Source organism: Mesorhizobium huakuii (assembly GCF_014189455.1).
Taxonomy (GTDB): Bacteria; Pseudomonadota; Alphaproteobacteria; order Rhizobiales; family Rhizobiaceae; genus Mesorhizobium; species Mesorhizobium huakuii_A.
On the sequence record NZ_CP050296.1, the window covers coordinates 3,558,455 to 4,481,200 of the forward strand.

Below are 922,746 nucleotides of genomic sequence, written 5' to 3' on the forward strand. Positions count from 1 at the left end.
GACGAGGTCTGATCGACCCGGGACGCCAACGTTTGCAGGCTTTCTCGGCCTGTGAACAAAAAGCCGATATTCAAGGCTTGATATCTTGGAAAGGCGGGGTTAGAAGCCGCCTGCACTAACGGCGCGGTGTTCCAACCCGCGCTGATCTCTTCGCCGGAAACGGCGCCGGCTGACTGCCGGGAGTGGGGCCATAGCTCAGTTGGGAGAGCGCTTGAATGGCATTCAAGAGGTCGTCGGTTCGATTCCGATTGGCTCCACCAAACAAATTCAATCACTTACGTGATATGGCCGGTTCCCAGAGGATCGGCCTTTTTGCTTCGAGGGTAACGACAAGGGTAACGCCGTTAAAATGATGGTGGATGAATCCGCCACCGTCGGGTTTTAAGACCGGCAAATTTGCCGGTCTTCTCTGGAATTCCCCAAAGTCATGCGATTTCAAACTGTTACAGCATCCGTTCCCCGTGAAACGCCGCTCCTGGCCCGCTCGACTTTCGCAATGCGGGCGATGTCTCTTGCGAGGGCGTCCACCAACTGGTCCTCTTCGAAGCAGTTTTTGCGATGGACGCGCATCTTCACCTGGACCTCGGCAACAGAACGCGCCGGATAGCGCAGCACGCGGTCGGCAGCCTCGTCGTTCCGTTTCAACTGTTGGCGAAAGGCCCTGAATGGCTCCTCAAATTCCGGTCGGCCCTTAACTGCTTCGCATTCCGCCTCCCACTGATCGAGCCGCGTCTTGTTCATCTCCTGATACTCATCCAGGGCTGCATAGATCGGGTTGCCAGTGTTCATCTGATCCATTCTCAGTGTGCGAAACCGCTCATAGAGTTCGGCAGGGGCCTCAACGTGATCTGGCTTTGGCGGTTTTGCCACAAACAAGGCTTCCTCTGCGGCCGTGTGCGCCGCCTCGAGTTGCTCGTACCTCCTCCACTCGGCGTTGAAGGCGGCTTCCAACTTCCGGAGCTTCGGATCGACTGCCGGGCGGCCCTTCGCGTTCGCTGTGGGCTCGGCGTGTGCCTTAGCGATCGCTCCAAGGGCTGCCATTCCCGCAATGCCGGCGGCGGCCGATGCCGCGACGATCGCGCGGCGGTTTACGTGCTGGTTCATGAAACTCAACTTTCCTGTTCGCATCGTGGCCTCCTCCGCTCGCCCAGCAAAGGGCATCAGCAGGCGCTCGACGAGGCCAGGGCGTTGTGGATTGTGGGGAAACGCGTCAACGGGTCCTTGTATGGTTTCCGACATGTGAATTTGCCTCCGCAACGGTGATATTTACACCATTAACGGTAATGCCATACCCTATTTGATGTCAACGATAATTGGTGATAAAAACACCACATGAAGCCAGTTCAATGCCGAATGGGGCGCGCAGCCCTCAATTGGAGCACACTCGACCTCGCCAAGGCGGCCGATGTCGGAGGCAATACCGTCAATCGTTTTGAGGCCGGCCAGGATGCTCGCGTCAGCAGTGTCGACAAGATGCGGGGCGCCCTCGAGGCGGCCGGCGTCATCTTCGTTGACGAGAACGGCGAAGGGCCTGGAGTACGGCTGAGAAAATCGCAGTGATCGAAAGCGGCAAAATTTGCCGCGTCGGCGAGTTTACCATTAAGGCGCGGCAGCTCGCGCCATGCGCGCGGGCAAATCGGCTTGCGCGCGAATGGCCGTTATGCTCTTGCTGAGAAATGAACAGCTCAGCCGGCGGAAACTTTTGGCCAAATCTAAGCGGCGTCGCACAAGTTGTTGAGCGCGTAGCCACTCACAATGTTCTGGCTCCGACCCACTGGCAAAGCTTTATCGAGCTGTTTTTCTTGGTGCCCGGAGCGATCTGGACGCACGGAATTCCACAAGCCGTCTTTGTAGCTCTCATTTGTGCGGTGGTAGGCAAATCCGTGTTCCTCAACCTTTGGTTTGCAATCAAAGACCCTGATCGGCTCCAACGTGAAGAGCACTTGATCGAAAAACGCAGAATCGATTTGCTACTAGACGACAGGCATCGGCCAGGATCAATCGCCACAATCGATGCGACTCCGACCGCAAACACCCACATCGCCTCTGAGGGAGGCCGCGATGGCTGAAGATCAGACGATTAAAGTCTACATTGTCAACTTTGATGCGACGGAAATAACTCAACCGCAGTTGTATTTTAGACTTGGATCAATGAACCAATTCTGCGTTGGTGACCCAGATGTAATTGCGTACTGGAACTATATTCCACTGTTGTATATGTTGAAATCTCGCCAGAGCGCGGCAACCCTCGCGCGAAAACTTGTGCCAATTCTTGGGGACAGGTTTCTAATTGCTGCCATTGACCCCTTCAATATCGACGGGCAAATGTTGCCTGCTGCTTGGGACTGGCTTTACTTCGATCATGAGGCGGCGGCAAAAAGCAAGCTGCTGGGCGGCATGCTCCCGGCCAGTTGATCGTCGCCACCTCGTTGCAGCGCGCCGGCGGCGGCGTTCGACCTAACGGCAGCCGACACTCGCGGGCCAATAAACCTCTGATTCAACACATGGGAATAGAGCCGGATCTTACGCTCAAGCGCTGTTTCAGTGCTGGCCACGTGAAACACCTAACGCTTGAACGTTGGTTTCCAGTCGCGATTCCTCTCCCGATTTTGGCCTTCATAGTCCGGGATGCAGGTGAAGAACACCGGCCGGCGATCGCGGCCCTCGGCCTTGCATTTCAAGCAGCCGAACAGCCCGACCAAGTCCTGATGCATTGAGCCGTGATCTGGCCCGAGCTTATCGATCAGCGCCTGGACGTCGAGCTTTGTCGATCGGCAGCACATCGGGTGGCTGCAATTCACGTACAGCGTTTCGCGGGCGGCCAGGGTGTCGGCGAGGGTGTTGGACATGGTGGCGATCTCCATCGAAGGGGTCGCCGCAACGGGAGGATTATATTCCTCATATTAGGAGCGCTGCAAGCACCTTGCGCATAGCTGCGCGCTGCGCGATGCTGACGGCGGGGAAAAGGGAGGGCCGAGCTGTGCTAAAGTTTGTTATTGTTTCAATATTGTTCGGCGTCGCCTTCCTAAGGCCAGCGGCGGCCGGCGAATCTGAAGATAGTGTCAAAAACGCCTTTTTACTTTGCGCGATGATCGACAACACGGGGATTGCCAGCGCACCTTGCGAAGTGTCGGGCTGGAGCAGTTCCGTAACTGCTGTCTTCGACATGAGCAGCGGCCAAGCTCGCGATCTCTGCGACCAGGTTGCCCAGATGATGCGCGACAAGGGAGCGCGTTTTGGGCAGGGCTGGACGCTACAAATCAAGTCGCCATATAGCGGCGATAACACGATCGCGTTTTGTCATTTGTAGGAGCTTCTTCCGTTTTAGGGCTAAGACCTCGGGAAAGCCGCCGTTCCCGGTCATCACGTCGTCGGACACGACGGCCAAATGTTACTCTTGGTCCTTCTTTCCGCCCGATAAGACGGTCAGGTACGGCCTGGCCTTGTCGGGGATCTCGACGCCGATCGAGCCACTTTTCAGGTGTTCCAAGATCGGCCGGATCTTCTCCAAAACGTCTGCCATCACCTGCTGCTCGCCGTCGCCACGCCGGCCCGCATCGGCCATGGCGCAGACCATGAAGCCGAAGAAATGCGCCACCGCAGCATGAGCATAATCCCACTCCGGAGCGGACAGCAGCGGCATGGTCACGGTCTGCGTAAATCCGGTTGCCGCGTGCCAGCACCACTTTTCATTTTCGCCTTCAAACGGTCCTAGACCTGTATTGGGGAAGGTCATGAGCGTTTGGGCTTCCGGCCGGTCGACAACAGCCCTGCCTTGACGGCTGCATGCGTCATCCGCGACGCCACGAAGTCCGAGGTGAATGCCTCGAAAATCTCGCCGGTGCCGGGGAAGCTGAAGTGCAAGGTCGTCGTCGCCGAATCGCGAGCTGTGGCGCCGCCGGTCGCCGGTCGAGGCGCCAGGCCGCCTGTGGCCATGCGCGGGATCGCCAGTTGCGACATCGAGCGGTTGAAGCCATCAACGAATCCACCGAGCGAAAATCCCTCCAGCGACGGCAAGAAACCCTGGTTGAGGGCATTGAGGAAGCCGACGCCGAAGCGCCTTACCGCTGCCGCCTGCATGACGAATTCGCCATTGGACAGCCAGGCCAGGATCGAGTCGCTCGTCGGGCCGCCGGCACCGACGACATGGCCGCCGCCAGCGAAACCGCCATGGGAGCCGCCCGAATCCGACGACGACGAGCTGGCCGCCTGCGACCTGAGCGAAGCCGCCGCCGCTGCGGCCTGCTGCAACGCCGAGATGATCGACGCGATCTGCGCGTTGATCTGCGAGGCGAGGCTGCTGACGATCGACGACAGGCTGGCGAAGCCGCCCTGGATCAGGCCCTGCAGGCCGGACATGATCGCGCCGATCTTGGACGGCAGGCTTTCGAACGGCGTCACCAATGCCGTTGCCGCCTGGTCGGCCGAGCTGGCGTCGATCGAGCCTAGCGCGTCGTTGACGCCGCTGGCGGCATCCTGCGCGGCTGGCGCGATCTTGTTGACGTCGGTGACGATGCCGTCGACGGCGGACGCAGCTGCGTCCGGCTTGATGGCATTGGGCACCGCGGCGATGCTGTTGGTGACGTCGTTCGACACGGTCTTCAGGTTGTCGGCAGCCGACTTGCCGCTGGCCGCGACACCGTCGAGAGACTGCTTGGCCTGGTCGGCACGGTGGGCGACACCGTCGATGACGTCGAATGTCTCTTTCGATAATTGGCCGCCCGGTCCGCCGCCGCGAAAAACGGTAATCTGATGATCGAGGTTTTCGACCTTGGCGGCCGAGGTGTCGGCCGCGGTGCCGAGTTGCGTTACGCCGGTTGCGGCCTGTGCCGTCCCCTGACGAAGATCCTCGATGTTGCCGACGACCTTTCCGTCGAGCGTCTTCTGGACGTCGTCGAGTTCGCGCGTCCGCTTGGCGAGGTTGATGTTCGCCCGCAGCAGGGCTTCGGTCTGCGTGTCGATGTCGGCGCCGAGCGGTGCGGCGAACTCACCGCCCTGCTTCATGGCGTCGACGATCTGCTGCTGTTGCGCGACCTGCGCCTTAGCGTCCTCCAGCGCCGCCCGCGCGGAATCGAGATGCGCCTGCGCCAGGCGCTTGAGGTTTTCCTCGGCGCCGGGCACGCCAGCCTTCACGGCGTCGATAGCCGCCTTCAGTTCATCGAGCGCGGCCTTATGCGCGTTGGTGGAACTGATCCAGCCCTGTCGCTTGGCCCGCTCGCGCTCCCAGACGGCGATGACCACTTCCAGGGCCGCCGCAATAGCCAGGATGATGCGTCCGGCGGGAGTGGCGGTCAGCGCGGTGCTGAGAAACGCAATCGCCTCAACGACAAGCAGGATGGCAGACCGCAGCAGTCCGAAACCACCGATCAACTTGAAGATCGTGGCGCCGATCAGCACCTCGCCCGAGGTGATGTTGGTGCCGAAAATGCCGTTGATGGCCGTAATAGTCAGATCGGCGGCGGCCCGCAATTTCGTCATGGCCGGGATGATCACGCCGGTCGCGACGTGCTCGAAATCCTGCCCGAAGCCGACGATGTTGTCGCGCCAGGTGATGAGCCATTTGTTTGACGTGACGTCGGCGTCCCTGCCGGACAGCGTGGCGAAGAAATCCTTGATGAAGACCGTCGCCGTCTGGACGCCGTTCCTGACGAAATCGAGGATGGCGACGCGGTTGCGCACGATGATGTCGCGGAAAGCATTTGCCGCGGCGGCGAAGGCCGGGGCGAAGATAAGACCGACCTGGCGCGACAGCCCGGCCGTGGTCTTTTTGAGTTCCGACAACGAATTGTTGAACGCTTCGGCCGCCTTGATCTGATCGTCGGAGAAGATGATTCCCAGCCGCGCCGCCTCGTCTTCAAGCCCCTGGATGCCTTTGGCCCCCTGGTTCAGGAACGGGATAAGCTTGGTGCCTTCGATGCCGAACAGCTTGACCGCGATCGCCGACTTGTTGGCGCCGTCCGGCAGTTTCTGGAAGGCGTCGGCGACCTGCTTCAGCAGGGTTTCATTGTCCTTCAGCTTGCCGCCGGCATCCTTGACCTTGATGCCGAGCATGTCGAAACCGGTCGATGCCGCCCTGGTCGTCGCCTTGAGTTTGTCCGCCTTGCCGCCGAAGCGGACGACCTCGACGCCGATGTCGGCGAAGGCCTGCGTGGTGTAGCCGATGCCCTGCTTGATGTCGGCGCCGGTCTGATTCAGCGAACTGCCGATCTTGCCGGCGCCCTTGGCGGTCTCGTCGGCGGTCTTGACGATCTGCTTGTTGAAGCTCGCCATCGCCGTGTTGAACTGGCCCTGGCTGACGTCGGCCTCACCGGCGGCGAAAGCCAGCTTCTGATAGGAAGCCGCCTGCAGGCCGGCCGCCTGCGCCGCGTCGCCGGCCTGCTGGGCGGCCTCGGCGCCGGACTTGGCCAGACTGAGGATGAAGGGAGCCGCCGCCGAAACGGCGACGCTGATCACACCAATTCCAGCGGCAACGCGCTCGAAGGTGGAAACGATGTCGCTGCCGAAATTGTGCAGGGCGCCGCCGAGAGTGGCCAGCGACACGCCCTTGGCGGCATCGTCGATCTTCTTGATCGCCGTCTCGCCGGTCGTGCCAAGCGTCTTCAGCTCGGCCGTCATCTCGGCGCCGCCGAGCAGCTTGATCAGGACGTTGATCGCGTTGCGGGTTGCCATTTTGCTAATTTCCTTCTTTCGATTCGGAATTCGTGACCGCGCGCGGTCTCCGCGTAGCGTGGTGCGCCCTGGCCGATCGACGCGCCCTCTCGGCGCGGCAGGCTTGGCCGCACACGCTGGCGGGCTTCCGGCGGCCCTGCACGACGGCAAGGAACGGCGCGCCGCAGATCTCACAGATCAGCCGATGCTCGACGTGCGTGGCCATCACAGCACCGTCACGGCGAGCACGACGGCGCAAGAAGTAGCGAAGGCGAGCCAGGCGAGCATCAGGCCTTGCCCCCGCACAATACGGCCAGCTTCGGCTGAAGTCTGCCGGTCCTCCAATTGCGCACCAAGGGTCCTGCCTGCATCGCAAAGGCGAAGGCCTCGGGGTATTGTTTCTCCATGCTGTTCATCACCAGGTTGATACATTCCTGATCGACGAAATGATCTGGCTCCCTGCCGATGCAAAACGTGCGCAGGAACTGGATCGCGTGGTGTTCCTCGATCGTCCTATTTTGCATCGGTAGCTACGCTCCGAACTTCTTGTTGACCTTGTCGATGACCTTGTCCCAGCCGGCCGCGACCGCATGATGATCCCGTGGCTTGTAGTGGGGATCCTCGGACATCGGGAAGTGGTTGCTGATTTCAACCGAATCGGCCGCGACCTTTTCGGCCTGGAGCCGGGAATACACGACACGTTGCGTGCAGCCCTCGGCGATGAAGGCGGCCACGCGCCCAGGCTTGCCCATGAGATGGCATGTCGCGGCCATGTCTGCCATTTCGCGCCGGATGGTCTCGGCCTGGGCGGCCCATGCCGGCTCGATCGTCGCGAACTGATGTTGGCTCGGAGCCCAGTCCGCCGGCGTTTCGCCTGTCTGCGCGGCGTTCCATACCTCGGAAAACGCCAAGTTCGACGCCGCCGACTGGCGGCCATTGAACTCGGCGTCGAATGACGATGCGAGCGCCTCGACGGCCTTGCCGTGGCCCTTGATAAACTCCCAGAACTTGGCGGTGGCGTTTGCCGGCGTCTTCTGGGCCGGTGGCGTCCAGTCGCCTGCCAGCATCGCCGCGAGCGCGACCATGCGCTCTGGCGCCTTTGTGTACAAACGGTAGTCGAACGCCGCGGCACGCATCGACGCTTCGGCCTCGACTCCGGTTGCATATTTTTTCGCCACCGCTTCCTCGCCCGTCATCCAGGTTTCGGCGGTCATCTCGGCGAGGATCTCGGCGCTCGGGCGGCCAGTGCGCGCAGCGTAGATCTCGGCCATGGCGGTGTCGGTGGCAGTCAGACCCGCGATCTGCTTTTCATGATCGCCGACGTTGCCCACCGTGTACGCCGCCGCTCGGTGGATCATCATCAGGCTGCCGGTTTTCATCGTGATGGTGTCGCCTGCCATGGCAATCACGGATCCGGCGGATGCCGCGACGCCTTCGATGGCGACATGGACCTTGCCGGCGTGCGCCTTCAGCAGATTGAAAATAGCGACACCCTGGTCAGCCAAGCCGCCGCCCGAGTTGATGCGCACCTTCACATCGCGTTTGCCGATTTTTGCGAGGGCGGTGGCGACATCGCTGTCGCTGAAGAACGAAACGTCAGGCAAAAATTGCGCGCCAACGGTGCCGAAAAGCAGGATCTCGCCTTTGGTGAGAACGTCCATGTTGTGTTTTCTCCTTGTTCAAAAATGCGACCTTGTCAGCCTTGACCCTCGAAGGAAATTTCGCGGCAGGGAGGCCGACTTGCCGTTGTCGGACTGGGTCGCGGTAGCCCTCACATCATCCGCCGCGTGTGGTTCATAAGGACGGCAACGAATCGTCCGAAGCGAGCACCGCGCGCGGATCGGCGTCAGCGCGGCGAAGGATCTCGATGCCGGCGGCTTCCGCGTTGCGCACGAGCGCCTCCTCGGCGAGCTCGAGCTCGAAGATGTCGGCATCGAGCTTCGTCACTATCTGCCGATGCGCTTCGGTCGAAGGGCCGTCGCCGGTCCCGTAGCTCTCGCTGATCAGCGCGGCGACACGCTCGCGCAGCAGCGGCGCCGCGAAGCCGAGAGCGACCTCACCCATATTGCTCGGCAGTATGGCCGGCGGACGATAATCCTCGCGCTGCGTGAACACCTGCGCATAGAAAAAGCGCTCCGCACGCTCGCCGAGCTGGGCGAGGAAGGCGTCAAGCCGCTTCAGCGCTTCCTGCTTCGGCACTGGAGTGCTTTCGACCTGGTTGCGCTTGGCCTTCAGGTCGGAGATCTCGGCGCGCAGCGCGTCCAGGCCTTCCGTGACTTCCACCGAGGCGGACTTCGCCGCTTTCAGCATACCGGCAAGTTTCACGGCCAAGGTCATGCCAACCTCCCCCGGTTGTCGACCATGCGCTGGCAGCTGCTGTGCAGGTTCCCTGCGGCGGCCGAGCGCTGGCTGGCGTCCGCTTCAGCGGCGCGCGCCGAAATCAGGTCGGCTTCCACCTTGGCAAGATCGGCTCTTGCCCGGGCGATGCTCTGTCTGACCTGGTCGGGATCCGAAGAAGTCTTCAGATAGCCCTCCAGCTTCGCGATGAGGGCCATGGCTGCGCTCCGTTGCCGGCACAACTCGTTGCAACGGTCGTTCAGATTGGCGACCGCGCCCAACATCCGGCCTCGGATCTGGTTGAGATGCGTCAATCGCGAGGGGTCTATTTTCACCATGATAGAGAAATCCTATTGTTTAGAGCTCTTTAGGCTGCTGTTTAGTTGTCAAGTTGAGTTGTAAAGGCTTTGAAAAACGCGTCTGACTGGGCAAGGCTCGGGCGCGCCTGTCCCGCATACGTTTTTTGGCGCGGGAGGACCCGCAGGTGCGGCGGGCGCTGTACTTTTTGCGGCGCATCAGCGCTTGACCCCACTTGCAAAGCCGCGCGCCGTCTCGTTCAGCTTGGCCTCGGCATGTGATCGCAGGAACTCTTCATGCGCGGCCTTGACCCGTGCCTTTGACTCCTCGCTTCGTTCGATAGGGAGCGGCGCAAAGGCTGCCGCCTCTTCGGCAATCGCCTTGCGTCGACGTTCGGCCGCGCCGACTTCCAATCGCTCGACCCGCTTGGCATCGCAGTGCATCCGCAGTTCAGCGGGTGAAGGATGATAGCCATGCCCGAGCGCGCCCTGGACGATGGCTCGCACCGCCGCCATGAGGTCGGCGTAAGCAACCACGATTATGCCTAGTTGCTTGCCTTCCAGTCCTGTGCGGAAGGCTGCGAACTCGAGTTCTGGATTGATGCTTGCTCGCCTCGGCAGCGGGTTGAGCGCCGCCAGAGCGACAAGCACGTCGCGCTCGGTAGCGGTGCGCACGACCTCAGTGCTGATGGTCGACGACATTCTCGCCTCCCATGTCTCTCAGACGATCGAGCGACCAGTCACCAAGGGTACGCGGCGCCGTTGCAGCCGGCTGGTCTAGCCACCTCTCCTGGTTCAACCATGTAGTGGGATGGCACCATGCCCGATCTGCAGGCTTGCTGGCTTTGTAGCGCTCAACGCCAGCCACCAGCACATCGAGGCTGGTCTTGCGCTGCGCCTGGTCGAATGCTTTGCGCGCCGCTCCCTTGCCGACTTTCTCAGGATACCGCGACCACCATGCTTCGAAGGCCGCATCCTTGTTCCCGTCTGGAACGAGGTCGAGCGCGCGCGCTTCTCCGTTAGGAGAAAAGGGTCGTTCTATAAAAGGGTCGTTTCCTTGTTGTGACGTAGCTGCGTCACAGGGGGTGTGATCAAGCTGCGTCACAGGGGGTGTGACGGTGGCGTCACATACCCCCTGTGATCGTGGCGTCACATGGGGGGCATCATCGCGAGCCAAATTGACAGGCTCGCGGTCCATCAAAACTTGGTACTGGCTGACCAAGCGCCGGCCATCATCACCGGCTCGCCCGCGCTTGCGCAAATAGCCGAATTCGACCAGATCCCGGAGTATCCGGTTGACCGTTTCGCGCGCGCATCTCACACGCTTTGCGAACGTCGACTGGCTCACGATAAACCATCCGTTGTTGTCCGCGTAGGTGCCGGCCACCGCCAGCACGCGAAGATGCCGGTCGCCGATGCGAGTGTCGTCGAGCGCGTCACTCTGGAAGATGCTGTAGCGCGGACCGGTGGCCATAAGTGTCAGGCCGCGTGCTTTACGGCCGTCGACTGCCTGGCGTGCGCACTTTCCCACGCGACGATCTCGGAGGCTTTCCAGTAGCGCTGATGATTGATGCGCAGCGGCTGCGGAAAGCCGAGGCGTTCGTCCTTGAGCCAGCGATAAAGGGTCATTGGGGTGATCGAGCCGTAGCGAGCGCAGAGCTGCGCGGCGGTCATCATCACTTCGTCTAGAGCGGCGGCATCGGTCATTGCGATCAATCTCCTTCAACGCAAATCAGAAGCGTTGAAACAGATGATGTCCGATCAGGTCCGACGTTTATATTGTGGTGATGAGCCCGACTTTACCTCTAAAGTCGTGGGGCAAAACGGGCGACTTTACCCCTAAAGTCGCGTTGCCAATGAGGTCCTAGGTTGCCTACCCGTCACTGGATCGTCCGCCACCCGCGAGAGTGCCTATAGCCAAATTTCACTTTGTATTCGATGCCAAATTTGCCAAGGCCATGCTGTAAATCTACCAGAAGCATCAAAGCATCATCGGGGAATTGATAGTTATCGTTGTCTTTTTTTGTCCCAACAAGAATGCCAACCTGACTAGGTGGCGCTTCGTCTCATCTTTATTAAATTCCTGAGAGAGTTTTACCAGCGTACCAATCGCAATGCCAGTTTCTTTCTGGACCTTCTCCCTTGCCTTGCCGATGCCGATGCCTTGACCATGCAAGAATTCGACGTGCTGGACAGCCCTTAAGCGCATACGATCCCACGTCCATGCATCGTGTCTGCCGTCGCTTTTCGGCATGACCAATTGGTGCACCTCTCCCTGATCAAGCGCTTCGAGCGAATCGCGCAGCGTGTTCATGAGAGGCACAGGAAGCATCAAAGGAACGGACAATGTTGCCTGATGTTCGATCGGCGAGAATCCTTCGGCCAGCTCTATGAGGCTCAAGAGCAGCGTTCGCGGATGCCCCCAAGCCTCGTTGTCATGCGCAGATGGCAAATAGGGAGCGTCGAGCGACCATCCCAAAATTTCGTCCATCAGAACGCGAGCAACGAACCTCGAATTCGCCAGCGCGACGACTTGCACCTTTCGGTCGTCCTTTTGGACGCCTTCGCGATATATGGCGCTATGGATATCGATCGCCTTGAGAGCCATGCGATGCCTACCCGCCGCCGATTTCGGAAGCGCCAAGCCGGCCCGATCGGCAATCAGTTTCCAGGTCAAATCGCTTAACTTCTTGGCGTCGCCACTCATTGTTTTCGCGACCTCAACGGCACAACATTTGGCTTCGTCGGTTTCATCAGATCGTCGACAAAGTTGCCCCAGGCCGCCATCGCCGCGCGCTTTTCTGCCGAAAACTCATGCCGCTGGTAGACACCGACGATGCCGGAAAATGTACCCGACACATGGTTGAGTAGCTTCTCGATCACCGGCAGGTTGATATTGAGCCTGGCCATGCCGCTGGCGGCCGTCCGGCGCAGGTCGTGGAGCGTCCAGTGCGGAACCGGCTTCACCTTTGCCGGATCGCCGCCGCGATCCTCGGCGTCTTCCCTGGCGATGGCAAGCATTCCAGCGTCCAGCCTGTCCTTTGCGCGGGAGAAGCCCGACACAGGCGTCTCGCCGGTCGTCGTGAACAAGAGCCCCGCCTTGCCGGCCTTACGCCGCACGGTCTTGATTTGGGCGATGGCTTGCTTCGACAAAGGCACCGAGTGAGGATTGCCGTTCTTGGTGCGGGATGCCGGCAGTTGCCAAGTGGGTTCGGCGCCGTCGAGCTGCAGCTCACGCCAAGTCATCGCGCCAACCTCCTCACGACGCTGGCCGGTCAACAACAGCAGTCGAAAGAGGGTGCCGAACGGCTCGCCGAGTTCTGCCGTTGCGCGCCAGAACAGACGCACCTCGCCGTCGTTTAGGATCCTATCGCGCGGGGTCTCGGCCGACGGCGCGTTGACGCCGGCACAGGGTGTTTCCCTAAGCACGTCGCGCTCGATCAGCCAGGAGAAGAATTTGCGAACCGTCGCAAAGACCCTGTTCGCCGTTACCGGGGAGCCTCGATCGACGATGCGGTCGAGAAGGTCGAGGACATCACGGCGCGATATCTCCTGCGCGCGCCTGTCGCCCCAATGCGGATTTATCTCGGCCTTGAACTGGCGCTCGATTTCCTTCCACGACTTGTTGCGCGGCTTGCAATAGCGCTCGACGAACGACTCGCCCAGCTTGCGCACAAGATCGCGTTCAGGGTCGACGGGGGACGGCGGCGCGGCCTTTGCCGCCTTCTTCTCGGCAGATGGGTCTCGCCCTTCGGAAAGCGACTGCATGGCCCCGCGCGCAGCGGTGCGCGCCTCCGGCAACGTCATGGCCTGGCCGATCGTCGGGGGAGTTGGCAGTTCCTCTTCGCGGCGGAGAAGGACAGGCCCGATCGTCAGCTTGCGAGGCGCGCCGGCGAAGCGATACCGCAGCGCCCAGGACTTGGCACCGCTGGTCTGCACGACGAGGTAGAGGCCAGGCAATTGCCCGTCTGGAATTTCGCGCCGGCTTGTGGTGGCCTGCGCGGTCTCGATCGCTTTCGCGGTCAGCACTTTTGCCATGGGAAAAACGCTTTCAGGGGTAACACGGGGTAGCAAAACTGCCGTGTTACGGGGTGTTACCCCATGTTGATAACACCTTATAACAATCTCGCGCAATTGCCCGGAATTCCGGCATCCACAGGCTTTCCGATGTTATGATATGAGCGACCTTGATGGGCTATGACAAATGTATGGCATTCAAGAGGTCGTCGGTTCGATTCCGATTGGCTCCACCAAACAGTCTCTTCGGGTCTGCCAACGACAAGCGTCAGCGGGCCTGCCCTGCGCCAAATCCTCGAAGAAACGCCGCCAGTGACAGCCCAGGCCTCGGCGAGGGGTAACCGCCCTCCTGGACGATCAGGGTGGTGGGTCGCGACAAGATACCCTGTCCCGGACACATGAAGACGCGCATCGCAGTCCTCCGCTCCTGGATCGTCATCGGGCCGCGATCGAACGCAGTGCTGCGGATTTGCCTGGAACAATCGTGATGTCGTCACCCGCGCCACGCCGGCTTCGGCCATGAAAGAAAGCGATCCACGATGCGGCCGGGTCGATCTCTGGTACGTGCCCGCTCGACGACTTCGGCGTGGACGATCAGGCCGCCTGCCTGCGGCTCCTGAGTAGGCCTGAGCGTGATCGGCATGACGCCTTCAAGTCCGAGCCTGCCCGGCTTCAGCATCTCGCGGTTCGCGGCCTGGTCAGGACCACCCTGTCGCGCTACCGCGCTATCGCCCCGGAACACTGGCGCTTTGACGCCAACCGGCACGGCCGCCCCTTCATCGACGATAGGCTGGGCGTCAGTGGCCTCCACTTCAGCCTGTCCCACACGCATGGCCTGGTGGCTTGCGCGATTGCCACTTTCGCGGAGTTCGGCGTCGACGCCGAGCCGCGCGACCGCGATGTCGGTCTCGCCGAACTGGCCCCGGCGGTCCTTTCACCCCGGGAACGCGCGCGCTTCGAGACCATGAGCGGGCAGGCGAGACAGGATTTCTTCTTCACGCTGTGGACGCTCAAGGAAGCCTATGTGAAAGCGCGCGGCATTGGCCTCTCCTTGCCGGTGAAGAAGCTTGAACTGGACCTGGAGGTTTCTCCGCCCATTGCCCATTTCGGCGACGAGATCGATGACGATGCCTCGCGTTGGGCGTTCCGCAGCCTGCGTCTGACGGACCGGCACATTGTCGGCATCGCGGCCGCCGTGCCCGATGGCGAGCTCGAGATCGTGCCGAGGCGGACACGCGCCATCAATCCGCCTTTGCATGTCTGATCGGATCCAGTGCGGCCGGCTTCAGCCGAGCAGCTCGGCGGCGACTTCGAGCGTGTTGCGGAACGACGTTTCGATGTGGTGCTCCATCGCCTGCGCGGCGCCTTCGGCGTCGTGGCGCTTCAGTGCGTCGAGAATGGCGCCGTGCTGTTCGATCGTCTGTTCGCCATAGCCGGGCTTCGGGATGACGAGGTAGCGGCCCCGATCCATCTGCGCCTTGGAGATGTCGACGGCGCGCCAGATTTTCGGCAGGCCGCAGATTTCGGCGATGGTGCGGTGAAAGACGTCGTCGAGCTGGATCGCGGTGGCATATCTGCCGCGCGATATGGCAAGCCGGTGCGCCGCCATATTGTCCTCCAGAAGTTCGCCGGCCGATGGCGTGAATTTGACGGCCGCGCGCCTGGCGCTCTCCATCTCCAGGGCGCGGCGGATGACATAGGCTTCTTCCAGGTCGACGCGGTTGATCGGCGCGACATAGGTACCGGTCTGCGCCAGGATGGTGACGAGACCCTCGTCACTGATGCGCTTGACCGCTTCGCGCACCGGTGTGCGCGAGACGCCAAGGGCTTCAGCGATGGCCACCTCGTTGATGACTTCCCCCGGCTTCATCTGGCCGATGACAATCAGATTGCGGATCTTGTGATAGATCTGATCGCGCAGCGGAAACGCCCGATTGAGCGTCGAAGGATCCAGGTCCATGGCAAATCCACGTCTTCGTTCACCAGAATGATCAGATTATATTGGAATGCCTGATGTTCGATAGACCGGCTCAACGAGGTGGAAGCGCACTTGATCTGGCCGCGTTGCGACCCGGGCCCTCGGAATCTCCCGACGTGACTGTGGGGGACCGCTGCGGCGATCCTGCGGAGAGAATTTCCAATTTCACCGGAGGAATTGGAATAAACTAACTCTACAGAGTTTATAGAATAAGCAAAGTGTGCGAGCGATCTGGTTTTCCCGGACAGGACTCCGCCATGCCCGCCCCTCTGCCCCCGCTTTCAACCCTGTCAGGCCGCCGCCGCTGATTGCGGGAGGCCGGCCGTGACCAAGGACGTTCCCGACCTCATCAAGGTTCTGTGGTTTCTGCCGACGCATGGCGACAGCCGTTATCTCGGCACCGCCGAGGGCGGCAGATCGGTCGATCTGCCCTATCTGACGCAAGTGGCGAAGGCGGCCGACACGCTGGGTTATTATGGCGTGCTGCTGCCGACCGGCCGGTCGTGCGAGGATTCCTGGGTGATTGCCTCGGCGCTGGTGCCGCAGACCGAGCGGCTGCGCTTCCTGGTCGCCGTGCGGCCTGGCCTGCAGTCGCCGACGCTCGCCGCGCGCATGACCGCCACGCTCGACCGCATCTCCAACGGGCGCCTGCTCATTAATGTCGTCACCGGCGGCGATCCGCTGGAGAACAAGGGCGACGGCATTTTCCTCTCGCATGCCGAGCGCTACGAGGTGACGCAGGAATTCCTGCGAATCTACAAGCGCGTGCTGAGCGGCGAGACGGTCGAGCACGAGGGCAAGCATTTCCACATCGAGGACGGCAGGCTGCTGTTCCCGCCGGTGCAGACGCCCTATCCGCCGCTCTATTTCGGCGGCTCGTCCGATGCCGGGTCGACAGTGGCGGCGCAGGAGATCGACAAATATCTGACCTGGGGCGAACCGCCCACCGATGTCGAGCGCAAGCTCGATACCGTGCGCGAACTGGCCGAAAAGGCCGGCCGCAAACTCTCCTTCGGCATTCGCCTGCATGTCATCGCACGGGAAACCACCGAGGAGGCCTGGGCCGCCGCCGACAGGCTGATCAGCCGGCTCGACGACGCGACCATCGCATCGGCCCAGAAAGTCTTTGCCCGCATGGATTCGGTTGGTCAGGCGCGCATGAGCGCGCTGCATGGCGGCGACCGCGCCAAACTCGAGATCGCGCCCAATCTTTGGGCCGGTGTCGGCCTGGTGCGCGGCGGCGCGGGGACGGCCTTGGTTGGCGACCCCGACACCATTGCCGAGCGGATCGACGAATACCGGCGCCTCGGCATCGACACCTTCATCCTGTCCGGCTACCCGCATCTGGAGGAAGCCTATCGTTTCGGCGAACTCGTACTGCCGAAGCTGCCGACAGATCATCCGGTCAAAGCCGCCGGCTCGTCGGTCAACACCGGCCCGTTCGGCGAGACCATCGCCGGCGACCACCGGCCGAAGTCGCTCGCCAGCGCCTCGTGAACGCGCTGCCTCCGGCCCGCCGCTTCCGCGTCGCCATCATCGGCGGCGGCTTTTCCGGCGCGGCTGTGGCCTGGCATCTGGCGCGGGCGCCGGAGCGCTCGTCGATCTCGGTGATCGAGCCACGCCCGGCGCTCGGCGGCGGCCTGGCCTATTCCAGCGAAGAGCCATCGCACCGGGTCAATGTTCCGGCTGTCAGAATGAGCATGGCTCCCGACGACCAGCAGCATTTTGCGCGCTGGTTGGCTAGCAGTGGCGAACTTGAGCACGACGCGGATGCGCTCTGGAAGAGCGGCGACGCCTATCCCCGCCGGCGTGTGTTCGGCCGCTACGTTACCGAGCACCTCGCGCCGTATTTGGCTTCAGGCGCGGTCCGCCACGTCGAAGGTCAGGCCACGCAGGTAATACGCGATGGTGCCGGCTGGACCGTCCAGACCTCCGCCGGACCTGTCGCCGCCGACATCGTCATCCTCGCCGCAACACATCCTGCGCCCGCAATCCCGGCAGCGCTTGCCTCGCTGGCCGAAGCGCCGGGCTTCATCGCCGATCCCTACGCCGCGTCGGCACTTGCCGGGATCGGTCCGGAAGCCTCGGTGCTGATCGTCGGCTCCGGGCTGACTTCGGCCGACATGGTCGCCGAGCTTGATCGCCGTGGCCATCGCGGCCGCATCCTGGCGCTGTCGCGCCGCGGGCTGCGCTCGCGCGGTCATCCCGATGTCCGGGGCGAACCCTTTGGGGACTTCGCATCATCGCCGGCCACATCGGCGCTTGGCTTGCTGAAGAGCATCCGCGCGACGCTGGTGTCGGCGCGCGAGGCCAATGTCAACTGGCAGTCCGTCTTCGACCAGCTGCGCCTGCAGGGGCCGGTGCTGTGGGCCGCCCTTGCTCCGCCGGAACGGGCAAGGCTGGTCGGCCAGTTGCGTGTGTTCTGGGATGTCCATCGCTTCAGGATCGCCCCGCAAATTGCTTCCGTGCTCGACCGCCGCCAGGCCGCCGGCACCTTCGACACCATCGCCGCCAGGCTTGTCGCGTCGAACGATGAGGGCGAGAGCCTCGCGGTCAGCTTTCAGCGGCGCGGCCAGACGCGGATCGAGACGGTGCGCTTCGATGCCGTCATCAACACGACAGGGCCGGCTCATGGTCAGGCGCTACGGCTCAATCCGGCGCTGCGCTCCCTGGCCGAGGCCGGGCTGATCAAGGTTGACGCCTATGGGCTCGGCATCGCGACCACACTTGATAGCCGTGCCATCGGTCGGGACGACAGGTCGGTCGCCGGGCTTTTCGTCGCCGGTCCGCTGGCGCGAGGCACCTTTGGCGAACTCATGGGCCTGCCGGAGGTCGCCCGCCACGCCCAAATGGTCGCGGGAGAGATTGCAAGGCTGGTCGACAGGCTTCCGTCAGTCGAGGCGGTTGGCGCCAATGCCGGGGACGTTGCAGCCGCGCGCTGACAAGCCGAAGCCGGCCTGGCAGGGAAAAATTGGTATTTCCGTCCCAAGCGGGCGCCAAAAACGGAAAATCCTACTTTGTATATATAATCAGTAGACATAATAAATGTTGGCGAAATCCGGCCACGCCGGACCGATCAACGACACGGCCTGAATGGGAGACAGTTCATGACACACGCAGGAACCGACGCGGTCAAGTTCGCCTACTGGGTGCCCAATGTTTCGGGCGGCCTGGTGATTTCCAACATCGAGCAGCGCACCAACCATTCGGCTGAATACAACCGCAAGCTGGCGCAGATCGCCGAGAAAGCCGGCTTCGACTACGCGCTGAGCCAGATCCGTTTCACCGCCGGCTACGGCGCCGACGAACAGCATGAATCGGTGGCCTTCAGCCACGACCTGCTGGCGGCCACCACGACGCTCAAGGTCATCGCGGCGATCCTGCCCGGTCCCTGGAATCCGGCGCTGGCGGCCAAGCAGCTCGCCACCATCAGCTATCTGACCAATGGCCGTGTCGCCATCAACCTCGTCTCCGGCTGGTTCCGCGGTGAGTTCCATGCCATTGGCGAGCATTGGCTCGACCATGACGAGCGCTACCGCCGCTCGGAGGAATTCATCCGTGCGTTGCGTGGAATATGGACGGAAGACAGCTTCACCTTCCGCGGCGATTTCTACCGCTTCAACGAGTACTCTTTGAAGCCGAAACCGCCGCAACTGCCCGAAATCTTCCAGGGCGGTTCCTCGCGCGCCGCACGTGACATGGCATCACGCGTTTCGGACTGGTACTTCACCAACGGCAACACGCCGGCCGAGATCGCCAAGCAGGTCGACGACATCAGGGCCAAGGCGAAGGCCAACAACCATTCCGTCAAGGTCGGCGTCAACGCCTTCGCCATCGTCCGCGAGACCGAGGACGAGGCCAAGGCGGTGCTCGCCGAAATCATCGCCAAGGCCAATCCCGAAGCCGTCAACGCTTTCGGCCACGAGGTCAAGAATGCCGGCAAGGCCTCACCGGAAGGCGAGGGCAATTGGGCGAAATCCTCCTTTGACGATCTGGTTCAGTACAATGACGGCTTCCGCTCGAACCTGATCGGCACGCCACGGCAGGTCGCCGAGCGCATCGTCGATCTCAAGCGCGCCGGCGCCGATCTCATCCTGCTCGGCTTCCTGCACTTCCAGGAAGAGGTCGAATATTTCGGCGAGCACGTCATCCCGCTCGTGCGCGAGCTGGAGGACGCCGAGCAGGCGGCATCACTGGCAGCGGAATAGCCCTTTTTCAAAAGGCAGGCTGGGCAGTCCGGTCTGCACACCAATGAAGGTTCCCAGGCGCGCTCGATCCATCGAGCGTCAACGAGGCTTTGCGCCTGCTGAAGCAATCGAGGACGATTGGAATGCCGTTGGCCAGTTATGCCCTTGGAATGATGGAGGCCTCGGTCTATGCGCCGGAAGTCTTCGCGCGCGGCCTGCCGTCGGCAGTCCGTCCCGCGCGGCCGTCCGAAGGCAGCGCCGAGCCGACGGGGGCTGTCACGGCCGCCGCTGCTCCGCTGCTCTCGCTTCAGGGCATCGGCCTGTCGTTCGGTGGCGTCGTCGCACTGGCCGATATCGACCTGTCGGTTCTATCAGGCGAAATCCGCGCCATCATCGGCCCGAACGGCGCCGGCAAGAGCTCGCTGATCAACGTCATCAGCGGTGTCTACCGGCCGGACCGTGGCCATGTCCTGCTCGACGGCATCAGCTATGCCCAGGTGCCGACGCAACGGCTGGCGCATCTCGGCGTAGCCAGGACCTTTCAGAACCTTGCTCTGTTCAAGGGCCTCAGCGTCCTCGACAATGTCGCGTCCGGCCTCGCCTACAAGGTCCGTTCCAATTTCGCCGGCCAGGTGCTGGGCATCGGCCGCTCGCGTGGCGAGCGGCGCGACTCCTTGAGCCGCGCCAACCAGATCCTCGAATTCCTCGATCTCACGGGGGTTCGCGATCGTCTCGCCGGCACGCTGCCTTACGGGCTGCAGAAGCGCGTCGAACTGGCCCGCGCTTTGGTCGCGCAACCGCGCCTGCTTCTGCTCGACGAACCGATGGCCGGCATGACCGCCAGCGAGAAAAGCGAGATGGCGGGTTTCGTGCGCGCTGCGCGCGACCGCTTCGCCACCACCGTGGTGCTGATCGAGCACGATGTCGGCGTCGTCATGGGCCTCTCCGACCGCATCGCCGTTCTCGACTACGGCCGCAAGATCGCCGACGCCACGCCGGATGAAGTCCGCAACGACCAGCGCGTCATCGATGCCTATCTCGGAGTCGCCTCCGACAATGAGGACGGGGCAGGCATATGATCGCCGATTTCGACTACCAGTTCTTCATCGAGGTGCTCGTCGGCGGCCTGCTCTCCGGCGTCATGTACTCGCTGGTCGCGATCGGCTTCGTGCTGATCTACAAGACATCAGGCGTGCTCAATTTCGCGCAAGGCGCGCTGCTCCTGTTCGCGGCACTCACCTTCGTCAGCCTCGTCGAACGCGGTGTGCCGTTCGCTCTGGCCTTGGTTGCCACCTTCGCCGTCATGGTGGCGATCGGCATCGCCATCGAGCGCACGGTGCTGAGGCCGCTCACCAACAAGCCGCCGATCACGCTGTTCATGGCAACACTCGGCCTCTCCTACATCATCGAGGGCGCCGCCCAGCTGATCTGGGGCACGCAGGTCCATGGCCTCGACCTCGGCATCGAGGACGTGCCGCTCGAAGTCGGCGGCGTGCTGATCAGCCAGTTCGACATTTTCGCGGCGGTGGTCGCCGCCGGCATGGTTCTCTTGCTGTCGCTGTTCTTCCGCTACACCCGCATCGGTCTCTCCTTCCGCGCCGTCGCGGACGACCAGTTCGCCGCCCTTGCGGTTGGCCTGCGGCTGCCGCTGATCTGGGCCACCGTCTGGGCTGCCGCCGGTCTCGTCGCCTTGGTGGCGGGACTGCTCTGGGGCGCCCGCCTCGGCGTACAGTTCTCATTGTCGCTGGTGGTGCTCAAGGCGCTGCCGGTGCTGGTGCTCGGCGGCTTCGATTCCATTCTCGGCGCCATCGTCGGCGGGCTCTTGATCGGCGCCAGCGAGAAGCTCGCCGAGGTCTATATCGGCGACTATTTTGGCGGCGGCATCGAGAGCTGGTTCGCCTATGTCGTAGCGCTCGTCTTCCTCCTGATCCGTCCCTCCGGCCTGTTCGGCCAGAAGCTCGTGGAGAGGGTCTGAGCCATGACCGCGATCACAAGCGATTTCTCCTCCGCGCCCGTCCTGCCGAAATGGATCGTGCCCGTGCTGCTGCTCGCCTTCGCCTATGGCGTCGTGCCGCTGATCGGCTCGAGCTATCTGTTCGAGGCCATCCTGCTGCCGTTCCTGGCGCTCAGCCTTGCCGGGGTGGGTTTGAACATCCTCACTGGCTATGCCGGCCAGGTTTCGCTGGGCAGCGCCGCCTTCATGGCGGCAGGCGCCTTCGCCGCCTATAATTTCAACCTGCGGGTCGAAGGCCTGCCGCTGATCGGCAGCATCTTTCTCGCCGGCATCGTCGCCGCCGCGATCGGCATCGTCTTCGGCCTGCCCAGCCTTCGGCTGAAGGGTTTTTATCTCGCCGTTTCGACGCTTGCCGCGCAGTTCTTCGTGCAATGGGCGCTGACCAAGTTCAGCTGGTTTTCCAACGACTCGGCGTCCGGTGTCATCGACGCGCCGAAGCTGTCGATTTCAGGCTTCGCGTTCGACGGTGCCGTCGGCCGCTATCTCTTTGCGCTGACCATCGTCAGCATCCTCACCTTCCTCGCCTATCGGCTGGTGTCGTCGCAGACCGGGCGCAATTTCATCGCCATTCGCGACAACGAGACCGCCGCCCGCATCATCGGCATACCGGTGCTGAAGACCAAGCTTCTGGCCTTCGCCATCTCGTCCTTCATTATCGGCGTCGCCGGCGTCATCTGGGCCTTCGCTTATCTGCGGACCGTGGAGCCGGCCGGCTTCGATCTCGACCGCTCGTTCCAGATACTGTTCATCATCATCATTGGCGGCCTCGCTTCGATCCGTGGCGCCTTCTTCGGCGCCGCCCTCATCGTCGTCTTTCCGCTTGGCTTGTCCCGTCTCGGCGGCTTCCTGCTCGGCGATGTCTTTGACTCGGGCGTGCTCGACATGAGCCAGCGGATCGTGCTTGGCGCCCTCATCATCCTGTTTCTGATCCTTGAACCGGACGGGCTGGCGGCCCTGTGGGACAGGGTCCGAAGACGGCTCCTGTTCGCCTGGCAATCGACCTGAGCCCCGCATTCGCATCTGAAAATGAACCAGAGGCCGAACCAAGACGGCCCATACCGGGAGTATCCTGACAATGACCTTCCTCAGCACAATCAAGGCGGCGGCGCTGTCCGCGGCGATGATCGTGTCGGTGGCCTTGCCCGCCGCCCACGCCGACGAACAATATTTCCCGCTGCAGAGCTATCGCGTCGGACCCTATGCGGCCGGCGGCACCGGCTTCTTCGGCGGCTTCATCGACTATCTCAACCTCATCAACATCCGCGACGGCGGCGTCAATGGCGTCAAGCTGACCTGGGACGAATGCGAGACCCAGTATGAGGTCGAGCGCGGCGTCGAATGCTACGAGCGGCAGAAGAGCCATGCCGGCGCTGCCGCCTGGAACCCGCTCTCGGTCGGCATCGCCTATGCCATGATCGACCGCATCACCGCCGACAAGGTGCCGCTGATCACGGTCAATCACGGCCGCACCGACTCCACCGACGGACGTGTTTTCCCTTACGTCTTCCCGCTGCTGCTCAATCCCTACAGCGAGACATCAGGCATCGTGAACTACATCGCCTCCAAGGAAGGCGGCATCGACAAGCTCAAGGGCAAGAAGATCGTCGTGCTCTATCACGGCTCGCCCTACGGCAAGGAGACCATTCCGATCTATGAATTGCTGGCGCAGAAATACGGCTTCACGGTGCAGCAGATCGAAGTGCCGCATCCCGGCAACGAGCAGCAGTCGCAATGGCTGACCATCCGCCGCGCCAAGCCGGACTTCGTCGTCCTGCGCGGCTGGGGCGTGATGAATCCGGTGGCGCTGAAGACGGCGGTCAAGGTCGGCTATCCAGTCGACCATATCGTCGGCAATGTCTGGTCGAATTCCGAAGAGGACGTCATCCCGGCCGGTGACGCCGCCAAGGGCTACACCGCCATCACCACCCAGGCCTCCGGCAATTCCTATCCGGTGGTGCAGGAGATCGTGAAGACGGTCTACGGCGCCGGTAAGGGCAACCTCGAAGACAAGTCGCGCATCGGCTCGGTCTACCACAATCTCGGCATCGTCAACGGCATCCTCAATGTCGAGGCGATCCGCGTCGCGCAGGAGAAGTTTGGCCACCGCACACTGACCGGCGACGAAGTCCGCTGGGGCTTCGAACACCTCAAGCTCGATCCGGCCAAGGTCGAAGCGCTCGGCGCCAAGGACCTGTTCCACTCGATCAATGTCAGCTGGGACAATCACGAGGGCGAAGGCTACGTGACCTTCCAGCAGTGGGACGGCAAGAAGTGGAATGTCGTCTCTGACTGGATCGCACCGGACTGGGCGCTGCTGCGGCCGATCATCGAGAAGTCCGCCGAGGCCTATGCCGCCGAGAAGGGCATCAAGCTGCGCACCGCCGATGATGCCAACGCCGTGACCACCAACTGATCAGCCAATGCCGGGCGCCACGGAGAACTTTCCGCGGCGCCCGGCCCTTTACGGTTCCTCGAACCGCGGAAGAAGAGCCCATGCCGGACAATGACGTCATCCTTGCGGTGGATACGGTCCATGCCACATATAACCACGCCATCACGGCGCTGCATGGTGTCTCCTTCGAGATCCGGCGCGGCGAGATCCTGGCGCTGCTCGGCGCCAATGGCGCCGGCAAGACCACCACGCTGAAGGCCGTCTCCAACCTGCTGCCGGCCGAGCGCGGCCAGGTCAACGCCGGTACCATCCGCTATGAAGGCGCCGATGTCTCGCGCCGCAAGCCCGGCGATCTCGTGCGCGCCGGCCTGGTTCCGGTGCTCGAGGGCCGTCACTGCTTCAAGAGCCTCACCGTCGAGGAAAACCTGGTCGCCGGTGGCATCGGCCGCAGCGGCCGCCGTACCGAGATCAATCAGGATCTTGAGCGGATCTACGGTTATTTCCCCCGGCTGAAGGAGAAGCGCCGGACATTGTCCGGCCTGACCTCTGGCGGCGAGCAGCAGATGACGGCGATCGGCCGGGCGCTGATGTCGCGGCCGCGCCTGCTGGTTCTCGACGAACCGTCAATGGGGCTCGCCCCGCTCATCGTCCAGGACATCTTTCAGACGCTGAGGAAACTGAACCGCGAGACCGGCCTGTCGATCCTCGTCGCTGAGCAGAACTCCGCTGTCGCGCTGCGATATGCCGACCATGCCACGGTGCTCGAAAACGGCGTCTCCGTTCTCTCCGGCGCGGCCGCCGATCTTCGCCAGCGCGAGGACGTGCGCGCCTTCTATCTCGGTCAATCGACCACCGGCCAACAGCCATCGCCGGCTGCCAAACCAGCCCATCTCCATGCCGTTGCCTGAAATCAGATATCAAGGAGCAATGAAATGACCGTCTCGACCGTCAAGACAGACCACGCCTCCGCCGCCGTGCCGCCGGTCGCAAGGCCGTCGGCGCCGGCCCACATCATCAAGGACGATGCCGAGGCGATCGCGGTCGCCCATGCGCTCGCCGCCGAATTCGTCAAGGATTCGTCCAGGCGTGATCGCGAGCGCATCTGGCCGGTCGCCGAACTCGACGCCTTCTCGCAAAGCGGCCTGTGGTCGATCAATGTGCCCAAGGCCTTCGGCGGGCCGGAAGTCTCCTACGTGACGCTGGCCAAGGTGATCGAGATCATTTCGGCGGCGGATTCCTCCATCGGCCAGATCGCCCAGAACCATCTCGGCGTCATCGCTGCCATCCGCACCGTCTCCGACGCGGAACAGCAGAAACTGCTGTTTGCCGAAGCGCTGAAGGGCACGCGGTTCGGCAATGCCTTTTCCGAGTTCGGCTCCAAGCGCGCCGCCGATTTCGAGACCCGTTTCACCGATGCCGGCGACCATGTCGTCGTCAACGGCCGCAAATTCTATTCGTCCGGCGCTTTGCTCGCCCATCTGGTGCCGATCGTGGCGCTCGATGACGAGGGCCGCGCCTGGTATGCGATCGCCGACCGTGGCGCGCCGGGCCTGACCGTCATCGACGACTGGTCGAGCTTCGGCCAGCGCACGACACTGTCCGGCACCGTCATCATCGACAACGTCAAGGTGCCGAAGACGCATCTGGTGCCCGGCTACAAGGGCTATGACAAACCGACCGCTGATGGTGCCATCTTCCAGATTATCCAGGTGGCGGTGGACACCGGCATCGCCCAGGCGGCCATCGACGAAACGGTTCACTTCGTCAGGACCAGAAGCCGCGCCTGGATCGACAGCGGCGTCGACAATGCCTGGGACGATCCCTACACCATCCAGGCGGTCGGCGACCTGACGCTGCGCCTGCACGCCGCGCAGGCGCTGCTGGAGAAGGCCGGCCTGGCGATCGACAAGGCGGTGGCCCAGCCGACCGCCGAGACGGTGGCGCATGCGCAGATCGTCACCGCGGAAGCAAAAATCCTGTCGACCGAGATAGCCATTGCCGCGACCAACAAGCTGTTCGAATTGGCCGGCACGCGCTCGACGCTGGCCGAGCACAATCTCGACAGGCATTGGCGCAATGCCCGCACCCACACGCTGCACGATCCGGTACGCTGGAAGTACTCGATCCTCGGCAAATATTTCCTAAACGGCGAAAATCCGCCGCTGCACGCCTGGAGCTGATTTCCCCGTCGGCGGGCCGGGTGGCCCGCCACTTCAAACTTCGACATCCAAGAGGCCCACTGCCATGTCAAACCCCACAGTCGTCGGTTTTTCCGGCAACATCACCCGGCCGTCAAAGACGCGCGCCTTCGTCGATCTCGTTACCAGGGACATCGCCGCGCGCCATGGCCTGTCGGCCAGCACCTACGACATCGAGGATGTCGGCCAGTCGCTGGGCACGGCACGGTGGGCGCGCGACCTCGACAGCCAGGCGCAATCGATCCTGGCGCACATCCTCGCGGCTGATGTGCTGGTGGTCGGCTCGCCGACCTACAAGGGCAGCTACACCGGTCTGTTCAAGCACTTCTTCGACCTGATCGATCCGGCCGCGTTGCGGGGAAAGCCCATCGTGCTGACCGCGACCGGCGGCGGCGAACGCCACGCCTTGATCGTCGAACATCAGTTGCGGCCGCTGTTCGGCTTCTTCGAGGCTTTTGCCCTGCCGACCGCCGTCTACGCCACCGACAAGGATTTCACCGACGGCGTACTGCGCTCCGAGGCGATCCTGAAGCGCGCGGCGCAGGCGGTGGACGAGGTTGGCTTCGTGCTGGCCAACCGCGCGGCAGGCCGGATCGCCGCCGAATAGCAACCGATCGAAATCCGCACCGGCGGCACCCTCGCTTACGTGCAATTTACGACCGCCCGCTACAAAGTTCCTGTCTGATTCGTCCGGGACAGGAACACCATGAGTAAAGCCCTCACGACCTTCGCACTCGTCGCCGTCCTGACCGCCTTGCTCATGGCGCTGAGCCTGGCGGTGGCGAGGCACGGCTACCCCTATGGCGCGATCGGCGTCAGGCGCCTCGACGGCATCGCCGATGCCGGAACCTTCATTCCGCTGGCCGCCGTCTTTTTCTTCAGCGCGCTGTTGATGATGATCCTGCCGATCAGGGCGGCCAGCATCATCCTCACCCATTGCGCCGACGCGATTTTCTGGACGGTGATCGTGCTGTTCGCCACCATCGTCGGCGGCCTCCTCGCCCGATGGGCCTTCGGCCAGGGTAGTGCGATGCTCGCGTTGCTGAACTGGCGGTTCCTGTTTGCCGTGGCGGTCGTCGGCTGCCACTTCGTCATGAACGAATTGCGGCGCAACGTGCTGTTGCGCAGCCTGTTCTTCGTGATCTTCGCCGCCGCGACGCTCGCCTGCCTGTTCTGGTCGTTCACACTCTAAAAGCGGAATAGTCGTCCGCCCGCACTCTCTGTTGGCGAGGTGACGGAAGGCTGCACGGCTTGTTGTTGCGCATCCCGCATGCCTCAAACGGGGCGGGAGGATGAGACCTGTCGGGCGCTCGCTCCGGCTGGATGAATTGCGCAAATTTACAATCTGCGCGGCCGCCGTTCCAATAGTCTGGCTCCATCGAAAAAGAACAAGGAGCTACGAGAATGCACCGCCGCGAATTTGCCAAAAGCCTCATCGCGGCAGCTCTTCTCGGCGGTCTCACCGATCGCAGCGCCGTCTCACAGGAGAATACGACCATGGCCAAGCCGATGCCGTTCAAAATCGCCATTTCCGATGACCAGCTCGCCGATCTCAAGGCGCGCCTGCGCCACACCCGCTGGCCGGATGAACCCGCCGGAGCAGGATGGATGACTGGCACGAACCTCGACTACATGAAGAAGCTGACCGACTACTGGCTCCATGACTATGATTGGCGAAAGGCCGAAGCCAGCCTGAACGCATTGCCGAACTACAAGGTTGATATCGAGGGGATCGACCTGCATTTCGTCCATCAGCCGTCGAGAAAGAAGGACGCCACGGCAATCCTTCTGCTGCATGGGTGGCCGGACAGTTTCTATCGCTACCACAAGGTCGTGGATGCGCTGGCGGAGGAATTTCACGTCGTCGTGCCGTCCATTCCAGGGACCGGCTTCTCCGGCAGGACGGCGCTCCCCGCCGACAAGGTGGCCGACATTTTTGCCCACCTGATGAATGACGTGCTGGGTTACTCCAGCTTCATCGTGGCTGGCGGTGATCTGGGGTCGGTGATCGCCATGTCGCTGGCGCAGCGCCATCCGGACAAGCTTATCGGCTCCCACCTGACCGATGTGGGCTACCCGGACCAGACCACGGATTTTGGCGCCCTCAGCGGGCCGGAGCAGGGTTACGCCGGGGCGATCCAGCAATGGTTCTTCATGCATGGCGCCTTCAACCTGGTCCAGGCGACAAAGCCGCAAAGCCTCGCCTTCGCCATGAACGACTCGCCCGTCGGCCTAGCCGCATGGATCATGAGCTTCATGGCCGGGATGGGGGTCGGCGACGAGGCCGATGCCAGATTTGGTCGCGACGCGCTCTTGACCAACATCATGATCTACTGGCTGACGGAAACGGCGGCCTCGTCTTTCCGCATTTACAATCAAAACGCGATGCAGCCGCCGACCATCAAGGGAAAGAACACGGGGGTGCCGGTGGCGGTGGCGACTGAGGTGCCGATCCCGGGCGGCGTTCGCTTGCCGTGTGAATGGGCGGACCGCCAGACCTCGGGAAATGTCGTGCAATTTCACGATATGGAAAAGGCGGGCCATTTCGCCGCCTGGGAAGATCCCGCGTTCTATGTCGAAGACATCAAGCAATTCGCGGCGCTTGTCGCGAAATAGCGCAGCCATGAACCTCCGATGCCGAGCGAACCTCGCCCGGCATCAGATCTTGTGAACAGCATCGAGGTTTGAGGGCAGGGAACCCATGATCTTCTTTATGGATTTGATCATGTGCGGTTGATCCGTATAGCCAAGATCGAAAGCCACGGCTGCGGCGCTATCGCCTGCTTTCAGGCGCCGAACCGCCTCCTGCGCGCGGCGGATCAACTGGAAATCCTTCTGCGTAATACCGATGGTGTTTTTGAAATGCTGTCGCACCGAGCGTTTGGAGGCGGCCTTGGGCCTCTCGGTGAAGGCCCTCGCCACGACGTCGTCGGACGCAAGCAGCCCCGCCGCGATCATCTCATCGACAAGAGCTTCGGCGTTCAGGAATGTCGGCAAAGGCAGCTTCACGCCGCCCAATGAAAACTCGTCTTCCTCCACATCCAGAAAACGGACCGCCGCGCCGGTCCGCACCTCCTTGTCACGCGCAAGATAGACATGGGCGGCAAATGAGATGACGACCGAGTGCTCGCCCTCGACATATGGCACGTCGACAGGCTCGGTTGCCTGACCGCTCAAGAACACCACGGATCTTCCGTCCGGCGCGACGCTGCGGAGCAGATCCCACGAGCCGTCCGGGGTGGCTTTGTAAATCCCGTCGCTCAAACATACGGTTTGCCAGACGGTGTCGATCCAGGGATGGAGGGATGACCGGCTCGTGTGCTTTTGGACCATGATCGGCAATTGCTCCGGCAAAACTGCGACGTCGATTCATGAATGGAGATTACACAGTCGAACCCTTGCGCGACGGCGTCCAGCCCTTGCGAGCGACTTGCGCAAGAGAAGCTCTCTGAGACCGGGGGCGGTAGTCCGCCGGGGATGTCGGCGCTGTCGTGGCCGGCTAATCCTGCGATCCGGCGGCGATGTTGGCGGCGGCCGTTTCCATCCATGTCCAGAGATAGGTGGCGAGGCCACGGTCGAGATGGATGCGCAAGCTGCCCTGATAGCGGTACACGATGGCGCTGATACCGGCGAAGGACAGTGCCGCGCTGGCGCTCGCCTGATTTGGATCGAGCGTTGTCCCGCGTGCGATGAAGGCCCCAAGCGCCGGCCCTTCTACCTCGAACACCTGCAATCCGGCGCTGATCTCCGTCACGGCGAATCCCTCGGGGAACCACCCCGTGGCCATGCCGATGGGCGTGGTGGACACGGCGAGCAGGCGGTCGCGCGCGATGCGGACCGAATAGCGTATGCCTTCCGCCAGGCCGAATGCGCCAACGGCCGTTCCATCGAAGCCGGATGCCTCGGCCCATGCCGCCAGGTCGCCGCTGACCAGACGCTGGTGCAGCCCGGTAACCGCGCCTATCTTGAGTCCCGGTACTTCGATCGTGGCGTTCCGCCAGTCCGGTGCGACGGACCATTTTTCCGCGAGGTCACGCATGGAGCCGCTCCCCTGCCGGGTCGAAGGCGCAAGGGGCGGCAATCGTTGCCGTGCGGACCTTGCCGAGATGCTGGATTTCGATCGTCTCGCCGTGGCGTGCCGCGCCACGCTCGATCAGGCCGAGCGCGATCGGTCGGCCAAGCGTCGGGCTCTGATAGCTCGACGTGACAAAACCCTGGCTGTGCAGCTTGCCATCGACCCGTCGGATGCCATGCGCGCCAGTCGGCAGCGGCGCTCCGCCTTGCGGCACCGTCAGCCCGACAAGCTGCAGGCGGTCCCCACGCGACGCCTCCTCGGTGAACAACGAGCGGCGGCCGACATATTCGGTCTGGCGTTTGGCGCGCGGGCCCTCGCTACCAAGGTCGTGTGGCAGCGTGGTGCCGTCCGTGTCCTTGCCGATGACGATGAAGCCTTTCTCGGCGCGCAGGATCATCAGCGCTTCGAGGCCAATGATGACGGCATCGAATGCCTGCCCGGCCTGACGCAGATGCGCCCACAAGGGCTCGGCGCGATCGGCGCGGATGGACACCTCATAGCTCCTGTCGCCGGTGAAGCTGACGCGCGCGACGCGGACCGCGTCGCCGCCATAGCTGCCGTGGCCGACCGCCATATGCGGCAGCTCGGCATCGTCGAGCGAGAGGCCAAGATCGACTGTTTCCAGCAGCTTCCGGGCGTTCGGTCCAGAAACGGTCAGCGTCGCCATGTCCGCTGTGGCGTTGTGGATATAGACGGCGTCACGGCCGAAACGGTCCTGGCGCCATTCCTCCAGCCGGGCGTGCACGGCAGCAACATGCGAGGACGAGCACGACACGACGAAGCGATGCTCGTCCAGCCGCACCAGCACGCCGTCATCGAAGACCACGCCGTTCTCCGACAGCATGAAACCGTAGCGGCAACGGCCCGGCTTCAGCGTCGACATGGTGTTGTAGTAGAGGAAATCGACGAATTCGGCCGCCTTGGGCCCGATCACCTCGATCTTGCCCAGCGTCGAACCGTCGAACAGCGCGACCGACCGGCGCGCGCGCAACGCTTCGTCGTGGATGGCGCGCTCCGCATCGGCTTCACGGCCGCCATAGTGGGCCGGGCGCAGCCAGCCGCCATATTCCTGGAACACGGCGCCACTGGTGCGGTGCACGCTTTCGAGCGGCAGCCGGCGCACCGGCGCCATCAGTTCGCCAACGCGCGCGCCGGCAAAGCTTGCCAGCGGCACCGGCGTGAAGGGCGGACGGTAGGTGGTGGTGCCGACCTCCGGCACCGTGCGGCCGGTAATCCCGGCCATCAGCGCCAGGCCGGGCAGGTTGGAGGTCTTGCCCTGGTCGGTCGCCATGCCGAGCGTCGTGTAGCGCTTGAGGTGCTCGACCGAGACAAAGTTTTCGCGTGCCGCGAGTTCGACGTCCTTCACCGTCACGTCGTTCTGGTAGTCGATCCAGATGCGCCCCTTCGAACCGGGCACCGGCCACGCAGCCGCTATGCCGCTCGTCGCTTCAGGTCCGGTGCTGCGCGGCGCTGCTGCCTTCGCCTGGCCAAGCGGTGCAACAGCCTTCTCGGAACTGGCGAACACCTCTGACAACGAGACCGAACCCGCCGCCGCGCCAGCCACGGAAATGCCGTCGACCGGATCGCCCGGCAGGAAAGCGGCGCGTGTCTCGCTCCAGGCGAGCTTGCCCTTGGCCTGGCCGAAGAGATGAATGGTCGGCGTCCAGCCGCCCGAGACCAACGCGCAATCGGCATCGAGCTTGGTGCCGTCGTCCAGCGTCACGCCCTCGACACGCAGCTTGCCGCTGGCGGAAGCAAGCGCACGCCCTTTGATCAGCCGCACCTTGGCCGGCGAGTCGGGCATGCCGTCACGCCTGATGTCGACAAGCGTGACGTCGGCACCGGCCTCGGCGACCGCCTCCGCCACTTCATAGGCGCTGTCATTGTTGGTCGCGACGACGATGCGGCGGCCGACCAGCACCGCATGGCGCCTGAGATAGGCGAGCGCCGCATCCGCCGACAGGATGCCCGGCAGGTCGTTGTTGGCGAAGGGCAGCGGCCGTTCGATGGCGCCGGTCGCCAGCACGGTCTGGCGTGGCCGGACACGCAACAGCGTGTCACGCCGGCCATCGAAATGACGCTGGTTCAGCCCGACCAGATTGTGGTCGTAGATGCCGAAGGCGGTGGTCGCAGGCAGGATCAGGTGGCCGCCGGCGACGACTTCGGCAACCGTCTCGTCGATCCACACGGCCGCCGGCTTGCCATCGATCTCGCCGGCGCGGTGGCCGAGCGATCCACCCGGCTTTTGCTGGTCATCGACCAACGTGACGGAAAGGCCTGCGCCGGCCGCCAGTTTTGCTGCCGCCAGCCCGGCCGGGCCAGCGCCCACCACCAGTACATCGCAATGGTGGTTGATCTGGTCCGCCGTGCCCGACGAGGTCCATTCGGTGTCGACCTTGCCCAGCCCGGCCATGGCGCGGATGCGCGGCTCGAACATGTGCCAGTCCGGCCACATGAAGGTCTTGTAGTAGAACGCCGCCGGAATGAAGCGCGAGAAGCGGTCGAGGAAGGCGTTGCGGTCGGCTTGCGCATTGGGCGTCGCATTGACGCTTTTCGCCATCAGCCCGTCACGGGCCGGTTCCGTGGTGGCGCGGGTGTTCGGCGTCGCCTGTGGGCCACCGACATCGACCAGCGCGTTCGGCTCCTCGACGCCGGCGCCCCAGATGCCGCGCGGCCGGTGGTATTTGAAGCTGCGGCCGACGACCGCGACATCATTGGCCAGCAGCGCCGAAGCGATGGTATCACCGGCGAAGCCGTCGACGGTTGCGCCGTCGAAGCTGAAGCGGATCGGCCGCGAGCGGTCGATGGCGCTGCCGCCAGTGGCGAGACGCGAGGCGGTCATGCCGCGTGCTCCCCGCCAAGCGCGGTCGACGACAGCACCATGTGCGTGACGGTGTCGCGCTCCATGACGAAGAACTCGCCGCAGCTCATGTGAACCCAGATCTCGCGTGCCGTGCCCTTCGGATTGCCGCGCCGATAGAGATATCCGGCCCAGCGATCGGTCGGCACGTCTGCCCCATCCGGCCTGGCATTGCCGGCATCGCCGCCATAATGGAATTCGGTCTCGTCGCGCGGGCCGCAGAACGGGCAAGGAAAGAGCTGCATCAAGAAACCTCTAATGCGCGATGCCGGAGCCGGCCGCTTCGTCGATCAGCCGCCCGGCGGCGAAGCGGTCGAGATCGAAGGGGCGGCTGATGTCGTTGTGCTTCCCGGTCGCCAGCAGGTTTGCCAGCAGCGTGCCGCCGGCGGGAATGGCCTTGAAACCGCCCGTGCCCCAGCCGCAATTGAGGAACAGATTGGGCAGCGGCGAGGGACCGATGATCGGGGAAGAATCCGGCACGACATCGACGATGCCGGCCCATTGCCGCATCAGCTTCAGCTGACCAAATATCGGGAACATCTCCAGCAGCCCTGCGATCACGCTTTCCAGCGTCGGCAGATTGCCGCGCTGCGCATAGGAGGGGATGCGGTCCAGCCCGCCGCCGATGACGATCTCGCCCTTGTCCGACTGGCTGACATAGACGCCGCAGCCGGGCGATAGCACCACCGTATCGAGGATCGGCTTGACCGGCTCGGAGACGCAGGCCTGCAGCGCGTAGGAGTTGATCGGCAGCCGGAAGCCGGCCTTGGCGGCCAGCACCGAGGAATGCCCGGCCACCGCCAGGCCGATGCGGTCGGCGCGGATCGCGCCGCGCGTCGTCTGGACACCGCGGCAGCGGCCGCCTTCGGTGATGAAATCGGTGATCTCGCAATTCTGGATGATGTCGACGCCGAGCCGACTCGCCGCCCGCGCGTAACCCCAGGCGACCGCGTCATGACGCGCCGTGCCGGCCCGGCCTTGCCAGATGCCGCCGAAGACGGGGAAACGCGCATCCGGGGAGAAATTGTAGACCGGCGCCACGCGGCGCACATCTTCCGGAGAAAACAACTCGGCATCGATGCCGTTGATCTGCATGGCGTTGACGGTGCGCGCGCCGATCTCCATCTCGGCCGTCGAATGGCAGAGATTGACCATGCCGCGCTGCGACAGCATGACGTTGTAGTTCAGATCTTTCGACAGGCCTTCATAGAGCCGGTGCGCCAGCCCGTAGAGTTCGACGCTTTCCGGATAATAATAGTTGGAGCGCACCACGGTGGTGTTGCGGCCCGTATTGCCGCCGCCGATCCAGCCCTTTTCCAGCACGGCAACTCTGGTGATCCCATGGTTCTTGGCCAGGTAATAGGCCGTCGCCAGCCCATGGCCGCCGCCGCCGATGATGATCGCGTCATAGGACAGCTTCGGCTCGGGCGAGCGCCATGCCTGCTTCCAGCCGGTCTGGCCGGCCAGGCCCTCCTTGAACAGCGACAGAGCGGAATAGCGTCGGGTCATGGCATGTCTTCCGCAGGGGAGGCAGCGCTTCTTTCGGTCATGCCCGCATCGCCTTGCCCGTTGGATCGTAAGGCGACGAAGCGATGACGCGCGCATTTCTTTCGACGCCGACGATATGGGTTGTCAACTCGGTATCAATACCGGCCGCATCGCGATCGACAAGCGCCATGGCAAGGCTCTTGCCGACCGTATGGCCATAGCCGCCCGAGGTGACGAAGCCGGCAAGCTTGCCTCTGCTCCAGATAGGCTCGTAGCCGCTGGCATCGGCATCCACGGCGTCGATTTCCAGCGTCACCAGAGTTCGCCTTGATCCAGCCTTCTGCTCTTTCCGCGCGGCCTCGCGTCCGATGAAGTCGCCCTTGTCGAAAGCAATCCAGCGGTCCATGCCGGTTTCACCAGGCGTGTAGTCCTGCGTGAACTCGCGCGACCAGATGCCAAAACTCTTTTCGAGCCGCAGCGAATTGACCGCGCCAAAGCCGTATTCGGTGACGCCGAGGTCGCTTCCTGCCGAAAGCAGCGCGCGGCGCAACCCGGCGTGCTCGTTGGCCTGGCAATGGATCTCGTAGCCGAGTTCGCCGATGACCGACAGCCGCCCGACTTTGGCCCGAACCAGGCCGACATCGAGCGTCTTGCAGGCGAGGAAGCCGAAGGCTTCATGCGAAACATCCTGGTGCGTCAGCCGTTCCAGCAGACGGCGCGCATTGGGGCCGGCGAGCGAAAAGCCGACGACCGCGTCCGAAATGTCGCGCACATTGACGCCGTCGGCGAGATGCTGCTCGAACCAACGCATATGCCATTGGCGAAGATAATAGGACCCCATGATCCACCAGGAGCCATCGCCCCAGTTGAAGACCGTGAGGTCGCCCTTGAGCTTGCCGTTTTCGCCCAGCATCGGCGCGAGTTTCGCGCGGCCGGGCCTGGGCAGAGCGCAGGCGAGCAGCCGGTCGAGCCAGGCTTCCGCCTGCGGCCCGGAGACCTCGTAGCGCGAGAAGGCGGTGATATCGAGCAGGCCGACGCCTTCGCGCACCTTGCGGCATTCCTGGCCGACGATGTCGAAGGCGTTGGAGCGCTTCAGCGTCGGTGTCTCGACGAACCCCAGCGGCGCGAAATAGAGCGGCACTTCCATGCCCCAGGAACTGCCCCAGTGGGCGCCGGCCGCCTCCATGGCGTCATGCGCGCCGGCCGTCTTTAGGGGCCGCCCTGCCGGCAGTTGCTCGTTGGGATAGCTCATGACGAAGCGCCGCGAATAGAACTGCCCGGTCGTCTGCTTGATGTATTCGCGATTGGAGGCGAAATCGCCGTAGCGGGCGATGTCCATGCCGTAGACATCGGCTGCCGGCTCGCCATGGATCATCCATTCGGCGAGCGACTTGCCGACGCCGCCGCCTTGCAGGAAGCCGGCCATGACGCCGCAGGCCACCCAGTAGTTGGGAACGCCGCGCACCGGGCCGACCAGCGGATTGCCATCCGGCGAGAAGGTGAAGGCGCCGTTGACCCAGCGCTTGATGCCGGCCGTCTCCAGGCAGGGATAGCGGCTGAAACCGAGCGCCAGCTCGTTGGCGATGCGGTCGGTGTCCTCCTGGATCAGCTCGATGCCGTAATTCCACGGCGCGCCGTCCATGTTCCAGTGCTTGTGGTTGATCTCGTAGATACCGAGCAGCAGGCCCTTCTGCTCCTGGCGCATATAGGTGAAGCCTTCGAGGTCGACGATCAGCGGCAATTCCCGGTCGAGCGCCTGGATCTCGGGCAGCGCCTCGGTGACGAGGTAGTGATGTTCCATCGGGGAAACCGGCAGGTCGATGCCGGCCATCCGGCCGACCTGCTTGGCCCACAGGCCGCCGGCATTGACGACGTGCTCGGCAATGACAGTGCCTTTCTCGGTGACCACGTCCCAGCTGCCATCGGCGCGGCGGTTGAGCTCCAGCACACGGTTGTGTTCGATGATCTCTGCGCCGCGTTTCCTTGCCGCCTTGGCATAGGCGTGGACGACGCCCGAGGGGTCGATATGGCCTTCGCGCGCGGCGTAGAGGCCGCCCAGCATGCCGTCGGTGTTGAGGATCGGGCAGCGCTGCCTGATCTCATCGACGCCAACCAGATGGACATCGTCTATGCCCATAGTCTGGAAGATGCGGTAGGAGGCTTTCAACCATTCCCAGCGCTCCGGTGCGGAGGCGACCGAGATGCCGCCGGTCATGTGCATGCCGATATTCTGGCCCGATTCCTTCTCGACCTCCGACAGAAGGTCGATCGTGTAGGCCTGCAGGGCGGCGATGTTGGGGTCGGCGTTCAACGCATGGAAGCCGCCGGCCGCATGCCAGCTCGACCCAGCGGTCAGCACCTCGCGTTCGATCAGTGCGACATCGCTCCAGCCGAATTTCGCCAGGTGATAGAGCACCGAGGCCCCAACCACGCCGCCGCCGATAACGACCGCCCTGTATTGCGATTTCATCCTGTCGCACTCCGTCAGGTTCTGACGGCGCACCTTATCGCCATTGTACACATGTGTCTAGTAAGCTGCGAAGCTGATCCGGAGCAAGCTGGCTATGGGATTTAAGAAAAGCGGTATGGCCGAGGCGGCCGCTGCCTGCGTCTACCGTTTGCCGGAAAGCGTCTTCTCGACATAGCGCGCGAAGTCCTCGACATCTTCCGCCGGAGGCTCCTGGCCGGTGAAGCTGCGCAGATACGAGGCGACCTGGGCCAGGCGGGTGCTCATCGGTTCATTGAGCTCGAGCGAGTAATAGCCGATCTGCATGAAATAGAGCACGCGGGCGCGCACGAACGCATCTTCGTCCTCATAGCCATGGCGCTTGAACATGTCGCGTATGGCATTGACGCGCTCTTCGTCGGCCTCGTCGAGTGCGCGCCGGATGGCGGGCGAGCGGCGGGCCCAGGCCCTGATCGCGAAATCCAGCCGCGGATCGAACAGCTTCTCGTCGACCCAGCATTCGAAAATACTCATCACGCCGCGGATGACGGTCGCGGAAGGCCGGCTGGCGCGCTCGACGATGAATTTTGTGTTTGTCTGCCGCCAGTGATCCAGCAACTGGTCGAGCAGATCCTGGCGGCTCTTGAAATACCAGTAGAAGCTGGAGCGCGAGACGTCGAGTTGCTGGCCAAGCGTCAGCACGCGGACGCGTTCGACGCCGTCCGAGATCAGCGTTTCAAGCGCCAGCTTCAGCCAGTCTTCGCGCGTGGCCTTGATGTTGCCGGTGGCGCCGGCGCGCTGGGTCGTCGTTTCGAGATCTGCCATCGGCACGACGCATGACACGCCGTATCGGGCAAATCAAGGCTATGGACACTAGTGTACAAGGCAATTCGCCTGGGCCTGCGAGACGCTCTGCGGATATTAGCCGGGTTGGCTGCCGATGGGGCTCTGCCGCATCGTCCTGTTGGTGTAACGGCTCGCCTGGGGATTTTTGTCGCGGCTGTTCGGCCAGTGCGTGCTTTCCCGCAAGGCATTTGTCTGGCAAATACCAATTCAGACAGATGCCGCCGCGCGGCCAACCAGCAGGAAAGACCAGGACATGGCGCAGTTTCGAAAGAACCTCATCGATGGCGAATGGGTTGGCGATGCCGGCTCCCGCAACATCAACCCTTCGGACACCGGCGATGTCGTCGGCGAATATGCCTCGGCAGGTGTCGAACAGGCCAAGCAGGCCATCGCGGCCGCCAAGGCAGCATTTCCCGCGTGGTCGCGCTCCGGTCCATTGGCGCGCCATGCGGTGCTGAAGAAGGCGTCCGACGAGATCATGGCGCGCAAGGACGAGATCGGTCGCAATCTGGCGCGCGAGGAAGGCAAGACGCTGGCCGAGGGCATCGGCGAGACCATTCGCGCCGCCCAGATATTCGATTTCTTCGCCGGCGAAACATTGCGGCTGTCGGGAGAAGTCGTGCCAAGCGTGCGGCCGGGCGTGGGAGTCGAGATCACCCGTGAAGCGGTCGGCGTGGTCGGCATCATCACGCCGTGGAATTTCCCCATTGCCATTCCGGCCTGGAAAATCGCGCCGGCGCTGGCCCACGGCAACACCATCGTCTTCAAGCCGGCGGAGCTCGTTCCCGAGAGCGCGTGGTCGATCGTCGACATCCTGCACCGCGCCGGCCTGCCTAAGGGCGTGCTCAACCTCGTCATGGGCAAGGGCTCGGTGGTCGGCCAGGCGATGCTCGACAGCCCCGATGTCAACGCCATCACCTTCACCGGCTCGGTCGGCACGGGAAAGCGCGTCGCCGCGGCAAGTGTCGAGCATATGCGCAAGTTCCAGCTCGAAATGGGCGGCAAGAACCCGCTGGTCGTGCTTGACGACGCCGATCTTGCGGTCGCCGTCGATTGTGCGCTCAATGGTGCCTTCTTCTCGACCGGCCAGCGTTGCACAGCCTCGTCCAGGCTGATCGTCACCGACGGCATCCACGACCGTTTCGTCGATGCGCTCAAGGACCGCATGGGCAAGCTGGTGATCGGCGATGCGCTCGACGCGCAGACCCAGATCGGCCCGGTCGTCGACGCCACCCAGCTGAAGCAGGATGAGGATTATATCGCCATCGGCGTCAGGGAAGGCGCCACGCTCGCCTTCGGCGGCGAGCGGCTCGACCGCAAGACACCGGGCTTTTACCTCAGCCCGGCGCTGTTGACCGAGGCCACCAACGCCATGCGCAGCTCGCGCGAGGAGATCTTTGGGCCTGTCGCCAGCGTCATCCGCGTCAAGGACTACGATGAGGCGCTTTCCGTCGCCAACGACACGCCCTTCGGGTTGACCTCGGGCATCTGCACCTCGAGCCTCAAGCATGCCACCCACTTCAAGCGCAATTCGGAGGCCGGCATGGTGATGGTCAACCTGCCAACGGCGGGTGTCGACTTCCATGTTCCCTTCGGCGGCCGCAAGGGCTCGAGCTACGGCCCGCGCGAACAGGGTCGTTACGCCGCCGAGTTCTACACCACGGTGAAGACCGCCTATACATTCGCAGGCTGATCGGACGCCGGCTTATCGGGCCGGCGAGCCGTCGTTACGGAACCGGCCCGAGGCAATGACATTGCAGGATCTAACCTGGCTCAACCCGCCGCCGCATCACGCCATAAACGGCGATGCGGTGCGCATGCGCACCGGCAAGGAGACCGATTTCTGGCGCGAGACCTTCTACGGCTTCTGGCGCGACAACGGCCACTTCCTGCATCGATCGGTCGAGGGCGATTTCACCGCCGAAGTCACCGTCAAGGGCGACTACAAGGTGCTCTATGACCAGGCCGGGCTGATGGTCCGGCTGAGCGAGACCCATTGGATCAAGGCTGGGATCGAATACACCGACGGCCTTGCCTATTTCTCCGTCGTCGTCACCAACGACACATCGGACTGGTCGCTGGTGGCCATACATGCCGATCCGAACGGCGTGAAGATCCGCCTGACCCGTCATGGCGAGGCGATCCGCGTCCAGTACCTCGATGCTTCGGACGGCCACTGGAAGCCGGTGCGGCTCGCCTATTTCCCGGTCTCGACGACGGTCGATGTCGGCATGATGTGCTGTTCGCCGCAGCGCGAGGGTTTCGAGGTCACATTCTCCGGATTTTCGGTCGGTCCGCCGATTTCACGCGAGTTGCACGACTGACGCCTGGCGACGTCTGCGGCCCAGGCAAGAACTTCGGCTGGCTGCCCCTTCACCAGGGCACGTGTAGTATCTCCAGCTTCGGCAAACCAACCGGCCGGATGCCGAGATCGTTGGCGAGCACGCCGAAAGCTTCGGTCTCGATCAGGTCGCGGTAGGGAATTTCGGGGAAGCGAAGGCCGCCGCGATGCAAGGCGGCATCCACCAGAAGCATGGTCCCACCGACCGCATCGAGGCCGATGATGTCGAGATGCCTGACATCACTGAGATGATAGCGATATGGCGTCAGGATGGGAGGCTGGTGCAGACCGCCGCGTATCTCGCGATAATAGCGATAATCCCTGGTCTGCCGTCGGATAACGAAGCTGTTGAGGTCGAAGCTGCTGCCGCCGGCGATCTTCACACAGTTGGGCACCGCGATGCGATGCCGCGTGGCAATCAGCCGGTTCAGCGCATCGCCGGGAAAGCGCCAGACGTCGATATCGATCCACAACGCCCAGTCGTCGTCTTCCTTTAGCCCGTGCTCGATCAGGTGATTTCGCACCTTGGCAATCGCGCCGCGCCGGGCTCGTTGCATCCTCGGCTTTGCCCGTTTCGCCCTGTCGAACCTGATGCCGACCTGTTTTTGTAGCAGCACAATGTCACGATATTTGCCGGCTAATTGTGCGATTGCGGCCTGCAAGCGCTCCCAGCTTCCATCCAGACTGTCGCCTTCGCAGAAGACCAGCTTGATCCTGTCCTTGGGGTAGTCGAGCCCGTCCAGCGTATCGAGGAATGGTTGGATGAGGTCGGCGGCATCGCGAAGCGGGACCAGGATGGCAATGTTGCCGCCTGAAGGCGGCGGCGCCGACAGGACGGCCTTGTCGACGACGGCTTTCGCCACCGCCTCATCCAGATAGGCGCCGCGCGTCAGGAGATAGCGGAGTCGGTAGGCCCGGTTGCGGAGCTTGGTCGTCCATTTCGGCGGCGCCTCCGGGATCCACCATGTGCCGGCCCAGTGATGGATCGAAAGTGCTGCCGTATCGTCGCCGGCCTCACGCTCCGTGCTGCCGTCCGACGTCACCGGCGTGAACAGGCCGGAGGGGTGAATGGCAAAGGTCGCCTGATCGCTGTAGGCGAGTTGCGCCGAGGTCAACAGGCAAGGACCGGTCGCGTCGAGCACGTCCTTGGCGCCGGCGAGCCCAGGCATCATGGACAGGAGATGCAACCAGAACGGATGTCTGGGCGGGCTCGCCATTGTCCCATTGAAGAGGAGGTAGGGCAGGCCACGAAAATCCGCCTGGAGGGCCGCATGCGAAGCCGGCTCTTTGCACAGCACGACACGGGTCTCGTCCATGATCGGATCGAAGGGGGCGACGCATTCGCAGTCGATGTCGGCGTAGACGCCACCAAAATGATGCAGCAGCATGTAGCGGGCAGCATCTGACCGCTTCACGCCATTCGTATAGTTGCAGAACATCGGCAGGAAATCAGGGTAGTGCCCGGCCACGAATTCGAGCAGCATCCGGTCGCTCCAGAACATTACGGTCCAGTGCGGATTGTGCCGTTTCCAGCTGTCGGCATAGGCCTGGAAACGCGCGGGAATGGTGTCGCTCTTCCATGTCTGGTGCAGGATTGCTGGAATCATACGGCGGCACCGTTTGGTCCAAGCCCGTCACGAACGGCGTCGTGGATCGCTTGCGGGCCGAACCTGGCCCATACCGCCTGATGCGCGCGAAGGCGCTGCCGCGCCCTGCGTTGGGGGGTCGAGACAGAGTCCGATGGCCATCTCGGCCAGCGTTTCGTCAGTGTCAGACAGCAGCACCTCGTCGTTTTCGACCAGGTCCAGGCCTTCGGCCGCGATCGGCGTGGCGATCACCGGCACGCCCGAGGCCATTGCTTCCAGGATCTTGATGCGTGTGCCGCCGCCCGCCGTCAGCGGGACGATGGTGAGATGCGCGCTGGACAAGAGCGGCGCGACATCAGCGGGATCTTCAATGAGCTCCACACCAGGCAATCTGGCCAATGCCTGCACCTCCGGTTTCGGTGTGCGTCCAGCCAGGACAAGCCTGGCATCCGGCAGGGCGTTTCGGATACGGGGCAATATGACACTGGCCAATCGCTGCGCGGCATCGACGTTCGGCGGATAGGCGAGATGGCCGATGAACGCGATCACCGGAAAGCCGTTGCTAGTCGACGGCTCGGCAGGCAGCTGCCCGGAACCCTCGACGGCTTGCGGAATTCCGTTCGGAACGATGTCGATCGGGATCTTGTGCCGGGAAAGCATCATCAGCTTCTGGCGATCCAGGTTCGAGCAGACCCATACCTTGTCGACAAGGGACAGCGCTTTTCTTTCAAGGTACCGGACGCTGAATGCCGCGGCGGATCGCTTGGCACTGAGACGCCTGATCTGTCCGGCCAGGTCGGACTCGACATTGTGCATGTCGAGAATAAGCTGCTCGGCCAGCGGCCGCAGGGGCCGCAGCAGCTTGAACAGGCCGACGCCCTCGACAATGATGGTGTCCGGGCGGAATTCACGGGCCAGCGTCTCAAGCCGCGTCAGGGCGGAACGCGGTATGCGACTCTCCGCCCTTGAGCGCCACCAGCCGATCGAAGCCGTGCGGGGCTCTCCCTCGATCGACAGGCCCTCGACGCGGATTAGCGGACCGGGAGCCTTCTTGGCTATCTTCGGCCGCACCGAAACCAGGCAGACCGGTCCGAACCTGGCGGCCGCTTCGGCGTTGCGGTAGTTTCTCAGATCCGAACCTGATGCTGCGGGAAAGGCCGGGTCGTGCGACACGATCAGCGTACGTTTCTGGGCCTGCACGGGGACAGCCGGTTGCGTGCCTGCGCCGTTCGATGCGGACGCCGGGGGCGTTGCGTCAGGCAGGGGGTCCGATTCAGATGGCATGATAACGATTCCGTGACCACAAACAGCGGAGCCACCTTGTTTAGCTGAACAAGGCTTTCGTCAAGCAGTGCCTGCTTTTGAATATTTCCGTCCCGAGCTCTTGGCGGGCGGCAAGGCTCATCGTCTGGACCAGGCCAGCCAGCGCGCCGCCAAACGCCTGCGCAAGGAGGTGAAACGGGTTCGCCTGTAGGCGTCACCCGCCATCTTGATGCCTTGTGCCTGTGTCGGGAAGGGATGGATAACATCGGCCAGGGCATGCAATCCCATGCCCGACCGGATGGCGAGCGTCACCGCATTGATCATCTCGCCGGCATGGCTGGCGACGACCGTCGCCCCCAGTATGCGGTCGGATCCCTCCCGGACATGGATCTTGACGAACCCTTCCTCCTCGCCGTCCATCACGGCGCGGGCAACATCATGCATCAGCACCGTATAGGTCTTGACCGGAATGCCGTTGCGGCGTGCCTCGATCGGATAGAGCCCGACATGGGCGATCTCCGGATCGGTATAAGTGCACCAGGGCACGACGAGTTCACTGAGCCTTTCGCGCCCGCGAAACAGGGCATTGCGCACGACAATGCGCGCCGTCGCTTCGGCGGTATGAGTGAACTTGTATTCCAGGCACACATCGCCCGCCGCGTAGATGTGCGGATTTGTGGTTCTCAGGTGATCGTCTACCTTGATGCCCTTGGCGTCATACGCCACGCCGGCCTCCTCGAGGCCGAGACCCCTGACATTCGGCGAACGGCCGACGCCGGTGATGATCTCGTCGACGGAGATCGTCGTCGTGTCGCCGTCCCGCACAAGGTCGGCGAGCTTCTTGCCGCCCTCTCTGCGCACCGCCACAACTTCGGTGTTTAGGCGCACCTCGACCCCCTCGCGCGCCAGCGCGTCCGAAAGGATCTGCGCGGCGTCGCGTTCCTCGCCGGGCAGGAACATCGGATCGCTCTGCGCCAGGATGACCTTCGCGCCGAGCAGGCAGAAGGCCTGCGCCGTTTCGCAGCCAAGCGGCCCGCCGCCGATGACCAGGAGCCGCTCAGGGCATTTTGTGAGGTTGAACATGCTCTCATTGTCGAGATAGCCGGCCTCGGCAAGTCCGGGGATCGCCGGCCCGCTCGGATGCGCACCCGTCGCGACCAAGGCCTTCTTGAAACGCAGCGTCTTGCCGGCGGCCACCACCGTGTCGGGTCCGCCAAAGCGCGCTTCGCCGAAATAGAGGTCGATGCCTTCGGCCGCGATGGCCGAGGCAGAATCGATGCGGCTGAGCCGCTGCCGGATCTGCCGCATCCGCATCATGGCCCGCTCGAAGTCGACGTGAAGACGCTCCGGCGTGTCGCCGCCGAAATTCTCGGCATCGCGCATGTCGGCATAGAGCCTGGCCGTGCGGATGATTGCCTTCGACGGGACGCCGCCGACATTGACGCAGGCGCCGCCGATCAGCCCGCGCTCAATCAGCGCGACCTTCGCGCCAAGACTCGCGGCGTCACGCGCCGCGGTCAACCCGGCCGGTCCGGCGCCGATGACGACAAGATTGTACTGGCCGTCGGGGGCCGGGTTCTTCCAGTGCGGCGGATGCGCGGCCCGGACCAGGTCGACGTCGTTGCGGTCGACAGGGAAGGTGGCGGCCTTTGTCCGTTCACGCGACATCGCCGTCCCCTGTCGCCTGGGACAGCCAGCCGCCGGTGAAGCCGGCCTTGCCCAGGCCGCGGCGGATGTGGGGATTGGAGCGCATCAGCTCCCAGATCAGGCGCGAGCGGTGGTTCTCGATCATCATCACCACGATGCCCTGGTCCAGCCCGTAATGGCCTTCCGACACCCAGCCGTTGCGGCCGAATTTTCGCCGGTTGGCCAAGGTCGGATTGAAGCCGCTCGGCAGGCGGAAATTGTCGATCACTTCGGGGTAGCGGTCGCCGAGATGGCGCATGGCAGCCAGGCAGATGTCAGGTGCGAAGGGCAGCGAAGCCGGATAGGACCATGGCGCGATCGTCCCGTCATCCGGCCCGAACGGTGCGCCGCGCGCGGCATAGCCGGAAAACCGGTGCCTCCGTCGTTCCACGCTGGCGCGGAAGCCGCCCGGCCCATCGCCGGCGGAGAGCCCCCAAAGGTTCTCGCCATAGCCGTCAAAGCCATAGGGGTTATGGCGGGCATAGTCGCGCTGCAGGTAGGTCGAGCGGCGGCTGTTTTCGAAATAGTCGGAATTCTTCTCGCGCATGAAGGCGTCGCGGATGCCGGCGAAATCGATCCAGGCATGCGAGAACTGATGCATGAACAGCGGCCCGCCATAGAGCACGTCATGGCCGTAGATGTTTTCCCACTGGTAAGTCGCCGTCCAGGCCTCATAGCTGTCGTTGGAGGTCGGGCTGTCGGGCGAGGCCATCGACAGTACGTAGAGGATGGTCGCCTCGTTGTACCCCTCCCAGCCATAGTGGAGGAAGCCGCTCTTCGGCTTCCAGCCTTGCCGCAAGGTCGGAGTGCTGCCTTGCGCCCAGCGCCAGTCGACGCGCCGATAGAGCGCTTCGGCCAGTTGCCGGATTTCGGCTTCCTGTTCATTCTCGCCTGAGAAATAGGCGCCGGCCACCAGCATGCCTGATATCAGCAAGGCGGTATCGACCATCGACAGCTCGCAGCGCCAGACGCGCAGCCCGGTCCGCATGTCGAGGAAGTGGTAGTAGAAACCCTTGTGGCCGGTGACGTCGTCGCCGCCGCCTTGCGGGCTGGCCGAGAAAAAACGCAGCGCCGCAAGCGTCAGCTCCACCGCCGCCGCGCGCGTCATCCAGCCGCGCTCGACGCCGATCGGATAGCAGGACAGGGCAAAACCGACGACGGCGATGCTGGCTGGCGAGTTCGGCCGCGACGTGTCGGCGACCAGGCCGTTGTCGGGGTTCACATTTTCCAGGAAATAGCCGAAGGCGGCGCGCTGGTAGCGGTCCAGAAGCTCGTCATCGGACAGTGCGGCGGGATCTGCTTCAGGCAAGCGATGCAAACTCCAGCCGGATGGTCGCGGCTCCTGTCGATCGCGAGGCCCCGGTACGGCGGCCATGGGGCATCACCAAACTGTCTCGTCGTGTCATGGCTTTCCCGCAAACCCTGTTGTGTCACCGCCCATTCAGACGTCAGCGACTTACGCCTGTCCAGTTCCGATCGTTGCATCGTCACGCGGAATTGTAGTTGCACGGGCCAATGTGGGGATGTTCCGGCCCGGGTCAATACGTGGCGCGGCCGCCGGAAACGTCGAAGACGGCGGCCGTCGTGAACGAACATTCCTCCGAGACGATCCAGCAGATCAGCGCCGCGACCTCTTCGACCTCGCCGAAGCGAGCCATCGGTATCTTGGACAGCATGAAGTCGATGTGCTCCTGGCTCATCTGCTTGAAGATCGCCGTGCGCACGGCCGCCGGCGTCACGCAGTTCACCGTCACCTTGGTCTTGGCCAGTTCCTTGCCGAGCGACTTGGTCAGCCCGATCACCGCGGCTTTTGACGTGCTGTAGGCGGAGGCGTTGGGATTGCCTTCCTTGCCGGCGATCGAGGCGATGTTGACGATGCGGCCATAGTTGCGCTCGAGCATGTGCGGCACCAGCGCCTTGTTGCAGTAGAAGACGCCGTTGATGTTGATGTCGATAACCCTTTGCCAATCCTCGACCGAATAGGCCCAGGTCGTCATGTTCGGCCCGGTGATGGCAGCGCTGGTGACCAGGATGTCGACGCCGCCAAGGGTTTCGATGGTCGACCGGGCAGCGCTTTCGACGGTTGCTGCGTCGGCAACGTCCACCATCACCCCATGCAGCCCGGGAACAACGGCTTTCGCCTGTTCGATCTGGGCCGGATCGCGATCCCAGACGCTGACGCGTCCGCCTTCCTCGACAATCCTTTGCGCAACCGCCAGGCCGATGCCGGAGGCCCCGCCGGTGATGACCGCCGACCTGCCGGCAAAGCGTCCCGCGAAGTTCGGCATGTGGTCTTCCTCCCAATCGGCGGCGAATGTGAAGTCAACGGCAACCAAGTTCAAGGCGGCATCGCAGTCGCCGAACGGGATATTGGTAGGCCAGCAGAGGGAGGCCGCTACCGGTGCTGGAAAAACTGCAAAAAAAGCTCCCGTTCGGTGGTTATGTCGAGCTTTTCATAGATGCGCCGGCGGTGGTTCTTGACAGTGCCGACGGTGATGCCGAGCCGCTCGGCGATGTTCGCTGTCGGATGTCCAGCGAGGATCAACTGGACGAGTTCCCGCTCGCGCAGCGACAGTTCCGGCCACAGGCTCACCGGGATGGTCGGCTCCTGGCGCGGCGAAGCGCCGGGACCGGTCGGCGCCGAGGTGCGGAAGAACTCGCGTCCGCGCGCCTTGATATCGAGTGCGTGCAGCGCCTCGAACACCGGCAGGCGCTCGTCCAGGAGAGCGATCTCGCTGTCCTTGAACGAACTGGTCGAGCGGTCGAGGAAGATACCCAGGCACCAGTCGCCGCCATCGGCCAGCATGATGCCGACCTCGTCGCAGATTTCCGACTGCGCCAGGAAGCCGGCTATGTACTGGCCGCGCTTGGCTTCTTCGTCCGCCAGTCCCTTGAGTGGCAGGATGCCAAGACGGCGCTCGCGTCGCCACGAGGCGTAGAACGGGTCGAAGACGTAGTAATTGTCGAGATAGCGCCGCACCATCTCGTCCGAGAAACGCCGGTGCTTGACGAATTCCGGCGTCTTGGTCGCCGAGTAGCGGGTGACCGTAACCAAATCATGCGCAATGTCGGCGCCGATCAGGTCGATCAGGCAGTCGACATGCCGGTCGGTGCCGGTGGCCGCGATCGCCTTGGCCAGCGGCGCCCAGATATTGCCCATGCGCATGTCCTTTTCTCGGCGAACCGCGCCTGCCCGTCATTGTGTCTTTTGGCATATGGCGCGATCCGACCCCGAGAATCTAGCCTGCGGTCATTCTCGAAGAGGGAAAGCGACCCGTGGACCAGATCACTACAAACCCCATTGTCATCGGCATCGACGCCGGCGGCACCATGACCGATACGATCCTTGTCGATCAGGACGGCCACTTCAAGATCGGCAAGTCGGCAACCACGCCGAAGAACGAAGCCGAGGGCTTCCTGGCATCGGCCGAGGACGCGGCGGATGCCTGGGGTATCTCGCTGGAATCGCTGTTTTCCGGCGTCAATGTCGTGCTCTATTCCGGCACCGGCATGCTCAACACGCTGCTGTCGCGCACCGGCCGTCGCCTCGGCCTGATCACCACCAAGGGCCTGGAAGACATGATCCTGATGGGCCGCGGCCTGCAGGCCTGGGCCGACTATTCCTATGCCGATCGCCTGCATGCGGTGACCCATCACCATCCCGATCCGCTGGTGCCGCGCCGCCGCACCCATGGCGTCACCGAGCGTATCGACCAGTTCGGCGACATCGTGCTGCCGCTCTATGAGCATGAGGTCGCGGCTGCGGCCAAAAAGCTGATCGCCGACAAGGTCGAGGGCATCTGCATCATGACGATCTTCTCGCACGTCAATCCGGTGCACGAGAAACGCATCGCCGAGATCTGCCGCGAGGAGATCGACAAGGTCGGCGCCGAGATCACTGTCTACACCAGCCACGAGGTCCGCCCGGTCATCCGCGAGCAGTCGCGGCTGAACTCGGTGCTGATCGAGGCCTACGCCACCTCGCGCGGCCGCAAGCAGCTTAGGGGTATCGAGGACATCTCGAAGAAATACGGCTTCAAATATGGCGTGCAGACGCTGCTCTCCTTCGGCGGCCTGACCTCGATCAATCACCCGCGCCTGCACGAAACCATGATCTCCGGCCCGATCGGCGGCATCCTGGGTGCGGCCTATGTCGGCAAGCTGATCGGCAACGACTCGCTGATCTGCTCGGATATGGGCGGCACCTCCTTCGACATGGGTGTCATCTCGCGCGGCCAGACCCGGATCGAGAACGAGCCGCTGATGGACCGCTTCAAGCTCAACGTGCCGACGCTGCATCTCGATACGATCGGCGCCGGCGCCGGCATGATCCTCAAGGTCGACCCGCTGACCAAGAAGGTCTCGCTCGGGCCGGAAAGTGCAGGCTCCGATCCCGGCCCGATCTGCTTCGCCAAGGGCGGCACCGAACCCACCATCGCCGACTGCGACGCCATCCTCGGCCGCCTCAACCCGTATTATTTCCTCGGCGGCAAGGTCGTGCTGCAAGTCGAAAAGGCGCGCAAGGCATTCGAGGAAAAGTGCTCCAGCATCCTTGGCGTTGGGGTCGAGGAGGCCGCCGAAGGCATGATCGACATGCTTGAGGCCGACGCCAACAACGCATTGCGCCGCGTCATCTCCGGCCAGGGCATCCACCCTTCGGAATTCACGCTGCTCTCTTATGGCGGCTCCGGTCCGCTGCATCTGGCCGGCTGCTCCAGGGGCATCGGCTTCAAGGACATCATCACCTTCCAGTTCGCCGCCGCCTTCTCGGCCTTCGGCTGCACCACCGCCGATTTCATGCACCGCCATTCCGTGTCGACGCAGCACGACATCGGTGCACGCGCCAGCGACGACGAGCTGGTCGCCTTCGGCAAGAAGGTCACCAATGTCTGGGACGATCTCACCAGGGCGGCGGTCGACGAAATGATCGTGGACGGTCATGCGCGCGACAAGATCAAGACCGTGCCGTTCCTGATGATGCGCTACACCGGCCAGCTTGAGGACGTCGAGGTGATGGCGCCGCTGTCGGCCATTCAATCGGCCGACGACATGCGCAGGGTTATCGACGAGTTCGAAGCGGTCTACGCCAAGGTCAACCATCGCGTCTCGCGCTATGGCGAAGCCGGCTTCTCGATCACCGAGCTGGGCTTGATCGCCACCGCCGACAAGGTCAAGCCGGTGCTCTTGAAGCGCCCGCTCGGCAAGGCGGACCCGTCCGCCGCGCACAAGGGTGTGCGCGAGGCCTATATCGGCGGGCGCTGGCACAAGGCCAATCTCTACGAGATGGATCGACTGCAGCCCGGACACGAGGTCATCGGCCCGGCCATCATCGAACATCCCGCCACCACGCTCGTCGTTCATCCGCAGGACCGTGTCCATGTCGATGAATGGACGCTGCTGCACTACACCCACGCTTGAGAAGGGCGAACGCCATGCTGGACAAACCCGCCTCCGCGCTCCGCATCCGCGAAAGGCTGATCGAATCTGAACGGCTCATGGAGGAGACCGGCTGCTATGACGGCATCACCGAACTCACGCTGCGCAACCAGGATCCGCTGAAGTTCGAAACGCTGCACACCAAGCTGCGCGCCTATTGCGTCTCGGCGCGCGAAATGGCCCGCCGCATCTCGGCTTCGCCCGGCGTGCGTGAAGTCGGCGAAATGGTCGTCGCCATCTACACGCCGGAAGGCGACGCCATCGCGCTCTCCAACGGCATCATGGTGCATGTGCACACGATGAGCCGCTTCATCAAATGGATGATCCGCAACGGCTACGAGGAAAACCCCTGCATCCGCGACGGCGACATCTTCGCCAACAACGATGCCTTCATCGGCACCGTGCAGGTGCCCGATGTGATGGACGTGGTGCCGATCTTCCATGAAGGCAAGCTGGTCGGCTGGGCGGGCGCGGTCTGTCACGAACTTGAGGCCGGCGGCATCACCCCCGGCGGCGACGTGGCCCTTGCCCAGGAGCGCTTCACCGAAGGCCTGTTCGTCTGCGCCGAAAAGGTCGGCGAGAACGACGAGATCCGTCGCGACTATGTCATCCGCTGCGAGCGCAATCTGCGCATGCCGATCTACTGGGTGCTCGACGAGAAGGCCAAGGTCGCCTCCTGCATCGACATGCGCGAAAGCGTTAAGGCGCTGATCGACGAGATCGGCCTCGACTACTGGATGAAAGTGTCGAAGGAATTCATCGAGGAAGGCCGCCGCGCGCAGCTCGCTCGCACGCGCCAGCTCACCGTGCCCGGCATCTATCGCGGCCACACTTTTTACGGCCACGTCACCGCTGGCAAGCCAGGCTATCAGCCGCTCGGCGATCCCGACTGGCTCTACAACATGCCGATCGAGATGGAGATCACCACCGACGGCAAGATCATCATGGATTTCGAGGGCACGCAGCCCTGGGGCTACCATTCGATGAACTGCACCCCGGCCGGCATGGATGGCGGCATGTTCGTCACCCTGACCCAGCACATGAACTTCGAAGGCCTGGTCAATGACGGCGCCTGGATGGCGACCGAGCTGAAACTGCCGCACGGCACCTGGACCAACCCCGACAACGAGATGGTGGCGACCGCCACCTCATGGGCCTTGCTGCTGCCGGCCTATGGCGTGTTCCAGCGGCTGTTGTCACGCTCCTTCATCGGACGCGGCTTCGTCGAGGAAGCCTTCGTCGGCCAGGTCAACAGCCCGATGATCGAGATGGGCGGCACCAGCCAGTACGGCAAGCTGTTCGGCATGGCGCATTTCGAATGCGCTGCCGCCGGCTCCGGCGCGCTGGCGATCAAGGACGGGCTCGATACCGCCTATGTCGGCTGGAACCCGGAATCCGACATGGGCAATATCGAGGTATGGGAACAGAACATGCCGATGCTCTATATCGGCCGCTCGATCGTTCCCAATTCCGGCGGCGCCGGCAAATATCGCGGCGGCTGCTCCTTCGTCTCGACCTGGCTGGTCTCGAAGACCGACCATCTGCGGCTGGTTACATCGGAACATTCCTCCCGCGTGTTCGACAATGGCGGCATGTGCGGCGGCTATCCGGCGCCGACCTGCCAGAAGCACCGCGCGGTGCGCAACTCCAACATCTTCGAACTCGCCGAAAAACGAGCGCCGCTGGCGCACCACACTGGCACCAACCCGCATCGCTCCGAACTCGAACTGCGGCTGCAGGGCGAGCATGTGACGATGGAAGGGCCCTACATCACCGCCCCGCACAAGACCGGCGACGTCTTCACCCATTCCTACAATGGCGGCGGCGGTTATGGCGACGTGCTGGAGCGCGATCCGCTCAAGACGGCTTTGGATGTCGAGAACGGCTATCTGACCAAGGAAGCGGCCGAGGGCATCTTCGGCATCATGCTGGATGAGGACGAGGACGGCTATCCCGTCGCCAACATCGAGGCCACCAAGCGCCACCGCACCGAGATGCGCGCCAGGCGGCTTGCGCAGGCAAAGCCGGTCTCCGAGTGGATCGCCACCGAGCGCAGCCGTGTCGAAAAGGCCGACTTCGCCCCCGAGGTGAAGAAAATGTATGCCAGCGCGATCAAGCTGTCGTCGCGCTTCACCACGGAATTCAGCGATTTCTGGAGTGTCGACGCCAGATCGATCTTCATGCCGGGAGCAAAGCCATGACCTCGTACAGCAAGGAAGTCATCGCCGATCTGGTCGCGGGCACGCTGCCCTGGCCGCAGACGCGCCGCGTCATGAGCGCCTACAAGGATGACGACCGCTTCTTCAAATATGTCGCCGTGCTGCAGGACCGCGTCGGTTGGAAGGATCCGATCCTGCTGCCGGTCTCGGATCACCTGTTCATCTGCCAGAGCGGCGATGAGCGGGTGACACGCTGCGAGTGCGGCCATTCCTTCGGCGACTATCGCAAGAACTGGAAGCTCAAGGCTTCGATCATCGTGCGCAACACCGAGGAATCGCTGCGCGAAATCTATCCCAACAGCGATATACCCGATCCGCAGTGGATGGAGATCCGCGAATTCATCTGCCCTCAGTGCGGCACCATGCATGAGGTCGAAGCGGCAGCACCCGGCTATCCCATCGTGCATGATTTCCAGCCGGATCTCGAAGGCTTCTATCGCGAATGGCTGGGCAAGCCGCTCTAGGAGAAGGTGAACCGCGTCGACAAATACTCCGGAACCTGATTGCCTGCCCCAACCATTGGAGAAGCACGCGATGACAAACCTTGCTGGGCGCGGTGCAATCGTCACCGGCGGCTTTTCGGGCATGGGCTTCGCCATTGCCACCGCCTTGGCTGAAGCCGGCGCCAATGTCGCCGTCGGCTCCTACATCGCGCCTGCCGGCGCCGACAGATCCGATGCCGCCTATTATCCCGGCGTCGACGAAATCGGCCGCGTGCGCGCGGCCCTGTCGGCCCATGGCACCAGGGTGCACGCTGCTCACCTCGATGTCCGTGACAGCGAGGTCACCAACCGTTTCGTGGCGGAAGCCGAAGCCGCCATCGGTCCTGCCGATATCCTGGTCAACGCGGCCGGCACCACCGCCGAGCAACCGGTCTGCGGACATTCCGACGCGCTGTGGGACAAGATCGTCGACACCAACCTGACCGGCGCCTTCCGCGCCACCCGTGCCGTGCTTTCCGGCATGATCGAACGCGGCTGGGGCCGCATCGTCAACATCGGCTCGACCGCCGCCTCCGTCGGCTGGAAGGACAATCCGGCCTATTGCGCTTCCAAGGCGGGGCTCCTTGGCCTGACCCGTTGCGTGGCTCTGGAAGGGGCTGCCCACGGCGTTACCTGCGTCATGATCAGCCCGACCTGGGTCGAGACCGAACTCATGCGCCGCAATGTGGCGCAGGTCGTCGAGCGCGAGGGCAAGGGGCGCACCGCGGAGGAAGCAATGGCCGAGATCGCCAAGGGCAACCCGCAGCAGCGCATGCTGCAGCCGCAGGAGATCGCCGCGCTGGCCGTGTTCCTGTGCTCGGACCTGGCTAAGGGCATCACCATGGAAAACATCCAGATCACCGGCGGAGCGTTGTGGTAGCGTTCTCGTCGTTGACCCAGGCGGCCGTGGCGGGGCGGGCCACCGGCTGATCTCTCCCCGTTCGCGTTCCTGTAAGACAAGGTGACCGGATTTGCCATTGAGCATGCGGTGCGATAGGTTATATTGCACTGCACAATGGAGATGCCGTTTATTGCACGCCCCTGTTTGCGGATATGCCGGCCGGCTTGTGGCCTGCCGGGCCTGGGTTGCGTCGGCGGGACTCTGAGATGAAAATTCCAAAGTCCCTGCTGGTCGATCCCGAGAAGAACTCGGTCTATGGCGCCTTCGCCGTGGCCGTCTCGATCTGGGCGTTCTCCTATTCGGTCATTTTCGGCCAGGTGCTGATCCTGGCCTACTACGCCGTCTGGCTGCCGCTCATCCTGGTCGATTACCGGCGCTTCCTGCGGCAGCTGTCCAGCGCCTGGCTGCCGCTGCTGTTCGCGGCCTATATCTGTTTTTCCATCTTCTGGTCGCAGGCGCCCGGCGTTACCGCCAGAACGGCGGTCCAGTACCTGTCCCACATCGCCTGTGCCTATGTCGCGGCGCGCACCGTCAGCGTGCGCACCCTGACGCTCGGCGCCCTGATCGGGATCTTCTTCGTCATGCTCTATTCGCTCAAGGTTGGGGCCTATTCCGAGGACGTCCTTGACGGCACCTACAATTTCGTCGGCGCCTTCGCCTCCAAGAACCAGATCGGCTTTGTCGGCTCGCTCGGCATCTATTTCTCCGTGGTGTTCCTTGTTTTTCTGCGGCGTGGCCGGCTGAGCTTCATGTTGACGGTGCCCGTCGTGCTGTTGTCGGCCTATGTGCTGGCCGTCTCGCATTCTGCCACGTCGATGGCCTCGATACCGGCGGTTCTGGCGTTGATTACGCTTCTTGCCATGAGCAAGCTTTTGTCACGGCGTTACCGCCGGGTGATCTTCCTGGTCGGCGCCGGCCTGATCGTCGTGGTGGCCGTTGTTGCGCTCAATCTCGGGCTCATGGACTTCGTGCTTGGCATTTTCGGCAAGGATTCGACGCTGACCGGGCGGACCTATCTGTGGGAGCAGGGCTGGAACGCCGCACAGCGTTCGCCGATCCTCGGCGTCGGCTATGCCGCCTATTGGGTGCAGGGTTTTGCCGAGGCCGAGCGGCTGTGGAACGAATTCTACATCACCACCCGCACCGGCTTCCATTTCCACAACACCTATGTCGAGGCGCTTGTCGAGCTCGGCTTCACCGGGGCGGTGATGATCTCGTTGATCATGCTGCGCACGCTTTACGGCCATGTCTCGACGGTGATCTTCAAGGCATGGCAGGCCGAATCGGTGGTGCTCTTCGGCGTGATGGTGCTGCTGCTCATCCGCTCCTTCGTCGAGGTCGAGGTCCTCAACCCCTACATCATGGGCTCCTTCCTGATGTATTTCAGCTACTTCAAGCTGGCGCGGCTGCCGGTCGCCCGCACGCGCTGGTCGCCAGCCTTCGACCCGGCGAATGCGGCAAGGGGCGAGCCAGCCTGGCCCCGGCATGCCGGCCGCCCGGCGGCTGCCGACCCGACATGAGCCCAGACAAAGTCGCCCAAAAACGTATAGGCCCTCTGGGTAATGACATTCTCCTGAACTCCTTCGAAGGCGCCGCGCTTTATCGTTTCGCGGCCTGAAATCGCACATAGCAAAACCTCCGCCAGGCGGGCCTGGCGGAGGTTGAAATTCTCTGCGCTATGGATCGAAATGCTGGATCGCGCCGAAGTCCGGGCCTTACTGGCTGGCCAATGGCGCCAGCTTGACCTTGATCACGTCGCCGGGCAGCACCGGTGTGTCTTCCTTGGCGGCGATTTCGCTGGTCTTGCCGTCGACATTGCGCACCAGCGAATAGAGCAGGGTAGGCTGCTGGTCGCTGGTGATGGCGGCCGTCGTCGCGGGATCGCTGGCCTGGGCGATCAGGCCTTTCTGCATATTCACCTTCAGCGCGGCCTCGTTCAAATCGGCCTCGGTTTGCTGCCGGTCGGCGGCGAGGGTCGAGCTCAATGTGTTCTGGGCATCGATGGCGTCCTGTGTCGCCTTGCTGATCGCCTGCTTGGCGGTGAGGATGGCTGTCTCATAGTCGAGGATCTTGCCCTGCAGGTCGGTGACGGATTGCTGCGAATCCAGAAGCCTGGCATTGGCGACCAGACCCTTCTGCGCCAGCGGACCGATGCTGGCGAGCTGCTGCTGCGCCAGGTCGACCTGCTTTTGCTGGTTGACGATCTTCTTCTGCAGCGATTCGATTTCGGACTGCAGGACACCCTTGAGATCGTCGAGCGCCTCGAGCTTCAGCTTCAGCGCCTTCTGGTCTGCCGTCAGGATCGTCATCTCGTCGGCGACGATGGTCGGCAGTCGCGGATCGCCCTCGACCTCCTTCGGCGCTTCGAAGCTCGCCTTGCCGGCCAGATCGGCATCGATGCGGGCACGCCTGACGAGCAGCCGGATGCGCTGATCGTCGGAGATATCGAAATTACCCTTGGCGGTGACTAGGTCCTTGCCGAGCTGGGGGCCGTAATCGGTGCTGCGCCTCATGCCGCCGGCGACACTGATCGCTTTCAGCACCGTCAGATCGGGCACATAGGGAAACTGGCCGGGGTTCTGCACTTCGCCTGAAATGTAGAAAGGCCGGAACTGCGCCATCTCGACCGAAGCTTCGGGCTTGTCCGACAGAGCGAGCTTGCGCTGCAGCGCCTCGCCGATCGCCGCCGCGACTTCCGCCGTGGTCTTGCCGGCCGCCGGCAGCTCGCCGACGAACGGCACCGACAGCGTTCCGCCCGGGCCGACCGTGTATTCGCCGTTCACGGCCGACCAGTCGCGGAACGTGCCCTCGACGGTCTGCCATTCGGCGATGCGGATGGTCAGCTTGTCCTGCGAGCCGAGATGGTATTCACCTGATATGGCGACCTGGGGAAGAAAAGCGAGGGACACCGCGAGGCAGGTGGCCATAAGCCGAGAGCGGCCGGAAAAGCGGCCGCTGCCAAAGGCTTCGAACATATCTGTTTTCAACTGAACGTTCCGATCCGTTTTAGCCCCATCGCCCGATGAGCTTGCCGCCGGATGCCTGGTGCCGGCGGCCGGTCAGTAAGAGCCGCGTGACATCCAGACGGCCGGCACGGTCTTGATGATGATTCGCACGTCGCCGAACAGCGACCAGTTTTCGACATAATGGCGGTCGAAGGCGACGCGGCTGTCGTAAGAGACGTCGTTGCGGCCACTGACCTGCCACAGGCCGGTCAGGCCGGGCCGCGACTTCAGATAGTAGACGGCGGCGCTGCCGTAGATTTCCAGCTCGTCGCGCACCACCGGACGGGGTCCGACAAGGCTCATATCGCCCTGCAGGATGTTGATGATCTGCGGCAGTTCATCGAGGCTGAGCTTGCGCAGCACCGCGCCGACACGAGTTACGCGCGGATCGTTCTTCAGCTTGCGGGTCGCAATCCATTCCGCATTGGCGTCCGGATTGGTGGCGAGGTAGGCGGCCAGCACCTTGTCGCCGTCCGGAACCATGGTGCGGAACTTCAGGCACGGAAAAATCCGTCCGCCGCGACCGATTCGCCGATGACCGTAGAAAATCGATCCACCGTCGGAAAATTTGACCAGCAGCGCTATCATGATGAACAGCGGGCTAAGAGCGATCAGACCAACCAGTGAGCCGGCAATATCGAAGCTGCGCTTGATGAGGCCGCCGATCGGCGGCGGAAAATCGGTGTCAGCCTGCGAAAAGCCCGCCGTGGCCGACTTGGCAATATCCCTCATGCGGAAACTCCATGCGTTGAACGAATGGTTCACCACACGATACCAAAAAAATGCTGCAGCGCAACACACAATTTCCCGGGCAGTTGAAATAGTCGCGTCATGGATTGACTAAATAATAAGCTAGCAATGCACATTTTTCAGGATGCTTAGCACATTTGTGACAAGAAATGGGCAAGCGGAAAAAAAATGCGGACCTTTTTGGGGCGATTTTTGGGCAAGGCGTTCTCGATGGCCGGGAACGGTACATATTAGTGCTTTAGGAAGGGGCGAAGTTCGCGACTATTAACATAAAATACTACATAATATTGTGAGTTGTACTGAAAAGGGCCGGTGGCTGTAGGTTGAGTGAATTGCGGTGGTGTGCGTTGCAGCATGACAGAGTCGATCGCGCAAGCTCAATCAAAAATATGTGCGGTTGCCCTTGCCGCCTCCTGCTCGCCTTAATAGAATTGCAAATTATACCTGTCAGAGTGGCGACAGGTTGAAAGGCCGGAAGCAACCGGTCGATAGCGGGCACCTTTACAAGCCCGCAGAACAAGGGACGGCGCTCGGGTGGGGCTATCGTTTGATATAACCCGGGCCGGTTTATGGGCTGTTGGGTATGTCGCTTCCAAAATTCATCGTTGGGATGATTTTCGCTCTCGCAATCGTTGTTGCCTGGTCCTGGCTCGGCGGCGCTTCGCTGGGCACGACACTGTTGCGTGTCATCATTTGCGCCGTGATCATCCAGGCCGGCTATTTCGTGCTCGTCTATACCATGATCGCCAGAAGTGCGCCGACGCCGGCTGACAGGCTGCGTGAAGCCGAGAGAAAGCTGAACTCGCCTGACGTGGCCGAAGGCGAGAAGCTGGGCAGCGCCCGGCGCAGCCTGCATTAGGTCTTCGTCGGAAAGGATCGGATCTCAGGCCACATTGGCAGGTTCGGTTTCCGACTGTTCTCCCGACAGCATCCTGGACAGCCGGCTCGCCGGCTTTGCCTTCAGCCGCTGATACTGTCCGACTTCCACGACACGGCCGTCTTCCATCGCCACAACCCAGTCGGCGAAAGCGATCATCGAGGGCCGGTGCGCGATGGTCAGGATGGTCATCGTGCCGCGCAATCCGTCGATCGACCTGGCGATCAGCGACTGGTTCTGCCAGTCGAGCGCGCTGGTCGCCTCGTCGAGGATGAGCAGCGACGGCTTGCGCAGCAGCGCACGCGCCAACGCGATGCGCTGACGCTCGCCGCCTGAGAGGCGCACGCCGCGGTCGCCGACGATCGTGTCGAGCCGCTGGTCGAGCCTTTCGACGAATTCGCCGGCATGCGCGGCGCGCAGCGCGGTCCACAGATCGTCGTCGCTGGCCTTCGGCGCGGCCAGACGCAGGTTCGCCGCGATCGTGTCATGCAGCAGGAACACGTCCTGCGGCACATAGGCCACCTGATCGCGCCAGCGCCGGCGATTGCTGGCATCGATCTCGACGCCGTCGACGAGGATCTTGCCGGCAGTCGGTTCGAGCAGACCGAGCAGCATGTCGGCGATCGTGCTTTTGCCCGATCCCGAGGGGCCGATCAGGGCGGTCACCTTGCCGGCTGGCAGGCCGAAGGTGATGTCGCTCACCACCGTCTTGCCGGTGCCGTCGTCATAGCCGAAGGAGACACCGCGAATGTTCAGCCCGGTATCGAGCGACAGTTTGTCGGCATTCCCAGCGTCGGCATGGCCCGGCTCGCGCTCGGCGTCGAAACGGGCCTGCAGACCGCGCATGGCCGTATAGGCGGGCAGGTTGATCAGCACCTGCTGGGCCTGCGTCTGCATGTCCATGAAGCGCGGTGCGATGCGCATGAAGACCAGCAGCAGCACGACAATTTCAGCCAGCGACAGGTTGAAGCGGACCAGCGCCACATAGATGAACAAGCTGAGGCCCACGACGCTCGCCACCTGGAACACAGCGGTGCCGATGGAGCTGTTGCTGACATAGTCGATGTTGTCGGCCTTCATCTTTTCCAGCGTCGCCTGCAGCTGCGCGAAATAGCTGGCCTCGACATTCAGGCTCTTGGCCACCTTGATGCCGCCGAGGAATTCCGAGACCGTCCGGTACTGATCCTGGCGATTGCTGGTCAGGACCCGGCCAAAGGCGGTGGCGCGTGCCCGAAACGGCTGCAGCACCACGAACATCACGATGCCGATGACGATGGCAAACGCCGTCATGACCGGTGAGATGAACATCGAGATCACGAGATAGCCCACCAAAAGCACTGATATCTGCACCAGCATCAGCAGCGAGAAGGCGGCGCCCTGGACGCGATCGATATCGCCGGTCAGGGCGTGGTCGAGATCCGAGCTGCGCATGCGCGAGAACACGCCCCAGCGCGCCTTGCCGATGCTCTCGAACAGGTTCATGCGCAAGCGGTTGATGAAATCGAAGAGCAGCCTCGCCATGTAGACCGACTTGAAGCGGTTGAACGCGGCCTGCACGGCAACGAGCCCGACCAGCGCGCACAGAACCGTGGTCAGCTGCAGCGTTCCGTCCGGCACCAGCCAGCGCACGAAATCATTGTTCGGCAAGCGCACCGCGAAATCCTGGTCGGCGCGCCCGACCAGGTGCAGCAGCGGCACAAGCAGCAGGATCGAGATGCCTTCCGTCAGGCTGCCGAGGATCAGGAACAGCAGCGCTGTCCAGGTCCGCCGCCCGCCGATCTGGGCGATGACGGCGCCGAACGCGGCGACATCGCGAAACAGCGACAGGCGAAGGATTGAGGACTTCGACATGATTGTGCTCACCGCGGCCGGCGGTTGGCCGCCAGTTTCTTGCCCGCCAGATCCCCGGCCGCCAGATCGGCGTCGATTAAGTCCACCGCCTCGCCAATCCTGTCGAGGCCGGTTGGAACTTCCAGCCGGAACACGCCGACATGGTTAGCGATTGCTGAACATTGGCGAAAATGCAGCGCTGCGAAATCGCCGGACAGCGCCGCACGGCCGAACCGCGTCACATAGGAGAATTTGATGATCGCCGGCAGGGCGGCGATGCCGGGCAAGGCCGTGATCCCAGCCCTTTGGCCGCGCTCGAGGACATAGATCCTGGTCGCCGGCACCGTGTCGCCGGAGAAGGCGCCGTGCAGGCGATGTTGCATCTTCTCGATCTGCGGATGCACTTGCGGCCGCACCTCTGCCTGGCCAAGCGAAATCGCGGCCGCGGCATCGGCGGCAAGCTTGATCTGGGGAAAGCCCGCAACGATCATCGGCGCGTCCGGTTTGGCAAGATCCAGCGCCACGACATCGTCGGTAAGCAGATCATGACCGGCCCGGATCAGCGCGCTCGCCGTCGTCGATTTGCCGGCGCCCTTGTCACCCATGAAGATAGCGCCCCTGCCGGCCACCGCAATGGCGCTGGCATGCAGGACGAGCAGGCCACGCCGGTGCAGCAGCAGCGCCATCACCGGCCCGAGCAGCGGGAAGGCAAGCAACGCGTCGTTGACGCCGGGCGCGGGCTCGATGTCGATGCGGCTGAAATCGCTGATCAGGAAGGCGCCGACGGCATGCCATGCCAGATATTGCCGGTCGGGCTCGAAGCGGAAGATTGTCGCGGTCTCGGGCGAAGGCTTCGGCATGTCGATCATGCCGATCGCGATCAGTATATCCGCCGCCGCCGGCTCCGCCGACTCCAGTTCGGGCAGCGCCACGTCGGACGCGATGGTCAGGCCATAGGCCCGGTAGTAACGTCGCTCCCGCATCCCGCCATGAGGAGCAGGATCACCAGGATATGCGGCGAGCGGCTGGGTGCGGGGCATTATGCGGGGCTCCCGGCGTGCTGGACCTGCCGCAACCACAGCGACAGCGAAGCCGAACGCCAGACATACTGGACATCGAGGGGGGCCGCCTGATCGGGTTGGCTGAGCAGCCGCGCATAGGCGGCGTTCACTTGTGGCAGGTTGACATAGGGCGCGATGCGGCCGGCATCTGAAACGAGCAGCTGTTCCAGCAGGTCGCGGTGGTTGCGCACCATGCCATTGACCAGATTGGCGGTGAAATCGATCTTGGTGCGTCGCCATTGCACCGCCGCCGGCAGGATGCCCTCCATGGCGCGGCGCAGCACGTAGCGGCCAAAGCCATGGCTGAGTTTTTCCTCGCCCGGCAGCGCCAGGCAGAATTCGACCAGCGGCTTGTCCCAGAAGGGATAGCGCGGCTCGACGCCGAAATTGGCGGCCGCCTTGTCGAGCACCTCGAAAGAGTGCGGCACATAACCGTTGGACAGGATCCAGCGATGGCTGAGCGCGTCGCTGGCCTGGACGCCAGGCGGCATGTAGCCGGCCCGGTGGAAACGCTCGATGAGCTCGGTACGCCTGGCCAGATCCGGATTGATCAGGTCGCGCCAGCTGCGGCCGCGCTGCGTGGGCTTGCGTATCCTGTTCAACACACGGTTCGCCAGCTGTCTCGCCTTGGCGATCCGCCAGGCCGGTCCGTAAAGGGTGAGGAACTGGAAATAGAGGCCGAGCGTGCTGTCGCCATAGGTGTTGGAGGCGCTGCGGATCTCGCGCCAAAGCTCCAGCCACCGGCCGCCATTGGCAAGCTCGTGCAGATGGCCATGGCCCTGTGAAACGACCTCGTCGCCGCCATGGCCGTCGAGCAGCACCTTGATGCCCTTGGCGCCCGCCGTCCGGTAGATGCCGCGGGTCAGCGTCAGCCCCGGTGCCAGGAAGGTGCCTTCCTGCTCCTCCAGCACCCGTTCGAACTCGGCGAAGGGCGCATAATTGCCGACAGGGATCAGTGTCGGGTCGGTCTTCTGCTGATCGAGCACCGCATCGATGAAGGCGCGCTCGTCCATCGGCGAGCCTTTCTCGAAAATCAGCGAAAAGGTCGGCAGCTTCGGTTTCCGCTCGGCGGCATTCTGCAGGCTGGCGACGCAGGCGATCGACGAGGAATCAAGGCCGCCGCTCAGCATCGCACCGATCGACGGGCTTCCGCGCATGCGATTGCGCACCGATTGCGAAAACAGATGGGCGAACTCCTCCGCCGCATCCGACCGCAGCGGCCGCACCGACGGCTCGATCTGCCAATATCGGCGCAGCACCACCTGTTGCGTGGTGACAGTCAAGCTGTGACGCGCCGGCAGGCTGAAGATATCGCTGTAAGGGGTGGATTGTGGGTCGTCGGGAAGTCCAGCCAGGAATCCCGAAATGCGGTGCTCGCTGATGCGCCCACCGATCCCGTCAAGGCCAAGCATCGGCCCGATCTCGGAGGCAAAGGCAAAACGCCGGTCCGCCGCGTGGTAGTAGAAAGGCTTGACCCCGAAATGGTCGCGCGCGCAGAACAACAGCTGCCGCTCGGCGTCCCAGATGGCAAAGGCGAAATCACCCTGCAGATGCACGGGACAGGATTCGCCCCAGCGCAGATAGGCCCGCATCACCAAAGTCGCGTCCGCGACCGACTTGTCCCTGATGCCGAGCCTTGCCATCAACTCGTCGCGATTGTCCAGCCGGCAATCGGCGGTGATGGCGAGCTTGCCGCCGGCCATGGTCAGCGGGCCGGGGCCGGCTTCATCCGTGGTGTTGAGCCATGCGTGGCCAAGCGCGATGCCATTGTCCAGCCACCACGAATTCCCGTCGGGGCCGCGATGGCGCATGCGTGCCAGCATCTGCTGGATGTCGCTCGCCCCGTCCGCCGCCGGCGGTCCCTGTCGCAGCAGGATGCCGGCCACGCCGCTCATCGGCTGCCGTGGTCGACCAGATGCGCGAACCCATCGACGGAGCCGCCAAGCACGACATGGTTGTCGCTGATCAGCCAGGCATGCGCCTTCAACTGCTCGCCCGTGCCGCGTTCGATGCCGAAGCGGATGTTGGAGGCATTGCCCTGGCGCGCGAGAATGTATTGGCCCGAAAGCGCCTGGGTAAGGCAGGTGGCGCGCGGCACGAACCGCGCGGCTGCGGCAACCCCCAGGCAACGAGCCGCAGTTCGCCCATGCTGGCGCACTGGCGCGCATTGAGCCGGGTCACCATGCCGCGAACACGGTTGTAGGAGAACAATGTCAGTCCCAGCCGGACGGTCGCGACCACCAGCAGGCAATGGCAGAGGAAAAGTACTTCCGAGCCGCTCAGGGACAGAACCCTGGCCAGGTTCCGGCTGGGCCGGCGTTTCGCAGGCCTCGGTCTTTGGTCCATCGCAGGTCTTTGCCGCGAGATCATGGCCTTTTGCGGAGCCTGCCTAGACAAGTGCCTCATGCTGCAGCCTCACAAGTCCATTTTCGGCCAGGCCTTTCAGCAGCGCGTCGACGTCGGCCTTGCAGCGCTCGGCGTCGACATTGTAGCGCTCAAGCACGGCGCCGCGGATATCGGCGACAGACTTCGGCTCCTGGATCAGCTCCCAGATGAACGCGCCGACGCCGTTGAGGCTGTAATAGATATTGGATTTCAGGTTGAGCAGCGCGAGGCCATCGCCAAATTCGCAAGCCACGGCATCCCCAGTGGCAGTTACGCAATCGCGCTCGGATGGGTTCCAGTTCATGCCAAAACCTCGTTTACACACACGATCTACGCGTCGTCAGTTAAAAAGGGAAAGTCGGGGATTTTCATCCCCGGCTCCATTTATGTTATTGAATCCCGGAGGCCCAACGTCACTCCTCCAGGATCAGGCTAGTCTCAGGAGAACGTCAGGTCGCCAATTGGTGTGTGCGCGGGAAACGACGCGTCGATTGCCGTGCTGCCACCGCCGCCCTGGGTGATGGTCTCAATGGAACCATGTACCGTCAGGCTTGGCGTTTCGTACTCGTGCTTTTCAACATTCTGTTCCATTTTACTCTCCAATGAGGACTGGAAACGGCCTGTCGAGTGCCGTCAGCACTTTCATGCTGCGGTGCAATAGCTGCATGGCAGCATTTATGAGTCAAGCCTCATTTACCCCCGGTTAATCAATTACGGGTTGCGGACGTCACCATGCGTGTGCAACTGCTCAAAATTCCACCTTCTTGCTCCTGAAAACAAGTGCGATCAGGCATTGCGGCTGCTGATTCTTTAAGCAATTGATTTTGCTTGCATAAAAAGTTTATATTGGTGACGCTTTTTTAGGCATCGCTAAAAAGATGGATTTTTGTTAGTCGACCCGTAGATATGGCCAGCCAAGACGCCTCGATGGAGCCGGAATTCCAGTCGTATATTGCATGGTCTTCGGAAAGGTCGGCAAACGCTCTGGTTGCAAAATTTCGCACTGCGAAAGGAAAGGCTTTACGGCGCCGAGGTTTTTGAGGATGCTTTGCTTCGCACTTGCAGCATACGCGTCGCGCAAACCGCATTTTGGAGATCATGCGCTTAATGGCCTTGCCGGAAAGTTCCTATGAACGACTGCGCGCCGCCGACTGCGCCGACGAGATTGCCTATGTGCAGGCCTGCCTGCGGTTGTATTTCTCTGGCGCGGCGGCCTCGGCCGTCGATGTGTCGACGCCGGACCTTTCCGCCACCGCCGTCGCCGACATCGCCAGGCTGAACAAGGTTGCCGTCTTCGTTCTGAAGGCGTTGTCGCGCGCCCCGGCGGGCGAAAGGCCGGTAGAGCTTTTCCAGTGGCTCGATACCTATCGCCGGCGGACGGTTTCGATGAATGCCGCCTGCCTCATGGATTCGATGGCCATCCACCAGGCGCTGCGCGACAGGCAGATCGATTTCGTCTTTCTGAAAGGTCCGTTCCAGCAGCATCTGCTCTACGACGACCATTTCATGAAGCCTTCGGGCGATGTCGACATACTGGTTTCCCCGGCCGGGTTCGCGAGAGCGCGCGATGCGCTGCGCTCGATCGGCTACGAGGTTGCTGGCAAGTCACGTTCCGTCTGGTGGGTCCGTTTTCTTGGCGAACAGCACATGATCCGCGGCAACGGGCCGTCCACGGTCGATCTTCACTATCGGCTCCAGCAGCCCGGCTCGCCCAGTCCGCGCGATGCCGACGGCTTCCTGCGGCGCAAACGGCTGGTCGAGATCACCGGGACCGAAGTGCCGTTCACCTCGGTCGCCGACACGCTGATGCTGTCCTGCATCAGCGTCGCCAAGGCACTCTTCAACCGCGAACCCTGCGCCGGCTATGTCTGCGATATCAGGGCCAGCGCCAACCGTCTCGACGAGGCCGATCAGCAGCGTGTGCTCGATGCGGCGGTGAGCCAGGGGCTGGACGATACGCTGCTGCTCGGCCTGCGCGCCGCCGATGTGCTGCTGGGCGGCACCGGCACGCTTTTGTCGGAGCGGGCCAAGCCGATCCTGTCGCGCATCGGCAATGAGGACCTGCTCAACATGGTCATCGCGCCATGGTTGTCGTCCTTGCGATGGCCGCAGCGGCGCACGGTGTTGTGGGAATTGTGCGGCAGGGCTCCCGTCCGCTACCTGGCCGAAGCCGGCTGGGCAGCGTCGGCGGACATCAGCCGCCGTATCTTCGAGCGGCCGGCCAGTCCGTGATGGCTGTCGCGTCGCAATACGTACAGGGCGAGGGCATATCGGAACCTGTGCAAGAGGCAAAACCCATGTCGATGACGAAATCCGAGGTCTGCGTGATCATCGCGGCCAAAAATGCGGGGCGCACGATCGCGGTCGCCATCGCATCCGCGTTGCGCGAGCCTGAGGTGGCGGAGGTCGTCGTCGTCGACGACGGCTCGACCGACAATACGGCCGAGATCGCCCGTTCCGCCGACGACGGCAGCGGCCGGCTTAAGGTCATGCGCCTTGACGTCAATCGCGGCCCCTCCTTCGCCCGCAATGCCGCGATCGCCGGGTCGAAAGCGCCTTTCATCAGCATTCTGGACGCCGACGACTTCTTCCTCGAGGGCCGGTTCCGCAACCTGTTTGCCGCCTCCGATTGGGATTTCGCGGCCGACAACATCATGCTCATCAGGGATGATGCGACGAGCGACGCAACCAAGATCGTCGCCCCCGATTTTGCCGCCGATCCGGAATTCCTCGACTTCGAGCGCTTCGTCGAAGGCAACATCTCCAGGCGCCGCGTGCAGAGAGGCGAGCTTGGCTTCCTGAAGCCGGTGATCAGCCGCGCCTTCCTCGACCGGCACCGATTGCGCTACGACGAGAGCCTGCGGCTGGGCGAGGATTATGAGCTCTACGCCCGCGCGGTCGCCTTGGGAGCCCGGTTCAAGGTCATCCGCTCCTGCGGCTACGGCGCCATTGTGCGCGCCGATTCGCTCAGCGGTCGCCACAAGACGCAGGACCTGAAACGGCTGGCCGACGCCGATCTGGCGCTGCTGGCGATCGACAGCCTGCCGGAAGGCTCCAAGGCGGTGCTGCGGCGGCACGAGCGGCATGTCCGCAACAAATACCGGCTGCGCAATTTCCTCGACGTGAAGGCCGAGCGTGGGCTGGCTTCGGCGGCGGCCTATGCCTTCGCCAGCCAATCCAACCTGGTTCCCATCGTCCACGGCGTGGCTTCCGACAAGCTCGAGGCGCTGTTTCGCCGTGTTGGCCTTGTCTCCGGGCACAAGCATGTGCCGCCGCTGCGTTTCCTGATGGCCGGGACCAGCGCGGGCAAGGAGCGGTAAGGGACTGGGAATGCCCGGTTCACCCGCCAACGGCACACTCACCGCGCAAAGCATTTCCACCGGATTTATGAGTTTACGAATTGGGTGGTTGCCTCTCGGCTCCAGGGATGGCAGTCTATGTTGCGGTGCAGCAAAACGAACGACCAACCGAACTGGCCCCCGATCGGATTGGTCCGAAGTCTCTCCCATCGGTGGAGTTGGACGATGCGGTACACGTTTTTCAGCCCCGGTTGCGGGGATCGGCCAGTAGCCCGGCATGCAAGCCGGCGATGACAGGAATTTAAGCCATGGCCTCGATATTCGGCTTCAGATCAAGGGATCCGGCCCGCGACCGGCAGGCCGACATTGCGCGCCTCGACCGGCTGGCGAAGCTGTTCGAGCAGATTGCAGCCGAGATCGAGGCCGAGAAGACCGGCCTGGAGAGCCGCTATCGAAAGACGGCGACCAACGCCGCCTTTCTCGTCGAAGCCATGGAGAACGGCTCCGCTTCCGACAGGCGCTCATCCGAGGTTAGCGCGCTGACGCAGTCGATCCTGAATTGCGAGCGCCGCATCGCGGCGCTGTCGCGCCAGAACGGCATGATGAAGGAACTCCGCCATTCGCTGGATTTGGTCTTCGACGAGGATGGGGCGTCCGATTCGGCTACCACGGTCGATTTCGCAAGGCCCGCGGGCGCCGGTCGGGCGTGACGATGAGGGCGTGGGGGCTACTTCAAAGGCATGATGCAAGCTTCAAAGGTATGATGCAGACAGGAGAGGGAATTCGGGAGGGTCAAAGAGAAGGCCAAGGTTGGCCCGTTTGGAAGCGGTTCAAACGTCGACTTTGGGTTGGGGACGCACAGCACAAAGGTAAGTTTGGTATGAATTCGGATCCGAAAACCACGTCCACGACAGCAATTGACGCAACGTCCTTCTCGCATGAGACCCGGCAAGCCGACCTGAGGCGGTTGGGCTTGATCGGCGGGCTGTTGCTGACTGCTCTCGGCAGCCTCTTTGCGGCTCCCGCCCATGCGCAGGATATCCAGTCCGCCCCCTCTTTCGTCGATGATTTCAAAAGCTTCGATCGCTCGCGCTGGTATGTTTCCGACGGCTGGAACAACGGCAGCCATCAGAATTGCACGTGGTCGAAGGGACTTGTCGCACTTTCCGACGGCGTGCTGTCGCTTGGCTTCGAAAAGCAGAAGCTGAAGGATCGCGAGTTCGCCTGCGGCGAGATCCAGACCAAGCAGCGCTTCGGCTACGGCACCTACGAGGCGCGGCTGAAGACCGACACCGGTCCCGGCCTCAACGCGGCTTTCTTTTCCTATATCGGCCCGTCCGATAAGCAGCCCTGGGACGAAATCGACTTCGAGATCCTGACCAAGGACACCTCCAAGGTGCAGGGCAACGCCTATATCGCCGGCAAGGGCAAGAACGAGAAGCTGATCGAGGTGCCGGGTGGCACCGACAAGGCCTTCAACGACTACGCCTTCGTCTGGCAGAAGGACAGTTTGCGCTGGTACGTCAATGGCGAGCTGGTGAACACCATCACCGATCCGGCGAAGCTGCCCAGCCATGCGCAGAAGATCTTCTTCAGCCTTTGGGGCAGCGACACCATGAAAGGCTGGATGGGCGCGTTCGCTGATCCGGGCCGCAAGCTTTCGCTGCAGGTCGAACGCGTCGCCTTCACCGCGCTCGGCGATCCATGCCAGTTTCCGGAATCGCTCGTATGCAGCGTAAAAGAGTTGGGGAAGACGAATTGAACCGGCCGGAGCAAAAACGGTTCGCGGCCATGAACAGGAATGAAACCGAATGAACTTGACGGTGTTTGGAATTGGCTATGTCGGCCTCGTGCAGGCGGCAGTGCTTGCCGAGGTCGGTCACCAGGTTGTTTGCGTCGATATCGACGAAAACAAGGTGGAGCGGCTTAACCAGGGCTTCGTCCCGATCTTCGAGCCAGGCCTCGAAAGCATCGTCAGGGAAAATCACGCCGCCGGCCGCATCAAATTCACCACCGATGCGGCCGCCGCCGTCCGGCATGGTGAAATCCAGATGATCGCGGTCGGCACGCCGCCCGGCGAGGACGGTTCGGCCGACCTCAAATACGTGCTGGCGGTCGCCGAGACCATCGGCCGCGAAATGGACAGCGCCAAGATCGTCGTCGGCAAGTCGACCGTGCCGGTCGGCACCTGCGAAAAGGTGAAGGCCAGGATCGCCGAGACGTTGAAGAAGAGAGGGCGCGAGGACCTCAGCTTCGACGTCGCCTCCAACCCGGAATTCCTCAAGGAAGGCTCGGCCGTCGCCGATTGCATGAAGCCGGACCGCATCATCGTCGGCACCTCGAGCGAGGAGACCGAGGCGGTGATGCGCGAGCTCTATGCGCCCTTCAACCGCAACCACGAAAAGATGATCGTGATGGACGTGCGCAGCGCCGAATTCACGAAATATGCCGCCAACTGCATGCTGGCGACCAAGATCAGCTTCATGAACGAGATGGCCAATCTGGCCGAGCAGCTCGGCGCCGACATCGAGGAAGTGCGCAAGGGCATCGGCAGCGACCCGCGCATCGGCTACCACTTCATCTATCCGGGTCTCGGCTATGGCGGCTCGTGCTTTCCCAAGGACGTCCGCGCCTTGATCAAGACCGCCGAGGGCGTCAAGTTCGACGCCAAGCTGCTGCGCGCCGTCGAGGAGCGCAACAACGACCAGAAATCCGTGCTGTTCGACAAGGTGAACCGCTACTTCAAGGGCAGTCTCAAGGGCAAGACCTTCGCGCTTTGGGGCCTGGCCTTCAAGCCCAACACCGACGACATGCGCGAGGCGCCGGCGCGTGTCCTGATGGAAGCGCTGTGGAAGGCCGGTGCGACCGTGCAGGCCTATGATCCCGAGGCGATGCAGGAATGCCAGGCCATCTACGGCCTGCGCGACGATCTGATGCTGTGCGGCACCAAGGAAGCGGCCCTGCGCGGCGCCGATGCGCTGCTCATCGCCACCGAATGGAAGAGTTTTCGAGCCCCGTCCTTCGATGCGCTGAAGGATGCGTTGACCACGCCGGTCATCTTCGACGGCCGCAACCTCTACGACCCCAAGGTCGTGGCGCGCCACGGCATCGAATATCACTCGATCGGCAGAATGGCGGCATGAGACCAGTTGCGGAGAGCCGGAGGCTCAATCTTGCGGGCGCCAATCTTGCGGGCGCGCCCGGCGCGGAAAGGAGTTGTGGCTGATGGTGCTGGACGTAAAGCCCGAGCAAATCACCAGGGATCATTTCGATGTTGTCGCGATCGGTTCCGGCTTTGGCTCGGCCTTCTTCCTGCACGAGTTCGCCAAGCGGCGTAAGGCGCGCATCCTGGTCCTGGAATGGGGCCGGCACAACACGCATGAATGGCAGCTCGGCCAGAACGCCAATACCGACATCGATGACGAGACGACCTACAAGACCGACAATGCAGACAAGCCGTGGAATTACACGATCGGGCTGGGTGGCGGCACCAACTGCTGGTTCGCGCAGACGCCTCGGTTCCACCCCAACGACTTCAGGCTGAAAAGCACCTACGGCATCGGCAATGACTGGCCGATCAGCTATGACGATGTCGAGCCGTTCTACTGCGACGCCGAAGAGATCATGTCGATCTCGGGTGATCCCGACATGGCGGCGATGCTGCCGCGCTCGAAACCGTTTCCGCAACCGCCGCATCGCATGTCGACGCCGGACAAGATGATGAAGGCGGCCCAGCCCGACCAGCATTTCGTCATGCCGACCGCCCGCGCTCGCGTGGCGACAGCACAGCGCAGCTCGTGCTGTGCCAATCTGCGCTGCTGGCTGTGTCCGGCTGACGCCAAATTCACCGTCAACAACGGCTTGATGCATGTCTTCGAGCATCCCGACGTCTCAGTCTGCCTCGGTGCGGAAGTGCGCAGGCTCGACCATGTCGGCGGCACGGTCCGTTCGGTCACCTTCGTCCATGACGGCAACGAATATCAGGTCAGCGGCGATCTCTTCATCCTCGGCGCCAATGCCATCCAGAGCGCCGCGATCATGCTGCGATCCGGCCTGGGAGACGAATTCGTCGGGCGCGGCCTTCACGAATCCTATGGCTGGAATTTCGAGGTCTATCTCGACGGCGTCGACAATTTCGACGGCAGCACCATCACCACCGGCCTGAATTTCGGCCTCTATGACGGTCCGCACCGGTCCGAGCATGCGGCGGCACTGGTCTATTTCGAAAACCGCTGGCAGCACGGGATGCGCGCCGAGAAGGGGCGGTTGCGCCAGACGCTGCCGCTCGTCGTGGTCACTGAAAACCTGCTCGATCATGAGAATTTCGTCACCCTCGACGAGGACGACAATGCGTTTGTTTCCTTCAAGGCACCGTCGGACTACGCGGTCAAGGGCATGGCCCGGGCGCTGGATAAATTGCCTGGGCTGCTTGCCCCGCTGCCGGTCGAACGGCTCTTCGACCGCGGCATCCGGCCAACGGAATCGCATGTCCAGGGCACGCTGAGGATGGGCACCGGCCCCGCCGATTCGGTCATCGACAGCAACATGATCCATCACAGGTTGAGAAACCTGGTTGTCGTCGGCACCAGCACCTATCCGAGCTGCTCCTGCGCCAACCCAAGCCTGACCGCGGCGGCTTTGTCGCTTCGGGCGGCGAGCCGGATCGCGTGAGGGGAGCGGGCCGATGATCGAAGTCACACGGCGCTCGGCATTGGCCATCCTGGCAGGTGGTGTCGCCTCGACCGGCGTAGCCTATGCCGCCGTCTCCTCGTTTTCGGACGAGGATCTGGTCCGCGTCACGCTGGAAAAATATTTCGGCAGGCTGAACATGCGCATCGAGCATCTGCAGCAGTTCGTGCTGGAGTTCCGCAACCGGAATCCGTGGGTCTTTCCAAGCGAGAAATTGAGCGATGCCGTCACTCTGGTGGAGGAGCTCAAATTGGGCGCGGCGCGTCGCCTCCTGCCCCAGCAGAAGCGGGAAGATCTCTTACAGTTCGACCGCTGGGTCGTCGCCGAGTTCCATATGCTGACGGATTACGCCTGGCGCGGTTCGCCTGACGATCCGATCCGGTTCACCGGATGGCACTCCTGCACCAACCCGTTCGCGACGCTTGACCCGCCACAGAGCGCGTGAGGCGCAAATGGCCCCTGATCAGACGAACCAGAATATCAGAATGCGACAAGGATCCGGTTCATGAAAGTCCTCTTTGCCAGCGGCAACGGCTATCCGCCCGAGTTCGGCGGCGGCGTCCAGTCCAGCACGCATCATCTGGCGCAGCAGCTGATCGAACATGGCCATGAAGCGTCGGTGCTCGCCGCTCTGTTCGGCGACGGCATGTTCGGCCTCAAGGCGCGCGCCAAGATGAAACTCTTGCGGCAACCCGCGGTCGTCGACAGCGTTCCCGGTTATCCGGTGATCAGGACATGGTTTCCCTGGGAAGCAGCAGGGTTTGCAGTCAGGAGACAGAAGCCTGACGTCGCGGTGGTCCAGTGCCACAAGTCGGTTCCGCTCGGCAAAGCGCTGGAGGCCGAGGGTGTGCCACTGGTCGTCTATCTCAGAAATGTCGAGTTCCATGAGCTGGGCGGCGATCTGCGCGAATTGCGCTCCGCGCTCTACATTGCCAATTCCGAATTCACCGCACGCACCTACAGCAGGGAATTCGGTATCGAGGCGACGGTGATCCCGCCGACCATCAACCCGACGCAGTACAGCACGCCGACCACGGGCCAGTTCGTCACCCTGATCAACCCCTATGAGGAAAAGGGTTTTGAGCTGGCGGTGCGCATTGCCGGCGCTTGCCCGGAAATCCCGTTCCTGTTCGTCGAAAGCTGGAAGCTGGAGGACGACCATCGCGCGCGCATCGAAGAGACGATCAGGCCACTCGGCAATGTCACGCTGGAGAGCCGCACCAACGACATGAAGACAGTCTATGGCCGCACCAGGATCCTGCTTGCGCCCTCGAAATGGGAGGAGGCCTGGGGCCGTGTGGCGTCAGAGGCCCATTGCAGCGGCATTCCGGTCGTCGGCTCGCGGCGCGGCGGCCTGCCTGAAGCGATCGGCCCTGGCGGCGCGGTGCTCGACTACGACGCGCCGCTCATCGACTGGGTCGCGGCCGTCAGGCAGCTATGGAACGACAACAAGGAATACGAGCGGGTTTCAAGCCTCGCACGCGGCTTTGCGGGGCGCCCGGAGCTCGATCCCGACCGCCAGTTCGTCACCTTCTTCTCGATACTGGACAGGGCGGTGCAGCAACGCGCGCGCCAGGCGGCCTGAAGGGCACGCCGCCGCGCACGTAAATGGCGATGCCGATCAGGCCGGGCGCTTGACCCGGCTTTTCAGCGTCTCGTAGCCGCGGGCACCGAGCAGGGCGCGGGCAAGGGCCTTGGCGGCGCTCTTGCGGCCTGCCTGCGAGTTGACCTGCCGCAGCCTGGCCGGCAGGTTGCGCGCCGCCTGGCCGAGCGCCGGCAGCGACAGCGCATCGGGAAAGCTGACGATGTGCGTTTCGACGCACAGCACCGGCTTGCCCGACAGCTCCGTGATCTTCAGCGCCTGCGCATGCTCGCTTTCGATGAACAGGATGGCGTTGGATTTGCGGTAGAAATCGGCCTTGAAGCTGCCATGCGCGCCAAGCCGCTGGCGCTCCGCCTTGCTCGGCAGGTCGAGCATGATCAGTTGGTCGTATTTGATCTCGTGCTTGGCCAGCCACGCCTCGGTCAGCGCGCGATATTTCTCCAGCCGGCTGGTGACCAGCCAGCCGATCCTGTGGGTCGGGGCATGAAGCGGCCGCGCTTCGCTGAGGAATTTCTCATAGGCCGGACCGTCGTCGTTTTCCGCTTCGGTCGGATCCAGGCACAGCACGCCATCGATGTCGACGCAGCATTGCGCCAGGAATTTGTGGTGCATGAAATTCCACTGGAACATGCGCGGATGCAGGACCACTTCGAAGACGAGGTCGGTTTCCGGGTGCTTCGGCTCCAGGCCGAACACCGCGGCATAGGTGAAATCGCCCTCGATGCCGGCAGCCTCGATACGGGCACGGGCATCGCGCATGGCATTGCCGCCGGCGATGCTGTCGTCGATGACCAGCACCTTGCGCATGTCCGAGACCCTGCGGTCGAGCGCGGCGCGGCGCTTGGTGATGCCTGACGTATAGACCCGGCCTTCCAGGAAGGAGTCCAGGTCGGTCATCGGAATGTTCGCCGCAAGGCTGACCAGCGTCGCCGCCAGCACGCCGCTTCTGGGAACGCCGACCACCAGGTCGATATCGCGCGGCAGCCGGTGAAGGTTGCCGACGATCGTGTCGTTCATGTCGGAGATCGATCGGTAGTGCATGAATCAGACCTGATGTTCGTGTGGATGTGGATGGCTCAAAAAGGCGCCGAAATTATTGTGCCTCGCGCGGCGTTGCCGCCGGCTGTCTTGCCGGCAGCATTTTCAGGGCCTCGCGCAAGGCCTCGCGGCCGGATGCGAAGGCCAGCGCGATGACAATGGTGATGAGATAGGCAAGAATGGCGCCGCTGGCCAGGGCGATGACATGCTGCTGCGGCAGCATCGGCTTGATCAGCCAGACCGCCGCCAGCGCCAGATGCGCACCGAGCACGAACGGCGTTGCGGCGCGCAGCACGTGGCTGGCCTGCAGCGGTCCGCTTTTGCCGACATAGAGCCACAGGAACGGCGTGCGCAGATATTCGCTGACCGCATAGGCGATCGCCACGCCGAGCGCGCCATAGGGCAGGCCAATCGCGAAAGCGAGCACCGAGGTTACGGCGGTGATGATGCCCCAGCGCATGAAGTCGCCGGAGCGGCCCTGGCTGACGAAAAGCCAGCCCGCCGGGTTGTTGAGCGGTTGCAGCAGCCCGGCAAAGCCGAGCGCCAGGAAGATCGCGGCGCTTGCGCGCCACTGCTCGCCGAGCACGAAGGGGATCAGCACATCCGACATGGCGGTGGCGAAGGCGACACCGGGCAGCGCCACCAAAAGGATCAGCGGCATGACACGCAGATAGGCGCTGCGGTAGCGGTCCGGCTCGTCCTTCAGCCTGGACAGCGCCGGCACCATGACCTTCGACAGCGGATTGGTGATCTGGCTGAGCGGGAACAGAAGCAGCTTGTAGGCACGGTCGTAAAGGCCGAGTTGCTGCTCGCCCCAATATTTGCCGATCAGCACATTGTCGAGGTTGCGGGCAAAGAAATTGGCGAAGTTGAAGCCGGTGATGCCGGCGCCGAAATTGATCAGCTCGCCGATGCCCGCGACCTTGCGCGGCAGGCCGGGACGCCAGCGCGAGCTTGCCCAGTAGCACAGCGTCGGCAGCACCGCGCCGGTCAGCGTGCCGGCAAACAGCGCCCAGTAGGAACGGTCGATGAAAGTCCAGGCGATCGACACAGTCAGCCCGGCGATGGCGCTGGCGACATCGATGATCGCCAGGCGGCCGAACTGCATGCGCCGCGTCAAAAGCGCCAGATGCTGGGCGCCGAGCCCATAGGCCATGATCTGCAGCCCGAACGCGGCGACCAGCCCGGCCACGCGCGGCTCGCCATAGAAGGCGGCGACCAGCGGTGCCGCACCTGCAAGCACGCAGGCCAGGATGGCGCTGACGGCGACATTGATCCAGAAGAGGTAGTTCACCTCCTCATGCCGGATGCCCGATTTCTGGATCGTCGCCTGGGTCAGGCCGAAATCCTGGAACAGCGCGATGAAGGCCAGCACCGGCGCGCACATCGCCACCACACCGAAATCCTGCGGCGACAAGAGCCGCGACAGCACGATGACGGATATGATCTGTGTCGCGACCCGCACCGATTGCGACATGGCGGTCACCACCGCGCCGCGCCCGACCGATTTGCGCAGCGAGCCTTCTGGCGGATCGAATGGGTTGGCTTCCAAATTCAGGATTCCTGATTTTTGCGCGGATTTCCGACACTCTGAAAATCCACGACCGCCGCCAACCCCAAACTACGGCAATAATTTTGCAGTGCAACAGAAAATGTCCATATCTGCGCCAAAAATGTTGCGATGCAGCAAGAGCTGTACTAGCATCCCTTTGGGTGGGGTCAAACAGCGGTCGAGTTTTCATGCTGCATGTCTTGTACCTGGTGCACGATGTTTCCGATCCGGCGGTTCGCCGACGGATCACAATGCTCAGGACAGGCGGCGCCCGGGTTACCCTGGCGGGCTTCCGCCGCACCGCGACGCCGATTGCCGATATAGAAGGATTGCAGCCGATCGACCTTGGCGCGACGCGTGATGGCCGATTCGCCCAGCGCCTGACGGCGGTGGCGAAAGCGGCGGTTTCGATAGGCTCGAAGCTGAGGGGCATGCCGCGGCCCGACCTCATCATCGCGCGCAATCTGGAAATGCTGGCGCTTGCTCGTCGCGCCAGGTCGACTTTCGGCGCCACGGTGCCGATCGTCTATGAATGCCTCGACATCCACCGTCTGGTGCTCCGCGACGATGTCCTGGGCAAGGCACTGCGCGCCACGGAGCGCCATCTGGCGCGAGACGTGAAGCTGCTGGTGACCAGTTCGCCCGCTTTTATCGCCAATTATTTCAAACCCTTCCGCCAGGTCGCCGCCCCTGTCGAGCTGGTCGAGAACAAATATTTCGAGGCGGCGGCGATCTTGCCCGGCGAGCGTGAGGCGGTGGCAGCGCCTGTCGCCCCGCCATGGCGGATCGGCTGGTTCGGCGCGCTGCGCTGCCGCCGCTCGCTCAAACTGCTGGCCGATTTCACGCGCCACATGGATGGACGTTTCGAAGTCGTGCTGCGCGGTCGTCCGGCGCTCTCCGAATTCCCGGATTTCCATGCCTTCGTCGATGCCGAGCCCTTTCTGTCGTTTCGCGGACCCTACCGTAACCCGGAGGACATGGCGGCGATCTACCAGGACGTCCATTTCTCCTGGGCGATCGATTTCTTCGAAGAGGGACAGAATTCGGAATGGCTGCTGCCCAACCGCCTCTATGAAGGCTGCCGCTTCGGCGCGGTGCCGATCTCGATGGGCCATACGGAAACGGGACGGTTCCTCAGCCAGCAGGACATCGGCATCCTGTTACCCAAGGCGACGCCTGACGCGATCGAATCAGCACTCGGCAAGATGGAGGAGCACCGCTTCGGCAAGCTGAAAGCGCGCGTGCTTGCACACAATCCGAGGACGTGGAGCTACGATCGCAGCGACTGCAGCGCACTGGTCGAAAAACTGCGCCGCCTGACGACCGTGCGCGAACCCCTGGCGACTGGGGCCCTGGCATAGGATGGACATCGCCCGATGACACAAGCGCTTCCCTCCAGCCTGATCGTGATCCCCTGCCTGAACGAGGCAGCCCATATCGGTGCGCTGCTCGGCCAGCTCTGCCCGGCGGCTGAAAGGCTCGGTGCCCGGATCGTCGTCGCCGATGGCGGCAGCACCGACGGCACGCTGGCCATTGTCGAGCAGGTCGCCGCCAAGGATCCGCGCGTTATCTTGCTTCACAACAAGCGGCGCATCCAGAGCGCGGCGATCAATCTCGCCGTCGGCACGTTCGGTGAAGGCGCGGAGTATCTGATCCGCATCGACGCGCATGGCGGCTATCCCGACGACTACTGCGACCGGCTGCTTGAGGAAGCGCTAGCCACGGGTGCCGATTCGGTGGTGGTTTCGATGCTGACCAGCGGCAGCGGCGCCGTGCAGAAATCGGTTGCGGCGGCGCAGAATTCGAAACTCGGCACCGGAGGCTCCAAGCATCGCCACCTCTCCGCCGGAGAGTGGGTCGACCACGGCCATCACGCGCTGATGCGGATATCGGCCTTCGGCGCAGTCGGTGGCTATGACGAAACCTTCAGCCACAATGAGGATGCCGAGCTCGACTACCGGCTGCGGCAGGCCGGCTACAGGATCTGGATGAGCGGCAAGACGCAGATGGTCTATTACCCGCGCGCCTCGCTCAAAGGTCTCTATTTCCAGTATCTCGGCTATGGCCGCGGCCGCGCCAAGAATGTGCTGAAGCACCGCGTCATCCCGAAGGTCCGGCAGATGGTGCCGCTGGCGGTCTTCCCGGTGGTTCTGCTGGCGGCCTTCTCCTTCGTGCACTGGATCGCGGCGGTGCCGCTGCTGATCTGGGCTGCGGTGTGCCTGGGCTACGGCCTGGTGGCGGCCATTCGCCAGCGCAATGCCGATATCGCACTGGCCGGTGTCTCTGCCATGGTCATGCATTTCGGCTGGTCTGTCGGCTTCTGGCTGCAGCTTCTTGGCCTCGGCGCGCGACGTGGGGTGGCGTGATGGCGGTTCAGGCCAGGAACCGCAGCATCGACATCGGCGTGTGCACGTTCCGCCGGACGGAACTGGCCGACACGCTGCGCTCGCTCGCCGCCATGGAGATGCCTGAAGGCTTCGATATCAGCGTCATTGTCGCCGACAATGACGACACGCCGAGCGCGCAGGCGCTGGTGACGGCACTGTCGCAGGAGTTGAAATTGCCGGTCCGCTATCGGCATGCGCCCGCGCGCAACATCTCGGTCGCCCGCAACGCTTGCCTCGATGCCAGCGAGGCGGATTTCCTCGCCTTCATCGACGACGACGAGACTGCCTCCGCCCGTTGGCTGGCCGAACTGGTGGCGACGGCCGAGGAAATCGGTGCAGCAGCCGTGCTCGGCCCGGTGCGGGCGCTTTATCGCCCGGATGCGCCCGAATGGATGCGGCGCGGCGATTTTCACTCGACCTTGCCGGTCTGGGTGCGCGGCGAGATTCGCACCGGCTACACCTGCAACGTCCTGCTGCGCATGGGATCGGACAGCCTGCGCGGCCGTCGCTTCAGCCTGGCGCGCGGTCAGACCGGCGGCGAGGACACCGAATTCTTCGATCAGATGGTCAAGGCCGGGGGCCGCATCGCCTTCGCTCAAGACGCCTGGGTGGAGGAAGTTGTGCCGCGCTCGAGGGCCGCGTTCGACTGGCTCGGCCGCCGCCGTTTTCGCGTCGGCCAGACGCATGGTCACCTCCTGGGCAGCAATACGCGAGGCATCGGGCTGATCAAGCATGTTGGCCTCGCCTCCGCAAAGGCAGCCTTTTGTTTCGCCGCCGCACTTCCCGTCGTCGCCAGCCCGGTGCGCAGGAACCGCAGCGTGCTGCGCGGCATCATGCATATCGGCGTCGTCAGCGGCCTTGTCGGCGTCCGCGAAATCCGCCTCTACGGCCAATCCTCACCTGGGGAAGGAGGCAAGCGTGCAGCCTGACGTCTCCTTCGTTCCCGACGTTTCCGTTGTGATCGCGGCCTACAATGCAGAGGCGACGCTCGACCGGGCGATTGCCAGCGCCATTGCGCAGAAGGGTGTCAGCGTCGAGATCATCGTTGTCGACGATCAGTCGCGCGACGCCACGCTCGATGTGGCTCGGGCCTATCCCGGGGACATCGTGCGCGTCGTCGCCCTAGCCAACAATCGCGGTCCCGGCGGCGCTCGAAATGCCGGGCTCGACGTCGCCCGCGGCAGGTGGATCGCGGTTCTCGATTCCGACGACGCCGTCTTTCCCGGCCGTCTCGCCGCCATGATCGACCGCGCCGAAAAGGCCGATGCCCAGATCGCCGTCGACAATCTCCAGGTCGTCCGCGAGGACGGTGTGGTCGAGGATGCGATGTTCCCGCGGCAGTATCTGGAAGGCCTGCGCGAGATTTCGCTGGCCACCTACATCGCCGGCAACATCGTCTTCGAATCGAAGTTCAACCTCGGCTACCTCAAGCCGATCTTCCAGCGCCGATTCCTGGACGAGAACCGGCTTCGCTATGACGAGAAACTGAGGATCGGCGAGGACTACATCCTGTTTGCCGAAGCCCTGGCCAAGGGCGGCAGATGCGTGGTCGAGCCGGAAATCGGCTACGCCTATCATATTCGCAGCGGCTCCATCTCGCGTGTGCTCGAGCTTCACCATGTCGAAGCGATGCGCAAGGCGGATGCCGTATTCGCTCAAACCCATCGGATGGACGAGGCAGCCCAGGCGGCCTTTGCCCGGCGCGGCCGCAGCCTGCGCAAGGCAGCCTCCTTCCTGGCGATGGTTCAGCACATCAAGGCGCGGTCCCCGCTCAAGGCGATCCGGACGGCGCTCAGCGACCCGGCGGCGGTCAGGCATATGGGGATGCCGATCGCCGTGCGGTTGCGACGAGTAGCGGCACAGTTTGCCGTGGGGGCGGGGAGGTGAAGATGCAGGCACATGGAGGGATTTTTCGTGGCCTGTGAAGGAACTGCAGTCGATCTCCTCAGAAGGAATTTGCGATGAAGAAAATCAGGAAGGCCGTGATACCGGTGGCGGGGCTTGGAACACGGTTCCTGCCGGCGACCAAGTCGATGCCGAAGGAAATGCTTCCCGTCGTCGACAGGCCTGTCGTGCAATATGCGGTGGACGAGGCCTTCGAAGCCGGCATCGAGCACATCGTGTTCGTGACCGGCCGCAACAAGGCGGTCATCGAGGACTATTTCGACCTGCATCCGGAATTGATCGGAACCCTGGAGCAGACCGGCAAGAAGACCCAGCTGGAGGCGCTCGAAAGCATGCTGCCGGTGGCCGGCGCCACCTCCTTCATCCGCCAGCAGTCGCCGCAGGGCCTCGGCCACGCCGTCTGGTGCGCCCGCGAGGTCATCGGCAACGAGCCCTTCGCCCTGCTTTTGCCTGATATGGTCTCCTTCGGCGGGCGCGGATGTCTCGCCGAAACCGTCGACCTTTATGAGCGCACCGGCGGCAACGTCATCGCTGTCGAACGTTGCGATCCGAGCGAGACCAACAAATACGGCATCGTCGGCGCGGCGCCGACATTGGCGGTGGTTTCGAGGTCACGGCCATGGTTGAAAAGCCTGCCCCGGCCAATGCGCCGTCGAATTTCTACATCAACGGCCGCTATATCCTGCAGCCCGAGATCTTCGCGCTGCTGGGCAATCAGCAGCGGGGCGCCGGCAACGAGATCCAGCTGACGGATGCCATGGTCCGCCTGTCGAAGGACCAGCCATTCTTCGCCCAGCCTTTCCTGGGCCGCATGTTCGATTGCGGGTCCAAGGAAGGCTTCATCCAGGCCAACATCGCCTTCGCGCTGGCGCGCAACGACATGAAGGGCCCGGTTTTCGAGATGCTTCAGGAGTTCGTCCGGTCGCATGAACGCCAGGAAGAAGCCGCATAATGCCCATCTTTCGGGAGTATTGCCGGATGGCTGGCGGCGAGGGGCCGACAGGCCCCCGCCGTCTGGCATGAAGCTTGCGTTGCTTCTTGGCAATGCTCCCGACCGTTGAGGCGCGCCTGCAAGCCAAAGCATGATCCCGGAAGTTTCGGAAAAGATCATGCCCAAACAAAGAGATAGAGCCTCAACCCGATGATCGGGAACGCAACAGGCTCTGGGATTGGACCGACGATGAATTATGCCAATTTTCCTCTCGACAAGAGGATGCCACTGCCGAATTCGGACGCAGCAAATGGCGACGACTTCATCGATATCGAGCGGCTGCTCGGCATGGCTGCGCGGCAGGTCAAGGTTGTTGCCGTATGCGCCGCCATCGGTCTTTTCCTGGGCATGCTCTATCTGCAGACAACGCCGCCCAAATATGTGTCAGTCTCAAGCGTGCTGATCGACGAGGGCCTGAACAAGATCGTCGACGATATTTCGGCGGCGTCGACGACCATGCAGACCGATTCCGCCATTCTGAGCCAGATCGAGATCCTGACCTCGACGCGGCTTGCCGCGGTGGTCGTCGACAAGCTCAAACTCGACCAGAACGAAGCGTTCATGAATCCGCCGCAGTCGGCGCTTGCCCGGGGCGTCGGCCTGATCCGCGGCCTGATCCAGTATGTCCACCCCAGCGCGCCCATGCCGGGCATGGGTGACTTCAGCAAGCTCGACCCCGCAACGCGCGATGCGATGATTGCCGCGGCGGGCCGCGACTACGCCATCCTCAAGCTGCAGAACGAGATCCGGGCGGATCGCGTCGGACGAAGCTACGTCATCGCGCTTGGCTATCAGGCGACGGACCCGGGACTGGCGAAAGCCATCACCAAGGCCTATGCCGACGCCTATCTTGCCGATCAGCTCGATGCCAGCTTCGACGCCACCGAGCGTGCGGCGGTCTGGCTGCAGGGCCGGCTGACGGAACTGCGCGAAAGCTCGCAGCAGGCATCGCTAGCAGTCGAGAAATTCAGGGCCGAACACGGCCTGTCCGCCAACAGCGATGGCCAGTTGATGAGCGACAAACAGCTTGCCGACCTCAACGCCCAGCTCATCGTGGCGCAAGCCGACACGGCGCGCGCCAGCGCCCGCTATCAGCAATACAAGTCGATTGTCGAAGGTGGCTCGGACAACGCCTTCAAGGATGCTGCCATATCGGCCGACCAGCCGAGCAGCTCGGTCATTTCGGCGCTCAAGACCCGCTACCTCACCGTCGCCAAGCGGCAGCAGGATGTCGAGGCGAATTTCGGTCCCGATCATCCTCAAGCCGTGGCGCTTGCCAAGGAAAAGGCCGACATATCGGCGCAGATTTTCGGCGAGCTGAAGCAGCTCACCGAAAGCTATCGCAACGAGTATGAGGTGGCGCAGGCCCGCGAGACCGCGCTCAGGGCCAATGTCGCCGCAGCACAGGGCAAGAGTTCCATCGACAACCAGTCGCAGGTCCAGTTGCGCGATCTCGACCAGAAGGCGACAGCGCTCACCACGCTCTATCAGACGTTCCTCGGCCGCTACGAGGAGGCCGCGCAGCAGCAATCCTTCCCGGTCGGCAAGATCCGCATCATCTCGGATGCCTCGACGCCGCTCTCCGCCTCGAGCCCGCGCACCATCATCGTGCTCGGACTGTCGCTCGTGCTCGGCGTGCTGATGGGCGCCGGCTTCGGCGGCCTCAACGAATTCAACGAGCGGTTCTTCCGGACCGGCGAGGAGGTCCGCGACCGCGTCGGCCTCAAATTCCTCGGATACCTGCCGACCGTCGGCAGCAGACCCGCCAAGGAGGACAAGCCGGCCGAGGCTCAGCCGGATGCCAAGGCAGCCAGGTCGCCGGCCGCCATCGAAAGGCGCGCGCGCATGCGGGTCAGCATCGACGCTCCGGCATCGATGTTCGCCGAAACGCTGCGCAGCGCCAAGATCGCCTTCGATGTCGTGATGGAAGGGCAAGGCAGCCGAGTCGTCGGCGTCATCTCGGTGCTTCCCGGCGAAGGCAAGTCGACGGTCGCGGCCAATCTCGCCGGGCTGCTTGCCGCCAATGGCGCCAGGACGCTGCTCATCGACGGTGACTTGCGCAATCCGGGCCTCAGCCGCAGCCTCGGCATGGAGGCCGAGCAGGGCCTGATGGAGGCCGTGGTCAACGGCCAGACCTGGCAATCGGTCGGCAAGATCGACCGGCAGACCAAGCTCGCCATCATCCCCGCCGTGCTGCGCGGCAACTTTTCGCACACCAGCGAGCTCTTGTCCTCAGCCGGAATGCGGCGCTTCATCGAGAACGCCAAGGAGACCTTCGAATACATCGTCGTCGATCTGCCGCCGCTCGGGCCGGTGGTCGACGCCAAGGCCTTCGCCCCGTTGGTCGATGGCTTCGTGCTGGTCACCGAATGGGGCCGCACGCCACGCGCCATGGTGCGGTCGATGCTGGAATCCGAACCCTACGTCGCCAACAAGATCGTCGGCGCGGTACTGAACAAGGTCGACCTGAAGAAGCTCGCCAGATACGGATCGTTCGGCGCTTCGGAGAAATTCTTCGACAAATATTCGACCTACTATCTCGACAAGTCCGAAGTGCGCAGCAAGGCAACGGTCTAGGCAGCGGCTACCTGGATTTCCGCCTTGACGGAATTGGCGATGAAGCACCGTTCATGCGCCAATGTTGGAATCCCGGCGACCTGCCGCGCGTCAGTCGCGCGATAGGGACAGTCCCGCGAGAAGCGGCGCGTACGCGGCGAGCCTGCGGGATACGAACTCGGTGAAGAGCCGCACGCGCTTTGTCTTGCGTGTCTCACCCTGTGTGAGAAGCCAAACCGTTCCGTATATGTGCAGGTCGGTACCCGGCACCCTCACCAGCAGGGGGTCGGCATCGCCGATGAAGCACGGCAGTGTCGTCATCCCGAGCCCTTGCCGTACAGCAACGATCTGCGCCTCGCCGTCCGTGACCCTGAACGGAACTTCGGCGGTGCGAACCTCACCCTCACTGGCCCATTGCGGGATTCCATGAATGCTTATGACGATCCAGCGGATGGGGTCAGGCGCGCCCGCACGCCATGCGGCCAGTCGATCCCGGGACATGTAGACGCCGCCGAACAGCTCCGGCCCCTTCAGGCCGTGAAGATTGAGCGGCAGGGTTTTGCGGTCGTAGACGACGCGGATCGCCACGTCGGCCTCTCGGTTGGTCAGATTTGCCAGCTCGCCGGACGACAGGATTTCTATCTCGATATCCGGATGCAGACGCGCGAAATCGGCGAAGTCCGGCATGAGCAGGTTTGTCGCGAGGGTCGGTGCCAGCGTCACGCGCAGAAGCCCGCGCACGCTCTGGTCGCGACCGAAGACGCGCGTCTCCAGCTGGAGCGACGACGCTTCCATCTGGTCCGCGAGCTCGAGGACCTCCTCGCCCGCAGCCGTCAGGCGGTAGCCCGAAGGCAGCTTTTCGAACATGTGCGCCCCGAGGCGTTCCTCGAGCTGGGCGATGCGTCGCAGCACGGTTGAATGATTCACCCCGAGGCGCGTGGCGGCAGCCCGCACCGAGCCTCCGCGCGCGACGGCGAGAAAGTAGCGAACGTCATCCCAGTCGATCATGGTGCAATCCCGCACCGCGCGGTGCGCCTTCCAAAGCCCGTGTCCAACACATCGAACAGCATCTCGTATGTGGGTGGCGCGGGGCGGTTATCATAGCCCATGCCAACAAGCGCGGCCTAATCCTAAATGGCGGAACCTTATCGTCGCGGCTGCCGTTAATAGCCGTACCGGATCGATTTCGCACCACCGATGTGCGCGCTTCCTCACTCAACGCCTGACCTCAGCAGACCCATCTTCAAGGTCTCGGGGCTTTCCCGAATGACCAAGGCGGAAGCCTGGAAGGATGCACGTCATGACCAGATTGAATGGAAAGACCGCCGTCATCACCGGCGGCGCCACCGGCATCGGCCGCGCCGCGCGCAAAGCGATTCATCGAGGAGGGCGCCTTCGTCTTCATCTTCGGCCGCCGACAGGAAGCGCTCGACGCCGCTGTGGCGGACCTCGGGCCCAATGCCCGCGCAGTGAAAGGCTCGGTCTCGGATGAGGCCGACCTCGACCGGCTGTACGCGGCGGTGAAGGCCGAGCGCGGAAGCCTCGACATCGTCTTCGCCAATGCCGGGGCCGGAGGCCGCTTCCGCTCGGCCGGATCACCGCCGAGCACATTGACGAAACCTTCGACACCAATGTGAAGGGTACGATTTTCACGGTCCAGAAGGCGTTGCCGCTGATGGGCCCGGGCGCTTCGATCATCCTGACCGGATCGAGCGCCGGCACCACGGGCGCCCCGGGTTTCACTGCCTACAGCGCGAGCAAGGCGGCAGTGCGCAATCTTGCGCGGACCTGGGCGGAGGACCTGAAGGGCACCGGCATCCGGGTCAACGTGTTGTCGCCCGGGGCGACGGCGACCGAACTCGCCAAGGAAGCGCTGGGCGAGGAGGGCCAGAAGGCCTACGGCGCGATGACTCCGCTCCAGCGCATGGCCGATCCCGCGGAGATCGCGGCGGTGGCGGCCTTTCTCGCATCGTCGGACAGCAGCTTCATGACCGCCAGTGAGGTCGCCGTCGACGGCGGCCTGGCACAACTCTGACCCCGGCGAGGGCCACGCTTCTCAAACTTTACGAAAACCAAAACACACGACCAAAGGCGAAAGATTATGAAAAAACTCGAAGGTAAGGTTGCCGTCATCACAGGCGGAAGCAGCGGGATTGGCTTGGCGACGGCCAAGCGCTTTGTAGAAGAAGGTGCACACGTCGTAATCACTGGGCGACGAGAGAAAGAGCTGAAGGAGGCCGCAGCCTTCATCACGAGAAACGTTACGACGGTCGTCGGCGACGTGTCGCGCTTGGAAGATCTGGACCGGCTCTATGCCATCGTGAAAGAGAAACATGGCCACATCGACGTTCTCTTCGCGAACGCCGGCGCAGGGACAATCGCACCGCTCGCAGCAGCTACTGAGGCCCACTTCGATCAGACCTTCGACGTGAACGTGAAGGGGCTGTTCTTCACGGTGCAGAAGGCCCTTCCCCTCTTCAAAGACGGCGGTTCGATTATTCTGAATTCTTCGGTTTCGAACGTGTTGGGGTTGCCGGGGTTTAGCACATACGCCGCGAGTAAGGCGGCAGTGCGCAACTTCTCGCGCGCTTGGACTCTAGAGCTGAAAGACCGAAAAATCCGAGTGAATACGATGAGCCCCGGAGCCATCGAGACCCCCGCCTTGGAGACAACGACGGGCCTTACCCCTGAGCAAGCCGAGCAAGCGGTCGCCCAGTTTGCTGCACAGATCCCAATGGGTCGCAGGGGCAAACCAGAGGAAATCGCGGCTGCTGTCACGTTCCTCGCCTCCGATGATAGTTCTTACATCACCGGTGTGGATCTCGCCGTCGACGGAGGCATGGCGCAGGTCTGAGCCCGGCGCGGTCCCGTGGCTGGCCCTTCAACCCCGCCAGTAGTGATCCCGCTTCTCAAACTTTAGCTCCAACACAAGATTAGGAGAAACATTGTGAGCTACGCAATTATCGGCTTCGGCAATATCGGCAAGGCCCTGGCCAAGGCGTTCGCACGCAAGGGCATCGACGTGTCCGTTGCAACCACGCGCGACCCGGAAAGCTTTGCAGCCGATGCCGCCGCGTTCGGGCCCACGATCATTCCCAAAAAGCTGGCGGATGCGGTCAAGGCGGACATCATCTTTTTGGCTGTTCGTTTCGAGTCGCACCCTGATGTCGCGAAGGCGCTCGCCACCTGGCAGGGGAAGACCATCGTCGATGTGACCAATGCCTACGGCGTGCCTCCTGAAAAATTGGGGGGGACAGCCGTCTTCCAAGTTCGTCGCACAGGCATTTTCTGGTGCAAAACTGGTCAAGGGCTTCAACCATCTGGTCGCTGCCGTCCTTGATCAGGATCCGGCCCTACATAGTGGCAGAAGAGTCGTATTTCTGGCGAGCGACGATGACGCTGCCGCAGCGGAGATTGCTGCGCTCGCGGAAAAGCTCGGTTTCTCGCCGATCAAACTTGGCGGGCTTTCGGAAGGTGGGCTGCTGGTCCATGCGCGCGGAAATAGCTGGGGTCAGTTGATCTTTAAGGACCTGGTCAAGTTCGACGGATGAGCACGACGTGCCAACAGGCAGGCCCACGATACACGGATCGGGTCGAGCAATATCCGACCCAGGCGAAATGGAGAAATTCCCATGAGTATCGAGAAGAACATCCAGACCGTGAAGGACTTCTTCGCCGCGATCGGCAGCGGCGACAAGGAGGCTCTGTTGGCGCTGGTCGCCGAAGACATCGAGTGGATCATCCCGGGCGAGGACTGGCCGCTGGCCGGAACGCGCCACGGACACGCCGGGCTGGCGGATTTGCTTGAGACGGCATCCAAGTCGATAGAAACGTCCACCGAACCCCGGGAATTCGTAGCGCAGGGGGACCGGGTGCTGGTCGTCGGCTCCGCTAGGGGGAAGATCAAAGCCACGAACAAGACGTTCGAGGACGACTGGATCTTCGCCATCACAGTCCGGCACGGCAGGCTGACCACCATCCGGGAATACGTCGATACACAAGCACTGGCGCGCGCCGCGCGGATGGACGCGCCCGGGCGCTCGTCTAATGCCCAACCGTAAAGGAGATTCCGATGTACGACCAATCCAAGCTATCCGAGTTGATCCGGTTCGCACGTGTAGATGCGGGCTCCACAGTCATTGACGTCTACCCAGGCGACGGCGATTGGACGCGCCTGTTCTCCGACATCGTGGGCCCCGGAGGTCGGGTCTACAGCTTCGTGCCGGCCGAAGTTGCCGACTTCAAGAACGATCCGGTTGGCCGCATGCGGACGCTCGCGAAGGAGCCGGGCCGAGAGAATGTCGAAGCCGTCTCGGCGGACCTCGTCGCGATGCCGGAGGTCACGCAGCCAGCGGATGTCCTGTGGCTGCACCTGTTCTACCACGACCTCCACACCGTGCTGATTCAGAAGAAGGGTGCGACGGCGGCCGACTTCAATCGAGCTGTCTACAAGCGGCTGAAGCCCGGTGGGTCCTACGTCATCGTCGACCACGCCGCCGCCGCTGGGTCGGGCACGAGCGACACCCAGGCGCTGCATCGGATCGACCCTGCCTCCGTTCGCGAGGAGGTGGAGGCGGCCGGCTTCGTACTGGACGCGGAAAGCACAGCGCTCGCGAACAAGGACGATCCGCGCTCGATCAAGGTCTTCGATCCCTCGATCAAGGGCGAGACCGATCGCTTCGCGTATCGGTTCGTGAAGCCCTGACACGTTCCGGCGCCGAATTCATGTCGACCTCCATGATGGCAGCGTCAATGGATCTTTCCGTGCAGAGCTGGAGGTCGTCTACCAGACAGCAGGCGTGGCGGCGCCATCGCCTGATCAGGTTTTGCACGGCCTGGAGGCCGACGCCCCGGACCTGATGCCGGCAGGAACGAACACGAATTTCCTCAACCGGACGATGGCGTCTAAGCGGCCTTGAGCCGGTAGCGGAAGACGGTGTGGTCGAGCAGCAGCCGGATGCGCGGTTCGGCCTCGGTCGCGACCAGCCAGCTTGCCGCGATCATGGTCGCGGCGACGACTGCCATCGACAGGAGATAAGGCACTCCGGCACGGACCATCGGCCCAAGCATTGCCGCGCCGACGACGTCGTGGATCAGGTAGAGCGGATAGGTCATCAGGCCGATCCGGCGCCAGCCGCTCCAGCTGAGGTCGAGCCGCAGCGACCATGCCATCAAGGCAATCGCGACGAGGAAGATCAGGATTGGCGGTGCATAGGGCATCACCGCATTGACCTTGACGCTGTGGAGGTCGACGGAACTGGCGATCTGCAGCACGCCACCCCCGAGGAACAGCAGGCAGAAGCCAAGGCGAGGGACCGTTAGCGCCTTGAACCGCATCAGCCACAGCAGCACGCCAACGGCGAAGAAGCAGCCATGATGCACCAGGGTGAGCTGCAGCCAGCGCGTCTCGGCAAAGTCGGCCAAGCCAAGCGGATAGTAGAGGCACCAGAACAGCGTGCTGACCAGGCCGATGGCGATAGCAACGGCCTCCATCAGATGGAAGCGGCCAAGCTGCAGCAGGACCCAGACGATGGCATAGAAGGCGATCTCGATGCCGAGTGTCCAATAGACGCTGTCCACCCAGGGACCGTAGGGCGCGAACAGGCCGGTGCGGACCAGCCTGACCGCCGCGTCGGTCGGCCAGCTCAGGCCGATCAGCAGCAACAGCACGGCGGTGATGGGCGCGCAGATCCAGACCGCCGGCGCCAGCCGTTTGACCCTGGCCTCGAAAAACCGCAGCGGCGTCGATTTTTCGGCGCTGAAAGCGATGACAAAGCCGCTGATGACGAAGAAGATCTCGACGCCAACCCAGCCTGACCCGACCCAGGCGCCTATACCAGGCTGCGGGGGAACACCACCCGTGGCCTGCGCCGAGATGCCATCGGGATAAGCCCACACCCAGAAGCCATAATGGTAGACCATCACAAGCACGGCGGCGAGAAACCGCAATATGTCGACGCCGCCAAACGTAATTTTCTGCTGAGCCATACCGCACCGTCGGATGGCCCCCCGCCCTCACTGTAGGGTGGCTTGCTGCATTGCACAATAAAAGTATTGCTTGCCGGTCAGGATTGGCCAACCGGCAAGGGAAGGTTGCGCGGAACCACTTGCCGCACTGACCTCAAACGCCGATCCCGCGCGCCCTCATCGCCGCGGTGATCTCGTCGAGGATGGCCGGGTCGTCGATGGTCGCCGGCATCGTCCACGCTTCCTTGTCGGCGATCTTCTGCATGGTGCCGCGCAGGATCTTTCCCGAGCGCGTCTTGGGCAGGCGCTTGATCGTCACCACGGTCTTGAAAGCGGCGACCGGGCCGATGCGCTCGCGCACCAGCGCGACGACCTCCTTCTCGATGGCGCCGCCGTCGCGCGCGACACCGGCGTTCAGCACCACGAAGCCCAATGGAATTTGCCCCTTCATAGCATCGGCGATGCCGACGACGGCGCATTCGGCGACATCAGGATGGGCGGCCAGCACCTCTTCCATGGCGCCGGTCGACAGCCGGTGGCCGGCGACGTTGATGATGTCGTCGGTGCGGGCCATGACATAGAGATAGCCGTCCTCGTCGAGCATGCCGGCATCGGCCGTCTTGTAGAAGCCGGGGAACTCCTCGAGATAGGCTTGGCGGAAGCGCTGGTCGGCGTTCCACAGCGTCGGCAGGCAGCCGGCCGGCAGCGGCAGCTTGACCACGACATTGCCCAGCGTCCCGCGCGGCACCTCGTGGCCGGCATCGTCGAGCACGCGGATGTCGTAGCCGGGCATTGGCACGCCGGGCGAGCCGTATTTCACCGGCAGCAGGCCAAGCCCGGCGGGGTTGATGGTCATCGGCGAACCGGTCTCGGTCTGCCACCAATGATCGACCACCGGTACGTTCAGCTTCTGCTCCGCCCATTTGATGGTTTCGGGGTCGGCGCGCTCGCCGGCGAGGAACAGGGTGCGGAATTTCGACAGATCGTATCTGGGAACGAACTCGCCCTTGGGATCCTGCCCCTTGATGGCGCGGAAGGCAGTCGGCGCGGTGAACAGCGCGACGACGCCATGGTCCGAGATCACCCGCCAATAGGTGCCGGCGTCGGGCGTGCCGATCGGCTTGCCTTCGAACAGGATGCTGGTGCAGCCATGCAGCAGCGGTCCGTAGACGATGTAGGAATGGCCGACCACCCAGCCGACATCGGACGCCGCCCAGAACACTTCGCCCGGCTTGACGCCGAACTCGTTTTCCATCGTCCATTTCAGCGCGACCATGTGGCCGCCATTGTCGCGCACGATGCCCTTGGGCTGGCCGGTCGTGCCTGACGTGTAGATGATGTAGAGCGGGTCGGTGGCGAGCACCGGCTCGCAATCGACATTGGCGCCGGCCGCCCGCTCGCGCGCGACGGCATCGGCATAGTCGATGTCGAAATGCTCCTTCAAATCGCAGCGCATCTGGTCACGCTGCAGGATCAGGCAGGCATCCGGCTTGTGACGGGACATCTCGATCGCTTTGTCGAGCAACGGCTTGTAGGCAACGATCCGGCCCGGCTCCAGGCCGCAGGAGGCCGAGATGATCAGCTTCGGCTTGGCGTCGTCGATGCGGGTGGCCAATTCATGTGAGGCAAAGCCGCCGAAGACGACCGAATGCACGGTGCCGATGCGGGCGCAGGCGAGCATGGCTATGGCCGCCTCCGCCACCATCGGCATGTAGATGATGACGCGGTCGCCCTTTGCGACACCCCGGTTCTTCAGCACCGAGGTCAGCGCCACCACTTCGCGCTTCAGCTCGGCATAGGTGAATTTTTTCACCGTTCCGGTGATGGCGCTGTCATGGATCAGCGCGATCTGGTCGGCGCGCCCGCCGGCGACATGCCGGTCGATGGCGTTGTAGCAGGTGTTGCAGGTCGCGCCGGTGAACCAGCGGCCATAGACGCCCGCTGTGGCATCGAACACCTTGTCCCAGGGCGAATACCAGTCGATGGCGCCGGCCGCGTCCGCCCAGAATTGTTCCGGGTCGCGTTTCCAGCCGTCATAGACCTCGTGGTAGCGTGAAGCCATCCGTAACCTCCCCAGGAACCGTTTGCCGTCTTTGCCAACAGCCTATGCTGTTTTTTCCGGCGCTGTCTTCCCTGATTTTCGTCTGAGCCGGTCCCGGCTTGACCCCTGACGTCCCGTATCGTGAAGTGACGTCGTCTCGGCGGAGGATATGAACAATGCGCCATCCAGCGCCAATCATGGCAAAACCGGTGTTTGCGCTGACGATCGGCGCGGCGCTCGCCATCTCAACCGCAACTGCTCTGGCCGGAGACGCCGCGGCAAGGCGCATCATCGGCTTTTCGCCCGATGGCAGCTATTTCGCCTTCGAGCAATATGGTGAGCTTGATGGCGGCGCCTCGGCTTCCGGTTATTCCGAGATCGATATCATCGACACCCGCAGCGATGAATTCGTCGGCGGCAAGCCAATCCTGATCGTCGACGAATCCGAGGACGCGACGCTGACCCTCGAACAGGCGAGGGCGCAAGCGGCTGCCAAAGCGGCACCAATCTTGGCCAAATACGCTATCGCAGCGCGCGGCAAGCAGACTGCCTCCGACAAATTCACTTTTCCCGGCGAGATCGTCGGCTACAACGACATTTCGCGCCTCGAGCAGGTGTCGCAGAAATGGCTTTCGCCGCTCTACGACGAGACGGATGTTTCGACGATCCAGCTGGACGAGATCTCTGGCCAACAGCACGGTCGATTGTTCAGGGAGTTTCGACGACACCCAGCAGGGCGACCAGGCACCTCAAGGCAACAAGACGCTTCAAGGGGATAAGACTGGCAAGGCGCTCGGCTTCCGGCTGACGCTGCAGGGCCAGGACGGCAAGCCGTTCAAGACCTTGCATGAGGACAAGGCCGTGCCGGGATCGAGAAACTGCCCGACTTCCTACAGCCTGTCGGAATCCTATGAGTACACACCTCCCGGCAAACCGGCAGTGATCGCCGTGCTGGTTCAGCGCTTCAGTCAGGGCTTTGAAGGACGCGACCGCCGCTTCATCGCCGTGACCGGGCAACCTCACTGACCAACCGATAGCCGTCTAACGAACGGTATTCATTGGACAAAATGTCGACTGCACTAGATCGGCAGGGCCACAAGCATGAGGCCTACGCCGCCGAAGATCAAAATGGCTGCCGCCAGGGTTTTCCGATGACGTTCGAAAGTCGTCGGAGCCCGCTCCCAGTTGTAACGCATACGCTATCTCCCCAAAACCCCGGGAGTCCTTACCTTACTTAGGGGAAGGAACGCAACTGTCCGGCCCGTCAACACACTTGCCTGGGGCGTCATCGCGACGACTATTTCTGGGACGGTTTTCGGCCGGGAGCAGTTGAGGCCGCATTCTGCGATCGGCAGGACTCCGTCGCAAAGGCAAAGCAACGTGGGCCATCTCCCCCGGCCGGCCGATAGACAGCGCCCCACCACCGCGCTATCTCATTTCGGGGTTCTTGCAGGCTTGTCGGGGTTGGCGATGGAAATTGTCTCTGGAACGATTTTGCGGCTGGCGGACGATGCCTCGGTTCAGCATGTCGGCGACGGTGCGGTCGTGCTTCTGGCGCGCAGCGGCCAGCTCTATACCTGCAACGGCACGACCGAAGCCTTCCTCGACAAGGTCGATGGCGCGCGCAGCCTCGATCAGATCGTCGGCCTGCTTTGCCAGGAGTTCGAGGTCGACAAGGATACGCTCGACGAGGATATGGCGGCATTGGCCGCCGATCTGGTCTCGGAAGGTATTCTTGCCGCCCCAGGCGCTTGATGGCTGACAATCCGCTCCTGCGTGCCCTGTTTCGCTGCCATCTCTGGGCAAGCGCCCGGCTGATGCCGGCCTTGATCGCCAGGCGCAGCTTTGAGGACGTGCTGAAATGGGCGCCGCTTGCCTCCTCGACGCCCTATCGCGGGCTGCCCGCCGCCTACATCGTCGCCCGCGTCAACCGCACTGTGCGCCATCCCTGGTTGATGCGCGACCGCAGATGCCTGCGCGAAGGCCTGCTCGGCCATCGTTTCCTGCGCCTCGCCGGCTTCGATCCGGAGCTGCGTTTTGGCGTCGATCCGAAGTCGCTGCAGACGCCACGCGTCTCGGCGCATTGCTGGGTCTGCCTAGACGGCAGGCCGGTGGTCAGTGACAGCCTTCCGGGCATGGTTGAGATCTATCGCCACCACGCCGATGCCTCGAAGGCGCGCCCCGCTTGACCAGGCCTTCAGCGTGTTACGGTCTCAACGGTCAAATCCTCGGCATATCGGCCGAACGCCCCGAACTGTGGCAGGATTTCGACAGGATGCTGGGCATCCTGCGCATCGAAGGTGCTGTCGAGCCGGGCTTTCGCCTCGATATCACCGAGGCGGATGTTCTGGACGAGGCACCCGGAGGATCGCTCGTCTTCGACGGCGACATACCCGAAGACGGCTACTGCCGGATGATCACCGAGGGCGGCATCACCCATCTCGTCTTTCCCGGGCGCCAGACCGTTGCCATCAATGATGAGGGACGGTGGGCTGAACTCCGGGTTCGCCCTGGTGCGAAAGCCGCCTGGACGCCGTCGATGCTGGTGCTGGATGCCGCGCTCGACGCCGGCGGCCAGCATATGCTGCACACCGCCGGGCTGACACTGCCGGGGCACGATGCCGTCGTGCTGATCCACGCGCCGAGTGGCACCGGCAAGACGACGACGTCGCTGGCGCTGGCAACGCAAGGCTTTGGCCTTTGCTCCGACGATGCCATGATCCTGAACGTCGCTTCGGGCAAGCCCCTGGCCTGGGGCCTGCCGCGCCACGTCAAGATCCACCAGAAGACCGCCGAAATGATCCCGCAGGTTGCGCCCTGCCTCGGCCCTGTATGGGACAGGAATGGCGAACAGGCCGTCTCGCTGGAGCGGTTGAGCGAAATTGTCCGCATCGAAAGCCCGGTCGCCAGGCCGGTGGCGGCCCTGCTGCATCTGGCGCGGTCCGCAGACAGTGAGACCCGGCTCGTGCCCATGGCCCGGACCGACGCGATGGTGGCGCTGGCGATGGACAATGTCCGCACCGGCTTGACCGGCCTCTTGCCGCTGCAGAAGCGCCGGCTGGCGACGATCGGCAGACTGGTGTCCTCGGTGCCGACATTCACGCTGGAAGTGGGCGCGCACCCGGCCGATGCGGCGGCGCTGATAGGCGCCACATTGGCCAGGCAGGACTGAACCGGAGGTTCAGGCGGCGTACGGCCTGGCCTTGGCCAGACGCTGTATCCAGCGGAAGGCATCGCGGCGCAGGCGCGAGCCGATCTTCTCGCGGGAATTGACCCGGAGCAGCGTGGTTGTCGTGATCAACCGCTTGGCGAGCCGTATCGAAAGGTCTGGTTTGATCCGGCCGGCGAGCTCGAGCGCGTGGGCCTCGCCGAACAGCTCGCCGGTCACGTTGAGCACGATCGCCAATTCGAGCTCGATGCCTGTCACGCGGGCGGCGTCGAGCAGGCGGGTTTCTGATTCCGACGATTGTAGCGCCCGCACCCCTTGCAGCACGTCGACGCAAAGCTGCAGGCGATGGAACTTGTGGCCGCCGGCGGCGTGCACGATGGCGATCGTCAGAAGCGCCGCCGGCGTGTCCGTCGCTTCGCCGTCGATGATGCCCAGTTTGCGGAACCCCAGCGACAGGCGCCGCCGCATCCCGGTGTCATGCACTAGGTCGCCATGCAGTTCGACCAGCAGGCTGGAATTCTCCTTTTCCAGCCATTTGAATTCCTGCAGCTGGTAGGATTCGGCCTCGTCGCTACCGAGCACGAAGCCGCATGCCGCGATCACCTGGTTTGCCCGTGCAAGGTTGGCGGGCTCGACCAGGATGTCGATGTCGGTGAACGGCCGGTCGGAAACGTTGCGGTAGAGCTTTCGCGCGAAGACCGGTCCCTTGACGATCCGCGCCGGAATGCCTTGCGCCGCTATCCCCTTCATGATGCGGTCGCCATGATATTGCAGCAGCATCGACTGGCCGGTGGCGATCGTCGCCTTGTCGCGCAGATCGTCCAGTCTCTCCCGCAAACCGGCGTCCGACGGCAGATGCGCGTCGCCACGCTCCTGCAATTTGCGCAGCATGATCGGCAGGACGCCGTGGAATTCGGCATTGTCCAGCAGCGCTGATAGAGCCTTTGCCGACAATTCTTCGCCGACTGCCGCAGCCTCCGGATCGGCGAAACGCAGCAGCAGTCTTTCTTCGGCGCAGGTGAGGGACGGCAGCATCAACCAGGACAAATGTTATCGCTAAATGAATTGTCCGGGATGGTCGCAGAAAAGCGCGGCCGAAGCCAGCGTCACATGCCCCAGCGCAAGGTCGCCGTGTGGACAGGCGCGTCCCACCAACCGGTCATTTCGTCATCGAGCATGGTCAGCGTGATAGAGCAGCCGGCCATGTCGAGCGAGGTGACATAGCTGCCGACCAGCGAGCGGGTTACCGTCACGCCGCGCTTGTCGAAAATTTTGCGCGCGCTGTTGTACATCAAATAGAGCTCCATCAGCGGCGTGCCGCCGAAGCCGTTGACGAACAGCAGCGCCGGGCCTTTCGCTCTGTCGCCGAGATCGCCCAGGATGGCGGTACATATCTCTTCCGCGATCGCATCGGCACTCTTCAACGTGTCGCGGCGGCGGCCGGGCTCGCCATGGATGCCGACACCGAATTCCATCTCGCCGTCGCCGATGTCGAAGGTCGGTTTGCCGGCGGCAGGCACGGTGCCACTGGTCAGTGCCACACCCATCGAGCGGGTCGCGGCGTTGGCGCGTTCGCCCAGCGTCTTCAGCACCGGCAGTGCCAGGCCATGCTCAGCCGCCGCGCCGACGATCTTTTCCACCACCAGCGTGCCGGCGACGCCGCGCCGGCCGGTCGTATAGGACGAATTCTCGACGGCGACATCGTCATTGGTCACCACCTGCAGGACGCCATCGGACATTTCCGCCGCCATGTCGAAATTCATCACATCGCCCTCGTAATTCTTGACGATGAACAGGCAGCCGGCGCCGGTGTCGACGGCCTGCGCCGCCGCCAGCATCTGGTCCGGCGTCGGTGAGGTGAACACCTGGCCGGGGCAGGCGGCATCCAGCATGCCGTGGCCGACAAAGCCGCCATGCAGCGGCTCGTGGCCGGAGCCGCCACCCGAGATCAGCGCCACCTTGCCCGGTCGCAAGGTCCTGCGGCGGACGAATTTGTGCTCCTCGCCAAGCACGAGGATATCGGCATGGGCGGCGACAAAACCGTCAAGGCTCTCGGTCAGCACCGTGTCCACCGCGTTCATAAATTTCTTCATGGCGTCCTCCCAAACAGCCCGGCAACAAGTGGTCAGCCGCCACCCTTGCCGGCGATGCTGGTGATCTTCTGGATGAATTCGTTGATCGCCCGGTCGAGCGCCGCGTTCTGCTTGTCGTCGCCGAAATCGGGCACGACGAGCGACACATGCCGCGTCTTGCGCATGCCTGCCGCGATCGACATTTTTCCCGGATGCGCCTGATGGTAGGCGGCGAGGAACTGATCCCGCTCGGCCGGGCTGAAATGGCAGACGGAAAAGATCGACGGCAAATGCTTCGACGGAATCGGAATCGTATAGGCCGGGCTTGAAATCTGCGTCACGAAGCTGCGGTGCTTGCCAAGCGCGTCGGCAAGGCGCTGGCGCATGCCGGACGGCCGCTGGTCGATGACGCGCGACAGGATCGTCTTGTAGGCGCGGATCGCCTCCTCGGAGCCGGGTTCGGGTTTGATGTCAACCATGCCGGCCGCGCCTAGACCGAAACATCTGAAATGGCCGCCTTGGCCATGGCGAGTTGCGCCGGCGCGACGGAAAGATCGCGCAAGCCGGCTTCGAGCAGCGACGGGATCGACGCGGGATCACCGCCGGCATCACCGCACAGGCTGACGGGAATGCCGTTTTCCCGTCCAAAAGCCGTGACCGAGCCGATCAGCCGCAGCACCGCCGGATGGCGGACCGAATTGAGATGCGCGACCGCGGCATTGTCGCGCGCCGCAGCCATCACATATTGCGTCAGGTCGTTGGAGCCGATCGAGAAGAAGGCGACGCCGGCGAATGCCTCCGGCGCGATGGCCACTGAAGGCACCTCGACCATGATGCCCAGCGGCGGCATCTTGTGGGCAACACCGCGCGCGGCAAGAACTGCCTGTTCCTCGGCGAACAAAGCGGCTGCGCGTTCATACTCCTCGGCCACGGCGATCATCGGAAACATGACCCTGAGATTGCCGTGTGGCGCGGCGCGCAGCAACGCCCTGATCTGGACGCGAAAAATGTCGAGCCGCGCCAGCGACAGCCTGATCCCGCGCAGCCCGAGGAACGGATTGCCTTCCTCGACGGTGAAGCCCGGCACCGGCTTGTCGCCGCCGGCATCGACGGTGCGGATCGTCACCGGCTTGTCGCCGGCCCATTCCAGCACCTTGCGATAGGCGCGATATTGCGTCTCCTCATCCGGCAAAGTCTTGCCGAACAGGAATTCGGTGCGCATCAGGCCGACACCGTCGCACATCGCGATGTCGATGGCGTCGACATCGGAGGGGTCGGCGATGTTGACCTGCACGCGCACCGCAGTGCCGGCCTTGGTCACCGCCGGCCGCGCCAGAAAACGCTGCGCCATGCCTTGGCGGGCCGCGAAGGAAGAGGATGACTGCCGGAACGCCCCGATCTCTGCCGGCGAGGGTGCCAGAACGATGCTGCCGTGCTCGGCGTCGAGCAGCGCCATGCCCGCAAGACTGGCAGGCGGTTCGCGCAGACCGACGACCATCGGCACGCCACGCGAGCGCGCCAACATGGCGACGTGGCTGGCCGTGCTGCCCGCCTTTAGTGCGATGCCGCCGCCATGCCTCCAGTCGGTTTCGAGAAAGCGCGTCGGCGCCATGTCCTCGCCACACAGGATTGCACCGGACGGCGCTGTGCTGCCACCGTCCTCGGTCAGGGCGCGCAGCACCTGGTCCCTGATATCGCGCAAATCCGTGGCGCGGGCGCGGAAATAGTCCTGGTCGGAGGCCTCATAGCCGCCGATCTCGGCATCGAGCGCCTGCCGCCAGGCCACGTCGGCGGTCCGCCCGGAAGCGATGGATGCGAAGGCCGGGCCGCTCAGCGCGTCGTCCTCCAGCATGGCGATGTGGAATTCGAGTATGCCGGCGGCGTCGCTGTCGGCGGCTTCCACCATTGCGGTAAGCCGGCTCACCGCCTTGCCGATCGCGGCTTCCAGCGCCGTCTTCTCTTCAGCAGCTGTGGCCTTGCCTGCGTAGACGGCCGGCGGGCGGTCGAGGTCGAACAGCGGCCCCTCGGCATAGCCGGCCGAGGCCGGAACACCCTCAATCCGCATGGCCCGCATTCCTTGCCGGGCGGCGAAACCGCGCGCCAGCGTCACGCCGAGCGGACATGACCGGCGTCCTCGTCGAAATCGCGCTGCACCAGGTCGATCAGCGCGCGCACGGCGTCATCGGCGCCGTTGCCGCTGGCCCTGATGTGCAGCACCGTACCCTTCGGCGCCTTGGCCGCCATCACCTTGACGATGCTCTTGGCGTCGAACCAAGGCCCGTTGGCGGCAAGCGCGATTTCCACGTCGGCGGCAAACGTCTTGGCCAGCTTGGTGAACTTCACCGACGGACGCGCATGCAGGCCCACATCGTGGGTGATCAGGACGGTCGCTTCGGCGGCTGCGGACATTTTCAGAAATCCCGTTCACTCACGACGGCGACAATTCGTGCGCCGTCGCCACCACTTCCTTCAGCGAGGCGCCGCCGGAGGATTCGGTCGCGGCCATCACCGCGCCCTCGACGATCGGCGCGTTGCAGACGATGATCTTCTGCGCACGCGGCTCGCCGATCATCTCCACCGCCATTTCCGAGTTGGTCTCGGCGCCGCCAAGATCGACAAGAATGGCGACACCGGCTTCCGACCAGGCCTTGTCGATGGCGCCCATGATCGCCTCGACACTGGTGCCGAGCCCGCCATGGCCGTTTCCGCCGCACCATGCAAGCGGCACTTCGTTGCCCACCATCTGGCGTACCATGTCGGCCGTGCCCTCCGCGACCAGCGGCGAATGCGACACGATCACGATCCCGACATTGCTCATGCGCTTTCCCCGATCGCTTGTCCCACCGAGCGCACCAGCAGCGCGGTCGAGCGCGCGCCGGCATCCATATGGCCGATAGAGCGGTCACCAAGGAACGAGGCGCGGCCGCGCAGCGCCTTCATCGGCACGGTCGCCTCGGCGGCAGCATCGGCGATATCGGCGATCTCCGCCGTCGTCTTGCCGCCAGCCAAGGCGTCATGCACCGGCTGCAGCACATCGAGCATTGTCTTTTGTCCAACTTGCGACTTGCCGCGCGCGGCCACTGCTTCGATCGCCTTGCCGAAGGCAGCCGTCAGGCTGGCGCGATCGGGGTCTGCCGCAATCTCCTTGCCGAGCGCCATGAACAATGTGCCGAAGAGCGGGCCGGAAGCGCCGCCCACCGTCATCACCAGCTTGGTGCCGATCGCCTTCAGGGCGTCGGGCAAAGGTTTGGCGGCGAACGCGCCGGCCTCGGCCCGCACGGCCTCGAAGCCGCGCTTCATGTTCAACCCATGGTCGCCGTCGCCGATCGCCTGGTCGAGCGCCGTCAATTCCTCGGCGTGAGCGGCAATCGTATCGGCGGCCACCGCGATCAGCCTGGCAAGGTTCAACGGCGCCATGTCGCCCAAAATCCCGGTTTCCAGTCTGCCGGCAGTAGCGAAAGAACGGTCATTCGACAACTGGTGCATGCGTCAGGCCGAGACAAGCAGCGTGGCGGCGGCCGCGAACACCTCGGCCACCGCATGGGCGCCGGGGTCGACCACGCCCTGCAATTTGGTGCCGACATAGGCGGACCGTCCGGCCTTCGCCTTCTCCATCGCGGCTGTGGCTTCAGCGCCGTGCCGGGCGGCTGTTGCGGCCTCCTCCAGGCCATTGGCGTCGAGCGCTTTCAGCGCGGGCTCCAGCGCATCGACCATGGTGCGATCACCTGGTTTGGCGCCGCCGTAGAAAGTCATCCGCTCAAGCCCGGCAAGCAGTGCCTTGGACAAGCTGGCCCCGCCGCCGAGGGCCTGTGCCGCCGCAGTGAAGAAGATCGACAGCAGCACGCCGCTTGAGCCGCCCATCGACGTGCTCAATATGTCGCCTATCGCGCCAAGGGTGGCCGCCGGGCTGGCCAGTGGCAGCGTATCGAGCCGCTCGAGGATGCTGCGCGCGCCGGTCGCCACTGTCGAGCCGGTGTCGCCGTCGCCCGCCTTGGCGTCCAGCCCGTTCAAGGAAGCTTCAAGTGAAATCAGTTTTTCGCAGACCGTGACGATCAGGCGCCTGGTGCCGGCATCCTGGCTGGCCTTGTGCGCAGCACTTTGTCCGGCTGCTTTCGCCATCGGCACGATGACAGGTGCCGCGACCGGCTTGGCCGGCATCCAGGCATGCGGGCCGACCGGCGCCAGCAGGGCTGCCTCGCGCGCCGCGTCGAGCCGCATCAGCGACAGCGAGAAGCCGTTCATGTTGAGCGCCGTCATCAGCGGCCCGGGGCCGATCGCCAGCCTGACGGTCCCGGCCAGCGGCGAGGCGAGCACCGCATTGGCAATCAATGACATTTCGAGCGGCGGCACCGAACCGAGGTTGTTGATCAGCAAGGCGTGGCTGGCCTTCGGGTCAAGCCGCGCCGCCAGGCGCTCCGCCATGATCGCCACCAGGCGGTCGGCGCTCTGCACAGCGATGCGTTCGACGCCGGGCTCGCCATGGATGCCGAGGCCAAGCTCGCCATCATTTTCACCGAACCTCTCCTCATGCGGCTGGCCGGGGATGGAACACGACGACAGCGACATGCCGAGCGAAACAATATCCTTCGCCGCCGCCCGCGCCGCCGCCGCGATATCAGCCAGGTCGTGGCCCGCCTCCGACAGATGGCCCGATATCTTGTGCACGAACAGGGTGCCGGCAACGCCGCGCGGCTGGGCAATGTCGGGCAGCGCGATATCGTCGGCGACGATGACCATCTCGACGCGAAACCCCTCGGCGCGGGCCTTCTCGGCCGCCAAGCCGAAATTGAGCCGGTCGCCCGTATAATTCTTGACGATCAGCAGGCAGCCGGCCGGGCCGGTGACCGCGCGGATGGCCGCCAGCACCGCTTCGACGCTTGGCGAGGCGAAGATTTCGCCGGAGACCGCCGCCGTCAGCATGCCCTTGCCGACAAAGCCCGCATGCGAAGGCTCATGCCCGGCGCCACCGCCGGAAACGACGCTGACCTTCGACTTGTCCCAGTCGGCGCGCAGCACGACCTTGATCTCGGGATAGCCGTCGAGGCGCGCGAGATCGCCCGAGCCGATGGTGCGCAACAGGCCGTCCAGAGCCTCGGTGACGATCGTTTCCCTGCGGTTGAAAAAGTGCTTCATCGAATTCGTCCCGTATTCGCGATCGTCAATCAGAAGCGGCGCTGCCCCCTTGGCGGGCAAACACCGGAACCGTTCACATCAATCTTTGTCCATCGGCGCCGAAATAGAGTGGCGAACGGTAGCGGATCACCACTTTGTCGCCCTGCGCCAGATCGGTGTCGGGGTCGGTCAGCGTCACCAGTTTCTTCGGCCCTACCGTCACATGCAGATGGTTCTGGTCGCCGAGATGCTCGACCCAGTCGACGACACCGTCGGCATGGCCGTTCATCGCTTTCTCGATCGTCAGATGTTCGGTGCGCGCGCCGATCGTCCTGGTGCCGGCCGGCGCGCCGCCATCGGGCAGCAGGCCGGTCGGCAGAAGATTGATCGCCGGCTGGCCGAGCCTTGCCGCGACATGCAGGTTTGCCGGCTCCGAATAGATGGTTCGCGGTGAGCCGATCTGCACCAGCACGCCGTCGGCCAGGATGCCGATGCGGTCGGCCATAGTCATCGCCTCGATCTGATCATGCGTGACATAGAGCATGGTGGCGCCGAGTTCGGACTGGATGCGCTTCAATTCGAGCCGCAAGTCCGCCCGCAGCTTGGCGTCGAGCGACGACAGCGGCTCGTCCATCAGATAGATGGCCGGCTTGCGCACCAGCGCCCGGCCGATGGCGACGCGCTGCATTTCGCCGCCGGAAAGCTTGGTCGAGCGGTTGGCGAGCTTGTGATGGATGCGCACCATCTTCGCCACTTCCTCGACCCGTCGGCGGATCTGGTCCTCCGGTATTTTCCGGGCCGGCGAGCGCAGCGGGAAGGCAAGATTGTCGTAGACCGACAGATGCGGATAGAGCGAGTATTGCTGGAAGACGAAGGCGGTGTCGCGCTCGGCCGGCGACAGCGTCGTCGCATTATGGCCGCCGATCTCGATCGTGCCGCTGTCCGGCCGTTCCAGCCCTGCGATCAGCCGCAGCGTCGTTGTCTTGCCGGCGCCGGTCGGCCCGAGCAGCACGACGAACTCGCCGTCTGATATGTGCAGGTCGAGACCGTTGACGGCGACATGCTCGCCAAAGCTCTTGGTCACGTTCTTGATGTGCACGTCAGCCATGCTGCGCTCTCCCCAGAGAGGCGGTGTCGTGAACCGCGGTTCTCACCGCGCGGCCCGATCCCTTGTCGAACAGCGACAGCCGCGCGCTGTTCAGGGCCAGGCCGACATGGTCCCCGGCATTGAGCCGGATTTCGGCCGGCACGCGCGCCTTGATGATACCGTCCGCGGTTTCCACCGCGACGATCTGCGTGGTGCCGAGATATTCCGTTCCATAGATGGCGCCGCGCAGCTTCGAGGCATCGTCGAAGCGGATGTGTTCGGGCCTTATGCCAAGCGCCATGTCGCTGGGCGCGATATCCTCGCGCACCTCCGGCACCGCGACCTTCGCGCCCTGGACGACGATCTCCTTCGCGCCCTTGGCGAGCCCGCCGCCGAAGCCCAGAAAGTTCATCGGCGGCGAGCCGATGAAGTCGGCGACGAACATGGTCGCCGGGCGGTCGTAGATTTCGCGTGGGCTTCCGAACTGCTCGATGACGCCGTGGTTCATGACCGCGATCTTGTCGGCCATCGACATAGCTTCCATCTGGTCGTGCGTGACATAGACCGTGGTGGCGTGGATGCGGTTGTGCAGCTCGCGCAGTTCATGGACCATGAGGTCACGGAATTCGGTGTCCAAGGTGCCGAGCGGCTCGTCCATCAAAAAACATTTCGGCCGCCGCACGATGGCGCGGCCGAGCGCCACGCGCTGGCGGTCGCCGCCGGCAAGGCCCGAGACGGATTTGTTGAGCAGGTGGTCGATGCGCAGGAGTTTCGCCGTCTCCTCGACGCGGGTGCGGATTTCGGCCGACGGCATGCCTTGTGCCAAGAGCGGAAAGCCGATGTTCTTGCGCACATTCATGTGCGGATAGAGCGCGAACAGCTGGAACACGAAAGCGATGTCGCGCTCGCGTGCCCGCAGCATGGTGACGTCCTCGCCGCCGAGCAGGATCTCGCCGCCGGTGGGCAGTTCGAGCCCGGCGATCATCCGCAAGGTCGTCGTCTTGCCACAGCCCGACGGCCCGAGCATGACGAAGAACTCGCCATCCTCGACGACGAAGTTGGAATCCTGCACGGCGACGAAATCGCCGAAGGCCTTTCTCAGGTGCTGAACACGGATCTCGGCCATGATTATTCCGGGAATTTCGAGACGATGATGAACATCACGGTGCCGGCGAGCATGGTGATGAAGGAATAGGTGTAGAGCGACAGCGCGAAGGGCTGGAACAGCATCAGGAAGCCGATGGCGATCAGCGCCGTCGCGATGTTTTCCATCAGGCCGCGCCTTGCCCAACGGGGCCATGATGATTTCCTGGAGATGGCGGGGCGCGTCATGCGTAGCTCCCTTCCTTCTCCCCGTTTAAGGGGAGAGATAGTTGCCAGGTGGTTCCCCCACTCCGTCGCTGCTTCGCAGCGCCACCTCTCCCCTCCGGAGGGAGAGGAAGGGAGCCTGGCTGAATGAAGTTCGCGCCCTTCCTCTACCCCGTCGATCGGGGAGAGGTGTCGAGCGAAGCTCGACGGAGTGGGGGTCGACTTATTCCGACACCAATCATTTGCGCACCGCACCGAAGGTGATGCCGCGCAGCAATTGCTTGCGAAGCAGGATGGTGAAGACCAGGATCGGCACCAGGAAGATCGTCGTGCCGGCCGCCACCGCCGGCCAGTCCTGGCCGCCTTCGCCGATGATGGTCGGGATGAAAGGCGGTGCGGTCTGTGCGGAGCCTGACGTCAGCAGCGCGGCGAAGGCATATTCGTTCCAGGCGAAGATCAGGCAGAAGATGGCGGTCGCGGCAATGCCGGTGGTCGCCTGCGGCAGCACGGTGCGCCAGAAGGCCTGCAGCCTGGTATAGCCGTCGATCATCGCCGCTTCCTCATATTCGCGCGGGATCTCGTCGATGAAGCCTTTGAGCAGCCACACCGCCAGCGACACGTTGACCGCCGTGTAGAGCAGGATCATGCCAAGTGCCGTGTCCGACAGGCCAAGCTCGCGGTACATCAGGTAGATGGGAATCGCGACCGCGATCGGCGGCATGAAGCGCGTCGACAGGATGAAGAACAGAAGGTCGTCGGCGAGCGGCACCTTGAAGCGCGAGAAGCCATAGGCCGACAGCGTGCCGAGAAAGACCGCGCAGAAGGTCGAGCCGAAGGCGATGATCAGCGAGTTGACGAAGCGCGGCAGGAAGTTGGACGGACCGGCGATCACCATGTTGCGCTTGCGCACGGTCTCGTCGCAGAAGCCGGTCGCCGGCCCCAGCGAGTTGATGTATTCCGGCGTCTGCCGTGTCCGCGTCGTGAACAGATTGCAATAGCCTTCGATGCTCGGCTGGAACACGATTTTTGGCGGATAGGCGATCGAATCCGGTGGCGTCTTGAAGCTGGTGGCGAAGATCCACAGCAGCGGCACGATCGAGATCAGCGCGTAGGCGATGATGATCGCACCGGCGATGCGCTTCGAATTGGCCGAAGGGGCGACGACCGAATGGGCTGTGGTCAGGCTCATCTCTGCTTCACCTTGTTGAGCGCCTTGACGTAGATGTTGGCCAGACCGAACACCGCTACGAACAGGATGATGGCGAAGGCCGAGGAATAGCCGGTGCGCCAGCTCTCGAAGGCCTGCCGCTTCAGCGTGATGGACGCTACTTCGGTGGTCGAGCCCGGCCCCCCGCCGGTCAGCAGGTTGACCATGTCGAACATCTTGAAGTTCTCGATGCCGCGAAACAGCACTGCCAGCATGATGAAGGGCAGCGCCATCGGCAGGGTGATCGACCAGAACTGCCGCCAGTTGGAGGCGCGGTCGACCTCGGCCGCCTCATAGATGTATTCGGGGATGGAGCGCAGTCCGGCGAGGCAGATCAGCATCACGTAGGGCGTCCACATCCAGGTATCGACGATGATGATCGACCACGGCGCCATCGACACGTTGGAAAGCATCTGGATGCTTGTCGGCGGAATGCCGCTGACGAACGAGATGACATAAGAGAACAGGCCGATCTGCGGCTCATAGAGGAAGCGCCAGAAATTGCCGACCACCGCCGGCGACAGCATCATCGGCACCAGGATCAGCGTCGTCCAGAATGCGTGGCCGCGGAATTTCCGGTCGATCAGCCAGGCCAGCGTGAAGCCGATCAGCGTCTGCAACAGGATGGTCCAGAACACGAAATGCGCTGTCGTCTGCATGGCGATCCAGATGTCCTGGTCGCCGAGGATGCGCTGGTAGTTGGCAAAGCCGAGATTCTTCACCACTTCGTTCGGCCGGTTGGCCCGGTAATTGGTGAACGACAGATAGATCGCCCAGAACAGCGGGAAGATGTTGATGGCGAGCAGCAACAGGATCGTCGGCGAGATGAACAGCCAGGCGAGGCCCTTGTCGCTGATGCCCCGGACCTTGCGGGCCAACGGTTCCGGGGTCGCCCGGGCAACGTTCTCCGCAGTCCGATTGAGCATGGTAAGTCCTGCTTCGGTCACTTGGGTCGTCTCTGTGATGGAATTTATCTGAACTGCGTCCCGTGCCAAGGGCGGCACGGGACGCTTGCGCCTAGCTCGGGAGGAGCCGGTTACATCTTGCCATCGTCCTGGAAGACCTGGGTCCAGTCCTTGACCAGGCCGTCGAGCGCATCCTTGGCCGAACCCTGACCGGCGACGACATAGTCATGGAAGCGCTTCTGCGAGGCCTGCAGCAGCGGCGCGTAGCTCGGCTCGGCCCAGAAGTCCTTCACGATGGCCATCGAGTCGAGGAAGGCCTGGGCGTAGGGCTGGCTGGCGGGGAATTTCGGATCGTTCACCACGGCGTTCAGGCAGGAATAGCCGCCAAGCGACCACCACTTGGCCTGCACGTCCTTGTTGGCGAACCACTTGATGTATTTCAGCGCCGCTTCGTGCTTGTCGGAATAGGACACCACCGAGATGCCCTGGCCGCCGAGCTGGGCGAACTGGGCGCCGCCGGGACCCTTGGGATTGACGAAGTAGCCGATCTTGTCGCCGCCGACATTCTCGTCCTTCTGCAGGCCTGGCCAGGTGAAGGCGAAGTTCATGTGCATCGCCACCTGTCCGGATTTGAAGGCATCGACGCCTTCACCCATGTAGCTGTTCGATGCGCCCGGAGGGGTGCAGCAATCATAGAGCGCCTTGTAGAATTCCAGGCCTTTGACCGCGTCGGCCGAATTGACGAAACCTTCCATCTCGTAGGGCTTCTTCGGGTTCTCATACTGGAAGCCGTAGCTGTAGAGCACGTCCATGGCGCCCATGGTGATGCCTTCCGAGCCGCGCTCGGTGTAGATCGAGGCGCCATAGACGGTCTTGCCGTCGATCTGCCGCTTCTGGAAGAATTCGGCGATCTGCTTCAGCTGGTCGAAGGTCGCCGGCGGGCCGAGATCCCAGCCATACTTTTCCTTGAATTCCTTCTGCAATTCAGGCTTGGAGAACCAGTCCTTGCGGTAGGTCCAGCCGACGACGTCGCCCATGGCCGGCAGCGCCCAGTAGTTCGGCGTGTTCTTCGGCCATTCCGAATAGCCGACCACGGTCGCCGGCACAAAGTCGTCCATGCTGATCTTCTCCTTGTCGAAGAAGTCGTTCAGCTTGACGTAGTGGCCGTTCTCCGCGGCGCCGCCGATCCACTGGCTGTCGCCGATGATCAGATCGCACAATTTGCCGTGCGAGTTCAGCTCGTTGAGGAAACGGTCGGCATAGTTGGTCCACGGCACGAATTCGAATTTCATGCCGATGCCGGTTTCCTTGGTAAAATCCTTGGACAGTTCGACAAGTGCGTTGGCCGGGTCCCAGGCGGCCCAGCAAAGCGTCAGGTCTTCAGCGTGCGCGGCGTTCGAGACGGCTGTCGACGCTGCAATCGCCGAGGCTAGTCCCAACGCCATTTTCAAGCTCGATTTCATGCCTTCCTCCCATTTGCGAAACGCGCCCGGATGACGGTTTCAAGAGCCCTCAACCTCTCTCCTCAGAGGCCCAAACATGGCGGCGCCGGAGCGCGGCAGATGTTTAGTAATTTGTTTAGTGATGCAATTTTTACTAAACAACGCAAGCGAATTCGTCGCTGCGCCGCAGCATGACGAAACGGGTGATTGAAATCGTTGGGAAATGAGCGCCGGATGGTTTCTCCGGCAGCCGCTCAGTCGGCCTCGCCGATGACGTTGGTCTGTGGCGTCACCGGCCGGACCGGCGGCGCGGGCGGCAGCAAGGCACGTATGTCGGCGAAGGGAAATGTCGGCTCGAAACGAAAAGCCTCGGCCAATGACCCTGGGACGGCGTTGCATTGACCGGCGCGAAATTCATTCTGGATACGCGCTCGGTCGACATATTGCTCCGGCCGCTGTGACCGGTGCATGCGGATCGCCTGAGTCTTGATATCCCGGTAGGCGGAAATATCGACATAGCGCGTCGGCGAGAATCCGGTGCCGCCCATCGTATCGGCATGCAGCACCGGAACCGCGAACGAGGCCGCGATGCGCACGCCGTCCGACAGCGCGCGATGGTCGGCGTGATAGTCGTTGGGCGCATGCGTGATCACCAGCTCCGGCCCGGTCTCGCGGATCAGCGTTTTCAGCGCGCCGATCAGTGCGGCATCGGCCACCAATTCGCCATCGGGAAAGTCGAGGAAGCGTGGCGCAGCACCTAGCAGTGCTGCCCGCGGCGCGCGGCTTCCTCGCGGCGGACACGGGCGAGAACGGCGGGATCACTTTTGCCGCCCCTGGCGCCATCCGTGGCCACGGCAAAAGTGAGTTCTGCGCCTTGCGCCGCATAGGCGGCCAGCGTACCGAACATGAAGATCTCGATGTCGTCCGGATGCGCACCGAGCGCCAGTATTTTCAACGACTCTCTCCCCGGAAATGGAAAAACGTGCCGAACGGAATCCTGCTCGCCCTGATCGCCTATGCAAGCTATTCGGGCAGCGATGCCGTTATCAAGAGCCTGGGCGGACAGTTCACCGTCTTCGAGATCGGCTTCTTCGCCACTTTGTTTGCCGGCTTTTTCCTGTTCTTCACCCGCCCGGTGGGCGAGCGCTGGCGCGATTTCTTACGCATGAAGCGGCCATGGGCCGTGCAGGCCCGCGCCTGGGCCGGCATCGCTTCCGGTGTGCTCAGTGTCTATGCCTTCACCCACATTCCGCTGGCCGAAGTCTACGCGCTGATCTTCCTGGCGCCTTTGCTGGTCACCATCCTGTCCACCGTCATCCTGAAGGAAAAGGTCGGCCCCTGGCGGTGGCTGGCCGTGTTCGCGGGCTTTGCCGGGGTGATGCTGGTGGTGCGGCCGGGGTTCCGCGAATTGAACCTCGGCCATTTGGCCGCCTTCGTGAACGCCTTCCTCGCCGCGACCAGCGTCATTCTCCTGCGGTCACTTGCCCAGCAGGAGAAGCGCACGTCGATGCTCGGCGTGCTTGTCGGCTATGGCCTGCTGTTCAACGGGGTCGGCGCCGCCGCCACCTCCTTCGCCTTGCCGAATGCCATGCAGCTCGTCTGGCTGGCGATGGCGGGCGCCTTCACCGCGGGCGGACAATTCATGCAACTGCTCGCCGCCAAATACGCGCCCGCCAACCGGATCGCGCCGACGCATTATTCGCAGATCGTCTGGGCGGTCATCCTCGGCGCGCTGTTCTTCCAGGAATATCCGGACTGGTTGTCGTTGGTCGGTCTGGCGGTGGTCGGTGGGGCCGGCCTGCTGACCATGGTGCGCGAGGAGGTGCGGCTCGGCACGGTGCGCTGGAACCCGTTTGCGCGCACCCGGCTTTGAGCCGGCGCCGGTTGCACGGCGACCGTTACCGCTGATATTCGGACGCGATGACGACAAGATCCCTGCCGGAGCTTCCGGTCACAGCCGTGCTGCCGGCGCTGAGCGAGGCGCTCGGCGCCGGCAACAGCGCGGTGCTGGTGGCGCCGCCCGGCGCCGGCAAGACGACGCTGGTGCCGCTGGCGCTGCTCGATGCGCCGTGGCTGGGTGCGGGCAAGATCGTGCTACTCGAACCGCGCCGGCTCGCCGCCCGCGCCGCCGCCCGCCGCATGGCGCAATTGCTTGATGAGGAGCCGGGCGCGACCGTCGGCTATGCCATGCGCATGGAAAACCGCACCTCGGCAAAGACCAGAATACTGGTCGTCACCGAAGGCGTACTTGCGCGCATGATCCTCGACGATCCCGAACTGCCTGGCGTCTCGGCGGTGATCTTCGACGAATTCCACGAGCGCTCGCTCGACGGCGATTTCGGCCTGGCGCTGGCGCTCGACGTGCAAGGTGCGTTGCGGCCTGACCTCAGACTGCTAGTGATGTCGGCGACGCTGGATGGGGCTCGAGTGGCGAAGCTCTTGTCAGGTGCGCCGGTGATCGAAAGCGAGGGCCGCGCCTTCCCTGTCGACATAAGCTATGACGAACGGCCGGCCGGCGTCCCGATCGAGGATGCGATGGCCAAGGCGATCCGCGCCGCCCTTGCCGAAGAGAGCGGCAGCGTGCTTGCCTTCCTGCCCGGCCAGCGCGAGATCGAGCGCACCGCCGAACGGCTGGCCGGCAAGGTCGGCGCCGACACCGACATCGTGCCGCTCTACGGCCAGCTCGACGGCAAGGCGCAGGACGCCGCGATCAAGCCGGCGCCGGCTGGTCGCCGCAAGGTGGTGCTGGCGACCTCGATTGCCGAGACGTCGATCACCATCGACGGCGTGCGCGTCGTCATCGATTCCGGCCTGTCGCGGCTGCCGCGCTATGAGCCGGCCAGCGGCCTGACGCGGCTGGAGACGGTACGCGTCAGCAAGGCGTCCGCCGACCAGCGCGCCGGCCGCGCCGGGCGCACGCAAGCCGGCGTCGCCATAAGGCTGTGGCGCGCCGAGCAGACGGCGGCACTTCCCGCCTTCACGCCGCCGGAAATCCTCGAAGCGGACCTTTCGGGCCTGCTGCTCGACTGTGCCGCCTTCGGTGTTGTGGATCCTACAGCGCTCGCCTTCCTCGATCCGCCGCCGGCGCCGGCGCTCAACGAGGCAGGGGCGCTGCTGCGCGCGCTCCATGCCATCGACGAGGCGGGGCGTTTGACGGAAGCGGGCGCTTCGATGCGCAAGCTCGCTCTGCCGGTGCGGCTGGCGCATATGGTCGCCGAGGCGGCAAAGAGCGGTTATGCGGGCGAGGCGGCCATGCTGGCGGTGCTGCTTACCGAACGCGGCCTTGGCGGCGATGGCGCCGATCTCGAACGGCGGCTGATGCGCTTTCGCGGCGAAAGATCACCGCGCGCCACCGCCGCGCGGCAACTGGCTGAGCGGCTGGCCAAGCAGGTGGGCGGGGTGAAAAACAGCGAGGCCGCACCTGCGGGTTCTCTTCTCATCAACGCCTGGCCGGACCGCGTCGCCGCGGCGCGCGGCGAGCGCGGGCGCTTCGTGCTGGCCAATGGCTCCGGCGCCATGCTCGATGCCGCCGACCCGCTGGCGGGCGAGCCGTTTCTGGTCGTCGCCGACCTGCAGGGCAAGGCGCAGAACGCCCGCATCACGGCTGCCGCTGCAACAAGCGAGGACGACATCCGCGCCGTGCTGGCCGATCGGATCGAAACGCGCCGGCAAGTGAGCTTCGACCGCGAGCGCCGCGCCGTGAGGGTGCGCGAAACCGTTCGCCTCGGCGCCATCACGCTTGCCGAACGCATGCTGCCGGCTCCGACAGGTGCCGAGGCCGACCGCGCCATCCTTGATGCCTTGCGCGAGCACGGCCTGTCGCTGCTGGGCTGGAGCAAGGAGGCCGAGACGCTGCGCCAGCGGCTCTCCTGGCTGCATCGTGGCCTCGGCGCACCCTGGCCCGATATGTCGGACGAAGCGCTGATCCAGCGCCTCGACGACTGGCTGCTGCCCTTCCTGTCCGGCGCCGCATCCTTGGCCGCCATCGATCCTGGGGTCGTCTCGGCCGGCCTGGCTTCGCTCGTGCCGCACGAGCTGCAGCGCAAGGTCGATGCGCTGGCGCCGACGCATTTCGACGCGCCGTCGGGCAGCCATGTGCCGATCCGCTATGACGGTGAATGGCCGGTGCTGGCGGTACGCGTGCAGGAGCTGTTCGGCCTCGACCGCCACCCTTCGATCGCCAACGGCACCGTGCCGCTGACGCTCGAACTGTTGTCGCCGGCGCACCGGCCGATCCAGACCACGCGCGACCTGCCCGGCTTCTGGCGCGGCTCCTGGGCCGACGTGCGCGCCGACATGCGCGGCCGCTATCCCAAGCATGTCTGGCCGGAGAACCCGCTGCTCGCCGCCGCCACCGCCCGCGCGAAACCGCGTGGGACCTAGCGCTTGCCCTTCTGCGGCTGTAATCCATGGCCATGATCAACATCCTGAACGCGCCCGATTTTCAGCAGAGCCAGCGGCTGCGCCTCAACACGCTGATCCGGCTGCGCTGGCTGGCCATTGTCGGCCAGAGCGTGGCGGTGCTCGTCGTCGCCTATGGTTTGAAATTCCCGCTGCCGGTCAGCCTATGCTTCGCGCTGATCGCCTGTTCGGCGTGGATGAATCTTTTCCTGGCCTTCCGCTTTCCGGCGGCGCACCGGCTCACCCCGTTCGCCGCCTTCGGCATCCTGATCTTCGACAGCCTGCAGCTTGCCGGCCTGCTCTACATGACCGGCGGCCTGACCAATCCGTTCTCGCTGCTGATGACCGTGCCTGTGGTTATTTCGGCGACGTCGCTGCCTCTGCGCCTCACCGCCATCCTCGGCGGGCTGGTGATGCTGGCGGCCACCTTGCTGGTGTTCTTCCATCTGCCCTTGCCCTGGTATGAGGGTGCGCCGCTGGCCATGCCCTTCATCTATGTCGCCGGCATGTGGATGGCGGTGCTGTCCTCGATCGCCTTCACCGCCATCTATGCCTTTCGGGTGGCCGCCGAAGCGCGGCTTCTGGCCAATGCGCTTGCCGCCACCGAACTGGTGCTGCAGCGCGAACAGCACCTTTCGGCGCTCGATGGCCTGGCTGCGGCGGCGGCGCATGAGCTTGGCACGCCGCTCGCCACCATCACGCTCGTCGCCAAGGAAATGGAAAAGGCCCTCGGCAGCGACCCGAAATATGGTGATGACGTGAAACTGTTGCGTTCGCAGAGCGAGCGCTGCCGCGAAATCCTCAAGCGGCTGACCAGCCTGTCGTCCGAGGGCGAGGCGCATCTGTCCCGTTTGCCGCTGACCTCGCTAGTCGAGGAGGTCACCGCGCCGCATCGCGATTTCGGCATCTCGATCAAGCTTCGTCCGGGCGACCGGACCGGGCCGGAGCCGGTCGGGCGCCGCAATCCGGGCGTCATCTACGGCCTCGGCAATCTGGTCGAGAACGCCGTCGATTTCGCCCGCAAGAGCGTCACCGTGCGCTGGAGCTGGGACGAGGCCGCCGTCACCTTCTCGATCATCGACGACGGCCCCGGCTTCCCACCTGAGATCATCGACCGCATCGGCGAGCCCTATATGTCGACGCGCCAGGGCACCGAGGCCGGCGGTGGCCTGGGGCTCGGCCTGTTCATTGCCAAGACGCTGCTCGAACGCTCGGGTGCCACGCTCGATTTCCGCAATTCGAGCGGCCTGGGCGAGGGCGCCGTGGTGCAGATTTCGTGGCCGCGCAGTGTCTTTCTGAACCCGGAAACCGCCCCGGCCACCATGTTTGACACTGCGTAAATTGGACAATAGCGACGCAAAACTATATCTGCGTAAAATTAAGGCAGCAGGAATTCTTACGACGATGACAGGCGATGAAAATATTGGCGCAATGGTTGAAGGCGAGGACACCTCGCTTCTGATCGTCGATGACGACAAGCCGTTCCTCACGCGTCTCGCCCGCGCTATGGAAACCAGGGGTTTTGTGGTCGAGACCGCCGAGAGCGTCGAGGAGGCCGTGGGCAAGGCCCGCGCCAATCCGCCGGCCTACGCCGTGGTCGACATGCGGCTCGGCGACGGCAATGGCCTCGACGTCGTCGCCGCCATCCGCGAGAAGCGCGAGGATTCCCGCACCATCATCCTGACCGGCTACGGCAACATCGCCACTGCGGTGACGGCCGTGAAGCTTGGCGCCGTCGACTATCTGTCGAAGCCGGCCGATGCCGACGACATCTTCGCTGCCCTCACCCGCACTTCGGGCGAGCGCGCCGCACCGCCGGAAAACCCGATGTCGGCCGACCGCGTGCGCTGGGAGCATATTCAGCGCGTCTATGAAATGTGCGAGCGCAACGTCTCCGAGACCGCGCGCCGGCTCAACATGCACCGCCGCACGCTGCAGCGGATCCTGGCCAAGCGGGCGCCGCGCTGAGACTGTTTGGAAATTCTACTCCGGCGGCCATCTGATGGCGTTTTCTGCGCTTCCGGTGCTCACGGACCCAAATGTCCGCTCCGCTCCGGTTCTCGAAACCACCACCATATGACTCGCCGGAGCGAATTTCGAAACAGTCTCTGAGGCGCTGAAACACGGTCCGATTACTTGCCCGGAGGCCGGAGTTTGAGCATCATCGAGAATGACGCGGCATGACGGAGGCGACATGCAGGATTTGAAGCAGCGGCCAGTATCCGTCTTCCGCGAATTCCTCGACAGCGAGGCGGCCGGCGGCATCATCCTGATGGTGGCGGCGGCCCTTGCGTTGATCGTCGCCAATTCACCGCTCGCCGAAACCTATTTCTCCGTCCTCCATGCCTATCTCGGCCCGCTCAGCGTCTCGCACTGGGTCAATGACGGGCTGATGGCGGTGTTCTTCCTGCTCGTCGGGCTGGAGATCAAGCGCGAGATGATGGACGGCCAGCTGTCGACCTGGCCGCGCCGGGTCCTGCCCGGCATTGCCGCGGCCGGCGGCATGGTGGTTCCGGCACTGGTCTATGTCTTGATCAATCGCAACAACGGGCCGGCACTCTCCGGCTGGGCGATCCCGACCGCCACCGACATCGCCTTTGCGCTCGGCGTTCTGTCGCTGCTCGGCAGCCGCGTGCCGGCCTCGCTGAAAGTCTTCCTGACCGCGCTCGCCATCATCGATGATCTTGGCGCCGTCATCATCATCGCCATCTTCTACACCAGCGGCCTGTCGCTCGCCTATCTCGGTGCCGCCTTCGCCGTCATTGCGGTGCTTGTCGTGCTCAACCGCATGCGGGTGATGACGCTGGTGCCCTATCTCGTGCTCGGCGCCATCCTGTGGGTCTTGGTGCTGAAATCGGGCGTCCACGCCACGCTGGCCGGCGTCGCGCTGGCGCTGACCATTCCGCTCGAACGCTCCGCCGGGATCGGCCATGATCTCGACCATTCGCCGCTGCACCGGCTCGAGCACGGCCTGCACAAAATCGTGCCCTTCTTCGTCATCCCGATCTTCGGTTTCGCCAATGCCGGCGTTTCGCTTGCCGGCCTGAGTTTTGGCGCGCTGATCGAGCCGTTGACGCTGGGCGTCGCCGCCGGCCTCGTGGTCGGCAAGCTGGTCGGCGTGTTCGGCTCCTCGGCACTTGCCATAAGGCTTGGCCTGGCCGATCTTCCCGCCCATGCCGGCTGGTCGCATATGATCGGCATCTCGCTGCTCTGCGGCATCGGCTTCACCATGAGCCTGTTCATCGGCCTGCTCGCCTTCGCCAGCGATGTCGCCCTGCAGGACGCGGTCAAGGTCGGCATCCTCGCCGGCTCCTTCATCGCCGCCATACTCGGCGCCGCGGTGCTGCTGATGGCGCCGGCGGCTGGCGGGGTGGAAGAAGAGACGGAGTAGGGGCGCGGTTCGTAGTACTGCGAGCTACTCGCTCTCCCCCTCGAGCGCCGGCACCGACACCCCGGCCAGTTCCGCCGCCAGCAGCCGCGCCGCACCGGCACGGGCGATGCGCAGCATCAGCGCCTTGCGCGTTGCCGCTGCCATGCGATGCTCCGGCGCATCGCGCAGGATTTCGGCGCCGTAGCCGTCGGAAAGGATGAAGCCGCACTCTTCGGGGAAGATGTCCGCCGGCACGCCAGGATGGGTGGCGAAGAAGAAGCGGTCGGAGTGCAGCCGGTAGTCAGGCCATTTGCGGTCGACCTTGAAATCCTCGATCGAGGATTTGATCTCGATGATCCAGATGTCGCCCTGCCGGGTCAGCGCCACGAGGTCGGCGCGGCGGCCCGTGGCCAGCGACAATTCAGGCAGCACATGCGCGCCCATTTCCATGAGCAGCCGCTGCACCCCGCGTCGCACCAGCATGGCGCGTTCGGACTGTCGGCCGTCGATGAGGGGATTGATTGCGATAGGGGAAATGATCGGCATGGCAGGCACCATGCCAGATTTTGTTCACGGTTTGAACCCTTTTTACGATCGAGATTATCTGGTTGACAAACCCAAAGTGAAATAGGAATATAATCCTTAAGGCCGATACTGATTTGACTCGCTAACCGATTGTCGGAAGCGTACAGTCCGTGTGTCGCCCGCCTCCAACGGCAAACGGGCGCTTGAAAGAGTCGATCACGCTTTCGCCCAATCGGGAGTATGCGAGATGACCATTCGCGGAACGGCTGACGAAATACAGTTGGCAACACTTACCAGGATTTTGGACGACTATTGCGAGCAAGCAGGCATTGAGGGCTCGCACCCGGCGCGTGAGCATTTGGCACGCCGCTTGATCGCTCTATTCAGCGGCGGCATCGATAGACCGGACGATATCCGGATGGCTCTCGACAGTGCATCGAATGGTTGGCAGACCAATCATATCTGAGGGCTACCCAGCCTAATCCGAATTGCCCAGGTTCACCGGCTGCTGATTTAGCAGCGTAGACAGCGCTGTAATGATCTGAGGCAGGAAGAACGGCTTGGTGATCATCACGCTTTCTGGAACGCCCTCGGCACCCCAATGGATAGCGCTGTCCCCGCTCATGTAGACCACCGGAATGGTTGGAATGGCTTGCCGCAAATGCTTGGCCACCTCCCACCCGGATTGTCCGTTGCCCAACCGTATGTCCGTGATCAGGCCCTTGAACTTACCAGGCTCAGCGTCGAAAGCGGCCAACGCCTGCACCGCATCTGTGACAGCAACGACTTCGAAGCCGGCTTCATGTAGCGCCGTCTCGACATCGAGCAGGATTAGTGGCTCGTCTTCAACGACCAGAACCATCCCGACCATCATTTGTTAAATACCCCGCAAGTTGCGCATCACTACGCGCACAACCCGGTATTGGTTCCGTCTCATTGATTGTCGGAAACGTACGACGCTACCCAGCCGCAGGAGGCCGCACCTGTCCTGTGATATTCCACCGGATGAACGACGCATCCTTCCCGGGACACCCACCGGCTCTCACTGGCGCAAGGAAAGTAGAAACATCTGAGGCGATTGGCATTTCATAACCCTACAGCCGAATGGAGGCCCGTGGGGAACCAGTAGGAGGGAAGTCGAGTTCATCCGGTGGAACGCCACAGGATCGGTGTGCCCCTACGGCTGGGGATCAGTTCGACTCACGCTGGAGAACTCTTTGTCTTTCGAGGAACCGCTTGACGTGTTCCCCCCACTCCGCAGCCGTTGTTTTGTGCTCTTGAGCGTATGTTTCGAAAGCCCTGCGCAGAGCGTCCAGGTCCAAAGCCCAAAACTGCTTGTCTTTATCGTCGTTCAACATAGCGTCACCCAGCCCATTGTGCCGACGGTATGCCCTTCAAATCAAGCCTTCAAGAACCGATCCTGACTTCTTTTGGGTGTATCGGCTCTGTCAAATATTCATCCCGTGGAACAGCACAGGGCAGGTGCTGCCCTTACAACTGAGCAGTCTGTGGACGGGACTTCAGTCTTAATTGAGCTATTTCTAATATGAATATAGTTTGGGCAGTGCGGAGACGATCCCAAAAGCCTGACCCGCAACGACCCGGCACGACCCCACGTCCCCCCGACTGCGAGCGTGCCGGGTCGTTCCTACTGGGTGCGTGGCAAGCGGATTGGCGGACCTGTCGGCACCGTACCTCAGTGGAAACCAGCATGCACTGTCCGACGCGCGCGGCGGACGAACTGGGGGCTTGATCCCTTGCACGGCGACCCTATGTCGGGGCGAACGACTTTCACTCTTCTTTGGAAGACGGCAGGATTTATTTGGAAAGTTGCGGGACTAAAGTCTTGCGTGCAGATGCACAAAGGTCTGAGAGGACTGGTTAGGTTCCGTTAATGTCCATTGGACGTTCCGTTACTTTAGTTAGTAGGCATATAAGGATTGACGCTCGGGAATGTGCCCGCGGAATGGCCGGCGCAGTTTGCGCTTTGGTCTATAGGGGCTGCACCGGCCATTGCGGGTGTGGGCTTTTGGGTAGAGTTGTCCCCGCGTCGATCAATCTATATGTATATTAGCAATCACGCAAATAAGACTGAAGTCCCTTGTTCCTCCGGATATGGCTGCATCGAGCAGGCAGTTCAACGGGTCGATTGTCTGCAGTCTCTGGCTTTTCGGGGCGATCCTATGTTTGACAGATATGGTCTAGATCAATGGGCACTGGTCCTGGACAACAGGTTTAGAACCAGCACGCCAGCCAGGATCAGGCCCATGCCAATGAGGCCCGCAGCATCCGGCCTTTGCCCATAGACAATCCAGCCGACCAGCGCGACAAGGACGATGCCGCCGCCCGCCCACACAGCGTAGGCGATGCCGATCGGTATCCGGTCCAAAACCTGCGCGAGGAAGAAGAACGCTGCCGCGTAACCGAGCAGCACCACGATCGACGGGCCAAGCCTGGTGAAGCCCTCCGAGGCTTTCATCGCGCTCGTTGCGATGACTTCGGCGACAATGGCCAGGGCAAGAATGGCATAAGCAGGCACGGCGAACCTCCATCGATTGGGAGGTATCTAATGATCAGAGGCCAATGGCGCCGTCACGTTCACTTTCTCGTGATCTCTATCTGGGCATGGCCCTCAGGCGGACTGTGCAGCGGCCTCATCGCCAGGCGCCGCAGCCCCCGCCATGTCATCCAGGATCGGGCAGTCCGGCCTGTTGTCGCCATGGCAGGCATGGATCAGTTTCTGCAGGGTCGAGCGCATCGACTGCAGCTCGCGCACCTTCTCCTCGATCGCCGTGACATGGGCGGCGGCGATCTCGCGCACGTCGGCACTGGCGCGGCCGCGATCCTGGTAGAGCGCCATCAGCTGGCGGCAATCGTCGATGGAAAAGCCGAGGTTGCGCGCGCGGCGCAGGAAGGCCAGCCGGTGGATGTCGTCGCCGGAGTAATCGCGGTAGCCGTTGGCGGCGCGCGCCGGCGCGATCAGGCCGATCTCCTCATAGTAGCGGATGGTCTTGGCCGGCAGGCCGGACCGCTGGGCTGCATCACCGACGTTCATGACTGATCCTCGATTCCAGGTAACCGTTTGATGTCGCCTCCATTGAATTTCCTACACAATCCGGTGAGGGCTGTTGCTGAAATGCCATAGTGAGACGCTTACCAGCATGTAGGGCCACGCATATAGGCATCGTGCGCTTGGCAAGCAAAGCAAATGCCAGCATGAATGATGATCAAGAAAGCGGTCGACTCGTGCCGCTGACATTTGGGCGGGGCTCCGGATCACCACATGCGCATGAAGTCGCTTGCAATAATTGCCGCGTTGGCGCTGTCCACGGCCATCGCCGGTTGCAGCACCATTGGCGGGCAGATCTTCTCCAACGACTACGGCGCCGTGACCGATGCTGGTTACCAACTGCCGCGCATCCCGATTGAAAAAGTGCCGAGGCAGTTCCACCGGCAGGAAGTCAATTACGATACCAAGGAAAAGCCCGGCACCATCATCGTCGATACGCAGAACAAGTTCCTCTACTTCGTCGAGGGCGACGGCTTGGCCATCCGCTACGGCATCGGTGTCGGCCGCGAGGGCTTCGAATGGCATGGTACCGCCCATATCGCGCTGAAGCGCGAATGGCCGACCTGGACGCCGCCGCGTGAAATGATCAGGCGGCAGCCGGAGCTGGCCAAGTTCGCCGATGGCATGGAGCCGGGCCTGAAGAACCCGCTCGGCGCGCGCGCCATGTACCTGTTCAACAAGGGCGGCGACATGGGCTACCGCCTGCACGGCAGCCCGGAATGGAATTCGATCGGCAAGGCGATGTCGTCCGGCTGTATCCGGCTGATGAACCAGGACATCATCGATCTCTACGACCGCACCTCGGTCGGCGCCAAGGTCATCGTGATGTAAGGGCCACGATCCCTCGCGGGATCATGGTCAACGAGAAGACAAGTTTCGTACGCGGACCGTCTAGGCAACAACGGACGTCCCAAACAGAAAACCGGGCAATTCGGCCCGGTTTTTTGTTGTTTGCTCGATGCGACGCCTGCTCGGCGGTCAGGACACCGCCGAGAACGAAGTGGGAACCAAGATTTGGTTGGTGATTGTCTCGGTGATCTGGCCATCACGCTCGGAATCTTCCCGCGCCTGCGTCCATGCGGGGTCCTTCACGAACGCCGTCCAGCGCTCTTCGCGTTCGGCCAGCGATTCCCATGCCAGCATGTAGGTCAGTTCGTTGTTCGAAGCACCGATCAGCGTGGTAAAGAAACCCGCTTGGCGGATACCGTGCTTTTCCCATAATTTGAGGGTGATCTTGTCGAAGCGATCAAGAAGCGCCGGCAAGCGTCCGGGCAAAGCCCGGTAAACCCGAAGTTCGTAGATCATTTTGGAGTTCCTTCGGATCGATGCGCCGGAAGCGAAGAAAATCGGACCAGATGGTCAGCAGGGTAGAATTATCAAAGGGGCGTCAGGAGACCTGCTCGACCTGCTGTACCTCCGGCACGAAGTGACGCAGGAGGTTCTGGATGCCGTGCTTCAGCGTCGCCGTCGACGACGGGCAACCGGCGCAGGCGCCCTTCATGTGCAGGAACACCGTGCCGTTCTCGAAGCCGCGGAAGGTGATGTCGCCGCCATCCTGGGCCACCGCCGGGCGCACCCTGGTGTCGAGCAGTTCCTTGATGGTGATGACGAGTTCCTCGTCCGCCTTGTCGTAGAATTCGCCGGTCTGGCTGGTCTCGGCGGCCGGGCCGGCCTTGGCCATGACAGGCGCGCCGGACATGAAATGCTCCATGATGGCGCCCAGGATCGCCGGCTTCAGGTGCTGCCAGTCAGGACCGTCCTTGGTCACGGTGATGAAGTCGTAGCCGAAGAAGACGCCGGTGACGCCGGGAATCTCGAACAGCCGGCCGGCCAGCGGCGAGGCCGTTGCCGCACTGTCGGCATCGCGGAAGTCGGCGGTGCCTTCCAGCAGCACTTCCTTGCCGGGCAGGAATTTCAGCGTCGCCGGATTGGGCGTCGATTCGGTCTGGATGAACATGGCCGTCTCCGTGCCCGTTTCGGGCAACTAGTTTGGAATAGTTCTAAATAGGCTCTATCGGCTGGACATTCAAGCGAAACGCGTCGCTGGAAAGGCTAGCTGGCGGAATGTTTTTGCTGGCTGGGGCAGAGAATCCCGGGCGGGCTTCAGGCGAGGCTGTCGATCTCCTCGTCGGACAGATTCTGCGGCACCACTGTGACAGGAATGGGGAAGGCCGCGCCCTTGCCGGCCACTGCGCCGACCAGCGGTCCCGGGCCTTCCTTGCCGGCGCCGGCCGCCAGCACCAGGATGGCGATGTCCTGGTCTTCCTCGATCAGTTTGTGGATCTCTTCCGTCGGCTTGCCTTCGCGCACCACCATTTCCGGCTCGATGCCAAGCTTCTGGCGCACCTTGTTGGCGTGGCCGTCGAGAGCCGCGCGCGCCGTGGCGTTGGCTTCCTCGCGCATGATCTTCTCGACGCCCAGCCAGTGCTGGAAATCGTCCGGCACGATGACATAGAGCAGCACCAGCGTGCCGCTGGTGCTCTGCGCCCGCTTCGAGGCGTAGGCGACGGCGCGCTCGCACTCGGGCGTGTCGTCGATGATCGTCAGGAACTTCCTGCGATGGCCGGCTTCACGGCTGAGGCGTTTGGAGACCATGTCTATCTACTCGATGCGTTTTCGGCCGCAATCTGCCACCCGCGCCAGCCGGCCGCAAGCGGCCGGCCTTGTGCCAGTATGGTGCGGTGCACTGGCGATGCAGATCAGCCCTGCAGCAGGCCGATGATGTCGCGCACGGTTTTCATGGTGGTCTCGGCCAGCACGCCGGCGCGTTCGCCGCCGTCCTTGAGCACCGCGTCGACATAGGCGCGGTCGCCTTCGATGCGCCGCATCTCGCTGGCGATCGGCGCCAGCTTCTCCACCGCGAGGTCGGCCAGCGCCGGCTTGAACACCGAAAACTGCTGGCCACCGAATTCCTTCAGCACGTCGGCCTTCGACATCTCGGCGAGGCCAGCATAGATGCCGACCAGGTTTTCCGCTTCCGGCCGGCTTTCCAGCCCGTCGACCTCGCTCGGCAAGGCTTCCGGATCGGTCTTGGCCTTGCGGATCTTCTTTGAGATAGTGTCGGCATCGTCGGTCAGATTGATGCGCGACAGGTCCGACGGGTCCGATTTCGACATCTTCTTCGACCCGTCGCGCAAGCTCATGATGCGCGCCGCCGGGCCGCCGATGACCGGTTCGGTGATCGGGAAGAAGCCGTTCACCGTCTCCTCCCCGACCTGCATCTCGATGCCGACGCCAAGGCTGGCGATGCGGCCCGAAAAATCATTGTTGAATTTTTGGGCGATGTCGCGGGTCAGCTCCAGATGCTGCTTCTGGTCCTCGCCCACCGGCACATGGGTGGCGCGGTAGAGCAGGATGTCGGCAGCCATCAGCGAGGGATAGGCGAGCAGGCCCAGCGAGGCATTTTCGCGGTCCTTGCCAGCCTTGTCCTTGAACTGCGTCATCTTGTTCATCCAGCCGATGCGCGCGACGCAGTTGAAAATCCAGGCAAGCTCGGCATGCTGCATCACCCGCGACTGGTTGAAGACGATGTGCTCCTTCGGGTCGATGCCGGAGGCGAGGAAGGCGGCGGTGATCGAGCGCGTCTGGTCGGCAAGGTCCTCATGGACCAACTGCGCGGTCAGCGAATGCAGGTCGACGACGCAATAGATGCAGTCGGACGTGTCCTGCAGCGCGACGAATTTCTTGATGGCGCCGAGATAGTTGCCGAGATGCAGATTGCCGGTCGGCTGGACGCCGGAGAAGACGAGTGGCTTGAAGGCGGACATGGGTTTCCTCATGGCTTGTGGAGGGCCGTATAAGCATGATTCCAAAAAGTTGCAGACTTTTTGGAGCCAATCATGCGGCTGGAAACCGCGCGCGGCGAAAGTCTTTCGACGGCGCGCTTATGAACGAACACGACGCTACGATCAAGACCGCTGTTGCAGTCGGCTTGCCTGGTCTATTCGTCCAGTTCGGCCTCTGCGACCGGTGGTGCTGCTTTGCCCGATCCCCGCTTGACGTTGCGCCGGATCATGCCGAAATCGGCGCCACCGGTGGCAAAGGCGGTGATGAAGTAGAGCAGTGCGCCGCCGGCCACCAGCGCCAGCACCGTCGTCGCCTTGACGACCAGTGGTGAGCCCGGCCCGAGCCTTGCCGCGAAATAATGCTCGGCGAAATACAGCGCCACAGCCATCACAACTGCCGACAGCACCAGCCGGGGAATGCGCTTCAAAAGCGGCGCATCGCGGCCCCAATGGCCGCGCCGGATCAAGACGGCAAGCAGCATCAGCGCGTTGACCCAGCCGGCCACGGCCGAGGCGACCGCAATGCCTGGCGCTCCCATCCTGGGAAACAGCGTCAGCGCGGTGGCGACGTTCACCGCCACGGAGATGGCGGCGAAGATCATCGGCGTGCGTGTATCCTCGCGGGCGAAATAGCCGGGGGTGAAGGCCTTGATCAGCACGAAGGCTGGCAGGCCGAGGCCGAAGATCGCCAGGATCGCCGCCACAACAGGCGTCGAATGGTTGGCGGCGAACGCACCGCGCTCATAGACCAGCCGCACGATGGGCTCCGCCATCACCCAGAGCGCCGCCGCCGCCGGCAAGGTCATGAACAGAGTGAACTCGACGGAGCGGTTCTGCAGATTGGCCGCCTCGATGAGATTGCCTGACTTCAGCGCCCGTGACAGTTCCGGCAACAGCACGATCGCCACCGCCACACCGACGACACCGAGCGGCAGCTGATAGACGCGGTCGGCATAGGCGAGCGAGGAGACGGCGCTGTCCTGCGCCGACGCGATCGCCGTGCCGATCAGCTGGTTGATCTGGGTGATGCCGCCGGTGATCGCCGCCGGCAACGCCAGGATCAGCAGGCGCTTGACGTTCGGCGTCATCTTCGGCCGGCGGAAACCGATCGCGATGCCGGCGTTGCGGACCGCCATCCAGACGATGGCGAGTTGCACGAGCCCCGCCGCCAGCACGCCCCAGGACAGGCTGAAGCCGACGGCATGGGCATCCAGCCCGTGATACCAGGCATAGCCAAGCACACTGATCAGGATGATGTTGAGGAACGCCGGCGCGATGGCCGCAGCGAAATAGCGGCGCAGCGAATTCAGCATGCCCGCCATCATGGCGGCGAGCGACATGCAGATGAGGTACGGGAACATGATCGTCGCCAACAGGACGGTCGTCTCGAACTTGCCCGGCGTGTCGGCGAAACCCGGCGCCACCAAGTAGCGCACGATCAGCGGCATCGCCAGTTCCATGGCGATGGTCAGCGCCAAAAGCGCCGAGAACAGCACGCCGAACACTTCCTCCGAAAAGCGCTTGGCGCCGTCGGTGCCGTGCGTTTCGATCTCCTTGGCAAACAGCGGCACGAAGGCGGCGTTGAAGGCGCCTTCGGCGAACAGCCGGCGAAAGGTGTTGGGGAACTGGAAGGCGGCGTTGAAGGCGTCGGCGACCGGTCCGGTGCCGAGTGCTGCCGCCATCAGCATCTCTCGGCCGAAGCCGAGTGCGCGGCTCATCAGCGTGCCGGAAGCGACGGTGGCGAATTTCTTGACGAGGCTCATGCGTTTGGAAACTGCCTGCGGGATTGGAACAGAGGAATGATGGCCGTCACTCGGCGGCGGCCTTGGTCTTACCATTGCGCTCGGGCGTGATGCCTTCGAGCGTCGCCATCAGCCGGTTGCGGATGGTGGCGATACGAGCCGGGTTGTCGATCTTCTGGCCGGTGAGGTCGGTGACATAGAAGGTGTCGATGACCTTTTCGCCGAAAGTGGTGATGTGTGCCGATGCGATGTCGAGTGACAGGTCGGACAGCGTGCCGGTGATCTCCGACAGCAGGCCCGGGCGGTCCAGCCCTTCGACCTCGATGACCGAAAACCGGTTCGACAGCGTGTTGCGGATCTCGGCGCGTGGCGGGATCTTGAACACCTTGGACCCGCGCCTTGGCTTGGTCCGCTTCTCGATCATCTCCGGCAGCCAGCTCTTGCCCGACAGCACGTCTTCGATCAGCCGGCCGACGCGCTCGGCACGCCGGCGCTCGTCCTCGTCACGGTCGAATTCCCGCGAGATCAGGATCGTGTCCAGGGCGCGGCCATCCGACGTGGTGAAGATCTGCGCGTCGACGATGTTGCCGCCGGCGCCGGCGCAGGCCCCGGCAATGACCGAGAGAAGACGGGGATGGTCCTGCGCCAAAACGGTGATCTCGGTCACCGCCTCGAACTGGTGGGTCTTGACCATGGTGGCAAGCTTGTTGCCGGCCGCGTCCGCCTCGCGGATGAATTCGGCGTGGCGAATCTGGTCCGGCAGGTCGACGGCCAGCAGATAGTTCTCATAGTGCAGACCGACATAGCGTTTGCGGGCCTTGTCGGGCCAGTCAGCGAGCGCCTCGGCCAGGCGTTCGCGCGCCGCCGCCGTGCGCTGCGCACGCGACACTTCCGAGAAGCCGCCGGTCAGAAGCAGTTCGGTCTCGTAATAGAGCGTGCGCAGCAGCTGGCCTTTCCAGCCGTTCCAGACACCTGGTCCGACACCCCTGATATCGCATACGGTGAGGATCAAAAGCATCTTCAGCCGCTCGACCGACTGCACGATCGCGGCGAAATCCTCGATCGTCTTGCGGTCGTTGAGATCGCGCGTCTGCGCCGTCATCGACATGACGAGGTGGTTCTCGACCAGCCAGGCGACCGTTTCGGTGTCGGCCGCCGACAGCCCCATATGCGGACAGATGCGCCGTGCGATGCGGGCGCCGGCCTCGGAATGATCTTCCGGCCTGCCCTTGGCGATATCGTGCAGCAAGACGGCGACATAGAGCGCCTCGCGGCTCTTCTTCAGGCCCGGCATCAGCGAATGCGACAACGGATGAACCTTCTCGCCGTCGCCGCGTTCGATTTCTGCCAGCACGCCGATGCAGCGGATCAGGTGCTCGTCGACCGTATAGTGGTGGTACATCGAGAACTGCATCATGGCGACGATCTTGCCGAAATCGGGGATCAGCCGCCCCAGCAGCCCGGCCTCGTTCATGCGCCGCAGATTGAGCTCGGCATTGCGGTCCGAGGTCAATATGTCGAGGAACAGCCGGTTGGCTTCCTCGTCGCGCCGCAGCGACTTGTTGACCAGGCCGAGCGAGCGGGTGAGCAGCTTCAGCGCATCGGGATGGAATTCCAGCCCGTGCTTGTCGGCGAACCAGAACAGTCTCAAAAGATTGACGGGATCGCGTTCGAACACCTGGTCGTCGGCGATGTTGATGCGATGGTTGTCGACGATGAAATCGGAAGTGCCGGCGAGCTTGCGCTTACGGCGCTGGAAGGTGAGGAAGATGCGGTTGAAGCCGGGCACGTGCTTGGCCTGCTCCTCCTCGAGCGCAGCGCAGAAGATGCGGGTCAGGTCGCCGACATCCTTGGCGACGAGGAAGTAGTGCTTCATGAAGCGCTCGACCGCCGACAGGCCGGGATGGGTGGTATAGCCGAGCCGCTCGGCGATCTCGCGCTGGATGTCGAAATGCAGCCGCTCCTCGGCCTTGCCGGTGAGGAAATGCATGTGGCAGCGCACCGCCCACAGGAAGTCCTCGGCTTTCTGGAACTCACGGTACTCGGCCTCGGTGAAGACGCCTTTTTCGACCAGTTCCTCGCCGGTACGCACCCGGTAGAAATACTTGCCGATCCAGAACAGCGTCTGCAGGTCGCGCAGGCCGCCCTTGCCGTCCTTGACGTTGGGCTCGACCAGATAGCGGCTTTCGCCGGCCTTGGCGTGGCGCTCGTCGCGCTCGGCGAGCTTGGCCTGGACATATTCCGGGCCGGTCGTGCGCACCACCTCGTGGTCGAAACGCAGCATCAGCTCGTCATAGAGCTTGCGTTCGCCCCACAGGAAGCGGGCTTCCAGGATCGAGGTGCGGATGGTGATGTCGGTGCGCGACAGCCGCAGGCACTCATCGATGTTGCGGGTGGCGTGGCCGACCTTTAAGCCCAGATCCCACAGCATGTAGAGCATGTATTCGACGGTCTGCTCGCCCCATGGCGTCTGCTTGTAGGGCAGCAGGAACAACAGGTCGATGTCGGATCCCGGCGCCAGCGTGCCGCGGCCATAGCCGCCGACCGCGACGACGGCCATGCGTTCGGCCGACGAACGGTTCTTCACCCGGTAGACATGCGTCGCCGCGAAATCGTAGAGCGCCCGGATCAGCTCGTCCATGAGATGCGACAGCCGCTCGGCACAGGCGTTGCCGCCGCCATCTTCCCTCAGCATGGCTTCGGCGATCTTTCGGCCTTCGGCAAGCCGGGCCTTGAGAAGCTGAAGCACACCGGCGCGGGCCGCCGCTCCCGAACCGTCGCCCGCCGTGGCCGTCGTCAGCGCGGTCATCTCGCGGCGCAAGGCTTCGCCGTCGATCAGTTCATCGAGCTTCAGGGAGATTTTCGCCATAGGTATCAGTCGGCCTTGCCATTTGGGCGGCGTCTATAGCGTGTTTTCGCGGCGCTGGGTATGGGGCCTGCTGGTGGCCCGGGAAGCGGTCTAGTCCGATGCCTCGATCGGATCGAGGGGAACGACGATCCGTTGCCGGAATCTGCAGAAATCGGCGATCCACCGTGCGGTTCGCCCGGCTTCTCTGCTGATTCTCACGGCCATCGGCTTCCTCTGCCTCGCCATAACCCCGCTCGCGGTTCGCGCGGCATCGCGTTCCTGGTCAAGCAGGCTTGGCAGCTTTCCGCCGACGAACTGATCCTGTGCGCAGAGAGCCGGAACAAGTTGGTAGATGGTCTTGCCGGCCGACATGATGGGGTTGAAGATGAGATCATCGGTAGCAATGTTGACCTGCGCCGTTGCCTCCAGAAAGTCGCGCGCCGTTCGCCGCGAAAGCAGATATCCCCCGGCCCCCGGATGGCCCTTGCGGAGCCGGACCATGGAAAAGCCATGTCCGGCAGAGGTCCCTCTCCTCTGGATCACGGTTGTGGAGAAGAACGTCTCGAGCTTCACGACATCGGCGTCCGCCGGCACCCAGCTCGTATCGCCCAACAACGCCCCGGCCTTGCTGGAGAAGACCATGTCGTCCTCGAACACGGCGCCGTATGGGGCCTCGTCCTGCGCAATGATCGTCCAGCAGGCTCGATGACTGTGCAGGCAGGCGATTTCACTGCCGGAGAGCGGCCGGATGGCATGTATTGCGTGCTGCGGCTGCAGCATCAGGTCGGGATGTTCCTTGCCATCGATCCCCGCGACGCGTTCGAACCCAATGCCGATGCGGGCGAATTCCTTCGACATGTGGGCAAGCCGCTCGGGAGATCGATCGAGGTTGATGACCAGACGCTTCATTTCACGAGCTATTTGTTCGAAACCCTTGCTTCCACGAAACCGGCGGGAGCCGCCGAGCACCGCGGGAGCCTTCTAGCACAGGCGACGCTATGGTTTGTTGATCTTTCTGACGTGGATATCATGCCGCAATGGGAGAGCCAACAGAGAGCCAGGCTTTAAAAGCCAGCGTGACTTCCCAGGATTGCCGTGACATTGCGCCCGATGTCGGGAACGCCGGATTGAAGACGAGATCATCGGCCACCGCGCTGGCCTGCGCGGTCGCGTAGAGGATGTCGCGCGCCATTTGCCGCGACATGATGTGGCCGCCAGTTGCAGGGCGAGCGGCCAATACCGGGCTAGAAACGAAAAAATCGGAACAGCCCTTGACCTTCCAGTTACTGGAAGCACTACCTCCGCACCAGACAGAGGCACAGAGGCACAGAGGCACAGAGGCATTTTGGCATGACGCATCCGGACCATGATCACCACGGCGACCACCATGCGCATGGCGCGCATGGCAGCTGTTGCGCGCCGAAAGGTGTGGATGCGGCGGCCGTTCTGCGCGATCCGGTCTGCGGCATGACCGTGGATCCGGCCGCTGGCAAGCCGACATCGGAGCATGGCGGCCGCCTCTATCATTTCTGCAGTGAAGGTTGCCGCACGAAATTCCAGGCCGAGCCGGAAAAATACATGACGGCCGCCGACCCCGTTTGCGGCATGAGTGTCGACCGTGCCACGGCCAGGCACTTCGTCCGGCATGAAGGCCAGGGCTTCTATTTCTGTTCCGCCGGCTGCAAGGCGAAATTCGAGGCGGCACCGCAAACCTATCTCGGTGACAGGCCGGCGCCGGTGCCGGCGCCCAAGGGCACGCAATACACCTGCCCGATGCATCCAGAAATCGTCCGCGATAAGCCCGGCTCCTGCCCGATCTGTGGCATGGCGCTGGAGCCGATGGGCGTACCATCAGGCGATGAAGGGCCAAATCCCGAGCTGGTCGACTTCACCAGGCGGCTCTGGGGCAGCGCGATCCTGTCGATCCCGCTTCTGATCATCGCCATGGCGCCGATGGTCGGCCTGAGCTTCGAAAATCTGGTCAGCGACCGGACAAAAACTTGGGCGGAGTTGGCGTTGGCAAGCCCGGTGGTGCTCTGGGCTGCCTTTCCTTTCTTTCATCGTGGCTGGGAGTCGGTCCTCAACCGCAGCCCTAACATGTGGACGCTGATTTCGCTCGGCGTCGGTGCGGCCTATCTCTACAGCGTCGTCGCCACACTCTTCCCCGACATCTTCCCGCATCAGTTCCGCAGCCATGGCGGCGCGGTGCCGGTCTATTTCGAGGCCGCCGCCGTCATCGTCGCGCTGGTCTTCCTTGGTCAGGTGCTGGAATTGCGCGCCCGCGAAAAGACCGGATCGGCGATCCGCGCCTTGCTCGATCTGGCGCCGAAGACCGCGCGGCGCATCGGCGAAGACGGTTCCGAGACCGACGTGCCGCTGGACAGCGTCAAGGCCGGTGATCGCCTGCGCATTCGGCCCGGCGATGCCGTGCCGGTCGACGGCACCGTGCTCGAAGGCCGCTCCTCCATCGACGAATCCATGATCACGGGTGAGCCGCTGCCGGTTGAAAAGGCCGAAGGCGACGCCCTGACCGGCGGCACGCTCAACAAAAACGGCTCGCTGATCATGCGCGCCGAACGCATCGGCGCCGAGACCACGCTTGCGCGCATCGTCGAACTCGTCGCCAAGGCACAGCGCTCGCGCGCGCCGATCCAGGGTTTGGCCGACCGCGTTTCCTTCTACTTCGTCCCGGCCGTCGTCCTTGTCGCCATCGTGGCGTTCATTGCCTGGGCTATCTTCGGCCCCGAACCCAGCCTGATCTTCGCCATCGTCTCGGCGGTCTCGGTGCTGATCATCGCCTGTCCCTGTGCGCTCGGCCTCGCCACGCCGATGTCGATCATGACCGCCACCGGGCGCGGCGCGCATGCCGGCGTGCTGATCAAGGAAGCCGCCGCGCTCGAACGCTTCGCCTCCGTCGACACGCTGATCGTCGACAAGACCGGGACCTTGACCGAGGGCCGGCCTAAACTGACGGATGTTGTTGTGGCAAACGGCTTTTCCGAAGACGAATTGCTGGGGCTCGCCGCCAGCCTGGAGAAGGGCTCGGAGCATCCACTGGCCGAGGCTGTCGTCGAAGGCGCTGCTGCGCGCGGTGTAACCGTCACTGACGCCAGCGATTTCGAGGCCGTCACCGGCAAGGGCGTTTCCGGTACGGTGTCGGGCAAGACTGTCGCGCTCGGCAACGCCGCGATGATGCGCGACCTCGGCATCGACGTTTCCGCCGCCTCAGTCAGCGCCGAAGCGCTGCAGGGCGATGGCAAGACGGCAATGTTTGTCGCTGTCCGCGGCAGACTGGCCGGCATCGTCGCCGTCGCCGATCCGGTCAAGGCGACCACCGCCGAGGCGATCAAGGCGCTGCATGACAGCGGCCTCAGGATCATCATGGCGACCGGCGACAATGAGCGCACCGCCAACGCGATCGCCAAAAGCCTCGGCATCGACGAGGTTCGCGCCGGTCTGCTGCCGGAACAGAAGGCGGCCCTGGTCGAGGAACTGCGCGGCAGGGGCGCCGGTGTCGCCATGGCTGGCGACGGCGTCAACGATGCGCCGGCCCTGGCCAGCGCCGATGTCGGCATCGCGATGGGCACCGGCGCCGATGTGGCGGTCGAGAGCGCCGGCATCACCCTGGTCAAGGGCGACCTCAACGGCATCGTGCGGGCTCGAACGCTGGCCCAGGCAACGATCGGCAACATCCGCCAGAACCTGTTCTTCGCCTTCCTCTACAACGTGCTTGGCGTGCCCGTCGCCGCCGGCGTGCTCTATCCGCTCACCGGCATGCTTTTGTCGCCGATGCTGGCGGCGGCGGCGATGAGCCTGTCCTCGGTCTCGGTCATCGCAAACGCATTGCGGCTGCGGACGTTGAAACTCTGATCCAAACCCCCAAATACGAAACCCAATCAACAGGAGACCATGAATGACCTTGGCCAAGAAACTCGTGCTTTTGCTGATGGCGGCCGGAATGCTGCTCGCCGTCTTCCTCGAAAGCGTTCCGGCGCAGAGCGAAGAGATGAAACATGACATGGCCGGCATGGCGATGGGTGCGCAAAGCCCTGCCACCGCTGGCTACAAGAAGGCGATGGACAAGATGCACAAGGACATGATGGTCAAATACACCGGCAATGCCGATGTCGACTTCGTCCGCGGCATGATTCCGCACCATCAGGGCGCCATCGACATGGCCAAGGTCGAGCTTGCCAATGGCAAGGACCCGGAAATCCGCAAGCTTGCCGAAGGCGTCATCGCCGCGCAGGAAGCCGAGATCAAGCAGATGCAGGACTGGCTTGCTGCTCATCCGGTGAAGTGAGCCCTTTCGCGATGGGGAGATTTGGGTGAGAACGCCTCTGGATTTCTCGCCCGCCCTGTGATGCGATCCGGCCTCAAAACGGAGCCTGCCATGCCATCTGCCATCAGAACCACTACGCTGCCCTCTGGCGAAGCCGTTCAGGTGCTCGGCCAGGGCACCTGGAAGATGGGCGAGGATTCGCGCCGACGTGCCGATGAGGTGAACGCTCTCAAACTCGGCCTCGACCTTGGCATCACGCTGATCGACACCGCCGAAATGTATGCCAGCGGCGGCGCCGAGGAGGTGGTGGCCGAAGCCATTGCCGGCCGCCGCGCCGAGGTCTTCGTGGTCTCAAAAGTGCTGCCCTCAAACGCGTCGCGCGCGGGTGTGCAGCGCGCCTGCGAGAACAGCCTGAAGCGCCTGCGCACCGACCGGATCGACCTCTATCTCCTGCATTGGCCGGGCAGCGTGCCTTTGGCCGAGACGGTCGAGGCCTTCGAGGCCTTGAAGAAAGCCGGCAAGATCCGCCATTGGGGCGTCAGCAATTTCGACACCGAGGACATGGAGGATCTGGCCCGCTTGCCCGATGGCGGCAACGTCCAGACCAATCAGGTGCTCTACAATCTGGTCCGGCGCGGCCCCGAGTTCGATCTCGCGCCCTGGAGTCGCAAGCGAGGCATCCCGCTGATGGCCTATTCGCCGGTCGAGCAGGGCGCGTTGGCGCGCAACGGCAGACTTGAAGCCGTGGCCGCCCGCCACAATGCCACCGCGGCACAGATCGCTTTGGCCTGGGTGATGCACCAGGAGGGCGTCATCGCCATTCCGAAAGCCAGCAGCCAGGAGCATGTCCGACAGAATGTCGCCGCACTCGACATCAAGCTTACGCCGCAGGACATCGCCGATCTCGACCGTGGTTTTCCGCCGCCGACACGCAAGCGCGGCCTGGAGATGATCTGATCAGCGATGAAGCTGCCAATCTCCCCCACGAGGGGGAGATTGGCGGTTTCGGCGCCGCCGCCCGGATGGCAAAACTATTTTCCTGCCAGTCCCTTCAACCGGTAGAGCGCTTCCAGCGCCTCCCTTGGCGTCATCTCGTCGGGATTGATCTCGCCGAGGGCGGCGCCGAGCGCGTCGCTCTTCACCGGCTTCGGCGCTTCCCGCTTCACCGCCACGGAAAACAGCGGCAGGTCGTCGACCAGCCGGTTGGTCTTGCCGGAAACCTCGCCTTCCTCCAACTGGTGCAGCACCTGCTTGGCCCGGTCGACCACAGCTTCCGGCAGGCCGGCGAGCCGCGCCACCTGGACGCCGTAGGAGCGGTCGGCGGCACCCTTGCCGACCTCATGCAGGAAGACGACGTCGCCTTCCCATTCCTTGACCCGCATGGTGACGTTGTGGAGCCGCGCCAGCTTGCCGGCGAGGGACGTCATTTCGTGGAAATGGGTGGCGAAGATCGCCCGGCAGCGGTTCTTCTCGTGCAGATATTCCACTGCCGCCCAGGCGATCGACAGGCCGTCGAAGGTGGCGGTGCCGCGGCCGATCTCGTCGAGGATCACCAGCGCCCGTTCGCCGGCCTGGTTGAGGATCGCCGCCGTCTCGACCATCTCGACCATGAAGGTCGAGCGGCCGCGCGCCAGATCGTCCGAGGCGCCGACCCGCGAGAACAGCCGGTCGACGACGCCGATATGGGCGCTCTGCGCCGGCACGAAGGAGCCGGTCTGGGCCAGGATCGCGATCAGCGCGTTCTGCCGCAGGAACGTCGACTTACCGCCCATGTTCGGGCCGGTCAGCAGCCAGATCGCACCGTTCTTGGCGCTGCCCTCGGGTGAGAGGTCGCAGTCATTGGCAACGAACGGGCCTTCGCCGGAGCGGCGCAAGGCCTGCTCGACCACCGGATGCCGGCCGCCGGAAATCTCGAAGGCGAGGCTCGAATCCACCACCGGCCGGCACCACGCCTCGCTTTCCGAGAGCAGCGCCAGCGCCGCCGACACGTCGATCACGGCGAGCGCATCGGCGCCGGCACGGATCTTTTTCCGCCTCGCCGACGGCTTCCACCGTCAGCGCATCGAAGGCCGCCAGTTCGATGCTGAGTGCCCGGTCGGCGGCATTGGCGATCTTGGTCTCGAGCTCGGCAAGCTCGGTCGTGGTGAAGCGCATGGCATTGGCCATGGTCTGGCGATGGATGAAGCGCGCCTTGGCGCCATCGCTGCCGGTCATCACCGCATGGTGGTTGGCGGTCACCTCGATATAGTAACCCAGCACATTGTTGTGCCGGATTTTCAGCGATCGGATACCGGTCTCCTCGATCAGCGAGCGCTCCAGCCCGGCGATGACCTTTCTCGATTCATCACGCAACGCCCGCATCTCGTCGAGTTCCGGGTGGTATCCGCCACGGACGAAGCCACCGTCGCGTTTGAGCAGCGGCAGTTCCTCGCCCAGCGCCTGCGTCAGATGCCGGGCAAGCGCTTGGGGCAGCGCTTGAATGGCGGCCATTGCGCCGGCCAATTCCTGGGGCAGGGCAGTGGCGGCGAAGATGTCGGCGATCGCGCCGGCTGCCTCGAAGCCGGCACGCAACGCGCCGAGGTCGCGCGGACCGCCGCGGTTGAGCGCCAGTCTCGACAAGGCCCGCGGCATGTCGGCGACGCTCTTCAGGCTCGTTCGCACCGCCTGGCACAGCCGGGTTTCGGAACGGAAGAACGAGACCGAGTCGAGGCGCGCGCCGATCGCTGACGGATCGGTCAGTGGCGCCATCAGCCGGTCTGCGAGCAGCCTGGCGCCGCCGCCGGTCACGGTGCGGTCGATCGCCTTGAACAGCGAGCCTTCGCGACTACCGGACAATGTGCGCAAGAGTTCGAGATTGCCGCGCGTCGCCGGATCGATGAACAGCGTCGAGCCCTGCTCCTCGCGCTCGGGCCGCGACAAAGGCGGCCGCTCGGCCCTCTGCGTCTTCTCGACATAGGCGATGGCGCCCGAGATCGCCGACAGTTCGGCGCGCGAAAACGCGCCAAAACTGTCCGGCGTCGCAACCTCGAAGAAGCGGGCGATGCGTCCGGTGGCCGAGGCCGAATCGAACAGCGACGGCGGCTGCGGGTTGGCGACGCGGCCGAGCACGTCGAATACCGGCCTCAGTTCGGGATCATGGAACACCGGTTCGGCGACGATCAGCTCGCGCGGATCGACACGGAAGATGTCGGCGAGCAGCCGGTCGGCGGTCGTCTCGGCAACGCGGAAAGCGCCGGTCGAGATGTCGATCCAGGCAATTGCGAAGGAATGGTCCGCCCCGCCCTTCACCCGCCCCAGCGCCATCAGGAAACTCGATTCCGACGGCGCCAGCAATTTGTCCTCGGTGATGGTGCCCGGCGTCACCAGCCGCACCACGTCGCGGCGCACCACGGATTTCCCGCCGCGTTTCTTGGCCTCGGCCGGATCCTCGATCTGCTCGCAGACGGCGACGCGAAAACCCTGGCCGATCAGTTTCTGCAGATAGTCGTCGGCCGCATGCACCGGCACGCCGCACATCGGGATGTCGTGGCCCTGGTGCTTGCCGCGCTTGGTGAGCACAATGCCCAGCGCCCGGCTCGCCTTTTCGGCGTCGTCGAAGAACAGCTCGTAGAAATCGCCCATGCGGTAGAACAGCAGCGAATCCGGGTTCGCCGCCTTGATCTCGATGAACTGCTCCATCATCGGCGTCACGGCGGCCGTGCCGGGCTGCGGCGGCGTGATCACCTCGGGGGCGTCGGGCTCGTTCGGGCTGTGCATGTTCATGACCGGGCACGCTAGCAGATGTGATGGCCGGGTTTAATGCCGGGGCTTCGAAAAGCAGGGGACGACGGAGGCGACCGGCTACCCGCAATTTCCCGTCCGATCCGCGATTCCGGCGTGCCGGCGGTTTACACGCGGCGGTGTGTGGTCTTAATTCGGACCGAAACAAAGCACCCGCTTCAAGGAGGTGCTGCACCCACCGGCGAGGAAATCAAAAGCATCATGGCCAGGAAAACCGAGAACAGCGGCCCGTCCGTCAGCGCGCAGGAAGCGCTCGAATTCCACGCGATGGGCCGGCCCGGCAAGCTGGAGGTCGTCGCCACCAAGCCGATGGCCACCCAACGCGATCTGAGCCTTGCCTATTCGCCGGGCGTCGCGGTGCCTGTCCTGGCCATCGCCGAGGACCCCAGCCGCGCCTTCGACTACACGACGCGCGGCAACATGGTCGCCGTCATCTCCAACGGCACTGCCATCCTTGGTCTCGGCAATCTCGGTGCGCTGGCCTCCAAGCCGGTGATGGAAGGCAAGGCAGTGCTGTTTAAGCGCTTCGCCGATGTCGATTCCATCGATCTCGAGGTCGACACCGAGGACGCCGACGAATTCATCAATTGCGTGCGCTTCCTCGGCCCCTCCTTCGGCGGCATCAACCTGGAGGACATCAAGGCGCCGGAATGCTTCATCATCGAGCAGCGGCTGCGCGAATTGATGGACATCCCCGTCTTCCACGACGACCAGCACGGCACCGCAATCATCTCGGCCGCCGGCCTGATCAACGCGCTGGAAATCACCGGCCGCGACATGAAGACCACGAAAATGGTCTGCAACGGCGCCGGTGCTGCCGGCATCGCCTGCATCGAGCTGATGAAGGCGATGGGCTTCGCGCCCGAAAACATCATCCTGTGCGACACCAAGGGCGTGGTCTACCAGGGCCGCACCGAAGGCATGAACCAGTGGAAGTCGGCGCATGCGGTCAAGACCGACACGCGCAGCCTCGCCGAGGCGCTCGACGGCGCCGATGTCTTCCTCGGCCTCTCGGCCAAGGGCGCGCTGACCACCGCCATGGTGCAGTCGATGGCCAAGAACCCGATCATCTTCGCCATGGCCAATCCGGATCCCGAAATCACGCCGGAGGAAGTGGCCGAGATCCGCACCGACGCCATCATGGCGACCGGGCGTTCGGACTATCCGAACCAGGTCAACAACGTGCTCGGCTTCCCCTACATTTTTCGCGGCGCGCTTGATGTGCGGGCAACCACCATCAATGACGACATGAAGATCGCTGCAGCCCGTGCGCTCGCCGAACTGGCGCGCAAGGACGTGCCCGATGATGTCGCGGCCGCCTATCAGGGCAACCGGCCGAAATTCGGCCCCAACTACATCATTCCGGTGCCGTTCGACCCGCGCCTGATCTCGGCCATTCCGCTGGCGGTGGCCAAGGCGGCGATGGAGTCCGGCGTCGCCCGCAAGCCGATCCTCGATCTCGACCGCTATGCGCAGGAACTGTCCGCCCGCCGCGACCCGATCGCCTCCACCCTCCAGCGCATCTACGACCGCGTGCGCCGCCAGCCCAAGCGCATCGTCTTCGCCGAGGGCGAGGAGGAGCAGGTCATGCGCGCCGCCGTTTCCTATGTGAACCAGCGGCTCGGCACCGCCATCCTGCTTGGCCGCGACGACGTCATCAAGGAAAACGCCAAGCACGCCGGCATCGACCTCAACAAACAGGGCATCGAGATCATCAATGCGAGGCTGTCGCGCCGCAACGGCATCTACACCGACTATCTCTACGAACGCATGCAGCGCAAAGGCTTCCTGTTCCGCGACTGCCAGCGCCTGATCAACAATGACCGCAACCATTTTGCCGCCTGCATGGTGGCGCTGGGCGACGCCGACGGCATCGTCACCGGCGTGACCCGCAACTATTCCACCGCGCTCGACGACATCCGCCGTGTCATCGACGCCAAGCCCGGCCACCGCGTCATCGGCGTCTCGATCGTGCTCGCGCGAGGCAAGACCGTGCTGGTCGCCGACACCGCCGTGCACGACATGCCGAACGCCGAGCAGATCGCCGACATCGCCGAGGAGGCGGCCGGCTTTGCCCGCCGCATGGGCTATGAGCCGAGGCTCGCCATGCTTGCCTATTCCACCTTCGGCCATCCGCAGGGCGAACGCTCCGAGCGCGTCCAGGAAGCGGTGCGCATCCTCGACAAGCGCCGCGTCGATTTCGAATATGACGGCGAAATGGCCGCCGACGTCGCGCTCAACGCCCGCGCCATGGCGCAGTACCCCTTCATTCGCCTCACCGGCCCCGCCAATGTGCTGATCATGCCGGCATTCCACTCGGCCTCGATCTCGACCAAGATGCTACAGGAACTCGGCGGCTCGACGGTCATCGGCCCGCTGCTGGTCGGACTGAACAAGCCGGTGCAGATTGTTTCGCTGAATGCCAAGGACAGCGACATTGTCAACATGGCGGCGATCGCAGCCTATACGGCGGGGACGTAACGACAGTTCGCGCAAGGAACGAAAAGCCGACGATCTGGGTCTTCGAAAGGCGGTGGCGCTCAAAACGCCGTCGCACCTCACACCCATAAGACATTGATAAGATTCAGCTGATATAGGGAAGCTCTTGCCGACATGCCGTAACGGCATCCACGGCGCGCTCAGACCGCTAAATGGGGGTGCGGCCATGAAGCATGACGGAGTTTCTGTATCCGTGGTTGGCCAGGGGGTCTACCACGACGAGCGGCTGGACGCCTTGCTCAGCATCACCGGCCGCATGGACGGTTATCTCTACCGCTGCCGCAACGACGTGTCCTACACCATGCTCTATATCAGCGACGGTATTTTCACCGTCAGCGGCTATCGGCCGAGCGATTTCATTCACAACGCGGTGCGCGACTATGTCTCGGCCATCCACCCGGATGATTTGCCGTCGGTCTATGCCGCCGTCGACGCCGCGCTCGAGGCGCGCTGCAACTGGAACGTCGACTACCGCATCGTGCCGCGGGCCGGCGAACCGCTCTGGGTCCGCGAGATCGGCGGCGGTGTCTGGGACGAAGCCGGCGAACTCGAATTTCTGGAGGGCTTCGTCGTCGACATCAGCGACCGCAAGGTTGTCGAGGACCTCAACGCCCAGCTGGTCCTCGATCTCAAGACCGCCAACGAGGAACTGTCGGCGCAAAAACGCGAGATCGAGGTGGCGAAGCAGCAGAGCGACCATTCGGCCAACCACGATGCCTTGACCGACCTGCCCAACCGGCGTGCTTTCCACAATGAGCTCAAATCGGTGGTCGCCCGCTGTGGCGCCACCGGCGAGGCGGCCGGGCTTCTGTTCATCGACCTCGACCGGTTCAAGGAAGTCAACGACACGCTTGGCCACGAAGCCGGCGATGCGCTGCTGCAGCGCGTCTCGAGCCAGCTTCGCTCGATCCTGCGCAGCGCCGATTTCGTCGCCCGGCTTGGCGGCGACGAGTTCGCCTTCCTGTTCTCGGCCGACACCGATCTGGCACAGCAGAAGGCCGTGCGGGTCGCCGAACGCATCCTGGAAAGGTTGCGGATCAAGGTTCCGACGCCCAATGGCGCCATCCAGGTCGGCTGCACCGTTGGCGTCGCCATGTATCCAGCGGAGGCCGCCGATTCCGAAGCGCTGATCGCGCTCGCCGACCGGCTGATGTATGTCGGAAAGAAGAGTGGCCGAAACCGGCTGGTCACCGCCACGGAAATGGCGCCGCAACAGCCATCGTCCGGGCCTCACCTTCGCAAGTCCGCGTAGCGCTATCGGCGCGAACTTATGTCGACTCCGAAATCCGAGGGTTGACCGCGCCGGCTTCAGCCCGGCGCGAACACCCGCGCCGCTTCGACCACTTCATCGATCTGGTCCTGCCGCAGCAGGTCGATCGGAATGCGGCCGTCGAGTTGCGCCGACGGCCGCGTCAGCCACAGCCAGGTCAGTCTCGGATTGCCGATCAGCGACTGCACGTCGCTTAGGCCCGCGACCGGCCTGCCGTCGACGAATTGCGCCAGCGGGAAGACGTGTTTGCGGCCGCCCTTGCGCAAGGCGATGACGTCGCCGCGCCTTTGCCAGCGGTGCAGGGTCGAGCGGGCGATGCGCAGGTTTTCTTCCAGATAGGTCGAGCCGGCGACACGGCCCGCCCAGTCCTCGATCAGCATCGATTCGAGGTCGTCGGACTGCGGCGGAGGAAGCGGCTCATCGGCCAGCAAAGCCGTCGACGGATTTGTGGTCCCGGCTGTGCCGGCTTCGCTGCGGCGCGCGGCTTCGGCCGCCAGCGCGCGCACGAATTTCGAGGCAAGGCCGGGAAGGTCGGCATGGATGGCGTCGATCGCGCGCTGGTGCTTTGGCGACAGCAAGGTGACGGCGGACGCTATGCTGCCGGCGATCTTGCCGACCGAGACCACGGTGGACTGGTTTATGGCCTCGTCATAATGGGCAAGCGCGCGCTCGACGTCCTCCGCGACCATCTCCGCGAAGTCGTCCTGTCCAAGACCGGTTGTCTGAAATCTGCTCATGAATCTGTCTTCCGGCCGCGCGCGCTCCTCCCTCAGCCGCGGCCGATTGCTGAATTTCTAGTGCGGAAAACGGAAATCATGGCGGCAACGGATCGCGCCGCCCGACAGCTTGCTGTCTTGCATTCTTCAACACCCCATCTGACTGCGAGTGCCCCGAAATGTCAGTCACGGGACGCTCTCGATTTCGTGTAGGAGCGATATGTGACAGTCACGCGACGGTGAGAAGCGAGGCGCTCTTCCTTCTCCCCTGTGGGGCCCGAAGGGCGGGCGAGGCCCGTGACTCGCCCAGGGTGGTGGATCGGCGCGCAGCGCCGAGACGGTTGAGGGGTGCGTGACGGAATGCCGTCATTGCCAAGCTGGAACACCCCTCCTCCGACCTCGCTTCGCGAGGCCACCTTCTCCCACAAGGGGAGAAGGGAAAGGCGCCCTACAGCAACCCAGCCAGTTCCGCCTCGCGGCGCAAATTCTGCCTTGGCCTCGGGCCGAGCTGCTGGATCACCAGGCCGGCGGCCAGTGAGCCGAGGTCGCCGCAGGTCTTGAGGTCGCGGCCTTGCGTGTAGCCGTGCAGGAAACCGGCGGCGTAGAGATCGCCGGCGCCCGTCGTGTCGACCAGTTCCCGGATCGCGGTGGCCTGGATGACCACGGTCTCGTCGCCGCGCACGATGACCGAGCCCTTTTCCGAGCGGGTCACGGCAGCGATCTTGCAGTCCTTGCGGATTTGCGCCAGCGCCTCGTCGAAGGACGATGTCTGGTAGAGCGATTTGATCTCGTGGCTGTTGGCAAAGACGATGTCGACCGTGCCCGAGCGCATCAGCTCGAGGAACTCGTCGCGATAGCGGTCGACGCAGAACGAATCCGACAATGTCATCGACACTTCGCGGCCTGCCGCGTGCGCCAGCCTGGCCGTCTGCCGGATTGCTTCCTTGGCGCGCGGCGGGTCCCACAGATAGCCTTCGAAATAGGTGACCTTGGCGCCCGATGCCTTGTCGGCTTCGACATCCTCGGGCCCAAGCTCGACGCAGGCGCCGAGATAGGTGTTCATCGAGCGCTCGCCATCGGGCGTGACGAAGATCATCGACCGCGCCGTCGGCGGCTCGCCCGCGAGCGGTTTGGTGTCGAAGGCGACGCCTTGCGCATGGATGTCGTGCGCGTAGATTTCGCCCAGCGCATCATTGGAGACCTTGCCGAAGAAGGCGGCGCGTCCGCCGAAGGAGGCGACGCCGGCCGCCGTGTTGCCGGCGCTGCCGCCGGAAGCCTCGATCGCCGGACCCATGCGGCTGTAGAGCAGTTCGGCGCGCCGGGTATCGATGAGGTTCATCGCGCCCTTGATGATGCCGTTGGTTTCGAGGAATTCCTCCTCGCACTGGGCGATGATGTCGACAATGGCATTGCCGATGCAAAGCACGTCATAATCCGGCATCAATGTCTCCGCCAAAAACCCGAGCCGGCTTCTTGCCACGCTGGCCGGGCGCGGGTTTAGCGATTCGCGACGGCTTTGCCTAGGGTATGTTGATATTCAGCTGATGCCGGCCTGGCCCGGACCCTGGAGCGCGACACGTCAGGCGCTACGACAATTCGACCGTGGACGAAGCATTTCTTCGCGGCGTTGCCTAGAAGTCAGGCTTGATCGACCGCATCCGAAGACGGCAGGCCCATGACCGCAAAGAACGACACGACAACCGACCTGGCCTTGCTCGGCGTGCTGGCGGTGCTGTGGGGCGCCTCCTACACCTTCATCAAGATCGGCGTCGAAACGATCCCGCCGGTGACTTTCATCGCCGCCCGCACCTTGATTGCCGGCGGCATCCTGTTCGCCATCATCCGCTGGCGCGGGCTCGCCATGCCGCACGATGCGGTCACCTGGCGCCGCTTCGCCTTCCAGGCCTGCCTCAACAGCGTCATACCGTTTACGCTGATCGCGGCGGCCGAGCGCTCGGTCGATGCCGGCCTCGCCACCATCCTCAATTCCACATCGCCGATTTTCACCTTCCTGCTGACGGCGCTCATCACCCGCCATGAGCCGGTCACGGTGCGCAAGCTCATCGGTGTCGGCGCCGGCATAGCCGGCATCTGCCTCATCGTCGGCACCGAGGCGCTGGGTGGTCTCGGTCACGAGTTGTGGGCGCAGGTCGCCATCGTCGTGGCAACGATCTGCTATGCCGGCGCCGCCATCTTCGGCCGTGGCTTCAAGGGTCTCGATCCGATGCTGCCGGCGGCCGGTTCGATGCTCTGCGGCGCGGTCATACTGGTGCCGGTCAGCCTGGTTGTCGACCAGCCCTGGACGCTCACGCCGTCGACGGCGTCGATCCTGGCCCTGCTCGGCCTCTCGGTGTTTTCGACGGCGCTCGCCTTCGTCATATATTTCCGCCTCATCCACACGCTGGGTTCCGTCGGCACGACGTCGCAGGCCTATCTGCGCGTGCCGATCGGCGTCGGCATCGGCGCTGTCTTCCTCGGTGAAAGCCTGGGGCCGACGGCGTGGCTGGGCATGGCCTTTGTCGTGGTCGGTGTCGCGGCCATGACCATCCCGGTCCGCAAACCGGCCTTCGCGCGGTAGCGATCCGCGCTTGTGCTCGCGACCCGCGCTGCCTATCTCGGGGGCGTCCCGCCTTTCGGCGGTGTCCGCTGACCTGGGGGTTGAAGCACGGTGATTTTCGACGCTGCCCGCACCGCGCCCTCGAGCTGCTCTCGCCGCCGTTTCGTGCCGTGTTCGTCAAGACGCTGGGCCTGACCGTGCTGGCGCTGGTCGCCTTGTGGTTCGGCCTGACCAGCCTTGTCGAGTGGCTGGCTCTGCCATGGCTGCAGGCCTTGTTGCCCGGCATACCGTCCTGGGCCGGCTGGCTGGGCGGCATCGTCGCGGCCATAGCCCTTGCCTTCGGCATGGCCCTGCTCGTCGCACCGGTCACGGCGGTGATCGCCGGCCTGTTCCTCGACGATGTCGCCGAAGTGGTCGAGCGCACCGACTATCCCCGCGAGCCGATCGGGCGCGCCATGCCGGCGCTGCGCTCGCTGGTGCTGGCGATAAAATTCTTCGGCGTCGTCATCCTCGGCAACATCGTGGCGCTTCTGCTGCTGCTGGTGCCGGGCATCAACATCGCCGCTTTCTTCATCGTCAACGGCTATCTGCTCGGCCGCGAATTCTTCGAATTCGCCGCCATGCGCTTTCGCCTGGAGGAAGAAGCCAGGGCCTTGCGCAAGCAGTATGCCGGTACGGTTTTCCTAGCCGGGCTGGTCATCGCCGCCTTCCTGGCCGTGCCGCTGCTCAATCTGCTGACGCCGCTCTTCGCCGCCGCCATGATGGTGCATCTGCACAAAGCGATCTCGGCGCGCGAAAGCCGCCGGTAACCGCAAGTGTCGCAATCGGCCCTTTAGGCTGAGGATTTGCCGTACAACGCCTGCAATTTGCCGAACGGCATGGCGGCGCGGGTGAAGCCGAACGTGCCGTCCTGCTGGATTTCGCGCGCCGCCGTCTCCAGCATGCCGTAGGCGAAATTGGTCAGCCACGGTCCGAGCGAAATGCGCTTGACGCCGGCCATTGCGAGATCGGCGATGGTGAAGCCCGGTTTCGCCATGACGTTGACCGGCTTGCCGACCGCCGAGCAGAGCGTGCGCACCATCTCGACGTCGCCGATGCCCGGCGCATAGAGCACGTCGGCGCCGGCCTTCTCGAAGGCCTGCAGCCGCTTGATGGTGTCGTCGAGATCGGACTTGCCCCAGAGAAAATTCTCGGCGCGCGCGGTGAAGACGAAATCGCGTTTCAGGGCCCGCGCCGCTTCCACCGCCGCCGCCACGCGCTCGACCGCGTGCGAGAAATCATAGATCGGCTTGTCCGGGTCACCGGTGTGGTCCTCGATCGAGCAGCCGGCAAGGCCGGCCGCTTCCGCCGCGAAGATGGTTTCGGCGGCCCGCTCGGCGCTGTCGCCCTTGCCTTTCTCGAGATCGGCCGAGACCGGCAGGTCGGTTGCCGCCGTCACCTCGCGGCAATGATGGATCATTTGCTCGAAGGTCACCGCGCCGTCCGGCAGGCCACGCGAAAAGGCAAAGCCGGCGCTGGTCGTCGCCAGCGCCTTGAAACCGAAGGAACCGAGCAGCTTGGTCGTGCCCGGATCCCAGGGATTGGGCATGACGAAGGTCGAGGCATGCAGGTCGCGAAAAATCTTGCCCTTGTCCATGAATGCTCCCCATGACGAGTGTCGGGTGGATGCTATCGCGCCGTCTGCGGCCGGGCAAATAAATGCGCTTGGTTCAGAAGCGTTTCTCGTTCTCTGCTGACAATTTGGCGAGTGCGTCGGAATCCGCGACGTAGCGCGATGTCTTCTTGTCCCAGTGGTATGTGACCGAGATGTCGCGCGACGACGCCTCGGGCGGCGCGTCGTCGCAGCTTTCATCGCTGGGTACAGTGCTGTCGGTCACCGTCACCTTGACGGCGGCATAAGGCCGGCCGTCGGCGATGGACTGGAACGCCACATCCTGCTTGCGGCTGTAGGCGCAGAGCCTTTCGTCGAACGTGTAGATCATGTCGATCAGCTCGAACCTGTCGTCGCGGACCATGATCAGCGGCGTGATCACATAGCCCTGGCTCGAATTGAAATGCGTGCTCATGGTGATGAGCATGTCGTCGCCGGCGCCGATCGAAAGCTTGTTCGGTTCGCGGAAATAGGTGCTGCGGTCGACCGCGACATTGGCCGCATCGAGCAGCTTCGGCTTGGCCGTGACGTCGTAGAGCGCCAGTATTGCATAGCCCTCGGCGCTGTCGGGAGAATCGCCGAGGTCGAACAACATCGCCAGCCGGTCCTTGCCGCCGGCCTTGATGGGCAGCACGGCGGCGTTGGGGAAACTGGATGTCTCGGGCGGCGAACCACCGCTATCCGGTCCCGCGATGTGGCGCATCTCGATCGGCAGCCCGCCCTTGTAGAAGCCCTGCCCGTCCGAGGCGAGGTCCGGGATGACCGTTTTGGCCAGGTCGAGGTAAGTCACATCGGTGCGGCCAGGCAAGGTGCTGCTGAGTTCGGGAAAGCTCACAGTCTGCGCGCCGGCCCCGGTCCATAGGAGCGGCAGCAGCATCAAAGCAAGGATGAAGCGGAAAAGGTTCGTCGGCATGAGGCCCCCAGGATCAGGCCACTCACGCTATCACGGGTTTCCGGTTCCGTGCAGCCGTGCCGAGATCAGTGGATCGGCACCAGCCCGGCCAGTTCGCGCATGTCGTCGAACAGGATGCCGCCGGCCTCGGTCAGGCCGTCGCGGTCCGAATAGGGGTCGCCGTGATAGGAAAACACCCGCATGCCGGCGGCAATGCCGGCCTGGGTGCCGGCGACGCTGTCCTCGATGACGATGCAGTCGGCGGGCGCGAAGCCCATGGTCTTGGCTGCGTGCAGGAACAGGTCGGGAAACGGTTTGCCGCGCCCGACCATGGTCGAGGAAAACATCGCATGTTCGAACAGCGGCAACAGCCCGGTCTGGCCAAGCGTGATGTGCATCTTCGAAATCCTGGCCGAGGTGGCGACGCAATAGGGGATGCCGGCCGCGCGGACCGCCTCGATGAACTCTCGGACGTAAGGGATTGCCTCGACGCCATGGGAAAACAGGTCCGGCAGGCCGGCATTCCAGCGATCGACGAAATCGGCGCCGAGGCGGACCTCGGTCTGCGCCTCGATCTCCTTCTGCACCGAGGCCATGCTGCGGCCGGAGAAATTCTTGCGGCAATATTCGAAGCTTGTCGGATAGCCGGCAGCCGTCAGCCATTCGGCGAGGCGTCGATTGGCCAGATTCTCAGTATCGACCAGAATGCCATCGCAGTCGAAGATGACTAACTTCGGAACCTGCATCAGGCGGTGCCGGTCGATCCGAACCCGCCCGAACCACGCGCCGTGCCGCCGGCCAGCGAACGCTCTTCGACGGCCACTTGCGTCACCGCCGCGAACACGATCTGGGCGATGCGCATGCCGCGCGTTACGGCAAAATCCTCGTCGCCGTGATTGATCAGCAGCACCTTCACCTCGCCGCGATAGTCGCTGTCGACCGTTCCCGGCGAATTGAGGACGGTCAGGCCATGCTTGAAAGCAAGGCCGGAGCGTGGCCGCACTTGGCCTTCCATGCCTTCGGGGATTTCCAGGATCAGCCCGGTCGGCACCAAAGCGCGCTTTCCCGGCAGTATCAGCAGTGGCCGGTCGTCGGGCACCGCCGCTCGAAGATCCATGCCGGCCGCGCCGGTGCTTTCATAGGCGGGGAGGGGTAGTCCTTCAGCATGCGGCAATCTGACGAAGCCGACAGTCGGACCGATGACGGAGGAGTTTTGGAGGGCTGCGCGCATAAAATCGATCCTATCGGCGCGATTGCCGATTCGGTCAATTCGCACGCACCGCTATCAACGGCTTTCTTTCAGGCATCACTATGACCTCGCCATCGGAACCACCGTCGTCTCCTTGATCTCTTCCATGACGAAGGAGGCCGAAACATCGGACAGCGCCACCTTGGCGATCAGCCGCTGGTAAAGTCGGTCATAGGCCTTCACGTCGGCGACGCGGGCGCGCAGGACATAGTCGAGGTCGCCGGACATGCGGTAGACGCCGGTGATCTCGGGAAAACCGGTCACCGCCGCCCGGAATCTCTGCAGCCAGTCCGGGTCATGGTTGGACGTGCGGATCAGGATGAACACCGAAAGGCCGAGTCCCAGCTTGTCGGCATCGACCAGCGCCACGCGGCCGGTGATGACGCCATCCTCCTCCAGCCGCTTGACGCGCCGCCAGCAGGCATTGCGCGACAGGGCCACCCGTTCCGACAGCTGATCGACCGACAGCGTGCCGTCGCGTTGCAATTCGGCAAGCAGTTTGCGGTCTATTTCATCGATATCCAGCGCCATGTTGGGATGTTTGTCCCATAAAACGGCAAGATACAAGGACATTTTGAGACCGATGAACCGGCGAAGCGTGTCAGGATACTCATATTGGAACGCAAGCGCTGAAGGGGAACAACATGTCGCTCGCAAGCATCTTCACATCTCATCCGGCCAAGGTCGGCGAAACCTATTTCGGCCACATGGCGTTTGCCGCCTGGTTCTCCTCGCGCCTGCTGATGGCGGCCGGCGCCGCGCTCGTTCACGCTTTCTTGCCATTTCTCTTCGAGACTACCGCCAGCCGAATCGTCCGCGAGCTGTACGAGCGGACGCACAACAGAGGCACACACGCGACCAAGGGGCCTGCGGCTCTTCCGGATCGCGCCTAAAGGACGACAGAAGCGATGTGCCGGTGGGCGGCCTATCTCGGTGAAGCGGTCTTTCTCGAAGACATTCTGACCGCGCCCTGTCACTCGCTGATTGCCCAGAGCCATTGTGCCCAGGAAGCCAAGTCGCCGACCAATGGCGACGGTTTCGGCCTTGCCTGGTATGGCGACCGGCCGGAACCCGGCCTCTATCGCGATATCCTGCCGGCCTGGTCCGATCCCAATCTGAAAAGCCTGTGCCGGCAGATCAAATCCGGCCTTTTCCTCGCCCATGTGCGGGCCTCCACCGGCGGCGCCACCAGCCGCATGAATTGCCATCCCTTCATCTCCGGTCCCTGGTCGTTCATGCATAACGGCCAGATCGGCGGCTTCGAGAAGATCCGCCGCGCGCTGGAGAATTCGCTGTCCGACGCCGTCTTCGACCAGCGCGAAGGCACCACTGATTCAGAACTCTTTTTCCTGCTGATGATCGACGAGGGATTGGCCGGCGATCCGCAAGGTGCCGTGTCGCGCGCCACCAGCCGCGTGCTGGAAGCCTCACGCCGCGCCGGCCTCGAACCGGTACTGAAGCTCACCGCCGCCTTTTCGGACGGGCAGGCGCTGCACGCGGTGCGCTACGCCACCGATGCCCACGCGCCGACGCTCTACACCTCCTCCTTGCGCAAAGGTGGCGGCCGCTGCATCGTCTCCGAACCATTCGATCGCGAGGGTGGCGACTGGCAAGCGATCCCGCCATCGAGCTTCGTCACCATGACTGGGGATGGCATGGCCATTCGTCCTTTCGCGCCCGCATCGGCTAGGCTGGCACTGGCGGTCTAGTTTCAAATTGCGGCAACGCCGCGGGCCAGCGCCCCCCTCTGTCCTGCCGGACGTTCGTCGTTCGGAAAGCCAAGCAATTGGCTTTCCGTCCGCTACGCGGACCACTCCTCAACCCCCACGAGGGGGAGATTGGATGTCACAACGGCCTTCGCCAATCGCCGACCTTGCAGGACTGAGCGAGGCGCCGAAATTGCCAATCTCCTCACTTGTGGGGGAGATGTCCGGCAGGACAGAGGGGGCGCCGTAGAGTGCCGACCTCAACGGTCGGCACAATTCTGATCAAACGCAGCCAATCTCCCAATGCTCAACTCCGCTTGAAGTCGTGCCGCTGTCCGCCATTTTCCAGGCGAGCGCGGTCAAGCCGGAGCATTTGCCATGGACATCGCTTTCTCCTCGACAACCGAACTTGCTGCCGCGATTCGCAATCGCAAAATCTCCGCCGTCGAAGCACTCGACGCCCATCTGGCGCAGATCGATCGGCACAACGCGGCGATCAACGCCGTCATCTCGCTCGACAGGGAAGGCGCGTACAGCCAAGCCAAAAAAGCCGACGCTGCACTCGCGCGCCGCGCCACGCCCGGACCGCTGCACGGCGTTCCCTTCACGCTGAAGGACACGCACGAAACCGCAGGCATGAAAACCACCGTCGGCTTTCCGCCCTTCGCCGACTATGTCGCCAGCCACGACAGCCCGGTCGTCGCCCGGCTCAAGTGGGCAGGCGGCGTGCTGATGGCCAAGACCAATGTCGCGACCATGCTGTCCGACTGGCAGTCGAACAATCCGCTGTTCGGCCGCACCAGCAATCCCTGGAACCCTGAGCGCACGGCGGGCGGCTCTAGCGGCGGCGCCGCTGCGGCGGTGGCGGCGGGGATGACGCCCTTCGATGTCGGCACTGACATGCAGGCTTCAATCCGCCTGCCCGCCGCCTTCAGCGGTGTCTATGGCTTGAAAGCAACGGAACACCGCGTCACTCTGGCCGGCGCCTTCCCCAACCCGGGCGGGGCAGCGCGCAGCGTGCGGTTGATGTCCTGCCTCGGACCGCTGGCGCGCAGCGTGGACGATTTGTCCCTGATCTATCAAATCATCGCCGGGCCGGACGGGCGCGACACCGATCTGGCGCCGGTGCCGGTCGAGACCGTGCCGAAGCTCGACCTCAAGCCATTGCGCTTAGCCTTCGCGCCGTCCTTCCCCGGCTTGCCGGTGGCCGGCGACATCAGTGCCGCGGTTGAAAATCTCGCAAAGCAGCTGCAATCGGCCGGCGCGATCGTCGAGGAAGCGAGACTGCCGAAGCTCGATCTGCACGACAATCTCGCGCAAGGCGGCGCGCTGATCGGCATGATGATGGAGGCCGCGCAACCCCAGCCGCCGGAGCAGCCGACACCGGTGTCGCGCTGGTTCGAGGCGCTCGCCCGCCGCGACAAATCCGTTCTCGCCTGGGACCGGTTCTTCGACGACTGGGATGCGCTGCTCTGCCCGGTCGCCATGACCACCGCCTTCCCGCATTGCGAGCCGGGCACGCCAATCAAGGTCGACGGCAAGGAGCAAAGCTATTGGATGCTGCCGGCCTATGGCGCCGTCTTCAACTACAGCGGTCACCCGGCACTTGCGATGCCGTGCGGAGAAGATCGCGACGGCCTGCCGATCGGCTTGCAATTGGTCGGCAAGCGCTGGTCGGAGGCGCGACTGCTTGGTGTCGCGGCGGCGATCGAGCCGCTCACCGGCGGCTTTCGCCGTCCGCCGGCTTATTGAGCAAAGCGCGACAACCCATAGGGCGCCAGCAGCGGATCGCGCTCGCCGTCAAGAATTTCCCTTGTGGCGAACAGGCCGACGGCCGGCGCCAGCGTGATGCCGGAATGCATGACCGCGATATAGAGCCCATCCATGCCTTCGGCGCGGCCGATGATCGGAAAGCCGTCGACTGGATTGGGGCGGTAGCCGATGGTGTGGAAATCGAGTTCCAGACCCTCGGCGCCGCGCAATGCTGCCTTCGTGACCGCGAACAGATCGCGCGCCGTCGCCTCAGAGTTCTCGCCGGGATCGCCGCCGGCAAAATCCGAGCCGGCGATGATGCGGCCCTCGGCCGTCTGGCGCATGTGCAGCCTCTCGGCGTGCACCAGCCCATTGAGCAGCTTTTTGTATGGTCGCGAATGGACGATCAGGCCCGGCGGCGTCTCAATCGGCAAGTTGATGCCGGCCGTCGCGGCAATGGCCGGGGCACCGACACCGGCGGCGATCACCACCTCATCGGCGGCAATCAGCCCATGCGATGTATCCACGCCGGTCATCCTGCCGTTTGTGACCGCCAGCGCCGAGACCGTGCTGGAAATGGCCCGCGCACCATGCCGTTCGGCATCCGCCAGCAACACCTTGGCCGTCGCAACCGGCTCGGCCACGCCTTCCTCCGCGACATAAACGGCGAATTCAGGAGGCTCGACGAGGTTGGGCTCGATGTGCGCCGCCCGCTCGCGGCCAACGCGTTCGATGCCGTAGCCCCATGAAGAATGTTCGGCCGCGTAGGCTTCGAGCCGGTCGGCTGGCAGATCCCAGCACAGCCCGCCGCACCAGGCGAGCGGCAGCCCGGGCAGCTCGTTTGCCAGCCGTTTCCATTCGTCCATCGCGCGGGTGCGCAGCCGGAAATAGATTTCCGGGTTGCCCCAGCTGGCGTTGATCCAGGCAAAGGAATTGGGCGTTGCGACACCGCCCGCGCCGCTTTCGGAAACGACCGTCACCCGCGCGCCTGCCCTGGTCAGATGCCAGGCGATGGAGGCGCCGATGATGCCGGCGCCGACGACGATCACTTGTTTCGTTGCAGCCATGCTTGCTCCTCTGCCTCGATCCCCAAGGCATTCCTCCAAGTGCCATCCCGTTCATCACTTGCCAACATCGGACACGGCAAAAAACTTCTCGACGCCGGTTTCCAGACCCTCTGGAACTCGGGCTATGCCGCCGCCGGCGTGCGCGACATCGTTGCCGCCGCCGATGCCCGGCCGGGCTCCTTCACCAATCATTTTGCCTCCAAGGAGGCGTTCGCCGGCGAGGTGCTGGACCGCTACTTCGCCTATGTCAGCGGACTGGTCGAAGCGGCCCTCGCACAGGATGGCACGCCACCCATCGGCAGGCTGCGCCGCTACCTCGACGTCATCACCTCGAAGCTCGAGGCGCATGACTGGGCACGCGGCTGCATGATCGGCAATCTCAGCCTCGAGACAGCCGTGCACAGCGAGCCGCTGCGCCTGCAACTCGTCGCCATTTTCGAGCGCTGGCGCCAGCCCTTCGCCGCCTGCATCGCCGAAGGCCAGGCGACCGGTGACATCACCCGAGCGTTCGAGGCGGAAGACCTCGCCGATTTCCTGCTGTCTTCCTGGCAGGGCGCCATGCTGCGCATGAAGGTCGAACGCAGCCCTGCGCCACTCGAACGGTTCAAGAAAATCATCTTCAGCACAGTGTTCGCCAAGGAGACGACCCCATGAGTTCGAAGACCGACCCGTCTCAAGCCAGCGTTGCCACAGCGAGACGTTCGCAGATAGCCGTACTCGATTCGACCATGTCCTATATCGAGGTCGGCACATCCGGCCCGACCGTGCTGTTCCTGCACGGCAACCCGACCTCATCCCATATCTGGCGCAACATCATTCCGCATATCGCGCCGTTCGGCCGCTGCATCGCGCCTGACCTGATCGGCTATGGCCAGTCCGGCAAGCCCGACATCGACTATCGCTTCTTCGACCATGTCCGCTATCTCGATGCCTTCCTCGACGCGCTCGATATCAGCGATGTGGTGCTGGTGGCGCAGGATTGGGGCACCGCGCTTGCGTTTCATCTCGCGGCACGGCGGCCGCGGCGCATCCTCGGCCTCGCCTTCATGGAATTCATCCGGCCCTTCGAGCGCTGGGAGGATTTTCACCAGCGCCCGCAAGCCCGCGAAATGTTCAAGGCGCTCCGCACGCCGGGTGTCGGCGAAAAGCTGGTCCTGGAAGACAATGTCTTCGTCGAAAAGGTGCTTCCGGCCTCGGTGCTGCGTACGATGAGCAACGAGGAGATGGCAGCCTACCGGGCGCCGTTCCCAACGCCAGAGTCGCGTAAGCCAGTGCTGCGCCTGCCCCGAGAATTGCCGATCGAAGGGCAGCCCGCCGACGTTGCCGCCATCAGCGAGCACGATCATCGCGCGCTGCGGCTGTCCACCTATCCGAAACTGCTGTTCGCCGGCGATCCCGGCGCGTTGATTTCGCCGCAGGCGGCAAAGGAGTTCGCGGCCGGGCTGAAGAACTGCCGCTTCATCAATCTCGGGCCCGGCGCGCACTATCTGCAGGAGGATCATGCCGACGCGATAGGAAGCGCCATTGCCGGCTGGCTTCCGGAGGTCGTTTTGGCGAACCGGATGGGCGAGTTGGCCTGAGGCAAGCCATGCCGTCCGGCGGCACCTGCGCCGCCGGAGCGGTCGACAGCCCGGCGCTGCGCTGCTAGAAGCCCGGCCTGTCACACGGAAATCCCAGAAGAATGCCTGAAACAATACCAGAGGAAGTGGCGCGCCGCCGCACCTTCGCGATCATCGCGCACCCGGACGCCGGCAAGACCACGCTCACCGAAAAGCTGCTGCTGTTCGGTGGCGCCATTCAGCTTGCCGGCGAGGTCAAGGCCAAGAAGGACAAGATCCAGACCCGTTCCGACTGGATGAAGATCGAGCGCGAGCGCGGCATTTCGGTCGTCACCTCGGTGATGACCTTCGAGTACGAGGACAATGTCTTCAACCTGCTCGACACGCCCGGCCACGAGGACTTCGCCGACGACACCTACCGCACGCTGTCGGCGGTCGACTCGGCCGTTATGGTCATCGACGCCGCCAAGGGCATCGAGCCGCGCACGCTGAAACTGTTCGAGGTCTGTCGGCTGCGCGACATTCCGATCATCACCTTCGTCAACAAGATGGACCGCGAAAGCCGCGATCCGTTCGAGATTTTGGACGAGATCGAGCAGAAGCTGGCGCTGGACACCGCCCCCATCACTTGGCCGATCGGCCGCGGCAGGACATTTTCCGGCACCTATCATTTGGCGCTCAACGCGGTGCGCAAGGGCGACGACGAGAAGGAGCGCACGCCGGTCAACGGTCCCGATTCCAACCGCGTCGCCGGGCTGCTGCCGGAAAACGAGCGCGAGGCCTTCATCGAGGAACTGGAACTCGCGCGCGAAGCCTGCCGACCTCTTGACATTGATGCCTTCCGCGAGGGCCACCTGACGCCGGTCTATTTCGGCTCGGCGCTGCGCAATTACGGCGTGCGCGACCTGATCGAGGCGCTCGGCGCCTTCGGCCCGCCGCCGCGCGCGCAGGATGCCGACACCCGCAAGGTCGAGGCGACCGAGGACAAGATGACCTCCTTCGTCTTCAAGATCCAGGCCAACATGGACCCCAACCACCGCGACCGCATCGCTTTCGTGCGCGTCTGCTCGGGCAAGCTCGAGCGCGGCATGAAGGCCAAACTGGTGCGCACGGGCAAGCCGATGAGCCTGTCGGCGCCGCAATTCTTCTTCGCCCGCACCCGCGTCACGGCGGACGAAGCCTTCGCTGGCGACGTCGTCGGCATCCCCAATCACGGCACGCTGCGCATCGGCGACACGCTGACCGAGGGTGAGGAAATCCTGTTCCGCGGCGTGCCGAATTTCGCCCCGGAAATCCTGCGCCGCGTCCGCCTTGGCGACGCGATGAAGGCGAAAAAACTCAAGGAAGCGCTGCACCAGATGGCCGAGGAAGGCGTCGTGCAGCTGTTCTCGCCCGAGGACGGCTCACCGGCAATCGTCGGCGTCGTCGGCGCCCTGCAGCTCGACGTGCTGAAGGAGCGGCTGAACTTCGAATACACGCTGCCGGTCGAATTCGAAATGTCGCGCTTTTCCGTCTGCCGCTGGATTTCGGCTGACGACAAAGCCGAGACGCTTCGCTTTATCGAAGCGCATCGCGGCGACATCGCCAGGGACCTCGACAATGACCCGGTGTTTTTGGCGCAGCACGCCTTCTCGCTGAACTACGAGGCCGAACGCTGGAAAGCCATCCGCTTCGCCACGATCAAGGACTACCAGGTCCGCGACAGGGCGGCGTAGGCACTGCTTTCCCTTCTCCCCTTGTGGGAGAAGGTGTCGCCGAAGGCGACGGATGAGGGGTGTTCCAGGGAATGCCAACGCCTCACTCCGCTGGAACACCCCTCAACCGTCTCGGCGCTGCGCGCCGATCCACCTTCTCCCACAGGGGGGAAGGGAAGATCGCGCAACTCTCACCCCTTCGCCGCCTCTTCGATCTTGGCGATGTCGATCTTGCTCATCTGCATCATCGCCGCCATCACCCGGCCGGCCTTGGCCCGATCCGGATCCAGAAGCAGGCGCGGCAATTGCTCCGGCACGACCTGCCAGGAGACGCCGAACCTGTCCTTCAGCCAGCTGCATTGCGACGGTTCGCCGCCACCTTCGATGAGCCTGTCCCAGAAATAATCCACCTCTTCCTGCGTCTTGCAGTCGATCGACTGTGATATCGCCTCGCTGAACTTGAATTGCGGTCCGCCGTTGAGCGCCTGGAACTGCACGCCGTCGAGCTCGAACGTGGTCACCAGCGCCTTGCCTTCATCGGCGTGACCTTCGGGCCAACGCATCACGCTCAACACCTTCGAGTTCTTGAAGATGGAGACGTAGAAATTCATCGCCTCTTCGGCCTTGTCGTCGAACCACAGGCAGGTGGTGATCTTTTGCATGTCGTGCTCCTCGGGTTGCTCTTTGCTGTTACAGGGAAACGGCTGACTCCGAGAACGGTGCCATTCCTTGCCGTCTGTCCAAGGACGGTCGTGCGGCACGCGATCCGACAGCGGCATGCGATTTTTTCGGGGGCTCTCGTTTTGTGAGAGAATCTGGCGCATTGCAAAAATGTGGCCAGACCATACTTGCGAGTCTATAAAGCCAGCGATCCGAATTCAGCTCCGCCGCGCCATTCCTCGGCTGCGGCCAGCCACCAAGGAAAAAACATGCCTGCCTATCGCTCCCGCACCACCACCCATGGCCGCAACATGGCCGGCGCCCGCGGCCTGTGGCGCGCTACCGGCATGAAGGATTCCGATTTCGGCAAGCCGATCATCGCAGTGGTCAACTCCTTCACCCAGTTCGTGCCGGGCCATGTCCATTTGAAGGACCTCGGCCAGCTGGTCGCGCGCGAGATCGAAAAAGCCGGCGGCGTCGCCAAGGAATTCAACACCATCGCCGTCGATGACGGCATCGCTATGGGCCACGACGGCATGCTCTATTCGCTGCCGTCGCGCGAGCTGATCGCCGATTCCGTCGAATACATGGTCAATGCCCATTGCGCCGATGCCATGGTTTGCATCTCCAATTGCGACAAGATCACGCCGGGCATGCTGATGGCCTCGCTGCGCCTCAACATCCCGACCGTTTTCGTCTCCGGCGGACCGATGGAAGCCGGCAAGGTGGTGTTGGCCGGCAAGACGCAGGCCCTCGACCTGGTCGACGCCATGGTCGCGGCCGCTGACGACAAGATCTCCGACGAGGACGTCAAGGTCATCGAACGCTCGGCCTGCCCGACCTGCGGCTCCTGCTCGGGCATGTTCACCGCCAATTCCATGAACTGCCTGACCGAGGCGCTTGGCCTGTCGCTGCCCGGCAACGGCTCGACGCTGGCGACGCATGCCGACCGCAAGCGGCTGTTCGTCGAGGCCGGCCATCTCATCGTCGATCTCGCCCAGCGCTATTACGAACAGGATGACGAGACGGCGCTGCCGCGCAGCATCGCCTCGAAAGGCGCCTTCGAGAACGCCATGACGCTCGACATCGCCATGGGCGGCTCGACCAACACGGTGCTGCACATCCTGGCCGCGGCGCATGAGGGCGAGGTCGACTTCACCATGGAGGACATAGACCGGCTGTCGCGGCGGGTTCCGGTGCTCTGCAAGGTGGCTCCGGCCAAGTCCGACGTCCACATGGAAGACGTTCACCGTGCCGGCGGCATCATGGCGATCCTCGGCCAACTCGACAATGCCGGGCTGATCAATCGCGATCTGCCGACCGTGCATACATCAAGCCTGGGCGAAGCGCTCGACCATTGGGACATTTCGCGCACCTCCAGCCAGAATGTCCGCGACTTCTTCCTCGCCGCTCCCGGCGGCGTGCCGACACAGGTCGCCTTCAGCCAGGACCGCCGCTGGGACGATCTCGACCTCGACCGCGAGAAAGGCGTCATCCGCTCGGCCGAGACGCCGTTCTCGAAGGACGGCGGCCTTGCCGTTTTGAAAGGCAATCTGGCGCTCGACGGCTGCATCGTGAAGACGGCCGGCGTCGATGAGTCGATCCTGAAGTTCACCGGCCCGGCGCGGGTGTTCGAAAGCCAGGACGCCTCAGTCAAGGCGATCCTGTCCAACGAGATCAAGGCCGGCGACGTCGTCGTCATCCGCTATGAGGGACCGCGTGGCGGCCCCGGCATGCAGGAAATGCTCTATCCGACCAGCTATCTGAAGTCGAAGGGCCTGGGCAAGGCCTGCGCGCTGGTCACCGATGGCCGCTTCTCCGGCGGCACGTCGGGCCTGTCGATCGGCCATGCGTCGCCGGAAGCCGCCGAAGGCGGCACGATCGGGCTGGTCCAGGAGGGCGACACGATCGAGATCGACATCCCCAACCGCACCATCCGCCTCGCTGTCAGCGACGCCGAACTTGAAGCACGCCGGGCGGCGATGGTGGCCAAGGGCGCCATGGCCTGGAAGCCCGAGGAAAAGCGCAAGCGCAAGGTGACGACTGCGCTGCGCGCCTACGCCGCCTTCGCCACCAGCGCCGACAAGGGCGCGGTGCGGCACGTGCCGGAGTGATCTGCTGAAGCTAGTGGTACTGGCCGTACCAAGGCCATTCCGCATCGGGAAGGTAGGGCCAATCCGCTCGGGTTGGTAGCGATCGCTTTGCGTCCTCCGCCTGTGACGGTGTCAAGAAGATGCCGAAAAGATCATTTCCGCCGTTAAGCGCATAGAACCGCACGTCCGAACTGGCGAGTTGGTCGTTGATGATCTTGAAGAACACGTAGGTGGCTGTGCCCCAGCTTTTGTCTTCGCTACCCGAAATGTCCGGGCCGTATATTACAAGCTCCTGGCCAGCTGCGTGAACCGCATATCGTGTCGCGTACGCGTCGACGCTTTGGTGGATGGCGATCGGGTTTTTCACATACTGCCGAAGCTCAGGTAAAACGTCGTTGTACGCCTTTGCTATCCCTTGCTCAGCGAGGTTTTCTGCGTCGAGATGATGCGCGTTGTCATAATCGATTGCCATGGCTGGAGACTGCACGGCAAAAGCTGCCGAGCAAGACGCATCGTAGAAAGGACACGAGTCGAGCACCGCGCATAATCGAGCTCTGTTATGGCATCAGCTGATATTCATAAAGCTTCTGGTAGAGCCCGCCCTGCTTGAGCAACGCACGATGCGGCCCGCTCTCCACCACCTTGCCGCCCTCGAGCACCACGATCGTATCAGCCTGGTGCACGGTCGACAGGCGGTGGGCGATGACGATCGTCGTGCGGCCTTCGGTCAGCTGCTGCAGCGCCTCACGGAACAGCGCTTCGGATTCGGCGTCGAGCGCGCTGGTCGCCTCGTCCAATAGCAGGATTTCGGCGTTGCGCAGCATGGCGCGCGCGATCGAGATGCGCTGGCGCTGGCCGCCCGACAGCAGGCCGCCATTCTCGCCGACATCCGTCTCATAGGCTTTCGCTTGCGCCATGATGAAGTCATGCGCGTTGGCGGCCTTGGCGGCGGCAATCACCTCTTGGTCGGTCGCGCCCTCTCGCCCGAGCCGGATGTTGTGCATGATGGTGCCGGCAAACAGGAACGTGTCCTGGCTGACATAGGCGATCTTTTCCCTGAGCGAGGCGAGCGTTGCATGGGAAATGTCCTGGCCGTCAAGCAGCACCTTGCCGCTCTTCGGGTCATACATGCGCATGATCAGGTTCAGGATCGTCGACTTGCCGCCGCCGGACGGCCCGACCAGCGCCGTCATCTTGCCGGACGCAAGGGTGAGGTCGAACCGGTCTAGAACTGGCGGGCCGTTCTGATAGGCAAAGCTGACGGCGTCGAACCGGATCTCACCCGGTCCGGCCCGAAGCGGCCTCGCGTCCGGCTCCTCGGCCAGCGTCAGCGGCTCGTCGGCGAGCTGGAACATCATGCGTACACCGACGATGCCGCTTTCCAACGATATGCGCACGCGCGCGAGGCGCTTGGCCGGCTCATAGGCTAGCAGCAGCGCCGCGATGAAGGCCATGATGTTGCCAGGCATCTGGCCGCCCTGCAGAACCAGGAAGCCGCTGACCATGACGGCGCCGGCTATCGCCAGCCCGGCCAGCGTCTCCATCACCGGGCTGGTCACCGCTTCGAGGGCAGCGATATTGTTGGCCCGATCCTCGACGTCGGACACTGCCTTGTACATGCGTTTGCGCATCAAGCCTTCGAGGTTGAAGGATTTGACGACGCGCACGCCGATCGCGGTTTCCTGCATCACCTGAATGATCTGGCCGACCGAGCGGAACTCCATTGCGGCGAATTTGCGCACACGCTTCAGGATGCGGTTGACGCCATAGATGGCCAACGGGCCGACGACGAAGCAGATCAGCGACAGCGCCGGCTGCTGCCAAACCATGACCCCAATCAACGCAAGCAGGGTCACCAGATCGCGCACATAGGAGGTCACGATCAGGTCGAGCACGTTGCGTGCCGCCTGGGCATTGTTGGTCATGCGGGTGATCAGGTCGGATGACGAGGTCGAATGGTAGAATTCGATGCCTTGCGCCAGGATTCGGTCGTAGATCTTGCGCTGCCGGTCGGCAATGATGGCATTGCCGACGCGGCTCATGAAATAGGCCTGGACGAAATTGGCGAGGCCCTTGAGGATGAAAATCCCGGCGACCGCGCCGGCAATCATGTTGACGCGGTCGATCCGCTTGTCGATCACGAATTCATTGGTGATTTCGCGCAGGATCCAGGCGCTGGCGGCCGTCATGCCGGCCACCACCAGCATCGACACAATGGCCGCGCCATATCCGAACATATGCTGCCGGAAGGACTCTTTGACCAGCCTCACAATAAGGCGCTGGTTCTCCGCCGAGCGTTCGTCGCGTTTCAGGAACGGCAAGTTCAAGTTCACACGGGACTTCCATGGTTTGCGACTATGGCCTTGGGTCCGAAGCCGATCGCTGCGTGGACGAAAGGCGGCTTATAGAGCGAGTTACCGCCAGAGGGAACCTTTCGCGGTCGCCTAAAGAAACGGCTGCGGCAGGCTGTCTTTTGCGCCACCATGGCTGGGTGATTCTGGAAATGGGATGGCGACAGATGGATTTCGACCTTGTTGTTCGTGGCGGCACGCTGCCGGATGGCCGGATTGCCGATATTGGCATCAGTGGCGAGACGATCGCGGCGATCGAGCCGACGCTACAGGGTTCCGCGCGGACCGAGGTCGACGCTCGCGGCAATCTGGTCTCGCCGCCCTTCATCGATCCGCATTTCCATATGGATGCGACACTGTCCTATGGCATTCCGCGCATCAATGCCTCGGGCACGCTGCTGGAAGGCATTGCGCTATGGGGTGAGCTGAAGCCGCTTTTGACGCACGAAGCGGTGCGCGACCGGGCGCTCGCCTATTGCGACTGGGCGGTGTCGATGGGCCTGCTTGCCATCCGAACCCATGTCGATGTCTGCGATGACCGGCTGCTGGCGGTCGAGGCCCTGCTCGACGTCAAGAAAACGATCGCGCCCTATATCGACCTGCAACTCGTGGCCTTTCCGCAGGACGGCTTCTACCGCTCGCCGAAGGCACGTGAAAACACCATTCGGGCGCTGGACATGGGCGTCGACATCGTTGGCGGCATTCCGCATTTCGAGCGCACCATGGCCGATGGCACGCGCTCGGTGACCGAGCTTTGCGAGATCGCGGCCAAACGCGGCCTGATGGTCGACCTGCATTGCGACGAGACCGACGACCCGCTGTCGCGCCACATCGAGCAACTGGCCTATGAAACGCAGCGCCTCGGCCTGCAGGGCAGGGCTGCCGGCTCGCATCTCACCTCGATGCATTCCATGGACAATTACTATGTCTCGAAGCTGCTGCCGCTGATTGCCGAGGCCGGCGTTTCGGCCATCCCCAATCCGCTGATCAACATCATGTTGCAGGGCCGTCACGATACCTTCCCGAAGCGCCGCGGCCTGACCCGGGTCAAGGAGATGCAGGCACTGGGCATCCGCGTCGGCTGGGGTCAGGATTGCGTGCTCGATCCCTGGTATTCGCTGGGCACTGCCGACATGCTGGACGTCGCCTTCATGGGCCTGCACGTCGCCCAGATGTCGCGCCCGGCCGACATGGCGCGCTGCTTCGACATGGTCACCAACGTCAACGCCGCCATCATGGGTCTCGATCACCTCGGCCTGGCGGTCGGTAAGCGCGCCAGCCTTGTCATCCTCGACGCCGGCAATCCGATCGAGGCCCTGCGCCTGCGCGCCGAGCGCATTTGCGTCATCGCCAGGGGCAAGGTGGTGGCTGAGCGGACGAGGCAGGATACCAGGCTTTCCCTGCCTGGCAGGCCGGCACAGGTCAACCGCAGGCACAGAACCACCTAGATACAGCCGATTCCCCATGCTGGTCTTACCGATTTCCTGATTTCGCCTCGTCAAAGCAGCCGCTTCGGTCTACGACGCGGCGTACGCGAGGGAGGAATCGGGATCGGCATGACGCAACCCGTGGCGCAGAATTCCACGATCAGGAACGTGCTTCTGGCCGGCATTCTGCTGATGCTGGCCGGCGACTTCCTGTTTGCGTTGAACGACGCGATGGGCAAGTGGCTGGTCGCCAGCTTCTCCGTCGGCCAGGTGGTGCTGATCCGCTCCATCGGCGCCTTTATCGTGCTTGGCCCGATGATCGCCAATCAGGGCGCCGGCAGACTGTTCCGGATGGAGCGGCCCGGGCTGCAGATCCTGCGCGTGTTGGCGACCACGCTGGACACCGCGCTGTTCTATGCGGCGGTCGTCTATCTGCCGCTTGCCGATGTCATGAGCTTCTACATGGCCGGGCCGATCTATGTGGCGGCGCTGTCGCATTTCCTGCTTGGTGAAAAGGTCGGCTGGCGCCGCTGGGTGGCAATCCTGCTCGGCTTCTGCGGCGTGGTGATCATGCTGAAGCCATCCTCGGCCGCGCTCTCGCTGTCGTCGAGCTTCGCGCTGGTCGGCAGCATAGCCTTTGCCTTCGCCATCATCCTCAACCGACGGCTGCGCGGCACCAGCGATACCAATCTGGTGACATGGCAGACGATTGGCACGCTGCTGGTCGGCGGCGTGCTGACCATCGGCGCCTGGCAGACGCCGTCGGCACTCGATTTCGGTGCCATGCTGCTGCTCGGCATCGTCTCCTGCAGCGCCCATCTGATGATCACGCGGGCGCTCAAACTCGCCCCGGCCTCGACGCTGGCGCCGCTGCACTACACGCTGCTGCTATGGGCGGTGGTGTTCGGGCTGGTGTTCTTCGGCGACGTTCCCAGTACGCGCATCCTGATCGGCTCCGGCATCATCGTTCTGGCCGGCCTGTTCATTTTCCACCGTCAGAAAGTGGTCGAGACGACGGTGCCGCCCGAAAACGTGCCGAAGGGCGTGAACTAAAGCGGTTACAGGAAAGTGTGAAACGGCTTTCCGTCCGCGATTGCAGCCAAACAAAGCATACAGCACGTCACATCGCGCCGTTTCGAAGCGACGCGTTTGGCAGCCGAAGGCTATCATCCGGAGTTGTTTGAGTTTCCGGTCAGAAAGTCCGGTATTTACATAGATACTTTGCTGTGTACGCTGCCGTCCGGGCGCAATACGGGATTGATTCTTGGCCGGAAGAGGCAAGATCAATATCTCAAGAGAATTGCGATAGAGGGGGATAATGGGTAGTTTCTCTATATGGCATTGGCTGATCGTTTTGGTCCTGATCGGCCTGCCATTGGTGTTTGTTCTAAGAGCAGCGCCGGCTGGCGCCAATCGATTCGGAGAAATGCCGCCTCCGATGAGCTTTAGTGAAGCTGTTTCAAGTTTCTTTCGAAACTATGTGAATTTTTCCGGCAGGGCGAGCCGCTCGGAGTTCTGGTATTCATACCTCTTCATTATTATTGTTGGCGTCGTTTCCGTCATAGCTGACGCCATTGTGCAGAATGAAATTATCTCATCCATTTGGAATCTTGCCGCCCTTCTGCCGACACTGGCCATGACCACCCGCCGGCTGCATGACATCAACAGAAGCGGTTGGCATCAACTCCTAGCGTGGTTCATCCCCATCGGGAGCATTGCGCTGATCATTTGGTATTGCAAAAAGTCTGACGATACGGCGACTTTGAGTGAACTGGAGAGGGTTTTCAAATAGGCGCGCGACAAGAGAGCAATTTATTGAAGCGCTTTTAGAACTTAAGTGTTGATTGGATCGCTGGGCTCCGGAACTGCTCTCACATCGAACTGCTCTAGCCCATGCGCACAGCCGCCAGGTGCCGGGAAAATTCCGCCGTCTCCATCAGCGCCTTGCAGCGGGCGAAGCGGCCGTCGGCATAGGCGCGGAAGTCGTCGACCGGGTTGTTGTTGGCGAGCTGGATCAATCCCCATAGAGTCCACAACAGGTCGCACATTGCCTTGTAGATGACGACCCGGCCGCGCTCGGCCGGCTTCGCCTCGCCGCCGAAATAGGCACGCATCAGCTCTTCGTCCTGCTCCGCATCGAATTTGCCTTCCACGCTGAGGTCGCCGAGATCCCAGAGCGGGTCGTTCATCCCCGAATATTCCCAGTCGACGATCCACATCCGCTCGCCCGTATCGAGGAAGTTTTCGCACAGCGGATCGCAATGGCAGGCGACGATGGGGAGCGGATGGGCGGCCAGCGCCGAGCGCACGCCGTCGGCCTCGCGCACCACGTCATGATAGCCGGCGGGCAGGGCGACGTCCTTGCTCGACAGCACCTTGAGATAGTCGTCGATCATCGAAAACAGTTCGAAGCGGAAGGGAAACACCGCACCGGATTTGTGCAGCTTGCGAAAGGCCTCCCCGGCGCGGACCGGGCTGCCTGGCCGGCTTTTGAATTTTTCCGGTGACATCGTCTCGGCACCGGCGATGAAGCGCGTCACCATCACGCCGGTATCGGCATCGGCATGCAGGACGTCGGGACTGACTCCCGCCTTCGCCGCTTCGCGCGCGGCCACCGCTTCGTTGGCGCGGTTGATGTATTCTTCGGTACCTTTGCCCGGAATGCGCAGGCAGAGATCGCCGGCCCTGAAGACGAGGTTGGTGAGTCCGCCAAGCCGCTCCAGCGGCCCGGTATAGCCGGCCAGAACCGGAATGGCGGCCAGTTTTGCCCGCGCCTCGTCCGTCGCCATGCCGCGCCCCCACGCTGTTATTTCTCACCGCGACGGTTCCACAATTTTCGCCGTTTGGCTATCATTGGATCGAAGGCAACTCGATCAGGCGACAAAGCAGAGATGACGGACGGTAAACACCTGGGCGCGCTCAGCGCTGCCTACGCGGCAAAGCGTCCAGAAGAGGTGGCCGCCCTCTATGACCGCTGGTCGCAGACTTATGACGCCGACATGTCGGCCGCCGGTTATCGTCATCCGACGATCTGCCTGGCGCTGCTGACCCGCCATCTGCCGCGTGGCGCGGCACCGTTGCTCGATGCCGGCGCGGGCACCGGGCTCATCGGCGAATGGCTGGCCATCACTGGCTACCCCAAGGTCGAGGCTCTCGATATTTCGCAAGGCATGCTGGACAAGGCGGCCGCTAAGGGCGTGTATACCGCGCTCCACTGCTTGGCGATGGGCGGGCCATTGCCCTTCGCTGACGGCGCCTATGCCGGGATCATTTCGGCCGGCGTCTTCACCTCGGGCCATGTCGGCACCGAAGGATTGGACGAGCTGATCCGCATCTGCCGGCCTGGCGGGGTGATCGTGCTGACGGTCAAGAACACGCTGTGGGATCAGGGTTTTGGCGCCCGCATCGCCGCGCTCGAAGCGCAAGGCGTCGTCACCCGCGTCGAAGAAACGCGCCCTTACGTCTCGATGCCGGGCGAGGCCGACACCGTGCCCAGCCGCGGCCTTGCCTTGCGGGTGAATTAGGCTTTCACCCGCTCCGCTGCCGGATCGTACATCGGCTCCATATGGATTTTGGCCGGCGTCCGCTCCATCGCGACCACCAGTTCGTAGTCGCCCGAGATGAGGAAATCGTCGCTCACCCCATCGCCGTTGCGCACATAGCCGTAGCCGATGTTCTTGGCCAGCGTGTAGCCGTAACCGCCGCTGGTGAGATAGCCGACCGGCTCGCCATTGCGCAGGATGGTCTCGCGGCCAAGCAGCACGATTTCGGGATTGTCGACCGTGAAGCCGGCAAAGCGTTTCTTCAGAGGTGCTCCGCCGATCGTCTCCAGCGCGCGTCGTCCGACGAAATCGGTGTTTTTCCTGAGCTTGACCGCCCAGCCGAGCCCGGCTTCCTGCGGCGTGTCGTTGGGCGTGATGTCGGAGCCCCAGGCGCGATAGCCTTTTTCCAGCCGCAACGATTCCAGCGCCCGGTAGCCGACCGGGCGGATGCCATGCTTCTCGCCCGCCGCCATCAGCGCGTCGAAGACCTCGCCTGTGGCCGCGATCGGCACGTGCAACTCCCAGCCAAGCTCGCCGACATAGGTGACGCGCAGCGCCCGGATTGTGTGGCCGGCGATGGCGATTTCGCGGACATGGCCGAACGGGAAGCCGGCATTCGACACATCGGCGTCGGTCACCGCAGCGAGCACGTCGCGCGCCCGAGGACCCATCAGTGACAGCGTGCCGAAATCCTCGGTGACGTCGGTCAGCATGGCATCGAGGTCCTCGCCGATATGGTCGCTGATCCACGAGGCATCATGCGTGCGGAAGCCGGTGCCGGTGACGATGTAGAATTTTTCCTCGGCCAGCCGCGCCACGGTCAGGTCGGCCTCGATGCCGCCGCGGGTGTTGAGAAGTTGGGTGTAGGTCAGCCTTCCGACCGGCTTGCTGACATCGTTGGCGCAGATCCAATCCAGTGCCTTGGCCGCATCTGGGCCGCTCAGCTCGTATTTGGCGAAGGATGATTGATCAAAGATGCCGACATGCTCGCGCACATGCCGGTGCTCGTCGCCGACCGCCGAAAACCAGTTCTGCCGGCCCATCGAATAGACGTCCAGCGGCTCGACGCCTTCGGGTGCAAACCAGTTCGGCCGCTCCCAGCCGAGCTTGGAGCCGAACACAGCGCGCTGCTGTTGCAGCCTGTTGTAGAGCGGCGAGACGATGCGTGGCCTGCCTGAGGCATATTCCTCGTGCGGGAAGCCGATCGTGTAATGCTTGCCATAGGCTTCCAGGGTACGCTCGCGCACCCATTGCCGGTCGCGGTGCAGGTTGGAAAAGCGCCTGATGTCGACCACCCACAGGTCGAGGGGCGCCTCGCCATCGACCACCCACTGCGCCAGCACCCAGCCGGCGCCGCCGCCGGACGCAATGCCGAAGGCGTTGAAGCCGGCGCCGACGAACATGTTGGCGCATTCGGGCGCTGTGCCGAGAATGAAATTGCCGTCCGGCGTAAAACTTTCCGGCCCGTTGATCATCTGCTTGACGCCGACGGTTTCCAGCGCCGGCACGCGCGCGATCGCCTGTGCCATATGCTGCTCGAAATGGTCGTAGTCGTCGTCGAACAGCCGGAATTCCCAATCGTTGGGCACGTCGCCGCCGGGGAGATCCGTCGCCCATGCCTGCGGGTTCGGCTCATAGCCGCCCATCACCAGCCCGCCGACCTCTTCCTTGAAATAGGTGCGGCGGTCGGGGTCGCGCAGCGTCGGCGCGTCAGTCGCCAGGCCATCGATCTTCTCGGTGATGATGTATTGGTGCTTGACCGGCTGCAGCGGCACGTTGATGCCGGCCATGGCGCCGATCTGGCGCGCCCATTGTCCCCCGCAGTTCACCACCTTGTCGCAGGCAATGTCGCCTTGATCGGTCTTTACCGCCGTGATGCGGCCATTCCTCATCTCGAAGCCGGTGACGCGGACATTCTCGAACAGTTTGGCGCCATGCATGCGCGCGCCCTTGGCCAGCGACTGCGTGATGTCGGAAGGGCTCGCCTGGCCGTCGGTCGGCAGCCAGGAAGCGCCGACGAGATCGCCGGTCTCCATCAGCGGCCACATCGCCTTGACCTCGGCCGGGGACAAAAGATGCATGTCCATGCCGAAGCTTTTCGCCGTTGTCGCCAGCCTTTTGTACTCGGTCCAGCGGTCGGCATTGGTGGCGAGCCGCAGGCAGCCGGTCATCTTCCAGCCGGTGGCAAGGCCGGTTTCGGCCTCCAGCCCCTTGTAGAGGTCGACCGAGTATTTGAGCACCCGGGTGATCGAGGCCGACGAGCGCAATTGCCCGACCAGGCCGGCGGCGTGCCAGGTCGAGCCCGAGGTCAGCTTGCCCTGTTCGAGCAGTACCACGTCGGCCTTGTGGTCGCGCGCCAGATGATAGGCTGTCGAACAGCCGATGATGCCGCCGCCGATGACGACGATCGCGGCCTGGCTGGGCAAAGTCATGATTTCAGGATCCCGTATTTTGTCCGGTAGTTTTCCAGCGCCGCGTCGAGCCGCACCAGGTTTTCCTCGGTGTAGGCGACGTAGTCGATGCCGGGTGCGTCGAGATAGAGTTCCGACACCATGCTCCACATCGCCTCGCGCAGCAGCGAGGCGCATTGCATGGCGGCGTGCGAGCGGCGGATCGCCTCGTCCGGCTCCTTCATGAAATAGGCGGTCAGGAAGGCGAAGGATTCCGCGTCGCTCATGCCCGCATTCGAGGCGACGCCGGCGAGGTCGAACATTGCCGTGTTGAAGCCGGCATATTCGAAATCGATCAGCCACAGCCTGCTGCCGTCGTCGAGAATATTTGCCGGCAAAAGATCATTGTGGCCGAAGACGATCGGCAGCAGTTTCTGCGCCCGCTCCAGTTCGTCAGCCAGCGTCAAAAGGCGGGGTAAGTCGCTGCGCTTGCGGCTGTTGCCTTCCTCGAGCGTGCGCGCATAGTCGCGAATGACGTGGAACACCCAGAACATGAAGCCGGCGCCGGAGATATGGTTGGGCATCTCCCGGTGGAAGCCGCGCATCAGGGCGGCGACGCGGCCAAGATTGGCGCGCACGTCCTCGGCCAGATACGTCCTGGCGCCAAGGAACGCCGTCACCATGATGCCCGGTTCGGCATAATGCACCGCCGGCGCGAAACCGGCGGCATGGGCGGCCCGCGCGGTCATCACTTCGCGCTCGCGGAAGACATGGTGGAACGGATAGTCCTGGCCGAAGCGCACGACATGCCGTCCGGCGGCGTCGCTGACCACATAGTTGGCATTGCTAAGGCCGCCGGGCAGCGGGGCGATCTCGATGGCGCCGGTCCAGCAGGGCAGGGCGCGGATGCGATCTTCGGCAATCACGGAATCATCCCCGGTTTGCTGGGCTTCGACTAAAGCGCGTCGCGTTGAAACGGATCCATGCGCCGCGCTTTAGGTTCTTGTTTTTATGCATGTCGCTCTCCCAAAACCGAGGTCACTTTTTGGCGACATGCATTGGGCGCCATGGACAGCGCAACGACGGCGGGGAGAAACGCAAATAATCTCGTCGGTGCGGGACGCCAGGATTGGTATCCCGCACCGCACCGACGAGCCCCTTGGCCAGGTTTCTGATCCCGGCATCCGCCCCCGCGGATCTGAAAATTCCTTGCGCCAGACACGTTCAAGACGGCCTGGTCAGTGAGTTGCGGCCCTGCCATCACCCTCCCGTCTGCAGCTCCGAACCCTGTTGATGCCTGGATTTCACGCCAGGGTTGCCCGGTTGTCAACAAAAACATGTGACTTTTTTTGGGTGTTTTGCCCGAAAGCAAGGGTAATCCCTTTAAAAGCACTCGAATTACCTTAGAACCGGTCAAAAGGCTAAGTCCGGAAAGACCAAATGGCTCATTCCAAACGCCACGGCGAGATCTTGCGGCTGCTGCAGGAAGAGGGAACCGTCACCATCGCCAGCCTGGCCGACCGGCTGGGTGTTTCGCTCGAAACCGTGCGCCGCGACGTCAAGCCGCTCACCAGTGATGGTTCGGTTCTGAAGATGCATGGCGCCATCGGCCTGCCGTCGATGGTCGGCGAAGCGCCGTTCGAACGGCGCATGCGCGAGAATGCCGATGCCAAGCGCATCATTGCCCGCATGGTCGCCGCCACCATCCGTGACGGCGAATCGGTCATGCTCGACACCGGCACCACCACCTCGTTCCTGGCCAGGGAACTGCTCGGCCACCGGCGGCTGACGGTCGTCACCAACTCGTCCGACATCGCCCGCACGCTGGCCACCATCAATGGCAACAAAGTCTACATGGCCGGGGGCGAACTGCGCAGCGATTCCGGCGCTGCCTTCGGCACTTCGGCCATCGAGTTCGTCAGCCGTTTCTCGGTCAGCCACGCCATCATCTCCACCGGCGCCGTCGATGCGGTGACGGGTGTCATGGACTACGATCTGGAAGAGGCCGAATTCGCCCGCATGGTGCTGTCGCGCGGCCAGCGTTCGCTCGTCATCACCGACCACACCAAATTCGGCCGCCATGGCCTGGTCCAGGTCTGCGGCTTCGATGGCTTTTCCGAACTCGCCACCGACCGCTCGCCGCCGCACGACATAGTCGCCGCGCTGGCACAGGCGGGCGCGCGGCTCAGCATCGCCGGCGGCGAAGCCGGGTTCTGAGCCGATCACCAGCGCCTGGTGGGCGAAGGCGATGTTGTGCATCGATCGCCGCCTGCGGCCATGCCTACGCGGGCACGGCGCGAAAACTCATCCTGAAGCAGGCGCCGCTCGGCTTGCCGTCGAAAATCTCGATTCGTCCGCCATGCAACTGCATGATTTCCTGCACCAGGTTGAGCCCGAGCCCGGCGCCGTGATCCTGCGGGCGCAGCCGGTAGAAGGGCTCGAAGATGCGCTCCCGCTCGGCTGGCGGCACGCCGTCACCCTCGTCCCGCACCTCGATGACAGCGGGAGCGGTGACACTGACGGTGATCTTGCCCGCGCGGCCGCCATGCTCGATGGCGTTCTGGACGATATTGGTCACCGCGCGTTCGATCGCGGTGCGGTCGCCGCTGGCGAAAACCGTTTCCCGTTCCGGCTCGAACGACATTTCATACCCGGCCGAAAACGCCATCGGCGCGAGGTCGACGATGACGCCGCGTGCGATGGCCACGAGATCGACTTTCTCGAAAGGCGAGGTCTGCCGGTCGAGGCGTTGCAGGTCGAGCAGCTGGTCGGTCAGCGTCGAAAGCCGTGCCGCGTCCTGCAGCAGCCGGGCCCGCTCGGGTGTTGCCGGCAGAGAGGCTAGGCGTGTGTTGAGGATGGCCACCGGTGTCCTCAGCTCATGGGCGGCATCAGTCAGGAAGCGCTTGTGGCGCTCATAGCCCTTGTCCAGGCGCGCAAGGGCGGCGTTCACCGCCTTGACCAGCGGCGTCACCTCCATCGGCACGTCCTTCAGCGGCAGCTGCACGCCGCGCTGGTCGATGTCGATGCGTTCGGCCTCGGCGGCCGCATGGCCAAGCCCCGACAGCGCGCCGCGCACCACCCAGGGCGTCGCGAACAGCGTCGCCAGCGCCATCAGTCCCGCCAGCGGCAATATGCCTTGCAGGAAGAATTGCGGCGCCTGTCCAAGCAGGCGCAGCAGCGAAAGCCCACCCTTGGTGCCGGTGAAGATCTGGACATTGCCGGCTGCGGTGTCGGTCCAGCGGATCTTTGCATCCGGCGGCGCGCTCTCGCCGATGGAATTGTCGATACGCGCGTCGCTGATGGTGTCCAGCAGTCCGGCGAAAGGCTGGAAGAGGGCCGGCACCGTGCCTTCCTGCAGCCGCTGCCCCTGCTTGTCGCGGATGATGAACCAGAGGTCGGGGACATCGGATCGCAGCTTCGACAGATCCGAGGTCTCGCGCAGCACAAGCTTGCCGCCCGCGTCGCGCGCCACGGCATCCGCCAGCACGTCCATCGTGCCGTCCTCATAGTCGTGCGGAATGAGGCCGGTGGCGAGCAACGCGCCGAGAATGCCGACTATGATCAGCGTCAGCATCGCGCATTGCAGCAAGGCGATGCGCAGCACCAGGCTCCATTTGAGCGAACGTGGGCGTTTGAGGCTCATCGATTGAGGCTCACGTCGTTTCGCGCAGGAGATAGCCGACGCCGCGAATGCCGTTGATCGTCACGCCGCTGTCCGCATCGGCCAGCTTGCGGCGCAGGCGCGAGACATGGGTGTCGAGCGCATTGGACTGGATCTCGTCGTCGAGGCCGAACACCGCTTCCATCAGCGCCTCACGCTGCACCATGCGGCCGGTGCGCCGCATCAGCGCCTCCAGCACCAGGAGTTCGCGCCGCGGCAGGCTGAGGAGTTCGCCGCGGATCGCAGCCTCGCGATGCCCGACGTCGAGCACCAGATGGCCGGCGCGGATGAATTGCGACTGCAGCGGCGCCGGCCGCCTGAGCAGCGCGCGCAAGCGGGCCAGCAATTCCTCGAAGGCGAATGGCTTTGCCAGATAGTCGTCCGCACCCATGTCCAGCCCGTCGACCTTGTCAGACGTGTCGCCCTTCGCCGTCAGCACCAGCACGGGCGTGGTGTTCTTCGCCGCGCGCAGTCTCGGCACCAGCGACAGCCCGTCGCCATCCGGCAACTGGCGGTCGAGCAGTATGGCGTCGTAACCGTCGACGGCAACGAAACCCTCCGCCTCCAGCAATGTGCCGGCATGATCGACCACCATGTCGTGGCGCTTCAGCGCTGCACGCAGCGCCGAGACCATTTCAGGCTCGTCTTCGACCAGCAAGATACGCATCCACACTCCCCGGCAACCAACACTGCATCGGGCGCTACCGCGCCAACATTGCGCAAACATGGCAAAGCCGAATGGCCCGCGGCCGGCAAGGTCTTTCTTTGCGTCCGCCATGTTGCGCAATGTCTATGCAATCCAGTCACGGCAAACAGCGCCGGTCGGCAGGAACCGCCCATGCCGGCGTCAAGGCGTCGGGCCTGAATATGCAGCAACAGGTTCGGGTCCGACGCCGAAACGAAATCAAGCGCCACACCAAACCGGTTGGCGTGCTGTCGTCCGGAATTGAGGTTGGTTATGTCTGCACATGATGCTCTGTCTTTTCTCATGGCGTGGGCCGTTGCGCCGTTCAGGGTCGGCTCCGTCACGCCGTCCAGTTCCAGCCTGGCGGCCTTGATGACGCGCGACATCGGCCCCGAGACAGGCCCTGTGCTGGAGCTCGGTCCAGGAACCGGCCCTTTCACGCGGGCGCTGCTGTCACGCGGGGTGCGGGAGGAGGATCTGACGCTGATCGAATCCGATCCGGATTTCGCGGCACTTCTCAAGCGGCGCTTCCCCACGGCCCGGATCTTCGAAATGGATGCCGCCGGTCTGCGCCATCTGTCGCTATTCCACGGGCCGGTGGTTGGCGCTGCCGTCAGCGGTTTGCCGTTCCGCCTGATTTCGCCGCGCAAGACGCTTGCCATTCTGGAAGGCGTTTTCGCAAACCTTCGCCCCGGCGGGGCGCTCTATCAATTCACGCTCGGCCGCCGCTGCCCGTTCGACCAGTCGCTGCTCGACCGGCTCGATCTCGAGGTCACGCGGGTCGGTCATACCTTTCGCAATTTCCCGCCGGCGACGGTCTATCGCGTCGCCAGGATCAAGACGCTGGGGATTTATGATTGGCGCTTCGCATGACCGGGCCGCTATCGGCCATTCTCGGCTTCGGCCTGTTCGGCGTTTTCTGCCTCGCCTTCACCGAGAAGATCCTGCCGATCCCGCCCTCGCATGTGCTGCTGCTGTTCCTCGGCATGACGGCGGCGCCGGATGTGTCCACACTGGCAATCCTGCTGGCGGTGACGACGCTTGCCTCCTTCACCGGCTGCCTCGTCTGGTATGGGGTTGGTCGCCGGATCGGATTTGATCGTGCCGACAGGCTGATCGAACGGGTCGGCAGATATGTCTTCCTGCGCCCGGCAACCTACCGCAAGCTCGGCCAGGCCTATCGCCGCAATCATGTGCGGGTGTCGCTGCTGGCGCAGTTCATCCCGACGGTGCGCAACTACCTGCCGATCGCGGCCGGCGCGCTTTGTCTGCCGGCTCTGCCCTTCGCGATCGCTACGCTGCTCGGCGCTACGCTGTGGAACTTCGGCTTTCTCGTAACCGGCTATCTCTTGCGCGGCAGCGGCCAGAACTCCTTCACTGTGGGCTTCCGTATCATTGTCATCGTGGTGGCGCTGGAGACGGCCTTCATGCTGGCGCTGCGCTATGGTCCCGCATGGCGGCGGCGCATCAGGCTGATGCTCGGCTGAGCGCACAGGACCAGTCATGGGATAAGCTCCGCCATCGGCTTTCCTTCGCTCGGCCGGCGGTGTTTAGTCCGGCCATGGCTTTCACCATCCGCCAGTTGCAGTTCTTCATCGCCGTCGCCGAGCAGGGCACGGTGTCGGGCGCGGCACAAAACCTCTCCATCTCGCAATCGTCCGTCACCGAAGCGATCAAGGAACTCGAAAGCGATCTCGGCGTCGAACTGTTCGAGCGTCATCCGCGCGGCCTCAACATCACCCACAAAGGCCACCAGTTCCTGCGTCACGCGACCAAGATCCTCGCCGACGTCTCCGACGCCCGCCGTTCTTTTTCTGGCGAACAGGCTGTGGCGGGTGGCCGGCTGCAACTCGGCGTCACCTCGCTGGTCGCCGGCTATGTGTTGTCGGATCTGCTCTCCCGCTACCGTCGCGCCTATCCGGGCGTCGAGGTCTCGGCCATCGAGGACAATGGCGACTATCTCGAACATCTCCTGATCGGCGGCAAGCTCGACATCGCCGTCATGGTCACCTCCAATTTGCGCGACCGTACCGCGCTGCAATCGGAAATCCTCGAAGTCTCGGCCTACCGCCTGTGGCTGCCGCTCGGCCATCCGCTCGCCAGTGCCGACATCATCAGCATTGGCGATATCGCTGGCGAGCCGCTGATCATGCTGACTGTTGACGAAATCGAGGAGAACACGGGAAAACTGCTGACGGCGATCGGCGCCAAGCCGCATGTCGCCTTCCGCACCCGTTCCGTGGAGGCAGTGCGCAGCCTGGTCGCCACCGGCGCCGGCGTGGCGCTGCTCCCCGACCTCGTCTACCGGCCATGGTCGCTGGAAGGCGACCGCATCGAATCGCGCGATATTTCCGGCTCCTTGCCGGTGGTGCAAGTCGGCATGGTCTGGCGGCGCGGCTCCGGCCTGCCGCAGGCGGCGCGCGACTTCATCGGCCTTGCCCAGTCGCAGCGGACGGTCCGTCGCTAGAGCGGGATGAATTTAGGTTGGTACATACCCGGCCTCGGTGAAGTAATTTCTGCATTCGGTTGAAGTGACGGTGCCGAGGATCTGACCGATGGCTTCGCAGACGGTCTCGACTGTTCGTCTGGCAGCCTTGCGCAGCCAATGCTTGAGCTTGGCGAAGAGCTTCTCGATGGGGTTCAGATCGGGCGAGTATTTGGGCAGCAAGAACAACCTGGCGCCGGCCGCGCGGATGGCGCGGCGCACGGCCTTGCCTTTATGTGAGCCGAGATTGTCCATGATGACGATGTCGCCGGGCTTGAGGACTGGGACGAGAACCTTGTCGACATAGAGCTGAAAACGCTCGCCGTTGATCGGTCCGTCGATGAGCCATGGTGCATCGACGCAGTCATGACGCAGCGCCGCCAGGAAGGTCATTGTCTTCCAATGGCCGTGCGGCACCTTGGCCTTGATCCTCTCGCCGCGCGGCGCCCATCCCCTGAGCGGTGCCATGTTGGTTTTGGTCCATGTCTCGTCGATGAACACCAGACGGGAAGGATCGATGCGGTCCTGATACTTTGCCCACTGTGTCCGCCTGCGCGCCACATCCGGGCGATCCTGCTCAGCCGCGATCAGCGTCTTTTTTGTGACTGAGCTTCTCGGCGTGGACGAACTCCCACACCGAGCGGTAGTCGACCGCAAGGCCGCGCTCGGCCAGCTCGATCACAAGACCGCGCAGCGTAAAATCCGTGGCCCGGCAGCGCACCAGAAGCCAGTCCCGATGCTCACCGGCAATCTTCTTCGGCCGGTGCCCACCCATCTTGCCGGGTGCAAGGCTGCTCGTTTCGCGCAAGCGGCGCACCCACCTGATGACGGTGCTGATACCAACTCCATAGCGCACCGAGGCCTGCCGTCGCGACAGCCCCTCCCGCTCAACCGACGCAACAACCCGTTCGCGAAGATCCATCGAATAAGGCTTGCCCATCCTTACCAACCTCCTTGCCTAGCAAGAAGGTTGAATCAGATTTGCCACCCTAGGGGAATCCCTTCGATTCAGCCTCAATTCATCCCGCTCTAGTGTGGCTGCTCCAGGCTGGCGTGGCCAGTCCTGCGCTTGCGCCTCTTGACGGAAACCGCCTCCGCCTTGAACGGCCCTATCGGAGCAACCTCGAAGCGGCCGGCGCCGGCAAGCCTGACGGCGCGGCGGAATGCCGGGCACTCCATCGGCCGGGAGGCCGGACATTGGGCGGCGTGACGCAAAGCCTCTCGGATCGTCGTCAGGCGCTGGATGATTTGGTCCAGTTCATTCGCCTTGGCATCCAGGCGCCCTCGATCCATTTTCGGCAGGCCGTCGGGCGTCAGTATCGAGGAAATCTCGTCCAGTGCGAATCCACCGGCGCGTCCGAGCGCGATCAAGGCGAGCCGGTCCAGGACGGCAGGGTCGAACAGGCGGCGCTGGCCGCGACGGCCGATCGAGGCGACGAGGCCCTTGTCCTCGTAGTAGCGAAGTGTCGAGGCGGGCACGCCGGTGCGGCGCGACACTTCGGCAATGTCCATATCTTTCATGCTTGACCTCAAGTCGGCTTGAACTCGTAGAGTGCTTGCGACGATCGGTGAGAGCAACACGAAAGCGAGGTCCGTTATGCCGCAATCCGCGCCGCCAAACACACGCCAAGCCGCGCTCTGGAACGATGCCAGCGGAAAGGCCTGGGTCGAGATGCAGCCGATCCTCGACGAGATACTGGCGCCGTTCGAGCGGCTGGTAGTCGATGCCGGCTATCCCAGGGAAGGGAGCAATGTCCTGGACATCGGCTGCGGCGCCGGCGCCACGACTCTGGCGATGGCGCGCCGCGTGGGTAACGACGGAAATTGTGTGGGGCTCGACATCTCGCAGCCGCTTGTCGCCCTGGCGACGGAGCGCAGGAGGGTGGAAGACGTAGCAAACGCAAGTTTTGACGTGGGCGATGCCCAGGCATATGCGTTCGAATCCGGGCACTTCGACGCTGTTATCTCGCGCTTCGGTGTCATGTTCTTCGACGATCCCGTGGCCGCGTTCACCAACATAAGAAACGCCGCGAGGCGCGGTGGCAAACTCGCCTTTGTTGCCTGGCGCACTCCGCTCGAGAATGATTTCATGACGACCGCCGTGCGAGCGGCTGCGCCTTTTCTGCCGCCCGCACCAGCGCCAGACCCCGATGCGCCGGGTCAGTTTGCCTTTGCCGACGGCGCCAAGGTGAAGCGGATCCTGGAAGCAAGCGGCTGGGCTTCAATCGAAGTCGAACAGGCAGACGTCCCGTGTCGGATCGCTCAACGCGATCTGATGACGTTTGTCACCCGGCTAGGGCCGCTCGGCGCCGCGCTGCGCGAGGTTGACCGGGCAACGGCCGAAAAAATCACCGCGGTGTTGCCGGCTGCGTTCGCGCCTTTCGTTGAGGGCGGTGAGGCTCGCTTCAATGCCGCCTGCTGGCTGGTGACGGCGCTTGCTTAAAGTGGCGTCAAGTGGCGTCTAACTATCGGAAAAACCGATATCGCCTTTCTGATAAATGAATTTGCGAAACCGGAATTTTCCAAGCACCTTCCGTTTCAGGGACCAAGCCGCCATCAGAGCGACATCAAGTCCACAGGACGAACGGATAAGTTTTTCAGTCCGCGCGTGATCTGGCGAAAACCGGAGCGGTTTCGGGGGTCATCCGCCAAAATGGGAGATCGATGATGAATTCATTCCTGAAGTCCTGCACGGCGCTGACGGTCGCGCTGACCTTCTCCGGTCAGGCCATCGCCCAGGTCAAGGAACTCGGCAAGGGCGAAGGCCAGGTCAACATCGTTGCCTGGCCGGGCTATATCGAGCGCGGCGAGACCGATAAGGGCTATGACTGGGTCACCGCCTTCGAGAAGGAGAGCGGCTGCAAGGTCAACGTCAAGACCGCCAACACGTCGGACGAGATGGTCTCGCTGATGAACGAGGGTGGCTTCGATCTCGTCACCGCTTCGGGCGATGCCTCGCTGCGCCTGGTCGCCGGCAAGCGCGTGCAGCCGATCAACACCGATCTCATTCCGAGCTGGAAGGCGGTCGACGACCGGCTCAAGGACGCGCCCTGGTTCACCGTCGACAAAGTTCACTACGGCGTCCCCTATCAGTGGGGCCCCAACATCCTGATGTACAACACCGAGGTGTTCAAGGACGCGCCGAAGAGCTGGAACGTCGTCTTCGAGGAGATGAAGCTGCCGGACGGCAAGTCCAACAAGGGCCGCGTCCAGGCCTATGACGGGCCGATCCACATCGCCGACGCCGCCAACTATCTCATGTTCCACAAGCCGGAACTCGGCATCAAGGACCCCTACGAGTTGAACGAGGACCAGTACAAGGCAGCACTCGACCTGCTGCGCGTCCAGCGCACGCTGGTCGGCCGCTACTGGCATGACGCTGCCATCCAGGTCGACGATTTCCAGAACGAAGGCGTCGTCGCCTCCGGTTCGTGGCCGTATCAGGTCAACACGCTGGTTGCCGCCAAGAAGCCGGTTGCCTCGACCGTGCCGGAAGAAGGCGTCACCGGGTGGGCCGACACCACCATGATGGAAGCCGACGCGGCGCACCCGAACTGCGCCTATATGTGGCTCGAGCATTCGCTATCGCCGAAGGTGCAGGGCGATGTCTCGGCCTGGTTCGGATCGCTCCCCGTCGTGCCCGCCGCCTGCAAGGGCAACGAGCTCTTGACCGACGAAGGCTGCAAGACCAACGGCTACGACAATTTCGACAAGATCAAATTCTGGAAGACGCCGGTCTCGAAATGCGTCACCCAGAACGACCAGTGCGTGCCCTATTACCGCTGGGTGTCGGACTATATCGGCGTCATCGGCGGACGGTGATTTTCCTCGCCCTCCCCCTTGTGGGGGAGGGTCGACGCGCAGCGTCGGGGTGGGGGGCTGTCCGACATGTCGGCGCCATCACCCCCCACCCGCGGCTTCGCCGCGACCTCCCCCATCGAGGGGGAGATGGAGCGGCGCGCGAATTTCGCGATCCTAGCCAGATTTGTAGCTGAGGATGATTTTGATAAACCGGCAACAGACTGACAGCCCATGACCTCTGCCGTCTCATTCCAGAAAGTCTCGCGCCATTTCGGCAGCGTTCGCGCCGTCGATGCGGTCGATCTCGACATTGCGCCGGGCGAGTTCTTCGCCATGCTCGGGCCGTCCGGCTCGGGCAAGACAACATGCCTGCGCCTCATCGCCGGTTTCGAGCAGCCGACGGCGGGTTCCATCTCGATCTTTGGCGAGCGCGCGGAGGGGGTGCCGCCCTACCGCCGCAACGTCAACACCGTGTTCCAGGACTATGCGCTGTTCCCGCATCTCAATGTGCTCGACAACGTCGCCTATGGGCTGATGGTCAAGGGCGTCGGCAAGGCCGAGCGGCACAAGGCGGCCGAGGAAGCGCTGTCGCTAGTCAGGCTGCCTGGCTATGGCGGCCGCCGGCCCGGTCAGCTCTCCGGCGGCCAGCGCCAACGCGTCGCGCTGGCCCGCGCGCTGGTCAACCAGCCCAAGGTGCTGCTGCTCGACGAGCCGCTCGGCGCGCTCGACCTCAAACTGCGCGAGAACATGCAGGAAGAGCTGAAATCGCTGCAGAAGGCGCTCGGCATCACTTTCGTCTTCGTTACCCATGATCAGGGCGAAGCGCTGTCGATGGCCGACCGCGTCGCTGTCTTCAATGACGGCAGGATCATGCAGATCGGCACGCCGGAGGACATCTACCAGCGGCCGAAGACGCGCTTCGTTGCCGATTTCGTTGGCTCCTCCAACGTGCTGCCGCCGGACTTCGTCCAGCGCTATTCCGGCCAGCATCGCTGGGGCAGCCTCCGCCCTGAATCCATTCGGGTCGGCCGCGCCGCCAGCGGCGAAGGCGTCGCCGCCCGCCTCGTCTCGACCAACTATCTCGGCGCCACCACCAGGCTGGCGCTCGATGCCGACGGATTGAAGCTGCACGCCGTGGTGCCGGCCGGCACGGTCCTGCCTGCGGAAGGCGAGGCGGTCATGCTCACCTTCAATCGCGAGCACCTGCACCTGATGGATGAGCCGGCATGAGCGTCGACGTCACCATGCCACGCGCCACCGCCCCCGCCATCCTGCCCGGCAGCGGCGGCATGCGCGGCGCGCTCTCCGATCTGTTCTGGCGCCGGCCGCAATTGCTTCTGCTGATCATGCTTTTGCCGCCGGTGCTGTGGCTCGGCATCGTCTATATCGGCTCGCTGTTCGCGCTCTTAGCACAGAGTTTTTTCTCCATCGACGAGTTCTCCGGCCTCATCAACCGCCAGTTCACACTGAAGACCTATGGTGACCTTTTGCAGGCCGCCAATCTCGACATCATCCTGCGAACGGTCACCATGGCGGCACTGGTCACGCTGGCCTCGGCCATCGTCGCCTTTCCGATCGCCTATTATGCCGCGCGCTATGCGCGTGGCCGCTGGAAGGCGCTGTTCTATCTCGGTGTCATGCTGCCGCTATGGTCGAGCTACCTGGTCAAGATCTATGCCTGGAAGCTGATCCTGGCCAAGGAAGGCATTTTGACCTGGCTGCTCGCCAAATTGCATTTGCTGTGGCTGCTCGATGCCTGGCTGTCGCTGCCGGTTGTCGGCGGCAACTCGCTGTCGGTCTCGTTCACCGGCACCTTCATCGTCTTCGTCTATGTCTGGCTGCCCTTCATGATCCTGCCGGTACAGGCGGCCCTTGAGCGCGTGCCCGGCAATCTGGTCGAGGCTTCCTCCGATCTCGGCGCTTCGCCCGGGCAGACGTTACGCAACGTGCTGTTCCCGCTGGCACTGCCCGGCATCGTCGCCGGCTCGATCTTCACCTTCTCGCTGACGCTTGGCGACTACATCATCCCGCAGATCATCGGCACGTCGCGTCTGTTCATCGGCCAGGCCGTCTATTCGCAGCAAGGCACCGCCGGCAACATCCCGCTCGCCGCCACCTTCACCGTGGTGCCCATCGTCATCATGGGCTTCTACCTCTGGGGCGCCAAGCGCATGGGGGCTTTCGATGCGCTCTGATCGTGGCCAGTCCGCACCTCTTTCGCTGAAGATCGCCGCCGCTTGCGGCCTGCTGTTCCTGCATCTGCCGATCCTGCTGATCTTCGTCTATGCCTTCACCACCGAGGAGAAGAGCTTCGTCTGGCCGCCGCCCGGCCTGACCACGCAGTGGTTCGCCGTCACCTGGAACCGGCCGGACGTCTGGGAGGCGCTGTCGCTGTCGGTGCGCGTCGCAGCCATCTCGACGGCGATCGCGCTGGTGCTCGGCACGCTCTGCGCCGCCGCGGTGTCGCGGACAAAATTCTTTGGCCGCGAGACCATCTCGTTGCTGGTCATCCTGCCGATCGCGCTGCCCGGCATCATCACCGGCATCGCGCTGCGCTCGGCCTTTTCGCTCGCCGACATCCCGTTCTCGTTCTGGACGATCGTGCTCGGCCACGCCACCTTCTGCGTGGTCGTCGTTTACAACAATGCCGTCGCCCGTTTCCGCCGCACCTCAGGCTCGATGATCGAAGCCTCGATGGATCTCGGCGCCGACGGCTTCCAGACTTTCCGACATGTCGTGCTGCCCAACATAGCCACGGCACTGCTTGCCGGCGGCATGCTGGCTTTTGCCTTGTCCTTCGATGAGGTCATCGTCACCACCTTCACCGCCGGCCAGCAGCAGACGGTGCCGATCTGGATGCTGGAGGAACTGATCCGTCCGCGTCAGCGCCCGGTCACCAATGTCGTGGCCATGGTCGTCGTGCTGGTGACGCTGCTGCCCATCCTGTTTGCCTATTACCTGACCCGCGACGGCGACCAGATTGCCGGCAGTGGAAAATGAAAACAGCGAATAGGGAGTAGCCAATAGCGAATAGGGGACATCGACCGTCAACCTTACTCGCTATTCGCTATTCGCTACTCGCTCCTGATCAAGGAGGAAACCCAATGGACACCCAGATGCTGATCGGCTCGAAATTCGAAAACGGCGCCGAGACCGAGGAGCCGATCCTCAATCCGAAGACCGGGGCGACCATTCTCAACCTTCCCGAAGCCAGCCAGGCGCAGATCGAGGCAGCGGTTGCGGCCGCTGAAAAGGCGTTCGTCTTGTGGTCGCGCACCACGCCGGCGCAGCGCTCCGGCTATCTCTTGAAGATCGCCGACCGCATCGAGGCCGAGGCCGGGGAATTCGCCGCTCTCGAGGCGTTGAACTGCGGCAAGCCGATCAATGCCGTGCTCAATGACGAGATCCCGGCCATCGTCGACTGCTATCGCTTTTTCGCCGGCGCGGTGCGTTCGATGCCAGGCGTTGTCGCCGGCGAATATCTGCCTGGTCACACCTCGATGGTCCGGCGCGACCCAATCGGCATCGTCGCCTCGATTGCGCCTTGGAACTACCCTCTGATGATGATGGCCTGGAAGCTGGCCCCGGCGATCGGCGGCGGCAACACCGTCGTCTTCAAGCCGTCGGAACAGACGCCGCTGACGGCGCTGAAGCTGGCGAAAATCCTCGCCGAAATCCTGCCCGAAGGCGTGGTCAATGTCGTGCTTGGGCGTGGCGACAGCGTCGGCAACACGTTGATCAACCACCCCAAGGTCAACATGATCTCGATCACCGGCGACGTCGCCACCGGCAAGAAGGTGCTGCAGGCGGCCGCCAAGTCGGTCAAGCGCACGCATCTTGAGCTTGGCGGCAAGGCGCCGGTCATCGTCTTCGACGACGCCGACCTTGGTGCGGTGGTCAGCGGCCTGCGCGCCTTCGGCTATTACAATGCCGGCCAGGACTGCACCGCCGCCTGCCGCATCTATGCCGGCAAGAAGATCTATGACAAGCTCGTCGCCGATCTCTCCTCGGCGGTCTCGACCATCAAGTACAATCGTTCCGACGACACCGAGAACGAGATCGGCCCGCTGATCTCGCGCCGCCAGCGCGACCGCGTGTCGAGCTTCGTCGAACGCGCCTCGGAGCTGAAACACATCGAGATCACCACCGGCGGCAAGCCGGGCGAGGGCACCGGCTTCTACTATCAGCCGACCGTCGTCGCCGGCGCCTTGCAGGAGGACGAGATCGTGCGCCGCGAAGTCTTCGGCCCGGTCGTCTCGATCACCCGTTTCACGGAAGTCGACGAGGCGGTCAACTGGGCCAATGACAGTGACTACGGTCTGGCGTCATCGGTGTGGACCAAGGACGTCTCGCGCGCCATGGCGACGGCGGCTCGCCTGCAATATGGCTGCACCTGGATCAACACCCATTTCATGCTGACCAACGAGATGCCGCATGGCGGGCTAAAACAGTCCGGCTACGGCAAGGACATGTCGCTCTACGCGCTGGAAGACTATACCGCCGTGCGGCATGTGATGGTGGCGCACGGGTAGCATTTTCCCTTCTCCCCTTGTGGGAGAAGGTGGATCGGCGCTTAGCGCCGAGCCGGATGAGGGGTGTTCCAGCTTGGCGCCAGCTTACCCCTCACCCGGATTGCCAGCCGATTTGTGAAGGACAAATCGGGGCAATCCGACCTCTCCCACAAGGGGAGAGGTAAGACCGCTGCGCAGCCGCTATTCGACGATGCGATAGATAGTCCAAAGACTGGAGCCCGACACGACATAGGGCTCCATCTCCTTACCCCATTTGGCGTGGGCGTCGATCTTGCCGATCTTGGCGAACATCGCCTCCAACTGGGCCAGGCTCTCGACCTGGTGATGCGACTCGACCGTCGCTTCCCGCGCGCCGATCGATCCGGTCATGACCTGGAACTTCAGCTCGGCGATGCCGACCTGCGAGCCGATCTCGCGTTCCCATTTCTTCAACAGGTCAAGCACGGTCTGCTTGTGCCCGAACTTGGCGTCGATCTGCCATCTGGCGCTGAACATGTCATTCCTCCCAAGGTTGAGTTAGCGGCTGTTTGCCTATTCGTCCCAGGCCTGCACGACGGTCTGCCGCGCGATCTGCCCGTTCTTCAGTTCCAGCATCGCGGCGGCGAACACCTTGGTGCCGTCCGGGTAGGCGCAGGCCTGGGTGAAGGCCAGGCTGTTGCCGTCGGCGATCGTGGTGTCGACCTTGTGGGTCATCGCCCGGCTGCAGATGTCGTCCCAGAAGGTGGTGATCGCCGCGCGCCCGCGGATTTCGCGCGGCTTGCTCGGCGGGTTGTTGCGGTCGATCACGCGCACCAGCGCGTCATCGGTATAGAAGCTCGACAGCGTCTTGCCGTCGCGGGTCTCGATCGCCTTCTTGATGGCCGCGCCATCCACGGTTTGGGTCTTGGTCAGCATTTCATCCTCCATGGCCCGTCTTCGGGCGGTTGATGTGCGGAAAATCTGCCCGCCGCTTATCGGCGGGCAGTGTCTTTCACTGCGACTTCGCCTTGACGGCCGCGAAGACGTCGTCGGTCTGCTTCTTGAAAGTCGCGAGATCGACCTGGCTGCCGTTGAGCATCGTCGACCAATGGCGCACAATCGCCGCCATCGCGATCGTCTCCTTGATCTCCTCGTCGCTGGCGCCGTTGAGCTTGGCCGCCTCGGTGTGGAAATAGATGCAGTACTGGCAGGGGATCTGCGCGGCGACCGCAAGGCCTATCAGCTCCTTGGTCTTGCCGTCGAGCGCGGTCTTGGGGTTGAGCTGCACCCCCTTGATCTCGGCCCAGGCGCCGGCGATGGCGACGTCAGGCAGTGTCTTGAACATGTCCGGCACTGAGCCGAGCGTCGCCTGGATGTCTTTGTAGGCGGCTGTCGCCGATGCATCCTCGGCCTTTGCGGGAGAGATCGTGAACAGCGCGCCAATGCCTGCCGCGATCACGAATGATCTGACATTCAGTTTTGACTTGAGCATTTCATCCTCCGTTCGCAGCGCCTTCCGGCGGTATCCGCCTGGCCTGCATGGGGGAAATTGATAGCGCTTACATCGGCGCGCCCGCTTCGCCCGAAAGCGCCATGGCTCTCATGGCCCGTCCGGGCCAGCGTGCCTGGCCGAAAATGCCGCTGCTGCCGCTCGCGATGGCAGGTCGAGCTTGAGCAGTATGTTGGCGACGTGGCGCTTGACCGTGTGCTCGCTCAGCCTGAGTTCGGCGGCGATCGCGGCATTGCTTTTGCCATCGGCGATCAGGTTCACCACCTCGCTTTCCCGTGCCGTCAACACGGCGGGTTCCGCTGGCTTGGACTTCGAACGGCAGGCCGGTTCCAGATGCTGCTCCGACGTCGCATGCACCACCGGCAATGGCTCGTCCAGTTCGCCGAGGCTGACGCGGCCAGCGTCGACGAAATGCAGGCCAGACCCCACCGCCAGATCGGCAACCAGCCGAGAGGCCAGAATGTCGCCACGCCCGGCATGGTTCGCCAACTGCATGGCCACGCGCGCCGTCAGTCCGACCGGCGGGCCGCGCGCTTCGATCTCGCCGACATGGACCCCTTGCGCACTCGCCACCCCGATCTGCTGCGCCGCCTCGCGCAACGTCGCCGCGCAGCGTACGGCGCGCGCCGGCCCGTCGAAGCGCGAGATCATCAATTCGCCATGCGTGCCGACCGCCCGCCCGCCATGGCGCCCGACCAGCAGCCGCCAGCTCTCCTGAAAGCGCTGACTGCGCTCGAGCCACATGCGGTCGCCAAGCTTGGCCGTGTCGGAGATGCGCGTCACCAGCAATGCGGCAAGCACACGCTCCGTGTCCGCCACCGCTGGCTGGCCGGTAAGAAACTCCTCGATCAGATCGGCAACGCGGTCGACATCGCCGGTCCAGACCGGATGGTCGCGCCCTGCGATCTCGACCAGCCGTGCATTCGGGATCTTCTTCGCCAGGAAGCGGCTGGCCTCGGGATCGACACGAACATCGTTGCGGCGATGGATCAGCAGTGTCGGCGCGCTGATCGCGCCAAGGATGTCTCGCACGTCGATCCCGGCATTCATGCGGGCAAGTGCGGCTGCCGCGGTCGGGCTTGCCGACAGGCGCTCGAAACGTGCCCACCAGGTTGAAAAGTGGGTATCGTCCACTCGGCCCGGTGCAAAATTCGGCAAGGTGGCGCCGGTACCCCAGGCCGTTTCGGCCGTAGCGATGAAGGCATCGAGGCGTTCCGGCGACATCACCCATTTGTGGAAATGCGCATAGCCGCCATAGAGCGCCAGCGACCGCGTCCGCTCCGGATAGGTGGCGGCGAACAGCATCGCCAACGGCGCGCCCTCGGAAGCGCCGAGCAACGCGGCCCGGCCACTGCCGGCCGCATCCATCACCGCGCGCACATCGTCCATGCGGGTTTCGAGGCTCGGCAGATGATGGGCATCGACACGGTCGGAGAGACCGGTTCCGCGCTTGTCGAACAGGATCAGCCGTGAGAATGCCGACAGCCGCCTCAAGAGCCTGGTATAGCCCTCGTCTTCCCAATGCAGGTCGAGATTGGAAATGAAGCCCGGGACGAAGACGAGATCAAGCGACCCCTGGCCGACCACCTGATAGGCGATCCGCACCTCGCCACTGCGGGCATATCGGGTCTCGATCGGCCTCACGAGGTTTCTTCCGCCCGGCCTGACGATTTCTGATCATCGACCATAGCAGAGCCGCGTCGATAGCGGCAGCTCAAACTTTAGCGGAAAGGAATGTAAGTCCGCGTGGCCGGCTTGCGGCTACTTTTGCGACGCGGCGACGTCGGCCGGGGAGGGCTTGAGTCCGAGCTTGAGATCGGCCTCGGCTGGTGTGATCGGCCGCTTGATCCTGGCCGATGCAGCCACGACGAGTTCGTCGAAGCCTTCGCCGCTGTCCAGCAGTTCGAAGAACTGCCGTCGCATCCTCGGCTCCCAGAACTTGTTGATGTGCTCGGCGACGCCGGCAACCCCTTCCTCGCGCGACTTGGAATGGAAGAAGGCCGCGATCTGGTTGGCCATGCGCACGAGCTTTTCCTTGGTGCTCGTGATGTGATCTTCGTCATGCGACATGCTGGGCAACTCCCAAGACCACCCGATCGGGGTGGGTGAAAACATCGAAATCATCGCCGCGCACCAGCGCCACCAGCGTCATGCCGGCCTCATCGGCCGTGCGGATGGCAAGCGCGGTCGGCGCCGAGACGGCAATGATGAAGGCGGATCCAATCGCCGCCGTCTTCTGCACCATCTCGACCGAAACGCGCGACGTCACCACGACGGCGCCCGATGCGCCGTCGATGCCCGCCTTGGCCAGCGCGCCGGCGAGCTTGTCCAGCGCATTGTGGCGGCCGACATCCTCGCGCGCCATGATCACGCCCTTGCCGGGGATATAGAAGCCGGCGGCATGCACGGCTCCGGTTTGCTGATGCAGCGGCTGCACCTTCGACAGCAGCTTGACGGAATGGACGATGTCGTCGGCATCAAGCGTAAGCTTTGACGCACCAACGACATCGACGGAGCGCATCGCTTCCTCGATGGATTCAATGCCGCAGAGCCCGCAGCCGACCGGTCCGGCAAGCCTGCGCCGCCGCGCCTCGAAGCGTGTATTGGCCTGGTCCTTCAGCCGGATCTGGATATCGATGCCGGCGCCATGATCCTCGACCTCGATCGCCTCGATCTCTTCAGGGGAAGCGATGATGCCTTCGGTCAACGAGAAGCCGAGCGCGAAATCCTCGAAGTCGGCCGGGCTCGCCATCATCACCGCATGCGTGGTTCCCGCGAAGGAAAACGCCACCGGCGTCTCCTCCGGCACCATGCGGTTGGCAACAGCCGTCGCGCTGGCGCGGTGCGCCAGCCGCGATATCTCGGTCGTTGCTTTGCGGCGCGCGGCCAAGACTACTCCGCTGCCTGCAGCGCGGCGATACGGCGGCTGTTCCTGGCCTGCTCATCGTACTCGCGCTGCCAGTCCGACGGGCCATTGGAGGCGCCGACCTGCACTGCTGTCACCTTGTACTCCGGACAGTTGGTCGCCCAGTCGGAGAAGTCGGTGGTGATGACGTTGGCCTGCGTGTCCGGGTGATGGAAGGTGGTGTAGACCACGCCCGGCGACACCCGGTCGGTGATCAGCGCCCGCAGCGTCGTCTCGCCGGAGCGGCTGGTCAGCCGCACCCAGTCGCCATCGCGCAGGCCGCGGTTCTCGGCATCGTGCGGATGGATCTCCAGCCGGTCTTCCGAGTGCCACATGACGTTGTCGGTGCGCCGCGTCTGCGCGCCGACATTGTACTGGCTGAGGATACGGCCGGTGGTCAAAAGCAGCGGGAAGCGGGGTCCGGTCCTCTCGTCCGTTGCCACATATTCGGTGCGGATGAACTTGCCCTTGCCGCGCACGAAACTGTCAATGTGCATGATCGGCGTGCCGAGCGGGGCCTTCTCGTTGCAGGGCCACTGCACCGATCCCACCCGGTCGAGCAGATCGAAGGAGACATTGGCGAAGCTCGGCGTCGTCTTGGCGATCTCGTCCATGATCTGCGACGGATGCGTGTAGTTCCAGTCGAGCCCGATGGCGCGGGCAAGCTCCTGCGTCGCCTCCCAGTCGGCATAGCGCGCCTTCGGTTCCAGCACCTTGCGCACCATGTTGATGCGGCGCTCGGCATTGGTGAAGGTGCCGTCCTTTTCCAGGAAGGTCGAACCCGGCAGGAAGACATGCGCGTAGTTCGCCGTTTCGTTGAGGAAGAGATCGTGCACGACGACGCATTCCATGGCGGCGAGACCGCCGGCGACATGCTTGGTGTCGGGATCGGACTGCAGGATGTCCTCGCCCTGGATGTAGATGCCCTTGAAGGAGCCATCGACGGCGGCGTCGAGCATGTTGGGGATGCGCAGGCCGGGTTCGTCGTCCAGCTTCACGCCCCAAAGGCTCTCATAGATGTCGCGCACGGCTTCGCCCGAGATGTGGCGATAGCCGGGCAGTTCGTGCGGGAAGGAGCCCATGTCGCACGAGCCCTGCACGTTGTTCTGGCCGCGCAGCGGGTTCACGCCGACGCCCGGCCGGCCGATATTGCCGGTGGCCATTGCGAGGTTGGCGATCGCCATCACCGTGGTCGAGCCCTGGCTGTGTTCGGTGACGCCAAGGCCGTAATAGATCGCGCCATTGCCGCCCTTGGCGTAGAGCCGCGCGGCACCCCGGATCAGTTCCGGGTCGACGCCGGAAAGCTTGCCGACAGTCTCGGGGCTGTTCTCCGGCAAAGCGACGAAGGAGGCCCAGTCCTGGAACTCCGTCCAGTCGCAGCGTTCGCGGATGAAGGCTTCGTCGAAAAGCCCTTCGGTGACGATGACATGCGCCAGCGACGTCAGCACCGCCACGTTGGTGCCGGGCTTCAGCGGCAGGTGATAATCGGCCTCGACATGCGCCGACTTGACCATCTCCGTACGCCGCGGATCGAGCACGATCAGCTTGGCGCCCTGGCGCAGCCGCTTCTTCAGCCGCGAGGCGAACACCGGATGGGCGGAAACCGGATTGGCGCCGATAACGACGGCGACATCAGTGAATTCGACCGAGTCGAAATCCTGTGTGCCGGCCGAGGTGCCGTAGGTCTGGCCGAGGCCGTAGCCGGTCGGCGAGTGGCAGACGCGGGCGCAGGTGTCGACATTGTTGTTGCGGAAACCCTGCCGCACCAGCTTCTGGACGAGATAGGTCTCCTCATTCGTGCAGCGCGAGGAGGTGATGCCGCCGATCGAGGTGCGGCCGTACTGGTACTGGATCCGGCGGAATTCCTTGGCCGTGTGGGCGATCGCCTCTTCCCAGCTCACCTCGCGCCACGGGTCGGAAATCTTCTCGCGGATCATCGGCGACAGGATGCGGTCCTTGTGGGTGGCGTAGCCATAGGCGAAACGGCCCTTGACGCAGCTGTGGCCGTGGTTCGCCTTGCCGTCCTTGTAGGGCATCATGCGGATGACTTCGTCATCCTTCACCTCGGCCTTGAACGAGCAGCCGACGCCGCAATAGGCGCAGGTGGTGACGGCCGAGCGTTCCGGCATGCCCTTTTCGAGCACCGTCTTCTCGCGCAGCGCGTCGGTCGGGCAGGCCTGCACGCAGGCGCCGCAGGACACGCACTCGGAAGCGATGAAATCCTCATGCATGCCGGCGACCATGCGCGATTCGAAACCGCGGCCCTCGATGGTCAGCGCGAAGGTGCCCTGCACCTCCTCGCATGCCCGCACGCAACGCGAGCAGACGATGCACTGCGCCGGATCATAGGTGAAATAGGGATTGGATTCGTCGCGGGCGATATAGTCGACCGCCAGCGAGCCATGGCCGGGCGCGACGCCGTCTTCCTGCTTGACGTGGTTGCGGCCCTCGACGCCGTAGCGGTTCTCGGTCAGGCCGACGGACTTCGCCACCGTGTCGAATTCGCTGGCGCCGGTGCCGGCCTTCTCGTTCCAGCCGGTCGGATGGTCGGAGACGTAAAGTTCCATGACGCCGCGGCGGATCGCGTCGAGCCGGTCGGACTGCGTGCGCACCACCATGCCTTCGCCGACCGGCGTCGTGCAGGAGGCCGGCGTGCCGCCGCGGCCTTCGATCTCGACCAGGCAGACGCGGCACGAGCCGAAGGAGTCCAGCATGTCGGTGGCGCAGAGCTTCGGGATCTCGACACCGCCTTCCATCGCGGCGCGCATGATCGAGGTGCCTTCCGGCACTGTGATGCTGCGGCCGTCGACGCTCAGCGTGACCTGCTTTTGCGCCAGCGACTCCGGGGTTCCGTAGTCGATCTCTTCGACCAGTGATGGGAAGTCGGCCTTGATGTTCATCTGCCAGCTCCTATTCAGCAGCGACGCGCGCCGGCGCCGGCTTGAAATCTTCGGGGAAATGCGTGATCGAACTCATCACCGGGTAGGGCGTGAAGCCGCCCAGCGCGCACAGCGAACCGAACTTCATCGTGTTGCAGAGGTCGGTGACCAGAGCGAGGTTCTTTTCCGGCTCGATGCCGGCGGCAAGCCTGTCGATGGTCTCGACGCCGCGCGTCGAGCCGATGCGGCAGGGCGTGCACTTGCCGCAGCTTTCGATGGCACAGAATTCCATGGCGAAGCGCGCCTGCTTCAGCATGTCGGCGGTGTCGTCGAACACGGTGATGCCGGCATGGCCGATCAGGCCATCACGCTTGGCGAATTCTTCGTAGTCGAACGGCGTGTCGAACAGTCCGCGGGGAAAATAGGCGCCCAAGGGACCGCCGACCTGCACCGCCTTGACCGGACGTCCCGTCGCCGTACCGCCGCCAATGTCGTCGACGATCTCGCCCAACGTCAGGCCGAAGGCGGTTTCGAACAGGCCGCCATTCCTGACATTGCCGGCGATCTGGATCGGGATCGTGCCGCGCGAGCGGCCCATGCCGAAATCCTTGTAGAAGGCGGCGCCCTTGTCCATGATGATCGGCACCGAGGCCAGGCTGATGACGTTGTTGATCACCGTCGGCTTGCCGAACAGGCCCTGGATGGCCGGCAGCGGCGGCTTGGCGCGCACCACACCGCGCTTGCCTTCCAGGCTGTTCAGCAGCGAGGTTTCCTCGCCGCAGACATAGGCGCCGGCGCCGACGCGGATTTCCATGTCGAAGGCGTTGGGCGAACCCAGCACATTGACGCCGAGCACACCGGCCTTGCGGGCGATTTCGACGGCCTTGTTCATTGTTGCCACCGCATGCGGATATTCCGAGCGGATATAGACGAAGCCCTTGGTCGCGCCGGTGGCGATACCGGCGATCGTCATGCCTTCGATCAGCACGAAGGGGTCACCCTCCATGATCATGCGGTCGGCGAAAGTCGCGCTGTCGCCCTCGTCGGCGTTGCAGACGATGTATTTGCGGTCGGACGTCGTATCCAGCACCGTCTTCCACTTGATGCCGGTCGGGAAGCCGGCGCCGCCACGGCCACGCAGGCCTGAGTCCGTCACCTGCTTGACGATGTCGGCTGGCGCCATGGCGACGGCGTTCTGCAGGCCCTTCAGCCCGCCGAGCGATTTATAGGCGTCGAGCGACAGCGGATCGTTGATGCCGCAGCGGGCGAAGGTCAGCCGGGTCTGCTTGGCCAGGAACGGGATTTTGTCGGGCGCGCCGAGCCAGCGCTTGTGATGGCCGCCGGTGAGGAAACCGCTGTCGAACAGGCTCTTGACGTCGGAAGGCTTGACCGGTCCGTAGGCGACGCGGCCGTTGGCGGTCGCCACTTCGACCATCGGTTCGAGGAAATAGGCGCCGCGCGATCCGTTGCGCACGATCTTGGCCTCGATGCCGCGTTCGGCGAGCTCACTTGCAATCGCCTTGGCGACCTTTTCGGCACCAAGCGCCAGCGCGCCGGAATCGCCGGGAATGTAGATGCGGGGGATCATGAGCGCACCTCGGCAAGGATCTCGTCGATCTTGTCGTCATCGAGCCGCCCGATCACCTCGCCGTCGAGCATCGCCGACGGCGAACAGGCGCAAAGCCCGAGGCAATAGACCGGTTCGAGTGTAACCGATCCGTCGCGGGTGGTCTCGTGGAAACCGATGCCCAGCAACTGCTTGATCTTGGCGGCGACGGCGTCCGAACCCATCGACTGGCAGGCCTCTGCCTGGCAAAGCTTGAGGACATGCCGCCCGGCCGGCCGGGCGCGGAAATCATGATAGAAGGTGACGACGCCGTGCACCTCGGCCCTGGAGAGGTTCAGCCCATCGGCGATGACCGGCAGTGCTGCCTGCGGCACATGGCCGAATTCTTCCTGGATCTCGTGCAGGATCGGCAGCAACGGGCCTTCGAGGCCTTTCAGCTCTTGGATAATCGCCGCCGTGCGCGATGCGATCTCGGTACTTGCAGGCTGCATTGTCATGCAGCGCCCTCCCTGGTCGGTAGCGTTCTAGCGCTAAGTCGTTACAAAAACAGAGGAAACCCGCGAAATCAATAAAGCTGATCCGTTGCTTGATAGAAATCTTCTATCAAGCGCGGTCAGCCGCCTTTCTCTACCCTAGCGATGGCTACGGAAATCGTCTGCCAGCGCCATTGCCTCGTCCAGCAGCGCCTGCACCAGCGGCGTGTGCGGCTCGCGCGGCGCGGCCACCAGGCCGACCGTGTGGCTGGCGTCGGGCTCGACGATCGGAATGGCCCGGATCGGCTCCGAAAAGCCGAATGTTTCCGCGAGGTTGAGCGGCATGATCGACGACCATTTGCCGGTACGGATGTGCGAGAACAGCACGATCATCGAGTTGGATTCGAGTGTCGGCCGCACCTGCACGCCGGCCTCAGCCAGATGCTGGTCGATGATACGGCGGTTCTGCATGTCCGGCGTCAAAAGGCAGAGCGGCAACTGGCTGATCTCGGCCCATGTCACTTTGTCGCGGTCGGAATAGGGGTTTCCGTCCGCCGTGATCAGCTGATAGCGCTCGTCGTAGAGCGGCACGCTGGTCACCCGCCCGAGCGGCTCGTTGTCGAGATAGGTGATGCCGGCATCGATGTCGAAATTACCGAGCAGCGACAAGACTTCGATCGAGGTGCGCGACAGCACCGAGAAGGTGACGCCCGGGTGCTTTTCACGAAACGGCGTCGTCAGCCGCGCGACCATGGCGAGTGCCGTTGGAATGGCAGCAATGCGGATGCGGCCGGAAAGGCCGTGGCGCGCGGCGCGCATCTCCTCGCGCATGGTCCTTGAATCGCCCACGATGCGGCGCGCCCAGACCAGCACCTGCTTGCCTTCCGGCGTCAGCCCCTGGAAACGCGACCCGCGATTGACAAGCATGACGCCGAGCTGCCCCTCCAGCTGCTTGATGCCGGCCGACAGGGTCGGCTGGGTGACGCCGCACGCCTCCGCCGCCCGGCCGAAATGCTCTTCCTTGGCCAGCGCGATGAAGAATTCGAGTTTGTCGATCATGCCGCGAGCCCTTTCCGCGTGCCTGCAACGTCGCGCCGCTCAGTCACTCGTTAATCATCGTGGATGAGGCGGCCGGTGGTGGCAACAGCCAATAACCAATTGATAATATTTGGCTTGCCATGATGGCCGATGCGGGTATCGCGGCAGGGGGCGCCGAAGATAGGTGGTTCGTATGCTCCAGGAGCATCCGCCGGAAATGCAAGCAGTTTCCGCTGGCGATTTGCGCGAGGCCGCGCGGCTCAGGGCCGTCGAGCGCTTCGATGTTCTGGACACGCCACGCGAAGCGGCGTTCGATCGCATCACGCGATTGATCAAGACGGTCTTCGATGTCCCGATCGCCATCATCTCGGTCATCGACGGGCACCGCCAATGGTACAAGGCCTGCGAGGGCCTGGCGGTTAATGAAGTCGAACGCAAGGCGACATTCTGCCAGTACACGATCCCTAGGGAAGAGCCGCTGATCGTCGCGGATGCGACGAAGGATCCCCGTTTCGCCAACAATCCCATGGTGAGCAGCGATCCCCATATCCGCTTCTATGCGGGCGTGCCTTTGCGAACCCGTGACGGCCACAACATCGGCAGTGTCTGCGCGATCGGCTACACCCCAAGGGAATTCAGCGACCGCGACATCGCAATCCTCCAGGATTTTGCCGATCTTGCCATGGATGAGTTGGAACTGCGCCAGCATGCCTCCAGCGATGCGCTGACCGGCGTGCTGTCGCGGCGGGCGTTCATCGATCAGGGCGGCAAGGCATTTGCGCTTGCCCAGCGCCAGCGCTTCGACTTCTCCTGCATTGTCTTCGATGTCGACCATTTCAAATCGGTCAACGACCATTTCGGGCATGCAGCGGGTGATAAGGTTCTGTCTGGTGTGGCCCGGCAATGCAGCGCCACCTTGCGGGACGTCGACATATTCGGGCGCGTCGGTGGGGAGGAATTCGCTGTGCTTCTCTATACCGGACGCAGCGGCGCGCTTGAATCTGCCGAGCGGCTGCGCGCCACCATAGAGACCATGCGGCTCGCGCACGGCACACAGGAAATGCAGGTCACGGCGAGCTTCGGTGTTGCCTCGTTCGACCCCGGGACCAGCAGCCTGCAGGAGCTGATCGAACGCGCCGACGCGGCCATGTATCACTCCAAACACGCCGGCCGCAATCGGACCACGGCCTGGAATTCGTCTCAGGGCGATCAGGTACGGCCGCGGCGCCGGGTGCTGAAGGCCGGACAGATCGTCTTCAACGCCCGCATGTCGACCATCGACTGCACGGTTCGCAGCCTCGGCGAGGATGGCGCCACCATCGATGTTTCGAACACCGCCGGTATTCCCGGCCAGTTTCTGCTGGCCATCCGGGCGGATCGATTCGAGGCGAAATGCCGGGTCGTCGGCCAGGCCGAAAGACGTCTCTAACTCGCCTTCGAGTGATCGGAGCCGCAGCGGTCCCGCTGACGCGAAGCGCCGAAGCCTATTTGTCGACGAGATTCAGGATATTGCCGTCGGGATCCTTGAACCAGGCGACCTTCATACCGTGACCGAGATGGATGTCGCCCTCGAGCGTCAGGCCGGGCATCTCATAATGTTCGAACGCCACGCCCTTCGATTTCAGCGATTTGACGACATCGCCGATCCGGTCGCCGACTGTCCAGGTCAGTGCCGTCGCTTTGTTGGTACCGGCAAATTGCGACCGGTAGACATTGATGAGCGTATCGCCGCTTTTGTAGACGATGAGTTCGCCTCCTATGTCGTCGACCTGCTTGAGGCCTAGCGTGCCTTCATAGAAGGCTTTTGCCCTCGCCAGGTCCTTGACGGCGAGATTGGCCGTTGCGTTGCTGTTTTGGAGCATGACCGTCTCCTTCCCGGATTGTCGTGTCCTCGCTCAGGCACCGAATTAGGGCACGCGATCCATTTGACCATCGGCAATCGGCCGACAGGAAGCGTCATCCGACGAAATCCGACAGCATCGGTCGTTTTCCACGGCACGCCGAGCAAGCCTTTGCGTCACGGCTTGGTTCTCGCCGGAAACTGCACTATCTGCATGCCAAACGCCGAGGAAAGATCATGTCCGTCACCAAGGAAATCGTCACCGAGCGCCTGAAGACGGTCAACGGGCCGGACTTCACCGGCAACATCGTCGACCTCGGCATGGTTTCCGAGATTTTCATCGCCGATTCGAAAGTGTTCTTCTCGATCACCGTTCCCGCCGCCAGGGCGCAGGAGATGGAGCCGCTGCGTGCCGCCGCCGAGCGCGTCGTCAAGGCAATTCCAGGGGTTGCCGGTGCCGTGGTGGCGCTGACGGCGGAGAAAAAGGGCGGCGGCATGGAGGCGCCTGTTCCGGCGCGCCCCGCACCGAGGCCGGCGCCGCCGGCTCCGCCCGCCGCCGCGCGCCCCGCTCCGCATGCTCCCGCATCGCACAGCTCGGGCAAGCGCGGCGTGCCCGGCATCGAGGCGATCATCGCGGTTGCTTCCGGCAAGGGCGGCGTCGGCAAGTCGACCACCGCCGTCAACCTGGCGCTTGGCCTCGCCGCCAATGGCTTGCGGGTCGGCGTGCTTGACGCCGACATCTACGGACCTTCCATGCCGAAGCTGCTCAACATCCACGGCCGGCCGCAGACGGTTGACGGCAAAATCCTGAAACCGATGGAGAATTACGGCCTCAAAGTGATGTCGATGGGGTTCCTCGTCGATGAGGAGACGCCGATGATCTGGCGCGGGCCGATGGTGATGTCGGCGCTGACGCAGATGCTACGCGAGGTCGAATGGGGCCGGCTCGACGTGCTCGTCGTCGACATGCCGCCCGGCACTGGCGACGCGCAATTGACCATGGCGCAGCAGGTGCCGCTGGCCGGCGCCGTCATCGTCTCGACGCCGCAGGACCTGGCGCTGATCGATGCCCGCAAGGGCCTCAACATGTTCAAGAAGGTCGACGTGCCGCTGCTCGGCATTGTCGAGAACATGAGCTATTTCATCGCCCCTGACACCGGCAAGCGCTACGACATTTTCGGCCATGGCGGCGCGCGCCGTGAGGCTGAACGCCTCGGCGTCACCTTCCTTGGCGAGGTGCCGCTGGAAATGGGCATCCGCGAAAGCTCGGATGCCGGTGAGCCGGTTGTTGTCTCGAAGCCCGACAGCGCCACGGCGAAAACCTATCGCGACATCGCCGCCAAGGTCTGGGACCGGGTCAATGAGGAACGCGGCGCGGCCGAAGCGGCGGTGCCGAGCATCGTCTTCGAGTGACGCCTTATTTGTTTTTGACGCAATTCCGGACGGAAAACCGCTTCGCACTTTTCCTGGAATTGCTCTAGCGGGACGGTCAGCCGCCGACCTTCTCGCCGAAGCTCGAAAAGAACTGCCCGGCCAGTTTCTTCGACGTCGACTCGATCAGCCGGCTGCCAAGCTGGGCGATCTTGCCGCCGACTTCGGCCTTGGCCGCATATTTGAGCACCGTGGCATCCGCCCCATCCTCGGTCAGCGTCACGTCGGCGCCGCCCTTGGCGAAGCCGGCGATGCCGCCCTTGCCTTCGCCCTGGATGGTGTAGGAGTGCGGCGGCTTCAGATTTTTCAGCGTCACTTCGCCGTTGAAGGTCGCCTTGATCGGTCCGATCTTCACCACCACCGTCGCGGTCATTTCGGTCGGTGACTGCATCTCGAGGCTCTGGCAACCGGGAATGGTCGCCTTCAAAACCTCCGGGTCGTTCAGCGCTTCCCAGACTTTTTGCAGGGGTGCGGCAATGCGTTCCTCGCCTTCGATCACCAAAGCCATCAAGAACCTCCCGGAAAGAATGGTTTGAAGCCCTAGCGCAGGGGCGCTGTTGTGTCTATCGCACCAAAGTGCGGGTTAGGAACGCGCGTGCCCCTTGCTTGCAGTGACGCGTTGTCATATCGATTTGTCATACAAATACGGAGACCGTGATGGCCGGCGCCCCCACCAAGAAGAAAAAATTCCGCTCGCAGGAGTGGTTCGACAACCCCGACAATCCGGGAATGACCGCGCTCTATCTGGAGCGTTACCTGAATTACGGGCTGACCCGTGCCGAGCTGATGTCGGGCAAGCCGTTGATCGGCATCGCCCAGACCGGCTCGGATCTGTCGCCTTGCAACCGGCACCATATCGAGCTCGCCAAGCGCGTGCGCGAGGGCATCGTCTCGATGGGCGGCATTCCCTTCGAATTCCCTTGCCATCCGATCCAGGAGACCGGCAAGCGTCCGACCGCCGCACTTGACCGCAACCTTGCCTATCTTGGCCTCGTCGAAGTGCTCTATGGCTATCCGCTCGACGGCGTCGTGCTGACCATCGGATGCGACAAGACGACGCCGGCGCTGCTTATGGCCGCAGCCACCGTCAACATTCCGGCCATCGCGCTGTCGGTTGGTCCGATGCTCAATGGCTGGCACAAAGGCAAGCGCACCGGCTCCGGCACCATCGTCTGGGAATCGCGCCAGCGCCTGTCGGCCGGCGAGATCGACTATGACGAGTTCATGGACATCGTCGCTTCCTCGGCGCCCTCCACCGGCTATTGCAACACGATGGGCACCGCCACCACGATGAATTCGCTGGCCGAGGCGCTCGGCATGCAGTTGCCCGGCTCGGCCGCCATCCCGGCGCCTTACCGCGAGCGCGGCCAGATCGCCTACGAGACGGGAAAGCGCATCGTCGACATGGTGCATGAGGACCTGAAGCCGTCCGACATCATGACGCGCAAGGCCTTCGAGAACGCCATCGTCGTCAATTCGGCGATCGGCGGTTCCACCAACGCACCGATCCATCTCAACGCCATTGCCCGCCATCTCGGCGTGCCGCTCGACAATGACGACTGGCAGAAGATCGGCCTCAAAGTGCCGCTCATCGTCAATCTGCAGCCGACGGGCGAATATCTCGGCGAGGACTACCATCACGCCGGCGGCGTGCCGGCCGTGGTGGCCGAACTGATGAAGGGCGGACTGTTGCCGCATCCCGATGCGCTGACCGCCAATGGCAAGTCGATCGGCGACAATTGCAAGGCGGCGGTCGTCGAAAACGCCGACGTCATCCGCAGCGTCGACAAGCCGCTGAAGGTCAATGCCGGCTTCATCAACCTCAGCGGCAATCTGTTCGATTCGGCGATCATGAAGACCAGCGGCATCTCGCCGGAATTCCGCGAGCGCTATCTGTCCAACCCGAAGGATCCGGAAGCGTTCGAAGGCAACGCCATGGTCTTCGACGGGCCGGAGGATTACCACGCCCGCATCGACGATCCGGCGCAAGGCATCGACGAGCACACGATCCTGTTCATGCGCGGCGCCGGCCCGGTCGGCTATCCCGGCGGTGCCGAGGTCGTCAACATGCAGCCGCCCGCCTATCTCATCAAGAAGGGCATCCATGCTCTGGCCTGCATCGGCGATGGCCGCCAGTCGGGTACGTCGGGCTCGCCGTCGATCCTCAACGCCTCGCCGGAAGCTGCGATTGGCGGCGGACTGGCGCTGCTCAAGACAGGCGACCGCGTGCGCATTGACCTGAACAAGGGCACCGCCAACATCCTGGTCAGCGACGACGAGATCGCCAAGCGGCGCGCGGCGCTGCAGGGCAATGGCGGCTACCACTATCCGCAGCACCAGACGCCATGGCAGGAAATCCAGCGCGGCATGGTCGACCAGTTCGACCAGGGAATGGTGCTGAAGCCGGCGGTGAAATACCAGGATGTCGCGCACACCAGAGGCGTGCCCAGGGACAATCACTGATTGCTCCGGGAGGCAATCGCTGATTGCTCCGGAGACAATCGCTGATTACTCCGGGAATAATCATTGATTATTCCAAGGGATAGTCATCGATTATTCCTGGCGGCAATCACCGATATTGGATCGACCGGCTGACGGCCCTGTGCAATTGGGCCGCCAGCCGTTTTTCGTTTTGAGGTGGCGCGTTCCGGTCACGATCCTTGACAAGCGCGCCCAACAAATCCACGATCATGGCAAGGGGTGCATCGCGACGACCCCGTGAGGCGTCAGCCCAACGTTCGCGTCCAAGCTTCTCTATCAGGAGGTGGACGCTATGCCGTCAACAACCGCTATCACCGTATCGCAACTGTCCCGTCTCGTCGGTCTGCCGGGTGCGCCTGTCATCATCGATGTCCGCATCGATGATGATTTCGACGCCGATCCGCGCTTGCTGCCGGCCTCATGCCGACGCAATTTCAAAACCGTTTCGACCTGGGCCACCGAATTTGCCGGCAGGCAAGTCTCGGTCGTCTGTCAGAAAGGTCAAAAACTCTCGCAAGGCGTGGCCGCATGGCTGCGGCACGAGGGAATTTCCGCTGAATCCCTCGAAGGCGGCTTTGAAGCCTGGCGCGACGCAAATGGGCTTTTGGTCCGCACCGAAAAGCTACCGCCGCGTGACGAAAAGGGCCGCACCGTCTGGGTGACACGGTCCCGCCCGAAGGTCGACCGCATCGCCTGCCCCTGGCTGATCCGGCGATTCGTCGATCCTCACGCGGTCTTCCTGTTTGTCGACGCGGCCGAAGTGCCCGCTGTCGCCGACCGCTTTCAGGCCGTGCCATTCGACATCGACAATGTGTTCTGGAGCCATCGCGGCGAACGCTGCACCTTCGATACGATGATCGAGGAATTCGGGTTGGAATCCACCGCGCTCGATCGCCTCGCCGCGATCGTCCGCGCGGCCGACACCGCAAACCTCGACCTTGTTCCCCAGGCCGCCGGCTTTCTGGCTGCCTCGCTTGGCTTGTCGCGGATGTTTCGCGACGATCTGCAGCAACTGGAAGCAGGCATGCTGCTCTACGATGCGTTCTTCCGCTGGTGCCGTGACGCCACCGAGGAAACGCACAACTGGCCCAGCGCGGGTAAACCGTCATGAGCGCTGTTGCGCCTGCACGTGAGGCGGGGAACCTCGATGCGCCGGCTGCGCCGACCTTCGCCGAGGCTGTGAAGGTCTGGGCGAAGATCGGACTGCTCAGCTTCGGCGGGCCCGCCGGGCAGATCGCCTTGATGCACAGGGAATTGGTCGAGGAGCGGCGCTGGATCGGCGAACAGCGTTTCCTGCACGCGCTGAACTACTGCATGCTGCTGCCTGGCCCAGAGGCCCAGCAACTCGCCATCTATATCGGCTGGCTGCTGCACCGGACGGTCGGTGGCCTTGTCGCCGGCATCCTGTTCGTCGTGCCCGGCGCGCTCGTCATGCTCGTCTTGAGCAGCCTCTATATGCTCTATGGCGACATGCCGCTCGTCGAGGCGCTTTTCCTCGGGGTGAAGGCGGCGGTGCTTGCCATCGTCATCGAGGCGGTGATCCGCATCGGACGGCGCGCTCTGAAAAACCCAGCCATGGTGCTGATCGCGGTCGCGGCATTCGTCGCCATCTATGCGTTGAATGTGCCGTTTCCGCTCATCATCCTGCTCGCCGGCCTGACGGGATGGCTGGGAGACCGCATGGTCCCCGGCCTGTTTTCCGGCTCCGCGCATGGCAAGGGCGATGTTGCCGACATCAAGGGAGCGGTCGACCTGATGTTCGAGCGCGGCGAGCTGACACATGTCAAACCGACCAGATGGCATGCGCCGCGCACTATCGCGATCTGGCTGCCGATCTGGCTCGGACCGGTTCTCGTCATCTGGTGGTTCACCGGCGCCAGTGTGTGGACGGAGATAGGCCGGTTCTTCAGCCTGATGGCGGTCGTCACCTTCGGCGGCGCCTATGCGGTGCTGGCCTATGTCGCGCAGGCAGCCGTGCAGTCCTTCGGCTGGCTCGCACCTGGTGAAATGGTCGATGGACTTGGGCTTGCCGAAACCACGCCTGGTCCGCTCATCCTGGTGTTGCAGTTTGTCGGCTTCATCGCCGCGTTCCGCCACGCCGGCTCACTGAACCCGTTGCTTGCCGGATCGCTTGGGGCGCTGCTGACCTTGTGGGTGACGTTCACGCCGTGCTTTTTCTGGATATTCCTCGGCGCGCCTTATATCGAGGCCCTGCGCGGCAACAGGGCCTTGTCGGCAGCGCTCGGTGCGATCACCGCCGCTGTCGTCGGCGTCATCATGAATCTCGCTCTGTGGTTTGCCTTGCACGTGGTTTTCCGCGAGGTGCACGCATTGAGCCTCGGCATGAATGTGCCGGTGGTTTCGTCGATCGACTGGCGTGCCGCGCTGCTTTCCCTGGCCGCTATGATCGCCATCCTGAAGCTGAAGATCGGCATGCTGCCGACGCTCGCCGGGTCGGCCTTGGCTGGTGTCTTATTGTTGGCGGTAAGCGGCTAGATGTCCGCCTGCCTTTGTATTCCGCTTTCCGACCACCTAAGTGGTTGGAAACGGATTGGAACATCATGGCGCAACGACGCTCTTCCCTCGGTTTCCTCGGCATGTTCGGCCGCTCGGGCGATCTGAGGCAGCTCGACACCGCCTTGCGCGGCGCCGACCTGCATCCCGCCCTGGTGCCGGAGGGCGTGAAACTCACCATCGTCAATCTGATGAAGGATCGCTGGCCCGACGAACCGCCGCTACAGGCCTATCCCGATGTGGCGCGGCTGTTCAGCTATTGCATTGCCGGACCGGAAACCTTCGAAAGCGCGCATGGCTTGCAGCAGCGGCAGGACGTGGAACGCCGGATCGAGGACGCGGTGGAAGCCGGCGACAGTTTCGATGCCCAGATCGTGCTGATGGCCCTGCACGCCAAGCTGATCAATGCCGAAGTCGTCGAGCGCTATGGGCTCGGCACGGACTGACCGGAAACGGGCTTATCCGCCCATATTGGCGCGCGGCAGCTTGATCATGTCGCCGAAGCGGGCGCGCAGTTTGTCGTCGAGCAGTTTTGCGACATGGCGCGGGAAGCGTTCGGCAAGGATGCGCTTCTTCTCGATGATCGCGCGCTGCAATATGTCGGGCCGGCCTTTCTCGTTCCATTCCTTCGGCGAAAACCGGTCGCCGACGGCCGGATAGAAATACTCGGTCTGCATCAGCCGCAGCGTCTGCTCGTTGCCGAGATAGTGGCCGGGACCTCTCAGACAGACATCAGCGATGGTGTCGATCGACAGCGCCTCATCGGTCACCTCGATGCCGCGCACGCAGCGCAGGCAGTGGCCGAGCATGTCATTGTCGATGATCAGGCTTTCCAGGCAGAAGCCGAGCAGCGAGGCATGCATGCCGGCCGATTCATAGACGAGGTTGAGCCCGGCCAAGCCGGCCATCACGTCGGTGATGCCTTTTTCGTAGCCGGACTGGATGTCGGGCAGTTTCGAATCCGTCATGCCGGCGGCCGAACCGCCCGGCAGATCGTAGAATTGCGCCATCTGCGCGCAGGCAGCGGTCAGCACCGCCTGCTCGGCCGAGCCGCCCGACATGGCGCCGGTCCGCAGATCCGACACGAACGGCCAGGTACCGAAGATCGCCGGATGTCCCGGCTTGATGGCGTTGACATAGACCAGACCGGCAAGCACTTCGGCCACCGCTTGCACGACCGCACCGGCAATCGCCGCCGGAGCGGTGGCGCCGGCCTGTCCGGCCGACAAAAGCAGGATCGGGATGCCGCCGTCGACGCAGGCCTCGAGCACGCCGCAGGCGTCCTCGGCGAATTTCATCGGCGGCACGACAAAGCAGTTGGAGTTCGACACGAACGGCCGGGCGCGGAAATTCTCCTCGCCGCCGGCAATGGCATAGAGCATTTCCAGCGCCGGCTGCACGTTCTCGCGCACCGTGAACGAGGTGCCGACATGCTTGGACGTGCCCATCACGCAGGCATAGAGCGTGTTGAAGTCCATTTCGAGCGGATCGGGAATGTCGCGCGGCACCATCGGCCGCTGGAAGAAATGGATGTTGTCGAGCCCGTCGACGATGCGGGCGGCGTCATAGATGTCCTGCAGCAGCGATTCGCGGTATTCGCGCTTCTCGACATCGACCAGATGGACGGCGGCACCCGCCGTGCCGTAGTGCACGCGCTTGCCCTGGATCACCATGTCGTGTTTCGGATCCTGGCCGTGCAAGGTGAAATTCCGCGCTGCCTTCTTGATCGTGTCGAGCACCAGCGCGCGCGGGAAACGGATGCGGCCGTCATCGCCATAGGTGGCGCCGGCCTTGGTCAGCGCCTCGATGCAGGAGGGGATGGCATTGGCGAAGCCGACGGTTTCCAGCAGCGTCAGCACCGCCTCGTGGATGCGCTCCTGGTCGTTGCCGCGCAACGGTCCGTAGCTGCCGCCCTCGAGGCCGGCGCGCACCGGCCTGATGTCGTCGGCCAGCGGCGCTGCCCGCATGGCACGGCGCGCTTCGCGTCCACCGGAGCGGCGCGAGCGCTGATCCACTGCTGCTTCCTGCTTTTCAAGAACCACTGACATGGAGGCACTCCACCTTTTCTCGGAAACAGGGCGGCGGTTGGTCCACCATCGGCTGTTTCTTCCCCTTTATGCCACGACTATGCCGCCGGCATTGGCACAGACTATGAGCCAGCCGGTCTGGTTGCATATGCCAGAGTTAAAGGAGTCGGAGCCGCACGTGTGCGGCTCCGGTCAAGGGATAGAGCGAGTGGATCAGGCCGCTGCCGGTCTGCGTCCGGCGGCCGTGGCCAGTTCCCGGATGCCGGGCTCGATATGCTGCAGCGCGATCGAGGAAATGCCCAACCGCATGAAACGCGAAGGCTTTTCGGTGCGGTCGAAGAAGCGGTCTCCCGGCTCGATGATGACGCTGCGCGAGGCGGCGGCCTCGGCCAAACCGCGGGAATCGGTACCGCGTGGCCCTTCGAGCCAGAGCGACGTGCCGCCGGCCGAATCGGTCGAACGCCATTCCGGCAGGAAAGCGGAAATCGCATGGACCAGGCGCTTGCGACGCTCGTCGAAAGCGCTCGACAGACGCCGCACCAGGGCCTCGTGATGGCCGAGCGACAGGAAGAGCGCGACGGCGCGCTGGTTGTTGGCCGGCGGATGGCGCAGCATGAAACGGCGCAGCGCCCTGAGCTCCGAGATCAGTCCAGCGGAGGCGACGATGTAGCCAAGCCGCAGGCCGGGAGCGAGCGTCTTCGACATCGAGCCGACATAGACGACGCGACCGGAGCGATCGAGGCTCTTCAGCGCCTGCTGCGGCGCCTCGTCGAGAAGCTGGCTGTCATAGCCGTCCTCGATGATGATCTGGTTGTGCCGGTTGGCGCGCGCCAGAAGATCCTGCCGCCGCTCGGCCGACAAAGGCACCATGGTCGGGCAATGATGGCTGGGCGTAACGAAGACGAAGCCGGAATCATTGGGGATGGAAGAGGTTACGATGCCGGACTGATCGACCGGAACCGGCTGGATCTCGGCGCCCGCAAGCCGGAAGATCGAGCGCGCGTCGGGATAGCCAGGGTCTTCCATCGCCACCTTCGAGCCCTTGGTCATCAGCAGCGAAGCCAGCATGTAGAGCGCGTTCTGGGCGCCCAGCGTGACGATGATCTCGTCGGGATTGGCGAAGATGCCGCGCCGGGGCAAGAGCCGCGCCTGGATCTGTTCGATCAGCAGCGGATCGTCGCGATCGACCATGTCGGACGCCCAGTTGCGGATCTCGAGCACGGCCAGCGCCATGCGGTTGCACTCGCGCCATTCGGCGGTCGGGAACAGCGCCGGGTCGAACTGGCCATAGACGAAGGGGTAGGACGACTTGATCCAGTTCTCGTGCTTGGCCGGCGGCGGCATGTCGCTGGCGGCGATCTGCCGGCGCGCCTTCCAGTCGATCTCATTGGCCTGGTCGGGCGCCTTCTGGTGCGGCTTGGCCGGCGTCGCCAGCACGTCGGGATTGACGAAATGGCCGCGCCGCTCGCGCGCCACCAGGAACCCCTGGTCGACGAGCTGCTGGAAGGCCAGCACTACCGTCCCGCGTGCGACGCCGAGTTTTTCGGCCAGGATGCGGCAGGAGGGAAGCGGCATCGAAGCGGCGATCTGGCGGTCGAGAATGGCGGCCACGATGGCCTGGCGGATCTGCGCCTGCAGGGTTTGGCCGGATTCGGCCGAAATCCGGAACAGGCCGGACCATATGGCCGTGTCGTTGCGCTGTGGCATGGGAAATCTTCCTCGGATGGCCAGCCATTTTCATTTGGCTGGACCAGTCGAGTGTATGGGTGGCACAAGGGGTTGCGCCAATCAATTTTTCTGATCGTTGGGATTTATGCCAGTGATCCTTCAGCCAAAATCGGGCTCCGTGGCCGCCCGCAGTGACACATTGTGTCATCGCATCGTGATGCGATGCGGCATCGCCGCGTATTGACCGCACGGAATTCGGCTCAATAGGTTTGTCGCGACGACACGCGCCGGAAACATCCGGTCTGATAAAGTACGTCGAAAAACGCCAGGAGCCCCCCGCCAGTGGATAAGTCAGCCTTCCAGAAACAGCTTGCCGCCTTGCGCGATCATCGCGCTGCGGCACCTGCCAGCATGCGCCAGGCCTTCGCCGCCGATCCGCAGCGGTTCAAGACATTCTCCGCCAGCGACGGCGACCTTTTGCTCGACTGGTCGAAATGCGCCGTCGACGCCGTCACCATGGACTTGCTGGAAAAGCTGGCCGATGCCGCCGATCTCGAAGGCCGCCGCGCCGCCATGTTCGCCGGCAAGAAGATCAACATCACCGAAGACCGCGCCGTGCTGCACACGGCGCTGCGCAACCTCAGCGGCAAGGGCGTCACGGTCGACGGCCAGGACGTCAAGGCGGATGTCCTTTCCGTGCTTGACGCGATGGGCGCCTTCGCCGATGCCATCCGCTCCGGCAAAGCGGCCGGTGCCACAGGCAAGAAGATCACCGACATCGTCAACATCGGCATTGGCGGCTCCGACCTCGGCCCGGCCATGGCGACGCTGGCGCTCGCCCCCTATCATGACGGGCCGCGCGCGCACTATGTCTCCAACATCGACGGCGCCCATATCCATGACACGCTGAAGGGCCTGTCGGCCGAAACCACGCTGTTCATCATCGCCTCCAAGACCTTCACCACGGTCGAGACGATGACCAATGCGCAGACGGCGCGCGACTGGGTGCAGAAGGCACTCGGCAAGCAGGCGGTCGGCAAGCATTTCGCCGCCGTCTCGACGGCGCTCGACCTGGTGGCCAAGTTCGGCATCGAATCCGATCGCGTCTTCGGCTTCTGGGACTGGGTCGGCGGCCGCTATTCGGTCTGGGGCGCCATCGGCCTTCCCGTCATGATTGCCGTCGGTCCGCGGAATTTCCGCGCCTTCCTCGACGGCGCCCACGAGATGGACGAGCATTTCCGCACCGCGCCGCTCGCCGGGAACCTGCCGGCGTTGCTCGGGCTGGTCGGCTGGTGGCATCGGGTGATCTGCTTCTATCCGGCCCGCGCGGTGATCCCCTATGATCAGCGCCTGTCCCGGCTGCCGGCCTATCTGCAGCAGCTCGATATGGAATCGAACGGCAAGGGCGTCACTCTGGACGGCACGCCGGTGGCGACGCCGACCGGGCCGCTGGTCTGGGGCGAGCCGGGCACCAATGGCCAGCACGCCTTCTTCCAGCTTCTGCACCAGGGCACCGACTTCATCCCGGTCGAATTCCTGGCAGCGGCGGTCGGCCACGAGCCTGAGCTCAAGCACCAGCATGACCTGCTGCTCTCCAATTGCCTGGCGCAATCGGAAGCTCTGATGAAGGGCCGCACGCTGGACGAGGCGCGCGCGCAGATGCTGGCCAAGGGCATGAAGCCGGCCGACGTCGACAAGATAGCGCCGCATCGTGTCTTCTCCGGCAACCGGCCTTCGATGACCATCCTCTATCGCAAGCTCGATCCCCGCACCTTCGGCCGGCTGATCGCGCTCTACGAGCATCGCGTCTTCGTCGAGGGCACGCTGTTCAACATCAATTCCTTCGACCAGTGGGGCGTCGAACTCGGTAAGGAACTGGCGACCGGCCTGCTGCCTGTCGTGGAAGGCAAGGAAAGCGCCGCAAACCGGGACGCCTCGACTAGGGGCCTTGTGGAACGCATCCACCAATTGCGTGGTTCGGAGTGACTGATTTGGCAGACATCAAGGGCATATTGTTCGACAAGGACGGGACACTTGTCGACTTCAACGCGACCTGGCTCGGCATCGCCGACTTCATGGCCATGGACGCATCCGATGGCGACCGCTGGAAGGCCGACAGGCTGCTCGCGGCCGCCGGCTTCGATTTCGCCAACCGGCGCTTCAAGCCCGATTCGATCTTTGCCTCGGGCACCAACATGGACGTCGTCGAGCTATGGTTCCCGCGTCTGTCCGACGAAGACCAGATGCTGGCCGTCGCCCGCTTCAACGAGATCACCTCGGTACAGGGTTCATCGATGGCGGTGGCGCTGCCGGGCATCGTCGACACGCTGGCAACACTGCACAAAAGGTCCTACCGGCTTGGCGTCGCCACCAACGATTCCACCAGCGGTGCGGAAAAAACCTTGGTTACGCTCGGCGTCGCACAACTGTTCGACGCCGCCTATGGCTACGACGCGGTGGCCAATCCGAAACCGGCGCCCGACACCATCCAGGCCTTTTGCGATCTCACCGGCCTGAAGCCGTCGGAGATCGCCATGGTCGGCGACAACCGCCACGATCTCGAAATGGCGCGCGCCGGCGGCTGCGGCCTGGCGGTGGGCGTGCTCTCCGGCACCGGCACGCGCGAATCGCTGGCCGAGATTGCCGACGTCATCCTGGATTCGGTTGCCGACCTGCCGGATTTCCTTTCGGCACGAGTCAGGAGACGGTCTAACCGTCAGGTTCGGCCTCGAAACGAAAGATGCCGCTCGGCCTTGCGGCGGCGTCTTTCGCGTCGCCGAAATCCGGCACCTGATATTCGGCAAGCAGGCGCAATCGCGAGCGCGGCAGATAGGCCCGGCCCGGATCGCCGACCAGCACCTCAATTCCGGCGGCAAGGCAGCGGTCGAAAAAGGCATGACGCGCTCAGCGACGTCCCGCCCGTAGAACACATCGCCGGCAAGCACGAGATCGACCAAGGGCGGCGAGCCCCCGGTGATATCGCCATCGACAATGGTAATTTTGACGCCGTTCGCCGCCGCGTTGAGGCCGAGCGCGGCGACGCCGTTGCGGTCGATTTCGGCGGCGATCACCTCACGCGCGCCGGCTTTCGCCGCGGCGATGCCGACAATGCCGGAGCCGGCGCCGAGGTCCAGCACGCGGCGGCCCGCCACGCTCATTGGACGGTCAAGGATGTAGCGTGCCAGCACCGTACCGCCGGCCCACGCATAGGCCCAGTAGGGCGGCTGTGGTTCCGGCGCGTCGTCGTCCGCGTCACCATCGTCTTCGGGATCGACGAGGCGCCTCAACCCACTGCCCGGATGGGCGGTGTAGAAACGGATTTCGGGAAGCGCTGGCACCGGGACGAGGCGCATGTTGGCCTTGATGAATTCCGCCGGGCCGAGGCGCGGGCGCCGGTCCAGCGAATCCTTGTCCGGCGAACCGTTGCCCGCCGCCTCGTCGCGGACAGAATCTTCCCTCACTAGGCGCGCAGCGCTCGCCGCAGGATCTTGCCGACCGGCGTCTTCGGCAATTCGGTCCTGAACTCGATGTATTTGGGCCGCTTGTAACCGGTCAGGTTCTCGCGGCAAAAAGCGGTGATGGCTTCAGCGGTCAGGGCTGGATCCTTCTTGACGATGAACAGCTTCGGCACTTCGCCGGAGTGCTCGTCCGGCACGCCGATCGCCGCCACTTCGAGCACGCCTGGATGCATCGCCACGACCTCTTCGAGCTCGTTCGGATAGACGTTGAAGCCCGAGACCAGGATCATATCCTTCTTGCGGTCGACGATCTTGGTGTAGCCGCGCTCGTCCATGAAGCCCATATCGCCTGACTTGAAGTAGCCGTCCTTGGTCATCACCTTGGCGGTCTCGTCAGGCCGGTTCCAGTAGCCCGCCATCACCTGCGGTCCCCGGATGCAGATTTCGCCGACCTCGCCGAGCGGCAAATTGTTGCCGTCGTCGTCGCGGATGGCGATTTCCGTCGAGGGCAGCGGCAGGCCGATCGTGCCGGTGAAGTCGCCGGAACTGAACTTGTTGGCCGTCGCCACCGGCGAGGTTTCCGAGAGGCCGTAGCCTTCAGTGACAGGGCAGCCGGTCAACGCCTTCCAGCGTTCGGCGACGCCTTTTGCACCGCCATGCCGCCGCCCAGTGTCAGCACCAGCGGCTTGAAGTCGAGTTTGCGGAAATCCTCATTGTTGAGCAGCGCATTGAACAATGTGTTGAGGCCGGGAAAGATGTGGGCCGGATACTTTGCCAGTTCCTTGACGAAGCCCGGAATGTCGCGCGGGTTGGGAATGAGCACGTTGCGAGCGCCTTGCTGCATGCCCATCAGCGCGTTCACGGTCAGCGCGAAGATATGGTAGAGCGGCAGCGCGCAGATGAAGTTCGGGTGCGCGGGTTTCGGTTTGATCGTATAGGCGTCTTCCATCCACTGCGCGTTCTGCACGACATTGGAGAGCACATTGCTGTGCAGCAGCGTGGCGCCCTTGGAGACGCCCGTGGTGCCGCCCGTATATTGCAAGAAGGCGACATCGTCGGCTGCAACCTTGGCTGGCTTGAAGCCGAGGCCGGCGCCGGCCTTCATCGCCACGTTGAACTTGACATGTCCAGGCAGCGACCATGCCGGCACCATCTTCTTCACGCGGCGCACGACGAAGTTGACGATCGTGCCCTTGAGGCCGCCGAGCATGTCGCCCATGGCCGCCACCACGACATGCTTGACCGCGGTCCTGGCGATTACCGCCTGCAAGGTGTTGGCGAAGTTTTCCAGGATGACGATGGCTTGTGCGCCGGAATCCTTGAGCTGGTGTTCCAGCTCGCGCGGCGTGTAAAGCGGATTGATGTTCACCACGACATAGCCGGCGCGCAGGATGCCCATCATCGCCACCGGATATTGCAGGACGTTGGGCATCATCAGGGCGACGCGCGCACCCTTTTGCAGCCCCTTCGATTGCAGATAGGCACCGAAGGCCGCCGACAACTGCTCGACATCGGCGTAGCTGATGGATTTGTCCATGCAGGTGAAGGCCGGCTGGGAGGAAAATTGCTTGCAGGCAGCGACCAGGAAATCGCCGATCGAACTGTAGGGCAACGCACCGATCTCGGCCGGCACATTTTTCGGATAGCTCTTGAGCCACGGCTTTTCGGGCAGGCCGGCAGCAAGTTCTGTCAGCGCCTTCGGCAGCCGCTTGGTGGCAGCCGTCGCCGGTTTCGATGCCGGCACTGCCTTCGCTGGCGCCCCGGCTTTCATTGCCCCAGTCTTTGCCGGAGAAGTCTTTGCCGGAGTCTTCGTCGGAGAAGTCTTCGTCGCGGAGATCTTTGCCGGGGCGGCTTTCGTTGCCGGCTTCGCAGCGGCCTTGGCGGTGGTGGCAGCCTTTGCCGCCGGTGCTGTCTTGGCAGGCTTTGCCTCGGCTTTGGCGGTCGCGGCCTTGGCGGCAGCTTTGCCTTGCCCGTCGGCGGCAGCTGGTTTCGAGACTGCCTTGGCCGACGCTTTCACCGGCGTCTTCGATGCTTTTGCCACCCGTTCCTCCCTAGCAATTCTTGTTCGCCCGTTTGGTCGCCTGTGCCGCGCCCGCCTCCGAATTGACAGAGACGTCCTCCGCTGCCGCCAGCATATCCATCTATGTATTGCCTCTATCGGCGGCGGTGCAAGTCTTGCCCCTGCGGCAAGGCGCCGAAAGATTTGCCGCCGAAAATCTTCCCGTCGGCGACACTTGCAACCGGTATCTTTCCACATCGACGATCGGATGAAGGCGGACGCGGCGTTGATGTCGCCAGATGCCGGATCAATAAAAAAATGCGGTCGTTAACAATCTCGTGAGTGGAAAAAACTGCTAATTTTTTCTGCCGTTTAGCAAAATGGCGGATTTTTTTCCTGCTTCCCGCGGGGTAAGCAAACGGGGTGTTCCAAAGCCGGAAAAACGGTGCTTATATGCGCGCTTCGCGAGCCTGATAGAGGGGCTTGGAAGAACATCAGGGAGTGCTCAATGAAAAAGAAACTCGCTTTTGCGGCCGCGTTGCTGGCTGCAAGCGTCCTGAGCGGCATGGCCAATGCGAAGACGCTTGTCTATTGCTCGGAAGCGTCGCCGGCCAATTTCGATCCGGGTACGACGACCGGCGGCAACGATTTCGATGCCTCGTCGCGTACCGTCTATTCGCGTCTGGTCGAATTCAAGCATGGCGGCACCGAGGTCGAGCCCGGCCTCGCCGACAAGTGGGAAATCTCGGACGACGGCCTGGTATATACGTTCCACCTGCATCCGGGCGTGAAGTTCCAGACCACCGACTATTTCAAGCCGACGCGTGACCTCAACGCCGACGACGTCGTCTTCTCCTTCGATCGCCAGTTCAACAAGGCGAACCCCTGGAATGGCGACAAGTATCTGCCCAACCTGACCTGGGACTACTACACCGGCATGGACATGCCGAAATACGTCGCCAAGTGGGAAAAGGTCGATGACCTGACCGTCAAGCTGACGCTGACCGAGCCGAACGCGCCGATGCTGGCCAATCTCGGCATGGACTTCGCCTCCATCGTGTCGAAGGAATATGCCGACCAGTTGGCGAAGGACGGCAAGATGGCCGATTTCTCGACCAAGCCGATCGGCACCGGTCCGTTCCAGTTTGTCGACTACCAGCTGGATTCGGTCATCCGCTACGCGGCCCACCCGGATTATTTCAAGGGTAAGGAGAAGATCGACGATCTCGTCTTCGCCATCACGCCTGATGCGACCGCCCGCATCCAGAAGGTGCTTGCCGGCGAATGCGACATCGCTCCCTATCCGAATCCTGCCGACATCGGCACGATCAAGGCCAACAACGACGTGACCCTGATGGATCAGGCCGGCCTGAACATCGGTTATATGAGCTACAACACCACCATCCCGCCGCTCGACAAGCCTGAGGTGCGCCACGCGCTCAACCAGGCGATCGACCGGGAAGCGCTGATCAAGTCGCTGTTCCAGGATGCCGGCGCCACGCCTGCCGAAAACCTGATCCCGCCGACCATGTGGTCGTGGAACAAGGATGTGAAGGCCGACGCCTATAATCCGGATGCGGCCAAGAAGGTGCTTGAGGCTGCCGGGTTGAAGGAAATCCAGCTCTGGGCTTCCGATCGCGTTCGTCCCTACAACCCGAACTTCCAGCGCGCCGCCGAACTGATCCAGGCTGACTGGGCCAAGGTCGGCGTCAAGGCGGAGATCGTCAACTACGAGTGGACCAAGTATCGCTCGGAAGGCAAGAAGAAGGACCGTCCCGGTGCGTTCCAGATCGGCTGGACCGGTGACAATGGCGATCCGGACAACTTCTTCGCCACCCTGTTCGCTTGCTCCGCCATCGGCGTCTCGAACTACTCCAGCTGGTGCGACAAGGACTTCGAAGACCTGATCCAGAAGGCCAAGAAGACCAGCGACCAGGCCGAGCGTGCCAAGCTCTATGGCGAGGCGCAGGTCGTCTTCCAGAAGCAGGCTCCGGCCTTCCTGCTGGCGCATAGCCAAGTCTACGCGGTCGTGCGCAAGAATGTCAGCGGTTTCATGATGGACCCGCTCGGCATTCACCGCTTCGACGGCGTCGACAAAGCCGAATAAGACATTGAGTGGGGCGGCGCTCTAGAGCGCCGCCCCCTTCGCCATGCTCAAATATATTCTTCACAGAATTGCACTTTTGATCCCGACGCTAGTCGGCATCACTATCTGTGCCTTCGCCTTCGTCAGGCTGCTGCCCGGCGATCCCATTCTTGCCATGGCCGGCGAACACGGCGTGGCGCCCGCGCGTTACGAGGAACTCAAGGAACAGTTCGGCTACAATCTGCCGATCTGGGAGCAGTATGCTCGCTATGTCGGTGCAGTCGCCACCGGCGATTTCGGCGTTTCCATTTCGTCCAAGCGCCCGGTGCTTGAAGAGTTCAAGACGCTGTTCCCGGCGACGCTGGAACTGTCGTTCTTCGCCATGATTTTCGCCATGGTGCTCGGCATCCCGGCCGGCATCTTCGCGGCCGTCAAGCGCGGCTCGTGGTTCGACCAGTCGCTGATGGGCACCGCGCTCGTCGGCTACTCCATGCCGATCTTCTGGTGGGGCCTGCTGCTGATCATCTTTTTCTCCGGTTATCTCGGCTGGACACCGGTTAACGGCCGCATCGACCTGCAGTACTTCTTCAAGCCGATCACCGGCTTCATGACCATCGACACCTTGCTCTACGGCAAATGGGATGCATTTCGCTCGGTATTGCGCCATTTGGTGCTACCGACAATCGTGCTCGGCACCATTCCGCTGGCTGTGATAGCGCGCCAGACGCGCTCCGCCATGCTCGAGGTGCTGGGCGAGGACTACGTGCGGACGGCCCGAGCCAAAGGGCTTTCGTCGGCCCGAGTCATCGGGGTGCATGCTCTGCGCAACGCACTCATCCCGGTGGTCACCACCATCGGCCTGCAGGTTAGTACGCTGCTCGCCGGCGCCATCCTTACCGAAACAATTTTCTCGTGGCCCGGCATCGGCAGATGGATGGTCGAATCCATATCCAAGCGCGACTATGTTGTCGTGCAGTCTGGCCTGCTGTTGATTGCCCTTATCGTCATGGCCGTGAATCTGATCGTCGACGTGCTCTATGCCGTCATCAACCCACGCATAAGGGCGGCGTGATGAGCCAGTCGACCGAAATCGCCCCGATGGCCTCCGGCAACCCGGATCGTCTCACCGGCCTCAGGACCTTCTGGTATTATTTCTCGGTGAACCGGGGCGCCGTCATCGGCCTGTTCGTCTTCATCCTCTTGGTGCTGGCGGCGCTGTTTGCGCCGTTGCTCGCGCCCTATGCGCCCGACATTCAGGACAAGACCGCCTTCCTGCGGCCTCCGGCCTGGCAGGCCGGCGGCAGCTCGCAATATCTGCTGGGCACTGATCCCGTCGGCCGCGACATCCTTTCGCGCCTGCTCTATGGCGCGCGCTTCTCGCTGCTCATCGGCGCGGTCGTGGTCACGCTGGCGCTCGCCGGAGGCATCACGCTCGGCCTGCTGGCCGGCTATTTCCGTGGCTGGGTCGACGTGGCGATCATGCGCGTCATGGACCTGATCCTGGCCTTCCCGTCGCTGTTGCTGGCGCTGGTGATGGTCACCATCCTCGGTCCCGGCCTGTTCAACGCGATGCTGGCCATCGCGCTCGTGCTGCAGCCGCATTTCGCGCGCCTTGTGCGCGCCGCGGTGATGGCGGAGAAGAGCCGCGAATATGTCGTGGCGGCGAAGGTCGCCGGCGCCGGGCATCTCAGGCTGATGCTCCGCACCATCCTGCCCAACTGCCTGGGGCCGTTGATCGTCCAGGGCACGCTGTCCTTCTCCAATGCCATCCTGGAAGCCGCCGCTCTTGGCTTCCTTGGCCTTGGCGCGCAGCCGCCGACCCCGGAATGGGGCACCATGCTTGCTTCGGCGCGCGAATTCATCCTGCGTGCCTGGTGGGTGGTGACCTTCCCCGGCCTTGCCATCCTGATCACCGTGCTTGCCATCAATCTGATCGGCGACGGCCTGCGCGACGCGCTCGACCCGAAACTGAGGAGGTCATGATGGCGCTGCTCGACATTCAAAATCTCGTCGTCGAATTCCAGACCGCGTCCGGTTCCTTCCGCGCCGTCGATGGCGTGTCGCTGCACGTCGACGAGCGCGAAGTGCTGGCGATCGTCGGCGAATCCGGTTCCGGCAAGTCGGTCTCGATGTTGGCGGTGATGGGCCTTTTGCCGTGGACAGCCAAAGTCACGGCCGACCGCATGAGTTTCAATGGCCGCGACCTCCTGAAGCTGAGCCCTGCCGAACGGCGCAAGATCGTCGGCAAGGACATGTCGATGATCTTCCAGGAGCCGATGGCCAGCCTCAATCCCTGCTTCACCGTCGGTTTCCAGATCGAAGAGGTGCTGCGTTTCCACATGGGCATGGACGGTGCGAAGCGCCGGGAGCGCGCCATCGAACTGCTGACGCAGGTTGGCATTGCCGAGCCGGCGGAACGGCTGAACTCGTTCCCGCACCAGATGTCGGGCGGCCAGTGCCAGCGCGTCATGATCGCCATCGCCATTGCCTGCAATCCTAAGCTTTTGATCGCCGACGAGCCGACCACCGCGCTCGACGTCACCATCCAGAAGCAGATCCTCGATCTCCTGGTCTCGCTGCAGGCCAAATACGGTATGGGCCTGATCATGATCACCCACAATATGGGCGTGGTGGCAGAGACCGCCGACCGCGTCATCGTCCAGTACAAGGGCCGCAAGATGGAAGAGGCCGACGTGCTGTCGCTGTTTGAATCGCCAAAAAGCAATTACACCCGCGCGCTCCTGTCGGCGCTGCCGGATGACGCCGTCGGCGACCGGCTGCCGACCGTCTCAGACATGCTGTTCGAACCGGCCGCCGGAGTCGCCTGATGAGCATCAAGGTCGTTGAAGGCAAGGACATCAAGCGCGATTATCACGTCGGCGGCGGCCTGTTTCGCGGTTCGCGCACCGTGCATGCGGTCAAGGGCGTCTCGTTCAGCGTCGACAAGGGCAAGACGCTGGCCATCGTCGGCGAAAGCGGCTGCGGCAAGTCCACGCTGGCGCGCATCATCACGCTGATCGATCCGGCGACTTCGGGCGAACTGTTCATCGACGGCAACAAGGTCGACATCGCCAAGGACGGGTTGAGCAAGGAGATGCGCCGCAAGGTGCAGATCGTGTTCCAGAATCCATACGGCTCGCTCAATCCGCGCCAGAAGATCGGCGACGTGCTGGGTGAACCGCTGCTCATCAACACCGGCAAGCCGGCCGAGGAGCGGCGCGACCTCGCCATGAAGATGCTGAAGAAGGTCGGCCTCGGCCCCGAGCACTATAATCGCTATCCGCATATGTTCTCGGGCGGCCAGCGCCAGCGCATCGCCATTGCCCGCGCGCTGATGTTGAACCCGAGCCTCTTGGTTCTGGACGAGCCGGTCTCGGCGCTCGACCTGTCGGTGCAGGCGCAGGTGCTGAACCTGCTCGCCGACCTGCAGGACGAGTTCCAGCTGACCTATGTCTTCATCAGCCACGATCTGTCCGTGGTGCGCTACATCGCCGACGATGTGATGGTGATGTATTTCGGCGAGGCGGTCGAATATGGCTCGCGCGACGAGGTCTTTTCAGACCCCAAGCACAGCTATACCAAAACGCTGTTCGCAGCGACGCCGCGCGCCGACGTGGCGAGCATCAAGGCGAGGCTGGCGAAGAAGAAGGCGGCGGCCTGACTGCGGACGTCGCTGCCTTCTGGCGAGGGCAAGCTAGACTGGTGCCTCAGGCATCAGCGTCTTTGCGAGCAGGACATTGGCGTGGCCGCGCGGAAAGTCCTCGAGTTGCACCAGCCGCTGAAATCCATGCCTTTCATAGAAGTCCGGCGCCTGGAAGGTGAAGGACGCGAGATGGATGACATGGCATCCGCGCAGCCGAGCCTCCCGTTCTGCGGCTGCAAGGAGGCGCGAGCCGAGGCCTTTGCCGCGCTCGCTGTCGGCGATCCATAGCGTCTTGATTTCGCACACGCCCGCCCAACTGTGCCCGTGGAGACCGGCATAGATCGTCCCGTCGTCCCTCTTCAAGAATATCGACAGATAGCGGCCGTCATCGATGCCAGTCGCGGCGACGTTGAATCCGTAGAGCTGATCCTCGAGCGCGACGATATCGTCCGGCGCGGGTTCACTGAGGACAACAAGAGCCGTCGCCCCGTTCGCGCTCGCATCGTCGGGCCCGATCATCTCACGACAACTTCGCAATAATCGCGCGCAGCGCCTCGCCGAAGCGATGCACTTCCCCGACCGTGTTGTAATGCACCAGCGAGGCGCGGATGGCGCCGCTGTCCATCGACAGGTTGAGGCGCTTCATCAGCTGCGGCGCGTACATGTGGCCGTCGCGGATGCCGATCTGTATCTCGGCCATCTCCTCGACGATCCGTTGCGGCGACAGCTTGCCGATATTGAAGCAGAAGGTCGGCACCCGCTCGTTGATGCGGGCCTCGTCGGCGACGCCGTAGATGGTCGCCCCGCAGCCCTTGAGCACGTCAAGCATCTCGCGCGCCAAAAGCAGCTCATAGTCGCGGATGGCGCCCATTCCGGCGACGATGTTTTCGCGCCGCGAGCGGTTGTTGGACGGCGCCAGGTTGCGGCCGACCAGCTCCAGATACTGCACGGCGGCATCCATGCCCGAGACATTCTCGTAGATGAAGGTACCGGCTTCGACCTTGTAGGGAGGTTCGTCCGGAATGAAATCCTCGCGAAAGGTCGGCAGCCGCTTCAGCGTGTCGAAACGACCCCAGAGAAAACCCATATGCGGCGAGAAATTCTTGTAGCCGGAGCAGACGAGGTAATCGCAGTCCCAGGCCTGGACGTCGATCAGCCCGTGCGGCCCATAGTGCACGCAGTCGAGGAACACTTCGGCACCGGCCGCATGCGCGATCTCAGCCACCGAGGCGACATCGACGATCGAGCCGATCGAATGCGCCGTCACCGTGCAGGCGACAAGGCGGGTGCGGTCGGAAACCAGTGGCCGCAGATCGTCGACATGCAGATTGCCGTCGTCACGCATGCGCCACCACTTGAACTTGGCGCCGGCGGATTCCAGCGCCAGCCAGGTCGCGATGTTGGCGTCGTGGTCCATGTCGGTGATGACGATCTCGTCGCGTTCCCCCTCTGAATCTCTGGCGAGCATCTGGCCGATGCCGAGGCTGACCAGGCGGATGAACGAGGTGGCGTTCATGCCGAAGCAGATTTCCGCCGGGCTGGTGGCGTTGATCAGCAGTGCCACGCTTGTCCGGGCATCGGCGACCGACTGGTCGACGGTGACGCTGCGGCCATAGCGGCCGCCGCGCTGCACATTGTGCGAAACCAGATGGTTGGTCACCGCGTCGAGCACGCTCTGCGGGATCTGCGCACCGGCAGCATTGTCCATGAAGATGAAATCGCCGGCCCGCTGCAGAGCGGGAAACATGGCGCGGATGGTGGCAACCGGGAAGTCGCTGGCGGCGGTCTGGGGATTGCTCAAGGGCGGTCTCCTGCGAAGTTGTTTTTTGCTGGCGGGGTCAGCGCGTCTTTTCTGTCTTGAAGCGGTCTTCAAGCAGGCTGACGAGGCGAACCATCGGCCAGAGGAAGATGAGATAGACAAGCGCTGCGCCGATCAGCGGCGAGGGGTTGGCGTAGAGCGACTGCGCGTTGGTCGCCTCCTTCAACAGTTCCGGCAGCGCCACGGTCGAGGCGAGCGATGTGTCCTTGAACATCGAGACGCAGTTGCTGGTCATCGGCGGGATGACCACGCGGATCGCCTGCGGCAGCACCACCTTGCGCAAGGTCAAAAGGAACGGCAGGCCAAGCGCCTGCGACGCCTCGAACTGGCCTTTCGGAATGCTCTCTATGCCGGAGCGGAACACTTCCGCCGAATAGGCCGACATGATGATGGCGAACGCCGTCACGGCGGAGGCCCAGGACGACAGGCGGATGCCGAGGAAGGGCAGCGCGTAGTAGATCAGGATCAGCACCACCAGCACCGGCAGCGCGCGAAAGATGTCGGTGTAGCCGACCGCCAGCCAGCGCAGCGGCTTGGGCGCATAGAGCCGCAGCAGGCTGATCACTAGGCCGATAGGGATGCCGATGCCGATGCTCAGGATGCCGAGCAGCAGCGTGTTCAGGAAGCCGCGCAGCAGCGCCGGCAGGCTGGACGCAATGACATCGGGATTGAAGAAGGTGTCGATCAGCGACATGGGAGCGTTCCCGCACCCCAGAGCAAAGGGTGCTCAAGTTAAAACCAATCGACTGCGCCTACGGTGAGGCGGTCTATGCGGCAGCCTGCGCCAAAGCGTGAAATGAATCGTGCCGGCCTGGAAAAGCCGGCACGATTTCAGTGCATCGCCGCTCAGGCCTTCGGCAGCGGCATTTCCTTGACGGTCGAGGAGTCCGCCGGCGCGTCGCTGCCGAACCACTTCTTGTGGATCGCGGCCAGCGTGCCGTCCTTCTTCATCGCCGTCAGCGCGTCGTTGAGCTTGCCGAGCAACGGATGGTCCTTGGTCATCATCAGGCCGTACTGTTCGCCGGTCTTGATGCGCTGCTTGACCTTCAAATCCTTCATCTTGGTGAAGGAGTACTCCATGCCCGGAATGTCGCTGACGGCGGCGTCGACGCGGCCGGCGCTGAGGTCGAGCAGCAGGTTCTGCTGCGTGTCATAGCCCTTCACGTCACTGAAGCCGTCGGCTTCCTGATGCGCCTTGACCCAGGTCTCGCCGGTCGAGCCGGACAGCACGCCGACGATCTTGCCCTTGAGGTCGGCCTCGGTGTTAACAGCGCTGTCGGTCTTGGTGGCGATGCCCATATCGGAATCATAATAGGGCTGGGTGAAAGACTGAGACTTCAGCCGCTCCGCCGTGATGGTGATCGAGGAGATGGCGACGTCGATGCGCTTCGAGGTGGTGGCCGCGAACAGCGCCTGGAAGCCGAGATCGGCGATGTCGGTGGTCATGCCGATGCGCTTGGCCGCCTCATTGACGATGTCGACTTCAAAGCCCTCGAAGGTGCCGCTCTCGTTCTTGTATTCGAAGGGCGGATTGGTCGGGTAGGCGCCGACATTGAGCACATCGGCCGCATAGGCGGTCGCAGGGCCGGCGGCGATGCCGATGGCGGCGGCGAGAAGGATGATATTGCGACGGTTGAGCTTCATTGGTGGTCCCTCTGGGGTGTCCCCTCTGGTTGTTGATCGGGCGGGGCTCACCCCGCACGGTTTCTTGCCGTCCCACCTCCCAGCGGGGCGTCAATTCATGGCAGCGACCATGCGGTCGAGCGCGGTCGCTATCTGGTCACGGTCACGGCAGACACACATCCGCAGAAAGGCCGTTGCCGAACTTCCGAAGAGGTGGCCGGGCGCCAGCCCGACGCGTGCCGTCTCCAGAATCTTGGCGCAGGCCTCGCGGGCATCGCTTTCACCTTCCATGGCGAAGAAGGCATACATGCCGCCACGTGGTTTCGTTGGCAGGATGATGCCGGGAATTTGCGCCAGCCTGTCATAGGCGAGATCGAGGCCGGTCCTGATCCGCTGCCGGATTTCTTCGACCAGCGGCTCGCCCTGGCGAATGGCCGCGACGGCGCCGGCCTGGATGGGAGCAGCGGTGCCGCTGTTGACATACTGGGTCATGGCGCCGAGTTGGTCGGCCACTCCTGATGGATGCGTCAGCCAGCCGATACGCCAGCCGGTCATCGCCCAGGCTTTTGAGAAGCTGTTGACCGACAGCACCCGGTCGCCGTCCTCGGCGATTTGCAGGATGGAGGGCGCGACATCGCCATCGAAATAGAGGCGGCCATAGACCTCGTCGGAAATGATCCAGATGCCGGTGCGGCGGCTGAAGTCGAGCAGCGCCTGCATCTCCTCGCGCGACGCGGTCCAGCCGGTCGGGTTGGATGGCGTCGACAGGAAGATGGCGCGGGTGCGCGCATCGCAGGTGGCGAACAGCCGGTCGAGGTCGAGGCGCCAGTCACCCCTGAAGTCGAGCGAAAACGGCCGCGGCTCGCCGCCGATCAGATGGATGGCGTTGTGAATGTTGGGCCATTGCGGCGCGACATAGACGACATTGGTGCCGGTATCGACCAGCAGCTCAAGGGCCAGATACAGCGCCTGCATGCCGCCCGGCGTGACGGTGCTGCGTGTTATCGGAATCGGCCGGCCATGGACGCGCGTCTGGTAATCCGACAGCGCTTCGTTCAGCGGGCCGTGGCCGCGCATGTTGGGAACATAGAAGGTCAGCCCTTCATCGAACGCGGCCTTTGCCGCATCGCGGATGAAGGCGGGCGTCACCATGTCGCCTTCGCCGTACCAGAGTGCGATCACGTCACCCAGCTCGCGCGCACGCACGGCAAGGTTGGCGATGTTCTCGGTGTGCAGATCGCGGATCTGGGCGCGCACGCCATCGAACGCATAGCGCGCGCTGGACGATGACTGGGGCAGTATGAACGACAAGGACTGAACCCCTCCCACCCGGAGCACCACGATGGACTGCCCGAAAAGCCCCTCCGGCGCGGCAGTCACCATCGACTTCGGATGCTATCCAAAGTGCCGCGCTTTTCAAGGCAAAAGTTTTAAGCTTAAAAGCTTGGCCCGGCTGTTGCGCCGCCGATACGCCCTTGTTGCCGGGCTGCGCCCGTCTCATGCCAGTTCATCGCGCGCCGCGGCGCAATTTGGCGCGGCGCCGGCTCCAAGAAACATCGTGTCGCTGGCCAGGATGAAGAAGCTGGCGCCGAAGGCGGCCCATTGGCCGACAGGCTGCGGGCTGGCGCAAAATATGCCGGCGACCTTCTTGTGTGCGATCGTCGCGCCGATGATCCTGCGGATCGCCGCATTGAGCTTGTCGGCGCCTTGCGGTCCGATCGCGTCGATCGACACCGAAAGGTCGCCGGGGCCGACGAAGATCACATCGACGCCGTCGACGGCCGCGATCGCATCGATGTTGGCGAGCCCCTCTGCTGTCTCGACCTGGACCGCGACGACGATCCTGTCATTGGCGCCGGCCAGATATTCGGGAATGCGATAGCCATAGCCGGCCGCCCGACCGGGTCCGACGCCGCGCTCGCCGAGCGGCGGATAGCGACATGCCTTCACCGCTGCCTCCACCTGGGCAGCGGTCGAGGCGCGCGGCACCAGCACGCCTTGCGCGCCGCTGTCGAGCGCCGCCTGGATGGCTTCCGGCGCATGGCCGGGAACGCGCACCATCGCCGGCACGCGGTGGACGTCGGCCGCGCGCACCATGGTCTCGATCATGTCGCGCGAGATCTGCGCATGCTCCCAGTCGATGCAGAGGAAATCGAGCCCGGCCTGCGCCATCACTTCAACCGCGACGGGATGAGGAATGGAGGCGAAGGAGCCGACAAGGTTTGCCTTGCCGATGCATTTCTGGCGGAAGTCGCTCATGCCGATCCCCTGTTTCGTGTGACGCAGATTCATAGCCGCAATCGGCAGCAAGGCGAAGCTATTTCAGGCTTGAAATATTTTTGTGCGGGCCTAGCGTGTGGCCTCCCGCCGAGAGTTCCCAAGATGATCAAAGCGCATCCCCTGCACGGCTCCAACAAACTGAAGCTCGGCGTCTTTTCGACCAACGCCGATGGCGGCCTCGCCATCACCGATGTACCGGAACGCTGGACGGCAAGCTGGCAGGACAATCTGACGGCCGCGCAAATCGCCGACCGCGCCGGGCTGGAGTTCATGCTGCCGATCGCCCGCTGGCGCGGTTTTGGCGGCCGCAACAAGGTGCGCGAATGGTCGTTCGAGACCTTCACCTGGGCGGCAGCGCTGGCGGTGGCCACCCAACAGATCGGCCTGTTCATGACCGTGCATGTACCGCTGGTGCATCCTCTCTACGCCGCCAAGGCGCTGGCGACTGTCGATCACATCAGCCAGGGCCGCGCCGGCTTGAACATCGTCTGCGGCTGGAACCCGAAGGAATTCGGCATGTTCGGCACGCCGCTGGTCGAGAAGGGTTACGACCAGGCAGCCGAGTGGATCGAGATTCTTGAGAAGCTCTATGCGTCGGCCGAGCCGCTCGACTACGAAGGCGCCTATTATCGCCTGAAGGAAGCTGTCAGCCGGCCGTCCAGCCTGCAGGTTCCGCGCCCGGTGACCATGAATGCCGCGTTCGGCGGACCGGGCCGCGATTTCGCCGCCGCACGCTGCGATTATCTGTTCACGACCTTTTCCGAGATGAGCGATGCCGGCAAGCATGTCGCCGATATAAGCGAGCGGGCAGACAAGGTCGGCCGCGATGTCGGCGTCTACACCGTGGCGCATGTCGTCTGCCGTCCGACGATGGAAGAGGCGCAGGCCTATTACACGCGCTATGCGGTGACGATGGCCGACCACGACGCGGTCGACGCACACATGGCCGGCAAGAAGGAATTCTCGCAGTCGCACGACCCGCACGCCTATGACCGCTACCGCCAGCGCTTCGCCGGCGGCGCCGGCACCTATCCGCTGATCGGAACCCCGGAAACGATCGCCGCCGACATGGCCGCCATTGCCGGGCACGGCTATCAGGGCATTGCGCTGTCCTTCGTCAACTACACGCAGGAGCTGCCCTATTTCTGCGACCACGTGCTGCCGATTTTGCGGAAGGCGGGACTTCGCGGATAGGGTTGATCGTTTAGCCTATTGGCTGGGGCCTTCCCAACTTAGTCATCCCTGGGCGGAGCAGCCGCGCAGTGGCGTCACGGAGACCCTGGGATCCATGCCGCGACCTTAGCCGTGGAGTGCAGCGGAGCAGAATTCTGAACCGTGGCGGCGCTTCCGAGTCCCGGCATGGATCCTGGGGTCTGCGCCGCGTCGCTGCGCTCCTTGCTTCGCCCCAGGATGACGAAGCGATGGGTGTTTATTCCGGGATAACAGCGGTGGCCTGGATCTCCACCTTGGCGCGGTCCTCGACAAGCGCCATCACCTGCATGGCGGCCATCGCCGGAAAATGCCGGCCGATCACTTCGCGATAGGCTTCGCCGATACCCCTGAGATTGGCGAGGTACTCGGCCTTGTCGGTGAAATACCAGGTCATCGAGGTGATATGCCGCGGCTCCGCACCGGCCTCGGCCAGCACCGCGACGATGTTTTGCAGCGTCTGCCGGACCTGACCAACAAAATCGTCGGTTTCGAACTGGCACTGGCCGTTCCAGCCAACCTGTCCACCGACGAAGACGAGCCGCCCGCGCGCCGCGACGCCATTGGCGTAGCCGACCGGTTTGGCCCAGCCTTCCGGCTGCAAAATCTCGTGCATTTCAAGCCTCCCGGTATTCCTAAAACCAAATTCTCAAAATCGAATGCCTGTCAATTTCCTGCCGTCAGGCCGCGCCCATCACTTGCCTGGCGATGACCACTTTCTGCACGTCGGAAGCGCCCTCATAGATGCGCAGCGCGCGGATCTCGCGATACAGGCTCTCGATGATATGGCCTTTGCGGACGCCGTCGCCGCCATGCAGTTGCACCGCTCTGTCGATCACCTCTTGTGCCTTGTCGGTGGCAAACAGCTTGGCCATCGCCGCTTCGCGCGTCACCCGCGCCGCGCCCATGTCCTTGGTCCAGGCGGCGCGGTAGACGAGAAGCGCCGCCGCATCGACGTCGAGCGCCATGTCGGCGATGTGGCCCTGCACCATCTGCAACTCGGCCATAGGCGCGCCGAACAGCTTGCGCTCGGCCGCTCTGCGGATGCTTTCATCGAGCGCGCGGCGGGCAAAGCCGAGCGCTGCCGCGCCGACCGTCGAGCGGAACACGTCGAGCACCGACATGGCGATACGAAAACCGTCGCCGGGCTTGCCGATCAGTGCGGCGGCAGGCAGGCGGACCTGGTCGAAGGACAACCGCGCCAGCGGATGCGGCGCGATCACTTCGAGGCGCTCGGCGATGCCGAGGCCCTTGGCGTCACCCGGCACGATAAAGGCGGAAAGCCCCTTGGCGCCCGGCGCTTCGCCGGTGCGGGCAAAGACGATATAGAAATCGGCAATGCCGCCATTGGAGATCCATGTCTTTTCGCCGGTGAGAACATAGCTGTCGCCGTCGCGGGTCGCCGTCATCTCTGTGTTGGCGACGTCCGAGCCGGAACGCGGTTCCGACAGGGCAAAGGCCGAGATCGCCTTGCCGGCGCGTGTCTTTGCCAGCCATTGCTGCTGCTCTGGCGTGCCGAACAGGCTGAGCGCGCCGGTGCCTAGCCCCTGCATAGCGAAAGCGAAATCGGCGAGCCCGTCGTGACGTGCCAGCGTCTCGCGCGTGATGCACAGCGTGCGGACATCGAGGGGGCCAGGATTGTCGGTGTCGACAGCTGTTGGTTTCAGCCAGCCATCGCGGCCGAGTTTTTGCACCAGTTCGCGGCAGGCGGCATCGACGTCGTGATGATCGACGGGGAGGTTTTTGGCGCACCATGCTTCCAGGCTTTCGGCCATCTCGCGATGACGGTTCTCGAAGAAGGGCCAGGAGAGGAAACTCTTGTCAGCCATCAATTCCCCTCGAACACCGGCTTTTCCTTGGCCACGAACGCCTTGTAGGCGCGCTCGAAATCGCGCGCCTGCATGCAGATCGCTTGCGCCTGGGCTTCCGCCTCGATGGCCTGGTCGAGACCCATAGACCATTCCTGGTTGAGCTGCGTCTTGGTGATGCCATGCGCGAAGGTCGGGCCGGAGACGATGCGCGCCGCCATGTCGAGGGCATCCGCCTCGAGGGAGGCCGCATCGACCAGCCTGTTGTAGAACCCCCAGCGCTCGCCTTCCGCTGCCGTCATGGTGCGGCCGGTGTAGAGCAGTTCGGCGGCGCGGCCCTGGCCGATGATGCGCGGCAGGATCGCGCAGGCGCCCATGTCGCAGCCGGCCAGCCCGACGCGGGTGAACAGGAAGGCGGTCTTGGCCTCCGGCGTGGCGATGCGGATGTCGGAGCTCATGGCGATGATGGCGCCGGCGCCGACCGCGACACCGTCGACCGCGGCGATGATCGGCTTGCCGCAGTTGAGCATCGCCTTGACGAAATCGCCGGTCATGCGGGTGAAGGCCAGAAGCTGCTTCATGTCCATCTTGACCAGCGGGCCGATAATGTCGTGGACATCGCCGCCGGAGCAGAAATTGCCGCCATTGGGCAGGAACACCACGGCGTCGACGTCGTCGGCATAGACGAGGTCACGAAACGTGTCGCGCAACTCGGCATAGCTGTCGAAAGTCAGCGGGTTCTTGCGCTCCGGCCGGTCGAGCCGGACCTTGGCGATCTTGCCCTCGACTTCCCAAAGGAAATGCTTCGGCTTGAGGCCGGCCATCCCAGTCATTCGCGTCCCTCCCAGTTGCTGCGGAACGAGGTCAGCATGCCGGTCAGCCGGCGGGCATCCTCCTCGCTGACCTTGCCCAGCAATTCGCCGATCCAGCCTTCATGCGCGGCGGCGATGGTGGCGAAGGATTTGGTACCTTCCTCGGTCAGCCGCACCATTGAGGTGCGGCGGTCGCCATTGCGGCGCGCGCGCGCAACCAGCCCTTCCGAAACCAGCCGGTCGACAATGCCGGTGACATTGCCGTTGGAGACCAGCAGGAAGCGCGACAGGTCGCTCATCAGCATGCCCTCCGGCACGCGGTAGAGTGCGGCCATCACGTCGAAGCGCGGCAGCGTCGTATCGAATTCCTTCTTCAGGCGCTCGCGCAGTTCGGCCTCGATCGTGCGCGAGGCACGCAGCAGCCTGATCCACAGGCGCAGCCGGTCCTTGCCGGGTCCCGACGGTGCGGGCAGGGGGCCGGCTACCATGTTTCGCCTCCTGAGATGGAAATTGCCTGTCCAGTGATCGATGCCGCCGCGTCGCCGCACAACCACAGCACGGCGGCAGCAACTTCCTGTGGCTGGATGAACCGGCCTTGCGGATTGGTCGAAGCAAGACTCGCTCGCGCCTCTCCAGCCGAGCGGCCGGTCTTTTTCAACAATGCGCTGGATGGACTCCTCCAGCATGTCGGTCTCGACAAAGCCCGGGCAGACGGCGTTGACGGTGACGCCTGATTTCGCCGTCTCCGCGGCCAGTGCCCGCATCAGACCGACGACGCCATGCTTGGCCGCCACGTAAGGTGCGACATAGGCGTAGCCCTTCAACCCGGCCGTTGAGGCGATGAACACGATTCGTCCCGATTTCCGCGCGGCCATGCCGGTTAGTGCTGGCTTCACCGTCAGGAAGGCGCCGGTCAAATTGACGTCGAGCGTCCGCTGCCAGTCGGCAAGCGTGGTCTTGTGCGCCGGCGTGCTGCCGGCCATGCCGGCATTGGCGACGACGATGTCGAAGGCCCCGCGCTGCGCTTCCGCCGTCTGGTAGAGCGAGGCCATGGACACCTCATCGGTGACATCGGCGGCGATGCCGAAGATGCGGTCGCTTTCGCTGGCCACTTTGACAAGCTCCGCTTCGCGCCGGCCGCAGATGGTGACATCGATGCCAGCACCGGCCAGCACCAGCGCGATGGCCCGGCCAACGCCGGAGCCGCCGCCGGTGACCAGCGCGTGCTTGCCTGAAATCGCTGGTGCCGCCGTCATACTTTCAGCCCCGCGGCGGCATCGCGCTCGGCCAGCCGGTAGATCTGGTCGCGTCCGGGCAGATAGGGATCCGGCCATTTGACGCCGCGGTCGCCGAGCGTCACCGCCGCATGCAGCGTCCAGTACGGGTCGGCCAGATGCGGCCGCGCCAGCGCGACGAGATCGGCGCGGCCGGCCATCAGGATCGAGTTGACATGGTCGGGCTCATAGATGTTGCCGACCGCCATCGTCGCCATGCCGACTTCGTTGCGGATGCGGTCGGAAAACGGCGTCTGGAACATGCGGCCATAGACCGGCTTCGCCAGTGCGGACGTCTGGCCGGCCGAGACGTCGCATATGTCGACACCGGCCTCATGCAGCAGCCGCGCGATCTCGACCGCGTCGGCGGGTGTGACACCTTCGATGCCGACCCAGTCATTGGCCGAGATGCGCATCGAGATCGGCTTTCCTGCCGGCCAGGCGACGCGCACCGCGCGGAAGATCTCGAGGGGATAGCGCATGCGGTTTTCCAGCGAACCGCCATACTCATCGGTGCGCCGGTTGGTGACGGGCGTGATGAAGGACGACAGGAGATAGCCATGCGCGGCGTGGATCTCGAGCATGTCGAAGCCGCAGCGGTCAGCCATTTCAGCCGAGGCCACGAACTGGTCGCGCACCAAATCCATGTCGGTGCGGTCCATCGCCTTCGGCACCTGGTTTTCGGGCGACCACGCGACAGCCGATGCCGCCATGATCGGCCAGTTGCCGGAGGCGAGCGGCACGTCGGTGCCTTCCCAGCCGAGCCGGGTCGAGCCCTTGGCGCCGGAATGGCCGATCTGGGCGCAGATCTTGGCCTCGGTCTCGGTGTGGACGAAGTCGACCAGCCGCTTCCACGCCACCTCATGTTCCGGCGCGTAGAAACCGGGACAGCCCGGCGTGATGCGGCCTTCCGGGCTGACGCAGGTCATCTCGATATAAATGAGCCCGGCGCCGCCCTTGGCGCGCTCGGCATAGTGAGAAAAATGCCAGTCGGTCGGGCAGCCGTCGACGGCCTTGTACTGTGCCATCGGCGAGACGACGACGCGGTTGTTGAGCCTGAGGTCGCGCAGCTTGAATGGCGCGAACATCGGCGCGCGGCGCAGCCTGTTGCCGCCGGCACCCGCCTGGCGCTGGAACCATTCTTCCGCGCCGCCCAGCCATTCGGCATCGCGCAGCCGCAAATTCTCATGGCTGATGCGCTGCGAGCGGGTCAGCAGCGAATAGTTGAACTGCACCGGATCGAGCCCGAGATAGCGCTCGACCTCTTCGAACCATTCCAGCGAATTGCGCGCCGCCGATTGCAGCTTCAGCACCTCGGTGCGGCGGGCGTCCTCATATTTGCGGAAGGCTGCTTCGAGGTCCGGTTCCGTCTCGACATACTCGGCCAGCGCCACCGCACTTTCCAGGGCCAGCTTGGTGCCGGAGCCGATCGAGAAATGCGCCGATGCCGCCGCATCGCCCATCAGCGCCAGATTCTTGTAAGACCAGCGTTCGCACAGCACGCGCGGGAAGTTGATCCAGGCCGAACCACGGATATGGTTGGCATTGGTCATCAGCGCATGGCCGCCGAGATGCTTGGCGAAGATGCGCTCGCACACTGCGATCGATTCCTGCTGCGACATCGCGCCGAAGCCGAAGGCAGCCCAGGTCTGCTCGCTGCATTCGACGATGAAGGTCGCGGTCTCGCTGTCGAACTGGTAGGCGTGCGCCCACACCCAGCCATGCTCGGTCTTCTCGAAGATGAAGGTGAAGGCGTCGTCGAATTTCTGGTTGGTGCCAAGCCAGACGAACTTGCATTTGCGGGTGTCGATGTCGGGCTTGAAGATGTCGACGAAGCTGTTGCGCGCCCTGGAATTCAGCCCGTCGGCGGCGACGACAAGGTCATGCGTCTCCATATAGGGGCGGGGATCGGCGATGTCGGTCTCGAACATCAGCTTGACGCCGAGTTCGCGGGCGCGGCGCTGCAGCAGGATCAGCAGCCGCTTGCGCCCGATGCCGCAAAAGCCATGGCCCGACGAAACCGTGCGCACGCCGTCATGGATGACGGCGATGTCGTCCCAATAGGCGAAATGCTTCTTGATCCAGACGGCGCTGACCGGATCGTTCTTCGCGAGATTCTCGAGTGTTTCGGCCGACAGCACCACGCCCCAGCCGAACGTGTCGTCGGCGCGGTTGCGCTCGAACACCGTCACGTCGTGGGAGGCGTCCCGCAGCTTCATCGAAATGGCAAAGTAGAGGCCGGCTGGTCCGCCGCCGAGAAGCGCAACCTTCATCCGTGCGATCTCCTCTTCGCTTGCTGTCTGGTGAGTATCGCGCCGGCGACAAGATATTTCAAGCTTAAAGTTTTATATCGAAAGCGACTTCCATTATAAGGCAGGAGCGGTCATGAAACCGTCCGAAGCACGCTTCTCGGCATGCGTATGCACTCATGTCGGGGCCTTGGCGGCGGCAGGAATGTCCAGCCAGCCGGCGTCGATTTCGGGCAGCGGAATGGCTGCGATGAGATCGCGCGTGTAGGCCTCTCTGGGGTTGTCGAACAAAGCGTCGGTGGCGCTGGCTTCGACGATCACGCCTTCGCGCATGACGATGACTTGCCGGCACAGCCGCCGGATCACCGACAGATCGTGGCTGATAAAGGCGACCGTCAGGCCCATCTCGGCTGCAAGCTTCTCCAGCAAAGTGAGGATCTGCGCCTGCGTCGACACGTCGAGCCCGGAGACGATCTCGTCGGCCAGCACGAATTTCGGCGACAGCGCCAGCGCGCGCGCAATGCCGATGCGCTGGCGCTGGCCGCCCGACAGTTCATGGCGGTAGCGCGTGGCGAAGCTCTGCGGCAGGCCGACCCGCTGCAGCGCTTCGGCGACGCGTTCCTTGAGCCGGTCGCCAAGCCCGTTCTGCTTCAGTGGCGCCGCGATGATGCTGGCAATGGTGCGGCGCGGGTTGAGCGACGACATCGGATCCTGAAAGATCATCTGCAGATTGCGGCGCAACGGCCGCAGCTCAGCCTCCGACAGATGGGTGATATTACGGCCATCGAAAGTGACGCTGCCAGCGCTGGGTTCCAGCAGCCGCACCAGCGCGCGGCCAAGTGTCGACTTGCCGGATCCGGATTCGCCGACAATGCCGGTTACCGAGCCTCTCGGCAGATCGAAGTCGAGCCCTTTCAAAATCTCGGCCATCGGCGCGCGGCCGATCAGCGGCTTGCGCGTCATGTCGGGCAGCGCCACCTTCAGCCCGCGCACAGAAAACAGCGGCTCAACCATGCGGCCGCCTCCACGCCTGATCGGCCGACGCGATCTCGGCGGCAAGTCCGGCCAGCACCGCCTCGTCAACAGGCTTCAACGAAGCGAACGGGTCAGTGTAGCGTGGCGTCGCCGCCATCAGCGCGCGTGTGTAGGGGTGTTGAGGCGCGGCGAAGAGCGCCGCCGTGTCAGCCTCTTCCACCACCTTGCCGGCATAGAGCACCGACACTTTCTGGCTGATCTTGGCGACGACACCGAGATCATGGGTGACGAACAGGATCGCCGTGCCATGTTCGCGCTGTAAGGCAGCGATCAGCCGCAGGATCTGCTTCTGCACGGTGACGTCGAGCGCCGTCGTAGGCTCGTCGGCGACGATCAGCCGTGGCTCGGCGGCGAAGGCGGCCGCGATCAGCACGCGCTGGCGCATGCCGCCGGAGAGTTCATGCGGATAGCTCTTCAGCACGCGATCGGGGTCGCGGATCTGCACCTCGTCCAGCAATTGCCGAATGCGGGTGTCGGCCCTCTCGCCACTCCAGCCGAGAATGCGCACCAGCCGGTCGGTCATCTGCGGGCCGATGCGGCGCGACGGATTGAGCGCGGTCAGCGGATCCTGTGGGATCAGCGCGGTGCGCGCACCGATCAGCGTCCGCCGTGCCTTGGGGTTCAGCTTGCCGAGGTCTTCGCCTTCGAGCCTCATATCGCCTTCGACGATGCGCACGCTCGACGGCAGGACACCAAGCACCGCCTTGCCGATCATCGTCTTGCCGGCGCCGCTCTCGCCGACCAGTGCGCGGACCTCGCCAGGCTGCACGGAGAGCGACACCGAGCGCAGCACGCGGGCGCCGTTCGGCAGCACGGCGCTGAGATTGGCGATGTCGAGGCAGGCGCTCATCGCAGCACCGGATCGAAACGCGCCTTCAGCGCCTCGCCGAACTGGCTGAACGACAGCACGGTGAGGATCAGCGTGATCAGCGGAAACACCAGCACCCACCAGGCCTGGTGGATCGACAGCCGGCCCTCGGCGATGATGCTGCCCCAGGTCGGATCGTCGGTCGAGATCGACAGATTGACGAAGGACAGGATCGCCTCGACGATGACGGCGATGCCCATCTCCAGGGACAGCAGCGCCACGATCGACGGCACCACATTGGGCAGCACTTCGCGCAGCATGATGCCGATGCGGCCGTAGCCGGCAATGCGGGCATTCTCGACATAGTCCATGCGCGACTGGCCCATCGCCTCGGCGCGGATCACCCGGCAGAAACGCGTCCAGTCGATGATGGCAATCGCAAGGATGACGGAGCTCAAGCCGGTGCCGAGAACGGCCACCAGGAGAATGGCGAACAGCACCGGCGGGAACGCCATCCAGATATCGACGATGCGCGAGATGACGCGATCGGCCCAGCCGCCGAAATAGCCCGCGATCAAGCCCAGCGTCGAGCCGACCAGGCAGGCGGCGATCGCCGCGGCAAAGGCGACGATGAAGGCGATGCGGCCGCCGAAGATCAGCCGGGAGAGCAGATCGCGGCCGAGACTGTCGGTGCCAAGCCAATAGCCGGGCTCGGCGCCATCAAGCCAGAACGGCGGCAGCCGCTCCAGCATCAAATCCTGCGCCAGCGGATCCTGCGGCGCGACCAGCGGCGCGAAGATCGCCGCCAGCAGCGCCAGCAGCAGCCAGCCGCCGGCGAGCCATAGCCGGGGGCTCAATCCACGTCTTGAGGCTCTATCCATGGCGCAGCCTCGGATTGAGCAGCGCATACATCATGTCGACGGTAAGGTTGATCAGTACGAACAGCAGCGCGAAGACCAGCACGATGCCCTGGATCAGCGGCAGGTCGCGGTTGATGACGGCGTCGATCGCCATATTGCCGAGGCCCTCATAGGAAAACAGCCTTTCGACGATGACGGTGCCGCCGATGAGGAAGGTGAACTGCACGCCGACCAGGGTCAGCGTCGGAAGTGCCGCGTTCTTCAGCGCCTCGCGCAGGATGACCTGCGTCTCGGAAAAACCCTTCACCCGCGCCAGCACGACATAGTCGAGGTCGAGCACTTCCTTCAGCGACTGTTTCAGCAGTTGCGAGATGATCGCAGCCAAGGGCAGCGCCAGCGCCACCGCCGGCATCAGCATGTGTTTCAGCAGGTCCCAGGTCAGGTCGAAGCGCAACCGCAGCAGGCTCTCGAAGAAATAGAACTGGGTGACGAAGGGCAGGTCGAGCTGCGGCGACACGCGGCCGGAAATGTCGAAGATCGGCACCAGCACGCCGAACAGCAGGATCAGCACCAGGCCCCACAGGAAATCGGGAATGGAGAGCGCCGCACCGCTGGCGATGTCGATGCCGGCTTCCACCGCCGTGCCGCGTTCGCGCGCGCCGAGCATCGCTGTCGTGCCGCCAAGCAGCACCGCCATGATCAGCGCGATGATGGCGAGTTCCAGCGTTGCCGGCAGCCGGTTGAAGACGAGGCCGAGCACGTCCTGCCTGAGCGAAATCGAGGTGCCGAAATCGCCCCTGACGACGCCGGACAGCCAGATGAAGAATTGCTGCACAATGGTCTTGTCGAGCCCGTAGAGTGCGCGCAGACGGGCAATGTCGTCATCCGTAGCACCAGGCGGCAGCATCATGGCGATCGGATCGCCGGGCGCGACGCGGATCACGACGAAGACGACGACGGCCACGCCGAACAGCGTGATCAGCATCGTCAGGAGACGGATCAGGAATCGTTGCAGGAGCATGCCGGCGTAACCACTCTGGGGAACTCCCCTCATCCGGCCCTTCGGGCCACCTTCTCCCCGAGGGGAGAAGAGGTCGCAGACGGCCGAGCCAGTCTCTTCTCCCCACCGGGGAGAAGGTGGCCGCGAAGCGGCCGGATGAGGGGTCTGCCGGGCGAAGACCGGCAGGTGCAAGGCCGATATCAGGCCGGGGTCATCAAAGCCGGCAGCAGAGCGCCGGAAATGTGCTGCACGACATTGACCTTCTTCGAGTGCACGATCGGCTGCGCGTACTGGATCAGCGGCAGCACATAGGCCTCTTCGGCAATGTACTTGTCGACCGCTTTCCAGCCGGCGATGCGCTTGGCCTCGTCCTTCTCGCCCCAGAGCGGGCCGATCTTGGCATCGAGATCGTCGGTCTTCCACGACGAGTGCGGCGAGGGGCCGAACATGGCGAAACCGGTCGAAGTGGTCGGGTCGCCGATGGAATTGCCCCAGTTGTAGAAGGCCGCCGGCGCCAGCTTGTGCGCGGCGCGCAGTTCATAGTGCTTGGCGATCTCGTAGACCTCGATCTCGGCCTCGATACCGACCTTGCGCCACATGCCGACGATCGCCTGCACCATCTCGTAGTCCTTGGGCTTGAAGCCTTTGGTCGTCTGGATGGTGAACTTTGCCGGCTTCTTGGTCGAATAGCCGGAGGCGGCAAGCAGTTCCTTGGCTTTTTCCGGATTGTGCTCGACCTTGATCGACGGATCGTAGGCCGCGTATTCCGGCGTCTCCAGCGTGTCGATCGGCTGGCCGTAGCCGCGCAGCAGCCGCTTGACCAGCAGCTCCTTGTCCACCGCCATCACGGCCGCCTGGCGGACATTCTTGTCCAGCATGGCGTCCTTGTTGTTGAAGAAGATCATGCCGATGTCGGAGACGTTCTTGATTGAGCCGGCAAGCCCGTCCTTGGCGATCAGGCGATCATATTCCTCGTAGGGGATTTCGAGCGTCACCTGCGATGAGCCGGACTCGATTTCAGCGACACGGCTCGCCGCATCGGTGACGAACTTGATCGTCACATTCTCGAAAGCCGGCTTGGTGCCCCAATAGTTCGGATTGGCCTTCAGTCGCAGGAAGGCGTTGCGCTCGAATTTTTCGACCATGTAGGGGCCGGTGCCGATCGGCGCCTTCTCGAAACCTTCCGCACCCACCTTCTCGTAATAGGCCTTCGGCAGGATGTAGCCGGTCAGGAACGACATCCACTTGAAATAGACCGGGTCGAACTGCACCACGTCGCCGGTGATCTTGTTGCCGTCGATCTTGAAGTTGTTGACGTTCTTCCAGACGAACTGGATCGGATTGCCGGTCTTCTCGTCGCCCGCGCGCTGCAGCGACCAGACGACGTCCTCCGGCGTGAAGGGCGAGCCGTCATGCCATTTCACGCCTTCGCGCACCGTCATCATCACCTTGGTGCGGTCGTCGTTCCAGCCCCATTCGGTCAGCAGGCCGGGCGCGAAGGACAGGTCGGGCTTTTGCGGGATGATCTGGTCGAAAACCGACTGGTAGAGGCCCTGGATAGTCGGATTGACGGCCGAGGGTCCGGTTGTCGGGTCCCAGGATGGCAGGTTGACATTGTAGGCGATGGTCAGTTCGCCGGCAGCGGCCCTGGCTATTTTCGGCAGGCCAATGGCGGTCACGCCAAGTGCGGCGGCACTGTATCCCAGCAATTCGCGTCTGTTGATTTTCATGGTCGTTCCCCTTGTTGGTTATTGTCTTTGCGCGGCACTATCCGTTCATGGGTTCAGGCTTCGTGGGCAGCAGCGCCTTGCCTCTCGTCGCCTCGATAAAATCGTTGGAGCCTACCTCCCGCCAAGCTGTTGCGCGAGCATGAAACCCGAGGCCGCACCGGTGCCGGCGCCCGGCCATGTCGCGGCTCCGGTGAGATGCAGATTGGCCAGCGGCGTGTTCCAGCCGGCATAGCCGCGCGCCGGGCGGAACAAAAAATTCTGCGCCAGATGGTGGCTGCCGCAGACCTGGTCGCCGCCGACGAGGTTCGGGTTCTCACGCTCGAGATCGATCGGTGAGAACACCGAACGGCTGAGGATTTTGCTCCGCAGCCCGGGCGCATAGGTCTCGATGATATCAATGACGCGCTCGGCGTAGGCCTCCTTGACCTGATCCCAATGCCCGGGCGCGATCTTGGCCGATGCATCACCGAGGATCTCGGCCGGCAGCATGCGCACCTGCACCCACAGCACATGCTTGCCCTGAGGCGCGCGCGACGGATCGATCGCTGAGGGCTGGCCGACGACCAGCACCGGCTCGTCCGGCAGCATGCCGGCCATCGCCTGCTGATAGGTGCGCGACATCGCATCGAGCGACGGCGACAGATGCACATAGGCGAACTGCCGCAACTCGGCGCCAGCGCGCCAGTCCGGTAAATCGTCCAGCGCCAGATGGATCATCATCGTGCCCGGCGCGTAGCGGAATTTCTGCATCGACGTGTCGAAGCCGGCATTGCCGGAACCGCTGGGCAGGAGCTTGCCGGTCAGCGCCTTGGGCGCGACGCCGGCGATGACAGCCTTGGTCGCAGTATGCGTCTCGCCGGAAGCGAGACGAACACCGGTCGCCTTGCCGGCGGAAACCGTGATCTCGACCACCTCGGCGCTGGTGAATATCTTGCCGCCGGCCGCCGTCACCATGCCGGCCAGCGCCCGGATGATGGTGTCGGCGCCGCCCTTGCCAAGCACCATGCCGAAACTCTGGTTGGCCATCGATTCCAGATAGGGGAACACCGCACCACCCGCGATGTCGGGCGCGAAATCGAGATGCATGCCCCAGCTGGCGAGCGTCGCCCGCACATGCGGCGACTCGAAGTTTTCTTCCAGCCAGGCGCGCGGTGAGGACAACAGCAGTCGGCCGGTGTCGAGCGCGCCGGACATGCCCTTCTTGCGCCACAGGTTCCACGCCGTGCCGGCCAGCGCTCGCGCCCTCATCGGCGATCCCAGCAGCCGGAACAGATGTTCGGCCTCCGCCGGGAAGGCAGCAACGAGTCTGCGCCATGTCGCGGCATCGGCCGCGGAGAAGGCAGCCATGCGCGCAGCGGTCTTTTCCAGATCGTTGCTGACGCCGAACCAGCGTCCGTCCGGGAAGGCGCTGACAAAACAATCGGCGACGGGCGCGAATTCCAAGCCCTGCGCTTTCAATTCATTTGCATATTTCCGGTGGAAGGCGGAGCCCGCAAACAGGCTCAGATTCATCGCGCCGAAATCGTGACGGAAGCCGGGAAGGGTGAATTCGCGGGTCTGGACGGCGCCGCCGATTGTTGCACTGCGCTCGAAAATCCCGGTTTTCCAGCCTTTGAGCGCCAGATGCGCGGCGCATGCCAGACTGTTGTGGCCCGCCCCGACAAAGATGGCGTCGAACTCGCTCACGCCCCGTTCCCATTTCCTTTATGCTTAAAGATAATTGCAGATGCATATGTTTTCGTCTAGTAGGATATTAAGGGCCGAGACGAGCCTTGATCATCACTATCAAAGAGGGAACAGAGACCATGGACACCCAAAAACTCCTCGGCGAAGTCGCCGGCCAGTTGCTGTCAGGCGCCATCAAGGTGGTTGACCTCTCGGCGCAACTCGGGCCCGACACACCGCTGATCAAGCTGCCGCCGGAGCTTGCCGTCGACACGCCGAAGGTCGAGATCCATTCGATCTCCCGCTATGACAAGAACGGTCCGTGGTGGGCGTGGAACTGGCTGAAGCTCGGCGAGCATTCCGGCACGCATTTCGATGCGCCGCAGCATTGGATCACCGGCAAGGATTATCCGGACGGTGCCACCGACACCATTCCGGCGCAGAATTTCGTCGGCCCGGTCAATGTCATCGACTGCTCCAAGGAAGCCGCCGCCGACCACGATTTCCTGCTCACCGTCGATCACATCAAGGCGTGGGAGGCCAAGCATGGCGCGATCAATGCCGGCGAATGGGTGGTGATGCGCACCGACTGGTACAAGCGCAACGGCTCGGAAGCCGAATTCCTCAACGCCAACGAGACCGGCCCGCACACGCCTGGCCCGACGGCGGAAGCCATCCAGTACCTGATCAGCAAGGACATCAAGGGCTGGGGCTCGGAGACGATCGGCACCGATGCCGGCAAGGCCGGCGGCATGGAGCCGCCATTCCCGGCGCACACGCTGATGCACAAGGCCAACCGCTACGGTCTCGCCAGCCTCTGCAACCTCGACCAGCTGCCGCCGAAGGGTGCGATCCTGATCGCGGCACCGCTCAAGATCGAGCACGGCACCGGCAGCCCGATCCGCGCGCTGGCACTGGTGTCGGGGCAGTAAGGAGATCTTCGGGAGAAGATCATGCAGGTTGGCGAGGCGATAGGGAGGCAGGTTGGCGGCGCTCGCGCTTTACGGCGTAGAGCGCTGACCTCGCCGGCCTACCCGCTGCCCCCCAGGAAACCCCCAATGAAAGCCCCCGATCACATCATCGTCGGCAGCGGCATCAACGCGCTGGTCTGCGCGGCGATGCTTGGCGGCAAGGGTGCGAAGGTGCTCGTGCTGGAGCGCAACGACCGCATCGGCGGCTGCATGCGCACCGAGGAGATCACCGCGCCCGGCTTCATCCATGATGTGATGGCGACGACCTTCGTGCTGTTCATCACCTCGCCGGCCTTTGCCGCATTGGGCGGCGATCTTGCACGACATGGGCTGGAGTTCTGCCACACCGGCACGCCGACCGGCGTGCTGCGGCCGGACGGCAGCCATGCCGTGCTCAGCACCGACCGCGCCGCCAATGTCGCCGCCCTCAATGCGATCGCTGCCGGCGACGGCAGCCGGCACGCGGAAGATGTCGGTGGCATCGAGCGTAATGCCGGCCTACTGTTCGGCCTGCTCGGCGGTGCACTGTGGTCCTACCCGACGGCCAAGCTGCTGGCCGGTGACGCCTGGCGGCGTGGCCCGCGTGGCCTTGCTGCCTTCCTCGGCGAAGCGCTGGTGCCGGCGCGCAGCTGGCTTGAAAGCACCTATCAGTCCGAAACCATCCGCGCCCTGTGGGCACCCTGGGTGCTGCATGCCGGGCTGGGGCCAGAAGATGCCTTCTCCGGCCAGATCGCTAGGGTGATCGCCTTCGCGCTCGAAGCCGCCGGCGCCCCGATCGTCAAGGGTGGGGCGAAGAACCTGCTGTCGGCCTTCGACGCATTGATCACCGAGCGCGGCGGCGTCATCTCCACCGAAGCCGATGTTGCCTCCATCATCTTGGCTGGAGGCCGCGCCACTGGCGTGCGGCTGGCCTCGGGCGAAATGGTGCATGCCAGGAAGAGCGTTATCTGTTCGGTCACGCCGACGCAGCTCTATGGCCGGCTGCTCGGCAGCGAGGCGCCCAAGGCCGATGTCGAGGCAACGCGGAAATATCGCTACGGCAAGGGCAATTTCCAGATCCACTATGCCCTCGACAAGCCGCCGTCCTGGCGCGGCGAAGGACTGGACAAGGTCGCGCTGCTGCATCTGACATCTGGGCTCGATGGCGTGTCGAAGGCCTGCAACGAAGCGGCACGCGGCCTGCTGCCGGAAGTGCCGACCATCTGCGTCGGCCAGCCGCATGCGCTCGACCCGTCGCGCTGCCCGCAGGGCAAGGCGATCCTGTGGCTGCAACTGCCCGAGGCGCCGCGCCACATCAAGGGCGATGCCGCCGGCAAACTGCAGGCGCCGGCCGACGGGCAATGGACCGACGCATTGCGCGAGGTCTATGCCGATCGTGTCGAAGCCATCCTCGCCAGCCATATCGACGGCTTCAAGGACAGCGTGATTGCGCGCCGCGCCTATTCGCCGGCCGACCTCGAGGCGATGAACATCAATCTGGTCGGCGGCGATCCCTATGGCGGCTCGTCCACCATCGACCAGGCCTTCCTGTGGCGGCCGTTCAAGACCAGCCGCAACCACCAGACCGGCATCAAAAACCTTTACCATATCGGCGCCTCGACCCATCCTGGCGCCGGTCTCGGCGGCGGCTCCGGCTTTCTCCTGGCGGGGAGGCTGTGATGGAACAGAAGGTCGCGGAAAAGCGCCAGCGCATTTCGACGCTCGGCCAGATCGGCCTGCAGCAATTCGCGCCCTATCTGATGAACCGCATCATGGGCCGCTACAACGCCACCTTGCGCGACGATTTCCGCAAGCAGGGGCTGACCATTCCGCAGGTGCGCACGCTGGCGGTCCTGTCGGTCGCTGACGGCGTCACCGTCAACGATCTCTCGGTCTACACGGTCATCGAGCAGTCGACCTTGAGCCGCACGCTCGACACGCTGGAGGGGCAAGGCTTCGTGCGGCGCGAGCAGGGTGTCACCGACAGCCGCATTCGCCATGTGTTCCTGACCGATGACGGCCGCGCCGAGTTCACCCGTGCCTGGCCAGCTATGCATGACGCATTCGAGGCGATGTTCGACGATATCGACGACGCCGAATATGCGGCACTGATCGCCACACTTTTGAAGATGCTGAAGAACATTCGCAAGCACGACATCTAGACCTACGCGCCGCCAATGCCCGGCGGTAACGGAAGGAGCAGAAAAATGGCCGAACGGTCTTTTGCCAAGGAAGTCGAAAAGCTGCGGCTCGGCGCCGGCGAGGAATTTGCCGGTGAAGGTATCCTCGCCATCACCAAGGCGCTGCTGCAATGCGGCGTCGGCTATGTCGGCGGCTATCAGGGCGCGCCGATCAGCCATCTGATGGATGTGCTGGCCGATGCGCAGGACATTCTGGGCGAGCTCGGCGTGCATTTCGAGGCGAGCGCCTCGGAAGCCACCGCCACCGCCATGCTCGCCGCTTCGGTGCATTATCCTATCCGCGGTGCGGCGACCTTCAAGTCGACCGTCGGCACCAATGTCGCCTCCGACGCGCTTGCCAACCTTGCGTCCGGCGGCGTCACTGGTGGCGCGCTGATCATCGTCGGCGAGGATTATGGCGAGGGCTCCTCGATCATGCAGGAGCGCAGCCATGCCTTTGCCATGAAGAGCCAGGTCTGGCTGCTCGACCCGCGCCCGAACCTGCCGTCGATCGTCAAGGCGGTGGAAGATGGCTTCGAACTGTCCGAGATCTCCAACACGCCGGTCATGCTGCAGGTGCGCATCCGCTGCTGCCATGTCCATGGCCATTTCATCGCCAAGGACAACAAGCGCCCGCCGATGACGGTGGCCGACGCGCTCGAAGCCCCGCGCCGCGACACTGGCCGCATCGTGCTGCCGCCCGCCTCCTTCCTGCACGAGAAGGAGAAAGTGCAGAAACGCTGGCCGGCGGCGGTGGATTTCATCCGCAAGAACAAGATCAACGAACTCTTCGGCTCGGATCACGGCTCCGTCGGCATCGTCATGCAGGGCGGCATGTACAATGCGGTCATCCGCGCGCTGCAGCGTCTCGGCCTTGCTGACACTTACGGCGAGACGGATGTGCCGCTTTATGTGCTCAACGCCGTTTATCCGCTGATCGATGACGAATTCCTGTCCTTCTGCGAAGGCAAGCAGGCGGTGCTCGTCGTCGAGGAAGGCCAGCCCAATTACATCGAACAGGCATTCGCCGCGATGCTGCACAAGGCCGGGCGCGGCACCCGATTGGTCGGCAAGGAATATCTGCCGATGGCCGGCGAATATACCGGCCAGGTCATGCTCGACGGCATTGGTACGTTCCTGCGCGCCGAGGCACCGCATCTCCTGCCGGGCGAGGTGCGCGCGCCCAACAAGGTCGGCGATGGCGTCGACACCGCGGACCTGATCAATGTGGTGCCGGGCCGCCCGCCGGGCTTCTGTATCGGCTGCCCGGAACGGCCGATCTTTGCCGCGACGAAACTGGTCGAACAGGAACTCGGCAACCACCACATCGCTTCCGACATAGGCTGCCATCTGTTCTCGATCATGCCACCTTTCGAACTCGGCGCCACCACCATGGGCTACGGATTGGGGCCGGCCTCGGCCTCAGCCTTCAATTCGCCCGACGCGAAACGCCGCTCGATCTCCTTCGTCGGCGACGGCGGCTTCTGGCACAACGGCCTGACCTCCTCGATCGGCAATGCGGTGTTCAACAAGAACGACGGCGTCATCGTCATCGTCGACAATTTTTACTCCGCCGCAACGGGCGGACAGGACATCCTGTCGTCCCGCGCGGGCAACAAGACCAAGTCGACCAAACATCCCATCACCGAGGCCGTGAAAGGCATGGGCGTCAAATGGCTGCGCCATGTCGACCGCACCTATGACGTGACCAAGATGCAGGACACGCTGCGCGAGGCGCTGACGACGGACGAGAAAGGGCCGAAGGTCATCGTCGCCTCGTCCGAATGCATGCTGAACCGCCAGCGCCGCGAAAAGCCGCTGGTCGACAAGGCGATCAAGGGCGGCGAGCGGGTGGTGAAACCGAAATTCGGCGTCGACGAGGACATCTGCACCGGCGACCATGCCTGTATGCGGCTCTCCGGCTGCCCGTCGCTGTCGGTGAAGTCGCTCGACGATCCGTTGCGCGACGATCCGGTGGCATCGATCGACCAGAGCTGCGTCGGCTGCGGCAATTGCGGCGAGGTCGCGGATGCGGCGGTGCTCTGCCCCTCCTTCTACCGCGCCGACGTCGTGCACAATCCGAGCCGCTGGGACCGCTTTCTGGAAAGCGCGCGCCGCGCCACCATCAGCCTGCTGCAGCGCCGCCGCGAAAGCCGGCGCCTGACCTTCGCCGATGCTTGACGCTGTCCCGCCCTTTCGCGCCAAGGCCGGCGCCCAGGATGATGAGCGGGTCATCAAGCTCGCCGTACTCGCCGTCGGCGGCCAGGGCGGCGGCGTCCTGGCGGACTGGATCACTGACGTCGCCGAGCGCAATGGCTACGTCGCGCAGTCGACATCGGTCGCCGGCGTCGCGCAGCGCACGGGCGCCACGATCTACTATGTCGAGATGGCCCGCGACACCGGCCGGCTGCCGGTCTTCGCGCTGTCGCCCTCGCAGGGCGACGTCGACGTACTGATCGCGGCCGAATTGATGGAAGCCGGCCGCGCCATCATCCGTGGTTTCGTCACGCCCGAGCGCACCACGCTGATCGCCTCGTCACACCGCATCGCCGCTGTGTCGGAAAAGATCGAACCGGGCGACGGCCGGGCGTCATCTTCCAAAGTGCATGCGACGGCGGAAGCCGCGTCCAAACGCTTCATCGCCTTCGACATGGAAAAGATCGCCGCCGACAACGGTTCGATGATTTCGGCCAGCCTGCTCGGCGCGCTGGCGGGGTCCGACGCGCTGCCGTTCACCCGCGAAAGCTATGAGCAGGCGATCGGTGCTGGCGGTCGTGGCGTCAAGGCCAGCCTTGCCGCCTTTGGCACTGCGTTTGACCGCGCGCGCGGCACGGCCGCACCTGTGCCAAAGCCGGCCGAGCCGGCGATCGTCGAACCCGCCCTGGGGGCAGGGCGCGTAACCGGCCCGCAAAACCTGCTGCAGGGCTGGCAGGCGCTCGCCGCCCGCATCGACCTGATGCCCGTGGCCGTGCGCGACATGGCGCTGCGGGGCCTCAGAAAGGTCGTCGACTATCAGGATATCGCCTATGGCCGTGACTATCTCGACCGGCTGGACAAGGCCGTCGCGCTGGACGGCGCCGACCATGCCCATGCGCTGTCCATTGCTGCCGCCAAGCATCTCGCCAACGCGCTCTGCTACGACGACATGATCCGCGTCGCCGACCTGAAGACGCGCTCGACACGCGACAGGCGCGTGCGCAAGGAGGTCGGCGTCAAGGATGGCTCGATCCTGCAGGTGACCGAGTATTTTCATCCGCGCATCGAGGAATTCTGCGGCACGCTGCCGGCGGGGCTCGGCAGCTACATCGAGAACCGCCCGAAACTCGCCGCCTTCCTCGATCGTCGCATCAACCATGGCCGCCGCATCCGCACCGACAGCTTCGCCGGCTTCGCGGCGCTTTGGTTCATCGGAGGCCTGCGCCGCTGGCGCCGCAGCCTGCTGCGCCACAAGGTCGAGATGACCCATCTCGATCGCTGGTATGCATTGGCGCTTGGCCACGTCCCCCAGGACTACGCGCTGGCCGTCGAAATCCTCAATTGCCGCCGGCTGATCAAGGGCTATAGCGACACCCATGTCCGCGCCCAGTCGAAATTCGACCGCGTGCTGTCGGCGCTTGCCATGCTCGAGGGTCGAGCCGATGCCTCCGACTGGATCCGCCGCCTGCGCGAGGCGGCGCTGAAGGACGAGAAGGGCGACATGCTCGATGGCGCGCTGAAGACAGTGGCGACGCTCAGACCAGGTTCGGCAACTGAGGCGCCCTAATCCCTGACAGACGTCACCGGGCCGCTATCTCCGTTTTCGGCAGCGGTGAACGCTGTTCATTTTCTGCTTGAACAATGTTCAAGGTGTGATAGAGTGCGTTTATGAACGATGTTCATTTCTGACGAGCCGAAAGCCGGGGATGGACATCAGGCACAGTAAGGAAGTTTAACCAGCTCAAGACTATCACTGAGATTGAAACAGCGCCTGCAACCCGCAGGGCCCATCGGCATACCGTCGTAGGGTTCCGCCAAATGGAAATCGCCATGAACACGCATCTGATGTTGTCCCGGCGCTTTGCGCCTCTGTTCTGGACGCAGTTCCTGTCCGCCTTCAATGACAATTTCCTCAAGAACACACTGGTGTTCCTGATCCTCTTCACGCTCGCCGCCGGCCAGGCGGCGTCACTGGTCACGCTCGCCGGGGCCGTCTTCATGGCCCCCTTTCTGCTGTTGTCCGCGCTTGGCGGCGAGATCGCCGATCGTTTCGACAAGGCGCTGATCGCGCGCCGGCTCAAATTCGCCGAGATCGCCGCCGCGGCAGTCTCTGTCGCCGGCATCGCGCTGTCGTCGATCCCGGTGCTGATGGCGGCGTTGCTGATGTTCGGCATCATCTCGGCCCTGTTCGGGCCGATCAAATACGGCATCCTGCCCGATCACCTCGAGCGCAAGGAACTGCCCAAGGCCAATGCCTGGATCGAGTCGGCCACGTTTGCCGCCATCCTCGGCGGCACCATCGCCGGCGGCGTCGTCTCGGCCGATGGCATCGGCGTCACCGTGTTCGGGCCGATCATGATGGCCTTGGCCGTCAGCTGCTGGTTCGTCAGCCGCTACATTCCGCCAACGGGTTCGGCAGCGCCTGACCTCGTCATCGACAAGAACATCTTCCGCTCGACCTGGCGTCAGGTCAGCGAGTTGCGCACCGACATGCGCATCTGGCGCGCCGGCCTGATGACCTCGTGGTTCTGGCTGATTGGCGCCATCGTGCTGTCGATCCTGCCGACGCTGATCAAGGATTCGCTCGGCGGCAACGAGATCGCCGTCACCGTCTATCTGGCGGTGTTTGCCGTCTCGATCGCCATCGGCTCGGCCATTGCCGCATGGATGTCGCAGGGCCGCATCGTGCTTCTACCCGCACCGGTCGGCACGGCGCTGCTGGCTCTATTCGGCCTGCATCTGGCCTGGACCATCTGGAGCATGCAGCCTTCGCCGAAGGCAGAAACCCTTGCCCTGTTCTTTGCCGGGCCAAACACGATCCGTGTCGCCATCGATCTCGCCGGCATGGCCATCGCCAGCGCCTTCCTCGTGGTGCCGACCTTCGCCGCGGTGCAGGCCTGGTCGCCTGAAGCGCGCCGCGCCCGGGTCGTCGCCGCGGTCAGCATCGTCAATGCCGGCTTCATGACGGTCGGCGGCATTCTCGTCGCCGCGATCCAGACGAAAGTCTCCACCGGCGGCATCCTGTTCGGCCTCGCCGCGGCCAACGCCGTCGCCGCCTGGCTGATGCTGAAATTCCTGCCGACCAACGCGTTCCGCGACTTCGTCTCCATCCTGTTCCGCGCCTTCCTGCGCCTGGAGGTCGAGGGCATGGAGAACCTCAAGGCGGCCGGCAAGGCGCCGATCCTGGCGCTGAACCATGTCAGCTTCCTCGACGGTCCGCTCGCCTTGACGCTGACCGATGAGGAGCCGGTCTTCGCCATCGACTACACCATTGCCCAGGCCTGGTGGATGAAGCCGTTCATGAAGCTCGCCCGCGCTTTGCCGCTCAACCCGGCCAAGCCGATGTCGACCCGCACGCTGATCAAGATCGTGCAGGGCGGCGATCCGCTGGTCATCTTCCCCGAAGGCCGCATCACCGTCACCGGCGGGCTGATGAAGGTCTATGACGGCGCCGCCATGGTAGCGGACAAGACCGGCTCGATGGTCGTACCGATCCGCATCGACGGGCTGGAGAAAAGTCCGTTCTCGCGGTTGACGTCTCAGCATGTGCGCCGCCGCCTGTTCCCGAAGGTCAAGGTGACCATTCTGGAGCCGGTCAAGCTCGAAGTGCCGCAGGAACTGAAGGGCCGCAAGCGCCGCGCCGCGGCGGGTGCCGCGCTTTATCAGGTCATGTCGGATCTCGTCTTCCGCACCCAGGACATCGACAAGACGGTGCTGGAAAAGATCATCCTGACGGCGAATGAACGCGGCATGAAACGGCTCGCCGTGCAGGATCCGGTCACCGGCTCGCTGAGCTATGGCAAGCTGCTGACGGCGGCCGCCGTACTCGGCGAGAAATTCCAGAACCTTTACGCCGATCAGCAGACACTCGGCATCATGCTGCCCAATGCCAACGGCTCGTGCGCCACGCTGCTTGGCGTCATGTCGGCGGGTAAGGTGCCGGCGATGATCAACTTCACAGCTGGTGCCGCCAACATCCTCTCCGCCTGCAAGGCCGCCGAAGTGAAGACCGTGCTCACCTCACGCGCCTTTGTCGAGCAGGCAAAGCTCGGCGCGGTGGTCGAGGAGATCGGCCGGTCCGTCGACATTGTCTGGCTCGACGATCTGCGCAAAACCATCGGGCTCAAGGACAAGCTGCTCGGCCTGCTGCGCAAGTCGACGCCGCGCGCGCCGCGCAAGCCCAACGACCCGGCGGTGATCCTGTTCACCTCGGGCTCGGAAGGCACGCCGAAGGGCGTGGTGCTCACCCATCGCAACATCCTGGCCAACGCCGCGCAGGCGGCCTCGCGCATCGACTTCCATTCGGGCGACAAGGTGTTCAACGTATTGCCGATCTTCCATTCCTTCGGCATGACGGCCGGCACGGTGCTGCCGCTGATCTCGGGCGTGCCGGTGTTTTTTCTACCCGTCGCCGCTGCACTACCGCATCGTGCCGGAGCTGATCTATGCGTCCAACGCGACGATCATCTTCGGCACCGATACGTTCCTCAGCGGCTATGCGCGGACCGCGCACCCCTACGACTTCCGCTCGATACGGTATTGCTTTGCCGGCGCAGAACCGGTCAAGGCGTCGACGCGCATGACCTATATGGAAAAGTTCGGCGTGCGCATCCTGGAAGGTTATGGCGTCACCGAGACCGCGCCGGTGATCTCCATCAACACGCCGATGTACAACCGTTCCGGCACCGTCGGCAAAATCATGCCCGGCATGGAATACCGTCTCGATCCGGTTCCAGGCGTCGACGAGGGCGGCCGGCTGCATGTCCGCGGGCCTAACGTGATGGCCGGCTATCTCAGGGCCGAAAAGCCGGGCGTGCTCGAACCGCTGCCGGATGGCTGGCATGACACAGGCGATGTCGTCTCGATCGACGAGGGCGGCTTCATCGCCATTCGCGGCCGGGCCAAGCGTTTCGCCAAGATCGGTGGCGAGATGATCTCACTCGCCGCCGTCGAGGCGCTGGCGGGTGAATTGTGGAAAGGCTCGTTGTCGGCAGTCGCTTCCGTGCCGGATGCGCGCAAGGGTGAGAAGCTCATTCTCGTCACCGAGGCTCCCGGCGCCACACGCGCCGAGTTCCTGGCCTTCGCCAAGGCGAATGGCGCCATGGACCTGATGGTGCCTGCCGAAGTGCGCGTCGTCCAGAAGGTGCCGGTGCTCGGCTCCGGCAAGCTCGACTTTGCCGGTGTGACCAAACTGGTGCGTGGAGAGGACGCGCCGGTCGCCAAGGTCGAGGCCGCCTGATCAAGGTGACGACGAAACGACGCCGCTGAAGACCGTGGCGTCGCTTGGCGAGCGCTTTAACCTAACGAATATGTGATCGGACCACTCACCCGGCATTCAGCCGGGTGAGTGGTATGGTGTTCCCAGGAATGTCAACCATGGAGGACACAATCATGCTCACCAGATACATTCTACCGATTGCTATCGCCGCAGGCACATTGATGCTGTCGAGCGTCGGCTCGCAGGCCTTGCCCATGGCAAAGCCCAGCGCCGGTTCGTTGCCAATCGAAAGCGTCGGCTGGAGATGCGGCCCTGGCTGGCACGTGAACCGGTGGGGAAATTGCGTGCCCAACCGTCGTCGCGTGATAATAGTCCGGCCGGGACATTGGCGGTACCATCACCACCACCGCTGGCACCACCGTTGGTGATCACGCAGCGGATTGACGCGGCACTCGCTCCGACGTGACGTGGTTGTTTCCGCCAAAGATGGCGTCCCCTGTGACGCCATCTTTGTTCCTCATATGACAAGATCCCACATCGGCTTCACCGCTGCGGATTCCGGAAACACCTTGTCGCCGAGCACGGCGGCCGAGAGGCCGAACTGGTCGGCGAGCAGTCCTTTCAGCACCGCCCTGACATCGCTGGTCGGTGCGAGGTCGCGCTGTTCGTAGAGTTGGGCCGGCTTCAAGCCCGGCCAGTCGGCGATGACGCGGCCGCCCTTGATCGCGCCGCCGGCGAGCAACACCACCGTGCCGGTGCCGTGATCGGTGCCGACCGTGCCGTTGATCTGCGCCGTGCGCCCGAACTCGGTGATGGCGACGATCGCCGTGTCCTTCCAGCGCTCGCCGAGACCCTTCTCGAATTCCTCGAAGGCGCCGTCGAGGCCGCCGAGCAGCGTGGCGAGACGGCCGGTCACGCCGCCTTCGTTGACATGCGTGTCCCAGCCGTCGAAGGCGAGTGCGGCAACGCGCGGCCCGTCATCGGCCGCGATCAGCTTGGCCGCACCTTGCGCGGCCTGCCGCATCCCGGCGGCGCTGTCGAGGCCGCCCTTCGGCTTCATAGCCTTGGCGCCCATCTGGTCGTCGAGCGCCATGCGGTCGGCGTCGAGACCTTTTTGCAGGGCCACCGCCAGCACCGGATCGCGATGCTGGTAGAGGTCGAGAACCCGCGCCGCGAGGTCACCGGCCGGCGCCGGCAGGGATTGTGGCGCCCAACCGAGCACGGGGGCGGCACCTCGGATCACCAGTGGCGTCGAGGGGCCGACGGCCAGTCCGCCAAGCGTCGCCACGCGGTCGCCTGCCGGCAGGTTTTCCAAGGCCCGGTTGAGCCAGCCGGTGGCGACATGGCCGGGGCCGGCAAAACCGCTTTCCAGTACGTCCTGGCCGTCGAAATGCGAGCGTTCGCGATAGCCTGTCGCGGCCGCATGCACGACAGCGGCCTGCTTGTCCTTGAACAGGCGCGCAAACACCGGCATCGCCGGATTGACCGCGAAGAAATCGTCGAGCGGCAGTGCGGCGTGCGGGCCGGTGAGCGAGAGAGCGATGTCACCATGCAGGCCGGCATAGTCGGGATCGCCGACCGGACCGACCGCCGACAGGCCGTCGAGCGCGCCGCGCAGGACGATGACGATCAGGCGCGGATCGCGATTGTCGGCGGCGCGGGCGAAGCGCGGCAGATAGGCCCAGGCAAACAGCGAGCCGCCGGTCATCAGTACGGCGCGGCGGGAAGGATGAGGAGTTTCACACAGCAGGCTCATGACTTGATCTCCATGGGAGTTGTCGGCGCCGGGCCTGTCGATCGCGCTATCGTCTCTGGAATTCGGGCGCCATCAGCAACAGCGCCAGGCCTTGCTGCTTGGACTCGGCGCGGGCCACCGCTTGCCGCGTCTCCGGCGAGGCGGATGGACCGATGACGGCGTCGAGCATGTCGTTGGGATTGCCGATATCCTTGACCTGGCGGGCCGCCTGCCAGGCGATGTCGAGGCGGATCTTCATGCCTTCGGCCGACGCCCAGCTGGCCGCCTGGTCGGAAAAGCCGTTCGGCCCCGGCGGCTGCCAGAGCGGCTCGCCGAGCGCATTGAGCCAGTTGAGCGACTGGCCGGGATCGTTCGCCGGACCCGGGCCGGCCGCCCTGCGGATGGCGGCGATGTAGTCGAAGGGCGAGCGCATCTTGGCGAGGGGCGTCGACCAGGCCTCCGGCATGTCGATGATGGTCGCCGCCAATGCCCGGAGATTGCCGTCGCTCTTGGCGAAAACCTTGGCCAGGCGCGCCACCGCCGCGGGCGGCGGGTCGTCCGCGATGAAATGACGGGCGAGTTCGGTGGCGATGTGCTGCGCCGTCGCCGGATGGCTGGCGATGTCGTTGAGCGCCGCCTCGGCCTGGCCCAAACCGCCGGCCGGATAGGTCTTGCCGAGCAGCACCGCGTCGCCCGGCTCATGGGCATTGGCGTTGAAGACGGAACTGCCGGGTTCGCCCAGCCGTCCTTCGCGCCCGGCCATCGTCCAGCCGGTCAGGATGCGGGCGAAGCTGGTGACATCGGCCTGGCTATAGCCGCTGCCGACGCCGAGCGTGTGCAGTTCCATGATCTCGCGGGCGAGGTTCTCGTTGAGGCCGCGCTGGCGGTTCCTGCCGGCGCGGGAGTCCGGGCCGATCGACTGCTGGTTGTCGAGATAGAACAGCATCGCCGGATGCCGTTCGACCGCCATCAGCATGTCGGCGAAACGGCCGAGCACGAAGGGCCGGATGGCTTCCCGCTCGAAGGCACCGGCGCTCGCCCGCACGATGTTGTCCTTCGCCACGGAGACGCAGAAATGGTTCGACCAGAAATAGACCAGACGTTCGACAAAGCCGGCGTCGGCCCGAAAAGCCTTGTCGAAGCGCGCCTGGGCTTCGGCGCGGAACAGTGTGGCCTCGATTGGCGGCGCGGGTTTGGCCGGAGCTGCGGGCGCTGGTCCAGGTTGTGCAGGCGCAATTGGGGCCGATGTGGCCTGGGCCGTCATGGTCTGGGCGCTCGCCATTGCCGGCTGTGCCGCGGTGGCCATACGCTCGCGGTCGAGCTTGCGCTGGAAATTTGCCGCCATGCTGGCCTGGATGGCCGGTGTGCTGCCCAGCAGCCCGGCATAGGCCGGGTCGTCAAGCGGGATCATGGCGATATCGGGTTGCCGCAGTTCCGCCTTCAGATAACCGCGCGGATCGCGGGCGACCCTGTCGCGGTCGCCGGGCCTTGCGCCGAGCCCGAAGCGGTTGAAAGCGACGAGAGCCGGATCTGGGGCTGGCTGGGAATTGGACGCAAGGGTAGCCAAGTCAGCTCTCCGTCGCTTGGGCTTCCCGCGCGGCGCGTGAAGCCCGTTCGAGCCGTTTCGTGCCTGTTCAACTGGGGTCGTGGGGCCGGCGCGGCCGGCCCCCGTGGCCCTTACCAGTGATGCCAGCGATGCCAGTGGTGGTGCGGATGCCAGACGTAGAAGGCGGGGCCAGGCCCGTAGTAATAGCGGGGGTAGACCACCACACGGTTGGGGACGCAGCGGCCCCAGGGATTGGGATGCCAGCCAGGCCCGCAACCCCAGGCGACGTGCTCGACCAGCGCCGGGGCGGCAAGCGGGGCCAGCGGCATCGCCGAGGATGCCGCAACCGTCGCGGCCGTTCCGGTCACCGCAAGAGCGGTGGTGATCGCGTATTTTGTCAGATAGTTCATGACCATGCTCCGAAGTTGTCCGAGATTGGAAACCTGTCGGCACCAGATGGTCCGGCAGGTCCTGCCCTTCATTTCGTTAAACGGGCGCCGTCGGCATTTTCCGTCGGTCGTCACGGCGATTTTTTTGGCGCTGTCGACGGCTGCGTCCCGCTGCGTCTCGCGAGCCCCTCCGCCAGCACGCTGCGATCCTCGGCGGAACCCGTCGCCGCGAACTCGACGATGCGCTGCTCCAGCCGCGTGCGTACGGTGACGTCGGCATTGCGGGCCCGCTCCAGAGCGGCCGACAAAGCTGTCGTGTCGAGGACAGGTTGCCGCAGCAAATCCGCCGCCTCGCGCCTGGCCTGCTGGCCGTCGAGGATGATGTCGCGGGATTCGCGCCTGACCTCGCGCAGCGCCTTGCGGAACAGCGTGCGCTGCTGGTCGGGAAGCCGGCCGCCGGCCGCCTCCAGCGAAGTGCCCTGGCCCTGCTTGCCGCTTTTTATCCAGACGGCCCCGCCGGCCAGCGCGCCGGCCAGGAAGACATTCAGCACCACCGAGGCGATGAGGAGGTTACGGGCTGCGCTCATAGGTCTTCCTCGATCGTCTCGGGTCCGGCATCGCCGAACGCCGTCGCATTGGCATCGAGCACGTAGTGGTCTGGCGGAACCTCCGGTGTAACGACGGTCACCAGGGCCAATCCGGCGATGGCGCCGGCGAGCCCGATGCCGGCAAGCCCTAGCCCCAGCCACCAGAAGCGCTGACGCCGCTGCCGGACGATGTGCCGGTCGGCGACCCGCAGGATGCTGTCGTGCAGCGCCCTGCCGGGGTGCGGGACGCTGTAGCTGTCGAGCAGGGCGTCAAGCGTGCCGGCCTTTCGCGAAATGGCCTGGCCCGTCTCGCTTGAAGCAAAGGCGGTGGCTGCTTGGCGCTCCGCTTGCGGCCAGCGCCGCAAATCGCCGCCATAGGCTTCGGCGAGCGCCGCGAAACGCCTTACGTCCATTGCCGGATCGTTCTCGATGTCTTCAGCCATCTGTCTTCCCCTTGCCCCTTGGTGCCGCGTGCCCACGCGGGTTGGAAACGAGGCAGCCCCGCCGGACGCCCTCGATGCTCGGTGACTGTGCGCCATTCATGGCCGCGCTCTTCTCAGTCATGGACGCCATCCCTGGCCAGGATCATGTGCAAAGCCCGGCGGCCGCGCGAAAGCAGGCTCTCCAGCGCATCGACGCTGATCTCGAGTGTCGCGGCCGCCTCTATGTTGGACATCTCCTGATAATAGACCAGGATGATCGCCTCGCGCTGGCGTGGCGCGATTGCCTGCAAGGCCTGCTCGATCCTCCGCGGCTCTTCGCGAGCATCGGGAAGCGGCGCAGGGTCGACCATATCCGGCAAATCGTCGGTCACCAACTCGCGGCGCCTGCGCAGCCGGTCGTAGCAAAGGTTGAGCGTCACCCGGTGGATCCAGCTGTCGAAGCGTGCGTTGCCGCGACGCCAGCTCGAGGCATGGCGCCAGATGCGCACGAAGGTTTCCTGCGCGACGTCCTCGGCCTCCGCCGCGTCGCCCAGCATGCGCACGGCAAGCGAAAGGATGCGCGGCAATTTGCGCGCGACGAGCGTCTGCACCGCCGCGGGATCGCCAGCGCCGACCCGACGAACCAGCTCCTCGTCCGGATCGGCGCTCATCGGTTGGCGCACTCCCGATATCCATCACGCGTCATGGCCTCTTGGTCATTGCTCCGGCTTGGGAGCGGATTTGTGGCCTGGCATCTCGTCGGCCGTAAGAATGCCGTCGCCATTCTTGTCCAGTCTGGCAAAGCGTTTGGCGAAGAACGCATCGAGTTCGGCGCGATCGATGAAGCCGTCATGGTTAGAATCGATGCGCGCGAAGGATTTGGCGGCGTCGCCCTTGACGTTGCGCTTGGCCTGAAAGGCCTCCCACTCCAGGAGGCTGATCTTGCCGTCACCATCCGTGTCGGCGGCCATGATCGCCTTCTCCCGCCGCTTCTGGAACTTGGCCAGCGTGAGTTCCGACCTGGCTTTTGGCGTCGCGGGGGCGGCGGCCGGCGGCGTGGCGCCAGGAGACGTGGCAGCAGTGGGCTGCGTCGCCGTCTGGGCGAGAGCCGCAACGGTCAGCAGGCTCAAGGCAGCGGCAAGGATCGAACGGCGTATCATGCTTCGGCGTCTCCGGTTGGCGTGTCGGCCACGGCCCATGCCGTGGTCACGCTTCAACCGTTAAACGCCGCGACGACGGAAATCCGTCGGTCGCCTGTGCCGATACTTTCAATGGTCGGCGATGCCGACCCGGATATTGGTATCGAGAACGACACAACCTCATCCGGCGTCATCCGAATTCACGCCGGTCGGCCACCGCCCTTGGCAAAAGGGCAGGGGCTACGCCGATGGGTCGGCGGCCACCAGTTGGTCCGGTTTGAAGCCCGCATGCTGCGGGATCCACACATCGCCTTCGCGGTTGAACCAGTGGCAGAGATACATGCCGGAAGCGGCACCGTCGCTGACCGTCATCTTCGGCCCTCCCGACTTCAGCTTGACGACGTCTCCGGTCTTGAAAGTGTTGGGCATTTTCGACCTCCCATGCTGAGGCTCACGACTTTCCCACCAAAGCTGAGTCTCGACAATGGCGGATATGGATCGCCACGGCGCGATCCACAGCACCCCGCTCCTAGGCCCTTCGTCATTGTCGTCGTATTGCTCTCAGCTGAGTTCCTGGGCGAGGCCGATGAGAAGGCCTCCGGGCCCGCGGATGTAGCAGAGCCGATAGACGTTTTTATACTGGACGACTTCGCCTGCGAGCCGCGCGCCGCGCTTGCGGAGCCTTTCAAGCGCATCGTCGATGTCGTCCACGGCGAACATGACGCGGAGGTAGCCCAGAGCGTTGACCGGGGCGTTGCGGTGATCAGCGACCACAGGCGGCGTGAGGAAGCGGGACAGTTCGAGCCGGCTGTGGCCGTCCGGCGTGCGCATCATGGCAATCTCGACGCGCTGATCGCCCAGCCCGGTGACACGTCCGGCCCATTCTCCCTCGATTGTGGCCCTTCCTTCGAACTCAAGGCCGAGCTCGCGAAAGAAATCAATCGTCTCTTCGAGGTCATCGACGACGATTCCGACATTGTCCATCCGTTTGAGCGCCATGTGTCCAATCTCCAAGGCGCCCGTCCAGGCCGCGTACGTTCTGCACTCGCTTTGACCTTCGCCGAGGCCATGGCGGCGTAATTCCTTGGCCTCGACCCACCGTGATCCTTCGTTCGTTATAGAGCCTCTTTGGCGAAGCGCGGACGCCGTCGCATCCTGAGCGTGCTCAAAATGACAGAGTTGATAGCGGAGCCGATACCAAACCTTCCGCTATCGACTTTCTGAGCCACGATTTGGTGCCCGACATGGAGAACTTTAATTTCCTTGCGTCTGGAAGCCACGAAAACATTGATGGCTTCTTCCGGCCTCGTTTCGATCGGTTGTTGCCGTTCCCAAGCGTAATCGTCCCAGATAATGGTCCCGCCATTCTTGAGTAGAGGCCACGCCAGAAGGGAATCGACGTGAACCGCGTCCCGGTCGTGCGCACCATCGATATAGATCAGGTCGTAAGATCTTTTTTGGTCCTGCAGGTCGATCAATGCCTTGCTGGAAATCGACTTCAGCTTTGTGACGCGTCCGCCATACGAGGCCGTGTTGGCATCGAAGCGCCGTTCTACTTGGGCAAATCCGCCGGCCAAAGTTACGTATTCGTTCTGCCCTCCAGCGAACGGATCGATGCACGTAATCCGCGACAGATGGCAGTACTCAAGAAAAAAGATCGCGGAACGTCCTTCCCAAGATCCGATTTCCAAGATGTTGAGAGGTCGATCCCGCATACTTGCAAGGCAAGCGCTCCAGACACGGAAATTATTAGACGTCCAATCGGAGGAAAATTCTTTCCCCTCGTACCACTTAGCAAAATCGACCACTGCTAACTCCTCTATTCCGGGATTGTCTAGCGCCACTCTCCGCTTCAATGCAACCACGCAAGTGGGACCTACAATTGATCGTCATGCTATCGGGCTGCACGAACGTACGCTTCCCAGCTTTATCAGCAGATCGGCGCGCTAAACCCCGATGCGAGGCGATCTCACACCAAGAACAAAAGGGCAAAAAGCGCCGCCAGGAAGTGCTGCCAGAGTGCTACGACGGCGTTTTTCGCTCTACGCCTCGGGAACCCGCAAACCCTTGGGAAATATTGGTGCCGCTTAGGTGACTCGAACACCTGACCCCATCATTACGAATGATGTGCTCTACCAACTGAGCTAAAGCGGCCCGGGAGGCCAAGGCCTCCAAGATGGGCTGGGTGATAGACTCAACCGGCGGCGAATTCAAGATGCGAGTTGCCAAATCATGCACAAGCGCCGCCGCGATCGAAACCAGGGGTTCGCGCCGCCCGGCGTGCGAGAATCGGCGGCATGTTGCGATTTTATTTGCCGGAATACCGCCAAGATGGACTTTGGACGGCCCGTCGAGGCAGAATGCGGCTGCCCGCCCGTTGATTGATTGGTCGCCTACCGCTAACCATCAGGGAAGATTGGGGCAATTTGCAGAGGGATCTCGCTTGGACGCGATCGAGAAAGCGATCCGGAACGCCTTGGAAAAGGGCAATGCCGAGGACCGCGCGTTCCGCGAGAGGGTCTATCGGTCGGCCTTTGCCGCGCTCGACCGTGCGCTCCAGGCCAATCCCAGCGTGACCGTGGAAGTCGCCATCAAGCGCCGCAAGGCGATCCAGGCGACGATCACCGAAATCGAATCCGAATTCCTGCCGGCGGTGCCGGATGTGGGCCTGGAGGTCGACGCACCGGCGGCCGAGCCCGCGGCCACTGCGGCGCCCGCGATCGAGATCGGCGACAAGACGCCATCGCCCGCCATCACCGTCGACGGGCCCGCAGAGCCCGTGTCCGATGCGCCGCGCTCGCGCGTGCTGCCGGTCGTTCCCGACATCATGCCGGACGCGACGCTTCCCGGCGTGCCGGCCATCGATATGTCCGCTCCCGCCGCGCCCGGTGCCGCCACGGAAGTGGCGCCCGATCGCGATGAGCGGCGCATTCGTGGACGCCGCCTGCCGCTGACCGCCATTTTCTTCACCGTCACCCTGCTTGCGGCGGTCGGCATCGGCGTGTTCTTTGCCATACAGACCGGTGTGTTCAAGACGGCGGCGCAGCTCGACACGGCGCCGCCGGAGGCGCCACCAACCGTCGAAGGCGACGATTTCACCCCGGCCGACGGTGCCAACGCGCCGGCAAAGCCTGGTGCCGCGGACCAGTCGCGCAACTGGATCAATGTGTTCTCGCCGGCAGACCCGACGCATGTCGCCGCTCCGTCGGACGCCAAGGCCTCGGTGATGAAGGACGACACCGGTCCGTTCCTGCGCATCCAGTCCGGCCCTTCCGGTTCGGCGATCGCCTTCGACGTCGGGCAGGGCGTGCTGGAGAAGCTCGCCGGCAAGCACGCCGTGTTCGATATCATCGCCCGCGCCGAGGACGGCAAGGACACGCAGATCTCCGTCGACTGCAATTTCGGCGAGCTCGGCGATTGCGGCCGCAAGCGCTACGCGGTCGGCCAGCAGCGCAACGAATATCTGTTCGACGTGCAGTTCCCCGCCAAGCATCCGGGCTCGGCCGGAACCATCGCCGTCAATTCCGATTTCGACAAGCAGGGCAAGGCGGTCAACATCTACGAGATCCGCGTCTCGATCGAGCCGTAATATCGGCGGCATTTAGCGGTCAAGCAGCGCCTGCAGCGTCTCGATGCGGTCGGCCTCGTTGGCCGGTTTGTCCCAGCGCAGCCGTGAAATGCGGGGGAAGCGCATGGCGACGCCGGATTTATGCCGGGTCGAACGGTTGAGCCCTTCGAAGGCGACTTCCAGCACCAGGCCATTGTCGCGATCCGCCCGCACCGAACGCACAGGCCCGAAACGCTCGACCGTGTTGTCCCGGACATATTTGTCGATCTGCTTCAGCTCCTCGTCGGTGAAGCCGAAATAGGCCTTGCCGACCGGCACCAGCTCCTCCTCGCCCTCAGGCCCGGACCAGACGCCGAACGTATAGTCGGAGTAAAAACTCGAGCGCTTGCCATGGCCGCGCTGGGCATACATCAGCACCGCGTCCACCGTGTGCGGATCGCGCTTCCACTTGAACCACGGGCCTTTCGGCCGGCCAGCGACATAGGGTGAATCCCAGCGCTTCAGCATCACGCCTTCGATGATCGGATGCGGCGGCGCCCGGCGCAGGTCCTCCAGCGCCTGCCAATCCGTGAAGGCGACGAAGGGCGACAGGTCGAAACGGCTGGGATCGAGCGTTTTGACGAAGGCTTCGAGGCGGCCACGTCGTTCCCGGAACGACAATGCGCGAAGGTCTTCATCGCCGAGCTGGAGCAGGTCGTAGCAGCGCATGAAGGCCGGGTATTGCTGCTGCATTTTCGGCGTCACCGTCTTGCGGTTCAGCCGCTGCTGCAGGTCCGAGAATGTCCCCGTCGCCTCGCGCGGGTCGCCAACCAGCAGCTCGCCATCCAGCGTCGCGGAAAGATGCATGGCGTCGGCGAGGTCGGGAAAGGCGCCGGAGACATCGTCGCCGGTGCGCGAATAGAGCCGGCGGATGCCGCCTTCGGCCACCGCCTGGACACGGATGCCGTCCCATTTCCATTCGGCCGCGTAGTCCGCGGGGTCGAGCTTTTCGAGGTCGCCGTCGCCGACGGGGTTCGACAGCATCACCGGGCGGAACAATGCCATTGCCGTGTTTTTCGGCTTTTCGGCCTTGCCTTCTAGCCACGCGAACAGCGCCGTATAAGGCGGCGACAGCCCGTGCCAGAGCTCCTCGATCTCGGCGACGTCGACCTTGCCGAAATCCGCCAGCGCCTGTTTGGCCAACCGCGCCGACACGCCGATGCGCAGGCCGCCGGTGACCAGCTTGATGATGGCAAAGCGCGCCGAGATGCCGGCGCTGTCGAGCAAGCTGGCCAGCACCTTTGGCCCGTCGGAGCGGCTTGCCGCCTGCAATTTGGCCACGACCTCGCCAAGCGTCGGCTCGCGGTTGGGGAACTTGCCTGATGTCTGCGGCCAGACCAGCGACACCGTCTCGGCGAGATCGCCGACATAGTCGTAGGAATAGCCGAACAGCACGGGGTCGATGCGTTCGGTGACCAGCATGCGCAGCATCGCCGGCTTGACGGCGGCGATGCTCAGATCGCCAGTGATGGCGGCCAGCGCCAGCCCACGATCGGGGTCCTCGACGGTGCGGAAATAGTCGACCAGCAGCGTCAGCTTGCCGTTGCGCGACGGCGTCAGCACCAGGCGATCGAGGAGTTCGGCGAAGCGGTTCATGCCATCAATCGCCCTCGTCCTCATAGCCCACCAGATGCAGTGGCCTCGCCGCAATGCCTTCCAGCTCGCACCAGCGCACCAGCGCTTCCTCGCGGCCATGCGTCACCCAGATTTCCTCGGCGCCGGTCTCCTTGATGGTGGCGGTGAGTTCGTCCCAGTCGGCATGGTCGGAGATGATCAGCGGCAGTTCGACGCCGCCCTGCTTGGCGCGCTGGCGGATACGCATCCAGCCCGATGCGAAGCACGAGATCGGGTCTGGGAAGCGCCGCGCCCAGCGGTCGGCGAAGGCCGATGGCGGGCCGACGACAATGGCGCCGGCAAAGTCCCCCTTGCCGCCTTCCACCGTCGCCGGTTCCAGCGTTCCCAGGTCAATGCCCTGGCTCTGGTAATACTCGCTGAGCCTCGCCAGCGCGCCATGGATGTAGAGCGGCCTGTCATAGCCGGCGTCGCGCAACAGCCGCATCACCCGCTGCGCCTTGCCCAATGCGTAGGCGCCGACCAGATGCGAGCGTTCGGGAAACTGCGCCGCCGACTTCAGCAGGCGGGCGATCTCTTCCGTGTCGGGCGGATGGCGAAACACCGGCAGGCCGAAGGTCGCCTCTGTGATGAACACGTCGCAGCGGATCGGCTCGAACGGCGCGCAGGTCGCGTCCTTGCGCCTTTTGTAGTCGCCGGAGGCGACGATGCGCATGCCCTGGTGCTCGACCGATATCTGCGCCGAGCCGAGCACATGGCCGGCCGGATGGAAGCTGACGCTGACGTCGTCGAGGGCGATCGTCTCGCCGAGCCGTGCGGCTTGGGTCGTTCCGGCAAAGTCCTCGCCGTAGCGCAGGCCCATAATGTCGAGTGTCTGCTGCGTCGCCAGCACCGAGCGGTGGCCGGAACGCGCATGGTCGGAATGGCCGTGCGTGATCAGCGCCCGGTCCACCGGCCGCACCGGGTCGACGAAGAAGTCGCCCGGCGGGCAGTAGAGGCCCTCGGGCCGGGGATGAAGCAGGTCGCTGGCGCGCATGGTCCCCAAGATAGGATATAATTCCGCTGCGGGAAGCCTGTCGTCGGAGACTGCTGACTCTCCTGGCAAAGGACGCTCAATTCGGTTCAGCTCCCGCTTCCTTTGCTTTACAGAGATGGCGGCCCGGCTGCCTCCGCCGGTGGAACCATCATCATGAAGCCGCTCCAGACCTCATCGGGCGATCTGAACGCCGACCGCCGTGCCGACTATGCCGAGATGCTCTTTGCCTCCGGCGATCACACGGCCGCGGCAGAGCTGCTGCTCGGTGCGCTGGAGCTGGCGCCGCAATGGGCCATGGGCTGGTTTCGCCTCGGCGAGATGCAGGAGGCATCAGGCGGGCTCGACCTGGCGGCGCAGGCCTGGGCGATGTCGCTGAAACTGGATCCAGCCGATCGCCAGGGCGCGGCCCTCAAATTGCAGCTGATTGGCAAGGGTCCGGTTGCCACCGCGCCGCCCAGCGCCTTTGTCGAAACGCTGTTCGACCACTATGCCGAGACATTCGAGGAGATGCTGGTCGGCAAGCTCGACTACCGGTTTCCCGAATTCCTCGAGCACATGATTCGCAAGGCAGAGCCGGGCCGCTTCCGCCTGGCGCTCGACCTTGGCTGCGGCACCGGGCTGATGGGCGAGAGGCTGCGGCCGATCGTCGACCGGCTGGAAGGCGTCGACATCTCCGCCAGGATGCTGAAGAAGGCGCGGGCGAAAGGCATCTATGACGCACTGACAAAAGCGGATCTGCAGGGGTTCTCGCATTCAGGCGACAAGCCCGATCTGGTGACGTCAGCCGACGTCCTGATCTACATCGGCGCACTCGATGGTCTGGTGGGCACGGTGGCTGGCCTGCTCGCCGACGGCGGCTTGTTTGCCTTCTCCGTCGAAAGCCTGGCAGGCGACGGCGATTTCGCGCTGCAGCCCTCACGGCGCTACGCCCATTCGGATGGCTATGTCAGGCGCCTGCTCGAGGCCAGCGGGCTTTCGATCCTGGCGCTGGAGCCAACGACCATCCGGCAGGATCGCCGCGAGCCCGTCAAAGGCTTGGCCGTTGTGGCACGGAAGACTCACGCCGCTTGAAGTTGCAGGATCATCGTGCGGTGGCGCCGCCACGACTCAGTGCTGCTGCGAAAAAGTCCAATTTGCGTGCGCGACTGATATTTGCGATCTGGTCGCATCAGGGCGGGATATCAGGAGGATACCGGATGCGCTGGAACATGATGATCTTGGCCTCTTGCCTGGCAACAGCCGGCTGCGTCGGCAATTCGATGTCCGAACGCCAGGACGCCAACATCGAGTCCTCCCTGCAGTATGACACTGTGCCATGCGATCAGTTGCTGGTGCAGCGCGATGGCCTGGCGCAGCAAAACAACCTTCCGGTGACCGCGAAGCCGACCTTCTACAATCCCGCGATGGGTTTCGGCCCGTTCACGCCCGACATGCGCTCCAAGGCCCAGCGCGACAGCGACAAGGCGGCAGGCGAGATCGATGCCATGAACCGGTCCATGGAGCGCCGCGACTGCGGCAAGCCGGACAATCAGAAGAAGAAGTTCGCTCTGCCGAGTTAAGGATACGGCACAGCTACTGGTCGAAAATTGGTCGCAGGCAGCGGGCTATGTCCTCGCGAGGGCGCTATCGGATGAAACTCTCGGACCTTGGCGACCGCATCTGCATCCTGGGGCCATCCAACAGCGGCAAGTCGACCCTGGCCGACGCGATTGCCCGCAAGCGTGGCCTGGAGCCCGTTCACCTCGATCTGCTTCATCATCTGCCCAACACCGACTGGGAGCCGCGTCCAAAGGGCGAATTCATCGCCTTGCACGACGCCGCAATCGCTGGCGATCGCTGGATCATGGACGGAAATTACTCGATCTGCATGCCGCAACGCTTTCAGCGGGCGACGGGATTGATCCTGCTGGATATCTCCACGCCGGCAAGTCTGTTGCGCTATTTCAGGCGAAGCTGGTTTGAGACGAACAGGCGCGGTGCCTTGGAGGGCGGGCGCGACAGCGTCAAATGGGACATGATCCGCCATATTGCCGTGACCACGCCGAAAAACCGCCAGAGATACCAGGCGATGTTCGAAGAGCTCGACCTGCCAAAACTGCAGCTATCGTCCGTGAGAGCGATCAAAGAATGCTTCAGGCAATGGGATCTGGCCAGGTAAGGGTCCTGGCAAGAGTCTATTTGTTTTGACGCAATTCCGGACGGAAAACCGCTTCACACTTTTCCTGGAATTGCTCTAATATCCCGCCTTGCGGTCTACCAGATTCTCGAGCTTTTCGCCGCGCTCGAAGGCGTCCATCTGGCGCAGCATGATCGGCGCCAGATGCATGGGATCGGAGGTCGCCGCGGCGTGCGGCGTCACGAACACCTTTGGATGGTTCCATAACGGGCTGGTCTTGGGCAGCGGTTCGACCTCAAACACATCGAGGCTCGCCTCCTTCAGCGTGCCGTCATCCAGCGCCCGCACGATGTCGGCGTCCTTCTGCAGGCGGCCGCGTCCGGCGTTGATCAGCACCGAGCCGCCGAGGCCGTTGCGCTTACGCAATTCCTTCAGCACACCGTAGTTGATGATGCCTTGCGTGTCCGGCGTCAGCGGCAACAGCACGACGAGAATATCGGTCGCCTTGAGGAAGGGGATCAAACCGGCCTCGCCGGAATAGGTCGCCACCCCTTGCATCGGCCGGTCGTTGCGCGACCAGCCATTGACCGCGAAGCCGAGCGACAGCAGCACCGAGGCGCGGCGCGGCCGAGATTGCCGAGCCCCATAATGCCGACGGAAATGTCGCCGGCCGGTCGCTGCGGCGGCTCGTGCCAGATCTTCTTTTGCTGCTGCTGCCGAAAGAGCAGGCCCTGGCGATGATGATCGAGCACCCGCCAGACGACATATTCGGTCATGTATTGGGTGAGATTGTCGGCGACGACCTTGACGATTGGCACGTCAGGCAGGCCGGGATCGGCGAAGATATGGTCGACGCCGGCGCCGATTGAGAAGATGGCGCGCAGATTGGGCAGCGACGACAACAGGTTGGGCTTCTGCTTCCACACCACCGCATAGGTGATCGACGGATCCTTGGCGCCGTCCGGCTCCAGCACCACCTCGCGCTCGGCCGACAACAGCTCGCGCCAACGCTGCGGATGAAAGCCGGTGACGGCAAGCAGGATGCGGCCTTTTTCCATCGCGGTATTCTAGTCCTTCTTTACGCAAATTACTCGCTGACGATGCCGACCGGCGCCGTCTCTATCTTGAAGGCGGCCGAGATCAGTGCCCGAGTATAGTCGGTTTGCGGATTTTCAAAAATCTGCTGGGAAGGACCGGCTTCGACGATCTGGCCATTGCGCATGACGATAACGTCGTTGGCAAGCGCCCGGATGACCTTGAGGTCATGGCTGATGAAGAGATAGGCGAGGTCGTGCTTGGCCTGCAGATTGCGCAAGAGGTCGACGACCTGCGCCTGCACGCTCATGTCGAGCGCCGATGTCGGCTCGTCCAGCATGACGAAGCGCGGGTTGAGCACCATGGCGCGCGCGATGGCGACACGCTGGCGCTGGCCGCCGGAAAACTCGTGCGGATAGCGGTTGCGGGTCGCCGGATCGAGGCCGACCTCCTTCAGCACGGCGGCCACCTTGTCGTCGCGTTCATCTGGCGACAGCTTCGGCTCATGGATCTTGAGGCCTTCCTCGATGATCTCGGCGATCGACATGCGCGGGCTGAGCGAACCGAACGGATCCTGGAACACGATCTGCAATTCGCGCCTGAGCGGCCGCATGGCGTTGAAGGTGAGCTGGTTGATGTCGCGGCCGTTGAACTGGATGGTTCCGGTCGACGAGATCATGCGCGCCAGTGCCAGGCCGAGCGTCGTCTTGCCCGAACCGGATTCGCCGACCACGCCCAGCGTCTGGCCGGCGCGCACGGTGACATCGATGCCGTCGACCGCCTTCACATGGTCGACGGTGCGCCGGAAGAAGCCCTGCTTGATCGGAAACCAGACTTTTATGTCGTTGCCGGTCATCACCGGCTTGGCATTGGCATTGGCGGCCGGCGGCTTGCCTTTCGGCTCGGCGGCCAGCAAATGCTTGGTATAGGCGTGCTGCGGGTTGGCGAAGATGTCCTTGGTCGGCCCGGTCTCGACGATCTTGCCCTTGGTCATCACGCAGACCCGGTCGGCGATCTTCCTGACGATACCGAGATCATGGGTGATGAACAGCATCGACATGCCCTTGCGGCTTTTGAGGCCCGCCAGCAGTTCGAGGATCTGCGCCTGCACGGTGACGTCGAGCGCCGTTGTCGGCTCGTCGGCGATCAGCAGTTCCGGTTCGTTGGCCAGCGCCATGGCGATCATGACGCGCTGCCGCTGGCCGCCGGACAGCTGGTGCGGATAGGCGTCGAGCCGCTTCTGCGGGTCGCGGATGCCGACCTCGTTGAGCAAAGCCAGGGTGCGCGCCTTGGCCGGCCGGTCGGCCATGCCCTGATGCAGCTTCAGGATTTCGACGATCTGCTGCTCGATCGTGTGCAGCGGATTGAGCGAGGTCATCGGCTCCTGGAAGATCATGGTGATCTTGTTGCCGCGAACCTGCCGCAACTGTTTCTCGTTCATCGCCAGCAGGTCGGCGCCCTGGAACAGGATCTTTCCCGAGGGGTGGTTGGCTGTCGGATAGGGCAGCAGTTTCAGCACCGACAGCGCCGAGACCGATTTGCCGGAGCCGGATTCGCCGACCAGCGCCACTGTCTCACCCTTGGCGATGTCGAAGGAGATGTGGTCGACGGCGACAGACTGGCCGCCGCCCTGGCTGAAGGCGACGCTGAGGTCCTGTACGCTGAGCAGAGGCGCTTCGCTCATTTGAACGTCTTGCGCGGATCGAAGGCGTCGCGCGTCGCCTCGCCGACAAACACCAGCAGCGACAGCATCAGCGAGATGACGACGAAGCCGGAAATGCCGAGCCACGGCGCGTTGAGATTGCGCTGCGCCTGCTTCAGCAACTCGCCGAGCGAGGCCGAGCCGGGCGGCAGGCCGAAGCCGAGATAGTCGAGCGAGGTCAGGGTCGAGATCGAGCCCGAAAGCAGGAACGGCAGGAAGGTCAATGTCGCCACCATGGCGTTGGGCAACAAATGCCGGAACATTATGGTGCGGTTGGGCACGCCGAGCGCGCGCGCCGCGTTGACATATTCGAAGTTGCGGGCGCGCAGGAATTCGGCTCGCACCACGCCGACCAGCGCCACCCAGGAGAACAACAGCATCAGGCCGAGCAGGATGAAGAAGCCCGGCGGCAGGATGGCGGCGACGATGAGCAGGAGATAGAGCACCGGGATCGCCGACCAGATTTCGATGAAGCGCTGGAACAGCAGATCCGTCCAGCCGCCGAAATAGCCCTGCAGGGCGCCGGCGCCGACGCCGATCAGGGCCGAGCCGGCGGTCAGGATCAGGCCGAACAGCACCGAAATGCGGAAGCCGTAGATGACGCGCGCCAGCACGTCACGCGCCTGGTCGTCGGTGCCGAGCCAGTTCCAGTTGCCGACGATGCATGCCGGGTCGGCAGCCCCTTGCGGATACTGGTTGCAGCGCTTCGTGGCGTCATACTGCCAGGACGGCTTGGCGGGTGCCGCTTCCGGGATGGCGTTGTTGACGGTCTGGTAGGAATAGCGGATCGGCGGCCAGATCATCCAGCCATTGGCGTTGATCTCGTCCTGGATCACCGGATCGCGATAATCGGTGACCGCATAGAAGCCGCCGAACTTTTCCTCGGGGTAGGCGACCAGAACCGGAAACAGGATTTCGCCCTTGTAGGAGGCAATGATCGGCTTGTCGTTGGCGATGAATTCGGCAAACAGCGACAGCACGAACAGGACGAGGAAGAACCACAACGACCAGTAGCCACGCTTATTGGCCTTGAAGTTCTGCAGGCGGCGCTTGTTGAGCGGCGACAGGAACGGCCGTGGCATCCGCTCCGGCACCACGCCGGCAGTAACGCTTGCCTCCGACATCAGATATCTCTCCGCTCGAAATCGATGCGCGGATCGACCCAGGTGTAGATGAGGTCGGACAGCAATCCGACGAACAGGCCGAGAAGCGAGAAGATGTAGAGGTTGGCGAAGACGACGGGATAGTCGCGCTCGACCACCGAGCGGAAGCCGAGCAGGCCGAGGCCGTCGAGGGAAAAGATGTTCTCGATCAGCAGCGAACCGGTGAAGAAGGCCGAGATGAAGGCGCCGGGGAAGCCGGCGATGACGATCAGCATGGCATTGCGGAAGACGTGGCCGTAAAGCACCTGCCGCTCCGAGAGACCCTTGGCGCGCGCCGTCACCACATACTGCTTGCGGATCTCCTCCAGGAACGAGTTCTTGGTGAGCAGCGTCGTCGTGGCGAAGGCCGACAGCACCAGCGCCGTCAGCGGCAGGGTCATGTGCCAGAAATAGTCGACGATCTTGCCTGGCCAGGACAGTTGGTCCCAATTGTCCGAGACGATGCCGCGCAACGGAAACCAGTCCCAGAAGGATCCGCCGGCGAACAGCACCATCAGCATGATGCCGAACAGGAAGCCCGGAATGGCATAGCCGACGATGACGACGCCGCTCGTCCAGATGTCGAAGGGGGTGCCGTCCTTGACCGCCTTGCGGATGCCGAGCGGAATGGAAATCAGATAGGACAAGAGCGTGATCCAAAGCCCGATCGAAATCGACACCGGCATTTTTTCCAGGATCAGGTCGAGCACCGAGATATCGCGGAAATAGCTGTTGCCGAAATCAAAGCGGGCGTAGTTCCACAGCATCATGCCGAAGCGCTCGAGCGGCGGCTTGTCAAAGCCGAACTGCTTCTCCAGCTTCTTGATGAATTCCGGGTCGAGCCCCTGCGCGCCGCGGTATTTCGAGCTGACGTCGCCGGCGGCATCGAAATTGGAACCACCGCCCGCATCGCCGCCGCCACCGCCGAGGCGGTCGCTGCCGCCCTGGTTGGTCAGCTTGGCGATGACCTGCTCGACCGGGCCGCCCGGCGCGAACTGGATGACGGCGAAGGAGATCGCCATGATGCCGAACAGCGTCGGGATCATCAAAAGGATGCGGCGCAGTATATAGGCGCCCATCAGGCTTCCTGCCCTCTGCGGACCGACATTTCACCCTTTGCCAATTTTTGCCGCCTTGCCCTTATCGAACCACCACAGCGTCTCGACCGGAAAGCCGAAATCGGGCTTTTGCTCGACAAAGCCGAACATGTCCCAATAGGCGACGCGGTGATTCGCCAGATAGTATGTTGGAATCCAGTCTAGCCGCGCGCGCAAGACCCGGTCGAGCGCTCTAAGCGCGGTGACGAGTTCTGTTCGGCTCTGCGCCTTGCCGGCCGCTACGATCAGTGCGTCGATGGCCTTGCTTTGCGTGCCTGGATAGTTGCGCTGTCCCGGCGTTTCCGCCATTCGGGAATCATAGAGCATCTCCAGGCTGTCGGCCGTGGGCGTTGCCCCAATCGACCAATGGAGGACGTTGAGGTCGAAATCGAAATCACTCTGCCGCTGTTCATATTGCGCTGAATCGACCTGCCGGATCGAAGCATCGATCCCGATCGCCTTCATGTTCTCGGACCACGGGGTGAAAATGCGAACGATGCCATCGTCCTCCGCCAGCATTTCCACCTTCAGCCGTTCGCCCTTGTCGTTGACGACAAAACTGCCCGCGCGCTTCCAGCCGGCTTCGGCGAGCAGTTTCGAAGCCGCGCTCAGCAGCTTACGGTCATGACCTGAACCGTCCGAGAGAGGCAGCGTGACCGCTTCACCAAAGACTTCTGGCGGCAACTCGGCCCGGAACGGCTCCAGCAGGGCCAATTCCCCTGATGAGGGCAGGCCCTCGGCCTTGTAGTCCGACCGTTCGAAGTTCGATTGCGAGCGCTCGTAAGAGCCGTAAAACAGAGCGCGCTTCATCCATTCGAAATCGAAGCAGTTGGCGATCGCCCGTCGCACCCGCTCATCGCGAAATTGCGGACGGCGCTGGTTCAGCGCGACGCCCTGCATGTCCGGCGTCTTCTCGCCGGGAAATTCCCGTTTGACGACCTTGCCATCGTTCAACGCCGGAAAGTCGTATCCGGTCGCCCATACCCGTGAGGTGAATTCCTCGCGAAAATGCGTGTCGCCTTTCTTGAAGGCCTCGAATGCGGCCTGCCGGTCGAGATAGAAGTCGATGCGGATACGGTCGAAATTGTACAGGCCGCGGTTCACCGCGAGATCGCGGCCCCAATAGTCGGCTACGCGGTCATATTCGACAGTCTGTCCGGCTGATACGCGCCCTATCTTGTAGGGGCCAGAGCCAAGCGGCGGTGTCATGGTCGAGGCATCGAATTCATTGGCCGTATAAAAGGCCTTGGACACGATGGGCATCCCCACCACCACAAGGATGTTTTGCGCGGACTGTTCGCCGTTGAAGGTGAGATCGACGGTGACGGGATCGACGGCGACGGCATCCGTCATATACCGCAACGCCTTGGAAAGGCTCGGATGGCCCTGATCCTTGTAAAGCTTCAGTGCGAAGGCAACGTCTTGTGCGGTTAGTGGCGAGCCGTCATTGAAACGCGCTTGCGGCCTGAGGCTGAAACGGAAGCCGTTGCGATCTGGCGACAAGGTAACGGACTCGGCAAGCAGGCCATAGACCGCATCCGGTTCATCGAGCGCGCTTGCCATCAGCGAATCGAAGCAGAGTTCGGTGCGCGGCGGCGCGTCTCCTTTCAGGACCAGGGAATTCAACGTGTTGAAGGTCAGGAAGCTTTGATTGAAGGTGGCGTTCGGCGGCGCGAAATTCATCTGGCCGCCCTTGGGGGCGTCCGGATTGACGTAGTCGAAATGGGTGAAATCCGGCCTGTATTTGAGGTCGCCAAAGGCCGACAGGCCGTGCAGTTTGGTGCCGGTCGGGGTGGTGGCGAAGGCTTTGCCCGGCAGCAAGGCCGCGGCAGCGGCGGCACCGCCCAATGCCAGGAAATCGCGGCGGGGCAGCACTGCCATCGATCGCCGCCCCATCAATTGCCGCCCTTGTATTTGGCCGCCAGCGCCTTTTCCTTGTCGAGGTCGATCCACCAGGAGTCGGGATCATAGCCGGCATAGGCGGGTTGCTTGTCTGGGATGCCGAATTTATCCCAGTAGGCCAGCCAGATCGCCGAGCGGTAATATTGCGGCACGACGTAGAAGTTCCACAGCAATACGCGGTCGAGTGCGTGGGTGGCGGCGACGAGATCCTCGCGGTCAGTGGCGAAGATGACACGGTCGACCAGCGCGTCGACGGTCAGATCCTTGATGCCCATGAGATTGCGCGAGCCCGGCGTATCGGCGGCCTTCGAGCCCCAGAAATCCCGCTGCTCGTTGCCGGCCGAGTCCGACTGGCCGAACAGACCCGTGACGACGTCGAAATCGAAATGGGTGACACGGTTGATGTACTGCGTCTGGTCGATGATGCGCAGGGAAGCGTCGACCCCGATCTTGCGCAGATTGGCGATGTAGGGACTGGCGATCACCTGGTCGGTGTCGTTCCAGCCGAGGATCTCGAACTTGAACGGTTCGCCGGTCTTGGCATTGACCATCTTGCCGCCCTTGATCACCCAGCCGGCCTTGGCGAAGAGGTCGACGGCCTGTTTCAGGTACTTCCGTTCCGCTTGCGGCGAATCGTAGACCGGCAGCTTGAACTCCTGCGTGAAGAGCTCTGGCGGCAGCTTGTCACGATACTTTTCCAGGATGTCCAGTTCCTTGCCTTGCGGCAGTCCGCTCGACGCCAGGTCCGTGCCCTGGAAATAGCTCGACGTGCGGGTGTTGAAGCCGAAAAACAAGGTGCGGTTCATCGACTCGAAATCGAACGGAATGGTCAGCGCCTCACGCACCAGCCGGTCCTGGAACTGTGGCCGCCGCTGGTTGAGGACAAAGCCCTGCATCGGCTGCGGCGAGTGGCTCTCGAAACTCTTCTTGATGACGTCGCCAGCCTTGATGGCCGGGAAAGTATAGGCCGTCGCCCATTTGCGCGAGCTGTATTCGCGGTTGAGATCTTCCAGTCCGCCCTTGGTGAAAGCCAGCCATGCAGCATTGTCGTCGAGGATATAGGTGAAACGCTGCGTGTCGAAATTCTCGCGGCCGATCTTCACCGGCAGCTTGGCCGCCCAATAGTCCGGCACGCGCTGCCAGACGATTTCCGAGCCCGGCTTGAAGCTGCCGATCTTGTAGGCGGCTGAACCCAGCGGGATTTCCAGCGTCGGCTTGGTGACGTCGCGCTTCTTGCCGCTGGCGTCGATGCCTTCCCACCAGTGTTTTGGCAGCACGGCGAGGTCGCCGATGATCTTCGGCAGTTCGCGGTTGCCTTTCTGATTGAAATGGAACTCGACTTCGCGGTCGGAGATGGCGACCGCGTCGGTGACGTTCTCGAAATAGCGGCTATATTGCGGGCTGTTGGCCTTCAGCACCTGGAATGACCAGATCACGTCGTCGACGGTGATCGGCTGGCCGTCATGCCACTTCGCGCGCGGATCGAGCCGGTAGGTCGCCGAGGAATAATCAGCCGGATATTTATAGGCATCGGCAATGAGCGGGTGGCTGGTGCTGCCCTCGTCCGTCGCCTGCTCCATCAGCGTGTCGTAGAGCAGGCCGCCACCGAAGCCGACGAGGCCTGCCGCCGGCGATCCCTGCACGATATAGGGGTTGAAGCTGTCATAGGTGCCGAGCAGCACCGAATTCAACGTGCCGCCCTTGGGCGCGTTCGGGTTGACGTAGTCGTAGTGCTGAAAATTGTCGCCGTATTTGGACTCGCCGATCAGCGATGAGGTGGTCCGCCACTCGTCGGCCCGGCTCGTCTGCAATCCCGCCGCCAGCAGGCTCGCCGCCAGCAGCGACTTGAGAAGCGTTCGGCCAACCGTCATGCACTATCCTCTTCGCGATGCGTGCCAGATCATCCAGAAGGGCAATCTAGATGATTTGCCGCGCGTGAAAACCGCCATGCGCGGCTTTGTCGCCGCATATGCGTTTTTCCTAACGAAAAAGCCGGGCAGAACCCGGCTTTTCTATGAACGCTTCGATGACAATTCGGTTATTTGGCCGGCGCGGCCGGTGCTGGTGCCGCGGGAGCGGCCGGTGCGGCAGGCTTGGCCGGTGCCGCGCCGTCAGCCGGCTTGGCGGGCGCGCTGGCGTCAGCGGCGGCACCAGGCGCAGGCAGCGGCTTCGGGCTGTCCGACAGCGTGCGCAGATAGGCGATGACGTTGGCGCGGTCCTCGTCCTTGGGCAGGCCGGCGAAGCCCATGGCCGTGCCCTTCACGAACTTCTTCGGCGAGGTGATGAAGTGGTTGATGTTGTCGTAGGTCCACTTCTCGGAGCCGCCCTTGGAGAATTCCTTCATGCCGGCCGAATAGGCAAAACCTTCATGTTCGGCGACCGGGCGGTCGACGAGATCCCACAGATCAGGGCCGACCTTGTTGGGGCCGCCCTTTTCGCCGGAATGGCAGGCTTGGCATTTCTTGAACACGGCGGCGCCCGCCTCGACATTGGCGGTCTGCAGCAGATCGGCGATCGGCTTGGCTTCGGCGGCGGGTGCTGCCGGGCCGCCTTCGGCGGGCTCCGTCACTTCGATGGCGAAGCCGGGCTTTTCAGGAGCCGGCGAGGCAAACAGCGCGTCCGACACCAGGCCAACCGAGAAAACGACGAATACGGTTCCGAGCAATCCGGCGAGCAGTTTGTTGACTTCGTTGGAATCCATACGCCCCTTGCTCCCTTTTCCGGCGGACCGAACCGTCCACTCCGTCCGTCGGTATCGAGACCTGCCCTCCAGAGCCGGTCAAATCGGGCGGAAACTAGGTCTTTTGCTCGGGCGTTGCAACACCTATAAGGGCGCTGCCAGTGAGACCTTTTGCCACTTTTCCCCTCCTCTTTTCGAACGCCTTGCCATCGCGATGTCCACCTTGATCCTGATACCAGCCCGCATGGCCTCCACCCGCCTGCCGGGCAAGCCGCTGGCCGACATTGCCGGCGCTCCGATGATCGTCCATGTCGCCCGCCGCGCGGCCGAAGCCGGCCTCGGCCGCGTGGTGGTGGCGACCGACACGCAAAGCGTCGCCGAAGCGGTGCGCGCGCATGGTTTCGAGGCGGTAATGACGCGCGTCGACCACGAATCCGGCTCCGATCGTATCCACGAGGCGCTGCTCGCGCTCGATCCCGGGCACAAGGTCGAAACCATCGTCAATGTGCAGGGTGACCTCCCGACCATCGATCCCGGCATCATTGCCGCTTCGCTGAGGCCGTTCGAAGACGCGGCGGTGGACATCGCCACGCTCGGCGTCGAGATCGTCCGCGAGGAGGAGAAGACCAATTCCAACGTCGTCAAGATCGTCGGTTCGCCGCAGTCCGCCACGCGGCTGAGGGCGCTCTATTTCACCCGCGCCACAGCACCCTGGGGCGAGGGGCCGCTCTATCACCATGTCGGCCTCTACGCCTATCGCCGTGCGGCACTCGAGCGCTTCGTCGCGCTGAAGCCATCGCCGCTGGAGCGCCGCGAGCGGCTGGAGCAGTTGCGGGCGCTGGAAGCCGGCATGCGCATCGACGCCGAGATCGTTCAGTCGCTGCCGCTCGGCGTCGACACGCCGGAAGACCTTGAGCGCGCCAGGATGATCCTTTCAAACTGAGAAATTCCTTCGAACCCGAGCCACCGTGAATCGAGACCTGGCCATGCCTGAAAAGACCAACAGAATATCCTTCCAGGGCGAGCCGGGCGCCAATTCCGACACCGCCTGCCGCAACGTCTATCCCTCGATGGAGCCATTGCCCTGCCCGACCTTCGAGGATGCCTTCAACGCAGTCGAGACCGGCAAGGCCGATCTCGCCATGATCCCGATCGAAAACACCATCGCCGGACGCGTCGCCGACATCCACCATCTGCTGCCCGAATCGCGGATGCATATCGTCGGCGAATATTTCCTGCCGATCCATTTCCAGCTGATGGTGCTGCCCGGCGTCAAGCGCGACGAGATCAAGACCGTGCACAGTCACATCCACGCGCTTGGCCAGTGCCGCAAATACATCCGCAAGAACGGCTGGAAGGCGGTCGTCGCCGGCGATACGGCCGGTGCCGCCAAGATGATCTCCGAGGTCAACGACCGCACCATGGCGGCGCTGTCGCCGGCGCTGGCGGCGACGCTCTACGGGCTCGATATTATCGAGGAAAATGTCGAGGACACCGATTCCAACGTCACCCGTTTCGTCGTCCTGACCAAGAGCAAGCAATGGGCGGAACGCCCGTCAGCCGACGTCAAGATGATGACCACCTTCATCTTCCGCGTCCGCAACGTGCCGGCGGCGCTCTACAAGGCCATGGGCGGCTTCGCCACCAACGGCATCAACATGACCAAGCTGGAGAGCTACCAGCTGGGCGCCTTCACCGCGACGTTGTTTTACGCCGACATCGAGGGCCATCCGGAAGATCCGCTGGTCAAGCTGGCGCTGGACGAACTCCGCTTTTTCTCCCGCGAGGTGCGGATTCTGGGCGTCTATCCGGCCAGCGAGTCGCGCGAGCAGTGGAAGGTGGCGGATTAGTGCATGGCGCCTGTTGGGGGCATGCATGAAACGATGACTTAAAAGCCTACGCCTGGATGTCCCACGGATTTACCAGTGTTACCCCCGTTCCCTCAAAATCGCCAATGTTGCGCGTCACCAGCGTCATCCGCCGGGTGAAGGCCGTGGCCGCGATATAGGCGTCATTGATCGGTTTGGGATTGGGCACATGCCATTGTGCCGCCTGGACGGCCGCCGCGTCGTCCAGCGGCAAGATTCGACCGGAAAATGTTGTGAGAACCGCATTCTCCAACCAATTGCGCAGCACTTTGCCAGCAACGGCATCATGGTGTTCCACCAGTCTTACGCCAATCTCCAGCTCGTGCAGGACTACGGACGAAATGAAGGTCTCGGCAGGATCGACGGTTTCGTTCCAGAGCACGACATTGGGATGCGCCCTGCCGCTCGATACCTTTCGCAATTCGGACACGACATTGGTATCGAGCAGCAGCATTAGAGTATGATCCCGAAAAGTGGGAACCGGTTTTCGGAAAAGATCATGCTCCAACAAAGAGCTAGATCAGGATGATGATTCAACGAAACGTCATCCTGATCTAGGACAGGTCTACTGGTTGGGCATGTTCCGTGCGGGGCGGCAGCGGCAAGTCAACGTCACCCGCCTCCGGTGCAGCCAGCATGTCACCGAGCGACCGCGTTTTACCGGTGAGCCGTTTGTATTCATCGAACGACAAGAGGACATGCACTGGCCGCCCTCTGTCGGTGATGATCACGGGGCCGTCCTTGGCAGCGCGTTTTGCGCGGCCAAGATCCTGATTGAGTTCGCGACCCGAAAGCGTGGTGATCATATCAATTTCGCAAAATGTGGTTACGTAACCACATTTAGTCTGCTTGAGCAGGAATTGCAAGGTTTAGCGCCCGAATGGCAACCCATCGCAAGTCCACGATAGGGTTGCATCGCCTTGCTGGGAGCGCCATGGCGCTTGCTGTTGTTCGACGAACGGCTTGCGCTTAAATCACCGCGCCCAGCGGCACATAGTCAATCTCGAGAAATTTCTCGACCTCCGGCACCCAGCGATCGCGCACGAAAGCGAGATGGTCTGGATGGTCGTTGTATCTGGTGTAGGCGGCCTGATCGGCGAACTCCATCGAGAAGCCGAACCGATACTCGTTCTTGGGGCTGATCTGCCGCAACTGTTCGAAATGCGTGACGCCCCGGATCGCCGAGAGGATTTTCTTGGCGTCGACGAGGAACCGCTTTTCCTCGAGCGAGTGCGGTGCATGCTTCAGCGTGAAGACGACGGTGTGACGGATCATTTGTCTCTCCTGCAATGACTTCCAGTATTGGCTATTCGCTGTCGACCCAGGCACGGATAAGGTGATGCGCGATCGCCCCTTTCGGCGGTGTGACCAGATTGTCGGCATGCTCCCTGGCCAGCATAAGGCGCACCTCGTCGCGGCCGAACCAGCGGCAGTCCTCCAACTCGTTGAGGTCGGCCTGGATGTCTTCGTTGAGCGGCTCGCCGAAGCAGCCGATCATCAGCGAGTAAGGAAACGGCCAGGGCTGGCTGGCGTGGTAGACGACGCGGCCGAGCCGGATACCGGCCTCCTCCAGCGTTTCGCGGCGCACCGCCGCCTCGATCGTCTCGCCCGGCTCGATGAAGCCGGCGAGCGCCGAATACATGCCCGGCGCGAAGTGCCGGCCGCGCCCGAGCAGGCATTTTTCCCGCGTCGCTGTCAGCATGATCGCCACCGGGTCGGTGCGCGGAAAATGCTCGGTACCGCAATTCGGGCAATGGCGCTTGTAGCCGCCGGCCCGCATCTGCGATTGCGTGCCGCATTTGCTGCAGAAACGATGGCTGGCGTGCCAGGCGAGCAGGGCAGCCCCTTGCGCCATCGCGCCGGCCGCCGCTTCGTCGATCAGCCCTTGCATATAGACCGAGCGGTAGTCGATCGCCTTGACGGTCTCGGGCAACTGCTCGGCCTCGATTGCGACCGGCATCGCCAATACCGGCCCCTGTTGGGAAAAGCCGAGCAGGACAGCCCCGGCAAAGGAAGGCTGGAAGGGCTCGCTCTCGGCGGCGCCGAACCATGGGTCCAGGCGGTCGCCCTGGCCGAGCTTCAAGTGGAGCCGGCCGCCGTTCATCAAAAGCAGCCGCGTCGTCGGATTCGCCAGCGCCTTGTCGACCGAATCGTCGGCTCGATTCTCGGATTGCCGGTCGATTGTGTTGCCGGCAAAGCCGACGAACTGGCTCGGCTCGCGCAGGGGCGCGTCAAACAGGCGGAAGCTCATACGGACTCTGGTGCTCTGGGATGACATGTTTTGGACGGATGTGTTTTGGAATGAACACAGCGAAAGGCTTATAGCGCTGCCCTTATCGTTTCGGCAAACCGGCGCAGGTCGGAACCCTGATAGGGCTCGCGCAGGCCGTGCCCCCACACCGGGCCGGGCCAGCCGGGATCGCCTTCGGACCGTGCGACGATATGGATATGCAATTGGCGCACGATATTGCCGAGCGCGCCGGTGTTGATCTTGGTGCAGCCGGTCACTTTCTTCAGCGCCTGCGCCACCATATTGGTCTCGAAGGTCAGCATCGCCTGGTCGAGCGGCGTCATGTCGTGGATTTCTTCCGCGCCTGGCCGCTGCGGCACCAAAAGCAGCCAAGGCCAGCGGCGATCGTTCATCACCCGCAATTCGCACAGCCCAAGCCACATCAACTGCTCGCTGTCCGCCTCCAGCCGGGCATCCAGCGTGAATCCGGCCTTCAGGCCCGGCAGCATCGGCGTTTCCTTGCTTTTCTTGGTTTCCTTAACCCATGAACGCTAGAGCGGTGGCACGGGGGCTGCAAGCGAATCTCTTGTGTGATGACGCCAAATCGCCTGCGCACTTGCATTTCGTCGCGCAATTGCCGATATGGACGGCGGGAGGTTGGTGGTGGACGATCCACTCGCCAACCGGGTCAGGTCCGGAAGGAAGCAGCCCTAACGAGCCCGGAACGGGTCATTGTTCCAGCCTCCCACCTCTTCGGCCCTCCTCGCCACATTGACGACGCATTGCAGCGCGGGCGAGATTATGCGCAGGAATCGGCGCCTTTGGGCGCGGCCTTTTGGAGCTTAACGGGCGAATGAGCGAAGCCGGAAATTCGGGTACGGAAAAGGCTGCTGCCTACCGCGTGCTGGCGCGCAAATACCGTCCGTCGAATTTTTCCGAGCTGGTCGGCCAGGAGCCGATGGTGCGCACCCTCACCAACGCCTTTGCCACCGGCCGCATTGCCCAGGCCTGGATGCTGACCGGCGTGCGCGGTGTCGGCAAGACCACCACCGCGCGTATCCTGGCGCGGGCGCTGAACTACAAGACATCAACCGTTGACCAGCCCTCGGTCGACCTCGCCGTGCTCGGCGAGCATTGCCAGGCGATCATGGAAGGCCGCCATGTCGACGTCATCGAGATGGACGCGGCCTCGCACACCGGCATCGACGACATCAGGGATATCATCGAGCGCGTGCGCTACGCGCCGGTGTCGGCCCGCTACAAGGTCTACATCATCGACGAAGTGCACATGCTGTCGACGCAGGCCTTCAACGGCCTGCTGAAAACGCTGGAAGAGCCGCCGCCGCACGTCAAATTCATCTTCGCCACCACCGAAATCCGCAAAGTGCCGATCACCGTCCTGTCGCGCTGCCAGCGCTTTGACCTCAGACGCATCGATGCCGGCGCGCTGGTCGCGCATCTCTCTTCGATCGCCGGGAAGGAAGGCATTTCGGTCGACGACGACGCGCTGGCGATGATCGCGCGCGCCGCGGAAGGCTCCGCTCGCGATTCGCTCTCCATCCTCGACCAGGCGATTGCCCATGGCGCCGGCTCCGTCAGCGCCGAGGCGGTACGGGCCATGCTGGGCCTGGCCGACCGCGCACGCATCGTCGATCTGTTCGAACATGTGATGAAGGGCGACGTGGCGGCGGCACTCGCCGAATTCCGCACGCAATACGACACCGGCGCCGATCCGGCCGCCGTGCTGACCGATCTTGCCGAGTTCAACCACCTCGTCACCCGGCTGCGTTTCGTGCCGACCGCCATGGACGACGCATCGCTGTCGCAGGACGAGCGCCAGCGCGGCGCCGATTTCGCCAGGGCGTTGTCGGTCAGGGTGCTGTCGCGGACCTGGCAGATGCTGCTCAAGGGCATTCCCGAGGTGCAGTCCTCCAACCGGCCGGTAAGTGCCGCCGAAATGGTGCTGATCCGGCTGGCGCATGCCGCCGACCTGCCGACGCTGGACGAGGCGTTGCGATCGCTTGAGGGCTCAGCGCCGGTCCAGAATGGCGCGCCGCGCTCGAACGGGGCACCGACTGGCCCCGGCAATGGCGGTGGTGCCAGTGCGGTGGCGGCGCAGACGCGCATGCCATCCGGGTCCGGTGGTGCGCAGACCATGCGGCTGGTCGAGGCCACGCCCGCGCCGGCCGCCTTCGTCGCGCCGCCCGCGCCTGTGTCCGAGCCGCAGCAGGTGCCGGTCAGGTCGCTGGCCGACATTGTCGCCCTTGCCGACGCGCAGCGCGACATCGCCTTTAAGGTGCTGGTCAAGCGCTGCATCCGTCCCGTGCGCTTCGAGCCCGGCCGCATCGATGTCAGCCTGACCGACGATGCGCCGAAGCTGCTGCTCAACGATTTGACGACGAAACTGCGCGCCTGGACCGGCCGCAACTGGCTGGTGTCGCTGTCGAAGGAAGAGGGCGGCCAGACGCTGGCCGAAATGGAATCGACCAAGCGCGAAAACGCCTTCCTCGATGCCAAGAGCGATCCGACGGTTGCCGCCATCCTGGCGCGCTTTCCCGGCGCCAAGATCATCGACGTGCGCATTCCCGACGCGCCGGAGGCAGACACGACCGAGGCCGAAGTGCCGGTCGAGCCGCCGGCGGATGACGACGAGACCTGATAAACCAAGACAAGGATCGGACCATGAAAGATCTTCTCGGCCTGATGGGCAAGGCGAAGGAAATGCAGGCCAAGTTCCAGGCCATGCAGGATGAGATCGCCACGGTCGAATCCGTCGGCCAGGCCGGCGGTGGCCTGGTCAGCGTGACGCTGAGTGGCAAGTTCGAGATGAAGGTGCTGAAAATCGATCCGTCTCTGTTCAAGGAGGACGATGTCGAGGTCCTCGAAGACCTGATTCTTGCCGCCCATAATGACGCCAAGGCCAAGGTCGAGCAGATCATGCAGGAAAAGACCAAGGCGCTGACCGCCGGCCTGCCGATCCCGCCCGGAATGAAACTGCCGTTCTGATGCATGTCGCCCAAAGTGTGCAGCGGTTTTGGGTAAACGACATGTATGAAAGTTGAACTCAGCGGCGATGCGCCATGACCGAAGAGCCGTCCGAAAGACTGATCGAGCAGCGTATCCGCAACAGGATCTACGAGATTCTGGAAATCCTTGCCGATAGCGACGCCGGTGTCGATCTCGTCGGCATCAAGGGTTACTTCCACCTGTTCGAGGATTTCGTGCACCGCCCGTCGATCGAGGCCGGCACGTCGGCGCTTTCGAAGGACGAGCGCTCGGTCGTGCTGGAGATCGCCGAATTCCTCGAGGCGGCCTCCGAAACAAATCCCGACTTCACCAAGGCCGAATTCATCGACAGCGACTGGCCGGGAAGGATCGCGCCGGCGGCCAGGAACGCGCGGGCACTGTTCCTCAGGCGCGGCCTGTTTTCGGAGAAAGCCGAGGAGCTTGAGCCTGGTCAGCCGGCCGCGATTGCGGCAGGGCGGTAGCGATTCCCGGAAAAACGTGGCGCGATTTTTCCTTCGGCAATTGCGGCGAAACCAAGAGACAGCGGTCATCGCTTTTGTGAAATGACGGCTCGATCTATCTGGAAAGCCTCGAAATTGTGCCTTTTCGGCAACAGTGCGTTGTTAATAACGTTTTGGCCATCATTTTGCCTGAAAGTGTCTCATTCTTGCCGCAGCCTGGGGGCGGGCATCGAAGTGAGAGGGTAACCTGTTGATCGTCACGCGATGGAAGGCGCCGCTGCTGCTCGGCGTCATCACGTCTCCCCTGTTTCTGGCCGCCTGCAGCCAGACCACCTCGCACGGCATGTCTGTTGCAAGCCTGACCGATGCCATCACGCCGAGTTTCCTGACGTCGCGCGCTTCCAGCCACACGCCGAAGGACAGGGAATGCCTGGAACGGGCGATGTTCTTCGAATCCAACCGGTCGAGCCGCGACGGCATGATTGCGGTCGGCACCGTGGTGATGAACCGGCTGCGCTCCGGCAACCACGGCAGCACCATCTGTGACGTGGTGGGAGAGCCCGGCCAGTTCGCGCCTGGCGTCATGACAAGGCCGATGAATTCGCGCGCAATGCCGGATGTCGAGGAAGCCGCCGATGCCGTGCTCAAGGGCGAGCGCAAGGCCAAGCTCAAGAACACGATGTATTTCCACACCGCCGGCCTGCGCTTCCCCTACAAGAACATGCACTACACCATGGTCGCCGGCGGCAATGCCTTCTACGAAAAGCGCGGCCGCAACTGGCAGCCGTTGCCGGATGAGCCAATGGTTGCCTCGGTGGCGCCGCAAGTGGTGAAGCCCGCCGCGCCGGTGACGATGGTCGCCTCGGCCGAGCCGGTGAGCACGGCCAAAACGTCCCGCACCGCTCCGGCGCAACAGGTCTTCATGACCGCCTCGGTGGAGCCGACGCGTCCGGCCAAAACCGCTGTTCGCACCGCTCCGTCGCAGCAGGTCTTTATGACTGCTGCTGCGGAACCGACACGTCAGCCCAAGACCAAGACCGCTCCGGTCCAAGAGACTTATGTGACCGCGGCTGCGGCGCCCACGGCAAAGTCGGCGCGCGTAACCGTGAAGCAGACAATGGTCGCGATGCAGGAGCCGATGGAAGAACCGGATGCCGCCCGTTTCGGCGGAACCTTGAACACCCGCGTCATCTCTTCGGTTCAGGGTGCGCCGCAAGAGGCGGCGATGGGGTTCCAGTCGACGCCCGAGAACACCGACGCCATCGGTGCGATGATCGCCAGCCAGAGCCGACCGCTCGAGGTCAACTGAAGGCCTAGCCAGGGTCCGCCATGGCAGCATAGTGACCGCTCTCCAATGCGGGATGTTCCAAAGCGCTCTGAAAAATCCTAGATCAGAGCGATGTCCAAGCGAATCGCCGGTCCCGAGATCGAACGCCTGATCCAGCTCCTGGCCAAGGTGCCGGGGCTCGGGCCCCGTTCGGCCAGACGCGCCGCCCTTCATCTGATCAAGAAGAAGGAGCAGCTGCTGTCGCCGCTCGCCGCCGCCATGGGCGAAGCCGCCGACAAGGTGCGCATCTGTTCCACCTGCGGCAATGTCGATACATCTGACCCCTGCATGATCTGCACCGATCCGCGCCGCGACGCCGCCACGCTGATCGTCGTCGAGGATGTTTCCGACCTGTGGGCGCTCGAACGCGCTGCGGCGATGAACGTGCGCTACCATGTGCTTGGCGGCACGCTGTCGCCGCTCGACGGCATTGGCCCCGACCAGCTCAACATCCGCTCATTGATCGACCGCGTCGCTGGCGGCGAGGTCAAGGAGATCATCATCGCCGTCAACGCCACGGTCGAGGGCCAGACCACCGCGCACTACCTCACCGACCAGCTGTCCGGCTTCGACATCAAGGTGACAAGGCTGGCGCATGGCGTGCCGGTTGGCGGTGAGCTCGACTATCTCGATGAAGGCACGCTCGCCGCTGCGCTGCGCTCACGGACGGCGTTTTGACGCAATTGGCGGGGATGTTTGCCGAGATGACTGCATTCCTTCGCACAACCATCTTCGCCTTTGTCGCGATGCTTCTCGCCGCCTTTCTCGCCACCCCTGCCTCCGCCGCCAAGATCGATGAGCAGTTCCGCGCCTGGCTGCAGAACGACCTCTGGCCTGAGGCCAAGGCCAAAGGCATCTCCAAGCAGACTTTCGATGCCGCCTTCGACGGCATAAAACCCAATCTGAAGCTGCCTGACCTCGTCATGCCTGGCGAGAAGCCGAAGACGCCGCAGAAGCAGCATCAGGCCGAGTTCGGTTCGCCCGGCGCCTATTTCGCCGAGAAGACGGTTCGTGCGGTGACATCAGGCGGACGCGTGCGCGAAGCCGCCAACGCCAAGACGCTTGCCGCGATCGAAAAACGCTACGGCGTGCCCGGCGAGATACTTCTGGCGATATGGGGCCGAGAGACCGGGTTCGGCGCGGCGAAGATGCCTTACGACGCTTTCGAGGTGCTGGGCACCAAGGCGTTCATGTCGACCAAGAAGGATTTCTTCCGCACCGAGCTGCTGGCCGCGCTGGAAATCGTCCAACGTGGCCTCGCCCCGGTCGGCGCGATGAAATCGTCCTGGGCCGGTGCGCTCGGCCAACCGCAATTCATGCCGACTTCGTTCCTGAAGCATGCCGTGGATTTCGACGGCGACGGCCGCGTCGACATCTGGAACTCGACGCCTGACGTGCTCGCTTCGATCGCCAATTATCTCGTCCATTATGGCTGGGTGAGGGGGCGCGGCTGGGGTTTCGAGGTGACCGTGCCCGAGAGCGTCTCCTGCTCGCTGGAAGGTCCCGATCAAGGCAAGAAGATTTCCGAGTGGGCTAGTATGGGCATCAAGCGCGTTGGCGGAAAGCCATTTCCGGCGAGCGAGCTTAAGGCGGAGGGCTTCCTGCTGATGCCGGCCGGCCGCAGCGGTCCGGCTTTCATCGCCACCCCCAATTTCTACGTGCTGAAGGAATACAACACCAGCGACCTCTATGCGCTGTTCATCGGCCACGGTGCGGACCGCATTGCACATGGCGACCAGATTTTTTCCGGCAACTGGGGACCGGTCGGCGATCTCCACCGTTCCGACATTGCCGGCTTGCAACGGGCGCTGGAAGCCAAGGGCTACGATGTCGGCAGCGCCGACGGCCTGCCCGGCTTCAAGACCCGCCGTTCGATCGGCAAGTGGCAGGCCAAGAACAGCCAGGCGGCGACTTGCTTTCCGGATGCCAGCCTCGTTGCCGCGCTGAAATAACTCAAAAATTAGCAGATTTTTCTCGTTCGGGGGCCTCGATTGATCGGCCTGTGCGTCGACGCGTCAGCCGCCATTCTGCTCAAATTGGCCCTCGTATAAATGCTCGTTGCCGGCCACGAGGCCGCCGGATATGCTGTTGACCAATTGGACAAAAACCACGACGGTAAGGGGCTAGAGGGCCGTCGTTTGGCCTCGACAAGAATTCTGCAACCCTGAGCCGGGAACTCAGGTCAACAACCAACAAAACAGGGAACAATCACCATGATGATGGAAAAGTTTGCTCTTCGCTCGCGTGCCTTGCTTGCGGGCGCGGCGATGTCCGCGCTGCTCATTGGCGCAGCCCCCGCCTTCGCGGTTACGCCTGCCGACACGCTGGTCGAAGGCTTCGCGATCGACGACATCATCACCATGGATCCGGGCGAGGCGTTCGAACTGTCGACCGCCGAAGTCACCGGTAACACCTATGACCTGCTGGTTCGCCTCGACCTCAGCGACACCTCCAAGGTCAAGCCCGATCTCGCCGAAAGCTGGACCGTCTCGGACGATGGCCTGACCTACACGTTCAAGCTCAAGCCCGGCCTCAAATTCGCCTCGGGCAATCCGATCACCGCGGCCGATGTCGCCTATTCGTTCGAGCGCGCCGTCAAGCTGGACAAGAGCCCGGCCTTCATCATCGAACAGTTCGGCATCAGCGGCGACAACGTTGCCGACAAGGCCAAGGCCGTCGACGATACCACCTTCCAGTTTACCGTCGACAAGGCCTATGCGCCAAGCTTCGTCTTGAACTGTCTGTCGGCAACGGTCGCCTCGGTCGTCGACAGCAAGCTGGTCAAGGAACACGTCGTCAAGGCGGCGCCCACCGCCGACTACAAATGGGACAACGACTTCGGCAATGCCTGGCTGAAGACCGGCTATGCCGGCTCCGGTGCCTACAAGCTGCGTGAATGGCGCGCCAACGAAGCCGTCGTCATGGAGCGCAACGACAATTATCACGGTGAGAAGGCCAAGCTTGCCCGCGTCATCTATCGCAACATGAAGGAAAGCTCGGCCCAGCGCCTGGCGCTCGAGGCCGGCGACATCGACGTTGCCCGCAACCTCGAGCCGAACGACCTCGACGCCATCGCCAAAAACGCCGACCTCACCTCGACCAGCGCGCCGAAGGGCACAGTCTACTACATCAGCCTCAACCAGAAGAATCCGAACCTCGCCAAGCCCGAGGTGCGCCAGGCGTTCAAATACCTGGTCGACTATGATGCGCTGAGCTCGACCATCCTCAAGGGCATTGGCGAAATCCACCAATCCTTCCTGCCCAAGGGTGATCTTGGCGCCGTGGACGACAACCCGTTCAAGCTCGATGTCGCCAAGGCCAAGGAACTGCTGGCCAAGGCCGGCCTGCCGGATGGCTTCAGCGTGACCATGGACGTGCGCACTGGCCAGCCGACCACCGGCATGGCGGAATCGATCCAGCAGACACTGGGTCAGGCCGGCATCAAGCTGGAGATCATCCCCGGCGACGGCAAGCAGACGCTGACCAAGTACCGCGCCCGCAACCACGACATCTATATCGGCAATTGGGGCCAGGACTATTTCGATCCGAACTCCAACGCCCAGACCTTTGCCTCGAACCCGGACAATTCGGATGCCGGCAAGTCCCACACGCTTGCCTGGCGCAATTCCTGGGACATTCCGGACCTGACCAAGGAAACGGAAGCGGCGCTGCTGGAGAAGGATGCCGGCAAGCGTGCCGACATGTACAAGGATCTGCAGAAGAAGATCCTCGACACCAGCCCCTTCGTCATCATCCATCAGCAGTTGGAAGTGGCCGGCCTGCGCAAGAACCTCAAGGGCTTCGCGCTCGGCCCGAGCTTCGACTCTAACTTCGTCGGGCCGGTCTCCAAGGAATAGTGCGCGCCGCATGAGCGCGGTTGAAAACGAAAGCGGGCGCGGCAGCGCCCGCGCCGTCGCCCTTGCATCATCGATCGGCCGCTTTCTGGTCATCGCGGTCACGACCTATCTTGGTCTGCTCGCGGTGACCTTCTTCATCGGCCGTGTGATCCCGATCGACCCGGTTTTGGCGGTGCTCGGTGATCGGGCGCCTCTCAATGTCGTCGAGCGCACGCGCCGCGAAATGGGTCTCGACCTGCCGCTGGTCGAGCAGTTCTACATCTATGTGAAAAATGCCCTGAGCGGTGATTTCGGCACTTCGGTGCTGACCACCAATCCGGTCATGACCGACATTCGCCGCGCGCTTCCGGCAACGACGGAACTGGCGACGCTGGGGACGCTGATCGGGGCGCTGTTCGGCGTGCCGCTGGGCGTGCTGGCTGCCGTCAAGCGCGGCAGCATCATCGACCAGATCGTACGCGTCATCGGCCTGATCGGCTATTCCGTGCCGATCTTCTGGCTCGGCCTGCTTGGGCTCGTCCTGTTCTACGCCAAATTGCAATGGGTGGCTTTCCCGGCCCGGCTCGACGTCGTCTACGAATACACCTTCACGCCGATCACCGGCTTCTACCTTCTCGACTCGGCGATGCAGGGTCAGTGGGATGTCTTCTGGGACGCCTTCCGCCACATCATCCTGCCGGCCTCGCTGCTCGGCTATTTCTCGCTCGCCTATATCAGCCGCATGACGCGCTCGTTCATGCTCAACGAGCTCGCCCAGGAATACATCGTCGCCGCGCGCGCCAAGGGCCTGTCGGAAACCCGCATCATCTGGGGCCACGCCCTGCGCAACGCAGCGGTGCCGATGGTCACGGTGATCGCGCTCTCCTATGCCGGCCTGCTCGAAGGTTCGGTGCTGACCGAGACCGTCTTCTCCTGGCCGGGCATCGGCCTCTACATCACCAACTCGCTGCAGAATGCCGACATGAACGCCGTGCTCGGTGGCACCATCGTCATCGGCTCGGTGTTCATAGGCATCAATCTCTTGTCCGATCTTCTCTACCGCGTGCTCGATCCGAGGACGAAGACAGGATGAGCACAGACACCATCCAGAGTCGGCGCGACTGGCTGCTCAGCGAGCGGCCGGCCTCGCGCATGCAGGCAAGGCTCGGCCGCGCCTATGTCGCGTGGCGGCGGTTCTCCGCCAACCGGCTGGCTTTTGTCGGCCTGCTCATCATCATCGCTTTGCTGGTCATCGCCGCCCTTGCTGGCGTGCTGGCGCCCTATTCGCCGACCTTCGGCGATCTCAAGAATTCCCGGCTGCTGGCGCCGAGCGCCGAGCATTGGTTCGGCACAGACGACCTCGGCCGCGATATCCTATCGCGAATCCTCTATGGTTCGCGCTGGACGCTCTATGTCGTTATCCTGGTCGCCATTATCGCAGCGCCCATCGGTCTGCTGGTCGGCACCGTCGCCGGTTACGCCGGCGGCTGGACCGATGCCGTCCTGATGCGCATCACCGACATCTTCCTCGCCTTCCCGAAGCTGGTTCTGGCGTTGGCCTTCGTCGCGGCGCTCGGCCCCGGCATCGAAAACGCGGTGCTGGCGATAGCCATCACCTCCTGGCCGCCCTATGCCCGCATCGCGCGCGCCGAAACGCTGACGGTGCGCAATTCCGATTACATCAAGGCAGTGCAACTGATGGGCGCTTCGCCTTTCCGCATCGTGCTGCGCCATATCATGCCGCTCTGCATCTCCTCGCTGATCGTGCGCGTGACGCTCGATATGGCCGGCATCATCCTGACCGCAGCCGGCCTCGGCTTCCTCGGTCTCGGCGCGCAGCCGCCGCTGCCCGAATGGGGCACCATGATCGCGTCCGGCCGCCGCTTCATCCTCGACCAGTGGTGGGTGGCCGGTGCGCCTGGCTTCGCCATCCTCATCGTCAGCCTCGGCTTCAATCTGCTCGGCGATGGCCTGCGCGACGCGCTCGATCCCCGGAGTGGCGACCAATGAGCACGCTTCTCGACGTGGACGATCTGCGCGTCACCTTCCCAACCCGCACCGGGCTGATCGAGGCGGTGCGCGGCGTCTCCTTCTCGCTTGGCCGCGAACGGCTCGGCATTGTCGGCGAGTCCGGCTCGGGCAAGTCACAGACCGGCCGCGCCATCATGGGTCTAACGCCGCCACAGGCCCGGATATCGGCCAGGAAACTGGCCTTCGACGGCATCGACCTGCTCAGCATCTCGCCACGCCAGCGCCGGGCGTTGCGAGGCAACCGCATCGCCATGATCCTGCAGGATCCGAAATACTCGCTCGACCCGGTGATGAGCATCGGCCGGCAGATCGTCGAGACACTGCGCACCCATGAAAAAGTCAGCAAGGCCGAGGCGCGGGAGCGGGCGCTGGCCATGCTGGAAGCGGTACAGATCCGCGATCCCAAACGCGTCTTCGACCTGCACCCGCATGAAGTGTCCGGCGGCATGGGCCAGCGCGCCATGATCGCCATGATGCTGATCGCCGGACCGGAAATGATGATCGCCGACGAGCCGACCTCGGCGCTCGACGTCACGGTGCAACTCGATGTGCTCGGCATCCTCGACCGGCTGGTCAGCGAGCGCGGCATGGGGCTGATCTTCATCTCGCATGATCTGCGCCTGGTCTCGTCCTTCTGCGACCGCGTCATCGTCATGTATGCCGGCAAGGTGGTCGAGCAGCTCAAGGCCTCCGAACTCGGCGAGGCCCAGCACCCTTACACGCGCGGCCTGCTCAACTGCATGCCCAGGATCGGCTTCGAACGCCACCCGCTGCCGGTACTCGACCGCAAGCCGGAGTGGGCGGCATGACAGCAGCGATTGCCATCGACGGGCTGGAGGTGATCTACGACCGTTTTCGCGCGCTGAAAGGCGTCAGCCTCGAAGTCAGGTCAGGCGAATCCTTCGGCCTTGTCGGCGAATCCGGTTCCGGCAAATCGACGCTGCTCAGGGCGATCGCCGGCCTCGCGCCGGTCGCCTCGGGCAGCATCGCCGTCAATGGCAAGAGGCTTGGGGCGCGCCGCGACAAGGCCTTTTACCGCGAGGTGCAGATGGTCTTCCAGGACCCGTATGGCTCGCTGCACCCACGCCAGACCGTCGACCGCCTGCTGCAGGAGCCGCTTGCCATCCACGGCTTTGCCGATGGCGAAAAGCGCATCGAACGCGCGCTCGACGAAGTTGGCCTCGGCAACGGTTTTCGCTTCCGCTATGCGCACCAACTCTCGGGCGGCCAGCGCCAGCGCGTGGCGATCGCGCGTGCGCTGATCCTCGAGCCGTCCATCCTGCTGCTCGACGAGCCGACCTCGGCGCTGGATGCCTCGGTGCAGGCGGAAGTGCTGAACCTGTTGGAAGAAGTCCGCCGGCGGCGCAAGCTGACCTTCCTGATGGTCAGCCACGACCTCGCCATCATCACCCATATGTGCGAGCGGCTGATGGTGATGCAAAGCGGCGAGGCGGTGGAGAACCTCACCGCCGCCCAACTTGTTGCGCACCGCGTGACCGAGGATTATACGCGCAATCTGCTCAGGGCCAGCGACGGGTTCGTCCGCACGGGTTAAGGGATTTCAGACTGCCCCACCTTCCGGCACCGTTTTCCCGTGTGCGCCTTCGCTATCTGGTTTTCGGCTCCTTGATCCGGAACCACGTCACATAAAGCGCCGGTAGGAACAGCAGGGTGATCGCGGTGCCGGCGATGATACCGCCCATCATCGCGTAGGCCATCGGCCCCCAGAACACTTCGCGGGCGATCGGGATCAGCGCGAGGCTGGCGGCGGCCGCCGTCAGCGCGATCGGCCGCATGCGGTGTTCGGTTGCCTCGATGACGGCCGCCCAGCGGTCCTTGCCCTCCCGGACAAGATCCTCGATCTGCACGATCAGGATGACCGAGTTGCGGATCAGGATGCCGATCAGTGCCAGCACACCGAGGATGGCGACGAAGCCGAGTGGTGCGCCGCTCGGCACCAGTGCCGCCACCACGCCGATCAGCCCGAGCGGCGCCACCGCCACCACCAGGAACAGGCGCTGGAAGCTCTGCAACTGGATCATCAGGATGGTCGCCATGACAAACAGCATCAACGGCACCACGGCCGCGATCGGTCCCTGGCTTTTGGCGCTTTCCTCGACCGAGCCCGCAGTCTGGACGGAATAGCCGGGCGGCAGCTTGGCGATGAAGGCGTCGACCGATGGCTTCAACTCGTTGACGACGGTGGCCGCCAGCACATCGCCAACCAGCCCGGCGCGTACGGTGATGGTCGGAATGCGGTTGCGCCGCCACACAGTCGGCTGTTCGAGGTCGTAGCGGAAGTTGGCGACCGCCGCGAGCGGGATCGCCTCGCCGGTGCTGGTCGGCAGCTGCAAGTTCTGCAGCGTGTCGATCGAACCGCGTTCGGCATCGCGTGAACGCGCCACGACATTGATCAGATAGGTGGCGTCGCGCACCTGGGTGATGGTGGCACCGCCGACCGTGCTGTTCAACGCGCTGGCGATGTCGGAGGAGGTGATGCCGAGTTGCCGTGCCTTGTCCTGCAGCACGTCGACCCTCAGCACGCGCTGCGGCTCGTTCCAGTCGAAAGTCGGCGCCGCCAGTTTTGGATTGGCCGAGATCAGGCCGGCGACTTGCTGCGCCAGCTCCCGCACCGTCTGAATGTCGGGGCCGCCGACACGGTACTGCACGGGACGGCCGACCGGCGGCCCGAGTTCGAGCGGCTTGACGTAGGCGTCGGTGCCGACGAACTCCTCGCGCAACAATTTCTCCAGCACCGGCTTGATCCGGTTACGGGCCTCGATGCTCTTGGTGACGATCACCGTCTGGCCGAAATAGGGATTGGCAGGCTGCACGTCGAAGGCGAGCAGGAAGCGCACCGCGCCCTGGCCGATATAGGACGAGAAATGGTCGATGTCGGGGTTGCCGGCCAGCGCCCGCCCTTCGAAACGCTCGATCTGGTCGCGCGTCTCGGTGATCGACGAGTTCTGCGGCAGGTTCCAGTCGACGATCAGCTCCGGCCGGTCGGAAGGCGGAAAGAACTGCTGCTGGACGAGGCCGAAGCCGGCTATCGAGGCGGCAAACAACAGCACGGTGGCGATGATGGTCAGCCAGTGATGTCGCACGGAGCCCAGGAGCACGCGCCGAAACAGGCTGGTGAAGCGGCCGGGTTTGTCGTGCTGCTGCTGCTTCATCGTGGCCGGCAGGATGGTGACGCCGAGCAGTGGCGCAAACAGCACCGCCACGATCCATGACACCAAAAGCGAGACCGCGATGACGACGAACAGCGTGAAGGTGTATTCGCCGGCGGCGCTGTTGTTGAGGCCGATTGGGATGAAGCCGGCGACCGTCACCAGCGTGCCGGTCAGCATCGGGAAGGCGGTCGAGGTGTAGACGTACGTCGCCGCCTTGCGCAGATTGTCGCCGACCTCCAGCCGCGCCACCATCATCTCGACCGCGATCATCGCGTCGTCGACCAGCAGGCCGAGCGCGATGATCAGCGCACCCAGCGAAATACGCTGCAGCGAGATGCCGAGATAGGCCATGACCGTGAAGGTGATGGCCAGAACCAGCGGGATCGACAGCGCCACGACGAAGCCGGCGCGCATGCCAAGGCTGATGAAGGACACCGCAAGCACGATGGCGACCGCCTCGGCCAGCGCCCGGGTGAAGCCCGAAACCGCTTCCTCGACGATGACAGGCTGGTCGGCGACCAGATGCACGCCGACGCCGACCGGCAGGTCGCTCAGCACCTCTTTCATTTCCTTTTCCAGCGCCGCGCCAAATTCGAGCAGATTGGCGTTGGGCTTCATGCCGATGGCCAGCCCGATCGCATCCTGGCCGTTGAAGCGGAACAGCGACGTCGGCGGATCGGCATAGCCGCGCCGGATCGTCGCCACGTCGCTCAGCCGGAAGAAGCGATCGTTGACGCGCAGATTGATGCCGCGCAGGCTGTCCTCCGAGGTGAACTGGCCGCCGACGCGGACGCTGACACGCTCGGGCCCGGATTCGACGACACCCGACGGCGTGATGGCGTTCTGTGCCTGCAGGCTCGCCACGATCGCCTGCTGGTTGAGGCCGAGGGCGGCGATCTGACGGGTCGAGAATTCGAGATAGATGGCTTCGTCCTGCGCGCCGACCAGATCGACCTTGCCGGCGTTGGGCACGGCCAGGATCCTGGTTCTGACATCCTCGACATAGTCGCGCAGCTGGCGCGGCGTCAGCCCGTCCGAGGTGAAGGCGTAGATGTTGCCGTAGACGTCGCCGAAGCGGTCGTTGAAGAACGGCCCCTGCACGCCTTGCGGAAACTGCGCCTTGATATCGTTGACCATGTTGCGCACCTGAATCCAGTTCGGCACGACATCGCGCGCCTTGGTGGTGTCCTTCAGGTTGACGAAGATGACGGTCTGCCCAGCGGTGGTGACGGACTTGGTATAGTCGAGGCTGTCGAGCTCCTCGAGTTTCTTCTCGATGCGGTCAGTCACCTGCTGCAGGGTTTCCTTGACCGAGGCGCCCGGCCAGTTGGCCTGGATGATCATCGTCTTGATGGTGAAGTTGGGATCTTCCTCACGACCGAGATTGAGGTAGGAGAAGATGCCGGCCACCACGAAGACCAGCATGAAATACCAGACCATGGAACGGTGGCTGAGCGCCCAGTCGGAGAGATTGAAGCCCTTCATCAGACGCCGCCCTCCGGCACTTTGACCTTCTGGCCTTCGCTCAGGCTATGGACGCCCGCGGTGACCACGCGCATGCCGGCTTCAAGCCCCTCGGCGACGGTGAAAGTCTCGCCATTCTTCGAGGCGACCTTGATGTCGTGCGCGCTCACGCTCGATGTCTGCGGATCGACGATCCACACTTTCTCGGAACCGTTCTTTTCCAGCAGCGCCGAGATGGGCAGTTCGATCGTCGGCGCCACCTTGGTCATGCGGGTCGCCGTCACCGTCGAGCCGAGCCGGAAGGCCTGCGGCGGGTCGGTGAGCGCGAGCTTGACGCGCCGGGTGCGTGTCGAGCCCTCGGCCTGCGGCGCGATCTCGCGCAGCTTGGCCTGGGTCTCGATCGTCGGCAGCGATTGCAGGATGACCTGGAACGGCGTGCCGGCCGTGAGATCGCCGGTCAGCTGATCGGGAATATCGACCACGGCCTCGCGCAGATCCGAGCGCGCCACGGTGACGACCGTCTGGCCGGCCGAGACCGTCTGCCCGACTTCGGCGCCGACCGCGGTGACGACGCCATCGAAATCCGAGAACAGCCTGGCATAGCCAAGCTGCTCCTGCGATTTCGCCAGCGCAGCCTTGGCCCGTTCGACATTGGCTTCCGCTGCTTTGCGTGCCTGCTGCGCGGCATCGAAGACGGCCTGCGTGGTGTTGGCCGCGGCGAGCAGCTGGCGCTGACGCTCCTCGCTGGCGGCGGCATTGGCGAACTGTGCTTCGGCATTGGAGAGCTCGGCCGTGGCTGCTTGCACCGCCAGCTCCAGCGCGGTCGGGTCGAGCGCGGCGATCGTCGTGCCTTTGCTGACGATGTCGCCGACCTTGACGTCGCGCGAGACGACCCGGCCGAGCAGGCGGAAGGCGAGGTCGGCGCTGATCTGCGGCTCGATCGAGCCGGCAAAGCCGAAGGTCTGCGAGGTCTGCGGCTCGACCACGACCGACAGCACCGGCCGTATGATCTCCGGCGGCTTCTCGTCCGATTTCGAGCAGGCGGCGAGCGCGCCAACCGCGAACAGGCCAAGCATGATGCGCGGCAACCGGTTCATTGGCCCGCCCCCGATATCTCGACAGTCTGGCCGGGACTGAGCAACTGCCCGCCTGCGGTCACGACGTTTTGGCCTTCGTTCAGCCCGCTGGCGATGACGACCGTGCCCGAATTGAAGGCCAGCACCTCGACCGGCGTCACCGCCACTGCCTTGGTCGAGGGATCGACGATCCAGACCGCCGGTTTGCCGGCGCTGGACGTCAGCGCCTGCCACGGCAACAGGATCGCCTTCGCCGGCTTGGCGCTGACCGAGCCGATGACGGCCGCCCCCAGCGGCATGCCGGCCGGTGTATCGGGAATGCCGATCTTGACCCGGATCGAACCGGAGGCCTGGTCGACCGCCGGCGAGATTTCGCGCACCTTGCCTGTTGCCCGGACCTGCGGGTCGGACAACAGCGTGATCGTCACCGCCGGCGAGGCCGGCGTCCTGGCGACCAGCGTCTCCTGCACGTTGAACACCGCGTCGCGGTCGCCGTCCTCGGCGACGGTGAAGACGGTTTGCGCTGCTTGCACCACCTGGCCGGTTTCGACCTGGCGGGCGGTGATGACGCCGGGGGCGCCGGCCTTGAGCTCGGTGAAGGACAGGTTTTGCTGGGCATTGGCGAATGCGCTCTGCGCGGCGTCGACACTGCCTTGCGCCACCTTCAGCGCCTGGTCGGCGGCGTCGTAGTCGCGCCTGGTGGTGAAGCCCTGGGCAAGCAGCGTCTTCTGCCGTTCGAAGGCGGCGGCTGACTGGGTCAGTTGCGCTTGTGCCGCGTCAAGATCGGCCTGTGCCGATCGCAGATCGGATTGCTGCTCCTGCGGATCGATGCGGGCAAGCACCGCGCCCTGGTCGACATGCTGGCCGACATCGACAAGCCGCTCGGCGACGCGGCCGCCGACGCGGAACGACAGATTGTTCAGCGTGCGCGCCGCGATCACCCCGGTCAGCGAGGTTCTCGGCGCATAGTCGGCGATCGCCACCGTTTCGGTGCGCACCATGATCGGCAGTTTCTTGTCCGCCGCCTCCTGCTTCTGGCAGCCGGCCAGCAGCAATGCGGCTGTGCAGACGCACACTGCCGACACGGTTGGAAAAGACAAAAGGCTGGAGGTTCTGAAGGATGGTACTGGGACGGACGATGTCACGTTCCTGCTCATGGACTCCCCCAACCGCGGGTCGCTCGCTGATCGCGATGCCTCGCGGATATCTGAAGGATAATCGATCTCCAAAAAAAGGAAACCGGTCTCGTACGCGTATCGGGCGACAGGTTAAGGAGGCACCGAGGCCAGGCCCAATCGCCTGCCGTTGGTGCCGACTTGAGGAAAACGTGAAATAAGGTCAGAAGACATCTGATCAACGAGCACGGGCGCCGGCCCGATGAGGGATATCATGAAGAATTCAGCCATTTCCGAACGCAAGAACCAGTCGATCTCGCGCGGCGTCGGCATGACCACGCAGATTTATGCCGACCGGGCTGAAAATTCGGAAATCTGGGATGTCGAAGGCCACCGCTACATCGACTTCTCCTCCGGCATCGCCGTCGTCAACACCGGCCATCGCCATCCCAGGGTGATTGAGGCGGTCAAGGCACAGCTCGACCGTTTCACCCACACCTGCCACCAGGTGGTGCCCTATGAGAGCTATGTCAGGTTGGCCGAACGGCTGAACGCCATGCTGCCCGGCAAGTTCGAGAAGAAGACGATCTTCGTCACCACCGGCGCCGAGGCGGTCGAGAATGCCATCAAGATCGCCCGCAACGCCACGGGCCGCCAGGCCGTCATCGCCTTCGCCGGCGGCTTCCATGGCCGCACCTTCATGGGCATGGCGCTGACCGGCAAGGTCGTGCCCTACAAGGTCGGCTTCGGCGCCATGCCGGGCGACGTCTACCACGCGCCGTTCCCGGTGCCGCTGCACGGCGTGTCGGTTGCCGATTCGCTGGCAGCACTCGACCGGCTGTTCAAGGCCGATGTCGATCCGGCCCGCGTCGCCGCCATCATCGTCGAGCCGGTTCAGGGCGAGGGCGGCTTCTACGAGGCGCCGCGCGAATTCCTGACCGCGTTGCGCAAGCTCTGCGACCAGCACGGCATGCTTTTGATCGCCGACGAGGTGCAGACCGGCTTTGCCCGCACCGGTAAGATGTTCGCCATGGATCACCACGACGTCGCGGCCGACATCACCACCATGGCCAAGAGCCTGGCCGGCGGCTTCCCGCTGGCGGCGGTCACCGGCCGCGCCGAGATCATGGATGCGCCTGGCCCCGGCGGTCTCGGCGGCACCTATGGCGGCAGCCCGATCGGCGTTGCCGCCGCGCACGCGGTGCTCGATGTGATCGAGGATGAAAAGCTCTGCGACCGCGCCAACACGCTGGGTGCAAGGCTGAAGCAGCGCCTGCAGTCGATCCGTGACGACGTGCCCGAGATCGTCGACATCAGGGGCCTCGGCTTCATGAACGCGGTCGAGTTCAACGACGTCAAGAAGGGTCTGCCGTCGGCCGAGATCGCCAACGCCATCCGGCTGAAGGCGCTCGACAAGGGGCTGATCCTGCTGACCTGCGGCGTCTACGGCAACGTCATCCGCTTCCTGGCGCCGATCACCATCCAGGACGAGGTGATGAACGAAGCGCTCGATATCCTTGAAACCTCGATCCGCGAAGTCTGCGCTGCCTAGCGTTCTACCTCCCCCTCGTGGGGAGGTCGGACCGAAGGTCCGGGTGGGGGGGCTTGGCGCCGACCCCCACCCCGCTGCTTCGCAGCGACCCTCCCCACAAGGGGGAGGGTAATCGTATATGGCGGCGCCCGCCCCCCTCTCCGTCCGCTGCGCGGCCACCTCTCCCCCATTTCATGGGAGCAAGGAAACGCTAATCACGGATGTCGCGCCCTCCGAAAGCTTGGGTTCCTCGCCCCCACAAAGTGGCTACGGCATGCACACATTTCCAAGCCGCGCTGGTCTTTGGCGATAGCGTGCATGGCGGCTTGGCGCATGCATTGTCTTATGCGGCGCTGGTCGACCCCCACTCCGTCTCGGCTTCGCCGAGCCACCTCTCCCCGATCGACGGGGTAGAGGAAAGGCGCCAAGCTCTTTGCCGTCAACGTTCGTCCAGCAAAGCTCCCTTCCTTTCCCTCTGGAGGGGGGAAAGGTGGCACTGCGAAGCAGCGACGGATTGGGGGAACCACGTGGCAATCAAGCCTCGGGCCGATCAGTCACGCCAATCACAGAAGATGCGTGCATTCCGTAACGCAAAGCGGGGGAGTTGAGGCCACGAATTTATTGGCCCTGCGCTCGTTTTTGCAGTGCTGCGAAATAGCCATCATCAACCGGAGCGCCCGGCTCGGATGACGCGCCCTCAAGGAGGAGACGTCGAAGCAGTTGGCGGTCTTGATCGCGGCGGATCAATTCACGGAAATATTCGCTGCTCACGACATAGCTCCGATTGGTGATTGCTCGAACAAAATCTTTCAAAACTAGCCGACAGCCTTCGCCGGCTCGACGGTTTGAAACGCAGCCAGCGCCGCCTTCAGCCCATCCGATCCCGCTGCTACCGTTTCCTGCGTCGGTGAGAAACCCGCACCGAGCATCTTGCGGCCGAGCATGTGATCACCAGGGCGGTTGACGGATTCGATGCCGAGCAGCCGGTCGCCGGCATAGTGGTAGATCGAGAATTTGTTGTCGGTCAGGTCGCCCAGCACGACATGGCTGTCGCCGCCGGCGGTCAGCCCGACCATCTGCAGCTTCATGTCGCCAATATCGGACCAGAACCACGGCACCGCCGAATAAGCGTCGGCATGGCCGGTAGTGGTGCGCGCAGCGAGTCGCGCCTGATCGGTGGCGTTCTGCACCGATTCCAGCCGCACGTCGCCGCCGGTGAACCAGTGCCGGTAGGAGGCGGCGTCGCCGATGGCTAGGATTTGCGGCACCGAACTGCGCATCTGGAGGTCGACACGGATGCCGTTGGCGATGGTGAGGCCGGCGGCCTGCGCCAGTTCGACATTCGGCACGGCGCCAATGCCGACAATGACCATTCGCGCCGGCAGCCTTTCGCCCGACGAGGTGATGGCGGCGACGACATGGCCGTTTTCGCCTTCGAGTTTTGCAATCGAGGTGCCGGTCAGGATGCGCACGCCGGCCGCTTCGAGCCTTTGCCGGACATGGCTCGCCACCACCGGCGCCACGGCACGGCCGAGCAGCCGGTCGACCGCTTCCACCACCGTCACCGTGCGGCCGGCCGTGCGCAGCGTCGCGGCGATCTCCAGCCCGATAAAGCCGCCGCCGAGGATGACGACGTCTTCGCTCTGAGCGCTGAGGTCGCGGATCAGCCGCGCATCCGCCAGCGAGCGCAGCGACAAAACGCCGGACAGGTCCGCGCCAGGCAGCGGCAAGGTGCGCGGTCGCGACCCGGTCGCCAGGATCAGATGGTCGAAGGCAAGCGCGCCGCCGCCGGCAATGTCCAGGCTGCGGCGGCCGGTATCGATACGGTCGATCCGGATGCCCGGCCGGTAGTCGATGGCGTTGCCGGTATAAAAAGCCTCGCCACGCAAGGGTTGCGGTTTGGCCTCGGCGTCCTTGATGAAGGTCTTAGACAGCGGCGGCTTGTGGTAGGGCAGCTCGTTCTCGTCGCCGACCAGGATCACCGGTCCGCCATAGCCGTCCTCGCGCAGACTGGCGGCCGCTTGCACGCCCGCATGACCCGCACCGACAATGACCACGCCGTTCTTCATCGCATTCCAATCCCGCTTCGATTCTAGGACGTCTCGCCAGGTGGCAATTGTCTGGGGCCGCCGCAAGACGGCGTTTGCGGGTCGCACCCGGAATGGCGGCTGTCAATCGTACAGTTCCGCAGCGAGGTCGGTGCAGCAAGGGTATAAAGTTGAGCTTTGCAGTTTAGAATAATTCTAAACTGTTGTTTCGATTGGCTTTTCCCGTCGATTTTCATTGACTTCCATCGGCGTCGCAGCTTTATGGAAGCCTGCGCGTTGGCGCATCCCTTTGATGTCTGGGCCTTGAACCCGTTCGATTGGAGGCATTTTGGTGTCTTTCTTCCCTGGACCGCGCGATGGCGCGGCAAGCCTTGGCGCTTTTGGCATCGACATGGCCTGGCGCCGGCCGCCGCGCGCGGCTTTTATAAAATTTCCGAGAAACTGGAGAGCGATAATGACAGCACGGTACGGCGGTAGGCTTGCGGCGATTGGTGCCACGGCGCTGTTGACGGCGGCGGTGTTTGTGCTGCCTGCCAAGGCGGAAACCGACGCAAAGGCCGTTATCAAGACCTATGCCGACATCGGGCTCGCCAAATACGAGGATTCGCTGACCACGGCGCAGGCTCTCGACAAGGCGGTCGACGCGCTGCTCGCCAAGCCCTCAGCGGACACGCTCAAGGCCGCCCGCGACGCCTGGAAGGCCGCGCGCGTGCCCTACCAGCAGACCGAGGTCTACCGCTTCGGCAACAAGGTCGTCGACGATTGGGAAGGCGAGGTGAATTCCTGGCCGCTGGACGAAGGCCTGATCGACTATGTCGCCAAGAGCTACGGCACGGAATCGGACACGAATTCGCTCTATACGGCCAATGTGATCGCCAACAAGGAAATCGAGATCAACGGCAAGAAGGTCGACGCCTCGAAGCTTTCGCCTGAATTTCTGTCCGGCACGTTGCAGCAAGCCGGCGGTATCGAGGCCAATGTCGCCACCGGCTATCACGCCATCGAATTCCTGCTCTGGGGCCAGGATCTGCATGGCACCGGACCGGGCGCCGGCGAGCGTCCTTACACCGACTACGACCTCAAGAACTGCACCGGCGGCAATTGCGACCGCCGTGCCGAATATCTGAAGTCCGCCACCACCCTGCTGGTTTCGGACCTGCAGAAGATGGTCAACGACTGGAAGGAAGACGGCGCCGCACGCAAGAACCTCGTCGATGGCGAGCCGAACACGGCGATCTCGATCATCTTCACCGGCATGGGCTCGCTGTCCTACGGCGAGCTCGCCGGCGAGCGCATGAAACTCGGCCTCCTGCTGCACGATCCGGAGGAGGAGCAAGACTGCTTCTCCGACAACACCTACAATTCGCATTTCTACGACGCCATCGGCATCCGCGCTGCCTACCTCGCCAGCTACACGCGCCTCGACGGCACCGTCGTTTCTGGACCTTCGGTGCACGACATGGTCAAGGCGGCCGATCCGGCGATCGACAAGGAGTTGTCCGGCAAGCTCGACGTCAGCGTCGCCAAGATGGAGGCGATCAAGGCCCGGGCCGAAGCCGGCGAGGCCTATGACCAGCAGATCGCTGAAGGCAACACGGCAGGCAACGCCACTGTGCAGGCGGCGATCGACGCGCTGATCGACCAGACCAAGTCGATCGAACGTGCCGTCGGCTCGCTGAAACTCAACGCCATCGCCTTCGAGGGATCCGACAGCCTCGACGCACCTGACAAGGTGTTCAAGTAAGACCTGGAACCTGATCCGGAGCCGGGCGACCGGCTTCGGAATGGGCTTCGGGACCAGAACAAGCCACACGGCGCGGGAGGCGCCGTCAGCCATCCGAGCACTGTAAATGCTGATCTGCCATTGCAACATCATCACCGAGAAGGAGATCGAGCAGACGATCATCGGGCTGCTGGACCAGGATCCCTGGCAACTTATCGTGCCGGCCAAGGTCTACCACTCGATGCAAAAGCGTGGCCGCTGTTGCGGCTGCTTCCCAAATGTGGTCGAAACGATCATCCGGGTCACCGAAAATTACCACGCCCGCTCGGAGGCGAGCGGCGTGGATATCGTTTCACATCTGGATCGCGTCAGAGGCCTGCGCGTCCAATACGGGAGCAGAACCCATGAAAGGCGAAATTCAGATCATCGAGCGGCTTAACGAGGCTCTTTTCCTGGAGCTTGGAGCCGTCAATCAATATTGGGTGCATTTCCGTCTGCTCGAGGACTGGGGCTACACCAAGCTGGCCAAGAAGGAGCGGGCCGAATCGATCGAGGAGATGCACCACGCCGACAAGCTCATCGCCCGTATCATCTTCCTTGAAGGCCATCCGAACCTGCAGTCCGTGGCGCCGCTGCGCATCGGGCAGAACGTCAAGGAGGTGCTCGAATCCGACCTTGCCGGCGAATATGACGCGCGCACGGCCTACAAGCGTTCGCGCGAAATCTGCCACGAGATTGGTGATTACGTGACGATGAAACTGTTCGAGGATCTGCTGGCTGACGAGGAAGGTCACATCGACTTCCTAGAGACGCAGCTCGACCTGCTCGCCTCGATCGGCGAGGAGAAGTACGGCCAGCTCAACGCCGACGCGGCCAACGAGGCGGAGTAAAGGCATGCGGGAATGCGGCGCCTGCTAGAATTCCTGCGCCGCTCGCGGCGGGCCGCCGGCTCGCCGCTTCTCCTGAAAAGACCAGCCGGATCGGCTCGTCGGCGCTGCACCATTCTTATGTTGGCGCTGACATCATCCGCGATTGCCGGCGAGCTTCAGCCAGCCGGGCTCGCCACCACGCGCAGCGACCTCAATCCAAAAGATCAGGCGCGCGTCATCGCCGTCACCAGGCCGACCACGGATTTCTCCAAACCCGAGCCGTTCGAGCTGATGCAAGGTGGCGCCGGCACGTCGCAGAAGGACGTCAGTCGCGATGCCTTCTCGCAATCCTCGGCCAATATCAGCTTCGAGGAAGAGGGCACTTTCAAGCTCGGCGACGCGTTGTTTCGCAGGAACTGGGTGTCGTCGCCATCCTCGACACAGGCGTCGGACGGGCTTGGGCCGCTGTTCAATGAACGTGCCTGCCAGAATTGCCATCTCAGGGACGGCCGCGGCCGTCCGCCGCAAGGCGATACCGGCACCACCTCGATGTTCCTGCGGCTGGCGCGCGACGCCGGCAACGCCGAGGAAAAGGCAGCCCTTGCCGACCGCCAGATGCTCAACTTCCCCGACCCGGTCTATGGCTCGCAGTTGCAGGAACTCGCCGTGCCCGGCCTGCGCGGTGAAGGCCGGATGCGCGTCGCCTACCAGGAACGCCAGGTGACGCTGACGGACGGTACCGTGGTTTCTCTGCGCCAACCCAGCTACTCCGTCACCGATCTCGCCTATGGGCCGCTCGATCCGCACACCACGCTGTCGCCGCGCCTGACTCCGCCGATGATCGGCCTCGGCCTGATCGAGCAGATCGCGCCCGCAGACATTCTGGCCCGTGCCGATCCGGAGGACGCGCACGGCGACGGCATTTCCGGCAAGCCTAACATCGTGCGCGATGGTCTCGGCGGGGAACTGACGCTTGGCCGTTTCGGCTGGAAGGCGCAGACCGCGACGATCCGCCAGCAGGCGGCGGATGCCTTCGCCGGCGACATCGGCATCTCGACGCCGGAAGAACCAAAACACTGGGGCGACTGCACTGCCGCGCAGGCAAAATGCCTCGCCATGCCGAATGGCGTGCAGGCGCGCCTCGGCCCGGTCGAGGCGCCGCCGCCGGTGATGGACCTCGTCACCTTCTATTCGCAAAACCTCGCCGTGCCGGCGCGCCGCGATCTCGCTGCGCCTGACGTGCTCGCCGGCAAGAAGGTCTTCTATGAGATCGGCTGCGTTTCCTGCCACACGCCGAAATTCGTCACCCGCCGCGACGCGCCCAACAAGGCGCAAGCCTTTCAGCTGATCTGGCCCTATTCCGACTTCCTGCTGCACGACATGGGGCCGGATCTGGCCGACGGCCAGGCTGTGGGCGATGCGACGGGAAGCGAATGGCGCACCCCGCCGCTGTGGGGTATTGGCCTCACCGAGACCGTCAACGGCAATTCCTTCTTTCTGCACGATGGCCGCGCGCGCAGCCTGACCGAGGCGATCCTGTGGCATGGTGGCGAGGCGCAGAAGGCGCGCGACCGCTTTGCCACCGCCAACGCGACTGAGCGCGACGCGATGATCAAATTCCTGGAGTCACTGTGATGCTGAAGCGCTCTGCCCTGGTTCTCGTTCTGCCGCTGGCTCTGCTCAGTGTTTTCCCGGCCGCGGCGGCGGTGAAAGCCTCCGATATCATCCAGCGGGCGATCGACGGCTTTGTCCGCCCGGTCTATGCCGACCTGCACCAGCATGCCGAAACCCTGACGAAGGCGATGCACAAGCTCTGCGAAGCGCCCTCGCAAGGGGAACTCGATGTGGCGCGGGCCGAGTTTTCGGCTACGGTCTATGCCTGGTCGTCGGCCGAGATCATCGGTTTCGGGCCGATCAAGGAGAACAACCGGCTGGAGCGCACGCTCTACTGGCCGGATCGCAAGGGCCTCGGCTTGAAACAGGTGCAGGCGGTATTGTCCGCCAAGGACCCGAATGCCATCAATCCGGCACAGCTGGCAGACAAGAGCATTGCCATGCAGGGGCTCGGCGCGCTGGAATTCGTGCTTTTCGGCGATGGCGCCGATGCGCTGACCGGCAAAGGCGATCCGTATCGCTGTGCCTATGGCGCGGCCGTTGCCGACAACATCGAAACCATGGCCGGCGATGTCGCCGATGCTTGGAACAAGCCGGACGGCTTTGCCGCGCTCTGGGCCAATCCGGGACCGCAGAACGCGCTCTACCGCGACGGCAACGAGGCGGTGACCGAACTGGTCGGCGTCTTGATCAACGAGCTGGAGATGGTGAGGGATGTCCGTCTGAAGGGCTTCCTTGGGGCCAAGCCGGATGCGGACAAGCCGAAGCAGGCGATCTATTGGCGGTCGCAAAACACCGCCAATGCGCTGGCCGGAAATCTCGCCGGCATCGACGCGCTGTTCCAGGCCTCCAAACTTGGCGATGCGTTGCCGCCCGATGCGCGCTGGATGGCGGAATCGATCCATATCCAGCTGGTCAACGGCGTCGCCACCGCGAAGTCGATTCAGGGTCCTATCGACAAGACGCTCGCCGACCCGGCGCTGCGCGAAAAACTCGAGCATTTCGCGCTGATCACCTCCAGCCTGTCGACCCTGATCGGCACCCGGCTGACCGACGAATTCGGCCTGACCGCTGGATTCTCGTCGCTGGATGGGGATTGAGCATGCGTACGCCGCTCATCGATCGTCGCGATTTCCTGAGGGCCGCGGGCATCGGCTTTGCTGCCGCGATCGCGCCATCGGCCTGGGCAAAAACGCTTGCTGCCGACGCCGTTTTCGCCACCGCCTTCGTCAAGCGTGACGGCAGTTTTGGCGCCGCCGTCCTGTCCGAGGCTGGCAAGGTGCTGCATGCGATCGACCTGCCCGATCGCGGCCATGACGTCACCTTCGATCCCGTATCGAAACGCTCGGTGGTCTTCGCCCGCCAGCCCGGCACCTTCGCCGTGGTGTTCGACCACACCGGGCGCGATGCCCCGCAGACCATCGCCAGCATCACCGGCCGGCATTTCTTCGGCCATGGCGTGTTCTCTCCTGATGGCACCCTGCTCTATGCGACCGAGAACGATTTCGACAACGCCGCCGGCGTCGTCGGCGTCTACGACGCGCGAGCGAAATTCAGTCGCATCGGCGAATTTTCGACCTATGGCATGGGGCCGCATGAACTGCTGATGCTGGGCGACGGCAGGACGATCGCGGTCGCCAATGGCGGCATCGAGACCCATCCCGACTATGGCCGCGCCGAGCTCAACATCGCCACCATGAAGCCGTCCTATGTGCTGATCGACCGCGTCTCCGGCGCCCTCATCGAAAAGCACGAATTGCCGGCTTCCCTGCACCAGCTGTCGATCCGCCACATGGACACCGACCCATCCGGCACCGTCTGGTTTGGCTGCCAGTACAGGGGGCCGGGCACCGATCGTCCGCTGCTGGTCGGCCGCGCCGCACGCGGCAAGGAGTTGCAACTGCTCGACATGCCGCAGGATGTATTGTCCGGCTTCCGCAACTATATAGGTTCGGTCGCCGCCAATCCTTTGGCCGGCACCGTCGCCGTCTCGTCACCGGAAGGCAATTCGCTTGTGGTGATCGATGCCGCCAGCGGCCGGGTCGTCTCGTCCAGCGCGCTGGTCGAGGTTTGCGGCCTGGCGCCGGACGGATCGGGCTTCATCGCCACCACGGGCGCCGGCGAGATCATCGAAGGCAGCGGCACGACACGGTTAGAGCCGGACTATGTCTGGGACAACCACATGCTGCGCATCGAACAGGTCTGACAGCGCGCTGGCGGAACCGAAGCCGCTTAACAAATTATGCTTGCGGTGGCGCGCCTTGGCGGGCACAGGGAAGTGTTTCTCGGAACCGGTTGTTTCATGAAAGTGCTTGCCATCGACTGTGCCGCCAGCCTCTGCGCCGCCTGCGTCTACGACGCGGCGGCTGGGCGGGAGCTTGGCCGCGCGGTGCTCGATCTCGGCAAGGGCCATGCCGAGCACCTGATGGCCGTCATCGCCGAGGCGCTGATGGCGGCCGAAACCGACTATCCCGGTCTCGGCGCCATTGCCGTTTCTGTCGGTCCCGGTTCGTTCACCGGCCTGCGCGTCGGCGTGTCGACCGCGCGTGGCCTGGCGCTGGCGTTGAAAATTCCGGCGATCGGCGTGACGACGCTCGAAGCGCTGGCCGCCGAGGCCGCAGCGGCATTTCCCGGCCGCGCCGTGCTGGCCGCACTCGATGCCGGCCGGGAGGAAATCCATGCCGTGCTGTACGACAAAGCGTTAGTTTTAACTTACGGTCCAGCCGGCGCCACACTGCCTGAAGCCACTGCCTTGGCGATGGACAACTCTGCGGTGCTGGCCGGTACCGCGGCGGCACAGATCGCGGCCTCGGCCGGGCGTGGTTTCGATATTGGCCCTCAGACGGGCACTGCTGATATTCAAACCTACGCCCGTCTGGCCGCGGCAAAGGGGCAAGGCGAAAGGCCGAAACCGCTTTATCTGCGCGGCGCTGATGCCAAGCCGCAGGCGGGTTTCATTTTATCAAGGCAACAAAATTAATGCGCATACCTTTTCTCCAGCCGCGCCGCCGGGACTATGCTCTCGAGCCGCTCAGGATCACAGATAGCCCCGCGGTGTCGTTGCTGCACCGTGAAGATTTCGTCCGCCCGTGGACCGATGGCGAGTTCGCCGCCCTGCTCGAGCAGGACACCGTGTTCGGTTACGCCGCGCGCGAGACCGGGCAGGGCTCCAAACCGCCTGTCGGCTTCGTGCTGGCACGGCTCGCGGCCGGCGAGGGCGAGATACTGACCGTCGCGGTGGCGCGATCGCATCGCCGCCAGGGACTGGGCTGGCAGTTGATGGATGCGGTGCTGCGCGAACTGCACGCGCAGCGCGCCGAAGCGCTGTTCCTCGAGGTCGACGAGACCAATGTCGCCGCGATCGCTCTCTACCGTCGGCTGGGCTTCCGCGAAGTTGGCAAGCGCCCCGACTACTACAAGTCGCCCGATCGCGGGCCGACCGGTGCGCTTGTCATGCGCCGCGATCTTCGCTAGCCAGAGATCGGGTAGGCGCAGGACAGTATGATCGGAAAAATCAGGATTTTCCTGGCCCTGGGCCTTGTCGTCGCCGGTTCGCTGGTCCTGGTGCCATTGCAGATCCTGTCGATGAAGACCGGCTGGTGGCCGGAAACCGTCATTCTCAAGATCTGGCACAGGCTGATCCTCAGGGCGCTTGGCATGCACGTCCATGTCAAGGGGACGCTGTCCGACAAGCGGCCCTTGCTGGTTGCCGCAAACCACATCTCCTGGACCGACATCATGGTGCTGGGCTCTTTTGCCGATGTGAAATTCATCGCCAGGGCCGATATGGAAGGCTGGCCGCTGATCGGCATGCTGTCGAAACTGCAGCGCACCGTCTTCATCGAACGCGAGCGCAAGCGCTCCTCAGGCGACCAGGCAAGCGAGATCGCCAGCCGCATGGCCAAGGGCGACGCCATGGTGCTGTTCGCCGAAGGTTCGACCGGTGACGGCAACGCCGTCCTGCCCTTCAAAAGCACGCTGTTCGGCGCCGCCTCGATGGCGATTTCGGAGGGTGCGGCCGAGCAGGTGTTCATCCAGCCGGTGGCGATCGCCTATACGCGCCTGCACGGCGTGCCGCTCGGCCGTCGCCACCGGCCGATCTCGGCTTGGATCGGCGACGAGGATTTGATGCCGCATCTCAAGGTGCTGATGGCGGAAGGCGCGCTCGACGTCGAGGTGCATTTCGGCGAGCCGATCGCCTTTGCCAAGGGCTCGAACCGCAAGGAAACGGCAAGGCTGATGGAAAGCCAGGTGCGCGAGATGATGCAGGGGGCGCTCGCCGATCCGCGCCCGAGCCGCTAGTGCAGGCCAAGTGTCTACCGGGCGCATGACCGCCGTAGCGGAGAATCGTCTGTTTTTTGTCACGGAAAGGCGTTAGAAGCCGCCGGATGGACTTGAACACGATTGAAAGCGACGACATCGGCAGTGTGGCCGGGCAGCCGGCAGTGCGCCCCACGGCAGCGAAGAAGGTCTTCATCAAGACCTATGGCTGCCAGATGAACGTCTATGATTCACAGCGCATGGGCGATGCGCTGGCCGCCGACGGCTATACCGCGACCGATGCCATCGACGAGGCCGACCTTGTGCTGCTCAACACCTGCCACATCAGGGAGAAAGCGGCGGAAAAGGTCTATTCCGAGCTCGGCCGCATCCGCGATATGAAGGCGGAACGCGCTAGTGCCGGCCGGGAAATGCTGATCGGTGTCGCCGGCTGCGTGGCGCAGGCCGAGGGTGCGGAGATCATCAGGCGCTCGCCCGCCGTCGACCTGGTCATCGGGCCGCAGACCTATCACCGTCTGCCCGACGTGCTGGCGCGAGTGCGCGGCGGCGAGAAGATCGTCGAGACCGACTACGCCATCGAAGACAAATTCGACCATCTGCCGCAGCCTAAGCGCGCCGAGGTGATCAAGCGCGGCGTCACAGCCTTCCTCACCGTGCAGGAAGGCTGCGATAAGTTCTGCACCTTCTGCGTCGTGCCCTATACCAGGGGTTCGGAAGTGTCGCGGCCAGTGGCGCAGATCGTCGCTGAAGCCGAGCGCCTGGCTGAAGCCGGCGTGCGCGAGGTGACGCTGCTTGGCCAGAACGTCAATGCCTGGCACGGCCACGGCGAGACCAAAGGGGGCAAGACCGAGGAATGGGGCCTTGGCCGCCTGTTGTTCCGGCTGGCCGAAATCCCCGGACTGGCGCGGCTGCGCTACACCACCAGCCACCCGCGCGACATGGACGATGAGCTGATCGCTGCCCATCGCGACCTGCCGTCGCTGATGCCATATCTGCATCTGCCGGTGCAATCCGGTTCCGACCGCATCCTCAAGGCGATGAACCGCAGGCATACGGCTAGCGATTATCTGGCGCTGCTCGACCGCATCCGAGCGGCACGACCAGATATCGCGCTGTCCGGCGATTTCATCGTCGGCTTCCCCGGCGAGACCGAAGCCGATTTCGAAGCGACCATGGAATTGGTGCGCCAGGTGAACTATGCCTCGGCCTTTTCGTTCAAATATTCGCCGCGCCCCGGCACGCCGGGCGCCGAGATGGCCGATCACGTGCCGGAAACGGTCAAGGACGAGCGCTTGCAGCGCCTGCAGGCGCTGCTGTTGAAACAGCAGCAGGATTTCGGCTTGAGCCTGGTCGGCAGCACCATCGACACGCTGATCGAGAAGCCCGGCCGGCAGGCCGGCCAGAAGGTCGGCCGCTCACCTTGGCTGCAGCCGGTTATTGTTGATGAAAAGGCCGGCGAAATCGGTGACATTATCCAGGTGCGAATCACGAAGACGGGCTACAATAGCCTGTTCGCCGAATTGGCCTGATGGTCTCGGCAGATGAGGAGAGACGGTTGAGCGCAGCAGAGCTGAAGAACCTGCCCCCGGTACCGGCATCTGGGGCTTCTGACATGGCGCACATCGTTCTGACTTTCGACAACAACAAGCTTGCCAGCGCCCTTTACGGTCAGTTCGACGAGAACCTCGCCCGGCTCGAGCAGAAGCTCGGCGTCGACATCCGCTCGCGCGGCAACCAGCTGACCATCAAGGGGTCGGCTTCTGCCGCCGAACAGGCGCGCCGCGCCTTGGACAATCTCTACGGGATTCTGCAGAAGGGCGTCGATATCGGCCAGTCCGATGTCGATGGTGCCGTGCGCATGGCGGTCGCTGCCGACGATCAGCTGACGCTGCCGACGCTGGAGCGCAAGGGCAAGGTCTCGGCCGCCCAGATCGCCACCCGCAAGAAGACGATCTATGCCCGTTCGCTGAACCAGGATGCCTATATGCGGGCGCTGGAGCGGTCGGAGCTGGTGTTCGGCATCGGCCCGGCCGGTACCGGCAAGACCTATCTGGCGGTGGCGCATGCGGCGATGCTGCTCGAGCGCGGCATGGTCGAGCGCATCATCCTGTCTCGGCCGGCCGTCGAGGCCGGCGAGCGACTGGGCTTCCTGCCTGGCGACATGAAGGAGAAGGTCGATCCCTATCTGCGGCCGCTCTACGACGCGCTCTACGACATGATGCCCGCCGACAAGGTCGAGCGCGCCATTGCCGCCGAAGTGATCGAAATCGCGCCGCTCGCCTTCATGCGCGGCCGCACGCTGGCGCATGCCGCGGTCATCCTCGACGAGGCGCAGAACACCACGCCGATGCAGATGAAGATGTTCCTGACGCGTCTTGGTGAGAACTCGCGCATGATCGTCACCGGCGATCCGACGCAGATCGACCTGCCTCCGAGCACCAAATCGGGCCTGGTCGAAGCCTTGCGTGTCCTCGACGGCGTGGCCGGCGCGGTCACCGTGCGCTTCAACGATATCGACGTCGTTCGCCATCCGCTGGTGGCGGAAATCGTCAGGGCCTATGACCGTGACGCCAAGCTGGCGCGCGGCCTGGGTGCCGAAAATTGATCTCGGCGATGCGGCTTCATGCCTGAGGACAAAATATCCGGCGACGGGGATCCTCCCGTCGACATCGATATATCGATCGAAGCGGGCGATTGGCCAGATGAGGCAAGCCTGACGCGGCTGGTCGATCGCGCGGTTGACGCTGCTTTTGCCGGGACCGGCGTGACGGGCCGTTCCGAACTCAGCGTCGTTTTTTCCGACGATGCCCATATCCGGACCCTCAACGCCAGCTGGCGCGGCAAGGACAAACCCACCAACGTCTTGTCTTTCCCGGCTTTTCCGTTTGTGGAAGGCGGCCCGCTGCCGCCCATGCTGGGCGATATCGTGCTCGCCGCCGAGACGGTTTCACGCGAAGCGGCACTGGAAGACAAGCCCGTGCAGAACCATATCACCCATCTCGTCATCCACGGCCTGCTGCATTTGCTGGGCTATGATCACGAGACCGATACCGAGGCCGAGGAGATGGAGGCCATCGAACGCGCAGCGCTCGCAAGGCTTGCCATTCCCGATCCCTACGCGTAACTACATCTGACAATTGACCGGACGACGATGAACGACAAACCAGAGACTGCCGCCCGCCCCGACGCCGGCAGTGCGCCCAAGGCTTCCGACACGTCGGAAGAGGGATCAAGTCCGAGTACTGGTACCGGCAGCGTTGCCAGCGAGCCTTCGCCTGCCGGACCTTCCCTGTTCGACCGTGTTTTGGGCCTGTTTCGGCAACGCAACGGCACCAGCCTGCGTGAGGAAATCGCCGGCGCGCTGGCCGAGACGGCGAGCGACGCCGGCGCCTTCTCGCCTGGCGAGCGGGCCATGCTCAACAACATATTGCGGCTGCGCGAGGTGCGCGTCGAGGACGTCATGGTGCCGCGCGCCGATATCGAGGCGGTCGAGATCACCACGACGCTCGGCGACCTCCTGGGTACCTTCGAACAGTCCGGCCATTCCCGCATGCCGGTCTATTCCGAGACGCTCGACGACCCGCGCGGCATGGTCCATATCCGTGACGTGCTGGCCCACATCACCAAGCTTGCGCGCGTCAAGAAGGGCCGCACGACCAGGAAAACCCCTGCCGCCACGCAACTCGATCTCGCCCAGGTCGACCTTGCACGCACCATCGGCGAGCTCAATCTGATCCGCCAGGTGCTGTTCGTGCCGCCCTCGATGCTTGCTTCCGACCTGATGGGCCGCATGCAGACGACGCGTACGCAGATGGCGCTGGTCATCGACGAGTATGGCGGCACGGACGGGCTTGTCTCGCTCGAGGACATTGTCGAAATGGTCGTCGGCGATATCGAGGACGAGCATGACGACGACGAGCCGATGATCACCCAAGCCGGTGACGGCGTCTTCATCGTCGACGGCAAGGCCGAGATCGACGAGGTCGCCAAGATGATCGGCGAGGATTTCGCCGCCGGCGAACATGGCGAATATGTCGACACTATCGGCGGCATGATCTTCAACACGCTTGGCCGCGTGCCGGCGCGGGGCGAGGTGGTGCAGGCCATTCCGGGCTTCGAGTTCCATGTGCTCGATGCCGATCCGCGCCGCGTCAAGCGCGTGCGCATCGTGCAGAGCCAGAAGGGCGAGCGCCGCCGGCGTGCCACGGCCCGCACCGAACAGGCGTGAGTTTTCAGCTCGCCCGATGACGATCGACGATCCGTTCCAGCACGCGAGCCTGGGGTCCGGTGTCTTCTACAGGGACCCTCGTGCCGCGCTGGCTTGGCTCGAAGCGGCTTTCGGCTTCGAGCGCAGCATGGTGGTGAGCGACGCCGACGGAAAGCTCGTCCACGCCGAGATGCGCTTCGGCGATTGCTATATCATCGTCGATTCCGAATGGAGAGACTATGTCGCGAGCCCGGCGTCGGTCTCAGGCAAGAACACGCAGTCGGTCTATGTCAGGCTGAAGGACGGCCTGGACGCGCATTGCGAGCAGGCGCGGGCGGCCGGCGCTGAGATAATCCAGGAACCTGCAGACCAGTTCTACGGCGAACGCCAGTATCGGGCTGGCGATCCCGAGGGTCATGTCTGGACCTTCGCGCAGCCCATCCGTTCTGTGTCCCGCGAAGAGGCTGAGCGGTTGAGCGGTCTGCGCATTGACGGCTGGCACCGGTAGCGCGCGACGGGTCATCGACGCTAACAGCCCGGCGTTTGGAGCGCGGGCGCGGCCTGATAAATCTTGCGTCCTGATTCGCGCGACTCGGAAGTATGCATGGAGCGCCTGGCCGGCCGGATAATTCTGCTTTGGGGTTGGCGGCGGGCGCTCGTGGCCTTTCTGGCCGGGGCGCTGGCGGTCCTTGGCCAGGCACCCTACGATTTCTTCGCTGCCTGCTTCATCTCGTTTCCGCTGCTGGTCTGGCTGCTCGACGGCGCGACCGGCGAAGCCTCCGGCAGCCTGCTCCGGCGCTTGCGGCCGGCCTTCGCCGTCGGCTGGTGGTTCGGCTTCGGCTATTTTCTCGCCGGTCTCTGGTGGATCGGCTCGGCGTTGCTGGTCGAGGCCGATGACTTTGCCTGGGCGCTGCCCTTCGCCGTGGTCGGCATTCCCTTCGCGCTCGCCTTTTTCTACGGCTTCGCAACGATGGTCGCCCGGCTCCTGTGGAGCAGCGATATCGGCCGCATCGCCGCCCTTGCCTTCGGCTTCGGGCTGACGGAGTGGCTGCGCGGCTCCCTGTTCACCGGTTTTCCCTGGAATGCCATCGGCTATGCGGCAATGCCGGTGCCTCTTCTCATGCAGAGCGTCTCGGTGACCGGCATGATCGGCATGAACGTGCTTGCGGTGTTCGTTTTTTCGCTGCCGGCGCTGCTGGCGGCGCGCCGGCATCTTCGCCTGGGCGCCGCATTGTTCGTCCTGCTCGCATCTGTCCATGTCGGTTTCGGCTATGTCAGGCTTGCCGCGCCTGAAAAGCCGGCGGAGCGCAGCCTGGATGTCCGCATCGTCCAGCCGGCCGTCGACCTCAGCGAAAAATGGGACGCTTCGGTGCGCGACCGCATCTTCGCCACCTTGCTCGGCCTGTCCGCCAAGGCGCCGGACCCCGGTCACGGCAAGCCGCAACTCATTCTCTGGCCGGAAACCTCGGTACCCTTCCTTTTCACCGAGCGCCCGGACGCGTTGACGGCGCTGGGCGACATGCTGGCCGATGGCCAGATGCTGATCGCCGGCGTCGTTCGCGAGGAAGGCGGCTCGGCGGCCAGCACCGACAGCCGCTATTACAATTCCGTGGTGGCGATCAACGACAAGGGCGAAATCGCCGACGCCGTCGACAAGGTCCATCTGGTGCCGTTCGGCGAATATCTGCCTTTCGCCGACCTGTTCAACCGTTTCGGCATAGCACAGCTTGTCGCCGGGCCGGTGACGTTCGCCGCCGGCAACGAGCGCCACGCGATCACGCTGCCGGGCGGCATCCGTGCCCTGCCATTTATCTGTTACGAGGTGATCTTTCCCGATCTTGTGGCAGTTGACGCTACGTCAGCACAGCTTATTGTGAACGTTACCAATGATGCGTGGTTCGGGGACACGCCGGGACCGTACCAGCATTTCAGGCAGGCCCAGATTCGCGCGGTGGAGAACGGATTGCCCTTGCTGCGTGCTGCCAACAACGGCATCTCGGCCGTCGTCGATCCACATGGACGCATCGTCGATGCGTTGGCGATCGACGCGCGCGGAGCCATCGATGTGAAGGTGCCGATTTCCGAACAGGCGGTCGTTTCCTCGGGCCAGCGGCGCATTAACGGAATGCTGATCATGTTGCTGTTTGCGCTGGTGGGAGCGCTGTTGAACGTAAGGCAACGGCTACGGGTGAATTGACAGTCGACACATTAGAAACTCATACTGTATCGCCTGAAATTTCTCGAAGCCGGTGGATCGTTCTGTTGGGGCAGTTGCCCCCGGCTTTTTTTGGGCGGGAAAAAATCACAAAGCCGAAAAAAATTCGGCGAGGAAAAAATGACAGAAGAAAACAAGAAGAAACCGAATCCCATCGACATCCACGTTGGAAGCCGCGTTCGGCTTCGCCGCAACATGCTCGGAATGAGCCAGGAAAAGCTGGGCGAGAATCTCGGCATCACATTTCAACAAATCCAGAAATATGAAAAGGGCACCAACCGCGTCGGCGCCAGCCGGCTGCAGGCGATTGCCTCCATACTCGGCGTGCCCGTCGCCTTCTTCTTCGAGGATGCGCCGGGCCAGGAAGCGGTGGCCGGTCGTGGCTTTTCCGAAGATGCGTCGATGGCTTTCGCCGTCGAATTCTGCGGCAGTCCCGAAGGCCTTCAGCTCAACCGGGCCTTCGTCAAGATCGCCGACGTCAAGGTACGCCGCAGGATCATCGACCTGGTGAAGTCGCTCGCCGCGGACGATCTCGACTGACCCTCGATGCGCCTCGAACCGGCGGCAGTCGCCGCCGGTGGCACAAGATATCGACATCGACAGTCGTGCCAGAATGGCGGCAACGCTTGACGAGCGCCGCTTTGCCCCGCTAACACGTGGCGCGCCAAAATCGGCAGCCTGCCGATCGTTTTTCAAGAGGGGACACCCGTGACGCGGCAGAACTACTTCTTTACCTCGGAATCCGTTGCCGAGGGCCATCCCGACAAAGTCTGTGACCGGATCTCCGACGAGATTGTCGATCTGGTCTACCGTGAAGCCAAGAAGACCGGCATGGACCCATGGAAAGTCCGTGTCGCCTGCGAGACGCTGGCGACCACCAACCGCGTCGTCATCGCCGGCGAAGTGCGCGTCCCCGAGACGCTGCTGAAAAAGGACAAGGCCGGCAATATTCTCAAGGATGCCGCCGGCCACCCTGTCGTAAACCCGGCGAAGTTCAAATCCGTCGCCCGCAAGGCGATCCGCGAGATCGGCTACGAGCAGGCCGGCTTCCACTGGAAGACGGCCAAGATAGAGGTTCTCCTGCACGGCCAGTCGCCAGACATCGGCCAGGGCGTCGACAACGCCGCCGACCGCCAGGGCGAGGAAGGGGCCGGCGACCAGGGCATCATGTTCGGCTATGCCTGCCGCGAGACGCCGGACCTGATGCCGGCGCCGATCTACTACAGCCACAAGATCCTTGAACTTCTGGCCGCCGCCCGTCACGAAAACAACGGCGAGGCCGGCAAGCTCGGCCCGGACGCCAAGAGCCAGGTTACTGTGCGCTACATCGACGGCAAGGCCGCCGAGGCAACGCAGATCGTGCTGTCGACCCAGCATCTCGACGCGACCTGGGACTCCAAGAAGGTCCGCAAGGTCGTGGAACCCTACATCCGCGAGGCGCTTGGTGATCTCAAGATCGCCGACGATTGCATCTGGTACATCAACCCGACCGGCAAGTTCGTCATCGGCGGCCCGGACGGTGACGCCGGCCTCACCGGCCGCAAGATCATCGTCGACACCTATGGTGGCGCGGCACCGCATGGTGGCGGCGCCTTCTCCGGCAAGGACACCACCAAGGTCGACCGTTCAGCCGCCTACGCGGCGCGCTACCTTGCCAAGAACGTCGTGGCGGCGAAGCTTGCCGACCGCTGCACCATCCAGCTTTCCTACGCCATCGGCGTTGCACAGCCCCTGTCGGTCTATGTCGACCTGCACGGCACCGGCAAGGTCGACGAGGCCAAGCTCGAGGACGCGCTGCGCACCGTGATGGACCTGTCGCCGTCGGGCATCCGCCGTCATCTCGACCTCAACAAGCCGATCTACGCCAAGACGTCGTCTTACGGCCATTTCGGCCGCAAGGCCGGCCGTGACGGGTCTTTCTCCTGGGAAAAGACCGATCTCGCCAAGGCGCTCAAGGATGCTGTCGCGGCCTGAGCCGCGACAGACCTGCAACCAGATGAGCCCGCAAGACAGGCCAAGCCGTGCGACCGAAGCTTTCTTCGGTCGTCGGCGCGGCAAGCCGGTTCGCCCGCAGCAGGCGGCGGCCCTGGAAAGCGGGCTTGACGCCTATCGGCTTGATCTGACTGCTGAGGCGCCGTCGGATTTGCGCACTTTGTTTAAGGCTGAGGTTTCGACTGTCCGGCTCGAGATCGGCTTTGGCGGCGGCGAGCATCTTTTGCACCGCGCCATCGAGGCGCCGACGACCGGCTTCATCGGCGTCGAGCCCTTCGTCAACGGCATGGCCAAGATGATGATGGCGGTGCAGGCAAGGCCGCTGGCCAATCTCAGGGTCCATGACGACGACGCCACCCGGCTGCTCGACTGGCTGCCGCCGGCCTCGCTCGACGGCATCGATCTTCTCTATCCCGACCCCTGGCCGAAGAAGAAGCACTGGAAGCGGCGCTTCGTCAGTCCGGTCAATCTCGAGCGTTTCGCGCGCGTCCTGAAGCCGGGTTCAAAATTCCGCTTCGCGTCCGATATCGACACCTATGTGAACTGGACCTTGCTGCATTGCCGGGCGCATGGCGCTTTTGCATGGCAGGCAGCCGAAGCTGCCGACTGGCACCGTCCCTATGAGGGCTGGCCGGGCACGCGTTACGAGGCCAAGGCCATTCGCGAGGGCCGGCGGCCTGCCTATCTGACCTTTGTCAGGAAATAGGCGGCCTCACGGCGACCCTCGCGAAATTTTCAGAAACGGCCGATCCTGTTGAAGATGGCCGGGTCCATGCCAAGCTTTTGCAAATCGTCAGCGCGCGGCTTGCGGCCGGCTTCCACGGCGCGCGACGCGGCGACGGCGCTGCCAAATGTGGTGAAGAGATCGCCCAGGGCGGAAAATAGTCTGCGGTTGCTCATGATTTTGTCCTTTCGCGCGCCACCGCGCGCTGCTTCTGTTCGTGTCGTGGCTAACAAATAAGAGCGCCCTGCCGGCTCTCACAGGGGGATTGCCGCATGGGGGCCATGCGCCTGGAGCAATGCTGAAGCTGTCAGGGCTTTTGCCGGCTCGCCACGGCGGGCTGTCGGTAGCTAATCAAGTTGTCCGGTTTGGTAGCACATTGTTTGTCCGCTTCTGTTTTGCGTCGAAGCGGTTCACGCGGCTTGCCTGATGCGGCAAGTTTCTTCGATTACGGTGCCGTCCGGCGTGTATCGAGCAATGCGGCGCGGCCCATGGAAGACCGCAAGCGTCCCATCCGGATAGTGCCTGATCTTGACCGTGGCTTTGACGAAGTGATGTCGGATCGGGCTGTGCGGCAGCTGCAATCGCAGTCGCGCGAAGGCGACCGTGTTGTCGCGGGCAACGACGCGCTCCTCCTCGATGCACAGGATCTGGGACAGTTGCTGCGGGTCGACGGCAACAAAGGCGCTGTCTTCAACCGCGGCCGGCCTGGCGAAGCGGGCATTGTGAGCCGGCAGATAGGTCTGTGCGATGAAGCGGTTGGCGACCTGGATATCCGCAATGCCGGCCAGGGCCAGTTCCTTGGGCAACCGATCCTGCAAGGTCGCGAACATCCGCTCGGAGCGCCCCCTGGCTTCGGGCGAATAGGCCGGGATATGCTCGATGCCCAGATGCCGCAGCGCCCGTCCGACTTGGGTCAGCCGGCTCTTGTCGACCGCCTCGCCGGCCTTGAGCGTGACGAAATAATGGCTGCCACGATCGGTGTAGAGGCTTGACGGCAATCCCTTGGCGACAAAGGTCTCCAGAAGTCCCTGAAAGCTCGACGCCGTGCCTTCCTCCCAATCAGGAAGGCCGAATAGATCGTGCTCGTCGCGTCGTCCATCGTCACGATCAGGTCGAGCATAGGCTGGCTGTCCAACCAGGCATGCCGGCTGCCATCCTGATGCAGCATCATCCCCTCGCACGGCTTCCTTTCGCGCTTGCGCCGGTGAGCACCGCGCCGCTTGGCCCGTTCAACCAAGCCTGCCGCGTGAAGCTGCGTCTTGATGAAGGTATAGCCCCAGCTGAAGTTGTGATCGCGCAGCAGGTGCTCGTGGAAATGCTTCACATTCCAGCCAAGGTAGCGATGACGATAAAGCTCCAGCATCTCCTCGATCGCTTCCGCAGGCACCCGACGGGTCGAAAGCTTGCCTAACCGTCGATCGAGCAACCCAGCTTCCCCAGCCTCTTCATAGCGGTCGCGGTAACGCCGGAATTGCCGCTCCGACATCCCCAACAACTCACCAGCCTCCAGCATCGAAAGATCGCCGCCATTCCAACGGCTCAAAACGTCCCGAAACTTCTGCATTCTCCGGCCCTGTAGCCATGCCGTCCGTCTCATCCTCAGCCTCCAGCGGGCTGACAATAAAACCGGACAACTCATGTGCTACCTAATCCGGACAACTCATCTGCTTACGACAGCTCGCCACGGCGGGCTTGAAACACCGGCCATGTTCGTTTATATCAGCCTCAAATTCTTGGTCGGTATGACGAAGAGTGGGTCCACCCGGTCCCGCTCTTTTTTATTACCTGCCGATAGGGTCGAAACGAACGACAGGCAATTGATGACTGCAACGGCAAGCGAAGGTGACGACCGCATCATCCGCGAAAGCGGTATCGATGCGCGCATTGCGCTGATCGTCCAGCCGGTGCTGCGCGGCATCGGCTTTCGCCTCGTGCGCGTGCATCTGTCCGGCCAGAACGGGCTGACGCTGCAGATCATGGCCGAGCGCGAGGACGGCACCATGACCGTCGAGGATTGCGAAGAGGTCAGCCGCGCGGTGTCGCCGGCGCTCGATGTCGATGATCCGATCGAAAAGGCGTATCATCTCGAAGTCTCTTCGCCCGGCATCGACCGGCCGTTGGTGCGCAAATCGGATTTCGTGACCTGGACCGGTCATCTGGTGAAGATGGAAACATCAGTCATCGTCGCCGATCGCAAGCGCTTCAAGGGCAAGATCGCCGAAGCCGGTGAGAACGATGTGCTGATCGAGCGCGACAAGGCGGCCTATGGCGAGGAGCCGACGGTGCGCGTGCCCTACGACGCGATTGCCGAAACCCGGCTGATCCTGACCGACGACCTCATCCGCGATGCGTTGTCGAAGGACAACAGGGCGCGCAAGGAAGCCAAGAAACGTCGCGGCGAGCCGGATGACGACGTGCCCGAGGGTGCGGAAGCGGACGCCACGGAAGAACACGAACAGGAAATTTGATTGAGCTGCCGGGCGCAAAGGTCCGGCAAACAGGCTCGGGAGAAAAATCATGGTTGTAAGCGCCAACAGACTTGAACTGCTGCAGATTGCCGACGCGGTCGCGCGTGAAAAGTCCATCGACAAGTCGATCGTCATCGCCGCCATGGCCGATGCGATCCAGAAGGCGGCGCGCTCGCGTTATGGCCAGGAAACCAACATCCGCGCCGACATCAACCCCAACACCGGCGAGATGAAGCTGCAGCGGCTGATGGAAGTGGTCGAAAAAGTCGACGACTATGCCACGCAGATCGCCATTTCCTCGGCCCGCGAGCGCAATCCCGACGCCCAGCTCGGCGACTTTATCGCCGAACAGCTGCCGCCGATGGATTTCGGCCGCATCGCCGCCCAGTCGGCCAAGCAGGTCATCGTGCAGAAGGTGCGCGAGGCCGAACGTGACCGTCAGTATGACGAATACAAGGACCGCATCGGCGAGATCGTCAACGGCACCGTCAAGCGCGTCGAATATGGCAATGTCATCGTCGATCTCGGCCGTGGCGAGGCCATTATCCGCCGCGACGAGCTGATCCCGCGCGAGAACTACAAGTATGGCGACCGCGTCCGCGCCTATGTCTACGACGTGCGCCGCGAGCAGCGCGGCCCGCAGATCTTCCTGTCGCGCACCCATCCGCAGTTCATGGCCAAACTCTTCACCATGGAAGTGCCGGAGATCTATGACGGCATCATCGAGATCAAGTCGGTCGCCCGCGACCCGGGTTCGCGCGCCAAGATCGCCGTCATCTCGCGTGATTCCTCGATCGATCCGGTCGGAGCCTGCGTCGGTATGCGCGGCAGCCGCGTCCAGGCCGTCGTCGGCGAATTGCAGGGCGAGAAGATCGACATCATTCCGTGGTCGCCCTCGGCCGCCTCCTTCATCGTCAATGCGCTGCAGCCGGCGGAAGTCGCCAAGGTCGTGCTCGACGAAGACGCCGAGCGCATCGAAGTGGTGGTTCCCGACGATCAGCTGTCGCTGGCCATCGGCCGCCGCGGCCAGAATGTGCGTCTCGCCTCGCAGCTCACCGGCTGGGATATCGACATCCTGACCGAGGCCGAGGAATCCGAGCGCCGCCAGAAGGAATTCGTCGAGCGCTCGGCGCTGTTCATGGAAGCCCTCGACGTCGACGAGATGGTCGGCCAGGTGCTGGCCTCCGAAGGCTTCACCAGCGTCGAGGAAGTCGCCTATGTCGACGCCGGCGAGATCGCCTCGATCGACGGCTTTGACGAAGACACCGCTTCCGAAATCCAGACCCGTGCCCGCGAATATCTCGAAAAGATCGAGGCCGAGCACGACGACAAGCGCAAGGCGCTGGGCGTCAAGGACGAACTGCGCGAAATCCCCGGCATCACCACCGCCATGATGGTGACGCTCGGCGAGGACGGCGTGAAGACGATCGAGGATTTCGCCGGCTACGCCGCCGACGACCTGACCGGCTGGAAGGAACGCAAGGACGGCGAGACCAAGGTCTATCCGGGCGTGCTGGCCAATCATGGTGTTTCGCGCGCCGACGCCGAACAGATGGTGCTCAACGCCCGTCTCAAGGCCGGCTGGATTTCCGAGGACGAGCTTGCGGCCGAAGAAGTATCGGCTGACGAAGCCGTTGGTGCGTGAGGTGAAACCGCATCGCACACAACCCGCCCTTGGACGAGATGAACGATCGCACCTGCATCGTTACCCGCAAGCAGGCCGAACCGGATGAACTGATCCGGTTCGTCGTCGGCCCGGATTCGGCCGTCGTTCCCGATCTCAAGAGAAATCTGCCCGGCCGCGGTTGCTGGGTGAGTGCCGATCGCCTACATATCGACAAGGCGGCGGCCAAGAACCTTTTTGCCCGCGCCTTCAAGGCACAGGTGGTCGTGCCGCCGGATCTTGGCGGCATGGTCGACGGGCTGCTCTCCAGATCCGCTCTGGGCATGCTGGGTCTCGCTCGCAAGGCAGGCGCAATTTCTCTTGGTGCCACCAAGGTTGAGAGTGCCGTGCGCAGCGGGCTGGCGCTTTTCGTGCTTCACGCGGCCGAAGCGTCGGACGATGGCGTGCGCAAGATCAGCCAGGCGCGGCGGGCGACCGTCCATATTGGCGGCCCTTCCATCCTTGCCTACAAACTTTTCTCCGAGGCCGAGTTGAGCTTGGCATTGGGGGGCACAAATGTGATACATGCTGCCGTCCTCGCGGGAGACGCGGGTAAGGCGGTCCAGAAGCGCATGGTTGCGCTCGACCGATATCGGGGCGGTACCCCGGACGATCTGGCAATGCTTGCGGCCGTTGCTGACGAAGATGAGCCCGCAGAGGATATGGAATGAGCGATACGAAATCGGGCGACGACAAGACGTTGAGTGTTACACCGAAGAAGACCTTGACGCTGAAGCGCCCCGGCATGGAACAGGGCACCGTGCGCCAGAACTTCTCGCATGGCCGTACCAAGTCGGTCGTGGTCGAGACCAAGAAGCGCAAATTCTCCCTGCCCGGCGACAAGCCGGAGCCGGTGGCCGCTACCCCTGTGCCCGTCTTCACGCCGAAGCCGCCGGTTGCCGCGGCACCTGTCGTGCAGGAAGCGCCCAAGGCGCCGCCTCCGCCTCCCCCGCCGGCTCCGGTCGAGCGCAGCGGCATGGTGCTGAACGAGCTGTCGCGCAGCGAAATGGAAGCCCGCCGCAGGGCGCTCGAGGGCTCGAAGGTCCGCGAGGTCGAAGACCGTCAGCGCGCCGCCGAAGAGGCCAAGCGCCGGGCCGAGGACGAAGAGCGCCGCAAGCGTGAGCGCGAAGAATCCGCGCGCCGCCAGGCCGAGGAAGAGGCACGGTTGCAGGCCGAGGCCGAATCGCGCCGTCGCGCCGAGGAAGAGGCACGCCGTCGTGCGCCGCTGGCCGCCGAGCTGGCAACCGCGGACGAAGAAGAAGAGGTCAAGCCGAAGCGGACCGGCGCCGGTGCACCGGTGCGCCGCCTGGTCACGCCCGAAGTGGCGCGTCCGGCCAAGCCGACCAAGGGCGAAGAAGACCGCCGCCGTGGCAAGCTGACGCTGAATTCCGCGCTTTCCGACGAGGATGCGCGGGCCCGTTCGCTGTCGTCGATGCGTCGCCGCCAGGAGAAGTTCAAGCGCGCTATGCACAATGAGCCGCGCGAGAAAGTCATGCGCGAAGTGATCCTGCCCGAGACCATCACCATCCAGGAACTGGCGCAGCGCATGTCCGAACGTGCGGTCGATGTGGTCAAGTTCTTCATGAAGCAGGGCCAGATCCTGAAGCCGGGCGACGTCATCGACGCCGACACGGCCGAGCTGGTCGCCACGGAATTCGGCCACACGGTCCGCCGCGTCGCCGAGTCCGACATCGAGGAAGGCCTGTTCAACATCGCCGACAATGCCGAGGACCTGGTGTCGCGTCCGCCGGTCGTCACCATCATGGGCCACGTCGACCACGGCAAGACCTCGCTGCTCGATGCCATCCGCAATGCCAATGTCGTCTCCGGCGAGGCCGGCGGCATCACCCAGCATATCGGTGCCTATCAGGTCGAGAAAAACGGCCAGAAGATCACCTTCATCGACACGCCCGGCCACGCCGCCTTCACGGCGATGCGCGCCCGCGGCGCCCAAGCCACCGACATCGCCATTCTGGTGGTGGCGGCCGATGACAGCGTCATGCCGCAGACGATCGAATCGATCAGCCACGCCAAGGCGGCCGGCGTTCCGATCATCGTGGCGATCAACAAGATCGACAAGCATGATGCCGATCCGCAGAAGGTGCGCTCCGAACTGCTGCGCCATGAGGTCTTCGTCGAATCGATGGGCGGTGAAGTGCTGGACGTCGAAGTGTCGGCGACCAAGGGCACCAATCTCGACAAGCTGCTCGAGGCTATCCTGCTGCAGGCCGAAATCCTCGACCTGAAGGCCAATCCGGACCGTACCGCCGAAGGCGTCGTCATCGAGGCGCAGCTCGACAAGGGCCGCGGTCCCGTCGCAACCGTGCTGGTGCAGACCGGCACGCTGATGCCGGGCGACATTCTTGTCGCCGGCAACGAATGGGGTCGGGTGCGCGCGCTGGTCAACGATCGCGGCGAGCAGATCAAGGAAGCGCCGCCGGCAATGCCGGTCGAGGTGCTCGGCCTTCAGGGAACCCCGCAGGCTGGCGACCGTTTCGCCGTGGTCAACAACGAGGCCCGCGCCCGCGAGATCACCGAATACCGCCAGCGTCTGGCGCGCGAGAAGGCGGTGGCCAAGCATGCCGGCCAGCGTGGCTCGCTCGAACAGATGATGTCGCAGTTGCAGACGAGCGGGTTGAAGGAATTCCCGCTGGTCATCAAGGGCGACGTGCAGGGTTCGATCGAGGCGATCAACGCCGCACTCGACAAGCTCGGCACCGACGAGGTGCGTGCGCGCATCGTTCACGCCGGCGCCGGCGCCATCACCGAAAGCGACGTCTCGCTGGCGGAAACGTCTGGTGCGGCGATCATCGGCTTCAACGTCCGTGCCAACGTGCAGGCACGTGCCGCGGCTGCGGCCGCGGGCATCGAGATCCGCTATTACTCGATCATCTATAACCTCGTGGATGATGTGAAAGCGGCTCTGTCGGGCCTGCTGTCGCCGGAGCGTCGCGAGACCTTCATCGGCAACGCCGAGATCCTCGAGATATTCGACATCACCAAGGTCGGCAAGATCGCCGGCTGCCGTGTCACCGAAGGCAAGGTCGAGCGTGGTGCAGGCGTGCGCCTGATCCGCGACAACGTCGTCATCCACGAAGGCACGCTGAAGACGCTGAAGCGCTTCAAGGACGAGGTTTCGGAAGTCCCCGGCGGCCAGGAGTGCGGCATGGCCTTCCAGAACTACGAGGACATGCGCGTCGGCGACATCATCGAGTGCTTCCGCGTCGAGATGGTGACCCGGACACTCTGAGTTCGCGTGACCTGTCCATGCCAGGCGGTGGTCGAAAGACCGCCGCCTGGAGTTTATTGTGAAATTACGCATCGTGCTTTCGAAACCGAATTCGATTTCGGGCCGATGCGTTGACATGTGAGACATGCGGCACGGTCCCATCCCGCGCCTCACGCTTTCAGGATTGAGAACAATGCCCCGTCCAACCACATCCAGCCCGTCCCAGCGTATGCTGCGCGTTGCCGAACAGGTGCGCCACGCGCTCTCCGAAACCTTGCAGCGCGGCGAGATCATCGATCCGCTGATCGAAAATACTGTTGTGTCGGTCTCGGAAGTACGCATGTCGCCCGACCTGAGGGTTGCCACCGCTTTCGTCTCGCCGCTGGGCGCCAAGGACACCGACGCGGTTGTCGAGGCGTTGAACAAGCATGCGAAATTCGTCCGTGGCCGCGTCTCTGGCGCTCTGCGGCAGATGAAGTTCATGCCGGAGTTCCGCTTCAAGCTCGACACCTCCTTCGACAATTTCGCCAGGATCAACGATCTGCTGAAGTCGCCCGAAGTGGCACGCGATCTCGATGCGGACGACGACAAGGCCGTAGACGACAGGGCCAAAGACGACAAGGACAGCGAATAATGGGACGCCGCGGCAAGAAGAAGGGCCGGCCGGTTTCCGGCTGGGTGGTGCTGGACAAGCCGGTCGGCATGGGCTCGACCGAGGCCGTGTCCAAGATCAAATGGCTGTTCCAGGCGGAAAAGGCCGGCCATGCCGGCACGCTCGATCCGCTGGCTTCCGGCATGCTGCCGATCGCGCTCGGTGAAGCCACCAAGACCGTTCCCTATGTGCAGGATGGCGCCAAGATCTATCGCTTCACCGTTGCCTGGGGGCAGGAGCGCTCCACCGACGATCTTGAAGGGCCGGTGACCAAGAGCTCCGACCTCCGCCCGGCGGAAGCCGAGGTCAAGGCGCTGCTGCCGAAATACACCGGCGTCATCATGCAGACGCCGCCGCAATTCTCGGCCATCAAGATTGCGGGCGAACGCGCCTACGACCTCGCCCGCGAAGGCGAGACGGTCGACATTCCCGCGCGCGAGATCGAGATCGGGCGCTTGGATGTCATCGAGCACCACGCCGACCACACCATTTTCGAGATCGAATGCGGCAAGGGCACCTATGTGCGCTCGCTGGCCCGCGACATGGGCCGCGACCTCGGCTGCTTCGGTCATATCAGCGAATTGCGCCGGGTCGAGGTCGAGCCGTTCACGCCTGAGGATTTCGTCACCATCGCCGAACTCGAGGCGGCACGCTTCGGCACGCAAGATGAGGCCAAGCCGGAGCCTGCCGACGACGCCGATGCGATTGACGTGCCGGTAGACTTTGGCGCGATCGACGCGCTTCTGGTCGATACCTCGGCGGCTCTCGACTGCCTGCCGCAGATCGCCATCAGCGATGATGCGGCTACAAAGATCCGCCTCGGCAATCCGGTCATCATTCGTGGCCGCGATGCGCCTGTCGAGGCGGAAGAAGCCTGTGCCACGGCCCGCGGCAAGCTGGTAGCCATCGGTGCGATCGAACAAGGCATGTTCAAGCCCAAGCGGGTCTTTGCCGGGTGACGGCTCTCGCCTAATTTCAGCTGGACGTTACACTCGAGGGGCACATGGCAAAGGCCGAGGCGGTGAAAAAGCGGACGCCGGTGAAGACGCGGCGGCCACCGGTCGGCGCCTCGCCGGGCACGCTGATCGCCGACCCGGCGGCGCGGCGCAGCGAGCTCAGGCTGACGCTGATTTCGCCCGAAAAATTCAAGACCATCGACAATGCCAGCATCGACGATCTCAATACCCATTGCGACAAATGGCCGGTCGTCTGGCTGGACTGCACCGGGCTCGCCAACATCCAGCTGATCGAGGAGATCGGCCGGATCTTCAACCTGCATCCGCTGGCCCTGGAAGATGTCGTCAACACCGGCCAGCGGCCCAAGGTCGATTTCTTCGAGGATCACGCCTTCGTCGTCGTGCGCATGATCGACGACATTACAGCCCATCGCTACGAGCAGATCGCCATGTTCTTCGGCAAGAATTTCGTCGTCACTTTCCAGGAGCGCGAGGGCGATCCCTTCGACCCGGTGCGTAAACGCATCGAGAGTTCCGCGCCCAACCGGTTGCGGGCCCGCGGCGCCGACTATCTCGCCTACGCGCTGATCGATGCCATCGTCGACAGCTATTTTCCGCCGATCGAAGCGGCAGGCGACCTGGTCGACGGTATCGAGGACGAGATGCTGCATTCAACGCACAAGCATCAGATGCGGCAACTGCACGAATTGCGGCGCGACGCCAATGTGCTGAAGGGCGTGCTGTGGCCGATGCGCGATGCCGTGGCGACGCTGATCCGCAACGATGTGCCCTATGTAAAGGCCGAGACCAAAATCTTCCTCAACGACACGCTCGACCACACGCTGCGGCTGATCGAACTGGTCGAGACCCAGCGCGACATGCTGACCGGCCTGATCGAGATGCATCTGTCGCTGAGCCAGGCGCGAACCAACGACGTCATCAGCTATCTCACCATCGTCTCGGTCATCTTCATGCCGCTCACCTTCCTGGTCGGTGTCTGGGGCATGAATTTCAGTCCCGACGCCTCGCCATGGAACATGCCGGAGCTGCGGGCCTACTACGGTTATCCCGCATCGCTCCTGTTCATGGCTGTTGTCGCGATCGGCTTGATTGCCTTCTTCAAATGGAAGAAATGGCTCTAACGCCGGTAAAACTGGCCATTTCGGGCTGAAAAGCCGGCTTTGTGAATTGGGCTGGTGTTTTCCCGGGAATTGCACTATATGCGCCGCAGCATAGCGCCACGACGCTTTGCTTGCACCGGCCCCTGCTGGACGACATCCCGGCTGAGGGCGACCCGTTTCCTCAAACAGATAAGGAAAAACACGATGTCGATTACTGCTGAGCGCAAAAAGGAATTGATGGGTGAATTCGCAACCGCCAAGGGCGATACCGGGTCTCCGGAAGTCCAGGTGGCCATCCTTTCCGAGCGCATCAAGAACCTGACCGACCATTTCAAGGACCACAAGAAGGATAACCATTCCCGCCGTGGTCTGCTCGTCTCTCGTGTCCCAGCGCCGCAGCCTGCTTGATTATCTCAAGCGCAAGGACGACGCGCGCTATCAGACACTGATCGAGAAGCTCGGTCTGCGCCGTTGACGAATTGACCGGCGGGCTCTCTTAAGGAGTCCGCCGGTCGCGCATTTGAGCCCCGGACCAATCCGATCTCGAATGCAGGAGTGGAGCGCCGCGCACCCATCCGGATGCCGGACGGACGCTCCAAAAAGTGAATTTGCGTATGACGCGTTCCGCAAGCCGTGGGTTTCGGTGTCATGCGCAGGCCGATCGATCGATTGGCCATATCCGGCTTAGAGCGTGCAGAGGGCCACTCGAAGCCACCCATGGACGGTCATGGGGCAGGATTGCAGGACGCTCGTATGGCCACCGTGCCGATGAAACCCGAGCCTCCCGTTGTCTTGCCCGTGGCTGCCCGAGAAAGGAAGCCAGAGGAAAGGGCACCCGCGCACGCTGAAACGGCGCGGCCCTTCCTCATATAAAGGACAAGACATGTTCAATCAGCACAAAGTGGAAATCGAATGGGGCGGCCGCCCGCTCATCCTCGAAACCGGCAAGATCGCGCGTCAGGCTGACGGCGCGGTGCTCGCCACCTACGGCGAGACCAAGGTTCTGGCCACCGTCGTTTCGATGAAGGAGCCCAAGCCCGGCCTCGATTTCTTTCCGCTGACCGTCAACTACCAGGAAAAGACCTATGCCGCCGGCAAGATCCCGGGCGGCTACTTCAAGCGGGAAGGCCGTCCGAGCGAAAAGGAAACGCTGGTTTCGCGCCTCATCGACCGCCCGATCCGTCCGCTCTTCGCCGACGGCTACAAGAACGACACCCAGATCGTCGTCACCGTTGTCCAGCATGACCTTGAGAATGATCCGGACATCCTGTCGATCGTCGCCACCTCCGCCGCGCTGACGCTGTCGGGCGTTCCGTTCATGGGTCCGGTCGGCGGCGCGCGCGTCGGCTACATCAACGGCGAATACGTTCTCAACCCGCACATCGACGAGATGCAGGAGTCCAAGCTCGACCTCGTCGTCGCCGGCACCGCCGACGCCGTGCTGATGGTTGAGTCGGAAGCCAAGGAACTTGGCGAAGAGCTGATGCTCGGTGCTGTCATGTTCGGACACAGGGGCTTCCAGCCGGTCATCGACGCCATCATCAAGCTGGCCGAAGTTGCCGCCAAGGAGCCACGCGACTTCACCGCGCCGGACTATTCCGCGCTTGAAGCAGAGATGCTGAAGATCGTCGGCGACGAGCTTCGTGAAGCCTACAAGATCACCGACAAGCAGAAGCGCTATGCCGCCGTCGACGCCGTCAAGGCGAAGGTCAAGGCAGCCTATGCTCCGGCCGAAGGCGAAGACGCCAAGTACACCTCCGAGCAGATCGGTTCGGTGTTCAAGGAACTGCAGGCCAAGGTCGTGCGCTGGAACATCCTCGACACCGGCTCGCGCATCGATGGCCGCGACCTGAAGACGGTTCGCAAGATCGTCTCGGAAGTCGGCGTCCTGCCGCGCACCCATGGTTCGGCGCTGTTCACCCGCGGCGAGACCCAGGCGCTGGTCGTTGCCACGCTCGGCACCGGCGAAGACGAGCAGTATGTCGATTCGCTGACCGGCATGTACAAGGAGAAGTTCCTCCTTCACTACAACTTCCCTCCCTACTCCGTCGGTGAGACCGGCCGCATGGGTTCGCCGGGTCGCCGCGAAATCGGCCACGGCAAGCTCGCCTGGCGCGCCATCCGTCCGATGCTGCCGAGCGCTGACCAGTTCCCCTACACGCTGCGTGTCGTCTCGGAGATCACCGAGTCCAACGGTTCGTCCTCGATGGCCACTGTCTGCGGCACCTCGCTGGCGCTGATGGATGCCGGCGTGCCGCTGGCCAAGCCCGTTGCCGGTATCGCCATGGGCCTGATCAAGGAAGGCGAGCGCTTCGCGGTTCTGTCCGACATCCTGGGTGACGAAGATCACCTCGGCGACATGGACTTCAAGGTTGCCGGCACCGCCAACGGCATCACCTCGCTGCAGATGGACATCAAGATCGAGGGCATCACCGAGGAGATCATGAAGATCGCGCTGGACCAGGCTAAGGATGGCCGCCAGCATATCCTCGGCGAAATGGCGCATGCCCTGACCGGCGCCCGCCCCGAACTCGGCGAGTTCGCGCCGCGCATCGAGGTCATGCACATTCCGACCGACAAGATCCGCGACGTCATCGGTTCGGGCGGCAAGGTCATCCGCGAGATCGTCGAGAAGACCGGCGCCAAGATCAACATCGAGGACGACGGCACGGTCAAGATCGCTTCCTCGAACGCCAAGGAGATCGAGGCGGCGAAGAAGTGGATCCACACCATCGTCGCCGAGCCGGAAGTCGGCGAGATCTACGAAGGCACGGTCGTCAAGACCGCCGACTTCGGCGCTTTCGTCAACTTCTTCGGCCCGCGTGACGGTCTCGTCCACATCTCGCAGCTCGCCAATGAGCGCGTTGCCAAGACCTCCGACGTCGTCAAGGAAGGCGACAAGGTCTGGGTCAAGCTGATGGGCTTCGACGAACGCGGCAAGGTTCGCCTGTCGATGAAGGTCGTCGACCAGGCCACCGGCAAGGAAATCGTCCGCGACAAGAAGGCCGAAGGCGAAGAAGACGCCGCCTGAGTGGTCTGACACGGAAGTCGAAACGGGCGCGGCTGATGTCGCGCCCGTTTTCGTTTGGAAGGTAGAGGGAATGTCCGCTGAAGCGCTGAAGACGCTTTTCCACCCGTTCGAGGCCGAGGCGCTTGCCTTGCCGCGCAAGAGTGAGCGCATTCTCTTTCTCGGGGCCGAGCCAGGCCTGCGCCCGCCGCACGGTTTCGAGGCCGGGCTAAATCTCGTACAAGGCTTCCGGCCGCATTTCCGCGCTTTGCAGGCGGCGGGCTTCACGGTCACGCCGACAACCGAGGGCGACGGTTTTGATGCCGCGCTGGTGCTCGCCGGCCGTCATCGCGGCCAGAACGAACTGCGTATCGCCGAGGCCCTCGAGCGCGTGGCACCGGGCGGACTGGTCGTCATTGCCGGCGGCAAGGACGATGGCATTGCCAGCCTGCGCAAGCGCATCGACGAGCTTGTGCCCCTCGACGGTCACATGCCGAAACATCACGGCATCGCCTTCTGGCTGCGCCGCCCGGCGGATATGCAGGCCGCCACGGCACTTCGTGCCGCCAACCCGGCGCAATTGGTCGAGGGCCGGTTCCACACCGAACCCGGCATGTTCTCCTTCGATCGCGTCGATGCCGGTTCGAAGCTTCTGGTCGACAATCTGCCCGGTGATCTGCGCGGCAGTGCGGCCGATTTCTGCGCCGGCTGGGGCTATGTGGCGGCTGAGATGGCTGCCCGTTCGTCAGGCCTGTCGGCCCTTGATCTCTACGAGGCCGATTTCGATGCGCTGGAGGCAGCCAAGGGCAACCTCGGCAACACCGTGGCGCAAGGCTTCTTCTGGACGGATCTGCTCGCCGAGCCTGTCGAGCGGCGCTACGACGTCATCGCCATGAACCCGCCCTTTCACCGCAGCCGTGCAGCGGAGCCGGAGATCGGTGCCGGCATGATCCGCGCGGCGGCCAAGGCGTTGAAGCCCGGTGGCAGGCTGTTCATGGTCGCCAACCGCCAGCTTCCCTATGAGTCCGTGCTGTCGGCCGCCTTTGCCAGCCACGCGGAACTCGCCCGCGACGGCATGTTCAAGGTGTTTTCCGCTCGGCGCTGAAGCGATGCGTATCGCCGTTCAGTGCAGGTTGGCGACGCGCCTGACCTCGTCTGTGGCATGCGCGTCGCCGAGCCTGAACTTGAGCGGCGCCGGCCGGCCGAACAGGTAGCCCTGCACCACCTCGCAGCCGGCGGCCCGCAGCAGCGTCGCCTGGCTTTCGGTCTCGACGCCTTCGGCAATGATGCTGACGCCGAGTGCGCGCGAAAGTCCGACAATGGTCGAGACGACGGCGCCGGAGCTGGAATCCGTATCGATGCGGCTGACGAAGGAACGGTCGATCTTCAGCTTGCCGAACGAGAAATCGATCAGATAGCTGAGGTTCGAATAGCCGGTGCCGAAATCATCGACGGCAACCGAGATGCCCATCTCGGCAAGCTCTTTCAGGATGGCGGCCGCGCGGTCGCGGTCCTGCATCATCGCCGTTTCGGTGACTTCCAGCTCCAGCCGCGACGGCTTGATGCCGGTGGCCCGCATCGTGTCGCGCACGATGCCGACGAAGTCCTTGGTCATGAACTGGACCGGCGAGATGTTGACGGCGACGAAGCAGTCGTCCGGCAAATGGCGGGCGTCGCTGCAGGCCTTGCGCAGAACCCATTCGCCGATCGGGTTGATCATCCCGGTTTCCTCGGCGATCTGGATGAACTCCATCGGCGGGATCATGCCGCGTTCGGGATGGTTCCAGCGGATCAGCGCTTCATAGCCGATGATACGGCCGGTCGGCAGGTCGAGCTGCGGCTGATAGTGGAGGTCGAAATCTCCGCGTTCGAAGGCGGTGTGCAGTTCGGATTCGACCCATTGGCGATGATCGGCGACACGCCCCATCTCGCTGTCGAACACCGACCAGTTGCCGACGCCGCTGGCGCGCGCATGCTGCAGCGCCAGATTGGAGCGGCGCAGGATAAGGACCGGATCGACGCCATCCTTGGGCATGGCCACGATACCCACCGACAGGCTCACCGACTGCTGATGGCTGCTGAGTTCATAGGGCTCCATCAACTCGTCGATGAGCCTTTCGACCATGCTTTCCATCGTTCCCTGGATCTGATGATCCGGAAGCAGCACCGCGAACTCGCCGGCGCCGATGCGCCTGATCAGGGCGCGTGCGGGCACACTCTCTTGCAGCCGCTTGGTGAAGGCGCGGATCAGCTCGTCGCCCTGGCTATAGCCGATCGCGTCGTTGATCTGCTTGAACCGGTCGATGTCGATGTCGATCAGGAACACCGGTTCCCCGGTTCGGCTTGTCGCGCATGCCGCCTCGGCGATCTTGCCGACCATCGCAGGGCGCGCCAAGAGTCCTGTCAGCTTGTCGAAATGGGTCTCGTTGAAGACGAAATCCGCCGATTCATCGATACCGGCGAAGAAGGACATTGCCGCCACCGAAGCCGCCAGCGCGCAAAGCGCGGCCATGATCGCGACCATCATATCAACCGATATGCCGGCAAACCCGTCGCCGAGACCGTGCTTCAGGCCCCAGATGCCGAGCACGAAACTGCCAATGCCCGAACTTGCTATCGTGAGCAGTCGGAACACCGGTGTTCGCTTCGGGTTGCTAACGGCAGACATTCAAAGGTCCCCAGATTGCGGGACTCTATAGCGGAAATCTTCTTAAAATGAGTTTCCGCGAATGCGTCCAATTTTACTGGAGAAGATTTATTTCGTTACTGGAAAAGCGCCATTTCTCCGAAACGGTTGCCCAAAGCGTGTCGCCTTGATCCGTTTTAGGGCTGGTTAGCCATCCGTCTGCTTCAATTCATCGAGCGTCGGCATCGAGACGATGTGATAGCCGGAATCGACATAGTGGATTTCACCGGTGACGCCGGAGGCGAGGTCGGACAGCAAATAAAGCGCCGAGCCGCCGACCTCGTCGATGGTCACGGTGCGACGCAGCGGCGAGTTGCGCTGCTGGTAGGAAAACATGTGGCGGGCGTCCGAAATGCCGGCGCCGGCGAGCGTGCGCACCGGTCCTGCCGAGATGCCGTTCACCCGGATGCCGCGCGGACCGTAGTCGTTGGCAAGGTAGCGCACGCTGGCCTCGAGGCCGGCCTTGGCGACGCCCATGACATTGTAGTTCGGCATGACGCGGACCGAGCCGGCATAGGTCAGCGTGATCATCGAGCCGCCTTCCGTCATCAGCGGCGCGGCGTTGCGGGCCACTTCGGTGAAGGAGTAGCAGGAGATCACCATGGTGCGGACGAAATTGTCCCGGCTGGTGTCGGCGTAAAGGCCCTTCAACTCATTCTTGTCGGAAAAGCCGATGGCATGGACGACGAAGTCCAGCCCGCCCCATTCCTTGCCAAGCGTCTCGAAGGTGGCGGCGACCGAAGCGCTGTCCTCGACATCGCAGGGAACGACCAGCGAGGCGCCCAGTCTGTCGGCGAGCGGCTTGACCCGCCGGCCGAAGGCCTCGCCCTGGTAGGTGAAGGCGAGCTCCGCGCCATGTTGGGACAATTTCTGCGCGATGCCCCAGGCGATCGAATGATCGTTGGCGACACCCATGACAAGCCCGCGCTTGCCCTTCATCAATCCGTCCATGGCTGGCAATCCTTTTAGAAAAAACGCTGGCCTTATGCGGAGTAGCGCTGGAAAACGAGCGTCGCGTTGGTGCCACCGAAACCGAACGAATTAGACAAAACGGTGTCGATCTTGGCGTTGTCTATGCGCTTGCGCACGATTGGCATGCCCTCGAATTCAGGGTCGAGTGTCTCGATATGCGCGCTTTCGCCGATGAAGCCGCCTTGCATCATCAGGATCGAATAGATCGATTCCTGCACGCCGGCCGCGCCCAGCGAATGGCCGGTCAGCGATTTCGTCGAGGTGATGAACGGCATCTTCTCGCCGAACACCTCGCGGATGGCGCCCATTTCCTTGGAATCCCCGACTGGCGTCGAGGTGCCGTGGGTGTTGATGTAGTCGACCGGCGTGGTCACAGTCGCCAGCGCCTGGCGCATGCAGCGGACCGCGCCTTCGCCGGAGGGTGCCACCATGTCGTAGCCATCCGAGGTCGCGCCGTAGCCGACGATCTCGGCGTAGATCTTGGCGCCGCGCGCCTTGGCATGCTCCAGCTCTTCCAGCACCAGAACGCCGGCGCCGCCGGCGATGACGAAGCCGTCGCGATTGACGTCATAGGCGCGCGAAGCGGCGGAAGCCCGGTCATTGTACTTCGACGACATGGCGCCCATAGCGTCGAACAGGTCCGACATCGTCCAGTCGAGATCCTCGTGGCCGCCGGCAAAGACGATATCCTGCTTGCCCCACTGGATCAGCTCGTAGCCATTGCCGATGCAATGCGCCGAGGTCGAGCAGGCCGACGAAATCGAGTAGTTGACGCCGTGGATCTTGAACCATGTGGCCAACGTCGCCGAGGCCGTCGACGACATTGCCTTTGGCACCGCAAAGGGGCCGATGCGCTTGGGGCTGCCGTTCTTCAGCGTGGTTTCGGCCGCCTCGACGATGGTGCGGGTCGAGGGGCCGCCCGAGCCCATGACGATGCCGGTGCGCTCATTGGTGATGTCGCTTTCGCCGAGGCCGGCATCGGCGATCGCCTGATCCATGGCGACGTGGTTCCAGGCAGCGCCTTGGCTCAGGAAGCGCATCGCACGGCGATCTATCATGGCCGATGGGTCGAGCGTCGGTGCGCCCCAGACCTGGCAACGGAAGCCATGCTCGGCGAAGGAATCGGAAAAGCTGATGCCGGATCTGGCGTCATGCAGCGAGGTCTGCACCTCGTTGGCATTGTTGCCGATCGACGACACGATGCCGAGGCCTGTGACTACGACACGTCTCATTCGCAACTCCTTCCAGGGATGCTGGCCAGTGGGCAGGCCAAGGCTGCGGTCAAGCGACCGCCGACTGCTTGGACAGACCGACCTTCAGGTCCGTCGCCGCATATATGGGCTCGCCATCCGCCTTCATCCAGCCATCGGCGATGCCCAGAACCAACCGGCCGCGCATCACGCGCTTGAAATCCACGCCATACTCGACCTTCTTGACCGATGGTGTGACCATGCCCTTGAACTTGACCTCGCCGGTCGACAGCGCCATTCCCTTGCCGGGCTCGCCGAGCCAGCCAAGGTAGAAGCCGGTCAACTGCCACAAGGCGTCGAGGCCGAGGCATCCTGGCATGATCGGATTGCCGATGAAATGGCAGGCAAAGAACCACAGGTCCGGCTTGATGTCGAACTCCGCACGGATGAAGCCCTTGTCGAAAGCGCCGCCGGTCTCGCTGATCTCGGTGATACGGTCGAACATCAGCATGGGCGGGTAGGGCAGCTGGGCGTTGCCCTCTCCGAACAGCTCGCCGCGGGCGCAGGCCAGCAATTCTTCGTAGTCGTAGCTGGATTTACCCGCCATCAATCTCGTCCCCATATCGTCCGGGCGGTAGCGCGCCCTTGTCGTTGGTGTCCTAACACAATCTGTTTCAGGCCGGAAACCGGCGTTTGCGCTTAACCCGCAAGTCTGCCCGGGTCAATGCGCGCTATTGATCGCTTTCGGACGACAGAATATATGTCAACAGGGGTCCGGTTTCGGCAGACGTTCATTTTTTTGCCATTCTGGGCGTGTCTTGAAGCGGGACTGCGAGCTTGGAAGACCAGATGGACCGGGGCTGCCGGAAGGAAAATGTCGCTGTGGACAAGCGGGTACGCGAAGCCGGCCTGAGGCCGACGCGGCAGCGCATCGCGCTGGCCGACCTGCTTTTCGCCAAGGGCGATCGCCATCTCTCGGCCGAGGAATTGCATGAGGAGGCGCTTGCCGCCGGCGTGCCGGTGTCGCTGGCCACCGTCTACAACGCGCTCCACCAGTTCACCCAGGCGGGACTGCTGCGCATCCTCGCCGTCGAGGGCGCCAAGACCTATTTCGACACCAACACCTCCGACCACCACCATTTCTACATTGAAGGCGAAAACCGGATTTTCGATATCGAAAGCGGCCCGGTGACCGTCTCCAACCTGCCGCCGCCTCCGGAAGGCATGGAGATCGCCAATGTCGACATCGTGGTGAGGCTGCGCCCCAAGCGTCAGGAAGGGCCGGCGAGGCCGGAACAATCGGCCGGGCCAGAATAATCTGTCGGGCCAAAATAATCTGTCGGGGATGAAGCCTCTCGACCTGATCATCCGGCTCGAGTGGGCTGCCGTGGCCGCGGTCGCTGTCGTCTTCTACGCTTCGTCAGGCGTTTCCTGGTGGCTCTTCGCGGTGCTGATCCTGGCGCCGGACCTGTCGATGTTCGGTTGTCTCGCAGGGCCGCGCATCGGCGCCATCGCCTACAACGCCCTGCACATCCTCATCGTACCGGTGCTGCTGCTGCTCGTCGGCTACCTGTCCGGTCATACGGTCGCCATCGCGGTCGCACTGATCTGGATCGCCCACATCGCCATCGACCGTGCGCTGGGCTATGGCCTGAAACTGTCAACCGGCTTTCAGGACACCCACCTCGGCCGTATCGGGCGCAAGCGCAACGACCTCAGTCCTTGACCCGCTCGCCGGGATAGGCGCCCCAGACCGCTGCCTGGGCAAGCCAGCCGGTGTGGCCGTCAAGCGTCATTTCGCACCACTGGCCGTCGCAGGACTTGATCGTGCCCATGACGCCAGGCTCGACGATCGCCACCACACGGGCATCCTTGTCGGGACTTTTCATAAGATTGATCTGGGCACCCTTGCCGCGCTGCCAGGGCGCGATGATTGCGGTGCGCCGGCCCGACAGCAGCGACTGGTTGATCCAGCCTTCCGAGCCGTCGGCATCGCGCACGCGGCGCCAGGTATCGAATTCCTGGATGATCTCCATGGGCAGGCCGGCCTTCATATACATCCAGTCGACCGAGTAGTTGGCGCCGGGGCCGACGCGCGAGTTGACGCGGCCGGATTTCAGGCTGACGAATCGCGGCAATGGCAGACCGCTCGGCCCGAGCGTGACGGCGCTCTGGGCGGGTGCGGCCGCGCTCTGTGCCGCGGCAAGCGGGGAATAGAGGAGAGCGCCGAGCAATGCTGCGCTGAGGGTCAGGCGAAGCGACGCGAAACCAGACACTTTCGTTCCTTTCGGCGCTTGCCTCTCGGCCTCGGCGCCCCTTTTTCTTTGTCTTCGGCGGCACCGCTTGTTACATGGGTAAATCGGCTACCGCGACCGGCTTTCAGTTTCGCCGGTCTTGGTTAAAGAGGTCTCAACGAGGGAAACAATGGCAGGCAAAAAGAAGCCTCTCGTGGTCATCACGCGAAAGCTGCCCGACCCGGTCGAGACCCGCATGCGCGAGCTGTTCGACGCCAGGCTGAATGTCGAGGACCGGCCGATGACGCAGCCGGAACTGGTTGCGGCGGTCAAGGAAGCCGACGTGCTGGTGCCGACAGTGACCGATCACATCGACGCGGCGCTGATCGCCCAGGCCGGCGACAACCTCAAGCTGATCGCCAATTTCGGCAACGGTGTCGACAAGATCGATGTGGCGGCGGCGGCCAAGAAGGGCATCACCGTCACCAACACGCCCAATGTGCTGACCGAAGACACCGCCGACATGACCATGGCGCTGATGCTGGCGGTGCCGCGCCGGCTGGCGGAAGGCGCCAACGTGCTCACCGGCGACAAGAAATGGGCCGGCTGGTCGCCGACCTGGATGCTCGGCCGGCGCATCTGGGGCAAGCGGCTCGGCATTGTCGGCATGGGCCGCATCGGCACCGCCGTTGCCAGGCGGGCCAAGGCCTTCGGCCTTTCCATCCACTACCACAACCGCCACCGCGTATTGCCGGCGGTCGAGGACGAGCTGGAGGCGACCTATTGGGAGAGCCTTGACCAGATGCTGGCCCGCATGGACATCATCTCGGTCAATTGTCCTTCGACGCCGGCGACCTTTCATCTCTTGTCGGCGCGGCGGTTGGCGCTGCTGCAGCCCACGGCCTATATCGTCAACACCGCGCGCGGCGACATCATCGACGAGGATGCGCTGGTCAAGCTGATCCAGGACGGCAAGCTCGCCGGCGCCGGCCTCGACGTCTACGAGCATGAGCCGGCGCTCAATGCCAAGCTGCTCAAGCTCGCCGCCAGGCACAAGGTCGTGCTTTTGCCGCATATGGGCTCGGCGACGCTCGAAGGCCGCATCGACATGGGCGAGAAGGTGATCATCAACATCCGGGCATTTGTTGACGGCCACCGCCCGCCCGACCGCGTACTGCCGCTCAGAATCTGACGCCCCGCCGTCATTCAGATGGAAGAAGAAGCTTACGAAAGAGCCTTGCGCATGGTGATCGAGGTCGGCCTGGCGTAGCCTTCATGCGCGGTCCGCTCGGTCTCGTGAAAGCCGAGGCGGGCAAAGGCGGCGTGATTGCCGGTGAGCTCGATCCGGGTCTGCAGCTCCAGCGCCGCCTTGCCGTGGTCGAGCGCGAGAATTTCGACTGCCCGAATCAGCCGTCGGCCAATACCTTGCCCCTGGCAGTCCGGGGCGACGGCGAGCTTGCCGACATAAAGGTCGTCGGCCCTCTCGAGAGCAAAGACGCAGCCGACGATCCTGTCGCCGTCGAGGGCCACGAAACCGGTCTCCCGCCCGGCCTTGTCGCGCAGTGTGTCGACGGTGAGCAGGTGGGCCGAGGATGGCGGGTCGATGATCCCGTCCATGAAGGCGAAGGCACGCATGATCAGCGCAAGCACCTCGTCCCAGCGGCCGAAATCGGCCGGAATGCGGTCGATGGAGAGAGGTACGGTCCGCTCCAAGGTCAGCGCCTGGCGTAGCGGATCGTTTCGAAGCGCGCGGCGAGCGCATCGTAGAGCAGCAGACGGCCGATGAGCGGCTCGCCGATGCCGGTGATCAGCTTGATCGCCTCCATCGCCTGCAGCGTGCCGACGACGCCGGTCAGCGCGCCAAGCACCCCGGCCTCGGCGCAGGACGGCACCAGGCCCGGCGGCGGGGCTTCGGGAAAGAGGTCGCGATAGCCAGGATTCGGCTTGCCATCCTTGCCGTCCTCGAAAGGCTTCAGCACCGTCACCGAGCCGTCGAAGCGGCCGACGGCGGCATGCACCAGGGGTTTGTGCGCGCTTGCACAGGCATCGGCCACCGTATAACGGGTCTCGAAATTGTCGGACCCGTCGACGGTGATGTCATAGCGGGCGACGAGGGCAGGGGCGTTATCCGCGCTCAGCCGGAATGTGTGCGTCTCCACTGCGGTGTTGGGATTGATGCGGGCGATTGCCGCCCTGGCGCTGTCGGTTTTCAGCATGCCGATCGTATCGGTGCCGTGGATGACCTGGCGCTGCAGATTGGAGAGCGACACGGTGTCGTCATCGACGATGCCGAGCGTGCCGACGCCCGCCGCCGCAAGATATTCGAGCACCGGCGCGCCCAGCCCGCCAGCGCCGATCACCAGGACCCGGGCTTGCTTGAGCCTCTGCTGGCCCGCGCCGCCGACCTCGGGCAGCACGATGTGGCGGGCATAGCGTTCGATCTCGTCGGTGGTGAGCGTGGTGGTCATATCAGGACCATATAGCGGCCGAAAAACCTTGTCAGGCGTCTTCGGTTGGCCCAACCGTGCCGTGGTCGACCGTCAGGAACTGTGCACGCCCCTTGAGGCTGGAAAACAGCGCCGCATCGGTCCCCGTCATGAACGCCTGACAGTTCAATTCCTCCAGGATCGAAAACAGCGCTGCCCGCCGCCCGCTGTCGAGATGGGCGGCAATTTCGTCGAGCAGCAGGATCGGCGTCATGCCCGACATCTCGCCGGTCAGCCGGGCATGCGACAGGACGATGCCGACCAGCAGCGCCTTCTGCTCGCCGGTCGAGCAGAGCTCGGCCGGCATCGCCTTGGGCCTGTGCCTGACCAGGAGATCGGAACGGTGCGGGCCTTCGAGCGTGCGTCCCGCGGCACGATCACGATCACGGCCACCGGCAAGCGCCCGGCGAAACCGCTCCTCTACATCGACCGCCGGCGCGGTGGAAACCTCGGCCTCCAGATCGCCCGAAAGGCTGATGTCGGCCTGCGGGAACGGTCCCGTGTCGGGCAGCCTGTCGATCATGGCGGCGAGCAGGCGCACCAGTTCGGCGCGCGCCGCTGCAATGGCGACGCCGGTTTCGGCCATCTGCGTCTCGATCGCCTCGAACCAGCTGATATCCCGCGAGCCCTCGGTAAGCAGACGATTACGGCCGCGCATCGCCTTTTCGTAGTCGAGAGCACGCTGGCCGTGGCCCGGATCGATCGCCAGCACCAGCCGGTCGAGAAAGCGCCGGCGGTCCGCGGCCGGTCCGGTGAACAGCGCATCCATGGCCGGCGTCAGCCACACCACGCGCAGCCATTCCAGCATCTCCTCGGCCGAGCGGGCAGTCGCGCCATTGATGCGAACCCGCCGCCCGCCTTCGCCCTCGCCAACCGAAATCCCCGTGCCGATCTCGATCTGGCCGTCGGGTCCGTCGAGCCGGGCGTGCAATGCAAAGCCGCCGTCGCCGCCCTCGCGCGCGACATCGGCATAAGGGGCACGGCGCAGCCCGCGCCCGGGCGTCAGCAAGGAAATCGCTTCGAGGAGGTTGGTTTTGCCGGCGCCATTGTCGCCGGAAAACACCACGGCGCCCGGGGCGAGATCGATCGCCAGCGCCGCATAATTGCGGAAATTAGTAAGTGTTAGCTTACTTATATGGATTTGTCCCGGCAACCGCTATCCGCCTGTAGAAGTCGCCGCAACCATTGTGCCTGCCGCCGGTCCCGTCGCAGAGCCGGATCGATGATGCAGCGCCGGCTACACCCGCATCGGCATCAGCACGTAAAGCGCGGTCTCATCGGCCATGTCGTGGATCAGCGTCGGCGAACCGGCATCGGCCAGCATGAATTTGGCTTCCGTTCCGGTCAACTGAGCGGCCACGTCAAGCAGATATTTGGCGTTGAAGCCGATCTCGATCGGGTCGGACGAATAGTCGGCCGCCAGTTCCTCGGTGGCGCTGCCGGAATCCGGATTGTTGACCGCAAGCGTCACCTGGCCTTCGCTGATCGAAAGCTTCACTGCACGGCCGCGTTCGGAAGAGATGGTCGAGACGCGATCCACCGCCGCGCAAAGCTCTGGCGGTCGAGGATCAGCTTCTTGTCGTTGCCGGTCGGAATGACCCGCTGATAATCCGGGAAGGTGCCGTCGATCAGCTTCGAGGTCAGGACCACGCTGCCGATGGTGAAGCGGATCTTGGTGTCGGACAGCTCGGTGGTCACGGCGACATCCGGATCGTCGACCAGCTTCTGCAGCTCGCTCACCGTCTTGCGCGGAATGATGATGCCCGGCATGCCCTCGGAACCCGCCGGCGCGTCGATTTCGGCGCGCGCCAGGCGGTGGCCGTCGGTGGCCACCGAGCGCAGCTTCAGCTTGCCGCCGACCTCATGCGTGTGCAGGTAGATGCCGTTGAGATAGTAGCGCGTTTCCTCGGTGGAAATGGCGAACTGCGTCTTCTCGATCAGACCCTTCAGGGCAACCGAGTCGAGCCGGAAGATATGCGAGAAGGATCCGGCCGAAAGCTCGGGGAAGTCGGATTGCGGCAGGCACTGCAGCCGGAAGCTCGAGCGCCCCGACGTCACCGTCATGGCGTTGCCGTCCTCGTCCGTCTTCAGCATCACCTCGGCGCCGTCCGCGAGCTTGCGCACGATGTCGTAGAGCAGATGCGCCGGAACCGTCGTCGCCCCGCCACGCTCGACCTTGGCGGGCGTCGCTTCCGTCACCTCCAGATCGAGGTCGGTTGCCTTCATTTCGAGGCTGGCGCCCTCGGCGCTGAGCAGCACGTTGGACAGGATCGGTATCGTGTTGCGCCGTTCGACCACACGGTGGACGTGGTTGAGCGACTTCAGGAGATTTGACCGTTCCAGGATAACACGCATGACGAAACAGGCTCGCTTGAAAGGATGAGCGGGTCTCCGGCTGGCGGCGCCCCGCGAAAGGTCTGAACAGGCTCAGAATCTGCGTAAACTGACAGGAAAAAGCCAGCAAACGCAAGCCCGCGCCACCGGTTCCGGCCGGCTGCGCGGGCTTTCTGGGGATAAAGGCCGCGAAGACCGCCAGCCTATGCGCTGAATCCGGAATCCAGATCGTGGCCAGGCTTTGTTTTGACACAATTCCGGACGGAAAACCGTCTCACACTTTTCCTGGAATTGCTCTACGCCGCGAGCCCATTTCGGGCTCACGGTCGGGCATGCAAGCCATTGAATTCCAGTGCGGTTCCGGCTTGCCTTGTCTCGGATCGGTCAGGCCTGGTCGTTGATCAGCCGCCGCAGCAACTCAAGTTCCTGTGCCAGCGTGTTGTCGTTGCCGGACAGGTCCTCGATCTTGCGCACGGCGTGCAGCACCGTGGTGTGGTCGCGGCCGCCGAAGCGCCGTCCGATTTCGGGCAGGGAGCGCGGTGTCATCACCTTCGACAGGTACATGGCGACCTGCCGCGGCTTGACGATGGTACGCGTGCGCCGGTTGGACAGCAATTCGGTCTTCGACACGTTGTAATGGCGCGCCACGATGCGCTGGATATCCTCGATGCGGACCCGCTTCGGCTCGCCCGTGCGATAGATGTGTCCGAGGATCTCGTCGATGCGGTCGATGGTGATCTGCGGCTCGAACGATTGCCGGAACAGCAGCTGATTGAACGCGCCCTCCAATTCGCGTCCGCTGCCGGTCACGGTGCGGGCGACGTGATTGAGGATCTCGTCGGAAATATCCAGCGACGCGTCGTCGACCCTGGCCGTGGCCAGGCGCAGTTTGAGCATGCCGAGGCGCATGGCGAAATCCGGCGCCGACATTTCGAGCGCGACGCCGCCATTGAGGCGCGAGCGGACGCGCGGCTCGAGCGATTCCAGCTCGGACGGCGGCCGGTCTGCGGCGACGACGACCTGCTTGGCGCTGTCGAGCAGCATGTTGATCAGATGGCAGAATTCATGCTGGATCGACTTGCCCTGCAGGAACTGCATGTCGTCGATGATCAGAAGGTCGATGTCGCGCAACTGCTCCTTGAGCGTCAGCGCGTTGTTGTCGCGGATCGCGGTGGCGAAGCGCCACATGAAATATTCCGCGGTGAGATAGACGACGCGGGATTTCGGGTTCTGCTTCAGCGATTCCGCCGCGATGGCCTGCAGCAGGTGGGTTTTGCCGAGCCCGACGGTCGCGTGCAGGAAAAGCGGGTTGAAGCGCACCGCGCTCGACTGCGATTCCGCCACGGCCTTGGCGGCGGCGAAGGCCACCCGGTTCGACGGGCCTTCGATGAAGGAGCCGAACGTGTAGCGAGGATCAAGCGGGGATCCCAGCACGTTGTGGCGGAACTCGGTCTCGACCGCACCACCCGGGCGCGGCACGGGAGGCCGTTCCACCCTGCCGGGGCTCACAGTGCCGGCAGCCAGCGCCGTCTGCGTCTGTCGTGTCATTTTGCGCGCCGGCGCCAGTTCCGGTTCGACATGGCTGCGCCCCTGGCGGGTGGCCGTGCGCACGACGATCTCGATCTTGAGGAGATCGGCATCCTCCTGCTTCCACAGCTCGGAGATGAGGTCGAGATAGTGGCCGTTGATCCACGAGCGCAGGAACGCGGTGGGCACCGAGATGCGGACAATGCCCTTGGACGCCTCCGCGACCTTCATGCGGCCGAACCAGCTCGAATAGACTTCAGCCCCCAGACGCGCCTTCAACTGGGTCTTGACCCGGTCGAACTTCTGCTCCGCGTCGCTGGAGACCGCCATCTCGTTTGCTCCGATCAAAGTTCCAGGAAATGGGAGGTCGCCCGTAAGCTCCCTTTCGATGCCGCTCTGCATGATCGAGTTCCTTGCTTTTCTGTACCTGTTTTCCGCCGGGGATGCGCCTCCTGCATCCTTTTTCCAGCGACTGTGTCTTCGCCACGATGCCCGTTGCCGCCGCCGGCAATGAACGTCGCCCACTATTCGGAGGGAACCGGTGCCGGCCCATGGAAGCCAGTCCGCGTTGGGTATGTCAGGGCAATACAACACCGTCCGGCGAAAGAGCGCCGGCGCGCCGTCTACCTGCCATGTCTATTTACGCCAGTCCCCTACCGTATCGAAAAAGAGCAAACCATACCCGTTCGCGGACTTGATCCGCGTCGCAAATCCCGCCAATTTAAGCTGGCTGCGTCAGGCTGGGTTAGGGGCCACAGGCCCGTCCCTTTCGATAGATCGACATTACCGAAATCGCTGTGGATAGGGCAAGGCCACGTCTAACGGATTTTTAAGGAATCTGGTTACCTCGGGCGCCTTGGGGCGCCATGCCGTAGCGGCATATTTTGACAAAGCCATTGTGATTCAAACCCTTTTCCGGCGAATATGAAAAAGCCGGCCCGCTTCGAAATATTCTGAAATAATTCGCTTGACAGCCAGTTGTCCTCCCGTCCCTTCGGGGTGCTGTGGACAAGCTGTGGACGACCATGGGTAACTATCTGAAAAATATCGCTTATTTCTGATAGTTAAGAGTTTTTGAGCCGCCACTTTTCAAGCATGTCAGCCATCAGCAGGCATGCATGTGCCGGCAAAGCATTTAGGAGTCTGGAATCTGCTTTGGGCGCCGTTTCCAAGCATTCTTTTTAAGTACTTGCCGGCAAACGAAAAAAACCCGGCACGATCGGCCGGGTTTTAAGGAAGCTTAGTCTGTAAAGGCGATATCAGGCCGACAGCACCTTGAGGCGCGCGGCCAGACGCGACACCTTGCGGGACGCGGTGTTCTTGTGGATCACGCCCTTGGTCGCGGCACGCATCAATTCCGGCTCGGCGGCCTTGAAAGCGGCCTGAGCGGCAGCCTTGTCACCGGAGGCGAGAGCCTCCTCGACCTGGCGTACATAGGTGCGCACGCGCGAGCGGCGGTTCTTGTTGATCGCTGCGCGGCGGACGATCTTGCGCGTTGCCTTTTTGGCCGAGGATGTGTTGGCCATGATGCCTCTCTTCTGATCTGGTCGGCGCACGCGGCATGCCGCAGGGCGCAAAAAACAAACGGGCAGCCACAGGGCCGCCTCGGTTGGTGCGGCTTATAGTTCAGCTTTTCCGGCGCGTCAACGCTGCCTGGCGTTCTTTTTGGCCGATGCCACAGGGTTTCGATCGCCGGCCGGCAACACTCTACCGATTGGTGAAATTCGGCTTCCGCTTTTCGGCGAAGGCCGCCATGCCTTCCTTCTGGTCTTCGAGCGCGAAAAGCGAGTGGAACAGACGGCGCTCGAACCGCAATCCCTCGGCCAACGTCGTCTCATAGGAACGGTTGACCGCTTCCTTCGCCATCATCACCGACGGCAGCGAGAAATCGGCGATCTTGGCCGCCGCCTTGACCGCCTCTTCGACGAGTTCGGCGGCGGGCACGACCCGCGACACCAGGCCTGAGCGCTCGGCTTCCGCGGCATCCATCATCCGCCCGGTCAGGCACATATCCATCGCCTTCGATTTGCCGACGAACCGGGTCAGGCGTTGCGACCCGCCCATGCCGGGAATGACGCCGAGCGTGATTTCGGGCTGGCCGAATTTGGCCGTGTCGGCGGCAATGATGAAGTCGCACATCATGGCCAGCTCGCATCCGCCGCCCAGCGCATAGCCAGCCACTGCCGCAATGATCGGCTTTCGCGTGCGCGTGAACTCTTCCCAACCCGCGAAGAAGTCCTGGCTATAGGCGTCCACATAGGAGATCGCCTGCATCTCCTTGATGTCGGCACCAGCGGCGAAGGCCTTGTCGGAACCGGTAAGAACCATGGCGCCGATGCCAGGATCGGCGCCGAAACCGTTCACGGCTGCGACGAGTTCAGCAAGGATCTGGGAATTCAGAGCATTAAGCGCCTTTGGCCGGTCCAGCGTGATCAGTCCGACCTTGCCGCGCGTCTCGGTGATGATCGTTTCATAGGCCATGCTGCTTCTCCTCACTCGACCCGGTCTAACTCAGCTCTGACACGTCCGGCAATAGAAGGTCGAGCGTCCGCTCTGCACGATACGCTCGATGTGGCCGCCGCAGCCGGGCTTCGGGCAGGGTTCGCCCTCGCGGTCGTAGACGGCGAAGGAATGCTGGAAATAGCCCAGCGATCCGTCGGTATGCACGTAGTCGCGCAGCGACGACCCGCCTGCGGCGATGGCATCTGATATGACCGAGCGGATCGCCTCGGCCAGGCGTTCGCTCTGCTCCCTGGCCTTCTTGCCCGGCTTGGCGATGGTGCCCGCCGCACGCAAGGGCGACAGGCCGGCGCGCCAGAGCGCCTCCGACACGTAAATATTGCCAAGCCCCGCGATCAGCTTCTGGTCAAGAAGTGCTGCCTTCAGCGGCGATCCGCGGCCTTTCAGCAAAGAGGCGAGCAGCACGCCGTCCAGCGCGTTGCCCGTCGGCTCGACGCCGAGTCCGGCCAGCATCGGATGCGTCTCCGGCGATCCTTCCGCGAACAGCATGAAACCGAAGCGGCGCGGGTCGTTGAAGATCACGCGGGAACGGGCGCCGTCGGCGGCGACGACATCGAACACGACATGGTCGTGCGTCGTGCTTTTCGAGCGTTCGTGGTGGAACACGCCAGGTGTCTCGCCGTCATCGTCGGTCTCGATGCGAAACGAGCCCGACATGCCAAGATGGCAGATCAGCACCGGGCCGTCCTGCACATGCATGGTCAGATATTTGGCCCGGCGGCCAAGTGCCGTGATCGTCTTGCCGGTCAGCCGTTCCGAAAACCGTTCGGGGAAGGGAAAGCGCAGATCTGGCCGCCGCGCCTCGACCTTGGTCAGACGGGCACCTTCCAGGACCGGCTGCAGACCACGCCGCACCGTTTCGACTTCGGGCAATTCAGGCATGGCCGCCAATCATCGCATGGAAAGAAGTGCCGTGGCGGCCGGGCGCCAGGCCGAGATGTTCGGCGACGGTCTCGCCGATATCGGCGAATGTCGTTCTCAGTCCGATGTCGCCACCTGTCAAACCCGGTCCCATGCCGATCACCGGGATACGTTCACGCGTATGATCGGTCCCTCGCCAGGTCGGATCATTGCCATGGTCGGCCGTCAGGATGAGGATGTCGCCCTGCCGCAGTTTTGCAAATGCTTCCGGCAGCCGCCGGTCGAAGGCCTCGAGCGCGGCGGCATAGCCGGCGACATCGCGGCGATGGCCGAATTCGGTGTCGAAATCGACGAAATTGGCGAAAACGAGATCGCCGTCGCCAGCATCATCCATCGCACCGAGCGCCTTGTCGAACATGGCCATGTTGCCGGCGGCCTTGCGCACTTCCGAAACCCCGCGATGGGCGAAGATGTCGCCGATCTTGCCGACGGCTATAACGCGGCTTCCCCGTGCCGTCAGCCGGTCGAGCAAGGTCGGCTCCGGCGGCGGCACGGCATAGTCATGGCGATTGTAGGTCCGCTGGAAGGTGCCGGCGGTCTCGCCGACGAACGGCCGTGCGATCACGCGTCCGATCCTCAGCGGATCAACCAGCCGGCGTACCACCTGACAGAATTCATAAAGCCGCTCCAACCCGAAATGGACTTCATGCGCGGCGATCTGCAGGACCGAGTCGACGGAGGTGTAACAGATCGGCTTGCCGGTGCGGATGTGTTCCTCGCCGAAGCGTTCGATGATCTCGGTACCTGGCGCATGGCAGTTTCCGAGAATGCCTGAAACCTCGCCCTCGCGGATCATCGCCGCGGTCAGATCAGCCGGAAAGGCGGGAACCGTATCCGGGAAATAACCCCAGTCGAAGCGAACCGGCAGGCCTGCGATCTCCCAGTGACCGGAAGGGGTGTCCTTGCCGCTCGAAACTTCCTGCGCCGCGCCATGGAAGGCATTGGCGGCCAGATCCGTTCCGAAATGGGAAAAAGCCAATCCTGTCGCCGTCTCGGATGCCTTGCCGAGCCCGAGCGATGCCATGTGCGGGACAAACAGCGGCCCCTGACGAAGCCGCTCGCGATCCGCACGCCCTTCGGCGCAAGCTTCGGCGATGTGCGCAAGCGTGTTGGCGCCGGCGTCGCCATAGCGTTCAGCATCGGCCGCGCCGCCGACGCCGAAGGAATCCAGGACAAAGAGGAAAGCACGCGCCATCGGGTCATTGTTGCCAGTTTGGACGCCCAGACATAGGGTTCCACGGCGGTATTGGCAATTCGGAAACCAAACGGCAATGGCTGGCGTGGATAGTCCAGTGCATGTCGCCCAAAAGTGCGCAGCGGTTTTGGGGGAACGACATGCACAAGCTAAGAGTGCATGTAACCCAAAATGCCTGGCGGTTTCTGGGACAACGACATGGACAAACTAATAGTCCATGTCGCCCAAAAGTGTCTGGCGGTTTTGGGGCAACGACGACAGACGTAATCCAAGATAAAAAGTATTGCGGCGCACCGGGCATGGGCATGGATCGAAGAAAACCCAAGGACGGTCTCTTTATGAACGCCGCGCTGAAGGCATGTGCTGGCCTTGTGGTCGTGCACGGCGCGCTCTGGTGTGGTCCGGCGCGGGCCGACTGGCGCGATGATATCGGCACATTTCGCATCGGCATCGTCGCCGAGCCTGGCGCCGGCAACACCGTTCCGGGGCTGGCGCTGTTGACGCAATCCTTTACCAATGCGCTTGGCATGAAGGTGGAGTTCGTCGTCGCGCGCGACTATGCGGCATTGATCGAGGCGCAGGCCAACGCCCGGATCGAGTACGCCATCTATTCGGCAACGGCCTACGCCACGGCGCTGCAGCGTTGCGGATGCATCGAGCCGCTTGTGGCGCCGGTTGATTCCGACGGTGCGGCCGGCATCCGCTCCGTGCTGCTGACCAGGGACGGCAAGCTGTCTGGCCTGGGGGCGATGCAGGCGCACCGGATCGCCATGCCGCCGCCGGACAGTGTCGGGGGCTCGCTTCTGCCGCTGGCGGAGCTGGCCGCCGAGCACGTCAAGATCGCCGAAGACGCCCCCTTTCTGATCCATACGGATTCAGCGTCGGCAGCGGAAAAAATGCTCGTCGACGGCCAGGCCGACGCCTCGTTCGGCTGGGTGAGGGCCGCGGCCGACGGCCAGCCGTTGCTGTCTGGTGGAACGCAGGCAAGGCTCGAAGCGGCCGGCCTTTCGGCGTCGGCTCTCCAGGTCGTGTGGATGTCGGGCCTGCTGAGATATGGTCCCCATGCAGTGCGCAGCGATCTCGACCCGGAAGCCAAGCGCCGGCTGACCGTGTTCCTCACCAACCTCAAATCGACGACGCCGGATGTCTACGATCTCCTGGAATCGAAACACTCTGGCGGCTTTTTGACCGCAGCCCCAAAGGATTATGCGGCGGCGGAAGCCATCGTGCGCCTGGTGTCGGCCGACGGTGGGCAGCGGTAAAAGTCTTCAGCAGTCGCTGCAGGGGATGGTCAGGCTTCTGCGCGGGCGCAGATAGTAGGTCTCGCCCATCGGAATCGTCGTGGTGAGGGATTGGGTCAATCCAAGCTTTTGCTGGGTATTCGCCGTCCAGCCGATAATCGGCGCATAGCTAAGATTGCTGTCAACGCGGATGAGGAAGGTACCGGCAACCTTGAGCGTTGCCGGAACCGTGGTGGCCGTGCCTGCGGTGGCCCCGACACTGTAGACGCCGCTGGCGACCTTGCGCGACCACACCACCAGGACCCTGGGCGTCGGATCGGTCGTGACCTGTATTGCGGTGATGGTGATGTTGGGTGTCGAACGGTTGTAGGGTTGAATGGTCGATGTGCCGATTTTCATGATGGCGTCGAGATCCGCCTTGACGATGGTCGGCTGCTGCGTGATGAGATCCGCGACCATGCTGCCGATGCGGCTGACCTTCTTGCTCGTCTCGATGGCCTGCGACGCCTCCATGGTCATGAAGTACATGATCAGCAGGATAGGCACGATAAGAGCGAACTCGACCGCCGCCACACCACGGCGATTGGAGCAGAACCCGACCGCCTTGCTCCAGAGTCCCGCAATTCCCGGATGTGCCCCCGCACGCATCATGCCATTGCCTTTTTCTTGTTGGTGGTTCCGAACTCAATTGTCGAACGGCTCGTTCTGCCAGGTCGCCGACGCAAAATGCAGTGTCCTGCCGCCGCTCAGATTGGCCATCGACCTCGCCATCAGATCGGTCACCACAGGCCATTTGTAGAAGACCCGCAGCATGTTCTTCGATTCCGCCAGGCCAGGCGTGTTTGCAAAAGTCTGTGAGTTCGTGCCTTGCATCAGCACGACATCGCCGTTCTGGATCGTGAAGCTTGCCGAGGCCGCGTCGGCGAAAGTCGGATATTCGCGAAGATCGACGAGCAGCTGTTGCGGGCAATCCGTCGAGACGATGATCTGCAGCTTGCTGCAGATCAGGGTCGTCAATTTGGTCCCCGCCACATCGGCCGGCCTCAACTGGCCCGTGCGCAACTGGCGCGCAATATCGTCGGTGATGTTGGCCATCACCTCCTGGCCGGCAAATGAGATGCAGCTTTCAAGGATGCCAAAGACAAGAAGCGCGAACGGCAATGCCAGGATTGCGAATTCGATGGCCGTACTGCCACGGCGGTTGCGAACGAAGCGCTTCAAAAACCCGGCGCGCTCCACCTTGTGCTGACCTGTCGAGCCGAATTCGTTGCCCATGCCCTGTTCCTGCCACCCCTGGACGGTTCCGGCAGGTGTATTAGCGCAAACCAATTGAGGTCCGGTGTGAATGATCGTTAAAGTTGGCGCAAACGTCTTAACCAGCCAGTAACCTGGGCGGCGGCTAAGGGGCGTGCAGCCTATTTGCTCGCGCTCATCTCGGCTTCGGAGGATTTTTCGGCCTCGCTCTTGTAGGAGCTTTCGCAATAGGGCGTGCACGACATGGTCTGGACCTCGGCACGCCGGTAAATGCGAACCGTCGAGGCTGCCTGCCGCACGACGGTAACCTGCGCGTCGACGATCGGGCTGCCCTCCTGGTCGAGAACGACGAGATTGGTGACGCCGAATCCCTTGCCGGTGAGCACGACCGTCGAGGCGTCCTGGACGGAGGCATCGGCGATGGCCGGGTTGCCGATGACGATCGTGTCGGCGGGGCGTGACAATTTCACGATCTTGGCCTGATTCATCGTGACCTGGATATCGGCGCCGGCCCTAGCTGGCGTGATCAAGCTCGTGGCGGCAAGAAGCACGGCAACCAGGATTGAGGATCTCAGCACGGCCATCGGGGCGCTCCACGCAAGCAAACTGTTCAACGGAACATGAACGAGATTGGTGAACCAACGGTTAAGTCGGCTTGCCGGCGCCGGATGTAGCGGCCGGCATGGCTGTTCGCATGGCCGGATCCGTGGCCGGGTCGCAAGCTTCCTTAAGCCCTTGCCTTTTGCGGCGTTGGCCTGGGAAACGGCACTTTGGCCCGCGCTTAGCATGGAGTTAACCACGCACTCCGTTGGAGCCGGGAAAGGAATCGGTAAGGCTGTTTATTAAGCCGATCGAAAGAGCTTCTCCCTAGATTGGCAGCATCCGATCAACCATTACAGAAGTTGACGGAAGTGCTGTAACACGTGGAGTAGGAGCTCTCGAATGTCTAACCTTTTGCACGTTTCGTGAAGGACGAATCCGGCGCGACCGCTATCGAATATGGTCTGATCGCCGCCCTCATCGCGCTCGCCATCATCACCGGCGCCGGCGCCCTTGGCAATGCGATCAACGCCAAGTTCACCTCGATCGGTTCCACGCTGAACTCCAGCGGCAGCTAATCCGCTGTACTGCTGACGATCAGCTTGTTGCTTACAGCAAGGGCCGCCCACTGGCGGCCCTTGCTTCGTTTTTACACGGTTCACAGTCAGTTCTGGTTCCGATTTTTAGAGAACCGCCTCATCAATCGTTAATCGAAAATACCTAGGCTTGGCTCACTGGAATTGAACCTTAGGCGCGACACCGATGCTTGAAGCCCTGATCTTCGTCGTCTTTCCGTTCTGCATGCTGTTTGCCGCGATCTCCGACATGCTGTCGATGACAATTGCCAACCGCGTCTCGGTGCTGCTTGTCGTCGTCTTCGCGCTGGTTGCGCCGCTGACGGGTATGGAATGGGCAGCCTATGGCTGGCATTTCGCCGCCGGCGCCCTGGTCCTTACCGTGACGTTCGGCCTGTTCGCGATGGGTGGCATGGGTGGAGGCGACGCCAAGCTGCTGGCCGCTACGGCCGTGTGGATGGGGTTGAACATCCATCTCGTCGAATACCTCGTTGTCTCGACAATGATCGGCGGCCTGCTGACGCTTGCCATCCTGCTCTACCGGAAGTCGCCGCTGGCGGCTTTTACCGGACGCAATCCATTCCTGCGTCATTTCGCGGACGACACGACCGGGGTTCCCTACGGGATCGCGCTCGGCCTGGGCGGACTGCTGACCTATCCGGACTCGCCTTTGATGGTGTGGGCGCTAGCAAAGCTTGCGGGTTGAGCACGATCTGATTTCCGTTCCCTTGACTGCGTTGCCCGACCCCTTTGAAAGAGCCGTGGTCGGGCTCTTCGCGTCCGTCACGGCGGGATCCAGCTAATTTATGTAAACCTTAAATTAATCACGATCGTAAGCATTGCATTAACCTTGTTTTGACGATTGCCGCTGCAAAGTCCGGCTTGGCTACGTGGTTTGCCAAGGGCGAGGGTTCGGACAGATGCCAGCATCCCGACTTATTATTCTGAGCGTGGCGGTGGCGCGGCGGGTGGCGCTGGCTATGTCGCAAAAAACATGGTCGCCGCCCCGCCGCCGCAGATCGTTGTCGATTCCGGCCCCCAGGCTCCCGCCGTACCCCTGCAGGACGTGCTTGTGCTCTCGGGCGATGTCGCGATGGGCAACGCGCTCCAGAACAACATCTCCTGGCAATCCTGGCCGGCCGACGGCGTCAATGCGAATTTCATCACCAAGGTCAACGCTCCCGACGCACTGGAGAAATTGAAAGGGTCGATTGCCCGTGTGCCGATGTATGCGGGCGAGCCGGTGCGGCGTTCCAAGCTGATCGGCGAGGGGCAGAGCTTCATGTCGTCCATCCTGCCTTCCGGGATGCGCGCGGTCGCCACAACCATATCGGCCGACACTTCGGCCGGCGGCTTCATCCTTCCAAACGACTTCGTCGACGTCATCATGACGCGAAGGGCCGATGCCAGCAGCGGCGGCACCGGTTTCAACACCGAAACCATCCTCAAGAACATCCGCGTCCTGGCAATCGACCAGACGATCCAGGAGGACGAGGAGGGCAAGAAGACCAGGGTGGGCCAGACCGCCACGCTGGAGCTCACGCCCAAACAGGCGGAGATCATCACCGTCGCCCAGCAGATGGCCGATCGCCTGACCCTGGCGCTGCGGGCGATCACGGACACCCAGGAAAAGAATGTGGACGAGGCCGACTATCTCGTTTCCGGCAATGGCCGCAAGGGAACGGTGAGACTGATCAAGTCGGGTGAAGTTTCCGAAGTAGGGGCAAGGAAATGAGGCTAAGCGGTAAACTGCCGGCAATCATAGCCGCGGCATTCGGCTTGCTGCTCGTCGGAACGAATGTGCAGGGCGTTGTCGAGGCGAAGAGCACGCAGGTGACGGCCACGACCGCCAACCAGCGCGTCAAGCTTGGCCTCAACAAATCGGTGGTCATAGACTTGCCGAGCGATGCCTACGACATTCTTGTCGCCAACCCGACCGTTGCCGATGCGGTGACCCGCACCGCAAGGCGTATCTACCTGTTCGGCAAGGCGGTCGGCGAGACCAACATCTTCGTCTTCGGTCCGAACGGCGAGCAGATCGCCAGCCTGGATCTGGCCGTCGAACGCGACGTCGCCGGCCTGGAGGACTACATCAAGCGCTTCCTTCCGACCTCGGCCGTCAAGGTGGAACTGCTGAACGACAACGTCGTCTTGACCGGGACGGTCGATACGCCGCTGGACGCCAAACGAGCGGTTGACCTGGCGACGATCTTCGTCTCGGGCGGTGAAGCGACGACGGGTCAGTATTCGCAGACCGCTGCCGGCGGCTCGGCCTCGAACGGCGTCGACATCAACAACCCCGATCAGGAACGACGCGTCTCGAAGATCGTCAATCTCCTGCAGATCATCGGTGACGACCAGGTCACGCTGAAAGTGACGGTCGCCGAAGTCAGCCGCTCCGTGATGAAGCAGCTCGGCGTCAACATGATCGGCAACGGCGGCAGCAACGGTATCAGCTATGGTGCGATCGGCGACAATTTCGCGGGATTGGGCAAGCAGCTGTCGAATTCGGGCTTCAGCATCGGCAACTCGGCACTGAAGGCCTATATCAACGCCATGGAGGAGTCCGGGGTCATGAAGACGCTGGCTGAGCCGACCTTGACCGCCGTATCCGGCGAGAAGGCGACGTTCAAGGTCGGTGGCGAATACAACATGGTGACCGGCGTCTCCCAGAACGTATCCACCGACAACCAGACCGGCCTGACGACGTATTCCATCGACAAGATCGAGTACGGCATCGGCCTGGAATTCCAGCCGGTCGTGCTGTCTCCCGGCCGCATCAGTCTGAAGGTCAGAACCTCGGTCTCCGAGCCGACAACCGAAGGATCCGTGGCGCTTTCCAATGGCGTGACGAGCCCCGGCGCGAATCTCCTGTCGCTGCGCAAACGCCTTGCCGATACGACGGTCGAACTGCCCTCGGGCGGTTCCATGATGATCGCCGGCCTGGTTCGCGACGATGTCAGGCAGGCCGTCAACGGCTTGCCGGGGCTGACGAAGATTCCTGTTCTTGGTGCTCTCTTCCGCAGCAGGGACTTCGTGCGCAACGAAAGTGAGCTCGTCATCATCATCACGCCCTATCTGACGAAGCCGGTGGCACGCAACGATCTCGCCAAGCCGGACGACAATTTCAATCCTCCGAGCGACGGCGCCGGCATGTTCCTGGGCAAGGTTAATCGGGTCTACGGCACCATGCAGACCGACAGGCCCAACGGCCGGTACCACGGCGTCGTCGGCTACATCTACAAGTGAATGGGGAAGCGGACATGTCTCAGTCAGCGTTGAAGACAAGGACCATCGCCTCGACGATGCGCACCGGCCGTTCGCGGGCCGGCCTGCGGGCGCTGCCGCTCCTGGCGGTGGCGGTGACGGCCTTGCTGGCCGGCTGCGCCCAGCGCGACAGCATCACCGTTGGCGCCATTCCGGACGACTATCGCACCAACCATCCGATCGTCATCGCCGAGAAGAACCAGAAGATCGACCTGCCTGTCGGCGCCGGCGACCGCGGCATGACCGGTTCACAGCGCGACACGCTGCTCGGTTTCCTCGACGGTTATGACAAGAGTGCCGCGCCGACACTGACGATCCAGATTCCGAGCGGATCGGCCAATGAGGTCGCGGCGTCGGCGGCCGGCCGTGATTTCGCCAGGCTCGCGGTCGCCAGCGGCATCAAGCGCAACCGCATCGTCGTGGTCTCCTATCAGGCTGGATCGAGCGAGACATCCGCGCCGGTTCGCGTCTCCTTTATCGCCGTGAGAGCCCAGACCGACAAATGCGGCCGCTGGCCGGACGATCTCACCGAGACCTCCGAAAACAAGCACTATGCCGACTTCGGCTGCTCCTATCAGAACAATCTCGCCGCCCAGGTTGCGAACCCGTCCGACCTGCTCGGGCCGCGCAAGCAGACCACCATCGATGCGGAAAATCGCGGCGCGGTGATCGATATCTACCGCAGCCGGGGTATTTCGGGTGAATTCCTCGGCAATTCGGAAGTGACGTACTGAGCCGAGCCCTCGAGGAAAGAGAAGCCACGGAAAGAGCATGACCATGAGCAACCTTGCCTATGACGCCACCGTGGACGGCGGTGATACATCGCCGCAGGACATCGCCGCGATGCAGGCGTTGCGCCCGGTTCCGCGCATCTCGATCCAGGCGTTCTGCGAGACCGAGGGCGTCGCCAATCCGGTCGAGCGCGCCGGCGAGGACCGCCGCATGACCAAGGCGCATCTCAAGGTCCACATGGGCGGCGTTCCCACGGCAATCGAGTTCTATCAGTCGGCGCCGACGCCGAACCTGATCCTGCTGGAGTCGCGCAGCGAACCCAAGCAATTGCTGGAACAGCTCGCCCAGCTCTCGGAATACTGCGATCCATCCTCGAAAGTGGTGGTGATCGGCCACTACAATGACGTCGGTCTCTATCGCGAGCTTATCCGCTCCGGCATCTCGGAATATGTCATCGCGCCGGTGTCGATGGCCGACATCGTCAGTGTCGTGTCGTCGATTTTCGTCGATCCGGAAGCCGAACCGCTCGGCCGTTCGGTCGCCTTTATCGGCGCCAAGGGCGGCGTCGGCTCTTCCACCATCGCCCACAATGTCGCCTGGGCAATGTCCTCCCTGTTCAAGTCCGAGGTCGTTGTTGCCGACCTTGACCTCGCTTTCGGCACGGCCAACATCAATTTCGACCAGGACCCGGCACAGGGTATCGCTGAAGCGGTGTTCTCGCCTGAACGCGTCGATGAAGTCTATCTCGACCGGCTGCTGACCCAGTGCGCCGAGCACCTGTCGTTGCTCGCAGCGCCCTCGACGCTGGAACGCGTCTACGACTTCGATCCCGAAGCCTTTGCGCAACTTGTCGATACCGCGCAGCGCAGCGTGCCGCTTCTGGTGCTGGACGTTCCCCATGTCTGGACGGGCTGGGCCAAGAACACGCTGGTCAAGGCCGACGAGATCGTCATCACGGCGACGCCGGAACTGGCCAATCTGCGCAACACCAAGAACCTCGTCGACATGTTCAAGCGGCTTCGTCCTAACGACCCGCCGCCGAAGCTGATCATCAACCAGGCCGGCGTCCCCAAGCGGCCCGAAATTTCGCCGTCCGATTTCGCCGAGCCGCTCGGCCTGACGCCGATATCGGTCATTGGCTTTGATCCGTTGCTGTTCGGCAATGCCGCCAACAATGGGCGTATGCTCGGCGAGATGGATGCCAAGAACCCGGTTGTGGCCATGATCAATGAGATTGCTCATGTACTGACCGGGCGAAGCGAAATCCGGACGAAAAAGAAGGCTGGCCTGGGCAGCCTGCTCGGCAAGCTCTCGCGCAACAAGAAGTGACGCTTTGGAACCGGTAGTCGATCATGTTCGGTAAAAGAGGCAACGACGACGGCAACCGGTTCACGCCGGAATTCCGCCAGCCAGCACCGGCGCCGGCCGCCCCGCCGCCCGCGGGTTCGGCGGATACGACGGTTCTTGCCCGGCCCGCGGCACCGCCACCGCCAAGCGCACCCGTCGCGCCGCCAGCCCGCCGCGCGGTCGAGGCGCCGCCAATTGCGCCGGAGGCGAAGCGGGGCCGCGAAAAAAGCGAAACCTACTATGACACCAAGAGCCAGGTTTTCTCCGCGCTCATCGACACGATAGACCTGTCGCAGCTCGCCAAGCTCGACCCCGAAACCGCGCGCGAGGAAATTCGCGACATCGTCAACGACATCATCGCGATCAAGAATTTCGCGATGTCCATCGCCGAGCAGGAGGAACTGCTCGAGGATATCTGCAACGACGTGCTTGGCTACGGACCGCTCGAGCCATTGCTCGCCCGCGACGACATCGCCGACATCATGGTCAACGGCTCCAAGAACGTCTACATCGAAGTCAACGGCAAGGTCGAGCAGACCAGCATCCGCTTTCGTGACAACCAGCAGCTGCTCAACATCTGCCAGCGCATCGTCAGCCAGGTCGGCCGCCGTGTCGATGAATCCAGCCCGATCTGCGACGCCCGCCTTCCCGACGGCTCCCGCGTCAACGTCATCGCACCGCCGCTCGCCATCGACGGCACCGCGCTCACCATCCGCAAATTCAAGAAGGACAAGCTGACGCTCGATCAACTGGTCAAGTTCGGCGCCATCTCGCCGCAGGGCGCCGAAGTGCTCAAGATCATCGGCCGTGTCCGCTGCAACATCGTCATTTCGGGCGGCACCGGCTCGGGCAAGACGACACTGCTCAACTGCCTGACCAACTACATCGACCGCGACGAGCGCGTCATCACCTGCGAGGACTCGGCCGAACTGCAACTGCAGCAGCCGCATGTCGTGCGTCTGGAAACCCGCCCGCCCAACCTCGAAGGCGAAGGCGAAGTGACGATGCGCGACCTGGTCAAGAACTGCCTGCGCATGCGGCCCGAGCGCATCATCGTCGGCGAAGTGCGCGGACCCGAAGTGTTCGATCTTCTGCAGGCGATGAACACCGGCCATGACGGCTCGATGGGAACGATCCACTCGAACAGTCCGCGCGAATGCCTGAACCGTATCGAATCCATGATCGCCATGGGTGGTTATTCGCTGCCGCAGAAAACCGTGCGCGAAATCGTCGTCGGCTCCATCGACGTGATCATCCAGGCGGCGCGTCTGCGCGACGGATCGCGCCGCATCACCCACATCACCGAGGTCATCGGGATGGAAGGCGACGTCATCATCACCCAGGATATCGTCCTCTACAACATCAAGGGCGAGGACGCCAACGGCAGGCTGCTGGGCGAGCACGTCTCGACCGGCATCGGCCGCCCGCATTTCTGGGATCGGGCTCGTTACTATGGCGAGGAACAGCGCCTCGCCACCGCGCTCGAGGCGATGGAGAAACGTGCTGACTGAGGTATCCGCAGGTGTGAAGGTTCTGGTCGATGTTTGGAATTGACGGCACCGTATTGGCGTTTGTCGTGCTCGCCGGTTTCAGCGCCGGCGCGGTCGCCTATGCATTCTTGGCCAAGCAGATCAGCAATGAGAAACAGGCCGGCAAGCGGCTTGAGACGATCAAGGCCGCCGAGACGGATCGCTCCATCGTCAAGGCCACGCGCGACCGCGCGGCGGACGCGGCCAAGCGCCGCAAATCGGTGCAGGATTCGCTGAAGGAACTCGACGAGAAGCAGAAAACCAAGGACAACGCCGTCAAGAAGCCGCCGCTGAAGGCCCAGCTTCGCCAGGCCGGCATGAAGGTTTCGGTCGAACGTTTCTACATCTACTCGGCCATATGCGGCCTCGCGCTGGTGGTGGTCGCCTTCATGGCCGGCGCGCCGATGCTTGTTTTGCCCGGTGTGCTGTTGGCTGGCGCACTCGGCCTGCCGCGCTGGTTCGTCTCGTTTCGCCGCGCGCGCCGGGTCAAGGCATTCCTCAACGAATTTCCAAACGCCCTCGACATTATCGTGCGCGCGGTCAAGTCCGGCCTGCCGCTGAACGACGCCATACGCCTGATTGCCAACGAATCCCCCGAGCCGGTGAAGGCCGAGTTCCGACGCATCGTCGATTCGCAGCAGATGGGACTGTCGATCCCCGATGCGACCTTGCGCATGCCCGAAACCATGCCGTGCACCGAGGCAAGTTTCTTCGGCATCGTCATCCAGATCCAGTCGCAGGCCGGCGGCAATCTGTCCGAGGCGCTGGGCAATCTTTCGCGCGTGCTTCGTGACCGTAAGAAGATGAAAGCCAAGGTTCAGGCGCTGTCCATGGAGGCGAAGGCGTCGGCCGCCATCATCGGCGCGCTGCCCTTCATCGTCGCCTTCCTGGTCTACCTTTCGAGCCCGCTCTACCTGATGCCGCTGTTCAACACCAGTGTCGGCAATCTGATCCTCGGCGTTTCCGCCATCTGGATGTCGATTGGCATCTTCGTGATGCGCAAGATGATGAACTTTGATGTCTAGGGCCGTGACATGAGCGAACAAGTCATCAAGTCACTGACGGATCCCAGCCTCCTGATCGCGCTGTTGGTGGCCATCGCCGTGTTCGCGACCGTCTTCACGCTGCTGCCGGCGCTTGGCGGCAACCAGCTCAAGGCTCGCATGAAGTCGGTCGCGCTGGAGCGCGATGAGCTTCGCGCCAAGCAGCGCGCGCGGCTGGCCAGCGAGGCCGATCGCCGCCGCAAGGGCCTGCGCGAGCAACAGTCGGAAGGCATGCGCAACATCGTCGACCGGCTCGACCTGCGGCGCGCGCTGGCCGACGAGAACACCTTGCAGAAGCTCAAGGTGGCCGGCTTCCGGGGACAGAACCCGCTGACGCGTTTTCTCTTCTTCCGCCTCGTGCTGCCTTTTGTCGGCTTCGCGCTGGCTCTGGTCTACATGTTCGTGCTCGGAGGATTGCCGGACAAACCATTGGTGGTCCGGCTGTTCGTCTGCGTCCTCGTTGCCTATGGCGGATTCTACACGCCGGTCCTCTATGTCAACAACCGCGCCACCAAGCGCAAGCAGTCGATCCAGATGGCCTGGCCGGATGCCCTCGACCTGATGCTGATCTGCGTGGAATCAGGCATGTCGGTGGAGGCGGCGCTGCGCAAGGTCGCCGATGAGATCGGCGCGCAGTCGGTAGCTCTGGCGGAAGAATTCATCCTGACCAATGCCGAGCTCTCCTATCTGCAGGAGCGCAAGCAAGCCTATGAGAATCTAGCGAGCCGTACCGGCCTGGAATCGGTCAAATCGGTGTCGCAGGCGCTCGTCCAGGCCGAGCGCTACGGTACGCCGGTGGCGCACGCGCTACGCGTGCTTGCCGCCGAAAGCCGTGACATGCGCATGAACGCCGCCGAGAAGAAGGCCGCCGCCTTGCCGCCCAAGCTCACCGTGCCGATGATCCTGTTCTTCCTGCCGGTGCTTTTCGCCATCATCCTCGGCCCCGCCGGCATCCAGGTCAGCCAGCGCGGCATCTTCGGCGATCATTCCGGGGCGGCAGCGTCAGCCACCCAGTAAAGGCACGGCAATCCTTGCGCAAATACGAAAGCCGCGCTGCATGCAGCGCGGCTTTCAACGTCTGGGTTTTGTCTTGGCGCAATTCCGGACGGAAAACCGTTACACACTTTTCCTGGAATTGCTCTGTTGGCGAAATCGCTGCGTCAGTTGGTTGCCGGCTTCGACTTGTCCTGATCCTTGAGCTGGCTCCAGGCATTCTGCTGGGCCAGCATCTGCCTGAGATAGGCGACATTGGCCTGTGCCTGTTCGGGCGAGAGTTCCTGCGAGGCGATCTTCTCGGCCTCGTCGAAGCGGCCCTGCAGGCCGACGACCAGCGCCAGATTCTGGCGTACACGGCTGTCGGCGCCGGGCTGCTGCGCGGCCAAACGCATATAGGTTTCGGCGGTGCGCAGATCCCCTTCCAGCACATAGGACATGCCCAGATTGGAGAGAACCGAAGGTTCATTCGGCTTGAGTTCGAGGGCCTTGCGGTAGAGCTGGCGCGCCTCGTCCTTCTGGCCGATCTGATCAAGGATGGCGGCTTCCGCCGACACCAGCTTCCAGTCGGGATATTCCGGCGTCTGGGCGCGGCGTACGGCATCGAGCGCGGCCTCGAACTGGCCATTGGCGGCCAGCGCCTTGCCATAGGCGGCGAGCACGTCACGGTCCTTGGGGTAGGCGATCGCCAGCTTGCGCATCACGGCAAGCGACTGGTCGGCATCGCCGTCCATCTGCAGCGCGGCCGCGAAGTTGGTCGCTATACGCTTGTCGTTGGGGTTCTTGGCGTAGGACTGGCCAAGGGCGGCGGTGGCATTGTGCACTTCTCCCGCCGACATCGTCTCCAGCGGCTTGCCGCCGCTGCGGCCGATCGAGCCCGTGGTCATCCTGCTGGTTCCGCACCCGCCGACACCCGCCGCGAGCGCCAGCATGAGGGCCGTGGTGACGAGCCGTTTTCCCCTGGCATTCACTGTGCGGTTGGTCGGCATGACACCCTAGGCCTCCATTCATACGCGCGGCCATTGCGTGGCCATCTTCCCTCCCGCAGAAATATTCTGTTAACCCTAACGGAGAGTTAAGAAACGCCGACTCGGGGCCCGGGTCGGCAGGAGAACATCGAATGCCTGTCGAACTCGTCGAGACGAAATTGCAAGGTGCACTGCCGGTGCATCTGGTGCCCCGTGACGGACTGGAGGCCGCCGGCCTTGCGCCATCGACCATCGCATGGGCCAAGGCCAACGGGTTTTCCGGCGAGGCAGGCAGGACGCTGGCCGTGCCCGGCGAAAGCGGCGCGCTTGCTGGCGCACTGTTCGGTCTTGGCGACGGTGAGGGCGCGCTCGCGCTCGGCGCACTGTCGAAAGCCCTGCCGGAAGGCGACTGGCATTTCGCCTCGACGCCGGCCGAGCCGGAACTCGCGGCAATCGCGATTGCGCTCGGCGCCTATATCTTTACCCGTTACGGCAAGAAGTCAGGCAAGGCGCTGCGCTTTGACCTGCCGGCCGGTGTCGACGCGTCGCGCGTTCGCCGCGTCGCCGAGGGCGTCTTCCTGGCCCGTGATCTGGTCAACACACCGACCAGCGATATGGGACCGGATGATCTGGAGAAGGCGGTGCGCACCCTGGCCGCGGCGCACAGGGCCGAAGTCTCCGTCATCAAGGGCGACGAGCTGCTGACGCGGAATTTCCCGATGATCCACGCCGTCGGCCGGGCATCTGTCGGCGCGCCGCGGCTGATCGATATGATTTGGGGGCGAGAGGACGCGCCGAAGGTGACGCTGGTCGGCAAGGGCGTCTGCTTCGACACCGGCGGTCTCGACATCAAGCCCTCATCCGGCATGCTGTTGATGAAGAAGGACATGGGCGGCGCGGCCAATGTGCTTGGCTTGGCCTCGATGATCATGGCTGCCGGGCTGAACGTGCGGTTGCGCGTGCTGATCCCCGCGGTCGAGAATTCGATCGCCGGCAATGCTTTTCGGCCCGGTGACGTGCTGACAAGCCGCAAGGGCATCACGGTCGAGATCGGCAACACGGACGCCGAAGGCAGGCTCGTGCTCGGCGATGCGCTGGCGCTGGCCGACGACGAGGAGCCGCAGCTGCTGGTCGACATGGCGACGCTGACCGGAGCCGCCCGTGTCGCGCTTGGCCCCGATCTGCCGCCGTTCTACACCGGTGACGAGGCGCTGGCTTCTGAGCTGGCGGCGTCATCGCTGGCGGTCGAGGATCCACTGTGGCGCATGCCGCTTTGGCGGCCTTACGATGCGAAACTGTCGTCAAAGATCGCCGATATCAACAATGTCACCACGGACGGTTTCGCCGGTTCGATCACCGCGGCGCTGTTCCTCAAGCGCTTTGTCGAGAAGACGACGGGCTGGGCGCATTTCGACATCTTCGCCTGGAACCCCGCCGATCGTCCGCACGGCCCCGCTGGCGGCGAGGCGCAAGGGATTCGGGCTCTGGAACGGATCATTTCCAGGCGTTTCGGCTGAAGTCGGTCAACAGAGCCGGCAAATTGCTGAGACTGAAACGGAACCGAAACAATTTGCCGTCATTCTGGCGCGATGTCGATTGCGATGCGCCCGAGCCAGGCCTTGCGACTGTGGCAGCAAGTGATGCTGTCGCAGGTGCGCGACGACGCGCCCGACCTGACGATGCGCCAGACGGCGATCCTGTTCACCATCTATCTCGATCCGCCGCCGCACACCGTGCGCGGGCTCGCCGCCCGCCTCAACGTCACCAAGCCGGTCATCACCCGCGCGCTCGACACGATGGGCGCACTGAAACTGGTGTCGCGCCATCGCGACGAACTCGACAAGCGCAATGTGCTGATCAAGCGCACGGTCGAGGGCGCGCTCTTTGTCGAGCGCTTCGGCGATGGTATCATCGCCAGGGCCCATGAACTACCCATCTGACCACTAGCATTTGACCGGATTACTGATTTGACCGCCAGGGATGCACGCCTCCACGCCTTCCGTTCCGACCTTGCCGACGCGAGGCTGAAAGGCGAAGTTACCGCCGACCGCTTTGTCAGCGGCCGTCCGGCGCGGATCACCGCTCCCTTGGCCGATGTGCGTAAGGGACCGCGGCCTGACGCCGGCGTCAACACGCAGCTCCTGTTCGGCGATGATGTCCTCGTTTTCGAGGTCGCCGAAGGCTGGGCCTGGATCCAAGCCGAACGCGACGGCTATGTCGGCTATGTCGCCGACACCATGCTGGGCGGACGCGACCATGCGCCCACCCATATCGTCTCCGTCCCCCGCACCTTCCTCTATCCCGGACCCGACCTGCGCTTTCCGATCGCGGCACAGCTGTCGATGGGATCGGCCGTGACGGTGACGGGCGCCGCCGAGACACGCGGCACGCATTATGCCGTCCTGCCCTCCGGCGAGGCGATCATAGCGGGCCACCTCAGGCTCATAGGGGAAGTTGCCGCCGACTATGTGGCGGTTGCCGAGACGTTTCTTGGCACACCCTATCTGTGGGGCGGCACGTCCGGCTTCGGCATCGACTGTTCCGGCCTGGTGCAACTGGCGATGCGCATGGCGGGCAGGGACGTGCTGCGCGATTCCGACATGCAGGCGGCAAGCATCGGCGAACCGCTGGAGCCGGGTCCTGATTTCTCGGGGCTGCGGCGCGGTGATCTGGTGTTCTGGAAAGGCCATGTCGCGGTCATGACCGACGCCGAGACCATGATCCACGCCAACGGCCACACCATGCTGGTCTCGCGCGAAGGGCTGAAGGACGCCATCGCCCGGATAGGTTATCTCTATGGCGGGCCGACAGGGGTTAGAAGGCCCTAGTGCAGTTCTTCCTTCTCCCCTTGTGGGAGAAGGTGTCGCCGAAGGTGACGGATGAGGGGTGTTCCAGGGAACGCCAGCGTCTCACTCCGAAGGAACACCCCTCAACCGTCTCGGCGCTGCGCGCCGATCCACCTTCTCCCACAACGGGAGAAGGGAAGAAGGCGTTACGATCCCCTTTTGTTCCGATTTTGCTTGGCGTTCGCGTGTACCCGCGCTACCTCTGGCGGGTGACAGTTGAGCCGCGCCTTGCCGAGCAGAATGCCGCCATTGCCCTGCCCGAGCCATTCCTCAGATGGTTCGGGGAAAAGGGCTGGTCGCCGCGCGCCCATCAGATCGAATTGCTGGCGAAGGCTCAAAGCGGGCAATCGGTATTGCTGATCGCGCCGACCGGAGCCGGCAAGACGCTGGCCGGCTTCCTGCCCTCACTGACCGAACTAGCCGTCAGGCCAAGGCGCAAACCCGGCCAGGCGCATCGTGGCATCCACACGCTCTACATCTCGCCGCTCAAGGCGCTGGCCGTCGACATCGAGCGCAATCTCGGCAAGCCGGTGGAGGAGATCGGACTGCCCGTCACCATCGAGACGCGCACCGGCGACACGCCTTCCCACAAGCGCCAGCGGCAGAAACTGGTTCCGCCCGACATCCTGCTCACCACGCCTGAGCAACTGGCGCTGCTGATCGCCGCCCCCGACGCCAGGCGCTTCTTCGAGGATCTGCGCTATGTCGTGCTCGACGAACTGCATTCGCTGGTGACGTCGAAACGCGGCCATCTCTTGGCGCTCGGCCTGGCGCGGCTGCGCAACTACGTGCCCGGCCTGCAGACGATCGGCCTGTCGGCGACGGTGGCCGAGCCGGACGAGTTGCGGCGCTGGCTGGTCAGCCAGAATCCGGCAGGCGGAATGGCTGGGCTGATCACTGTGGCGGGCGGGGCGAAACCGGACATTTCGATCCTGGACTCGCGCGAACGCGTCCCGTGGTCCGGCCATTCCGCCCGCTACGCCATTCCCGAAATTTACGAGGCGATCAAACGCCATCGCACCACGCTTCTGTTCGTCAACACCCGCAGCCAGGCCGAACTGCTGTTCCAGGAATTGTGGCGGGCCAACGAGGATTCGCTGCCGATTGCCTTGCATCACGGCTCGCTCGATGTCGGCCAGCGCCGGCGGGTTGAAAAGGCGATGGGTGAGAATGCGCTGCGGGCCATTGTCGCGACCTCGACGCTCGATCTCGGCATCGACTGGGGCGATGTCGACCTGGTCGTGCATGTCGGCGCGCCGAAGGGCGCCAGCCGGCTGGCGCAGCGCATCGGCCGGGCCAACCACCGCATGGATGAGCCGTCCAAGGCGATCCTCATCCCGGCCAACCGTTTCGAGGTGCTGGAATGCCGGGCAGCGCTCGATGCCAACTATCTCGGCGCGCAGGACACGCCGCCTTTGATCACCGGCGCTCTCGACGTGCTGTCGCAGCATGTGCTCGGCGTCGCCTGCGGCGCACCCTTCGACGCCGACCATCTGTTCGAAGAGGTGCGCGGTGCCGCCCCTATGCCGCGCTGGCGCGCGAGACGTTCGACCGCGTCGTAGATTTCGTCGCCACCGGTGGCTATGCGCTGAAGAACTACGAGCGTTACGCGCGTATCCGCAAGACCAAGGACGGCCTGTGGCGCGTCTCAAATCCGCGCATCGCGCAGCAATACCGCCTGAACGTCGGCACCATCGTCGAGATGCCGGAGCTCAATGTCCGCTATGTCAGGCAGGGCCGCGGCATGGCCGGGCGCGGCGGGCCGGTGCTGGGCAAGATCGAGGAGTATTTCGCCGAAACGCTGCGCCCCGGCGACAATTTCCTGTTCGCCGGCAAGGTGCTGCGCTTCGAAGGCATCCGCGAGAACGAATGCGTCGTCTCCAACGGTGCCGGCGCCAACATCATCGTGCCGTCCTATGCCGGCGGCAAGTTTCCGCTCTCGACCTATCTGGCCGACCAGGTGCGCGGCATGCTGGCCGAAAGCGACCGCTGGCAGGCGTTGCCCGAACAGGTCGCCGACTGGCTGCGGCTGCAGAAGGAAAAGTCGGTGCTGCCCAAGCGCGGCGACCTTCTGGTCGAGACCTTTCCGCGCGGCAACCGCCACTATATGGTCGCTTATCCCTTTGAAGGCAGGCTGGCGCACCAGACGCTCGGCATGCTGTTAACGCGGCGGCTGGAGCGGGCGAACGCCCGGCCGCTCGGCTTTGTCGCCACCGACTATTCGCTGGCCATCTGGGCGCTGGACGACATGGCCGCTCTGTTCAAGGCCAGGAAGCCGTCGCTGGCCGCCCTGTTCGACGAGGACATGCTGGGCGACGATCTCGAGGCCTGGCTGAATGACAGCTGGATGCTGAAGCGCACCTTCCGCACCTGCGCTGTCATCGCCGGGCTGATCGAGAAGCGCTTTCCGGGCCAGGAGAAGAGCGGCAGGCAGGTGACGGTCTCGGCCGACCTGATCTATGATGTGCTGCGCAGCCACGAACCGGATCACATCCTGCTGCAGGCGACGCGCACTGATGCGTCGGCCGGGCTGCTCGATGTCAGCAGACTTGCCGAGATGCTTTCGCGTGTCCGCGGTCGAATCATGCATAAGCATCTCGAGCAGATTTCGCCGCTGGCTGTGCCGATCATGCTGGAGATCGGCAAGGAATCGGTGAATGGCGGCGCCAATGAATCCCTGCTCATGGAAGCCGCCGACCTGGTCGAAGAGGCCATGGGCCGAGGTGAGGAACGAAGGTAGAGGATGAATTTCTCGCTGACACGCGCATCGCTGATTGCCGAGGCCGATTTGGTCGGTATCGCCGGCGAGCGCGCGGTCTGCGATCCGCGCGGCGTGCTCTTTTTCCTGAGCTCAGGCTGTTGGCGGTCTCCGATCTGCATCTGGAAAAAGGGTCGTCGCTGGCGCGGCGCGGCACGCTGATCCCGCCCTACGACACCGGCGCGACGTTGCTCAGACTGCAGGCCGTCATATCGGACTACCAGCCGTCGATCGTCATCAGCCTTGGCGACTCTTTTCATGATGGCGGCGGCGCAGAGCGCATGCACGCGAGTTTTCGCGAGCGGCTGGAAGCGCTGATGGCGGGCCGCGACTGGTTCTGGGTCGCCGGCAATCATGATCCGGAAGCGCCGGCGGATCTGCCCGGGGAAACCGTGCGGGAATTGGCCATCGGCCCACTGCTATTCCGGCATGAGCCGTCGAAAGTGCGTGTCGAGGGCGAGATATCGGGCCATCTGCATCCCTGCGCGCGCATTGTGCAGCGCGGCCGTTCGGTGCGCCGGCGTTGCTTCGCGGGCGATGGCGGGCGGATGATTATGCCGGCCTTCGGCGCCTATACCGGTTCGCTCAACGTCCTCGATCGCGCCTATGCCGGGCTGTTCCGGCTGGAAACGTTGATGGCCTACATGCTTGGCGCCGACCGCATCTTCGCCATCTCCCGCTCGATGCTGCGGCCGGGCTGACCTCAACGTCCGTAGTACAGGGTCACCGTGTGCTTCGCCTCGGCGAAGAACAGCCAGCGTTCGACCAGCATCCCGGCGAACTGGACGATCGCGGCAAGCACCGACGGCACCATCGAATAAGGCCAGGGCAGGGCAAAGGTGGCAGCGAGCAGCAGGACGGGCAGGGCGAAGGCCAATCCCTGTGTGAGCATGCGCAGCTTGGCACTGTGCTTGCGCGCGATGCGAAAGCCCATTTCCTTGAGCAGGTAGTTTTCCTCGGTATGCGGCCACTCCAGCGACCGCACAGTGCCGCCGGCCAGCCCCGTCGCGGTGTTGGCAGTGGTCGGAATCTCGAGCCGGTCATTGTAGCGCCAGGTCGCGAGCTTCCAGCCCCAGCCGGCAAGGGTGGCGAGCAGCGAGAACGCCAATACGGCCATCGAGGCGACACCAAAACCTTGCAGCAGCGCGTTCAACAGAACACTGCCGGTCATGGTCGCGAAAATAAGATAAGCCGGCAAAGTATAGCGGCTGTGCCACTGGGCGATCGGCTTCAGCGAGGCGTAGATCATGCCGGTGGTGCAGACCGTGACGATCGCACCGATGGCGGCCAGCAATCCGGCAATGGCCACCCAGCTGCCATTGCGGCCAAAGAACACCCAGCCGATGCCGAACAGCCCGGCCGGGATGAAGGTGATGACCGAGGCCAAGCCTTCGCGCGACAGCCATGAACTGCGCCACTGCGAGAACGCCCGCCAGGCGCGCTCCGGCCTGCCGAGATGGCCGGTCGAGGACAACAATCCCGCTGCGATCAAACCGAGCGCCAGCCCCAGGCCGACGATACCCAGCCAGAAGTCGGCGGGGATGATCTGGAAACCACCGAAAATGCCAAGCAGCGCCAGCGAGGCCATAGCCTGCACCCGTGGCGGTGGTGAAGAAGACGACGGAGAAGGCTGGATGCATGGGCTAGTTCGAAAGCATGCGATCGACCCAGCCGAGGAAGCCGCCTTCGGCCCGCACCGGCTCCAGCGCCTTTGCTGGCACCGATGCGGCGCGTTGCGTGTGGGCGCGCGGCGGTAGGTATTTGTTGGTCGGGTGATAGCCGAGTTCTGGCATCAGGTCGACGCCGCCGCGCTCCGCCACCAGTTGCGAGACGGCCGACTGGGGATCGCCGAGATCGCCGAAATGCCGGGCGCTGGTCGGGCAGGCGGCGACGCAGGCCGGCACCCGGTCTTCCTCGGCCAGATTATCGTTGTAGATGCGGTCGACGCATAGCGTGCATTTCTTCATCACGCCGACATCGGTGTCGAATTCGCGCGCGCCATAGGGGCAGGCCCAGCTGCACAATTTGCAGCCGATGCACTTGTCCTCGTCGATCAGCACGATGCCGTCCGAGGCCCGCTTGTAGGACGCGCCGGTCGGGCAGACGGTGACGCAGGCCGGCGTGTCGCAATGCAGACAGGAGCGCGGGAAGTTCACCGTGCGCCCGCCCATCTCGGTGGTGTGTTCGTAGCTGTGCACGCGGTTGAACCAGACGCCGTCGACATGGCCGCCATAGGGGTCGATGTCGGTCAGCGGCGCCATGTGGCCGCCGGTGTTCCATTCCTTGCAGGCGGTGACGCAGGCCTGGCAGCCAACGCAGGTGTCGAGATCGATGACGAGACCAAGTTTCTTGTCGGTATGGGCGGGAAGGCAGGTCATTCGGCGGCTTCCCTGTTCATGCGGAATTCGGCGCCGAAGCGAAGGATGTCGGGCGCGGGTTCGAAGTGCGGCAACTGCTGAAAACGCTCGAATTGCGGCTCGGCGAAGCCGGCTTCCTCATCAGCGCATTTGACGATGCGCACGCGCAGGTCGAACCACGCCGCTTGTCCCGTGACCGGGTCGGAATTCGAATAGCGCTTGCCCTGCGCATCGGCCGAGGTCTGGTCGCCGATGATGTGGTTGAGCAGGAAGCCGCGATTGCTCTCGGCGGCATCGTCCTTCAGCCCCCAGCTGCCGCGTCTCTTGCCGATCGCGTTCCAGGTCCAGACCGTGCTTTCGTTCACCCCGTCGACCAGGTTGATCTGCCCCTTCACCCGGCCATTGATGCTTTCGATCCACACCCAGTCGTCATCGACGAGACCGAGGCTGATCCCGGTGCGGTGATGCACGAACAGCCTGTTCTGGCTGGTAATCTGCCGCAGCCACGCATTCTGCGAACCCCAGGAATGATACATGTGCATCGGCCGCTGCGTCAGCGCGTGCAGCGGGTATTTATGCAGGTCGACAGCCGCTTCCTCGAAGGGCACGTACCAGAACGGCAGTGGGTCCATGTAGGTATCGATGCGCTGGCGCTCGCTCTCGGGTGGTACCACCCGGCCATGGCCGCGCGCGGCGAGCCGAAAGCGTTGCAACGGCTCGGAGTAGAGCTGGAAGACGATCGGCTCGGCTTTCGGGATAAAGCCCATCTGCACCGCGAAATCGAGATAGGAGCGGTTGGCCATCTTGTAGTAGCGCTGGTCCTCGGCGAAATCGTGATGCCAGAAGCCGCCATTGTCGATGTAGCGCTGCAACTGATCCGGGTTGGCCTCGCCCTTGCCAATCGACGTCCCGTCCTTGCCGCGCCAACCGGCCAGCGGGCCGATGCCTGATGTGCGCTCGTGATTGACGATGTAGTCGGCATAGTCGGTATACTTGGCCGATCCGTCATCATTCACAAAGCCGGGCAGGCCGAGCCGCGCACCGAGTTCGATCAGCACCGACTGGAACGGCCTGACGTCGCGATCGGGCTCGACCACGGGATGGCGGATGGCATCGCCCGGCCCGTCGGCATGGCTGATCGGCCGGTCGAGCAGGCTGATGCAATCGTGCCGTTCGAGATAGGTGGTGTCGGGCAGCACAAGGTCGGCGAACGGTACTGTCTCGGAATAATAGGCGTCGGAATAGACGATGAAGGGGATTTTGTAATTGCCCGCCTCGTCGCTGTCGGTCAGCATGGCAATGGTCTCGACGGTGTTCATCGAGGAATTCCAGGCCATGTTCGACATGTACATCATCAGCGTGTCGATCTTGTAGGGATCGCCCGCAGAGGCATTGCGGATGACAGTGTGCATCAGGCCATGCGCGGCGAGCGGCGCGTCCCAGGAATAGGCCTTGTCTATGCGGGTTGGCGTGCCGTCTTCATCGACCAGCAGATCGTCCGGCCCACAGACAAAGCCGAGCGGGATGCCGTCCAGCGGCGTCATTGGCTTGACCGTCTTGCCCCCGGGTTTCGGGCCCGGCGGCGCCGACCGGGGATAGGGCGGCTTGAAACGGAAGCCGCCCGGGGCATCCACCGTGCCCAGAAGCACCTGCAGCAGGTGGATGGCGCGGCAAGTGTGAAAACCGTTCGAGTGGGCGGAGATGCCGCGCATGGCATGCATCGAAACCGGCCGACCCTTGATGGTCTCGTGCCGGCGCCCGGCCCAATCGGTCCATGCGATAGGCAATTCGATCGTCTGTTCGAAGGCGACATGGGCAAGTTCTGCGGCAATCCGGCGGATCGTATCGGCTGGAATGCCGCAGCGCTCCGCGACCGCAGCCGGCGCATAGCTGTCATCGAGGTAGCGGTCGGCGATTAGCTGGAACACCGGCGTGCAACGGCGGCCGGCGACTTCAAAGCTGCCGGTCAGCGCCGGCTTCGCCTCCGGGTCGATTGCCTTGGTGGACGTCTTCGCCACCCTGTCCCAGGCCAGCGGATTGCCGTCGCCATCGCGCACGAACAGCCCGTCGTCTGATGCGCCGGGCTCCTGCACGACGAGGACATGGGCGTTGGTGTAGCGGAGCAAATAGTCGAGATCGACGCGTCCGGCTTTCAGCAATTCGTGAATGAGCGCGAAGACGAACAGGCCGTCGGTACCGGGCCGGATGCCGATCCAGTCGTCGGCAATCGCATTGTAGCCGGTGCGGCACGGATTGATCGACACCACCTTGGCGCCGCGTGCCTTGAGTTTTCCCAGCCCGATCTTGATCGGGTTGGAATCATGGTCCTCGGCAACGCCGAACAGCATGAAATATCTCGTGTTGTCCCAGTCGGGCTCGCCGAACTCCCAGAACGAGCCGCCGATCGTGTAAAGCCCTCCGGCCGCCATGTTGACCGAACAGAAGCCGCCATGGGCGGCGAAGTTCGGCGTACCGAACTGGCTCGCCCACCAGCCAGTGAGAGATTGCGACTGGTCGCGCCCAGTAAAGAAGGCGAGTTTCTTGGGATCGGTCCGGCGGATGGCAGATAACCGTTCGGTGGCGATCGAGAATGCTTCTTCCCACTCGATCTCATGGAATTCGCCCGAGCCGCGCGGGCCGCTGCGCAGCAATGGCTTCTTCAGCCGGGCCGGGCTGTAGTGCTGCATGATGCCGGAACTGCCCTTGCCGCAGATCACGCCGCGGTTGACCGGATGGTCCTTGTTGCCGTTGATGTAGCGGACCTTGCCATCCTTGATGTGCACGTCGATGCCGCAGCGGCAGGCGCACATGTAGCAGGTCGTCTTGGCGATGCTGTCCGAAACGCTTGGCGATGTGTCGACGCCGTCGCCTTCATCGGGCGCGCGCGTGTCGGCAAGCGGGCGTTGCGATGGTGCCGAATTCGCGCCGCGCGGTGGGTGGATCATGGGCCGGTGGTGCCGGCGCGGCCGGCGGACTTGGCGCGTGTCTTCGGCCCGGGGCCGCGCATGTAATGCTCTTCAGGGTGATAGCGATCGCCGGCCAGCCGCCGCCTTATGCCACGGGCCCAATGGGCAAGCATGGATCTGAACCGCCCGATCATTTTATACGCTGCGACCTGATGGCCAATTTTTTCTAACTTCACCTGAAAAAGTAGAATAAAGCTATCGATCCGTCTAATCAGTTGTTCTTGTAAATTCGATCGATAATGGTTCTTAATGCGCCATGACCCTGGATCAGTTGCGCATTTTCGTCGCCGTCGCCGAGCGCGGCCACATGACCAAGGCGGCGGAGCTTTTGGGCATTTCCCAATCGGCGGCATCGGCCGCCATCCGCGCGCTTGAGGAGCAGCATGGCGTCCATCTGTTCAACCGCGTCGGCCGCAACATCGAGCTTGCCCAGACGGGCCACCGGTTCCTGCCGGAGGCCAAGGCCGTGCTGGAGCGAGCCGCCGCCGCCCGCAATGTGCTGGAACATGTCTCGCAGACGGTCGCCGGCAGTCTCTCCATCGCCGCCAGCCTGACCATCGCCAGCTACTGGCTGCCGCGCCGGCTGGCGTCCTTCCACGAGGCCTACCCGCGGTGCGGCTGAGCGTCAGCATCGGCAACACAAGGCAGGTCGAGGCCAGCGTGCTGGATGGAACCGCCGATCTCGGCCTGGTCGAGGGGCGCACCGAATCCGACATATTGCGCCGCGCCAAGGTCGACACCGACCGGCTGATGCTGGTCGTTGCCAGTTCCCATCCCGAGATCGTCGAAACCGCGCCGGGTTGTCCCGACATCAGGGGCCTGCGCTGGATCATCCGCGAAGGCGGTTCGGGCACGCGCGAGGTGCTTGAGGATCTGGCGCGGCGTGAGGGGATTTCGCTTGCCGATCTGCAAGTATTCCTGGTGCTGCCCAGCAACGAGGCGGTTCGCCAGGCGGTCGAGGCGGGTGCCGGCGCCACCATCATTTCGGAACTCGTCGTCGGACGCGCCGTCGCCGAAGGCACCCTGCGCTCCGTGCCACTCGAACTGCCGAAACGCGACTTCGCCATGATCACGCACCGCGATCGCCAGGCAAGCCTCGCCCAGATGGCGCTCAAGGCACATCTGGGTGCGTCAGCAGATCATGGATAAGGGAGCGCGGTCGGATTAGCCGAACTTGCGCTGGGCGTCCAGCGCCAGGCCAAGGCCGACCGAGCCGAACATGTCGCCGTCGATGACAGATGCCTGCGGCACCAGCGACAGGATTTCCCGTCTGGCCAGCGGTATAGCGGTCGAGCCGCCGGTCAGGAACACCGAGGTGATGTCGGATGGCTTGCCCCCGGCGTCGCGGATGGTCTCAGCCACCGTAGCGGTGACCCGTTCGATGTCCCTGGCGATGGTGGCGTCCAGCCCGTCGCGCGTGATCCCGGCGGCGAACTCCACGTCGGATAGCCTCACCGCGACTTCGGCCGATGATAGGTCGGTCAGCTCGATCTTGGCCTTTTCGACCAATGCCGCCAGCGCGTGCCCATAGCGATGCTCGACAATGTGGATGAAGCGGTCGACAAGATCGGCGCGCCCGGCCTCGTAGCGGATCTGGCGCAGATGCGTCATCGCCTTGGCGGTGTAGACCAGATTGATGCGCTGCCATGTGGCAAGATCGATGAAATAGCTTGCCGGCAAATTGCGCTTGCCGTCCTTGGTCGGGGTCAAATAGCCGAGCTGCGGCATGACATGGGCGATGCTGAGCAGCCGGTCGAAATCCGTACCGCCGATATGCACACCCCGGCTGGCCAGGATATCGTCCTTGCGGTCGAGGGATCGGACACGCTCCGGCGAGACGCGCACCACCGAAAAGTCAGACGTGCCGCCGCCCATGTCGATGATCAGCGCCAGCTCCTCGCGCGTCACCCTCTGCTCGTAGTCGAGCGCTGCGGCGATCGGCTCGAACTGGAAGGCAATGTGCTTGAAGCCCTGGGCGTGCGCCGCCTTTTCCAGGTCGCTCTGGGCATTGGCGTCGGCTTGCGCATCGTCGTCGACGAACTGTACCGGGCGGCCGAGCACCACGGTCTCGACCAGATCGCCGCCGTCTTCCTCCAGCTTCTTCCTGAGATGCCCGAGGAACAGGCCGATGATTTCCATGAAGCCGATCGAACGCGCCTTGATGCGCGTCTTTTCATGCGCCAGCGAGCTGCCGAGCACGCTCTTGAGCGAGCGCATCAGCCGGCCTTCCACACTGTCCGTGTAGTTTGCGATGGCCCGGCGGCCAAAACAGATGCGGCCATCCTCGAAATTGAAGAACACCGCACTGGGCAGTGTGACCTGGTTGTCTTCGAGCGCGACGAGGTGGGGCTGTCCGTTGCGGACCACGCCGACCGTGGAGTTCGAAGTGCCGAAGTCGATACCGGCGAATGCTGGTCGCAAAGCAGCCTCCTGTCATTGGCGGCAGGCAGCGGATCGGCGCTCGCGCGAGAAGCGTGCGCTGTGGTTCCGGGCGACCGGACCGCTCTGCCGAATTGAATTGTGCGTGCTTGCCCGTTGGGCGGGGAGGTGCGGTCTATAGCATGATGCGGAAAAGGGAAACCCCTTTTGGACGCTCAATCCTTGCGGAAGACCAGCCTGCCGAGCCAGCCCGTCAGCATGGCCAGCGATATGGCGAAGACGCCATAGAGGAAGGAGTAGTTGTGGGCGACACGGAAGATCGACTGTTCGAAGCCGGATTTGCGGATTTCCAACTGGGCCGAACTCTCCTTGATGAACAGGCCGCTCTTGAACAGGAAGGCACGTGCCTTGTGGGTCCCAACTGGCACATTGGGCGCCAACCGCACGGTGGCGCGGAACAGGTTCTGCGACAGGAACTGCACGCCGCCGACATTCTCGCTGTAGAGGCCGGTCGCCGACTTGCGCTCGCGCAAAGCCGTGGTGAATTCTTCGATCGTCGCCGGGCTGTCGCCGGCGTCGGCGGGCTGCATGTAGAGATTGGAGGCGCCGAGCGAGAGCTGCTTGTAGCTGTTCGGTTCGGTGATGTCCTGCAGCGGCCGCGTCGTCGCCACCGAATAGGACATCGGCACATTCTCGAAGGTTTCGGAGTCCAGATTGACCCACACGCCGAGCACCCGGTCCTTGCGGCGCACCACCACCGGGCGTGGCGGACCCTCGAGCACGACGATGACGTCGTAGCGCCCCTGGCGGGCGACCAGCGGGTCGGGATTTTCCAGCGAGCCGAAGATGGTCAGGTCGGCGCCGGAAAAGCCGGCGGTGATCGAGACATTGTCGGTGGAGAGACCGATCTGGATGCCTTCCGTCAGCGGCGTCTGTGCCTTCGCCGGCGCGGCGGCTGCAAGCAGTGACAGGACGATGGCGGCTGCGAACGCTTTCGGGCCCGTCATCAGTTGAGGCCCGCGCTGGACAGCGAATAGAGATTTGGCGGGGTGACGAAAAGATCGATGGCGAGCCGGATCGCCACAGCCAGCACCAGCAAGGCCAGCAACGCCCTGAGCTGCTCGCCGCGCAGTCTTTGGCCGGCCTTGGCGCCATATTGCGCGCCGGCCACGCCACCCGCCATCAGGATGAAGGCCAGCACGACATCGACTGTCTGGTTGGTGGTGGCGTGGACCAGCGTCGTATAGGCGGACGTGAAGATGATCTGGAACAGCGAGGTGCCGATAACGACATTGGTCGGCACCTTGAGCAGATAGATCAGTGCCGGCACCATGATGAAGCCGCCGCCGACGCCCATGATCGACGACAGGAAGCCGATGCCGGCGCCAAGGCCAAGCACCGGGATGACGCTGACGAACAGTTTTGACGCCCTGAACCGCATCTTCAGCGGCAGCCGGTGGATCCAGTTGTGCTGGCCGGATTTCTTCAGTACCGGGGCGGCACCACTGCGTGTGGCACGCAGCGCATTGATGCTTTCGACCAGCATCAGCCCGCCGACGGTGCCGAGCAGCACGACATAAAGCAGCGAGATGAACAGGTCGAGCTGGCCGAGCCGGCGCAGGAAGGCGAAAACATAGATGCCGGCGGTGGAGCCGATGATGCCGCCGGCGAGAAGCACGCCGCCGAGCTTGAAGTCGAGCGTGCCTCGCTTCATGTGCGAAAGCACGCCGGAGACGGAAGAGGCGATGACCTGGTTGGCGCCGGTGGCAACGGCGATCGCTGGGGGAATGTTGTAGAAGATCAGGAGCGGCGTGATGAGGAACCCGCCGCCGACGCCGAACATGCCCGATAGGAAGCCCACCGCCGCACCCATGGCCAGCAGCACGAAGACGTTGACGGAAATTTCCGCAATCGGGAGATAGATGCCCACCCGTCAGTCTCGATCAGTTTGCCTGTCGGCGAATACAGCCGTTATCGGCAGTCTCGCACCGAAAAGCCAATTTTTTCCTTGCGCCGACGCGGCGGCGGGGTCAAACCCCGTCGCCGCGCCGAAACAAAAAATATCTCAATCAGTTAACAGGCAAATGTGTGGCAGGAGCGTCGTGGAAACGACGCTTCTTCTTGTTATTTGCGCGCCAGCAGCGCCCGCACCAGTTTTTCATCGACGGCGCCGGTCGCCGGCAGCTTGTTGTCGGTCTGGAAAGCGATGATCGCGTTCTTGGTCTTCTCGCCCATGACGCCGTCGGCGCCGCCGGCATCGTAGCCGTTCTTGTTGAGGATGAGCTGGATGTTCTTGACCGCCTTCTTCATGTCGATGCCGGCGGTCGTCTGCGGTGTGCCTTCCTGCCAGGATTCGGGAATGTCGGCCGAATTGGTCGCCGCATTGAGCGGCTTGGCCTTCCACAATTCGGTCGCGGCGCGCGCCCGCTCGAGCTGCTCGGGCCGCAGCGCATTGGCGATCTCGTCGCGCTTGGCGGCCGCATCCTTGTCGCCGGTCTTGGCGACGAGCGCGAACCATTTGTAGGATTCCTCGAGGTTCTGCTTCATGCCGACGCCCTTGGCGGCGAGGATGCCAAGATTGAACTGGCTGTCCTTGACGCCGAGGTCGGCGGCTTCCTGGAACCAGTGCGCGGCCGATTCATTGTCGGACACGCCATCCGCGGCCATGGCGAACAGCACCGCCAGATTGTGCATGGCGCTGGCGTTGCCCTGTTCGGCGGCGAGCTGGTACCAGGTCTTCGACTTCTTGATGTCGCGGGCGACACCGATGCCCTTCTCGTAGAAATTGCCGATGCGGTATTCGGCGGGCGCGAAGCCGAGTTCCGCCGATTTCTCGTACCATTTGGCCGCTGCCGCCATGTCTTCCTTGACGCCGCGCGACTCGGCGTAGCGCGAGCCGATCTCGAACAGTGCCTTGGCGTCGCCACCGGCGGCGGCATCGCGCAGCGCGGCCGGGCCGGCATCGGCCGGAATGTCGAACTTGGCCGCAGCTGCCGTCGTGGGGGCATCCGCTGACGCAACCGCACCGGTGGTGTCCTTGGCGGTGGCCTCGTTGGCCGCCGTTGGCGCGGCCACGACCGGCTGGGTATCGGTATCCGTCGCCTGCGCACCACCGGTGACAGCCGGCTCTGAAGCCGTCGTATCCATCGGGGTCGTGGCAATGGGCGCGGCTGGCGCCGGAGCGGCCGAAGCCATCGGGCCGGAAGAGGCGGCTGGCGCGGGCTCCGCGACCGGTGCTGTATTCGCCATCGCGTCCGTGTCCGACGGCATCGCCAGGGCGGTCTGCGCCACCATGTCGTCTTTGCTTGCGGGCACGGATGGTTCGGCCTGCCTGACGGCGCGGGCCGGCGCGTTGTCGGTCGCTGCCGGCTGGGCTTCCGTCTTCGGCTGGCTCGCCGTGTCGACGGATGCCGTTTGCACCGGTTGCGCGGCGACGATCGGTGCGGCGTCGTTGTTTGCCACCTGGGCGGGATCCGAGAGAAACGCCTTGCCGAGCTGCAGTCCGGCAAGCGCCAGCATGATCGCCGCCGCCGCCATCAGGATCGGCTTGCGCCGCGCCTTGAGCAGGTCGCCGATCCTGAGCGCCTTCACTGGCCCCTTCACCGTCGACTGGCGCTTCAAGGCGTCGGCCTCCGCGGCGGCAGCCTGGGCGGCGCGCCGTGCGGCTGCGATGAAATCCGATTTCGCGGCGTCGCTTTCGCTAGGCTTTGCCGGCTGGCCGCGCTCGTCGCGCACGCGCTTCATGATGGCATTGAGGTCGGGCGCGCCGGAGCCGGGCTCAAGCGGGCGGTTGGCCACTTTCGGGTCGAGCGGCTCGTCGAGATCGACACTCGGTATATCGGCGCTGGGCGCCGAGCCGGCCAGCGGCGGAACGTCCGCCGCCTTCTTGCCCTTGAAGGCGCGGGCCAGCCCGCCGAACATCGATTTGCGGCCTGCCGGCTGGTCTTTCTCGGCGATGGTGTCGGACCCGAGGGCGGCCATGGCGGCGGCAGCGGCGGCTTCCGCCGGCGAGCGCGTGCCCAGGTCGCTGCGTGCACCCAGGTCGCTACGCGTACCCTGTTCGTTGCGCATTATGGCGGCGGCGCGGCCATCGAGATCGGCCATGTCGCCGGTCAGTGGCATCGGCTCGTCGATATCCAGGGACGGCGCCTCGACAGCCATCTTGGCGGTCCGTGCGCGGCGCTTGCCGACGGCCTCTTCCTGGCGCGTATCCAGCAGCTCGCTCACCGCCTCGGACGGTTCGCTGGTCTCCAGCGAACCCAGCCTGTCGACGATCTTGAGCAATGTGTCGTGGATGGCCTCGAAAGTTCTCGAATTGCGCTCGTCGGAACGCCGCGTCAGCGTTTCCAGCGTCTTTAGATCCTGGGCGAGGCCGGAAACGGCCGTCGCGTTGGCGTTCGACCCGGCCAGCGAACGCACCGCGTTCTCGGCGGCTTCGCGTGCCGCGCCGAGGATCGAATCGCGGGTGCCGGCCAGCGTCTTCTCGATTTCGTTGAGGCGCGGGCTGATGTCCTCGAATTCCGGCAGTGGGGTGCTCGGCCTGGAAAGATGGGCGGACAGGCCGGCGACCTGTGCTTCCAGGCTGCGGATCAGCGCCGGATCGATGCCGGCCACCTGGGCCGCCGATGCGTCGAGCCGGCTGGAAATATCCTCGAGCCGGCTTTCCAGCCCACGGATCGCCGCTTCGCCGGCGGGATCGGGAGCGCGCGTCTCCATGCGCGTGGCGAGTGCGGTGAAGCGGGCGTCGATGGCTTCCATGATGCCGGCGCTGTCGATCTGCGGTGTCATGCGCTGGTCGAGCCGGTCGGCAACCTCGTCCAGACGGCGCTCGAGATCGCGGAACAGCATATTGCCCTGTTCGATGGCGTCGCCCTGGCGGCGTTCCATCATGCCGGACAGCACGTCGAAGCGCTGCTCAAGCCCGTGGAAGATATAGTCGGCGTCGGGCATGACGGGCGCCTGGTCGATCTTGTCGGCGATGAGGGTGATCTGCTTGGCCAGCCGTTCCATTGCCTGTTCGGGCAGATTGGCGCGGCCGGCGAGTTCGTCGACCCGGCTCGACAGCGTGCTCAGGCGATCCATGACCGCATTGCCGGGGTGGTCCTGCGCCACTTCCTCGATCTGCCGGGCGAGCGAATCGATCCGCTTCTCGATGCGTTCAAAGGCTTCGTGGTCGACCGAATTGGCCTGTGCCGCGACGGTCGAGGCAACGATGGCGCGGGAAATCTCGTCGAGCCGTTCGTCGATCATGGCAAGCGTGTCGCTGCCGCGATTGTCCTGCTGGCCCGCGAAATGTTCGACGGCGCCGGCGAGCGTACGCACCTTTTCCTCAAGCGAGCGCAGCGACAGCGATTCCGGCAGGTTGTTGACGGCGTTGCTGATCTGCTCCAGCCGGTCGGTCAGGGCCGCAAGGGCGGGATCGTCGGAACGTTTGCGCTGGTCGGCGTCGACGCGGTCCTCGAAAGCCGTCCAGCGGCGGTCGAATTCGTCCCAGCGGCGGTCGACCTTCTGCACGCTCTCCTCGCGCGCCAGCGTGTCGAGCGCGGTCTTGACCTGCTCGAGCTCCAGCCGCAGCAGATTGACGCTTCTGTCGTCGCTCTTCTCCGAAAGCGTTTTGATGGCGCCGGAAAGCCGTTCGAATTCGACGCCGAGTTCGGCGCTGCCCTTGCCTGAAGCGCCCGGCTTGGCGTTCGCCTGGAAGGCGCGGTCGATATCCTTGCGCAGCGCATCGAATTCGCGCTGCAGGCCTGCTGTCATCTGGTGGCGCAGCTCCTCGCGCATGCCGCGCAGTTCGCCGGCGATCTTGCCGACCATGGCGACGCTGTCTTCCTGGCCACGCACGCGGTCGATGTCGCGGGCAATGGCCTGGTAGTTCTGGTCGAAGCTGGGGGCCGGGGCCGGGCTCTGCGGGCGCGGTGCCGGCTGCGGATCCTCGTACCAGCGCTGCTGCCCGGTTGGCTGGGCGGCGGGAGCGCGCGGATCGGTGGCGGGGTAACGCGGGTCGGTGGCGGGATAGCGCGGGTCGGCACCGTATTGGCGCGGAGCCGGACGTGCCGTCACCTCCTCGCGGGTCTGCCCCAGTCGCTGCTCCAGCGTCTCCAGCGAGCGGTTCAGTTGCTCGAGCGTGGTCTGCGGCCTGCGCTGCCTGCCGGCGTTGAGTGTATCGAGATAGGACCGCTTGCTGTTCATCGGTGCGTCCGTCTTTCAGATTGGCCGGCTTGCGACCAGCTCCCCAAGTCCCTGCCGGAACGAAGGCGACCGCGCTGCCACGGTGGAAGACAAGCTTCCCGGGGGTTCACCCGCGCTCCGAAAAACCGTGAAAAATTCGATACAGGATAAACACGGGTAGCCGACGCGCCCACATTTCCCCCAACGTGGTAAACAACGCGTTAACCAAGCTTAAGAAGTTGCAAGGACGTTGGCTGTCGCCGTCCGCGGTGCGGCATAAAGCACCTTCACAGAACGCCCCTTGCGTCATGAGGCGGCTATCGGTATAGAATTGACGTAAACGTAAAAGGCGCATTTGAGTGTGCTGTTTGCGATTTTGTTTGTCGAAACCACGGCCGGAAGCACGCCCCCGCTTCCAGTCAGGCGACGCATGGTCCAGGACCGCGACGCCACCAGACGGGGAAAGCCAGTGACCATGAAGCTTATCTCGGCCGGCGAGACCGCGGCCAATACCAATAATGTATCTGTCGAAGCCGGTGAGGATCTCGCTCGCATCGGCGAAATGGCCAAGAAATACGGCGTGACGCTGCGCACGCTGCGTTTCTACGAAGACAAGGGCCTGCTCAACCCGCAGCGCGACGGCTCAACCCGTCTCTACACACGCCGCGACAAGGCCCGGCTGAAGCTGATCCTGCTCGGCCGCAAGGTCGGGTTCTCGCTGCGCGACGTCAAGCAGATGATGGATCTCTACGATCCGACCGGTTCCAACACCAAGCAGCTGCGGCTGGCGCTGGACAAGTCGGAGAAGCAGCTTGCCCGCCTGCAGAAGCAGCGGGCGCTGATCGACGACGCCATCAACGAGCTCTCCGGCTCGATGTCGGCGGTGCGTCAGATGTTGGCCGAGCGCACGGCGCAGGCGAGCGTCGCGAGTTAAACAAGTCTGCTGAATTTGTAACGATCAAAGCCGCGTGGCCATGGCCGCGCGGCTTTTTCTGTGGATCAGGCCAGCGCGGCCGCTCCCGTTTCAGGATACCTGCGTCTGAGAGGTGCTGATCCGCAAGCCAGCTGTGCCCGCGGCCTCAAGAAGTGCGAGCAAACTCCAGAATGCGTCGGGAGAAGCCGTTCCGAAGTCCACGCTCAGCGCCTTGGGCCGGATGGAAAGGGAATGGATGATGTTGCCGAACTCGGCGCCCTCCACGTAACGCTCATCATCGGGGTCGAACCAGTGCTGGAACCAGGCACCGATCTGGTCGAGCGGAGACGCCGCGAGCGTGTGATGGATCACGACGTCATTCCATTGCAACTGTTCGATCAGGAGTTCGGCGCGACCAAGCCGACCCGATATAGGCTCGAACGTGACGAAATCCGGCTGAAGCTCCGCAGGTTCGACCTGTCCGTCATTCTTGATAAAGTCGACGCAACAAAGCCCGCCAAAGAGCCCGCTCTCCTCACCGATCTGGAATTTTACCTCCGGTGACCCTTGGACGCAGCTCCGCCGCTGCTCTTCGACGAACATCCGGAACTGATCTAGATAGTGGCTCTGGATGCTGATTATGAATGCGGCAGGGTTCATTCAGCGAAATTGCCTCGCTGCGAACGGATGGACAAGCGGCCTTTTCGAAATCCCGATCGGCCAGAGGTTGTCGAAATTTCTTTCGACACAATAAATTGACGTTTACGCAAACGTCAATATTTGCTATTGCGGCTTCGACATTGGCCCGCTTGCCGCGCACGGCTTGATTTCGGGGCCTAATCCGCATGGTGGAGGAAAAGCATGCCGATCTACAGGGCCCCGGTCCAGGACACGCTGTTCGTGCTCAACGAGGTGCTGGGCTATCAGCGCTATTCGAACCTTCCCGGATTTGCCGACGCCACGCCCGACGTGCTGGAGGCGATCCTCGCCGAGGGCGCCAAGCTCGCCGAGAACGTCATGCATCCGCTCAACCGCGTCGGCGATATGGAAGGCTGTGTGCGTCACGACGACGGCTCGGTGACGACGCCGAAAGGCTTCAAGGAAGCCTTCGACCAGTATCGCGAGGGCGGTTGGATGGGGCTGGCGGCGCCGGTCGAGTTCGGCGGCCAGGGGCTGCCCTACATGGTGCACCAGGCGGTCTCCGAATACATGGTCTCGGCCAACATGGCGCTGATGATGTATCCGGGCCTGACCCAGGGCGCGATCGCGGCGATCATCACCCACGGCACCGACGACCAGAAGGCGACCTGGCTTCCGAAGCTGGTCGAAGGCGCCTGGACCGGCACCATGAACCTGACCGAGCCGCATTGCGGCACCGATCTCGGCCTGCTGCGCACCAAGGCGGTGCCGAACGGCAATGGCACCTACAAAATCTCAGGTCAGAAGATCTTCATCTCGGCCGGCGAGCACGACATGTCGGACAACATCGTGCATCTGGTGCTGGCCCGCATCGAGGGCGCGCCGGAAGGCGTCAAGGGCATTTCGCTGTTCATCGTGCCGAAGCTCAAGCTCGATGCATCGGGCAATCCCGGCGAGCGCAACACGCTTTCCTGCGGCTCGATCGAGGAGAAGATGGGCATCCACGGCAATTCGACCTGCGTCATGAACTATGACGAGGCCGAAGGCACGCTGCTCGGTGAGGAGAATGGCGGCCTAAAGGCAATGTTCACGATGATGAACGAGGCGAGGCTCGGTGTCGCCTTGCAAGGGCTGTCGATCTCCGAAATTGCCTACCAGAATGCCGTTTCCTACGCCAAGGACCGCTTGCAGGGCCGTTCCCTGTCGGGGCCGAAGGCGCCGGACAAGAAGGCTGACCCGATCATCGTCCATCCCGACATCCGCCGCTCGCTGATGACCATGAAGGCGTTCAACGAGGCCGGCCGCGCGCTGGCGTTGTGGACGGCGATCAAGTCCGACATCGCGCATCGTTCCCCCGACGACAAGGATCGCCAGGCCGCCGAGGACTACACCGGCCTGATGACCCCGGTGGTCAAGGGCGTGTTCACCGACAAGGGCTTCGACCACGCCGTCATGGCCCAGCAGGTGTTCGGCGGCCACGGCTATATCGAAGAGCACGGCATGAGCCAGTTCGTGCGCGATGCCCGCATCGCCATGATCTATGAAGGCGCCAACGGCATCCAGGCGCTCGACCTCGTCGGCCGCAAGCTCGGCCTGAACGGCGGCCGCGCCATCCAGGCTTTCTTCAAGGAGGTCGGCGAGTTCTGCGAGGAAAACCGCGCCGACGAGAAGATGGCGCCCTTCACCAAGGGGCTGAAGAAGGGCCTCAACGATCTGCAGGCGGCGACCATGTGGCTGGTGCAGAACGGCATGGCCAAGCCCGACAACGCCGGCGCGGCCTCGACCGACTACATGCATCTCTTTGGCCTTGTCGCGCTGGGCTACATGTGGGCGCAGATGGCCAAGGCGGCGCAGGGCAAGACCGGCGCCAACGGCACCCAGTCCTTCTACGACAACAAGGTGGTGACGGCGCGCTTCTTCATGGAGCGGATCATGCCGGAGACGTCGGCCCATCTCGCCCGTATCTCGAGTGGCGCGGACACGCTGATGGCCCTGCCCGCGGAAGCGTTCTAAAGATGGTTGCCCTCCCCCTCGAGGGGAGGGGCGGTTGAGGCCCGCGTGACGTGCGCCGGCCTCAACTCTGACGATGCGCTCTGGGAGGAGTATCATATCCACATGACCAGCCCCGCCGAAATACTTGGCCTTCCCAAGCCCGCCTGGGCGGCGGACGAGGTCGGCATGCTCTACGACATGGCAACCCGCTTCATGTCGGAGGAGATCGCGCCGCGCTACGACGAGTTCGAGAAGAATGAGATGGTCGACCGCGAGAGCTGGCTTAAGGCCGGTGCTGCCGGCCTGCTCTGTGCCTCGATGCCGGAGGAATATGGCGGTTCCGGCGGCACCTTCGCGCATGAGAGCGCCATCATAGAGGCCATCGGCCATGTCGGCGTCGACGGTTTTGGCATCGGCCTGCACAATTCGATCGTCGCGCCCTACATCCTTCACTACGGCTCCGAGGAGCAGAAGAAGAAGTGGCTGCCGAAGCTCGCCACCGGCGAGCTGATCGGCGCCATCGCCATGACCGAACCGGGCGCCGGCTCCGACCTGCAGGGCGTCAAGACGCGGGCTGAGAAGGATGGTAACCAGTACAAGATCAATGGTTCGAAGACCTTCATCACCAACGGCCAGCTCGCCAATTTCATCATCGTCGTCACCAAGACCGACCCGGAAAAGGGCGCCAAGGGCACGTCGCTGATCGTCGTCGAGACCGACGAGGTCGACGGCTTCCAGCGCGGCCGCAACCTCGACAAGATCGGCCTGAAGGCCAACGACACGTCGGAACTGTTCTTCAACGACGTGCGCGTCCCGACCTCCAATTTGCTCGGCCACGAGGAAGGCCAGGGCTTCATCCAGCTGATGCAGCAGCTGCCGCAGGAGCGGCTGCAGATCGGCACCGGCGCCATCGCCATGATCGAGCGGGCGCTGGCGCTGACCATCGACTACGTCAAGGAGCGCAAGGCCTTCGGCAAGGCGATCATCGACTTCCAGAACACCCAGTTCAAGCTGGCCGAGCTGAAGACCGAGGCGACGATCGGCCGCGTCTTCTACAATGATTGCGTCACCCGCCACATCAATGGCGGCCTCGATCCGGTGACGGCCTCGATGGCGAAGTACTGGCTCTCCGACCTGCAGGGAAAAGTCGTCGACGAATGCCTTCAATTGCATGGCGGCTATGGCTACATGAATGAATATCCGATCGCCCGCATGTTCCGCGACGCTCGCGTCCAGCGCATCTACGGCGGCACCAACGAGATCATGAAATTGCTGATCGGACGCTCGCTCTGAAAGCGGCGATCGGCAAACCCAAGGAGCACGAAAATGGCTGACGCTTATGTCTACGACGCCGTGCGCACGCCGCGCGGCAAGGGCAAAAAGGACGGATCGCTGCACGAGGTTCCGGCGGTGCGGCTTGCCGCCAAGACGCTGGAAGCGCTGCGCGACCGCAATGGGCTGGATACCGGCACTGTCGACGACATCATCTTCGGCTGTGTCGATCCGGTCGGCGAGGCGGGTTCGGTCATTCCGCGCGCCGCCGCCTTCGAGGCCGGCTACGACACCAAGGCGCCCGGCATGCAGATCTCGCGCTTCTGCGCCTCCGGTCTAGACGCCATCAATCTCGGCGCCGCCAAGATCGCGCAGGGCGCCGACGAGATCGTCATCGCCGGTGGCGTCGAATCCATGTCGCGCGTCGGCATGGGCGCCTCCGGCGGCGCCTGGTTCATGGACCCTTCGGTCGGATTGCCCGGCTGGTTCGTGCCGCAAGGTATCTCGGCCGACCTGATCGCCACCAAATACGGTTTTTCCCGCGACGATGTCGACGCCTATGCGGTCGAGAGCCAGAAGCGCGCCGCCAAATCCTGGGCTGACGGCCGCTTCAAGAATTCGGTGATCCCGATCAAGGACCAGAACGGCCTCACCATCCTTGACCATGACGAACACATGCGACCTTCGACCGACATGCAGTCGCTGGCCTCGCTCAACCCGTCCTTCATCATGCCCGGCGAAATGGGCGGCTTCGATGCGGTCGCGGTGCAGAAGCATCCGGAGGTGGAAGAGGTCAACCACGTCCATCACGCCGGCAATTCATCCGGCATCGTCGATGGCGCGGCGGCCGTGCTGCTCGGCTCGAAGAAGGCCGGCAAGGCGATGGGGCTGAAGCCTCGCGCGCGCATCCGCACCTTCGCCAATATCGGTTCCGAGCCGGTGCTGATGCTGACCGGCCCGGTCGATGTCACCGAGAAGCTGCTGAAGCGCGCCAAGATGAAGCTGTCGGACATCGACCTGTTTGAGCTCAACGAGGCCTTCGCCTCGGTGGTGCTGCGCTACATGCAGGCTTTCGACATCGATCACGACAAGATCAACGTCAATGGCGGCGCCATTGCCATGGGCCATCCGCTCGGCGCCACCGGCGCGATGATCTTCGGCACTGTGCTGGACGAACTCGAGCGCCGTGACCTCAATACCGCGCTGGTCACGCTCTGCATCGGCGCCGGCATGGGCACCGCAACGATCATCGAACGCGTCTGACGGGGAGAGAAATCATGAGCTATACCAATTTCACCCTCGACACCGACGCCGACGGCATTGCGCTGGTCACCTGGAACATGCCGGACCGCTCGATGAACGTCTTCACCGAAGAGGTGATGAACGAACTCGACAAGATCATCGACCAGGTGATGGCCGACGCCGGCATCAAGGGCGCGGTGATCACATCGGGCAAGGACAGCTTCTCCGGTGGCGCTGATCTGGCCATGCTGCAGAAGATGCTTGCCGTGTTCGCCAGGGAAAAGACCAAGGATCCGGAGAAGGCGGCAAAGCTGCTGTTCGACAATGCCGGCCGCATGGGCGGCCTGTGGCGCAAGCTCGAAACATCGGGCAAGCCTTGGGTTTCGGCGATCAACGGCACCTGCATGGGCGGCGCCTTCGAATTGTCGCTGGCCTGCCACGGTCGCGTCGCCGCGGATTCAGACAAGGTCAAGATGGCCTTGCCGGAAGTCAAGGTCGGCATCTTCCCCGGCGCCGGCGGCACCCAGCGCGTACCGCGGCTGACCGATCAGCAGCAGGCGCTGCAGATGCTGACCTCCGGCCAGAATCTGTCGCCGCAGAAGGCGAAGGCCATGGGCCTGATCCACGAGATCGCCGAGCCGGCCAAGCTGGTCGAGACTGCAAAGGCCATGATCAGGAACGGCCTGAAGGCTGTCCAGCCCTGGGACGAAAAGGGCTTCAAGCTGCCCGGTGGCCAGATCTATTCGCCGGCCGGCTTCAATCTGTGGCCGCCGGCCATCGCCATCCTGCGTCGAGAGACCTACGGCAACTATCCGGCCGCTGCCGCGATTCTGAAATGCGTCTATGAAGGCCTGCTGGTGCCGTTCGACACCGCGCTCAGGATTGAGCAGCGCTATTTCACCGAGATCATGCAGACCAAGGAAGCGGCGGCGATGATCCGCTCGCTGTTCGTCTCGCTGCAGGAGCTGAACAAGGGCGCCCGCCGCCCGGCCGGTGTGCCGGAAACCAAGTTTAAGAAGATCGGCATTCTCGGCGCCGGCTTCATGGGGGCCGGCATCGCCTATGTCACGGCCAAGGCCGGTATCCCGGTGGTTCTGCTCGACCGCGATATCGAGTCCGCCACCAAGGGCAAGGCGCATTCCGACAGCCTGGTCTCGGATCAGGTCAAGAAGGGCCGCGCCAAGCCCGAGGAGCGGGACAAGCTGCTGTCGCTGATCACGCCGACATCAGACTATGCCGACCTTGCCGGCTGCGACCTCGTGGTCGAGGCGGTGTTCGAGGATTCGGCCGTCAAGAAGGCCGCCACCGAACAGGCGGAGGCCGTGCTGAAGTCATCGGCGATCTTCGCCTCGAACACCTCGACCATTCCGATCACCTCGCTGGCGAAGAATTCGGCGCGGCCGAAGAATTTCGTCGGCATCCACTTCTTCTCGCCGGTCGACAAGATGATGCTGGTCGAGATCATCCTGGGCAAGAAGACCGGTGACAAGGCCCTGGCGACCGCCATCGACTTCGTTCGCGCCATCAAGAAGACGCCGATCGTCGTCAACGACACGCGGGGCTTCTACGTCAACCGCTGCGTGCTGCGCTACATGTCGGAAGCCTACAAGATGCTGATCGAAGGCGTGCCCGCGCCGATGATCGAGAATGCGGCCAAGGCCGCCGGCATGCCGGTCGGTCCGCTGGCGCTGACCGACGAGACGGCGATCGACCTTGCGCAGAAGATCATGAAGCAGACCATCAGGGACCTCGGCGACAAGGCGGTCGACCCCAAGCAGATGGCACTGATCAACACCATGGTCGACGACCATGGCCGCTTCGGCCGCAAGAACGGCAAGGGCTTTTATGACTATCCGGCCAAGCCCGCCAAGAAGAAGCTGTGGCCCGGCCTCAAGGACCTCTATCCGCAGCTTGCGGCAGAGAAGGTCGATTATGAGGAACTGCAGCAGCGGCTGCTGGTCACCATCGCGCTGGAAGCGGCGCGGGTGATGGAAGAGGGCATCGTCACCGATCCACGCGAGGCCGATGTCGGCTCGATCCTGGCCTTCGGCTTTGCCCCCTACACCGGCGGCGCGCTGTCCTATATCGACGGCATCGGCGCCAAGCGCTTTGTGAAGATCGCCAAGGGACTGCAGAAGAAGTATGGCGCCGAATTCAAGGCGCCCAAGCTTCTCATCGATATGGCCGAAAAGGGCGAAACCTTCTACGAACGTTTCGACCCCTACGCCAAGGGCGACGTGAAGCAGGCCGCCTGACGCATGGGTAGAGTCGAAACTGTTACAGCGTCCTTTGCGCGTCCAACAGGACGCGCGGCGCCGTAATGTATGTCTGGGCGCGCATGGCGCGCATGCTGGCCACGGCGCGCAGCCGTGGCCCCTATATGATGGGCGGTGAGAGCCGGCTGGCCTTCCGCTGCCTGCCGACCGACATCGATTTCAACATCCATCTCAACAATGCGCGCTACATGATGCTGGCCGACCTCGGCCGCATCGACCTGTTCGTCCGCGCCGGCCTGATCGCGCTGGCGCGCAAGAATGGCTGGGCGCCGATGATGGGCGGGCTGCAGGCGGTCTACGCGCGCGAGATCAAGCTGTGGCGCCGCTTCGAAGTGGTGTCGGCCATCGAAACCTGGGAAGGCAGCCAAGTCATCGGCAAACACCGTTTCGTCCTCGACAATGGCGAGACGGCCGCTTTGATCCTGACGACGGCCGGCGTCTACGACCGCAAGGCGCGCCGCTTCCTCGATATCGACGAGGTTGTCGCAGCGCTTGGTCGCTCGGGGAACCCGCGTTCGCCGACAGAGGCGGAACGGATATTCATGACGTCGCATCAGGGGCTGCGCGGCCTGGCCAAAGGGACCGGCTGATCAGCGGAGATCATCATTTCCGCGGCCTTCACGAAGGTGTGCCGTTGGAGCGCGTCCGGTGGACAAACCGGAGTGCAGAGATTAGAAGGAAAAGGCATTTTTCCTGTCTGGAAGGAGAGCACGACATGCTCTCGCACGACCGCGTCTGGGCCGCCATCGATGCTCTTGCCGAGCGTTATTCGCTTTCGGCGTCAGGTCTGGCAAGGCGCGCGGGGCTCGATTCGACCGCTTTCAACAAATCGAAACGTCTGTCGTCGGACGGTCGGCCGCGCTGGCCTTCGACCGAATCGCTGGCCAAGATCATCGAGGCGACCGGGGCGTCACTCGACGAATTCACCGGGCTGATCGAAGGCCGCATGGGCACCGCGCCCGCTCCCAGACGAGCCGTGCCTTTGCTTGGCTTTGCCCAGGCCGGCGCCGGCGGTTTCTTCGACGATGCCGGCTTTCCGGCGGGGCAGGGCTGGGATCTGGTCGAACTGCCGGCGCAATCGACCGAAAGCTCCTATGCGCTGCAGGTGCAAGGCGATTCCATGCTGCCGCTTTACCGCAATGGCGACGTCCTCATCGTCGAGCCGGGCGCGGTCACCCGCAAGGGCGATCGCGTCGTCGTCAAGACCACATCAGGCGAGGTGATGGCCAAGGTGCTCGAACGCCAGACCGTCAAGTCGATCGCGCTGGTCTCGCTCAATCCCGATCATCCCGACCGCGACATCCCCATGCGTGAGGTCGAATGGGTGGCGCGGATTGTCTGGGCAAGCCAGTAGGCCGGGCTGGTGCGGCTTCCCTATCTTGCCCTTGCGGTTGTGATGGTCCCGGTGATGGCCGCCCTGGTCGTCGCCGGCGGCCGCACGCTGAAAGGAAGCCAAAGCACTGTTGCGATCGATCAGATCGATCCCGGCGCTGACACGATCTCGCAAGCAGGCACCGATGCCGGATCTGAAGAGCCGGCCACGTCGGCCATTCCCGCGCCCGCTCCGCCGACGCCAAAGCCTGCGGTGCATTCGCGGGCGATCGATCCGGATGTCGTCGCGCCGCCGGAACTGCCCGCAGGCGAGCTCGAGCGAGTCGAGCCGCGCGAACCATTGAGCAAGCTGGCGCTCGCCATGCCGCCCAAGCCTAAGATGCCCGACGACTGGAATGGTACAAAGCTGTTCCAGCCGGTCGCGACGGCCGCCGGCCTGATCGAGGCGAAAGGCTATTCGGTCGCGATTTCCGGCATCGATGTCGTGCCTCAGGACGAGACCTGCACCACGGACGGCAAGTCCTGGCCGTGCGGCATTCGTGCGCGCACGGCGTTCCGTGCCTTCCTGCGCGGCCGCGCCGTGGTCTGCACCGTGCCGCCCGAAGGCGGACGCGACCGGATCGCGGCGCAATGCCGGATCGGCAAGCAGGATGTCGGTCAATGGCTGGTCGAAAACGGCTGGGCGCGTGCCGCCAAAGGCGGCCCCTATGTCGAGGCCGGCGAAAAGGCACAGAGCGCGAAGAAGGGCATTTTCGGATCGGCGCCGAACCTGGCCGGCATGCCGGCGGAGCCCGCCGCGCCCGCCCAGGCGCCTGAGGCGCCGGGCTCGATCCTGGAAGAGGTCGACGGCACCCTCAAACCAGCTGACCAGCCAGCGCCTGCTGAATGAGCGCACGGGTTTCGACGACGCCGTAGAGCGCGGCGAACGAGCCGAAGCGCGGGCCGCGTTCCTGGCCGATGAGCACCTGGTAGATCATCTGGAAGAACGCGCCCGAAACGCCCGGGCCGCCTTCCGGGCTCTGTTTGGAATGATCCTGATAGCGTTCGATCTTGCGCGCCACGTTGAGCGAAGCGTTCTGAATCGCCTCGCCGCTGGCATCCGCCGGCAATTCGCCGAGCGCCTTGTCGAGGGCCTGCAGTGCTTCACGCTCGATCTCGTCGGCCGGCCGGAAGGTTTTCGTCGGCCGCACGAAATCGTCGAAATAACGGATCGCATGGCCGACCAACTGGTCGAGCTCCGGGTGCGTCTTCGGCGTCACATTGGTGGCGTGACGCGAGATGAAGCCCCACAGCACATCCTTGTTCTGCGCATTGGAGGCGCTGACCAGGTTGAGCAGCAGCGAGAACGGCACCGGCATGTCGATATCAGGCGGATTGCCGTCATGCATGTGCCAGACCGGATTGCCCAGCCGTTCCTTCCAGTCCTGCCTGGGGTAGGCGGCGAGGAAGGTGTAATATTCGTCCACCGCCCTCGGAATGACGTCGAAATAGAGCTTCTTCGCCTGCCGCGGCCGCTGGTACATGTAGAGCCCGAGGCTCTCGGTCGGCGCATAGGTCAGCCATTCGTCGATGGTCAGGCCGTTGCCCTTCGACTTCGAGATCTTCTGGCCGTTTTCGTCGAGGAACAGTTCGTAGACGAAATGCTCCGGCGCGCGCCCGCCCAATATGTTGCAGATGCGGTCGTAGACCACGGCATTGGTCTGGTGGTCCTTGCCGAACATCTCGAAATCGACGCCGAGCGCCGCCCAGCGCATGCCGAAATCCGGCTTCCACTGCAGCTTCACCCGGCCGCCGGTGATCGACAGCGTGGTCTCGGTGCCTTCATCGTCGAAGGTGATGGTGCCGGCCTTGGCGTCGACATGCTTCATCGGCACGTAAAGCACGCGGCCGCTCTTCGGCGAAATCGGCAGGAACGGGCTGTAGGTCGCCTGCCGCTCCGGCCCGAGCGTCGGCAGCATCACCGCCATGATCTTGTCGTAGCGTTCGGCGGCGCGCAGCAGCATCGCGTCGAAACGGCCGGACTTGTAGTACTGCGTCGCACTGGCGAATTCGTAGTCGAAGCCGAACGTGTCGAGGAAGCGGCAGAGCATCGCATTGTTATGGTCGGCGAAGCTCGCATAGTCGCCGCCGAACGGATTGGGCACCGAAGACAGCGGCTTGTGCAGATGCGGCTCGAGCGCGGCGCGATCCGGCACGCTGTCGGGGATCTTGCGCATGCCGTCCATGTCGTCGGAAAAGCACAAGAGCTTGGTCGCGACCTTGTCTTGTGTCAGCACGCGGAAGGCATGGCGCACCATCGAGGTGCGCGCCACCTCGCCGAACGTGCCGATATGCGGCAGGCCGGACGGACCATAGCCGGTCTCGAACAGGATCGTCTCGGGAAAGTCGCTGCCCTTGTAGCGCTCGATGATTTTTTTGGCTTCCTCGAACGGCCACGCCTTGCTCTCGGTCGCGGCCGCCAGCAGTTCGGGGTTGAGATCGAGGATGTTTGATCCCGCCATGGTCCTGTTTTCCAAATTATTCGCCGGCCAGATTGTTCGCTGGTGTGGCCGCAGTGTCGATTTTCAACCGGTCCTCTAGGCGCGCATGGCCGGAGCGTCAACGCGTGGGGCGCTTTTTCCTTGCGACGCTGCTGGCGCCTACCTACCTTCGAAGCCCGTCCAAGGAGCAGAGAATGCCGTCGCCGACCCCGCATGAAGCCCTGATCTATCTGATGGTCATCACCTCGGCCTCCGATCGCGACATGACCGATGTCGAACTGGCCAGGATCGGCGAGGTTGTCCGTTCGTGGCCGGTGTTCGAGGATTTCAAGCAGGACCGGCTGGTTTCCGTCGCCCAGGCTTGTCAGAGGCTGTTGCATGAAAAGGATGGCCTGGAGGGTGTGCTGGCCCAAATTGGCGAAGCCCTGCCGGAGCGTTTGCGCGACACCGCCTATGCCGCGGCCTTCGAAGTGGCCGCCGTCGATCTCGAAATGCGCATGGAGGAAGTTCGGGTGCTGCAGCTGATCCGCCGCCAGCTCGATCTCGACACGCTGACCGTTGCCGCCATCGGCCGCGCGGCCAAGGCGCGGCTTCGCACGCTGACCTGAATATCGACAGCCCCTAGAAAAAGCTGACCGGAAAGTAGCGCAGATAGAATTCGGCGAAGGTGCCTTTCATCGAAATCTCCTGCAGCGCGTAGTCGATCGCGGCGGCAAGCGCCGGGTTGTCCGCCCGTGTGGCGATGGCCATGCCGGTGCCGAGATATTCCGGCGCCAGATAGGGGCCGCCGGCAAAGCGGCAGCAGCCGGCCGCATCCGAGCCGCCCAGCCAGAAGGCGAAGCGCATGCCGTCACCGAAGGCCGCATCGATCTTGCCCGCCTTGAGATCGCTGTAGAGGGCTTCCGGTCCGTCGAAGGAAACGATTTGGACCATGTTGAAGTAGTCGCGCAGCATGCGCTCATGCGCCGAGCCGGCGAGCACGCCGACGCGCTTGCTGCGGAGCTTGTCGAAAATCGGTTCCGCAAACGCCTTGGTCTTCGGCATGATGAAGCGCGCCGGAAACTGCAGATAGGAGCGCGAGAAAGCGTATGTCTGGCGCGATTGCGGCGTCGCGGCGATGCCGGCAATGATGGCTTCGCCTTCGCCTTTCTCGAGCGCGCCTTCGAGCTCGCCCCAGGGCAATGCCTGGATCTGGCATTTGTCGACAATGCCGAGTTCAGCGCAGATGGCGCGTGCCAGGTCGATGTGGAAACCGGACAGCTTTCCCGCGCCATCGAGGAAATTGAAGGGTGGAAAATCCGTGGTCGTCAGGAATCGCAGCCGTGGCAACGCCGAAAGGTCGGGCTTCGGCAGCCGTTCCTTGGCGTCCCACAACACCGGCACCTGCGGCTCAGCCGCGCGCACCCCAGAAGCCAATGGCAGCGCCGCGATCAGCGACGCCAGCACCAGGGACCTCCATTGGAACGCCACGATAGAACTCCGCCACACTCGTATTCGCACAGGTTTTGGTACGAAAATGGTACAGGCACAATGGTTTTTGATTTCAACGCGCCGATTTCAGGGTATGCTTTAGCGCGTTTGCAAACAGCGGTGGCTGCCCTGGTTGGGGGACCAGGGTCGAGAACCACAACCGGAAATGAGCGCGTTGCAATCCGCGGTCGGTGGCAAAGTGCGGACAATGCATGGACCATTGATCTCAATGCATAAGGCAACATGGGGTTGATGTTGCGATGGGTCAGTTCGATCGCACGCTGGAATACATAGACCAACTGCAGCACGCCGGAACGGCGGCGGCGGTCTGCGAGAAGCTGTTGGGCATAACGTCGGATTTCGGTCTGACGGCGCTGATGGCCGGAACCGTTCCGCAGCCGGGCACGCCGACCGGGCAGCAAAAGCAGCATGTGCTGCTTTGCGATTGGCCCGTCGAATGGCTGGAGCGCTACGTGGCGCGCAACTATGTCGACCACGATCCGGTGGTCAGCCATATGAAGCAGTTGCAGGCGCCGTTCCAGTGGCGCGAAGCCGCCCAGGGCATTCGCATCGACAAGAGCAGCGGCGAAGTGATGGGCGATGCCGGCGCTTTCAAGCTGCGCGACGGGCTGGCCTTCCCGCTGATCACGCTCGATGGCCAGATTGTCATGGTGTCGCTGGGTGGCGAGGCCGTGCAGTTGTCGGCGGCCGAGTTCGGCCTGGTGTCGCTGGTCTCGACCTATGCCGTTGGCCGCGCCATGCAACTCCACACCATGGCCGGCAAGACCATCGACCATATCGAACTGACGCCGCGCGAGCGTGAATGCCTGCAATGGGCCGCCGTTGGCAAGTCGGAATGGGAGATTTCGCAAATCCTCGGCATCTCCGAACACACGTCGGAGAAACATCTTCTTAACGCCAAAAGCAAACTCGGTGCCGTCAACCGGGTCCAGGCCGTCGCAGAAGCGATAAGGCGCGGCTACATTAGCTAGATCGGCCGTGCCGATCTAGAATTCTTGCCTACGTGATCACGCAATTTTCTCGTTGAAGCACGGCCGTATCTTCCTCTTAAACCCAGGAGACGACGGCATGCTTTTTTGTCTTACAACTCAAGAATTGATGGAACGCCCCGACCTTTGGGAGGCCGTCCATCGCCTGCGCTACCAGATATTTGTCGAGGAGATGGGGTGGGAGGACCTGCGGCGCCCGGACGGATTCGAGGTCGACCAGTTCGACCATGACGAGGCAGTGCATCAGATCGTCATCAGAGGCAACGAAGTCGCGGGCTATCAAAGGATGTTGCCGACCACGCGGCCCCATCTGCTGACCGATGTTTTGGCCGACCTTTCCGAAGGAACGCCGCCATCGGGTCCTAACATCTGGGAATTGACCCGCTATGCGGTGGCTGCCGGTTTCCGCGATGGCCGTCGCGGCGTTTCGACCGTTGGCACCGAATTGATCGCCGGCTTCGTCGAGTGGGGGCTGAAGCGCGGCGTCGACAAGGTGATCATTGAGTTCGAGCCGATGTGGGTGTTGCGCGCCTTGCAGCTGCATTTCCTGGCGACGCCGCTGGGCTATCAGCGCACCTACGGCAATCAGCAGGTCGTGGCGACGCTGCTCTCCTTCAACGAGCACACGCTGGATGTGGTGCGTTCGCGTCGCAATCATCATGCTCCGGTTCTGGCCAGGGGATACCCCGACATGTTCGGTCAAAGGAGGGCGTCATGAGGTTGGAAACGGCGGTGAATCCGCACCCGCAGCCGGAACTGCGCAACCACACGCTGATCGTCACCGTGTCGTCGAATGACGGCCGGCCGGTGCTCGACAGAAGGGCCTATGAAAGCCTTGCCAGGACGTTCCATGAAGCCGCTGACAATGACGAAGTGCGTGTCGTCGTGCTGCGTGGCCTGGCAGGCTGTTTCTGCCTTGGCGGCGACTTTTCCGAATTCCTCGACGCCACCAAGCATCAGAAGCTGATCGCAGCCGTCACCGACATGTTCCGCACGCTGGCGACGTTCCCCAAGCCCATCCTCGCCTGCGTCGATGGCGATGCCGTTGGCGTCGGCTGCACCATCCTGTTCCACTGCGACATGGTGATCGCCTCGAATGAAAGCACGTTCCGGGTGCCGTTCGTCGATTTCGGCCTTGTGCCGGATGCGGCGACCAGCATCCTGGCGCCGCAGAAGCTCGGCTATGCCGGCGCCTTCCGCTTCTTCTGCCTCGGCGACACGCTTCGCGCCGAGGACGCCAGGGCGCTCGGCCTCGTCGCCGAGATCGTGCATGACGGCGTCGAGGAGGCGACGCTCGGCCGCGCCAGGCAGCTCGCCAAGAAGCCGGTTGCCGCCCTGCTGCAGACCCGTGGCCTGCTCAAGGGAAACACCGGCGCGCTGTGCGACCGCATCGACCAGGAGATATCGCTGTTCCAGCAGGCGCTGCAGGACGACACCACGCTGCGGCGATTGCAGCGGATTGCCAGGCTGGCAGCCTGAACGATCCGGAAGAATCTGCGCCGCGCAGGCCGGTGGCCGCGCGGCGCAGTAAACGTTAGCCTTGCTTGCCGAGGAATGACGGTCCTTCGCCGATGATCTTCTTGTCTTCCTTGCCGACGATATCGAGATCGCGGCCGTCATAGGGCAGCGACAGCAGGATGCGCCGCATCACCGCCAGCCGCGCGCGGCGCTTGTCATTGGCCCGCACGATGATCCATGGCGCGAACTCCTTGTGGGTGCGCTCGAACATGGTGTCGCGCGCCTTGGTGTAATCGTCCCATTTGGTGATGCCGGCGACATCGATCGGCGAGAACTTCCAGGCCTTCAGCGGGCTGTAGCGGCGATCGTGAAAGCGCTCGAGCTGCGTCTCCTGGCCGATGTTCAGCCAGAATTTGAAGAAGTGGATGTCGTCGTTGACGATCATCCGTTCGAAATGCGGCGTCTCGTCGAGAAATTTCTCATGCTGCTCGGGCGTGCAGAAACCCATCACCGGCTCGACGCCCGCGCGGTTGTACCAGGAGCGGTCGAAGGTGACGAATTCGCCCGATGTCGGGAAATGGTCGACATAGCGCTGATAGTACCATTGCGCCTGTTCGGTCGGGGTCGGCTTGGTCAGCGCCACGTTGCGCGCCGTGCGCGGATTGAGGTACTGGCGCAGCACGAAGATCGTGCCGCCCTTGCCGGCGGCGTCGCGGCCCTCGAACAACGCCATCACCCGCTTGCCGCTCGCCTGCAGCCACGCCTGCGCCTTGACCAGCTCGATCTGCAATTTCTCAAGCGTCTCATCATACTCGTCGGTCTTCATTTTCTTGTCGTAGGGGTAGTCGCCTGCGGTCAGCTTGTTGTCCTCGACCCAGTCGGGAAGCTCGGGATTCTCGATGTCGAACTCCCGTTCCTTGCCGTCGATTTTGATCTTCAGCGGACCTGATGTCGGTGTTGCGGGATTTTCCTTGGCTTTTTTCATCGAGACGAACCCTTTCCAGCTTACGGACTCATGCTATTGGGAGCCTCCATGCCGGTCTAGCAGGAAGTTGCCATACGGCCGGACAGCGCTAGAGAGGGCTATAGGACGCGCCGATGGCTGAGCAAAGCGCAGAGCAGGCAAGCGTGGCGCAAGCCATGGCCATCCGGCTGTGGAACAGTCGCTGGCTGCTCGTCGCTGGCGTTGTCGGTATCCTGATCACCTTTGCCTTCGCGGGTATTTCCGCTTACGCGCTGGTGTCGGCGCTGCTCCTGTTGTTTGCAGCGGCGCTGCTTCCGGCCGCCGGCCTGCGCCAATCCGCCGAGGGCGCTTCTGCGATCGAGGCGATCGGCCTGCAGCGCCTGTCGGGTGAATATCTGGCAGCGGCCGTCGCCGACCCGCTGATCATTTTCGACCGCTCCGCCACCATCGTCCATGCCAACGCCGCCGCCTTTGCCGCTTTCGGCGGCATCGCACCGGGCCTGTCGCTGCCGCTGAAATTCCGGGCGCCGGAAATGCAGACCCTGCTTGACAGCGTGCTGTCGGGCACGATCGCCTCGGATGTCGTCGACTATACCGAGAAGCTGCCGGTCGAGCGGGCCTACCGGGTCAGCGCGTCCTCGGTCGGGCATGGTACCGACCTCTATGTGCTGGTGTTCAAGGACCAGAGCGAGGCGCGCCGCATCGACCGCATGCGCGCCGACTTCATCGCCAATGCCAGCCACGAATTGCGCACTCCGCTCGCTTCGATCGCCGGTTTCATCGAAACGCTGCGCGGACCGGCCCGCAACGATCCGGCGGCGCGCGAGCAATTCCTGCAGATCATGCAGAACCAGACCGGCCGCATGGCGCGCCTGATCGATGATCTCCTGTCGCTGTCTCGGCTCGAGATGAAGCCCTATCTGAAGCCCGGAACCCAGGTCGATCTGCGCCAGACCGTCGACAGCGTCATCGACTCGCTGGCCCCGCTTGCCCGCGAAAACAGCGTTACCATCGAGCGGGATTTCGCCAAAGGGCCCCTTAATGTGCCGGGCGATCGCGACGAGCTGTTCCAGGTTTTCGAGAATCTGCTGGAAAACGCCTGCAAATACGGCCAGCCGGGCGGCCGCGTTCTAGTGACGATCGCGCACGGCGAGGACGGTTCCGAACCCGGCATCGATGTGACGATCAGAGATTTCGGCCCCGGCATTCCCGAAGAGCACATTCCGCGCATCACCGAGCGCTTCTATCGCATAGATGTCGAGACCAGCCGGACCCAGAAGGGTACCGGCCTCGGCCTGTCGATCGTCAAGCACATACTGACGCGTCACAATGCCAGGCTGACGATCTGGTCCGAGGTCGGCAAGGGTGCCGCCTTCTCGGTTCATTTGCCGACGCACTGATAACGCCCTAGTTTTCCCCGGGACCGTTTCTTTTTTCTGTCATCCGGCTAGCGTATCAGCGGGGATTCGAGGAAACGACTCAAGATCAAGAACCCGTGGGAAGGCATTTCGTCCATGCAGTCCGTGCACATCATGAGCGCCTTTGACGAGGAGCTGAAGTATCTGTCGAAGCGCATCGCCGCGATGGGCGGCCATGCCGAGCGTATGGTCGAGCAGGCGGTCGCCGCTCTCGTCAATGCCGATCCGGGACTGGCAGAGAAAGTCATCCGCGACGACGCTGTGCTCGACGAAGGGCAGCGCGAGATCGACGACAAGGCGATCATCATCATCGCCAAGCGCCAGCCGATGGCGACGGACCTGCGCGAGATCGTCGGCGCCATCCGCATTTCCGCCGACCTCGAACGGGTCGGCGACCTCGGCAAGAACGTCGCCAAGCGCGTGGTCGCCGTCACCGACGGCCGCCAGTCGACCAGCCTGTTTCGTGGCCTCGAGGCCCTGGCCAATCTGGCGCTGACCCAGCTCAAGGAAGTGCTCGACGTCTATGCGTCGCGCTCGGTCGACAGAATAGGCTTCGTGCGCGACCGCGACGACCAGATCGATGCCATGTACACCTCGCTGTTTCGCGAATTGCTGGCCTACATGATGGAAGATCCGCGCAACATCACGCCCTGCACGCATCTGCTGTTCTGCGCCAAAAACATCGAGCGCATCGGCGATCATGCCACCAACATCGCCGAGACCATCTATTACATCGTCACCGGCGACCAGATGCCGGCCGAGCGGCCGAAAGGCGACAAGACGGACAAGATCAGCGTGTCGGCGACGCTCCCGGCGAAATAACGTTCGTCCTCTCGAACGCTAGATCATATTGCGCTAAACTATCCCGGCGTTAAGCTTCTCAGGCCTTAAAGGTCCTGCTTTCAGGAGGCTGCGATGGAATATGTTCGAGAGTTCAAGCCCGCGGCGCCGACATCAGGCATCATCGCCTCCAGTGTCTACACGGCCGGGCGGCGTATTGCCGACATTCCGATCGAGGAAGCCGGCGAATGGGCCAAGAAATCGGGTCACGTCGTCTGGATCGGGCTGCTGGAACCTGACCGTGACCTCCTGCTGCGCGTCAAGGCGCAGTTCCATTTGCATGAGCTGGCGATCGAGGATGCCGAGCATCCGCACCAGCGGCCGAAGATCGAGCAATATGGCGACGCGCTGTTCATCGTCGCCCGCACCGCGCAACTGATCGAGGGCCGCGTCACTTTCGGCGAGACGCATCTGTTCGTCGGCTCGGGCTACATCGTCAGCGTCAGGCATGGCCCCTCGACCTCCTACGCCGCCGTGCGTCAGCACTGGGAAAGCTGCCCGCATTCGCTGGCCAAGGGCGAGGATTTCGTCCTCTATGCCATTCTCGATTTCATCGTCGACAACTACATGCCCGTGCTCGAGCAGATCGAGGACGAGGTCGAGGCGATCGAGGACAGGGTGCTTTTGAAGCCGATGACCGGTCCCGACATCGAGCGACTCTACATGCTGCGCCGCGATCTCCTGCGTCTGCGCAATGCGGCGCTTCCGTTGGTGGAAGTCTGCCGCCGGCTGACCAGCGCCGAGCTGCCGCAGATCCATTCAGCCATGCATCCGCTGTTTCGCGATGTGACCGACCACATCCGCACCGTCCAGGAAAAGATCGACAGTCTGCGCGAGGTGCTGGCGTTCGCGTTCGAGGCCAGCCTGCTGGTCGGTCAGAGCCAGGAAACGGCGATCTCGAAGAAACTCGCCTCCTGGGCGGCCATTCTGGCCGTGCCGACGGCATTCGCCGGCATCTACGGCATGAACTTCACCGACATGCCGGACCTGAAGATGGAATATGGCTACCCGATTGTGCTGACCACCATCGCAACGATCTGCGCGTTTCTTTACTGGCGGTTCCGCAAGAATGGGTGGCTATGAAAAGAAAGCGAATAGGGAGTAGCCAATAGCAACAAAAAACGGCTTGCTCCCAGTCACAGAAGCCAAGCCGTTCCTATTCGCTATTCGCTATTCGCTATTCGCTATTCGCTATTCGCTATTCGCTATTCAGCGATTGCGCCTCCGCTCCGCCGCCGGCTGGAACGCCACGCGGGCGTGATACTTGCAGTAAGGACCGGTCTCGGCGGCTTCGTTGCCGCAGAAGTTGAAGTCTTCCGACAGCGGATCGCCGTTCGGCCATTTGCAGGTCCGCTCGGTCAGCTCGACGAGCTGCAGATGCCTCGAAATCGGCACCACGACGTTCTCGACCGGGCGGATGTAATGATGGCGTGTCACCGGTTCGGCGTCGAACTGCGTCTGAAGAGCCGTCGCACCGATCGATGTCGTGACGTGGCGTGCCGTGCTTGCGGCGCGCGCCACCGATTTCTGAACGGTCGATCCCTGTGCCGTCTTCTTCTGGCGTGCAGGCGTTGCCGTTGCGCGGCCGCGCCCGACAGCTTCAGCCGGTGCACCTTGCCGATGACGGCATTGCGGCTCACCCCTCCAAGCTGGGCAGCAATCTGGCTTGCGCTCAGACCCTCCGACCACAGTTTCCTGAGAAGTTCGACCCGCTCGTCAGTCCAGTTCATGAGACCGCGCTCCTGCTAAGCGTGCGCAATCGGAATCCCTTCCCGACCCAGCAACCTTGCTGGGGCAGACACCACATATATCTGGTGATTAGGTCCGCCGCACGAAATCTAGTTATTTCTCGACTACAATTACCTTATGCGCTGACTCGGTGACAAGAGTCCCAAGTGCAACACGAATCGGTTTTTTCGGTTTTCCCCAACTTGCCCGGTCGCTCATGAGCCGGCGTCGAGTTAGGGGGCTTATCGCGTGCCACTACGCGACGTTTTCGTTGACTTCATGGCCGAAAAACACGATAAGCCGCACAAGGCCGCCGCTTTGGCGGCTTTTTTGATTTTCCGGTACCGGAGACGCATATAATGAGCGGTTCGGCGCTTTACGAGACCTTTGCTCGCGCTCCCCTGGCTTTCGACCACGGGGAAGGAACTTGGCTGGTTACCGACAAAGGCGAGCGATATCTCGATTTTGCCGGCGGTATCGCGGTCAACTCGCTCGGCCACAGCCATCCGCATCTGGTCGCGGCTCTCACCGAGCAGGCGGCAAAACTCTGGCACGTCTCCAATCTCTACGAGATTCCGGGGCAGAGCCGGCTTGGCGAGCGCCTGGCCGATGCCACCTTCGCCGACAAGGTGTTCTTCACCAATTCCGGCGCCGAGGCGCTGGAATGCGCGATCAAGACGGCGCGGCGCTACCATTTCGTCAAGGGTCATCCCGGGCGCTTCCGCGTCATCACCTTCGAAGGCGCCTTCCACGGCCGCACGCTGGCCACCATCGCGGCCGGCGGGCAGTACAAATACCTCGAAGGCTTCGGCCCCAAGGTCGAAGGCTTCGACCAGGTAGGCTTCGACGACATCGATGCCGCCGAGAAGGCGATCACGCAGGAAACCGCCGCGATCCTGATCGAGCCGGTGCAGGGTGAGGGCGGTATCCGCCCGGTCCCGACGCAGTCGTTGAAGCGGCTGCGGCAGCTTTGCGACCAGCACGGTCTGTTGTTGATCTACGACGAGGTCCAGTGCGGCATCGGCCGCACCGGCAAATTGTTCGCGCATGAATGGTCAGGCGTGGCGCCCGACATCATGGCGATCGCCAAGGGCATTGGTGGTGGCTTCCCCATGGGCGCGTGCCTGGCCACCGACGAGGCCGTGGTCGGTATGACGTCGGGCGTGCACGGCACCACCTTCGGCGGCAACCCGCTGGCCATGGCGGTCGGCAACGCCGTGCTCGATGTGGTGCTGGAAGACGGCTTCCTCGAAGACGTCCAGCGCAAGGCATTGCTGATGAAGCAAGGCTTGGCGTCGATCGCCGACGAGTTTCCCGATGTCGTCGAAGACATCAGGGGCACCGGGCTGATGCTTGGCCTCAAATGCGCCATGCCCAACACCAAGGTGAACATGGCACTGCGCGACCAGCATTTGCTGGCGGTTCCGGCCGGCGACAATGTCATCCGCCTGCTGCCGCCGCTCACCGTGACCGACGCCGAGATCCACGAGGCGCTCAACCGCATCCGCGCTGGTGCCAAGGGCCTGGCGGACGCCATCGCCGCGGCCGCCGCGAAGTAATTCCGGAATATTGCTGATGTCAGTTCGCCATTTCACCGATCTGTCCACTGTTTCCGAGGGCGACCTGCGCTTCATGCTGGACGACGCGGTGGTGCGAAAGGCGCGCCTCAAGGCCGGTGAGCGCACCAGGCCGCTCGAAGGCAAGGTGCTGGCGATGATCTTCGACAAGCCGTCGACGCGCACACGCGTCTCCTTCGACGTCGGCATGCGCCAGCTCGGCGGCGAGACCATCATGCTGACCGGCACCGAAATGCAGCTCGGCCGCTCGGAAACCATTGCCGACACCGCCAAGGTGCTGTCGCGCTATGTCGACGCGATCATGATCCGCACCACCTCGCATGAGCGGTTGCTGGAGCTGACCGAGAATGCCACGGTGCCGGTGATCAACGGGCTGACGGACGATACCCATCCGTGCCAGCTGATGGCCGACATCATGACCTTCGAGGAGCATCGCGGTCCGGTAGCCGGCAAGACCATCGCCTGGACCGGCGATGGCAACAATGTGCTGCATTCGCTGCTCGAAGCCTCGGCGCGGTTCCGCTTCAACCTCAACGTCGCCGTGCCCGAAGGCAGCGAGCCGGCGCAGAAGCACATCGACTGGTCCAAGGCGCATGGCGGCAAGCTGCACTTCACCCGCTCGCCCGAGGAAGCCGTCGACCAGGCCGACTGCATCGTCACCGACTGCTGGGTGTCGATGGGTCAGGAGCACCGCGCCCGCGGCCACAATGTGTTCTCGCCCTATCAGGTCAATGCCAAGCTGATGGCGCATGCCAAGCCGGACGCGCTGTTCATGCATTGCCTGCCGGCGCATCGCGGCGAGGAAGTGACCGACGAGGTCATTGACGGCCCGCATTCGGTGGTGTTCGACGAAGCCGAGAACCGGCTCCATGCCCAGAAGGCGGTGCTTGCCTGGTGTCTTGGGGCTTGAAGTGTCCGGGCGCTTGATCTGCGGGGGCGCGATGCCTATCTGCGCCGCATCACGCAAATCAAGCGCGTTTGGACGCATGCACCCCAGGGGGCGGCATGGCCGCGCCCTGGAGCTTTGTCATGTTGGAAACGCATCAAGTGACTGAACATCACCCCAAACTCGGCGAGTTCGGCTATGCCGGCGACGATCATGTTGTGCCGTTCGAGGTCGGCCCGCTCGACGTGCGCGGCCGCACGGTCCAGCTCGGGCCGATGCTCGACGCCATCCTCAGCCGCCACGACTATCCCGAGCCGGTCGCCCGCCTGCTGGCGGAGGCCTGTGTGCTGACGGTGTTGCTTGGCACTTCGCTCAAGTTCGAAGGCAAGTTCATCCTGCAGACCCGCACCGACGGGCCGGTCGACATGCTGGTGGCGGATTTTTCGACGCCGTCGGCGCTGCGCGCCTATGCGCGCTTCGATGCCGATAGGCTCGAGGCTTTGGTTGCTGCGGGCGAGACATCCCAGCAGACGCTGCTCGGTAGCGGCGTGCTGGCGCTGACCATCGACCAGGGCGCCCACACCCAGCGCTATCAGGGCATCGTCCAGCTTGACGGCGAAACGCTGGAGGACGCTGCGCGCACTTATTTCCGCCAGTCGGAACAGATCCCGACGGATATCAGGCTCTCGGTGGCCAAGCTTTTGACGCCCGGCGTTGGCGGCGCGCGTGAGCAGTGGCGCGCGGGCGGCATTCTGGCGCAGTTCCTGCCGCAGTCACCCGAGCGCATGCGCGTGCCCGACATTTCGGGCGGCGACGGCGATCCGCGCGACGTGACGCATGAACCGGCCGACAATTCCTGGCAGGAACTGGTGGCGCTGCTCGGTACCATCGAGCCGACCGAACTGATCGACCCGACTATCGGCGCCGAACGGCTGCTCTACCGCCTGTTCCACGAGCATGGCGTGCGCGTCTTCGGCGGCGCCCCCGTCGCCGACCAGTGCTCATGCTCCAGGGACAAGATCCGCGGCATCCTCGAGGGTTTTTCCGCGCAAGAGATCAAGGACAGCACCGAGGATGGCGGCATCCACGTCGCCTGCGAATTCTGCTCGACGCAGTACGACTTCGACCCGGCGGAATTCGCGGCACAGTAAAGTCCTTCCTTCTCCCCGTTTCACGGGGAGAAGGTGCCCGAAGGGCGGATGAGGGGCGGCGCTAACTTCGGCGAATAGCCGTGCGCAAACCCCGTCCTCGACGATATCTCAGGAAGGCTCGACGCCGCCCCTCATTGCCCTGCCGGGCATTTCTCCCCGTATAGTGACGGGGAGAAAGACGCTAATTCACCGTCCGCCTTGTCCCCGGCAGATCCAGCGAGAACGCCGGGATGGCGATATCAAAAGTCTCGCCGCGTTTGTTGCGCATCGTGTAGTGCCCGACCATGATGCCCGACGGGGTCGAGAGTGGGCAGCCGGACGTATATTGGTAGCTGTCGCCGGGATTGAGCTCGGGCTGGTCGCCGACCACGCCCGGGCCGCGCACTTCCTCGACCCGGCCGGCGCCGTCGGTGATGTGCCAATAGCGCGACAGAAGCTGCACGAATTCGTCCGACTGGTTGTCGATCGTTATCTGATAGCCCCAGACATAGCGGTTCTCGGAAGGATCCGAGCGGTCCTCGAGGTAGAACGGCCTGACCTGCACTTCGATGTTGCGCGTGACGGCGCGGTACATAAGCGGCTCCAAAACAATCCGATACCTTTCGGCGCTCCCGGCGAGCAGGTCAACGTGCGCGTCTTGTCGCGCCTGACTTTGAAACGCAGGTGCCGGCAAAGAATGTCATTTAAGTGACACACGACAATGATGGTGTGCACGAACCGGGCGACTCGGCGCTCTGTCGAACTGTTGAAAACGGCCACGATGCGGGCCGTCTTTTCTGGAGTGACCAGATCTCGATGGAACTCACTCTCATAGCCGCATCGCTTTCGACTGCTCTTATCCTTTCAAACGCTGCCAGCATCCTGCTCGCCGCCTCACAGCTGAAACGGCGCACGATCATCGCACGGCCAGCCGGCAAATCGCCGCCGGTGTCGATTGTCGTGCCGTCGCGCGGCGTCGAACCGTTCACGCAGGAGACGCTGGAGCGCGCCTTCTCGCTCGACTGGCCGCGCTACGAGCTGATCTTCTGCGTCGCCCATGCCGACGATCCGGTGGTCAGGTTGATCCGCGCCGCCATTGGCCGCTTTCCAAAAGTGCCGGCCCGGCTGTTGATCGGTGACGACCGCGTCAGCGCCAATCCCAAGCTCAACAATTGCGTCAAGGGCTGGGAAGCCGCACGGCACAACTGGGTCGTCCTGGCCGATTCCAACGTGCTGATGCCGAGAGACTACATCCAGCATCTGATGGCGGCGTGGCGGGCGGATACCGGCCTTGTCTGCTCGACGCCGATCGGTTCGCGGCCGCAGGGCTTCTGGGCCGAGGTCGAATGCGCCTTCCTCAACACGCTGCAGGCGCGCTGGCAGTACGCCGGCGAGGCGCTTGGTCTTGGTTTTGCCCAGGGCAAGAGCATGTTGTGGAACAAGCCGATGCTGGATGCCAATGGCGGCATTCGCGCGCTGGCCGCCGAAATCGCCGAAGACGCGGCCGCGACCAAGCTGGTCAATGGCCTCGGCCTGCGCGTCAATCTCGTCGCCGCGCCCTTCGAGCAGCCGCTCGGCCGGCGCAGGCTTGGCGAGATCTGGTCGCGTCAGGCCCGCTGGGCGCGCCTGCGCCGCGTCACCTTCCCGCTGTTCTTCGCGCCCGAGATCCTGACTGGCGCGGTGGTGCCGCTGACGCTTGCGCTGGTTGCGGCTGCCGGCGCCGGCTTCAGCCTGCCGCTGACGGCCATCGGCGTGCTGGCGGCCTTCTACCTTCCGGAGTGTGCCCTGGCCTGGTCCAAGGGTTGGCACCTGTCGCCACGCTCGGTCGCGGCAATCATGGCGCGCGACCTGATCTTGCCGGCGATGTGGGCACGCGGCTGGCTCGGCGGCGCCGTCGACTGGCGCGGCAATGCGATGACCATCGGCACCAAGGCGGCGGAACTGGAAGAGACGCCGTCGCGCGCCTGATCTCGACGGCTCAGCTTGATTCTAGGAGAAGTTATCGTATATACAAAAATTATTGGATTAGGCGCTATTTTTGTGTATACATAATTTATGAAACGCACCGATGGCGATGCTGTTCGAGTGGGATGAAAACAAGGCAAGGACGAACAAGGCCAAGCATGGCGTGGATTTTGCGATCGCTCCATCCTTCGATTTCGCCAATGGACTATGTCGAAAACCTCTAAGACAATCGTCCACCGCGAGGCTAGCCCGCCAAAGCAGTCACGTGCTGATGCTTTGGCGCTTGCCAGCAAGGCGCTCGCCGCGATGACCGATGAAGAAGATGCTACGATCATCGCTGCCGCCGAGGCCGATCCAGATGCACAACCGACCGATGTCGTTTCGCGCCGCAAGGTTGGCCGGCCACCACTTGCGCGCCCCAAGCGTGCCATACAGTTGCGGCTAGATGCCGATGTTCTCGACCGCTTCAAGGCTGATGGTGACGGCTGGCAGACGCGCATGAACGAAGCGCTGCGCAAGGCGGTGGGTCTGTAACCCTCGGCCTGCCGCTTGCCGCTATCCGGCCTTCAGCGCCTGCGCGATATCTTCCAGCAGATCGTCGGTATCCTCCAGGCCGATCGACAGCCTGAGCGTACCAGGCCCGATGCCGAGTTCGGCGCGCGCCTCGTCGCTCAAATTCTTGTGCGTCGTCGTCGCCGGATGGGTGATCAGGCTCTTGGCATCGCCAAGGTTGTTCGAGATCAGCACGATTTCGAGCGCGTTCTGCAGCGCGAAGGCCGCCTGCTTGCCGTCCTTGACGTCGAGGCAGATCAGCGTCGAGCCGCCCGACATCTGCTTCTTGACGATCTCGGCCTGCGGATGGTCGGCACGGCCGGGATAGATAACGCGGGCAATCTGCGGCTGATCTGCGAGGAAATCGGCGATCTTGCCGGCGCTCTCCGTCTGCTGGCGCACGCGCAGCGGCAGCGTCTCCAGGCCCTTTAGCAGCGTCCAGGCGTTGAAGGGCGACAGGCTGGGGCCGGTGTGGCGGAAATAGTCGTGCAAATTCTCGTCGATCCACTTCTTGTCCGACAAGATGACGCCGCCAAGACAACGGCCCTGGCCATCAATGTGCTTGGTCGCCGAATAGACGACGATATGGGCACCAAGCTGCAAAGGCTTCTGCTGCAAAGGCGTGGCAAAGACATTGTCGACGACAAGCCGTGCGCCGATCGAGTTGGCGAGCGAAGCGACGGCGGCGATGTCGACCACTTCCAATGTCGGATTGGTCGGGCTTTCCAGGAAGAACAGTTTTGTGTTTGGCCTGACCGCCTTTTCCCAGTTGGCGATGTCGGTGCCGTCGACCAGCGTCGCCTCGATGCCGTAGCGCGGCGCCAACGTTTCGACCACCCAGCGGCAGGAGCCGAACAAAGCGCGCGCCGCCACGATATGGTCACCGGCCTTGACGCTGCACAGAAGGGCCGCCGTCACCGCCGCCATGCCCGATGCCGTGGCGCGTGCGTCCTCGGCACCTTCCAGCGCGCACATGCGCTTTTCGAACATGTCGACGGTCGGATTGGCGTAGCGCGAATAGATGAAACCGGGTTCCTCGCCCTTGAAACGGGCTTCGGCGGCCTGGGCCGTTTGATAGACATAGCCCTGGGTCAGGTACATCGCCTCGGAGGTCTCGCCGAAGCCGGAACGCAAGGTTCCGCTGTGCACGAGGGCTGTCTGAGGCTTCCAGTTGCGCTTCTTGCTGCTCATCGCTCTTGTTCCAGACACAAAAAAACCGGCCGCGAAAGTCGCAACCGGTCCATACGGCCTCGCGGCCAACGGTCCTTTAGCGACTTGTTTAACGTGGCTGCAAGCCGACCGGCCAAATCACCACGGGATAACGACCCTTTAGACCCGTACCACGCTTGCGTCAATTGCCGGCTTCATTAAGAGGTTTGTACCAAGCAGGTTTCGCCAAAAGCCTGCCCTCTAGGAGCGTAGCCTTGCGGCAGACAGGCATTCTTCCCGATCAGGACATTGCGGCGCTGTTCCAGTCCGGTGCGCTGAAGTCGCCGCGCGCGCTCGATACCGACCAGATCCAGCCGGCCAGCCTCGATCTCAGGCTCGGCGACAAGGCCTGGCGGGTGCGCGCCTCCTTCCTGCCGGGTCCCAACCACAAGGTTTCGGAAAAGCTCGACAGGCTGAAGCTGCACGAGATCAATCTGGCCGAAGGCGCGGTGCTGGAGACGGGCTGTGTCTACATCGTGCCGCTGCTCGAAAGCCTGGCATTGCCGGCGGAGATTTCCGCCTCCGCCAATCCGAAGAGCTCGACCGGACGGCTCGACATCTTCACCCGTGTAATGACCGACCGTGGCCATGAGTTCGACAAGATCGCCGCCGGCTATAACGGTCCGCTCTACCTGGAAGTCAGCCCGCGCACCTTCCCGATCGTCGTGCGCACCGGCTCGCGCCTGTCGCAGATCCGCTTCCGCACCGGCAACGCGCTGCTCTCGGAAGCCGAACTCAATGAATTGCACCGCGCGCAGATGCTGGTCGCCACCGAACCGCCGAATATTTCGGGCGGCGGCATCGCGCTGTCGATCGATCTCAACGGCGACAGTGACGGGCTGGTCGGCTATCGCGGCAAGCATCACACCGGCCTCGTCGATGTCGACAAGCGCGCGGCGCAGGATGTCGTCGATTTCTGGGAGCCGATCCACAAGAGCGGCGCCGGCGAACTGGTGCTCGACCCGGATGAATTCTACATCCTGGTCAGCCAGGAAGCGGTACATGTACCGCCGCTCTACGCCGCCGAGATGACGCCCTTCGATCCGCTGGTCGGCGAATTCCGCGTCCACTATGCCGGCTTCTTCGACCCGGGCTTCGGCCATTCGGCATCAGGCGGCACCGGCAGCCGGGCGGTGCTTGAAGTGCGCAGCCACGAAGTGCCGTTCATCCTCGACCATGGCCAGATCGTCGGCCGGCTGGTCTACGAGCACATGCTGAAGCGGCCGCAGGCGCTCTACGGCACCGATCTCGGCTCCAACTACCAGGCGCAGGGCCTGAAACTCTCCAAGCATTTCCGCGCCGCGCGCTGAGCCTCGACTGCCGCCAGGCAAAATACTTGCCTGTGCCGGCACATCATGCTTGGCTGACTTGTCGGTCGCAGCGATGCGGCGCTCAAGGGGAACAAGAAAATGCAGATTTCAAAATGGATCCTGTCGGCGGCAGGCGCTGCCATGTTGGCGATGGCCGCCGGCTCTCTGTCGGCGCAGGCCGCCGAGAAATTGAAAATCGGTACCGAGGGCGCCTATCCGCCGTTCAACACCATCACCTCGGACGGCAAGGTTGTCGGTTTCGATATCGACATCGCCAATGCGCTGTGCGCGCAGATGAAGGTCGAGTGCGAGATCGTCACCCAGGACTGGGACGGCATCATTCCCGCCCTGCAGGCCAAGAAATTCGATGCCATCATCGCCTCGATGAGCATCACCGAAGAGCGCAAGAAGCAGGTTGCCTTCACCAACAAATACTACACCACGCCGCTCGCTCTGGTGGCGCCAAAGGACAGCGAGCTGACCTCGACCGACCCGGCGGCACTTGCCGGCAAGACGGTCGGTGCCCAGGCTTCGACCACGCAGGCCGACTATGCCCAGAACACCTATGGCAAGGCGGGTGCGGAGGCAAAGCTCTACCCGACCCAGGAAGAGGCGATCACCGACCTCACCAACGGCCGGCTTGATGCCGTGATTTCGGACAAGTTCGTGCTGGTGGACTGGCTGAAGAAGGCAAGTGACGGCTGCTGCAAGCTGATCGGCGACGTCAAGGGTACCGAGACGCAAGCCGGCATCGCTGTTCGCCTCGACGACACCGCCCTGCGCGACAAGCTCAACGCGGCCATTGATGCGATCGTCGCTGACGGCACCTACAAGAAAATCCAGGCCAAGTATTTCGACTTCGATATTTATTGAGGTTGAAGCCTGCCTCGCTTCTTCCTTCTCCCCTTGCGGGCCTGTTGCGCAGTTACTGGGAGGAACGGCGGGGGAACAGGATCAGCGGGCTATTGCTGGTTCTTAGGGGTTGAGGTCTGGTTTCGATGTTTGAGGTGGCGGTTCGGCCTTGGCTGGCCGGATTGTGGACGCACCTATCCCGTGATGGCGGCCCATCGGCGCATGTTGAAAGCGATGGCCGCCATTGTCACCTGACCAGCAGCCTTGGCCAGCCCGATGTAGCGGATCGTGGTCAGCTTCATGCGGTTCTTGAGCGTGGCGAAGGTGGTCTCCACCGCTGCTCGCCGTCTGGCGATCAGGCGATTGTAGTGCTTGAGCCGCGGCGGCAGCGCATGATGCTTGTTGGGGCGCCGTGCAATGCGCACCTTCTTGCCGGCCGCCCTGAGCCGAGCACGGCGGGCATGGGTGTCATAGGCTGCGTCTGCCCATACCGTCTTCTCATCACCGCAGATCAAGTGATCAGCCACGACCGTGTCGTTGACGTTGGCCGGTGTCGTGATCACCGTGCGGATCAGGCCAGAGCCTTCATCCACCCCGACATGAGCCTTGTAGCCGAAGGTAAGGCCGCTCTTGCCCTTGCGTGCTGTGACGCGGGCGTCCGTATCCTGCGACGGCCGCTCGGGTGTCGGCGGCGTCGAGACCGCATCCAATCAGCGTGGCATCCAGCATCGTACCGCGCTTCAGGATCACGCCGGCCTTCTCCAACTGCCGGTCCAGTTCGCCAAACAGCTTCTCCATCAGCCCTTCGCTGACAAGCAGATTGCGAAAACGCGACAGCACCGTGTGGTCGGGGATTGTATCGTCCAGCCCCAGCCCAGCAAAGCGCCGGAACGACAGCCGATCGCCCAGCGCTTCCTCTAACTCGCGATCCGACAGTCCGTAGAGCGATTGCAGCAACAGTGCCTTGAACAACACCAGCGGCGGCCAGGCAGCTCGACCCGGTCCACCATCGCGCAGCGCATTAAGCAGCTTTTCGAACCGGTACCACTTCACCAGACCCGACAGACGGTCGAGTGGCGAAGAACCCCCCGTCAGCTTGTGGCCCAGAAAAGCCTCCGCCAAGCTCAACTGTCCAGTCTGCTTCACCGCCATCGCGATTCCTCCGAGCTCCCTCTCAGAGAATCACAACCAGCGAATTACGCAACAGGCCCACAAGGGGAGAAGGTGGCCGAGCGAAGCTCGGTCGGATGAGGGGTGTTCCAGCTTGGCAAGGACGGCACTCCGTCACCCACCCCTCAACCGTCTCGGCGCTGCGCGCCGATCCACCTTCTCCCACAGGGGGAGAAGGGGAAGCTGGCGCTACAGCGCCTTCACCGCCACCTTCACCGGCTGTTCGATCTCGAGCGGGTTGCGCAGCGGCAGGCCGAAATCCCCGGCTTCGATCTCGAACACATCGCCGGCCTCGGTCTTGACGCCGTCGGCGAAGGACAGCGTCGCCGTGCCGAACATATGCACATGCACGTCGCCCGGCTGGCGGAACGCCGAATATTTGAAGTGATGGTGTTCGAGATTGGCGATGGTGTGCGACATGTTCGCTTCGCCCGACAGGAACGGCTTTTCCCACAGCGTGTTGCCGTCGCGCACGATGCGCGACGTGCCACGGATGTCGGAAGGCAGGTCGCCGATCAGGATCTCCGGCCCGAACGAGGCGTTGCGCAGCTTGGAATGGGCGAGAAAGAGATAGTTCACGCGCTCGGTCACATGGTCGGAAAATTCGTTCGACAGGGTGAAGCCGACGCGGAACGGCGCGCCGTCGTCGCCGATGACGTAGATGCCGGCGATTTCGGGTTCCTCACCGGCGTCCTTGGCGAAGGCCGGTGACAGCAGCGCGGCACCCGGCGCGACGGCCATCGTGCCGTTGCCCTTGTAGAACCATTCCGGCTGTACGCCGACCTGGCCCTTGGCGGGTTTGCCGCCCTCCAGCCCCATGCGGAACATTTTCATGGAATCGGTGAGCTGTTCCTCGCCATCGGTGCTGAGCTTCTTGTGCATGGAATCGCGTGTCGCCGCCGAGCCGAGATGGGTCAGTCCGGTGCCGGTCAGGTGCAGGTGAGCAGGATCGGGGTGATTGATCGGCGACAACAGCCGCCCCTTCTTGTAGGCGGCATCGAGATCGATCGCCTCACCGAGCCCCTTGCGTTCGATCAGGGTGGCGAGGCCGACGCCGGTGCGGGCAGCCTCCATCGCCAGAGAGTAGACGCTGCGGGCGCCGTTGATGATCCGGGTCTTGCCGCCATTGCGGGCAACGACACGGATGGTCTCGGCGTCGTCGAGAATCTGCGAGATCAGCATGATCAGTCCTCTCTCATGTGTGGTTGCCTCTTGGCAAACCTTGACCTGCGCGGCTCGGACCTAGCCGCGCCACGGGTGAAATTCTTCGTCCGGATTGCGCTCGCGGGCCTGATCCCCCGGGGGGGACTTCTTGATGCCGACAACTCGCCGGCAGCGCCGCGATCGTATGCCTCCTACTTGCCTCGCCTAAGCCTGTCAGGCCTTGTTCTTGTTGTAGACGTCGAAGATCACGGCGCCGAGCAGCACCAGGCCTTTGACCACCTGCTGCCAGTCGACGTTGACGCCCATGATCGACATGCCGTTGTTCATCACGCCCATGATGAAGCCGCCGACCACGGCGCCGATGACCTGGCCGACGCCGCCCATTGCCGAGGCGCCGCCGATGAACACGGCGGCAATGACGTCGAGCTCTGAGCCCAGACCCGCAGCCGGCACGGCCTGGCCGAGACGCGCCGCGATGATCAGGCCGCCCAGCGCCGACAGCACGCCCATATTGATGAACACCCACAGCGTCAGCCGCTCGGTGTTGATGCCCGACAACTGCGCCGCCTTGGGGTTGCCGCCCATCGCATAGATGCGGCGGCCGATGGTCATGCGCTTGGTGACGAAGACGAACAGCGAGATCAGCACGCCCATGACGAGCAGCACCACCGGCAGGCCCCTGTAACTGGCAAACTCATAGACCAGGAACAGTGCCAGGGCGCTGGCGACCAGCGTCTTGACGACGAACAAGGGGAAGGGCTCGGCCTCATAGCCATGGCGCTCGCGCTTGCGCCGGGTGCGAAGCCCGAAATAGGCATAGGCCACCACGGCGATCACGCCGAGCACCACCGTCGTCATGTGCAGCGTCAGGCCGCTGCCCAAGATGGTCTTGCCGGCGGCATTCACCGTCGGCGGGATCAGCGTCAGCGGCCCGATCACGTCCGGGATGAAGCCGGAGCTCAGCGCCTTGAAGTCGTCCGGAAGGGGGCCCACCGAGGATCCGCCGCCCAGCAGCGCCTGACAGATGCCGCGGAAGATCAGCATTCCGGCCAGCGTGACGATGAAGCTCGGTATTCGGTGATAGGCGATCCAGTAGCCTTGTGCCGCGCCGATCAAGCCGCCCACGATCAGGCAGAGGATCGAAACCACCAACGGATTGCTGAGCGGTCCGAGCTGCCAGATGACCATCATGTTTGCCGCCAGCGCGCCGATGAAACCGGCGACCGATCCGACGCTGAGGTCGATATAGCCGGAAACGATGACCAGCAGCATGCCCAGCGCCATCACGATGATGAACGAGTTCTGCTGCACCAGATTGCTGAGGTTGACCGGCTTGAACAGCGTCCCCGACGTGGTGAACTGGAAGAACAGCATGATGACGATCAGCGCGATAATCAGACCGTATTCGCGCAGGTTCGTCGTCAGTGCCGAGACGGCGATGCGTGGACGCTGTTCTTCGGCGACGTTGCCCTGCGGGGCGGGGGGCGATTTCGGTGCTCATGCTGCTTTTCCTTCTCCGCGAACGATGGCGCGCATTATTTTTTCCTGGCTTGCGTCCGCCGCCGGCATTTCGCCGACGATGCGCCCTTCGTTCATGACGTAGATGCGGTCGGTGATGCCGAGCAATTCCGGCATTTCCGACGAGATGACCACGATCGCCTTACCCTCCGAGGCAAGACGCGCGATGATCGTGTAGATTTCGTACTTGGCGCCGACATCGATGCCGCGTGTCGGCTCGTCGAGGATCAGGACTTCCGGGTCGGCGAACAGCCATTTCGACAGCACCACCTTCTGCTGGTTGCCGCCGGAAAGATTGCCGGTCATCTGATAGACGCTCGAAGCGCGGATATTGGTCTTCTTGCGATAGTCGTTGGCAACGGCAAGCTCGCGCAAATCGTCGATCACGCTATGACGCGACACGCCGCCGAGATTGGCGAGCGTTATGTTGTGCTTGATATGGTCGATGAGGTTGAGACCGTAGGTCTTGCGGTCCTCGGTCACGTACGCGATGCCGTGTTCGACCGCCTTGCTCACCGACGAGACATCGATCGGCTTGCCCTTGAGCAGCACCTCGCCGGTGATGCGGCGGCCATAGGAGCGGCCGAACAGGCTCATGGCGAATTCGGTGCGGCCGGCACCCATCAGCCCGGCTATGCCGACCACCTCGCCCTTGCGCACGTTGATGTCGATCCCCTTGATCACCTGCCGCTCGGCATGGATCGGGTGATAGACTGACCAATTCTTCACTTCGAACACGACCTCGCCGATCTTTGGCTCGCGCGGCGGGTAGCGGTCGTCGAGCGAGCGACCGACCATCGAGGTGATGATGCGGTCCTCCGAAATGTCCTTCCTGGCCAGCGTCTCGATGGTGCGCCCGTCACGGATGACGGTAACCTTGTCGGCGACCCGGTTCACCTCGTTGAGCTTGTGCGAGATCAGGATCGAGGTCATGCCTTGCCGCTTGAATTCGAGCAAAAGGTCGAGCAGCGCCTGGCTGTCCTTTTCGCTGAGCGATGCGGTCGGCTCGTCGAGGATCAGGAGCTTGACTTCCTTGCTCAGCGCCTTCGCGATCTCGACCAGCTGCTGCTTGCCGACGCCGATATTGGTGATCAGCGTCTTGGGGTCCTCCTTGAGGCCCACCTTCTTCAACAGCGCGCTGGTGCGCGCCTCGTTGGCGTTCCAGTCGATCACGCCGTATCTGGCGTGTTCGTTGCCGAGGAAGATGTTTTCGGCAATCGACAGCATCGGCACCAGGGCAAGCTCCTGGTGGATGATGACGATGCCCTTGTGTTCGCTGTCATGGATGCCTTTGAACTGGCACTCCTGGCCTTGAAAAATGATCTGGCCGTCATAGGTGCCCGCGGGATAGACGCCGGACAGGACTTTCATCAGCGTCGACTTGCCGGCGCCGTTCTCGCCGACCACGGCGTGGATCTCGCCTTCCTCGACACTGAGATTGACGTTGGACAGCGCCTTCACGCCGGGGAACGTCTTGGTGATGTCGCGCATCTCCAAAATCGTCGAGGTCATCAGGTCAAGCTCCCAGACTTTCTTGTTTTTACGCAATTCCCAAGGGAAAGCGTTACGCTTTTTCCCGGGAAAACCGCTACGCACTTTTCCTGGAATTGCTCTAGGCCGGCAGAAACAATACCGGGGTCGCTTGTGAACGAAAAGGGGCCCTGCGTTGCGCAGGACCCCTGATTTTACAACCGAGATTACTTCAGGTCTTCGGCCTTGATGTAGCCGGAGTCGACGACCAGCTTCTGGTAGTTCGACTTGTCGACTTCATGCGGCGTCAACAGGATCGAGGGAACGACCTTGACGTCGTTGTTGTAGGTCTTTTCATCGAGGCCGTCGGGCTTGCCGCCCGAGAGCACCTTGTCGACCAGCTGGACAGTGGCCTTGGCGAGGTCGCGAGTGTCCTTGAACACGGTCGAGTACTGTTCGCCCGTGATGATCAGCTTGACCGAGGCGGTCTCGGCGTCCTGACCGGTGACGATCGGCCAAGGCTGTGCGTCCGTGCCGTAACCGACGGCGCGCAGCGAGGCGGTGATGCCGCGCGACAGGCCGTCATAGGGCGACAGAACGCCATCGACACGGCTGCCGTCCGAGTAGTTGGCCGAGAGCAGATTGTCCATGCGCGCCTGGGCGGTGGCCGCCAGCCAGCGCAGCGTGCCGACCTTGTCCATGCCGGTCTGGCCCGACTTGATCTTGATCGAGCCGTCGTCGATCAGCGGCTGCAGGACGGAAATCGCGCCATTGTAGAAGAAGAAGGCGTTGTTGTCGTCGGGCGAGCCGCCGAACAGTTCGACGTTCCACGGCTTGGTGTTCGGGAAGCGCTCCTTGAGGCCCTTGACCAGCGAATTCGCCTGGATCACGCCGACGCCGAAATTGTCGAACGTGGTGTAGTAGTCGACATTCTTGGTCTTCTTGATCAGGCGGTCATAGGCGACGACGACGACGCCCGCGTCAGCGGCCTTCTGCAGCGCGTCCGACAAAGTGGTGCCGTCGATCGAGGCGATGATCAGCGCCTTCGGGCCCTTGGTGATTTCGTTTTCCAGCTGGCTGAGCTGGTTGGGGATGTCGTCCTGCGCATACTGCAGGTCGACGGTGTAGCCGAGAGCCTCGAGCTGGGACTTGACGGCGTCGCCGTCATTGATCCAGCGCTGCGAAGTCTTGGTCGGCATCAGCACGCCGACAAGACCCTTGTCGGCTGCGTGCGCCGAGTAGGTCATGGCAGCGATGCCAAGCGCCGCGACTGCGGCCAGTGTCTTGATGATTTTCACGTAACTCTCCCTGGTTGATGGACGCAGCACCCCGGGGGTCGCGGGCCGCGCAATCGTGCAGAAGCGCCAAGGCACTACTGCCGTCATATCGATCTCCGGTATCCTCCCATGGCCCCGAGCCGCTGATTTCAATCGATACGATTTTTATCGTCGGCGACCGTTGCGTCTCGGAACGCGCTGACGTTGTGACCCTTTTGCCATAACTGTCAAATGCGATCTTTGATGGTTGCTATACCGACAGTGGTATATGTTATGGGGCGTGACAGATTGCTGGCAAATGCCAGAGGGTCGCGAGCGGAGGCTGGGAAGACAATGGCGGCGTTACGGAATCCGTCTTCAGTTTCAAATGGTTACAACGAAACTCCGGGCGATGGCGAAACCCTTCTGCGCAGTGGTCTCAGCCTGCGTCACATGCGCATGATCGTCGCGCTCGACGACCACGGCCGGGTGAGCGCGGCGGCGCAGGTCATGAACATTTCACAGCCGGCGGCATCGCGCATGATCGCCGAGATGGAAGCCGTGCTCGAGGTCAAGCTGTGCGAGAGGCTGCCGCGTGGCATCACGCTGACGCCCTACGGCAAGGCGCTGGCCAGGCGTGCGCGTTCGATCCTGCTGGAAATGCGCGAGGTCGATCGCGAAATTTCAGAGCTCAAGGCGGGCAAGGGTGGCTCCGTGTTTCTCGGTGCCGTGACGGCGCCTGCGATCGAGCTGGCGGTGCCGGCGATCCGCGAAATCCGCCGCATCTATCCACGCATCGAGATCACCATGCAGGTCGAGACCTCCAATGTCTTGGCGCGCGAACTGATCGCCACGCGCCATGACTTCATCATCGCGCGCATCCCTGACGACCTCAATCCGCGGCTGTTCGAATCGCGTGTCATCGGCGTCGAGAAAGCCTGCTTGATCGTACGCAGTGGCCACCCGCTCACCAGGGGCAGCGTGGTGCGGCTGGAAGACACCGCCGCCTATGACTGGGTCTTCCAGTCGGGTGGTTCGCCCCTGCGCCAGGCGATGGAGAGCAATTTCCTCAACCGCAACATCGCGCTGCCGGACCGGATCCTCAATACCAGTTCGCTGCTGCTGACGCTGGTCATGGTCGCACAGTCCGACGCCATTGCGCCGGTTTCGGTGCAGGTGGCGAAATTCATCCAGAACCCCGACGGGCTCGCTGGCGCCATCGACATCGTCCAGACCGAGTTCGACATCGAGGTCAGGCCCTACAGCCTGATCACGGTCCGGAATCGCGTACTGTCGCCGGCCGCCAAGATGCTGCACGATTTCATCCTGCGCGAAGTGGGCTGATGGAACAACAAGTGCACTCGCGCGTTCACGCCCAATCGGCATTCTCGCTGGAGCCCGTTTTGGGCGAGGGAACGAGGTGTCGATGTCAACAACTCGGGAGGTTTTGATGGAACGTCGGTTGTTTCTCACTGGAATGCTGGGCGTTGCGGGGGCCGTGGCGTTTGCGGGCGTAGTCGGACCCGGCCGCGCAGTTGCCGGTATTCCTCAGGGCAACGGAATTCTCGATGAACTGGACAAGCCGGATCCGGCTGTCTTCGAAGGGGATGACGGGGTCGAGGTGGAGCAGGTCTCCCATCGTCACTGGCATCGCTGGCATCGCCGCTATCACGGAGGAAGACGGCGCTACGGCTGGAGACGAGTTTGCCGTCGGTACTGGCGCCACGGGCGCCGCCATGTCCGTTGCTGGCGCGAGCGGGTTTGGCACGGCGTCTGGCTGTGACGAACCGTTGACGAAAGGCCGGCCACCGCAGCGTGGCCGGTGTCGTCACTGCGTAGACATTCAGGGTCCAAAGCTTGCGTCTTGCAATCGGTGCCGGGGCTGGCACCGACCACCCAACCGTGACGGAATGGGCCACCCACTTAGCCTTGGATCGCATCTCCCTAAGAAGGTGGCGCCGCGAAACATCAACAACCTCGCCCGGTTCCTCCACAAGAGGCAGATGCGCGTTGGCCAGGCTTAGACATGCCTGACCTATCCCGTGCCGATCCTGCTATCCGGACAGGTTGCCAGCAGCGATCAATTCAGCAGCAAAATCTCCGGCCACAGCTGGAGCGGGTAGCGCGTTCAAATGGAGCGGGTGAAGGGCGTCCTCAAAAGCGAGGCGCCGGCGCATCGTGGCCTCGCTCATGCCGAGCTGTCTCGCGACCATCGGCCCGGTTCAGTCATCGGCTACCATCTCGATGCAGGGGGCATGCACCACACGTCACATGGGTGCGGCGCCGATTTGTTGCAGTAACCCCAACAAGTCCGGCTGCCCACGTTCGCCGACGATCTGTCCATTCGACCAGTGATAGAAATTCATCGCCTGGACGGCGATTTTCTTTCCCGTGGGTGGAACGCCGAAGAAGCTCCCTTGATGTGTGCCTCTCATGGTAAAGCGCGCGGCAACGTTGCCTCCCTCGGTGATCGTCTCCTCGAGAGTCCACTTGATGTCAGGAAAGCCGCCGCGCATCATTCCGATGATCTCGAGATAGCCGGCCGGTCCAGTCACCGGCTCGGGACGGCCGGGAACGTGGAACATTGCTTTCGGAGAGATGAGTTCCTCGGCGAGCTTTTCGCTCGCCGTGTTGATAAACTCGACGAACCGCTCCATGAGGCGCTTGCTGTCTTTCATGTCTGTTCTCCTGGGTAAGCGAGTGGCGTGAAGTTAGGAAATGTTGAACACTTGAGCGGCGTTTGTCGTGCCGACCTTCACAAGATGGTTGTGGTAAAGGTCGGCCGGTCGTCGGTTTGAATTTCACGGAACGATGGCGGGTCCCGGCTCACCAAATTTGCATTTTGCACAACCTGCTCCATTCCGTTTGCCTGCTAGGTAAACCTTGACGCGACCAGGCGGGCCGAAGGGTTGATCCTTCCCGAACGCAATATCGGGCAAGTCGCTCATTGACGGAATGGGTGCCTTTGACCGAATAATACGGACGAAATGTCCGCAATTAGCAGTCTCGAATCAATGAGCGGCTTGGTGGCGTTTGTCGCTTCGGTCGAGACCGGCGGCTTCGCACCGGCGGGGCGGCGTCTTGGTGTATCTGCTTCAGCGGTCGGTAAGGCCGTTGCTCGCCTGGAGGCCCGGCTTGGTGTCAGGCTTCTCCACCGTACGACTCGCTCCATCGCGTTGACCGGTGAAGGCAATCTTCTGTTTGAACGCGCGATGCGCATCATCGAAGATGTTCAGGAAGCCGAGAATGCGATCGCCGAGACACGCACCTTCCCGCGTGGGTTATTGAAGGTGAGTATACCGGCGGCCATGGGACGCCGCATTATCGTTCCAGCGCTCGATCAATTCATCGCGGCCTATCCCAAGGTCGTTCTCGACGTCAGTCTGGACGATCGGATGGTGGATATCGTGGAAGGGGGTTTTGACCTAGTCCTGCGCACAGGTGGCCTTGACGACTCTCGGTTGATTGCGCGCAAGCTCGCGCCACATCGGTTCGTCACTTGCGGATCTCCCGCCTATCTGGAACGACGGGGGGCACCCGAGACGCCCGATGACGTACCCGCCCATACCTGTCTGCGTCTCCGGTTCCCCACGACAGGCCGGCTGGAATATTGGGCCTTCAAAGGATGGAAGCCACCCGGACGTCCAGCAAATGGGCCTGTGTTCAACGACATCGAAGCCGTGGCGCTGGCCGCTATAGCCGGCCTCGGCCTTGCCCAACTGCCCCACTATCTCGCGGCGCGTGCCATCGCGGATGGGCGTCTTCGCACGGTGCTCGCCGACTATGCAGTCAGTCGGGGCGACATTTGGCTCATACGACCTCCCGCGAGTTCAGAAAGTCCACGCGTCCGCGTGTTCGCGACGTTTTTGACCAAGTTGATTGAATCGGTCTGAAGTCGTCTCATCGAGATGCCAGTTCGACGGATACATTTCATCCGCAAGATTCCGGCAAAACCCTGATTACGAGAAATTCCGGGAGTCTGGAGCGGGTAGCGGGAATCGAACCCGCGCGTTCAGCTTGGGAAGCTGACAGGCTACCATTACATCATACCCGCGCGTGCCCTCGTTACCATGAGGTTCGGCCTTCGGGCAATCGCAAAGCGATCCCGCGAACAAACGCTTTCGCGCTTCCCTCGGCGCTGGCCGCGATTCCTATTTTGCCTTGGCGACTTTGTTGCTGGCGGCGAAGCTTGGCCAGTATTTCGAGATGGCGAGCGTCGCGCCGGCGGACGAGAAATGACCGTAGTCGAAGTAAAGGAACTGCTTGGTTCCCGCGTCGGCATAGGAGCAGCCGGCCGCGTCGCACAGATAGGCCAGCGGGTCGATGAAAGTTGCCCCTTTGACGAATGGCAGCACCTGCTTGTTGATGTCCGGATCCATGGCCATCGGCCAGGATGTGTTCGCGACGTGCTCGCGTCTTGCGAAGAAAGCGATTTTCTGGACGTCGGCGATGAACTCCGGAGACTGGCCGATGACATAGACCTTCACGCCCATGTCGCGCAGCCGGTCGACCGTCTTCTGCAGGCCGTCGAAGCCCCTTGCCTGGTAGTCGGTCCATCGGCCGCTCAGGATCACGGCCTGAATGTTGGCCTCGCGGATGATCGACAGCGCCCGTTCGTTGAAGCGCGTGCAGGCCGGCCGGGCATAGGAGAAGTAGCTCAGGTTGGGTGGGCAGCCGGCATAGGTGTACTGGATGACGTTGGCCTGGATTTTCTCGGCATTGGCTTCCAGCCCTGACACGTAGTGCGCGGCGAAGGAATCGCCCCACAGCAGCACATTGGTGGCAAAGCCATGTGTGCGGGTGCAGTCGGCGAGGTTCCAGTCCTCGATCCGGTTCGCGCCCTCGTTGAAGCAGACGCCGTTGCGCCAGTCACCCACCAGGACCCGTTCTGTCGAGAAGTCCGGGAACCGTTGCGGAAAACCCTTGCCCAGCGTACCGGCCACGCCGGCGGCGCACAGCAAGGCGATCGCCGTCGCCGAGAAGGCGAAGATTGGCAGCGGGGCGGTGAAGGCCCGCTTCTGGCGGAAAGGCTGCTCGACATACTTCCACGAGAATGTCGCCAGGGCGACGCTCGCCACCGTCATCGCCATGATCGTCGGCACGCCGATGGCTTTCAGCGAGAGATAGTGGACGAACGAATTGATCGGCCAGTGAACGAGGTAGAGCGAGTAGGAGATGAGGCCGACCCAGACCAGCGGGGTGAGCTGAAGCACGCGCGTGGCGACCGGCATCGGTCGGTCGGCATGGGGCTGGCCCGCATAGATGAGCAGCGCCGTTCCGATGCAGGGAAACAAGGCATTGTAGCCCGGAAACGGGTCGCTCTCCGAAATCGTCAGAAAGCCAAAGGCGATCAGGCCAAAACCGGCCAGCCCGATCAGTTCCGTCAGCGGACGGCTGGCAAGCGCCGGCGGCTTTCTCAGCATCAGCATGGCGCCCAGCGCCAGTTCCCAGATGCGCGTCGGCAGCAGGTAGAAGCCGGCGGTCGGCGCCAGCGTGGTTGCCATGACCGCCAGGGCAAAACTGCCGATGGCGATCGGCAGCAATATCGTCAGCCAGCGCTTCGCGGCGTATCGGTAGATCAGATACACGAGGATCGGCGCGAAGATATAGTATTGCTCCTCGACCGAAAGCGACCATGTGTGCAGCAGCGGCCGCAATTCCGCGTCGATGGAAAAATAATTGGTCGTTTTCCAGAAATAGATGTTCGACCAGAAGGTCGAGGCCGCGATCACGCTCTGACTGTATTCGTGGAGGTCGGACGGCAGCAGGATGAACCAGGCGGCGATGCTCGCAAGCAGGATGACAAAGGTCAGCGCCGGCAGGATGCGCCGCGCGCGGCGCCAGTAGAAGCGGCCGATGGAGAACTGGCCGCGCTCGAGATCGTCGAGCAGGCTGCCGCTGATCAGATAGCCCGATATGACGAAGAAGATGTCGACGCCGGTGAAGCCGCCGGGAATGGCGGACACGCCGAAGTGGAAGAGCACCACGGGCAGCACCGCAACAGCGCGCAGGCCATCGATGTCGCGCCTGTAGTTCATTCGGCCGGTCCGTGTGGTGCGGTCGGCGGTATTGGTGCGGCGCAACTTGCTGTGCTGCTCATGCGGCGGCGTCCTGATACTGTGAAAAATGCCTGTTCGTTGGTCGCACAGGCCCATCCTCTGTTGCGCAACTTTGCTGCACTGCAACATGAGTGTCAAGGCGGGAAAACCGATGGTTCGATTGGAGAAGCCGGCCAGCGCGGACGTCGAAAAATCAGGCGCCGGGCACGTAGATCACGGCATCGTCGTCCGCATAGGCCCGTTTCCAGCCCAACTCCGTGAAAAAGGGGATGCGGGTGTCGTCGGCCGTAAGCAATGCCCAGCCGATGGCGTATTTCTTCAACTGGGCCTCGAGCAGCGGCTTTCCGTCGCTGTGCCCCGTCGCGTCGTCGGCTTTCGTGAACCCGCCCAGGAACAACTGGTCCGTCCTGCCGTCGATATAGGTCTTGATGCCGTGGAAAATCAGCGTGCCGCCGAAATTGTAGGAGTTCAGCACGTTGCCTGTGAGCTGGTGATCCCTGGCAAATGCGAGGGCGCCGCTGGCGGATGTCTTCGGGCTCGGCGCCACCTGATAGGCACTGCCGAGGATCAAGACCGAGCCGACCAGCAAGACAGCCACCGCGCCGCATATCGCGTAGAACCGGCTGGCGAAGAGTTTTTCCAGCCCGTCACGTTTGTCCGTCAGCCAGGTCGTGGTCGAGAGCGAAGGGTATTGCTGTGCGACCTCGACCGCGATCACCAAGGGGATCAACAGGAAGGGCAGATACACAAATCGCAGATGGGCGAGATAGACATGCAAGGCGAAAACGATGAACAACGCTTTGGCCCAGCCGATCCGCGGCCTCGATACCAACAGCCCGAACAGCGCCAACAGCATCGCCGCTTCCTGGAAGAGCTGTTCCTGGGCATTGAACGGCCGCCACTCCAGGATGAGTGGCACCGCCTCGTTGCCATAGGCCACGGTGAACGTGGCCAGGATGGCTTTCACGCCATAGGGATGCAGCAGGCTGACCAGTGGGCAGAGCAGGCCCAAAGCGACCCATTTCGCCAGGAGGGCGGGCTTCGACAGGCCCGAGCGCGTCAGGAGAGCGAGCCCGGCAAAGGCGGCAATGACGAAGCTCAGGGTGAACGTGGCGTGCAGGTTGGCCCACAAGACGACAAGTAGCAGCAGCCACAGGGGTGGGGCCTTCTCTTCCTGCGCGGCACGAAACAGCATCGCCGTCCAGACAACGATGATCGGCAAGGTGAAGACGTGGGGGCGCGCCGTATAGATCGGAGCGACCAGGAAGGCCGCTGCAAAGGCCAGCGCTATCGCCAGTATCGGCTTCAGCCACGCGCTGAGGAACCATGCCATCAGGAAGACGGTGAGGCCGACGGTGGCGATGATCAGCGTGACGACGCCATTCCAGCCGCCCGCGCTGTAGGCAAGGGCCAGAAAGACCTGCCCCAGCCATTCCTTGGCGATCCAGGGTTGGCCGGCGAACGTATAGGAATAGGGGTCGAGGGCCGGAAACGTCCGGTTTTGCAGGAAGTCCAGTCCGACCTTCACCTGCCACCAATTGTCGGGATCCTGCAGGATCGCGCCGGCAAAGGCGGCGAGCACAGAGGCCACGACGCAGGCGCAGAGAAGGCAGAAGACCAGCCTGATGCGTTGTGCGTCCCCGAGCGAAGGCGTTGCTATCGCGATGGCTGCGGCCTGGTTCATGTCGCAACTCCGGGCAATTTCGCGTTCGTCGCGGCCGGGGCATCCGCGCGGCCGACGAAAACGAAACGGGCCGAGCCGAGATAGAAGATGACCGAGTAAAGGCAGTTTCCCGCCAAATGGACAAACGGGTTCTCGATGAGGCCGGCGGACATGGCGGCGATCACGACGCTGAGATTGGCGCCATAGGCGACGACAAAGGTTATGGCGTATCGTGCTACGGCACCGGGGCGAAAGCCGCCGGCACGTCCGAATGTCCATTGGCGATTGAGGAAGAAGCCAAGGGTGAGGCCCGCGGCATAGCCTGCCGCATTGGAAACGATATCGCCGAGGCCCAGCGCAAGCCCGGCGAGGATCAGCGAGTATCCAAGCGCCGTGTTGAGAAGCCCGACGGCGCCGAAGCGCAGCATCCGCCAGACATCAAACGGAAGTGCCGACCGCATCCTGCCCATGCCGTTCCCGTTGCATCCGGTCGACCTTCGCCTCAGCCACGCGCCGCTCTTTTCGCCATCTCCTGCAGGCGATGGACGGGCAGGTCGTTGTCCTTGGCGGGCCGGTCGCGTGAAACGATTTCGCTGACGAAATAGAGCGGCCGCCGCTTCGTCTCCATATACATGCGGCCGAGATATTCGCCGAAGATGCCGAGCACCAGAAGCTGGACGCTGCCCAGGATCAGCATGATCGCGGCAAGGCTCGTCCAGCCGGGTACCACGTTACCCCTCGACCATTCGAGCAGTGTGTAGCCGAGCACGACCAGGCCGAGCAGACCGAACATCATGCCCAGCATCGAGGCAAACCGCAAAGGCACGATCGAAAAGCTGGTCATCGCATCGACCGCCAGCAGAACCATCTTCTTCAGCGGATAGTGTGTGGTGCCGGCAAAGCGCCGGTGCCGCTCGTAAGGGAAGGCGACCTGCTTGAGCCCGATCCAACTCACCATGCCGCGAATGAACCTGTAGCGTTCGGGCATCGCGTTCAGATGGTCAAGCGCCCGGCGGCTCATCAGCCGGAAGTCTCCGGAGTCCGGCGCGATCTCGACATCGACCATCCGGCCGAGCAAGCGGTAGAACATCGAGGCGGAAGCCCGCTTGAACCAGCTTTCGCCGTCGCGCTTCACCCTCTGGCCATAGACGACATCGAAGCCTTCATCCATCTTCGCCATCATCGCGCCAAGCAGTTCGGGCGGATCCTGGAGGTCGGCGTCGAGAATGAGGATGCGCTCGCCGCGGCAGAACTCCAGCCCCGCGCTCAAGGCGATCTGGTGGCCGTAATTGCGGGCAAGGTCGATGGCGACCACATGGTCGTCCTTTTCGGCCAGTTCGAAAATGGCCTCCCGGGTGCCGTCGGTCGCCCCGTCGATGACAAGCACGATCTCATAGGAAGGGCTTTGCTCGAGGCATACGGCGCTGACGCGTCGGTGAAGCTCGGCCACGCCGTCACGCTCATTGTAGCATGGCACGACGACCGACAGCGTGATTGCGCGGTGCGCGCCGATTTTTCCCGTTCCCACCAAAGCCTGGCTCCCGCTCTTGGAATGGCAATAGCGGCAATTGGTTAGAAAACAGATAAGCCAGGGGTCGACATCGTGGCATCGGTCGGCTGACACGATGGACATGGCACCGTCACGAACGCACCGGCAACTCCATGCGGATGCGGGCGCCGCGCCACGAGCCCGTCAGTATCCGGATCGTGCCGTCATGCAGCAGCGCAATCTGCCGGGCGAGGTTCAGGCCCAGCCCCGCCCCGCGCGACTGCGGCTGCAAGCGGTAGAAGGGTTCGAAGACATTCTCGCGCTCTTCTAAGGGAATGCCCGGGCCCTCGTCGCGTACTTCGATGCCGCCGGTCCCGTCGATGGCGATCGTGATCGTGCCGCTGCCGCCGCCATGCTCGATTGCATTGCGCACCAGATTGGCGAGCGCGCGTTCGATTTGCAGGACATTGACCTCCACCTCGGCCTTGCCGGGCGGAGGCTCGAAGGCAAGGTCGTAGCCGGCCTCGATGGCCAACGGAGCGAAGTCGGCGGCGACCCGGCTGACGAGGTCGCGGAGATCCACGATCTGGCGCTGGTCCGACGGGCGGTCGAGTAACTGATGGTCGAGCAGTTGCTGGGCAAGGTGTGACAGGCGCTCGATGTCATGCAGCAGGCGCGCGCTCTGCGGCTCCTGCTTCAAGAGTTCGGCGCGTGTGCGCAGGATGGCAATCGGCGTACGCAGTTCATGTGCCGCGTCGGTGAGGAAGCGGTTGTGGCGGTCGTAGCCTTGGGCGAGGCGGGCGAGCGCCTCGTTGAAGGCATGCACCAGCGGCGCGATCTCCTGTGGCACCTGCTTGACCGGCAGTTGCATGGCACGGGTGCCGATATCGATACGCGCGGCCTGGCGGACCGTTTCGACAAGGCCGGCGAAGGAGCGGCGCACCACGGCTGGCGTCGTCACCAGCGTTGTCGTGCCCATGACGAGGATGATGGGCAAAAGCAGGATCGCGATGACTAGCGCGAGTGCCGGCAGGGCGCGCTCCCAGTTCCTGCTGCCGTCCGGATTGCGGGCGACTTCGACGGTGGCCGAAATGTTGACTTCGAGGCCGTCGGTCTGCTGGCGCGACGACTGCGTCGCGGCGATGATCTGCACCGTGCCGGCTCTGGTCGAAGCGTTTTCGATATAGGCTTCCGGCCGCATGTCCTTGTCGGAGAATCCGATCGTGGCGTGATCGGCCTCGCCAAGCAGGTCGCCGAAGCTCCTGGTGTAGATGTCGGGTATGTTGCCGGAGCGGACGCTCTCGCCGCTGCCATCGCGAACGATGTACCAGACATTGGGGAAGCCCTCGCGAAACGCGATGAGTTCTTCCGTATCGCGCACGATCAGCCTGCCATCCTTGTCTCGGTCGACGGCATCCTTGACCGCGGCGACGGCAGCTTCGTTGTCGATCAGCAGGCGCGGATTGGCAATCCAAAGTGCTGCCGCGCAAAGCACGATGAAGATCAGCAGCGTCGCCGCCTGCAGCAGGATCAGCCGCCGAACCAGGATCCATTGCAGCGAGCCTGTGCGGACCTTCTTCACGAGGCCGCCCGCAAGAGATAGCCGAGGTTGCGGATCGCCCGGATCTCGATGCCGGCGGCGACATCGTCGAGCTTGCGGCGCAGCCGCGAAATGTGCGCATCGAGCGCATTGGAGCCGATCTCATCGTCCAGCGCGTAGACGGCCTCCTCCAGCGCGCTGCGCATGATGGTCCGCCCCGGCCGGCGGATGAGCGTTTCGAGCACCAGCCTTTCGCGCCGCGGCAGATCGAGCGCCTGATCCTCGACCAGCGCCTCGCGGTGGCGGAAATCATAGGTGAGGCGGCCGACCATGGTCTGGTTGGCGCGCGAGGTGAACGAGCGCCGGTGCAGGGCATGCAACCGCGCGACCAGTTCCACCGTGGCGAAGGGCTTGACCATGTAGTCGTCGGCGCCGGCATCGAGCCCGGTGACCCGGTCCTCCAACCCGCTCATCGCCGTCAGCGCGATGACGGGCACATCCAGATGCAAGGCACGCAGGCGCGGTATGAGGCTGAGGCCGTCGCCATCCGGCAGCCGGCGGTCCAGCACCACCGCGTCGTGATAGCCCAGCCGCGCCATCGCCTCAGCATCGGCCAATGTCGCGGCATGGTCGACGATGATGTCCAGGCGCTCGAGAGCGGCCTTCAGCACGGAGGCCATTTCCGGTTCGTCCTCGATCAACAGGACCCGCATAAATATTCTCCTTTATCCGCGGCCGGTCGGGGGCCGCGGCAATTCATTCGCATTCCAGCTTGGGCTGGCGGAAATTGGTGATGAACCAGCGGCCGCCGGAAGCGCGGGCGTAGAATGTGTAGAAGCATTCCTGACGCTCGATATAGCCGGGCGTCTCGGTTTCTTCATAGACGGTTCCGTGTTTTGTCTCGCGAACCTCGCCGCTCGATGTCCCGGAAACCGCCGACGTCGACACCTTGCGCCACTGATAGGCGCGTTCCCCCTGGCCGAGATCGACGATCGCCGTCGGAGGACCATAATCCAGGACGACCGATTCGACCGGCTGTCCGACATAATTCTTCATGATATCGGAGGCACAGCCCGCCAGCGCGAGCGCGATAGCGATGAAGACGATCTTCGGAGCCCGTATCAGGAGGCCGGCGCCACGCGTGGACATATCGGAACAGATTCCCATCATGAAGATTACGCGCGGGACCTAGATCGCGAAGATTGCATCGACATTGCAGCGAGGTGCGGAAACGGATCCATTGTCGAAAAAGCCGGCCATCCGGGGTACCGGCGCGCATCGAAACACAGGATTGCGCGATGCCCCAGCAGGCACCGCGCAAGCCAATTCGCCCCGTTCTAGAACCGGTAATTGATGCCGGCCTTCAGTTCATGGCTGCCGATCGTTGTCTTGGACGTGCCAAGGGCCGATGTCGTTTCGACGCCGGGGGTGCGGACATAGTCGTACTCGACCTTGGCGGACAGCCCGCCGGCAAAGCCCTGCTCGATGCCGGCGCCGAGGAGATAACCGACCTTCCATCCGTCGGCGCTGCTGACATTGTCGCCCTTGTCGAATTTGGTCAGGGCAACGCCGCCGGTTCCAAACAGCAGCGTCTGGTCGAAGCTCACGCCTGCCTTGGCCTTGGCGGCGCCGCGCCATTTCTCCTTGATCTTGCCGCCCTGGACGTCGTGTTCGGCGCCGCCGAGATAGGAGCCCTCGATCTCGGCGCCGAGAACGGCGGGACCCATCTGCTGGTTGTAGCCGGCCTGAACGCCGCCAGCGAAGCCATTTCGATCGGCGAACGGATTGGGCATCCTTGTGAAGGCCGTGCCGCCATGGACGCCGACATAGGCGCCGCTCCACTGGAAGGCGGGGGGGATCATTGTAGGTCGGTGAAAGGTCGGCGGCCATCGCCGGCCCGAGAAGGCAGATGCCAAGGACACCGGCCATCAGGACGATCTTTGCTTGAGAGGACACGAGCATTACTCCAACACAAACGCGCATCCGGCAAATCGGTACGCAGGTTAACTCCCGGGGAGCCTGACCGTTGGGGCGGTCGGGCTCCGATTTGGTGTCTTTCAGGGATGGCTGCACGGTCCTCAAACTGGCGTTCGCCAGCAGGGGTAGGGGTCAGAGCGCCGCGCAACCAGTCACCTGAAAGACGCCGACTGTCTCGCAGGTGAAAATTGCACGCACATTGCGCAAAATTCGAAAATGACGATTTTGTGCTTTATTTTCAATAAATTAAAATGATCCTGTTTACCGATATTTAAGAATTTCAGGCCGTCTGAAGCTCGGAGTCTCCATCACCTGTTCCGGGCTTGCCCGGGCACAGACCGGGCTGGCTTGATGGATGGCCGCCAAGCACGTATCTCTGGGCCGTGCCCATGAGTCCGGGCATCTCAATCGGGAGACGGCCTTGTCCGCATTGACGCGCTTTCTCGGCGACTCGCCGCTCAGGGTGATCCTGAAGCTGCTGGTGGTGTCGTTCCTCGTCGGCCTTGTCATGAATGCCTTCGGCTGGTCGCCCATGGATGTGTTCTACAGCATACAGAGGTTCTTCATCGACCTCTGGAACCTGGGCTTCCACGCCATCGACCGCTTCCTCGGCTACATCCTGCTCGGTGCCGCGATCGTCGTGCCGGCCTTCATCCTGCTCAGGATCGCCAATTACCGGAAGTAGCTTCCTAGGCGTAGTCCGACGCGACCTCGAACAGGATGGCGTGCCGCGCGGCAAGGGCAGGCACATCGGTGGAATAGCCGCCGCCGATGACGCCGCAGACGGGAATGCCGAGCGGACGAAAGTGGCCGATGACCATCTCGTCGCGGCCGCGCAGGCCGTTGTTGGAAAGCGCCAGCCTGCCGAGCCGGTCCTGCGCATGGACGTCGACGCCGGCATTGTAGAAAACCATGTCCCAACGCGCCCGCGCCGACAGCTCCGGCAGGATCGTGGCCAGCCTCTCCAGATAGGCGGCATCGCCCATACCGTCGGGCAGCGCGATATCGAGGTCGGAGGCGATCTTGCGCACGGGGTAGTTGCGATCGCCGTGCATCGAGAAGGTGAACACGCGCGGCTCATCGCGCAGAATATCCGCGGTGCCATCGCCCTGATGCACGTCGAGATCGACGACCAGGATGTTTTGTGCGGCATTCTCGGCGAGCAGCGCCAGCGAGGCGACAGCGACATCATTGAAGGTGCAGAAGCCGGCACCTTGCGCGCGCCGAGCATGATGGCTGCCGCCGGCGGTGTTGCAGGCGATGCCGTGGCGCAACGCAAGCCGCGCCGCCAGCACCGTGCCGCCGGTGGCAAGCTGCGCGCGCAGCGAAACGCGGGGGCCGACCGGAAAGCCGATCTCACGCTCGATTTTTTCCGGCACCGAACAGCTGACGACTTGGTCGACATAGTCCGCCGCATGGGCAAGCTTCAGCCATGACGCCGGTGCGGGTTCCGCGGTGTTGAGCGCCCCGGGACCGGCCAGGCCGCGTGCCCGCAAGGCCTCCATAAGCAGCGGATACTTGCTCATCGGGAAGCGGTGGTTGGTGGCGAAGCCGGCATCGTAGTCGGGGTGGTGGACGATCTGCAGAGGCATGAACGGGATCCGGCGGCTTCGCGCCAGACCGGGATTTCGGTTGGCCGTCGCGGGAAGAATGATTGCGCGGTGGCCGGAAAATGGGGCACATCGGCGCTTCAATCAAGCAGCAATCAGCAAGGCGCGATCCCTTGGACAAGGATGCAACCCCAGCCGACGTCAGATCTTTTGTCGTCACCAACCGTTCCGTGCTCGCCATAGCGGTGCCGATGACGCTCGCCTATCTGACCACGCCGATGCTCGGCCTGGTCGACACGGCTGTTGTCGGCCAGTTTGGTGACGCGGCCCTACTCGGTGGCCTTGCGGCTGGCGCTCTGGTGTTCGACGTCGTCTTCACCAGCTTCAATTTCCTGCGTTCGGGCACCACCGGCCTCGTCGCCCAGGCTTTCGGGCGTGGCGACGCGCTGGAGGAGCAGGCGGTGTTCTGGCGCGCCGTGCTGATCGCGGTCGTTGCCGGCATTGTCCTGGCGGCGCTTTCGCCGCTGATCGCCATCGGCGGCCAGTGGTTCATGGGCGCCGAACCGCGCGTCAGCGAGGCGATGGGGGTCTACATCAGGATCAGGCTGCTGGCCGCACCCTTCTCGCTGATCAACTATGCCATCCTCGGCTATGTGCTGGGCCGCGGCGAGGGCGGGCTCGGCCTTGTGCTGCAACTGGTGCTCAACGGCATCAACATCGCGCTCTGCTTCCTGCTTGGCCTGAAGCTGGGCTGGGGCGTTGCCGGTGTCGCCTGGGCGACCGTCACGGGTGAGTTCCTGGCCATGCTGCTTGGTCTTGCCATCGTGGTCCGCCGCTTCCGCGCGACCCCGCCCTTGCCGCGCCATCGGCTGCTCGATATGGCCGCCTTCCTGCGCATGCTGTCGCTCAACCGCGATATCATGATCCGCTCGTTCTCGCTGCTTGCCGCCTTCGCGCTGTTCACCCGCCAGGGCGCGCAGTTCGGCACGGTGACGCTGGCCGCCAATGCGGTGTTGATGAACTTCTTCCTCGTCGCCGGCTATTTCCTCGACGGTTTTGCCACCGCCGCCGAACAGCTCGCCGGCCGTGCCGTCGGCGCGCGGGCAGAACAGCCCTTCCGGCAGGCGGTGCGGCTGACCTTGTTCTGGGGCTTTGGGCTGGCCGGTGCCGCGACGCTGGTGCTGCTTTCGGCCGGCGCCAATCTGGTCGCCATCGTCACGACGTCGCAGGAGGTCCGCTCGGTCGCCGACATCTATTTGCCCTGGGCGGCGTTCACCGCGCTGAGCGGCGTGCTGGCGTTCCAGATGGACGGCGTCTTCATCGGCGCCACCTGGTCGCGCGACATGCGCAACATGATGTTGCTGTCCTTCCTCGTCTTTGCCGTTGCGCTACTAACGCTCGCGCCTGCCTTCGGCAATCACGGCCTGTGGGCGGCGCTGCACGTGTTCCTGCTGGCGCGCGGCTTCAGCCTGCTTGCGATCTTGCAGCTAAGGGTGCGGACAGCGTTCTAGGTCACCTCTCTGTCCGATTTTTCAGCAAGGTGGAAAATGGGCCTAGACTGTTTTATCCTTCCTGATTGAGGGCGCTAACATATCGGGGAAGCAATGGGAGACGTGGTCGAACCAATCGAGCCAAGGATCATAAGAGGATCACGAGGTAAGACATTCCTGTTGCTTCTAGCATGCCCGATTTTCATTTTGGCCGGAATTGGAATGGTGCAGAGCCCAGCCGGTGGGCACCTGGTTGGGTGGATCGGAATATTTCTCGCAGGGTCGAGTGTGCCATTCCTGATCCGGTCGCTTATCCGCCCTCACACTTTGACCTTGGACGATAGCGGCTTCATGATAGATGCTGGTCCGAAGAAAGTTGCATGGCAAGATATAAAGGGTTTCCACGTCTGGAGGCCGCCGCGTAGCCGCGGCAAGGTGGTCGGTTACAGCTTCGAACCCGGCGCCAGGAAGGACACCTCGCTCATGCGAATTAACAGAGGTCTTGGAGCCGAGGGCTGCCTTCCTGGTGGATGGCAATTTTCAACCGACAAGATGGTAGAGATTCTGAATGCCTATCGGGTGCAAGCCTTGGCACGACAAGCCGAACCCGCTCGGTTGAGGGGACTCGGATAATTGGCCGGAACGCGGAGTTGCGAGTCTCGGGAAAGTCGCGTGCCAGCGGATTTCAAACAGGACTGGTCACTTTTCGAGCAATTCTTTAGAGCGGCTTCGACGCCCATAGATCGAGATGGCTGTCGCGCAATTCGCGAATCGACTTGAGCCGCGCCATCTCGGCGAAGCGTGCCATCCCTGCAACAATGCGTCCCGGCAGTGCCGGTCCGGCATAGATCATGCTGGTGTAGAGTTGGACGAGATCGGCACCCGCACGGATCTTCTCCAGCGCCGTCTCGGCGGAATCGACGCCGCCCACCCCGACGATGGCGATGCCCGGGCCAAGCAGCTTGCGCATCTTTGCCAGCACGGTGGTCGAGCGTTCGAATAGCGGTTTTCCCGAAAGGCCACCGGTCTCGCCGGCGGTGTCCGTGCTGTGCAATGCCGGCCGCGAAATGGTGGTGTTGGAGACGATGATGCCGTCGATCCGTTTTTCAACGACCTCGGCGGCGATATCCTCCAGCTCGGCCTCGACCAGATCCGGCGCAATCTTGAGAAAAATGGGCGGCTGGGCTGCGGCTGACGCACGCGCGGCCATGACACGCGACAAAAGTCCGCCGAGCTGCTCGCGCGCCTGCATGTTGCGCAGGCCGGGCGTGTTCGGCGAGGAGATGTTGACCGTGAGGTAGCGGGCATAGGAGGCAAAGCGCGCGACGCCGCGCGCATAGTCACTGACGCGGTCGGCGCTGTCTTTGTTGGCACCGATGTTGACGCCGACAATGCCGGGACGTCCCTTGCGCGCGGCAAGGCGTTTCTCGGCCGCCGCATGACCTTCATTGTTGAAGCCCAGCCGGTTGATCACCGCCTCGTCCGCCGTCAGCCGGAAGATGCGCGGCTTCGGGTTGCCCGCCTGCGGCAGCGGCGTGACCGTGCCGACCTCGGCAAAGCCGAAACCGAGGCCAAGCAGCGCGTCGGGTACCTCGGCATTCTTGTCGTAGCCGGCCGCCATGCCGAGCGGGTTGGGGAAATCGAGACCGCAGAGGCTGACCTTCAGCCTGCTGTCGTGCACCGTCCGCGCGCCGACCGGCAATCCGCAACGCAGTGCCGCGATGGACATCCCATGCGCGGTTTCCGGATCGAAGGTGAACAGCAGTTTTTGGCCAAGCCGGTCGAACAGACTCATTCGGCCTCCAACGGCGGGAACTGGTGCGCGCCATCGGCGCCAAGCAGCAGCGGCTTGACCCACTTGACGGTGTTCACCTCCAGCACGCCGTAAAGATGCGGAAACAGCGCGCCGCCGCGCGAAACCTCGTATTTCAAGGCATCGCCCAGGCTGGCGGCGTCGATGGCGACCAGCAGTAGGTCTACCTGGCCGGAAAAATGCTTTGCCGCGGTTTCCCGGACCTGCGCTGCCGTGGAGAAATGGATGAAGCCGTCGGCGACGTCGATCAGCGCGCCGGTGAAGCGGCCACTGGCTTCGGCCTCGCGCCAAGCCGCTTGCGGGGTTATCTTGTAGATAAACTGAGACATGGTTGCGCTATAGTCCGAACCAGTCGTGCGGGGAAGGCCACGCCAAGGGTCTTCCCCATTTCCGGCGCAAACATGCGATATTTCAGGCCTTGGCCATGGAGGACAACATGCGTCTGCAACACATCTTGATCCCCGCCGCGCTGATTTCGCTGGTCGCGGCCTCCGCCTCTTCGGAAGAAACCGACCGCTACCGGCTGGAAAAATCCGCCAACGGCTATGTCCGCATGGACACGCAGACCGGTGCGATGTCGATTTGCGAGGAACGTTCGGGCCAACTCGTCTGCAAGGTGGCGGCCGACGAACGCGCCGCCTTCCAGGACGAAATCGACCGCCTGCAAACCTCGATGAAGGCGATGGACGAGCGCGTCACCAAGCTCGAGAATTCGCTGTCCGCCCGCCTCGAATCGAAACTGCCGAGCGAGGAGGATTTCAACAAGACGATGAGCTATATGGAGCGCTTCCTGAAGGGCTTCATGGGCATCGTCAAGGAGATGGACAAGGACAACGGTGGCGGCGCTCAGCTCAATTCGCAAAAGACCTGAGCTTCCTACAGCGCCGCGCGTCCTTTTGGATGCGCAAAGGACGCTGTAGTACTTTGATCTTGCGAAGTAGGGAAAATGCCGCGCGCTGGTTTTGCCGCTTGAAAACAGCGCGCTGCCCCTCATAATCGTCCGACTGGTCCCGAAAAGCTTAAAAATCATCGACGGGATTCGGGGAGGAACATTTGCCGTCAGGCTATTCTTTCGTCATCGCCGACGATCACCCGTTGTTTCGCGGTGCGTTGCGCGAAGCGCTTGCCGGCATCGGCAATGTCGCCGCCATTCACGAGGCCGGCGATTTCGAAAGTGCCAAGGCATTGGTCGTGGCCAATGAGGATGTCGATCTGGTGCTGCTCGATTTGTCGATGCCGGGCGCCAGCGGCCTCTCCGGCCTGATTTCGCTGCGCGGCATCCATCCGGCGGTGCCGCTGATCGTGGTTTCGGCGCATGACGATCCGGCGACCATCAGGCGCGCGCTCGATCTTGGCGCATCCGGCTTCATCTCCAAATCGGCCAGCATGGAAGAGATCCGCAACGCCGTGCAATCGGTGCTCGCCGGTGACATCGCGGCGCCCGTCGGCGTCGATCTCGGCGTCGAGCGCGACCCCGAAATATCGGACCTGATCAAGCGGCTGCAGGCGCTGACACCGCAGCAGACCCGCGTGCTCGGCATGCTGGCCGAAGGCTTGCTCAACAAGCAGATCGCCTATGAGCTCGGCGTCTCCGAGGCGACCATCAAGGCGCATGTCTCGGCCATTCTGCAAAAGCTCGGCGTCGACAGTCGCACCCAGGCGGTGATCCTTTTGTCCAAGATCGGCAGTGACCCGTTGCAGCCAGCGCATTGAGCGCCGAATGCCGAGGCTCACGGCTGTTCCGTTGCCGGTTTTGGCGACCAAGCCATGGGTGGCTCCGTTGTGTCGACCGCTTCCGGTCCCGAGCTCCGATCTGATCCGGATTCGCATGAGGGGCGTCGCGCTCGGCCGATTGTCGCGCCAAGGCCGAGCGATGCGATCGCCACCAGCGGAATGCCGGCGATCCAGGGCAGGCGCGGCGCCAGCGCGTAAAGCGCCGTGCCGATCGATGGCCCCAGCGAGTCCTTGAGGTCGACCGCCACCGACGAAGCCCCCATGTAGGAGGCGCGCCGTGCGGGCGGCGCCAGTGCATTGACGGCGGTCGGCACCAGCGGTCCGACCAGCATCTGTGCGATCGAGCACAGGCTGACGGCTCCGATCAGCGTCAGTATTGCGGGCGAGGCGGCGAGCAGCGCAAAGGCCAGTATCGTCGCGAGGCCGGCACCGACCGTCAGCCAGAGAGCGGACCGTGCCTCGACCATGCGGCTGACCAGCATCTGCAAGCCGACCGTCAGGGCGGCGGCATAGGCGAACAGCGCGCCGACGCCGGATGGCGTCAGCGTCCCGGCATCATGCGCATAGAGCGGGATCACCGCCTCGATCCAGTTGCCGGCTACCTCGAACAGCACGACCCAGAGCAGTAGCTTGGCCAGCCGGCCGTCGCGGAATGCCGGCAGCAACGCGGACAGGCCTTCCTCTTCCTCGTCCTCACCGTCATGGCGATCGTCGCCGGTGGCGTGGCCGACGCCGATCGTCTCGTTGAGCGCGAAGAGCATCACGATCCCGCCCAGCACAAGCATCGCACCACCGGCGAGAAACACGCTGCGCAGCGACATGAGCGTAAGCAGCGCGCCGCAGGCTGGTCCCAGGATCTGCCCGGCGCTAGAGCGGTTCGCGTTTTGTCTGAATCGGGATTCCCAAGACTGAGCAAATCAGATTCGATGTTCTGACCGTTGGAGGTCGGGACAGATGGCCAAGCCTTATTCGATGGATTTGCGGGAACGGGCGTTGGCTCGCCTTGAAGAAGGCGAGACGAGCCGAGAGGTGGCCGCGGCACTGAAGGTGGCAGTTTCGAGCGTGATCAAGTGGGCGGCGCGCAAGCGTCGGCTGGGCAGTGCGGCACCCGGCAAGATGGGCGGTCATCGACCCTATCTGATTGACGGGGAGCATCGTGCCTTCGTCCTGAGCGAGGTCGAGCGGGATGCCAACATAACGCTTCATGAATTGACGGCCGCACTGGCTGACCGGGGTCTCATCATCCACCCTGCCAGCGTCGGTCGCTTCCTGCATCGCGAGGGCAAGAGTTTTAAAAAAACCGTTCTGCCGGCTGAGCAACTCAAGCCAAAGCTGATGCGTCGGCGGACGCAATGGATGCGCTATCAGACCCGCATTGACCCAACGCGCCTGGTCTTCCTGGATGAAACGTGGGTCAAGACCAACATGGCGCCGTTGCGCGGCTGGGGTGTGCGCGGCAAGCGGCTGATGGCTCACGCGCCATATGGTCATTGGAAGACGATGACCTTCATCGCCGCACTGCGGCATGATCGGGTAGAGGCGCCTTGGGTCATTGACGGACCCATCAATGCGCAGGCCTTCCGTGTCTATGTCGAAACCGAACTCATCAAGACCCTGAAGCCGGGTGACATCGTCATTCTCGACAATCTCGGATCTCACAAGGGCCAAGCCGTCCGCGACATCGTCAGGGCCGCCGGTGCGTGGCTCTTCTTCCTGCCGCCTTACAGTCCAGATCTCAATCCAATCGAGAAGCTCTTCGCCAAGCTCAAGCACTGCATGCGACGTGCCGCCAAGCGAAGCATCCAGGCCGTACACAGCGCCATCGCCAGCACCCTCGACGTCGTCACCTCAAATGAATGTAACAACTACATCGAAAGCGCCGGATACAAGTCAACCTAAATGCGAACCGCTCTAGAACTCACGCGCGCCAGGCTGAACCAGCGGGGATGGGTGGATGGCGCGGTCACGTCGGCGATCACGGTCAGGATCGTCGGATGAAGCACGGACTCGCACATGCCGGTCAGAAGCAGAACAATCGCGGTAACGGCGACGCCATGCACGAAGAACAGGGCCAGGAAGCCGGCGCCGACGCCGAGCGACGAGGCAATCAGCACCGGCCGCCGGCCGATCCGGTCGGCGATGCCGCCGATCAGTGGTGCGGCCAGAAGCTCGCCGCCGGCATAGCAGCCGAACAGCAGGCCGATCATGCCGACAGGAATGCCGGCCTCGCCGCTCGCCCAGAGCGGAAAGAAAGGCACGAGCGCGCCGTCGGCGAAACCCGCGCAGAAGAACAGCAGAAGCCCCAACAGGGCTGGGCGCGGGGCTGCGCGCCAGGAGGAAAGAAGCATGTTGTTCATGACGTCACCTGCGCCTGGAGGCCCGACCGTCGTCGAAGGCCCGGGGTTTGCGCGTTGGTTGACGTAAACGCCTACGGCCGCCCTGGAGCGACATGGAGATTTGAGCCGCAGGGTTGAATCCCATGCGGCGATGGGACCGGCTTCAGCCGAGCCGCACGGACAGTTCGACATCCTCGCCGAAGGGCGTGGACATGTAGCCCGATGCCGGCGAGCGCACCCGCTCCAGATATTCAGGCGAGAAATCGGCATTGTCGGCGATGACCAGCGCGCCGGGTCGCAAGCGGCTCTCGGACCAGGCTGAGGATCTCTGGGTAGATCGCCTTGGCGCCGTCGAGCAGCAACAGGTCGATCGTCTCGGGGAGGTCGGCGCTCAGCGTTTCAAGCGCGTCTCCCTCGCGGATCTCCACCAGGTCGATAAGGCCGCCCTCGGTCAGATTGGCCTTGGCCCGCATCACCTTGGACGGCTCGAATTCGGTGGTGATCAGGCGGCCGCCGCCATTGTCGCGCAGCGCCGCGGCGAGATAGAGCGTCGAGATGCCGAACGAGGTGCCGAACTCGATGATGATGCGCGCGCCGCTGCTGCGTGCCAGCATGTAGAGCAGCGTGCCGGTTTCCGGCGAGATCGCCAGCCAGAGATCCTTCAGCCGTCCGTAGAAATCGACATATTCGGTCTTGCTGTTGAGCAGGCGCGCCCGCTCGTCCTGAGAGAGCCCGGCCGCAGCGGGGCTCGTAGCCGCTTCGGCCTCCTTGAACAGGCGTGCAAGCAGCGGTGCCAGCGGGGCGTTGGTCAGCGTCGTCATGAAAAGTCTCCGGTCGAAAATGACTGCGTTCTTGTGTCGGGAGGAAAATACGAATAATCCTTCAGGTTTCCAATTCGCATTGCCGGACCGAAACATGACCGGACGCCCAAGTCATTCGATTTCCTCGCGAAAACAGCCCAAACAGGCGCGCGCCACGGACCTTGTCGCGGCGATTTTGCAGGCTGCCGTTCAGGTTTTGGCGAGCGAAGGCGCGCAGCGTTTCACCACCACGCGCGTGGCGGAAAAGGCAGGCGTCAGCGTCGGCTCGCTCTACCAATATTTCCCCAACAAGGCCGCACTGTTGTTCCGGCTGCAGAGCGATGAATGGCGCCAGACCGGTGGCCTGCTGCGCACCATACTCGAAGACGGCCAACGACCTCCGCTCGAACGGCTGCGTGCACTTGTCCACGCCTTCATCCGCTCGGAGTGCGAAGAGGCCGAGGTGCGCGTGGCGCTCAATGACGCCGCACCTCTCTATCGCGACGCACCGGAGGCGCACGAAGCCAGAGCCTCGGGGGAACGAACCGTCCAGACCTTTCTGCGGGAGGCATTGCCCGAGGCCCCGGAGGCCGTCCGCGTCCTGGCCGGCGACCTGATCAAAACGACACTCAGCGCGGTGGGGAAGGATTTTTCGGAAAGCCCGCGAACAACGGCCGAGATCGAAACCTATGCCGATGCGATGGCCGATATGTTCTGCGCTTACTTGGGAAGCCTGGGCCATAGGGGCTGATGTCGCCGGTTCCGTCCGGCCCGCCTTTTGGCTTACTCTGCCGCTGATGCCAGCGGCCTGACCCTGGCCATCATCGAGCGCAGCACTGCCGGTTTCAGCGGCTTGTTGATCACCGCAATCTCCAGCCCGCCGGCCGCCGCCCGCACCTCGTTGGAGCGGTCCGCGGTGACCAGCACGGCCGGCAGGTCGTTGCCATGGGTCGCACGCAGCCGGGCGATGATGTCGAGACCGGTTTCGCCGTCGAGATGGTAATCGGCAAGCACGATGTCCGGGCGGTGTGGCGCGGCGTTCTCCAGATCGCGTGAGCCGGACACCGTGTCGACCTTGCATCCCCAGCCTTCGAGCAACAGCCGCATGCCTTCGAGGATGCGGGCGTCATTGTCGATACAGAGCACATGCAGCCCGGCCAGCGAAGCCGCGGCACGAGCGGGAGCCTTGGTTTCGACCTCGCGTCGCGGCTGCTGCACCGCCGCGACGGGCAGGATGACGGAAAAGCGCGTGCCCTTGCCCGGATTGGAGAAAATACGGATTTCAAGCCTAAGCACCCGGGCGATGCGGTCGACGATGGAGAGGCCAAGACCGAGGCCTTCGGCTTCGCGCGCGCCTTCGTCCAACCGGGTGAACTCATGGAAGACGGTGTTCAGCTTATCGCCGGCGATGCCTATACCGGTGTCGATGACCTGGATCTCGGCCAGCTCGCCGCGCCGCCGCACCCCGACCAGGATGCGGCCCCTGCGTGTGTATTTAATCGCGTTGGAGACGAGGTTCTGGATCAGGCGGCGCAGCAGATTGCGGTCGGTCACCACCGTCAGCGACGACGGCATGATCGTCAGGCCGAGCTTTTTCTCCGCCGCCATTGGCCGAAAATCATTGCCGATCTGGCGCAGCAATCCATCGAGGTTGAAGGCGGTATCGTCTGGCTTCATCGCGCCGGCATCGAGGCGCGAAATGTCGAGCACGGCGCCGAGAATAGTTTCGACCGATTCCAGCGAGGATTCGATATTGACCGCCGCCTTGCCGGCCGGACCTTTGCCGGCCTTCTCGATCAGCGACGAGCAGTAGAGCCGGGCGGCATTCAACGGCTGCAGAATGTCGTGGCCGGCGGCGGCGAGGAAGCGTGTCTTGCCGAGATTGGCCTCCTCGGCCAGCATCTGCGCCTGCGCCAACTCCTCGTTGACCCGGGTCAACTCGATGGTGCGGGTCTTGACCCTCTGCTCCAGCGATTCATTGGCGCGCTTCAACGCCAGATCCTGCTCGACGCGTCCGGAAATGTCGGCATAGGTGGCGACGATGCCGCCATCCGGCATCGGATTGGAGCGCAGCTCCAGGATGCGGCCGCTGGTCTTCAACTCCATCTGCCAGGGGCTGACGAAGCTGGTCAGCCGGTTGAGCATCGTCACGCGCTGGTCGGCGGGGATGTCGCCGCGCTCGGCGAGATGGCGCAGGATCTGGTCGAGCGAAACGCCGACCTGGCCCATCTCGTCGGGCAGGTCGAACAGCGTCCTGTACTGGCGGTTCCAGCAGATCAGGCGGAAATCCCGGTCGAAGACAGTGATACCTTGCTCCATCTGGTCGAGCGCGATCTGCAGCAGGTCGCGATTGTGCTGCAGCGCCTCGGTGGCGTCGTCGAGCAGGCGGAAGGCATCCCGGGATTCGCGGTCATGGCGCCGAAACAGCAGCGACAGGATCAGCCGCGCCGAGGAGGAGCCGACGGCGCTGGCCAGAAGCTGCTCGGAGAAGCGGATGACGTCCATGCTCGCCTGCTCCTTGCCGAGCAGCGTGGTGCCGTTGGTCTTCTCGAACGACTGGAACGAGCGCTCGGTGCGCTCGACGCCGAGATAGCGTGCGATCGTGTCCTTGAGGTCGTTGACGGTGATGGCGGTGCGGAAGCGGCGCAGGCTGGGCATCGGGCCGGCATCCCTTGGCACGAAGATCGACGCCTGGATGCGCTCCAGCGGCACCGATGCGCGCGACAGCGAGCCAAGGACGAAAAACAGCGTGTTGATCGACAGGCTCCACAACACGCCATGGTTCAGCGGTTCGGCGACCGTGCCGAACAGCGCCTGCGGCCGCAGCGCCTCGAAGCCGAACAGCCCGTGCACGATGATATCGGTATCGGGCGCGACAAACGACGGCAGCAGCAGCGTGTAGCCCCACACGAGAATGCCGGCGACCATGCCGAGGGCCGCACCCCTGCCATTGGCGCCGCGCCAGATCAGCCCGCCGATCAGCGCCGGCGCGAACTGCGCGATGGCCGCGAACGACATCAGGCCGATCGACGACAGCCGTGCGCTGTTGGTGCTCTCGCGATAGTAGAGGAAAGCGATGAACAACAGGATGAAGATCGCCCCGCGCCGCACATTGAGGATCAGCGTCGACCAGTCCTCGTTTTCGGAGGTCGAGGTCTTGAGCAGGCGGCGCACGAACAGCGGAATGACGAGGTCGTTGGAGATCATGATCGACAGCGCCACGCTTTCGACGATCACCATGGCGGTTGCTGCCGACAGCCCGCCGATGAAGGCCGCCATGGCGAGCACGTCGTGGCCGCTGAACAGCGGCAATGACAGCACGTAGAGATCGCTGCTGGTGCCGGTACCGACCAGCGACAGGCCGGCAAAGGCGATCGGCAGCACGAACAGGTTGATCGCCACGAGGTAGAGCGGAAACACCCAGGTCGCGGTGCGCAATTCTGCCTCGCCGCGGTTCTCGACGATGGTGACGTAGAACTGCCGCGGCAGCATGATGATGGCAAAGCCGCTCAAGCCCGTCAGCACCAGCCAGGTGGCGAGCGAGGTGTTGTAGCCCATCGCCTGCCGCACCTGTGCATTCTCGGCAAGCTTGGCGAACATGTCGCCCGGGCCGCCGAAGATCAGGAAGGTGACCATCAGGCCGATCGCCAGAAAGGCGGCGAGCTTGACCACGGTTTCGACCGCCACCGCCAGCACCAGCCCGTCCTGATGTTCGGTGGCGTCGGCATGACGGGTGCCGAACAGCACGGCAAACAAGGCCAGCAGCATGGCGACGACCAGCGAAATGTCGCTGACGAAAGGATCGAAGGAAGGGGGCGATCCCGTATAGTGCTCGACCATCAGGCTGACCGAACCGGAGATTGCCTTCAACTGCAGCGCAATATAGGGCACCGCGCCGATGGTGGCGATCAGCGTGGCGATCGCCGCGACGGTAAAACTCTTGCCGTAGCGCGCGCCGAGGAAGTCGGCGATCGAGGTGATCTTCTCGGTTTTGGCCAGCCGCACGATGCGGTTGAGCAGCGGAAAACCGAACACGAACACCAGCACCGGACCGGTATAGATGCCGAGGAATTCGAGGCCGCGTTCGGAGGAGAGGCCGACCGAGCCGAAGAAGGTCCATGAGGTGCAGTATATGGCCAGGCTGAGCGCGTAGATGAAAGGCCGCGCTCGGCTCGACCCGGATGTCGCCGAGCGGCGGTCGCCCAGGCTGGCGATGACGAACAGCAGCGTCACATAGGCGATCGCGATGATGACGATGAACAAGCCCTGCACGCCTGGAATTTCCTCCTTTGCCGTCTTTTTATCCGGCTTGTCCGAACGCAATCACAGCTTGAGCCCCATGTCCATCGCGGCTTTGGCAGCATGGTCTTGGTCACGCGATTCAGGCGCAAAGCCCGGGTGCGGCCAAGGTGCCGTGACGGAAAGAGAAAGCGGTTGCTTTCTCCTTTTTGCCCATGTTGCAACCGCAGGTTTTTGTTATGTTGCCGCCGGGTCGATGCCGCAAGGACGGAACGGCAGCGCGGCCGGTCATGACAAGGAGGGTCGAATGCTGAAAGAATTCCAGGAATTCGTTTCCAAGGGCAATGTGATGGACTTGGCCGTCGGCGTCATCATCGGCGCTGCGTTCGGCAAGATCGTCACTTCGCTGGTCGACGATGTCATCATGCCTTTCATTGGCGCGCTCGGAGGGGTCGATTTCAACAACTACTTCATTGGCCTGTCGCACAATGTAACTGCCACCAACCTTGAAGATGCGCGCAAGCAAGGCGCGGTCTTTGCCTACGGCAGCTTCATCACCGTGGCGCTGAACTTCCTGATCATAGCCTTTGTCATTTTCCTGATGGTCAAAGGGGTGAACAATCTGCGCCGGCGGCTCGAGCGCGAGAAGCCTGCTGCCCCGGCCGCACCGCCCCCCGCCGATGTCGCACTGCTCACCGAAATCCGCGATCTGCTCGCGAAGCGATAATTCAGCCGGCCTTGCTGGACCAAAACCCCGGTCGCTCACGGCCGGGGTTTTCTGTTTTCGTATCTGGTAAAGAGCGGCAAGCCTAGAGCAATTCCAGGAAAAGTGTGAAACGGTTTTCCGTCCGGAATTGCGTTAAAACAAAGAGTTAGAGCGGTCTGCCGTTTCCGTGAAACGGTGAACTGCTCTAAGGAAAACGGATTTGTCATGAGCCTGATCGACAGCTTTCGCGCCGAAGCCCGCGCCGCGCCGGAAAGCGGCATTGTCGCCGTGGTCAACTACGGCCGCCTGCGCGAGGGTCTGATCCCGCTCTGGGCCGGCGAGGGCGATCTGCCGACGCCCGCCTTCATCACCGATGCCGCGTCGAAGGCGCTGGCCGGCGGCGAGACATTCTACACCTGGCAGAGGGGCATCCCTGACCTCAGGCAAGCGCTGGCCCGCTACTACACCAGGCATTTCGGCAAGACGTTTCCGGAGGAGCAATTCATCGTCACCGGGTCCGGCATGCATGCCATCCAGCTGGCGCTGACGGCTCTCGCCGGCGCCGGTGACGAGGCGATCTATCTGTCGCCGGCCTGGCCGAATTTCGACGCTGCGGCGGCACTGTCGGGAGCTGTTCCGGTCGCGGTCACGCTCGATCATTCCGGCAATGGCTGGTCCTGCGACGTCGAGAAGATCGCCGCGGCAATCACCCCGCGCACCAAGGCGCTGTTCATCAACACGCCGTCGAACCCGACCGGCTGGACCGCCGATCACGAGACCTTGCAGGCGATCCTCGATCTTGCTCGCGCCAAGAACCTCTGGATCATCGCCGACGAGATCTATTCGCTGTTCCACTACGGCCACGGCCGCGCGCCGTCCTTCCTCGACATCGCCGCGGCGGAAGACCGCATCCTGTTCGTCAACTCCTTTTCCAAGAACTGGGCGATGACCGGCTGGCGCGTCGGCTGGATCAAGACGCATCCGAGCCTGCAGCAGGTGTTCGAGAACCTGATCCAGTATTCAAACTCGGGCGTTGCCCAGTTCATGCAACGTGGCGCGGTCGCCGCGCTCGACGCGGGCGATGGTTTCGTCGTCGAACAGGTGGAGCGGGCAAGGAAAGCGCGCGACCTGGTCTGCGGCATTCTCGGCGCCACCGGCCGCGCCCGGTTTACCGTGCCGCAGGGCGCGTTCTATCTGTTCTTCACCGTCGACGGCATCACCGATTCCCGCACGGCAGCGTTCGACATCGTCGACAAGGCCAATGTCGGCCTGGCGCCCGGCACCGCCTTCGGGCCCGGCGGCGAAGCCTTCCTGCGGCTATGCTTCCACCGCCGCCTCGACCAGGTCGAGGAAGCCGCGCACCGGCTGGCGAAGTGGATGAAGACCGTCTGATGCTCTGAAGCCGGTTTGAAAGCTGCTCCGGTGAGTCAGCTGGCGCGGTTTTCGAGAACCGGAGTGCAGCGGACATTTGGGTCCGTGAGCACCGGAAGCGCAGAAAACCGTGTCAGATGGCGGCCGGAGTAGAGTTTCAAACGGCTTTAGCCGCCGGACTTGGGCACCAGCAGCGGAACGATCCGATCGCTCTTGGCCACGGCGGGCCGGCCGGCGGAGCCGTAGGGAATGCCGAGCGCATCCCAGGTCTCGACCAGCGCGTCCTGCAGTCCCGCGATCAGCGCGTCGGAATGGAACGGCGTCGGCGTGATGCGCAGCCGCTCGGTGCCGCGCGGCACGGTCGGGTAGTTGATCGGCTGGATGTAGATGCCGTGCACGCCAAGCAGGCGGTCGCTGGCCATCTTGCAGAGTTCCGGATCACCAACCAGCACCGGCACGATATGGGTCGGAGACTCCATCACCGGCAGGCCGGCCGCCGAAAGGATCTGCTTGGTTCGGCTCGCTTGCTGTTGCTGGGCGTCGCGCTCGGCCTGCGAGCGCTTGAGATGGCGGATCGACGTCGTCGCCGCGGCCGCGATCGCCGGCGGCAGCGCCGTGGTGAAGATGAAGCCCGGTGCATAGGAGCGCACCGCGTCGATCACCGCACTGGTGCCGGTGATGTAGCCGCCCAGCGTGCCGAACGCCTTTGCCAGCGTGCCTTCGATGATGTCGATGCGGTCGGCCAGGCCCTCGCGCTCGGTGATGCCGCCGCCGCGCGGCCCGTACATGCCGACGGCATGGACCTCGTCAATATAGGTCATGGCGTTGTAGCGCTCGGCGAGTTCGACGATCTCTCTGATCGGTGCGATGTCGCCGTCCATCGAATAGACGCTTTCGAAGACGATCAGCTTGGCGCGCTCGCGCCCCGCCGCCTGCAACAGGCTTTCCAGATGCGCGACGTCATTGTGGCGGAGGATCTTCTTCTCGGCGCCGGAGCGCCGCACGCCTTCGATCATCGAAGCGTGGTTCAGCTCGTCCGAGATGATCAGGCAATTGGGCAAAAGCCGCGCAATGGTAGAGATCGACGCTTCGTTGGAGACGAAGCCGGAGGTGAAGACCAGTGCCGCGTCCTTGCCGTGCAGGTCGGCAAGCTCGTGCTCAAGCTCGACCAGCGGGTTGGAGGTGCCGGAAATGTTGCGGGTGCCGCCGGCGCCCGAACCCATCTTGCCGGCCGCATCCTGGAACGCGGCGATGACGTCGGGGTGCTGGCCCATGCCGAGATAGTCGTTGGAGCACCAGACGGTGATTTCCTCGGCGCGGCCGTTGGAACGCCATATGGCGCGCGGAAACTTGCCCGCGATACGCTCAAGGTCGGCGAAGACACGATAGCGACGCTCCGCGTGGAGCTGGTCGATCGCTTCTTCGAAGAACCGCTGGTAGTTCATGTCGGCTTCCCAATTTTGCGCCGGGATCATAATCATTGGCCTATTGGTCGTCCACCGGGCCGTTTTGGTCAAAATGCCACGCCCCGCACCTGTTCCCTAACGATGGCGGATCGTGGCCTATTCCCACTCCACGATACGCTCTGTGGATCACGTTTGTTTCAGCACGATGCCACATTTGGTGAACGCCGGTTACCGAGGGTTCTAATGGCCATGTCGCAGGCTTTCCAGTAAGGCGGTGTTTGAGACAGTTTCCGATAAATCTTGAGATGCGAGGATGCGGATGACGGTTTTGGTGACAGGCGGTGCCGGCTATATCGGCAGCCACATGGTCTGGGAATTGCTGGATGCCGGCGAAAGCGTGGTCGTGCTCGACCGTCTTTCCACTGGCTTCGAATGGGCGGTCGCGCCGGAGGCAAAGCTGGTGGTCGGCGATGTCGCCGACAAGGAATTGGTCGGTTCGATCATCAGGGACAATCATGTCGATGCGATCATCCATTTCGCCGGTTCGATCGTGGTGCCGGAATCGGTCGCCGACCCGCTCGCCTATTACGAGAACAACACCTCGAAGACCCGCACGCTGATCGAAACCGCGGTGCGCGAGGGCGTGCCCAATTTCATCTTTTCCTCCACCGCCGCCGTCTATGGCGGCGCCGGGCTGGAGCCGGTGCGCGAGGATGCCCGCCTGGCGCCGGAATCGCCCTATGGCCTGTCCAAGCTGATGAGCGAGTGGATGTTGCGCGATGCCGGCCTCGCGCACGATATCCGCTACACGGCGCTGCGCTATTTCAACGTCGCCGGCGCCGACCCGAAGGGCCGCACCGGCCAGTCGACGCCGGGCGCCACCCATCTGATCAAGGTCGCCTGCGAGACCGCGCTCGGCAAACGGCCGTTCATGCAGGTGTTCGGCACCGACTATCCGACGCCGGACGGCACCTGCATGCGTGACTATATCCATGTCAGCGATCTGGCCGCGGCGCATCGCCTGGCCTTGCAGCGGCTGCGCGCAGGGGGCACGAGCCTCGTCGCCAATTGCGGCTACAGCCACGGCTATTCGGTGCTCGAGGTCATTGAGAGCGTTCGGCGTGCCTTTGGCCGCGATTTCGAGGTGAAGATGGGCGACCGGCGCCCCGGCGACGCCGCCGCTGTTGTCGCCAATTCGGACCTTGCCCGGGCCGAGCTAGGCTGGGCGCCGCAACGCGACGACCTCGACCAGATCGTTGCCGATGCGCTCGCCTGGGAGCGCATCCTGACCAGCAAGAACTCCGCGCGCGGCTGAGCCAGGTCCCCCAGGGCTCGCAAGCCACGCGGTGACGCGCTATGGAAGCAGTCGCGACACAGCGTGGAGGCGCCGTGCCGCGAAGAGCTTTGGGGGATCGCATGAAGATAGTGGTGCTCGGAGCCGGCGTCGTCGGTACGGCGGCCGCCTATTACCTGGCCGCCGACGGTCACGAGGTCACCGTGATCGAGCGGCATCCAGCGCCGGCGCGCGGCACCAGCCAGTCCAATGCCGGGCTGGTCTCGCCAGGTGACGCTACCGCCTGGGCCTCTCCGGCGGCGCTGAAGACGTTCCTGCGCGCGCTCTACAACCATGATCTCGGCATCAAGGTCAGGCTGCGCTTCGATCCCTATTTCCTTGCCTGGAGCCTGCGCTTCCTGCGCCAGTGCACGGTGGCCCGCCTGCGCGCCAACAGTGAGGTCAAGCTGCGCCTGGCGCTCTATTCGCGCGACTGCATCAACGCCATCTCGGCCGGCACCGGCATCCACTACGACGAGCGCAAGAAAGGTATCCTCTATTTCTTCCGCTCGCAGCACAGCCTCGACACCGGCACCGACAATTACCGCTATCTGGCCGAGCATGGCCTGCCGATCGAGATTGTCGGCCGCGACCGGCTGGTCGAGCTGGAACCCGGTTTGGCCGGGGTGAAGGAAAAGATTGCCGGCGGCGTCTATTCGCCGATCGACCAGACCGGCGATTCCAGAATGTTCGTCGACAATCTCGCCGCCTATATCAGCGAAAAGCTTGGCGTCAAATTCCTGTTCGGCACCACGGTCGAAGGCCTCGATATCGACGGCGACCGCGTGCGCGCGGTGATGACCTCGGCTGGTCCGATTGCAGGCGACGCCGTGGTCATCTCGATGGGGCCGGAGAGTGGCCTGCTCGGCCGCCGCTATGGCATCGACCTGCCGGTCTACCCGGTGAAGGGTTATACGGCGACCATTCCGCTGGAGGACGAGAGCAAGGGCCCGACCATGGGCGGTGCCGACGAGGACCAGTTGATGGCCTATTCGCGCCTTGGCAATCGGTTGCGGCTGGCTTCGACCGCCGAATTTACCGGCTTCGACCGCACCCACAAGCCCAGCGATTTCGCCACCATGTTCAAGACTGGAAAGGACCTGTTCCCCGGCGCCTTCGACGAGAAGAAAGCCGTACTCTGGGCGGGGCTCAGGCCGATGATGCCGAACTCCGTGCCGGTCATCGGCCAGGCGCGATACAAAAACCTCTATCTCGACACCGGCCATGGTCATGTCGGCTGGACCATGGCCTGCGGCTCGGGAAAGTTCCTTGCCGACCTCGTTGCCGGGCGAAAGCCTGAGATCGACCCACAAGGATTGGTCTACAGGGGATAAGAATGTCGGGACCGCAAGTCGCCATCGACCTTGGCCGTATCGAGCGCAACGCCCGCACCATCGTCGACCGCTGCGCTTTGTCTGGCATCAAGGTGTTCGGCGTCACTAAGGGCACCTGCGGCATGCCGCAAGTGGCGCGTGCCATGCTGCGCGGTGGCGTTGCCGGTATTGCCGAATCGCGTTTCGAAAACATCCGCCGGTTGCGCGACAGCGGCATCAACGCCCCGATCATGCTGCTGCGCAGCCCGCCCATGGCGCGCATCGAGGAGGTGGTGCGCACCGTCGATATCAGCCTGCAATCGGAACTCGCCACCATCCGCGAGATCTCGCGCATCGCCGAGCGCATGGGCCGCGTGCACGACATCATGCTGATGATCGACCTTGGCGATCTCCGCGAAGGCATCTGGCCGAGCGACCTGATCCCCACTGTTGAGCGGATCCTTGAGTTCAAGGGCGTGCGCATCGCCGGCATCGGCACCAATCTCGGCTGCTTCGGCGCCATAATGCCGACGCCGGAGAATCTCGGCCAGCTCGTCGCCCACGCCTACAAGACCGAGCGCCTGTCCGGCAAAAGCCTCGACTGGATCTCCGGCGGCGCCTCGTCATCTCTCACGCTGCTGCTCGAAGGCAAGCTCCCGGCCGGCATCAACAATCTCAGGGTCGGCGAGGCGATCCTGCAAGGCGGCGTCGAGACCTTCCGCGATGTGCCGTGGCCGCAACTCGAACCCGATGCCTGCCGCCTGACCAGCGACATCATCGAGGTCAAGCTCAAGCCGTCGCGGCCGATCGGCGAGTCCGGCTACGACGCTTTCGGCAACCAGCCCGTCTTCCCCGACGAGGGCGACCGGCTGCGTGCCATCGCCAACATCGGCCGCGAGGATGTGCTGGTCGAAGGCCTGACGCCCATCGCAAAAGGGATACGAGTGCTCGGCGCCTCCAGCGACCATCTGCTGCTCGATGTGCAGGACGCCGATCCGCGGCCCACTGTCGGCGACCGCGTCGCCTTCCGCATGAGCTACGGCGCCATGCTGCTGGCGATGACCTCGGAATATGTCGAGAAGGCGCCGATGCATGACGTCGCCGACTTTTCCGGCCGCAAGATGGTGTCGATCTCCGCGGAACAGGAAGCCGCCGGCATCCTCGCTCGCGAGGGAACCGGCGCGCGGCTGGAGGCGATGAATTTCGACGTCGTCGAACTTGCCGACATCGAGCGGCCGCCCTCGGGCTTGATCCGGCTCGCGGCCGGCGCCGACCGCCGCGTTGCGCACAAGGCGCTGACCGCAACGGCGCGTGCGACGCATTCGTTCGGCCTGATCTGGATCGATTCCATCGCCGCCCTGATGCCGGAAGACGAAGAGGGCATAGACCTGCCGGAAGCGTCGGTGCTGGCGCGTACCCTTGGTCTCGACCATAAGGCCGGCGCGCTGCAGCCGCAGCTGTCGCCGGAAAATGTCGTCATCGTCGGCCTGCGCCATGCCGATCCGGCCGAGGCGCGGGTGCTGAAGGATTCGCGTGTCTCGGCCTTCACCATGACCGATATCGACGCCATGGGCATGCGCGACCTGATGCATGAGGCGATCCGCATCGCCACCTCGGGCACGCAAGGTTTCCATGTCAGCTATTCGCTGACAGCGACCGAATTCGCTGGCTGGGCGGCTGGCTCCGGCGGGCTGACCGTGCGCGAAACGCATCATGCAATGGAGGCGATCGCACTCTCCGGCGGTCTGCTGTCGATGGATGTTTCGGGGCTGACCGCCGATCTGGAGCCGAGGATCGCCACCGATGCCGTCAGCTTCGTCATGTCGGCCTTCGGCAAGCGGATTATCTAGCTATATTGACTTGCGATCGGAGCGGAACGTAACCTCAATTCACAAATTTTGACGTCAGTTGGGTGCCTGGATGACGCTAGATTGGAACGTCGATAGATTTCATTCCATCTTGTTCGCGGCAACGGCGTTTTTAGTAGGAATTTTTGCTTGCATTGTAGATAAAGCTAATAATTGCGGTAATTATGTCGGGATGGGAATAACTTATGGCGACGGCGGATCGGAATGTGAGTCGTATTTGTCTGTTAAGTATGGTATAAATTTATTTTCGAACTCTAGCGATTCTCAATTTGATTTTTTAATTATTCCGCTAGTTCTATACGCGACTGTGGTGTTTTTTATTTATTTAACGTGGTTGGTATCCCGGAAATTTAATTTTCCGATCCGGAATTATCTTTCCGTCAGTAATATTGGAATTTTATATTCTTCGTACTTTTTATCATTGGTCATGCTCTGATATTCGCATCCCGCGCTTCGACCGCCGCGCGCCACGCGCTGACATAGGCCGCCCAGATCGGGTCTGTCTGCGGTTGTATCCTCTCGCCCTTGCCGTGCACCGGCGTCTCTTCGGATGCCAAAAGCGCCGCGCCGATGCTGGTCCCGGTTGCGGCCTCTGATGCGATGACGCCACGTGCAGTCGCTGCCGCTAGCATGCCGACAAACAGCCGGTTGCGGGCAAAGGGTCCTTCGACCGTGGTCGGGCCAGCGGCGCCGATCAGGTCGAGGCAGGTCGCCGTCATCAGCGCCAGATAGAACGAGACGGCGGCAAAACGCTGGCCGTTGCTGATGCCATCGGCATTGAGCCATGTTGCGGCCTGGTGTGGGAACGGCCCTGACCCTTGCTGGGTCGAAGGCAGCAGCAAAGTCTTTCGCCCCAGCACGGCACCGATACCGTCTTCGGTCCAGTTCTTCGGCTGGCCTTCCGTCAGCACGGAAAATTCGCGGCCACCCATGAAGCGGGCCGAGGGGACGGGATCGCCCAGCGCATTGACATTGACCAGCGTATCGCGTGCCGGATCGAGTTTGACCGGCCTGCCTCCCACGGCCATCGACACCACCCAGGTGCCGGTCGAGACGACCGAGAAGGGTGGCGCGTCTGACAGGAGATGCGGCAGCAGCGAGGCGTTGGAATCGTGCAGGCCGCAGAACACTGGGGTTTGCGGATCAAGGCCGGTGCGCGCGGCAAGCACGGGCAGGATTGGCCCGAGACGATCCCTGGCCAGCCGCACCGGCGCCATCAGCCGGCGCCATTTCAGGCCGTCGACCAATGATGAAAAATCCGCGGTCCACGGGTTCCACAGATCGGTGTGGCAACCAAGCGAAGTCACCTCATTGGCGGTGACGCCGGTCAGACGCAAAGCCCAATATTGCGGGTACATCAGAATCGCGGCCGCACGCGCGAACTCGGCCGGGAAGTTTTTCTGTTGCCAGAAGAATTGCGCGCCAAGATTGAGGCCGAGTGGCAGCCGCGGCGTGCCGGTTTCAGTGAAGAGTGGGCGGATCGCGTCATACTCCGCAGCCAGCCTGTCGGGGCCGTCGAACTCATAGTCGAGGACAGGCAAAATGAGTTCACCCGCAGCATCGACCAGCGCGCCTGTCGCGCCGTGGGTGGTGATCGAAATGGCGTCGATATGCTGTTCGCGGTTGAGACTGGCCAGGCTGTCGAGGATGAACGTCCACAGCGCCTCGACATCGTGATGCGGGTAGGGCGCCTGCCGCAGCGGTGCATTAGCCATTCGGCGCAGCGCCACCTCGCTCAATGTGGCGAGATCGACCAGCGCCACCTTGGCGTTGGTCTTGCCGATATCGATGACGGCGATGTGGCGCGGAGCACTCATGCCATATGGAACATTGTTTCCAGCGGCACGGCCACCGGCTCGTCGTCCGGCCTGGTCTCCATGATGTCGGCCATATGGCCCCACCAGCGTTGCATCACCGGATGCCCGGGCAATTCGGCCATGCCGTGGTCGTCCCGACGCCACAGCACGCCGAACAATATGTTGGTCTCTTCATCCAGATGGATCGAGTAATCGGACACGCCGGCTTGCTTCAAGAGCGCGACCAGCGATGGCCAGATCTCGTCATGGCGCTTCTTGTATTCGGCCTTCATGCCCGGTTTGAGCTTCATCTTGAACGCGTACTTTTCCGGCATCAGCGACCCCCGCGCAGCCGCCGCCAGACGATCGGCAGCGCGATGACGATGATCAGCAGCAGGCCGATGAATATCGACATGACGATGCCGGGCACGTTGAGCAGGCCAAGGCCAAAGGTCACCAGCCCCATGATGAAGGCGGCCAGCACGACGCCGACTATGCTGCCGGCGCCGCCCAGGATGCTGACGCCGCCGAGCACCACCATTGTGATGACTTCGAGCTCATAGCCCTGCGCGATCGACGGCCTTGTCGAGCCGAGGCGCGAGGTGATGAGCACCGAGGCTATGCCCGACATCAGCCCGGTCAGGCAGAACAGGATGAATTTGATGCGGCCGACGCGCACGCCCGAAAACTGTGCCGCGACCGGGTTGTTGCCGATGGCAAAGACGCGGCGGCCGAAGCTCGTGCGGTGCAGGAGGAACCAGTAGGCAACAGCCGCGATGAGGAAGAGCACCAGTTCGAACGACACCACCCACCAGACGTAGCCCTGGCCAAAGAAGGCGAAGCTTTCGGGATAGCCCTTGTAAGCCTGGTCGCCGAGGATGATGAAGGCGATGCCGCGGAACAGGCTCATCGTGCCGATGGTGACGACGATGGAGGGAAGGCCGAGCCTTGTCACCAGCAACCCGTTGAAAGCACCGCAGCCAAGCCCGACGACAATGCCGATCAGCACCAGCACCGGCGTGCCTGCACCCGCCTGCACCGCCATGCCCATCATGGTCGAGGCGAGCGCGATGATGGCGGCGACCGACAGGTCGATCTCGCCCGAAATGATCAGCAGCGCCATGGCGAAGGCGATCAGGCCCTTCTCGGTGAAGTTGAAGGTCAGGTCCGACAGCGAATAGGGGTCGAGGAAATAGGGCGAGGCGAAGCTGTTGATGGCGAAGATGGCGACGGCCACCACGACCAGCAGCGCTTCCCAGGAAAAGATCGCTGAAGAGAGCGGCTTGTCGAGCCGGTCGGGAATATGGCGCGGGGCAGGGACGTCGGTCATGCCGCCTCCACTTTTCGCAGGATGATGCGGCCTTGCTGGCGTTCGCCGCGCGCGTTGAGCACGACGGCGAGAATGATGGCGCTGCCCGAAATCGCCATCTGCCAGAAGGGCGAGATGTTGATGACCGGCAGCGCATTGGAGATGATGCCGAGGAACAGCGCGCCAAGCACCGCGCCGCCGACCGAGCCGATGCCGCCGGCGATCGAGATGCCGCCGATGACGCAGGCGGCGATGATGTTGAGCTCATAGCCATTGGCGACCTCGACCGAGGCAATCACATAGCGCGAGATCCAGAGGTAGCCGGCAAGCCCGCCGATCATGCCGGAGATGCAGAAGACGATGAATTTCGTGCGGCCGACATCGATGCCGGCATAGACCGATGCCGTCGGGTTGACGCCGATGGCATAGATCGAGCGTCCGAGTGCGGTGCGCGTCATCAGGATGAAGAACAGCGCGATGACCAGGATGGCGATCAAGGACAGCACCGGAATGCCGAGGAAAGCCGCGCGCTGGAAGCCGATGAACTCAGGGCTCATCTTGTCGGCGTTGACCCAGGCGCCGCCGGACAGGACGAAAGTGGCGCCGCGATAGATGGTGAGCGTGCCCAACGTCACCACGATCGAGGGGATGTTCAGCCGCCAGACCAGCAGGCCGTTGATGGCGCCCAGTACCAGCCCGACTACCAGTGCGATAATGATCAGCAGCGGGATCGGGATCGCCGGGTGTGCTGCGTTCAGCATCGCCACCACCATGCCGGTGAAGCACAGGTTCGAGGCCATCGAGAGGTCGATCGAGCGCGTCAGGATGATCACCATCTGGCCAAGCGCCAGGATCATCAGGATCGAGGTGTCGTTGAACACCTGGCGCAGATTGGCGGGATCGGCGAAGGCCGGGAAACGGGTCGAGATCAGCCCGATCAGCACGATGATCGCCGCAGCCAGCCAGACCTCGCGGTATTTCAGGAAAGCCATCATGCCGCGATCCCCGCTGCCGTCCGGACCAGCGTCTCGGCGTCCAGTCCCTTGTTGTCATAAACCGCCGCGACAAGGCCCTCGCGCATGACGACGACGCGGTCGGACATGCCGAGAATTTCGGGCAATTCCGATGACACCATGATCACCGACAGTCCCTGCGCCACGAGCTCGGCCATGAAGCCGTGCACAGCCGCCTTGGAGCCGATATCGATGCCCTTGGTCGGTTCGTCCAGGATGATCACCTTGGGCGCGGTCGCCAGCCATTTGGCGATGACGATCTTCTGCTGGTTGCCGCCCGACAACGTGCCGACATCCTGGCTGAGCGACGAGGCCCTCAGATCAAGCCGCTCGGTGTAGGAGCGGGCAAGCGAAAACTCTTCCGCCAGCCGCAGCAGGCCTGACTTGGATGTGCGCTTGAGTGACGGCAGCGAGACGTTCTGGAATATCGGCAGGCCGATCACCACGCCCTGCTTGCCGCGCTCTTCCGGCACATAGACGATGCCGGCTTCGATCGAATCCGCCGCCGATTTGGGCGCGATCACCTTGCCGTCCAGCGTGATCGTACCACCCGATGTGCGGGTGATGCCTGATATCGCCTGCATCACCTCGCTGCGTCCTGCGCCGACGAGACCATAGAAGCCGAGGATTTCGCCCTTGTGCAGCTCGAAGCCGATATCCCTGAACTCGGTCGGGTGCGACAGGCCGGCGACGGACAGCACCGGCGCGCCGATCTCGGCCTTGCGCTGCGGAAAGATGTGGTCGACCGCGCGGCCAACCATCATGCGCACGATCTGGCTCTGGCCGGCATCCCTGATCAGCCCTTCGCCGACCATCTCGCCATCGCGGAATACGGTGTAGCGGTCGGCGATCCGATAAATCTCGTCGAACTTGTGGCTGATGAACAGGATCGCCTTGCCCTCGCTCTTGAGGAATTCGATGAGCAGGAAAAGCTCCTCGATCTCCTTCATCGACAGCGCCGCCGTCGGCTCGTCCATGATGACGATCTGCGCGTCGATCGACATGGCGCGGGCAACCGCGACCAGATGCTTGTTGGCGATGCCGAGGTCCTTCAGCCGCGCATCGGCGTCGATATGGCCGGCATGCATGGTGTCGAGCACTTCGCGCGCATTTTTGCGCATCATACGCCAGTCGATGGTGCCGAAGCGCGAGCGGGGCGCATGGCCGAGAAAGATGTTTTCGGCGACCGAAAGATCGTCGAACAGCACGGTTTCCTGATGGATGGCGGTGACGCCATGGCCGAAGGCGGCGTGCGCGCTTGGCAGGGTGACGGCCTGGCCGTCGATGCTGATCGTGCCGGCATCTGGCTGGTAGATACCGGTCATGATCTTGACCAGCGTCGACTTGCCGGCGCCGTTCTCGCCGATCAGTGCTGTTACCTGGCCGGGATAGAGCGACAGGCTGACATCGTGCAGCGCCCGCACGCCGGGAAAGCTCTTTGAGATGCCGGACAGTGTCAGGCGTGGCGCCGCTTCACCCCTCCCCCTTGTGGGGAGGGTCGCGAACAACGTGAGCAGGGTGGGGGGTTGTCTAGCATATCAAGGTCCTGGTGCGTGGAGATGTCGCCACCCCCGCCCCGTCTCGCCGGTTTTGCTTCGCAAGACCGCCTCGCCGACCCCTCCCCACAAGGGGGAGGGTGCAAGTGCTCCAGATCAATAGATCTTGGAGAACTTCTCGATGTTGGTCTTGTCGAACTGGAAGGGCGGAGCCATCGCAGCCGAGTTCGAGTCGTCGAGCGTGACCTTGCCGACGCGGCCGATCGACAGCGTCGCACCGGGCTTGGCCTCTTCCTTCTTCACCGCCAGATCATGGGCGAGGTAGACGGCGGAGTAGCCGAGGTCGATCGGGTTCCAGAGAGCCACGGCCTGTGAAGCACCGTTGTCGATGAACTTTTTGAACTCGGACGGCAGCGCGAGACCCGTGACGTTGACCTTGCCGATCAGGTTCTCGTCGGTGACGACCTGGGCGGCGGCAACGACGCCGACGGTGGTCGGCGCGATGATCGCCTTGAGGTTCGGGTACGACTTCAGCAGGCCCTTGGCTTCGTCGGTGCTCTTGGCCGAGTCGTCGTCGCCATAGACGGTGGCGACGAGTTTGATCTTCGGAAACTTCTCCGGCAGGATTTTCTTGGCCGCGTCGATCCAGGCGTTCTGGTTGGTCGCGGTCGAGGAGGCCGACAGGATGGCGACGTCGCCGCCCTCCGGCAGGTAGTCGGCGGCGAGCTTGATGATGGTCTCGCCGATTAGGCCGGTGTCGGACGGGTTGAGGTGAAGCTGACGGCCTTCCTTGGCGACGCCCGAATCCCAGGAGATGACGGTGATGCCGCGCTCCATGGCCTTCTTCAGCACTGGCACAAGTGCGTCGGCGTCATTGGCCGAAATCGCGATGGCGTTGACCTTCTGGGCGATCAGCGAGTTGACCACTTCGATCTGCGCTTCGGCGGTCGCCTTGGTCGGGCCGGTGTAGATGATATCAACATCGCCGAGTTCCTTGGCCGCCTCTTCGGCGCCCTTGTTGGCGGCGTCGAAGAAGCCGTTGCCGAGCGACTTCACCACCAGCGCGATCTTGACGTTTTCCGCATAGGCGGCATTCACGAACATGGCGGCTGAAAAGGCCGCCGTAACCATCAATTTCTTCAAGAAGCTCATCGAATATCCTCCCTTGAGCGTTGCATTCCATCACCGCTGCGGGCGTGAGGGTGTCTCAGGCCTGCAGTGAAGATTCTTCCTTTGCCGTCTTGCGGGCGACGATCAGCGTTACGCCCGCGGTCTCCAACATCTTGGCTTCGCGATCCTCGATGCCGTCATCGGTGATGACGGTGGCGATGCGCGACAGGCCGCACAGGATCAGGCTGGAGCGCTTGCGGAATTTCGAGGAGTCGACCAGCACCACCAGCTCGTCGGCCTGGTCGATCAATTTCTGCTCGGCCTGGATCAGCAGCGGGTCGCCTTCCATCAGGCCGAGCGGCCCCAGCCCTTGAGCGCCCATGAACATGCGGCGCGCATAAAAATTGCGCGTCACATCATTGTCGAAGGGCGACAGGATGATGTTCTGCTCGCGATAGATGGTGCCGCCCGACAGCATCACCGTGTTCTTGGAGTGCTTGAGCAGATGCTCGGCGATCGGGAATGAATTGGTGAAGATCGGCATGCGGCGGCCGGTCAGGAAATGCACCATCTGGAAGGTGGTGGTGCCGCCATTGATGATGATCGGTTCGCCATCCCCGCACAATTCGACCGCTTCTCGCGCAATCGCCCGCTTCTGCGAAGCGTTGATCGTTTCGTTGACGGAAAACGGCCGGCCGGCCAGGCCGATGAACTGCGGCGGCGCGATCGCCTCGGCGCCACCGCGCACCCGGCGCAGGCGCTTTTGCACATGAAGAGCCGCGATGTCGCGCCGGATCGTCGCCTCGGACGACTCCGTCAGGTCGACCATTTCCTGCACCGTCACCACAGGTTTTTCCTGGACGGCGGACAGAATGATCCTGTGGCGCTCTTTTTCGTGCATGGTTCCTCCCTGCCTGGCCATCTAGGCACTCAAAACGAGCAGTGTCAATCATTTCCGATCATATAATTTCATTGTGCAGTGCAATATGATTGATGTTGATCGTTTGTGATTGACAAGCGGCCGGCTTGCGTAGACATTCCCGGCAAAATGGACTGCGGTTTTTTGCGTCCCAGGGAGGATACCTATGCTCGACAAGCGCTCCGGCTCGCGCCTTGCCAATCTGTGGGATGATGCGAAAGCCCAGGGGATGAGCGATCCCGAGCTTCTGGTCTATCGCTCGAACACGCTCGGTTCCGACAAGCGCGTCACCAACTATGGCGGCGGCAACACCTCCTCCAAAATCTGGCAGAAGGATCCGCTGAGCGGCGAGACCGTCGAAGTGCTGTGGGTCAAGGGCTCCGGCGGCGACAGCGCCTCGATCAAGCTCGACGGCTTCGCCACGCTCTACATGGACAAATTGCGGGCGCTGAAGGGCCTTTATCGCGGCGTCGAGCATGAGGACGAGATGGTGGGATATCTGCCCCACTGCACCTTCAACCTCAATCCGCGCGCGGCGTCGATCGACACGCCGCTGCACGCCTATGTGCCGAAGCCTTTCGTCGACCACATGCATCCCGATGCCATCATCGCGATTGCCGCGGCGAAGGATTCCAGGGCACTGACCAAGGAAATCTTCGGCGATGCCATCGGCTGGCTGCCATGGAAACGCCCCGGCTTCGAACTTGGCCTGTGGCTGGAGAAATTCTGCCTCGAACACCCCACCGCCAAGGGGGTCATCCTCGAAAGCCACGGCCTGTTCACCTGGGGCGACACGCCCAAGGAATGCTATGAGACGACAATCTCGGTGATCAACCAGGCGATCGAGTGGTTCGAGCGCCGCTCCGAGGGCCTTGCCATTTTCAGCGGCGAAGTGGTCAAGTCGCTCGATGCCACTGAACGCCGCGCCATCGCGGCGAAACTGATGCCGAAAATCCGCGGCTTGATCTCGGAAAAGAGCCACAAGCTCGGCCATTTCGACGATTCCGCCGCCGTGCTCGAATTCGTCAACTCTAGGGATCTGCGCCCGCTGGCGGCACTCGGCACCTCATGCCCGGACCATTTCCTGCGCACCAAGATCCGCCCGCTGGTCATCGAGTTCGATCCGGCAAAGCCTGATGTCGAGGCGGTGATCGCGCGCCTCGCCGACGACATCGCCGAATACCGCGTCGGCTACCAGGCCTATTACGACAGCTGCAAACATCCGGACTCGCCCGCCATTCGGGACCCCAACGCCGTGGTCTATCTGATGCCCGGCGTCGGCATGTTCACCTTCGCCGGCGACAAGGCGACGGCGCGCATCTCCGGCGAATTCTACGTCAACGCCATCAACGTCATGCGCGGCGCCTCGACCGTCTCGTCCTATGTCGGCCTGCCGGCCCAGGAAGCCTTCGACATCGAATACTGGCTGCTCGAGGATCTCAAATTGCAGCGCATGCCGAAGCCGAAGTCGCTCGCCGGCCAGATCGCGCTGGTCACCGGTGGCGCCGGCGGCATCGGCCGCGCGACCGCCAATCGCTTGCTGCGCGAAGGCGCCTGCGTGGTGCTGGCCGATATCGATGAGGCTGCACTTGCCAGCGCCAATGAGGAACTGGCCAAGGCCTATGGCAAGGATTTTGTCCGCCCCGTGGTCATCAACGTCACCTCGGAAGACCAGGTTGTTGCCGGCTTTGCCGAGACGGCGGTCGAGTTCGGTGGCATCGACATTCTGGTCTCCAACGCAGGTCTCGCCTCCTCGGCGCCAATCGAGGAGACGACGCTGGCGCTGTGGAACAAGAACATGGACATCCTGTCCACGGGCTATTTCCTGGTCTCGCGGGAAGCGTTCCGGCTGTTCAGGGTTCAAAAAATCGGTGGCAATGTCGTCTTCGTCGCCTCCAAGAACGGTCTTGCCGCATCACCCAACGCCGCCGCCTATTGCACCGCCAAGGCCGCCGAAATCCATCTCGCGCGCTGCCTGGCACTGGAAGGCGCGGAAGCGCAGATCAGGGTCAATGTCGTCAACCCGGACGCGGTGCTGCGCGGCTCGAAGATCTGGACCGGCGAATGGAAGGAACAGCGCGCCGCCGCCTACAAGATGTCCACCGACGACCTCGAAGAGCACTACCGGTCGCGCTCGATGCTGAAACGCTCGGTGTTTCCGGAGGACATCGCCGAAGCGATCTATTTCTTCGCCTCCGACATGTCGGCCAAGTCGACCGGCAACATCATCAACGTCGACGCCGGCAACGCGCAAAGCTTTACGCGCTAGGCCTTCTTCCTTCTCCCCGTTTCACGGGGAGAAGGTGGCCCGAAGGGCCGGATGAGGGGCAGCGCTCATGGAACGCATTTGGGAGGAATAGCAGTTTGTCCGAAACCATCATCTCGGCCGACCTCGTCGCCAGCCACAACACCGCGCGTAAGCCCGACCTCGAGCGCGACTACGCCTCGCTCGGCGAGCGCCTCGACCGTCGCGGCATCGCCATCGACGCCATCCGCGACAAGGTCGAAAAATTCGCCGTTGCCATCCCCTCCTGGGGCGTCGGCACAGGCGGCACCCGCTTTGCCCGCTTTCCCGGCGCCGGCGAACCGCGCGACATCTTTGACAAGATCGAGGATTGCGCCGTCATCAGCCAGTTGACGCAGGCGACGCCGACCGTTTCCTTGCACATTCCATGGGACAAGGCCGATCCGAATCGGCTGAAACAGGCCGCCTCGCGCTTCGGCCTCGGCTTCGATGCCATGAACTCCAACACCTTTTCCGACGCGAAGGACCACACGCTCTCCTACAAATTCGGCTCGCTGTCGCACGCCGATGCCGGCACCCGCCGGCAGGCGGTCGAGCACAATCTCGAATGCATCGAGATCGGCAAGACGCTCGGCTCCAAGGCGCTGACGGTGTGGATCGGCGACGGCTCGAATTTTCCCGGCCAGGTCAATTTCGCCAAGGCGTTCGAGCGCTATCTCGACGCCATGAAAGAGGTTTATGCAGGGCTGCCCGCAGACTGGAAGCTGTTCACCGAACACAAGATGTACGAGCCGGCCTTCTACTCCACCGTCGTGCAGGACTGGGGCACCAACTACCTCATATCAAAGGAATTGGGCGACAAGGCCTTTTGCCTGGTCGACCTCGGCCACCATGCGCCCAACGTCAACATCGAGATGATCGTGTCGCGGCTGATCCAGTTCAAGAAACTCGGCGGCTTCCACTTCAACGATTCGAAATATGGCGACGATGATCTCGACGCCGGTTCGATCGATCCCTACCGGCTGTTCCTGGTCTTCAACGAACTGGTCGATGCCGAACTGTCCGGCGCCGAAGGTTTCGATCCCGCCCACATGCTCGACCAGAGCCACAACGTCACCGACCCGATCGAAAGCCTGATGTTGTCGGCGGTCGAGGTGCAGCGCGCCTATGCACAGGCGCTGCTGGTCGACCGCAGGGCGCTCGAAGGGTTTCAGGACGGCAATGATGCGCTCATGGCGACGCAGACGCTGAAGGCTGCCTACCGCACTGATGTCGAGCCGATTCTCGCCATGGCCCGGCTGAAGACCGGCGGCGCCATCGATCCGGTCGCCGCCTACCGCGCAGCGGGCTACCGCGCCAAGGTTGCGGCCGAACGCCCGGCGGTTGCCGGCGGTTCGGGCGGAATTGTCTAACGCCGAGCCAGCCTCCTCATCCGGCCGCTTCGCGGCCACCTTCTCCCCGTTGGGGAGAAGAGGCTGGCGTCGCCCCGAATTGCCCTTCGCAATCCGGGTGAGGGGGGGGCTCTTTCTCCCGCTCCTCCAATTGTTAGTGGACTCGATCACTCCAACACGGTCTTCTAGGCGTCCCCCGCCCGGAGAACCCGCCATGCATCTCACCCGTCGGACACTGATCGCCGCCAGTCTTTCCATCACCTTCGCGCTCGTGCCTTTGACCAGCGTCTTCGCCGCTTCGCCGGCGCCGGCCAAGGGCGAGCATGGCATGGTGGTGACGGCCCAGCATCTGGCCTCGGAAGTCGGCGTCGAGGTGCTGAAGAAGGGCGGCAATGCCGTCGATGCGGCGGTCGCCGTCGGTTATGCGCTGGCCGTCGTCTACCCCAATGCCGGCAATATCGGCGGCGGCGGCTTCATGACCATCCGTTTCGCCGATGGCAAATCGACTTTTCTCGACTTTCGCGAGCGCGCGCCGCTGGCGGCCACCAAGACGATGTATCTCGACAAGGATGGCAAGCCAGTGAAAGGCGCCAGCTTGGATGGCTATCTCGCCGTCGGCGTGCCGGGCTCGGTCGCCGGTTTGGAAATGGCGCGCGAGAAATATGGTACGCTTTCAAGACAGGATCTGATGGCGCCGGCAATCGCCTACGCCAGGGATGGCTTCGTCCTCAATCAGGGCGATGCCGCCTCATTCGCCGGCAGCGCTGACCGGTTGGCGAAGGACCCGGCGGCGGCTGCCGCCTTCCTGAAATCCGATGGCAAGCCCTATGGGATCGGCGATCGGCTCACCCAGCCTGATCTGGCCGCGTCGCTCACGGCGATTTCCGAGAAAGGCCCCGATGCCTTCTACAAAGGCGCCATCGCGGATGAGATCGTCAAGGCGAGCGGCGCCAAGGGCGGCATCCTGGCCAAACAGGATTTCGAGCAATATGCGGTCCGCGAACTCAAGCCCGTGACCTGCTCCTATCGCGGTTACGAGATCACCTCCTCACCGCCGCCGAGCTCAGGCGGTGTCATCATCTGCGAAATCCTCAACGTGCTTGAAGGCTATCCGCTGTCCTATCTTGGCGCCGGCTCGGCCGAGACGGTGCATGTCATGGTCGAGGCCATGCGCCATGCCTATGTCGACCGCAATTCCGCGCTCGGCGATCCCGATTTCATCGACAATCCGGTCTCGAAGCTGCTCGACAAGGCCTACGCCAAGGACATCCGCGACAAGATCGATCCGTTCCGCGCGGGCGTCTCGCAGGATCTGATGCCGAAGGGTTTTGGCGAGTCGAAAGAGACCACGCACTATTCGATAATCGACAAGGACGGCAACGCGGTCGCGGTCACCTATACGCTGAACGGCTCCTTCGGTGCCGGCGTCGTCGCCGACGGCACCGGCATCCTGCTCAACAACGAAATGGACGATTTCACCCAAAAACCGGGCGTGCCCAACCTGTATGGTCTGGTCCAGGGCGAGGCCAATGCCATCCAGCCGAAGAAGACGCCGCTGTCATCGATGAGCCCGACCATCGTCGCCAAGGACGGCAAGCCGTTCATGGTCATCGGGAGCCCGGGCGGCTCGCGAATCATCACCATCACGCTGGAAGCGATCGTCAACGTCATCGACCACGGCATGAACATCCAGGAAGCGATCGACGCGCCGCGCATCCATCATCAATGGCTGCCCGATACGGTCTATGTCGAGCCGTTCGGCCTGTCGCCGGACACCGAAAGACTGCTGGCCGGCATGGGTTACCACCTTGATCTCGGCGGGCAGACCTGGGGGCAGGCGGCCGGCATCTTGGTCGGCGGCAAGAGCCTGGCGGAAATCGAGAAGGGCGGCGGCGCGCGCTACAATGGCGCCATCGACAGCCGGGCAGCCTCGGGCGAGGCGCTCGGATATTGATTTACCCGGGTGAATTCTTGGCGCGCGCCGGCTCACGGCCGGGCCGGGGCCGTCAGGTAACCAGCGTGATGGTCGATGCGATCAGCATCAGGGCGGCGATGCCGACGAACAGCGCGTAGATACGCGGCCGGTCGAGCAGAAGCGCGTTTCCGGAGATCCAGGCCGACGTGGCGCCGCCGAGCGCGAAGAGGAACCCGTTGCGATGGCCGAAGGTCATTGACGCGGCCATCAGTCCGCCAATGATCAGGGCGCCGAACACGATGATCACGGCAACCGCATACTTCTCGAAATCGTTGCCGCCACCCATGGCTGGCCCGATCGCATTCAGATTCGGCAGGTCGTCCGGATCGAAGGGGTTCGCCGACCCGTATTCGTCTTGACCGATCGATTCTCGCATCACTCATTCTCCGCTGACCGGCAACAAACCATCAACACTTGCCGAGTGCAACCCGATCGCACGCCCCTCTCCGTGTTGGCCGTCATCTTCAGCACGTTCCGGCGGCGCTTGTCACCGCTTTTTCGGGGCACCTGGCTCGAATGCAACACGCGCCCGCGCTCGGATGGCACGCCGTGATCTCCTTTCGATATAAGCCCCGTTCGCGGGGAAAAGATGATGCCGCCGATCAATTCGGCGTCGTCATGCGCCACGCGGCTGCGGCGGGGAGTCGCAGCATCCAGGCATGCGACAGCCAGATTGTTGATGCCCGGCTGCATCTTCAATGTTGACTATGAAAATCATGTTTTATAGTCAACCGACATGGGCCGCTCGAGGCCGTCGTCCGCTGACAGGCACGCCACATTGGAAACAGACCAGAAAGCCCGGCCCGGAGGGACAGCCAAACCCGCGCGCGGCTGCATGACCCGGCGCGGCGCTTTGGCGCTGTTCGCGTTGCCCTTGGCCGCTTTCATGCCACGGGCGGCCGCGGCGAAGCCATTGCGCATCGTTTGCGTGGATGACGGGCTAGCGGAGACCTTGCTGATGCTCGGCGTTACACCAATAGCCGTCGCCGACCATGAAGTCTGGGAGAAGTGGGTGGTCGAGCCGCCACTGCCGCCTGAAGTTGCAGATATCGGCACGATCCTGGAGCCCAATCTCGAATTCCTGCAGCAGCTTCGCCCCGACATCATCCTTTCCACTCCCTATCTCGACGGCATCAAGCCGCTGCTCGAACGCGTCGCGCCGGTGACGACGATCGGCATCTACACGCCGGACGGCCAGCCCTATCGACGCGCCATCGAGGCGACCCGGCAACTCGCGGCACTGGTCGGCAAGGAAAGCGAAGGAGAAGCGCTGATCGCGGCGACGGAAGCCTGTTTCGCTGATGTCAGGCAGAGGCTGGAGCTGCTTTCGGCGCGGCCGATCTACGCCGTCAGCTTTCTCGATCCGCGCAATGTGCGCGTCTATGGCGAGAAAAGCCTGTTTCAGGCGGTGTTCGATCGCATCGGCATCCGCAACGCCTGGACTGGCGAGACAAATTACTGGGGATTTGCCACCGTCGGCATCGACGGCCTGGCGACGTCAAGTGACGCGCGCCTTGCCTATCTCGAGCCCCTGCCGGAAGGGGTGGGCGGCACGCTGACCGAAAGCCCGGTCTGGAACGCCATGCCTTTCGTGCGCAACCGCTCGATCATGCGCCTTGCCCCAGCGCTGATGTTCGGCGCGCTGCCTTCGGCGAGCCGCTTTGCCCGGCTGCTGGCCGCGGCGCTGACGGCGGAGCACGCCGATGGCTGAGCAGCAAGCAATCTTGTCCGGCGACGCCAGCCTCGTCTCCGGTCGTGGTCGACGGCTCGACTATCAGACAGATATCCCGTAGGCGCGATCCTGCTTTGCGTCGTGCTTCTTAGCGCTGCAGCCGCAGCGACCCTCTCCAACCTCGTCGTGCAATTGCCACCAGCGCTCTGGCTCGATGCGCTCGCAAGCCCCGATATCGACGACATGCGGCAGGTGCTCGTCCACTATGCCTTCCTGCCCAGGCTCGCCGTCAGCCTTCTCTGCGGCGCGTCCCTCGGTCTTGCTGGAACGGTGCTGCAACAGGTCCTGCGCAACCCGCTCGCCTCGCCCGAAACCGTCGGCGTCTCGGCCGGCGCCCATCTGGCGCTGGCGCTGGCGACGCTTCTTGCGCCGTCCCTGCTTGCCTACGGCCGCCAATGGGTGGCGCTTGCCGGCGCCTTCACGGCTGTTGCCGCGGTCTTCGCGCTGTCCTGGCACAAGGGCCTGTCGCCGCTTTCGGTGGTGCTCGCCGGGCTGGTCGTCAGCCTCTATGCTGGCGCCATTGGAGCGGCCCTGGTGGTGCTGCGGCATGAATGGTTGGCCAGCCTGTTCATCTGGGGCGCCGGTTCGCTCGGCCAGCAGGACTGGTCGACGACGCTGTGGCTCCTGCCGCGCCTGGGCGGTGCCGCGCTGCTGATCGGGCTGATGGTGCGGCCGTTGACCTTGCTTGGCCTCGACGATGAAGGCGCGCGCAGCCTGGGCGTCCCGCTTGGCGCCTATCGTTTCGCCGGACTGGCGGCGGCGGTCGCGCTGATCGCCTTCGTCGTCGCCGCCGTCGGTGTCATCGGTTTCGTCGGCCTTGCCGCCGCGGCCCTTGCCCGCATCGGCGGCGCCCGGCGGCTTAGCCAGCAGCTGGTGATGGCCCCGTTCATCGGCGGCGCTTTGCTGTGGGCCGCCGATCAGGGTGTGCAGATCGCAACCGGCCCGCAAGGCGACCTGCTGCCGACCGGCGCGATGACAGCGCTTCTCGGTGCGCCGCTGCTGCTCTGGCTGCTGCCGCGCCTGGCGCTCGGGCTGGAGACGCCGGCGCTCGGTTCGGAGCGCCTGCCGCGCGCTCGCCACTCCGCCCTCGTGCTGGTGGCGATCGGCGGCTTGCTGCTTCTGCTGCTCGGGCTGGCCCTGCTTTATGCGCCGGGGCCGCATGGCTGGGCATTCGCGTTTGGCGACCAGTTGCAACCCTTGTTGTCCTGGCGGCTGCCCCCGGTCTCCGCTGCGCTGTCGGCCGGCGCCATGCTGGCGTTGGCCGGGCTGATGATGCAGCGGCTGACCGGCAATCCGATGGCCAGCCCCGAAGTGCTCGGCATCAGCGCCGGTGCCGCGCTCGGCATGATGGTGGCGTTGTTTTCGCTGTCCGATGCCGGCCGTGCCGTCCAGACCGTGGCCGCCACCATCGGCGCCTTCATCGCTTTGCTGGTGACGCTGGCGATCGGCCGTCGCGCCGCCTATGCGCCGGAGCGGCTGCTGCTTGCCGGCGTCGCCCTGACCGCCCTGTTCGACGCGCTGATCCTGGTGCTCACCGCCACCGGTGACCCTCGCGCCATGCTTCTGCTCAACTGGCTCACCGGCTCGACCTATGGCGTCGACGCGAACTCGGCGCTTTTGACCTTGACGATCGCCTTTTGCCTGTTCCTGGCAGCGCCGCTCTTCATGCGTTGGCTGGACATGCTTCCGCTCGGATCGGCCGCAGTGCAAAGTCTTGGCGTCAACCTCAGGGCAACGCGGCTTCTGGTGCTTCTGATGGTTGCAGCCCTCACCGCCGCGTCGACGCTGGTCGTCGGGCCGCTGACCTTCATCGGCCTGATGGCGCCGCACCTTGCCCGCCGTCTCGGCCTGTCGCGCGCGCTGCCGCAAACCATGGGCGCGGTGCTTGCCGGCGCGCTGATCATGGTCTGCGCCGACTGGATCGGCCGCACCGCCATCTTTCCGCGCCAGATCCCGGCCGGCCTCGTCGCCACGCTGCTCGGTGGCCCGCTGCTGATGTGGCTCTTGCGCCGCCGCTGATTTGTCCCCGGAGATCGCCATGACCGTCTCGCCAAAGGCGTCACCCGCCCTGATCGCCGACACCACTGTCCACGATCTTGTCCCCAGAGCAGGCGGCGACCCCTGGCGGATCTTCATCCATGTGCCGCTCGGGCCGGCGCCCGAGGCCGGCTGGCCGGTGCTCTACATGACCGACGGAAACGCCGTCATCGGTACGGCGGTCGATGCCATGCGCGCACAGGCCTTCTATCCCCTGGGCACCAATGTCGGCTGGGGCGTCATCGTCGCCGTCGGCTATCCCGTCGCGGGCGCCTATGACCCGCTGCGCCGCTCCTGGGACCTCGGCCCGCCGCCGGGCAAGACCTATCCGCCCTTCTATGAGGGCACGCCGGAAGTCAGGACCGGCGGGGCAGGGGATTTTCTGGCCTTCATCGAGGAGGAGTTGAAGCCATGGGTCGCCAGCCGGACCAGGATCGATGAGAAGCGCCAGGCGCTTTACGGCCATTCCTTCGGTGGCCTGTTCGCGCTCTACGCCTTGTTCACCCGCCCGCGCGCGTTCCGGACCTTCATCGCCGCCAGCCCCGCCATCTATTGGGAAGACCGCGCCATCGATCGCTTCCTCGAGGCTTTCGAGGCGGCTGTTCCCGCAGACCTGACGGCGGATGTGATCCTGTCGGCCGGCGAGTACGAGACCGAGAAGCTGGCACCATTTCAGATCGGCGCGGAGGATGAGGAAAAACGCCTGCAGCAGAAGAAGCTGACATGCACCGACGAATTCGCGCGGGCGATGGCCGAGCGCCTCGACGCCCTGCCTGGGATCCGCGCGAGCTTCGAGCTGCATGCCGGCGAAAACCACATGTCGATCCTGCCGGTGACGGTCAACCGCGCCATGCAGGCGGCGTTCGCGGTGAAGGAAAGGAATACCGCCCTTGAACACCTGCCTCGGTAAGACGGTAGGCACCGCGCGCCGTCATTCCTGTGAAGGGGAGGCGCTCAATCGACGATAGGGGACGCCATCGAAGCTTGCCGTCACAAAATCCGTGACGGACATCTTGCGCTTGCGTCCGTCGCTGCAGGCGTAAACCGGCCAACCGGCATCGCTGCATTCGCTGGCAGCGCAGATACGCGCCAGGCAGTTACCGATAGTCAATCGGAAGCCGCCCTTGCCGACGAAGCCTTGCAACAAGCTGCCGTCCGCCGAGCGCCATGTCCGCGCACGGAATTCCGCCCGCAAAAGCGATGGTTCGAGAGAGACCGCAAGATTGGTTTCGCCGGGACGCCCTGTGAGCTGCAGACGGAAGCGCGCCATTGCAGTCGCGTATGCGGTCACAAGATCTGGTTCGCGAAAATAGGCGATCGGCAGGTTGGAGCGGTCAAGCAGATGAGACATGCGCTCGCTTGCCTCTACCGGCGTCAGCAAGACAACAAAGGTAAGAAAGGCGAAGCAAGCTCGCGACATTTTCCAGCAGCCATATCGATCTCGGCCTGCCGGTTTGGCCCCGGTTGCCCGTCCAGTAACATCCCGCCAATCGTCGCCCTGCGCAAGCGGCTTGCTGAGGCAGTCCATAAGGTGGCCGAGTTGCGGACGGCGTTCGCGGTGAAAGGCCGCTAGGCGCCCGGCGCCTTGATCCTCGAAATCATGTCTTCCTGTTTTGCGGCCATGTCCGCGTCCATCGCGCCGAAGCGAAGGGTGCAGCGGAACATCCCTTCCGGAGCGACGCGAATGAGGCGGCCTCTTTCCTCCGCCGCGCGATAGCCATCGGGTTCGGCAGTTGCCGGCAGCACAAGGCCGAGCGCGTCCTGGTCGCGGCCGCGCGTGATCCAGCGCACCGCATAATTGAGTTCATCAGGGCGAAAGCTGACGAAATCCGCTGTCTGGTCAGGGTGGATCTGCAATGCGTGCGCCCAGCCTTCGGCATCCGCCCTTGCCTTCATTGTCAACACGAGTTCGGGGTCGATCGGCTCACCCTTGGTCAGCAGACGATGCCGCGAGGGATCGGCGACTATGGCATCGCGGTAGGCAAGGTAGCTTTCGCTCGGCGTGAAAAAAGGGGGAAGCACCTGGCGCACGACAATGTCGGCGCGGTCATCGACCACGCTGTCGACCAGACGACCGTCATCCGCCGGTCTGAAGTTGATGTGCGCCAGATACATCAAATTCATAGGCGAGCGCTTCAGGTTGGTGATAGCGATGTCTACGGCAACGCCGCTGGCGTCGCGCTGCAGCCGCACGGTCGGTTGCGTCACATAGTCGTGGCTGAAGGCGACAGTCTGGCGACAGCGCCCAGTCAGGGCCATGAATGGCCCTTCGGCATTGTCCCCGATGATCAGCTGGACATCCCCATAGGGTGCATTGGGCAGGTCGCCATGCAACGGATGGCGGTCGTCCGGACCCGGATTCCCCATCGCAGTGGCGCCACAGTGAATGAAGAACGCGCCGTAGTTGGAGAGATAGTCCCGGGTCGCAACCGGCTCGTCGAACATCGAGCGCATGGTCAGCGAGCGGTTGAGGAACGTTGCGTCCCAAATCTGCTGGCCCTGGAACGGCAGGATGACGATTTCGCCCTTCGCATTGCTGATGCGAAGGCCGGCAACGCCGGATCGATAGCGGAAGGCGGTGGCGACAAGCCCGCAATATCGCGCCACGGTGGTGTCCAGCGGACCAAACTGTTCGGGCACGAGGTCGACGAAGACATGATCGGAATTTTCGTAATGCATTGTTTCGACCTTCATCTGCCGCAAGCGCGCATGCCGATAGTCGCAGGAAGCGCCTGGAAATCAACGGCAGTGCGCCTCGTATGCTCCGCCAAGCCGGCTGACGTTCTCGACAGGGCGGACCGGCAGTTTGAAGATCGCGCCGGGTGTTGGTCCGAGCTTGACGAATTTCACCGGACAATGGTCCTAAATGTCGGTCGGTACCCGTCAAAGTCGGTAGACTTCTCCCGGTTCGCCAGCTAGGCAGATCGATATCAAAAGAGGGCAGACTCGGGGACCATCCAAAGTGAAAATCAGATACGTCGCTGGCATAAGCTGGCCACGCAGTGGGCATCACCTGATGCATCGGCTCGCCCTGAGCTATTTCGGCAACGATTTCAATTATTGCCTGTTTTATCCCACTGATAATCCTGATTGTTGCCGCACCTTCCGTGCGTCCGGCGGGGGTCAAATTCTCGAAGAACCATGATTTCGATCTATCCGGGCGGATCCTGCCGGATGTTCCTTATCTGGTCCAGCATCGCTCGTTCATGCCTGGAACCGTATCGGACTTTGAACTGTATCTCCTCGATGGCGGCGCGGACACCAAGGAAAGCTTTAAAGAATTCGCACTCATCCGAACCGATGGATGGGCTGCCTTCATGGCAAAGTGGGTGGACAGCCGGATTAAGTTCGACCGCCTGCTGGTGGGCTACGAAGATTTTGTGTCCGACCCGCAAGGGACCATGAAGAGGGTGATCCCGTTCTTTGCGCCAGGAGAGAAACCTGATGAAGAACGCCTGGCGCGCATTGTGAAGAACGAAACCCACGTCGCCGTCACCAAGCAAGGCGGCGAGGAGTGGACGGCCAATGCCGGTGTCAAGGCGTTCCGGAAAGTCGAGGCCTTTCGGTTCTATGACGCTGGATTGTTCCGGGAACTGGAACTCATTGCGCAGGAGAAGCGCCGCGTGATTGCCAAAGAAGCCTCGCCACGCCCCTCGAGTGGCCGCTTCAGGCTACCGCTGATGAAAGCCATCTTCGGACGCTAGGTGGCGCCCGCAAAACCGGGGCGGCTCCTCGACGCCTCCGCGACAGCTTCAAAACCAAATGCGGGCGCAGACCGACAGGTCACCCGCGGTTCTATGCAGCGCGGGCCGACGGCAGTTCGAACAAATTGGCGCCGTTTTCCTGGCCGCGCTCGACATAGCCGATAATGCCGAACCATCTGGCGACGTCAGGCCCCTGCAGCCAGCTGCGCGAATGGATGGGCAGATTGCCGGCGAGCGCCTGGATGTGCCTGATATGCCGCTTGCAAAAGCGCACGGTGGAGGCGCGGAAGAAATCCTCCTGCGCGGCAAACAGCGTATCGGCGGCGTCGCTGTTCTCGTGCCAGGCGATGATCGCCACGGCCTTCTCGCCCTCGACCAGCGCGTGCGCCCGGCCTTCCTTCAAATTCATCATCAGATTGTCGTAGGCGATCTTGCTGTCCTTGCCGGCCGCCGCGTATTCGTCCGACATCCGCTTGGACAGGCCATGGAAGACATCCTCGAGATCCCCGAGCGTCGCTGCACGTGCTCTCATTTCACCTCCTGCAGCCCCACGGGAAGTTTGCCCTAGGGATGAGGGGGCGCCAAGCAAATTGAATCCGGATGCCGGCCTATCCGAGCAAAGCGATTTCGGCCGGGTTGCGCGGACGTGCCGATCATCCCGGGAAACGTCCTAAAATGAACGGCAGGGCGTCTCGTTGCCGCTGCATGCATGCGTTCGGGAATCTTGGTCAGGCAGATCGGCTGCAATCACCGCAATTCGTCAAGAAACGCCAATCGATCCCTCCTTGCCCGTTGGCAAAACAGAGATCGCTCTATTAGGATATTACGAATTGCTGAATTGCCTTATACTTGCACCGCGGCATGGAGGCTGGGGGTCTCTGGCATGATCGATTCAGACGTATTCGACTTTGTCGAACGCTGCAGGAGGCATACCGCAACCGGGCCGTTGCTGGGCGATTTGCTTGAGACTGTCAGGAATCTTGGCTTCGAGCACCTTATCCTGAGCGGCGTTCCCCTTGGCGGCCAAAAGCTGGCGCCGATGGTTGAATTGAACGGCTGGCCGGCGGGTTGGTTCGAGCGCTATGTCGCCGCCGAGCATGCCGCTGTCGACGGCGTTTGCATTTACTCTGCCAAGACGCTGAAGCCTTTTTTCTGGGCCGATGTTCCAGCGAAATGGTCTGATACGGAAGGCTCCAGACGCGTTGCGGGCGAAGCGACGGAATTCGGCATCTTGAGTGGTTTTGCGGTGCCGATGCTCAGCGTCCACCATTGGCAGTCCGTCCTGTCCTTCGCCTCCTCGCACAAGAGCTGCAGCTTGTCGCCACGCCAGCAGGTGCAACTGGTCACAATGGCGGTCTATGCCGGCATGTCGATCCAGGCCCTGTCGAACAACGATGACGGCGACGAAGGCCCGCTGAGCGATAGGGAGAAGGAAGTGCTGTTGTGGGCCGCGGCGGGCAAAACGTCATCGGAAACGTCCCAGATCCTCGGCCTGGCCGAGCGCACGGTCAAATGGCATTCGACAAGGGCGCGCGAGGCGTTTGGCGTCGCGACCACCATGCAGGCTGTCGTTGAAGCCGTGCGCAGGCGACTGATCCACCCTTAATGCATGTCGCCCAAAAGTGACCTCGATTTTGGGAGAACGACATGCATAAAAACAAAGACCTAAAGCGCGTCGCATGAATCCGTTTCAACGCGACGCGCTTTAGCCACGTCAACTGTCCGATCGGACAGGTGACGTACTTTAGAACGGCTGCAACTATTCCTCCGAGATCGATCGGGGGATCGCGCAATGATAAAAGTCCATGTCGTCAATGCGCTGAACAAGCATCTCTACGAAAACGAATTCGACGAGTTTCTGCGCCGCCGGCACGACTTTTTCGTGCATCAAAAACACTGGCGCCCTCCAAGTCCAGACGGTCGCGAGCTGGACCAGTTCGATACGGATACGGCGACGTATCTGCTCGGTATCGAGGACGGTCGCGTGGTGACCTCGGCTCGACTAATCCCAACGAGCGAGCCGCACATGGTCTCGGAGGTTTTTTCTCACATGTGCGAAAAATCGGGCGTGCCCAGACGTCCTGACTGGGCTGAATGGACGCGCACATTCGTCGTTCCCGACAAACGTTCGACCGGGCTGCGGGGCACACTGACGCAGCTGTGCTGCGCGGTGATGGAATACGCGCTCGACGAGGGCCTTGCCGCGGTGGGGGGCGTCCAGGAAACCTATTTCATGCCGCATCACGGCGCGCTCAAGTGGCAGGCCGAACCCATGGGCATGGCCAGGGAGCAAAACGGCGAGTGGTACATCGTCGCATACATTCATGTGAATGAGGCCGCCCTGGCGAGCGTTCGTAAAATACTCGGCGTGGATCACTCACTGCTGGTGCGGCGCGGCATCCAAACGCCCTTCAACAACAAGACCCTGCATTCCGTGTCTGCGTAGAAGACAATCGATCCCAAGGAGGAAAGCGTGAAAAACGCCGTCGTGGTCATCTCTGTAGCTATGTTGCTTGGATTTGCATCTGGTGCCCAAGCGAAGAAAGTCACCGTCTCCGGATGCGCGGAAGCTGGTGTTGAAAAGAGCTGCGTCGTGCTGAAGAGCGGAAAAAAGCTCTACAACATCACGCACGCCACCCCAGCGCCGACGGTGGGAACGTACGGCACGGTGACTGGAACGGTGAGCCGCGACGTGGATCCCTGCCAGCAGGGGACCATTCTCAAGCCGGCGAAATGGAAGCCTGATCCGAAAAAGGTCTGCGCCAACAACAAGTAGGAAAATTTCGAGGATCTCGAGATCGCACCGGTAGTCGGCAGCGACTCATCCATACGGCGGATCACTATCGGGACCTCGGCGAGGACAAATGCAATGGCCGACAAACTTGTTCGCGTTTATCGCCCAGACGGAAGCCTGCAATGCGGACTCGGTCGAGCCAGAACGCTGAGAGAAGACCAGGAGGTCCTTTCAGGACTGGGCGGGCACGCCATAAGCGCCGAAAAGCGGACCATCCCGGTCTTTATCCCTCAAATCTGCGGAGCGCCAACGGGACGCGCAAATACCTATGTGATCAAATCCGCCGAATGGGAACTAATCCTGAAAAGCTTCGTCGGACCGGCTGGCTTCGCTGAATGGCCCTACGACACGGCTACAAGCAAAATCTATAAGTATGATGGCACGTTGCAATGCGGACCTGGCCAACAAATACCTTTGGCAGAGATGGCCCAAGAGTTGCTCGATGCCGGCATACCAGTTATCTCAAGTCAGCAATCGTCTGACGGCCTGTTGCATATTGCCTTGTGCGGCGCCTTGACCGGTCAGATCAATGTCTACGAGATTGCTACGGCGGACTTGCTCAAGGCATTGCAGCTTGGTTTTGCTCCCTTGGCAAGTATTCCGGCCAGCAACCCCAAAACTGTAGCCGTCCGCGACGGACTACCGGTGCCTTGGCCATTTCCTTGGTAGCAGTGCACCTTGCAGATTTTTCAGCCGAGCCAACATCCTGGCTGGGGTAGTGGTGCCCAGAGGCGGATTCGAACCACCGACACGCGGATTTTCAGTCCGCTGCTCTACCAACTGAGCTATCTGGGCCTGTTCCGGCAAACGAAACCTCGCGCACCGGATTTCATCAAGGCGCCGTGGGGCGCCCCTTGAAAGCGCGTGGGTTATAGCACGGGAATTTAGCCTGTCCAGCGCTTAGGTGGCGATTTCCGGCAGGAAAAGAGAGGCTGTGGAAAGGGTGGCTTCATCAGGCGCATTCATCTCCGCAATGGCGCGCGGGTTGCCCCTTTCGGCCGTTGGGCATCGCGTGCACGTGCCGCCATGGCGCGCGGCAACTGCCGGGATCCGTCCTTAGCCGACGATCATGATGCCGCAGTGCCAACGGCAAGCGGCGACGGGCTGCCGCACTACCTGGCGCCGGCCACGCTTCTGCGAAAATCAGACGGCGTCATGCCGGCCAGCTTGCGGAACGATTTGTTGAAGGCGCTGAGCGAGCCGAAACCGGAGTCCATGGCGACACGCAGCACATTGGCGTCCTGGTGCATCAAAAGCGCCTGCGCGTAGCTCAGCCGCAACAGGTTGACATACTCGTTGAGCGTCATGCCGGTCGATTTCTTGAACAGGCTCATGGCATATTTGGGATGGATGTCGGCGGCGGCCGCGATGTTCATGCAATCGATGTCGTAGAGGAAATTCTCGGCGATGAAATCGCACATGCGCCCGACATTGCGCGACGATTGCTGGTCGAAGGCACTGCCGGCTTCCTGTCCGGCCGCCGTTTCGGGCACCAGCCGGTAAGGCTCGAACCGCACCCGCTCCAGCCGCAGCAGAAGCTCGTTGACGGCGTGCTCGGCCTTGGCCGGGTCGCCCGAGCGGGCGTAGCGGTTCCAGCGGGCGAAATTGTCGTTGTCGGATTGATCGGTGGCGGCGGTCACCAGCGTGGCACCCGTCATCAGTCGGTGGCGCACATCCGCCGGCAGATGCAGCCGGAAGAAATGCACCAAGGGCAGATGCGCACCGGCATAGATGGCGTCGTCGCTGAGATCGTCCATCTGGTGCGGCAGGCCGCCCCAGAAGAAGCACATCTCGCCGGCCGAAAGCGAAATCTCGTGCTCGTTCATGCGGTAGTGCACGCTGCCGCGCACGATGAAATTCACCTCGACCTGGGCATGCCAGTGCGGCTTCAGCATCACCAGCGGAGCGGTGTGAAACATCTGCAGGAGCAGCGGCAGGCCTTCCACGCTGCTGGCGCCTGGTTGGTAAAACGGCCGTTCCGGCATCTTACTTTCCGCCAATTCCGTATTCCCTTTGTCGGCGACAAGCCTTCCGCACTGCATAGTCTAGCCCGGCTCGCAGAGAGAGCAAATGAAATGGGAGGATTTCAATGCGCATCACACTGACCTGCGCCGCGCTCGCGCTTGCCCTGGGCTCAGCCCCGGCCTTTGCGCAGTCCGGCGAAATCACCATCTGGAGCTGGAATGTCGCCGCTTCTTCGCTGAAGGCGACAGTTGCCGGCTTCAACAAGCTGCATCCCGACATCAAGGTCACGGTCCAGGATCTCGGCAACCAGCCGACCTACGACAAGTCGATCGCCGGATGTGCCGCCGGCGGCGTCGGCCTGCCCGACATCGTCACCATCGAGAATGGCGAGGCCGAGAATTACTGGAGCCAGTTCCCCGACTGCTTCGTCGACCTGCACACGCTGGGCTACACGGCGGAAGACCAGAAGAAATTCCCCGATTTCAAACGCACCGAGCTCGAGGTCGGCGACAAGGCCTATGCCATGCCGTGGGATTCAGGCCCGGTCGCCGCCTTCTATCGCCGCGACTTCTACGAGAAGGCCGGCGTCGATCCGGCATCGATCAAGACCTGGGACGATTTCATCGCTGCCGGCAAGAAGATCCAGGCCGCCAATCCGGGCGTCTCGATGACCAACGCCGATTTCAACGGCGACAGCGAATTCTTCCGCATGATCTCCAACGAGCAGGGCTGCGCCTATTTCTCCGAGGACGGCCAGTCGATCACGGTCAACCAGCCCAAATGCGTCGACGCCATGACCAAGGTCAAGGAGATGAAGGACGCCGGCATCGTCTCGTCGGCCGACTGGGGCACCAAGATCACCAACAACACGGCCGGCGCCGTCGCCACCCAAATCTATGGCGGCTGGTATGAAGGCACGATCCGCACCGAATCGGCCGGTGAAAACGGCAAATGGGGCGTCTATCTGATGCCGAGCCTGACCGCCGACGGCCCGCGTGCCGCCAATCTCGGCGGCTCGTCGCTGGCCATCACCTCGGCCTCGAAAAACAAGGAAGCGGCCTACGAGTATCTGAAATACACGCTCGGAACCAATGAAGGCCAGATCACCATGCTGAAGGAGTTCGGCCTCGTCCCCTCGCTGGTCTCGGCGCTTGACGATCCCTACGTCAGCCAAGGCCTGCCCTATTGGGGTGGCCAGGCGGTGTGGAAGGATATTCTGGGCACCTTGCCCAAGGTCGTCCCCAGCCGCGGCACGCAGTTCCAGAGCGATGCCGAAATCATCGTTCGCGCGGTGCAGACCAAATATCTGGGCGGCGGCTATCCCGACGCCAAGGCAGCACTCGACGACGCCGCAAAACAGATCGCCGCGGCGACCGGATTGCCGGTCAAATCATAACCTCCCAGGGCCGAGGGTCCGGGACGGCTCTTGCTGCCCGGACCCTGCGCCTGCGAGCTTGTCTGAAACACCGGATATGAGGGAGGAGGAAGATGCGCAACCGCAACGCCACGGCCTATCGTTTCCTGGCGCCCTATCTGCTGATCTTCTCCGTCTTCTGGGTGTGGCCGATCATCTCTTCGTTCATGATCTCGTTCCAGGCGACACGCACCGTGCCCTGGCGCTTTGCGCCGGGCTTCAACTGGGGCCGGCTGATCGGCGATCCGGCCTTTTTCAACGCGCTGAAGAACACGCTGCTCATCCTCGTCATCCAGGTGCCGGTGATGATCGCGCTGGCCATGGTGATGGCCGTGCTTTTGAATTCGCCGCTGTTGAAGGCGAGGGGGCTCTACCGCTTCGCCTTCTTCGCTCCGGTCGTTGTCGGCGAGGTCGCCTATTCGGCGGTGTTCCGGCTGATGTTCAGCCTCGATTTCGGCATCGTCAACAAGCTCCTGAACAGTGTCGGGCTGCCCAAGATCGACTGGTTCTCCAATGTCACGCCGGCCATGGCGCTGATCATGATCGCGGTCACCTGGCGCTGGGCCGGCTACAACGCCATCATCCTTCTGGCCGGCATGCAATCCATCCCCGAGGATGTCTACGAGGCGGCGACGCTCGACCGCGTCAGCAAGCTCAAACAGTTCTTCCACATCACCTTGCCGCTCTTGAAGCCGGTCATCGTGTTCTGCCTGGTGCTGTCGATCATCGGCACCATGCAGCTGTTCACCGAGCCCTTCCTGATCACCGAGCGCGGCGGGCCGGGCGGCGGCACCGAGACGCTCGGCCTGCTGCTCTACCGCCAGGGGTTCCGGTCGCTCAATTTCGGCTATGCCTCGGCCGTCGCCTACACCATGGCGGCGCTGGCGATCGCCATCACGCTGGTGCAACTGTGGCTGACGAGGGAAAAGCAATGAGTTCGCTCTCTTCCGCCCGCCTGCGGCGCAGCATTGCGCTGCATCTTTTCCTCACCCCGCTGGCGCTGGTCTGGCTGTTCCCGCTGTGGATGATGGTGGTGTTCTCGACCATGCCCGACAACGGCATCTTCAGCCCGGGCATCGAGCTTTTGCCGCACGGCAATTTCATCGACAATTTCAACAATCTGCAGCGCGACACCAACTTCGTCGGCGCCATCGGCATCTCCGTTTCCGTGGCGGTGACCTACACCTTCCTGTCGGTGCTGTTGACGTCGATGGCCGGCTGGGCGCTGGCGCGCTACCAGTTCTTCGGCAAGGGGGTGGTCGTCGGCATCATCTTCGGCACCATCACGCTGCCCTATGCGGTGGTGCTGATCCCGCAATTCATCATGGTGGCGCGCGACTTCCAGCTCGCCAACACCTGGGTGGCGCTGATCGTGCCGCCGCTGTTCAATTCGCTCGGCGTGCTGTTCATGCGCCAGAGCTTTTCGATGATGCCGGACGATTTGTTCGATGCAGCCCGCGTCGAAGGCGTGAAGGAATGGCGCATCTTCCTCTTCGTCGCGCTGCCGCTGGCGCGGCCGATGCTGGCCGCGCTCGCCATCATCCTGTTCCTTGCCTCCTGGAACAATTATCTCTGGCCGCTTTTGATCAACAGCCAGCCGGGCTCGATGACGGCGCCGGTGGCCCTCGGCACGCTGATCGGCCTCACCAAAGTGTCGTGGGGCGGCATCATGGCCGGCGCCGTGATGCTGACCGTGCCGATGCTCATCGTCTTCGTGCTCCTGCAGCGCCATTTCATCGCCGGCATCGCCGCCGGCGCAGTCAAGTAAGAGGCAGCATGGCAACCGTTACGCTGAGCAATGTGGTCAAGCGCTTCGGCGCCTTCGAGGTCGTCCATGGCGCCAACATCGACATCAAGGACGGCGAGTTCGTCGTCTTCGTCGGCCCCTCCGGCTGCGGCAAGTCCACCTTGCTCAGGATGATCGCCGGGCTCGAGGACATCAGCGGCGGCGAGATCGCCATCGGCGGCAAGCTGGTCAACGATGTCGAGCCGGCCGATCGCGGCATCGCCATGGTGTTCCAGTCCTACGCGCTCTATCCGCATATGAGCGTCGAGCAGAATCTCTCTTTCGGGCTGCGCATGACCGGCAATCCGAAGGCCGACACCGAGCGGCGGGTGAAGCGCGCAGCGGAAATCCTGCGCATCAGCGAATTGATGGACCGGCGCCCGAAGAAACTCTCCGGCGGCCAGCGCCAACGCGTCGCCATCGGCCGCGCCATCGTGCGCGAGCCGCAGGTCTTCCTGTTCGACGAGCCGCTCTCCAATCTCGACGCCGAACTGCGTGTCCAGATGCGGGTCGAGATATCGCGCCTGCACAAGGAACTTGGCGCCACGATGGTCTATGTCACGCACGATCAGACCGAGGCGATGACGCTCGCCGACCGGATCGTCGTGCTGCGCGCCGGCCACATCGAGCAGATCGGCCGGCCGCTCGATCTCTATGACGATCCCGACAATCTGTTCGTGGCCGGCTTCGTCGGCTCGCCGAAGATGAATTTCATCAACGCGCAAATCGTCGGGCACGACGCGCGTGGTGTCGTGGTCGAGCTGGCGGGCCAGGAGAAGACCCGTATCACCCAGCCGCTGACCGGCGCTGCGCCGGAAGCGGGCAGCAAGGTGATCGTCGGTGTGCGGCCCGAGCATTTCGGCGATGCCGGAGAAGGCGACACCGACCTCGTCGTCGCCATCGACGTGGTCGAGCATCTGGGCGGCACGAGCTTTCTCTACGCCCGAACAGCCCATGGCGAAGACGTGGTGATCCAGCGCGACGCGGTGAAGGTTCCCACCACCTCCGAGGTCACCGTTTCCATCCGCAAATCCTATCTGTTCGACGAAAACGGGCTGCGGCTGCGCTGACCCGCCGCCCCGTCCAGCCTTCAAGGAGTATGACAATGACCGCAACCACGCCTATTCGCTGGGGCATTCTCGGCCCGGGCAGCATCGCCCAGGCCTTCGCCGGCGGCGTGGCCGCTTCGCGCACCGGAACACTGGTCGCCATCGGCGCGCGCAATCCCGGCAAGCCGGGCCTCGCCGAGGCCTTCCCCGGTGCCCGCATCGTCGACGGTTATGAAGCGCTGCTTGCCGATCCCGACATCGATGCCATCTACATCGCGATACCGCATCCCGGCCACGCGCAATGGGCGATCAGGGCGGCGGAAGCGGGCAAGCATGTGCTGTGCGAAAAGCCGCTGGCGCTGACCGCCTTCGAGGCAGACGCCATGATCCATGCCGCGCGCAAGGCCGGTACCTTTCTCGGTGAAGCCTTCATGTACCGGCTGCATCCGCAGACACTGAAATTAGTGGAACTGATCAAGTCGGGCGTCATTGGTGAGATCAGGATGATCAAGTCGAGCTTCGGCTTTGCCATGCCGCGCTTCATGCCGGAGCACCGGCTTTATGCCAACGAGTCTGCCGGCGGCGGCATCCTGGACGTCGGCGGCTATACCGTCTCGATGGCGCGGCTGATTGCCGGGGCGGCATCGGGACAACCTTTTGCCGAGCCCGACAAGGTCGTTGGCACGGCTCATCTTGGCCAATCCGGCGTTGATGAATGGGCCTCGGCACTGCTGCATTTTCCCGGCGGCATCGTCGCCGAGGTCTCCTGCAGCATCTCGCTCAACCAGGACAATGTGCTGCGCATCTTCGGCACCAAGGGCCGCATCGAGGTGCCGGACTTCTGGTTCGCCGGGGGAAATCGCGATGTCGGCCTCGGCCGCATCGACGTGATCGGCGCTGACGGTGCGCGCCAGACGATCAGCGTCGACGAAAAGCGCCATGTCTATTCCTTCGAGGTCGACGGCGCCGGCGAGGCGATCCTTGCCGGACGGCAGGAATTCGCCTGGCCGGGCATGGATTGGGCCGACAGTCTCGGCACCTTGCGCGTGCTCGACAGATGGCGCGCCGCCGTCGGGCTGGAATACGAGATCGAAAAGGCCCCGTTGCGCACCAACACCATCTCCGGCCGGCCCTTGCGCTCCGGCGGCACCGCGATCGGCAAGCGCGCCATTCCGGGCCTGGCGAAGCCGGCATCGGTGGTGGCGCTCGGCTTCGAGGATTTCCGGACCTTCTCCTCGGGCTCGATCCTGCTCGATGCCTTCTTCGAGGCCGGCGGCAATCTGTTCGACACCGGTTTTGTCTACGGCGCTGGCTACACCGAAAAGCTGCTTGGCGAATGGCTGAAAAACCGCGGCGTGCGCGAGCAATCGGTGATCATCGCCAAGGGCGCGCATTCGCCGCTTTGCTATCCCGACGTGATCGGCAAGCAGCTCGCCCAGTCGCTCGACCGCCTGCAGACCGACCATGTCGATATCTATTTCATGCATCGCGACAATCCGGACGTGCCGGTCGGCGAGTTCGTCGACGCCATGGACCGTGAGGTCAAGGCCGGCCGCATCCGTGGCCCGTTCGGTGGCTCGAACTGGACGATGCAGCGCATGGACGAGGCGATTGCCTATGCCGAGCGCACCGGCAAGCAGAAGCCCGGCGCGCTCTCCAACAATTTTTCGCTGGCCGAAATGCTGGAGCCGATCTGGGCGGGTTGCGTCACCTCGTCCACCGACGACTGGAAGGCCTGGCTGACATCCAGGCAGATGCCGAATTTCGCCTGGTCGAGCCAGGGCCGCGGCTTCTTCACCGAGCGCGCCGGGCGCGACCGGCGCGACAGCGAGGAATTGGTGCGGGTCTGGTATTCGGAGCGCAATTTCGGCCGTCGCGACCGCGCCATCGAGCTCGCCACCAGGCTGCGCAAGAGCCCGATCCATGTTGCGCTGGCCTATGTGCTCAACCAGCCTTTCCCGTCGGTTCCGCTGATCGGGCCGCGCACGCTGGGCGAGCTGGAAGACAGCCTGCGGGCGCTGGATATCGCGCTTTCGCCGGCTGATCTTGAGTGGCTGGACGGCGGCAGCCTGCACGCCGCCTGATAGGGCAAGCCTCAAAGCGGCGTCAGGTCTCGTCGTCCGACAGCCTGACGCCGCGCCTGGCCGGCGTTCGCAGATTGGCATACATGCCGGTGGTGCGGAACTGGCTGGGCGTGGTGCCGTAGAGGCGGCGGAAGACCTTCGAAAAATAGTTCGCGTCCTCGAAGCCGCATAGGATGGCGACTTCCTTGACCGGCAGGAAGTCCGCCTTAGTCAATAGCTTCGCCGCCCGCTGCAGGCGCTGCTGCAGTACGAACTCGGCCGGCGGCAGGCGCTTCGCTCTCGGCGAAGCAGCGCGAGAAATGGGCACGGCTGAGGCCGCTGATCTGGACGAGCTCCGCCACCGGCAGCGGCTTGTCGAGATTGGCGTTGATGTGGTCGATGACAGGCTGCATGGCGCTCTGCTTCTCGGCAAAGGCATGCGAGCCGAAGACATCGTCATAGAGCGCCATCGCCGCCTCGTAGGCGATAGCGGACGCGGCACCCGGTGAGGCCGCCCCCTTGATGAGGCGCAGGCTGCAATCGGCAAGGTGGTCGACGGTCGCCGGCTTAAGCCGGAACACCGGGCCGGAGACGCTGAGGATCGACTTGTGGATGCGCAGCGCCTCCTCACCGTTCATCGAGATCCAGAAATATTCCCAGCGCTCGTCGCTCGCCAGCCAGTAGCGGTGGTTGTGCGGCACCAGCACCAGCAGCGTGTCATTCTCTTGCAGGCGGTAGTTGCGGTTCTCGTAGCGCAGCTGGCCGGTTCCGCTGATCGTGTGCTGGAGCACGGTAAACGGGGTCTGGCCGCGTTTGCGCCCGTCCCAGTCGTAAGTCTCGTCCTCGCGCACCTCGTAGCCGGTGCTGGTCGGCATGGCATGCAGGCGCTGGCGGCCGCGCGGCAGCGAGATCGTGCGCATCGACTGTCCGTTGGTGATCAAATCCCGCAGCACAAAATTACCCTTGAAAGCATAATCCTTCTCTGGTCGCGCTCGTGAATAAGGGCATAATCCCCTTCGAAAAGCGAGAGAGATCCGCAGGCGAGGAGCGGGCAGGGAGGTTGGCAGGCCGGAATCCGGCTTGTCGCGCACACATGCCACGGCATGTGGCTGCGACCCACCCCTGTCGTTCCCGGTCTGTTATTAGACTAGGGTGAGGTGCGGCTGATGAGTTTCAAAATCGCTATCATTGGTGCCGGCAGCGTCGGATTCACCAAGAAACTGTTCACCGACATCCTCTGCGTGCCCGAATTCAGGGATATCGAATTCGCGCTGACCGACCTCAGCGAGCACAATCTCGGGATGATCAAGGCGATCCTCGACAGGATCGTCGAGGCGAACGGATTGCCGACAAAAGTGTCGGCGACAACCGATCGCCGCAAGGCGCTGGAAGGCGCGCGCTATGTCATCAGCTGCGTGCGGGTCGGCGGTCTCGAAGCCTATGCCGACGATATCCGCATTCCGCTGAAATATGGCATCGACCAGTGCGTCGGCGACACGATCTGCGCTGGCGGCATCCTCTATGGCCAGCGCAACATCCCGGTGATCCTCGACTTCTGCAAGGACATACGCGAGGTCGCCGCGACGGGCGCCAAATTCCTCAACTATGCCAACCCGATGGCGATGAACACCTGGGCGGCGATCGAGTACGGCAAGGTCGACACGGTCGGCCTCTGCCACGGTGTCCAGCATGGCGCCGAGCAGATCGCCACGGTGCTGGGCGCGAAGTCCAGGCAGGAACTCGACTATGTCTGCTCTGGCATCAATCACCAGACCTGGTTCATCGATCTGCGGTTGAACGGTCGCAAGGTCGGCAAGGACGAGCTGGTTGCCGCCTTCGAGGCGCATCCGGTCTATTCGCAGCAGGAAAAGCTGCGCATCGATGTGTTGAAGCGCTTTGGCATCTATTCGACCGAAAGCAACGGACATCTCTCCGAATATCTGCCCTGGTACCGCAAGCGGCCCGACGAGATCACGCGCTGGATCGACATGTCCGACTGGATCCACGGCGAGACCGGCGGCTATCTGCGCTACTCGACCGAAACCCGCAACTGGTTCGAGACGGAATATCCGCAATTCCTCGAAGCAGCATCGAAGCCGATCGATCCGACAAAACGCTCCAACGAGCATGCCAGCCACATCCTCGAGGCGCTGGAGACCAACCGTGTCTATCGCGGCCATTTCAACGTCAAGAACAATGGCGTGATCACCAATTTGCCGCAGGACGCCATCATCGAATCGCCCGGCTTCGTCGACCGCTTCGGCATCAACATGGCCGCCGGCATCACGCTGCCGGAAGCCTGTGCGGCCACCTGCATATCGTCGATCAATGTCCAGCGCATGTCGGTCCATGCCGCCATATCAGGCGACATCGATCTCTTGAAGCTCGCCGTGCTGCACGACCCGCTGGTCGGCGCGGTGTCGACGCCGGAGGAGGTCTGGCAGATGGTCGATGAGATGGTCGTCGCCCAGGCCGCCTGGCTGCCGCAATATGCGCATGCGGTTCCGGCCGCCAAGGAACGGCTATCGAAATCGCAGGTGAAGACCCGCGAATGGGACGGCGCCGCACGGCGAAACGTGCGCTCGATCGAGGAATTGCGCGCCGAGAAAGCCGCGCTCAAACAGGCCGGCTGAAATCTTGGGCGCAGCGACGGACCTTGGGAGGCAGGTCCGCCGCAGTCAGCGTCCGGGCAGAAGACGCGCAGCAGCAAACGTCTGAACACGAGGGAGGAGATCGATAATGAGGAATCTACGCAGCATTGGCATTGCCGCCGGACTGGCGCTGAGCGTCTCCGTTCCGGCGCTCAACGCCTTCGCATCAGAGCCGACAGTCCCGCCGGTGCCGGCGACCTTTCCGGCCGAGGGCAAGATCAAGTATGTCGCGCGCGACTCCATCCTGGAGTTCAAGGCGCTGCCGGAATATCACGAGCCGGACTGGGTGACCGAGAAATACGTCAAGACCGGCAAGCTGCCGCCGGTCAAGGACCGGCTGCCGAAGGAGCCGCTGGTCTTCAAGACACCCAACATGCCGGATGGCATCGGTGTCTATGGCGATACGATGCGCCATGTCATCGGCGGTCGGCCGGAGGGCTGGAACTATGGCGCCGGCCAGACGCAAGGCTGGGGCGGCATCGATATCGGCCTCTCCGAATGCCTGACGCGCACCGCGCCGCTGTTCCAGGTCGAAGCCAAGGACACCGAGCCGCTGCCGAACCTCGCCAAGAGCTGGGAGTGGTCGAAGGATGGCCACAAGCTGACCATGCATCTGATTGAGGGCGCCAAATGGTCCGATGGCGTCGCCTTCAACGCCGACGATGTCATGTTCTACTGGGATGACGAGGTGGTCGACCCGAACGTCTCGCCGCTCAATGGCGCGACGCCGGAAACCTTCGGTGTCGGCACGACGCTGAAGAAGATCGACGACTACACCGTCGAGTGGACGTTCAAGGACGCCTTCCCGAAACAGTACCTCTACGCCATGGCCTACGGTACCTTCTGCCCCGGCCCCGCGCACATCTTGAAGCCGCAGCATCCGAAATATTCGAAGAACACCTACGACCAGTTCAAGAATGCCTTTCCGCCGGAATATATGAACATGCCGGTGATGGGCGCCTGGGTGCCGGTCGAATACCGGCCGGACGACATCATCGTCATGCGCCGCAACCCCTATTACTGGAAGGTCGACGAAAAGGGCAACCAGCTGCCTTACCTCAACGAGCTGCAGTACAAGCTGTCGACCTGGGCCGACCGCGACGTCCAGGCGGTCGCCGGCTCGGCCGATTTCTCCAATCTCGAGCAGCCGGAGAATTTCGTCGCCTCACTGAAGCGCGCGGCGGAGGCGAATGCGCCGGCGCGGTTGGCCTTCGGCCCGCGCCTCATCGGCTACAATCTGCGCCTGAACTATTCCGCCAATGGCTGGGGCAACCCGGACGAACGCAGCCAGGCGGTCCGCGAGTTGAACCGCAATGAGGACTTCCGCAAGGCCGTCACCATGGCGCTCGACCGCAAGGCGCTGGGCGACTCCCTCGTCAAGGGGCCGTTCACGGCGATCTACCCGGGAGGCTTCTCCTCGGGCACCAGCTTCTATGACCGCAAGTCCACCGTCTACTATCCCTTCGATCTCGCGGGCGCCAAGGCGGAACTCGCCAAGGCCGGCCTCAAGGATACCGACGGCGATGGTTTCGTGAACTTCCCGGCCGGCACCGCCGGCGGCAAGAATGTCGAGATCGTGATGCTGGTCAACAACGACTACGGCACCGACAAAAGCCTCGCCGAAGGCGTCGTCGCCCAGATGGAAAAGCTTGGCCTTAGGGTTGTGCTCAACGGTCTCAACGGCACCCAGCGCGATGCGTCGCAATATTCCGGCCGCTTCGACTGGCTGATCCGGCGCAACGACCAGGAACTGACCTCGGTCGTGCAGAACACCGAGCAGCTCGCACCCGTCGGTCCGAAGACCAGCTGGAACCACCGCGCGCCGGAAAGCGGCGAAGTCGACCTGATGCCTTTCGAAAAAGACCTTGTCGACATCGTCAACAAGTTCGTCGCGTCAGAGGACAATGACAAACGCGCCAGTCTGATGAGGGAGTTCCAGAAGATCTCGACCGAACATGTCTACAATGTCGGCCTGACGGAATATCCCGGCGCGCTGATCGTCAACAAGCGCTTCTCGAACATTCCGCAGGGCACGCCGATCTTCATGTTCAACTGGGCCGAGGATTCGATCGTCCGCGAACGGGTCTTCGTCAAGGCCGACAAGCAGGCGAAATACGAATTGTTCCCGCAAGAGCTTCCCGGCAAGCCTGGAGACAAAGGCCCGATGTAAGTTTACCTCCCCTGACCAAGAGACCCGGCCGCGCTGCTGGCGCGGCCGGGAGAACCAACCCTCCGAACGGCCCTCAACGGGAGCGTCCGGCGAATGAGGAAGCAGACCGACCATGTTGCGATTCTTGGCTATGCGCATAGCGTCGGCAATTCCGGTCCTCGCCATACTGAGCCTCGTCACCTTCGCCATCATCCAGGCGCCGCCTGGCGACTATGCCGACTACATCCGCTCGCAGCTGATCAACCAGGGCGGCGCGTCCTTCGCCGAGGCCGATGCGCAGGCGCAGGCCTACCGTGTCGAACACGGCCTCGATAAGCCACTGCCCGTCCAGTATCTCAACTGGATCGGCGGCATCATCACGCGCGGCGATTTCGGCTACAGCCTCTACTACAACAAGCCGGTGGCCGATGTGGTCGGCGAGCGGCTGCCGCGCACGCTGCTTCTGGCGCTGGTCTGCCATCTGCTCGCCTCGGTGCTGGGCATTACCTTCGGCATATGGGCGGCGACAAGGCAATACACCTGGATCGACTCGACACTGTCAGCCATCTCCTTCCTCGGCATGACGGTGCCGCGCTTCCTGATGGCGCTGATCATCGTCTACTTGCTGGTCTTCCAGTTCAACGTCTCGGAGATCGGCTCGTTCTTCTCGCCGCAATATGGCGGCGCGCCATGGTCATGGGCAAAGTTCGTCGACCTCGTCAAGCATGTCTGGCCGGTGGTGGCGATCGCCACTTTCGGCGGCCTCGCCTACAATATGCGCGTCATGCGCGGCAATTTGCTGGATACGCTCAACGCCCAATATGTCGAAACGGCGAGAGCCAAGGGCCTGACCGGCAGCGCGGTCGTCATGCGCCACGCCGTGCCCAATGCGCTGCATCCGCTCGTCATGTATCAGGGCGTGGTGCTGCCCTACATGCTCACCGGCGAGATCGAGACGGCGATCATCTTCGCGCTGCCGACCGTCGGCCCGGCGGTTGTCGGCTCGATGGCGGTCGGCGACGTCTATGTCACCGCCACCTTCATGATGGTGCTGGCGGCGACGCTGATCGTCGGCAACATCTTCGCCGACATGCTGCTCGTCCTGCTCGACCCGCGCATCCGCCAATACGGAGAGAGCTAGATGCTGGCCCGCGATCCATCGCCCCCGCCGCTGCCGGCCGAAGGACCCATCGTCGCCAGACCGGCGCGCGGCAATGAGAGCTATATCGCGCTCGTCTGGCGCCGGCTGAAGCGCTCCTGGACCGGCATGGCCGGGCTTTGGCTCGTCGTGCTGCTGCTGGTGATGGCCGTCTTCGCCGAATTCCTGGCGCCGATGGATCCGAAGGCGACCGATGTCGGCTTCGCGCCGCCGCAGCTGCCTTCCTTCCACGACAAGGACGGCAATTTCGTCATGCGGCCGCGGGTCTATGCGCTGGCCGATTCGGCCGACCTCGATCCGGTCACCTTCCAGCCCGTCGTCGGCCCCGACTACGACCATCCAAGGCTGCTTGGCTTCTTTGTCGAGGGCGCGCCTTACAAGCTCTTCGGACTGATCCCGGCGGACCGGCATTTCTTCGCTTCGACGGACGGCCAGCCGGTGCATTTCCTCGGCACAGACAAGTTCGGCCGCGATGTGCTGTCGCGCGCCATACATGGCTCACGGGTCTCGCTGATGATCGCGCTGACGGTCGTCTTCATCATTACCGTCATCGGCACCACCGTTGGCATGGTTTCGGGCTATTTCGGCGGCCGGTTCGATATCTGGACGCAGCGCTTCGTCGAGCTGGTGCTCGCCTTCCCGCAGCTGCCGCTCTATCTGGCGCTGACGACGCTGATCCCCGTCACCGCGCCGACCAATGTCTTCCTTGCCTTTGTCATCATCGTCATGTCGGCATTGGGCTGGGCGCAGATGTCGCGCGAGGTGCGCGGCAAGACGCTGGCGCTGGCGCGCATCGAATATGTGCGCGCCGCCATGGCGGTCGGCGCCACCGACCGGCGCATCATCCTGCAGCACATCTTGCCTAATGTGATGAGCCACGTGATCGTCGCGGTCACCTTGGCGATCCCGACCGTGGTGCTGCTCGAATGCTTCCTCGGGTTCCTCGGCTTTGCGGTCAAGCCGCCGCTGATCTCCTGGGGCTTGATGCTGCAGGACACCGCAACCTATTCCGTCATAGGCACCTATCCCTGGATCCTGTCGCCGGTCGGTTTCGTGCTCGCCACCGTTTTTGCTTTCAACGCGCTGGGCGACGGCCTGCGCGACGCCGTCGATCCGTACTGAGGTGGCTGGGATGACCGTCGTACTCGCCGAGTCCTTCGCACCCATCGTTCGTCATGACCATGACGGGCGCCAGGATCAGCCCATCATCGACGCCCGCAATATCGAGGTGGCCTTCAAGGTCGAGCACGGTGTCGTCGAAGCGGTGAAGGACATCTCGTTCCAGCTCTATCGCGGCGAGACGATCGCCATCGTCGGTGAGTCCGGTTCCGGCAAGTCGGTGACGGCGCGCGCCGTCATGGGGCTGCTGTCCAGACGGGCCACCATGTCGCCGAGATCGAGCATCTGTTACGACGGCCAGAACGTCTTGAAATTCCCGGAGAGCGAGCGGCGCAAGCTGCGTGGCAACCGCATCTCGATGATCTTCCAGGAACCGATGAGCTCGCTCAACCCGATCTATACGGTCGGCAGCCAGATCGTCGAGGCGATCCGGGTGCATCGCAAGGTGGGCCGCCGGCAAGCATGGGCACGGGCGCTTGAACTGCTGCGGCATGTGCAGATTCCCGAGCCGGAAGCGCGGCTCAAACAGTACCCGCACCAGCTCTCGGGCGGTCAGCGCCAGCGCGTAATGATCGCCATGGCGCTGGCCAACAATCCCGACGTTTTGATCGCCGACGAGCCGACCACCGCGCTCGACGTCACCGTCCAGGCGCAGATCCTCAACCTGATCCGCAACCTGCAGAAAGAGCTGCGGATGGCGGTGATCCTGATCACCCACGACCTCACCGTGGTGCGCAAATTCTCCGACTACGTTTATGTCATGCAGCATGGCGCGATGTGCGAGCACAACGTCACCGAGCGGCTGTTCGCGGACCCACAGCACCCCTACACGCAGCGGCTGCTCGCCTCGGAGCCGCGCGGGCGTCCGCAACCGCTTCCTGAGGGCAGCGGCGCCATCCTCGAGGCGAATGATGTGCGCGTCTGCTTCATGCTGCGCCATGGAAGTTTCCTGAAACCGGACTGGCGCGAACTGGTCGCCGTCGACGATCTCGGCCTCAAGCTTTGCCGCCACGAGACGCTGGGGCTGGTCGGCGAATCCGGCTCCGGCAAGACCACCTTCGGCCAGGCGCTGCTGAGATTGACCGACGCCAAGCGCGGCGAAATCCGCTTCGACGGCCAGCCGATCCACGGCCTGTCACGCAACGAGATGCGGCCGTTTCGCTCGCGTATGCAGATCGTCTTCCAGGATCCGTTCTCCTCGCTCAACCCGCGCATGACGATCGGCCAGATCATCGAGGAAGGGCTGATCGTCAACAGCATCGGCGCGACGCGGGCCGAGCGGCTCGACCGGGTGCGCGAGGCGCTGGTCAGCGCCGGCATGCCCGGCGATATCCTGTCGCGCTTTCCCCACGAATTCTCCGGCGGCCAGCGGCAACGCGTCGCCATCGCCCGCGCCATCGCGTTGGAGCCCGAATTCATCCTACTCGACGAGCCGACATCCGCGCTCGACCTGTCCGTGCAGGCGCAGATCATCGATCTGCTGCGCAAGCTGCAGGACGAGCGCGGTCTGAGCTACCTTTTCATCTCGCATGACCTCAAAGTGGTGCGCGCGCTGTGCCACCGCGTTATCGTCATGCAGAACGGCAAGATCGTCGAGCAAGGCCCTGTCGACGAAGTCCTCACCAATCCCAAGACCGCCTACACCGAACGGCTCGTCAGGGCCGCATTCGACGTGGCGTAGCAAAGTGCCGGAGGTTTAAAGTGGCAAGAAATCCCAGGATCACATTCATCGGCGCCGGCTCGACGGTGTTCATGAAGAACATCGTCGGCGACGTGCTGCAGCGCCCAGCACTCTCGGGCGCGACGATCGCGCTCATGGACATCAATCCGCAGCGGCTGGAAGAGAGCGCTATCGTCGTCAACAAGCTGATCGCGACGCTCGGCGTGAAGGCAAAGGCCGAGACCTATTCCGACCAGCGCAAGGCGCTTGCCGGCGCCGATTTCGTCGTCGTCGCCTTCCAGATCGGCGGCTATGAGCCCTGCACCGTCACCGATTTCGAAGTGCCGAAGAAATACGGCCTGCGCCAGACGATCGCCGACACGCTCGGCGTCGGCGGCATCATGCGCGGCCTGAGGACAGTGCCGCATCTGTGGAAGATCTGCGAGGACATGCTCGCCGTCTGCCCCGAAGCGATCATGCTGCAATACGTCAATCCGATGGCGATCAACACCTGGGCGATTTCGGAGAAATACCCCGACATCAAGCAGGTCGGGCTCTGTCACTCGGTGCAAGGCACGGCGATGGAACTCGCTCACGACCTCTCCCTGCCTTATGACGAGATCCGCTACCGGTCGGCCGGCATCAACCACATGGCCTTCTACCTGAAATTCGAGCACCGCCAGCCCGACGGCTCCTACCGCGACCTCTATCCGGATCTTGTGCGCGCCTATCGCGAGGGCCGCGCGCCCAAGCCGGGCTGGAATCCGCGCTGCCCCAACAAGGTGCGCTACGAGATGCTGACCAGACTCGGCTATTTCGTCACCGAAAGCTCGGAGCATTTCGCCGAATACACGCCCTATTTCATCAAGGAGGGCCGCCCCGATCTGATCGAGAAATACGGCATTCCGCTCGACGAATACCCGAAACGCTGCATCGAGCAGATCGAGCGCTGGAAAGACCAGGCGCAGGCCTACCGTTCCGCCCAGCGCATCGAGGTCGAGGAGTCCAGGGAGTATGCCTCCTCGATCATGAACTCGGTTTGGACCGGCGAGCCGTCGGTGATCTACGGCAATGTCCGCAACAATGGCTGCATCACCTCGCTGCCCCGCGACTGCGCCGCCGAGGTTCCCTGCCTGGTCGATGCCTCCGGCATCCAGCCGACCTATATAGGCGGCCTGCCGCCGCAGCTGACGGCGCTGATCCGCACCAACATCAACGTCCAGGAACTGACGGTGCGGGCGCTGATGAGCGAGAACCGCGAGCACATCTACCATGCGGCGATGATGGATCCGCACACGGCGGCCGAGCTCGACCTCGACCAGATCTGGTCACTGGTCGATGACCTTCTCGCAGCTCACGGTGACTGGCTGCCGGCCTGGGCGCGCACGAGCCGCAAGACCGAGGCGGCCTGACCGGCGGGCGTCGGCCTTACTTGGGCTCGTCGGCGTCGGGTTCTTCCTCGTCGTCGCGGGCCTTGATGACATAGGCGCCCTTCAGCCAGCGGTTGAGGTCGATGTCCTTGCAGCGCGTCGAGCAGAACGGAAAGCTGTCGCGCGCCGACGGCTTGCCGCATTCGGGGCAGGGGCGCTTTGGCCGCAGCGGCGTGACTTTGGAGTCAGAATTCATGGCCGCGCTGACAGCCAGCTCTGATGGGTTTTAAAGCCTTCGCCAGACAGCAAGGCCACCGTCTCATAAAGGGGCAGGCCGACGATGTTGGTGTAGGAGCCGACGAGCTTGACGACGAAGGCGCCGGCGAGGCCCTGGACGGCATAGCCGCCGGCCTTGCCGCGCCATTCGCCCGAGGCGACATAGGCGTCGATCTCCTCGCGCGGCAGCCGCTTGAAACGTACCCGCGTCTCGACCAGCCGCTGGCGCAGCTTGCCGCCCGGCGTGATCAGGCAGATGCCGGAATAGACGCGGTGCGAACGGCCGGACAACAGCCCGAGGCAGTTGGCGGCATCGTCCAGCGTCTCGGCCTTGGGCAGGATGCGTCGGCCGACCGCCACCACCGTGTCGGCGGCCAGCACGAAGCTCGGTGCATAATCCGTCTCGGTCTTCAGCGACGCGAACGCCTTCTCGGCCTTGTCCTTCGACAGTCGCTTGGCCAGCGAACGCGGATGCTCGGCACGCAACGGCGTTTCGTCGATATCGGCTGGCAGGATACGGTCCGGCTCGATGCCGGCCTGCTGCAACAGTTCGATGCGGCGCGGCGAACCCGAGGCAAGCACCAGCTTCTGCAAAATGCTCATCGCGGACCAGTCGGGCTTGATCTTACTTGAAGCGGTAGGTGATGCGGCCCTTGGTCAGGTCGTATGGCGTCATCTCGACCAGAACCTTGTCGCCGGTCAGCACGCGGATGCGGTTCTTGCGCATGCGGCCGGCCGTATGGGCGATGATCTCGTGTTCGTTTTCGAGCTTCACCCGGAACATCGCGTTGGGCAACAATTCCGTCACGACACCCGGAAACTCGAGGACTTCTTCCTTCGGCATTCGATACCTTTGCTTGGATGGCAGTTCCAGCGCCCCGGCTGGAATTTCGGCGGAACCTATATGATAATCGTCCGCTTGTGAACACGCTTAATCCGCCGCGTTTTTTGCTTCTGGAGGCAAAAAACGTCGGCTTATGCGCAACTTCAGCCGCTCGCGCACATCGCGGTAGGCCGCCATGATCTGCTCGCGCGTGCCGCTCGCACCGGTCGGGTCCTGTGTCGGCCAGTATTCAACCTCGACAGCGAGCGAGCGGGTGAGCTCCAGCGCGGCATGGTGCGCCTCCGGCGCCAGCGTGACGATCAGGTCGAAATAGTCGTCCTCGAGGTCGTCCAGCGTCCTGGGATGACGTTCGCCAAGCGTGAGACCGTCTTCGGCCAGCACCGCATCGACGAACGGGTCGCGTTCACCGGCGCGCACACCGGCCGAGGCGACGAAGATGGTGGCGGGCAGCATCCGGCGCGCCAGTTGCTCGGCCATCGGCGAGCGCACGGCGTTCATGCCGCACAGGAACAGGATCGAGCGGGGCAGGGCGCCGGGTACCAGGGCTAGCCCCGCCAGTGCAGCACGCAGACCAGCGTGAACAGCCGGCGCGCCGTGTCGAAGTCGATGTCGATCTTGCCGGAGAGCCGGTCCATCAGCGTCTGCGAACCTTCATTGTGCAAACCGCGCCGGCCCATGTCGATCGCCTCGATATGGCTCGGTGTCGAGGAGCGGATGGCATCGTAATAGCTTTCGCAGATCATATAGTAATCCTTGACGATGCGCCTGAGCGGCGTCAGCGACAGGATGTGGGTGACCACTGCGGCCCCGTCCTCGCGCGCCACGGCGAAGACCAGGCGCTGCTCGGCCAGTGACAGTTTCAACCGGTAGGGGCCAGCGCCACCATCATTAACGGGTTGAAAACTGTTCTCCTCGATCAGGTCGAAGATCGCCACCGCCCGTTCGTGCTCGACATCGGGCGTCGAACGGCCGATCGATTCGTCGAGTTCGACATCGATCAGCCTTGCGCGGGTTCGATCGTAGTCCGACATAGTGGCCTACATGTTCAGCCGTATGGCGACGGAGCGGCCATGTGCGTCGAGCCCTTCCGCCTTGGCAAGCGCGATCGCCGCCGGCGCCAGCACGCGCAGCTGCTCCGGCCCGAGCTTGAGGATCGAGGTGCGCTTGACGAAGTCGAGCACAGACAGACCGGACGAGAAGCGCGCCGAGCGCGCCGTCGGCAACACGTGGTTGGAGCCGCCGACATAGTCGCCGATGACTTCCGGCGTATGCCGGCCGAGAAAGACGGCGCCGGCATTGCGCATTTTCGCCAGGAAGCCCTCGGCGTCATCGATGGCCAGCTCGACATGTTCGGCCGCGATGCGGTCGACCAGCGGCAGCGACTTTTCGATTGCCGGCACCAGGATCACCGCGCCGAAATCGCGCCAGCTTGCGGCAGCCGTCTCGGCGCGCGGCAGGCTCTGCAACTGACGTTCGACGGCGGCTTCGACCGCCTTGCCGAAGGCCTGATCGTCGGTGATCAGGATCGACTGTGACGAGACGTCATGCTCGGCCTGCGCCAAAAGATCGGCGGCGATCCAATCCGGGTCATTGCTGCCGTCGGCGACGACAAGCACTTCCGAAGGGCCGGCGATCATGTCGATGCCGACGGTGCCGAACACCTGGCGCTTGGCCGCCGCGACATAGGCATTGCCGGGGCCGACGATCTTGGCGACCGGCTTTATCGTCTCCGTGCCGTAAGCAAGTGCTGCGATCGCTTGCGCGCCGCCGACGCGGTAGATCTCCGAGACGCCGGCGATATCGGCTGCCACCAGCACCAGCGGATTGATAATGCCTTGCTGCGCCGGCACCACGATGACGATGCGCTCGACGCCGGCGACCTTGGCCGGCACGGCGTTCATCAACACCGAGCTGGGGTAGCTCGCCGTGCCGCCCGGCACGTAGAGCCCGACCGCCTCGATCGCCGTCCAGCGCCAGCCGAGTTCGACGCCGGCGGCATCCGTGTAACGATCATCCCTGGGCTTCTGCCGCTCGTGATGCGAGCGAATACGGTCGCGCGCGAAATGCAACGCTTCGACTGTCCGCGGATCGGCCTCGGTGTAGGCTCTGGCAATGTCGTCCCTGGAGACGGCGATGCCCAGCGTGCCGAGGTCGCCGCCGCCAAATTTCTGCGTGTAGTCGATCAATGCCTTGTCGCCCTCGGCGCGGACGCGCGCGATAATGTCGCGCACCACGGCGTCGACATCGGCCGACACTTCCCGCTTGGTCGTGAGGAAGGCGGCAAAACGTTGCTCGAAATCGGCGTCAGACTGGCGAAGCGTGATGGCCATCGACGGTCAAGCCTTGTGGACAGGACGTGACGTGGCTTCCCACGCGCCGCCTATGTCGGCAAGGCGGGCCTCGATGCACTCGACATCGAGCATGATGGTGCCGCCGCCCGAAAAGATCAGCTCGACGATGCCGGCCGGCTTGCTGATCTCGATGAAGCTGATCGCCAGCAGGGACAGCACCTCGGCCGGCTTGTTACGGGCGATGCCATTGGTCTTGGCGCCCAGCACCCGGTCGAAATGCAGCACGGCCTGCCGCCGCTCATTGTGCTGCCGAAACAGGCCTGACTTCGCCTCCCAGACGAAACGGTTCATGGTCAGCACGAAACGTTTGGCCGCAGGCAGGTATTCGAGGTCGCTGACTTTCAAGACGGCGTCCTGGACATGAGCCGAAACGATGCTCAGGTCCTGGTCGTCGAGCGCGATAAGCTTGAGGGCCATGCGGAATTTGCACCTAAGGTTGGTTTCAGCCTTCTGTTAGGCGGTCTTTCCGGCCGGCGCAACCGCGACACGACCGCCGCCCGAAGCAATCGCCTCGGGTTTTGCGGTATTGGCAGGGGGTTGAAGGCGGTACGGGCAGTCTCCGTCTGACGCGGCTGCCGTCCGATCGTCAGGCGGAAATCCGCTCGATCACCGCGCCGCAATTGGACAGTTTTTCCTCCAGCCGCTCGAAGCCACGGTCGAGATGGTAGACGCGGTTGACCGTGGTCTCGCCTTCGGCGGCGAGGCCGGCGATGACCAGCGAGACGGAAGCGCGCAGATCGGTGGCCATGACCGGCGCGCCTTTCAGCTTCGCCACGCCGTCGACGATCGCCGTCTGGCCTGAAAGCGTGATGTGGGCGCCGAGCCGGGCGAGTTCCTGCACATGCATGAAGCGGTTTTCGAAGATCGTCTCGGTGATGCGCGACTTGCCCTTTGCCATGGTCATCAGGCCCATGAACTGCGCCTGCAGATCGGTCGGGAAGGCCGGGAACGGCGCGGTCGTCACGTCGACCGGCGAAATGCCGGCGCCGTTGCGCTTCACGCGGATGCCGGAATTGGTCTGGGTGATCTCGGCACCCGTCTGCGAAATCACGTCGAGCGCGGTCTGCAACAGCTCCGGCCGCGCACCTTCGAGCACGACGTCGCCGCCGGTCATGGCGACCGCCATGGCATAGGTGCCGGTCTCGATGCGGTCGGGGATGACGCGCACGCGCGCACCCGACAGCGATTCGACGCCATCGATGGTGATGGTCGGGGTGCCGGCACCGGAAATCCTGGCGCCCATGGCGTTGAGGCATTCGGCGAGGTTGACGATTTCGGGCTCGCAGGCGGCGTTTTCCAGCACCGTCTCGCCCTTGGCCAGCGAGGCCGCCATCATCAGCACATGGGTGGCACCGACCGAGACTTTCGGGAACACAAAGCGGTTGCCGACCAGGCGGCCATTCTTGGTCTTGGCGATGACATAGCCGGTGTCGACGTCGAGATCGGCGCCAAGCGCCTGCAGGCCCTCGAGGAACAGGTCGACCGGGCGCGTGCCGATGGCGCAGCCGCCGGGCAGCGACACCTTGGCCTCGCCCATGCGGGCCAGCAGCGGCCCGATCACCCAGAATGACGCCCGCATCTTCGACACCAGCTCGTAAGGCGCCGTCGTGTCGACGATGTTGCGGGCGGAGAAGTTGATGGTGCGCGAATAGCCTTCATTCTGCTTCTCGCGGCGGCCATTGACCGAGTAATCGACGCCGTGATTGCCGAGGATGCGGATCAGCTGCTCGACATCGGCCAGATGCGGCACGTTTTCCAGCGTCAGCGTGTCGTCTGTCAAAAGCGAGGCGATCATCAAGGGCAAAGCGGCATTTTTCGCGCCCGAAATCGGAATGCTTCCGGAGAGCTTGTTGCCTCCGACAATTCTGATGCGATCCATTGGAGAACGTCCCTCTCGGCCAAAAAGGCCGCTTCAATCGTTTGAGTATCGGCCCGTCTAGACCATTGGCCGGTCCGGTTCAAGAAATAGGATTTCCAAGCATCCGGGCCAAGAGTGGCCGATTTGAGTTAATCTTTCTGTATTTCCTTGGCCGAACCGAGCCCGTCCGGCCTTTGGTCGGCTTCACCCGTACGGCGCGAGCGCGATTGCGCCTTGCGCTTCTGCAGATTGGCGCGCAACTGCTCGGCGAGCCGGTCCTTGCGGTCCGTGCCGCCCTTTTTCGGTGATATCGTCTTGTCGCTCATCGTCCCGTCCCGGCCGGCGACCGGCCAAACCTGCCGTTCAGGGATAGCCAACATTGTGGCGCCGCCATGTCATTGAAAGCTATCCGGCAAAGGCTTTCACAGAAGCGTTGTTCTTGGCCTTGCGCTTGCCGGTTCGATATGGCAGAAGCCCCGCCATCAGCGGCTGCGGTAGCTCAGTGGTAGAGCACTCCCTTGGTAAGGGAGAGGTCGAGAGTTCAATCCTCTCTCGCAGCACCAGTCTATCCCATTGAAATCATTGGATCCCTTGACATACAAGGGTTTACGTCCATTCTGATGTTACAAATGCCGTAACAAATCGGATGGAATTGATGACAGGCCGTGTTCGAAATCTCCTGAATCGCGACGGCCGTTATTTCGCGCGGCTTGTCGTTCCGAAAGAGCTCCGGCCATACATCGGGAAGGCCGAGTTGCGAAAAGCGCTCGGTCCCGACTACCGGACAGCCCTGAAGATGTTGCCAGGCGCTGTCGCTGTCCTGCAGCACGAGATCGCACTTGGCGAGCGCCGCGCCGTTGCGGCAGGCGAACAATTCATCATTGTGGGCCGCTACCCGCTTCTTCCACCACAAATAGCCAGCCGAGACTATCAAAATGCGCCTTGGGGCGTCACAGGGGTCATTTTGCGGGGCGTCACATCGTTACAACGTCGTCATAAACAGTTGATTTTATTACAGAAAGACAGAGTTCAATCCTCTTGCCGATCCGAACGGATGGACAGGCAACAAGCGACCAACCATTCTGAAGGCGGTCTCCTCCCAAGAGCTACACGGGTCTCGCTGAACCTCGCCTAGGCGAGGTCCCGAATCTCACGCGACGGCTAGGTCGGAATACTCAAGCACATGCCCGCTATCCATCGCGACGATCGCCAAAGCTTGACCAGACCCACTGCCGTCCGCGTCATAGTAAAGAACGTCATTGGCAGTGTTAAACCAGAAAACTTGGTTTGTATTAGTCGATCCCGTATCGTTTGCAACGAAATGAGATGCGTCTAATATTCCAATGTCAGCGCCCCCGCTCGCAAGACCTCCGCCGTATTTAGCGTGATCGAATTGGAAAATGTCGCCCGACGTAAAGCCGGATACGTGATTCAATCCGGTATCTGGTGATCCCACCCGAATGGCTGTATTGGCGCCAAGCAGATTGACGGTGTTGTCAGCCCCAGAAAGAAGGATGTTATCACTGTTGCCCGACACGTCCACGGTGTTCTGCGGCCCGACGAGCGAGATGGTATCGCCGGAGCCGGTGACCGTGAGATGGTTGCTACCGGACGGGTTGCCCGGGTTGGGGTCTGTAATGAAGTTCAGCGTGAGACCGTTTCCGCTGACGCCGATCTGGTCGTTGTAGGCATAGAGGGTCTGCGTCGTGTTGCTTGAAGAGACCGAGACCGTGTGTCCGTAGCCATAGAGCCTTGAGGTGCCATCGGTGCCGAAGATGTTGACGGTGTTGTAGAAGCCGCTCACCAGCAGCTGGTCAGTGGCGCCTTCCATGCTGATGGTGTTGTTGAATCCGCCCTCAAATACCAGGCTGTCGTTGCTGCCGCTGACGTGAACCTCGTTGGCGTCGGCATTGTCATAGTAGGTGCCTACCGTGACGGCGTCATTGTTGCCTGTCACGTTGACATGGTCGTGGGTGCCGGCGACGGTGACAGTATCGTTGGAACCGGTGCCGGGGAGAGGACCTGCCCCGATGGTGATGACGCTGTTACTGGCGGCCAGCGTTGCGCCGGTGTTGTCGGACACAAGGTGGATCGGTGAGCTGCCGTTGACGGTAACGGAATCGTTGGTTCCAGAGACGATCACGCCCCACGGATCGGAGAACTGTCCGGTGACGGTCACGTTGTCGTGGGCGCCGGCGACGGTGACGGTTGCGCCTGTCACACTGCCGGTGGAGGAAACCGACAAGGTTTGATTGTCGCCCTCCAGGGTGACACCCGTCCAGTTCGCCAGCGCGACGTTGTCGCCGCTGCCATTCAGATACATCGTGCTGTTGATGGCGCCGGCCATGCTGATGGTGTCGTTGTCGCCGGACAATATGATCGAGTGACCGCTGCCGCTGATGTTCACATTCGTGCTGCTGGCGGTGACCGTCAGATCGCTGTCGCTCTTGAGGCCGCTTGAGGAGCCGGCGCCGGAGAAGTTGATCGTATCGCTGCTGCCGGTGACCGCGACGACATCGTGCGCGCCCGAAAGGTTCAGCGTGTCGCTGTTGCCCGAGACGTTGATCGTATCGCTGCTACCCGCAAGCGTGATAGTCACTCCATTGTCGCCTGCTCCTAGCGTCACGATATTGCCGCTGCCTGCATTGACGGCCAGGTTCTGCCCATTCCTCGAGGCAAGGCTTTCGCCTGTGCCGGTGAGATTGAAGTTTTCGAATCCGCTGAAAGCCGCAAGGCTGTTGAGGTCGAACGATCCCGACCCGGAGATGCTGAGAGTGTCGATACCGCCGCCGCCGGTGAGGCGATCCCCGGCGTTTAGTGTCTGCGGTGTAGCGAACAACGTATTGCTTCCACTCGCGAAGCTGACGGTCGCATTGCCAGGCCCAAGTGTGACGCTATTATTGTTTGATCCTGCTCCGAATGATACTACGTGATTATTGCCATACGAGATGTTCACCGAACTGTTAGATCCAGTGATGTTGACCGCGTCGTCGCTTTGACAATCAATTTGAACGACCGCATTGTTTCCGGAAATATTGACAGAGTTTAAAGAGGCATAATAGCCAAATAAAACAGATGAATTGTCTCCTACTATGGAAACAGTCGCGAGATGGCTGGAGCCAAAATCAAGATTAGTATTGTCGCCGGTAACGGTTATCGTGTCGGAGTTGTTTCCAATGCTGAGGTTGTTTCCATCTCCCGTAATGCTAACTACATTGCCGCTTCCCAGATGTAATGTCCGAAACAAGGCGTTGTCAGCGTTAAGATGGAAGGTTGTCCCCGAGGACAAGAAGGTGACAACGTTTCCTGTGCCCGTAAGAGTGAGGCTGTCATTCGCTCCTGAGACGGTCACGGTCTCATGATCGCCTGCCACTGTTACTGTATCGCTGGTGCCGCCAACGGTGACCGCGTTGCCGCTACCGGACACCGAGACCGCAACACCATCATTGCCGGTCGCCAGCGTCACCGAGTTGCCGCTTCCTGCGTTGACGGCGAGATGCTGACCATTCCTTAGGGTCAGGCTTTCGCCTGTGCCGGTGAGATTGACGTTTTCGAAGCCACTAAAGGCCGCGAGACTGTTGAGGTCGAATGATCCCGACCCGGAAAGCACCAGCGTGTCGATGCCGCTGCCGCCGGTGAGTTGATCACCTGAATTGAGCGTCAGCGCGTTGCCAAAAACCGTCGTATCGGCTGAGGATACAGGTATGACATCGTTTGCCGGCGTCAGATTTATGTATCGGCCGGTGCCGTCGACGAGGATCTCTATCGACCCTTGGGCGAGGATTGCGTCACGCTGGGCGGCCGTGAAGTCGAAGCCATTGGCTGCGATCGTGTCTTGACCAAGACCGCCGTTAATCTGGAAGGCGGTTGCAGCGCTCGACACCGTAAAGGTGGTGCCGGTGGCATTGGTGCTGGTGAAGTGGACGTCAGTGGCGACGGTCTTGCCGGAAAGATCCACGCTGGTCCCCGAGGCTTGCACCTCACCTGATCCAATGAATTCATTGAATTGAGATATGGCGCCTTCCGCGGCAACAACCGCGCCATTCAGAAGATATAGATCTGGAACGCCACTGATCGTGGTCCCCGAAAGATCGTAGACACCATTTCCGCCATAAACCTGGACGCTGCCACTCGAATTCCCGCTGCCCTGGATGATATCTCCCGCGTGGAATTGTGAAGGATCAACGGCGACATAGGCGCTGTTGGCATTATTGGAACTATAGATTTGATACGTGCCGGTCGAAAGGAAGAAGTTGTCAGTGCCTTGGTCGTAGATCGTGGCCGACCCGCTCGAAAGATAGTAAAGGCCGATATGACCAAGCCCACTTTGGTCGTCGTAAATTGTGGTCGAGCCCGAGCCCAGATAAACATGGTTGAAGGATCCGGCCCCGATGTGAGCCGCAACAGTGCCCGCATTGAACGTCAGCGTCTCATTGCCGAAGCCGGTGGTGTGGAGCGTCCCGCTGAACGCACCGGAAAGGGTAAGCGAGGTTGCTCCATTGCTCGCCAGGTCAATCTCTTCGAAGCCGCTGAAGTGCGCCAGGCTGTTGAGGTCTACGGTGCCAGACCCGGAGATGCTGAGCGTGTCGGTGCCGCTGCCGCCGGTGAGGCTGTCGCTGCTGTCGAAGGAGGAGGGCGTAGCGAATACCGTGTTGGTTCCACTCGTGAAGCTGACCGTCCCGCTACCACCTCCAAACGTTACGCTGTTGTCCGAACCAGCTCCGAACGACACCACGTGATCATGGCCATATCCGAGGGTGACCGAACTATTGGATCCCGTGATGTTGACTGTGTCGCTGGCCTGGCACTCCACGTTAACGGTCGTGTTGTTGCCGGTGATGTTCACGGTGTCATATGTCGAATAAAAACCAAATCCGATAGAACTGTTGTCACCAACTACGGATACAGTTGCAACATGGCCATCGCCAAAATCAACGGCCGTTCCATTTCCAGCAATTGTCCAATTGTCAAAATTATTGTGTAGCGTAAGGCTGTTGCTATTTCCTGTGATATTCCCTACCTCGGCGCCACCAGGATAGGTCGATGTCTCCACGGTGTTGTTGTTGCCTATGATCGATACCGTATCATTGGAGCCGTGGATGTTGATCGCATCCCCGCTGCCGGACACAGAGACGGTAACGGCGTCGTCGCCTGCTGCCAGCGTCACCGTGTTGCCGCTGCCAGCGTTGACCGTGAGGTTCTGACCATTCCTCAGGGTCAGGCTTTCGCCGGTGCCTGTGAGATTGATGTTTTCGAAGCCGCTGAAGGCCGCAAGGGTGTTGAGGTCGAACGATCCCGCCGCGGAGAGCACCAGCGTCTCGGCACCGCTGCCGCCCGCCAGACTGTCCCCGCCGTTCAGCGTCGCGCCAGCGCCGATCGTCGCGTTGACGGTGTTCGTGCCGCCGGCGAAGCTCACGGTGTCCACGCCCGTGCCAAGCGTCACGGCATTGTTGTTAGATCCTGCACCAGAAAATGATACAAAACCCTCGTTACCGGTCATTACAACCGTATTATTCGATCCTGAGATGTTTACGGTATCGTTGGTCCCGCCCAGCGTGACGCTGTCGTTGTTCCCCAACAGGGTCAGGGTGGTGTTGTCGCTTGTCGTGACGCCATCGTTGCTTGCGGTGAGGCTTAGTCCAGCTTGGCTTCTCGCGTAGCTGACTGGCCCACTACCTTGCACGAGAACGTTGCCGTTTCCGGCAAGGCCGGTGCCTGAGTAGCCGCTCACCACTACAAGGTTGTCCGTTCCGTTTACAGACACACTTCCATAGCTGCCGGTCACGGTCACGAAGTCACTGCTGCCATTGACGCCAACCGAGCTGTAATCGCCGTTGACGGTGACGGTATCGTTGGCCCCATTGACCTGCACGATGTTTCCACTGTCGCCTCCGGGTTGGGCAACCACGACGGTGTTGTTGTCACCTATGACGTTCACCCTCTCGTTGTGGGTGGCCAGGGTCACACTGTCGTTGCTGCCCAGGAGATCGATCGAATTGTTGACCTGATAGGCATTCAGGCCATTGCTGGCGGTCAGCGTCAGGCTTGTATTGCTGGCGGTGAAGGCGACGGCATTGTTGTCACCCGCAATCGTCACCACGTCGTCACCGCCAGTCAGCTGAATGGTGTTGTTGGTGGACGTCACGCCCAGGTTCGCGCTGTTCGATCCGAAGACCAGCTTGTCGTTGGTCCCGCCCAGCGTGACGCTGTCGTTCGTCCCGAACAGGCTCAGCGTGTCGTTGTTGCCCGAGAGGTTCACCGTGTTGCTGCTACCCGTCAAAGTGACGGTGTCGTTGGAGCCCGTCCCGGGGAGGGGGCCTGTTCCAATGGTGATGACGCTGCTGCTGGCGGCCAGCGTTGCGCTGGTGTTGTCGGAGACGAGGTGGATCGGTGAGCTGCCGTTGATGGTAACCGAATCGTCGGTCCCTGAGACGATCACGCCCCACGGGTCGGAGAATTGTCCGGTGACGGTCACGTTGTCGTGGGCACCGGCCACTGTGACGGTCGCGCCGGTGACACTGCCATTGGAGGAGACCGACAGGGTTTGATTGTCGCCCTCCAGGGTGACACCCGTCCAGTTCGCCAGCGCGACGTTGTCGCCGGTGCCATTCAGATACAATGTGCTGAAGGAGGCGCCCGCCATGCTGACGGTGTCGTTGTTGCCCGCCATGACGATCGAGTGACCGCTGCCGCTGATGTTCACATTCGTGCTGCTGGCAGTGATTGTGAGGTCGCTGTCACTCTTGAGGCCGCTCGACGAGCCGGTGCCCGAGAAGTTGAGCGTATCGCTGCTGCCGGTGACCGCGATAACGTCGTGCGCGCCCAACAGGTTCAATGTGTCGCTGCCGCCAGAGACGTTCACGGTGTCGTTGTTGCCGGTTACGTTCGCAACGTCACCGTCGGCCTGCAGGTTCACCACGTCGCTGTTGCCGGTGACGTTTGCAGTGTTGGATGAGCCGTCTACGGTAAGGCTGCCATTGTCGCCGACCAAGGTGGCGGTGTTGAAGTGAGAGTAGATGTCAAGGGAGATGCTTCCATAGTTGCCGGTGAGTGTCACGGACCCATAGTTGGTGTCCGTGGAAATGTGGTTGTGGTCTCCGGTGACGCTCGCGGTCTCGTAGTTGCCGCCGACCAACACCGAATTATTGCTGCCCGTTACGCTGACAACGTCGCCCCAACCGGAGATTGTGGTTGAGTTGTTGTCGCCAGTGACGCTCATCGTCTGGCTGGCTCCCTGGTAGCCGTCGGCATAGAGGGTGGCGTTGGTCGCCGTCACTGCCAGGTTGGTGTTGTAAGTCGTGAAGTGCAACACATCACCGATGCCCGTCATCGACACCGTATCGTTGCTGCCAGAGACGTTCACCGTCTCATTGTCACCTGAGACCGACACCGTATCGTTGGCGCCGCCAACGTTGACCGCGCCGCTGCCGCCAGACACCGAGACCGTAGCTCCATTGTCGCCGGTTCCCAGCGTCACCGTGTTGCCGCTGCCGGCGTTGACAGCTAGGTTCTGCCCGTTCTTCAGGGTCAGGCTTTCACCCGTGCCGGTGAGATTGACGTTTTCGAAGCCACTAAAGGCCGCGAGACTGTTGAGGTCGAATGATCCCGACCCGGAAAGCACCAGCGTGTCAATGCCGCTGCCGCCGGTGAGTTGATCACCTGAATTGAGCGTCAGCGCGTTGCCAAAAACCGTCGTATCGGCTGAGGATACAGGTATGACATCGTTTGCCGGCGTCAGATTTATGTATCGGCCGGTGCCGTCGACGAGGATCTCTATCGACCCTTGGGCGAGGATTGCGTCACGCTGGGCGGCCGTGAAGTCGAAGCCATTGGCTGCGATCGTGTCTTGACCAAGACCGCCGTTAATCTGGAAGGCGGTTGCAGCGCTCGACACCGTAAAGGTGGTGCCGGTGGCATTGGTGCTGGTGAAGTGGACGTCAGTGGCGACGGTCTTGCCGGAAAGATCCACGCTGGTCCCCGAGGCTTGCACCTCACCTGATCCAATGAATTCATTGAATTGAGATATGGCGCCTTCCGCGGCAACAACCGCGCCATTCAGAAGATATAGATCTGGAACGCCACTGATCGTGGTCCCCGAAAGATCGTAGACACCATTTCCGCCATAAACCTGGACGCTGCCACTCGAATTCCCGCTGCCCTGGATGATATCTCCCGCGTGGAATTGTGAAGGATCAACGGCGACATAGGCGCTGTTGGCATTATTGGAACTATAGATTTGATACGTGCCGGTCGAAAGGAAGAAGTTGTCAGTGCCTTGGTCGTAGATCGTGGCCGACCCGCTCGAAAGATAGTAAAGGCCGATATGACCAAGCCCACTTTGGTCGTCGTAAATTGTGGTCGAGCCCGAGCCCAGATAAACATGGTTGAAGGATCCGGCCCCGATGTGAGCCGCAACAGTGCCCGCATTGAACGTCAGCGTCTCATTGCCGAAGCCGGTGGTGTGGAGCGTCCCGCTGAACGCACCGGAAAGGGTAAGCGAGGTTGCTCCATTGGTCGCCAGGTCAATATCGTCGAAGCCGCTGAAGTGGGCCAAAGTGCTCAGGTCAAAGCTACCGGCACCTCCCAGAGTCAGCGTGTCAATGCCGCTGCCTCCGGTCAGACTGTCGCCGCTGTTCAAAGTCGACGCCGTCGCGAACACCGTGTTGGTGCCGCTCAAGAAACTGACCGTCGCGCTGCCCGCTCCGAGTGTGACGCTGTTATCCGAGCCCGCACCGAACGCCACCACGTGGCCGTTGCCGTATGCGAGCGTCACCGAACTATTGGATCCGGTGATATTGATCGTGTCGCTGGCCTGGCAGTCCACATTCACGATCGAGTTGTTGCCGTTAATGTTGGCAGTGTCATACGTCGAATAGAAGCCAAATCCGACCGAGCTGTTGTCGCCCACTATCGATACGGTGGTGCCATGGCTATCGCCAAAATCAACGGACGTTCCGTTTCCGGAGACCGCCAAAGTATCGTTGTTATTGTGCAGGGAGAGAGTGTTACCGTTCCCCGCAATGCTCACCGTATCGCCGCCGCCTGGATAATAGGTCTGCACAAAGGTGTTATCAGCAGTGAGATGGAAAGTTGTGCCGGCGGCAATCAGGTTTACGCTGTCGGCCGTGCCCAAAATCGTCAGGCTTGCATTGGTGCCCGCGACGTTGATCGTGTCGTGGGCCCCAGTGACGGTCACCACATGATCGCCGCCCGACAGGTTCAATGTGTCGTTATTCCCCGAGAGGTTTACCGTGTCGCTGCTGCCCGTCAAAGCAACGGTGTCGTTGGAACCGGTGCCGGGGAGAGGACCTGTTCCAATGGTGATGACGCTGTTGGTGGCGGCCAGCGTTGCGCCGGTGTTGTCGGAGACAAGGTGGATCGGTGAGCTGCCGTTGATGGTAACGGAATCGTTCGTTCCAGAGACGATCACGCCCCACGGATCGGAGAACTGCCCGGTGACGGTCACGTTGTCGTGGGCACCGGCCACGGTGACGGTTGCGCCGGTGACACTGCCAGTGGAGGAGACAGAAAGGGTTTGATTGTCGCCCTCCAAGGTGACACCGGTCGAGTTCGCCAGCGTGACGTTGTCGCCGGTGCCATTCAGATACATCGTGCTGTTGACGGCGCCAGCCATGCTGATGGTGTCGTTGTCGCCGGACAATATGATCGAGTGACCGCTGCCGCTGATGTTCACATTCGTGCTGCTGGCCGTGACCGTCAGATCGCTGTCGCTCTTGAGGCCGCTTGAGGAGCCGGCGCCGGAGAAGTTGATCGTATCGCTGGTGCCAGTGACCGCGACGACGTCGTGTGCGCCCGACAGGTTCAACGTGTCGCTGTTGCCGGAGACGTTGATCGTATCGCTGCTACCCGCAAGCGTGATAGTCACTCCGTTGTCGCCTGCTGCCAGCGTCACCGTATTGCCGTTGCCGGCGGCGACCGTCAGGTTCTGACCGTCCTTCAGGGTGAGGCTCTCGCCGGTGCCAGTGAGATTGATGTTTTCGAAGCCGGTAAAGGTTGCCAGGCTGTTGAGATCGATAGAACCTGCGCCGGAAATCACCAGCGTGTCGGTAGCGCTGCCGCCGGTGAGGCGATCACCGCTGTTGAGCGTGGCACCCGCGCCGATCGTCGCGTTCACCGCGTTCGAGCCGCTGGTGAAAGTGACGGTATCGTTACCGGTCCCGAGCGTCACGGCGTTACCACTGCCGCCACTCACGGTGAGGTTCTGACCATTCTTCAGGGTCAGGCTCTCGCTGGTGCCGGTGAGATTGATGTTCTCGAAGCCGGTGAATGTCGCCAGGCTGTTGAGGTTAAATGATCCCGATCCGGAGATGCTGAGCGTGTCGGCGCCGCTGCCGCCGGCGAGGGCATCACCAATATTCAGGGTCGCGCCCGCCCCGATTGCCGCGTTTATCGTGTTCGAGCCGCCCGTGAAAGTCACCGTGTCATTGCCGGTCCCGAGGGTAACCGTATTGCCGCTGCCGGCGGCGACCGTCAGGTTCTGACCGTTCTTCAGGGTCAGGCTTTTGCCGCTGCCGGTCAGAAGTATGGTCTCGAAGCCGGTGAAGCTAGCCAGGGTGTTCAGGTCAAATGACCCCGACCCCGAGATGTTGAGCAAGTCGGAGTTGATGCCACCCGAGAGGCTATCTCCACTGTTCAACGTCGCGCTTGCGCCGATCGTCGCGTTCACCGTGTTGGTGGCAGAAACGAAAGCGACCGTGTCGTTCCCAGTCCCAAGCGTCACGGTATTTCCGATACCCGCGTTGACCGTCAGGTTTTGCCCATTCTTCAGTATAAGACTTTCGCCTGTGCCGGTGAGATTGACATTTTCGAAGCCGGAAAAGGTCGTCAGACTGTTGAGGTCGACCGAACCTGCACCGGAGATGCTGAGCGTGTCGGTGCCGATGCCGCCGGTGAGGCGATCACCGCTGTTGAGTGTGGCACCCGCGCCGATCGTCGCGTTGACCGTGTTCGAGCCGCTGGTGAAAGTGACGGTATCGTTACCGGTCCCGAGCGTCACGGCGTTACCACTGCCGCCACTCACGGTGAGGTTCTGACCATTCTTCAGGGTCAGGCTCTCGCCGGTGCCGGTGAGATTGATGTTTTCGAAGCCGGTGAATGTCGCCAGGCTGTTGAGGTTAAATGATCCCGATCCGGAGATGATAAGCGTGTCGGCGCCGCTGCCGCCGGTGAGGCGATCACCGCTGTTGAGTGTGGCACCCGCGCCGATCGTCGCGTTGACCGTGTTCGTGCCGCCGGCGAAGGCGACCGTGTCATTGCCGGTCCCCAGGGTAACCGTATTGCCGCTGCCGGCGGCGACCGTCAGGTTCTGACCGTTCTTCAGCGTCAGGCTCTCGCCGCTGCCGGAGAGATTGATGTTTTCGAAGCCGGTGAAGGTAGCCAGGCTATTGAGGTCGAACGAGCCAGACCCGGAAATATTGAGGCTATCGGTGGCACTGCCGCCGGTGAGGCGATCCCCACCGTTCAGCGTCGCGCCAGCGCCGATCGTCGCGTTGACCGTGTTCGTGCCGCCGGTGAAGGCGATCGTGTCATTGCCGGTCCCCAGGGTCACCGTATTGCCGCTGCCGGCGGCGACCGTCAGGTTCTGACCGTTCTTCAGGGTGAGGCTCTCGCCGGTGCCAGTGAGATTGATGTTTTCGAAGCCGGTAAAGGTTGCCAGGCTGTTGAGATCGATAGAACCTGCGCCGGAAATCACCAGCGTGTCGGTAGCGCTGCCGCCGGTGAGGCGATCACCGCTGTTGAGTGTGGCACCCGCGCCGATCGTCGCGTTCACCGTGTTCGAGCCGCTGGTGAAAGCGACGGTGTCGTTACCGGTCCCGAGCGTCACGGCGTTACCAATGCCGCCACTCACGGTGAGGTTCTGACCATTCTTCAGGGTCAGGCTCTCGCTGGTGCCGGTGAGATTGATGTTTTCGAAGCCGGTGAATGTCGCCAGGCTGTTGAGGTTAAATGATCCCGATCCGGAGATGCTAAGCGTGTCGGCGCCGCTGCCGCCGGTGAGGCGATCACCGCTGTTGAGTGTGGCACCCGCGCCGATCGTCGCGTTCACCGTGTTCGAGCCGCCCGTGAAAGTCACCGTGTCATTGCCGGTCCCGAGGGTAACCGTATTGCCGCTGCCTGCATTCACTGTGAGGTTCTGACCATTCTTCAGGGTCAGGCTCTCCCCGGTGCCGGTGAGATTGACGTTTTCAAAGCCGGTGAAGGTTGCCAAGCTGTTGAGATCGAACGATCCCGACCCAGAGATGCTAAGCGTGTCAATGCCGGTGCCGCCGGTGAGGCGATCGCCGCTATTCAGCGTCGCGCCCGCGCCGATCGTCCCAAAAACCGTGTTCGAGCTCGATCCGTTGAAGGTAACAGTATCGTTGGCGGTCGTAAGAGTTTTTGATGGCATGGCGTCCTCCCGTTTTTTGCTTGAAATCGGCAGCTGTAAGGCAGCTGAAATCCAAGCTAGGAGCCGCTCAAGACCTCCGCGAGATTTATGCCGTTAGATATTTGCCAGTTGGGAGGGCGCCCTAAACTTTTATCGGCGGGCCGGCCGCGATGTCCGTAGGGGCCTGCGGCCCGGGCAAAAGCAACTGCCTCGAGCAGAATACGCAAATCGTTGCATATCGAGCGCATTGCAATGTATGTCCCATCGGAGTTAATTAAGAAAGCACTAATATTGCGAAGAGTCGAGAGGAGAACACGAGCTTGCGCCATTTTCTCGAACACTGGACTCGAGAGTCGCCCACAGCTGCGAACGTGCGAGTCATAGGAACGGCCGCACTGGCTGCCTTGGACATGCCGAGCGACTCCATGAGCTGTGCTAAGCAAACGATGACGAAGCTCCAGTCGTGAGCGTCAGGCTCTAGGGGAGACAGGCGGCTTCCATCGCTTTCTACGGAGTCAAGTCGATGGAGCAAAAGCTTCCGGCGACATAGTGACCTTCGAGGCAGCTTTAGGGGGAAGCAAATTTGGATAAGCCACGCAATAAAAATACAAACGTGATGTCCAAGAGCGTGATTGAGATGGGCCTGTTCTCGGCAGTCATCAACGCGTTACTCCTAGTTATCCCGTTATACATGGTTCAAATCTATGACAGGGTTCTACCTGCGGCTAATATAAATACGTTAATATATCTAAGTATAATTGCGGTGTCGTCCATTCTATTGTTTGCAGTTCTTGAGGTCCTGCGGGGTATGTATGCGAGCCGACTCGCTGCGAGGCTCGATGTGAGGTTGGGCTCGACATCCTTTCTCGCAGCGATGAATGGACCGCGGGCGGGGCTTGGCGATGTCCAATCTTTGCGCGACCTGGCCACCGTGCGAGGTATAATCGCCTCGCGGACCATCTTTTTCCTCTTTGACTTACCGTTTGGGCTAATCTTCGTGGGGCTACTCTACTTCATTCATCCTTTGCTGTTCCTGGTGACCGCAGCCGGAGCGATTCTTATGGTTGCCATCGCGGTGCTCAACCAAGCCGCGAGTTCAAATCCGAGTAGAGGGGCGGCAGAGAACCTTGCCGCCGCAATGAATTCGGCTCAGGCCTTTTCACGAAACTTCGAGACAATCCGCGCGCTTGGCATGGTGTCTAATGCAATCGAATTCTGGGGAACCGGTTTCTCCGGTTTCCTGCACGCCTCGGATCGGGTTGCTCGTATCAATGCGTTGTATAGCGGTATCTCCAGAGCGACGCGAACGGGCCTGCAAATCGCTATATTGGGTGTCGGCGCCTATTTGGTTCTGCACAACGAAATTACAGCGGGTATGATATTTGCGTCCTCGATGGTTGCAGCCCGTGCGTTGCAGCCTCTTGACCAGATAATTGGAAGCTGGCGGCAAATTGTCGAAGCAAATCTGGCATGGAAGAGACTTTCGATCGCGGCTAGCAATGCCCCCAATCGGGATCAAGTGGCACTCCCGCCCGCTAAAGGGACGTTGACCGTTGACCAGGTTGTGTATCAGGTTCCCGGCTCGGTCGACGGCTCGTTACCCCTAATAAAGCGGGTGAGCTTTGAGGCCGCAGCCGGTGAAGCAATTGCTATTGTCGGGCCTTCCCAAGCTGGAAAATCGACGCTGGCACGCCTCATAGTCGGTGCCATTGAGCCTCGCTCGGGTTCGATCCGGATCGACGGTGGCGAAGTTCGAAACTGGGATCCAGAGGAACTTGGTCGGCACATCGGCTATCTTCCGCAAGACGTGGAACTGTTCCCAGGCACAATCGGCCAGAACATTGCCCGTTTCGACCCGGTTGCCTCGAATGAAAGCATCGTTGAGGCGGCACAGCGAGCGCAGGTGCATGATCTCATCCTCGGTCAAAGACACGGATACTCGACTGTGATCGGCCCCACTGGCGTTCGCCTCTCTGGTGGCGAGCGTCAACGCATTGGGCTCGCGCGCGCCTTCTACGGCGATCCCAAGGTCCTGGTTCTTGACGAGCCAAATGCAAATCTTGACGCCCTCGGCGAGGCCGCACTTGAGCGTGCGATCATGCAAGCTCGATCGCAGAAGAGAACAGTGCTTGTCATAACCCACCGGCCGTCTCTCGCTGGGAAATGCGATCGCATACTCATGCTGCGCAATGGCCAAGTAGAGATTTTCGGATTCAGCAAGGAAGTGCTCGACGAACTTGCCCAACGGCAGAGCCCAGTGCAGCCGCCGGAAGCGTCGCAAACCCTTCCGCCTCGCCCTCTTCACGTTGATGAGGATAGGCGCCAATGACGGGTCCTAGCCAAGGCATGCAGATAATGCCGCGAACATATCGCTGGCAGGACCATGTCAACACGCGCACAGACCGGATTGCGTTGGTGGCATACGGGGTCATGGCTGTGTTTTTGCTAGGATTCGGATTGTGGGCCGGCACTGCGCCTATCGCGGGAGCAATGATTGCCCCGGGCCTGATAGTGGCTGCCGGACAGAACGTTCTGATCCAGCATCTCGAAGGAGGCGTAGTCCGCAGCATCAGGGTCCGGGAGGGAGACAGGGTCTCACGGGGTCAAGCCCTTCTCGTGCTCGATCCGACACTGGCCGAAGCGCAACTGAACCGAGTGCTGAAACAATGGGTTGCTCAGAAGGCTGAGATCGCCCGCCTTGAGGCGGAGCGCGATGGACTGAACGATATCGCATTTTCCGGCGACCTGGCCGACTATTCCAATGGTTCCGAGTTCGGTGATGTCTTCCGGGAACAAGCCAAGGAATTTCGGGCTCGGCTGGCTCGTTACACCGCCGAAGGTGAGATTCTCAAGCAACGGGTGACGGCCCTTCAGGAGGCTGTTGTTGGGCTAAGGGCTCAAAAAAAGGGAATGGAAAATCAACTTACGGTCGTCAACGAGGAGACGGAGCGGAAGAAGAACCTGTTGGAGAAAGGGCTTACAAACCGTTCCGAATATACAGATCTTCTTCGCAGCAGCGCTGAATTGGTTGGCCAGGCGGGATCGCTGGAGGCGCAAATCGCCAGTTCGGCAACCCAGATCGTAGAGGCTAAAGAGCAAATCGAGCGGCTTACGACCAGTCGAGTTGAAGACGCAGACTCGGAGCTTAATAAGGTCCGCGCCGAAGTTGCAGATGTCGAGGAGCAGATCAAAGCCGCTCGTTCGGTGCTTGATCGCACGACCATTCGGGCCCCGGCCGATGGGATCATTGTTAGGTCGCTCTACAATTCAGAAGGCAGTGTCATCCGAGCTGGTGAGGCGGTGATGGAGCTTCTGCCGACCACGAACGAATTGATCGTCGAGGCCAAAATAAAGCCCGAAGACATCGACGCTGTCCGGGTAGGACAAGATGCGAACATGATGTTCACGGCAATGAATGCGAGGACGACCCCGAAGGTCCCAGGAAAGGTATTCTACGTGTCTGCAGACCGGCTGGTAATGCCCAGCACCGGACAATCTTACTACACTGTGCGTCTGCGTATGGCCGACCCACTGCCACCGCAAATCAAACGCGACCAGATCTATCCGGGTATGCCGGTGGAGACTTTCATATCAACCGGGGAACGAACGTTCTTGGCTTATTTGACCAAGCCGCTGATGGACTCGTTCCAGCGCGCTTTCCGGGAGCGGTAGACGATTGCATTGATTCCATGCGTCTAGCGGCGGCGATGATGTCGCCTGCATGGGCCTTCCATGCGAGGGGCTGGGGCTTGTGATTGTGCTGCTAGATGACCGTCCGTCTAACCGCCACCGGCTCGGCGGCGGACTGCGTCGCGCCCCGCTTAATCCGCGTCGAACGTCGAAAGGCCGAGTTCCCTCGACCAAGGCGCACTTCTCGTGTGGGTTTTGACGAACGCGTGACCCCGACCGCTTCACACCGTTGACGTGACTGGCGGCGGCCGTAGTTCCACGACCAGCCGCTGGATGTCAGCGAAGAGGTTCTAGGACTTGCAACCTCGGCGAGTTCCGCCGGCCTACCGGGTTCGCCGGCCGAGAGGCAGCGCAAACTCCAGATTGCTATTTCGGATGGCAAGTTGGACCAGGAGATCGCCAGACTACTCGGCATCATTGGCTGCGCTGTGCGCGAGCACATAAGGCCGGATCTCCACCAAAACTGAATATCGGGCGGCGATCGGCAATTCGCCCTTGCATACCGGCCGGCCGGATTTTCGCCAAGACTATGGCCTGATAGGGCTCCGGGGTGTAGTCCAATCCGGTGTGGTGTAGTTCAACGCACGCAATAGGTTATGGTCCATTTTGACGTCCGTCACAATGTTACAAACAGCTATGTAAGTCATTGAAATTATTAAAGATATCTAGAGTTCAATCCTCTCTCGCAGCACCAGTCTTTTCCGCGCGAGCGCGGCTGACCTTCAAACTCCTCACCGCGGCGTGATCTATCCGATGTGTGATGAGGTTCCAGCGGCCTTGATCAATTCGTCCTCGCTCCTCACCCCATGTCGGTATGCGGCAACGATTTCCTCCGCTATGATTTCCGCCTCCAACGAATGGTCGTCTACCAGGCGTTGACGACATGCCGTGTCGAACGCACGACTCAATAGAGCCAACTCCTTGGCACTTAGGATGCCGTATTTTAGTGCTTGGTCGGTAACGGACATCGCCCAGGTCCTCCGCAACCTTGGTTGAGGACGGCCCCCTGTCCTCAAGGCCCGGCTCGGAGGGCCAGTAGGAGGAGCGTCGCGGAGGGGGAGGCGACGGATAGGCCTGCACTGGGGGGCGGTAGGCCTACTCCTCCTACCTGTTGCCGAGCCTGAGCTAAACAACGGCTGATTATACCCCTGAATGGCGGTAGCGCCAGTATTGTTTCATGGTGTTATAATTGTTGAACGCAGAGAGAGGGCTCATGCGGCGGGGGGCTCGATGTCCGCCCGCTCACAATACCACTTTATTAGGGGATGGCCTCAGGCGACGGACGAGTTCACCGCGCTGTGTGGCAGCGAGAGCGCTTACTTGGTGCCACGAAGAAATATCGCCTCAAGGCTGCCCGTGGAGGATCAAACTCAGCACCCCGTAGTGCCGATCCACAGCGGGATGGCCGCCGACGCCAGCAGGGCGTGGATGGGCGGGATCATGAAATCGAGCAGCCGCCCCCAAAGCGCCCCAGCGGGTTGTCAGCTGTGGAGATGCGTCAGTTCGAACCCGGCTTCATCCTGCGCGTCGGACAGGTGCTGTTCGGCGGACCGGAACATGTCCGAGAACTCCATCTCGTTTTCCAGCATCACGCCGCCGACCTTGATGGCGAGGACATCCTCGGTGCCTTTTGGCGCGAAATAGACTTGCGCGACACGCGTGCGGATACGCTCGCCGATCTCCTTGGCCTCCGCTTCGGTCGCGCCAGAGAGGAAAACCCCGAACATCGAGGCGCCGATGCGTCCGATCAGATCCTCCTCGCGCACCGACGACTGGATGGTCGAGACGATGAGCCGCAAGGCCTCGTCGCCCCATTCAAGGCCAAAGCGCATGTTGATGGAGCGAAGGTGTTCGGGATGAATGATCAGGAAGGCGCCCGAGCGTGGTCCTGGCCCTGATCGCCTGGCTGCGCGTCGTTCAACCATCGACGTGAAGACCGGCCCGTTCAGGCAGCCCGTCAAACTGTCATACGTTCCGGACCTGTTGAGTTCCTGCCGGTAGCGGCGGATTTCGATCCGATTCCAGCCGATCAGCGCGAAAAGCGGCAGACCGATGATCACCGGCAGCAGTCCCGCGGTGATCATGCTGCGGGCGAATGGCGTCAGCGCGTCGCTGAACAGCAGCAGGTAGTTGAGGCCAAGGGAAAGGCCGAGGCTCCCGGCGGTTCCCAGGAATGCCAGCCATGCAACGTGCTTCCAGGGCTGGGCAGTGGTGGTCGCCATTGATCTGGTCATTGGCCAATCTCCTGTCGGTAGGCTGGTATAAGGCCTGTCTGCCGTAATTTCGGTTTCGCCGAATCGTACAATTTGACGGAAAAAGGCCGAATGGCGTCTTCGCCATGCCCAGAGCAAAGCCGGTTTGCCGGCTCCAGCCTATCGCGGCGGCCCGAAGACACCCATCTCTGCATTCCGGGCAATTGCTTCCGCCTTGCCATAAATGCCGCCCGGCCGCGCCATCGCCCAGCCATTGGCGACGAGCCAGGCTCCGACATCCTGCTTGCCGAGCCGGCACGGTGCGGCGATGGCAAAACGCTCGGGTTCCGGCGGCAGGAAACAATTCAGCGCGCGCCCCCGCAGCCAGGCATTGAAGGCCGCGCGCGCCCGCTGGCCGCAGGGCCAGGCCTCGTCGCGAAACGAACAGGTCTGGTCGACGCCGATATGCTGGGCCCCGCTGATGACCACTTTCCACCCCATCGCTTCGAACGTCGCCGACGACGTTGCAATCGGATGGTAGAGCAGGGTTTCGCGCCAGTCCTGCGGCATGGGTGTTTTGGGGCGGACGGCGAGGCCGAGTTCTCCAAGCGGCGGCCGGGCCCCGACCCGCTCGGTTTCCGATGCGTCAACCGGCGGCGGAGCGATAAGGCTCTCGGCGATCCGTCGTGCGGGTCCCCGCGATTGTCCGTCGGGATTGGCCGCGGCCGCCTGATTTGCTTGCTTGCCGGCAATTTGCAGGGATGGCGCAGGGACCGACCGGTCGAGAGAAAGCAAGGTTCCGGCCCGCATGATCAGGGCGATTCCGAGCACGAGCTCGAGGCCCCCGATCGCGATCACCATGCGGGCATGCCAGCTCATCAGGCCACCGCAGCGTTCGCGCAAGGTCGGGCCGGCGGCCGGTCAGAAACCCGACGTCGATTTGGCAACCAGTTTGAGCGCACCCTTTTCTATCCGGTAGAATGGCATCGACCTTTGGCTCGATCCGTCAGCGCGAAAACGGAACAAACCCGTCGATCCGCGAAACCCGTTCGGGTTTTCGAGGGTCTGTTTGCTGAAGCCGTCGGGTCCGACCGCGCTGGCAATCCCTGCCGTCAGGGCAACCATATCATAGGCATAGGCCACATTGACGTCGGCAGGGTAGTTGTATGTCGTCCGGAAGCGGTCGGCGATCGGTCCGGTTTCGCCTGGATCGAGCGTGGCGATGTATGCCCCCTCGAACAGCGGATCCATGGGGTGTTCCAGCCAACGGTCCGTTCCGACGACCGAGATTGCTTTTCCCGGAATGCCCTTTGATCTAAGGGCGGCAAGCACCGGCGCGGGGCTGCCATCGCCGCTGGCAATGATGACCGCGTCGGGAGCGTCCACGAGTGAGCCCATCTGGTCGACCGCCTTCGCGCCACCGTCGCCGGCCGAATAGGGCACGGTGACCGCGAGCGTCGCGCCATAGATGCTAAGGCCGTTCGCCACCCGCTTCTCCACAGCACTGGCGTTCGAGCCTTCCGCGACAAGCAATACGAACTTCTTGCCGCCTTTCGCAGCGAGCCCCGCGGCGCCCGCCGCGGCGCTGTCGGCTTCGCTGAGGCGCACGGCATAAACCCCGGCGCCGCCCGCGAAATTGTCGGCAAGCGCCAGAACCGGTGGCCGCTTCGATCCCGACAGCGTGGCAATATGCCGGGCCGATGGCAGTTCGGTCGGGCCGATGACGACCTTGGATCCCGTCGTGATGGCTTGCACCGCCAATTTGCTGGCCTGGGCACTGTCGCCTTTCGTGTCCTCTATCGTCAGCGTCAGCAATCCATTGCCGATATCCGTCATCGCCAGCTTGGCGCCGTCGAGCATCTTCCGGCCGGTCTCCCCTGACGTTCCGGGAGCGGACAAGGGCAGCAGCATCGTGACTTTGGCGGAACCGGTGCCGAGCGACTGGCTCGCCTGGGCCGAACCGGCGCCGGCATTCTGTCCCGCAGGCGCGGCGACCGCCGCCGGATCGAGCACTTCGGAAACGCCGCCTTTCGACTGGCAGCCCGACAAGGGCATGGCGAGCGCCAGGGCGAGTGCCCAAATCTGCGGACTGCGGCCCTGCCGGACAGCTTCCATGATGCTCCACCCCGTCTGCCGCCGGATATTTCCCGGTCTGGTCCTCAATTCATGTTACGGCGGACTTGCGGTGCCGTCTTGCTGTTCTTTCATGCGGCGCACGCAATCGGCAAAGGCCCAGCCGGTTGGCGCCGGCCAGCGTGGCAAACAGACCAAGGCTGAGCCAGGCGATCGTTGCGGCGATCGCCCATAAAATTGATCCGTCTGATGTCATGATGGCCAACAGGCGTGGCCCATGCGGTCAGTGCATGTACTCGACCATGCGGTCGTGGAAACACTCGCATTTGTTGAGCGTGTCTTCGTCCTTGTAGTTCGTCTTCAGATAGCCATAGGCCATGCCGCAGGCGACCTTGGCCTCCGATGCCCAGACGAAGGCAGGCCGGGATGAGTTGATCCATTCGGGGCTGTTGGCGACGGCAACCGATTCATCCATCAGCTTCACCACCTGCTCCTTGAGATCGACGATGTTGTCGTTCAACACCAGGTTGGACGTCCCCACGACGCGGCAATAGTCGCCCGTCGGACCTTCGATGATGTCGGCGGCTTCCAGCCCCGTCGCAACAATCGACAGCAGCCCGGCCCCGAAAGCCACACGCAAAATTCTGTTCATGCTCGTCACCTCGTCCCTTTCGCCCCTTAGGCCACGTCCGTCTTGGTGCCGTGGCTGTCATCGTAAAGTATTTTCACCGCTTCGGCAGCGCTGTGGAACGTATAGTTCTCCAGCACGGCGACCGTATGGTAGTTGTCGCCACCGCCATTCGTGTCGACCTTGACTTCGGCATTCGCCGCATTGGCCAAGGACTGCGAGATCTCCACAAAGCCGCCGGCTTCGAGATCGGTTACGCCGGCCAGACCTTTCAGCAGCGCGGAGAGATCGATCTTGTCGCCGTTGGCGCCATCGTGGAAGTCGGCGATCAGATCGGCGACTTCCAGCGAGCCGATGGCGAATGTCCTGGTACCATCGGAGGCGACAGACGGCTGCGCCGGGGCAACCAGCGATGTGTCGAGTTCCACCTCGATGTAGTTGCCGCTCGTGCCGTCGGCCATCTGGAACGTGCCGTTGCCGGTCACGGTCTGCCCGTCGATTTCGCCGACAGCGGGGTGCGCTGCCGTGTTGATGGAGGCAACACCGTTGTCGGCGAGGCTCGACAGTTCCCCGGCGTCGCTGGTGCCATTAGCATTGGCGTCCTTCCAGATCAGCAGGCTGCTGAACGCCGCGTCGTTGTGATCGATGACGCCGTCATGGTTGCTGTCGAGCGATGCCAGTGCGGCCGCGCCGCTGGCGAAATGGCCACCATCGAAGTTCGGCGTGAACAGCTCGGTGCCGTCATCGATCTTGCCGTCATGGTTGAGGTCGACCGCCAGCATGCCGTCGTTCGAGGTGTTCCAGGCCAGTTGCTCCTTGGTGCCGTCGCCGTTCATGTCGAACTGAGCACCGTGGCTGACGTCGGAGAATGTAAAGCCATTGTGGTTCAGGTCGAGGATAACGGGATCGACCGATCCCCCGATCAACGTGTTCAGATTCGCCACGGTGACGCCCTGCAGATCGACCAGCGCTCCAACGCCGGCGCTGGCGGTTGTCTGGGTATAGACGTAGGTGTGATTCACCCCGGAGATCGTTGCCGTGAATGCGAGCGTCGCCCCGGCATTGCCGATGTCCGTGCCCATAAGATACTGGACCGCTGCGGCCACGCCTGACGTTGTGGTGATCGCCAGGGGCGAGGTGCCGGCATCGGTCCCGAAGAAACTGGCGATGCCGTTCGTGACCGAATGGGACTCAACCGTGTCTCCGCCGATCGTCAGGACGGAATCTCCTGCTCCGTCGACGAGGCCGGCAGTCGCAGCCACCAGCGTCCCGGGCAGGGTCAATTTGTCGGTCCCGGCGACGAAGTCGGTGATGACGTCATAGCCGGAGATCGTCCCGGCATTGCCGGATCCGCCTATGACGGGGATGGAATCTCCTGTACCGATTACGAAGGTGTCAGCGCCAGCTCCACCTGTGAGAAAATCATTACCGCCTCGCCCAACAATGACATCGTTTCCACCTCCACCGGACAGATGATCGACACCCGACGTTCCATAGATCTGGTCGGCCAATGTGGCGTCGCCATTCACCGTGATGCCGGGATCGCCCGGGTCATGCGAGAAGAATGAGAAGCTGACTTGGCGTGCCTGGTAATTACCGCCATTGTTGTCGAAGTAAGACAGCGTCCATGAGTCGCCGGCTGTCGGTGGGTGGTCGATCAGATAGCTGGCAAGCGTTGTGGTCGTGGCGTTGCCGCCGGCATCGAGCAAGAAAACATGGTCATAGTTGACCGTCGCCTTCATCAGGCCGGTAGCGGCATCAAAGAACCAGCTCTGCTCGAATGTTCCGGCAGTCAGGTCGTCTTCGACAACCGCGAAATGGTTGGTGCCTATGATGATCTCGACCTGGACCTCTTGCTCGCGATGCGATCCTGCACTGCTGTCTCCGAACACGCCGGGATTCTGCTCCGATACAGGGATAGGCGTGTCGAAAGGGCTCTCTTGGAAGTCGGTATAGACCACTACCGTCGCGCCGTGAGGATCAGCCGTTATGGCGTTTACCGTGGCTGCAGAAAGGGTCAGCGTCGTGACCTGGTCATTTCCCGACGTAAGCGGGCTCTTGCCAGTGCCGATCTGTGATGTGTCGCTGGGCAGACTGGTCGGCGGCACTTCATGAATGCCAACCGTCTGCGTGACGTGGGCAGTGCCGTCATAGACGTCCAGCGACAGGTTGTTGTTGACCGTATCGGTTACCGTCGTGGTCGGTCTGTACACCAGGTCATCCAGCAGGTTGATGCTGGCGGACGGATTGTAGAGCACGGTGCCAGTGGTCAGGGCGACATAGCTCACGCCGTTGAAATAGAACGTGCCGGTGGGGATCGTTCCCGTCGCGGTGACAATGAGATTGTCGCCATCCGCATCCGTGGGGATTGTGACCAGAAGGGGATATCCATTGGGGTAGGTTGGCGTGCCCAATGCTTGCTGCCCTGGGTCGCTCGACATCCAGTTCTGGGTGTTGGCGACAACTGGTGCATCGTTGATGTCGGTCAGGTTGATGGTGAGGGTTGTCGTCGACAGGTCGCCGTCGCCGTCCTTGATGGTGTAGACGAACACGTCCGTGGTGTTGGAGTTGATGCCGTGGGCCGTAGACTGGTAGGTGTAGGAGCCGTCGGCGTTGAGATGCAGTGTGCCGTGTAGACCGGCGATGTCGCTGCCCGCTCCCGTAGTCACCGCCGTCGTGGTGTCGCCACCACGCGGCGCGGGCACCCACAACCCCGCCGCCGGCAGCAAAGCCGTCGGCGCCGGCAACGTCATTGGCCAGCACGCCGGCGCGGCCGTCACGGTCAGCAGGGCACCTTCGTTGACGTTGCCCGAGTTGGCGTTTGCCGTGGGCACATCGTCGACGATGTTGACGGTGATGGTTCCGGTGCTGGTGTTGCCGTTGGCGTCGGTGACCTTATAGGTAAAGTTCTCTGCACTCTCGATGTTGGTGCCATTGTTGGCGTCCGGCGAGGTGTCGAACGGCTTGGTCAGCGTATAGACATAAGTGCCGTCGTCATTGACCTGTATGGTGCCGTAGGTGCCAGCGGTTGCGGCGTTGCCGCCGCTGACCAACTGGTAGTGAAGCGTGCCGACGCCGCCTGTCGCATTGAGTTGGTTGGTCGCGTCGGTCTCGGTCGTCAGGGCCGGCAGCGAGCCGGTTACGGTACCGGCCGCCAGATCGGCACCGGCCTTCACCAGGTCCAGTGCGGCTTCATTGACCGTCACGTCGCTGTCGGCCGGTGCTGTGATGGTTACATCGGTCAGGTTGATGGTCAGCGTCGTCGTCGACAGATCGCCGTCACCGTCCTTGAGCGTGTAGACGAACACGTCGGTGGTGTTGGCGGCGATGTTGTTGGCCGTCGACTGGTAGGTGTAGGAGCCGTCGGCGTTGAGATGCAGTGTGCCGTGCAGGCCGGCAATGTCGGTGCCGACACCGCCCGATACGGGCGTCGTGGTGTTGCCGCCGGCGGCGCGCACGCCGTCGATGGTGGCGCCGTCGGCGCCGGCCACGTCATTGACCAGCACGCCGGCCGCGCCGTCACGGTCAGCAGGGCGCCTTCATTGACGTTGCCGATGTCGGCGGTTGCTGTCGGCACATCGTCGATGACGGCGATGTTGATGGTGCCGGTGGTGGAGTTGCCGTTGGCGTCGGTGACTTGATAGGTGAAGCTCTCGGCCGCATTGACGGTGTCGGTTCCGGCGGTTGCCGGGCCATGCACCGGTGAGGTCAGCGTGTAGACATAGCTGCCGTCGGTGTGGACCTGGATGGTGCCGTAGATGCCGGCTGTCGCGGCATTGCCGCCGGAGACCAGCTGATAGGTCAGCGGTGTGAAGTTGCCGGTCGCATTGAGCTGGTTTGTGGCATCGGTCTCGGCCGTCGATCCTGGCAGCGAGCCGATCACCGTGCCGTGCGCGAGGTCGGCGCCTGATGTCGTGGTGTCGAGTGCGGCTTCGTTGACGGTGACGTCATTGTCGGCGGGTGCGACGAGGCCGGCATCGGTCAGATTGATGGTCAGCGTCGTCGTCGACAGGTCGCCGTCGCCATCCTTGAGCGTGTAGACGAACACGTCGGTGGTGTTGGCGGCGATGTTGTTGGCCGTCGACTGGTAGGTGTAGGAGCCGTCGGCGTTGAGATGCAGTGTGCCGTGCAGGCCGGCAATGTCGGTGCCGACACCGCCCGATACCGGCGTCGTGGTGTTGCCGCCGGCGGCGCGCACGCCGTCGATGGTGGCGCCGTCGGCGCCGGCAACGTCATTGACCAGCACGCCGGCCGCGGCCGTCACGGTCAGCAGGGCGCCTTCATTGACGTTGCCGATGTCGGCGGTGGCCGTCGGCACATCGTCGATGACGGCGATGTTGATGGTGCCGGTGGTGGAGTTGCCGTTGGCGTCGGTGACTTGATAGGTGAAGCTCTCGGCCGCATTGACGGTGTCGGTTCCGGCGGTTGCCGGTCCATGCACCGGTGAGGTCAGCGTGTAGACATAGCTGCCGTCGGTGTGGACCTGGATGGTGCCGTAGATGCCGGCTGTCGCGGCATTGCCGCCGGAGACCAGCTGATAGGTCAGCGGTGTGAAGTTGCCGGTCGCATTGAGCTGGTTTGTGGCATCGGTCTCGGCCGTCGATCCTGGCAGCGAGCCGATCACCGTGCCGTGCGCGAGGTCGGCGCCTGATGTCGTGGTGTCGAGTGCGGCTTCGTTGACGGTGACGTCATTGTCGGCGGGTGCGACGAGGCCGGCATCGGTCAGATTGATGGTCAGCGTCGTCGTCGACAGATCGCCGTCGCCATCCTTGAGCGTGTAGACGAACACGTCGGTGGTGTTGGCGGCGATGTTGTTGGCCGTCGACTGGTAGGTGTAGGAGCCGTCGGCGTTGAGATGCAGTGTGCCGTGCAGGCCGGCAATGTCGGTGCCGACACCGCCCGATACGGGCGTCGTGGTGTTGCCGCCGGCGGCGCGCACGCCGTCGATGGTGGCGCCGTCGGCGCCGGCAACGTCATTGACCAGCACGCCGGCCGCGGCCGTCACGGTCAGCAGGGCGCCTTCATTGACGTTGCCGATGTCGGCGGTTGCTGTCGGCACATCGTCGATGACGGCGATGTTGATGGTGCCGGTGGTGGAGTTGCCGTTGGCGTCGGTGACTTGATAGGTGAAGCTCTCGGCCGCATTGACGGTGTCGGTTCCGGCGGTTGCCGGGCCATGCACCGGTGAGGTCAGCGTGTAGACATAGCTGCCGTCGGTGTGGACCTGGATGGTGCCGTAGATGCCGGCTGTCGCGGCATTGCCGCCGGAGACCAGCTGATAGGTCAGCGGTGTGAAGTTGCCGGTCGCATTGAGCTGGTTTGTGGCATCGGTCTCGGCCGTCGATCCTGGCAGCGAGCCGATCACCGTGCCGTGCGCGAGGTCGGCGCCTGATGTCGTGGTGTCGAGTGCGGCTTCGTTGACGGTGACGTCATTGTCGGCGGGTGCGACGAGGCCGGCATCGGTCAGATTGATGGTCAGCGTCGTCGTCGACAGGTCGCCGTCGCCATCCTTGAGCGTGTAGACGAACACGTCGGTGGTGTTGGCGGCGATGTTGTTGGCCGTCGACTGGTAGGTGTAGGAGCCGTCGGCGTTGAGATGCAGTGTGCCGTGCAGGCCGGCAATGTCGGTGCCGACACCGCCCGATACCGGCGTCGTGGTGTTGCCGCCGGCGGCGCGCACGCCGTCGATGGTGGCGCCGTCGGCGCCGGCAACGTCATTGACCAGCACGCCGGCCGCGGCCGTCACGGTCAGCAGGGCGCCTTCATTGACGTTGCCGATGTCGGCGGTGGCCGTCGGCACATCGTCGATGACGGCGATGTTGATGGTGCCGGTGGTGGTGTTGCCGTTGGCGTCGGTGACTTGATAGGTGAAGCTCTCGGCCGCATTGACGGTGTCGGTTCCGGCGGTTGCCGGTCCATGCACCGGTGAGGTCAGCGTGTAGACATAGCTGCCGTCGGTGTGAACCTGGATGGTGCCGTAGGTGCCGGCGGTCGCGGCATTGCCGCCGGAGACCAGCTGATAGGTCAGCGGTGTGAAGTTGCCGGTCGCATTGAGCTGGTTTGAGGCATCGGTCTCGGCCGTCGATCCTGGCAGCGAGCCGATCACCGTGCCGTGCGCAAGGTCGGCGCCGCTGGTGGTGGTGTCGAGTGCGGCTTCGTTGACGGTGACGTCATTGTCGGCGGGAGCAACGAGGCCGGCATCGGTGAGGTTGATGGTCAGCGTCGTCGTCGACAGATCGCCGTCACCGTCCTTGAGCGTGTAGACGAACACGTCGGTGGTGTTGGCGGCGATGTTGTTGGCCGTCGACTGGTAGGTGTAGGAGCCGTCGGCGTTGAGATGCAGTGTGCCGTGCAGGCCGGCAATGTCGGTGCCGACACCGCCCGATACGGGCGTCGTGGTGTTGCCGCCGGCGGCGCGCACGCCGTCGATGGTGGCGCCGTCGGCGCCGGCCACGTCATTGACCAGCACGCCGGCCGCGCCGTCACGGTCAGCAGGGCGCCTTCATTGACGTTGCCGATGTCGGCGGTTGCTGTCGGCACATCGTCGATGACGGCGATGTTGATGGTGCCGGTGGTGGAGTTGCCGTTGGCGTCGGTGACTTGATAGGTGAAGCTCTCGGCCGCATTGACGGTGTCGGTTCCGGCGGTTGCCGGTCCATGCACCGGTGAGGTCAGCGTGTAGACATAGCTGCCGTCGGTGTGGACCTGGATGGTGCCGTAGATGCCGGCTGTCGCGGCATTGCCGCCGGAGACCAGCTGATAGGTCAGCGGTGTGAAGTTGCCGGTCGCATTGAGCTGGTTTGTGGCATCGGTCTCGGCCGTCGATCCTGGCAGCGAGCCGATCACCGTGCCGTGCGCGAGGTCGGCGCCTGATGTCGTGGTGTCGAGTGCGGCTTCGTTGACGGTGACGTCATTGTCGGCGGGTGCGACGAGGCCGGCATCGGTCAGATTGATGGTCAGCGTCGTCGTCGACAGATCGCCGTCGCCATCCTTGAGCGTGTAGACGAACACGTCGGTGGTGTTGGCGGCGATGTTGTTGGCCGTCGACTGGTAGGTGTAGGAGCCGTCGGCGTTGAGATGCAGTGTGCCGTGCAGGCCGGCAATGTCGGTGCCGACACCGCCCGATACGGGCGTCGTGGTGTTGCCGCCGGCGGCGCGCACGCCGTCGATGGTGGCGCCGTCGGCGCCGGCCACGTCATTGACCAGCACGCCGGCGCGCGCCGTCACGGTCAGCAGGGCGCCTTCATTGACGTTGCCGATGTCGGCGGTTGCTGTCGGCACATCGTCGATGACGGCGATGTTGATGGTGCCGGTGGTGGAGTTGCCGTTGGCGTCGGTGACTTGATAGGTGAAGCTCTCGGCCGCATTGACGGTGTCGGTTCCGGCGGTTGCCGGTCCATGCACCGGTGAGGTCAGCGTGTAGACATAGCTGCCGTCGGTGTGGACCTGGATGGTGCCGTAGATGCCGGCTGTCGCGGCATTGCCGCCGGAGACCAGCTGATAGGTCAGCGGTGTGAAGTTGCCGGTCGCATTGAGCTGGTTTGAGGCATCGGTCTCGGCCGTCGATCCTGGCAGCGAGCCGATCACCGTGCCGTGCGCAAGGTCGGCGCCGCTGGTGGTGGTGTCGAGTGCGGCTTCGTTGACGGTGACGTCATTGTCGGCGGGAGCAACGAGGCCGGCATCGGTGAGGTTGATGGTCAGCGTCGTCGTCGACAGATCGCCGTCACCGTCCTTGAGCGTGTAGACGAACACGTCGGTGGTGTTGGCGGCGATGTTGTTGGCCGTCGACTGGTAGGTGTAGGAGCCGTCGGCGTTGAGATGCAGTGTGCCGTGCAGGCCGGCAATGTCGGTGCCGACACCGCCCGATACGGGCGTCGTGGTGTTGCCGCCGGCGGCGCGCACGCCGTCGATGGTGGCGCCGTCGGCGCCGGCAACGTCATTGACCAGCACGCCGGCCGCGGCCGTCACGGTCAGCAGGGCGCCTTCATTGACGTTGCCGATGTCGGCGGTTGCCGTCGGCACGTCGTCGATGACATGCACGACGAGATTGTCGCTGGCGGTGGTGCCGCCGACGCCGTTGACGGTGAGCGCGACGCTGTCGTTGAAGCCCGAACCGTCGACGCTGTCGCCGGGAGCCGGCACCTTGCTGTCATTGTCGATGGTCGCGGTCAGCGTGTAGCTGTAGGCGACGGTGCCCGAATGAGCATCGCCGGTGTAGCCGGTGAGCGTCAGCACGCCTTCGCCGGTGTTGACGGTTTGCGTGCCGTTGAAGCCCTGGATCTGGGCCATGGTGAAGGTGGTGCCACCGATGACGATGTTTTGGATGCCATCGCTGGCCGAGATGGTGAAGGAACCGGTATCGGTCTCGCTGTTGGCGGCGGCGTTCGAGCCGTCCGGGTTGAGGCCGGCCTCAAAGACGGTGTTGTCGGGCCCTTGAGCCTGTGCGGTCGTCACCGTTGCGCTGTCGTCGGTGCCGGCGATGGTGATGGTGAGCGTTGCCGGCGAGGTGTCGCCGTCGGCGTCCGTCATCGTGTAATGCAGGTCGTAGCTGAGATGGCTGCCCGAGGTCAGCGCCTGGGTTGCCGCCTTGCTGTTGTCGAGCACATAGCTCCAGGTGCCGTCGCTGTTCTGCGTCAGCGAGCCATAGGTGTTGAGCGCGGTGATCGTCGCCGCATCGCCGCCCGACCAGGCGACGAAGGCCATGGGTGTGTCGGCGCCCGAGACGTCATTGGCAAGCACATCGCCCGAGACAATGCTGGCGCCGTCCTCGACGACCGCATAGGGACCGTCATTGTGGGCCGTCGGCACGTCGTCGACGACATGCACGACGAGATTGTCGCTGGCGGTGGTGCCGCCGACGCCGTTGACGGTGAGCGCGACGTTGTCGTTGAAGCCCGAACCGTCGACGCTGTCGCCGGGAGCCGGCACCTTGCTGTCATTGTCGATGGTTGCGGTCAGCGTGTAGCTGTAGGCGACGGTGCCCGAATGGGCGTCACCGGTATAGCCGGTCAGCGTCAGCACGCCTTCGCCGGTGTTGACGGTTTGCGTGCCGTTGAAGCCCTGCACCTGGGCCATGGAGAAGGTGGTGCCACCGATGACGATCTCCTTGATGCCGTCGGTCGCCGAGATGGTGAAGGAACCGGTGCTCGTCTCGCTGTTGGCGGCGGCGTTCGAGCCGTCCGGGTTGAGACCGGCCTCAAAGACCGTGTTGTCGGCGCCCTGTCCGGCGGCGGCGGTCACCACGGTGGCGCTGTCGTCGGTGCCGGCGATGGTGATGGTGAGCGTTGCCGGCGAGGTGTCGCCGTCGGCGTCCGTCATCGTGTAATGCAGGTCGTAGCTGAGATGGCTGCCCGAGGTCAGCGCCTGGGTTGCCGCCTTGCTGTTGTCGAGCACATAGCTCCAGGTGCCATCGTTGTTCTGCGTCAGCAAGCCATAGGTGTTGAGCGCGGTGATCGCCGCCGCATCGCCGCCCGACCAGGCGACGAAGGCCATGGGTGTGTCGGCGCCCGAGGCGTCATTGGCAAGCACATCGCCCGAGACAATGCTGGCGCCGTCCTCGACGACCGCATAGGGACCGTCATTGTGGGCCGTCGGCACGTCGTCGACGACATGCACGACGAGATTGTCGCTGGCGGTGGTGCCGCCGACGCCGTTGACGGTGAGCGCGACGTTGTCGTTGAAGCCCGAACCGTCGACGCTGTCGCCGGGAGCCGGCAACTTGCTGTCATTGTCGATGGTTGCGGTCAGCGTGTAGCTGTAGGCGACGGTGCCCGAATGGGCGTCACCGGTATAGCCGGTGAGCGTCAGCACGCCTTCGCCGGTGTTGACGGTTTGCGTGCCGTTGAAGCCCTGCACCTGGGCCATGGAGAAGGTGGTGCCACCGATGACGATCTCCTTGATGCCGTCGGTCGCCGAGATGGTGAAGGAACCGGTGCTCGTCTCGCTGTTGGCGGCGGCGTTCGAGCCGTCCGGGTTGAGACCGGCCTCAAAGACCGTGTTGTCGGCGCCCTGTCCGGCGGCGGCGGTCACCACGGTGGCGCTGTCGTCGGTGCCGGCGATGGTGATGGTCAGCGTTGCCGGCGAGGTGTCGCCGTCGGCGTCGGTCATGGTGTAATGCAGGTCGTAGCTCAGATGGCTGGCCGAGGTCAGCGCTTGCGTTGCCGCCTTGCTGTTGTCGAGCACATAGCTCCAGGTGCCATCGTTGTTCTGCGTCAGCGCGCCATAGGTGTTGAGCGCGGTGATCGCCGCCGCGTCGCCACCCGACCAGGCGACGAAGGCCATGGGTGTGTCGGCGCCCGAGGCGTCATTGGCAAGCACATTACCCGAGACAATGCTGGCACCGTCCTCGACGACCGCATACGGACCGTCATTATGGGCCGTCGGCACGTCGTCGACGATCTGGACGGACAGCGTACCGGGCGGCGAGATGTCGCCATCGGTGTCGGTCACCGTCACTGTCATGTTGTCGAAGATGGAATCGGTGCCCGCGCCGGGGTGAGCCACGCCATGGACGAGCGTGTAGCTATAGCTCACCTGACCGGTGCTGGCGTCGTAACCGCTGATGGTCAGCGTGCTGCCGAGCGGCGTGGTGATGTTGACCGGAGTCGATGCGCTGTTGGCAAGCGCGGCACCCGATATCACCTGACCGGCGATCGTCAGCGAGCCGACTCCGTCGGGGGAGGAGATGGTGAAGGTGCCGGTGTTGGTCTCACTGGTGTCGGGAGCCGAGGTCAGGCCCTTTTCGTACACGATAGTGTCACCGCCGCCGACCTCAGGCGTCAGGTCGCCGATCGACGGCGTGGAATTGGGCCTGAGAAGAGACGGGAACAGTTCGCGGTTCTCCGGCTGGCCGAACGCCAGATCCGTCGGCGGCAACAGCGCCGACAGGCCGAACCCGTCGCCGATGCCGCCGGGGGGAACCGAGAAGTCTCCGCCCGCGCTCGAGGTTGAGCCACCGGGGCCTGCCGATATCGACCCGTCGGCGCCGAAGGCGACATCGACATGGCTTGCTTCCAACGCCGCGATCAAGGCAACGCGCGGCACTTCGACGTCGCCGATGATGAAGGTCGGCACGTTGAGAGCGCCATCCTTGATGACAATTACCGAACCGTCCGCCTGCTCGAGGACGAGGTTGTGGCCGTCGACCTTGATGTTGTCGATCGAGACATTGGCTGGAAGCTTCACCACATTGCTGGCGTCGGCCACATATTCGTGCGGCGCGGCTGCCGCCGGGGCCTTGGCCTCCGCGGGTGCTTCCGGTTTGACGGGCGTACCGCTGCCGACATCGACGGGAACCGGCTCAGTGGCCGGGGCGGCCTTTTGCGCCGGGCTGGCTTCCGCGACCTGGATCTGCGCCTGCGATGGCAGGCCGTTGTGTTCGGAGTGCTCGTCCCAAGAATGAGAGACGGTGTCCAATTCGTTACTGGTGGTCATAGCCAAACCCCTCCGGCATTTCCCGGAAACAGACAGTGACCACTTCTACTTTGCAACTATGCCGCAATCCGTTTCATATATTCGGATATGCTGGCTTCAGCATTTTTTACGCGTGGTAAACTCGAACCATATAACCCGATATACATGGGACGGCATGCTGTCTGTCTGATGGGGGTTGGCTCCGGTCGCTTGGTAAACAGAAGTATAAACTTGTATAAAACTTTACACAAAATAAAAGAGGTGAAGTACAGGAAACTTATCCACCTTCATTTCCAATAATTTGAGGCAGGATTGATAGCGTCCACAGTCAAAGGTGGGCGTTATGACAAAAGAAAAATCTGCTCTGGGGGCAACCGGGGTCAAAGTGCTGCTGCTGGCGATCGGCATCATGAGCCTGCCGCAGCCATCGTCCGCGAGCGCTTTACCGGCACGCATCGATCCGGCCGGTTCGCTGTTGGCGAAGGTCGAAACGCCTTCCGCTCTCGGCGGTATTTCGCTGCTGCGGCCACAGCCCTGGCAGCCTGCCTCGACCTACAGGATCGGCATGGTTTTCGGCAGCTACGGTCCGGCTCGCATCGATCAGGAAACCGGCTCCTCGACGGCGCAGGACAATGCCGGGATCGATCCCATTCAGACGGCGGCGATCATTCCCGGCGTGTTCGGATCCGTTGCACTGTCGATGCACAATTTTCCGGTTTCCGCCCGTTGGGCGCCGGTTTACAAGGCAATCGTCGACTGTTCCGCCGGCAGTGGGTGTGACGGCAAGAACAGCATCTTCACCGCGATCGTCAATGCCGCCAAGGACAAGCGGTTTGTCGACAAGCTGTCCTTCATCAACTCAAGCATAAACCACGCGATCGCCTACAAGAAGGACAGCGTGGTTTACGGCAAGCTCGACTACTGGGCGAAGCCTTCGGAAATTCTCGAGCGGCGGGCGGGCGACTGCGAGGATTTCGCCATTCTCAAGATGGCGGCGCTGCTGCGTGCCGGCATTCCGGCGCAGAGCATGTCGCTCGTCGTTCTGCAGGATCGCAAGCGTGGTTTCTTTCATGCCGTGCTGTCCGTCAGCACCGGCAGCGGCGTCTTCATTCTGGACAGCCTGAGCAACGTGGTCTCGCGCGACAGCGATCTTCCCGACTACGTGCCATTGTATTCGTTCAGCACCGACCGCGCGTGGATCCACGGCACCAGGCCCGGTGCGGCCCAGGTCGCCGACATCAAAGGCGGTCTTGCCACGGTCGCCCCTGGCGAAGGCCTCCAGCCGTAGCGGTTCCAAGACAAGTCGAAGCACCCGGGACGACTTCGTTCTAAAATACGTCGCGTCGAAGCGGATTCATGCGATGCGCTTCAACCGCCGAAAACGAAGGCCATCAGCAGCTCCGGTTCGAGCACCGGCGCCCGCACCACGTTCAATTGCCCCCGGTAGCGACGATCGCCCGCGCCGATGACGAAACCGGTGGCGACCGGCGTTTCGCCATTGGCGTCGAGCCGGGTGAATATGTCAGCGACATTGAGGTCCAGCGCGAGCTTCAGGTCGTGGCGCGCATCTTCGCTTGGCGCCACCGGCAATTGCCGCCTGACCAGTTGCTGGAACGGCGCGTTGAAGGTCAGGATCCTCTTCGACGATGAGAGCGCAAAGGCCGGTGACGGGCAGGCGACCAGAATGGCGTTGATCGTCTTGATTGACGCAAACCTTCGCAAGGTCTGGTTTTCGTCGGCCAGTCCGCGCATGCAGGCCACCCGGATTGCCGATGTCAGGTTTCCTGTGTTGGCATGGCTCTCGGCGATCTCGTCGATCAGCATGCCGATCGTGCATTTGCGGCTTTCGGCCATCTGCTTGAGCGAGGTCCAGAACGCCCGCTCCAGACGAATGCCACGTCGCGTGCCGCCACGCGCCACGACGCGGAACTCCAGCCCGAAATCCTCTGTCGCCATGGGTGGGAGCAGCCGCTCGCGATCGGCGGCAGGAGAGGTGATGCTATCGTTCACTCATTGCCTCCTCGCGTGCCTTGTTGATCGGCTTCAGCAGATAGGTGAGGATGGTTTTGTGTCCGGTCTTGATGTCGACCGAACAGATCATGCCGGGAATGATCGAATAGGTCTTGCCATCGCGCGTCAGCGTCGACCTCTCGGTTGCGACGCGCACCTGGTAGTAGGGCTCGCCCGTCTTCTGGTCGACGAGGCTATCGGCGGTGATGTTGGAGACCTTGCCTTCGATGCCGCCGAAGATCGAGAAATCATAGGCGGTTATCTTGATCAGCGCGTCCTGGTCCGGCCGGATGAAGGCAACATCGCGTGGTGAAACCCGCGCTTCGACCAGCAGCGTCTCGGAAGTCGGCACGATGCCGGCCACGACCGCGCCGGGCTGCACGAAAGCGCCAACCGTGTTGATATCAAGCGTGTTGACGATCCCGTCGACAGGCGAGCGGATGTCCGTGCGCGCCACCTTGTCGGTGGCGCCGCGGATGGTCTCGTCGACCACCGAAAGATCGGCCAGCGCCTGCGTCAGGTCGCTCAGCGCCTCCTGCTGCAGCTGCAGGCCGAGTTCGTTGACTTGAAGCTTGGCTTCGGCGATGGCCGCCTTGGCTTTCTTGATGGTTTCACCGGCGAGGTTCAGCTGCCCATGCAGTTCGGTCTGCTCCCGCTCGACGCGGATCTGCTCGGTCTTGGCCATCAGCCCCTTCTTGACCATGGATTCGACCAGCGCCGTTTCCCGGTCGCTGACTTCGAGATTCTTGGTGAGGCGATCGAGGTTGGCGTTGGCTTCGTCCAATTCGTTCTGGCGCTGATCGAGACGCGATTTGAGGACCGACAGCTTGACCTGGAAGTTGTCGCGGCGCGCGACGAGCAGCTTCTGCTCGTTGTCGCAGATTTCCGGGGCGACCTTCTGGATTTCGGGCGGACACGGAAATGGACCCTCGATATTGCCGCCCTGTTCGAATTTCAGCCGCGCAATGCGCGTCTGAAGCGCCCGTGCCTTGGCCTGCTGCTCGCCGAGGCTGGATGTGTTCATCGTGTTGTCGAGGCGGATGATGAGATCGTTCTTCTTGACGACCTGCCCGATCGTCACGGCAATTTCCTGGACCACGCCTGGCTCGCTGGACTGGATGATCTGGGTTTTGGAAGCCGGTATCACCTTGCCGTCGCCGCGCGCGATTTCGTCGACCTCGGCAAAGGACGCCCAGGCGACGGAAGACACAAAGAGTGCCCCTATGATGAACAAGGACGCCGACGCGAAAAGCGGCGGCCGGTCTTCCCTTGCAAGCATATCCTACACCCCAACGCATTGAATGCGTTCAATAAGTCTGTTTCTCAGGCGCTTGTTTTCTGCAGCGCCTGTATCACTTGATCCTTTGGTCCATCGGCAACGATCCTGCCTTGCTCGATGACGATAAGACGGTCGGCCAGCTCGAGCATGCTGAAGCGGTGCGTTGAAACGATCAGCGTCGTGTTCCGGTCGAAAGCCACTTTGAGCTGCTTGATCAACTGCCGCTCGGAAGCCAGGTCCATCGATCCCGACGGTTCGTCCAGGAAGACGATTTTCGGTTTGGTCAGCAACAGCCGGGCAATCGCCATCGTCTGCCGCTGGCCGCCCGAGAGATTGGTGCCGCGCTCGCCGACATTCATGTCGTAGCCACGCGGGTGGCGTGAGACGAAATCGTCGACGCCGGCTGCCTTGGCCGCTTCGACGATCTGCTCATCGGTCGCCTCCGGACATGCCATCAGGAGGTTCTCCTTGATGGTGCCCGAAAACAGATCATTGGCCTGTGCGACGATCCCGACCGCGGCGCGAACCTCCGAGGGGTGGTATTGGCGGATGTCGATCCCGTCCAGCAGCAACTCGCCTGATGTCGGCAGGAAGAGCCTGCCGATCAGCCGGCCCATGGTTGTCTTTCCCGAGCCGATACGGCCGATGATGCCGATCCGCTCTCCCGGCTTCACCGAGAAATTCAGACCGGTAAGAACCTCGTTCTCGGAGCCCGGATAGACAAAGCCGACATTCCTGAACATCATCGCGCCATTGCGGATCGGTCGGTTGACGAAACCCACCGTATCCGGGCGATCCTCCGGTTGCGCCATGATCGAGTTCACCATGCGCAAGGAAAGCATGGCCTGGCGAAGCCTGGACAGGGTGATGGCGATCTGGCCGAGCGGAGACACCGCCCGGCTGGCCAGCATGACGGTGCCGATGATGGCTCCGGTGGAGACGTGTCCTTCCGAGAAGGCGTAGGCGCCGGCCACGATCAGGGCGACCGTGACCAACTGCTGGATGGCCTGCGTTATGTTGCCGGCGGCCGCCGAGAGCTGCTTGATCTTCTCGGACGTGTTCGACGCGTTCTTGGAATGCTCCCCCCATTTTCGCAACAGATACGCCTCGGCCCGCAGCGATTTGATCGTCTCCAGCGTGGAGATGGATTCGACCAGCAGGGCTTGCCGTTGCGAGGCTTCGTTCATCGAGGCCGCGACACGCTTGCCGATACGCCGCTGCGTGATCAGTCCGACGATCACGGACGCCACGAAGGCCAGCGCAGGGATGATGACCAGCCAGCCGCCTATCGCATAGATGACCAGGAGAAAAATGAAGACGAAGGCTGTATCGATGAACACGCCGATGGTGTTCGAGGTGAAGAATTCGCGCACGAATTCATACTGCGTCACCCGATTTGCATATTCGCCCGTTGAACCTGGTCGTGCCGACAGGGACGAATTCAGCACTTTCTCGAACAGCAAGTATGAAATGCGCAGATCCGCCTTGCGCCCGGCGTAGTCGATGAGGGATGCCCTGGCGGTCTTCAAAAGCAGGTCGAACAGGATGACCGCGCCGATGCCGATCGACAGCACCCAGAGCGTCGATATCGCCTTGTTCGGCAAGATCCTGTCGTAGACGTTCATGGTGAAGATCGGCGAGGCGATGGCCAGCATGTTGATGAATACTGCAGCCAGGATGACCTTCGAATAGGTGCGCCAGAACGGCCCCATCGTTCCCGTCAGCCAATGTCGCCGCTCGATCTTCGGCGCCGAACCGACGTTCATCCCCTCGGCGGCGTTGGCATAGGTTATCGAGAAGGAGACGCCGCCACTGATGTAGCTGGCGGCCAGCTCGGATCTCGTGATGACTATACGACCGTCTTCCTGGGGAGCGGTGGTGAATGCGCCGTCCTCGGTTTCGGCCAGCAGGGCAACCGGCAATTGGCTGACGCGAAACACAATAGCGGGGAGGTCGACGCGCCCCCGAAGAAAGTCACGATGGCTGAACTCGGCGATTTCAAGGCCGATGCGCTCGGCAATATGGCGGATGGCGTCGATGTCGATACGCGTGTCCGACAGCGGCACGCCGGCGAACAGCACCGTTTGCGCGCTCGGCCTGCCGAGATATCCGGCAATGGCCGAGAAGCAGGCCTTGAACGCCTCCTTGGGGGAGAGGATGTTGGGTTGCTGGTTCACGATCCGCCCATAGGGACTTTCGATCGACCCTTACATCCGCTTACTTTTTCCTGACCGGTGCCAGGATATCGAACGGCAGGTCATTTTTCTGTTCCGAAGGCGTCCGCGCATAGGTTTCGGTGTCGGCCGTTTCCGGTGCCGCGAACTCGGTTCGCGCGTAGGCCGCGGCCTGCTTTGGCGGATGGATATCCATGGTTTTCAGCAATTGCCCGGTCGCCGCCAGAAGCCGATATTGGGCAAACAGTGAGGCGTAGGATGCGGTGTCCGCCAGGGTCGCCGTGTTGAACCGCGTATTCTGCGCATCCAGCACATCGAGCAGTGAGCGCTGACCGACCTTGAATTGCTCGCGATAGGACGCGACCAGCTTCTCGTTGGAAGCGGCTTGCAGCTTCAGGGTCTTTGCCAGGTCGGCTTGCCGGAAGCGGCGATCCCACGACGTGCGAACGGCCTCTTCGATTTCCCGCAGCACCTGATGCATCGCAAGCCGCTGCTCACTCGTGCGACGGATCTGCTCCTGTTCATTGGCCTTGTCGATGCCGCCCCGGTACAGGTTCCACCGCAGCACCAGGCGTGCCTGCAGGTCGGATGTGTCTCCATTGTCGCCGTCGATGTCGTACCCAGCCCGAGCGACGCCTTCAGCGACGATCGAGGGGCCGTATTTTGCCCGGGCCGCGTCCACCAGCGAGGCCGCCGCGGCGATATCGCTGTTGGCCATATGGACGCGCGGATTGCTCTCCCGCGCAAGGCCAATCGCATCGTCCAGCGACCTTGGCAGCGCGCCGGAAACATCGGCCGGCCTCGATGCATTGGTCAGCGGCTTCCCGACGGTCTTGAAGAACCGTATCCTCGAGGCCTCCAGCTCCTCCGAGGCTTCCTGCATGCGGGCCTTGGCGGCAAACAGCCGCTCCTCGGCTTGTTGCCGGTCGGCTTCGTTCAACCCGCCGCCAGCAATGCCTTCCTGGATGTCGTGGAGAATTGCTTGATGGAAGCCCAGGTTCTTCTTTGCCTCGGCCACGATCGAAGCTTGAAGCATGTATTCAAGGTAGTCCTGGACGACCGAGAGCCCGATGAATTCCGACCGCTCCAGCACACGAAACGACGCGCCGTCGACGCGCGAGGCCTGACGGTTCAGCTCGGCTCTTCTCGCGCCGCTGTCATATACGGTCTGTGAAACCGTCAGATCGGTTTCTGCCGGATATAGGTTGTCATCGTCGAGGGAAAGCGCCCGTCGTGAGGAATTGTCGAGACGGCGAGCGCCAGCCGACGCTTCCAGGTCGACGCTGGGAAGATAGAGCCCCTTGGCCTGCCGCAATTCGAACTCGATTGCTTCGCGATTTTCTATGGCCTGGCCGATTTCGGGATTGGATTCGACGGCAACCGCCACTGCTTCCTTGAGCGTAAGTGCGCTTGCACTTGCGCAGGTCAGCATTGTTGCCGCCATCAAAAGACCAAGGCGCCTGCCCACAGCCGAGATGCTTGTCGTATTCATTTAACCCGCCCCAACGTTTCCCCCCGCACCCTTTTCGGGCGCTGAACCAGGCTTGAGCCCGTCCAGGGGATTATCCAACAATTTCAAGAAATATGTGAGCGATTATTAATTTAGAGGCAACTAAATTAGGAATTTTGGCCACAAGGTTAGGAAATGTAGCAAAAATGGCACAAAATTGGGGTCGCCGAGGCTTCAGCCAAACGCCGCCCGGTGTGGAAAAGTCCAGACGCACAAACCGCTCAAAGCCAGCGGAACCGCATGAAGCCGGCATGAGCCGAAACGCGGCCATGGAAAATTGATGACGCTCTGGCCAAGATCATGCCGCGTCGGCACGAAGGACCGATGCTGAATTGCAGGCTGCCCGGATGAACTCCCAAGCACGGTCGTAATGACGCACTTCCGTTAAGCCTCGCGCAATCTCTGCAATCTATGCTGATGCCAGATTGTCGAGGATAAAATGAAGCGCAGGCCGATATTACTCTTCGCTTTTCCAGCTTTCATCCTGATGATTTTGGCGGGCGAGCGACTAGCGACCCTGCTGCTCGGAGCCTATCCCGCCAGCCCTGCCATGTGGAGGATCTGGCTTGAACTGCGCCCCTCGTCGGCGATGTTCTGGCAACAGGTCGATCTGTATCTCGGCGGTTCGATGGTCCTGGATGCCGTCATCCTGGCTGCCGCGGCAATGGTGTGCTGGAGCGCTTGCCGCATGAGACGGGCGGCCGCGTTCTTCCTGGCTAATCACGTTGCGCTGCTTTTCGCCGGGCTGATGATCGCCTCCAGCAGTCATTCGCAGACGGCGAGCACGGTTGCGGCATTTCCGATGTCCAACGGCCTCCAATTCGCACTGAGGGTCGACTTTACCTGGCAGAACAGCCTCGTGCTCGTTCTGGGCTTTGCGGCCTGCGCGTATTGTCATGTCGCGTTCCTTCGCGAAACGCGACTGCGCGCAGAGACTCTGGCCTTGCGTCTTATGACTTTGAGTCGGGATATTTAGAGCAATTTCCAGGAAAACCGTGTAGCGCTTTCCCTTGGGAATTGCGTCAAAACAAAGAGATAGAGCAGTTCACCGTTTCCGTGAAACGGTGAACTGCTCTAGTCCGCCGCACTGGGTTTCACCATCGCTCCGACACCCCTCAATTGATTTTGCGATAATAGACCTTGCCGTCCGGCGTTTCCGTTCGCTGGTAAGAGGGGTCGGGGGCAGGGGGCGCGGCGCTCTTGCGCTTGAGTGGTCGTGGCGTATCGACAGCGGCGGGTTCGGCCGCGACATCGCTGTTGTTGGAAGATGCATCCGCCACGGTGCTGGTGGTAGCGACGGGTTCCGCCGTGCTCGTGCTGCTATCGTCGCGCGCCGAAGAAGGGTTCTGTTCCAACCGGGCTATGCTGCCGTTGATTTCGTTGAAACTGCCCTGCAATTGGCTGTCCAGCTTTTCAAATCGGCTTTGAAAACCGTTGTTGACCGTGTCGAGCCGGGCAACGATCCGCTGCTCGAACGTGCCGAGTTCCTCGAGACGTCCCTCCACGGTGCGCAGGTCGCTAATGCCTCGATAGAGATAGATGGCGGCGGTCGCGTTCAGCACGGCAAACAGGGTCAACCCGACGCCGACCACGACGGCCAGCCGCGACCGGCTCACATCCCTGTCGAGCAGTTGCGGTTCAATGGGCTCGGCGGAGACAGCCGGCACATGCGGGTCGCTGATCGTCGTCATTGAACCACCACCTTTGTGCCTACAGGCACGCGCTTGAAAAGATCGATCACGTCCGTGTTGGTCAGGCGAAAACAGCCCGATGTGCCGTCGAATCCCACGCCCGAGGGATCGTTGGTGCCATGGATACGATAGAGCGTGTCGTGTCCGTCCTGAAGCAAATACAGCGCCCGCGCGCCCAAAGGATTATAGGGACCCGAAGGCACCAGCTCCGGCAGTTCCGGCTGGCGGGCGCGCATTTCCCGGGGCGGACGCCATTGCGGCCACTCCGTCTTGGCCCCGACCTTGACGACCCCGGTCCAGCCAAATCCGTCGCGCCCGACGCTGATCTGGTAGCGCAGTGCCTGGCCCTGGCGGGTCACCAGGTAAAGCGCTTTCTCGCTCTTGCGGATGACGATCGTTCCCGGCTGCTCCGTGGTTGTGAAGGCAACCACCTTGCGCAGGCTGGGGCCCATTGCCGGCAGCGGCGGCCGGTCCGACAGCCTCGACCGTGCCTGCGCGAAGTCCTGGACCGACAGCGCCAGCGCCAGGCTGAGCACGCAGGCCCCGGCCAGCCTGGGAACGATTCCATCTCTACCGGGCAGCGTCATCGAGCCGCTCTTTGAACATCCGCTTCAGATCCTTGTTGAAGCGCGCCCGCCCGTCCACTTCGGAAGGCAGGATCGCCCGGTTCAAGGCGTCGGTCAGAAGGGCGTTGTCCAGCGCAACCGATTTGATGTGCGGCGCCTTGAAGATCTTCTCGAGTTCACTGCGCGAAAAATGGTTCCCAAACCATTTGCGCTTGTGCTTGTTGGCGACGAGCGTGACGCTGACCGCATTGCCGCGCAACTCGCGGATTTTTGTATAGAGCCGCTTGCCTTGCCGCAGCGACGCGACGTTGAGTTCGAAGACGATGAAGATCTCGTCGCTGGTCGAGAGCACCGAATTGTACCAGGGCGTTTCGATATTGGGCAGGTCGATGACGATGTCGTCGAAGCGGTAGGCGACAAGGTCGAGAAGCCGGAAGACGAAATCGCCGCCTTGCGGCTCGAACGGCAGTTGCGGCCTCTCGAACGCATAGAGGGTGAGACCGGATGGACGCGAAAGCTTGATGACATCCATCAGCTCGACATCGAGCCGTTCCGGCTGGCCGATGATGCCTGCCAGGTCGAACTGGTTGAACAGGTTGAGGTAGGCGCCACAATTGGCGCTCTGGAAATCGAGATCGACCAGACAGGTTGACGCCGCGCGTTCGGCCGATTTCGTCGCCAGGAATTCGGCGGCCGACAAAGCGAGCGTCGTGGCGCCCGCGCCACCGCTGGCACTGATGAAGGTGATGATGCGGCTTTTCGTGCCCTGGCTGCCGGTATCGTGGAAGGTCACCGCGTTGAGCAGTTCCTTGCCGTCGAGCGGCTTGTGCAGCCAGTCCGAGGCGTTCATGCGCACCAGCACGCGCGTCTGTTCCGACGACAGTTCGTTGGAGACCGCGATCAGCGGCACCGATGCCCACAGCGCGCGCGCCTCGACGATGCCGGGCCTGCCGAGCAGTTCGCCATTGCCGAGATCGAGAATGACGATACCCGGGCGTGTATCCGCGGGAGGGCCTTTGAGAAAGTCATCCGTCTCGGAGATCCTGACGTCATAGATCGCCAGCGCATCGAGCCGTGTCGCCACCTCACGTTTGAAATTCGCATCCGATGAAAACAGCGCCACCTGCTTACGCTTGGTCGGCAGAACCTTGGTGTTGATGGCATTCATGGCCAGGTGCTCTTGATGTCTTCGCCCGTAACCGTGCTCAGCATGGAGGGCATGTTGATGTTGGCGAAACCCATCAGTCCCTGGAGGAAGAAGAACTGGAAGGTCCGGTTCTGCAGGCTGACGGTGATTGTCGGCACCGGCCCGCTAAGCCGGGTCTGATAGCCTAGGCCGGTGGCCGTGTAAGTGATGACGACGTTGCTGCGCAGCAGGCCCGGGAAGAAGTGGCACATGCCCGGCCGCTGGTTTGCCGCCAGCGCAGGGCAGACATCGTCATTGGTGTTTGCGGTGTCGCCACGAAAGATGCGGCTGAAATTGGCGGCGCTGAAGCCGCCGCTGTTGCTGCAGCCGCCCGTGCCGGCGGTGTAGGTGCAGACGAAGGGACCATAGGCGCCGGCGGCAACCGGGGCGCCGGGAGACGAGATCGGGGGCGCGGTCGCGAGGTTGGTTGCCACCGCATCCGATATCGAAGCCAGCCGCGCGCCGATCTGCACCGCCTTGGTAGCCGCGTTCCATTGATAGAACGCATAGCCGAAATCGACGAAGCCCAGGACAAGCGAGAACAGCAGCGTCGATACGATGGTCATTTCCACCATCGCTGCCCCGTCTTCCGATTTTGCGAAACGCTGGATCATGGTCAGAACCGGATCAACCGTTCGTCGTGGGAGCCCTGCAGCGTTATCGGACTGATGCCGATGAACGACAGCATCCCGACACCGGTGTATGGGTAGGTACCGGACGCGCGCACGGTGCAGACTTGTGCGGTGGTGGAGCGATATTGGGTAACGCCGCCCACCACGGTGTCCTGGCAGGAGTTGTTCGTCGTCACGGTGACATTCGATGTCTGCCAGCCGCTGACGCGCGGAGTATCGGTCACTACGCCATTGACAACGGTTACAGATGGCTTGCCGTAGACGGCGATGTTCGCGGCAATGGTGGCACAGTTGATCGCCGCCAGCCCGGAGTCGGTATACAACTGACTGTTGCAGCGCGCGGCAAAGCGAGCGGCGTCTGTAAGCCCGGCCTCCATCAGCAGCTTGTCATGGATCAGATTGCCGAATTCGAACACCCCGGCCGACAAGACCAGCATCAGCGGCGTGATCAGTGTCATCTCGACAATCACCGCGCCGCGCTGGTCGTGTCGAAATCGATCAAGATATCGGGACAGCATCTTGAACATCGCGGTCACCGGTAGAGCTGCGCTTCGTCGCGCAGGTAGTTGTCGAGCGTTCCGTTGCCGCCTTTGCCGGTGATGTCGACCAACTCGACGTAGATATTCTTACCGTCCTTGATCGGCTCGGTGATGAAGAAGCTGCCGAATCTCCTTACCGGAATGCCCGTCTGGCGGCCGTTGAAATTCGTGCCTGAAGCCTGAAGCGCATTGCAGTCCAGGATTGCGCCGTAAAGCAACCGGCGGTCTGGGATCGAGATCGGGGTGCCTGCCGCCGCAGGCGGGATACCCGTTTCGCCACCGACTGCAGCGTCCTGATAGATATTGTTGTCGATCTCGTAGCGATAGACCTCATAACGCGTCGGGAGATTGGCGCCGGTTCCCGATAGAGCCGCTGGCACGGCACGTGTGGGATGATTGGCGGCCCAGTAGCGCGCGAAATTCCAGTCACCAGCGCCCATGCGGCCGCCCATCATGGTGCAGTTGCCGGCGATCTGGCACGAATCGCGCTCAAGCCCGACACCCTTTGTCGGGTCTGTTTCATAGTCGACCTTGTTACTCTTGACGAACTGGCTGCCGTTTTTGGCGCCCTTGCGCACATTGACCGCAGGTCCGTCCGAGTAGCTTGACGAATCGATGCCGAAGCGCGAGTTGATGCCGTTCTCGACAGGGCCAGCGTTCTGTCCCGGCTCGGTGTCGACGCCGTCGCGCGAATAACAATTCTGCGGCTTGGAGTCGGCGAGCATCTTTTCGAGCTGGTTGGCGCCGTTGCCAAACGGAGAAGCCAGGAAAGCGAAGTTGCCGGGAAAGTAGGATCCGTCTCCGCGCAGCAGGATCTGGCGGCGACGGTATTGCCTGGTTTGTGCAGCCTGTTCCAGCGTAACGCCGCCGGTGATGGTTGTGTCCTCATACGGGTTGCACATGAAAACGGGCGTGTAATCGCAGACGCCCGACGTGAATCCGGCGACCGCCGTGGCCGCAACGTTGAAGCCGTTACTGGCCGAATTGCCCGTCAGAAACGACGCTGGGAATATCGCGGCGAAACCGGTCGGCGTGACCTTCACTTCAATGAAGGCGGTTTCATCTTCGCCGATAGATTGCGTTGCGTTGGCATAGTTTGCGCTGGTGACCAGAGTTCCGTCCGACGCGGGTATGGTCTTTAGGAAACACCACGAAATGTTGCCGGCGCTGTTGCATCGTGCGGTGCCGCCTGGTTGCCCGGAAGTCAAAGTGAACCGGCCATTAGTGCCAACGGTTGAGAAAGCGGCATTGTTGGCAACCAGTGTCGCCATGGCGCGTTCGGCTCTGGCCCATGAGCCGGGCAAGCCATCAAGCTCGGCGGCTCCCGCCAACGCGAAGGCATCGGCGCCCTTCTGCAGGTCGTTTTGCAAATTGTTGACCCGGCTCATGTCGATCGCCAGTAGCGAAAAGCCGATGAGCGCCGGCAGTGTAACGCTGACGAGGATCAGCGCTATTCCCCTTTGATCGTGCCAGAACGCGCGAATGGTTCGCAGCATGGCCTTACTCTTTGCTCCCTGACGCCAGGTTTCCTCGTTTGGCCTGGCGCGCTGAAACCGCATCCTTCTGTTTCAGTTTACTGCGTCGTCGTCGTCACAGCCGACCCCGCCCCGCCGACATTGACCGTGATGGCAGGTGGTGGCGGCGGCGGTGGTGGAAATTTGTAGTTTTGAGCCACAGTAGCGGCGCGCTGGCCGTCACCTTCTATGTGCGTGTTCCTCGAGGCCGGATTGAGCGGGTCGACTGTCTGCAGCAGCGAATTAAACTTCTGCGAGTCGCCGGCGGCCAAAGTCACCGAATCGTAATGATTCAGATAGTCCGCGGCGCAACCCGCCAGCAGGCCGGTGCACAGAATGAGGACGAAGGCGCTATTTCTTGACATAGAGCATCTTGTCCTTCGATTTGAAGTTCAGCATGTGGCCATAGGGGCCGGTGACGCCGTCGCCGGTTTCATATTTCCGGATCATGTCCTTGTTCACCTCGAGCTGACCGAGCACGAAGAATTCCGGATCATTGGCGGGCCGTGTCTTGTCGAAGGGTGTCGCCAACTGCTCGCCTGGCTTCACCGGCCGCACGATATGCGGCGTGACGATGACGACCAGTTCGGTCTCCTCCTTCTGGTTGCTCGAATTGCGGAACAGCGTGCCGATGACCGGCACCTGGCCGAGCCATGGCACCTGGTTCTGCAGCTTGGTGGTCCTGCTGGACAGCAGCCCGCCAACTGCGAAACTCTGGCCGTCACGCAATTCGACGACGGTGGACAGTTTGCGGTTGGTGAAGATCGGGTCGCCAGCGGTGGTGAAGCCGTTCAGGTCGCTGACTTCCGGCGCCAGGTTCATGTGGATCTTGCCGTCGTCAAGTACCACCGGCGTGAACAGGAGATTGACGCCGAATTGCTTGTAGACAATGCTTATCTCGCCATTCTTGTCGAGAGTTCGGATCGGGACTTCACCACCCGCGTTGAAGCTTGCCTGCTCGCCGGAGAGCGTGGTGAGATTGGGATTGGCAAGCGTGCGCACCGCGCCCTTGGCCTCAAGCGCCTCGATGATCAGATCGACCTTGATGTTGTTGTCGATGACGCGGGTGATCAGTGCTGCAAACGGGTTGCTGGTTGAGAGCAGGCCGGAGAGCAGATCGCCCGGTCCGAGAACCACATTGTCACGGTCGACAGCCGCAACGCCCGTCCCGGTTCGGGTCGTCCCCCTGCTGTTCGTGCTCCTGATCGAGACACCAAGGTCGCGGCCGGCGTTGCGCTTGGCTTCCAGCACGCGCACTTCCAGATTGACCTGCTGGCTGTCGTCGACCGTGACGGAATTGATGATGTCGTCGGGGCCATATTGCTTCACCACTTCCAGGATGGCTGCCAGCGTGGCGCCGTCCTTGACATGACCGCCGAGCCTGACCCTGCCGTTGATCGAGCCGATTTCGATGCGTGACTTCGGCGCCACCTGACGGATCGCCTGCGCCATGTCGCTGACGTCGACGCCGACCTCGATCTGGATGACGCCGAGCGAGCGCTTGTCGGGCGAGAAGAGATTGACGGTGGTGGTGCCGGCGCTCTTGCCGATGACATAGAGGGTGCGGTCGGTCATCGGCTGGGCATCAGCGATCTTTTGGTCGCCGACGACGATATCGCCGAGATTGGCACTCACCTGGATCGTCACCGATTGCGACGTGGGCAGGAAAATACGGTGGACACTCGGATTGGACACGTCGATGAAGCGGTCGGCTGCATCGGCCGCCAGACTCCACGTCAACAGAGTCGCCATACAGGATAGCGCGGCACCGACCAATCTCACCCAAACCCCCCGCATCCCCATCTCCCTACTTCCGCCACCGGCAGCCTTGCTTCCGCCAACGGCAGCCATGCTTCGCGACATTCTAGCTTATTATTTTTGTCGCGGCACTTCATAAGATTCGAGCGTTATCCCCCGATAGACGCCGACAGTTGCCCGCGCCGGCGGCTCCGGCTGGACGTATTTGACCACTTCCTTCGTGACCTCCGGCGCCGGGGCTGATACCACGATCGGAGCCGGCGGCTTGACCTTGCTCAGCTCATCGAGCTTGTTTCCCACGCGGTCCACGGCCTGGGCCAGTCCCGCGATCTTTTCGTCCGCGCGCTTACGAGCGTCTTCCGCGCTCTGACGTTCGGCTGCGGCTGCAGCATCGGCTGCTGCCTGCCTGGCGAGTTCCGCTTGCCTTTTGGCGACGTCAGCCGGCATTTCGCCGGTGAGGTCGGAAAGCGTCACGCGCTCGGTCGCTTCGCCCTTGCTGGCGGCGGCCTGGCGAAGCGCCAGCGACAACTGGCCGGCGCCCGCCGCCAGGGTCAGCTTCTGCGCGTCCTTGGTGCTGGCCTCGAGCGTTACCGATTTGACGACGGTCGGGCTGTCCTTGCTTTCGTCGGCCACCTGGTCGACGGCGAGCACCCTCATGCCCTGCAAAAGCACGTCGACAAAACTCTGATCCGCGCCATCGTTGCTTCGCACCGTCCGCGTCAGCAGCACATCCACCCGGTCTCCCGGGAAGACGAAGCCGGCGACGCCCAGCACGTCATTGACGCGGATGGACACGGCCTTCATGCCGTCGCCGAGCACCGCCGAAAGCGTGGCGCGCTGGCCCGGGCCGGTGATCTTGGTGGTGAGCACGGGTTCATTGACGCCGATCGCCTGCAATGCCTGCTTGGGGCTCCGCCGGGGGAACGTCTTTCGTCAAGAGTTCTTCCGTTGTCTTGAAGGCACCGGCCGGAACCGCGCCCGCCGGCCATGCGACTTCGCGCAACTTGTCGGCGGACAGCGTGTCGCCGAACTTCAGCGCCACCGCGCCACCACGACCGTATCGCGCTGGACATCATTCGTCTGCGCAATCGCGCTGCGCTGGTTGGCCAGCCAGATATTGGCGAGCACCACCGCCAGGACGCCGAACACGCCGGCGAGAACAATCATGATAACGGTATTAGCGCGCATAACCCCAACCCACTCGCTCGACTACGTGCCCCCCAAGGGTCGCCTGTCTCTGGTTGAAAAGAGGCGGGCCCAAGTGTTTTTGCTCAGGCCTGCCAGAATATCGCTAAGCGGCCGCGGTAAGATTCGAGTTAAGTGTGGTCCATTGACCGCTGACCCATGCGCCGACCAAAATTACGGTTGCTATTACCGCCACCGTTATGATGCCGAGCAAGACTGTATATTCGACCATGGCAGCGCCGGTGTCATCGTCGCGGAACTGCCGGGCCATCGTCATGAAATTTTTCATGCCCATTACTCCATTTGGAGGTTTGAACCCGACGAGGTCATTCGACCTTCCGGTGAGAGCGGCGGGCCCAGGCCTTTCGGCTCGGGCCCGCCAGTGAATTACGCTGCTGCCGCAAGGGCCGTATTCAGCGCGGTCCATCTGCCGGCGACCCAGGTGCCGACCAAAATCACGGTGGCGATCACCGCTACCGTGATGATGCCGAGCAGTACCGTGTACTCGACCATGGCAGCGCCGTTTTCGTCATCGCGGAACTGCCGGGTCATCGTCATGAGCTTCTTCATGTCAATTTCTCCCTTTGGAGTTTGAACCCGACGAGACAGAGCCAAGGATGTACCCCATACCCAGCATCCCCCGTCACCTCGATCCTAGGTCCCGAGAAATTGCGGAGTCAAACGGGATTAATGGTTCCTTAACTTTCCAATACATGAACTTTCGAGTTCAGCGTGCCGTTAAAATTCAGCAAGAGCTTGATTCGTCTAATTTTTCAAGCGTTCTTAACCATTCATTCACAATTGTGATGCGCTGCTAATTTAGCGGCCCCTATTTTAGTGACGTAGCATATTCCTTTATATCTAAGGGTTTATAGCCAATTATGGAGCGGGTTTCCGATATCGGGGGCACGCAAGGCGCAGGGCGCTACATAGCTTAGTGCGCCACCCACGTCCGGCAGCGGGAGCGAACCGAAATAAAAACGATATTTTTTCGCGCCGCTTCTTAACTATGTTGAAAGTATTGCCCGGGCGTGAGGCGTCCTGGCGCTTGTGCGGCGCTTGGTTAACGTTTAGTTTCCGCTAATGTGCGCTGGAGGGGTATAAGGGATTATGCTGGGGCGATTCATCAAGGGTGGCGAGGCGCGGGTCGAGCCGAGGGTGGAGCCGATCGCGGTCCTCCCGGTTGCCAACGGCACCCTGCCTGTCGCCGATTTCGAACCACATGGCGACGAGTTCCTGGCGCTGAAAGTCGATCTGCATCGACATCTCATTGATCGGTTCAACCTCGCGTCGCTCGAAACCGCGTCGAAGGACGAGATCCTGAACGAAATCCGTCCCATCGTGCGCGAGTTCGTGCGCGGTCGCAACGTTCCGCTGAACGCGCGCGAACTCGACCAGCTGACCAGTGACACCGCTGACGAGATGCTCGGCCTGGGGCCGATCGAGCCGTTGCTCAAGGATGATTCCATCGCCGACATTCTGATTAATACGCACAAGAGGGTCTTCATCGAGCGATATGGCGTGATCGAGGAGACCGCGATCCGCTTCCGCGACGAGGCGCACCTGCTGCGCGTCATCAACAAGATCGTCTCGGCGATCGGCCGGCGCGTCGACGAATCGGCGCCGATGGTCGATGCCCGGCTCGCGGACGGCTCACGCGTCAACATTGCTGTCCGGCCGATCTCGGTCGACGGCCCGCTGGTTTCGATCCGCAAATTCTCGAAGAATCCTTATTCGCTCGAACGCCTGATGGCGTTCAACTCGATCCGACAGCCGATGGTCGATCTGCTGCGCATCGCCGTGCAGTCGCGCAAATCGATCCTGGTTTCCGGCGGCACCGGCAGCGGCAAGACGACCTTGCTCAACGCGTTGTCGAGCTACATCCCCTCGAAAGAGCGTCTGATCACCATCGAGGATGCGGCCGAACTGCAATTGCAGCAGCCGCATGTCGGCCGGCTGGAGACGCGTCCGCCCAATGTCGAGGGCAAGGGCGAGGTCCGCCAGCGCGAATTGCTGAAGAACGCACTGCGCATGCGGCCGGACCGCATCATCGTCGGCGAGGTTCGCGGCGAGGAAGCCTTCGACATGCTGCAGGCCATGAACACCGGCCATGAAGGCTCGATGACCACCATCCACGCCAACACGCCGCGCGATGCGATCTCGCGGCTCGAGCAGATGGTCGGCATGGCCGGCATGCCGATGACCAATGATTCCATTCGCGCGCAGATCGCCTCGGCCATCGACATCATCGTGCAGACCCAGCGTCTCTCGGACGGCGGCCGGCGAGTCACCTCCATATCGGAGCTGACCGGCATGGAAGGTAATGTCGTCCAGCTTCAGGAAATCTATCACTTCGTCCGCCGCGATGTCCGCGCCGATGGTGCCATAGTCGGTGATTTTCGCGCCACCGGTGTTCGGCCGCGCTTTGCCACCGAAGCCGCGGCGATGGGGCACCATTTCGCAAAAGACGCTTTCAACCCGCAGGTCCCGCTCTGATGCCGACCGGTCAGACCCTCCTCTACTTCATCTATGTGCTGGCGGCGGCGTCGGTCATTCTCGCCGCTGAGTCCTTCTTTCTTTCAATCGCCGGGCGCCGAGCGCGGGCAGGCATCATAAATCGACGCTTGCTGCGGCTGGGAGAAGAAAAGCCAGCCGAGCAGAGTTTGCAGGGACTGCTGCAGGAACGCGGGCTGACGGCGTCGGGCGACTTCATTTTCGGCGCAATCGCGCTCAACCGGCTCTACACGCAATCCGGCATCACCGGCAATCCACTCGCTTTCCTGGCTGTATTCCTGCTCGCCGGCCTCGTGCTGGCGCTCCTCTTGGCATTGCTTCTGCACCTGTCCGTCATTGTCGCCATCATCGCCTTCTTGATTGTCGGATTTGCTCTGCCGGTTCTCGTTTTGCGAAGGGCTCGGAACAAGCGCATCAATAAATTCGCGCTCCAGCTTCCCGATGCACTCGATATGATCGTACGTTCTCTGCGCGCCGGTCACCCAACCACCGTTGCGATAGGGCTTGTCGCGCGTGAAATGCCCGATCCGCTCGGCACTGAATTCGGCATCGTTTCCGACGAAATCAGTTTTGGCCTCAGTCTGGAGCAGGCTGTTCGAAAACTGTCGGAGCGGGTCGGTTTCGAAGGCCTGCATCTGCTTTCGGTATCGCTCTCCATCCAGGCCAAGACCGGCGGCAATCTCACCGAAATACTCTCAAACCTGTCGTCGGTATTGCGCGAGCGCCGGAAATTGCGAATGAAGATCAAGGCGCTTTCCGCTGAAGGCCGCATGTCCGCCTGGATAATCTCGCTATTTCCACTTGTGATGCTTGGGGTGCTGTCAGTCCTCGCGCCGAATTTTTACGGTGACGTCTGGGGTAGTCCGATCATCATGCCGGTGTTCGTGATCTTTGGGTCGTGGGCACTGCTGGGCGACTTCATAATGTACCGAATGGTCAACTTCGATTTCTAGTGGCGGGCATGGACGTGTTTACCAATCTAGGCAATTCGGCCACGCTGCTCTCTCTCTCCGTTTTCCTGGCGGCAGTGGCGCTTTTCTTGTTGGCCGCCTTTGTCCTTATCCCGGTGTTCCAGACGAGAAAGCTGGTTGCGCAAACGCTTTTATCCGAGGGAATCACCAGTCGCCGATCGCTCTATGCCCAGCAGGAACTCAATAGGATTTCCGCGCAGCGGCCTGTCGACGCCTATTTCCGCAGCCTGGAAAAAGAACGCGGTGAGCCAAATGCCCTGGAAGCGAAACTGTTCCGGGCGGGCTTCTATCAATCGAGCGCGCCGGTCATTTACACGCTCTCTCGCCTCGGCGCCGTCTGTGTCGGCTTCCTGGCCTGTTACGCAGTTCTATCGCGCGTGTTGCCGCCGCAATTGCCGGGGTTCGTGGCGTTTGCAGGTTCAGCCTTGATCGGACTTGGCTGCCTTGTCATTCCCAGCATTGCTCTTGACCGCTTCGAGAGCGGGCAAAAGCAGGTCTATCGGCGCGGCTTTCCCGATTTCATGGACATGATGATCACCTGCGCTGACGCGGGCATGAGTCTCGAGGCGGCCGTGGAGCGCGTGGGCGCCGAATTGGCCGGTACCCACAAATGGCTGGGCATTCAGCTGTCGATCGTGACCCTGCAATTGCGTGCGGGCAAACCGTTGCGCGAGGCACTGCGCGAGCTTGCCGACCGCATCGGGCTTGACGAGGCGCGCGCCTTGGCCGTCCTGTTTCGCCAATCGGAAGAGCTGGGCACCAGTCTTACCGACGCCCTGCGCATTTACAGCGACGAAATGCGCAACCAGAGAATTATGAACGCCGAAGAACGCGCCAACGCCTTGCCGGTCAAGATGATGATCCCGCTGGGCCTCTGCATCTTTCCGGTCGTGATGATGGTCGTCATGTTGCCTGTGCTCATCCGTATGAAAGGCGTTTTCTTCTAAATGTTTATATGCTTTGGTTCTAAAACGGAGTCGGAGGGCTCTTGGGAGACAAAATGACAGGGCCAATGCGCCTCGCGACTGTAGCCGCAACCAGTCTGTTGATGGCGCTTGCCGGTTGCCAAACGAATGGTGCGGACGCCACCGACGGTGTCGTGCGCACCAATGAGCCGTCGAAAGGCGACGTGACGGCCTTTGGCGATGCCTTCGACGGGCTGAAAACGGTCGGTAACGTCGAATATTACGCCTCGGATCAGGCTGTGGCCGAAGCCACGAACCAGTTCCGGGCGGAAAATTACGGCAATGCCGGCGCCTTGTTCTTTAAGGCGACGCAACTGGCGCCCAATGATGGCGGCGCTTGGATGGGGCTGGCCGCTTCGTGCGATCGCATCCACCGCTTCGACCTTGCCGACCGGGCCTATAGCAGGGCCTTCAAGCTGGTTGGCGCATCGCCCGAATATTACAACAATATCGGCTACTCCTATTTGCTGCGCGGCAAGCTGCAGGACGCACGCGGCAGTTTCCTCAAGGCCTATGAGCTGGCGCCCAACGATCCGACCGTGGCCAACAATCTGAAACTACTGTCATCCAGCGTGCAGAACATCGAGCGCTAGCATGTTGCTTGTCGAAGTGCTGCTGCTGAAAGCACTCGCCATACCCTTGCTCGCAAGGATTGCGTGGCTGGATTTCACGACACAGAAGATAGCCAATCGCGACGCATTGCTGCTGCTCTGCCTGGGGGCAGGGTCGCTACTGCTTTTGTCGCTCCAGTCCGGATCGTGGTGGGATATGGGTTTGAGCGCCATCGCCGCGCTTGTGCTGTTCGTGGCGCTCTTTCCGTTTTGGGTGCTGCGAAAGGTCGGCGCCGGAGATGTCAAGCTGATGGCAGTCGTGCCGTTTCTGGTCGGCGGAAATGATCTCGTCGGGTTTTCCATCTTGCTGCTGGTTTTCGCCCTCGTCACGGCCATGATCGTGAAAAATCCACTGTTACTGCCGCAAGGCGCCTTCCGCCTCTACGTTCAACACCTTGACCGCAAAGGTGTTGTTCCGTTTGGCGTACCGATTGCGGTGGCATCGATCTGCATGATCGCCTTGCAGGTCGCATACGGCTTTGTGGTGCCTGGCTCTCTATTGATGTGATAACCGACGGGCGCTGGGCTGCCGATGCGCTACTTCGCCTGGCTTATCTCTCGGTTGCCGGCTTTGCGATGGTATCCGCCGTATCCCGGCGTTGTTGAGTGCCACGCACGAACGGGTAGCCGTGCTGGCCGATATAGTCCGTCGGGATCGGTTCATCGACTCCATATTTCACGGGCATTTTGGAGTCTGGAACATGAAACGTGCCGAACAGCGCATCGATGATGGCTAAGTGACTGGCGAAGTTCTTGTCATAGGCATCGCGTTGATCCGCATGATGCCAATGGTGGAATTGCGGCGTTGCGATCAGCCATTTGAGCGGCCCGAAGTTCATCCTGACGTTGGCGTGCAGAAGCAGCGCATGCCCCGTAGCGATGACAAAGTATACGGCGATGGCTGCCGACGAAAATCCCAGAAAGAATATGGGCACAAGCGAGACCGCCTTGGTGATGATCTGGTCCACCGGGTGCGCCCGGAAAGCAACCATCCAGTCCAACTCCTCGATGCCGTGATGGATCGCGTGGAATCTCCAGAGCGCCGGGATAGCATGAAACGCCCGATGCGAGGCGTAGACGCCGAGATCGGCCAAGATGACGATCTCTACGACCTGGAGCCAAGTTGCCTGACCGCCCACTGTCGTTGTTACCCTCTCCGGCACCAAAGACGCCGAGGCCCTCATTGCCGCCGCTGCCATAAGGCTAATGCAGATCTTGAGGAACGCACCATTGACGACTGCGTAGATCACATCGGTGCCGATACCCTTGCGGAATATCTTTTGTTGCGTCCGCAGGGCGAGGATGTGCTCCAGCGGTACGAAGATCAGGGCACAAATGAGCAACGATTGCAGACCAAAGAGGTCCATCGGCTCCATCTCCCAATGTCATTTACCAGAGGAGGAGTGAACCACTTCGCGGTCCGTCACACAAGGTAATGGTTTCCAAACAGTTAACCGGTGCGCCATGACCTTCCAGCCGAGAGACTTTGATAACTTTGGTCACTCATCTCGACCAACGGCCAGTTGGCCGTTAACGCTTTGGAAAGCATTTACTTGTCGGCGCGACCAAGGGATGCTTCAGTGCCGCTTTGCAGGGTTGGCAAAATGCTGAATGAAGATTTTCTCGGCCGTATCGCGATCGTCTGTATCATGACGGTCCTGGCGGTTCTCAGCGCGATTCCGCTGTTTTCCTATTTCCATCAAAACGTGTCGGCAAATTCGCTGGCCATCGTCAACCAAGTCTTGGCTACCGTATCATCAACCCTGCAGGTTTCCCTGACGGTCGGCCGTCTCCCGCCAAAAGGAACCGCGCAGGGAATCGGACCAAGGGTCACCTCTGTAGCCGGAACGTTCATGATCATCGTTGCAATGTTTCTGACCCCGGCATTGGAAAACGGGACCGTGCAGATGGTGGCGCTCGGCTTGATTTTCATCGGCATGGCCAGCTCGGTGTTTTGCCTCTACTGGCTCGGCCGCTCTTTCTCCATCATGGCTACGGCCCGGCAGCTGGTTACCTCTGGCCCATATTCCATTGTTCGCCATCCCCTTTACATTTGCGAGGCGACATTCATTCTCGGAATGATCCTTTCGCATTTTTCAGTGCTGATGGTGGCGTTAGGCGCGGTCCAATTTCTTCTGCAGTACCGGCGCGCCAGGAACGAGGAAGGTATCCTTCGAGAGACGTTCCCTGAATATGACGAATATGCTCGGCGCGTTCCCATGCTTCTGCCGCGGTTCTTTCGTACGGGGGCAGCGGTTTCCGGGCAGTCATAGATCAAGCGGCTATTTGCGCGCCCCAAGGGCGCCGATGTTCGACCGCCAGCATTGCATAGACGACGACCGGGGTCATCATCATGGTGGTCTTCTCGGTGAGGGCTGGCGCGATCAGCTTCGGATCGTGATCCTTTGAGCCAATTCTTGCTGGTCTGCACTAGAGAACATGGTGACGCTGACGATGGCTATGACCGCGACTACACCTCCACCGATGACGTCCACTAGGTAGTGGCCGCCTTCCGGCACTGTCGAGACAATCATAATCGCATTAACCAGGGCAATTGGGATCAGCAAGGGCGTCCTTCGCATGGCATAGGCGATGATGATCCCAAGAGTGGTGTGGAATGAGGGAAAGCACGTGATCCCAACTGTGTTGGAGATCAGGAAGTCGAAAGGCGCCCCGGAGCGCAGCGCATCGACCGTTGCAGCATGGGACAGGCCGGCATTCGTGAAATGGTTGAATAGCGAAGGCGCCGGGTGGAAATAGAGGTAGGGGCCGTCCACCGGGACGGCGGCCATGATGATCGCGGTCAACACCGACGATGCAAACAGGATCGCGGTGAACTCCAGCAGCCGGTGCCGCTGGTTTGTGACGGCATGCCAGAGCACCACCACCGGCAACTGATAGGTGAGCGCCGCGTAGCAGAACACCAGAACTGCTGCGACCTTCGGGTACGAATTGGCGTAGCCGAGCGTCGAGAGCCATTCGAAGCCAAGTGCCTTGTCTCCGGCGACGAGCAGCCAATCGAGCCGAGGTCTGGTTGTCGATGCGGCAAGGTACATGAACAGGCAACTGACAATCGACATCGGGATGAATACCGCCATGAAGATGGCGATGTTTTCGAAGGTAGCTCCAGCCCTCCTCCACATTCGGGAAAGTCGAGACTGGCTTCGGTTTGCCATTAGGGCAGAAAATTTTCCCGCACCCCAGTAAGCGCCGGCGATCGAACAAGCGATGATCAGTTCGACACCATTATAGGCATCGATCGTGATGTTGCTGACTGATAGGCAGAGAAAATCGGCCAGAACAAACGCCGAGATCGACAGGCCGATAATTCGCGCGTAGCGACGTACCACCGGAGCTTCGAAAGCCAGCATCCCCTACCTCTCTTGGGGCAGACAATATTCGAAATTTCAGCGAACTGCAAAACCGGCCCGCAAGCGAAGTAGTTCTTAAATGAACTGACGGCGGAAGAGGCTGGCCACCGCATCGTGCGGCACCCACTCTATGCCTGCGAAGCGATCGTTCTGCTCGGCCTTGTTCTGCGTAATCCGACATGGATCACAGTTGCGATCGGCGCGACTGCACTCGCCTTCCAATATCGGCGACTGATCAACGAGGAGAAGGTCCTGCAAGCGGCTTTCCCCGAATACGACGCCTACCGGCAGGCAACCCCGATGCTCGTGCCTTCCATATTCCGATAATAACGATGCTGGCGCGATCAGCTTCGGGCCGTGACGACTGGATCTGTGACCACGAAGCGATTGAACATCGCCAGAAGCGGCTTCTCAAATCTGATGTGGATGCGCCAGCCGAAAAGCACGCAGGCCGCCGTGGTGACCAGGATGATGAGATCCGGCTCAATCGGGTAGGCCATCCACAGCGGCAGCATCGCCGAGGCGATCAGCGTGTGTGTGAGGTAGAGCGAGTAGGATGCGTCGCCTTGCTCGGTCCAGATGCCCGGCTTCGCCTTGATCTGCATCGTTCCATAGACGATCAGCGCCGCGGGTAGGCCATAGACGAGTACGCGCCGGAAGCCGTCGGTCCCAATGAGGAAATCGAGCGTGCCGCCGCCGGGCGCTATTCCGAGCGGACCGGCCATGACGAGCGCGACGGCGCCGAGCGGGATGCCCAAGAGGCCAACCCACCGCATCGGCGCATTGGCGATGGCGACGCCCATCAGAAATTCGAGGATGATGGGGTTGCCAAGGAACTGGAACACCGGGCCTAAGGGGCGGAGCAGCATTGCCGCACCATAGAGGCCGATCAGCACGTAAATCGATCGGCGATTCCAGAGGACCAGGGTCGCGGCTGCATAGAACAGCATCTCGAAACACAGCGTCCACGCGACCGGCAAAAGCGGCTCGGTCATGACGTCGGTTGCCGGCCAAAAAAGGAACGTGGCGACGACGCTGCGCCAGCCGAAGCCCGTCTTCGCCGCGATCAGCAGCGTAGGGATACAGACCAGGAAGTAGATCGGCACGATGCGCCGCCAACGCCGCCAGGCGAACCCGCGCCAGCTCAAACCTGCCGCTATCCGCGTGATAATGACGCCCGAGATGACGAAGAAGATGTCGACGCCGGCGCGGCCGACAAGCTGCACATCTTGCGGCAGCAGTCCGTTCGATCCTGTCGCGACGGCCGCGATCTCGGCCGAATGGACGTAGACCACCAGCAGCGCCGCGACGAAGCGAAGGATCTGCAGCGACCAGATCATAGCAGCAACCGCGCCACTCGAACCGGCCAGATTAGGCCGTCGATCAGACAATCGGTGAATGTCCTCAGGATCTGCCTCAAGGAATGCCCTTTCAGCCCGCGCTAATGAACCATCACTTCGGCCGCCGTGCAAGGCGATGGTTTCCAAGCGGTTAATGCTTGCGACCGCCTTCTGGGGGACCGCGCCCATCATGCGACCGGTCGTCGAGGCTTATTGGCCCCGCCAGAGGCATGGCGCCAGAGGAAGTTGGCGCCGCCTTCCTGATCATAATTCAGTTGGCTGTGGTCCATCCGGCTTGGCATTACGGGATTGATGGATATGCTTTGGTGCTGGGGACCCGATCATAGGGGCCGTGCCGGATGCGTGGTGAAACGCTCGCCGCAGGCCAACCGAAAGCCCATTCTGTCGTCACGAGTTGCGTAAGACCTCATTCAGTAGAGCGTCGATGGCTAGATAAACGATCACAGGGGAAGGTAATATGGCACTTCACCTTTCGGCAGATGCCCCGGCCTCGGTCGCGGCCGCTCCGCAAAAATATCTCTTTGGCCCGTTCATCGATTTTTTCATGCTTGGCGGAAGCGCTCTTGTCATCCTGCCGGTCCTGTATTTTGTGCCTCTGAGATACGAAGCTGCCCTGACGCTGACGATGTTCTTGCTCTCACATCTCATAAACCAGCCGCATTTCGGTCATTCCTACCAGATCTTCTATCGCAATTTCGCGCGCAAGGTGCGCGGCGAGGGGTACAGCCGCAGCCTCCAGATCCGCTATATCTTGGCGGGCATTGTCGTCCCGTTGGCCATGATTGCCTTCTTTGCCTATGGCGCGCTGACGGGGAACGCCCGCCTGCTGGGTAACGCAACCAACGCGATGGGCTTTTTCGTGGGCTGGCACTACGTCAAGCAAGGCTACGGCATGCTGATGGTGGACGCCGTGCTGAAGCGCAAATTCTTCAGCGATCAGGACAAGAAGGTGTTGCTGTTCAACGGCTATGCAGTTTGGCTGTTCGCCTGGCTTCAGACCAATGTGGTGATCACGCAAAGGCAGTTCTGGGGTTTGGACTACTACACCTTCGCGGTCCCGCCATGGCTTATCACCATCGCCATGTCGATCGCGGCCGCCTCCTCGGCGGCCACCGCCGTGATGTTCATCAACCGCTGGCGCAAGCATGGTGGCGCGCTGCCCTATAACGGCGTCGTCGCCTACGTCGTGTCGCTTTACGCCTGGATCCTGTTCGTGACGCTGAACCCGCTCTGGCTGCTCGTGGTGCCGGCGATGCATTCGTTGCAGTATCTGGCCGTGGTCTGGCGCTACCAGACCAATGTCGAGCGCGATCGAGCCGATGCCGTCGAGCGGTTGGGACCGAAGGTCCTGTCCACGCTTGGACCGGTGTACAGGCTGCGCGTGCTGGCGTTTGTCGTCTTCGGCGGAATTCTCGGAGCGCTCGGTTTCTGGCTGGTGCCGATGGCGCTGACGGCCATGGTTCCCTACGACAAGGCCGTGCTCGGCTCGTCGCTTTTCCTCTTCATCGCCTGGATCTTCATCAACGTGCACCACTACTTCCTGGACAATGTGATGTGGCGGCGCGGCAATCCGGAAGTCTCGAAATATCTGTTCCGCTGAAGCGATCGGTTGAACGCATTTCGGGCAGGGAAGGCCCATTTCCCACGCGAAAACGATTCGTTAACCAAGATGCTGTTCATCGACAGGACGAGTTTGTCGGACGGATGCCCGTCTGCCTGGAACAGCCTGCTTGTCCAGTCGAGCGCTCGGAAAAGAAAGCTCCGCAGCCGGCGACGACGTCAAATCGTCCGAAACAGAAACAATGTGCAAGGCATGAATGTGATCGAAAGCGAACAGAACGCGCCCGGCGCTTCCCATCGTTGGACATGGTTGCCGGCCATTGTCGTCGCGTTTTTCTGCCTGTGCGTCACGAGTGCGTCCGCCGAGACGCGCGCCTTGAAGATCCAGCATCTGCATACGGGCGAGAAGGCCGAGATCGTTTTCAAGCGCAACGGCCGCTACGATCAGGCGGGACTGAAAAAGATCAATTTCATGCTGCGCGACTGGCGCCGCAACGAGCCGACCAGGATGGATCCGCGCCTGCTCGACCTCGTCTGGCAGGCCTATCGCGCCAGCGGCTCGAACGCCTATATCCATGTCGTTAGCGCCTATCGTTCACCGGCGACAAACGCCATGTTGCGCAGCCGCTCGAAGGGCGTGGCCCGGGAAAGCCAGCACATGGTTGGCCGCGCCATGGATTTCTTCCTGCCGGACGTGCCGCTGAAGAAGCTGCGCGATATCGGCCTCAAGATGCAGGGCGGCGGCGTCGGCTATTACCCGACCTCCGGTTCGCCTTTCATTCACATGGATGTCGGCAATGTGCGGCACTGGCCGGGCATTAGCCGCCAGGAACTCGCCAAGGTTTTCCCGAACGGCAACACACTGCATGTGCCGAGCGACGGCAGACCGCTGCCAGGCTATGATCAGGCGCTTGCCGCCTACAAATCGCGCAAGGCCGCCGGCACGCCCAATATCGAGCTGGCAAGCGCCGATGGCGGCCAACGCAAGTCGCGTGGCCTGCTGGCGACGCTTTTGGGTGGCGGCTCGGACGAGTCGGATGATGTCGCGGCGCCGGCGCCGAGCAAACCGGCCAAGTCCATCGAACCCAAGCCGGCCGCGCAGGGCATAGCGATCGTGCCGCCGCAGGATGCCCAGCGCGCGGACATCCAGGTGGCTTCCGCTGGTACGGCTGAAGAACCGCTCGCCGAGCAAAAGAGCAAGACGCCCGAAGCGATCGTCATGGCGATGGCGCCTGACACGGTGCCGTTGCCGGCCTTCGCCCCGCGCGCCGTCACCACGGCCAGCATCCCGACCCCGCAAACAGCACCGTTCGCGATCGCCAGCGCATCCACGGCGCAGGCCGAACTCTCCGCGACCAAGCCGGTGGCTGCCAATGCCGAAATCCCCTTGGGCAAAGCGGATGCCGCTACCGCGAGCGCTGCGCCGGACATGGTGGCACTCAACATCCCCTTGCCGACATGGCGGCCGCAAGGCCAGACAAGCCCGGCGCGTCAGCCGGAATCAGCCAAGTCTGGCGACGCCGTCGCTGCCTTGCTGGCCATGCATCACCCCGATGACGGCCTCGATGATTCCGCCGCTCAGCGGATTGCAGTCCCTGCATCAAAACCCGAAGATCGTGTCAGGACCAGCCCCAAGGCCGATCGTGTCCAGCCACGTCTCGATCCCGAAGCCACCGCCATGATTGTGCTCGTGACGTCACCTGGCCGGTTGCTTGAGACAGGTCGCGGCATTGCCGGCGCAATCGGGTCGGCAGCGGCGCCTGTCATAGCCACCAATTTCATCCGTACAGCGCCGGAGCAGGTCTATCTCGATGGATTCCGGCCGCGAGGACAGACGTCCGATCACCGCCGCTTCACCGGCTCCGCGGTGAAATTCCTGCCCATCGCCAGCTTCAAATAGGGGCGCGAACGCCTGCATTCGATCCAGTGCAGAAATGTGTTGTATGATAAGGATGGCTAGAGTTGTGCTCCTGTTGCGCAACCCACGCTGAAACCTTCCATACAGCTCTGTAAAGCATTTTCCAAATTTGACAATCGTGCATGAAATTGTAAGATAATCGTCTTTCCGTCAGCGAGAGGCGATGACTATGTCGATCCGCGAAGAACTGGCCAACACCACCTTGGCGTTCACCTCGGCGGAAGAAAAGATCGTTCAGGTTCTGCTTGCCGATTATCCGATGTCGGGGCTGGGTACAGCGACTCGGCTGGCGCGCCGCGCCGGGGTCAGCGATCCGAGCGTGACAAGGCTGATGACCAAGCTCGGCTATGTCGGCTTCGCCGATTTCCAGGCGCGCCTGCTCACCGAGGTCGAATCCAGGCTGCACTCGCCGCTTTTGATGATGGAGGCCAAGCGTCCGGGCGGCTCCAGCGAAGGCACGGCACTCGCCTATTTCCATTCGGTTTCCGACAGTCTGGAGCGCACGCGCACGGCGGTGCCGCTGCAAGCCTATACGCGCGCAGTCAATTTGCTGCTCGAGACCAAGGGCCAGGTCGTGCTGCTGGGTGGCCGTTTCAGCCGGCATATCGCCTCCATGCTTGCTGGTTACCTCCTGCAGTTCCGCTCCGGCGTGCGCGACATCGGTTCGCTGAGCCCCGCCGATTTCGACCTGCTGATCGACCTCGGCAAACGCGACCTTCTCGTCGTCTTCGACTACCGGCGCTACCAGTCGGATGTTGTGCGCTTTGCCCAACAGGCGCATGAACGCGGCGTCTCCATCCTGTTGTTCACCGACGTGTGGCTGTCGCCGATATCAGAGGTCGCCGACCTGACCATGGTCGCGGCGATCGACGCCAATTCGCCCTTCGACACGCTGGCGACCGCCGTCGCCCAGATGGAAACCGTCTTTGCTCATGCGCTGGAGGGCCATGGCGCCGGGGTGCGCAAGCGCATCGAGGACATCGAGAAGATCCGCAGCACCAATGCCGTCACGCTCGATGCCGCCCTGTCGCCAGCCGACAACGAAACCGCCAAACCCAAAACCCCAAGGAAATAGCGTCGATACGCCCGATGCGGCGATGCGAGGAAGGAACAATCATGCCTGATACCCAGACCATCATCGACGCCGTGCAGGCCGGGATCGAGGCCGACCGCGACTGGCTGATCGGGCTGACCCGCGACATGGTCCGCATCCCCTCGGTCAATCCCAAATTCGAGTCCAATCCGGCGATCAATCGCGAGGCGGATGTCCAGGCGCTGCTCGAACCGGTCCTCAAGCAGGACGGCTTCCGCACCGAACAGTGGGATGCCTTGCCCGGCCGGCCCAATCTGGTCGGCGAATGGGCCGGAAACGAGGACCGCAGCCTGATCTTGTGTGGACATATCGATGTCGTGCCGGTCGGCGAGATGAGGGACTGGTCCGTCGATCCGTTCGGCGGCGAGATCACCAATGGCCGGCTCTATGGCGCGGTGCGGTCGACATGAAGGGCGGCGTCGCGGCTTGCGTTGCCGCCGCGCGTGCGATCAAAAAGGCCGGCATCACGCTGCAGGGCCGGCTGGCCATCCACTCCGTCGTCGACGAGGAGGCGGGCGGTTTCGGCGCCATAGATGCGGTCAAGAAGGGCAAGCTCGCCAAGGCGGTCCTTGTCGCCGAGCCGACCTGGGGCGATGTCCTGCCGGTCGAGGGCGGGCTTGAATGGGCGCGGGTGACGATCCGTGGCCGCAACGCGCATTCGGCGCTGCGCTACAACGAGATCTATCCGCAGCGCCACGACAAGGACCGGCTGAAGCCGGGCGTCAACGCGATCGAGATCGCGGCGCGCTTCATTGCCGCCGTCCGTCAGTACGAGCTGGACCGGACCCGGGCGAAGTCCCATCCGCTGCTGCCGCTCGGCATGAACACCATCAATATCGGCGTCGTGCATGGCGGCACCGGTCTTGGCGAGCACGGCCTGCCGACGGTGATGACCAACCCGGCCATCATCCCCGATGTCGCCGTGCTCGACCTCGACATGAAATTCCTGCCGGATGAGAACTCGGCCGACTATCGCCGCGACTTCGAGGCGTTCGTCCATCATTTCGCGCAGACCGACGCCTGGCTGCGTGACAACCCGCCGACCATCCAGTGGGAGCTCGGCGGGCTGCATTTCCCGCCGATGAACACGTCCGTCGACCACCCGCTGGTGACGTCGCTGATGAAGCGCAAGGCCGCGATCGGCAAGGCGCCTGAGGCACGCGGCTTCGTCGCCGTCTGCGACGCCGCCCACTATGCCGGTGCGGGCGTCGACGGTGTCATCTTCGGCCCATCGGGCGACGGGTTCCATGGCGCCAACGAATATGTCGAGGTCGAGTCTGTCGTCGAGACCGCCAAGGTCATCGCGGCATCCGTCATCGACTGGTGCGGCGTCCGCTAAGGCGGAGTTGCGTTTCGAAAACGGTCAGGCCGGGCGTTTGATCCGCCCGGCGACAACGCCCCATGCAGCCTTGATCATGCCGGCCAGCCCGCTCGGATAGGCCAGCATCACGCCGATGATCAGCACCGCCGTGATCATCGGGCGCCATGCGCCGAAATCGGCCATCCACTCGGCAAAGATCGTCAGCACGAAAGAGGCGATGATGGCGCCGTAGATCGTGCTGGTGCCGCCTAGCAGTACCATCGACAGGATGATGGTGGCGAGGCTCATGCCGAAGACGTCGATCGAGGCATTGCGCTGGTAGGCGGCGTAGAAGGCGCCGGCAACGCCGGTGAAGAAGGCGCTGGCCGCCAGCGTCAGCATGCGTTGGCGCACGATCGAGACGCCACGGCTGATGGCGTACTCCTCATTGTCGCGCAACGCCACGATGCTGGCGCCGGCGCGCGAGCGTACGAACACGCGCAGGAACAGCGTGCTTGCCACCAGCAGCGCCAGCGCGATGTAGAAATAGGCGAACTTGGCGTCGCGGACCATGTTGTGATCGAGCCAGTAGAGGCCGGGGATGCGCACGATGCCTTGCGTGCCGCCGGTGATGTCGGACTGGCTGAGGATCACCTGCATCACCAGCTGCGCGAAGCCGAACGTCACCAGGATGATGTAGATGCCTTTCAGCCGCAGGATCGGGATGGTCACCAGGATCGCCGCAAGCGTCGCGACGATGCCGCTGGCGAACAGTGCGATCCAGGGGTCGAGGCCGGCCAGCTTGGTCAGCAGGCTGTAGGCATAGACGCCGATGCCGAACAGCGCCAGATGACCGAAATTGAAGACGCCGCCATAGCCGAGGCTGAGGTCCCAGTTCGAGGCGACGATGGCGTAGATGAAGGCCATGATCAGGATGTGGCGGGCATAGGTGTCGCCGAAGACCAGCGGCAGCAGCGCCAGCACGGCGAAGCCGAGCACGAAGCCGACGGCCTCATGCTTCCACGGCGTGCGGCCGGGCGCGATCGGAATTGCCGCCGCTGTGCGGATTGGTGCCATCGTCGAGGTCGTGTCGGTCATGCGAGGCCTCGTGAGCGGCTGGCGAAAATGCCCTCGGGGCGTACCATCAGGGTCAGGATCAGCACGCCGAACAGCAATGCCGGCGTCCAGTAGAGGCCGAAATAGTAGCTGCAGGCGGCCTCGAAGAAGCCGATCAGATAGGCGGCGAAGATCGGTCCCGATATGCTCGATATGCCGCCGAAGACCACGACGATCAGCGCCTTGAGCAGCGGGTCGCTGCCCATGACCGGCGACATGAAACGATAGCCGCCCATGAAGATGCCGGCGAGCCCCGCCAGTGAAGCGGCGATGGCGAAGGCCAGCCCATAGAGCGCGGTGACGTTGAGGCCGACCAGATGGCTGGCATCCTCGTTTTGCGCCACGGCGCGCAGCGCCAGCCCAAGCCGAGTGCGGTTGAGGAACATCCACAGTGCCGCCAGGATCAGCGGCGTGATGACGATGATGGCGATCTGGTGCAGCGAGACGCCGACGCCGCCGATGATGGCGTTGCCGTCGATCAGCGCCGGGATCTGCTTCGAGCGCGGCCCCCAGATGGTCAGGGCGCCGTTCTCGATCAGCGATCCGGCGGCAAGCGTGGTGATGACGACGACCAGAACGATGTTGGGCCGGCCGATCAGCGGCCGCACGACGCTCGCCTGCAGGATCCAGCCGACGCCGGCCATGACGACGACGGCGACCGGAAAGGCAACGGCCGCCGGCAGGCCGAGTTCGACCAGCTGCCAGGCGATGTAGGCTCCCAGCATCATGAACACGCCATGGCTGAAATTGAACACGCCGATCGTCGTCCAGACCAGGGCCAGCCCGACTGCCATCATGGCGTAGAGCGAACCCTGGAACAGGCCGCCGAACAGGATTTCCGCCAATGCGCTCATTCTCGGATCCTCGAGCATTTTGCAGCCAAGCGGCATCGCTTGGCGTCGCAGAAATGCGGCTGAAACAAATCGCTAGAGCGGGATGCCAGTTTCAATTCAAATGCATCCCGCTCTAGTGACCAAAATACATCGACATGATCTCGCCGTGGTCGAGGCTTTCGCCCGGCTTGATCTCGGTCGCCACCGCGCCGTGGTTGACGAGGTAGAGTTGCTGCGTCAGCTCGAGCAGGAATTCGATATCCTGCTCGACGACGATGAGCGGCACGCCGCCGCGCGAAATGTCCATGACCGAGGCGCAGAGCTCATACTTGATCTTGGGCGCCAGCCCAAGCGTCGGTTCATCGAGGATCAGCAGGCGCGGATGGCTCATCAGCGCTGTGCCGATCGACACCATCTGGCGCTCGCCGCCCGACAGCGTGCGCACGCGCTGGCGCCAGCGCTCCGCCAGTTTGGGAAACAGCTTGATCACTTTCTCGCGGTTCTCAGCCTCATGCGGGCGGGCACGTGCCGAATAGGCGCCGAGCGCCATGCAGTCGGCGATGGAGAGATCGGGAAACAGCCGGTTGCCTTGCGGCACATGGATCAGCCCGGTACTGACAATGGCGCGAGCGCTTCGGCCGGCAATGTCCTGCCCATCGAACAGGATGCGGCCGCTCTTCAGCTGCAGCAGCCCGGAGATCGCCCGCAGCAGCGTCGTCTTGCCATGGCCATTGGGGCCGAACAGGCCGACATTGCCGAAGCGGCCGGCCTCCAGTGAAATGTCGTGCAGCACGGTGACGCGGCCGTAGCCGGCGGTGACGCCTTCGACGGTAAGAATGGGACTCACGCCACGGCCCTCCGTGTTCCCAAATAAGCCTCGATGACGCGCGGGTCGGCGATCACATCAGCCGGTTTGCCGGCGGCGAGCACGCGGCCATTGTTGAGCACCAAAAGGTGCTGCGACAGGCTCATCAGGAAGGTCAGCACATGCTCGATCAGGAGGATGGTGATGCCGCGTTCGGCGATGCGGCGGATCAGCCCGATCGACGTCTCGATCTCCGGCTTGGTCAGGCTTGACGCCGGTTCGTCAAGCAACAGCATGCGCGGCTGCATGGCGATCGCGGTGGCAAGCATCAGGCATTTGCGCTCGAAGACGGACAGTTCACCGGCCAGCCGGCCGAAGGATGCGGACCCCAGGCCGACGAACTCCAGTGCTTCTGCCGCTACATCGCGGGCGGCGGCTGCCGCTTTCTCCTGCTTGCCGTAGCTGGCGCCGATCAGCGCGTTTTCGAACACGGTCAGTCCATCGAAGCTGGTCTCGCGCTGAAAGGTGCGGGCAAGGCCGAGGCGTGCGATGGCATGCCCTGACTTGCCGTTGATGGCGGTCCCGTCGAAGCGGATGCGGCCCCGGTCGGGCCCGAACGGGATGCCGGTGATGATGTTGAACAGCGTGCTCTTGCCGCTGCCGTTCGGGCCGGCGATGCCAAAAATCTCGCCGGCCTCGACCTTGAATGACACGCCGTCGACGGCCTTCAGCGAACCGAAGGCCTTCGAGACGTCGTCCAGTTCAAGCAGGGCCATTCCTCACTGCATCCAGGGCTGTGGCTTGAAGGCGCCGGTGGCATATTTCTCCGGCGAGATCAGCGTGCGCTGGCCATCCCAGATCTGGAAGAAGGTGATCGGGATATAGTCGTCGCCTTGCGTGGCAAGATGCGTGGCCGGGTCGAACTTCAGCCGGCCTTCGGCGACCTGCTTGTCGGTCTCCGACAGCGCCTTCATGATCGCTGCGTGGTCGGATGCGCCGCCGACCTTCTTGACCGCGTCGAAATAGACATTGGTCATTTCGTAGAGGCCGACGCCGTAGGTGCCGCTCTCGACGCCGTATTTCGCCTTGAACTTGGCCGCCACCTCGTCGGCGCGCGGGTTCTTCGGCGTGGTCAGCGCGCCACCGAGCAGATTGTAGATGACGCCGTTCGATTTCTTGCCGGTCAGTTCGACGAATTCCGGCACGCTCGGCGCGTATTGCAGAAAGACCAGGCTCTTGGTCGGCTGCTCGAGGAACTGGTTCAGGAAGGATGCCGAATTGCCCGGCAGATAGTCGGTGTTGATGACGACGTCAGGAACATTCTCGCGCACCTTGGCCAGGATCGAACGCCAGTCGGTCACTTCGCCGAAGGGAACGATCTCGTCGACGCTGATGGTCCAGCCCTTCTCCTTGAAGGTCTTCTTCATGCCTTCCGAGATGGTCTTGGAATAGGCGTTGTCGGAGGAGATGATGGCGACCTTCTTGGTCGGCAAGGTGATCTTGCCGTCGGCCGCGAGCTTCTCGACGAACAGGGTGACGTCGGTGTTGTAGGCGTCGAAGGACGGCGTCAGCGACCAGCAGCACATGTATTTGTCCGGGTACGGCGCGATGATGTCCCTGGTCTGCTGCGAGGTGGCCGCCAGCATGTAAGGCATTTCCGCCTCGGCCATGTTGTCGATCTCGAAATTCGTCAGGCTGGCATAGCCGGTGAGCATGAACTGCACGCCGGGATCTCCAAGCAGGCGCTCGACCGCGCTGGTGACGTTGCCGGCCGACTGATCCTTGACGTCGCCGACCACCAGTTCGAACGTGTTGCCGGCAACGCCGCCGGCGGCGTTTGCCTCGTCGATCGCCATCTGCACGCCGCGCTGGAATTCCTGGCCGTCGGCCGCCGCAGGTCCGGTAATCGGTGCCAGCAGGCCGATCTTGACGACATCGGCGAAGGCGGGAACGGCGGATACGGCAAACGCGCCGATCAGCGCGGTGCTCATCAGCATATGGCGGATTCTGGTGGCGGTGGATTTGGATCTCATCGTGCTGTTCCCTGTTTTCCTCCCGTTCATCGGGAGTTGGATAATTGACAATCTACGCATAATTGTTCTTATTTGAAAAGGATTTTTCAACGCGACCTGATCGGGAAGACGATTCCCGCAAAGGTGTAAAAGCCGTGGCGCTTTGCTGCGCACCTGCACTGAAACAAGACAATTCCAGACGGAGCGGACCATGACGATCGCGCAGAAGACCCTTGAAACCAGCCACGGCAAGATCGCCGTTCGCGAGACCGGCGGCAAAGGCACCGCCGTGCTGCTGGTCCACGGCAATTCGTCTTCAAGTGCCGTTTTCCGCAACCAGCTCGAGAGCCCGCTGGGCGAGCGCTACCGCATCATTGCTGCCGATCTGCCGGGGCATGGGGCATCAGGCGATGCGATCGATCCGGACCGCTCCTACAGCATGGAGGGCTATGCCGATGCGATGACTGAAGTGTTAGGCCTGCTTGGTGTCAGCAAGGCCATCGTTTTTGGCTGGTCGCTTGGCGGCCATATCGGATTGGAGATGATCGACCGCTTTCCAGGCCTGCTCGGCCTGATGATTACAGGCACCCCGCCGGTGGCGCCTGAGGAAGTCGGCAACGGCTTCAAGCCGAGCCCGCATATGCACCTTGCCGGGCAGGAGACCTTTAGCGCCGCCGATGTCGAGGCCTATGCGCGCAGCACCTGCGGCGAGCCGTTCGAGCCGTTCCTCATCGACACGGTCGCGCGCACCGACGGACGGGCGCGACGCCTGATGTTCGAAAAATTCGCGGCCGGCACCGGCCGCAACCAGCGCGAAATCGTCGCCGGCAAGACGCCGCCGATCGCCGTGCTGAACGGCATCGACGAACCCTTCGTCAACACCGATTTCGTCGCGGCGGTGAAGTTTTCCAACCTTTGGGAAGGCAAGGCGCATCTGCTCGACAGATCGGGCCATGCACCGTTCTGGGATTCGCCCGACCGTTTTGATCCGATCTTCGCTCGCTTCCTGGCAAGCGTCGACAAAAGCTAGAGCAATTGCAGGAAAAGTGTGAAGCGGTTTTCCGTTCGGAATTGCGTCAAAACAAAAAGTTGGAGCGTTTCGCCGTTTCTGTGAAACGGTGAAACGCTCTAGGCGCGAGCAGCCGTCAGGATTTTGCCGGACTATCCGACGGCATCGAACATTGTTCGGCGGCACGCCGCCACAGCGTCGCATTGCCCTGTTTCAGAACCTCGAGCAGTCGGATCTTTTCAACGCGGTAGACGCGCCAGAAGCCGGGATCGTACCGTTCAATGGTGCGCGTGTTGTCGATGAGATCGGCAAGCTTGATCGTCTTGGCTTGCGCAGGCGCGGCTGCCGTATGCGCCAAATCCCTGGCCTTGCGTGCCGCACGGTTGCCGTCGGAAGGCACCGACACATCGGTCAGCCACCCGACGAGTTCGGCGACCGTGCGACCGAATTCGACTTCGATCTCGGCAATCGTGACCGGCGTGTCTTCCACCACATCGTGCAGATAGGCCGCGGCGATCATTTCGTCAGTATGCGGCACGCCACGCACGATCTCGGCGACCGCGGTGGGATGCACAATATAGGGTTCGTTGGTGTATTTTCGCCGCTGGTCGATCGACTCATGCGCCTGGGTGGCAAATGCAAGGGCACGGCGCTCCAAATCGCTAGGCAAGAATCCCCTCCTGAAAATATCTTTCCAAAAATCGGCGGCAGCGGGCCTAAGCCACCGACCAGCCTCCGTCGACCAAAATATTCGCCCCGGTGATCAGCGACGCAGCCGGCGAGGCGAGGAACACCACGGTTCCCGCCACATCGATCGGGTCGCCAATGCGTCCGAGCGGAATGTGGCCGAGCACATGCGCGTGGAAATCCGGTTCGGCGAGCGAGGGGCGTGTGCCATCGGTCCAGATGAAGGTCGGCGCCACGCTGTTGACCGCGATCCCGTGCTGCGCCCACTCGGCGGCCAGGCAGCGCGTCAGATGGTTGATCGCCGCCTTGGTCATGCAATAGATCGCCTCGCCCTTCAGCGTCACCGTGCCGGCCTGAGAACTGATGTTGATGATGCGCCCGCCTTTTTGCGCGATCATCAGCTTTCCGACCGCCTGGGTGGTGAAGAACGTGCCCTTGAGGTTGACGTTCACCGTCAGGTCGAAATCCTCCTCGGTGACGTTCTCCGCCAGGTTTTCCGGCCCGAGCCCGACATTGTTGACCAGGACGTCGATGCGGCCGAAGGCGGCATGCGCGTCGGCGACACCTTTGCGCACCGTGGCAAGATCGGTCGCATCCATCCGCACGGCAAGCGCCCGCCGGCCGATACGTTCGATCTCGGCGACAAGCTCCGCGCCGTCGGCCTTGTTTCGTACGCCGACGATCATGTCGGCGCCGGAGCCGGCGCAAGCCAGTGCACAGGCGCGGCCAATGCCGCGCGAAGCGCCGGTGACCAGCACCACCTTGCCGGCCAGATCGAATTTTGGCGTGAAGTCCGTCATCGCAACCTCCCCTGAAAGCTTTTCGGGCCGAATCCGTCCACAGTGCGCGCATGGGAACGGCCGCTTTGCTGAAGACTACCTGCTCACGGCATGAAAACCAGCCGGCATCGTGCCTCACGACAAGAACACCGTTCACCCCAGGACTTGCCATGCGCCGGCCATCATGATGCCATCTCGCAAGGTAAGATCGCACCTTGCGGGTTCCGGGGTGGGCGATGCAGTTTGGGCGAAGGGCAGTCGAAAGGGTGCGCATGTGCGCGGCGTTTGCCGCGGCGATCATGCTGTGCCTCTGTATGCTGGTCCCGGCTCAAGCCGAGGAGCCCAAAGCGCTGAAAGGTATCGCGCTCATCATCGGCCAGTCCGACTACAAGCATGTCGGCAAACTGCCCAATCCCGAAAACGACGCCCGCGCCATCGAGGAAATGTTCGACAAGCTCGGCTTCGAAACAACCGTGGCCACCAACCGCGACGCCCGCAAATTGCGGCGCGATCTCGAAGGCTTCGTCGACGACGCCGAGGGCGCTGACGTCGCCGTCATCTATTATTCCGGTCACGGCATCGAGGCCGGAGGCGAGAATTTCCTGGTCCCTGTCGATGCCGATATCTCGGCGCTCGAAGATGCCGGTGAGAAGCTGGTGCCGCTGTCATCGATCGTGACCGAACTCAAGGCCAAGGTGCCGGTTACGATCGTGCTGCTCGATGCCTGCCGCAACGATCCATTCCCGCCGGGCACGCTGCTGAAACTGGCGCCGGAGGACGAGGGCAAGCCGATCGGCACCGGCGGTCTTGGTGAGACGCGCAGCGTCGTGGCGCTGAAGAGCAGCGCGCCGGCCAACGACTCGGCCGACGACAGCCTTGGCCAGGTCATCGGCTTTGCCGCCGAGCCCGGCAAGGTGGCGCTCGATGGTCCGGCCGATGGCAACAGCCCCTACGCGGCGGCGATCCTGCGCCACATCGACATGATGGGCGGCGAGGAATTCGGCACCGTGCTGCGCATGATCGGCGAAGAGGTCTATCTCAAGACCAACGGCCAGCAGCGGCCATGGGTCAATGAGAGCCTGCGCCGGCTGCTCTATTTCGGCACGCCGGCCGAAGCCCCGAAAGGCGATGAAGGCGACATCCTCACCGAGCGCCGCCGGCTGCTGCTCACCATTTCAGCGCTGCCCGACCCTGAACGCCGCCAGATCGAAACCATCTCGCGCGACGGTGGCGTGCCGATGGATGCGCTCTACGCCATGTTGAAGACACTCGGCGCCGACACGCCGAAGGACCCGGCCGAACTCGATAAATTGCTGCGCGGCCAGACCGAGCGGCTGAAGCAGGTTCTGGCCGAGCAGGCGGCGCTGAAGAGCCAGGACCCGGAGATCGTCCGCCTGTCCAAACTGGCCGACCAGGCGGTGCGCGAGGGCGCGCTCGATGCCGCCCGGAAATTCCACGAACAGGCCAAGGCGCGCGTCGGTGAATTGTCAAATACTGTCGACAAGGCCGAAGCCGATCTCAAGGCGCGCCGGCTGGAATTCGCCGAGGTGTTTGGCAACAGCGCAAAAACCTACGAAATCTCTTTCAAGTTTCAGGAGGCGGCCCAGGATTACGGCAAGGCTTACGAGCAGGCCGAGAAATGGGACGATGAGGACGCCTGGTTCTACAAGGCGGCTGAGGCCAACGCGCTCTCCCAGCAAGGCGCCTTCTCCGGCGACAATGCATTTCTGGCGCAAGCGGTCGCGGCCTATGAAAAGAGCCTGACCTATGTGTCGCCCGAGAAAAATCCACGGCAATGGGCGGCCACCCAGAACAACCTCGCCACGACGCTCTCGACGCTGGGCGAGCGCGAGGCCGGCCGCGACAACCTCGACAAGGCGGCGGCCGCCTTCGAACAGGCCCTGACGGTCTATACGCGCGCGGCCTATCCGGATGACTGGGCGTCGACGTCAGGTAATCTCGGCACCGTCTACTGGCGGCTTGGCCAGCGCGAGACCGGCACGGCGCTGCTCGACAAGGCGGTTGCCACCTTCCGCGCCGCGCTCGAGGTGCAGGGCTCGAAAAAAGTGCCGCTGGAATGGGCGGCAACGCAGAACAATCTCGGCATCGTGCTGTCTGAACTCGGCGAGCGTGAGACGGCCAGCGACAGCTTTCGCGCTGCCATCGAGGCGCATCGCGCTGCCCTGACCGAATATAGCCGCGAGCGCGTGCCGCTCGACTGGGCGTTGAGCGAGGTCAATCTCGGTGCTGCGCTGTTTCGCCTCGGCGCGCGCGAGAAGGATGTCGCGACGCTGGAGCAATCTGTCGCCGCCTACCAGTCGGCGACGGAGGAAATGACCAGGGAGCGCGCTCCGGCGCAATGGGCGACCATTCAGAACAATATGAGTTCGGCGCTGGAAACGATCGGCGAGATCAATGGCGACATCCCGACGCTGCAGCATGCGCGCGAAGCGGCCGAAGCAGCGCTCACCGTGTGGACGCGCGAGCATGCGCCGGCAAGCTGGGCCAACGGCCAGCTGACGCTCGGCAACGCCTTGCAGCGCCTCGGCGTGAAACAGGACGACACCGCGACACTGCTCAAGTCGGTGTCCGCCTATGAGGCAGCACTCTCGGAATATCCGCGCGAAAAGCTGCCGCTCGACTGGGCCTCGCTGCAGCAGAATCTCGGCTCGGCCTATGCCTCGCTCGGCGATCGCGACACCGGAATCGACTATCTGCAGAAGTCGGCAACCGCGTATCGCAGCGCATCGGAAGTTTACACGGCTACGGCCGCGCCCACGGAGTTCGCTTCCATCGAGCACAGTCTCGGCGGCACGCTGTCGACCTGGGGCGATCGCGCCGGCGACAGAGTGGTGCTCGAACAGGCGGTCGCCGCCTACGATGCCGCGCTCACCGTACGGACCAAGGACAATGCCCCGAAGGATTGGGCAAAGACGCAGTATCGGCTGGGCGCTGCGCTTTCGATGCTTGGCAAATCCAGCGACGGCCCGACCGAAGCGCTCGAACGCTCCGCGACGGCCTATCGTGCGGCGCTTGAAGTGCAGACCCGCGACAGCGATCCCGATGCCTGGGCAGCGACGCAATGGGGGGCTTGGCCATGTGCTTCTGGTGCTGGGAGACCGCGTGCAGGACGGCGACGATTTCAAGCAGTCGGTGACGGCGCTTGAAGCGGCTTTGCCCTTCTATGACATTGCCAGCGTGCCGCAGGATCACGCCCAGCTGCAGAACGATCTCGGCAGCGCCTATTATTACCTCGCCGGCGCGAGCAACGATCCGTCGCTCTACCAGAAGGCGGCGACGGCGCATGAAGCAGCCCTTGCTGTTTACGCCACGCTGCCGGACCGCACGTTGTGGGCCTCCGTCGAAAGCGATCTCGGCAATGCGCGCATGATGCAGGCGAGTGCGGCTTCCGATCCGGACATCATGGCGAAGTCGGTGCAGGCCTATGAGGCGGCCCTGACGGTGACGACCCGCGACAAGGATGCCGATGGCTGGACGCGCAACCAGTCCAATCTGGCGAGCGCGCTGTCGTCGCTGGGCTATTGGCGCAACGACGTCGCCTTGCTGAAACGCTCGGCTGGCATCTACCGCAGCATACAGGCCGTGCGCACCCGGGCTCGCGACCCCGAACGCTGGGCGACCACACAGGGCAACCTCGCCAATGTGCTGAGCATGATCGCGGCGAGGGAACCTTCGCCTGATGTGTTCGACGAGGCGATCGCCGTCAACCGGGCGCTGGCCGACGAGGTTGGCCGCGACCGCGACCCAGACCGCTGGGCGAGCCTGCAGAACGAAGTCGGCTATGCCCTGACGCTGGCTGGCCGCTCGGAAAACAACGTTGCCCGTTTCGAGGAAGCGGTGCCGATCCTGCGCGAGGCGATCGCCGTGCAGAAGAAGATCAATTCGGTGCCGGCCGTCGCCTTCACCGAGGACAGTCTTTGCGACGTGCTGACCGATCTGGGTGCTGCCCGCAAGGACAAGGCGCTGGCTGAGGAGGCGATCACTGCTTGCCAGGAGGCGCTCGTCATCTTCAGGGATCGCAAGATGGACGATCTCACCGCGGGTTCGGAAAAGAACCTTGCCGAGGCTCAGGCCTTGCTGGCTGATTTGCACTGATACTGGAGTGCCACGTGTCCAGTTGGACATGCAAAGGACGCTCCGGCAACGGTCGTTCTTGGCGTTTGTTGCTCCGGCACCTCCATTGGCGCGTGACACCGTTCAGCGAGAAGCGTATATTGACATAAAGATATCCTTATGTGACATGAATAGGCCTGTCGCCCAAGGGATAGAAAATGTCGCAGAATTCTGCATCGCTGGATGACCTGTTCGGCCCTGTCGCGGCCAAGCCCGACGGCTCGGAAGTGCTCGCGGCGCTGACCGCGGCGGCACGCGAGCGCATTCTCATTCTTGACGGCGCCATGGGCACGCAGATCCAGGGGCTTGGCTTCGACGAGAACCAGTTCCGCGGCGAGGCCTTTGCCGGCTGCGCCTGCCATCAGCAGGGCAACAACGACCTGCTGATCCTGACGCAGCCGCAAGCGATCGAGGAGATCCACTACCAGTACGCGATATCAGGCGCGGATATTCTCGAGACCAACACCTTCTCGTCGACCTCGATCGCCCAGGCCGATTATGGCATGGAGGATGTCGTCTATGCGCTGAACCGCGACGGCGCGCGACTGGTGCGCCGGGCGGCGAGGCGGGCTGAGCAGGAAGACGGCAAGCGCCGCTTCGTCGCCGGCGCGCTGGGGCCAACCAACCGGACTGCCTCGATGTCGCCCGACGTCAACAATCCCGGCTATCGCGCGGTGACCTTCGACGAATTGCGGCTTGCCTATGGCGAGCAGCTGCGCGGGCTGATCGACGGCGGCGCCGACATCATCCTGATCGAGACCATCTTCGACACGCTGAACGCCAAGGCGGCGATCTTCGCTTGCAACGAGATCTTCATCGAGAAGGGCGTGCATCTGCCGGTGATGATTTCGGGCACCATCACCGACCTTTCCGGCCGCACGCTGTCGGGCCAGACGCCGACGGCGTTCTGGCATTCGGTGCGCCATGCCAATCCCTTCACCATCGGCCTCAACTGCGCGCTCGGCGCCAACGCCATGCGCGCGCACCTGGCCGAAATATCTGATACCGCGGACACCTTCGTCTGCGCCTATCCGAATGCCGGCCTGCCCAATGAATTCGGCAGGTATGACGAGAGCCCGGCCTTCATGGCTGCGCAGATCGAGGACTTTGCCAGGGAAGGGCTGGTCAATGTCGTCGGCGGTTGCTGCGGCTCGACGCCGGACCATATCCGCGCCATCGCCGAGGCGGTGAAGAAATATCCGCCACGACCCATACCAGAGATCGAGCGCAAGATGCGCCTGTCCGGGCTGGAGCCGTTCACGCTTGCGGACGAGATCCCCTTCGTCAATGTCGGCGAGCGCACCAACGTCACCGGCTCTGCCAAGTTCAGGAAGCTGATCACGGCGGGCGATTATGTTCCCGCGCTCGATGTGGCGCGCGACCAGGTCGCCAACGGCGCGCAGATCATCGACATCAACATGGATGAGGGGCTGATCGATTCGAAGAAGGCGATGGTCGATTATCTCAATTTGATCGCCGCCGAGCCGGACATTGCCCGTGTTCCTGTTATGGTCGACAGTTCGAAATGGGAGATCATCGAGGCCGGGCTTAAATGCGTGCAGGGCAAGCCGCTGGTCAATTCCATTTCGATGAAGGAAGGCGAGGAAGCGTTCCTGCATCATGCCAGGCTGGTACGAGCCTATGGCGCTGCCGTGGTCGTGATGGCCTTCGACGAGGCCGGCCAGGCCGACACCAAAGCGCGCAAGGTCGAGATCTGCACCCGCGCCTACAAGCTGCTGACCGAAGAGGCCGGCTTTCCGCCCGAGGACATCGTCTTCGACCCCAATGTCTTCGCGGTCGCCACCGGCATCGAGGAGCACGACAATTACGGCGTCGACTTCATCGAGGCCACCGGCGAAATCACTTCGACGCTGCCGCATGTGCATATTTCCGGCGGCGTCTCGAACCTGTCCTTCTCGTTTCGCGGCAACGAGCCAGTGCGCGAGGCCATGCACGCGGTGTTCCTCTACCACGCCATCCAGCGCGGTATGGATATGGGCATCGTCAATGCCGGTCAGTTGGCCGTCTATGACACAATTGAGCCGGAGCTACGCGAGGCCTGCGAGGATGTCGTGCTCAACCGCGTGCCGAGCGCCGGCGGCACCGCCACCGAGCGCATGCTGGAGATCGCCGAACGCTTCAAGGGCGCGGCCGGCAAGGAAGCAAAGGAGCGCGATCTCGCCTGGCGCGAATGGACGGTCGAACAGCGGATATCGCATGCGCTGGTCAATGGCATCACCGAATTCATCGACGCCGACACCGAGGAAGCGCGGCTGATGGCCGAGCGCCCGCTGCATGTCATCGAAGGCCCGCTGATGGCCGGCATGAATGTCGTTGGCGACCTGTTCGGCGCCGGAAAAATGTTCTTGCCGCAAGTGGTGAAGTCGGCGCGGGTGATGAAGCAAGCGGTGGCGGGTTTGCTGCCGCATATGGAGGCCGAGAAGCTGGCCAACGCCGCCAACGGCATCGACAATGGCGAGCGCCAGACGGCCGGAAAAATCCTGATGGCGACGGTGAAGGGCGATGTCCACGACATCGGCAAGAACATCGTCGGCGTGGTTCTCGCCTGCAACAATTACGAGATCATCGATCTCGGTGTCATGGTGCCGCCGGCAAAAATCCTGCAGACGGCGCGCGAGCAACATGTCGACATCATTGGCCTCTCCGGCCTGATCACGCCGTCGCTGGACGAGATGGTGCACATGGCCGCCGAGATGGAGCGCGAAGGCTTCGACATTCCGCTGCTGATCGGCGGCGCGACGACCAGCCGTGTGCACACGGCGGTGAAGATCCACCCGCGCTACGCCAGGGGGCAGACCGTCTATGTCGCTGATGCCAGCCGGGCGGTCGGCGTGGTCTCGGCGCTGCTGTCCAACGACAGCAAGGCGGATTACGTCGAGACGGTGCGGACCGAGTACAAGAAGGTTGCCGACGCGCATGCCCGCTCCGAGGCCGACAAGCAGCGGCTGCCGCTGGCCAAGGCAAGGGCCAATGCGCACAAGGTCGACTGGTTAGCCTACGAGCCGCCGAAGCCGTCTTTCACGGGCGTAAAGGTGTTCGAGAACTGGGACCTGACTGAGCTCTCGCGCTACATCGACTGGACGCCGTTCTTCCAGACCTGGGAGCTGAAGGGCCGCTATCCCAAGATCCTCGAAGACGAGGTGCAGGGGCCGGCAGCGCGCCAGCTGTTCGAGGATGCGCAGGCGATGCTGAAGAAGATCATCGCCGAGAAATGGTTCGCGCCGCGCGGCGTCGTCGGCTTCTGGCCGGCCAATGCCGTCGGTGACGACATCAGGCTGTTCACGGACGAGGGGCGCTCGCAGGAATTGGCGACTTTCTTCACGCTGCGCCAGCAACTGACCAAGCGCGACGGCAAGGCCAACGTCGCGCTCTCGGATTTCGTGGCGCCGACCGAGAGTGGCAAGCCTGACTATATCGGCGGCTTCATCGTCACCGCCGGCATCGAGGAGGTGGCGATATCAGAGCGTTTTGAGCGGGCCAACGATGATTACTCCTCGATCATGGTCAAGGCGCTGGCCGACCGCTTCGCGGAAGCCTTCGCCGAACGCATGCACGAGAAGGTGCGCAAGGAATTCTGGGGCTATGCTGCCGACGAGAAGTTGGCGCCGGACGAACTGATCGGCGAACCCTATCGCGGCATCCGCCCGGCACCCGGCTATCCGGCGCAGCCAGACCATACCGAGAAGGCAACGCTGTTCAGGCTGCTCGACGGCGAGCGCAATGCCGGCGTCAGCCTGACCGAAAGCTACGCGATGTGGCCGGGCTCGTCCGTGTCCGGCATCTATTTGGCGCATCCCGAAAGCTACTATTTCGGTGTCGCCAAGGTCGAGCGCGACCAGGTCGAGGATTATGCGCGCCGCAAGGACATGCCGGTCACGGAAGTGGAGCGCTGGCTCGGGCCAATCCTCAACTATGTGCCCGCGCAGTATGCCGAGGCGGCGGAATGGCGGCGGGAGGCTCTGTCGTCTCATCCTGCCGCCATGGCGAGACGCGATGTGTCAATATCGGCATTTGCACTGGCGGCTCGCCTGTGATCCAAGGCGACGATAAATCCCAGGCTTTGCAGTTGGAGCGCTGAATGACCGGATGGACACGCCGCGGGCTCTTGAAAACGGCCGCCATCGCTGGCGCCGGCGGGGTCGGGCTCTCGGCCATCGGCAGGCTTGGCAGTTGGGCCGCCGCCAGTCCGGAACCGGTGGTGCTGCAGACGGCGAAAATCCAGGCGAAGCTGATGGATGTCGGCCCGACCAACAATGTGCTGACCTATGGCAACGCCGGGATGCCGCCGGTGCTGAGGATGAAGAAGGGCGAGCCCTTCGCTGCCCGCCTCATCAACGCCATCGACGATCCGACAACCATCCACTGGCATGGCATTCGCGTGCCGAACAAGATGGATGGCGTGCCGTTCCTGGTGCAATCCTATGTCTACGCCGGCGATCATTTCGACTACACCTTCACGCCGCCCGACGCCGGCACCTTCTGGTATCACCCGCATTGCAACACGCTGGAGCAGATGGGCCACGGCCTGACCGGCGTGATCGTGGTCGAGAATCCGAATGATCCGAAGTTCGACGCCGAATTTGTCGTCAATCTGCGCGACTGTCGTCTTGGCGACGACGGCCAGTTCATCGACCAGTTCCGGCCGCGCGACGCCGCGAGAACCGGCACCTACGGCACGGTGCGCACCGCCAACTGGCTTGACCAGCCGCAATATGACGCCCCGGCCGGAGGGCTGGTGCGGCTGCGCGTCGCCATCACCGACGTTACCCGCATCTATGCCTTTCGCGTCGACGGCGCCGAGGCGATGGTCATGGCGCTGGATGGCAATCCGGTGCCTGAGCGTTTTTCGCCCGATGCCTTGCTGCTCGGGCCGGGACAGCGCATGGAACTCGCCATCCGCATGCCCGACCAGGAAGGCGCGGTGGTGAGCCTGCGGGACGTCAGGGGGACCAAGCCCAAAATCCTGGCGACCCTGCGCGCGACGGGCAGCTCGCTCAAGCGGGACATCCGCGATATTGCATCGCTGGAGGTCAATCCGGTGGCGGAGGTCGATCTCGCCGGCGCCCAGCATATTCCGCTGGCGCTCAGCGCCACGGCGGAAAACGTCCCGAGCGATGGCATCTGCGGTTCGCTTGGCTACAGTTTCTGGGCCATCAACAAGGTGCCGTGGCCTGGCGATACATCCGATCCGACCGCGCCGCTGGCCGAACTGAAGCTCGGCAAGAGCTATGTTATCGACATGGAGAACCTGACGCCGCAATCACACCCGATGCATCTGCACGGCATGAGCTTCAAGGTGCTGTCGTCCTCGACGCGGCAGGTTGAGCCGTTGATTTCCGACACCTATCTCATCCAGCCGAATGAGAAGGTGAGCCTCGGCTTCGTCGCCGACAATCCAGGCGACTGGCTGCTGCATTGCCACATTATCGAGCACCAGAAATCGGGCATGACGAGCTACGTCAGAGTGGTCTGAAGCCACGTTCGAGCGGTTTTGTTGGCAAAAGCGGGTGGTTCCCTGCTATGCCGCCTCCAAATCAGGAACCATGGACATCCCTGCATGACCAATGTCGCCTTGACCGGCCTTGCCCGTGATCTCGCCAGCCGTGCCGCCGAAGGTCGCCCGGTGCGCATCGGCGTCATCGGTTCGGGCGAAATGGGCACCGACCTGGTCACGCAAGGCATGCTGATGCCGGGCATTTCGGTTTGCGCCGTTTCCACCCGACGTCCGCACACCGCGCGTGACGCTATCCGCATCGCCTATGGCGACGAGGCGATGGCGGTCGAAGCCGACACGGCATCGAAAGTCACCGCGGTCATCGAGGCGGGAAAGATCGCCATCACCTCCAATGAGATGCTGGTCACCAATCCGCTGATCGACGTCGTCATCGACGCCACCGGAAAACCGGGCGTCGCCGCCGATTTCTGCCTGTCGGCGATGGAGCATGGCAAGCATCTGGTGATGATGAATGTCGAGGCCGACGTCACCATCGGCTGTTATCTCAAGCAGCAGGCCGATCGGCTCGGCGTCGTCTATTCGGTCGGCGCCGGCGACGAGCCGTCGAGCTGCATGGAACTGATCGAGTTCGCGTCCGCGCTCGGCCTGACCATCGTCTCGGCCGGGAAGGGCAAGAACAATCCGCTCAACCACGACGCCATGCCGGACGACTATCGCGAGGAAGCGATCCGCCGCAACATGAACCCGCGCATGCTGGTCGAGTTTGTCGACGGCTCGAAAACCATGGTTGAGATGTGCGCCATCGCCAACGCCACCGGCCTGGTGCCCGACGTGCCCGGCATGCATGGCCCGAAAGCCGACCGCGACGACCTCGTCAAGGTGCTGATCCCACGCGAGGATGGCGGGCTGCTGCTGAAAAAGGGCGTTGTCGACTACACCATCGGCAAAGGCGTGGCGCCCGGTGTCTTCGTCATCGTCGAGGCGACGCATCCGCGCATCATCGAGCGCATGGACGATCTGCATATCGGCCACGGCCCCTATTACAGCCTGTTCCGGCCCTATCATTTGACCTCGCTGGAAGTACCGCTGACCGCCGCCCGCATCGTGCTGTCCGGCAAGCCCGACATGGTGCCGCTGCCACGGCCGGTCGCCGAGGTCTGCGCGGTCGCCAAGCGCGATCTGGCAGCCGGTGAGACCTTCGATGCGATCGGCGAGACCTGCTATCGCTCCTGGACCATGACCGTCGGCGAAGCCCGTGCCCAGCGCGCCGTGCCGGTCGGCCTGCTCGAGGGCGGCAAGGTGCTGAAACCGGTCAGGAAAGGCGAATTGCTCACCGCCGACAATGCCATGCCTGACCAGACGACAAGGCTGTTCGCCTTGCGCCGACTGCAGGATGAGATGCTGTACGGGGGCTAAGCCTGGGAGCTACCGCTCAAGCTTCGATTCTGTCAAAATCATTGCGTCGAGGACCCGGATGAAGCTCCACATCAGAAATCCGCGCGCACGCGAGTTGGCGAGACGGCTTGCAGACATGCGCAATACTTCGATGGCCAAGGCGGTCATCGACGCGCTTCAATCCGAACTGCGGCGGGAGCAACTCCCGCTCGCCAAAAGGCTCGCTATCATAGCTGACGATCTTAGGGCCAAGGCAGGGGCGGGTGGCCGAACCGTGGACAAGGACGAGATCAGCGAAATGTGGGGACAGCCCTGACTCCTCTCGAACCGTCTCTGGTTTATTTCCCCAACTCGATCGACCGCAATCGCGCCGCCTCGACTGCCTGCGTCAGCAGATTGGTCAGCCGGTCCTCGCCCATCAGCACGCCAAGGGCTGCTGCCGTCGTGCCGTTCGGGCTGGTCACCTGCTGACGCAGCACGCCCGGGTCCTCCCGGCTTTCGGCGGCGAGCGAGGCAGCGCCGTAAACGGTCTGCATGGCGAGCAGTTTGGCGGTTGCCGCTGGCAGGCCCGCTTTTTCGGCGGCGACGGTCAGCGCTTCGATGAAATGGAAAATATAGGCCGGCCCCGATCCCGACACGGCGGTGACTGCATCCATCAGGCCTTCGTCGTCGATGGTGGCCACTTCACCGCTGGCCGACAGCAGGTCGGCGACAAAGCGCTTGGTATCATCCGAGACGAGCGGGTTGGAAAACACCACCATCATGCCCTTGCCGATGGCAGCGGGCGTGTTGGGCATGCAGCGCGCGATCGGCGCGCGGTTGCCGAGGATGTCTTCGAAAGTGGCGACCGGCGTGCCGGCAGCGATGCTGACGAAGGTGGTGCGGCCGTCGCCAAAGCGCTTGTAGGCGGCAGTGACGTCGCGGATCACCTGCGGTTTCACCGCGATGACGACGAGGTCGGGCACCGCATCGGCGGGAATCTCACTGGCATCCGCGGCTGTGGCGCAGCCAAGCGTTGCAGCGCGCTGGCGCAGATCGGCATTGGGCTCGACCACGAAAACCGCCGATGGCGCAAGCTTGCCTGATTTCAGCCAGCCCGAGAGCATGGCGTAACCCATATTGCCGCAGCCGGCGAGAACAAGCCTGATCGTCATTGAAAGCCCTCCGAAGGAAGGCCCTGACATAGACGCTCGCGGTTCTCTGGGGAAGCCCTGTCAGGACAGACGGGGAGGGCTCCGCACCGCGATCGGCCGCAGCGACACTTGCCTCAGGCCAAGCACGCCGAGCACGAAGAACAGCCAGACCGGGTCGCCGCGATGGAAGAAGAAGCTTTCTAGGAAAGCGTTGAGCGCGGTGAACAGCACCACCATCATGAAGAAGTCGCCGAGAAAGATGTTTTCCCTGCGCTGCGGAATGCGCATGTAGTCGCGCAGCGGCGCGATGAGGAAGGTGTAGACCGCCACGCAAAGGGCGGGGATGCCCATCAGCACGGCGATGTCGAGATAGCCGTCATGGCCGTGCACGATGGTCCTGATATCCCAGGGCCGGTCGAAGGGCTGGTCCTGGTTGAGCAGCAGCGGCGTGCCCCAGAAGCTTTCATAGCCGTAGCCGGTCCATGGCTTCTTCGCCAGCATCGAGCCGGCGAACTCCCACAGCGTCGTGCGGCCGGTATAGGTCATGTCGGGGAAATAGATCGCCGTCAGATGTTTCACCGGGGGCAGGAAGACGATGCCCAGCGTGCCGACCGCCGTGGCGATGATCGCCAGCGCAAACAGGATCGGCGTGCCGAGCCGCATGCCCATCAGGCTCGGCAGTACCACGATCAGGATCGAGAACGGCACCAGGCCGGCAGTCGTCTTGGAACCGGTGTGCAGCATGAAGACCATCGCCGCGCAGAAGATCCCCGCGCCCCACCAGCGCTGCCCGCGCCGGTAGAGATAGAGGCCGGCGAAACTGAAGCAGGCCATGATCGGGCCGGCGATGTTCTTGTGGGTGAACACGCCGCGCCACAGGCCGGCATGTTCCGGTTCCTGGGAATCGGCGGTGTGCATCGCCTCGTGCGGAAAGACGATGAGGCCGAGGTAGGAAAGCCCCATGACCACGACCGCGGTGAAGATGATGACTTTCGAAAAGGATTCGGCATCGCGCGGCAGCGCCAGGATCGTTGCCATCGTCAGGATGCCGATCATCGTGAAGGATGCGGCGCGCATCGCCGAGGGCGGGTCGGTCGCCAGCACCACCGACAGGAAGAAGAAGCCCAGCATCAGCACCCATGACGGGCTGAGCAGCGAGCGCACGATGCGCGGATCGGCAAAGGCCATCAGCGAAAAGATCGAAACGGCACCGAGCGAACCGAAGCCGAGCTGGTTGACGATGTCGCCGCCGTCGCCGGTGAGTTCGGCGCCGGCCGGCTGGAACGGGCGGAAGGACACCATGATGACGGTGAACAGAAGTGCGGCGATCGCGGTCGCCACGCCGTCGCGCGTGAACGCGTCGCTGAGCGGGGCGCGCTCAGTTCTTCTCGGGCTGGCGATACTGCTCATTGGCATATCCGAATTCGGCCAGCACGCGGCCCAGCGCCACGTGGACGGGGTAGATGGCGATCGCCGGAGATCCGGTCCACGCCAGCCGGATCAAGCCGCGAAACGGCGCGGCGGCAAGCAGCGCCAGGCTCTTCGCGAACACTCTGGCGCCGGCCAGCGGCGTGCCCGCACGTTTCTTCTTTTCGACCAGTGTCGAGATCACGCCGTTGCGCAGGCTGCGGGCTCGGATCCAGTCGGCCTCGACACGCCGTGCCGGAACGGTTTCGCGCACTTGTCCTTCGGCACACCAGCCGAGCACAAAGCCTCTTTGCGCCGACCGGCTGAGAAAGTCCGAGTCGCCGCCGCCCATGAAATTGAATTTGAGATCGAGGAAGGGCGGCCCCATGGCGACCAGCACGTTGCGCCCGACCAGAAGATTGCCGGACGAATAGAGCGCCGGCACGCGTCCCGTCGCCCGGTAGGGCGGTGCGAAGACAGGATGTTCGGCCCATTTCGCATGGGCGGGATCGGCGAAGACGGGCACCTGCGGGCCGCCGACAATATCGGCGCCGAGCCTTTCGGCAGCCGCGCACATACGTTCCAGCCAGTGCGGATCGGCGATCTCGTCATCGTCGATGACCAGCAGATGCCTGAAGTTCGGGAAGTGCAGGATCGCCGTCTGCCAGCCGGCATTGTAGGCGCTGCAATTGCCGCGCTCATGCGCGATGATGACCATGCCCGGCATCTCGCCGCGCTCGAACAGCGGCAGCACCGCCTTGGCGCCTTCCCGCGCCTCGGCTTCGTTCTCCATGATGATGACGGCAAAGCGCCTGCCGGTCAGCTGCGCGCGCAGTGACGCCAGCGTTTCCAGCACCTGTTCGGGCCGCTTGAAGGTCGGCAAGGTGACGACCACTTCGACTGCCTCCACGTCAAGCCGGGGAGACCGTCCAGCGATCGATACCGAACCATCCGATGGCAAAGGGATCATCCGTGTCCAGCCACATGGTGAGTCGCGTTCTGGTAGCACCACGGTGATAAGGTTTCGTTAATCACCTTGCACGGAGAAGCCCATCAGGCAGGGGCTTTCTGCCGTTGATTGTGCTCGCTTAATCAAGGGTTCACCGCGCTTTGCTACCGGCTACACCACAGGATAGGTGAGATGCATCTGCTGTTCGCCACATCGATCGTGCCCGACGGCGCTCTCGCCTCGGGCTACGAGATCGCCAATGCTGCGATTATCGCCGCCTTGCGGCGCGCCGGCGCGCGCGTCACGGTGATCGGCTTCACCTGGCCCGGGAAAGCCGCGGCCGACCCCGAAAACACCGTGGTGCTGGGTGCCATCGACGTCCGCACCGAAAGTGCCTCTGCGCTGCAAAAGCTCGCCTGGGTCGGCAAGGCGATGTTTTCGGGCTTCACCTTTGCATCGGTCAAGCTGCGTACGGTGTCCAACCGCGATGTGCAGGTCGCTCTCGAACAGGCCGGTCCGTTCGATGGCTATGTGCTGAATTCCGTACAATTCGCCGGCGCCTTCGAAAAGCTGTTCGAAGACCGGCCTTCGATCTTCGTCGCCCACAATGTCGAGCATCTCTCCGCGCGGGAAAACGCCGCTGCCGCCGGCGGTCTCTTCCAGCGCCTGCTGTTCCGCCGCGAGGCAAGGCTGCTTGAGATCGTGGAAGAGCGTCTCTGCCGCTGCGCGCGGTTTGTCTTCACGCTGGCCGAGGAAGACCGCGGGGCGCTCGGCGTCGCCTCCCACGACCGCTCGGCGGTGCTGCCGCTCGTGACCGGCGCCAAAGCGCCAACCCGGAACGGCCCGCGCCGGATCGACTGCGACGCCGCTTTGATCGGCACCTGGACCTGGCAGCCGAACCGCATCGGCCTTGACTGGTTCCTGGGCAAGGTGGTGCCGCATCTGCGGCCGGATTTCCGCATCCGCATCGCAGGCCACATGCCTTCCGGCGTCACCTCGACGCATCCGGGCGTCGAGTTTGTCGGCCGTGTCCCGGATGCCAGGGCTTTCGTGTGCGGCGCGGCCGTCATCCCACTGATCAGCACCGCCGGCAGCGGCGTGCAGCTGAAGACCATCGAGACTTTCGAACTCGGCCTGCCGTCGGTCGCCACCAGCCGCTCGCTGCGCGGTATCGACCATCGCCCCGCCAATTGTGTCGTCACCGACGATCCGGCCGGTTTCGCCAAGGCGCTGGAGGCGGCTGCGGCCAACGTCCGGGACGTCGATGGCAGCGCCTTTCATCGCCAGCAGGTCAAGGCGCTCGATGCCGCCATCCGGCTTGGCTTGGAAAAACTCGGGGCGGTCAGGCAGGAGGTGTTTGCATGAATATGCACACCGTTCGCGCTGCCTTCGGGCTCGACAACCTGAAGACGATCCTCGGCATTTCGGTGCTCGCTATTCGCTGGGACGATGCGATCGCCCTGTTGAACCGACTGATTGCCGAGCGGCGCTTCACCAAGGTCAGTTTCCTCAACGCCCACAATGCCAACATCGCCTGTTCCGACCCGGTCTTCGCCGAGGCGCTCGACGATTTCCTTATCCTGCCGGACGGCATCGGCGTCGATCTCGCCGCGCAGCTTCTCTACGGCGCGCCGTTTCCGGACAATCTCAACGGCACCGATTTCGTGCCGGCCTTCCTGCAGGCCTCTACACGGCCGCTGACCGTGGGGTTGCTCGGCGCGACGCGCGTTAACGCCGAGGCGGCGTCGGTCAAGCTGGCGGCCCTTGCCGTGCAGCACAATTTCGTGGTCATTCATGACGGCTATTTCTCCACCGCGCAGGAGCCGGAGATCATCGGCCGGATCGCGGCGCTGCGGCCCGATATGCTGCTGGTCGCCATGGGCGTGCCGCGCCAGGAACTGTGGATCGCGCGCCACATCGATGAGCGCCACTGCACGATGCCGGTCGCGGTCGGCGCGCTGCTCGATTTCCTGAGCGGCTCGGTGCCGCGCGCACCGCTGTGGATGCGCCGCCTGCGCCTGGAATGGCTGTTCCGCCTGGCGGTCGAGCCGGACCGGCTCTGGCGCCGCTACGTGGTCGGCAATCCCGTGTTCCTGTGGCGGGTCGTCAAACAAAGATGGTCGCGTGGAGCCGAAACGGCCGGAGAGCTCCGTTGAACAGGCGGTTCGTTCCAGGCGCTTTTGCCGTCTCCGGCCTGTTGCCGAAGACGCCGACAGCAGCGGTGGTGACGGCAAGCTACGCGCCGGACTTCGAGCGCTGCCGCCTGTTGTGCGAGACCCTCGATCGGCATGTGTCCGGTGCCGCGCACCATTACATCCTGGTCGAACATCGCGACGTCGCGCTTTTCCGTCAGCTGGAGACAGACCGGCGCACGGTTGTCGACGAGCGTGACCTGCTGCCGCGCTGGCTGCGCGCTTTCGACGATCCGCTCAGCCTGTTTCGCCGGCGTGTCTGGCTCAGCCTGAAGACGCAGCCGTTGCGCGGTTGGCACGTGCAGCAATTGCGCCGCATTGCCATCGCGGCGCATGCCAGGGAAGACGTTCTGGTCTTCTGCGATTCCGACGTTGCTTTCCTCAAGCCGTTCGACTGCACCGCCTTCTGGCGCGATGGCAAGGCGCGGCTGTTCCGCCGCGACGGCGTGCTGGCGGATGACGGTCACGACGAGCATCGCATCTGGTCGCACAATGCGGGTTCAGCGCTCGGCATCGACCCGTCGCCGACGTCGGTCCACGATTACATATCGACGCTGATCGCCTGGCGCCGCGACACTGTGCTTGCCATGTGCGGCCAGATCGAGAAGGTGCATGGCCGCGACTGGGTCGAGGTGGTCGGCCAGGCGCGCAAATTCTCCGAATGCATGATCTATGGCCGCTATGTCGACGATGTGCAGGACGGCGCCGGCCATTTCCACGGTTCGGAGGAATTCTGCCGCGTCCACTGGACCGGCGAAGCACTTTCGGATGACGAGTTTCGCCGCTTCGTTGCCGGCATGGCGCCGGAGCAGGTGGCGATCGGCATGCAATCCTTCATCGGCACCGATATCGGCCGCATCCGCCGCCTGATCGGGCTGGATTAGCCGGCGCAGGAATTCAGGTCAGCGGCCTCACCTGAATTTAGATCGCCTTGGCCGGCCTGCGCAGCGCCGAATAGGTAAGCAGCATCGAGGCAAGATAAAGCAGCAGGAAGACGATGTTGAGCGACAGCACCAGTCTCGACGTGTCGGAGATGGTGGTCAGCACATAGGTCAACAGCAGCGCCTTTAATGCGGCGAGCAGGCCGAGATTGAGCGCCCGCACCGCCGTCTGCCCGCGCGCGAAAAGAAGCTCGGCCTGGTATTCGACCAGATTGCGCAATCCCGGAACGCAGATCGCCAGCGCCACCAGCGGTGCGGCTTCGGAGACATTCCTGCCAAGCGCGTTGGGGAAGAAATGCAGCACGATGCCGAGCGCCAGCAGCGCCAGCGTTGAAACGAGGAAGACGCCGCCCTCGATGCCGCTCTTGACCGTCAGCCGCGACAACAGGTCCGGCGCGCGCATCATGCGTTGCACCAGCATCATCGAGAAGGTGCGGATCGGGATCGCCGTCAGGTCGACCAGCCGCATGATGATGGCATAGATACCGGCCAGATGCGGACCGCCGATCGCCAGCACCAGCAGCTTGTCGAATTCCGATTGCAGGTAGAACAGGATTTCGGCGCCGGCGACGTAGAGGGAATCGGCCAGCCGCCTGAGATAAAGTTCGATGCGCAGCCGCAGTCTTTGGCGCGGATAGAACCAGCCGAAAGCCAAAAGCAATGAGGCGGCGTTGGCGCCGATATAGAACCACGACCACGCCCAGATGCTGTGTTGCGCCGAGACCATGAACAGCACCGCGCCAAGCGCCCGGAATGCCGTTGCTACGATCGCCAGTATGGCGGCGCGGCCGAATTTGCCCAGCCCGTTGTTGACGATCAGCGCCACCTCGACTGGCCGCCACAGCAGCGCTTCGGCGAAGACAATCGCCGAAAACACCGTCAGCGGCACGGTGCCGGCAAAGAAGATCAGGTAGACGCCGAACGAGGCCGCGGCCAAGAGCGGCAGCGAGACGATGCCGAGCAGCAGGAAGCCGGCGGTGAAGGTGCCGATCAGATTGGGGCGGATGGTGGCGGTGCGGTAGAGCGCCGAGATGAAACCGAAGGCCAGGATCCGCGACAGCATCACGCCGGCCGCCGAAGCGGTGGCGAACATGCCGAATTCGGAGATGGACAGCGTGTTGGCGAGCGCGATGAAATAGGCCAGCGAAAACACCAATCGCCCGCCGGCGCCGCTGATCGCGGAAAAATAGTCGCGCACCAACCCCCGTCGCTCGGCCACGAAAGTGCCGATCCGGGCGAGGGGCCGCCTTTGCGGTATGCCGCGAGCTTCGGTCATGTCTGGGAAGCCATAGGCGGGAAAGCTTAACGTGCCGTTCTGGAGCCTTGATGCGCCGAGATTCCAGCGCTTGAGGTTATGAAAAGCTTACCCGCCGGCCGGCCAAAATTAACCTTTTGTTTCCTATGCTTGTTTAGCGTGACTTAAGGAATAGCCGACCGCCGCTGCCCAGCGGCCAAAGAGTGAAGCTCCAAGACAATGGTCGACAGGGAAAACCGTGAAGACTGGAGGCGCGAGCGTTCTTTGCTGGCGCTCGGCCAGGCCATGCGCGGTGAGGATGACCCATCCCTGGTCTCGATAGGGGACCGGGCAGATTCGGCATGGCGCGAGGACGCCGCCACGCGCCATCGCCTTGCCCGCTCGCAGCGTGAGGCGCGGGCAAACCCAAATCCGTCGGCCGCCGAAACAGAGCGGTTCCGGCCAGAGCCGGAAGCCCCCGCGCAGGATCGCGCTGGGCGCTCACAGGATGACGACGACGCCGGCGATCTGCCGCCGGCCATGCCGTATTCAAGCCAGGCCGCTGAAGAGCCTTCCGGCAGCGCTCGCTCGCATGACACGTCCGGATCCCGCCATAGGGGCGGAGCGGATACATCCTCTGGCGATCGCAGGGACGACCAGCAATGGAAACCGCTGATCGATCCGATGCAGGTGGTGCGCGGCATTGCCAGGTCGAAGCTGCTGATCATCACCACCACCCTGATCGGTGCCGGGCTCGGCATCGCCATCGCGCTGTCGACGCCAAAGAAATATGAAGCCACCGCCGAGCTGATCGTCGATCCGCGCGACCTCAAGCTCACCGACCGCGACCTCACCCAGAATGTGGTCGCTTCCGATGCCACGCTCGCCATCGTTGAAAACCAGGTCCGGGTGCTGACCTCGGGCACTGTCCTCAACAAGGTCGTCGACAAGCTCAACCTGAGCAACGATCCGGAGTTCAACGGCCAGGGTGCCGGCGGGTTTGGCATCAGGTCTCTCATTCGTTCGATTCTTCCGCACCAGGATGGCCCGAGCGGCGCTGACGAGGTCCGCCGGCGTGCGCTCGCCGTCGGCAATCTGGCCGAAAGCCTGTCGGTCGAGCGCGGCGGCAAGACCTTCGTCATCACTGTCAGCGCGATCACGCAGAACGGCGAGAAATCGGCTCTCATCGCCAACACAATGACAGATGTGTTTCTGCAGACCTTTGGTCAGATCCAGTCCGACACGGCGGGCCGCGCAACCGACGAACTGACGGCAAGGCTCGATGAACTGCGCAAAGGCGTCGAGGTGGCCGAGCGCAAGGTCGAGGAGTTCAGGGCCTCGCATGATCTTGTCGACGCACAGGGCCATTTGATCAGCGACGACGAGATGCTGAAGCTCAACGAGCAGCTCTCGGTCGCCCGCGCCCGCACGCTGGAGCTCAATGCAAGGGCGGCCTCGGCGCGCTCGATCGACGTCAATTCGGTTCTCTCCGGCACCTTGCCGGAAGAGATCAACTCCAACACGATGAGCGATCTGCGCTCACAATATGCGACGCTCAAGCAGGAGGCGGACCGCGCAGCCATCCGGCTTGGCCCGCGCCATCCCGAACTCCAGGCGCTCAACGCACAGATCGCCGGCGCGCGCGACCGCATCGCGGGCGAATTGCGCCGCATTGCCTCCTCGCTGCAGGTCGACCTGAAACGCGCCGTCCAACTCGAGCAGGATCTCTCCTCCCGCCTTGCCCAGCTCAAGGTGCGTAGTGGCGACGTCAACAACGACCTGGTGTCGATGCGCGAACTGGAGCGTGAGGCCGCCGCCAAGCGCTCCGTCTACGAACAGTACCTGCTGCGCGCCAAGGAGACCGGCGAACAGAAGGACATCAACACCGCCAACATGAATGTGATCTCCAAGGCTTTCGCGCCGCTCGAGGCGAAGGGGCCGTCGCGAGCCTTGATGGCACTTGCAGGCCTGCTGCTCGGCTTTGCCTCTGGCGTTGGCCTTGGCGCCATGCGCGGCGCCTATGAAAGCCTGCGCGAGACCGCGACATCGCGCTCGCGCCGCGACCGCAAGGCGCCCCTCGAGGAGCAGGCATTCCGGGCAGCACCGCCGCCCGCGCCGCCAATGCCGGCCGCACCGGTACCTCCAGCGCCGCCACCCCCTCCGCCTGCACCACCACCGCCCGTGGTACAGGCCAAAGCCGCTCCCGTCGAACGGCCCGGGCGCATCGCCGCGCTTATGGCAAAGCTGCGCAATGCCGTATCCCGCAAACCCTCCACAGAGGCGGATGACGACGAGTTCGCCGCCTTTAGTGGAAACACGCAGCCGGCGGATGCTGTCATGCCCTCGGGTGTCCCCAACACGGAGTCCGCCTTCATGCCTCGGCCGTCAGACTATGCGCGGCCGCCTTTCCCGCCAGGCTTCGATGCCGCCTATTCCCAGCCGATGGGGCCGCCATCGCGGTCGCCCCTGATGCCACAGCTGCCGCTCTATCCGCCGCCGCCCTATCCCTCTGCGCAGCAGCCGGGCTATCCGCAGATGCAGCCATGGCAGGCGCCACCGGCAGGCAGCCCCTACGCCCAGGCCACGGCGCCCTATGCTGGGCATACGCCGTATCCGCCGCAGCCCGCTCCGCCGCAACCGCAGGCCTATCCAGCCCAGCCACCGGCTGAGCCTTCGCCGGCCGAGGAAAGCGCCGAACAGGCGCCGATAGAGGAAATTCGCGCCAGCCTGCGCGAATTCCGCGAGGCGGTTCGCGAACTCACCGAGAGCCGCACCCGCCGCCGCTACTTCTGAGCCACAAGATACGTCGCCGAGGCCGAACAAAACCATCCTGGTTTTCGCGTAAACGGCATGGGACGGCGCTTTGGCGGGATTGCGTGCCGGAATTTTCGTGACAATGCCGCGCTGCATGGTGCCGCCGCCGCGGCATTCTATTCGCGAAAGCGGCGTTGGGTGAAACAGTGTTGAGGATGGTTCATGGCCGAAGTGATTGACGGAAAGAGCGTTGCCGAGGATGTGGTGCGGACGGTCAAGACGCTGACCGCCGAGCTGGTCGCCAAGGGCAAGGCCAAGCCTGGTCTGGCCGTGGTCATCGTCGGCGAGGATCCGGCGAGCCAGGTCTATGTCGCTTCCAAGTCGCGCACCGCCAAGGAATGCGGCTTTCATTCGCTGCAGCACACGCTGCCGGCGGAGACCTCCGAGGAGGCGCTGCTCAAGATCATCGGCGACCTCAACGCCGATCCGGGGGTTAACGGCATCCTGGTGCAGCTGCCGCTGCCCGCCCATATCGACGCCGGCAAGATCATCCAGACGATCGCACCGGAGAAGGACGTCGACGGCTTCCATTTCATCAATGTCGGCAAGCTCGGCACCGGCGAACTCGACACCGCCTTCGTTCCCTGCACGCCCGCCGGCTCGATGCTTCTGATCGAGCGCGTGCGCGGCAAGGACCTGTCCGGCCTCAACGCCGTCGTCGTCGGCCGCTCCAACATCGTCGGCAAGCCGATGGCCAACCTGCTGCTTGCCGCCAACTGCACCGTCACCATCGCCCACAGCCGCACGAAGGACCTGCCGGCGCTTGCCCGCACGGCCGACATCCTTGTCGCCGCCGTCGGCCGGCCGGAGATGATCAAGGGGAACTGGGTGAAGCCCGGCGCCACCGTCATCGATGTCGGCATCAACCGCATTCCGGCGCCCGAGAAGGGCGAGGGCAAGTCGCGCCTCGTCGGCGATGTCGCCTATGCCGAGGCGGCCAAGGAAGCCGGCGCCATCACGCCGGTGCCCGGCGGCGTCGGGCCGATGACCATTGCCATGCTGATGGCCAATACGTTAGCTTCTGCCTACCTTGCGGCCGGATTGAAGCGGCCCTCCTTCTGAGCCCGGGTTGACCCTGAAAGCGCCAGTTTTGCCGAACCCCACCATTTCCCCGGAACGGCCGGTCACGACAGATCCCGTTCAAGGTGGCCGGCAGTTCGCCTTTCTGCTGGTCGACAAGTTTTCCATGTTCTCGCTCGCCGCCGCGATCGACACCTTCCGTTCGGCGAACCGCCTGCTCGGCCGCGATTTCTATGGCTGGACCACGGTGTCGGCCGACGGCGATCCGGTGATGGCATCCAACGGCCTGCCGCTTAAGATCGACTATGCCGTCGCCGACCTGCCGCCGGTCGACATCCTGTTCGTTTCGGTCGGCCTGACGACCGAATTTCCCGGCAAGAGCAAGGTTCTGGCGGCCTTGCGCAGCTGGGGCCGGCGCGGCAATGCGCTTGGCGCGCTGTCGGTCGGGTCCTATCTGCTGGCCGAGGCCGGACAGCTCGACGGTTACCGCTGCACCATCCATTGGGAAAACCGCGCCGGCTTCATGGAGCGCTTCCCCGACATCAACTGCACCGGCAATGTCTTCGAGATCGACCGCAAGCGCTACACCTGCGCCGGCGGCACCACCTCGATCGATCTGATGCTGGAGATCGTGCGTGGCGATTTCGGCTCGAACCTCGCCAATGGCGTCGCCAACCAGTTCCAGCACGAGCGCATCCGCTCGGCCGGCGACCGCCAGCGCGTCGGGCCGGAGCGCGACCTGACCGGCAAGTCGGAGAAGCTCAGGCGCATCGTCGAACTAATGGCCGACCACCTGGACGAGCCGCTCTCGGCGGTGCAGCTCGCCAAATCGGCCGGACTTTCGGTGCGCCAGGTGGAGCGCCTCTTCCTGCGCCACCTCAATGTCACGCCCGGCCGTTATTACATGCGGTTGCGGCTGGAGCGGGCACGCGAATTGCTGCGCCAGACCAACATGCCGATCCTCGACGTGGCGATCGCGACCGGCTTCACCTCGCATTCCTATTTTGCCCAGAGCTACCGGCTGCAGTTCGGCAGGCCGCCCTCGGAAGAGCGCCGCACCACCTATTGATCTGGACTCCGTTCTAGGCTCGGAGACGCCCGCTGCGGGCGATCTTCCTGCACGAACACTCTGTCACCGCTCAAACACCTGAGCGACATGGCGGCGCGCCCGGGCTTGTGTCCTGACGTCGCGTCAAATAGCTTCCCTATGCGGATGAGGGGGCTAACTCAGGAGATTTCGATGGCGGTACTTGCGCGGGGCGTCGCTGCGGCGATCCTCCTGTTTTTCATGACGACGTTCGGCTTTGCCGCAAACAAGGTCATCATCATTCTCGATGCTTCCGGCTCGATGTGGGCGCAGATCGACGGCAAGCCCAAGCTCGAAATCGCCAGGGAATCGCTGAGGACCGTGCTTCAATCGGTTCCCGCCGACGATGAGATCGGCTTCATGGCCTATGGCCATCGCGAAAAAGGCAGCTGCGACGACATCCAGCTGATCGTGCCGCCCCAGGCGGGCTCGGCGAGCGCCATCACGGATGCCGCTGACAGTCTGAAATTCCTCGGCAAGACGCCGCTGACGGCGGCGGTCAAGCAGGCAGCCGAAGCGCTGAAATACACCGAGGACAAGGCGACCGTCGTCCTCATCACCGACGGGCTCGAAACCTGCGGTGGCGACCCCTGTGCGCTCGGCAAGGAACTCGAAGCGTCCGGCGTCGACTTCACCGCCGACGTCGTCGGCTTCGGATTGACCGCCGATGAAGGCAAGCAGATCGCCTGTCTGGCTGAAAACACCGGCGGCAAGTACATCCAGGCCTCAGACGAGAAGGCGCTGCAGGAAGCGCTGGTCGAGACCGTCGCCGCGCCCGCACCAGCCCCTGCGCCGGCACCAGCCCCGGCTCCCGAACCAGCACCGGCGCCCGCGCCGAAAGCGGCCGAGGTCGACTACAATCTCATCCCCCAGGCGTTCTTGAAAGAGGGCGGCGAGGTGCCGAAGATCGACGTCTACTATGAGGTCTTTCCGGACGATGCCAAGGGTGTCGGTGGAGACCATGTCAACGACGGCTACAACTCTGTCAAATTCCACGTTCCCGCTGGCAACTACATCGTCGTCGCCTCGAGTGGTGCCGCCAAGGCGCAGCAGAAGGTCACGCTGACGGCGGACAAGGCAACGGAGCTTGCGCTCAATCTAAACGCCGCGGAGCTGTCGATCCACGCCCGGCCGGCGCCGGGGGCCGAAGTCGACCGCAATGCGCAGATCAGCATCGCCTATCCCGGCGGCACGTCCGACGCCAACTACGGCGAGGTCAACTACGTCGTCCCGGCCGGCGAGACCAAGGTTACCGTGAAGCTGGGGGCCGGCGAGGCAAGCGAGACCATGCAACTAGTCGCCGGCCAGGTCGTCGACAAGGACATCATCGTCGGCGTCGGCAAGGCCAAGGCCAACGCCTTCTACACCCAGGGCGGTGAGAAGGCCGAAACCGATGTGGGTTGGAAGGTGTACAAGGCCGCCAAGAAGCTCGATGGCTCCCGCGATCAGGTGACCTACGCTTACGGACCCGACAGCCAGTTCGATCTGCCTCCGGGTGACTATGTGATGGGCGTCGATGTGCAGGCCGTGTCCACGGAACAGCCTTTTAGCGTGACGGTCGGGCAGATGACCGATGTCAACGTGACGCTGAACGCCGGCGTCCTGGCTGTCGATGCGCCAGGCGCTGACGGCTTCAAGATCTTTGAAGCCAAGAAGAATATCCAGGGCGAGCGCAAGCAGGTGACCTACGCCTATGGAGAGAAGATGCAGACCACGCTGGCGGCGGGCGACTATGTGCTCGTGACCAATTTCACCACCGACAAGGCCGACAAGGAAACCCCTTTCACGGTCAAGGCCGGCGAGCGGAGTGAGCTCAAAGTCCAGTAGCATCAGGACAGGCAAAAGGGCGGCTCAAGGCCGCCCTTTTCATTCGGAAATCAGAGAGCTCAAGCCGTTCCGAAGGCGCTGGCGCCATGGTCGGCACGGCCCACCAACTGCCGGAAGCCGGCGAAAAGCTCGCGGCCAAAGCCGAACTCATTGCCGATGAGATCGGCTTCCGCTGTACGGCGAAGCGCGAATTCAGGAGCCGAGACAAACACCTCCAGCGTTCCAGCATCGGCGTCGAGGCGGATGATGTCGCCGTCATGGATCCTGGCGATCGGCCCGTCCTCGACTGCTTCCGGTGTCACATGGATCGCCGCCGGCACTTTGCCGGAGGCACCCGACATGCGCCCGTCGGTGACCAGCGCGACGCGCTGACCACGGTCCTGCAGGATGCCGAGCACGGTGGTCAGCTTGTGCAGTTCCGGCATGCCATTGGCCTTCGGCCCTTGGAAGCGGATGACGGCGATGAAATCGCCGGTCAGCGTGCCCGCCTTGAAGGCATCATTCAGGCCCTGCTGGCTGTCGAACACCTTGGCCGGTGCCTCGATGAGGCGCCGTTCCGGCTTGACGGCGGAGGTCTTGATGACGGCATGGCCGAGATTGCCCGCCAGCACTTTCAGGCCGCCCGTCGGCTGGAACGCCTTGTGGAACGGCGCCAGCACCTTTTCGTCACCGCTGGCCTGCGGCGATGCCTCGCGCACCACGGAGCCATCTGCGCCGAGCTTTGCCTCGACGGCGTAAGGCCGCAGGCCTTCGCCCCACACCGTCTGCACATCCTCGTGCAGGACGCCTTCGTCAAGCAATTCGCGGATCAGGAAGCCGAGCCCGCCGGCGGCATGGAAATGATTCACGTCGGCAAGCCCGTTCGGATAGACCCGCGCCAGGAGCGGCACCGCTTCCGAGAGGTCGGAAATATCCTGCCAGGTCAGTGCGATGCCGGCCGCCGCCGCCATCGCGATCAGGTGGATGGTGTGGTTGGTCGAGCCGCCGGTGGCGTGCAGGCCGACGACGCCGTTGACGATCGAGCGCTCGTCGATCATCCGCCCGACCGGCGTATAGGCGTTGCCGAGCGCGGTGATCGCCAGCGCCCGCTTCGTCGCCTCGCGGGTCAAGGCCTCGCGCAGCGGCGTGCCGGGATTGACGAAGGATGCGCCCGGCGTGTGCAGGCCCATGATCTCCATCAGCATCTGGTTGGAGTTCGCCGTGCCGTAGAAGGTGCAGGTGCCCGGCCCATGGTAGGATTTGGACTCGGCTTCCAGGAGTTCGGCGCGTCCCGCCTTGCCCTCGGCATAGAGCTGGCGGACCTTGGCTTTTTCATCGTTCGGCAGGCCTGTCGTCATCGGTCCGGCTGGAATGAACACCGCCGGCAGATGGCCGAAGGTCAGTGCCGCGATCACCAGTCCCGGCACGATCTTGTCGCAGACGCCGAGAAAGACCGCGGCGTCGAACATGTTGTGCGATAGGCCGACCGCCGCCGACATGGCGATGACGTCGCGCGAAAACAGCGACAGCTCCATGCCGGGCTGGCCCTGCGTGACGCCGTCGCACATCGCCGGCACGCCGCCGGCTACCTGGGCGATGCCGCCAGCCTCGCGCGCCGCTTCCTTGATCACGGCAGGGTAGGTCTCGAAGGGCTGATGCGCCGACAGCATGTCGTTGTAGGAGGTGATGATGCCGAGATTGGGCACCTTGTCGGCGCCGAGCGCCAGTTTTTCCGAGGGGCTGCACACCGCAAAGCCGTGGGCGAGGTTGCCGCAGGACAGAACCGACCGGTTGGCGGTCTGGTTCGACGCCTCAGCGATGCGGCCGAGATAGCGCTCGCGGCCAGCCTTCGAACGTTGGCGGATGCGCTCCGTGATGGCTTCGATGTCGCGTCTTGCGGTCATGGCGGTCGGTCCTTTCAGGCGAGGTCCCGGAAACATCCTCCCGCCGTTGCCGGGACCACTAACGTAAAATCAGGGCGCCCAGAAAACCTCTACGGGCCTGGGGGCGGCGTCCAGCACGGCACGGATCGGCTTTCGCGGTCCGGGCGCGACTGCGCCGTCGAAGGCGGTGCGCTTGTCCTCGCCCTCTATGTGCAGCGCGATGAAGCCGGCATCGATGATGCGCGCCAGCGTCAGGGTCAGCCGAGGCTCGCCCGCACTGGCCGCATGAACCGGCAGGATGATCCTGTCCGAGGCGGGGTCGAGCAGCTTGGCCAGATCATCGGCATCGGGAAAGAACGAGGCGGTGTGGCCGTCCGGCCCCATGCCGAGCACCACGACATCGAGCGGCCAGGGCAGGGAGCGCAGTGCGGCATCGTCCGATGCCGCCGCATCCTCGATGCCGGATGCCTCATGGTAGAGCGGCACGAAGCGTGCAGCTTTGGCCGCGTTCTGCAACAGATTGGCGACCACCAGCCCGGCATTGGAGCGCGGCGAGGAGGCTGGCACGAAACGCTCGTCGACCAGCGTCACGATCACCTTGTCCCAGGCGATCGGCGCCACTGAGAGGGCAGCGAAGAACTTTGCCGGCGTCGTGCCGCCGGAGACGGCCAGCACGGCCGTGCCGCGTTCGGCCATCGCCCTGGTCAGGCGATCGGCCACGCGGGCGGCCAGCGCCGCCGCCAGTTTCGGCCGGTCGGGGAAAGCGTTCCAGTTGTAGCTGGCGCTGGTCAATTGCTCTCGTGCCATGTCCGCCCGTCACGTTCGATCAGCGCTATCGACGCCGACGGCCCCCATGTGCCCGCCGTATAGCCCTGTGCTTCCTGCTTGGCGCCTTCCCAGGCATTCTGGATTGGGTCGATCCATTTCCAGGCGGCTTCCACTTCGTCGCGGCGCATGAACAGCGTCTGGTTGCCACGGATGACATCCATGATCAGCCGTTCATAGGCGTCGGGTGCACGGCCGTCGAAGGATTGCGCGAAGCTCATGTCGAGCGAGATCTGGCGCAGCCGCATGCCGCCCGGTCCTGGATCCTTGATCATGATGAACTGCTTGACGCCTTCGTCGGGCTGCAGCCGGATGACCAGCTGGTTGGCGAAGATCGGTCCGGCGCTGTCGCCGAAGATCGAATGCGGGATAGGCTTGAACTCGATGACGATTTCCGAAACCCGGGTCGCCAGCCGCTTGCCGGTCCTGAGGTAGAACGGAACGCCGGCCCAGCGCCAGGTGCCGATCTCTGCCTTGATGGCGACGAAGGTCTCGGTGTTGCTGTCCTTGCCGAGCTCTTCGACATAGCCCTTCACCGGCCCGCCGGCGGATGCGCCGGCGCGGTACTGGCCGCGCACGGTGTGCTTCGGCGCCTCGTTGCCGTTGATGCGCTTCAGCGCCCGCAGCACCTTCAGCTTCTCGTCGCGCACGGCGTCGGCGTCCATGGACGACGGCGCCTCCATGGCGACGAGGCAAAGCAGCTGCAGCATGTGGTTCTGCACCATGTCGCGCAGCGCGCCGGCCTTGTCGTAATAGGTGACACGGTCTTCCAGGCCGACTGTCTCGGCCACCGTGATCTGCACGTGGTCGATATGGGCGGAATTCCACAGCGGCTCGTAAAGCGCGTTGGCAAAGCGCAGCGCCATCAGGTTCTGCACCGTCTCCTTGCCGAGATAGTGGTCGATGCGGAAGATCTGGCTTTCGTGGAAGTCGTCTCCGACCAGGTCGTTGAGCGCCCGCGCCGAGGCAAGGTCGCGGCCGATCGGCTTCTCCAGCACGATGCGTGAGTTCGGCGTGATCAGCTTGTGCTCTTTCAGCTTGTGCGAGATATCGCCGAACAGCGCCGGCGCCACCGCCAGGTAGAAGGCGCGGATGCTCTCGCTCTCGCCGATCGCCTTCTTCAACTTGTCGAAGCCGGCACCGCTCGTCGCATCGGCCGAGACGTAGGAAAGCCGCGCCAGGAAGGTCTTCAGTTCCTTTGCGTCGATATCGGCCGGCTTGACGTGGTCGGAGATCGCCTGGCTGGCGAAGGCCCGGAATTCCTCGTCGCTCATCTTCGAGCGCGACGTGCCGATGATGCGCGTCGGCTCGGAGAATTGATGGTCGCGCTGGCGATAGTAGAGCGACGGCAGAAGCTTGCGTTCCGACAGGTCGCCGGTGCCGCCGAAAATGATGAAGTCGAAAGGGTCGACGGGGATGATCTGGCTGGTCATGGTCTGTCCGCTTTGACGCCGGTCGCGAGTACGCGGCTGATATATTCTAATCGATTTAAATTTTCCAGTGCCATGGTGTCACATCAAGGACCAATCGCTGGATATTGATTGGGTCCACATGTGCGCTTGACACTGGCGCTTGCCGGAGGCTTGTCGGTGAACGAAGACTCCGGAAGCTTTCGCAGTTGCAGCATAGAACGTGAATGTGACGAAAGCTAAGGGAGAAATGGCGCGTTGTCTGTCGCGGCATGGGCCGAGGCGGTCGGCCGCCTTGTCGGCTCTGAGAAGACATCAATGAGCGGGAAAAGCATGCGTCTGGAAAACAAGGTCGCCATCATCACCGGCGCGGCATCCGGGTTTGGCGAAGGCATGGCCAAGCGTTTTGCCGAAGAGGGCGCCAGGGTGGTTGTCGCCGATCTCAATGCCAAGGGCGCCGAGCGCGTCGCCGGCGAGATCGGCGAGGCGGCGATCTGGACGCAGACCGATGTTTCGCTGCGCTCCGAATTCGACGAGATGGTCTATGCCGCAAAGAGCGCCTTCGGCCGCATCGACATCATGGTCAACAATGCCGGTTTTACGCACCGCAATGGCGACATGCTCAAGGTCGACGAGGAGACCTTCGACCTGATCACCGCTGTCAATATGAAGGCGATCTATCACGCGGCCCTTGCCGTGGTGCCGATCATGGACCAGCAAGGGGGTGGCGTCATCCTGACCACGGCCTCGACCGCAGGACTCAGGCCACGGCCCGGGCTCACCTGGTACAATGCCTCGAAAGGCTGGGCGATTACGGCTACCAAATCGATGGCAGTGGAACTCGCACCCAAGAACATCCGCGTCAACTGCCTCTGCCCGGTCGCCGGCGAAACCGGCATGCTGGAGAAATTCATGGGCGCCGACACGCCCGAGATACGCGAGACATTCCGCGCCTCGATCCCGCTCGGCCGGCTTTCGACCCCGCTCGATATCGCCAATGCCGCACTCTGGCTGGCATCGGATGAAGCCGCCTTCATCACCGGCGTGGCGCTGGAGGTCGATGGCGGCCGCTGCATCTGAGGGGTATCGTCATTGCAACGCCGGTCGGTTTGCCCGCCCCCGCGACTCGGATTTGACTTGAGGGTCTCATGGCCTAGTGTTTCACAAGCTAGGGGGTCGACGGCGCGATGAACGCGAGAGTGCGGAAGGTTCGCGAAGACCTGCAGCGTCGCGTCAAGGTCTACAGGGCCAGGCGCGCCCGGGCGAAAAGCAAGGCGACCTTCATCGGTGTCACCGGCAGTTCGGGTAAATCGACCGTCACGGCGCTGCTTGGGCATATACTGGCCGCCCATCGACCGACCTATTCACGCGTACTCGCCAACACCATGAACTCGCTGGTCAGCACGCTCTACAAGCGCATGCGGCAAGCGAGTGAGGTCGACTATGTCGTTTTCGAAGCCGGGGCCTCCGGCGTCGATACCCTGCGGCCGATGGCGGAAATGCTGCAGCCGCATGTGGCTGTCGTCACCATGGTCCGCCTTGAGCATTTTGCCAGTTTCAGGACCGTTGAGAATGTTGCCAGGGAAAAGCGCGCCTTGGTCGAAGCGCTGCGGCCGGACGGTCTTGCCGTCCTCAACGCGGACGATCCCCACGTGGCCGGCATGGCTGCCGGCGCGGGATGCTGTGTCGTTACTTTCGGCACGGCTGAAATGGCCGACTATCGTGTCACCGACATCCACGCCGCCTATCCGGATCGGCTGACGCTTTCGATCCACTGGCGCGGCGGCGTGCTTGAACTCAAGACGCTGTTTCCGGGCGAACATTTCTGGCTGCCGACCGCGGCCGCCGTTGCGACGGCGCTCGAACTCGGCGTCCCTCCGGACAAGGTTGCCGCAGAGCTGGCGACTTTCCAACCATTGGTTAATCGCTGTGCCGTGCTCGTCGCCGAAGGTGGCCCGCACTTCATCGTCGATGCCGCCAAAGCGCCTTGGCACTCGATCAACCTTGCCTTGGACATGGTGGCCAAGGCCACTGTCGGCCGAAAGCGCATCGTGCTTGGCCAGATATCGGACTATTCCGGCTCGAACAGGAAATACGCCACCGCCTACCAAACCGCGCGGGAGATTTCGGATCAGGTGATCTACACCGGCGACCATGCACATCGCTCGGAAGCGGGGCAGGCTGACCGCGACAGCGGCCGGTTTGTCGAGCTTCGCACGCCGAAGGAAGTCTCCGACCATATCAGGCGCACGGCGGTGCCGGGCGAACTGATACTCGTCAAGAGTTCTTCGAACCTTCACCTCGAGCGCATCGCGCTCGCCTGGACCCATGACGTCAAATGCTGGATTCCCGTCTGCGGCAAGCGGGAGGGCTGCGCCACCTGCGGCCTCTATGAGGTGCCGTTCGAGCAGCACGGCGACCATGTCAGGCAAGGCAGGCGCGCCAGACGGTGGCAGCGGTTGCGGCGCCTGTTCGGCGGCGGGCCGTCATAGGCCGGCCCCAGCCGCAAATGCGCAGACACATCAGGCGCCGGTCTTGATGTAGCTCTTGTAGATCCAGCCGGTCTTGCCGTTGTAGACGATCTGGCACCATTGCTTACAGCTCATCACCTGCACCGAAGTCCTTGCCGGCACCGTGGCGATGGCGGCTGCGTTCTTCTTCGGGCCGCTGCGCATGGTCACGGCTCTCAGGATGCGCCCATTGCCGGCCGCCGCCGTTTTGCGCGGCTTGGCCTTGGCCTTGCTGCCATCATCGTCGGTCGCCGCCGGCTGCTGTTCGGGTGTCTGCGGCTGCACTTCGGGTATCGCGGCGGTCTGCGCGCCATCCGGATTGCTGCCTGCCGCCGGTGCCGGCGCGGCAACCTTGGCAAGTTCGCTGGCGGCATCGGTATCGGTCGCCGATTGCGCGAATGCCGCCGCGACAGCCGGCTTGTCCGGCGCCGGCTCGGCCTGAGTGGCCACCTGATTGGGGCCAGCCGCTTGATTGGAATCAGGTGCCGCCGAAGCGGTCTTCGGCTGTGCCTCGGTCCAGCGGGGGTTATTGGCGGCAAGCGCTTGTATGTTTGCTTTCGCCGCTGCCACGGTCGGTGAGACCTGGTCGGACTTGCGGGCGGGCTGCGGCACGGTCGCCGCGGCCACCGTCGTTCCGGCAGGCACGATCTTCGTCGTCTTCACCGGAATGGTCGGAATGCTTTGTTCCTGGCTGGCGGCCGCTTGCCGCTCGCTCGTCGGCAAGGCCAGCCAGAGCGCCACCGCGCCACGCCGAGCAGCGCGGCGGTGCCGACCGCGGCAATCACCAGATGCGAGTTCGAGCGGACTTCCTGCCAGAAGGACGGCCGCATGTCGTATCCGAACTGCATGGCAAAGCGCCGACGTTCCGGCGCACCGAAACTGAAGGGCTCTCTCACTCTTGCCACCTCCATACGCGGGCCAATGTTCTTTCGATCGTTGCCGGAAGTCCGGCATTTGATCGGCATCGGTCCCAAAATCAACGCGGGCAAGCCCGCAGCAATCCCCGAATAATCGCCCAGAAGCGCGAACCTTTCGCCCGCGATTGTGGCATCAGTACGCCATTATAGGGGATTCTGCGCCTTTGACGGCATTTCCGCAATGTGCCGCTAGGGCAACAAATGTTACAATGATATTACAATATTACATCAGCCCGTGATGGCGTGGGACCGTGGCGATCCGATCCCGCCTATGCATGTCGCCCAAAAGTGATCTCGGTTTTGGGAGAACGACGTGCATAAAACAAAGATCTAAAGCGCGTCACATGAATCCGTTTCAACGCGTTCAACGCGACGCGCTTTAGATTCTGTCGCGCAGCGCGAACCAGTTGAGCGCCAGGAAAAGCAGCGGCGTACGGAAGCGCCGGCCGCCGGGAAATGGCGGAATCTTCAGGTCTTCGATCAGCTTCAGCCGGTCGCGATTGCCGGCAACGGTCTCGGCATAGAGCTTGCCGAAGAAGTTCGACAGCATGACGCCATGGCCGGAATAGCCGCCGGCCGAGATCACATTGGGCATCACTTCGCGCACGAACGGTTTCCGCGGCACGGTGATGCCGACATAGCCGCCCCAGCCATGGGTGATCTCGATATCCTTCAACGCCGGATAGAGCTCGACGATCTGGCGGCGGATATGGATGTGGATATCCTTCGGGTCGTTGACGCCATAGACCTCGCGTCCGCCGAACAGCAGCCGGCCATCCCTGGATTTGCGGAAATAGCGCACGACGAAGCGCGAATCATCGACCGCCTCGCCGCCGGGCAGCACTTTCGTGTCCACTCCCAAGGGCACGGTCGCACCGATGAAGGAGCCGATCGGCATGATGTGCGCGGCACTCACCGGTTCGAGCGTGCCGCCATAGGCGTTGACCGCGATCAGGCATTTCTGCGCCGTTATCGTACCCCTAGGTGTCGAAACCCTGACCTTGCCGCCGGTGGAAACGATGCCGGTCGATGGTGTCTTCTCGAACAGTTGCGCGTCGGCCTGCGACGCCACCCGCGCCGTGCCGATCACCAGCTTCATCGGGTGGATGTGGCCGGTGCCGGTGTCGCGCGTGCCGCCGAAATAGGCGGTCGAGCCAAGCCGCTCCGCCGTCTCCTTCGCATCCATGAACGAGATGTGCGGATAGGAGAAACGGCTCGCCATAATGTCGGCATGCGCCTTGTAGTCGTCGACATAGCGCGGCTTGTGCGCCACCGAGAGCTGGCCCGGCATGTAGTCGATATCGATCTGGTTGGTGGCGGCGAATTCCAGAAGATGCGCCTTCGCCTCCTCGGCGAGATCGAACAGCGCCCTGGCGCGGGACAGGCCGTATTCCGCCTCCAGATCCTCGGCCCAGGCGCGCTGCCCGGTGCCAAGCTGCCCGCCATTGCGCCCGGACGCGCCGTCACCGAAACGGTACGCCTCGATCAAAACGACATTCGTTCCAGCCTTGGCCAGATGTGTTGCCGCAGACAGACCGGTAAAGCCGCCGCCGATAATGACGACATCACAGGTCCGGTCGCCGTCGAGCGATGGATACTCAGGCCGTGGCCCGGCCGTATCCTCGTACCACGAGCGGCCGGGGGAAATGGGGGATTGGTAGGGCATGACGGGCGAAGACTCGAGGGAGTTTTGGAAGGGGTAGAAGAGCGAGTAGCGAATAGGGAGTAGCGAATAGGGAAGAACCGATATTGTTTCTATTCGCTATTCGCTATTCGCTATTCGCTTCTTCAAACGTTGAGCAGAAGGTACTCCCGCTCCCACGGACTGATCACTTCCATGAACGTCTCGAATTCCGCCCGCTTGATCGCCGCATAGGTGGCGGCGAACGACTTACCCAGCAGCGCGCAGAGTTCCTCGTCGCCCTCGAACAGGTCGACAGCTTCGAGCAGGCTGCGCGGCAGGTCGATCTCGTGTGCATTGGCGGTCGTCAGCACCGGAGGTTCGGCCTTGATCTTCCTTGTGATGCCGATCAGCCCGCAAGCGAGCGAAGCCGCGAGCGCCAGGTAGGGATTGGCATCGGAGGACGGAATGCGGTTTTCGACACGTCGCGCCGCAGGATCCGAACGCGGCACGCGGAACGCGGTGGTGCGGTTGTCATAGCCCCATTTGTTGTTGACCGGGGCCGAGGCCGCCTGCGTCAGCCGACGATAGGAATTGACATAGGGCGCGAACATCACCAGCGCGTTCGGCACGTGCTTCTGCATGCCGCCGATAAAGTGGAAGAAATCCTCGGTTTCCGAGCCGTCCTCGGCTGAGAAGATGTTCTTGCCGGTCTTCTTGTCGATGATCGACTGATGGATATGCATAGCCGAACCTGGCTGGCCCTGGATCGGCTTGGCCATGAAGGTCGCGTAGATCTCATGCTTCAGCGCCGCTTCGCGGATGGTGCGCTTGAACATGAAGACCTGATCGGCAAGCTCGATCGGGTCGCCGTGGCGCAGATTGATCTCGAGCTGACCGGCGCCCTCCTCGTGGATGAGCGTGTCGATCTCCAGGCCCTGGCTTTCGGAGAAATGGTAGATGTCGTCGATGAGCTCGTCGAACTCGTTGACGCCGGCGATCGAATAGCCGGCGCCGCCGCCGATTGCGCGCCCCGAACGGCCGACGGGCGGGGTCAGCGGATAGTCCGGATCGGGATTCTTGCGCACCAGGTAGAATTCGATCTCGGGTGCCACCACCGGCTTCAGTCCGAGCTTGTCATAGGCTGCAAGCACGCGCTTCAACACGTTGCGCGGGGTGAATTCGACGGAGCGGCCATCCTGGTGGACGAGGTCGCAGATGACGGCGGCCGTCGGGTCTTCTTCCCAGGGCACCACCGTCAGAGTCGACAGGTCCGGCATCAGCTTGAGATCGCCGTCGTCTTCCGGATAGTGGAAACCGTTGCCGTCTTCGGGGTAGCCGCCGGAAATCGTGGTCATGAAGACGGCCGAAGGCAGCGCCAGCGAGGTGTTGGAGGTGAATTTCTTCGACGGCATCATCTTGCCGCGCGCCACGCCGGCCTGATCAGGCGTGATGCATTCGATGTCCTCGATGCCGCGCCATTCCAGCCATTCGCTGACTTCCTTCCAGTTCTTCACACCACGCAGGTTTTTCACGAAGGCAGGCGTGCGCGCCCGTCCTCCGCGGCTCGACGGACGGACTTCCTTTTTTGCAGGCGGCATCATTCACCAGATTGGGTTGCGGATTTCGGAGTATAGCCGTGCCCCCCTGTGGAAGGGAAGGGGAGCCGCTGCCGGCATTCCTCGTTCCGGTTGAAAATCGCGCCGGCCGGCTTAGGTTCGGGCGGCTCGCAACCTGGAAGGCATCGATGCGAAACAACGAACTGACGACCATCGGCTTCGACGCCGACGACACACTTTGGCAGAACGAACAGTTCTTCCGCATGACGGAGAAGCGCTTCGCCGCCATGCTTGCCGATCATGGCGAGGAGCAGCAGATTTCGGCGCGACTGCTCGAAGCCGAACGGCGCAACCTTGCCATCTATGGTTTCGGCATCAAGGGATTTACCCTGTCGATGATCGAGACGGCGATCGAGGTCACCGACGGGCGTGTGCCGGCTTCGGTCATAGCGCAGATTCTCGACGCCGGCCGCGAGATGCTGAGCCACCCGATCGAGGTCTTGCCGCATGTGCGTGAGACGGTGGAGACACTTGCCGGCGCATATCGCCTTGTGCTGATCACCAAGGGCGATCTCTTTGACCAGGAGCGCAAGCTGGCTGGCTCAGGCCTCGGCGACCTGTTCGACGCGGTCGAGATCGTCAGCGACAAGAATGCCGCGACCTATTCCCGCCTCTTCAGCCGCCACGGCGACGGTCCGGCAAAGAGCATGATGGTCGGCAATTCGCTGAAATCGGACGTGGTGCCGGCCATCGAGGCAGGGGGCTGGGGTGTCCATGTGCCGCATGAGCTGACCTGGGTGCTCGAGCATGTCGAGGCGCCGGTCGCCGAGCCGCGGTTCCGCCAGATTGCCGACCTCGGGCAATTGCCCGAATTGGTCGAAAGCATCAAAAACCCAGCTTGATTGCAGCTTTCAGTTTTCTATTCCGAGCATTTGCGGATGGAAAACCCGTTAGCGGCTGATCAGGCGATCGATCACCGGTTGCAGCCGCTCGGGCGTGATCGGCTTGGCGACGACGGCGTCGATGATGCTCGACAGGCCCAGGCTCTCCGGCGTGCCGGTCTTGGTTGAAAGCAGGATGACGGGCGGAAGCGATTTGCCCGAAGCCCGCCGCAGCGTTTCGATGCCGGACATCAGATTGTCGCAGTCCTTGTTGTCTGCGCCGCCGTCCAGCACAATCACGCCTGGCACCAGCGTTCGCAAGGTCTTCGCCGCCATATCGGGCGATTCCGAGATTGGCCTGAGCCCGGATCGCTCGACAATCTTCGATACAACAACGCGATTGATCGGCGATTTCCCGACAACAAGCACTTGCGAGGGACTGTGGATCGTCTCTGCGCTTGAATCCTGGGTCGCCAGATTCGGATGGTTTGCGGTCTCGCCCTCGCTACTCACTGGGCACCCAAGTCGGCCAAGAATCTCGCCCCTATTTCAATGCAGAGTTGAATCTGGCCGACAATTGGCGTGAGATGGCACCCCATGTCAAGTTGAAATAAAAGGCTTCCGAAAACACCTCCTGCGACAGTGGAGTCAAGCAACAGTACTGTACTGCCCTGTCCACGGATCGGCTGCATAAAAATAAAATTCACCTGCGCATACACTGCGCAGGTGAAGGGTCGGTTGCAACGATTCCCGGTCAGCCATGGCTCTGCTGGGTGACGATCACCGGGATCAGCAGATCGCCCCAATTGCCGTCGCCGCCATGGTGCCTGGCCGAGCGCACCAGCTCCACCGAGACGCCGGCCTCGACCGCCTTCATCACCGACTGGTTCAGTCTGTGCAAATCGTTGGCGAGCATGCGGATCGTCGCCTGCTGGTCGACACTCATCGTGGTCGATTGTTCTTCCGCACGTTCCTTGACGCGGCTTATCGATGCCATTGGTCTTCTCCTGTGTCTGAAGCCCTTTTGGGCGTTTCCTCGATGTTTTCTAATCCGCTATTCGGCGGCCGGCTTGAACTGTGCATGCTCGGTCGATTCATGCATGGCGGTGGTCGACGACTTGCCGCCGGTGATTGCCATCGACACGGCGTCGAAATAGCCGGTGCCGACCTCGCGCTGGTGCTTGGTCGCGGTGTAGCCATTGGCCTCCGCCGCGAACTCGGCTTCCTGCAACTCGGAATAGGCGGCCATCTGCCGTGCCTTGTAGCCACGCGCCAGTTCGAACATGCCGTAGTTGAGCTGGTGGAAGCCGGCGAGCGTGATGAACTGGAACTTGTAGCCCATGGCGCCGAGTTCCCTCTGGAACTTGGCGATCGTCGCGTCGTCGAGATTCTTCTTCCAGTTGAACGAGGGCGAGCAATTGTAGGCGAGCAGCTTGCCTGGATGATGCCTGCGCACACCCTCGGCGAACTTCTTGGCCTGCGCCAGATCGGGCTTCGAGGTCTCGCACCAGATCAGATCGGCGTAGGGCGCATAGGCGATGGCCCGTGCGATGCAAGGCTCGATGCCGTTCCTGACCTGGTAGAAGCCTTCCACCGTGCGGCCGGCATCGTAGTCGACGAAGGGCTGGTCGCGCTCGTCGATGTCGGATGTCAGAAGCTTCGCGGCTTCGGCGTCGGTGCGTGCCACGACAAGCGTCGGCGTGCCCATCACGTCGGCTGCCAGGCGCGCGGCGTTGAGGTTGCGGATGTGTGCGGCGGTCGGGATCAGCACCTTGCCGCCGAGATGGCCGCACTTCTTTTCCGACGCCAGCTGGTCTTCGTAGTGGACGCCGGCGGCACCTGCCTCGATGAACGCCTTCATGATCTCGAAGGCGTTGAGCGGTCCGCCGAAGCCGGCTTCGGCGTCGGCGACGATCGGTGCGAACCAGGTCTCGACCGAGAGCCCGTTGCCCTCGGAGGTCTCGATCTGGTCGGCACGCTGCAGCGTCCGGTTGATGCGCTTGACCAGCTCGGGCGCGGCATTGGCCGGATAAAGCGACTGGTCGGGATACATGGCGGACGCCGTGTTGGCGTCGGCTGCGACCTGCCAGCCCGACAGGTAAATCGCCTTCAGTCCGGCGCGCACCTGTTGCATCGCCTGGTTGCCGGACATGGCGCCGAGCGCGTTGACGAAATCCTCCTCATGGATGAGCTTCCACAGCCGGTTGGCGCCCATTTCGGCCAGACTCTGACGGATCTGCACCGAGCCGCGCAGCCGCTTCACATGCTCCGGCGAATAGGGGCGTTCAATGCCGTCGAAGCGGCCTTCCGGCGCCGAGGGAACGAGATTGTAAAAATCAGTCATGAGTCACTCCGAAGGATTGCTGGCACTTGTCCGCACGCCCGTCTTCCCGGCGCATTGGGATGTGACTGAATTTACATTGCGGCGCAAAATCAGCCAGAAAAATCAGAAGATATGGCCGGAGATAAGGGAAAACCTGTGTTGTGTTTGACAGGTGACTGCTGTAAATTTGTCACGATTGTAAAAATCAACAGCAATGGATTGACGCGAATGCCATGTAAATTCCTGTCAAGGTCAGTCGATGGCTGAGCAGAAGATCTTCGCCGGGCCGCGCATCCGCCGCATCCGCAACGCCAAGGGCCTGACCCAGACGGCGATGGCCGAGGGGCTCGGCATCTCGCCGTCCTATCTCAACCTGATCGAGCGCAACCAGCGGCCGCTGACGGTGCAGCTGATCCTCAAGCTGGCCTCGGTCTACAAGGTCGACCCGCATGAGCTGCAGGGCGAGGCGAGGGGGGTCGGTGGCGGCCTTGAAGGAGGTGTTCACCGATCCACTGCTGGTCGGCGAATTGCCGGGAGACCAGGAACTGATCGAGCTCGCCGAGGCGGCGCCCAATGCGTCGGCCGCGGTGATAAAATTGTTTCGCGCCTATCGCGAGCAGGCCGAGCGGCTTTCCGACCTCAACGAGCTTCTGGCGCGTGAGGGCCGCGCCACGGCGCTGTCCGGTGCCCGGCTGCCGATCGACGAGGTGCACGAGACTTTCGAGCGGCGGCCGAACCATTTTACGGCACTCGAGGAGGAAGCCGAGGCGTTCACCGCGGTGCTCGATCCCGGCGACGATCTGTTCGGTGCCTTGAAGGCCTGGCTGAAGCGCGAATACGGCATCGTCGTCAAGGTGCTGCCGGTCGCCACCATGCCGAACTGGCGCCGCCGCTACGATCGCCATTCGCAGCGCCTGTTCCTGTCCGAGCGGCTGTCGCCGTTCGACCAGCTGCGCGAAGTGGCGATGGAGGCCTGCCTGATCCGCATGACGGTCGCGGTCGCCGGTCAGATCCAGGCGCTCAAGCTGAGCACCGACGAAGCCCGCCGTCTCGCCCGCTTCGAGCTCGGCCGCTATGCCGCGCATGCGCTGATGATGCCTTACCAAGCCTTTCATGCGGCTGCCGTTCGCGCCCGCTACGACATCGATGTCCTGCGTTCGCGCTTCGGCGTTTCCTTCGAGCAGGCGGCGAACCGGCTGACCATGCTGCAGCGGCAGGGCGCACTCGGCGTGCCCTTCTTCATGCTGGAGGTCGACAATGCGGGGAACCGCTTTCGCAGGGCCGGCAGTCAGGGCTTTCCGCACAGCCGCTTTGGCGGCGGCTGCCCCAAGCTGCCCGTGCATGCCGCCTTCTCTCAACCCGGCCAGGTTTTCGTCGAGGCGGTGGAAATGCCCGACGGCGCCGAGTTCCTGTGCATCGCCCGCACGCTGGAAGGGCCGCAGGGCGCCTTCTCGGAGCGTCCGCGCCGTACCGCGCTGCTGCTCGGTTGCGACATCGGCTTCCGCGACGACATCGTCTACGGCGCGGCTCTGCCCGGCGCTGCAGTTGGCGGTAAGGCTGGACCGGGCGCTCTGACAGCTACGCCGGTCGGACCCGCCTGCCGGCTTTGCGAGCGTGTCGGCTGCCTGGCACGTGCCGAACCGCCGGTGACGCGTCCACTCGGCCTCGACGAGATGGTGACAGGCCTGAGCGCTTTCGACTTCCAGTGAAGTTGTGACGGTTTGTCAGCTAGACAAAATGGTCCCTTTCCCTGTCTAGCGCAACAAGCTATCCCCTCGGACATTGCAGATCGCAATATTGATTGAGCATTGCCGGTAGGATATCAAAACGGCAAGCTGTGCAACGATCGGGGGGATTGATGAGCAGGACAAGTCTTTGGCTCGGTTTGGGTCTCGCGCTTGCCACGTGGCCTGCTTTGGCAGAAAAACCCTCGGATTTCTTCAAGTCCTATCAAGGGTACAATGAAGCCGGAAAGGCTTTCCTGGACAAGATCGATCCTAAGATCGGCGCGGTTGACCTTGCCGAGGGTGTGCACCTGAACCTTGGCGACAAGTTTTATTTTCTGGACAAGAAAGATACGGTCTCGGTCTTGACCGAAGCTTGGGGCAATCCGCCCAATTCCGCTTCCGACGCTGTCGGCATGATCTTTCCGGCCAAGTACGATCCTCTCGCTGAGGGTAATTGGGGGATAGAGTTGCGATGGGAGAAGATAGGCTATGTCGATGATGGCGACGCCGCGTCCATCGATTATGACGAGCTCCTCAAAAGCATGCAGTCGGACACGTTGTCGGGTAATGACCAAAGGGTAAAGGACGGCTATCCGCCTATCACCTTGATCGGTTGGGCATCACCGCCAGTCTACGACGCAGTCAACAAGCGCTTGCACTGGGCCAAAGAATTGAAATTTGGCAACGATGCCACCCATACGCTCAACTATGACGTCCGCTTCCTGGGCAGGGAGGGCGTTTTTGTGATGAGCTATATAGCAACGGTCGAGCAGCTGCCGGAGATAAAGCAGAGTCTGGATGGGGTCCTAGGCATCGCCGACTTCACTGCAGGCAAGAAGTACAGTGACTTTATACCAAGCACCGACACAGTTGCGGCAGTCGGCATTGGCGGCCTCATTGCAGGAAAATTGGCGGCGAAGGCAGGGCTCATTGCTGTGGCGCTTATCGCGCTGAAGAAATTCGGCTTGATCCTGCTGGTCCCTCTGGCAGGGCTCTGGCGCTTCATCCGTGGGAAAAGGACCACTTCGTAAGGCTCTCTCTGGGTGCCAACGACCGCAGACGCGACGACATGCCGTCGCCAGTGCGCCAAGCGGAACGCCGCGCTGGATCACCCGCGGCTCAAATCTTTGCGTTACGCGAACAGAGCAGATTTTTGTCGTCCCTTGCGCATCGTCCCGTCCACAAAAGCTCGACAGTCGCGCCCATGACAAACGCAGCATCATCACCAGGTCTTGTTGCATCGACTTCCTCGCCGCGCGAGGAACGTGTCGGCATGCTTCTGGTCTTCCTGTCGGCGCTGATGTGGAGTTTCGGCGGCACCATCGCCCGCTTCATCACCGTCGGTGATAGTTGGACGGTTATCTTCTGGCGCTCCGTCTGGGCCGCTGCCTTCCTGCTCTCCTTCATGGCCTGGCGTGACGGCTGGCGCGGCATGCTGAGATCGTTTCGCGACATGGGCCTGCCTGGCCTTGCCGTCGGGCTCTGCTTCACCATCGCATCGACCGCCTTCGTCGTGGCGCTCGCCTACACCACCGTCGCCAACATCCTTTTGATGCAGGCCGGCGTGCCGCTTCTGGCGGCGTTGTTGGCCTGGGCATTGTTTCGCGAACGGGTTGGTGCCGTGACCTGGGCGGCGATCGCCGCCGTCATTGCCGGCGTCGCCATCATGGTGTCGGAATCGCTCGATGGCGCCGTCTCACCCATAGGCGACGGGCTGGCGCTGCTTATCGCCTTGATGTTCTCGATCGCCACCGTCATCACAAGGCGGTTCGCCAGCGTCAGGATGACGCCGGCGACCTGCCTCGGCACGATCCTGGCCGCGGGCTTTGCCGCCTCGCAGGCGTCGACCTTCACTGTCTCGGCCGCCGACATGGGCTTTCTCTTCGCCTTCGGCGTGGTCAATCTCGGCATCGGTCTCGCTTTCTTCGCCACCGGCGCGCGGCTGATCCCTGCCGCCATCGCGGCGCTGCTCGGCACATTCGAGCCGATCCTTGGGCCAATATGGGTCTGGCTCATCCATTCCGAGGTGCCGTCCGGGCGCACCATCATCGGCGGCGCGGTGGTGGTCACGGCGCTGCTCGTCCATATCGGGCTCGAGTTCAAGCGCCAGGCGCGGCCGCAAAGGGCAGGGGTCACCGGGGTGCCGTCGCCGAATTGATGCAGGCCGCTGAAGCTTTGCCATTGACAATGTTGCTGCCGCCCGGGCAGGCTGGGAGCACGGCAACAACAAGACAGGCGTATCTTGCCAAGTCTCCCCGGCGGCCCGATCGAGACCGCTTCATATTTCTGTATTTCTGTCCGCGCGGCGGCGAAAGCTTCTGACGGCGCCGTGATCTCCCTCCAGACCGGGACAAATGCGCGATCGCGACCGCCGCGCCAATCGGCGCTTGTTGTCCCCTGGAAAGCTCAATAGTCTGAAACAAATGCCCGGCCGCGCGCCTGCCGCGACGAGCCGGCGATGGAACACTCACCAAAGGAGAATAGCATGATCCGCAAAGCGCTCTGGCTTTCGGCAACCTCGGTATTTCTGACATTGTTCACGCCTGCCGGGCACGCCGAGGACCGCGTCGTCAATGTCTTCAACTGGTCCGATTACATCGACCCGACGATCGTCGAAGATTTCACCAAGAAGACCGGCATCAAGGTCGTCTACGACACGTTCGATTCCAACGAGATCCTCGAAACCAAGCTGCTGGCCGGCGGCAGCGGCTATGACGTCGTCGTGCCGAGCGGCAATTTCCTTGCCCGCCAGATCCAGGCCGGCGTGTTCCAGAAGCTCGACAAGTCGAAACTGCCGAACCTCTCCAACATGTGGGACACTGTTTCGCAAAGGACCGCCAAATACGACCCGGGCAACGAATACTCGATCAATTATATGTGGGGCACGGTCGGCATCGGCTACAACATCAAGAAGGTGAAGGCAGCACTCGGCACCGACAAGATCGACAGCTGGGACGTGTTCTTCAACCCCGAGAGTCTCGCCAAGCTGAAGGACTGCGGCGTCTATGTGCTGGATTCGCCGGCCGACATCATTCCGGCGGCGCTGAAATATGTCGGCCTCGACCCGAACAGCACCTCGCCCGACGACATCGCCAAGGCCGAGGAAGCCCTGATGAAGGTCCGCCCCTTTATCCGGAAATTCCACTCATCCGAATACATCAATGCGCTCGCCAATGGCGACATCTGCCTGGCGGTTGGCTGGTCGGGTGACGTCTTCCAGGCGCGCAACCGCGCCCAGGACGCCAAGCAAGGCGTGGAGATAGGCTATTCCGTGCCGAAGGAAGGCGCCCAGATGTGGTTCGATCAGATGGCGATCCCGGCCGATGCGCCGCATGTCGCCGAAGCGCATGAATTCCTCAACTACATGATGACGCCGGAAGTGATCGCCAAATCGTCGAACGCCGTGCTCTACGCCAACGGCAACAAGGCATCGCAGCAGTTCGTCGACAAGGCACTGCTGAGCGACCCGGCCGTCTATCCGGACGACGCGACGTTGCAGAAGCTCTACACGGTCTCTCCTTACGATCCCAAGACCCAGCGCGTTATCACGCGCACCTGGACCAAGATCGTCACCGGCCAATAAGCATTTGAAGCGACCCCGACAGACAACTGCCGGGGTCGCGTTTTTTGAGGAATCAATAAGCACGGAGTGGGGATATGAAATCGCTTGGCAGCATCCGCAGGGATTTCGCGCCATGGAACGACCCGAACGCCAAGCCATACATCCAGTTCGACAACGTCACCAAGAAGTTCGGTGACTTCACCGCCGTCAACAATCTGTCGCTGACCATCTTCGAGCGCGAATTCTTCGCCCTGCTCGGCGCCTCGGGTTGCGGAAAGTCGACGTTGCTCAGGATGCTTGCCGGGTTCGAGGAACCGACAGCCGGCCGCATCCTGCTCGATGGCCAGGATTTGCGCGGCATCCCGCCCTATCGCCGGCCGGTCAACATGATGTTCCAGTCCTATGCCCTGTTCCCGCATATGACGGTGGAGAACAACATCGCCTTCGGCCTCAAGCAGGAAGGCATGCCCAAGCCCGATATCGAAAAGCGCGTCGCCGAGATGCTGAAGCTGGTCAAGCTCGAGCAATTCGCCAAGCGCAAACCGCACCAGCTCTCCGGCGGCCAGCGCCAGCGCGTCGCGCTCGCCCGTTCGGTCGCCAAGCGGCCGAAGGTGCTGCTGCTCGATGAGCCGCTCGGCGCGCTCGACAAGAAGCTGCGCGAGGAAACCCAGTTCGAATTGATGGATTTGCAGCAGGAACTCGGGCTGACCTTCGTCGTCGTCACCCACGACCAGGAAGAAGCGATGACCATGGCCGATCGCATCGCCATCATGGACAAGGGCGAGGTCATGCAGGTTGCGACGCCGGCGGAAGTCTATGAAGCCCCGGCCTCGCGCTTCGTCGCGCATTTCGTCGGTAATGTGAACATGTTCGAGGGCAAGGTCGCCGAGCGGTCGGCCAACACCACCCGCATCACTGGAGCGAGCGGAGCCCAGATCGTCGTCGAGAATGGCGGCGCGGCCGCCGCGCCAATGCCGATATCGTCTTCGCCATCAGGCCGGAGAAGATCAAGGTCTCGTCGAAGAAGCCCGCCGATGCCGTCAACGCGCTGGAAGGCGAGGTCTATGACGTTGCCTATCTCGGCGACATGACCGTCTACCACATCAGGCTCGACGACGGGCAGATCATCAGGGCGAGCGCCCTCAACGCGGCGCGCGTGACCGAGGATCCGCTGACCTGGAACGACCGCGCCTGGGTGTCCTTCCGGCCCGACGCCGGCGTCGTGCTGGCACGGTAGGGGGCGGATATGTCCAACATCGCCGTCACCGATGCCGCCGCGCCATCGACTTCCGCCAAGCCGTTCCTGAACCGCCTGGGTGCCGGCTTCGTCAACCGGCTCGTCATCATCGTCCCCTACCTCTGGCTTCTCTTCTTCTTCCTCATTCCCTTCGTCATCGTCTTCAAGATTTCACTGTCACAGACAGCGATCGCCATGCCGCCCTACACGCCGGTGCTCGATTTCAGCGACGGCGTCTCCGGCTTCTTCGCCGGCTTCCGCGACCTCAACTTCGACAATTATGTCTGGCTGACGCAGGACGCGCTCTATTTCAAAGCCTATGTGACGAGCGTCATCATTGCGGCGATCTCGACCGTCCTGACGCTGATCGTCGGCTACCCCATCGCCTATGGCATGTCACGTGCGCCGGCCACCATCCGCCCGACCTTGCTGATGCTGGTCATCCTGCCGTTCTGGACGTCGTTCCTGATCCGCGTCTATGCCTGGATCGGTATCCTCAAGCCCGAGGGCCTGCTCAACCAGTTGCTCCTGTCGCTGCACATCATCAACCAGCCGCTGGTCATCCTCAACACCTATACGGCGATCTTCATCGGCATCGTCTATTCCTACCTGCCGTTCATGGTGCTGCCGCTCTATTCGTCGCTGGAAAAGATGGATTATTCGCTGATCGAGGCGGCCAAGGATCTCGGCTGCCCGCCGACGTCAGCCTTCTGGAAGATCACCTTCCCGCTGTCGCTGCCGGGCGTCATCGCCGGCTGCCTGCTGGTGTTCATCCCGGCCGTCGGCGAGTTCGTCATCCCCGATCTGCTCGGCGGCTCGTCCACGCTGATGATCGGCAAGACGTTGTGGAACGAGTTCTTCGCCAACCGTGACTGGCCGGTGTCGTCGGCGGTCGCCGTCATCCTGCTGTTGCTGCTCACCGTGCCGATCATGCTTTTCCAGCAGGCACAGGCGCGTGCCCAGGAGCAGGGCAAATGAACGCCACCTGGAGTCGTTTCAACGTCACCTCGATCGTGCTGGGCTTTGCCTTCCTGTACCTGCCGATCGTGCTGCTCATCGTCTTCTCGTTCAACGAGTCCAAGCTCGTCACCGTCTGGGGCGGCTTCTCGACCAAATGGTACGTGTCGCTGTTTCACAATCAGGGCCTGATGGATGCCACTTGGGTCACGGCGCGCGTCGGCGTCATTTCGGCGACGGTGGCGACCGTGCTCGGCACGCTGGCGGCACTCACCTTGACGCGCTACACGCGCTTCCGAGGCAGGGTGCTGTTTTCCGGCATGGTCTTCGCACCGCTGGTCATGCCGGAAGTCATTACCGGGCTGTCGCTGCTGCTGCTCTTCGTTGCCGTCGGTCTCGACCGCGGCTTCTTTACGGTGACGCTCGCCCACATCACGCTGACAATGTGCTTCGTGGCGGTCGTCGTGCAGTCGCGCCTGGTTTCCTTCGACCGTTCGCTAGAGGAGGCGGCGATGGATCTCGGCGCAACGCCGGCCAGGACCTTCTTCCAGATAACGCTGCCGGTCATCCTGCCGGCGATCGTGTCCGGCTGGATGCTGGCCTTTACGCTGTCGCTCGACGATCTGGTCATCGCCAGCTTCACCTCTGGGCCGGGCGCCACGACGCTGCCGATGAAGATTTACAGCCAGGTCCGCCTTGGCGTAACGCCGGAGATCAACGCCGCCTGCACCATCCTGATCGCCGTCGTCGCGGTCGGCGTCATCATCGCCTCGATCGCCAACAAGCGGCGTGAGGTGCAGCGCCAGCTCGACGAACAGGCGGCGCAACGCGGGTGAACAGGATCGCGCTCAACTGAAGGAGAGCAGGATTCTATTCGCCCGAAACGCCGCGGCTTATCGGGGAAATGAACGGCGTGCTCCAGGTTCCGCCGACGAAGAAGGACGACTGGTTGGGCCCTTGCTGGCCGGTCTTCTGTGCCGCCGCCTGGTCCGGCTGGATAACGCCGCCGGACAGCGCCAGCCCACGCCCCGCATAGGAGGCGATGCCGGAAAGCCAGATCTTGTATTTCGCCGAATTGGCTTCGGCCTTGTCCAGCCTCGCCACGCCTCGCGAAATGGTCGCCTTCACTTCGGCGCCGTCGATCGGCAGCGTGCCGTCCGAGACATCGTCGAGCGCGAAGAAGCCGCCCTGTTCGCTATGCTTGAGAAAGGCCGCCAGGTTGAACTTGCTGAGAGCGCCCGGGCCGAAGGTCGCCGAGACCGAGCCGTCGGCATTTTCAAAGATCGAATCCCAGGTCCTGCCCGGTCCCTTGAGGATAACCGAAACGGTGCCCGTGCCGACCGGCACCAGCCGGGTCATGCCGGCCGCCGTGCCGAACGCACCGCCGTCGACGTCGGACGCAAGCAGCCGGATCTCGACCTGGGTGCCCTCGGGCTTGCGGTCGAAACGCAGGCTGGTCTGGATGTTGCCGCCAAAGGCCGAAGCGTCGGAGATATCGAAGACGGAAAGACCGTCCTTGACCTGGGCGGTGGCGGCGACATCGGCGAGCTGTATGGCGCCGGCCGTGGCATGTGCCGCCGACAGCCTGAGATCGAGGTTGACCCGGTCGGCGAAATTTCCCTCGACGTCACCTGGTCCAGTCCCGCTCGCCGGCCCAAGCGGCGTGAAGGCGGACAGGAAGGACCTGAGGTCGAGCGTGTCGAAGGCGAGCGTGCCCGAGATCACCGGCTGGGCGTCGCCAAGTGACAGGTCCAGCGCGCCCATGCCCGGATTGTTGTCCAGCGCCAGCGCGGTGTTCTCGAATTTGATGCGTCCGGCCGATGCCGTGACCTTGCTCGAAATGCTGACGGAGCCGATCGCAGCACTTGGCGCGATGCCGGCCTGCGACCATTCCAGCACGCGGCGCAGCGAAGGTGCCGCGAACTTCACCTGGCCGTCGAAATAGGCGTTCTCGGACATGCTGGCCGTGCCGTCGAAGGAGAAAGTGGCGGGCGCGGCCTTGAAGGACAGAGTGAGCGGCGCCACGCCGCCGGCAAACAGCACCAGCGGCTTCGGTGAGGCAGCGTCGAGGGCGACGCTTTCGCCACGCCAGATCCCGGTTGCCGACAATGTCGCATTGCTGTTCATCGCCGCCCAGGTCGCCTGGCCGCTGAGGCTGCTCAGGATTTCCACGTCCTTGCCGTCGACGGAAGCCACCATGCGGCCGTCCCTGAACTCAACTGTACCGAAGGCATCGGCCGGCAGCTTGTCGAGATCGGGCTTGGCAGGGTCGGCATTGACCACGCCGCGCGCCGTGTCGATGGAGCGCGCGATGCGGCCTCCGGTCGGTGCCGTGGGCAGGAACAGGCCATCCGCCGTGCGCTGGACGCGGATCGTCGGCCGCACCAGCCGTGCCGTGGAAAACGCCACGTCGCCCTGCAAGGCCGCCATGGCCGAGAGGTCGATCTCCACCCGTTCGGCTTCGACGACCGGCGGCGCATCGGTGTCCGTCCACTTGGACAGCGTCACGTCGGTCAGGATTGCCCGGAATTTCGGCCAGACCTCGATGCGCGGCGAGCCTTCGATGGCGACCCGGAATCCGCTCCAGGCGCTCATTTCCCAGGCGATGCGGTCGCGCACGATACGCGTCGAGGCGATCAGCGGCAGGGTGGCGACCACCAGAGCGATGACGATCACGGCAGCGCCGATCGCCCATACTCCGCGGCGGATCAAGGATGATGGCATCTCGCCCTATATGCTTCCGTTCCGATAAATCGCCCGACAGATATAACCCCAGTCGTCACTACGACTTAGGACTGAGGCATTTCAAGTCTTTATGGCCCGGCGATGGCATTTGCGCACACCTGAGGGTATCGGCCCAACAAAATCTTGCTCTGCTGCGCTGCGATATGCATAAGCGATGACGACCGAGGAGGATCGATCATGGCTGCCGAAGTACCGCTCTGGACCCCAACGCAAGACCGGATCGACGCTTCGCCATTGACAGCTTTCATGAAGGCGGCGGAGGCGAAAGCCGGCACTTCCTTCGCTTCCTACGCCGAGTTGCATCGCTGGTCGGTCGAGGATCGCGAAGCGTTCTGGAGCCTGGTCTGGGACTTTTCCGGCATTGTCGGCGAAAAGGGCAAGCATATGCTCGCCGATGGCGACAAAATGCCGGGTGCCTCGTTCTTCCCCGACGCGACGCTGAATTTCGCCGAGAACTTGTTGAAGAAGACCGGCGCCGGCGAAGCGATCGTCTTTCGCGGCGAGGACAAGGTCGAACGGCGGCTGTCCTGGAACCAGCTGCAGGGGCTGGTCTCGCGCCTGCAGCAGCTGTTCCTGTCGCTCAAGGTCAAGAAGGGCGACCGCATTGCCGCGATGATGCCCAACATGCCCGAAACCGTCGCCGCCATGCTGGCGGCTGCCTCGATCGGCGCGGTGTGGTCATCCTGCTCCCCCGATTTCGGCGAGCAGGGGGTGCTCGACCGGTTCGGCCAGATCGAACCTGTCATCTTCATCGCGCCCGACGGCTATTGGTACAATGGCAAGGCGATCGAGGTCGCTGACAAGGTCGCGGCGGTCGCGGCCAAGCTCGGCAGCGTCCGCAAGGTCCTGCTCGTCGATTATCTCGGCACCTCGGCCGACGTGGCCGCAACCATCGACAAGGCGGTGGCGATGGAAGAGGCGCTGTCGTCCTTCGCCGTCAAGCCCGTCAGCTTCGAGCGGCTGCCGTTTTCGCATCCGCTCTACATCCTGTTTTCATCAGGAACCACCGGCATTCCCAAATGCATCGTCCATTCGGCCGGCGGCACGCTGGTCCAGCATGTCAAGGAACACCGGCTGCATGCCGGGCTGATCGACGGCGACCGCTTCTTCTATTTCACCACCTGTGGCTGGATGATGTGGAACTGGCTGGTGTCGGGCCTCGCCTCCGGGGCGACGCTGCTGCTTTATGACGGTTCGCCCTTCTACCCCAGCGGCAATGTGCTGTTCGACTTCGCCGATGCCGAGAAGATGACCTTTTTCGGCACCTCGGCCAAGTTCATCGATTCCGTGCGCAAGGCCGGCCTCAAGCCGATCCACAGCCATGATCTGTCGACCGTGCGTGCGATTTCCTCCACCGGCTCGCCGCTGTCGCCTGAGGATTTCCGCTTCGTCTATGACGGCATCAAGAAGGACGTGCATCTCGCCTCGGTTTCCGGTGGCACCGACATCGTCTCCTGTTTCGTGCTCGGCGTGCCGACGCAGCCAGTGTGGACCGGCGAGATCCAGGGACCCGGCCTTGGCCTCGCCGTCGACGTCTGGGACGACGATGGCAAGTCGGTCAGGGAGGAGAAGGGCGAACTGGTCTGCACCAAGGCGTTTCCGTCCATGCCGATCGGCTTCTGGAACGATCCGGATGGCAAGAAATACCAGGCCGCCTATTTCGAGCGTTTCGACAATGTCTGGTGCCATGGCGATTTCGCCGAATGGACCGCGCATGGCGGCATGATCATCCATGGCCGCTCCGACGCCACGCTCAACCCGGGCGGCGTGCGCATCGGCACGGCGGAGATCTACAACCAGGTCGAACAGATGCCGGAAATCCTGGAAGCGCTGTGCATTGGCCAGGATTTCGACAATGACGTGCGTGTCGTGCTGTTCGTGCGGCTGGCCTCCGGCGTCCAACTCGACGAGGACCTGGAAAAACGCATCCGCGCCAAGATCCGCAGCGGCGCCAGCCCGCGCCATGTCCCGGCCCGGATCGTCGCCGTGTCGGATATTCCGCGCACCAAATCGGGCAAGATCACCGAGCTCGCCGTGCGCGATGTCGTGCATGGCCGCGCCATCAAGAACAAGGAAGCGCTCGCCAACCCGGAAGCGCTGGAGCTGTTCCGGAACCTGCCGCAGCTTGCCGAGTGAGCCCGACCGGCATGGTTAACCAAATATGTCGCTCGAATTTACCTAGATTTCACGAGTGGTACACATTCGTAAATTTTTCGACGACCCGGTAAGGACTTGTTAAGGCCCGACCCCGATAGTCGCATGTAACTTGAGGGAGAAATCCCGTTCCTCAGCCCCCGGAGGATCTGAATTCGCTCAAGCCCCCGTTGTGACAGCAATCCCATCTCTTAAGGCGTCCTCTAGGGCGCCTTTTCTTTGGGCTTGCTATTCCGCGAGCACCCGGGTCGAGGGAAAAGCGACCTCCACCAGCGTGCCTTCGCCGGGCGTCGAATTGATGGTGAAGCGGGCGCGGTTTGCCTCCACCATCGCCTTGGTCAGCGGCAGGCCAAGGCCGGTGCCGTCGCCACGCCCGCGCTTCAGCGCGTTGATCTGCTTGAACGGCTTCAGCGCCTGCTCGATCTCGGCCTGGCTCATGCCGATGCCGGTGTCGCGCACGCGCATGACGACATCGCCCGAAGTTTCATAGGCGGTCGAGACGATCACCTGGCCGCCGGCCTGGGTGTAGCGGATAGCGTTGGATAGGATGTTGAGCGCGATCTGGCGCACGGAGCGCAGATCGGCCACCACCTCCGGCAGCCGCGAGGCGAAGCTGGAGCGGATGATGACGCGTTCGCGATTGGCCTGCGGCTGCATCATCGCCACCGTCTCGGCCAGCGTGTCGTTGAGCGACACCGCCTCGTAGGCCATTTCCTGCTGGCCGGCCTCGATCTTCGAGATGTCGAGCAGGTCATTGACCAGGTCGAGCACATGGTTGCCCGAGCGGTTGATGTCGCGCAGATAGTCGCGGTAGCGGTCATTGGCGACCGGTCCGAACTTCTCGTCGACCATCAGTTCGGAGAAACCGATGATGGCGTTGAGCGGCGTGCGGATCTCGTGGCTGATGCGAGCCAGGAAATCGGTCTTCTGCGAGGACGCCCGTTCGGCCACCGCGCGTGCCTGGGTGAGATCTTCTTCGGCCCGCTTCCACTGCGTGATGTCGCGCACGACGGCACAGAAACCGCTGTCATTGGGCAGCCGGCCGATGGTCATGAACAGCGGGATGAAGCGCCCCTGCGCCTCGCGCCCGATCACCTCGCGGCCGTCATTCATGACGCTCGCCACGCCGGGTTCGGACAGCCCGGTGAGATAGTCGCGCGCCGCGCGCTGGCTTTCGATGGCAAACAGCGAGGCGAACGGTTTGCCGGCCACCTCGTCGCTGTCGAAGCCGAACAGCGCCTCGGCCGGGCGGCTGATCGAGCGGATGGTGCCGTCGCTGCCGATCAGCACGACGCCGTCGGTGGCGGTATCGATGATGGTGCGCATCTCGGCGATACGCGCCTTGAGCTCGGAAATGTCGGGCTGCGTCGGCTCCTCGCCGACCGCGTGCAGGGCCGCAGGCGCGTCATCCTCGCCGGAACGGCGCACCACCAGCATCAGTGCCTTGCCCTCGCGCCAGGGAACGGAGCGCAGGATGGCGTCGATCGGGAATTCCTGTCCGCCGTGCGTCCTCAGCCGCAGCGCCCGGTCGCTGCCGTCGGAGGCGCCATCATCGGCGTAGGGGTCGGCAAACAGCGCGCCCAGGCCGCCCGCATCCTCGAGGTCCTCGAGGGCGGCGTAGCCGGTCAGATTCAGGAACTCTTCATTGGCGTAGTGCAACTGGTCGCCCGAATGGATGAGCAGCGGCACCGGCAGCTTGCCGAGCAGCAAGGTGTCCGGAGCCTTGCTTTCGTCGCCGACGGAAAACGCCGACGGCACGAACCCTTCCGTCTTGAGCGGTGGCACCTGCAGGCGTGGGCGCTGGATCTCGGCTGCGTCGCGTGCACTGACAGTCTCAGCGCCTGGCGGAATGGCTTGCCCGTCGGAGACGGTCGATGGCGCAACATGCTCTGGGGTCTGATCATCAACCCCGGCATCCTCCGCGCCGTCGTTCCAATCCTCATTGTCTTCGGCATCGCGAAAATCGGCCGACGTCATGCTGTCATCATCGTCGGCTGCGACATGTCCGGCGTTCGCAACTGCCGGTTCGCCCTCAGTCGCGGTGGGCTCGGCATCTTCCGGTTCCGTGGCTACCAGTTCAGAGACCGGGAGCCCGTCATTGTCCGCGACAGGGCTGGGCTCATCGGCGCGGTCGGCGTAGCTTAGCAGCGAGCCTGTCGCGCCGGCCGGCGTGTCGGCATGTTCCTCGTGAACCACGTCGTCCGGATGGGCGCCGTCGAGTCGTGCGAGGTCCGCCTCGTCCTCGGCATCGGTCTCGGATGGCTCGGCCGGTACTGCGTCGTTCCCTGGTTCCGTGGCCGGGATTTCGCCGGCTTCTGCCGGCTCCTGATCCTGGGCAGCATCCGGCGTCGACACAACCTCACCGGCGGACTTGATCGGAGCTTCCGTCTTCATGGCCGGGGTCCCGGCTGCTGCCTCCGGCGCAGGCTCAACCGGTGTCTTGATCGCCGGTTCCAACGGGCGTTCGGTGCCGGGCTTCTCGGCTTTCGGCGGCTCGGTCGGTGCGCTGTCCTTCTTCAGCCGTTCGCCGATCTCGCGGAAGGCACTGCGTTCCAGCGTCGACAGTCCCTTGTCGTTGGCCGGCTGCCGGTGTTCGGCCAGCCGGATGACCTTGTCGGCAAAGCGTCGCTCCGGTTTCGGCACGATGGTCAGCGCCGGCACCTCGCCCTTGAACGGGTCCGCCGCGTTTGGTTCCTCGGCCTTCGGCTCTTCCGTCTTCGGCTCTTCGGCGGGAGCCTCGATGGCTTCCGGTTCCGGCGCCTTGCCATTGGGCATCAGGGCCATGCCGATCGCTTCCGGATCGACGATCGCGTCACTGGCGCGGGCAACGCCGAAGCCGCGAAAACCTTCAAAGGCGCGGCTGCGGCCATAGACAGGCAAAGCCGCGAGGTCGACGGGGATCTTCAGGTCGGTGCCGACGACAGGCCACAGCACGGAGCGGCCGGACCAGGTGTCGCGCCGCTCCAACAGGCTGGCGATCTCGCCGGACGCGTCAAGGCCGAATGCCGCCGCGACATCCCTGAAGCGCCGGCCGATCACGTCGGCGGCCGGCTTGCCGACGATGTCTGCGAATTCCGGCGACAGCGCGCTGAACTTGCCCTCGGCATCGGTGCGCCAGACGAAGCGCAGCGGCGCCGCCGAGCGGTCTATTGTCCGGGCGGCTGGGCTTGCGACCGGCGCAGCCGGCGGGGCGGCCTCGTCCTGCTTCGCGCTGGAAGCCTCGCCGCCGATCGCTTCGACCTCGTTTTTCGGCTCCGACGCGGCAGGCGCGGGTCCCGCGTCATCCTCGCCGGCATGGAAATACCAATGATCGTGCTGCGCGGGCGTGCCGCCCGCTACCGGCTGATCGTTGTCGGCGGCAACCGGTGTCGGCCCGGTCGGCTCCGCAACCTCCTGCGCTGCCTGTTCCGGCATATTTTCGGCCGCGGGCTCGGAAGAGACCGGCTCCTGCTCGACCTCGGCAGCAGCAAGTGGCTCGATCGCTTCTGCCTGCGAAACATCCGCCGTCGGCTGATTGTCCTGGTGAGGCTTGGATTCTGCGGCGGCGTTCTCTACCGCTGTTTTTTCCCCGCCAATCTCGTTAGCGGGGCTTTCCGTTGCTGCGGGGAGGGTGTCTGCCGAGGCTTCTGCAGCAGAAGCGTTGTCCTCAAGCTGATTCTCGTCGATCACCACCAGGAGATGCCGCTCCGGCGTCAGCCGGGCGAGGCCGGCGGGGTAGGAGGTGTTGCCGCCCGGAACCAGGCGCTTGACGATGCGCTCGTCCTCGGCAGCGACATCGGCCACCAGGGCGGCCAGCGTTGCTGGCTGGATGCCGAGCTTCGAAAAGCCGTCCGACGCGGCCTCGACATTGCCCCCGGCATCGATGAAGGCGATGAAATGGCCGTCTTCGGTGAAGCCGCTGATCGCCCGGCTGGCGATCTCGGCGGCACTGCGCGAGCCTGTCTGGGCTGCAGGCACCGCCAGCATGATCGCCTTCTCACCGTCGGGCAGGGTCACGGCACTTGCCTGGAAGCCGATGGTGCGGCTGGTCATGCCGGTCGCCAACCTGACGGTGATGCCACGATCGCTGCCGATCTCGGGAAAGCCGCTGGTCGCCATGATCTGGCGGCGGGCAATCAGCGGCAGCTGTGCCGAGGCGCCGATGATCGATTCTATATCGGGATAGCCGAATACGGCGGCACCCGGCCCATTGGCCCAGATCACCTGCTCCAGGTCCACCGACAGGATCGCGATCGCGTCGCCGGCGGCAAAACGCTGGCGAACCGCGTCGAGCACGGCGACGTCGAGGAAGGAATATTCGGACGGCATGCGCTTGGCGAACCCTCACGGAGCGGCGAAATTTGCAGTTAACGCTTTGTTAATAAAAGCCGGCGGCGCGAAGGTCCACAAGCCAGAACGTGCAAAGGCTGGTTTCTGGGCTTTTGGTTAACGGCCAGAAAGAAATTTATGGTGCACTGCAACAAAGATATTGCAATGCACAAAATTTGCCTTTATATTGCCATCATAACTGAACGAGACGGCTTTCTGTCAAAGCCGCTGCCGCTGAAAAGGATGGAAAATGTCCAGGACCAAGACCGCCGACACGATCGAAAACGTTGAATTCCCGAGCTTCGACGCTTCCAAGGCCACCGACCAGATCCGCGCTTTCGCCGAAAAGGGCGTTGAGCAGTCGAAAGAGGCCTATGCCAAGCTGAAGACCGGCGCCGAGGAGACCCAGAAGGCTCTGGAGTCGACCTATGAGACCGCCAAGACTGTTTCCAGCGACCTGTCGCTCAAGACCATCGCGGCGCTGCGCGCCAATGCCGAAGCCGGCTTCTCGCATCTCGAAGCTCTGATCGGCGCCAAGTCGCTGTCGGAAGTCGTCGAACTGCAGACCTCCTTCCTGCGCAAGCGCATCGAGTTGACCGTCGAGCAGGCCAAGGACTTCCAGGCTGTTGCCTCCAAGGCGGCCGAAGACGTCTCCAAGCCGATCAAGACCGCCTTCGAGAAGGCCGTGAAGGACATCAAGGCTGCCTAACATTTGCGCATGATCTGAAGATGCAACAAAAGGTCGCATTTTCTTAAAAACGATCAGGCGTATGATGGTAGCCATCAAGGAATACCCGGCGAGTGGAACCTCCTCCCTCTGCTCCCCGGGGTGACCAGCCAGCACCTCCTCCCGCTGGCTCGTAACAGGAAAAGGCCGGCACCTCCTCCCGCCGGCCTTTTTCTTTGCCCGGTGAAACCCGCCCGATACGGCGAGATGTGGGGAAGTGGCCTTTGCTTCGCAAAAGCCTTGAATTAAAATCCATAAGCCCGTATGGACGCATCGCCGAACGACAGAGCGCTCGAGTGGTTTTCCGCTTCGATGCCGCTCAGGCAAGTGTGCCGTTGTAGCTCAGCTGGTTAGAGCGCCGGATTGTGGATCCGGAGGTCGCTGGTTCGATCCCAGCCAACGGTACCATTTGGTTGTCCAACTCGGCCACAGCCTCAAATGCGCGAAGGCGCTCGCCAGTTCAGTCGATCTCTGCCGCGTATTGGCCCGGTTGCAGTTCGCGCTAGCTCCTAGCAGCCCGCTGCGCTCAGCGCGGCGCTTGATACGGCTGCTCGCCGGTCTCGTCGCGCTTGTTTCAGCTTTGCCATGATTCACCTCTTACGGTGCTCCAAGCTGCGTCTCGGGAAAAACCACGATGCGCGCCCGGCGCGGAATAATAATTCTCTATATAATCCATAGACATTATATTCTGTCTTCGTTGACGACCGGCTTGCCGTTAGCTTCCTCCCGTTGTCGCCCGACAGGGCTATCAAAGGAGTGACGGATGGGTCGGCATATTCGCTTCAACGCTTTCGACATGAATTGCGTTGGCCACCAATCCCCTGGCCTGTGGAAACATCCGCGCGACAAGTCCTGGAAATACAAGGACCTGGACTACTGGCAGGACCTGGCTCGGACGCTCGAGCGCGGTATTTTCGACGGCATATTCATCGCCGACGTCATCGGCTATTACGACGTCTACAAGGGCTCGAACTACCACGCGATCGAGCAGGCGGCGCAGATTCCGGTCAATGATCCCTTGCAATTGGCCGCGCCGATCGCGCTTGCCACAGAACATCTCGGCATCGGCATTACCGCCTCGACCTCGTTCGAGCATCCCTACACATTCGCCCGCCGCCTTTCGACCGCCGACCACCACACCAAGGGTCGGGTCGGCTGGAACATCGTCACGTCGTATCTGGAAAGTGGCGCCAAGAATGTCGGCCAGACTGGCTTGAAAAGCCATGACAACCGTTACGAGGTCGCGGCCGAATATGTCGAGGTGCTCTACAAGCTGTTCGAAGGCAGCTGGGAGGAGGGCGCGGTGCTGCGCGATCCGGTCCGTGGCATCTTCACCGACCCCGGCAAGGTCCACGAGATTGGCCACAAGGGCAAGTTCTTCGAGGTGCCTGGCTACCATCTATCCGAGCCGTCGCCGCAGCGCACCCCGGTTCTCTATCAGGCGGGCGCCTCGGGTCCGGGCAAGGCCTTCGCCGCCGCCCATGCCGAGTGCGTCTTCGTCGGCGCGCCGACCAAATCGCTGCTCAAGGCCTATGTTTCCGAAATCCGCCAAAAGGCCGCCGCCGCCCGGCCGCGATCCGAAGAAGGTTCTGATCTACAACCTGACCACGCTGATCATTGATGAAACGGACGAAAAGGCCCGGAAGCGTTTCGAGGAGTATCAGAGCTATACGTCCTATGACGGCTCGCTGGTGTTCATGTCCGGCTGGAGCGGTATCGACTTCGGCCAATATGCGCCGACCGACGCGCTCAAGAAGGTCGAGACCAACGCCATCGTTTCGATGGTCGAGCACTTCGCCGGCAAGGACAAGGCCTGGACCGTCGAGGAACTGGCGAAATGGGGCGGCATCGGCGGCGTCGGGCCTGTCTTCGTCGGTTCGGCCGGCACAATCGCCGACATCCTGCAGGAATGGGTCGATGAAACCGGGGTCGATGGCTTCAACCTCGCCTATGCGGTGACGCCCGAAAGCTTCGAAGCCGCCGTCGACCTGCTCGTGCCGGAATTGCAGAAGCGCGGCGTCTATCCCACTGCCTACAAGCCCGGCACGTTGCGTGAAAAGCTGTTCGGCGAAGGGCCTTACCTTCCTGCGACGCATCCCGCCAGCGGCTACCGTGACATCGAAGCCGTCAAGCGCCGCGAAGCCGACCGTGCTGCGGCGTCCCGTCTGAAATCCGTGAGTGCGTGATGACCGGCCTGCTGGAACTCCACGACGTGTCGCTGTCCTTCAAGGGCGTGCGTGCCCTCAATGCGCTGAGCTTCAGCGTCGCCAAGGGTGAGATCTGCGCCCTGATCGGGCCGAATGGCGCCGGCAAGAGTTCGCTTCTCAATGTCATCAATGGCGTCTACCGCGCCGACGCCGGCGACATTGTCTTCGACGGGCTGCGCTTCGAGGCGATCCATCCGCAGAAGGCGGCCCATCTCGGCATAGGCCGGACCTTCCAGCACAATGCGTTGTTCCGCCGCCTGTCGGCGCGCGAGAACGTGTTGGCCGGTCTCTCTCGTCATGGCAACGCCAGCTTCTTCGAAAACATCTTTCGGTTGGGAAGGGATGGCGCCGAGCGCCAAGGCTTCCTCGCCCGCGCCGAGCGCACCATGTCGTTCCTGGGGCTCGACCGCCATGCGGGAAGGATCGTTTCGACACTTCCCTACGGTCTGCAGAAACGCGTCGATCTCGCCCGGGCATTGGTCGCCGGCCCGAAGCTGCTGCTGCTCGACGAACCGATGGCCGGCATGAACCAGGAAGAGAAGGAGGAGATGAGCCGCGTGATCCGCGAGGTCAATCGCGTCTTCGGCTCGACCGTGGTGCTGATCGAACACGATGTCGGCATCGTGCTCAACCTCGCCAGCCATGTGGTGGTTCTCGACTACGGCCGCAAGCTCGCGGACGGGGCACCCGACGAGGTGCGCAAGAATCCCGACGTGATAGCCGCCTATCTCGGCACGGTTCACTGAGGAACTCATGTCCTATTTCTTCGAAACATTGGTCAGCGGTCTGTTTGCCGGAGTGATGTACTCACTCGTCGCGATCGGCTTCGTGCTCATCTACAAGGCATCCGGAGTCTTCAATTTCGCACAAGGGGCGATGCTGCTGTTTGCGGCGCTGACCTTCGTCACCCTGATAGAGAAGGGCATGCCGTTTGCCCTGGCCTTCATCGTCACATCGCTTGTCATGGTGGCGATGGCGATCCTGATCGAGTGGCTGGTGCTGCGGCCGTTGCGAAACCGCGATCCGTTGACCCTGTTCATGGCCACTCTGGGATTGAGCTATGTCATCGAAGGGTTTGCCCAGCTGCTGATGGGCATGGATGTTCACATGCTCGATCTCGGCATCCCCGATGTCGCCGTACAGGTCGGCGGCATCTATGTCAGCCAGTTCGACATCATTGCCTCGTTGATCGCGCTGACGCTGGTCGCCACACTGGCCATCGCTTTCAACAAAACGCGCATGGGCATCTCGCTTCGCGCGGTGGCCGCCGACACGCTTGCGGCGCAGTCAATCGGCATCCGCCTGCCTGTCATCTGGCGCATCGTCTGGAGCGTCGCCGGCATCGTTGCCCTGGTTGCCGGCCTTGTCTGGGGATCGCGCCAGGGCGTGCAATATTCACTGTCGCTGGTGACGCTCAAGGCGCTGCCGGTGCTGATCATCGGTGGCTTCTCCTCCATCCCGGGCGCCATCGCCGGCGGCCTGCTCGTCGGCGCCACTGAGGCATTGGCCGACATCTATGTCGGCCCGCTGGTCAACGGCAGCGTTTCCGCCTGGTTTGCCTACATCCTCGCGGTCGGCTTCCTGCTGGTGCGTCCGGCCGGTCTGTTCGGCGACCGCGAAATCGAAAGGGTCTGATCGTGACCACGCTGCAGGAATCCGCCCCGTCCAAGCCGTTCCGCCAGCCTGCCTTTGGGGTTGGCACCGTCGCCGTGGTCGGTGGCCTGATCGCCGCCTTCGCGGTGCCGGCGCTTGCCGACGATTATTGGCTGAGCTCGATCATCATCCCGACGGTGATCATGGGGCTTGCCGGCATCGGCCTGAACCTCTTGATGGGTTATACCGGGCTTGTGTCGATTGGTTCGGCTGCCTTCATGTCGATCGGCGCCTTCTCGACCTACAATTTGCTGCTGCGTGCGCCGTTCTTGCCGTTGCCGGTCGTCCTGATCTTTGCCGGCCTGATCGCGGCGATCGCCGGCGTCATCTTCGGGCTGCCGTCGCTGCGCATCAAGGGCTTCTATCTCGGCGCCTCGACCCTGGGCGCCCAGTTCCTGTTCGAATGGCTGTTCACCAATTTCAGCTGGTTTTCGAATGACAGCCAGTCGCTGACCATCTCGGCGCCTCGGCTGCAGATCCTCGACTACGACCTCCAGTCGGCCACCGGCCGCTACTATCTGGTGATTGCAACCACCGTGCTGCTCATCGCGCTGGCCTTCGCCATCGTCAAAAGCCGCGTCGGCCGCGAATGGATGGCAATCCGCGACATGGATGTCGCTGCCTCGGTCATCGGCATCCGCGTTGCGCGCCGCAAGCTGCTGTCCTTCGGCATAAGCTCGTTTTTCCTCGGTATCGCCGGCGCTCTCTGGGCCTACGGATATCTCGGCACCGCGGATGCGCATGCGTTCAATCTCGATAAATCGTTCCAGATCCTGTTCATCGTCATCATCGGCGGCGTGGCAACCATCTTCGGCAATTTTCTCGGTGCCGCCTTCATCGTGCTGACACCGATCCTGCTCGACCGGCTGTCGCTGATCATCGACCTGTCATTCCTCGGCGATCAGGGCGCGCTGGCAAACCTGCAACACATCATCTTCGGCACGATCATCATCGTGCTGCTGATCAAGGAACCGGATGGATTGTCGAGCCTGGGAAGGCGCGGCGTGGAAGCCCTTCGCTCGCGAGCACGATCATCCAACTGAACTCAGACAGACGAAACACCTCGGCGCCGGGTCTTTCGTCTCCTCCCAAGCATCAGTCGTCACTTTCTCAAAACCACTCAAACAAGGGTTGCACAATGTCATTGCTAACCAAGACCATGTCGCTGGCGGCCGCTGCCGCGATGGCCGTCACGCTGCTGAGCAGCGCGTCTTTCGCCGAAGACGGCACTGGCCAACAGCTCTATCCGCTGTTTACCTACCGCACCGGGCCTTATGCTCCGTCGTTCATTCCGTTCGGCGCCGGCAATATCGACTATCTCCGCTACATCAATGAGGTCGAGGGCGGCGTCGACGGCGTCAAGATCCTCGTCCAGGAATGCGAGACGGCTTACACGATCGAGCGCGGCATCGAATGCTACGAACGCTACAAGAACGGCTATAACGGCGCGCTGACGGCGGCAATCTATCCGCATTCCAGCGGTCTCGACGTCGCACTCACCGACAAGGCCCGCATCGACAAGATCCCGATCGTCAGCCCTGGCGGTGGCCAGAACATCGCCACCGACGGTCGCGTCTTTCCCTACCAGTATCCATTGGTGTTCGATTACTGGAGCGAAGCCCAGATCATCGTCGATTACATCGCCCAGCAGGCAGGCGGCTATGACAAGCTCAAGGGGCTGAAGATCGCGACGCTCTATCACGATAGCGGCTATGGCCGCGACACGATCGAGCCGCTCGGCATCCTCTCCAAGAAATACGGCTTCGAGGACATCCAGATCCCGGTTCCGCATCCCGGCGAACAGCAGCAGACGCAGTGGCAGCAGATCCGTCGTGCAAACGCAGACTGGGTCTTCCTGCGCGGCTGGGGCGTCATGACGCCGGTGGCGATCAAGACAGCGGCCCGCGTCGGCTTCCCCGCCAATCGCATCATCGGCGATATCTGGAGCGGTTCGGAAGACGATGCCCGCCCGGCAGGTGCTGCCGCCAACGGTTACCTCGCCGTCTCCGTCTTCCCGCCGGGCACCGACTACGGCATCCTGAAGACGCTCAAGGCGGATATCCTCGACAAGGGCAAGTCCGACCTGAAGGACAATTCGAAGTTCGGCACGGTTTACTACAATTACGGCGTGATCGAAGCCATCACCTTCGTCGAGGCGCTGCGCACCGGCCACAAGAAATTCGGCAACAGGCCATTGACCGCCGCCGAAGGCCAGTGGGCGCTCGAACATCTCGACATCGATCAGAAGCGGATCGCCGAGCTTGGCGCGGAAGGCCTCATCAGCCCGCTGAAAACCTCGATCGACAACCACAAGGGCGAAACCATCGCCGCCAAGATCATCCAGTGGAACGGTCAGTCCTGGGACACAAGGACCGACTGGATCAAGGCCGACGCCTCGCTGTTTGCCGACGTCATCAAGGCAAAGGCAGCCGCCTACGCCAAGGAAAAGGGCATCGAGCCCCGCGTTGCAACGAACTGACACCAACCCGCACGGACAGGATCGACCCATGACCAATGCAGCAAAAAGCTTCCTCGAGATCCAGAACATGGAAGCGCTCTACGGTCAGGCGATCCTTGCCGTGCGCGACGTGTCGCTCAAGGTCGAGCAGGGCAAGATCGTTGCCCTGCTCGGCGCCAACGGCGCGGGCAAGACCACCACGCTGAAGGCGGTTTCCAATCTGCTTGGACCAGAGCGCGGCAAGGTCAGCCGCGGCAGCATCCTCTGGCAGGGCGAGCCGGTCAGCGGCCTTTCGGCGTCTCGGCTCGTCGCCAAAGGTGTCGTGCAGGTGCTGGAGGGCCGCCATTGCTTTGCGCAATTGACGGTCGAAGAAAACATCCTCTCCGGCGGCTTCCTCCGCAAGCCGGGCAGGGCAGACCTGCAGCGCGACGTCGAACGGATCTACACATGGTTTCCGCGCCTCAAGGAGAAGCGCAAGGTGAAGGCCGGCCTGACTTCCGGGGGCGAACAGCAGATGGTGGCCATCGGCCGCGCGCTGATGACCAAGCCGAGCCTTGTGCTGCTGGACGAGCCGTCGATGGGTCTCGCGCCGATCATCGTGCAGGAAATCTTCGAGATCATCCGCATTCTGAACCGTGAGCAGGGCGTCAGCTTCCTGCTTGCCGAGCAGAACGCCAATCTCGCGCTCCGCTATGCCGACTACGGCTACATCCTCGAAAACGGTCGCGTCGTTCTGTCGGGAACGGCAGAGGAACTGCGAGCCCGCGAGGATGTCCAGGACTTTTACCTGGGTGGTGCCAATGTCGCCAAATCACACTGACCGCTTCGCCCGCGCCGGGTGAGGTCGCCAATTTCAGGACAATGCAAAATGACACAGATCGATAAGGCCTGGGGCGCAGGTCCCAGCGCTCGCTATGAGACGCTCGCGGAACGGTTCCGGCCAATATTTGCTGAGATTGCCTCCGGCGCGGTCGAGCGGGAGCTTGGCCGCGAACTGCCAGTGACGGAGATCGCGAAATTGAAGCAGGCGGGCCTGGGCGCGCTGCGCATACCTGAAGCCGAAGGTGGCCTTGGCGCGACGCTGCCAGAACTCGCCAACATCCTGATCGAGCTGTCGGAGGCCGATTCCAATATCACCCAGGCGCTGCGCGGTCATTTTGGGTTTGTCGAGGATATCGTCAACAAGACATCCGGCGAGAGCCGCAAGCGCTGGGCGGAGCGGATTGCCCGTGGCGAGATCGCCGGCAATGCCTGGACCGAGATCGGCGATGCCAAACGGGACGTCTTCTCGACCCGCATCTCGAACAAGGGCGGCAAGCTGGTGCTCAACGGCACCAAATACTACACCACCGGCTCGCTGTTCGCCGACTGGATCGATGTCGGTGCGACGGGGCTCGATGGGGAAGGCATCGTGTTGCAGGTGCGTCGCGACGACCCGGGCGTCAATGTCGTCGACGACTGGGACGGTTTTGGCCAGACGCTCACGGCCAGTGGCACCACGACCTTTACCGATGCCACGGTCGACCCGGACGATGTCGTCGTCGACGATGACAAGTTCCGCTATGGCGCTGCCTTCTACCAGCTGGTGCATCTTGCCACCCTTGCCGGCATCGGCCGGGCGATAGCCAACGAGACTGCCGCCGCCGTCGCCGCCCGCCAGCGCTCATACTCCAATGGCGCAGGCCCACGCTCGAGCCAGGATCCGCAAGTGCTTCAGGTCGTCGGCCGCATTCGCAGCAACGCCTATGCGGCTGGCGCCATCGTTTTGCAGGTCGCGCAAGCCATCGAACGCGCTTATCAGGCGCACTTTGCCGGCGATGCCGATGCAGAGGAAAAGGCCAACGCCATCGCCGAACTCGAGACATCGCAGGCGGTGACGGTGGTCACGAATCTGGTTCTTGAAGCGGCGACGATCATCTTCGATGCGCTGGGCGCCTCCTCGACCAGGAAGCCGATCGGCCTCGATCGCCATTGGCGCAACGCCCGCACGCTGTCTTCGCACAACCCGCGCATCTACAAGGATCGCATCGTTGGCGACTACGCAGTCAATGGCTCGCCACCACCCTATCAGTGGCGGATCGGGCGCAGCCCGTCGCCGACTCCGATCGCTCTGGTGATCGAGGCTGCCGCGAAATAGGCGAAATCGACCTGCGACGGATCGTCGGATTCGCCTAGGAAGCGCACATACTTTGCTGGCAACCAACAGGCAAAGTATGTGCGCGTGGCTTGGTCAAACGCGCCGTGGCCGCTGTGGGCGAAGGCGCCAAAGAACCGCCGTTAGGCAATGGGTCAGCGTAGACCTTTCACCTTCGCCAGAATATCGTCCGAAAGCGCCGAGACGAGTGCCTTGTCGGCGCCCTTGCTCGGGATCAGGACGAATTCAACATCCTCCAACTGCGGCAGGCGGTCGATTTCCTTCAGGCCCGAAGGCGACATGCTTTGCGGTTGCACCAGAACCCCCATGCCGGCGCGGGCGGCAGCCGTCAGCCCGCTCAGGCTTCCACATGTGCAGACAATGCGCCAAGGCATGCGGTGTCGTTCGAGCACTTCCAGCGCAATGCTGCGCGTGACGCTCGGCGGCGGGAAGGCGATCAGCGGCAAGGCCGCGAGCGACAGGACGTGTTCCGGATCGCGGGCGAGCCAGACAAGCGGCTCGCGATAGACGAGCCGACCACGGCTGTCGCCCAGCCGGCGCTTGGCAAGGACGAGATCGAGCTCGCCATTGTCCTGCATCTGGTAGAGCACTCCGCTCAGCGCGACGGTCAGTTCAAGATCAACGGATGGGTGAGACCGGACGAAATCCTCCAGCACCAGCGGCAGGCGGCTGGTAACCAGGTCCTCGGATACGCCGAGCCTCAAGGTGCCCCGCAGCCGCTGCGCGGTGAACAGCGCCTGGACCTGTCCTTCTATGGACAACATGGTTCGGGCATGGCCAAGCAGGGCTTCGCCGTCTGGCGTCAGCACCACCTTGTGCGTGTCGCGGGCCAGCAACTGCCTGCCAAGCGCCGCCTCCAGCTTGCTGATGTGCTGGCTGACGGTGGATTGCCCGAGCCCCAGCCTCTCGGCCGCGAGGGTAAAGCTTCCCATCTGCTGGACGGTGACGAAGCTGCGAAGTTGGGCCAGATCGAGCATGAGTATCTCAAATTGCGATAACTGTTATTTCTTGTATCCAGTTTCGCAATGCACGAAAAGACGGCGTTGGACCCACTCGGGAACGAACATGTCATGCGCCGTTTTCTGCCGGACACCTTTCTGATCCTGCTGTTGTGCACCGTCGCGCTGGCGTCGGTCGCGCCTGCAACCGGGGCGTTCGCGGGATGGTTCGCGGTCGCGACCAATCTTGCCGTGGCGCTTCTGTTCTTCCTGCATGGGGCGCGGCTCTCGCGCGATGTCGTTGTTGCCGGCCTGATGCATTGGCGCCTGCACCTGGTGATCCTTCTGACGACCTTTGGTCTGTTCCCGCTGCTGGGTCTGGCGCTTAGCTATCTGCCTGCCGCGATCCTGCCCAAGCCGCTCTACCTCGGCATTCTGTTTCTGTGTGTCCTGCCGTCGACGGTCCAGTCCTCGATCGCGTTCACCTCGATGGCCGGTGGCAATGTCCCCGCGGCCATCTGCTCGGCGTCCGCCTCCAACATCTTCGGCATGTTCCTGACCCCCTTGCTCGTCGGGCTGCTCTTCTCCATGGGTGGTCACGGCGGATTTTCGTGGGATGCGGTGAGCCAGATCCTGATGCAACTGCTCTTGCCCTTTGCGCTCGGACAGTTGCTGGAACCGCGGATCGGCAAGTGGATACGCGCTCGCAAGACACTGCTGATGCCTGTCGATCGCGGCTCGATCCTGATGGTCGTCTATCTGGCCTTCAGCACGGCTGTCGCCGAGGGGCTGTGGCACATGTTCTCGCTGCGCGACATCGCCGTGGTCGTTGTCGCCGACATGGTGTTGCTTGGGCTGGTGCTTCTGCTCACGACCTATGGCAGCCGGCTTCTCGGCTTCAACAGGGCTGACCAGATCACGATCACCTTTTGCGGCTCGAAGAAGAGCTTGGCGAGCGGCGTGCCGATGGCCAACGTCATCTTTGCCGGCCAGGGCGTCGGCACGATCGTTCTGCCGCTGATGCTCTTCCACCAGATCCAGCTCATGGTCTGCGCCATGATCGCCCAGAAATATGCCCGTGCGGCGCACCGGTCCACCGTGCTGGAAGCCGAACCGACGGCTTCGGTCGCCTAGCTGGGTTTGCGTATATCGCAAGAAGGCCTTGCGCCCGCAGGCCGGCCTGGACGGTCAATCAGATCTTCGTCTTGATCCGCAGTCGACCTTATTCCGGCCGCGGAGCGTCGCCGGTGAAAGGAGGCACACTGGACGGCTGGACGATCGACGAGGTCGAGACACCAGCGCCTTACATTGACAAAATCGTTGAGGTTGGTCTTGTGTCGTGGAAACGCGATATCCATGGCCAGATCGCGATGTCGGCGACCGATAGTCGACGATATGCATCGAACCGTAACATCGTGCGGCGCATGTCCGCGGTCCGCCGATAGTCCGTGAACGACATGGAGAATTAGATGCGGAACACGATGCTGGGCTTGGCGGCACTTGCCCTGGCTGCGTGCCAATCGGTTCCCGTGGAGCCGCAACCCGCCGCTGTCGAACCTGCGTCAGGTCCGGTCGCCCCTCAACCGGTCTTGGCTGCCGCTGCTCCTGCTGGTTCTACAATCATGGATACATCCGTGACGATCACGCCCCCGGCGAAGGGCGTTCCGGCAAAGTATGCGGCTTTTTCGGGCATGTGGGCTGGACGATTGGAGGGCGCGTATGAAGCCGAAGTCGCCGTGCAAACGATTTCTGCAAACGGCAAGGTGACGGTCACCTTCGCCTGGGGGAATCTGGGCGACAACAATCCTGGAGAGGCCGCCGGTGAAGGAAGAATTGTTGGGGCCACGTTGAAGCTCGGGCGTCTGCCGAATGGCGCGGACATCAGCTTGACCATGATGCCTGACGGGACCCTGTCCGTAACCTATGCGCTCGCCGGCCAGACCTATAGGGGCGCGTTCATCAGGCAATGATCGAATCCCAACTGGTCGCCTTGCGGCCAGCCAGCATCCGTCAGCCCGCCATCCAGCCGCCGTCCACCATCAAATTGATACCGGTGACGTAGCTCGCCATGTCGCTGGCAAGGAACAGCGCAGCTCCTGCCACATCGTTCGGGGTTCCGAGTCGCGGCCAAGGCGTGCGCCGGTGTGAATAGTCGAGCGCGTCGGGGTCGTTGGCCACGCCCGGCTTGCCGGTGATGATCTTGCCGGGTGCGATGGCGTTGCAGACGATCAGGTCGTCGGCGTGGTCGACCGCGATCTGCCGCGTCATCTGCACGATGCCGCCCTTGCTCACCGAATAGGGAAGGTCGCCCGGGCAGGCGACCATGCCGTGTTGCGAGGAGATGTTGATGATGCGGCCGCGCACCTCGTTGACCGGCGCCTGGGCGAGCATCTGCATCACCGCCCGTTTCGAACAGTAGAAGAAGCCGGTCAGATTGACGCCGATGACGCGCTGCCATTGTTCCGGCGATGTCTCGATCAGATTGGTGCTGGTGTAGATCGCGGCGTTGTTGACCATCACGTCGAGCCGTCCGAACTGCGCGACCGTCGCACTGACCAGCGCATCGACGGCGTTCCAGTCGGATATGTCGGTCCGCATGTAAACGGCGGTTCCGCCGGCAGAGCGGATCAACCCCACGGTGCTCTCACCGCCCTCGATCGGCTGATCGACCGTGTCGGCGATGACGACATTCGCGCCCTCGGCCGCGAATTTCAGCGCGATCGCGCGGCCGATGCCGGAACTGCCTCCGGTGACGATGGCGGTCTTGTCTGTGAGCAGGGGCATGGTTCTTAGCTTTCCCGGGTGACGATGGTTCCGACGTTCGGGCCGATCAGCTTTCCCTCGCGCACGATCTCGCGGCCGCGCAGGAAGACACCTGTCAGCCGCGCCTGGACCGTCCAGCCGTCGAAGGGCGTATAGCCCGCTCGCGACACCTGATCGGCATTGGCGATCATGCTGGACTGGCGCGGATCGAGGATGAGGATGTCGGCATCGTAGCCGGTGGCGATCTTCCCCTTGCGCCGGCCAAGCCCGAAGCGCTCGGCCGGATTGCGGGCGCACAGGCGCACCAGATCGGGCAATTTGATCAGACCCTCGTCGACCAGCTTCAACATCGATTGCAGCAACGTTTGCAACCCCGGCATGCCGCCCGGAATGTCAGCGAAAGCCGCGTAGGGCGCCGCCTTCTCGGCAAGTGCGTGCGGCGCGTGGTCGGTGGCGACGATGTCGATCAGTCCCGTGCTCAGCGCGGCACGCAGCGCATCCACATCATGCGGCGAGCGCAACGGTGGTGAGGCCTTGAGATTGGCGCCTTGCGTCTCATAGTCGGCGGCAGTGAAGAACAGGTTCTGCGGTGTGGTTTCGACGCTGGCGTCGGCCATGCCGCGAAGCCGGCTCCACGTCTCGACGCCGAGTTCGGAATTGATCTGGCGGACATGAATTCTGGTCTCGGCCGAGGCGGCGGCGGCAAGCGCTCGGGCAATGCCGTTGGCCTCCGCCAGCGGCGGCCGGCTGGCCTGAAAGGCGGCGATGGTGCCGGAGCGATCGCGCATTGTGCTGCCGGTCAGGATCGATTGATCGCCGGGCGAGATGCCGATCAAAGTGTCGCTGCCGGCGAAAGCCTTCAACGCCTCGGCCACGGCGTCGAGTGTCGCGAAGAGGAAGTCATCGGGCACATCGGCGGTGAACAGCTCGAACGAGACCGGCGCGAGATCGAGCAGGCCTGAGACGTGCGACAGGTCGCTGCTGACCACGGCCTGGAAGCCGACATCGACATGGATGCAGCCGTCGGTCATCGCCATCTTGTCGGCAAGCCGTTCGGCCGTGGCCGTCCACGGCTCGTCGGTCGGCATGTCGAGCACCGTCGTCACGCCGCCAAGGGCCGCGGCATGCGTGCCGGAGGAAAAGTCCTCCTTGTGCGTCAGGCCGGGCTCTCGCAGATGTGCATGCGCGTCGACCAGCCCGGGCAGCAGATAGGCACCGGCCGCATCGAAAACGGTCCTCGCCGAAGCCGTCTCGCCGGGCGCGATCATTGCCGCGATACGGCCGTCGGTGATGCCCACATCGCGCCGCTCGAACCCATCGGCGTTGACGACGGTGGCTCCCCGGATCAGCGTTTCGAACATGTCGCCGTTCTCGTTGCTTTTGTCAGCCGCGCCGCTCGAAGCCGGCATGATTGTCCAGCCAGAACCGAGCAATGTCTTCGCGCCGCATAAAGGCGGCCGCCGGGTTTTGCTTCACATGCTCGATCACCTCGCGCAGGCCGGACGCCCGGTTGGGCTGGCCCATCCAGCGTGCATGGATGCCGATCGTTAGCATGCGGCCGCCTGTCCCGTCCGCCTCGTCGAGCATGTAGTCGATCGCCGAGCGGCAATCCTCGGCGAAATCGCGCGGATTGCTGTAACCGGGCGCCACCAGATAACGGCTGTCATTGAGCGTCTTGGAATAGGGCACGACCAGGATTTCCGTGCCCCGATGGTCGAGGAAATAGGGCAGGTCGTCGTTGCAGGGATCGGAGTGGTAGAGGAAGCCGCCTTCCTCGACGAGCAGATCGCGCGTGTTGACGCTGGGCAGCGAACGGCAGTTCCAGCCGAGGGGCCGCCTGCCCAGCAGTTTCTCGTAAAGCGCGATCGCTTCATGCAGATGGCGCTCTTCCTCGCTGCGCTCCATGGTCGTGTAGTCGATCCAGCGCAGGCCGTGGCCGAGCAGATCGTGCCGTCGCGTCTTCATCCATTCGATGAAGGGCGGGTTGCGCTCCAGCGCCACCGCGCAAGCGGAGATGGTGATCGGGATGTCGTAGCGGTCGAACAGCCGTGCCAACCGCCAGACACCGGCACGGCTGCCATATTCGAAATGCGTTTCGGTGCCGAGGTCGCGCACCGGCGGACTGGAGGCAAGATTGTATTCGCCCCAATTGTCGTTGCGGCCGTCTTCCAGCCAGGAATATTCCGAACCCTCCTCGTAGTTGAGCACGAGGTTGATGGCGAGCTTGACGCCGCCGGGCCAAGTGACGAAGGGTGGATGCGGACCATAGCCGACGAAGTCGCGCGGCTGGGGCGGTTGCGAGGCAGCGCTCTGCGTCATGGCAAATTCCTCTCAGCTCGTTTCGTTGGCTTCTATCCAGTCCATGTAGGTGTGGAAGGCTTCCTTGCCGGGACGCGGCCGCCATGTGGTGTCGCGGAGGATGCGGGCGATGTCATAGGCGCCCCACATGCCGCCTTTCAGCCTCACATCCTGGACGATGTTGGCGTCTTCTCCCGATGTCACCTCGACTTTCAGTCCGGGCACGCGCTCCTTTGCCCAGTCAATGATCTCGCCGATGGTCTGGCTGGAGCCGGAGCCGATATTGTAGTGGCGGTAATTGAGGCGCGGCGCATCGATCAGCGCGAGGATCGCGGCGGCAACGTCGGTCGAGACGGTGTAGTCGCCGACCGGCTCCAGGCTGTTCGGCCTGATCGTCTCGCCGGCCAAAGCCATATGCGCGACGCGGTTGGGAACATGGCGAAAGTTGCGGCTCTCGGTGGCGCGGTCCATCGGGCCGTAGACGGAAGCAAGCCGCACCGAGACCGCCGACAGGCCGAATAGGTCGGCATAGCGGTTGGTGACCATCTCGGAGGCGAATTTCGAGATGCCGTAAAGCGTCAACGGCGCGACATAGCCGTCTTCCGGCAGCGGCTCGCCGCCCCAGTCAGGCCCGTTGTGGCGGTAGACGGAGCCGGAGCTGACATAGACGAAGCGCTTCACCTCCGGCCTCGTACGTGCCCAGTCCAGCATCCGCACGGTGCCCATGAGATTGACGTCGACGATGCGGGCCGGGTCCTCGGCCTCTGGCTGGCGTTTTGCCTCCGACGCGCTGCCGCGCGAGATCGGCGTGATCGTCGCGCCATGCACGATTACCGTGATGCCTTGCTCGTCGAGCGTCGCGGACCAGGCCTTCGGGTCGAGGACATCGGCGGCGATTACTGTGAGCCGGTCGCGCACCGGGGCGAAATGCTTTTCGGCCGCCGCGTCGAGGCTGGACCGGTCGAGGATCACGGCGCGGGCTTGCGGGTCGCGGTCGAGCCATGCGCGTGCGACCACGCTCATGACGAAGCCGGTGCCACCGGTGACGAGCAGCGTCATGCGAACTCCTTTGAAGTTGAACGAAGAGGGTCAGCGCGTCGCATAGCCGCCGTCCACGAGCATGTCGGATCCGGTGACAAAGGATGCGTCCGATGACAAAAGGAAAGCCGCCGCAGCGGCGATCTCCTCCGGCTCCGCGATGCGGCCGAGCAGATGCGCGGGTCCAAGACCTGCATTGGCGGCCTCGAAGTCTGGAAACCTGCGCAGCAGGCGCGTCGTCGCCACCGCGCCCGGCGACAGGCTGTTGACGCGCACCTTGTCCGGCGCATGGTCGACCGCCATCGCCTTGGCGAGATGGATCAGCCCCGCCTTGGCGGCACAATAGGCAACGGCCCTGGTGGTCGCGACGCGTCCGAACTGCGAGCCGATGAACACCACCGAACCGCCGCCACCCGCCGCGATCAACGGCACCGCGTATTTGCTCATCAGGAACGCACCAGTCAGGCCGACGTCGAGCTCGCGGCGCCAGGATTGTTCGTCGAGATCGACGACGGTAGCATTCGTCGATGGTGCGGCGGCGTTGTACACCAGTCCGTCCAGCCGGCCGAATTTTTGTCTCGCGAATTCGACGGCGTCCCGGGCGGAGCCAATCTCGGTCACGTCACATTGGCAGGCGGCAGCAGAAGGACCAAGTGTATCGGCAAGCTGTGTCGCCGCCGCGAGATCATGGTCAGCGCAGACCACGCTGGCGCCTTCCGCAACGCAGCGTTGGGCAATGGCGGCGCCAATGCCGCTTGCGGCGCCCGCGATCAGGACAACGCTTCCTTGCAGTCGGTTCATCGCGGCGACCTCAACCCCGTTCCTCGACGCTTTGCATGACCGGCGCTGTGACCGGCCGGCGCAGAAGATTGTAGCAGGCCGCGAGCGTGACCAGGGCGGCGCCGCCGCCGAGCAGCAGGAACATTGCGGGAGGCCCAAGATGCGCCATCAACCCCGCGGCGACGCCCGGCGTCGCCACATTGCCGATCGAATAGAGCAGAAGCAGCGTGCCGGAGGCAGCGACCATGTGCCGGCTGTGAAGCTGCGATGCACCGAAGGCCATCGCCACCGGATAGATCGTCAGCGCCGTGGCACCGTAGAGGAAGAACAGCACGAACAGCAGCGGGACCGACAGGGTGCCGACCCATGCGATCGCGGCGCAGGCCGTCACCGACACCAGCCCTTGCGCCAGCAGCATCAGGCGGCGGTCGAACCGGTCCGACAGCCAGCCGACCGGGGTCTGCGCGAGCATGCCGGCGATGCTGATCGTGGTCACCAGCCAGACCGTGGCCGCCGCCGACAGTCCGATCTGCGTCCCGTAAAGAGGCGTCAGCACGAAGATGTTCATGTTGGTGATGCCGGCCTGGAAAATGGCGACGACCGTCACGGGAGCCAGCCTGAAAAGCGCCAGCGGTCCGAGCCGCCTGTCTGCCTTCGCTCCGGGCGCCGGTGCCGGATCGGTCGGCACCGAAGGCAGCGCCGGCCAGCGCGACCCAGCGAACTTTGGCGCGAACGCCAGAAGCACCGTCGCCGCCGCGACCAAGAACAGATGCGGAGATTGCGGGCCGACCAGCGCCACCAGGATCTGGCCGAGCAGCACGGCGATCGCCGTCGTCAGCATGTAGATCGAGAACATCGCGCCGCGATTGTGCTGTTCGGCATAGAGATTGATCCAGCTCTCGCAGACGACGAACATCGAGGCCATCGACATGCCGCCGAGCAGCCGGAAGCAGAACCAGGCCGGTATGAAGTCGGTGAAGACGAAGCCCAGGGCCGACAGCAGCGCTGTCGTCAGGATCAGCAGGAAGGTCCGCTCATGGCCATAGCGGGCGACCAATGGACGTGTCATCAGACAGCCGATCAGGAAGCCGACCGGATAGGCGGTCAGCACGATCTGCACGACGTTGGGGTTGACGCCAGGTTTGCCGAGGTGGAACGACACCGCTGTCGTCAGCATGGCGCTGCCGATGCAGGCGAGACAGACGCTTGCCATGATCGGCAACATGGCGCGGGAACGCTCGGCGTTCCGCCACAAGCGCATCGCGGATTGAGCGATCGATCCCATGAATGCCGCTGTCAGCCGGCTAGAACAGACGCCGGCGATCACAAACAGGATCAATGACCGACGCTGGACTCTCATGCATGGCGACGGCTCCCCTTGGCAGCCACGCTGACCGGCTGCTGCTCTCCCAGACAGAAGCTACACCTCGTCATGCATGCCACAAGCGAAGATTGACACGGCTATGGCGTCATTTTTTTGGCCATCCCGGTGGCGGAAAACGGCGTTGCGCCGTGCGACAGGCTTTACAGTCCTTTTGCACGCTCCCTACGATAGGTCGCCTGCAGAACATCGAGAGGAGACCAGGAGATGACGATCGAACGTCTTGAGAATGGCCAACGCTTCTGCCGGGTGCTGCGCTACAACGGCACCGTCTATGTCTCCGGCCTGACGGCGGACGATCTTTCCGGCGACACCACCGCGCAGACGAAGCAGATCTTCGCCAAGATCGATGCCCTTCTGGCCAAGGCCGGCAGCGACAAGTCGAAGCTTTTGAGCGCCCAGATCTGGCTGCGCGACATCGCCGACTTCGACATGATGAATGCGGCCTGGGATGCCTGGATCGACCGCAGCGCCATGCCGGTGCGCGCAACGGTGGAGGCGCGTCTTGCCGGCGACCAGTATCGCGTCGAGATCATGGTCACGGCGGCGGTCGGCTGACGCCGATTGGGGTGGGCAAACCGAATGCATGAGCTGGTGATCAAAGGTGGACGGGTTGCGCTCGACGATGGTTGGGCCGAATGCGACATCGCCGTCGATGAGGGCCGGATTGCCGCCATCGGGACCGGCCTGACCGGTAAAGCCGTGATCGGCGCCGGCGGTCGCTGGGTCATGCCCGGCGGCATCGACGCCCATTGCCATCTCGACCAGCCGGTCTGGGGCGGGGCCGGTAATGCCGACGATTTCGAATCCGGCACCATTTCGGCGGCCTTCGGCGGCACGACATGCATCGTCCCGTTCGGCATGCCGGGTCCGGACATGACGACGATCGGCGCCATTGATCGAGCGCTCGATCGCGCCACAGGGCGCGCGGTGATCGACTACGGGCTGCACGCGGTGGTGACCATGGGCACCGGCTCCGATGTCGAGCAACAGCTTTCGCTGCTCGCCGGCCGCGGCATCGCCTCGGTCAAGCTATTCATGACCTATCAGGGTTTTGCCGTCGACGATGATCTCTTCTTGAAGGTGCTCGATACCGCCCGCACCCTTGGCTGGATCGTCATGGTCCATGCCGAGAACGACGCCGCGATCCGGCGCACCCGCCAGCGCCTGATCGATCTCGGCCGCACCGATATCCGCTACCATGTCGTTGCCCATAGCGAGACCATGGAGCGCGAGGCCACACATCGTGCGCTGGCCTTCGCCGAAATGACCGGCGCGCGCATGACCATCGTCCACGTCTCCTCCTTGCAGTCGGTCGAGGAGGTGGCGCGGGCGCGCGGGCGCGGCGTCGACGCAATAGCCGAGACCTGCCCGCAATATCTGTTCATCGGCGCTGCCGACCTTGATCGGCAGGCCATCGATGCGGCGCGTTTCGTGTTTTCGCCGCCGCCGCGTTCGCCGCGCAGCCATGAGCATTTGTGGCAGGCGCTGATCGATGGCGGCATCGATCTGTGGTCCTCAGACCATTCGCCCTATTTCTTCGCTGACAAGATCGCGCGATCGCAGACACCTGGCTTCACCACCACGCTGAGCGGCATTCCCGGCATCGAGACCCGTTTGCCGCTGCTGTTCTCGGAAGGGGTGCTCACCGGCCGGCTGACGCTCGAGCGCTATCTCGATCTCACCTCGCGCAATGCCGCCGCGATCTATGGTCTGGCCCACGCCAAGGGGCGGATAGCGGTCGGGCTCGATGCTGACCTGGCACTGTGGGATCCGACAGTGACCTGGACGCTCGGCCATGCCGCCTTGCATTCGCGTGTCGACTTCACACCCTACGAGGGCAGGCGCGTGACCGGCAAGCCGACCACCGTGCTGGTGCGCGGCGTGCCGGTGGTCGCAGACGGCAAGCTGCAGGTGCCGCCGGGGTTCGGACAATTCGTGGTGCGTACCGCCGGTGATCCGGCCCGCTCGGGAAAACCAGTCGAGGAGACGACGCCATGGCTCGATGCCTGACCATAGCGGTCGCCCAGACCGGACCCATCCAGCGCAGCGCCTCGCGTGCCGAAACAGTCGAGCGCCTCGTCCACTTGCTGGAGCAGTCCGCTGCCGCAGGTGCGGAAATTGTGGCGTTCCCCGAGATGGCGCTCACCACCTTCTTCCCACGCTGGCGTATCGACGATCAGGCGGAGATCGACGCCTTCTTCGAACAGTCGATGCCTGGCCCCGAAACGCAGCGGCTCTACGCCGCCGCCGCGCGCCTCAAGGTCGGCTTCGCGCTAGGTTATTGCGAGATCGCCAGGGAAGACGGCCGCACACGCCATTTCAACACTATGGACCTTGTCGGCCCGGACGGGCGCTTCATCGGGCGTTACCGCAAGATGCATGTGCCAGGGTCGAGCGAGCCGGAGGAAGGCACCACCACGCATCTCGAACGCCGTTATTTCGAGCCGGGCAATCTCGGCTTCCCGGTCTTCGATTATCGCGGTGTGCGCCTCGGCATGGCGATCTGCAATGACCGCCGCTGGCCGGAGACCTATCGCATGCTCTGCCTCAACGGCGCAGAGGTGGTGCTGCTTGGCTACAACACGCCGCTGCTGCTCGATGAGGCGCCAGCGCTGGCGCATCTCAGAATGTTCCACAACCATCTGCCGATGCAGGCCGGCGCCTACCAGAACACGCTGTGGGTGGCGGCCGCCGCCAAGGCCGGGCTCGAGGACGGCCAGGCGCTGATCGGCGGCTCCTGCATCATCGCGCCGACCGGCGAGATCGCCGCGCAGGCGATGTCGCTCGGCGACGAGGTCATCGTCCATCGCGCCGATCTCGACCTGATCGAGACCTGCCGGAAGGTGAATTTCAACTTCGCGCTCTATCGCCGCCCCGACCAGTACCGGCGCATTTCGGAACCGGTCTGAGATCGCAACGAGATGAGCGTCATCGAAGCCAATCGAATACAGGGCACAGTGGCGCCTCCGGCCGATCTCTTGTCGTTGAGCGAGATCGTCGAGAACGGGCTCTGCATCGGCTGCGGCCTCTGCCGTTCGATCGCCACACCCGATGCCATCGAAATGGTGATGACGCCGGAGGGGCGCGAGCGGCCGGTGGCGAGGCAGGCCTTGGACAGGCCGACGCTGATGCGGATCAACGCCGTCTGCCCGGGGACCCGGATCGCCGGTCCACCGCCGGCGCAGGCAAGCAATGCCACGTTGACCGACACCGTCTGGGGGCCTGCCGAACGGCTTGTGCTCGGCCGCGCGGGAGATCCCACGGTACGGTTTATCGGTTCAGGCGGCGGGGTGCTGACGGCGCTCGGCCAGTTCCTGCTGAGCTCCGGGCGCGTCAAATTCGTGCTGCATGTCGCGGCATCACAATCCCAGCCGATGCGCAGCGAACGACGGCTGAGCTTCGATGCCGCGTCGATGCTTGAGGGCGCCGGCTCGCGCTATGGCCCGGCGACGACCCTGGTGGATTTCGGCGAAATCCTCGATCGCGGCGAGCCCTTCGCGCTGATCGCCAAGCCTTGCGACATCACCGCCGTGCGCAACCTGGCGCGGCTCGATCCCCGCGTCGACCGGTATATGCGCTATGCCTTGGCCTTCGTCTGCGGCGGCGCCTCCGACCTGTCGAAATCGGAACAGGTGCTGCAGCGTTTCGGCCTCGCCGAGGACGAGCTGGCGCTGTTCCGCTATCGCGGTTACGGCAATCCCGGCCTCAACCGGATCGAAACCAGCGACGGCCGCGCCTTCGAACTCACCTATCGGCAGCTGTGGGAGGATGAGGACAAATGGATGATCCAGCCGCGCTGCAAGATCTGTCCCGACGCGATCGGCCAGGTGGCGGATATCGCGGTTCATGACGCCTGGTTGAACGGCGGGCCGGCGGTCGAGGACGAGGCGCTCAACGGCATCATCGTGCGAACAAAGCGCGGGCTGGAGCTATTCGACGCGGCTGTCGAAGCCGGCGTGCTGGAGATCAAGCGCGAGACCGGCTTTGCCGAAATCAGTGAGTTGCAGTCGCACCAGCTGCGCAAGCGGCGCGCCGTCTGGGCACGGCTGAAAGGCATGGCGATCGCCGGCAAGCCCGTGCCTTTTGTCACCGACCTTGCACTTGAAGATTGCGCTGTGCAGAATTCGCTGGCGGAGAATCTGGCCGAGGGTCGCGGCGCTCGCGACCGCGCTCACCGCGCCGCCTGGGTGAGCCGCCTGCCGTGCCGCGCAAAAGCAAGGTCGTGCAGTCATGTTGAAGGATGGGCTGATATGAGTGCCGCCGAGCAAACCGAAATCATCATCATTGGCGGCGGCATTGCCGGCGCCGGTGCCGCCTTCGAGATGTCCCGCACTTCCAAGGTGGTCGTGCTCGAGCGGGAAAGCCATTGCGGCTACCACACCACCGGTCGCTCCGCGGCGAGCTTTACCGAAAATTACGGCAACGGCATCATTCGTCGCATCGTGCTGGCGAGCCGGGCTTTCCTGACCGAGCCGCCTAGCGGCTTCTGCGATTACCCGCTGCTTAGCAAACGCGGCATGATCACCGTGGCACGCGCCGACCAGCTCGAACTCCTGCGGGAGGATCTGGAGGCCGCGCAGGCCTTGGTCCCCTCGATCGTCGCGATGACACCGGCCGAGGCGATTGCGCGCGTACCGGTGCTGCGCGCGGATTATCTCGCCGGCGCCTATATCGAACCGCATTCGATGGACATCGATGTGAACGGCCTGCATCAAGGCTATCTGCGCGGCGCCCGCGCGTGTGGCGCGCGCATCGTCACCAATGCCGGCGTCAAGGCCATCGGACGGCAAGGCGGTCAATGGCGGGCCGAAACCCCAGCAGGAACATTCCTTGCGCCAATGCTGGTCAATGCCGCCGGTGCCTGGGGCGATCAGATCGCCGTCATGGCTGGGGTCCGCCCAATCGGCCTGCAGCCGAAGCGCCGCACCGCTTTCAACATTCCAGCGCCCGCCGGTGTCGACATTTCAGACTGGCCTCTGGTCAACGATATCGGCGCCGAATTCTATTTCAAGCCGGATGCCGGGCAGCTGTTCGTCTCGCCCGCCGATGCAACGCCGTCCGCGCCGATGGATGCCTATGCCGAGGATATCGATGTCGCGATCGGTGCCGAGCGTCTCGAACGGGCGACTACGATCGAAGTGCAGCGGGTGTCGCGCTCATGGGCGGGCTTGCGGACCTTCGTCGCGGATGGGTCGCCGGTGGTCGGACCGGATGACGAGGTCCCGGATTTCATCTGGCTGGTCGGGCAGGGTGGCTACGGCATCAAAACCTCGCCGGCGCTGTCGCGCGTCTGCGCCAGCCTGATCGCGGGCAAGGGTTTTCCGGACGATGTCGCAAGGCAGGGCGTGTCGATGGACGATCTCACGCCGCACCGACTGCGCGGCGTCGAGCCTAAAGCCAGGCAGGTTGCTTCATGAGCGATGCCGCACTCACAGCCGGCGGCAGGCTGGCCGGGCATCTGCTGGAGAGGCTTGCGCACGCCACCACCGATACACCGGGGATCACGCGCGTCGCCTACGGGCCCGGCGAGCGCTTCGCCCACGATCTCATGCGCGACGAAGCGGAGAAGCTCGGCGCCACGGCGCGTTTCGATGTGGCCGGCAATCTCTATTTGACGCTGAAGGGCCGTAATCCGGATTTGCCGGCGATTGTCATCGGTTCGCATCTCGACAGCGTGCCGCATGGCGGCAATTTCGACGGCGCCGCGGGTGTCGTGGCCGGGCTGGCGGTGATGGCCGAACTGGTCGGGCAAGGCATTCAATTGCCGCGCGACCTGATCGTGCTGGCGACCCGCGCCGAAGAGGCTGTCTGGTTTCCGCTGTCCTATCCCGGCAGCCAGGCAGCACTTGGCCTGCTGGAGCCGGCGGCGCTCGAAGCGAAGCGGTCCGACAGCGGACGCACGCTTGCGGATCACATGCATGAGGAAGGCTTCGACCCTGATGCCGTGCGGCGCGGTGTGCCGGGCATCGATGCCGGCCGGATCGCGGCTTTCGTCGAAGTGCATATCGAGCAGGGACCGCGCCTTATCGCATCCGCTGCGCCGGTCGGTATCGTCACCGGTATCGCCGGCGGCTTCCGCTATGTCGATGCGAAATGCCTTGGCGCCTACGCGCATTCCGGTGCCGAGCCGCGCTTTGCCCGCCATGACAGCGTGCTCGGCTTTGCCGATCTGGTCGCCGGCCTTGAAGTGGAATGGGACGCGCTCGAGCGTGAAGGGCATGAGGCCACCATCACCTTCGGCCGGGTGGAATCCGATCCGAGCCAGCACGGCGGCAGCCGCGTCCTGGGCGAACTTCGCTTCACGCTCGATGTGCGCAGCGCCGAGGCCGCTGTCCTGGAACGGATCGAGGCTCGCCTTCATGCGCTTTTCGCCGAAGTCGGCGCCAAGCGCGGCGTCAGCTTTGAGGCCGGACCGCGCTTCACCTGGGAGCCGGCGACCATGTCGCCGGCGCTGATCGCGAGGCTGGACCGCGCTGCCGCCGAGCTGCAAATGCCCGCGCCGCATGTGCCGAGCGGGGCGGGGCATGATGCGGCCACCTTTGCCGGCTCCGACATTGCGACCGCCATGATCTTCGTGCGCAACGAGAACGGCAGTCACAACCCGGATGAAGCGATGGAGATCGCCGATCTCGATCAGGCGATCCGTCTGCTTCTTCGCTTCGTCACCGACTTCGACAATCCCCTGGGACAGCCATGAACCTTGCCGCGACCGCGTTGCTCGTCATCGACCTGCAGAACGAATACCGCCCCGGTGCCGCTTGGCCGGTCATGGGCTATGACGCGGTGCTCGCCAACACCGCCGCGTTGATCGAAGCCGCCCGGGCGGCGGGCGTGCCGGTCATCCATGCGCAGGCCTGGGTGAAACCGGAGGAACGCGACGGCTATGCGCGGCAGGAGGAAATCCTGACCGAGGAATTCCGCTCCGCCGTCGCGGGCAGCGAAGGTGCTGCGATCTGCACCGAGGTGGCGGCGCTGCCCGGCGACATCGTCATCCACAAGCACTGGCCGAGCGCCTTTCACCGCACCGACCTTTCAAAACGGCTTGCCGACCTCAAGGTCGAGAACCTGGTGGTGACCGGCGTGCTCACCGACAGCTGCGTGACCGAGAGCGTGTTCGACGCGGTCTATCAGGGGTTCAGGGTCTGGCTGGTCAAGGACGCCTGCGGCAGCATGAGCGAAGCCATGCACCGCACCGGCATGCTCGATATGGCCAACCGGCTCTACGGCGGCGGTATACTGCGCCTGCCCGAGGCGCTGAAGGCGCTCGCCGGCCAGCCCTTCGACGGCTGGCGCTGCACGCGGCCGGTGGAATTTGTCTACACGCTGGAAACCGTCGACCGGATTTACGAGGCTCTGTGATCGGCGCCGCAGCCGCATGCGCCTCTGACGACCTTTGAAGCCGAGGGCTTGAGAACAGCGCCCGGCAGCGCTCCGGTTGCCCTGCCGCCACGCCAGGCGGATACGCCGTTTACGAAGACATGCTCGATGCCAGTAGCAGGCCGGCGCGGTTCCTCGAAGGTGGCAGTGTCGATGATCGTGTCCGGATCGAAGATCACGAGGTCGGCGAAATTACCTTCGGCCAGCAGCCCGCGTTGCGCGATGCCGAATTCCCGTGCGGGCAGGCCGGTCATGCGGAACACGGCCTCCTCCAGGCTGAACAGGCCGACATCCCTGGCATAATGGCCGAGCACACGCGGAAACGTGCCCCATAGACGCGGGTGCGGATGGATGTCATGCGGCAGGCCATCCGAGCCGATCATGGTGCGCGGATGGGCGATGATGTTGCGCACGTCCGTTTCGTCGAGCTGGAAATAGACAGCACCTGCCGGCAGCAGGCGCTCGCCGGCCTCGCGCTCGCTGCAGTTCCATTCGCGCGCGATGTCGGCGATCTCGCGCCTTGCCATCTCCGGATGCGGATCGGACCATGTCACGAGGATTTTCAGGCCCGTGTCGCAGCGCTCCAGCCGCAGCACCGTCGAACTCGCGGCATAGGGATAGACATCCATGCCGATGTCCATCGTTTCGCGCGCCCGGTCGATCCTTTCCAGTGACGGACGGCTCTTGCCGAAATTGGCGCGGCCGGTGCACTGGTGATGCGATATGAACAGCTTACCGCCGGCATGATCTGCAATGTCGATCGCTTCCTCGATCGCCTCGTCCATCGTCTCGAAATAGTTGCGTGTGTGGGTGACATAGGGTCCGCCAAGACCTGCCGCTGTCGCGGCCAGCGCCTTGACCTCTTCGGTCGAGGACTTCACGGCCGGTGGATAGTCGAGCCCGGTGCTGAGGCCGAAGGCGCCTTCAGCCATCGCCTCGGCGACCGCCTCCTGCATCGCTGCCGTTTCTACTTCGTTGGCCGGTCTGTCGGTCACCGCCATGCAGCGCTGGCGCAAGGTGGTGTGGCCGACCAACAAGGCCGCGTTGGTGGCGATGCCGCGCCGCTTGAGCTCGACGACATAGTCGGCAAAACGGTCGAAGCGGAAATTCTCGCGGCCGCCGACCAGCGTGAAGGGCGGCGGCGGTGTCTTGTTGAGAAGCAGCGGCGCCAGGCTGACGCCGCAATTGCCGGCGATCACCGTCGTCACGCCCTGGCTGATCTTCGGATCCATTCCGCGCGGCGCCAGCAGTGCGCCATCGTCATGGGTGTGCACGTCGATGAAGCCGGGTGCGACCGCCTTGCCTCTGGCATCGATCTCCTCGATGCCAGTCGCGTCGTCCAGCCGACCGATGGCGGCGATCCTGTCGCCGGAGACGGCGATGTCGGCCTCGAAAGGTTTCGAGCCGTCGCCGGCGACCAGCGTCGCGTGACGGATGACGAGATCGTATGTCATCAGGCGGATTTCCTAACCTTCCGGGTTGGCGAGGATCTCCTCGCGGCGGCGCGCGATATAGGCGTCGAGCTCTTCGCGGATCGCTGGGTCGATCACCGGTTCTTCGTAGTCGTGCAGCGCCTGCTGCCAGAGCTCCGTCGCCCGCTCCAGCGCATCCTTGCCGCCGGCTTCCTCCCAGGCGCCATGGTTCTGCCAGTTGGAGAGCATCGGCTGGTAGAACGCGGTGGTGTAGCGCGACATGGTGTGCTCGGCGCCGAAGAAATGGCCGCCGGCCGGTACCGACTTGATGGCCTCGAAGCCGAGATCGTCTTCCTGGAACGGCAGCGGCCGCAGGAACTCCATCATGTTCTGCAGGATCTCGACGTCGAGCACGAGCTTTTCGTAGGACGCGGTCAGACCGCCCTCAAGCCAGCCGGCAGCGTGGTAGATCAGATTGGCGCCGCCGAGCACTGCGCCCCAGGTCGCCATTTCCGTCTCGTAGGCTGCCTGCAGGTCGACGACGTTGGAGGCGTTGGCATTGGAAGTGCGGTAGGGCAGATGATAACGCCGCGCCAATTGCCCGGCGATGATGTTGGCCTTGGCATTCTCCGGCGTGCCGAAGGCCGGAGCGCCCGACTTCATGTCGACATTGGAGGTGAAGGCGCCATACATCACCGGCGTGCCGGGGTTGACGAGCTGGGTCAGCACCACGCCGAACAGCGCCTCCGCGTTCTGCTGGCAAAGGGCGGCGGCCAGCGTCACCGGCGTCATCGCGCCCATCAGGGTGAAGGGCGTGACGGTCACCGGCTGGCCATGTTCGGCCATCGCGATCAGGCCCTCGGCCATGGCGTCGTCGAACAGGCGCGGCGAGTTGATCGAGATGATCGTGGTCACGCCGGGCGAGGCGCGCATCTCCTCGACGGAGATGCCGCGCGCGATCGCCATCATATTGATGCCGTCCATGGCCCGGGCGCGGCCGATGGCGGTGCAATGGAAGGAGAGATCGCTTAGCGTCAGATTGGCGTGGTAAGTGTCGAGATGGCGCGCATTGGCCGGCAGCTCCATCGGCGCCACCACCTGGTTGCCGATGATGTGGATGGCGTTGAAGTGGTGCGCCAGCTTGATGAAGTTCTGGTAGTCGGCGAGATTGCCCTGGCGGCGGCCGTTGATGCGGTCGTGCACATTGGGCGGACCCGCGACCAGGCCGAAGACCAGCGAATTGCCGCCGAGATGGACTTGTTTTTCCGGATTGCGGCTGGTCAGCGTGAAGGAGGATGGCACCGCCCGCAGCGCTTCGTTCACCAGGCTCTCGTCGATGCGGATGGTCTTCTCTTCGCGGTCGACAATGGCGCCGGCGGAAGCGAACAGGTCCATCACCCGCTCGCTCATGACGCGGATGCCGAGTTCGGACAGGATGCGCATCGAGGTGTCGTGCAGTTGCTGCATCCGCTCTTCGTCGAGAAGCTGCATGGGCGGATAGGGATTCTTGACGCTCTGCCACGGCAACTGCGCGATGCCGCCACCACTGCGTTCCAGCCTCGACCTGCGGCCGCCGCCGCGTCTGTCCTGTGACATCGGATTTATTCCTTCCCGGCCTTCAATAGCCGCGGTCCGGACTGACCACATTCTCCAACGGCTCGCCGCGGCGGTAGCGCGCCAGATTGTTGGTGAACATGCGCACCGACTTGATGTCCCAGCCGTCATAGACCGCCGCGCAATGCGGCGTGATGGCGACGTTGTCGTAACTCCAAAGCGGGTGCTCGGCGGGCAGCGGCTCGGTCGCAAAGACATCCAGCGCCGCGCCCTTGATCTGTTTGGCATCGAGCGCGGCCAGAAGTGCTGCTTCCTCGACGACGCCGCCGCGCGAAATGTCGATGAGCACGGCCGAAGGCTTCATCGCGGCAAAGGCCGCTTTGCCGAGCAGGCCGTGCGTGGTCGGCAGCAAAGGCACGCAGCAGACGATGAAATCGGCGTGGCCGATGAGGGAGAGCAGCGCGTCAACACCATGAACCTCGTCCAGGCACGGCGTTGGCTTGGGGCGCGCGCGGATACCCAGCGTGCGCATACCCATCGCCTGCGCCCGTCTGGCGACGGCCTCGCCGGTCTTGCCAAGGCCGATGATCAACACGGTCTTGCCCTCGATCGGTTCGACGCGGCCGCCGCCCCACTGCCGCGCCTGCTGGCGGCGTTCGAAGCCGCGCAAGTCGAGCGAAAAGGATAGCATGGCGCCGAGCGCATATTCCGCCAGCATGCCGGCGGCGACGCCTGCGGAATTGGTCACCGTAACGCGCGTCGGATCCCAGCGTCCCAGATGATCCGTGCCGGAGCCGCCGATGGACACCCATTTCACGGTCGGGCTTTCGACGAGGGCCTGGCGCGGATAGCGCGGCGTGCCATCGAAGCGGATGGAATAGACCACTTCCGCCACCACGCGCTCGATCAGCTCGGGAAGCGCAGCGTAGCTATCGCAGGGGTGGACCGGGAGGCCCGGATGCGTCTCCGCGAGCACGGCCAACGCGCCAGCCGGCTTGTCGGTGTGCAGAATGACGGTTGGGCGGGCCGACATGGCGCGGGCCTCAGCCGTGGCCGACATGATCGGCGGCACTGCCCAGCGCGGCAAGCAGCGCTTGCCCGTTCTCCAGCGTCGCATTTTCGTGCGGCGCACGCAGGTTCAGCCAGCGCCGGTCGCCGGAGCGCACCGCCAGCACGGCCTTCATTGCCGGGATCAGGCCGGCATCCTGGATGATCTTGCGGAACGCCTTGATCGCCGCATCCGCTTCGGTAACGTCCTCTCCGGCCACCGTACGATCGTAAAGCGAGCGGATGGCCGCGGCGTTGAGGTTGACGGTGGCCGAAATGCAGCCTGCCGCGCCGTTGGCCAGGCCCTTGGTCAGTTGCGCTTCAGAGCTGGGGAACACCGCAACCTTGGGCGCCGCGGCAATCACCGCCGCCGTGTTGTTCCAGTCGCCGGCGCTATCCTTGTAGGCAACGACGGTGTCGGGAAACGCCGCGCTCAGCCGGGCGGTCAAGGCCGGGCTCACCGGCACGCCGGAATTCTGCGGAATATGATAGAGGATCATCTTCATTGCCGGGTTCGCGACCCGCTCGATCAGTTCGCTGTAGTAGCGTGCCTGCCCGTCATCGCCGGCGGCGGTGTAGAAGAACGACGGCAGCACCATCACGCCGGCGCAGCCGAGCCCGACCGCGTGCGCCGACAGTTCGACGGTTTCCGGAAGCGCGGTGACGCCGGTGCCGGGCATCAGCCAGCCTGGTGAAATGCCGGCTTCGATCAGCCACTCCAGCGCCTGCACGCGCTCACCGAGCGAGAGCGACAGCGCCTCGCCGGTGGTGCCGAACGGGGACAGGAAATGCGCGCCTTGGTCCAGCACCCATTTGGCATGGGACACAAAGAGATCGCGAGCGATGCCGCCATCGTCCGCGAACGGCGTCAGGATCGGTGCGATGGTTCCTTGCGGGCGGGTCATGCGTGTCCTCTGTGCGTGATGTGGTTCGGTGCCGTGTGTGACCGTCGTTACTGCCGTCCGGCCGCTACCACGCTGGCCGTTGCAGCATCCTGGTGATCACCGGAGGATCGTAGAGCAATGCCGAGAGGTCGCTGAAAAGGCTGTCGCGGTCGCTGAGCGACAGCACCGCATCGCGGATCGCCTCGGCGCGACCTTGTCCGAGCACCGGCGCGGCGAATTCCATGTACTTGGCCTCGATTTCAGCTTGCGTGAGCGGCGCCTCCGGTCCGCCGCGCGCATGGACGTCGCCCGAAGCGAGGATCCGCCCATCTGATGTCGTGATCGCCACGTCGGCCCAGCGGCCTGCCGGAAAGCGGGCACTGTGGCGCTTCGATTCCACGACCGTGATGCGGCTCAGCATGTCCGCCACGGCAGCATCCTCCAGCCCGCCGCCGGAAATGTGCTCCAGTCCGATGCGGCCATGGACGATAAAGGTCGCGACGGCGAAGCGCAGGCTGTACTGCGCCTTCGAGGTCGTGTCCGGCATGCCGTCGAACAGCGTTGCGGCGTAGTGGAAGCTGTTCACCTCAACGTGGCTGATATCGGCGGGCGCGAGATGATGCGCATGGCAGAGCGCGCGCGTCGCGTCGATCGCCGCATGCGCCCAGCGGCAGATCGGGTATGGCTTCACATACTGGTGCAGCACCTGCCAGAAGGCGCCGAGATCCTGCCAATGTGGCGCGACCTCGGGCTGCTCGACCGTGATCGCCGGCGCGCCGGTAAAGCCGCGTTCGGCGAGCACGGCCGCGGACAGGCCGATCAGTGTGCCGATGCCCGAGCCGTCATGCAGCATCGTCGGGTTCGCGATCTCGCGCATCATCTGGCTGCGTGGGCCGTGATATTCGGCAATGCCAAGCGCCTGGCGCAGCTGATCGTCGCGAAGCCGTCGCAACCTTGCCGCCACCGCAACCACGCCCAGCGCATTCCAGGCGCCCGATGTATGGTAGTCCGACACGGTCGCGTGCAGTGCGATGCCCGCCCGGCCGGCAATTTCGTAGCCGACGACCAGGGCCGCCAGTGCTTCCGGCCCGCCAAGGTCAGGGCGTGCCTCGGCAAGCGCTGCCAGCGCCGGCACGACGGCGACGCCGATATGACCCTTGGTCGGGCTGTATCCGTCATGGCCGTCGAGATTGTCGATCTGTGTCGCGGCCGCATAAGCGGCTCCAGCGATGCTGGCACGGCGGCCATCGAAAAGCATGCGTGCCGAATGCCGCGGGTCGGTCGAGCCGTAGAGAAGCGTGGCGGCGTCGCGGGCAATCCGGCCCGCTTCCATCGGACCGGCGGCAATGGCAATTCCGATGGTGTCCAGCAGGAGGTAGCGGGCTTGCTCGAGGACAGAGGCGGGGAATGCGGCCGCCGGCCGCCGCAACACGAAATCGGCCAGGCGAACGGCAACGCTGGTACTCGCGTCAGGCCCTTCACGCCGATGCGACGGCACAGCCACTAGCATCACTCCCCTTTGCGTCACGACATCATTAATTTGGGTTCATCGTGCTTTCACGCAATTAGTTCGGCGGCATTGGCCAAAAAAATTCACGTCTTGCGATTGGTCACGATTGAACGCCAGCCGGTCCGTGCGATAGCTATCCCTGCGTCTTGCAGGAGAGAGCGATGAAGCCGCCACCCCCGTTGAACTATATCAGGTCCTTTGAGAGTTCGGCCCGGCATCTCTCCTTCACCGCCGCCGCCAACGAACTCGGATACACGCAGGCGGCGGTCAGCACGCATGTCCGCGCGCTCGAACATTACATCGGGCGGCAATTGTTCATCCGCTATCCGCGCAGCCTCAAGCTGACCGAAATGGGCGAGGCCTTCCTGCCGACCTTGCGCCAGGCCCTCGATCAGATCGACCAGGCGACGGAGGCGATCGTGACGTCTTCGCGCAACCGCACCGTGGTCGTCTCCTGCCCGATGAGCCTGGCGGAGAACTGGCTGGCCGGCTGCATGGCGGCGTTTCGCAAGAAACATCCCGAGATCGAGATCGTGCTGCACGGCACGATCTGGGAGGACATCAGCGAACAGATCGCCGACATCACGATTTCGACGCGGCGTTTCGACGACCGCCCGCCCGCGGGCATCCCGCTTTGGAACGACGAGCTGTTGTTGCTCTGCGCTCCGGCACTGCTGGATGGCGAACACGCGCTGAAGACGCCGCGCGATATTCTCAAGGTGGATTGGATCTTCGTGCATGGCCGTCAGGAATACTGGCAGGTCGTCACGACGGCGCTTGGCCTCGACATGGACGAGCACGACAAGGGGCTGTCGACGAACGCTTCCAACATCGCGCTCGAACTCGCTGCCATGGGGGCCGGACTGGTCGCCACCCAGCGGTCGCTTGCCCACGCCTATCTGCGTCGCGGGCTGCTCGTCGAACCCTTTCCGGTTCGGCCGCCAAGCCCCTGGAATTACTACCTCACCGAGAGCCAGCTCTCGAAAGGCAACATCGCTCGCATCGTGCGGGAATGGATCCTGTCACGCGCGCGGGAAGACGGCGCTTGACAGTGATCCGCAAGCGGGTGGCAAGCTCGCGCTCAAAAATTGACACGCCAATGGCATCGTTTTTTTAGGTCTTGAGGGCCGGTTTTTGGCGGTTCTTCAGGGCCTGAGCCCTTCCGGGATTTTTGCATCGCCCCTAACATGGATATCGCAAGGGGGAATGTAACGGGCGGAAAGCCCTGAACCGGAGAACAACGATGACAATGTTCAAGAGCAACGGTGATCGCGTCCCGGCGGTCATCGAAAGCTACGCAGCCGAAGTCAAAAGCGGCAGGATGGATCGCCGCGAATTCCTGGCCATGGCAAGCGCGATGGGCGCTTCCACGGCATTCGCCTATTCGATGGCCGGCATCGAACCGGCCAAGGCCGCGGCGATCGTGCCCGGCAAGAAGGGCGGCATCCTCAAGATGCAGATGATCATCAAGGACATGAAGGATCCGCGCTCCTGGGATTGGTCCGAGATCGCCAACGTCATGCGCCAGTGCAACGACTACATGATCCGCTACACCACCGACTTCACCTTCGAGGGCCATCTCATCGAGAGCTGGGAAGTCAGCGACGACGCCACCGAGTACACGCTGCATCTGCGCAAGGGCGTGAAGTGGTCGAACGGCGACGACTTCAACGCCGACGACATCGTCCATAACATCGAGCGCTGGTGCGACAAGGCGGCCGAAGGCAATTCGATGGCCGGGCGCATGAGCTCCCTGATCGATCCCGCCACCAAGAAAGCCGCAGCCGGCGCCATCACCAAGGTCGACGACCACACGGTGAAGCTGAAATGCCATCAGTCCGACGTCACCATCATTCCGGGCTTTTCCGATTATCCGGCGGTCATCGTCCATCGCGACTTCGACAAGAACGGCGCCGACATGCTCAAGACGCCCGGCACCGGTCCCTATGAGCTGATCTCGTACAAGGTCGGCGAGTCGGCCTCGGTGCGGCGGCGCAAGGACTTCACCTGGTTCGGTGGCGAGCCCTATCTCGATGGCGTCGACTGGACCGACTACGGATCGGACGCCTCCAACCCCGCCATCGGCAGCGCCTTCGAGGCCGGTGAGATCGACTGCAACTATCAGACCGTGGGCGGCACGGTCGATCTCTATGACGGCATGGGCCTGGTCAAGGAGCAGGTGGTCACCGCCGGCACCATCGTGCTGCGCACCAACGTGACCAACAAGCCGTATGACGACAAACGCGTGCGCAACGCCATCCAGCTCGCGGTCGACAACGAGACGGTGCTGAAGCTCGGCTACAGCGGCCTTGGACAGGTCGCGGAAAACCACCATGTCTGCCCGATCCATCCGGAATATTATGCGCTGCCGAAAGTGCCGCGCGATCTCGCCAAGGCCAAGGCGCTGATGGCCGAGGCCGGCCAGACGGATCACGAGTTCGAGCTGATCTCCTACGATGCGGACTATGTGAAGGACCCGGCCGACGTCGTCGCCGCGCAGATGCGCGAGGCCGGTTTCAAGGTCAAGCGCACCATCATTCCGGGCTCGTCGTTCTGGAACGACTGGACGAAGTATCCGTGGTCGACCACCGACTGGGGCATGCGGCCGCTCGGCGTCCAGGTGCTGGCGATCGCCTATCGCAGCGGTGAGGCCTGGAACGAGTCAGGCTACGCCAATCCGGAATTCGACAAGAAGCTCAACGCGGCGCTCGCCGTAGCCGACGTCGACAAGCGCAAGGAACTGATGAAGGACGTCGAGCTCATGCTGCAGGACTCCGGTATCCTCGTCCAGGCGTTCTGGCGTTCGCTCTACCGGCACCACGGGACCTATGTGAGGAACCTCGGCATGCATCAGACATTCGAACTGCAGCTCGATAAGGTCTGGCTAGACAAGGCATAAGCCGGGCCGGTCATTGCAAATATCTCAGGGGCGCATGTTGCGCCCCTGACCTCGCCGGGCGACTGCGATTGAATCAAACGCGGGATAAAGTCGCCGAACAAAGGGAAGAAACATGCGTACCCATGCACAAGCCGTTGTCATCGGCGGCGGTCTGATCGGCTGCTCGATCCTCTATCACCTTGCCAAGTTCGGCTGGACGGATGTCGTGCTGCTGGAGCGCAGCGAACTGACCTCCGGTTCCACCTGGCATGCGGCGGCCAACATCCACGGCTTGCATGATTCCACCAACATCAGCCGCCTGCAGCACTACACCATGGCGCTCTACAAGGAGCTGGAGGCCGAGACCGGCCAGGGCTGCGGCATCTTTCAGCCGGGCTCGCTCTATCTCGCCCAGACCGAGGCGCGCGAGCATCAGCTGCGGCTCCAGGAAGCCAAGGCGCGGCGCTACAAGATGAATTTCTACGAAGTCGCCCGTGACGAGGCGGAGCGGCTGCACCCGCTGGTCGACTTCGACGGCATACGCTGCATCATGTATGAGCCGGAAGGCGGCAATGTCGATCCGTCCGGCGTCACCGCTGCCTACGCCGCCGGCGCGCGCCAGCGCGGCGCCGAGATCCATCGCTTCACGCCGGTCACCGCCACCGAGGCGCAACCCGACGGCAGCTGGATCGTGCGCACGCCGAAGGGCGACATCCACACGCAATGGGTGGTCAACGCCGCCGGCCTGTGGGGCAGGGAGGTCGCCGCGATGGCTGGCCTGCAACTGCCGCTGATCCCGACCGAGCACCAGTATTTCGTTACCGAGACCATTCCGGAAATCGCCGCCATGGGCCGCCGCTTGCCCTCGGTCGCCGATCGCGACGGCGAGTATTATCTGCGCCAGGAGGGCCTCGGCCTGCTCGTCGGCGCCTATGAGCGCAAGATGAAGTTCTGGGCCGAGGACGGCACGCCGCTGGATTTCGGCCACGAACTGTTTCCCGACGATCTCGACCGTATCGAGGAGAACATGCTGCGCGCGATCGCGCGCGTCCCGGCCGTCGGCAACGCCGGCGTCAAGAAGGTGATCAACGGACCGATGATCTGGTCGCCGGACAGCGCGGTGCTGTTCGGACCGGTGCCCGAACTCAGCAATTATTTCTGCTGCAACGGCATCATTCCCGGTTTCTCGCAGTCGGGCGGCATGGGCAAGCTGGCGGCCGAGTGGATGATCGAGGGCGAGCCTTCGCTCGACATGTTCGCCTGGGACATGGCGCGCTTCGGCCACTGGGCCGGCAAGGCCTTCACCAAGGCCCGCGTCCAGGACCAGTACAGCCATCGCTTCAAGATCCATTTCCCCAACGAGGAACGCGCCGCCGGGCGACCGGTGCGGACCCGGCCCGCCTACGACAGGCAAAAGGCCATGAACGCCGTCTTCGGCCTCAATTTCGGCTGGGAGCACCCGCTGTGGTTCGCCGCCGAGGGCGAGCCGCGCGAGGAGACGATCGGCTTCACGCGTCAGAACTGGTGGGAACCGGTGGGCCGCGAGGCACGCATGCTGCGCGAACGCGCCGGCATCATCGACATCTCCAATTTCGCAAAATACGAAGTCAAGGGTCCCGGCTCCGAGGCCTGGCTCAACGCGTTGTTCGCCAACCGCATGCCGACAAGGATCGGCCGTTCCTGCCTTACGCCGCTGATCGGCAAGCGCGGCGGCATTGCCGGCGACTTCACCGTGACCAGGCTCGCCGACGATGAATTCATGGTCATCGGCTCCGGCATGGCCGAGCGCTTCCACCAGAGGTTCTTCAAGGCCGTCCCGTTGCCCGAGGGCACGACCTTCCGCTCGCGCACTGAGGACATCTGCGGCTTCAACGTGGCCGGACCGAGTTCGCGCGACCTGCTGCAGCGCCTGACCAATGCGGATCTGTCGAACCAGGCATTCCCCTTCATGCAGTCGCGCCGGATCACCGTCGCTGGCATCGATGTGGTGGCGCTCAGAGTGTCCTTCACCGGCGACCTTGGCTGGGAACTGCATTGCAGGGCCGCCGACCAGGTCGAGCTCTACGACGCGCTGCTCAAGGCCGGCAACGAAGTCGGCGCCGGACCGGTCGGGTCGCGCGCGCTGATGTCGCTGCGCGTCGAAAAGGGCTATGGCAGTTGGAGTCGCGAATACTCGCCCGAATATTGGCCGCAGGAGGTCAAGTTCGACAACCTTGTCAAAATGGACAAGGGCGCGTTCCTCAACCGCGACGCCTATGCCGCCATCGCCGAAAAGCCGGCACGCGACGAACTCATCATGCTGTCGATCGACGCCAGGGATGCCGACGCCACCGGCGGCGAGCCGATCTTCCTCGCCGATGGCACGCCGATCGGCCAGGTCTCTTCAGGCGCCTACGGTTATTTCGTCGAGCAGTCGCTGGCGCTCGGCTATGTCAAGGCCGGCTCCGCCAGGGCCGGCGACAAGGTCTCGGTCGCCATATTGGGAAGGCCGCATGAGGCGATCCTGCTGCCGCATCCGCCATTCGACCCCGAGGGCAAGCGGCTGCGCTCGTAGAGGCTGAGCCAATCCGTCCATCCGGCGAACCAATTGACGAAAACCGTAGCCGGCCGGGGACGCCGGCGAAGCTGAACGAGAAAGATTTCGACCGCCTGAAAACAAAGGGGAATCGCATGATCAAACGGCATCTGCTGGGCACCATGTTTGCCCTGGCCCTCGCTTCCTCCGCGCATGCGGGAGACGTCAAGGTCATCAATGAAGACGCGTGGTTCGCCGAAGGTCCGATCTGGTATCAGGACAAGCTCTTCTACGTCGAATATGGCCGCGGCACGGTGACCGTCTGGGACGGCAAGAAGAACGGAATCTTCTGGAAGATGGACGGTTGTGGCCCTTCAGCGGTGTTGCCGACGACCACCGGCGAGTTTCTTGTCACCTGCTACGACAGCAACTCGATCGGCCGCATCTCCGCCGACGGCAAGACGCTGCCGGCCTATGACAAGGACACGGACGGCAATCCGTTCAGCGGACCGAATGACTTCGCGCCCGACAAGGATGGCGGCATCTATTTCACCGGGTCCGGCAAGGGCGGACCGCTGATCGACGCCTCGGCCTATTACATCGGCAAGGACGGCAGCGTGAAGAAGGTTGCCGGCGACTTGCACAATGCCAATGGCCTCGTCATGTCGAACGACGGAAAAATCCTGTACCTGGTCGAGACCGAGGACAACAGGATCATCGAGTTCGACGTCCAGCCCGACCACAGCCTGAGCAACCGCCGCGTCTTCCTGCGCCTCGACGACCTGTTCCCGAACCAGCCGCATATCTGGCCTGACGGCATCAAGATGGACAAGGCCGGCGAGATGTATATCGGCCAGAGCCCGCGCTCACTCGATGCGCCAGGCAAGATCATCGTCGTCGACAAGGATGCGAAGCTGCTGCGCACGCTCTCGGTGCCGTCGCCATCCATGCCGAACTTCGCCTTCGGACCGGGCGAAAAGGTGCTCTACGTGATGGCGCTCGACCAGATCGATGCGGCACCCTGGCACGGCAAGGTCTACGAGGTTCCGAACAAATAGGGCGTTGCCGGCAGCCAGAGCAGCCGGATGATTCCTCAGCCGCCGAACCGATCCAGCCAATGTTGGGCAAGGTCGGAGCGGCGGCAGATCCAGATGTCCGGATTGGCCTTGATCTTGTCGAGGAAGCGGGCGAGCCCGATCATGCGGCCTGGCCGGGCGGCCAGCCGGCAGTGCAGCGAGACGGTCATCATGCACGGCGTCTTTTCGCCTTCGGCCAGCAGCCAGTCCACGCCATCGCTGACATATTCGAAGAACTGGCTGCCTGTCTCCAGACCGGAGCCGCGCGAGAACCGGCTATCATTGTTGTCGAAACTATGCGGCACAACCAGATGCCGCTTGCCATCGACATCGACAAAATAGGGCAGGTCGTCATTGTAGTCGTCGCAGTCGAACAGGAAACCGCCATGCTCCACCACCAGTCGTCGCGTGTTGAGACTGGGCCGGCCGGTGTACCAGCCGAGCGGGCGAATGCCCGTCAGGCGCTGGACGGTATCTACGGTCAGCGCGATGTGCTGGCGTTCCTCGTCCTCGCTCAGCGGCGCGTAGTCGATCCAGCGCCAGCCATGGCAGACGATGTCGCTGCCAAGGGCGGCGATTGCCTTGCCGGCCGCCGGATTGAGTTCCAGCGCCCTGCCGACGACGTAGAACGTCGGGATGATGTCCTTCTCTTGGAACAGCGAAGCCAGCCGCCAGACGCCGACGCGTGAGCCGTATTCGTAGAGCGATTCCATGTTGCGGTTGCGCAGGCCCGGCACTGCCGGCGACACGGCAAGATCCGACAGGATCGCCTCGGAGACGCCGTCGCCCTCGCCGATGCTGTATTCGGCGCCTTCCTCATAATTGACGACGATGTTGAGTGCCAACTTGGCGCCGCCCGGCCACTCAGCGGCCGGCGGCTTGTCGCCATAGCCGATAAAGTCACGAACAGGCAGGTACGGCATTTCTCAAGTCTCCCCGGGGATTCAGTCGCAAAACATGCGGTCGCCAAAACTATCCGCCGCGCATGTCGATCAGTATGCGCAAAACCCGGTCCATCATCTCTTGTGGACCGACCGTCGCGCGCAGACAGTCCGTGAGGCCGTAACCGCCTAAGCTGCGAACGATGATATCGGCGCCGCGCAAGGTTCTCTCGGCTGCCTCCGCGGCGGCTGCGCTGGAGAAGCCAATCAGCACGAAATTCGTCCGGCTTTCGGGAACATGGTAGCCGGCAGACCGCAGATCATGTGCAAACCGATCGCGGATCACGGCCGTGCGGGCCACCGTTTCGCGCATATAGACCTGGTCCTGCACGGCCGCGACCGCCATTGCGAGGCTCGGTGTCGTGACCTGGTTCGAATTCTGTATCTTGCGCACTTGCGCCCCGACCGAAGGCGCAGACAAGCCCCAGCCGACGCGTGCACCGGCCAGGCCATAGGCTTTGGAGAGGGTGCGCAACACCACGGTGTCGCCGCGCGGGACAAGTGCGAAGATCGGCCCGGGGTCCTGGTCGTCGAATTCACCATAGGCCTGATCGATCACCAGCAGCACGTCCGGCCGCAACGCGGCGCGCAGCCGCAGCAGTTCGCTGTTGCCGATACGGGTGCCGGTCGGATTGCCCGGATTGCAGACGAAAACGATACGCGTTGCTGGCGTGACGGCGGCCAGGATGCTGTCGAGCGAAACGGTGAAATCGTGCTCTTCTGCCTTGACGTAGACCGCACCGACGCGCGCGGCGGCGGATGCGGCGAAATTATACGCATAGGCGGTGCCCAGCACCTCATCGCCCGGTCCGGCAAACGCCGCGACTGTGCAACTGATCAGGTCCATCGAACCGGCTCCGCACAAGATCAGGCTGCGCTCGACCCCATAGGCCTGCGCGAGCGCCTCGCGCAGTGCCGTCCAGTCCGGGTCGGGATAGAGATGGCTGCGGGCAACCGCGTCCTGGCCAGCGGCGACAGCCTTGGGGCTGGGCGGAAAGGCGCTTTCATTCTGAGCAAGGGTTGGCCGGTCATAGCCGCCGAAATTCGCAAGGGCGAAGGCAGACATGGCCTCGATATGAGCGGCTGCTTTCAGGGGCACGGCGCATCCATGGGAATTTGGATGTCGATCATCTCGCGCACCACCTTTTGTCGGACCGGCTCATGGACAAGCTACAATCCGCCAGCATGTGCACAAGCAAAAACTAACCGCGCAATGGCTCCGAAATTCTGGCCCTTGTTGGGATCGTCCGCGCAAGAGCGAAGAATCCTTCGACGAGTGGACTGGTCAAGAATACCAGCCCTTCGGGTCAGGATTGCAGGATTTCCCGGTGCCGTCGGGCGAAGGTCTCGGCGATCGCGAGCACCGCGGCATGAATCGGTCCCGCGGTGAGGTTGGGCATGATCGACGCGTCCACGACAAAAAGATTGTCGAGCGCCTTGAGCCGTAGATTTGCATCGACGACGGCGTCCGGATCCTTACCCATCCTGCAAGTCCCGCAGGGATGATGATGCGTGATGACCGACCGCGCGATGAAGTCGTCCATCTCGGCCGCACTGTTCAGCGTGCCTGGCAGGAGTTCGCGCTCTCGCCAGCCGGCGAGTTCATCGCTATGCCCGATTGTCCGTGCCGCCTCGAGAGCTTGGCGAAACAGCGCACGGTCGCGGCCTGTTTGCAGGTATGCCGGGTCGATGATCAGGGGATCGCCGAGTTCAGGCCCACTTATGCGCACGCTGCCGCGGCTCGTTGGGTGGGTGATGCCGAACAGCAGCGAGTAGGCCGTGCCGGCGGCAGGCGCCTGGAAGCATTCGGACACGATCGGCGCGATGCCGCAGCCAACGACTATTTCTGGCCGCCCGGCAGCTGTGAAGTTATCAGCGCGCATATAGGCCATCGATTCCGAATGTTGGAGGCGCGATGGCGGCACCGGCTTGCGGGCCGCATAAAGGTTGCCGGCGCCAAGCAGGTGGTCCTGAAGGTTTCGACCTATGTCAGGCATATCGATCAGGCAGCCGACGCCCGCGGCATCGAGCACATCGTGCGGACCGATGCCCGAACGCATCAGCAAAGCCGGACTCTCCAGCGCCCCGGCACAAAGGACAACTCGATCCGCAAAGATTTCGACCGAACCCTGTCGCCCCGCGACCTCGAGGCTACGGACCTGGCCACCTTCCAGCTTTAGCCGCCGCACCCGGGATCCCGTAAGGATGGTCAGGTTTTCGCGGCCTCGAACTGCCCCGGTGAGCCAGGCGTCCGCCACCGTAACCCGCTGCCCATCGCGGATGTTCAAGGAGTTAGGGGTGACACCGATCATCTCTCCGCTGTTATGGCCCTCGAGGCGAGGCAGACCCCACGATGCCCCTGCCTCGATGAAGGCACGGGCAACCGGACTGACTTCGTCAGCCGGCAGATGGATCGGCAACGGCCCGCCCTTGCCGTGAATACCGTCGCCACCAAGCGGGTGGTCTTCGATGGCCTGGAAAACCGGCAGCAGTTCATCCCAACCCCATCGGCGATCCCCGGTCGCGTCGACCCAGGCCTGGAAGTCGGAGGGATGACCGCGCATGTAGCCCATCGCGTGCAGGCAGCTCGAGCCGCCGATCAACCGCCCGCGCGCCCAATGATGCACCCGGCCCGCAGTGCCGGCTTGCGGCTGCGTGCGATAGTCCCAATCGTAGCTGCGGCCCTGAAGTGCCGGCCACGCAGCGGGGTTCCAGATGTCCGGATCCGTCGCCTCTTCGCCTGCCTCGATCAGTAGAACGCGACTGTCCGGATCTTCACTCAGTCGCGCTGCAAGCAACGTCCCGGCCGACCCGCCGCCGACGATGACGATATCGCAATTCGGTTTGCGCTCGACATTGGCCCTGGCCATCATCACTCCATCTGCCTTTGGCGGGCCTCGAGAGCCGGCATGTCCGATGCCGACACGGAGAAGGCCCGCGCACGGATCTACGTTCGGCTGATCCGAAACGTCATGAAGGACTTCGAGCCTTCAGACGGAACGACAGTCCATCGAAGAACTCAAATCCCGTTGTCCATGGATATTTTCGCCGCCGCTTTCGCCCTCAGGACGTGCTGTTTCGAGGCTTTGCGGGCGGCCTTCTCGTCGCCGGCGGCGATGGATTCGAAGATCTCCCTCATCTCCGCCAGGCTGCTTTGTGCTCTGCCCTCCAAGGACATCGATCGTCCTCGAAAGAAGCTGATCCGGGCCACAAGACCGCGATGGACTTCCTCCAGGATCGGATTCCCGCAATTCGCGAGTATGATCGAATAGAAATCCGCGGCGGTCATGACCTGCGCCAGGCTGTCATTGCTGGATGCCGCCTCTTCGAATGCGGAAAGGGATTTCTCAAGTTCACGCAACTGCTCAGGCGAAATCCTCAACGCGCATCGTCCCGCCGCCTCGACCTCCAACAGCTCGCGAACCTCGTAGATGGCGGTTGCCACCTCCCACGAAAGTGCCGGTACCGACGGCCCGCGGTTGGGTACGATCTCGATCAGGCGCTCGGCCTCAAGACTGCGCAAAGCCTCCCGTAGCGAGGGGCGGCTGATGCCCAGTTGTGTGCACAGTTGACTTTCGATGAGGCGGCTTCCCGGCTGGAACAGCCCGGAGAAGATCGCGAGCCGTAACTTGTCGACGGTCTCCCGTTGCACGGTCCGAGGCGAAATTCGCAAATTCAAATCTGGGGGCATCGATAACGTCTCATGGGCTTTTGAGTCGCAAGCTGAAGCAGCATACGCCACGCCGTTGAAATTTGACAGCAGGATAGCCTGATTGTCAAATCTGAAGATTGCAAGAATGTCAGACAATCTGCTTGACGCCACCCCGGTCTGTATGATCCTTTTGCAGGAGACGAGCAGCGGAGGCGAGGATCATGGACATGGCGGCGGACACACCTTCCGGCCACATCATCTCGCGACGCATCGACATTGGCCGCATCACCTTGAACGTGCGCGAGAAGGGCAGCGGCCCGTTGATGCTGTTCTTCCACGGCATCACCTCCAACTCCGCCGTCTTCGAGCCGTTGATGGCTCGGCTCTCGGATCGCTTTACGACGATTGCGGTCGACCAGAGGGGGCATGGCCATAGCGACAAGCCGGAAGCCGGCTACGAGGCGAATGACTACGCCGACGACATCGCCGGGCTGATACGCACGCTCGATCGCGGTCCTGCCATCCTCGTCGGACATTCGCTCGGTGCCAGGAATTCGGTCACGGCCGCGCCAAATACCCGGATTTGGTGCGGTCGGTCGTCGCAATCGACTTTACGCCGTACATCGAGACCGAAGCGTTGGACGCGCTGGAAGCGCGGGTGAACGCAGGCAGCCAGCTTTTCGAGGATGTCAGGGCTGTCGAGGCATACCTCGTCGGCCGCTATCCGAATATTCCCGCCGACGCCATCAGGATCAGGGCTGAAAGCGGCTATCAGCCGGTTGACGGCGGCTTGCGTCCATTGGCCTCGCCCGCCGCCATGGCGCAGACCGCCAGGGGCCTGCGAGCGGACCTGGTGCCGGCCTACCGCGACGTGACCAAGCCCGTCCTCATCGTTCGGGGCGAGACGAGCAAATTGGTGTCGGCAGCTGCGCTGGCGAAGACAAGCCGGCTGCGGCCGGATGTGCCTGTCGTTGTCGTTCCGGGCGCCGACCATTACGTCAACGAGGTCTCTCCCGAGATCACGTTGAAAGCCATCACCAACTTCATAGACGCCTGACGGCCAAGCGCCGTCTTCTTCTACGCAGCATCAGGATAGAAAATGGCCAATGTAAACAAAACTCCGGGCAAGACGCGTCGCGCCGAGGTCGCCGGCGGCGGCTTTGCCGGGCTGACGGCCGCCATCGCTCTCAAGCAGAACGGTTGGGACGTCAGGCTGCACGAAAAGAGTTCGGAGCTGCGGGCATTCGGCGCTGGCATCTATCTCTGGCACAATGGCCTTCGCGTGCTCGAAGGACTGGGCGCCCTGGACGATGTTCTCCAGGGTTCGCACACGCCTCCGACCTACGAGACCTGGATGCACAACAAGTCGGTTTCCAAGGAGACGTTCAACGGTCTTCCCTGGCGCATAATGACCCGCAGCCATCTGCACGATGCCCTGGTCAATCAGGCCCGTGCCCTGGGCGTCGACATAAGCGTGAATTCCGAAGCCGTCGCCGCCGATCCGGAGGGACGGCTGACACTCCAGAGCGGCGAGGTCCTCGAAGCCGACCTGATCGTCGGCGCCGATGGCGTTGGCTCCAAGGTCAGGGATTCCATCGGTTTCAAACAGGATCGATGGGTTTCGAAGGATGGTCTCATCCGGCTGATTGTCCCGCGCATGAAGAAAGATCTCGGTCATGGCGAGTGGGACAACACCATCGACATGTGGAACTTCTGGCCGCGTGTCCAGCGCATTCTCTACTCGCCTTGCAATGAGAACGAGCTCTATCTCGGCTTGATGGCTCCGGCCGCCGATCCTCGCGGATCAAGCGTTCCGATCGATCTCGAAGTTTGGGTCGAGATGTTTCCTTTCCTGGAACCCTGCCTGATCGAAGCAGCCAAGCTGAAAACCGCCCGGTACGACAAGTACGAAACGACCAAGCTGGATAGCTGGACAAGAGGCAAGGTCGCCCTCGTGGGAGATGCCGCGCACGCAATGTGCCCGGCTCTTGCCCAGGGCGCTGGTTGCGCGATGGTCAACGCCTTCAGCCTGTCGCAGAACCTGGAGGAAGGCTCTTCGGTTGAGGACGCACTCGTCGCGTGGGAGACGCGCATTCGCCCGATCACGGATCGCTGCCAGGCCCTGTCTGGCGACTATGCGGCGAACCGCTCGCTCTCGAAGGGAAACATGTTCACGCCGGCCGCACTCGAAGCTGCCCGCTACGACCCGCTGCGCCGTGTCTACTCATGGCCGCAGTAGTGTCGGCAAGCCGGCCAACGAATTAATCGGTGCGTGCGGAAACAGCGCGCGCCCTTCAGGAGATAAAGATGAACTATTCCAGTGAAGTCGAAAGAGATTATGATGTCAGGGGATGGTACTCCTCGGTCCAGGAAAGCCGGCATGACGGCGGCACGCCTGGCGAAACCCTCGTCAAAGTCGCGACTGGCGTTGTCATACGCAATCCCTTCGCCGGCAAGTTCGTCGCCGAACTGTCCGATCTGACCAATCCGAGTGCAGCGATCGGTCATGCGCTCGGCGAGAGAGCCGTGGCGCTGCTCGGCAACAGGCCGGTCGAAAGCTATGGCAAGGGCGGCATCGCGGGCACATCAGGCGAACAGGAACATGTCGTCGCTTGCATAACCACGGTGTTCGGAGATCCGCTGCGCCAGCAGGTGGGCGGCGGCAAGGCCTGGATCTCGTCGGTCAGCAAGGTCGCTGTCGCCGGCACGACCATCGATATCCCGCTTGCCCACAAGGACGAGCTTTACATCCGTTCTCACTACGACGCCGTCACCTTTTCCGTGCCGGATGCCCCGCGCCCGGACGAACTTCTGATCTGCGTCGCCGTCGCATCGGGTCCGCGCGTGCACCAGCGCGTCGGCGGCAAATCCGTCGCCGACCTCAAGGCCGGCGTCTAGTTCGATCGAAATTGCTGAAGGACGAATTCATGCCCCTGAACATCAAGGACCTCAAGATTACGTCGGCGGACTTCAAGCCGCTCGGGAAACTGCGCGACGAACATGCGGGCGACAAGGGCAATGTGTTGCCCAGGCTTACCGTCAGTGGCGTCCCGGCCGGTGCGAAGGAGCTCGCGGTCATCTGCCATGATCCGGACGCGCCGCTCGCCAACGGTTTCACGCATTGGGTGGTCTACGGCATCGATCCCTCGACCACCGACCTTTCGGATGCCCAGGAGAAGTTCCGCGTCGGCCCCAACGGCGCCGGCGGCAAGCAATATTACGGGCCTCAGCCGCCCGCTGGTCATGGAGAGCATCACTACTATTTCTGGGTCTATGCCCTCGACACGAAGGTCGAAGGCACGCCCACCCGGGAGGAGTTCCTGCAGAAATATGCCGGCAACATCATCGAGCAGAACCGGATCGTCGGCATCTACGAAAACAAGTGAAATCCGCGGCCCTGGCGACCGACAACAACAACAAGAATGGTCGCCATCGCCGCAATGGGAGAATTTAGGAATGACAGACAACAGCCCCGCGCGCCAGAAGGTCTTCGAAGAGCTGGTTACAGCGACGAAGATCCTGCTGAACGAAGGCATCCTGGATACGTTCGGGCATATCAGCGCCCGTGACCCCGAGGATCCCGAAAGCTTCTTCCTGGCGCAGAAGCTTGCTCCAAGTCTGATAACGGCCGGCGACATGCAGCGTTTCAACCTCGACGGCGAGACCTCGGACAACCGGCCATCCTATCTGGAGCGCTATATCCACAGCGAGATCTACAAGGCACGGCCCGACGTCCAGTGCGTGCTCCACAGCCATTCGCCGGCTGTCCTGCCTTACTGCTTCGTCGACACGCCGCTTCGGCCGGTCACCCATATGGGAGCTTTCATGGGCGAGTCGGTTCCAGTCTATGAGATCCGTGACAAGCACGGCGACGAGACGGATCTCTTCGGCGGTGGCCATGATGTCTGCGCCGATATCGCCGAAAGCCTCGGCGACAGCACCGTGGTCCTCATGGCCCGTCATGGCGTCGTCAATGTCGGCAACTCCGTGCGCGAGGTCGTCTTCCGGGCTTTCTATCTTGAGCAGGAAGCGAAGGCGCTTACGGCCGGCCTGCAGATCGGCAAGATCAAGTATCTATCGCCAGGCGAGGTCAAGACGGCGGGAAAGCTCGTCGGCGCTCAGATCGACCGGGGGTGGAACCACTGGTCGCAGCGTCTGAGAGAGGCTGGCCTGATCTAGTGCCGGTCGCCTTGTGGAATACCTAGGCGGTCCCGGCTCGTGGCGGGATTTCCAGGCCCGGTTTTCAATAGTTCCCTGACGCCACGGCGTCAGACGAAGGCAATGAAACGCACCATGCCGCACGCTGAAAGCTACGATTACATCATTGTTGGGGCCGGATCGGCCGGTTGCGTGCTCGCCAACCGGCTGAGCGCCGACCCTCAATGTTCGGTGCTGTTGCTGGAGGCCGGCGGCTGGGATCGCGATCCCATGATCCATATACCGCTTGGATGGGGTAAGATCCTGACCGAGCGGCGCCATGACTGGATGTATTTCTGCGAGCCGGAAGACAATGTCGGCGGACGCAAGGTCGAGTGCGCGCGCGGCAAGGTTGTCGGCGGATCCTCGTCGACCAACGCCATGGCCTATGTGCGGGGCAATCGCGGGGACTACGATCGTTGGGCAGCCACTGGGCTCAGCGACTGGTCATACGACAAGGTGCTGCCGTACTTCCGCAAGCATGAAAGCTGGGAAGGCGGCGAGAACCAGTTTCGTGGCGGCAAAGGTCCGGTCAGCACCCAGTTCTGCCGCTACAAGGACACGCTGATCGACGCCTTTGCGCAAGCCAGCGTGCAGGCCGGTTACGAGCAGACGAAAGATTATAATGGCGAGCAGCAGGAAGGGTTCGGCCGCCTCCAGATGACGATCTCAAAAGGCCGGCGCGCCTCGACCGCGACAGCCTATCTGCGGCCGGCGCTCAAGCGGCCCAATTTGACCGTCCTGACAGAAGCAAGCGCTACCAAGATCGTGCTGGAGGGTGCGCGCGCCACCGGCGTCACCATCAACCATCGCGGCGGCGAACGCACGGTCGTTGCCCGTAAGGAAGTGCTGCTTTCCGGCGGCGTGATCAACACGCCGCAACTCATGATGCTGTCGGGCATAGGGGCGCAGGATGAGCTTGCCGCCCACGGCATCCAGACGCGGGTCAACCTGCCGGCGGTCGGCAAGAACCTGCAGGATCACGTCTCGGTCATCCTCATGTACCGGCGCCGGGCCCCGGGCGGCCCGTTCCTGCGCAACATGCGTGCCGATCGGATCGGGCTCGATTTCGTCAAGACCTACCTGACGGGACGCGGTTTTTCCGGCGATGTGCCCGGCGGCGTCGTCGCCTTCCTGAAGAGCGGCCCGGCGAGGCCGTTGCCGGATGTGCAGCTGCTCTTCACGGCGGCGCCGCTCGCCGCATGGCCATATTTCAAGCCGTTCAAGGCGCCGTTTGCGGACGGCTTCGCAACGCGCATCGTGGCGACGCAGCCTGAGAGCCGGGGAGCAGTAAAACTGGCCTCGGCCGATCCTTCCGCCGCGCCGCTGATCCACCAGAATTTCCTCGCCTCGCCGAAGGATTGGGAATCGCTGCGGGCCGGCTTCCGAGTGGCGCGGGATCTCGCGTCGCAGCCCTCCATGCAGCCCTTCATCGAGGCGGAGTTTTTTCCCGGCCCGAAGTGCCAGAGCGACGACGAGATCGACGAGCATATCCGCAAGACCTCCATCACCGTGCATCATCCGGCCGGGACCTGCCGGATGGGGGCCGATGCGGCCTCGGTCGTTGACCCGCAATTGCGCGTTCGCGGTGTCCAGGGCCTCAGAGTGGTGGACGCTTCCGTCATGCCCGACCTGGTCTGCGGAAACATCAATGCGGCAGTGATCATGATTGCCGAGAAAGCCGCCCACCTGATCGCGAGCTCGAAAGAAAGCGGGGCAGTGCAATGATCCGAAATATCGCCATCATCGGTATGGGCACGATGGGGCCGGGCATGGCCGCCCGGCTCGCCAGAGGCGGCCTGCAGGTGGCCGCCTACGATGTCGCCCCGGCAGCGATCGAGCGCGCGCGATCCATGTTGGGCGTGGCCGAGGGCGTTCTCGACGCCTTGGGTATCGCGCCGCCATCGGCCGGCGTTGGAACGGTTCGCTTCACCGATGATATCGGCGGCGCGGTATCCGGTGCCGACCTCGTCATCGAGAACGTTCCTGAAAACATTTCGGTCAAGGCCGACGTCTATCGCACGATCGACGGCCTGATAGGCTCGGACACGATCGTCGCATCCGACACATCCGGTATCCCGATCACCAAGCTGCAGGCGCATATCTCGCATCCCGAGCGGATGGTCGGCATGCACTGGTCGAACCCGCCGCACATCATCCCGATGATCGAGGTGATCGCCGGCGAGAAGACAGCGCCGCAAACCGTGGCCACGATCCGCGACCTGATCCGCTCGATCGGCTTGCTGCCGGTGGTGGTGAAGAAGGATGTTCCGGGCTTCGTCGAGAACCGCGTGCTCTATGCGCTGCTGCGCGAGGCGGTCGACCTTGTCGAACGCGGCGTCATCGATCCGGAGGATCTCGACACCTGTGTGTCGTGGGGCATCGGCTACAAGATCGCCGTCATCGGACCGATGGCGCTGCTCGATATGGCCGGCCTCGATATCTACAAGTCCGTCTCCTCCTTCCTCAACGCGGATCTCTCCAATCGCGACGATGTCGCGCCCATGGTGCTGGAAAAGACCAACGCGTCGAAGCTCGGCATCAAGTCGGGCGAGGGCATGTTCTCCTATACGCCCGAGCAGACCAAGGCGCTGCAAGGCGAACGGGCGCGCAAACTGGTCGCGGTGCGGCGCATCCTGGAGGGCCGGGAGTAGCCATGCGCATGGAACCCATTCGAGCAGCAGGCGGTCGGCCAGCTCATATCCGCCACGATGACGACCTGATCTCCGCCAAGGGTGTTTCGGTGGTCATGGCCAGCCAGCTGGTTCTGCAGAACATCGATCTGTCGATCCCGAAAGGGTCGTTTGTCTCCCTTATCGGTCCTTCCGGTTGCGGCAAGAGCACCTTGCTCAAGGTTCTGGCCGGGCTTGTGAATCCGACGAGCGGCAGCGTTTCGATCGCCGGGCTTCGGCCGGTCGAGGCGGCGCGCAAGCGCATGATCGGCCTCGTCTTTCAGGACGCCAATTTGCTTCCCTGGAAGAATGCCGTCGACAACGCATCGATGCTGCTTGGCATCGCCGACAGATCGCTCTCGCGCGCCGATTTGCGGGCACGCGGGCAGGAGATGCTGGAACTGGTGGGGTTGGGCGACAGCGCCCACAAACGCCCCAATGAATTGTCCGGCGGCATGCGCCAGCGCGTCGCCATCGCGCGGGCCCTGGCGCTCGATCCGGCGGTGCTGCTGATGGACGAGCCATTCGGCGCGCTCGACGCCATTACCCGCGATTCGATGGGACAGTCGCTGCTGGAGATCTGGCAGCGCACCGGCAAGACCATCGTGCTCGTCACCCATTCCATAGACGAAGCCATCCACCTGTCGCGCCATGTCCACGTAATGGGGATCAAGCCTGGGCGGATCACCGAGAGCCTCGACATTGGTCTGCCCTATCCGCGCGATCTGTCGGTGACGGAAGATCCGGAATTCGTCGGGCTGGTGGTTCAACTGCGGGTGATGCTGCGCGCCAGCCATCAGCCGGGAGGCACCTCGTGAGCGATCAACCCATCACCAATCTCTCCGAGCCGCGGCTTGCCTCCAACTGGGCAGCGGCGACTGGCAGCTGGCTGCCGGCAGTCATTCTTCTACTGGCGACGATCATCGTGTGGGAAGCCGTGGTACGGATTTTCGCCATCTCCGCCTTCATCATTCCCGCCCCGTCCGAGATCGCGCAATCGCTGGTCGCGCAATGGCCAACGCTGATGCAGGCGAGCCTGGTGACGGCGGGCGAAATCCTGTTCGGATTCCTTGTCTCTGTCGTGGTCGGCATTGCCATTGCGCTGATCATCGTGCGCTTCGACTGGCTGGGGCGAGCGCTCTATCCGCTGGTGGTGCTGTTCCAGAACGTGCCAAAGGTGGCACTGGCGCCGATCTTCATCCTCTGGTTCGGCTACGGGCTCGCGCCCAAGATCGGCCTGATCCTGGTCATCGCCTTCTTCCCGGTGACCTTGTCGATGCTGGCGGGCATGCAGTCGGTCGATCGCTCGCTGCTATCGCTGATGAATTCGGTCGGCGCCAGCCCGACGCAGATCCTGTTCAAGATCCGTGTTCCGCATTCGCTGCCCAACCTGATGGCCGGAACCAAGATCGCCGCGACGCTCAGCGTCATCGGCGCCATCGTCGGCGAATTCGCCGGCGCCTCGGATGGGCTCGGCTACGTCATCCAGTTCGCCTCGACCCAGCTCGACACCGCGCTGGTCTTCGCGGCCCTGCTCCTCGTTTCGGTGCTGGGCATCGCCTTCTATTACGCAGCCGAAATTCTCGAACGCATCGTGGTGCCGTGGGCGCCGAAATTCAGCCAGTCCTAGGCCCGCTCAATCAACCAACCAAAAAGGGAACAAAAATGCTCAGACGCTCACTTATCAAGGCAGTTGCCGTTGCAGCGGCCGTCGGTGCGCTTGGCTTCTCCGGCGCAGCACTGGCGGCGGACAAGGTCAGCGTCCAGCTCGACTGGGTGGTGCGCGGCAACCACGCCATGTTCTTCGTCGGCAAGGAGAAGGGCTTCTTCGCCAGGAACGACATCGACGTCGCCGAGATCCGCAAGGGGTCCGGCTCGCCGGACGCCATGCGGCTGGTGGGCAATGAAAACGCGGATTTCGGTTTCGGCGATCTTCCCACGCTCGCCGTCGCCCGGTCGCAGAATGTTCCCGTCGTGGCGCTGGCCGCTGTCAACCAGCACTCGCCGCTGGCGATCATCTCGCTGGCCAAGACGCTGAAGCTCACCAAGCCGGCGGATCTCAAGGGTCTTACCATCGGCATTCATCCGGCCGGTTCGACCTATATCTTCTTCAAGGGCTTCCTGGCGGCCAATGGTCTGACGGAGAAGGACATGACGCTGAACAGCGTCTCGCCGCCCTATGAAAGCTATCTGCTTCTGGGCCGTGTCCAGACGGTGGTCGGATATGTCGATGCCGAGGTTCCCGAGCTGGAGGCCAAGGCCGGCGGTCCCGGCTCGCTCAGCATCATGATGGGCTCGGACCATGGCTGGAAGGCCTATGGCTCCGGACTGTTCACCTCGCAGACGATGATCAAGGACAAGCCGGATGTCGTCGCCCGCTTCGTCAAGGCGTACAGGGAAGCTTTTGACTATGTCGTGGCGCACCCCGAAGAGGCCGCCGAGATCACCGCGAAGGCCGCACCCGGTTACGCCGACAAGAAGGATGTGCTGCTGGCGCAGATCAACGCCGACATCGCGTCGACCTTCACTAGCCCGGACACCAAGGAACACGGCCTCGGCTGGATGACGAAGACGCAGTGGGAGGAAACGCTGAAGACGCTCACCGATCAAGGCGTGCTCAAGACGGCTCTCTCGGCGGACGACGTCTTCAACGACACGTTCCTGGCAAAGAAATAGGAGGCGCGCGGTGTTGGGCGGACAAGTCGATGAGCGCCTACCGGCAGACCAGGCTGTCTTGCCCCATGGCGCAGGACACGGCGCGTCCGCCTTTCGCAGCGTCGGTGCGGTCGAGCGCTATCTGCACGCGTGTGGCATATGCGCGGCCAGCCAGGCCGCACCACAGCCGCTCGATGGGCAGGTTCTCGCGCTTGTCGTTGAGGATCGTGAACGTGCCCGTCTTGGGGTCGAACCAGAGCTCGATGCGGGCGCTCTTGCCCGGCTCGACCGTCGCGATCCCGGCCGAATACCAGTGGGCGAAGTCCGCATTGCAGGACAGCCCTTCAGTGCCCGCATTCGAAATCGTCAACGGCACCATGGCGAGGCCGTCGGTGCCCTTGCGGACGATGACATGGTGCAACTCAACCGCGTTGGCGAAGGATGTGAACGCCAGCATCACCGGAAGGACATAACGAATCTTCACTTTGCCCGATCTCCATGGGTAGATTTTCATCGGGCAGTCTATCTCGCTTATGCGCAATAACAATAAGAATATTGATTGGAAAATCAAACAGAGAGGGTAATATGTTAAAGATTCTTAAGAGCAGCGTAAGTGCAGTTGTACTGAGCAGTGTCTTGTTGGGAAGCGCGCTTGCCGGCGAAGTCAAGTCGATCGCCATCCTGACACCTGAAGAAGGCACCGACTACGGCTGGAACCAGCAAGGCATCGACGCCGCCAAGGCGGCGGGCAAGGCCGCCGGCGTCGAGGTGGTCGTGGCCCAGGGGCTCGGCTATGGCGACGTTCGCCCGACCTTGCGCGAACTTGCATCCGACGGCGCCAGCCTGCTGATCGCCCACGCCAGCGGTTACAACACGTCCGCGCCTGAAATCGCCAAGGAATTGAAGGTTCCGGTGGCGATCGTCGATACGCCGAACGGCCTGGAGAAGGGCCTCGTTGCAGACTACACGCTGAGCGGCCACCAGGGCGCCTATCTCGCCGGCCGTCTCGCCGCCAAGATGTCGCGTTCCAAGTCGGTCGGCATCGTCGTCTCGGGCGAACCGCCATCGTGGAATTCGCAGTCGGCGGCGTTCGCGCAAGGCGTGAAGGCGGAAAACCCGGACGTCAAGATCACCTATGCGGTGATCGGACCCGCCGCCTACAGCGATGCGGCCGGCGGCAAGCGCGTCACCGAAAGCGTGATCGCGTCGGGCGCCGACATCATCTTCGGCCAGGGCAACGGTTCGAGTTTCGGCATGCTGCAGGCGGTCGAGACGACCAAGGCAGCGGATGGCGGCAAGGTCTATTTCATCGATGTCATTGGCGACAAGTCGCCGATCGACAAGGGCTTCCTGCTGTCGTCGGTTGTGTGGAATATCGAGCCGGTCTATGCGGCGATGATCGCCGACCTGAAGGCCGACACGTTCGGCACCAAGCACTATACGATCGGCCTCAAGGACGACTCGGTGAAGCTGCTGAAAACCGCGGCCATTCCGGACAATGTCTGGACGGAAATCCAGGCGCTGCGCGAAGACGTCATTTCCGGCAAGATCAAGGTCGATCCGGTCTATGACGCCGCCGCCGTCCGGGCGCTGATGACCAGCGTCGCCCAGTAAGGCGATCAAGGTCGGCTGCCGGAGGGGTGATCCGTTCACCTCTCCGGCCGATTACCATTTTTTGGTGTTGGGCTTTCATGAGCAGTTCTTCTTCATCGTCCGTTGCCGGGCGCGACATCGTCGGGCTTGAAGGCGTGACCAAACGCTTTCCCGGCATCGTTGCCAATGACAGCATCGACCTGTCGATCCGTCCCGGCGAGGTGCATGTGCTGCTCGGTGAGAACGGTGCCGGAAAATCGACATTGATCGGCATGCTGTCGGGACTGCAGCAGCCGGACGAAGGGCGCATACTGGTCGACGGCAAACCGACCCCGATCACTTCGCCGCGCCATGCGCTGGCGCTGGGCATCGGTACCGTCTTCCAGCACATGATGCTGGTGCCGACGCTGACGGTGGCGGAAAACCTGTTGCTTGGCGGACCCTGGTGGCAACGTCCCAGGACCGAGGAGCTTGAGACGCGCGTCGCCGAGATCACCCGCAGTCTCGGCATCACGGTGAAGCTGCACGCCAAGGTGTCGGAGCTTTCGCTCGGCGAGCAGCAGCAGGTCGAAATCCTGCGCGCCATGGTGCGCAACAGCCGGCTGCTGATCCTCGACGAGTCCACCTCGATGCTGACGCCGAAAGGCATTGACGAACTGGGCGCGCTGATGCGCCGCCTTGTCGAGCAGGGCCTGGCGATCGTCTTCATCACCCACAAGCTCAAGGAAGCGGCGGCCTTCGGCGACCGCATCTCGGTGTTGAAGCTCGGTCGCAAGGTCGGCGAGATTCCACCCGAGCGGTTTCGAGCGCTGGGCGAACAGGCGATCATCTCCGAGATCGTGGAATTGATGTTCGGCAAGCAGAAGGACGATCCGGAAGCGGTCGAGCGCCCGGTCCGTACAGTCCGCACGGATGCCGCTCCGCTGCTTCAGGTCGCGGACCTCGCGGTCGCGCCGACTGGCAATGCGCCCGGCCTGTCGTCGATCTCCTTCGACATCCGCCCGGGCGAAATCCTCGGCATCGCCGGCATTGACGGCAACGGCCAGAAGCAGCTGGCGGAAGCGCTGGCTGGCCAGCGCGCCGCGACCAGCGGTTCGGTGCGGCTGGAGGGCACCGCCATCGAGGCGCTGAGCGTCGGCGAACGCCGTCGGTGCGGTCTGCGCTACCTGACCGACGACCGGCTGGGCGAAGGCACTGTCGGCACCTTCCCGGTCTCGATCAACTTCTTCCTCAAGCAGGTTGGCGCTGCGCCCCTCTGGCGCGGCGGCGTCGAGCAGCGCAGCGAGATCGACAAGCGTGCCGCTGAGCTCGTGCGCGAATATGATGTGCGCACGCCAAGCCTGAAGACGCCGGTCGCCCGGCTGTCCGGCGGCAACATCCAGAAGGTACTTCTGGCACGCGAACTGGCAGAGGGCGCCAAGGTGGTGATCTTCAACAAGCCGACCTATGGGCTCGATCTCGCCAACACATTGGCGTCGCGCCAGCGCATCCGCGATACGGCGGCCCGCGGCCTTGCCGTGCTCTTGATCTCCACCGACCTCGAGGAGTTGCTGAGCATGTGCGACCGCGTCGCCGTCATCGCCAACGGAGCGCTGGTCGGCACCGTCGAGAACACCGACGACGCCCGCACCAGGATCGGCCGCCTGATGATCGGACTTGCCGCATGAGCATCGACACCGCACCCACGGCCAGTGCCACCGCACTTGACGCGACGAGCGGGACGGCGACGCGTCGCGACATCCTGCATCGGTTGCTGATGACGCTCGGCCCGATCCTCATCGCTCTCGTCATCGCCGGCTGCATCCTGCTTGCCGTCGGCGTCGACCCGCTCGCCTATTACGGCTTCGTGCTGGAGAAAGGACTGTTCTCGCCGCTCGGTATCCAGCAGACGCTGACGCGGATGGCGCCGCTGCTGTTTCTTGCCGCCGGCTTGATCGTGGCCTTTCGCGCCGGCATGTGGAATCTCGGCGGCGACGGCCAGTTCCTGCTTGGCGCAGTAACGGCGGCCGCCAGCGCTCCGGTGTTGGTGGAGATCATGCCGTCCTGGCTGGCGCTGTTCTGCGCGTTCCTCATCGCCATGGCGGTGGCGATGATCTGGTCGCTGGTGCCGGCTCTGCTGCGTGCCTATCAGGGCGTCAACGAGATCATCACCACGCTGATGATGACGTTCCTCGGCACCTCGCTTGCCAATGTGCTGGTCAAGCTGGTGTTTCGCGATCCCAGCACGACCGTGCCGCAGACCCGCACGCTGCCGGTGGAAGACCGCCTGCCGCGCTTGTTCGAAACGACCATCACCAGCGGCCTGCTGCTTGGACTGGCGGCAATCATCATCGTGCATCTGGTGATGACGCGCACGGCGTTCGGGCTGAAGCTGAGGATCGTCGGCGCCAATCCGCGCGCGGCGGTCCATGCGGGGCTGGGCGTGCCCGGCCTCACCATCGCGGTCTTTGCCATTTCGGCGGGGCTCGCCGGCCTGGCCGGCGCCGTCGACATCATCGGCGTCCAGGGCAATGTCCGCGCCGACTGGAATCCCGCCTATGGGCTTGCCGTCATTCCGGCGGTGTTTCTCGCCCGCATGAATGGCTTTGCAGCCATCGGTTTCGTGTTCCTGCTCTCGGTGCTGTCGATCGGCGGCGAGAGCGCGGCGCGGCGGCTCGGCGTGCCCAACCATTTTACGCTGGTGCTGGTTTCCATCGTGCTGATCGTGCTCGCGCTCGCCGAATATTTCGATCATCGATACAACCAGTCGCGGAGGGCTTGAAGCATGACCGGGCTCTTCAGCGAAGTCTTTCTCAGCGCGCTGCTGTTCGGCGCCGTCACCGCCGCCATCCCGCTGCTGCTGGCCGGCCTTGGCGAGCAGATGTCGGAAAAAGCCGGCGTGCTCAACATCGGCATCGAAGGCATGATGCTGGCCGGCGCTTATCTCGGCTTTGTCGGCGCTTTCTACTCCGGGTCGCTATGGCTGGGGTTCCTCACCGGTGCCGCCGGCGGCGTCGCGGTGGCGCTGATCATGGCGCTGCTTTGCGTTCGCATCGGGCTGAATCAGATCGTCATCGGCATCGCGCTGACGCTCGGTCTCGAAGGCCTGACGGCGCTGCTTCATCATTTCCAATTCTCGCGCAGCTATCCCCGCCTGCCGGCGGCGGACGCCACCGTCATTCCGCTGCTGTCGGATATTCCGGTCATCGGGCCCGCCTTCTTCAAGCATCATCTGATCGTCTATCTGGCTGTCGCGCTGGTGTTCGCCATGGGCTACCTCTATCGGCGCACGCAGCTCGGCCTCAACCTGCAGGCAGCCGGCGACAAGCCGGCCGCGCTCGACGTCGCCGGTATCGACGTCATCAGGACCCGGACGATCGCGGTGCTGACGACCGGCGCGCTGGCCGGGCTCGGCGGCGCCTATCTCGCCAATGTCGGGGCGGGTCTGTTCATTCCGTTCATCACCAACGGCGCCGGCTTTCTCGGCATCGTGCTGGCCATGCTGGCGCGCGGCCGTCCGGTCTGGGTGCTGTTCGGCGCCTTGCTGTTCGGCGTCTGCCTGTCGCTGACGACGGCCATGCAGGTGGCGGGCATCAACATACCGACCGACATCATTCAGATGCTGCCGTTCCTGGCGGTGATGATCATGCTGGTTCTGTTCGGCCGGCGCGCCAGCCTGCCGGCCGCACTTGGCATTCCATACGAGCGCGGCGCGCGCTGACCACAATTCACGCGCGGACGGGACCCGCGCCAAAACAGGAGGCAAGAATGTCGGATACCAAGGTCTACCTGCTCGACGGCGGCTCGCTCGTTCTCGACGGCTATCACGTGTTCTGGAATCGCGGGCCGGGTGGCGAAGTGCGCTTCCCCGTCTATTCGATACTGGTCGAGCATGCCGAGGGCCGGTTCCTCATCGACACCGGCTACGACTACGACCACGTCATGAAGGTGCTGCCCTTCGAGAAGCCGATCCAGGAAAAGCACCAGACCATTCCTGGCGCGCTCGCCTTGCTCGGGCTCGAGCCGAAGGATATCGACGTCGTCGTCAACTCGCATTTCCATTTCGACCATTGCGGCGGCAACAAGTATTTTCCACACGCCAAGAAGATCTGCCACCGGACCGAGGTGCCGCAGGCCTGCAATCCGCAGCCTTTCGAGCATCTCGGCTATTCCGACCTGAGCTTCTCGGCGGAGGCCGCCGAAGCGCGTGGCGCGACCGCGCAACTTCTGGAAGGCACGACGCGCGCCAACTCGACCTTTGAGGGCATCGACGGCGACGTCGATCTCGCCAGGGGCGTAAAGCTGATCTCGACGCCCGGCCATTCGATCGGCCACTACAGCCTGTTGGTCGAGTTCCCCAAGCGCAAGCCGATCATGTTCACCATCGACGCTGCCTATACCCAGAAGAGCCTTGAGACGCTGTGCCAGGCTGCCTTCCACATCGACCCGGTGGCAGGTGTCAATTCGATGCGCAAGGTGAAGAAGCTCGCCGAGGACCACGGCGCCGAGCTGATGTACTCGCACGACATGGACAACTTCAAGACCTACAGGACCGGCACGCAATTCTACGGCTGACCGCCGCCAATCCGGAGACAAGATGATGCGCTATCCCGAACATGCCGATCCGGTCATCACGCTGACCGCGGGGCCGGTGAACGCCTATCCCGAAGTGCTGCGCGGACTCGGCCGCACGGTTCTCTACGATTACGATCCGGCATTCCAGCTCTTCTACGAGGGTGTGGTCGACAAGGCGCAAAAGGCGATGCGGCTGTCGAACAAGCCGGTCATCCTGCATGGTGAGCCGGTGCTCGGCCTCGAGGCGGCGGCGGCGTCGCTGATCACACCAGACGATGTCGTGCTCAATCTTGCTTCCGGCGTCTACGGCAAGGGCTTCGGCTACTGGGCGAAACGCTATTCGCCGCATCTGCTCGAAATCGAAGTGCCCTACAATGAGGCGATCGACCCGCAGGCGGTGGCCGACATGCTCAAGGCGCATCCGGAAATCACCATCGTGTCCGTCTGCCATCACGACACGCCGTCGGGCACCATCAATCCGATCGACGCCATCGGCGCGCTGGTCTCTGGGCATGGCGGCTATCTTATCGTTGACGCGGTCTCCTCCTTCGGCGGCATGAAGACGCATCCCGAGGATTGCAAGGCCGATATCTATGTCACCGGCCCCAACAAATGCCTGGGCGCCCCTCCCGGCCTCACCATGATGGGCGTCAGCGACCGGGCCTGGGCCAAGATGAAGGCCAATCCCCTGGCGCCGCGCGCCTCGATGCTGAGCATCGTCGACTGGGAGAATGCCTGGTCGAAGGACAAGCCGTTTCCGTTCACGCCGTCGGTCTCGGAGATAAACGGGCTCGACGTCGCGCTCGACCTCTACCTCAATGAGGGGCCGGAGGCGGTGTGGGCGCGCCACGCGCTCACCGCCAGGGCCATGCGCGCGGGCGTCACCGCGATGGGCCTGTCGATCTGGGCCGCCAGCGACAGGATCGCGTCGCCAACCACCACCGCCGTCCGTACCCCCGAAGGTGTCGACGAGAAGGCGCTTCGCCAGGCCGCGCGCGCCCGCTACGGCGTGGTGTTTTCGTCGGGCCGCGGCGAGACATTGGGGAAGCTGACGCGCATCGGCCATATGGGACCGACCGCCCAGCCGATCTATGCGATCGCCGCACTCACGGCACTTGGCGGTGCCATGAACGCGGCCGGCCAGAAACTCGCGATCGGCAAAGGCATCGAGGCGGCGCTGGCCGTTATCGACGCCGACGCCTGAAAAGACATCACCAGAAAACGGATTGAGGGAGCATTTTCATGACTGAACGGCTTGCGGCAAAGACGGCCCTGGTTACAGGCGCCGCACAGGGTATCGGCAAGGCGATCGCCGCGCGGCTCGCCACCGACGGAGCGACGGTCATCGTCAGCGACATCAATGCCGAAGGTGCCAAGGCGGCGGCCGCGGCGATCGGCGGAAAGGCGAGGGCGATCGCCGCCGATATATCCGATCCCGCCTCGGTCAAGGCACTCTTCGCCGAAATCCAGGCGCTGACCGGAGGCATCGATATTCTGGTCAACAATGCCAGCATAGTGCCGTTCGTCGCCTGGGACGACGTCGATCTCGACCATTGGCGCAAGATCATCGACGTCAATCTGACCGGTACCTTCATCGTCACCCGCGCCGGCACGGACCAGATGCGTGCGGCGGGCAAGGCCGGGCGGGTGATCAGCATTGCCTCCAACACCTTCTTTGCAGGCACGCCGAACATGGCCGCCTATGTCGCGGCCAAGGGTGGCGTCATCGGCTTCACCAGGGCGCTTGCCACCGAGCTCGGCAAATACAACATCACGGCGAATGCGGTGACACCCGGCCTGATCGAGAGCGACGGCGTCAAGGCGAGCCCGCACAACGAGGCGTTCGGCTTCGTCGAGATGCTGCAGGCGATGAAGGGCAAGGGCCAGCCCGAGCACATCGCCGATGTCGTATCGTTCCTGGCGAGCGAAGACGCCCGTTGGATCACCGGCCAGACGCTGAATGTAGACGCCGGGATGGTCAGGCACTAGATCAGGATGACGTTTGGTTGAAACGTCATCCTGATCTAATTTTTTGGAGCATGATCTTTTCCGAAAACCGGTTCCCACTTTTAGGGATCATGCTCTAAATCAGATAGCCGCTGCCCAACACTGCAATGCGACCAGCGGCTGTACCATGGCCGCCTGGTCGCATTGGCCGGGTCAGGCGGCAGACCTTGCAATCACGCCGGGTTGCCTCGACCACTGGGCATACCAGCTGTCGAACAACTTGAGCTGCGCCTCGGCATAGCCGCGCTGGCTGTCGGTCAGGGCATCCGTCTCGTTGAAGTGCAGCTTGTATTCCGGAGCTCCCTTCAGCACCATCATGTGCTTGAAATAGAGCACCAGGTCGGGGCCTTCGTCGAAGGAGGACAGCACGGCGAGCGCGGCGTCCAGTTCCTGCGCGCGCTGGCGGGCCTCGACGTCGCCCTTGGCCGCGGCCTGGCTCAGCCCGACAAGGTGCAGCACCTCCTTCGGCAGGACGTTGCCGATGCCGGTGATGGCGCCGGACGCGCCGCAATTGACGAAACCGTGGAAGACGGCGGTGTCGACGCCGATCATCAGCGCCACCTCATCGTCGCGGCTGGTGATGTTTTCCGCCGCGTAGCGCAAATCCGATGGGCCGCCGAACTCCTTGAAGCCGACCAGGTTCGGGTGTTCGGCGCGCAGAGCGAAGAACAGTTCCGCTCGCGTCGCAAAGCCGTAATAGGGGCTGTTGTAGATGACCGCCGGCAGGTCGGGTGCGGCGGCGAGAATTGCCTTGAAGTGATGGCGCTGCGCCGTCACCGAGGGGCCGCGCGACAGAACGCGCGGGATCACCATCAGGCCCCGGGCGCCGACCTTCTGGGCGTGCGCCGCGTGCGCCACGGCCTTGGCGGTGTTGACCGCGCCGGTTCCCACAATCACCGGCACGCCGGCCTTCACCAGGCGCTCGACGCCTTCCATGCGCTGCTCGTCGGTCAAGAGCGGCCAGTCGCCCATCGAGCCGCAATAGACGACAGCCGACATGCCGGCCGCGACCAGCTCGCGTCCCTTGCGCACCAGCGCGTCGAAGTCAGGCTGGCGGTCCTGCGTGCACGGGGTCATCAACGCCGGCATGCAGCCGGAAAAAACGTTAGAGGTCATTTCGGATTCTCCTTGAGGCTGGCACGCGGATTGACCAGTTTGTCCCGAAGCGGCATGGCTTGCCAAGCAAAATAGTCGTGGTCGCCAGGGACCAGCACAGGGAGCACAAATGCGCAGCAAAACCAGCATTCATGTCGTCGGCTGTCATGCAGAAGGTGAAGTCGGCGACGTCATCGTTGGCGGCGTGCTGCCGCCGGCAGGCCGCACGATGATGGACAAGATGATCACGATGGAGCGCGATCACGACCATATCAGGCGCATGCTGATCTGCGAGCCGCGCGGCAGTGTGGCGCGCCACGTCAATCTGCTCGTTTCCTCAACCCGCGAGGATTGCGTCGCCGGCGCCATCATCATGGAGCCGACGGAATACCCGCCGATGTCCGGTTCCAACACCATCTGCGTCGCCACTGTGCTGCTCGAGACCGGCATGGTGCCGATGCAGGAACCCGAGACCCGCTTCAAGCTCGACATGCCGGGCGGCGTCATCGAAGTGCGCGCCGAATGCCGCGACGGCAGATGCGTCTCGATCACCTTCCGCAACGCGCCCGCCTTTGCCGAACGTCTCGACGCTGTCATCGAAGTCGAAGGGCTTGGCACGCTCACGGTCGATATTGCCTATGGCGGCATGTTCTATGCCATCGTCGATGCCAAGGCGCTCGGCTTCTCGGTCGCCCCCGACGAGGCGCGCGAGCTGGCGGTGGCCGGCGAGAAGATCAGGCGCGCCGCGCGCGAGCAGCTCGATGTCGTCCATCCGGAATTCGAGCATGTGCGCGGCGTGTCGATCGTGCAGTTCGCCATGCCGTTCCAGGGGCCGGGCAAGGTCACGCGCAACACCTGCATCGTTTCGCCAGGGCGCTCGGACCGCAGCCCGACCGGAACCGGCACGTCGGCCCGCATGGCCGTGCTGCAAGCCCGGGGCTTGATGGGCGTTGGCGACGTGCTGATCCATGAATCGATCATCGGCTCGCGCTTCACGGGCAGGATCGTGGAGCTGACGGAAATCGGCGCCGGCAAGGCCATCGTCCCGGAGATCACCGGCCGGGCCTGGATCACCGGCGAGCACAGCTACTATCTCGATCCGACCGACCCCTATCCCCAGGGCTACGTGCTTTCGGACACCTGGGGCACCTCCACTTCGGTGAAGCAGTAGTCGGAGCCGGAAGGCCGAGGCGTCACGCCTGAAACTCAAGCGGGCCTGGGCCGTGCCAGGATGAAATCGTGCTCGACGTCCCAGAAAGGATTGTCGAACGCATAATCCCCGGCGCGCGCCGGATCGTCGACGCGTTTGAACTCTGCCAGCAGGCTCTCCTTCACCCCGAACACGGCGTCTGAATTGATGTAGGGATCGTCCGGGTCGAAGATGTGGGTGGTCAGCGTCTCGAAACCATCGGCCTTGAGGATGTAATGCAGATGCGCCGGCCGGTAGGGATGGCGACCAAGCGCGTGCAACAGCTTGCCGACCGTGCCGTCGTCAGGGATCGGGTAGAATTTCGGCTTCACCGCGCGGAACCAGTAGCGGCCGTCGGCACCGGTGCGGAAGACGCCGCGCAGATTGAAGTCGGGCTGGATGCCCTTCTGCTGCACGTCGTAGAAACCTTCGTCATTGGCCTGCCAGACGTCGAGCACCGCATTGGCGATCGGCCTGCCCTCGGTGTCGAGGATACGGCCATGGATGAACATGTCCTCGCCCTTCTGGTCGAGGCAGATGTTGGCGCCCATCGGCAGCTCCGGCGCATCGGCGAGATGGAACGGCCCGAGCACCGTCGATTCCGAAGCTCCTGACGGCTTGCGGTTGTTGATGGCGTCAACCAGCATCGAAACGCCGAGCACATCGGACAACAGGATGAATTCCTGCCGCCATTCGGTGGAGAGCTGGCCGGTCTTGGTCAGGAACAGAATGGCCTCGAACCATTCGTCCTGCGTTGGCTCGATCTCCTTCACCGCCTCATGCAGTTTCCGTGTGATGACCTCCATCACCGTCTTCAGCCGCTCGCTTTTGGCGTTCTTGTTGCGGCCGGTGACGACCTCGACCGAATTCGCTTCGGCGAAGAAGCCCTTTTCGTGCGCTTCCATATCTCTCACCTGTCCAGGATTGACGTCAGGGTTTTGCGCAGATCCGCCGTCGGGTCGCTGCTGATCGCGTCCTTGCGCCAGCCGACATGCTGGTCCGGCCGCACCAAAAGCACGCCGCTGTCGCGGATCTCGCGGGCGCGCGCCCAGTCGCCGGAGAAATCCTGCCGGGGCTGGCGCGGGCCGATGAGATGGGCTGCGATGTCGATGCCTAGTTCCTTGCCCAACGTCTTGGCGGCATCAAGCCAGCCCTGGCCGCCAATGCCGGTCAGCACGGTGAACTTGCCATGGCCGGTCAGATCGAGCGTCGAAACCTTGTCGCCTCGATCCGAATGGACCCAGACATGCGGCAGACGCGCGCCCGGCCAGGAGGTCGGCTGGTGGTGCAATTCGGCGTCTTTGTCGAAAGCCGGCTCCTGCTGGCCGTCGGTGACAATGGCATTCGACTTGTAGCGCTGGTTCATCTCGACGCCATGGGCGTCGAATTCATAGACCTTTGAAGCGATGGTCTCGCGGATCTTGGCGCGTTGCGCTTCGGCTGCCGGCGTGTCGTCGCAGCGCGCGTCCATGTTGGACTGCATCTTCACCGGGTCGATGGAATCGAGCAGGCCAAGCGCCTTGAAGATCGGGCCGAATTCCTCGATCGACTTGTTGGCGCGGGTGACGATCTGTTTGGCCACCGGCGCGCGCTCCTGCGAATAGGAGTCGAGCAGCTTTGGGCCGGCCTTGCCCTTGATGACATGAGCGAGCTTCCAGGCGAGGTTGAAACCGTCCTGGATCGAGGTGTTGGAGCCCAGCCCATTCGACGGCGGGTGACGATGGATGGCATCGCCCATGCAGAACACGCGGCCCTTGGAAGTCTCGGTGGCGTACATGTTGTTGACGGTCCAGGTCGACACCGACTGGATGTCGATCTCCAGCTCGGGATCGCCAACCAGATCACGCGCGACCTTTTTCGCGAAGGCCTCGTCGACCTTCGGCGCCGGCTGGTTGATGTCGTAGCCCCAGACGATCAGCCATTCGTTCCACGGCCGGATCATGCGCACCAGGCCCATGCCGATGCCGCCGACATCGGCGCCCGGCTGCACCACCCAATAGAGCACCGAGGGGCGATGGGCGACGTATTTCGACAGGTCGGCCTTGAACAGGATGTTCATCGAGCCGCCGACGCCCATCTTGCCCTCGAAGGGCAGGCCGGCATGTTCGGCGACCAGCGAATTGCCGCCATCGGCGCCGACCAGATACTTTGAACGAATGGTGATGTCCTTGCCGGTCAGCCGGTCGCGGCAGGTGGTGGTGACGCCGTCGGCATCCTGGACATGCGAAAGGTATTCGGTCGACATCCGTGATTGCGTGCCGCGCGAACAGGCGGTCTTGAACAGCAGCGGCTCCATGAAGGTCTGCGGCAAATCGTTCATATGCGAAGGCGAGGACAGCAGATGCTCGGCGCGGCTGAGCGGATGCTTGCCCCAACTGCGCATGCGGCCGATCTCTTCGCCGGCAAGCGACGTGCAGAACACGTTCTCACCCATCAGATCCTGTTCGGTGGCATGCATATAGGCTTCCGCCTCGACATCCCTGCCGAGGTCGCGCAACACCTCCATGGTGCGCTGGTTGGTGATGTGCGCGCGCGGCGTCGCGGCCAGCCAGCGGTAGCGGTTGATGACCATGTTCTCGACGCCATAGGTCGAAAGCAGCGCTGCCGTCGCCGAGCCCGCTGGCCCGGTGCCGATGGTCAGCACGTCGGTGGTGATGTCAGCCATGCGGCTCTCCCTTTTTGGCTAATGGTACAGGTCCGCCGGTCAACCGGCGGCGGACCGGAAACAGCTGGATGCCGGTGCGCTCGGCGAACAGGCCCCACAGGCCGCGCGGCGCAAACAGCATGATGACGATGCCGATCAGCCCGAGGATCAAGAGATACCAGGAGCCGTAATCGGCCAGCAGGTTTTGCAGAAGATAGAAGACGATGACGCCGACGATCGGCCCCTCGATCGTGCCGATGCCGCCGATGACGACGATGAAGATGACATAGGCGGTCCAGTCGACGACGGAGAAGGCGGCGTCCGGCGATATGCGCGCCTTCTGCACATAGATCAGCGCGCCGCAGAGACCGGTGCCGAAGGCCGCCGCCAGATAGACCAGTGTCTTCATGCGACGGGCATCAACGCCAACCGAGCGCGCCGCCTCCTGGTTGTCCCGCACGGCAGCCAGCCCCAGTCCCTGCTTCGAGCGTAGCAGGCGATAGACGAGGCCGATCGTGGCGATGGCCAGCAGCAGCGCCAGCCAGTAGGTGAGGATATCGCCGGCTTCGGACGATTTGACGCCGAACAGTTCGCCGACCAACTTCAGCGCCGGCATGTCGCGGGTCGCCTCGCGCGGCAAAGAGGTGCCGGTGCCGCCGCCCAGCATCTTCCATTGCGCCAGCGCCAGCCGCACCACTTCGGCGATGACCCAGCTGCCGATGGCGAAATAGGCGCCCTGCAAGCGAAACAAGAAGAAGGCGGTCGGAATGGCGAGCAAGGCGCTGGCAATGCCGGCGAGCAGGATCGCGGCCAGCGGGTCGAGCCCGGCGAGGATCACCAGAGCAAACATGGCGTAGGCGCTGAAGCCGACAAAGGCCTGCTGGCCGACCGAGACCAGACCGGCATAGCCGGCGAGCAGGTTCCAGTTCTGCGCCAGCACCAGCATGGTGAGGATGAAGAACAAGTCCTGCAGCACGCTGCGCGAGGCAAACAGTGGTGCGGCGAAGGCGAGCAGGATGAGGAGCACGGCGACGATGGCGAAGGTCGCCGATGCCTTGGTCCGCGTTTCGACTTTCCAACGGGAGAGAGAGGTGTCGGTCATGGCGCTCAATCCACCGCACGCGGGAACAGCCCGCGCGGCCTGACCAGAAGCACAAACAGGAAAGCAAGGTGCCCAGCGAGGATCTGCCATTCCGGGTTGATCGCGGCGCCAAAGGCCTGGGCGATGCCGATGACGATGCCGCCGGCGAGCGTGCCCCACAGCGAGCCGAGGCCGCCGATGATGACCGCCTCGAAAGCATAGATCAGCCGCGCCGGGCCAATGGTCGGATCGAAATTGGCGCGCGTGCCGAGATAGAGCGCGGCGATCGTCACGACCACCATGGCGATGCCGGTGGCGGTGGCGAAGATGCGCTTCGGCTGGATGCCCATCAGCCCGGCGGTGACCGGATCGTCCGAGGTGGCGCGGAAGGCGCGGCCGAGCGAGGTGCGATAGAAAAGCTGGTTGAGCCCGACGATCACTGCGACGGCCGAGGCCAGAGTCAACAGAGGCATGACGCCGACATTGACCGGTCCGAGCGCCAGCGACGCGGAGTCCAGCCCGCCGACCGGGATGCGGCGGCTGTCGGCGGCAAAGCCTTCGAGCAGCCCGTTCTGGATGACGATCGACAGGCCGAAGGTAACGAGCAGCGGCGGCAATATGTCGGTGCCGAGCGTCCGGTTGAGCAGGAAGAACTGCAGTGCCCAGCCTATCGCGAACATCAGCGGCATCGCCACCAGCGCGGCGACGAACGGATTGAGGCCAAGGGCCGAGACCAGCACCAGGATCAGGAAGGCGGCGAGCACGATCAAGTCGCCATGCGCCAGATTGACCAGCCGCATGATGCCGAAGACGAGGCTCAAGCCCGCGGCGAACAAAGCGTACAGGCCGCCGAGCAGAATGCCCTGGATGATGGTGTCGAGCCACGCCATGTCAGGCCACCCCAAAATACGCGGCATGGATCTTTTCGCGCGTCAGTGCAGCCGGTGCGCCGGACAGCGTGATGCGGCCCTCCATCATGCAGTAGACGCGGTCTGAAACCTTCAGCGCCTGGCCGATATCCTGCTCGACCACGACGATCGAAGCACCGGCCGCGCGGATGCGCGGGAAGGCGGCGTAGATATCCTTGATGACGACCGGCGCCAGGCCAAGGCTGATCTCGTCGCACAACAGCACGCGCGGATTGGACATCAGCGCACGGCCGATCGCCACCATCTGCTGCTGGCCGCCGGACAAAGCCGTGCCCGGATTGGCGCGCCGCTCCCTGAGGATCGGGAACAGTTCGTAGACAGTGTCGAGACTCCAATGCCCCTCCACCGCGCGGCCGTAGCGGCCAATGAGAAGGTTCTCCTCGACGCTGAGCGAGGGAAACAGTTTTCGCCCCTCCGGCACCATGGCGATGCCACGCGTGACGATGTCGGGGGCGGGCAGGGCGCCGATCCTCTCGCCGTCGAACAGCACCGCTTCGGGCTGGTTGGCCAATATGCCCGATATCGAGCGCATCAGCGTCGTCTTGCCGGCGCCATTGGCGCCGATGATGGCTATCGTCTCGCCCTGCTCCAGCGCGATGTCGACGCCGAACAGCGCCTGGAAATCACCATAGTGCGCTGTAAGGCCCTTTGTCTCGAGCAGCGCCATCAGACTTCGATCCCGAGATAGATCTCGCGGACCTCGCGCGACGCCATGACGGTGTCGGGCGCGCCCATGCCGATGACCTTGCCGAAGTTCAGAACCAGCAGCCGTTCGACCACCGAGTTCAGCGCATGCAGCACATGCTCGATCCAGATGATCGACATACCACCTCTGTGGATGGCGCGGATGGTCTCGACCAGCATGCCGCATTCGCCTTCGGTCAGCCCACCGGCGATCTCGTCAAGCAACAGCAGTCGTGGTTCGGTCGCCAGCGCACGGGCGAGTTCCAGCCGCTTGCGCTGCAAGAGGCTCAAGGTCCCGGCCGGATGATTGGCGCGGTCGATCAGTCCGGTCTCGACCAGAATCTCGGCGCAGCGCTCACTGGCCTCGGCTTCCGTCTTGTGTGCCCCGAAGGCGCCGGCGACCAGCAGGTTCTCGAACACGGTGAGCTTCTCGAAAGGCTGCGGGATCTGGAACGAGCGGCCGACACCGGCAAAGCAACGCTGCATCGGCGACAGTCGTGTCACGTCGCGGCCGTCGAAGACGATGGTGCCGGCATCGGCCGATATGTTGCCGGTGATCAGATTGAACAATGTCGACTTGCCGGCGCCGTTCGGGCCGATGATGCCGAGCGCCTCGCCCTCACCAAGCTCGAAGGAAACCGCGTCGGCGACCGTCAGGGCGCCGAAGCGTCTCGAGACATTGGAGAGGGCGAGGATGGGCATGGTTAGCCGATGGCTTCCATCTTGCCGCCGGTCGGGATGTTCGGCGCGGTCTTGTTGTCGGTAATGACGAGGTCGTAGCCGCCGCCGTCCTTCAGCCGCCACTGGCCGCCGACCAGGGGCGTCTTGGCGATGTTCTTGGCGGCGAAGGCCGGCAGCTTGGCGCCGTCCCAGGCGATCGGGCCGACCAGCGTGTCGAGCTTGGTCGCGGCGATCGCCGCCGCCACCTTGTCGCCGTCGCCGGCCTCGCCGGCCCGCTTCATGACATCGACGGCAATCTCGAACAATGCGTGGACAAAGCCGATCGGCTGCGTCCACTGCCTTCCGGTGGCCTTGGTGAAGCCTTGCGCCACCTGTGCCGAGCTTTCGCCGGTCAGCGACGACTTGAACGGGTGGTTGGGCGTCCACCAGACTTCTGAGGACAGATTGTGGCCGGACTTGCCTAGCGCCTCGACCGATTGCGGGAACAGCAGCGCCTTGCCGATCGACGCCACCTTGGGCGCAAAACCTTGCTGCTTGGCCTGGTTCCAGAAGGTGGTGAAATCTGGCGGGATCATCACGCCGGTGATGATCTCGCAGGAGGCGCCCTTGAAGGCGTTGATCTGCGCGGAAAAGTCGTCGGTCAGGTTCTGGCAGCGGCCGGTGTCGGTCAGCCCATAACCACCCTTGGCCAGCACCGGCGGGAAACCCACTGTGCCGTCGCCCCAGGCATTGCCGTCACCATCATTGGGGAACAGCCCGCCCACCTTCTTGTTGGTCTCGACCTGCGCCCACATGTTGGTGAAGACGGCTATGACGTCTTCCAGCCCCCAGAAGAAATGATAGGCGTAGTTGAACGGCTTCCACGACGCGGGATCGCCGGGATTGCCTTGCTGGCCGATGAACCAGGGCTGCCAGGGCGCCACGGTCGACAGGCACGGCACTTCCTCGGCCTCGCAGGTGGTGGCGACCGGGTTGGTGGTCTCCGGCGTCGAGGCGACAAGCATCAGATTGACCTTGTCGTTGACGATCAATTCCTTGGCGACTTCCGCCGCGCGGTTGGGATTGGACTGGCTGTCTTTGACGACGACCTCATAGTTGAGTCCGGCCGCCTTGGTGGCGGCCAGGAACCCGTCGATGATGAACTTGTCGGCCTCGGCGAAGGCGGCGAGTGGGCCGGATTGCGGGCTGACATAGCCGAGCTTGATCGGCGCATTCTGCGCGATCGCCGGCATGGCAAGACCCGATGTGCCGGCAAGCAGGCCGGTGGTTGCCGTATTCCGGATGAATTCACGTCTGGTAATCACTGTTGTTTCCTCCCTGTGTTGCCGTCAGTCCTGTGGTCGTCTTCCCTCCCACGCGTCCTGCAACAGGGCGCGGATTGCGGCGCGGTCGAAAGGCCGCGGGTTCCAGTACGGGTTCTTCGTCGCGATCTCGGCGGCGCGGTCGAGATCGGTCTGCTTGAGGCCGAGTTCCCTGAGTGTCAGCGGTGCGCCGACCGATCCGGCGAAAGCGTGCAGACCGCCGCCGACACCGCCGCCAAAGAGATTGGCAACAGGCTTGAGCAGGTCGGGCACGGCGACGGCGTTGAAGCCAATCGTATGCGGCAGCATCACCGCATGGGTCTCGGCATGCGGCATGTCGAAGGAGCCGCCCAGTGTGTGGCAGATCTTGTGATGCAGCGCCATGCCGACTGTGCCGAGCACGGTGCCGCACAGCCAGGCGCCGTAGAGCGCGTCGCCGCGGGCCTCGAGATTTTTTGGCTCTTTGATCAACACGGGAAGCGCTGCCTTGAGGGCGCGCAGCCCTTCGGTTGCCATCAGCGTCGAGATCGGGTTGCGATCCTGGGCGTAAAGCGCTTCCGCCGCATGCGCCATGGCATTGAGGCCGGAGGTGACGCTCATCGCGACCGGCAGCCCGATGGTCAGCTCGGGATCGTAGATCACCACTTCCGGCAGGATTTTCGCATCGCGCACCGTGGTCTTTTCGCCATGCTCGGTCTGGCCGAGGATAGGTGTCACTTCCGAGCCGGCATAGGTGGTCGGGATGACGATCTGCGGCAGGTCGGTACGCCAGGCGATCGCCTTGCCGAGACCGGTGGTCGAGCCGCCGCCAAGCGCGACGACGCAGTCGGCCTTGACCTCCGTTGCCTTGCGCATGGCCGCCTCGGTCACTTCGATAGGCGTGTGCATGGCCGCGCCTGAGAAAGTGCCGGCGGCCAGCGATCCAAGCCGCTTCGCCAGCGCCTCGCCATCGCCCGCCTGATGCGGCGTCGACAGCACCAGCGCACGTTTGCAGCCGAGCTTTTCGACCCAGGTGCCGACCTGCGAGGAGGCGCCATTGCCGAAGACGATGTGCGTCGGGCTGCCGGAATAGGTGAACGCTCTTGTCATGCCGCCCCCTTGCGCGCCATCGCCATGACGAAGCTGTAGTCGAGCGACCAGCGGTCGCCGGCGCTCGAGCGCTTGAAGTCGCCGACCAGTTCCGGCTTGACGCCGAACAGCGCGTCCTCGTCGAGGCGCGGATCGGCGCGATCGAACACTTGCGTGGTCAGTGTCTCGAAATTGTCGGCGCGGATCAGGAAGTGGATATGTGCAGGCCGGCTAAGCGGATAGTTCAGGCGGCCGAGCATCTGTCCGACAGGTCCATCGTCCGGCACGCCATAGCCGGCGGGTTTGACGGTGCGGTAGTGGAAGCGGCCGTCTCTGTCGGTGGTGAAGACGCCGCGCAGGTTGAACTCCGGCTGCAGGTCGGGCTGCTGGTTCTCGTAAAAACCTTGCGCGTTGGCTTGCCAGGTCTCGACCGTGGCCCCCGCTATCGGTATGCCGTCGAGATCTGTCACCCGCCCCGACACCGTGACCGGCACGCCGACGTGATCGAGCGAAATGTCGGCGCCGTGCGGCAGCTTTGGCGCATCGGGGCGATAGAAGGGCCCGCGCCCGGTGTTGGGCGTAGCGCCGTTCGGGCGACGGGAGTTGATGTCCTCGACCAGCGCGGTGACGCCGAGCAGGTCCGACAGCAGCACCCATTCCTGCCGCTTGTCGTCGCTGGCATGACCGATTTCGGTGAGGAAGGCGATGGTCTGGCGCCAGTCCGCCGCGGTCGGTCGGGTTTCCCTGACGATCTGATGGAGGTGGTCGACGACAACAGCGAGAAAACGCGGCAGCGGCCCGGCCTTCGCCTTGACTAGGCGCTGGGCGACCATCTCGGCAGAGTTGGCCTCGCTGAATGACGGGATGCCTAGATAGGACATGTTCCTCCCCGGTTTCATCTCACCGGGGAACATTAACGCGAGCCAAAGACAAAGATGATGATTTCTGCCCGATTTAATATACCATATTGGTATGAAGCTCGATGAGAGACATTTGATCCAGCTGGCAGCGGTGGTGCAGGCAGGCGGCGTCACCGAAGGCGCCGCGCTCATCGGCCTGTCCCAGCCGGCCGTGTCGCGCACGCTGTCGATGCTGGAAAAGCGGCTGGGCGAACCATTGTTCCTCAAAGGCCGCCGTCCGTTGCAGCCGACGCCGCTCGGCAAGGCGCTTGCCGATCACGGCCAGGTGATGCTGACGGCATCGCGCAAGGCCTCCGACATCGTCGCCAATTTCAGCCAGGGCCGCTCCGGTGTGGTGCGGGTTGGCGGCACGCCGTTTTTCATGGATGCGCTGATCTCCGGCATGATTGCCGACTTCCAGAATGCCTATCCGGATGTGCGTGTCGACCAGAGCTATGGCTATCTCTCCGACCTGCGCGCCGCCATCAACGCCGATCGCATCGACCTTGCCGTCTGTCCGATCGACATACTGGAGGAGGGGTCCGGCATGGAGTTCCGCGAGATCCTGCCCGGCCGCAATGTCGTTGCCTGCCGCGCGACGCATCCCCTGTTGCTGCGGCGCAAGCTCAGAACCAGTGACCTGCTCGACTATCCCTGGATCGCGCCACCGCCCGGCAGCCCGCTGCTGGAGGATCTGCGCAGCCTGCTTTTGTCGCTCGGCGCGACCGAGATCAAAATCCGCTATTCCGGGGGATCGCTAACCAGCGCCGTCAATTACATGAAGGAGACCGATGCGCTGACCGTGCTGCCGCACAGCGTGGTCTTTGCCTTTCGCAAGGACAAGTCGATCACGGCGCTACCTGTGGCCATTCCGCATCCGGAGCGGGCGCTCGGCCTGCTCCGGCGCGCCGACACGCCGCGCGCACCGGCCGTCGACGCCTTCGCCAGACACATCCGCCAGAGCTTCGACAACCTCAAGCACCTGATCAAGCGCCATGAACAGGCGGTGGTCTGGGGCATGTGAACTCCATTCGTGCTGTGCTAGCCGCTTGCTTCGGTGGCCTGGCCTGACGTAGGTCCTGAGATGATATTGGGTGAGAATTCGCGCATGAACATAGATGGTATCTGCGATCCGCGCTTTGCCGCCGTGCGCGAGGCATTCGCCGCGTGTTTTGCCGAAGGGCTGGAACATGGCGGTGGCATATCCGTCGTCGTCCACGGCAGGACCGTCATCGACCTGTGGGGCGGTCATGCCGATGCCGCGCGGACCCGCCCTTGGCGGCAGGACACGCTGATCAATGTCTGGTCATCCACCAAAGGCGTCGTGGCGCTGGCGATCGCCATGCTGGTGGAGCGCGGCAGACTGGATTATGCCGCACCCATTGCCCGCTACTGGCCGGAATTCGCGGCCGGCGGCAAGGAGCGCATCACGCTCGATCAGGTGATGTCGCACCAGGCCGGGCTGAATGGTCTTGCCGTGCCGATGGACGAGGCAGGATTGCTCGCGTGGACGCCTTTTGTCGACGCGCTTGCGGCCATGTCGCCATTATGGGAGCCCGGCAGCCGCTGTATCTATCACGCCCTGACCTATGGCCATCTCGCCGGCGAAGTGTTGCGCCGCGTCGACGGGCGAAGCATCGGCCGCTTCATCGCCGAAGAGATCGCGGGCCCGCTCGGAGCCGACTTTCATGTCGGTCTGCCGGACCGCGAGGATTCCAGGGTCGCCGAGATGATCGAGGGGCCCAGGGCTTCGGATTGGGTCGAGTTTGTCCGCGCCTCGCCATTTCCCCACGCAGGTGACAATCCGGCGCCGCGTGCATTGGCCCCCAACGACCGCGTCTGGCGTGCCGCCGAGGTGCCGGGCGGCAATGGCCAGTCGACGGCGCGTGCACTGGCGCGTATTTACGGCATGATGGCGGCAGGCGGGGTCTGGGAGGGCAAAGCTCTGATGGGTCGCGCGGCTGTCGAGGAAGCAACGCACCTGCGCTTTCGCGGCATGGACGACAGCTTCGCGGTTCCAACGGCCTTTTCCGCCGGCTATCAGATGGAGGATCCGGTCTATGCCGGCCGTGCGTCGCCGCAAACGTTCGGCCACACCGGCTGGGGCGGCGCCATCGGCTTTGCCGATCCCGGTGCCGGCGTCGGGTTCGGCTATGTCACCAACCGCATGCTGGGCTTTGACGATTTGGACCCACGCCGCAAGCGGTTAATCGACGCCGTTTACGACTCGCTTTGATCGTCCGAACAGGTCTTTGCGCATGCTTGGTGAAATTAGCCGGATCGAACGCCTTTTCGAACGATGCAATGCATCGCACCACGTCATACCGGCGGCCAATTCATGGGTAACAGGTGTCGACTTGGCTATGGCGGGCGGTCGATACCCCCCGGCAGGCCTACACCAGTTCCGTCTCGTCCATCACCTGCTTGACGGCATCGGCCGCCCTGCGCATGCCATCCTCGTCGGTGGCCCAACCCGCGAAGCGTTCCAGCAAGGTGGCGAACGTCACTAGGTCCTGCTCGTCCCACTGCGCCAGTGCCCCGGCGAAAATCCGCCATTTGGTCTGGCGCACCGCCGTCACCAGGCGCTCGCTCCTTGCGGTGAGTTTGAGGCAAATGCGCCGGGCATCGAGTTGCGATGCGACGCGGAAGGCGTAGCCGCGCTCGACGAGATCGGCAGAGATGCGGCTGGCGCGGGAGGGGTCGATCCCCATGCGCTCGGCGATGATGCCGACCGTCACCTCGTCCTGCGGGGTGTCGCCGGCGCCCGCGCTGAGTGCGATAATCGCATCGAGATGGCTTACTTCCAGCGAGGGATCGATGCGGGCCAGTATCAGGCGACCGAAATCCCGGCGCTGGACGGAGCGGCGCACCTTGGCCATCACCGCATCGATGGCGGCGACGGCGTCGGCCGCCGCTTCGGACAGGCCACTGCCGCGCGCCAGATCCGCGAGGTCCTGATCGCCACGCGTTTGACACAGGGCGGAAAATCGGTCCGGTTTGCCAGTCTCGGTATCGTTGCTGCTCATATTAGAGCGCGCTAGCAAAAATATATGCTGATGTCAACTGTATGCTGATAGCATATATTTGATATTGACATATATCTGCCATGAGCACATAAACTGCGCCCAGCTTGCGGAGATAGCAATGACTCTCGACTCGACCCTTCCGGATGCGGCGCCCATAGAGACTGAAGCCAGACCCGACCTTACCACGCTGATCGTCTATTTCGGCGCGCTGATCGCCATGTTCATGGCCACCATCGACATGCAGATCGTCGTCACCGCCTTGCCCACCATTGCCGGCGAACTCGGCAATCTGCATCTGTTCGGTTGGGTCGGCGCCGCCTACCTGCTGTCGACCGCCGCCGTCTCGCCGTTCTACGGCAAGCTCGGCGATATGTATGGCCGCAAGAACGTGGTGCTGACGGCGATCACCTTGTTCCTGCTGGGTTCGCTGGTCTGCGGCATGGCTTGGTCGATGGAGAGCCTGATCGCCGCGCGTGTCCTGCAAGGTATCGGCGGCGGTGGCCTGATGGTCTCGGCCTTCGCCATGATCGGCGAATTGTTCGGGCCACGCGACCGCGCCAAATATCAAGGTTACAGTTCGGCGGTGTTCGCGCTGTCGTCGGTCCTCGGTCCCTTGGCCGGCGGCTATATCACCAGCCTGTTTGGCTGGCGCTGGGTGTTCCTGGTCAATCTGCCGATCGGCATTGTCGTGCTGGCGATCCTGGCATTCGCCATGCGCAGCCGGTTCAACGAGAAGCGGCACCGCATCGACTATCTCGGCGGCCTGCTGCTGGCCATCGGCACCACGGCAATCGTCTATTGGGGCTATCATGTGCTCGACCCTGCCGGGCCGGATTTGCTCACCTTCGCGCTGCCGGTCCTCGCGCTGGCGGCAATCGCCTCGTTCATCGTGGTCGAGCGGCGGGCCGAGGAGCCGATCGTGCCCTTGCGGCTGTTCGGCATCTCGACGGTGCGCATCGTCTCGGGAGTGTCGGTGGTCGCCGGATCGGTGACGCTCGGCATGTTCTTCTATTTCGCGCTCTACATGCAGACGCTGACGGGTCTCAGTCCGGCCGAGGTCGGCTTCCTGTTCCTGCCGGCGTCGTTGACCTCGATGGTCATCTCGATCGTGGCCGGGCGGGTGATTGCCGCGACCGGTCGCTACAAATGGATGCCGGTGGTGGCGATGGGGATTGGCGGGCTGCTGATGATCGGTTTTGTCTTCATCAATTCGCACACGCCGATCTGGGTGCTGGCGGTGATGATGGGCCTGTTCGGCATCAGCATGGGCCTGCAGTTCCAGGTGCTGATCGTGGCGATCCAGGCCGCGGCGCCGCTCAAGGACATCGGCGCAGTGACGTCGCTGATCACCCAGGCGCGGACGATCGGAGCGTCATTGGGACTGGCGCTGAACGGCGCGGTGATGACCTGGGCCCTGAACCGGCAGACTTCAGAGCTTCCGGCCGATGCCGCCGCGTTGTTGCCAGACGGCCTGACTGGGCTGAACCCGCATCTGGCGTCGAGCCTGCCGCCGACGATCCGCGACGTGGTCCTCGGCCACTATTCGAGTGGTTTCAACGTGATGTTCCTCTGGGTGGCGGCGCTCTACTTCGTCGCCATGGCGCTGACGCTTCTGCTCGAGGATATCCAGATCCCGAAGCGGGGCTGAGCCCGGCCACGGCGTCCTCAGCCCGGCAGGCTGAGGAGAGCCTGGCGCGACGGCGGCTCTCTCAGCTGTCGGTCAGCGACAGCGTGCGAGCGCGTTCGCGCAGCAGATCGAGCAACTGGTTGCGCCGCGGCTCGGGCGTGTCGATAGGCAGTACGAAGCACAGTGTCTTGTTGATGGCGCCGTGGCCATCGCGGATGGGCGCGGCCATGCACCAGGTGAAACGGTCGGCCAGAGCCGCGGTTTCGCTATAGCCTTGCTGGTGCGCCGTGGCGACATCGGCGAAGAACTCGGCCGGCGCGATGACGCGGCCGTCGGGCAGCGTGTAGTCACCGGGCGGGATGAAATCGCGCAGCTCCTGCTCGCTCATATGGCCGAGCAGCAGCCGCCCCGATGCCGTCCACGGGATCGGCACTTCGACGCCGACATCGCTCGAGATGCGGAAGGGGCCTGGCGAATCGCGGCAGTCGAGCACGACATATTTGTTGCCGCGCAGGCCGCACAGCTGGACGGTCTCGCCGGTCTCCACGGCCAGCCGGTCCAGCGTCTCGATGATGCGGCGGTAGTGGGCATTGTGATGCGAATAGGCCCAGCCGAACAGATGCATCGAGCGGCCGAAATAGACGTAGCCCTCCGTCCCGACATTTTCGAGCATTTCGGCCTCGAGCAGGCTGTTGACGATCTCGTAGGTGGTCGAGCGTGGTGCGCCGATCATCTTGGCGATATCGCCGACACGCATCGGCGCGCGGTGCTTCAGCAGCGCCTCGAGCAGCATGATGACGCGGTCGATGCCGCGCCGCCGCTCGCCGGGGCGCGCATCCTTGCCGGCATCCGTCTCGATCAAATCAGCCACGCCGTCGCTCATGTCAGCCGTCCAAAAATCATTTCGGCCCTCGTCTCAAGACGCTTGAAAGATGTCAAGGCTCAGTCTAGCATCCCTTTTGTCCGATATACAGACATAGTGTCTGAAATACCGGACAAATTAACGAGCCTGACGCAGAAAGTCCTGACGAAAAACAGACGGTTTCCGAGCCCGGCAACCGGCGGGTTTGCTCGTCCCGACCCCGCACGTCCGGACACAACCTCAGAAGGGAACAGTCATGATGAAATCGCCGTTTTTCGCATCCGCCAGCGCCCTTTGCCTCGGTCTCGTGCTGAGCCTGGGCGCGGGTTCGCAGGCCAATGCCGCCGCCAACTGCATCAAGGGCGACCGCAAGGCCCCTATACGATCGGCTGGGCCAACATCTATTCGGTGCCGACCTGGATGAAGCAGACGCAGGGCACGATCGAAGCCGAGGTGGAGACGCTGAAGAAGCAGGGGCTGGTCGACAAGCTGGTCGTTACCGACGCCCAGGGCGATGCCAATGTGCAGATCCAGCAGATCCAGTCGATGATCGATTCCAATGTTGACGCCATCATCCTGATCGCCGGCTCGTCGACGGCGCCGGCGCGCGTGCTGGCTGACGCCTGCGCCAAGGGCATCGCCATCATCAATTTCGACAGCCTCGTCGACACCGACAAGGTGACCGCCAAGGTCAACACCGATTCCTCGCAGTGGGGCGATCAGGCGGCCAAGTTCCTGATCGACGCCATCGGCGGCAAGGGCAAGATCCTGATCCTCAATGGCCCGGCTGGCGTTTCGGTCAGCGATGACCGGCGCAAGGGTGCCGATGCCGAGCTGAAGGCCCATCCCGACGTGAAGGTGCTTGCCGAGACCAACACGCCCTACAATGTCGCGCCTGCCCAGGAAGCCGTGACCAGCCTGCTCTTCGCCAACCCCGAGATCGACGGCATTCTATCGCTTGGCGGCGCGCTGTCGGCCGGCGCGGTTCTGGCCCTCGACAAGCAGGGCCGCGAGCAGGTGCCGATCACCGGCGAGAACGCACGCCAGTTCCTCGAACTGTGGAAGGAAAAAGGCCTGAAGAGCTGGGCAACCATGCAGCCGAACTGGCTTGGCGCCTTCGCCGCCTACACCGCCGTCCAGGCGCTGGAGGGCAAGGACGTGCCGGCCTTCGTCAAGATCCCGCTGCCGGTGATCGACAATTCCAACATCGACGAATATCTCGCCCGTGCGAAGGATTTCCCGGCTGACGGTTACATCTATTCGCCCTACGATGAGGAGCTGTTCAAGAAGCTGCTGCCCAGAAATAAGCCGGAAGGGTTGTAGCGTTGATGACCACGGCTCCGCTGCTCGCGGCGCGGGGGGTGTCGAAGTCTTTCTTCGGCAACCCCGTCCTGCGCGACGTCTCCATCGCTCTCCAGCCGGGCCGCGTGCATGCGCTGCTCGGCGAGAACGGCGCGGGAAAGTCGACGCTGATCAACCTCTTGTCCGGGGCGTTGCGCCCGGATGGCGGGGCCGTCGAGGTCGAAGGGCGGGCGGTGTCGCGCATGACGCCGGCGCTTGCCCGGCAGGCGGGCATTGCCGTCGTGCAGCAGGAGCTCAGCCTGACGGCCAGCCTGTCGATTGCCGAAAACATCGGCCTCGGCGCCTATCCCAGGCGGCTCGGCCTGATCGACTACACCGCGCTTGCCGCCCGGGCCAGGGCGGCGTGCGAACTGGTTGGGCTGCATGAGCCGCTGTCGACGCCTGTCGGGCATCTGTCACTCGGCCGCCGGCAGATGGTCGAGATCGCCAAGGCGCTCTACCGCAAGCCACGCGTGCTCATCCTCGACGAACCCACCTCGTCGCTGTCGGCGACGGAGACGAAAATCCTGACCGACCTGCTGAAACGGCTGCGCGGCCAAGGCATCGCCATTCTCTACATCTCGCACCGGTTGAACGAGGTGATGGCGCTCTGCCAGCATGTCACCGTCCTCAAGGATGGCATCTGCACTGCGGACCGCTCGCTGGCGGGAACCGACGCCGCCGGGCTTGTGCGCCTAATGGTCGGCCGCGACCCCGGCGATCTCTTTCCGCAATGGCAGACTTCCAGGTCTCCGGCCGACGCCATCTCGGTCCGCAATTTTTCGGCGGGCCTGATGCGCGACGTCGATCTCGACGTCAGGACGGGCGAGGTGCTGGGCATTGGCGGCCTGGTCGGGCAGGGGCAGGAAGATCTGCTGCTCGGACTTTGCGGCGCGATTCCGGCCAGGACCGCATCGGCGAGCGTCAATGGTGTCCCGGGGCTGCCCGGCGGCGTTCCGAAAGCCAATGCGCTTGGCCTTGCCTATGTGCCGGCCGATCGCAAGCGTGAAGGCCTGCACCTGATCCATCCCATCATCACCAACATGATGTTGCCCGCCTTCGCCAGACTGCCGGCGCTGAAGCTGCGCAGCCGCCGGGCCGAGCGCGAGACGGCCAGAGGCCTTGCCGCCCAGCTCGGCATCAAGGGCGATCTCGCCCGAGCGGCACAGGCTCTCTCCGGCGGCAACCAGCAGAAGGTGGCGTTGGCGAAATGGATGCCGCACGACCCGCTCGTGCTTCTGCTAAACGACCCGACGCGCGGCGTCGATGTCGAGACCAAGCGCGAAATCTACCTGATGCTTCGCGCCTTCGCCGCCGCCGGCAAGGCCGTCGTGCTGCTCAGTTCCGACACACCGGAACTGGTGCATCTGTGCGACCGCGTCGCGGTGGTGCGTGAGGGCCGTATCGTCGCCACGCTCGAGCGCGGGGCGCTGAGCGAGGAGACCATTGTATCGGCGGCGATGGGCGCCGAGGACCGGAAGGTCGCGGCATGAGCACTGTTTCCCCCGCAAAGTCCGCCGGCGCCCTCTACTGGCCAGTGCAGATGCGCCGCAACATCGGCGTGCGCAGCCTGTTCATCGTCGTGCTGGCGTTTCTCGTTGCCTATGGTGTTCTGTTTCCGGGCCTGTTTTCGGCTTCCGGCTTCGCCAAATTCACCCAGAGCTGGTTCCCGCTGGCATTGGTCGCGATGGCGCAGGCGATCCTCATGCTCACCGGCGGCATCAGCCTGGCGATCGGCGCCACCGTCAGCCTTGGCGCGGTCATCGCCGCGACGACGATGGCCGGCCCGCTCGGCGTCGCGGGCGGCGCCGCCGCTGTGGCGCTGACCGGCCTCGGTATCGGCACGGCGACCGGCTTCATCGTCGTCAGGCTTCGCCTCCCGGCGATCGTTGTGACGCTTGCCGGTTCCTTCATCATAGGCGGCGCGGCACTGCTGGTCCTGCCCAGGCCGGGTGGTGCCATTCCGGCATGGCTGTCCGATCTGCTTGCCGGCAACACGCCGGCGGCCTTCGTGCTTTTGATGGCGATCGTCTTGCTGTGGAAGCTCTATCTCGCCACGCCGCTTGGGTTGAGCCTCTATGCCGCCGGCGAAAATCCGGTCGGCGCCTATCGCTCCGGCGTCCCGGTCGACGCCGCGCGCGTCGCTGCCTATGCGATCAGTGGCTTGCTCTCCACGGGCGCCGGCCTGTTTGTCGCCGCGCAGACGGGATCGGGAGATCCGGTCATCGGCACGGCCTTCACGCTGAACTCGATCGCCGCCGCCGTGCTCGGCGGCATCGGCTTCCTCGGAGGGCAGGGCACGATGCGCGGCGCGCTCGCCGGCAGCCTGCTGCTCAGCCTGATGATCAGCGTCATGTTCTTCCTCGGCTTCACCCCGGTCGCGCAATATGTCGCCCAGGGCCTCATCATCATCGGGGCGGTTGCCATACCGCAATTCCGCAAGGTGCAGCAATGACGGCATGGAATGAGAGTGTAGGCGGTAAACGCGCCTTGGCGATCCTGCGCAGCCGGCCGTTCCTGACCGTTGTCATCGTCGCCGCCGTCTGGATCGGGGCCAGCTTCGCCTCGCGCGGCTTCGGCGCCTATGGCCATCTGCGCTATCTGGTCGAACTCGGCGCCGTCATCGGGCTGGTCGCGGCCGGCCAGACCTTTGTCGTGATCGCCGGCGGTATCGACCTTTCGGTCGCGGCGATCGTCACCGTCAGCGCCATCAGCCTGCCGCTGCTGTCGTGGCCAGCGGATCCCACCGGGCTTGCCTCCGTCCTCGCTGTCCTTGTCCTGACCACTGTGATCGGTGCGGTCAATGGGCTCGGCGTGGCGTTGCTGCGCGTTCATCCGATGATCATGACGCTGGCCATGGCGACCTTCCTGCAGGGCCTGCTGATCATCATTGCCGGCGGCAGCGCCCGTGACCGCTGAAAACCCGCTGGTGCACTGGCTTGGCAATGCGCGGCCGGCCGGTATTCCGGCAGGTATTGTCCTGTGGGTCATCGTCTCGGCGATTGTGCTGACGGTCATGCATGCGACGCCATTCGGCGCGCGCATTTTCGCCATGGGCGCCAATCCGCTCGCCGCTTCGCTGTCGGGGGTGCCGGTGGCTTCGACGACGCTCGCCGTCTACGGCATCAGCGGCTTCACCTCGGGCCTCGCGGGCGTGCTCGTGCTGGGCATGAACGGACAAGGCTATGTCGGGATCGGCGATCCCTATCTTCTGGCTTCGATCGCTGCCGTGGTGCTTGGCGGCACCTCGATCCTCGGCGGGCTCGGCACCTATGCCGGCACCATCCCGGGCGCGGTCCTGCTGGTCACGATCACCGCGCTGATCACCGTCGTCAACGCATCGCCCGGCTGGCGCAGCATCCTGTTCGGATCACTGATCCTCGGCCTGCTGCTGCTCTCAGGCCGGGAGCAGGCTCGCCGATGACAATTCGTCCAGCCGGTAAATCCGTTTCGCATTGCCGAAGAACAGGGCTGCCTGCTCGTCTGTGGAAAGGTCCGCCGCAATGGTCTTGAAGCCGTCGTATATGTCATCAAACGAAGCGTGCAGGCCGGCGACCGGAAAATCGCTGCCGAACATGGCGCGATCGCTGCCGAAGCAGTCGATGCAATGCAGCACCACCGGCCGCAGGCTGTCGAGCGTCCAGTTGTGATCATAGGCGACCAGATCCGAAATCTTCACGGCGACGTTTTCGTGGCGCGCCAGGGCGCGCAGTCCTTCGCGCCAGCGTCGCATGCCCTCGGCGTCGCGGTCGATCGGGCTGCCGCAATGGTTGAGGACGAATTGCTGGCCGGGAAACGCCGCCGCCAGCCGGGCAGCATCGGCAAGCTGGCGCGGGAACACCATCAGGTCGAAGGCGAGTTGGTGAGCGCCGAGCAAGGCCAGGCCGGCGCGCCATGCCGGCTCGTCCATGATGCCGTCTCGCGCAGCGAAGCGCCGGGTAGGATCAGGGTCCCAGCTCAATATGTCGCGCACGCCGACGACGCGATCGAAGGCAGCCTGCGCCTCGATCAGCGCCGGCGCCCCGGGGCTCGCCAGCGGCACGCGGACGACATAGCGGGCCGCCACGCCTTGCGACTTGTCCTGCGTTTCCAGCCAGCGCGTCTCGCCGACGCAGTCATCGCTCGCCCAGCCGGCTTCAACATGGACGGTGGCAACGACATCGTGCCCGGCGGCGTCGCGCGAAAAATCCTGCGGAAGATAGTTGCGGCGCAACGGGCCGAGCTCGCCCAGGCCGCCGCGTTCGCCGGCGGTCGCCGCCAACCACGGGTGCCGGCCAAGGCCAAGATCCCAGAGATGATGGTGGGCATCGACGATCGGTCCGGAATAGGGTTTTGGCACGGAAGTCTCTCATGCATGAGCTGGGCGGGAAGCCGGCCCGGCTGTCGTTTCGCGACGGCGAAAAGGGGTAGCATCGGATGACGCAAAACTCACCAGTCCCGCTGCTTGGCGTGCGCGAAAATTTTGTCCTCGACGACCGCATCCGCGGTGTGCCGCCCGGCACGGCCGGGCTGGACTTAGCCTCGTCGGACAGCAGGGCTGGCGTCCGGCCGATGGCCGCATGGCGCTGCCCGTGCTCACCCTCGACGAGGCGGCGTTCGCGGCCAATCGCGACCTGTTCCTGCGCTATATCAGCGAACAGGGCGTCGCGGTCGCACCGCATGCCAAGACGCCGATGGCGCCCGACCTGGCCCGGTCGCTGGTCGAGGCCGGCGCCTGGGGCACGACGGTCGCCGATATCCGCCAGGCGACGGTGATGCTCAAGGCCGGGCTTTCCCGGCTGATCATCGCCAACGAGGTTGGCGGCAGCGGTGGCGCCAGCCGTCTGGCAACACTCGCCGGCGCCTGGCCGGATGTCGAGATTCTCGTGTTCGTGGACTCGGTCGACGCCGTCAATGCGCTGGCCGGGGCCTGGCGTGCCCATGCCGCGCTTGCTCCCTTGCGCGTGCTGGTCGAACTGGGCGCGGGCAGGGCCGGCGCGCGCACCACGGCTGAAGCCGAGGCGATCGCCGATGCGGTGATGGCGACCGGTGGCCGCCTGCTGATCGCCGGCGTCGCGACCTATGAGGGCGCCGCCGCGCAGCCCGACGCCGGCCGCACCGACGCGGTGATATCAGACCTGCTGGCGATGATTTCGGACATGTTCCTGCGGCTGCGCGCTCGCCTTGGCGGCGAGGCCCCGCTGGTGGTGACAGCCGGCGGCTCGATCTTCTTCGACAAGGTTGTCGCCGCGCTGTCGCCTGTCGTCTCGCGCGATGGCAATGCGACACTGGTGCTGCGCAGCGGCGCCATCTTCTTCCATGACCACGGAACCTATGACCGCTCGCTCGGTGTGCTCGACGCCCGCCAAGGATTCGTCATCGGTGGCGAGAAAGCCTCCGCGCGGCAATCGTTCCGCCCGGCGCTGCGGCTGTGGGCCGAAGTGCTGTCGCGGCCGGAGCCGGGTCTTGCGATCTGCGGCATGGGCATGCGCGACGTGTCGTTCGATCAGGGATTTGCGGTTCCGCTCGCGATTCATCGCGCCGGCCAGTTGCATTCTGCCGCGCCGGTGGATGCCAAGGTCGTCAAGCTCAACGACCAGCATGCCTTCCTGGCGCTGGAACCGGGTACGGATCTGGCTGTCGGCGATGTCGTCGAGTTCGGCATCTCGCACCCCTGCACCTGCCTCGACCGTTACCGCGTCATCTTCGGCCTCGATGAGACCGGACATGTCCGCCATGCCTTCCCAACCTATTTCGGCTGACCGGATCCGCGCCGGCCCCGGCAAAACAAACTGAAAGGATGCGATATGATCAAGTATTTCCAGTCCGGCTCCCGCATGTCGCAGGCGGTCGTCTATGGCGGCCTCGTGCACATAGCCGGCCAGGTGCCCGACAACCGCAAGGCCGGCATCGAAGCCCAGACCAGTGACGTGCTGGCCAAGATCGACGCGCTCCTCGCCGAGGCCGGCACCAGCAAGTCGAAGCTGGTGGCGGTCAACATCTTCCTGCCGCAGATCGGCGATTTCGATGCCATGAACAGCATCTATGACGCCTGGGTCGACCCCGAGCGCCTGCCGGCGCGCGCCTGCGTTGAAGCGCGTCTTGCCGATCCTGACCTGCGCATCGAAGTCACCGCGGTGGCGGCGGTCTGAACCATGCACACCGGCCTCGTCTACACGCTCGACTTCGACCGCGATGGTAAGACATCAGGCCATCTCAGCATTCCGTTCTCGATCGACCGCTCGCCCTACTACCAGGTCAAGGTGCCGATCTGCCTGATCCGCAATGGCGACGGCCCATCGCTGCTTTTGATGGCCGGCAATCACGGCGACGAATATGAAGGCGAGCTGTCGCTGGCCAGACTGGTGCGCCGGCTCGATTCGAAGCGGATCAAAGGCCGCGTCACCATCCTGCCGATGGCCAACGTGCCGGCGGTGATGGCCGCCAAACGCTGCTCGCCGCTCGACGGCGGCAATCTCAACCGCGCTTTCCCGGGCGATCCGTCGGGTACGCCGACAGGCCGGCTGGCGCATTTCCTGGAGACGGAGCTCTTTCCCCGCCATGACGTCGTCTTCGACATCCATTCGGGCGGCACCTCGATGGAACATCTGCCGACAGCGCTGGTCGAGCGCAACAGCGATCCCGACCGCCACGCTCGTGGCGTCGAATTGATGCGCACGCTCGGCATGCCTTACGGCTTCGTGGCCGACAATGGTGAGGCTTCGCCGACCTCCATGGGCGCGGCGCGGCGTGCCGGCGCCATCGGCGTCAGCGGCGAGTTCGGCGGCGGCGGCACTGCCACCGTCGATACGATGGCGATTACGGCTCGCGCGCTCGACAGTTTGATGATGGCGCTGGGTGTGATCGACGCACCGGTTCTCGGGCCAGCATCAAAGCCTCCGGCGCCGACGCGGCTGCTTTCGCTGTCGCGGCACAGTCAGGGCATCTACGCCACCCGCCGCGGCTGGTTCGAACCTGCCGTCAGGCTGGGCGACAGCGTCGACGCCGGACAATTGGCCGGTTGGTATCACGATCTTGAGCGACTCGATGTCGCCGAGGAAGCCTTGCATTTCGCCGAAGACGGCATCGTGCTTTCGCGCCGGCTGCACACGATGTGCGAGGCGGGTGACTGCCTCATGCAGGTCGCCGAGCCGGTCGACGGCTGACAGAATAGTTCCGCAAAACATCCACGAGGATTCCATGCAACAATTGTCCATGTGGACCTACCCCTGGGATGTCCAGGACCTGGGCCTGGAAACTGTCGAGCGCGATCTCGCCGAGCGCGCCGGGCTCAACATGATCAGCCTCGCCACTTCCTACCATGCCGGCCGCTTCCTGCAGCCGCGCAGCCCGCGCCGCAAAGCCTATTTTCCCGAAGACGGCACGATCTATTTCAAGCCGACGCCGTCGCGTTGGGCCGGGCTCGCCATCCAGCCAAAGGTTGCCGACGTGATCACGCAGGGCGGCGACGTACTTCGCGACCTCGTCCGCAGGCGTGAGGCTGGTGGGCTCGGCGTTTCCTGCTGGACGGTCTGCCTGCACAATACGCGGCTTGGCATGCTTCATCCGCAGGCCGTCACCCGCAACGCCTTTGGCGATGCCAATTACTACAATCTCTGTCCCTCGCATCCGGATGCGCGCGCCTATGTCCGTGCGTTGGTCGCCGATATCTCGCACAGCTACAGGCCGGACAGGATCGAGCTTGAGAGCCCGTCCTTCATGGGCTTCGCCCACGAATACCATCACGAGAAGGATGGTGTCGGGCTGACGCCGGAGGACGATTTTCTGCTGTCTCTGTGCTTCTGCCCGTCCTGCCTGGCCCGGGCCGCCGGCGCGGGAATAGATGGCGAGCCGGCGCGCAAATTGGTCCGCCAATGGATCACCGAGACCTGCGAGCGCGCGGTGCCGCAGCGGCGGTTTCCGGATTTTCCGGCGAGCGGCCTCGAGACGTTTCGGCCCTGGCCGGAACTCCACGCCTATCTCGACTGGCGGTTCGAGCCGGTGACCAGCCTGGTTGCGGAATTGCGCGAGGTTGCTGACCCCAGGACGGCCGTCGTCATCATCGACTTGAAGGACGGCTGGCTTGGCGGCTGCGATCTGGCGGCACTGGGCAAGGTCTGCGACGGGGCGATCCTGTGTGCCTACGACATGCAGGTCGCCGATGTCGCGAGCCTGATAGCGGCCGGCCGGGCAGCACTCGGCGCGGAAAAATTCCTCGGCGCCGGCTATCGGTTGTTCTATCCGGAAATGGCCGGCCCCGACATGCTTGCGGCCAAGGTGAAGCCTGCGCTGGCATCCGATGTCGATGGCATCAATTTCTACAATTACGGCCTCATCCCCGCCGCGCGGCTAGACTGGATCGGTGTTGCCCGGCGACCTTGAGCCGATCACCAATGTGCCTCGCCATACGATAGGATCTTCGCGTAGAACGTCGTTCGAAGGGAGCACCCAATGTCGACTGGGACGAACACCCGCATCGTGCTGGCGGCGCGACCGCAAGGCCGGCCGAAGCCGAGCGATTTCCGCATCGAGTCCGTCGGGATCGCCGAACCGGGCGAGGGCGAATTGCTGTTGCAGATCCTCTATCTGTCGCTCGACCCCTATATGCGCGGCCGTATGAACGCCGCCAGATCCTACGCCAAGCCGGTCGAGATCGACGGCGTGATGGAAGGCGGCACCGTTGCGCGTGTCGTCAGATCCCGCCATGCCGATTTCGCTGAAGGCGATATCGTGCTGTCCCACTCGGGATGGCAGGATTTCGCCCTGTCCGACGGGGTCGGCTTGCGCAAGCTCGACCCTGTGGCGACACCCGTCACCACCGCGCTTGGCGTGCTCGGCATGCCGGGCTTCACCGCCTATGCGGGCCTGCTCACGATAGGCCAGCCAAAGGCCGGCGAGACTGTGGTCGTGGCGGCGGCCAGTGGCGCGGTCGGCTCGGCTGTCGGCCAGATCGCACGTATCAAGGGCGCGCGCGCCGTTGGCATCGCCGGCGGCGCCGACAAATGCGCCTTCGTGCGCCACGAGCTCGGCTTCGACGCGGTCGTCGATCACCGGGCCGAGAATTTCGCCGAGCAGTTGAAGGCGGCCTGCCCGGATGGCATCGACGTCTATTTCGAGAATGTCGGCGGTCCTGTCTGGGATGCGGTGTTTCCCCTGCTGAACGAGTTCGCGCGCGTGCCTGTCTGCGGCTTGATCGCGCAATACAACACCGTCGCTGCTTCCGGTACCGACCGGCTGCCGACGCTGATGCAGCAGGTGCTTCACCGCAGCCTGACGATCAGGGGCTTCATCCAGCGCGAATTTGTCGACCAGCGCCCGGCCTTCTATCGCGAGATGGCCGGGTGGATCGCGTCCGGCCAGGTCCGCTACAGGGAAGATATCGTCGATGGCCTGGAGAATGCGCCGCAGGCTTTCCTCGGGCTTCTCGAAGGCAAGAACTTTGGCAAGCTCATCGTGCGGGTCGCGCAATAATCGTGTCGAGCGAAGCGTGTCGAGCGTCATGGACGGTTTCTACGGCGACCCCGTTTGGCAAAATCCCGTGCCAATTCCGCAGTGAATCCGGGTAATCGATGCTCAATTGGAAGGCATATTGAGCATGGGAAGCGTCGGCTGAAGGGCGTTTTTCCAATGCCACGGACATTTCCTCCGTTGTAGCGGAGGAAAGCGACGTGCGCTCCGGAATTGATGTTGTCGAAGCGGGATTTCGCGGCGTAGAGCTCCGCCATCGACGGCCTGCCGCTGCGGGACGTCTCTCAACCAGACGGAGCAGATCATGAATCCCGCAATGCAGATGCAGCCGATGCCGATGCCGATGATGAACAATATGATGCCGATGATGATGAGCCCGATGATGAATGGCATGATGCCGATGATGAACGGCATGAACCCGATGATGGGCGGCATGCAGATGAACCCGATGATGATAGGCGGGATGCCGATGCAGGGCATGATGCCCGCGATGATGTGCATGATGACCTGCAAGATGACCGCCACCGGCATGGTCTGCGAAATGACCCCGATGAACGACGCCTCGAAGGACATGTTCATGGAATGCTGCAAGCGCATGATGGCCATGAACGGCGCCGGCATGCCGATGATGATGATGTGCGGCGGCATGATGATGATGGGCTCGATGGCCTGATCGCCACCGCTTTGTCTTTGAAGGGGGTCGGCTCGCCGGCCCCTTTTTGTTTATCCGACGGCCTCGACATAAGTCATGACGAGGTAGGCGATGGTCTCGCTGTCGCCGGTATTCCTGTAGCTGTGCGGGACATCCGCTTCGAACAGGATGGCATCGCCTTCGGACAGGTGATGCGGCGCCTCCTGGCCCGCCCGGATCTCGAGTTGGCCCTTGGCCAGGATGATGTTCTCGATCGTGCCTGGAGCATGCGCCTCGGCGTTTTCGGTGTGTCCGACCGCAAAGCGCAACTCGTAGAACTCGACCTTCCGTTCCGCGTCGAAAGGAAACAAGGCCCGCGATGTGAATTTGCCGTCGACCGACGTCAGGATTTTCGCATGCTGGCGGCGCAGGACCAAGGTTCCTTGCACCTTCTGACTGTCGAGCAATGTCGCGAAGGGAACGCCCAGAGCCGTCGTGATCTTCCACAACAGGCTGATGCTGGGAGCGCTTCGGCCGGTCTCGATCTGGCCGAGCATGGCGCGGCTGACACCCGACAGCTTGGCCAACCGTTCGAGCGAATGGCCTTGCCGAGTTCTCAGCCTGCGCAGATTGCGTCCCAGGACCTGCGGCAGTTCACTGGCGGCGTCCCCGCTGTCGGCAAGTTCGATGACATTCGAAAAGGCGTCCGCCACGGCGATGTCAATTCAGCGTCGACGGCGTACCGACCCAATAGACCGGCATGAACCAGACCGGCACCCAGGCGACCGGCGCACCGGGCATCATGAGCGGTGCCTCCGGCGAACGCGTCGAATGCTGTGCATTGCGGGCATGACGGAAGGCATCCAGACTGACGACATTCGCAGCTTGCGCAGACATTTGTAGGCTTCCTGCATGGTCCCGAGGCAATGTCGAATATTAGCTGCTGGCCGGTTGGCCGGCAGGGTGCTCCATTCCATTTTTGTGGTTCTGGGGAAAATACGAATGCCGAATGGGGCAGGTAGGCGAGCATAGCAATGCGGCCCAGATCGCCCGTGCCGTCGGCCGCACTCCCCGTAATAGCGAACTGGCCGATCAGTCGGGCTGACGGTCCGCGGCCGGGCGGCGCCCGTCGATCCACAGCGCAAGCAATGTGCAGGCAGCACCTGAGAGCAGATAGGCACCGGCGGCGATGAGGCCGAAATTGCCGGCGAGCAGCAGGGCTGCGAGCGGCGCGAAGCCGGCGCCGAACATCCATGCCAGATCCGAGGTGATCGCCGAGCCGGTATAGCGATACTGCCGGGAAAAGCTCGAGGCGACGACGCCCGACGATTGCCCGAAGCTCAGCCCCAGCAGGATGAAGCCCAACACCATGAACAGCGCCTCGCCGATGGCGCCGCCGTCCAGAAGCTGCGGGGCAAAGCCGCTGAAGGTCGCGATGGCGATCGCCGAACCGCCGAGCAGCGCACGGCGTCCGACGCGATCGGCCAGTGGCCCCGATGCGACGATGGCCGCGATGCCGAACAGCGCGCTCACCGCCTCGATCATCAGGAAGCGTGCCGGCCCCTCATTGGTGAACAGGAACACCCAGGAAAGCGGAAACACCGTCACCATGTGAAACAGCGCGAAACTCGCCAGTGGTGCGAAGGCGCCGATGACGACGTTCTGGCCCTCGGCCCGGATCGTGTCCCTTATGCGCGTCGGCTGCAGGTCGCCACTCTCGTACAGTTTCGAGAATTCGGGCGTGACGACAATGCGCAGCCTGGCGAACAGCGCCACGACATTGATGGCGAAGGCGACGAAGAAGGGATAGCGCCAGCCCCAGGCAAGGAAGTCGTCGGCCGACAGATTGGCGACGAAGAAGGCGAAGAGGGAGCTTGCCACGATGAGGCCGATCGGCGCCCCCAGTTGCGGGATCATGGCATAGAAGCCGCGCCGGTTCTGCGGCGCGTTGAGCGCCAGCAGCGAGGGCAGACCGTCCCACGTTCCGCCGAGCGCCAGCCCCTGGCCGATACGGGCAAGCGCCAAAAGCCATACCGCGACCGCACCGATGTCGCCATAGGCCGGCAGGAACGCGATGGCGACGGTCGACGTGCCGAGCAGGAACAGGGCGATCGTCAGTTTCGCGCCGCGGCCATAGGCGCGGTCGATGGCCATGAACAGCACCGAGCCGAACGGGCGCGCGACGAAGGCCAGCGCGAAGATGCAGAAGGAATAGAGCGTGCCGACAAGCGGATCGTGCGTCGGAAACACCAGCTTGGGAAACACGATGACGGACGCGATTGCATAGACGAAGAAGTCGAAGAATTCCGACGTCCTGCCGACGATCACGCCGACCGCGATATCACCGGCGCTGACCTGGCCATGATGCGAGCCGATCAGTTCGCTGTTCGTTTCGGCAGTCGAAGTCTGAGCCATCTTATCCGTCGCCACCGCGTGGAATGAAGTGTCCGGGACCCAATTCTGGGGATTCCCCAAGGGTTCCATTGTGCACTGCACACTGCGCCAAAGGCATGCCGGCTGGGCATTGGACAAATTGTCCAATGTTACCACAGCGCCGCGAGCAGTAGCCCTTGATCGATACCGCACTGCAACATGAACGGTTGCGGCGGTCCATCGAGGGCAGCGTTTGATGAAACGATTTGGAGCCTTGCTTCTGTTTCCCCTGGCCGGGCTGTTGAGCGGCTGCGATCTGGTCGTACTGGCACCCGCCGGCGATGTCGCGGCCCAGCAGCGCGACCTGCTCGTGGTCTCGACCCTGCTGATGTTGGTCATCATCGTCCCGGTCATGGCGCTGACTGTCTTCTTCGCCTGGCGCTACCGGCAGTCCAACGCCTCGGCGACCTATGCGCCGGACTGGGATCATTCGACGAAGCTGGAACTGGTGATCTGGGCGGCGCCCCTGCTCATCATCATCTGCCTTGGCGCGCTGACCTGGCTCGGCACGCATCTGCTCGACCCGTACCGCCGCATCGACCGCATCGAGCCCGGCCAGCCCGTTACCCAGTTGCACAAGCCGCTCCGGGTCGAGGTCGTGGCGCTCGACTGGAAATGGCTCTTCATCTATCCCGACTACGGCATCGCCTCCGTCAACGAACTGGCGGCGCCGGTCAACCAGCCGATCGACTTCCGCATCACCTCGTCGGCGGTGATGAATTCCTTCTACATTCCAGCCCTTGCCGGGCAGATCTATGCCATGCCGGCGATGGAGACGAAGCTGCACGCCGTCATCAACCGGCCGGGCACCTATAGCGGCTTCTCGGCCAATTACAGCGGCGCCGGCTTTTCCGGCATGCGCTTCGCCTTCCACGGCCTGTCCGACCAGGCTTTCGAGCAGTGGGTGGCGCAGGCCAGGACCGCGTCGGCGACGCTCAGCCGCGAGAACTATCTCGAACTCGAAAAGCCGAGCGAGAACGAGCCGGTCCGCCACTATGCCTCCGTCGATCCCGACCTCTATGGCGCCATCCTCAATCTGTGCGTCGAGCGTGGCAAGATGTGCATGAACGAGATGATGTCGATCGACGCCAAGGGCGGCCTCGGCCTTGCCGGTGTCCGCAACACGCTGCCGCTGCAATACGACAAGCTTGCCCGGCGTGGCGCGGTGTTCGGCAACGATCCGTCCTATGTCGCCAGCATCTGCACAGCGGAGGAGGCGGCTGCGGCGGCGCGCGCGGCCAGCGATGCCACGCCGACGGACTGGCCGGCCAGGAATCTTTCCCCGCTGCGCGGGGCAGGGCTGCTCAGGCCCGGGACCGAGAGCCGTCGCGCCGAGGCGGATACGCCGTCGCTCGGCCTGCTGCGGCGCGAATTGTGAGAGACAGAAGATGCCCGACACGCTGACCAAATTCATCTTCGGCCGTCTCACCTTGGACTCGCTGCCGCTGCACGAGCCGATCGTCGTCGCCACCTTCATCGCGGTGGCGCTCGGCGGCATCGCGCTCCTTGGCGTCATCACCTATTTCAAGCTGTGGGGCTACCTCTGGCGCGAGTGGTTCACCAGCGTCGACCACAAGAAGATCGGCATTATGTACATGGTGCTCGGCCTCGTCATGCTGCTGCGCGGCTTCTCCGACGCCATCATGATGCGCCTGCAGCAGGCCATCGCCTTCAACGGTTCCGAGGGCTACCTCAATTCGCATCACTACGACCAGATCTTCACCGCGCACGGCGTGATCATGATCTTCTTCGTGGCGATGCCCTTCGTCACCGGTCTGATGAACTTCGTCGTGCCGCTGCAGATCGGCGCGCGCGACGTCTCCTTCCCCTTCCTCAACAATTTCAGCTTCTGGATGACGGTCGGCGGCGCCATCCTGGTCATGGCGTCGCTGTTCGTCGGCGAATTCGCCCGCACTGGCTGGCTCGCCTATCCGCCGCTCTCCGGCATCGGCTACAGTCCCGACGTCGGTGTCGACTATTACATCTGGGCACTGCAGGTGGCGGGTGTCGGCACGACGCTGTCCGGCATCAACCTGATCTGCACCATCATCAAGATGCGCGCGCCCGGCATGACGATGATGCGCATGCCCGTCTTCACCTGGACGTCGCTGTGCACCAACGTGCTGATCGTCGCCTCCTTCCCGGTGCTGACGGCGGTGCTCTCACTGCTGGCGCTCGACCGCTATGTCGGCACCAACTTCTTCACCAACGATTTCGGCGGCAATCCGATGATGTATGTGAATCTCATCTGGATATGGGGTCACCCGGAAGTCTACATCCTCATCCTGCCGCTGTTCGGCGTCTTTTCCGAGGTCACCTCGACCTTCTCCGGCAAGCGCCTGTTCGGCTACACCTCGATGGTCTACGCCACGGTGGTCATCACCATCCTGTCGTACCTCGTCTGGCTGCACCACTTCTTCACCATGGGCTCGGGCGCCAGCGTCAATTCCTTCTTCGGCATCACCACGATGATCATCTCGATCCCGACGGGAGCGAAGATCTTCAACTGGCTGTTCACAATGTATCGCGGCCGCATCCGCTTCGAACTGCCGATGATGTGGACGATGGCCTTCATGCTCACCTTCACTGTCGGCGGCATGACCGGCGTGCTGCTTGCGGTGCCGCCGGCGGATTTCGTGCTGCACAACAGCCTGTTCCTGATCGCCCACTTCCACAATGTCATCATCGGCGGCGTGCTGTTCGGCCTGTTCGCCGGCATTGCCTACTGGTGGCCCAAGGCCTTCGGCTTCAAGCTCGACCCGTTCTGGGGCAAGGTGTCGTTCTGGTGCTGGGTGGTCGGCTTCTGGTTCGCCTTCATGCCGCTCTATGTCCTCGGCCTGATGGGCGTGACGCGCCGCATGCGCGTCTTCGATGACCCTTCGCTGCAGATATGGTTCATCATCGCCGCCTTCGGCGCGGTCCTGATCGCCTGCGGCATCGCCGCCTTCCTGATCCAGATCTTCGTCTCCATCCGCAAGCGCGAGGCCCTGACCGATCCGACCGGCGATCCCTGGGACGGCCGTACGCTCGAATGGTCGACCTCTTCGCCGCCGCCCGCCTACAACTTCGCCTTCACGCCTGTCGTGCGCGACAACGACGCCTGGTGGGACATGAAGAAGGCCGGCTACGTCAGGCCGCTCTCCGGCTTCAAGCCGATCCATATGCCAAGCAACACCGGCACCGGCGTCATCCTGGCGGCCTTCAGCGTGGCGCTCGGCTTCGGCCTGATCTGGTACATCTGGTGGCTGGCGGCGCTGAGCTTCGTCTGCCTCATCGCCACCGCGATCGGCCACACCTTCAACTATATGAGAGACTTCCACATTCCGGCTGCCGAGGTCACGCAGACGGAGGAGGCGAGGACGACGCTCCTCGCCGCCAGGGCCGGGGTTTGAGCATGGCTTCGATAGCAACCACGGCCGGCACCGAACCGGTCTTCCATCTGGAAGAAGAGCATGCGCATGCCGAAGGCAGCAGCACCATGCTCGGCTTCTGGCTCTATTTGATGAGCGACTGCCTGATCTTCGCCATGCTGTTCGCGGCCTATGGCGTGCTCGGCGGCAACTATGCGGCGGGGCCGGCGCCGAAGGACCTGTTCGATCTCGACCTGGTGGCGGTCAACACCGCCATGCTGCTCTTCTCGTCGATCACCTATGGCTTTGCCATGCTGACCATGGACAAGGGCCGGGTGGCGGCGACGCAAGCGTGGCTTGCAGTGACCGGTCTGTTCGGCCTCGCCTTCCTGTCGATAGAACTCTACGAATTCTCACACATGATCCACGAAGGTGCCACGCCGCAGCGCAGCGCCTTCCTGTCGTCCTTCTTCACTTTGGTCGGAACCCACGGCCTGCACGTCACCTTCGGCATCGTCTGGCTGGTGACGCTGATGACGCAGGTCGCCCGGTTCGGCCTTACCGAGGCCAATCGCCGCCGGCTGATGTGCCTCTCGATGTTCTGGCATTTCCTCGACGTCGTCTGGATCGGCGTCTTCACCTTTGTCTATCTGATGGGGATGTTGCGATGAGCGCTCATGATCATGCCGAGGGTCACGACCACGCCCATGGCGGCGCCGCGCACGGATCGTTCAAGACCTATCTGATCGGCTTCATCCTGTCGGTGATCCTGACCGCCATTCCGTTCTGGCTGGTCATGAGCGGCGCCATCGACAACAAGCAGGCCACGGCCATCGTCATCATGGCCTTCGCGGTGGTGCAGATCGTCGTCCACATGGTCTTCTTCCTGCATATGAACACCGCTTCGGAGGGCGGATGGTCGATGTTGGCCCTGATCTTCACGCTGATCCTGGTCGGTATCGTGCTGACCGGCTCGCTCTGGGTGATGTACCACCTCAACGCCAACATGATGCCGGGGCTTCACGATATGCGCGAGATGCCATGAGCCCGGCGCCGGGCGCGGGGAGGACTATTGTCGAGACACGGATCGGGCAGGCCGACATCAGCTTGCCCGCCGAGCCACGAAAGGACGCCGGCAGATCGCCCGCGTCGCGGCTTTTCCTCGCACTGCTCGGGCTCCTCGGCGTGCTGGTGTTTCTCGGGCTCGGCATCTGGCAGCTGGAAAGGCGGGTCTGGAAGCTCGACCTGATCGCCCGCGTCGACCAGCGCATCCATGCTGCTGTTGCCGATGCGCCTGGTCCAGAGAGTTGGAACGGGATGACGACGACCGGCTACGAGTACAGCCATGTGCGATTGACCGGTCGCCTTCTTGGCGGCGCCAACACGCTGGTGCAGGCGGTGACGGAGCTTGGCGGCGGTTATTGGGTGTTGACGCCGATGCGGACCGATCGTGGCTTCGTCGTGCTGGTCAATCGCGGCTTCATTCCCCAGGAGCGCAAGGCCGAGTTCGAACAAGAGAGCGGCGGCTTCGCTTCGTCGACCGTCATTGACGGGCTGTTGCGCATGAGCCAGCCCGGCGGTGGCTTCCTGCGCAACAACAATGTCGCGGGCAATCGCTGGTATTCGCGCGACGTCGCCGCCATCGCAACCGCACGCGGCCTGACAAACAACGTCGCCCCCTATTTCGTCGATGCGGAAGCATCCGGCGTGGATGGGTGGCCGCGCGGCGGCCTGACCGTCGTGACTTTCCGCAACAGCCACATGGTCTATGCTTTGACGTGGTTCACGCTCGCTGCGATGCTCGCCGCAGCCCTGGCCGCGCCGATCATCGGCCGCCGCTGGCGGCGAGGACAGGCACGATGAGCGTCCCGACCCAAACGCTTCGCAACGACAAATCCTTCGCGGTATCCCTTGCGGGTAACGGCGGCACGGTCTCGGATCCCGACGCCGCGAGCAGGAAGAACCTGCTCCTGCTCATCCAGCTGCGTTGGCTGGCGGTGGCGGGTCAGGTGCTGACCATTCTGGTGACGGAATACTGGTTCGATATCCCGCTGCCGCTGCCGGAGATGGCCAGCGTCGTGCTTTTCCTGGTTGGGCTGAACATCTTCAGCCTGCTCGCTTCGCGCGGCCAGCGCCCGATCAGCAACGCGCAGCTCTTCGTCGCGCTGATCTTCGACATGGCCGCGCTGACGACCCAGCTTTACCTGAGCGGCGGTGCCTCGAACCCGTTCGTGTCGCTCTACCTGCTGCAGATCACCCTTGGCGCCGCGCTGCTGACACCCTGGTCGACCTGGAGCCTGGTGGCCGCGGCTTCGGCCTGCTTCGTGTTCCTCACCTTCCAGTTTCAGCCGATCGCGATCCCGCATCACGGCGGCAGCGACCTGTTGGCCCTGCATATCAGGGGCATGTTCATCAGCTTCGTGCTGGCGGCCGGCCTGATCGTGATCTTCATGACGCGCATCAACCGCAATCTGCGCGAACGCGATGCCTATCTCGCCGATCTGCGCCAGCACTCGGCCGAGGAGGACCACATTGTGCGCATGGGCCTGCTCGCCTCGGGCGCCGCGCATGAACTGGGCACGCCGCTTTCGACCATCTCCGTCATCCTCTCCGACTGGCGCCAGACGCGCAGCGTCAGCCGCAACCGCGAGCTGGCCGGGGACGTAGCCGAAATGCAGGCGCAGATCGAGCGCTGCAAAAGCATCGTGTCGGGCATCCTGATGTCTTCGGGGCAGGCGCGCGGCGAAGGCACGATCCGCACCAGCATCCGCCATTTCATCGACGATCTTGTCCAGGAATGGCGCGGCAGCCGCCAGCCGCTCAATCTGGAGTACAGCAACGATTTCGAACCCGACGAGCAGATCGTTTCCGACACGGCGCTGAAGCAGGTCATCTTCAACGTGTTCGACAACGCCCAGGAAGCATCGCCCGATTGGGTCGGCGTTACCGCCGAACGGCAGGGCGAGAAACTGGTGATTGCCGTGCGCGACCGTGGGCCGGGTTTCGACGAGGCTATTCTGGCGGCACTCGGCCAGCCCTATATGTCGAGCAAGGGACGACCGGGCGGTGGCCTTGGCCTCTTCCTCGTGGTCAATGTGGTTCGAAAGCTGGGAGGCGACTTTTCGGCGCGTAACATGGAGCAGGGGGCCTGTGTTACGCTCTCGCTGCCGCTGGCGGCACTGACCGATGGAGATGATCATGAGACCTGATCGATCCCTGTTAATCGTCGAGGACGACGCCACCTTCGCGAAGACGCTGAAACGCTCCTTCGAAAAGCGCGACTACGACGTCGTCGTCTGCCACGGCAGGGAAGAACTGCTTAGCGCCCTCGAAACAGCGGTTCCGGCATACGCCGTCGTCGATCTCAAGCTTGGCGCCGGCGGCTCCGGGCTGGAATGCGTCAAACTGCTCAGTGCCCGCGATGCGTCGATGCGGATCGTTGTGCTGACCGGCTTTGCCAGCATCGCCACCGCGGTCGAGGCGATCAAGCTCGGCGCATGCCATTATCTGGCGAAGCCCGCCAACACCGATGACATCGAAGCCGCCTTCGGCCGGGCCGAGGGCGATGTTTCCGTCTCGCTGAGCAGCCGTCCCACCTCGATCAAGAACCTCGAATGGGAGCGCATCCACGAGACGCTCGTCGAGACCGGCTTCAACATTTCCGAAACCGCGCGTCGGCTTGGCCTGCACCGGCGCACTTTGGCCCGCAAGCTCGAAAAACGCGTGGTGAGATAGCGGGAAGCGCTGCGGCCAATTCGAGCGTTAGCATTCAAAGCTTTCCTGCGCAGCCTGGTATGCCTATCTGTGTGGACAACACCGGAACAGGCAACAGGCGTGGCGCAACGATCGGGCAGTGCTGATCTTCCACTTCACGGCGGACGCGTGCCGAAATGGCTGGGTGACCGCATGACGCGCCTTGGCGCCGTGATGTGCGAGGCGATCATCCATCATTATGGCCGCAACGAATTGCTTCGGCGCCTGGCCCATCCGTTCTGGTTCCAGTCCTTCGGCGCCGTCATGGGCATGGACTGGCACTCGTCCGGCATCACGACCAGCGTCGTCGGCGCCCTGAAGCGCGGCCTGACGCCGCTGTCGGGTGAGCTCGGCATTCATGTCTGCGGCGGCCGTGGCGCCCATTCGCGCAAAACCCCGCATGAGTTGGCTGCCATCGGCGAGCGCATTGGCTTCGACGGAACCCGCCTGGCAACCGTCAGCCGGCTCGTCGCCAAGGTGGACAGTGCCGCCGTTCAGGACGGCTTCGACCTCTATCTGCACGGCTTCATCGTCACCGATGACGGCGACTGGGTGGTGGTGCAGCAAGGCATGAACGGCGACAGCAAGGTGGCACGCCGCTACCATTGGCTGTCCGAAGGTCTGAAGAGTTTCGTCGATCAGCCGCATGCCGCCATCGAAGGCGCCAACCAGGGTGAGATCGTCAACCTGACCGATCATCGTGCCGAGGCCTCGCGCCAGGGACAGCTGGACCTGCTTCAGGATCTTGGGCCGGACCGCATCCTGCGCGAGTTCGCTGCCCTGGAGACCAGCACCGCACCGGCTCCGGAGCAGCCGCTGCTGCCGCATCTGGTCATGCCGGCCCACCACGATGTTCGCGAAAGCGATGTCGTCATGCGCCGCCTGCATGGAAACATGGCGGCCGCCGCCGAACGCGGCCCGGAGGATTTTTCCGAGCTTCTCCTGGTTCCCGGCGTAGGCGCGCGCACGGTGCGCGCGCTGGCCTTGGTCGCAGAAGTGGTGCATGGCGCGCCGTGCCGTTTTTCGGATCCCGGCCGTTTCTCGTTGGCGCATGGCGGCAAGGACAGGCACCCGTTCCCTGTTCCGCTCAAGGTCTATGACGAGACGATCGGCGTGCTGAAGTCCGCCGTGCAGAAAGCCAGGCTTGGCCGCGACGAGGAAATCGGCGCCTTGAGGCGGCTCGACGATCAGTCGCGGCAGGTCGAGCGATACGTCACCGGCCCCAGCCTGAAGGAGATCGTCGCCGGCGAATTCGACCAGTCGCATCTGCTTGGCGGCCGCAGTGTCTTTGGTTGGGAACCGGCGCCGGACAAGGCGCCGGCGGAGCAGAACAAGAAGGCGTGACGGCCGACCATGTTGGCACCTGACTGCTCAGCCAGACAAATCCCCAGACATGGTGCGGTTCCTTGCCATTGCCGCCGCTGTCACGCCCGGAAGAGCGGCTGGATATTGCCTTGCGGTCCAGCCTTCACCATCTACGCGGAATGCCACCACTCAAATCGAAAGCCGCCGGTCGCACTCCGGCATTCCAGCATGATCTCTTTGGGACTGCGGAGGACCTGCCTGAAGGTTTTGCCTATCAATCCGGCCTGATCACGCCGCGGGAAGAGACAGAGCTCGCCCGGCATCTTGAGGGGCTGCCGTTCCAGGCGTTCGATTTCCACGGCCATCTGGCAAACCGGCGCGTCGTCGGGTTCGGCCTGCGCTATGATTATGACCGTCGCGAAGTCGTCGAGGCGCCGCCGATCCCCGACTTCCTGCTGCCCGTGCGCGAGAAGGTCGCGGCCTTTGCGCGCCGGCCAGCCGAGGCTTTCGCGCAGGTACTAATCAATGAGTATCAGCCGGGCGCCGGTATCGGCTGGCATCGCGATAAGCCTCACTTCGAAGACGTCGCTGGCGTTTCGCTGCTGGCACCCTGCAGCTTTCGGCTGCGGCGAAAGAGCGGCAACAAATGGGACCGCCGGACCATCGTCGTCGAGCCAAGGTCAGCCTATCTCATGACTGGGCCTTCGCGCACAGAATGGGAGCACAGCATCCCGCCCCTTGCCGAGCATCGTTACTCGATCACCTTGCGGACGCTACGGCCTCAAAACCCCTGAGGTCAAGCCGATCGTCACGGTTCTACTTCACGCCGATGCCGGCGGTCAGGCCGCCGTCTATTCTGTAGTCGGCGCCGGTGCAGAAGCCGGCCTTGGACGAGCACAGGAAAGCGATGAGTTCCGCCACCTCCTCCGGCTCGCCGATGCGGCCGAGCGGATGGGCCGCGCCGAAGCGCCGGTAGGCCTCTTCGACATCGGCGTCGCTGCCGTGGTCGCCGCGCGCGGCCTTCTCGAGGATCGGCGTGCGGATCGAGCCCGGGCTGACCGAATTCACCCTTATGCCTGATGCCGCGTAGTCGAGCGCCAGCGAGCGCGTCAGCGTGTGGATCGCCCCCTTGGTCGTGGCATAGGCGGCGACGTTCTGCTGACAGGCGAAGCCTTGCACCGAAGCGACGTTGACGATGGCGCCGCCACCGCGCTTGATCATTTCCGGTATACCGAAATGCGCGGTCAGGTAGATCGAGCCGACATTGACCGTCATCGCCCGGTTCCAGGTTTCCCAATCGGTCGTCGTCGCGGTTCCGTAGGGATGGACCGCTGCGGAATTGACGATAACGTCGATGCCGCCGAATTTCGCGACGCCGGCCGCGACCGCGTCGCGCACCTGATCGGAAACCGAGACGTCGACCGTTTGCACCAGCCCATCCGCTCCGGCCCTGGCAAGGCTTTCCTGCATCGCGGCATTGGCTGCCCGGTCGATGCCGCAGGCGATGATCGCAGCACCCCCTGCGCCAGCCGTCTTGCGGTGGCAAGCGCGATGCCGGTCGTCCCCGTCACCAATGCCACCTTGCCGTCGAAATCCTTCATCGCGGGAACTCCTTCATGCGCTATCAAAACCCGGTTCTGAGTTTGACACTCATCGGTGTCAAACAATAGGTTGCCGGTCTCTCGCAAAAAGGAAATGCAATGGAACAGTGCTGGCGCTGGTATGGTCCGGATGATCCGGTGACACTCGATCATGTCAGGCAGGCTGGCGCCACCGGCGTGGTTTCAGCACTGCACCACATCTACGATGGCAGGGCCTGGCCCGAAGCCGATGTGCTCGAACGCAAACGCACCATCGAGGCCGCCGGCCTGACATGGTCGGTGGTCGAAAGCATCCCGGTCCACAATTCCTTCAAGATCGGCGCGCCGGAACGCGAGCGCTATGCCGGATACTATCGCGACAGCATCCGCACGCTCGCCAAGGCCGGTATCAAGACGATCTGCTACAATTTCATGCCGGTGGTGGATTGGACCCGCACCGACCTCATGTATCGCCTGCCGACAACCGGCTACGCCTTGCGTTTCGACGCCATCGATTTTGCCGCCTATGATCTCTTCGTGCTGCAACGCAAGAATGGCGCGGCCAGCTATACGCCGGCGCGGATCGCCGAGGCCGAGAAACGGCTGAAGGCGCTGACATCGGAGCAGGTCGACCAGATCGAGCGCAACCTCATCGCCGGCCTGCCCGCGACCGAGCGCAAGTATGACCGCGACAGTTTCCGCGAGGCTTTGGCGGAGTATGACGGGATCGGGCCGACGGAGTTGCGCGACAACCTTGCCTGGTTCCTGCGCGAGATCATTCCGGTGGCGGAAGAGGAAGGGGTGCGCATGTGCATCCATCCCGACGACCCGCCCTTTTCGCTCTATGGCCTGCCGCGCGTCGTTTCGACAGCGCAGGATGCGCGCTTCATCCTCAACGCCGTCGATAGCCCGGCCAATGGGCTGACCTTCTGCACCGGCTCCTACGGCACGCGCGCCGACAACGACATTGTCGCCATGGTCAAGGAATTCGCCGACCGCATCCATTTCGTCCATTTGCGCAACATCACCATCGAGGAGGACGGCTCGTTCTACGAAGCCGAGCATCTCGAGGGCGGCACCGACATGGCGCATGTGATCCTCGCCCTGATGCAGGAAGAGGCGCGCCGCCGCAAGGAGGGCCGCGCCGACTGGCGCATCCCGATGCGGCCGGACCACGGCCATCTGCTCGCCGACGATATCGGCAAGAAGAAGATCAATCCCGGCTACTCGCTGATCGGCCGGCTGAAAGGCCTCGCCGAACTGCGTGGCATCATGCGCGCCGTGGAGAAGTTCGGGCTGGCCTGACGAGTGGCGCCTAGTGGAGATGTCTGAGCTTGTCGGGGTTGCGCACGACATAGATGGCCGCGATCTTGCCGTCCTCGATGTCGAGTGCGGTGGTCTGGAGTTCGCCATCGGCCTCCAGAGTGACGAACCCCGGCAAGCCGTTGATGAAACCGACGCGGACCAGTTTCGAGCCGTGCGTGCGCAACCAGGCCGCGACCCGCTCGTACTGCTTCATGACGGCATCGAAACCCAGGGCCGGCTGCGTGGCTGCCGGACGCTTGCCGCCACCATCGGCATGGGCGATGACATCGGTCGTCAACATCGCGCCAAGCGCCTTCATGTCGCCGTTGCGCGAAGCCGTGAAGAAGGCTTCGGCAAGCTCCAGGCCCCGTTGCCTTTCCACCGTGAAACGCGGCCGGGCCTCGCGGACATGGCCGCGTGCCCGTGCCGCGAGCTGGCGGCAGGCCGCCGGGTCGCGCTCGATGGCGGCCGCGACCTCGTCAAACCCCAGGCCGAACACGTCGTGCAGCAGAAAGGCCGCCCGCTCGAGCGGAGACAGGCGCTCCAGCACCAGCATCAGCGGCAAGGTCACGTCTTCCACTTCGTCCTCCTCCACCACGGGATCGGGAAGCCAGGGGCCGACATAGGTCTCGCGTTTGTGCCGCGCGGATTTGAGCTGGTCGAGACAGAGCCGCGTCACCGTGCGGCGCAGGAATGCCTCGGGCTCGCGCACCGCGGCGCGGTCGGCCTTCATCCAGCGGATGAAAGCCTCCTGTACGGCATCCTCGGCGTCCGACACCGAACCCAGCATGCGGTAGGCGACACGCATGAGCTTGGGGCGCAGCGGGCCGAAGTCCGCTGCCGCATCGTCGGCCGCTGAGCTCGTCATCAGGCCGCGGCCACCCGGGCGGCCTTCACGGCAGCCGGGTCGGCATACAGGCCGAAACCGACGGCGATGCGGTTCCAGGCGTTGATGATGTTGATCGTCAGGGTGAGCTTGATCTGCTCCTCCTCCGTGAAATGCTCCTTCAGCTCTTCATAGGCGCCTGCGCGGCCGGTGTCTTCCGAAAGCCGAGTAAGCGCCTCGGTCCAGCCAAGCGCGGCGCGTTCGCGGTCGCTGTAGCAGGGGGCCTCGCGCCAGGCCGGCAAAAGGTAGATGCGCTGCTCGGTTTCCCCATTCTCGCGCGCCTCGGTGGCGTGGAGATTGATGCAGTTGGCGCAGCCATTGATCTGCGATGCACGCAGTTTCACCAGTTCGGTGAGGCTGTGCTCGAGGCTGGCGGCGGCGGAGAGCTCGATCGAGGAGCGCTGCCAGTTCTTCATCAGCGAAGGGGCGGCGGCGAAGAGGTCGATTTTTGCGGTCATGGTTGGCTTCCTTCTGTTGGTGCCGATCCCATGACGAGCGAGCGCTTGCTGGTGTGACATCCACGCCAGGATTTTTGTCCGCCATGCGCCGTTCCCGTCAGCTGCTCCAACTTGCGCGGCACCTAATATAAGAGCAGAATTAAAGGCGTTTGAGGGAGAACGGCTCATAAGCAAATCGGGAGGAAACCATGAACACCATGAGCCTCACCACGCTTGATCGCGGCAAGACGACAGTCGACGCCGAGGCAATAGAAGCGCTTTCGGCACAATTGCGCGGCACACTGCTGCAGCAGGGGGACGCTGCCTACAACGAAGCCCGCACCGTGTGGAATGCCACGGTCGACCGGCGGCCCGGGCTGATCGTGTGTTGCGTCGGCGCCTCCGACGTCATCCGTGCCGTGAATTTCGCCAGGGAAAACAGGCTTCTCGTCTCCGTGCGCGGCGGCGGCCACAACATTGCCGGCAGCGCTGTCTGCGATGGCGGTCTGATGATCGATTTGTCGCCGATGAAGTCGGTGCGGGTCGATCCCGCCGCACGGCGGGCATGGGTCGGACCCGGCGCCACGCTCGCCGATGTCGACCGCGAAACGCAGGCCTTTGGGCTGGCGGTGCCGACCGGCATCAATTCGACCACCGGCATATCAGGCCTGACTCTGGGCGGTGGCTTTGGCTGGATCACCCGCAAATTCGGCCTGACCATCGACAATCTTGTCTCCGCCGATGTGGTCACCGCCGACGGCAAGTTGCTGCGCGCCAGCCAGACGGAAAATCCGGACCTGTTCTGGGCGCTGCGTGGCGGCGGCGGCAATTTCGGCATTGTCACGGCATTCGAGTTTCAGCTCCACCAGATGGGTCCGCAAGTTCTGTCGGGGCTTGTCGTCCATCCTTTCGCCGATGCCGAGAAGGTGCTGGAGGAGTATCGCAAGGCGCTCGAAACGGCGCCCGACGAACTGACCTGCTGGGTGGTGATGCGGCAAGCGCCGCCGCTGCCCTTCCTGCCGGCCGAGTGGCATGGCAAGGATGTTCTGGTGCTGGCCATGTGCTATTGCGGCGATCTCCAGGCAGGTGAAAAGGCGACCAAGAAGCTTCGCGCCATCGGCTCGCCGATTGCCGATGTCGTCGGCCCCAACCCGTTCACCGGCTGGCAGCAGGCATTCGACCCATTGCTCACCCCCGGCGCCCGCAACTACTGGAAGAGCCATGACTTCACCCAGCTTCCCGACAGGGCAGTTGAGATCGTCACCGAAGCGATACGTGAGCTTCCTGGCCCGGAATGTGAGATATTCATCGGCCATGTCGGCGGTGCGGCGGGCCGTGTGGCGCAGAACGCAACGGCGTTTCCGCAACGCAGCTCGCACTTCGTCATGAATGTCCATGCCCGCTGGCGCGAACCGGCAATGGATAGGGCCTGCATCGGTTGGGCGCGCAACCTCTATGAGGCGGCCAAACCCTATGCTGCCGGCACAGCCTATGTGAACTTCATGCCTGAGGATGAGGTCGACCGGGTCGAAGCGGCCTATGGCGGCAATTACCAGCGGCTTCTGGAGATCAAGCAGCGCTATGACCCGCTGAACCTGTTCCGCATGAACCAGAATCTGCGGCCGAAACAAAGCCAGCGCGCCGCCTGACGAGCCGCGCGTGGCAGTGACAGAAAGCCCGCGCCTCCGCCAGAGGCGCGGGCTTTCGCATGGCCATATGTCATGGCTCTTCCGCCGCTCAGTTCAAATGGGCCGCCACCGCGTTAGGCGCTGGTCCTCACGAATTTGACTGCGTCTCACGCGCGGGCAGTGCCGCCGCCAGCCGATCCGTCCACTCCTCGATGCCGGACCTTGTCGCCAGCAGATCCTGCCGGATCTCGACGAGGACGGCGGGGATGCCGCGATCGTCGCCATGGACAGGCACGGCGTAGTCGGCGTCACGGCTGATCACATAGGGCACGTTGGCCGCGACGTTGAGCGTCGCGTCGGCGCGCAGGCCCGACAGGATCGCTTCGGCGAGATCGGCCGCATGGCCATGCAGCACGCCCGCATGCCATGGCCTGGCGACACCCAGGAACACCGGCGTGAAGGAGTGGATCGTCACGATCCGCGTCGGGCGGCCTTTGGCCATGCGGCGATCGAGATGCGCGGCGACCCGGTCATGGAACGGCGAAAACATGATTTTGGCGCGCCGGTCCCGTTCCGCTGTGTCGATGCCGACATTGCCGGGAATGTCGGTGTCTTCCGACAGCGCCGGGATGCTTCCGGAGGTGCCGAGTGGCCGGTTGAGGTCGATCAGCAGCCGCGAATAGCCGCTGAGGAAGGCTGCCGCATCGAGCCGTGCCGACAACAGCCGCGTCACCTCCGCGGCGCCGATATCCCAGGCGATGTGGCGCTGCAGATGGCTGGCATCGAGGCCGAGCTGCCGATACTCGACCGGTATGTGGTTGGAGGCATGCTCGCACAACAGGACGATATCCGAGAGGCCGTCCTCGTTAAGAACCTCGACGGCGTCGGGCCAATCTTTTGAGGGAGCAGGTCTTTTTCAGTCTGCGCAGTCATCAATAAAGCGTCCGGTATAGATCGCAGATGGCGGCCGGATCGAGGCCTGCCAGACGCTCGGCCTCATGCTGCTTCAGGCCGACGAAGGTCTCGATGAAGACAGGCGCGAACCATCCGGTGACGGTCTTGTCGGCAAGCAGCGTGTCCAGCGCCGCCGGCAAGGTTTCCGGCAGCCGCACCAGGCCGAGTTCTGCCCGTTCCGCATCGCTCATCAGCGTCGGGTCGCCGGTGACCAGCGGCGGCGATGGCAGATCCGCCTTTAGCCCTTCCAGCCCGGCGCGGATGATCGCCGCCAGCGACAGATAGGGATTGCCGGTGGCATCAGCCGCCCGGTATTCGACATTGTACTGCCGTGCCGGATCGCGTCCGCCGATCGTCACCGTCGGACAGATGCGCAAGGACGCCTCGCGGTCGCGGTCGGCGAGCCAGGTATAGGACGAACTCCAGCTGTGCGGCTTCAGCCGATAGAAGGACGACACGCTCGACGCCGTCATGGCGGTAATCCCAGGCAGATGGCGCAGCACGCCAGCACAGAAGGCCCCGGCCTTGGCGGACAGGCCGCCGGGTTGCGCCGCATCGTATGTCACCGGGTTGCCGGCCTCGTCGACGAAGCTGAAATGGATGTGCACGCCATTGCCGACGGCATTGGGCGCGGTCTTGGGCGCGAAGCTCGCCCGCCAGCCGGCATTGCGCGCCACTTCGCGCGTGATTTCGCGGATGGCGACGGCGCGGTCGGCGGCCGTCAGCGCATCGGCCGGCTCATGCGTCACCTCGAACTGCTCGTCGCCGAATTCGGCGATGACCACTTCGGGTCCGACGCCCGCCTCCTCCAGTGCCGCCATCAGATTCGGGGCGAACGGATCGGTGCGGCGCAGCGCGGCGAAGGACATCGAATGCGCCGGCGCGAAACCGCCGTCAGCAATGTGGAATTCATGCTCGAAGGCGGCGATGACGGAGAGCCCGGTTGCCGCCTTCAGCTCCGCCAGCGCATCCCTGAGCATGGTCCGCGTGCAGCCGAGCCATGGGCTGCCGTCGAGCTCGACAATGTCGCCCGCCACCATGTCGAAGGGCGTCGCCGATCCGGTCCGCTCGGTGCGGAAGCGCGCCTTGAGATCGGGGATCAGCCGCAGATCGCCAGACGAACCCCAGGGATTGGGAACGACGATGGAATTGAAGGGCGTCATCGACAGATTGGCCTGCAGCCAGCCGACACCGGTCGTGGCGGTTTTCTGCAGTCTACTTTCGACAACGAAGCGGCCCCGCGTGATGGCGCAGAGATCCGTGGTGACGACGGCAACGAGGGGCTCGACGGTCGATGTCATGCAGTTTTCCCCAGAGCGTTGAAACGGTCGACGACAGTGTCGGTGTCGGCGACCCAGCAATAGCCGCCGAAGGCCTTCAGCGCGATGTCATGGCGCTCCTGGGTGATGGTGGCGCAGGCGTCCGACACGCAGGTGACGAGATAGCCACGATCGGCGCCGTCGCGCACCGTCATGTCGACGCATTGGTCGGTGAGCACGCCGACCACGACGAGGTAGCGGATGCCGAGATTCTTCAGGAGATAGTCGACATTGGTCGAGTTGAAGATACCGGACGAGGTCTTTGGCAGCATGATCTCGTCGCCGACAGGCGCCAGCGATGCCACCGGCAGGCCCTCGGGGAGGCTCGGCGCGACATGGATCGGTGTCAGCTTGTGGTCGAGCGAGCGGTCGCGGCCATCTTCGGTCAGGCTCTGGATGATGGTGTGCAGCACCTCGACGCCATTGGCCCGCGCCGCCGCCAGCAGGCGCTCCTGGTTGGGGATCGTCTGCGAGGATGTCTGCCGGTAGAAATAATGGTCGGGGCCGCGCTCCGGATGCGAGGGATCGGCGCCCGGCTCCAGCCAGATGCGCTGCATGTCGACGAGCAGCAGCGCCGTCTCGCCGGCACGAAAGGCTTCGTCTCGCTTGGGTAGGGCCTGTTTGGATAAGGCTTGGGTCATGCCTGGTCGTCCTGCTTTGCTGATTTGGGTCCGGCTGTCTTGCGCGGTTCGGATGTCTGGCGCTTGCCGTTCTCTTGCGGGTCGCTGTCGAGCGTCACCGCATTGGCGTGCCGCACTTTCTCGATCCTCTCGATGCGCGCCCGGGCGTCGTCGCCCAGCGTCGAAACGATGTGGGCGGTAAGCGCTTCCATCTGCGCGATCGCCGGCGCCAGCGTGTCGTAGGGCGAGGCGACTTCGAGCGGGCTGACGATGGTGACTTCTGCGAGATCTGATATCGGCGACAGCCATTGGTCGGTGAAAAGCAGGATGCGCACATCGAGTGCCGCCGCCTGGCTTGCATAGGCCATCACGTCGAGCTGGTAGCGGCGATAGTCGAAGACGACGAGCACATCGCGGCGGCCGAGATCGGCCAGCGTGTCGAATGCCTGGGGAGAAAGCACGCCGAGATCGCGAACGCCGGTCCGGAACTGCCCGAGATATCCCGCCAGCATGCCGGCGATGTGGCGGCTGAAGCGGCCGCCGACCAGCACGATCTCGCCCTTGGCCTCCATCAAAAGGCGGGCGGCCCGCTCGTAGGTCTGCACCGGCGTCGCGACCGTGGCCTTTTGCAGGGCCGCGGTGACGGAATCGAGATAGGCGAGCACCGCGCTGTCGCTGGAGCCGCTTTGCCGCTTCGCCTCCATCATCAACAAAGGCGAATGCAGCCTGGCCTCGACCTCGGCCAGCAGCTTGGACTGGAAATCCGGAAAGCCTTCATAGCCGAGCTTGACGACCAGCCGGACCACGGTCGGATCGCTGACGCCGGCGCGCCGGGCGAGCGAAGAGGCGGTGCCCAGGCCGGAGGTCGGATAGTCCGTCAAAAGCAGCCGGACGATCTTCTCTTCCGACGGCGTCAGCGCCAGATCCCCGCGCATCAGAACATCGCGTATCGCCATTGGCCTCCCCGAAATCCATGGTCTCTTGTTTTGTGGAGTTTGTTACAGAAATCATAGTTTTTGTCAACTATGAAGAGATACTTACATTGCCCGATCGCTGGCTCGGAAGCAGCCTGCCGGCGCCCCCGGCATGGCGTTGATCGGCAACAGCGCCATCAAGGACTTTCGGCGCTGCGCTATTTCAGGAATCAGGTGAAGTCGACCGGCCTTTGCCAGGAGTTCGGCATTCCGGCCGACCCGTGCGACCTGCTGCTCAGTGCCGATCCCTCGAAAAAACGCTCGACCGACCCTACCGCACATCATGGCGGAAGTCCGCCCGACCCGCCAGCACACAGGATGCAATCGCCGAACGCCGGCCGATATTCAGCTTCGCGAAGATCCGCCTGATATGCTCGCGTACGGTGTAGCCGCTGATGCCGAGCTGCCGCGCGATCTCTTTGTCCAGCTTGCCGTCAGCGATCAGTAAGGCGATCTGGAGTTCGCGCCGGGTCAGTATTTCGGCGGCCGAAGGCGGAAGATCGGTGGCAACGTCCGGCATGTAGACGGCGTCATAGATCAGGTAGTGCGTGCCGGCGCACACGAGGCGTCCCACCGGCTGGCGCTGATCAGTATGACCGTCTGGATCCCCGCGATCGTCGTCCGCGTAACGGATGGCAACCAGCGAATGGCCGTTCACGACAAAGTTCGATGTATCCGTTTCCGGATCGCACTTTTTCCGTGACGCAGCAATCTCGTCAGCGAAGTCGGAAAGTCTCTGCAAGTTCTCGGCACGTGCAACCATGGCCGAACGCCCCAGTTGGCAGGAAACTCAGTACAATCACAAGCCCTGGCGCCCTAACAAAACTGCCGCGCCGCCGAACCCCGGCGCAACCAGTATGAAAGCTGCATAGATGGTTGCGACTATAACACCTTCCGAAACATTAGCATTCCAAAAATCATCGTCGGGTCGCCAATTTTCACCTTTCAGCGCCTGAATCCGGCGCGAATCGAGCGCAAGAGATCGGGGGTAAGCCTGACGCCTCGGTTGAACAGGCCGGCCGGGGCGAGCGGCACCCCAGGCCGGCACCCCCAGGCACCACCCGAATGTGGACGCGGACCGGCGGTGTGAACCGCGATCACCACCGGTGGGCCGGCCTGCTGGCGATGGATCCAGACTGGAGCGCCGCTATGTCCCGGACAGGTATCAACGCTGTAGAAAAGCTGCCGTTCCGTGATCCGGTCCAGGCGCTCGGAATGCTCCCATTGCGTGCCGTCCGGCTTGTCGGCCGGATAGCCCGAAATGTGAAGGAGCCGGGAGCTGCGAAGCCTCTCGAGATCCTGGCGGTTCGGCGACCAGAGTTGGAAGTGTCCGGGCGATGGCGAAAAGGGCCGCTCAAGCTCGATCAGCCCGACATCGTGCAGGCCAGACGGGCGGCGGCGGTATGGCGGGTTGACGTGCCATTGCTTGGCCCACTGCCAGCCGAACGGCCGCGCGTCACGCGAGGCTCGACCCGGCGTGACACGGATGCGCACGGCGAGATTGGGCAGGCCGAGCCGTTGCCGGATCGGACTGGTGATGCAATGCGCCGCGGTCAACAGCCGCGTCGGCGAAATCAGGAAGGCAGTACAGCCGGTCATCCTGCCATCGCCGAAATCGCGCTCGATGTGGCAGACCGCGCTGTGTGGAAAGCGGTTGGTGTGCGTGACCCTGGCGCGCCCGTCAGTCGGCCCAACCACCGCATAGTCCGCTTCGTCGGCTAGCCGGTCGAGTTCGAAGGGGGTGGGCGAAAAAAGCATCATGTGTCTTGCTCGCGTTCGGCCTCCGGCGTCGCGCCATCCACGGGCATGGCCCCCGGTTGCACCGCATCATCCATCCCACCTTCATGCGCGGACTCTTGCGACGCCTCAGCCTGATCCGCGTCAGCACTTGCAGTCAGGCCGAGCAAGCCTCGCAGTCGCTCCATCAAAAGATGAGCCTCGTCGCCGCGGCCTTCGAGATAGGCCGCCGCGAGATCCATGAATTCCTCGTCGGAGTTGAAGGGTATTTCAGCCGGGCGCGGCGAGGCGGCGCGCAGTGCTTTGACCTCCTGAAGAACGATGGCGTCGAGGTCGGCCCATACCGACCTTGCATGAGGTGCGACTTGCCCGTGCATGGGAATCTCCCTTCGTTCAATTGTTGCGCATCAGCGCCATTTCATCGAATGTCGTGCTGTTGGGGTCGTAGAGCAGCGGGCGCTCCCGGTCCTGCAGCCAGCCTTCGTAGTTCCTGGCCCGCCTTGGATGCATGGCCTGGCGGGTGAGCCGGGCTGCCTGGACCAGGATCTGGCCCGGCTGCAGATTGCGGATCGCGGTGTTTACTCTGGGGTCGGCGCGGCTCGGCTGCCGATAGTGCTCGATAATTCTCTGCGCGATCGAATTGTTGCCCTTGGTCATGCCGATGCTGAGCGGGCGGTCGCGGTCGATGCCGGCGCGGGTGATGCGATAGACCTGCGGCCCTGGCGCCAGGAACGGCCGCAACAAAGCATCGACGCGTCCGCCCCGGCTGGCGGCGGTGCGCGCCGCGTCGATCGCAGCCAGCGAGACCGGCGGCGTCCAGCCGCGCCAGCCCGGCAGTTGTGACCCGCGCGCCCGCACCGACGTCTGGCCGCGCGCCGGCCGCGGGCTCGCCCGCGCCGTATGGCTGTCTCATCAAACGAAGAGGCATCCCCGCAACTGCCGCAGCCACAGCTCGGAAAATGCCGGCGCCTGACCTCGACAGCGCGAAAGCCCTGTTGTCGGCGACAGCGCGAGCAGCCGCATGGCGAGCGGTGAGCGACCGTTTGCGCGGCCTCGTTGACCAGCGCGTCGAGTTGTTCGTCGAGATATGACATGCCGATCCCTTTCTCGTAACTCGTTTCTCCGCCCGGGCTCGGATCTAGCCGGATCCGGCCACCATGCTTGGGTCCGCTGCCGTCGCCCGCCGGCGCAGCCTTGCCACGGTTCGTTCCCTTTGCTCGACGGTCGGCAAGGGAAAGGACGGCCGTGCCGGTCGGGGTGGGCGAATGTCCAGGTAGCGCGCGATATTGGCGTCCGGGCTGAGCTCCAACTGGAGAATCGAGGCCGGCGCTGAAAGTAGCGAGACAACGCCTGGGCCATGACCCGCGACGGTGCTGTCACTGTGCACGATGACGCCCACCGACACATGCCCGCCCAGCCGTGACCGGCCATAGCGGTTGTCGGCGTCCATGATCCCGACAATGTCGCCGAAACGCAGCGAGCCGAGCTTGTAGCGCCGCACCATGCCAGGATCCGACATCTGGATATCGTAGTCGCCGCGCAGCACATTGTTGCGGCCGAGGCCCGAGCCCATGACGCGGGCGGGGATGCGGTGTGTCACCTTGACGTGGATCCGGCCGTTGCGCTCGACTGGCCGCCAGCGGGCGAGCAGCCGCGGCGAGCAGTTCCAGATCGCGACGTCGGGATAATCGGTCAGGCGCAGGCCAAGCCCATAGGCCCAGACCTGGATGCGGTCACCGATCGCCATCTGCCGCATCGCCGGCAGCGGAAAGTCGATCAGCACGGTGTCGACGCCGCCATGCTTGCCGGTCACCACGCCGCGTGCGCCGGCGGCGCGGCCTGTGGTCACGATCGCGTGGTTGCCGACGCAGGAATAGCTCTGCAGCGCCTGGTTGGCGGCGTCCGGGCTGCCGCCGGCGGCGCGCGCCTCGTTGCGGATCGACACCGCCGGTTCGACATGGTCGCCGGCCAGCCCGACGCAGGGGTCGCCGACACGATGGTTGAGCACGATGCCGCCGGTGCCCGGCAGCGAGCGCGGCCTGCCGTCATAACCGATCCGCCACGGCGTGCCCCTCTCGGTCGGCGAGGCGACCTGTCCGGCGACGCTGATCATCACCAGGTCGCGCGCATTGGTGCGCAGGCCGTGGACCGGGTGGATGCGAGGCGGTTTCATGCCGCAGCCTCCTTCGGCACCAGCTCGTACCAGAGCGCACAGGCATTGCGCCAAGGATCGTCCGGCGTCCCGTCATCATGGTCGGCCGGATCTTCCAGCGCCCAGTCGGTCTCGCTCCAGCCGTCGGGCAGCGCCAGGATGACCGGCGCGACCACCTGCACGATCGCGGCATTGCGGCCGCTCGCGGCGATTGGAGCAGCAGCGGGCCAGAGCGCCGGGCCGGACCATCCGGGGGTTGCTCCAGGATGGCGTTTGGTGGGAAATGCCAGCCGTTCGAGATAGTCGCACAATGGCGGCCTGGCGCCGTCATTGCCGGCGATGGTGAGAACATAGGTGCTGTCGGGCTGAAGCGCGGCGGAGAGCGCGACCACGTCGCGCGCGCACTCGTCGAGCGGAGCGGCGGTGCCGGCGACATCGCCAAAACGTGTTTCGAGCGCGGCGCAGCACCCTTCAAAGCGCGGCAACAGGGCTGTTTCCTCACGCTCGGGCAGCGCGCTTTCATACTGGGCGTCACCGATCCAGTGCACCCGGGATGACAGGCGGCCGTTCTGCCACGCCCGGCGCCATGGTTCGAGCTCCAGCGCCAGTTCCTTGAGGATGGCATCGCGAGTGCCGGGGGCGAGCCAACCGCCTCCCATCTGATCGGGCCGACGCCGATAGTATTCGTCGTTGTCGAGCAAGGTGTAAAAGCCGCGCGGCAGCCACACCCGCGCTGATTGCGAAAGCGTTACCGTCACCAGCAGCCCCATCGGTGACAACGCCAGCGGGGCGTCGATGACGATGTTCGGCGGCTTGGCCGCGAAACGCTCCGCAAGAGCAAGTTGGTGGTCCATCGCTGACACCCTTCAGTCCCGGCGAACGGTTCAGGCGGCTATTCGCGACGCGGTGTTGCGGTTCAGCCCATATGACCAATGCACGCGATCGCCATCGAGGCCGGGGAAGCGGCGCCCTTCGCGCGTCAGCCGGTAGGCGGCCAGCCATGCATCGGCCTGCGAACCCATTTTCTTGGCGTCTGCGTCGAACTCCGCCGGCGTGATCGTCGTGCGGAAATCGTTTTCGGCGATGTATTGCAGGATTCGCCGCCCCGCATCGGCCATCTTGGCGCGTTCCGACATCTCGGTGGCGCCGCCCAGATGACGGTTGGCGACGGCTTCGATAACGTCCCATTTGGTGTTGGCGTCGAAGGATTTCTTGATGTCCGGTGCGTCGAACAACTCGAAAATCTGTTGCACATACTGTCCGGTTTCACGGGTCAGAGCCAGGATGTTGCCATAGCTCGAACGGTCTAGGTGATAGCGCAGATCGGTGCCGACGCGCTGCACCGTGGCCAGCGCTGCGAAAGGCCGGTCGTTGATGGTGGAGCTGCCGCGAATAACCTGGCCGATGGTCAGATCCTGGAAGTACTGCGACATCGCATTCATGAAGGCGACCAGCTGGAAGTGGAAGCTGCGGTTGACGATGGCTCCTGCGGGCACCGGTGCGCGGCCATAATTGAAGACGCGGCGATAGGCGATCAGCCGGTCGCGGCGCTTGTAGCGGATTGGCCGCCATTTCTCGAGGATATAGAGCCCGCGCGCGCCAGGGCCGCGCTGGATGCGGATCTGGCCGTTCTGGAACAGCCGGCGCAGCACATCGACCACCTGGAACAGCTTCATGCGGTCCATCTGGTAGATGTAATAGAGCTCGGCCGACGCCTGAAGCTGCGGCGGGATGATCGATTCGTCGAAATCATTGCGCAGCAGCGGCATCTGCAGCGCATCGAACGGCTTGACCGGTCCATCGCCGAAGCCGACCAGATCGGCGAAACTGGTTGTTGCTTTGCTGGATGAGCGGTCGAGCAACTCCCCGTACCGACCCTCGAATTCGCTCTCGAAAGCGGCGCGGTCAGCCGGCGACAAACCCGCCAGCTCGTCCCTGAAGAAGCGCTGGAACAGCCGCTGGATGACCTGGTTGGATTCACTAGCCATAATCAGACCTCATCTTGCTCGAATTGGCGGCTCATAGTTCTCAGGCACTTTGGGTTCTCAGGCACTTGGGTTCTCAGGCACTTGGCGGCGGTTGCCCGCCGGACGCTACGTCCTGGCTGGCGGCAATCGCATTCATCACGGCTGGCGCGAGGTCGAAGAAGCGCACCAGTTCGCTATCGGTGACGACCGCGGGCAGGCCGCTGCTGAACGTGTTGGCATCGCGAAGGCGCTTGACGAACTCGTTGCGGCGATTTTCCTGCGGTTTGCCCTTCTGGAATGTCACGATGTCCTGCAACGACATGAATTTCGCGTGGTTGAACCAGAGCCCGGCGTTCGTCCGGCCGACGATGTCGCCCGACGTGTCGACAGCGGCGGCATAGAGTGCCGTGACATTGTCCTTGTCGCGCAGGCCAAGCGACTGCACCGTTTCATCCAGCCTGTCGATCGCCTTGCTGATCTCGCCAAGCTTCTTGTCGATGGTGTCGCCATTGGGCTGGTTCTTCAGCGCGGAGGCAATGGTTTCGATCGCGACGGTCAAGCGGTCGAGGGTCTTCGATTGTTCACCGTCGGGGTACCCCTTGATTGCCTTGGCAACGTCGCCGATGGCCTTCTGGGTCCCCTTGCTGCCGCTGTCGACCTTGTCGGTCAACAGATCGATCGACTGCGGCGTCTCGGCCTCCACTTCGAAGCGGGCCTTGACCCCGGCGTGGAACTTGTTGGCCGGGTGGTAGGGAAACGGAATCTTCGCAGCCATTGTCGTGCTCCTCTGCTGCCCACTCAGGCCGACCAGTAGTCGGGACGGTTCTGCCCCATGCTCGCCATTGAGCTTGCGATCGGCGACGGCATCTGGACCGGGCTCGGCAGATTGGTGCCCTGGCCGAACGTATCGGCGAGGATCCGGCGGATCATCCAGCGGATCAGCGACTGGTTGTTGCGGAAATTGAAGACGTTGAAGTCGCATTGCGGGGTCAGCGACCGCACCAGGCGCTCGGTCTGGTCCTCCGCCTGGTAGAAGGTGCGCAACTCACGCACAATCAGCCCTTTCAGGCTCGAATCCCAGGCGCCGGGACCTCCGAACGGGTTGAGCAATTCGCCTGAGATCGTGCCGAGCTTGCTCTTCAGCTTGTCGCTGAATTCGCACAAAAGCACGCCGGGGTTCTGCAACTGGTCGGTCAGCTCCAGCACCGCGTCGACGACGATGCCGACGGCGGTCGCACGCCTCTCCTGTTCGCCGAGGCCGTCCGGATCCGTGCCGACCGCATAGAGGTCGATCGCCCTGTCGAGCAGGAACAGCAGGTAATCCAGCAGCACCTGGCAGCTGATATCGTCGTCGTCGCAGCCGCAGCCGGCGAAGCAGTCGACCTGCTCGAGCAGGAAGCCGCGCGCGATGGTGAGGTTCATCAGGCGGATGGCGCCTTGGTCGGGGCCGCCCGCGCCGTAGAGGCCGTAGACGATGATCGGCGGCCGGGCGACATAGAGCAGCCGCGAGCTGCCCTTGGCGACGAACGCATCGACGAAGAGCTGCAGGCTGGAGACGAATGCCACCAGCGGCGGTGATTCCGGTGGGCCTGAGGTGATCGGCACGTCGATCGGAACCGGGATGCTCTGGCCGAACTGGATCAGGCGCTGGAAGCGGTGGACCAGCATTGCCGATGCGGTCGACAGCTCGCGCAAGCCTTCGACGCTTGCCCCGGTCGACAGGTCGACCAGGTCATCCATCGCCTGCGACAGCGCGTTCTCCTCCAGCAGCGCGCGCAGGTCTGCCTGGCCGCCGGCCTCCAACTGCTGCACCAGATTGCGGTAGGCTTCGATACCGCGTGGCCAGTCTTCCTGGCCAAGCGTGCTTTCAACCGAACCGGTCAGGCTGCGCAGCGCCATGATGACGGCGTTGCGGCGTGCCTGCAGCTCTCCGGCCGCCGAACGCACGATCGAGGTGCTGCGGGTGATGCCGTTGGACGCCAGCCCCTCGCCGATGGCGACAAGAATGAGCCCGGCCAGCACATCGCAGCTTTGGGCAAACCGCCTGAACAGGATGGCGCTGCCGTCGGTGAGCGTGCCGACATAGCGCGCCAGGCGCGAATACTCGCCGAGCTGGCGGCGTGCCGACATGGCACGGTCGTGATTGACCGAATCGAGAGCGAGCCTGGCGGCAGCCAGTCCATCATTGGCGAGCTGCCGGATCGAACGGCCCCAGCCGATCATCTCGATGCGGATGTCCTTCAGTGGCGAGGAGGTCGAAAGCGTCTGCAGGTCGCGTTCGAGATCGTCCTGCGCCTGCGCCATCTCGACGGAGGACGGGCCCGTGTTGCGGGCTTGCGGCACATAGTCGGGCACGCTCGAATAAGGCAGGCCGGCTTGTTCGCGTCGATCCCGGTCTGCTTCCTCGGGATAGAAGTTCAAGAGAGCGTTGGCGATCTGGTCGGGATCGCGCGGGTCACTGACGCGCAGCGTCTTGCGCAGCAGATTGTCCACGGCAACCGTGGCAGGAGACCGAAATTTCGAGACCGGGCTGGCGGCGGCTGTAAATACGTCGACCATGACATCTCACCTCATGCAACGAGTGCGGCTGGGGACGGTTGCGCAGTGGGCCGTCGGTTTGCCTGACGCTGGGCCAGGTTTCTGATGACAAGCTTGGCAATGGCGTCCGGTTCGGCGCCGGCTTCCAGCGCGAAACGGCTGGCCGACACAAGAAAACGTGGCGGCAGGTCGGGCACTTGCCCGGCCGCGATCAGGATTCCGCCGCGGCGGATGCGGGCTTCGTCGGCGCGCGTGAAAGGGATGGCGTCGGCCAGCGCGTGCTGCCCAAGACCCCGGCGCGGCTGGTAGGCAATCTCATCGACCACCGCCGGAATGAGGCGAGGGACCGAAGCAAGCAGAGCCGGAGGCAGCCTGTGGCCGCGCGCCGGATTGTAAAGGCCACGCCAGACGCGTTCGGCGCGCGCCGCCTCGGCGGCAAAGCCCATGCGCCGCAGCATCTCGGTCAGGATCAGAACCCGGATCCAGCCGGTTGGATGCGCCCCGCCGGGGCGGTAGGTGAGGGCACGCGCGCCGGGATGGGCGAGGAACTCCATCATGCCCCAGACCGACGCGGTGCCGCCGAGCAGCAGCGCCGCGAGATCGGCGAAGATTTCCTTATGCCAGCGGCGCAGGATCGTCACCACCAGCGGATCGAATCGCATCGAGGCCAGGCGGTTGGCGACCGCTTGCGCGTTCTCCTGCCACAGACCCATGTCGGCCTGCAGATTGTGGGCGACTTCATGCAGGAAGACCGACTGCCAGGGATTGTCGCGATCCCAGGGAACGCGGATGACCGGGAACGGATTGCTGTCGCCGAGCAACCGGGCAAGTGCGACGCCGCGACGCTGCGTCGCCGGCGAATAGCCATGTTCCATATAGGTCAGCGGCTTCAAGAGGGGACCGCCGAAGACGCCCGGCAGGGCAGCGCGGACGACCGTGTAGCAGTCGAGCGCGATCGCATCATGGGCGGCGAGCGCCGGCGCAAAGCCTGAGCCGCGCTGCGACATGACCTCGAAGAACATGCCGAAGGTCCGGCGCAGCCGATCGATCCTGCGGTCGAGCATGGCCATCTGGGTGAGCGCGGCCTGTGCGGTGGCAGGCGGCCAGCCGCGCTCGATCTCGGCGATATGCCGGCTAATGGCGTTGCCGATGGTCGCCAACCGCTTGTTGGCGGCATGGAAGTGAGCCCGCGACGGCGCATAGGGCAGGTCTTCGGGACGAAGTCCGATGCGCCTCGGTGTCAGGCGGTTGAGGCGCTGTGCGCGCGCTTTCAGCGCCCGCAGCTTGGTGTCCAGGAACCGCCTGGTCGAAGAACCCGTGCGCATCGCCGCGATCCTTCTTGTTGCACCGACAGGGTTTCAGTTGGGCCGGATGGTGATGCTGACCGGACCGCGGATGACGATACGCCGCCGGCGCCCGTGATTTGGGCCATATCCGCCTGGCCAACCGCCGGCAGTCCGTCCCAATGCCCGCCCGGCGATACGCGCCAGGTTGCGTCCCGGAGCCATGCCGGCGCGAACCGCCGCCGCGGTGCGGCGCACGATCTGGCGCCCTCGCTGCAAGGGCCGCGTCAGCTGCCGGCGCAGACCTTGCCCGCGCGCCGCGACACGACGCGCGGTGCGTGCCAGAACCAGCGGCCGGACCGATGCCGGGGTGCGGCGCGTGACGGCGGTACGGCGGACGCTGCTGGCGATGCGCGGCAGAGCGCGGATCGCGGTCGGCCCGCCACGGTTGACGAGCTGGGTGGCGGCCCTGCGCACGGTGCGAACTGCCTGGGTGCGTACGGCCGCGGGCATGCGTGCGGCCACCGGGCCAAGCACGCGTCGCGTCGCAAGCGCGGCCACCACGGGGATGGCGGCACGATTGCGCACAGCGAGCTCGGCGAAGGCGTCGAGCGCCTCGTCCTCGGAAGCCTCGTCCGCCATCAACTGGCCGACGACATTGGCGACGCCGCCAACCGCGGTGCCGACGCCGGGAATAAGGCTGGCGACCGGCGCTACGGCGCGGGCGATGCGGCCGATTGTGGGAGCCGCACGCCGGACCGTGCGCACGACGCCGCGAATGCCTCGGGCGATGCGGCGGAAGAACTCGTCGCTGTCTTCAGCCGCAAGCGCGTAGCTCATGGCCTCGTCCCAGGCATCGTCGTCGGACTCATCGCCTTCATCGAAGCCATCGCCTTCGTCGAACTCGTCACCGGCATCGAATTCGTCGCCGGCGTCCATCTCGTCGAAGCCGGAGGCCTCGAATTCGTCGCCTTCGTCGAACTCGTCGCCTTCGTCGGCCTCATCGAAGCCATCGCCCTCGTCCATTTCGTCGAATTCGTCGTAGCTGTCGGCAGGGCCTTCCGCTTCATCAAAGGCAAGGTCGTCGAACATCGATTCGTCATACCCGTCCATCTCGAGATCTCCTCTTGAGCGATCGGCCCCTCAGGGGAGCGGGACCAAAGCGATTAACGCCGGCCGGAATAGTCGCCCTCAAGGCAATAGCTCTCAAGTCGGCAGGAACGGGTAGCTGAAAGGTGGTCGCCAATATCAGCGACTGTTCAGTCATCTGATTTTGTGCGCAATCATAATTATACTACGAATATTATTTTATATTTATTTTCGCAGTGTTTGATGAAAGGGGCGGATAGCTGCCGTGATGTGGCCAATAAAATCGCGGGCGACTCGCAAGATTTCGCTCGTCGGCATTGGATTTGCCGGCTGAAATGACGGTCATGTACCGAAGCAGCACGCCGGTGCGAGACAAGGCGGCCCCGCTCCGCCTGAATTCTCCTGAATGGATCGCGATCGTCATCCGCTTGCCCCTGTGAATGGAAAAATTGTTCGTCACGGCCGCGACGAAGGGCCGATCGTTTCTTTCCCGGCAAGCTGAAGTCGATGAGACTTGCGCGCGTTGATGGCGGCTATGGTCGCTGAAATGTGCCCGGATGTTCAATCGACTGGGTTTTTCGGGTGGCGGTTTCAAGCAACGCCTCGGAAAGCGCTGGGAAAGGAGCTTGATATGCCCAGAATAGTGCCTGTGCTCGATCTGAGCCGTCTTGAACAAGGCGCGTCGGAGCGCCGGACATTTCTGGCCGACTTGCGTTCCGCTTCGCGCGACATCGGCTTTTTCTATCTGGCCGGACATGGCATCTCCTGGGCGGAGATCAGCGAGGTCCTCACCGCATCGCGCCAGTTCTTTGCCTTGCCGGAGGCCGACAAGCTGGCAATCGAGATGGTCAAGTCCTCGCAGTTTCGCGGCTACACCCGCGCCGGCGGCGAACTGACCAAGGGCAAGGAGGACTGGCGCGAACAGCTCGACGTCGGCGTCGAGCGGCAGGCAATCGCGCAAGGGCCGGGAGTTCCCGCCTGGACGCGGCTGCAAGGACCGAACCAGTGGCCCGCGGCGCTGCCGGATCTCAAACCGGCGCTGCTTGCCTGGCAGAGCAAGGTGACGGCCGTGGCGATCCGGCTGCTGAAGGCTTTCGCGCAATCGCTCGATCAGCCCGAGGATGCGTTCGACCCGATCTACAGCAGCGAGCCCAACCATCGCATGAAGATCGTGCGCTACCCCGGCCGCGATGCGACCGGCGGCGATCAGGGTGTCGGCGCGCACAAGGATGGCGGTTTTCTGACGCTGCTGCTCCAGGATGACAACAAGGGGCTGCAGGTCGACTATGATGGGACCTGGGTCGATGTAGATCCCATTCCCGGCACGCTCGTCGTCAACATCGGCGAATTGCTCGAACTGGCCTCCAACGGCTATTTGCGCGCGACCGTGCATCGCGTCGTGACGCCGCCCGCCGGCGTCGAGCGCATTTCGGTGCCGTTCTTCTTCAGCGCCAGGCTCGATGCGACGATCCCGCTGCTTGGCCTTTCCGAGGAATTGGCGGCGCAGGCGCGCGGGCCGTCCAGCGATCCGGACAATCCGCTGTTTCGCGATGTCGGAAGCAATGTGCTGAAAAGCCGGCTGCGCTCGCATCCCGACGTCGCGCGCCGCCATTATGCGGATCTGCTCGAAGGGGAAAGCCGGGTTGGCTGAGCTTGCTGGCGAAGAAAGGACAGGATTTTCGCCATTCTGGCTGATCTTTAGAAAAACGTTCGTCGTATCCGTTTGGGAATCGGTCCAAAAGAGAAAAATCTGGTCGGTGTTTTCCTCCCATTTCGCCGAACGGTGTTCCCCTCTGAAGGTTATCACCTTCTTTTTGGCCGGGCCGTTTTCGCGCCCGGCCTTTTTCTTGGCGTCTTGCGCGTTGCCGTCGCCATGCTGATCCGGCAAGTTTCAATACAGCTCATTCGCCGACCATCGACCGCAGTCCCGTGGAAAGAAGGAGAGATCTCATGACATCCAATGTCGCAATCATCGCCGGTGCGGGCTCCGGCTTGAGCGCCTCGCTGGCGCGCCTCCTCGCAAAGGAAGGGTTCAGCGTCGTTCTGGCCGCCCGCAACATTGAGAAGCTCGGTGCATTGCAGGCTGAGACCGGCGCGCAGGCCGTGGCGATTGATGTCTCCGATCCCGCGTCGGTGGAGCACCTGTTCGATGTCGCCGACACGGCCGGTCCGCTCTCGCTGGTGATTTTCAACGCCAGCGGACGCGCCCGCGGACCGATAGCCGAACTCGATCCCGAGGCGGTCCGGCAGGCTTTGCTGGTTGGTGCCTATGGTGGGTTCCTGGTCGGCCAGCAGGCAGCCCGCCGGCTGGTGGCTCTGGGTTCGGGTTCAATCCTCTTCACCGGCGCGACGGCCAGCGTGAAGGGGTTCGCCGGCTCCGCCGGCTTTGCGATGCCGAAATTCGGCTTGCGCGGACTGGCCCAGTCCATGGCCCGTGAACTGGCGCCGAAGAACATCCACGTCGCGCATTTCATCATCGATGGCGCCATTGCGTCGGCCGCGTCCGCTGGGGATTCCGATACGCAGGATCGCCGGCTGTCGCCGGACGCGATCGCCGAAGCCTATCTCTCCATCCATCGCCAGCACCGCAGCGCCTGGACCTGGGAAATGGAGCTCAGGCCTTGGGTCGAGACCTTCTGATGGGGTGCGCGGGGTGCGACTTTGGTGCAAGCTATGGGCACGGTTGGGAGGAGTCGACATTGGATGAGGATATCACTATATAGCGGCGGCTTCGCTGGCTCGCGCCTCGAGGCGCAACGTCAAAAGGCGGCTGTGGCGACAGCCATTGAGACTAAGAAACGGACTGAAAGCCGTAACAGGTAGAAGCAATTGCTCGGAGCGGGCCAAATCCCGCCAACGGTACAGTCCTTCAGAATCAGAAAATGTTCTTAACCCCTCGATTTCCTTCGGCTCTGTGGACCTTGGACGGCATTGACTTGCCGGGCGGCCGCGACTCGGTTGGAATGGCAGGATGCATCCTTTGCGGGATGACGACGTTTATGATTACCAACCGGCTTTGCCGCCAGGGAACAGCAGTATGAGTGAACACGCGATCGAGTTCTTACGGGGATGGATCGGCGAAAAGGTCCATTGCCAGTCCCAGTCCAGGATCGACAAGCAGGCTGAGACATTGGCCAGGGAATGCGCCGCCAAGGCGGCCGAGGTCGGCATCCCGCTGGAGGACATCCAGGAAGAGGTCGGCGACATCCAGGAACTCATTGCTTCCCGGCTCGAGGAAGCCGCTGAGGCCGACGAGCACCAGCAGGCGGCCAACAAGGCTGCGGAATAGATTTTAACGGCCATTCTGTCTGAATGCGCGGGCCCTTCGGCCCGCGATTTCGTCTCAGCCTCGGCCAAACCTCTCTTTCAACCATGCCTTCGGCAGTGCCGGCACGAAATTGCCGTCGCGTCCGGTCATGTCGTCATTGGCGGTCAGGGCGTTGAGGATCGATTCCTCCACCGCCTGGATCACGGCATCGAAAAACGGATCGATGTCTGTATCGGGAATGAAATCGGCATTGGCAATCCGGCCCGACGGCGCCAGTGCGGCGGCAGGATTGGCTGTCGAGAAGGCGAGAAAGATATCGCCCGAGCTGTGATAGCCGAGGCCGCCGGTCATGGCGACGCCGAGCGGCACGCGGCGGGCCAGCCGCTTCATCTGGTGCGGCAGGAACGGCGCATCGGTGGCGATGACGGCGATGATCGAGCCCTTTTCGGCGCGCGGCGTGCCTTCTCGGATCGCTGGCTCGATGAGTTCCGGCCCGGCACGCAGGCCGCGAAGGGTAAAATTGCGCCGCTTGCCGAAATTCGACTGCACGAAAGCGCCGACCGTATAGGAATGTCCCTGCCATGCGACGGTGCGCGACGCCGTGCCCGACCCGGCCTTAAAGCCGAAGGTGATCATGCCGGTGCCGCCGCCGACGCTGCCTTCCTCGATCGGGCCGCTGGTTGCGCCGTCAAGGGCTTCGGCCACGTGTTCAAAGGTCAAGTGGTGACCGTTTATGTCGTTGAGGAAGCCGTCATAGGTCTCCCCCGCCACCGGCAGGCCCCAGGCGCTGTCGACCGCGGCCGGCAGCACTTGGCTCATCCAGCGCAGCGTACCGTCGCGGGAAACGCCGCAGGAATGCGTGTTGGTGATGGTGATCGGGAAGTTGAAGGCGCCGGTTTCCTCGACGATGTGCGAACCGGTCAGCTCGCCATTGCCGTTCTGGCTGAAAATGCCGGCGAAGACCGGCGTGGCCAGGTCGGCGAGCGGTCTGGGCAGGATCGCCGTGACACCGGTGCGCACCGGCCCTTTGCCGACGATGAGCGGCCCGTCGCCTGAAATCAACGTCGCATAGCCGACCGCGACGCCGGACACGTCGGTGATGGCGTTGAACGGCCCGGGCGTTCCGTCGAAGCCGATGCCGAAGCTTCGCGCGCGCAGCTTGCCGCTGGGCGTTGCCAGATGGTGCGGATTGTCGGCCATGGTCAGAACAGCGATCCCTGATTGCCGGGCTCTTTCGCCTTGGCCGCCGGCCTGGCAGCCGGTTTTGGTCGCGCCGCCCCACTGGTGGCCACGGCATCCGCCGTCCCGTCGGCGAACTCCAGCGAAAGCGCCATCCCCGATGCCACGTCGGCCGCCTGCTTGATGACGGTGCCGTCGGCATCCTTCACCAGCGCAAAGCCGCGCGCGAGCACGGCCTTGTGCGACAGCGTGGTCAACAGGCGTTCGGCCTGGCTCAACTGGCCGCGCAGGCGTTCGAGCCGCAGCGAGATGACCCGGTCCTGCCGCCTGGCGAGCGCCGCCAGCGTGTCGGCCTGCAGTTTCTGCCGGCGTGCGATCGGCGCCGGCGACAGCCGCGTCGAGGTGCGTGCAAAACGCGCCCGCCGTTCGCGCACAATGGCGAAGAACGCCGCCTGCGCCCGGGCGAGGTCACGGCCGGTCAGCGTGCGTGCCTCGTTGATGCGCCGCGACAGCGTGGCCGGCGTCAGCCTTTGGCCCTGGAGCCGTGCCCGCTTGCGATCGACGCTGACGGACAGGCCGCGCCGAGCCTCGATGTCGCCTCGTCAAGGCGTCGGCGCGGCAGCGCCAGCAATTGATCGGGCGAGGGCAGTGCGCGCGCCGCCGCCCGGGCAGACTGGCGCTTGCGTTCGAAATTGCGTGAGATGGCCGCCTTGAGCCGCGCGCCAAGGCTGGCCAGCGTCGCTTCGAGGTCGGCCTTCACCGGCACCGCGATTTCAGCCGCACCCGTTGGCGTCGGCGCCCGCACATCCGCGACGAGGTCGATCAGCGTCCAATCGGTCTCGTGGCCGACGGCCGAGATCACCGGAATGCCGGAGGCGGCAACGGCGCGGGCCAGCGCTTCGTCGTTGAAGCCCCACAGATCCTCAAGGCTGCCGCCGCCACGCGCGACGATCAAGAGATCGGGGCGCTGGATGGGGTCATCCCAGGCCAGCGCGTTGAAGCCGTTGACGGCGTTGGTCACTTCCACGCCCGATGTCTCGCCCTGCACGCGCACGGGCCAGACCAGCACATGCAGCGGAAAGCGGTCCTTGATGCGGTGGATGATGTCGCGGATGACGGAGCCGGTCGGCGAGGTGACGACGCCGATGACGCGCGGCATGAACGGCAGCCGGCGCTTGCGGCCGGCATCGAAAAGCCCTTCGGCCTGCAGCCGGCGCTTGCGCTCTTCCAGCAGCGCCATCAGTGCGCCTGCGCCGGCAGGCTCCAGATTGTCGATGACGATCTGGTAGTTGGATTTGCCGGGATAGGTGGTGAGCTTGCCGGTGGCGATCACCTCCATCCCTTCCTCGGGGCGGAATTTCAGCCGGCTCATCGTGCCTTTCCACACCACCGCGTCGAGCCGGGCGCGGTCGTCCTTCAGCGCGAAATAGGCATGGCCGGAGGAATGCGGGCCGCGGTAGCCCGAGATTTCGCCGCGCACCCGCACATTGCCGAAGACGTCCTCGACCGTGCGCTTCAGCGCGCCGGAAATTTCGCTCACCGTGTATTCGGTGGCGTTGGTGCGTGATTCGGATGCTGCTTCGCTCATTGGCCGATTGGGGGCTGGTTGGCGCCCCGCGTCAAGGCGCCCGCGTCAAGGCGCCACGATCTTCCTACCAGCCCGGCAGGATCTGGTTTGCCTTGGTTCGCCTGATCTTGGCATAGGCAAGTGCAGCGAAATCGAACGTCCCGGTCTCTTCGACGAGCGGCACCGAGATGTTGTCCAGGCTCTCCGAAATATGGCGGGCCAGCGCATCGACGATCTCCGGCCGCGAGGTCTGGCCGCGCATGATGCCGATGCGGCAGTCGGGCAGGGTGCCGAAGCCGTCGGCTTCGCCCAGCACCCGCATGCCGGGCCTGAGCGCGCATTCCGGCAGCACCGAGATCGCCAGGCCCGAAAGCACGGCTGCGGTGATGACGGTCGCCGAGAAGCTGGTGAACAGGATGCGATAGTCGCGGTTCTGCTGGTCCAGCACATCGACGGCGGCGCGCCGCCAGATGCAATTCGGCCGGCCAAAGGCCATCGGCAGCGTTTCCTGTTCATGCGTGGCATGGTTGGCCGAGGTGACCCACAGCAGCGGTTCGCGCCGCACCACTTCCGACTGGCCGCGCACATCATTGTGCGTCACCAGCGCCAGGTCGAGATTGCCGCGCTTGATGTGCTCGACCAGGCCCGGCGTCGGCTCGCAGATGACGGTCAGTTCGACGCGTGGGTTGGAGCGCGTGAAGCGCGCCATGATCTCGGGCAGGAAACGGTCGGCATAGTCGTCCGGCGTGCCGATGCGGATCGTGCCTTCGAGCCGCTGGTCGTCGAAGGCGGCGAGCGTTTCGCGGTTGAGGTAGAGCAGCCGCCTTGCGTAGGACAGCAGCTTGTCGCCTTCCTCGGTCAGTTTGTTGGTGCGGCCCTCCTTCTCGAACAGCGGCTTGCCGATACGCTCCTCCAGCCGGCGCATCTGCATCGACACCGCCGACTGGGTGCGGTGCACCTCTTCGGCTGCTCGCGTGAAGCTGCCGGTGTCGGCAATCGAGATGAAGGTTTGCAACTGATCGAGATCGAGCGGCGCTTTCATCGGCGTGATCCATCACTAGTGTTGATGGCAAAGATTAAAAACATTCGTTGGATTAATCAATCGGGCGATGGCAAATTGCTGACATCCACATGAAGGCATGTGAATCGAAGCCGGAACGGCCGCTGTCGCCAGCGTCTGTTGCTTGGTTTCGTCCGCTCGACTCCGAAGGAGACTGCCATGACCACGATCGATTTCGCCACCGAGACCTCGCGCATCACTTCGCGTCCGGCCGTTGCGATGCGCGTGGCCAATACCGTCTTCAATTTCTACCGCGCCTGGAAAAACCGTCGCGCCTTCTACCGCCTTGGCGAGATGTCGGACGCTGAACTCGCCGATATCGGCCTGACGCGCGCCGACCTGCATGTCGCCATCGACGTGCCGTTCGGCCGCGACCCGACGGCGATGCTGCGCGAAATCGCCAGCGATCGCGTGGAAACGGTCGAGGACATCGCCCGCAAGGTGGCTTGATCTGCTGAATTTCGGTCCTGTTGAACCTTTTTTGGGTTCAGCGCGACCAAGGATTATGCAGGCTCCCCACTCCCTGCCGGTTCCCCGCCGGCCTGCCTGCACGTTGCCCGGTCCTCCCAAGGGACCGGGCTTTTCTTTTCTGGCTTGCTCAGAAAGGGCCGTAGGTTTGGCGCCTACCGCCGGTCCATGTCCCGCTTGAACTGGTCGAAGATGGTTTCCACGCCCTTCTGGTAGTCGTCACGCTGCTGGGCGCCGGTCTCGAACATCTTGCCGAACAGATCGTCGAACGGGTTTCTTGGCCTGCCGCTCGGATTGGTCTGCGGCTGCGGTGCCTGACGCTGCTGCGGTGCCTGAGGTTGCGGTGCCGGCTGCCCGCCAGGCATGCCGAAACCACCTCCACCACCTCCGCGCAGCATCTCTTCGAAGATTTTCCCTAGCGGGTTGTCGCCATAGGGGCTCTGCGTCTGCTGGGGTTGCGGCTGCGCCCGGCCTTGCGGCTGCGGCGCGCCGCCGCCGAACATGTCCTGCAGCACCTTCCCCAACGGATTGTCGCCATAGGGGTTGGGCGCCGGCTGCGGTTGGCTCTGCGGTTGCGGCGTGCCGCCGCCGAACATGTCCTGCAAGACTTTGCCAAGCGGATTGTCCATCGGGGTCTGCGGCGCCTGGCGCTGTTGCGGAGCCGGGGCCTGCATGCCGCCGCCTTGCCGCATCATCTGCTCGATGATCTCGCCAAGCGGATTGTTGCCGCCGCCAAAACCGCCGGCGGCCTGCATCTGATTTGTCGTCTGCTTGAACAGTCCGCCCATCACCATCGAGGCGATGGCAGGCAGCATCTGCTGCAGGATCTGCTGGCTGACGCCGCTCGCTTGCGCCGCCTGGCTGGCCACGGCGCGCGACAGCTCCTTCGAACCGAACAGGTGTCCCAGAATGCCATTGCCCTCATCGACGCCTTGCGGCGAGAAGGCACGGGTCGCATCCTCGAAATATTTGGCGTGCTGGCCGCTTGCCATCGCCGTCATGAAGGCGCCGAGCCCGTAAGGATCGGCGGTGTTGCGTTGCAACCCCTGCGAAAAGGCCGGCAGCAGGGCGGCGACGGCAGCCTGTGTCTGCTGCATCGAAAGCCCGTATTGCTGGGCAAGCGCCTGCATGCCGTTGCCATTCTGCGCCTGCGCCAGCATGTCGAACAAGGTAGGCATCGGCTTCTCCTCCTGAATTCCTCGGAAGAGAGCCTAATTCGTTTCAACGTTCGATTGAAGCGGCTTTTGCCCGCGACGGCTCGCGGGTCAATACGCGTATTCCATGAACACCGGCTCGATCGAGCCGCCCCAGCGCGTGTGGTAGGCCGAAAGCATCTCTTCGGCGCTGGTCGTGCCGCGCGCAACCACCTCGTCCAAAGTGTTGAGGAACGAGGTCTCGTCATAGCCGTCGCGGTTCTTCTTGCCGCGGTTCTTCAGCCCGGTGCGCGAAATGGCCAGCACATCGCGCGCGATCTCGCGCAGCGTGGTGTTGCGGAAGGGTGCTGCAATGCCGAGTTCCGGCACGGCGTTGCGCATGGCCAGCACTTCCGTGTAGGTCCAGCTCGCGGTCAATGCCTCGGCCGCATCGAGTGCCGCCTCGTCGTAGAGCAGCCCGACCCAGAAGGCCGGCAGCGCGCAGATGCGCCGCCACGGTCCGCCGTCGGCGCCGCGCATTTCCAGGAAACGCTTCAGCCGCACGTCGGGGAACAGCGTCGACAAATGGTTCGCCCAGTCGCCCATCGTCGGCAGGCCGTCGGGCACTTCGCCGCGCGCGGCACCGGCCATGAACTGGCGGAAGGTGATGTGCGTCATGTCGTGATAGTGGCCGTCGCGAATGACGAAATACATTGGCACGTCGAGCGCCCATTCGACATAGTCGGCGAAACCGAAATCGGGCGAGAAGCAGAATTCGAGCAGGCCTGAGCGCTGGTTGTCGGTGTCGCGCCAGATGTCGCCGCGCCAGCTCTGCAAGCCGTTCGGGTGGCTCTCGGTGAAGGGCGAGTTGGCGAACAGCGCCGTCGACAGCGGCTGCAGCTTCAGCGACACCTGCATCTTGCGGCGCATGTCGGCCTCGCTCTCGAAGTCGAGATTCACCTGGATCGTGCAGGTGCGGTACATCATGTCGAGGCCCTTGGTGCCGACCTTGGGCATGTAGCGCGTCATGATCTCGTAGCGCGACTTGGGCATTTTCGGCGTTTCGGCCAGCGACCATTTCGGGCTGCCGCCGAGGCCGAGGAAGCGGATGCCCATCGGCTCGGCGATCTCGCGCACCTGCGCCAGATGCGCATTGCCCTCGCGGCAGGTCTGATGGATCGTCTCCAGCGGCGCCCCGGAAAGCTCGAACTGGCCGCCTGGCTCCAGCGAAATCGCGCCCTGGCCGGTCGGCTCGACCAGGCCGATGATGCGGCCGTCGTCGATGATCGGGTCCCAGCCGAGTTTGTGCTGCATGCCCTCGAGGATGGCGCGGATGCCGCGCTCGCCGCCATAGGGCACGGGCGCGTTGCCGTCGACATAGAAGGGGAACTTCTCGTGCTCGGTGCCGATGCGCCATTTGTCGCGCGGCTTGTTGCCTTCGGCCAGGTGCTCGACGAGTTCGTCGATGTCTTCGATCGGCCGGAAATCGGTTGTGTCGCGCGCCATGGTTCAGCCCTCAGAGGCGGTCGGGCGACCGCCGGCGGTAAATGGACGAAATGTCAGCAGCCGATCAAGCGAAAAATCCTGAGCCACAGGTCAAGAGGAATTGAATGCTACGATCGGGACCGCCTCTTGCAAGAAATGACCTCCTACCAGTCTCCGACAGTCGCCTGCATCACCGCAAGTGCGGCCACGGCCGCCGTGTCGGCGCGCAGGATGCGCGGCCCGAGCGGAATGGCGGTGACGAAGGGCAGGGCGCGCAGCATCTTGCGCTCGTCGTCGGAAAAGCCGCCCTCCGGCCCGACCAACAGCGCGAGCTTCTTCTCCTTTACCGCCTGCAGCGCGGCCAACGGATTGTTGGTCGAGGCGTCCTCGTCGCAGAAGACCAGCCGCCGCTCCTTGTCCCAGCCGGTCAGCAGGCGTTCGAATTTTTCGGCCTCGCGCACTTCCGGCACCGCCAGTATGCCGCATTGTTCGGCGGCCTCGACGACATTGGCGCGCAGTCGATCGATGGACGGCTTGGCCACCTGGGTATGCTGGGTGATGACGGGCTGCAGGATGCCGGCACCCATTTCAACCGCCTTCTGCACGAGATAGTCGAGCCGCCCCTGCTTCAGCGGCGCGAAACAGTAGATGAGGTCCGGCAGGGGTGGCTGCGGCCGTTGCAGCACCAGCACACTAAGTTTGACCGCTTTCTTCGATTTCGCCGCAATGGCCGCCGACCATTCGCCGTCCCTGCCATTGAACAGCAGGACCTCGGCACCCTCGCCAAGCCGCAGCACATGCTGCAGGTAATGGCTCTGCTGCTGGCCGGCGTCGAATTCGACATCCGGCCCGAGGTCGTCAGGCACGAACAGACGTTGCATCTTGTAATTGGCGCGCATGGTCGAGGAATGGGCGAGCCGGCCGCCGGCGTCAAGCCTCGGCTGACGGATGCCACACCGGCCGAAAGCCATGCCGCAGGACGGCAAGCGTTGTCTCCGGGGTCAGCAGCATAAGCGCCTTATCTTCCAGTTGGCCCAGGCCGGTGGGCGGGCCATATCCGGCGAAGGACCATCTCAACGCCTTGCCGTGACGCAAGGCGTAGGCGTTGCCGCCGATAGCGATCACTGCGCCGTCGGGCAGGCCGGCCAGCTCGTCCATCGCCACAGCCGGACGTTTGCCACCCGACGCCAGCCGCTCCTTGTGCAGCCGTTTGTCGACCATCGGTGCGCGCGGCTCGGCAATGGCGAAGGCCTTGCCGAAGCGGCCGACAAAATCCTTGGCCCGTTCGCGCTGGCAAAAGAAGCAGGGGCGGTGCCCTGCCGCCAGCGCCGTCACCTCGTCGAGGAAGAACAGCTCGGTCCAGCCCGCCTTGCCTCCCGGCCTGTTGCTGCCCATCGGCTCGCGCCGCACATTGCGGAATTGGCATACGCAGATGATCCAGGCCTGAAGCGCCCAGCGCTTCCTGAGCAGCGTCTTGGTCTGAGGGTCGTGGATGATGCCGCGATTGCCGGTGAACAGGCCGCGTTCGGGCACGGCGTGGATGGCGCCGAACGGATCGACCCGGTTCTGCAGTGGCATAGTTCTCTCCTGAGATACGCATCTTGGCTGCAATGCGGGCGGCATGATATCGCTCGTCGCATCATTTTCATGTCAGCAGGGTTTTGCGATGCGGGTGCTGGTGATCCAGAACTACGACAATACCGGCCTCGACCAGGTTGGTGCCGCACTTGCGGAAGCCGGTGCCGATCTCGATGTGCGCCTGCCCTACAAGGGCGATCCGCTCCCGGAGGACGCTGCCGGTCACGATGCGATGGTGGTGCTCGGCGGCGGCCAGAATGCGCTGGCCGACGATGAATATCCCTATTTCCCCGCGCTGCTCGAACTGACCCGCGATTTCGCCGGCAAGGACCGCGCCGTGCTCGGCATCTGCCTTGGTAGCCAGCTCGTCGCCCGCGCCTTCGGCGGCGAGAACCGCATCGGCGGTGCCAACGAGTTCGGCTGGCGTGGTGTGTCGCTGACGCCGGACGCCAAGGCCGACCCGGTGCTGGGAGCACTGCCGGAAAAGTTCCCGATCTTCCAGTGGCACGACGACACGTTCGTGTTGCCGCAAAATGCCGTACGGCTCGCCGGCAACGATGTCGCCGAGAACCAGGCGTTTCGCGTCGGCCGCGCCGTCTATGGCTTCCAGTTCCATTTCGAGGCCGACCGGCCGATGGTGAAGGACTGGAGTTCCTCCTTCGCGCCGACCATCGCCGCGCGCCATCCCGACTGGGCCGGCAAGCTCGATGGTGAAATGGCCCGCAACGGTCCCGACGCCGATGCTGCCGGTCTGGCCATAGCCCGCGCCTGGGTGGCGACGATCTAAGCGCCTGCCCTTCGGTCATCGCGTGGCATAATTGGCACGCAGCCGCGAAACCGGCTGGGGAAAACCCCTTTCATCCTTGGCTTCTGTCCGCCCGCTATCCTAGAAGGCGCGCGCTCTGCATTGGCTGTGCAACCGGGATGAACCTTTTGTGTGACCCGTGCGACACACCGTCGATACAGAACGCGCTTAGAAGCGCGAAATCGTCGAAACTTTGAAGCGAATTCTCCGTTTCAACGCATTGGTAACCGCCTGGTGCACAGATGCAGCAAGCTCAACAAGAGATGACCTCCGTGAAAGCAGCGCTTCTGTCCTTTGCCATGTTGTCCGCCATCGTGCTGTGCGGTCTCGGTATCTATTCCGCCGATGCCGCCAACAACCACAACGCCGTCGACGGCTACGGCGTCACCGCCTCGCTTCGCTAAAAGCCGGCTCGCTCGCGACGCATCCTGCAACGCGGCGGAGGCTCAAGCTTCCTTTATCGCCATTTCCAGGATGCGCTTGTCCGCCCCGTCGACGACGAGGGCGGTCAGCATGCCTGATTGCCAGGCAAGCGTGTCGACATTGACGCGGTTGGCCATCACTTCCGCCTCGGGGACGGGCGTGTGGCCATGCACCACGATCTTCGGGAACAGGCCGGTGTAATCGTGGAAAACGTCGCGGATCCAGATCAGGTCCTGCGGATCCTGCTTGTCCAGCGGAATACCTGGCCTGATGCCGGCATGGCAGAAGAAGAAGTCGCCTGACGTCACCGAGAATGGCAGTGACCGCAGGAAATCGACATGGCTTGGCGGCATTGCCTCGAGCAGGGCCTGATGTCCCCGTCTCATCGTCTCCATCTTGCCGAACCAGCTGGCGTCGGCGGCCAGCGACACGCCATAGGACAGCGCCGTCTGGATGCCGCCATAGCGCATGAAAAGCCCTTCCGGGTCAGGGGTTCTGAGAAAGTCGAGAAAGCCGATGTCGTGGTTGCCGGCCAGCATCACATGGCGCGGATCGCGTTCCCGCGCCGCGATCAGAAAATCGATGACGCCCTTGGAGTCCGGCCCGCGGTCGACATAGTCGCCGAGATGGATCACCCGCCAGTCGCGAACCGGTTTCCACTCCAGCTCGCTCTCGATCCGCTGGTGCATGGCTGCCAGCAGGTCGAGCCGGCCATGTACGTCGCCGATTGCATAGAGACGCACCCCCTCCGGCCCATGCGCGTCGAGAAAATGGATGCCGGGTTCCGCCAACGCCTCATGGTCTCCGTGGTCAGGCCGTCACGGGACACTAGCGGCGGAGCTGATCCTTGCCCATGTCGGTGACCAGACGCTTTCCGCACAGCGCCAGCGTGATGTCCATCTCCTTGCGGATGATTTCCAACGCTTTGGTAACCCCTTCCTTGCCGAGCGCGCCCAGTCCGTAAAGAAATGGCCGGCCGATATAGGTGCCTTTGGCACCGAGGCAGAGCGCCTTCAGCACATCCTGGCCGGAGCGGATGCCGCCATCCATGTGCACCTCTATCTTGTCACCGACCGCGTCCGCGATCTCTTCCAGCGCCATGATCGAGGATGACGCGCCGTCGAGCTGGCGCCCGCCATGGTTGGAAACCACGATCGCGTCGGCGCCGCTCTTGGCCGCCATCAGCGCATCCTCCTTGTCGAGTATGCCTTTCAGGATCAGCTTGCCGCCCCAGCGCTCCTTGATCCAGGCGACGTCCTTCCACGACAGCTGCGGATCGAACTGTTCATTTGTCCAGGACGACAGCGAAGAGACGTCGCCGACACCCTTGGCGTGGCCGACAATGTTGCGGAAGGTGCGGCGCTTGGTGCCGGCTATACCCAGGCACCAGCGCGGCTTGCTGGCCAGGTCGATGATGTTGGCCAATGTCATCTTGGGCGGCGCCGAAAGCCCGTTGCGCACGTCCTTGTGGCGCTGGCCGAGGATCTGCAGGTCGAGCGTCAGCACCAGCGCCGAGCATTTCGCCGCTTTTGCCCGATCGATCAGATCGAGCACGAAATCCTTGTCGCGCAGCACATAGAGCTGGAACCAGAACGGTTTCTTCGTCGCCGAGGCGACATCCTCGATCGAACAGATGCTCATCGTCGACAGGGTGAAAGGCACGCCGAATTCCTCGGCCGCCTGCGCCGCCAGCATCTCGCCATCGGCGTGCTGCATGCCGGTCAGGCCGGTCGGTGCCAGCGCCACCGGCATCGACACCTTCTGGCCGATCATGGTGGATTCCAGCGAGCGGTTGCTCATGTCGACCAGCACGCGCTGGCGGAACTTGATCTTCTGGAAGTCTTCCTCGTTGGCCCGGTAGGTACTCTCGGTCCAGGCACCGGAATCGGCATAGTCGAAGAACATCTTGGGCACGCGCCGGCGGGCGAGATCCTTGAGGTCTGCGATGGTGAGAATGTCGCTCATGATGGTCCCTGCTTGATCGAATTAATTAGGAGCGTTTACGTGCTGGTTCGGTGTCGCCGGCTTCCGAACGCTGCCGCAGTCGCAGCCGCGACACGCGTTGCCAGTCGCCGCTGCGCTCGGCTTCCGCCATCGACCGCTCGACATAAATCATATGGTCCATCGCCGCTTGCCGGGCGCCGGCCGGATCGCCGGCCTTGACCGCGGCATGGATTGCCTTGTGCTGCGCCAGCAGCGCCTCGCGCGCGCCGGGCACGGTGAACACCAGGAGCCGGTTCTGGAACACGCCTTCCGACAAGAGCCGATAGCAGGAGCGCAGCGTGTGCAAGAGCAGGATGTTGTGCGCGCATTCGCAGATCGCTTGATGGAACTCGACGTCGATCTCGGCCTCGTCGTCAAAATCGCCGGTGCGGTGCGCCTCGTCCATCCGCGCCATGATGCGGTCGAGCAGCGCAAGGTCCTCCGGGGTGGCGCGCCGCGCCGCATATTCGGCGGCTATGCCTTCGATCTCGCGGCGATATTCCAGATAGTCGGTCACCGCCTTGCGATGCATCGAGATCAGGTCGGCCACCGGCTTGGTGAACAGCTGGCCGATAATGTCGGCGACATGCGTGCCGCCGCCGGCCTTGGTCGTCAGCAGCCCGCGTCCTTCGAGCGCCTTCAGCGCATCGCGCAGGATCGGCCGCGACACGTCGAACTGGCGTGCCAGCTCGCGCTCGCCCGGTAGCCGGTCGGCGGTGCGCAGCACGCCTTCGAGGATGAGGCTCTCGATCTGCTGCACCACTTCGTCGGCGGTGCGCGAATGCTCGATCCTGGAAAAAATATCGCTCAACAGCTGTGCCTGGGAATTGAACCGGTGTCGCGCAGGATAAAGCCTGCGTTGTCAACTGGTCAAATTATTTATCCAATTGGTCGAAGCGTGTCGGTCTCGCCGCCTGGCGCAATATCATCTTCGGCTAAACTTTGCTGTTTGCGTCATCAAGCGATTGGCCCTAGAGGGACGCGAACGCAAGAGGGTTCACAGAAACCCGGGGGACAAGCCGTGTCAGACGACCCGTCCAATCTCGAGTTCCAGCCGCGCGCCAAGGGCAGCGTCATGGGGTTCCCCGCGCATGAGGGTCGGCCCGGCGCGCTGGGCGAGGTCCATGCCCGGCCGCATCCGCTGATCGAAAAGCCGCGTGTCCTGGTACAGCTCGCCTTCATGACGGAAGGCGGCTCCGGTGTCGATCATGCCGTGCTTTCCGAACTGTCGCGGCGCCTCGGCATCGCCGCGCCCGACCGCCAGGCACGCCATCACGCCATGAAATGGGGCAAGGGCTCGCTGCGCTGGGAGCGGCATACGGAATTCTCGACCTATCTCTGGGAAGGGCCGCTTTCGGAAAGCGGCAGGGCGCAGGAGGATACGCCCTTCGGCAACGGCTTTTCGCCGCCGGGCACCGTCATCTCGGGCATCCGGCTCGAAATCCGCAAATGGACGCAGACGAGCGAGCGGCTGATCGCGGCTTTCGACCCGACCAGCCTGTGCTACTCGCTGGTCGAACGCGGCAACGCGGCCATCGTCACCGATTTCCGCCAGGATGGCGACGGCATGACCCGCATCCTGGTGCTCGATCGCGGCCTGACGCCGGCGCGCACCGGGGCGCTGTCGCAGCGGCTGATCGACATCGAAACCTACCGGACGCTGGCCATGCTCGGCCTGCCGCTCGCGCTGACCTTGTCGGGCCGCGCCCGCCGCATAGAGGACAGGCTGGCGCAGACCACATTGGAAATGAAGGTCGCCGAGACCCGCGATAGCCAGACGCTTCTGGCAGACCTGACCGAACTGGCGGCCGAACTGGAGGCCGACGCTGCCTCCAGCCTCTACCGCTTCGGCGCCAGCCGCGCCTATGACGGCATCGTCGTCGAGCGGCTGGAGGCGCTCGAGGAAGAGGCCGTGCCCGGCTATGATACCTGGGGCGGGTTTTTGCAGCGCCGCGTTGCGCCGGCCATGCGCACCTGCCGCTCGGTCGAGGAGCGGCAAGCCAATCTGTCGCGCAAACTGACCCGCGCCACGACGCTGCTGCGCACCTGGGTCGATGTCGAGGTCGAGAAGCAGAACCGCGACCTGCTCGCCTCGATGAACAACCGCGCTCGCCTGCAACTGCGTCTGCAGCAGACCGTCGAAGGTCTCTCGGTCGCCGCCGTCTCCTATTATGTCGTCGGCCTGATCGGCTATGTCGCCAAGGGCGCCTCGATCTTCGGCCACGCTTTCGCGCCGGAGGTCGTCACCGCCGCCTCGGTGCCGGTCGCCATCCTGCTGGTCTGGTGGGGCGTACGCCGTGTGCGCCGGATGCACTCCGAGCCGGCGAAGCACCCGGGCGAATAGCGGCAGATTGCCGCTGCGGAAGCTTGTCCCGGCTCGACGTGGGAGCCTCCCGCGACCACAGCATTTGCAACCGGCTCGCTTCACTGGTAAAAGATATTGACCAGTCAAGCGAAATGAGGCTGCTGATGTCCGGCCTGGCCATGCCGAAACCAGACGACGCCACGCTGCGCCGGCGCGACGAGATTGTCGCCGACATGCGCATCATCGTGCCGGGCGAAGGCGTGGTCGACGCGACCAATCAGATGCGCGCCTTCGAGAGCGATGGCCTGACCGCCTATCGGCAATTGCCGTTGGTCGTGGTGCTGCCCGAAACGGTGGCTCAGGTGTCCCGCGTGCTGAAATACTGCAACGACCGCAACATCCGCGTCGTGCCGCGCGGCTCCGGCACCTCGCTGTCTGGCGGCGCGCTGCCGCTCGAAGATGCGGTGCTGCTGGTGATGAGCCGTTTCAATCGCATCCTTGCGATCGACTATCCCAACCGCATCGTCGTCGCCCAGCCGGGCGTCACCAATCTCGGCATCACCATCGCCGTCGAGCAGGAGGGCTTTTATTATGCCCCCGATCCATCCTCCCAGATCGCCTGCTCGATCGGCGGCAACGTCGCGGAGAATTCCGGCGGCGTTCACTGCCTGAAATACGGCCTCACCGCCAACAATGTGCTCGGCATCGAGATGGTGCTGATGAATGGCGAGGTGGTGCGGCTCGGCGGCAGCCATCTCGATGCCGAAGGCTACGACCTGCTTGGCGTCATGACCGGCTCCGAAGGCCTGCTCGGCGTCGTCACCGAAGTCACGGTCCGCATCCTGAAGAAGCCGGAGACGGCGCGCGCGCTGCTGATCGGTTTCCCGACCAGCGAGCAGGGCGGCCAGTGCGTCGCCGACATCATCGGCGCCGGCATCATCCCGGGCGGCATGGAAATGATGGACCGGCCGGCGATCCACGCGGCCGAGGATTTCGTCCATGCCGGCTATCCCCTGGATGTCGAGGCATTGCTGATCGTCGAGCTCGACGGGCCGGGCGTCGAGGTCGACCACCTCATCACCGCTGTCGAGGCGATCGCCATAAGCAACGGCTCGACCACCTGCCGCATCTCGCAATCCGAACAGGAGCGGCTGACCTTCTGGGCCGGGCGCAAGGCGGCATTTCCCGCCGTCGGCCGCATCTCGCCCGACTATTACTGCATGGACGGCACCATCCCGCGCAAGGAACTGCCACGCGTGCTCGCCGGCATGCGCGAACTGTCGGAAAAATACGGTCTCGGCGTCGCCAATGTCTTCCACGCCGGCGACGGCAATCTGCACCCGCTGATCCTCTACGATGCCAATGTGCCCGGTGAACTCGACAAGGCCGAAAGCTTTGGCGCCGACATTTTGCGCCTCTGCGTCAAGGTCGGCGGCGTGCTGACAGGCGAACACGGGGTGGGGGTCGAGAAGCGCGACCTGATGCCGGAAATGTTCAATCAGGTCGATCTCGACCAACAGATGCGCGTCAAATGCGCCTTCGACCCCAACCACCTGCTCAACCCGGGAAAGGTGTTCCCGCAACTGCGCCGCTGCGCCGAGCTTGGGCGCATGCATGTGCACCGGGGGCAGGTGGCGTTTCCGGACATTCCGAGGTTTTGAGGGGATGCTGTTCCGGGACCAGACCCTTGCGGCCATCGCGTCGGGCAAAGTGACGCTCGCCTTTCGCCGCTGGAAGCGGCCGACGGCCAAAGCCGGCGGGCGAATCCGCACGGCCTCGGGCGTGGTGCTGATCGGCGATATCGCGACCGTGGACATGTCCGCACTGACCGAAAAGGACGCGAGCGCGGCCGGCTTTCCGACGCTTGCAGCCCTTCAGGGGATGCTCGGTCCCGATGACGGCACCCCGGTCTATCGCGTTGAACTCAAAGGCATTGAACCCGACGAACGCGTGGCCTTGCGTGGTGAGGCTTCGCTGTCCGATGCGGAGTGGCACATCCTGACCGCACGCTTTGCCCGCTGGGACAAAACGGCACCCGGTTACTTCCCGTCGATCCTGCAGGCGATCGGCGCCCATCCAGAAGTGCGGGCAGCTGATCTGGCAGCGATGGCCGGCGTTGAAACGCTGAAGTTCAAGCAGGATGTCCGCAAGCTTGGGGAATTCGGCCTCACCGAGAGTCTCGACGTCGGCTACCGGCTGTCGCCAAGGGGCGAAGCCGTGCTCGAAAAACTCAGGGAGCACAGGCTTTGACGACTTTCACCCCGACCACGTCAGACGAAGTGCTGTCCTCCGTGACCTGGGCGGTGGTGGAGGAGTCGCCGATCGAAATCCTTGGTCACGGCTCCAAGCGCGGCATCGGCCGTCCGCTGCAGACGGAGCACACGCTTGATTTGTCGAAACTCACCGGCGTCACGCTTTACGAACCCTCCGAACTGGTGCTGTCGGCGAAGGCCGGCACGCCTTTGGCCGAGATCGAAAAGCTGCTGGCGGAAAGCGGCCAGCAACTGGCCTTCGAGCCGATGGATTACGGCCCGTTGCTCGGCGGCGAGCCGGGCAGAGGCACGATCGGCGGCGTGCTCGCTGCGAACCTCTCCGGTCCACGCCGGCTGAAGGCTGGTGCGGCGCGCGATCATATCCTCGGCATCAATGTCGTGTCCGGGCGTGGCGAGGCCTTCAAGTCAGGCGGCCGCGTGGTCAAGAACGTCACCGGCTATGACATGTCGAAGCTGATGGCCAACAGCTGGGGCACGCTGGCCGTGTTCACCGACGTCACCTTCAAGGTGCTGCCGGCTGCCGAGACTGAAGTCACGCTCGCCATCCGTGGTCTGCTCGACGATGCCGCGGCAAACGTCATGGCCCTGGCGCTCGGCTCCAGCGCGGAAGTGTCGAGTGCCGCCCATCTGCCCGAGCGCATTGCCGGGCGTGTCGCCGGCGGCGCGCTCGGCAGTGAGGCTGCAACGCTGCTGCGCGTCGAAGGTTTTGGCCCGTCCGTCGCCTACCGCATCGCCACGCTGAAGACGCTGCTCGGCAAGGCCGGGCCGCTGGAGGAGATTGCCGGCGAGGCTTCGCAGCTGATCTGGCGCGATGTGCGCGATATCAGGCCTTTCGCCGACGGCACCGAGAAACCGGTCTGGCGCGTGTCGATGGCACCCTTTCACGCGCATCAGATGGTTCTGACCTTGCGCATGCAAGCGGCCGTCAGTGCCTTCTATGACTGGCAGGGCGGGCTGGTGTGGCTGCGCATGGAAGAGGGCGACCCGGAAGCCGCCCTGCTGCGCGGGCTGTTGCGCAAACATGGCGGCGGCCATGCGACGCTGGTGCGCGCCGCCCCCGCCCATCGCGCCGCTTTGCCTGTCTTCGAGCCGCAGCCGCCGGCGTTGGCCGCGCTCAGCCAGCGGCTGAAGCAGGAATTCGACCCGAGGAACCTGCTCAATCCCGGCCGCATGGCCTAGGAAATCAGCAAATGCAGACCAATTTTTCACTTGCCCAGCTTGCCGATCCGCATGTCGCGGAATCGGAAAAGATCCTGCGCAAATGCGTGCATTGCGGCTTTTGCACCGCCACCTGTCCGACCTACGTGACGCTCGGCAACGAACTCGATTCGCCGCGCGGGCGCATTTATCTCATCAAGGACATGCTGGAGAACGGCCGTCCGGCCGACAAGGAGATCGTCACCCATATCGACCGCTGCCTGTCTTGCCTGGCCTGCATGACCACCTGCCCGTCGGGCGTCAACTACATGCATCTGGTTGATCACGCCCGAGCCCATATCCAGGAAACCTACAAGCGGCCGCTGTTCGACAGGCTGACTCGCGCCATGCTGGCCTTCGTGCTGCCCTATCCCCAGCGTTTTCGCGCCGCGCTGAAACTGGCGAAATTGGGCAAGCCGTTCATCGGCCTGCTCGAAAAAGTCCCGGCGCTGAAGCCGCTTGGCGCGATGCTCAAGCTCGCTCCGGCGTCGATCCCCACGGCTTCACCGATGGCCTTGCCGGGCATCCATGTCGGGCAGGGGGTGAAAAAGGGCCGCGTCGCCATCCTCACCGGCTGCGCGCAGTCGGTGCTTGATCCCGCCATCAACGACACGAGCATTTCGCTGCTCACGCGCCTTGGCATCGAGGTGGTGGTGCCGCCGGGCGAGGGCTGCTGTGGCGCGCTGGTTCATCATATGGGGCGGGAGGAGGCCGCACTTGCCTCGGCCAGGCAAAACGTCGATGCCTGGACGCGCGCCATCGACCAAGGCGGGCTCGATGCCATCATCATCACCGCGTCGGGCTGCGGCACGACGATCAAGGACTACGGCTTCATGCTGCGGCTCGATCCGGCCTATGCCGACAAGGCCGCACGCGTCTCGGCGCTGGCCAAGGATGTCACAGAATATCTGGCCGCTTTCGACCTGCCGGAGCCGGTGCGCAAACCAGGCACGGTCGTTGCCTATCACTCGGCCTGTTCCATGCAGCACGGCCAGAAGATCACCCGTCAGCCGAAGGAACTGCTGGCCAAAGCCGGCTTCATCGTACGCGAGCCGCGCGAGGGCCATCTGTGCTGCGGCTCGGCCGGCACCTACAACATCCTGCAATCCGAAATTTCGGCCAGGCTGCGCGATCGCAAGGTGAAAAACATCGAGGCGACAGGCGCTTCGATCGTCGCCACCGGCAATATCGGCTGCATCACGCAGATCGCCTCCGCGGCGAAGCTGCCGGTGGTGCACACGATCAAACTGCTTGACTGGGCCTATGGCGGGCCGAAGCCGGACGGCGTTTCCGAGTCCGGCTTGATAGCTGCGGAGTAGAGAATGAGCCTCAAAAGCTTGGGCACGGGTGGAATGAGGTTTCGTACAGCGCATAAGGTAGTCGCGGTTGCCTTGCTGCTTTTTTCTTCGTTGGTACCGAGCGCTCTCGCCGCTGAAACCGCGGAAGACGTCTACAACCTTCCCTGCACGGAGCCTGACCTTAGTTCGGAACCAGGGCATGTAAGCAAGGAGGCCGTGCGCAAGGGTCTGATTGACCCTACGCACCCTGTGGCCATTAACCTTGGGCCGCTGAAGTTCAAGATGCCATGGGCCTATATCTATCCCCGTCCATTCTCCACTCATCTCAATTGCAATCCGAACCGCAAGTCGGTCGGGATCATATTCTGGATACCGGACCTGAAGGCGCCCGAGCGCGACCTTTGGGGAGTACCGGAGTTCCATCCGAGCGAAACGGACAGGCCGAATCCGGGGCCGAACGACTCAATTATCAGGGTTACCGGAGTGCAGTATTACGGTTCTGGCTATCCATTGAAGGAAAGTAGCGCAGATCAGAGAATTGACAGACTTCTCAGGCTGTATGGCGACGATGACCTGGTTCTGATCGATCAAGATCGCCTGATAAAGATGCAGAACAAATACACTACTGACACTAACGATCAATATTATTTCAAAAATGAGACGGATAGCTTAATGCTATCGTGTATGCCCGTATATTGCCAGGCATATCTCGATCTAAAAGACATGAATTTGACAGCTCAGTTTGCAATACGCCGGGAGGTTTTTAGAAATTGGCGACAGGCATCCCAAGGTATCAGGGCTTTGCTCGTTCGCTGGAAGACAGCGCAGCAGTAAGCTTATTTTGGCCGAAGGGGAGGGATCTAGCCTGAAAAATTCATGAGGGTTGGTGGATGTGGCGCAAGCCGTTGAAATGACTTAGGATTTGGTTGCTTAAGCCGATCCGAACCATTTCCCGGAGACCACACCCACCATGAACGATCTTACGCTGCCGCTGAGCGGTTTGTCATCAGTCGGCGGCAAGTCCGTCGTCGCCCGTTTCGACGGCGGCATGCTGTCGTCCAACAGCGGCGTTCTGGCTTTGGCCGAGGTGGAAAAGCGGTTGCGGGTGGCCGAGCGTCTGGCGCGTTGCATCGACGATCCGCGCTGCCCGGACCAGGTCGTCCACAGCCTGGCGGACATGATCGGCTTTCGCATGAAGATGATTGCCGCCGGCTACGAGGACGGCAACGACGCCAACCGGCTGCGCCGCGATCCGGTCTTCAAGATGGCCCAGGATGCGCTGCCGTCGGGTCGGGATCTGGCGTCGCAATCGACGCTGTGCCGGCTGGAGAACCTGCCCGGCGTGCGGGAGCTGGTTGCGATGGGGCGGGCGATGGTCGATCTCTATTGCGCCTCGTTCCGGCAGGTGCCGAAGCGGATCGTACTCGACATTGACGACACCTTCGACGCTGTGCACGGAGGCCAACAGCTTCGCCTGTTCAATGCCCACCATGACGAATACGGCTTCCAGCCGATCGTAGTGTTCGATGGGGCGGGACGGTTCGTCAGCGCGATCCTGCGACCGGCCAAGCGGCCGAGTGGGGCTGAGATCCGCCCCCACCTGCGCCGTCTGGTGCGGGCGATCCGGATCAACTGGCCGAACATTCGAATCCTGCTCCGCGGCGATAGCCATTATTGCAGCCCGCAGGTCATCGACTGGTGCCGCGCCAACGACGTCGACTTCATCTTTGGCCTCGCGCCCACCACGACCCTGCGCAAGCATGTCGCGGATCTGGAGGCCAGCACGACGGCGCGCTTCGAAGCGTCGGCCAAGACAGGCAAGGTCCGCAGGTTCAAGGAGTTCGTTGACGGCGCCGCTAGTTGGAGCCGCGTCGAGCGCATCATCGCGCGGGTCGAGGTCGGCGCCCAAGGTGCCGATACCCGCTTCGTCGTCACCAACCTTGCCGGTGGGAAGGCCAAGGCGCTCTACGAGGATGTCTACTGCCGGCGCGGCGCGGCCGAGAACCACATCAAGTCGTGGAAGACGCATCTTGCCGCCGACCGCACATCCTGCACCAGAGCGACGGCCAACCAGTTCCGGCTATTCCTGCATGCCGGTGCTTACTGGTTGATGTGGGGCTTGCGGGCCGCGATGCCGAGGCGCTCGAGCTTTGCCGTCGCCCAATTCGACACGCTGCGATTGCGCCTCATCAAAATCGCTGCGCGGGTGGTCGAGATGAAATCGCAAATCCGCCTGCACCTGCCGACATCGTGCCCCGACCAGCGCATCCTGCGCATCGTCCTCGATCGCATCCCCCAACTCGCGACATAACGATGGGGCGCAGACGCCCCGAAACGAACCCGTCGACCGCAACCTGCAAACCCCCGCCTGCCATCACGACGGAGCAATTCCGGCGCCTGACGAGGCGCGTGGAAAAGCACCGCAACGGCGACCACAGCGTCGCTTCAGGCCGTCAAAAGCTTATCGCCGTGCATTAAGGCGGCTAGACGTCGTCGCTCATTCCGCCGCGAGCCTGTCCGCCGTGCCGTAGGTCGCCTCGTAGAGCGCGCGCTGGCGGCTGAGTGCCACCATCGTGTTGCGCAGCAGGATCGCCACCGTGATCGGGCCGACGCCGCCCGGCACCGGGGTGATCCAGGAGGCGACCTCACGCACGCTTTCGGTGTCGACGTCGCCGACGATGCGGCTCGCCCCGTCCAGTCCGATCTCGGAATTGATGCCGATGTCGATGACGGCAGCACCTGGCTTGACCATGTCGGCCTTGATCAACCGCGGCTTGCCGACGGCGACGAACAGCGCATCGGCGCGGCGTGCGTGCGCTGCGACCGAGCGCGTCATGTGATGGCAGACCGTCACCGTTGCGCCTTCGCTCATCAGCAGAAAGGCGATTGGCTTGCCGACGATTTCCGAATGGCCGACGATGACCACTTCCAGCCCCTTGAGGTCGAGGCCGGTTTCCTTGAGCAGCTCGACCGAGGCCGCCGCCGTGCAGGGCGCCAGATCAAGCTGGTTGTAGACGATGTTGCCGATCGAGGCCGGATGCATGCCTTCGACATCCTTGAGCGGATGCACCGCCGCCTGCAGCGTCCTGACCGAAATATGGGCCGGCACCGGCCGCTGGATGATGATGCCGGTGACGCGCGGATCGGCGTTCAGCCCGTGGATGGCTGCTTCCAGTTCACCCGACGTGATGGTGGCGGGAAAGCGCCGCTCCTCGAAATCGATGCCGGCGAGCTGAGCCTTGGCACGCTGGTTGCGTACATAGACGTCGACCGCATCGGTATCGCCGACGGTGATCGAGATCAGCTTCGGCGGAAAACCTTCGGCTTTGGCAATCGCCGCATCCTCGCGCACGGCGGCGATGATGCGCTGGGCAACCGGGCCGCCCTTGAGGTAGCGGCTGTCGTCGGACAGGGACATGGGTGGGACTCTTTTCTTGCGTTGGCGCCGACATAGCAAAAGACCATCGAAAATGGCAGCATGAAAGCGAACCGTCATGCCTTCTGCGCGACGCAACGACGCGGGGACGTGTCGCAGGCACCGGACGCCGGTCAAAGAAAGGGCAGCGCGGTTTCCCGTGCTGCCCTTCCTGACCGACCGTATCCCCATACGGCTCGTCCCCCGTTATTCCTTCCGACTTCAGGAAACCGAGTGTTTCCCGATCGGGTGATTCGCAAAAACGACTATATCACCTCGACCGTGGTTCCGACATTGACCCGTTCATAGAGGTCGACCACGTCCTCGTTGCGCATGCGGATGCAGCCCGACGACACGGCGCCGCCGATCGTCCATGGCTGGTTGGTGCCGTGGATGCGGTATTCGGTCGTGCCGAGATAGAGCGCGCGGGCGCCAAGCGGGTTTTCCATGCCGCCGGCCAGATAGGTCGGCAGATAGCGGCCCTTGGCGGCTTCGCGCTTGATCATCTCCGCCGGCGGGCGCCAGTCCGGCCACTCGCGCTTGTTGGTGATCTTGTGCGTGCCCGACCACTCGAAGCCCGGCTTGCCGGTGCCGACGCCGTAGCGTCGTGCCTTGCCGTTCTTCTCGACCAGGAAGAGGAAATTCTGCGTGGTGTCGATGACGATCGTGCCCGGCTTCTGCGGGCCGTCATAGGCGACTTCCTGTGGCAGGTAGATCGGGTTGATCTGCGGACGCATGACCATGCGCTTGGCCGGCGCCTGCACGGCCGCCGTCTGCACGCGGTCGGGCTGTGCCGGTTGCGCATAACGCAGGCGCGGCTGCTGCACGACCTGGCGGTTCTGCCGCACGATGCCGGGTGCATTGCCAAGTTGCAGCACCCAGGGGGCGGAAAGATCGGGGCTCACCATCACCGGAGGCCTGTCGGCATAACGGTCGCCAGCGGCCGCAGGCGTCACGCCGGCAAACACAGCCACGGCGCCGAGCACGGAAAACAAAACTCTCTTCATCGGGAACGCACCTTGATCGTCTTGATACAACCGGGTGGAAACGCGCCCCGGTTGAGCGATCTTTGGCGCGCAAGCAGCAACCGAAACATGAATCGGAATGCGTAAAATGCGGCTTTGTCAGTAAACCTTTTGGTGTGGTTACCGCCGGGTTCAGGAATCTGGTAAAGCCACAGTAAATGCAGCGCAAAGGCGCGTTAACGGATGGATTTTTCGCAATGAGCAATGAAAACACCGGCTTGCTTGCCGGTCCCGACGGTGTCGCGCGCTGCTTCTGGCACGGCAACCTGCCCGACTACCTGCACTACCATGATCATGAATGGGGCCGGCCGGTGGCCGACGACCGCAGGCTGTTCGAAAAGATCTGCCTCGAAGGCTTCCAATCGGGCCTGTCTTGGCTGACCATCCTGCGCAAGCGCGAGAATTTCCGCGAAGCCTTCGCCGGTTTCGACTTCGACAAGGTCGCGGCCTTCACCGACAAGGATGTCGAGCGCCTGCTCGGCAATGCCGGCATCATCCGCCATCGCGGCAAGATCGTCTCGACCATCAACAACGCCAAACGCGCCCGCGAGATGGTCGACGAGTTCGGCTCGCTGGCCGCCTGGTTCTGGAAGTTCGAACCCTGCAAGGAGGAGCGGCCCAAAATTGTTGACCTCGCCCATCTGCGTGCCAACCCGACGACAGCGGTCTCGGTGCGGATCTCGAAGGAACTGAAGAAGCGCGGCTGGAGTTTTGTCGGTCCGACCACGGTCTACGCCTTCATGCAGGCCATGGGCCTGGTCAACGACCATCTCGAAGGCTGCGTCTGCCGCAAGCAGGTCGAGAAGGAACGCAAGGCTTTCAAGCGGCCGGCGTAGCGTTCAGGTGCCGTTGACGCTGGCCAAGAACAGTCCGGCAACGATCGCCACCACTGTCGCCACCGTCGGATAGATCACCAGCAGGCCGGTCACCAACGCGTCGCGCAGGGAAGGCCCCTTGCCGGTGTCAGCCGGCACGTCGAACGGTCCGGCAGCCTGCCCAACCATTTTCGGCGTATGGGTGCCGGCCGGGCGCAGGCGCGCCGGCAATTCGCCGGCATCGCGATTGGCCTGGAATTTCACTGCGCTGGTCATGTCCCGAACCCCTTCATGTCCTGCGCTGTATCGGCTGAGATTGTGTCGGCACGATGCAGTGCTGATGGCGGGATTGTTTCATTTTCGGCGCGTTTTCGTTTCAATCGCCTTTCCTTCTCCCCTTGTGGGAGAAGGTGGATCGGCGCGCAGCGCCGAGACGGATGAGGGGTGCGTGACGGATCGCCGTCCTTGCCAAGCTGGAACACCCCTCATCCGACCTCGCTTCGCGAGGCCACCTTCTCCCGCAAGGGGAGAAGGGAGAGGCGCTAACCCTTGCCGCTCTCGGTAGCTTCGGCTAGGACACGCGCACTCGGAAATAAGTCACCCTTTACTTAGCAAAAAAGACCCATCTCATGGCCGACAAATCGGAAAAGACGAAAGCGCGGCTGCCGCGCGGTTTTGCCGACCGCAGCGCCGAGGACATCCGCGCCGTCGAGAAGATGATGGCGACGATCCGCTCGGTCTATGAGCTTTATGGTTTCGAACCCGCCGACCAGCCGCTGATCGAATACACGGATGCGCTGGGAAAATTCCTGCCTGACCAGGACCGGCCGAATGAAGGCGTGTTCTCCTTCCAGGACGATGACGACCAGTGGCTGTCGCTGCGCTATGATTTGACCGCGCCGACGGCGCGTTTCGTCGCCGAGAATTATGAGCGTCTGCCAAAGCCCTACCGCAGCTACCGCTCCGGCTGGGTGTTCCGCAACGAGAAGCCCGGCCCCGGCCGCTTCCGCCAATTCATGCAGTTCGACGCGGACACGATCGGCACGCCGGGCGTCGCCGCCGACGCCGAAATGGCGATGATGATGGCCGACGTCATGGAAGCGCTCGGCATCAAGCGCGGCGACTATGTCATCCGCGTCAACAACCGCAAGGTGCTCGACGGTGTGCTGGAGGCGATCGGCCTTGGCGGTGACGAGAATGCCGGACGCCGGCTGACCGTGCTGCGCGCGATCGACAAGCTGGACAAGCTCGGGCCGGAAGGGGTGAAGCTTCTGCTCGGCCCGGGGCGCTGGGATGGCGGCAAGGAAGGCGAGGGTGATTTCGCCAAGGGCGCCGGGCTGAACAACGGGCAAGCCGAGGCGGTTCTTCAGGCAACCGCGAGAAATGCTCAGGCCGGCCAGGATTCCATGGTCAATTCGAACTCGACCTATCAGGAGGGCGTCGGCGAACTCGCGACCATCGAAGCCCTGGTCAGGGCGGCGGGATATGGCGAAGACCGCATCGCCATGGACCGCTCGGTGGTGCGCGGCCTCGAATATTACACCGGCCCGGTCTTCGAGGCCGAACTTCTGGCCGAAATCCCCAACGAGGACGGCCAGATCGTGCGCTTCGGCTCGGTCGGCGGCGGTGGCCGCTACGATGGTCTGGTCTCGCGCTTCCGCGGCGAGCCGGTGCCGGCGACCGGCTTTTCGATCGGCGTGTCGCGGCTGATGACGGCGCTGAAGAACCTCGGCAAGCTCGACAGCGCCGATGTGATCGCGCCGGTCGTCGTCCTGGTCATGGACAAGGATTCGGAAAGCCTCGGCCGCTACCAGAAGATGGTGAGCGAATTGCGCGCCGCCGGCATTCGTTCCGAAATGTATCTCGGCGGCGCCGGCATGAAGGCGCAGCTAAAGTATGCCGACCGGCGTGGTTGCCCGGTCGCCATCATCCAGGGCGGCGACGAGCGCGCCAAGGGCGAGCTGCAGATCAAGGACCTGATCGAAGGCGCGCGCATGTCCGCCGAAATCACCGACAACGCCGAATGGCGCGCCGCGCGCCCAGCGCAGGTCACGGTGGCGGAAAGTGAATTGGTCGCCGAGGTGAAGAAGATCCTGGCGGCGCAGGCCGAGGAACGCGCGAAGTGACGAGCGCTGCCCTCTCTTGTCCTTCTCCCCTTGTGGGGTCCGTAGGACGGGGCGAGACCCGTGGCGCGCCCCAGGGCGGTGGCCTCGCGAAGCGAGGTCGGATGAGGGGTGCTCCAGGGAACGCCAACGCCGCATTCCGTCACCCACCCCTCATCCGTCTCGGCGCTGCGCGCCGATCCACCTTCTCCCACAAGGGGAGAAGGGAAGGGCGCAGCATATGACTTCCCGCTTCCCCGCAATCGCAACCGACATCACAGACCTCTTCGCGGCGCGCAACACGCACGCGGTCGAGGTCGCCATATTGCAGCCGGCGGATCCGTTCCTCGACATGGCCGGCGAGGATCTGCGCCGCCGCATTTTCCTCACCGAAAGCGAGACCGGGCAGACATTGTGCCTGCGGCCGGAATTCACCATTCCGGTCTGTCTCGACCACATAAGCTCGCAGGCCGGCACACCGCGCCGCTATTCCTATCTCGGCGAAGTGTTTCGTCAGCGCCGCGAAGGCGGCAACGAGTTCTTCCAGGCCGGCATCGAGGATCTCGGCGACCGTGATACCGCTGAGGCCGATGCCCGCTCCGTGGCCGACGCCCATGCGCTGCTGTCGCTGGTGCTGCCCGGCCGGTCGCTGGCCGTCACACTGGGCGACCAGGGCATCTTCGAAGCGGTGCTGGCGGCGCTCGGCCTGCCGCGCGGCTGGCGCATGCGGCTGGCCCGCGCCTTCGGCTCGGCGCCGATGCTGCAGGCGGCACTCGCCGACCTCGCCAATCCGCCGCGCAACGGCCAGCTTTCAGGCGAGGTCGCGGCGCTTGTCCTCGACGGAGATCTCGAAGGTCTCTCCACCCATATCGCCGGCGGCATGGAGGAAGCCGGTCTGTCGGCGTCTGGCGGGCGCTCGCCCACGGACATTGCGCGGCGGCTGATCGAGAAAGCCGAATTGCGCAGCGTGCGGCTGTCGAACGAGGCCTTCGCGGCGCTGAAGAATTTTCTGGCGATCGACGTGCCGCTCGATGGAGCGGCCGAGGCACTGGAAAGCTTTGCCGCCGGTGCCGGGCTGTCGCTGGGCGCTGCGCTGGAGAAATTCGCCGCCCGTGCCAAGGCGATCGAGGCGCATGGCTTGCCGTCGGAAAGAATCCGCTACGACGCGGCCTTCGGCCGTCCACTCGATTATTACACCGGTGTGGTCTTTGAAATCGCGGCGCAAGGCGGCGAGCGTCCCCTGGCCGGCGGCGGCCGTTACGACCGGCTGCTGACGCTGCTCGGCGCGAAGACTGCCATTCCCGGTGTCGGTTTTTCGGTCTGGCTCGACCGCATCGAGGCGTTGCGGGAGACGGCACCATGATCACGCTGGCGATCCCATCGAAAGGCCGGCTCAAGGAACAAGCGCTGGAAGTGCTGGCCAAGGCCGGGCTCGCCATCAGCCTGCCCGGCGACGAGCGCAAATATCATGCCCGTGTCGAAGGCCTGGACAATGTCGAGGTCGCTTTCCTGTCGGCTTCCGAGATTGCAGGCGAAATCGGCCAGGGCGCGGTCGATCTCGGCATCACCGGCGAGGATCTGGTGCGCGAAAACCTCGCCGACTGGGAAGCCCGCGCCGAAATCGTTGCCCGTCTCGGCTTCGGCCATGCCGATGTCGTGGTGGCCGTGCCCGAAATCTGGCTCGATGTCGACACCATGGCCGATCTCGACGACGTCGCCGCTGATTTCCGTCAACGCCACGGAAGGCGGTTGCGCATCGCCACCAAATACTGGCGGCTGACGCAGCAGTTCTTTTCGCAAAAACACGGCATCCAGGTCTATCGCATCGTCGAGAGCCTAGGCGCCACCGAAGGCGCGCCGGCGGCTGGACTGGCCGACGTCATCGTCGACATCACCACCACCGGCTCGACCCTGCGCGCCAACCACCTCAAGGTGCTGGGCGACGGTGTGGTGCTGAAGTCGCAGGCCTGTCTGGTGGCGTCGCGCAAATCGCGTTCGATGGCTGATGAAACGGTCTTGCGCGACATCGCTACGAAGATGAGCGCCCTCCCTCCCCCTTGAGGGGGAGGGTGCCTCGCGAAGCGAGGCGGGTGGGGTCGTCCCACGTCGAGCACTGCCTGAAGGACCCCACCCGTCCATCCGCCTTCGGCGGCTGTCCACCCTCCCCTCGAGGAGGGGAGGGATCGACCATCGACAGGATTTCCACTGCCCCGCCGGGCTGATAGACTCGATGCGGCCTGGAGGGAACAGCGATGCCGGTTAATCTCGACGAGCTGAAGAACGCCACCAATCTGCGCGGCGGCGCGCGCGCCGGCAGCGTCTTTATCGCACCCGTCGATGGCAGGGCGCATGTCTCGGGCGAGCGCAAGGTGCCGCTGCTCGACAAGACCATTCCGGCACTTTTCTCCGACACCGCCAGCAAATACGCCACGCAGGACGCCGCCGTCTTCGTCGGCCAGGACAAGCGCTTCACCTGGAGCGAGCTGTCGGACACGGTGGATGCGCTCGCCGCCGGTTTCCTGGCGTTGGGCCTAGAGAAAGGCGACCGCGTCGGCATCTGGTCGCCCAACCGCTGGGAATGGCTGGTGACGCAATTCGCCACCGCCCGCATCGGCCTGATCCTGGTCAACATCAACCCGGCCTACCGGCTGACCGAGCTCGAATATGCGCTGAACAAGGTCGGCTGCAAGGCGTTGGTCACCGCCGTCAGCTTCAAGACTTCCGATTATCTCGGCATGATCGAGACGCTCGCGCCGGAAATCGCGAAGGCCACGCCGGGCAAGCTCAAGGCGCAAAAATTGCCTGATCTGAAGATCGTCATCCGCATGGGCGAGGACAATTCGCCAGGCATGTTCAATTTCGCCGACGTGCTGGCCATGGCCGGCCGCGACGAGCATGACAGCCTCGACCGCATTTCCGAGGGGCTGAAACCGAACGATGCCATCAACATCCAGTTCACCTCGGGCACGACAGGCGCACCAAAGGGCGCGACGCTGACGCACCACAACATCGTCAACAACGGCAATTTCGTCACCTCGGCGATCAAGCTCACCGTCGAGGACCGGCTCTGCATCCCGGTGCCGCTCTATCACTGCTTCGGCATGTCGATGGGCACGATGGGCTGCGTCACCAAGGGCGCGACCATGGTTTTCCCGGGCGAGGGTTTCGACCCCGGCGCGACGCTGAAGGCCGTGGCGCAGGAGCGCTGCACCGGCCTCTACGGCGTGCCGACCATGTTCGTCGGCATGCTCGACCATGCGGATTTCCCAAGCTTCGATCTCTCCAGCCTGCGCACCGGCATCATGGCCGGCTCGCCATGCCCGATCGAGGTGATGAAGAAGGTGGTGTCGCTGATGCATATGTCGGAGGTGACCATCGCCTACGGCATGACCGAGACCAGCCCGGTGTCCTTCCAGAGCGGCGTCGACGATCCGCTCGAAAAGCGCGTCTCGACGGTCGGCCGCATCCATCCGCATGTCGAGGTCAAGGCCATCGATGCCGATGGCGCCACCGTTGCGGTCGGCGCGCCGGGCGAACTCTGCACGCGCGGCTATTCCGTGATGAAGGGCTATTGGGACGACGAGGAGAAGACTCGCGAGGCGATCGACAGCGACGGCTGGATGCACACCGGCGACCTCGCCACGATCGACGCAGAGGGCTATTGCAACATCGTCGGCCGCGTCAAGGACATGGTCATCCGTGGCGGCGAGAACGTCTATCCCAGGGAGGTCGAGGAGTTCCTCTACCGCCATCCCAAGGTCAGGGAGGTGCAGGTGTTCGGCATTCCCGACCAAAAGTATGGCGAGGAGCTGTGCGCCTGGATCGTGCTCAAACCCAACCAGATAGCCACCGAACAGGAGATCAAGAATTTCTGCGCTGGCCAGATCGCCCACTACAAGATCCCCCGCCACATCCGCTTCCGCACCGAATTGCCGATGACGGTGACCGGCAAGCCGCAGAAATTCCTGATGCGTCAGGCGATGGTGGAGGAACTGGGGCTGGTGGTGCAGAAGACGGCGTGAGGGGTGGGCGCCTCGATTTTGTCGTTGCGCTCAATAATGCCAAGGTCGCGCGACCTTGCTGCATCTTCAGGAGCCGCGGGTCGGTGTCGTTTGCCGGAGTCGAACGCCGGGCGATGGGCTTGCCGGCTTTGCGATGACATTGGCTGAGGCGCTCCCCACAGGCTTTCCGCAAGGTTCGCAGAAACATATGGGAGCTTGAATGACTGGTTTCGGACGATCGGCGATTTCCTACGCGATGCCCCTCGCTGCGCTAGCGATGGCTGTCGCCGTCAGAGCCAGTGGGCTGTCGGTGGACCAGGGTTCGCTGAACGCCAGGATCCTTGTCGGTGCGCTGTCGTGTGCGATCATGTTCGTCACCATTTTCGTGGTGCTCGACCACGCCGAGGCGGTAGCTCGGCGGGTAGGGGAGCCGTACGGCACGCTGGTGCTGACGTTTGCCGTCACGGCAATCGAAGTGTCGATCATTGTTTCCATGATGCTGCATGGGGAGAACAACCCGACGCTGGCACGGGAGTCCGTCTTCTCGACGGTGATGATCACATCCACCGGCGTTGTCGGCATGTGTCTCGCGCTTGGCGGCTGGCGTCATCGCAAGCAGGCCATCCTGCGGCAAGGGACCAGTGCCTATCTGGCGGTTCTGATCGCGCTGACCGTCATGACGCTTATTCTGCCGACCTACACCCAGACCACGGATCCCGGCACGTTTTCGGCAGCCCAACTTGGTTTCGTCAGCGTCCTTTCAGTGCTGCTCTATGCAAGCTTCGTGTTCGCGCAGACCGTCCGGCACCGGGAAGACTTTACCCAGGGACAACCACACGACGTTTCGGTGCGCGCTGCGCCTCACGGGAGCATCTTTGCCAGCGCTCTTCTGTTGATGGCCGGGCTGATCGGAATTGTCATGCTCGCCGAACAGGTCGCGGCAAGCGTCGAAGATACGCTCGTTGCCTACCAGGTGACCCAGGCTGACAGCATTGTGGGGGCAATGATCGCGGGGCTGGTGTTGATGCCGGAGGCCATTTCGGCGGTGCGCGCTTCACTCAACAACGAGCTGCAGCGCGGCTTGAATGTCGCGATGGGTTCGGCTTGCGCCACGATCGGCCTGACCATACCGGGAGTCGCAGCCGCCAGCCTGCTGACCGGGAGAGGACTGACCCTGGGGCTGCCGGCTGCTGATGCGGTCCTTTTGGCCTTGGCGCTTTTCATATGCAATGTAAGCTTCAGCACTGAAAGAACGACGTTCTTGACCGGAATGGTCCATCTTGTAGTATTTTTTACTTATGTATTTCTGATATTTATACCATGAGAGCTTTGGTGCAAGCGAAGCGCCAGAGGCGGCATCCTTCGCTATCTCAGACCCCGGATTTGAGGTGGTCGATGAAGGCGCGCAGCTTCGGCAGGATCTGGCGCTTGCCGGGATGATAGAGGAAGACGCCCGGCGCCGTCGCGGCGATGGTGTCCAGCACTGGCTCGAGTTTTCCCTGGCCTATCGGACCTTCGGCGACGGGCCGAGGGATCTGCGCCAGCCCGATCCCACGCATCGCGGCCCCGAGCAATGTCGGGTAGTCATGCGCGATCAGCGGGCCTGAGACCATGGCCTCGATCGCCTCGTTGCCGTCGACGAACGTCCAGGGCGCGATGGCGCCGTTCGAACGGCGCAGGCGCAAGCAGGCGTGGTGGCGCAAGTCGTCGACACGCTCGGGGCGGCCATGGCGCTCGAGATAGTCAGGGCTGCCGACGACGACGAACGAGAATGACGGGGTCAGCCGCACCGCGACCATGTCGGTGGCGATGAACTGGCCAAGGCGGATGCCGGCATCGAACCCGCCGGTCGCCAGATCGACCATCTCGTCGCTCGCCGCGATCTCCAGTTCGACTTCGGGATAGGCCTGGCAGAACGACGCGATCACCGGCTCCAGGATCAATGGCACGACGGCGCGCGGCACGGACAGGCGCAGCAGACCGGTCGGCCGCTGGCCGACATCGCGCGCGGCCTCGCCGGCGGCGACGATCTCCTCGAAGGCAGGGCCGGCACGGTCGAGGAAGCGCTTACCGGCCTCGGTCAGGCCGACACTGCGCGTCGTGCGGACAAACAGCGCCGCACCAAGCCGCGCTTCCAGCGCGCGCACCGCCTGGCTCACGGCCGAAGGCGTCACGCCGAGATCGGCGGCGGCGCGGCGGAAGTTGCGGCGTCTGGCGACAGCCAGGAACACCTCGACGCCCTCCAGCGCCCCATGCTGGATTGTGTAGTTCTGCTTCATGGGTTGTTGTGATTACAGCGGATAGTCGAACGATGGAAGCGGGCTTAGGTAAGAGTCTGAAGACAGGAGGCATCTTGCCATGACCGATGAACTTGATGGGGTGCGCGACCATTATCGCGCGACCGGCCTGACTGAGCGGCTAAAGACGGTGCTGGCGGCTCTCGGCCCGGAGGATCGGCTTCTCACCCCGCAGCAACTGGGCACCCTAGACCAGTTTCACACCCGTGGGCTTGCGGCGACCGCCGAGCTTGCCCAATTGGCGGGCATCGCAGCGGGAATGTCGATCCTGGACGTCGGCTCGGGTATCGGCGGGCCGGCGCGCTTCCTGGCTGCGACCTATGGCTGTCAGGTTACCGGCGTGGACCTCAGCGAGCCTTTCGTGGACGCCGCGCGCTATCTGACCGAGCGCACGGGACAGAGCGAGCAATTGTCGTTCCAGGCCGCCAACGCCCTGGAGCTTCCATTCGATGACGGTCGTTTCGACATCGTGCTGCTTCAGCATGTGGCGATGAACATCTTCGACCGGGCGCGGCTCTACCGCGAGCTTCGGCGCGTGCTGAAGTCAGGCGGCAGGTTTGCCACCTTTGACGTCGTGCTGGGCGGCGGCGAGCCGCACTATCCGCTTCCCTGGGCGCGGACGCCGGCGACAAGCTTCCTGCTGACGATCGACGCGACGCGGGAGACGATCGAACCGGCAGGCTTCCGCATGCTGGCATGGCAAGACGACACTGAGGCCGCCAAGGCCTGGTTCGCCCAGTTGCGCGCGTCGGGTCCGCCGCCTTCGCCAAATCTTGGCGTGGTGATGGGGCCGGACTTCGCCGAGCTTGCAGCCAATTTGGGACGAAATCTCATGGAAGGCCGGCTCGGCATCCTGACCGCGGTGTTCGAGGCCGCATCGACCAACAGCTGACAGGAGACCACAATGTCGACGGAAATCCTTTTCCAGACCCATCTCGTTCTGGGTTATGTCGCGTGGCTGCTTTGCTTCAGCGCGTACATCTGGCCCTGGCTGAGCTCGATGGACGGGGTCGCGGCGCAACGCGCCATTGCCACGCTGCACAGTTTCCGCTTTTTCGGGCTCGTCTTCATCCTTCCGGGCGTCGTCAGCCCCGATCTGCCCGCCAGCTTCGCCACCTTTGCCGCCTATGGCGACTTCGCAACTGGAGTGCTGGCCATGCTGGCGTTGCTCACGGTGCGGATACGTCCGCTCTTCTGGCCGTTCGTCGTCGCCTTCAATGTCATTGGGATAGTCGACCTCATCGTCGATTATTACCAAGCCATCCAGGCCGATCTTCCTGCTCATGCAGGATTGTTTGGCGCCACCTACGCCATCCCCGTCATCTACGTGCCGCTGCTGATGATCACGCACATCGCCGCCCTCTATTTTCTGGTGCGTTCACGCCAGAACGAGACTCACGCCATCGCAGATAATGCGACGGCCTCCTAGGTCATCTGGAGCGCGAGATGATCGCCAACCCGAAATCGCCGAGAACCCGCGAGTTCCTGTCCCGGGTTCCGTGATGCCCGGTCCGTTCGCTCTCACGCGGCCAGCACCACCGCGCCGAGGCTGCGAATGATCTTCGCCAGTTCCACACACTCCCCATGCCTCGCATTATTCCGCCGCCAGGCAAGGCAGATCATGCGTTGCGGCATCGGCTCCTGGAACGGCACGATCTTCAGGTCGGGGATGGTGCCGGCGGGCCCCGTGGCCATTTCGGGGATGAGCGTGACGCCGAGCCCATGCGCCACCATCTGCAACAGCGTGGTCAGGCTGGTGGCGCCGTAGCTGGCCATCGCCACCGGCCGCACATTGCCGCAGACGGCGAGTGCCTGTTCGCGCAGGCAATGGCCTTCCTCGAGCAGCATCAGCCGCTCCAGCGCCGGGCTTTCGGGCGGCACTGGCGGCGAGGCGAAGGCCGGATCGCCCGCCGGCACGGCGAGGAAGAACCGGTCGGAAAACAGCGCCTCGGTGATCAGGCCGGGATGATCGAGCGGAAGGGCCGCGATGAAGGCGTCGAGCTTGCGCGAGGCGATGTCTTCGACCAGCGAGGCGGTGACCGCCTCGCGCAATTCGAGCAGCAAGGCCGGGAAATGCTTTTTCAGTTCGGGCAAAGCGCGCGGCAAAAGATAGGGCGCGACGGTCGGGATGATGCCCAGCCGGAAACGCCCCTCCATGGCCGTGCGGCCGCGCCGGGCCGTGGTTTCGACGTCGCGTATGTCGGCCAGGATGCGTTCGATGCGCGGCAAGAGCGCGATCGCTTCGTCGGTCATGCGCACCGACTTGCCGCCGCGTTCGAACAGCCGACAGTTCAGCCGCTGTTCCATTTCCGCGATCTGCGAGGACAGTGCCGGTTGGCTGACACCGGCGAGTTTTGCCGCACGCCCGAAATGCAGCGTCTGCGCCAGCGCGTCGAAATAATGCATCTGGCGAACTGTCAATCCGATCATAAGAAAATCCTATCGAAATGAACAGGAAAGGCAATTTGTTTTTATCACGAATGCGGCCTAGTCTGGAATCATTCCAAGATGGTGCGGCCGACGAGCCGCCCCCAAAATCTTGGCAAAGATCAAAACTCGGCAAAATCGGAGACTGAAGATGGACGCGAACACCGATGACAAAAGCGCGGGCAAATGCCCCGTCGCGCACGGAGCCGTTGGCAGGACCAATCGTGACTGGTGGCCGAACCAGCTGAACGTGCAGATCCTGCATCAGCAGTCGTCCCTGTCCGACCCGATGGGCGAGGCATTCGACTATGCCGAGGAATTCAAAACCCTCGACCTCGACGCCGTCATTAAGGACCTGCATGCGCTGATGACGGATTCGCAGGAATGGTGGCCGGCCGATTTCGGCCATTACGGGCCGCTGTTCATCCGCATGGCCTGGCACAGCGCCGGCACCTACCGTATCGCCGACGGTCGCGGCGGCGCCGGGGCCGGCCAGCAGCGTTTCGCGCCGCTCAACAGCTGGCCTGATAACGTCAACCTCGACAAGGCCCGCCGGCTCTTGTGGCCGATCAAGCAGAAATATGGCCGCAAGATCTCCTGGGCCGACCTTCTGATCCTGACCGGCAACGTCGCGCTGGAATCGATGGGCTTCAAGACCTTCGGCTTTGCCGGCGGCCGTGCCGATGTCTGGGAGCCCGAGCAGGACGTCTATTGGGGTCCCGAAGGCAAGTGGCTGGCCGACGAGCGCTACAGCGGCGACCGCGACCTGCAGAATCCCCTCGGCGCCGTGCAGATGGGCCTGATCTACGTCAATCCGGAAGGGCCGAACGGCAATCCGGATCCGCTGGCCGCGGCGCGCGACATCAGGGACACCTTTGCGCGCATGGCCATGAACGACGAGGAGACCGTCGCACTCATCGCCGGGGGCCATACGTTCGGCAAGACCCATGGTGCCGGCGATGCGAGCCTGGTGGGTGTCGAGCCGGAAGGCGCCGACATCGAGCAGCAGGGCCTTGGCTGGGCGAGCAAATTCGGCACCGGCAAGGGCGGTGACGCCATCGGCAGCGGTCTGGAAGTCATTTGGACGACGACGCCGACCAAATGGAGCAACAACTTCTTTGACAATCTATTCGGCTTCGACTGGGAGCTGACCAAGAGCCCGGCCGGCGCGCATCAGTGGACGCCGAAGGGTGGTGCGGGCGCCGGCACGGTGCCGGACGCACACAATTCGGCCAAGCGCCACGCACCCTCCATGCTGACCACCGATCTCGCGCTGCGTTTCGATCCGTCCTATGCAACGATCTCGAAGCGCTTCCATGAGAATCCGGATCAGTTCGCCGACGCTTTCGCCCGCGCCTGGTACAAGCTGACCCACCGCGACATGGGCCCGGTCGCCCGCTATCTCGGCCCGTTGGTTCCGAAGGAAGAACTGCCCTGGCAGGACGTCATTCCGGCGGTCGATCATGTGCTGATCGACGAGCAGGATGCCGAGGCGCTCAAGGCCAAGATCCTGGCTTCCGGCCTGTCCGTGTCGCAGCTGGTTTCGACGGCCTGGGCTTCGGCCTCGACCTTCCGTGGTTCCGACAAGCGCGGCGGTGCCAATGGCGCGCGCATCCGCCTCAGCCCGCAGAAGGACTGGGCCGTCAACCAGCCGGCCGAGCTGGCCAAGGTGCTCGACAAGCTCGAAGCCATCGCCAAGGACTTCAACGCTGCGCAGACCGGCAGCAAGAAGGTCTCGCTTGCCGACCTGATCGTTCTCGGCGGCAACGCCGCCATCGAGAAGGCCGCCGGCCATAGCGTCGACGTTCCGTTCTGGCCGGGCCGCATGGATGCCTCGCAGGAGCAGACCGACATCCACTCCTTCGCGCCGCTGGAACCGACGATTGACGGCTTCCGCAACTACGCCAGCGGCAAGCAGCGCCTGACCGTCGAGGAGGCGCTGGTCGACCGCGCGCAGTTGCTGACGCTGACGGCGCCGGAACTGACCGTTCTCGTCGGTGGCCTGCGCGTTCTCGGCGCCAATGCCGGGCAGTCCAAGCACGGCGTCTTCACCAACAAGCCGGAAACGCTGAGCAACGACTTCTTCGTCAACCTGCTCGACATGGGCACGGAGTGGAAGGCGACGTCAGATGCCAAGGACGTGTTCGAAGGCCGCGACCGCAAGACCGGCGCAGTCAAGTGGACCGGCACCCGTGCCGACCTGATCTTCGGTTCGCATTCGCAGCTGCGTGCGCTGGCCGAAGTCTATGCGACGGTGGACGCCAAGGCGAAGTTTGCGAAAGACTTCGTCGTGGCCTGGACAAAGGTGATGAACGCCGACCGCTTCGACATCGCCGGCTGATCAAGGCGAAGTTTTCTCCACTCAACAAAAAAGGCGCGGGCCATGACCCGCGCCTTTTGCATTTCAGCTTCGAAAATCAATCCTTCTCGAAGATGCGCGCCTTGGCGACGACGCCGGCGATGGCGCCGCCGATCAGCGGTGCGACGATGAACAGCCAGAGCTGGCTGAGCGCGGCACCGCCGGTGAACAGCGCCGGGCCGATGGAGCGGGCCGGATTGACCGAGGTGCCGGTGACCGGGATCATGGCGAAGTGAATGCCGGCCAGCGTCAGGCCGATGACCAGGCCGGCAAACGCCGTCGAGTGCTTTTCAGCGGTCACGCCGAGGATCACCGTGACGAAGGTGAAGGTGCCGATCAATTCCCACAGGAAGGCCGAGCTCATGCCCCATTTCGCCACGTCCCAGCCATTGGCGCCGAAGTTGGTGATGGGTTCGCTGGCCTTGCCGGAGACGATAATCCACAGCGCCAGCGAGGCCAGGATGGCGCCGATGATCTGCGCGATCCAGTAGGGGATGACGTCCTTGGCCGGCAGCCGGCCGGCAAGGAAGACGCCGAGCGTCACCGCCGGATTGAGATGCGCGCCCGAAATCGGACCGATCGCGTAAGCGGCCGCGATGAGGCCGATGCCGAATGCCAGACCGATGCCTTCCTGGCCGAGCGGCAGCGCGCCGCCAAAGCCGCCCGTCACCACCGACGCCGTGCCGATGAACACCAACAGAAACGTGCCTAGAACTTCCGCCAGATAAGTTTTCATTGCCCTCTCCTCGTAGCGATCCGCCGGTCCACGTTTTCCGCGCCGCGAATCATGGTGTGAAGAGTATTCCCAACGGAAAAACTTGGAAAGCAGAGCGGTTGCGCCACAAGCCGTGCTTGCGGTCGCCAGTTTCAAACATTAGAGACCTTGCATCTATTGATCGATCTGCTGTTGCCGGCCCGCGATATCTATCGATCGGATGGATTTCAGGCCGCTTCTTCGTCGCTGATGGAGCGGGGTTCAATCCGGACGCGAAAGGCTCTAAGAGCAGGCGATCGATCTCGATTTGATGGAATGACCGATGCGACTGGGCGGACGGCTGGCTGCGGCCATCGAAGTGCTGGAGGACATTGGCCGGCGTCACCGGCCGGTGGCCGATGCGCTGAAGGATTGGGGCCTGTCGCACCGCTTCGCCGGCGGTGGTGATCGCGCGGCGATTGGCAACATCGTCTACGACGCGCTGCGCCACAAGCGCTCCGCCGGCTGGCTGCTCGGCGAGGACACGCCGCGCGCCATCGGCTTCGGCGCATTGCTGCTCGAATGGGGCCAGACGGCGCAGTCGCTCAACGACGCGCTCGACGGCGACAAGTTCGCGCCGCCGCTGCTCAGCGCCACCGAGCTGCAGACGATCGCCGGTCGCCAGCTTGCCGACGCGCCGCCCGCGGTGCGGGCCGACATTCCCGATTGGTGCGAACCGCTTTTCGAACGGGCTTTTGGCGAGACATGGGTTGGGGAGGGTGCGGCGCTGGCGACACGCCCGCCGCTCGACATAAGGGTCAACACACTGCAGGCCGATCGCGCCAAGGTGCTCAAGGAACTGGCCGACACGGGAGCAGAGGCCGCGCGCATCGCGCCGCTCGGCATCCGCATTCCGCCCATCGACGGCGACGGCAGGCACCCCAACGTGCAGTCCGAGCCGGCCTTCCAGAAAGGCTGGTTCGAGGTCCAGGACGAGGGCTCGCAAATAGCGGCGACACTTGCCGGCGCCGAGGCTGGCATGCAGGTGCTCGACTTCTGCGCCGGCGCCGGCGGCAAGACGCTGGCACTGTCGGCGGCGATGGACAATCGCGGCCAGATCTTCGCCCACGATGCCGAAAAGGCGCGGCTGGCACCGATCTTCGACCGCATCCGCCGCTCGGAAAACCGCAATGTGCAGGTCGTCACCAAGCCGGCCGAACTCAGCCCCCTCGCCAACCACATGGACATCGTGCTGGTCGACGCGCCCTGCACCGGCAGCGGCACCTGGCGGCGCCGCCCCGACGCCAAATGGCGGCTGACGCAAAGGCAGCTCGACGCCCGCAAGGGCGAACAGTCGGCGATTCTCGATGCCGCGAAGGTGTATGTCAAACCCGGCGGTCTGCTGGTCTACATCACCTGCTCGGTGTTCGACGAGGAGAATGGCGAGCAGATCGCGGCATTTCGCGAGCGGCACAAAGGCTTTGCGCCCGTCGATCATCGAAGTTTGTGGGACGGCCATTTTCCGGGCCACGAGGCAGCCGCGCGGATCGGCTCCGCCGGTGATATCTCACTGTCGCCATTGCTGAGCGGAACGGACGGGTTCTATTTCTGCGCGCTGCGCCGGACCAGTTGAGATCCGCCGAATCCCCGGCCACTCGACGCGTGACGGCCGGCGAGGCGGATTGTTGCAGTGCAGCAATTGAGATTGCCTGCCGCCGATCCCTCTGCGATAAGCTTTCCCGGCAAACGTGAAGGCAATTGCGATGGCAGCAAAGATCGTACCGGCTCCGGACTATGAGGATCGCGTCAGGGCGTCCTTCGCGCGTCAGCAGGCGATGGCGACGATCGGCGCCGAGCTGACATTGGTGACCCCCGGCATCATCGAGATCGAGATGCCCTATTCGGCGGCGCTGACCCAGCAGCACGGCTTCCTGCATGCCGGTGTCATCTCGACGGCGCTGGACTCGGCCTGCGGCTACGCGGCCTTTTCCCTGATGCCGGAAAATTCCGGCGTGCTGACCATCGAATTCAAGGTCAATCTCCTGGCGCCGGGCAGGGGCGAACGTTTCCTGTTCCGTGGCTCGGTGACCAAGCCCGGCCGCACCATCATCGTTGCCGACGGCCAGGCCTATGCCTTCGCCGCCGATGGCGAGGCCAAGCTGATTGCCACCATGACGGGGACGATGATGACGGTGGTTGGCCGCGACGGGATTGCAGGCTGATGGCCAACATTACCCGAATTGGCGGCAAGGACGTCCTCTTTGTCATGGCGGCGCTGGCCGAATATGGGCCGCATCTGCAAAAACTGTTCACGCCGCTGATGACCGGCGTCGGCCCGGTCGAGGCAGCCGTCCGGCTCGGCGCCGAGCTGTCCTGGCTTAAATCGGAAAAGGCCCTGCCGGACCTCGTCGTATCGCTCGGTTCAGCCGGCAGCCGGACCCTGGAACAGACCGAAATCTATCAGGCCGTCTCCGTCAGCTATCGCGACATCGACGCCTCGCCGCTGGGTTTCGAGAAGGGCGCAACACCGTTTCTCGACCTGCCGGTGACTGTGCCGCTGCCGTTTCGTATTCCTGAAATCAAGCAAGCCACGCTGTCGACCGGCGGCGCCGTCATCACCGGCGCTGCCTATGATGCAATCGCAGCCGACATGGTCGACATGGAGACCTTCGCCTGCCTGCGCGCCTGCCAGCTGTTCAATGTTCCCCTCATCGGGCTGCGCGGCATTTCCGACGGCGCGGCCGATCTCCGGCATGTCGGCGACTGGACCGAATATCTGCACGTCATCGACGAAAAGCTCGCCGACGCCGTCGGGCGGCTCGAACAGGCGGTCAGTGACGGACTGCTCGGCGCCTGATCGCAACAAGGATCAAGCCGCGAGGCTCTGCGGATCGCCGAAATCGATGCGCGAGATGCGCCCGCGCACAATGCCGGTCGCATCGACATAGTCGATGGCTCCCGGTGTGTGATCGAGTTTCCAGGAGCCGGTGGGGCCGTCCCGCCATTCGACCTTGTAGCCATCGTCCTGCAGTGTCCAAAGTCCATGGAAACGGGTGCCGTCCGGCAGCAGCATGTGCGCCCGGTCCCCGGTTTCGTAGTGGATGAAGGCGCTCTTGCCGCCCATGTCGACGACATGCGTGGTGCCGATCATGATAATGGCCAGCGTATCCTTGTGCAGAATTGTCATTATCCCTGTCCAAAGGTTCGAGTTCGAAAGCGCTCGACGCAAGCAAGATCGTCAAGTATCTTGACTATATGGAGTCGTAATAAAGTGGTCAAGGAGCTTGACGAAAAAACCGAAGTGCTGCCCGACCACGTCGGCTGGCGCCTGTGGCAGGCAAGCCGTGCCTGGCAGGCCGAATTCGCTGCCGCGATGCGCACCGCCGGCCACGGCTGGTTCACCGAAGCGCGCGCGGGGCTGCTAGGGCATATCCCCCGCGGCGGCATTCGTCAGGCGGCGCTGATCGAACGTTCGGCAATCTCCAAGCAGGCGGTCCAACAATTGCTCGACGGTCTGGAGGCGGAGGGCGTGGTGCAGCGTCTGCCCGATCCGCGAGACGGGCGCGGCAAGCTTGTCGGCTACACGCGCATGGGTCTGGATGCCTTGCGCGACGGCGACCGCATCAAGCTCCAGATCGAGCATGGCTATGTCGAGCGCATCGGCCAGCAGCGGTTCGCGGCGCTGATGGATGCTTTGCGGACACTCGATGCCGGGCAGGCGGACGCCGGCGATAAAAAGGCCGGCGTTCAGTGAACGGCGCGGCTTTGTAACCCATTGCGTCGACTCATTTCTTTCTCTAAACGCTCGCCATGACAACAGCCAATCATCCCGACACCGTCCTGATTGTCGATTTCGGCAGCCAGTTTACGCAGCTCATCGCCCGCCGCATCCGCGAGGCCGGCGTCTTTTCCGAGATCGTGCCGTTCCAGTCGGCCGAAGCCGCGTTCAAGCGCATCAATCCAAAAGCGGTGATCCTGTCCGGCGGTCCGGCCTCGACATCGGATATCGGCAGCCCGCGCGCGCCGCAGATCGTCTTCGACGCCGGCGTGCCGGTACTCGGCATCTGCTACGGCCAGATGGCCATGTGCGTGCAGATGGGCGGCGTCGCCGAAAGCTCCAACCATCGCGAATTCGGCCGCGCCTTCGTCGAGATCGAGAAAGACAGCCCGCTGTTCGACGGCCTTTGGGCCACCGGCCAGCGCCATCAGGTGTGGATGAGCCACGGCGACCGTGTCATCGCCTTGCCGCCGGGTTTTCAGGTCTTCGGCAAGTCGGAAAGCTCGCCTTTTGCCATCTTCGGCAATGTCGAGCGCAAGATGTACGGCATCATGTTCCACCCCGAGGTGGTGCATACGCCCGATGGCGCCAGGCTGCTCAGGAACTTCGTCCACAACATTGCCGGCATTGAGGGCGACTGGACGATGCGCGCCTACCGCGAACACGCGGTCGAGGCGATCCGCAAGCAGGTCGGCAAGGGCAAGGTCATCTGCGCGCTGTCAGGCGGGGTGGATTCTTCGGTCGCGGCGCTTTTGATCCACGAAGCGGTCGGCGACCAGCTGACCTGCATCCTCGTCGACCATGGCCTGATGCGCAAGGACGAGGCCGCGGGCGTGGTGGCGATGTTCCGCCAGCACTACAATCTGCCGCTGATCCTGGTCGATGCCTCGGAAAAATTCATCTCGGCGCTGGAAGGCGAGGTTGATCCCGAGAAGAAGCGCAAGACCATCGGCCGGCTGTTCATCGAAGTGTTCGAGGAAGAGGCCAAAAAACTCGGCGGCGCCGATTTCCTGGCGCAAGGCACGCTTTATCCCGACGTCATCGAAAGCGTCTCCTTCACCGGCGGTCCGTCGGTGACCATCAAGTCGCACCACAATGTCGGCGGCCTGCCCGAGCGCATGAACATGCAGCTCGTCGAGCCGCTGCGCGAACTGTTCAAGGACGAGGTGAGGGCGCTCGGCAAGGAGCTCGGCCTGCCCGAAAGCTTCATCGGCCGCCATCCGTTCCCGGGTCCTGGCCTTGCCATACGCTGCCCCGGCGGCATTACGCGGGAAAAGCTGGAGATCCTGCGCGAAGCCGACGCCATCTATCTCGACGAAATCCGCAAGGCCGGCCTCTACGACGCTATCTGGCAGGCCTTCGCCGTGCTCTTGCCGGTGCAGACGGTCGGCGTGATGGGCGACGGCCGCACCTACGAATTCGTCTGCGCGCTGCGCGCCGTCACCTCGGTCGACGGAATGACGGCGGACTTCTACCACTACGACATGGCCTTCCTGGGCGCCGCCGCCACGCGCATCATCAACGAAGTCCGCGGCATCAACCGTGTCGTCTACGACGTGACGTCGAAGCCGCCGGGTACGATCGAGTGGGAGTGACGGGGATACAAACGGCAGCGTTAGCGTAGCTTTGGTGACGACTTTCGCTATCGGAAATTGTTCTTGTATCCGTATCTCACTTCCACTGAACTGGCATTCTCCATCTCCGATCTGACAAGTTCGATCTGCGCCCATGTCTCCCATGAAGTAAGGCCTTTAAAGAGAGAGTGGCTGCAGCGTAGAACGGCGTGCGCAAAGGCGGGTCTGTTCCGCCTCGTCACGGCGATCAAGGTCCGGCAGTATGGCAGTTGGTGCGCTGGCGGGCTCTCGTCACGCTGCCCCGCATGTTCCGCCGCGCTTGGCTCATATCCGGCGTGCGCTCGATCGATCTCGCAGCCGGGTCTGGATGACTCTGGCCCCTCTATGTTCGACTATTAACTGTTCCATCAATTTGGATGTTGACCCTTCCCTGCCGAGAGAGTTAATAATCTCCTAATATAAGGGACATCTAAAGTTCGTGGCCAATAACCACGAGTTGGACGATGTAATTTGGGTAGGGAACGCAGCGCGACGACCAGTGTAGTCGCGCCGACCAGCATCGAGACAATATCCGCCCGTGAATAGCCAGCTTAACGCGGCTGTTCCAAGTGCGTCGGCGTGTCTGGATGACGGCGACAATTCATGCCTGCCCAGATTCGCCGGCTATTCTTCGACTGGAAAGAGCCGGTCGTTCAGTACTGTCAATGAAGCAGATGGGGCGTCTGTTCTTAAACAACAAAGGGGTTGAAAATGGCTTCTAAAATCGCCGATGCGGGTGGAACCACAGTGTCTTTCTCAAACACGCCGCAGGCGAACGATGACGTTTTCAATCTCACCGAGGATACGGTCGTCCTCGCGTCAGGTTCCCAAACCATCATAGTTCTAGATGTGATGGCCAACGATCAGGGTGGAAACGCAAAGTCGCTCTTCTCGGTGGACGACGGGGTTTCCGCTTCGACGGCCACGAAGCAATACGCGCCGATCGACCTGACGTCTCAGGACGTTCAGGCAACCGGCGTTTCAGCCTGGGAAAGCATCGGTGGCGGGGTTTCCATCCGCATCAACAACGGCAAGGTCGAGATGGACCTTAGCGGGTATCTGGCGGCACATGGCTTCGCGAGCCTGCAGGCCATGGGTGCGGGCGATCAGATCAACGAGACCTTCACCTATGCGATCAAGCTCGGCAGTGGAACGCTGAGCTGGGCCAGCGTGTCGGTCAACATTCAAGGCACCAATGACGGCGCGATCATCACCGCCGTTCCTGGCGCCGACCTGACTGTGGTGGAGGCCGGCGGCGTTGCCAATGGCACGCTGAATGACCCCAACGCGCACGGACAGCTGATCATCACCGACCCCGATGTCGGCCAGAACCATTTCCAGGCTCCCCCAAGCCTGCAGGGCACCTATGGCACCTTCACCTTCGACACCACAACTGGCGTGTGGGCCTATACGCTCAACCAGACTCTCGCCGACCCGCTGACCCAGGGCCAGCCCGTTACGGATACTCTGACCGTGAAGTCGGCTGACGGAACGGTGAGTTATAACATCGTCGTCAATATTACTGGCACCAATGACGCGCCAGTCGCCATTGCTAATGTCAATTCAGTAAAAGAGGACACCGCGCCCAATCCGGTCAGCGGCAATGTGCTGACCAACGACACCGATGTCGACACTGGCGATACCCACACGGTTAGTGCTGTCAACGGTTCGGCCGGCAATGTCGGCGCCGACTTGCTCGGCACCTACGGCACGCTGCACCTCAACAGCAACGGCACCTACACCTACACGCTCGACAACTCCAAGGCCTCGGTGCAGGCGTTGGCCGAGGGTGCCAGCGTCACCGACGTCTTCACCTACACCAACTCAGACAATCATGGCGGCTCATCGAACTCCAGCCTGACCATCACCGTCAACGGCACCAATGACGGCCCGGTCGCGGTTGCCGACACCAATTCGGTGAAAGAGGACACCGCGCCCAATCCGGTCAGCGGCAATGTGCTGACCAACGACACCGACGTCGACACGGGCGATACCCACACGGTTAGTGCTGTCAACGGTTCGGCCGGCAATGTCGGCGCCGACTTGCTCGGCACCTACGGCACGCTGCACCTCAACAGCAACGGCACCTACACCTATACGCTCGACAACTCCAAGGCCTCGGTGCAGGCACTGGCCGAGGGCGCCAGCGTCACCGACGTCTTCACCTACACCAACGCCGACAATCATGGCGGCTCATCGAACTCCAGCCTGACCATCACCGTCAATGGCACCAATGACGGCCCGATCGCGGTTGCCGACACCAATTCGGTGAAAGAGGACACCGCGCCCAATCCGGTCAGCGGCAATGTGCTGACCAACGACACCGATGTCGACACGGGCGATACCCACACGGTTAGTGCTGTCAACGGTTCGGCCGGCAATGTCGGCGCCGACTTGCTCGGCACCTACGGCACGCTGCACCTCAACAGCAACGGCACCTACACCTACACGCTCGACAACTCCAAGGCCTCGGTGCAGGCGTTGGCCGAGGGTGCCAGCGTCACCGACGTCTTCAGCTACACCAACGCCGACAATCATGGCGGCTCATCGAACTCCAGCCTGACCATCACCGTCAATGGCACCAATGACGGTCCGGTCGCGGTCGCCGACACCAATTCGGTGAAAGAGGACACCGCGCCCAATCCGGTCAGCGGCAATGTGCTGACCAACGACACCGACGTCGACACGGGCGATACCCACACGGTTAGTGCTGTCAACGGTTCGGCCGGCAATGTCGGCGCCGACTTGCTCGGCACCTACGGCACGCTGCACCTCAACAGCAACGGCACCTACACCTATACGCTCGACAACTCCAAGGCCTCGGTGCAGGCACTGGCCGAGGGCGCCAGCGTCACCGACGTCTTCAGCTACACCAACGCCGACAACCATGGCGGCTCGTCGAGCTCCAGCCTGACCATCACCGTCAATGGCACCAATGACGGCCCGATCGCGGTTGCCGACACCAATTCGGTGAAAGAGGACACCGCGCCCAATCCGGTCAGCGGCAATGTGCTGACCAACGACACCGATGTCGACACGGGCGATACCCACAGCGTCACCGCCGTCAACGGGTCGGGTGGCAATGTCGGCGCCGACATTGCCGGCACCTATGGCACGCTGCACCTCAACAGCAACGGCACCTACACCTACACGCTCGACAACTCCAAGGCCTCGGTGCAGGCACTGGCCGAGGGTGCCAGCGTCACCGACGTCTTCAGCTACACCAACGCCGACAATCATGGCGGCTCATCGAACTCCAGCCTGACCATCACCGTCAATGGCACCAATGACGGCCCGATCGCGGTTGCCGACACCAATTCGGTGAAAGAGGACACCGCGCCCAATCCGGTCAGCGGCAATGTGCTGACCAACGACACCGACGTCGACACGGGCGATACCCACACGGTTAGTGCTGTCAACGGGTCGGGTGGCAATGTCGGCGCCGACATTGCCGGCACCTATGGCACGCTGCACCTCAACAGCGACGGCACCTACACCTACACGCTCGACAACTCCAAGGCCTCGGTGCAGGCGTTGGCCGAGGGCACCAGCGTCACCGACGTCTTCAGCTACACCAACTCAGACAACCATGGCGGCTCATCGAACTCCAGCCTGACGGTGACCATCAACGGCACCAATGACGGCCCGGTGATCACCTCCGGCGTCCAGACCGGCTCGGTCACGGAAGACACGCAGCTGACGGCGACCGGCCAGGTCCAGGCCTCCGACGTCGACAATGGCGACCACCAGACCTATTCGGGCGACAACACCGGCACCTATGGCTCCTTCGTCATCGATCCCGCCACCGGCGCCTGGACCTACACGCTCGACAATGCCGCCCACCAGAACCTTGCCCAGGGCGAGAGCCACACCGACACCTTCACGGTCACCGTCACCGACGATTTTGGCGCCACCACCACGCAGGACGTCACCATCACCATCAACGGCACCAATGACGGCCCGGTGATCACCTCCGGCGTCCAGACCGGCTCGGTCACGGAAGACACGCAGCTGACGGCGACCGGCCAGGTCCAGGCCTCCGACGTCGACAATGGCGACCACCAGACCTATTCGGGCGACAACACCGGCAGCTATGGCTCCTTCGTCATCGATCCCGCCACCGGCGCCTGGACCTACACGCTCGACAATGCCGCCCACCAGAACCTTGCCCAGGGCGAGAGCCACACCGACACCTTCACGGTCACCGTCACCGACGATTTTGGCGCCACCACCACGCAGGACGTCACCATCACCATCAACGGCACCAATGACGGCCCGGTGATCACCTCCGGCGTCCAGACCGGCTCGGTCACGGAAGACACGCAGCTGACGGCGACCGGCCAGGTCCAGGCCTCCGACGTCGACAATGGCGACCACCAGACCTATTCGGGCGACAACACCGGCAGCTATGGCTCCTTCGTCATCGATCCCGCCACCGGCGCCTGGACCTACACGCTCGACAATGCCGCCCACCAGAACCTCGCCCAGGGCGAGAGCCACACCGACACCTTCACGGTCACCGTCACCGACGATTTTGGCGCCACCACCACGCAGGACGTCACCATCACCATCAACGGCACCAATGACGGCCCGGTGATCACCTCCGGCGTCCAGACCGGCTCGGTCACGGAAGACACGCAGCTGACGGCGACCGGCCAGGTCCAGGCCTCCGACGTCGACAATGGCGACCACCAGACCTATTCGGGCGACAACACCGGCAGCTATGGCTCCTTCGTCATCGATCCCGCCACCGGCGCCTGGACCTACACGCTCGACAATGCCGCCCACCAGAACCTTGCCCAGGGCGAGAGCCACACCGACACCTTCACGGTCACCGTCACCGACGATTTTGGCGCCACCACCACGCAGGACGTCACCATCACCATCAACGGCACCAATGACGGCCCGGTGATCACCTCCGGCGTCCAGACCGGCTCGGTCACGGAAGACACGCAGCTGACGGCGACCGGCCAGGTCCAGGCCTCCGACGTCGACAATGGCGACCACCAGACCTATTCGGGCGACAACACCGGCAGCTATGGCTCCTTCGTCATCGATCCCGCCACCGGCGCCTGGACCTACACGCTCGACAATGCCGCCCACCAGAACCTTGCCCAGGGCGAGAGCCACACCGACACCTTCACGGTCACCGTCACCGACGATTTTGGCGCCACCACCACGCAGGACGTCACCATCACCATCAACGGCACCAATGACGGCCCGGTGATCACCTCCGGCGTCCAGACCGGCTCGGTCACGGAAGACACGCAGCTGACGGCGACCGGCCAGGTCCAGGCCTCCGACGTCGACAATGGCGACCACCAGACCTATTCGGGCGACAACACCGGCAGCTATGGCTCCTTCGTCATCGATCCCGCCACCGGCGCCTGGACCTACACGCTCGACAATGCCGCCCACCAGAACCTCGCCCAGGGCGAGAGCCACACCGACACCTTCACGGTCACCGTCACCGACGATTTTGGCGCCACCACCACGCAGGACGTCACCATCACCATCAACGGCACCAATGACGGCCCGGTGATCACCTCCGGCGTCCAGACCGGCTCGGTCACGGAAGACACGCAGCTGACGGCGACCGGCCAGGTCCAGGCCTCCGACGTCGACAATGGCGACCACCAGACCTATTCGGGCGACAACACCGGCAGCTATGGCTCCTTCGTCATCGATCCCGCCACCGGCGCCTGGACCTACACGCTCGACAATGCCGCCCACCAGAACCTCGCCCAGGGCGAGAGCCACACCGACACCTTCACGGTCACCGTCACCGACGATTTTGGCGCCACCACCACGCAGGACGTCACCATCACCATCAACGGCACCAATGACGGCCCGGTGATCACCTCCGGCGTCCAGACCGGCTCGGTCACGGAAGACACGCAGCTGACGGCGACCGGCCAGGTCCAGGCCTCCGACGTCGACAATGGCGACCACCAGACCTATTCGGGCGACACCACCGGCAGCTATGGCTCCTTCGTCATCGATCCCGCCACCGGCGCCTGGACCTACACGCTCGACAATGCCGCCCACCAGAACCTCGCCCAGGGCGAGAGCCACACCGACACCTTCACGGTCACCGTCACCGACGATTTTGGCGCCACCACCACGCAGGACGTCACCATCACCATCAACGGCACCAATGACGGCCCGGTGATCACCTCCGGCGTCCAGACCGGCTCGGTCACGGAAGACACGCAGCTGACGGCGACCGGCCAGGTCCAGGCCTCCGACGTCGACAATGGCGACCACCAGACCTATTCGGGCGACACCACCGGCAGCTATGGCTCCTTCGTCATCGATCCCGCCACCGGCGCCTGGACCTACACGCTCGACAATGCCGCCCACCAGAACCTTGCCCAGGGCGAGAGCCACACCGACACCTTCACGGTCACCGTCACCGACGATTTTGGCGCCACCACCACGCAGGACGTCACCATCACCATCAACGGCACCAATGACGGCCCGGTGATCACCTCCGGCGTCCAGACCGGCTCGGTCACGGAAGACACGCAGCTGACGGCGACCGGCCAGGTCCAGGCCTCCGACGTCGACAATGGCGACCACCAGACCTATTCGGGCGACACCACCGGCAGCTATGGCTCCTTCGTCATCGATCCCGCCACCGGCGCCTGGACCTACACACTCGACAATGCCGCCCACCAGAACCTTGCCCAGGGCGAGAGCCACACCGACACCTTCACGGTCACCGTCACCGACGATTTTGGCGCCACCACCACGCAGGACGTCACCATCACCATCAACGGCACCAATGACGGCCCGGTGATCACCTCCGGCGTCCAGACCGGCTCGGTCACGGAAGACACGCAGCTGACGGCGACCGGCCAGGTCCAGGCCTCCGACGTCGACAATGGCGACCACCAGACCTATTCGGGCGACAACACCGGCAGCTATGGCTCCTTCGTCATCGATCCCGCCACCGGCGCCTGGACCTACACACTCGACAATGCCGCCCACCAGAACCTCGCCCAGGGCGAGAGCCACACCGACACCTTCACGGTCACCGTCACCGACGATTTTGGCGCCACCACCACGCAGGACGTCACCATCACCATCAACGGCACCAATGACGGCCCGGTGATCACCTCCGGCGTCCAGACCGGCTCGGTCACGGAAGACACGCAGCTGACGGCGACCGGCCAGGTCCAGGCCTCCGACGTCGACAATGGCGACCACCAGACCTATTCGGGCGACAACACCGGCAGCTATGGCTCCTTCGTCATCGATCCCGCCACCGGCGCCTGGACCTACACGCTCGACAATGCCGCCCACCAGAACCTCGCCCAGGGCGAGAGCCACACCGACACCTTCACGGTCACCGTCACCGACGATTTTGGCGCCACTACCACGCAGGACGTCACCATCACCATCAATGGCACCAATGACGGCCCGGTCGCGGTTGCCGACACCAATTCAGTAAAAGAGGACACCGCGCCCAATCCGGTCAGCGGCAATGTGCTGACCAACGACACCGATGTCGACACTGGCGATACCCACACGGTTAGTGCTGTCAACGGTTCGGCCGGCAATGTCGGCGCCGACTTGCTCGGCACCTACGGCACGCTGCACCTCAACAGCAACGGCACCTACACCTATACGCTCGACAACTCCAAGGCCTCGGTGCAGGCACTGGCCGAGGGCGCCAGCGTCACCGACGTCTTCACCTACACCAATGCCGACAATCATGGCGGCTCATCGAACTCCAGCCTGACCATCACCGTCAACGGCACCAATGACGGTCCGGTCGCGGTCGCCGACACCAATTCGGTGAAAGAGGACACCGCGCCCAATCCGGTCAGCGGCAATGTGCTGACCAACGACACCGACGTCGACACGGGCGATACCCACACGGTTAGTGCTGTCAACGGTTCGGCCGGCAATGTCGGCGCCGACTTGCTCGGCACCTACGGCACGCTGCACCTCAACAGCAACGGCACCTACACCTATACGCTCGACAACTCCAAGGCCTCGGTGCAGGCACTGGCCGAGGGCGCCAGCGTCACCGACGTCTTCAGCTACACCAACGCCGACAACCATGGCGGCTCGTCGAGCTCCAGCCTGACCATCACCGTCAATGGCACCAATGACGGCCCGATCGCGGTTGCCGACACCAATTCGGTGAAAGAGGACACCGCGCCCAATCCGGTCAGCGGCAATGTGCTGACCAACGACACCGATGTCGACACGGGCGATACCCACAGCGTCACCGCCGTCAACGGGTCGGGTGGCAATGTCGGCGCCGACATTGCCGGCACCTATGGCACGCTGCACCTCAACAGCAACGGCACCTACACCTACACGCTCGACAACTCCAAGGCCTCGGTGCAGGCACTGGCCGAGGGTGCCAGCGTCACCGACGTCTTCAGCTACACCAACGCCGACAATCATGGCGGCTCATCGAACTCCAGCCTGACCATCACCGTCAATGGCACCAATGACGGCCCGATCGCGGTTGCCGACACCAATTCGGTGAAAGAGGACACCGCGCCCAATCCGGTCAGCGGCAATGTGCTGACCAACGACACCGACGTCGACACGGGCGATACCCACACGGTTAGTGCTGTCAACGGTTCGGCCGGCAATGTCGGCGCCGACTTGCTCGGCACCTACGGCACGCTGCACCTCAACAGCAACGGCACCTACACCTATACGCTCGACAACTCCAAGGCCTCGGTGCAGGCACTGGCCGAGGGCGCCAGCGTCACCGACGTCTTCACCTACACCAATGCCGACAACCATGGCGGCTCATCGAACTCCAGCCTGACCATCACCGTCAATGGCACCAATGACGGCCCGATCGCGGTTGCCGACACCAATTCGGTGAAAGAGGACACCGCGCCCAATCCGGTCAGCGGCAATGTGCTGACCAACGACACCGATGTCGACACGGGCGATACCCACACGGTTAGTGCTGTCAACGGTTCGGCCGGCAATGTCGGCGCCGACTTGCTCGGCACCTACGGCACGCTGCACCTCAACAGCAACGGCACCTACACCTATACGCTCGACAACTCCAAGGCCTCGGTGCAGGCACTGGCCGAGGGCGCCAGCGTCACCGACGTCTTCACCTACACCAACGCCGACAACCATGGCGGCTCGTCGACCGCCAACCTGACCATCACCGTCAATGGCACCAATGACAACGGCGCACCAGTCGCTGTCGCTGATACCAATTGGGCGAAGGAAGACACCAACACAAGCGCAACTGGCAACGTGCTTCAGACACTCGCGCATGCCGGTGCACCGTCGGGAACGTTCTCGGACCATGCCGATACCGATCCGGATGCCGATACACTGGCTGTATCCGCGCTCTCGGGCGGCATCGACAACGGCACCACATTCACCAAGACCGGAACCTATGGCACCGTGGTCATCACGAAGGCGACCGGCGCCTATACCTATACGCTGGCGAACGCCCAAGCCAATGTGCAGGCTCTGGCGGCGGGCCAGACTGTGACGGACAGCTTCACCTACACTGTTTCGGACGGGCATGGCGGGACAGCATCGGCCAACCTGGCTGTGACGGTCTTCGGCACGGACGAAGTTACTCCTGGGCTGATTACCTTGGTGGCAGACGGCAAACAGGGGAATAACTCTGAGCCAAGCACTGTCACCATAACGTTTACTACGGCCGTCCATACGAATTTTGCCAATCTATCTGACGTGATGCATGTATCTGGCCTGCCAAATGTCAGCGTGATCGCAGGGTCGGGAAGCTTCAACGCAGCCCACACTCAGTATACATTCCTCGTCGACAAAGGCGCTGGAAGCAACAATGGATCGTCCTACACCCTTAATATCGATGCCGGAGCATTCTCGGATAATGCAGGTCATACGAACGCAGCCGCGACCCAAGGCGGCCTCAAACCCGCCGGCACGTCCGGCGAGCCCATCAACCTTGCCCTGACCGATCCATCGCATGAAGGTGCACTCATCACCGTCACGGTGAAGGACGTGCCTTCGGGCTGGACCATTGACGGCGCGACCCATAATGCCGACGGAAGCTGGACCACACAGACCAACGACTTGCACGGACTGACAGTCACCACGCCGCCCGAATTCACCGGGGCAGCCGTGCTCGATGTCCAGATGACCTGGATCAACGCCGACGGCACTGTGGGCACTGCGTCGATTGCCGACAATGTCGAGGCCTACGTGCCGGGTTCGCCGATCTTTGCCTGGTCAGGTGACGACGTGCTCACCGGCTCCCACGGCAACGATCTCTTCGTCTTCTCGCAACCGATCGGCGCTGACACGGTGCACAATTTCGATGCGGCGGCCGATCAGATCGATCTCATCGGCTACAACGGATTGGCCGACTTTGCCGACCTCCAGACGCATATCGCCGACGATGCCAACGGCAATGCGGTGATAACGCTCGGCGACGGACAGTCCATCACGCTGGACGGCGTACATTCGAACGCGCTGACTGGAAGCAATTTCGTCTTCGACCAGACGCCGGTGGTCAACAATTCAGGCACCATGACGATCGGCGACGGCGCCCTGCTGCCGCTGAGCGGCATAATCAACAACAGCGGCCTCATCTCGCTCGACTCGACCGGTAGCGACACGCTGCTTCAGGTCATCCAGCACGGCGTGACCTTGCAGGGCGGGGGGCAGATCCTGCTCTCCGACAGCGCCGCCAACATCATCTCCGGCACCGCGCCGGACGTCACTCTGGTCAATGTCGACAATACGATCTCCGGCGCCGGCCAGTTGGGCGGCGGCATGCTCAGCCTCGACAACAGGGGCACCATTATCGCCTCCGGCTCGAATGCCCTGGTCATCGATACCGGAGGCAGTGTCGTCACCAACTCCGGGACGCTGGAAGCAATGGGTTCCGGCGGTCTGACGATCACCGGCGGCCTGGCGAATTCAGGCATGCTGTGGGCCAATGGCGGCGACATCGTTATCCACGGCCAGGTCACCGGCACCGGCGATGCCACGATCGGTAATTTGTCGAAGCTTGAGTTTGACGGCGCCTCGTCGACGGACGTCACCTTCGGGCACGATGCTGCCGGTACGCTGCAACTCAACGATTCCTTCGACTACAGCGGACGGATCGGCGGCATCACCAATGATGACAGGCTGGACCTCGCCGATATCCTCTTCGGTGCGGGAACGGCGGCCGTCTATCAGGCAAATCAGGATGGCAGTGGCGGAACTCTGACTGTTTCGGATGGCACCCACGGCACCGCGTTGCATCTGTTGGGCGCCTATGATGCGAACGGCTTCAAGCTTGCCGATGACGGCCAGGGCCACACGGTCGTTTCGTATAATCCGGCGGAATTCACGCTGACAGGCATCGGCAGCGGGGCGGTTTCAAGCGACTTGGTGATGTGAGTGAAAAGAGCCGCCGGCAGCGGCGGCTCGCCTGGCCTGACGAGTATCGAGTGGGGGTTCTGAAATTGGATAGAAAGCCTAGAATTGTGAAGGATGCGCTTCGGGCATGCCGCCGCTATTTCCTGGTTGTGGCAGCATTCAGCCTGGCGATCAATCTGCTCTACCTCGCCTCGCCACTCTATATGCTGCAGATTTACGACCGAGTGGTCACCAGCGGCAGCGAAACCACGTTGGTGATGCTGACCCTGGTATTGCTTGCGGCCTTCCTTTCGCTGGCCGGCCTCGATTTGGTGCGCGCCTGGATTCTGACGCGTGCCAGCGCGCGGCTCGACCGGCTGCTGTCGGCAAGGATCCTCGCCGCGTCGGTCGAGACCCCATCGCCTGGCTCCTCGCCGAGCCAGCCTATCCGCGACTTCGACACGTTCAGGCAGGTCATCACCGGCAGCGGCATCCACGCCCTGTTTGACCTGCCATGGTCGCCCATCTACATCGGCATCATCTTCGTGCTGCATCCGTGGCTCGGCTTCTTCGCATTGGGCTGCTCATTGCTCTTGATCGCCATGGCGGTGCTCAACGAGTATCTCGTGCGCTCGCCGCTGAAGCAGGCAAACGAGCTGGCGACGAACAATTATAACTTTACCGAGATGAGCCTCAGGAACGCGGAAGTCGTTCGCGCCATGGGGATGATCGACGGTCTCATCCGCCGCTGGGGGCGCGACCGCAACCTGGCGCTGCGGCGCCAGGCGGAGGCAAGCGACCGTGCCGCTTTGATGTCGGGCCTTATCCGGTTCCTGCGGCTCACCATGCAGTCGCTGATCCTCGGCCTCGGTGCCTATCTGGTGATAGAACGGCAGATCACCGGCGGCACCATGTTCGCGGCGAGCCTCTTGCTCGGCCGGGGGCTGCAGCCTGTGGAACAGATCGTCGGCCTCTGGCGCAGCCTGCTCCTGGCGCGGGCGGCGTTGGCAAGGGTCGAGAAGCTGGTCGACGGGAGCGCGCGGGACGAAAGATCGTTCAACCTGCCGAAGCCCAGCGGCAAGATTTCGGTCGAGCAGGTCAGCTTTGCGATCGCCAGCCAGCAGAAAGTGCTTCTCCGGGACGTATCATTCCGGCTGGACGCAGGCGAGGCGCTGGGAATCGTCGGCCCTTCCGGCGCCGGCAAGTCGACGCTGGCGCGTCATCTCGCGGGCGTCATGCAGCCCAGCCGCGGCACCGTCAGGCTGGATGGGGCCGACCTGTCGCAATGGGGGCACGACGCGCTCGGCGACCACATCGGCTACCTGCCGCAGGATATCGAACTCTTCTCCGATACGGTCGCTGCCAACATCGGCCGCTTCAAGACCAGTGTCGACCAGGAGGTGATCGACGCCGCGCGGCTCGCCGGCGTGCATGAGATGATCATTCGCCTGCCGCAAGGTTACGAGACCCAGATCGGCGAAGGCGGCGCAGTTCTTTCAGGAGGATACCGGCAACGGATCGCTCTTGCCCGGGCGGTGTTCGGAATGCCGAAACTGATCATTCTCGACGAGCCGAGCTCCAATCTCGACGCCGATGGCGATCGCGCGCTGAGCGACTGCGCAATTGAGCTGAAGCGCCGCGGCAGCACGGTGATCATCGTCTCGCACCGGCCCTCTACCTTGGCGAATGTCGACAAGATCCTTCTGTTGCGCGATGGCGCCGTCGAGGCCTTCGGGATGAGAAACGAGATCGTGGCGCTGCTCAACCAGCGCGCGGCCCCAATCGCGGTGGCGACCCAATGAGCTGTGGCCGGAGAGATCGATGAGCGACGGCGTCCTCACCTACCAAAGCCTGCCCGGCGAGGCCGGTATCCTGGCCCCGGATTCGATTCGGCTGCCGGCCTATATCGGCCTGCTGATTATATTGGCTTTTTTCGGCATTTTCGGTGGCTGGGCGGCCTTTGCCCCGCTGAATGGCGCCGTGCTCGCCGACGCCATCGTCAAGGTGGAAGGCAATCGAAAAAGCGTCCAGCACTTCGACGGTGGTACGGTGAAGGAGATCCGTGTCAAGGATGGCGACGTCGTCAGGAAGGGCGACATCATGTTGAAACTGGACGACACCAGGATTCGGTCCGAGTTCAACCTCTATGCCCAGCAATATGCATTGTTGCGCGCAACCGACGCCAGGATCCGGGCTGAACTGGATGGCAGCGAGGCTGTTGCCTTTCCGAAGGACATTCTCAAAGGGCACGAGGACTATCTCAAGGATGCAATGGCAAACCAGATCGCCGATCTGGAAAGCCAGCGTGCCTCGATGGCCGGCGCCAAGCAGATCCTAGAGCGGCGCATTGCCGAGCTCGAGGAGCAGATCCAGGGCAAGCAGTCTCGGGTCGAATCCTACCAGGCCCAGCTGCAATCGACGATTAACGAGAAGGCCAGCCTGTCGAAGCTGCTCACAGCTGGACTGACGACCCGCCCGCGCATCCTGGAACTGGAAAGGTCCGCCTCGGATCTGCAGGGCCTGATCGACGAGAATCTCGGCGCAATCGGCGGCAGCCAACAGAGCAAAGCCGAACTCGAGAGCCAGATCGCGCAATTGACCAATGAGCGCCGGGCCAAACTGTCGGCCATGCTGATCGATACGCAATCGAGCCTTGCCGACCTCGTGCCCAAGATGTTTGCCGCCCAGGCTGCCGTGGACCGGGCCGAAGTGCGCGCGCCTTATGATGGCCAGGTGATGGATCTCAGTGTCTTCTCGATCGGTGCGATCGTGGCGCCGGGCCAGACCATCCTCGACATCGTGCCGACCGAGAATTCACTGATCGTCCAGGCTCAGGTTCGCGTCGAGGATATATCAAACCTGCGACCCGATATGGCCGCCGAAGTTCGTTTCACATCCTACAAGCAGCGTTCGATACCCATAATCCATGGACGCGTCACCCGCATTTCGGCGGATCGAATCACCGACAGCAAGACAGGGTTTCCTTACTATCTTGCCGACGTGGCGGTCGACCCGGTGGAATTGGCCGCGGCCCCACAGATTGTCCTCTATCCGGGCATGCCGGCGTCGGTCATGATCGTTACCGAGGAACGTACGGCACTCGACTACATTCTTGGCCCGCTGGTTGTGTCGTTCCATTCCGCGTTTCGCCAGAAATAACGGGTACCGCCAATCGATTGGCGATGCCCGGGTTTCGATGTCAGGCCTGTAACTGGCACGCGCCGGGGCCTGACGTCCATCAACATAAGACCCGCTCCGTCAGGGCGTAGGCGTTGACATGCTGACGATGGGGGCGCTGACGGTACTTTTCGAGCCGGCTTGACCGCGCCGTGGAACACCGCAAGGGTGCAAAATCGTCCGATTGGTCCCGATAGTTGGTGAGACCTCAAAATGTTTTTTGCGTCGATTTTCCCTTTAAAATCAAAAGCGTAACTTTTTGACGGATGGCGCGTCGGCTTTCGGCGCGGCAAGCGAGAAAAATCCAGATAGATCAATGACCTAGCTGGGCTGGAAACGATCGAGTGGGAATGATTCAGGCCCCTCCAAGCGTTTGAGCGAGCCTGGTTATGCCGCCGGCTGTAAGGCCGCTCTCAGCAGCATGCCATAGAGGTCGCGTGGTTCATCGGGATCGGCAAGCAGGTCGAGCTCTTCGTAGAGGCCAGTCGCTTGCAGCTGGTCGCGTACATAGCGCAGCGCTGAAAAATCCTCGATGGCGAAGCCGACTGAATCGAACAGCGTGATCTGCTTGGCGTCTCGGCGCCCTTGCGCCTTGCCGGCGATCACTTCCCAGAGCTCGGTCACCCGATGGTTGGGATCCAGCTGCTGGATCTCGCCCTCGACGCGTGTCTGTGGCGGAAACTCGACGAAAATGTCGGAGCGCAGCAGAATGTCCTTGTGCAGTTCGGTCTTGCCGGGGCAGTCGCCGCCGACGGCGTTGATGTGGACGCCGGAGCCGACCATGTTGTCGGTGAGAATCGTGGCGCACTGCTTGTCGGCGGTGACGGTCGTGATGATCCCTGCACCTTCAACCGCTTCCTGCGCGGTTTCGCAGATGGTGATGTCAAATCCTATGCCAGCCAGGTTCTTCGCGCATTTCCGCGAGGCGGAACGATCGATGTCGTAGAGCCTGAGCCGATCGACGCCGGTCAGCGCCTTGAAGGCGATCGCCTGGAATTCCGACTGCGCACCATTGCCGATGATGGCCATTGTGCGCGCGCCGCTCGGCGCCAGATATTTGGCGGCGACAGCGGACGTTGCAGCGGTGCGCAGCGCGGTCAGGATGGTCATTTCGGTGAGCAGCATCGGGTAGCCGCTGCCGACATCGGCGAGCACGCCGAAGGCGGTGACCGTCTGCAGACCCTGACGCATGTTCTTGGGATGGCCGTTGACATATTTGAAGCCGTAGAGGCGCCCATCGCTTGTCGGCATCAGCTCGATGACGCCGTCATGACTGTGCGAGGCGATGCGTGGCGTCTTGTCGAAAAGTACCCAGCGACGGAAGTCTTCCTCGATATAGCCGGCGAGTTCAGTCAGGAAGCGCTCGATACCGATGGCGATGACCAGCTTCATCATACGGTCGACGCTGACGAAGGGGACGATGTTCAGCTTTGCTGCGGTCATGATCAAAAGCTCCCGGAATGGCTGCGGGTCGGACGGTCCATGATACGGCGGCCCATCAGGCTCGCCGTCAGGTCGACCATCAGCGTCGCGGTTCTGCCACGCTCGTCCAGAAAGGGGTTCAACTCGACAAGGTCCAGACTGGAGACAAGGCCGCTGTCGGAGAGCATCTCCATCACCAGATGCGCCTCGCGAAACGTCGCGCCGCCGGGGACCGTGGTGCCGACTGCCGGCGCAATCGACGGATCGAGGAAGTCGACGTCGAGACTGACATGCAGCAGCCCGTCTTCCTCGGACACACGCGCCAGGAAGGCGCGCAGCAGCGGCGCGATGCCGTGTTCGTCGATGGCGCGCATGTCGTGCACAGTCACGCCCGCCTGGTTGAGCGCGCTGCGCTCGGCCGGGTCGACACTGCGCAGACCCATGGTGCAGATACGCTTGGGATCGACCGCCGCCGGCAGATCCGGAAAATAGCCGCTGAAACCCGGCTGGCCACTGGCATAGGCGAGCGGAACACCGTGCAGATTGCCGCTGGCGGTGGTGTCGAGCGTGTGAAAATCCGGATGCGCATCGAGCCACAGCACGAACAGCGGGCGACCGGCCTCTGCGGCGCGGCGTGCGAGGCCCGACACGGTCCCGGCCGAGATCGAATGGTCGCCGCCGAGAAAGATCGGCATGGCGTCCTCGCTCGCCGCGTAGGCGGCCGCGGCAATGGCGGATGTCCAGGCCGATATTTCGGGCAGGGCCTTCAGCGCCAGATTGCCATGCACGACGCGCCGCGCCGGAATTGCTTGGACGGCACCCATATCCTCGACGGCGTGGCCGAGGCCGGACAGCACCTCAACAAGGCCCGCGGTCCTCAGCGCACTCGGCCCCATTTCGCATCCCATTCTGCCGGCTCCGTCCTGCACCGGTGCCCCGACGATTTTGCAACGCATTGTTTTTCCCGCAGCCCAAATCCTGATAGCCGCGAGGAGATCATGGCGAGCCGGCGATACGAATAGATAGAATTGGCAATCCGGAAAGCATTCTCTATCGTAATGGCAGCAGAACTGATCAAAATGGTAACCTCGATGGAAATGCCCGATGGATACGCTTGACGAACGGCTGGTGACCTTGCTGCGACATGACGCGCGGCGCAGCGTGTCGGATCTCGCCATCGATCTTGGCGTCTCGCGCGCCACGGTCAGGGCGCGCATGGAGCGGCTGGAACGGTCCGGCGACATCATCGGTTACACGGTGGTGCTGCGCGCCGACGCCGTCGATCAGCGCATCCGCGGCATCATGCTCATCGAGATTGAGGGCCATGCCGCCGACCGCGTGGTGCGGGCACTAGGCGGCTTCCCCGAAGTCTCGACCATCCATACCACCAATGGCCGCTGGGATCTGGTTGTCGAACTCGGGACCGCATCACTGACTGATTTCGATGCAGTGCTGAGGCGCATCCGCCTCATAGCCGGCATAACAGGCAGCGAAACCAGTCTGCTCCTGGCCACGCCGCGCACGACCCGAGCACGACTGACTTAGAATCCCATCAAGGCCCCCAGTCGCCGCTCTTGCCGCTCGCAGCGGATCAGAATGTCCGATACCAAAGAAGGCACGCCGCCCGAGGAGGGCAGGCTTATGGATGGGTTCTCATAAAAGCCAGTGGCGATCTTGACGACAAAGACGTTATCGCCTCGCAACCCAGGATATTGCGTACTTACAAACCAGGACGTTCCGGCCCGTCCTGCGCGCACTCGACGAGCACATTCACTGCCTCCTGAAGCAGCGTGCTCAACCGTCGGCCTTTTTGCCAGAATACGACGTAGTGATAGAGGGCGCTTGGCTCAAAGGGGCGGACTTCCACTGGAAAAGACGCAAATTGCCGGGCGGCAAAGGTGTTGCTGCTTGAAATGCCTAGACCTGCGGCGACGAAACTGACCTCTTGACCAATGACATCGACCTGTATCGCAAGATGCGGTTCCGCCCCCATGTATCGCAGGGCGTTCTCATTCATGAGATGCGATTGCATCCGGGGTTCGACATCCACAAGCGGCTCTCCGACGAGGTCTTCGGGCCTGATGATGTCCTTTTAGGCGAACCGGTGGCCACGCGGGACGATGTAAACATTGGTTGCGGTCGTCGCCGGGCACCAGTCGAAGACATTGCCGTCCAAAGGCAGTCGCGCAATTCCGAGGTCGGCGCGCCCATCCAGCACATGGTCCGCCACTTCCGGGTAGGTGCCCGACTTAAGAACGATCCCCGCGACCCGCAGGTGTGAGCTCAGTTTGTGGAAAGCGTCCGGAAGAAGTCGGAGTGAGAAGACGTACGGTGCCGCGATGCTTATCGTATCGCTGTCGACACCCTTCAGGGACGCGACCGTCTTGGCTATCCTCTCCATCTGAATGAAGGTCGCGTCGGTATCGCGAAAAAGCGTCATCGTCGGGGCAGTCGGGAGAAGCCGCCCCGTGTCACGCACGAACAATTGCACTCCGAGCAGGCCCTCCAATATCCGAATTTGCTGGCTGACGGCCGGCTGGGTGATTTCGAGCACCTTGGCAGCAGCCCGCTCTGAGCCCGCCCTGACGACCTCGCGCAGGATCTGAAGCTGGCGAAGTGTGATGCCTGTTTTCGAGATTTCGACCATGATGAAGCTTCCGTGCGGCTGCCGATTGCCGCCTTTCCCATACAAAGATCAACTTATACCTGAATGCCGATTGCGCCACGCCGATTTGCTTCCGCAGCGCCAGAGACGGTTGTTCGCATTGAGATGACGTTGGACCATATTAGCTGAGCTTATCGAAAAATAATTTGGCTTATAAATTGACCTTTGGAGGCCCGCAGGCAATTTTGAGGTCAAGACGCCGTTCCGAAGACGCTTGGCGCCACCGGAGCAATGGGGCGCTCCTGCACATCGACAACCGAAAGCAAAAGGGTGGTGCCGCTCCATGCGTGCAGCAAGGGCTTTGCCGTGTCCTGCATTTCCCATGTCTCGTACCGGCGGCACGCAGTCTCCAGCGCGGAGTGCCTGATGCCGAGCGAGCCGATGTTCCAACAGACCCTGACGCCCGGTATCCGTGCTGAGCGGGTTGAAAAACGGCTTGGCGGCATTGATGTCCTGCGTGGCGTGGATCTCGACGTCCGGCCAGGCGAAATTCTCTCCATCCTTGGCAGCAGCGGCTCGGGCAAGAGCACGCTTCTGCGGTGCCTCAATCTCCTGACAGTTCCCGATCGCGGCGACATTTGGATCCACGGCGAGAAGCTGGCGATCCGAGTTGCATCGCAGCGGGGTGGCCAGTCCAGCGTCACCGACCATCGTCAGGTCCGGCGGGTGCGAGCGTCGATGGGCATGGTGTTCCAGAGCTTCAATCTCTGGCCTCACAGGACGGCGCTTGAGAATGTCACGGAAGGGCCCGTCCTCGTAAAGGGAATCCGGCGCGATGCAGCGGCCGATCTCGGACGCCACTACCTCGCCAAGGTCGGGCTCTCCGACAAGGCGGACGCCTACCCGCGCCATCTCTCCGGCGGCCAGCAGCAGCGGGTGGCGATTGCCCGCGCGCTGGCGATGGAGCCACGCGTGCTGCTCTTCGACGAGCCGACCTCGGCGTTGGACCCGGAACTGGTGGGCGAAGTGCTGCGCGTCATGGCAGCGCTGGCGGGAGAGGGGCGCACCATGGTGATCGTCACCCACGAAATGGCTTTCGCGCGCGAGGTATCGACACGGGCAGCCTTCATGCACCGCGGGCTGATCGAAGAGGAAAGTCCGCCGCAAGAATTCTTCTCCTCTCCCGTCTCCAGCCATCTTCGCGGCTTTCTCGATTCACATCGATAGAAGGAACTTCGCGCATGGACGGTTTTGCCGTGCAGTTCGTCAGCGGACTGAAGACGACGGTACTGCTGGCGCTTGTCAGCGGCGCGCTCGGCATGGCGCTCGGATTGCTTACGCGGCGGGGCGGTTGTCGCGGTTGAGGGCGGTAAGCCGCTTGGTCGGTTTCTACACCACGATCATTCGCGGCGTGCCCGAGCTCATCATCATCCTGCTGATCTATTTCGGTGGAACGGTCGCCATCAGCGCCTTCTTCGGTCGCTATGTCGAGGTCAACGCGTTCCTCGCCGGGGTCGTTTCCCTTACCATCGTCTTCGGCGCCTATACGGCAGAAATTTTCCGGGGAGCCGTGCTCAGCATACCGACGGGACAGATCGAGGCGGCCCGCTCGCTCGGGCTGCATCCGTGGCAAACCTGGCTGCTGGTCATCCTTCCACAGATGCTGCGCATCGCTCTGCCGGCACTTGCCAACCAGTGGATCTCCCTGGTCAAGGAAACGTCGCTGATCTCGATCGTCGGGCTGACCGATATCATGCGGGTTGCCGCCATCGGCGCGGGCTCACTACGGGCGCCGCTGACGTTCTATCTCGCCGCATCGGCCCTCTATCTCGCGCTGACCAGTCTTGCGCTGGTGATCTTCCATCTTCTCGAACGGCGTTTCGCCGTTCCCGGACGGTGAGGCGCCAGGTAATGGACATCACGCTCCTCCTCACCAGCATGGTCGCGCTTGCCAGCGGCATTCGGCTGACGCTCCTTCTGACATTCGCATCGCTGCTTGCAGGCCTCGTCCTTGCCGTACCTCTGGCCTTCATGCGCGCATCGTCTCGCAAGTGGCTTTCACGGCCTGTGCTCGCCTATACCTATGTGTTTCGCGGCACGCCCCTGCTTGTCCAGCTTTTCATCATCTACTACGGCCTCGGTCAGATCGGCGCCATTCGGTCGAGCGTCCTGTGGGTCCTGCTGCGTGATCCTTTCTGGTGCTGCCTGCTGGCCTTTTCCCTGAACGGCGCTGCTTACACGACGGAGATTTTTCGCGGCGGCATCCAGGCCGTGGCCATCGGTATGATCGAGGCGGCGCAGGCGGTGGGCATGTCGCCGTTGCAGATCAAGCGCCGGATCATCTTCCCGATCGCCTTTCGAAGCGTGCTTCCCTCTTATGCCAACGAGGTTATCAGCCTCGTGAAAGCGACATCGCTCGCCAGCACCGTGACCTTGCTGGAGATAACCGGCCTTTCACGAAAATTGGTTTCAGAGACCTTTGCACCCTATGAGATCTTCATTGCCGCCGGCGTGCTCTATCTAGGCCTGACCCTCCTGCTGGCCGGCTTTTTCCACGTGCTGGAGGTCTGGTTGAACGGTGCGCCGCGGGCAAAGGCATACAAGCGCCGGGTCACCCTGCAGCAGGTGGCCCATGGACAATAGTCCCCGTCGAGACCCATTGCCGTTCCGCGAAACTGCCTGGCGCGAAATCGACCTGTCGGCCATCACCTCCAACTATCGCGCCATCCGGGCGGCAATCGGCAGCGACACAAAAGTCTTCGCCTGCCTGAAACAGGACGCCTATGGATGCGGGGCGGAGAAGGTCGCGTCTGTCTTGTCCGAAGCGGGCGCCGATGCCTTCGGCGTCGTGTCGATCGCCGACGCTTTGGCCGTACGAAAAGCGGCGGCAGGAAAACCCATCCTCGTGTATCCGGGCATTGGTCCGAACGCTGTCGATCTTGTCCGGAATCTCGATTTGACGATTTCGATTTCCGGCGAAGAGGATCTGGCAGGCTGGCTTGCGACCGGCACGCCGCTCAAGGTCTTCGTGAAGGTCGATCTGGGTTTTTGGCGCGCCGGCGTGGCTCCTTCCGACCTCCCAGGTCTGATGGATCTGTGCGCCACCGAAGGCAATGTCGCCGTCGACGGTCTTTATGCTCATCTCAACGAATTCGGCGACGCCGGTTCCTCGGCACCGGCGCAGCTTGCGCGCCTGACGCCACTTCTCGAAGAGCTGAGGGCAAAGGGCCGCCTTCCCGGAACGATCATGGTCTCAAGCAGCGAAAGCCTGCTTCACCATCCGGAATTCGACATGGATGCGGTCGATCCCGGCGCACTGCTCTTCGGATTGACCCGTTCTCGCGATGGACGCCGCATCCTGCCCACCCGTCCGGCCCTGGCGGCGATCAAGGCGCGTATCGTCGCGCTCAAGACGTGCCACGACAGCATGGGGGCGCCTCCCGGCCTGCCGGGATACCACGCGGCCATGCGCATGGCGGTGCTGGGGATCGGCTGGGGGCATGGCGTGCCGCGCGACCTCGATTCCTCGGCCTCGGTGCTCGTCAGGGGACAGCGTGCGCCCATCGTGCCGCCCATCCATCTCGAACATCTGCGCATCGATGTCACGAATGTTCCCGAAGCGGCGTTCGGGGATGAAGCGGTCCTGCTCGGCTCTTCCTGCGCAGATCGCATCACGCTGCCCGAGCTCGCCAGTGCCTGGAACACAGACGAAACGGGCGTGGCCTGCGGCCTGCGGGAGAGCCTGCGCCGGATAGACGTCACACAACAATCCAGACCAAACCAACAAGAAGGGGAATGACATGAAACGACATCTGACCTGCGCCCTCGCGGCTCTGCTGCTGGTTGCCGGCCTCGCCCATGCCGGAGAGCGCACGGCGATCACGATTGCCTCGGAAGGGGCCTCACCACCGTGGGACTATATCGACAAGAACGGCGCGCTCGCGGCTTCGACATCGACGTCGGCAACGAACTCTGCGCCCGGATCAAACTGCAATGCACCTTCGTCGCCCAGGACTGGGACGGCATCATCCCCGGTCTTCTGGTGATGAAGTACGATGCGATCATCGCCGGCATGTCGATCACCGAAAAGCGCAAGAAATCGATCGCCTTCTCCATTCCCTATGCCGCGGCGCCGAACCAGATCGTCATGCGCCGGGGGCTCGGCCTGCCGCCCAGTGACATCAATGCGAAACTGAATCTGACGGACATCGACACGGCGAAGAAGGAAACCATCGAAAAACTGAGAGAGAACCTGAAGGGGAGGACCCTTGGCGTCCTTCGCTCGTCCAATTCGGAGGCGGTCGTCCGGGAACTCTTCGGCGATGTTGCGGAGGTGCGCAGCTATGACAGCCAGGAGAATCTCAAACTCGACCTTACGTCCGAACGCATCGACGGAGGCTTGGGAGACCGTCTGGTGTGGAAGCAGTTCCTCGACACGCCGGAGGGGAAGGCGGTCGAGTTTTTCGGCCCGCAGCTTTCAGGTGGCACCTGGGGTCCCGGCGTCGGCGTCGGCCTTCGCAAGGAGGATACCGATCTCGCCGAAGCCCTCGACAAGGCCATCGAAGCGAGCGTCAAGGACGGCGCGATCGGCAAGATCAGCCTGAAGTGGTTCGGCGTGGATATTTCCCCGCAAACCGGGAAGTGACTGCCCCCGGCTCCTTCCGGCGGCCTGAGGGCCGCCACCCCTAAATTCATCTCCAGGGTACGCTATAATGTCTTCACCGTTCACGCTTGTTCTGACCGGACAATCTCTCATCCATCATGATGTTCGGCAGGTCTCGGACGCTGGATTTACCGCGATCAAGGCGCTGATCCGGCAGGCTGATATCGCCTTCACGAATTTCGAGACGACGGTTTTCGGCCGGCATGGAGGATGGCCGATGAAGGGTTCCTACTTCGGCTGTTCGGCACCCGTGGTGCTGGATGCGCTGAAGGACATCGGCTTCAACGCCTTGGCGCTCTCCAACAACCACGCCTTCGACCTCGGCCCACCTGGCGTTCTGTCGACGCTCGAAGAGGTGGCGGAGAGAGGGTTCCTTCACGCCGGCATCGGTGTCGATGCCACGGATGCGCGTCGGCCGGGAGTGAAAACCTTCGGCACGAGACGGGTGGCGCTTGTCGCAATGGATGCGGGACCCGGCCCGGCGACCATGTACGCGGCCGACGCGACGGACCGACGTCCTGCTAGGCCGGGCGTGAATGGGCTCGACGTCTCGAGGCGATTTGACGTCGATCCCAAGGTGTTTGCAAACCTGACCGGCATTCAGGACATCTTCCAAAGCAGTCCAATGGAACAGGGCAACTATGCCCAGCCGCACGATCCGCCTGAACTTCAGTCCGCAGACGAGATCGATTTTTACGGAACGATCTTTTGCCGATCCTCGACGAACAGGCGCCGGATCCTGGTGGACGAGGCGAGCCTGCAAAATCACCTCTCGGCGATCCGCCAGGCCGCCGCGGAGGGTGCCTTCGTCATCGCCTACCTCCACCATCATCATTGGGAACCGAACTGGCGGGAGGTTCCAGCATGGGTTCAGTCGCTTGCGCGCGCCTGTGTCGATGCCGGGGCAGGCGTGTTCGTCAGTCACGGCGCTCCCGTCCTGCAGCCCGTGGAGACCTATCGCGGCGCGCCGATCTTCTTCGGGCTGGGTAATTTCCTCTTCCATCTCAATGAAGGCGAAGTGGTATGGAGCGCGCCGGATGTTTGGAAGAGCATGGTGGCGACGTGCCGCTTCGATGCCGATGCCCGGCTGCAGTCGATCGACTTCCTTCCCATCATCATAGGCGGCGAGCAGCTGCTGGGCGCCAAAAATTATCATGAGCGCATCATTCCAGTTCCGGCGTCGGAAACGCTGGGAGCCGAGATGATCAAGGACTTGGCGGCCCGCTCGCGGGCGCACGGAGTGTCGATCGACGTCGAGGGGACTGACGAAATAATAGGTGGCCGTTTACGAGCCGAAGGCTCGCTTTGAAGCGCCGGCAAGCGGCTGCACACGACGATGCGCTGCACGAGGCTATTGGTGCGCTTGATCAGATCGTCGCCGAGGGCATCGGTTTCAGTGCTCAAGAAGCATCCAGCCGCTTGGAGATTGAAACGACCCAAGCACGCAGTTCCGGCCCGAATGGCTTGTCCAGCGCCGCACGATCCCAGGCAAGGAAATAGGCACCGGGCAGTCGCACGCGCTCGTTGAACGGCACGATCAGCCGGCCGGATGCAATGTCCTCTGCGGCCATGGACAATTGAGCAAGGACAAAGCCTTTTCCATTGATCGCGGCGTCGATCGCGGCACTCGACAATGAGAACGCCACTTCACCGGAAGTCCTCCGGTGCGACGCACCAATCCCGTGCGCCCACTCCGCCCAGCTCGGCGGTGATTGATGGTCCCGTGCCCATTCTATGCCGAGCAGGGGAAAATCAAGGATATCCGAGGGCCTCTTCAAGGGGCGGTTGGCCAGCAACCCAGGCGCGCAGGCGGGGACCACCCAGTCCGTGAACAACTCGGCGTAGTGATCGAACTCATGAACCTTCGCGCCGTACGAGATCCGGAAATCCACCTGGTCATCACCAAAACGCGGCTCTTGCTCGGCGCCGATCAGCCGCACGGTCGCTCCGGCATGGACCGTCTGCCAATCCAGAAGCCGTGGCGCCAGCCATTTGCTGGCAAGCGAAGGCAGACAAGAGATGGTGAGCGCGCTTTCCGAACGCGCCCGCTCGACAATGTGCTGCGCGTCGCGAAGCTGTTCGAAGCCTGAAGAAACGGCCGCGTGATAGGTTCGCCCCCAGGACGTCAGCGCGACACTCCTGCCACGGCGTTCAAGCAAGCTGAGGCCGAGCGCATCTTCGGCCTTGCGGATTTGCTGGCTGACCGCACCGACGGAAACGCCAAGCTCTTCGGCGGCGGCGGTAACGCTGCCGCGTCGGCCGAAAGCCTCGAAGGCCTCGATCGCACGGAGGGGGAGCGCTTTCTTCACCTGGGGACAATCCTGGGGTCGGTTTGTTTTAGCATTTCTAAAATAGAACGCAGATGCAAGCCCTTTGTCGCTCCCTGCCCGAGAGCTATCAGTCTGGCGATCGCAAGCTCGGGAGGACGCCATGTTTCTTCGAAATTGTTGGTACGTAGCGGCATGGGACGCGGAGGTCGGCGAGGGGCTCAAGCCTGTGCGCATCCTCGGCGAAGATATCGTCCTCTATCGCAAGACCGACGGCGTCGTGGCCGCACTTGAGGATGCCTGCCCGCATCGCAAGTTGCCGCTGTCTATGGGTCGCATCAAGGGCGATATGGTCGAGTGCGGCTATCACGGGCTGACTTTTGACAGCACCGGAACCTGCACCCGCGTGCCCGGGGCGGAAAAAGATACCCCATGTGGCCTGCGTGCGTTCCTATCCGATTGCCGAGCGCTACGGCCTGCTGTGGGTCTGGATGGGCGAGCCGCAGAAGGCCGATCCCGCCTTGATCTTCGAAGTCGACCACTGGGGCGATCCGGCATGGGGCGTCAATCGCGGCGAGTCGATGACGCTCGATTGCAACTACCTCTACATGACTGACAATTTGCTGGATCCGTCGCACGTCTCCTGGGTCCATCAGTCGTCTTTTGGCGGTGTCCCGGCGATGGAAGACGTGCCGCTCGAGACCACCGTGGGCCCGGACGGGGTGACCGTGTGGCGCTGGATGGTGGATGTCGAGCCAGCGCCATTCTACGCGCCGTTCCTGAAGTTCTCAGGCCATTGCGACCGCAAGCAGCACTACGAAGTGCGCTACCCCAGCAACGCCATCATCAAGGCCATCTTCGTGCCCGCCCGTACCGGTGGCGAAGGCAAGCCGTACCATGAGGATGTATTCCTCATGGACAGCTACAACTTCATGACGCCCGTCGATGAGAACCAGACGAAATACTACTGGTTCCAGATGCGCAACTTCGCGCCCGCCGACCAGGAGGTCTCACGCCAGTTCGCCACATCGGTGCGCGGGGCATTCGACGAAGACCGCGCTGTCTTGAATGCCGTGCACAAAGGCATGGCCAACAAACGGACACCCAATCTCGATCTCAAGATCGATGTCGGACCGATGCGCTTTCGTCGCAATCTTTCAAAACTCATTGCCGCCGAAAGCCAGCAATTGGCCGCGGCCGAATGAGCTCATTGTCCGCCCGCGCAAGTGTGGAACGAAGCGGGTTTCGCGACCTGAAAGTCGTCGCGAAGGTCAGGGAGAGCGCGATCATCACATCGTTCCTCCTCGAACCGGTGCAGGCGCAGGGCTGGCGGCCGTACCAGCCGGGCCAGTTCCTGGTGTTCCGCATTCCCGCTTCGAAGCAAGCGGCGGGCGCAAAGGACTATGTGCTGCGAAACTACAGCGTCTCCGGCCCGCCGAGCGTCGTCGGCACTTACCGGATCAGCGTCAAGCGGGAGGCCCCGCCCAAGGCGGGCTTACCAGCCGGGCTGAGTTCCTGCTTCCTGCACGACCAGATCGAAGTGGGCGATGTCCTGTCGGCCGAAGGGCCGCGCGGCGATTTCGTTCTCGACTCCGGCAGCAGCCGGCCCGTTGTCCTGCTCAGCGGTGGCGTAGGCCTGACGCCAATGGTTTCGATGCTGCATGCCCTTTCATCGACACCGGATCCTTCGATATCGGATCGTCGAGTGGTCTTCATCCACGCCTGCGAGAACGGGGACGTTCATGCATTGCGCGACGAGGTGTCGGCCTTGGCGGCCACACGGCCCGGCGTCACGGTTCACTTCTGCTATCGCTCACCGACGGAGCGCGACAAATCGGACCGGAAATTCCACAGCGAGGGCCTGGTTTCGCGCGAAATGCTCCAGCGTCTTTTGCCGCTCGACGACTACGACTTCTACCTCTGCGGTCCGCCGCCTTTCATGCAAGCTGTCTACGCGATCGTGCGGGACCTTGGCGTGCCGAAAGCGCGCGTCGCCTACGAGTTTTTCGGCCCGGCCACGGTGCTCGATGTCGCGCAGACACCTGCCATAGCCCCACCAAGGGTGGAGATCGAGCCAGACGGCAAAGCCGTTGCGGTCGAGTTCCGGAAATCGGGGATCAAGGCTGCATGGGACGGTGTGTCATCCCTGCTCGAATTCGCCGAGGAGCAAGGCCTGGAACCGGAATTCAGCTGCCGCGCCGGCGTCTGCGGCACGTGCAAGTCGCGGCTGATCAGCGGTGAGGTCAGCTATTTCGAAGAGCCGCTCGACGAGCTTGAGCCAGGGGAAGTGTTGCTGTGCTGCTCCAAGCCGCGCGGATCTGTCGTCCTGGATATCTGATGGATGCCATCCGCCGAAAGAGCGTATCGGAAAGGACGTCTGGATTGGAAAATTCGCGCACATCAAAGTCAAAACTTCTCTTCAATCCGTATGTCGCCTCGTTGCCTCCATACAATGCGGGCATGAACATTGCGGTGGCGCGCACGCTCAGCGGTCGCCAGGACATCGCCCGGCTGGCCAGCAATGAGAATCCCGACGGCTGTTCTCCAACTGTCATGAAGGCGCTTGCATCGCCGTCGTTCGAGCCATGGCGCTATGCCGATCCGGCCTGCACGGCGTTGCGTGCGGCACTTGGCGAGAAAGTGGCGATCGACCCGGGTCTGATCGTTGTCGGCAACGGATCGGAGGAAATGATCGCTGCGATTTCGCGCGCCATACTCTCGCCCGGCGCCTGCGTTGTCACGACGGTGCCGAGCTTTGGTCTGCACGAAATCGAGCCCCTGGCGGTCGGCGCCAAGGTGGCCAAGATTCCCATGACCGCAGAAATGGGATTTGATCTGCGCGCACTCGAAGCCGCGATCGCTGAGGAGCCGAGGATCGTTTTCATCTCATCGCCCTGGAATCCCGTGGGACCAGGCCTCGACCACGCCGCCCTGCAACGCCTCATTGCAGCCGTTCGGCCTGGAACGCTCTTTGTTCTCGACGAGGCTTATTTCGAGTTCTCCGATCCGGGCGCGCCCGACGGCATCGAAATCTTGCGAGACAGCGACATCGACTATGTCGTCCTTCGGACATTTTCCAAAGCCTATGGCCTGGCCGGACTGCGCGTCGGTTATGCCCTGTGTTCCAGCGTTGAACTCGCGGCGGTGATTGCCGCCGCGAAAACGCCGTTCAACGTCAACGGGGCGGCACAGATCGCGGCCATCGCCGCGCTGGCTGACGAAGGCTGGATGAGAGCGTCGTCCAGCCGCGCAAGAGCAGAGCGGGAGCGTGTCGCGGCCGCACTTGCCGAGCTCGGCTTCCGGGTTGCGCCGTCGCAGACCAATTTCCTTTTCTTCGATTGCAACGGCGACAGTGCGCGCCTTGCGGCCTCGCTGCTTGGGCAGGGGATCATCGTCAAGGCATGGCGCGAAAGCGGGTATGAGCGCTATATGCGCGTCACAATCGGCTCGCCTGCCGACAATGACCGGCTGATCGCAACCCTTCAGGGGCTCGCAGGCCAATGAAAGCTGCCGCGGTCGCAAGCCATGACGAACGTATCGGCAATTTGGTGCCCCTTCCGCTGATTGAAAGCCTTCGTACCATCGTCGGCACTTCGAACGTGCGTATCGCCGAGGTCTCCGGGACGATCGAACAGGACGCCGCCATCATTGTGTTGCCAGCCTCCACAGATGAGGTTGCCGCGGTCGTTCGTGTCTGCTGCCAGTACGAGATCCCGGTGGTGCCTCTCGGTGGCGGGACGGGTCTTGTCGGGGGAAGCATTTCGCATATTGGCGAGATCGTCCTTTCGACGGCACGCATGAACCGGATCGAACGGCTCGATCCGGTTGAGCGGACTGCAGTCGTCGATGCCGGCGTCACCCTGGAAGAATTGCAAACGGCAGCAAGAGTCCATGGTCTGGAACCGGGTATCGATCTGGCCGCGCGGGGCTCCGCGACGATCGGCGGCATGGTGTCCACCAACGCCGGTGGGATGATGGCGTTTCGCAATGGCGTCATGCGCCATCGGATCCTTGGTCTCGAGGCGGTGATGGCGGATGGTTCTGTCTATTGCGACCTCACCAGGGTGGTGAAGAATTCCGCTGGCTATGACCTCAAGCATCTCTTCATCGGCGCTGAAGGAACGCTTGGCATCGTCACCCGCGTCGTCGTCAAGCTCGACCCGTCGCCCAAGGCAACCGCCACCGCACTTTTTGGGCTGCCTTCGGTCGAAGCGGCTCTCGAAACCATCCGTATGGCGTTTCAATCCAGCGTCGGGCATTTGCGCGCCGCCGAGGCAATGTGGAATACCTACTTTAGGCTGGCGACCTCGGCGTATGGCTGGTCAGAACCCGGTGTTGCGCTCGACCAGCCGATATTCCTCCTGCTGTCGCTTGGTGGCGCCCGCCAAGATGCCCTTCATGAGGATTTCGAACGCCTCTTTTGCGAAACCGTCGAGCGCTTTCCGGAGGCGACAGGCATCATCGCCAGCTCGCGGCGGCAGGAAAACGATCTGTGGCGGCTGCGGGAGGACAGCAGCGTCCTCTACCGCGTGCACCCGAGCGCACCATCGTTCGACGTATCCGTCCCGCTGTCGGAAATTCCGGACTATCTCGAAAGGGCCCTCGCTGGCCTTGTCGCGATCGAACCCGATCTTGTCCCGTATGTTTTCGGGCATCTCGCGGATGGCAATTTGCACATCATCCTGAACCGTCAGGGCCCGCTCCCCGAGCGCATGGCAGAAGCGGTCGAGCGCGTTCTCTATGACGGCCTGCGCGAGCTTGGCGGCTCCTTTTCCGCCGAGCACGGTATCGGATCCAAGCGCATCCATTCGCTCCTGGCAACGGCCGACCAGACCAAGCTCGCCACGATGGAACGGATCAAGAAGGCGCTGGACGGTCGGTCACTCATGAACCCTGACAAGGTACTGCCTGGCCATGGCTGGTTCGTCCGTTGTCCCGGACCGCCTGCTTCCGAAGTGCGCCGATCGCAACGTCAAAACGAGACCGCCAATGACTAGCCCCATCGCGAAATTGCATGGAACGGACAAGTTGGCCGAAGCTGTTGACCGTTTTGAAGGGGCCACGGCGCGGCACGATCATGCGACGCAGCCATACGCCGCCAGCTTCTCGGCGATGCGTGACAGATTCCGCAGGGCGGCGCAGCGCGCGGGCGCGGAATTGTCCGAATATGTCCATCCGTTGCATGGGCCGGATGGTGAGGTCCTTACGACCGATGTCGCGCTGTTGGGGCGGCGCGACGCGCAAAAACTGATCGTGCTCATTTCGGGTACCCATGGCGTGGAGGGCCCATTCGGCTCTGCCTGCCAGACGGCCTGGCTCAGCCAGAAAAGCCCATGGAAGCTGGACGCGGAAACGGCCGTCCTGGCAATCCACCTCATCAACCCCTGGGGAACGGCGTGGTCGCGTCGTGTCAACGAGGACAACGTCGATCTCAATCGCAACTTTATCGATTGGTCCGGCGGCACACCACCTGAGAACGATAGCTATGCCGGCCTCCACCACATGCTGGCCTACAGGGAATGGGAAGGACCGGATCGCACAGCTGCCGACGAGAAACTTCTTGCCACCAGAACAAGGCTTGGACAAGCCGGGCTGGCAGCCATCGTCGAAGCCGGTCAGTACGAATTTCCCGACGGACTGTTTTATGGCGGCGCCGGCCCCGTCTGGTCGAACCGGACGTTGACCGACATCCTGTCGACTTTTGCCGACGGCGCGCGCCATGCCGTCGTCTTCGACTTGCACACGGGTGCCGGACCCTATGCCTATCCAGCCCTGCTTTCGGTGGCCAGTTCCGAGCATCCCGGCATGGCCTGGGGCAAGTCCGTTTTCGGACCGACGCTGGCCACGGTCATCACCGGACCCGATGCGACGACCAGCACCGGCATCGCCGCGACCGCGACCGGTTATGTCTCCGAGGCCGTCGTCAGGGCCATGCCGCACGCGCGGGTGCTGCCGCTCGTGGTGGAATGCGGTACGCTGGACGGAGCCGCCGTCATGGATGCCGTCCAGGCCGACAACTGGCTGCATCTTTTCGGCCGGATCGATTCCGCCATCGGCAAACGGATCAAGGCAACGCTGCGCGGTGCTTTCATCCCCGACGATCCGGATTGGCAGCGGACCTGCCTGTCCACCAGCCTGCGATACTTCGATCGCGCGTTGACGGAGTTGCAGGCCGTCGAAGTGGCGGAAAGCAAGCCCGGCCAGGGCGGACAGACGCTGTCATCGGACAGCATTGCAGTGGCGGGTCACGTTCCCGCGGCCGCGGCGAAGGTCACGATACCAGCCGTGCAAATCGAAGACCTGCACAAGAGATTCGGTCCTCTTCTGGTGTTGAAAGGCGTCAATCTCACCGCCCACGCAGGCGAGGTGATTTCGATGATCGGTTCGTCTGGATCGGGCAAGAGCACGTTTCTGCGCTGCATCAATCTGCTGGAACAGCCGGACGGCGGTAAGGTCGCCATCGACGGCGAAGTCATCAAGATGAAGCAACTGTCGAACGGTCGTGCCGGACCCGCCGACATGGCGCAGGTCGAACGGATTCGGGCCCACGTCGGCATGGTGTTTCAGAGCTTCAATCTCTGGCCGCACATGACGGTGCTGGAAAACATCATCGAGGCGCCACGGCATGTCTTGAAGGAGCCTAGGGAAAAGGCTGTCGACCACGCCCACGCCTTGTTGAAGAAGGTCGGGCTCTCCGACAAGCACGCGCATTATCCCGGCCAGTTGTCGGGAGGCCAGCAGCAGCGTGCCGCGATTGCCCGCACGCTTGCGATGCGCCCCAAGGTCATCCTTTTCGACGAACCGACATCGGCGCTCGACCCCGAACTGGTCGGCGAGGTGCTGCGGGTGATCCGCCAATTGGCGGAAGAGGGAAACACGATGATCCTCGTGACGCACGAGATGCAGTTCGCGCGCGAGGTCTCCCACAAGATTCTGTTTCTCCACCAGGGAAAGGTGGAGGAGGAGGGAGCGCCGGCGGAGCTGTTTGGCAGTCCGCGCTCGGAGCGTCTGCGCCAGTTCCTGGCCCGGACGCTATGAGCGAAAGGCGCACCCTCGAAGCCTCCGGCAAATGCCGGGACAAGTCTACCAAAACGAACATCAAAAAGGGGAACTGACTATGAAATTGAAAGTCTTGTCATTGCTCGCATGTCTTGCGGCAAGCACAGGAAGCGCATTGGCCGCGGAAGGTGAACTGTCCATCGGCACTGAGGGCGCGTATCCGCCATGGAGCATGTCCGACGCCAACGGCAACGTCACCGGTTTCGACGCGGATGTCGGCGCTTTGCTCTGCACCAAGCTTGAAATGAAGTGCCATTTCGTCGTGCAGGCTTTCGACGGCCTCATCCCGGCGCTGAAGGCCAAGCGCTTCGATGTTATCATCTCGGGGATGTCGATCACCGCCGACCGCAAGAAAGAGATCAATTTCAGCGTTGGCTACGCCGAACTCGCCAACATGTTCGTCGCCCCGAAGGGCTCGGATCTTGCAGGCGTCACCGACGTCGACACGCTGCTGAAATCCCTCGCGGGCAAGAAGGTCGGCGTGCAGGCCGGCACGACCCACGCCCACTTCCTCGAGAAGCGTGCGCCGGATGCCGATCTGAAGACCTACGACACTCTTGACCAGATGCAGATCGACCTGGCGAGCGGCCGGATCGACGCGGCCTTTGCCGATCAATCCGCACTGCAGGACTTCCTGGACAAGCCCGACGGCAAGAACTTCCAGCTGGTCGGCGTGCAGATCAAGAGCACCTTCGACCCGACGCTCGGCGAAGGCATCGGCGTCGGCATCGCGCAGGAAAACACCGAACTCAAGGCCAAGATCGACAAGGCGCTTTGCGCACTGATCGCCGATGGATCGGTCGGCAACGCCAGCAAGAAATGGTTCAAGACGGACATTTCCAGGCCCTGCAACTGACGCGCTTCAACGCGCGGCGTCGCATGCGCCGGATCGGCGCATGCGACTGCCTCGTTCACACTTGGGAATAGAGCAACACAGATGGAATTCGGTCTCTGGCAGGTTTGGGAAGCTGGTTGGGTGACGGCCATTCTGCGCGGCGCTGCCGTGACGATCGCGGTGGGCTTGTCCAGTATGGTCGCCGGGCTGCTGATTGGCGTTGTCTGTGGTCTGATCAAATGGGCCAGGATATTTCCGCTCTCGCTCCTGGTGGACGGATATACGTCCGTGGTGCGGGGCGTTCCCGAGCTGCTCGTCATCTACCTTCTGTTTTTCAGTTCGGTTGAATTCGTCACGAAGGTCATCACGGCTTTCGGCTACGCCGGGCTGGCGGAAAGCGGCTACGCGTTCGTCATCGCGGTCATCGCCATCGGCGCGATCTCGGGCGCCTATTCGACCGAGGTGATCCGGGGCGCATTGGCGTCGATCCCCAACGGACACATCGAGGCCGCGCGTGCCCTTGGCCTGTCAGGTGGCCGTATCTTCCGCCGCATCATCGCCCCGCAGATGCTACGCATAGCTGTTCCAGGCATAAACAATGTCTGGCAGACCACGATCAAGGACACGGCCCTGGTTTCCGTGGTCGGGCTTCAGGAACTGATGCGCATTTCCTACATCGGCGCGAACTCCACACGCCATCCGTTTATCTTTTATCTGATTGCGGCTGTCGTCTATCTGGTCATCACGCTTGTCAGCCAGGCCGGCTTCGATGGGATCGAACGCCTGCTGCGGCTGCGGGCGAGGAGGTAGGACCATGGAACTCATCCAGCTTGCGGTTCCGGTTCTCCTAAAAGGCCTGTGGGTCACGGCCGCCCTGACGCTGGTCTCGGTGCTCATAGGCTTCAATCTCGGCCTGGGACTGGCGCTGATGAGGCTGTCGTCAAACGCCTTCGCGGCCGGCTTTGCCAAGTATTACAGCAATGTCTTTCGCGGCACGCCGCTGCTGGTCCAGATATTCATCTTCTACTACGGCCTCGGCGAGGTCAGCCTGATCAGGGACAACGCCGTTCTGTGGTGGGTGATCAGCGATGGTTCGCGCTGCGCCGTGCTGGCGTTGGCGCTCAACACCGCAGCTTACACGTCCGAGATCCTGCGCGGAGGGCTGATGTCGGTCCCGGCCGGCCTGGTCGAAGCAGCCCAGGCTTGCGGCATGTCGCGGATACTGCGCTTTCGCCGTATCGAGTTCCCGCTTGCGATACGCCAGGCGCTGCCGGCCTATGGCAACGAGCTCATTCTCGTCGTCAAGGGGACAAGCCTAGCCTCCACGATCACCGTGCTGGAAATCACCGGCTATGCCAAGCGGCTTATGAGCCAGACCTTCGCGATCTTCGAGATTTTCGCAATTGCGGGGGTCCTGTACCTGGTCGTCAACCTGTTGCTGATCGCGATCATCCGCTCGATAGAGCGGTACCTCATGAGGCACGAAGCACAGGCCCGCCAGGCCATTTCCACGCCGCGCATCGACGGATCGGCAGTGATTTAGAGAACGACCCGTAACCCACCATGGCGATTGATTTGCGATGGACAAATGCCCTGGTTGGAGTGGCGAGGGTACTTTTCGAGACGGCCTGAGCGCGCCGTGGAACGCTGCGAGGGCGCCAAAATCGTCAGGATGTGAACACACCGCCCGTGACGTTGATGCCTTGACCTGTCATGAACCGCGCTGCGTCCGAAGCCAGAAATACAACCACCCTGGCGACGTCGTCCGGTTCTTCCAGGCGCCCTAACGGGGTCTGGGCGACGTAGCTGTCGGTAACCTCTTGGGGTGTCATCCCTCGCAGCTTTGCTTCCCAGATCACTTCGCGCTCCTGCATGGCGGTGCGTACAAATCCGGGGCACACGGCATTGACGCGAATGCCTTTGGGCGCGAGCTCTCGTGCCAGCGCCTGCGTCCAGCCCAGAACCGCGAATTTGGACGCGGAGTAGTGGGCGAGAAGCGGAGCGCCAACCTTGGCGGCAAGTGAGGCCGTGTTGACGATCACGCCCGAGCCTTGCGCGACAAATTGCCGGGCCGCGATCTGATTGGTCAGAAAGACGCCTCGCGTGTTGACGGCAAAGTTGAAGTCCCATTCTTCGTCGGTGAGTTCGAGCGCCGGCGTTCGGTATCTACTGGCATGTAGCGTTTGACGCCAACGCCGCGTCCAACGGACCTCCGGCATACTACCGGCCGAATCTTTCAGAATCCCGTCAGGGCCGGTGAGGCTCGTGACGCTACTTTCCTACTCGGTTGTAGTGCTTTTCTTTCTGCGCCGATTGGTGTGCGATTGCGCGACGGCCATTCTTAATTCGGGTGTGATCTCCAAAGGCGCATTCTCTGCCTCGTGTGGGTTCTGCAGCCCCTGGACGTGGACGGTGGGGAACGGGAGTTCGATGCCCTGCTCCTTGAAGGCTTGGCGGAGGCGTAGGAAGAATCTGCCTTTCATGCTGAAGGCACCTCCCGGTCTGGTTGTGACCTTGACCCTCAATACGATGCCGTACTCGCCGAACTCCTGTACGCCCTGCATCTTGATCGGTTCGATCACCCAGTGTTTGAATTCTGGATCTTCCGCCAGTTCGAGGCCTATCCGCTTGATCAGCTTGCGCGCGAGCTCGATATCGGTGTCATAGCCGACGGTGACGTTGAACTTGTCGGTGACCCAGTCGCGGCTCTGGTTCTGCACCGCCCCGAGTTCGCCGAAAGGTATTGTGAACAACGGGCCACGATGGTGGCGCAGCTTCACCGAGCGCAGCGAAAAGCTCTCCACCGTACCCCTGTAGCTGCCCGATGAGATATATTCGCCGACACGAAAAGCATCGTCGAGCAGATAAAACACGCCTGAGATCACATCCTTGACGATGGTTTGTGCGCCAAAACCCACAGCGACGCCGACGACGCCAGCGCCGGCGATCAGCGGGCCGATCTGGATTCCAATCGAGGCGAGCATCATCAGCACCGCCATCACGATGATCACCGCGAGCAGAATGTTCTGGATGATCGGCAACAGCGTGTGCAGCCGCGCCTGATGCGGATCGAGGGTCAGGATGTCCTCATCGCCGATCACCGCATGCGGTGTGTGGATGCCCAGCTTTCGTTCGATCAAAGCTTTGATGATCGACCAGCCGAAATCGGCTGCAAGCGCAATGACCACGACATTGATCAAGCCGCTCAATATGAGCATGGTCGTCGTATCGCTCTCCCGCATGGATTGCATGTCCAGACCCCAGACACGCGCGAGAAAGTAAGCCGCCGCCAGGATCAAGATCATCCTGATACCGCGATCGATGACAGCGATCGTCACCGCCGGGATCGTCGGCCGGCCAGCATCTTCCGAACCCGGCCGCAGGACGAAATTAACCCCACGCTGCGTCAGCACGATTGCCAAGGGCAGGACGAATGCGGCGAAGGTGAACCAGAACCATGTATACAGGCCGGCGATGCGTTCCAGGAACAGAACGACGAAATAAGCGGTCAATAACCAGGTCACGCCCGCATGACCGCTACCGTGCGCACCATCCGCCGCCCTTCTTGGTCGCCGCCAAACGGCAAGCAGCCACAGAAACAGCATCACGAAATCGGCGCCCAGAGACAGGACCATCATTCCGTCCCGATCGATGCCGAGACCGGGCAAGAGGTTAAAGGCGGCGGCGAAGAAGGCGAAGACGCCGACGATCCGGGGTAGCCAATAGAACCAATGGTCAGCCGTTTCGTTGGTGATCGGCAAGGCGCGAACCTCGACGGCGTTCTCGACCTTCATGAAGGAAGGGACGAGCAGGGCTAAAACGTAAGTGCGCACGCCCCATGTGAAGACTGCAGCCATCAGAAATGTCAGCACAATCTCGCGGATCAGCATTGGCCAGTCGAACAGCATGAACGCGCCGGCGCTGCCCAGTGCGAACGAGACGATCAGCATGCTGGAATAAAGCAGGCGGCCACCAATCTTCTTGGCTCGCCCAATGGGCGTATCCTTCGATTGCGCGATGATCCAAAGACGAAATGGGCGGGTGAGCTTGTATGTCGCCCAAGTCAGTGCCAGGCCGGCCGCGATGAATATCGCAATCAGCACCAATACGCCGGCAGGCCCTTTGCTGGACATATCCTCCATGGTCTGTGCCCGAACGCGCGCGAACTGGCCTGGCAGCAGGGGCAAAGTGCGCACGATTCTTTCGATATGATGCTTGATCCGGTCGAGCGTCGAGGATGCCATCGTATTCATCTGGGCTGGTGCGGCCTCGGCGCCGGACGATGCGTCGGCCGGTGAAGCGCCTGCCGCGGCAGGCGCTGCCGTTGACCCGGCGTCCTGTTTTCGTTGTTCGGCCACCCAGGCCTTCACTGACGGATCGTCGAGAAGCTCGAACAGCTGTTTGACCCTCTCAGGCGGGACGGTCGCCGGTGACTGCGCCTGTGTCGGACCAGCCAACAGGAGGGCGATCCCAAAGACGAGCGGCCTGGCGATCAGGACAAACATCGCCGTCAGATCTACGAGACGCCATGCCGGGCGCGCCAGGTTCCTGGCTCCCAATCGTCGAATCATGAGTGGCATCGTGCTGTAACCTTCCGGCCAAATCGGCGAGCGACGACATCTATGCCCGCCGTTGCTCCTACCTTGAAGAAGCCGATGTTGTGGTGCAAGACGTCATCGGCTCGGGCTAGACCGTTGCGCCGGATACTTGGCGGTGTCTACTAGCCGCAGGGGCAGGGCATTTCGGTCTCGGTCCGGGTCTCCGGGCGTTCCATGAACCGGGCTCGGTGATTCCGGGCGCAGAACGCCGGCACCAGGATCCCAGGCCCATACTAGCGAGCGTGGGCGCTTGCCATTCAGCCCTGTCACCAAGTCTTTTGCCTGTCTCTAATTCGCCCCGACCTTGACAGAGCAGTGCTGCCAGCCGATGCCGTCATCCGTCTTTGACATTCGCCGACTCTTGCCGAAGAAAACGAAAGCTCGATGGCCAAGGATAATGCGAACGGCGGTAGCGCTTCCGAAGCCCTTGCGTGGACCGCGTTGTGGAATGCCGCGTCGGGTTGCGGCAGCGGCTCGCGCCCGATCAACCCGCAGTCCCTGCGCGCGCTGCCGGCAGGGCGGAAAGGGGTGCGCAAGGCCGCCAAGGTGATCTTCGATGGCCTTATGGTCGGAAGCCAGTCGGCGCCAGCGCAATTGGCTGCCAGGTGGGACAGGTTCGGCGGGGCCATCACCGAGTTGATCGTCGAACTCGGCAAGATCTGGGGCGATCTCGCAGCGGGTCGCCGCGTCCAGTATCAGCTTGAGCAAATGCTTCTCGACTCCGACGACCTTGCCGAGCCGCGCAGACTAGCACTGACACTCGGAATTCGCGTCGACGCTCGAAATCCGACCTCGACCGAACTTCCGGAAGGGGTAGATCAGATCTACGCCTGGCTGATGATGGACGGCCAGACAGAGGCCCGCGTGCAGTTCGGCGCACTCGGGACTGTCACAAGGCGTCATTGGCTTGAATTGACCCCGGATTTCGTGCCCCCTGAGCGGCTTGAACACCGGTCTGATCGGGACAGCCACTTCGCCAAACTCGCGCGATTGGCCGCACAAGCGCAGGAGCTGGTCCGGTCGAGTGCCGAGCCTATAGAGCCTCTTCCCGCGCGGCGCCGGACACTGGCCGCGGATGCGCACGACAAGGATCGCACGTCGTTCTGGGATCGCCATTTCGCGACCGAGGATCCCTGGAAGTACGGTTCTCCCTATGAGCAGGAAAAATATGAGCGGCAGCTCGAAATTCTGCCTGCTGGTGCCATCGGACGGGCGCTTGAGCTGGCCTGCGCGGAGGGCCACTTCACGCGGCAGCTGGCGCCGCGAGTGGGCCATTTGACCGCAACTGACATCTCGGCCGTAGCCATCGGGCGGGCGCGGGCGCGATGCGGCGATCAGCCGAATGTCGAGTTCGGCGTACTGGATTTCTCTGCCGATACGCTGCCTGGCGAGATGGATCTGATCGTCTGTTCGGAAGTGCTGTACTACCTGGATGATCTCGCCGAGTTGCGGCGCGTCGCTAAAAAACTCGCCGAGGCGTTGGCGCCTGGCGGCAGTTTCATCAGCGCGCATGCATTCGTGCTGCGTGACAATGTTGAAAGGACGGGCTTCGACTGGAACACATTCGGTGCACAAGCGATCTCAGAGGCACTGGCAGCGACCGACGGCCTCGTCCTCGAGCAATCGATCCAGACCGAGCTTTATCGCATAGACCGCTTCCGCCGCCTGTCACCAGACGAGGTGGCGGCGGAACCGAGGATTGATCATGTGCCGATCCGCGCGCCCATCGAAATCGGGGTCGCGCGAAAAATCGTCTGGGGCGGGGCGCGGGCCTTGCGCCGCGACGTCGCCCGCAGCGAGCGGCGGCAGCGTGTTCCTGTCCTCATGTATCACAGCATCGCCGATGATGGTCCGGCCGCGCTCGCCCGTTTTCGGTGTACGCCCGCCCTATTCGGCAGCCAGATGGCATGGCTGCGCGCCAATGGCTTTCACGCGATTGCGTCCGAGCAGCTGGAATGGTCCATCGCCAACCGTGAGCCTTTCGCTGGCCGCCCGGTGCTCATCACCTTCGATGACGGCTTCCAGAACTTTGCCGACCATGCCTGGCCGATCTTGCGCGCCAACGACCTGACCGCGGAGGTGTTCCTGGTGACGGACCTGGTGGGTGAAAGTGCACGGTGGGACGCCCACAGCGGTCCGCCGACGCCGCTTATGGACGCCGGGACGGTGCGACGCCTCGCTGGCGAGGGTGCCTTCTTCGGAAGCCATATGGCGACGCATCGCGCGATCGATGGTCTGTCGAGCTCTGACCTGGCCGCCGAGCTCCTGCGCTCCCGTATGTTCATCGAACGGTGGACTGGCCGGCCGACCACGGCGTTCGCGGCACCCTTCTCTGTCACCGACCGACGGCTTGGCCGGCTGGCCAGGGAGTGCGGCTACCGGATCGGCTTCGGCGGCAGACACGGGCCGGCGGGCCTCGATGGCGATCCCATCGACCTTCCACGCATCGAGATCCGCGGGGATCGCTCGCTCGATGACTTTGTTGCCATTGTCGAGGCCGTGCTCGATGAACGGTGAACTTGTCTACTGGGCGACTTGCGACACGGCCGACATCAGCTCCCGTGGGTTTGGCGCCCCAAACATGTATCGCCCGCCCTCCGGAACCTCCGTGAAGCTCCAGCGCACGATCCCCTGCCGGTCCAGCAGGAACTGACCGACCAGTTGTCCGTGTCCCGTTGCCATCATCTGCTCGTCGGCTTCGGTCACTTCGTAGGGGTCCTTCTTCTCTAGGAACTCGCCGGCCGCAAAAGGATCCATTGGGCCGGGCAGCACGCCTGGTATGTCGACCCGCAAGCCCTTTGCCGCTGCCATCGCGACCTTGTACGGCCAGTTCGTCTCGTTTTCGGTGAATTCGAGATTGGGCAGTCCAAAAGCACGATGTGAAGCGCGTTCGGGGTCGGAAGCCGCAAGCAGATTCGGCATTGGGTGGTAGCGGAAATAGAGACGCGCCCGCTCGATCGGCGTGTTGACCACCGTCAGGCTCTCCACACCCTTTTCGCGCAGCTCCGGATCAAGCCGCGCTTGGGCGGCTATATGGCGCCGGCAAAACGCGCAATGCAGACCTCGAAACAGGCCGACCAGCACTGGCTTTTGTCCACGAAAGTCGTCAAGGGCGATCTTGCCTTCCTGGGTAATGGCGTCGAGTACCACGTTCGGCGCGCGGTCACCCGGTTGAAGCGGTACCAAGTCACTAGGCGCGGACATTTCAACCTCCAATCCCGGCTAGTCGAGAAAAGGCAGCACCACGAGCGATTCCGGGTCGAGCCCGTGCTGGGCGCATATATCCTGCGCCAGGGAAAAGTAGCGTTCGGCCTCGGCCAGGTTGTCGAGGTCGAGATTAAGCGTTGCCAGGCCATCATAGCATGGAAACAGCAGTTGGGGTTCGCCCGTTTCGCGGGCCACGTCCAGCGCGTCGTGGAACAACCCAACCGCCAGTTCCGGACGGCCGTTGCATTGGTGGATCTGCCCCAGCACGATCAACGGCACCGGCAGGTGCTCGCGCTGGTCGAGTGCCCGGTCGATCTCGATGGCCTTCTCTGCGGCAGGCACGCCCTCTGTCGGACAGCGATCCGTGAAGGTACAGCAGGCGACCGCCAGATTGGCCAGCAGGCGCGCCTGGAAGCCCAAATCACCGATACGGCGCGCCACGTCGAGACCGCGCCGACAGACTTCGATCGCCCGTGCCGGATCGATGGTCGTATAAAGCACGCCGAGATTGGTGTAGCCACGGCAGGCCGCGCCCAGCAGACCGGCGGCTTCGGCCAATTCGATGCTGCGCTCAACCTGACGCACGGCCTCATGGTTTCGCCCAAGGCGAGCCAGCGCGACAGCCTTGGTATTGAGTGCCTCCGCGGTCACGAGAGTGGCATCTCGCCCCACCTCGGAGACATGCTCCGTTGTCAGGCTGCCTACGCAATCCAGCGCCGCGTCCGCCCATTTTGCCGCGAGAGCATGATCTCCGCTGCGGAAGGCCTGCCGGCCACGCTCTTGCCAGAGATACGCCTGCTCGACCGGGGCATCCGCTCCCTCGAGGAGCGCTGCCGCTTCGGCGTAGCGGGATTCTGCGTTGTCCCGCTTACCGACGTCCCAGAGCAGCCGGCCAATCTTGCGCAAAACGCGCGCCGAGGCGACATGATCGGCTGACTCGCGGTATGCCTGCAGCACCGTCTCGTAGTGCTGGTGCGCGATTTCGCGGCGGCCTGCCGGGCCGCTCAAATCGGCAATGCGCTCTGCAATTGCCAGTTTGAGCGGTGTTTGCCCGATCGCGCCCAAGGCAGTCAGTGCTCGCTCGTAGAGACGAAGGGCGTCGTCATTGGCGTATATCATGCGAGCGCGATCGCCCGCCGCCTGGAGGTGATGCGCGCCTCTCTCCCGCTCAGCACTCAGTGCGAAATGATGACCGAGCACGGTCAAATCCTCGAGCCGTTCCGGCTTGTCGCCGTACAGTTGCTCCAAGGCAGCACCGACCCGCCCGTGGATGTCGGTCCGGCGTTGCAGGAGCAGATTCTGGTAGATTACGTCCTGGAGCAATGTTTGCGTGAAGCGGTAGCTTTGCGACGAGACCGAGCCTGATCCGGCAACTTCCTCGATGATCTCCGCATCGCAAAGCAGTTCGCAGCCGGCTTCCAGCCGGCCGGGGTCGGCCGTCACGGTTTTCAGAAGTGTGGCATCGAAGCGCGGGCCGATTACCGCGGCTTCCTGGGCCAACCGGCGCACCTCTTGGGGCAGCCGGTCGACGCGGGCAAGCAACATTGCCTGGATGGTGGCGGGAATGTCGGTTGCGACTTCGCCCGCCGCAGTCCGCCATCGCTGACCCTCGCGTATCAGTGCACCGCGATCGATAAGGCCGCGAACGATCTCCTCTACAAAAAGCGGGTTGCCGCCCGCACGCTCGAGGATCTGGTCGAGAAGCCTTCCTGCGGAGTTTACCCAGCTCTCGCCGAGAAGCGCCGCCAGCAGGCTGCGTCCGTCATCCCTGTTGAGCGGAGAAAGCCTGAGCGCTGTGTGACTGACCCGACTTGAGTCGAGCTGGCCGTTGTCAGGCCCCGGACGATGCGTGACCAGCAACATCAACCGCGTGCGCTCCAACTTGTCCATGACGAAACGGAGTGCCTCGAGCGACACGGCGTCGGCCCAGTGCAGGTCTTCGACGACAATCAACAGGGGCGACAACGCAAGCCGCCGTTCGATGATTGTGCGGACGGCGTAGAGAATTTGCCGCCGCAACTGCTCGGGCTCGACATGCTGCAAGGTGGCATCGGGGTCGCCAAGGCCAAGCACATGGTAGAGCAAAGGCATCAGCCGCTTCGCTTCTTCGCCCTGCAGGCCGAGATCGGCAAGCAAGTCTGCGAGCTTCCCCCGCATCTCGTCCCCATTGTCGTTTTGCATCATCCCGGCAGCACTGCGCACCACCGCGCCCAAGGCGCCGAATGATTGTTCGCCCAGCGGTGAGCAGGTGGCCTGCCGCACGGCGACGTTGCGAAAACGATCCTCGTCGCCGACGCGGGCGACGAACTCCTTGACCAGCCGCGATTTCCCGATACCGGCTTCTCCGACGAGGCGGACAAGTTGGGCCGAGCCGGCGCAAGCCTGGTCAAGGCTCGCCAGCATTCTGTGGAGCTCCGCACCACGTCCTATTATCGGCGCGCTGAGGCCGAGTGCCTCGAGCCCACGCGCTGCACGCGGCGCCGCAAGCGGTGCATCCAGTCGATGGACGAGCACACTGCCAGCCTTGCCGCGAAGCACGACATCACCCAGCGGTTCGTAAGAGAAGGCATGCCGGGTCAGTCTGTGTGTGAGCTCGCCTACCAGAACCTCACCCGGTGCGGCCAACGATTGCAGGCGTTGCGCCGTATTCACCGTATCGCCGGTCACCGAATAGGATTTGGCGGTGCCGATACCCAATCCGCCAGTGACGACCGGCCCGGTGTTTATGCCAATATGGAGCAACAGGGGCGTGCCGGAGTGGGGGGCGCTTTCGCCGAGCCGCGCCGTCCGGGCGATCATGTCGAGAGCGGCGCGAAGCGCACGTTCCGGATCGTCCTCATGCGCGACCGGCGCGCCGAACAAAGCGAGCAGTGCATCACCGATGAATTTGTCGACGAAACCACCAAAGTTTCGCACGGCCGCCGTCAGCTCCTTGAACAGTTCGTTCTGCAGCGCTTGCATGACCTCGGGATCAAGCTGCTCGCTGAGTGTCGTGAAGCCGCAAAGGTCGGCGAACAGGACCGTTACCGTCCGGCGATCGGCCTCAGAGACGGGATGCAGCCCATCTTCGCCTTCGATGTTCGCAAGCAGCGACGGCGTTCGAGACGGCGGCACAATGGTCCGGCTTGGCGTCGGAGCAGGCCGTTCGACGGCCTTCGCGGGCGCACCGACGCTTGTCCCGCATTTCGGACAGAACTCGAAATCCGGTGCGCAGAGGTAGCCGCAACTGGCGCATGGCACGGGCTGGCGCCTGCCACACTTCGGACAGAAAGCGAAGCCGCCATCAACCTCGAAACCGCAGCCCGAGCAGTCCATAGGACAAGACCTCACTAGGGGCCGTGACGGGGTGATCTCGCTACGCAGTTCACGGCCAGCGTATTTACAAGGATGAACCGATAGCCGTCGACCGGCAAGCGGCAGCTAAAATGGGCACCAGGCGATCGACATGGGCCTGTGGCAGAGCGCTGCCGATGCGGGCGGCTGCGTGGCCGTCGTTTGCGAAAGTTCCCTCTTGCCTCCGTCTTCCTGCTATCGTGGAGATGAGGAGACGGACCCATGAGCGAGAATCGCAAGCTCGCCGCAATCCTGGCTGCAGATGTGGTCGGATACAGCCGGCTCGCAAGCGCGGACGAAGATCGTACCTTAGCGAGGTTGCGGGCGCTGCGCAGCGACCTGATCGATCCGATCATCGCAGTGCACAACGGACATGTGATCAAGCGCACCGGGGATGGGGCGCTGGTTGAGTTCCGCAGTGTGGTGGATGCCGTGCGCTGCGCCATCGAGGTTCAGAACGGTATGGTCGAGCGCAATGCCGGCGTGCCGCAGGACCGCCGCATCGAGTTCAGGATCGGCATCCATCTGGGGGATGTGGTCGAAGAAAGCGACGGCGACCTGATGGGCGACGGCGTCAACATCGCCTCGCGTTTGGAGGGCGTCGCGGCGCCCGGCGCCATTTGCCTGTCCGAGGATGCCTATCGCCAGGTCAGGGCGAGGCTCGACCTCTCGGTCAGCGATCTCGGCAGCACGCAGCTCAAGAACATCGCCGAGCCGATCCGGGTCTATTCGCTGCAAGTCGGCAACGCCGGGACCAAGGTGGCCACGACCTTGGAAACCGCGACGAACCGGCCGGCGACGGCAGCGCCGCCCAAGCTGTCGATCGCCGTCCTGCCGTTCGCCAACATGAGCGGTGACGCCGAACAGGACTACTTCGCCGACGGCATCTCCGAAGACATCATCACGGCGCTGTCCAAACTGTCGCAGCTCTTTGTCATCGCACGCAATTCGTCATTCACCTTCAAGGGCCAGAACGTCCATGTGCAGGAGGTGGGCACGAAGCTCGGCGTGCGGCATGTGCTCGAGGGCAGCGTACGCAAGTCGGGGAACAGGGTGCGCATCACCGCGCAGCTCATCGATGCAATTTCGGGCGGCCATCTCTGGGCGGAGCGGTTCGATCGCGACCTGACCGACATATTCGCCGTGCAGGACGACGTGACGCAGCAGATCGTCGGTGCGCTGGCGCTCAACCTGACAGATGGCGCCCGTCTGCGGCTGGCGCCGGAGCACTCGCGCAACACGGAGGCGTATGACTGTTTCCTGCGCGGGCGGGAGCTGTGGCACCGGCTGACGCAGGACACGAACACCGCAGCCCGCGACCTCTTGCAACGTGCCACCGAGCTGGACCCGAACTTTGCCTCTGCTTACGCTTTCCTCGCCCTCACGCACGGCGTCGATTACCTGAACAGGTGGGGTGCGTCACCGCCGGAATCGATGGTGCAAGCGGAAGAGGCCGCAACGCGGGCGGTAACGCTGGATGACAGCGATCCCTGGGCGCACTGGGCGCTGGCGATAGCCAGGCTGTACACACGACGGCACGATGAGGCCCTCGACGAGGTCGAGCGCGCACTGGTCCTCAATCCGAACTTCGCCGAAGCGCATGTCTGCCGCGGCGAAACGCTGTATTACTCCGGCAGAGCCGAGGAGGCCCTCGAGAGCTTCGCCCGGGGAAAGACCCTGAACCCATACTTTCCGGATGTGCTTCTGCACTTCCAGGCTTTGGCGTTGTTTCAACTGGGAAGGTACGACGAGGCCGTCGACCTCTTGCGCCAACGGCTGGCTCGCAACGCTGTCACCGACGTCTCGCGCGCGCTTCTGGCCGCCAGCTACGGCCATCTGGGCCGTTTGGAGGAGGCCCGCGCGGCATGGCAGGAGCTGCTTCGCGTCAATCCCAATTATTCGCTGGAATACCGTCGCAAAGTCTTGCCTTACAAGAACCCTGCCGATTTCGAACGCATGGTCGACGGCCTCCGCAAGGCCGGTGTGGTGCAATGACAAATGAGGCCATGCGGCCGGGTCAGACGCCAGAGGCTCACCGATAGATCGCCTGGCCGATCTTGCGCCATCGGGCGTTTTCGCGAACCAGTTTCAGGTCGTCGGTCGTCTCGGCAAAAGTCCGCAAACGATATTGCCGGAGCAGGTCGGGGAAGAGCGCCCCTTCCGGCAGGATGGCAAGCTGCTCGCGGACCGAGATCTTTTCATCGATGACCCGCATCCCCCAGGCATTTTCCCGAACCTGCAGCTCCGCAGCCAGATCGCGCTCTTCCAGCACGTTTTCGTCTAGCGCAGCCAGCAGGATCTGATGGAAAAGCGCGACATAGCCAATCTGTCTCAGGCCGCCCACAACCCGCACCCGCGGCAATATGGCTAGGACGAGGAACGTCAGGAACAGGTTCGGCAGCAGCAGTCCGTCCAGCAGCGCCTGCTTGAGATGCGGCCGCTCGAACGGGATGGAAAGACCATGCGGCCTGTCGGGTTCGATCAGGTGCCTGTTCTCGAGGACGAGCTTGCGCACGCGCTGCTCGCGGATGCCCCAGAAATAGTCCGTGGTGTTGGGCAGGAACCTGCCGAAGGGTCCCGATGCGGCCTTTTGCAAGGCATGGTCGAGACGCTGGCGTCTTGCGGGCTCAATCAGCAGCCTGGCAAGAAGGCTGCCGTCATGCTCCAGATGCCGCGCCATGGCGGAAGCGGCGAGCCGATCGTCGATGAAAACCGGCCGGGCCATGTCGGAACGATCCCAACTTGCGACCAGATCCTCATTGAGTTCTGTCAGCGCATCGGCGGCGGTTCCAAACACCTTGTCCTGACTGGCAAGCAGTGTGCCCAGCCAGCGGCTGGCATCCGTTTCATCGCCCACCGCTTCGAGCGCGGGCTTGTTGAGGGAGACGGGACCGGCCGCGCAGGTGCTTTTGCGGCACAGTTTGTGGCGCCCCATGCCAAACAGATTGACCTTGTCGTCGCCGACATCAAGCCATCCCGGCCCTTCCTTGCCTATTGTTTCCATGGTCATTGTCGTTCCCATGAAGCAGAAGAAGGCCGACAGCCCGTTTTCGACAGCGCCGAGCCAGGCAAGGAGGAGGGCATCGAAGGTGATCCGGTCCATCAGAAGCAGGCAGTGCAGGCCGGACTGGACAACCGGTCTGTGCTCGAACTCGTCGAGTGCCTTGCCGATCGCCTCAGGCGGCATGATCGCGCCGAGGCGCTGATGCAGGACTTCGCGCAGGATCGAACGGGCAGCGATCGCCGGCCCCGATGCAGGCCTTGCCAGCGGCCGCCACAGATGGCGGGCGTAATCGGAAACCGGTGCATTCCAGTTTAGCTCGATGTCGCGCACGACTTCAGGGCACAGCCGCGACAGGACAGCCAGAATTTCCGCCGGAGGCGTAGGGGTTGGGTCAGAGACGGCGGTCATCGGTCCCGTCTAGCCGCTTGCGGTGCAAACGCCAAGGGAGACTGGACTTGGTGGATGCGGCCGGCCAGATCATCAACTCGATCAGCCAAGGTTTAGAACCGCAGCCGGGCCATGCTCAGGAGGTCGTGGTACTGCCCGTCGGTAAAACCGGCCTTCACATGCCGGCCTTCAACCTCGAAGCCGTGGCTTGAGTAGAGACGGATGGCCGGTTCGTTGTCGGCATAGACGGTCAATTCGACCCGCTTCAGGGCGCGCCAGTTATCGGCCACGTCAAGCAATGCGCCAAGTATGGCAGAGCCGATGCCCTTGCCGACAAAGCCATCGTCAAGGCCGATATTGATCTCGCCGATATGCGAACGGCGCGGCGAACCCTGCACGACCAGGCTGCCATGGCCGACGACCTTGCCGTCCAACTCGGCGACGATCCAGGTGGTTTCCTGGCCGGACTTGGCGATGCGCCGCTCCACCTGCTCCACCATCTCGAAGGGCATCCTGAGCGTGCCCCAGCGGAAGCCCGGCATGTTGAAGATGGCGCAAAGCGCCTCCGCATCGCTTGGCCGTATGGCGCGGAGCTGCGGCTGGATTTTCTCGGAAGAGGTCGTGCTGGTCATGGCGTTCCCGGCTACAGCAATTCCAGGAAAAGTGTGAGCGGTTTTCCGCCCGGAATTGCGTCAGAACAAAGTGATAGAGCAGTTCGCCGTTTCCTTGAAACGGTGAAATGCTCTAAGGCAATCGGCCCGGCACGATGCACCGGACGTCACCTGAAAATCCAGCTATCTCTGCAGCCTATGCCGCCGATTGCGAGCCAAAATAGCGGGAGGCGGCGTAGAGTTTGAAGACGCCGCTGATGCCGATCCAGCCAAAAAGGGCGAGCCAGCACAACGTCCTGGTCGCCGCCCAGTCGATCCGGTGCACCGCAGCGTCGGTGATGACGAGGCCAAGGATTGCAAGCAGGCCAACCAGAAACTGTGCCAGGCCGAGCACCAGCAGTTCCTCGCGCGGCGCGCCTTTCCAGGCGAGGTATGTGCCGCCGGCGCCGGCGAGGAAGATGGCGCTGTAGACCTGGCCGTGGAAGGGATCGACGGGCCACGGCCAGCTGCTGCTGACCACCCGGGGGAACAGCAACATGCCGACGCCGTAGAGCCCAAGGATCGCCGTTTCCGCCAGCATGTAGCCGCGCCATGCGGGATTCAGGGTCACGCCTTTTGCCGAAGGACGGGCCCTGGCCCACCACAGGAACAGCCCGGATACCGCGGCCGAGGCTAGATAGACCAGGAACCAAAGCCAGGCCGCTTTTCGTTCGAAGTTGAAATAGCCGAGATTGATCAACGAAACCGCCGACACGATGACGGTGAAGATGAAGGCCATGACGAGCACCAGCCTGCCGGGCGACCAGCGATTCCAGAACAAGAGCGCCGCCATCACCGCCATTTCGGCGGTGTAGAAGCCGCCGAGGAAGCGGGCACTGAATGGCGTGACGGGCCAGGGCCAGCGCGGCTTGACCAGCGCCGGCGCGAAAAACAGGCCGGCGCCCACGATCAGGACGATGATGACCCCAGCGGAGAAAATGCGCAGGGCTGCTGGAAATGGCGGGTTGTCGGACGTCTGCATGGAAAGGGCCCCCAAAAGGTGAATACCCGTGGATCATCATAGTGCCGCTTGCGGTCGGATGGAAATCGAGCTGTCACCAGGTTTATCTATTCGAATGGCCGTACGGTCCGTTTCGACGTAAAATGGCAGACTCGGACCAAGGAGCGGTCCGGTCAACACGCCTCGGGAGGCACATTTTCCGGAGCCTGCACGATGAACGAAGCACAGGATCTGTTCTCGCTTCTGCGGCAATCGACCGATGTCGATCCACGGGCAATCGACGCGATCAAGCGAACCATCGCCGAGGGCGAGGATCGCGAGCTTTGCCGCATCAATGTGCCGGCCTTCGCCGGCAAGCATGGCCTCGACGAGGAGCGCGCCATAGGCGCCTTTCTCCATGCGGCGCGGGTGGGCATCTTCGACATTTCCTGGAATGTTCTGTGCCCCGGCTGTGGCGGCGTGCTCGACACCAACGCCACGCTGAAAACCTTGCAGAAGGACGAATACACCTGCGCGCTGTGCTCCGAGGGCTATTCGCCGACCCTCGACGAGATGGTCGAGGTGACATTCACCGTCAGTCCCCGCATGCGCAGGATTGCCGCCCATAATCCACACGAACTGCCGTTGATGGAATATTTCCGGCAGATCTACTGGGCGTCCGGCGTCGATCTGCCGGATGAGGATTTCGCGAAAACGATCGAAGCGTTCTCGTTGGAGGATATCGAGCTTGCGCCCGGTGAAAAGGCGGTCCTGCCCATACAGCTTCCATCCGAATTCATCATTGTCTTCGAGCCGGTCACCCATTCAGCGCAGTTCATCGACGTGAAGGGCGAACCGACAAAGGAGCGCCGAAGCCTCTCTTTGGTCTTCGACCGCGACCATGTCCAGAACCAGACGCTGGAGATGCAACCCGGCCCGTTGCGCATTTCGCTGGAAAACAGGACCGACACCCGCGTGCTGCCGACGGTCTTCATCGCCGGCCAGGCATTGCATGATCTCCTGGGCAAACGCCGGCCCTTCCTCACCGCCAAGCGCCTGCTCACCAACCAGACGTTTCGCGATCTCTATCGCACGGATACGCTCGACATCAACCAGCGCCTGAAGATCACCAGCCTGACCTTCCTGTTCACCGACCTGCGCGGATCGACCGCGCTTTACGAGCGGGTGGGCGACCTTTCGGCCTTCGATCTCGTACGCGCGCATTTTCAGGTTCTGCACGAGATCGTCGCGGCGGAGGCAGGCGCGGTGGTGAAGACGATCGGTGATGCGGTGATGGCGACTTTCGCGACGCCCGATCGTGCGATTGCTGCGGCCCTCAGGATGCGCGATGCCATGCGTGCGCTCAACGAAAAGAGCGGGCGCGAGGATCTGCTGCTCAAGATCGGAATCCATGCCGGCCCCTGCATTGCGGTGTCTATGAACGAGCGACAGGACTATTTCGGCCAGACGGTCAACATTGCTTCGCGGGTCCAGAACCTTGCCACTGCGCAGGCGATCTTCGCCACGCGTGCGGTGGTCGACGACGATCTCACCGCCGATCTGTTGCGCAGGAACGCGTTGACGCCGGTGCCCCACGAGGTCTCGCTGCGTGGCATTGAGCGAGAGATAGCCGTATATACGATCCCCTGAAAACCGGGCCGTTAGGCCCTTACACGCGCCTGTAGATAAAATAACGATCGGCTGATACCGAAGGCGGCGGCGGGACGCGTTGCAACTGCGGGTGATCGAGCGGCGTGCCGCTGACCGCGATGCCGCCGACGCGAAGCAGGCGCGCGGTCAGATCGGGAAGCCAGGTAGAGGTCACGGCATCGCGATCTTCATAGCCGGTGCCGATGTCGGCATGAACAAGAGCGGCGTCGATGCCAATGAACCTGCTCGCCGTCTCGTGTATTTCGCCGAGCACGAGGTTTTCAGCTTCGGGAATTGAGCTGGAGTGTGCGGCAAGTGCGCGGTCGAACGCCACGATCCGGCGTCCCGGCAGGCGCTCGCGCAGATGGTGGAACGTCCGGCCATTGCCGAGGCCGAGTTCGAGCACTGGGCCCTCGATCTTCGCCACCTCGGCGCAGACTTGATCGAGAATGTCGCGCTGTGCGGTCATCCTGCGGATGAAACTCTCGAGGCGACTCATATGCGTTTGTGTGTCCTGAACCAGCCCAAGAGATCGGCAATGCCCCCGACCGGAACGGGTCCGGGCGGAACCCGAGGGCGACGTGTTAAAGCCCGATCAAGTCTCGCCGCATATAGAGGCGAACGATGAACACCGCAATAATCGAACAGGCCGCCGGCAAGGAGCATACAGGGGGCGGCGGCGCGGCGCACTGCGGAATGGCGGTGTCACTTGTAGGGGTCCGCGGCGTCCCGCAACCCGTCGCCGAAGAAGTTGAACGCCATGATGACGAGAATGACGGGGAGCATCGGCAACAGCAGCCATGGATAGAAGGCGATCACGCTGACGCTGCGCGCCTCGGTGAGCAGGATGCCCCAGCTGGTTGTCGGCGCCCTCAGGCCGAGCCCGAGGAAGCTCAGCGCCGTCTCGCCCAGGATCATGCCGGGTATGGAGATCGTCGCCGTTGCGATCAGATGCGACATGAAGCCGGGAATGAGATGCCGTCCGATGATGCGGCTGCTGCTGGCGCCCATCAATTGCGCGGCCAGAACGTAGTCCTCCTCGCGCAAGGCTAGAAGCTTAGAACGCACGGCCCGCGCCAGTCCGGTCCAGTGGATCAGCCCGAGGATGACGGTGATGCCGAAATAGATCAGGATCGGACTCCAGGTTATCGGCATGATCGCCGCCAGAGCCAGCCACAGCGGGATGCTGGGGATCGATTGCAGAACTTCGATTATCCGTTGAACGATCAGGTCGAAGATACCGCCGTGGTAGCCAGCCAGCCCGCCGATGACAATGCCGAGCAGGAAGCTGAAACTGATGCCGACGAGGCCGATTGTCAGTGAAATGCGTGCGCCATAGATGATGCGCGAGAGCACATCGCGCCCCAGCCTGTCGGTGCCTGCCAGAAAGAGCTGGCCGTTTTCGGCGGGGCAGACAAAATGCCTGTCACCTTCGATCAGGCCCCAGAACCGGTAACTGTCGCCCTTGCAGAAGAAACGGATCCGCTGAACATCATCCTGTTTGTCTGTGTAGTTCCGCTTGAGCGTGTCCATATCCAGCGTCATCTGGCGGCCATAGACGAAAGGCCCGACGAACTGGCCGTTGTGGAACAGGTGCACGCGCTGCGGCGGCGAATAGATGTAGTCCATGTTGCGCGTATGCAGATTGTAGGGCGCCAGGAACTCGCAGATCAGTATCCCGAAATAAAGCACTGCCAGGAATATGCCGGATACAACGGCAAGCCGGTGCCTTCGGAATTTCCACCACATCAGCCTTAGCTGCGACGCCTGATAGACCTTCGATTGCTCCGGCGTCATCGCCTCGACCGACTGCAGGTCAAAGGGCGCGATGGAAACGTAGTGTTGCAGTGGAGCACCCGGAGCGGGCAGCGGCGATTGCGTGTTCATTTGGTGCTGCCGCCCTGCAAACGAATTCTTGGATCAAGCAGCGCCAGCGCCAGGTCGGAAATCAGCACACCAATGACCGTCAGGAAGGCGAGGAACATCAGGAACGACCCTGCCAGATACATATCCTGGCTTTGCAGCGCTCTGATCAGCATCGGCCCGGTCGTTTCCAAGGACAGCACGATCGCGGTGATTTCGGCGCCGGAGATGATGGCCGGCAGGATAGAGCCGATGTCGGAAATGAAGAAATTGAGCGCCATGCGCAGCGGGTATTTGACCAGCGCCTTGAAGGGATGAAGGCCTTTGGCGCGCGCGGTCACGACATATTGCTTGTGCAACTCGTCGAGCAGATTGGCACGCAGTCGCCGGATCATGCTTGCCGTGCCCCCGGTGCCGATGATCAAGACCGGGATCCAGAGATGGGCGAGGATCGACTGCGCCTTGGCCCAGCTCATCGGCTCGCCAAGATATTGCTGGTCCATGAGATGGCCGATGGACGTGCCGAACCAGATGTTGGCGAAATACATCAGGATCAGCGCCAGCATGAAGTTCGGAATGGCAAGGCCGAGAAGGCCCAGGAACGTCAGGCCGTAGTCGCCCCAGCTGTATTGATGCGTGGCGGAGTACATGCCGATCGGAAAGGCGATGAGCCAGGTGACGATGATCGTGACGAAGGAAACCAGCACGGTCAGCCACATTCGGTCGCCGACGACGTCGCGAACCGGCAGCTCATACTCGAAGGAATAGCCGAAATCGCCGTGCAGCATCCCGCCGACCCAGTAGAAGTAGCGAATGACCGGCGGCTGGTCGAAACCATATTCCTTGCGCATCATCTGGATGCGATCGGAATCCACCGCTTCGCCCTGAGCCCGAAGCTCGGCGACATAGCTGTCGAAATAGTCGCCGGGCGGAAGTTCGATGATCGTGAACACCAGCGCCGATATGACCAGCAGCGTTGGAACCATCACGGCGATGCGCCAGACAATATATCGAAGCACGCTCAGGTCTCTCCAAGCCAGAATGTATCCGGCATATAGACACCGAAATAGGCAGTCGGGTCGTAGCCGTAGAGCGCCTTGTCAGGCACGTTGCGCAGCCGCGAGGACGCCAGAACCGGCTGATGCGTTGCGTTCACCGTGCCGATCGAAAACACCTGATCGGTGTAGATCGACAGCATTGAATTCCAGATTTCGGCGCGCTCCGTGGCTTCGGTCGATGCGTTCCAGCGCTTGAGCAAAGCCATCAGCTCGACCACAGGCGGAAGGTCGGGCGCCTCACCGAGCGTGCCATGAGACAAATAGTGAGCACCCCAGAGCGGCCATTGCAGCTGATCGTCGACGGTGGGGGCCAACTGGTACGGGTTCATGTCGGCGGTCGGCACGCCATTGTCGATGCCCGACCACATCGACATCATGATCTCACCGCCAAGCGCGCGGCTGCGGAAGATGTCGCGCTGTGACGTCCTGATGAACAGGGCAATGCCGATCTTGCGCCAGTGATCGGTGATGAGTTCGAGCGCGTCGGTTTCCAGCGTGCTTTCGCCGGCCGTTTCCACGATGATCTGCGCCGGGCGACCGTCGGGAAGTATCCGCAGGCCATCATCGTCACGCGTCTGAAGCCCGACCTGGTCGAGCAGCGCATTGGCCTGGTCGGGATCATGGGCGACCCAGGCTTTCGCGAATTCCGGCCGGTAGAGCGGGCTGTCCGGCAGGACCGTATCGGCACTTTCCTGCGCCAATCCGTAGAACACAGCCAGATTGATCTCGCGCCTGTCCACAGCGAGCGAAAGTGCGCGGCGCACGCGTACGTCACGGAAAAGGCCACGCCACACCTGGTCGGCACAATTCAGATTGGGCAGCAGCGCCAGCCGCGAGCCCTGTGTGCGTTTCCAGAGATGCATCTTCACCGGGTAGCGCTTCTCCGCGTCCTTCAGGAAGGAGTAGTCGGCAAAGTCGATTCCCATGCATTGCAGGTCGCTCTCGCCGGCACCGGTCTTGGCGGAAATGATTGCCGACGAGCTGACATTCATGACAATCCGGTCAACATAGGGCAGTTGCCGGCCATTCTCGTCTGTTCGATGAAAGAACGGGTTGCGCTCGAAGATGAACTGCTCAGCCGGCGGCTTGGTCCGGTTCTGCCAGGGATCGAGCGTCGGCAACTCCGGGTTCTCCGGGCGATACTGCCGCGACATGCGGATATGCAGGAGCGTCCATTTCTTCGCCCGGTACTCCTTCATCAGGCCGGCTAGCCGGAAGGGATCCTGGTATTTCTTGTGGAACTGCTTGAGATAAGCGGCCGGCAGAACAAGCGGTAGCGGCGAGGCAGCTGCGAGCTTGGGCAGGAAATCGGGATTGGGCGCAGCCCAACTATAGCGGACCGTCAACGGATCGACGATCTCGAAGCGTGGTGGCTTGCCGTCCGCCAGCAGGGAAGGGGCGAGCCCGTCTTGCGAAAGTTCATCGTTCAGCCAGACATCTTCCCAGCAATAGCGAAAATCCTCCGACGTCAGCAGGCTGCCGTCGGACCATTTATGTCCTTCCCGTATCTTGAACGTGAAGACGCGATCATCCGCTACGTCGAAACTTTCGAGAATGTCGGCTTGCAAGTTGAGCTTTTCGTCATAGCCGACCAGCCGAGCATACCCGTAGATCGTCATCATCCGGATATCTTTCTGGCTGCCGATGATCGTGCGCAGCGTGCCGCCATACTGGCCGGGCTGCCGGCCCATCGCAGCGAGATTCAACGCGCGCGGGCGCTTGGGCAGGCGTTCGGCGAGCGCCGGCAGCGCCCTGGCCTTCAGCTGCGGCTGAAGAAATTCCGGCTCCAGATCGGCGGCGCGCAACGTGCCCGGCAGAAATGCCGAAGCCATGAGACCAAGGACGGTGCGGCGGCTGATCAATGGCGTAGGTCTCTGACATCGGCCGAACGTCGAGCCAGCACGAGGTGGCCGCCGCCAAGGTCGAGCGGCGACAGCATATCCTCGTCGCCCTCGTCGCGGAATTGCGGTCCCCATGCGCTGGTATCGGAAGCGCCCCCGAGCTTCAGCGTCTTGAAATCCATCGGCCTGTCGAGATCCGGGAAAGGTACCGCGGCGACCAGTGAGCGCGTGTAGGGGTGGACCGGTTTCCTAAGCAGAATTTCGCGCGGCGCAAGCTCGACGATACGCCCGCCGCACATCACCGCGATGCGGTCTGCCATGTAGTCCACCACAGCCAGGTTGTGGGATATGAACAGGTAGGTCAGGCCCAGTTCCTTCTGCAGGTCCTTCAGGAGGTTCAGGATCTGCGCCTGGACAGAGACATCGAGCGCCGAAACCGGCTCGTCGCAGATCAGAAGTTCAGGCCCCAGCGCCAATGCGCGAGCGATGCCGATACGCTGACGCTGCCCGCCGGAGAAACTGTGCGGATAACGCTTGATGAAGCGCGGATCGAGCCCGATTGCCTGCATCAGGCTCTTGACGGTGGCCAGTCGGGACGCGGCATTGCCGCGCTGATGAATTTCCAGCGGCTCGCTCAAGATGTTCTCCACCGTCATGCGCGGTGAAAGCGACGAAACCGGATCCTGGAAGACCATCTGGATTTTCGCGCGCAGCATGCGCAGGGTGTCTCCCTCGGCCTCCAAGACGTCGATCGATCTGTCGCGGCCGTTGAAGACCACGGAGCCGCCGCTAGGGGTGACTGCCCGCATCAGCATCTTGCTGACGGTGGTTTTGCCGGAGCCGCTTTCGCCGACCAGACCCAGGCACTCGCCCCGCCTGATATCGAAGCTCACGCCGTCCACGGCGCGAACAGTGGTTTGATGACTGCCGCCGAACCATCCGGACTTGCGGGTGGTGAAGACCTTTTTCAGATCCCTGACCGACAGCAGGATGTCGTCCGGCCCCGTCGATGCCGGCGCCGTCTGCTTGCCGAGCAGGTTCCCGACATTCACCGGCACCTCGCGGAGCGCCTTCAGCCTTTCGCCAGGCTTCAGGTCGAAATGCGGTACGGCTGCCATCAGGCCCTTCAGGTAGGGGTGGCCCGGCCGGCGGAATATCGCCTCCACAGGTCCAGCTTCCATGATCTCGCCATGGTACATGACCACCACCTCGTCGGCGACATTGGCGACAACGCCGAGGTCGTGCGTGATCAGCAGCATCGCCATGTTCAGCTTGGTCTGAAGCTCGCGCAGCAACTGCAGGATTTGCGCCTGGATGGTGACGTCCAACGCCGTCGTCGGCTCATCGGCGATCAGCAAAGCGGGCCGGCAGATAAGAGCCATGGCGATCATGGCGCGTTGACGCAATCCTCCCGAAAGTTCAAAGGGATACATGTCATAGGCGCGCTTGGGATTGGGAAAGCCGACAAGGCTGAGCATTTCCTCCGTCCGCGCCTTGCGCTCCACCCGAGCCATGGGCGTATGAATCTGCAGCGATTCGCTGACTTGGTTGCCGATCGTGTGCAGCGGTGACAGTGATGTCATCGGCTCCTGAAAGATCTTGCCGATGCGACTGCCTCTCAACGCCCGGATTTCGGGTCCATCGCGCGGCATCTGCAGGATATCCTGCGTCGTGCCGGGCTTTTCAGGATCGGAAAACAGGATACGGCCGCGAACATGGGCTGTGTTCGGCAAAATGCCCATCACGGCCTGGCTGAGAACCGATTTTCCGGAACCTGACTCGCCCACAAGCGCGGTAACCTTGCCGGGCAGGACGCGAAGACTTGCGCGCCTGACGGCATGCAACGGTCCCCCGATAATGGCAAAAGAGATGCCAACATCTTCGATCCGCAGCAGATCAAAACCCGAATTCATTCTCGCACCAGCCCCACTCTGGCAGTCCAGAAAGCGAGACTAGCGCATTGCCAGCCTAGAGCAACTTGGATTCGAAACGGTCGCCCTTGGCGGGACCGACGACCGGACTGCCCGCCACGGCGTTCGGACCGGATTGGTGCGGTTACTGGAGCTTGCTCGGGTCGCCCGCGGATATCCGCGCGGTATCGCGATGAAGCAGCATGACCTGCTCGGCGTCCGATCTTCGGTCGTGAATCGGCTCCAGCGCAGCGTCTTCATCGAGTGCGAGAGCACCCGACAGATCGGGTGCAAGCACCGTCAGCTTCTGCTTGATGCCTCGCAGTTCCTCCTTGCCGAGCGTCAACCAGCTGTTGGTCCCGCAGTAGCTGGCGAAGTCTTCGCTGGCGAGAACGCTGTGCGGATATTTCTTGGTCAGGGTCTGGAGGCGCTGGACCTCGTTTACAGCCGAGCCGAAGGCGGAGAATGTGAGCCTGTCGGTAAGCCCGACATTGCCGAACATCACATTGCCGACATGCAGGCCGATGCCAAATTGTATATCGCCCAACCCCTGCTCCTTTCTGCGCAGATTGAGATCCATCATGCGCGCGGTGGCTTTGTGCGCGGCCGCAAGAGCAGCCTGGCAGGCGATTTCGGACTGCGAGCGGTGTCTTTCGCAAGGGTAGACGGCAATGAAGCCATCCCCGATGAAACTCATAATCTGTCCGCCTTTGCGATTGAAAGGTGCGGCAACGGCGTCGAAAAACTGGTTCAGCGTATCGATATAGATTTCGCGGCCGGAGGTTTCGGCAAGCCTCGACGATCCACGCATATCGCCCATGACCAGCGCGGCCCGGATTGTATCGCCCTCGCCGCGTTTGATCTGGCCGTCCAGCACGCGCCTGCCGGCGTCGCCGCCGAGATAGGTGGTCATCATGTTGTCGGCGAGCTTGGTGAGCACCGCCATCTTGGTTGCGATAGCGAGATGGCTCTGGATGCGCAGCAGCGCCGAAATCATGCTGTCGCTGAAGCCTGTAGCACTGTCGGTGGACCAGGACCCGATCATGCCCTGACTGGTGTTGCCGCTGAAGGGATGGACGAAAGCCATGTAATCGGTGACGCCGATAAGCCTGAGTTCCTCGAAAATAGGAAATTCCGGCGGCAATGACGGATCGATCCGGCGTCGCAGATGGTCGAGCTTGTTGCTGAGCAGATGGTAGTATGGGCTGGTCAGAAATCTGTCGGACGGCCCGCCGGGCTCGGCGCGGAAGCCTTCCACTTCTATGCCTTGGCCGCGAAACCAGGTGAAGCCAAGCGCGTCATAAAGCGGATGAAGCATCGAAAAGCTCAAATGCACCCGCTTCAGCGGCAGGCCGGCAGCAGCCAGCCGTTCGCAAAAGCCTTTTACCAATGTTTCCAGGTCGCTGCCCGCCAGCGCCGATTGGTTCAGCCAATCGGCAACCTTATCCATGAGAATGGTGGAAATTTCTGCTCGCGCTGTGCTCATGCTATCCCGAAACCTGTCCTTTGATCCGCCATAACACAGTCCGCCAACGACCCAAAGATAAAGCCCCGACGTCATGAGGCCGGCTTCGGCTGCATGCGTCAAGGAATTTCCCGGATGACTGTCCTTGCAACGAAAGGAGCGGGCGTAACTGCATCTATGTCCTGCGTCGCCTTATGTGGCGAGGCTGCCGGCGGAGTGCAATCACGATCCTGACATCCGGCAAAAAATTCGCCGGCTCAGACACCGTCAGGCCTTCACCACCGTGTCTCGGGCCAGCCCGAGGCGGCCAAAAACATTGCGTGTGTCGAGGATCAGAAGGGCGTGATCAGCGATGGTCTGGTAGTCGATCGCGTCGTGGTCGGTTGCAACGACCACAGCATCGAAACCCTTCAAGGCCGCCTCGGTCAATTCGACCGAGCGGCGCCCCTTGATCGCCATATGCTCCCGTGTGGTCGGGATCTCGGTAACATGCGGATCGTGGAATTCCGCCTTGCCGCCCCATTCCTCGATGAGCTCAATGAGCCGCAATGAGGGGCTTTCGCGGATGTCGGGCACATTCTTCTTGTAGGCCAGCCCGATGATGAGAATGCGCGAGCGGCTGAGCGCCTTGCCGCAGCGCCGGTCCAGCGCCTTCGCCAGTTCATCGACCACATGACGCGGCATGGCCGTGTTGATCTCTGCCGCCAGCTCGATGAAGCGGGTCGGCAGTTCGTATTCGCGCGCCTTCCACGTCAGGTAGAAGGGATCGATCGGAACGCAGTGCCCGCCAAGTCCGGGGCCAGGATAGAAAGGCATGTAGCCGAAGGGCTTGCTCTTTGCCGCCTCGATCACCTCCCAGATGTCGATGCCCATCGCCCCGAGCACGACCTTCAATTCGTTGACGAGGGCTATGTTGACCGAACGGAAGATGTTTTCCGTCAGCTTGACCGCCTCGGCAGTCGCGGTGGTGGAAACCGGAACGACGGTCTTGACCACGCTTTGGTAGAAAGCCTGCACGAGCGCCGCCGCTTCAATCCCGTCGCCTGCCACGACCTTGGGGATCGTCGCGACTTCAAAGCTGCGGTTGCCGGGATCCTCGCGTTCGGGCGAGAAGCCGAGGAAGAAGTCTATCTTCGACTGCAAGCCGGTTGCTTCCAGTATGGGCTTGATCACGTCGTCGGTGGTGCCGGGATAGGTGGTCGATTCCAGCACGACGAGCTGGCCGAGACGCAGATGTTTCGCGATGGTGCCTGCCGTGTTCGTGACAAAGGAGAGATCCGGCTCACGGTGTTTCGTCAGCGGTGTCGGAACGCAGATGATGATGACATCGCAGACGGCCAGTTCGGCAAAATCCGCGGTGGCGCGGAACCGTCCGCTCGCCACCTGGCCGGCAAGGGCTGCCGACGTCACTGCCTCGATGTAGGATTGGCCCTTGTTCAGGCTCTCGACCTTCCGGGCTTCGATGTCGAAGCCGGAAACCGGGAAGCCGGCGCGTGCGACCGCAACCGCCAGCGGCAACCCGACATAGCCCAGTCCGATCACGCCGACCTGCGCGGCGCGCGTCGAAATCCGGTTCAGAAGACTGTCATATATCGATTGTGAGGCGTCCAAAAATCTGCTTTCCAGTCAATTCGGACAGGCTGTCCGTTGTCATGGCGAGGCTCACCTTGTCCCCGGAACCATGGCCGAGGCATATTGCGGAAGATCAATTTCCGCAAGCCGTCCTCAAACCGGCGCCTTCGCCTTCAGGCTTGCGGCAGCCATCGCATAGCCGCCCGCGGCGCCATCGATGAAATGAACATGATCGCGTTGCAGCGGCGAGGCGACGAGGCATGTCATCAAGGCCGATTTCTGGCGGTGCAGGCCGTAGCTGCAGATGCCCGCCTCTTCCGCCTGTTTCAGCCGGCTCTCGATCCGTTGCAACACATCAGCGTCAACGTCGATGGTCATCTTCAAGCCGTCGTCGAACTTCCGGAAATCCGAATTGCTGGCCACCTCGCGTTTGTAGACCTTCGGATCGAAACGACCGATGGTCCAGCCAAATCTGTCGGTGACCGCCGTAAGCGTCATCAGGAATATCACCCACAGCTTCGCCAGCCACCGCCGCCCTGGCGGCGCCGTGGCCCGCGCCTCGACATCGAGGCCGGCGGGCAGCAGACTGTAGGCTGGCCCGTCCACCGGCACCGGGTGACCATCGCGCTCCTGCCGGCCGGCAAGGGCGATGATGTCGGAAGCCAGAAACTGAAAACCGCGCAAGTCGCGCGACACTCCCGGTATGGCTATGATCGAGACGATTTCGCCGTGCCGGGCTTCTATCGGGTTCCAACGGCAGGAGAGGCCGGTCAGATCCGGCCGCGCGCCGGCCGGCGCGGGATCGATGCGGTAGCGCCCGGCTTTCATCTCGGCTTCCGCCCAACTGCCGCCACCGCCGGCGAACATGGCATAGAAGACCGCTTCGGAGGCCTGGAACCTCGCCACGCGAACGTCGAGGCCTTGCGCTCTAATATCCTTTATCGGCACGATTGCGGCACGCAAGGTCAGGTCCAGTTCGTCCGCCACCCATCTCTGGACAGCCGCAAGCGCGTTGCGGGTGACCTCCAGCGCCGAGCCGGGAAACGCCACGAGCGCGCCGTCGCCGCCGAAGACAAAGGGGAGATCTTGCCGACCCAGCGCATTGAGCAGCGCCGAAATGACGCTGGCGCCGGCCATGTTGACGGTTTTGTAGCGCCCGGCCTCGATCGCCTTGGTCGAGCCGACGATGTCGGCGGTGGCCAGCGCCCAGCCATCAGGGAGAGGCCGATAGTTGTCGATATCGGCAACGCTTTCGAACTTTGCGAAGACCGGCAGGGAAGCGACAAACGGGTCGGACGCGGCAGCTGTTTCCATGAGCATCAGATAGCACATTCCACGGCTTGAAGGCGAAGGCGATCATGCTTTGAAATTGACTTGCCAAGGCTTTCTGGGGATAGGTCCGGCGATGCGAATTGCCTTCTACGCGGCGCTGAAGTCGCCCAACCATCCCGTTGCCTCCGGCGACCGCCAGATGGCACGGATGCTCATCAAGGCGCTGGAGCACGCAGGGCACAGCGTCGAACTGGCATCCGAATTACGCTTCTATCTACGCGATCCGGAATTGAAAAGTTTCGAAGCGCTCAAGATCGAGGCCCGAGAAGAAGCCGCGCGGCTGACCAAGCTTTGGGATCGTGACGGCAAGCCCGATCTTTGGTTCACCTACCATCCCTATTACAAGGCGCCCGACCTGATCGGGCCCGAGTTGGCGTCGGCTTTTGCTGTCCCCTATGTGACAGCGGAAGCCTCCTATTCGAGGCGGCGCAACGCCGGCTTGTGGGCCGATGCGCAAGCGTTGGTGGCGCGAGCCGTCGCACAGGCGGCGCTGAACATCTGCTTCACGCAAAGGGATCGTCAGGGACTGGCAGATGCGATACCCGACGCCGCTTTCGGCATGCTTTCGCCTTTCATCGACACATCGGTGTTCCGGGAAACGCCGGCATGGGGGGTGTCCGACGCGCCTCGTTACCGTCGCCATGATGCGCCCGGGCGACAAAGTCGAAAGCTATCGCATGCTGGCGCAAGCGCTCGATTCGATCCGCCACCTGCCCTGGACCATGTCGGTCGTCGGGGACGGGCCTGCCCGTGACGAGGTCAAAGCGCAATTCGCCGGCTTGCCTGCCGACCGTATCGAATGGTTTGGCGCGATTGAGCCAGCCGCCGTGCCGGATATCCTGTGCAGTGGGGGAATTTACGTCTGGCCTGGTTACGGCGAGGCCTATGGTGTTGCCTATCTTGAAGCACAGGCCGCCGGCCTACCGGTGGTGGCTCAGGACATCGCCGGCGTGCCGGAGGTCGTGCGGGATGGCCAGACCGGGTTTCTCACCCCGCCGGGCGATGTGGCGGCGTTCGCTTCCGCCATTGAAAGGCTGCTGGCCCGTAACGACGAAAGAACCATCATGGCCGCAGAAGCCAGACGGTTCGTCCTCGAAGAACGTTCCCTCGGTGGTGCAGCGGCGCGTCTGGCCGAACTTCTCGCGAAGATACCGGTTTCATGACATCCGATCAAATCTGGCAGCCTTTGGTTGAAGAACTGGCGCGCCGGCACCGGGCGGGCCGTAAGGCAGAGTTCTGGCTGCGCGACGATGACGCCGTGGATCCAACGCGTGCGCTTGATCGGCTGCTCGACCTCACGGCTGAATTCGCGGTTCCGGTCACTCTGGCCGTCATTCCGGCCGTGACTGATGAGAAGCTTGTCGTCCGGCTTGACCAGGCGCCGCATGCCACGGTCGCCATCCATGGCTGGGCGCACCGAAATCATGCGCCCGAGGACCAGAAAAAGCAGGAGCTCGGCCCGCATCGGCCACGCGAGGCGGTGCTTGATGATCTGGCACGCGGGCTGTCGCACGTAACCGGCCTGCACGGCGCACGTGCCGTTCCGATGCTGGTGCCACCCTGGAACAGGATCGACACCGGCTTGGTGTCCGACCTTGGATCGATAGGATTTGTGGCATTGTCGGTCTATGGGCCGCCGAAGCCGGCTTCGCTGGCGGTCATCAACAGCAATGTCGACATCATGGATTGGCATGGCACGCGCGGTTGCCGCGATCATGGCCTGTTGGTTCAGGCTATCACCGCGCAATTGCAGCATACGTTCGACGGCGGCGAACCGGTCGGCCTGCTCACCCACCATCTCGTGCATGATGAATCGGCCTGGCTTTTCCTCGAAAGGCTGTTCACAGTCACCGCACAAACCGAGGCCTGCGCATGGCTTCCGATCAGGACATTGATCGAGCGCGGCGCCAGCTCAGGAAAATAGCTCAGCGCTTTTTGTCTAATGAGATCGGAAATTTGAGCGTTTGGCCATCCCGCGCGGCAAAAGCGCCGGCAAACCTGTCTTTGGCCAGTTTCTCCATCTCGTCCAATTCCCCGTCGGTGCGCGACGGTTCGTGGTGAAACAGCGCAAGCCCGCGCGCACCGGCGGCCTCACAGAGCTTGACGCCCTGTTGCCATGTCGAGTGCCCGTTGCCGCGGTAGCGCTCCATTTCCTCCTCGGTGTAGGTGCAATCGTAAATGACGAGGTCGGCATCTTCGATCAGCCGGAGCACCGCCTGATCGAGTTTGCCCGGTTCGTGCTCGGTGTCGGTGATCACCGCCACGACGCGGCCGCCCCATTCGACCCGGTAGCCTATGCAGCCGCCCGGATGGGTAAGACTGCCGGTTCGCACCACCACCCCTTCGCGCGGCCGAAGCACGTCTCCGGATACGAAATCGCGGTAGTCGAGATTTGCCTTGCAGATGTCCAGTTTCACCGGAAACCACGGCGGCCGAATGAACTCATCGACCATCTCGCGGGTCGTCATGCGTCCAGCGAGATGCCCGGACCAAAGTGTAACCTTGAAGCCCCTTTCATAGATAGGCTTGAAGGCCGGCAGCCCGATGATGTGATCGTAGTGGCAATGGGTGAAAAACAGGTCGAAATCGGTCACGCCCGACGCCCGAAGCGCCCTGCCGGCAGGCCGCAGGCCAGAGCCCGCATCGAACAGAAGCGTATCCTTGCCGCACCGCATCTCGATGCAGCTTGTGTTGCCGCCGTAGCGAGCGAATTCTGGCCCAGATACCGAAATGCTGCCGCGCACGCCCCAAAACCTGACCAGGAAAACGTCGTCGTCCATGCTACCCCTTCGCAGTCAAGTCGCCCATGGTAGCCGGTGCCATCACGGCGGCGAGGACTAAGCTCACGTCACGCGTCACTTGGCGCTTCGTGCGTCGATCAGATCCGCGGTCGTATGGCTTAGGCGATCGGCAAGAACCCGCACCATCTCGATGGTCATTTCCGGGAACTCCTTCATAAGCCTCAGGAAATGATCCTTGCGGATTCTCAAGGCTTCCAGCTGACTTGCGGCTCTGACGGTGGCGGTGCGGGAGCTGTTGCACAATATGGCGATCTCGCCAACAATCGAATTCGGCACCAGTTCGGCAACTTTTATCGGTCCGCTGTCGGAATCGACCAGAATATCCGCCCTGCCTGAAAGGATGACATAAGCGGCGTCCCCCTCGTCTCCCTGTCGGAAAAGGATTTCGCCGGCGCTGTAGCTCACGCGATCGGATGTGAACGCAAGCAGCTTGAGCTTTGCCGGCTCTATGCCGGAGAACAAGGGAACGCGTTGCAGCATTCCAACCTCATCCTTGAGCAGCATTGTCGCAAACCTTCCCAAAAATTCGCGTTTGCCAGACTAGAGCAACGGCCGCCCGGATGGAATCAATTCTGTTTTCCGGAACGGCGAGACGATCCTCGCGAGAGGTGGCGAGCCTGATGTCGTGCGATCGAGCGATGCCACCTGAAAAAATGGGCGTCCGCCAGCCGAAAAGCCGGATGAAGCTGCGGCAAATCCTTCCTGTTTTCGGCGCGGATGTATTCTCGCTACGCCTTTCGCCAAATCCCTTGACCTTGCAGCAAATTCTCACCGGCGAAATGATCCCATCTGAATGTCCGTTGCTCTATGACAGCAGTTCTTTAAAGATACCGCTCTCTGCCAGAAGTGTCTCGTGTGTTCCGTCTTCCACCAATTGACCCGAGTCGAAGACGATAACGCGATCGAACATCATCGCCATTGCCGGGTTCGTCACGGCCCACACGATTGCCGGTGAATGGCCGTCGCGTCTGGCTTCCTCGAGCACGTTTCGCAGCACCTTATCCTGCATGCGCTGGTCGAGCGCCGACAGCGGCCGGTTGAGAATGAGAAAATCAGGACGCTTGAGCAGGGCCCGGGCAACATCGAGCTTCTGTCGCTGTCCACCGGTCAGCCGCCTGCCGCCGGCGCCGACGTTGAAGTCCAGGCCGACATCCAGAAGCTCGGCATAAAGCCCCAGTTCGTCGAGAATGTCATAGACGATGGAGCGTATGCGGTCCGGCGCGTCGGGATGGTTGTTGCCCACACGCCCGAACAGGACATTGTCCATGACGGTGGCCGCGGCAATGTATTTGGCAGGATCATACCGTTCGACCGCATTCTGCAGCTCGGACGGCAGGTTTTCATAGAACCGGTTGCGTGCAGCGACGATCTGGCTCATCAACTCGTCGCTCAAAAGGCCGAAGCGGTGCCGGGGCTCGATATAGGCAAAGCTCAAGGTGACGATCATGGCTCGGTCGTTCTCCGAAACCGCCTCGTAGGGACGGTTCTTGAGCCGTTGCAGCAAGGTTTCGTAGGCAGGTATCTCCTCGGCGCTCATGAAGGCGAGCTGCTGGAAGAACTGGTGATCGGGCGGCAGGTCGGCAAACAGCTCGATCGCCTGTTCGGCGATCTCCATGCCCATTTCGTAGAACGTGCGGTCGAGGCCGGCTTGCCTCAGCACAGAAGCAAAATAGGGATTGGCCGCCAGGGCCCTGTCGGCGAGTTCGGGACCGGCGGCAGCGCCGAAGAGCAGGTTTTGGCCGATCGTTGCTTCTTTGTTGTAGGCGCCCGGTTCGAAAGGAGCCACCAGTCCGCTCAACCCTTCTTGTTCCAGCCGGGTTCGCAGCGCCACACGCAGTTCGACGATCCGTCTGGGAAGCTCCGTGTGGCGCGTGAGATCGGCCGAAGAGCGCAAGCCAAGATCCAGAATGTCGCGCGACAGAACAACCGCGTCGAGCACCCGGCGCACGGCTTCAAAGAGGTCATGCGGGCCAGTGGCACCGGCGGAAGCATAGTCGATCCAGTCGCTGTGGATATCGAGATCCGTGTTGCCGGACCGGCGCGCCTCGTTGATGTTCCAGCGGCGCTGGTCTGCCGCGGCACCGTCATAAGTCACCGACGTCCGCGGCGCATGCTTCAACCCGTAGAGCAGGTTATCGCGGAGGCTTGCCTGGAACAGGAAAACGTCCGACGAGGCATAGGACATGCGCCGGCCGGTGACGGCTTCAGGGAGTTCAAGCAGGTCGTCGGGGCCTGAAGCGACCCTTCCGCTGTCCGGCCAGTTCAGGCGCGCGAAGGCTTCCGCAAGCGCCTCCGCTCCACCTGTTGCGGTGCTGACCAGCGCCACCGTCTCACCCGGCTTGATCTGCAGGGAGATACGGTCGAGGAGCATTGCACCGCCATCGTCTGCTATGGACAGACTGATCGCCGACAGCGGGTTGGTCATCGGTTCGGGATCGTCGACCGTCAGGGCTCCGATTCTCGGCGCAATGAGATCCTCAACGGTAAATTGTTCAACGACCTGCTGATATTTGACCTGGACATCTTGCCGTGCCTGATCCCAATCGATCAGTTCCTTCATCGGTCCCGGCAGGTCCTTGTAGGCGCTGATCACGGCCACGAGCTGGCCGACGTCAAGCCGCCCCTGGATAACCAGATAGCCGCCGATCATGTAGAACAGGAAGGGCGTGACCTGCGCCAGAAAATTGTTGAGGAACTTTACCATGAATTTCCATTGGTAAAGATCGAAGCGGATCTTGAAGATGAGCCCGAGCCGGGCAGCTATGTCGGCGCGCTCGTAGTTTGATGTATCGTGGACGTGAACCGTGCCGATGCCGTCGACGATTTCGCCGACCCGGCCCGAAAGCGCGCGCGCCGTCAGCTGCCGTTCGCGCCCGAGCACGATCAACCGGCGCCGCATTCGCGGGATGAGCACGATCTGGATCGCCACGATGACGAGCGCTATCATCCCGAGCCAGACGTTCTGAACCATGATGAACAGCATCGCCGTCAGCGCCTGGCCGCCGAGCAGCACTGGCTGAAGGAAGGCATCGCCGATGAAGCCGCCCAGCGGCTCGACCTCGTCCTTCACCATGGTCGCCACTTCGGCGGATTTCACTCGCGTGAAGTAACTCGGCGGAAACCGCAGCACACGATCGACCAGATCGAAGCGGATACGCCGCAGCATGCGCTCGCCGAGGCGGCCCTTGTAGGTGTTGATGTAGAGTTTGAACAGGCCGTTGATAACGACCAGCAACAGGAACACAAAGCTGAGGGCAAACAGCGTCTCCTTGCGGTCGAGCTGAAAACCGGAAAAGAACTGGACCTCTCCAACGAACGGAAGGTCATAGTGCAGCTTCAGGAATGGCCGGGTCGCGTCCGCTTGCTCGAAGCCGCGACCTTGGATCGGGCCGTTGACGATCAGCTTCGGCAGGTCGAAGGACATGAAATACGGGATCATCGACAGCAAGACGATCAACACTATCCCGACCTGCTGCCTCTTGGTGTGTGTCCAGATATAGCGGGCTAGGCTGGGTTCCATATGCGACTGTGGGCCTTCAGTTTAAAGAACAAAAGTAAAAGCGCCGGCTGGCGAACGGCGCATCGGCAATCATCGCCGGCGACACGCTCGAAGCCTGCGAGGCGGCTTTGCGGGCAAGATTGCGTTGTGTCGCCCGAAATCCCAACATACAAGGCGAATATGATGGATGTCACGCAACCACGCAATGTCGGCACGGACGGGCACGAGCAGGCCCTGGACCTCACGCGGGGAATTGCCGCCTATGTCAACCATCCTCTCGTGGCAGGGCTGGCGCGCGTCATCGCCAAGCATCCAGAGGCCGATATCGCCAACGCCTTCAACCACAAGCAGGTCGCCTGCAAGATGTGGGCGCTCGACAAGCTGTTCGAAAGCAGCGGCGGCCGGTTCACGCGCATATGGGTCCTGGGTGGATGGTACGGCGTATTGCCGGCAATGCTTTTCAACGACGCCCGCTTCGACATCGCGGCGGTCGATAGCATCGATATCGATCCCGAAGTCGCGGCGGTCGCCCGGACCCTCAACCGGCAAGCCGGAGATCGCTTCCAGGCGCTGACGGCAGATATGTACGCGCTCGACTATGCGGCCGGCGGGGCTGACCTGATCGTCAATACGAGCTGCGAACATATAGCCGATCTCCCCGCCTGGCTTGCCCTGCTTCCGCGAGGCACGAATGTGCTGCTGCAATCGAACGATTATTTCAGCGAGCCGACGCACATCAATTGCGTGGCTTCACTTGCAGCCTTCGAAGCCATGGCGGCGCTCCGCGAGGTGCGGTTCTCCGGCGAGCTGCCGACAAAAAAATATACGCGCTTCATGCTGATCGGGACTGTTTGATGCATTTCGCCCAAAAGTGCGCAGCGGTTTTGGGACAACGCCACAAACCAAGGATTTGAAGCGCGTCGCACCTGCCGGACACGATGTGCGTGAAAGCCGATGAACCGTTAGGAATCGCCTGTTTGATCCTGCGCCCGTCCCAAACCGGCCCCCATTTCCAGGGACCATGTTCGATACCGCTCGCGCAGGATTTGCGCCGAGTGATGCGCGCCTTCCAGGTCGAGACGATGCGCGGATGGCATCGGTCCCGCAAGCGCCTGTTCGATCGCTCGCGCCAAGCCCTCAGGCGTCAGGTCGTTTTCCGTCAGCACCGTTGCAAGACCGAGTTCTTCGAGCATCAGGGCGCGAACCGTCTGTTCGGTTTCGCCGCCGGCTGCGAATGGAACGAGCAGCGAGCGACAACCCGCGCGCAGGACATCGCAGACCGTGTTGTAACCTGCCTGCGAGACCGACAGGCGGGCGCCGGTCAGCAGGCTGGCGAAATCCTCGCGGAACCGGAAGATGGACAGGCCCGGCGTGGCATCGCGTGAGATCGCGTCAAACTCGTCTTTCGGCAGGTTTGGGCCGGTGATCAAACACCATTTCCAACCGTTGTCGGCCTTCCGCGCCGCAGTGATGGTGGCGTTGACAAGGCTCTTTCCGGCAGCCCCGCCGCCAACCGACACCAGAACGTCGAAGCGCTCGGAGGCCGCGGGCGGTGGCGGTGCGGCAACGAGCCCTGTGTAGATGACCTCGGCCCTGATCGCCCCAGCCAGTGGAAATGTCTTGTCGATGGTTGCGAAAGCCGGATCGCCGTGGACTATGACAAGGTCGAAATGCCTGTTGATGAGATCGACCGTTTCCTCGTTTCGGCCCGGCTTGACGCGCTCCTGAAGGATATCGCGGACCGACGTCGCCAGCAGCGGCCTGGGCGATGTCGCCTCGATGGCCTCGATCAGGGGCAAGAGTTCGAAACGCATCTGCCGGCGTCCAAATGGAAACGCCTCGATGATGACGATATCCGGCCTGCAATCGCGGAATGCCTGCAGCAGCATCCCTGAACGCAATGTCTTGAAATCATCGTCGACGGGTCTGCCCTTTAGGTCGACCAGTCCGGAAAATCCTTCATCGCCGGAGGTGACAGGCGGCAGGGCTACAGATTTTACCCCCGGTCCCGGAAACCCCGCGATCGGCGCTCCGCCGGTCACGACGGTGACGTCGAACCCGTTATCGACCAGAGCCGCCGCAACGCGGCTGGCGCGCGCGAGATGGCCGATGCCGAGCAGGTGCTGGACATAGAAGAAAGCGCGCAACTGCTTCATTCGGCAGCCCGCCACTCCTGCTGGAACAGTTGCTTGAGCTGTCCAATGCTTGCCACATGATCGAAATTGCTTCGCACGCGCCGCTCCGCGGCATCGCCGAGGCGGGCGCGCAGCATGGGATCACGGATCAGGCGCTCCAGCGCCTGTGCGAGCGCAATCGGGTTTTCCGTCGGAACCAGCAGCCCGGTTTCCTCAGGCGACAAAAGCTCCGGCACGCCGGAAATATCGGTCGACACGCAGGCAAGCCGCTGGCTGGCCGCCTCCACCAGAACATTCGGCAGGCCGTCCCGGTCGCCATTGGCGGTGATTCTGCAGGCCAGGGCGAAAATGTCGGCGCCTCGGTAGTGCTCAAGCACCTCCTTTTGCGCAAGCGCGCCTTTCCAGGAGACGCGGCCATCCAGTCCGAGCTTTCGCGCCAGCGCCTTGAGCCGTTCCAGTTCCTCGCCGCCGCCGACATGCTCGAAACGCCACGCCAAATCACCAGGCAAGAGGGCAAGGGCCTCCAGCAACGTATCGTAGCCTTTCTTTGCAACGGCGCGCCCGACACTCAAAACGACAACCGGTTCGCCGGGCGCCGAGCCGTCATGCTGTTTTCGCGCCTCGCCAAAACTGCCGAAGCGATCAAGGTCGAGCCCATGATAGCTCAGATGCACAGGCGAATTGCCGTTGGCGAGTGCTTTCAGACGGTCGAAGCCGGTTTTCGTGCAAGTGACCGTCCAGCGCGCCGAGGAAAGCTTGCCGGCCAGATCCCAGTCCGCCGAAGTCCAGATGTCCTTGGCATGGGCCGAGCAACTCCAGGGCAGGCCACGAAGCTGGCTGGCATAGCGCGTCACCGATGCCGGCGTGTGCGCGAAATGTGCATGCAACCATCCCGCGTCTTCAGGCCATTCGGCCGCCAGCACGAGCGCTTGCCCGAAGCGGCGCACGCGATTGCGCGTAAAGTCGCGGGGTAAATCGGCAGCCAGCGATCCGAGCGCGCGCCAGAAGCCCGGCCGCGGCAGACAAGCAAACAGCGAGCGAGCCACGCGCAGCGGCTCCTGATGCAGATATTCCGGCAGATAATGGACGGGCGCTTTGATCTCGTCATGCACGGGGTGGCGTTTTGCGTCGGTCGGCCGCCTGAGCGCGACGAGTATCAGGTCGAACCCCGCACGCTCCAGACCGAGCAGTTCCTGCGCGATGAAGGTTTCCGACAGCCGCGGATAGCCCTTCAGAACCACGACGATCTTGCGATGTTGCAACTCAGTTCATGCCTTCAATGACCGACAGGTGATGGCCGGCCCGCCGGTCGAGCAGTTCCGCGACGATTTCGGAAATATGAGGCAGCCCTTCCAGCGTCAGATGCGGATTGCTCTGCGATGGGCGGGGCCGGTCCGACAGCACCTTCAGTGCATCGGCAAACCGCTGGGAATCCTTGGCTTCTTCCGGCAAAAGCATCTCGACGAGGCCGAGTTCGGCGGCGCGCCGAGCGCGGATCAGTTGTTCCTCGCGGGGCGTGACGCGCGGCACGATCAGCGCCGGCTTGTCGAAAGACAGTATCTCGCAATAGGTGTTGTAGCCGCCCATCGCCACCACCGCCTTGGCGCCGGCAATCAGGTCTTCCATGCGGTTGTCGAACTCGATGATCTTGACGTAGGGGATCTTGGCCCCCTTCTTGAGCAGCTTGTTGCGCTTGCGCGCCGGCATATAAGGCCCAAGCACGATCAGCGCCCTGTGCTGCAATTGCGGATCCTGCTGATAGGCGTCGATGACATCGTGGATGAGTTCGGCGCCGTCACCGCCACCACCAGTGGTAACGAGGATATAGTCGCCCTCGGGCCGGTGGCCGGGCAACTCGTTCCGCTGCAGGCTCCGTTGCAGGAACCCGAGGAACCTCATCTTTGCCCTGACAGCCGGCGGCACATCCAGGCCGGTCAACGGATCGTAGAAATCCGGCGGGCCATAGACCCAGACCTTGTCGTAAAACAGGCCTATCTTGCGCATCACATCCCTGCGTGCCCACTCTGCTTCGAGCAGATGCGGCGCGTCCATCACCTCGCGCAGGCCAAGCACGAGCGTGGTGCCCCGCGTCTTGAGGTAGGACAGCGTGTCCTCAATCTCGCCGCGCAAGCCGAGCGGTTCCTTGTCGACGATGAAGATATCCGGGCGGAAGGTCTCGGCTGTGTGGCGGATGATCGACTGGCGCATCCTTAGCGTCTCATGCAGATCGATATCCTTTTCAAGCGAGGTGTATTCGCCGTTCCGCAACTTGATGACGCTGGGGATTTTCACGAAGTCGACACGGGCGCGGTAGTCGAAGGCGCCGGCGATGGTCGCACCCGAAATGATAAGCACCTGAAGTCCGCGGAAATCCTCGACCAGCGAATGCGCGATCGTCCGGCAGCGCTGCAAGTGGCCGAGCCCGAACGTGTCGTGGCTGTACATCAGAATTCGAGCGTCTTGTGCGTGCTGGGTCATTAGTGAACGTCTTTTAGAACTCTCGCTTTGAGGGTCGTGGGCGACCCCGCAGGCTTGGAAACCACCCTCGCGGGCCTACCGACCTGTTTTGAAACATCAGGCCGCAATTTCAAGTTGTACAACCAAACGGTCCAAGGGTGACGCTCTTCCTGATAGTGCCTTCAAGCTGATCGTCGTCCGCTATACGACGTTCGACAATGTCGTCCAAGCTTATTAATCACTTCAAAGGTCAGGCTATTCGCGCCGCCGCGACAAAGCGCCTCGTTACTGAAAGTGGCGCCGGGCGTCGCACGGCGCATATTGCTTAGACCTCACTTCGCGCGCGATTGCTCTCGGTCCTGGGAGACCAAAGGTGCTGCCCGTCAATCTCTTGACGGTCGGTCTGACTATGATTCACCCACCGGAACTGAGCCATCTATCGCCCAAGCTAGCCGGAAACTCGGCAGGAATCGAGAGGATGCCGGCGCTCACGACACACAGCCTGCGGCAGGTGTGTGTGCGACACCGGCTGCCTGTCGATCTCTAGGGCTTCTGACTGGCGCCTTGGCCGGGGCGGTGACGGTACTTTTCGAGAAGGCCTGAGCGCGTCATCACAATGTCGCGAGCCGCAAAAAATCGCTCGATTGGTCCCGACAGTTGGTGAAGCCGCCTGCGGCGGTCTAGTTGGTCTTCAGCCTGCCGACGCGGTTTTCGGCGATCCAGCGGGCGGCCAGCACCAGTGCGCCCATGCTGAAATCCTTGCCATGCTTGGCCACCATTTCTTCCGACAATTCGGCCAGCCGTTCGAAAATTTCGTCCTTGCTCTTGTCCTCTGGGGTGAGTTCGGTCTGCATTTTATCCTCCTGTATCAGCGGACAGCGTCCGCTATTTGAACATCTGCGCGGGAAAAGTGACGATTGCGGCCGTGCCATCGACAGACCCCATCGCCAGGTGCCGTCCGTCGCCGGACCAGGCGAGAGCCGTGACCGCGCTGCCCAGGGGCCTGACCAGGAGTTCGTCCCGCGCGCCGATCTGGGCGATGGTGATCCGGCCGTTGGCGTAGCCCGCGGCAATCAGCCTCTTTTCCGGGTGCGCCGCCACCGCCTCGACCAGAACCAGCCCGGCGCGGCCCGTCTCCAAGGCACCCGAGGTTTCGCCGTCAAATGGCGGGGCGGTCATCGACCAGCCGGCGATCCGGAAGGCGCCCGAGGCAAACAGCGCATTCGCCGGCTGGCTCCAGCACACGGTGCGGACCGGGCGATGGAAACCCGGCGACGATGTCGGCGCGGCCATCGGCGAGGCTGACCAGCGCAAAGCCGCCGGCTTCGAGCCCGCAGGCCAGCCACGTGCCGTCTCTACTCCAGCGGATCGACACCGGGCGGGCTGAAAGGGGGATGTCACGGATCAAGGCCGCGTCGTCGTCGACCGCCCAGACCGACAGCCCTTCATCAAGACCGAAGGCAAGTCGCCGCCCGCCTGGCGCACGAGGCTGCCTGCCGTACCCTTCTGCTCAAAAAATTGTGCTTCGGAGCCGGACGCCGGGGCGGTTCGACACTCATTGCGGACGGTTCGGCTCTGAGGTAGTTTACACATCCGGATGAGGAAGGTGCCTGCTGCCGCGACGGTTTTTCGGTCTTTTTCCGTTCCTGTCGCGGCGGATTGTGAGTTCTTCAACAGACCTTGATACCGCAATCTGGGGAGCTTGTGGTCGTCAGGTCGCGGCGGTTGAGGCAGTTGCCATGCTCCGACTTTGCGGATTGATCGCGGTCTTCCTTGTAGCGGCCCTTGCGAGCTTCGATGCGTCGGCCGATCGAAGGGTCGCCCTGGTGATCGGCAATTCCGAGTACCGGGAAATCCCCGCTCTCAAGAACCCCGACAAGGATGCCGAGGACGTATCCAAGACATTCCGGCTGGCCGGCTTCGAAGTGTTCGTTGCCAAGGATTTGACGAAGCTGCAGTTCGAAGAGCAGTTCCGCAACTACCTCGCGGCGGCGGACGGCGCCGATCTTTCCGTTGTTTATTATTCCGGCCATGGCTTTCAGATCGGCGGCGAGAATTTCCTGATCCCCGTCGACGCCTCGCTGAAGAATGCGGCCGACATAGAGGTCCAGGCGGTCAAGCTGGACGACGTCCTGCAGCAATTGCGCGCCAAATCGAAGATCCAGGTGATCATCCTCGATGCCTGTCGCAACAATCCATTTCCCCGCAAGGATTATTGGCTGAGGGACCAGCTGATCACGGCGGGCAACACCGGTCTGGCGCAAGTCAAAAGCTCGCTGAACACGCTGATTGCCTTTGCCACCGAGCCGGGGGCGGTCGCCTATGATGGCGCGGGAGACCTCAGCCCCTTCTCATCCGCATTCTCGCGTCGGGCGCTGGCGCCGAACCAGGAGATACGCTCGGTCATGGCCGCGGTGCGCCGCGATGTGGTCGAGGCGACCGACGGCAAGCAGGTTCCCTGGGAAAATTCCTCACTCATCGACGAAGTCGTCCTGATGCGCCGGGCCAACCGGCCGTCGCTGCCGCCGGTTCTGGAGAAGGTCGTCCCGTCGGGTGTCGGACCTGTTGCCCTGGACCTGCCGGAACCGGTCGACGTCGACGGCGGATCGATCACCGTCAGCATCGAAAGGCCGCCAGCACTTGGGCGCCTGCTGCTGGACGGCAAGGCTGTCGCGGTCGGCGAACCGATCGAAGGCAGGGACCTGCCGCGCCTTAAGATGGATGTGCCCAAGGGCGTCGGTGCGCCCGAGGAAGTCGACATGCTGGCCTACGCCACGCATGACAATTGGGGTGGCCAATCCCAGGGCATCATGGTGTTCCGTGTCAAGAACGGCCAGGGCGCCGAGGGCGAACAGATTGTGGCCTCGCTCGAGACCGAGCAGAAGCAGCAGGTGCTGGAGCGGGGCATCCATATCACCGGTGCCGCCGAGGCGATCGAAAACCGTCAGATCAGCGTTCCGGTCGGTGTCGGACCGGTTCCGCTGAAGCTGGATTTCCCGACAAACGATCCCGCGGTCAGCTTGAAACTCGCGAGCTATCCGGCAACGGGAACCCTGTCCCTGCCGGATCGTGCCCTGTCACCGGAGTCGAGCCTGATGGCCGATGAGGTCGACCAGCTGCGCTACGAACCCCAGATCGGTGCGGCCGCGCCGGTCGAGGTCGGCTTCGAGATCCGGGCCGACAGCAGCTCATCCAAGCCCGCCACGATGAAGCTGTCGCCAAGCGTCGATCCCTGTGACCAGGCCGCCGGCGAGCCTCTCGACCTGCAAGGCGTCGTCCCTGGCCTGCTGCCGAATGAGATCGGCACTGAAGCCGTGAAGGCCTGCGAGGCGGCGGTGAAGGCCTATCCCGATGTCGCCCGCTTCCGCTACGAACTGGGCCGGGCGCTGCTTGCGGCCGGCAAGGTCGAGGAAGCGGAGAAGGCTGTCGAGGACGCTGCCAAAAAGGGACATGTGCGCGCCGTCTTCGAACTCGGCTACATGTATTTCACAGGAACTGGAGTTGCTGTCGACCGATCGCAAGCTAACGCCTTATACAGGGCGGCGTCGGACAAGGGCGATCCCTACGGAATGACAGCGTGGGGGCGTATCTTGTTCACCGGCAACGGAGTTGAGCGCGATACCGGCAAGGGCCTCGACCTGATGCTCAAGGCGGCGGCAATGGGACACACCTACGCCATGAACGCACTTGCCGCGATCTTCACCGAGGGGGCAACGGCGTGACCGCCGATCCGGCCCGCGCCGTGGCCTTCCTGCAGGCCGGTGTCCAGCGGCAGGACATGTATTCTATGAACCTGCTCGGTCGTAATTATCTCAGCGGCCAGGGCGTCGAGAAGGACCCAAAGGCGGCGCTGGCCCTTTTCCAGAAGGCCATCGATCTTGGCCAGCCCTACGCTCCGGCCAGCCTTGGACGAATGTATCGGGACGGAGTTGGCATAGAGCGGAATCTTGCGGAAGCACAAAGACTATTTGAACTCGGTACCGCACGCGGCGACCAGTCTGGTGCGTATGATCGTGCGGTCCTCGAAATGGACAAAGGTACCAACGCCGACCAGGCAGTTGCCGTGCGGTATCTCGCATTCGCAGCTGCGCTAGATTTTCGCAAGGAACTACCTGACGTTCCGAAGACCCTCGCAAAGTTTGGCGTGAAGGCGAAAACAACGGCATTGAGAGAGCTGCGCCAGCAGCTCAAGTCGAAGATTCCTGTGTCCGGTTCGCTGGAAACTCAACTGGTGAATGTTGCCAGAGCGGTCTGGGAAGAAGCCAATCCGCGTCGGGATGTGTTTTAAGCAACGAGGAGGCAGTCGTGGGCAGGGCATTGAAGCAAGCATTCGTCGGAACGGTTTTGTCCGTCGGTTTGGCAGGGCTCATGGGCTGCACCTCGCTAGCACCCAAATTCGAGCCGACGCCACTGCCGACCAAGCATCGGAGGGTCATTCATGCGACGCCTCCGACAAAGGTGGTCAAGCCCAAGAAGATGATCGTCAAGAAAGAGATAAAGCCGGCTGAGGAAACCTCTCAAACGCTACCTGCCATCCCTGCCATGGGCGGAGGCGGAACTGGGGGCGGAAGTAATAGTGGCGGAGGCGGGAGTAGTAGCGGCGGAGGTGGAGGCAACTGGGGAGGAGGTTGAGGCGAACGCCCATTTGGGCGCCGCGGGCTGCCGCCGCATTAGTTCCGCCAAGACGTACCTTGGAGCGGCTCGCCAATTAGGGCCAAGTACTCTATGTTCTGCGACATCCGCGTGGTGTCGTGTCGATACGGTAGTCCTGGGCAGGGGCGGTCCATGTTCGAAGTCGTCGCATTCTGGTGGAAGACAACGTCGAAAGGCCCTGCTGCAAGGGCTTTTGGCCTGATCGTCGCGCTCTGCGGCCTGCTGCTACTCGGATCACAAGCCGCAAACGCCGCGCCGAACTGGACGCTCGATCCCACCGCTTCGGTGATCACCTACCAGTCGGTCAAGAAGAACACGATCGTCGAGACCAACAAGATCAGGAACATCACCGGCACGCTGAGCGCGGCGGGTGATGCCAAGGTCACGTTCGACCTCAATTCGGTCGATACCGGCGTCGACCTGCGCAACGTTCGCATGCGCTTCCTGTTCTTCGAGACATTCAAATACCCGACCGCCGAGTTGACGGCGAAGGTGGATCCCGCCGCATTCGCCGATCTCGCGACAAAGCGCAGGGTGAAGGCAACGCTGCCGTTCCGCCTCAATCTGCACGGCGTCGACAAGGATCTCGAGGCCAGCGTCGTCGTAACCATGATCAGCGACAACATGGTGTCGGTTGCTTCGGAGGCTCCGGTCGCTGTCCATGTCGAGGATTTCGGCCTGCTGCCGAACATCGACAAGCTGCAGCAGGCCGCCAACGTCACCAACATCGTGCCCACCGCGTCGGTATCGTTCGATTTCGTCTTCACCGCCGACGGCAGCAAGCCGGCCGCCACCCCGACCACCGCGGCGAGTTCGGCCGATGTCGGCCCGGTTGCCACCGATGCCGCCAAGGCGAATTTCAGCGACGAGGAATGCCTGAACAGGTTCGCCGTGCTGTCGCGCACCGGCGCCATCTACTTCCGGCCAGCCAGCGCGCGGCTCGATGCGAAAAGCCGCCCCTTGCTGACCGAGGTTGAAGGTGTCGTCGGAAAATGCCCGAGCCTGAAGGTCGAGGTCTCCGGTTATACCGATTCCGACGGCTCACCGGAGGCGAACAAGCAATTGTCGGAGCGCCGGGCCCAGGCGGTTGCCGATGCCCTCATTGCCGCGGGCATTCCGCGCAACCAGGTCAGTTCCGCGGGCTATGGCGAGGAGCGGCCGGTTGCCGCCAACGATACGCCCAAAAACAAGGCGCTCAACCGGCGGATCGAATTTTCCGCGACCAAGCTCTGAGGTGGCGGTGAGGTCCGATCCGATCGCCCGTTGCGGTGGCCTCTTTCGCGCCGCCGCTCTCGCGCTGCTCGCCTTGCTGTTGACGTTGACGGCCGCCAGCGCCGAGCGCCGCGTCGCCCTTGTCCTCGGCAACGCCCAATATCAGCACGCGGCACCCCTCGCCAATCCGGTGCGCGACGCCCAGGCCATGGCCGAACGCTTGAAGAAGCTCGATTTCGAGGTGGTTTCCGGCTTCGACCTGACCAAGCCGCAGACGCAGGCGACCATCGCCCAGTTCGCAAAACAGGTGCGCGGTGCCGATATCGCGCTGTTCTTCTACGCCGGCCACGGCTTGCAGGTTTCGGGCAAGAACTACCTGCTCCCGGTCGACGCCGCGCTGGAGGACGAGACCTCCCTCGACTTCGAGGCCGTGTCGGTTGATTTCGTTTTACGCCAGATGTCGCGGGAGACCAGTATCAGGCTGGTGTTTCTCGACGCTTGCCGCGACAATCCCCTCGCCGAGGTGCTGGCCAAGACGGCGGGCGTCCATGGCGCGAGCAGCGGCCTCGCCGAGATCCCGATCGAGAATGGTGGCGCCGGCACGCTCGTCGCCTTCGCCGCCAGCCCCAATCAACTCGCCTATGACGGGTCGGGCGAACATTCGCCGTTCACCGCCGCACTGCTTCAGCACATCGGCGAATCCAACGTCTCCATCACCGAGGCGATGAACAGGGTGACCGGTGATGTCTTCAAGGCAACCGCCGGCAAGCAGCGCCCCTGGCTCAATGTATCGCTGACCACGGAGGTCGTCCTGCACAAGGTCGATCTCAATGCGCCATTGATCGTGGGCGAGGCGAGCACACCTCAGGCCGAAGGCGGCTCCGACGCGCGCAACACCGGCGCTGCCGGGGCGTCAGGCCAAAGCAACGATCAGCTGGCGCTCGACGTGCTGCGCCAGAAAATCCCCAAACTGGCGTCGGATGCCCCGATCCTTTTCAACCATCCGGTCGATTTCGGCGACGCGGCAATCGACGGCAAGAGCATCGCCGAACTGATCAAGGGCAAGCCGCTGTTCAGCCCGGTGGAGGGGTTGGACAAATCGGTCTGGGAGGGCAAGCACTGCGACGGCTGCCATGAATGGAACGAGGCACGGCTGTGCGATCAGGCGAAAAATTTCGCCGCCAACGATGTCTCTGTCTTGCGCCTGCAACATCCGCTGGGAACACGCTTCAAAGTGGCGCTTGCCAAATGGGCGCAAGGCGGCTGCAAGTAGGCAGGAAGCAGCGGTTTCCATCCGATTTCTGTCGGGATGGCGGCTCTAATATGCATCCGCCGATTGGCGCAACGCCTCGATCTCGGCCATCTGGATGCCCATTTCGACAAATGCCGAAAGAACGGCAAACCGGTCCGCGAGCGCAACACGGGCCAGTCCGGCCAGAATCCCGGCATTGACCGCATGGGCGGCAGGAAATGGTTGCAAGGCCGGTGCCATCGTTGCGGCCGTAGCCGAACTGTCGCGCCATCCGGCAGCCAGCGCAATCCAGCCGACCGGCGTTGTCGGTGGTGTCACTGCCGCTGCGCTGACGGCTGCCCGATGGCGGGGATTGTCCGGTTCACCCACCCAGTCGCCAATATGCGCAAGCAATTCCTGATCGGTGCCATCGAACAGCTCGGTCAGATGGCTCAGGCATTCATGCGCCCACCAGACCGCGGCCCGCTCGGGAAGCAAATAGGCACAGAAGGTAATCGCTTCTTCGGGAACGCGTCCGGCGAGCAGGTCGCGGCAAAACGCGATCGAGCTTTGGTCGGTTGGAAGGGTTTTCATGTCCCGGGCAATAGCGGGGCAAGCCGTGAAAAGATCTCGTGCCGTCTTGAATCGGAGCCCATTGGCCATGATCGCCACGCCTTCATCGAGAAGCCTTGGCCACTCAAGCCTTAGGCCGGGCGCTGGTCAAGTCTCAACCCGTGCCGCGGTAACACCCATCGGCACGATCATGCCCACCAGCGTTTATCGACAGACAATTGCCATGAACTTTGGTATCGTCATGATCGTCGAAATCGGATGCTCAAACAGGAGTAACCGCTATGCAGTGGGGCAGGTCAGCCTTTGTGTTGGCGGTGGTGTTTTTCTCGACCCACGCTTCCGCCGATCCCGTTCAGAAATCAGAAGACATCGTGAAGTTTTTCACTGGCGCCGCCGACCTCGGCAAGTCACGGGGAATTTGCGTCGGCACCGAGGAGGAGTGCAAAAGCAAGACCAAGGCAAAGGACGCGCCGGGCGAAAAATCCAGCCTCGATATGCTGATCAATTTCGGCTTGGATTCGGCCACGCTCGACACCACCGCGCGCGCTGAGCTCGATGAGTTCGCCAAGGCGCTGAAGGACAGCCGGCTGAGCACGTTCAGCTTCGTCGTCGAAGGCTATACCGACGCCACCGGCACGGTGCATTACAATGAAGGCCTGTCGCAACGGCGTGCGAAATCGGTGGCAGCCTTCCTGACGGCCAGCGGTGTCGATCCCAGCCGCATCAACGCGATCGGCATGGGCGAGAAGAACCCCCGCAGCCCCAACCCGTACGATCCGGTCAACCGCCGCGTGGAAATGCGGATCAAGACGCAGTAGCGCGCTAGAATTACGTCAAAACAAAGAGTTAGAGCAATTCACCGTTCCCGAGAAACAGTGAATTGCTCTGGGTGTCAGTGTTTAAGCACGCCTCCAATCGCCACACCGGCGCCGAAGATCAGTGCCTTGGTCAGGAAGTCGTTGTCGCGCCGGCGTGGCGGAGGATCATCCAGCCGAACCATGGTCTCGCGGTTGCGCCACTTCGAAACGACCAGTTGTTGCTTGCGGGGCTTCTGTGCCACCGGCCTCATCGTGCGGGCCTTCTGCGCAACCGGCTTCTTCGGCTGCGCCGTACGGGCCTGATCGGCGGCATATCCGGCACGCACGGCTTCCATCATCGGATCCGACTGGATCACGAGGAACGCCAGTTGCTCGCGCGTCAGATAGGTGGTTTGCGGCAGTCCGTTATCGGCTTGCCAGATGCCGATCGCCTCACGGGTCTGAGGGCCCAGTGTTCCGTCGATGCGCCCAATCGCGTTGCCCAATGCTTCGAGCCGCAACTGCAGGTCGATGCGGCCCTGGCGGTCGAGGCCGATTGCACTTTCCGTCAACTCGGTGCCCGGCGTCTGCTTCATCTCGTCTGGAACGCTGACCGAGGTGCGCACGGCAGAGCCGGAACCGGCGTTCGCCTGGTTCGTATCGAGGGCCGCGACCTGCCGGTTTTGAGCGTTCGGGCCGTTCAATTCGTCGATGTTCAGCCGCGCCACGGTGGCGAAGCGACCGTTCGGAAACTGGTCGAGATAGGCTTGGTAGAACGGACCGGAATTGTGCTTCACAGCCTCGTCCCAAAGACGTTGCTCGACCTCCCACGAAGGAGAATCGCCGGCGACAGGGGCGGGAGCGGATGTCGCTGCTGCGTTCGCTGCGTCGGCAACGGGATTTGCCGCCGGCGCCGCCGCCGCGACGGGTTTCCCAAGGAAAACCTCGCGTCCCAGCGATGCGTTGTGCCACGGCCGCTGGCGACCTTGCGTGGTTTCCGTCACTTCGCCGCGCACCCGCGTCAGCGCGCTCTGGATTTCGACGCCGGGTTCGGTCAGATGCCTGGCGAGCGCCGTGGAGTAAGGGCTGTCGGTTCCGTCGCCGTCGAAAGCGATGGCGCCAGGATCCGTTGCATAGGCAATCAGCAGGCCGCCAGTACCGACGCCGTCCGATCTCGCTTCGACCGGCGCCAGACCGGTGCCCAGCGAGGTGGAGCGGCTCTTCGGCAGCGAGGCCGCCAGCGTCCTTGCCAGCGGATTGTCGCGGCAGGCATCGAGGATGATGACGCCAATCGCCGGGTCGGGCGGCAACGCGGCCATGAAATCGTCGATCTGGATGGTGCGGGTCTTGAGATAGGCTGGCGACGTCAAATCGGCGTCGACCGGGATCAGGTAGTTCTTGCCGTCGACCTGCATGCCATGACCGGCATAGAAAATGACCGCGAGGTCGGCGTCATAGGCTTGCTCGGTAAATCGGCTGATGAGGTTGTGCATGCCTGCATTGTCCTGGTCGACCCCTTCGATCACCTCGAAGCCGGCATTGCGAAGCGTCGATGCGATGAGGCGGGCATCGTTGGCGGGGTTGGGCAAGGTGACCGCATGGACATAGTCGCTGTTGCCGATCACCAGCGCGACGCGCTTGGCGTCAGGCGCGGCGGCCTCGACGCCGAAGGCGGCAAGGAAAACCAGGATAATCCCGCTCAGAAAGACCGTGATCGTTCTCATGGATCAGCCCTCTACCCATCAGGGTGCATTTCGTCGGCGACTGGGTCGCCTGTGCCAACAATGGCTCCTGGACATGTGTGATCTTGACCACGGGTTTGGTTCACGGAGGGGCCTGAAAATAGTGGCGCCAATGGCCTGAGCGACCAATGCCGTGGCAGGGAGGTTCAAAGCGTATTCTGAATCGAGCCGATGAGGGCGGTGACGGCCTGCTTGTATTTTTCGAACTCCGGCGATGTCTGGCGGATCTCCGTGGTCGTCGGCGGCGGGGTGGCGTCGGTGGCCACCCGGCTCAGCTTCTGGCCCATCTTCCTTTCCGCCCAGTCCACCACATAGCTGGCTGTCTTGCCGGTGAGAAACGGGTTGGCCTGGATGACGGCCGCCCCAAGCACTGCGCTCAGTTGCGCCGAACCCGGCGCCGACAGCACCTGGTGCGCGCCTTCCATGCCGAGGAAATGGCAGAGATAGAGCCGGCCGGCTGTGATCTGGTGGCCGCGCGCCCGCAGATAGGCCTCGCCTTCGCGTGCCAGATTGCGCACCATCTCACGCGAAATGGTGGCGTCGTAGCGCAAGGCCAAGAGGTCGGCGGTCGACAGTGTGCGCGCAAGTTCCGGGCGATAGGTGTTCATCATCCGGATCCAGGTCTTGGTTATGAACTGGCCGGCGCCGGTCGCCGACGAATTCGGGTTCTTGGCGCGGGCGCTGCCGCCGCTTTCGACATGAACGATCCGCTCGGTCAGCGTTTCGACGGCAACATCGCCGGAATTACCGGAATTGCCAGTGTCATAGGTGGCGACCGTGGGGGCCGTCCCCAGCGGATCGATTGCCTCGCCGTTCTGGTAGAGCTCGAAATGCAGGTGCGGGCCGGTCGAAAGCCCGGTGGTGCCGATATAGCCGATGACGTCGCCGGCCTTCACCTTGGTGCCGACGCCGCTCGCAATGGCGAATTTTTGCATATGCGCGTAGCGCGTCTCGCGGCCGTTTGGGTGCGAAATCTTCACCAGATTGCCATAGCTGCCGCCATCGCCTTGAAAGCTGATCTCGCCGTCGAAGGCCGCCATGATCGGCGTGCCGACAGGGGCTGCCCAATCGACACCCTTGTGGATACGAACGACGCCGAGGATCGGGTGCTTGCGCGGGCCGAAGGTCGAGGTCATCACCCCGTTCACCGGCGTGACCATGCCGTTGGCGACGTTGAGCGAGCGCACTTCGTCATTGCCGGTGACGCAGGCGAACTGGCCGTCGCTCTGTTGGAAGACGAAACAGTCGATGGTCTTCTCACCGCCCTGGACGCCGACATAAAGCACCCGCCCGGACGTCTCGTCCTTGCCGCGCGGCGTCTGCGAGTAGATCAGCACCAGGCGCTGGTCCTCGCTGGCGAAGGCGTCGAGGTCCTGTCCTCGCGACAGATACATGATCGCCTCGCCGATGACGCCGGTTGGAACCTTGTTGCGCGCGGCCGTCGAATAGATCGCGTCGAGGAGGCGATATTGCCGCTTGGGCCCGCCTTGATCGGTACCGGAATAGTTGAACAGGTCCTCGCGCACCCAGGGGTCGACACCCGACACGAAGGCGCCCGCGGCATTGCGCGTCAGCGTGCCGACAAAGACATTCTTGGCGTAGATCGAAACCTGCATGAGCGACATCGTCGTCGTCTCGCGGTTCGGCCGGAATCCGCGCATGGCAACGACATAACCCGGCTCCAGGCTGTCGCGGTTGAACAGGCTCTTCAGCGCCTCGCCTGCGAGCTTGGCGTCGTCGGCGGAAAAATGTGCATCGAGCGCAACACTGTCCAGGCTGCGGTCGTTGAGGATCTTCACGAACGTGTCTTCGGTCGCCTCGAAGCGCTGGTACTCGCTGGTCACGGTTGCGACGGTCGTATTGTTCTCGATCTGGGTCTTCTTGAAGGCGGGCAGCGCTGCCTCGCCCTGATCGATGGTCTCTCCCCAGCCGGCCTCCGGGTCGTCGGCATCCGCCTTGGGCGCCGAACCGGCCGGGGCCTCGCTCGCTTCGGGTGCCGCCTGAAGGTCATTGTCCAGGTCGCCCTGCTGGTCGTCCGGTGCCGCCGGGGCAGGCGGAGCGGCCTGCTCGGCGGGTGCGGCAGCCGGAGATGTCGGGGCGGTCCGCCGCTGTGCCTGGAAGAAGGCGAAGTCCTCCTGCGTCGACGGGATCGTCGTCATGAACTTTTCGCTGGCGCTCAGCATCACGTCGGAGAGGATCTCGATCTGCGGCGAGGCGCCGGAACTGTCGAGCTCGGCCGGGCGCGCCACCGTATGGCCCTTGCTTGCCGTGTCGGCATCGGGCGCTAGCGTGATCCACATCGGATCTCCCGCCAGGTCGATGATGGCGGGCACATAGACGGATGCATCGGCAGGCACATCATCCGCACCTTCGACCGCGTGCAACTCCTCGTCTTCGTCACCGAACGACCAATAGTCCGCGGTGAAGTAGAAACCGGCGGCGATGGACAGCAGGATCACTACGGCGAAACCGGCAAGGAGCCTGCGCCAAAGCGTGCGCCTGCGCAGCGCGGCGCGCGCCTGCTTTTTCTCTCTGAAGCTGGTGTCGATACTGTGCGTCACGGATTGCTTCCGGTCAGGAAGAAGGTCCACCGCACCTGCTCGAGCGTATCGACTTCGAGAAATTGCGCCGCGATATGGCCGCGCTGCCAGCATTCGTCGATGCCGCGGATCGAAAACCGCCGCCGCTCGATGCACATCTCGGTCGATCCGGTCAGGATCGCATGGCCGAACACATCCGTGGCATAGATGTAGATGTAGCGGTTCGTCAGTTCCTCGCGGATGACGTTCACGCATTGGTTGGCGCCGATGGTCCACCAGCCGTCGGTCTGGTCCGCATTGTCGACCTTCTGGCCGACCGCCAGATTGACGACGTCGAGTGTCTGGTTGCAGACCGTGAATTCGGCGCGCGCTTCGCCGGACGCCAACACGGCCAGCAATGCCGCTCCAGCCATGATCGCGAGCCTCATGCGGCCGGTCAGGGCAAGCAGGGCTCGAGCCGGATCACGCTGCTCTATCGGCAGGTCGGCAGGAGGCAAACACGCGCGGCGGAGTTCCATCGGGCGTCCATGCTATCCGCCGAGCCGGAAATACTTGGCAGTGGCTGAAAATTGCGATCCGTCGGTCTCGATCTCCTCGAGAATTTTCGGCAGCACCACCGAGGCCGGCATCGGCGTGGAGATGGCCGCCGCCTGGATATCCTGCGGGCCGGTGATCACCATGATGATCTGCGGCACGGCCTTCCCAGTGGCCTTATCGGCGGCGCCGAGGCCAATCGGAATGCTGAAGGTAGCCTTGTCCGATTGCGCGACGATGCGGTCGTCGAGATTGAACACCATGCCCTTGTGATCGATCAGCAGCACGCTGGAAATGAGCCCGCCGCGCGTCACCAGCGTGCCGCTGATCGGCGTACCATCAGGCACCGATGTCCGGTCGAGAACAAGCTGCGGCTTGTCGGCCGCGGTCTGCCCGAGGAAGCGCAGAAAGTTGGTGACTTCGCATTGGCTCGGCTCGATGAGGCGGACGCTGATGTCGGGTTCGACATGGAATTTTGCCTGGAAGTCGCCGAGCATCCGTTCGAATGGCTGCACCGCCGTGCCAAAACCTTCGATCGCGGCGGCCTTGTCGGTTGACGATGTCATGGTCGCATAGAAACAGTCGCCGCCGCCGAAGTCGCGAACCCAAGAGACACGTTGCGCGAGGTCGTCGACGACCGGAGGGATCGCTGGTTTGGGCACATTCAACGCGACGACAGCCTGGTCCGGCTGTTTGGCCGGCGGTGGCGAGGCGTTTTGGCTCTCAGCGTTCGCGGTATCCGTCTGGCTCGCAGTGGGCTTAGGCGCCGGCACGGTCGCCTTGGGCGCTGCCGGCGGGCTGATCTGAGGCCTGGGCTTCGGGGGCTCCACGGCCTCTGGCTGGGCCGGCGGCGGCGTTGAGACCTTCGCGGCTGGCGGGGCTGGAGCGGTTGTGACAGGCGGCGGAGCTGTCGTTTGACTGCCGCTGGCCATCTTGTCCGGCTGGATTGCCGGCGGTGCCTTTTCGGGCGGCTGCTGCGCTTCGGTTGCGGATGGCTTCAGGGGTGTCTCCGTTTTCGGGGCAACAACGGGCTTCGCGGGCTCCGGCGTCTGCACGGTCTTGGTATCTGCCTGGCTTGCAGCCGATGGCGCACTCGGCTCCGTTTGCGGTTGCGCTGCCATCATCGGCGGCTTCGGGGGTTGCTCGGCAGGCGAGGGGGCTTCGGCAGGCTTGGCCGGCTGCGGCTTTTGAGCCGCCTCTGGCTGATTTTCAGCCGGCTGTGCGCTGGCCTCCGGTTGCGCGGGCGGAATTGGCTTTGCCGGCTCGGGCGGGCTTGCGACTTTGTCCGTCGGGATCGGCTTCGATGGTTCTGGCGCAGGCTTTGGTGGTTCGGGTGAAAGCGATGTCTTGCCGACAGTCGGCGTCGCCGGCGTCATGAAGCCGCCCAGGTACAGGCCGGCGCCTGTAGCGACAGCCAGCGTCGCCAGGGCAGCGATTGCGATGGTTCGGGTTCTTGCGGGTTTTGCGGGGACATTGCTTGCGGCCATGCGTGGCGGGCTGGGGGCTGCCGGAGGCCGCGGTTCGGACAGATGCGCGGGCCGGACATGCGGGACGAAGCGCTGCTCACCCGGACCCGTTGCCGTCGCCGCGCTGTGCCCCGCGACATTGGATGGCTGGGGCTGTGCCTTGGGATCAGGGATAAGGGTATGCCCCGCCGCTGGCAGAGCCGGACGGTCGCGGGGCGTCCGGGATGGCGGCGGTGTTGTCGCTTCGTCTTCGTCGCGCGTCATCCTGGCGATATCAGCCATGCTGTCCGGCCGGTCCTGCGGATCCGGTTGCAGCATGGCTTCGACAATGCCACGGAAATCCTCGTCGATGTCGGAGAGATCGGGCACGGTCCGGCGCTTTTCGATGATCTCGAACTGTGATCCGCTCATGTCGATCGGCTTGCCGCGCAGCGCGGCCGCCAGCACCAGCCCAAGGCTGTAGATGTCGGACTGCTCGCTGACGTCGCCGCTGTACAGCCCGAGCTGTTCGGGTGAAACGTAGTTGTACTTTCCCGCGAACTTTCCGCCGATCAGCGTCTCCCCGCCCACCGTCGCCGATCGCGCTATGCCGAAATCGATGATCTTCGCGCGGTCGACCCGGCCTCCCGGCAGGATGATGTTGTCGGGCGAGAGGTCGCGATGGATCGCGCCCGCCTGATGCACGGCACTCAGGCCGGATGCGAGGCGATGGCAGAGCTTGCGCACCTCTTCCGTCGGCATCGGCCCACGTCGCATGATGTCGAACAGCGACTCGCCGTCGACGAATTCCATGGCGAGATAGGGACGGCCGATCCCGGGATCGATGGTGAAGACGTGGTATCGCACGACCGCGTCATGCGACAGATGGTTGAGGATCGAGGCCTCCTTGCGGAACAAGGACAGGATGGTCTGGTCACGGGCAAACTCGGGCAGCACGATCTTGATCGCGACGTGGTCTCCGGTCTGGATGTTGTGGCCACGGTAGACCTCGCCCATGCCGCCGAATGCGATCCGCTCGTCCAATTCGTAGATGCCGCTGAGCTGTGTGCCGACGGCGGTGTTGGCCACCTGCGGCGATATTCGCGTCTTGTCGTCGGCGCTCATCAGCCTCGGCCCTCCGCTCTGGACAGATCAGGGTGGAGCGATTGTCCATTGCGCTCGTTTGCGATCTTCACCAGTACAATGGTGACATTGTCGGTTCCGCCCCGCGCCAGCACCGTTTCCAAAAGATTTTCGCAGGCCGCTTGAGGCGTTGCCGACACCACCGCTGCCTCGATCTCCGCGTCGGTGACATGGGCCGTCAGCCCATCGGTGGCCAGCACAAAAATGTCCCCCGGCATCAGTTCGCCCTGCTGGAAGTCGATGACGAAGTCGTCGCTGACGCCGACCGCATGCGTGATGACATTGCGGCGTGGCCAGGTGAGCGCCTCGGCCGCGCTGATCATGCCTCGGTCCAAGAGTTCCTGCACCTCGGTATGGTCCTTCGAAATCTGCGAGATCGCGGCGTTGCGGATCAGGTAGACCCGGCTGTCGCCCGCCCACAGGCAGGCAAACCGTCCGTCCATCGCCAACAGGGCGGCGACCGTGGAGCCGATGGTTATGCCGCGCGATTCCGATATGCCGCGGATTTCAGCATTGGCCCGGCTCAGCCTGTCCTCGAAGCGCGCCCGCAGATCCGGAGCCGAGCTTGCGATGCCGATCGTGGCGAGATGGTCGACAATGCTGGCCGACGCGACTTCTCCGGCGTCATGCCCGCCCATTCCGTCGGCCACCACCCAAAGCCCGGTTCGTGGCTCAAGCAGATAATTGTCTTCGTTAACCTCGCGGACACAGCCCTTATGGCTCACGCCAAAGCTGTCAAAGGGAAGGGCGACATCGCTCACCTTGCCACCAAACGCGTCTCAAGCGTCCTCTGCGGCGCACTCCTGGGCGCCCGCTCACGGCAGTCTGCCACAGGCTCGACCATTAAAGTATCGAAATTAAGGTCCGGGCGCCTGCGGCTCATGCCGGGCGTCGACGCGTTGAAAAGCATCGAGCCCATCTCAAAACGCCTTCGGGCAGCTGAAATCGGAAAGTGCCGGAAGCAGGAAGGGGCTGGGGCCGGAGCCGGTCTGGATCGTATAGGTGACGTCGCGCCCGCCGATCACGAAGCGCGCCTGGACATTGCTGTCGGTGCCGGTGATGGTCGCCTTGTCCATGAGCCGCTTCAGCGCCCATGGCCCTTTGAACTTGATGCTGGATTCACGGCCCGGCAGCTCCGGCGTCAGGCTTAGACTGGCGGATCCTGAGGCCGCTCCGCTCGGCCAGGTCACTATGCTTGGCGCATTGCTCGCCTGGTTGCTCTGGACCGTCTGACCATCGACATCGAGCACCGCCGCATCGGCATCGCCATGCAGAGAGAACGGCGTGAAGGTGATGCTGACCGAGGGCGCCGAACCACCCTGGGGAAAGAAGGCGCTGCGGATTTCGGCCGCCAGCTGGAAGTCTTTCAGCGTCGATTTCGACAGGTCGCGGCCGAAGCGGGCATCCTGCTTCCAGCTCCAGTCCTGACCGCTCATGTCGATCAGCGATGCGAGATTTTGCGCGAAGAACCGGTCCAGCAGCCCGCCCGGGGCGAACAGCTTCGCGAAATCCGCCATCGCCATGTCCTCGGTGCCATTGCCGGCGAACGGATAACGGCCGTTGACGGCCGCCTCGCAGGCAGCCGTGACCGCCTGGTCAAGCATCTGGTTCAAATTCGCCACCGAGGTTTCGGTGACGTTGCCTTCGAACTCGTTCGCCGTCGCATTGATCATTCTGGCGAGTTGCTTGGGCAGTCGCGAGGCATTGGCGCGAAGCGTGGCGATCTGCAGCTGCAGATTGGCGTTGACGCGCTCCGTCTGCGAGGGAACGTCGGTCGCCAGTTGCAGGCTCTGGTAGATGTCGCGGAAATTCTGGGTCAAGGCATCGATCGGGCGGTGTCCTGCAGGACCGCTCACCAGGGCCTGGAACGATTTGAACTGCGCTTCGATGTTGGCCCCGGGATTCTGGTTCTGCGCTGCCGCGGATCCTGTGCCGGCGCGGCTTTGCGATTTTCCGGTGGCGATTTGTATGCCGATGCGAGCCAGCCCCTTGGCCATCTTTGCCGCGTCTTGCGACTGGACTTGAACCGTGCCGGCCTCACCCCCTGTGCCTGAATCCTTGCCGGAAGCAGCATCGCGCGTCAGGGCGGTTTCGTCGGCGATCGCCGTAAACAGCTGTTCGATCGGCGAGCTGGGCGAGGCGACGGCGGAAAGCACGACATAGTGCGGCTTGTCCTTCAGCATCGCCTTGAACTTCAACCCGTCGAGAACGCTGTTCCACGCCGTTGCGAACTCCTTCCCATAACGATCGAGAAGTTCGGGGCCGAGCTTGAGCAATTCCTGGTCGATGCCGCCTTGCTCACCACCGCCGCCGAGCACCCACTGGTCGTCGACCAGCATCTGCGCAATATGCGAGAGCTGTCCGAGATAGAAATGGTTGAAGCCGTTCCAACTGTAGAGGCCGGGAACGCGCAGACCTGACAGATCGCCGCCGTCGACACGTTCGAACAGCAGTTGCGCCTCCGATCCGCCTTTGACGGAAACCGAAAAATCCTCCAGCGCTGCCGAATAGACCGCCGACTTGATCAATGCGGAGGCGCGGTCGGCAAGGCTCATGCGCCCGAGCGAGCGTTGAGCGGCTTCGACGAGCGGCTGGTTGAGTTCGAAAACCGGATCATAGGCGTCGTCCAGGGCAAGCATGGCGCGCAAATGCTTTTCGAGCTGCTCGCGTCCGGCGCGGTTGTTTTCGCCTGGATAGCGGTTCTGCTCCCAATCCTGCTTCATCCACGAAACGATCAACGCGTCGTCGACCTTCGGCGCCTTGCCGCCGAGCATCAGATAGATTTTCAACGGCTCGTAGAGCGCGGCGGGATCGGCCATCTTGGCCTGGATCGTCCGTTCGGCCTGGATCAGCAGGCGTGACCGGAACATGCGTTCCAGCGCTTGCCGGTAGGCCGTCTTGGACGCCGAAAGCAGTCGCTCCCGCTGGCTGAGGCCGAACGTCTCCTCGATCGGTGTCGGCATGTCGGCGGTTTCGAACCCGGCCGGCAGATCACGCAACTGGTCGAGCGGGCCGATGACGTTTTCGAGGTCGACATCGGTCACCTCGGTGCTTTTGAGCAGTGTGTCCGCCGTCGTGCGATACTGGCCCATGGCCTGCGTGGTGGAGGCGATCAGCGACCGGTTGGCCGTGAAGCTCAGGGCGAGCGTTCCGAGCGCCGCCGCGGCGATCAATGCTATGGCGCAAAACCCCGCAAATCTGGCGACCGCCGCCCGCCTTGCCGCCGATTTGTCATACGAGACCCAACCGGATTCGGCAAAGATGACGCCCGTCAACAGATCATGCAGAAAGAAGCTTTTGCCGGTTCCGGAAAGATGGGCGCGGGAATTGCTGCCGAAGCTGCGGCCGATCGCGCCCAACACCTGGTCGATTGGCGTTCCCTCTTGCGTACCTGACGAAAAGTAGAGTCCTCGCAGGCTGGCATTCACCTGGCTGCGGCCCGGATCGAACAGGCCGGCGATAAAACTCGCAATTCGGCCCTTCAGCGCCCCGAACTGCGCCGGAAAGCCAAAGATGGATATGCGCGCGGCCGGGTCAGCCTCTTCCTGGAGGCGGTCGGGCATCTCCTCGACCAGCCGTCTTGCCAGCGCATCGAATTCGGCCGGGGCCTCGGCCGCCATGTTCCTGGTGCGATCGGCGGTCTGGAATGTCGCGCCCCAGACCTTGCGCCGGCGGGGCTCGTCGAAACCGCCGAAGTAGTCCATGAAGCCGACAACAAGATCGGCCTTGGTGAACAGCAGATAGACTGGAAACTGGATTTTCAGCGTCTCGTGGATTTCCCGCAGACGGCTGCGGATCTCGACGACGTGGGCGTCAAGCTGTTGATCGTCGAGGCCGATGAGATCGGCAAGGCTGATCGCCAGGATGACGCCGTTTATCGGTTGCCGTGGGCGATATTTCTTGAGCAGCGACAGGAAGGCGAGCCAGCTCTTACTGTCGCTCTGAGCATTGGAATCCTGCGTCGTGTAGCGTCCGGCGGTGTCGATCAGCACGGCCTCGTCGGTAAACCACCAGTCGCAGGCGCGTGTTCCGCCAACACCGGCGACCGGCTGGGCATCGCCTGAACCGGCCAGCGGAAAATTCAGGCCCGAATTGACGAGCGCCGTTGTCTTGCCCGCGCCGGGCGGACCGATGATGATGTACCAGGGGATCTCATAGAGGAAATTGCGCTTGCCGCTCGACCGTTTGAGCGCGGCGATCGCCTCGTTCATCCGCGCCTCGAGCACCTGCGAGTCGCTATCCCCGTCGTCATTGCGGGCAACGGCGATCTCCAATGCCTTTTGCGCCTTGCGCATCCGCCAGAAACGCAATCCGTAGAAGAGCGTCACGGCCGCCACGATCACACCGATGATTGCCGAACGCAGCCAGGTAGGTTCGAGAGGACGGCTGTCGGCGAAGCGGACCAAAGGTCCGGCAAACCACACTGCCGCCGCAAAACCGGCCAGCGCGATCATGCTGAATATCCGCAGCAGCCAACGCGTCATGGCCGCTTCCAACCGGCCCTGCTCACAACTTTTCCTCCTTGGCGATCATCACATCGACACGGCGGTTCTTGGCGCGGCCTTCCGCTGTTGCATTGTCGGCGATTGGCTCGTCCTCGCCCTTGCCGTCCACCGTCAGCCTGGAAGGATCGCTGAACTTCGGCGCCATCATGGTCTCGACGGCCTTCGCCCGGGCGACGGAAAGGTCGAAGTTGGACTTGAACGGGCTCGATTTTCGCGGCTTCACATTGTCCGTGTGGCCGACGATCCTGATGGGGCCGCGCTCGGGTTCCAGGGCGGCTGCGATATCGGCGGCTATCGGCTGGAACTCTGGTTTCGCATCGGCCCTGCCGGACTGGAACAGCAGGACATTGCTGATTTCCACCACGATGAAGTCGCCCTTCGTGCCGACGGTCAGCCCGCCGGCGTCGACGTCCTTGGCCAGTGCCGAGCGGATGCGATCGATCTGCGTGGTGGTGGCTGCGGGAGGGGTGACGACTTTCGCCGGCTCGGCCAACGGTGCCACGCTGGCGCGCTCGATGGCGATCGGCGTCGATGGGTTGAGTGCCAGCAATTCACCAGCGGTAGCGTCGCCTTCATTGGTGATGAAGACCCGCAGTGCGAAAAATGCCGCCGTCAGCAGTGCCGACGCCGCTGCCGCCACGGCCCACAGCGGCAGGCGTGTCCACGACTGCGTCATCGTCGTCGCCAGGCCCTGCCAGCGAGGCGAGATGTCTTCGTCCGCGCGAGGCTTGAAATAGCGAAGCGTTTCGTAGACGTCGCGCCGAACGCGTTCGAGGTTGCTGTCCTCGCGTGTCAGGCCGCGATACTGGCCCTCATACCCCAGCGACAGGCAGACATGCATCAGTTCGAGCAGGTCGTAATGGGCCTCCGGGCTGGCCAGGACCTTGTTCAGCGCTTCGAAAAAGCCCGTGCCGTCGGGCTCGACGTGGAAGAACTGCGACAACATGCTGTGCTGTGCCCAGGCGTCCTTGCGTGGCCAGGGCAGATTCCCGATGAGATCGTCGGCGGTTTCGCACAGGACAAATTTCGCAATCCGCGCATCCTCTTCGGCAACGCCTGCTTTCTCCAGTACCCGGTCGAACTTGTCGATCGCCTCCGTGACATGTTCGGCCAACGGCTCCGCCTGTCTCTCGACCGGGATAAGCCTGAGCTGGCCGAACAGCATCAGCAACGGTGCGGCCGCGGCAAGGATCGGGTTTGCCGCGGAATATCGGACACTGTCGGTGACATTGAGCAGGGTCTCCTGCCGCAGAGCCGACGTCGGCGCCGTTACTGGAGGTGTTCCTTGATAGATCACGGTCCCCGACGTCCAGCCCGGCGGTGTATGTCGGCCGACGCCGGGATCGAACACGGTCGATTCCTTGACCGGCGAGGGATGCCCGCCATCCGCGACGGGCTCCTGAGCGACCGGCGCCGGCTTTCGCTCCCGCCGTGGCGTGGCGCGAATGACGGTCTTGCCCGCCGGGCCGAAAGGATCGTCTTTCGAGTTCATGGCCGATCGTCCGTCCACGCCCGGCACCCGCGCTCTTGCCGGACAGGCGCAAGGCCGCTCGCGATCGGGTAAAACAAAGGCAGGCCCTGACGACCAGGGCAGTGTCTTGAGGACGGTCGGCTACACCTTACTATCCCGCCGTATGATGACATTTGCCGCAGACCCCCAGGTCGATAAGCCTTACCCGCTTGGCGAATTGTCGTATGCGATCGTAATCTCAGAAACTCTCGATTGGAACCGAATGCCGGCCTATTTCTGCTTGTCGGCCTTGGCGTAGGCTTCGCTGAAATAGGCCAGGAATATGTCCAGCATGCCGTTCTCGTGCGCTTCCTCCATGGTTCGCCAGGTCGCGACAAAAGCGTCCCAGGCCTGGCTCTTCTTCGACGAGAACGACGTCGGCGGAAGCTTTCTTCCGATCGCTTCGGGAGACAGGTCGTCGAGCAGCCGCGACAGCGCGGCCTGCATGGCGGCATAGGTGGCGAATTCGTGCGTCTTCAGATCTCGGAATGCATCTTCGATGCTGCGCCTGGCATCAAGATAGCCGGCCCGGCGCCGTGCGAACATGATTTCGAGGATGTCGTCGGTTGCAGGAACGAATTTCAGGGGATTGTTGTCGGCGGCGCTGATCATCGTTCGCTGCGTGCTCTTGGCCAGCATTTTCGCCGCCGCGCGCGCTTTCAGCAGCAAGGTCAGTTCCTCGACCACCGTGCGCAGCACCGTACCGATTTCGGCGGCAACTTCATGCGGGTCGCGCGCTTGCAGCAGTTCCGGCGAGATGCCGGCCGCGATCGCGATTTCCCGCAGCACTTCGTCCCTGGTCGAGGGCAAAAGCGGTTGCGACGGGAACGTTGACGCCGCACCCCGCTGCCCGGACCGTTGCCCCGCGGGATCGAAGAACGGCCCATCTCCGAATTCCGCCGGCCGGCCTGCCGCGACGGACATTTCGCGCTGCGTCGCACCGTGGCCGGGATGACCTGTCGCGGCGCGCTCCTCGTCGATCGAGACGAAGATGACATAGCGGCCGATCAGCATCCGGTCGCCATTGCCCAGCCGATGCGGGCCGGTCATGCGCTGGTTTGATCCGTTGATGTAGGTTCCGTTGCGCGAGATGTCGTGCAGCCAGAACGCGCCTGCCTCGTAGCGGACCTCGCAATGCCGTCCCGAGATGAACTTGTCGGGGTCCGACAAGGTCCAGTCGCAGGCATCGCGTCCGATTTCGAAGCTGCGATCCCGCGCCGCGTAGCCGGTCGAGAGGCCAGGCGGCAAGGCGTCGACATTGTTGATTTGCAGGCTGATATACATCCAGGATCGCCACCGAATGCTGACCGATACTCCACATTCTAGCAGTTTGCACATCCAACAGGACAGCGGCGTTTCGAGCCGATGCATCGACATGGTAAGGTTTTGCTGTCGTGCATGCTCTTTGGTAGGCGCGACAACATGTGGTAGGCTCAACATGGCCTGGTGCGGCGGGCCCTGAAAAGTTCCCGATGAGCTGGCGGGAACTTCAAATCCACCGCGCCGGCGGCCGCGTCCAGGAGGGGCACGACCCATGCCGAACGAACGTGCCACGGTTGTGCAGACGCCGGCCGGCGCCGACCTGACCTTCACGCATCTTGTCGGGCGCGACGAGATCAGCCGCTGCTTCGCCTATACGGTCGGCTTCGTCAGCCCCAAGGCGGATATCGATCCGCTGAAGATGCTGGGCGGCGTGGTTTCGGTTGAAGGCGAATCCGATCCGAAACGCTGGTTCAGCGGCCTGGTGTCCGAGTTTCGCCTGACCCGCATCGAGGACCGGCTGGCCTACTACGAAGCGGTCGTCAGGCCGTGGCTCTGGTTTCTCGGCAACGCCACCGATTGCCGGATTTTTCAGAACATGACCGCCGTCGAGATCGTCGAAAAGATCTTCTCGAAATACGGTACGGCGAAATTCGAGAAGCGGCTGCAAGGGTCGTACCCCTCGCGCGAATATTGCGTGCAGTTCGACGAGAGCGACCTGGATTTCGTGCAGCGCCTGCTCGAGCACGAAGGCATCTTCTATTTCTTCGAGCATGACGAGGGCAAGCACACGCTCGTTCTGTGCGATACGATGAGCAAGCTGAAGCCGGCGCCGGGCTACGAGAAGATACTCTATAATTTCGAGGGGCAGGGTTCGCGGCGCGACGTCGAATACATCACCGAATGGATTCCGGGCAGTTCGGTGCGGCCGGGGGCTTATGCCCATACCGACTATGATTTCAAGAAGCCTGGCGCCGATCTGATGGCGAAGTCCGCCCAGCCGTTCAGCCACAAGGAAGCCTCCGGCGAGAATTATCGCCAGCCCGGGGCGCATCTCGATGTTGGGCGCGGCGACACCCTGGCCGGTATCCGGCGCGAGGAACTCCAGGCCGTGCACCAGCGCATCACCGCGGTCGGAACCGTGCGCGGCCTCCATTCCGGCTGTACATTCAAGCTGGAAAGCTTTCCGCGCGATGACCAGAACCAGGAGTATCTGGTGATCAGCGCCGAATACAGGCTGTTCGATCCGGGCTACAGGACCCAGAACGAGGCCCACAGCGAGAATTACAAGATCGTGCTGGGTGTCGCGCCGACTGCCTTGCCCTACCGCGCTCCGCGGATCACGGCGCGGCCGATCATGCGCGGGCCGCAGACGGCGACGGTGGTCGGTCCTTCCGGCGAGGAGATATTCACCGACAAATATGCCCGTGTGAAGGTGCAGTTCCACTGGGACCGCCTCGGCAAGAAGAACGAGAACAGTTCCTGCTTCGTGCGTGTCTCGCAGACCTGGGCCGGCAGCGGCTGGGGCTTCATCCAGATACCGCGCATCGGCCAAGAGGTGATCGTCGACTTCCTCGAAGGCGATCCTGACCTGCCGATCATCACTGGCAGGGTCTACAACGCCTCGCAGATGCCGCCGTATGGCTTGCCCGGCAACGCAACGCAATCGGGCTGGAAATCCAACTCCTCGAAAGGCGGCGGCGGTTACAACGAGCTGATGTTCGAGGACAAGGCCGGCTCGGAACTGGTCAATTTTCAGGCGCAGAAGGACCACAACCTTCTGATCAAGCACGACCGCACCAAGCTCGTCCAGCACGACCAGTCCGACCGCATCGACCACGATGCCAAGCATTCCGTCGGCCACAACCTCGACGAGGACGTCGGCAACAACAAGACGGTCAAGGTCGGCGTCGACCAGACCACGAATATCGGCAACAACGACACCGAGACGGTGGGCAAGAACCGCTCGCTGACGGTGGGGGCGAATGAGACGATAGGTATCGGTTCGAACTCGACGGAGACGATCGGCTCCAACCACTCGCAGACGGTGGGGATTGTCCAGACCGTCACCGTGGGCGCTGCCCGCATCGACACGGTCGGTGCATCCGAGACGCGAAGCGTTGGCGGGCCGCAGACAAACACCATCGGCGCGACACGGTCGGTCACTGTAGGGTCAGCGCAGAGCCACGACATCGGGGCGGCCGACAGCTGGAATATTGCGGCGGCGCAAAGCGTCAATGTCGGCGCCGATCAGAGTTTCGCTGTCGGCGGGGCGCAATCGTCCGAGATAGGCAAGGCACGAACGGCCAAGATCGGCGCCGACGACGCCACCGATGTCGGCGGAGCGCATGCTCTCAAGGTCGGCAAGGGCAGCGGTATCCAGATTGCCGAAGACAGTTCGATCAATGTTGGCAAGAATCTGGTGATCGAAGCTGGCGACTCCATCACGCTCAAATGCGGTGACGCGACGATCACGATGAAAAAGGACGGCACCATTGTCGCCGACGGCAAGGACATTACACTCAAGGGCAGCGGCAAGATCACCGTCAAGGCCGACGGCGACGTGATCGTCAAGGGAAGCACGATCAACAACAATTGAGGGCGTCATCATGAAAGTGCTGGATCGCATCGACGGCGTCGTAATCGGCCTGCTCATCGGTTTTGAGGGCGGAGCGCCGCTGGTGGTCTTCGTCGGCAATCCGCGCGAGACGGCGATTGCCGCGCGCAGCCTGACCGAACTGGATGTTTCGGCGATCGGTTCGGAGCTGGCGCTCCTGTTCGAGGAGGGGGATCCGACGCGACCGCTGGTCGTCGGACGCATCGTCGATCCGGCGCACAAGGAGAGGAAACTGTCGGTTGTGCGCGAAGGCGATCGTATCGTCATCAGCGGCGAAGAACGCATAGAACTGCGCTGCGGTCTGGCGTCGATCATTCTGGAGAAGGACGGCCGCGTGACCATTCGCGGTACCCAGTTGACCAGCCAGGCGAGTGGGACCAACCGTATTCGCGGCGGGGCCGTGCACCTCAACTGAGGCATTGCCGATGCATCGGGTCGCGACGATCGCCGCCATCGTGGATCAGCACGCCGAAGATGCGGCTTTCCTCTGGCTTCGCCGTCGCCGGGAGATCGATGGCCCTATCCTTGATGAGACGGATATCGGCCGGATCGACCAGCGTCTCGAAGCCAATCTCGAAGGGCTCATGGCTGCCGGCAAAGCCGGCTGGGAAGCTGCCCAAGCCAGGTTCACGGACTATGCCGAACCGGGTGAGCTTTTCGTGATTGGCGCACTGGCATTGCGTTGGGGGGATGCCGATCTGATCGAAGTCGCTCTCAACAGTGCCGCGACGCTGGGCGAGCATGGTTTGTCGAGCCTTTCCGCCGCGATCGCGCGCACGCCGCGTGAAAACCTGCGGCCGCTGGTGGCGAAATGGCTGGACAGCCGGGATGCACTGCAGTGCTGCCTCGGCCTATCGGCGCTCTGGCACCATCGCGTGGATCCGGGGCCGCGTCTTCCCGACCTGGCGAACCATTCCGACGCAAAGGTACGCAGCCGCGCTGTCAGGCTCGCCGGCGCCATCAAGCGCCGCGACGTCCTGCCGTCCGTGCTGACCGGCCTTGACGGAGAGACGCCGAAGGAACGCTTGACGGCGGCCTTGGCCGCTTGCCTGCTTGGCGAAACGCGGTCCGCCCATCCCGTCATCGACAAGATCGTGCTGACGGAACCGGGGCTTGCGGCGGCGGCGATCGAAATCCGCCTGCTGACGAGTGCGGCGAAGGCCGGCAAGGGCTGGCTGCAGAAGCACCTGGAGCAGCCCGCGCTTCGCGGCGTGGCGACAGCGTCGGTAGGCCTGTTTGGCGATCGCGCGGTGATGCCCTGGCTGATCGAAAAAATGCGCGAGCCGGAACTTGTCGTTGCCGCCGGTGCGGCATTTCGCGACCTGTTCGAGGTTGATTTCGGCGACACTGACCTTTTTGTCGTCGACCCGGCTTTGCTCGGCAAGGATTTCGCCCATCTGGACGACGCCGCGCTCCCGGTGGCCGACAAGGTCAAGGCATGGTGGGACGAGGGACGCGGTGGGCGCGATCATCGACCTTTCCGGTCGATGCGCCTGTTGCGGCTCAACGCGTTGCGCGCGGCACTGGCCACAGCTGACACGCCGCTTGCCGATTGGCGCGTCACCCGCCGCTTTCCAGCCTGGATGTGAGTTTCAGCGCCGGGTCATCCGGGCCATCACCGCCGCGGCGCGCAGGCCGTTCTCCGAGGCGAGTTCGCAGACGGCGGTCTTTCCGGCCGCGTAGTCATTGAGGAAACTGTCGGCAGCCAGCATCAGCGCAAGCGCCCCGCCGGCAGCGCCGATGTCGCCGATGGTCATGGCGGGGAAAGCGGTGGGCAGCGTCTCGCGGCGCGTGCGGTAGAAGCGTGGCCGCGTGATCAACTGCTCCCAACCGCTGTAGCGCTCGCCATTGCTGTTGCTGATGACAAAATCGATGTCGGGCTCTGATGGGCCCGATCCGGTCACGGCATCGCGCAAGGCGCCGAGCAAGGCGCGACCCTGACTGTAGCGTTCGGAAAGAACGCTGTCTGTTTCTTGGGCCAGGCCCACGCCGTGGATGGCGGCATGGACGGGCGCATTTCCTTCCGGGCTGCGCGTCAGCCGGACGAAGGCCGCCGCCTCGCCCGGAACAAGGCCTTGTGCGTTGTCTTCTCCCTTGAGACGCCCAGCCTGCCCCAGTCGAGCGAAATCCGTGTCGTTGACGAGACTGTCGACCCCACCGAGCAGAACCTGCTCGACGCCTTGCTGCTCCATCATTTCCAATGCGCGTTCGAGCAGGCCAATGCTTGCGGCCGCGCCGCCGTCGGTTGCCCGTGATGCCGGGTGGAATTTATGTCCGGTCGCCGACATCACCGCCGCCAAGAAAGCCGACGGGGCAATGTCACCATAGGCCGGGTGATTGCGAAAGCTTTCGGGTGGTGTCAGCAAAATAGCGGTCCCCTCGGATGCGATCTTGCCGCTTTGCAACGCTTCGCCGATGGCTCTTGCGGCCATATTGACCAGCCAGACGCCATTGCTTGGACGCAAGCGCCGGTGGGAGGGAATGCGTGCGACGATCTGAGTGGCGCCGAGCGGGTCGGCTAGCACCGTCTCCTCGAAGGCGGAGAGGCTCGCGCGAATTGCTGCAATGGTCTGCCGCGCGTTTAACCCTGCCGCGGTGACCGCACCGGCGCCTGCGACATAGAGCGGCCGCTTCATGGCTGCCAGACCGGCTGATCGCGCAGCGTGCCGTCGCCGCCGAGGGGAGAAAGATACTCTTTGCGCTTACGTCGTGCCAAAAGCAGTGCTGGCGTGACATGGCCGAAAACAATCTCACGCAACGCCGGGGCGTTGCGGCGCGTCACGAAGGACAGGCGTGCCTTCAGCGTCACGCGCCAAAGGTCCGGCTCGATGATTACAGTGTCCGGCGCAAAGGCGTGTACCACTACCCTGTCGTCATAAATCAACCTCACCGGTGCCGTGATCCGCGGCAGTCGGAAGCTCCAGCGTCCCGTCGGTGTGAGGCCGACGAGCGACACTTCCTCACCACCGGTAAGCCGCGGCAACTGTTGATCTGCCGGTGCGCAAAGGTGGTGTCGCGGATCGAAATCCTTTGGCGGCAACGGCCATTGCGTGTCGACCCAGTTCTGATCATAGGTGCCCGCAAAGCCGAGCCGCGGCTGCCAGCCACGGCCCAGTGCTGCAAATCCTGCCGGCCTTGGCCGGTCGGCAGGGCTCAACACCGGCTCGCCTGGATAAGTGATGTTCGGCGCCTGTGTCCTGACGGCAGGATCCGCCGAAGCGGCATGATGGAACCCGACGCCGACCGGATTGCGTGGTTCGACTCTCCCATCCTGCGTCGTGCCGCCATAGGCGCGCTCGTAGACGATCGGCATCGTCCTGAAAGGATGCGGCGCGCTGTAGCTGCCGGCATCGTAGATGCGATCGCCGGCGACGTTCAGCACTTTGCGCACATTGCCTATGCTCAGACCCACTTGCATCTCGCGCACCGGTCTGCCGTTTGTGGCATAGGCCGTTGCGTTGACGATCACTTCCGCGGCGGGCTTCACCGGGGCGATGTCTGCCTCGTATCTGTTGGAGGACAGGGTCGGGTTGCCGAACGGAACGTCACCGAACGTGACCGGCAACTGCTCGTCGGCCGGTCGCAGTGCGCCGTTTGACTCTGGCGACTCGAAGCTCGCCGAGAGCATGGCCACAAGCACTTCCTGACCGTCCGCATTCAACTGCACGTGGGTCGCGGCAGCAAAGGGTGTGCGGTTTTCGAGCCAGACGTCAAAGGCCATGACTCAGCTCCAGTTACCGTTCTCGTCGAGCCCGATCGGCCAGTACGGCATGCAGGTGAGCAGGCGTACATAGTCCTTGAGGCCTCCTTCGACCAGCCAGCCCAGCATGGCGACTTGCGGTGGAACGCGGTCGCCCGGCGGAAGGGTTCGGTTCAGTTCGTCGAACGACAGCCAGTACGTGCGAAAGAACCAGACAACCTCGGACGCGGAGGCGGGTCCGGCAAGTCGCTTGTCATAGGCCAGATCAATCGCTTCCGATCTTTTGTAGCCGTCCGAGACGAAGGCTTCGACGCAATCTTGCCACCACGCATCGCCAATCTCGTATGTCGTCGCAAAGTCCGCGACATATTGGGCATAGAGGCGTTTGTGCGCGTCGGTTGCATCGGCGAGCGGTCTTTCCCGGCCTTGATCGGGAATTTCTCCGTAAAGATCGGTTGGCGCACCCAGCAATTGGCGCACGGCTTTCTCGACATTGTGCACGATCTTGAAGGCCATCTCAGCAGAACTCCTCGTCGGGAGATTGACCGATGGGTACGAAAACAAGGCCCCTGACCAGTTCATAGACATCGGGTGCGACGTTGGGCAGATCATCGACCAGCAGGTCAATCGGAAGCTGGAAATCGACCTCCTCGGTCTCTCCATCCGTCCCCCAGTCGCTTTCCTTTGTCTCGCCGCCGCGGGGGGGCTCGCGGCTTTCGTTATCGAGATTCAGGGTATCGATCTCGAGGAAGTACTTGCGAAAGACATGGAGAACCCGAGGGTGAGCAGTCGGTCCGGCCGGCCACCGAGCTTCGAAATCATTCTGTGGAACCGAACCGACAAGCTCGGACGGATCACGAACAGCGTGGGCCTTCCACCAGGCCATGACCGCGGGCAGGATCGTACGCATTTCAGCGAGGTATCGCGCCTGAATCTCCTTGTAGCGTTTATCCATCTCCATTCCCCTCTAGGAGCGCCCGGCTCTGATGCTGGCGCCAATCTTGGAGACCTTTGTGCCTTGTGTGTTGGAGTGCGCGCGACAATGCGGCCTCACCATCTCAGGCTTGCTCATGAGTTCCTTGAACGCGTCAGGCGACGGTTTGAGATGGCAGCCGCCGAGTTCCCATGCACGGTTCAGAGGCGGCTGATGATCCGGTGTCATTTTCTTTCGATCACGGTTTTTGTAGCGTTTTTTCCCACCGGAATCGGCCTTGCCGTAGTCCTCCTCGCGCATCCATTTGCCGCCTGGTGTCTTGGCCCGCTTTCCTGCACGGATCTGTTTTGCGCACTCCCAGCACTGCTTGCCGTAAACCTCGTCCTTCTGGGGTTGTTTGATGCTCGGGCGGTGCTTGTCGCTGTCGTAGGGCGTCTTGCATTTGCTCTTGCGATAATCGCTGCCAAGCGCCGCTTTCAGGATCACAAGCGCGCCGGGTGCGGTGCAGTTCGGCGGTCTGCTGGCTTCATTCTGGAGTAGCGGATCGCCATGGCGACAGACGCCCTTGCCTTCGACTTTCACCGTGAAAGACCAGAGCGTGAAGTTGCCCTTGCCCTTGGTCTTGTGCGTTATGACCCCACCGCCTTGCGTGCCTGGCTCATTGCCCGTGCTTGTCGCGATCTCCGAAACGTCCTCCAGGCACGTCGGATTGCCGTCGGCCTTGACGCTCTTGCTGCCCTTTGTCAGATCGCTGGCGAACAGCATATTGACATAGGGGACGGGCAGGGGGCCTGCCGGGGGTGGCGGCGGTGTCAAACAAACGTCACCCGGCGCGATGCCCTTGCCGTCACTGCCCTTGTGGAACCATCCCATTTTCTCGGCGAATACGGTGCATCCCATTGGCTTAGAATTCCACCGTTTCGGCCGGTGCCGCGCGCATCGCCGGCAAGGCATTGGCAGCGAGATCCTGGATGTCGGCGAAACTGAACTCTTTGACCTGCCAATCATCACTCCAGAATGCAATTCGTTGCGGATCACCAGCCGAGCCGGGAGGAGGTAAATCCTGCAGTTGCTCGGCCAATCTTGTTTGCGGCCAATAGTCGCCGACACAACTCTGGATGAGCGCCACGACGGCGTCGAACCACGGATCGAGGGGCTCCGGCGGTGGGCCCAACCGCACGATGGCGAATGGATAGCGCCGGCCGACGCGATCCTCGCTCATCCGCCACACGCCGGCGCAGGGCTGGTCGCCGAAAATGCCAGCCTGGATGATGAAGCGCCATGCGCGGGTGTCGAGGTCTCCCTCGTCGGGCCGCGCCAGCAATTCCATCGACATCCAGCGGTCCCAGCGGTCGATGAAAGTCCGCGGCAGGTTGGCGGCGACGAAATCTCCGGTCGCCGGGATCTTGCCGAAGAATCCGGTGTTCATATCTGCGGCGGACATGAGAATTTCTTGAACATCTCCAGATTGTAGGGGTTCTCGACGCTGGCCGCCTTGAGCTCGAAATCGGCATACATGCCTTTCGTGCCCAGGCGCAGGCTGTAGACATCGGAGAGCGACGTGCCGGCGAAACGGCCGCTGCGCAGCATCCTCAGCCAGGCCCAGCTGCCGGTCTCGTTGAGCATGATTTCGGGCGATCCGTCGATGGGCTGGAACGCGAGCGAGATGACACCGGTGCCGTCCTTGCCGGGCCAGGTCATCGGTTGCGGCCGCGTCGCGTTGTTGTAGTAGACCAGCGTCTGGCCATCGAGATTGAGCGTCACGCGCGTGACGTTGGGAGACAGGTCCTTCGGTTCGAGCGTGAAGCTCATCACCGGTCCGGTGCCTCCGGGAAAGAGATCGTCGCGGATATGCCTGGCCTGCTCGAACGCCGCCAGTGCCGAAGGATCGAGGCCGAAATCGGCGCGCCATTTCCACGGCTGGCTGGTGGTGTCGACATAGTTGATCAGGTGGTCGTTGATGAAGCCGTCGATCAGCCCGGCCGGTCCGAACAGGCGGGCGAAATCACGCACATTGACGTCCACCGCGCTGTCGGCGCTGAACGGATAGCGGTCGTTCAGCGCGGCCTGGCAGAACGGCAGTATGTCCGCCCGCCAGATGGCGTTGAGCTCCGAAGTGACCGCTTTCTGGGTCAAATTGCTGGTGTCGCCGGCAATGCCGCCGAGCCAGGCGTTGATAGGGTCGGGCAGGATCTGCGCCTGCCTGGCGACCGCACCGGTCAGTTCGGCAAGGCCGCCCTGCTTCTTGATGGCATCCTGCGGATTGGGGTTGGCGGTGACCGTCTGCAGCACATTCGACAGCGCGGTCAGCGCGACAACGGCGGCATCCAGCGCCGGCGGCTGGCCGTCGACCTCGGCGATGGTGCTTTTCAGCGGCTTGAAATGCGCGGCCACCAGATTGCCGGTCAGGTCCACCTCTGTGGCGGACCCGGCACGGGGCAGCAGCTTCGCCCCGCTTGTCGCCAGCTTGCCGAGTTTTCCCAGCTTGCCGAGCAGTTTGGAGGCGCCCTTGGCTGCCGCCTTGTCGTCAACAGGTGCCTCGTCGGAACGCGTCAGTTCGGTCTCCTGGACGATCGCCGTCAGCAGCCGCTTCAGGGCTGAATCGGCACTCGAGAGATCCTTCAGGTTTTCGCTGGCGACATTGAGATCGGTCAATGGCGCGAGCCGCATGTCGCGCAGGAAGCTGTCCCATTGCGCGATGTAGTCGTCATAGTAGAGCTTCAGAATATCCTCGGACAGCGCCGAGACCGAGGTCTCGGAATTTTCCGAGCAGCCGCCGGCGAAAACCGCACGATCGAGCGCCGCCTGGGCGGCGACGTCGTCGACGCGGTCGAGAATGGCATCGTGGAAGCCGGCATAGGTGAAGGCTCCGGCAATGCCGACGCGAAGTGTCTTGTCGGAGCGCCGCGCAAACACCTTGCCGCCATTGGGACCGGCGAAATTGGCCGGGATCCACTCCTTGAGCCCGGCCACCTCCGGATCGGCCAGCAACTGCTTGTAGGCACGCGCCGGCAACGAGATCGTGCACACCGTTTTCAGCGCTTCGGCAACCAGCGCCTGGTCGGGCGCGACATAGCTTTCATCGACCGCCATGCGGCGAATGGCGGCAAGCTGATGCTCTTCGGCATCGGCGGTCGGGAATGGTGCCGCGGCCGCGAATTCGGGCAGGCTGTTCACCCACCAGTTCTGGGCGAAATCGGGATCCATCTGCGACAGGCCCGTCATCATGCGATAGGTCTTGAGCGCGCCGAGCATGAAATCCGGATCGCGGATCTGCCGCCACATGGTCGCCTCGAGCAGCGCGACCATACGCGGCTCGAGCACGTTGCGCAGGGCGTGGTCGTACGTGTCGGTCTGCGCCCGCACCAGTTCCGCCGAGGCCGATGGGCCCAGCAGATCCTGGGCGCTGCCCGGCGGTGCTGTGCGGGCGTTTGCGACGGTGTCCATTGCCTCGAGCGCACTGTCGATGGCGGGCTGCTGCACCGATGCCGGGTTTGCGGCAACGGAAGTCAGCGGCGTCTGCAGCGCCTCGAACTGGCTTGCCTGGGCCGTGATCGCGTTGCGGTTGTCGAAATAGGACCAGGTGAACAGCCCGCCGGCCAGCAGGGCGGCCGCTGCACATGCGGTCGCTGCACCGCGCCAGATCCACGCGCGGCGGCGCTGCGCCAGCGGATCGAACGTGCCGAGGCCGGCCTCTTTGAAGATGACGTCGGTGAGCAGGTTCTTCAGGAAGAAGCTGCGCTTCTCGACCCTTGGCGCTGGCAGGACCCGCCGTGGCGGCAGGCCGAAGGACGACGACAGTGCTGCGGTCAGCCGGTCGATGGGCGCCCCTTCCTGCGTCGCCGATGTCAGATAGAGGCCGCGCAGCCATGCGGCCTCTTCATAGCGGCTCTCGCCGAACATCGCCTCGACCAGAACCTGGATCGGTTCGGACAGGCTGGACAGCTGGGCGGGGAACCTGAAGATATCGGCACGGGCGGCGAGCTTGTCCTCATCCTCCAGGCGCGGCACCAGCCGCCGCTCCAGTTCCGTCGCCAGTGTCGAAATCTCGCGTTCGATGGTCTTGGCATCGACGCGCGCATCCAGCGCGAAGGTCGTTCCCCAGACCTGCTCGCGCGAGGCGGTCGACAGGCCGCCGAAGAACGCTTCGAAACCCTTGATCAGGTCGGCCTTGGTCAGCATCAGATAGACCGGGAGGCGGATTTCCAGCCGGTCGTTGAGCTCGGCCAGCCGGCGGCGGATCTTGCGGCCGTGCGCCTTGATCGCTTCGTCGCCCTCCGAAAGCACGTCGATCGACAGCGCGACGATCACGCCGTTGAGCGCGCGCCGGCCGCGATGCTTCTTCAGAAGGTCGAGGAAGCCCAGCCATTCCGCCGCGTCGACATCGGGCTGGCTCTCCTGCTGGACATAGCGGCCGGCGGTGTCGATCAGAACCGCGTTCTCGGAAAAGAACCAGTCGCAGTTGCGCGTGCCGCCGACCCCTTGCAGATCGTCGGTGAGGTCGATCGGAAAATTCAGTCCGGACTGCCGCAAGGCCGTGGTCTTGCCGGTGGCCGGCGGCCCGACGATCACATACCATGGCATCTCACGCAGGAATTTGCGTCCGCCGAGTTTGCGGCGTTTCAGTTCGGCCATCACCTCGGCGAATTTGGCGCCCACGGCGGCGACGTTCTCTTCGCCGGGCCCGAGGGGCTTCTCCGCAACCGGCGCGGCGATCTCGGCGACGAACATGCGGTTGGCGCGGATGGCCCGGCGCTGCGCGACGATCAGCCAGATCAACCACAGGATGATCAGCCCCGCGATCATGGCAATGCGCACATTGTCGGAATCGAAAGGCGAATAGGGACCGACCCTGACGATCGGACCGAATACCCAGATGACCAGGGAAAGCAGCGTGATGCCGATCAGCGTCCACAGCCAGCGCGATGTCAGGACCGCCCAGAGGAAGCGCAGGATGAACATCTCACAGCCTCTTTTCGACGAGCACCTCGACGCGGCGGTTCAAGGCTCGCCCCTCGCGCGTGCTGTCGCTGGCCACTGGATCGGTGGCCGCGCGGCCCTCGGAATGAACGCGGTCCTGCGGCACCCCGTTCTGGACCAGCATGTCGGCGATCGTCTGCGCGCGCGCCTCCGACAGCCGCTGGTTGGTCGACAGCGGATTGGTCTTTTGCAGGGGAACGCCGTCCGTATGACCGATCACCGTGATGTTGCCGATCAGCTCCTGATTGGCGAGGATCACCTTGGCGATCGAAGCGATCAGCGGCTCGAAGCCGTCGGTCAGTTGTGGCCGCGACGACTGGAACAGTTCGGGGTTGGAGGCCTGGATGACCAGCTTGGCCAGCGAAACGCTCTCGGTGCCGCTGAGCGCGGATTTGAGGCCGGCGGGCGCACCAGCCTGGAATTCGGGCAACAGCGCAAAATCCACTTTCTCCGGCGGCGGGGCGTCGACCTTGGGCGACGTCCGGCTGATATCGCCGCGTTCAGCCGGCGGCAGTGCGCGCACAAGGGCTGATAGTTCGACCGCCTGGCTGCTCAGCCCCATCGACAGCCCGACATGGATGGCGGTGGCGATGACCGCCGCACCGAGCGCCATGACCCAGATCGGCACGATGAAGCGCTGCGGCTCGTCGGAGGCGATCACGCCCTTCCAGTTGGGCGACAGCGGCGCGCCTTCTGCGTCGGCATCGCGCAGGAAGCGTGCCGCCGCCACGCGAACGGCGTTGAGCGACCGGTCGCCCGACCGGCCGGGCACGCGGTATTTGCCGCGGAAGCCGAGCGCCATGCAATCATACTGCAACTCCAGCAATTCGCGGTCGCGGTTGGGATGGCGTTCCAACTCGTCGAGACGCGTGAAGAACTGCGTGCCGGCATCGACATCGCCGCGCAGCATGACCACCAGCGGCTGCCGCGCCAGGCGCTGGCCCCGCCCCAAGGCGTGTTCAGGGCGAGGTCGTCGAGCAACGCCGCCACCACCCAGGCCGCCTGGTCGGCCCGCTCCATCGAGGATCCCGTCGCCATTGCCGTGTCGCGTGCCCGAACCAGTTCTTCGAGCAGACGGGTGCGCAGGGCTTCCGGGTTCTCCGGCGCCAGCGCGCTTTCAAGCTCGGGCGCGAACTCGAGCAGGGGCGCGAATGCGTTGACGAGCGCGTTCGGGTGCGTGCGCGACCGCTTGACCGCCGCGCCCGGCAGGAGCGGCGCCATCGGGCGCGGCGTCGGCGCGCCGGTCAATCGTATGCGGGTGCGTTCGCGATCCTCCGACAGCCCGAAAGGATCATCGCGGCTCATCATCTCACCTGTTCACCGAGTAGCAGTCCACCTGCGGCTCGCTTGGCAACACGCCCGAAACGCCGATGACGAAGCCGGGGGCATCGAGCAGCGACGCCCAGTGCTCGCTTTTCTGGTCCAGTTCGAGGCACAGCCGATCGCCGTCGTAAGGGATCTCGCGCGGCTGGGAATGAAGCGGTTTCAGCGGAATGCCCGGCAGACGCGATTTCCACAGGCCCTCGAACTGGTCGGCCGAACCGACAGTCGCCTGGTTGACGAAGATCTTGCGCAGCGCGTCTTCCGACAGCTCCGAACCGACCCGGATGACGATGCGGCTGGCGACCAGCAGCTTCGGATTGTCGATGCGGATCTTCCAGACATTGGTCGAATGCCGCATGACCGGCAGCGCCCGCGATTTCGGTTCGATGTAGCGCAGGCTGAGGATGAGCGAGCGCAGCGCATCCGCCAGCGCCATGTAGGCAGGCCCGGGCGCCATGTGATCGTAAGCCGGCAACTCGCCCAGCCGTCGCGCGCTCGATCCATAGGTTGCCATCGAACCGGCGAGCCCGGCAAGTTCCAGGTAAAGCTCGGCCGGATGGAAGACATCCTGCGCCAGCATATGGGCCAGCCGCGGCCGCGCCGCATTGGCGAGATTGAGCATCAGCAGGTCTTCGACGCTGCGCCCAGGTCCGCCCATGACCATCTTGCCGTGCGCCTCGGCGATCTGGTCGAGGCCGGTGACAACTTCCTGGAGCAATTGCCGGTACCAGGCCACCGCGCCGGTCACCAGTGTCGGCGGCAGGAAGGCCTCGTCCAGCGAGACGCCGCCATCGGCTCGAATCCCCTTGAGGTCGGCGATCGGCAAGGCCGTGTAGCCGCCGACCGACCTGCCGGGCGCAAGCAGCAGCGCCTGCGGACGGGCAATTTCGATTTCTTCAGGATCCGAGCCGCCCTGGACGGCGTCACGCACCGAAACGATCCGCCCATGATAGCGTGCTCCCGAGGCGGCGGCGTGTGCCGGATCGAAGCCGACACCACCGGGAGGTTCCAGCGGCAACGCGACCAGCACCGGTCCGGCACCCGTGTCCGGGGTGACCGGCAATGGTCGCGGCGCGTCCATCATGTCGGGAATGGAGAAGGGCGTTCCGTCCGGAAAAATGCCCCGTGCCGACAGGATCGAAATCTGGCCGGCCTCCAGCAACGCCTGGTCCAGCGTCAGCTGTTGAAAGCCGAACGTATGCAACTGCCCGGCCTGCAACGCGCCGCGCACTGTCGCTTCGAAAAAGCGATCCTGCTGCTGGAAATGCTGGGTCCGCAGGAAAAGGCCTTCGGACCACAGCACCCTGTTTGCTTCGCTCATGCCGCTACTCTCTGCATCGAGCTCCCTTGCTTTGGCCGCTAGGCGGAAATGCCACCGCTGCCAACCGTGACGTTGATCGTGAATTTCGATCCCGCCGACACCGACTTGGTCGTCCGCCAGTTCTTGCCGGTAGGCTCGCGGATCAGGGCCACGAAGCCCAGCGCCGTCGCGTCCGGCTCGACGGTGATGGTCTTGGACGCGGATTTTCCCGGCCCGACAGCGATCTGGTCGGATCCGATGAGATCGCCGCCCAGCGCGGAGCCGGCATCGCCCTGCAGCGCGAAGTAGTCGGCGGAATTGAATTTGCCGGTACTGCGCAGCCGCATGACGAGAACTGTCACCGGCCGGTCGCCGCCGCCCGGTCCCGGGTTCATGCCGGCCCCGCCGGTCACGTTGACGGTGATCACCGAAGGTTTCGGCGGGCCGCTCTGGCAAGCCGCAAGCAGCCCGGTCGCGCCCAGGGCAACGATGAATTCGCGTCGGTCGATCATGTTTCACTCCTCCTCATATGCGTCCCGAAAATCGGCGCCGATCTCGCCAAGGAAGCTTTTCTCGGCACTCTCGGCGATTTCACGATGGCGTTTCTGGTAGAGCTCCCACAGCTTGGCGCCGCGCCCGCCCGAAAGCAGGGTGCCGATCGCCGAATTCGATTTCAGCTCTTCCTCGATCGCTGCCGGGTCAAAACGGTCGACCATCCGGCGCAAGGCGGCCTGCACGCCGCGCCAGGCGCGCACGTGATGCTGCGCAAGATCGCGAACCGCGTCGGCGATAGCCGCCTCGCCGGTGAGAAATCCGGGGCTGCGCTCGGCGAGAAGCGTGACGATGGCGTCGTCGACCGTCGGCAGAAACTTGAGCGGATTGACTTCGGAAGCCCCGACCACGGTCTGGGCGACGCGGGCATTTCCCTTTTCCTCGGCCCGCTTGCGCAGAAGCTGCATCAGGCCTTCCATCATCAACCGGTATTCGCGGCCGAACTTCTCCATTTCCGCGACGCTGTCGCGCCCCGGGAAATCGGCTTCCTCGACGCCCATGCCACGCAGGAATGCGGAGCGAAGCGCCATGTCGCCCGGCTGCGGTGCTACCGGCGGGCGGGCTGGCGTGGCTGCGGCACCTGTGCGGACTGGAGGAGGGGCGTCAGCTGCCTGCACAGGCGGATCCCAGGGATTGGCGGGTCGTTGGGCGACGCGCTCACGCTGTCCGGCCTGGCCGACACCGTTTGCCGAACCGGCTGTGGCGGCTGGCCCGAAAGCAAAATCATCACTGAAATCGGACGGCTTTCCCGGAGCGAGTTGGGCACCGCGGCCGAGGGACGGCGCAGGGTCGAGGCTGAATGGGTCCGTCTGGCTCGCCGCGCCGCCGGGTTCGCGGTAAGCGGCGGCGTCTTTCGACACAGGCGTCGAAACCGGGTCGAGGCTGAACGGGTCATCGAAGGCAGGCGAGCTGCGCTGGCTGGAGGCGGCACGTTCGAACGCGCCCGCAACCGGCTGCTCGAACGGGTTCGGCAGATCGGCCGGCCGTGGCCGTCGCGGCTCTTCCTCGATCTTGGCGGAAAAGAAGTCGTCACTGCCGATGTTCAGCGGCGCCCGCGATCCCGGCGGCAGGCGTTCCGGAACCGGCTGGCTGGCTGGCTGTGCCTGGGCGGTTGGCGTCTGCAGGTCGACATGGACGACATAGTCGCCAAGCCTCAGCCGCATGCCGCTTTGAAGGCGCGTCGACTGGCCGGCACCAAGCGGGCTGTCGGAGTCGTTTATGTACAGCCCGCTGCTCGACGTGTCGGTGACGAAATAGCCGTCTCGCCCGCCCGTGATCCTGCAATGGGCGCGGGAAACGAACATGTCGGGATCGTTGATCTGCCAGCCTGCGTCCGCGCTGCGGCCGATCACCAGCTCGCCCTCGTCCAGCCGGGTCTGCCGTACCGCCTGGGTGCGTGGCCCTTGCTCCAGCGTCAGCAGCAGGCTCATGCCGCGACCCCCGCCATTTCCGGCCGCCATCCGACAATTGTCCGCAGCCGCAGATCGTCAGCATCGCCCCTTTCGGCGGGCCGCGCAAGCCAGGCGGTCCGGCCGAGTTGGACCGCTCCGATACGGGGCGGCGGCACGGCTTCACGCGCCAGCACGATGCGCAGGTCGACGTCGAGTGATTCCCCGACCATGTCGCGGACGGCCTGCTTGAACAGCTTGAGGCGCGAGCCGCCCGGCAGGAACGCCTTGAACTCCTCGAAACCGAGAGGGCCGACGCGCAGTTCGATCCTGCTTTGGCGGCTGAAAACGCGCGGGCCGATCGTCGCCCCTTTGCCCAGTCCCGCATAGGCTTTGGCGAGGCGGGTCTGCAGCCCGGTTGGTATGGTTATCCAGGCGGCGATGAACTCCTTAATTTGAACCGGCACCTTGAACGCTTCCGCCAGGAACAGCGTCAGCCGTTCGGGGCCGTCGACCTGACTGGCGAGCGACGCGGCCTGGCGGAGCTTGACGGTGTCGAGATCGGGATTTTGGGTGCCGGGAAGTCCGATCCCCGCCATCGCTTCAAGCATGGCGCGAACGCGGCCACCGACCGCGCGCTCGACCTGGACCGCCGGATGCGCGTCGGCCCAGGCCCGGTAGTAGAGGGCAATCATGCGGTGCTGAAGGATGTTGACGAAATCCACGAATGTCGTGTCGCTGGTCTGCTGCGCGTCGGCGCCGGCGAACCAGCGCTGCGACAGGCGGTCGAGCACCCAGCGCGTCAGATGCAGCGGCATTGGGCCCTCAGGCCCCAACAGGCCGAGATTTGCGACCGTGACCCGGGCCGGCGCCTTGTCGCTGGCTTCGCGGAACTGCACCAGGTCGCGCGCGGAAAAGGCCAGCCGCACATGTTGGCCGAGCCTTGCCGGCTCGCGGTCGGGGCGTCCGGAATGGCCGAACAGGCCGCCCCGTTGTTCGAGACGGCGCAGCAGTTCGAAAAAGTCGAACGCTTCGGAGGGAGCTTCGGCCCAGTCCGGGCCGATCTTGTCCAGATCAGGTGTCCTGTCTAGATCAGGTAGCGATTGCCGGGCGTCATCGGCCATGGCACATCCTCCTGCTTCTGCAGCAGCCGCGTGCGGGTCCGCACGAAGCCGTTTATTCCGGCATGACGGGCAAACAGCCGCGCCAGCAAGGCCGAAAGCAGCAAGGTGCTTTGCCCGGCCAGCACTGACTGATCGACATGCAGCGTCACTTCCGTGCCACGCCCGAAACACATCGGCCCGTCGATCTGCAGCCGTTCGATCACCGAGCGCGAGTCGATGCGCACGATCGAATGCACGTTGCGGGCAAGGCTCGGATCGCCGCGGTCGGCGTACAGATCGAGCAGCGCATGCAGGGGGTCGACACCGCGGCCTTCCTTGGCGAGGCTCAAGAAATTGAGCGCCAGCTGCGCCACCATTCGCCAGGCGAGATCGTCGGCCCGGGATTCGCCATTGGCCCCGGCAGGCAGCGCCGCGGGGATGGCCGGCTGCGGCGGACGCAACGCACCGAGCAGCCGAACGGATTCGACCGGGTCACCGGCCTCGAGCGTCAAGGTCGGATTGTCATCAAGGATCGGCAGGTCGCGGTTGGTGCAAAGCGCCATGATGTCGAGACGCTTCAACGGCCGGTTCGCGGGACTTGCGAGCGGTCTGGATACGGCCAGGAAAACATCATCCCCGGTGTATGATGTGCGGGTCAGGCCGTCGCGCCGTTCATCCTCCGTTGCCCGCCTTGGGCGCCGTTCTGTCGAATAGACCCAGCCGCTGCCACGGTTCTGCCCGAGGCTGAACAGCTCCGGTATCTCGGCGTCGCTGCCTTCACTGTCGGCATCCTCGACGCGCAGGACACGATAGATCTCGAAGTCGCGCGCCCGCGTCCGGTCAGCGTGCAGCACCTGCCGCGTCTTGCGCTGATCGAGCTCGACGACGTTGCACTCACGCTCGAACAGATTGATGATCGGCGTCGCGAAAAGTTCGAAATCCGCTGGCGTCAGGTCGGCGAGTTCGGGCACCGGGCGGCGGAACAGGAGGATGATCTCCAGTCCGGCCTCGCATTGGCGCACCACCGGCTGCAGCCCCAGAACCCGCACATAGTGAAAGCGCTCCGGCATGATGAAATATTCGCGCAGCAGGCGGTACCCTTCGAATGTCGGGCGGGTACGTGGCATCAAGGCCTCGTCGTCGCTGATGCCGACCATTTCGGGCGCCGGCAAGGGCGACAGCCGATTGGTCTTGCCTTCCGGTCGTGCGCCGACAGCCACGCAGGCGCCGAAAATCGCGTCGAACAGAAGCGGTGCCTTGGTGCGTCCGGCAAAATAGAGGTCGAGTTGGTCGAGCGCCAATTCGTCGAGTTTGCCTTTTCCAGTCCGCGTCACCGCCAGACGCAGTGCCGCCTCGCCGCCGGTGCCGCCGATCGGCCCTATGCCGGCCGCGGCCAGCGCACTGCGATCCTGAAAATAGCTGACTGAGGTGATGGCTATCGGCCACAGGGTCATGTCCTGCGCGGTGGAGAAGGTGCAGCGCGTCGACAGGCCGGGCTGCAGGCTGGAGACCAGCCGCGTGTTGCGCTTGACGACATGGCCGGCGGGCATGGTCTGCACCTGCTGGCCGGGTTTCAGCACGGCCATCGCCGTCGCGGGCGCCGGCGTGACCAGATCGGGGTAGAGGACTTCGAGCACGCTGCGCGAAAATCGCGAGCGCTCGGCGTCGACTTTCAGCCGGGTGCGCGCGGCGAGGAAGGCGACACCGTCCAGCAGCCGTTCGACATAAGGATCCGGGCAGGGCACCGTATCGAGGGAAAGGTTGCGCGCCACCGCCGGATGCATGTCGGCGAATTCCGCCGCAAGGCCGCGGATGTGGGTCAGTTCCTCCTCGTAATATTCGACGAAGACGCGATCCATCTCAGGCGTCCCTAATTTCGGTCCGCGCCAAGCCGTTGTCGAGATTGATCGTCGTGCGCAGGCGCATGCGTTCCGGTGTGGGCGTCATGATCAGCACGGCATCGATCTCGATCTTCAGCCCCACGGTCTTGTCGCCCAGGGTGACGGTAACCTTCGTCGCACTTTCCTGCAGGCGCGGCTCGAAAGTGGCGAGCACCGAGCGGATCTCGCGCGCCAGAACGTCGCGGTCAAAGTCGCGCGATGACCGCCCCGAGAAGGACGGCACGCCGTAATTGACCACGCTTCGACGCACCTCCGGAAAATCGGCGAGCGACGGCGGATTGTCCGCCATTTGCTCATTCTCCAGGTCGGACAGCAGCGGCGTGGCCTCGAAGCGCTCGGTGTTGAACAGCGCCTCGATGTCGCGCCGCACCGCTTCCCTGAGCACGCGCGCCGATACCACCACGCCGCGGCTTTCGATCTCGACGCGGTGCTGGGTCTGAAAGGCCAGGCGATGCAGACGCCGTTTCTGATCGGGCGTCAGCTCCGCATCGGCATCGATGGTCCGTGCACTGCCGGCAACGAGGCTGTCGAGACGGTCCGCGCCAAGCTCGTCCAACAGGACATGGCGCAGCCCGTCTATCTCCGAGGTCAGGCCCGGCAGGTCGTTGACGAGGCGATCCCACAGCGACGGCTGGACCGCCTCGCTTTTCGCCCGCAGGCTGCCCGCGATCTGTTGCTTGCCCGCGCCGGGCCGCCGAACCTCACTTGCCGACATAGACATCCATTTCGGCTTCATCATTGCCGTCATAGACGAACTTGATCTTCTTGTAGGCGAAGCTGACCTCTTCCTGGATCAGGTCTTCCTCATCCTCGGCCTGCGACATGTCGTATTCCATGATCGAGGCGTCGGTGAGCGTGACGACCAGATAGTCCTTGGTCTCGCCATCGATGGTCCGTCGGGCCGAGAACACCACTTCATCGAGCGCCTTGTTCTCGAACAGTGCCTTTTTCAGGTAGGGCGAGGATTTGTCGTAGTGCTTGATGAACTTGATCATGCCCATCGACACGCGCCCACGGCGTGAGAGCGAATTCGGGTCATAGGGTGCGACCATCTTGTAGTCGACGCCATGGATTTCGATTTCGTCGGAGTGGCCGTCGCGGGTGCTTGGGCCCTTGATATCGGGAACCTTCAGAAAACCATCGATCTTCATTGGCATTGTCTCTCTCCACCGCTTTCAAACGAAACAAGGTCAGGTTGCTGCAAATCAGGTCTTCACGGACGGCAGTTCCGATACCAGCCGCAGCGAGGCGTTGATGCCTTCCAACTGGTAATGCGGGCGCAGATAGAAGCGGGCGTTGTAGTAGCCCGGCCGCCCTTCGACGCTGTCCACCTGGACCTCGGCCGCGGCAAGCGGGCGCTTGGCGCGCGCCTTGTCGTCGGCGAAGGCCGGGTTGGCCAGCACGTAGCGGTTGATCCACTCGGTCAGCCAGATCTGCATGTCGGAGCGCTCCTTGAACGAACCGACCTTGTCGCGCGCGATCGCCTTGAGATAGTGCGCGAAGCGCGAAACCGGGAAGAGATAAGGCAGGTTGGCGCTCAGCCTTTCGTTCGACTGCGCATCGGGGTCGACCAGCCGGCCCGCCCGCGTCTCGTCGTCCTGCAGCGAATGAGCGCCGATGAAGGCCGCCAGATCGGTGTTTTTCCGGTGCAGGATCGGCATCAGGCCGAGCTTGGCCAGTTCGGCCTCGCGCCGGTCGTCGATGGCGACCTCGGTCGGGCATTTCATCGCGATCGAGCCATCGTCGGTCGGGAAGCTGTGCACCGGCAAATTGAGCACCGTGCCGCCATTCTCGACGCCGCGGATCTGCGTGCCCCAGCCGAAAAGCTTGTGGCTGCGGTTGATGTTGACGCCCATCGGGAAGGCGGCGTTCATCCAGACATATTTGTTGTGATCGCCGTGCACCTCTTCCTCGAAGGTGAAGCCCTTTACCGGAACGGTATCGGTGCCATAGGGCAGCCTGGCCAGGACGCGGGGCATGGTCAGGCCGATATAGCGGGCGTCCTCGCTCTCGCGCAGCGACTGCCACGAGGCATAGGCCGGGTTGGAGACGATCTGCTGCAGGTCTTGCGGGTTGGGCAATTCCTGCCAGCTGTCCATGCGGAACAGGCGGGGCGAGGCGGCTGCGATAAACGGCGTGTGCGCCGAGGCGCAGATGCCGGAGATGTTGCGCAGCAGGCCGACATCGCGCGGGTGGTTGGAGAATTCATAGGCGCCGATCACGCAGCCGATCGGTTCGCCGCCCAGCATCGAATACTCGTCCGTATAGACTTTCTTGAAGATCGGACTCTGGTCCCACATCTGGCCTTCATAGTCTTCGAGCGTGTCGGCCAGCTGCTCCTTGGAAATGTTCATCACCCGGATCTTCAGCTTCTGATCCGTCTCGGTGTTGTTGACGAGATACCAGAGGCCGCGCCATGTGCCTTCCATCTCGCGCACTTCCGGTGCGTGCAGGATTTCGTTGACCTGTGCAGTCAGCATCTTGTCGATGCCCGCGATCAGCGACTTGATCGACTTGATCGCATTGGACGAGATGGTCGTGGTCTCGGAACGCGATTGCGCCGCGAGCGCAAGATTGCGCACGAGTTGCTGCAGCTTCTCGCTGTCGTCCTTCTTGACCTTGAAATCCTTCTCGAGGAGCCCGCTGAATTCTCCAAGGTCGATGGCTTCGGCCTCGGCGACGGCGGCAGTCTTTTGCTGTTCGGCCATGGTTTACTCCCCTGCCTTGTCGTCGTCGGCGAGCGCCTGGTTGGCGATCTTGCCAAGCAACGGCTCGTTGTTCAGAAGCTGCGCGATGCGCTTTTCGGCGTCGACGCGACCATCCATGAAACCGAGCAATTCCTCGAGCTGGCGACGCATCTTCAGAATCTCGGCCAGTTGCGGCACCTGCTCGGCGATCTTGTCGGGAGCGAAATCACCCATCTTGGTGAAGGTTAGATCGAGCGCCAGTTCCTCGTCGCGCTCCTGGCCTTCGGCCTGCGGCAGCGTGTTCTTCACCCGGGCTTTGACGCGGGGCCCGAGCGCCTCCATGAATTTGGGGAAGCGGTTCGCGTCGGTCTCGACAAAGGCCCGGTCCAGCACCGATTTTGACGCTTCCCTGGTCTGCGAAGCACCGGAAAGGTCGGCCATCACGGCCATGACGAACGGCAATTCGATCGTCGTCGGGCTGCCGTAGGTTTCCACATCGTAGGCGATCTGCACCCGCGGCGCGCGATTTCGTTCGATGACCTTCGCTTTGCTTTCGGCTGGCATGTGCTGTTACCTTTCATCCTTCTGAGCCGTCTTCTTGACATCGGGAACGCCGGCAAGCAGCCGGAATTCCTTCAGCCCCGACGGGGCGAGATCTTCCATCAGTTCAACGAAATCCATGTGCACCATGCGGCGCACGCGCCGCGCCAGATGCGGGATCGGGCTCGACGGTTCGGTGCGGTCATAGAAGGCGACGACCAGGTCGAGGCACTTCACCACGTCGTCGCGCGAGGAGATCCGGTCGGGAAGCCCGGTGCTGGTCTCCGTGTAGCTTGCCGCACTTGCCATAGTATCGGCTCCATGACCGTTTCGAGCAGACGTTGCCGGTTCTGCCGGGGTGGGCGTCTTGGCCGCGCCATTCGCCACGGCGCCGGCTGCCGCGTTCCGTTCGAGGGTCGTCAGCAAACGCTGCAGAAACCGTTTTAATTCCGGAACAGGAGCGCCACCGCCCTCGAGGCGAGCGTTGAGGGCGGTTTCGACCGCATCAAGGGCCGCGATCGCTGCCCGGGCGTCGGCGACGAGCGCGACCATCTCCGCACCGGCCTGATCCGCCTGCGCCGCGCATCCGGCACGCACCCGGTTCAGCAATTGTCCGTGCGCACTGACCAGCGCGGCCTTTTCCGCCGTGTTCAAGCCAGAGGCGGCTTCCTGGAGCATGACACGGTCGTCGAGCGCGCTCTGTTCCAGGTCGCGTCCGCTGATCGGCCCGATCGAGCGTGGCGTAAAGAAGATCATCTGCCGCAGGTTCGCCAACAACCCGTCCTGACCATTCTGCAGGTCGAGCAGCGCGTTGATGCGGCGCAAGGCGGCATCGCGCGGCGCAGCGTTGGGCCGCAGGGCCGGATGCATGGTTTCCCAATGCTGGTCGAAGGTTAGCGCAATGAGGGTCAGACCCTGCGCGAGCCCGGCTAGCCCTTCCTCATTGGCCAGCGCGCGCGTGACGATGACGAGCAGGCGCAGGTCGCGGCCATGCGCGCGCAATTCCGCCGCCTTTGCCAGTACGGCGGACCAGTCGACCGGAATGGTGCTTTGCGACGTGGGCTTGTTGTTGCCGTCGTGGACGACCTTGATCTCCGGCTCCGTCAGGCGCTCCAGCTCATGAAAAGCCGGGTCGTTGCGCAAATCCTCCCCTGACGGATTTCCACCGTCGAGCGGACTAAGCCAGAGTGCGACATCAAGCACACAAACCCCCAGCGACCGGCCTCAAACCGTAAGTGACGCGACGTTATCACACGGTTGCACTTTACCACAATTCAACGACTGCTCAAAAATTAACAGAAGCTAAATGCGATCGCTCTCGAGGGCCGAAATCCGTGGTATGATTGCCAAAGCTGCATGCGAACCGCATTGCGGAGAGGCATTCAATTTCGTGGCTGTTTCCAGCCTGTAATGCGGGACTTTCCACAAATGGAAAGGAGCCGGCTAAACCGGGCATCCCGACATCGGTCCATCACGCGCTTTGTCAAGTGACGCCTTATGTGGCACGTTATCGGCAGATCGCAGGAGCACGTTCGATGGAACAGCGCCGGTCATCGCAGACTTTCAAGCGCAAGGAACTGGTCGGCAAGCTCAATCCTGTGGGTGTCCGCGCCTTCAAGGCTGCTGCCGACACCGCCAAACTGCGCGGCAATCCCTATGTCGAACTGGTCCATTTCATCGAGCAACTGGTGCTGTCCGACCGCTCGGATGTGCAGATGATCATCGCCGATGCTGGCGTGGATGCGAGCCGGCTCACGGCCGACATGACCCGCGCCGTCGACAAATTGCCTTATGGCGCGACATCGATCGAGGAATTCTCCGACCATATCTTCCATGCCATCCAGGAAGCCTGGAACCTGGCGACGCTCGAGTTCGGCGTCGAGGAAGTCCGCAGCGCGCATATTCTGCTTGCTTGCCTGAAGACGCCGGTGCTGGAAGGCCTGTTGTCGAAGATCAGCGGCGAGTTTGACAAGATCGACGCCGACGCCGTCATCTCGCGGTTCGCCGATGTCACGGAAGGCTCGCTCGAAGCCGGCGCCGCTCCGGCGACGCCCGCCACAGAAACGCCGATGAAACGAGGGCCGGGCGGGGATTCGGCGCTGGCCAAATACGCCACCGACCTGACCCAGCGCGCCCGCGACGGCAAGATCGACCCCGTCGTCGGCCGTGATCCGGAGATCCGGCAGATCGTCGATATCCTGATGCGACGCCGGCAAAACAACCCGATCCTGACCGGTGAGGCCGGGGTCGGCAAGACCGCGGTCGTCGAGGGCTTTGCCTTGCGTATCGCCCAAGGCGACGTGCCGCCGACGCTGCAAGGCGTCAGCGTGCGCATGCTCGATGTCGGATTGATGCAGGCGGGCGCCAGCGTGAAGGGCGAATTCGAAAAACGGCTGAAGGCCGTCATCGATGAGGTCCAATCGTCCGAAACGCCGGTCATTCTGTTCATCGACGAAGCCCATACGCTGATCGGCGCCGGCGGCGCGGCAGGCACCGGCGACGCGGCCAATCTCTTGAAACCGGCGCTGGCGCGGGGCGAACTTCGCACCATCGCGGCAACGACCTGGGCCGAATACAAGCAGCACATCGAGAAGGACCCGGCGCTGACCCGCCGTTTCCAGGTGGTCAAGATCGACGAGCCGTCAGAGGCGGTGGCCGTCCTCATGTTACGCGGCGTGGCCGGGGTGCTGGAGAAGCATCACGAGGTGCAGATACTGGATGAGGCGATCGAGGCGGCGGTCGGCCTGTCGCATCGCTACATCCCGGCACGGCAACTGCCTGACAAGGCAGTGAGCCTCCTCGACACCGCTTGCGCGCGTGTCGCCATATCGCAGCACGCCACGCCGGCCGAGGTCGAGGACATCCTGCGCCGCCGCCAGGCGCTGGAGGTCGAGCGCGGCATCATCGGTCGCGAGGCGGCGATCGGCATCGAGGTGACTGACCGGCAGGCCCGTGTCGAGACCGGGCTTGCCGAAAGCGAGGTCACCCTGGCCGCCGCGCAGCAGCGTTGGGATCGTGAAAAGGCGCTCGTCGCCGAGATCCTCGAATTGCGCGCCCGGCTGCGCGGCGAGGGCGTGCCGCTCGATGCGGCGGCGACCGCCGAGGCCGATACCGAAACGGCAGCGGCGGACGCGGAAAAGACCAAGGTGCCCCAAACTGAGCCGTCCAAGACCGAGCCACCCAAGACTGAGCCGCCCAAGACTGAAACGGCGAAGGCGGAAACGGCGAAGACCAAGGCGGCCAAAGCCAAGGCCGGGGCGCCGGCGGCTGCCGATCCTGCGCCGTCAGATCCGGCGGCCGACCTTGCCCGGTTGCGCGAACTGATGGCCGAGCTGGCCGAGGCGCAAGGCGAAACACCGCTCATCCTGCCGTCCGTCGACCGCAATGCCGTGGCGGCCGTGGTTCAGGACTGGACCGGCATCCCGACGGGACGGATGCTGTCCAGCCAGACCGAAAAAGGCGCTCAAGCTCGCCACCACGCTTTCGGAGCGGGTCGTCGGCCAGGATCACGCCATGGAGATGATCGCCAAACGCGTGCAGACCAGCCGCGCCGGCCTCGGCGCGCCGGAAAAGCCGGTTGGCGTGTTCCTGCTCTGTGGCCCCTCGGGCGTCGGCAAGACCGAAACCGCGCTGGCGCTGGCCGAAACGCTCTATGGCGGTGAGCAGAACCTGATCTCGATCAACATGTCCGAGTTCCAGGAGGCACACACCGTCTCGACGCTGAAGGGCGCACCGCCCGGCTATGTCGGCTACGGCAAGGGCGGCATCCTGACCGAGGCCGTGCGCAGAAAACCCTATTCGGTCATCCTGCTCGACGAGGTCGAGAAGGCGCATCCCGACGTGCACGAAATCTTCTTCCAGGTCTTCGACAAAGGCATGATGGACGACAGCGAGGGCCGCCGGATCGATTTCAAGAACACGCTGATCCTGCTCACCTCGAATGTCGGCTCCGAGGTCATCATGGACCGCACCAAAAATGGTACGCTGCGGGCCGGGCTCGACGATCTCGACACCGCCTTGCGCGCCCCGCTGCTGAAAGTCTTCCCTGCGGCCTTCCTCGGCCGGGTGGTGACCATTCCTTATTACCCGCTCTCGGATTCCATGATCGAGGCCATCACCCGTCACCAGTTCGCCAAGATCGCGCGCCGGCTGCGGGCGACCAACGATGCGGAACTGGTGATCGGCGACGGTGTCATGGATCTGGTCAAGGCCCGCTGCACCGAGATCGAATCCGGCGGACGCATGATCGATGCCATCCTGACCAACACGCTCTTGCCGGAATTGAGCCGCGGCGTGCTCAACCGGTCGCTTGCGGGCGAAAAGATGACAAAGGTCACCGTTGGCGCCTCCAAGGAAGGTTTCACCTATTCCTTCGAGTAGGTTCAGGTGAATGGGGATGAAGCATGCTTCGGTGCTGCGGCTCCCTTGTCAGAGGCGAGGCAAGGTCACCGCGGCACGGAGGAGATGACGGACAGATCGGCGGCATGTCGGAGAAATACCCGGACGGCGCATCATCCTGCCGTCACGCCGGCTTGTCATCCGGGTGGCCAAGTTCGCAGAACCAGCCGCCGAGATATTTTACCGACGGCCGTTTCGGATCGGGAATGGGGGTCTTGGCTTCGACCGCGGCGCGGAACGGTTCGGCGCTGTCCTGTGGGACGAAACCCAGATGGTTGGCGCCGCTGTTGTCGACCATCTTCAGCTTGTTGTCGGATATGCCGAAGGAGATCGTGTGGCCGACGCGCGGCGCGGTCAGCGCTGCCTCGACCAGGCGCACGCAATCGGCGAAGGAGAGGTAGGACCACAGCATGCGGCGGTCCGCCGGTTCGGGGAAAGACGAGAAGATGCGCAGGCACACCGTCTCGATGCCGAACTTGTCCCAGTAGAGCCGGCTGAGGCTCTCGACGAAATTCTTCGACACGCCGTAGAGGCTGTCGGGCCGCACTGGCGCGTCGACGCCGATATGCGCCTCGACCTCGTGATAGCCGATGGCATGCACCGAGGAGGCGTAGATCACGCGCTTCACGCCGTGTTTCCGGGCGCCTTCATAGATATGGTAGGAGCCGCGGATGCTGGAATCGAGGATCATCTGCCACTCGCATTCGAGCGGTGCGCCGCCGAAATGCACGATGGCGTCGCAATCCTTGGTCGCAGCGATCGTGGCTTCCATGTCGGCGAGGTCGAAGACAGCTTCCTCCTCGTGCGGCGCGAGATCGCCGAACGGTTCACGCCCCGCCAGCCGGATCGTCTTCGCCAGCGGCACCAGCCCCTTGCGCAGTTCCGAGCCGAGGCGGCCTGCAGCACCGGTGATCAGGATACGGTCATAATGCGGCATCATCTACTCCACTTGCGCGACGGCGGCGTTGATCCGCGCGATCGCCTCGGTCAGCACCTCTTCGCTGGTCGCGGTCGAGATACGAAAATAGGGCGAAAGTCCATAGGCGGCACCCGGCACCGACGCCACGCGGCCTTCGGTGAGAAGATAGTTTGCCACCGCCGCATCGTTGTCCAGCACGACACCCCCGGGCGTCTTGCGGCCGATCAGGCTGGCGCAGCCGATATAGGCGTAGAAGGCGCCGTCCGGCGGTGACAGCGTCAGGCCGTTGATCTTCCTGATCCCATCGACGACAAGATCACGGCGCGCCTCGAAGGCTTGCCGGAAGCGCGCCACCTCGTCCTGCGGGCCGTTGAGCGCGGCCACCGTCGCTGCCTGCGCGATCGAGCAGACGGAGGTGCAGGACTGGCTCTGGATCGTCGACATCGCCTTCACCAGCGGCGCCGGTCCGGCCGCGTAGCCGACACGCCAGCCGGTCATCGCATAGGACTTCGAGACGCCGTTGACGATCAGTGTGCGGTCCCTGAGTTCCGGGCAGGCCTTACCAAAGGAAACGAATTCGCGCCCGTCGAAGAGGATATGCTCGTAGATCTCATCGGAGAGGATGAGCACTTGCGGGTGCTTCGAGAGAACCGCGCCGAGCGCCTTGAGATCGGCCTCGGAGTAAACTGCGCCAGACGGGTTGCCCGGCATATTGAGGAAAAGCCACTTCGTCCTCGGCGTGATGGCCTTCTTCAGCACGTCTGGTGTCAAGCGGAAGCCCGATGTCTCCGGGCATTCGACGGTGACAGGCGTACCGCCGAGCAGCTTCACCATTTCCGGATAGGAGACGAAGTAGGGCGCCGGCAGGATCGCCTCGTCGCCGCTCTCCAGCGTTGCCATCAGCGCATTGAAGATGATCTGCTTGGCGCCGTTGGCCACCACGATGTCATCGGCCGTGTAATCCAGCCCGTTCTCGCGGCGGAACTTGCCGGCGATGGCTTCGCGCACCTCGGCCGTGCCGGCAGCACCCGTGTAGAGCGTCTGTCCGGCCTTGGCAGCGACATGGGCGGCATCGATGATGTGGCTGGGCGTCGGGAAATCCGGTTCGCCCAGGCCGAGATCGATCACGTCGACGCCCTTGGCGCGCAGGGCCTTGGCGGCCTGCGATGCCGCCATGGAAGCCGAAGGCTTCACCGCCGACAGGCGCGAGGCAATGTAGCTCATTTGCCGTTCTCCGAAATGTATTGCTTGGAGCGGTCGTTCGCCCGCGCCTCGGTGCTGCGTTTGGCCGGATCGCCATAGCCGCCGCCGCCCGGCAATTCCAGGATCAGCCGCCGGCCGGCCGGAACGTGCTGCCAGCCCTTGGGCCGCATCTGCGTGCCGTCGTCCAGTCTGACCACGCCGGCCACTCCAGGCTCGCCGCCATTGCGTCCGTGGGCAGGGTGATTGACGCGGTCGAACATCGCCGAGAAGTCGAACTCATGGCCCTCGATCGCCTCGATCTCGATCACCTGTCCGAGGCCGCCACGGAATTCGCCGTCGCCGCCGGAGTCCGGCCGCAGCTCCTTGCGCCAGATGACGATCGGCCCGGTGTGCTCCGTCGCCTCGATCGGCATCGTGTGGACGCCGGACGGGAAAGCCGTCGCCGACAGGCCATCGAGGCCAGGGCGCGCGCCCATGCCGCCGGAGTTGAACATCAGCACTTCGGCACGGCGGCCCTGGCCGCCCGTGACCGGCCGCACCGAGATGTGGATGTTCCACAGCGCGCCGGCGCCTTCGGCGAGGATCTTGCCCGGCAAGGCCTGGGAGATCGCGCCCAGCACCAGGTCTGGGACCATGTGGCCGAAAATGTGCCTGAGCGCCACAGGTGCTGGCCGCACCGCGTTCAGGATGTTGACCGGCGACGTCACCGTGAAGAAGGCGAGCGAGGCGGCGTTGTTGGGAATGTCGGGCGCCACCACGCATTTCAGCGCGTAGCAGGCATAGGCCTTGCTGTAGATGATCGGGCAATTGATGCCCCATCGGCTCATCGGGTCGGTGCCGGTGAAATCGACCTCGACATGGTCGTCGCGGACCGACACTTTTGCCGCCAGCTTGACCGGCGCGTCGTAGCCGTCGGTGACGAGTTCGTTCGACCAGCTGCCCTTCGGCAGCGCCTTGATGCGTTCGAGCATGGCGTCTCGTGTGCGCGAGAAGATGAAGTCGCCGAGCCCGTCGAGCGAGGAGAGCCCGATCTCCTTCATCATGTCGACAAGACGGCGATGACCGACCTCGTTGCAGGCGGCGAGTGAATAGAAATCGCCGACCACCTGGTTCGGCTCGCGGACATTGGCGCGCAGGATGCGGACGAGGTCGAGGTTGACCTTGCCCTTCTCGGCGAACTTCATGATCGGGATCTGGATGCCTTCCTCGTAGACCGACTTGGCGTCGGCGCCGAAGCCGCGCCCGCCGACATCGACGACATGCGCGGTGCAGGCGAAGAAGGCCACCAGCTCGCCGTTCAGGAAGGACGGCGACACCATGGTGATGTCGTGCAGATGGCCCGTGCCCAACCAAGGATCGTTGGTGACATAGGTGTCACCCTCGAACATGGCCTCGCGCAGGATCTCGTTCATGAAATGCAGCACCGCCTCGGCCATGGTGTTGACGTGGCCGGGCGTGCCGGTCACCGCCTGCGCCAGCATCTGGCCCCGCGGATCGAACACGCCGGCCGACAGGTCGCCGGACTCGCGCACCGAGGTCGAGAAGGCGGTGCGCAGCAAGGTCAGCGCCTGCTCCTCGACCACCGAGATCAACCGGTTCCACATCACCTGCATGCGGATATCGCCGATGTCGCTCATGACTGGCTGCCTTTGCGGATCAGAAGGATGGCGCCGTCGCTCTGGATGACGGCGTCGAAGCTGGTGGTGACGACGGTGGACGTCTCGCGTTCGACGATGACCACAGGCCCGGCGACGCGGTCGCCGGCGCACAGCGCCTCGCGTTCGACGATGCCATAGGTCTGCGGCTCGCCGCTTGCCGGATCGAACACTGCGCGGGTCGTGGGCGGCTGGCTGGTTCGGGTGCCGGCCGTCAGTTCGTGCCTGGCAACATCGGGCCTTATATCCGTCGCCTTGACCGACCAGGTGACGATCTCGATCTCCAACCCGTCGAGCCCTTCTATGGCGCGGCCGAAGAAGCGCTGGTAGTTCGCCTCGAACAGCTCCTTGAGCCCGGTGATGGCATCGTCGCCGAACGGCTTGTCCGGCAGCAGCACCGGGATTTCCCAGCCCTGGCCGGCATAACGCATGAAGGCGGTGATCTCGCAGGTGATGCTGCCGCTGGCGCCGCTGCGCACGAAGCTTTCGGCTGATGCTCTGAGGTCGCCGAGCAAGGCGTTGACCTCGGCCGGCTTGAACCGCGACAGGCGGGTCAGCTTCGACGCCAGCGCCTCGTAACCGAATGGCGCCTTGAGGAAGCCGATCGCCGACCCGACGCCGGCGCCCTTGGGGACGATACAGCGTTCGATGCCGAGTTTTTCGCACAGCCTTGCCGCGTGAAGCGGGGCAGCGCCGCCAAAGGCGATCATCAGATTGTCGGAGATGTTCTTGCCGTTCTCGACCGCGTGGACGCGGGCGGCATTGGCCATGTTCTCGTCCACCACCTCGCAGATGCCGAAGGCCGTCGACATGGCATCGAGCGACAGGCGCTCGCCGACATCGCGCAGGATGGCCTGTTCCGACGCCGCCGTGTTGAGCCGGATCGCGCCGCCGGCAAAATTGTCGGGATCGAGCTTGCCGAGCACGAGGTCAGCGTCGGTGATCGCCGGGCGCGTGCCGCCGCGGCCGTAGCAGGCAGGCCCCGGCTCCGAGCCTGCACTTTCCGGCCCGGTCTGGATGCGACCCATGGCGTCGACCCAGGCGATCGAGCCGCCGCCGGCACCGATCTCGATCATCTCGATGACCGGAATAGAGATCGGCATGCCCGAGCCCTTGCAGAAGCGGTAGGTGCGCGCCACCTCGAAGGTTCTGGCCGTGCGCGGCGCAAAGTCCTCGATCAGGCAGATCTTCGCGGTGGTGCCGCCCATGTCGTAGGAGACGACCTTTTCCAGGCCGAAGCGCCTGGCGATATCGGCGGCGAAGATGGCGCCGCCGGCCGGGCCGGATTCGACCAGGCGCACGGGAAACTCAGAAGCTGTCTCCACCGAGATCAGGCCGCCGCCCGAATGGATCATGAAGACCGGGCAGTCGGCGCCCATCTCCTTCAGCCGTGTCTGGAAGCGGGCGAGATAGTCGGCCATTTGCGGCCGCACATAGGCGTTGGCGCAGACCGTGTTGAAGCGTTCGAATTCGCGCATCTGCGGCGACACTTCGGCGCTGATCGAAATCGGGATGCTGAGCTTGCGGGACAGAATTTCGCGCGCGCGGCGTTCATGCGCCGGATTTGTGTAGGCGTGGATGAAGCCGATCGCCACCGAACCGAAGCCGCCGGCCGCGATCCGTCCGGCAATCTCCTCCAGCGCGGCTTCATCGAGCGGCTGCAGTTCCTGCCCTTCGGCGCCGATCCGGCCCTTCACCGTGAAGCGATGCTCGCGCGGGATGAGCGGCGTCGGCAGCTGCAGGTTCAGATCATATTGTTCGAAGCGGTTTTCGGTCCGCATCTCGATCACGTCGCGGAAGCCTTCGGTGGTGACCAGCGCGGTCTTGGCGCCACGGCGTTCGATCAGGGCGTTGGTGGCGAGCGTCGTGCCGTGGATGATGATGCCGATCTCGGCAGGCGAAATGCCGGCATCGCGCGTGACGACGGCGATGCCGTCGAGGATCGCCTGCTCTGGCGCCGCATAGTTGGTCAGCACCTTGGTCGAGAACAGCGTTCCCCGGAGATCGAGGGCGATGTCTGTGAACGTGCCGCCTATGTCAGCGCCAAGACGGATGTCGTCGGTTCGGGAGGTCATGCCTTGGCCTTCTGCGAAGCGAGCGCGGCTTCGCGCATCTGGGAGAGGGTCTGCCGGGGCGTCAGCGCTTCGGGCGAGATGGCGATGTCGAGGACGGCGCCGGTCGTCGAGCTGAGTGCCCGCCCGAAGGCCGCGGCGAAATCCGCGGTGGATTCGACCCGCTCGGCATGGAAGCCATAGGCCTTCGCCAGCGCCACGAAGTCCGGGTTTTCGAGCGAGGTTCCGGAGACGCGGGCCGGGTAGTGGCGCTCCTGATGCGCACGGATGGTGCCGTAAATGCCGTTGTTGATGATCAGCACGATCGGCTGCGCGCCCGCCTGCATGGCGGTGCCGAGTTCCTGGCAGTTCATCTGGAAATCGCCGTCGCCGGCAAAGCAGACGACGGTGCGCTCCGGGAACGCGACTTTTGCCGCGACCGCCGCCGGCAGGCCGTAGCCCATGGCGCCGGACTGCGGCGCGAGCAGCCGCGCCTGTGGCCCGAACTTGAAGAACTTGTTCGGCCATACCGTGAAATTGCCGGCACCGTTGGTGAGGATGACGTCGGCGGGCAAGGTCTCGCGCAGCCAGGCGCTGACCGCCACCATATCCACCGGGCCCGGCTGGACGGGTGCCGCGAATGTCCCTTCATAGGCCTTGCGCGCTGCCGCGCGCCACTCCGCCCATGTACCCTTGACCGGCGTCAAAGCCTTGGCGAAGGCGTTCGGGCCGGCATGGATGCCGATGACAGGCACATAGATCTTGCCGATCTCGCGGTCGGAGCCATGGACGTGGATCAGCTTCTGGCGCGGCTGCGGCACCGACAGCAGCGTATAGCCGTCCGTGGTCATCTCGCCGAAGCGCACATTGACGGCCAGGATCACATCGGCGTCGCTGATCAGCTTCTTCACATGCGCCACCATGCCGACACCGGCCTCGCCGACGAAGGCGAGCGAATGGTTGTCGAACTGATCCTGATAGCGGAAGGCGGCCACGACCGGGATGTCGGACGCCTCGGCGAAAGCCTGCAGCGCCGTACGTCCAGCCTCCGTCCAGTTGGCACCGCCCATGAGCAGAACCGGCTTTTCCGCAGCCGCTAGCAGTTTGAATGCCGCAGCCATCGCATCCACGCTCGGCGCCGGCTCGAAAATCGCTGCCGGCCCGCTGAGCGGAGCGGCTTCGGTCAGCGTGGTCAGCATGTCCTCCGGCAGCGCGACCACCACGGGGCCAGGCCGTCCGGTCAAGGCGGTGGTCCAGGCCCGCGCGACGATCTCCGGCAGGCGCGCGACGTCGTCGATCTCGACCGCCCATTTGGCGACGGTGCCGTAAACGGCCCGGTAGTCGATCTCCTGGAAAGCCTCGCGGCCCTTCATGTCGGTGCCGACCTGGCCGACGAACAGGATCATCGGCGAACTGTCCTGCATGGCCGTGTGGACGCCGATGCTGGCATTGGTGACGCCCGGGCCGCGCGTCACGAAGCAGATGCCCGGCGATCCCGTCAGCTTGCCATAGGCGGAAGCCATGAACGCCGCGCCGCCCTCATTGCGGCACAGCACATAGTCCAGCTTTCCCTCTGTGTCATGCAGCGCATCGAGAACGGCCAGGTAGCTCTCACCCGGTACGCCGAAGCTCTTGCTCGCGCCCAGAGCGATCAGGCATTCGACAAGAAGGCGGCCGCCATTGCGGATCATGCTTCGATATCCTTACAGCTGGCGGCAAGCGGACCGAGCCTGCCCTTCGGTTTATACCTGCACTCTGGCGGGTCGGGGCGAAATCAAGAAATGCGGACTATTCGAAAGTTTTTCTTTACTGTGGCGAACGCACCAGAACACCGGGATTCATCGTGCCCAGCGGATCGAACGCGCTCTTCAGCCGCGCCATGAGTTCCCGCTCCACCAAACCGCGATTGCGCTCGGCCAGGGCGATCTTGGCACGGCCCAATCCATGCTCGGCCGCGAAGCTGCCGCCCATTTGCGTGGCAAGCGCCGACAGTGCCTCGGCAAACTGCCCGGCCTTGCCGTCGAAATCGCCACGGCCTTCCGGCGGCGACAGATTGTAGTGGATGTTGCCGTCGCCGAGATGCCCGAACGGGTTGATCCGCACGCCGGGCAGAATCTCATGGCAGATTTTTGCACCGGCCTCGACGAAGCGCCCGATCGCGCCCGGCGGCACGGAGATGTCGTGCTTGAGCTGTTCGCCTTCCAGACGCTGCCCCTCCGGCTGTTCCTCGCGCAGCCGCCAGAACTGCGCCCGATGCGCGCCCGACGTCGCCAGCGCGCCATCCAGCACCAGGCCTTGCTCCATTCCCCATTCCAACGCCGAATTCAGGATCTCGTCCAGCGGAACGCGGCTAGAGCCGGAAGCCAGTTCGACGAGCAGGTAGACATCGCCCCGCGTCTCCAACTGATAGGCGAGATCGGGCAAGTGCTTGAGCGCCAGTTCCAGCCCGACATCGCTGAAGAATTCGACGCCGGTCAGAAATTCCCCTGCCTCGCCGCGCAGGTAGGCGCCGAACGAAACGGCAGCGGCAAAGTCGGATATGACGAGAAGTGCGCTCGCCTGCTGCCTTGGCGTCGGATAGAGCCGCAGCACCGCGCGCGTCACGATGCCGAGCGTTCCTTCCGCGCCGCAGAACAGCTTGCGCAGCTGAT

Annotated in this window: 763 protein-coding genes, 6 tRNA genes, 1 other RNA gene, 41 pseudogenes and 1 riboswitch (2 of these 812 only partly in view); of the genes and pseudogenes, 397 read left to right on the forward strand and 414 right to left on the reverse strand. The window is 63.2% G+C overall.

From position 1 onward, the window contains the following. Positions 1 to 12, forward strand: partial view of a TIGR02300 family protein gene (locus tag HB778_RS17620; RefSeq protein ID WP_095200844.1) — the end only. 375 nt of this gene lie to the left of the window's left edge; 12 of the gene's 387 nt are visible here — the last part of the coding sequence; its start codon lies beyond the left edge, outside the window; the stop codon is at positions 10 to 12. A 172-nt stretch (positions 13 to 184) separates the two neighbouring features. Continuing rightward, positions 185 to 260: transfer RNA gene (locus HB778_RS17625), tRNA-Ala, on the forward strand. 175 nt (positions 261 to 435) lie between these two features. On the opposite strand, the gene HB778_RS17630 is transcribed toward HB778_RS17625, so the two are convergent. Then, on the reverse strand, positions 436 to 1,239 hold the full coding sequence (locus tag HB778_RS17630) for a hypothetical protein (RefSeq protein ID WP_183464945.1): 804 nt from the start codon (positions 1,237 to 1,239) through the stop codon (positions 436 to 438). Positions 1,240 to 1,353: 114 nt separating this feature from the next. Between HB778_RS17630 and HB778_RS17635 the strand changes: the two genes are divergently transcribed. From HB778_RS17635 to HB778_RS17645, 3 genes are all read left to right on the forward strand, one after another. Then, on the forward strand, positions 1,354 to 1,560 hold the full coding sequence (locus HB778_RS17635) for a helix-turn-helix domain-containing protein (protein ID WP_244661949.1): 207 nt from the start codon (positions 1,354 to 1,356) through the stop codon (positions 1,558 to 1,560). A 116-nt stretch (positions 1,561 to 1,676) separates the two neighbouring features. Next, positions 1,677 to 2,069 (forward strand): hypothetical protein, encoded by a 393-nt coding sequence (locus HB778_RS17640; protein ID WP_183455582.1) that lies wholly within the window; start codon positions 1,677 to 1,679, stop codon positions 2,067 to 2,069. Then, complete coding sequence (locus HB778_RS17645; protein ID WP_183455584.1) at positions 2,062 to 2,415, forward strand: hypothetical protein; 354 nt, start codon at positions 2,062 to 2,064, stop codon at positions 2,413 to 2,415. Before HB778_RS17640 ends, HB778_RS17645 begins: the two co-directional genes overlap by 8 nt. 149 nt (positions 2,416 to 2,564) lie before the next feature. Here HB778_RS17645 and HB778_RS17650 read toward each other — a convergent pair whose 3' ends face one another. Then, complete coding sequence (locus tag HB778_RS17650; protein WP_183455587.1) at positions 2,565 to 2,864, reverse strand: hypothetical protein; 300 nt, start codon at positions 2,862 to 2,864, stop codon at positions 2,565 to 2,567. A 116-nt stretch (positions 2,865 to 2,980) separates the two neighbouring features. Here HB778_RS17650 and HB778_RS17655 point away from each other — a divergent pair, with 116 nt between their 5' ends. Further along, positions 2,981 to 3,310, forward strand: a complete 330-nt coding sequence (locus HB778_RS17655) for a hypothetical protein (protein ID WP_244661502.1) — start codon at positions 2,981 to 2,983, stop codon at positions 3,308 to 3,310. Positions 3,311 to 3,391: 81 nt separating this feature from the next. Here the strand turns inward: HB778_RS17655 and HB778_RS17660 are convergent, their stop codons facing one another. The 11 genes from HB778_RS17660 to HB778_RS17710 all read right to left on the reverse strand — a co-directional run bounded on the left by HB778_RS17660 (position 3,392) and on the right by HB778_RS17710 (position 13,319). Then, positions 3,392 to 3,736: a hypothetical protein gene (locus tag HB778_RS17660; RefSeq protein WP_183455589.1), complete on the reverse strand. Its 345-nt coding sequence runs from the start codon at positions 3,734 to 3,736 to the stop codon at positions 3,392 to 3,394. Further along, entirely contained in the window at positions 3,733 to 6,669 is a 2,937-nt protein-coding gene (locus HB778_RS17665; protein ID WP_183455591.1) for a phage tail tape measure protein, read from the reverse strand. Before HB778_RS17665 ends, HB778_RS17660 begins: the two co-directional genes overlap by 4 nt. 266 nt (positions 6,670 to 6,935) lie before the next feature. Continuing rightward, complete coding sequence (locus HB778_RS17670) at positions 6,936 to 7,172, reverse strand: hypothetical protein (protein ID WP_183455593.1); 237 nt, start codon at positions 7,170 to 7,172, stop codon at positions 6,936 to 6,938. Between the two features lie 6 nt (positions 7,173 to 7,178). Continuing rightward, positions 7,179 to 8,309, reverse strand: a complete 1,131-nt coding sequence (locus HB778_RS17675; RefSeq protein WP_183455595.1) for a head maturation protease, ClpP-related — start codon at positions 8,307 to 8,309, stop codon at positions 7,179 to 7,181. A 133-nt stretch (positions 8,310 to 8,442) separates the two neighbouring features. After that, positions 8,443 to 8,985, reverse strand: a complete 543-nt coding sequence (locus HB778_RS17680) for a hypothetical protein (protein WP_183455597.1) — start codon at positions 8,983 to 8,985, stop codon at positions 8,443 to 8,445. Beyond that, positions 8,982 to 9,203, reverse strand: coding sequence for a hypothetical protein (locus HB778_RS17685; protein WP_183455599.1), 222 nt, complete (start codon positions 9,201 to 9,203; stop codon positions 8,982 to 8,984). The genes HB778_RS17680 and HB778_RS17685 overlap by 4 nt, the downstream gene beginning before the upstream one ends. A gap of 297 nt (positions 9,204 to 9,500) precedes the next feature. After that, a complete protein-coding gene (locus HB778_RS17690) occupies positions 9,501 to 9,983 on the reverse strand; it encodes a hypothetical protein (protein WP_183455601.1) in 483 nt (160 codons plus the stop codon). Continuing rightward, positions 9,961 to 10,755: a helix-turn-helix domain-containing protein gene (locus HB778_RS17695; protein ID WP_183455603.1), complete on the reverse strand. Its 795-nt coding sequence runs from the start codon at positions 10,753 to 10,755 to the stop codon at positions 9,961 to 9,963. Before HB778_RS17695 ends, HB778_RS17690 begins: the two co-directional genes overlap by 23 nt. Before the next feature lie 5 nt (positions 10,756 to 10,760). Next, positions 10,761 to 10,988 (reverse strand): helix-turn-helix transcriptional regulator, encoded by a 228-nt coding sequence (locus HB778_RS17700; protein WP_244661503.1) that lies wholly within the window; start codon positions 10,986 to 10,988, stop codon positions 10,761 to 10,763. Between the two features lie 274 nt (positions 10,989 to 11,262). Beyond that, positions 11,263 to 11,988: a hypothetical protein gene (locus HB778_RS17705; RefSeq protein ID WP_183455605.1), complete on the reverse strand. Its 726-nt coding sequence runs from the start codon at positions 11,986 to 11,988 to the stop codon at positions 11,263 to 11,265. Further along, positions 11,985 to 13,319, reverse strand: coding sequence for a tyrosine-type recombinase/integrase (locus HB778_RS17710; RefSeq protein ID WP_183455607.1), 1,335 nt, complete (start codon positions 13,317 to 13,319; stop codon positions 11,985 to 11,987). Before HB778_RS17710 ends, HB778_RS17705 begins: the two co-directional genes overlap by 4 nt. Before the next feature lie 565 nt (positions 13,320 to 13,884). Between HB778_RS17710 and HB778_RS17715 the strand changes: the two genes are divergently transcribed. Further along, complete coding sequence (locus HB778_RS17715; RefSeq protein ID WP_183455609.1) at positions 13,885 to 14,562, forward strand: 4'-phosphopantetheinyl transferase superfamily protein; 678 nt, start codon at positions 13,885 to 13,887, stop codon at positions 14,560 to 14,562. Between the two features lie 21 nt (positions 14,563 to 14,583). Here the strand turns inward: HB778_RS17715 and HB778_RS17720 are convergent, their stop codons facing one another. After that, positions 14,584 to 15,258, reverse strand: coding sequence for a GntR family transcriptional regulator (locus HB778_RS17720; protein ID WP_183455611.1), 675 nt, complete (start codon positions 15,256 to 15,258; stop codon positions 14,584 to 14,586). A gap of 342 nt (positions 15,259 to 15,600) precedes the next feature. Here HB778_RS17720 and ssuD point away from each other — a divergent pair, with 342 nt between their 5' ends. From ssuD to HB778_RS17780, 12 genes are all read left to right on the forward strand, one after another. Next, positions 15,601 to 16,773, forward strand: a complete 1,173-nt coding sequence (gene ssuD / locus HB778_RS17725; RefSeq protein ID WP_183455613.1) for an FMNH2-dependent alkanesulfonate monooxygenase — start codon at positions 15,601 to 15,603, stop codon at positions 16,771 to 16,773. Continuing rightward, positions 16,770 to 18,218 carry an FAD/NAD(P)-binding protein gene (locus tag HB778_RS17730; protein ID WP_183455616.1) on the forward strand — a complete coding sequence of 483 codons (1,449 nt, stop codon included), beginning with the start codon at positions 16,770 to 16,772 and terminating at the stop codon, positions 18,216 to 18,218. The genes ssuD and HB778_RS17730 overlap by 4 nt, the downstream gene beginning before the upstream one ends. Positions 18,219 to 18,383: 165 nt before the next feature. Then, positions 18,384 to 19,484 (forward strand): dimethylsulfone monooxygenase SfnG, encoded by a 1,101-nt coding sequence (gene sfnG / locus HB778_RS17735; protein ID WP_183455618.1) that lies wholly within the window; start codon positions 18,384 to 18,386, stop codon positions 19,482 to 19,484. Between the two features lie 122 nt (positions 19,485 to 19,606). Next, positions 19,607 to 20,542, forward strand: coding sequence for an ABC transporter ATP-binding protein (locus HB778_RS17740; protein WP_183455620.1), 936 nt, complete (start codon positions 19,607 to 19,609; stop codon positions 20,540 to 20,542). Beyond that, the gene (locus HB778_RS17745) at positions 20,539 to 21,438 is read left to right on the forward strand and encodes a branched-chain amino acid ABC transporter permease (protein WP_183455622.1); all 900 of its coding nucleotides are present in this window, start codon (positions 20,539 to 20,541) and stop codon (positions 21,436 to 21,438) included. Before HB778_RS17740 ends, HB778_RS17745 begins: the two co-directional genes overlap by 4 nt. Positions 21,439 to 21,441: 3 nt before the next feature. Next, entirely contained in the window at positions 21,442 to 22,482 is a 1,041-nt protein-coding gene (locus tag HB778_RS17750; RefSeq protein WP_183455624.1) for a branched-chain amino acid ABC transporter permease, read from the forward strand. 70 nt (positions 22,483 to 22,552) lie between these two features. Beyond that, complete coding sequence (locus HB778_RS17755) at positions 22,553 to 23,890, forward strand: ABC transporter substrate-binding protein (RefSeq protein WP_183455626.1); 1,338 nt, start codon at positions 22,553 to 22,555, stop codon at positions 23,888 to 23,890. Positions 23,891 to 23,970: 80 nt separating this feature from the next. Beyond that, positions 23,971 to 24,777 carry an ABC transporter ATP-binding protein gene (locus HB778_RS17760; RefSeq protein WP_183455628.1) on the forward strand — a complete coding sequence of 269 codons (807 nt, stop codon included), beginning with the start codon at positions 23,971 to 23,973 and terminating at the stop codon, positions 24,775 to 24,777. A gap of 24 nt (positions 24,778 to 24,801) precedes the next feature. Continuing rightward, complete coding sequence (locus HB778_RS17765) at positions 24,802 to 26,049, forward strand: SfnB family sulfur acquisition oxidoreductase (RefSeq protein WP_183455630.1); 1,248 nt, start codon at positions 24,802 to 24,804, stop codon at positions 26,047 to 26,049. Between the two features lie 64 nt (positions 26,050 to 26,113). Further along, positions 26,114 to 26,674 (forward strand): FMN reductase, encoded by a 561-nt coding sequence (gene msuE / locus HB778_RS17770; protein WP_183455632.1) that lies wholly within the window; start codon positions 26,114 to 26,116, stop codon positions 26,672 to 26,674. A 99-nt stretch (positions 26,675 to 26,773) separates the two neighbouring features. After that, a complete protein-coding gene (locus HB778_RS17775; RefSeq protein WP_183455634.1) occupies positions 26,774 to 27,259 on the forward strand; it encodes a hypothetical protein in 486 nt (161 codons plus the stop codon). Positions 27,260 to 27,471: 212 nt separating this feature from the next. Further along, on the forward strand, positions 27,472 to 28,683 hold the full coding sequence (locus HB778_RS17780) for an epoxide hydrolase family protein (RefSeq protein WP_183455636.1): 1,212 nt from the start codon (positions 27,472 to 27,474) through the stop codon (positions 28,681 to 28,683). Between the two features lie 42 nt (positions 28,684 to 28,725). Here the strand turns inward: HB778_RS17780 and HB778_RS17785 are convergent, their stop codons facing one another. The 7 genes from HB778_RS17785 to HB778_RS17815 form a co-directional block, all read right to left on the reverse strand. Beyond that, positions 28,726 to 29,400, reverse strand: a complete 675-nt coding sequence (locus HB778_RS17785) for a helix-turn-helix domain-containing protein (RefSeq protein ID WP_183465133.1) — start codon at positions 29,398 to 29,400, stop codon at positions 28,726 to 28,728. A gap of 166 nt (positions 29,401 to 29,566) precedes the next feature. Continuing rightward, the gene (locus HB778_RS17790; protein ID WP_183455638.1) at positions 29,567 to 30,106 is read right to left on the reverse strand and encodes a hypothetical protein; all 540 of its coding nucleotides are present in this window, start codon (positions 30,104 to 30,106) and stop codon (positions 29,567 to 29,569) included. Further along, positions 30,099 to 32,984 carry a sarcosine oxidase subunit alpha family protein gene (locus HB778_RS17795; protein ID WP_183455640.1) on the reverse strand — a complete coding sequence of 962 codons (2,886 nt, stop codon included), beginning with the start codon at positions 32,982 to 32,984 and terminating at the stop codon, positions 30,099 to 30,101. Before HB778_RS17795 ends, HB778_RS17790 begins: the two co-directional genes overlap by 8 nt. Continuing rightward, positions 32,981 to 33,247 carry a sarcosine oxidase subunit delta gene (locus HB778_RS17800; RefSeq protein ID WP_183455642.1) on the reverse strand — a complete coding sequence of 89 codons (267 nt, stop codon included), beginning with the start codon at positions 33,245 to 33,247 and terminating at the stop codon, positions 32,981 to 32,983. The genes HB778_RS17795 and HB778_RS17800 overlap by 4 nt, the downstream gene beginning before the upstream one ends. A 10-nt stretch (positions 33,248 to 33,257) precedes the next feature. Then, positions 33,258 to 34,511 (reverse strand): sarcosine oxidase subunit beta family protein, encoded by a 1,254-nt coding sequence (locus HB778_RS17805; RefSeq protein ID WP_183455644.1) that lies wholly within the window; start codon positions 34,509 to 34,511, stop codon positions 33,258 to 33,260. Positions 34,512 to 34,548: 37 nt separating this feature from the next. Next, the gene (locus HB778_RS17810; RefSeq protein ID WP_183455646.1) at positions 34,549 to 36,960 is read right to left on the reverse strand and encodes a GcvT family protein; all 2,412 of its coding nucleotides are present in this window, start codon (positions 36,958 to 36,960) and stop codon (positions 34,549 to 34,551) included. A gap of 141 nt (positions 36,961 to 37,101) precedes the next feature. Next, a complete protein-coding gene (locus tag HB778_RS17815; protein WP_183455648.1) occupies positions 37,102 to 37,761 on the reverse strand; it encodes a TetR/AcrR family transcriptional regulator in 660 nt (219 codons plus the stop codon). Positions 37,762 to 38,035: 274 nt separating this feature from the next. On the opposite strand from HB778_RS17815, the gene HB778_RS17820 reads away from it, so the two are divergent. Together HB778_RS17820 and HB778_RS17825 are read left to right on the forward strand one after the other, a co-directional pair. Then, complete coding sequence (locus HB778_RS17820) at positions 38,036 to 39,475, forward strand: aldehyde dehydrogenase family protein (protein WP_183455650.1); 1,440 nt, start codon at positions 38,036 to 38,038, stop codon at positions 39,473 to 39,475. 55 nt (positions 39,476 to 39,530) lie between these two features. After that, complete coding sequence (locus tag HB778_RS17825; protein WP_183455652.1) at positions 39,531 to 40,106, forward strand: DUF1349 domain-containing protein; 576 nt, start codon at positions 39,531 to 39,533, stop codon at positions 40,104 to 40,106. A 49-nt stretch (positions 40,107 to 40,155) separates the two neighbouring features. Here the strand turns inward: HB778_RS17825 and HB778_RS17830 are convergent, their stop codons facing one another. From HB778_RS17830 to HB778_RS17855, 6 genes are all read right to left on the reverse strand, one after another. After that, positions 40,156 to 41,730 (reverse strand): glycosyltransferase, encoded by a 1,575-nt coding sequence (locus HB778_RS17830; protein ID WP_183455654.1) that lies wholly within the window; start codon positions 41,728 to 41,730, stop codon positions 40,156 to 40,158. 27 nt (positions 41,731 to 41,757) lie between these two features. Further along, the gene (locus tag HB778_RS17835) at positions 41,758 to 42,909 is read right to left on the reverse strand and encodes a glycosyltransferase family 4 protein (protein WP_244661504.1); all 1,152 of its coding nucleotides are present in this window, start codon (positions 42,907 to 42,909) and stop codon (positions 41,758 to 41,760) included. 201 nt (positions 42,910 to 43,110) lie between these two features. Then, positions 43,111 to 44,640, reverse strand: a complete 1,530-nt coding sequence (locus HB778_RS17840) for a mercuric reductase (RefSeq protein WP_183455656.1) — start codon at positions 44,638 to 44,640, stop codon at positions 43,111 to 43,113. After that, positions 44,630 to 45,967 (reverse strand): glucoamylase family protein, encoded by a 1,338-nt coding sequence (locus HB778_RS17845; protein WP_183455658.1) that lies wholly within the window; start codon positions 45,965 to 45,967, stop codon positions 44,630 to 44,632. The genes HB778_RS17840 and HB778_RS17845 overlap by 11 nt, the downstream gene beginning before the upstream one ends. Positions 45,968 to 46,196: 229 nt before the next feature. Continuing rightward, a complete protein-coding gene (locus HB778_RS17850; protein WP_183455661.1) occupies positions 46,197 to 46,946 on the reverse strand; it encodes an SDR family NAD(P)-dependent oxidoreductase in 750 nt (249 codons plus the stop codon). A 107-nt stretch (positions 46,947 to 47,053) separates the two neighbouring features. Further along, positions 47,054 to 47,824, reverse strand: coding sequence for a helix-turn-helix transcriptional regulator (locus HB778_RS17855; protein ID WP_183455663.1), 771 nt, complete (start codon positions 47,822 to 47,824; stop codon positions 47,054 to 47,056). A 164-nt stretch (positions 47,825 to 47,988) separates the two neighbouring features. Between HB778_RS17855 and HB778_RS17860 the strand changes: the two genes are divergently transcribed. The 5 genes from HB778_RS17860 to HB778_RS17880 all read left to right on the forward strand — a co-directional run bounded on the left by HB778_RS17860 (position 47,989) and on the right by HB778_RS17880 (position 55,216). Next, positions 47,989 to 50,076, forward strand: coding sequence for a hydantoinase/oxoprolinase family protein (locus tag HB778_RS17860; RefSeq protein ID WP_244661985.1), 2,088 nt, complete (start codon positions 47,989 to 47,991; stop codon positions 50,074 to 50,076). 14 nt (positions 50,077 to 50,090) lie between these two features. Further along, positions 50,091 to 52,295 carry a hydantoinase B/oxoprolinase family protein gene (locus HB778_RS17865; protein WP_183455667.1) on the forward strand — a complete coding sequence of 735 codons (2,205 nt, stop codon included), beginning with the start codon at positions 50,091 to 50,093 and terminating at the stop codon, positions 52,293 to 52,295. Beyond that, on the forward strand, positions 52,292 to 52,777 hold the full coding sequence (locus HB778_RS17870) for an acetone carboxylase subunit gamma (RefSeq protein WP_183455669.1): 486 nt from the start codon (positions 52,292 to 52,294) through the stop codon (positions 52,775 to 52,777). Before HB778_RS17865 ends, HB778_RS17870 begins: the two co-directional genes overlap by 4 nt. 70 nt (positions 52,778 to 52,847) lie before the next feature. Then, a complete protein-coding gene (locus HB778_RS17875; RefSeq protein ID WP_183455671.1) occupies positions 52,848 to 53,675 on the forward strand; it encodes an SDR family NAD(P)-dependent oxidoreductase in 828 nt (275 codons plus the stop codon). A 227-nt stretch (positions 53,676 to 53,902) separates the two neighbouring features. Then, positions 53,903 to 55,216, forward strand: coding sequence for an O-antigen ligase family protein (locus HB778_RS17880; protein ID WP_183455673.1), 1,314 nt, complete (start codon positions 53,903 to 53,905; stop codon positions 55,214 to 55,216). Between the two features lie 195 nt (positions 55,217 to 55,411). On the opposite strand, the gene HB778_RS17885 is transcribed toward HB778_RS17880, so the two are convergent. Both HB778_RS17885 and HB778_RS17890 read right to left on the reverse strand, forming a co-directional pair. Continuing rightward, complete coding sequence (locus HB778_RS17885) at positions 55,412 to 56,671, reverse strand: polysaccharide biosynthesis/export family protein (RefSeq protein WP_183455675.1); 1,260 nt, start codon at positions 56,669 to 56,671, stop codon at positions 55,412 to 55,414. Positions 56,672 to 56,755: 84 nt separating this feature from the next. Beyond that, the gene (locus tag HB778_RS17890) at positions 56,756 to 57,433 is read right to left on the reverse strand and encodes a sugar transferase (RefSeq protein WP_095200881.1); all 678 of its coding nucleotides are present in this window, start codon (positions 57,431 to 57,433) and stop codon (positions 56,756 to 56,758) included. Between the two features lie 601 nt (positions 57,434 to 58,034). On the opposite strand from HB778_RS17890, the gene HB778_RS17895 reads away from it, so the two are divergent. Further along, positions 58,035 to 58,310, forward strand: a complete 276-nt coding sequence (locus tag HB778_RS17895) for an exopolysaccharide production repressor exox (protein ID WP_183455677.1) — start codon at positions 58,035 to 58,037, stop codon at positions 58,308 to 58,310. 24 nt (positions 58,311 to 58,334) lie between these two features. On the opposite strand, the gene HB778_RS17900 is transcribed toward HB778_RS17895, so the two are convergent. The 6 genes from HB778_RS17900 to HB778_RS17925 form a co-directional block, all read right to left on the reverse strand. Next, positions 58,335 to 60,179, reverse strand: coding sequence for an ABC transporter ATP-binding protein (locus HB778_RS17900; RefSeq protein WP_183455679.1), 1,845 nt, complete (start codon positions 60,177 to 60,179; stop codon positions 58,335 to 58,337). An 8-nt stretch (positions 60,180 to 60,187) separates the two neighbouring features. Then, a complete protein-coding gene (locus HB778_RS17905; protein ID WP_183465134.1) occupies positions 60,188 to 61,201 on the reverse strand; it encodes a serine kinase in 1,014 nt (337 codons plus the stop codon). Further along, the gene (locus HB778_RS17910; protein WP_183455681.1) at positions 61,198 to 63,114 is read right to left on the reverse strand and encodes a lasso peptide isopeptide bond-forming cyclase; all 1,917 of its coding nucleotides are present in this window, start codon (positions 63,112 to 63,114) and stop codon (positions 61,198 to 61,200) included. The genes HB778_RS17905 and HB778_RS17910 overlap by 4 nt, the downstream gene beginning before the upstream one ends. After that, positions 63,111 to 63,317: a lasso peptide biosynthesis B2 protein gene (locus tag HB778_RS41495; RefSeq protein ID WP_244661506.1), complete on the reverse strand. Its 207-nt coding sequence runs from the start codon at positions 63,315 to 63,317 to the stop codon at positions 63,111 to 63,113. The genes HB778_RS17910 and HB778_RS41495 overlap by 4 nt, the downstream gene beginning before the upstream one ends. Positions 63,318 to 63,608: 291 nt before the next feature. Next, a complete protein-coding gene (locus HB778_RS17920; protein WP_183455683.1) occupies positions 63,609 to 63,908 on the reverse strand; it encodes a PqqD family protein in 300 nt (99 codons plus the stop codon). Between the two features lie 134 nt (positions 63,909 to 64,042). Continuing rightward, positions 64,043 to 64,195, reverse strand: coding sequence for a lasso peptide (locus HB778_RS17925; protein WP_010913078.1), 153 nt, complete (start codon positions 64,193 to 64,195; stop codon positions 64,043 to 64,045). Positions 64,196 to 64,711: 516 nt separating this feature from the next. On the opposite strand from HB778_RS17925, the gene HB778_RS17930 reads away from it, so the two are divergent. The 8 genes from HB778_RS17930 to HB778_RS17965 all read left to right on the forward strand — a co-directional run bounded on the left by HB778_RS17930 (position 64,712) and on the right by HB778_RS17965 (position 73,177). Next, on the forward strand, positions 64,712 to 65,836 hold the full coding sequence (locus HB778_RS17930) for a nucleotidyltransferase family protein (RefSeq protein ID WP_183455685.1): 1,125 nt from the start codon (positions 64,712 to 64,714) through the stop codon (positions 65,834 to 65,836). Positions 65,837 to 65,901: 65 nt separating this feature from the next. Next, complete coding sequence (locus HB778_RS17935) at positions 65,902 to 66,924, forward strand: glycosyltransferase family 2 protein (RefSeq protein ID WP_183455687.1); 1,023 nt, start codon at positions 65,902 to 65,904, stop codon at positions 66,922 to 66,924. A 287-nt stretch (positions 66,925 to 67,211) separates the two neighbouring features. Then, positions 67,212 to 67,613 carry a hypothetical protein gene (locus HB778_RS17940; protein WP_183455689.1) on the forward strand — a complete coding sequence of 134 codons (402 nt, stop codon included), beginning with the start codon at positions 67,212 to 67,214 and terminating at the stop codon, positions 67,611 to 67,613. 170 nt (positions 67,614 to 67,783) lie between these two features. Beyond that, entirely contained in the window at positions 67,784 to 68,665 is an 882-nt protein-coding gene (locus HB778_RS17945; protein WP_183455691.1) for a family 16 glycosylhydrolase, read from the forward strand. Between the two features lie 49 nt (positions 68,666 to 68,714). Continuing rightward, positions 68,715 to 70,046 (forward strand): UDP-glucose dehydrogenase family protein, encoded by a 1,332-nt coding sequence (locus HB778_RS17950; protein WP_183455694.1) that lies wholly within the window; start codon positions 68,715 to 68,717, stop codon positions 70,044 to 70,046. An 82-nt stretch (positions 70,047 to 70,128) separates the two neighbouring features. Beyond that, positions 70,129 to 71,574, forward strand: a complete 1,446-nt coding sequence (locus HB778_RS17955) for a GMC oxidoreductase (RefSeq protein ID WP_183455695.1) — start codon at positions 70,129 to 70,131, stop codon at positions 71,572 to 71,574. Between the two features lie 13 nt (positions 71,575 to 71,587). Then, positions 71,588 to 72,037 carry a hypothetical protein gene (locus tag HB778_RS17960; RefSeq protein WP_183455697.1) on the forward strand — a complete coding sequence of 150 codons (450 nt, stop codon included), beginning with the start codon at positions 71,588 to 71,590 and terminating at the stop codon, positions 72,035 to 72,037. 60 nt (positions 72,038 to 72,097) lie between these two features. Further along, entirely contained in the window at positions 72,098 to 73,177 is a 1,080-nt protein-coding gene (locus tag HB778_RS17965) for a glycosyltransferase (RefSeq protein ID WP_183455699.1), read from the forward strand. A 36-nt stretch (positions 73,178 to 73,213) separates the two neighbouring features. Here the strand turns inward: HB778_RS17965 and HB778_RS17970 are convergent, their stop codons facing one another. Further along, a complete protein-coding gene (locus tag HB778_RS17970; RefSeq protein ID WP_183455701.1) occupies positions 73,214 to 74,236 on the reverse strand; it encodes a phosphoribosyltransferase family protein in 1,023 nt (340 codons plus the stop codon). A gap of 52 nt (positions 74,237 to 74,288) precedes the next feature. Beyond that, positions 74,289 to 75,785, reverse strand: coding sequence for a lipopolysaccharide biosynthesis protein (locus HB778_RS17975; protein WP_183455703.1), 1,497 nt, complete (start codon positions 75,783 to 75,785; stop codon positions 74,289 to 74,291). A 188-nt stretch (positions 75,786 to 75,973) separates the two neighbouring features. Here HB778_RS17975 and HB778_RS17980 point away from each other — a divergent pair, with 188 nt between their 5' ends. The 6 genes and pseudogenes from HB778_RS17980 (at position 75,974) to HB778_RS18005 (ending at position 83,645) form a co-directional block, all read left to right on the forward strand. After that, entirely contained in the window at positions 75,974 to 77,146 is a 1,173-nt protein-coding gene (locus HB778_RS17980; protein WP_183455705.1) for a glycosyl transferase family 1, read from the forward strand. A 15-nt stretch (positions 77,147 to 77,161) separates the two neighbouring features. Next, entirely contained in the window at positions 77,162 to 78,151 is a 990-nt protein-coding gene (locus tag HB778_RS17985) for a glycosyltransferase family 2 protein (protein ID WP_183455707.1), read from the forward strand. Beyond that, positions 78,151 to 79,101: a glycosyltransferase gene (locus tag HB778_RS17990; RefSeq protein WP_183455709.1), complete on the forward strand. Its 951-nt coding sequence runs from the start codon at positions 78,151 to 78,153 to the stop codon at positions 79,099 to 79,101. The genes HB778_RS17985 and HB778_RS17990 overlap by 1 nt, the downstream gene beginning before the upstream one ends. Further along, complete coding sequence (locus HB778_RS17995; RefSeq protein WP_183455711.1) at positions 79,091 to 80,059, forward strand: glycosyltransferase family 2 protein; 969 nt, start codon at positions 79,091 to 79,093, stop codon at positions 80,057 to 80,059. The genes HB778_RS17990 and HB778_RS17995 overlap by 11 nt, the downstream gene beginning before the upstream one ends. Before the next feature lie 74 nt (positions 80,060 to 80,133). Then, positions 80,134 to 81,029 (forward strand): annotated as a pseudogene (locus HB778_RS18000) (UTP--glucose-1-phosphate uridylyltransferase). Between the two features lie 228 nt (positions 81,030 to 81,257). Next, on the forward strand, positions 81,258 to 83,645 hold the full coding sequence (locus HB778_RS18005; RefSeq protein WP_183455713.1) for a polysaccharide biosynthesis tyrosine autokinase: 2,388 nt from the start codon (positions 81,258 to 81,260) through the stop codon (positions 83,643 to 83,645). 90 nt (positions 83,646 to 83,735) lie between these two features. Here HB778_RS18005 and HB778_RS18010 read toward each other — a convergent pair whose 3' ends face one another. Further along, on the reverse strand, positions 83,736 to 84,632 hold the full coding sequence (locus HB778_RS18010; protein ID WP_183455715.1) for a LysR family transcriptional regulator: 897 nt from the start codon (positions 84,630 to 84,632) through the stop codon (positions 83,736 to 83,738). 292 nt (positions 84,633 to 84,924) lie between these two features. On the opposite strand from HB778_RS18010, the pseudogene HB778_RS18015 reads away from it, so the two are divergent. The 5 genes and pseudogenes from HB778_RS18015 (at position 84,925) to HB778_RS18035 (ending at position 88,329) form a co-directional block, all read left to right on the forward strand. Continuing rightward, a pseudogene (locus HB778_RS18015) lies at positions 84,925 to 85,659 on the forward strand (SDR family NAD(P)-dependent oxidoreductase). Between the two features lie 66 nt (positions 85,660 to 85,725). Then, the gene (locus tag HB778_RS18020; RefSeq protein ID WP_183455717.1) at positions 85,726 to 86,478 is read left to right on the forward strand and encodes an SDR family NAD(P)-dependent oxidoreductase; all 753 of its coding nucleotides are present in this window, start codon (positions 85,726 to 85,728) and stop codon (positions 86,476 to 86,478) included. A gap of 93 nt (positions 86,479 to 86,571) precedes the next feature. Next, positions 86,572 to 87,175 (forward strand): annotated as a pseudogene (locus HB778_RS18025) (NADPH-dependent F420 reductase). Between the two features lie 81 nt (positions 87,176 to 87,256). Then, a complete protein-coding gene (locus HB778_RS18030) occupies positions 87,257 to 87,685 on the forward strand; it encodes a nuclear transport factor 2 family protein (RefSeq protein ID WP_183455719.1) in 429 nt (142 codons plus the stop codon). 11 nt (positions 87,686 to 87,696) lie between these two features. Then, entirely contained in the window at positions 87,697 to 88,329 is a 633-nt protein-coding gene (locus tag HB778_RS18035) for a class I SAM-dependent methyltransferase (protein WP_183455721.1), read from the forward strand. Between the two features lie 200 nt (positions 88,330 to 88,529). Here HB778_RS18035 and HB778_RS18040 read toward each other — a convergent pair whose 3' ends face one another. Both HB778_RS18040 and HB778_RS18045 read right to left on the reverse strand, forming a co-directional pair. Further along, entirely contained in the window at positions 88,530 to 89,612 is a 1,083-nt protein-coding gene (locus HB778_RS18040; RefSeq protein WP_183455723.1) for an acyltransferase family protein, read from the reverse strand. Between the two features lie 133 nt (positions 89,613 to 89,745). Next, a complete protein-coding gene (locus HB778_RS18045; RefSeq protein ID WP_183455725.1) occupies positions 89,746 to 91,653 on the reverse strand; it encodes a propionyl-CoA synthetase in 1,908 nt (635 codons plus the stop codon). A 155-nt stretch (positions 91,654 to 91,808) separates the two neighbouring features. Between HB778_RS18045 and HB778_RS18050 the strand changes: the two genes are divergently transcribed. From HB778_RS18050 to HB778_RS18065, 5 genes are all read left to right on the forward strand, one after another. Further along, entirely contained in the window at positions 91,809 to 92,411 is a 603-nt protein-coding gene (locus HB778_RS18050) for a DUF2259 domain-containing protein (protein ID WP_244661507.1), read from the forward strand. Next, positions 92,317 to 92,658 (forward strand): DUF2259 domain-containing protein, encoded by a 342-nt coding sequence (locus HB778_RS43085; RefSeq protein ID WP_348524748.1) that lies wholly within the window; start codon positions 92,317 to 92,319, stop codon positions 92,656 to 92,658. Before HB778_RS18050 ends, HB778_RS43085 begins: the two co-directional genes overlap by 95 nt. A gap of 444 nt (positions 92,659 to 93,102) precedes the next feature. Then, the gene (locus HB778_RS18055; protein ID WP_095200908.1) at positions 93,103 to 93,387 is read left to right on the forward strand and encodes a PqqD family protein; all 285 of its coding nucleotides are present in this window, start codon (positions 93,103 to 93,105) and stop codon (positions 93,385 to 93,387) included. Then, a complete protein-coding gene (locus HB778_RS18060) occupies positions 93,387 to 93,821 on the forward strand; it encodes a lasso peptide biosynthesis B2 protein (RefSeq protein ID WP_183455727.1) in 435 nt (144 codons plus the stop codon). The genes HB778_RS18055 and HB778_RS18060 overlap by 1 nt, the downstream gene beginning before the upstream one ends. Next, on the forward strand, positions 93,818 to 94,804 hold the full coding sequence (locus tag HB778_RS18065; protein ID WP_183455729.1) for a serine kinase: 987 nt from the start codon (positions 93,818 to 93,820) through the stop codon (positions 94,802 to 94,804). Before HB778_RS18060 ends, HB778_RS18065 begins: the two co-directional genes overlap by 4 nt. A gap of 9 nt (positions 94,805 to 94,813) precedes the next feature. On the opposite strand, the gene HB778_RS18070 is transcribed toward HB778_RS18065, so the two are convergent. The 15 genes and pseudogenes from HB778_RS18070 to HB778_RS18140 all read right to left on the reverse strand — a co-directional run bounded on the left by HB778_RS18070 (position 94,814) and on the right by HB778_RS18140 (position 108,889). Next, the gene (locus tag HB778_RS18070) at positions 94,814 to 95,836 is read right to left on the reverse strand and encodes a nucleotidyltransferase family protein (RefSeq protein ID WP_183465135.1); all 1,023 of its coding nucleotides are present in this window, start codon (positions 95,834 to 95,836) and stop codon (positions 94,814 to 94,816) included. A 71-nt stretch (positions 95,837 to 95,907) separates the two neighbouring features. After that, a complete protein-coding gene (gene dhaK / locus HB778_RS18075) occupies positions 95,908 to 96,894 on the reverse strand; it encodes a dihydroxyacetone kinase subunit DhaK (RefSeq protein WP_183455731.1) in 987 nt (328 codons plus the stop codon). Between the two features lie 32 nt (positions 96,895 to 96,926). Continuing rightward, the gene (locus HB778_RS18080) at positions 96,927 to 97,352 is read right to left on the reverse strand and encodes a hypothetical protein (protein WP_183455733.1); all 426 of its coding nucleotides are present in this window, start codon (positions 97,350 to 97,352) and stop codon (positions 96,927 to 96,929) included. An 11-nt stretch (positions 97,353 to 97,363) separates the two neighbouring features. Beyond that, positions 97,364 to 98,938: a phosphoenolpyruvate--protein phosphotransferase gene (gene ptsP / locus HB778_RS18085; RefSeq protein WP_183455735.1), complete on the reverse strand. Its 1,575-nt coding sequence runs from the start codon at positions 98,936 to 98,938 to the stop codon at positions 97,364 to 97,366. Positions 98,939 to 98,979: 41 nt separating this feature from the next. Further along, positions 98,980 to 99,282 carry an HPr family phosphocarrier protein gene (locus HB778_RS18090; protein WP_183455737.1) on the reverse strand — a complete coding sequence of 101 codons (303 nt, stop codon included), beginning with the start codon at positions 99,280 to 99,282 and terminating at the stop codon, positions 98,980 to 98,982. A 19-nt stretch (positions 99,283 to 99,301) separates the two neighbouring features. Next, positions 99,302 to 99,691, reverse strand: coding sequence for a dihydroxyacetone kinase phosphoryl donor subunit DhaM (gene dhaM, locus HB778_RS18095; protein WP_183455739.1), 390 nt, complete (start codon positions 99,689 to 99,691; stop codon positions 99,302 to 99,304). Continuing rightward, on the reverse strand, positions 99,688 to 100,290 hold the full coding sequence (gene dhaL / locus HB778_RS18100; RefSeq protein ID WP_183455741.1) for a dihydroxyacetone kinase subunit DhaL: 603 nt from the start codon (positions 100,288 to 100,290) through the stop codon (positions 99,688 to 99,690). The genes dhaM and dhaL overlap by 4 nt, the downstream gene beginning before the upstream one ends. A 72-nt stretch (positions 100,291 to 100,362) precedes the next feature. Next, the gene (locus HB778_RS18105; RefSeq protein WP_183455744.1) at positions 100,363 to 102,006 is read right to left on the reverse strand and encodes a dihydroxyacetone kinase subunit DhaK; all 1,644 of its coding nucleotides are present in this window, start codon (positions 102,004 to 102,006) and stop codon (positions 100,363 to 100,365) included. 73 nt (positions 102,007 to 102,079) lie between these two features. Further along, entirely contained in the window at positions 102,080 to 103,093 is a 1,014-nt protein-coding gene (locus HB778_RS18110) for an ABC transporter ATP-binding protein (RefSeq protein ID WP_183455746.1), read from the reverse strand. After that, entirely contained in the window at positions 103,086 to 104,198 is a 1,113-nt protein-coding gene (locus HB778_RS18115) for an ABC transporter ATP-binding protein (RefSeq protein ID WP_183455748.1), read from the reverse strand. The genes HB778_RS18110 and HB778_RS18115 overlap by 8 nt, the downstream gene beginning before the upstream one ends. A 2-nt stretch (positions 104,199 to 104,200) precedes the next feature. Beyond that, positions 104,201 to 104,404 (reverse strand): hypothetical protein, encoded by a 204-nt coding sequence (locus HB778_RS18120; RefSeq protein ID WP_140733364.1) that lies wholly within the window; start codon positions 104,402 to 104,404, stop codon positions 104,201 to 104,203. 214 nt (positions 104,405 to 104,618) lie between these two features. Then, complete coding sequence (locus tag HB778_RS18125; RefSeq protein WP_183455750.1) at positions 104,619 to 105,569, reverse strand: carbohydrate ABC transporter permease; 951 nt, start codon at positions 105,567 to 105,569, stop codon at positions 104,619 to 104,621. Then, positions 105,566 to 106,513 (reverse strand): carbohydrate ABC transporter permease, encoded by a 948-nt coding sequence (locus HB778_RS18130; RefSeq protein ID WP_096458420.1) that lies wholly within the window; start codon positions 106,511 to 106,513, stop codon positions 105,566 to 105,568. Before HB778_RS18130 ends, HB778_RS18125 begins: the two co-directional genes overlap by 4 nt. A gap of 110 nt (positions 106,514 to 106,623) precedes the next feature. Then, on the reverse strand, positions 106,624 to 107,955 hold the full coding sequence (locus tag HB778_RS18135; protein WP_183455752.1) for an ABC transporter substrate-binding protein: 1,332 nt from the start codon (positions 107,953 to 107,955) through the stop codon (positions 106,624 to 106,626). Positions 107,956 to 108,188: 233 nt separating this feature from the next. Next, positions 108,189 to 108,889 (reverse strand): annotated as a pseudogene (locus HB778_RS18140) (PIG-L deacetylase family protein). Positions 108,890 to 108,916: 27 nt separating this feature from the next. On the opposite strand from HB778_RS18140, the gene HB778_RS18145 reads away from it, so the two are divergent. The 5 genes from HB778_RS18145 (at position 108,917) to nhaA (ending at position 115,726) form a co-directional block, all read left to right on the forward strand. Beyond that, positions 108,917 to 109,807, forward strand: a complete 891-nt coding sequence (locus HB778_RS18145) for a DMT family transporter (protein WP_183455754.1) — start codon at positions 108,917 to 108,919, stop codon at positions 109,805 to 109,807. Positions 109,808 to 109,854: 47 nt separating this feature from the next. Beyond that, positions 109,855 to 112,317, forward strand: a complete 2,463-nt coding sequence (gene hrpB / locus HB778_RS18150; protein WP_183455756.1) for an ATP-dependent helicase HrpB — start codon at positions 109,855 to 109,857, stop codon at positions 112,315 to 112,317. Between the two features lie 26 nt (positions 112,318 to 112,343). Continuing rightward, positions 112,344 to 113,675 carry an ActS/PrrB/RegB family redox-sensitive histidine kinase gene (locus HB778_RS18155; protein WP_183455758.1) on the forward strand — a complete coding sequence of 444 codons (1,332 nt, stop codon included), beginning with the start codon at positions 112,344 to 112,346 and terminating at the stop codon, positions 113,673 to 113,675. A gap of 64 nt (positions 113,676 to 113,739) precedes the next feature. Then, positions 113,740 to 114,303: an ActR/PrrA/RegA family redox response regulator transcription factor gene (locus HB778_RS18160; protein ID WP_010913121.1), complete on the forward strand. Its 564-nt coding sequence runs from the start codon at positions 113,740 to 113,742 to the stop codon at positions 114,301 to 114,303. Positions 114,304 to 114,529: 226 nt separating this feature from the next. Then, a complete protein-coding gene (gene nhaA, locus HB778_RS18165; protein ID WP_183455760.1) occupies positions 114,530 to 115,726 on the forward strand; it encodes a Na+/H+ antiporter NhaA in 1,197 nt (398 codons plus the stop codon). Between the two features lie 24 nt (positions 115,727 to 115,750). On the opposite strand, the gene HB778_RS18170 is transcribed toward nhaA, so the two are convergent. Continuing rightward, the gene (locus tag HB778_RS18170) at positions 115,751 to 116,251 is read right to left on the reverse strand and encodes an MmcB family DNA repair protein (RefSeq protein WP_183455762.1); all 501 of its coding nucleotides are present in this window, start codon (positions 116,249 to 116,251) and stop codon (positions 115,751 to 115,753) included. Between the two features lie 226 nt (positions 116,252 to 116,477). Here HB778_RS18170 and HB778_RS18175 point away from each other — a divergent pair, with 226 nt between their 5' ends. Continuing rightward, positions 116,478 to 116,696 carry a hypothetical protein gene (locus tag HB778_RS18175; RefSeq protein WP_183455764.1) on the forward strand — a complete coding sequence of 73 codons (219 nt, stop codon included), beginning with the start codon at positions 116,478 to 116,480 and terminating at the stop codon, positions 116,694 to 116,696. Positions 116,697 to 116,708: 12 nt separating this feature from the next. On the opposite strand, the gene HB778_RS18180 is transcribed toward HB778_RS18175, so the two are convergent. From HB778_RS18180 to cueR, 3 genes are all read right to left on the reverse strand, one after another. Then, positions 116,709 to 117,104, reverse strand: coding sequence for a response regulator (locus HB778_RS18180; RefSeq protein WP_183455766.1), 396 nt, complete (start codon positions 117,102 to 117,104; stop codon positions 116,709 to 116,711). A 1,332-nt stretch (positions 117,105 to 118,436) separates the two neighbouring features. After that, positions 118,437 to 118,769 (reverse strand): SMR family transporter, encoded by a 333-nt coding sequence (locus HB778_RS18185; protein WP_183455768.1) that lies wholly within the window; start codon positions 118,767 to 118,769, stop codon positions 118,437 to 118,439. A 93-nt stretch (positions 118,770 to 118,862) separates the two neighbouring features. Beyond that, positions 118,863 to 119,285, reverse strand: coding sequence for a Cu(I)-responsive transcriptional regulator (cueR, locus tag HB778_RS18190; RefSeq protein ID WP_183455770.1), 423 nt, complete (start codon positions 119,283 to 119,285; stop codon positions 118,863 to 118,865). A gap of 228 nt (positions 119,286 to 119,513) precedes the next feature. On the opposite strand from cueR, the gene HB778_RS18195 reads away from it, so the two are divergent. Beyond that, positions 119,514 to 120,131 carry a L,D-transpeptidase gene (locus HB778_RS18195; protein WP_183455772.1) on the forward strand — a complete coding sequence of 206 codons (618 nt, stop codon included), beginning with the start codon at positions 119,514 to 119,516 and terminating at the stop codon, positions 120,129 to 120,131. A 147-nt stretch (positions 120,132 to 120,278) separates the two neighbouring features. Here HB778_RS18195 and HB778_RS18200 read toward each other — a convergent pair whose 3' ends face one another. The 8 genes from HB778_RS18200 to HB778_RS18235 form a co-directional block, all read right to left on the reverse strand. Beyond that, entirely contained in the window at positions 120,279 to 120,605 is a 327-nt protein-coding gene (locus tag HB778_RS18200; protein ID WP_027039720.1) for an NIPSNAP family protein, read from the reverse strand. An 82-nt stretch (positions 120,606 to 120,687) separates the two neighbouring features. Beyond that, positions 120,688 to 121,257 carry a NifU family protein gene (locus HB778_RS18205; protein ID WP_172220273.1) on the reverse strand — a complete coding sequence of 190 codons (570 nt, stop codon included), beginning with the start codon at positions 121,255 to 121,257 and terminating at the stop codon, positions 120,688 to 120,690. Between the two features lie 146 nt (positions 121,258 to 121,403). Continuing rightward, complete coding sequence (locus HB778_RS18210) at positions 121,404 to 121,895, reverse strand: universal stress protein (protein WP_095200929.1); 492 nt, start codon at positions 121,893 to 121,895, stop codon at positions 121,404 to 121,406. A 104-nt stretch (positions 121,896 to 121,999) separates the two neighbouring features. Next, complete coding sequence (gene trpS / locus HB778_RS18215; protein ID WP_183455774.1) at positions 122,000 to 123,067, reverse strand: tryptophan--tRNA ligase; 1,068 nt, start codon at positions 123,065 to 123,067, stop codon at positions 122,000 to 122,002. A gap of 173 nt (positions 123,068 to 123,240) precedes the next feature. Then, positions 123,241 to 124,848, reverse strand: a complete 1,608-nt coding sequence (gene murJ, locus HB778_RS18220) for a murein biosynthesis integral membrane protein MurJ (RefSeq protein WP_183455776.1) — start codon at positions 124,846 to 124,848, stop codon at positions 123,241 to 123,243. Positions 124,849 to 124,894: 46 nt separating this feature from the next. Next, positions 124,895 to 127,696, reverse strand: coding sequence for a [protein-PII] uridylyltransferase (locus tag HB778_RS18225; RefSeq protein ID WP_183455778.1), 2,802 nt, complete (start codon positions 127,694 to 127,696; stop codon positions 124,895 to 124,897). Between the two features lie 90 nt (positions 127,697 to 127,786). Then, positions 127,787 to 128,584: a glycosyltransferase family 25 protein gene (locus HB778_RS18230; protein WP_183455780.1), complete on the reverse strand. Its 798-nt coding sequence runs from the start codon at positions 128,582 to 128,584 to the stop codon at positions 127,787 to 127,789. A 118-nt stretch (positions 128,585 to 128,702) separates the two neighbouring features. Then, positions 128,703 to 128,879, reverse strand: coding sequence for a hypothetical protein (locus HB778_RS18235; RefSeq protein ID WP_183455782.1), 177 nt, complete (start codon positions 128,877 to 128,879; stop codon positions 128,703 to 128,705). Between the two features lie 146 nt (positions 128,880 to 129,025). On the opposite strand from HB778_RS18235, the gene HB778_RS18240 reads away from it, so the two are divergent. From HB778_RS18240 to HB778_RS18250, 3 genes are all read left to right on the forward strand, one after another. Next, positions 129,026 to 131,545, forward strand: a complete 2,520-nt coding sequence (locus tag HB778_RS18240; protein ID WP_183455784.1) for a heavy metal translocating P-type ATPase — start codon at positions 129,026 to 129,028, stop codon at positions 131,543 to 131,545. 43 nt (positions 131,546 to 131,588) lie between these two features. Next, positions 131,589 to 131,978, forward strand: a complete 390-nt coding sequence (copM, locus tag HB778_RS18245) for a CopM family metallochaperone (RefSeq protein ID WP_183455786.1) — start codon at positions 131,589 to 131,591, stop codon at positions 131,976 to 131,978. Between the two features lie 90 nt (positions 131,979 to 132,068). Continuing rightward, a complete protein-coding gene (locus HB778_RS18250) occupies positions 132,069 to 132,914 on the forward strand; it encodes an aldo/keto reductase (RefSeq protein ID WP_183455788.1) in 846 nt (281 codons plus the stop codon). Positions 132,915 to 132,988: 74 nt separating this feature from the next. Here HB778_RS18250 and mutS read toward each other — a convergent pair. Beyond that, positions 132,989 to 135,638 (reverse strand): annotated as a pseudogene (gene mutS / locus HB778_RS18255) (DNA mismatch repair protein MutS). A gap of 300 nt (positions 135,639 to 135,938) precedes the next feature. On the opposite strand from mutS, the gene HB778_RS18260 reads away from it, so the two are divergent. Then, entirely contained in the window at positions 135,939 to 138,218 is a 2,280-nt protein-coding gene (locus tag HB778_RS18260) for an NADP-dependent malic enzyme (RefSeq protein WP_183455790.1), read from the forward strand. Positions 138,219 to 138,402: 184 nt separating this feature from the next. Beyond that, on the forward strand, positions 138,403 to 139,488 hold the full coding sequence (locus tag HB778_RS18265; protein WP_183455792.1) for a sensor domain-containing diguanylate cyclase: 1,086 nt from the start codon (positions 138,403 to 138,405) through the stop codon (positions 139,486 to 139,488). A gap of 56 nt (positions 139,489 to 139,544) precedes the next feature. On the opposite strand, the gene HB778_RS18270 is transcribed toward HB778_RS18265, so the two are convergent. After that, complete coding sequence (locus tag HB778_RS18270; RefSeq protein WP_183455794.1) at positions 139,545 to 140,243, reverse strand: antitoxin Xre/MbcA/ParS toxin-binding domain-containing protein; 699 nt, start codon at positions 140,241 to 140,243, stop codon at positions 139,545 to 139,547. A 427-nt stretch (positions 140,244 to 140,670) separates the two neighbouring features. Next, entirely contained in the window at positions 140,671 to 141,663 is a 993-nt protein-coding gene (locus HB778_RS18275; RefSeq protein ID WP_183455796.1) for an adenosine kinase, read from the reverse strand. 234 nt (positions 141,664 to 141,897) lie between these two features. On the opposite strand from HB778_RS18275, the gene HB778_RS18280 reads away from it, so the two are divergent. Both HB778_RS18280 and HB778_RS18285 read left to right on the forward strand, forming a co-directional pair. Continuing rightward, positions 141,898 to 142,800: a DMT family transporter gene (locus tag HB778_RS18280; protein WP_183455798.1), complete on the forward strand. Its 903-nt coding sequence runs from the start codon at positions 141,898 to 141,900 to the stop codon at positions 142,798 to 142,800. Between the two features lie 90 nt (positions 142,801 to 142,890). Further along, positions 142,891 to 143,588 (forward strand): annotated as a pseudogene (locus tag HB778_RS18285) (sulfate transporter family protein). A 23-nt stretch (positions 143,589 to 143,611) separates the two neighbouring features. Here the strand turns inward: HB778_RS18285 and HB778_RS18290 are convergent. The 5 genes from HB778_RS18290 to HB778_RS18310 all read right to left on the reverse strand — a co-directional run bounded on the left by HB778_RS18290 (position 143,612) and on the right by HB778_RS18310 (position 147,102). Then, entirely contained in the window at positions 143,612 to 144,415 is an 804-nt protein-coding gene (locus HB778_RS18290) for an isocitrate lyase/PEP mutase family protein (RefSeq protein ID WP_183455800.1), read from the reverse strand. 73 nt (positions 144,416 to 144,488) lie between these two features. Beyond that, entirely contained in the window at positions 144,489 to 145,343 is an 855-nt protein-coding gene (locus tag HB778_RS18295; RefSeq protein ID WP_183455802.1) for a hypothetical protein, read from the reverse strand. 65 nt (positions 145,344 to 145,408) lie between these two features. Next, a complete protein-coding gene (locus HB778_RS18300) occupies positions 145,409 to 146,068 on the reverse strand; it encodes an HAD family hydrolase (RefSeq protein WP_183455803.1) in 660 nt (219 codons plus the stop codon). Further along, the gene (gene dut, locus HB778_RS18305) at positions 146,068 to 146,553 is read right to left on the reverse strand and encodes a dUTP diphosphatase (protein ID WP_183455806.1); all 486 of its coding nucleotides are present in this window, start codon (positions 146,551 to 146,553) and stop codon (positions 146,068 to 146,070) included. Before dut ends, HB778_RS18300 begins: the two co-directional genes overlap by 1 nt. Before the next feature lie 78 nt (positions 146,554 to 146,631). After that, positions 146,632 to 147,102 (reverse strand): Lrp/AsnC family transcriptional regulator, encoded by a 471-nt coding sequence (locus tag HB778_RS18310; protein ID WP_183455808.1) that lies wholly within the window; start codon positions 147,100 to 147,102, stop codon positions 146,632 to 146,634. Between the two features lie 113 nt (positions 147,103 to 147,215). On the opposite strand from HB778_RS18310, the gene HB778_RS18315 reads away from it, so the two are divergent. The 3 genes from HB778_RS18315 (at position 147,216) to HB778_RS18325 (ending at position 150,029) form a co-directional block, all read left to right on the forward strand. After that, positions 147,216 to 147,464 (forward strand): DUF6356 family protein, encoded by a 249-nt coding sequence (locus HB778_RS18315; protein ID WP_095200949.1) that lies wholly within the window; start codon positions 147,216 to 147,218, stop codon positions 147,462 to 147,464. Positions 147,465 to 147,479: 15 nt separating this feature from the next. Next, the gene (locus HB778_RS18320; RefSeq protein ID WP_183455809.1) at positions 147,480 to 148,280 is read left to right on the forward strand and encodes a class II glutamine amidotransferase; all 801 of its coding nucleotides are present in this window, start codon (positions 147,480 to 147,482) and stop codon (positions 148,278 to 148,280) included. A 375-nt stretch (positions 148,281 to 148,655) separates the two neighbouring features. After that, positions 148,656 to 150,029: an amidase gene (locus HB778_RS18325; protein ID WP_183455812.1), complete on the forward strand. Its 1,374-nt coding sequence runs from the start codon at positions 148,656 to 148,658 to the stop codon at positions 150,027 to 150,029. Here HB778_RS18325 and HB778_RS18330 read toward each other — a convergent pair. After that, entirely contained in the window at positions 150,023 to 151,096 is a 1,074-nt protein-coding gene (locus HB778_RS18330) for an NAD(P)/FAD-dependent oxidoreductase (RefSeq protein ID WP_183455814.1), read from the reverse strand. The two genes, HB778_RS18325 and HB778_RS18330, sit on opposite strands and share 7 nt — an antisense overlap. 39 nt (positions 151,097 to 151,135) lie before the next feature. Here HB778_RS18330 and HB778_RS18335 point away from each other — a divergent pair, with 39 nt between their 5' ends. From HB778_RS18335 to HB778_RS18345, 3 genes are all read left to right on the forward strand, one after another. Next, positions 151,136 to 151,750: a TetR/AcrR family transcriptional regulator gene (locus HB778_RS18335; protein ID WP_244661508.1), complete on the forward strand. Its 615-nt coding sequence runs from the start codon at positions 151,136 to 151,138 to the stop codon at positions 151,748 to 151,750. Then, positions 151,747 to 152,676 (forward strand): haloalkane dehalogenase, encoded by a 930-nt coding sequence (locus tag HB778_RS18340; RefSeq protein WP_183455815.1) that lies wholly within the window; start codon positions 151,747 to 151,749, stop codon positions 152,674 to 152,676. Before HB778_RS18335 ends, HB778_RS18340 begins: the two co-directional genes overlap by 4 nt. 101 nt (positions 152,677 to 152,777) lie before the next feature. After that, the gene (locus HB778_RS18345; protein WP_183455817.1) at positions 152,778 to 154,370 is read left to right on the forward strand and encodes a peptide chain release factor 3; all 1,593 of its coding nucleotides are present in this window, start codon (positions 152,778 to 152,780) and stop codon (positions 154,368 to 154,370) included. A gap of 170 nt (positions 154,371 to 154,540) precedes the next feature. On the opposite strand, the gene HB778_RS18350 is transcribed toward HB778_RS18345, so the two are convergent. Further along, positions 154,541 to 155,011, reverse strand: a complete 471-nt coding sequence (locus tag HB778_RS18350; RefSeq protein ID WP_183455819.1) for a VOC family protein — start codon at positions 155,009 to 155,011, stop codon at positions 154,541 to 154,543. Between the two features lie 267 nt (positions 155,012 to 155,278). On the opposite strand from HB778_RS18350, the gene ilvD reads away from it, so the two are divergent. Then, positions 155,279 to 157,123: a dihydroxy-acid dehydratase gene (gene ilvD / locus HB778_RS18355; protein ID WP_183455822.1), complete on the forward strand. Its 1,845-nt coding sequence runs from the start codon at positions 155,279 to 155,281 to the stop codon at positions 157,121 to 157,123. Positions 157,124 to 157,133: 10 nt separating this feature from the next. Here ilvD and HB778_RS18360 read toward each other — a convergent pair whose 3' ends face one another. Continuing rightward, the gene (locus tag HB778_RS18360; protein ID WP_183455824.1) at positions 157,134 to 157,574 is read right to left on the reverse strand and encodes a hypothetical protein; all 441 of its coding nucleotides are present in this window, start codon (positions 157,572 to 157,574) and stop codon (positions 157,134 to 157,136) included. 85 nt (positions 157,575 to 157,659) lie between these two features. Beyond that, entirely contained in the window at positions 157,660 to 159,414 is a 1,755-nt protein-coding gene (locus tag HB778_RS18365) for an ABC transporter ATP-binding protein (protein ID WP_183465137.1), read from the reverse strand. A gap of 206 nt (positions 159,415 to 159,620) precedes the next feature. Between HB778_RS18365 and HB778_RS18370 the strand changes: the two genes are divergently transcribed. The 3 genes from HB778_RS18370 (at position 159,621) to HB778_RS18380 (ending at position 162,672) form a co-directional block, all read left to right on the forward strand. Further along, a complete protein-coding gene (locus tag HB778_RS18370) occupies positions 159,621 to 160,901 on the forward strand; it encodes an amidohydrolase family protein (RefSeq protein ID WP_183455826.1) in 1,281 nt (426 codons plus the stop codon). A gap of 108 nt (positions 160,902 to 161,009) precedes the next feature. Beyond that, complete coding sequence (locus HB778_RS18375) at positions 161,010 to 161,933, forward strand: DMT family transporter (RefSeq protein ID WP_183455828.1); 924 nt, start codon at positions 161,010 to 161,012, stop codon at positions 161,931 to 161,933. Between the two features lie 265 nt (positions 161,934 to 162,198). After that, positions 162,199 to 162,672 (forward strand): DUF805 domain-containing protein, encoded by a 474-nt coding sequence (locus HB778_RS18380; RefSeq protein ID WP_183455830.1) that lies wholly within the window; start codon positions 162,199 to 162,201, stop codon positions 162,670 to 162,672. A 94-nt stretch (positions 162,673 to 162,766) separates the two neighbouring features. Here the strand turns inward: HB778_RS18380 and HB778_RS18385 are convergent, their stop codons facing one another. Continuing rightward, positions 162,767 to 163,669, reverse strand: a complete 903-nt coding sequence (locus tag HB778_RS18385) for a phosphotransferase family protein (RefSeq protein ID WP_183455832.1) — start codon at positions 163,667 to 163,669, stop codon at positions 162,767 to 162,769. A 102-nt stretch (positions 163,670 to 163,771) separates the two neighbouring features. Between HB778_RS18385 and HB778_RS18390 the strand changes: the two genes are divergently transcribed. Further along, positions 163,772 to 164,404 (forward strand): class I SAM-dependent DNA methyltransferase, encoded by a 633-nt coding sequence (locus HB778_RS18390; protein ID WP_183455834.1) that lies wholly within the window; start codon positions 163,772 to 163,774, stop codon positions 164,402 to 164,404. On the opposite strand, the gene HB778_RS18395 is transcribed toward HB778_RS18390, so the two are convergent. Both HB778_RS18395 and HB778_RS18400 read right to left on the reverse strand, forming a co-directional pair. Next, complete coding sequence (locus HB778_RS18395) at positions 164,401 to 166,854, reverse strand: GcvT family protein (protein ID WP_183455836.1); 2,454 nt, start codon at positions 166,852 to 166,854, stop codon at positions 164,401 to 164,403. The genes HB778_RS18390 and HB778_RS18395 overlap by 4 nt on opposite strands. Then, positions 166,851 to 167,738: a phosphotransferase family protein gene (locus HB778_RS18400; protein ID WP_183455838.1), complete on the reverse strand. Its 888-nt coding sequence runs from the start codon at positions 167,736 to 167,738 to the stop codon at positions 166,851 to 166,853. Before HB778_RS18400 ends, HB778_RS18395 begins: the two co-directional genes overlap by 4 nt. A gap of 514 nt (positions 167,739 to 168,252) precedes the next feature. Here HB778_RS18400 and HB778_RS18405 point away from each other — a divergent pair. Then, on the forward strand, positions 168,253 to 169,029 hold the full coding sequence (locus HB778_RS18405; RefSeq protein ID WP_183455840.1) for a DeoR/GlpR family DNA-binding transcription regulator: 777 nt from the start codon (positions 168,253 to 168,255) through the stop codon (positions 169,027 to 169,029). 64 nt (positions 169,030 to 169,093) lie between these two features. On the opposite strand, the gene HB778_RS18410 is transcribed toward HB778_RS18405, so the two are convergent. Continuing rightward, a complete protein-coding gene (locus HB778_RS18410) occupies positions 169,094 to 170,455 on the reverse strand; it encodes a sensor histidine kinase (protein WP_183455842.1) in 1,362 nt (453 codons plus the stop codon). 10 nt (positions 170,456 to 170,465) lie between these two features. After that, positions 170,466 to 171,140 (reverse strand): response regulator transcription factor, encoded by a 675-nt coding sequence (locus tag HB778_RS18415; protein ID WP_183455844.1) that lies wholly within the window; start codon positions 171,138 to 171,140, stop codon positions 170,466 to 170,468. A gap of 390 nt (positions 171,141 to 171,530) precedes the next feature. On the opposite strand from HB778_RS18415, the gene HB778_RS18425 reads away from it, so the two are divergent. The 3 genes from HB778_RS18425 to HB778_RS18435 all read left to right on the forward strand — a co-directional run bounded on the left by HB778_RS18425 (position 171,531) and on the right by HB778_RS18435 (position 173,625). Further along, on the forward strand, positions 171,531 to 172,031 hold the full coding sequence (locus tag HB778_RS18425; RefSeq protein ID WP_244661509.1) for a class I SAM-dependent methyltransferase: 501 nt from the start codon (positions 171,531 to 171,533) through the stop codon (positions 172,029 to 172,031). Next, positions 172,028 to 172,645, forward strand: a complete 618-nt coding sequence (locus HB778_RS18430) for a DedA family protein (RefSeq protein ID WP_183455848.1) — start codon at positions 172,028 to 172,030, stop codon at positions 172,643 to 172,645. The genes HB778_RS18425 and HB778_RS18430 overlap by 4 nt, the downstream gene beginning before the upstream one ends. 74 nt (positions 172,646 to 172,719) lie before the next feature. After that, the gene (locus tag HB778_RS18435) at positions 172,720 to 173,625 is read left to right on the forward strand and encodes a LysR family transcriptional regulator (protein ID WP_095200970.1); all 906 of its coding nucleotides are present in this window, start codon (positions 172,720 to 172,722) and stop codon (positions 173,623 to 173,625) included. Positions 173,626 to 173,637: 12 nt separating this feature from the next. On the opposite strand, the gene HB778_RS18440 is transcribed toward HB778_RS18435, so the two are convergent. Together HB778_RS18440 and HB778_RS18445 are read right to left on the reverse strand one after the other, a co-directional pair. Continuing rightward, positions 173,638 to 174,583, reverse strand: a protein-coding gene (locus HB778_RS18440; protein ID WP_183455851.1) for an IS630 family transposase whose coding sequence is annotated in 2 segments (ribosomal slippage) — positions 173,638 to 174,243 and positions 174,245 to 174,583 — 945 coding nt in all. Because the reading frame shifts where the segments join, the coding sequence is not laid out codon by codon here. 89 nt (positions 174,584 to 174,672) lie between these two features. Continuing rightward, the gene (locus HB778_RS18445) at positions 174,673 to 175,164 is read right to left on the reverse strand and encodes a helix-turn-helix domain-containing protein (RefSeq protein WP_183455853.1); all 492 of its coding nucleotides are present in this window, start codon (positions 175,162 to 175,164) and stop codon (positions 174,673 to 174,675) included. 76 nt (positions 175,165 to 175,240) lie between these two features. On the opposite strand from HB778_RS18445, the gene HB778_RS18450 reads away from it, so the two are divergent. From HB778_RS18450 to HB778_RS18475, 6 genes are all read left to right on the forward strand, one after another. Beyond that, a complete protein-coding gene (locus tag HB778_RS18450) occupies positions 175,241 to 176,086 on the forward strand; it encodes a class I SAM-dependent methyltransferase (protein ID WP_183455855.1) in 846 nt (281 codons plus the stop codon). Between the two features lie 224 nt (positions 176,087 to 176,310). Continuing rightward, positions 176,311 to 177,465, forward strand: coding sequence for an ABC transporter substrate-binding protein (locus HB778_RS18455; RefSeq protein WP_183455857.1), 1,155 nt, complete (start codon positions 176,311 to 176,313; stop codon positions 177,463 to 177,465). A 210-nt stretch (positions 177,466 to 177,675) separates the two neighbouring features. Continuing rightward, a complete protein-coding gene (locus HB778_RS18460; protein WP_183455859.1) occupies positions 177,676 to 178,674 on the forward strand; it encodes an ABC transporter ATP-binding protein in 999 nt (332 codons plus the stop codon). Positions 178,675 to 178,688: 14 nt separating this feature from the next. After that, positions 178,689 to 179,639 (forward strand): ABC transporter permease, encoded by a 951-nt coding sequence (locus HB778_RS18465; protein ID WP_183465138.1) that lies wholly within the window; start codon positions 178,689 to 178,691, stop codon positions 179,637 to 179,639. Beyond that, positions 179,629 to 180,444, forward strand: a complete 816-nt coding sequence (locus HB778_RS18470; protein WP_183455861.1) for an ABC transporter permease — start codon at positions 179,629 to 179,631, stop codon at positions 180,442 to 180,444. The genes HB778_RS18465 and HB778_RS18470 overlap by 11 nt, the downstream gene beginning before the upstream one ends. A gap of 104 nt (positions 180,445 to 180,548) precedes the next feature. Further along, the gene (locus HB778_RS18475) at positions 180,549 to 181,976 is read left to right on the forward strand and encodes a gamma-aminobutyraldehyde dehydrogenase (RefSeq protein ID WP_183455863.1); all 1,428 of its coding nucleotides are present in this window, start codon (positions 180,549 to 180,551) and stop codon (positions 181,974 to 181,976) included. Between the two features lie 180 nt (positions 181,977 to 182,156). Here the strand turns inward: HB778_RS18475 and HB778_RS18480 are convergent, their stop codons facing one another. From HB778_RS18480 to HB778_RS18525, 10 genes are all read right to left on the reverse strand, one after another. Continuing rightward, positions 182,157 to 182,471 carry a hypothetical protein gene (locus HB778_RS18480; RefSeq protein ID WP_183455865.1) on the reverse strand — a complete coding sequence of 105 codons (315 nt, stop codon included), beginning with the start codon at positions 182,469 to 182,471 and terminating at the stop codon, positions 182,157 to 182,159. Between the two features lie 36 nt (positions 182,472 to 182,507). Further along, a complete protein-coding gene (locus HB778_RS18485; RefSeq protein ID WP_095201056.1) occupies positions 182,508 to 182,870 on the reverse strand; it encodes a nuclear transport factor 2 family protein in 363 nt (120 codons plus the stop codon). 76 nt (positions 182,871 to 182,946) lie between these two features. Further along, positions 182,947 to 183,426, reverse strand: coding sequence for a carboxymuconolactone decarboxylase family protein (locus HB778_RS18490; protein WP_095200978.1), 480 nt, complete (start codon positions 183,424 to 183,426; stop codon positions 182,947 to 182,949). A 108-nt stretch (positions 183,427 to 183,534) separates the two neighbouring features. Beyond that, positions 183,535 to 185,088 carry an alpha/beta fold hydrolase gene (locus tag HB778_RS18495; RefSeq protein WP_183455867.1) on the reverse strand — a complete coding sequence of 518 codons (1,554 nt, stop codon included), beginning with the start codon at positions 185,086 to 185,088 and terminating at the stop codon, positions 183,535 to 183,537. A 117-nt stretch (positions 185,089 to 185,205) separates the two neighbouring features. Then, positions 185,206 to 185,514 (reverse strand): formate dehydrogenase subunit delta, encoded by a 309-nt coding sequence (locus tag HB778_RS18500; protein WP_183455869.1) that lies wholly within the window; start codon positions 185,512 to 185,514, stop codon positions 185,206 to 185,208. Continuing rightward, positions 185,504 to 186,334: a formate dehydrogenase accessory sulfurtransferase FdhD gene (gene fdhD, locus HB778_RS18505; RefSeq protein WP_183455871.1), complete on the reverse strand. Its 831-nt coding sequence runs from the start codon at positions 186,332 to 186,334 to the stop codon at positions 185,504 to 185,506. The genes HB778_RS18500 and fdhD overlap by 11 nt, the downstream gene beginning before the upstream one ends. Positions 186,335 to 186,336: 2 nt before the next feature. Beyond that, positions 186,337 to 189,249, reverse strand: a complete 2,913-nt coding sequence (gene fdhF / locus HB778_RS18510) for a formate dehydrogenase subunit alpha (protein WP_183455873.1) — start codon at positions 189,247 to 189,249, stop codon at positions 186,337 to 186,339. Between the two features lie 10 nt (positions 189,250 to 189,259). Continuing rightward, complete coding sequence (locus HB778_RS18515) at positions 189,260 to 190,816, reverse strand: formate dehydrogenase beta subunit (protein WP_183455875.1); 1,557 nt, start codon at positions 190,814 to 190,816, stop codon at positions 189,260 to 189,262. After that, a complete protein-coding gene (locus HB778_RS18520; protein WP_123168802.1) occupies positions 190,813 to 191,292 on the reverse strand; it encodes a formate dehydrogenase subunit gamma in 480 nt (159 codons plus the stop codon). Before HB778_RS18520 ends, HB778_RS18515 begins: the two co-directional genes overlap by 4 nt. 135 nt (positions 191,293 to 191,427) lie before the next feature. After that, entirely contained in the window at positions 191,428 to 192,327 is a 900-nt protein-coding gene (locus tag HB778_RS18525) for a LysR family transcriptional regulator (protein WP_183455877.1), read from the reverse strand. A 196-nt stretch (positions 192,328 to 192,523) separates the two neighbouring features. Here HB778_RS18525 and HB778_RS18530 point away from each other — a divergent pair, with 196 nt between their 5' ends. Further along, complete coding sequence (locus HB778_RS18530) at positions 192,524 to 193,735, forward strand: sensor domain-containing diguanylate cyclase (protein WP_244661510.1); 1,212 nt, start codon at positions 192,524 to 192,526, stop codon at positions 193,733 to 193,735. Between the two features lie 55 nt (positions 193,736 to 193,790). On the opposite strand, the gene HB778_RS18535 is transcribed toward HB778_RS18530, so the two are convergent. Continuing rightward, entirely contained in the window at positions 193,791 to 194,168 is a 378-nt protein-coding gene (locus HB778_RS18535) for a VOC family protein (protein ID WP_183455881.1), read from the reverse strand. Between the two features lie 212 nt (positions 194,169 to 194,380). Between HB778_RS18535 and HB778_RS18540 the strand changes: the two genes are divergently transcribed. Then, on the forward strand, positions 194,381 to 195,559 hold the full coding sequence (locus HB778_RS18540; RefSeq protein ID WP_244661988.1) for an Mrp/NBP35 family ATP-binding protein: 1,179 nt from the start codon (positions 194,381 to 194,383) through the stop codon (positions 195,557 to 195,559). Positions 195,560 to 195,635: 76 nt separating this feature from the next. Here HB778_RS18540 and HB778_RS18545 read toward each other — a convergent pair whose 3' ends face one another. Continuing rightward, positions 195,636 to 196,085, reverse strand: coding sequence for an SRPBCC family protein (locus tag HB778_RS18545; RefSeq protein WP_183455886.1), 450 nt, complete (start codon positions 196,083 to 196,085; stop codon positions 195,636 to 195,638). Positions 196,086 to 196,234: 149 nt separating this feature from the next. On the opposite strand from HB778_RS18545, the gene HB778_RS18550 reads away from it, so the two are divergent. The 4 genes from HB778_RS18550 (at position 196,235) to HB778_RS18565 (ending at position 201,018) form a co-directional block, all read left to right on the forward strand. After that, a complete protein-coding gene (locus tag HB778_RS18550) occupies positions 196,235 to 198,040 on the forward strand; it encodes an IlvD/Edd family dehydratase (RefSeq protein ID WP_183455888.1) in 1,806 nt (601 codons plus the stop codon). A gap of 310 nt (positions 198,041 to 198,350) precedes the next feature. Continuing rightward, entirely contained in the window at positions 198,351 to 199,169 is an 819-nt protein-coding gene (locus HB778_RS18555; RefSeq protein WP_183455890.1) for a chromate resistance protein ChrB domain-containing protein, read from the forward strand. Next, positions 199,166 to 200,554, forward strand: a complete 1,389-nt coding sequence (chrA, locus tag HB778_RS18560) for a chromate efflux transporter (RefSeq protein ID WP_183455892.1) — start codon at positions 199,166 to 199,168, stop codon at positions 200,552 to 200,554. Before HB778_RS18555 ends, chrA begins: the two co-directional genes overlap by 4 nt. Before the next feature lie 65 nt (positions 200,555 to 200,619). After that, positions 200,620 to 201,018 (forward strand): hypothetical protein, encoded by a 399-nt coding sequence (locus HB778_RS18565; protein WP_183455894.1) that lies wholly within the window; start codon positions 200,620 to 200,622, stop codon positions 201,016 to 201,018. 12 nt (positions 201,019 to 201,030) lie between these two features. Here HB778_RS18565 and HB778_RS18570 read toward each other — a convergent pair whose 3' ends face one another. Then, positions 201,031 to 202,620 carry a trimethylamine methyltransferase family protein gene (locus tag HB778_RS18570; protein WP_183455896.1) on the reverse strand — a complete coding sequence of 530 codons (1,590 nt, stop codon included), beginning with the start codon at positions 202,618 to 202,620 and terminating at the stop codon, positions 201,031 to 201,033. A gap of 192 nt (positions 202,621 to 202,812) precedes the next feature. Next, complete coding sequence (locus tag HB778_RS18575) at positions 202,813 to 204,306, reverse strand: PLP-dependent aminotransferase family protein (RefSeq protein WP_095200991.1); 1,494 nt, start codon at positions 204,304 to 204,306, stop codon at positions 202,813 to 202,815. 303 nt (positions 204,307 to 204,609) lie between these two features. Between HB778_RS18575 and pgi the strand changes: the two genes are divergently transcribed. Then, entirely contained in the window at positions 204,610 to 206,253 is a 1,644-nt protein-coding gene (gene pgi, locus HB778_RS18580) for a glucose-6-phosphate isomerase (RefSeq protein ID WP_183455897.1), read from the forward strand. 5 nt (positions 206,254 to 206,258) lie between these two features. Further along, positions 206,259 to 206,969, forward strand: a pseudogene (locus tag HB778_RS18585) (HAD family hydrolase); the annotation flags it as partial. Positions 206,970 to 206,976: 7 nt separating this feature from the next. Here the strand turns inward: HB778_RS18585 and HB778_RS18590 are convergent. Together HB778_RS18590 and HB778_RS18595 are read right to left on the reverse strand one after the other, a co-directional pair. Continuing rightward, positions 206,977 to 207,668, reverse strand: a pseudogene (locus HB778_RS18590) (class I SAM-dependent methyltransferase). 59 nt (positions 207,669 to 207,727) lie between these two features. Further along, positions 207,728 to 209,766, reverse strand: a pseudogene (locus HB778_RS18595) (long-chain fatty acid--CoA ligase). Positions 209,767 to 210,232: 466 nt separating this feature from the next. Here HB778_RS18595 and HB778_RS18600 point away from each other — a divergent pair. The 5 genes from HB778_RS18600 to HB778_RS18620 are packed head-to-tail and all read left to right on the forward strand — an operon-like array spanning position 210,233 to position 215,471. Continuing rightward, entirely contained in the window at positions 210,233 to 211,831 is a 1,599-nt protein-coding gene (locus HB778_RS18600) for an ABC transporter substrate-binding protein (RefSeq protein WP_095200998.1), read from the forward strand. A 43-nt stretch (positions 211,832 to 211,874) separates the two neighbouring features. Further along, positions 211,875 to 212,882: an ABC transporter permease subunit gene (locus HB778_RS18605; RefSeq protein WP_095200999.1), complete on the forward strand. Its 1,008-nt coding sequence runs from the start codon at positions 211,875 to 211,877 to the stop codon at positions 212,880 to 212,882. Further along, a complete protein-coding gene (locus HB778_RS18610; protein WP_183455899.1) occupies positions 212,882 to 213,793 on the forward strand; it encodes an ABC transporter permease subunit in 912 nt (303 codons plus the stop codon). The genes HB778_RS18605 and HB778_RS18610 overlap by 1 nt, the downstream gene beginning before the upstream one ends. After that, positions 213,793 to 214,638 carry an ABC transporter ATP-binding protein gene (locus tag HB778_RS18615; protein ID WP_183465139.1) on the forward strand — a complete coding sequence of 282 codons (846 nt, stop codon included), beginning with the start codon at positions 213,793 to 213,795 and terminating at the stop codon, positions 214,636 to 214,638. The genes HB778_RS18610 and HB778_RS18615 overlap by 1 nt, the downstream gene beginning before the upstream one ends. Then, positions 214,638 to 215,471, forward strand: coding sequence for a dipeptide ABC transporter ATP-binding protein (locus HB778_RS18620; RefSeq protein WP_183455901.1), 834 nt, complete (start codon positions 214,638 to 214,640; stop codon positions 215,469 to 215,471). Before HB778_RS18615 ends, HB778_RS18620 begins: the two co-directional genes overlap by 1 nt. Before the next feature lie 33 nt (positions 215,472 to 215,504). Here the strand turns inward: HB778_RS18620 and HB778_RS18625 are convergent, their stop codons facing one another. The 6 genes from HB778_RS18625 to HB778_RS18650 form a co-directional block, all read right to left on the reverse strand. Beyond that, positions 215,505 to 215,972: a GNAT family N-acetyltransferase gene (locus HB778_RS18625; protein ID WP_183455903.1), complete on the reverse strand. Its 468-nt coding sequence runs from the start codon at positions 215,970 to 215,972 to the stop codon at positions 215,505 to 215,507. Position 215,973: 1 nt separating this feature from the next. Beyond that, complete coding sequence (locus HB778_RS18630) at positions 215,974 to 217,200, reverse strand: cysteine desulfurase-like protein (RefSeq protein ID WP_244661990.1); 1,227 nt, start codon at positions 217,198 to 217,200, stop codon at positions 215,974 to 215,976. A 91-nt stretch (positions 217,201 to 217,291) separates the two neighbouring features. Continuing rightward, a complete protein-coding gene (locus HB778_RS18635; protein ID WP_096453196.1) occupies positions 217,292 to 217,966 on the reverse strand; it encodes an amino acid ABC transporter permease in 675 nt (224 codons plus the stop codon). Positions 217,967 to 218,118: 152 nt separating this feature from the next. Beyond that, positions 218,119 to 218,916, reverse strand: coding sequence for an ABC transporter substrate-binding protein (locus tag HB778_RS18640; protein WP_183455907.1), 798 nt, complete (start codon positions 218,914 to 218,916; stop codon positions 218,119 to 218,121). Positions 218,917 to 219,006: 90 nt separating this feature from the next. After that, the gene (locus HB778_RS18645; protein WP_183455909.1) at positions 219,007 to 220,206 is read right to left on the reverse strand and encodes a pyridoxal phosphate-dependent aminotransferase; all 1,200 of its coding nucleotides are present in this window, start codon (positions 220,204 to 220,206) and stop codon (positions 219,007 to 219,009) included. 186 nt (positions 220,207 to 220,392) lie between these two features. Next, positions 220,393 to 221,154 (reverse strand): HpcH/HpaI aldolase family protein, encoded by a 762-nt coding sequence (locus tag HB778_RS18650; protein WP_183455911.1) that lies wholly within the window; start codon positions 221,152 to 221,154, stop codon positions 220,393 to 220,395. A 123-nt stretch (positions 221,155 to 221,277) separates the two neighbouring features. Between HB778_RS18650 and HB778_RS18655 the strand changes: the two genes are divergently transcribed. Further along, positions 221,278 to 222,369 (forward strand): LLM class flavin-dependent oxidoreductase, encoded by a 1,092-nt coding sequence (locus HB778_RS18655; RefSeq protein WP_183455912.1) that lies wholly within the window; start codon positions 221,278 to 221,280, stop codon positions 222,367 to 222,369. A 235-nt stretch (positions 222,370 to 222,604) separates the two neighbouring features. On the opposite strand, the gene HB778_RS18660 is transcribed toward HB778_RS18655, so the two are convergent. The 12 genes and pseudogenes from HB778_RS18660 to HB778_RS18715 form a co-directional block, all read right to left on the reverse strand. Then, positions 222,605 to 223,000 carry a RidA family protein gene (locus tag HB778_RS18660; protein ID WP_183455914.1) on the reverse strand — a complete coding sequence of 132 codons (396 nt, stop codon included), beginning with the start codon at positions 222,998 to 223,000 and terminating at the stop codon, positions 222,605 to 222,607. Between the two features lie 64 nt (positions 223,001 to 223,064). Then, complete coding sequence (locus HB778_RS18665; RefSeq protein ID WP_183455916.1) at positions 223,065 to 224,213, reverse strand: acyl-CoA dehydrogenase family protein; 1,149 nt, start codon at positions 224,211 to 224,213, stop codon at positions 223,065 to 223,067. Next, positions 224,213 to 225,025: an enoyl-CoA hydratase family protein gene (locus tag HB778_RS18670; RefSeq protein ID WP_183455918.1), complete on the reverse strand. Its 813-nt coding sequence runs from the start codon at positions 225,023 to 225,025 to the stop codon at positions 224,213 to 224,215. The genes HB778_RS18665 and HB778_RS18670 overlap by 1 nt, the downstream gene beginning before the upstream one ends. Beyond that, entirely contained in the window at positions 225,022 to 225,492 is a 471-nt protein-coding gene (locus tag HB778_RS18675) for a MarR family winged helix-turn-helix transcriptional regulator (RefSeq protein ID WP_010913223.1), read from the reverse strand. Before HB778_RS18675 ends, HB778_RS18670 begins: the two co-directional genes overlap by 4 nt. Beyond that, positions 225,486 to 226,260, reverse strand: a pseudogene (locus HB778_RS18680) (SDR family NAD(P)-dependent oxidoreductase). Before HB778_RS18680 ends, HB778_RS18675 begins: the two are co-directional and overlap by 7 nt. Next, complete coding sequence (locus HB778_RS18685) at positions 226,257 to 228,551, reverse strand: bifunctional salicylyl-CoA 5-hydroxylase/oxidoreductase (protein ID WP_183455920.1); 2,295 nt, start codon at positions 228,549 to 228,551, stop codon at positions 226,257 to 226,259. The pseudogene HB778_RS18680 and the gene HB778_RS18685 overlap by 4 nt, the downstream one beginning before the upstream one ends. 153 nt (positions 228,552 to 228,704) lie before the next feature. Further along, positions 228,705 to 229,541 (reverse strand): ATP-binding cassette domain-containing protein, encoded by an 837-nt coding sequence (locus tag HB778_RS18690; protein WP_183455922.1) that lies wholly within the window; start codon positions 229,539 to 229,541, stop codon positions 228,705 to 228,707. After that, a complete protein-coding gene (locus HB778_RS18695) occupies positions 229,534 to 230,412 on the reverse strand; it encodes an ABC transporter ATP-binding protein (RefSeq protein WP_183455924.1) in 879 nt (292 codons plus the stop codon). The genes HB778_RS18690 and HB778_RS18695 overlap by 8 nt, the downstream gene beginning before the upstream one ends. Beyond that, the gene (locus HB778_RS18700) at positions 230,409 to 231,278 is read right to left on the reverse strand and encodes an ABC transporter permease (protein ID WP_183455926.1); all 870 of its coding nucleotides are present in this window, start codon (positions 231,276 to 231,278) and stop codon (positions 230,409 to 230,411) included. The genes HB778_RS18695 and HB778_RS18700 overlap by 4 nt, the downstream gene beginning before the upstream one ends. Further along, a complete protein-coding gene (locus HB778_RS18705) occupies positions 231,244 to 232,251 on the reverse strand; it encodes an ABC transporter permease (RefSeq protein WP_183455928.1) in 1,008 nt (335 codons plus the stop codon). Before HB778_RS18705 ends, HB778_RS18700 begins: the two co-directional genes overlap by 35 nt. Before the next feature lie 179 nt (positions 232,252 to 232,430). Next, complete coding sequence (locus HB778_RS18710; RefSeq protein ID WP_183455930.1) at positions 232,431 to 233,960, reverse strand: ABC transporter substrate-binding protein; 1,530 nt, start codon at positions 233,958 to 233,960, stop codon at positions 232,431 to 232,433. A gap of 111 nt (positions 233,961 to 234,071) precedes the next feature. Continuing rightward, positions 234,072 to 235,646 carry a phytoene desaturase family protein gene (locus HB778_RS18715; protein WP_183455932.1) on the reverse strand — a complete coding sequence of 525 codons (1,575 nt, stop codon included), beginning with the start codon at positions 235,644 to 235,646 and terminating at the stop codon, positions 234,072 to 234,074. A 119-nt stretch (positions 235,647 to 235,765) separates the two neighbouring features. Here HB778_RS18715 and HB778_RS18720 point away from each other — a divergent pair, with 119 nt between their 5' ends. The 7 genes and pseudogenes from HB778_RS18720 to HB778_RS43470 all read left to right on the forward strand — a co-directional run bounded on the left by HB778_RS18720 (position 235,766) and on the right by HB778_RS43470 (position 246,597). Then, on the forward strand, positions 235,766 to 236,557 hold the full coding sequence (locus HB778_RS18720) for a cyclase family protein (protein WP_183455934.1): 792 nt from the start codon (positions 235,766 to 235,768) through the stop codon (positions 236,555 to 236,557). Positions 236,558 to 236,683: 126 nt separating this feature from the next. After that, positions 236,684 to 238,255, forward strand: coding sequence for a phytoene desaturase family protein (locus HB778_RS18725; RefSeq protein WP_183455936.1), 1,572 nt, complete (start codon positions 236,684 to 236,686; stop codon positions 238,253 to 238,255). Then, positions 238,255 to 238,737, forward strand: coding sequence for a MarR family winged helix-turn-helix transcriptional regulator (locus tag HB778_RS18730; protein WP_027043603.1), 483 nt, complete (start codon positions 238,255 to 238,257; stop codon positions 238,735 to 238,737). The genes HB778_RS18725 and HB778_RS18730 overlap by 1 nt, the downstream gene beginning before the upstream one ends. Before the next feature lie 45 nt (positions 238,738 to 238,782). Then, positions 238,783 to 240,936 (forward strand): indolepyruvate ferredoxin oxidoreductase subunit alpha, encoded by a 2,154-nt coding sequence (locus tag HB778_RS18735; protein ID WP_183455938.1) that lies wholly within the window; start codon positions 238,783 to 238,785, stop codon positions 240,934 to 240,936. Beyond that, the gene (locus HB778_RS18740; protein ID WP_183455940.1) at positions 240,929 to 242,518 is read left to right on the forward strand and encodes an indolepyruvate oxidoreductase subunit beta family protein; all 1,590 of its coding nucleotides are present in this window, start codon (positions 240,929 to 240,931) and stop codon (positions 242,516 to 242,518) included. The genes HB778_RS18735 and HB778_RS18740 overlap by 8 nt, the downstream gene beginning before the upstream one ends. A 263-nt stretch (positions 242,519 to 242,781) precedes the next feature. Further along, positions 242,782 to 246,190 (forward strand): annotated as a pseudogene (locus HB778_RS18745) (acyl-[ACP]--phospholipid O-acyltransferase). Positions 246,191 to 246,342: 152 nt separating this feature from the next. Further along, positions 246,343 to 246,597: a GCG_CRPN prefix-to-repeats domain-containing protein gene (locus tag HB778_RS43470; RefSeq protein ID WP_432421265.1), complete on the forward strand. Its 255-nt coding sequence runs from the start codon at positions 246,343 to 246,345 to the stop codon at positions 246,595 to 246,597. A gap of 89 nt (positions 246,598 to 246,686) precedes the next feature. Here HB778_RS43470 and HB778_RS18750 read toward each other — a convergent pair whose 3' ends face one another. The 11 genes from HB778_RS18750 to HB778_RS18800 form a co-directional block, all read right to left on the reverse strand. Continuing rightward, a complete protein-coding gene (locus tag HB778_RS18750) occupies positions 246,687 to 247,925 on the reverse strand; it encodes a DUF1501 domain-containing protein (protein ID WP_183455943.1) in 1,239 nt (412 codons plus the stop codon). 46 nt (positions 247,926 to 247,971) lie between these two features. Beyond that, positions 247,972 to 249,471, reverse strand: coding sequence for a DUF1800 domain-containing protein (locus HB778_RS18755; protein WP_183455945.1), 1,500 nt, complete (start codon positions 249,469 to 249,471; stop codon positions 247,972 to 247,974). Positions 249,472 to 249,581: 110 nt separating this feature from the next. Further along, positions 249,582 to 249,860 carry a GCG_CRPN prefix-to-repeats domain-containing protein gene (locus tag HB778_RS18760; RefSeq protein WP_183455947.1) on the reverse strand — a complete coding sequence of 93 codons (279 nt, stop codon included), beginning with the start codon at positions 249,858 to 249,860 and terminating at the stop codon, positions 249,582 to 249,584. 110 nt (positions 249,861 to 249,970) lie between these two features. Continuing rightward, on the reverse strand, positions 249,971 to 250,426 hold the full coding sequence (locus HB778_RS18765; protein ID WP_183455949.1) for a periplasmic heavy metal sensor: 456 nt from the start codon (positions 250,424 to 250,426) through the stop codon (positions 249,971 to 249,973). Further along, on the reverse strand, positions 250,423 to 250,869 hold the full coding sequence (locus HB778_RS18770; RefSeq protein WP_244661511.1) for a hypothetical protein: 447 nt from the start codon (positions 250,867 to 250,869) through the stop codon (positions 250,423 to 250,425). Before HB778_RS18770 ends, HB778_RS18765 begins: the two co-directional genes overlap by 4 nt. Positions 250,870 to 250,982: 113 nt before the next feature. Continuing rightward, positions 250,983 to 251,519, reverse strand: a complete 537-nt coding sequence (locus tag HB778_RS18775) for an RNA polymerase sigma factor (protein ID WP_095198433.1) — start codon at positions 251,517 to 251,519, stop codon at positions 250,983 to 250,985. A 45-nt stretch (positions 251,520 to 251,564) separates the two neighbouring features. Further along, complete coding sequence (locus tag HB778_RS18780; protein ID WP_183455953.1) at positions 251,565 to 252,008, reverse strand: EF-hand domain-containing protein; 444 nt, start codon at positions 252,006 to 252,008, stop codon at positions 251,565 to 251,567. A 219-nt stretch (positions 252,009 to 252,227) separates the two neighbouring features. After that, on the reverse strand, positions 252,228 to 252,416 hold the full coding sequence (locus HB778_RS18785; RefSeq protein WP_019863018.1) for a YodC family protein: 189 nt from the start codon (positions 252,414 to 252,416) through the stop codon (positions 252,228 to 252,230). Between the two features lie 132 nt (positions 252,417 to 252,548). Continuing rightward, positions 252,549 to 252,986, reverse strand: coding sequence for a VOC family protein (locus HB778_RS18790; protein ID WP_183455955.1), 438 nt, complete (start codon positions 252,984 to 252,986; stop codon positions 252,549 to 252,551). A gap of 116 nt (positions 252,987 to 253,102) precedes the next feature. Next, positions 253,103 to 253,795, reverse strand: coding sequence for a class I SAM-dependent methyltransferase (locus tag HB778_RS18795; RefSeq protein ID WP_183455957.1), 693 nt, complete (start codon positions 253,793 to 253,795; stop codon positions 253,103 to 253,105). A 270-nt stretch (positions 253,796 to 254,065) separates the two neighbouring features. Continuing rightward, positions 254,066 to 254,141, reverse strand: a tRNA-Thr gene (locus HB778_RS18800). 289 nt (positions 254,142 to 254,430) lie between these two features. Between HB778_RS18800 and HB778_RS18805 the strand changes: the two genes are divergently transcribed. Continuing rightward, positions 254,431 to 255,576 carry a hypothetical protein gene (locus HB778_RS18805; RefSeq protein ID WP_183455959.1) on the forward strand — a complete coding sequence of 382 codons (1,146 nt, stop codon included), beginning with the start codon at positions 254,431 to 254,433 and terminating at the stop codon, positions 255,574 to 255,576. A gap of 12 nt (positions 255,577 to 255,588) precedes the next feature. On the opposite strand, the gene HB778_RS18810 is transcribed toward HB778_RS18805, so the two are convergent. Together HB778_RS18810 and HB778_RS18815 are read right to left on the reverse strand one after the other, a co-directional pair. Continuing rightward, positions 255,589 to 257,190: a cisplatin damage response ATP-dependent DNA ligase gene (locus tag HB778_RS18810; protein WP_183455961.1), complete on the reverse strand. Its 1,602-nt coding sequence runs from the start codon at positions 257,188 to 257,190 to the stop codon at positions 255,589 to 255,591. Positions 257,191 to 257,194: 4 nt separating this feature from the next. Continuing rightward, positions 257,195 to 258,202 (reverse strand): ligase-associated DNA damage response exonuclease, encoded by a 1,008-nt coding sequence (locus HB778_RS18815; protein WP_183455963.1) that lies wholly within the window; start codon positions 258,200 to 258,202, stop codon positions 257,195 to 257,197. A 153-nt stretch (positions 258,203 to 258,355) separates the two neighbouring features. Here HB778_RS18815 and HB778_RS18820 point away from each other — a divergent pair, with 153 nt between their 5' ends. The 3 genes from HB778_RS18820 (at position 258,356) to HB778_RS18830 (ending at position 260,360) form a co-directional block, all read left to right on the forward strand. After that, entirely contained in the window at positions 258,356 to 259,273 is a 918-nt protein-coding gene (locus HB778_RS18820; RefSeq protein ID WP_183455965.1) for a class I SAM-dependent DNA methyltransferase, read from the forward strand. 125 nt (positions 259,274 to 259,398) lie between these two features. Then, a complete protein-coding gene (locus tag HB778_RS18825) occupies positions 259,399 to 259,761 on the forward strand; it encodes a hypothetical protein (RefSeq protein ID WP_183455967.1) in 363 nt (120 codons plus the stop codon). A gap of 71 nt (positions 259,762 to 259,832) precedes the next feature. Next, entirely contained in the window at positions 259,833 to 260,360 is a 528-nt protein-coding gene (locus HB778_RS18830; protein ID WP_183455969.1) for an AAA family ATPase, read from the forward strand. Positions 260,361 to 260,435: 75 nt separating this feature from the next. Here the strand turns inward: HB778_RS18830 and HB778_RS18835 are convergent. From HB778_RS18835 to HB778_RS18865, 7 genes and pseudogenes are all read right to left on the reverse strand, one after another. Continuing rightward, a pseudogene (locus HB778_RS18835) lies at positions 260,436 to 261,376 on the reverse strand (2-hydroxyacid dehydrogenase). Between the two features lie 29 nt (positions 261,377 to 261,405). After that, positions 261,406 to 263,037, reverse strand: coding sequence for an ABC transporter ATP-binding protein (locus HB778_RS18840; protein ID WP_183455971.1), 1,632 nt, complete (start codon positions 263,035 to 263,037; stop codon positions 261,406 to 261,408). Continuing rightward, complete coding sequence (locus tag HB778_RS18845) at positions 263,034 to 264,179, reverse strand: ABC transporter permease (RefSeq protein WP_183455973.1); 1,146 nt, start codon at positions 264,177 to 264,179, stop codon at positions 263,034 to 263,036. The genes HB778_RS18840 and HB778_RS18845 overlap by 4 nt, the downstream gene beginning before the upstream one ends. Continuing rightward, on the reverse strand, positions 264,179 to 265,276 hold the full coding sequence (locus HB778_RS18850; RefSeq protein WP_183455976.1) for a microcin C ABC transporter permease YejB: 1,098 nt from the start codon (positions 265,274 to 265,276) through the stop codon (positions 264,179 to 264,181). The genes HB778_RS18845 and HB778_RS18850 overlap by 1 nt, the downstream gene beginning before the upstream one ends. A gap of 30 nt (positions 265,277 to 265,306) precedes the next feature. Continuing rightward, on the reverse strand, positions 265,307 to 267,175 hold the full coding sequence (locus HB778_RS18855; protein ID WP_183455978.1) for an extracellular solute-binding protein: 1,869 nt from the start codon (positions 267,173 to 267,175) through the stop codon (positions 265,307 to 265,309). A 14-nt stretch (positions 267,176 to 267,189) separates the two neighbouring features. Continuing rightward, the gene (locus HB778_RS18860; RefSeq protein WP_183455979.1) at positions 267,190 to 269,067 is read right to left on the reverse strand and encodes an extracellular solute-binding protein; all 1,878 of its coding nucleotides are present in this window, start codon (positions 269,065 to 269,067) and stop codon (positions 267,190 to 267,192) included. Between the two features lie 167 nt (positions 269,068 to 269,234). After that, on the reverse strand, positions 269,235 to 269,897 hold the full coding sequence (locus tag HB778_RS18865) for a c-type cytochrome (RefSeq protein ID WP_183455981.1): 663 nt from the start codon (positions 269,895 to 269,897) through the stop codon (positions 269,235 to 269,237). Between the two features lie 193 nt (positions 269,898 to 270,090). On the opposite strand from HB778_RS18865, the gene HB778_RS18870 reads away from it, so the two are divergent. Both HB778_RS18870 and HB778_RS18875 read left to right on the forward strand, forming a co-directional pair. Continuing rightward, positions 270,091 to 270,819, forward strand: a complete 729-nt coding sequence (locus tag HB778_RS18870; protein ID WP_183455983.1) for a 3-deoxy-manno-octulosonate cytidylyltransferase — start codon at positions 270,091 to 270,093, stop codon at positions 270,817 to 270,819. A 43-nt stretch (positions 270,820 to 270,862) separates the two neighbouring features. After that, positions 270,863 to 271,726, forward strand: coding sequence for a prephenate dehydratase (locus HB778_RS18875; RefSeq protein WP_183455985.1), 864 nt, complete (start codon positions 270,863 to 270,865; stop codon positions 271,724 to 271,726). A gap of 46 nt (positions 271,727 to 271,772) precedes the next feature. Here HB778_RS18875 and HB778_RS18880 read toward each other — a convergent pair whose 3' ends face one another. The 5 genes from HB778_RS18880 to HB778_RS18900 form a co-directional block, all read right to left on the reverse strand. Continuing rightward, positions 271,773 to 272,198 carry a type II toxin-antitoxin system VapC family toxin gene (locus HB778_RS18880; protein WP_183455987.1) on the reverse strand — a complete coding sequence of 142 codons (426 nt, stop codon included), beginning with the start codon at positions 272,196 to 272,198 and terminating at the stop codon, positions 271,773 to 271,775. Between the two features lie 100 nt (positions 272,199 to 272,298). Continuing rightward, positions 272,299 to 272,550 carry a type II toxin-antitoxin system Phd/YefM family antitoxin gene (locus HB778_RS18885; RefSeq protein WP_183465140.1) on the reverse strand — a complete coding sequence of 84 codons (252 nt, stop codon included), beginning with the start codon at positions 272,548 to 272,550 and terminating at the stop codon, positions 272,299 to 272,301. Positions 272,551 to 272,713: 163 nt separating this feature from the next. Then, entirely contained in the window at positions 272,714 to 273,019 is a 306-nt protein-coding gene (locus HB778_RS18890; protein WP_183455989.1) for a Dabb family protein, read from the reverse strand. Positions 273,020 to 273,050: 31 nt separating this feature from the next. Further along, the gene (nudC, locus tag HB778_RS18895) at positions 273,051 to 273,995 is read right to left on the reverse strand and encodes an NAD(+) diphosphatase (RefSeq protein WP_183455992.1); all 945 of its coding nucleotides are present in this window, start codon (positions 273,993 to 273,995) and stop codon (positions 273,051 to 273,053) included. Between the two features lie 68 nt (positions 273,996 to 274,063). Then, positions 274,064 to 274,483, reverse strand: coding sequence for an HIT family protein (locus HB778_RS18900; protein WP_096453256.1), 420 nt, complete (start codon positions 274,481 to 274,483; stop codon positions 274,064 to 274,066). A 143-nt stretch (positions 274,484 to 274,626) separates the two neighbouring features. Between HB778_RS18900 and ffs the strand changes: the two genes are divergently transcribed. From ffs to HB778_RS18960, 12 genes are all read left to right on the forward strand, one after another. Next, positions 274,627 to 274,723: signal recognition particle sRNA small type (gene ffs, locus HB778_RS18905), an RNA gene on the forward strand. Positions 274,724 to 274,827: 104 nt separating this feature from the next. Next, the gene (locus tag HB778_RS18910; protein WP_183455994.1) at positions 274,828 to 276,633 is read left to right on the forward strand and encodes a DNA polymerase III subunit gamma/tau; all 1,806 of its coding nucleotides are present in this window, start codon (positions 274,828 to 274,830) and stop codon (positions 276,631 to 276,633) included. A 23-nt stretch (positions 276,634 to 276,656) separates the two neighbouring features. Then, positions 276,657 to 276,980, forward strand: coding sequence for a YbaB/EbfC family nucleoid-associated protein (locus HB778_RS18915; protein ID WP_183455996.1), 324 nt, complete (start codon positions 276,657 to 276,659; stop codon positions 276,978 to 276,980). A 74-nt stretch (positions 276,981 to 277,054) separates the two neighbouring features. Beyond that, positions 277,055 to 277,462: a hypothetical protein gene (locus HB778_RS18920; protein ID WP_183455998.1), complete on the forward strand. Its 408-nt coding sequence runs from the start codon at positions 277,055 to 277,057 to the stop codon at positions 277,460 to 277,462. Positions 277,463 to 277,691: 229 nt separating this feature from the next. Beyond that, positions 277,692 to 278,750, forward strand: coding sequence for a cell wall hydrolase (locus HB778_RS18925; protein WP_183456000.1), 1,059 nt, complete (start codon positions 277,692 to 277,694; stop codon positions 278,748 to 278,750). 90 nt (positions 278,751 to 278,840) lie between these two features. Then, positions 278,841 to 279,446, forward strand: a complete 606-nt coding sequence (gene recR / locus HB778_RS18930; protein WP_183456002.1) for a recombination mediator RecR — start codon at positions 278,841 to 278,843, stop codon at positions 279,444 to 279,446. Positions 279,447 to 279,514: 68 nt separating this feature from the next. Continuing rightward, entirely contained in the window at positions 279,515 to 280,720 is a 1,206-nt protein-coding gene (locus HB778_RS18935) for a lytic murein transglycosylase (RefSeq protein WP_432421266.1), read from the forward strand. 261 nt (positions 280,721 to 280,981) lie between these two features. Continuing rightward, a complete protein-coding gene (locus tag HB778_RS18940; protein WP_183456006.1) occupies positions 280,982 to 282,625 on the forward strand; it encodes an ABC transporter substrate-binding protein in 1,644 nt (547 codons plus the stop codon). A 10-nt stretch (positions 282,626 to 282,635) separates the two neighbouring features. Next, on the forward strand, positions 282,636 to 283,697 hold the full coding sequence (locus HB778_RS18945) for an ABC transporter permease (RefSeq protein WP_183456007.1): 1,062 nt from the start codon (positions 282,636 to 282,638) through the stop codon (positions 283,695 to 283,697). After that, positions 283,694 to 284,614 carry a nickel transporter permease gene (gene nikC / locus HB778_RS18950; RefSeq protein WP_183456009.1) on the forward strand — a complete coding sequence of 307 codons (921 nt, stop codon included), beginning with the start codon at positions 283,694 to 283,696 and terminating at the stop codon, positions 284,612 to 284,614. The genes HB778_RS18945 and nikC overlap by 4 nt, the downstream gene beginning before the upstream one ends. Then, complete coding sequence (locus tag HB778_RS18955; RefSeq protein ID WP_183456011.1) at positions 284,611 to 285,444, forward strand: ABC transporter ATP-binding protein; 834 nt, start codon at positions 284,611 to 284,613, stop codon at positions 285,442 to 285,444. Before nikC ends, HB778_RS18955 begins: the two co-directional genes overlap by 4 nt. After that, positions 285,441 to 286,190, forward strand: a complete 750-nt coding sequence (locus HB778_RS18960; protein ID WP_183456013.1) for an ABC transporter ATP-binding protein — start codon at positions 285,441 to 285,443, stop codon at positions 286,188 to 286,190. The genes HB778_RS18955 and HB778_RS18960 overlap by 4 nt, the downstream gene beginning before the upstream one ends. 52 nt (positions 286,191 to 286,242) lie before the next feature. On the opposite strand, the gene HB778_RS18965 is transcribed toward HB778_RS18960, so the two are convergent. The 3 genes from HB778_RS18965 to HB778_RS18975 are packed head-to-tail and all read right to left on the reverse strand — an operon-like array spanning position 286,243 to position 291,505. Beyond that, positions 286,243 to 289,293 (reverse strand): efflux RND transporter permease subunit, encoded by a 3,051-nt coding sequence (locus tag HB778_RS18965; RefSeq protein WP_280515919.1) that lies wholly within the window; start codon positions 289,291 to 289,293, stop codon positions 286,243 to 286,245. Continuing rightward, positions 289,293 to 290,369, reverse strand: coding sequence for an efflux RND transporter periplasmic adaptor subunit (locus tag HB778_RS18970; protein WP_183456015.1), 1,077 nt, complete (start codon positions 290,367 to 290,369; stop codon positions 289,293 to 289,295). Before HB778_RS18970 ends, HB778_RS18965 begins: the two co-directional genes overlap by 1 nt. Then, positions 290,366 to 291,505: an efflux RND transporter periplasmic adaptor subunit gene (locus HB778_RS18975; RefSeq protein ID WP_183456018.1), complete on the reverse strand. Its 1,140-nt coding sequence runs from the start codon at positions 291,503 to 291,505 to the stop codon at positions 290,366 to 290,368. Before HB778_RS18975 ends, HB778_RS18970 begins: the two co-directional genes overlap by 4 nt. Positions 291,506 to 291,737: 232 nt before the next feature. Here HB778_RS18975 and HB778_RS18980 point away from each other — a divergent pair, with 232 nt between their 5' ends. After that, the gene (locus HB778_RS18980) at positions 291,738 to 293,015 is read left to right on the forward strand and encodes a 4-aminobutyrate--2-oxoglutarate transaminase (protein WP_183456020.1); all 1,278 of its coding nucleotides are present in this window, start codon (positions 291,738 to 291,740) and stop codon (positions 293,013 to 293,015) included. Between the two features lie 597 nt (positions 293,016 to 293,612). On the opposite strand, the gene HB778_RS18985 is transcribed toward HB778_RS18980, so the two are convergent. From HB778_RS18985 to HB778_RS18995, 3 genes are all read right to left on the reverse strand, one after another. Then, positions 293,613 to 293,765 (reverse strand): hypothetical protein, encoded by a 153-nt coding sequence (locus HB778_RS18985; protein WP_432421193.1) that lies wholly within the window; start codon positions 293,763 to 293,765, stop codon positions 293,613 to 293,615. A gap of 44 nt (positions 293,766 to 293,809) precedes the next feature. Next, positions 293,810 to 295,063 carry an NAD(P)/FAD-dependent oxidoreductase gene (locus HB778_RS18990; RefSeq protein ID WP_183456025.1) on the reverse strand — a complete coding sequence of 418 codons (1,254 nt, stop codon included), beginning with the start codon at positions 295,061 to 295,063 and terminating at the stop codon, positions 293,810 to 293,812. 174 nt (positions 295,064 to 295,237) lie between these two features. Then, positions 295,238 to 295,435 carry a hypothetical protein gene (locus HB778_RS18995; protein WP_183456027.1) on the reverse strand — a complete coding sequence of 66 codons (198 nt, stop codon included), beginning with the start codon at positions 295,433 to 295,435 and terminating at the stop codon, positions 295,238 to 295,240. Between the two features lie 61 nt (positions 295,436 to 295,496). Here HB778_RS18995 and HB778_RS19000 point away from each other — a divergent pair, with 61 nt between their 5' ends. From HB778_RS19000 to trmB, 18 genes are all read left to right on the forward strand, one after another. Further along, the gene (locus HB778_RS19000) at positions 295,497 to 296,786 is read left to right on the forward strand and encodes an imelysin family protein (RefSeq protein WP_183456029.1); all 1,290 of its coding nucleotides are present in this window, start codon (positions 295,497 to 295,499) and stop codon (positions 296,784 to 296,786) included. Positions 296,787 to 296,892: 106 nt separating this feature from the next. Further along, positions 296,893 to 297,204, forward strand: a complete 312-nt coding sequence (locus tag HB778_RS19005; protein WP_095198398.1) for a (2Fe-2S)-binding protein — start codon at positions 296,893 to 296,895, stop codon at positions 297,202 to 297,204. Further along, positions 297,170 to 297,655 (forward strand): bacterioferritin, encoded by a 486-nt coding sequence (bfr, locus tag HB778_RS19010; RefSeq protein WP_096453290.1) that lies wholly within the window; start codon positions 297,170 to 297,172, stop codon positions 297,653 to 297,655. The genes HB778_RS19005 and bfr overlap by 35 nt, the downstream gene beginning before the upstream one ends. A gap of 12 nt (positions 297,656 to 297,667) precedes the next feature. After that, positions 297,668 to 299,269, forward strand: coding sequence for a di-heme oxidoredictase family protein (locus HB778_RS19015; RefSeq protein ID WP_183456031.1), 1,602 nt, complete (start codon positions 297,668 to 297,670; stop codon positions 299,267 to 299,269). Next, complete coding sequence (locus HB778_RS19020; RefSeq protein ID WP_183456033.1) at positions 299,269 to 300,348, forward strand: imelysin family protein; 1,080 nt, start codon at positions 299,269 to 299,271, stop codon at positions 300,346 to 300,348. Before HB778_RS19015 ends, HB778_RS19020 begins: the two co-directional genes overlap by 1 nt. A gap of 2 nt (positions 300,349 to 300,350) precedes the next feature. Further along, positions 300,351 to 301,454, forward strand: a complete 1,104-nt coding sequence (locus tag HB778_RS19025; protein ID WP_183456035.1) for a DUF1513 domain-containing protein — start codon at positions 300,351 to 300,353, stop codon at positions 301,452 to 301,454. A gap of 96 nt (positions 301,455 to 301,550) precedes the next feature. Next, positions 301,551 to 302,228, forward strand: coding sequence for a tRNA (adenosine(37)-N6)-threonylcarbamoyltransferase complex dimerization subunit type 1 TsaB (tsaB, locus tag HB778_RS19030; RefSeq protein ID WP_183456037.1), 678 nt, complete (start codon positions 301,551 to 301,553; stop codon positions 302,226 to 302,228). After that, positions 302,228 to 302,722 (forward strand): ribosomal protein S18-alanine N-acetyltransferase, encoded by a 495-nt coding sequence (rimI, locus tag HB778_RS19035; RefSeq protein ID WP_183456039.1) that lies wholly within the window; start codon positions 302,228 to 302,230, stop codon positions 302,720 to 302,722. The genes tsaB and rimI overlap by 1 nt, the downstream gene beginning before the upstream one ends. 27 nt (positions 302,723 to 302,749) lie before the next feature. Then, positions 302,750 to 303,550, forward strand: a complete 801-nt coding sequence (locus tag HB778_RS19040) for a lysophospholipid acyltransferase family protein (RefSeq protein WP_183456040.1) — start codon at positions 302,750 to 302,752, stop codon at positions 303,548 to 303,550. 194 nt (positions 303,551 to 303,744) lie between these two features. Next, positions 303,745 to 305,058 (forward strand): tRNA (N6-isopentenyl adenosine(37)-C2)-methylthiotransferase MiaB, encoded by a 1,314-nt coding sequence (miaB, locus tag HB778_RS19045; RefSeq protein WP_244661991.1) that lies wholly within the window; start codon positions 303,745 to 303,747, stop codon positions 305,056 to 305,058. Between the two features lie 83 nt (positions 305,059 to 305,141). After that, positions 305,142 to 306,134, forward strand: a complete 993-nt coding sequence (locus tag HB778_RS19050) for a PhoH family protein (RefSeq protein WP_023766987.1) — start codon at positions 305,142 to 305,144, stop codon at positions 306,132 to 306,134. A gap of 18 nt (positions 306,135 to 306,152) precedes the next feature. Further along, complete coding sequence (gene ybeY / locus HB778_RS19055; protein WP_183456044.1) at positions 306,153 to 306,653, forward strand: rRNA maturation RNase YbeY; 501 nt, start codon at positions 306,153 to 306,155, stop codon at positions 306,651 to 306,653. Positions 306,654 to 306,680: 27 nt separating this feature from the next. Further along, a complete protein-coding gene (locus HB778_RS19060) occupies positions 306,681 to 307,757 on the forward strand; it encodes a hemolysin family protein (RefSeq protein WP_095198388.1) in 1,077 nt (358 codons plus the stop codon). A 16-nt stretch (positions 307,758 to 307,773) separates the two neighbouring features. Then, positions 307,774 to 308,244 carry a VOC family protein gene (locus HB778_RS19065; protein ID WP_183456046.1) on the forward strand — a complete coding sequence of 157 codons (471 nt, stop codon included), beginning with the start codon at positions 307,774 to 307,776 and terminating at the stop codon, positions 308,242 to 308,244. Between the two features lie 96 nt (positions 308,245 to 308,340). After that, complete coding sequence (lnt, locus tag HB778_RS19070; RefSeq protein ID WP_183456048.1) at positions 308,341 to 309,933, forward strand: apolipoprotein N-acyltransferase; 1,593 nt, start codon at positions 308,341 to 308,343, stop codon at positions 309,931 to 309,933. Positions 309,934 to 310,071: 138 nt separating this feature from the next. Then, positions 310,072 to 310,491 carry a helix-turn-helix domain-containing protein gene (locus HB778_RS19075; protein ID WP_027032979.1) on the forward strand — a complete coding sequence of 140 codons (420 nt, stop codon included), beginning with the start codon at positions 310,072 to 310,074 and terminating at the stop codon, positions 310,489 to 310,491. Positions 310,492 to 310,659: 168 nt separating this feature from the next. Next, positions 310,660 to 311,925, forward strand: coding sequence for a methionine adenosyltransferase (gene metK, locus HB778_RS19080; RefSeq protein WP_183456050.1), 1,266 nt, complete (start codon positions 310,660 to 310,662; stop codon positions 311,923 to 311,925). A 22-nt stretch (positions 311,926 to 311,947) separates the two neighbouring features. Further along, on the forward strand, positions 311,948 to 312,649 hold the full coding sequence (trmB, locus tag HB778_RS19085; protein ID WP_183465142.1) for a tRNA (guanine(46)-N(7))-methyltransferase TrmB: 702 nt from the start codon (positions 311,948 to 311,950) through the stop codon (positions 312,647 to 312,649). 29 nt (positions 312,650 to 312,678) lie between these two features. On the opposite strand, the gene HB778_RS19090 is transcribed toward trmB, so the two are convergent. The 3 genes from HB778_RS19090 to HB778_RS19100 all read right to left on the reverse strand — a co-directional run bounded on the left by HB778_RS19090 (position 312,679) and on the right by HB778_RS19100 (position 314,231). Next, positions 312,679 to 312,843: a hypothetical protein gene (locus HB778_RS19090; RefSeq protein WP_183456052.1), complete on the reverse strand. Its 165-nt coding sequence runs from the start codon at positions 312,841 to 312,843 to the stop codon at positions 312,679 to 312,681. Positions 312,844 to 313,077: 234 nt separating this feature from the next. Then, on the reverse strand, positions 313,078 to 313,665 hold the full coding sequence (locus HB778_RS19095; RefSeq protein ID WP_183456054.1) for a hypothetical protein: 588 nt from the start codon (positions 313,663 to 313,665) through the stop codon (positions 313,078 to 313,080). Further along, on the reverse strand, positions 313,581 to 314,231 hold the full coding sequence (locus HB778_RS19100) for a helix-turn-helix domain-containing protein (protein ID WP_183456056.1): 651 nt from the start codon (positions 314,229 to 314,231) through the stop codon (positions 313,581 to 313,583). Before HB778_RS19100 ends, HB778_RS19095 begins: the two co-directional genes overlap by 85 nt. 256 nt (positions 314,232 to 314,487) lie before the next feature. Between HB778_RS19100 and rimP the strand changes: the two genes are divergently transcribed. From rimP to HB778_RS19150, 10 genes and pseudogenes are all read left to right on the forward strand, one after another. Then, positions 314,488 to 315,135: a ribosome maturation factor RimP gene (gene rimP / locus HB778_RS19105; RefSeq protein ID WP_183456058.1), complete on the forward strand. Its 648-nt coding sequence runs from the start codon at positions 314,488 to 314,490 to the stop codon at positions 315,133 to 315,135. A gap of 49 nt (positions 315,136 to 315,184) precedes the next feature. Then, a complete protein-coding gene (nusA, locus tag HB778_RS19110; protein WP_183456060.1) occupies positions 315,185 to 316,780 on the forward strand; it encodes a transcription termination factor NusA in 1,596 nt (531 codons plus the stop codon). A 38-nt stretch (positions 316,781 to 316,818) separates the two neighbouring features. Next, positions 316,819 to 317,469, forward strand: a complete 651-nt coding sequence (locus HB778_RS19115) for an RNA-binding protein (RefSeq protein ID WP_183456062.1) — start codon at positions 316,819 to 316,821, stop codon at positions 317,467 to 317,469. Further along, positions 317,466 to 320,048, forward strand: a complete 2,583-nt coding sequence (gene infB, locus HB778_RS19120) for a translation initiation factor IF-2 (protein ID WP_183456064.1) — start codon at positions 317,466 to 317,468, stop codon at positions 320,046 to 320,048. Before HB778_RS19115 ends, infB begins: the two co-directional genes overlap by 4 nt. A gap of 172 nt (positions 320,049 to 320,220) precedes the next feature. Then, on the forward strand, positions 320,221 to 320,661 hold the full coding sequence (gene rbfA / locus HB778_RS19125) for a 30S ribosome-binding factor RbfA (protein ID WP_183456066.1): 441 nt from the start codon (positions 320,221 to 320,223) through the stop codon (positions 320,659 to 320,661). After that, positions 320,661 to 321,638, forward strand: a complete 978-nt coding sequence (truB, locus tag HB778_RS19130) for a tRNA pseudouridine(55) synthase TruB (RefSeq protein ID WP_183456068.1) — start codon at positions 320,661 to 320,663, stop codon at positions 321,636 to 321,638. Before rbfA ends, truB begins: the two co-directional genes overlap by 1 nt. 44 nt (positions 321,639 to 321,682) lie before the next feature. Continuing rightward, the gene (corA, locus tag HB778_RS19135; RefSeq protein ID WP_183456070.1) at positions 321,683 to 322,777 is read left to right on the forward strand and encodes a magnesium/cobalt transporter CorA; all 1,095 of its coding nucleotides are present in this window, start codon (positions 321,683 to 321,685) and stop codon (positions 322,775 to 322,777) included. Positions 322,778 to 322,960: 183 nt separating this feature from the next. Next, positions 322,961 to 323,231 (forward strand): annotated as a pseudogene (gene rpsO, locus HB778_RS19140) (30S ribosomal protein S15). A 408-nt stretch (positions 323,232 to 323,639) separates the two neighbouring features. After that, entirely contained in the window at positions 323,640 to 325,787 is a 2,148-nt protein-coding gene (gene pnp, locus HB778_RS19145; protein WP_095198377.1) for a polyribonucleotide nucleotidyltransferase, read from the forward strand. A 70-nt stretch (positions 325,788 to 325,857) separates the two neighbouring features. Next, a complete protein-coding gene (locus HB778_RS19150; protein ID WP_183456072.1) occupies positions 325,858 to 326,868 on the forward strand; it encodes a class I SAM-dependent methyltransferase in 1,011 nt (336 codons plus the stop codon). An 18-nt stretch (positions 326,869 to 326,886) separates the two neighbouring features. Here HB778_RS19150 and HB778_RS19155 read toward each other — a convergent pair whose 3' ends face one another. From HB778_RS19155 to fabA, 4 genes are all read right to left on the reverse strand, one after another. Then, positions 326,887 to 328,431: a putative bifunctional diguanylate cyclase/phosphodiesterase gene (locus HB778_RS19155; RefSeq protein WP_183456074.1), complete on the reverse strand. Its 1,545-nt coding sequence runs from the start codon at positions 328,429 to 328,431 to the stop codon at positions 326,887 to 326,889. A 165-nt stretch (positions 328,432 to 328,596) separates the two neighbouring features. Beyond that, positions 328,597 to 329,400 carry an enoyl-ACP reductase FabI gene (gene fabI / locus HB778_RS19160; RefSeq protein ID WP_183456076.1) on the reverse strand — a complete coding sequence of 268 codons (804 nt, stop codon included), beginning with the start codon at positions 329,398 to 329,400 and terminating at the stop codon, positions 328,597 to 328,599. 32 nt (positions 329,401 to 329,432) lie between these two features. Beyond that, entirely contained in the window at positions 329,433 to 330,653 is a 1,221-nt protein-coding gene (gene fabB / locus HB778_RS19165) for a beta-ketoacyl-ACP synthase I (RefSeq protein WP_095198373.1), read from the reverse strand. 49 nt (positions 330,654 to 330,702) lie between these two features. Further along, a complete protein-coding gene (fabA, locus tag HB778_RS19170; RefSeq protein ID WP_010913332.1) occupies positions 330,703 to 331,218 on the reverse strand; it encodes a 3-hydroxyacyl-[acyl-carrier-protein] dehydratase FabA in 516 nt (171 codons plus the stop codon). Between the two features lie 242 nt (positions 331,219 to 331,460). Between fabA and irrA the strand changes: the two genes are divergently transcribed. Both irrA and HB778_RS19180 read left to right on the forward strand, forming a co-directional pair. Continuing rightward, positions 331,461 to 331,928, forward strand: coding sequence for an iron response transcriptional regulator IrrA (gene irrA, locus HB778_RS19175; RefSeq protein ID WP_183456078.1), 468 nt, complete (start codon positions 331,461 to 331,463; stop codon positions 331,926 to 331,928). 28 nt (positions 331,929 to 331,956) lie between these two features. Continuing rightward, positions 331,957 to 332,337 (forward strand): DUF4260 domain-containing protein, encoded by a 381-nt coding sequence (locus tag HB778_RS19180; protein ID WP_183456080.1) that lies wholly within the window; start codon positions 331,957 to 331,959, stop codon positions 332,335 to 332,337. Here HB778_RS19180 and HB778_RS19185 read toward each other — a convergent pair. Continuing rightward, positions 332,327 to 332,887, reverse strand: a complete 561-nt coding sequence (locus HB778_RS19185; protein WP_183456082.1) for an SH3 domain-containing protein — start codon at positions 332,885 to 332,887, stop codon at positions 332,327 to 332,329. The genes HB778_RS19180 and HB778_RS19185 overlap by 11 nt on opposite strands. 148 nt (positions 332,888 to 333,035) lie before the next feature. On the opposite strand from HB778_RS19185, the gene HB778_RS19190 reads away from it, so the two are divergent. Beyond that, the gene (locus tag HB778_RS19190) at positions 333,036 to 334,037 is read left to right on the forward strand and encodes a 2-hydroxyacid dehydrogenase (protein WP_183456084.1); all 1,002 of its coding nucleotides are present in this window, start codon (positions 333,036 to 333,038) and stop codon (positions 334,035 to 334,037) included. 32 nt (positions 334,038 to 334,069) lie between these two features. Here HB778_RS19190 and HB778_RS19195 read toward each other — a convergent pair whose 3' ends face one another. The 9 genes and pseudogenes from HB778_RS19195 to HB778_RS19235 form a co-directional block, all read right to left on the reverse strand. Continuing rightward, positions 334,070 to 334,558, reverse strand: a complete 489-nt coding sequence (locus tag HB778_RS19195) for a GNAT family N-acetyltransferase (protein ID WP_183456086.1) — start codon at positions 334,556 to 334,558, stop codon at positions 334,070 to 334,072. Between the two features lie 2 nt (positions 334,559 to 334,560). Beyond that, positions 334,561 to 335,313: a molybdopterin-synthase adenylyltransferase MoeB gene (locus tag HB778_RS19200; RefSeq protein WP_183456087.1), complete on the reverse strand. Its 753-nt coding sequence runs from the start codon at positions 335,311 to 335,313 to the stop codon at positions 334,561 to 334,563. A 31-nt stretch (positions 335,314 to 335,344) separates the two neighbouring features. Beyond that, a complete protein-coding gene (gene recF, locus HB778_RS19205) occupies positions 335,345 to 336,484 on the reverse strand; it encodes a DNA replication/repair protein RecF (RefSeq protein WP_183456089.1) in 1,140 nt (379 codons plus the stop codon). Between the two features lie 84 nt (positions 336,485 to 336,568). Further along, positions 336,569 to 337,686: pseudogene (dnaN, locus tag HB778_RS19210) on the reverse strand (DNA polymerase III subunit beta). Between the two features lie 363 nt (positions 337,687 to 338,049). Next, complete coding sequence (gene dnaA / locus HB778_RS19215; protein WP_183456091.1) at positions 338,050 to 339,594, reverse strand: chromosomal replication initiator protein DnaA; 1,545 nt, start codon at positions 339,592 to 339,594, stop codon at positions 338,050 to 338,052. Positions 339,595 to 340,451: 857 nt separating this feature from the next. Further along, complete coding sequence (gene rpsT, locus HB778_RS19220) at positions 340,452 to 340,718, reverse strand: 30S ribosomal protein S20 (protein ID WP_095198364.1); 267 nt, start codon at positions 340,716 to 340,718, stop codon at positions 340,452 to 340,454. A gap of 181 nt (positions 340,719 to 340,899) precedes the next feature. Then, entirely contained in the window at positions 340,900 to 341,673 is a 774-nt protein-coding gene (locus HB778_RS19225) for an enoyl-CoA hydratase (RefSeq protein ID WP_183456093.1), read from the reverse strand. 30 nt (positions 341,674 to 341,703) lie between these two features. Next, on the reverse strand, positions 341,704 to 342,594 hold the full coding sequence (gene mutM / locus HB778_RS19230; RefSeq protein WP_183456095.1) for a bifunctional DNA-formamidopyrimidine glycosylase/DNA-(apurinic or apyrimidinic site) lyase: 891 nt from the start codon (positions 342,592 to 342,594) through the stop codon (positions 341,704 to 341,706). Further along, entirely contained in the window at positions 342,587 to 343,828 is a 1,242-nt protein-coding gene (locus HB778_RS19235; protein WP_183456097.1) for a phosphopentomutase, read from the reverse strand. The genes mutM and HB778_RS19235 overlap by 8 nt, the downstream gene beginning before the upstream one ends. Positions 343,829 to 344,166: 338 nt before the next feature. Here HB778_RS19235 and HB778_RS19240 point away from each other — a divergent pair, with 338 nt between their 5' ends. Next, positions 344,167 to 345,090, forward strand: a complete 924-nt coding sequence (locus tag HB778_RS19240) for a phosphate/phosphite/phosphonate ABC transporter substrate-binding protein (RefSeq protein ID WP_183456100.1) — start codon at positions 344,167 to 344,169, stop codon at positions 345,088 to 345,090. A 6-nt stretch (positions 345,091 to 345,096) separates the two neighbouring features. On the opposite strand, the gene HB778_RS19245 is transcribed toward HB778_RS19240, so the two are convergent. The 3 genes from HB778_RS19245 to HB778_RS19255 form a co-directional block, all read right to left on the reverse strand. Next, positions 345,097 to 345,720, reverse strand: a complete 624-nt coding sequence (locus tag HB778_RS19245) for a TadE/TadG family type IV pilus assembly protein (protein WP_183456102.1) — start codon at positions 345,718 to 345,720, stop codon at positions 345,097 to 345,099. Positions 345,721 to 345,753: 33 nt separating this feature from the next. Beyond that, positions 345,754 to 346,344, reverse strand: coding sequence for a TadE/TadG family type IV pilus assembly protein (locus HB778_RS19250; RefSeq protein WP_183456104.1), 591 nt, complete (start codon positions 346,342 to 346,344; stop codon positions 345,754 to 345,756). Positions 346,345 to 346,484: 140 nt separating this feature from the next. Next, positions 346,485 to 346,907, reverse strand: a complete 423-nt coding sequence (locus HB778_RS19255; protein WP_183456106.1) for a pilus assembly protein N-terminal domain-containing protein — start codon at positions 346,905 to 346,907, stop codon at positions 346,485 to 346,487. A gap of 381 nt (positions 346,908 to 347,288) precedes the next feature. On the opposite strand from HB778_RS19255, the gene HB778_RS19260 reads away from it, so the two are divergent. The 9 genes and pseudogenes from HB778_RS19260 (at position 347,289) to HB778_RS19300 (ending at position 356,373) form a co-directional block, all read left to right on the forward strand. Beyond that, positions 347,289 to 347,441, forward strand: a complete 153-nt coding sequence (locus HB778_RS19260) for a Flp family type IVb pilin (protein ID WP_183456108.1) — start codon at positions 347,289 to 347,291, stop codon at positions 347,439 to 347,441. Between the two features lie 184 nt (positions 347,442 to 347,625). Further along, positions 347,626 to 348,144 carry an A24 family peptidase gene (locus tag HB778_RS19265; protein WP_183456110.1) on the forward strand — a complete coding sequence of 173 codons (519 nt, stop codon included), beginning with the start codon at positions 347,626 to 347,628 and terminating at the stop codon, positions 348,142 to 348,144. Positions 348,145 to 348,358: 214 nt separating this feature from the next. Further along, positions 348,359 to 349,173: pseudogene (gene cpaB / locus HB778_RS19270) on the forward strand (Flp pilus assembly protein CpaB). Continuing rightward, positions 349,170 to 350,687: a type II and III secretion system protein family protein gene (locus HB778_RS19275; protein ID WP_183456112.1), complete on the forward strand. Its 1,518-nt coding sequence runs from the start codon at positions 349,170 to 349,172 to the stop codon at positions 350,685 to 350,687. Before cpaB (HB778_RS19270) ends, HB778_RS19275 begins: the two are co-directional and overlap by 4 nt. A gap of 14 nt (positions 350,688 to 350,701) precedes the next feature. Next, a complete protein-coding gene (locus tag HB778_RS19280; protein WP_183456115.1) occupies positions 350,702 to 351,439 on the forward strand; it encodes a CpaD family pilus assembly protein in 738 nt (245 codons plus the stop codon). A 37-nt stretch (positions 351,440 to 351,476) separates the two neighbouring features. Then, positions 351,477 to 352,766, forward strand: a complete 1,290-nt coding sequence (locus tag HB778_RS19285) for an AAA family ATPase (protein WP_183456116.1) — start codon at positions 351,477 to 351,479, stop codon at positions 352,764 to 352,766. Between the two features lie 23 nt (positions 352,767 to 352,789). Further along, the gene (locus HB778_RS19290) at positions 352,790 to 354,295 is read left to right on the forward strand and encodes a CpaF family protein (RefSeq protein ID WP_183456118.1); all 1,506 of its coding nucleotides are present in this window, start codon (positions 352,790 to 352,792) and stop codon (positions 354,293 to 354,295) included. 29 nt (positions 354,296 to 354,324) lie between these two features. Continuing rightward, the gene (locus HB778_RS19295; protein ID WP_183456119.1) at positions 354,325 to 355,338 is read left to right on the forward strand and encodes a type II secretion system F family protein; all 1,014 of its coding nucleotides are present in this window, start codon (positions 354,325 to 354,327) and stop codon (positions 355,336 to 355,338) included. Between the two features lie 9 nt (positions 355,339 to 355,347). Continuing rightward, entirely contained in the window at positions 355,348 to 356,373 is a 1,026-nt protein-coding gene (locus HB778_RS19300; protein ID WP_183456121.1) for a type II secretion system F family protein, read from the forward strand. A 143-nt stretch (positions 356,374 to 356,516) separates the two neighbouring features. Here HB778_RS19300 and HB778_RS19305 read toward each other — a convergent pair whose 3' ends face one another. Next, the gene (locus HB778_RS19305) at positions 356,517 to 357,338 is read right to left on the reverse strand and encodes a tetratricopeptide repeat protein (RefSeq protein ID WP_183456123.1); all 822 of its coding nucleotides are present in this window, start codon (positions 357,336 to 357,338) and stop codon (positions 356,517 to 356,519) included. Between the two features lie 131 nt (positions 357,339 to 357,469). On the opposite strand from HB778_RS19305, the gene HB778_RS19310 reads away from it, so the two are divergent. From HB778_RS19310 to pdeM, 5 genes and pseudogenes are all read left to right on the forward strand, one after another. Further along, positions 357,470 to 358,834 carry a leucyl aminopeptidase family protein gene (locus HB778_RS19310; RefSeq protein WP_183456124.1) on the forward strand — a complete coding sequence of 455 codons (1,365 nt, stop codon included), beginning with the start codon at positions 357,470 to 357,472 and terminating at the stop codon, positions 358,832 to 358,834. Between the two features lie 72 nt (positions 358,835 to 358,906). Continuing rightward, on the forward strand, positions 358,907 to 359,257 hold the full coding sequence (locus HB778_RS19315; protein WP_010913361.1) for a MarR family winged helix-turn-helix transcriptional regulator: 351 nt from the start codon (positions 358,907 to 358,909) through the stop codon (positions 359,255 to 359,257). Positions 359,258 to 359,284: 27 nt separating this feature from the next. Further along, positions 359,285 to 360,145 carry an NlpC/P60 family protein gene (locus tag HB778_RS19320; RefSeq protein ID WP_183456127.1) on the forward strand — a complete coding sequence of 287 codons (861 nt, stop codon included), beginning with the start codon at positions 359,285 to 359,287 and terminating at the stop codon, positions 360,143 to 360,145. 227 nt (positions 360,146 to 360,372) lie between these two features. After that, positions 360,373 to 362,903, forward strand: a pseudogene (locus HB778_RS19325) (ligase-associated DNA damage response DEXH box helicase). Positions 362,904 to 362,906: 3 nt separating this feature from the next. Beyond that, positions 362,907 to 363,622: pseudogene (gene pdeM / locus HB778_RS19330) on the forward strand (ligase-associated DNA damage response endonuclease PdeM). A 2-nt stretch (positions 363,623 to 363,624) separates the two neighbouring features. Here pdeM and HB778_RS19335 read toward each other — a convergent pair. From HB778_RS19335 to HB778_RS19350, 4 genes and pseudogenes are all read right to left on the reverse strand, one after another. Beyond that, a pseudogene (locus HB778_RS19335) lies at positions 363,625 to 364,561 on the reverse strand (dimethyl sulfoxide reductase anchor subunit family protein). Positions 364,562 to 364,564: 3 nt separating this feature from the next. Then, positions 364,565 to 365,299, reverse strand: coding sequence for a 4Fe-4S dicluster domain-containing protein (locus HB778_RS19340; RefSeq protein ID WP_183456129.1), 735 nt, complete (start codon positions 365,297 to 365,299; stop codon positions 364,565 to 364,567). After that, the gene (locus HB778_RS19345) at positions 365,296 to 368,223 is read right to left on the reverse strand and encodes a molybdopterin oxidoreductase family protein (RefSeq protein ID WP_183456131.1); all 2,928 of its coding nucleotides are present in this window, start codon (positions 368,221 to 368,223) and stop codon (positions 365,296 to 365,298) included. The genes HB778_RS19340 and HB778_RS19345 overlap by 4 nt, the downstream gene beginning before the upstream one ends. Then, positions 368,220 to 368,357: a hypothetical protein gene (locus HB778_RS19350; protein ID WP_183465322.1), complete on the reverse strand. Its 138-nt coding sequence runs from the start codon at positions 368,355 to 368,357 to the stop codon at positions 368,220 to 368,222. The genes HB778_RS19345 and HB778_RS19350 overlap by 4 nt, the downstream gene beginning before the upstream one ends. Positions 368,358 to 368,500: 143 nt before the next feature. Between HB778_RS19350 and HB778_RS19355 the strand changes: the two are divergent. Further along, a pseudogene (locus HB778_RS19355) lies at positions 368,501 to 369,393 on the forward strand (LysR substrate-binding domain-containing protein). Between the two features lie 15 nt (positions 369,394 to 369,408). On the opposite strand, the gene HB778_RS19360 reads toward HB778_RS19355, so the two are convergent. The 4 genes from HB778_RS19360 to HB778_RS19375 all read right to left on the reverse strand — a co-directional run bounded on the left by HB778_RS19360 (position 369,409) and on the right by HB778_RS19375 (position 376,812). Then, positions 369,409 to 370,665 (reverse strand): Hsp70 family protein, encoded by a 1,257-nt coding sequence (locus HB778_RS19360; protein WP_183456133.1) that lies wholly within the window; start codon positions 370,663 to 370,665, stop codon positions 369,409 to 369,411. Between the two features lie 173 nt (positions 370,666 to 370,838). After that, the gene (locus HB778_RS19365) at positions 370,839 to 371,630 is read right to left on the reverse strand and encodes a TIGR02186 family protein (protein ID WP_183456135.1); all 792 of its coding nucleotides are present in this window, start codon (positions 371,628 to 371,630) and stop codon (positions 370,839 to 370,841) included. Further along, positions 371,630 to 372,553, reverse strand: a complete 924-nt coding sequence (locus HB778_RS19370; RefSeq protein WP_183456137.1) for a sulfite exporter TauE/SafE family protein — start codon at positions 372,551 to 372,553, stop codon at positions 371,630 to 371,632. The genes HB778_RS19365 and HB778_RS19370 overlap by 1 nt, the downstream gene beginning before the upstream one ends. 194 nt (positions 372,554 to 372,747) lie before the next feature. Next, positions 372,748 to 376,812: a peptidoglycan-binding protein gene (locus HB778_RS19375; RefSeq protein ID WP_183456139.1), complete on the reverse strand. Its 4,065-nt coding sequence runs from the start codon at positions 376,810 to 376,812 to the stop codon at positions 372,748 to 372,750. Between the two features lie 454 nt (positions 376,813 to 377,266). On the opposite strand from HB778_RS19375, the gene HB778_RS19380 reads away from it, so the two are divergent. After that, complete coding sequence (locus tag HB778_RS19380) at positions 377,267 to 377,725, forward strand: MerR family transcriptional regulator (RefSeq protein WP_095198515.1); 459 nt, start codon at positions 377,267 to 377,269, stop codon at positions 377,723 to 377,725. A 90-nt stretch (positions 377,726 to 377,815) separates the two neighbouring features. Here the strand turns inward: HB778_RS19380 and HB778_RS19385 are convergent, their stop codons facing one another. Further along, the gene (locus tag HB778_RS19385; protein WP_183456141.1) at positions 377,816 to 378,364 is read right to left on the reverse strand and encodes a hypothetical protein; all 549 of its coding nucleotides are present in this window, start codon (positions 378,362 to 378,364) and stop codon (positions 377,816 to 377,818) included. Between the two features lie 201 nt (positions 378,365 to 378,565). Between HB778_RS19385 and HB778_RS19390 the strand changes: the two genes are divergently transcribed. From HB778_RS19390 to HB778_RS19420, 7 genes are all read left to right on the forward strand, one after another. Beyond that, complete coding sequence (locus HB778_RS19390; protein ID WP_183456143.1) at positions 378,566 to 380,356, forward strand: acyl-CoA dehydrogenase; 1,791 nt, start codon at positions 378,566 to 378,568, stop codon at positions 380,354 to 380,356. A 102-nt stretch (positions 380,357 to 380,458) separates the two neighbouring features. Then, the gene (locus HB778_RS19395) at positions 380,459 to 381,628 is read left to right on the forward strand and encodes an acyl-CoA dehydrogenase family protein (RefSeq protein WP_183456146.1); all 1,170 of its coding nucleotides are present in this window, start codon (positions 380,459 to 380,461) and stop codon (positions 381,626 to 381,628) included. Positions 381,629 to 381,661: 33 nt separating this feature from the next. Continuing rightward, a complete protein-coding gene (locus HB778_RS19400) occupies positions 381,662 to 382,870 on the forward strand; it encodes an acetyl-CoA C-acetyltransferase (RefSeq protein ID WP_183456148.1) in 1,209 nt (402 codons plus the stop codon). 14 nt (positions 382,871 to 382,884) lie between these two features. After that, a complete protein-coding gene (locus tag HB778_RS19405) occupies positions 382,885 to 385,104 on the forward strand; it encodes a 3-hydroxyacyl-CoA dehydrogenase NAD-binding domain-containing protein (RefSeq protein WP_183456150.1) in 2,220 nt (739 codons plus the stop codon). Between the two features lie 65 nt (positions 385,105 to 385,169). Further along, positions 385,170 to 385,715: a thioesterase family protein gene (locus HB778_RS19410; protein ID WP_183456152.1), complete on the forward strand. Its 546-nt coding sequence runs from the start codon at positions 385,170 to 385,172 to the stop codon at positions 385,713 to 385,715. 125 nt (positions 385,716 to 385,840) lie between these two features. Continuing rightward, positions 385,841 to 386,479 (forward strand): S24 family peptidase, encoded by a 639-nt coding sequence (locus tag HB778_RS19415; protein WP_183456154.1) that lies wholly within the window; start codon positions 385,841 to 385,843, stop codon positions 386,477 to 386,479. 9 nt (positions 386,480 to 386,488) lie between these two features. After that, complete coding sequence (locus HB778_RS19420; RefSeq protein WP_348524623.1) at positions 386,489 to 387,346, forward strand: thermonuclease family protein; 858 nt, start codon at positions 386,489 to 386,491, stop codon at positions 387,344 to 387,346. Here HB778_RS19420 and HB778_RS19425 read toward each other — a convergent pair. Beyond that, positions 387,312 to 388,958, reverse strand: coding sequence for a lysine--tRNA ligase (locus HB778_RS19425; protein WP_183456156.1), 1,647 nt, complete (start codon positions 388,956 to 388,958; stop codon positions 387,312 to 387,314). The two genes, HB778_RS19420 and HB778_RS19425, sit on opposite strands and share 35 nt — an antisense overlap. Before the next feature lie 173 nt (positions 388,959 to 389,131). Here HB778_RS19425 and HB778_RS19430 point away from each other — a divergent pair, with 173 nt between their 5' ends. Then, positions 389,132 to 389,545: a tellurite resistance TerB family protein gene (locus HB778_RS19430; protein ID WP_183456158.1), complete on the forward strand. Its 414-nt coding sequence runs from the start codon at positions 389,132 to 389,134 to the stop codon at positions 389,543 to 389,545. Between the two features lie 13 nt (positions 389,546 to 389,558). On the opposite strand, the gene HB778_RS19435 is transcribed toward HB778_RS19430, so the two are convergent. Beyond that, positions 389,559 to 390,407, reverse strand: a complete 849-nt coding sequence (locus tag HB778_RS19435) for a transporter substrate-binding domain-containing protein (RefSeq protein ID WP_183456160.1) — start codon at positions 390,405 to 390,407, stop codon at positions 389,559 to 389,561. A 260-nt stretch (positions 390,408 to 390,667) separates the two neighbouring features. Between HB778_RS19435 and HB778_RS19440 the strand changes: the two genes are divergently transcribed. The 3 genes from HB778_RS19440 to HB778_RS19450 all read left to right on the forward strand — a co-directional run bounded on the left by HB778_RS19440 (position 390,668) and on the right by HB778_RS19450 (position 392,896). Further along, positions 390,668 to 391,399: a helix-turn-helix transcriptional regulator gene (locus HB778_RS19440; protein ID WP_183456162.1), complete on the forward strand. Its 732-nt coding sequence runs from the start codon at positions 390,668 to 390,670 to the stop codon at positions 391,397 to 391,399. Positions 391,400 to 391,496: 97 nt separating this feature from the next. Further along, positions 391,497 to 392,135, forward strand: a complete 639-nt coding sequence (locus HB778_RS19445; protein ID WP_183456164.1) for an acyl-homoserine-lactone synthase — start codon at positions 391,497 to 391,499, stop codon at positions 392,133 to 392,135. After that, a complete protein-coding gene (locus HB778_RS19450) occupies positions 392,132 to 392,896 on the forward strand; it encodes an enoyl-CoA hydratase-related protein (protein ID WP_183456166.1) in 765 nt (254 codons plus the stop codon). Before HB778_RS19445 ends, HB778_RS19450 begins: the two co-directional genes overlap by 4 nt. Before the next feature lie 55 nt (positions 392,897 to 392,951). Here the strand turns inward: HB778_RS19450 and ppk2 are convergent, their stop codons facing one another. After that, on the reverse strand, positions 392,952 to 393,860 hold the full coding sequence (gene ppk2, locus HB778_RS19455; RefSeq protein WP_183456168.1) for a polyphosphate kinase 2: 909 nt from the start codon (positions 393,858 to 393,860) through the stop codon (positions 392,952 to 392,954). A gap of 113 nt (positions 393,861 to 393,973) precedes the next feature. Between ppk2 and HB778_RS19460 the strand changes: the two genes are divergently transcribed. The 3 genes from HB778_RS19460 (at position 393,974) to HB778_RS19470 (ending at position 397,180) form a co-directional block, all read left to right on the forward strand. Then, positions 393,974 to 395,239 (forward strand): ATP-binding protein, encoded by a 1,266-nt coding sequence (locus HB778_RS19460; RefSeq protein WP_183456170.1) that lies wholly within the window; start codon positions 393,974 to 393,976, stop codon positions 395,237 to 395,239. 114 nt (positions 395,240 to 395,353) lie between these two features. Beyond that, positions 395,354 to 396,079, forward strand: coding sequence for a phosphate signaling complex protein PhoU (gene phoU / locus HB778_RS19465; RefSeq protein ID WP_183456172.1), 726 nt, complete (start codon positions 395,354 to 395,356; stop codon positions 396,077 to 396,079). Positions 396,080 to 396,172: 93 nt separating this feature from the next. Further along, a complete protein-coding gene (locus HB778_RS19470; RefSeq protein WP_183456174.1) occupies positions 396,173 to 397,180 on the forward strand; it encodes a magnesium and cobalt transport protein CorA in 1,008 nt (335 codons plus the stop codon). 126 nt (positions 397,181 to 397,306) lie between these two features. Here HB778_RS19470 and HB778_RS41505 read toward each other — a convergent pair whose 3' ends face one another. Together HB778_RS41505 and HB778_RS41510 are read right to left on the reverse strand one after the other, a co-directional pair. Beyond that, positions 397,307 to 397,618, reverse strand: a complete 312-nt coding sequence (locus HB778_RS41505) for a GcrA family cell cycle regulator (RefSeq protein WP_244661513.1) — start codon at positions 397,616 to 397,618, stop codon at positions 397,307 to 397,309. Continuing rightward, on the reverse strand, positions 397,531 to 397,827 hold the full coding sequence (locus HB778_RS41510) for a GcrA family cell cycle regulator (RefSeq protein WP_244661514.1): 297 nt from the start codon (positions 397,825 to 397,827) through the stop codon (positions 397,531 to 397,533). The genes HB778_RS41505 and HB778_RS41510 overlap by 88 nt, the downstream gene beginning before the upstream one ends. A gap of 357 nt (positions 397,828 to 398,184) precedes the next feature. Between HB778_RS41510 and HB778_RS19480 the strand changes: the two genes are divergently transcribed. The 3 genes from HB778_RS19480 to HB778_RS19490 all read left to right on the forward strand — a co-directional run bounded on the left by HB778_RS19480 (position 398,185) and on the right by HB778_RS19490 (position 401,439). Beyond that, positions 398,185 to 399,384, forward strand: coding sequence for an aspartate aminotransferase family protein (locus tag HB778_RS19480; RefSeq protein WP_183456176.1), 1,200 nt, complete (start codon positions 398,185 to 398,187; stop codon positions 399,382 to 399,384). A 16-nt stretch (positions 399,385 to 399,400) separates the two neighbouring features. Beyond that, positions 399,401 to 400,312, forward strand: coding sequence for an ornithine carbamoyltransferase (argF, locus tag HB778_RS19485; protein ID WP_172234523.1), 912 nt, complete (start codon positions 399,401 to 399,403; stop codon positions 400,310 to 400,312). Between the two features lie 95 nt (positions 400,313 to 400,407). Beyond that, a complete protein-coding gene (locus HB778_RS19490; protein ID WP_183456178.1) occupies positions 400,408 to 401,439 on the forward strand; it encodes an Hsp33 family molecular chaperone in 1,032 nt (343 codons plus the stop codon). Positions 401,440 to 401,620: 181 nt separating this feature from the next. Here the strand turns inward: HB778_RS19490 and apaG are convergent, their stop codons facing one another. After that, entirely contained in the window at positions 401,621 to 402,013 is a 393-nt protein-coding gene (gene apaG / locus HB778_RS19495; RefSeq protein ID WP_010913396.1) for a Co2+/Mg2+ efflux protein ApaG, read from the reverse strand. 221 nt (positions 402,014 to 402,234) lie between these two features. On the opposite strand from apaG, the gene HB778_RS19500 reads away from it, so the two are divergent. Beyond that, the gene (locus HB778_RS19500; protein WP_183456180.1) at positions 402,235 to 403,386 is read left to right on the forward strand and encodes a ceramide glucosyltransferase; all 1,152 of its coding nucleotides are present in this window, start codon (positions 402,235 to 402,237) and stop codon (positions 403,384 to 403,386) included. A gap of 303 nt (positions 403,387 to 403,689) precedes the next feature. Continuing rightward, complete coding sequence (locus HB778_RS19505) at positions 403,690 to 403,917, forward strand: BrnA antitoxin family protein (RefSeq protein ID WP_183456182.1); 228 nt, start codon at positions 403,690 to 403,692, stop codon at positions 403,915 to 403,917. Between the two features lie 21 nt (positions 403,918 to 403,938). On the opposite strand, the gene HB778_RS19510 is transcribed toward HB778_RS19505, so the two are convergent. Next, complete coding sequence (locus HB778_RS19510; protein WP_183456184.1) at positions 403,939 to 405,126, reverse strand: O-succinylhomoserine sulfhydrylase; 1,188 nt, start codon at positions 405,124 to 405,126, stop codon at positions 403,939 to 403,941. A gap of 56 nt (positions 405,127 to 405,182) precedes the next feature. Further along, a riboswitch (SAM riboswitch) is annotated at positions 405,183 to 405,260 on the reverse strand. Positions 405,261 to 405,359: 99 nt separating this feature from the next. Between HB778_RS19510 and HB778_RS19515 the strand changes: the two genes are divergently transcribed. Beyond that, positions 405,360 to 406,454 (forward strand): 2'-deoxycytidine 5'-triphosphate deaminase, encoded by a 1,095-nt coding sequence (locus HB778_RS19515; protein WP_183456186.1) that lies wholly within the window; start codon positions 405,360 to 405,362, stop codon positions 406,452 to 406,454. Between the two features lie 99 nt (positions 406,455 to 406,553). Next, entirely contained in the window at positions 406,554 to 407,327 is a 774-nt protein-coding gene (locus HB778_RS19520; protein ID WP_183456188.1) for an ABC transporter substrate-binding protein, read from the forward strand. A gap of 173 nt (positions 407,328 to 407,500) precedes the next feature. On the opposite strand, the pseudogene HB778_RS19525 reads toward HB778_RS19520, so the two are convergent. The 5 genes and pseudogenes from HB778_RS19525 to chvE form a co-directional block, all read right to left on the reverse strand. Beyond that, positions 407,501 to 408,458 (reverse strand): annotated as a pseudogene (locus tag HB778_RS19525) (IS5 family transposase). A gap of 207 nt (positions 408,459 to 408,665) precedes the next feature. Then, entirely contained in the window at positions 408,666 to 409,658 is a 993-nt protein-coding gene (gene araD1, locus HB778_RS19530; protein ID WP_183456190.1) for an AraD1 family protein, read from the reverse strand. Between the two features lie 195 nt (positions 409,659 to 409,853). Next, on the reverse strand, positions 409,854 to 411,080 hold the full coding sequence (gene mmsB / locus HB778_RS19535) for a multiple monosaccharide ABC transporter permease (protein ID WP_183465144.1): 1,227 nt from the start codon (positions 411,078 to 411,080) through the stop codon (positions 409,854 to 409,856). Between the two features lie 57 nt (positions 411,081 to 411,137). Further along, entirely contained in the window at positions 411,138 to 412,670 is a 1,533-nt protein-coding gene (gene mmsA, locus HB778_RS19540; protein ID WP_183456192.1) for a multiple monosaccharide ABC transporter ATP-binding protein, read from the reverse strand. 185 nt (positions 412,671 to 412,855) lie between these two features. Continuing rightward, complete coding sequence (gene chvE / locus HB778_RS19545) at positions 412,856 to 413,926, reverse strand: multiple monosaccharide ABC transporter substrate-binding protein (RefSeq protein WP_027060955.1); 1,071 nt, start codon at positions 413,924 to 413,926, stop codon at positions 412,856 to 412,858. Positions 413,927 to 414,238: 312 nt separating this feature from the next. Between chvE and HB778_RS19550 the strand changes: the two genes are divergently transcribed. Together HB778_RS19550 and HB778_RS19555 are read left to right on the forward strand one after the other, a co-directional pair. Beyond that, entirely contained in the window at positions 414,239 to 415,228 is a 990-nt protein-coding gene (locus HB778_RS19550; RefSeq protein WP_183456193.1) for a LysR family transcriptional regulator, read from the forward strand. A gap of 106 nt (positions 415,229 to 415,334) precedes the next feature. Further along, on the forward strand, positions 415,335 to 415,667 hold the full coding sequence (locus HB778_RS19555; protein WP_183456195.1) for a protamine-2 (modular protein): 333 nt from the start codon (positions 415,335 to 415,337) through the stop codon (positions 415,665 to 415,667). A 484-nt stretch (positions 415,668 to 416,151) separates the two neighbouring features. On the opposite strand, the gene HB778_RS19560 is transcribed toward HB778_RS19555, so the two are convergent. Further along, positions 416,152 to 416,562 carry an ester cyclase gene (locus HB778_RS19560; RefSeq protein ID WP_183456197.1) on the reverse strand — a complete coding sequence of 137 codons (411 nt, stop codon included), beginning with the start codon at positions 416,560 to 416,562 and terminating at the stop codon, positions 416,152 to 416,154. A gap of 336 nt (positions 416,563 to 416,898) precedes the next feature. Here HB778_RS19560 and HB778_RS19565 point away from each other — a divergent pair, with 336 nt between their 5' ends. After that, a complete protein-coding gene (locus tag HB778_RS19565) occupies positions 416,899 to 417,777 on the forward strand; it encodes a LysR family transcriptional regulator (RefSeq protein WP_244661515.1) in 879 nt (292 codons plus the stop codon). Positions 417,778 to 417,864: 87 nt separating this feature from the next. Here HB778_RS19565 and HB778_RS19570 read toward each other — a convergent pair. The 9 genes from HB778_RS19570 to HB778_RS19610 all read right to left on the reverse strand — a co-directional run bounded on the left by HB778_RS19570 (position 417,865) and on the right by HB778_RS19610 (position 426,497). Continuing rightward, positions 417,865 to 417,938 (reverse strand) — tRNA-Gly (locus HB778_RS19570). 97 nt (positions 417,939 to 418,035) lie between these two features. Further along, complete coding sequence (locus HB778_RS19575; protein ID WP_183456201.1) at positions 418,036 to 419,922, reverse strand: acyltransferase family protein; 1,887 nt, start codon at positions 419,920 to 419,922, stop codon at positions 418,036 to 418,038. A gap of 214 nt (positions 419,923 to 420,136) precedes the next feature. Continuing rightward, positions 420,137 to 421,627, reverse strand: coding sequence for a hypothetical protein (locus tag HB778_RS19580; protein WP_183456202.1), 1,491 nt, complete (start codon positions 421,625 to 421,627; stop codon positions 420,137 to 420,139). Beyond that, entirely contained in the window at positions 421,624 to 422,076 is a 453-nt protein-coding gene (locus tag HB778_RS19585; RefSeq protein ID WP_183456204.1) for a GtrA family protein, read from the reverse strand. Before HB778_RS19585 ends, HB778_RS19580 begins: the two co-directional genes overlap by 4 nt. Before the next feature lie 32 nt (positions 422,077 to 422,108). Next, positions 422,109 to 423,134 carry a glycosyltransferase family 2 protein gene (locus HB778_RS19590; RefSeq protein ID WP_183456206.1) on the reverse strand — a complete coding sequence of 342 codons (1,026 nt, stop codon included), beginning with the start codon at positions 423,132 to 423,134 and terminating at the stop codon, positions 422,109 to 422,111. A 112-nt stretch (positions 423,135 to 423,246) separates the two neighbouring features. Continuing rightward, positions 423,247 to 424,677: a sensor histidine kinase gene (locus HB778_RS19595; RefSeq protein ID WP_183456208.1), complete on the reverse strand. Its 1,431-nt coding sequence runs from the start codon at positions 424,675 to 424,677 to the stop codon at positions 423,247 to 423,249. Beyond that, positions 424,674 to 425,348, reverse strand: a complete 675-nt coding sequence (locus HB778_RS19600; RefSeq protein ID WP_183456210.1) for a response regulator transcription factor — start codon at positions 425,346 to 425,348, stop codon at positions 424,674 to 424,676. Before HB778_RS19600 ends, HB778_RS19595 begins: the two co-directional genes overlap by 4 nt. Positions 425,349 to 425,391: 43 nt before the next feature. Then, entirely contained in the window at positions 425,392 to 425,784 is a 393-nt protein-coding gene (locus HB778_RS19605) for a hypothetical protein (protein ID WP_183456212.1), read from the reverse strand. Positions 425,785 to 425,972: 188 nt separating this feature from the next. Then, entirely contained in the window at positions 425,973 to 426,497 is a 525-nt protein-coding gene (locus HB778_RS19610; protein ID WP_432421194.1) for an outer membrane protein, read from the reverse strand. Between the two features lie 536 nt (positions 426,498 to 427,033). On the opposite strand from HB778_RS19610, the gene HB778_RS19615 reads away from it, so the two are divergent. Next, complete coding sequence (locus HB778_RS19615) at positions 427,034 to 427,297, forward strand: DUF6460 domain-containing protein (RefSeq protein ID WP_095198509.1); 264 nt, start codon at positions 427,034 to 427,036, stop codon at positions 427,295 to 427,297. Between the two features lie 4 nt (positions 427,298 to 427,301). On the opposite strand, the gene HB778_RS19620 is transcribed toward HB778_RS19615, so the two are convergent. After that, complete coding sequence (locus HB778_RS19620; RefSeq protein ID WP_183456214.1) at positions 427,302 to 428,204, reverse strand: histone deacetylase family protein; 903 nt, start codon at positions 428,202 to 428,204, stop codon at positions 427,302 to 427,304. A gap of 131 nt (positions 428,205 to 428,335) precedes the next feature. On the opposite strand from HB778_RS19620, the gene HB778_RS19625 reads away from it, so the two are divergent. Next, positions 428,336 to 429,673, forward strand: coding sequence for an MATE family efflux transporter (locus HB778_RS19625; RefSeq protein ID WP_183456216.1), 1,338 nt, complete (start codon positions 428,336 to 428,338; stop codon positions 429,671 to 429,673). Positions 429,674 to 430,370: 697 nt separating this feature from the next. Here the strand turns inward: HB778_RS19625 and HB778_RS19630 are convergent. After that, entirely contained in the window at positions 430,371 to 431,447 is a 1,077-nt protein-coding gene (locus HB778_RS19630) for a quinone-dependent dihydroorotate dehydrogenase (protein WP_183456217.1), read from the reverse strand. Continuing rightward, the gene (locus HB778_RS19635) at positions 431,444 to 431,794 is read right to left on the reverse strand and encodes a DUF952 domain-containing protein (RefSeq protein WP_183456218.1); all 351 of its coding nucleotides are present in this window, start codon (positions 431,792 to 431,794) and stop codon (positions 431,444 to 431,446) included. Before HB778_RS19635 ends, HB778_RS19630 begins: the two co-directional genes overlap by 4 nt. Positions 431,795 to 431,901: 107 nt before the next feature. Here HB778_RS19635 and HB778_RS19640 point away from each other — a divergent pair, with 107 nt between their 5' ends. Next, a complete protein-coding gene (locus HB778_RS19640; protein ID WP_183456219.1) occupies positions 431,902 to 432,336 on the forward strand; it encodes a hypothetical protein in 435 nt (144 codons plus the stop codon). Between the two features lie 182 nt (positions 432,337 to 432,518). Next, entirely contained in the window at positions 432,519 to 433,178 is a 660-nt protein-coding gene (locus HB778_RS19645; RefSeq protein ID WP_140775350.1) for a response regulator transcription factor, read from the forward strand. A gap of 17 nt (positions 433,179 to 433,195) precedes the next feature. Here HB778_RS19645 and HB778_RS19650 read toward each other — a convergent pair whose 3' ends face one another. Then, on the reverse strand, positions 433,196 to 434,020 hold the full coding sequence (locus tag HB778_RS19650) for an MFS transporter (RefSeq protein ID WP_244661516.1): 825 nt from the start codon (positions 434,018 to 434,020) through the stop codon (positions 433,196 to 433,198). A gap of 133 nt (positions 434,021 to 434,153) precedes the next feature. On the opposite strand from HB778_RS19650, the gene HB778_RS19655 reads away from it, so the two are divergent. Beyond that, a complete protein-coding gene (locus HB778_RS19655) occupies positions 434,154 to 435,098 on the forward strand; it encodes an IS630 family transposase (RefSeq protein ID WP_183456220.1) in 945 nt (314 codons plus the stop codon). On the opposite strand, the gene HB778_RS19660 is transcribed toward HB778_RS19655, so the two are convergent. Both HB778_RS19660 and HB778_RS19665 read right to left on the reverse strand, forming a co-directional pair. Further along, entirely contained in the window at positions 435,095 to 435,556 is a 462-nt protein-coding gene (locus tag HB778_RS19660; RefSeq protein WP_244661517.1) for an MFS transporter, read from the reverse strand. The two genes, HB778_RS19655 and HB778_RS19660, sit on opposite strands and share 4 nt — an antisense overlap. Before the next feature lie 142 nt (positions 435,557 to 435,698). Continuing rightward, positions 435,699 to 436,356, reverse strand: a pseudogene (locus HB778_RS19665) (O-methyltransferase). A 94-nt stretch (positions 436,357 to 436,450) separates the two neighbouring features. On the opposite strand from HB778_RS19665, the gene HB778_RS19670 reads away from it, so the two are divergent. Next, on the forward strand, positions 436,451 to 437,086 hold the full coding sequence (locus HB778_RS19670) for a TetR family transcriptional regulator (protein ID WP_183465145.1): 636 nt from the start codon (positions 436,451 to 436,453) through the stop codon (positions 437,084 to 437,086). A 32-nt stretch (positions 437,087 to 437,118) separates the two neighbouring features. Here the strand turns inward: HB778_RS19670 and HB778_RS19675 are convergent, their stop codons facing one another. Beyond that, complete coding sequence (locus HB778_RS19675) at positions 437,119 to 440,607, reverse strand: PAS domain-containing hybrid sensor histidine kinase/response regulator (protein ID WP_183456221.1); 3,489 nt, start codon at positions 440,605 to 440,607, stop codon at positions 437,119 to 437,121. Positions 440,608 to 440,881: 274 nt separating this feature from the next. Between HB778_RS19675 and mscL the strand changes: the two genes are divergently transcribed. After that, positions 440,882 to 441,301, forward strand: coding sequence for a large conductance mechanosensitive channel protein MscL (mscL, locus tag HB778_RS19680; protein WP_095198503.1), 420 nt, complete (start codon positions 440,882 to 440,884; stop codon positions 441,299 to 441,301). 204 nt (positions 441,302 to 441,505) lie between these two features. Beyond that, positions 441,506 to 442,672 carry a pyridoxal phosphate-dependent aminotransferase gene (locus HB778_RS19685; RefSeq protein ID WP_183456222.1) on the forward strand — a complete coding sequence of 389 codons (1,167 nt, stop codon included), beginning with the start codon at positions 441,506 to 441,508 and terminating at the stop codon, positions 442,670 to 442,672. 146 nt (positions 442,673 to 442,818) lie between these two features. On the opposite strand, the gene hemA is transcribed toward HB778_RS19685, so the two are convergent. Beyond that, positions 442,819 to 444,096, reverse strand: coding sequence for a 5-aminolevulinate synthase (hemA, locus tag HB778_RS19690; RefSeq protein WP_183456223.1), 1,278 nt, complete (start codon positions 444,094 to 444,096; stop codon positions 442,819 to 442,821). A gap of 280 nt (positions 444,097 to 444,376) precedes the next feature. Here hemA and galE point away from each other — a divergent pair, with 280 nt between their 5' ends. From galE to HB778_RS19705, 3 genes are all read left to right on the forward strand, one after another. Beyond that, a complete protein-coding gene (gene galE, locus HB778_RS19695; RefSeq protein WP_183456224.1) occupies positions 444,377 to 445,372 on the forward strand; it encodes a UDP-glucose 4-epimerase GalE in 996 nt (331 codons plus the stop codon). 101 nt (positions 445,373 to 445,473) lie between these two features. Then, positions 445,474 to 446,724: a D-amino acid dehydrogenase gene (locus HB778_RS19700; protein WP_183456225.1), complete on the forward strand. Its 1,251-nt coding sequence runs from the start codon at positions 445,474 to 445,476 to the stop codon at positions 446,722 to 446,724. A gap of 2 nt (positions 446,725 to 446,726) precedes the next feature. Beyond that, positions 446,727 to 448,553, forward strand: a complete 1,827-nt coding sequence (locus HB778_RS19705) for an alanine racemase (protein WP_183456226.1) — start codon at positions 446,727 to 446,729, stop codon at positions 448,551 to 448,553. A gap of 443 nt (positions 448,554 to 448,996) precedes the next feature. Here the strand turns inward: HB778_RS19705 and HB778_RS19710 are convergent, their stop codons facing one another. The 7 genes from HB778_RS19710 to HB778_RS19740 form a co-directional block, all read right to left on the reverse strand. Next, positions 448,997 to 450,388: an FGGY-family carbohydrate kinase gene (locus tag HB778_RS19710; RefSeq protein ID WP_183456227.1), complete on the reverse strand. Its 1,392-nt coding sequence runs from the start codon at positions 450,386 to 450,388 to the stop codon at positions 448,997 to 448,999. Continuing rightward, positions 450,385 to 450,702, reverse strand: coding sequence for an L-rhamnose mutarotase (gene rhaM / locus HB778_RS19715; RefSeq protein WP_183456228.1), 318 nt, complete (start codon positions 450,700 to 450,702; stop codon positions 450,385 to 450,387). The genes HB778_RS19710 and rhaM overlap by 4 nt, the downstream gene beginning before the upstream one ends. Beyond that, complete coding sequence (locus HB778_RS19720; RefSeq protein ID WP_183456229.1) at positions 450,702 to 451,697, reverse strand: ABC transporter permease; 996 nt, start codon at positions 451,695 to 451,697, stop codon at positions 450,702 to 450,704. Before HB778_RS19720 ends, rhaM begins: the two co-directional genes overlap by 1 nt. Beyond that, a complete protein-coding gene (locus HB778_RS19725) occupies positions 451,694 to 452,671 on the reverse strand; it encodes an ABC transporter permease (RefSeq protein ID WP_183456230.1) in 978 nt (325 codons plus the stop codon). The genes HB778_RS19720 and HB778_RS19725 overlap by 4 nt, the downstream gene beginning before the upstream one ends. Then, positions 452,668 to 454,206: a sugar ABC transporter ATP-binding protein gene (locus HB778_RS19730; RefSeq protein ID WP_432421267.1), complete on the reverse strand. Its 1,539-nt coding sequence runs from the start codon at positions 454,204 to 454,206 to the stop codon at positions 452,668 to 452,670. The genes HB778_RS19725 and HB778_RS19730 overlap by 4 nt, the downstream gene beginning before the upstream one ends. A 135-nt stretch (positions 454,207 to 454,341) precedes the next feature. Next, positions 454,342 to 455,337: a rhamnose ABC transporter substrate-binding protein gene (gene rhaS / locus HB778_RS19735; protein ID WP_183456234.1), complete on the reverse strand. Its 996-nt coding sequence runs from the start codon at positions 455,335 to 455,337 to the stop codon at positions 454,342 to 454,344. 55 nt (positions 455,338 to 455,392) lie between these two features. Further along, on the reverse strand, positions 455,393 to 456,196 hold the full coding sequence (locus tag HB778_RS19740; protein WP_095198282.1) for a DeoR/GlpR family DNA-binding transcription regulator: 804 nt from the start codon (positions 456,194 to 456,196) through the stop codon (positions 455,393 to 455,395). A gap of 184 nt (positions 456,197 to 456,380) precedes the next feature. Between HB778_RS19740 and HB778_RS19745 the strand changes: the two genes are divergently transcribed. The 3 genes from HB778_RS19745 (at position 456,381) to ggt (ending at position 461,804) form a co-directional block, all read left to right on the forward strand. Beyond that, positions 456,381 to 458,483: a bifunctional rhamnulose-1-phosphate aldolase/short-chain dehydrogenase gene (locus HB778_RS19745; RefSeq protein WP_183456236.1), complete on the forward strand. Its 2,103-nt coding sequence runs from the start codon at positions 456,381 to 456,383 to the stop codon at positions 458,481 to 458,483. 95 nt (positions 458,484 to 458,578) lie between these two features. Further along, positions 458,579 to 459,871 carry an L-rhamnose catabolism isomerase gene (gene rhaI / locus HB778_RS19750; RefSeq protein WP_183456238.1) on the forward strand — a complete coding sequence of 431 codons (1,293 nt, stop codon included), beginning with the start codon at positions 458,579 to 458,581 and terminating at the stop codon, positions 459,869 to 459,871. A gap of 193 nt (positions 459,872 to 460,064) precedes the next feature. Beyond that, complete coding sequence (gene ggt / locus HB778_RS19755; RefSeq protein WP_183456240.1) at positions 460,065 to 461,804, forward strand: gamma-glutamyltransferase; 1,740 nt, start codon at positions 460,065 to 460,067, stop codon at positions 461,802 to 461,804. Positions 461,805 to 461,856: 52 nt separating this feature from the next. Here the strand turns inward: ggt and HB778_RS19760 are convergent, their stop codons facing one another. Then, positions 461,857 to 462,201, reverse strand: a complete 345-nt coding sequence (locus tag HB778_RS19760) for a hypothetical protein (RefSeq protein ID WP_244661518.1) — start codon at positions 462,199 to 462,201, stop codon at positions 461,857 to 461,859. Positions 462,202 to 462,660: 459 nt separating this feature from the next. Here HB778_RS19760 and HB778_RS19765 point away from each other — a divergent pair, with 459 nt between their 5' ends. From HB778_RS19765 to HB778_RS19775, 3 genes are all read left to right on the forward strand, one after another. Next, positions 462,661 to 463,536, forward strand: coding sequence for an ABC transporter substrate-binding protein (locus HB778_RS19765; RefSeq protein WP_183456242.1), 876 nt, complete (start codon positions 462,661 to 462,663; stop codon positions 463,534 to 463,536). Positions 463,537 to 463,638: 102 nt separating this feature from the next. After that, positions 463,639 to 465,576, forward strand: a complete 1,938-nt coding sequence (gene fhuB / locus HB778_RS19770; RefSeq protein ID WP_244661519.1) for a Fe(3+)-hydroxamate ABC transporter permease FhuB — start codon at positions 463,639 to 463,641, stop codon at positions 465,574 to 465,576. A 19-nt stretch (positions 465,577 to 465,595) separates the two neighbouring features. Beyond that, the gene (locus HB778_RS19775) at positions 465,596 to 466,504 is read left to right on the forward strand and encodes an alpha/beta hydrolase (RefSeq protein ID WP_183456244.1); all 909 of its coding nucleotides are present in this window, start codon (positions 465,596 to 465,598) and stop codon (positions 466,502 to 466,504) included. A 21-nt stretch (positions 466,505 to 466,525) separates the two neighbouring features. Here HB778_RS19775 and HB778_RS19780 read toward each other — a convergent pair whose 3' ends face one another. Both HB778_RS19780 and HB778_RS19785 read right to left on the reverse strand, forming a co-directional pair. Beyond that, entirely contained in the window at positions 466,526 to 466,945 is a 420-nt protein-coding gene (locus HB778_RS19780) for a hypothetical protein (RefSeq protein WP_183456246.1), read from the reverse strand. A 218-nt stretch (positions 466,946 to 467,163) separates the two neighbouring features. Beyond that, positions 467,164 to 468,273: a DUF4432 family protein gene (locus HB778_RS19785; RefSeq protein ID WP_183456248.1), complete on the reverse strand. Its 1,110-nt coding sequence runs from the start codon at positions 468,271 to 468,273 to the stop codon at positions 467,164 to 467,166. Between the two features lie 428 nt (positions 468,274 to 468,701). On the opposite strand from HB778_RS19785, the gene HB778_RS19790 reads away from it, so the two are divergent. After that, on the forward strand, positions 468,702 to 469,298 hold the full coding sequence (locus HB778_RS19790; RefSeq protein ID WP_183456250.1) for a hypothetical protein: 597 nt from the start codon (positions 468,702 to 468,704) through the stop codon (positions 469,296 to 469,298). A gap of 91 nt (positions 469,299 to 469,389) precedes the next feature. Here HB778_RS19790 and HB778_RS19795 read toward each other — a convergent pair whose 3' ends face one another. After that, complete coding sequence (locus HB778_RS19795) at positions 469,390 to 469,830, reverse strand: hypothetical protein (RefSeq protein ID WP_183456252.1); 441 nt, start codon at positions 469,828 to 469,830, stop codon at positions 469,390 to 469,392. 351 nt (positions 469,831 to 470,181) lie between these two features. Here HB778_RS19795 and HB778_RS19800 point away from each other — a divergent pair, with 351 nt between their 5' ends. From HB778_RS19800 to HB778_RS19815, 4 genes are all read left to right on the forward strand, one after another. Beyond that, on the forward strand, positions 470,182 to 470,904 hold the full coding sequence (locus HB778_RS19800; RefSeq protein WP_183456254.1) for a LuxR family transcriptional regulator: 723 nt from the start codon (positions 470,182 to 470,184) through the stop codon (positions 470,902 to 470,904). Positions 470,905 to 471,090: 186 nt separating this feature from the next. Continuing rightward, positions 471,091 to 471,744, forward strand: a complete 654-nt coding sequence (locus HB778_RS19805; protein ID WP_183456256.1) for an acyl-homoserine-lactone synthase — start codon at positions 471,091 to 471,093, stop codon at positions 471,742 to 471,744. Positions 471,745 to 471,771: 27 nt separating this feature from the next. After that, entirely contained in the window at positions 471,772 to 472,074 is a 303-nt protein-coding gene (locus HB778_RS19810; protein WP_183456258.1) for a hypothetical protein, read from the forward strand. A gap of 93 nt (positions 472,075 to 472,167) precedes the next feature. Then, positions 472,168 to 472,761: a hypothetical protein gene (locus HB778_RS19815; protein ID WP_183456260.1), complete on the forward strand. Its 594-nt coding sequence runs from the start codon at positions 472,168 to 472,170 to the stop codon at positions 472,759 to 472,761. 50 nt (positions 472,762 to 472,811) lie between these two features. Here HB778_RS19815 and HB778_RS19820 read toward each other — a convergent pair. Both HB778_RS19820 and HB778_RS19825 read right to left on the reverse strand, forming a co-directional pair. Next, a tRNA-Phe gene (locus tag HB778_RS19820) sits at positions 472,812 to 472,887 on the reverse strand. A gap of 317 nt (positions 472,888 to 473,204) precedes the next feature. Further along, positions 473,205 to 474,077: a helix-turn-helix domain-containing protein gene (locus tag HB778_RS19825; RefSeq protein ID WP_183456262.1), complete on the reverse strand. Its 873-nt coding sequence runs from the start codon at positions 474,075 to 474,077 to the stop codon at positions 473,205 to 473,207. Between the two features lie 104 nt (positions 474,078 to 474,181). Here HB778_RS19825 and HB778_RS19830 point away from each other — a divergent pair, with 104 nt between their 5' ends. The 5 genes from HB778_RS19830 to HB778_RS19850 all read left to right on the forward strand — a co-directional run bounded on the left by HB778_RS19830 (position 474,182) and on the right by HB778_RS19850 (position 480,390). Then, a complete protein-coding gene (locus HB778_RS19830) occupies positions 474,182 to 475,453 on the forward strand; it encodes an ABC transporter substrate-binding protein (protein WP_183456264.1) in 1,272 nt (423 codons plus the stop codon). Between the two features lie 92 nt (positions 475,454 to 475,545). After that, entirely contained in the window at positions 475,546 to 476,406 is an 861-nt protein-coding gene (locus HB778_RS19835; protein ID WP_183456267.1) for a carbohydrate ABC transporter permease, read from the forward strand. Then, the gene (locus tag HB778_RS19840) at positions 476,403 to 477,239 is read left to right on the forward strand and encodes a carbohydrate ABC transporter permease (RefSeq protein ID WP_183456268.1); all 837 of its coding nucleotides are present in this window, start codon (positions 476,403 to 476,405) and stop codon (positions 477,237 to 477,239) included. Before HB778_RS19835 ends, HB778_RS19840 begins: the two co-directional genes overlap by 4 nt. A gap of 8 nt (positions 477,240 to 477,247) precedes the next feature. Continuing rightward, a complete protein-coding gene (locus HB778_RS19845; RefSeq protein ID WP_183456270.1) occupies positions 477,248 to 478,327 on the forward strand; it encodes an ABC transporter ATP-binding protein in 1,080 nt (359 codons plus the stop codon). Between the two features lie 35 nt (positions 478,328 to 478,362). Continuing rightward, positions 478,363 to 480,390: an aldo/keto reductase gene (locus HB778_RS19850; RefSeq protein ID WP_183456272.1), complete on the forward strand. Its 2,028-nt coding sequence runs from the start codon at positions 478,363 to 478,365 to the stop codon at positions 480,388 to 480,390. Positions 480,391 to 480,412: 22 nt separating this feature from the next. Here the strand turns inward: HB778_RS19850 and HB778_RS19855 are convergent. Then, positions 480,413 to 481,289 (reverse strand): annotated as a pseudogene (locus tag HB778_RS19855) (AraC family ligand binding domain-containing protein). 246 nt (positions 481,290 to 481,535) lie between these two features. Between HB778_RS19855 and HB778_RS19860 the strand changes: the two are divergent. From HB778_RS19860 to HB778_RS19885, 6 genes are all read left to right on the forward strand, one after another. Next, the gene (locus HB778_RS19860) at positions 481,536 to 483,002 is read left to right on the forward strand and encodes an alpha-glucosidase/alpha-galactosidase (RefSeq protein WP_183456274.1); all 1,467 of its coding nucleotides are present in this window, start codon (positions 481,536 to 481,538) and stop codon (positions 483,000 to 483,002) included. A 106-nt stretch (positions 483,003 to 483,108) separates the two neighbouring features. Then, positions 483,109 to 485,190 (forward strand): ABC transporter substrate-binding protein, encoded by a 2,082-nt coding sequence (locus tag HB778_RS19865; protein WP_183456276.1) that lies wholly within the window; start codon positions 483,109 to 483,111, stop codon positions 485,188 to 485,190. A gap of 112 nt (positions 485,191 to 485,302) precedes the next feature. Continuing rightward, a complete protein-coding gene (locus HB778_RS19870) occupies positions 485,303 to 486,310 on the forward strand; it encodes an ABC transporter permease (RefSeq protein ID WP_183456278.1) in 1,008 nt (335 codons plus the stop codon). Beyond that, a complete protein-coding gene (locus HB778_RS19875; RefSeq protein WP_096454012.1) occupies positions 486,311 to 487,450 on the forward strand; it encodes an ABC transporter permease in 1,140 nt (379 codons plus the stop codon). It abuts the gene before it with no gap. Positions 487,451 to 487,460: 10 nt separating this feature from the next. Then, on the forward strand, positions 487,461 to 489,128 hold the full coding sequence (locus tag HB778_RS19880; RefSeq protein WP_183456280.1) for an ABC transporter ATP-binding protein: 1,668 nt from the start codon (positions 487,461 to 487,463) through the stop codon (positions 489,126 to 489,128). A 20-nt stretch (positions 489,129 to 489,148) separates the two neighbouring features. After that, the gene (locus tag HB778_RS19885; protein ID WP_183456282.1) at positions 489,149 to 490,519 is read left to right on the forward strand and encodes an alpha-glucosidase/alpha-galactosidase; all 1,371 of its coding nucleotides are present in this window, start codon (positions 489,149 to 489,151) and stop codon (positions 490,517 to 490,519) included. 16 nt (positions 490,520 to 490,535) lie between these two features. Here the strand turns inward: HB778_RS19885 and yacG are convergent, their stop codons facing one another. The 9 genes from yacG to HB778_RS19930 all read right to left on the reverse strand — a co-directional run bounded on the left by yacG (position 490,536) and on the right by HB778_RS19930 (position 496,132). Next, positions 490,536 to 490,733: a DNA gyrase inhibitor YacG gene (gene yacG / locus HB778_RS19890; protein WP_095198259.1), complete on the reverse strand. Its 198-nt coding sequence runs from the start codon at positions 490,731 to 490,733 to the stop codon at positions 490,536 to 490,538. Next, positions 490,730 to 491,356 carry a Maf-like protein gene (locus HB778_RS19895; protein ID WP_183456284.1) on the reverse strand — a complete coding sequence of 209 codons (627 nt, stop codon included), beginning with the start codon at positions 491,354 to 491,356 and terminating at the stop codon, positions 490,730 to 490,732. Before HB778_RS19895 ends, yacG begins: the two co-directional genes overlap by 4 nt. Before the next feature lie 22 nt (positions 491,357 to 491,378). Then, entirely contained in the window at positions 491,379 to 491,597 is a 219-nt protein-coding gene (infA, locus tag HB778_RS19900; RefSeq protein WP_006200926.1) for a translation initiation factor IF-1, read from the reverse strand. Positions 491,598 to 491,684: 87 nt separating this feature from the next. Further along, positions 491,685 to 492,095: a low molecular weight phosphatase family protein gene (locus HB778_RS19905; RefSeq protein WP_244661520.1), complete on the reverse strand. Its 411-nt coding sequence runs from the start codon at positions 492,093 to 492,095 to the stop codon at positions 491,685 to 491,687. Positions 492,096 to 492,142: 47 nt separating this feature from the next. Then, positions 492,143 to 492,628, reverse strand: coding sequence for a UPF0262 family protein (locus HB778_RS19910; protein ID WP_095198256.1), 486 nt, complete (start codon positions 492,626 to 492,628; stop codon positions 492,143 to 492,145). Positions 492,629 to 492,634: 6 nt separating this feature from the next. Continuing rightward, positions 492,635 to 493,927 (reverse strand): histidinol dehydrogenase, encoded by a 1,293-nt coding sequence (hisD, locus tag HB778_RS19915; RefSeq protein ID WP_183456286.1) that lies wholly within the window; start codon positions 493,925 to 493,927, stop codon positions 492,635 to 492,637. Between the two features lie 6 nt (positions 493,928 to 493,933). After that, positions 493,934 to 494,365, reverse strand: coding sequence for a DUF2948 family protein (locus HB778_RS19920; protein ID WP_095198254.1), 432 nt, complete (start codon positions 494,363 to 494,365; stop codon positions 493,934 to 493,936). A gap of 169 nt (positions 494,366 to 494,534) precedes the next feature. Next, the gene (murA, locus tag HB778_RS19925; RefSeq protein WP_095198253.1) at positions 494,535 to 495,827 is read right to left on the reverse strand and encodes a UDP-N-acetylglucosamine 1-carboxyvinyltransferase; all 1,293 of its coding nucleotides are present in this window, start codon (positions 495,825 to 495,827) and stop codon (positions 494,535 to 494,537) included. Between the two features lie 128 nt (positions 495,828 to 495,955). After that, positions 495,956 to 496,132, reverse strand: a complete 177-nt coding sequence (locus HB778_RS19930) for a hypothetical protein (protein WP_096458598.1) — start codon at positions 496,130 to 496,132, stop codon at positions 495,956 to 495,958. Between the two features lie 162 nt (positions 496,133 to 496,294). Between HB778_RS19930 and HB778_RS19935 the strand changes: the two genes are divergently transcribed. Together HB778_RS19935 and HB778_RS41515 are read left to right on the forward strand one after the other, a co-directional pair. Further along, positions 496,295 to 496,369 (forward strand) — tRNA-Thr (locus tag HB778_RS19935). Between the two features lie 83 nt (positions 496,370 to 496,452). After that, a complete protein-coding gene (locus HB778_RS41515) occupies positions 496,453 to 496,941 on the forward strand; it encodes a DUF6538 domain-containing protein (RefSeq protein WP_244661521.1) in 489 nt (162 codons plus the stop codon). A gap of 15 nt (positions 496,942 to 496,956) precedes the next feature. On the opposite strand, the gene HB778_RS19945 is transcribed toward HB778_RS41515, so the two are convergent. Continuing rightward, on the reverse strand, positions 496,957 to 508,215 hold the full coding sequence (locus HB778_RS19945) for a DUF3060 domain-containing protein (RefSeq protein ID WP_183456288.1): 11,259 nt from the start codon (positions 508,213 to 508,215) through the stop codon (positions 496,957 to 496,959). Between the two features lie 562 nt (positions 508,216 to 508,777). Between HB778_RS19945 and HB778_RS19950 the strand changes: the two genes are divergently transcribed. Both HB778_RS19950 and HB778_RS19955 read left to right on the forward strand, forming a co-directional pair. Further along, positions 508,778 to 510,523 carry a type I secretion system permease/ATPase gene (locus HB778_RS19950; RefSeq protein ID WP_183456290.1) on the forward strand — a complete coding sequence of 582 codons (1,746 nt, stop codon included), beginning with the start codon at positions 508,778 to 508,780 and terminating at the stop codon, positions 510,521 to 510,523. Beyond that, on the forward strand, positions 510,520 to 511,866 hold the full coding sequence (locus HB778_RS19955) for an HlyD family type I secretion periplasmic adaptor subunit (RefSeq protein WP_244661522.1): 1,347 nt from the start codon (positions 510,520 to 510,522) through the stop codon (positions 511,864 to 511,866). The genes HB778_RS19950 and HB778_RS19955 overlap by 4 nt, the downstream gene beginning before the upstream one ends. A 1,499-nt stretch (positions 511,867 to 513,365) precedes the next feature. On the opposite strand, the gene HB778_RS19960 is transcribed toward HB778_RS19955, so the two are convergent. The 8 genes and pseudogenes from HB778_RS19960 to HB778_RS20000 form a co-directional block, all read right to left on the reverse strand. Continuing rightward, positions 513,366 to 514,118, reverse strand: coding sequence for a GGDEF domain-containing protein (locus HB778_RS19960; protein ID WP_244661523.1), 753 nt, complete (start codon positions 514,116 to 514,118; stop codon positions 513,366 to 513,368). Between the two features lie 138 nt (positions 514,119 to 514,256). After that, positions 514,257 to 514,955, reverse strand: coding sequence for a thermonuclease family protein (locus HB778_RS19965; RefSeq protein ID WP_183456292.1), 699 nt, complete (start codon positions 514,953 to 514,955; stop codon positions 514,257 to 514,259). 42 nt (positions 514,956 to 514,997) lie between these two features. Then, the gene (locus HB778_RS19970) at positions 514,998 to 516,191 is read right to left on the reverse strand and encodes an ABC transporter substrate-binding protein (RefSeq protein ID WP_183456294.1); all 1,194 of its coding nucleotides are present in this window, start codon (positions 516,189 to 516,191) and stop codon (positions 514,998 to 515,000) included. Between the two features lie 49 nt (positions 516,192 to 516,240). Continuing rightward, entirely contained in the window at positions 516,241 to 516,414 is a 174-nt protein-coding gene (locus HB778_RS19975; RefSeq protein WP_183456296.1) for a hypothetical protein, read from the reverse strand. 18 nt (positions 516,415 to 516,432) lie between these two features. Continuing rightward, positions 516,433 to 516,801 carry a hypothetical protein gene (locus HB778_RS19980; RefSeq protein WP_095198248.1) on the reverse strand — a complete coding sequence of 123 codons (369 nt, stop codon included), beginning with the start codon at positions 516,799 to 516,801 and terminating at the stop codon, positions 516,433 to 516,435. Positions 516,802 to 516,827: 26 nt separating this feature from the next. Beyond that, positions 516,828 to 520,283 (reverse strand): beta strand repeat-containing protein, encoded by a 3,456-nt coding sequence (locus tag HB778_RS19985; RefSeq protein WP_183456298.1) that lies wholly within the window; start codon positions 520,281 to 520,283, stop codon positions 516,828 to 516,830. A 92-nt stretch (positions 520,284 to 520,375) separates the two neighbouring features. Next, a pseudogene (locus tag HB778_RS41520) lies at positions 520,376 to 523,246 on the reverse strand (beta strand repeat-containing protein); the annotation flags it as partial. A gap of 539 nt (positions 523,247 to 523,785) precedes the next feature. Next, positions 523,786 to 528,210 (reverse strand): annotated as a pseudogene (locus tag HB778_RS20000) (beta strand repeat-containing protein); the annotation flags it as partial. A gap of 322 nt (positions 528,211 to 528,532) precedes the next feature. Here HB778_RS20000 and HB778_RS20005 point away from each other — a divergent pair. Next, on the forward strand, positions 528,533 to 529,477 hold the full coding sequence (locus HB778_RS20005) for a transglutaminase-like cysteine peptidase (RefSeq protein ID WP_183456302.1): 945 nt from the start codon (positions 528,533 to 528,535) through the stop codon (positions 529,475 to 529,477). A gap of 80 nt (positions 529,478 to 529,557) precedes the next feature. Here HB778_RS20005 and HB778_RS20010 read toward each other — a convergent pair whose 3' ends face one another. The 4 genes from HB778_RS20010 to HB778_RS20025 are packed head-to-tail and all read right to left on the reverse strand — an operon-like array spanning position 529,558 to position 535,144. After that, complete coding sequence (locus HB778_RS20010; RefSeq protein WP_183456304.1) at positions 529,558 to 530,199, reverse strand: ribbon-helix-helix domain-containing protein; 642 nt, start codon at positions 530,197 to 530,199, stop codon at positions 529,558 to 529,560. Continuing rightward, positions 530,189 to 531,478, reverse strand: a complete 1,290-nt coding sequence (locus HB778_RS20015) for an HlyD family type I secretion periplasmic adaptor subunit (protein ID WP_183456306.1) — start codon at positions 531,476 to 531,478, stop codon at positions 530,189 to 530,191. Before HB778_RS20015 ends, HB778_RS20010 begins: the two co-directional genes overlap by 11 nt. A gap of 44 nt (positions 531,479 to 531,522) precedes the next feature. Further along, positions 531,523 to 533,655 (reverse strand): type I secretion system permease/ATPase, encoded by a 2,133-nt coding sequence (locus HB778_RS20020; RefSeq protein WP_183456308.1) that lies wholly within the window; start codon positions 533,653 to 533,655, stop codon positions 531,523 to 531,525. A gap of 40 nt (positions 533,656 to 533,695) precedes the next feature. After that, positions 533,696 to 535,144 carry a TolC family protein gene (locus tag HB778_RS20025; protein ID WP_183456310.1) on the reverse strand — a complete coding sequence of 483 codons (1,449 nt, stop codon included), beginning with the start codon at positions 535,142 to 535,144 and terminating at the stop codon, positions 533,696 to 533,698. Positions 535,145 to 535,601: 457 nt separating this feature from the next. On the opposite strand from HB778_RS20025, the gene HB778_RS20030 reads away from it, so the two are divergent. Beyond that, complete coding sequence (locus tag HB778_RS20030) at positions 535,602 to 536,138, forward strand: hypothetical protein (protein WP_183456312.1); 537 nt, start codon at positions 535,602 to 535,604, stop codon at positions 536,136 to 536,138. Positions 536,139 to 536,277: 139 nt separating this feature from the next. Here HB778_RS20030 and HB778_RS20035 read toward each other — a convergent pair whose 3' ends face one another. The 13 genes from HB778_RS20035 to HB778_RS20085 form a co-directional block, all read right to left on the reverse strand. Continuing rightward, positions 536,278 to 536,853 carry a hypothetical protein gene (locus HB778_RS20035; protein WP_183456314.1) on the reverse strand — a complete coding sequence of 192 codons (576 nt, stop codon included), beginning with the start codon at positions 536,851 to 536,853 and terminating at the stop codon, positions 536,278 to 536,280. After that, positions 536,850 to 537,440: a L,D-transpeptidase gene (locus tag HB778_RS20040; protein WP_183456316.1), complete on the reverse strand. Its 591-nt coding sequence runs from the start codon at positions 537,438 to 537,440 to the stop codon at positions 536,850 to 536,852. The genes HB778_RS20035 and HB778_RS20040 overlap by 4 nt, the downstream gene beginning before the upstream one ends. Beyond that, the gene (locus HB778_RS20045; RefSeq protein ID WP_183456318.1) at positions 537,424 to 538,587 is read right to left on the reverse strand and encodes an AAA family ATPase; all 1,164 of its coding nucleotides are present in this window, start codon (positions 538,585 to 538,587) and stop codon (positions 537,424 to 537,426) included. Before HB778_RS20045 ends, HB778_RS20040 begins: the two co-directional genes overlap by 17 nt. After that, the gene (locus HB778_RS20050; protein WP_183456320.1) at positions 538,584 to 539,219 is read right to left on the reverse strand and encodes a TadE/TadG family type IV pilus assembly protein; all 636 of its coding nucleotides are present in this window, start codon (positions 539,217 to 539,219) and stop codon (positions 538,584 to 538,586) included. The genes HB778_RS20045 and HB778_RS20050 overlap by 4 nt, the downstream gene beginning before the upstream one ends. 2 nt (positions 539,220 to 539,221) lie before the next feature. Further along, positions 539,222 to 539,764 carry a TadE/TadG family type IV pilus assembly protein gene (locus tag HB778_RS20055; protein WP_244661525.1) on the reverse strand — a complete coding sequence of 181 codons (543 nt, stop codon included), beginning with the start codon at positions 539,762 to 539,764 and terminating at the stop codon, positions 539,222 to 539,224. Between the two features lie 5 nt (positions 539,765 to 539,769). After that, the gene (locus HB778_RS20060) at positions 539,770 to 541,272 is read right to left on the reverse strand and encodes a TadE/TadG family type IV pilus assembly protein (protein ID WP_183465150.1); all 1,503 of its coding nucleotides are present in this window, start codon (positions 541,270 to 541,272) and stop codon (positions 539,770 to 539,772) included. A gap of 77 nt (positions 541,273 to 541,349) precedes the next feature. Next, on the reverse strand, positions 541,350 to 541,655 hold the full coding sequence (locus HB778_RS20065) for a hypothetical protein (protein ID WP_183456324.1): 306 nt from the start codon (positions 541,653 to 541,655) through the stop codon (positions 541,350 to 541,352). Then, positions 541,642 to 543,087 carry a type II and III secretion system protein family protein gene (locus HB778_RS20070; protein WP_183456326.1) on the reverse strand — a complete coding sequence of 482 codons (1,446 nt, stop codon included), beginning with the start codon at positions 543,085 to 543,087 and terminating at the stop codon, positions 541,642 to 541,644. Before HB778_RS20070 ends, HB778_RS20065 begins: the two co-directional genes overlap by 14 nt. 75 nt (positions 543,088 to 543,162) lie before the next feature. Next, positions 543,163 to 543,945, reverse strand: coding sequence for a Flp pilus assembly protein CpaB (cpaB, locus tag HB778_RS20075; protein WP_244661527.1), 783 nt, complete (start codon positions 543,943 to 543,945; stop codon positions 543,163 to 543,165). After that, entirely contained in the window at positions 543,923 to 544,090 is a 168-nt protein-coding gene (locus HB778_RS41525) for a hypothetical protein (RefSeq protein WP_244661528.1), read from the reverse strand. Before HB778_RS41525 ends, cpaB (HB778_RS20075) begins: the two co-directional genes overlap by 23 nt. Beyond that, on the reverse strand, positions 544,081 to 544,215 hold the full coding sequence (locus HB778_RS42815) for a hypothetical protein (RefSeq protein ID WP_280515920.1): 135 nt from the start codon (positions 544,213 to 544,215) through the stop codon (positions 544,081 to 544,083). The genes HB778_RS41525 and HB778_RS42815 overlap by 10 nt, the downstream gene beginning before the upstream one ends. A gap of 124 nt (positions 544,216 to 544,339) precedes the next feature. Then, positions 544,340 to 544,522, reverse strand: a complete 183-nt coding sequence (locus HB778_RS20080) for a Flp family type IVb pilin (RefSeq protein WP_183456328.1) — start codon at positions 544,520 to 544,522, stop codon at positions 544,340 to 544,342. 98 nt (positions 544,523 to 544,620) lie between these two features. Continuing rightward, the gene (locus tag HB778_RS20085; RefSeq protein WP_183456330.1) at positions 544,621 to 544,803 is read right to left on the reverse strand and encodes a Flp family type IVb pilin; all 183 of its coding nucleotides are present in this window, start codon (positions 544,801 to 544,803) and stop codon (positions 544,621 to 544,623) included. 540 nt (positions 544,804 to 545,343) lie between these two features. On the opposite strand from HB778_RS20085, the gene HB778_RS20090 reads away from it, so the two are divergent. The 5 genes from HB778_RS20090 to HB778_RS20110 are packed head-to-tail and all read left to right on the forward strand — an operon-like array spanning position 545,344 to position 549,802. Further along, positions 545,344 to 546,729 carry a CpaF family protein gene (locus HB778_RS20090; protein WP_183456332.1) on the forward strand — a complete coding sequence of 462 codons (1,386 nt, stop codon included), beginning with the start codon at positions 545,344 to 545,346 and terminating at the stop codon, positions 546,727 to 546,729. After that, positions 546,729 to 547,700 (forward strand): type II secretion system F family protein, encoded by a 972-nt coding sequence (locus HB778_RS20095; RefSeq protein WP_183456334.1) that lies wholly within the window; start codon positions 546,729 to 546,731, stop codon positions 547,698 to 547,700. The genes HB778_RS20090 and HB778_RS20095 overlap by 1 nt, the downstream gene beginning before the upstream one ends. Before the next feature lie 8 nt (positions 547,701 to 547,708). Next, the gene (locus HB778_RS20100) at positions 547,709 to 548,665 is read left to right on the forward strand and encodes a type II secretion system F family protein (RefSeq protein WP_183456336.1); all 957 of its coding nucleotides are present in this window, start codon (positions 547,709 to 547,711) and stop codon (positions 548,663 to 548,665) included. Between the two features lie 53 nt (positions 548,666 to 548,718). Beyond that, entirely contained in the window at positions 548,719 to 549,276 is a 558-nt protein-coding gene (locus HB778_RS20105) for a tetratricopeptide repeat protein (RefSeq protein WP_183456338.1), read from the forward strand. Position 549,277: 1 nt separating this feature from the next. Then, positions 549,278 to 549,802 carry a prepilin peptidase gene (locus HB778_RS20110; RefSeq protein ID WP_183456340.1) on the forward strand — a complete coding sequence of 175 codons (525 nt, stop codon included), beginning with the start codon at positions 549,278 to 549,280 and terminating at the stop codon, positions 549,800 to 549,802. Positions 549,803 to 549,845: 43 nt separating this feature from the next. On the opposite strand, the gene HB778_RS20115 is transcribed toward HB778_RS20110, so the two are convergent. After that, the gene (locus HB778_RS20115; protein ID WP_183456342.1) at positions 549,846 to 550,670 is read right to left on the reverse strand and encodes a sterol desaturase family protein; all 825 of its coding nucleotides are present in this window, start codon (positions 550,668 to 550,670) and stop codon (positions 549,846 to 549,848) included. Between the two features lie 228 nt (positions 550,671 to 550,898). Between HB778_RS20115 and HB778_RS20120 the strand changes: the two genes are divergently transcribed. Further along, a complete protein-coding gene (locus HB778_RS20120) occupies positions 550,899 to 551,567 on the forward strand; it encodes a methyltransferase family protein (RefSeq protein ID WP_183456344.1) in 669 nt (222 codons plus the stop codon). A gap of 111 nt (positions 551,568 to 551,678) precedes the next feature. On the opposite strand, the gene HB778_RS20125 is transcribed toward HB778_RS20120, so the two are convergent. The 3 genes from HB778_RS20125 to HB778_RS20135 form a co-directional block, all read right to left on the reverse strand. Continuing rightward, complete coding sequence (locus HB778_RS20125) at positions 551,679 to 552,665, reverse strand: phosphatase PAP2 family protein (RefSeq protein WP_183456346.1); 987 nt, start codon at positions 552,663 to 552,665, stop codon at positions 551,679 to 551,681. A 75-nt stretch (positions 552,666 to 552,740) separates the two neighbouring features. After that, the gene (locus HB778_RS41530) at positions 552,741 to 552,923 is read right to left on the reverse strand and encodes a hypothetical protein (protein WP_244661530.1); all 183 of its coding nucleotides are present in this window, start codon (positions 552,921 to 552,923) and stop codon (positions 552,741 to 552,743) included. 86 nt (positions 552,924 to 553,009) lie between these two features. Further along, positions 553,010 to 554,056, reverse strand: coding sequence for an acyltransferase family protein (locus HB778_RS20135; protein WP_244661531.1), 1,047 nt, complete (start codon positions 554,054 to 554,056; stop codon positions 553,010 to 553,012). A 427-nt stretch (positions 554,057 to 554,483) separates the two neighbouring features. Here HB778_RS20135 and HB778_RS20140 point away from each other — a divergent pair, with 427 nt between their 5' ends. From HB778_RS20140 to HB778_RS20155, 5 genes are all read left to right on the forward strand, one after another. Beyond that, the gene (locus HB778_RS20140) at positions 554,484 to 555,626 is read left to right on the forward strand and encodes a hypothetical protein (protein WP_183456350.1); all 1,143 of its coding nucleotides are present in this window, start codon (positions 554,484 to 554,486) and stop codon (positions 555,624 to 555,626) included. Between the two features lie 213 nt (positions 555,627 to 555,839). After that, complete coding sequence (locus HB778_RS20145) at positions 555,840 to 557,486, forward strand: DUF882 domain-containing protein (protein WP_183456352.1); 1,647 nt, start codon at positions 555,840 to 555,842, stop codon at positions 557,484 to 557,486. A gap of 187 nt (positions 557,487 to 557,673) precedes the next feature. Then, positions 557,674 to 558,579: a MurR/RpiR family transcriptional regulator gene (locus HB778_RS20150; protein ID WP_183456354.1), complete on the forward strand. Its 906-nt coding sequence runs from the start codon at positions 557,674 to 557,676 to the stop codon at positions 558,577 to 558,579. Positions 558,580 to 558,620: 41 nt separating this feature from the next. Further along, positions 558,621 to 559,007, forward strand: coding sequence for a M20/M25/M40 family metallo-hydrolase (locus tag HB778_RS41535; RefSeq protein WP_244661532.1), 387 nt, complete (start codon positions 558,621 to 558,623; stop codon positions 559,005 to 559,007). Beyond that, positions 559,004 to 559,936 (forward strand): M20/M25/M40 family metallo-hydrolase, encoded by a 933-nt coding sequence (locus tag HB778_RS20155; protein ID WP_244661533.1) that lies wholly within the window; start codon positions 559,004 to 559,006, stop codon positions 559,934 to 559,936. Before HB778_RS41535 ends, HB778_RS20155 begins: the two co-directional genes overlap by 4 nt. 24 nt (positions 559,937 to 559,960) lie before the next feature. On the opposite strand, the gene HB778_RS20160 is transcribed toward HB778_RS20155, so the two are convergent. The 5 genes from HB778_RS20160 to HB778_RS20180 form a co-directional block, all read right to left on the reverse strand. Continuing rightward, entirely contained in the window at positions 559,961 to 560,995 is a 1,035-nt protein-coding gene (locus tag HB778_RS20160; protein WP_183456356.1) for a branched-chain amino acid ABC transporter permease, read from the reverse strand. Then, positions 560,992 to 561,867: a branched-chain amino acid ABC transporter permease gene (locus HB778_RS20165; protein ID WP_183456359.1), complete on the reverse strand. Its 876-nt coding sequence runs from the start codon at positions 561,865 to 561,867 to the stop codon at positions 560,992 to 560,994. Before HB778_RS20165 ends, HB778_RS20160 begins: the two co-directional genes overlap by 4 nt. A gap of 112 nt (positions 561,868 to 561,979) precedes the next feature. Next, on the reverse strand, positions 561,980 to 562,693 hold the full coding sequence (locus tag HB778_RS20170; RefSeq protein WP_183456361.1) for an ABC transporter ATP-binding protein: 714 nt from the start codon (positions 562,691 to 562,693) through the stop codon (positions 561,980 to 561,982). After that, on the reverse strand, positions 562,690 to 563,427 hold the full coding sequence (locus HB778_RS20175) for an ABC transporter ATP-binding protein (protein WP_183456363.1): 738 nt from the start codon (positions 563,425 to 563,427) through the stop codon (positions 562,690 to 562,692). The genes HB778_RS20170 and HB778_RS20175 overlap by 4 nt, the downstream gene beginning before the upstream one ends. Positions 563,428 to 563,430: 3 nt before the next feature. Then, on the reverse strand, positions 563,431 to 564,684 hold the full coding sequence (locus HB778_RS20180) for an ABC transporter substrate-binding protein (RefSeq protein ID WP_183456365.1): 1,254 nt from the start codon (positions 564,682 to 564,684) through the stop codon (positions 563,431 to 563,433). Between the two features lie 190 nt (positions 564,685 to 564,874). Between HB778_RS20180 and HB778_RS20185 the strand changes: the two genes are divergently transcribed. Continuing rightward, a complete protein-coding gene (locus tag HB778_RS20185) occupies positions 564,875 to 565,693 on the forward strand; it encodes an alpha/beta fold hydrolase (RefSeq protein WP_183456367.1) in 819 nt (272 codons plus the stop codon). Positions 565,694 to 565,808: 115 nt separating this feature from the next. Here the strand turns inward: HB778_RS20185 and HB778_RS20190 are convergent, their stop codons facing one another. Further along, positions 565,809 to 566,342 carry an HD domain-containing protein gene (locus HB778_RS20190; RefSeq protein ID WP_183456369.1) on the reverse strand — a complete coding sequence of 178 codons (534 nt, stop codon included), beginning with the start codon at positions 566,340 to 566,342 and terminating at the stop codon, positions 565,809 to 565,811. Positions 566,343 to 566,388: 46 nt separating this feature from the next. Next, entirely contained in the window at positions 566,389 to 567,159 is a 771-nt protein-coding gene (locus HB778_RS20195; protein WP_183456371.1) for an SDR family NAD(P)-dependent oxidoreductase, read from the reverse strand. Between the two features lie 251 nt (positions 567,160 to 567,410). Between HB778_RS20195 and HB778_RS20200 the strand changes: the two genes are divergently transcribed. The 6 genes from HB778_RS20200 to HB778_RS20225 all read left to right on the forward strand — a co-directional run bounded on the left by HB778_RS20200 (position 567,411) and on the right by HB778_RS20225 (position 578,459). Next, positions 567,411 to 570,305 (forward strand): caspase family protein, encoded by a 2,895-nt coding sequence (locus tag HB778_RS20200; protein WP_183456373.1) that lies wholly within the window; start codon positions 567,411 to 567,413, stop codon positions 570,303 to 570,305. Beyond that, entirely contained in the window at positions 570,262 to 571,254 is a 993-nt protein-coding gene (locus HB778_RS20205; RefSeq protein WP_183456375.1) for a hypothetical protein, read from the forward strand. Before HB778_RS20200 ends, HB778_RS20205 begins: the two co-directional genes overlap by 44 nt. A 176-nt stretch (positions 571,255 to 571,430) precedes the next feature. Beyond that, entirely contained in the window at positions 571,431 to 575,327 is a 3,897-nt protein-coding gene (gene metH / locus HB778_RS20210) for a methionine synthase (RefSeq protein ID WP_244661534.1), read from the forward strand. A 44-nt stretch (positions 575,328 to 575,371) separates the two neighbouring features. Beyond that, entirely contained in the window at positions 575,372 to 576,766 is a 1,395-nt protein-coding gene (locus tag HB778_RS20215; protein ID WP_183456377.1) for a multicopper oxidase family protein, read from the forward strand. 84 nt (positions 576,767 to 576,850) lie between these two features. Then, complete coding sequence (locus tag HB778_RS20220) at positions 576,851 to 578,164, forward strand: NAD(P)H-dependent oxidoreductase (RefSeq protein ID WP_183456379.1); 1,314 nt, start codon at positions 576,851 to 576,853, stop codon at positions 578,162 to 578,164. 115 nt (positions 578,165 to 578,279) lie between these two features. Continuing rightward, positions 578,280 to 578,459 (forward strand): transcriptional regulator, encoded by a 180-nt coding sequence (locus tag HB778_RS20225; protein WP_244661535.1) that lies wholly within the window; start codon positions 578,280 to 578,282, stop codon positions 578,457 to 578,459. A 22-nt stretch (positions 578,460 to 578,481) separates the two neighbouring features. Here the strand turns inward: HB778_RS20225 and proC are convergent, their stop codons facing one another. Genes proC through HB778_RS20240 form a run of 3 tightly spaced genes read right to left on the reverse strand, consistent with a single transcriptional unit; the run spans position 578,482 to position 581,653 of the window. Then, positions 578,482 to 579,297: a pyrroline-5-carboxylate reductase gene (gene proC / locus HB778_RS20230; protein WP_183456382.1), complete on the reverse strand. Its 816-nt coding sequence runs from the start codon at positions 579,295 to 579,297 to the stop codon at positions 578,482 to 578,484. A gap of 60 nt (positions 579,298 to 579,357) precedes the next feature. Then, entirely contained in the window at positions 579,358 to 580,686 is a 1,329-nt protein-coding gene (locus HB778_RS20235; RefSeq protein WP_183456384.1) for an O-antigen ligase family protein, read from the reverse strand. Then, positions 580,655 to 581,653 (reverse strand): glycosyltransferase family 2 protein, encoded by a 999-nt coding sequence (locus HB778_RS20240; RefSeq protein ID WP_183456386.1) that lies wholly within the window; start codon positions 581,651 to 581,653, stop codon positions 580,655 to 580,657. The genes HB778_RS20235 and HB778_RS20240 overlap by 32 nt, the downstream gene beginning before the upstream one ends. A 171-nt stretch (positions 581,654 to 581,824) precedes the next feature. Here HB778_RS20240 and HB778_RS20245 point away from each other — a divergent pair, with 171 nt between their 5' ends. From HB778_RS20245 to HB778_RS20255, 3 genes are read left to right on the forward strand one after another with little or no spacing between them, the layout of a single operon-like run. Beyond that, positions 581,825 to 582,997 carry a glycosyltransferase family 4 protein gene (locus HB778_RS20245; protein WP_183456388.1) on the forward strand — a complete coding sequence of 391 codons (1,173 nt, stop codon included), beginning with the start codon at positions 581,825 to 581,827 and terminating at the stop codon, positions 582,995 to 582,997. Continuing rightward, positions 582,994 to 583,788, forward strand: coding sequence for a WecB/TagA/CpsF family glycosyltransferase (locus tag HB778_RS20250; protein WP_183456390.1), 795 nt, complete (start codon positions 582,994 to 582,996; stop codon positions 583,786 to 583,788). The genes HB778_RS20245 and HB778_RS20250 overlap by 4 nt, the downstream gene beginning before the upstream one ends. Then, the gene (locus tag HB778_RS20255; RefSeq protein WP_183456392.1) at positions 583,785 to 584,708 is read left to right on the forward strand and encodes a DUF6492 family protein; all 924 of its coding nucleotides are present in this window, start codon (positions 583,785 to 583,787) and stop codon (positions 584,706 to 584,708) included. Before HB778_RS20250 ends, HB778_RS20255 begins: the two co-directional genes overlap by 4 nt. Before the next feature lie 37 nt (positions 584,709 to 584,745). Here HB778_RS20255 and HB778_RS20260 read toward each other — a convergent pair whose 3' ends face one another. Then, positions 584,746 to 586,041, reverse strand: coding sequence for a lipopolysaccharide biosynthesis protein (locus tag HB778_RS20260; RefSeq protein WP_183456394.1), 1,296 nt, complete (start codon positions 586,039 to 586,041; stop codon positions 584,746 to 584,748). A 198-nt stretch (positions 586,042 to 586,239) separates the two neighbouring features. On the opposite strand from HB778_RS20260, the gene HB778_RS20265 reads away from it, so the two are divergent. From HB778_RS20265 to HB778_RS20280, 4 genes are all read left to right on the forward strand, one after another. Continuing rightward, the gene (locus HB778_RS20265) at positions 586,240 to 588,792 is read left to right on the forward strand and encodes a GumC family protein (protein WP_183456396.1); all 2,553 of its coding nucleotides are present in this window, start codon (positions 586,240 to 586,242) and stop codon (positions 588,790 to 588,792) included. A gap of 183 nt (positions 588,793 to 588,975) precedes the next feature. Then, positions 588,976 to 589,875, forward strand: a complete 900-nt coding sequence (folD, locus tag HB778_RS20270) for a bifunctional methylenetetrahydrofolate dehydrogenase/methenyltetrahydrofolate cyclohydrolase FolD (protein ID WP_183456398.1) — start codon at positions 588,976 to 588,978, stop codon at positions 589,873 to 589,875. 7 nt (positions 589,876 to 589,882) lie between these two features. Next, the gene (locus HB778_RS20275) at positions 589,883 to 590,902 is read left to right on the forward strand and encodes a GlxA family transcriptional regulator (protein ID WP_010914105.1); all 1,020 of its coding nucleotides are present in this window, start codon (positions 589,883 to 589,885) and stop codon (positions 590,900 to 590,902) included. Positions 590,903 to 591,073: 171 nt separating this feature from the next. After that, positions 591,074 to 592,747 (forward strand): vWA domain-containing protein, encoded by a 1,674-nt coding sequence (locus HB778_RS20280; RefSeq protein WP_183456400.1) that lies wholly within the window; start codon positions 591,074 to 591,076, stop codon positions 592,745 to 592,747. A gap of 59 nt (positions 592,748 to 592,806) precedes the next feature. Here the strand turns inward: HB778_RS20280 and edd are convergent, their stop codons facing one another. From edd to zwf, 3 genes are all read right to left on the reverse strand, one after another. Next, positions 592,807 to 594,630 carry a phosphogluconate dehydratase gene (gene edd / locus HB778_RS20285; RefSeq protein ID WP_183456402.1) on the reverse strand — a complete coding sequence of 608 codons (1,824 nt, stop codon included), beginning with the start codon at positions 594,628 to 594,630 and terminating at the stop codon, positions 592,807 to 592,809. A gap of 69 nt (positions 594,631 to 594,699) precedes the next feature. After that, the gene (pgl, locus tag HB778_RS20290) at positions 594,700 to 595,416 is read right to left on the reverse strand and encodes a 6-phosphogluconolactonase (protein WP_183456404.1); all 717 of its coding nucleotides are present in this window, start codon (positions 595,414 to 595,416) and stop codon (positions 594,700 to 594,702) included. Beyond that, complete coding sequence (zwf, locus tag HB778_RS20295) at positions 595,398 to 596,867, reverse strand: glucose-6-phosphate dehydrogenase (RefSeq protein WP_095198205.1); 1,470 nt, start codon at positions 596,865 to 596,867, stop codon at positions 595,398 to 595,400. Before zwf ends, pgl begins: the two co-directional genes overlap by 19 nt. Positions 596,868 to 597,176: 309 nt before the next feature. On the opposite strand from zwf, the gene HB778_RS20300 reads away from it, so the two are divergent. Both HB778_RS20300 and HB778_RS20305 read left to right on the forward strand, forming a co-directional pair. Further along, positions 597,177 to 597,923: an SDR family oxidoreductase gene (locus tag HB778_RS20300; protein WP_183465152.1), complete on the forward strand. Its 747-nt coding sequence runs from the start codon at positions 597,177 to 597,179 to the stop codon at positions 597,921 to 597,923. A gap of 119 nt (positions 597,924 to 598,042) precedes the next feature. Beyond that, complete coding sequence (locus HB778_RS20305; protein WP_244661536.1) at positions 598,043 to 599,335, forward strand: Mur ligase family protein; 1,293 nt, start codon at positions 598,043 to 598,045, stop codon at positions 599,333 to 599,335. Between the two features lie 30 nt (positions 599,336 to 599,365). Here the strand turns inward: HB778_RS20305 and HB778_RS20310 are convergent, their stop codons facing one another. From HB778_RS20310 to HB778_RS20320, 3 genes are all read right to left on the reverse strand, one after another. Beyond that, a complete protein-coding gene (locus tag HB778_RS20310) occupies positions 599,366 to 600,094 on the reverse strand; it encodes an SH3 domain-containing protein (protein WP_348524624.1) in 729 nt (242 codons plus the stop codon). Positions 600,095 to 600,649: 555 nt separating this feature from the next. Then, a complete protein-coding gene (locus tag HB778_RS20315; RefSeq protein WP_183456408.1) occupies positions 600,650 to 601,936 on the reverse strand; it encodes an NAD(P)/FAD-dependent oxidoreductase in 1,287 nt (428 codons plus the stop codon). A 122-nt stretch (positions 601,937 to 602,058) separates the two neighbouring features. Continuing rightward, a complete protein-coding gene (locus tag HB778_RS20320; RefSeq protein WP_183456410.1) occupies positions 602,059 to 603,495 on the reverse strand; it encodes a glutamine synthetase family protein in 1,437 nt (478 codons plus the stop codon). Between the two features lie 143 nt (positions 603,496 to 603,638). Between HB778_RS20320 and HB778_RS20325 the strand changes: the two genes are divergently transcribed. Next, positions 603,639 to 604,352: an HAD family hydrolase gene (locus tag HB778_RS20325; RefSeq protein ID WP_183456412.1), complete on the forward strand. Its 714-nt coding sequence runs from the start codon at positions 603,639 to 603,641 to the stop codon at positions 604,350 to 604,352. A gap of 48 nt (positions 604,353 to 604,400) precedes the next feature. Here the strand turns inward: HB778_RS20325 and HB778_RS20330 are convergent, their stop codons facing one another. The 3 genes from HB778_RS20330 to aceA all read right to left on the reverse strand — a co-directional run bounded on the left by HB778_RS20330 (position 604,401) and on the right by aceA (position 606,675). Then, positions 604,401 to 604,808, reverse strand: coding sequence for a response regulator (locus HB778_RS20330; RefSeq protein ID WP_244661993.1), 408 nt, complete (start codon positions 604,806 to 604,808; stop codon positions 604,401 to 604,403). A gap of 277 nt (positions 604,809 to 605,085) precedes the next feature. Then, the gene (locus HB778_RS20335; protein WP_006202762.1) at positions 605,086 to 605,328 is read right to left on the reverse strand and encodes an SMc00767 family acetate metabolism repressor; all 243 of its coding nucleotides are present in this window, start codon (positions 605,326 to 605,328) and stop codon (positions 605,086 to 605,088) included. 57 nt (positions 605,329 to 605,385) lie between these two features. Continuing rightward, on the reverse strand, positions 605,386 to 606,675 hold the full coding sequence (gene aceA, locus HB778_RS20340; RefSeq protein ID WP_183456415.1) for an isocitrate lyase: 1,290 nt from the start codon (positions 606,673 to 606,675) through the stop codon (positions 605,386 to 605,388). Between the two features lie 238 nt (positions 606,676 to 606,913). Here aceA and HB778_RS20345 point away from each other — a divergent pair. The 7 genes and pseudogenes from HB778_RS20345 to HB778_RS20375 all read left to right on the forward strand — a co-directional run bounded on the left by HB778_RS20345 (position 606,914) and on the right by HB778_RS20375 (position 614,973). Then, positions 606,914 to 608,363: pseudogene (locus tag HB778_RS20345) on the forward strand (helix-turn-helix domain-containing protein). A gap of 149 nt (positions 608,364 to 608,512) precedes the next feature. After that, on the forward strand, positions 608,513 to 609,412 hold the full coding sequence (locus tag HB778_RS20350) for a DUF2167 domain-containing protein (RefSeq protein WP_183456417.1): 900 nt from the start codon (positions 608,513 to 608,515) through the stop codon (positions 609,410 to 609,412). A 173-nt stretch (positions 609,413 to 609,585) separates the two neighbouring features. Next, a complete protein-coding gene (locus HB778_RS20355) occupies positions 609,586 to 610,539 on the forward strand; it encodes a DMT family transporter (RefSeq protein ID WP_183456419.1) in 954 nt (317 codons plus the stop codon). Between the two features lie 327 nt (positions 610,540 to 610,866). Next, positions 610,867 to 611,964, forward strand: a complete 1,098-nt coding sequence (locus tag HB778_RS20360) for a polyamine ABC transporter substrate-binding protein (protein ID WP_183456421.1) — start codon at positions 610,867 to 610,869, stop codon at positions 611,962 to 611,964. A 74-nt stretch (positions 611,965 to 612,038) separates the two neighbouring features. Beyond that, a pseudogene (locus HB778_RS20365) lies at positions 612,039 to 613,180 on the forward strand (ABC transporter ATP-binding protein). A 9-nt stretch (positions 613,181 to 613,189) separates the two neighbouring features. After that, positions 613,190 to 614,158: an ABC transporter permease subunit gene (locus HB778_RS20370; protein ID WP_183456423.1), complete on the forward strand. Its 969-nt coding sequence runs from the start codon at positions 613,190 to 613,192 to the stop codon at positions 614,156 to 614,158. Beyond that, positions 614,155 to 614,973, forward strand: a complete 819-nt coding sequence (locus HB778_RS20375; RefSeq protein WP_183456425.1) for an ABC transporter permease — start codon at positions 614,155 to 614,157, stop codon at positions 614,971 to 614,973. The genes HB778_RS20370 and HB778_RS20375 overlap by 4 nt, the downstream gene beginning before the upstream one ends. Positions 614,974 to 615,007: 34 nt before the next feature. Here HB778_RS20375 and HB778_RS20380 read toward each other — a convergent pair whose 3' ends face one another. After that, positions 615,008 to 616,861 carry an AsmA family protein gene (locus tag HB778_RS20380; RefSeq protein ID WP_183456427.1) on the reverse strand — a complete coding sequence of 618 codons (1,854 nt, stop codon included), beginning with the start codon at positions 616,859 to 616,861 and terminating at the stop codon, positions 615,008 to 615,010. 198 nt (positions 616,862 to 617,059) lie between these two features. Here HB778_RS20380 and HB778_RS20385 point away from each other — a divergent pair, with 198 nt between their 5' ends. After that, positions 617,060 to 619,018: an acetoacetate--CoA ligase gene (locus tag HB778_RS20385; protein WP_183456430.1), complete on the forward strand. Its 1,959-nt coding sequence runs from the start codon at positions 617,060 to 617,062 to the stop codon at positions 619,016 to 619,018. A 246-nt stretch (positions 619,019 to 619,264) separates the two neighbouring features. Here HB778_RS20385 and HB778_RS20390 read toward each other — a convergent pair whose 3' ends face one another. Next, entirely contained in the window at positions 619,265 to 623,344 is a 4,080-nt protein-coding gene (locus HB778_RS20390; protein ID WP_183456432.1) for a PAS domain S-box protein, read from the reverse strand. Positions 623,345 to 623,594: 250 nt separating this feature from the next. On the opposite strand from HB778_RS20390, the gene HB778_RS20395 reads away from it, so the two are divergent. The 9 genes and pseudogenes from HB778_RS20395 to HB778_RS20435 all read left to right on the forward strand — a co-directional run bounded on the left by HB778_RS20395 (position 623,595) and on the right by HB778_RS20435 (position 632,526). Next, positions 623,595 to 624,053, forward strand: coding sequence for a phasin (locus tag HB778_RS20395; RefSeq protein WP_095198187.1), 459 nt, complete (start codon positions 623,595 to 623,597; stop codon positions 624,051 to 624,053). Positions 624,054 to 624,402: 349 nt separating this feature from the next. After that, positions 624,403 to 624,479: transfer RNA gene (locus HB778_RS20400), tRNA-His, on the forward strand. A gap of 355 nt (positions 624,480 to 624,834) precedes the next feature. Then, positions 624,835 to 626,257 (forward strand): annotated as a pseudogene (locus HB778_RS20405) (LLM class flavin-dependent oxidoreductase). Continuing rightward, complete coding sequence (locus HB778_RS20410) at positions 626,257 to 627,024, forward strand: ABC transporter ATP-binding protein (RefSeq protein WP_210308034.1); 768 nt, start codon at positions 626,257 to 626,259, stop codon at positions 627,022 to 627,024. The pseudogene HB778_RS20405 and the gene HB778_RS20410 overlap by 1 nt, the downstream one beginning before the upstream one ends. 7 nt (positions 627,025 to 627,031) lie before the next feature. Beyond that, the gene (locus HB778_RS20415; protein WP_183456436.1) at positions 627,032 to 627,913 is read left to right on the forward strand and encodes a branched-chain amino acid ABC transporter permease; all 882 of its coding nucleotides are present in this window, start codon (positions 627,032 to 627,034) and stop codon (positions 627,911 to 627,913) included. A gap of 11 nt (positions 627,914 to 627,924) precedes the next feature. Continuing rightward, complete coding sequence (locus tag HB778_RS20420; protein WP_432421268.1) at positions 627,925 to 628,974, forward strand: branched-chain amino acid ABC transporter permease; 1,050 nt, start codon at positions 627,925 to 627,927, stop codon at positions 628,972 to 628,974. A 95-nt stretch (positions 628,975 to 629,069) separates the two neighbouring features. After that, positions 629,070 to 630,410: an ABC transporter substrate-binding protein gene (locus HB778_RS20425; RefSeq protein WP_183456440.1), complete on the forward strand. Its 1,341-nt coding sequence runs from the start codon at positions 629,070 to 629,072 to the stop codon at positions 630,408 to 630,410. A 28-nt stretch (positions 630,411 to 630,438) separates the two neighbouring features. Continuing rightward, entirely contained in the window at positions 630,439 to 631,209 is a 771-nt protein-coding gene (locus HB778_RS20430; RefSeq protein WP_183456442.1) for an ABC transporter ATP-binding protein, read from the forward strand. A 48-nt stretch (positions 631,210 to 631,257) separates the two neighbouring features. Beyond that, a complete protein-coding gene (locus HB778_RS20435; protein ID WP_183456444.1) occupies positions 631,258 to 632,526 on the forward strand; it encodes an acyl-CoA dehydrogenase family protein in 1,269 nt (422 codons plus the stop codon). 152 nt (positions 632,527 to 632,678) lie between these two features. Here HB778_RS20435 and HB778_RS20440 read toward each other — a convergent pair whose 3' ends face one another. Then, positions 632,679 to 633,521, reverse strand: a complete 843-nt coding sequence (locus HB778_RS20440) for a LysR family transcriptional regulator (RefSeq protein ID WP_183456446.1) — start codon at positions 633,519 to 633,521, stop codon at positions 632,679 to 632,681. Positions 633,522 to 633,569: 48 nt separating this feature from the next. Between HB778_RS20440 and HB778_RS20445 the strand changes: the two genes are divergently transcribed. Beyond that, positions 633,570 to 634,616 carry a bile acid:sodium symporter family protein gene (locus HB778_RS20445; protein ID WP_432421195.1) on the forward strand — a complete coding sequence of 349 codons (1,047 nt, stop codon included), beginning with the start codon at positions 633,570 to 633,572 and terminating at the stop codon, positions 634,614 to 634,616. A gap of 500 nt (positions 634,617 to 635,116) precedes the next feature. Next, positions 635,117 to 635,452, forward strand: a complete 336-nt coding sequence (locus HB778_RS20450; protein ID WP_244661537.1) for a hypothetical protein — start codon at positions 635,117 to 635,119, stop codon at positions 635,450 to 635,452. 40 nt (positions 635,453 to 635,492) lie between these two features. On the opposite strand, the gene HB778_RS20455 is transcribed toward HB778_RS20450, so the two are convergent. The 6 genes from HB778_RS20455 to HB778_RS20480 are packed head-to-tail and all read right to left on the reverse strand — an operon-like array spanning position 635,493 to position 641,721. Next, positions 635,493 to 636,266, reverse strand: coding sequence for an SDR family NAD(P)-dependent oxidoreductase (locus HB778_RS20455; protein WP_183456450.1), 774 nt, complete (start codon positions 636,264 to 636,266; stop codon positions 635,493 to 635,495). Positions 636,267 to 636,271: 5 nt separating this feature from the next. Then, positions 636,272 to 637,654, reverse strand: a complete 1,383-nt coding sequence (locus tag HB778_RS20460; protein ID WP_244661538.1) for a dihydroorotase — start codon at positions 637,652 to 637,654, stop codon at positions 636,272 to 636,274. Continuing rightward, the gene (locus HB778_RS20465; RefSeq protein WP_183456452.1) at positions 637,629 to 638,564 is read right to left on the reverse strand and encodes an allantoinase PuuE; all 936 of its coding nucleotides are present in this window, start codon (positions 638,562 to 638,564) and stop codon (positions 637,629 to 637,631) included. Before HB778_RS20465 ends, HB778_RS20460 begins: the two co-directional genes overlap by 26 nt. A 12-nt stretch (positions 638,565 to 638,576) precedes the next feature. Continuing rightward, a complete protein-coding gene (locus tag HB778_RS20470) occupies positions 638,577 to 639,602 on the reverse strand; it encodes an NAD-dependent epimerase/dehydratase family protein (protein ID WP_183456454.1) in 1,026 nt (341 codons plus the stop codon). A 30-nt stretch (positions 639,603 to 639,632) separates the two neighbouring features. Beyond that, positions 639,633 to 640,382 (reverse strand): SDR family NAD(P)-dependent oxidoreductase, encoded by a 750-nt coding sequence (locus HB778_RS20475; protein WP_183456456.1) that lies wholly within the window; start codon positions 640,380 to 640,382, stop codon positions 639,633 to 639,635. Positions 640,383 to 640,392: 10 nt separating this feature from the next. After that, entirely contained in the window at positions 640,393 to 641,721 is a 1,329-nt protein-coding gene (locus HB778_RS20480) for an MFS transporter (RefSeq protein ID WP_348524625.1), read from the reverse strand. Positions 641,722 to 641,949: 228 nt separating this feature from the next. Between HB778_RS20480 and HB778_RS20485 the strand changes: the two genes are divergently transcribed. Genes HB778_RS20485 through HB778_RS20515 form a run of 6 tightly spaced genes read left to right on the forward strand, consistent with a single transcriptional unit; the run spans position 641,950 to position 649,104 of the window. After that, positions 641,950 to 642,300 (forward strand): RidA family protein, encoded by a 351-nt coding sequence (locus HB778_RS20485; RefSeq protein ID WP_115139774.1) that lies wholly within the window; start codon positions 641,950 to 641,952, stop codon positions 642,298 to 642,300. Between the two features lie 24 nt (positions 642,301 to 642,324). Further along, entirely contained in the window at positions 642,325 to 643,755 is a 1,431-nt protein-coding gene (hydA, locus tag HB778_RS20490) for a dihydropyrimidinase (protein WP_183456458.1), read from the forward strand. Next, entirely contained in the window at positions 643,740 to 644,654 is a 915-nt protein-coding gene (locus tag HB778_RS20495; protein WP_183456460.1) for a nitrilase-related carbon-nitrogen hydrolase, read from the forward strand. Before hydA ends, HB778_RS20495 begins: the two co-directional genes overlap by 16 nt. A gap of 12 nt (positions 644,655 to 644,666) precedes the next feature. Next, entirely contained in the window at positions 644,667 to 647,162 is a 2,496-nt protein-coding gene (locus tag HB778_RS41540; RefSeq protein WP_244661539.1) for an FAD-dependent oxidoreductase, read from the forward strand. Then, positions 647,159 to 648,442 carry a Zn-dependent hydrolase gene (locus HB778_RS20510; protein ID WP_183456464.1) on the forward strand — a complete coding sequence of 428 codons (1,284 nt, stop codon included), beginning with the start codon at positions 647,159 to 647,161 and terminating at the stop codon, positions 648,440 to 648,442. Before HB778_RS41540 ends, HB778_RS20510 begins: the two co-directional genes overlap by 4 nt. Next, on the forward strand, positions 648,439 to 649,104 hold the full coding sequence (locus HB778_RS20515) for a cysteine hydrolase family protein (RefSeq protein ID WP_183456466.1): 666 nt from the start codon (positions 648,439 to 648,441) through the stop codon (positions 649,102 to 649,104). The genes HB778_RS20510 and HB778_RS20515 overlap by 4 nt, the downstream gene beginning before the upstream one ends. Here the strand turns inward: HB778_RS20515 and HB778_RS20520 are convergent. From HB778_RS20520 to HB778_RS20540, 5 genes are all read right to left on the reverse strand, one after another. Further along, positions 649,089 to 650,576, reverse strand: a complete 1,488-nt coding sequence (locus tag HB778_RS20520; protein ID WP_183456468.1) for an N-acyl-D-amino-acid deacylase family protein — start codon at positions 650,574 to 650,576, stop codon at positions 649,089 to 649,091. The two genes, HB778_RS20515 and HB778_RS20520, sit on opposite strands and share 16 nt — an antisense overlap. Before the next feature lie 12 nt (positions 650,577 to 650,588). Next, a complete protein-coding gene (locus HB778_RS20525) occupies positions 650,589 to 652,130 on the reverse strand; it encodes a trimethylamine methyltransferase family protein (RefSeq protein WP_183456470.1) in 1,542 nt (513 codons plus the stop codon). A 22-nt stretch (positions 652,131 to 652,152) separates the two neighbouring features. Further along, a complete protein-coding gene (locus HB778_RS20530) occupies positions 652,153 to 653,175 on the reverse strand; it encodes a D-2-hydroxyacid dehydrogenase (RefSeq protein ID WP_244661540.1) in 1,023 nt (340 codons plus the stop codon). Next, the gene (locus HB778_RS20535) at positions 653,132 to 654,040 is read right to left on the reverse strand and encodes a dihydrodipicolinate synthase family protein (RefSeq protein ID WP_183456472.1); all 909 of its coding nucleotides are present in this window, start codon (positions 654,038 to 654,040) and stop codon (positions 653,132 to 653,134) included. Before HB778_RS20535 ends, HB778_RS20530 begins: the two co-directional genes overlap by 44 nt. A 64-nt stretch (positions 654,041 to 654,104) precedes the next feature. Beyond that, a complete protein-coding gene (locus HB778_RS20540; RefSeq protein WP_244661541.1) occupies positions 654,105 to 655,523 on the reverse strand; it encodes an MmgE/PrpD family protein in 1,419 nt (472 codons plus the stop codon). 167 nt (positions 655,524 to 655,690) lie between these two features. On the opposite strand from HB778_RS20540, the gene HB778_RS20545 reads away from it, so the two are divergent. The 4 genes from HB778_RS20545 to HB778_RS20560 all read left to right on the forward strand — a co-directional run bounded on the left by HB778_RS20545 (position 655,691) and on the right by HB778_RS20560 (position 661,980). Continuing rightward, positions 655,691 to 656,578 carry a LysR substrate-binding domain-containing protein gene (locus HB778_RS20545; RefSeq protein ID WP_095198109.1) on the forward strand — a complete coding sequence of 296 codons (888 nt, stop codon included), beginning with the start codon at positions 655,691 to 655,693 and terminating at the stop codon, positions 656,576 to 656,578. Between the two features lie 194 nt (positions 656,579 to 656,772). After that, entirely contained in the window at positions 656,773 to 658,428 is a 1,656-nt protein-coding gene (locus tag HB778_RS20550) for an ABC transporter substrate-binding protein (RefSeq protein ID WP_183456474.1), read from the forward strand. A 112-nt stretch (positions 658,429 to 658,540) separates the two neighbouring features. Further along, the gene (locus HB778_RS20555) at positions 658,541 to 660,961 is read left to right on the forward strand and encodes a GcvT family protein (RefSeq protein WP_183456476.1); all 2,421 of its coding nucleotides are present in this window, start codon (positions 658,541 to 658,543) and stop codon (positions 660,959 to 660,961) included. A gap of 116 nt (positions 660,962 to 661,077) precedes the next feature. Beyond that, positions 661,078 to 661,980 (forward strand): SMP-30/gluconolactonase/LRE family protein, encoded by a 903-nt coding sequence (locus tag HB778_RS20560; RefSeq protein WP_183456478.1) that lies wholly within the window; start codon positions 661,078 to 661,080, stop codon positions 661,978 to 661,980. Positions 661,981 to 662,015: 35 nt separating this feature from the next. On the opposite strand, the gene HB778_RS20565 is transcribed toward HB778_RS20560, so the two are convergent. From HB778_RS20565 to HB778_RS20580, 4 genes are all read right to left on the reverse strand, one after another. Further along, the gene (locus HB778_RS20565; protein WP_183456480.1) at positions 662,016 to 662,921 is read right to left on the reverse strand and encodes an allantoinase PuuE; all 906 of its coding nucleotides are present in this window, start codon (positions 662,919 to 662,921) and stop codon (positions 662,016 to 662,018) included. A 49-nt stretch (positions 662,922 to 662,970) separates the two neighbouring features. Continuing rightward, positions 662,971 to 664,038: a pyridoxal phosphate-dependent aminotransferase gene (locus HB778_RS20570; RefSeq protein WP_244661542.1), complete on the reverse strand. Its 1,068-nt coding sequence runs from the start codon at positions 664,036 to 664,038 to the stop codon at positions 662,971 to 662,973. A 208-nt stretch (positions 664,039 to 664,246) separates the two neighbouring features. Further along, on the reverse strand, positions 664,247 to 665,809 hold the full coding sequence (locus tag HB778_RS20575; protein ID WP_183465159.1) for a GMC family oxidoreductase: 1,563 nt from the start codon (positions 665,807 to 665,809) through the stop codon (positions 664,247 to 664,249). 149 nt (positions 665,810 to 665,958) lie between these two features. Continuing rightward, the gene (locus HB778_RS20580; RefSeq protein ID WP_244661543.1) at positions 665,959 to 666,747 is read right to left on the reverse strand and encodes a GntR family transcriptional regulator; all 789 of its coding nucleotides are present in this window, start codon (positions 666,745 to 666,747) and stop codon (positions 665,959 to 665,961) included. A gap of 65 nt (positions 666,748 to 666,812) precedes the next feature. Here HB778_RS20580 and HB778_RS20585 point away from each other — a divergent pair. From HB778_RS20585 to HB778_RS20630, 10 genes and pseudogenes are all read left to right on the forward strand, one after another. Beyond that, a pseudogene (locus HB778_RS20585) lies at positions 666,813 to 667,648 on the forward strand (alpha/beta fold hydrolase). A 42-nt stretch (positions 667,649 to 667,690) separates the two neighbouring features. After that, a complete protein-coding gene (locus tag HB778_RS20590) occupies positions 667,691 to 668,830 on the forward strand; it encodes an FAD-dependent oxidoreductase (RefSeq protein WP_183456482.1) in 1,140 nt (379 codons plus the stop codon). A gap of 68 nt (positions 668,831 to 668,898) precedes the next feature. Next, positions 668,899 to 669,489 (forward strand): amino acid synthesis family protein, encoded by a 591-nt coding sequence (locus HB778_RS20595; RefSeq protein WP_010914328.1) that lies wholly within the window; start codon positions 668,899 to 668,901, stop codon positions 669,487 to 669,489. 29 nt (positions 669,490 to 669,518) lie between these two features. Further along, the gene (locus HB778_RS20600; protein WP_183456484.1) at positions 669,519 to 669,977 is read left to right on the forward strand and encodes a YbhB/YbcL family Raf kinase inhibitor-like protein; all 459 of its coding nucleotides are present in this window, start codon (positions 669,519 to 669,521) and stop codon (positions 669,975 to 669,977) included. Between the two features lie 70 nt (positions 669,978 to 670,047). After that, complete coding sequence (locus HB778_RS20605; RefSeq protein ID WP_183456486.1) at positions 670,048 to 670,770, forward strand: class II aldolase/adducin family protein; 723 nt, start codon at positions 670,048 to 670,050, stop codon at positions 670,768 to 670,770. A 114-nt stretch (positions 670,771 to 670,884) separates the two neighbouring features. Beyond that, on the forward strand, positions 670,885 to 672,516 hold the full coding sequence (locus HB778_RS20610) for a GMC family oxidoreductase (protein ID WP_183456488.1): 1,632 nt from the start codon (positions 670,885 to 670,887) through the stop codon (positions 672,514 to 672,516). After that, positions 672,513 to 673,442 (forward strand): 5-formyl-3-hydroxy-2-methylpyridine 4-carboxylate 5-dehydrogenase, encoded by a 930-nt coding sequence (gene fhmpcd1, locus HB778_RS20615; RefSeq protein ID WP_183456490.1) that lies wholly within the window; start codon positions 672,513 to 672,515, stop codon positions 673,440 to 673,442. The genes HB778_RS20610 and fhmpcd1 overlap by 4 nt, the downstream gene beginning before the upstream one ends. A 2-nt stretch (positions 673,443 to 673,444) precedes the next feature. Beyond that, positions 673,445 to 674,278, forward strand: a complete 834-nt coding sequence (locus HB778_RS20620) for an ABC transporter ATP-binding protein (RefSeq protein ID WP_183456492.1) — start codon at positions 673,445 to 673,447, stop codon at positions 674,276 to 674,278. Further along, the gene (locus HB778_RS20625; RefSeq protein ID WP_183456494.1) at positions 674,275 to 675,090 is read left to right on the forward strand and encodes an ABC transporter permease; all 816 of its coding nucleotides are present in this window, start codon (positions 674,275 to 674,277) and stop codon (positions 675,088 to 675,090) included. The genes HB778_RS20620 and HB778_RS20625 overlap by 4 nt, the downstream gene beginning before the upstream one ends. Before the next feature lie 35 nt (positions 675,091 to 675,125). Further along, positions 675,126 to 676,136, forward strand: coding sequence for an ABC transporter substrate-binding protein (locus HB778_RS20630; protein WP_183456496.1), 1,011 nt, complete (start codon positions 675,126 to 675,128; stop codon positions 676,134 to 676,136). 37 nt (positions 676,137 to 676,173) lie between these two features. Here the strand turns inward: HB778_RS20630 and HB778_RS20635 are convergent, their stop codons facing one another. Next, the gene (locus HB778_RS20635) at positions 676,174 to 676,599 is read right to left on the reverse strand and encodes a hypothetical protein (RefSeq protein ID WP_244661544.1); all 426 of its coding nucleotides are present in this window, start codon (positions 676,597 to 676,599) and stop codon (positions 676,174 to 676,176) included. A 155-nt stretch (positions 676,600 to 676,754) separates the two neighbouring features. On the opposite strand from HB778_RS20635, the gene HB778_RS20640 reads away from it, so the two are divergent. The 7 genes from HB778_RS20640 to pldH all read left to right on the forward strand — a co-directional run bounded on the left by HB778_RS20640 (position 676,755) and on the right by pldH (position 684,251). Further along, positions 676,755 to 677,729 (forward strand): putative B6 ABC transporter substrate-binding protein, encoded by a 975-nt coding sequence (locus tag HB778_RS20640; protein ID WP_244661545.1) that lies wholly within the window; start codon positions 676,755 to 676,757, stop codon positions 677,727 to 677,729. 77 nt (positions 677,730 to 677,806) lie between these two features. Next, positions 677,807 to 679,375: a putative B6 ABC transporter ATP-binding protein gene (locus HB778_RS20645; protein WP_183456502.1), complete on the forward strand. Its 1,569-nt coding sequence runs from the start codon at positions 677,807 to 677,809 to the stop codon at positions 679,373 to 679,375. Then, on the forward strand, positions 679,372 to 680,469 hold the full coding sequence (locus HB778_RS20650) for a putative B6 ABC transporter permease subunit 2 (protein ID WP_183456505.1): 1,098 nt from the start codon (positions 679,372 to 679,374) through the stop codon (positions 680,467 to 680,469). The genes HB778_RS20645 and HB778_RS20650 overlap by 4 nt, the downstream gene beginning before the upstream one ends. Positions 680,470 to 680,472: 3 nt before the next feature. Then, complete coding sequence (locus tag HB778_RS20655) at positions 680,473 to 681,408, forward strand: putative B6 ABC transporter permease subunit 1 (protein ID WP_027042522.1); 936 nt, start codon at positions 680,473 to 680,475, stop codon at positions 681,406 to 681,408. Positions 681,409 to 681,455: 47 nt separating this feature from the next. Then, entirely contained in the window at positions 681,456 to 682,262 is an 807-nt protein-coding gene (gene pldA / locus HB778_RS20660; protein ID WP_183456507.1) for a 4-pyridoxolactonase, read from the forward strand. Positions 682,263 to 682,287: 25 nt separating this feature from the next. Continuing rightward, positions 682,288 to 683,466 carry a pyridoxamine--pyruvate transaminase gene (gene ppaT, locus HB778_RS20665; RefSeq protein WP_183465161.1) on the forward strand — a complete coding sequence of 393 codons (1,179 nt, stop codon included), beginning with the start codon at positions 682,288 to 682,290 and terminating at the stop codon, positions 683,464 to 683,466. 38 nt (positions 683,467 to 683,504) lie between these two features. Further along, positions 683,505 to 684,251 (forward strand): pyridoxal 4-dehydrogenase, SDR-type, encoded by a 747-nt coding sequence (pldH, locus tag HB778_RS20670; protein WP_183456509.1) that lies wholly within the window; start codon positions 683,505 to 683,507, stop codon positions 684,249 to 684,251. Between the two features lie 171 nt (positions 684,252 to 684,422). On the opposite strand, the gene HB778_RS20675 is transcribed toward pldH, so the two are convergent. Continuing rightward, positions 684,423 to 685,385: a dihydrodipicolinate synthase family protein gene (locus tag HB778_RS20675; RefSeq protein WP_183456511.1), complete on the reverse strand. Its 963-nt coding sequence runs from the start codon at positions 685,383 to 685,385 to the stop codon at positions 684,423 to 684,425. Between the two features lie 109 nt (positions 685,386 to 685,494). Here HB778_RS20675 and HB778_RS20680 point away from each other — a divergent pair, with 109 nt between their 5' ends. Continuing rightward, positions 685,495 to 686,535, forward strand: a complete 1,041-nt coding sequence (locus HB778_RS20680) for a proline racemase family protein (RefSeq protein ID WP_095198090.1) — start codon at positions 685,495 to 685,497, stop codon at positions 686,533 to 686,535. A 35-nt stretch (positions 686,536 to 686,570) separates the two neighbouring features. On the opposite strand, the gene HB778_RS20685 is transcribed toward HB778_RS20680, so the two are convergent. Genes HB778_RS20685 through HB778_RS20725 form a run of 9 tightly spaced genes read right to left on the reverse strand, consistent with a single transcriptional unit; the run spans position 686,571 to position 695,822 of the window. Continuing rightward, positions 686,571 to 687,458, reverse strand: coding sequence for an intradiol ring-cleavage dioxygenase (locus tag HB778_RS20685; protein WP_183456514.1), 888 nt, complete (start codon positions 687,456 to 687,458; stop codon positions 686,571 to 686,573). 5 nt (positions 687,459 to 687,463) lie between these two features. Beyond that, on the reverse strand, positions 687,464 to 689,218 hold the full coding sequence (locus HB778_RS20690) for an FAD-dependent oxidoreductase (RefSeq protein ID WP_183456516.1): 1,755 nt from the start codon (positions 689,216 to 689,218) through the stop codon (positions 687,464 to 687,466). Further along, on the reverse strand, positions 689,211 to 690,299 hold the full coding sequence (locus tag HB778_RS20695) for a branched-chain amino acid ABC transporter permease (RefSeq protein WP_183456518.1): 1,089 nt from the start codon (positions 690,297 to 690,299) through the stop codon (positions 689,211 to 689,213). The genes HB778_RS20690 and HB778_RS20695 overlap by 8 nt, the downstream gene beginning before the upstream one ends. Positions 690,300 to 690,304: 5 nt before the next feature. Then, positions 690,305 to 691,168 carry a branched-chain amino acid ABC transporter permease gene (locus tag HB778_RS20700; protein WP_183456520.1) on the reverse strand — a complete coding sequence of 288 codons (864 nt, stop codon included), beginning with the start codon at positions 691,166 to 691,168 and terminating at the stop codon, positions 690,305 to 690,307. A 1-nt stretch (position 691,169) separates the two neighbouring features. After that, a complete protein-coding gene (locus HB778_RS20705) occupies positions 691,170 to 691,874 on the reverse strand; it encodes an ABC transporter ATP-binding protein (RefSeq protein ID WP_183456522.1) in 705 nt (234 codons plus the stop codon). After that, positions 691,874 to 692,593, reverse strand: coding sequence for an ABC transporter ATP-binding protein (locus HB778_RS20710; protein ID WP_183456524.1), 720 nt, complete (start codon positions 692,591 to 692,593; stop codon positions 691,874 to 691,876). Before HB778_RS20710 ends, HB778_RS20705 begins: the two co-directional genes overlap by 1 nt. A gap of 2 nt (positions 692,594 to 692,595) precedes the next feature. Beyond that, a complete protein-coding gene (locus HB778_RS20715) occupies positions 692,596 to 693,876 on the reverse strand; it encodes an ABC transporter substrate-binding protein (protein ID WP_183456526.1) in 1,281 nt (426 codons plus the stop codon). A 24-nt stretch (positions 693,877 to 693,900) separates the two neighbouring features. After that, on the reverse strand, positions 693,901 to 694,962 hold the full coding sequence (locus HB778_RS20720; protein WP_183456528.1) for a maleylacetate reductase: 1,062 nt from the start codon (positions 694,960 to 694,962) through the stop codon (positions 693,901 to 693,903). Further along, positions 694,959 to 695,822: a dioxygenase gene (locus HB778_RS20725; RefSeq protein WP_183456530.1), complete on the reverse strand. Its 864-nt coding sequence runs from the start codon at positions 695,820 to 695,822 to the stop codon at positions 694,959 to 694,961. The genes HB778_RS20720 and HB778_RS20725 overlap by 4 nt, the downstream gene beginning before the upstream one ends. A 91-nt stretch (positions 695,823 to 695,913) precedes the next feature. Between HB778_RS20725 and HB778_RS20730 the strand changes: the two genes are divergently transcribed. Next, on the forward strand, positions 695,914 to 696,864 hold the full coding sequence (locus HB778_RS20730; protein ID WP_183456532.1) for a LysR family transcriptional regulator: 951 nt from the start codon (positions 695,914 to 695,916) through the stop codon (positions 696,862 to 696,864). Positions 696,865 to 696,948: 84 nt separating this feature from the next. Beyond that, complete coding sequence (locus tag HB778_RS20735) at positions 696,949 to 698,076, forward strand: serine hydrolase domain-containing protein (RefSeq protein ID WP_183456535.1); 1,128 nt, start codon at positions 696,949 to 696,951, stop codon at positions 698,074 to 698,076. Positions 698,077 to 698,233: 157 nt separating this feature from the next. On the opposite strand, the gene HB778_RS20740 is transcribed toward HB778_RS20735, so the two are convergent. Further along, positions 698,234 to 698,866, reverse strand: coding sequence for a MarR family winged helix-turn-helix transcriptional regulator (locus HB778_RS20740; RefSeq protein ID WP_183456537.1), 633 nt, complete (start codon positions 698,864 to 698,866; stop codon positions 698,234 to 698,236). Between the two features lie 118 nt (positions 698,867 to 698,984). Here HB778_RS20740 and HB778_RS20745 point away from each other — a divergent pair, with 118 nt between their 5' ends. After that, entirely contained in the window at positions 698,985 to 700,514 is a 1,530-nt protein-coding gene (locus HB778_RS20745; protein ID WP_183456538.1) for an MDR family MFS transporter, read from the forward strand. 61 nt (positions 700,515 to 700,575) lie between these two features. On the opposite strand, the gene HB778_RS20750 is transcribed toward HB778_RS20745, so the two are convergent. Further along, entirely contained in the window at positions 700,576 to 701,376 is an 801-nt protein-coding gene (locus tag HB778_RS20750; RefSeq protein WP_183456540.1) for an IclR family transcriptional regulator, read from the reverse strand. Between the two features lie 235 nt (positions 701,377 to 701,611). Here HB778_RS20750 and HB778_RS20755 point away from each other — a divergent pair. From HB778_RS20755 to HB778_RS20770, 4 genes and pseudogenes are all read left to right on the forward strand, one after another. After that, positions 701,612 to 702,678 (forward strand): annotated as a pseudogene (locus HB778_RS20755) (ABC transporter substrate-binding protein). 5 nt (positions 702,679 to 702,683) lie between these two features. Then, entirely contained in the window at positions 702,684 to 704,189 is a 1,506-nt protein-coding gene (locus HB778_RS20760; RefSeq protein ID WP_183456542.1) for a sugar ABC transporter ATP-binding protein, read from the forward strand. After that, positions 704,186 to 705,151 (forward strand): ABC transporter permease, encoded by a 966-nt coding sequence (locus HB778_RS20765; RefSeq protein ID WP_183456545.1) that lies wholly within the window; start codon positions 704,186 to 704,188, stop codon positions 705,149 to 705,151. Before HB778_RS20760 ends, HB778_RS20765 begins: the two co-directional genes overlap by 4 nt. Continuing rightward, positions 705,148 to 706,120, forward strand: a pseudogene (locus HB778_RS20770) (ABC transporter permease). The gene HB778_RS20765 and the pseudogene HB778_RS20770 overlap by 4 nt, the downstream one beginning before the upstream one ends. On the opposite strand, the gene HB778_RS20775 reads toward HB778_RS20770, so the two are convergent. After that, positions 706,094 to 707,035, reverse strand: a complete 942-nt coding sequence (locus HB778_RS20775; protein ID WP_183456547.1) for an amidohydrolase family protein — start codon at positions 707,033 to 707,035, stop codon at positions 706,094 to 706,096. The pseudogene HB778_RS20770 and the gene HB778_RS20775 sit on opposite strands and share 27 nt — an antisense overlap. A 77-nt stretch (positions 707,036 to 707,112) precedes the next feature. Here HB778_RS20775 and HB778_RS20780 point away from each other — a divergent pair. The 6 genes and pseudogenes from HB778_RS20780 (at position 707,113) to HB778_RS20805 (ending at position 712,816) form a co-directional block, all read left to right on the forward strand. Then, positions 707,113 to 708,437 (forward strand): annotated as a pseudogene (locus HB778_RS20780) (alanine racemase). Positions 708,438 to 708,482: 45 nt separating this feature from the next. Beyond that, on the forward strand, positions 708,483 to 708,827 hold the full coding sequence (locus tag HB778_RS20785) for a RidA family protein (RefSeq protein WP_095198060.1): 345 nt from the start codon (positions 708,483 to 708,485) through the stop codon (positions 708,825 to 708,827). A gap of 3 nt (positions 708,828 to 708,830) precedes the next feature. Then, positions 708,831 to 709,841 carry a succinylglutamate desuccinylase/aspartoacylase family protein gene (locus HB778_RS20790; protein ID WP_183456549.1) on the forward strand — a complete coding sequence of 337 codons (1,011 nt, stop codon included), beginning with the start codon at positions 708,831 to 708,833 and terminating at the stop codon, positions 709,839 to 709,841. Between the two features lie 34 nt (positions 709,842 to 709,875). Then, positions 709,876 to 711,057: a hypothetical protein gene (locus tag HB778_RS20795; RefSeq protein WP_183456551.1), complete on the forward strand. Its 1,182-nt coding sequence runs from the start codon at positions 709,876 to 709,878 to the stop codon at positions 711,055 to 711,057. Between the two features lie 69 nt (positions 711,058 to 711,126). Then, on the forward strand, positions 711,127 to 712,146 hold the full coding sequence (locus HB778_RS20800; protein WP_183456554.1) for an NADP-dependent oxidoreductase: 1,020 nt from the start codon (positions 711,127 to 711,129) through the stop codon (positions 712,144 to 712,146). Between the two features lie 301 nt (positions 712,147 to 712,447). After that, entirely contained in the window at positions 712,448 to 712,816 is a 369-nt protein-coding gene (locus tag HB778_RS20805; RefSeq protein ID WP_183456556.1) for a hypothetical protein, read from the forward strand. Positions 712,817 to 712,866: 50 nt separating this feature from the next. Here HB778_RS20805 and HB778_RS20810 read toward each other — a convergent pair whose 3' ends face one another. The 3 genes from HB778_RS20810 to HB778_RS20820 all read right to left on the reverse strand — a co-directional run bounded on the left by HB778_RS20810 (position 712,867) and on the right by HB778_RS20820 (position 715,189). After that, positions 712,867 to 713,487: a helix-turn-helix domain-containing protein gene (locus tag HB778_RS20810; protein WP_183456558.1), complete on the reverse strand. Its 621-nt coding sequence runs from the start codon at positions 713,485 to 713,487 to the stop codon at positions 712,867 to 712,869. Between the two features lie 7 nt (positions 713,488 to 713,494). Beyond that, positions 713,495 to 713,671, reverse strand: a complete 177-nt coding sequence (locus HB778_RS20815) for a hypothetical protein (RefSeq protein ID WP_183456560.1) — start codon at positions 713,669 to 713,671, stop codon at positions 713,495 to 713,497. Positions 713,672 to 713,866: 195 nt separating this feature from the next. Beyond that, complete coding sequence (locus tag HB778_RS20820) at positions 713,867 to 715,189, reverse strand: MFS transporter (protein ID WP_183456562.1); 1,323 nt, start codon at positions 715,187 to 715,189, stop codon at positions 713,867 to 713,869. A gap of 214 nt (positions 715,190 to 715,403) precedes the next feature. Here HB778_RS20820 and cyoA point away from each other — a divergent pair, with 214 nt between their 5' ends. The 9 genes from cyoA to HB778_RS20865 all read left to right on the forward strand — a co-directional run bounded on the left by cyoA (position 715,404) and on the right by HB778_RS20865 (position 724,409). Continuing rightward, positions 715,404 to 716,585 carry a ubiquinol oxidase subunit II gene (gene cyoA / locus HB778_RS20825; protein WP_183456564.1) on the forward strand — a complete coding sequence of 394 codons (1,182 nt, stop codon included), beginning with the start codon at positions 715,404 to 715,406 and terminating at the stop codon, positions 716,583 to 716,585. 10 nt (positions 716,586 to 716,595) lie between these two features. Next, positions 716,596 to 718,599 (forward strand): cytochrome o ubiquinol oxidase subunit I, encoded by a 2,004-nt coding sequence (cyoB, locus tag HB778_RS20830; protein WP_183456566.1) that lies wholly within the window; start codon positions 716,596 to 716,598, stop codon positions 718,597 to 718,599. A gap of 2 nt (positions 718,600 to 718,601) precedes the next feature. Continuing rightward, positions 718,602 to 719,228, forward strand: a complete 627-nt coding sequence (gene cyoC / locus HB778_RS20835; RefSeq protein WP_183456568.1) for a cytochrome o ubiquinol oxidase subunit III — start codon at positions 718,602 to 718,604, stop codon at positions 719,226 to 719,228. After that, positions 719,225 to 719,602 (forward strand): cytochrome o ubiquinol oxidase subunit IV, encoded by a 378-nt coding sequence (locus tag HB778_RS20840; protein WP_183456570.1) that lies wholly within the window; start codon positions 719,225 to 719,227, stop codon positions 719,600 to 719,602. The genes cyoC and HB778_RS20840 overlap by 4 nt, the downstream gene beginning before the upstream one ends. Continuing rightward, a complete protein-coding gene (locus tag HB778_RS20845) occupies positions 719,599 to 720,420 on the forward strand; it encodes an SURF1 family protein (protein WP_183456572.1) in 822 nt (273 codons plus the stop codon). Before HB778_RS20840 ends, HB778_RS20845 begins: the two co-directional genes overlap by 4 nt. Continuing rightward, positions 720,417 to 721,766, forward strand: coding sequence for an ATP-binding protein (locus tag HB778_RS20850; RefSeq protein ID WP_183456574.1), 1,350 nt, complete (start codon positions 720,417 to 720,419; stop codon positions 721,764 to 721,766). Before HB778_RS20845 ends, HB778_RS20850 begins: the two co-directional genes overlap by 4 nt. Then, entirely contained in the window at positions 721,756 to 722,292 is a 537-nt protein-coding gene (locus tag HB778_RS20855) for a response regulator transcription factor (RefSeq protein WP_183456576.1), read from the forward strand. Before HB778_RS20850 ends, HB778_RS20855 begins: the two co-directional genes overlap by 11 nt. A 99-nt stretch (positions 722,293 to 722,391) precedes the next feature. Further along, positions 722,392 to 723,654 (forward strand): DUF763 domain-containing protein, encoded by a 1,263-nt coding sequence (locus HB778_RS20860; RefSeq protein ID WP_183456578.1) that lies wholly within the window; start codon positions 722,392 to 722,394, stop codon positions 723,652 to 723,654. A 140-nt stretch (positions 723,655 to 723,794) separates the two neighbouring features. Next, positions 723,795 to 724,409, forward strand: a complete 615-nt coding sequence (locus HB778_RS20865; protein ID WP_183465162.1) for an alpha-ketoglutarate-dependent dioxygenase AlkB — start codon at positions 723,795 to 723,797, stop codon at positions 724,407 to 724,409. A 22-nt stretch (positions 724,410 to 724,431) separates the two neighbouring features. Here HB778_RS20865 and HB778_RS20870 read toward each other — a convergent pair. Beyond that, positions 724,432 to 725,216, reverse strand: a pseudogene (locus HB778_RS20870) (SDR family NAD(P)-dependent oxidoreductase). Between the two features lie 99 nt (positions 725,217 to 725,315). Here HB778_RS20870 and uxuA point away from each other — a divergent pair. Beyond that, positions 725,316 to 726,500, forward strand: a complete 1,185-nt coding sequence (gene uxuA, locus HB778_RS20875) for a mannonate dehydratase (RefSeq protein ID WP_183456580.1) — start codon at positions 725,316 to 725,318, stop codon at positions 726,498 to 726,500. Positions 726,501 to 726,510: 10 nt separating this feature from the next. Here uxuA and HB778_RS20880 read toward each other — a convergent pair whose 3' ends face one another. Together HB778_RS20880 and HB778_RS20885 are read right to left on the reverse strand one after the other, a co-directional pair. Continuing rightward, complete coding sequence (locus HB778_RS20880; RefSeq protein ID WP_183456582.1) at positions 726,511 to 727,368, reverse strand: sigma-70 family RNA polymerase sigma factor; 858 nt, start codon at positions 727,366 to 727,368, stop codon at positions 726,511 to 726,513. Further along, positions 727,368 to 727,844, reverse strand: coding sequence for a carboxymuconolactone decarboxylase family protein (locus tag HB778_RS20885; RefSeq protein ID WP_183456584.1), 477 nt, complete (start codon positions 727,842 to 727,844; stop codon positions 727,368 to 727,370). The genes HB778_RS20880 and HB778_RS20885 overlap by 1 nt, the downstream gene beginning before the upstream one ends. 188 nt (positions 727,845 to 728,032) lie before the next feature. On the opposite strand from HB778_RS20885, the gene HB778_RS20890 reads away from it, so the two are divergent. Then, a complete protein-coding gene (locus HB778_RS20890; RefSeq protein WP_183456586.1) occupies positions 728,033 to 729,472 on the forward strand; it encodes an FAD-binding oxidoreductase in 1,440 nt (479 codons plus the stop codon). 127 nt (positions 729,473 to 729,599) lie between these two features. On the opposite strand, the gene HB778_RS20895 is transcribed toward HB778_RS20890, so the two are convergent. The 15 genes from HB778_RS20895 to HB778_RS20965 all read right to left on the reverse strand — a co-directional run bounded on the left by HB778_RS20895 (position 729,600) and on the right by HB778_RS20965 (position 744,108). Further along, a complete protein-coding gene (locus HB778_RS20895; RefSeq protein ID WP_244661547.1) occupies positions 729,600 to 730,289 on the reverse strand; it encodes an N-formylglutamate amidohydrolase in 690 nt (229 codons plus the stop codon). 94 nt (positions 730,290 to 730,383) lie between these two features. Continuing rightward, positions 730,384 to 731,706 carry a glutamine synthetase gene (locus tag HB778_RS20900; protein WP_183456588.1) on the reverse strand — a complete coding sequence of 441 codons (1,323 nt, stop codon included), beginning with the start codon at positions 731,704 to 731,706 and terminating at the stop codon, positions 730,384 to 730,386. Continuing rightward, the gene (locus tag HB778_RS20905; RefSeq protein WP_183456590.1) at positions 731,703 to 732,365 is read right to left on the reverse strand and encodes a cysteine hydrolase family protein; all 663 of its coding nucleotides are present in this window, start codon (positions 732,363 to 732,365) and stop codon (positions 731,703 to 731,705) included. Before HB778_RS20905 ends, HB778_RS20900 begins: the two co-directional genes overlap by 4 nt. Next, on the reverse strand, positions 732,362 to 733,300 hold the full coding sequence (locus tag HB778_RS20910; RefSeq protein WP_183456592.1) for a MurR/RpiR family transcriptional regulator: 939 nt from the start codon (positions 733,298 to 733,300) through the stop codon (positions 732,362 to 732,364). Before HB778_RS20910 ends, HB778_RS20905 begins: the two co-directional genes overlap by 4 nt. 289 nt (positions 733,301 to 733,589) lie before the next feature. Continuing rightward, the gene (locus HB778_RS20915; protein WP_183456595.1) at positions 733,590 to 734,081 is read right to left on the reverse strand and encodes a helix-turn-helix domain-containing protein; all 492 of its coding nucleotides are present in this window, start codon (positions 734,079 to 734,081) and stop codon (positions 733,590 to 733,592) included. Positions 734,082 to 734,263: 182 nt separating this feature from the next. After that, the gene (locus tag HB778_RS20920) at positions 734,264 to 735,079 is read right to left on the reverse strand and encodes a trypsin-like serine peptidase (RefSeq protein ID WP_183456597.1); all 816 of its coding nucleotides are present in this window, start codon (positions 735,077 to 735,079) and stop codon (positions 734,264 to 734,266) included. Then, the gene (locus HB778_RS20925; protein WP_183456599.1) at positions 735,076 to 735,432 is read right to left on the reverse strand and encodes a hypothetical protein; all 357 of its coding nucleotides are present in this window, start codon (positions 735,430 to 735,432) and stop codon (positions 735,076 to 735,078) included. Before HB778_RS20925 ends, HB778_RS20920 begins: the two co-directional genes overlap by 4 nt. A gap of 16 nt (positions 735,433 to 735,448) precedes the next feature. After that, entirely contained in the window at positions 735,449 to 735,913 is a 465-nt protein-coding gene (locus tag HB778_RS20930) for a hypothetical protein (RefSeq protein WP_244661548.1), read from the reverse strand. 280 nt (positions 735,914 to 736,193) lie between these two features. Further along, a complete protein-coding gene (locus tag HB778_RS20935) occupies positions 736,194 to 737,228 on the reverse strand; it encodes a DUF4438 domain-containing protein (RefSeq protein WP_183456601.1) in 1,035 nt (344 codons plus the stop codon). Further along, the gene (locus HB778_RS20940) at positions 737,225 to 738,061 is read right to left on the reverse strand and encodes a hypothetical protein (RefSeq protein ID WP_183456603.1); all 837 of its coding nucleotides are present in this window, start codon (positions 738,059 to 738,061) and stop codon (positions 737,225 to 737,227) included. Before HB778_RS20940 ends, HB778_RS20935 begins: the two co-directional genes overlap by 4 nt. Positions 738,062 to 738,091: 30 nt before the next feature. Further along, complete coding sequence (locus tag HB778_RS20945; RefSeq protein WP_183456605.1) at positions 738,092 to 739,195, reverse strand: hypothetical protein; 1,104 nt, start codon at positions 739,193 to 739,195, stop codon at positions 738,092 to 738,094. A gap of 73 nt (positions 739,196 to 739,268) precedes the next feature. Continuing rightward, positions 739,269 to 739,949: a hypothetical protein gene (locus HB778_RS20950; protein WP_183456607.1), complete on the reverse strand. Its 681-nt coding sequence runs from the start codon at positions 739,947 to 739,949 to the stop codon at positions 739,269 to 739,271. Between the two features lie 23 nt (positions 739,950 to 739,972). After that, complete coding sequence (locus HB778_RS20955) at positions 739,973 to 741,733, reverse strand: hypothetical protein (protein ID WP_244661549.1); 1,761 nt, start codon at positions 741,731 to 741,733, stop codon at positions 739,973 to 739,975. An 11-nt stretch (positions 741,734 to 741,744) separates the two neighbouring features. Continuing rightward, positions 741,745 to 743,037, reverse strand: coding sequence for a hypothetical protein (locus HB778_RS20960; RefSeq protein WP_183456609.1), 1,293 nt, complete (start codon positions 743,035 to 743,037; stop codon positions 741,745 to 741,747). Between the two features lie 33 nt (positions 743,038 to 743,070). Then, positions 743,071 to 744,108, reverse strand: coding sequence for a hypothetical protein (locus tag HB778_RS20965; RefSeq protein WP_183456611.1), 1,038 nt, complete (start codon positions 744,106 to 744,108; stop codon positions 743,071 to 743,073). A gap of 607 nt (positions 744,109 to 744,715) precedes the next feature. On the opposite strand from HB778_RS20965, the gene HB778_RS20970 reads away from it, so the two are divergent. The 3 genes from HB778_RS20970 to HB778_RS20980 all read left to right on the forward strand — a co-directional run bounded on the left by HB778_RS20970 (position 744,716) and on the right by HB778_RS20980 (position 747,373). Beyond that, positions 744,716 to 745,735, forward strand: a complete 1,020-nt coding sequence (locus HB778_RS20970; protein WP_183456613.1) for an isopenicillin N synthase family dioxygenase — start codon at positions 744,716 to 744,718, stop codon at positions 745,733 to 745,735. Positions 745,736 to 746,034: 299 nt separating this feature from the next. Next, on the forward strand, positions 746,035 to 746,724 hold the full coding sequence (locus HB778_RS20975; RefSeq protein WP_183456615.1) for an SDR family NAD(P)-dependent oxidoreductase: 690 nt from the start codon (positions 746,035 to 746,037) through the stop codon (positions 746,722 to 746,724). A gap of 397 nt (positions 746,725 to 747,121) precedes the next feature. Beyond that, positions 747,122 to 747,373: a DUF768 domain-containing protein gene (locus HB778_RS20980; RefSeq protein ID WP_183456617.1), complete on the forward strand. Its 252-nt coding sequence runs from the start codon at positions 747,122 to 747,124 to the stop codon at positions 747,371 to 747,373. 54 nt (positions 747,374 to 747,427) lie between these two features. Here the strand turns inward: HB778_RS20980 and HB778_RS20985 are convergent, their stop codons facing one another. The 3 genes and pseudogenes from HB778_RS20985 to HB778_RS20995 form a co-directional block, all read right to left on the reverse strand. Continuing rightward, positions 747,428 to 748,552: a P1 family peptidase gene (locus tag HB778_RS20985; RefSeq protein WP_183456619.1), complete on the reverse strand. Its 1,125-nt coding sequence runs from the start codon at positions 748,550 to 748,552 to the stop codon at positions 747,428 to 747,430. Between the two features lie 2 nt (positions 748,553 to 748,554). Beyond that, positions 748,555 to 750,119, reverse strand: a pseudogene (xseA, locus tag HB778_RS20990) (exodeoxyribonuclease VII large subunit). A 64-nt stretch (positions 750,120 to 750,183) separates the two neighbouring features. Further along, entirely contained in the window at positions 750,184 to 751,140 is a 957-nt protein-coding gene (locus HB778_RS20995) for a LysR substrate-binding domain-containing protein (RefSeq protein ID WP_183456621.1), read from the reverse strand. A gap of 177 nt (positions 751,141 to 751,317) precedes the next feature. Here HB778_RS20995 and HB778_RS21000 point away from each other — a divergent pair, with 177 nt between their 5' ends. After that, positions 751,318 to 751,608, forward strand: a complete 291-nt coding sequence (locus HB778_RS21000) for a DUF1127 domain-containing protein (RefSeq protein ID WP_183456623.1) — start codon at positions 751,318 to 751,320, stop codon at positions 751,606 to 751,608. A 173-nt stretch (positions 751,609 to 751,781) separates the two neighbouring features. Here HB778_RS21000 and HB778_RS21005 read toward each other — a convergent pair whose 3' ends face one another. The 4 genes from HB778_RS21005 to HB778_RS21020 form a co-directional block, all read right to left on the reverse strand. Beyond that, complete coding sequence (locus HB778_RS21005; protein ID WP_183456625.1) at positions 751,782 to 752,804, reverse strand: DUF937 domain-containing protein; 1,023 nt, start codon at positions 752,802 to 752,804, stop codon at positions 751,782 to 751,784. A gap of 87 nt (positions 752,805 to 752,891) precedes the next feature. After that, complete coding sequence (locus HB778_RS21010; RefSeq protein ID WP_183456627.1) at positions 752,892 to 754,265, reverse strand: glutamate--cysteine ligase; 1,374 nt, start codon at positions 754,263 to 754,265, stop codon at positions 752,892 to 752,894. A gap of 143 nt (positions 754,266 to 754,408) precedes the next feature. Further along, the gene (locus tag HB778_RS21015; RefSeq protein ID WP_183465165.1) at positions 754,409 to 755,143 is read right to left on the reverse strand and encodes a 16S rRNA (uracil(1498)-N(3))-methyltransferase; all 735 of its coding nucleotides are present in this window, start codon (positions 755,141 to 755,143) and stop codon (positions 754,409 to 754,411) included. Positions 755,144 to 755,174: 31 nt separating this feature from the next. Beyond that, the gene (locus tag HB778_RS21020) at positions 755,175 to 755,822 is read right to left on the reverse strand and encodes a hypothetical protein (RefSeq protein ID WP_183456629.1); all 648 of its coding nucleotides are present in this window, start codon (positions 755,820 to 755,822) and stop codon (positions 755,175 to 755,177) included. A gap of 88 nt (positions 755,823 to 755,910) precedes the next feature. On the opposite strand from HB778_RS21020, the gene HB778_RS21025 reads away from it, so the two are divergent. Both HB778_RS21025 and HB778_RS42820 read left to right on the forward strand, forming a co-directional pair. Beyond that, positions 755,911 to 756,609 (forward strand): type 1 glutamine amidotransferase, encoded by a 699-nt coding sequence (locus HB778_RS21025; RefSeq protein WP_183456632.1) that lies wholly within the window; start codon positions 755,911 to 755,913, stop codon positions 756,607 to 756,609. Between the two features lie 290 nt (positions 756,610 to 756,899). Further along, on the forward strand, positions 756,900 to 757,031 hold the full coding sequence (locus tag HB778_RS42820; RefSeq protein WP_257784452.1) for a hypothetical protein: 132 nt from the start codon (positions 756,900 to 756,902) through the stop codon (positions 757,029 to 757,031). 42 nt (positions 757,032 to 757,073) lie between these two features. On the opposite strand, the gene HB778_RS21030 is transcribed toward HB778_RS42820, so the two are convergent. Genes HB778_RS21030 through HB778_RS21040 form a run of 3 tightly spaced genes read right to left on the reverse strand, consistent with a single transcriptional unit; the run spans position 757,074 to position 759,844 of the window. Continuing rightward, the gene (locus HB778_RS21030) at positions 757,074 to 757,841 is read right to left on the reverse strand and encodes a metallophosphoesterase family protein (protein ID WP_183456634.1); all 768 of its coding nucleotides are present in this window, start codon (positions 757,839 to 757,841) and stop codon (positions 757,074 to 757,076) included. 37 nt (positions 757,842 to 757,878) lie between these two features. Beyond that, positions 757,879 to 759,015, reverse strand: a complete 1,137-nt coding sequence (locus HB778_RS21035; protein WP_183456636.1) for an alpha-hydroxy acid oxidase — start codon at positions 759,013 to 759,015, stop codon at positions 757,879 to 757,881. Between the two features lie 25 nt (positions 759,016 to 759,040). Further along, positions 759,041 to 759,844, reverse strand: coding sequence for a FadR/GntR family transcriptional regulator (locus HB778_RS21040; RefSeq protein ID WP_183456638.1), 804 nt, complete (start codon positions 759,842 to 759,844; stop codon positions 759,041 to 759,043). Positions 759,845 to 760,054: 210 nt separating this feature from the next. Here HB778_RS21040 and HB778_RS21045 point away from each other — a divergent pair, with 210 nt between their 5' ends. From HB778_RS21045 to HB778_RS21075, 7 genes are all read left to right on the forward strand, one after another. Further along, the gene (locus HB778_RS21045; RefSeq protein ID WP_010914419.1) at positions 760,055 to 761,377 is read left to right on the forward strand and encodes a DUF3422 family protein; all 1,323 of its coding nucleotides are present in this window, start codon (positions 760,055 to 760,057) and stop codon (positions 761,375 to 761,377) included. A gap of 125 nt (positions 761,378 to 761,502) precedes the next feature. Further along, a complete protein-coding gene (locus HB778_RS21050; protein WP_183456640.1) occupies positions 761,503 to 762,999 on the forward strand; it encodes an FAD-linked oxidase C-terminal domain-containing protein in 1,497 nt (498 codons plus the stop codon). Between the two features lie 4 nt (positions 763,000 to 763,003). Further along, the gene (locus HB778_RS21055) at positions 763,004 to 763,588 is read left to right on the forward strand and encodes an ASCH domain-containing protein (protein ID WP_183456642.1); all 585 of its coding nucleotides are present in this window, start codon (positions 763,004 to 763,006) and stop codon (positions 763,586 to 763,588) included. Further along, complete coding sequence (locus HB778_RS21060) at positions 763,585 to 764,790, forward strand: FAD-binding protein (RefSeq protein WP_183456645.1); 1,206 nt, start codon at positions 763,585 to 763,587, stop codon at positions 764,788 to 764,790. Before HB778_RS21055 ends, HB778_RS21060 begins: the two co-directional genes overlap by 4 nt. A gap of 11 nt (positions 764,791 to 764,801) precedes the next feature. Continuing rightward, positions 764,802 to 766,127 (forward strand): glycolate oxidase subunit GlcF, encoded by a 1,326-nt coding sequence (gene glcF, locus HB778_RS21065; RefSeq protein WP_183456647.1) that lies wholly within the window; start codon positions 764,802 to 764,804, stop codon positions 766,125 to 766,127. Between the two features lie 3 nt (positions 766,128 to 766,130). Next, positions 766,131 to 766,940, forward strand: coding sequence for a hypothetical protein (locus HB778_RS21070; RefSeq protein ID WP_183456649.1), 810 nt, complete (start codon positions 766,131 to 766,133; stop codon positions 766,938 to 766,940). 136 nt (positions 766,941 to 767,076) lie between these two features. Beyond that, on the forward strand, positions 767,077 to 768,417 hold the full coding sequence (locus HB778_RS21075) for an IS1380 family transposase (protein ID WP_183456652.1): 1,341 nt from the start codon (positions 767,077 to 767,079) through the stop codon (positions 768,415 to 768,417). A gap of 186 nt (positions 768,418 to 768,603) precedes the next feature. On the opposite strand, the gene HB778_RS21080 is transcribed toward HB778_RS21075, so the two are convergent. Beyond that, the gene (locus tag HB778_RS21080) at positions 768,604 to 769,524 is read right to left on the reverse strand and encodes a bifunctional 5,10-methylenetetrahydrofolate dehydrogenase/5,10-methenyltetrahydrofolate cyclohydrolase (protein WP_183456654.1); all 921 of its coding nucleotides are present in this window, start codon (positions 769,522 to 769,524) and stop codon (positions 768,604 to 768,606) included. A gap of 263 nt (positions 769,525 to 769,787) precedes the next feature. After that, entirely contained in the window at positions 769,788 to 770,528 is a 741-nt protein-coding gene (locus HB778_RS21085; protein ID WP_183456656.1) for a L,D-transpeptidase, read from the reverse strand. A 215-nt stretch (positions 770,529 to 770,743) separates the two neighbouring features. On the opposite strand from HB778_RS21085, the gene HB778_RS21090 reads away from it, so the two are divergent. Further along, positions 770,744 to 771,382: a DNA-3-methyladenine glycosylase I gene (locus HB778_RS21090; RefSeq protein WP_183456658.1), complete on the forward strand. Its 639-nt coding sequence runs from the start codon at positions 770,744 to 770,746 to the stop codon at positions 771,380 to 771,382. Positions 771,383 to 771,385: 3 nt separating this feature from the next. On the opposite strand, the gene HB778_RS21095 is transcribed toward HB778_RS21090, so the two are convergent. Further along, complete coding sequence (locus HB778_RS21095; protein ID WP_183456660.1) at positions 771,386 to 771,637, reverse strand: hypothetical protein; 252 nt, start codon at positions 771,635 to 771,637, stop codon at positions 771,386 to 771,388. Between the two features lie 353 nt (positions 771,638 to 771,990). On the opposite strand from HB778_RS21095, the gene hisS reads away from it, so the two are divergent. The 5 genes from hisS (at position 771,991) to HB778_RS21120 (ending at position 778,788) form a co-directional block, all read left to right on the forward strand. Continuing rightward, positions 771,991 to 773,487: a histidine--tRNA ligase gene (gene hisS, locus HB778_RS21100; protein WP_183456662.1), complete on the forward strand. Its 1,497-nt coding sequence runs from the start codon at positions 771,991 to 771,993 to the stop codon at positions 773,485 to 773,487. A 217-nt stretch (positions 773,488 to 773,704) separates the two neighbouring features. Beyond that, a complete protein-coding gene (locus HB778_RS21105; protein WP_183456664.1) occupies positions 773,705 to 774,826 on the forward strand; it encodes an ATP phosphoribosyltransferase regulatory subunit in 1,122 nt (373 codons plus the stop codon). Next, positions 774,823 to 775,524 (forward strand): ATP phosphoribosyltransferase, encoded by a 702-nt coding sequence (gene hisG, locus HB778_RS21110; RefSeq protein WP_183456666.1) that lies wholly within the window; start codon positions 774,823 to 774,825, stop codon positions 775,522 to 775,524. The genes HB778_RS21105 and hisG overlap by 4 nt, the downstream gene beginning before the upstream one ends. Before the next feature lie 191 nt (positions 775,525 to 775,715). Continuing rightward, positions 775,716 to 777,485 (forward strand): AMP-binding protein, encoded by a 1,770-nt coding sequence (locus HB778_RS21115; protein WP_183456669.1) that lies wholly within the window; start codon positions 775,716 to 775,718, stop codon positions 777,483 to 777,485. 199 nt (positions 777,486 to 777,684) lie between these two features. Next, positions 777,685 to 778,788: a calcium:proton antiporter gene (locus tag HB778_RS21120; RefSeq protein WP_183456671.1), complete on the forward strand. Its 1,104-nt coding sequence runs from the start codon at positions 777,685 to 777,687 to the stop codon at positions 778,786 to 778,788. Positions 778,789 to 778,834: 46 nt separating this feature from the next. Here the strand turns inward: HB778_RS21120 and HB778_RS21125 are convergent, their stop codons facing one another. After that, positions 778,835 to 779,743 carry a LysR family transcriptional regulator gene (locus tag HB778_RS21125; protein WP_183456673.1) on the reverse strand — a complete coding sequence of 303 codons (909 nt, stop codon included), beginning with the start codon at positions 779,741 to 779,743 and terminating at the stop codon, positions 778,835 to 778,837. Positions 779,744 to 779,822: 79 nt separating this feature from the next. Between HB778_RS21125 and HB778_RS21130 the strand changes: the two genes are divergently transcribed. Both HB778_RS21130 and HB778_RS21135 read left to right on the forward strand, forming a co-directional pair. Next, entirely contained in the window at positions 779,823 to 780,653 is an 831-nt protein-coding gene (locus HB778_RS21130; protein ID WP_183456675.1) for a class I SAM-dependent methyltransferase, read from the forward strand. Positions 780,654 to 780,665: 12 nt separating this feature from the next. Further along, positions 780,666 to 781,190 (forward strand): hypothetical protein, encoded by a 525-nt coding sequence (locus tag HB778_RS21135; RefSeq protein WP_183456677.1) that lies wholly within the window; start codon positions 780,666 to 780,668, stop codon positions 781,188 to 781,190. A 92-nt stretch (positions 781,191 to 781,282) separates the two neighbouring features. Here HB778_RS21135 and HB778_RS21140 read toward each other — a convergent pair whose 3' ends face one another. Then, on the reverse strand, positions 781,283 to 782,191 hold the full coding sequence (locus HB778_RS21140; protein WP_183456680.1) for a hydrogen peroxide-inducible genes activator: 909 nt from the start codon (positions 782,189 to 782,191) through the stop codon (positions 781,283 to 781,285). 148 nt (positions 782,192 to 782,339) lie between these two features. Here HB778_RS21140 and katG point away from each other — a divergent pair, with 148 nt between their 5' ends. Next, positions 782,340 to 784,529 carry a catalase/peroxidase HPI gene (katG, locus tag HB778_RS21145; RefSeq protein ID WP_183456682.1) on the forward strand — a complete coding sequence of 730 codons (2,190 nt, stop codon included), beginning with the start codon at positions 782,340 to 782,342 and terminating at the stop codon, positions 784,527 to 784,529. Between the two features lie 76 nt (positions 784,530 to 784,605). On the opposite strand, the gene HB778_RS21150 is transcribed toward katG, so the two are convergent. Next, positions 784,606 to 785,283: an MIP family channel protein gene (locus HB778_RS21150; protein ID WP_019860000.1), complete on the reverse strand. Its 678-nt coding sequence runs from the start codon at positions 785,281 to 785,283 to the stop codon at positions 784,606 to 784,608. 301 nt (positions 785,284 to 785,584) lie between these two features. On the opposite strand from HB778_RS21150, the gene HB778_RS21155 reads away from it, so the two are divergent. From HB778_RS21155 to HB778_RS21165, 3 genes are all read left to right on the forward strand, one after another. Next, positions 785,585 to 786,874 (forward strand): RsmB/NOP family class I SAM-dependent RNA methyltransferase, encoded by a 1,290-nt coding sequence (locus HB778_RS21155; protein WP_183456684.1) that lies wholly within the window; start codon positions 785,585 to 785,587, stop codon positions 786,872 to 786,874. Positions 786,875 to 787,004: 130 nt separating this feature from the next. Further along, positions 787,005 to 787,463: a PaaI family thioesterase gene (locus HB778_RS21160; protein ID WP_023686843.1), complete on the forward strand. Its 459-nt coding sequence runs from the start codon at positions 787,005 to 787,007 to the stop codon at positions 787,461 to 787,463. Beyond that, positions 787,463 to 788,098, forward strand: coding sequence for a 5'-methylthioadenosine/S-adenosylhomocysteine nucleosidase (locus HB778_RS21165; RefSeq protein WP_183456687.1), 636 nt, complete (start codon positions 787,463 to 787,465; stop codon positions 788,096 to 788,098). Before HB778_RS21160 ends, HB778_RS21165 begins: the two co-directional genes overlap by 1 nt. Positions 788,099 to 788,110: 12 nt before the next feature. Here HB778_RS21165 and HB778_RS21170 read toward each other — a convergent pair whose 3' ends face one another. Continuing rightward, a complete protein-coding gene (locus tag HB778_RS21170) occupies positions 788,111 to 788,428 on the reverse strand; it encodes a hypothetical protein (protein WP_183456689.1) in 318 nt (105 codons plus the stop codon). Positions 788,429 to 788,512: 84 nt separating this feature from the next. Between HB778_RS21170 and HB778_RS21175 the strand changes: the two genes are divergently transcribed. From HB778_RS21175 to HB778_RS21195, 5 genes are all read left to right on the forward strand, one after another. Then, a complete protein-coding gene (locus HB778_RS21175) occupies positions 788,513 to 788,995 on the forward strand; it encodes a MarR family winged helix-turn-helix transcriptional regulator (RefSeq protein ID WP_183456691.1) in 483 nt (160 codons plus the stop codon). A gap of 56 nt (positions 788,996 to 789,051) precedes the next feature. After that, on the forward strand, positions 789,052 to 790,614 hold the full coding sequence (gene guaA / locus HB778_RS21180) for a glutamine-hydrolyzing GMP synthase (protein WP_183456692.1): 1,563 nt from the start codon (positions 789,052 to 789,054) through the stop codon (positions 790,612 to 790,614). 729 nt (positions 790,615 to 791,343) lie between these two features. Continuing rightward, positions 791,344 to 802,011 carry a beta strand repeat-containing protein gene (locus tag HB778_RS21185; RefSeq protein WP_183456694.1) on the forward strand — a complete coding sequence of 3,556 codons (10,668 nt, stop codon included), beginning with the start codon at positions 791,344 to 791,346 and terminating at the stop codon, positions 802,009 to 802,011. 65 nt (positions 802,012 to 802,076) lie between these two features. Then, positions 802,077 to 803,771, forward strand: coding sequence for a type I secretion system permease/ATPase (locus HB778_RS21190; protein WP_183456696.1), 1,695 nt, complete (start codon positions 802,077 to 802,079; stop codon positions 803,769 to 803,771). Positions 803,772 to 803,790: 19 nt separating this feature from the next. Beyond that, on the forward strand, positions 803,791 to 805,128 hold the full coding sequence (locus tag HB778_RS21195) for an HlyD family type I secretion periplasmic adaptor subunit (protein ID WP_183456698.1): 1,338 nt from the start codon (positions 803,791 to 803,793) through the stop codon (positions 805,126 to 805,128). Positions 805,129 to 805,533: 405 nt separating this feature from the next. Here HB778_RS21195 and HB778_RS21200 read toward each other — a convergent pair whose 3' ends face one another. Continuing rightward, positions 805,534 to 806,589 (reverse strand): ornithine cyclodeaminase, encoded by a 1,056-nt coding sequence (locus HB778_RS21200; RefSeq protein WP_183456700.1) that lies wholly within the window; start codon positions 806,587 to 806,589, stop codon positions 805,534 to 805,536. A 2-nt stretch (positions 806,590 to 806,591) separates the two neighbouring features. After that, positions 806,592 to 807,524, reverse strand: coding sequence for an arginase (gene rocF, locus HB778_RS21205; RefSeq protein ID WP_183456702.1), 933 nt, complete (start codon positions 807,522 to 807,524; stop codon positions 806,592 to 806,594). Positions 807,525 to 807,672: 148 nt separating this feature from the next. Here rocF and HB778_RS21210 point away from each other — a divergent pair, with 148 nt between their 5' ends. Continuing rightward, complete coding sequence (locus HB778_RS21210; RefSeq protein WP_095197976.1) at positions 807,673 to 808,113, forward strand: Lrp/AsnC family transcriptional regulator; 441 nt, start codon at positions 807,673 to 807,675, stop codon at positions 808,111 to 808,113. Positions 808,114 to 808,288: 175 nt separating this feature from the next. Here the strand turns inward: HB778_RS21210 and HB778_RS21215 are convergent. Beyond that, positions 808,289 to 809,215 (reverse strand): annotated as a pseudogene (locus HB778_RS21215) (LysR family transcriptional regulator). Between the two features lie 384 nt (positions 809,216 to 809,599). On the opposite strand from HB778_RS21215, the gene HB778_RS21220 reads away from it, so the two are divergent. From HB778_RS21220 to HB778_RS21245, 6 genes and pseudogenes are all read left to right on the forward strand, one after another. Continuing rightward, entirely contained in the window at positions 809,600 to 810,400 is an 801-nt protein-coding gene (locus HB778_RS21220; RefSeq protein ID WP_280515921.1) for an amino acid ABC transporter ATP-binding protein, read from the forward strand. Between the two features lie 14 nt (positions 810,401 to 810,414). Next, positions 810,415 to 811,073: pseudogene (locus HB778_RS21225) on the forward strand (ABC transporter permease). 11 nt (positions 811,074 to 811,084) lie between these two features. Then, positions 811,085 to 811,816 (forward strand): ABC transporter permease, encoded by a 732-nt coding sequence (locus HB778_RS21230; protein WP_183456706.1) that lies wholly within the window; start codon positions 811,085 to 811,087, stop codon positions 811,814 to 811,816. Between the two features lie 16 nt (positions 811,817 to 811,832). Continuing rightward, entirely contained in the window at positions 811,833 to 812,972 is a 1,140-nt protein-coding gene (gene alr / locus HB778_RS21235; protein ID WP_183456708.1) for an alanine racemase, read from the forward strand. Between the two features lies 1 nt (position 812,973). After that, positions 812,974 to 813,818: pseudogene (locus HB778_RS21240) on the forward strand (transporter substrate-binding domain-containing protein). Positions 813,819 to 813,885: 67 nt separating this feature from the next. Next, a complete protein-coding gene (locus tag HB778_RS21245; RefSeq protein ID WP_183456710.1) occupies positions 813,886 to 815,145 on the forward strand; it encodes a CapA family protein in 1,260 nt (419 codons plus the stop codon). 91 nt (positions 815,146 to 815,236) lie between these two features. Here HB778_RS21245 and HB778_RS21250 read toward each other — a convergent pair whose 3' ends face one another. Next, a complete protein-coding gene (locus HB778_RS21250; RefSeq protein ID WP_183456712.1) occupies positions 815,237 to 816,268 on the reverse strand; it encodes a LysR substrate-binding domain-containing protein in 1,032 nt (343 codons plus the stop codon). Between HB778_RS21250 and HB778_RS41545 the strand changes: the two are divergent. The 9 genes and pseudogenes from HB778_RS41545 to HB778_RS21290 all read left to right on the forward strand — a co-directional run. After that, positions 816,267 to 816,467, forward strand: a pseudogene (locus HB778_RS41545) (Rieske 2Fe-2S domain-containing protein); the annotation flags it as partial. The gene HB778_RS21250 and the pseudogene HB778_RS41545 sit on opposite strands and share 2 nt — an antisense overlap. A gap of 79 nt (positions 816,468 to 816,546) precedes the next feature. Next, complete coding sequence (locus HB778_RS21255) at positions 816,547 to 817,308, forward strand: aromatic ring-hydroxylating dioxygenase subunit alpha (RefSeq protein WP_244661550.1); 762 nt, start codon at positions 816,547 to 816,549, stop codon at positions 817,306 to 817,308. Then, on the forward strand, positions 817,305 to 818,441 hold the full coding sequence (locus tag HB778_RS21260) for a 2Fe-2S iron-sulfur cluster-binding protein (RefSeq protein ID WP_183456714.1): 1,137 nt from the start codon (positions 817,305 to 817,307) through the stop codon (positions 818,439 to 818,441). Before HB778_RS21255 ends, HB778_RS21260 begins: the two co-directional genes overlap by 4 nt. A 122-nt stretch (positions 818,442 to 818,563) precedes the next feature. Then, complete coding sequence (locus HB778_RS21265) at positions 818,564 to 819,607, forward strand: aminotransferase class I/II-fold pyridoxal phosphate-dependent enzyme (RefSeq protein ID WP_244661551.1); 1,044 nt, start codon at positions 818,564 to 818,566, stop codon at positions 819,605 to 819,607. Then, positions 819,604 to 821,100, forward strand: a complete 1,497-nt coding sequence (locus HB778_RS21270; protein ID WP_183456718.1) for an FAD-binding oxidoreductase — start codon at positions 819,604 to 819,606, stop codon at positions 821,098 to 821,100. Before HB778_RS21265 ends, HB778_RS21270 begins: the two co-directional genes overlap by 4 nt. Before the next feature lie 115 nt (positions 821,101 to 821,215). Continuing rightward, positions 821,216 to 823,141 (forward strand): DUF2817 domain-containing protein, encoded by a 1,926-nt coding sequence (locus HB778_RS42825; protein ID WP_432421269.1) that lies wholly within the window; start codon positions 821,216 to 821,218, stop codon positions 823,139 to 823,141. 79 nt (positions 823,142 to 823,220) lie between these two features. Next, positions 823,221 to 824,018, forward strand: coding sequence for a transporter substrate-binding domain-containing protein (locus HB778_RS21280; protein WP_095197964.1), 798 nt, complete (start codon positions 823,221 to 823,223; stop codon positions 824,016 to 824,018). An 81-nt stretch (positions 824,019 to 824,099) separates the two neighbouring features. Continuing rightward, positions 824,100 to 824,807: an ABC transporter permease gene (locus HB778_RS21285; RefSeq protein WP_183456722.1), complete on the forward strand. Its 708-nt coding sequence runs from the start codon at positions 824,100 to 824,102 to the stop codon at positions 824,805 to 824,807. A gap of 4 nt (positions 824,808 to 824,811) precedes the next feature. Continuing rightward, complete coding sequence (locus HB778_RS21290) at positions 824,812 to 825,540, forward strand: ABC transporter permease (RefSeq protein ID WP_095197962.1); 729 nt, start codon at positions 824,812 to 824,814, stop codon at positions 825,538 to 825,540. Positions 825,541 to 825,664: 124 nt separating this feature from the next. Here HB778_RS21290 and HB778_RS21295 read toward each other — a convergent pair. Both HB778_RS21295 and HB778_RS21300 read right to left on the reverse strand, forming a co-directional pair. Further along, positions 825,665 to 826,150 (reverse strand): annotated as a pseudogene (locus HB778_RS21295) (SDR family NAD(P)-dependent oxidoreductase); the annotation flags it as partial. 126 nt (positions 826,151 to 826,276) lie between these two features. Next, positions 826,277 to 828,577 (reverse strand): mechanosensitive ion channel family protein, encoded by a 2,301-nt coding sequence (locus tag HB778_RS21300; RefSeq protein WP_244661552.1) that lies wholly within the window; start codon positions 828,575 to 828,577, stop codon positions 826,277 to 826,279. Between the two features lie 402 nt (positions 828,578 to 828,979). Between HB778_RS21300 and HB778_RS21305 the strand changes: the two genes are divergently transcribed. Then, positions 828,980 to 831,112 (forward strand): SAM-dependent methyltransferase, encoded by a 2,133-nt coding sequence (locus tag HB778_RS21305; RefSeq protein WP_244661553.1) that lies wholly within the window; start codon positions 828,980 to 828,982, stop codon positions 831,110 to 831,112. 6 nt (positions 831,113 to 831,118) lie between these two features. On the opposite strand, the gene HB778_RS21310 is transcribed toward HB778_RS21305, so the two are convergent. Together HB778_RS21310 and HB778_RS21315 are read right to left on the reverse strand one after the other, a co-directional pair. Continuing rightward, a complete protein-coding gene (locus tag HB778_RS21310) occupies positions 831,119 to 831,799 on the reverse strand; it encodes a redoxin domain-containing protein (RefSeq protein WP_183465167.1) in 681 nt (226 codons plus the stop codon). 18 nt (positions 831,800 to 831,817) lie between these two features. Then, a complete protein-coding gene (locus tag HB778_RS21315) occupies positions 831,818 to 835,117 on the reverse strand; it encodes an adenylate/guanylate cyclase domain-containing protein (RefSeq protein ID WP_183456724.1) in 3,300 nt (1,099 codons plus the stop codon). 240 nt (positions 835,118 to 835,357) lie between these two features. Between HB778_RS21315 and HB778_RS21320 the strand changes: the two genes are divergently transcribed. Next, on the forward strand, positions 835,358 to 837,130 hold the full coding sequence (locus HB778_RS21320) for an adenylate/guanylate cyclase domain-containing protein (RefSeq protein WP_183456726.1): 1,773 nt from the start codon (positions 835,358 to 835,360) through the stop codon (positions 837,128 to 837,130). 37 nt (positions 837,131 to 837,167) lie between these two features. On the opposite strand, the gene HB778_RS21325 is transcribed toward HB778_RS21320, so the two are convergent. The 3 genes from HB778_RS21325 to HB778_RS21335 all read right to left on the reverse strand — a co-directional run bounded on the left by HB778_RS21325 (position 837,168) and on the right by HB778_RS21335 (position 840,158). After that, the gene (locus tag HB778_RS21325; RefSeq protein ID WP_183456728.1) at positions 837,168 to 838,547 is read right to left on the reverse strand and encodes a hypothetical protein; all 1,380 of its coding nucleotides are present in this window, start codon (positions 838,545 to 838,547) and stop codon (positions 837,168 to 837,170) included. A gap of 92 nt (positions 838,548 to 838,639) precedes the next feature. Further along, entirely contained in the window at positions 838,640 to 839,158 is a 519-nt protein-coding gene (locus tag HB778_RS21330) for a GNAT family N-acetyltransferase (RefSeq protein WP_183456730.1), read from the reverse strand. A gap of 175 nt (positions 839,159 to 839,333) precedes the next feature. Further along, entirely contained in the window at positions 839,334 to 840,158 is an 825-nt protein-coding gene (locus tag HB778_RS21335) for a hypothetical protein (protein ID WP_183456732.1), read from the reverse strand. Positions 840,159 to 840,350: 192 nt separating this feature from the next. On the opposite strand from HB778_RS21335, the gene HB778_RS21340 reads away from it, so the two are divergent. Further along, on the forward strand, positions 840,351 to 841,766 hold the full coding sequence (locus tag HB778_RS21340) for an adenylate/guanylate cyclase domain-containing protein (RefSeq protein ID WP_183456734.1): 1,416 nt from the start codon (positions 840,351 to 840,353) through the stop codon (positions 841,764 to 841,766). 19 nt (positions 841,767 to 841,785) lie between these two features. Here HB778_RS21340 and HB778_RS21345 read toward each other — a convergent pair whose 3' ends face one another. The 8 genes from HB778_RS21345 to HB778_RS21380 all read right to left on the reverse strand — a co-directional run bounded on the left by HB778_RS21345 (position 841,786) and on the right by HB778_RS21380 (position 852,807). Further along, complete coding sequence (locus HB778_RS21345; RefSeq protein WP_183456736.1) at positions 841,786 to 842,265, reverse strand: class I SAM-dependent methyltransferase; 480 nt, start codon at positions 842,263 to 842,265, stop codon at positions 841,786 to 841,788. Positions 842,266 to 842,471: 206 nt separating this feature from the next. Then, a complete protein-coding gene (locus HB778_RS21350; RefSeq protein ID WP_183456738.1) occupies positions 842,472 to 843,653 on the reverse strand; it encodes an ABC transporter permease in 1,182 nt (393 codons plus the stop codon). Beyond that, a complete protein-coding gene (locus HB778_RS21355; RefSeq protein WP_027031334.1) occupies positions 843,650 to 844,648 on the reverse strand; it encodes an ABC transporter permease in 999 nt (332 codons plus the stop codon). Before HB778_RS21355 ends, HB778_RS21350 begins: the two co-directional genes overlap by 4 nt. Positions 844,649 to 844,650: 2 nt before the next feature. After that, positions 844,651 to 846,549: an ABC transporter substrate-binding protein gene (locus tag HB778_RS21360; protein ID WP_183456740.1), complete on the reverse strand. Its 1,899-nt coding sequence runs from the start codon at positions 846,547 to 846,549 to the stop codon at positions 844,651 to 844,653. After that, complete coding sequence (locus tag HB778_RS21365) at positions 846,546 to 848,441, reverse strand: ABC transporter ATP-binding protein (RefSeq protein ID WP_183456742.1); 1,896 nt, start codon at positions 848,439 to 848,441, stop codon at positions 846,546 to 846,548. Before HB778_RS21365 ends, HB778_RS21360 begins: the two co-directional genes overlap by 4 nt. A gap of 142 nt (positions 848,442 to 848,583) precedes the next feature. Next, complete coding sequence (locus tag HB778_RS21370; protein ID WP_095197951.1) at positions 848,584 to 849,924, reverse strand: adenylate/guanylate cyclase domain-containing protein; 1,341 nt, start codon at positions 849,922 to 849,924, stop codon at positions 848,584 to 848,586. 246 nt (positions 849,925 to 850,170) lie between these two features. After that, positions 850,171 to 851,514, reverse strand: a complete 1,344-nt coding sequence (locus HB778_RS21375) for a nucleotide sugar dehydrogenase (protein ID WP_183456744.1) — start codon at positions 851,512 to 851,514, stop codon at positions 850,171 to 850,173. 114 nt (positions 851,515 to 851,628) lie between these two features. Then, a complete protein-coding gene (locus HB778_RS21380) occupies positions 851,629 to 852,807 on the reverse strand; it encodes a DUF3095 domain-containing protein (RefSeq protein WP_183456746.1) in 1,179 nt (392 codons plus the stop codon). Between the two features lie 73 nt (positions 852,808 to 852,880). On the opposite strand from HB778_RS21380, the pseudogene HB778_RS21385 reads away from it, so the two are divergent. Continuing rightward, positions 852,881 to 853,970 (forward strand): annotated as a pseudogene (locus HB778_RS21385) (glycosyltransferase family 4 protein). Continuing rightward, positions 853,967 to 854,731: a polysaccharide deacetylase family protein gene (locus tag HB778_RS21390; RefSeq protein WP_183456748.1), complete on the forward strand. Its 765-nt coding sequence runs from the start codon at positions 853,967 to 853,969 to the stop codon at positions 854,729 to 854,731. Before HB778_RS21385 ends, HB778_RS21390 begins: the two are co-directional and overlap by 4 nt. Before the next feature lies 1 nt (position 854,732). Here HB778_RS21390 and HB778_RS21395 read toward each other — a convergent pair whose 3' ends face one another. The 3 genes from HB778_RS21395 to HB778_RS21405 all read right to left on the reverse strand — a co-directional run bounded on the left by HB778_RS21395 (position 854,733) and on the right by HB778_RS21405 (position 859,128). Beyond that, positions 854,733 to 855,587: an MBL fold metallo-hydrolase gene (locus tag HB778_RS21395; RefSeq protein WP_095197946.1), complete on the reverse strand. Its 855-nt coding sequence runs from the start codon at positions 855,585 to 855,587 to the stop codon at positions 854,733 to 854,735. 75 nt (positions 855,588 to 855,662) lie between these two features. After that, positions 855,663 to 856,112, reverse strand: coding sequence for a cyclic nucleotide-binding domain-containing protein (locus HB778_RS21400; RefSeq protein ID WP_095197945.1), 450 nt, complete (start codon positions 856,110 to 856,112; stop codon positions 855,663 to 855,665). Between the two features lie 301 nt (positions 856,113 to 856,413). Next, a complete protein-coding gene (locus HB778_RS21405; RefSeq protein WP_183456750.1) occupies positions 856,414 to 859,128 on the reverse strand; it encodes an ABC transporter transmembrane domain-containing protein in 2,715 nt (904 codons plus the stop codon). A 159-nt stretch (positions 859,129 to 859,287) separates the two neighbouring features. On the opposite strand from HB778_RS21405, the gene HB778_RS21410 reads away from it, so the two are divergent. Further along, a complete protein-coding gene (locus HB778_RS21410; RefSeq protein ID WP_432421196.1) occupies positions 859,288 to 859,962 on the forward strand; it encodes a class I SAM-dependent methyltransferase in 675 nt (224 codons plus the stop codon). Between the two features lie 107 nt (positions 859,963 to 860,069). Here the strand turns inward: HB778_RS21410 and HB778_RS21415 are convergent, their stop codons facing one another. The 5 genes from HB778_RS21415 to HB778_RS21435 all read right to left on the reverse strand — a co-directional run bounded on the left by HB778_RS21415 (position 860,070) and on the right by HB778_RS21435 (position 864,992). Next, positions 860,070 to 861,263 (reverse strand): glycosyltransferase family protein, encoded by a 1,194-nt coding sequence (locus tag HB778_RS21415; RefSeq protein ID WP_183456754.1) that lies wholly within the window; start codon positions 861,261 to 861,263, stop codon positions 860,070 to 860,072. Beyond that, positions 861,260 to 862,504 (reverse strand): glycosyltransferase, encoded by a 1,245-nt coding sequence (locus tag HB778_RS21420; RefSeq protein ID WP_183456756.1) that lies wholly within the window; start codon positions 862,502 to 862,504, stop codon positions 861,260 to 861,262. The genes HB778_RS21415 and HB778_RS21420 overlap by 4 nt, the downstream gene beginning before the upstream one ends. Before the next feature lies 1 nt (position 862,505). Further along, positions 862,506 to 863,720 carry a glycosyltransferase family protein gene (locus tag HB778_RS21425; protein ID WP_096455114.1) on the reverse strand — a complete coding sequence of 405 codons (1,215 nt, stop codon included), beginning with the start codon at positions 863,718 to 863,720 and terminating at the stop codon, positions 862,506 to 862,508. Between the two features lie 659 nt (positions 863,721 to 864,379). Beyond that, positions 864,380 to 864,553 carry a hypothetical protein gene (locus tag HB778_RS21430; protein ID WP_183456758.1) on the reverse strand — a complete coding sequence of 58 codons (174 nt, stop codon included), beginning with the start codon at positions 864,551 to 864,553 and terminating at the stop codon, positions 864,380 to 864,382. A 31-nt stretch (positions 864,554 to 864,584) separates the two neighbouring features. Then, entirely contained in the window at positions 864,585 to 864,992 is a 408-nt protein-coding gene (locus HB778_RS21435) for a WD40 repeat domain-containing protein (RefSeq protein ID WP_183456760.1), read from the reverse strand. A 446-nt stretch (positions 864,993 to 865,438) separates the two neighbouring features. Here HB778_RS21435 and HB778_RS21440 point away from each other — a divergent pair, with 446 nt between their 5' ends. The 4 genes from HB778_RS21440 (at position 865,439) to HB778_RS21450 (ending at position 870,837) form a co-directional block, all read left to right on the forward strand. After that, positions 865,439 to 867,421 carry a caspase family protein gene (locus tag HB778_RS21440; RefSeq protein WP_244661554.1) on the forward strand — a complete coding sequence of 661 codons (1,983 nt, stop codon included), beginning with the start codon at positions 865,439 to 865,441 and terminating at the stop codon, positions 867,419 to 867,421. Next, a complete protein-coding gene (locus tag HB778_RS41560) occupies positions 867,418 to 867,987 on the forward strand; it encodes a tetratricopeptide repeat protein (protein WP_244661555.1) in 570 nt (189 codons plus the stop codon). The genes HB778_RS21440 and HB778_RS41560 overlap by 4 nt, the downstream gene beginning before the upstream one ends. Before the next feature lie 497 nt (positions 867,988 to 868,484). Then, positions 868,485 to 869,585, forward strand: a complete 1,101-nt coding sequence (locus tag HB778_RS21445; RefSeq protein ID WP_183456762.1) for an OmpA family protein — start codon at positions 868,485 to 868,487, stop codon at positions 869,583 to 869,585. Positions 869,586 to 869,592: 7 nt separating this feature from the next. Further along, the gene (locus tag HB778_RS21450; protein ID WP_244661556.1) at positions 869,593 to 870,837 is read left to right on the forward strand and encodes a caspase family protein; all 1,245 of its coding nucleotides are present in this window, start codon (positions 869,593 to 869,595) and stop codon (positions 870,835 to 870,837) included. A gap of 45 nt (positions 870,838 to 870,882) precedes the next feature. Here HB778_RS21450 and HB778_RS21455 read toward each other — a convergent pair whose 3' ends face one another. Further along, positions 870,883 to 871,458, reverse strand: coding sequence for a DUF6931 family protein (locus HB778_RS21455; RefSeq protein ID WP_183465169.1), 576 nt, complete (start codon positions 871,456 to 871,458; stop codon positions 870,883 to 870,885). A gap of 191 nt (positions 871,459 to 871,649) precedes the next feature. On the opposite strand from HB778_RS21455, the gene HB778_RS21460 reads away from it, so the two are divergent. Then, positions 871,650 to 872,186: an OmpA family protein gene (locus HB778_RS21460; RefSeq protein ID WP_096455150.1), complete on the forward strand. Its 537-nt coding sequence runs from the start codon at positions 871,650 to 871,652 to the stop codon at positions 872,184 to 872,186. 74 nt (positions 872,187 to 872,260) lie between these two features. On the opposite strand, the gene HB778_RS21465 is transcribed toward HB778_RS21460, so the two are convergent. The 8 genes from HB778_RS21465 to tagH (HB778_RS21500) form a co-directional block, all read right to left on the reverse strand. Further along, complete coding sequence (locus HB778_RS21465) at positions 872,261 to 873,889, reverse strand: caspase family protein (RefSeq protein ID WP_183456764.1); 1,629 nt, start codon at positions 873,887 to 873,889, stop codon at positions 872,261 to 872,263. 164 nt (positions 873,890 to 874,053) lie between these two features. Continuing rightward, positions 874,054 to 876,468 (reverse strand): M23 family metallopeptidase, encoded by a 2,415-nt coding sequence (locus HB778_RS21470; RefSeq protein WP_183456766.1) that lies wholly within the window; start codon positions 876,466 to 876,468, stop codon positions 874,054 to 874,056. Further along, positions 876,465 to 876,875 (reverse strand): DUF1036 domain-containing protein, encoded by a 411-nt coding sequence (locus HB778_RS21475; protein WP_348524750.1) that lies wholly within the window; start codon positions 876,873 to 876,875, stop codon positions 876,465 to 876,467. Before HB778_RS21475 ends, HB778_RS21470 begins: the two co-directional genes overlap by 4 nt. A gap of 102 nt (positions 876,876 to 876,977) precedes the next feature. Then, complete coding sequence (locus HB778_RS21480) at positions 876,978 to 879,551, reverse strand: serine/threonine-protein kinase (protein ID WP_183456768.1); 2,574 nt, start codon at positions 879,549 to 879,551, stop codon at positions 876,978 to 876,980. After that, positions 879,551 to 880,330, reverse strand: coding sequence for a PP2C family protein-serine/threonine phosphatase (locus HB778_RS21485; RefSeq protein WP_183456771.1), 780 nt, complete (start codon positions 880,328 to 880,330; stop codon positions 879,551 to 879,553). Before HB778_RS21485 ends, HB778_RS21480 begins: the two co-directional genes overlap by 1 nt. A 159-nt stretch (positions 880,331 to 880,489) precedes the next feature. After that, positions 880,490 to 884,053, reverse strand: coding sequence for a type VI secretion system membrane subunit TssM (gene tssM, locus HB778_RS21490; RefSeq protein WP_183456773.1), 3,564 nt, complete (start codon positions 884,051 to 884,053; stop codon positions 880,490 to 880,492). Between the two features lie 22 nt (positions 884,054 to 884,075). Further along, the gene (tssL, locus tag HB778_RS21495; RefSeq protein WP_183456775.1) at positions 884,076 to 885,566 is read right to left on the reverse strand and encodes a type VI secretion system protein TssL, long form; all 1,491 of its coding nucleotides are present in this window, start codon (positions 885,564 to 885,566) and stop codon (positions 884,076 to 884,078) included. A 249-nt stretch (positions 885,567 to 885,815) separates the two neighbouring features. Continuing rightward, positions 885,816 to 886,868, reverse strand: a complete 1,053-nt coding sequence (tagH, locus tag HB778_RS21500; protein WP_183456777.1) for a type VI secretion system-associated FHA domain protein TagH — start codon at positions 886,866 to 886,868, stop codon at positions 885,816 to 885,818. Positions 886,869 to 887,118: 250 nt separating this feature from the next. Between tagH (HB778_RS21500) and tssI the strand changes: the two genes are divergently transcribed. Genes tssI through HB778_RS21515 form a run of 3 tightly spaced genes read left to right on the forward strand, consistent with a single transcriptional unit; the run spans position 887,119 to position 891,050 of the window. Next, positions 887,119 to 889,443 carry a type VI secretion system tip protein VgrG gene (gene tssI, locus HB778_RS21505; RefSeq protein ID WP_183456779.1) on the forward strand — a complete coding sequence of 775 codons (2,325 nt, stop codon included), beginning with the start codon at positions 887,119 to 887,121 and terminating at the stop codon, positions 889,441 to 889,443. A gap of 10 nt (positions 889,444 to 889,453) precedes the next feature. Continuing rightward, positions 889,454 to 889,876 carry a DUF6484 domain-containing protein gene (locus HB778_RS21510; RefSeq protein ID WP_432421197.1) on the forward strand — a complete coding sequence of 141 codons (423 nt, stop codon included), beginning with the start codon at positions 889,454 to 889,456 and terminating at the stop codon, positions 889,874 to 889,876. A gap of 10 nt (positions 889,877 to 889,886) precedes the next feature. Further along, positions 889,887 to 891,050 carry a hypothetical protein gene (locus HB778_RS21515; RefSeq protein ID WP_183456781.1) on the forward strand — a complete coding sequence of 388 codons (1,164 nt, stop codon included), beginning with the start codon at positions 889,887 to 889,889 and terminating at the stop codon, positions 891,048 to 891,050. A 3-nt stretch (positions 891,051 to 891,053) separates the two neighbouring features. Here HB778_RS21515 and HB778_RS21520 read toward each other — a convergent pair whose 3' ends face one another. From HB778_RS21520 to tssA, 18 genes and pseudogenes are all read right to left on the reverse strand, one after another. After that, positions 891,054 to 892,097, reverse strand: a complete 1,044-nt coding sequence (locus tag HB778_RS21520) for a hypothetical protein (protein ID WP_183456783.1) — start codon at positions 892,095 to 892,097, stop codon at positions 891,054 to 891,056. Next, positions 892,094 to 893,182, reverse strand: a complete 1,089-nt coding sequence (locus tag HB778_RS21525; protein ID WP_183456785.1) for a DUF2169 family type VI secretion system accessory protein — start codon at positions 893,180 to 893,182, stop codon at positions 892,094 to 892,096. The genes HB778_RS21520 and HB778_RS21525 overlap by 4 nt, the downstream gene beginning before the upstream one ends. A 3-nt stretch (positions 893,183 to 893,185) precedes the next feature. Further along, positions 893,186 to 893,677 (reverse strand): hypothetical protein, encoded by a 492-nt coding sequence (locus HB778_RS21530; RefSeq protein ID WP_183456787.1) that lies wholly within the window; start codon positions 893,675 to 893,677, stop codon positions 893,186 to 893,188. 1 nt (position 893,678) lies between these two features. Next, the gene (locus HB778_RS21535) at positions 893,679 to 894,116 is read right to left on the reverse strand and encodes a hypothetical protein (protein WP_183456789.1); all 438 of its coding nucleotides are present in this window, start codon (positions 894,114 to 894,116) and stop codon (positions 893,679 to 893,681) included. 12 nt (positions 894,117 to 894,128) lie between these two features. Beyond that, complete coding sequence (locus HB778_RS21540) at positions 894,129 to 894,968, reverse strand: DUF4150 domain-containing protein (RefSeq protein ID WP_183456791.1); 840 nt, start codon at positions 894,966 to 894,968, stop codon at positions 894,129 to 894,131. A gap of 31 nt (positions 894,969 to 894,999) precedes the next feature. Continuing rightward, a complete protein-coding gene (gene tagF / locus HB778_RS21545) occupies positions 895,000 to 895,539 on the reverse strand; it encodes a type VI secretion system-associated protein TagF (RefSeq protein WP_183456793.1) in 540 nt (179 codons plus the stop codon). Then, on the reverse strand, positions 895,521 to 899,057 hold the full coding sequence (gene tssM, locus HB778_RS21550) for a type VI secretion system membrane subunit TssM (RefSeq protein WP_183456795.1): 3,537 nt from the start codon (positions 899,055 to 899,057) through the stop codon (positions 895,521 to 895,523). Before tssM (HB778_RS21550) ends, tagF begins: the two co-directional genes overlap by 19 nt. Before the next feature lies 1 nt (position 899,058). Then, positions 899,059 to 900,380: pseudogene (icmH, locus tag HB778_RS21555) on the reverse strand (type IVB secretion system protein IcmH/DotU). A 4-nt stretch (positions 900,381 to 900,384) separates the two neighbouring features. Beyond that, positions 900,385 to 901,719: a type VI secretion system baseplate subunit TssK gene (tssK, locus tag HB778_RS21560; protein ID WP_183456797.1), complete on the reverse strand. Its 1,335-nt coding sequence runs from the start codon at positions 901,717 to 901,719 to the stop codon at positions 900,385 to 900,387. 38 nt (positions 901,720 to 901,757) lie between these two features. Next, complete coding sequence (gene tssJ, locus HB778_RS21565) at positions 901,758 to 902,210, reverse strand: type VI secretion system lipoprotein TssJ (RefSeq protein ID WP_183456799.1); 453 nt, start codon at positions 902,208 to 902,210, stop codon at positions 901,758 to 901,760. Between the two features lie 3 nt (positions 902,211 to 902,213). Further along, positions 902,214 to 903,680 carry a type VI secretion system-associated FHA domain protein TagH gene (tagH, locus tag HB778_RS21570; protein WP_183456801.1) on the reverse strand — a complete coding sequence of 489 codons (1,467 nt, stop codon included), beginning with the start codon at positions 903,678 to 903,680 and terminating at the stop codon, positions 902,214 to 902,216. Further along, complete coding sequence (tssG, locus tag HB778_RS21575) at positions 903,677 to 904,762, reverse strand: type VI secretion system baseplate subunit TssG (RefSeq protein WP_183456803.1); 1,086 nt, start codon at positions 904,760 to 904,762, stop codon at positions 903,677 to 903,679. Before tssG ends, tagH (HB778_RS21570) begins: the two co-directional genes overlap by 4 nt. After that, positions 904,726 to 906,600 (reverse strand): type VI secretion system baseplate subunit TssF, encoded by a 1,875-nt coding sequence (tssF, locus tag HB778_RS21580; protein WP_183456805.1) that lies wholly within the window; start codon positions 906,598 to 906,600, stop codon positions 904,726 to 904,728. Before tssF ends, tssG begins: the two co-directional genes overlap by 37 nt. A 1-nt stretch (position 906,601) precedes the next feature. Next, on the reverse strand, positions 906,602 to 907,357 hold the full coding sequence (gene tssE / locus HB778_RS21585; RefSeq protein ID WP_183465171.1) for a type VI secretion system baseplate subunit TssE: 756 nt from the start codon (positions 907,355 to 907,357) through the stop codon (positions 906,602 to 906,604). Next, complete coding sequence (locus HB778_RS21590) at positions 907,344 to 907,793, reverse strand: Hcp family type VI secretion system effector (protein ID WP_416361774.1); 450 nt, start codon at positions 907,791 to 907,793, stop codon at positions 907,344 to 907,346. Before HB778_RS21590 ends, tssE begins: the two co-directional genes overlap by 14 nt. Before the next feature lie 54 nt (positions 907,794 to 907,847). After that, positions 907,848 to 909,350, reverse strand: coding sequence for a type VI secretion system contractile sheath large subunit (gene tssC, locus HB778_RS21595; protein ID WP_183456807.1), 1,503 nt, complete (start codon positions 909,348 to 909,350; stop codon positions 907,848 to 907,850). Between the two features lie 3 nt (positions 909,351 to 909,353). After that, positions 909,354 to 909,893: a type VI secretion system contractile sheath small subunit gene (tssB, locus tag HB778_RS21600; protein ID WP_095199080.1), complete on the reverse strand. Its 540-nt coding sequence runs from the start codon at positions 909,891 to 909,893 to the stop codon at positions 909,354 to 909,356. 6 nt (positions 909,894 to 909,899) lie between these two features. After that, on the reverse strand, positions 909,900 to 911,072 hold the full coding sequence (gene tssA, locus HB778_RS21605) for a type VI secretion system protein TssA (RefSeq protein WP_183456809.1): 1,173 nt from the start codon (positions 911,070 to 911,072) through the stop codon (positions 909,900 to 909,902). Positions 911,073 to 911,404: 332 nt separating this feature from the next. Here tssA and tssH point away from each other — a divergent pair. Further along, positions 911,405 to 914,249, forward strand: a pseudogene (gene tssH / locus HB778_RS21610) (type VI secretion system ATPase TssH). A 142-nt stretch (positions 914,250 to 914,391) separates the two neighbouring features. On the opposite strand, the gene HB778_RS21615 reads toward tssH, so the two are convergent. The 6 genes from HB778_RS21615 to HB778_RS21640 all read right to left on the reverse strand — a co-directional run. After that, positions 914,392 to 915,204, reverse strand: a complete 813-nt coding sequence (locus HB778_RS21615; protein ID WP_183465172.1) for an NAD-dependent epimerase/dehydratase family protein — start codon at positions 915,202 to 915,204, stop codon at positions 914,392 to 914,394. 3 nt (positions 915,205 to 915,207) lie between these two features. Continuing rightward, positions 915,208 to 916,410, reverse strand: coding sequence for a pyridoxal phosphate-dependent aminotransferase (locus HB778_RS21620; protein WP_183456811.1), 1,203 nt, complete (start codon positions 916,408 to 916,410; stop codon positions 915,208 to 915,210). After that, positions 916,407 to 918,026 carry a hydantoinase B/oxoprolinase family protein gene (locus HB778_RS21625; protein ID WP_183456813.1) on the reverse strand — a complete coding sequence of 540 codons (1,620 nt, stop codon included), beginning with the start codon at positions 918,024 to 918,026 and terminating at the stop codon, positions 916,407 to 916,409. The genes HB778_RS21620 and HB778_RS21625 overlap by 4 nt, the downstream gene beginning before the upstream one ends. After that, on the reverse strand, positions 918,023 to 920,119 hold the full coding sequence (locus tag HB778_RS21630) for a hydantoinase/oxoprolinase family protein (RefSeq protein WP_183456815.1): 2,097 nt from the start codon (positions 920,117 to 920,119) through the stop codon (positions 918,023 to 918,025). Before HB778_RS21630 ends, HB778_RS21625 begins: the two co-directional genes overlap by 4 nt. Then, positions 920,116 to 921,786, reverse strand: coding sequence for a thiamine pyrophosphate-binding protein (locus HB778_RS21635; RefSeq protein WP_183456816.1), 1,671 nt, complete (start codon positions 921,784 to 921,786; stop codon positions 920,116 to 920,118). The genes HB778_RS21630 and HB778_RS21635 overlap by 4 nt, the downstream gene beginning before the upstream one ends. A 115-nt stretch (positions 921,787 to 921,901) precedes the next feature. After that, on the reverse strand, positions 921,902 to 922,746 hold the 3' portion of the coding sequence (locus HB778_RS21640; RefSeq protein ID WP_183456818.1) for an FAD-binding oxidoreductase. The gene runs 562 nt beyond the window's last position; the window shows 845 of its 1,407 coding nt (coding positions 563–1,407); its start codon lies off the right edge, out of view — the gene reads right to left on this strand; its stop codon occupies positions 921,902 to 921,904.

Coding starts and splice junctions, on each gene's coding strand:
- HB778_RS21390 (WP_183456748.1), top strand. CDS start 853,967: ATGACATCCGATCAAATCTGGCAGCCTTTGGTTGAAGAACTGGCGCGC.
- HB778_RS19295 (WP_183456119.1), top strand. CDS start 354,325: ATGTTTGGAATTGACGGCACCGTATTGGCGTTTGTCGTGCTCGCCGGT.
- HB778_RS18700 (WP_183455926.1), bottom strand. CDS start 231,278: ATGCGCTGCTCAATCCGAGGCTGCGCCATGGATAGAGCCTCAAGACGT.
- HB778_RS19245 (WP_183456102.1), bottom strand. CDS start 345,720: ATGATGCGTGCGGGGGCACATCCGGGAATTGCGGGACTCTGGAGCAAG.
- HB778_RS20525 (WP_183456470.1), bottom strand. CDS start 652,130: ATGTCACAGGACAGACGCGGCGGCGGCCGCAGGTCGAGGCTGGAACGC.
- HB778_RS19685 (WP_183456222.1), top strand. CDS start 441,506: ATGAGCCTGATCGACAGCTTTCGCGCCGAAGCCCGCGCCGCGCCGGAA.
- HB778_RS19190 (WP_183456084.1), top strand. CDS start 333,036: ATGGCAGGCAAAAAGAAGCCTCTCGTGGTCATCACGCGAAAGCTGCCC.
- HB778_RS18445 (WP_183455853.1), bottom strand. CDS start 175,164: ATGAAAGATATGGACATTGCCGAAGTGTCGCGCCGCACCGGCGTGCCC.
- HB778_RS21115 (WP_183456669.1), top strand. CDS start 775,716: ATGCCGGTTAATCTCGACGAGCTGAAGAACGCCACCAATCTGCGCGGC.
- HB778_RS20260 (WP_183456394.1), bottom strand. CDS start 586,041: ATGACCGAAGCTCGCGGCATACCGCAAAGGCGGCCCCTCGCCCGGATC.
- HB778_RS20070 (WP_183456326.1), bottom strand. CDS start 543,087: ATGCGGGGGGTTTGGGTGAGATTGGTCGGTGCCGCGCTATCCTGTATG.
- HB778_RS20235 (WP_183456384.1), bottom strand. CDS start 580,686: ATGAGCAGTATCGCCAGCCCGAGAAGAACTGAGCGCGCCCCGCTCAGC.
- ptsP (WP_183455735.1), bottom strand. CDS start 98,938: ATGCGGATTGAGGGTGTTCCGGCCTCGGCCGGCTATGCCGAGGGGCCG.
- HB778_RS21540 (WP_183456791.1), bottom strand. CDS start 894,968: ATGGGATGGTTCCACAAGGGCAGTGACGGCAAGGGCATCGCGCCGGGT.
- HB778_RS19075 (WP_027032979.1), top strand. CDS start 310,072: ATGACAGAAGAAAACAAGAAGAAACCGAATCCCATCGACATCCACGTT.
- HB778_RS20320 (WP_183456410.1), bottom strand. CDS start 603,495: ATGATGCCGCCTGCAAAAAAGGAAGTCCGTCCGTCGAGCCGCGGAGGA.
- HB778_RS17880 (WP_183455673.1), top strand. CDS start 53,903: ATGAAAATTCCAAAGTCCCTGCTGGTCGATCCCGAGAAGAACTCGGTC.
- HB778_RS17745 (WP_183455622.1), top strand. CDS start 20,539: ATGATCGCCGATTTCGACTACCAGTTCTTCATCGAGGTGCTCGTCGGC.
- HB778_RS19705 (WP_183456226.1), top strand. CDS start 446,727: ATGTCGGGACCGCAAGTCGCCATCGACCTTGGCCGTATCGAGCGCAAC.
- HB778_RS20685 (WP_183456514.1), bottom strand. CDS start 687,458: ATGGAAGCGCACGAAAAGGGCTTCTTCGCCGAAGCGAATTCGGTCGAG.
- rocF (WP_183456702.1), bottom strand. CDS start 807,524: ATGCGTTGCAAAATCGTCGGGGCACCGGTGCAGGACGGAGCCGGCAGA.
- HB778_RS17930 (WP_183455685.1), top strand. CDS start 64,712: ATGGCCTTGCCGGAAAGTTCCTATGAACGACTGCGCGCCGCCGACTGC.
- rhaS (WP_183456234.1), bottom strand. CDS start 455,337: ATGAGCTTCTTGAAGAAATTGATGGTTACGGCGGCCTTTTCAGCCGCC.
- HB778_RS20080 (WP_183456328.1), bottom strand. CDS start 544,522: ATGAAAAATTTCATGACGATGGCCCGGCAGTTCCGCGACGATGACACC.
- HB778_RS20985 (WP_183456619.1), bottom strand. CDS start 748,552: ATGGCCGACAATCCGCACCATCTGGCAACGCCCAGCGGCAAGCTGCGC.
- HB778_RS20855 (WP_183456576.1), top strand. CDS start 721,756: ATGAGACCTGATCGATCCCTGTTAATCGTCGAGGACGACGCCACCTTC.
- HB778_RS20105 (WP_183456338.1), top strand. CDS start 548,719: ATGACAGGGCCAATGCGCCTCGCGACTGTAGCCGCAACCAGTCTGTTG.
- HB778_RS17870 (WP_183455669.1), top strand. CDS start 52,292: ATGACCTCGTACAGCAAGGAAGTCATCGCCGATCTGGTCGCGGGCACG.
- HB778_RS20115 (WP_183456342.1), bottom strand. CDS start 550,670: ATGGAGCCGATGGACCTCTTTGGTCTGCAATCGTTGCTCATTTGTGCC.
- HB778_RS17760 (WP_183455628.1), top strand. CDS start 23,971: ATGCCGGACAATGACGTCATCCTTGCGGTGGATACGGTCCATGCCACA.
- HB778_RS19500 (WP_183456180.1), top strand. CDS start 402,235: ATGGAACTCACTCTCATAGCCGCATCGCTTTCGACTGCTCTTATCCTT.
- truB (WP_183456068.1), top strand. CDS start 320,661: ATGGGACGCCGCGGCAAGAAGAAGGGCCGGCCGGTTTCCGGCTGGGTG.
- HB778_RS19970 (WP_183456294.1), bottom strand. CDS start 516,191: ATGGAAGCTGTCCGGCAGGGCCGCAGTCCGCAGATTTGGGCACTCGCC.
- yacG (WP_095198259.1), bottom strand. CDS start 490,733: ATGAATTCTGACTCCAAAGTCACGCCGCTGCGGCCAAAGCGCCCCTGC.
- HB778_RS17795 (WP_183455640.1), bottom strand. CDS start 32,984: ATGACCGCCTCGCGTCTCGCCACTGGCGGCAGCGCCATCGACCGCTCG.
- HB778_RS20485 (WP_115139774.1), top strand. CDS start 641,950: ATGACGATCGAACGTCTTGAGAATGGCCAACGCTTCTGCCGGGTGCTG.
- HB778_RS19065 (WP_183456046.1), top strand. CDS start 307,774: ATGACGATCGACGATCCGTTCCAGCACGCGAGCCTGGGGTCCGGTGTC.
- HB778_RS20630 (WP_183456496.1), top strand. CDS start 675,126: ATGCTCAGACGCTCACTTATCAAGGCAGTTGCCGTTGCAGCGGCCGTC.
- HB778_RS19255 (WP_183456106.1), bottom strand. CDS start 346,907: ATGGCCGTGCTGAGATCCTCAATCCTGGTTGCCGTGCTTCTTGCCGCC.
- HB778_RS21105 (WP_183456664.1), top strand. CDS start 773,705: ATGACTTCCCGCTTCCCCGCAATCGCAACCGACATCACAGACCTCTTC.
- HB778_RS18915 (WP_183455996.1), top strand. CDS start 276,657: ATGAAAGATCTTCTCGGCCTGATGGGCAAGGCGAAGGAAATGCAGGCC.
- HB778_RS21285 (WP_183456722.1), top strand. CDS start 824,100: ATGGAATTCGGTCTCTGGCAGGTTTGGGAAGCTGGTTGGGTGACGGCC.
- HB778_RS18690 (WP_183455922.1), bottom strand. CDS start 229,541: ATGGTTGAGCCGCTGTTTTCTGTGCGCGGGCTGAAGGTGGCGCTGCCC.
- HB778_RS20335 (WP_006202762.1), bottom strand. CDS start 605,328: ATGGCATCGATAAGCCGCGTCAAGGAACGTGCGGAAGAACAATCGACC.
- HB778_RS21085 (WP_183456656.1), bottom strand. CDS start 770,528: ATGAAGAGAGTTTTGTTTTCCGTGCTCGGCGCCGTGGCTGTGTTTGCC.
- HB778_RS18035 (WP_183455721.1), top strand. CDS start 87,697: ATGTACGACCAATCCAAGCTATCCGAGTTGATCCGGTTCGCACGTGTA.
- HB778_RS18675 (WP_010913223.1), bottom strand. CDS start 225,492: ATGGTAGCCGGCCCCCTGCCCGCACCGTCGGGACCCGGCAAGGACCGG.
- HB778_RS18160 (WP_010913121.1), top strand. CDS start 113,740: ATGACAGGCGATGAAAATATTGGCGCAATGGTTGAAGGCGAGGACACC.
- HB778_RS18990 (WP_183456025.1), bottom strand. CDS start 295,063: ATGAAGAACGGCGTGGTCATTGTCGGTGCGGGTCATGCGGGCGTGCAA.
- HB778_RS18405 (WP_183455840.1), top strand. CDS start 168,253: ATGGCTCATTCCAAACGCCACGGCGAGATCTTGCGGCTGCTGCAGGAA.
- HB778_RS21025 (WP_183456632.1), top strand. CDS start 755,911: ATGCGGGTGCTGGTGATCCAGAACTACGACAATACCGGCCTCGACCAG.
- HB778_RS20750 (WP_183456540.1), bottom strand. CDS start 701,376: ATGAGCGACGGCGTGGCTGATTTGATCGAGACGGATGCCGGCAAGGAT.
- HB778_RS19150 (WP_183456072.1), top strand. CDS start 325,858: ATGTCCGCTGAAGCGCTGAAGACGCTTTTCCACCCGTTCGAGGCCGAG.
- nikC (WP_183456009.1), top strand. CDS start 283,694: ATGAGCACAGACACCATCCAGAGTCGGCGCGACTGGCTGCTCAGCGAG.
- tssG (WP_183456803.1), bottom strand. CDS start 904,762: ATGGCCGATGACGCCCGGCAATCGCTACCTGATCTAGACAGGACACCT.
- HB778_RS18625 (WP_183455903.1), bottom strand. CDS start 215,972: ATGATCGGGCCCGACGATGCGAGCGCGAACGGGGCGACGGCTCTTGTT.
- HB778_RS18415 (WP_183455844.1), bottom strand. CDS start 171,140: ATGCGTATCTTGCTGGTCGAAGACGAGCCTGAAATGGTCTCGGCGCTG.
- HB778_RS19710 (WP_183456227.1), bottom strand. CDS start 450,388: ATGAGTGCTCCGCGCCACATCGCCGTCATCGATATCGGCAAGACCAAC.
- HB778_RS20910 (WP_183456592.1), bottom strand. CDS start 733,300: ATGGCGATACGCGATGTTCTGATGCGCGGGGATCTGGCGCTGACGCCG.
- HB778_RS18425 (WP_244661509.1), top strand. CDS start 171,531: ATGACGCGCGACATCGGCCCCGAGACAGGCCCTGTGCTGGAGCTCGGT.
- HB778_RS17800 (WP_183455642.1), bottom strand. CDS start 33,247: ATGCAGCTCTTTCCTTGCCCGTTCTGCGGCCCGCGCGACGAGACCGAA.
- HB778_RS20545 (WP_095198109.1), top strand. CDS start 655,691: ATGAAGCCGCCACCCCCGTTGAACTATATCAGGTCCTTTGAGAGTTCG.
- recR (WP_183456002.1), top strand. CDS start 278,841: ATGTCCAAGCGAATCGCCGGTCCCGAGATCGAACGCCTGATCCAGCTC.
- HB778_RS19745 (WP_183456236.1), top strand. CDS start 456,381: ATGCTCGACAAGCGCTCCGGCTCGCGCCTTGCCAATCTGTGGGATGAT.
- HB778_RS20515 (WP_183456466.1), top strand. CDS start 648,439: ATGAACCTTGCCGCGACCGCGTTGCTCGTCATCGACCTGCAGAACGAA.
- fhmpcd1 (WP_183456490.1), top strand. CDS start 672,513: ATGATCCGAAATATCGCCATCATCGGTATGGGCACGATGGGGCCGGGC.
- HB778_RS20790 (WP_183456549.1), top strand. CDS start 708,831: ATGCACACCGGCCTCGTCTACACGCTCGACTTCGACCGCGATGGTAAG.
- HB778_RS19865 (WP_183456276.1), top strand. CDS start 483,109: ATGAGGAATCTACGCAGCATTGGCATTGCCGCCGGACTGGCGCTGAGC.
- HB778_RS20655 (WP_027042522.1), top strand. CDS start 680,473: ATGACCGGGCTCTTCAGCGAAGTCTTTCTCAGCGCGCTGCTGTTCGGC.
- fdhF (WP_183455873.1), bottom strand. CDS start 189,249: ATGAACATCAAGGCCGACTTCCCATCACTGGTCGAAGAGATCGACTAC.
- HB778_RS18630 (WP_244661990.1), bottom strand. CDS start 217,200: ATGTTTCCCGCTCTGCAGCGGGCCGGCGATTTCATCTTCATGGACAAT.
- HB778_RS20265 (WP_183456396.1), top strand. CDS start 586,240: ATGGTCGACAGGGAAAACCGTGAAGACTGGAGGCGCGAGCGTTCTTTG.
- HB778_RS21140 (WP_183456680.1), bottom strand. CDS start 782,191: ATGATCGGATTGACAGTTCGCCAGATGCATTATTTCGACGCGCTGGCG.
- HB778_RS21400 (WP_095197945.1), bottom strand. CDS start 856,112: ATGCTGCTCAAGGATGAGGTTGGAATGCTGCAACGCGTTCCCTTGTTC.
- HB778_RS17980 (WP_183455705.1), top strand. CDS start 75,974: ATGCTGCATGTCTTGTACCTGGTGCACGATGTTTCCGATCCGGCGGTT.
- hisS (WP_183456662.1), top strand. CDS start 771,991: ATGGCCGACAAATCGGAAAAGACGAAAGCGCGGCTGCCGCGCGGTTTT.
- HB778_RS18940 (WP_183456006.1), top strand. CDS start 280,982: ATGATGATGGAAAAGTTTGCTCTTCGCTCGCGTGCCTTGCTTGCGGGC.
- HB778_RS17935 (WP_183455687.1), top strand. CDS start 65,902: ATGTCGATGACGAAATCCGAGGTCTGCGTGATCATCGCGGCCAAAAAT.
- HB778_RS18380 (WP_183455830.1), top strand. CDS start 162,199: ATGGGTAGTTTCTCTATATGGCATTGGCTGATCGTTTTGGTCCTGATC.
- zwf (WP_095198205.1), bottom strand. CDS start 596,867: ATGACCAGCCAGATCATCCCCGTCGACCCTTTCGACTTCATCATTTTC.
- HB778_RS20805 (WP_183456556.1), top strand. CDS start 712,448: ATGAATCCCGCAATGCAGATGCAGCCGATGCCGATGCCGATGATGAAC.
- HB778_RS17755 (WP_183455626.1), top strand. CDS start 22,553: ATGACCTTCCTCAGCACAATCAAGGCGGCGGCGCTGTCCGCGGCGATG.
- HB778_RS17650 (WP_183455587.1), bottom strand. CDS start 2,864: ATGGAGATCGCCACCATGTCCAACACCCTCGCCGACACCCTGGCCGCC.
- HB778_RS18635 (WP_096453196.1), bottom strand. CDS start 217,966: ATGTCGCTGATCGACACCTTCTTCAATCCCGATGTCATTGCGTCCAGC.
- rpsT (WP_095198364.1), bottom strand. CDS start 340,718: ATGGCCAACACATCCTCGGCCAAAAAGGCAACGCGCAAGATCGTCCGC.
- rbfA (WP_183456066.1), top strand. CDS start 320,221: ATGCCCCGTCCAACCACATCCAGCCCGTCCCAGCGTATGCTGCGCGTT.
- HB778_RS20015 (WP_183456306.1), bottom strand. CDS start 531,478: ATGCTTGCAAGGGAAGACCGGCCGCCGCTTTTCGCGTCGGCGTCCTTG.
- HB778_RS18640 (WP_183455907.1), bottom strand. CDS start 218,916: ATGAAGCTCAACCGTCGCAATATCATCCTTCTCGCCGCCGCCATCGGC.
- HB778_RS19830 (WP_183456264.1), top strand. CDS start 474,182: ATGCGCATCACACTGACCTGCGCCGCGCTCGCGCTTGCCCTGGGCTCA.
- HB778_RS21005 (WP_183456625.1), bottom strand. CDS start 752,804: ATGCCTACCTTGTTCGACATGCTGGCGCAGGCGCAGAATGGCAACGGC.
- HB778_RS17645 (WP_183455584.1), top strand. CDS start 2,062: ATGGCTGAAGATCAGACGATTAAAGTCTACATTGTCAACTTTGATGCG.
- HB778_RS17630 (WP_183464945.1), bottom strand. CDS start 1,239: ATGTCGGAAACCATACAAGGACCCGTTGACGCGTTTCCCCACAATCCA.
- HB778_RS17855 (WP_183455663.1), bottom strand. CDS start 47,824: ATGCGCATGGGCAATATCTGGGCGCCGCTGGCCAAGGCGATCGCGGCC.
- HB778_RS21080 (WP_183456654.1), bottom strand. CDS start 769,524: ATGTCCCTGTCCGACGACAGCCGCTACCTCAAGGGCGGCCCGGTTGCC.
- HB778_RS21330 (WP_183456730.1), bottom strand. CDS start 839,158: ATGACCAGCACGACCTCTTCCGAGAAAATCCAGCCGCAGCTCCGCGCC.
- HB778_RS18855 (WP_183455978.1), bottom strand. CDS start 267,175: ATGGCAGTGCTGCCCCGCCGCGATTTCCTGGCATTGGGCGGTGCCGCC.
- HB778_RS20065 (WP_183456324.1), bottom strand. CDS start 541,655: ATGTCAAGAAATAGCGCCTTCGTCCTCATTCTGTGCACCGGCCTGCTG.
- HB778_RS18410 (WP_183455842.1), bottom strand. CDS start 170,455: ATGAGCCTCAAACGCCCACGTTCGCTCAAATGGAGCCTGGTGCTGCGC.
- HB778_RS18470 (WP_183455861.1), top strand. CDS start 179,629: ATGCGCTCTGATCGTGGCCAGTCCGCACCTCTTTCGCTGAAGATCGCC.
- HB778_RS18740 (WP_183455940.1), top strand. CDS start 240,929: ATGCTTGACGCTGTCCCGCCCTTTCGCGCCAAGGCCGGCGCCCAGGAT.
- cyoB (WP_183456566.1), top strand. CDS start 716,596: ATGCCCGACACGCTGACCAAATTCATCTTCGGCCGTCTCACCTTGGAC.
- HB778_RS19415 (WP_183456154.1), top strand. CDS start 385,841: ATGCTCTCGCACGACCGCGTCTGGGCCGCCATCGATGCTCTTGCCGAG.
- HB778_RS19450 (WP_183456166.1), top strand. CDS start 392,132: ATGAGGTTGGAAACGGCGGTGAATCCGCACCCGCAGCCGGAACTGCGC.
- HB778_RS19840 (WP_183456268.1), top strand. CDS start 476,403: ATGAGTTCGCTCTCTTCCGCCCGCCTGCGGCGCAGCATTGCGCTGCAT.
- HB778_RS17785 (WP_183465133.1), bottom strand. CDS start 29,400: ATGGTCCAAAAGCACACGAGCCGGTCATCCCTCCATCCCTGGATCGAC.
- HB778_RS19395 (WP_183456146.1), top strand. CDS start 380,459: ATGACCAGCCCCGCCGAAATACTTGGCCTTCCCAAGCCCGCCTGGGCG.
- HB778_RS19285 (WP_183456116.1), top strand. CDS start 351,477: ATGACCATGAGCAACCTTGCCTATGACGCCACCGTGGACGGCGGTGAT.
- pldA (WP_183456507.1), top strand. CDS start 681,456: ATGTCGGATACCAAGGTCTACCTGCTCGACGGCGGCTCGCTCGTTCTC.
- HB778_RS18565 (WP_183455894.1), top strand. CDS start 200,620: ATGGCGCAACGACGCTCTTCCCTCGGTTTCCTCGGCATGTTCGGCCGC.
- HB778_RS21310 (WP_183465167.1), bottom strand. CDS start 831,799: ATGTCCGCGCCTAGTGACTTGGTACCGCTTCAACCGGGTGACCGCGCG.
- HB778_RS17810 (WP_183455646.1), bottom strand. CDS start 36,960: ATGAAATCGCAATACAGGGCGGTCGTTATCGGCGGCGGCGTGGTTGGG.
- HB778_RS19640 (WP_183456219.1), top strand. CDS start 431,902: ATGCGTCTGCAACACATCTTGATCCCCGCCGCGCTGATTTCGCTGGTC.
- tssC (WP_183456807.1), bottom strand. CDS start 909,350: ATGGCCGAACAGCAAAAGACTGCCGCCGTCGCCGAGGCCGAAGCCATC.
- HB778_RS20680 (WP_095198090.1), top strand. CDS start 685,495: ATGCGCAGCAAAACCAGCATTCATGTCGTCGGCTGTCATGCAGAAGGT.
- HB778_RS20590 (WP_183456482.1), top strand. CDS start 667,691: ATGGCCAATGTAAACAAAACTCCGGGCAAGACGCGTCGCGCCGAGGTC.
- HB778_RS18815 (WP_183455963.1), bottom strand. CDS start 258,202: ATGCGCGCCAGCGACCTGCTTCATCCCCGGCCCGAGGGCCTCTACTGC.
- HB778_RS19610 (WP_432421194.1), bottom strand. CDS start 426,497: ATGATCCCCCCCGCCTTCCAGTGGAGCGGCGCCTATGTCGGCGTCCAT.
- HB778_RS20410 (WP_210308034.1), top strand. CDS start 626,257: ATGACCGGCCTGCTGGAACTCCACGACGTGTCGCTGTCCTTCAAGGGC.
- HB778_RS20720 (WP_183456528.1), bottom strand. CDS start 694,962: ATGACAAGAGCGTTCACCTATTCCGGCAGCCCGACGCACATCGTCTTC.
- HB778_RS20885 (WP_183456584.1), bottom strand. CDS start 727,844: ATGACCGCAAAAATCGACCTCTTCGCCGCCGCCCCTTCGCTGATGAAG.
- HB778_RS18230 (WP_183455780.1), bottom strand. CDS start 128,584: ATGAAGCGTCTGGTCATCAACCTCGATCGATCTCCCGAGCGGCTTGCC.
- HB778_RS20865 (WP_183465162.1), top strand. CDS start 723,795: ATGCCACCACTCAAATCGAAAGCCGCCGGTCGCACTCCGGCATTCCAG.
- hrpB (WP_183455756.1), top strand. CDS start 109,855: ATGACGACAAGATCCCTGCCGGAGCTTCCGGTCACAGCCGTGCTGCCG.
- HB778_RS19235 (WP_183456097.1), bottom strand. CDS start 343,828: ATGGCGCGTGCTTTCCTCTTTGTCCTGGATTCCTTCGGCGTCGGCGGC.
- HB778_RS19090 (WP_183456052.1), bottom strand. CDS start 312,843: ATGAGCAACCGCAGACTATTTTCCGCCCTGGGCGATCTCTTCACCACA.
- HB778_RS20995 (WP_183456621.1), bottom strand. CDS start 751,140: ATGAAAGCGCCGCTCGATCTCGATCAGTTGCAAACCTTCATCTCGATT.
- HB778_RS19670 (WP_183465145.1), top strand. CDS start 436,451: ATGACCGGACGCCCAAGTCATTCGATTTCCTCGCGAAAACAGCCCAAA.
- cueR (WP_183455770.1), bottom strand. CDS start 119,285: ATGAACGTCGGTGATGCAGCCCAGCGGTCCGGCCTGCCGGCCAAGACC.
- HB778_RS21520 (WP_183456783.1), bottom strand. CDS start 892,097: ATGAAGCGGCCGCTCTATGTCGCAGGCGCCGGTGCGGTCACCGCGGCA.
- HB778_RS18385 (WP_183455832.1), bottom strand. CDS start 163,669: ATGGCGACGGACGAGGCGCGGGCAAAACTGGCCGCCATTCCGGTTCTG.
- HB778_RS21590 (WP_416361774.1), bottom strand. CDS start 907,793: ATGAAGATCGATGGTTTTCTGAAGGTTCCCGATATCAAGGGCCCAAGC.
- HB778_RS20840 (WP_183456570.1), top strand. CDS start 719,225: ATGAGCGCTCATGATCATGCCGAGGGTCACGACCACGCCCATGGCGGC.
- HB778_RS18720 (WP_183455934.1), top strand. CDS start 235,766: ATGGACACCCAAAAACTCCTCGGCGAAGTCGCCGGCCAGTTGCTGTCA.
- HB778_RS17765 (WP_183455630.1), top strand. CDS start 24,802: ATGACCGTCTCGACCGTCAAGACAGACCACGCCTCCGCCGCCGTGCCG.
- HB778_RS20425 (WP_183456440.1), top strand. CDS start 629,070: ATGTCATTGCTAACCAAGACCATGTCGCTGGCGGCCGCTGCCGCGATG.
- HB778_RS18765 (WP_183455949.1), bottom strand. CDS start 250,426: ATGAGCGCAGCCCGTAACCTCCTCATCGCCTCGGTGGTGCTGAATGTC.
- murA (WP_095198253.1), bottom strand. CDS start 495,827: ATGGATCGCATCAGAATTGTCGGAGGCAACAAGCTCTCCGGAAGCATT.
- HB778_RS19565 (WP_244661515.1), top strand. CDS start 416,899: ATGAGCGGCTTGGTGGCGTTTGTCGCTTCGGTCGAGACCGGCGGCTTC.
- HB778_RS20795 (WP_183456551.1), top strand. CDS start 709,876: ATGCAACAATTGTCCATGTGGACCTACCCCTGGGATGTCCAGGACCTG.
- HB778_RS19585 (WP_183456204.1), bottom strand. CDS start 422,076: ATGGGCAGGATGCGGTCGGCACTTCCGTTTGATGTCTGGCGGATGCTG.
- HB778_RS18660 (WP_183455914.1), bottom strand. CDS start 223,000: ATGCACGAGATTTTGCAGCCGGAAGGCTGGGCCAAACCGGTCGGCTAC.
- HB778_RS18695 (WP_183455924.1), bottom strand. CDS start 230,412: ATGAGCGCCTGCCTCGACATCGCCAATCTCAGCGCCGTGCTGCCGAAC.
- HB778_RS18955 (WP_183456011.1), top strand. CDS start 284,611: ATGAGCACGCTTCTCGACGTGGACGATCTGCGCGTCACCTTCCCAACC.
- HB778_RS18110 (WP_183455746.1), bottom strand. CDS start 103,093: ATGGCTGACGTGCACATCAAGAACGTGACCAAGAGCTTTGGCGAGCAT.
- HB778_RS18545 (WP_183455886.1), bottom strand. CDS start 196,085: ATGGCTTTGGTGATCGAAGGCGAGGAACGCATTGCCGCACCCCTGCAA.
- HB778_RS20700 (WP_183456520.1), bottom strand. CDS start 691,168: ATGGCGTGGCTCGACACCATCATCCAGGGCATTCTGCTCGGCGGCCTG.
- HB778_RS18135 (WP_183455752.1), bottom strand. CDS start 107,955: ATGAAATCGAGCTTGAAAATGGCGTTGGGACTAGCCTCGGCGATTGCA.
- ppk2 (WP_183456168.1), bottom strand. CDS start 393,860: ATGAAAAAAGCCAAGGAAAATCCCGCAACACCGACATCAGGTCCGCTG.
- tssL (WP_183456775.1), bottom strand. CDS start 885,566: ATGAACTCGAAAGACGATCCTTTCGGCCCGGCGGGCAAGACCGTCATT.
- HB778_RS17825 (WP_183455652.1), top strand. CDS start 39,531: ATGACATTGCAGGATCTAACCTGGCTCAACCCGCCGCCGCATCACGCC.
- uxuA (WP_183456580.1), top strand. CDS start 725,316: ATGGAACAGTGCTGGCGCTGGTATGGTCCGGATGATCCGGTGACACTC.
- HB778_RS19945 (WP_183456288.1), bottom strand. CDS start 508,215: ATGCCATCAAAAACTCTTACGACCGCCAACGATACTGTTACCTTCAAC.
- HB778_RS18615 (WP_183465139.1), top strand. CDS start 213,793: ATGGCGCTGCTCGACATTCAAAATCTCGTCGTCGAATTCCAGACCGCG.
- HB778_RS17965 (WP_183455699.1), top strand. CDS start 72,098: ATGAAAGTCCTCTTTGCCAGCGGCAACGGCTATCCGCCCGAGTTCGGC.
- argF (WP_172234523.1), top strand. CDS start 399,401: ATGTCAGTTCGCCATTTCACCGATCTGTCCACTGTTTCCGAGGGCGAC.
- HB778_RS17665 (WP_183455591.1), bottom strand. CDS start 6,669: ATGGCAACCCGCAACGCGATCAACGTCCTGATCAAGCTGCTCGGCGGC.
- HB778_RS18275 (WP_183455796.1), bottom strand. CDS start 141,663: ATGCCGGATTATGACGTGCTTTGCATCGGCAATGCCATTGTCGACATC.
- HB778_RS21050 (WP_183456640.1), top strand. CDS start 761,503: ATGTCCGGCCTGGCCATGCCGAAACCAGACGACGCCACGCTGCGCCGG.
- rimP (WP_183456058.1), top strand. CDS start 314,488: ATGACTGCAACGGCAAGCGAAGGTGACGACCGCATCATCCGCGAAAGC.
- HB778_RS20055 (WP_244661525.1), bottom strand. CDS start 539,764: ATGTTCAAGATGCTGTCCCGATATCTTGATCGATTTCGACACGACCAG.
- HB778_RS41535 (WP_244661532.1), top strand. CDS start 558,621: ATGCCTGATACCCAGACCATCATCGACGCCGTGCAGGCCGGGATCGAG.
- HB778_RS19550 (WP_183456193.1), top strand. CDS start 414,239: ATGGCGGCGTTACGGAATCCGTCTTCAGTTTCAAATGGTTACAACGAA.
- hemA (WP_183456223.1), bottom strand. CDS start 444,096: ATGAACTACCAGCGGTTCTTCGAAGAAGCGATCGACCAGCTCCACGCG.
- HB778_RS20510 (WP_183456464.1), top strand. CDS start 647,159: ATGAGCGATGCCGCACTCACAGCCGGCGGCAGGCTGGCCGGGCATCTG.
- HB778_RS20520 (WP_183456468.1), bottom strand. CDS start 650,576: ATGACATACGATCTCGTCATCCGTCACGCGACGCTGGTCGCCGGCGAC.
- HB778_RS21165 (WP_183456687.1), top strand. CDS start 787,463: ATGGCCAACATTACCCGAATTGGCGGCAAGGACGTCCTCTTTGTCATG.
- HB778_RS19310 (WP_183456124.1), top strand. CDS start 357,470: ATGCCTGTCGAACTCGTCGAGACGAAATTGCAAGGTGCACTGCCGGTG.
- HB778_RS18360 (WP_183455824.1), bottom strand. CDS start 157,574: ATGGCAATCGATTATGACAACGCGCATCATCTCGACGCAGAAAACCTC.
- HB778_RS21170 (WP_183456689.1), bottom strand. CDS start 788,428: ATGACAATTCTGCACAAGGATACGCTGGCCATTATCATGATCGGCACC.
- HB778_RS20140 (WP_183456350.1), top strand. CDS start 554,484: ATGGCACTTCACCTTTCGGCAGATGCCCCGGCCTCGGTCGCGGCCGCT.
- HB778_RS20445 (WP_432421195.1), top strand. CDS start 633,570: ATGCACGAAAAGACGGCGTTGGACCCACTCGGGAACGAACATGTCATG.
- HB778_RS18870 (WP_183455983.1), top strand. CDS start 270,091: ATGTCCACCTTGATCCTGATACCAGCCCGCATGGCCTCCACCCGCCTG.
- HB778_RS21435 (WP_183456760.1), bottom strand. CDS start 864,992: ATGGCCGCGCCGACATCGTCGCCGGGTTTCCATCGCCCGGTCCGCACC.
- HB778_RS20550 (WP_183456474.1), top strand. CDS start 656,773: ATGACAATGTTCAAGAGCAACGGTGATCGCGTCCCGGCGGTCATCGAA.
- trpS (WP_183455774.1), bottom strand. CDS start 123,067: ATGTCCGCCTTCAAGCCACTCGTCTTCTCCGGCGTCCAGCCGACCGGC.
- HB778_RS18500 (WP_183455869.1), bottom strand. CDS start 185,514: ATGTCGCATGACGAAGATCACATCACGAGCACCAAGGAAAAGCTCGTG.
- folD (WP_183456398.1), top strand. CDS start 588,976: ATGGCCGAAGTGATTGACGGAAAGAGCGTTGCCGAGGATGTGGTGCGG.
- HB778_RS20800 (WP_183456554.1), top strand. CDS start 711,127: ATGTCGACTGGGACGAACACCCGCATCGTGCTGGCGGCGCGACCGCAA.
- HB778_RS21245 (WP_183456710.1), top strand. CDS start 813,886: ATGTCTTCACCGTTCACGCTTGTTCTGACCGGACAATCTCTCATCCAT.
- HB778_RS18840 (WP_183455971.1), bottom strand. CDS start 263,037: ATGAGCGAAGCGCCTCTGCTCAGCGTACAGGACCTCAGCGTCGCCTTC.
- HB778_RS18710 (WP_183455930.1), bottom strand. CDS start 233,960: ATGAAAATCAACAGACGCGAATTGCTGGGATACAGTGCCGCCGCACTT.
- HB778_RS18290 (WP_183455800.1), bottom strand. CDS start 144,415: ATGGACAAGGGCAAGATTTTTCGCGACCTGCATGCCTCGACCTTCGTC.
- HB778_RS18820 (WP_183455965.1), top strand. CDS start 258,356: ATGAAGCCGCTCCAGACCTCATCGGGCGATCTGAACGCCGACCGCCGT.
- HB778_RS18475 (WP_183455863.1), top strand. CDS start 180,549: ATGGACACCCAGATGCTGATCGGCTCGAAATTCGAAAACGGCGCCGAG.
- HB778_RS20975 (WP_183456615.1), top strand. CDS start 746,035: ATGACATCCAATGTCGCAATCATCGCCGGTGCGGGCTCCGGCTTGAGC.
- HB778_RS21130 (WP_183456675.1), top strand. CDS start 779,823: ATGACCGATGAACTTGATGGGGTGCGCGACCATTATCGCGCGACCGGC.
- HB778_RS18610 (WP_183455899.1), top strand. CDS start 212,882: ATGAGCCAGTCGACCGAAATCGCCCCGATGGCCTCCGGCAACCCGGAT.
- HB778_RS20325 (WP_183456412.1), top strand. CDS start 603,639: ATGCGAAACAACGAACTGACGACCATCGGCTTCGACGCCGACGACACA.
- HB778_RS19785 (WP_183456248.1), bottom strand. CDS start 468,273: ATGCATTACGAAAATTCCGATCATGTCTTCGTCGACCTCGTGCCCGAA.
- HB778_RS17680 (WP_183455597.1), bottom strand. CDS start 8,985: ATGACCTTGGCCGTGAAACTTGCCGGTATGCTGAAAGCGGCGAAGTCC.
- HB778_RS17690 (WP_183455601.1), bottom strand. CDS start 9,983: ATGTCGTCGACCATCAGCACTGAGGTCGTGCGCACCGCTACCGAGCGC.
- dhaM (WP_183455739.1), bottom strand. CDS start 99,691: ATGAGCAATGTCGGGATCGTGATCGTGTCGCATTCGCCGCTGGTCGCG.
- HB778_RS21000 (WP_183456623.1), top strand. CDS start 751,318: ATGACCACGATCGATTTCGCCACCGAGACCTCGCGCATCACTTCGCGT.
- HB778_RS18480 (WP_183455865.1), bottom strand. CDS start 182,471: ATGTTCAGCGCCAGATGGCAGATCGACGCCAAGTTCGGGCACAAGCAG.
- HB778_RS17750 (WP_183455624.1), top strand. CDS start 21,442: ATGACCGCGATCACAAGCGATTTCTCCTCCGCGCCCGTCCTGCCGAAA.
- nudC (WP_183455992.1), bottom strand. CDS start 273,995: ATGAGCTTCCGCCTGTTTGACGCGCCCCTGCGCGAGCCGAGCCAGTTC.
- HB778_RS20390 (WP_183456432.1), bottom strand. CDS start 623,344: ATGCCGTCCGAATATTCCTTCCTCGACGTCGCCGTGCTCGACGCGGTT.
- HB778_RS18735 (WP_183455938.1), top strand. CDS start 238,783: ATGGCCGAACGGTCTTTTGCCAAGGAAGTCGAAAAGCTGCGGCTCGGC.
- HB778_RS19385 (WP_183456141.1), bottom strand. CDS start 378,364: ATGAACCCTGCCGCATTCATAATCAGCATCCAGAGCCACTATCTAGAT.
- HB778_RS19920 (WP_095198254.1), bottom strand. CDS start 494,365: ATGGCCCTCAAGCTTATCGCGCTCGACGACCAGGACCTGAGCATCGTT.
- HB778_RS21340 (WP_183456734.1), top strand. CDS start 840,351: ATGAACGAAGCACAGGATCTGTTCTCGCTTCTGCGGCAATCGACCGAT.
- HB778_RS17985 (WP_183455707.1), top strand. CDS start 77,162: ATGACACAAGCGCTTCCCTCCAGCCTGATCGTGATCCCCTGCCTGAAC.
- HB778_RS17700 (WP_244661503.1), bottom strand. CDS start 10,988: ATGACCGATGCCGCCGCTCTAGACGAAGTGATGATGACCGCCGCGCAG.
- HB778_RS20195 (WP_183456371.1), bottom strand. CDS start 567,159: ATGACGGACTTCACGCCAAAATTCGATCTGGCCGGCAAGGTGGTGCTG.
- HB778_RS19380 (WP_095198515.1), top strand. CDS start 377,267: ATGAAGCTTATCTCGGCCGGCGAGACCGCGGCCAATACCAATAATGTA.
- HB778_RS21095 (WP_183456660.1), bottom strand. CDS start 771,637: ATGACCAGCGCAGTGAAATTCCAGGCCAATCGCGATGCCGGCGAATTG.
- HB778_RS21455 (WP_183465169.1), bottom strand. CDS start 871,458: ATGGCCAATGGGCTCCGATTCAAGACGGCACGAGATCTTTTCACGGCT.
- HB778_RS20150 (WP_183456354.1), top strand. CDS start 557,674: ATGTCGATCCGCGAAGAACTGGCCAACACCACCTTGGCGTTCACCTCG.
- HB778_RS18460 (WP_183455859.1), top strand. CDS start 177,676: ATGACCTCTGCCGTCTCATTCCAGAAAGTCTCGCGCCATTTCGGCAGC.
- HB778_RS20155 (WP_244661533.1), top strand. CDS start 559,004: ATGAAGGGCGGCGTCGCGGCTTGCGTTGCCGCCGCGCGTGCGATCAAA.
- HB778_RS18810 (WP_183455961.1), bottom strand. CDS start 257,190: ATGAACCGCTTCGCCGAACTCCTCGATCGCCTGGTGCTGACGCCGTCG.
- HB778_RS20025 (WP_183456310.1), bottom strand. CDS start 535,144: ATGAATACGACAAGCATCTCGGCTGTGGGCAGGCGCCTTGGTCTTTTG.
- HB778_RS20440 (WP_183456446.1), bottom strand. CDS start 633,521: ATGCTCGATCTGGCCCAACTTCGCAGCTTCGTCACCGTCCAGCAGATG.
- HB778_RS19910 (WP_095198256.1), bottom strand. CDS start 492,628: ATGTCGGACTACGATCGAACCCGCGCAAGGCTGATCGATGTCGAACTC.
- HB778_RS17830 (WP_183455654.1), bottom strand. CDS start 41,730: ATGATTCCAGCAATCCTGCACCAGACATGGAAGAGCGACACCATTCCC.
- HB778_RS20955 (WP_244661549.1), bottom strand. CDS start 741,733: ATGGTCGACGTATTTACAGCCGCCGCCAGCCCGGTCTCGAAATTTCGG.
- HB778_RS18345 (WP_183455817.1), top strand. CDS start 152,778: ATGCCTGAAACAATACCAGAGGAAGTGGCGCGCCGCCGCACCTTCGCG.
- HB778_RS20200 (WP_183456373.1), top strand. CDS start 567,411: ATGTGCGCGGCGTTTGCCGCGGCGATCATGCTGTGCCTCTGTATGCTG.
- HB778_RS18890 (WP_183455989.1), bottom strand. CDS start 273,019: ATGATCCGTCACACCGTCGTCTTCACGCTGAAGCATGCACCGCACTCG.
- HB778_RS20005 (WP_183456302.1), top strand. CDS start 528,533: ATGACAAAAGAAAAATCTGCTCTGGGGGCAACCGGGGTCAAAGTGCTG.
- HB778_RS18655 (WP_183455912.1), top strand. CDS start 221,278: ATGATCAAAGCGCATCCCCTGCACGGCTCCAACAAACTGAAGCTCGGC.
- HB778_RS21620 (WP_183456811.1), bottom strand. CDS start 916,410: ATGAGCTACATTGCCTCGCGCCTGTCGGCGGTGAAGCCTTCGGCTTCC.
- HB778_RS20300 (WP_183465152.1), top strand. CDS start 597,177: ATGCGTCTGGAAAACAAGGTCGCCATCATCACCGGCGCGGCATCCGGG.
- HB778_RS18785 (WP_019863018.1), bottom strand. CDS start 252,416: ATGCCCAACACTTTCAAGACCGGAGACGTCGTCAAGCTGAAGTCGGGA.
- HB778_RS20180 (WP_183456365.1), bottom strand. CDS start 564,684: ATGAGATCCAAATCCACCGCCACCAGAATCCGCCATATGCTGATGAGC.
- pgl (WP_183456404.1), bottom strand. CDS start 595,416: ATGGCACGAGAGCAATTGACCAGCGCCAGCTACAACTGGAACGCTTTC.
- HB778_RS18055 (WP_095200908.1), top strand. CDS start 93,103: ATGGAAATTGTCTCTGGAACGATTTTGCGGCTGGCGGACGATGCCTCG.
- HB778_RS20905 (WP_183456590.1), bottom strand. CDS start 732,365: ATGACCCAAGCCTTATCCAAACAGGCCCTACCCAAGCGAGACGAAGCC.
- HB778_RS19345 (WP_183456131.1), bottom strand. CDS start 368,223: ATGATCCACCCACCGCGCGGCGCGAATTCGGCACCATCGCAACGCCCG.
- HB778_RS20315 (WP_183456408.1), bottom strand. CDS start 601,936: ATGCCCTACCAATCCCCCATTTCCCCCGGCCGCTCGTGGTACGAGGAT.
- HB778_RS17720 (WP_183455611.1), bottom strand. CDS start 15,258: ATGGACCTGGATCCTTCGACGCTCAATCGGGCGTTTCCGCTGCGCGAT.
- HB778_RS19580 (WP_183456202.1), bottom strand. CDS start 421,627: ATGAACCAGGCCGCAGCCATCGCGATAGCAACGCCTTCGCTCGGGGAC.
- araD1 (WP_183456190.1), bottom strand. CDS start 409,658: ATGCTGATCTCGCAGATTCTCGACGACGCCGAGACCATCCGTGTCGTT.
- HB778_RS20385 (WP_183456430.1), top strand. CDS start 617,060: ATGGCTGCCGAAGTACCGCTCTGGACCCCAACGCAAGACCGGATCGAC.
- HB778_RS17960 (WP_183455697.1), top strand. CDS start 71,588: ATGATCGAAGTCACACGGCGCTCGGCATTGGCCATCCTGGCAGGTGGT.
- HB778_RS18880 (WP_183455987.1), bottom strand. CDS start 272,198: ATGCTGCTGCTCGATACCAATGTCGTGTCCGAATTGCGAAAGGTATCG.
- HB778_RS20045 (WP_183456318.1), bottom strand. CDS start 538,587: ATGAATGCCATCAACACCAAGGTTCTGCCGACCAAGCGTAAGCAGGTG.
- HB778_RS18865 (WP_183455981.1), bottom strand. CDS start 269,897: ATGGATTCCAACGAAGTCAACAAACTGCTCGCCGGATTGCTCGGAACC.
- edd (WP_183456402.1), bottom strand. CDS start 594,630: ATGACCGCAAGACGCGACATCGAAGCCATCACGGAGCGCATCCGCCAA.
- HB778_RS21440 (WP_244661554.1), top strand. CDS start 865,439: ATGCTCCGACTTTGCGGATTGATCGCGGTCTTCCTTGTAGCGGCCCTT.
- HB778_RS20980 (WP_183456617.1), top strand. CDS start 747,122: ATGAGTGAACACGCGATCGAGTTCTTACGGGGATGGATCGGCGAAAAG.
- HB778_RS18600 (WP_095200998.1), top strand. CDS start 210,233: ATGAAAAAGAAACTCGCTTTTGCGGCCGCGTTGCTGGCTGCAAGCGTC.
- hydA (WP_183456458.1), top strand. CDS start 642,325: ATGCATGAGCTGGTGATCAAAGGTGGACGGGTTGCGCTCGACGATGGT.
- ppaT (WP_183465161.1), top strand. CDS start 682,288: ATGCGCTATCCCGAACATGCCGATCCGGTCATCACGCTGACCGCGGGG.
- HB778_RS20555 (WP_183456476.1), top strand. CDS start 658,541: ATGCGTACCCATGCACAAGCCGTTGTCATCGGCGGCGGTCTGATCGGC.
- HB778_RS20565 (WP_183456480.1), bottom strand. CDS start 662,921: ATGCCGTACCTGCCTGTTCGTGACTTTATCGGCTATGGCGACAAGCCG.
- HB778_RS18770 (WP_244661511.1), bottom strand. CDS start 250,869: ATGGCTGAAGACATCGAGAACGATCCGGCAATGGACGTAAGGCGTTTC.
- HB778_RS19100 (WP_183456056.1), bottom strand. CDS start 314,231: ATGCAGAAGTTTCGGGACGTTTTGAGCCGTTGGAATGGCGGCGATCTT.
- HB778_RS18550 (WP_183455888.1), top strand. CDS start 196,235: ATGGCCGGCGCCCCCACCAAGAAGAAAAAATTCCGCTCGCAGGAGTGG.
- HB778_RS20250 (WP_183456390.1), top strand. CDS start 582,994: ATGAATATGCACACCGTTCGCGCTGCCTTCGGGCTCGACAACCTGAAG.
- HB778_RS20475 (WP_183456456.1), bottom strand. CDS start 640,382: ATGAACCGACTGCAAGGAAGCGTTGTCCTGATCGCGGGCGCCGCAAGC.
- HB778_RS19775 (WP_183456244.1), top strand. CDS start 465,596: ATGACCGTCTCGCCAAAGGCGTCACCCGCCCTGATCGCCGACACCACT.
- HB778_RS17920 (WP_183455683.1), bottom strand. CDS start 63,908: ATGAACTGGAACCCATCCGAGCGCGATTGCGTAACTGCCACTGGGGAT.
- HB778_RS20970 (WP_183456613.1), top strand. CDS start 744,716: ATGCCCAGAATAGTGCCTGTGCTCGATCTGAGCCGTCTTGAACAAGGC.
- HB778_RS19765 (WP_183456242.1), top strand. CDS start 462,661: ATGACCCGGCGCGGCGCTTTGGCGCTGTTCGCGTTGCCCTTGGCCGCT.
- HB778_RS20110 (WP_183456340.1), top strand. CDS start 549,278: ATGTTGCTTGTCGAAGTGCTGCTGCTGAAAGCACTCGCCATACCCTTG.
- HB778_RS19635 (WP_183456218.1), bottom strand. CDS start 431,794: ATGTCTCAGTTTATCTACAAGATAACCCCGCAAGCGGCTTGGCGCGAG.
- HB778_RS17945 (WP_183455691.1), top strand. CDS start 67,784: ATGAATTCGGATCCGAAAACCACGTCCACGACAGCAATTGACGCAACG.
- HB778_RS17685 (WP_183455599.1), bottom strand. CDS start 9,203: ATGGCCCTCATCGCGAAGCTGGAGGGCTATCTGAAGACTTCTTCGGAT.
- HB778_RS41510 (WP_244661514.1), bottom strand. CDS start 397,827: ATGAACTGGACTGACGAGCGGGTCGAACTTCTCAGGAAACTGTGGTCG.
- aceA (WP_183456415.1), bottom strand. CDS start 606,675: ATGACTGATTTTTACAATCTCGTTCCCTCGGCGCCGGAAGGCCGCTTC.
- HB778_RS19980 (WP_095198248.1), bottom strand. CDS start 516,801: ATGAACAGAATTTTGCGTGTGGCTTTCGGGGCCGGGCTGCTGTCGATT.
- HB778_RS18010 (WP_183455715.1), bottom strand. CDS start 84,632: ATGATCGACTGGGATGACGTTCGCTACTTTCTCGCCGTCGCGCGCGGA.
- copM (WP_183455786.1), top strand. CDS start 131,589: ATGACCTTGGCCAAGAAACTCGTGCTTTTGCTGATGGCGGCCGGAATG.
- trmB (WP_183465142.1), top strand. CDS start 311,948: ATGAGCCCGCAAGACAGGCCAAGCCGTGCGACCGAAGCTTTCTTCGGT.
- HB778_RS17925 (WP_010913078.1), bottom strand. CDS start 64,195: ATGGAACAGAATGTTGAAAAGCACGAGTACGAAACGCCAAGCCTGACG.
- HB778_RS19280 (WP_183456115.1), top strand. CDS start 350,702: ATGTCTCAGTCAGCGTTGAAGACAAGGACCATCGCCTCGACGATGCGC.
- HB778_RS19440 (WP_183456162.1), top strand. CDS start 390,668: ATGGGTCAGTTCGATCGCACGCTGGAATACATAGACCAACTGCAGCAC.
- HB778_RS17970 (WP_183455701.1), bottom strand. CDS start 74,236: ATGCACTACCGATCGATCTCCGACATGAACGACACGATCGTCGGCAAC.
- HB778_RS19930 (WP_096458598.1), bottom strand. CDS start 496,132: ATGAGCGACAAGACGATATCACCGAAAAAGGGCGGCACGGACCGCAAG.
- HB778_RS19955 (WP_244661522.1), top strand. CDS start 510,520: ATGACGGGTCCTAGCCAAGGCATGCAGATAATGCCGCGAACATATCGC.
- HB778_RS19875 (WP_096454012.1), top strand. CDS start 486,311: ATGCTGGCCCGCGATCCATCGCCCCCGCCGCTGCCGGCCGAAGGACCC.
- HB778_RS18455 (WP_183455857.1), top strand. CDS start 176,311: ATGAATTCATTCCTGAAGTCCTGCACGGCGCTGACGGTCGCGCTGACC.
- HB778_RS21350 (WP_183456738.1), bottom strand. CDS start 843,653: ATGAACACGCAATCGCCGCTGCCCGCTCCGGGTGCTCCACTGCAACAC.
- HB778_RS18520 (WP_123168802.1), bottom strand. CDS start 191,292: ATGACAATGCAGCCTGCAAGTACCGAGATCGCATCGCGCACGGCGGCG.
- HB778_RS19795 (WP_183456252.1), bottom strand. CDS start 469,830: ATGAGAGCACGTGCAGCGACGCTCGGGGATCTCGAGGATGTCTTCCAT.
- HB778_RS20600 (WP_183456484.1), top strand. CDS start 669,519: ATGCCCCTGAACATCAAGGACCTCAAGATTACGTCGGCGGACTTCAAG.
- HB778_RS18920 (WP_183455998.1), top strand. CDS start 277,055: ATGACCGAAGAGCCGTCCGAAAGACTGATCGAGCAGCGTATCCGCAAC.
- HB778_RS18650 (WP_183455911.1), bottom strand. CDS start 221,154: ATGAGCGACTTCCGCCAGAAATGCATCGGCAAGGCAAACCTTGTCGGC.
- HB778_RS21070 (WP_183456649.1), top strand. CDS start 766,131: ATGAGCCTCAAAAGCTTGGGCACGGGTGGAATGAGGTTTCGTACAGCG.
- HB778_RS20945 (WP_183456605.1), bottom strand. CDS start 739,195: ATGGCTAGTGAATCCAACCAGGTCATCCAGCGGCTGTTCCAGCGCTTC.
- HB778_RS19040 (WP_183456040.1), top strand. CDS start 302,750: ATGATCGGAAAAATCAGGATTTTCCTGGCCCTGGGCCTTGTCGTCGCC.
- HB778_RS20145 (WP_183456352.1), top strand. CDS start 555,840: ATGAATGTGATCGAAAGCGAACAGAACGCGCCCGGCGCTTCCCATCGT.
- HB778_RS20370 (WP_183456423.1), top strand. CDS start 613,190: ATGTCCAACATCGCCGTCACCGATGCCGCCGCGCCATCGACTTCCGCC.
- HB778_RS21325 (WP_183456728.1), bottom strand. CDS start 838,547: ATGACCGCCGTCTCTGACCCAACCCCTACGCCTCCGGCGGAAATTCTG.
- HB778_RS20820 (WP_183456562.1), bottom strand. CDS start 715,189: ATGGCTCAGACTTCGACTGCCGAAACGAACAGCGAACTGATCGGCTCG.
- katG (WP_183456682.1), top strand. CDS start 782,340: ATGGACGCGAACACCGATGACAAAAGCGCGGGCAAATGCCCCGTCGCG.
- mmsA (WP_183456192.1), bottom strand. CDS start 412,670: ATGACCTCGACGATTTTGGAGATGCGCGACATCACCAAGACGTTCCCC.
- rimI (WP_183456039.1), top strand. CDS start 302,228: ATGCGCATACCTTTTCTCCAGCCGCGCCGCCGGGACTATGCTCTCGAG.
- HB778_RS21525 (WP_183456785.1), bottom strand. CDS start 893,182: ATGGCCTTTGACGTCTGGCTCGAAAACCGCACACCCTTTGCTGCCGCG.
- HB778_RS18005 (WP_183455713.1), top strand. CDS start 81,258: ATGAATTATGCCAATTTTCCTCTCGACAAGAGGATGCCACTGCCGAAT.
- HB778_RS21035 (WP_183456636.1), bottom strand. CDS start 759,015: ATGAGCGACATTCTCACCATCGCAGACCTCAAGGATCTCGCCCGCCGG.
- HB778_RS20960 (WP_183456609.1), bottom strand. CDS start 743,037: ATGCGCACGGGTTCTTCGACCAGGCGGTTCCTGGACACCAAGCTGCGG.
- HB778_RS18970 (WP_183456015.1), bottom strand. CDS start 290,369: ATGAACCGGTTGCCGCGCATCATGCTTGGCCTGTTCGCGGTTGGCGCG.
- murJ (WP_183455776.1), bottom strand. CDS start 124,848: ATGAGCCTCGTCAAGAAATTCGCCACCGTCGCTTCCGGCACGCTGATG.
- HB778_RS19180 (WP_183456080.1), top strand. CDS start 331,957: ATGAAGCCTCTCGACCTGATCATCCGGCTCGAGTGGGCTGCCGTGGCC.
- tssK (WP_183456797.1), bottom strand. CDS start 901,719: ATGAGCGAAGCAAACAGGGTGCTGTGGTCCGAAGGCCTTTTCCTGCGG.
- HB778_RS17815 (WP_183455648.1), bottom strand. CDS start 37,761: ATGGCAGATCTCGAAACGACGACCCAGCGCGCCGGCGCCACCGGCAAC.
- HB778_RS20185 (WP_183456367.1), top strand. CDS start 564,875: ATGACGATCGCGCAGAAGACCCTTGAAACCAGCCACGGCAAGATCGCC.
- pnp (WP_095198377.1), top strand. CDS start 323,640: ATGTTCAATCAGCACAAAGTGGAAATCGAATGGGGCGGCCGCCCGCTC.
- HB778_RS19655 (WP_183456220.1), top strand. CDS start 434,154: ATGGCCAAGCCTTATTCGATGGATTTGCGGGAACGGGCGTTGGCTCGC.
- fabI (WP_183456076.1), bottom strand. CDS start 329,400: ATGGACGGATTGATGAAGGGCAAGCGCGGGCTTGTCATGGGTGTCGCC.
- HB778_RS17860 (WP_244661985.1), top strand. CDS start 47,989: ATGACCGATACGATCCTTGTCGATCAGGACGGCCACTTCAAGATCGGC.
- HB778_RS20090 (WP_183456332.1), top strand. CDS start 545,344: ATGCTGGGGCGATTCATCAAGGGTGGCGAGGCGCGGGTCGAGCCGAGG.
- HB778_RS20465 (WP_183456452.1), bottom strand. CDS start 638,564: ATGACGCAGAGCGCTGCCTCGCAACCGCCCCAGCCGCGCGACTTCGTC.
- HB778_RS20435 (WP_183456444.1), top strand. CDS start 631,258: ATGACACAGATCGATAAGGCCTGGGGCGCAGGTCCCAGCGCTCGCTAT.
- HB778_RS18665 (WP_183455916.1), bottom strand. CDS start 224,213: ATGGCTGACAAGAGTTTCCTCTCCTGGCCCTTCTTCGAGAACCGTCAT.
- HB778_RS17865 (WP_183455667.1), top strand. CDS start 50,091: ATGCTGGACAAACCCGCCTCCGCGCTCCGCATCCGCGAAAGGCTGATC.
- proC (WP_183456382.1), bottom strand. CDS start 579,297: ATGACGATCAGGCTTGTTCTCGCCGGCTGCGGCAATATGGGTTACGCC.
- HB778_RS18090 (WP_183455737.1), bottom strand. CDS start 99,282: ATGTCCGCAGCCGCCGAAGCGACCGTCCTGATCACCCACGATGTGGGC.
- HB778_RS20950 (WP_183456607.1), bottom strand. CDS start 739,949: ATGGCTGCGAAGATTCCGTTTCCCTACCACCCGGCCAACAAGTTCCAC.
- HB778_RS21230 (WP_183456706.1), top strand. CDS start 811,085: ATGGACATCACGCTCCTCCTCACCAGCATGGTCGCGCTTGCCAGCGGC.
- HB778_RS21460 (WP_096455150.1), top strand. CDS start 871,650: ATGCAGTGGGGCAGGTCAGCCTTTGTGTTGGCGGTGGTGTTTTTCTCG.
- HB778_RS21630 (WP_183456815.1), bottom strand. CDS start 920,119: ATGACCTCCCGAACCGACGACATCCGTCTTGGCGCTGACATAGGCGGC.
- HB778_RS20120 (WP_183456344.1), top strand. CDS start 550,899: ATGCTGAATGAAGATTTTCTCGGCCGTATCGCGATCGTCTGTATCATG.
- HB778_RS42815 (WP_280515920.1), bottom strand. CDS start 544,215: ATGATTGTTCTCGCCGGCGTGTTCGGCGTCCTGGCGGTGGTGCTCGCC.
- HB778_RS18170 (WP_183455762.1), bottom strand. CDS start 116,251: ATGCCGATCATTTCCCCTATCGCAATCAATCCCCTCATCGACGGCCGA.
- HB778_RS20220 (WP_183456379.1), top strand. CDS start 576,851: ATGACCAATGTCGCCTTGACCGGCCTTGCCCGTGATCTCGCCAGCCGT.
- HB778_RS18995 (WP_183456027.1), bottom strand. CDS start 295,435: ATGTCGATGCCAAAAGCGCCAAGGCTTGCCGCGCCATCGCGCGGTCCA.
- HB778_RS19870 (WP_183456278.1), top strand. CDS start 485,303: ATGTTGCGATTCTTGGCTATGCGCATAGCGTCGGCAATTCCGGTCCTC.
- HB778_RS21015 (WP_183465165.1), bottom strand. CDS start 755,143: ATGCGCGCCAATTACAAGATGCAACGTCTGTTCGTGCCTGACGACCTC.
- HB778_RS19300 (WP_183456121.1), top strand. CDS start 355,348: ATGAGCGAACAAGTCATCAAGTCACTGACGGATCCCAGCCTCCTGATC.
- tssM (WP_183456795.1), bottom strand. CDS start 899,057: ATGTTCATCCTGCGCTTCCTCTGGGCGGTCCTGACATCGCGCTGGCTG.
- HB778_RS21210 (WP_095197976.1), top strand. CDS start 807,673: ATGGATACGCTTGACGAACGGCTGGTGACCTTGCTGCGACATGACGCG.
- HB778_RS19015 (WP_183456031.1), top strand. CDS start 297,668: ATGCGGCGCCTGCTAGAATTCCTGCGCCGCTCGCGGCGGGCCGCCGGC.
- HB778_RS18775 (WP_095198433.1), bottom strand. CDS start 251,519: ATGAGCGCCGATCCGGACGAGGAGCTGGTTCGTCGGGTCGGCGCTGGC.
- HB778_RS21020 (WP_183456629.1), bottom strand. CDS start 755,822: ATGCCACTGCAGAACCGGGTCGATCCGTTCGGCGCCATCCACGCCGTG.
- HB778_RS18935 (WP_432421266.1), top strand. CDS start 279,515: ATGCTTCTCGCCGCCTTTCTCGCCACCCCTGCCTCCGCCGCCAAGATC.
- HB778_RS21160 (WP_023686843.1), top strand. CDS start 787,005: ATGGCAGCAAAGATCGTACCGGCTCCGGACTATGAGGATCGCGTCAGG.
- HB778_RS21075 (WP_183456652.1), top strand. CDS start 767,077: ATGAACGATCTTACGCTGCCGCTGAGCGGTTTGTCATCAGTCGGCGGC.
- HB778_RS19000 (WP_183456029.1), top strand. CDS start 295,497: ATGACAGCACGGTACGGCGGTAGGCTTGCGGCGATTGGTGCCACGGCG.
- fabB (WP_095198373.1), bottom strand. CDS start 330,653: ATGAGACGTGTCGTAGTCACAGGCCTCGGCATCGTGTCGTCGATCGGC.
- HB778_RS20460 (WP_244661538.1), bottom strand. CDS start 637,654: ATGCCGGCTTCGAGCGGCGCGGCTGACAAAAGCAACGAGAACGGCGAC.
- HB778_RS18280 (WP_183455798.1), top strand. CDS start 141,898: ATGACCGCAAAGAACGACACGACAACCGACCTGGCCTTGCTCGGCGTG.
- HB778_RS19800 (WP_183456254.1), top strand. CDS start 470,182: ATGATCGATTCAGACGTATTCGACTTTGTCGAACGCTGCAGGAGGCAT.
- HB778_RS20890 (WP_183456586.1), top strand. CDS start 728,033: ATGAACACCATGAGCCTCACCACGCTTGATCGCGGCAAGACGACAGTC.
- tsaB (WP_183456037.1), top strand. CDS start 301,551: ATGAAAGTGCTTGCCATCGACTGTGCCGCCAGCCTCTGCGCCGCCTGC.
- HB778_RS21445 (WP_183456762.1), top strand. CDS start 868,485: ATGTTCGAAGTCGTCGCATTCTGGTGGAAGACAACGTCGAAAGGCCCT.
- mutM (WP_183456095.1), bottom strand. CDS start 342,594: ATGCCTGAATTGCCCGAAGTCGAAACGGTGCGGCGTGGTCTGCAGCCG.
- HB778_RS20030 (WP_183456312.1), top strand. CDS start 535,602: ATGAAGCGCAGGCCGATATTACTCTTCGCTTTTCCAGCTTTCATCCTG.
- HB778_RS20730 (WP_183456532.1), top strand. CDS start 695,914: ATGAAGCTCGATGAGAGACATTTGATCCAGCTGGCAGCGGTGGTGCAG.
- HB778_RS20360 (WP_183456421.1), top strand. CDS start 610,867: ATGATCCGCAAAGCGCTCTGGCTTTCGGCAACCTCGGTATTTCTGACA.
- HB778_RS18210 (WP_095200929.1), bottom strand. CDS start 121,895: ATGGTCTCCAAACGCCTCAGCCGTGAAGCCGGCCATCGCAGGAAGTTC.
- HB778_RS18060 (WP_183455727.1), top strand. CDS start 93,387: ATGGCTGACAATCCGCTCCTGCGTGCCCTGTTTCGCTGCCATCTCTGG.
- HB778_RS18780 (WP_183455953.1), bottom strand. CDS start 252,008: ATGATACGCCGTTCGATCCTTGCCGCTGCCTTGAGCCTGCTGACCGTT.
- HB778_RS19520 (WP_183456188.1), top strand. CDS start 406,554: ATGCAGATTTCAAAATGGATCCTGTCGGCGGCAGGCGCTGCCATGTTG.
- HB778_RS20395 (WP_095198187.1), top strand. CDS start 623,595: ATGTCCAGGACCAAGACCGCCGACACGATCGAAAACGTTGAATTCCCG.
- HB778_RS19060 (WP_095198388.1), top strand. CDS start 306,681: ATGAACGACAAACCAGAGACTGCCGCCCGCCCCGACGCCGGCAGTGCG.
- HB778_RS21300 (WP_244661552.1), bottom strand. CDS start 828,577: ATGCCACTCATGATTCGACGATTGGGAGCCAGGAACCTGGCGCGCCCG.
- HB778_RS21465 (WP_183456764.1), bottom strand. CDS start 873,889: ATGAGAACGATCACGGTCTTTCTGAGCGGGATTATCCTGGTTTTCCTT.
- HB778_RS21120 (WP_183456671.1), top strand. CDS start 777,685: ATGACTGGTTTCGGACGATCGGCGATTTCCTACGCGATGCCCCTCGCT.
- HB778_RS18155 (WP_183455758.1), top strand. CDS start 112,344: ATGGCCATGATCAACATCCTGAACGCGCCCGATTTTCAGCAGAGCCAG.
- HB778_RS20880 (WP_183456582.1), bottom strand. CDS start 727,368: ATGACGAGCTCAGCGGCCGACGATGCGGCAGCGGACTTCGGCCCGCTG.
- nusA (WP_183456060.1), top strand. CDS start 315,185: ATGGTTGTAAGCGCCAACAGACTTGAACTGCTGCAGATTGCCGACGCG.
- HB778_RS18965 (WP_280515919.1), bottom strand. CDS start 289,293: ATGAAGGGCTTCAATCTCTCCGACTGGGCGCTCAGCCACCGTTCCATG.
- HB778_RS19725 (WP_183456230.1), bottom strand. CDS start 452,671: ATGATGGCTTTCCTGAAATACCGCGAGGTCTGGCTGGCTGCGGCGATC.
- dnaA (WP_183456091.1), bottom strand. CDS start 339,594: ATGCAGAGCGGCATCGAAAGGGAGCTTACGGGCGACCTCCCATTTCCT.
- HB778_RS19700 (WP_183456225.1), top strand. CDS start 445,474: ATGAAGATAGTGGTGCTCGGAGCCGGCGTCGTCGGTACGGCGGCCGCC.
- HB778_RS20760 (WP_183456542.1), top strand. CDS start 702,684: ATGACCACGGCTCCGCTGCTCGCGGCGCGGGGGGTGTCGAAGTCTTTC.
- HB778_RS19650 (WP_244661516.1), bottom strand. CDS start 434,020: ATGTCGCTGCGCAGCGTGTTTCTCGCCGGTGGTGCGATGCTTGTGCTG.
- HB778_RS21150 (WP_019860000.1), bottom strand. CDS start 785,283: ATGAAAACTTATCTGGCGGAAGTTCTAGGCACGTTTCTGTTGGTGTTC.
- HB778_RS20845 (WP_183456572.1), top strand. CDS start 719,599: ATGAGCCCGGCGCCGGGCGCGGGGAGGACTATTGTCGAGACACGGATC.
- HB778_RS21515 (WP_183456781.1), top strand. CDS start 889,887: ATGCATCGGGTCGCGACGATCGCCGCCATCGTGGATCAGCACGCCGAA.
- infB (WP_183456064.1), top strand. CDS start 317,466: ATGAGCGATACGAAATCGGGCGACGACAAGACGTTGAGTGTTACACCG.
- lnt (WP_183456048.1), top strand. CDS start 308,341: ATGGAGCGCCTGGCCGGCCGGATAATTCTGCTTTGGGGTTGGCGGCGG.
- HB778_RS20725 (WP_183456530.1), bottom strand. CDS start 695,822: ATGTCCTATCTAGGCATCCCGTCATTCAGCGAGGCCAACTCTGCCGAG.
- HB778_RS21315 (WP_183456724.1), bottom strand. CDS start 835,117: ATGGACTGCTCGGGCTGCGGTTTCGAGGTTGATGGCGGCTTCGCTTTC.
- HB778_RS20695 (WP_183456518.1), bottom strand. CDS start 690,299: ATGACCGACACCTCTCTCTCCCGTTGGAAAGTCGAAACGCGGACCAAG.
- HB778_RS18320 (WP_183455809.1), top strand. CDS start 147,480: ATGTGCCGGTGGGCGGCCTATCTCGGTGAAGCGGTCTTTCTCGAAGAC.
- HB778_RS20575 (WP_183465159.1), bottom strand. CDS start 665,809: ATGGCCAGGGCCAATGTCGAGCGCAAACCGAATTGCGATATCGTCATC.
- HB778_RS18750 (WP_183455943.1), bottom strand. CDS start 247,925: ATGAGCCTGCTGTGTGAAACTCCTCATCCTTCCCGCCGCGCCGTACTG.
- HB778_RS19265 (WP_183456110.1), top strand. CDS start 347,626: ATGCTTGAAGCCCTGATCTTCGTCGTCTTTCCGTTCTGCATGCTGTTT.
- HB778_RS21530 (WP_183456787.1), bottom strand. CDS start 893,677: ATGGCCTTCAAGATCGTGCACAATGTCGAGAAAGCCGTGCGCCAATTG.
- HB778_RS20900 (WP_183456588.1), bottom strand. CDS start 731,706: ATGACATCGACCGTCGAGCCCCTCGTTGCCGTCGTCACCACGGATCTC.
- HB778_RS17990 (WP_183455709.1), top strand. CDS start 78,151: ATGGCGGTTCAGGCCAGGAACCGCAGCATCGACATCGGCGTGTGCACG.
- HB778_RS19850 (WP_183456272.1), top strand. CDS start 478,363: ATGACCGCAACCACGCCTATTCGCTGGGGCATTCTCGGCCCGGGCAGC.
- HB778_RS21220 (WP_280515921.1), top strand. CDS start 809,600: ATGCCGAGCGAGCCGATGTTCCAACAGACCCTGACGCCCGGTATCCGT.
- HB778_RS18850 (WP_183455976.1), bottom strand. CDS start 265,276: ATGGGCGCCTATATACTGCGCCGCATCCTTTTGATGATCCCGACGCTG.
- HB778_RS17780 (WP_183455636.1), top strand. CDS start 27,472: ATGCACCGCCGCGAATTTGCCAAAAGCCTCATCGCGGCAGCTCTTCTC.
- msuE (WP_183455632.1), top strand. CDS start 26,114: ATGTCAAACCCCACAGTCGTCGGTTTTTCCGGCAACATCACCCGGCCG.
- HB778_RS18685 (WP_183455920.1), bottom strand. CDS start 228,551: ATGAAGGTTGCGCTTCTCGGCGGCGGACCAGCCGGCCTCTACTTTGCC.
- HB778_RS21395 (WP_095197946.1), bottom strand. CDS start 855,587: ATGGACGACGACGTTTTCCTGGTCAGGTTTTGGGGCGTGCGCGGCAGC.
- HB778_RS18195 (WP_183455772.1), top strand. CDS start 119,514: ATGCGCATGAAGTCGCTTGCAATAATTGCCGCGTTGGCGCTGTCCACG.
- tssI (WP_183456779.1), top strand. CDS start 887,119: ATGCCGAACGAACGTGCCACGGTTGTGCAGACGCCGGCCGGCGCCGAC.
- HB778_RS20375 (WP_183456425.1), top strand. CDS start 614,155: ATGAACGCCACCTGGAGTCGTTTCAACGTCACCTCGATCGTGCTGGGC.
- HB778_RS18790 (WP_183455955.1), bottom strand. CDS start 252,986: ATGGCGCTCAAACGGATGGACAATGTCGGAATCGTCGTCGATGACCTC.
- HB778_RS19275 (WP_183456112.1), top strand. CDS start 349,170: ATGAGGCTAAGCGGTAAACTGCCGGCAATCATAGCCGCGGCATTCGGC.
- HB778_RS18705 (WP_183455928.1), bottom strand. CDS start 232,251: ATGCTCCTGCAACGATTCCTGATCCGTCTCCTGACGATGCTGATCACG.
- irrA (WP_183456078.1), top strand. CDS start 331,461: ATGGACCGGGGCTGCCGGAAGGAAAATGTCGCTGTGGACAAGCGGGTA.
- dut (WP_183455806.1), bottom strand. CDS start 146,553: ATGCGCGCAGCCCTCCAAAACTCCTCCGTCATCGGTCCGACTGTCGGC.
- tssF (WP_183456805.1), bottom strand. CDS start 906,600: ATGGATCGCGTCTTCGTCGAATATTACGAGGAGGAACTGACCCACATC.
- miaB (WP_244661991.1), top strand. CDS start 303,745: ATGAACGTCTATGATTCACAGCGCATGGGCGATGCGCTGGCCGCCGAC.
- HB778_RS20935 (WP_183456601.1), bottom strand. CDS start 737,228: ATGAAACCGCCTCGCATCCACCCGGTCCACGGCCTGCGCACCAATGCG.
- HB778_RS20380 (WP_183456427.1), bottom strand. CDS start 616,861: ATGCCATCATCCTTGATCCGCCGCGGAGTATGGGCGATCGGCGCTGCC.
- HB778_RS21625 (WP_183456813.1), bottom strand. CDS start 918,026: ATGAGCGACATCGGCGATATCCGCATGCAGGTGATGTGGAACCGGTTG.
- dhaK (WP_183455731.1), bottom strand. CDS start 96,894: ATGAAGAAATTTATGAACGCGGTGGACACGGTGCTGACCGAGAGCCTT.
- HB778_RS17820 (WP_183455650.1), top strand. CDS start 38,036: ATGGCGCAGTTTCGAAAGAACCTCATCGATGGCGAATGGGTTGGCGAT.
- infA (WP_006200926.1), bottom strand. CDS start 491,597: ATGCCGAAGGAAGAAGTCCTCGAGTTTCCGGGTGTCGTGACGGAATTG.
- HB778_RS17955 (WP_183455695.1), top strand. CDS start 70,129: ATGGTGCTGGACGTAAAGCCCGAGCAAATCACCAGGGATCATTTCGAT.
- HB778_RS19740 (WP_095198282.1), bottom strand. CDS start 456,196: ATGCACGAAAAAGAGCGCCACAGGATCATTCTGTCCGCCGTCCAGGAA.
- HB778_RS43470 (WP_432421265.1), top strand. CDS start 246,343: ATGCTCACCAGATACATTCTACCGATTGCTATCGCCGCAGGCACATTG.
- HB778_RS18395 (WP_183455836.1), bottom strand. CDS start 166,854: ATGACTTTGCCCAGCCAGGCCGCGATCGTCGTCATCGGCGGCGGCATC.
- HB778_RS20225 (WP_244661535.1), top strand. CDS start 578,280: ATGCGCAATACTTCGATGGCCAAGGCGGTCATCGACGCGCTTCAATCC.
- HB778_RS20705 (WP_183456522.1), bottom strand. CDS start 691,874: ATGGCGCTGCTCGAGACAAAGGGCCTTACAGCGCACTATGGTGATTTC.
- HB778_RS18575 (WP_095200991.1), bottom strand. CDS start 204,306: ATGCCACAGCGCAACGACACGGCCATATGGTCCGGCCTGTTCCGGATT.
- HB778_RS18205 (WP_172220273.1), bottom strand. CDS start 121,257: ATGTTCATCCAGACCGAATCGACGCCCAATCCGGCGACGCTGAAATTC.
- HB778_RS18270 (WP_183455794.1), bottom strand. CDS start 140,243: ATGAGCAGATTTCAGACAACCGGTCTTGGACAGGACGACTTCGCGGAG.
- HB778_RS18260 (WP_183455790.1), top strand. CDS start 135,939: ATGGCCAGGAAAACCGAGAACAGCGGCCCGTCCGTCAGCGCGCAGGAA.
- HB778_RS19350 (WP_183465322.1), bottom strand. CDS start 368,357: ATGCTTGCCCATTGGGCCCGTGGCATAAGGCGGCGGCTGGCCGGCGAT.
- HB778_RS20675 (WP_183456511.1), bottom strand. CDS start 685,385: ATGACCTCTAACGTTTTTTCCGGCTGCATGCCGGCGTTGATGACCCCG.
- HB778_RS18375 (WP_183455828.1), top strand. CDS start 161,010: ATGACGCAACCCGTGGCGCAGAATTCCACGATCAGGAACGTGCTTCTG.
- hisG (WP_183456666.1), top strand. CDS start 774,823: ATGATCACGCTGGCGATCCCATCGAAAGGCCGGCTCAAGGAACAAGCG.
- HB778_RS20415 (WP_183456436.1), top strand. CDS start 627,032: ATGTCCTATTTCTTCGAAACATTGGTCAGCGGTCTGTTTGCCGGAGTG.
- HB778_RS17895 (WP_183455677.1), top strand. CDS start 58,035: ATGTCGCTTCCAAAATTCATCGTTGGGATGATTTTCGCTCTCGCAATC.
- HB778_RS21290 (WP_095197962.1), top strand. CDS start 824,812: ATGGAACTCATCCAGCTTGCGGTTCCGGTTCTCCTAAAAGGCCTGTGG.
- HB778_RS20455 (WP_183456450.1), bottom strand. CDS start 636,266: ATGCCCCTGCTCACAGACAAGACCGCCATCGTCACCGGAGGCAGTTCC.
- HB778_RS21480 (WP_183456768.1), bottom strand. CDS start 879,551: ATGAGCGCCGACGACAAGACGCGAATATCGCCGCAGGTGGCCAACACC.
- HB778_RS20160 (WP_183456356.1), bottom strand. CDS start 560,995: ATGACCGACACGACCTCGACGATGGCACCAATCCGCACAGCGGCGGCA.
- HB778_RS20785 (WP_095198060.1), top strand. CDS start 708,483: ATGATCAAGTATTTCCAGTCCGGCTCCCGCATGTCGCAGGCGGTCGTC.
- HB778_RS20940 (WP_183456603.1), bottom strand. CDS start 738,061: ATGGACCACCAACTTGCTCTTGCGGAGCGTTTCGCGGCCAAGCCGCCG.
- HB778_RS20920 (WP_183456597.1), bottom strand. CDS start 735,079: ATGATGCTTTTTTCGCCCACCCCCTTCGAACTCGACCGGCTAGCCGAC.
- tssE (WP_183465171.1), bottom strand. CDS start 907,357: ATGTCGGCAAGTGAGGTTCGGCGGCCCGGCGCGGGCAAGCAACAGATC.
- HB778_RS18225 (WP_183455778.1), bottom strand. CDS start 127,696: ATGGCGAAAATCTCCCTGAAGCTCGATGAACTGATCGACGGCGAAGCC.
- HB778_RS19225 (WP_183456093.1), bottom strand. CDS start 341,673: ATGGCCTATGAAACGATCATCACCGAGACGCGCGGCAAGGTCGGACTG.
- HB778_RS21380 (WP_183456746.1), bottom strand. CDS start 852,807: ATGTGCTATCTGATGCTCATGGAAACAGCTGCCGCGTCCGACCCGTTT.
- HB778_RS18515 (WP_183455875.1), bottom strand. CDS start 190,816: ATGATCCCCCGCATCTACATTCCCGGCGATTCCGGCGCGCTGGCGCTT.
- HB778_RS17660 (WP_183455589.1), bottom strand. CDS start 3,736: ATGACCTTCCCCAATACAGGTCTAGGACCGTTTGAAGGCGAAAATGAA.
- ybeY (WP_183456044.1), top strand. CDS start 306,153: ATGCCTGAGGACAAAATATCCGGCGACGGGGATCCTCCCGTCGACATC.
- HB778_RS17790 (WP_183455638.1), bottom strand. CDS start 30,106: ATGCGTGACCTCGCGGAAAAATGGTCCGTCGCACCGGACTGGCGGAAC.
- HB778_RS21320 (WP_183456726.1), top strand. CDS start 835,358: ATGAGCGAGAATCGCAAGCTCGCCGCAATCCTGGCTGCAGATGTGGTC.
- HB778_RS19575 (WP_183456201.1), bottom strand. CDS start 419,922: ATGAACTACAGGCGCGACATCGATGGCCTGCGCGCTGTTGCGGTGCTG.
- HB778_RS17635 (WP_244661949.1), top strand. CDS start 1,354: ATGGGGCGCGCAGCCCTCAATTGGAGCACACTCGACCTCGCCAAGGCG.
- fabA (WP_010913332.1), bottom strand. CDS start 331,218: ATGGCGGGTAAATCCAGCTACGACTACGAAGAATTGCTGGCCTGCGCC.
- HB778_RS18350 (WP_183455819.1), bottom strand. CDS start 155,011: ATGCAAAAGATCACCACCTGCCTGTGGTTCGACGACAAGGCCGAAGAG.
- HB778_RS17670 (WP_183455593.1), bottom strand. CDS start 7,172: ATGCAAAATAGGACGATCGAGGAACACCACGCGATCCAGTTCCTGCGC.
- HB778_RS20745 (WP_183456538.1), top strand. CDS start 698,985: ATGACTCTCGACTCGACCCTTCCGGATGCGGCGCCCATAGAGACTGAA.
- HB778_RS17695 (WP_183455603.1), bottom strand. CDS start 10,755: ATGGCCACCGGTCCGCGCTACAGCATCTTCCAGAGTGACGCGCTCGAC.
- guaA (WP_183456692.1), top strand. CDS start 789,052: ATGACAACAGCCAATCATCCCGACACCGTCCTGATTGTCGATTTCGGC.
- HB778_RS18570 (WP_183455896.1), bottom strand. CDS start 202,620: ATGTCAGTGGTTCTTGAAAAGCAGGAAGCAGCAGTGGATCAGCGCTCG.
- HB778_RS18845 (WP_183455973.1), bottom strand. CDS start 264,179: ATGTCGGAGGCAAGCGTTACTGCCGGCGTGGTGCCGGAGCGGATGCCA.
- HB778_RS20850 (WP_183456574.1), top strand. CDS start 720,417: ATGAGCGTCCCGACCCAAACGCTTCGCAACGACAAATCCTTCGCGGTA.
- HB778_RS18115 (WP_183455748.1), bottom strand. CDS start 104,198: ATGGCCGAGATCCGTGTTCAGCACCTGAGAAAGGCCTTCGGCGATTTC.
- HB778_RS17775 (WP_183455634.1), top strand. CDS start 26,774: ATGAGTAAAGCCCTCACGACCTTCGCACTCGTCGCCGTCCTGACCGCC.
- HB778_RS18875 (WP_183455985.1), top strand. CDS start 270,863: ATGCCTGAAAAGACCAACAGAATATCCTTCCAGGGCGAGCCGGGCGCC.
- nhaA (WP_183455760.1), top strand. CDS start 114,530: ATGCAGGATTTGAAGCAGCGGCCAGTATCCGTCTTCCGCGAATTCCTC.
- cyoC (WP_183456568.1), top strand. CDS start 718,602: ATGGCTTCGATAGCAACCACGGCCGGCACCGAACCGGTCTTCCATCTG.
- HB778_RS19375 (WP_183456139.1), bottom strand. CDS start 376,812: ATGAACAGCAAGCGGTCCTATCTCGATACACTCAACGCCGGCAGGCAG.
- HB778_RS18945 (WP_183456007.1), top strand. CDS start 282,636: ATGAGCGCGGTTGAAAACGAAAGCGGGCGCGGCAGCGCCCGCGCCGTC.
- HB778_RS18960 (WP_183456013.1), top strand. CDS start 285,441: ATGACAGCAGCGATTGCCATCGACGGGCTGGAGGTGATCTACGACCGT.
- HB778_RS17705 (WP_183455605.1), bottom strand. CDS start 11,988: ATGAGTGGCGACGCCAAGAAGTTAAGCGATTTGACCTGGAAACTGATT.
- HB778_RS21410 (WP_432421196.1), top strand. CDS start 859,288: ATGATGGATGTCACGCAACCACGCAATGTCGGCACGGACGGGCACGAG.
- HB778_RS17850 (WP_183455661.1), bottom strand. CDS start 46,946: ATGCCGAACTTCGCGGGACGCTTTGCCGGCAGGTCGGCGGTCATCACC.
- HB778_RS18175 (WP_183455764.1), top strand. CDS start 116,478: ATGACCATTCGCGGAACGGCTGACGAAATACAGTTGGCAACACTTACC.
- HB778_RS21090 (WP_183456658.1), top strand. CDS start 770,744: ATGAGCAATGAAAACACCGGCTTGCTTGCCGGTCCCGACGGTGTCGCG.
- HB778_RS18340 (WP_183455815.1), top strand. CDS start 151,747: ATGAGTTCGAAGACCGACCCGTCTCAAGCCAGCGTTGCCACAGCGAGA.
- HB778_RS17875 (WP_183455671.1), top strand. CDS start 52,848: ATGACAAACCTTGCTGGGCGCGGTGCAATCGTCACCGGCGGCTTTTCG.
- ilvD (WP_183455822.1), top strand. CDS start 155,279: ATGCCTGCCTATCGCTCCCGCACCACCACCCATGGCCGCAACATGGCC.
- HB778_RS18030 (WP_183455719.1), top strand. CDS start 87,257: ATGAGTATCGAGAAGAACATCCAGACCGTGAAGGACTTCTTCGCCGCG.
- HB778_RS21430 (WP_183456758.1), bottom strand. CDS start 864,553: ATGCAGACCGAACTCACCCCAGAGGACAAGAGCAAGGACGAAATTTTC.
- HB778_RS19880 (WP_183456280.1), top strand. CDS start 487,461: ATGACCGTCGTACTCGCCGAGTCCTTCGCACCCATCGTTCGTCATGAC.
- HB778_RS18900 (WP_096453256.1), bottom strand. CDS start 274,483: ATGCTGCCGGGCCTGAAGGCCGGATTCACGCTGGATGCCCGGCTGGAG.
- cyoA (WP_183456564.1), top strand. CDS start 715,404: ATGAAACGATTTGGAGCCTTGCTTCTGTTTCCCCTGGCCGGGCTGTTG.
- HB778_RS20965 (WP_183456611.1), bottom strand. CDS start 744,108: ATGGACGGGTATGACGAATCGATGTTCGACGACCTTGCCTTTGATGAA.
- HB778_RS19490 (WP_183456178.1), top strand. CDS start 400,408: ATGGCCGCGCCCTGGAGCTTTGTCATGTTGGAAACGCATCAAGTGACT.
- HB778_RS18530 (WP_244661510.1), top strand. CDS start 192,524: ATGCAAGCAGTTTCCGCTGGCGATTTGCGCGAGGCCGCGCGGCTCAGG.
- HB778_RS20175 (WP_183456363.1), bottom strand. CDS start 563,427: ATGGCCCTGCTTGAACTGGACGACGTCTCGAAGGCCTTCGGTTCGCTG.
- HB778_RS21615 (WP_183465172.1), bottom strand. CDS start 915,204: ATGCCGCATTATGACCGTATCCTGATCACCGGTGCTGCAGGCCGCCTC.
- HB778_RS19470 (WP_183456174.1), top strand. CDS start 396,173: ATGGAATATGTTCGAGAGTTCAAGCCCGCGGCGCCGACATCAGGCATC.
- HB778_RS19845 (WP_183456270.1), top strand. CDS start 477,248: ATGGCAACCGTTACGCTGAGCAATGTGGTCAAGCGCTTCGGCGCCTTC.
- HB778_RS18325 (WP_183455812.1), top strand. CDS start 148,656: ATGGACATCGCTTTCTCCTCGACAACCGAACTTGCTGCCGCGATTCGC.
- HB778_RS20620 (WP_183456492.1), top strand. CDS start 673,445: ATGCGCATGGAACCCATTCGAGCAGCAGGCGGTCGGCCAGCTCATATC.
- HB778_RS17710 (WP_183455607.1), bottom strand. CDS start 13,319: ATGGCAAAAGTGCTGACCGCGAAAGCGATCGAGACCGCGCAGGCCACC.
- HB778_RS20595 (WP_010914328.1), top strand. CDS start 668,899: ATGAACTATTCCAGTGAAGTCGAAAGAGATTATGATGTCAGGGGATGG.
- HB778_RS20470 (WP_183456454.1), bottom strand. CDS start 639,602: ATGACGCTGCTCGTCACCGGTGGCACCGGCTTCGTCATGAGCGTGGTC.
- HB778_RS20165 (WP_183456359.1), bottom strand. CDS start 561,867: ATGAGCGCATTGGCGGAAATCCTGTTCGGCGGCCTGTTCCAGGGTTCG.
- HB778_RS18980 (WP_183456020.1), top strand. CDS start 291,738: ATGAAGAATTCAGCCATTTCCGAACGCAAGAACCAGTCGATCTCGCGC.
- HB778_RS18200 (WP_027039720.1), bottom strand. CDS start 120,605: ATGATCTACGAACTTCGGGTTTACCGGGCTTTGCCCGGACGCTTGCCG.
- HB778_RS17805 (WP_183455644.1), bottom strand. CDS start 34,511: ATGACCCGACGCTATTCCGCTCTGTCGCTGTTCAAGGAGGGCCTGGCC.
- HB778_RS20915 (WP_183456595.1), bottom strand. CDS start 734,081: ATGGTTGCACGTGCCGAGAACTTGCAGAGACTTTCCGACTTCGCTGAC.
- HB778_RS19660 (WP_244661517.1), bottom strand. CDS start 435,556: ATGAACAACATGCTTCTTTCCTCCTGGCGCGCAGCCCCGCGCCCAGCC.
- HB778_RS41540 (WP_244661539.1), top strand. CDS start 644,667: ATGAGCGTCATCGAAGCCAATCGAATACAGGGCACAGTGGCGCCTCCG.
- pldH (WP_183456509.1), top strand. CDS start 683,505: ATGACTGAACGGCTTGCGGCAAAGACGGCCCTGGTTACAGGCGCCGCA.
- HB778_RS19315 (WP_010913361.1), top strand. CDS start 358,907: ATGTCGATTGCGATGCGCCCGAGCCAGGCCTTGCGACTGTGGCAGCAA.
- HB778_RS21405 (WP_183456750.1), bottom strand. CDS start 859,128: ATGGAACCCAGCCTAGCCCGCTATATCTGGACACACACCAAGAGGCAG.
- HB778_RS18760 (WP_183455947.1), bottom strand. CDS start 249,860: ATGAACTATCTGACAAAATACGCGATCACCACCGCTCTTGCGGTGACC.
- tagF (WP_183456793.1), bottom strand. CDS start 895,539: ATGTCCGCCGCAGATATGAACACCGGATTCTTCGGCAAGATCCCGGCG.
- HB778_RS20495 (WP_183456460.1), top strand. CDS start 643,740: ATGGCTCGATGCCTGACCATAGCGGTCGCCCAGACCGGACCCATCCAG.
- HB778_RS20280 (WP_183456400.1), top strand. CDS start 591,074: ATGGCGGTACTTGCGCGGGGCGTCGCTGCGGCGATCCTCCTGTTTTTC.
- HB778_RS19720 (WP_183456229.1), bottom strand. CDS start 451,697: ATGACCGACGTCCCTGCCCCGCGCCATATTCCCGACCGGCTCGACAAG.
- HB778_RS21185 (WP_183456694.1), top strand. CDS start 791,344: ATGGCTTCTAAAATCGCCGATGCGGGTGGAACCACAGTGTCTTTCTCA.
- HB778_RS19290 (WP_183456118.1), top strand. CDS start 352,790: ATGTTCGGTAAAAGAGGCAACGACGACGGCAACCGGTTCACGCCGGAA.
- HB778_RS18830 (WP_183455969.1), top strand. CDS start 259,833: ATGAAACTCTCGGACCTTGGCGACCGCATCTGCATCCTGGGGCCATCC.
- HB778_RS18465 (WP_183465138.1), top strand. CDS start 178,689: ATGCCACGCGCCACCGCCCCCGCCATCCTGCCCGGCAGCGGCGGCATG.
- HB778_RS18070 (WP_183465135.1), bottom strand. CDS start 95,836: ATGCTGCCGTCCCTCACCTGCGCCGAAGAAAGACTGCTGCTGCGTTTC.
- HB778_RS18080 (WP_183455733.1), bottom strand. CDS start 97,352: ATGGTTGACATCAAACCCGAACCCGGCTCCGAGGAGGCGATCCGCGCC.
- HB778_RS18670 (WP_183455918.1), bottom strand. CDS start 225,025: ATGACTGGGATGGCCGGCCTCAAGCCGAAGCATTTCCTTTGGGAAGTC.
- HB778_RS17675 (WP_183455595.1), bottom strand. CDS start 8,309: ATGGACGTTCTCACCAAAGGCGAGATCCTGCTTTTCGGCACCGTTGGC.
- HB778_RS18885 (WP_183465140.1), bottom strand. CDS start 272,550: ATGATCACCACGCTTTCGGGTCGCGAACTCAATCAGGATCTTGGCCGC.
- HB778_RS18975 (WP_183456018.1), bottom strand. CDS start 291,505: ATGAGCAGGAACGTGACATCGTCCGTCCCAGTACCATCCTTCAGAACC.
- HB778_RS19155 (WP_183456074.1), bottom strand. CDS start 328,431: ATGTCTGCCGTTAGCAACCCGAAGCGAACACCGGTGTTCCGACTGCTC.
- HB778_RS18020 (WP_183455717.1), top strand. CDS start 85,726: ATGAAAAAACTCGAAGGTAAGGTTGCCGTCATCACAGGCGGAAGCAGC.
- HB778_RS20245 (WP_183456388.1), top strand. CDS start 581,825: ATGCATCTGCTGTTCGCCACATCGATCGTGCCCGACGGCGCTCTCGCC.
- HB778_RS21195 (WP_183456698.1), top strand. CDS start 803,791: ATGAGCGACGGCGTCCTCACCTACCAAAGCCTGCCCGGCGAGGCCGGT.
- HB778_RS18120 (WP_140733364.1), bottom strand. CDS start 104,404: ATGACGCGCCCCGCCATCTCCAGGAAATCATCATGGCCCCGTTGGGCA.
- HB778_RS19895 (WP_183456284.1), bottom strand. CDS start 491,356: ATGAGCATTTTGCAGAAGCTGGTGCTTGCCTCGGGTTCGCCGCGCCGC.
- HB778_RS21055 (WP_183456642.1), top strand. CDS start 763,004: ATGCTGTTCCGGGACCAGACCCTTGCGGCCATCGCGTCGGGCAAAGTG.
- HB778_RS20815 (WP_183456560.1), bottom strand. CDS start 713,671: ATGTCTGCGCAAGCTGCGAATGTCGTCAGTCTGGATGCCTTCCGTCAT.
- HB778_RS19400 (WP_183456148.1), top strand. CDS start 381,662: ATGGCTGACGCTTATGTCTACGACGCCGTGCGCACGCCGCGCGGCAAG.
- HB778_RS18250 (WP_183455788.1), top strand. CDS start 132,069: ATGCCATCTGCCATCAGAACCACTACGCTGCCCTCTGGCGAAGCCGTT.
- HB778_RS19340 (WP_183456129.1), bottom strand. CDS start 365,299: ATGACCTGCCTTCCCGCCCATACCGACAAGAAACTTGGTCTCGTCATC.
- HB778_RS18450 (WP_183455855.1), top strand. CDS start 175,241: ATGCCGCAATCCGCGCCGCCAAACACACGCCAAGCCGCGCTCTGGAAC.
- HB778_RS20710 (WP_183456524.1), bottom strand. CDS start 692,593: ATGCCCATCCTCGCCCTCTCCAATGTCTCGAGACGCTTCGGCGCCCTG.
- HB778_RS18390 (WP_183455834.1), top strand. CDS start 163,772: ATGACGGACGGTAAACACCTGGGCGCGCTCAGCGCTGCCTACGCGGCA.
- tagH (WP_183456777.1), bottom strand. CDS start 886,868: ATGTATATCAGCCTGCAAATCAACAATGTCGACGCCTTGCCGCCTGGC.
- HB778_RS19505 (WP_183456182.1), top strand. CDS start 403,690: ATGACCGATGAAGAAGATGCTACGATCATCGCTGCCGCCGAGGCCGAT.
- HB778_RS42825 (WP_432421269.1), top strand. CDS start 821,216: ATGCGTGACAGATTCCGCAGGGCGGCGCAGCGCGCGGGCGCGGAATTG.
- HB778_RS19250 (WP_183456104.1), bottom strand. CDS start 346,344: ATGGGCAACGAATTCGGCTCGACAGGTCAGCACAAGGTGGAGCGCGCC.
- HB778_RS18130 (WP_096458420.1), bottom strand. CDS start 106,513: ATGCTCAATCGGACTGCGGAGAACGTTGCCCGGGCGACCCCGGAACCG.
- HB778_RS21415 (WP_183456754.1), bottom strand. CDS start 861,263: ATGAAGCAGTTGCGCGCTTTCTTCTATGTCCAGCACCTGCTCGGCATC.
- HB778_RS17940 (WP_183455689.1), top strand. CDS start 67,212: ATGGCCTCGATATTCGGCTTCAGATCAAGGGATCCGGCCCGCGACCGG.
- HB778_RS19555 (WP_183456195.1), top strand. CDS start 415,335: ATGGAACGTCGGTTGTTTCTCACTGGAATGCTGGGCGTTGCGGGGGCC.
- HB778_RS21250 (WP_183456712.1), bottom strand. CDS start 816,268: ATGGCGTCCTCCCGAGCTTGCGATCGCCAGACTGATAGCTCTCGGGCA.
- HB778_RS21265 (WP_244661551.1), top strand. CDS start 818,564: ATGAACATTGCGGTGGCGCGCACGCTCAGCGGTCGCCAGGACATCGCC.
- HB778_RS21135 (WP_183456677.1), top strand. CDS start 780,666: ATGTCGACGGAAATCCTTTTCCAGACCCATCTCGTTCTGGGTTATGTC.
- HB778_RS18490 (WP_095200978.1), bottom strand. CDS start 183,426: ATGCTCAAGTCAAAACTGAATGTCAGATCATTCGTGATCGCGGCAGGC.
- HB778_RS19365 (WP_183456135.1), bottom strand. CDS start 371,630: ATGACGGGCCCGAAAGCGTTCGCAGCCGCCATCGTCCTGTCACTGCTT.
- HB778_RS18555 (WP_183455890.1), top strand. CDS start 198,351: ATGCCGTCAACAACCGCTATCACCGTATCGCAACTGTCCCGTCTCGTC.
- HB778_RS21535 (WP_183456789.1), bottom strand. CDS start 894,116: ATGGATAAACGCTACAAGGAGATTCAGGCGCGATACCTCGCTGAAATG.
- HB778_RS19905 (WP_244661520.1), bottom strand. CDS start 492,095: ATGAACGCCGTGCGCTCGCCGATGGCCGAGCAACTGGCGCGCCGGATG.
- corA (WP_183456070.1), top strand. CDS start 321,683: ATGGCAAAGGCCGAGGCGGTGAAAAAGCGGACGCCGGTGAAGACGCGG.
- HB778_RS21010 (WP_183456627.1), bottom strand. CDS start 754,265: ATGGCGCGCGACACAACCGATTTCCGGCCGATCGAAGACATCGACGAA.
- apaG (WP_010913396.1), bottom strand. CDS start 402,013: ATGTACCGCGCCGTCACGCGCAACATCGAAGTGCAGGTCAGGCCGTTC.
- HB778_RS19410 (WP_183456152.1), top strand. CDS start 385,170: ATGTATGTCTGGGCGCGCATGGCGCGCATGCTGGCCACGGCGCGCAGC.
- tssM (WP_183456773.1), bottom strand. CDS start 884,053: ATGACGCGTTGGCTGCTGCGGATATTCAGCATGATCGCGCTGGCCGGT.
- HB778_RS18265 (WP_183455792.1), top strand. CDS start 138,403: ATGAAGCATGACGGAGTTTCTGTATCCGTGGTTGGCCAGGGGGTCTAC.
- HB778_RS18605 (WP_095200999.1), top strand. CDS start 211,875: ATGCTCAAATATATTCTTCACAGAATTGCACTTTTGATCCCGACGCTA.
- HB778_RS19020 (WP_183456033.1), top strand. CDS start 299,269: ATGCTGAAGCGCTCTGCCCTGGTTCTCGTTCTGCCGCTGGCTCTGCTC.
- mscL (WP_095198503.1), top strand. CDS start 440,882: ATGCTGAAAGAATTCCAGGAATTCGTTTCCAAGGGCAATGTGATGGAC.
- HB778_RS18295 (WP_183455802.1), bottom strand. CDS start 145,343: ATGCCGACGAACCTTTTCCGCTTCATCCTTGCTTTGATGCTGCTGCCG.
- HB778_RS19560 (WP_183456197.1), bottom strand. CDS start 416,562: ATGAAAGACAGCAAGCGCCTCATGGAGCGGTTCGTCGAGTTTATCAAC.
- HB778_RS17640 (WP_183455582.1), top strand. CDS start 1,677: ATGAACAGCTCAGCCGGCGGAAACTTTTGGCCAAATCTAAGCGGCGTC.
- HB778_RS18525 (WP_183455877.1), bottom strand. CDS start 192,327: ATGATCGACAAACTCGAATTCTTCATCGCGCTGGCCAAGGAAGAGCAT.
- HB778_RS21125 (WP_183456673.1), bottom strand. CDS start 779,743: ATGAAGCAGAACTACACAATCCAGCATGGGGCGCTGGAGGGCGTCGAG.
- HB778_RS19425 (WP_183456156.1), bottom strand. CDS start 388,958: ATGGCGGGATCAAACATCCTCGATCTCAACCCCGAACTGCTGGCGGCC.
- HB778_RS18310 (WP_183455808.1), bottom strand. CDS start 147,102: ATGGCGCTGGATATCGATGAAATAGACCGCAAACTGCTTGCCGAATTG.
- rhaM (WP_183456228.1), bottom strand. CDS start 450,702: ATGCCGGAAAAGTACGCGTTCAAGATGAAGCTCAAACCGGGCATGAAG.
- tagH (WP_183456801.1), bottom strand. CDS start 903,680: ATGAGCCTGCTGCTGACGCTGGAGCAAGGGCCACGCACCCAGGCGGTA.
- HB778_RS20740 (WP_183456537.1), bottom strand. CDS start 698,866: ATGAGCAGCAACGATACCGAGACTGGCAAACCGGACCGATTTTCCGCC.
- HB778_RS19780 (WP_183456246.1), bottom strand. CDS start 466,945: ATGTCTCATCTGCTTGACCGCTCCAACCTGCCGATCGCCTATTTTCGC.
- HB778_RS17910 (WP_183455681.1), bottom strand. CDS start 63,114: ATGAGCGGCGTGGCCGGCATCCTGCTGCGACAGGGACCGCCGGCGGCG.
- HB778_RS20925 (WP_183456599.1), bottom strand. CDS start 735,432: ATGCACGGGCAAGTCGCACCTCATGCAAGGTCGGTATGGGCCGACCTC.
- HB778_RS19630 (WP_183456217.1), bottom strand. CDS start 431,447: ATGAGTCTGTTCGACCGGCTTGGCCAAAAACTGCTGTTCACCTTCGAT.
- HB778_RS19115 (WP_183456062.1), top strand. CDS start 316,819: ATGAACGATCGCACCTGCATCGTTACCCGCAAGCAGGCCGAACCGGAT.
- HB778_RS19960 (WP_244661523.1), bottom strand. CDS start 514,118: ATGACCAGATCAATGGCGACCACCACTGCCCAGCCCTGGAAGCACGTT.
- HB778_RS20480 (WP_348524625.1), bottom strand. CDS start 641,721: ATGAGAGTCCAGCGTCGGTCATTGATCCTGTTTGTGATCGCCGGCGTC.
- HB778_RS18620 (WP_183455901.1), top strand. CDS start 214,638: ATGAGCATCAAGGTCGTTGAAGGCAAGGACATCAAGCGCGATTATCAC.
- HB778_RS19860 (WP_183456274.1), top strand. CDS start 481,536: ATGAGTTTCAAAATCGCTATCATTGGTGCCGGCAGCGTCGGATTCACC.
- HB778_RS19405 (WP_183456150.1), top strand. CDS start 382,885: ATGAGCTATACCAATTTCACCCTCGACACCGACGCCGACGGCATTGCG.
- HB778_RS20430 (WP_183456442.1), top strand. CDS start 630,439: ATGACCAATGCAGCAAAAAGCTTCCTCGAGATCCAGAACATGGAAGCG.
- HB778_RS20690 (WP_183456516.1), bottom strand. CDS start 689,218: ATGGCTGACATCACCACCGACGTGCTGACCATCGGCACCGGGCCAGCG.
- HB778_RS21305 (WP_244661553.1), top strand. CDS start 828,980: ATGGCCAAGGATAATGCGAACGGCGGTAGCGCTTCCGAAGCCCTTGCG.
- HB778_RS21425 (WP_096455114.1), bottom strand. CDS start 863,720: ATGACCCAGCACGCACAAGACGCTCGAATTCTGATGTACAGCCACGAC.
- HB778_RS41515 (WP_244661521.1), top strand. CDS start 496,453: ATGGAATTGATGACAGGCCGTGTTCGAAATCTCCTGAATCGCGACGGC.
- tssB (WP_095199080.1), bottom strand. CDS start 909,893: ATGCCAGCCGAAAGCAAAGCGAAGGTCATCGAACGAAATCGCGCGCCG.
- HB778_RS21370 (WP_095197951.1), bottom strand. CDS start 849,924: ATGAGCACAGCGCGAGCAGAAATTTCCACCATTCTCATGGATAAGGTT.
- HB778_RS19390 (WP_183456143.1), top strand. CDS start 378,566: ATGCCGATCTACAGGGCCCCGGTCCAGGACACGCTGTTCGTGCTCAAC.
- HB778_RS18235 (WP_183455782.1), bottom strand. CDS start 128,879: ATGTCGCGGCAAATGGCGCGCGACATCCTCTACGCGACCGCGCAGGCC.
- HB778_RS20535 (WP_183456472.1), bottom strand. CDS start 654,040: ATGACCCGCCCGCAAGGAACCATCGCACCGATCCTGACGCCGTTCGCG.
- metH (WP_244661534.1), top strand. CDS start 571,431: ATGTCGCAGAATTCTGCATCGCTGGATGACCTGTTCGGCCCTGTCGCG.
- HB778_RS18430 (WP_183455848.1), top strand. CDS start 172,028: ATGACCGGGCCGCTATCGGCCATTCTCGGCTTCGGCCTGTTCGGCGTT.
- HB778_RS19005 (WP_095198398.1), top strand. CDS start 296,893: ATGCTGATCTGCCATTGCAACATCATCACCGAGAAGGAGATCGAGCAG.
- HB778_RS20060 (WP_183465150.1), bottom strand. CDS start 541,272: ATGCTGCGAACCATTCGCGCGTTCTGGCACGATCAAAGGGGAATAGCG.
- phoU (WP_183456172.1), top strand. CDS start 395,354: ATGCAGTCCGTGCACATCATGAGCGCCTTTGACGAGGAGCTGAAGTAT.
- HB778_RS18910 (WP_183455994.1), top strand. CDS start 274,828: ATGAGCGAAGCCGGAAATTCGGGTACGGAAAAGGCTGCTGCCTACCGC.
- HB778_RS18315 (WP_095200949.1), top strand. CDS start 147,216: ATGTCGCTCGCAAGCATCTTCACATCTCATCCGGCCAAGGTCGGCGAA.
- HB778_RS20610 (WP_183456488.1), top strand. CDS start 670,885: ATGCCGCACGCTGAAAGCTACGATTACATCATTGTTGGGGCCGGATCG.
- chrA (WP_183455892.1), top strand. CDS start 199,166: ATGAGCGCTGTTGCGCCTGCACGTGAGGCGGGGAACCTCGATGCGCCG.
- HB778_RS18860 (WP_183455979.1), bottom strand. CDS start 269,067: ATGACGGTTGGCCGAACGCTTCTCAAGTCGCTGCTGGCGGCGAGCCTG.
- HB778_RS19445 (WP_183456164.1), top strand. CDS start 391,497: ATGCTTTTTTGTCTTACAACTCAAGAATTGATGGAACGCCCCGACCTT.
- HB778_RS19620 (WP_183456214.1), bottom strand. CDS start 428,204: ATGCCTCTGCAGATCGTCCACCACCCCGACTACGATGCCGGCTTCGCC.
- HB778_RS18050 (WP_244661507.1), top strand. CDS start 91,809: ATGCGCCATCCAGCGCCAATCATGGCAAAACCGGTGTTTGCGCTGACG.
- HB778_RS21200 (WP_183456700.1), bottom strand. CDS start 806,589: ATGACCGCAGCAAAGCTGAACATCGTCCCCTTCGTCAGCGTCGACCGT.
- HB778_RS19605 (WP_183456212.1), bottom strand. CDS start 425,784: ATGTCCACGCGTGGCGCCGGCCTCCTGATACGGGCTCCGAAGATCGTC.
- HB778_RS19025 (WP_183456035.1), top strand. CDS start 300,351: ATGCGTACGCCGCTCATCGATCGTCGCGATTTCCTGAGGGCCGCGGGC.
- HB778_RS18370 (WP_183455826.1), top strand. CDS start 159,621: ATGGATTTCGACCTTGTTGTTCGTGGCGGCACGCTGCCGGATGGCCGG.
- HB778_RS19815 (WP_183456260.1), top strand. CDS start 472,168: ATGGCCGACAAACTTGTTCGCGTTTATCGCCCAGACGGAAGCCTGCAA.
- HB778_RS19460 (WP_183456170.1), top strand. CDS start 393,974: ATGGCTGAGCAAAGCGCAGAGCAGGCAAGCGTGGCGCAAGCCATGGCC.
- dhaL (WP_183455741.1), bottom strand. CDS start 100,290: ATGGCGCCGTTGAACCTTGCCAGGCTGATCGCGGTGGCCGCCGATACG.
- HB778_RS20040 (WP_183456316.1), bottom strand. CDS start 537,440: ATGACGCTGCCCGGTAGAGATGGAATCGTTCCCAGGCTGGCCGGGGCC.
- HB778_RS19305 (WP_183456123.1), bottom strand. CDS start 357,338: ATGCCGACCAACCGCACAGTGAATGCCAGGGGAAAACGGCTCGTCACC.
- HB778_RS18725 (WP_183455936.1), top strand. CDS start 236,684: ATGAAAGCCCCCGATCACATCATCGTCGGCAGCGGCATCAACGCGCTG.
- HB778_RS18300 (WP_183455803.1), bottom strand. CDS start 146,068: ATGCAGGTTCCGAAGTTAGTCATCTTCGACTGCGATGGCATTCTGGTC.
- bfr (WP_096453290.1), top strand. CDS start 297,170: ATGAAAGGCGAAATTCAGATCATCGAGCGGCTTAACGAGGCTCTTTTC.
- HB778_RS19510 (WP_183456184.1), bottom strand. CDS start 405,126: ATGAGCAGCAAGAAGCGCAACTGGAAGCCTCAGACAGCCCTCGTGCAC.
- HB778_RS20050 (WP_183456320.1), bottom strand. CDS start 539,219: ATGATCCAGCGTTTCGCAAAATCGGAAGACGGGGCAGCGATGGTGGAA.
- HB778_RS18180 (WP_183455766.1), bottom strand. CDS start 117,104: ATGATGGTCGGGATGGTTCTGGTCGTTGAAGACGAGCCACTAATCCTG.
- HB778_RS18535 (WP_183455881.1), bottom strand. CDS start 194,168: ATGCTCCAAAACAGCAACGCAACGGCCAATCTCGCCGTCAAGGACCTG.
- HB778_RS20605 (WP_183456486.1), top strand. CDS start 670,048: ATGACAGACAACAGCCCCGCGCGCCAGAAGGTCTTCGAAGAGCTGGTT.
- HB778_RS18040 (WP_183455723.1), bottom strand. CDS start 89,612: ATGGCTCAGCAGAAAATTACGTTTGGCGGCGTCGACATATTGCGGTTT.
- HB778_RS18485 (WP_095201056.1), bottom strand. CDS start 182,870: ATGCTGACCAAGACCCAAACCGTGGATGGCGCGGCCATCAAGAAGGCG.
- HB778_RS21365 (WP_183456742.1), bottom strand. CDS start 848,441: ATGAATTCGGGTTTTGATCTGCTGCGGATCGAAGATGTTGGCATCTCT.
- HB778_RS21155 (WP_183456684.1), top strand. CDS start 785,585: ATGCGACTGGGCGGACGGCTGGCTGCGGCCATCGAAGTGCTGGAGGAC.
- HB778_RS20095 (WP_183456334.1), top strand. CDS start 546,729: ATGCCGACCGGTCAGACCCTCCTCTACTTCATCTATGTGCTGGCGGCG.
- HB778_RS20350 (WP_183456417.1), top strand. CDS start 608,513: ATGAGCAGGACAAGTCTTTGGCTCGGTTTGGGTCTCGCGCTTGCCACG.
- HB778_RS21335 (WP_183456732.1), bottom strand. CDS start 840,158: ATGCAGACGTCCGACAACCCGCCATTTCCAGCAGCCCTGCGCATTTTC.
- HB778_RS20355 (WP_183456419.1), top strand. CDS start 609,586: ATGACAAACGCAGCATCATCACCAGGTCTTGTTGCATCGACTTCCTCG.
- ggt (WP_183456240.1), top strand. CDS start 460,065: ATGCATCTCACCCGTCGGACACTGATCGCCGCCAGTCTTTCCATCACC.
- HB778_RS19600 (WP_183456210.1), bottom strand. CDS start 425,348: ATGCGGGTCCTGTTGATCGAGGACGAACCGGAAATGGCCTCCGTGCTG.
- HB778_RS20085 (WP_183456330.1), bottom strand. CDS start 544,803: ATGAAGAAGCTCATGACGATGACCCGGCAGTTCCGCGATGACGAAAAC.
- hisD (WP_183456286.1), bottom strand. CDS start 493,927: ATGGCCATCACGCTTCGCCAGTCTGACGCCGATTTCGAGCAACGTTTT.
- HB778_RS18435 (WP_095200970.1), top strand. CDS start 172,720: ATGGCTTTCACCATCCGCCAGTTGCAGTTCTTCATCGCCGTCGCCGAG.
- glcF (WP_183456647.1), top strand. CDS start 764,802: ATGCAGACCAATTTTTCACTTGCCCAGCTTGCCGATCCGCATGTCGCG.
- HB778_RS17740 (WP_183455620.1), top strand. CDS start 19,607: ATGCCGTTGGCCAGTTATGCCCTTGGAATGATGGAGGCCTCGGTCTAT.
- HB778_RS21280 (WP_095197964.1), top strand. CDS start 823,221: ATGAAATTGAAAGTCTTGTCATTGCTCGCATGTCTTGCGGCAAGCACA.
- HB778_RS21475 (WP_348524750.1), bottom strand. CDS start 876,875: ATGAGGCTCGCGATCATGGCTGGAGCGGCATTGCTGGCCGTGTTGGCG.
- HB778_RS20560 (WP_183456478.1), top strand. CDS start 661,078: ATGATCAAACGGCATCTGCTGGGCACCATGTTTGCCCTGGCCCTCGCT.
- HB778_RS20100 (WP_183456336.1), top strand. CDS start 547,709: ATGGACGTGTTTACCAATCTAGGCAATTCGGCCACGCTGCTCTCTCTC.
- HB778_RS20215 (WP_183456377.1), top strand. CDS start 575,372: ATGACCGGATGGACACGCCGCGGGCTCTTGAAAACGGCCGCCATCGCT.
- HB778_RS19825 (WP_183456262.1), bottom strand. CDS start 474,077: ATGCCGGAACGGCCGTTTTACCAACCAGGCGCCAGCAGCGTGGAAGGC.
- HB778_RS18330 (WP_183455814.1), bottom strand. CDS start 151,096: ATGGCTGCAACGAAACAAGTGATCGTCGTCGGCGCCGGCATCATCGGC.
- HB778_RS20765 (WP_183456545.1), top strand. CDS start 704,186: ATGAGCACTGTTTCCCCCGCAAAGTCCGCCGGCGCCCTCTACTGGCCA.
- HB778_RS21635 (WP_183456816.1), bottom strand. CDS start 921,786: ATGATCCGCAATGGCGGCCGCCTTCTTGTCGAATGCCTGATCGCTCTG.
- HB778_RS17900 (WP_183455679.1), bottom strand. CDS start 60,179: ATGTCGAAGTCCTCAATCCTTCGCCTGTCGCTGTTTCGCGATGTCGCC.
- HB778_RS20650 (WP_183456505.1), top strand. CDS start 679,372: ATGAGCATCGACACCGCACCCACGGCCAGTGCCACCGCACTTGACGCG.
- HB778_RS18730 (WP_027043603.1), top strand. CDS start 238,255: ATGGAACAGAAGGTCGCGGAAAAGCGCCAGCGCATTTCGACGCTCGGC.
- HB778_RS19200 (WP_183456087.1), bottom strand. CDS start 335,313: ATGACCACCACGCTCACCACCGACGAGATCGAACGCTATGCCCGCCAC.
- HB778_RS18105 (WP_183455744.1), bottom strand. CDS start 102,006: ATGAAGCACTTTTTCAACCGCAGGGAAACGATCGTCACCGAGGCTCTG.
- HB778_RS21270 (WP_183456718.1), top strand. CDS start 819,604: ATGAAAGCTGCCGCGGTCGCAAGCCATGACGAACGTATCGGCAATTTG.
- HB778_RS21345 (WP_183456736.1), bottom strand. CDS start 842,265: ATGAGTCGCCTCGAGAGTTTCATCCGCAGGATGACCGCACAGCGCGAC.
- HB778_RS21510 (WP_432421197.1), top strand. CDS start 889,454: ATGAAAGTGCTGGATCGCATCGACGGCGTCGTAATCGGCCTGCTCATC.
- HB778_RS18045 (WP_183455725.1), bottom strand. CDS start 91,653: ATGGCTTCACGCTACCACGAGGTCTATGACGGCTGGAAACGCGACCCG.
- HB778_RS20645 (WP_183456502.1), top strand. CDS start 677,807: ATGAGCAGTTCTTCTTCATCGTCCGTTGCCGGGCGCGACATCGTCGGG.
- HB778_RS19050 (WP_023766987.1), top strand. CDS start 305,142: ATGGCGCACATCGTTCTGACTTTCGACAACAACAAGCTTGCCAGCGCC.
- HB778_RS20035 (WP_183456314.1), bottom strand. CDS start 536,853: ATGACGACGATCAGCGACCCGCATGTGCCGGCTGTCTCCGCCGAGCCC.
- HB778_RS18240 (WP_183455784.1), top strand. CDS start 129,026: ATGACGCATCCGGACCATGATCACCACGGCGACCACCATGCGCATGGC.
- tssJ (WP_183456799.1), bottom strand. CDS start 902,210: ATGATCGACCGACGCGAATTCATCGTTGCCCTGGGCGCGACCGGGCTG.
- HB778_RS19240 (WP_183456100.1), top strand. CDS start 344,167: ATGAACGCCGCGCTGAAGGCATGTGCTGGCCTTGTGGTCGTGCACGGC.
- HB778_RS19835 (WP_183456267.1), top strand. CDS start 475,546: ATGCGCAACCGCAACGCCACGGCCTATCGTTTCCTGGCGCCCTATCTG.
- HB778_RS17890 (WP_095200881.1), bottom strand. CDS start 57,433: ATGAGGGATATTGCCAAGTCGGCCACGGCGGGCTTTTCGCAGGCTGAC.
- HB778_RS17950 (WP_183455694.1), top strand. CDS start 68,715: ATGAACTTGACGGTGTTTGGAATTGGCTATGTCGGCCTCGTGCAGGCG.
- sfnG (WP_183455618.1), top strand. CDS start 18,384: ATGACACACGCAGGAACCGACGCGGTCAAGTTCGCCTACTGGGTGCCC.
- HB778_RS17840 (WP_183455656.1), bottom strand. CDS start 44,640: ATGTCGCGTGAACGGACAAAGGCCGCCACCTTCCCTGTCGACCGCAAC.
- HB778_RS18825 (WP_183455967.1), top strand. CDS start 259,399: ATGCGCTGGAACATGATGATCTTGGCCTCTTGCCTGGCAACAGCCGGC.
- HB778_RS17885 (WP_183455675.1), bottom strand. CDS start 56,671: ATGTTCGAAGCCTTTGGCAGCGGCCGCTTTTCCGGCCGCTCTCGGCTT.
- HB778_RS18125 (WP_183455750.1), bottom strand. CDS start 105,569: ATGAGCCTGACCACAGCCCATTCGGTCGTCGCCCCTTCGGCCAATTCG.
- galE (WP_183456224.1), top strand. CDS start 444,377: ATGACGGTTTTGGTGACAGGCGGTGCCGGCTATATCGGCAGCCACATG.
- HB778_RS21260 (WP_183456714.1), top strand. CDS start 817,305: ATGAGCTCATTGTCCGCCCGCGCAAGTGTGGAACGAAGCGGGTTTCGC.
- HB778_RS19760 (WP_244661518.1), bottom strand. CDS start 462,201: ATGCGAGAATCGATCGGTCAAGACGAATACGGGTCGGCGAACCCCTTC.
- HB778_RS20240 (WP_183456386.1), bottom strand. CDS start 581,653: ATGATCCCTTTGCCATCGGATGGTTCGGTATCGATCGCTGGACGGTCT.
- HB778_RS19805 (WP_183456256.1), top strand. CDS start 471,091: ATGATAAAAGTCCATGTCGTCAATGCGCTGAACAAGCATCTCTACGAA.
- HB778_RS20735 (WP_183456535.1), top strand. CDS start 696,949: ATGAACATAGATGGTATCTGCGATCCGCGCTTTGCCGCCGTGCGCGAG.
- HB778_RS19480 (WP_183456176.1), top strand. CDS start 398,185: ATGAGCGGTTCGGCGCTTTACGAGACCTTTGCTCGCGCTCCCCTGGCT.
- HB778_RS19965 (WP_183456292.1), bottom strand. CDS start 514,955: ATGAGCTGGCATGCCCGCATGGTGATCGCGATCGGGGGCCTCGAGCTC.
- HB778_RS20125 (WP_183456346.1), bottom strand. CDS start 552,665: ATGCTGGCTTTCGAAGCTCCGGTGGTACGTCGCTACGCGCGAATTATC.
- HB778_RS19430 (WP_183456158.1), top strand. CDS start 389,132: ATGCCGTCGCCGACCCCGCATGAAGCCCTGATCTATCTGATGGTCATC.